General features: G+C 67.2%; 870 protein-coding genes, 12 tRNA genes, 3 rRNA genes and 14 pseudogenes (2 of these 899 cut by a window edge). 509 read left to right on the top strand and 390 right to left on the bottom strand.

Features of this window, described 5'->3' with window-relative positions; genetic code table 11:
- From C6A86_RS23640 to istB (C6A86_RS23600), 9 genes are all read left to right on the top strand, one after another.
- Window positions 1-799 carry the 3' portion of an AAA family ATPase gene (locus C6A86_RS23640; RefSeq protein ID WP_105361655.1) on the top strand. It extends 1,034 nt beyond the left edge of the window, so 799 of the gene's 1,833 nt are visible here — the last part of the coding sequence; the start codon falls outside the window, past its left edge; it ends in the stop codon at window positions 797-799.
- Window positions 796-1,452, top strand: coding sequence for a 4Fe-4S single cluster domain-containing protein (locus C6A86_RS23635; protein WP_105361656.1), 657 nt, complete (start codon window positions 796-798; stop codon window positions 1,450-1,452). The genes C6A86_RS23640 and C6A86_RS23635 overlap by 4 nt, the downstream gene beginning before the upstream one ends.
- Entirely contained in the window at window positions 1,449-1,994 is a 546-nt protein-coding gene (locus C6A86_RS23630) for an FHA domain-containing protein (RefSeq protein WP_311101242.1), read from the top strand. The genes C6A86_RS23635 and C6A86_RS23630 overlap by 4 nt, the downstream gene beginning before the upstream one ends.
- Window positions 1,991-2,758, top strand: a complete 768-nt coding sequence (locus C6A86_RS23625; RefSeq protein WP_105361576.1) for a PP2C family serine/threonine-protein phosphatase — start codon at window positions 1,991-1,993, stop codon at window positions 2,756-2,758. Before C6A86_RS23630 ends, C6A86_RS23625 begins: the two co-directional genes overlap by 4 nt.
- A gap of 24 nt (window positions 2,759-2,782) precedes the next feature.
- A complete protein-coding gene (locus C6A86_RS23620; RefSeq protein ID WP_105361575.1) occupies window positions 2,783-5,071 on the top strand; it encodes a protein kinase domain-containing protein in 2,289 nt (762 codons plus the stop codon).
- Window positions 5,072-5,401: 330 nt separating this feature from the next.
- The gene (locus tag C6A86_RS23615; RefSeq protein ID WP_142406851.1) at window positions 5,402-6,772 is read left to right on the top strand and encodes a hypothetical protein; all 1,371 of its coding nucleotides are present in this window, start codon (window positions 5,402-5,404) and stop codon (window positions 6,770-6,772) included.
- A gap of 179 nt (window positions 6,773-6,951) precedes the next feature.
- Window positions 6,952-7,212, top strand: coding sequence for a hypothetical protein (locus C6A86_RS23610; RefSeq protein WP_105361573.1), 261 nt, complete (start codon window positions 6,952-6,954; stop codon window positions 7,210-7,212).
- Window positions 7,213-7,549: 337 nt separating this feature from the next.
- Window positions 7,550-9,055 carry an IS21 family transposase gene (istA, locus tag C6A86_RS23605; RefSeq protein WP_105361438.1) on the top strand — a complete coding sequence of 502 codons (1,506 nt, stop codon included), beginning with the start codon at window positions 7,550-7,552 and terminating at the stop codon, window positions 9,053-9,055.
- On the top strand, window positions 9,052-9,861 hold the full coding sequence (istB, locus tag C6A86_RS23600) for an IS21-like element helper ATPase IstB (protein WP_105361437.1): 810 nt from the start codon (window positions 9,052-9,054) through the stop codon (window positions 9,859-9,861). Before istA (C6A86_RS23605) ends, istB (C6A86_RS23600) begins: the two co-directional genes overlap by 4 nt.
- A gap of 25 nt (window positions 9,862-9,886) precedes the next feature.
- Here istB (C6A86_RS23600) and C6A86_RS23595 read toward each other — a convergent pair whose 3' ends face one another.
- The 3 genes from C6A86_RS23595 to C6A86_RS23585 all read right to left on the bottom strand — a co-directional run bounded on the left by C6A86_RS23595 (window position 9,887) and on the right by C6A86_RS23585 (window position 11,193).
- A complete protein-coding gene (locus C6A86_RS23595; RefSeq protein ID WP_158263233.1) occupies window positions 9,887-10,228 on the bottom strand; it encodes a DUF4916 domain-containing protein in 342 nt (113 codons plus the stop codon).
- A gap of 86 nt (window positions 10,229-10,314) precedes the next feature.
- Window positions 10,315-10,707 (bottom strand): hypothetical protein, encoded by a 393-nt coding sequence (locus C6A86_RS23590; protein ID WP_105362075.1) that lies wholly within the window; start codon window positions 10,705-10,707, stop codon window positions 10,315-10,317.
- A gap of 66 nt (window positions 10,708-10,773) precedes the next feature.
- Window positions 10,774-11,193 (bottom strand): hypothetical protein, encoded by a 420-nt coding sequence (locus tag C6A86_RS23585; protein ID WP_142406896.1) that lies wholly within the window; start codon window positions 11,191-11,193, stop codon window positions 10,774-10,776.
- Window positions 11,194-11,608: 415 nt separating this feature from the next.
- On the opposite strand from C6A86_RS23585, the gene C6A86_RS23580 reads away from it, so the two are divergent.
- The 3 genes from C6A86_RS23580 (at window position 11,609) to C6A86_RS23570 (ending at window position 12,404) form a co-directional block, all read left to right on the top strand.
- The gene (locus tag C6A86_RS23580; protein WP_105362077.1) at window positions 11,609-11,881 is read left to right on the top strand and encodes a response regulator transcription factor; all 273 of its coding nucleotides are present in this window, start codon (window positions 11,609-11,611) and stop codon (window positions 11,879-11,881) included.
- Between the two features lie 64 nt (window positions 11,882-11,945).
- On the top strand, window positions 11,946-12,128 hold the full coding sequence (locus tag C6A86_RS23575; protein WP_105362078.1) for a hypothetical protein: 183 nt from the start codon (window positions 11,946-11,948) through the stop codon (window positions 12,126-12,128).
- A gap of 12 nt (window positions 12,129-12,140) precedes the next feature.
- The gene (locus C6A86_RS23570) at window positions 12,141-12,404 is read left to right on the top strand and encodes a hypothetical protein (RefSeq protein WP_105362079.1); all 264 of its coding nucleotides are present in this window, start codon (window positions 12,141-12,143) and stop codon (window positions 12,402-12,404) included.
- A 1,975-nt stretch (window positions 12,405-14,379) separates the two neighbouring features.
- Here the strand turns inward: C6A86_RS23570 and C6A86_RS23565 are convergent.
- Complete coding sequence (locus C6A86_RS23565; protein ID WP_105362081.1) at window positions 14,380-14,739, bottom strand: response regulator transcription factor; 360 nt, start codon at window positions 14,737-14,739, stop codon at window positions 14,380-14,382.
- A 150-nt stretch (window positions 14,740-14,889) separates the two neighbouring features.
- On the opposite strand from C6A86_RS23565, the gene C6A86_RS23560 reads away from it, so the two are divergent.
- The 4 genes from C6A86_RS23560 to C6A86_RS23545 all read left to right on the top strand — a co-directional run bounded on the left by C6A86_RS23560 (window position 14,890) and on the right by C6A86_RS23545 (window position 18,729).
- The gene (locus C6A86_RS23560; RefSeq protein WP_142406897.1) at window positions 14,890-16,374 is read left to right on the top strand and encodes a hypothetical protein; all 1,485 of its coding nucleotides are present in this window, start codon (window positions 14,890-14,892) and stop codon (window positions 16,372-16,374) included.
- Window positions 16,375-16,382: 8 nt separating this feature from the next.
- Complete coding sequence (locus tag C6A86_RS23555) at window positions 16,383-17,309, top strand: hypothetical protein (protein WP_142406898.1); 927 nt, start codon at window positions 16,383-16,385, stop codon at window positions 17,307-17,309.
- Entirely contained in the window at window positions 17,306-18,133 is an 828-nt protein-coding gene (locus C6A86_RS23550) for an alpha/beta fold hydrolase (protein WP_158263234.1), read from the top strand. The genes C6A86_RS23555 and C6A86_RS23550 overlap by 4 nt, the downstream gene beginning before the upstream one ends.
- Window positions 18,134-18,303: 170 nt before the next feature.
- Window positions 18,304-18,729: a DUF5663 domain-containing protein gene (locus C6A86_RS23545; RefSeq protein ID WP_105362085.1), complete on the top strand. Its 426-nt coding sequence runs from the start codon at window positions 18,304-18,306 to the stop codon at window positions 18,727-18,729.
- A gap of 601 nt (window positions 18,730-19,330) precedes the next feature.
- On the opposite strand, the gene C6A86_RS23540 is transcribed toward C6A86_RS23545, so the two are convergent.
- The gene (locus tag C6A86_RS23540; protein ID WP_105362086.1) at window positions 19,331-19,606 is read right to left on the bottom strand and encodes a hypothetical protein; all 276 of its coding nucleotides are present in this window, start codon (window positions 19,604-19,606) and stop codon (window positions 19,331-19,333) included.
- 113 nt (window positions 19,607-19,719) lie between these two features.
- Entirely contained in the window at window positions 19,720-20,220 is a 501-nt protein-coding gene (locus C6A86_RS23535; protein ID WP_105362087.1) for a hypothetical protein, read from the bottom strand.
- Window positions 20,221-20,715: 495 nt separating this feature from the next.
- On the opposite strand from C6A86_RS23535, the gene C6A86_RS23530 reads away from it, so the two are divergent.
- Window positions 20,716-21,111, top strand: coding sequence for a hypothetical protein (locus C6A86_RS23530; RefSeq protein ID WP_311100893.1), 396 nt, complete (start codon window positions 20,716-20,718; stop codon window positions 21,109-21,111).
- Window positions 21,112-21,295: 184 nt separating this feature from the next.
- On the opposite strand, the gene C6A86_RS23525 is transcribed toward C6A86_RS23530, so the two are convergent.
- Window positions 21,296-21,454, bottom strand: coding sequence for a hypothetical protein (locus tag C6A86_RS23525; RefSeq protein WP_158263219.1), 159 nt, complete (start codon window positions 21,452-21,454; stop codon window positions 21,296-21,298).
- Window positions 21,451-22,074: a trans-aconitate 2-methyltransferase gene (locus tag C6A86_RS23520; protein ID WP_158263218.1), complete on the bottom strand. Its 624-nt coding sequence runs from the start codon at window positions 22,072-22,074 to the stop codon at window positions 21,451-21,453. The genes C6A86_RS23525 and C6A86_RS23520 overlap by 4 nt, the downstream gene beginning before the upstream one ends.
- An 87-nt stretch (window positions 22,075-22,161) precedes the next feature.
- Here C6A86_RS23520 and C6A86_RS23515 point away from each other — a divergent pair, with 87 nt between their 5' ends.
- From C6A86_RS23515 to C6A86_RS23495, 5 genes are all read left to right on the top strand, one after another.
- Window positions 22,162-23,214, top strand: a complete 1,053-nt coding sequence (locus C6A86_RS23515) for a toll/interleukin-1 receptor domain-containing protein (RefSeq protein ID WP_311100892.1) — start codon at window positions 22,162-22,164, stop codon at window positions 23,212-23,214.
- Window positions 23,099-24,583 carry an IS21 family transposase gene (gene istA, locus C6A86_RS23510; protein ID WP_311100891.1) on the top strand — a complete coding sequence of 495 codons (1,485 nt, stop codon included), beginning with the start codon at window positions 23,099-23,101 and terminating at the stop codon, window positions 24,581-24,583. The genes C6A86_RS23515 and istA (C6A86_RS23510) overlap by 116 nt, the downstream gene beginning before the upstream one ends.
- The gene (gene istB / locus C6A86_RS23505; RefSeq protein ID WP_105361437.1) at window positions 24,580-25,389 is read left to right on the top strand and encodes an IS21-like element helper ATPase IstB; all 810 of its coding nucleotides are present in this window, start codon (window positions 24,580-24,582) and stop codon (window positions 25,387-25,389) included. The genes istA (C6A86_RS23510) and istB (C6A86_RS23505) overlap by 4 nt, the downstream gene beginning before the upstream one ends.
- Window positions 25,390-25,477: 88 nt before the next feature.
- A complete protein-coding gene (locus C6A86_RS23500; protein WP_105363242.1) occupies window positions 25,478-27,532 on the top strand; it encodes an SUMF1/EgtB/PvdO family nonheme iron enzyme in 2,055 nt (684 codons plus the stop codon).
- A gap of 20 nt (window positions 27,533-27,552) precedes the next feature.
- The gene (locus C6A86_RS23495; RefSeq protein WP_105363241.1) at window positions 27,553-27,837 is read left to right on the top strand and encodes a hypothetical protein; all 285 of its coding nucleotides are present in this window, start codon (window positions 27,553-27,555) and stop codon (window positions 27,835-27,837) included.
- Window positions 27,838-27,982: 145 nt separating this feature from the next.
- Here C6A86_RS23495 and C6A86_RS23490 read toward each other — a convergent pair whose 3' ends face one another.
- The 6 genes from C6A86_RS23490 to C6A86_RS23465 form a co-directional block, all read right to left on the bottom strand.
- A complete protein-coding gene (locus C6A86_RS23490; RefSeq protein WP_105363240.1) occupies window positions 27,983-28,276 on the bottom strand; it encodes a hypothetical protein in 294 nt (97 codons plus the stop codon).
- Between the two features lie 30 nt (window positions 28,277-28,306).
- Entirely contained in the window at window positions 28,307-29,266 is a 960-nt protein-coding gene (locus tag C6A86_RS23485; RefSeq protein ID WP_142406974.1) for a hypothetical protein, read from the bottom strand.
- A gap of 41 nt (window positions 29,267-29,307) precedes the next feature.
- Window positions 29,308-29,508: a hypothetical protein gene (locus tag C6A86_RS23480; protein WP_233212996.1), complete on the bottom strand. Its 201-nt coding sequence runs from the start codon at window positions 29,506-29,508 to the stop codon at window positions 29,308-29,310.
- Window positions 29,509-29,654: 146 nt separating this feature from the next.
- Window positions 29,655-30,521, bottom strand: a complete 867-nt coding sequence (locus C6A86_RS23475) for a helix-turn-helix domain-containing protein (protein WP_105363246.1) — start codon at window positions 30,519-30,521, stop codon at window positions 29,655-29,657.
- A 23-nt stretch (window positions 30,522-30,544) separates the two neighbouring features.
- Window positions 30,545-32,062, bottom strand: coding sequence for a carotenoid oxygenase family protein (locus C6A86_RS23470; RefSeq protein ID WP_105363237.1), 1,518 nt, complete (start codon window positions 32,060-32,062; stop codon window positions 30,545-30,547).
- On the bottom strand, window positions 32,059-33,264 hold the full coding sequence (locus C6A86_RS23465) for an acetyl-CoA acetyltransferase (RefSeq protein ID WP_105363236.1): 1,206 nt from the start codon (window positions 33,262-33,264) through the stop codon (window positions 32,059-32,061). The genes C6A86_RS23470 and C6A86_RS23465 overlap by 4 nt, the downstream gene beginning before the upstream one ends.
- Window positions 33,265-33,394: 130 nt before the next feature.
- Between C6A86_RS23465 and C6A86_RS23460 the strand changes: the two genes are divergently transcribed.
- The 5 genes from C6A86_RS23460 to C6A86_RS23440 are packed head-to-tail and all read left to right on the top strand — an operon-like array spanning window position 33,395 to window position 36,532.
- Entirely contained in the window at window positions 33,395-33,817 is a 423-nt protein-coding gene (locus C6A86_RS23460; protein WP_233212998.1) for a sigma-70 family RNA polymerase sigma factor, read from the top strand.
- Window positions 33,814-34,401: a methylated-DNA--[protein]-cysteine S-methyltransferase gene (locus C6A86_RS23455; protein ID WP_105363234.1), complete on the top strand. Its 588-nt coding sequence runs from the start codon at window positions 33,814-33,816 to the stop codon at window positions 34,399-34,401. Before C6A86_RS23460 ends, C6A86_RS23455 begins: the two co-directional genes overlap by 4 nt.
- A gap of 50 nt (window positions 34,402-34,451) precedes the next feature.
- Window positions 34,452-35,663 carry an MFS transporter gene (locus tag C6A86_RS23450; protein ID WP_233212995.1) on the top strand — a complete coding sequence of 404 codons (1,212 nt, stop codon included), beginning with the start codon at window positions 34,452-34,454 and terminating at the stop codon, window positions 35,661-35,663.
- 27 nt (window positions 35,664-35,690) lie between these two features.
- Window positions 35,691-36,053 (top strand): STAS domain-containing protein, encoded by a 363-nt coding sequence (locus tag C6A86_RS23445; RefSeq protein WP_105363245.1) that lies wholly within the window; start codon window positions 35,691-35,693, stop codon window positions 36,051-36,053.
- 32 nt (window positions 36,054-36,085) lie between these two features.
- Window positions 36,086-36,532, top strand: a complete 447-nt coding sequence (locus C6A86_RS23440; RefSeq protein ID WP_105363232.1) for an ATP-binding protein — start codon at window positions 36,086-36,088, stop codon at window positions 36,530-36,532.
- On the opposite strand, the gene C6A86_RS23435 is transcribed toward C6A86_RS23440, so the two are convergent.
- The 3 genes from C6A86_RS23435 to C6A86_RS23425 are packed head-to-tail and all read right to left on the bottom strand — an operon-like array spanning window position 36,505 to window position 39,724.
- Window positions 36,505-36,948, bottom strand: coding sequence for a response regulator (locus C6A86_RS23435; protein ID WP_105363231.1), 444 nt, complete (start codon window positions 36,946-36,948; stop codon window positions 36,505-36,507). The two genes, C6A86_RS23440 and C6A86_RS23435, sit on opposite strands and share 28 nt — an antisense overlap.
- Window positions 36,945-38,513, bottom strand: coding sequence for a CHASE3 domain-containing protein (locus tag C6A86_RS23430; protein ID WP_311100890.1), 1,569 nt, complete (start codon window positions 38,511-38,513; stop codon window positions 36,945-36,947). The genes C6A86_RS23435 and C6A86_RS23430 overlap by 4 nt, the downstream gene beginning before the upstream one ends.
- Window positions 38,510-39,724 (bottom strand): PP2C family protein-serine/threonine phosphatase, encoded by a 1,215-nt coding sequence (locus C6A86_RS23425; RefSeq protein WP_105363229.1) that lies wholly within the window; start codon window positions 39,722-39,724, stop codon window positions 38,510-38,512. The genes C6A86_RS23430 and C6A86_RS23425 overlap by 4 nt, the downstream gene beginning before the upstream one ends.
- Window positions 39,725-39,926: 202 nt before the next feature.
- On the opposite strand from C6A86_RS23425, the gene C6A86_RS23420 reads away from it, so the two are divergent.
- A complete protein-coding gene (locus C6A86_RS23420; protein WP_105363228.1) occupies window positions 39,927-40,379 on the top strand; it encodes a carboxymuconolactone decarboxylase family protein in 453 nt (150 codons plus the stop codon).
- On the opposite strand, the gene C6A86_RS23415 is transcribed toward C6A86_RS23420, so the two are convergent.
- Window positions 40,361-41,545: an MFS transporter gene (locus C6A86_RS23415; protein WP_105363227.1), complete on the bottom strand. Its 1,185-nt coding sequence runs from the start codon at window positions 41,543-41,545 to the stop codon at window positions 40,361-40,363. The genes C6A86_RS23420 and C6A86_RS23415 overlap by 19 nt on opposite strands.
- Window positions 41,546-41,569: 24 nt before the next feature.
- Between C6A86_RS23415 and C6A86_RS23410 the strand changes: the two genes are divergently transcribed.
- Window positions 41,570-42,148, top strand: coding sequence for a TetR/AcrR family transcriptional regulator (locus tag C6A86_RS23410; protein ID WP_105363244.1), 579 nt, complete (start codon window positions 41,570-41,572; stop codon window positions 42,146-42,148).
- A gap of 77 nt (window positions 42,149-42,225) precedes the next feature.
- A complete protein-coding gene (locus C6A86_RS23405; RefSeq protein WP_105363226.1) occupies window positions 42,226-42,915 on the top strand; it encodes a TetR/AcrR family transcriptional regulator C-terminal domain-containing protein in 690 nt (229 codons plus the stop codon).
- Window positions 42,916-42,984: 69 nt separating this feature from the next.
- On the opposite strand, the gene C6A86_RS23400 is transcribed toward C6A86_RS23405, so the two are convergent.
- Together C6A86_RS23400 and C6A86_RS23395 are read right to left on the bottom strand one after the other, a co-directional pair.
- Complete coding sequence (locus C6A86_RS23400) at window positions 42,985-43,659, bottom strand: maleylpyruvate isomerase family mycothiol-dependent enzyme (protein WP_105363225.1); 675 nt, start codon at window positions 43,657-43,659, stop codon at window positions 42,985-42,987.
- A gap of 77 nt (window positions 43,660-43,736) precedes the next feature.
- Window positions 43,737-44,540, bottom strand: a complete 804-nt coding sequence (locus tag C6A86_RS23395; RefSeq protein ID WP_233212994.1) for an alpha/beta hydrolase — start codon at window positions 44,538-44,540, stop codon at window positions 43,737-43,739.
- A 169-nt stretch (window positions 44,541-44,709) separates the two neighbouring features.
- On the opposite strand from C6A86_RS23395, the gene C6A86_RS23390 reads away from it, so the two are divergent.
- Both C6A86_RS23390 and C6A86_RS23385 read left to right on the top strand, forming a co-directional pair.
- Complete coding sequence (locus C6A86_RS23390; RefSeq protein WP_158263264.1) at window positions 44,710-45,345, top strand: TetR/AcrR family transcriptional regulator; 636 nt, start codon at window positions 44,710-44,712, stop codon at window positions 45,343-45,345.
- A 41-nt stretch (window positions 45,346-45,386) separates the two neighbouring features.
- A complete protein-coding gene (locus C6A86_RS23385) occupies window positions 45,387-46,139 on the top strand; it encodes an SDR family oxidoreductase (protein WP_311100889.1) in 753 nt (250 codons plus the stop codon).
- 176 nt (window positions 46,140-46,315) lie between these two features.
- On the opposite strand, the gene C6A86_RS23380 is transcribed toward C6A86_RS23385, so the two are convergent.
- The 3 genes from C6A86_RS23380 to C6A86_RS23370 all read right to left on the bottom strand — a co-directional run bounded on the left by C6A86_RS23380 (window position 46,316) and on the right by C6A86_RS23370 (window position 48,101).
- A tRNA-Arg gene (locus C6A86_RS23380) sits at window positions 46,316-46,391 on the bottom strand.
- 142 nt (window positions 46,392-46,533) lie between these two features.
- Window positions 46,534-46,770, bottom strand: coding sequence for a CsbD family protein (locus tag C6A86_RS23375; protein WP_105361612.1), 237 nt, complete (start codon window positions 46,768-46,770; stop codon window positions 46,534-46,536).
- 164 nt (window positions 46,771-46,934) lie between these two features.
- On the bottom strand, window positions 46,935-48,101 hold the full coding sequence (locus tag C6A86_RS23370) for an AI-2E family transporter (RefSeq protein ID WP_105361610.1): 1,167 nt from the start codon (window positions 48,099-48,101) through the stop codon (window positions 46,935-46,937).
- An 84-nt stretch (window positions 48,102-48,185) separates the two neighbouring features.
- Between C6A86_RS23370 and C6A86_RS23365 the strand changes: the two genes are divergently transcribed.
- Complete coding sequence (locus tag C6A86_RS23365) at window positions 48,186-48,752, top strand: DinB family protein (RefSeq protein ID WP_105361609.1); 567 nt, start codon at window positions 48,186-48,188, stop codon at window positions 48,750-48,752.
- Here the strand turns inward: C6A86_RS23365 and C6A86_RS23360 are convergent.
- From C6A86_RS23360 to C6A86_RS23315, 10 genes are all read right to left on the bottom strand, one after another.
- Window positions 48,733-49,530: a TIGR03621 family F420-dependent LLM class oxidoreductase gene (locus C6A86_RS23360; RefSeq protein WP_105361608.1), complete on the bottom strand. Its 798-nt coding sequence runs from the start codon at window positions 49,528-49,530 to the stop codon at window positions 48,733-48,735. The two genes, C6A86_RS23365 and C6A86_RS23360, sit on opposite strands and share 20 nt — an antisense overlap.
- A gap of 18 nt (window positions 49,531-49,548) precedes the next feature.
- Window positions 49,549-50,268, bottom strand: coding sequence for an anti-sigma factor domain-containing protein (locus C6A86_RS23355; protein WP_105361607.1), 720 nt, complete (start codon window positions 50,266-50,268; stop codon window positions 49,549-49,551).
- Entirely contained in the window at window positions 50,265-50,843 is a 579-nt protein-coding gene (locus tag C6A86_RS23350; protein ID WP_105361611.1) for a sigma-70 family RNA polymerase sigma factor, read from the bottom strand. Before C6A86_RS23350 ends, C6A86_RS23355 begins: the two co-directional genes overlap by 4 nt.
- A gap of 28 nt (window positions 50,844-50,871) precedes the next feature.
- Window positions 50,872-52,146, bottom strand: a complete 1,275-nt coding sequence (locus C6A86_RS23345; RefSeq protein ID WP_105361606.1) for a class I SAM-dependent methyltransferase — start codon at window positions 52,144-52,146, stop codon at window positions 50,872-50,874.
- On the bottom strand, window positions 52,143-52,886 hold the full coding sequence (locus C6A86_RS23340; RefSeq protein WP_311100888.1) for a DUF1365 family protein: 744 nt from the start codon (window positions 52,884-52,886) through the stop codon (window positions 52,143-52,145). The genes C6A86_RS23345 and C6A86_RS23340 overlap by 4 nt, the downstream gene beginning before the upstream one ends.
- Window positions 52,880-54,184 (bottom strand): NAD(P)/FAD-dependent oxidoreductase, encoded by a 1,305-nt coding sequence (locus tag C6A86_RS23335; RefSeq protein ID WP_105363737.1) that lies wholly within the window; start codon window positions 54,182-54,184, stop codon window positions 52,880-52,882. Before C6A86_RS23335 ends, C6A86_RS23340 begins: the two co-directional genes overlap by 7 nt.
- A gap of 61 nt (window positions 54,185-54,245) precedes the next feature.
- On the bottom strand, window positions 54,246-55,301 hold the full coding sequence (locus tag C6A86_RS23330; protein WP_105363738.1) for a poly-gamma-glutamate hydrolase family protein: 1,056 nt from the start codon (window positions 55,299-55,301) through the stop codon (window positions 54,246-54,248).
- Complete coding sequence (locus C6A86_RS23325) at window positions 55,301-56,545, bottom strand: Nramp family divalent metal transporter (protein ID WP_105363739.1); 1,245 nt, start codon at window positions 56,543-56,545, stop codon at window positions 55,301-55,303. Before C6A86_RS23325 ends, C6A86_RS23330 begins: the two co-directional genes overlap by 1 nt.
- Before the next feature lie 57 nt (window positions 56,546-56,602).
- A complete protein-coding gene (locus tag C6A86_RS23320) occupies window positions 56,603-57,679 on the bottom strand; it encodes a diacylglycerol kinase (protein WP_105363740.1) in 1,077 nt (358 codons plus the stop codon).
- Window positions 57,680-57,688: 9 nt separating this feature from the next.
- On the bottom strand, window positions 57,689-58,480 hold the full coding sequence (locus C6A86_RS23315) for an SDR family oxidoreductase (RefSeq protein ID WP_105363741.1): 792 nt from the start codon (window positions 58,478-58,480) through the stop codon (window positions 57,689-57,691).
- A 300-nt stretch (window positions 58,481-58,780) separates the two neighbouring features.
- On the opposite strand from C6A86_RS23315, the gene C6A86_RS23310 reads away from it, so the two are divergent.
- A tRNA-Ile gene (locus tag C6A86_RS23310) sits at window positions 58,781-58,854 on the top strand.
- Window positions 58,855-58,997: 143 nt separating this feature from the next.
- Here C6A86_RS23310 and C6A86_RS23305 read toward each other — a convergent pair.
- Window positions 58,998-59,930 carry a Ku protein gene (locus C6A86_RS23305; RefSeq protein WP_105363742.1) on the bottom strand — a complete coding sequence of 311 codons (933 nt, stop codon included), beginning with the start codon at window positions 59,928-59,930 and terminating at the stop codon, window positions 58,998-59,000.
- A 31-nt stretch (window positions 59,931-59,961) separates the two neighbouring features.
- On the opposite strand from C6A86_RS23305, the gene C6A86_RS23300 reads away from it, so the two are divergent.
- The 3 genes from C6A86_RS23300 (at window position 59,962) to C6A86_RS23290 (ending at window position 64,404) form a co-directional block, all read left to right on the top strand.
- Window positions 59,962-62,241, top strand: coding sequence for an ATP-dependent DNA ligase (locus tag C6A86_RS23300; protein ID WP_105363743.1), 2,280 nt, complete (start codon window positions 59,962-59,964; stop codon window positions 62,239-62,241).
- Window positions 62,242-62,736: 495 nt separating this feature from the next.
- On the top strand, window positions 62,737-63,927 hold the full coding sequence (locus tag C6A86_RS23295) for an oxidoreductase (protein WP_105363744.1): 1,191 nt from the start codon (window positions 62,737-62,739) through the stop codon (window positions 63,925-63,927).
- Between the two features lie 36 nt (window positions 63,928-63,963).
- Window positions 63,964-64,404, top strand: coding sequence for an SRPBCC family protein (locus C6A86_RS23290; protein WP_105363745.1), 441 nt, complete (start codon window positions 63,964-63,966; stop codon window positions 64,402-64,404).
- Window positions 64,405-64,497: 93 nt separating this feature from the next.
- Here the strand turns inward: C6A86_RS23290 and C6A86_RS23285 are convergent, their stop codons facing one another.
- A complete protein-coding gene (locus tag C6A86_RS23285) occupies window positions 64,498-65,178 on the bottom strand; it encodes a TetR/AcrR family transcriptional regulator (RefSeq protein ID WP_105363746.1) in 681 nt (226 codons plus the stop codon).
- A 72-nt stretch (window positions 65,179-65,250) separates the two neighbouring features.
- On the opposite strand from C6A86_RS23285, the gene C6A86_RS23280 reads away from it, so the two are divergent.
- A complete protein-coding gene (locus tag C6A86_RS23280) occupies window positions 65,251-65,466 on the top strand; it encodes a hypothetical protein (RefSeq protein WP_158263271.1) in 216 nt (71 codons plus the stop codon).
- A 294-nt stretch (window positions 65,467-65,760) separates the two neighbouring features.
- Here C6A86_RS23280 and C6A86_RS23275 read toward each other — a convergent pair whose 3' ends face one another.
- Entirely contained in the window at window positions 65,761-67,185 is a 1,425-nt protein-coding gene (locus tag C6A86_RS23275) for a serine hydrolase (RefSeq protein WP_105363747.1), read from the bottom strand.
- A gap of 170 nt (window positions 67,186-67,355) precedes the next feature.
- Here C6A86_RS23275 and C6A86_RS23270 point away from each other — a divergent pair, with 170 nt between their 5' ends.
- Window positions 67,356-68,432, top strand: a complete 1,077-nt coding sequence (locus C6A86_RS23270; protein WP_105363748.1) for a GGDEF domain-containing protein — start codon at window positions 67,356-67,358, stop codon at window positions 68,430-68,432.
- A 5-nt stretch (window positions 68,433-68,437) separates the two neighbouring features.
- Here C6A86_RS23270 and C6A86_RS23265 read toward each other — a convergent pair whose 3' ends face one another.
- The gene (locus tag C6A86_RS23265; protein ID WP_105363758.1) at window positions 68,438-69,322 is read right to left on the bottom strand and encodes a LysR substrate-binding domain-containing protein; all 885 of its coding nucleotides are present in this window, start codon (window positions 69,320-69,322) and stop codon (window positions 68,438-68,440) included.
- Window positions 69,323-69,398: 76 nt separating this feature from the next.
- Between C6A86_RS23265 and C6A86_RS23260 the strand changes: the two genes are divergently transcribed.
- From C6A86_RS23260 to C6A86_RS23245, 4 genes are read left to right on the top strand one after another with little or no spacing between them, the layout of a single operon-like run.
- On the top strand, window positions 69,399-70,610 hold the full coding sequence (locus tag C6A86_RS23260; RefSeq protein WP_105363749.1) for an acetyl-CoA C-acetyltransferase: 1,212 nt from the start codon (window positions 69,399-69,401) through the stop codon (window positions 70,608-70,610).
- Window positions 70,607-71,377, top strand: a complete 771-nt coding sequence (gene pcaD, locus C6A86_RS23255; RefSeq protein ID WP_105363750.1) for a 3-oxoadipate enol-lactonase — start codon at window positions 70,607-70,609, stop codon at window positions 71,375-71,377. Before C6A86_RS23260 ends, pcaD begins: the two co-directional genes overlap by 4 nt.
- Window positions 71,374-72,162 (top strand): CoA transferase subunit A, encoded by a 789-nt coding sequence (locus C6A86_RS23250; RefSeq protein ID WP_105363751.1) that lies wholly within the window; start codon window positions 71,374-71,376, stop codon window positions 72,160-72,162. The genes pcaD and C6A86_RS23250 overlap by 4 nt, the downstream gene beginning before the upstream one ends.
- Window positions 72,159-72,803, top strand: coding sequence for a 3-oxoacid CoA-transferase subunit B (locus tag C6A86_RS23245; RefSeq protein WP_105363752.1), 645 nt, complete (start codon window positions 72,159-72,161; stop codon window positions 72,801-72,803). The genes C6A86_RS23250 and C6A86_RS23245 overlap by 4 nt, the downstream gene beginning before the upstream one ends.
- A 7-nt stretch (window positions 72,804-72,810) precedes the next feature.
- On the opposite strand, the gene C6A86_RS23240 is transcribed toward C6A86_RS23245, so the two are convergent.
- The 3 genes from C6A86_RS23240 to C6A86_RS23230 are packed head-to-tail and all read right to left on the bottom strand — an operon-like array spanning window position 72,811 to window position 74,568.
- Entirely contained in the window at window positions 72,811-73,437 is a 627-nt protein-coding gene (locus C6A86_RS23240; RefSeq protein WP_105363753.1) for a hypothetical protein, read from the bottom strand.
- A 52-nt stretch (window positions 73,438-73,489) separates the two neighbouring features.
- Complete coding sequence (gene rnhA / locus C6A86_RS23235; protein ID WP_105363754.1) at window positions 73,490-73,942, bottom strand: ribonuclease HI; 453 nt, start codon at window positions 73,940-73,942, stop codon at window positions 73,490-73,492.
- Window positions 73,939-74,568, bottom strand: coding sequence for a glyoxalase (locus tag C6A86_RS23230; RefSeq protein WP_105363755.1), 630 nt, complete (start codon window positions 74,566-74,568; stop codon window positions 73,939-73,941). Before C6A86_RS23230 ends, rnhA begins: the two co-directional genes overlap by 4 nt.
- A 55-nt stretch (window positions 74,569-74,623) precedes the next feature.
- On the opposite strand from C6A86_RS23230, the gene C6A86_RS23225 reads away from it, so the two are divergent.
- Window positions 74,624-75,817, top strand: coding sequence for an FAD-dependent monooxygenase (locus tag C6A86_RS23225; protein ID WP_233213035.1), 1,194 nt, complete (start codon window positions 74,624-74,626; stop codon window positions 75,815-75,817).
- On the opposite strand, the gene C6A86_RS23220 is transcribed toward C6A86_RS23225, so the two are convergent.
- Together C6A86_RS23220 and C6A86_RS23215 are read right to left on the bottom strand one after the other, a co-directional pair.
- Window positions 75,808-76,395, bottom strand: coding sequence for a TetR/AcrR family transcriptional regulator (locus C6A86_RS23220; RefSeq protein ID WP_105363756.1), 588 nt, complete (start codon window positions 76,393-76,395; stop codon window positions 75,808-75,810). The two genes, C6A86_RS23225 and C6A86_RS23220, sit on opposite strands and share 10 nt — an antisense overlap.
- Entirely contained in the window at window positions 76,392-77,192 is an 801-nt protein-coding gene (locus tag C6A86_RS23215; RefSeq protein WP_105363757.1) for an alpha/beta hydrolase, read from the bottom strand. The genes C6A86_RS23220 and C6A86_RS23215 overlap by 4 nt, the downstream gene beginning before the upstream one ends.
- A gap of 193 nt (window positions 77,193-77,385) precedes the next feature.
- Here C6A86_RS23215 and C6A86_RS23210 point away from each other — a divergent pair, with 193 nt between their 5' ends.
- Genes C6A86_RS23210 through idi form a run of 3 tightly spaced genes read left to right on the top strand, consistent with a single transcriptional unit; the run spans window position 77,386 to window position 80,267 of the window.
- Window positions 77,386-79,083, top strand: coding sequence for a DUF222 domain-containing protein (locus tag C6A86_RS23210; protein WP_311100887.1), 1,698 nt, complete (start codon window positions 77,386-77,388; stop codon window positions 79,081-79,083).
- A 52-nt stretch (window positions 79,084-79,135) separates the two neighbouring features.
- Complete coding sequence (locus C6A86_RS23205; protein WP_233212823.1) at window positions 79,136-79,666, top strand: hypothetical protein; 531 nt, start codon at window positions 79,136-79,138, stop codon at window positions 79,664-79,666.
- 55 nt (window positions 79,667-79,721) lie between these two features.
- Window positions 79,722-80,267, top strand: coding sequence for an isopentenyl-diphosphate Delta-isomerase (gene idi, locus C6A86_RS23200; RefSeq protein ID WP_105361447.1), 546 nt, complete (start codon window positions 79,722-79,724; stop codon window positions 80,265-80,267).
- On the opposite strand, the gene C6A86_RS23195 is transcribed toward idi, so the two are convergent.
- From C6A86_RS23195 to C6A86_RS23170, 6 genes are read right to left on the bottom strand one after another with little or no spacing between them, the layout of a single operon-like run.
- Complete coding sequence (locus C6A86_RS23195) at window positions 80,191-81,261, bottom strand: DUF5914 domain-containing protein (protein ID WP_311100886.1); 1,071 nt, start codon at window positions 81,259-81,261, stop codon at window positions 80,191-80,193. The genes idi and C6A86_RS23195 overlap by 77 nt on opposite strands.
- Window positions 81,258-82,793, bottom strand: a complete 1,536-nt coding sequence (locus tag C6A86_RS23190; RefSeq protein WP_311100885.1) for an FAD-dependent oxidoreductase — start codon at window positions 82,791-82,793, stop codon at window positions 81,258-81,260. The genes C6A86_RS23195 and C6A86_RS23190 overlap by 4 nt, the downstream gene beginning before the upstream one ends.
- Window positions 82,790-83,500, bottom strand: coding sequence for a class I SAM-dependent methyltransferase (locus C6A86_RS23185; protein ID WP_105361850.1), 711 nt, complete (start codon window positions 83,498-83,500; stop codon window positions 82,790-82,792). Before C6A86_RS23185 ends, C6A86_RS23190 begins: the two co-directional genes overlap by 4 nt.
- Window positions 83,497-84,468: a phytoene/squalene synthase family protein gene (locus C6A86_RS23180; RefSeq protein ID WP_105361851.1), complete on the bottom strand. Its 972-nt coding sequence runs from the start codon at window positions 84,466-84,468 to the stop codon at window positions 83,497-83,499. The genes C6A86_RS23185 and C6A86_RS23180 overlap by 4 nt, the downstream gene beginning before the upstream one ends.
- A 13-nt stretch (window positions 84,469-84,481) precedes the next feature.
- Window positions 84,482-85,993, bottom strand: coding sequence for a phytoene desaturase family protein (gene crtI / locus C6A86_RS23175; RefSeq protein ID WP_105361852.1), 1,512 nt, complete (start codon window positions 85,991-85,993; stop codon window positions 84,482-84,484).
- Window positions 85,993-87,108 (bottom strand): polyprenyl synthetase family protein, encoded by a 1,116-nt coding sequence (locus C6A86_RS23170; RefSeq protein ID WP_105361853.1) that lies wholly within the window; start codon window positions 87,106-87,108, stop codon window positions 85,993-85,995. Before C6A86_RS23170 ends, crtI begins: the two co-directional genes overlap by 1 nt.
- A 200-nt stretch (window positions 87,109-87,308) precedes the next feature.
- Here C6A86_RS23170 and C6A86_RS23165 point away from each other — a divergent pair, with 200 nt between their 5' ends.
- The gene (locus tag C6A86_RS23165) at window positions 87,309-88,586 is read left to right on the top strand and encodes a glycosyltransferase (protein WP_199196060.1); all 1,278 of its coding nucleotides are present in this window, start codon (window positions 87,309-87,311) and stop codon (window positions 88,584-88,586) included.
- On the opposite strand, the gene C6A86_RS23160 is transcribed toward C6A86_RS23165, so the two are convergent.
- Entirely contained in the window at window positions 88,567-89,028 is a 462-nt protein-coding gene (locus C6A86_RS23160; protein WP_105361854.1) for a nitroreductase/quinone reductase family protein, read from the bottom strand. The two genes, C6A86_RS23165 and C6A86_RS23160, sit on opposite strands and share 20 nt — an antisense overlap.
- 52 nt (window positions 89,029-89,080) lie before the next feature.
- Between C6A86_RS23160 and C6A86_RS23155 the strand changes: the two genes are divergently transcribed.
- Window positions 89,081-89,473 (top strand): DUF5709 domain-containing protein, encoded by a 393-nt coding sequence (locus tag C6A86_RS23155; protein ID WP_105361855.1) that lies wholly within the window; start codon window positions 89,081-89,083, stop codon window positions 89,471-89,473.
- On the opposite strand, the gene C6A86_RS23150 is transcribed toward C6A86_RS23155, so the two are convergent.
- Window positions 89,460-90,680: an MFS transporter gene (locus C6A86_RS23150; RefSeq protein ID WP_105361856.1), complete on the bottom strand. Its 1,221-nt coding sequence runs from the start codon at window positions 90,678-90,680 to the stop codon at window positions 89,460-89,462. The two genes, C6A86_RS23155 and C6A86_RS23150, sit on opposite strands and share 14 nt — an antisense overlap.
- A gap of 99 nt (window positions 90,681-90,779) precedes the next feature.
- Between C6A86_RS23150 and C6A86_RS23145 the strand changes: the two genes are divergently transcribed.
- Window positions 90,780-91,922 carry an ROK family transcriptional regulator gene (locus tag C6A86_RS23145; protein ID WP_311100884.1) on the top strand — a complete coding sequence of 381 codons (1,143 nt, stop codon included), beginning with the start codon at window positions 90,780-90,782 and terminating at the stop codon, window positions 91,920-91,922.
- Window positions 91,923-91,924: 2 nt separating this feature from the next.
- Here C6A86_RS23145 and C6A86_RS23140 read toward each other — a convergent pair whose 3' ends face one another.
- Genes C6A86_RS23140 through C6A86_RS23130 form a run of 3 tightly spaced genes read right to left on the bottom strand, consistent with a single transcriptional unit; the run spans window position 91,925 to window position 94,446 of the window.
- Window positions 91,925-92,296 (bottom strand): nuclear transport factor 2 family protein, encoded by a 372-nt coding sequence (locus tag C6A86_RS23140; protein WP_105361566.1) that lies wholly within the window; start codon window positions 92,294-92,296, stop codon window positions 91,925-91,927.
- A gap of 24 nt (window positions 92,297-92,320) precedes the next feature.
- Complete coding sequence (locus C6A86_RS23135; protein WP_105361565.1) at window positions 92,321-93,202, bottom strand: LLM class flavin-dependent oxidoreductase; 882 nt, start codon at window positions 93,200-93,202, stop codon at window positions 92,321-92,323.
- Window positions 93,203-93,252: 50 nt separating this feature from the next.
- A complete protein-coding gene (locus C6A86_RS23130; RefSeq protein WP_105361564.1) occupies window positions 93,253-94,446 on the bottom strand; it encodes a diiron oxygenase in 1,194 nt (397 codons plus the stop codon).
- 114 nt (window positions 94,447-94,560) lie between these two features.
- Here C6A86_RS23130 and cobF point away from each other — a divergent pair, with 114 nt between their 5' ends.
- The 10 genes and pseudogenes from cobF to C6A86_RS23080 all read left to right on the top strand — a co-directional run bounded on the left by cobF (window position 94,561) and on the right by C6A86_RS23080 (window position 101,887).
- Entirely contained in the window at window positions 94,561-95,310 is a 750-nt protein-coding gene (gene cobF, locus C6A86_RS23125) for a precorrin-6A synthase (deacetylating) (protein WP_105361563.1), read from the top strand.
- A gap of 135 nt (window positions 95,311-95,445) precedes the next feature.
- Window positions 95,446-95,841, top strand: coding sequence for a phage holin family protein (locus C6A86_RS23120; RefSeq protein ID WP_105361562.1), 396 nt, complete (start codon window positions 95,446-95,448; stop codon window positions 95,839-95,841).
- A 156-nt stretch (window positions 95,842-95,997) separates the two neighbouring features.
- Window positions 95,998-96,195: pseudogene (locus C6A86_RS23115) on the top strand (DNA-formamidopyrimidine glycosylase family protein); the annotation flags it as partial.
- A gap of 183 nt (window positions 96,196-96,378) precedes the next feature.
- The gene (locus tag C6A86_RS23110; protein WP_233212838.1) at window positions 96,379-96,852 is read left to right on the top strand and encodes a zinc finger domain-containing protein; all 474 of its coding nucleotides are present in this window, start codon (window positions 96,379-96,381) and stop codon (window positions 96,850-96,852) included.
- Between the two features lie 10 nt (window positions 96,853-96,862).
- Complete coding sequence (locus C6A86_RS23105) at window positions 96,863-98,377, top strand: MFS transporter (protein WP_311100883.1); 1,515 nt, start codon at window positions 96,863-96,865, stop codon at window positions 98,375-98,377.
- The gene (locus tag C6A86_RS23100) at window positions 98,370-99,593 is read left to right on the top strand and encodes a threonine/serine exporter ThrE family protein (protein WP_233212930.1); all 1,224 of its coding nucleotides are present in this window, start codon (window positions 98,370-98,372) and stop codon (window positions 99,591-99,593) included. Before C6A86_RS23105 ends, C6A86_RS23100 begins: the two co-directional genes overlap by 8 nt.
- A 41-nt stretch (window positions 99,594-99,634) precedes the next feature.
- Window positions 99,635-100,384 (top strand): SDR family oxidoreductase, encoded by a 750-nt coding sequence (locus C6A86_RS23095; protein WP_105362482.1) that lies wholly within the window; start codon window positions 99,635-99,637, stop codon window positions 100,382-100,384.
- A 54-nt stretch (window positions 100,385-100,438) separates the two neighbouring features.
- The gene (locus tag C6A86_RS23090; RefSeq protein ID WP_199196121.1) at window positions 100,439-100,918 is read left to right on the top strand and encodes a hypothetical protein; all 480 of its coding nucleotides are present in this window, start codon (window positions 100,439-100,441) and stop codon (window positions 100,916-100,918) included.
- 154 nt (window positions 100,919-101,072) lie between these two features.
- Window positions 101,073-101,360 (top strand): helix-turn-helix transcriptional regulator, encoded by a 288-nt coding sequence (locus C6A86_RS23085; RefSeq protein WP_105362483.1) that lies wholly within the window; start codon window positions 101,073-101,075, stop codon window positions 101,358-101,360.
- Window positions 101,357-101,887 (top strand): hypothetical protein, encoded by a 531-nt coding sequence (locus tag C6A86_RS23080; protein ID WP_105362484.1) that lies wholly within the window; start codon window positions 101,357-101,359, stop codon window positions 101,885-101,887. The genes C6A86_RS23085 and C6A86_RS23080 overlap by 4 nt, the downstream gene beginning before the upstream one ends.
- Here the strand turns inward: C6A86_RS23080 and pgi are convergent, their stop codons facing one another.
- Window positions 101,888-103,537, bottom strand: a complete 1,650-nt coding sequence (gene pgi, locus C6A86_RS23075; protein ID WP_105362485.1) for a glucose-6-phosphate isomerase — start codon at window positions 103,535-103,537, stop codon at window positions 101,888-101,890.
- A 50-nt stretch (window positions 103,538-103,587) separates the two neighbouring features.
- On the opposite strand from pgi, the gene C6A86_RS23070 reads away from it, so the two are divergent.
- Entirely contained in the window at window positions 103,588-105,036 is a 1,449-nt protein-coding gene (locus C6A86_RS23070; RefSeq protein ID WP_105362486.1) for an NAD-dependent succinate-semialdehyde dehydrogenase, read from the top strand.
- 7 nt (window positions 105,037-105,043) lie between these two features.
- Here C6A86_RS23070 and C6A86_RS23065 read toward each other — a convergent pair whose 3' ends face one another.
- Window positions 105,044-105,337, bottom strand: a complete 294-nt coding sequence (locus C6A86_RS23065; protein WP_276005862.1) for a chorismate mutase — start codon at window positions 105,335-105,337, stop codon at window positions 105,044-105,046.
- 48 nt (window positions 105,338-105,385) lie between these two features.
- Here C6A86_RS23065 and pcrA point away from each other — a divergent pair, with 48 nt between their 5' ends.
- Window positions 105,386-107,734: a DNA helicase PcrA gene (gene pcrA / locus C6A86_RS23060; protein WP_105362493.1), complete on the top strand. Its 2,349-nt coding sequence runs from the start codon at window positions 105,386-105,388 to the stop codon at window positions 107,732-107,734.
- Here the strand turns inward: pcrA and C6A86_RS23055 are convergent.
- Both C6A86_RS23055 and C6A86_RS23050 read right to left on the bottom strand, forming a co-directional pair.
- Window positions 107,731-108,309, bottom strand: coding sequence for a hypothetical protein (locus C6A86_RS23055; RefSeq protein WP_105362488.1), 579 nt, complete (start codon window positions 108,307-108,309; stop codon window positions 107,731-107,733). The two genes, pcrA and C6A86_RS23055, sit on opposite strands and share 4 nt — an antisense overlap.
- A gap of 52 nt (window positions 108,310-108,361) precedes the next feature.
- The gene (locus C6A86_RS23050) at window positions 108,362-109,453 is read right to left on the bottom strand and encodes a M23 family metallopeptidase (RefSeq protein ID WP_105362489.1); all 1,092 of its coding nucleotides are present in this window, start codon (window positions 109,451-109,453) and stop codon (window positions 108,362-108,364) included.
- 276 nt (window positions 109,454-109,729) lie between these two features.
- Between C6A86_RS23050 and sucC the strand changes: the two genes are divergently transcribed.
- The gene (sucC, locus tag C6A86_RS23045; RefSeq protein WP_105362490.1) at window positions 109,730-110,893 is read left to right on the top strand and encodes an ADP-forming succinate--CoA ligase subunit beta; all 1,164 of its coding nucleotides are present in this window, start codon (window positions 109,730-109,732) and stop codon (window positions 110,891-110,893) included.
- Window positions 110,894-110,907: 14 nt separating this feature from the next.
- Complete coding sequence (gene sucD / locus C6A86_RS23040; protein WP_311100882.1) at window positions 110,908-111,810, top strand: succinate--CoA ligase subunit alpha; 903 nt, start codon at window positions 110,908-110,910, stop codon at window positions 111,808-111,810.
- Between the two features lie 62 nt (window positions 111,811-111,872).
- Here sucD and C6A86_RS23035 read toward each other — a convergent pair whose 3' ends face one another.
- Entirely contained in the window at window positions 111,873-113,741 is a 1,869-nt protein-coding gene (locus C6A86_RS23035; protein ID WP_199196140.1) for a S9 family peptidase, read from the bottom strand.
- Window positions 113,742-113,908: 167 nt separating this feature from the next.
- Between C6A86_RS23035 and C6A86_RS23030 the strand changes: the two genes are divergently transcribed.
- Window positions 113,909-115,441, top strand: a complete 1,533-nt coding sequence (locus tag C6A86_RS23030) for an acetyl-CoA acetyltransferase (protein WP_105362774.1) — start codon at window positions 113,909-113,911, stop codon at window positions 115,439-115,441.
- Between the two features lie 3 nt (window positions 115,442-115,444).
- Here the strand turns inward: C6A86_RS23030 and C6A86_RS23025 are convergent, their stop codons facing one another.
- Window positions 115,445-116,293: an LLM class F420-dependent oxidoreductase gene (locus C6A86_RS23025; RefSeq protein ID WP_105362775.1), complete on the bottom strand. Its 849-nt coding sequence runs from the start codon at window positions 116,291-116,293 to the stop codon at window positions 115,445-115,447.
- Between the two features lie 115 nt (window positions 116,294-116,408).
- On the opposite strand from C6A86_RS23025, the gene sfnG reads away from it, so the two are divergent.
- From sfnG to purH, 5 genes are all read left to right on the top strand, one after another.
- Window positions 116,409-117,539, top strand: a complete 1,131-nt coding sequence (gene sfnG / locus C6A86_RS23020) for a dimethylsulfone monooxygenase SfnG (protein WP_105362782.1) — start codon at window positions 116,409-116,411, stop codon at window positions 117,537-117,539.
- A 57-nt stretch (window positions 117,540-117,596) separates the two neighbouring features.
- Window positions 117,597-118,454 (top strand): DUF5336 domain-containing protein, encoded by an 858-nt coding sequence (locus C6A86_RS23015; protein ID WP_105362776.1) that lies wholly within the window; start codon window positions 117,597-117,599, stop codon window positions 118,452-118,454.
- A gap of 63 nt (window positions 118,455-118,517) precedes the next feature.
- Window positions 118,518-119,900, top strand: a complete 1,383-nt coding sequence (locus tag C6A86_RS23010) for a DUF6350 family protein (RefSeq protein WP_105362783.1) — start codon at window positions 118,518-118,520, stop codon at window positions 119,898-119,900.
- 10 nt (window positions 119,901-119,910) lie between these two features.
- On the top strand, window positions 119,911-120,546 hold the full coding sequence (gene purN / locus C6A86_RS23005; protein WP_233212955.1) for a phosphoribosylglycinamide formyltransferase: 636 nt from the start codon (window positions 119,911-119,913) through the stop codon (window positions 120,544-120,546).
- A gap of 12 nt (window positions 120,547-120,558) precedes the next feature.
- Window positions 120,559-122,118 (top strand): bifunctional phosphoribosylaminoimidazolecarboxamide formyltransferase/IMP cyclohydrolase, encoded by a 1,560-nt coding sequence (gene purH, locus C6A86_RS23000; RefSeq protein ID WP_105362778.1) that lies wholly within the window; start codon window positions 120,559-120,561, stop codon window positions 122,116-122,118.
- Between the two features lie 15 nt (window positions 122,119-122,133).
- On the opposite strand, the gene C6A86_RS22995 is transcribed toward purH, so the two are convergent.
- Window positions 122,134-123,156: an alpha/beta hydrolase gene (locus C6A86_RS22995; protein WP_396834142.1), complete on the bottom strand. Its 1,023-nt coding sequence runs from the start codon at window positions 123,154-123,156 to the stop codon at window positions 122,134-122,136.
- Window positions 123,157-123,240: 84 nt separating this feature from the next.
- Between C6A86_RS22995 and C6A86_RS22990 the strand changes: the two genes are divergently transcribed.
- Both C6A86_RS22990 and C6A86_RS22985 read left to right on the top strand, forming a co-directional pair.
- Complete coding sequence (locus C6A86_RS22990) at window positions 123,241-124,623, top strand: ATP-binding protein (RefSeq protein ID WP_105362785.1); 1,383 nt, start codon at window positions 123,241-123,243, stop codon at window positions 124,621-124,623.
- Window positions 124,598-126,580, top strand: a complete 1,983-nt coding sequence (locus C6A86_RS22985) for a VWA domain-containing protein (protein ID WP_105362779.1) — start codon at window positions 124,598-124,600, stop codon at window positions 126,578-126,580. The genes C6A86_RS22990 and C6A86_RS22985 overlap by 26 nt, the downstream gene beginning before the upstream one ends.
- Window positions 126,581-126,623: 43 nt before the next feature.
- On the opposite strand, the gene C6A86_RS22980 is transcribed toward C6A86_RS22985, so the two are convergent.
- The 7 genes from C6A86_RS22980 to C6A86_RS22950 form a co-directional block, all read right to left on the bottom strand.
- Window positions 126,624-127,202: a DUF1707 domain-containing protein gene (locus tag C6A86_RS22980; protein ID WP_105362780.1), complete on the bottom strand. Its 579-nt coding sequence runs from the start codon at window positions 127,200-127,202 to the stop codon at window positions 126,624-126,626.
- A 72-nt stretch (window positions 127,203-127,274) separates the two neighbouring features.
- The gene (locus C6A86_RS22975) at window positions 127,275-128,030 is read right to left on the bottom strand and encodes an enoyl-CoA hydratase family protein (RefSeq protein WP_311100881.1); all 756 of its coding nucleotides are present in this window, start codon (window positions 128,028-128,030) and stop codon (window positions 127,275-127,277) included.
- Entirely contained in the window at window positions 128,030-129,133 is a 1,104-nt protein-coding gene (locus C6A86_RS22970; RefSeq protein ID WP_233212909.1) for an acyl-CoA dehydrogenase family protein, read from the bottom strand. The genes C6A86_RS22975 and C6A86_RS22970 overlap by 1 nt, the downstream gene beginning before the upstream one ends.
- Window positions 129,134-129,186: 53 nt before the next feature.
- The gene (locus C6A86_RS22965; protein ID WP_105362253.1) at window positions 129,187-131,151 is read right to left on the bottom strand and encodes a biotin carboxylase N-terminal domain-containing protein; all 1,965 of its coding nucleotides are present in this window, start codon (window positions 131,149-131,151) and stop codon (window positions 129,187-129,189) included.
- Window positions 131,152-131,242: 91 nt separating this feature from the next.
- A complete protein-coding gene (locus C6A86_RS22960; protein WP_105362254.1) occupies window positions 131,243-132,838 on the bottom strand; it encodes an acyl-CoA carboxylase subunit beta in 1,596 nt (531 codons plus the stop codon).
- Window positions 132,835-133,986, bottom strand: a complete 1,152-nt coding sequence (locus C6A86_RS22955) for an acyl-CoA dehydrogenase family protein (RefSeq protein WP_105362255.1) — start codon at window positions 133,984-133,986, stop codon at window positions 132,835-132,837. Before C6A86_RS22955 ends, C6A86_RS22960 begins: the two co-directional genes overlap by 4 nt.
- Before the next feature lie 70 nt (window positions 133,987-134,056).
- Window positions 134,057-135,784: an acyclic terpene utilization AtuA family protein gene (locus C6A86_RS22950; protein WP_199196093.1), complete on the bottom strand. Its 1,728-nt coding sequence runs from the start codon at window positions 135,782-135,784 to the stop codon at window positions 134,057-134,059.
- 259 nt (window positions 135,785-136,043) lie between these two features.
- Here C6A86_RS22950 and rpmF point away from each other — a divergent pair, with 259 nt between their 5' ends.
- The 10 genes from rpmF to C6A86_RS22900 all read left to right on the top strand — a co-directional run bounded on the left by rpmF (window position 136,044) and on the right by C6A86_RS22900 (window position 144,679).
- Window positions 136,044-136,217 carry a 50S ribosomal protein L32 gene (gene rpmF / locus C6A86_RS22945; protein WP_057168308.1) on the top strand — a complete coding sequence of 58 codons (174 nt, stop codon included), beginning with the start codon at window positions 136,044-136,046 and terminating at the stop codon, window positions 136,215-136,217.
- A gap of 57 nt (window positions 136,218-136,274) precedes the next feature.
- On the top strand, window positions 136,275-136,964 hold the full coding sequence (locus C6A86_RS22940; RefSeq protein WP_105362257.1) for a response regulator transcription factor: 690 nt from the start codon (window positions 136,275-136,277) through the stop codon (window positions 136,962-136,964).
- The gene (locus tag C6A86_RS22935; protein WP_396834137.1) at window positions 136,964-138,493 is read left to right on the top strand and encodes an ATP-binding protein; all 1,530 of its coding nucleotides are present in this window, start codon (window positions 136,964-136,966) and stop codon (window positions 138,491-138,493) included. Before C6A86_RS22940 ends, C6A86_RS22935 begins: the two co-directional genes overlap by 1 nt.
- A 154-nt stretch (window positions 138,494-138,647) precedes the next feature.
- Window positions 138,648-139,919 (top strand): S1C family serine protease, encoded by a 1,272-nt coding sequence (locus C6A86_RS22930; protein ID WP_105362258.1) that lies wholly within the window; start codon window positions 138,648-138,650, stop codon window positions 139,917-139,919.
- Between the two features lie 62 nt (window positions 139,920-139,981).
- Window positions 139,982-140,476: a molybdenum cofactor biosynthesis protein B gene (locus C6A86_RS22925; RefSeq protein ID WP_168143559.1), complete on the top strand. Its 495-nt coding sequence runs from the start codon at window positions 139,982-139,984 to the stop codon at window positions 140,474-140,476.
- 663 nt (window positions 140,477-141,139) lie between these two features.
- The gene (locus tag C6A86_RS22920; protein ID WP_311100880.1) at window positions 141,140-141,793 is read left to right on the top strand and encodes an MspA family porin; all 654 of its coding nucleotides are present in this window, start codon (window positions 141,140-141,142) and stop codon (window positions 141,791-141,793) included.
- A gap of 99 nt (window positions 141,794-141,892) precedes the next feature.
- A complete protein-coding gene (locus C6A86_RS22915; protein ID WP_105361401.1) occupies window positions 141,893-142,246 on the top strand; it encodes a hypothetical protein in 354 nt (117 codons plus the stop codon).
- An 857-nt stretch (window positions 142,247-143,103) separates the two neighbouring features.
- Window positions 143,104-143,757 carry an MspA family porin gene (locus tag C6A86_RS22910; RefSeq protein ID WP_311100879.1) on the top strand — a complete coding sequence of 218 codons (654 nt, stop codon included), beginning with the start codon at window positions 143,104-143,106 and terminating at the stop codon, window positions 143,755-143,757.
- A gap of 31 nt (window positions 143,758-143,788) precedes the next feature.
- On the top strand, window positions 143,789-144,142 hold the full coding sequence (locus C6A86_RS22905; RefSeq protein WP_105361369.1) for a hypothetical protein: 354 nt from the start codon (window positions 143,789-143,791) through the stop codon (window positions 144,140-144,142).
- Between the two features lie 186 nt (window positions 144,143-144,328).
- Window positions 144,329-144,679, top strand: a complete 351-nt coding sequence (locus C6A86_RS22900; protein ID WP_105361815.1) for a hypothetical protein — start codon at window positions 144,329-144,331, stop codon at window positions 144,677-144,679.
- An 82-nt stretch (window positions 144,680-144,761) separates the two neighbouring features.
- Here the strand turns inward: C6A86_RS22900 and mscL are convergent, their stop codons facing one another.
- The 4 genes from mscL to C6A86_RS22880 form a co-directional block, all read right to left on the bottom strand.
- Window positions 144,762-145,169, bottom strand: a complete 408-nt coding sequence (gene mscL, locus C6A86_RS22895; RefSeq protein ID WP_105361808.1) for a large-conductance mechanosensitive channel protein MscL — start codon at window positions 145,167-145,169, stop codon at window positions 144,762-144,764.
- 72 nt (window positions 145,170-145,241) lie between these two features.
- Window positions 145,242-145,901: an SAF domain-containing protein gene (locus C6A86_RS22890; RefSeq protein WP_105361809.1), complete on the bottom strand. Its 660-nt coding sequence runs from the start codon at window positions 145,899-145,901 to the stop codon at window positions 145,242-145,244.
- Between the two features lie 66 nt (window positions 145,902-145,967).
- Window positions 145,968-146,300, bottom strand: a complete 333-nt coding sequence (locus tag C6A86_RS22885) for an FmdB family zinc ribbon protein (RefSeq protein WP_105361810.1) — start codon at window positions 146,298-146,300, stop codon at window positions 145,968-145,970.
- 58 nt (window positions 146,301-146,358) lie between these two features.
- Window positions 146,359-147,024 carry a 5-formyltetrahydrofolate cyclo-ligase gene (locus C6A86_RS22880; RefSeq protein ID WP_233212864.1) on the bottom strand — a complete coding sequence of 222 codons (666 nt, stop codon included), beginning with the start codon at window positions 147,022-147,024 and terminating at the stop codon, window positions 146,359-146,361.
- Between the two features lie 23 nt (window positions 147,025-147,047).
- On the opposite strand from C6A86_RS22880, the gene C6A86_RS22875 reads away from it, so the two are divergent.
- The 5 genes from C6A86_RS22875 to C6A86_RS22855 all read left to right on the top strand — a co-directional run bounded on the left by C6A86_RS22875 (window position 147,048) and on the right by C6A86_RS22855 (window position 151,300).
- On the top strand, window positions 147,048-147,959 hold the full coding sequence (locus tag C6A86_RS22875) for a UTP--glucose-1-phosphate uridylyltransferase (protein ID WP_105361811.1): 912 nt from the start codon (window positions 147,048-147,050) through the stop codon (window positions 147,957-147,959).
- 39 nt (window positions 147,960-147,998) lie between these two features.
- Entirely contained in the window at window positions 147,999-149,252 is a 1,254-nt protein-coding gene (gene glp / locus C6A86_RS22870; RefSeq protein WP_105361812.1) for a gephyrin-like molybdotransferase Glp, read from the top strand.
- Window positions 149,252-149,905: a GNAT family N-acetyltransferase gene (locus tag C6A86_RS22865; RefSeq protein ID WP_105361813.1), complete on the top strand. Its 654-nt coding sequence runs from the start codon at window positions 149,252-149,254 to the stop codon at window positions 149,903-149,905. Before glp ends, C6A86_RS22865 begins: the two co-directional genes overlap by 1 nt.
- Window positions 149,906-150,112: 207 nt before the next feature.
- Window positions 150,113-151,177, top strand: coding sequence for a gephyrin-like molybdotransferase receptor GlpR (gene glpR, locus C6A86_RS22860; protein ID WP_105361814.1), 1,065 nt, complete (start codon window positions 150,113-150,115; stop codon window positions 151,175-151,177).
- A gap of 50 nt (window positions 151,178-151,227) precedes the next feature.
- Window positions 151,228-151,300, top strand: a tRNA-Ala gene (locus C6A86_RS22855).
- Window positions 151,301-152,336: 1,036 nt separating this feature from the next.
- Here the strand turns inward: C6A86_RS22855 and C6A86_RS22850 are convergent.
- From C6A86_RS22850 to C6A86_RS22835, 4 genes are read right to left on the bottom strand one after another with little or no spacing between them, the layout of a single operon-like run.
- Window positions 152,337-152,600, bottom strand: coding sequence for an SDR family NAD(P)-dependent oxidoreductase (locus C6A86_RS22850; protein ID WP_396835381.1), 264 nt, complete (start codon window positions 152,598-152,600; stop codon window positions 152,337-152,339).
- A gap of 35 nt (window positions 152,601-152,635) precedes the next feature.
- The gene (locus tag C6A86_RS22845; RefSeq protein ID WP_311100877.1) at window positions 152,636-153,490 is read right to left on the bottom strand and encodes a CbbQ/NirQ/NorQ/GpvN family protein; all 855 of its coding nucleotides are present in this window, start codon (window positions 153,488-153,490) and stop codon (window positions 152,636-152,638) included.
- Between the two features lie 45 nt (window positions 153,491-153,535).
- Window positions 153,536-155,227: a nitric oxide reductase activation protein NorD gene (locus C6A86_RS22840; RefSeq protein WP_105363633.1), complete on the bottom strand. Its 1,692-nt coding sequence runs from the start codon at window positions 155,225-155,227 to the stop codon at window positions 153,536-153,538.
- A 38-nt stretch (window positions 155,228-155,265) separates the two neighbouring features.
- Entirely contained in the window at window positions 155,266-156,384 is a 1,119-nt protein-coding gene (locus C6A86_RS22835) for a spirocyclase AveC family protein (RefSeq protein ID WP_158263268.1), read from the bottom strand.
- A 284-nt stretch (window positions 156,385-156,668) separates the two neighbouring features.
- Between C6A86_RS22835 and C6A86_RS22830 the strand changes: the two genes are divergently transcribed.
- The 6 genes from C6A86_RS22830 (at window position 156,669) to C6A86_RS22805 (ending at window position 163,124) form a co-directional block, all read left to right on the top strand.
- Window positions 156,669-157,292 carry a TetR/AcrR family transcriptional regulator gene (locus C6A86_RS22830; protein ID WP_105363635.1) on the top strand — a complete coding sequence of 208 codons (624 nt, stop codon included), beginning with the start codon at window positions 156,669-156,671 and terminating at the stop codon, window positions 157,290-157,292.
- 370 nt (window positions 157,293-157,662) lie between these two features.
- Entirely contained in the window at window positions 157,663-158,787 is a 1,125-nt protein-coding gene (locus tag C6A86_RS22825; RefSeq protein WP_105363636.1) for an LLM class flavin-dependent oxidoreductase, read from the top strand.
- On the top strand, window positions 158,784-159,935 hold the full coding sequence (locus C6A86_RS22820; RefSeq protein ID WP_105363637.1) for a sulfotransferase: 1,152 nt from the start codon (window positions 158,784-158,786) through the stop codon (window positions 159,933-159,935). Before C6A86_RS22825 ends, C6A86_RS22820 begins: the two co-directional genes overlap by 4 nt.
- A complete protein-coding gene (locus C6A86_RS22815) occupies window positions 159,935-161,179 on the top strand; it encodes a DUF1214 domain-containing protein (RefSeq protein WP_105363638.1) in 1,245 nt (414 codons plus the stop codon). Before C6A86_RS22820 ends, C6A86_RS22815 begins: the two co-directional genes overlap by 1 nt.
- Before the next feature lie 56 nt (window positions 161,180-161,235).
- Window positions 161,236-161,688 carry a VOC family protein gene (locus tag C6A86_RS22810; protein ID WP_311100876.1) on the top strand — a complete coding sequence of 151 codons (453 nt, stop codon included), beginning with the start codon at window positions 161,236-161,238 and terminating at the stop codon, window positions 161,686-161,688.
- Complete coding sequence (locus tag C6A86_RS22805) at window positions 161,685-163,124, top strand: carboxylesterase/lipase family protein (protein WP_105363640.1); 1,440 nt, start codon at window positions 161,685-161,687, stop codon at window positions 163,122-163,124. Before C6A86_RS22810 ends, C6A86_RS22805 begins: the two co-directional genes overlap by 4 nt.
- A 7-nt stretch (window positions 163,125-163,131) precedes the next feature.
- Here the strand turns inward: C6A86_RS22805 and C6A86_RS22800 are convergent, their stop codons facing one another.
- Window positions 163,132-164,064 carry an SDR family oxidoreductase gene (locus C6A86_RS22800; RefSeq protein ID WP_105363655.1) on the bottom strand — a complete coding sequence of 311 codons (933 nt, stop codon included), beginning with the start codon at window positions 164,062-164,064 and terminating at the stop codon, window positions 163,132-163,134.
- An 87-nt stretch (window positions 164,065-164,151) separates the two neighbouring features.
- On the opposite strand from C6A86_RS22800, the gene C6A86_RS22795 reads away from it, so the two are divergent.
- From C6A86_RS22795 to C6A86_RS22785, 3 genes are read left to right on the top strand one after another with little or no spacing between them, the layout of a single operon-like run.
- Window positions 164,152-164,988: a helix-turn-helix transcriptional regulator gene (locus C6A86_RS22795; protein ID WP_199196212.1), complete on the top strand. Its 837-nt coding sequence runs from the start codon at window positions 164,152-164,154 to the stop codon at window positions 164,986-164,988.
- A gap of 29 nt (window positions 164,989-165,017) precedes the next feature.
- The gene (locus C6A86_RS22790) at window positions 165,018-165,395 is read left to right on the top strand and encodes a YidH family protein (protein WP_158263269.1); all 378 of its coding nucleotides are present in this window, start codon (window positions 165,018-165,020) and stop codon (window positions 165,393-165,395) included.
- A gap of 16 nt (window positions 165,396-165,411) precedes the next feature.
- A complete protein-coding gene (locus C6A86_RS22785; protein ID WP_105363643.1) occupies window positions 165,412-166,194 on the top strand; it encodes a DUF4239 domain-containing protein in 783 nt (260 codons plus the stop codon).
- Here C6A86_RS22785 and C6A86_RS22780 read toward each other — a convergent pair.
- The 3 genes from C6A86_RS22780 to C6A86_RS22770 all read right to left on the bottom strand — a co-directional run bounded on the left by C6A86_RS22780 (window position 166,191) and on the right by C6A86_RS22770 (window position 167,896).
- Window positions 166,191-166,406 carry a hypothetical protein gene (locus C6A86_RS22780; RefSeq protein ID WP_142406992.1) on the bottom strand — a complete coding sequence of 72 codons (216 nt, stop codon included), beginning with the start codon at window positions 166,404-166,406 and terminating at the stop codon, window positions 166,191-166,193. The genes C6A86_RS22785 and C6A86_RS22780 overlap by 4 nt on opposite strands.
- Window positions 166,407-166,541: 135 nt before the next feature.
- Complete coding sequence (locus tag C6A86_RS22775) at window positions 166,542-167,126, bottom strand: carboxymuconolactone decarboxylase family protein (RefSeq protein ID WP_105363644.1); 585 nt, start codon at window positions 167,124-167,126, stop codon at window positions 166,542-166,544.
- Between the two features lie 122 nt (window positions 167,127-167,248).
- Complete coding sequence (locus C6A86_RS22770) at window positions 167,249-167,896, bottom strand: TetR/AcrR family transcriptional regulator (RefSeq protein WP_105363645.1); 648 nt, start codon at window positions 167,894-167,896, stop codon at window positions 167,249-167,251.
- A 131-nt stretch (window positions 167,897-168,027) separates the two neighbouring features.
- On the opposite strand from C6A86_RS22770, the gene C6A86_RS22765 reads away from it, so the two are divergent.
- The 3 genes from C6A86_RS22765 to C6A86_RS22755 all read left to right on the top strand — a co-directional run bounded on the left by C6A86_RS22765 (window position 168,028) and on the right by C6A86_RS22755 (window position 170,968).
- Window positions 168,028-169,026 carry a GNAT family N-acetyltransferase gene (locus C6A86_RS22765; RefSeq protein ID WP_105363646.1) on the top strand — a complete coding sequence of 333 codons (999 nt, stop codon included), beginning with the start codon at window positions 168,028-168,030 and terminating at the stop codon, window positions 169,024-169,026.
- Window positions 169,026-169,850, top strand: a complete 825-nt coding sequence (locus C6A86_RS22760) for a shikimate 5-dehydrogenase (protein WP_105363647.1) — start codon at window positions 169,026-169,028, stop codon at window positions 169,848-169,850. Before C6A86_RS22765 ends, C6A86_RS22760 begins: the two co-directional genes overlap by 1 nt.
- 134 nt (window positions 169,851-169,984) lie before the next feature.
- A complete protein-coding gene (locus C6A86_RS22755; RefSeq protein WP_105363648.1) occupies window positions 169,985-170,968 on the top strand; it encodes a cation transporter in 984 nt (327 codons plus the stop codon).
- Between the two features lie 47 nt (window positions 170,969-171,015).
- On the opposite strand, the gene C6A86_RS22750 is transcribed toward C6A86_RS22755, so the two are convergent.
- Complete coding sequence (locus C6A86_RS22750; RefSeq protein WP_105363649.1) at window positions 171,016-171,732, bottom strand: LpqN/LpqT family lipoprotein; 717 nt, start codon at window positions 171,730-171,732, stop codon at window positions 171,016-171,018.
- 131 nt (window positions 171,733-171,863) lie between these two features.
- On the opposite strand from C6A86_RS22750, the gene C6A86_RS22745 reads away from it, so the two are divergent.
- Window positions 171,864-172,523 carry a DUF5642 family protein gene (locus tag C6A86_RS22745; protein WP_105363650.1) on the top strand — a complete coding sequence of 220 codons (660 nt, stop codon included), beginning with the start codon at window positions 171,864-171,866 and terminating at the stop codon, window positions 172,521-172,523.
- Between the two features lie 10 nt (window positions 172,524-172,533).
- Window positions 172,534-173,190 carry a DUF5642 family protein gene (locus C6A86_RS22740; protein ID WP_105363651.1) on the top strand — a complete coding sequence of 219 codons (657 nt, stop codon included), beginning with the start codon at window positions 172,534-172,536 and terminating at the stop codon, window positions 173,188-173,190.
- Here the strand turns inward: C6A86_RS22740 and C6A86_RS22735 are convergent.
- Genes C6A86_RS22735 through C6A86_RS22725 form a run of 3 tightly spaced genes read right to left on the bottom strand, consistent with a single transcriptional unit; the run spans window position 173,187 to window position 175,839 of the window.
- Window positions 173,187-173,795 carry an alpha-ketoglutarate-dependent dioxygenase AlkB gene (locus C6A86_RS22735; RefSeq protein ID WP_105363656.1) on the bottom strand — a complete coding sequence of 203 codons (609 nt, stop codon included), beginning with the start codon at window positions 173,793-173,795 and terminating at the stop codon, window positions 173,187-173,189. The genes C6A86_RS22740 and C6A86_RS22735 overlap by 4 nt on opposite strands.
- A 30-nt stretch (window positions 173,796-173,825) precedes the next feature.
- Entirely contained in the window at window positions 173,826-174,269 is a 444-nt protein-coding gene (soxR, locus tag C6A86_RS22730) for a redox-sensitive transcriptional activator SoxR (RefSeq protein WP_105363652.1), read from the bottom strand.
- Window positions 174,270-174,300: 31 nt separating this feature from the next.
- Window positions 174,301-175,839, bottom strand: a complete 1,539-nt coding sequence (locus tag C6A86_RS22725) for a dolichyl-phosphate-mannose--protein mannosyltransferase (protein ID WP_105363653.1) — start codon at window positions 175,837-175,839, stop codon at window positions 174,301-174,303.
- 24 nt (window positions 175,840-175,863) lie between these two features.
- Here C6A86_RS22725 and rsmI point away from each other — a divergent pair, with 24 nt between their 5' ends.
- Together rsmI and C6A86_RS22715 are read left to right on the top strand one after the other, a co-directional pair.
- On the top strand, window positions 175,864-176,700 hold the full coding sequence (gene rsmI / locus C6A86_RS22720; protein WP_105363654.1) for a 16S rRNA (cytidine(1402)-2'-O)-methyltransferase: 837 nt from the start codon (window positions 175,864-175,866) through the stop codon (window positions 176,698-176,700).
- A gap of 11 nt (window positions 176,701-176,711) precedes the next feature.
- Window positions 176,712-177,089 (top strand): hypothetical protein, encoded by a 378-nt coding sequence (locus C6A86_RS22715; protein WP_233212914.1) that lies wholly within the window; start codon window positions 176,712-176,714, stop codon window positions 177,087-177,089.
- On the opposite strand, the gene C6A86_RS22710 is transcribed toward C6A86_RS22715, so the two are convergent.
- The 4 genes from C6A86_RS22710 to metG form a co-directional block, all read right to left on the bottom strand.
- A complete protein-coding gene (locus tag C6A86_RS22710) occupies window positions 177,029-178,276 on the bottom strand; it encodes an aminodeoxychorismate synthase component I (RefSeq protein WP_105362311.1) in 1,248 nt (415 codons plus the stop codon). The genes C6A86_RS22715 and C6A86_RS22710 overlap by 61 nt on opposite strands.
- 19 nt (window positions 178,277-178,295) lie before the next feature.
- Window positions 178,296-179,180 (bottom strand): RNA polymerase sigma-70 factor, encoded by an 885-nt coding sequence (locus C6A86_RS22705; protein ID WP_105362312.1) that lies wholly within the window; start codon window positions 179,178-179,180, stop codon window positions 178,296-178,298.
- Window positions 179,177-180,355: an NAD(P)/FAD-dependent oxidoreductase gene (locus C6A86_RS22700; RefSeq protein WP_105362313.1), complete on the bottom strand. Its 1,179-nt coding sequence runs from the start codon at window positions 180,353-180,355 to the stop codon at window positions 179,177-179,179. The genes C6A86_RS22705 and C6A86_RS22700 overlap by 4 nt, the downstream gene beginning before the upstream one ends.
- 82 nt (window positions 180,356-180,437) lie before the next feature.
- Complete coding sequence (gene metG, locus C6A86_RS22695) at window positions 180,438-182,024, bottom strand: methionine--tRNA ligase (RefSeq protein WP_105362314.1); 1,587 nt, start codon at window positions 182,022-182,024, stop codon at window positions 180,438-180,440.
- Window positions 182,025-182,049: 25 nt separating this feature from the next.
- On the opposite strand from metG, the gene C6A86_RS22690 reads away from it, so the two are divergent.
- The 6 genes from C6A86_RS22690 to C6A86_RS22665 all read left to right on the top strand — a co-directional run bounded on the left by C6A86_RS22690 (window position 182,050) and on the right by C6A86_RS22665 (window position 188,923).
- Window positions 182,050-182,880, top strand: coding sequence for a TatD family hydrolase (locus C6A86_RS22690; protein ID WP_105362315.1), 831 nt, complete (start codon window positions 182,050-182,052; stop codon window positions 182,878-182,880).
- Window positions 182,881-183,001: 121 nt separating this feature from the next.
- Window positions 183,002-184,129 (top strand): resuscitation-promoting factor, encoded by a 1,128-nt coding sequence (locus tag C6A86_RS22685; protein WP_105362316.1) that lies wholly within the window; start codon window positions 183,002-183,004, stop codon window positions 184,127-184,129.
- The gene (gene rsmA, locus C6A86_RS22680) at window positions 184,126-185,064 is read left to right on the top strand and encodes a 16S rRNA (adenine(1518)-N(6)/adenine(1519)-N(6))-dimethyltransferase RsmA (protein WP_105362317.1); all 939 of its coding nucleotides are present in this window, start codon (window positions 184,126-184,128) and stop codon (window positions 185,062-185,064) included. Before C6A86_RS22685 ends, rsmA begins: the two co-directional genes overlap by 4 nt.
- Window positions 185,065-185,285: 221 nt before the next feature.
- Window positions 185,286-186,248 carry a 4-(cytidine 5'-diphospho)-2-C-methyl-D-erythritol kinase gene (locus tag C6A86_RS22675; RefSeq protein ID WP_105362318.1) on the top strand — a complete coding sequence of 321 codons (963 nt, stop codon included), beginning with the start codon at window positions 185,286-185,288 and terminating at the stop codon, window positions 186,246-186,248.
- A 275-nt stretch (window positions 186,249-186,523) separates the two neighbouring features.
- Window positions 186,524-188,161, top strand: coding sequence for a fatty acyl-AMP ligase (locus C6A86_RS22670; RefSeq protein ID WP_105362319.1), 1,638 nt, complete (start codon window positions 186,524-186,526; stop codon window positions 188,159-188,161).
- Window positions 188,162-188,260: 99 nt separating this feature from the next.
- On the top strand, window positions 188,261-188,923 hold the full coding sequence (locus tag C6A86_RS22665) for a DUF998 domain-containing protein (protein ID WP_105362320.1): 663 nt from the start codon (window positions 188,261-188,263) through the stop codon (window positions 188,921-188,923).
- Window positions 188,924-188,932: 9 nt separating this feature from the next.
- On the opposite strand, the gene pth is transcribed toward C6A86_RS22665, so the two are convergent.
- The 8 genes from pth to C6A86_RS22625 form a co-directional block, all read right to left on the bottom strand.
- Window positions 188,933-189,508, bottom strand: a complete 576-nt coding sequence (gene pth / locus C6A86_RS22660) for an aminoacyl-tRNA hydrolase (protein ID WP_105362321.1) — start codon at window positions 189,506-189,508, stop codon at window positions 188,933-188,935.
- A gap of 21 nt (window positions 189,509-189,529) precedes the next feature.
- Entirely contained in the window at window positions 189,530-190,195 is a 666-nt protein-coding gene (locus C6A86_RS22655; RefSeq protein WP_311100875.1) for a 50S ribosomal protein L25/general stress protein Ctc, read from the bottom strand.
- Window positions 190,196-190,317: 122 nt separating this feature from the next.
- Window positions 190,318-191,184: an oxidoreductase gene (locus C6A86_RS22650; RefSeq protein WP_105361834.1), complete on the bottom strand. Its 867-nt coding sequence runs from the start codon at window positions 191,182-191,184 to the stop codon at window positions 190,318-190,320.
- Window positions 191,185-191,198: 14 nt separating this feature from the next.
- Window positions 191,199-191,870, bottom strand: a complete 672-nt coding sequence (locus tag C6A86_RS22645; RefSeq protein ID WP_105361835.1) for an LpqN/LpqT family lipoprotein — start codon at window positions 191,868-191,870, stop codon at window positions 191,199-191,201.
- Window positions 191,867-192,205: an arsenate reductase (glutaredoxin) gene (gene arsC, locus C6A86_RS22640; protein WP_105361836.1), complete on the bottom strand. Its 339-nt coding sequence runs from the start codon at window positions 192,203-192,205 to the stop codon at window positions 191,867-191,869. The genes C6A86_RS22645 and arsC overlap by 4 nt, the downstream gene beginning before the upstream one ends.
- 1 nt (window position 192,206) lies before the next feature.
- On the bottom strand, window positions 192,207-193,187 hold the full coding sequence (locus C6A86_RS22635) for a ribose-phosphate diphosphokinase (protein WP_105361837.1): 981 nt from the start codon (window positions 193,185-193,187) through the stop codon (window positions 192,207-192,209).
- 88 nt (window positions 193,188-193,275) lie between these two features.
- Complete coding sequence (gene glmU / locus C6A86_RS22630) at window positions 193,276-194,667, bottom strand: bifunctional UDP-N-acetylglucosamine diphosphorylase/glucosamine-1-phosphate N-acetyltransferase GlmU (RefSeq protein WP_233212868.1); 1,392 nt, start codon at window positions 194,665-194,667, stop codon at window positions 193,276-193,278.
- Window positions 194,668-194,784: 117 nt separating this feature from the next.
- Window positions 194,785-194,856 (bottom strand) — tRNA-Gln (locus tag C6A86_RS22625).
- Between the two features lie 155 nt (window positions 194,857-195,011).
- Here C6A86_RS22625 and C6A86_RS22620 point away from each other — a divergent pair.
- Genes C6A86_RS22620 through C6A86_RS22610 form a run of 3 tightly spaced genes read left to right on the top strand, consistent with a single transcriptional unit; the run spans window position 195,012 to window position 200,213 of the window.
- Window positions 195,012-195,602, top strand: coding sequence for a TetR/AcrR family transcriptional regulator (locus C6A86_RS22620; protein ID WP_105361839.1), 591 nt, complete (start codon window positions 195,012-195,014; stop codon window positions 195,600-195,602).
- Window positions 195,603-195,657: 55 nt separating this feature from the next.
- Window positions 195,658-199,299 (top strand): transcription-repair coupling factor, encoded by a 3,642-nt coding sequence (gene mfd / locus C6A86_RS22615; RefSeq protein ID WP_311100874.1) that lies wholly within the window; start codon window positions 195,658-195,660, stop codon window positions 199,297-199,299.
- Entirely contained in the window at window positions 199,296-200,213 is a 918-nt protein-coding gene (locus tag C6A86_RS22610) for a nucleoside triphosphate pyrophosphohydrolase (protein WP_105361966.1), read from the top strand. Before mfd ends, C6A86_RS22610 begins: the two co-directional genes overlap by 4 nt.
- A 72-nt stretch (window positions 200,214-200,285) precedes the next feature.
- Here the strand turns inward: C6A86_RS22610 and C6A86_RS22605 are convergent, their stop codons facing one another.
- From C6A86_RS22605 to C6A86_RS22580, 6 genes are all read right to left on the bottom strand, one after another.
- Window positions 200,286-201,479: a Dyp-type peroxidase gene (locus C6A86_RS22605; RefSeq protein WP_105361965.1), complete on the bottom strand. Its 1,194-nt coding sequence runs from the start codon at window positions 201,477-201,479 to the stop codon at window positions 200,286-200,288.
- Window positions 201,472-201,966 (bottom strand): copper chaperone PCu(A)C, encoded by a 495-nt coding sequence (locus C6A86_RS22600; protein WP_105361964.1) that lies wholly within the window; start codon window positions 201,964-201,966, stop codon window positions 201,472-201,474. The genes C6A86_RS22605 and C6A86_RS22600 overlap by 8 nt, the downstream gene beginning before the upstream one ends.
- Complete coding sequence (locus C6A86_RS22595) at window positions 201,959-203,392, bottom strand: PepSY domain-containing protein (protein WP_105361963.1); 1,434 nt, start codon at window positions 203,390-203,392, stop codon at window positions 201,959-201,961. The genes C6A86_RS22600 and C6A86_RS22595 overlap by 8 nt, the downstream gene beginning before the upstream one ends.
- Window positions 203,393-203,496: 104 nt before the next feature.
- Window positions 203,497-204,042, bottom strand: coding sequence for a hypothetical protein (locus tag C6A86_RS22590; RefSeq protein WP_105361962.1), 546 nt, complete (start codon window positions 204,040-204,042; stop codon window positions 203,497-203,499).
- 64 nt (window positions 204,043-204,106) lie between these two features.
- Window positions 204,107-205,402 (bottom strand): Dyp-type peroxidase, encoded by a 1,296-nt coding sequence (locus C6A86_RS22585; protein ID WP_105361961.1) that lies wholly within the window; start codon window positions 205,400-205,402, stop codon window positions 204,107-204,109.
- The gene (locus C6A86_RS22580) at window positions 205,399-206,334 is read right to left on the bottom strand and encodes an EfeM/EfeO family lipoprotein (RefSeq protein WP_105361960.1); all 936 of its coding nucleotides are present in this window, start codon (window positions 206,332-206,334) and stop codon (window positions 205,399-205,401) included. The genes C6A86_RS22585 and C6A86_RS22580 overlap by 4 nt, the downstream gene beginning before the upstream one ends.
- Before the next feature lie 247 nt (window positions 206,335-206,581).
- Between C6A86_RS22580 and C6A86_RS22575 the strand changes: the two genes are divergently transcribed.
- The 7 genes from C6A86_RS22575 to C6A86_RS22545 all read left to right on the top strand — a co-directional run bounded on the left by C6A86_RS22575 (window position 206,582) and on the right by C6A86_RS22545 (window position 212,669).
- Window positions 206,582-207,328 (top strand): lytic murein transglycosylase, encoded by a 747-nt coding sequence (locus C6A86_RS22575; RefSeq protein ID WP_199196066.1) that lies wholly within the window; start codon window positions 206,582-206,584, stop codon window positions 207,326-207,328.
- An 82-nt stretch (window positions 207,329-207,410) separates the two neighbouring features.
- Window positions 207,411-208,700 carry a phosphopyruvate hydratase gene (gene eno / locus C6A86_RS22570; RefSeq protein ID WP_105361959.1) on the top strand — a complete coding sequence of 430 codons (1,290 nt, stop codon included), beginning with the start codon at window positions 207,411-207,413 and terminating at the stop codon, window positions 208,698-208,700.
- Between the two features lie 9 nt (window positions 208,701-208,709).
- Window positions 208,710-209,423, top strand: a complete 714-nt coding sequence (locus tag C6A86_RS22565) for a septum formation initiator family protein (RefSeq protein ID WP_311100873.1) — start codon at window positions 208,710-208,712, stop codon at window positions 209,421-209,423.
- Entirely contained in the window at window positions 209,416-209,907 is a 492-nt protein-coding gene (locus C6A86_RS22560; protein ID WP_311100872.1) for a DUF501 domain-containing protein, read from the top strand. Before C6A86_RS22565 ends, C6A86_RS22560 begins: the two co-directional genes overlap by 8 nt.
- Window positions 209,904-210,842: a Ppx/GppA phosphatase family protein gene (locus C6A86_RS22555; RefSeq protein WP_105361675.1), complete on the top strand. Its 939-nt coding sequence runs from the start codon at window positions 209,904-209,906 to the stop codon at window positions 210,840-210,842. Before C6A86_RS22560 ends, C6A86_RS22555 begins: the two co-directional genes overlap by 4 nt.
- Before the next feature lie 33 nt (window positions 210,843-210,875).
- Window positions 210,876-211,526 carry a hypothetical protein gene (locus tag C6A86_RS22550; protein WP_142406870.1) on the top strand — a complete coding sequence of 217 codons (651 nt, stop codon included), beginning with the start codon at window positions 210,876-210,878 and terminating at the stop codon, window positions 211,524-211,526.
- Between the two features lie 108 nt (window positions 211,527-211,634).
- Window positions 211,635-212,669: a hypothetical protein gene (locus C6A86_RS22545; RefSeq protein ID WP_105361671.1), complete on the top strand. Its 1,035-nt coding sequence runs from the start codon at window positions 211,635-211,637 to the stop codon at window positions 212,667-212,669.
- 150 nt (window positions 212,670-212,819) lie between these two features.
- Here C6A86_RS22545 and C6A86_RS22540 read toward each other — a convergent pair whose 3' ends face one another.
- On the bottom strand, window positions 212,820-213,797 hold the full coding sequence (locus C6A86_RS22540; RefSeq protein ID WP_105361670.1) for an MPT63 family protein: 978 nt from the start codon (window positions 213,795-213,797) through the stop codon (window positions 212,820-212,822).
- 319 nt (window positions 213,798-214,116) lie between these two features.
- A complete protein-coding gene (locus tag C6A86_RS22535) occupies window positions 214,117-214,506 on the bottom strand; it encodes a metalloregulator ArsR/SmtB family transcription factor (RefSeq protein ID WP_105361669.1) in 390 nt (129 codons plus the stop codon).
- A 68-nt stretch (window positions 214,507-214,574) separates the two neighbouring features.
- Between C6A86_RS22535 and C6A86_RS22530 the strand changes: the two genes are divergently transcribed.
- Window positions 214,575-216,464 (top strand): heavy metal translocating P-type ATPase, encoded by a 1,890-nt coding sequence (locus C6A86_RS22530; RefSeq protein ID WP_311100871.1) that lies wholly within the window; start codon window positions 214,575-214,577, stop codon window positions 216,462-216,464.
- Here C6A86_RS22530 and C6A86_RS22525 read toward each other — a convergent pair.
- Complete coding sequence (locus C6A86_RS22525; RefSeq protein WP_396834111.1) at window positions 216,369-216,959, bottom strand: TetR family transcriptional regulator; 591 nt, start codon at window positions 216,957-216,959, stop codon at window positions 216,369-216,371. The genes C6A86_RS22530 and C6A86_RS22525 overlap by 96 nt on opposite strands.
- 135 nt (window positions 216,960-217,094) lie before the next feature.
- On the opposite strand from C6A86_RS22525, the gene C6A86_RS22520 reads away from it, so the two are divergent.
- Both C6A86_RS22520 and C6A86_RS22515 read left to right on the top strand, forming a co-directional pair.
- A complete protein-coding gene (locus C6A86_RS22520) occupies window positions 217,095-217,931 on the top strand; it encodes a mycofactocin-coupled SDR family oxidoreductase (protein ID WP_105365061.1) in 837 nt (278 codons plus the stop codon).
- Complete coding sequence (locus tag C6A86_RS22515) at window positions 217,919-219,109, top strand: cytochrome P450 (protein ID WP_105365062.1); 1,191 nt, start codon at window positions 217,919-217,921, stop codon at window positions 219,107-219,109. The genes C6A86_RS22520 and C6A86_RS22515 overlap by 13 nt, the downstream gene beginning before the upstream one ends.
- 88 nt (window positions 219,110-219,197) lie before the next feature.
- Here C6A86_RS22515 and C6A86_RS22510 read toward each other — a convergent pair whose 3' ends face one another.
- Window positions 219,198-221,069, bottom strand: a complete 1,872-nt coding sequence (locus tag C6A86_RS22510; protein ID WP_105365033.1) for a propionyl-CoA synthetase — start codon at window positions 221,067-221,069, stop codon at window positions 219,198-219,200.
- Window positions 221,070-221,124: 55 nt separating this feature from the next.
- Window positions 221,125-221,673 carry a maleylpyruvate isomerase family mycothiol-dependent enzyme gene (locus C6A86_RS22505; RefSeq protein ID WP_105365034.1) on the bottom strand — a complete coding sequence of 183 codons (549 nt, stop codon included), beginning with the start codon at window positions 221,671-221,673 and terminating at the stop codon, window positions 221,125-221,127.
- A 24-nt stretch (window positions 221,674-221,697) separates the two neighbouring features.
- Between C6A86_RS22505 and C6A86_RS22500 the strand changes: the two genes are divergently transcribed.
- Window positions 221,698-222,537 (top strand): helix-turn-helix domain-containing protein, encoded by an 840-nt coding sequence (locus C6A86_RS22500; protein ID WP_233213148.1) that lies wholly within the window; start codon window positions 221,698-221,700, stop codon window positions 222,535-222,537.
- 7 nt (window positions 222,538-222,544) lie between these two features.
- Here the strand turns inward: C6A86_RS22500 and C6A86_RS22495 are convergent.
- From C6A86_RS22495 to C6A86_RS22460, 8 genes and pseudogenes are all read right to left on the bottom strand, one after another.
- Window positions 222,545-224,317: pseudogene (locus tag C6A86_RS22495) on the bottom strand (DUF4118 domain-containing protein); the annotation flags it as partial.
- A gap of 22 nt (window positions 224,318-224,339) precedes the next feature.
- Window positions 224,340-225,020 (bottom strand): response regulator, encoded by a 681-nt coding sequence (locus tag C6A86_RS22490; protein ID WP_105365036.1) that lies wholly within the window; start codon window positions 225,018-225,020, stop codon window positions 224,340-224,342.
- Entirely contained in the window at window positions 225,017-227,530 is a 2,514-nt protein-coding gene (locus C6A86_RS22485; protein ID WP_105365037.1) for a sensor histidine kinase KdpD, read from the bottom strand. The genes C6A86_RS22490 and C6A86_RS22485 overlap by 4 nt, the downstream gene beginning before the upstream one ends.
- Complete coding sequence (locus C6A86_RS22480) at window positions 227,523-228,416, bottom strand: potassium-transporting ATPase subunit C (protein WP_105365038.1); 894 nt, start codon at window positions 228,414-228,416, stop codon at window positions 227,523-227,525. The genes C6A86_RS22485 and C6A86_RS22480 overlap by 8 nt, the downstream gene beginning before the upstream one ends.
- Before the next feature lies 1 nt (window position 228,417).
- Complete coding sequence (gene kdpB / locus C6A86_RS22475) at window positions 228,418-230,544, bottom strand: potassium-transporting ATPase subunit KdpB (RefSeq protein ID WP_105365039.1); 2,127 nt, start codon at window positions 230,542-230,544, stop codon at window positions 228,418-228,420.
- Window positions 230,544-232,214 carry a potassium-transporting ATPase subunit KdpA gene (gene kdpA / locus C6A86_RS22470; protein ID WP_105365040.1) on the bottom strand — a complete coding sequence of 557 codons (1,671 nt, stop codon included), beginning with the start codon at window positions 232,212-232,214 and terminating at the stop codon, window positions 230,544-230,546. Before kdpA ends, kdpB begins: the two co-directional genes overlap by 1 nt.
- Complete coding sequence (gene kdpF / locus C6A86_RS22465) at window positions 232,214-232,303, bottom strand: K(+)-transporting ATPase subunit F (protein WP_105365041.1); 90 nt, start codon at window positions 232,301-232,303, stop codon at window positions 232,214-232,216. Before kdpF ends, kdpA begins: the two co-directional genes overlap by 1 nt.
- A complete protein-coding gene (locus C6A86_RS22460; RefSeq protein WP_105365042.1) occupies window positions 232,300-232,395 on the bottom strand; it encodes a potassium-transporting ATPase in 96 nt (31 codons plus the stop codon). Before C6A86_RS22460 ends, kdpF begins: the two co-directional genes overlap by 4 nt.
- 215 nt (window positions 232,396-232,610) lie before the next feature.
- Here C6A86_RS22460 and C6A86_RS22455 point away from each other — a divergent pair, with 215 nt between their 5' ends.
- From C6A86_RS22455 to C6A86_RS22435, 5 genes are all read left to right on the top strand, one after another.
- On the top strand, window positions 232,611-233,291 hold the full coding sequence (locus C6A86_RS22455; protein ID WP_105365043.1) for a hypothetical protein: 681 nt from the start codon (window positions 232,611-232,613) through the stop codon (window positions 233,289-233,291).
- A gap of 84 nt (window positions 233,292-233,375) precedes the next feature.
- The gene (locus C6A86_RS22450; protein WP_105365044.1) at window positions 233,376-233,987 is read left to right on the top strand and encodes a flavodoxin family protein; all 612 of its coding nucleotides are present in this window, start codon (window positions 233,376-233,378) and stop codon (window positions 233,985-233,987) included.
- A gap of 20 nt (window positions 233,988-234,007) precedes the next feature.
- Window positions 234,008-234,319 carry a DUF308 domain-containing protein gene (locus tag C6A86_RS22445; RefSeq protein ID WP_105365045.1) on the top strand — a complete coding sequence of 104 codons (312 nt, stop codon included), beginning with the start codon at window positions 234,008-234,010 and terminating at the stop codon, window positions 234,317-234,319.
- 256 nt (window positions 234,320-234,575) lie between these two features.
- Entirely contained in the window at window positions 234,576-235,883 is a 1,308-nt protein-coding gene (locus C6A86_RS22440) for an HNH endonuclease signature motif containing protein (protein WP_105365046.1), read from the top strand.
- Window positions 235,884-235,937: 54 nt separating this feature from the next.
- A tRNA-Leu gene (locus C6A86_RS22435) sits at window positions 235,938-236,011 on the top strand.
- A 74-nt stretch (window positions 236,012-236,085) separates the two neighbouring features.
- Here the strand turns inward: C6A86_RS22435 and C6A86_RS22430 are convergent.
- The 3 genes from C6A86_RS22430 to C6A86_RS22420 all read right to left on the bottom strand — a co-directional run bounded on the left by C6A86_RS22430 (window position 236,086) and on the right by C6A86_RS22420 (window position 239,711).
- Window positions 236,086-236,973, bottom strand: a complete 888-nt coding sequence (locus tag C6A86_RS22430; RefSeq protein ID WP_199196328.1) for an oxygenase MpaB family protein — start codon at window positions 236,971-236,973, stop codon at window positions 236,086-236,088.
- Window positions 236,974-237,182: 209 nt separating this feature from the next.
- The gene (locus C6A86_RS22425) at window positions 237,183-237,755 is read right to left on the bottom strand and encodes an LppA family lipoprotein (protein ID WP_105365047.1); all 573 of its coding nucleotides are present in this window, start codon (window positions 237,753-237,755) and stop codon (window positions 237,183-237,185) included.
- Between the two features lie 60 nt (window positions 237,756-237,815).
- Window positions 237,816-239,711: an Ig-like domain-containing protein gene (locus tag C6A86_RS22420; protein ID WP_105365048.1), complete on the bottom strand. Its 1,896-nt coding sequence runs from the start codon at window positions 239,709-239,711 to the stop codon at window positions 237,816-237,818.
- A 317-nt stretch (window positions 239,712-240,028) separates the two neighbouring features.
- Between C6A86_RS22420 and C6A86_RS22415 the strand changes: the two genes are divergently transcribed.
- The 8 genes from C6A86_RS22415 (at window position 240,029) to C6A86_RS22380 (ending at window position 243,689) form a co-directional block, all read left to right on the top strand.
- Window positions 240,029-240,292, top strand: coding sequence for a hypothetical protein (locus tag C6A86_RS22415; RefSeq protein WP_105365049.1), 264 nt, complete (start codon window positions 240,029-240,031; stop codon window positions 240,290-240,292).
- Window positions 240,293-240,336: 44 nt separating this feature from the next.
- On the top strand, window positions 240,337-240,552 hold the full coding sequence (locus tag C6A86_RS22410; RefSeq protein ID WP_142407045.1) for a hypothetical protein: 216 nt from the start codon (window positions 240,337-240,339) through the stop codon (window positions 240,550-240,552).
- 157 nt (window positions 240,553-240,709) lie between these two features.
- Window positions 240,710-241,036 carry a hypothetical protein gene (locus C6A86_RS22405; RefSeq protein ID WP_105365051.1) on the top strand — a complete coding sequence of 109 codons (327 nt, stop codon included), beginning with the start codon at window positions 240,710-240,712 and terminating at the stop codon, window positions 241,034-241,036.
- 49 nt (window positions 241,037-241,085) lie between these two features.
- Window positions 241,086-241,838: a hypothetical protein gene (locus C6A86_RS22400; protein ID WP_233213149.1), complete on the top strand. Its 753-nt coding sequence runs from the start codon at window positions 241,086-241,088 to the stop codon at window positions 241,836-241,838.
- Window positions 241,835-242,224 (top strand): hypothetical protein, encoded by a 390-nt coding sequence (locus C6A86_RS22395; protein WP_199196329.1) that lies wholly within the window; start codon window positions 241,835-241,837, stop codon window positions 242,222-242,224. Before C6A86_RS22400 ends, C6A86_RS22395 begins: the two co-directional genes overlap by 4 nt.
- A 64-nt stretch (window positions 242,225-242,288) precedes the next feature.
- Complete coding sequence (locus tag C6A86_RS22390; protein WP_105365052.1) at window positions 242,289-242,795, top strand: YkgB family protein; 507 nt, start codon at window positions 242,289-242,291, stop codon at window positions 242,793-242,795.
- 19 nt (window positions 242,796-242,814) lie between these two features.
- Window positions 242,815-243,450 carry an RNA polymerase sigma factor gene (locus C6A86_RS22385; RefSeq protein WP_105365067.1) on the top strand — a complete coding sequence of 212 codons (636 nt, stop codon included), beginning with the start codon at window positions 242,815-242,817 and terminating at the stop codon, window positions 243,448-243,450.
- Window positions 243,451-243,464: 14 nt separating this feature from the next.
- Window positions 243,465-243,689 carry an anti-sigma factor gene (locus C6A86_RS22380; protein ID WP_105365068.1) on the top strand — a complete coding sequence of 75 codons (225 nt, stop codon included), beginning with the start codon at window positions 243,465-243,467 and terminating at the stop codon, window positions 243,687-243,689.
- A 157-nt stretch (window positions 243,690-243,846) separates the two neighbouring features.
- Here C6A86_RS22380 and C6A86_RS22375 read toward each other — a convergent pair whose 3' ends face one another.
- On the bottom strand, window positions 243,847-244,701 hold the full coding sequence (locus C6A86_RS22375) for an AraC family transcriptional regulator (protein ID WP_105365053.1): 855 nt from the start codon (window positions 244,699-244,701) through the stop codon (window positions 243,847-243,849).
- Window positions 244,702-244,805: 104 nt separating this feature from the next.
- On the opposite strand from C6A86_RS22375, the gene C6A86_RS22370 reads away from it, so the two are divergent.
- The 4 genes and pseudogenes from C6A86_RS22370 to C6A86_RS22355 all read left to right on the top strand — a co-directional run bounded on the left by C6A86_RS22370 (window position 244,806) and on the right by C6A86_RS22355 (window position 247,816).
- A complete protein-coding gene (locus tag C6A86_RS22370; RefSeq protein ID WP_105365054.1) occupies window positions 244,806-245,579 on the top strand; it encodes an SDR family oxidoreductase in 774 nt (257 codons plus the stop codon).
- A 78-nt stretch (window positions 245,580-245,657) separates the two neighbouring features.
- Window positions 245,658-246,896, top strand: a complete 1,239-nt coding sequence (locus tag C6A86_RS22365) for a low temperature requirement protein A (protein WP_311100870.1) — start codon at window positions 245,658-245,660, stop codon at window positions 246,894-246,896.
- Between the two features lie 213 nt (window positions 246,897-247,109).
- A pseudogene (locus C6A86_RS22360) lies at window positions 247,110-247,397 on the top strand (hypothetical protein); the annotation flags it as partial.
- Between the two features lie 89 nt (window positions 247,398-247,486).
- Complete coding sequence (locus C6A86_RS22355) at window positions 247,487-247,816, top strand: nuclear transport factor 2 family protein (RefSeq protein WP_105365055.1); 330 nt, start codon at window positions 247,487-247,489, stop codon at window positions 247,814-247,816.
- A 184-nt stretch (window positions 247,817-248,000) separates the two neighbouring features.
- Here the strand turns inward: C6A86_RS22355 and C6A86_RS22350 are convergent, their stop codons facing one another.
- On the bottom strand, window positions 248,001-248,360 hold the full coding sequence (locus C6A86_RS22350; protein WP_105365056.1) for a hypothetical protein: 360 nt from the start codon (window positions 248,358-248,360) through the stop codon (window positions 248,001-248,003).
- Between the two features lie 88 nt (window positions 248,361-248,448).
- Between C6A86_RS22350 and C6A86_RS22345 the strand changes: the two genes are divergently transcribed.
- The 3 genes from C6A86_RS22345 to C6A86_RS22335 are packed head-to-tail and all read left to right on the top strand — an operon-like array spanning window position 248,449 to window position 249,829.
- Window positions 248,449-248,787, top strand: coding sequence for a helix-turn-helix transcriptional regulator (locus C6A86_RS22345; protein ID WP_105365070.1), 339 nt, complete (start codon window positions 248,449-248,451; stop codon window positions 248,785-248,787).
- On the top strand, window positions 248,787-249,434 hold the full coding sequence (locus C6A86_RS22340) for a cation transporter (protein ID WP_105365071.1): 648 nt from the start codon (window positions 248,787-248,789) through the stop codon (window positions 249,432-249,434). The genes C6A86_RS22345 and C6A86_RS22340 overlap by 1 nt, the downstream gene beginning before the upstream one ends.
- A gap of 23 nt (window positions 249,435-249,457) precedes the next feature.
- The gene (locus tag C6A86_RS22335; RefSeq protein ID WP_105365057.1) at window positions 249,458-249,829 is read left to right on the top strand and encodes a DUF1622 domain-containing protein; all 372 of its coding nucleotides are present in this window, start codon (window positions 249,458-249,460) and stop codon (window positions 249,827-249,829) included.
- On the opposite strand, the gene C6A86_RS22330 is transcribed toward C6A86_RS22335, so the two are convergent.
- Genes C6A86_RS22330 through C6A86_RS22320 form a run of 3 tightly spaced genes read right to left on the bottom strand, consistent with a single transcriptional unit; the run spans window position 249,826 to window position 252,645 of the window.
- Window positions 249,826-250,596, bottom strand: a complete 771-nt coding sequence (locus C6A86_RS22330; protein ID WP_105365058.1) for a DUF427 domain-containing protein — start codon at window positions 250,594-250,596, stop codon at window positions 249,826-249,828. The two genes, C6A86_RS22335 and C6A86_RS22330, sit on opposite strands and share 4 nt — an antisense overlap.
- A complete protein-coding gene (locus C6A86_RS22325; protein ID WP_199196331.1) occupies window positions 250,593-251,735 on the bottom strand; it encodes an acyltransferase in 1,143 nt (380 codons plus the stop codon). The genes C6A86_RS22330 and C6A86_RS22325 overlap by 4 nt, the downstream gene beginning before the upstream one ends.
- A 43-nt stretch (window positions 251,736-251,778) precedes the next feature.
- A complete protein-coding gene (locus C6A86_RS22320; protein WP_105365059.1) occupies window positions 251,779-252,645 on the bottom strand; it encodes an LLM class F420-dependent oxidoreductase in 867 nt (288 codons plus the stop codon).
- A 160-nt stretch (window positions 252,646-252,805) separates the two neighbouring features.
- Between C6A86_RS22320 and C6A86_RS22315 the strand changes: the two genes are divergently transcribed.
- From C6A86_RS22315 to C6A86_RS22305, 3 genes are all read left to right on the top strand, one after another.
- Window positions 252,806-254,302 carry a cellulase family glycosylhydrolase gene (locus tag C6A86_RS22315; RefSeq protein WP_311100869.1) on the top strand — a complete coding sequence of 499 codons (1,497 nt, stop codon included), beginning with the start codon at window positions 252,806-252,808 and terminating at the stop codon, window positions 254,300-254,302.
- 500 nt (window positions 254,303-254,802) lie between these two features.
- The gene (locus C6A86_RS22310) at window positions 254,803-255,294 is read left to right on the top strand and encodes a hypothetical protein (protein ID WP_142406927.1); all 492 of its coding nucleotides are present in this window, start codon (window positions 254,803-254,805) and stop codon (window positions 255,292-255,294) included.
- Window positions 255,295-255,744: 450 nt separating this feature from the next.
- Window positions 255,745-256,191, top strand: a complete 447-nt coding sequence (locus C6A86_RS22305) for a hypothetical protein (protein WP_142406928.1) — start codon at window positions 255,745-255,747, stop codon at window positions 256,189-256,191.
- Here the strand turns inward: C6A86_RS22305 and C6A86_RS22300 are convergent.
- Window positions 256,188-258,986 (bottom strand): alpha/beta fold hydrolase, encoded by a 2,799-nt coding sequence (locus C6A86_RS22300; RefSeq protein WP_105362497.1) that lies wholly within the window; start codon window positions 258,984-258,986, stop codon window positions 256,188-256,190. The two genes, C6A86_RS22305 and C6A86_RS22300, sit on opposite strands and share 4 nt — an antisense overlap.
- Window positions 258,987-259,294: 308 nt before the next feature.
- On the opposite strand from C6A86_RS22300, the gene C6A86_RS22295 reads away from it, so the two are divergent.
- Complete coding sequence (locus tag C6A86_RS22295) at window positions 259,295-260,185, top strand: glycosyltransferase family 2 protein (protein ID WP_105362498.1); 891 nt, start codon at window positions 259,295-259,297, stop codon at window positions 260,183-260,185.
- Between the two features lie 6 nt (window positions 260,186-260,191).
- Here the strand turns inward: C6A86_RS22295 and C6A86_RS22290 are convergent, their stop codons facing one another.
- Complete coding sequence (locus C6A86_RS22290; protein WP_105362499.1) at window positions 260,192-260,491, bottom strand: hypothetical protein; 300 nt, start codon at window positions 260,489-260,491, stop codon at window positions 260,192-260,194.
- Between the two features lie 161 nt (window positions 260,492-260,652).
- Here C6A86_RS22290 and C6A86_RS22285 point away from each other — a divergent pair, with 161 nt between their 5' ends.
- The 3 genes from C6A86_RS22285 to C6A86_RS22275 are packed head-to-tail and all read left to right on the top strand — an operon-like array spanning window position 260,653 to window position 263,756.
- On the top strand, window positions 260,653-262,131 hold the full coding sequence (locus C6A86_RS22285) for an amino acid ABC transporter substrate-binding protein/permease (RefSeq protein ID WP_105362500.1): 1,479 nt from the start codon (window positions 260,653-260,655) through the stop codon (window positions 262,129-262,131).
- Window positions 262,128-262,901, top strand: coding sequence for an amino acid ABC transporter ATP-binding protein (locus C6A86_RS22280; protein WP_105362501.1), 774 nt, complete (start codon window positions 262,128-262,130; stop codon window positions 262,899-262,901). Before C6A86_RS22285 ends, C6A86_RS22280 begins: the two co-directional genes overlap by 4 nt.
- A gap of 6 nt (window positions 262,902-262,907) precedes the next feature.
- Complete coding sequence (locus C6A86_RS22275; RefSeq protein WP_105362502.1) at window positions 262,908-263,756, top strand: peptidoglycan-binding domain-containing protein; 849 nt, start codon at window positions 262,908-262,910, stop codon at window positions 263,754-263,756.
- Here the strand turns inward: C6A86_RS22275 and C6A86_RS22270 are convergent, their stop codons facing one another.
- The 3 genes from C6A86_RS22270 to C6A86_RS22260 form a co-directional block, all read right to left on the bottom strand.
- Window positions 263,757-264,695, bottom strand: coding sequence for a methionyl-tRNA formyltransferase (locus tag C6A86_RS22270; protein WP_105362503.1), 939 nt, complete (start codon window positions 264,693-264,695; stop codon window positions 263,757-263,759).
- A gap of 217 nt (window positions 264,696-264,912) precedes the next feature.
- Complete coding sequence (locus C6A86_RS22265; protein ID WP_105362504.1) at window positions 264,913-265,650, bottom strand: DUF3060 domain-containing protein; 738 nt, start codon at window positions 265,648-265,650, stop codon at window positions 264,913-264,915.
- 111 nt (window positions 265,651-265,761) lie between these two features.
- On the bottom strand, window positions 265,762-267,135 hold the full coding sequence (locus tag C6A86_RS22260) for a cation:dicarboxylate symporter family transporter (protein WP_105362505.1): 1,374 nt from the start codon (window positions 267,133-267,135) through the stop codon (window positions 265,762-265,764).
- 100 nt (window positions 267,136-267,235) lie between these two features.
- On the opposite strand from C6A86_RS22260, the gene C6A86_RS22255 reads away from it, so the two are divergent.
- The 4 genes from C6A86_RS22255 (at window position 267,236) to C6A86_RS22240 (ending at window position 271,785) form a co-directional block, all read left to right on the top strand.
- Window positions 267,236-268,771 (top strand): sensor histidine kinase, encoded by a 1,536-nt coding sequence (locus C6A86_RS22255; RefSeq protein WP_311100868.1) that lies wholly within the window; start codon window positions 267,236-267,238, stop codon window positions 268,769-268,771.
- A complete protein-coding gene (locus C6A86_RS22250) occupies window positions 268,768-269,457 on the top strand; it encodes a response regulator (protein WP_105363184.1) in 690 nt (229 codons plus the stop codon). The genes C6A86_RS22255 and C6A86_RS22250 overlap by 4 nt, the downstream gene beginning before the upstream one ends.
- Before the next feature lie 131 nt (window positions 269,458-269,588).
- A complete protein-coding gene (locus tag C6A86_RS22245; protein ID WP_233212992.1) occupies window positions 269,589-270,356 on the top strand; it encodes an amidase in 768 nt (255 codons plus the stop codon).
- 406 nt (window positions 270,357-270,762) lie between these two features.
- Window positions 270,763-271,785: a hypothetical protein gene (locus C6A86_RS22240; RefSeq protein WP_158263262.1), complete on the top strand. Its 1,023-nt coding sequence runs from the start codon at window positions 270,763-270,765 to the stop codon at window positions 271,783-271,785.
- 10 nt (window positions 271,786-271,795) lie between these two features.
- On the opposite strand, the gene C6A86_RS22235 is transcribed toward C6A86_RS22240, so the two are convergent.
- Window positions 271,796-272,110, bottom strand: a complete 315-nt coding sequence (locus tag C6A86_RS22235) for a hypothetical protein (RefSeq protein WP_105363185.1) — start codon at window positions 272,108-272,110, stop codon at window positions 271,796-271,798.
- A gap of 104 nt (window positions 272,111-272,214) precedes the next feature.
- Between C6A86_RS22235 and C6A86_RS22230 the strand changes: the two genes are divergently transcribed.
- The 3 genes from C6A86_RS22230 to C6A86_RS22220 are packed head-to-tail and all read left to right on the top strand — an operon-like array spanning window position 272,215 to window position 274,596.
- Window positions 272,215-273,843, top strand: a complete 1,629-nt coding sequence (locus tag C6A86_RS22230) for a fatty acid--CoA ligase (protein WP_199196173.1) — start codon at window positions 272,215-272,217, stop codon at window positions 273,841-273,843.
- A gap of 52 nt (window positions 273,844-273,895) precedes the next feature.
- Entirely contained in the window at window positions 273,896-274,267 is a 372-nt protein-coding gene (locus C6A86_RS22225; RefSeq protein WP_105363186.1) for a hypothetical protein, read from the top strand.
- On the top strand, window positions 274,264-274,596 hold the full coding sequence (locus C6A86_RS22220; RefSeq protein WP_105363187.1) for a hypothetical protein: 333 nt from the start codon (window positions 274,264-274,266) through the stop codon (window positions 274,594-274,596). The genes C6A86_RS22225 and C6A86_RS22220 overlap by 4 nt, the downstream gene beginning before the upstream one ends.
- Here C6A86_RS22220 and C6A86_RS22215 read toward each other — a convergent pair.
- From C6A86_RS22215 to C6A86_RS22200, 4 genes are all read right to left on the bottom strand, one after another.
- Window positions 274,593-275,783, bottom strand: a complete 1,191-nt coding sequence (locus C6A86_RS22215; protein WP_105363188.1) for a lipid-transfer protein — start codon at window positions 275,781-275,783, stop codon at window positions 274,593-274,595. The genes C6A86_RS22220 and C6A86_RS22215 overlap by 4 nt on opposite strands.
- Window positions 275,784-275,827: 44 nt before the next feature.
- On the bottom strand, window positions 275,828-276,163 hold the full coding sequence (locus C6A86_RS22210) for a DUF732 domain-containing protein (RefSeq protein WP_158263263.1): 336 nt from the start codon (window positions 276,161-276,163) through the stop codon (window positions 275,828-275,830).
- Window positions 276,164-276,253: 90 nt separating this feature from the next.
- Window positions 276,254-277,879 carry a serine/threonine-protein kinase gene (locus C6A86_RS22205; RefSeq protein WP_105363190.1) on the bottom strand — a complete coding sequence of 542 codons (1,626 nt, stop codon included), beginning with the start codon at window positions 277,877-277,879 and terminating at the stop codon, window positions 276,254-276,256.
- Window positions 277,880-277,949: 70 nt separating this feature from the next.
- Window positions 277,950-279,077 (bottom strand): BTAD domain-containing putative transcriptional regulator, encoded by a 1,128-nt coding sequence (locus tag C6A86_RS22200; RefSeq protein WP_105363191.1) that lies wholly within the window; start codon window positions 279,075-279,077, stop codon window positions 277,950-277,952.
- A gap of 83 nt (window positions 279,078-279,160) precedes the next feature.
- Between C6A86_RS22200 and C6A86_RS22195 the strand changes: the two genes are divergently transcribed.
- The gene (locus tag C6A86_RS22195) at window positions 279,161-280,210 is read left to right on the top strand and encodes a dihydrodipicolinate reductase (protein ID WP_105363192.1); all 1,050 of its coding nucleotides are present in this window, start codon (window positions 279,161-279,163) and stop codon (window positions 280,208-280,210) included.
- On the opposite strand, the gene C6A86_RS22190 is transcribed toward C6A86_RS22195, so the two are convergent.
- Entirely contained in the window at window positions 280,211-281,263 is a 1,053-nt protein-coding gene (locus C6A86_RS22190) for a zinc-binding dehydrogenase (protein ID WP_105363193.1), read from the bottom strand.
- A gap of 27 nt (window positions 281,264-281,290) precedes the next feature.
- Between C6A86_RS22190 and C6A86_RS22185 the strand changes: the two genes are divergently transcribed.
- Both C6A86_RS22185 and C6A86_RS22180 read left to right on the top strand, forming a co-directional pair.
- Window positions 281,291-281,764: an SRPBCC family protein gene (locus C6A86_RS22185; protein ID WP_105363203.1), complete on the top strand. Its 474-nt coding sequence runs from the start codon at window positions 281,291-281,293 to the stop codon at window positions 281,762-281,764.
- Window positions 281,765-281,767: 3 nt separating this feature from the next.
- A complete protein-coding gene (locus tag C6A86_RS22180; protein WP_105363194.1) occupies window positions 281,768-282,616 on the top strand; it encodes a patatin-like phospholipase family protein in 849 nt (282 codons plus the stop codon).
- 3 nt (window positions 282,617-282,619) lie between these two features.
- Here the strand turns inward: C6A86_RS22180 and C6A86_RS22175 are convergent, their stop codons facing one another.
- Window positions 282,620-283,582, bottom strand: a complete 963-nt coding sequence (locus C6A86_RS22175) for a patatin-like phospholipase family protein (RefSeq protein ID WP_105363195.1) — start codon at window positions 283,580-283,582, stop codon at window positions 282,620-282,622.
- 72 nt (window positions 283,583-283,654) lie between these two features.
- Window positions 283,655-284,074, bottom strand: a complete 420-nt coding sequence (gene lpqV / locus C6A86_RS22170) for a lipoprotein LpqV (protein ID WP_105363196.1) — start codon at window positions 284,072-284,074, stop codon at window positions 283,655-283,657.
- Between the two features lie 114 nt (window positions 284,075-284,188).
- Between lpqV and C6A86_RS22165 the strand changes: the two genes are divergently transcribed.
- Together C6A86_RS22165 and C6A86_RS22160 are read left to right on the top strand one after the other, a co-directional pair.
- Window positions 284,189-284,785, top strand: coding sequence for a cysteine dioxygenase (locus tag C6A86_RS22165; protein WP_105363197.1), 597 nt, complete (start codon window positions 284,189-284,191; stop codon window positions 284,783-284,785).
- Window positions 284,786-284,789: 4 nt separating this feature from the next.
- Window positions 284,790-285,167, top strand: coding sequence for a rhodanese-like domain-containing protein (locus tag C6A86_RS22160; RefSeq protein ID WP_105363198.1), 378 nt, complete (start codon window positions 284,790-284,792; stop codon window positions 285,165-285,167).
- Here the strand turns inward: C6A86_RS22160 and C6A86_RS22155 are convergent.
- The 3 genes from C6A86_RS22155 to C6A86_RS22145 are packed head-to-tail and all read right to left on the bottom strand — an operon-like array spanning window position 285,150 to window position 288,661.
- A complete protein-coding gene (locus C6A86_RS22155; protein WP_105363199.1) occupies window positions 285,150-286,832 on the bottom strand; it encodes an alpha/beta-hydrolase family protein in 1,683 nt (560 codons plus the stop codon). The two genes, C6A86_RS22160 and C6A86_RS22155, sit on opposite strands and share 18 nt — an antisense overlap.
- A 9-nt stretch (window positions 286,833-286,841) precedes the next feature.
- On the bottom strand, window positions 286,842-287,615 hold the full coding sequence (locus C6A86_RS22150) for an enoyl-CoA hydratase (RefSeq protein ID WP_105363200.1): 774 nt from the start codon (window positions 287,613-287,615) through the stop codon (window positions 286,842-286,844).
- Window positions 287,616-287,626: 11 nt separating this feature from the next.
- A complete protein-coding gene (locus C6A86_RS22145) occupies window positions 287,627-288,661 on the bottom strand; it encodes an enoyl-CoA hydratase/isomerase family protein (RefSeq protein WP_311100867.1) in 1,035 nt (344 codons plus the stop codon).
- A 183-nt stretch (window positions 288,662-288,844) separates the two neighbouring features.
- Here C6A86_RS22145 and C6A86_RS22140 point away from each other — a divergent pair, with 183 nt between their 5' ends.
- Window positions 288,845-289,693 carry a Bax inhibitor-1/YccA family protein gene (locus tag C6A86_RS22140; protein ID WP_105361484.1) on the top strand — a complete coding sequence of 283 codons (849 nt, stop codon included), beginning with the start codon at window positions 288,845-288,847 and terminating at the stop codon, window positions 289,691-289,693.
- Window positions 289,694-289,829: 136 nt separating this feature from the next.
- Here the strand turns inward: C6A86_RS22140 and purT are convergent, their stop codons facing one another.
- Genes purT through C6A86_RS22125 form a run of 3 tightly spaced genes read right to left on the bottom strand, consistent with a single transcriptional unit; the run spans window position 289,830 to window position 293,284 of the window.
- Complete coding sequence (purT, locus tag C6A86_RS22135; protein ID WP_105361485.1) at window positions 289,830-291,032, bottom strand: formate-dependent phosphoribosylglycinamide formyltransferase; 1,203 nt, start codon at window positions 291,030-291,032, stop codon at window positions 289,830-289,832.
- Between the two features lie 4 nt (window positions 291,033-291,036).
- Complete coding sequence (locus C6A86_RS22130) at window positions 291,037-292,254, bottom strand: acetyl-CoA C-acetyltransferase (protein WP_311100866.1); 1,218 nt, start codon at window positions 292,252-292,254, stop codon at window positions 291,037-291,039.
- A 46-nt stretch (window positions 292,255-292,300) separates the two neighbouring features.
- Complete coding sequence (locus C6A86_RS22125) at window positions 292,301-293,284, bottom strand: SGNH/GDSL hydrolase family protein (RefSeq protein WP_199196039.1); 984 nt, start codon at window positions 293,282-293,284, stop codon at window positions 292,301-292,303.
- A 167-nt stretch (window positions 293,285-293,451) separates the two neighbouring features.
- Here C6A86_RS22125 and C6A86_RS22120 point away from each other — a divergent pair, with 167 nt between their 5' ends.
- The 6 genes from C6A86_RS22120 (at window position 293,452) to C6A86_RS22095 (ending at window position 300,124) form a co-directional block, all read left to right on the top strand.
- The gene (locus C6A86_RS22120; RefSeq protein WP_105361507.1) at window positions 293,452-294,498 is read left to right on the top strand and encodes an alpha/beta hydrolase; all 1,047 of its coding nucleotides are present in this window, start codon (window positions 293,452-293,454) and stop codon (window positions 294,496-294,498) included.
- Window positions 294,499-294,527: 29 nt separating this feature from the next.
- A complete protein-coding gene (locus C6A86_RS22115) occupies window positions 294,528-295,922 on the top strand; it encodes a cystathionine beta-synthase (RefSeq protein ID WP_105361505.1) in 1,395 nt (464 codons plus the stop codon).
- A gap of 154 nt (window positions 295,923-296,076) precedes the next feature.
- Window positions 296,077-296,706 carry an RDD family protein gene (locus C6A86_RS22110; protein WP_311100865.1) on the top strand — a complete coding sequence of 210 codons (630 nt, stop codon included), beginning with the start codon at window positions 296,077-296,079 and terminating at the stop codon, window positions 296,704-296,706.
- A gap of 95 nt (window positions 296,707-296,801) precedes the next feature.
- Complete coding sequence (locus tag C6A86_RS22105; RefSeq protein ID WP_311100864.1) at window positions 296,802-297,746, top strand: hypothetical protein; 945 nt, start codon at window positions 296,802-296,804, stop codon at window positions 297,744-297,746.
- 130 nt (window positions 297,747-297,876) lie between these two features.
- Window positions 297,877-298,872 (top strand): hypothetical protein, encoded by a 996-nt coding sequence (locus tag C6A86_RS22100; protein ID WP_311100863.1) that lies wholly within the window; start codon window positions 297,877-297,879, stop codon window positions 298,870-298,872.
- 79 nt (window positions 298,873-298,951) lie between these two features.
- Window positions 298,952-300,124, top strand: coding sequence for a cystathionine gamma-synthase (locus tag C6A86_RS22095; protein ID WP_311100862.1), 1,173 nt, complete (start codon window positions 298,952-298,954; stop codon window positions 300,122-300,124).
- On the opposite strand, the gene C6A86_RS22090 is transcribed toward C6A86_RS22095, so the two are convergent.
- The 3 genes from C6A86_RS22090 to C6A86_RS22080 all read right to left on the bottom strand — a co-directional run bounded on the left by C6A86_RS22090 (window position 300,121) and on the right by C6A86_RS22080 (window position 301,946).
- Window positions 300,121-300,786: a GPP34 family phosphoprotein gene (locus C6A86_RS22090; protein ID WP_105365108.1), complete on the bottom strand. Its 666-nt coding sequence runs from the start codon at window positions 300,784-300,786 to the stop codon at window positions 300,121-300,123. The two genes, C6A86_RS22095 and C6A86_RS22090, sit on opposite strands and share 4 nt — an antisense overlap.
- Before the next feature lie 35 nt (window positions 300,787-300,821).
- A complete protein-coding gene (gene greA, locus C6A86_RS22085) occupies window positions 300,822-301,316 on the bottom strand; it encodes a transcription elongation factor GreA (RefSeq protein ID WP_105365109.1) in 495 nt (164 codons plus the stop codon).
- Window positions 301,317-301,520: 204 nt separating this feature from the next.
- Complete coding sequence (locus C6A86_RS22080) at window positions 301,521-301,946, bottom strand: DUF4307 domain-containing protein (protein ID WP_105365110.1); 426 nt, start codon at window positions 301,944-301,946, stop codon at window positions 301,521-301,523.
- A 95-nt stretch (window positions 301,947-302,041) separates the two neighbouring features.
- Between C6A86_RS22080 and mca the strand changes: the two genes are divergently transcribed.
- The 4 genes from mca to C6A86_RS22060 are packed head-to-tail and all read left to right on the top strand — an operon-like array spanning window position 302,042 to window position 305,540.
- Window positions 302,042-302,908: a mycothiol conjugate amidase Mca gene (mca, locus tag C6A86_RS22075; RefSeq protein WP_105365111.1), complete on the top strand. Its 867-nt coding sequence runs from the start codon at window positions 302,042-302,044 to the stop codon at window positions 302,906-302,908.
- A complete protein-coding gene (locus tag C6A86_RS22070) occupies window positions 302,905-303,162 on the top strand; it encodes a hypothetical protein (RefSeq protein WP_105365112.1) in 258 nt (85 codons plus the stop codon). Before mca ends, C6A86_RS22070 begins: the two co-directional genes overlap by 4 nt.
- On the top strand, window positions 303,146-305,161 hold the full coding sequence (locus C6A86_RS22065; protein ID WP_105365113.1) for a thioredoxin domain-containing protein: 2,016 nt from the start codon (window positions 303,146-303,148) through the stop codon (window positions 305,159-305,161). Before C6A86_RS22070 ends, C6A86_RS22065 begins: the two co-directional genes overlap by 17 nt.
- A gap of 10 nt (window positions 305,162-305,171) precedes the next feature.
- The gene (locus C6A86_RS22060) at window positions 305,172-305,540 is read left to right on the top strand and encodes a nuclear transport factor 2 family protein (protein ID WP_105365114.1); all 369 of its coding nucleotides are present in this window, start codon (window positions 305,172-305,174) and stop codon (window positions 305,538-305,540) included.
- Window positions 305,541-305,598: 58 nt separating this feature from the next.
- Here the strand turns inward: C6A86_RS22060 and C6A86_RS22055 are convergent, their stop codons facing one another.
- Window positions 305,599-306,372, bottom strand: coding sequence for a hemolysin III family protein (locus C6A86_RS22055; RefSeq protein WP_105365115.1), 774 nt, complete (start codon window positions 306,370-306,372; stop codon window positions 305,599-305,601).
- Between the two features lie 56 nt (window positions 306,373-306,428).
- Here C6A86_RS22055 and C6A86_RS22050 point away from each other — a divergent pair, with 56 nt between their 5' ends.
- From C6A86_RS22050 to C6A86_RS22040, 3 genes are all read left to right on the top strand, one after another.
- Entirely contained in the window at window positions 306,429-307,226 is a 798-nt protein-coding gene (locus C6A86_RS22050) for a (2Z,6E)-farnesyl diphosphate synthase (protein WP_105365116.1), read from the top strand.
- A gap of 5 nt (window positions 307,227-307,231) precedes the next feature.
- On the top strand, window positions 307,232-308,590 hold the full coding sequence (locus tag C6A86_RS22045; protein WP_105365117.1) for a hypothetical protein: 1,359 nt from the start codon (window positions 307,232-307,234) through the stop codon (window positions 308,588-308,590).
- 202 nt (window positions 308,591-308,792) lie between these two features.
- Window positions 308,793-309,197: a hypothetical protein gene (locus C6A86_RS22040; RefSeq protein ID WP_105365118.1), complete on the top strand. Its 405-nt coding sequence runs from the start codon at window positions 308,793-308,795 to the stop codon at window positions 309,195-309,197.
- A gap of 60 nt (window positions 309,198-309,257) precedes the next feature.
- Here the strand turns inward: C6A86_RS22040 and coaA are convergent, their stop codons facing one another.
- Entirely contained in the window at window positions 309,258-310,190 is a 933-nt protein-coding gene (gene coaA / locus C6A86_RS22035; RefSeq protein ID WP_105365119.1) for a type I pantothenate kinase, read from the bottom strand.
- A gap of 31 nt (window positions 310,191-310,221) precedes the next feature.
- Here coaA and C6A86_RS22030 point away from each other — a divergent pair, with 31 nt between their 5' ends.
- From C6A86_RS22030 to C6A86_RS22010, 5 genes are all read left to right on the top strand, one after another.
- Window positions 310,222-311,430, top strand: a complete 1,209-nt coding sequence (locus C6A86_RS22030; protein WP_233213151.1) for a DUF885 domain-containing protein — start codon at window positions 310,222-310,224, stop codon at window positions 311,428-311,430.
- A gap of 23 nt (window positions 311,431-311,453) precedes the next feature.
- Window positions 311,454-312,920, top strand: coding sequence for a glycine hydroxymethyltransferase (locus C6A86_RS22025; protein ID WP_105365120.1), 1,467 nt, complete (start codon window positions 311,454-311,456; stop codon window positions 312,918-312,920).
- A 53-nt stretch (window positions 312,921-312,973) separates the two neighbouring features.
- The gene (locus C6A86_RS22020) at window positions 312,974-313,804 is read left to right on the top strand and encodes an acyl-ACP desaturase (protein WP_105365121.1); all 831 of its coding nucleotides are present in this window, start codon (window positions 312,974-312,976) and stop codon (window positions 313,802-313,804) included.
- Window positions 313,805-314,003: 199 nt separating this feature from the next.
- Complete coding sequence (locus C6A86_RS22015; RefSeq protein ID WP_057165673.1) at window positions 314,004-315,317, top strand: PhoH family protein; 1,314 nt, start codon at window positions 314,004-314,006, stop codon at window positions 315,315-315,317.
- A gap of 103 nt (window positions 315,318-315,420) precedes the next feature.
- On the top strand, window positions 315,421-315,888 hold the full coding sequence (locus tag C6A86_RS22010) for a PRC-barrel domain-containing protein (protein WP_105365122.1): 468 nt from the start codon (window positions 315,421-315,423) through the stop codon (window positions 315,886-315,888).
- A 3-nt stretch (window positions 315,889-315,891) separates the two neighbouring features.
- Here the strand turns inward: C6A86_RS22010 and C6A86_RS22005 are convergent, their stop codons facing one another.
- Together C6A86_RS22005 and glpX are read right to left on the bottom strand one after the other, a co-directional pair.
- A complete protein-coding gene (locus tag C6A86_RS22005) occupies window positions 315,892-317,298 on the bottom strand; it encodes a class II fumarate hydratase (RefSeq protein ID WP_105365123.1) in 1,407 nt (468 codons plus the stop codon).
- A gap of 30 nt (window positions 317,299-317,328) precedes the next feature.
- On the bottom strand, window positions 317,329-318,357 hold the full coding sequence (glpX, locus tag C6A86_RS22000; protein ID WP_105365124.1) for a class II fructose-bisphosphatase: 1,029 nt from the start codon (window positions 318,355-318,357) through the stop codon (window positions 317,329-317,331).
- Window positions 318,358-318,412: 55 nt separating this feature from the next.
- On the opposite strand from glpX, the gene C6A86_RS21995 reads away from it, so the two are divergent.
- From C6A86_RS21995 to C6A86_RS21985, 3 genes are all read left to right on the top strand, one after another.
- The gene (locus C6A86_RS21995; RefSeq protein ID WP_105365125.1) at window positions 318,413-319,087 is read left to right on the top strand and encodes a DUF4245 domain-containing protein; all 675 of its coding nucleotides are present in this window, start codon (window positions 318,413-318,415) and stop codon (window positions 319,085-319,087) included.
- 145 nt (window positions 319,088-319,232) lie between these two features.
- Window positions 319,233-319,658, top strand: a complete 426-nt coding sequence (locus C6A86_RS21990) for a nuclear transport factor 2 family protein (protein WP_233213152.1) — start codon at window positions 319,233-319,235, stop codon at window positions 319,656-319,658.
- Complete coding sequence (locus C6A86_RS21985; RefSeq protein WP_105365127.1) at window positions 319,655-320,257, top strand: TetR/AcrR family transcriptional regulator; 603 nt, start codon at window positions 319,655-319,657, stop codon at window positions 320,255-320,257. The genes C6A86_RS21990 and C6A86_RS21985 overlap by 4 nt, the downstream gene beginning before the upstream one ends.
- A 70-nt stretch (window positions 320,258-320,327) precedes the next feature.
- Here the strand turns inward: C6A86_RS21985 and C6A86_RS21980 are convergent, their stop codons facing one another.
- The 4 genes from C6A86_RS21980 to C6A86_RS21965 are packed head-to-tail and all read right to left on the bottom strand — an operon-like array spanning window position 320,328 to window position 324,646.
- Window positions 320,328-321,539, bottom strand: coding sequence for an AI-2E family transporter (locus C6A86_RS21980; RefSeq protein ID WP_105365128.1), 1,212 nt, complete (start codon window positions 321,537-321,539; stop codon window positions 320,328-320,330).
- Between the two features lie 21 nt (window positions 321,540-321,560).
- Window positions 321,561-322,349 (bottom strand): SDR family NAD(P)-dependent oxidoreductase, encoded by a 789-nt coding sequence (locus C6A86_RS21975; protein ID WP_105365129.1) that lies wholly within the window; start codon window positions 322,347-322,349, stop codon window positions 321,561-321,563.
- On the bottom strand, window positions 322,346-323,413 hold the full coding sequence (locus C6A86_RS21970; protein WP_105365130.1) for an NAD(P)-dependent oxidoreductase: 1,068 nt from the start codon (window positions 323,411-323,413) through the stop codon (window positions 322,346-322,348). The genes C6A86_RS21975 and C6A86_RS21970 overlap by 4 nt, the downstream gene beginning before the upstream one ends.
- 60 nt (window positions 323,414-323,473) lie before the next feature.
- A complete protein-coding gene (locus tag C6A86_RS21965; RefSeq protein WP_105365131.1) occupies window positions 323,474-324,646 on the bottom strand; it encodes a cytochrome P450 in 1,173 nt (390 codons plus the stop codon).
- A 167-nt stretch (window positions 324,647-324,813) separates the two neighbouring features.
- On the opposite strand from C6A86_RS21965, the gene C6A86_RS21960 reads away from it, so the two are divergent.
- On the top strand, window positions 324,814-325,368 hold the full coding sequence (locus C6A86_RS21960; RefSeq protein ID WP_105365143.1) for a TetR/AcrR family transcriptional regulator: 555 nt from the start codon (window positions 324,814-324,816) through the stop codon (window positions 325,366-325,368).
- A gap of 20 nt (window positions 325,369-325,388) precedes the next feature.
- Here the strand turns inward: C6A86_RS21960 and C6A86_RS21955 are convergent, their stop codons facing one another.
- The 3 genes from C6A86_RS21955 to C6A86_RS21945 are packed head-to-tail and all read right to left on the bottom strand — an operon-like array spanning window position 325,389 to window position 328,721.
- A complete protein-coding gene (locus C6A86_RS21955) occupies window positions 325,389-326,270 on the bottom strand; it encodes a formylglycine-generating enzyme family protein (RefSeq protein ID WP_233213153.1) in 882 nt (293 codons plus the stop codon).
- Entirely contained in the window at window positions 326,263-327,174 is a 912-nt protein-coding gene (locus C6A86_RS21950; RefSeq protein WP_396834077.1) for an HAD family hydrolase, read from the bottom strand. Before C6A86_RS21950 ends, C6A86_RS21955 begins: the two co-directional genes overlap by 8 nt.
- A 2-nt stretch (window positions 327,175-327,176) precedes the next feature.
- Window positions 327,177-328,721, bottom strand: a complete 1,545-nt coding sequence (locus tag C6A86_RS21945; protein ID WP_105365133.1) for an arylsulfatase — start codon at window positions 328,719-328,721, stop codon at window positions 327,177-327,179.
- Window positions 328,722-329,078: 357 nt separating this feature from the next.
- On the opposite strand from C6A86_RS21945, the gene C6A86_RS21940 reads away from it, so the two are divergent.
- Window positions 329,079-329,531, top strand: a complete 453-nt coding sequence (locus C6A86_RS21940) for a DUF5994 family protein (RefSeq protein WP_105365134.1) — start codon at window positions 329,079-329,081, stop codon at window positions 329,529-329,531.
- A 95-nt stretch (window positions 329,532-329,626) separates the two neighbouring features.
- On the opposite strand, the gene C6A86_RS21935 is transcribed toward C6A86_RS21940, so the two are convergent.
- From C6A86_RS21935 to C6A86_RS21915, 5 genes are all read right to left on the bottom strand, one after another.
- Window positions 329,627-330,367, bottom strand: a complete 741-nt coding sequence (locus C6A86_RS21935) for an alpha/beta fold hydrolase (RefSeq protein WP_105365135.1) — start codon at window positions 330,365-330,367, stop codon at window positions 329,627-329,629.
- A 13-nt stretch (window positions 330,368-330,380) separates the two neighbouring features.
- Window positions 330,381-331,493, bottom strand: coding sequence for an NAD-dependent epimerase/dehydratase family protein (locus C6A86_RS21930; protein WP_105365136.1), 1,113 nt, complete (start codon window positions 331,491-331,493; stop codon window positions 330,381-330,383).
- 72 nt (window positions 331,494-331,565) lie between these two features.
- Window positions 331,566-331,778, bottom strand: a complete 213-nt coding sequence (locus C6A86_RS21925; protein WP_105365137.1) for an exodeoxyribonuclease VII small subunit — start codon at window positions 331,776-331,778, stop codon at window positions 331,566-331,568.
- Window positions 331,765-333,000: an exodeoxyribonuclease VII large subunit gene (gene xseA, locus C6A86_RS21920; protein ID WP_105365138.1), complete on the bottom strand. Its 1,236-nt coding sequence runs from the start codon at window positions 332,998-333,000 to the stop codon at window positions 331,765-331,767. Before xseA ends, C6A86_RS21925 begins: the two co-directional genes overlap by 14 nt.
- Complete coding sequence (locus C6A86_RS21915; protein ID WP_105365139.1) at window positions 332,997-333,569, bottom strand: lipid droplet-associated protein; 573 nt, start codon at window positions 333,567-333,569, stop codon at window positions 332,997-332,999. Before C6A86_RS21915 ends, xseA begins: the two co-directional genes overlap by 4 nt.
- Before the next feature lie 52 nt (window positions 333,570-333,621).
- Between C6A86_RS21915 and C6A86_RS21910 the strand changes: the two genes are divergently transcribed.
- Both C6A86_RS21910 and C6A86_RS21905 read left to right on the top strand, forming a co-directional pair.
- Window positions 333,622-334,623, top strand: coding sequence for a 4-hydroxy-3-methylbut-2-enyl diphosphate reductase (locus tag C6A86_RS21910; RefSeq protein ID WP_105365140.1), 1,002 nt, complete (start codon window positions 333,622-333,624; stop codon window positions 334,621-334,623).
- A 17-nt stretch (window positions 334,624-334,640) separates the two neighbouring features.
- Complete coding sequence (locus C6A86_RS21905) at window positions 334,641-336,410, top strand: penicillin-binding transpeptidase domain-containing protein (protein ID WP_105365141.1); 1,770 nt, start codon at window positions 334,641-334,643, stop codon at window positions 336,408-336,410.
- A 4-nt stretch (window positions 336,411-336,414) separates the two neighbouring features.
- Here C6A86_RS21905 and C6A86_RS21900 read toward each other — a convergent pair whose 3' ends face one another.
- Window positions 336,415-337,557 (bottom strand): DUF6542 domain-containing protein, encoded by a 1,143-nt coding sequence (locus tag C6A86_RS21900; protein WP_311100861.1) that lies wholly within the window; start codon window positions 337,555-337,557, stop codon window positions 336,415-336,417.
- A gap of 83 nt (window positions 337,558-337,640) precedes the next feature.
- Between C6A86_RS21900 and ychF the strand changes: the two genes are divergently transcribed.
- From ychF to C6A86_RS21885, 3 genes are all read left to right on the top strand, one after another.
- Window positions 337,641-338,714: a redox-regulated ATPase YchF gene (ychF, locus tag C6A86_RS21895; RefSeq protein ID WP_105361784.1), complete on the top strand. Its 1,074-nt coding sequence runs from the start codon at window positions 337,641-337,643 to the stop codon at window positions 338,712-338,714.
- Window positions 338,707-339,063 (top strand): zinc ribbon domain-containing protein YjdM, encoded by a 357-nt coding sequence (locus tag C6A86_RS21890; RefSeq protein WP_105361785.1) that lies wholly within the window; start codon window positions 338,707-338,709, stop codon window positions 339,061-339,063. The genes ychF and C6A86_RS21890 overlap by 8 nt, the downstream gene beginning before the upstream one ends.
- Before the next feature lie 204 nt (window positions 339,064-339,267).
- Window positions 339,268-340,053 carry a DUF4239 domain-containing protein gene (locus tag C6A86_RS21885; protein ID WP_105361786.1) on the top strand — a complete coding sequence of 262 codons (786 nt, stop codon included), beginning with the start codon at window positions 339,268-339,270 and terminating at the stop codon, window positions 340,051-340,053.
- A gap of 9 nt (window positions 340,054-340,062) precedes the next feature.
- Here C6A86_RS21885 and C6A86_RS21880 read toward each other — a convergent pair whose 3' ends face one another.
- The 4 genes from C6A86_RS21880 to C6A86_RS21865 form a co-directional block, all read right to left on the bottom strand.
- Window positions 340,063-340,557: a nitroreductase/quinone reductase family protein gene (locus C6A86_RS21880; RefSeq protein WP_105361792.1), complete on the bottom strand. Its 495-nt coding sequence runs from the start codon at window positions 340,555-340,557 to the stop codon at window positions 340,063-340,065.
- A 46-nt stretch (window positions 340,558-340,603) separates the two neighbouring features.
- Window positions 340,604-341,329, bottom strand: a complete 726-nt coding sequence (locus C6A86_RS21875) for a DUF72 domain-containing protein (RefSeq protein WP_105361787.1) — start codon at window positions 341,327-341,329, stop codon at window positions 340,604-340,606.
- The gene (locus tag C6A86_RS21870; RefSeq protein ID WP_105361788.1) at window positions 341,329-341,991 is read right to left on the bottom strand and encodes a UdgX family uracil-DNA binding protein; all 663 of its coding nucleotides are present in this window, start codon (window positions 341,989-341,991) and stop codon (window positions 341,329-341,331) included. Before C6A86_RS21870 ends, C6A86_RS21875 begins: the two co-directional genes overlap by 1 nt.
- A gap of 131 nt (window positions 341,992-342,122) precedes the next feature.
- On the bottom strand, window positions 342,123-342,830 hold the full coding sequence (locus C6A86_RS21865; protein WP_105361789.1) for a guanylate cyclase: 708 nt from the start codon (window positions 342,828-342,830) through the stop codon (window positions 342,123-342,125).
- A gap of 26 nt (window positions 342,831-342,856) precedes the next feature.
- On the opposite strand from C6A86_RS21865, the gene C6A86_RS21860 reads away from it, so the two are divergent.
- Complete coding sequence (locus C6A86_RS21860; RefSeq protein WP_105361790.1) at window positions 342,857-343,027, top strand: hypothetical protein; 171 nt, start codon at window positions 342,857-342,859, stop codon at window positions 343,025-343,027.
- On the opposite strand, the gene C6A86_RS21855 is transcribed toward C6A86_RS21860, so the two are convergent.
- Window positions 343,011-345,857 (bottom strand): aminotransferase, encoded by a 2,847-nt coding sequence (locus tag C6A86_RS21855; RefSeq protein ID WP_311100860.1) that lies wholly within the window; start codon window positions 345,855-345,857, stop codon window positions 343,011-343,013. The two genes, C6A86_RS21860 and C6A86_RS21855, sit on opposite strands and share 17 nt — an antisense overlap.
- Complete coding sequence (locus C6A86_RS21850) at window positions 345,854-346,711, bottom strand: alpha/beta fold hydrolase (RefSeq protein WP_396835377.1); 858 nt, start codon at window positions 346,709-346,711, stop codon at window positions 345,854-345,856. The genes C6A86_RS21855 and C6A86_RS21850 overlap by 4 nt, the downstream gene beginning before the upstream one ends.
- A 101-nt stretch (window positions 346,712-346,812) precedes the next feature.
- Here C6A86_RS21850 and C6A86_RS21845 point away from each other — a divergent pair, with 101 nt between their 5' ends.
- The 13 genes from C6A86_RS21845 to C6A86_RS21785 all read left to right on the top strand — a co-directional run bounded on the left by C6A86_RS21845 (window position 346,813) and on the right by C6A86_RS21785 (window position 360,447).
- Complete coding sequence (locus tag C6A86_RS21845; protein ID WP_311100859.1) at window positions 346,813-347,427, top strand: TetR/AcrR family transcriptional regulator; 615 nt, start codon at window positions 346,813-346,815, stop codon at window positions 347,425-347,427.
- A 185-nt stretch (window positions 347,428-347,612) separates the two neighbouring features.
- Entirely contained in the window at window positions 347,613-348,392 is a 780-nt protein-coding gene (locus C6A86_RS21840; protein ID WP_105361805.1) for an ABC transporter permease, read from the top strand.
- An 8-nt stretch (window positions 348,393-348,400) separates the two neighbouring features.
- On the top strand, window positions 348,401-349,231 hold the full coding sequence (locus tag C6A86_RS21835; protein WP_105361804.1) for an ABC transporter permease: 831 nt from the start codon (window positions 348,401-348,403) through the stop codon (window positions 349,229-349,231).
- Window position 349,232: 1 nt separating this feature from the next.
- On the top strand, window positions 349,233-350,696 hold the full coding sequence (locus C6A86_RS21830) for an MCE family protein (protein WP_105361802.1): 1,464 nt from the start codon (window positions 349,233-349,235) through the stop codon (window positions 350,694-350,696).
- A gap of 39 nt (window positions 350,697-350,735) precedes the next feature.
- Entirely contained in the window at window positions 350,736-351,767 is a 1,032-nt protein-coding gene (locus C6A86_RS21825; protein WP_105361801.1) for a virulence factor Mce family protein, read from the top strand.
- Window positions 351,764-353,131 (top strand): virulence factor Mce family protein, encoded by a 1,368-nt coding sequence (locus tag C6A86_RS21820; RefSeq protein ID WP_311100858.1) that lies wholly within the window; start codon window positions 351,764-351,766, stop codon window positions 353,129-353,131. The genes C6A86_RS21825 and C6A86_RS21820 overlap by 4 nt, the downstream gene beginning before the upstream one ends.
- On the top strand, window positions 353,131-354,456 hold the full coding sequence (locus tag C6A86_RS21815) for an MCE family protein (RefSeq protein ID WP_233212881.1): 1,326 nt from the start codon (window positions 353,131-353,133) through the stop codon (window positions 354,454-354,456). The genes C6A86_RS21820 and C6A86_RS21815 overlap by 1 nt, the downstream gene beginning before the upstream one ends.
- On the top strand, window positions 354,453-355,580 hold the full coding sequence (locus tag C6A86_RS21810; protein WP_105361946.1) for a virulence factor Mce family protein: 1,128 nt from the start codon (window positions 354,453-354,455) through the stop codon (window positions 355,578-355,580). The genes C6A86_RS21815 and C6A86_RS21810 overlap by 4 nt, the downstream gene beginning before the upstream one ends.
- A 1-nt stretch (window position 355,581) precedes the next feature.
- Window positions 355,582-357,048 (top strand): MCE family protein, encoded by a 1,467-nt coding sequence (locus tag C6A86_RS21805; protein WP_105361945.1) that lies wholly within the window; start codon window positions 355,582-355,584, stop codon window positions 357,046-357,048.
- Complete coding sequence (locus tag C6A86_RS21800; protein ID WP_105361944.1) at window positions 357,012-357,650, top strand: Mce protein; 639 nt, start codon at window positions 357,012-357,014, stop codon at window positions 357,648-357,650. Before C6A86_RS21805 ends, C6A86_RS21800 begins: the two co-directional genes overlap by 37 nt.
- Window positions 357,647-358,291, top strand: a complete 645-nt coding sequence (locus C6A86_RS21795; RefSeq protein ID WP_105361943.1) for a hypothetical protein — start codon at window positions 357,647-357,649, stop codon at window positions 358,289-358,291. Before C6A86_RS21800 ends, C6A86_RS21795 begins: the two co-directional genes overlap by 4 nt.
- A 10-nt stretch (window positions 358,292-358,301) precedes the next feature.
- Window positions 358,302-359,201 (top strand): alpha/beta fold hydrolase, encoded by a 900-nt coding sequence (locus C6A86_RS21790; RefSeq protein WP_105361942.1) that lies wholly within the window; start codon window positions 358,302-358,304, stop codon window positions 359,199-359,201.
- A complete protein-coding gene (locus C6A86_RS21785) occupies window positions 359,191-360,447 on the top strand; it encodes a WS/DGAT domain-containing protein (RefSeq protein WP_105361941.1) in 1,257 nt (418 codons plus the stop codon). The genes C6A86_RS21790 and C6A86_RS21785 overlap by 11 nt, the downstream gene beginning before the upstream one ends.
- 70 nt (window positions 360,448-360,517) lie before the next feature.
- Here C6A86_RS21785 and C6A86_RS21780 read toward each other — a convergent pair.
- Window positions 360,518-360,649: pseudogene (locus C6A86_RS21780) on the bottom strand (TetR/AcrR family transcriptional regulator); the annotation flags it as partial.
- Window positions 360,650-360,664: 15 nt separating this feature from the next.
- Between C6A86_RS21780 and C6A86_RS21775 the strand changes: the two are divergent.
- From C6A86_RS21775 to C6A86_RS21765, 3 genes and pseudogenes are all read left to right on the top strand, one after another.
- Window positions 360,665-360,799, top strand: a pseudogene (locus C6A86_RS21775) (SDR family oxidoreductase); the annotation flags it as partial.
- 85 nt (window positions 360,800-360,884) lie between these two features.
- On the top strand, window positions 360,885-361,346 hold the full coding sequence (locus tag C6A86_RS21770) for a DoxX family protein (RefSeq protein ID WP_233212882.1): 462 nt from the start codon (window positions 360,885-360,887) through the stop codon (window positions 361,344-361,346).
- Between the two features lie 107 nt (window positions 361,347-361,453).
- Complete coding sequence (locus C6A86_RS21765; RefSeq protein ID WP_311100857.1) at window positions 361,454-363,193, top strand: DUF3556 domain-containing protein; 1,740 nt, start codon at window positions 361,454-361,456, stop codon at window positions 363,191-363,193.
- Window positions 363,194-363,199: 6 nt separating this feature from the next.
- Here the strand turns inward: C6A86_RS21765 and C6A86_RS21760 are convergent, their stop codons facing one another.
- Window positions 363,200-363,997, bottom strand: coding sequence for a FadR/GntR family transcriptional regulator (locus C6A86_RS21760; protein ID WP_105362997.1), 798 nt, complete (start codon window positions 363,995-363,997; stop codon window positions 363,200-363,202).
- 189 nt (window positions 363,998-364,186) lie between these two features.
- Here C6A86_RS21760 and C6A86_RS21755 point away from each other — a divergent pair, with 189 nt between their 5' ends.
- From C6A86_RS21755 to C6A86_RS21745, 3 genes are read left to right on the top strand one after another with little or no spacing between them, the layout of a single operon-like run.
- The gene (locus tag C6A86_RS21755; protein ID WP_105362998.1) at window positions 364,187-365,332 is read left to right on the top strand and encodes a thiolase family protein; all 1,146 of its coding nucleotides are present in this window, start codon (window positions 364,187-364,189) and stop codon (window positions 365,330-365,332) included.
- Window positions 365,329-366,129 (top strand): crotonase/enoyl-CoA hydratase family protein, encoded by an 801-nt coding sequence (locus tag C6A86_RS21750; RefSeq protein ID WP_105362999.1) that lies wholly within the window; start codon window positions 365,329-365,331, stop codon window positions 366,127-366,129. Before C6A86_RS21755 ends, C6A86_RS21750 begins: the two co-directional genes overlap by 4 nt.
- A gap of 2 nt (window positions 366,130-366,131) precedes the next feature.
- Entirely contained in the window at window positions 366,132-367,274 is a 1,143-nt protein-coding gene (locus tag C6A86_RS21745; RefSeq protein ID WP_105363000.1) for an acyl-CoA dehydrogenase family protein, read from the top strand.
- A gap of 60 nt (window positions 367,275-367,334) precedes the next feature.
- Here C6A86_RS21745 and C6A86_RS21740 read toward each other — a convergent pair whose 3' ends face one another.
- Together C6A86_RS21740 and C6A86_RS21735 are read right to left on the bottom strand one after the other, a co-directional pair.
- Window positions 367,335-368,090: a fasciclin domain-containing protein gene (locus C6A86_RS21740; RefSeq protein ID WP_199196160.1), complete on the bottom strand. Its 756-nt coding sequence runs from the start codon at window positions 368,088-368,090 to the stop codon at window positions 367,335-367,337.
- A 133-nt stretch (window positions 368,091-368,223) separates the two neighbouring features.
- Entirely contained in the window at window positions 368,224-369,480 is a 1,257-nt protein-coding gene (locus C6A86_RS21735; protein ID WP_105363002.1) for an MFS transporter, read from the bottom strand.
- An 80-nt stretch (window positions 369,481-369,560) separates the two neighbouring features.
- Between C6A86_RS21735 and C6A86_RS21730 the strand changes: the two genes are divergently transcribed.
- The 5 genes from C6A86_RS21730 (at window position 369,561) to C6A86_RS21710 (ending at window position 375,665) form a co-directional block, all read left to right on the top strand.
- Complete coding sequence (locus C6A86_RS21730) at window positions 369,561-370,517, top strand: GlxA family transcriptional regulator (protein ID WP_105363003.1); 957 nt, start codon at window positions 369,561-369,563, stop codon at window positions 370,515-370,517.
- Between the two features lie 131 nt (window positions 370,518-370,648).
- Entirely contained in the window at window positions 370,649-371,776 is a 1,128-nt protein-coding gene (locus C6A86_RS21725; protein WP_105363004.1) for an NAD(P)H-binding protein, read from the top strand.
- Complete coding sequence (locus C6A86_RS21720; RefSeq protein ID WP_105363005.1) at window positions 371,773-372,486, top strand: CPBP family intramembrane glutamic endopeptidase; 714 nt, start codon at window positions 371,773-371,775, stop codon at window positions 372,484-372,486. Before C6A86_RS21725 ends, C6A86_RS21720 begins: the two co-directional genes overlap by 4 nt.
- 118 nt (window positions 372,487-372,604) lie before the next feature.
- Window positions 372,605-373,918 carry an NtaA/DmoA family FMN-dependent monooxygenase gene (locus C6A86_RS21715; protein WP_105363006.1) on the top strand — a complete coding sequence of 438 codons (1,314 nt, stop codon included), beginning with the start codon at window positions 372,605-372,607 and terminating at the stop codon, window positions 373,916-373,918.
- 130 nt (window positions 373,919-374,048) lie between these two features.
- Entirely contained in the window at window positions 374,049-375,665 is a 1,617-nt protein-coding gene (locus C6A86_RS21710; RefSeq protein WP_233212969.1) for an ABC transporter substrate-binding protein, read from the top strand.
- A 5-nt stretch (window positions 375,666-375,670) separates the two neighbouring features.
- On the opposite strand, the gene C6A86_RS21705 is transcribed toward C6A86_RS21710, so the two are convergent.
- On the bottom strand, window positions 375,671-376,171 hold the full coding sequence (locus tag C6A86_RS21705; protein WP_105363007.1) for a flavin reductase family protein: 501 nt from the start codon (window positions 376,169-376,171) through the stop codon (window positions 375,671-375,673).
- Window positions 376,168-376,620, bottom strand: a complete 453-nt coding sequence (locus tag C6A86_RS21700; protein ID WP_396834062.1) for an NADPH-dependent FMN reductase — start codon at window positions 376,618-376,620, stop codon at window positions 376,168-376,170. The genes C6A86_RS21705 and C6A86_RS21700 overlap by 4 nt, the downstream gene beginning before the upstream one ends.
- A gap of 224 nt (window positions 376,621-376,844) precedes the next feature.
- Here C6A86_RS21700 and C6A86_RS21695 point away from each other — a divergent pair, with 224 nt between their 5' ends.
- From C6A86_RS21695 to C6A86_RS21630, 14 genes are all read left to right on the top strand, one after another.
- Window positions 376,845-378,161, top strand: coding sequence for an NtaA/DmoA family FMN-dependent monooxygenase (locus C6A86_RS21695; protein WP_105363008.1), 1,317 nt, complete (start codon window positions 376,845-376,847; stop codon window positions 378,159-378,161).
- An 11-nt stretch (window positions 378,162-378,172) separates the two neighbouring features.
- The gene (locus C6A86_RS21690; protein WP_105363009.1) at window positions 378,173-379,462 is read left to right on the top strand and encodes an MFS transporter; all 1,290 of its coding nucleotides are present in this window, start codon (window positions 378,173-378,175) and stop codon (window positions 379,460-379,462) included.
- On the top strand, window positions 379,459-380,739 hold the full coding sequence (locus C6A86_RS21685) for an MFS transporter (protein ID WP_105363010.1): 1,281 nt from the start codon (window positions 379,459-379,461) through the stop codon (window positions 380,737-380,739). Before C6A86_RS21690 ends, C6A86_RS21685 begins: the two co-directional genes overlap by 4 nt.
- Before the next feature lie 252 nt (window positions 380,740-380,991).
- Complete coding sequence (locus C6A86_RS21680) at window positions 380,992-382,530, top strand: ABC transporter substrate-binding protein (protein WP_311101240.1); 1,539 nt, start codon at window positions 380,992-380,994, stop codon at window positions 382,528-382,530.
- 76 nt (window positions 382,531-382,606) lie between these two features.
- Window positions 382,607-383,932 carry an NtaA/DmoA family FMN-dependent monooxygenase gene (locus C6A86_RS21675; protein WP_105361475.1) on the top strand — a complete coding sequence of 442 codons (1,326 nt, stop codon included), beginning with the start codon at window positions 382,607-382,609 and terminating at the stop codon, window positions 383,930-383,932.
- A 226-nt stretch (window positions 383,933-384,158) separates the two neighbouring features.
- Complete coding sequence (locus tag C6A86_RS21670; protein WP_311100856.1) at window positions 384,159-385,757, top strand: ABC transporter substrate-binding protein; 1,599 nt, start codon at window positions 384,159-384,161, stop codon at window positions 385,755-385,757.
- A gap of 119 nt (window positions 385,758-385,876) precedes the next feature.
- Window positions 385,877-387,865 carry an ABC transporter ATP-binding protein gene (locus tag C6A86_RS21665; protein WP_311100855.1) on the top strand — a complete coding sequence of 663 codons (1,989 nt, stop codon included), beginning with the start codon at window positions 385,877-385,879 and terminating at the stop codon, window positions 387,863-387,865.
- A gap of 129 nt (window positions 387,866-387,994) precedes the next feature.
- Complete coding sequence (locus C6A86_RS21660) at window positions 387,995-389,305, top strand: NtaA/DmoA family FMN-dependent monooxygenase (RefSeq protein ID WP_311100854.1); 1,311 nt, start codon at window positions 387,995-387,997, stop codon at window positions 389,303-389,305.
- Window positions 389,306-389,334: 29 nt separating this feature from the next.
- Window positions 389,335-390,651 carry an NtaA/DmoA family FMN-dependent monooxygenase gene (locus C6A86_RS21655; RefSeq protein WP_311100853.1) on the top strand — a complete coding sequence of 439 codons (1,317 nt, stop codon included), beginning with the start codon at window positions 389,335-389,337 and terminating at the stop codon, window positions 390,649-390,651.
- 36 nt (window positions 390,652-390,687) lie between these two features.
- Window positions 390,688-392,004 (top strand): NtaA/DmoA family FMN-dependent monooxygenase, encoded by a 1,317-nt coding sequence (locus C6A86_RS21650; protein WP_311100852.1) that lies wholly within the window; start codon window positions 390,688-390,690, stop codon window positions 392,002-392,004.
- A gap of 36 nt (window positions 392,005-392,040) precedes the next feature.
- Entirely contained in the window at window positions 392,041-393,246 is a 1,206-nt protein-coding gene (locus C6A86_RS21645) for an MFS transporter (RefSeq protein ID WP_142406957.1), read from the top strand.
- 146 nt (window positions 393,247-393,392) lie between these two features.
- A complete protein-coding gene (locus C6A86_RS21640) occupies window positions 393,393-394,277 on the top strand; it encodes an ABC transporter permease (protein ID WP_105362919.1) in 885 nt (294 codons plus the stop codon).
- A 12-nt stretch (window positions 394,278-394,289) separates the two neighbouring features.
- A complete protein-coding gene (locus tag C6A86_RS21635; RefSeq protein WP_105362920.1) occupies window positions 394,290-395,285 on the top strand; it encodes an ABC transporter permease in 996 nt (331 codons plus the stop codon).
- A gap of 74 nt (window positions 395,286-395,359) precedes the next feature.
- Entirely contained in the window at window positions 395,360-399,175 is a 3,816-nt protein-coding gene (locus C6A86_RS21630) for an ABC transporter ATP-binding protein (protein ID WP_105362921.1), read from the top strand.
- Between the two features lie 9 nt (window positions 399,176-399,184).
- On the opposite strand, the gene C6A86_RS21625 is transcribed toward C6A86_RS21630, so the two are convergent.
- Window positions 399,185-399,955 carry a GntR family transcriptional regulator gene (locus C6A86_RS21625; protein WP_105362922.1) on the bottom strand — a complete coding sequence of 257 codons (771 nt, stop codon included), beginning with the start codon at window positions 399,953-399,955 and terminating at the stop codon, window positions 399,185-399,187.
- A 322-nt stretch (window positions 399,956-400,277) separates the two neighbouring features.
- Between C6A86_RS21625 and C6A86_RS21620 the strand changes: the two genes are divergently transcribed.
- Window positions 400,278-401,594, top strand: coding sequence for an NtaA/DmoA family FMN-dependent monooxygenase (locus tag C6A86_RS21620; RefSeq protein ID WP_233212963.1), 1,317 nt, complete (start codon window positions 400,278-400,280; stop codon window positions 401,592-401,594).
- A 4-nt stretch (window positions 401,595-401,598) separates the two neighbouring features.
- Here the strand turns inward: C6A86_RS21620 and C6A86_RS21615 are convergent, their stop codons facing one another.
- The 5 genes from C6A86_RS21615 to C6A86_RS21595 form a co-directional block, all read right to left on the bottom strand.
- The gene (locus tag C6A86_RS21615) at window positions 401,599-402,222 is read right to left on the bottom strand and encodes a GntR family transcriptional regulator (protein WP_233212964.1); all 624 of its coding nucleotides are present in this window, start codon (window positions 402,220-402,222) and stop codon (window positions 401,599-401,601) included.
- 282 nt (window positions 402,223-402,504) lie between these two features.
- Entirely contained in the window at window positions 402,505-403,608 is a 1,104-nt protein-coding gene (ribB, locus tag C6A86_RS21610) for a 3,4-dihydroxy-2-butanone-4-phosphate synthase (protein ID WP_105362923.1), read from the bottom strand.
- Between the two features lie 2 nt (window positions 403,609-403,610).
- Window positions 403,611-404,909, bottom strand: coding sequence for an NtaA/DmoA family FMN-dependent monooxygenase (locus C6A86_RS21605; RefSeq protein WP_105362924.1), 1,299 nt, complete (start codon window positions 404,907-404,909; stop codon window positions 403,611-403,613).
- Window positions 404,910-405,053: 144 nt separating this feature from the next.
- On the bottom strand, window positions 405,054-406,316 hold the full coding sequence (tet(V), locus tag C6A86_RS21600; RefSeq protein WP_233212965.1) for a tetracycline efflux MFS transporter Tet(V): 1,263 nt from the start codon (window positions 406,314-406,316) through the stop codon (window positions 405,054-405,056).
- Window positions 406,317-406,373: 57 nt separating this feature from the next.
- Complete coding sequence (locus C6A86_RS21595) at window positions 406,374-407,168, bottom strand: enoyl-CoA hydratase (RefSeq protein ID WP_105362925.1); 795 nt, start codon at window positions 407,166-407,168, stop codon at window positions 406,374-406,376.
- 113 nt (window positions 407,169-407,281) lie between these two features.
- Between C6A86_RS21595 and C6A86_RS21590 the strand changes: the two genes are divergently transcribed.
- Genes C6A86_RS21590 through C6A86_RS21580 form a run of 3 tightly spaced genes read left to right on the top strand, consistent with a single transcriptional unit; the run spans window position 407,282 to window position 410,164 of the window.
- Window positions 407,282-408,364 carry a CaiB/BaiF CoA-transferase family protein gene (locus C6A86_RS21590; protein ID WP_105362926.1) on the top strand — a complete coding sequence of 361 codons (1,083 nt, stop codon included), beginning with the start codon at window positions 407,282-407,284 and terminating at the stop codon, window positions 408,362-408,364.
- Window positions 408,365-408,398: 34 nt separating this feature from the next.
- Window positions 408,399-409,154, top strand: coding sequence for a 3-hydroxyacyl-CoA dehydrogenase (locus C6A86_RS21585; protein ID WP_311100851.1), 756 nt, complete (start codon window positions 408,399-408,401; stop codon window positions 409,152-409,154).
- Between the two features lie 8 nt (window positions 409,155-409,162).
- The gene (locus tag C6A86_RS21580) at window positions 409,163-410,164 is read left to right on the top strand and encodes a nitronate monooxygenase family protein (protein WP_311100850.1); all 1,002 of its coding nucleotides are present in this window, start codon (window positions 409,163-409,165) and stop codon (window positions 410,162-410,164) included.
- Window positions 410,165-410,257: 93 nt separating this feature from the next.
- Here the strand turns inward: C6A86_RS21580 and C6A86_RS21575 are convergent, their stop codons facing one another.
- From C6A86_RS21575 to C6A86_RS21565, 3 genes are all read right to left on the bottom strand, one after another.
- Entirely contained in the window at window positions 410,258-411,694 is a 1,437-nt protein-coding gene (locus C6A86_RS21575) for a DUF222 domain-containing protein (RefSeq protein WP_311100849.1), read from the bottom strand.
- A complete protein-coding gene (locus C6A86_RS21570; RefSeq protein WP_105363406.1) occupies window positions 411,669-411,947 on the bottom strand; it encodes a hypothetical protein in 279 nt (92 codons plus the stop codon). The genes C6A86_RS21575 and C6A86_RS21570 overlap by 26 nt, the downstream gene beginning before the upstream one ends.
- Before the next feature lie 270 nt (window positions 411,948-412,217).
- Window positions 412,218-412,340: a hypothetical protein gene (locus tag C6A86_RS21565; RefSeq protein WP_105363407.1), complete on the bottom strand. Its 123-nt coding sequence runs from the start codon at window positions 412,338-412,340 to the stop codon at window positions 412,218-412,220.
- Window positions 412,341-412,762: 422 nt separating this feature from the next.
- On the opposite strand from C6A86_RS21565, the gene C6A86_RS21560 reads away from it, so the two are divergent.
- Genes C6A86_RS21560 through C6A86_RS21550 form a run of 3 tightly spaced genes read left to right on the top strand, consistent with a single transcriptional unit; the run spans window position 412,763 to window position 416,346 of the window.
- Window positions 412,763-415,039, top strand: coding sequence for an MMPL family transporter (locus C6A86_RS21560; protein ID WP_105363408.1), 2,277 nt, complete (start codon window positions 412,763-412,765; stop codon window positions 415,037-415,039).
- Window positions 415,040-415,720 carry a TetR/AcrR family transcriptional regulator gene (locus C6A86_RS21555; protein ID WP_105363409.1) on the top strand — a complete coding sequence of 227 codons (681 nt, stop codon included), beginning with the start codon at window positions 415,040-415,042 and terminating at the stop codon, window positions 415,718-415,720.
- On the top strand, window positions 415,717-416,346 hold the full coding sequence (locus C6A86_RS21550; protein ID WP_105363410.1) for a bifunctional 2-polyprenyl-6-hydroxyphenol methylase/3-demethylubiquinol 3-O-methyltransferase UbiG: 630 nt from the start codon (window positions 415,717-415,719) through the stop codon (window positions 416,344-416,346). The genes C6A86_RS21555 and C6A86_RS21550 overlap by 4 nt, the downstream gene beginning before the upstream one ends.
- On the opposite strand, the gene C6A86_RS21545 is transcribed toward C6A86_RS21550, so the two are convergent.
- Window positions 416,343-417,059: an NAD-dependent deacylase gene (locus tag C6A86_RS21545; protein ID WP_199196193.1), complete on the bottom strand. Its 717-nt coding sequence runs from the start codon at window positions 417,057-417,059 to the stop codon at window positions 416,343-416,345. The genes C6A86_RS21550 and C6A86_RS21545 overlap by 4 nt on opposite strands.
- A 36-nt stretch (window positions 417,060-417,095) precedes the next feature.
- Here C6A86_RS21545 and C6A86_RS21540 point away from each other — a divergent pair, with 36 nt between their 5' ends.
- Window positions 417,096-417,461 (top strand): GntR family transcriptional regulator, encoded by a 366-nt coding sequence (locus tag C6A86_RS21540; protein WP_105363412.1) that lies wholly within the window; start codon window positions 417,096-417,098, stop codon window positions 417,459-417,461.
- Here C6A86_RS21540 and C6A86_RS21535 read toward each other — a convergent pair.
- The gene (locus C6A86_RS21535; protein WP_105363413.1) at window positions 417,458-418,675 is read right to left on the bottom strand and encodes a CdaR family transcriptional regulator; all 1,218 of its coding nucleotides are present in this window, start codon (window positions 418,673-418,675) and stop codon (window positions 417,458-417,460) included. The genes C6A86_RS21540 and C6A86_RS21535 overlap by 4 nt on opposite strands.
- A 100-nt stretch (window positions 418,676-418,775) precedes the next feature.
- On the opposite strand from C6A86_RS21535, the gene C6A86_RS21530 reads away from it, so the two are divergent.
- Window positions 418,776-420,242, top strand: coding sequence for an NAD(P)/FAD-dependent oxidoreductase (locus C6A86_RS21530; protein ID WP_105363414.1), 1,467 nt, complete (start codon window positions 418,776-418,778; stop codon window positions 420,240-420,242).
- Here the strand turns inward: C6A86_RS21530 and C6A86_RS21525 are convergent.
- The 3 genes from C6A86_RS21525 to C6A86_RS21515 are packed head-to-tail and all read right to left on the bottom strand — an operon-like array spanning window position 420,217 to window position 422,410.
- Complete coding sequence (locus C6A86_RS21525; RefSeq protein WP_105363415.1) at window positions 420,217-421,050, bottom strand: class I SAM-dependent methyltransferase; 834 nt, start codon at window positions 421,048-421,050, stop codon at window positions 420,217-420,219. The two genes, C6A86_RS21530 and C6A86_RS21525, sit on opposite strands and share 26 nt — an antisense overlap.
- On the bottom strand, window positions 421,047-421,580 hold the full coding sequence (locus C6A86_RS21520) for a DUF1697 domain-containing protein (RefSeq protein ID WP_105363416.1): 534 nt from the start codon (window positions 421,578-421,580) through the stop codon (window positions 421,047-421,049). The genes C6A86_RS21525 and C6A86_RS21520 overlap by 4 nt, the downstream gene beginning before the upstream one ends.
- The gene (locus C6A86_RS21515; protein ID WP_105363417.1) at window positions 421,580-422,410 is read right to left on the bottom strand and encodes a class I SAM-dependent methyltransferase; all 831 of its coding nucleotides are present in this window, start codon (window positions 422,408-422,410) and stop codon (window positions 421,580-421,582) included. Before C6A86_RS21515 ends, C6A86_RS21520 begins: the two co-directional genes overlap by 1 nt.
- A 31-nt stretch (window positions 422,411-422,441) precedes the next feature.
- Between C6A86_RS21515 and C6A86_RS21510 the strand changes: the two genes are divergently transcribed.
- Both C6A86_RS21510 and C6A86_RS21505 read left to right on the top strand, forming a co-directional pair.
- Complete coding sequence (locus C6A86_RS21510; protein WP_105363418.1) at window positions 422,442-422,885, top strand: PPOX class F420-dependent oxidoreductase; 444 nt, start codon at window positions 422,442-422,444, stop codon at window positions 422,883-422,885.
- Between the two features lie 18 nt (window positions 422,886-422,903).
- Window positions 422,904-423,077, top strand: a complete 174-nt coding sequence (locus C6A86_RS21505; RefSeq protein ID WP_105363419.1) for a DUF5302 domain-containing protein — start codon at window positions 422,904-422,906, stop codon at window positions 423,075-423,077.
- Here C6A86_RS21505 and C6A86_RS21500 read toward each other — a convergent pair.
- The 9 genes from C6A86_RS21500 to C6A86_RS21460 all read right to left on the bottom strand — a co-directional run bounded on the left by C6A86_RS21500 (window position 423,074) and on the right by C6A86_RS21460 (window position 432,165).
- Window positions 423,074-424,348 carry an acyltransferase gene (locus C6A86_RS21500; protein ID WP_105363420.1) on the bottom strand — a complete coding sequence of 425 codons (1,275 nt, stop codon included), beginning with the start codon at window positions 424,346-424,348 and terminating at the stop codon, window positions 423,074-423,076. The two genes, C6A86_RS21505 and C6A86_RS21500, sit on opposite strands and share 4 nt — an antisense overlap.
- 28 nt (window positions 424,349-424,376) lie before the next feature.
- Complete coding sequence (locus C6A86_RS21495; protein WP_396835374.1) at window positions 424,377-425,516, bottom strand: MFS transporter; 1,140 nt, start codon at window positions 425,514-425,516, stop codon at window positions 424,377-424,379.
- A 102-nt stretch (window positions 425,517-425,618) separates the two neighbouring features.
- The gene (locus tag C6A86_RS21490; RefSeq protein WP_105363422.1) at window positions 425,619-427,247 is read right to left on the bottom strand and encodes a cation acetate symporter; all 1,629 of its coding nucleotides are present in this window, start codon (window positions 427,245-427,247) and stop codon (window positions 425,619-425,621) included.
- Window positions 427,244-427,591: a DUF485 domain-containing protein gene (locus C6A86_RS21485; RefSeq protein ID WP_105363423.1), complete on the bottom strand. Its 348-nt coding sequence runs from the start codon at window positions 427,589-427,591 to the stop codon at window positions 427,244-427,246. The genes C6A86_RS21490 and C6A86_RS21485 overlap by 4 nt, the downstream gene beginning before the upstream one ends.
- A gap of 184 nt (window positions 427,592-427,775) precedes the next feature.
- Window positions 427,776-429,506, bottom strand: coding sequence for a cation acetate symporter (locus tag C6A86_RS21480; RefSeq protein WP_105363424.1), 1,731 nt, complete (start codon window positions 429,504-429,506; stop codon window positions 427,776-427,778).
- Window positions 429,503-429,862, bottom strand: a complete 360-nt coding sequence (locus C6A86_RS21475; RefSeq protein ID WP_105363425.1) for a hypothetical protein — start codon at window positions 429,860-429,862, stop codon at window positions 429,503-429,505. The genes C6A86_RS21480 and C6A86_RS21475 overlap by 4 nt, the downstream gene beginning before the upstream one ends.
- Complete coding sequence (locus C6A86_RS21470; RefSeq protein ID WP_105363426.1) at window positions 429,855-430,646, bottom strand: LytTR family DNA-binding domain-containing protein; 792 nt, start codon at window positions 430,644-430,646, stop codon at window positions 429,855-429,857. Before C6A86_RS21470 ends, C6A86_RS21475 begins: the two co-directional genes overlap by 8 nt.
- Window positions 430,643-431,842 (bottom strand): sensor histidine kinase, encoded by a 1,200-nt coding sequence (locus C6A86_RS21465; RefSeq protein ID WP_105363427.1) that lies wholly within the window; start codon window positions 431,840-431,842, stop codon window positions 430,643-430,645. The genes C6A86_RS21470 and C6A86_RS21465 overlap by 4 nt, the downstream gene beginning before the upstream one ends.
- A 26-nt stretch (window positions 431,843-431,868) precedes the next feature.
- Window positions 431,869-432,165, bottom strand: a complete 297-nt coding sequence (locus C6A86_RS21460; protein ID WP_105363428.1) for a DUF732 domain-containing protein — start codon at window positions 432,163-432,165, stop codon at window positions 431,869-431,871.
- Window positions 432,166-432,271: 106 nt separating this feature from the next.
- Between C6A86_RS21460 and C6A86_RS21455 the strand changes: the two genes are divergently transcribed.
- On the top strand, window positions 432,272-432,850 hold the full coding sequence (locus C6A86_RS21455; protein ID WP_105363429.1) for an HhH-GPD-type base excision DNA repair protein: 579 nt from the start codon (window positions 432,272-432,274) through the stop codon (window positions 432,848-432,850).
- Window positions 432,851-432,918: 68 nt separating this feature from the next.
- Here C6A86_RS21455 and C6A86_RS21450 read toward each other — a convergent pair whose 3' ends face one another.
- Window positions 432,919-433,572 (bottom strand): nitroreductase family protein, encoded by a 654-nt coding sequence (locus C6A86_RS21450; RefSeq protein WP_105363431.1) that lies wholly within the window; start codon window positions 433,570-433,572, stop codon window positions 432,919-432,921.
- A gap of 32 nt (window positions 433,573-433,604) precedes the next feature.
- Between C6A86_RS21450 and C6A86_RS21445 the strand changes: the two genes are divergently transcribed.
- The gene (locus tag C6A86_RS21445) at window positions 433,605-433,754 is read left to right on the top strand and encodes a DUF1059 domain-containing protein (RefSeq protein WP_105363430.1); all 150 of its coding nucleotides are present in this window, start codon (window positions 433,605-433,607) and stop codon (window positions 433,752-433,754) included.
- 32 nt (window positions 433,755-433,786) lie between these two features.
- Here C6A86_RS21445 and C6A86_RS21440 read toward each other — a convergent pair whose 3' ends face one another.
- Together C6A86_RS21440 and C6A86_RS21435 are read right to left on the bottom strand one after the other, a co-directional pair.
- Window positions 433,787-434,785: a hypothetical protein gene (locus C6A86_RS21440; RefSeq protein WP_311100848.1), complete on the bottom strand. Its 999-nt coding sequence runs from the start codon at window positions 434,783-434,785 to the stop codon at window positions 433,787-433,789.
- 44 nt (window positions 434,786-434,829) lie between these two features.
- Window positions 434,830-435,366, bottom strand: a complete 537-nt coding sequence (locus C6A86_RS21435; RefSeq protein WP_233213165.1) for a hypothetical protein — start codon at window positions 435,364-435,366, stop codon at window positions 434,830-434,832.
- Window positions 435,367-435,509: 143 nt separating this feature from the next.
- Here C6A86_RS21435 and C6A86_RS21430 point away from each other — a divergent pair, with 143 nt between their 5' ends.
- Window positions 435,510-436,772, top strand: coding sequence for a mannosyltransferase (locus tag C6A86_RS21430; protein ID WP_105365283.1), 1,263 nt, complete (start codon window positions 435,510-435,512; stop codon window positions 436,770-436,772).
- Here the strand turns inward: C6A86_RS21430 and C6A86_RS21425 are convergent.
- Window positions 436,717-437,001, bottom strand: a complete 285-nt coding sequence (locus tag C6A86_RS21425; protein ID WP_105365282.1) for a 4a-hydroxytetrahydrobiopterin dehydratase — start codon at window positions 436,999-437,001, stop codon at window positions 436,717-436,719. The two genes, C6A86_RS21430 and C6A86_RS21425, sit on opposite strands and share 56 nt — an antisense overlap.
- A 27-nt stretch (window positions 437,002-437,028) precedes the next feature.
- Between C6A86_RS21425 and C6A86_RS21420 the strand changes: the two genes are divergently transcribed.
- Window positions 437,029-437,418, top strand: coding sequence for a (deoxy)nucleoside triphosphate pyrophosphohydrolase (locus C6A86_RS21420; RefSeq protein WP_105365281.1), 390 nt, complete (start codon window positions 437,029-437,031; stop codon window positions 437,416-437,418).
- 6 nt (window positions 437,419-437,424) lie between these two features.
- Here the strand turns inward: C6A86_RS21420 and C6A86_RS21415 are convergent, their stop codons facing one another.
- The 3 genes from C6A86_RS21415 to C6A86_RS21405 all read right to left on the bottom strand — a co-directional run bounded on the left by C6A86_RS21415 (window position 437,425) and on the right by C6A86_RS21405 (window position 438,544).
- Window positions 437,425-437,775, bottom strand: coding sequence for a hypothetical protein (locus C6A86_RS21415; RefSeq protein ID WP_105365280.1), 351 nt, complete (start codon window positions 437,773-437,775; stop codon window positions 437,425-437,427).
- Window positions 437,776-438,033: 258 nt separating this feature from the next.
- Window positions 438,034-438,300, bottom strand: coding sequence for a hypothetical protein (locus tag C6A86_RS21410; protein ID WP_105365279.1), 267 nt, complete (start codon window positions 438,298-438,300; stop codon window positions 438,034-438,036).
- 82 nt (window positions 438,301-438,382) lie between these two features.
- On the bottom strand, window positions 438,383-438,544 hold the full coding sequence (locus C6A86_RS21405; protein WP_105365278.1) for a hypothetical protein: 162 nt from the start codon (window positions 438,542-438,544) through the stop codon (window positions 438,383-438,385).
- Window positions 438,545-438,599: 55 nt separating this feature from the next.
- Here C6A86_RS21405 and typA point away from each other — a divergent pair, with 55 nt between their 5' ends.
- Together typA and C6A86_RS21395 are read left to right on the top strand one after the other, a co-directional pair.
- Window positions 438,600-440,513 (top strand): translational GTPase TypA, encoded by a 1,914-nt coding sequence (typA, locus tag C6A86_RS21400; RefSeq protein WP_105365277.1) that lies wholly within the window; start codon window positions 438,600-438,602, stop codon window positions 440,511-440,513.
- Between the two features lie 20 nt (window positions 440,514-440,533).
- The gene (locus C6A86_RS21395) at window positions 440,534-442,426 is read left to right on the top strand and encodes an ABC transporter substrate-binding protein (protein ID WP_105365289.1); all 1,893 of its coding nucleotides are present in this window, start codon (window positions 440,534-440,536) and stop codon (window positions 442,424-442,426) included.
- Here the strand turns inward: C6A86_RS21395 and C6A86_RS21390 are convergent.
- On the bottom strand, window positions 442,413-443,648 hold the full coding sequence (locus tag C6A86_RS21390; RefSeq protein ID WP_105365276.1) for a chloride channel protein: 1,236 nt from the start codon (window positions 443,646-443,648) through the stop codon (window positions 442,413-442,415). The two genes, C6A86_RS21395 and C6A86_RS21390, sit on opposite strands and share 14 nt — an antisense overlap.
- Window positions 443,649-443,665: 17 nt before the next feature.
- On the opposite strand from C6A86_RS21390, the gene mshB reads away from it, so the two are divergent.
- Window positions 443,666-444,517, top strand: a complete 852-nt coding sequence (mshB, locus tag C6A86_RS21385; protein WP_105365275.1) for an N-acetyl-1-D-myo-inositol-2-amino-2-deoxy-alpha-D-glucopyranoside deacetylase — start codon at window positions 443,666-443,668, stop codon at window positions 444,515-444,517.
- An 88-nt stretch (window positions 444,518-444,605) separates the two neighbouring features.
- A complete protein-coding gene (locus C6A86_RS21380; protein ID WP_105365274.1) occupies window positions 444,606-445,046 on the top strand; it encodes a hypothetical protein in 441 nt (146 codons plus the stop codon).
- 12 nt (window positions 445,047-445,058) lie between these two features.
- Here the strand turns inward: C6A86_RS21380 and C6A86_RS21375 are convergent, their stop codons facing one another.
- A complete protein-coding gene (locus C6A86_RS21375; RefSeq protein WP_142407055.1) occupies window positions 445,059-446,210 on the bottom strand; it encodes a hypothetical protein in 1,152 nt (383 codons plus the stop codon).
- 188 nt (window positions 446,211-446,398) lie between these two features.
- Between C6A86_RS21375 and C6A86_RS21370 the strand changes: the two are divergent.
- The 3 genes and pseudogenes from C6A86_RS21370 to C6A86_RS21360 all read left to right on the top strand — a co-directional run bounded on the left by C6A86_RS21370 (window position 446,399) and on the right by C6A86_RS21360 (window position 450,400).
- A pseudogene (locus C6A86_RS21370) lies at window positions 446,399-448,970 on the top strand (bifunctional FO biosynthesis protein CofGH).
- Window positions 448,971-449,315: 345 nt separating this feature from the next.
- Entirely contained in the window at window positions 449,316-449,780 is a 465-nt protein-coding gene (locus tag C6A86_RS21365; protein WP_105365271.1) for a DUF2231 domain-containing protein, read from the top strand.
- Between the two features lie 71 nt (window positions 449,781-449,851).
- Window positions 449,852-450,400, top strand: coding sequence for a YceI family protein (locus C6A86_RS21360; RefSeq protein WP_105365270.1), 549 nt, complete (start codon window positions 449,852-449,854; stop codon window positions 450,398-450,400).
- A gap of 1 nt (window position 450,401) precedes the next feature.
- On the opposite strand, the gene C6A86_RS21355 is transcribed toward C6A86_RS21360, so the two are convergent.
- Window positions 450,402-452,420, bottom strand: a complete 2,019-nt coding sequence (locus tag C6A86_RS21355) for an NADPH-dependent 2,4-dienoyl-CoA reductase (RefSeq protein WP_105365269.1) — start codon at window positions 452,418-452,420, stop codon at window positions 450,402-450,404.
- Between the two features lie 32 nt (window positions 452,421-452,452).
- A complete protein-coding gene (locus C6A86_RS21350; protein WP_105365268.1) occupies window positions 452,453-453,019 on the bottom strand; it encodes a PadR family transcriptional regulator in 567 nt (188 codons plus the stop codon).
- Between the two features lie 266 nt (window positions 453,020-453,285).
- On the opposite strand from C6A86_RS21350, the gene fdxA reads away from it, so the two are divergent.
- From fdxA to C6A86_RS21315, 7 genes are all read left to right on the top strand, one after another.
- Complete coding sequence (gene fdxA / locus C6A86_RS21345; protein ID WP_057165788.1) at window positions 453,286-453,606, top strand: ferredoxin; 321 nt, start codon at window positions 453,286-453,288, stop codon at window positions 453,604-453,606.
- A complete protein-coding gene (gene dapC / locus C6A86_RS21340) occupies window positions 453,603-454,697 on the top strand; it encodes a succinyldiaminopimelate transaminase (protein ID WP_105365267.1) in 1,095 nt (364 codons plus the stop codon). Before fdxA ends, dapC begins: the two co-directional genes overlap by 4 nt.
- Window positions 454,698-454,876: 179 nt before the next feature.
- Entirely contained in the window at window positions 454,877-455,320 is a 444-nt protein-coding gene (locus tag C6A86_RS21335; RefSeq protein WP_105365266.1) for a nuclear transport factor 2 family protein, read from the top strand.
- Between the two features lie 41 nt (window positions 455,321-455,361).
- Window positions 455,362-456,534, top strand: a complete 1,173-nt coding sequence (locus C6A86_RS21330; RefSeq protein WP_396834039.1) for a sulfotransferase family protein — start codon at window positions 455,362-455,364, stop codon at window positions 456,532-456,534.
- A complete protein-coding gene (locus C6A86_RS21325; RefSeq protein WP_105365264.1) occupies window positions 456,535-457,779 on the top strand; it encodes a DUF1214 domain-containing protein in 1,245 nt (414 codons plus the stop codon).
- Window positions 457,779-458,615 (top strand): oxidoreductase, encoded by an 837-nt coding sequence (locus C6A86_RS21320; RefSeq protein ID WP_105365263.1) that lies wholly within the window; start codon window positions 457,779-457,781, stop codon window positions 458,613-458,615. The genes C6A86_RS21325 and C6A86_RS21320 overlap by 1 nt, the downstream gene beginning before the upstream one ends.
- 50 nt (window positions 458,616-458,665) lie before the next feature.
- Window positions 458,666-459,436: a mycofactocin-coupled SDR family oxidoreductase gene (locus C6A86_RS21315; protein ID WP_233213167.1), complete on the top strand. Its 771-nt coding sequence runs from the start codon at window positions 458,666-458,668 to the stop codon at window positions 459,434-459,436.
- Between the two features lie 17 nt (window positions 459,437-459,453).
- On the opposite strand, the gene C6A86_RS21310 is transcribed toward C6A86_RS21315, so the two are convergent.
- A complete protein-coding gene (locus C6A86_RS21310; protein WP_105365288.1) occupies window positions 459,454-461,463 on the bottom strand; it encodes a transposase in 2,010 nt (669 codons plus the stop codon).
- Between the two features lie 180 nt (window positions 461,464-461,643).
- Here C6A86_RS21310 and C6A86_RS21305 point away from each other — a divergent pair, with 180 nt between their 5' ends.
- Window positions 461,644-462,012 carry a transposase family protein gene (locus tag C6A86_RS21305; RefSeq protein ID WP_158263315.1) on the top strand — a complete coding sequence of 123 codons (369 nt, stop codon included), beginning with the start codon at window positions 461,644-461,646 and terminating at the stop codon, window positions 462,010-462,012.
- Entirely contained in the window at window positions 461,954-462,262 is a 309-nt protein-coding gene (locus C6A86_RS29220; RefSeq protein WP_142407056.1) for a transposase family protein, read from the top strand. The genes C6A86_RS21305 and C6A86_RS29220 overlap by 59 nt, the downstream gene beginning before the upstream one ends.
- Here the strand turns inward: C6A86_RS29220 and C6A86_RS21295 are convergent.
- Window positions 462,259-463,815: a CdaR family transcriptional regulator gene (locus tag C6A86_RS21295; protein ID WP_105365260.1), complete on the bottom strand. Its 1,557-nt coding sequence runs from the start codon at window positions 463,813-463,815 to the stop codon at window positions 462,259-462,261. The two genes, C6A86_RS29220 and C6A86_RS21295, sit on opposite strands and share 4 nt — an antisense overlap.
- 93 nt (window positions 463,816-463,908) lie before the next feature.
- Between C6A86_RS21295 and pruA the strand changes: the two genes are divergently transcribed.
- Both pruA and C6A86_RS21285 read left to right on the top strand, forming a co-directional pair.
- Window positions 463,909-465,537, top strand: coding sequence for an L-glutamate gamma-semialdehyde dehydrogenase (gene pruA, locus C6A86_RS21290; protein ID WP_105365287.1), 1,629 nt, complete (start codon window positions 463,909-463,911; stop codon window positions 465,535-465,537).
- Window positions 465,538-465,539: 2 nt separating this feature from the next.
- Complete coding sequence (locus C6A86_RS21285) at window positions 465,540-466,490, top strand: proline dehydrogenase family protein (RefSeq protein WP_105365259.1); 951 nt, start codon at window positions 465,540-465,542, stop codon at window positions 466,488-466,490.
- Window position 466,491: 1 nt separating this feature from the next.
- Here C6A86_RS21285 and C6A86_RS21280 read toward each other — a convergent pair whose 3' ends face one another.
- The 4 genes from C6A86_RS21280 to C6A86_RS21265 form a co-directional block, all read right to left on the bottom strand.
- The gene (locus tag C6A86_RS21280) at window positions 466,492-466,887 is read right to left on the bottom strand and encodes a nuclear transport factor 2 family protein (RefSeq protein WP_105365258.1); all 396 of its coding nucleotides are present in this window, start codon (window positions 466,885-466,887) and stop codon (window positions 466,492-466,494) included.
- Window positions 466,888-466,925: 38 nt separating this feature from the next.
- Window positions 466,926-468,563 (bottom strand): nucleobase:cation symporter-2 family protein, encoded by a 1,638-nt coding sequence (locus C6A86_RS21275; protein ID WP_105365257.1) that lies wholly within the window; start codon window positions 468,561-468,563, stop codon window positions 466,926-466,928.
- Between the two features lie 64 nt (window positions 468,564-468,627).
- Complete coding sequence (locus C6A86_RS21270; protein ID WP_105365256.1) at window positions 468,628-469,125, bottom strand: hypothetical protein; 498 nt, start codon at window positions 469,123-469,125, stop codon at window positions 468,628-468,630.
- A gap of 121 nt (window positions 469,126-469,246) precedes the next feature.
- Window positions 469,247-469,786: an NUDIX hydrolase gene (locus tag C6A86_RS21265; RefSeq protein WP_105365255.1), complete on the bottom strand. Its 540-nt coding sequence runs from the start codon at window positions 469,784-469,786 to the stop codon at window positions 469,247-469,249.
- Window positions 469,787-469,818: 32 nt separating this feature from the next.
- Between C6A86_RS21265 and C6A86_RS21260 the strand changes: the two genes are divergently transcribed.
- The gene (locus C6A86_RS21260; protein ID WP_105365286.1) at window positions 469,819-471,237 is read left to right on the top strand and encodes an acyl-CoA synthetase; all 1,419 of its coding nucleotides are present in this window, start codon (window positions 469,819-469,821) and stop codon (window positions 471,235-471,237) included.
- Window positions 471,231-471,575 (top strand): VOC family protein, encoded by a 345-nt coding sequence (locus C6A86_RS21255; RefSeq protein ID WP_105365254.1) that lies wholly within the window; start codon window positions 471,231-471,233, stop codon window positions 471,573-471,575. Before C6A86_RS21260 ends, C6A86_RS21255 begins: the two co-directional genes overlap by 7 nt.
- 9 nt (window positions 471,576-471,584) lie before the next feature.
- On the opposite strand, the gene dapD is transcribed toward C6A86_RS21255, so the two are convergent.
- A complete protein-coding gene (dapD, locus tag C6A86_RS21250; RefSeq protein WP_199196349.1) occupies window positions 471,585-472,538 on the bottom strand; it encodes a 2,3,4,5-tetrahydropyridine-2,6-dicarboxylate N-succinyltransferase in 954 nt (317 codons plus the stop codon).
- A 25-nt stretch (window positions 472,539-472,563) separates the two neighbouring features.
- On the opposite strand from dapD, the gene dapE reads away from it, so the two are divergent.
- Both dapE and C6A86_RS21240 read left to right on the top strand, forming a co-directional pair.
- Window positions 472,564-473,631 carry a succinyl-diaminopimelate desuccinylase gene (gene dapE, locus C6A86_RS21245; RefSeq protein ID WP_105365252.1) on the top strand — a complete coding sequence of 356 codons (1,068 nt, stop codon included), beginning with the start codon at window positions 472,564-472,566 and terminating at the stop codon, window positions 473,629-473,631.
- Window positions 473,632-473,740: 109 nt separating this feature from the next.
- A complete protein-coding gene (locus C6A86_RS21240; protein ID WP_311100847.1) occupies window positions 473,741-475,327 on the top strand; it encodes an ABC-F family ATP-binding cassette domain-containing protein in 1,587 nt (528 codons plus the stop codon).
- Here C6A86_RS21240 and C6A86_RS21235 read toward each other — a convergent pair.
- From C6A86_RS21235 to C6A86_RS21220, 4 genes and pseudogenes are all read right to left on the bottom strand, one after another.
- Complete coding sequence (locus C6A86_RS21235) at window positions 475,324-476,079, bottom strand: type VII secretion target (protein ID WP_158263229.1); 756 nt, start codon at window positions 476,077-476,079, stop codon at window positions 475,324-475,326. The two genes, C6A86_RS21240 and C6A86_RS21235, sit on opposite strands and share 4 nt — an antisense overlap.
- Window positions 476,080-476,557: 478 nt before the next feature.
- Window positions 476,558-476,782, bottom strand: coding sequence for a hypothetical protein (locus C6A86_RS21230; protein WP_105361932.1), 225 nt, complete (start codon window positions 476,780-476,782; stop codon window positions 476,558-476,560).
- A gap of 110 nt (window positions 476,783-476,892) precedes the next feature.
- Entirely contained in the window at window positions 476,893-479,064 is a 2,172-nt protein-coding gene (locus tag C6A86_RS21225) for an acyltransferase family protein (protein ID WP_158263230.1), read from the bottom strand.
- A gap of 287 nt (window positions 479,065-479,351) precedes the next feature.
- Window positions 479,352-480,557, bottom strand: a pseudogene (locus C6A86_RS21220) (AAA family ATPase); the annotation flags it as partial.
- Window positions 480,558-480,639: 82 nt separating this feature from the next.
- Between C6A86_RS21220 and C6A86_RS21215 the strand changes: the two are divergent.
- The 7 genes from C6A86_RS21215 to C6A86_RS21185 all read left to right on the top strand — a co-directional run bounded on the left by C6A86_RS21215 (window position 480,640) and on the right by C6A86_RS21185 (window position 486,228).
- Complete coding sequence (locus tag C6A86_RS21215) at window positions 480,640-481,194, top strand: TIGR00730 family Rossman fold protein (protein ID WP_105361935.1); 555 nt, start codon at window positions 480,640-480,642, stop codon at window positions 481,192-481,194.
- Window positions 481,195-481,205: 11 nt separating this feature from the next.
- Window positions 481,206-482,981: a long-chain-acyl-CoA synthetase FadD6 gene (gene fadD6 / locus C6A86_RS21210; protein ID WP_105361936.1), complete on the top strand. Its 1,776-nt coding sequence runs from the start codon at window positions 481,206-481,208 to the stop codon at window positions 482,979-482,981.
- Between the two features lie 139 nt (window positions 482,982-483,120).
- Window positions 483,121-483,951 carry a dihydropteroate synthase gene (folP, locus tag C6A86_RS21205; protein ID WP_105361937.1) on the top strand — a complete coding sequence of 277 codons (831 nt, stop codon included), beginning with the start codon at window positions 483,121-483,123 and terminating at the stop codon, window positions 483,949-483,951.
- Window positions 483,952-483,986: 35 nt separating this feature from the next.
- Entirely contained in the window at window positions 483,987-484,919 is a 933-nt protein-coding gene (locus C6A86_RS21200; RefSeq protein ID WP_311101239.1) for a glucosyl-3-phosphoglycerate synthase, read from the top strand.
- Between the two features lie 38 nt (window positions 484,920-484,957).
- Window positions 484,958-485,314 carry a DivIVA domain-containing protein gene (locus C6A86_RS21195; RefSeq protein ID WP_105362566.1) on the top strand — a complete coding sequence of 119 codons (357 nt, stop codon included), beginning with the start codon at window positions 484,958-484,960 and terminating at the stop codon, window positions 485,312-485,314.
- Complete coding sequence (locus tag C6A86_RS21190) at window positions 485,311-485,895, top strand: DNA-3-methyladenine glycosylase I (protein ID WP_105362567.1); 585 nt, start codon at window positions 485,311-485,313, stop codon at window positions 485,893-485,895. The genes C6A86_RS21195 and C6A86_RS21190 overlap by 4 nt, the downstream gene beginning before the upstream one ends.
- A 165-nt stretch (window positions 485,896-486,060) precedes the next feature.
- A complete protein-coding gene (locus C6A86_RS21185; protein ID WP_005059648.1) occupies window positions 486,061-486,228 on the top strand; it encodes a DUF3117 domain-containing protein in 168 nt (55 codons plus the stop codon).
- Here C6A86_RS21185 and glgA read toward each other — a convergent pair whose 3' ends face one another.
- On the bottom strand, window positions 486,229-487,392 hold the full coding sequence (glgA, locus tag C6A86_RS21180) for a glycogen synthase (protein WP_105362582.1): 1,164 nt from the start codon (window positions 487,390-487,392) through the stop codon (window positions 486,229-486,231).
- Between the two features lie 164 nt (window positions 487,393-487,556).
- On the opposite strand from glgA, the gene glgC reads away from it, so the two are divergent.
- Entirely contained in the window at window positions 487,557-488,771 is a 1,215-nt protein-coding gene (gene glgC, locus C6A86_RS21175) for a glucose-1-phosphate adenylyltransferase (protein WP_105362568.1), read from the top strand.
- A gap of 53 nt (window positions 488,772-488,824) precedes the next feature.
- The gene (locus C6A86_RS21170; RefSeq protein ID WP_142406932.1) at window positions 488,825-489,985 is read left to right on the top strand and encodes a sensor domain-containing diguanylate cyclase; all 1,161 of its coding nucleotides are present in this window, start codon (window positions 488,825-488,827) and stop codon (window positions 489,983-489,985) included.
- Here the strand turns inward: C6A86_RS21170 and C6A86_RS21165 are convergent.
- The 7 genes from C6A86_RS21165 to C6A86_RS21135 form a co-directional block, all read right to left on the bottom strand.
- A complete protein-coding gene (locus C6A86_RS21165; protein ID WP_105362570.1) occupies window positions 489,961-490,554 on the bottom strand; it encodes a DUF4126 domain-containing protein in 594 nt (197 codons plus the stop codon). The two genes, C6A86_RS21170 and C6A86_RS21165, sit on opposite strands and share 25 nt — an antisense overlap.
- A gap of 35 nt (window positions 490,555-490,589) precedes the next feature.
- Window positions 490,590-490,784: a hypothetical protein gene (locus C6A86_RS21160; protein ID WP_142406933.1), complete on the bottom strand. Its 195-nt coding sequence runs from the start codon at window positions 490,782-490,784 to the stop codon at window positions 490,590-490,592.
- A gap of 48 nt (window positions 490,785-490,832) precedes the next feature.
- Entirely contained in the window at window positions 490,833-491,495 is a 663-nt protein-coding gene (locus tag C6A86_RS21155) for an isoprenylcysteine carboxylmethyltransferase family protein (RefSeq protein ID WP_105362572.1), read from the bottom strand.
- Window positions 491,492-493,105 carry an ABC transporter gene (locus C6A86_RS21150; RefSeq protein ID WP_311100846.1) on the bottom strand — a complete coding sequence of 538 codons (1,614 nt, stop codon included), beginning with the start codon at window positions 493,103-493,105 and terminating at the stop codon, window positions 491,492-491,494. Before C6A86_RS21150 ends, C6A86_RS21155 begins: the two co-directional genes overlap by 4 nt.
- Window positions 493,106-493,996 (bottom strand): ABC transporter ATP-binding protein, encoded by an 891-nt coding sequence (locus C6A86_RS21145; protein WP_105362574.1) that lies wholly within the window; start codon window positions 493,994-493,996, stop codon window positions 493,106-493,108. It lies immediately after the preceding gene.
- A complete protein-coding gene (locus C6A86_RS21140; protein WP_105362575.1) occupies window positions 493,996-494,655 on the bottom strand; it encodes a TetR/AcrR family transcriptional regulator in 660 nt (219 codons plus the stop codon). Before C6A86_RS21140 ends, C6A86_RS21145 begins: the two co-directional genes overlap by 1 nt.
- Window positions 494,656-494,786: 131 nt before the next feature.
- Window positions 494,787-495,428: an O-methyltransferase gene (locus tag C6A86_RS21135; RefSeq protein ID WP_105362576.1), complete on the bottom strand. Its 642-nt coding sequence runs from the start codon at window positions 495,426-495,428 to the stop codon at window positions 494,787-494,789.
- Window positions 495,429-495,689: 261 nt separating this feature from the next.
- On the opposite strand from C6A86_RS21135, the gene sigE reads away from it, so the two are divergent.
- The 4 genes from sigE to tatB all read left to right on the top strand — a co-directional run bounded on the left by sigE (window position 495,690) and on the right by tatB (window position 498,848).
- Window positions 495,690-496,394, top strand: coding sequence for an RNA polymerase sigma factor SigE (gene sigE / locus C6A86_RS21130; protein ID WP_255419437.1), 705 nt, complete (start codon window positions 495,690-495,692; stop codon window positions 496,392-496,394).
- A gap of 89 nt (window positions 496,395-496,483) precedes the next feature.
- Window positions 496,484-496,879, top strand: a complete 396-nt coding sequence (gene rseA, locus C6A86_RS21125; protein WP_105362578.1) for an anti-sigma E factor RseA — start codon at window positions 496,484-496,486, stop codon at window positions 496,877-496,879.
- Window positions 496,880-496,948: 69 nt separating this feature from the next.
- A complete protein-coding gene (locus tag C6A86_RS21120) occupies window positions 496,949-498,439 on the top strand; it encodes a S1C family serine protease (RefSeq protein WP_105362579.1) in 1,491 nt (496 codons plus the stop codon).
- A 1-nt stretch (window position 498,440) separates the two neighbouring features.
- On the top strand, window positions 498,441-498,848 hold the full coding sequence (gene tatB, locus C6A86_RS21115; RefSeq protein ID WP_105362580.1) for a Sec-independent protein translocase protein TatB: 408 nt from the start codon (window positions 498,441-498,443) through the stop codon (window positions 498,846-498,848).
- On the opposite strand, the gene C6A86_RS21110 is transcribed toward tatB, so the two are convergent.
- The 4 genes from C6A86_RS21110 to C6A86_RS21095 all read right to left on the bottom strand — a co-directional run bounded on the left by C6A86_RS21110 (window position 498,845) and on the right by C6A86_RS21095 (window position 503,327).
- Entirely contained in the window at window positions 498,845-499,987 is a 1,143-nt protein-coding gene (locus C6A86_RS21110) for an Mrp/NBP35 family ATP-binding protein (RefSeq protein WP_105362581.1), read from the bottom strand. The two genes, tatB and C6A86_RS21110, sit on opposite strands and share 4 nt — an antisense overlap.
- Before the next feature lie 49 nt (window positions 499,988-500,036).
- Window positions 500,037-501,323 (bottom strand): lytic murein transglycosylase, encoded by a 1,287-nt coding sequence (locus C6A86_RS21105; RefSeq protein WP_311100845.1) that lies wholly within the window; start codon window positions 501,321-501,323, stop codon window positions 500,037-500,039.
- Between the two features lie 154 nt (window positions 501,324-501,477).
- On the bottom strand, window positions 501,478-502,035 hold the full coding sequence (locus C6A86_RS21100; RefSeq protein ID WP_105361548.1) for a DUF1003 domain-containing protein: 558 nt from the start codon (window positions 502,033-502,035) through the stop codon (window positions 501,478-501,480).
- Window positions 502,032-503,327: a magnesium transporter MgtE N-terminal domain-containing protein gene (locus C6A86_RS21095; protein ID WP_105361547.1), complete on the bottom strand. Its 1,296-nt coding sequence runs from the start codon at window positions 503,325-503,327 to the stop codon at window positions 502,032-502,034. Before C6A86_RS21095 ends, C6A86_RS21100 begins: the two co-directional genes overlap by 4 nt.
- Window positions 503,328-503,352: 25 nt before the next feature.
- Between C6A86_RS21095 and C6A86_RS21090 the strand changes: the two genes are divergently transcribed.
- Window positions 503,353-504,312, top strand: a complete 960-nt coding sequence (locus C6A86_RS21090) for a CoA ester lyase (protein WP_105361546.1) — start codon at window positions 503,353-503,355, stop codon at window positions 504,310-504,312.
- On the opposite strand, the gene C6A86_RS21085 is transcribed toward C6A86_RS21090, so the two are convergent.
- Window positions 504,309-504,743 carry a DUF4190 domain-containing protein gene (locus tag C6A86_RS21085; protein WP_105361545.1) on the bottom strand — a complete coding sequence of 145 codons (435 nt, stop codon included), beginning with the start codon at window positions 504,741-504,743 and terminating at the stop codon, window positions 504,309-504,311. The genes C6A86_RS21090 and C6A86_RS21085 overlap by 4 nt on opposite strands.
- A complete protein-coding gene (locus C6A86_RS21080) occupies window positions 504,740-505,414 on the bottom strand; it encodes a DUF4190 domain-containing protein (RefSeq protein ID WP_311100844.1) in 675 nt (224 codons plus the stop codon). Before C6A86_RS21080 ends, C6A86_RS21085 begins: the two co-directional genes overlap by 4 nt.
- A 164-nt stretch (window positions 505,415-505,578) precedes the next feature.
- Between C6A86_RS21080 and C6A86_RS21075 the strand changes: the two genes are divergently transcribed.
- The 6 genes from C6A86_RS21075 (at window position 505,579) to C6A86_RS21050 (ending at window position 511,113) form a co-directional block, all read left to right on the top strand.
- Window positions 505,579-506,091, top strand: a complete 513-nt coding sequence (locus C6A86_RS21075; RefSeq protein WP_105366805.1) for a general stress protein — start codon at window positions 505,579-505,581, stop codon at window positions 506,089-506,091.
- A 119-nt stretch (window positions 506,092-506,210) separates the two neighbouring features.
- Window positions 506,211-507,608, top strand: a complete 1,398-nt coding sequence (locus C6A86_RS21070) for an ABC transporter substrate-binding protein (RefSeq protein WP_105366804.1) — start codon at window positions 506,211-506,213, stop codon at window positions 507,606-507,608.
- Window positions 507,605-508,504, top strand: coding sequence for a carbohydrate ABC transporter permease (locus C6A86_RS21065; protein WP_105366803.1), 900 nt, complete (start codon window positions 507,605-507,607; stop codon window positions 508,502-508,504). The genes C6A86_RS21070 and C6A86_RS21065 overlap by 4 nt, the downstream gene beginning before the upstream one ends.
- A 12-nt stretch (window positions 508,505-508,516) precedes the next feature.
- Window positions 508,517-509,341 carry a carbohydrate ABC transporter permease gene (locus C6A86_RS21060; protein ID WP_199196482.1) on the top strand — a complete coding sequence of 275 codons (825 nt, stop codon included), beginning with the start codon at window positions 508,517-508,519 and terminating at the stop codon, window positions 509,339-509,341.
- 3 nt (window positions 509,342-509,344) lie between these two features.
- Window positions 509,345-510,520, top strand: coding sequence for an ABC transporter ATP-binding protein (locus C6A86_RS21055; protein WP_105366801.1), 1,176 nt, complete (start codon window positions 509,345-509,347; stop codon window positions 510,518-510,520).
- The gene (locus tag C6A86_RS21050) at window positions 510,520-511,113 is read left to right on the top strand and encodes a suppressor of fused domain protein (RefSeq protein ID WP_105366800.1); all 594 of its coding nucleotides are present in this window, start codon (window positions 510,520-510,522) and stop codon (window positions 511,111-511,113) included. Before C6A86_RS21055 ends, C6A86_RS21050 begins: the two co-directional genes overlap by 1 nt.
- 7 nt (window positions 511,114-511,120) lie before the next feature.
- Here C6A86_RS21050 and corA read toward each other — a convergent pair whose 3' ends face one another.
- Window positions 511,121-512,227, bottom strand: coding sequence for a magnesium/cobalt transporter CorA (corA, locus tag C6A86_RS21045; protein WP_105366819.1), 1,107 nt, complete (start codon window positions 512,225-512,227; stop codon window positions 511,121-511,123).
- A gap of 131 nt (window positions 512,228-512,358) precedes the next feature.
- Here corA and C6A86_RS21040 point away from each other — a divergent pair, with 131 nt between their 5' ends.
- On the top strand, window positions 512,359-513,528 hold the full coding sequence (locus C6A86_RS21040) for an NADP-dependent malic enzyme (protein ID WP_105366818.1): 1,170 nt from the start codon (window positions 512,359-512,361) through the stop codon (window positions 513,526-513,528).
- A gap of 13 nt (window positions 513,529-513,541) precedes the next feature.
- Window positions 513,542-514,369, top strand: a complete 828-nt coding sequence (locus C6A86_RS21035; protein WP_105366799.1) for a glycine betaine ABC transporter substrate-binding protein — start codon at window positions 513,542-513,544, stop codon at window positions 514,367-514,369.
- Window position 514,370: 1 nt separating this feature from the next.
- Here the strand turns inward: C6A86_RS21035 and C6A86_RS21030 are convergent, their stop codons facing one another.
- Complete coding sequence (locus C6A86_RS21030; RefSeq protein ID WP_233213303.1) at window positions 514,371-515,195, bottom strand: SDR family oxidoreductase; 825 nt, start codon at window positions 515,193-515,195, stop codon at window positions 514,371-514,373.
- A gap of 171 nt (window positions 515,196-515,366) precedes the next feature.
- Window positions 515,367-516,110, bottom strand: a pseudogene (locus C6A86_RS21025) (alpha/beta fold hydrolase); the annotation flags it as partial.
- Window positions 516,111-516,233: 123 nt separating this feature from the next.
- Between C6A86_RS21025 and C6A86_RS21020 the strand changes: the two are divergent.
- Window positions 516,234-516,581: a DUF732 domain-containing protein gene (locus tag C6A86_RS21020; RefSeq protein WP_105366797.1), complete on the top strand. Its 348-nt coding sequence runs from the start codon at window positions 516,234-516,236 to the stop codon at window positions 516,579-516,581.
- Window positions 516,582-516,647: 66 nt separating this feature from the next.
- Here the strand turns inward: C6A86_RS21020 and C6A86_RS21015 are convergent, their stop codons facing one another.
- Together C6A86_RS21015 and C6A86_RS21010 are read right to left on the bottom strand one after the other, a co-directional pair.
- Window positions 516,648-520,367, bottom strand: a complete 3,720-nt coding sequence (locus C6A86_RS21015; RefSeq protein WP_396835370.1) for a multifunctional oxoglutarate decarboxylase/oxoglutarate dehydrogenase thiamine pyrophosphate-binding subunit/dihydrolipoyllysine-residue succinyltransferase subunit — start codon at window positions 520,365-520,367, stop codon at window positions 516,648-516,650.
- A 190-nt stretch (window positions 520,368-520,557) separates the two neighbouring features.
- The gene (locus C6A86_RS21010; RefSeq protein WP_105366817.1) at window positions 520,558-521,310 is read right to left on the bottom strand and encodes a hypothetical protein; all 753 of its coding nucleotides are present in this window, start codon (window positions 521,308-521,310) and stop codon (window positions 520,558-520,560) included.
- Between the two features lie 225 nt (window positions 521,311-521,535).
- Here C6A86_RS21010 and C6A86_RS21005 point away from each other — a divergent pair, with 225 nt between their 5' ends.
- Both C6A86_RS21005 and C6A86_RS21000 read left to right on the top strand, forming a co-directional pair.
- A complete protein-coding gene (locus C6A86_RS21005) occupies window positions 521,536-522,750 on the top strand; it encodes a multidrug effflux MFS transporter (protein ID WP_105366795.1) in 1,215 nt (404 codons plus the stop codon).
- A 102-nt stretch (window positions 522,751-522,852) separates the two neighbouring features.
- Complete coding sequence (locus tag C6A86_RS21000; protein WP_105366794.1) at window positions 522,853-524,889, top strand: MFS transporter; 2,037 nt, start codon at window positions 522,853-522,855, stop codon at window positions 524,887-524,889.
- Between the two features lie 104 nt (window positions 524,890-524,993).
- On the opposite strand, the gene C6A86_RS20995 is transcribed toward C6A86_RS21000, so the two are convergent.
- The 4 genes from C6A86_RS20995 to C6A86_RS20980 all read right to left on the bottom strand — a co-directional run bounded on the left by C6A86_RS20995 (window position 524,994) and on the right by C6A86_RS20980 (window position 532,142).
- Window positions 524,994-526,304 (bottom strand): HNH endonuclease signature motif containing protein, encoded by a 1,311-nt coding sequence (locus C6A86_RS20995; RefSeq protein WP_105366793.1) that lies wholly within the window; start codon window positions 526,302-526,304, stop codon window positions 524,994-524,996.
- 431 nt (window positions 526,305-526,735) lie between these two features.
- Entirely contained in the window at window positions 526,736-528,106 is a 1,371-nt protein-coding gene (locus C6A86_RS20990) for an FAD-binding oxidoreductase (protein ID WP_105366792.1), read from the bottom strand.
- On the bottom strand, window positions 528,103-531,537 hold the full coding sequence (locus C6A86_RS20985; protein ID WP_105366791.1) for a TM0106 family RecB-like putative nuclease: 3,435 nt from the start codon (window positions 531,535-531,537) through the stop codon (window positions 528,103-528,105). The genes C6A86_RS20990 and C6A86_RS20985 overlap by 4 nt, the downstream gene beginning before the upstream one ends.
- Before the next feature lie 50 nt (window positions 531,538-531,587).
- Window positions 531,588-532,142 (bottom strand): LppP/LprE family lipoprotein, encoded by a 555-nt coding sequence (locus tag C6A86_RS20980; protein WP_233213301.1) that lies wholly within the window; start codon window positions 532,140-532,142, stop codon window positions 531,588-531,590.
- Window positions 532,143-532,226: 84 nt separating this feature from the next.
- Between C6A86_RS20980 and C6A86_RS20975 the strand changes: the two genes are divergently transcribed.
- The 3 genes from C6A86_RS20975 (at window position 532,227) to C6A86_RS20965 (ending at window position 535,838) form a co-directional block, all read left to right on the top strand.
- Window positions 532,227-533,915 carry a DEAD/DEAH box helicase gene (locus C6A86_RS20975; RefSeq protein ID WP_105366790.1) on the top strand — a complete coding sequence of 563 codons (1,689 nt, stop codon included), beginning with the start codon at window positions 532,227-532,229 and terminating at the stop codon, window positions 533,913-533,915.
- Entirely contained in the window at window positions 533,912-535,063 is a 1,152-nt protein-coding gene (locus C6A86_RS20970; RefSeq protein ID WP_105366789.1) for an acyltransferase, read from the top strand. Before C6A86_RS20975 ends, C6A86_RS20970 begins: the two co-directional genes overlap by 4 nt.
- A gap of 61 nt (window positions 535,064-535,124) precedes the next feature.
- A complete protein-coding gene (locus C6A86_RS20965; protein ID WP_105366788.1) occupies window positions 535,125-535,838 on the top strand; it encodes a siderophore-interacting protein in 714 nt (237 codons plus the stop codon).
- Here the strand turns inward: C6A86_RS20965 and C6A86_RS20960 are convergent.
- From C6A86_RS20960 to C6A86_RS20950, 3 genes are read right to left on the bottom strand one after another with little or no spacing between them, the layout of a single operon-like run.
- Window positions 535,823-536,413 (bottom strand): TetR/AcrR family transcriptional regulator, encoded by a 591-nt coding sequence (locus C6A86_RS20960; protein WP_105366787.1) that lies wholly within the window; start codon window positions 536,411-536,413, stop codon window positions 535,823-535,825. The two genes, C6A86_RS20965 and C6A86_RS20960, sit on opposite strands and share 16 nt — an antisense overlap.
- Window positions 536,413-537,648 carry a cytochrome P450 gene (locus C6A86_RS20955; protein WP_105366786.1) on the bottom strand — a complete coding sequence of 412 codons (1,236 nt, stop codon included), beginning with the start codon at window positions 537,646-537,648 and terminating at the stop codon, window positions 536,413-536,415. Before C6A86_RS20955 ends, C6A86_RS20960 begins: the two co-directional genes overlap by 1 nt.
- A 24-nt stretch (window positions 537,649-537,672) precedes the next feature.
- On the bottom strand, window positions 537,673-538,782 hold the full coding sequence (locus tag C6A86_RS20950) for a hypothetical protein (RefSeq protein ID WP_105366785.1): 1,110 nt from the start codon (window positions 538,780-538,782) through the stop codon (window positions 537,673-537,675).
- 170 nt (window positions 538,783-538,952) lie between these two features.
- Between C6A86_RS20950 and C6A86_RS20945 the strand changes: the two genes are divergently transcribed.
- From C6A86_RS20945 to C6A86_RS20935, 3 genes are read left to right on the top strand one after another with little or no spacing between them, the layout of a single operon-like run.
- Window positions 538,953-541,520, top strand: coding sequence for an ABC transporter ATP-binding protein/permease (locus C6A86_RS20945; RefSeq protein ID WP_105366784.1), 2,568 nt, complete (start codon window positions 538,953-538,955; stop codon window positions 541,518-541,520).
- A complete protein-coding gene (locus C6A86_RS20940; protein ID WP_105366783.1) occupies window positions 541,517-543,253 on the top strand; it encodes an ABC transporter ATP-binding protein in 1,737 nt (578 codons plus the stop codon). The genes C6A86_RS20945 and C6A86_RS20940 overlap by 4 nt, the downstream gene beginning before the upstream one ends.
- A gap of 48 nt (window positions 543,254-543,301) precedes the next feature.
- Window positions 543,302-544,723, top strand: coding sequence for an aldehyde dehydrogenase family protein (locus tag C6A86_RS20935; protein ID WP_105366782.1), 1,422 nt, complete (start codon window positions 543,302-543,304; stop codon window positions 544,721-544,723).
- Window positions 544,724-544,727: 4 nt separating this feature from the next.
- Here C6A86_RS20935 and C6A86_RS20930 read toward each other — a convergent pair whose 3' ends face one another.
- Genes C6A86_RS20930 through C6A86_RS20920 form a run of 3 tightly spaced genes read right to left on the bottom strand, consistent with a single transcriptional unit; the run spans window position 544,728 to window position 549,698 of the window.
- The gene (locus C6A86_RS20930) at window positions 544,728-547,085 is read right to left on the bottom strand and encodes an arylsulfatase (protein WP_105366781.1); all 2,358 of its coding nucleotides are present in this window, start codon (window positions 547,083-547,085) and stop codon (window positions 544,728-544,730) included.
- Window positions 547,086-547,093: 8 nt separating this feature from the next.
- Window positions 547,094-548,458 carry an FAD-binding oxidoreductase gene (locus C6A86_RS20925; protein WP_199196478.1) on the bottom strand — a complete coding sequence of 455 codons (1,365 nt, stop codon included), beginning with the start codon at window positions 548,456-548,458 and terminating at the stop codon, window positions 547,094-547,096.
- Between the two features lie 10 nt (window positions 548,459-548,468).
- Window positions 548,469-549,698, bottom strand: a complete 1,230-nt coding sequence (locus tag C6A86_RS20920) for an MFS transporter (protein WP_105366779.1) — start codon at window positions 549,696-549,698, stop codon at window positions 548,469-548,471.
- A gap of 83 nt (window positions 549,699-549,781) precedes the next feature.
- Here C6A86_RS20920 and C6A86_RS20915 point away from each other — a divergent pair, with 83 nt between their 5' ends.
- Both C6A86_RS20915 and C6A86_RS20910 read left to right on the top strand, forming a co-directional pair.
- Window positions 549,782-550,696 carry a uracil-DNA glycosylase gene (locus C6A86_RS20915; protein WP_105366778.1) on the top strand — a complete coding sequence of 305 codons (915 nt, stop codon included), beginning with the start codon at window positions 549,782-549,784 and terminating at the stop codon, window positions 550,694-550,696.
- Complete coding sequence (locus C6A86_RS20910; RefSeq protein WP_105366777.1) at window positions 550,696-551,748, top strand: LLM class flavin-dependent oxidoreductase; 1,053 nt, start codon at window positions 550,696-550,698, stop codon at window positions 551,746-551,748. Before C6A86_RS20915 ends, C6A86_RS20910 begins: the two co-directional genes overlap by 1 nt.
- On the opposite strand, the gene C6A86_RS20905 is transcribed toward C6A86_RS20910, so the two are convergent.
- From C6A86_RS20905 to C6A86_RS20895, 3 genes are read right to left on the bottom strand one after another with little or no spacing between them, the layout of a single operon-like run.
- Window positions 551,745-552,194, bottom strand: a complete 450-nt coding sequence (locus C6A86_RS20905; protein ID WP_199196477.1) for a nitroreductase family deazaflavin-dependent oxidoreductase — start codon at window positions 552,192-552,194, stop codon at window positions 551,745-551,747. The two genes, C6A86_RS20910 and C6A86_RS20905, sit on opposite strands and share 4 nt — an antisense overlap.
- Before the next feature lie 4 nt (window positions 552,195-552,198).
- The gene (locus C6A86_RS20900; RefSeq protein WP_105366776.1) at window positions 552,199-552,636 is read right to left on the bottom strand and encodes an HIT family protein; all 438 of its coding nucleotides are present in this window, start codon (window positions 552,634-552,636) and stop codon (window positions 552,199-552,201) included.
- 59 nt (window positions 552,637-552,695) lie between these two features.
- Window positions 552,696-553,190, bottom strand: coding sequence for a DNA-deoxyinosine glycosylase (locus tag C6A86_RS20895; protein ID WP_105366775.1), 495 nt, complete (start codon window positions 553,188-553,190; stop codon window positions 552,696-552,698).
- A gap of 37 nt (window positions 553,191-553,227) precedes the next feature.
- On the opposite strand from C6A86_RS20895, the gene C6A86_RS20890 reads away from it, so the two are divergent.
- The gene (locus C6A86_RS20890; RefSeq protein WP_105366774.1) at window positions 553,228-554,343 is read left to right on the top strand and encodes an adenylate/guanylate cyclase domain-containing protein; all 1,116 of its coding nucleotides are present in this window, start codon (window positions 553,228-553,230) and stop codon (window positions 554,341-554,343) included.
- On the opposite strand, the gene C6A86_RS20885 is transcribed toward C6A86_RS20890, so the two are convergent.
- Both C6A86_RS20885 and C6A86_RS20880 read right to left on the bottom strand, forming a co-directional pair.
- The gene (locus C6A86_RS20885; RefSeq protein ID WP_105366773.1) at window positions 554,300-556,546 is read right to left on the bottom strand and encodes a cation-translocating P-type ATPase; all 2,247 of its coding nucleotides are present in this window, start codon (window positions 556,544-556,546) and stop codon (window positions 554,300-554,302) included. The genes C6A86_RS20890 and C6A86_RS20885 overlap by 44 nt on opposite strands.
- Complete coding sequence (locus C6A86_RS20880; RefSeq protein WP_105366814.1) at window positions 556,543-556,752, bottom strand: cation transporter; 210 nt, start codon at window positions 556,750-556,752, stop codon at window positions 556,543-556,545. The genes C6A86_RS20885 and C6A86_RS20880 overlap by 4 nt, the downstream gene beginning before the upstream one ends.
- 65 nt (window positions 556,753-556,817) lie before the next feature.
- Between C6A86_RS20880 and C6A86_RS20875 the strand changes: the two genes are divergently transcribed.
- Window positions 556,818-557,447: a DUF305 domain-containing protein gene (locus tag C6A86_RS20875; protein ID WP_105366772.1), complete on the top strand. Its 630-nt coding sequence runs from the start codon at window positions 556,818-556,820 to the stop codon at window positions 557,445-557,447.
- Window positions 557,448-557,450: 3 nt separating this feature from the next.
- On the opposite strand, the gene C6A86_RS20870 is transcribed toward C6A86_RS20875, so the two are convergent.
- Window positions 557,451-558,341, bottom strand: coding sequence for an AIM24 family protein (locus tag C6A86_RS20870; protein WP_105366771.1), 891 nt, complete (start codon window positions 558,339-558,341; stop codon window positions 557,451-557,453).
- Window positions 558,342-558,409: 68 nt separating this feature from the next.
- On the opposite strand from C6A86_RS20870, the gene C6A86_RS20865 reads away from it, so the two are divergent.
- Both C6A86_RS20865 and C6A86_RS20860 read left to right on the top strand, forming a co-directional pair.
- Window positions 558,410-558,613, top strand: coding sequence for a hypothetical protein (locus C6A86_RS20865; RefSeq protein WP_105366813.1), 204 nt, complete (start codon window positions 558,410-558,412; stop codon window positions 558,611-558,613).
- 74 nt (window positions 558,614-558,687) lie between these two features.
- A complete protein-coding gene (locus C6A86_RS20860) occupies window positions 558,688-559,218 on the top strand; it encodes a hypothetical protein (protein ID WP_105366770.1) in 531 nt (176 codons plus the stop codon).
- Between the two features lie 21 nt (window positions 559,219-559,239).
- Here C6A86_RS20860 and C6A86_RS20855 read toward each other — a convergent pair whose 3' ends face one another.
- From C6A86_RS20855 to C6A86_RS20845, 3 genes are all read right to left on the bottom strand, one after another.
- On the bottom strand, window positions 559,240-561,435 hold the full coding sequence (locus C6A86_RS20855) for a molybdopterin-dependent oxidoreductase (RefSeq protein ID WP_105366769.1): 2,196 nt from the start codon (window positions 561,433-561,435) through the stop codon (window positions 559,240-559,242).
- 70 nt (window positions 561,436-561,505) lie between these two features.
- A complete protein-coding gene (locus C6A86_RS20850) occupies window positions 561,506-563,422 on the bottom strand; it encodes an ABC transporter ATP-binding protein (RefSeq protein ID WP_105366768.1) in 1,917 nt (638 codons plus the stop codon).
- On the bottom strand, window positions 563,419-565,140 hold the full coding sequence (locus C6A86_RS20845; protein ID WP_105366767.1) for an ABC transporter ATP-binding protein: 1,722 nt from the start codon (window positions 565,138-565,140) through the stop codon (window positions 563,419-563,421). Before C6A86_RS20845 ends, C6A86_RS20850 begins: the two co-directional genes overlap by 4 nt.
- A gap of 170 nt (window positions 565,141-565,310) precedes the next feature.
- Here C6A86_RS20845 and C6A86_RS20840 point away from each other — a divergent pair, with 170 nt between their 5' ends.
- Window positions 565,311-565,838 carry a DUF3558 domain-containing protein gene (locus tag C6A86_RS20840; RefSeq protein WP_105366766.1) on the top strand — a complete coding sequence of 176 codons (528 nt, stop codon included), beginning with the start codon at window positions 565,311-565,313 and terminating at the stop codon, window positions 565,836-565,838.
- Window positions 565,838-566,401 carry a DUF3558 domain-containing protein gene (locus C6A86_RS20835; protein WP_105366765.1) on the top strand — a complete coding sequence of 188 codons (564 nt, stop codon included), beginning with the start codon at window positions 565,838-565,840 and terminating at the stop codon, window positions 566,399-566,401. The genes C6A86_RS20840 and C6A86_RS20835 overlap by 1 nt, the downstream gene beginning before the upstream one ends.
- Here the strand turns inward: C6A86_RS20835 and C6A86_RS20830 are convergent, their stop codons facing one another.
- Window positions 566,402-566,893 carry a histidine phosphatase family protein gene (locus C6A86_RS20830; protein ID WP_105366764.1) on the bottom strand — a complete coding sequence of 164 codons (492 nt, stop codon included), beginning with the start codon at window positions 566,891-566,893 and terminating at the stop codon, window positions 566,402-566,404.
- Window positions 566,894-567,019: 126 nt separating this feature from the next.
- Between C6A86_RS20830 and C6A86_RS20825 the strand changes: the two genes are divergently transcribed.
- A complete protein-coding gene (locus tag C6A86_RS20825; RefSeq protein ID WP_105366763.1) occupies window positions 567,020-568,189 on the top strand; it encodes an exonuclease SbcCD subunit D in 1,170 nt (389 codons plus the stop codon).
- Window positions 568,186-570,798, top strand: coding sequence for an ATP-binding protein (locus C6A86_RS20820; protein WP_105366762.1), 2,613 nt, complete (start codon window positions 568,186-568,188; stop codon window positions 570,796-570,798). The genes C6A86_RS20825 and C6A86_RS20820 overlap by 4 nt, the downstream gene beginning before the upstream one ends.
- Here C6A86_RS20820 and C6A86_RS20815 read toward each other — a convergent pair.
- Window positions 570,795-572,267, bottom strand: coding sequence for an LLM class flavin-dependent oxidoreductase (locus C6A86_RS20815; RefSeq protein WP_233213300.1), 1,473 nt, complete (start codon window positions 572,265-572,267; stop codon window positions 570,795-570,797). The two genes, C6A86_RS20820 and C6A86_RS20815, sit on opposite strands and share 4 nt — an antisense overlap.
- A 74-nt stretch (window positions 572,268-572,341) precedes the next feature.
- Window positions 572,342-573,553, bottom strand: coding sequence for an acyl-CoA dehydrogenase family protein (locus C6A86_RS20810; protein WP_396835367.1), 1,212 nt, complete (start codon window positions 573,551-573,553; stop codon window positions 572,342-572,344).
- Window positions 573,554-573,653: 100 nt separating this feature from the next.
- Here C6A86_RS20810 and C6A86_RS20805 point away from each other — a divergent pair, with 100 nt between their 5' ends.
- Complete coding sequence (locus tag C6A86_RS20805; RefSeq protein ID WP_105366812.1) at window positions 573,654-574,919, top strand: alpha/beta fold hydrolase; 1,266 nt, start codon at window positions 573,654-573,656, stop codon at window positions 574,917-574,919.
- Here the strand turns inward: C6A86_RS20805 and C6A86_RS20800 are convergent.
- From C6A86_RS20800 to C6A86_RS20785, 4 genes are read right to left on the bottom strand one after another with little or no spacing between them, the layout of a single operon-like run.
- On the bottom strand, window positions 574,906-576,573 hold the full coding sequence (locus C6A86_RS20800) for an ABC transporter family substrate-binding protein (RefSeq protein WP_105366761.1): 1,668 nt from the start codon (window positions 576,571-576,573) through the stop codon (window positions 574,906-574,908). The genes C6A86_RS20805 and C6A86_RS20800 overlap by 14 nt on opposite strands.
- Before the next feature lie 11 nt (window positions 576,574-576,584).
- Window positions 576,585-578,420, bottom strand: coding sequence for an ABC transporter ATP-binding protein (locus C6A86_RS20795; protein WP_105366760.1), 1,836 nt, complete (start codon window positions 578,418-578,420; stop codon window positions 576,585-576,587).
- A complete protein-coding gene (locus C6A86_RS20790; RefSeq protein WP_105366759.1) occupies window positions 578,417-579,298 on the bottom strand; it encodes an ABC transporter permease in 882 nt (293 codons plus the stop codon). The genes C6A86_RS20795 and C6A86_RS20790 overlap by 4 nt, the downstream gene beginning before the upstream one ends.
- Window positions 579,295-580,272, bottom strand: a complete 978-nt coding sequence (locus C6A86_RS20785) for an ABC transporter permease (protein WP_105366758.1) — start codon at window positions 580,270-580,272, stop codon at window positions 579,295-579,297. The genes C6A86_RS20790 and C6A86_RS20785 overlap by 4 nt, the downstream gene beginning before the upstream one ends.
- A gap of 116 nt (window positions 580,273-580,388) precedes the next feature.
- Here C6A86_RS20785 and C6A86_RS20780 point away from each other — a divergent pair, with 116 nt between their 5' ends.
- Window positions 580,389-580,622 carry a hypothetical protein gene (locus C6A86_RS20780; protein WP_105366757.1) on the top strand — a complete coding sequence of 78 codons (234 nt, stop codon included), beginning with the start codon at window positions 580,389-580,391 and terminating at the stop codon, window positions 580,620-580,622.
- Window positions 580,623-580,625: 3 nt separating this feature from the next.
- On the opposite strand, the gene C6A86_RS20775 is transcribed toward C6A86_RS20780, so the two are convergent.
- Complete coding sequence (locus C6A86_RS20775; RefSeq protein ID WP_199196476.1) at window positions 580,626-580,796, bottom strand: hypothetical protein; 171 nt, start codon at window positions 580,794-580,796, stop codon at window positions 580,626-580,628.
- Window positions 580,797-580,957: 161 nt separating this feature from the next.
- On the opposite strand from C6A86_RS20775, the gene C6A86_RS20770 reads away from it, so the two are divergent.
- The 9 genes and pseudogenes from C6A86_RS20770 to C6A86_RS20730 all read left to right on the top strand — a co-directional run bounded on the left by C6A86_RS20770 (window position 580,958) and on the right by C6A86_RS20730 (window position 593,447).
- Window positions 580,958-581,662 (top strand): response regulator transcription factor, encoded by a 705-nt coding sequence (locus C6A86_RS20770; protein ID WP_199196481.1) that lies wholly within the window; start codon window positions 580,958-580,960, stop codon window positions 581,660-581,662.
- A gap of 4 nt (window positions 581,663-581,666) precedes the next feature.
- A pseudogene (locus C6A86_RS20765) lies at window positions 581,667-583,231 on the top strand (sensor histidine kinase).
- A gap of 51 nt (window positions 583,232-583,282) precedes the next feature.
- Window positions 583,283-585,115: a glycosyltransferase family 39 protein gene (locus C6A86_RS20760; protein ID WP_105366754.1), complete on the top strand. Its 1,833-nt coding sequence runs from the start codon at window positions 583,283-583,285 to the stop codon at window positions 585,113-585,115.
- A gap of 56 nt (window positions 585,116-585,171) precedes the next feature.
- Window positions 585,172-586,389, top strand: a complete 1,218-nt coding sequence (locus C6A86_RS20755; RefSeq protein WP_233213299.1) for a glycosyltransferase — start codon at window positions 585,172-585,174, stop codon at window positions 586,387-586,389.
- A gap of 26 nt (window positions 586,390-586,415) precedes the next feature.
- Window positions 586,416-588,302, top strand: coding sequence for a glycosyltransferase family 39 protein (locus C6A86_RS20750; RefSeq protein WP_105366752.1), 1,887 nt, complete (start codon window positions 586,416-586,418; stop codon window positions 588,300-588,302).
- A gap of 113 nt (window positions 588,303-588,415) precedes the next feature.
- A complete protein-coding gene (locus C6A86_RS20745; protein WP_105366751.1) occupies window positions 588,416-589,744 on the top strand; it encodes an MFS transporter in 1,329 nt (442 codons plus the stop codon).
- Window positions 589,745-589,898: 154 nt separating this feature from the next.
- Entirely contained in the window at window positions 589,899-590,828 is a 930-nt protein-coding gene (gene cysD, locus C6A86_RS20740; protein ID WP_105366750.1) for a sulfate adenylyltransferase subunit CysD, read from the top strand.
- Window positions 590,828-592,678 carry a sulfate adenylyltransferase subunit CysN gene (gene cysN, locus C6A86_RS20735; protein ID WP_105366749.1) on the top strand — a complete coding sequence of 617 codons (1,851 nt, stop codon included), beginning with the start codon at window positions 590,828-590,830 and terminating at the stop codon, window positions 592,676-592,678. The genes cysD and cysN overlap by 1 nt, the downstream gene beginning before the upstream one ends.
- Before the next feature lie 31 nt (window positions 592,679-592,709).
- Entirely contained in the window at window positions 592,710-593,447 is a 738-nt protein-coding gene (locus C6A86_RS20730) for a 3'(2'),5'-bisphosphate nucleotidase CysQ (protein WP_105366748.1), read from the top strand.
- 98 nt (window positions 593,448-593,545) lie between these two features.
- On the opposite strand, the gene C6A86_RS20725 is transcribed toward C6A86_RS20730, so the two are convergent.
- From C6A86_RS20725 to C6A86_RS20715, 3 genes are all read right to left on the bottom strand, one after another.
- A complete protein-coding gene (locus tag C6A86_RS20725) occupies window positions 593,546-594,061 on the bottom strand; it encodes a flavodoxin domain-containing protein (RefSeq protein WP_105366747.1) in 516 nt (171 codons plus the stop codon).
- A complete protein-coding gene (locus C6A86_RS20720) occupies window positions 594,058-594,681 on the bottom strand; it encodes a hypothetical protein (protein WP_142407106.1) in 624 nt (207 codons plus the stop codon). The genes C6A86_RS20725 and C6A86_RS20720 overlap by 4 nt, the downstream gene beginning before the upstream one ends.
- 79 nt (window positions 594,682-594,760) lie before the next feature.
- Entirely contained in the window at window positions 594,761-595,234 is a 474-nt protein-coding gene (locus C6A86_RS20715) for a DinB family protein (protein WP_233213298.1), read from the bottom strand.
- A 76-nt stretch (window positions 595,235-595,310) separates the two neighbouring features.
- On the opposite strand from C6A86_RS20715, the gene C6A86_RS20710 reads away from it, so the two are divergent.
- From C6A86_RS20710 to C6A86_RS20695, 4 genes are all read left to right on the top strand, one after another.
- Complete coding sequence (locus C6A86_RS20710) at window positions 595,311-595,907, top strand: cysteine hydrolase family protein (protein WP_105366744.1); 597 nt, start codon at window positions 595,311-595,313, stop codon at window positions 595,905-595,907.
- A gap of 124 nt (window positions 595,908-596,031) precedes the next feature.
- Entirely contained in the window at window positions 596,032-596,580 is a 549-nt protein-coding gene (locus tag C6A86_RS20705) for a hypothetical protein (RefSeq protein WP_311100843.1), read from the top strand.
- Window positions 596,577-597,266 carry a pyridoxamine 5'-phosphate oxidase family protein gene (locus tag C6A86_RS20700; RefSeq protein WP_199196475.1) on the top strand — a complete coding sequence of 230 codons (690 nt, stop codon included), beginning with the start codon at window positions 596,577-596,579 and terminating at the stop codon, window positions 597,264-597,266. The genes C6A86_RS20705 and C6A86_RS20700 overlap by 4 nt, the downstream gene beginning before the upstream one ends.
- A gap of 31 nt (window positions 597,267-597,297) precedes the next feature.
- Window positions 597,298-597,774: an RrF2 family transcriptional regulator gene (locus C6A86_RS20695; RefSeq protein WP_105366742.1), complete on the top strand. Its 477-nt coding sequence runs from the start codon at window positions 597,298-597,300 to the stop codon at window positions 597,772-597,774.
- 91 nt (window positions 597,775-597,865) lie between these two features.
- Here the strand turns inward: C6A86_RS20695 and C6A86_RS20690 are convergent, their stop codons facing one another.
- The 4 genes from C6A86_RS20690 to C6A86_RS20675 are packed head-to-tail and all read right to left on the bottom strand — an operon-like array spanning window position 597,866 to window position 600,703.
- Window positions 597,866-598,318 carry a DUF4097 family beta strand repeat-containing protein gene (locus tag C6A86_RS20690; protein WP_311100842.1) on the bottom strand — a complete coding sequence of 151 codons (453 nt, stop codon included), beginning with the start codon at window positions 598,316-598,318 and terminating at the stop codon, window positions 597,866-597,868.
- Window positions 598,297-598,737, bottom strand: a complete 441-nt coding sequence (locus C6A86_RS20685; protein WP_311100841.1) for a hypothetical protein — start codon at window positions 598,735-598,737, stop codon at window positions 598,297-598,299. The genes C6A86_RS20690 and C6A86_RS20685 overlap by 22 nt, the downstream gene beginning before the upstream one ends.
- Before the next feature lie 26 nt (window positions 598,738-598,763).
- On the bottom strand, window positions 598,764-599,408 hold the full coding sequence (locus C6A86_RS20680) for a response regulator transcription factor (RefSeq protein WP_105366740.1): 645 nt from the start codon (window positions 599,406-599,408) through the stop codon (window positions 598,764-598,766).
- Window positions 599,396-600,703, bottom strand: a complete 1,308-nt coding sequence (locus C6A86_RS20675; protein WP_199196474.1) for a sensor histidine kinase — start codon at window positions 600,701-600,703, stop codon at window positions 599,396-599,398. Before C6A86_RS20675 ends, C6A86_RS20680 begins: the two co-directional genes overlap by 13 nt.
- Before the next feature lie 136 nt (window positions 600,704-600,839).
- On the opposite strand from C6A86_RS20675, the gene C6A86_RS20670 reads away from it, so the two are divergent.
- Window positions 600,840-601,751 carry an LLM class flavin-dependent oxidoreductase gene (locus tag C6A86_RS20670; protein ID WP_105366809.1) on the top strand — a complete coding sequence of 304 codons (912 nt, stop codon included), beginning with the start codon at window positions 600,840-600,842 and terminating at the stop codon, window positions 601,749-601,751.
- Here C6A86_RS20670 and C6A86_RS20665 read toward each other — a convergent pair.
- Window positions 601,718-604,678 (bottom strand): PQQ-dependent sugar dehydrogenase, encoded by a 2,961-nt coding sequence (locus C6A86_RS20665; protein WP_311100840.1) that lies wholly within the window; start codon window positions 604,676-604,678, stop codon window positions 601,718-601,720. The two genes, C6A86_RS20670 and C6A86_RS20665, sit on opposite strands and share 34 nt — an antisense overlap.
- A 304-nt stretch (window positions 604,679-604,982) precedes the next feature.
- Window positions 604,983-605,330: a hypothetical protein gene (locus C6A86_RS20660; RefSeq protein WP_105366737.1), complete on the bottom strand. Its 348-nt coding sequence runs from the start codon at window positions 605,328-605,330 to the stop codon at window positions 604,983-604,985.
- Between the two features lie 565 nt (window positions 605,331-605,895).
- On the opposite strand from C6A86_RS20660, the gene C6A86_RS20655 reads away from it, so the two are divergent.
- Together C6A86_RS20655 and C6A86_RS20650 are read left to right on the top strand one after the other, a co-directional pair.
- Entirely contained in the window at window positions 605,896-610,023 is a 4,128-nt protein-coding gene (locus C6A86_RS20655; protein ID WP_105366736.1) for an Ig-like domain-containing protein, read from the top strand.
- A gap of 18 nt (window positions 610,024-610,041) precedes the next feature.
- Window positions 610,042-610,674 (top strand): GIY-YIG nuclease family protein, encoded by a 633-nt coding sequence (locus C6A86_RS20650; RefSeq protein WP_105366735.1) that lies wholly within the window; start codon window positions 610,042-610,044, stop codon window positions 610,672-610,674.
- Window positions 610,675-610,678: 4 nt separating this feature from the next.
- Here C6A86_RS20650 and C6A86_RS20645 read toward each other — a convergent pair whose 3' ends face one another.
- The gene (locus C6A86_RS20645) at window positions 610,679-611,050 is read right to left on the bottom strand and encodes a hypothetical protein (RefSeq protein ID WP_233213297.1); all 372 of its coding nucleotides are present in this window, start codon (window positions 611,048-611,050) and stop codon (window positions 610,679-610,681) included.
- Here C6A86_RS20645 and C6A86_RS20640 point away from each other — a divergent pair.
- Window positions 611,049-611,816: a glutaminyl-peptide cyclotransferase gene (locus C6A86_RS20640; protein ID WP_105366734.1), complete on the top strand. Its 768-nt coding sequence runs from the start codon at window positions 611,049-611,051 to the stop codon at window positions 611,814-611,816. The genes C6A86_RS20645 and C6A86_RS20640 overlap by 2 nt on opposite strands.
- Here C6A86_RS20640 and C6A86_RS20635 read toward each other — a convergent pair.
- Window positions 611,795-612,703, bottom strand: a complete 909-nt coding sequence (locus C6A86_RS20635; RefSeq protein WP_105366733.1) for an SDR family NAD(P)-dependent oxidoreductase — start codon at window positions 612,701-612,703, stop codon at window positions 611,795-611,797. The two genes, C6A86_RS20640 and C6A86_RS20635, sit on opposite strands and share 22 nt — an antisense overlap.
- Window positions 612,700-613,305: a TetR/AcrR family transcriptional regulator gene (locus C6A86_RS20630; protein ID WP_105366732.1), complete on the bottom strand. Its 606-nt coding sequence runs from the start codon at window positions 613,303-613,305 to the stop codon at window positions 612,700-612,702. The genes C6A86_RS20635 and C6A86_RS20630 overlap by 4 nt, the downstream gene beginning before the upstream one ends.
- A 270-nt stretch (window positions 613,306-613,575) precedes the next feature.
- Here C6A86_RS20630 and C6A86_RS20625 point away from each other — a divergent pair, with 270 nt between their 5' ends.
- From C6A86_RS20625 to C6A86_RS20610, 4 genes are read left to right on the top strand one after another with little or no spacing between them, the layout of a single operon-like run.
- Window positions 613,576-613,746 (top strand): hypothetical protein, encoded by a 171-nt coding sequence (locus tag C6A86_RS20625; RefSeq protein ID WP_233213296.1) that lies wholly within the window; start codon window positions 613,576-613,578, stop codon window positions 613,744-613,746.
- Complete coding sequence (locus C6A86_RS20620; protein ID WP_105366730.1) at window positions 613,743-614,207, top strand: hypothetical protein; 465 nt, start codon at window positions 613,743-613,745, stop codon at window positions 614,205-614,207. The genes C6A86_RS20625 and C6A86_RS20620 overlap by 4 nt, the downstream gene beginning before the upstream one ends.
- Entirely contained in the window at window positions 614,192-614,512 is a 321-nt protein-coding gene (locus C6A86_RS20615; protein ID WP_233213295.1) for an RNase A-like domain-containing protein, read from the top strand. Before C6A86_RS20620 ends, C6A86_RS20615 begins: the two co-directional genes overlap by 16 nt.
- On the top strand, window positions 614,479-614,841 hold the full coding sequence (locus C6A86_RS20610) for a contact-dependent growth inhibition system immunity protein (protein ID WP_233213294.1): 363 nt from the start codon (window positions 614,479-614,481) through the stop codon (window positions 614,839-614,841). The genes C6A86_RS20615 and C6A86_RS20610 overlap by 34 nt, the downstream gene beginning before the upstream one ends.
- Before the next feature lie 369 nt (window positions 614,842-615,210).
- Here the strand turns inward: C6A86_RS20610 and C6A86_RS20605 are convergent.
- Window positions 615,211-615,286: transfer RNA gene (locus C6A86_RS20605), tRNA-Arg, on the bottom strand.
- Window positions 615,287-615,389: 103 nt separating this feature from the next.
- On the opposite strand from C6A86_RS20605, the gene argS reads away from it, so the two are divergent.
- From argS to rho, 6 genes and pseudogenes are all read left to right on the top strand, one after another.
- Window positions 615,390-617,042, top strand: coding sequence for an arginine--tRNA ligase (gene argS, locus C6A86_RS20600; RefSeq protein WP_105366728.1), 1,653 nt, complete (start codon window positions 615,390-615,392; stop codon window positions 617,040-617,042).
- Between the two features lie 53 nt (window positions 617,043-617,095).
- Window positions 617,096-618,433 (top strand): diaminopimelate decarboxylase, encoded by a 1,338-nt coding sequence (gene lysA, locus C6A86_RS20595; RefSeq protein ID WP_199196479.1) that lies wholly within the window; start codon window positions 617,096-617,098, stop codon window positions 618,431-618,433.
- Window positions 618,426-619,744: pseudogene (locus tag C6A86_RS20590) on the top strand (homoserine dehydrogenase). Before lysA ends, C6A86_RS20590 begins: the two are co-directional and overlap by 8 nt.
- Complete coding sequence (thrC, locus tag C6A86_RS20585) at window positions 619,741-620,841, top strand: threonine synthase (protein ID WP_105366725.1); 1,101 nt, start codon at window positions 619,741-619,743, stop codon at window positions 620,839-620,841. The pseudogene C6A86_RS20590 and the gene thrC overlap by 4 nt, the downstream one beginning before the upstream one ends.
- 14 nt (window positions 620,842-620,855) lie before the next feature.
- Window positions 620,856-621,809, top strand: a complete 954-nt coding sequence (thrB, locus tag C6A86_RS20580) for a homoserine kinase (protein ID WP_105366724.1) — start codon at window positions 620,856-620,858, stop codon at window positions 621,807-621,809.
- A 288-nt stretch (window positions 621,810-622,097) separates the two neighbouring features.
- Entirely contained in the window at window positions 622,098-624,098 is a 2,001-nt protein-coding gene (gene rho / locus C6A86_RS20575; protein ID WP_105366723.1) for a transcription termination factor Rho, read from the top strand.
- Between the two features lie 97 nt (window positions 624,099-624,195).
- Here the strand turns inward: rho and C6A86_RS20570 are convergent, their stop codons facing one another.
- A complete protein-coding gene (locus C6A86_RS20570) occupies window positions 624,196-624,795 on the bottom strand; it encodes a TetR/AcrR family transcriptional regulator (RefSeq protein WP_105366722.1) in 600 nt (199 codons plus the stop codon).
- A 143-nt stretch (window positions 624,796-624,938) separates the two neighbouring features.
- Between C6A86_RS20570 and fadD1 the strand changes: the two genes are divergently transcribed.
- From fadD1 to C6A86_RS20490, 16 genes are all read left to right on the top strand, one after another.
- Window positions 624,939-626,516, top strand: coding sequence for a fatty-acid--CoA ligase FadD1 (fadD1, locus tag C6A86_RS20565; protein ID WP_105366721.1), 1,578 nt, complete (start codon window positions 624,939-624,941; stop codon window positions 626,514-626,516).
- A gap of 139 nt (window positions 626,517-626,655) precedes the next feature.
- Window positions 626,656-626,907, top strand: a complete 252-nt coding sequence (rpmE, locus tag C6A86_RS20560) for a 50S ribosomal protein L31 (protein ID WP_105366720.1) — start codon at window positions 626,656-626,658, stop codon at window positions 626,905-626,907.
- A gap of 83 nt (window positions 626,908-626,990) precedes the next feature.
- Window positions 626,991-628,064 (top strand): peptide chain release factor 1, encoded by a 1,074-nt coding sequence (gene prfA, locus C6A86_RS20555; RefSeq protein WP_105366719.1) that lies wholly within the window; start codon window positions 626,991-626,993, stop codon window positions 628,062-628,064.
- Complete coding sequence (gene prmC / locus C6A86_RS20550) at window positions 628,064-628,897, top strand: peptide chain release factor N(5)-glutamine methyltransferase (RefSeq protein ID WP_105366718.1); 834 nt, start codon at window positions 628,064-628,066, stop codon at window positions 628,895-628,897. The genes prfA and prmC overlap by 1 nt, the downstream gene beginning before the upstream one ends.
- A 37-nt stretch (window positions 628,898-628,934) precedes the next feature.
- Window positions 628,935-629,612, top strand: a complete 678-nt coding sequence (locus tag C6A86_RS20545; RefSeq protein ID WP_105366717.1) for an L-threonylcarbamoyladenylate synthase — start codon at window positions 628,935-628,937, stop codon at window positions 629,610-629,612.
- Window positions 629,613-629,663: 51 nt separating this feature from the next.
- Window positions 629,664-630,833: a glycosyltransferase family 4 protein gene (locus C6A86_RS20540; protein ID WP_105366716.1), complete on the top strand. Its 1,170-nt coding sequence runs from the start codon at window positions 629,664-629,666 to the stop codon at window positions 630,831-630,833.
- A gap of 291 nt (window positions 630,834-631,124) precedes the next feature.
- The gene (locus C6A86_RS20535; RefSeq protein WP_105366807.1) at window positions 631,125-631,580 is read left to right on the top strand and encodes an ATP synthase subunit I; all 456 of its coding nucleotides are present in this window, start codon (window positions 631,125-631,127) and stop codon (window positions 631,578-631,580) included.
- A 10-nt stretch (window positions 631,581-631,590) separates the two neighbouring features.
- Window positions 631,591-632,379, top strand: a complete 789-nt coding sequence (atpB, locus tag C6A86_RS20530) for a F0F1 ATP synthase subunit A (protein WP_199196472.1) — start codon at window positions 631,591-631,593, stop codon at window positions 632,377-632,379.
- Window positions 632,380-632,463: 84 nt separating this feature from the next.
- Window positions 632,464-632,724, top strand: a complete 261-nt coding sequence (locus C6A86_RS20525) for a F0F1 ATP synthase subunit C (protein WP_067994567.1) — start codon at window positions 632,464-632,466, stop codon at window positions 632,722-632,724.
- Between the two features lie 9 nt (window positions 632,725-632,733).
- Complete coding sequence (locus C6A86_RS20520; protein ID WP_105366713.1) at window positions 632,734-633,234, top strand: F0F1 ATP synthase subunit B; 501 nt, start codon at window positions 632,734-632,736, stop codon at window positions 633,232-633,234.
- Window positions 633,235-634,572 (top strand): F0F1 ATP synthase subunit B/delta, encoded by a 1,338-nt coding sequence (locus C6A86_RS20515; protein ID WP_105366712.1) that lies wholly within the window; start codon window positions 633,235-633,237, stop codon window positions 634,570-634,572. It begins immediately after the preceding gene.
- A 47-nt stretch (window positions 634,573-634,619) separates the two neighbouring features.
- Window positions 634,620-636,269: a F0F1 ATP synthase subunit alpha gene (gene atpA / locus C6A86_RS20510; RefSeq protein ID WP_105366711.1), complete on the top strand. Its 1,650-nt coding sequence runs from the start codon at window positions 634,620-634,622 to the stop codon at window positions 636,267-636,269.
- Window positions 636,270-636,276: 7 nt separating this feature from the next.
- Complete coding sequence (locus C6A86_RS20505; protein WP_105366710.1) at window positions 636,277-637,203, top strand: F0F1 ATP synthase subunit gamma; 927 nt, start codon at window positions 636,277-636,279, stop codon at window positions 637,201-637,203.
- A gap of 24 nt (window positions 637,204-637,227) precedes the next feature.
- Entirely contained in the window at window positions 637,228-638,658 is a 1,431-nt protein-coding gene (atpD, locus tag C6A86_RS20500) for a F0F1 ATP synthase subunit beta (protein WP_105366709.1), read from the top strand.
- Window positions 638,659-638,688: 30 nt separating this feature from the next.
- Complete coding sequence (locus C6A86_RS20495) at window positions 638,689-639,054, top strand: F0F1 ATP synthase subunit epsilon (RefSeq protein ID WP_105366708.1); 366 nt, start codon at window positions 638,689-638,691, stop codon at window positions 639,052-639,054.
- 12 nt (window positions 639,055-639,066) lie between these two features.
- Window positions 639,067-639,510, top strand: a complete 444-nt coding sequence (locus C6A86_RS20490) for a DUF2550 domain-containing protein (protein ID WP_199196471.1) — start codon at window positions 639,067-639,069, stop codon at window positions 639,508-639,510.
- Between the two features lie 32 nt (window positions 639,511-639,542).
- Here the strand turns inward: C6A86_RS20490 and C6A86_RS20485 are convergent, their stop codons facing one another.
- Window positions 639,543-640,118, bottom strand: coding sequence for a cob(I)yrinic acid a,c-diamide adenosyltransferase (locus C6A86_RS20485; protein ID WP_105366707.1), 576 nt, complete (start codon window positions 640,116-640,118; stop codon window positions 639,543-639,545).
- An 82-nt stretch (window positions 640,119-640,200) separates the two neighbouring features.
- Between C6A86_RS20485 and murA the strand changes: the two genes are divergently transcribed.
- The 4 genes from murA to rrf all read left to right on the top strand — a co-directional run bounded on the left by murA (window position 640,201) and on the right by rrf (window position 647,219).
- Complete coding sequence (gene murA, locus C6A86_RS20480; protein WP_105366706.1) at window positions 640,201-641,454, top strand: UDP-N-acetylglucosamine 1-carboxyvinyltransferase; 1,254 nt, start codon at window positions 640,201-640,203, stop codon at window positions 641,452-641,454.
- Between the two features lie 375 nt (window positions 641,455-641,829).
- A 16S ribosomal RNA gene (locus C6A86_RS20475) occupies window positions 641,830-643,350 on the top strand.
- Window positions 643,351-643,786: 436 nt separating this feature from the next.
- Window positions 643,787-646,913 (top strand): 23S ribosomal RNA (locus tag C6A86_RS20470).
- A 193-nt stretch (window positions 646,914-647,106) separates the two neighbouring features.
- Window positions 647,107-647,219: ribosomal RNA gene (gene rrf, locus C6A86_RS20465) — 5S ribosomal RNA — on the top strand.
- The 16S, 23S and 5S rRNA genes sit together here, the layout of an rRNA operon.
- Before the next feature lie 116 nt (window positions 647,220-647,335).
- Here rrf and C6A86_RS20460 read toward each other — a convergent pair.
- The 3 genes from C6A86_RS20460 to C6A86_RS20450 form a co-directional block, all read right to left on the bottom strand.
- A complete protein-coding gene (locus C6A86_RS20460) occupies window positions 647,336-647,833 on the bottom strand; it encodes a methylated-DNA--[protein]-cysteine S-methyltransferase (protein WP_105363612.1) in 498 nt (165 codons plus the stop codon).
- A complete protein-coding gene (locus tag C6A86_RS20455) occupies window positions 647,830-649,326 on the bottom strand; it encodes a DNA-3-methyladenine glycosylase 2 family protein (protein ID WP_105363627.1) in 1,497 nt (498 codons plus the stop codon). Before C6A86_RS20455 ends, C6A86_RS20460 begins: the two co-directional genes overlap by 4 nt.
- Window positions 649,327-649,397: 71 nt before the next feature.
- Entirely contained in the window at window positions 649,398-649,988 is a 591-nt protein-coding gene (locus C6A86_RS20450) for a TetR/AcrR family transcriptional regulator (RefSeq protein WP_105363628.1), read from the bottom strand.
- Between the two features lie 176 nt (window positions 649,989-650,164).
- On the opposite strand from C6A86_RS20450, the gene C6A86_RS20445 reads away from it, so the two are divergent.
- The 5 genes from C6A86_RS20445 (at window position 650,165) to glsA (ending at window position 656,387) form a co-directional block, all read left to right on the top strand.
- Entirely contained in the window at window positions 650,165-650,965 is an 801-nt protein-coding gene (locus C6A86_RS20445) for an FAD-dependent monooxygenase (RefSeq protein WP_199196208.1), read from the top strand.
- A complete protein-coding gene (locus tag C6A86_RS20440) occupies window positions 650,962-652,395 on the top strand; it encodes an MFS transporter (RefSeq protein WP_105363613.1) in 1,434 nt (477 codons plus the stop codon). The genes C6A86_RS20445 and C6A86_RS20440 overlap by 4 nt, the downstream gene beginning before the upstream one ends.
- Before the next feature lie 90 nt (window positions 652,396-652,485).
- Window positions 652,486-653,151, top strand: coding sequence for a DedA family protein (locus C6A86_RS20435; RefSeq protein ID WP_105363614.1), 666 nt, complete (start codon window positions 652,486-652,488; stop codon window positions 653,149-653,151).
- 35 nt (window positions 653,152-653,186) lie between these two features.
- Window positions 653,187-655,082: a hypothetical protein gene (locus tag C6A86_RS20430; RefSeq protein WP_105363615.1), complete on the top strand. Its 1,896-nt coding sequence runs from the start codon at window positions 653,187-653,189 to the stop codon at window positions 655,080-655,082.
- 15 nt (window positions 655,083-655,097) lie between these two features.
- Complete coding sequence (gene glsA / locus C6A86_RS20425) at window positions 655,098-656,387, top strand: glutaminase A (RefSeq protein ID WP_105363616.1); 1,290 nt, start codon at window positions 655,098-655,100, stop codon at window positions 656,385-656,387.
- Here the strand turns inward: glsA and C6A86_RS20420 are convergent.
- Window positions 656,376-657,980: an adenylate/guanylate cyclase domain-containing protein gene (locus C6A86_RS20420; RefSeq protein WP_105363617.1), complete on the bottom strand. Its 1,605-nt coding sequence runs from the start codon at window positions 657,978-657,980 to the stop codon at window positions 656,376-656,378. The two genes, glsA and C6A86_RS20420, sit on opposite strands and share 12 nt — an antisense overlap.
- 47 nt (window positions 657,981-658,027) lie before the next feature.
- Between C6A86_RS20420 and nucS the strand changes: the two genes are divergently transcribed.
- Complete coding sequence (gene nucS, locus C6A86_RS20415) at window positions 658,028-658,702, top strand: endonuclease NucS (RefSeq protein ID WP_105363618.1); 675 nt, start codon at window positions 658,028-658,030, stop codon at window positions 658,700-658,702.
- 16 nt (window positions 658,703-658,718) lie between these two features.
- Window positions 658,719-659,009, top strand: a complete 291-nt coding sequence (locus tag C6A86_RS20410; RefSeq protein WP_105363619.1) for a hypothetical protein — start codon at window positions 658,719-658,721, stop codon at window positions 659,007-659,009.
- Here the strand turns inward: C6A86_RS20410 and mce are convergent.
- On the bottom strand, window positions 659,006-659,482 hold the full coding sequence (mce, locus tag C6A86_RS20405; protein ID WP_105363620.1) for a methylmalonyl-CoA epimerase: 477 nt from the start codon (window positions 659,480-659,482) through the stop codon (window positions 659,006-659,008). The genes C6A86_RS20410 and mce overlap by 4 nt on opposite strands.
- A 94-nt stretch (window positions 659,483-659,576) precedes the next feature.
- On the opposite strand from mce, the gene C6A86_RS20400 reads away from it, so the two are divergent.
- From C6A86_RS20400 to C6A86_RS20390, 3 genes are all read left to right on the top strand, one after another.
- The gene (locus C6A86_RS20400) at window positions 659,577-660,758 is read left to right on the top strand and encodes an acetyl-CoA C-acetyltransferase (RefSeq protein WP_105363621.1); all 1,182 of its coding nucleotides are present in this window, start codon (window positions 659,577-659,579) and stop codon (window positions 660,756-660,758) included.
- Window positions 660,759-660,823: 65 nt separating this feature from the next.
- Complete coding sequence (locus C6A86_RS20395; RefSeq protein ID WP_105363622.1) at window positions 660,824-661,201, top strand: DUF3817 domain-containing protein; 378 nt, start codon at window positions 660,824-660,826, stop codon at window positions 661,199-661,201.
- Window positions 661,198-662,091, top strand: a complete 894-nt coding sequence (locus C6A86_RS20390; protein ID WP_199196209.1) for a tetratricopeptide repeat protein — start codon at window positions 661,198-661,200, stop codon at window positions 662,089-662,091. The genes C6A86_RS20395 and C6A86_RS20390 overlap by 4 nt, the downstream gene beginning before the upstream one ends.
- Before the next feature lie 77 nt (window positions 662,092-662,168).
- Here C6A86_RS20390 and glgB read toward each other — a convergent pair whose 3' ends face one another.
- The gene (gene glgB / locus C6A86_RS20385) at window positions 662,169-664,361 is read right to left on the bottom strand and encodes a 1,4-alpha-glucan branching protein GlgB (protein WP_105363623.1); all 2,193 of its coding nucleotides are present in this window, start codon (window positions 664,359-664,361) and stop codon (window positions 662,169-662,171) included.
- A gap of 7 nt (window positions 664,362-664,368) precedes the next feature.
- Entirely contained in the window at window positions 664,369-666,438 is a 2,070-nt protein-coding gene (locus tag C6A86_RS20380; RefSeq protein ID WP_105363624.1) for an alpha-1,4-glucan--maltose-1-phosphate maltosyltransferase, read from the bottom strand.
- A gap of 204 nt (window positions 666,439-666,642) precedes the next feature.
- On the opposite strand from C6A86_RS20380, the gene glgP reads away from it, so the two are divergent.
- The 3 genes from glgP (at window position 666,643) to C6A86_RS20365 (ending at window position 670,959) form a co-directional block, all read left to right on the top strand.
- Window positions 666,643-669,231, top strand: coding sequence for an alpha-glucan family phosphorylase (glgP, locus tag C6A86_RS20375; RefSeq protein WP_105363625.1), 2,589 nt, complete (start codon window positions 666,643-666,645; stop codon window positions 669,229-669,231).
- A complete protein-coding gene (locus C6A86_RS20370) occupies window positions 669,228-670,079 on the top strand; it encodes a virginiamycin B lyase (RefSeq protein WP_105363626.1) in 852 nt (283 codons plus the stop codon). The genes glgP and C6A86_RS20370 overlap by 4 nt, the downstream gene beginning before the upstream one ends.
- Before the next feature lie 85 nt (window positions 670,080-670,164).
- Window positions 670,165-670,959, top strand: a complete 795-nt coding sequence (locus C6A86_RS20365; RefSeq protein ID WP_233213027.1) for an MspA family porin — start codon at window positions 670,165-670,167, stop codon at window positions 670,957-670,959.
- Between the two features lie 62 nt (window positions 670,960-671,021).
- Here C6A86_RS20365 and C6A86_RS20360 read toward each other — a convergent pair whose 3' ends face one another.
- From C6A86_RS20360 to C6A86_RS20350, 3 genes are all read right to left on the bottom strand, one after another.
- Window positions 671,022-672,365 (bottom strand): neutral zinc metallopeptidase, encoded by a 1,344-nt coding sequence (locus C6A86_RS20360; protein WP_396833946.1) that lies wholly within the window; start codon window positions 672,363-672,365, stop codon window positions 671,022-671,024.
- Window positions 672,366-672,596: 231 nt separating this feature from the next.
- On the bottom strand, window positions 672,597-674,591 hold the full coding sequence (locus C6A86_RS20355; protein WP_105363163.1) for an ATP-dependent DNA helicase: 1,995 nt from the start codon (window positions 674,589-674,591) through the stop codon (window positions 672,597-672,599).
- Window positions 674,588-675,997: a nicotinate phosphoribosyltransferase gene (locus tag C6A86_RS20350; protein WP_105363162.1), complete on the bottom strand. Its 1,410-nt coding sequence runs from the start codon at window positions 675,995-675,997 to the stop codon at window positions 674,588-674,590. Before C6A86_RS20350 ends, C6A86_RS20355 begins: the two co-directional genes overlap by 4 nt.
- Between C6A86_RS20350 and clpS the strand changes: the two genes are divergently transcribed.
- From clpS to C6A86_RS20295, 11 genes are all read left to right on the top strand, one after another.
- A complete protein-coding gene (clpS, locus tag C6A86_RS20345) occupies window positions 675,996-676,310 on the top strand; it encodes an ATP-dependent Clp protease adapter ClpS (RefSeq protein WP_057167337.1) in 315 nt (104 codons plus the stop codon). The genes C6A86_RS20350 and clpS overlap by 2 nt on opposite strands.
- Window positions 676,311-676,314: 4 nt before the next feature.
- The gene (locus C6A86_RS20340; protein ID WP_105363161.1) at window positions 676,315-676,899 is read left to right on the top strand and encodes a DUF2017 domain-containing protein; all 585 of its coding nucleotides are present in this window, start codon (window positions 676,315-676,317) and stop codon (window positions 676,897-676,899) included.
- Window positions 676,896-677,939: a P1 family peptidase gene (locus C6A86_RS20335; RefSeq protein WP_105363160.1), complete on the top strand. Its 1,044-nt coding sequence runs from the start codon at window positions 676,896-676,898 to the stop codon at window positions 677,937-677,939. Before C6A86_RS20340 ends, C6A86_RS20335 begins: the two co-directional genes overlap by 4 nt.
- A 64-nt stretch (window positions 677,940-678,003) precedes the next feature.
- Entirely contained in the window at window positions 678,004-678,387 is a 384-nt protein-coding gene (locus C6A86_RS20330; protein WP_233212988.1) for a Mov34/MPN/PAD-1 family protein, read from the top strand.
- Between the two features lie 11 nt (window positions 678,388-678,398).
- Window positions 678,399-678,671, top strand: coding sequence for a MoaD/ThiS family protein (locus tag C6A86_RS20325; RefSeq protein ID WP_105363159.1), 273 nt, complete (start codon window positions 678,399-678,401; stop codon window positions 678,669-678,671).
- Window positions 678,672-678,674: 3 nt separating this feature from the next.
- A complete protein-coding gene (locus C6A86_RS20320; protein WP_105363158.1) occupies window positions 678,675-679,646 on the top strand; it encodes a cysteine synthase in 972 nt (323 codons plus the stop codon).
- On the top strand, window positions 679,643-680,302 hold the full coding sequence (locus tag C6A86_RS20315) for a rhomboid family intramembrane serine protease (RefSeq protein WP_105363165.1): 660 nt from the start codon (window positions 679,643-679,645) through the stop codon (window positions 680,300-680,302). Before C6A86_RS20320 ends, C6A86_RS20315 begins: the two co-directional genes overlap by 4 nt.
- A 168-nt stretch (window positions 680,303-680,470) precedes the next feature.
- Window positions 680,471-681,238, top strand: coding sequence for a cyclic nucleotide-degrading phosphodiesterase (locus tag C6A86_RS20310; protein WP_233212986.1), 768 nt, complete (start codon window positions 680,471-680,473; stop codon window positions 681,236-681,238).
- A gap of 82 nt (window positions 681,239-681,320) precedes the next feature.
- Complete coding sequence (rph, locus tag C6A86_RS20305; protein ID WP_105363156.1) at window positions 681,321-682,103, top strand: ribonuclease PH; 783 nt, start codon at window positions 681,321-681,323, stop codon at window positions 682,101-682,103.
- Window positions 682,104-682,105: 2 nt separating this feature from the next.
- Window positions 682,106-682,705 carry an RdgB/HAM1 family non-canonical purine NTP pyrophosphatase gene (gene rdgB / locus C6A86_RS20300; RefSeq protein WP_105363155.1) on the top strand — a complete coding sequence of 200 codons (600 nt, stop codon included), beginning with the start codon at window positions 682,106-682,108 and terminating at the stop codon, window positions 682,703-682,705.
- Between the two features lie 129 nt (window positions 682,706-682,834).
- Window positions 682,835-684,310, top strand: coding sequence for an MFS transporter (locus C6A86_RS20295; RefSeq protein WP_105363154.1), 1,476 nt, complete (start codon window positions 682,835-682,837; stop codon window positions 684,308-684,310).
- On the opposite strand, the gene C6A86_RS20290 is transcribed toward C6A86_RS20295, so the two are convergent.
- From C6A86_RS20290 to C6A86_RS20280, 3 genes are read right to left on the bottom strand one after another with little or no spacing between them, the layout of a single operon-like run.
- Window positions 684,258-684,620: a DUF3817 domain-containing protein gene (locus tag C6A86_RS20290; protein ID WP_105363153.1), complete on the bottom strand. Its 363-nt coding sequence runs from the start codon at window positions 684,618-684,620 to the stop codon at window positions 684,258-684,260. The genes C6A86_RS20295 and C6A86_RS20290 overlap by 53 nt on opposite strands.
- Window positions 684,617-684,994: a hypothetical protein gene (locus C6A86_RS20285; protein ID WP_105363152.1), complete on the bottom strand. Its 378-nt coding sequence runs from the start codon at window positions 684,992-684,994 to the stop codon at window positions 684,617-684,619. The genes C6A86_RS20290 and C6A86_RS20285 overlap by 4 nt, the downstream gene beginning before the upstream one ends.
- 24 nt (window positions 684,995-685,018) lie before the next feature.
- Window positions 685,019-685,576, bottom strand: a complete 558-nt coding sequence (locus tag C6A86_RS20280) for a hypothetical protein (protein WP_233212985.1) — start codon at window positions 685,574-685,576, stop codon at window positions 685,019-685,021.
- 253 nt (window positions 685,577-685,829) lie between these two features.
- Here C6A86_RS20280 and C6A86_RS20275 point away from each other — a divergent pair.
- A tRNA-Leu gene (locus C6A86_RS20275) sits at window positions 685,830-685,912 on the top strand.
- Window positions 685,913-685,958: 46 nt separating this feature from the next.
- Here C6A86_RS20275 and C6A86_RS20270 read toward each other — a convergent pair.
- Window positions 685,959-686,183 carry a hypothetical protein gene (locus C6A86_RS20270; RefSeq protein ID WP_105363150.1) on the bottom strand — a complete coding sequence of 75 codons (225 nt, stop codon included), beginning with the start codon at window positions 686,181-686,183 and terminating at the stop codon, window positions 685,959-685,961.
- Window positions 686,184-686,359: 176 nt separating this feature from the next.
- On the opposite strand from C6A86_RS20270, the gene C6A86_RS20265 reads away from it, so the two are divergent.
- On the top strand, window positions 686,360-687,568 hold the full coding sequence (locus C6A86_RS20265; RefSeq protein WP_233212987.1) for an ammonium transporter: 1,209 nt from the start codon (window positions 686,360-686,362) through the stop codon (window positions 687,566-687,568).
- 391 nt (window positions 687,569-687,959) lie between these two features.
- On the opposite strand, the gene C6A86_RS20260 is transcribed toward C6A86_RS20265, so the two are convergent.
- Window positions 687,960-688,232, bottom strand: a complete 273-nt coding sequence (locus C6A86_RS20260; protein WP_105363148.1) for a hypothetical protein — start codon at window positions 688,230-688,232, stop codon at window positions 687,960-687,962.
- 208 nt (window positions 688,233-688,440) lie between these two features.
- On the opposite strand from C6A86_RS20260, the gene C6A86_RS20255 reads away from it, so the two are divergent.
- Window positions 688,441-690,075, top strand: a complete 1,635-nt coding sequence (locus C6A86_RS20255; protein WP_142406970.1) for a hypothetical protein — start codon at window positions 688,441-688,443, stop codon at window positions 690,073-690,075.
- A gap of 4 nt (window positions 690,076-690,079) precedes the next feature.
- Here C6A86_RS20255 and C6A86_RS20250 read toward each other — a convergent pair whose 3' ends face one another.
- The 7 genes from C6A86_RS20250 to C6A86_RS20220 form a co-directional block, all read right to left on the bottom strand.
- On the bottom strand, window positions 690,080-690,745 hold the full coding sequence (locus tag C6A86_RS20250; protein ID WP_311100839.1) for a DUF4333 domain-containing protein: 666 nt from the start codon (window positions 690,743-690,745) through the stop codon (window positions 690,080-690,082).
- Window positions 690,746-690,806: 61 nt separating this feature from the next.
- The gene (locus tag C6A86_RS20245; RefSeq protein WP_105366381.1) at window positions 690,807-692,255 is read right to left on the bottom strand and encodes a neutral zinc metallopeptidase; all 1,449 of its coding nucleotides are present in this window, start codon (window positions 692,253-692,255) and stop codon (window positions 690,807-690,809) included.
- Between the two features lie 43 nt (window positions 692,256-692,298).
- The gene (locus C6A86_RS20240) at window positions 692,299-692,814 is read right to left on the bottom strand and encodes a DUF4333 domain-containing protein (protein ID WP_105366382.1); all 516 of its coding nucleotides are present in this window, start codon (window positions 692,812-692,814) and stop codon (window positions 692,299-692,301) included.
- A 37-nt stretch (window positions 692,815-692,851) separates the two neighbouring features.
- Window positions 692,852-693,871 carry an acyl-CoA dehydrogenase family protein gene (locus C6A86_RS20235; protein WP_199196452.1) on the bottom strand — a complete coding sequence of 340 codons (1,020 nt, stop codon included), beginning with the start codon at window positions 693,869-693,871 and terminating at the stop codon, window positions 692,852-692,854.
- Entirely contained in the window at window positions 693,871-695,040 is a 1,170-nt protein-coding gene (locus C6A86_RS20230; RefSeq protein ID WP_105366384.1) for an acyl-CoA dehydrogenase family protein, read from the bottom strand. The genes C6A86_RS20235 and C6A86_RS20230 overlap by 1 nt, the downstream gene beginning before the upstream one ends.
- On the bottom strand, window positions 695,037-695,957 hold the full coding sequence (locus C6A86_RS20225; RefSeq protein WP_105366385.1) for an acyl-CoA dehydrogenase family protein: 921 nt from the start codon (window positions 695,955-695,957) through the stop codon (window positions 695,037-695,039). Before C6A86_RS20225 ends, C6A86_RS20230 begins: the two co-directional genes overlap by 4 nt.
- On the bottom strand, window positions 695,954-697,111 hold the full coding sequence (locus C6A86_RS20220; RefSeq protein ID WP_105366386.1) for an acyl-CoA dehydrogenase family protein: 1,158 nt from the start codon (window positions 697,109-697,111) through the stop codon (window positions 695,954-695,956). Before C6A86_RS20220 ends, C6A86_RS20225 begins: the two co-directional genes overlap by 4 nt.
- A gap of 48 nt (window positions 697,112-697,159) precedes the next feature.
- Here C6A86_RS20220 and C6A86_RS20215 point away from each other — a divergent pair, with 48 nt between their 5' ends.
- The 3 genes from C6A86_RS20215 to C6A86_RS20205 are packed head-to-tail and all read left to right on the top strand — an operon-like array spanning window position 697,160 to window position 698,666.
- On the top strand, window positions 697,160-697,927 hold the full coding sequence (locus tag C6A86_RS20215; protein WP_105366387.1) for a FadR/GntR family transcriptional regulator: 768 nt from the start codon (window positions 697,160-697,162) through the stop codon (window positions 697,925-697,927).
- Between the two features lie 14 nt (window positions 697,928-697,941).
- Window positions 697,942-698,346, top strand: coding sequence for an SDR family NAD(P)-dependent oxidoreductase (locus C6A86_RS20210; RefSeq protein WP_311100838.1), 405 nt, complete (start codon window positions 697,942-697,944; stop codon window positions 698,344-698,346).
- The gene (locus C6A86_RS20205; RefSeq protein ID WP_311101237.1) at window positions 698,334-698,666 is read left to right on the top strand and encodes an SDR family oxidoreductase; all 333 of its coding nucleotides are present in this window, start codon (window positions 698,334-698,336) and stop codon (window positions 698,664-698,666) included. The genes C6A86_RS20210 and C6A86_RS20205 overlap by 13 nt, the downstream gene beginning before the upstream one ends.
- Here C6A86_RS20205 and C6A86_RS20200 read toward each other — a convergent pair.
- Genes C6A86_RS20200 through C6A86_RS20180 form a run of 5 tightly spaced genes read right to left on the bottom strand, consistent with a single transcriptional unit; the run spans window position 698,657 to window position 702,827 of the window.
- Window positions 698,657-699,235: a TetR/AcrR family transcriptional regulator gene (locus tag C6A86_RS20200; RefSeq protein WP_105366389.1), complete on the bottom strand. Its 579-nt coding sequence runs from the start codon at window positions 699,233-699,235 to the stop codon at window positions 698,657-698,659. The genes C6A86_RS20205 and C6A86_RS20200 overlap by 10 nt on opposite strands.
- A 21-nt stretch (window positions 699,236-699,256) precedes the next feature.
- On the bottom strand, window positions 699,257-700,162 hold the full coding sequence (locus C6A86_RS20195; protein WP_199196447.1) for a DUF1295 domain-containing protein: 906 nt from the start codon (window positions 700,160-700,162) through the stop codon (window positions 699,257-699,259).
- 39 nt (window positions 700,163-700,201) lie between these two features.
- Window positions 700,202-700,504: a hypothetical protein gene (locus C6A86_RS20190; protein ID WP_105366390.1), complete on the bottom strand. Its 303-nt coding sequence runs from the start codon at window positions 700,502-700,504 to the stop codon at window positions 700,202-700,204.
- Complete coding sequence (locus tag C6A86_RS20185; protein WP_105366391.1) at window positions 700,501-701,994, bottom strand: class I adenylate-forming enzyme family protein; 1,494 nt, start codon at window positions 701,992-701,994, stop codon at window positions 700,501-700,503. Before C6A86_RS20185 ends, C6A86_RS20190 begins: the two co-directional genes overlap by 4 nt.
- Window positions 701,991-702,827: an NAD(P)-dependent oxidoreductase gene (locus tag C6A86_RS20180; protein WP_105366392.1), complete on the bottom strand. Its 837-nt coding sequence runs from the start codon at window positions 702,825-702,827 to the stop codon at window positions 701,991-701,993. Before C6A86_RS20180 ends, C6A86_RS20185 begins: the two co-directional genes overlap by 4 nt.
- A gap of 220 nt (window positions 702,828-703,047) precedes the next feature.
- On the opposite strand from C6A86_RS20180, the gene C6A86_RS20175 reads away from it, so the two are divergent.
- The 4 genes from C6A86_RS20175 to C6A86_RS20160 all read left to right on the top strand — a co-directional run bounded on the left by C6A86_RS20175 (window position 703,048) and on the right by C6A86_RS20160 (window position 707,064).
- On the top strand, window positions 703,048-704,637 hold the full coding sequence (locus C6A86_RS20175) for a methylmalonyl-CoA mutase family protein (RefSeq protein ID WP_105366393.1): 1,590 nt from the start codon (window positions 703,048-703,050) through the stop codon (window positions 704,635-704,637).
- Window positions 704,637-705,038, top strand: coding sequence for a cobalamin B12-binding domain-containing protein (locus C6A86_RS20170; RefSeq protein WP_105366394.1), 402 nt, complete (start codon window positions 704,637-704,639; stop codon window positions 705,036-705,038). Before C6A86_RS20175 ends, C6A86_RS20170 begins: the two co-directional genes overlap by 1 nt.
- Window positions 705,035-705,991 (top strand): LLM class F420-dependent oxidoreductase, encoded by a 957-nt coding sequence (locus C6A86_RS20165; protein ID WP_105366395.1) that lies wholly within the window; start codon window positions 705,035-705,037, stop codon window positions 705,989-705,991. The genes C6A86_RS20170 and C6A86_RS20165 overlap by 4 nt, the downstream gene beginning before the upstream one ends.
- Window positions 705,992-706,068: 77 nt before the next feature.
- A complete protein-coding gene (locus tag C6A86_RS20160; protein WP_233213275.1) occupies window positions 706,069-707,064 on the top strand; it encodes a CoA transferase in 996 nt (331 codons plus the stop codon).
- Here the strand turns inward: C6A86_RS20160 and C6A86_RS20155 are convergent.
- Entirely contained in the window at window positions 707,052-707,348 is a 297-nt protein-coding gene (locus tag C6A86_RS20155) for a 2Fe-2S iron-sulfur cluster-binding protein (protein ID WP_105366396.1), read from the bottom strand. The genes C6A86_RS20160 and C6A86_RS20155 overlap by 13 nt on opposite strands.
- Before the next feature lie 72 nt (window positions 707,349-707,420).
- On the opposite strand from C6A86_RS20155, the gene C6A86_RS20150 reads away from it, so the two are divergent.
- Window positions 707,421-708,782 carry a class I adenylate-forming enzyme family protein gene (locus tag C6A86_RS20150; RefSeq protein WP_105366397.1) on the top strand — a complete coding sequence of 454 codons (1,362 nt, stop codon included), beginning with the start codon at window positions 707,421-707,423 and terminating at the stop codon, window positions 708,780-708,782.
- Window positions 708,783-708,848: 66 nt separating this feature from the next.
- Here C6A86_RS20150 and C6A86_RS20145 read toward each other — a convergent pair whose 3' ends face one another.
- Both C6A86_RS20145 and C6A86_RS20140 read right to left on the bottom strand, forming a co-directional pair.
- Window positions 708,849-709,622: an SDR family NAD(P)-dependent oxidoreductase gene (locus tag C6A86_RS20145; RefSeq protein ID WP_105366398.1), complete on the bottom strand. Its 774-nt coding sequence runs from the start codon at window positions 709,620-709,622 to the stop codon at window positions 708,849-708,851.
- Window positions 709,619-710,383 carry an SDR family oxidoreductase gene (locus C6A86_RS20140; RefSeq protein WP_105366399.1) on the bottom strand — a complete coding sequence of 255 codons (765 nt, stop codon included), beginning with the start codon at window positions 710,381-710,383 and terminating at the stop codon, window positions 709,619-709,621. The genes C6A86_RS20145 and C6A86_RS20140 overlap by 4 nt, the downstream gene beginning before the upstream one ends.
- Before the next feature lie 78 nt (window positions 710,384-710,461).
- On the opposite strand from C6A86_RS20140, the gene C6A86_RS20135 reads away from it, so the two are divergent.
- The 5 genes from C6A86_RS20135 (at window position 710,462) to C6A86_RS20115 (ending at window position 715,093) form a co-directional block, all read left to right on the top strand.
- Window positions 710,462-711,598 carry a thiolase family protein gene (locus tag C6A86_RS20135; RefSeq protein WP_105366400.1) on the top strand — a complete coding sequence of 379 codons (1,137 nt, stop codon included), beginning with the start codon at window positions 710,462-710,464 and terminating at the stop codon, window positions 711,596-711,598.
- A gap of 11 nt (window positions 711,599-711,609) precedes the next feature.
- Window positions 711,610-712,488: an ArgK/MeaB family GTPase gene (locus C6A86_RS20130; RefSeq protein WP_105366401.1), complete on the top strand. Its 879-nt coding sequence runs from the start codon at window positions 711,610-711,612 to the stop codon at window positions 712,486-712,488.
- A gap of 78 nt (window positions 712,489-712,566) precedes the next feature.
- The gene (locus tag C6A86_RS20125; RefSeq protein WP_105366402.1) at window positions 712,567-712,995 is read left to right on the top strand and encodes a Zn-ribbon domain-containing OB-fold protein; all 429 of its coding nucleotides are present in this window, start codon (window positions 712,567-712,569) and stop codon (window positions 712,993-712,995) included.
- Window positions 712,992-714,137 carry a thiolase family protein gene (locus C6A86_RS20120; RefSeq protein ID WP_105366403.1) on the top strand — a complete coding sequence of 382 codons (1,146 nt, stop codon included), beginning with the start codon at window positions 712,992-712,994 and terminating at the stop codon, window positions 714,135-714,137. Before C6A86_RS20125 ends, C6A86_RS20120 begins: the two co-directional genes overlap by 4 nt.
- 47 nt (window positions 714,138-714,184) lie before the next feature.
- On the top strand, window positions 714,185-715,093 hold the full coding sequence (locus C6A86_RS20115) for an enoyl-CoA hydratase (protein WP_105366404.1): 909 nt from the start codon (window positions 714,185-714,187) through the stop codon (window positions 715,091-715,093).
- Between the two features lie 52 nt (window positions 715,094-715,145).
- On the opposite strand, the gene C6A86_RS20110 is transcribed toward C6A86_RS20115, so the two are convergent.
- Entirely contained in the window at window positions 715,146-716,771 is a 1,626-nt protein-coding gene (locus C6A86_RS20110) for an FAD-dependent oxidoreductase (protein WP_396833931.1), read from the bottom strand.
- 17 nt (window positions 716,772-716,788) lie between these two features.
- Entirely contained in the window at window positions 716,789-717,481 is a 693-nt protein-coding gene (locus C6A86_RS20105; RefSeq protein ID WP_233213270.1) for an IclR family transcriptional regulator, read from the bottom strand.
- A gap of 152 nt (window positions 717,482-717,633) precedes the next feature.
- Here C6A86_RS20105 and C6A86_RS20100 point away from each other — a divergent pair, with 152 nt between their 5' ends.
- From C6A86_RS20100 to C6A86_RS20020, 17 genes are all read left to right on the top strand, one after another.
- Window positions 717,634-718,500 carry an alpha/beta fold hydrolase gene (locus C6A86_RS20100; RefSeq protein WP_105366407.1) on the top strand — a complete coding sequence of 289 codons (867 nt, stop codon included), beginning with the start codon at window positions 717,634-717,636 and terminating at the stop codon, window positions 718,498-718,500.
- Window positions 718,497-720,167, top strand: coding sequence for a bifunctional 3-(3-hydroxy-phenyl)propionate/3-hydroxycinnamic acid hydroxylase (locus C6A86_RS20095; RefSeq protein ID WP_105366408.1), 1,671 nt, complete (start codon window positions 718,497-718,499; stop codon window positions 720,165-720,167). The genes C6A86_RS20100 and C6A86_RS20095 overlap by 4 nt, the downstream gene beginning before the upstream one ends.
- Window positions 720,121-721,062: a 3-carboxyethylcatechol 2,3-dioxygenase gene (locus C6A86_RS20090; protein WP_105366409.1), complete on the top strand. Its 942-nt coding sequence runs from the start codon at window positions 720,121-720,123 to the stop codon at window positions 721,060-721,062. Before C6A86_RS20095 ends, C6A86_RS20090 begins: the two co-directional genes overlap by 47 nt.
- A 56-nt stretch (window positions 721,063-721,118) precedes the next feature.
- A complete protein-coding gene (locus C6A86_RS20085; RefSeq protein WP_233213276.1) occupies window positions 721,119-722,777 on the top strand; it encodes an FAD-binding protein in 1,659 nt (552 codons plus the stop codon).
- Window positions 722,774-724,084, top strand: coding sequence for an LLM class flavin-dependent oxidoreductase (locus tag C6A86_RS20080; RefSeq protein WP_105366411.1), 1,311 nt, complete (start codon window positions 722,774-722,776; stop codon window positions 724,082-724,084). Before C6A86_RS20085 ends, C6A86_RS20080 begins: the two co-directional genes overlap by 4 nt.
- A 2-nt stretch (window positions 724,085-724,086) precedes the next feature.
- The gene (locus C6A86_RS20075) at window positions 724,087-724,896 is read left to right on the top strand and encodes a coniferyl-alcohol dehydrogenase (RefSeq protein ID WP_396833928.1); all 810 of its coding nucleotides are present in this window, start codon (window positions 724,087-724,089) and stop codon (window positions 724,894-724,896) included.
- Between the two features lie 8 nt (window positions 724,897-724,904).
- Entirely contained in the window at window positions 724,905-725,891 is a 987-nt protein-coding gene (locus C6A86_RS20070; RefSeq protein WP_105366460.1) for a cyclase family protein, read from the top strand.
- On the top strand, window positions 725,888-726,712 hold the full coding sequence (locus tag C6A86_RS20065) for an alpha/beta fold hydrolase (protein WP_105366413.1): 825 nt from the start codon (window positions 725,888-725,890) through the stop codon (window positions 726,710-726,712). The genes C6A86_RS20070 and C6A86_RS20065 overlap by 4 nt, the downstream gene beginning before the upstream one ends.
- Complete coding sequence (locus C6A86_RS20060) at window positions 726,709-727,515, top strand: SDR family NAD(P)-dependent oxidoreductase (RefSeq protein WP_105366414.1); 807 nt, start codon at window positions 726,709-726,711, stop codon at window positions 727,513-727,515. The genes C6A86_RS20065 and C6A86_RS20060 overlap by 4 nt, the downstream gene beginning before the upstream one ends.
- Window positions 727,516-727,646: 131 nt before the next feature.
- Window positions 727,647-728,303: a TetR/AcrR family transcriptional regulator gene (locus C6A86_RS20055; protein WP_311100837.1), complete on the top strand. Its 657-nt coding sequence runs from the start codon at window positions 727,647-727,649 to the stop codon at window positions 728,301-728,303.
- Complete coding sequence (locus C6A86_RS20050) at window positions 728,300-728,494, top strand: ferredoxin (RefSeq protein ID WP_105366416.1); 195 nt, start codon at window positions 728,300-728,302, stop codon at window positions 728,492-728,494. The genes C6A86_RS20055 and C6A86_RS20050 overlap by 4 nt, the downstream gene beginning before the upstream one ends.
- A 6-nt stretch (window positions 728,495-728,500) precedes the next feature.
- Window positions 728,501-729,718, top strand: coding sequence for a cytochrome P450 (locus C6A86_RS20045; RefSeq protein WP_105366417.1), 1,218 nt, complete (start codon window positions 728,501-728,503; stop codon window positions 729,716-729,718).
- A gap of 42 nt (window positions 729,719-729,760) precedes the next feature.
- Window positions 729,761-730,948 carry an amidohydrolase family protein gene (locus tag C6A86_RS20040; RefSeq protein WP_105366418.1) on the top strand — a complete coding sequence of 396 codons (1,188 nt, stop codon included), beginning with the start codon at window positions 729,761-729,763 and terminating at the stop codon, window positions 730,946-730,948.
- Window positions 730,945-732,213, top strand: a complete 1,269-nt coding sequence (locus C6A86_RS20035; protein WP_105366419.1) for a Xaa-Pro peptidase family protein — start codon at window positions 730,945-730,947, stop codon at window positions 732,211-732,213. Before C6A86_RS20040 ends, C6A86_RS20035 begins: the two co-directional genes overlap by 4 nt.
- On the top strand, window positions 732,203-733,339 hold the full coding sequence (locus C6A86_RS20030; RefSeq protein WP_105366420.1) for a Xaa-Pro peptidase family protein: 1,137 nt from the start codon (window positions 732,203-732,205) through the stop codon (window positions 733,337-733,339). Before C6A86_RS20035 ends, C6A86_RS20030 begins: the two co-directional genes overlap by 11 nt.
- Before the next feature lie 34 nt (window positions 733,340-733,373).
- The gene (locus tag C6A86_RS20025; protein WP_105366421.1) at window positions 733,374-734,333 is read left to right on the top strand and encodes an enoyl-CoA hydratase/isomerase family protein; all 960 of its coding nucleotides are present in this window, start codon (window positions 733,374-733,376) and stop codon (window positions 734,331-734,333) included.
- A 74-nt stretch (window positions 734,334-734,407) separates the two neighbouring features.
- Window positions 734,408-736,828 (top strand): CaiB/BaiF CoA-transferase family protein, encoded by a 2,421-nt coding sequence (locus tag C6A86_RS20020; RefSeq protein WP_105366422.1) that lies wholly within the window; start codon window positions 734,408-734,410, stop codon window positions 736,826-736,828.
- A gap of 71 nt (window positions 736,829-736,899) precedes the next feature.
- Here the strand turns inward: C6A86_RS20020 and C6A86_RS20015 are convergent, their stop codons facing one another.
- The 12 genes from C6A86_RS20015 to C6A86_RS19960 all read right to left on the bottom strand — a co-directional run bounded on the left by C6A86_RS20015 (window position 736,900) and on the right by C6A86_RS19960 (window position 748,237).
- The gene (locus C6A86_RS20015; RefSeq protein WP_105366423.1) at window positions 736,900-737,220 is read right to left on the bottom strand and encodes a hypothetical protein; all 321 of its coding nucleotides are present in this window, start codon (window positions 737,218-737,220) and stop codon (window positions 736,900-736,902) included.
- Between the two features lie 271 nt (window positions 737,221-737,491).
- On the bottom strand, window positions 737,492-738,763 hold the full coding sequence (locus C6A86_RS20010) for a hypothetical protein (RefSeq protein ID WP_105366424.1): 1,272 nt from the start codon (window positions 738,761-738,763) through the stop codon (window positions 737,492-737,494).
- Window positions 738,760-739,737 (bottom strand): NAD-dependent epimerase/dehydratase family protein, encoded by a 978-nt coding sequence (locus C6A86_RS20005; protein ID WP_105366425.1) that lies wholly within the window; start codon window positions 739,735-739,737, stop codon window positions 738,760-738,762. Before C6A86_RS20005 ends, C6A86_RS20010 begins: the two co-directional genes overlap by 4 nt.
- On the bottom strand, window positions 739,734-740,804 hold the full coding sequence (locus C6A86_RS20000; protein ID WP_105366426.1) for an NAD(P)-dependent oxidoreductase: 1,071 nt from the start codon (window positions 740,802-740,804) through the stop codon (window positions 739,734-739,736). The genes C6A86_RS20005 and C6A86_RS20000 overlap by 4 nt, the downstream gene beginning before the upstream one ends.
- 3 nt (window positions 740,805-740,807) lie before the next feature.
- Window positions 740,808-741,653 (bottom strand): mycofactocin-coupled SDR family oxidoreductase, encoded by an 846-nt coding sequence (locus C6A86_RS19995; RefSeq protein WP_057167278.1) that lies wholly within the window; start codon window positions 741,651-741,653, stop codon window positions 740,808-740,810.
- Window positions 741,654-741,950: 297 nt separating this feature from the next.
- Window positions 741,951-742,604 (bottom strand): TetR/AcrR family transcriptional regulator, encoded by a 654-nt coding sequence (locus C6A86_RS19990; protein ID WP_105366427.1) that lies wholly within the window; start codon window positions 742,602-742,604, stop codon window positions 741,951-741,953.
- A gap of 267 nt (window positions 742,605-742,871) precedes the next feature.
- A complete protein-coding gene (locus C6A86_RS19985) occupies window positions 742,872-743,672 on the bottom strand; it encodes an acyl-CoA dehydrogenase family protein (protein ID WP_199196449.1) in 801 nt (266 codons plus the stop codon).
- 2 nt (window positions 743,673-743,674) lie between these two features.
- A complete protein-coding gene (locus C6A86_RS19980; RefSeq protein WP_105366461.1) occupies window positions 743,675-744,862 on the bottom strand; it encodes an acyl-CoA dehydrogenase family protein in 1,188 nt (395 codons plus the stop codon).
- A 20-nt stretch (window positions 744,863-744,882) separates the two neighbouring features.
- Window positions 744,883-745,311, bottom strand: a complete 429-nt coding sequence (locus C6A86_RS19975) for a nuclear transport factor 2 family protein (RefSeq protein ID WP_396833919.1) — start codon at window positions 745,309-745,311, stop codon at window positions 744,883-744,885.
- Complete coding sequence (locus C6A86_RS19970) at window positions 745,301-746,560, bottom strand: amidohydrolase family protein (protein ID WP_105366430.1); 1,260 nt, start codon at window positions 746,558-746,560, stop codon at window positions 745,301-745,303. Before C6A86_RS19970 ends, C6A86_RS19975 begins: the two co-directional genes overlap by 11 nt.
- Window positions 746,561-746,562: 2 nt before the next feature.
- Window positions 746,563-746,892 carry a hypothetical protein gene (locus C6A86_RS19965; protein ID WP_105366431.1) on the bottom strand — a complete coding sequence of 110 codons (330 nt, stop codon included), beginning with the start codon at window positions 746,890-746,892 and terminating at the stop codon, window positions 746,563-746,565.
- Window positions 746,885-748,237, bottom strand: coding sequence for an SRPBCC family protein (locus tag C6A86_RS19960; RefSeq protein WP_105366432.1), 1,353 nt, complete (start codon window positions 748,235-748,237; stop codon window positions 746,885-746,887). The genes C6A86_RS19965 and C6A86_RS19960 overlap by 8 nt, the downstream gene beginning before the upstream one ends.
- A gap of 311 nt (window positions 748,238-748,548) precedes the next feature.
- On the opposite strand from C6A86_RS19960, the gene C6A86_RS19955 reads away from it, so the two are divergent.
- The 8 genes and pseudogenes from C6A86_RS19955 (at window position 748,549) to C6A86_RS19920 (ending at window position 756,916) form a co-directional block, all read left to right on the top strand.
- Window positions 748,549-749,847, top strand: coding sequence for an amidohydrolase family protein (locus C6A86_RS19955; RefSeq protein WP_105366433.1), 1,299 nt, complete (start codon window positions 748,549-748,551; stop codon window positions 749,845-749,847).
- A gap of 87 nt (window positions 749,848-749,934) precedes the next feature.
- The gene (locus C6A86_RS19950; protein WP_105366434.1) at window positions 749,935-751,101 is read left to right on the top strand and encodes an acyl-CoA dehydrogenase family protein; all 1,167 of its coding nucleotides are present in this window, start codon (window positions 749,935-749,937) and stop codon (window positions 751,099-751,101) included.
- A 96-nt stretch (window positions 751,102-751,197) separates the two neighbouring features.
- Window positions 751,198-752,418: a CaiB/BaiF CoA-transferase family protein gene (locus C6A86_RS19945; protein WP_105366435.1), complete on the top strand. Its 1,221-nt coding sequence runs from the start codon at window positions 751,198-751,200 to the stop codon at window positions 752,416-752,418.
- A 31-nt stretch (window positions 752,419-752,449) separates the two neighbouring features.
- Window positions 752,450-753,258, top strand: a pseudogene (locus C6A86_RS19940) (enoyl-CoA hydratase/isomerase family protein).
- A complete protein-coding gene (locus C6A86_RS19935; protein ID WP_105366437.1) occupies window positions 753,258-754,403 on the top strand; it encodes a thiolase family protein in 1,146 nt (381 codons plus the stop codon). The pseudogene C6A86_RS19940 and the gene C6A86_RS19935 overlap by 1 nt, the downstream one beginning before the upstream one ends.
- A gap of 15 nt (window positions 754,404-754,418) precedes the next feature.
- The gene (locus C6A86_RS19930; RefSeq protein ID WP_105366438.1) at window positions 754,419-755,567 is read left to right on the top strand and encodes an acyl-CoA dehydrogenase family protein; all 1,149 of its coding nucleotides are present in this window, start codon (window positions 754,419-754,421) and stop codon (window positions 755,565-755,567) included.
- 189 nt (window positions 755,568-755,756) lie between these two features.
- Window positions 755,757-756,416, top strand: a complete 660-nt coding sequence (locus tag C6A86_RS19925) for a TetR/AcrR family transcriptional regulator (RefSeq protein ID WP_233213277.1) — start codon at window positions 755,757-755,759, stop codon at window positions 756,414-756,416.
- The gene (locus C6A86_RS19920; protein ID WP_105366440.1) at window positions 756,413-756,916 is read left to right on the top strand and encodes a hypothetical protein; all 504 of its coding nucleotides are present in this window, start codon (window positions 756,413-756,415) and stop codon (window positions 756,914-756,916) included. The genes C6A86_RS19925 and C6A86_RS19920 overlap by 4 nt, the downstream gene beginning before the upstream one ends.
- Window positions 756,917-756,926: 10 nt before the next feature.
- Here C6A86_RS19920 and C6A86_RS19915 read toward each other — a convergent pair whose 3' ends face one another.
- On the bottom strand, window positions 756,927-757,874 hold the full coding sequence (locus tag C6A86_RS19915) for a TIGR03564 family F420-dependent LLM class oxidoreductase (RefSeq protein WP_105366441.1): 948 nt from the start codon (window positions 757,872-757,874) through the stop codon (window positions 756,927-756,929).
- Window positions 757,875-757,887: 13 nt separating this feature from the next.
- Entirely contained in the window at window positions 757,888-759,072 is a 1,185-nt protein-coding gene (locus C6A86_RS19910; RefSeq protein WP_105366442.1) for a cytochrome P450, read from the bottom strand.
- 152 nt (window positions 759,073-759,224) lie between these two features.
- Here C6A86_RS19910 and C6A86_RS19905 point away from each other — a divergent pair, with 152 nt between their 5' ends.
- Window positions 759,225-759,581: a limonene-1,2-epoxide hydrolase family protein gene (locus tag C6A86_RS19905; RefSeq protein WP_105366443.1), complete on the top strand. Its 357-nt coding sequence runs from the start codon at window positions 759,225-759,227 to the stop codon at window positions 759,579-759,581.
- A gap of 8 nt (window positions 759,582-759,589) precedes the next feature.
- On the opposite strand, the gene C6A86_RS19900 is transcribed toward C6A86_RS19905, so the two are convergent.
- From C6A86_RS19900 to C6A86_RS19885, 4 genes are read right to left on the bottom strand one after another with little or no spacing between them, the layout of a single operon-like run.
- Window positions 759,590-760,555, bottom strand: coding sequence for an NADPH:quinone oxidoreductase family protein (locus tag C6A86_RS19900; RefSeq protein WP_105366444.1), 966 nt, complete (start codon window positions 760,553-760,555; stop codon window positions 759,590-759,592).
- Window positions 760,552-761,535 (bottom strand): phosphotransferase family protein, encoded by a 984-nt coding sequence (locus C6A86_RS19895; RefSeq protein ID WP_233213278.1) that lies wholly within the window; start codon window positions 761,533-761,535, stop codon window positions 760,552-760,554. Before C6A86_RS19895 ends, C6A86_RS19900 begins: the two co-directional genes overlap by 4 nt.
- Before the next feature lie 38 nt (window positions 761,536-761,573).
- Window positions 761,574-762,875: an acyl-CoA dehydrogenase family protein gene (locus C6A86_RS19890; RefSeq protein ID WP_105366446.1), complete on the bottom strand. Its 1,302-nt coding sequence runs from the start codon at window positions 762,873-762,875 to the stop codon at window positions 761,574-761,576.
- Complete coding sequence (locus tag C6A86_RS19885) at window positions 762,875-763,531, bottom strand: TetR/AcrR family transcriptional regulator (protein WP_233213273.1); 657 nt, start codon at window positions 763,529-763,531, stop codon at window positions 762,875-762,877. Before C6A86_RS19885 ends, C6A86_RS19890 begins: the two co-directional genes overlap by 1 nt.
- Before the next feature lie 68 nt (window positions 763,532-763,599).
- Here C6A86_RS19885 and C6A86_RS19880 point away from each other — a divergent pair, with 68 nt between their 5' ends.
- Window positions 763,600-763,773, top strand: coding sequence for a hypothetical protein (locus C6A86_RS19880; protein ID WP_199196451.1), 174 nt, complete (start codon window positions 763,600-763,602; stop codon window positions 763,771-763,773).
- On the opposite strand, the gene C6A86_RS19875 is transcribed toward C6A86_RS19880, so the two are convergent.
- On the bottom strand, window positions 763,774-764,559 hold the full coding sequence (locus tag C6A86_RS19875) for an emopamil-binding protein (protein ID WP_105366448.1): 786 nt from the start codon (window positions 764,557-764,559) through the stop codon (window positions 763,774-763,776). It lies immediately after the preceding gene.
- A 237-nt stretch (window positions 764,560-764,796) separates the two neighbouring features.
- Between C6A86_RS19875 and C6A86_RS19870 the strand changes: the two genes are divergently transcribed.
- The 4 genes from C6A86_RS19870 to C6A86_RS19855 all read left to right on the top strand — a co-directional run bounded on the left by C6A86_RS19870 (window position 764,797) and on the right by C6A86_RS19855 (window position 767,668).
- Window positions 764,797-766,074, top strand: coding sequence for a cytochrome P450 (locus C6A86_RS19870; RefSeq protein WP_105366449.1), 1,278 nt, complete (start codon window positions 764,797-764,799; stop codon window positions 766,072-766,074).
- Window positions 766,071-766,259, top strand: a complete 189-nt coding sequence (locus tag C6A86_RS19865) for a ferredoxin (RefSeq protein ID WP_105366450.1) — start codon at window positions 766,071-766,073, stop codon at window positions 766,257-766,259. The genes C6A86_RS19870 and C6A86_RS19865 overlap by 4 nt, the downstream gene beginning before the upstream one ends.
- Window positions 766,260-766,293: 34 nt before the next feature.
- Window positions 766,294-766,578, top strand: a complete 285-nt coding sequence (locus C6A86_RS19860; protein WP_105366451.1) for a DUF1330 domain-containing protein — start codon at window positions 766,294-766,296, stop codon at window positions 766,576-766,578.
- A 157-nt stretch (window positions 766,579-766,735) separates the two neighbouring features.
- Window positions 766,736-767,668 (top strand): type IV toxin-antitoxin system AbiEi family antitoxin domain-containing protein, encoded by a 933-nt coding sequence (locus C6A86_RS19855; RefSeq protein ID WP_105366452.1) that lies wholly within the window; start codon window positions 766,736-766,738, stop codon window positions 767,666-767,668.
- Between the two features lie 34 nt (window positions 767,669-767,702).
- Here C6A86_RS19855 and C6A86_RS19850 read toward each other — a convergent pair whose 3' ends face one another.
- From C6A86_RS19850 to C6A86_RS19815, 8 genes and pseudogenes are all read right to left on the bottom strand, one after another.
- Window positions 767,703-767,897, bottom strand: coding sequence for a ferredoxin (locus C6A86_RS19850; protein WP_105366453.1), 195 nt, complete (start codon window positions 767,895-767,897; stop codon window positions 767,703-767,705).
- The gene (locus C6A86_RS19845; RefSeq protein ID WP_105366454.1) at window positions 767,894-769,099 is read right to left on the bottom strand and encodes a cytochrome P450; all 1,206 of its coding nucleotides are present in this window, start codon (window positions 769,097-769,099) and stop codon (window positions 767,894-767,896) included. Before C6A86_RS19845 ends, C6A86_RS19850 begins: the two co-directional genes overlap by 4 nt.
- 118 nt (window positions 769,100-769,217) lie before the next feature.
- Window positions 769,218-770,006: an NAD(P)-dependent oxidoreductase gene (locus tag C6A86_RS19840; RefSeq protein ID WP_105366455.1), complete on the bottom strand. Its 789-nt coding sequence runs from the start codon at window positions 770,004-770,006 to the stop codon at window positions 769,218-769,220.
- A 28-nt stretch (window positions 770,007-770,034) separates the two neighbouring features.
- A complete protein-coding gene (locus tag C6A86_RS19835; RefSeq protein WP_105366456.1) occupies window positions 770,035-770,853 on the bottom strand; it encodes an NAD(P)-dependent oxidoreductase in 819 nt (272 codons plus the stop codon).
- Complete coding sequence (locus C6A86_RS19830; protein ID WP_105366457.1) at window positions 770,853-771,722, bottom strand: alpha/beta hydrolase; 870 nt, start codon at window positions 771,720-771,722, stop codon at window positions 770,853-770,855. Before C6A86_RS19830 ends, C6A86_RS19835 begins: the two co-directional genes overlap by 1 nt.
- Window positions 771,715-773,374, bottom strand: a pseudogene (locus tag C6A86_RS19825) (thiolase C-terminal domain-containing protein). The gene C6A86_RS19830 and the pseudogene C6A86_RS19825 overlap by 8 nt, the downstream one beginning before the upstream one ends.
- A 1-nt stretch (window position 773,375) precedes the next feature.
- The gene (locus C6A86_RS19820) at window positions 773,376-773,615 is read right to left on the bottom strand and encodes a ferredoxin (RefSeq protein WP_105364383.1); all 240 of its coding nucleotides are present in this window, start codon (window positions 773,613-773,615) and stop codon (window positions 773,376-773,378) included.
- Window positions 773,612-774,894 (bottom strand): annotated as a pseudogene (locus C6A86_RS19815) (NADH-ubiquinone oxidoreductase-F iron-sulfur binding region domain-containing protein). The gene C6A86_RS19820 and the pseudogene C6A86_RS19815 overlap by 4 nt, the downstream one beginning before the upstream one ends.
- A 36-nt stretch (window positions 774,895-774,930) precedes the next feature.
- Between C6A86_RS19815 and C6A86_RS19810 the strand changes: the two are divergent.
- Window positions 774,931-775,404 (top strand): hypothetical protein, encoded by a 474-nt coding sequence (locus C6A86_RS19810; RefSeq protein WP_105364385.1) that lies wholly within the window; start codon window positions 774,931-774,933, stop codon window positions 775,402-775,404.
- 2 nt (window positions 775,405-775,406) lie between these two features.
- Here C6A86_RS19810 and C6A86_RS19805 read toward each other — a convergent pair whose 3' ends face one another.
- Genes C6A86_RS19805 through C6A86_RS19790 form a run of 4 tightly spaced genes read right to left on the bottom strand, consistent with a single transcriptional unit; the run spans window position 775,407 to window position 778,995 of the window.
- A complete protein-coding gene (locus C6A86_RS19805; RefSeq protein ID WP_105364386.1) occupies window positions 775,407-776,315 on the bottom strand; it encodes an alpha/beta fold hydrolase in 909 nt (302 codons plus the stop codon).
- The gene (locus C6A86_RS19800) at window positions 776,312-776,713 is read right to left on the bottom strand and encodes a Rieske (2Fe-2S) protein (RefSeq protein ID WP_105364387.1); all 402 of its coding nucleotides are present in this window, start codon (window positions 776,711-776,713) and stop codon (window positions 776,312-776,314) included. The genes C6A86_RS19805 and C6A86_RS19800 overlap by 4 nt, the downstream gene beginning before the upstream one ends.
- A gap of 3 nt (window positions 776,714-776,716) precedes the next feature.
- A complete protein-coding gene (locus tag C6A86_RS19795; protein WP_105364388.1) occupies window positions 776,717-777,862 on the bottom strand; it encodes an amidohydrolase family protein in 1,146 nt (381 codons plus the stop codon).
- Window positions 777,863-777,882: 20 nt separating this feature from the next.
- Window positions 777,883-778,995: an amidohydrolase family protein gene (locus tag C6A86_RS19790; protein ID WP_233213087.1), complete on the bottom strand. Its 1,113-nt coding sequence runs from the start codon at window positions 778,993-778,995 to the stop codon at window positions 777,883-777,885.
- Between the two features lie 262 nt (window positions 778,996-779,257).
- Between C6A86_RS19790 and C6A86_RS19785 the strand changes: the two genes are divergently transcribed.
- Both C6A86_RS19785 and C6A86_RS19780 read left to right on the top strand, forming a co-directional pair.
- Window positions 779,258-780,286, top strand: a complete 1,029-nt coding sequence (locus tag C6A86_RS19785; protein WP_105364389.1) for an acyl-CoA dehydrogenase family protein — start codon at window positions 779,258-779,260, stop codon at window positions 780,284-780,286.
- On the top strand, window positions 780,270-781,457 hold the full coding sequence (locus C6A86_RS19780) for an acyl-CoA dehydrogenase family protein (protein ID WP_105364390.1): 1,188 nt from the start codon (window positions 780,270-780,272) through the stop codon (window positions 781,455-781,457). The genes C6A86_RS19785 and C6A86_RS19780 overlap by 17 nt, the downstream gene beginning before the upstream one ends.
- A 69-nt stretch (window positions 781,458-781,526) precedes the next feature.
- On the opposite strand, the gene C6A86_RS19775 is transcribed toward C6A86_RS19780, so the two are convergent.
- From C6A86_RS19775 to C6A86_RS19755, 5 genes are all read right to left on the bottom strand, one after another.
- Window positions 781,527-781,865, bottom strand: a complete 339-nt coding sequence (locus tag C6A86_RS19775) for a hemophore-related protein (RefSeq protein ID WP_105364391.1) — start codon at window positions 781,863-781,865, stop codon at window positions 781,527-781,529.
- Between the two features lie 192 nt (window positions 781,866-782,057).
- Window positions 782,058-783,425, bottom strand: a complete 1,368-nt coding sequence (locus C6A86_RS19770) for a cytochrome P450 (RefSeq protein WP_105364392.1) — start codon at window positions 783,423-783,425, stop codon at window positions 782,058-782,060.
- Between the two features lie 65 nt (window positions 783,426-783,490).
- Window positions 783,491-783,682, bottom strand: coding sequence for a ferredoxin (locus C6A86_RS19765; RefSeq protein ID WP_057169439.1), 192 nt, complete (start codon window positions 783,680-783,682; stop codon window positions 783,491-783,493).
- A 34-nt stretch (window positions 783,683-783,716) separates the two neighbouring features.
- On the bottom strand, window positions 783,717-784,598 hold the full coding sequence (locus tag C6A86_RS19760; RefSeq protein ID WP_105364393.1) for a mycofactocin-coupled SDR family oxidoreductase: 882 nt from the start codon (window positions 784,596-784,598) through the stop codon (window positions 783,717-783,719).
- Between the two features lie 18 nt (window positions 784,599-784,616).
- Complete coding sequence (locus C6A86_RS19755; RefSeq protein WP_105364394.1) at window positions 784,617-785,318, bottom strand: SDR family NAD(P)-dependent oxidoreductase; 702 nt, start codon at window positions 785,316-785,318, stop codon at window positions 784,617-784,619.
- Window positions 785,319-785,557: 239 nt separating this feature from the next.
- On the opposite strand from C6A86_RS19755, the gene C6A86_RS19750 reads away from it, so the two are divergent.
- The 14 genes from C6A86_RS19750 (at window position 785,558) to C6A86_RS19685 (ending at window position 801,130) form a co-directional block, all read left to right on the top strand.
- The gene (locus tag C6A86_RS19750; RefSeq protein ID WP_105364395.1) at window positions 785,558-787,069 is read left to right on the top strand and encodes an aldehyde dehydrogenase family protein; all 1,512 of its coding nucleotides are present in this window, start codon (window positions 785,558-785,560) and stop codon (window positions 787,067-787,069) included.
- 38 nt (window positions 787,070-787,107) lie between these two features.
- Window positions 787,108-788,274, top strand: coding sequence for a CoA transferase (locus C6A86_RS19745; RefSeq protein ID WP_233213088.1), 1,167 nt, complete (start codon window positions 787,108-787,110; stop codon window positions 788,272-788,274).
- 29 nt (window positions 788,275-788,303) lie between these two features.
- Window positions 788,304-789,479, top strand: a complete 1,176-nt coding sequence (locus C6A86_RS19740) for an OB-fold domain-containing protein (RefSeq protein WP_105364397.1) — start codon at window positions 788,304-788,306, stop codon at window positions 789,477-789,479.
- A gap of 73 nt (window positions 789,480-789,552) precedes the next feature.
- Window positions 789,553-790,722, top strand: a complete 1,170-nt coding sequence (locus C6A86_RS19735) for a thiolase C-terminal domain-containing protein (protein ID WP_105364398.1) — start codon at window positions 789,553-789,555, stop codon at window positions 790,720-790,722.
- Complete coding sequence (locus C6A86_RS19730; RefSeq protein WP_105364399.1) at window positions 790,712-791,521, top strand: ABC transporter permease; 810 nt, start codon at window positions 790,712-790,714, stop codon at window positions 791,519-791,521. The genes C6A86_RS19735 and C6A86_RS19730 overlap by 11 nt, the downstream gene beginning before the upstream one ends.
- Before the next feature lie 4 nt (window positions 791,522-791,525).
- Window positions 791,526-792,383, top strand: a complete 858-nt coding sequence (locus C6A86_RS19725; RefSeq protein WP_105364400.1) for an ABC transporter permease — start codon at window positions 791,526-791,528, stop codon at window positions 792,381-792,383.
- 12 nt (window positions 792,384-792,395) lie between these two features.
- Window positions 792,396-793,583 carry an MCE family protein gene (locus C6A86_RS19720; RefSeq protein WP_105364401.1) on the top strand — a complete coding sequence of 396 codons (1,188 nt, stop codon included), beginning with the start codon at window positions 792,396-792,398 and terminating at the stop codon, window positions 793,581-793,583.
- Window positions 793,580-794,605 (top strand): MCE family protein, encoded by a 1,026-nt coding sequence (locus C6A86_RS19715; protein ID WP_105364402.1) that lies wholly within the window; start codon window positions 793,580-793,582, stop codon window positions 794,603-794,605. Before C6A86_RS19720 ends, C6A86_RS19715 begins: the two co-directional genes overlap by 4 nt.
- Window positions 794,605-795,687, top strand: a complete 1,083-nt coding sequence (locus C6A86_RS19710; protein WP_105364411.1) for an MCE family protein — start codon at window positions 794,605-794,607, stop codon at window positions 795,685-795,687. The genes C6A86_RS19715 and C6A86_RS19710 overlap by 1 nt, the downstream gene beginning before the upstream one ends.
- The gene (locus C6A86_RS19705; protein ID WP_105364403.1) at window positions 795,687-797,141 is read left to right on the top strand and encodes an MCE family protein; all 1,455 of its coding nucleotides are present in this window, start codon (window positions 795,687-795,689) and stop codon (window positions 797,139-797,141) included. Before C6A86_RS19710 ends, C6A86_RS19705 begins: the two co-directional genes overlap by 1 nt.
- Complete coding sequence (locus C6A86_RS19700; RefSeq protein WP_105364404.1) at window positions 797,138-798,457, top strand: MCE family protein; 1,320 nt, start codon at window positions 797,138-797,140, stop codon at window positions 798,455-798,457. The genes C6A86_RS19705 and C6A86_RS19700 overlap by 4 nt, the downstream gene beginning before the upstream one ends.
- A complete protein-coding gene (locus tag C6A86_RS19695; protein WP_105364405.1) occupies window positions 798,457-800,208 on the top strand; it encodes an MCE family protein in 1,752 nt (583 codons plus the stop codon). The genes C6A86_RS19700 and C6A86_RS19695 overlap by 1 nt, the downstream gene beginning before the upstream one ends.
- Before the next feature lie 26 nt (window positions 800,209-800,234).
- Window positions 800,235-800,696 carry a hypothetical protein gene (locus C6A86_RS19690; protein ID WP_105364412.1) on the top strand — a complete coding sequence of 154 codons (462 nt, stop codon included), beginning with the start codon at window positions 800,235-800,237 and terminating at the stop codon, window positions 800,694-800,696.
- A gap of 2 nt (window positions 800,697-800,698) precedes the next feature.
- Window positions 800,699-801,130, top strand: a complete 432-nt coding sequence (locus tag C6A86_RS19685) for a hypothetical protein (protein ID WP_105364406.1) — start codon at window positions 800,699-800,701, stop codon at window positions 801,128-801,130.
- 6 nt (window positions 801,131-801,136) lie between these two features.
- On the opposite strand, the gene C6A86_RS19680 is transcribed toward C6A86_RS19685, so the two are convergent.
- Entirely contained in the window at window positions 801,137-801,490 is a 354-nt protein-coding gene (locus tag C6A86_RS19680) for a hypothetical protein (RefSeq protein ID WP_199196276.1), read from the bottom strand.
- 238 nt (window positions 801,491-801,728) lie between these two features.
- Between C6A86_RS19680 and C6A86_RS19675 the strand changes: the two genes are divergently transcribed.
- On the top strand, window positions 801,729-802,247 hold the full coding sequence (locus C6A86_RS19675) for a hypothetical protein (RefSeq protein WP_105364408.1): 519 nt from the start codon (window positions 801,729-801,731) through the stop codon (window positions 802,245-802,247).
- Window positions 802,248-802,315: 68 nt separating this feature from the next.
- Here the strand turns inward: C6A86_RS19675 and C6A86_RS19670 are convergent, their stop codons facing one another.
- Window positions 802,316-803,593 (bottom strand): cytochrome P450, encoded by a 1,278-nt coding sequence (locus C6A86_RS19670; RefSeq protein ID WP_311100836.1) that lies wholly within the window; start codon window positions 803,591-803,593, stop codon window positions 802,316-802,318.
- Window positions 803,594-803,806: 213 nt separating this feature from the next.
- On the opposite strand from C6A86_RS19670, the gene C6A86_RS19665 reads away from it, so the two are divergent.
- Window positions 803,807-804,475, top strand: coding sequence for a TetR/AcrR family transcriptional regulator (locus C6A86_RS19665; RefSeq protein ID WP_105361391.1), 669 nt, complete (start codon window positions 803,807-803,809; stop codon window positions 804,473-804,475).
- 2 nt (window positions 804,476-804,477) lie between these two features.
- On the opposite strand, the gene C6A86_RS19660 is transcribed toward C6A86_RS19665, so the two are convergent.
- From C6A86_RS19660 to C6A86_RS19635, 5 genes are all read right to left on the bottom strand, one after another.
- Window positions 804,478-804,756 (bottom strand): cytochrome C oxidase subunit IV family protein, encoded by a 279-nt coding sequence (locus tag C6A86_RS19660; RefSeq protein ID WP_105361392.1) that lies wholly within the window; start codon window positions 804,754-804,756, stop codon window positions 804,478-804,480.
- A 2-nt stretch (window positions 804,757-804,758) separates the two neighbouring features.
- Entirely contained in the window at window positions 804,759-805,364 is a 606-nt protein-coding gene (locus tag C6A86_RS19655; RefSeq protein ID WP_396833901.1) for a cytochrome c oxidase subunit 3 family protein, read from the bottom strand.
- Window positions 805,361-806,110 (bottom strand): hypothetical protein, encoded by a 750-nt coding sequence (locus C6A86_RS19650; RefSeq protein WP_105361764.1) that lies wholly within the window; start codon window positions 806,108-806,110, stop codon window positions 805,361-805,363. The genes C6A86_RS19655 and C6A86_RS19650 overlap by 4 nt, the downstream gene beginning before the upstream one ends.
- Window positions 806,107-806,817 (bottom strand): hypothetical protein, encoded by a 711-nt coding sequence (locus tag C6A86_RS19645; RefSeq protein ID WP_105361763.1) that lies wholly within the window; start codon window positions 806,815-806,817, stop codon window positions 806,107-806,109. Before C6A86_RS19645 ends, C6A86_RS19650 begins: the two co-directional genes overlap by 4 nt.
- 256 nt (window positions 806,818-807,073) lie before the next feature.
- On the bottom strand, window positions 807,074-807,790 hold the full coding sequence (locus C6A86_RS19635) for an enoyl-CoA hydratase/isomerase family protein (RefSeq protein WP_105361762.1): 717 nt from the start codon (window positions 807,788-807,790) through the stop codon (window positions 807,074-807,076).
- A 92-nt stretch (window positions 807,791-807,882) separates the two neighbouring features.
- Between C6A86_RS19635 and C6A86_RS19630 the strand changes: the two genes are divergently transcribed.
- The 7 genes from C6A86_RS19630 (at window position 807,883) to C6A86_RS19600 (ending at window position 815,411) form a co-directional block, all read left to right on the top strand.
- Window positions 807,883-809,475 carry an AMP-binding protein gene (locus tag C6A86_RS19630; RefSeq protein ID WP_105361766.1) on the top strand — a complete coding sequence of 531 codons (1,593 nt, stop codon included), beginning with the start codon at window positions 807,883-807,885 and terminating at the stop codon, window positions 809,473-809,475.
- A gap of 35 nt (window positions 809,476-809,510) precedes the next feature.
- Window positions 809,511-810,701, top strand: a complete 1,191-nt coding sequence (locus tag C6A86_RS19625) for an amidohydrolase family protein (protein ID WP_105361761.1) — start codon at window positions 809,511-809,513, stop codon at window positions 810,699-810,701.
- A 44-nt stretch (window positions 810,702-810,745) separates the two neighbouring features.
- A complete protein-coding gene (locus tag C6A86_RS19620; protein WP_233212862.1) occupies window positions 810,746-812,173 on the top strand; it encodes a FadD3 family acyl-CoA ligase in 1,428 nt (475 codons plus the stop codon).
- A 111-nt stretch (window positions 812,174-812,284) separates the two neighbouring features.
- The gene (locus C6A86_RS19615; protein ID WP_311100835.1) at window positions 812,285-813,124 is read left to right on the top strand and encodes a hypothetical protein; all 840 of its coding nucleotides are present in this window, start codon (window positions 812,285-812,287) and stop codon (window positions 813,122-813,124) included.
- The gene (locus C6A86_RS19610) at window positions 813,121-813,759 is read left to right on the top strand and encodes a hypothetical protein (RefSeq protein WP_105365363.1); all 639 of its coding nucleotides are present in this window, start codon (window positions 813,121-813,123) and stop codon (window positions 813,757-813,759) included. Before C6A86_RS19615 ends, C6A86_RS19610 begins: the two co-directional genes overlap by 4 nt.
- 3 nt (window positions 813,760-813,762) lie before the next feature.
- Window positions 813,763-814,779: a patatin-like phospholipase family protein gene (locus C6A86_RS19605; protein ID WP_105365364.1), complete on the top strand. Its 1,017-nt coding sequence runs from the start codon at window positions 813,763-813,765 to the stop codon at window positions 814,777-814,779.
- Between the two features lie 5 nt (window positions 814,780-814,784).
- Window positions 814,785-815,411: a 2-C-methyl-D-erythritol 4-phosphate cytidylyltransferase gene (locus C6A86_RS19600; protein ID WP_158263323.1), complete on the top strand. Its 627-nt coding sequence runs from the start codon at window positions 814,785-814,787 to the stop codon at window positions 815,409-815,411.
- Here C6A86_RS19600 and C6A86_RS19595 read toward each other — a convergent pair.
- A complete protein-coding gene (locus tag C6A86_RS19595) occupies window positions 815,392-816,123 on the bottom strand; it encodes a 2-C-methyl-D-erythritol 4-phosphate cytidylyltransferase (RefSeq protein ID WP_233213175.1) in 732 nt (243 codons plus the stop codon). The two genes, C6A86_RS19600 and C6A86_RS19595, sit on opposite strands and share 20 nt — an antisense overlap.
- A 125-nt stretch (window positions 816,124-816,248) precedes the next feature.
- Between C6A86_RS19595 and C6A86_RS19590 the strand changes: the two genes are divergently transcribed.
- Window positions 816,249-817,457: a low temperature requirement protein A gene (locus C6A86_RS19590; protein WP_105365366.1), complete on the top strand. Its 1,209-nt coding sequence runs from the start codon at window positions 816,249-816,251 to the stop codon at window positions 817,455-817,457.
- On the opposite strand, the gene C6A86_RS19585 is transcribed toward C6A86_RS19590, so the two are convergent.
- Window positions 817,454-818,719 (bottom strand): nitrate/nitrite transporter, encoded by a 1,266-nt coding sequence (locus tag C6A86_RS19585; RefSeq protein ID WP_105365367.1) that lies wholly within the window; start codon window positions 818,717-818,719, stop codon window positions 817,454-817,456. The genes C6A86_RS19590 and C6A86_RS19585 overlap by 4 nt on opposite strands.
- A 255-nt stretch (window positions 818,720-818,974) precedes the next feature.
- Between C6A86_RS19585 and C6A86_RS19580 the strand changes: the two genes are divergently transcribed.
- The 4 genes from C6A86_RS19580 to C6A86_RS19565 all read left to right on the top strand — a co-directional run bounded on the left by C6A86_RS19580 (window position 818,975) and on the right by C6A86_RS19565 (window position 831,120).
- On the top strand, window positions 818,975-819,259 hold the full coding sequence (locus C6A86_RS19580) for a hypothetical protein (RefSeq protein WP_105365368.1): 285 nt from the start codon (window positions 818,975-818,977) through the stop codon (window positions 819,257-819,259).
- 631 nt (window positions 819,260-819,890) lie between these two features.
- A complete protein-coding gene (locus C6A86_RS19575) occupies window positions 819,891-829,106 on the top strand; it encodes a fatty acid synthase subunit beta domain-containing protein (RefSeq protein WP_396833895.1) in 9,216 nt (3,071 codons plus the stop codon).
- A 29-nt stretch (window positions 829,107-829,135) separates the two neighbouring features.
- Window positions 829,136-829,525, top strand: coding sequence for a holo-ACP synthase (locus C6A86_RS19570; RefSeq protein ID WP_067994998.1), 390 nt, complete (start codon window positions 829,136-829,138; stop codon window positions 829,523-829,525).
- A gap of 254 nt (window positions 829,526-829,779) precedes the next feature.
- Window positions 829,780-831,120: a dipeptidase gene (locus C6A86_RS19565; protein WP_105365370.1), complete on the top strand. Its 1,341-nt coding sequence runs from the start codon at window positions 829,780-829,782 to the stop codon at window positions 831,118-831,120.
- Here the strand turns inward: C6A86_RS19565 and bcp are convergent.
- Window positions 831,109-831,582 carry a thioredoxin-dependent thiol peroxidase gene (bcp, locus tag C6A86_RS19560; RefSeq protein ID WP_105365371.1) on the bottom strand — a complete coding sequence of 158 codons (474 nt, stop codon included), beginning with the start codon at window positions 831,580-831,582 and terminating at the stop codon, window positions 831,109-831,111. The genes C6A86_RS19565 and bcp overlap by 12 nt on opposite strands.
- A gap of 92 nt (window positions 831,583-831,674) precedes the next feature.
- On the opposite strand from bcp, the gene C6A86_RS19555 reads away from it, so the two are divergent.
- A complete protein-coding gene (locus tag C6A86_RS19555) occupies window positions 831,675-831,902 on the top strand; it encodes a DUF3618 domain-containing protein (protein WP_105365392.1) in 228 nt (75 codons plus the stop codon).
- Here C6A86_RS19555 and C6A86_RS19550 read toward each other — a convergent pair.
- The 5 genes from C6A86_RS19550 to C6A86_RS19530 all read right to left on the bottom strand — a co-directional run bounded on the left by C6A86_RS19550 (window position 831,889) and on the right by C6A86_RS19530 (window position 836,205).
- A complete protein-coding gene (locus C6A86_RS19550; protein ID WP_105365372.1) occupies window positions 831,889-832,068 on the bottom strand; it encodes a hypothetical protein in 180 nt (59 codons plus the stop codon). The genes C6A86_RS19555 and C6A86_RS19550 overlap by 14 nt on opposite strands.
- A gap of 305 nt (window positions 832,069-832,373) precedes the next feature.
- Window positions 832,374-832,778, bottom strand: coding sequence for a hypothetical protein (locus C6A86_RS19545; protein ID WP_142407063.1), 405 nt, complete (start codon window positions 832,776-832,778; stop codon window positions 832,374-832,376).
- 288 nt (window positions 832,779-833,066) lie between these two features.
- On the bottom strand, window positions 833,067-833,450 hold the full coding sequence (locus C6A86_RS19540) for a hotdog fold thioesterase (protein WP_105365374.1): 384 nt from the start codon (window positions 833,448-833,450) through the stop codon (window positions 833,067-833,069).
- Window positions 833,447-834,868: an acyl-CoA synthetase gene (locus C6A86_RS19535; protein WP_105365375.1), complete on the bottom strand. Its 1,422-nt coding sequence runs from the start codon at window positions 834,866-834,868 to the stop codon at window positions 833,447-833,449. Before C6A86_RS19535 ends, C6A86_RS19540 begins: the two co-directional genes overlap by 4 nt.
- Entirely contained in the window at window positions 834,865-836,205 is a 1,341-nt protein-coding gene (locus C6A86_RS19530) for an SLC13 family permease (RefSeq protein ID WP_233213176.1), read from the bottom strand. The genes C6A86_RS19535 and C6A86_RS19530 overlap by 4 nt, the downstream gene beginning before the upstream one ends.
- 103 nt (window positions 836,206-836,308) lie before the next feature.
- Here C6A86_RS19530 and C6A86_RS19525 point away from each other — a divergent pair, with 103 nt between their 5' ends.
- Complete coding sequence (locus C6A86_RS19525) at window positions 836,309-837,058, top strand: IclR family transcriptional regulator (RefSeq protein WP_105365393.1); 750 nt, start codon at window positions 836,309-836,311, stop codon at window positions 837,056-837,058.
- Window positions 837,059-837,162: 104 nt separating this feature from the next.
- Here C6A86_RS19525 and C6A86_RS19520 read toward each other — a convergent pair.
- A tRNA-Lys gene (locus tag C6A86_RS19520) sits at window positions 837,163-837,238 on the bottom strand.
- A 160-nt stretch (window positions 837,239-837,398) separates the two neighbouring features.
- Here C6A86_RS19520 and C6A86_RS19515 point away from each other — a divergent pair.
- Window positions 837,399-838,619, top strand: coding sequence for an Ig-like domain-containing protein (locus C6A86_RS19515; RefSeq protein ID WP_105365377.1), 1,221 nt, complete (start codon window positions 837,399-837,401; stop codon window positions 838,617-838,619).
- An 11-nt stretch (window positions 838,620-838,630) separates the two neighbouring features.
- On the opposite strand, the gene C6A86_RS19510 is transcribed toward C6A86_RS19515, so the two are convergent.
- Both C6A86_RS19510 and C6A86_RS19505 read right to left on the bottom strand, forming a co-directional pair.
- The gene (locus C6A86_RS19510) at window positions 838,631-839,110 is read right to left on the bottom strand and encodes an SRPBCC family protein (RefSeq protein WP_105365378.1); all 480 of its coding nucleotides are present in this window, start codon (window positions 839,108-839,110) and stop codon (window positions 838,631-838,633) included.
- On the bottom strand, window positions 839,107-839,796 hold the full coding sequence (locus C6A86_RS19505; protein ID WP_105365379.1) for a DUF899 family protein: 690 nt from the start codon (window positions 839,794-839,796) through the stop codon (window positions 839,107-839,109). The genes C6A86_RS19510 and C6A86_RS19505 overlap by 4 nt, the downstream gene beginning before the upstream one ends.
- 136 nt (window positions 839,797-839,932) lie before the next feature.
- On the opposite strand from C6A86_RS19505, the gene C6A86_RS19500 reads away from it, so the two are divergent.
- Window positions 839,933-840,688, top strand: a complete 756-nt coding sequence (locus C6A86_RS19500; protein ID WP_105365380.1) for an SDR family oxidoreductase — start codon at window positions 839,933-839,935, stop codon at window positions 840,686-840,688.
- A gap of 56 nt (window positions 840,689-840,744) precedes the next feature.
- Here C6A86_RS19500 and C6A86_RS19495 read toward each other — a convergent pair.
- Window positions 840,745-840,817, bottom strand: a tRNA-His gene (locus tag C6A86_RS19495).
- Between the two features lie 46 nt (window positions 840,818-840,863).
- Window positions 840,864-841,493 (bottom strand): oligoribonuclease, encoded by a 630-nt coding sequence (gene orn, locus C6A86_RS19490; protein ID WP_199196357.1) that lies wholly within the window; start codon window positions 841,491-841,493, stop codon window positions 840,864-840,866.
- 69 nt (window positions 841,494-841,562) lie between these two features.
- On the opposite strand from orn, the gene C6A86_RS19485 reads away from it, so the two are divergent.
- Window positions 841,563-843,146 (top strand): helicase HerA-like domain-containing protein, encoded by a 1,584-nt coding sequence (locus tag C6A86_RS19485; protein ID WP_105365381.1) that lies wholly within the window; start codon window positions 841,563-841,565, stop codon window positions 843,144-843,146.
- Between the two features lie 81 nt (window positions 843,147-843,227).
- Here the strand turns inward: C6A86_RS19485 and cmrA are convergent, their stop codons facing one another.
- Window positions 843,228-844,034 carry a mycolate reductase gene (gene cmrA / locus C6A86_RS19480; RefSeq protein WP_105365382.1) on the bottom strand — a complete coding sequence of 269 codons (807 nt, stop codon included), beginning with the start codon at window positions 844,032-844,034 and terminating at the stop codon, window positions 843,228-843,230.
- A 33-nt stretch (window positions 844,035-844,067) separates the two neighbouring features.
- On the opposite strand from cmrA, the gene C6A86_RS19475 reads away from it, so the two are divergent.
- Window positions 844,068-845,372, top strand: a complete 1,305-nt coding sequence (locus C6A86_RS19475; protein WP_105365383.1) for an MFS transporter — start codon at window positions 844,068-844,070, stop codon at window positions 845,370-845,372.
- On the opposite strand, the gene C6A86_RS19470 is transcribed toward C6A86_RS19475, so the two are convergent.
- On the bottom strand, window positions 845,369-846,118 hold the full coding sequence (locus tag C6A86_RS19470) for an MmpS family transport accessory protein (RefSeq protein WP_142407064.1): 750 nt from the start codon (window positions 846,116-846,118) through the stop codon (window positions 845,369-845,371). The genes C6A86_RS19475 and C6A86_RS19470 overlap by 4 nt on opposite strands.
- A gap of 80 nt (window positions 846,119-846,198) precedes the next feature.
- Window positions 846,199-846,816 (bottom strand): TetR/AcrR family transcriptional regulator, encoded by a 618-nt coding sequence (locus C6A86_RS19465; RefSeq protein ID WP_396833888.1) that lies wholly within the window; start codon window positions 846,814-846,816, stop codon window positions 846,199-846,201.
- Between the two features lie 65 nt (window positions 846,817-846,881).
- Between C6A86_RS19465 and C6A86_RS19460 the strand changes: the two genes are divergently transcribed.
- The 8 genes from C6A86_RS19460 to C6A86_RS19425 all read left to right on the top strand — a co-directional run bounded on the left by C6A86_RS19460 (window position 846,882) and on the right by C6A86_RS19425 (window position 856,294).
- Window positions 846,882-848,420, top strand: a complete 1,539-nt coding sequence (locus C6A86_RS19460; protein ID WP_105365385.1) for a carboxyl transferase domain-containing protein — start codon at window positions 846,882-846,884, stop codon at window positions 848,418-848,420.
- Window positions 848,421-848,524: 104 nt separating this feature from the next.
- Window positions 848,525-850,501 (top strand): biotin carboxylase N-terminal domain-containing protein, encoded by a 1,977-nt coding sequence (locus C6A86_RS19455; protein WP_105365397.1) that lies wholly within the window; start codon window positions 848,525-848,527, stop codon window positions 850,499-850,501.
- Window positions 850,498-851,661, top strand: coding sequence for an acyl-CoA dehydrogenase family protein (locus tag C6A86_RS19450; RefSeq protein WP_105365386.1), 1,164 nt, complete (start codon window positions 850,498-850,500; stop codon window positions 851,659-851,661). Before C6A86_RS19455 ends, C6A86_RS19450 begins: the two co-directional genes overlap by 4 nt.
- Window positions 851,658-852,149: a MaoC family dehydratase gene (locus tag C6A86_RS19445; RefSeq protein WP_105365387.1), complete on the top strand. Its 492-nt coding sequence runs from the start codon at window positions 851,658-851,660 to the stop codon at window positions 852,147-852,149. Before C6A86_RS19450 ends, C6A86_RS19445 begins: the two co-directional genes overlap by 4 nt.
- Window positions 852,149-852,961: a CoA ester lyase gene (locus tag C6A86_RS19440; RefSeq protein WP_105365388.1), complete on the top strand. Its 813-nt coding sequence runs from the start codon at window positions 852,149-852,151 to the stop codon at window positions 852,959-852,961. The genes C6A86_RS19445 and C6A86_RS19440 overlap by 1 nt, the downstream gene beginning before the upstream one ends.
- A 94-nt stretch (window positions 852,962-853,055) precedes the next feature.
- Complete coding sequence (gene pdhA, locus C6A86_RS19435) at window positions 853,056-854,138, top strand: pyruvate dehydrogenase (acetyl-transferring) E1 component subunit alpha (protein ID WP_105365389.1); 1,083 nt, start codon at window positions 853,056-853,058, stop codon at window positions 854,136-854,138.
- 4 nt (window positions 854,139-854,142) lie between these two features.
- Window positions 854,143-855,186 carry an alpha-ketoacid dehydrogenase subunit beta gene (locus tag C6A86_RS19430; protein WP_105365390.1) on the top strand — a complete coding sequence of 348 codons (1,044 nt, stop codon included), beginning with the start codon at window positions 854,143-854,145 and terminating at the stop codon, window positions 855,184-855,186.
- Window positions 855,179-856,294: a dihydrolipoamide acetyltransferase family protein gene (locus tag C6A86_RS19425; protein WP_105361436.1), complete on the top strand. Its 1,116-nt coding sequence runs from the start codon at window positions 855,179-855,181 to the stop codon at window positions 856,292-856,294. The genes C6A86_RS19430 and C6A86_RS19425 overlap by 8 nt, the downstream gene beginning before the upstream one ends.
- A 14-nt stretch (window positions 856,295-856,308) precedes the next feature.
- Here the strand turns inward: C6A86_RS19425 and C6A86_RS19420 are convergent, their stop codons facing one another.
- Complete coding sequence (locus C6A86_RS19420) at window positions 856,309-857,061, bottom strand: enoyl-CoA hydratase (RefSeq protein WP_105361435.1); 753 nt, start codon at window positions 857,059-857,061, stop codon at window positions 856,309-856,311.
- Between the two features lie 439 nt (window positions 857,062-857,500).
- Here C6A86_RS19420 and C6A86_RS19415 point away from each other — a divergent pair, with 439 nt between their 5' ends.
- From C6A86_RS19415 to C6A86_RS19390, 6 genes are all read left to right on the top strand, one after another.
- Complete coding sequence (locus C6A86_RS19415) at window positions 857,501-858,058, top strand: hypothetical protein (protein WP_311100834.1); 558 nt, start codon at window positions 857,501-857,503, stop codon at window positions 858,056-858,058.
- 165 nt (window positions 858,059-858,223) lie between these two features.
- On the top strand, window positions 858,224-858,475 hold the full coding sequence (locus C6A86_RS19410; RefSeq protein WP_311100833.1) for a hypothetical protein: 252 nt from the start codon (window positions 858,224-858,226) through the stop codon (window positions 858,473-858,475).
- 342 nt (window positions 858,476-858,817) lie between these two features.
- Window positions 858,818-859,159: a hypothetical protein gene (locus tag C6A86_RS19405; RefSeq protein ID WP_311100832.1), complete on the top strand. Its 342-nt coding sequence runs from the start codon at window positions 858,818-858,820 to the stop codon at window positions 859,157-859,159.
- Between the two features lie 18 nt (window positions 859,160-859,177).
- Entirely contained in the window at window positions 859,178-859,396 is a 219-nt protein-coding gene (locus C6A86_RS19400) for a hypothetical protein (protein ID WP_142406831.1), read from the top strand.
- Between the two features lie 36 nt (window positions 859,397-859,432).
- The gene (locus C6A86_RS19395; protein WP_311100831.1) at window positions 859,433-859,960 is read left to right on the top strand and encodes a hypothetical protein; all 528 of its coding nucleotides are present in this window, start codon (window positions 859,433-859,435) and stop codon (window positions 859,958-859,960) included.
- Window positions 859,957-860,487, top strand: coding sequence for a hypothetical protein (locus C6A86_RS19390; RefSeq protein WP_158263272.1), 531 nt, complete (start codon window positions 859,957-859,959; stop codon window positions 860,485-860,487). Before C6A86_RS19395 ends, C6A86_RS19390 begins: the two co-directional genes overlap by 4 nt.
- Here the strand turns inward: C6A86_RS19390 and C6A86_RS19385 are convergent.
- The 7 genes from C6A86_RS19385 to C6A86_RS19355 form a co-directional block, all read right to left on the bottom strand.
- Window positions 860,464-861,069, bottom strand: coding sequence for a bifunctional 2-polyprenyl-6-hydroxyphenol methylase/3-demethylubiquinol 3-O-methyltransferase UbiG (locus C6A86_RS19385; protein ID WP_105363775.1), 606 nt, complete (start codon window positions 861,067-861,069; stop codon window positions 860,464-860,466). The two genes, C6A86_RS19390 and C6A86_RS19385, sit on opposite strands and share 24 nt — an antisense overlap.
- Window positions 861,070-861,140: 71 nt before the next feature.
- A complete protein-coding gene (locus tag C6A86_RS19380) occupies window positions 861,141-862,745 on the bottom strand; it encodes an ABC transporter ATP-binding protein (RefSeq protein ID WP_105363761.1) in 1,605 nt (534 codons plus the stop codon).
- Window positions 862,742-863,626: an ABC transporter permease gene (locus C6A86_RS19375; RefSeq protein ID WP_105363762.1), complete on the bottom strand. Its 885-nt coding sequence runs from the start codon at window positions 863,624-863,626 to the stop codon at window positions 862,742-862,744. The genes C6A86_RS19380 and C6A86_RS19375 overlap by 4 nt, the downstream gene beginning before the upstream one ends.
- Window positions 863,623-864,573 carry an ABC transporter permease gene (locus C6A86_RS19370; protein ID WP_105363776.1) on the bottom strand — a complete coding sequence of 317 codons (951 nt, stop codon included), beginning with the start codon at window positions 864,571-864,573 and terminating at the stop codon, window positions 863,623-863,625. The genes C6A86_RS19375 and C6A86_RS19370 overlap by 4 nt, the downstream gene beginning before the upstream one ends.
- A 28-nt stretch (window positions 864,574-864,601) precedes the next feature.
- Window positions 864,602-866,125, bottom strand: coding sequence for an ABC transporter substrate-binding protein (locus tag C6A86_RS19365; RefSeq protein ID WP_105363763.1), 1,524 nt, complete (start codon window positions 866,123-866,125; stop codon window positions 864,602-864,604).
- A 123-nt stretch (window positions 866,126-866,248) separates the two neighbouring features.
- Window positions 866,249-866,542, bottom strand: coding sequence for a putative quinol monooxygenase (locus C6A86_RS19360; protein WP_105363777.1), 294 nt, complete (start codon window positions 866,540-866,542; stop codon window positions 866,249-866,251).
- 23 nt (window positions 866,543-866,565) lie between these two features.
- Entirely contained in the window at window positions 866,566-868,833 is a 2,268-nt protein-coding gene (locus C6A86_RS19355; protein WP_396835360.1) for a SpoIIE family protein phosphatase, read from the bottom strand.
- Window positions 868,834-868,999: 166 nt separating this feature from the next.
- Here C6A86_RS19355 and C6A86_RS19350 point away from each other — a divergent pair, with 166 nt between their 5' ends.
- The 3 genes from C6A86_RS19350 to C6A86_RS19340 are packed head-to-tail and all read left to right on the top strand — an operon-like array spanning window position 869,000 to window position 871,626.
- On the top strand, window positions 869,000-869,377 hold the full coding sequence (locus tag C6A86_RS19350) for an STAS domain-containing protein (RefSeq protein WP_105363765.1): 378 nt from the start codon (window positions 869,000-869,002) through the stop codon (window positions 869,375-869,377).
- A gap of 33 nt (window positions 869,378-869,410) precedes the next feature.
- Window positions 869,411-870,154, top strand: a complete 744-nt coding sequence (locus C6A86_RS19345) for an alpha/beta fold hydrolase (protein ID WP_105363766.1) — start codon at window positions 869,411-869,413, stop codon at window positions 870,152-870,154.
- A 47-nt stretch (window positions 870,155-870,201) separates the two neighbouring features.
- Window positions 870,202-871,626 (top strand): SDR family oxidoreductase, encoded by a 1,425-nt coding sequence (locus tag C6A86_RS19340; RefSeq protein ID WP_105363767.1) that lies wholly within the window; start codon window positions 870,202-870,204, stop codon window positions 871,624-871,626.
- A 347-nt stretch (window positions 871,627-871,973) separates the two neighbouring features.
- Here C6A86_RS19340 and C6A86_RS19335 read toward each other — a convergent pair.
- A tRNA-Arg gene (locus tag C6A86_RS19335) sits at window positions 871,974-872,046 on the bottom strand.
- Between C6A86_RS19335 and C6A86_RS19330 the strand changes: the two genes are divergently transcribed.
- The 5 genes from C6A86_RS19330 to C6A86_RS19310 all read left to right on the top strand — a co-directional run bounded on the left by C6A86_RS19330 (window position 872,020) and on the right by C6A86_RS19310 (window position 880,083).
- Window positions 872,020-872,601 (top strand): group I intron-associated PD-(D/E)XK endonuclease, encoded by a 582-nt coding sequence (locus C6A86_RS19330; protein WP_233213036.1) that lies wholly within the window; start codon window positions 872,020-872,022, stop codon window positions 872,599-872,601. The genes C6A86_RS19335 and C6A86_RS19330 overlap by 27 nt on opposite strands.
- A 132-nt stretch (window positions 872,602-872,733) precedes the next feature.
- Window positions 872,734-874,203, top strand: coding sequence for a wax ester/triacylglycerol synthase family O-acyltransferase (locus tag C6A86_RS19325; RefSeq protein ID WP_105363769.1), 1,470 nt, complete (start codon window positions 872,734-872,736; stop codon window positions 874,201-874,203).
- Complete coding sequence (locus C6A86_RS19320) at window positions 874,200-875,720, top strand: HAD-IB family hydrolase (RefSeq protein WP_199196225.1); 1,521 nt, start codon at window positions 874,200-874,202, stop codon at window positions 875,718-875,720. Before C6A86_RS19325 ends, C6A86_RS19320 begins: the two co-directional genes overlap by 4 nt.
- The gene (locus tag C6A86_RS19315; protein WP_105363770.1) at window positions 875,717-878,062 is read left to right on the top strand and encodes a glycerol-3-phosphate 1-O-acyltransferase; all 2,346 of its coding nucleotides are present in this window, start codon (window positions 875,717-875,719) and stop codon (window positions 878,060-878,062) included. The genes C6A86_RS19320 and C6A86_RS19315 overlap by 4 nt, the downstream gene beginning before the upstream one ends.
- 23 nt (window positions 878,063-878,085) lie before the next feature.
- Window positions 878,086-880,083, top strand: coding sequence for a cytochrome c oxidase assembly protein (locus C6A86_RS19310; RefSeq protein ID WP_105363771.1), 1,998 nt, complete (start codon window positions 878,086-878,088; stop codon window positions 880,081-880,083).
- On the opposite strand, the gene pknB is transcribed toward C6A86_RS19310, so the two are convergent.
- Window positions 880,080-881,924, bottom strand: a complete 1,845-nt coding sequence (gene pknB / locus C6A86_RS19305; protein ID WP_105363772.1) for a Stk1 family PASTA domain-containing Ser/Thr kinase — start codon at window positions 881,922-881,924, stop codon at window positions 880,080-880,082. The genes C6A86_RS19310 and pknB overlap by 4 nt on opposite strands.
- Before the next feature lie 233 nt (window positions 881,925-882,157).
- On the opposite strand from pknB, the gene C6A86_RS19300 reads away from it, so the two are divergent.
- The 5 genes and pseudogenes from C6A86_RS19300 to C6A86_RS19280 all read left to right on the top strand — a co-directional run bounded on the left by C6A86_RS19300 (window position 882,158) and on the right by C6A86_RS19280 (window position 890,338).
- Window positions 882,158-882,604, top strand: coding sequence for a single-stranded DNA-binding protein (locus C6A86_RS19300; protein ID WP_105363773.1), 447 nt, complete (start codon window positions 882,158-882,160; stop codon window positions 882,602-882,604).
- Between the two features lie 67 nt (window positions 882,605-882,671).
- A complete protein-coding gene (ettA, locus tag C6A86_RS19295; protein WP_105363774.1) occupies window positions 882,672-884,345 on the top strand; it encodes an energy-dependent translational throttle protein EttA in 1,674 nt (557 codons plus the stop codon).
- Window positions 884,346-884,395: 50 nt separating this feature from the next.
- Window positions 884,396-889,239 (top strand): annotated as a pseudogene (locus C6A86_RS19290) (NAD-glutamate dehydrogenase).
- Entirely contained in the window at window positions 889,232-889,645 is a 414-nt protein-coding gene (locus C6A86_RS19285; RefSeq protein ID WP_105364066.1) for a thioesterase family protein, read from the top strand. The pseudogene C6A86_RS19290 and the gene C6A86_RS19285 overlap by 8 nt, the downstream one beginning before the upstream one ends.
- Window positions 889,646-889,678: 33 nt before the next feature.
- Window positions 889,679-890,338, top strand: a complete 660-nt coding sequence (locus C6A86_RS19280) for a hypothetical protein (protein ID WP_105364067.1) — start codon at window positions 889,679-889,681, stop codon at window positions 890,336-890,338.
- 1 nt (window position 890,339) lies between these two features.
- On the opposite strand, the gene C6A86_RS19275 is transcribed toward C6A86_RS19280, so the two are convergent.
- Complete coding sequence (locus C6A86_RS19275; protein WP_105364068.1) at window positions 890,340-891,884, bottom strand: alpha-amylase family glycosyl hydrolase; 1,545 nt, start codon at window positions 891,882-891,884, stop codon at window positions 890,340-890,342.
- Window positions 891,884-892,288 carry a globin gene (locus C6A86_RS19270; protein WP_168144138.1) on the bottom strand — a complete coding sequence of 135 codons (405 nt, stop codon included), beginning with the start codon at window positions 892,286-892,288 and terminating at the stop codon, window positions 891,884-891,886. The genes C6A86_RS19275 and C6A86_RS19270 overlap by 1 nt, the downstream gene beginning before the upstream one ends.
- A 170-nt stretch (window positions 892,289-892,458) precedes the next feature.
- On the opposite strand from C6A86_RS19270, the gene C6A86_RS19265 reads away from it, so the two are divergent.
- Genes C6A86_RS19265 through C6A86_RS19255 form a run of 3 tightly spaced genes read left to right on the top strand, consistent with a single transcriptional unit; the run spans window position 892,459 to window position 893,822 of the window.
- Entirely contained in the window at window positions 892,459-893,103 is a 645-nt protein-coding gene (locus tag C6A86_RS19265) for an HNH endonuclease (RefSeq protein ID WP_105364069.1), read from the top strand.
- Between the two features lie 52 nt (window positions 893,104-893,155).
- On the top strand, window positions 893,156-893,359 hold the full coding sequence (locus C6A86_RS19260) for a hypothetical protein (protein ID WP_105364070.1): 204 nt from the start codon (window positions 893,156-893,158) through the stop codon (window positions 893,357-893,359).
- The gene (locus C6A86_RS19255; protein WP_105364071.1) at window positions 893,346-893,822 is read left to right on the top strand and encodes a DUF5130 domain-containing protein; all 477 of its coding nucleotides are present in this window, start codon (window positions 893,346-893,348) and stop codon (window positions 893,820-893,822) included. The genes C6A86_RS19260 and C6A86_RS19255 overlap by 14 nt, the downstream gene beginning before the upstream one ends.
- Window positions 893,823-893,873: 51 nt before the next feature.
- On the opposite strand, the gene C6A86_RS19250 is transcribed toward C6A86_RS19255, so the two are convergent.
- The 3 genes from C6A86_RS19250 to C6A86_RS19240 all read right to left on the bottom strand — a co-directional run bounded on the left by C6A86_RS19250 (window position 893,874) and on the right by C6A86_RS19240 (window position 897,338).
- Complete coding sequence (locus tag C6A86_RS19250) at window positions 893,874-894,224, bottom strand: HNH endonuclease (RefSeq protein ID WP_105364072.1); 351 nt, start codon at window positions 894,222-894,224, stop codon at window positions 893,874-893,876.
- 85 nt (window positions 894,225-894,309) lie between these two features.
- Window positions 894,310-896,868 (bottom strand): aminopeptidase N, encoded by a 2,559-nt coding sequence (gene pepN / locus C6A86_RS19245; RefSeq protein WP_105364073.1) that lies wholly within the window; start codon window positions 896,866-896,868, stop codon window positions 894,310-894,312.
- 47 nt (window positions 896,869-896,915) lie between these two features.
- Window positions 896,916-897,338 carry a DUF732 domain-containing protein gene (locus C6A86_RS19240; protein ID WP_311100830.1) on the bottom strand — a complete coding sequence of 141 codons (423 nt, stop codon included), beginning with the start codon at window positions 897,336-897,338 and terminating at the stop codon, window positions 896,916-896,918.
- A 221-nt stretch (window positions 897,339-897,559) separates the two neighbouring features.
- Here C6A86_RS19240 and C6A86_RS19235 point away from each other — a divergent pair, with 221 nt between their 5' ends.
- The 4 genes from C6A86_RS19235 to C6A86_RS19220 all read left to right on the top strand — a co-directional run bounded on the left by C6A86_RS19235 (window position 897,560) and on the right by C6A86_RS19220 (window position 901,228).
- A complete protein-coding gene (locus C6A86_RS19235) occupies window positions 897,560-898,180 on the top strand; it encodes a DsbA family protein (protein ID WP_105364075.1) in 621 nt (206 codons plus the stop codon).
- A gap of 254 nt (window positions 898,181-898,434) precedes the next feature.
- Window positions 898,435-899,829 carry a cytosine permease gene (locus C6A86_RS19230; protein ID WP_105364076.1) on the top strand — a complete coding sequence of 465 codons (1,395 nt, stop codon included), beginning with the start codon at window positions 898,435-898,437 and terminating at the stop codon, window positions 899,827-899,829.
- A complete protein-coding gene (locus C6A86_RS19225) occupies window positions 899,826-900,272 on the top strand; it encodes a nucleoside deaminase (protein ID WP_105364077.1) in 447 nt (148 codons plus the stop codon). The genes C6A86_RS19230 and C6A86_RS19225 overlap by 4 nt, the downstream gene beginning before the upstream one ends.
- Window positions 900,269-901,228 carry an isopenicillin N synthase family oxygenase gene (locus C6A86_RS19220; RefSeq protein ID WP_105364078.1) on the top strand — a complete coding sequence of 320 codons (960 nt, stop codon included), beginning with the start codon at window positions 900,269-900,271 and terminating at the stop codon, window positions 901,226-901,228. Before C6A86_RS19225 ends, C6A86_RS19220 begins: the two co-directional genes overlap by 4 nt.
- Here C6A86_RS19220 and C6A86_RS19215 read toward each other — a convergent pair.
- Window positions 901,225-901,965, bottom strand: a complete 741-nt coding sequence (locus C6A86_RS19215; RefSeq protein ID WP_105364079.1) for an SDR family oxidoreductase — start codon at window positions 901,963-901,965, stop codon at window positions 901,225-901,227. The genes C6A86_RS19220 and C6A86_RS19215 overlap by 4 nt on opposite strands.
- A gap of 86 nt (window positions 901,966-902,051) precedes the next feature.
- Here C6A86_RS19215 and C6A86_RS19210 point away from each other — a divergent pair, with 86 nt between their 5' ends.
- From C6A86_RS19210 to C6A86_RS19195, 4 genes are read left to right on the top strand one after another with little or no spacing between them, the layout of a single operon-like run.
- Window positions 902,052-902,591, top strand: coding sequence for a TetR/AcrR family transcriptional regulator (locus C6A86_RS19210; protein WP_105364080.1), 540 nt, complete (start codon window positions 902,052-902,054; stop codon window positions 902,589-902,591).
- Window positions 902,592-902,624: 33 nt separating this feature from the next.
- The gene (locus C6A86_RS19205) at window positions 902,625-903,104 is read left to right on the top strand and encodes a ribose-5-phosphate isomerase (RefSeq protein WP_105364092.1); all 480 of its coding nucleotides are present in this window, start codon (window positions 902,625-902,627) and stop codon (window positions 903,102-903,104) included.
- 2 nt (window positions 903,105-903,106) lie between these two features.
- Entirely contained in the window at window positions 903,107-903,901 is a 795-nt protein-coding gene (locus tag C6A86_RS19200) for an Fpg/Nei family DNA glycosylase (protein WP_105364081.1), read from the top strand.
- Window positions 903,902-903,945: 44 nt separating this feature from the next.
- Window positions 903,946-905,637 (top strand): sodium:proton antiporter, encoded by a 1,692-nt coding sequence (locus C6A86_RS19195; protein WP_105364082.1) that lies wholly within the window; start codon window positions 903,946-903,948, stop codon window positions 905,635-905,637.
- Between the two features lie 10 nt (window positions 905,638-905,647).
- Here the strand turns inward: C6A86_RS19195 and C6A86_RS19190 are convergent, their stop codons facing one another.
- Window positions 905,648-906,448, bottom strand: coding sequence for a hypothetical protein (locus C6A86_RS19190; protein ID WP_105364083.1), 801 nt, complete (start codon window positions 906,446-906,448; stop codon window positions 905,648-905,650).
- A gap of 38 nt (window positions 906,449-906,486) precedes the next feature.
- On the opposite strand from C6A86_RS19190, the gene C6A86_RS19185 reads away from it, so the two are divergent.
- The gene (locus C6A86_RS19185; protein WP_311100829.1) at window positions 906,487-908,412 is read left to right on the top strand and encodes a beta-galactosidase; all 1,926 of its coding nucleotides are present in this window, start codon (window positions 906,487-906,489) and stop codon (window positions 908,410-908,412) included.
- Between the two features lie 76 nt (window positions 908,413-908,488).
- On the opposite strand, the gene C6A86_RS19180 is transcribed toward C6A86_RS19185, so the two are convergent.
- Window positions 908,489-908,562, bottom strand: a tRNA-Gly gene (locus C6A86_RS19180).
- Between the two features lie 129 nt (window positions 908,563-908,691).
- Between C6A86_RS19180 and C6A86_RS19175 the strand changes: the two genes are divergently transcribed.
- From C6A86_RS19175 to C6A86_RS19155, 5 genes are all read left to right on the top strand, one after another.
- Window positions 908,692-908,765: transfer RNA gene (locus tag C6A86_RS19175), tRNA-Pro, on the top strand.
- A gap of 41 nt (window positions 908,766-908,806) precedes the next feature.
- Window positions 908,807-910,291 carry a trigger factor gene (gene tig, locus C6A86_RS19170; RefSeq protein WP_105364085.1) on the top strand — a complete coding sequence of 495 codons (1,485 nt, stop codon included), beginning with the start codon at window positions 908,807-908,809 and terminating at the stop codon, window positions 910,289-910,291.
- Window positions 910,292-910,408: 117 nt separating this feature from the next.
- Window positions 910,409-911,008, top strand: coding sequence for an ATP-dependent Clp protease proteolytic subunit (locus tag C6A86_RS19165; protein ID WP_168145762.1), 600 nt, complete (start codon window positions 910,409-910,411; stop codon window positions 911,006-911,008).
- Window positions 911,005-911,631, top strand: coding sequence for an ATP-dependent Clp protease proteolytic subunit (locus tag C6A86_RS19160; RefSeq protein WP_105364087.1), 627 nt, complete (start codon window positions 911,005-911,007; stop codon window positions 911,629-911,631). Before C6A86_RS19165 ends, C6A86_RS19160 begins: the two co-directional genes overlap by 4 nt.
- A 136-nt stretch (window positions 911,632-911,767) precedes the next feature.
- Window positions 911,768-912,073 (top strand): hypothetical protein, encoded by a 306-nt coding sequence (locus C6A86_RS19155; RefSeq protein ID WP_105364088.1) that lies wholly within the window; start codon window positions 911,768-911,770, stop codon window positions 912,071-912,073.
- Window positions 912,074-912,077: 4 nt separating this feature from the next.
- On the opposite strand, the gene C6A86_RS19150 is transcribed toward C6A86_RS19155, so the two are convergent.
- Window positions 912,078-912,449, bottom strand: coding sequence for a DsrE family protein (locus C6A86_RS19150; protein ID WP_105364089.1), 372 nt, complete (start codon window positions 912,447-912,449; stop codon window positions 912,078-912,080).
- Window positions 912,450-912,519: 70 nt separating this feature from the next.
- On the bottom strand, window positions 912,520-913,028 hold the final stretch of the coding sequence (locus C6A86_RS19145) for an HD domain-containing phosphohydrolase (protein WP_233213059.1). It continues 1,045 nt past the right edge of the window; 509 of the gene's 1,554 nt are visible here — the last part of the coding sequence; its start codon lies off the right edge, out of view; it ends in the stop codon at window positions 912,520-912,522.

The following is a 913,028-nucleotide window of genomic DNA, read 5'->3' as shown; positions in this document are numbered from 1 at the left end:
GACTGAACTGGCAAAGGCCATCGCCGGGATCGTGTTCGGTGACGACAGCGCCTACCTGCGTTTCGATATGAGCGAGTTCGCCGCCGAACAGAACGAGGCCCGGTTGATCGGCGCGCCGCCCGGCTACATCGGCTACAACGCCGGTGGCGAACTGACCAACGGTGTGCGGGCCCGGCCGTTCCAGGTGATCCTGTTCGACGAGATCGAAAAAGCGCACCCGAGGATCCTGGACAAGTTCTTGCAGATCCTCGACGATGGCCGTCTCACCGATGGTCGCGGTGGCACCGTGTATTTCACGGAGTCGATCATCGTGTTCACCACCAATCTCGGCATCATCGTCCCGGGCGCGGACGGTCAGCCGGTTCACAATGTCACCGCGGCCGATTCACCCGCCGAGATGGATCGAAAGGTGCGCCAGCACATCGAGTTGTTCTTCCGCGAGCAGTTGGGTCGGCCCGAGTTGTACAACCGCCTGCGTGAGGCGATCGTGGTCTTCCAGTTCCTGACCCCCGAGGTGTTGGCCGATATCGCCGACTCGGCGATATCCAGGGCGTTGGCAGGGGCCTCCGAGCGAGGCCGCGCTCTGCTGTCCATCTCAGACACGGCGTTGGCGGATGTCCGTTCGGCGGCGACGTCGGACAGCAACAACGGTGCGCGGGGTGTCGTCTCGGCGATCGAGACGATCCTGATCAACCCGCTTTCGCGGGCTTTGTTCCACCGTGCTCCTGCGGTCGGAGAGCGTATCGAGATCACGGAAGCCCACCAGGTCGGTCAGAATTGGGAGATCGAGCTGCGATGAAGATTCAGCTGTCGCGCACACACTATCCGGTCACTGCACTCGGGCCCGGCCGCAGAGCCGGAATCTGGATGCAGGGCTGCACCTTTGCGTGTCCGGGCTGCGTGTCCCGTGACACGTGGCCGGCCGAAGGCGGCAGTGCGCACGCGGTCGAGGACATCGTGCACTGGATCGGCCACCTGTGCGGGCGCCCAGGCGGGTTGGACGGGGTGACCATCACCGGTGGTGAGCCCAGCGATCAGCCGGCGGCACTGCAGCAGCTCGTACGGGGACTGGCCGGCCTGCGGGCCGACGGAGCTTTCGACGGTGATGTGTTGTGCTACAACGGCTGCGAGCTGGAGGAGTTCCTGGACCGATGCCCCTGGGCGGCGGACGGTATCGACGCGTTGATCACCGGCCTGTTCCGTGTGGAGCAACCTACCGATCTGGTCTGGCGAGGATCGGCCAATCAACGACTGGTGGCATTGACAGAGCGTGGCCGGCGGGTCTACGCCGACCATATGGACCGGAGCACCGCCAACCCGCAGATGCAGTTCACCGTCAGTGGGGGAAAGGTATGGATGATCGGCATTCCCCGTCGCGGTGATCTGCGCCGCTTGGAGTTGTCGTTGCGCTCCGACGGGGTTGCCTTGGAGGAGCCGTCGTGGCGGCCATGAACTTGTGCAAGGCACACGGACCGTTCGACGGGGAGTCCTGCCACTCGCCCGGGTGTATCGAAGACTGGATGCCCTACGTGCCGCCGGCCGAGACGCCACCGATTGTCTGCGCCGCTCCCGGATGCGATATGCCGCAACCCTGCCCGCTGCATCCGCAGGCCAGCGAGCATCCACATCTGCGGGCCCGGCGGGCGGTACGGGAGGATCCCGCGGCCGCGCCGGTATCCGACGAGGTTGCCCGAGTTCGTTTCCCGTGGGGTCCCATCACCGTTCCGTCGTCGGGTGTGCTGAACATCGGCCGTGACTTCGGGATCGAATGTGGCAGTCAGATATCGGAATTCGACAATGTGTCGCGCCGGCACGCGGTGATCCGAGTCGCCGACGGTTCGGTCGTGGTGGAAGATCAGTTGTCCACCAACGGCACCACGGTGAACGGGGTGGCGGTGGCCCCCTATGCACCGCATCCGGTCAAGCATGGCGACACGTTGGGGTTCGGCGCACATCTGCGCGCCCTGATCGAGTGTGCGGAGGACAACCAGTGACCAGGGTCCAGGTACAGGCCTTCACCGATGTCGGTCTGGTACGTGCGCGAAATGAGGATGCGGTGCTGGTGGCGGGATGGCTATCCCAGACGCATACCGGCGTGCTCACCGCCATCGAGGTTCCGGTGGTAGGTCCCGTCGTCTGTGCTGTCGCCGACGGTATGGGTGGCCACGCCGGCGGCAACCTGGCCAGCAGCATGGCGTTGAGCATCTTGGGCGGGCTCACCGATGCCTGGAACACCGGCGAGGACATCTCGGGCGCGATGACCTATGTGAACGACCAGATCCGCAGCGTAGGTGATGATCCCGAGTTGCACGGTCTGGGAACGACGGTTGCAGGTATCTGTATCACCGACAGCAGGATCATCGCCTTCAACCTCGGAGACAGCCGCATCTACACCATCGACGAGGGTTTCCTGCAGCAGATCTCGATCGACGACTCCGTCCACGACGCGCAGGGCAACACCACCAATCTGGTAACCCAGTCGCTGGGACAGCAGGCTCCGATCGAGCCGCACATCATCGAACTATCGCTGCGTCCCGCGGCCTTCCTCATCTGTTCCGACGGGGTCAGCGGGGTCATGTCGGCTGCCGAGCTAAGAGCAGCCGTCCTCAATGCCGATGCGGGTGTGTGTGCCGACATGATCATCGACGACACCCGCGCGGGTGGCGCCGCCGACAATTTCTCATTCCTGCTGGTGCGGGTGACCGAGGTGTCGGACGAACGAACGGTAGCGGCCGACCCGGCGACTGCAGAGAATTGATGTTCACTTTGGCGAAGGAGCCCGATGGCCGAACCTGATGACCGTGCGACGCGGCGTGACAGTGCCGGCGGTACCGCGCGGGACGGCCGGCACGGCACCGCGCGCGACGGTGGCCGTGGGACCACCCGTGACGGCGCAAGTTCCCGTCGTGAGTTCGGCATCCTGCTGCCGGACTACCTTGCCGCCGATTACAACGTGATCGACGATCTCCCTGCAGGAAGTGAAGCGGCCGTCGCTGTGGTGCAGCACCGGGACACCGGGCACGTCAAGGTCGTCAAGATCTATCGTCAGGGCATCACTTTGCCGCAGGCCTTTATCGACAAGCTGGAGACAGCGGACGCTCGGCACGTACTACCGGTTCAACGGTCGGTCTACACGGGCTGGGCGTCTCCGCGCTTCATCGAGGTGATGGATTTCGTCTCGGAGGGTTCGCTCGCGAAACTGCTGAGTGAGTCGGGGGGCGGCATCCCCGACCGCGCGCGGCGGGTTCTGGAGGAGATGACCGATGCCCTGGATTATGTCCACGATCGGTTGGAGATGGTTCACCGCGATATCAAGCCGGCCAATATCTTGATCCGCAGACAGGAGCCACTCGATCTCGTCCTCGCTGATCTGGGTATTGCATCCGAACTCGACGAAGTCGCGCGATCTCGGCGTGAGACGACCGGAAGTGTGAAGGGCACTCCAGAGTACCAGGCGCCGGAGACGTTGCATACCAACGATGCCGGGCGCGCCCGCGACTGGTGGGCGCTCGGTATGACGATGTGTGAGGTACTCACCGGTCAGCACCCGTTCAAGGACAGCGCAGGCAACCCACTCCGCGATCATGGCCGGATCGGCAACGCCATCGCCCTTGGTGACATCGATCTGTCGATCGTCACGGACGATCGCTGGAACCTGTTGTGTCGTGGGCTTCTCACCCACCACCCGGACGATCGGTGGGGCGCATCTCAGGTCAGATCCTGGCTTGCCGGCGAGACACCGTCCGTCGTCTCGCGTCGGCGCGGAGCCACTCCCCGGGCGGCGGGCAGTTTCAGGTTCGCAGGACGGTCGTTCACCGACCCAGAATCGTTGGCTGACCACATGGTCACGAGCTGGAGGCATGCGACGGATCTGTTCACGTCACCGCCGGAATGCGAGGCGTTGCGCACATGGATCCGTGAAGATGTTCGCGACAACGACATTGCGACGAACCTCCTGACACCGGTCGGCGGGAGTTCGACGCTGGCGGATGCCCGGATTATCGCCTTCACCTCTCATTTTCGACCGGGCAAGGCGGTCTTTCTCAGGGACACCGAGCTCTCTGCCGCCGACCTGGCGAGCCGATTTGCACGTGCCGGAGACGCTTGGAAGGGTGATTCGTTCCTGAAGTTGTTGCAGCCCAAAGTTGTTGATGCTGTGGTGGAGTGTCATTTCAATCCGGAAGTCGACCAGCGAGGACAGTCTGCGGAGTATCGGGCACTGGCTCAGTACTCCCGATACGTGACGGATATCGACCGTGAGATCACCTCGGCTGCGGCGGCGGTATCTCAAGCCTGCACTGCGCATGTGGAGGGGGTAGACATCGGAGCTGATGTCCGACAGTCGATGCCGAGCCGAATCGATAGAGCGCAAGGTCTGGCCCGGGCGCTGCTGTTGTCACCGGCATCTGTCCAGGAGGTGTGGGGAGACTTCGGGCTCCTCGACCGCCAGCGACCGCGGTGGTTCGCCGATCTCTGTGCACAGGTCGGCGATCCCACCTCGACGCGCAACATCGACGTGCCGGGCAGCATTGCCCGTTTGGCCCTTGCCACTGTCATCGCAGACCTCGCGACGCTGTACGAGCACGCTTGGATGAACGCCAAGACCGCCGCCGATCAGCGACGCCGGGAGGCGGAGGCGGCCGCTGAGGTCGCCCGATATGCGGAGCTTCGGGCCGAGCGGCACCGGGTGGCGATCATGGCAGGCATCGGCGCGGCTGCGTCGCTCGTCGGCCTATTCGTCCACATCTGGTTGGCGCCTCAGTTCAGCCGCCCCGACACCAGGGATTGGATGAACGACGCGGCCCACAACCTGCTGCACCGGCCGTCGGCGGATATGCAGGAGCTCGCGCTGGGGCTCTGTGCGGTCGCACTGATGGGTCTTGCCCTGACGGCGCTGTTCTCAGTTGTCGACATCAATGCGCTTCGCACGGTCACGATCTGCCTCTGTGCACTCGGGGCGATCTGCATCCTGCCCATGGTCATCATCGCGGTGGGCATGATCTTGATGATCGTCTTCGGTGTTGCAGTGGTGGCGCTGATCGCGGTCGGCCTGATGAGCGCGGCGAGTTGAAGGTGCACCACAGCTGGTGAGAGCACCCGGAAGGAGTCGGTCACAGGGGCTATTGCACAACATGAGTCGACGGATCAGGCTACACATCGTAGTGGTTTTACGGCATAGGAGACGCCATGGAATGTAAGAAATGCCATCGCCGGCTGAACGACTGCCAGGGATGCAACGGCGGCCGGGCCAGCGGGATGTTCGGCAAGCTCACCTGCAGCAAGTGCAACAACACGGGTCTGGTGTGTAACCAGCACAACGGGCACTGGAAATAGGTTGGTCCAGAGATACCTCTGGAAGCCCCAGACCCGACGCAATCAGAACCTCGACCACTGGTGGCAATTGCCCGATGACCCCACCCGGGTCCAGTCTCGCTGGCTTCAGCCGATACGTGATCTGACCGCGCCCGCGACATTCAGTGAGTGGCACCGACGGATCGCGGTGCGGCGGGTTCTCGAATACGACGGGGTGCGGCCGGCGCTCATCCACGCGGCACTGCTTGTCGTCTTGGTCGCCGCGATGTGGGTGCTAGGCGTCCGCGGCTGGTATTGGCTGCTGCTGGTCGCCTCGCCAGTGCAGATCGTCGTCGAGGCATATCTGCACAAGATTGTCAGCACCGATGCGGACCCGGGGTGGGAACTCGGTCACTGGTTGGGTGATACAGCGCGCGAAAATCTGCACTCGAAGGTACTCAACGCCGGTGGTGTCGCGGCCACGATCGCCTGCCCGGCCACTATCGGTGCGGCGTGCTTTGCACCACCCGGCGGCGACCTCGGCTGGGTCAAGGTTGGGGCCCTGGCGGCGGCGGTGTTGTACCTCAACTCAGCTCTTCGCAACGGGCTGCTCGACCCGCCACAGTTCACCGAGACCAGTCGCATGCCGCCGGTCGTTCACGCGCTGCGACCCTATGTACCGCTGATCTCGTGTGTAGTGGTGGTGGCGGCGGTGGCGACCAGCGTCTACATCGGCCAATGGGAACGCGCCTACATCCCGGTCGCATTCATGTGCGCGCTGCTGACACTGCAATTGGGCGGGACACTGCGGGAACATGACCGGACGGTAGCGGTCGCCGCGCAGGTCGGACGACAAGCCGTGTTGGCCGGCCGAGAGGAACTGGGGCGTGTCATTCACGACGACCTCAACGCCGCGAAAGGCGCTGCGGCGACCGTTCATCGAATCGTCGGCGTCGACGCGATCGACAAGGTCGACCTGATGGCATTGCCGGTGTATCTTACACACTTCAACACCCGCGTTGCGATGACAGCAAGACTGCGCATGGATCTGTCAGACCTGGCTGTTCAGATGGCGTCACCGTACGGTGTCGAACCTCGGGACATTGACTGTGAGGTCCTGTGGGATCAGGAGACTCTGAGATTCGAAGACCATCGGGTCTCCATCAGGATGGCGACAGCGCTGATCCACAACGTCTGTCAGGCGCTCAACAGGCCGGAACACTCGGAGCTGCGCAAGTCGTTTGGTTTGGAGGCCTACACAACCGGTTCGGACCACCTGTTGCGGTATCACCTCGCCGTGAGCGACCACCTCCCCGCCATACCGTCCGCTGACTGGTGCCGGGACGGTGACTCCCTGACAGCGTTGCGCGATTGGCTGGAGGAGGACTTCGACGGTGGTTTGATGCAGGAAAAGATCGACGATGGGCGCAAGAGAATCGTCGCCTGGTGGCATGATCGCTACCAGGGTGAAGTCGATTGATGCATGTCCCGCCGGCTTTAACGATCAGCTGAACGGGCTCCATCGATGCGGCCATATCAGTTCGGCCACTGACGATACGAGAATGCCGAAGGCCAGAACAGCCACTGTAACGAAGCCGAACATCCACCATCGGCCACTCCGGTAGGCAGCCAGCCCTCTAGTTTTCGGCGGGGCTTTCCATGGAACTGCTCGAGCCCGAGCCGACGTTCCAGGGCAACAAGATCCCCTCGATTTCCTACGGCCATCTCTCTGTGCTTCGCCATCAATTGCAGACAGAGTATCGAGAGCGTCAGTTTCAGAAAAGAGGCGACGAGCCTGGCGGGGAGGATTCGGCACCGATTGCGATGGTGAGCAGGAAGGCCTCGGTCGTCAGCGCAAGGGCCGGCGTTTGCCACACCAGTGCATTGTGGTTCAACGCCTCGTCGGAAAGCGATGCGTAGGCCGTCCGCAGGTTGTCCAACGTTGATGCACTGACGGTTGGGGAGACGAGCTTCTCTACAGAAGTGCTGTCCCGGGCCATGTTTCGAGTCCGGCGACCTCATCGGGCCGAAACCACTGGAAAAGCTCTCCTTCGCCCCCAGGTGTCGCATCGACATCCCCCTTTGCGTCGACCGCGTGTCCGTGGCCATGAAAAAGTCCTCTCTGGTGGCCAAGTAGAGGTCCCCGCTGGTGGCCAGATAGAAGTCCCCACCCCGTGTTCGTCGTGTCGATCAGGAACTGTGGGCCCCGATGGTGACGGTGAAGGTGCCAACCAGACACCACCACCGGGGAGTTCCATTGAAGTCTGCGAAGGACCGCATGGACATCATTTCCGCCTACCAACAAGTCGGGTCGTACCGAGGTGCTGCCGACCTCTGCCACACCACCCCCAAGACCGTCAAACGGATCGTGAAGAAGTTCGAAGCCGGCGATAACATACCGCCACGGGCCCAACGGGCCCACAACTACGATGCGGTGACCGACTTGGTCACCGAACGTATCGCGAAGTCCCAGGGCCGGATGTCGGCCAAGCGGATGCTGCCCATTGCCAGGGCTGCCGGTTATCAGGGATCCGCCCGCAACTTCCGCCGCCTGGTCGCCGAGGCGAAGACGTTGTGGCGCAACGAGCATCATCGAGGGCGACGCCCGGCGGTGTGGTCACCGGGCGAGTATCTGGTCATCGACTGGGCCCAGGCCGCGCCGGGATTGTTCCTGTTCTGCGCGGTGCTGGCGTTCTCACGGTGGCGGTTCGTCGCGTTCGCCACCGACCAGAAAGCCTCCACCACGCTGGCACTGATCGCAGAAACGTTCAACGCGATCGGCGGCGTGCCGGCCCGGGTGTTGGCCGACCGGATGGCGTGCCTCAAGGGCGGGGTGGTCGCCAACGTGGTGATCCCGACCGCCGAATACGTGCGGCTGGCAGGACATTACGGGTTCGCACCCGACTTCTGCCACGCATCGGATCCCGAATCGAAGGGCATCGTGGAGAACTTGTGCGGCTACGCCCAACGCGACCTGGCCGTCCCGTTGTTAACCGAGGCCGCCATCGCGGGCCGCGGTCTGGATCTGCGGGCCGCCAACACGGCGGCGAGAGCATGGTGTGCCGAAGTCAACGCCACGATGCACTCGGAGATCTGTACCGTTCCCAACGAACGACTGATCGTCGAACGTGAACTGCTGCAACCACTACCGTCGCTGCGGTTGCAGATCGGGGCACCCTCGGTACTGCGCAAGGTCGACCGACTGTCATGTATCCGATACGGCTCGGCCCGCTACTCCGTACCGACCCGGCTGATCGGGACCAACGTCGCCGTCGTGGTCGATCACGGCGCGGTCTGCCTGGTCGAACCCGCCACCGGGACGGTCGTGGCCGAACACGAACTCGCCGCCCCAGGCAGTGCGTCGATCCTCGACGCACACTACGACGGGCCACGACCAGCACCAAACCGGGGTCCACGACCCCGAACCACGACCGAGCAGCAGTTCTGCGCTCTGGGCGCGGATGCCGAGGCATTCCTCATCGGAGCCGCGGCGATCGGCAACACTCGACTGGGCTCTGAACTGGAGGTCCTGCTCGGGTTGGGTGCCGCGCACGGCACCGACGCACTGACCGCGGCGTTGCGCCGGGCGGTGGCCTTTCGGCGGTTCCGCGCTGCCGACGTGCGCTCCATCCTGGCCGCCGGCGCGGGAACCCCGCAACCCCGCCCGCCCGGGGACGCGCTGATCCTGGACCTCCCGGTCGCCCCGATGCGTTCGCTGGACGCCTACACGGTGATCCCGGCCGACGGAGGTGTCACGTCATGACCAGCACATCAGCGAAGGCCGTAAAACCCGTTGCGCCACCGTCAGTTCCGCCGCTGGCCGCTGATCTCGACGCCGGGTTACGGCGACTCAAACTGGCCGCGATCCGACGCACCGCACCCGAAGTGTTGATCACCGCGAAGACCCAACGCTGGACCCCCGAGGAAGTGCTGCGAACCCTGATCGAAACCGAACTCGCGGCCCGGGATGCCTCCAACGTCGTCAACCGCCTCAAGGCCGCCGGCTTCCCAGTGACCAAGACACTCGAGTCGTTCGACGTGGCTGACTCTTCGATCCAGCCGAAGGTGTTCGACTACCTATGCAGCCTGGAATGGATACGCACACAACAGAACCTGGCCATCATCGGACCCGCCGGAACAGGTAAGTCCCACACCCTGATCGGACTGGGCATCGCTGCCATCCATGCCGGGCACAAGGTCCGCTACTTCACCGCCGCCGACCTCGTGGAAACCCTCTACCGCGGCCTGGCCGACAACACCGTCGGCAAGATCATCGAATCCCTGCTCCGGGTCGATCTGATCATCCTCGACGAACTGGGCTTCGCCCCGCTCCATGACACCGCCACCCAACTATTGTTCCGGCTCGTGGCCGGCGCCTACGAACGCCGCTCGCTGGCCATCGGATCGCACTGGCCATTCCAAGAATGGGGCCGGTTCCTGCCCGAGCACACCACCGCAGTCAGCATCCTGGACCGGCTGCTGCACCACGCCACCGTCGTCATCACCGACGGCGACTCCTACCGCATGAAAGACGCCCAACACCGGAAGGAGACCACCCAACCAACCTAGGAATCACCACACGGGGTGGGGACTTTTATCCGGCCACCAGCGGGGACTTCCACTTGGCCATTGACACCGCGTAGCACACGCTGACTGCGTGCTTTCGCGGATCGACGCCGAATTCACCATTTCTCGGGTCGGGAAAGAACTCCATGAGTGCGTGCGGTGCGTAGGTGTTGTCCGGCAAGTCGAGCTGACCACGACGCAGCGTGCTTGCGCGCCGTGCCAAGGCCTCTGCAACGGTTTCGCTGCGCCGTATTCTGCCGCCGAGATGGCACCACAGCAGCGGTTGATCCGGGAACGGAGTGGCGCGCTTTATCAAACCGACACGATCGATGTCTCCCGCGGGACCTCGTTGCACCGGTACGAAGTCCACACATGCCATAGGGAGCGTAATCCCATTCCGAAGCGGAGAGCTCACCACCTTGCATCATGCGCTGATGCCACAGCTGATGGCTGCGGCTACATGCGGTCGGCGCCGGTGAATTTCGATTCCATGTGATCGGCAGCGGTCATGACGAGTTCCAATGGACCCATCAGTTCGTTCAAATCGAGATTGCTCAGGGGCACAGCATGCCTGAGCGCCAAGGTCTCGCCGACCTTGACAACGCCTCCGACAACATAGTCCGCGGCCTCGTCCAGTAGCGCCGGGATGTTGGTGATGCGGGCGTCAGCAATCGGGGAGGCGATGATTGCGAACTCTTCGTCGGTCGCATCCATCGACCCGTGCGAGACCATCACCAGTTGCGATCGACCTCCACCGACATCGAAGACCAACGTCAGGAAGGTATCCGAGTCCTGCTTGATCTTGAAGTTCTGTCGTAGGTATCCGGCCACGTCATTCCAATTTGCCATGAGCACAACGTATTCACGGGCGACAGGCCGCGCTATCGGCTGACTGTCCTACAGGGCGCTTGTGGCTCACTGTTTCCCTTGTACCCGGACATATCGACGTTTGAACACATCTGAGGTGACGGGCCAGCATTCGCCGCTAGGATTGCGTACCAACCAGTCACCGGGCTCGCCGGCGGCCAACCCTTCCAAGGTTTGTAGCGCGAAGGCGTCCCGGATTCGGGCAGCGGTGACGGTCGCAGTTTTACGATAGTGATCACCATCCAGTTGCTCATAGGTGTTGGCAAAGACATCGTCGGCAACCGACCAGCGGTCGTCGCCGTCGATCACCCACCAGTCGCCGGCCTGCGCATGCAGCACCTCGCCGTGGGTCGTGCGCCATTCGGATTCTTCAAGGACTCGCACGGCACGCACCTGGAGCCTTGACCGAAAGCTGTGCGCGCCGTCGAGCAGACGCTGGATCTCGGTAGGCGACAGGGCGTGAGCCATGGAATCACCGTAGTACCGTTTGCCCGCCTCGCAACAGGGCTCACGCGGCTGGAAGAGAGAATTGACGGCAATGTGCGAACGTCCACCGCATGTCGACAGGTAATGGGTAGTGACGCGGGTGCCAGGCGCCTTGCCATCGGATCGGCCCGACCTGAATGGCTATTGGAGATATGCAACTCAGGTCTGGACCGACCCTCAGGTGTGCCAGCTTCATGTGTTCCTCGAACATCACACCCGGATGGTTCATTGCGCTCAGGCAATGGGTGGCGCTGGAAGCCTGATGGAATCGAGCCTCCACGTGCGGAACTGGTCCGCCACGTAGCTGAGAATTAGTCCTGAGGAGTCGAATCACTTGCCCGACAACAGTTTCTCTGGAGAGCAGTCGGATGTCGGTCACCAGTGCTGCTCGTGTGTGATGCGCCGAGGTCTGACCGGCATACGGCGGCTCGACCGGCCTGCACTTGCCGACCGTGAGCGACAGGTGCTGTTGGCCTGGCTGCTGGGCACAACGAAAGAGTCCGCAGCCCGAGAGCTCTTCGTATCGCCGTACACGGTGAAGACTCATATTGACCGGATCCGACGCAAATACGACTCTTTGGGCAGACCGGCGAAGTCCAAGGTGGCGTTGCTCCTACGCGTGATCGAGGACGGGTTGATCGAGATCGACCAGATCCGCGACCACATCTAGGGCGTCGGAGCGGGCCGTCGTACAACTTCAGGAATGTCGCTGCAGGGATCGGAGGTTCCTCACCGTGCGCTCCCTGGATCACCCAGTCGCCGATCTGCGCGAGTACTTCACCGTCGGTCGTGGCGATGATCTCCTCATCCAGAATCTCGCGCGCCAGGACGACGTCAGCCTGCCCTGGTTGGGCGGGAGCATCATTCGAGAGTTGGAATCTGCGCCACTGGTGTTTGGGGATGGACCGGTAACCTAGGCTGCGCAATGTGTGCAGGACGTCGACAAGACTGTCCAGGGAACGATTTTCGTGAAGTCGCAATTCCGGCGGTTCCACGCCCGTCTCCTCGCATTGAGCGATCTCGGCGAGCAGTTTCTGGTCCTGCTCCAGCAGCGCATCCCAGCTCAGCAGGCGATGGTGCCGGCGCTTCTCATCGAGGCGTTTCGGAGCGTATCGCCAACCTTCGCGCTCGTAGAACGACCGCCAGTTCTCGTGTTCCTCCCGGACCATGACGTCGATACAACGGCGTCGTGACAATCCCAGATGCGCCAGCTTGTCGAATCGGTCTAGGCCGTCGAAGTCGGGAGGCAGTGGCCTAGTTGGAGGATGCTCGAGGGTGTTCCAGGTCTGTCCGACGCTCTCCACCAAGGCGAGCGTATGGGTGACTTGACGGCGATTCGACTGCTGCCAGAACGGATCCAACTTGACCCACGGCTTGTCGACCTGTTCGGCGACCTCGTCTGCGGCTCTATGAGCGTTCACGCGGTAGGCCTCATGGATCAGTTCCGCGGCCCGCTCCCAGGCGTCCTGCGGCGAATCCGGCTCAAAATCCAGGGTGATCGGGAACGGGAAGATATTGCTCACAATCGATGTTTTGGGCAGTGCGCCGCTGGACGGGGAGGCTCCGTAGATCCGGAGCTTGGGCAGCCGGTTGGCCAGTCGGGTGCCGTTTGTCTCCATTGACGGATCGGTCAGGATGACGTTGCACCGGCCCTGGTGGGAAGATACAAAAGCGCTGACGGCATCGACGGTCGGCTCGATGTCCTCGGCGGACACATCGAGTGCCGTTTCGCCCGGTGCGATCCGATCTTGGCGGATCCGGTGGTCGGTGAGAAATCCGGATGCACCGTTGGCCATGACGACTACACGCATCGGGAGTGCGCGGCGCGGATTCCGATACACCGCTTGTTCACGGCGGACCTGGGCGAATTCCGACATCAAGGCGTAGGTCAGTGGATACACCCCGCAGATGAGCACGGTCTCGCTTGGTGGTTCTGCGGGATGGATGTCAACGAGATGTCGGACGAGGATCGCCGCGGTGTTCTCGTATCGGCCGACAGCGTCGGCGACCCATCGTGACGACCTTGCAGTGTTCGTTCGCCCCGCTCCTCGTGTATCGAGGAAGCTGCGCCGCCAGGTCTCGGCCTGCCACGGGTCGTCGATCCGGACGGTCAGGGGGAGGCGGGGTTTATCGATGTTGATCCGATCCATCGCGAAATCGATTGCACGTAGCCGGGTTTCATTGCGTACCGGGTCGGCGGGCAGCAGATAGAGCCGATCCAGGTGTCGCCACATCGCCAGCTCTGCCAACGCATTATGGTCCAGCGATGCCACCTCACGAACGCGTGCACCCATACCGCGCGCCTCCGCGATGCAGTTGCGGTTTACTGCGCTTGTGACGATGACCAGAGTTTCCCGACGTCCTAACCGTTGGGCGATGGCGTGCACCATGGACATCGTGTCCTCGTCGACTCCGACCACGACGGTCAGCGACCGTGCCCGCCAGATGGCGAGGCGGTCGAACTGAGCCCGGAACAGCGTCCGGGCGGCCGCAACGGCAGTGGTCAGCGTTGTCGCGATGGCCAGCAGACGGGCCAGCTCAAGTGCAGCCGGAACGGCCAGTTCCGCACACGATCCAGTGCCTGCTTTGCCGTAGCACTCCTCGGCGGTGCCCACGAACAATCCCAGCGTCCACGCCAGCGGAGCGAACACCTTGGACTGGTTGCCATGGCAATCGAGGAACGACGCGAACCCGAGGGTCGCGGCGGATGCAGCCATCACCGCGACGATGAGGAGTGGGTTCGCCGAAAACCGTCGACGAACCGACACCCGTGACAACGGGATGAGCGTGAGCGGAATGAGCAACACCACTGCGAGGGTGACCCAGGATCCTGGTGCGCCGAACCATCGCAGCCATGTCGGCACCGCCAGAAGCAGGTTCGGGTCGAGCGCGACGGCGCACAGGTAGCCGACGGCGGCGAGATATATTGCCGCCACCAGATAGCGCAGCACCCGCGCTGCGATCTGTAGCGGGCGGTTCGCTACCGCAGTCGCCTCGCCGTCGATGTGGTCGGCCGGGGCCGTTGCAACTTCGGACACGGACGAGACGGCACCGGTCAACCGCGTTCGGCGCGTGAGCATCTCCGCCAACCGCTGTCGGTCGTTCGGGCGACAGCAGGGCGGCCGTCAGGAGCGGAGGCCGGACGCGCCGTCCGGCCTCCGCGTAGGGCTACAACTCGTCGACATCGACCAGACCATCCTGTATCGCCCGTACAGCCAGCGCGGTCTTCGTGCGGGCCGGCCGATCAACCTCTTCGTATTTGCGACGGATGCGCTGCAAGTGCGTCCTGACCGTGCTCGCGGTGATGTAGAGGGACTGGCCAGTCGCGATTTTACTCTCCTCTTTCAGCCAATGGACCAACACCTCGATCTCCCGCGGGCTCAACGAGGGCCGTCGGGTCTTGTTCCTCGGCGGCGGCTCCGATCGTTCGGCGCAGCCCGAGCACAGGGGACGTCGGATTGTGGGTTGACCGCACGACGGAAGGCGCTGCAGCGGCGCGGATTGGGTCGGCACTCGGTTCGATTCCATGCATTACGGATACCGAAGTTCGCGACAGGGTCATTGCGTGCGAGCAATCAATTGCCCAGAGGCAATACGGCGCGGCATGAACACGGTAAGAATGCTCCGATGAGGTCACGGCGTTGAGTCGCCCGCGATATGCACAGACAGGAGTTGCGGATGCCCTTGCGTGTTGCGCGCTGGTTCAGGGCGCAGTTCGTCGACGCGCACACCTGGCGTGACGTCGACCTCGTGCACTGGTGGCAAATGCCCAATGACGAGACCCGTACAACCTCGCCCTGGCTTCAACTGCCCGTCGACCTGATCACCCGGGCTACGTTCAGCGACTGGCACGACAAGGTCGCGGTGGCGCGGGTCAGGGGATATGACCGGCTGCGGCCCTATGTGGCGCGGCTGGCGTTCCTGCTGGCGATCACCGTCGCGCTGGTCGTGCTGGACGCACGCTGGTGGTGTCTGGTGCTGCTGATTCCAGGATGGGTGCAGGTCGTACTGGAGATCTACCTGTACCGCTTCATCCATCGCGATACCGAGCCGCGGTGGGAGATCGTCCGTGATATGCGTGACATGGCCGACGAGCATCACCAGACGAAGTTGTTGAACGTGACCGGGTTGTTAGGGGTGCTGGCCTGCCCACTGAACGTTGTCGCGGTCGCCATCTCGCCGCCCGGCGGCGATCTCGCGGCGGTGAAAATAATATCGCTGGCGGCGGCCACTCTCTATGTGAACTCCGGTCTGGCCAGTTCGTTTCTGGATCCGGCAAACTACACCGAGACGAGCACGATGCCACCCATCATGCATCGTGTCCGGCCGGCCGTTCCGCTGCTCTCGCTGGCCGTGGTGGTCGCCATTGTCGCCGTTGGTCATCACTACGGTCGCTGGGAGCCTGAGATGCTGCCGCTGGCCTACGCCGCGGCTACCCTGACGCTGCTGCTGGGGGTGACCATCCGCAACCACGACCGAGTGGTCGCGGCGGCTGCCGGCGTCGCACGGGAGGCGGTCATCGACGCGCGCCGTGAGCTCGGAGGTGTCGTGCACGATGATCTGAACGCGGCGAAATCCGCCGTGCGGGTTGTTCGGGCAATCCCACAGGTTCCCTACCGGGAGGCGATCGACCTGGCTGCCTTCGAGGCGTACCTGACGCACCTGAGCGCACGGGTGGGAATAGATGCCTCGCCGACGCTGAGCATCGAAGATCTCGTGGAGAAGATCGCTTCACCTTATGGTTTGGGACCGGGTGACATCACCTGCACGATCACCTGGCCAGCCGATATCCGGCGCGAGAATCAGGCCGTGGCAATACGGATGGCCACCGCTCTGGTGCACAACGCCGGTCAGGCGTTGCACAAGGGCGAACATCTGGACTCTCCCAAGATCGTCGAAGTAGCGGGATTCACCACCGGTGCGGGCCACGATCTGAAGTACCACCTGGCGGTGCGCGATCACCTGCCGTTGGTGGCTCCGCAACGCTGGTGCACTGACGGCAGTACCCTTGAGTCTCTGCGCGACTGGCTGGACGACACCTTTGATGGCGAGTTGAACCAAGAGGATATGGGCGACGGAACCAAACGGATCATTGCCTCCTGGCGGGACCGGCCGCCTGTCCGCAGCTACGGGTGGGACGAAACAGCGCGGGAGGCTCTGTGACGGTGTACATGATCGTCGAGAACGACCCTGGAAAGCAATCTGGTTACCGGGCATTCGAACGTCACTACCGCGCCAAGCGGGTCGACATCGAGTTCCGCATCATGAACTCGGCTCCTGATGCCATCGCGACGTTGTCCAACGCAGGTGAACGATGTGAATTCGACGGTGTGATAGCTGATTTCGGCCTCGGCGGTGACCGGCCTGACGTTTGGCACGCCCGTGTCGAGGTACCGGGACCGGCGGGCTCGAAGTACACGGTGAGCACAGGTCTGGGTGTGCTCGACTGGGCGCATGCCGCGGATCCGACCCTTCGTCTGTGGGCGCTGACCAACGACTCGGCGGCACACGCGCCGCTGTTCATGAGCGCGGCGACCCTGTGGTTGAACGCCAAGCCGTTGAGCATCACCCGGTTTGATGAACCGGGCGGGCCGCTGGCTGATCGGTTGGTCGAGGAACTGCTCAAGCCCGAGCTGCATGCCAAGCTCAACCCTGCGTGGAAACGTGTCCTGGACGCCAGTGCTGCTTTGGACGCCATGCTCAACGTGGAATACAGCGATGAAGAGGCCTTCGACTGGTTGCACGCGTTGACCAGCCTCGAGGGCGTTCATCGCGGTTTCATCAAGGCGCTCAACGCACGTATTCAGGCGATCACCCAGAATCCGCAGCGCAGAGCATTCGCCAACACGCTTTCTCCCGCAATGGCGGCCTGGCAGATATATCTCGAAGAGGTGCATCAAGGGTTCCCCGATGTACGGCAGAAGAATCGATGGCCACAATTCGACGTCGATCACCTACCGCGGGCTTTGAAGGCCTGGGATTCCTTCAACCCGTTCACTGATTTTCTTGCGGTGCACAGGGAATGCCGAGAGTTTTTCGGTTCCGAGGACGTCCGGTTTGCGTTGACGAGGTGGCGCGATGGTGGCCAACACCGATGAGTGGCAATGAGGCGGGGCACGAGTCCGAAGATATAGATGGGCTCAGGGTTGCGACGATCGGTCCTGCCGATGCGGAGCTGAACGTTCTCGTATTCATGGGCATGCGCGCCTGCGTCGATCCAGTCGAGATGCGCCGGTACGACTTACTGGCACGCGAATGGAAGGCACGGGTCACCGTTGTCGATACGCCCGGTTGCGGATACGCCGGCGGTAAACTCAGCAGACCCGAGCGGGCCGGCTTGCGTCATGGCGATTTCACCCGAGTGGCACGCAGAATGGTATACGCTGCCACACAGTTCGATGATCGGTTGCGTCAGCGGCCGGTGACCCTGGTGGGCTACTCGTTGGGCGCAGGCATCGCTGCCGCGGCGGCGGCTGATCCCGGTCTGCTTCGGGTTGGGCACCTGGTCGCCATTGAGCCGGCTTCGGCCAGGCGCCGAAATCCACTGCGACTCATGGCGGCGGCCCGGGCAGAGGAGCGGTGGGTCGCCGGCCATCCAGCAGAGGGCGCCGATCAGTTCGTGCCGGACTCTGTGCCGCATCGGGCTGGTGATCTGGCCCTGTTGGGTTATGCCTTGAGTCGGGGATGTTTCGCCCGTGACATGTTGCGGTCCAATGGTGTTCAGGCGTTCCCGCTGCAGGTGGTTCACGCTGACGACAGCTTGGTCTGTCCGCCCGACGACATCAGCCGGGTGGTGTCCCGATGCCGCCGCTCCGGTATGAATGTGTACGACGTAGCGGTGTCGGGCCGGCATGGGATGTGGCAATCGTTGTCCGACGTGCAAAACCTGGCCCGAGAGACGCGAAAGCAGTGGACTTACTGACCCTCTGTCCGTCGCGGAGTCGGCAGGTCCAGTCCTCTATCGCGTGGATTCATTGCAGTAGTGGAAGATTGGTGATTGTCGGTCGAGCAACCGACTGTCGGCCGCAGCAGTATGAGTAACCCTTGAATGGTGGCATTCACTGCTGCATGTCCTCTGACAGTTAGGTAACGATGCTGGAACTCGATGACGCCTTTCTTGCCGATGTCGGCCTGGCCGAGCTGCCCGCTACGGAGAAGAAAAGCCTGTTGAAGCACCTCGACGAGGAGCTTGAGCTACGCGTGGGCGCGGCCCTGTCCGACAGTCTGCGTGATGAGCAACTGAGGGAGTTCGAGTCGATCATCAACCGTGACTATGAGACGATCGTGGACTGGCTTGAGGCGAACGCGCCCGAATATCGCAGCGACAAGATCTATCAACGGATGGCAGCGTCCTTCGTCAGGGTACCCGAGGCGGATCTCGTGTGCGAGTACGTCTCCACCAAATGGCTGGATGTCAACTGCCCGGATTACAAAGCGGTGGTCGCGCGGATCTTCGCGGAGCTAATGGTCGAACTGCACTCGGATGCGCCGAAGCTGCTGGGAAAGTTGAGGTCCTAGCTATGCGGGTCTCCCAGGTGCGCACATCAATACCGCGTATCGGTGTATGGCATGCCGGCGTAGCCTTCGAACGCACGCCCGTGTGGACGGGTGCATCTAATCAGCGGTAACCAGGGCCGACGCTTGAGGTGTTGACAGCCTACGGGGCCGATATCCGCAGGGGCTCGTGGGCATCAACCCGCTGGTGAGCTTGACGGAACTCGCTCTCCGGTTTGTGCGCAGGCGTGGCCGCGACAGTGGCAGTAGCTTGATTTGAATCGCCCTGGACGATGGCGTGCGTGCCGTTGGGTGGCGCGTTCTGCAGTCGCGCGACGAGTTTCTTACGCTGCTCACCCGCGGCGCGCCACAGTGCAGCGACATCCTGGGACACAGTGAGGCTGACCTGATCTGCACCACGCCCCTGGTTGATCACAGCACCGGCGGGTTGTCCTGTGAAGGAACACGTCTGGGTGTAGGGCAAGTTCTGGTCCCGTGACTGGGTGCCGCACCGGTAGGGGCGCCACAGGGCAGACGCGCGTTGTGCTGATCCGAGCGCGTCACCAACCCCTACGTCGGCGATGATGCCGTCGTCGTCACTCAGGTCGGTGTCTCCGACGACGCCCTACACTTCCAGGTCGGGTGCCTCGCGCACGGCCCGAGTGGTGACAGCCTCGATGATCTTGCGCCCCACCTCTGGGGTCGCCAGCAGTACACCGAGGCCGGACGCCTTCCCGACATGTTCGACATGTTCGTCGTCGGTGGCCGCCGGGATCCACTCGAAGCCGACCGACCAGATCAGCCTGGATGCGGAGACGTTGAGGAGTTGTTTGTTGGTCCGGAACACCAGCGCCTGGTTCGACCTGGTTTCGATCACGACGACCCAGCGCAGATGGCCCATAGCGACGATCCCTCTCGGCGGTGCCGCCATCGACTCCGGAGTCCGCGGCGCCCTTCCGCGGAACGTATCAGAACAGTCGATGGATCGCTGTCGGACCAATGACCGACGCCCGCTCAGAACAACGGTTCGGTGACGCAGATGTGCAGGGGACGCACCACCAATTCGATGCCCCATGGTGCGAAACGAAAGTAGGAGAGGTCGATCCTCTCGACGTCGGCAATGCGGTGGATCGCGAGCATGCTCCTACTCCACGGGAGCGAGGCTTCCGATGCGCGCTGGGATTCCAACTCGCCGATGAACGCCACCCATGGTGCGGCGAGCGAGGTGGCGGTCCAACCGCCGGCCACGGGATAGAACGTGGAGTCCACCTGATAGCCGATGAAGACATCGTCGAGATTGTCGAGGGGAAACTGGGCGGTCTTGACTGTCAACAGATACCAGCTGGTGGTATTCGCGGTCCGATCGCCGTGGACCATCCGGCTCAACGTCATGACCACGCCCACCTCGGATCGGGCGACCGCCTCGCTGTCGTAGAGGGTCGGTATCTCGACGGAAACCTCAGAGTGAGCGGGCGAACCCCATAGGTAGTGGATGAGCCGTCCGGCCGGGTGCACCGTTTGAGAATATGCGCGATGGCGGGTCCGCACCGTCAGGCAACCGACCGACAGTTCGCCGCAATTTGTCGGCGGCCCGCGCCAACATCCGCGAGTCTTGTGCTCGCGCTGCGCAAGACTCGTCCCGACGTTGAATCTGGGCCGTCGCCCGGCTGATTTTGTCGTACGAACGTCCTAATTCTCTCGCTGGGCATGGGCATTGCTCGGATAGCGGTAGCAGGCTCGAGCGGCCTCATTGTGAACGCAACGCCATCGCAGAGGTCGCCAATACGCCGTCGTGCAGTCCGGCTATACGGATTCGGGAGTGGCTGCAGGCGCGGGGCTGATGTTTGACCCCCGCGCCGGCTGGCCCTTCCCCTGAGTCTCTATCGGTCGCATGGCCGAGATCGGCTGGGGAACAACCCGATAGCATCTACTCGAGGCATATCGGCCGAGCCCGACGCCGCGGTTGCGTAGAAGCAATGGGGCGGAGGGGTGTCGTGATTTCCTAGTGTCATGAACAAGTCACACACCCTCGGCGTTATCCCCCGACATATCGCGGCAGCAGCGCTCGCCCTCGTGGCGATGCTGGCGATGTTCACCCAGCAGACGATCGCCCCTCCCCAAGCGAGTGCGGCCGGGTGGGTGACCATCTTTCCGAACTACAGTGACGGCAACTGTGGTGCGAAGGGCGGTTCTGTCCAACACGTCAAGGTTGCAGCCTTCCCAGGCCGGGTGACGGTCAACGCTAACAACCAGCGCTGGGCGCGACTCGACGTCGGGGCCCGCGGCAACGTCAAGATCGTCGCGCAGGTGTACTGCGTGTACGGGTTCTTGAGGACTCCGGGTGGTTGGAACACCGTGGAGCGCACCATCAAGAACCCGGTGCCTTGGAAGAGCTACTACTTCTGACGCTCGGCCAGTGCGCGACTTGCAATGAATGTCCCCTGTCGGCTCCGGGTTCAACCGGAGCCGACAGGCTGGGGCGACAGGCGGCGGCGGGCTGCTCCCGCTTCGAATATGTTGGTACACAGAGTGGCTAGATTGGTCCACGACTAGGTGCTCAACCGTTGCCGCAGGAATGGTTGGCCAGCCGTCAACTTTTATTGCGGCCGAGAATGAACTCAAAGCTATCGGTGAATCGCACCACCTCGGCGGCAGCGAGACTGTCGCCAATCTCTCGCAACCCCCGATCGAGTTCATCGTCCGGAAACGTCGAAAGTAGCGACATGAATCGTTTCTCAACCATCGTCATCCAATGCTGCTTCGGCATCTCCACATCGAACCCCCATGTGTTCCGCGAAACCTCCAAGCCTGTCGCGGTGCGTTGACAATGTCCCTACGGTCGGGCTGAAGTGAGGTGAAGCGTTCCAGCGCTGCATCGAACAGGGGGTACTCGATCCGCGTTGGCAGCATGACGATGAGCAGCGCGCCCCCCGGCGCGACGAGCGCGCTCAATTGTGTGAGTGTGCTGGGAATGTCGACGAAGTGGTGCACTGCCTCCTTGACCAGAACAAGGTCGAATTCGGCGGCACTTGCTGCGGACAGCGCCAGCACGCTGTTCTCGGCCGCCGCACACACGGGTCGGATACTCGGATGCGGCTGCGCCTGGGCAAGCATTTCTGCCGACGGATCAACCAGATGCACCGTTGTTTCGCCGTCAAGTTGGCGCAATAGTTCTACCGAGAAGATTCCGGTACCGCCACCAATATCCGCGATGCGATTCCCGGGCCGGGTTTCCGTCACATCGACAACTCGCTTGACCATCCACTCGCGAAAAGTAGGAGTTCGGTCCCACAGATCGTGATAGTCAGCTGCCAGGCGGGCGTAGTGGTTGGCAGTACTACTTGCTTTCCCATCATTGGGTGTAGGCATGGATGAAGCGCAGCGATGATAGCAATGTTGCGTTTGCTGAACATGCGTCTCGGCTCGTGTGAACTGCAATAAAATAAGGAGAGTGGCATGCGGGACTATTTCCTTAGTTACGCATCGGAAGATCGAATCAGGGCCGACCAGCTTGTCGAGGCGCTCGAGGGATTGTCTGCTCAGTGCTTCATCGACCATCGGGATATCGCACCCGGTGATGAGAGATATCGAGACCGGCTGATCGAAGGAATCGGCGACTGCGAATGCATCGTCGTGTTGCTCTCGTCCTATTCTCAGGCGTCTGACGAAGTCTTCCGGGAGATGCAGGCAGCGCACGATCGAGGTCGCCGTCGCATAGCGGTCTGGCTGGACGGACGGACGAAATACACGAACGGCTCGTTGGAGATGCTGCTTGCTTCCAGCCAGGATCTGGTCTGGGGGCCTGAGTCAGCTGCCCAGATAGCCCAGCGGATTCATGCAATGGGTACGGTTTCGTCACTTCGCGATGCTCTGGCCGACTATCAGTCCGTCGTGAGTCGCCTAGAGGTCGATCTGTCCGCCGTATTTGCTGCGGTGGATCGCCAGGATCTCACCGGTGCGGTGGCCAGTGTGTGTCAGATCGCTATCGCCATACTGCGGCAGCTCTGGTCTGGCTATCAGCTGCCCGCGCCCCCACCCGATGAAATGCAGGATCTGATCCTCGGTTGTCGAGACCACTTCGAGTACCAGTCACTGGTAGCTGCTTTCGCCACCATCCAAGATCTGGCGCGTCATGCGTCAGTGCGTCCCGCGTCGATGGATTCGACGACCAAGATCATCGACCAGTTGATGTCGATCTTGAGCGTCTTGCGTGTCCGTGGCCATGAAAAAGTCCTCTCTGGTGGCCAAGTAGAGGTCCCCGCTGGTGGCCAGATAGAAGTCCCCACCCCGTGTTCGTCGTGTCGATCAGGAACTGTGGGCCCCGATGGTGACGGTGAAGGTGCCAACCAGACACCACCACCGGGGAGTTCCATTGAAGTCTGCGAAGGACCGCATGGACATCATTTCCGCCTACCAACAAGTCGGGTCGTACCGAGGTGCTGCCGACCTCTGCCACACCACCCCCAAGACCGTCAAACGGATCGTGAAGAAGTTCGAAGCCGGCGATAACATACCGCCACGGGCCCAACGGGCCCACAACTACGATGCGGTGACCGACTTGGTCACCGAACGTATCGCGAAGTCCCAGGGCCGGATGTCGGCCAAGCGGATGCTGCCCATTGCCAGGGCTGCCGGTTATCAGGGATCCGCCCGCAACTTCCGCCGCCTGGTCGCCGAGGCGAAGACGTTGTGGCGCAACGAGCATCATCGAGGGCGACGCCCGGCGGTGTGGTCACCGGGCGAGTATCTGGTCATCGACTGGGCCCAGGCCGCGCCGGGATTGTTCCTGTTCTGCGCGGTGCTGGCGTTCTCACGGTGGCGGTTCGTCGCGTTCGCCACCGACCAGAAAGCCTCCACCACGCTGGCACTGATCGCAGAAACGTTCAACGCGATCGGCGGCGTGCCGGCCCGGGTGTTGGCCGACCGGATGGCGTGCCTCAAGGGCGGGGTGGTCGCCAACGTGGTGATCCCGACCGCCGAATACGTGCGGCTGGCAGGACATTACGGGTTCGCACCCGACTTCTGCCACGCATCGGATCCCGAATCGAAGGGCATCGTGGAGAACTTGTGCGGCTACGCCCAACGCGACCTGGCCGTCCCGTTGTTAACCGAGGCCGCCATCGCGGGCCGCGGTCTGGATCTGCGGGCCGCCAACACGGCGGCGAGAGCATGGTGTGCCGAAGTCAACGCCACGATGCACTCGGAGATCTGTACCGTTCCCAACGAACGACTGATCGTCGAACGTGAACTGCTGCAACCACTACCGTCGCTGCGGTTGCAGATCGGGGCACCCTCGGTACTGCGCAAGGTCGACCGACTGTCATGTATCCGATACGGCTCGGCCCGCTACTCCGTACCGACCCGGCTGATCGGGACCAACGTCGCCGTCGTGGTCGATCACGGCGCGGTCTGCCTGGTCGAACCCGCCACCGGGACGGTCGTGGCCGAACACGAACTCGCCGCCCCAGGCAGTGCGTCGATCCTCGACGCACACTACGACGGGCCACGACCAGCACCAAACCGGGGTCCACGACCCCGAACCACGACCGAGCAGCAGTTCTGCGCTCTGGGCGCGGATGCCGAGGCATTCCTCATCGGAGCCGCGGCGATCGGCAACACTCGACTGGGCTCTGAACTGGAGGTCCTGCTCGGGTTGGGTGCCGCGCACGGCACCGACGCACTGACCGCGGCGTTGCGCCGGGCGGTGGCCTTTCGGCGGTTCCGCGCTGCCGACGTGCGCTCCATCCTGGCCGCCGGCGCGGGAACCCCGCAACCCCGCCCGCCCGGGGACGCGCTGATCCTGGACCTCCCGGTCGCCCCGATGCGTTCGCTGGACGCCTACACGGTGATCCCGGCCGACGGAGGTGTCACGTCATGACCAGCACATCAGCGAAGGCCGTAAAACCCGTTGCGCCACCGTCAGTTCCGCCGCTGGCCGCTGATCTCGACGCCGGGTTACGGCGACTCAAACTGGCCGCGATCCGACGCACCGCACCCGAAGTGTTGATCACCGCGAAGACCCAACGCTGGACCCCCGAGGAAGTGCTGCGAACCCTGATCGAAACCGAACTCGCGGCCCGGGATGCCTCCAACGTCGTCAACCGCCTCAAGGCCGCCGGCTTCCCAGTGACCAAGACACTCGAGTCGTTCGACGTGGCTGACTCTTCGATCCAGCCGAAGGTGTTCGACTACCTATGCAGCCTGGAATGGATACGCACACAACAGAACCTGGCCATCATCGGACCCGCCGGAACAGGTAAGTCCCACACCCTGATCGGACTGGGCATCGCTGCCATCCATGCCGGGCACAAGGTCCGCTACTTCACCGCCGCCGACCTCGTGGAAACCCTCTACCGCGGCCTGGCCGACAACACCGTCGGCAAGATCATCGAATCCCTGCTCCGGGTCGATCTGATCATCCTCGACGAACTGGGCTTCGCCCCGCTCCATGACACCGCCACCCAACTATTGTTCCGGCTCGTGGCCGGCGCCTACGAACGCCGCTCGCTGGCCATCGGATCGCACTGGCCATTCCAAGAATGGGGCCGGTTCCTGCCCGAGCACACCACCGCAGTCAGCATCCTGGACCGGCTGCTGCACCACGCCACCGTCGTCATCACCGACGGCGACTCCTACCGCATGAAAGACGCCCAACACCGGAAGGAGACCACCCAACCAACCTAGGAATCACCACACGGGGTGGGGACTTTTATCCGGCCACCAGCGGGGACTTCCACTTGGCCATTGACACTTGAGAACGCGACGTTGGGGAATGGAGGAGCTGACCGCTAGCCTGCGAGACGATGCCTCGTTTCTGTCGGGGCTCATGCTGGAAGCCGGTTGGCTGCAGGGTTCGGAACTAGTGCCGCGACGAGACGTCGTCTACATGGTCTTCGAGCGATCCCGTGGAGGTTTGAACAAGTATCTGGAGATCGTGCTGGCTGAGACCGAGGGCGCTATCGATCAGATCTCGCGTGAATCACGCGGCCGAATCTTCCCGTCGGAGGAAGTTCCAGTCTCTTCCCGTTTCCTCGTCCTTGCCAGGTCGGAAGGCATCGGTGATGGAGATGGCGCAGCGACTTACCTTACTCCGGAACAGTTCGTGCTTCGCTTCACCGGAATTCGTTCGCTTGGAGACACACCACCGTCAGCGCCGACGCACAGCACGCTGGCACCGCAGATCGTCGCAGCATTGAGTGTTGGTCGTGGCAATGTTCTCGTGTACGGACCACCCTCGGTAGGCAAGTCGTCCGCGTTGCGCGAGCTGGCGGTAACCGGATGGCCAGGTGCACCACGCATTCGGTTTCTCGTTGACTATGCGGCGTCGGACATCGAGGGCGCCGAGCACGCTCTCGATACGCAACTTCGCGAGTACTTTCCGATCGAAGTCCAACCTCGCACCCGTGAGCTCGTGAGTTACCTGGTCCGTTCAGGGCGGGCTGCGCTTCTATTGGACTCCATAGAGTGTGCGACCGAGTTCGACGAACCGACCCACGTGGCCCGTACTTTTGCCAGGTTGTGTTCGTTCTTGAGCTACTCGTCCACTGTAGTGATGGCCGGCCGTGATGCAGCACTACGTGATTCCTCTGTCGTACGGGAGTTCTTCTTGGACGAGCCTGCGGTCAGCGACGTGCTGGTGCAGACGCTTCGCTCGACCGGCGTCGACGTCGCGGGATTGCCGCGCATGGCGATGGTGCGTGCAAGAAGGCGGCGCGGAGGAGCGGCCGTTGCCACTACAGGCGACAGGCTGATCGACGCGGTGTCAACGGCAATGTGGGTCGAAGACGAAGTTTCGGCGGCCCGGCAGCTCTCGGATTGCATAGCGGTCGAGCGGATTCTCGACCGTGGTGCAGGGTTTCCGCCCGCATTGGCGCGCCAGCAGCTTGCCAGCCTGGCACGAGGCGGCTGCGTCGCACCGGCGAGCGCTCAGGAACTCGACCTACAAGCGTTCAATCTCGTGGGTGTACATCAGCACCGTCCGCCCCGTGAATTACGAAGTGCCATAGACTATGTGGTGGCGGCGTCATGTGGAGTCGATCCATCCCGCTGGGTCGGCGTATCGGTAGGCGAGACGACCAGACGTCTGATCCGATTGCTCTCGGTTGCCGCGGCCGGCAGCGTTTCGATGGCGAAACTGGCGCTGGTGGGGCCACCGAACTGCGTTGTGGCCGTTAGCAAGGAAACTACAGTTCGGCTCTCTGACAGAGTCGTCACCGCGGGAGAGTTCCGCGAGTTCATTCGTGCGATTCCGGATCTTCCTTCGCTCTCTGAGCTGAGTCCCGGTCTGCCGAGCGAGGCGCAGCTTCACCCCATGCACGAACGATTGCCTGATCTCTACTACCGGCAAAAGCGTTTCGCAGATCATCCCGCAGTAGGTGTCAGTTGGTGGGCGGCGGATTCCTTCGCCCGATGGTTGGGAACACGATTGCCGACATCCGTTGAGTGGGAGATTGCCGGCCGTGGCTGGGACGGTCGAATATTCCCTTGGGGAGACGATCCCGTCAGGAATCGCGTCAACTGTGCCGACCAGAGCGCTGGCAAGCCGATCCTGGACTACACGGCGTGGCGAGAGGCGATGCGCGCTAACGTGATCACGCCGCGGTCGGGTCGACCGTCCGGTGATTTGTCAGCCAATCGCGCTGGATCCGGAGCTCTCGATATGGTGGGTAACGTTTGGGAGTGGTTGGCGACGGACCTGGGAGAGCACCGCGTGGTCGCCGGCGGATCCTACGACAATCCGCTGCGGGCGTGCGTTCTGTCATCGCGTTCTGTCGCCACTCCCGCAACTCGGAGCAATGCAGTCGGATTCCGGGTGGTGGCCGGTTGAATAGGCAACACAAGGGCGCAGTGATCGGGCGCGACAGCGCCGGAGGCGGCCAGCTCAAGCAGGCTAGCCTTTATCAAATTCAACTGGAGGATGGACGGTTGCTGCGGTGCGATTACGTCGAGATCGTATCCGATGGGTTCCGTACACTCGCGGTCGGCGAACAGGTTTGGTGCTCGGTATCCCCGGATGATCCCGGCTGGGCCACCTACGTTGTGCCGATCAGGGACTACTCGGCTCGGCAACTGCTCGGGCTACCCGAGTCATCTACTCAGAACCCAGATCCGATGTCGGAACTCTGGTTCTGACGTGTGCACCGCTCACGGTCAGCGTTGTCGCCACAGCGGCTAGTACATCCGTCACCTCCCAGACGTGACACCTGTTCAAGTGGGGCCAAAGCCGCTGTATGCCGAGCAGTTCGGTGCATGGGTTCTGGCGCTGTTGTATCGGCCGCTACCGCTCATCCCAACGGCTCTTCTCTGCCGCCGTCAGCGGCCAAAGGGCCTCACTCGTCAGTTCGCCGCAGTGGTCGCCGGCCAACTGGCGAGCCGCGATCGCGACGGGGATCGCTTCTTGTCGGGTGTAGAAGACCCCGCCCTTGCCGACGAACCCCTCGATACAGCCAGCTCGGCTGATAATGCCTCTGTCAGCCATCTGTTTGTACACATAGCGGTGACGGCGACCGGTGACGATCTCGCCCGACGGGTACTTGACCGCCGAGAACATGAGGACGTCAGTTTCATTCATGCGGTGGTCCTTTCGATGGGATGGGCTGGCTCATGCTTCGGTGCGCAACGCCAACCAGTCCTTCAGCTCGATCCCGAACAGGCGAGCCTGGCACAGCTCGGCGTCACCCTCCTCGGCGACTTCGGGATCGACCCACTCCAGATACGTTCGACCGGTGCTGGGATCAACCATGGTGATGCAGTAGTCGTCATGGTCGGGCTCGAAGTGGTCGCAGATCCGGTACAGGCTGGTGCCTTTCGCTCCGGTATCGACATGGTGTGCACCCAACAAAGCCAGCACATCACCGGCCGGCGCTGCGGCGATAGCCAACAATCGCTGGTCGGGGTCGGCCAAGGCGAGCGCATGCTCGGCTGTCATCGCGCGATCGACGATGCGGCGGTACAGCGCGGTATCCAGCGCGACACCCTCGAGAAAGTAGTCACTCGTACCGTCAGGCCAGACGACCGCTGGTCCATCGATTCGATGCAGGCGCTGATCAGGAATCACCATTGTGGGCTGGGGCAGCAGTATCAGCCCTCCGTTGTCGACGAACGAGTACCAGCCGAGGCCGTTTTCGAAGGCGATGAGAATTTGATCCCACACCCACAACAGCTCGGCACTCATGTCGGCGGCGCGGGCGCAGATCGCCCCGGCCACGTCGGTATGCGCGCCAAACAAGTCGTCGGACGGCAGTGGTTGGTCCCGCACCACGGAGGCCAGAGCTACGAAAAGAGTGTTGTCGCCCAGTCGGTCCAACTGTTCGGAAATGGCTGCTTTCGCTGACGCGCCAAGCTGGTCTCGCTCCGCGCCGAATCGCCGCCTCACCCGATCGACGTAGTGGTCGTTCAGCACATTGCCACACGGCCGACGCATGGCGCGGGCCTCTTCGGGCGACTCGGCGACATAGGTCCAGTTCGGCTGGGCTACATCTAGACCCGCGAAGTACCGGTGCATCGCCGCTGTCACGGCGTCTTCATCCCAACGCGGGTGCGCGGCCGTGACCGAGTTCATGCGCTCCACAGCCCACTGCGCCGACGCTGCGGGTCCGGCCATTAGTCGCCGGCGAAGTCGTGACGGTCCTCGATCGGGTGGTAGCGCCGTTTTCGCAGTACGCGGTAGGTGCCCGGGGACACCGGAAGGCTCTGATGCTGGTCGTACTGCGCTTGGTGGATCAGTCGTGCGGTGTCGCGAAGATCGACCAGCAGCTCGCCGCCATCGACGATCACGTCGAAATGGCTATCTGACTGCAGCACATGGTGATGTCCAGACTCGGAATGTCCGACAATGTAGTTTCGGACGGCGAACCGATCGCCGAACAGAACACCGGACGTCGGGATTAGCAGAACCTCGCCTTGACGCACCATTTCGCTCACCACCGTGATTCTGATCGAATGCCCGGCTAGTGTCTGTCGGTCGCGTGGCTGACTGTTCCTACGGCGATGCTATGAATTTCAAGCGGCTTCACGCACTGATCACACGCCAGCACCGCGGTGAACGCACCGCCGCACGTGGTGTGGGTGACCTGCACCGCCGGGCCCTCGTCGGTGACATACCAGTGCTGTGCCCAGTCCAGTGCGGTCACGATGATGGGCAGCACCGCGCGGCCCTTCTCGGTGAGTCGGTAGCCGGCGTCCAGCACACCGCCCTCGACCAGGATCTGCAGGCGGTCGGTGAGCGACCCGGGCGGCGCCCCGAGTTGGCCGGCGAAATCGGTGAACCGGGTGGTCCCGACGAAGGCGGCCACCATGATGGCGAACGCCCACCGGTTGCCCAGGATGCTCATGGTCTGCGGGAACAGATCCGCCTGGGTGGCCCGGTCACTGTGGGAACGGCGCCGGGTGGATCCCACCGGCATCGAGGACGGCCAGGACCCGGTCGGGCCCCATTGCGCGACAAGGTCTTTCTCGTCGGTCTCCACACCGCAGGCCCGGCAGGTCAGCAGCGGGGTGAAGTCCCGGCCGCAGTCGCCGTGCCGCATGGCGGGCAGTGCGTGTTCGGGCACCCATCGGCGCTCCCACGCCCAGATCGCCACCAGCACCGGCCACAGGGCCTGGCCGCGCGCGGTGAGCAGATACTCGTATCGGGTGGGTCCGGACTGGTATTGGCGGCGCGTCATCAGGTCGTGCTGCACCATGGCGACCAGACGCCGGGTCAGCACTGAATGGGAGATGGGCAGCCGCTCCACGAATTCCCCGTACCGCGAGGCACCCAGCAGGGCCTGCTGGACGATCAGCAGGGTCCATTCGTCGCCGAGCAGCCCGAGCATCCGGGCCACCGCGTTGGGCTGGGTCACTCGCGCCAGCGCCTCAGCTCCGAGCCGGGCGCCCAGGTGGAGTGCGTGCCACTGGAGATCCGTTCGGGCAGCGCCAATTTACATACCGGACCGTCGGAGACCCGGGCCGCGTCGAACACCAGGCAGTAGGATGCGTCGGCGTTCATATCGGTGGTCAGGGTGATCAGATAGCCGTCGTCCTCCCCGGTACTGCCGGCCCGCGGAGCCGCCCCGGCGGCGATATGGGACCGGGGTGCCATGGCGGTCTCGCTGCCGTAGACACCGTCAGCGAAGGCGAACCGTTGTTCGGCACCGGTGTGCAGATCATGGCGGACCAGGCCGTCGAACAGGAACCAGCCGGGCTTACCGGTGGCGGCGTAGGTGTAGCGGTAGGGGCGTCCGGCGAAGCCGGAGTTGATCATCCCGAATTCGGTGATGCTGTCCGACAACTGCTCTTCACGGGTCTGTCCGGTGACCAGGTTGAACCGCCACCGGTGCAGCCTGGTCTGCATCCCGTCCAGTGACAGTCCGCGGAAGATGCGCTGCCACTTGGGGTTCATCCCGTTATCGAAGCCTTCGGTGGGTTCGGGTTCGCCCTGGAAGAACCCGTCCAGCACGATCTCGTCGCCGTCCTCGTAGGCATTGGTGAAATGCAGGACGTAGGTGGTGTCGGCCTCGAACCATTTGACGTCAGCGGCCCCGCCGCGCCGCGGCAGCACCGCGAACCGGGACGGCATATCGCGGTGCAGCCGGGGGATGTGCGCGTTGTGCTTGAGGAATTCGGCATCCCAGAACAGCGGAAAGTCGTTGAGAATCACGTAATTCTCGGTGAACGCCATATCGTGCGGCAGCCGGGGCCCGGGCAGCTCGACATCGACGTAGTGGACCAGCGCGTTGTTCTCGTCGACCACTCCGTAATGCAGGTACGGCGCGTCCTTGCCGTAGTTGAAGAACAACAGTTCGCCGGTGGCGTCGTCGACCTTCGGGTGCGCCGATACCCCCAATCCTCTTGGGGCCCAGTCCTGTTTACCCAGGGTATCGCCGGTGTAGGGGTCGATCCGGTACAGGTCGCCACACTGGTAGAAGCTGCTGAGGGCGACACCGCGGTGCACGGCGACATCGGTGCTGGAGGCGTCCTTCATCAGGGTGCGTGCACCCCAGCCGTAGTCGCGTTGGGCCAGCTCCACCGGCTCGGCGATCCCGGGCCACAGCGGGCCGGCGGCCTCGTTCTCGGCCAGGAAGCCGTCGGTGCGGACGAACCTGTTGCGGTAGCGGGCTTTTCCGTCCCGAAAGTTGACGATGTGCAGCATGCCGTCACCGTCGAACGGATGGTAGGCCTTGAACGCGGGGTGCAACGGGTTCTCGGTGTTGCGCAGATACACCCCGTCCAGGTCGGTAGGGATCTCACCCTCGACGACCGTCAGGTCGTCGGCGTCCCATTCGCTGGTCTGCGGGCGCCAGGCGCCGGTGCGGTAGGGGTGATCGTCGTCCGGGGGAAGGGTGGATGCGAATTTCGCGACGAGATCGGTGTTCACAGAACCTCCTGAGTCGTGCCGACGACAAGGCTGACGGTGGTGGCGGTACTGCCGCCGAAGTTCAGGGTGCCGAACGTCTTTGCGCCCTCCACCTGGTAGGCACCGGCGGTGCCGCTGACCTGTTTGGCGGCGTCGAGCAGCATCCGGATACCGCTGGCACCGACGGGATGCCCGCCGCCGATCAGCCCGCCGCTGGGGTTGATGGGCAGCCGGCCGCCGATCTCGATCTCACCGTTCTCGATGGCCTTCCAGGACTCGCCGGGCCCGGTCAGCCCAATGTGGTCGATCGCGAGATACTCACTGGGAGTGAAACAGTCGTGCACCTCGACGCCGTCGAGATCGTCGAGGGTCACGTGGGCGCGGGCGAACGCGTCGAGGGCGGCGCCGCGCACATGCGGCAACACATAAGGATCGTCGGCGGCGCGGTCGAGTTTCTGCCGCAGGCCCAGCCCGACGGTGCGATGGCCCCAGCCGTCGATGCGCCCGATCGGCCGGACACCGGGATGATCGCGCAGGAAGTTGTCGCTCACCAGCACCACGCCGGCGCCGCCGTCGGTCATCTGGCTGCAGTCCAGGCGTCGGATCCGGCCCTCCACCACAGGATTCGACGACACATCGACCTGCCAGTCCCGGGTCTGGGCATTCGGGTTGGCGCGGGCGTTGGTGTAGTTGAGCAGCGAAATGGCATCGAGGTGGGTGTCGTCGAGGCCGTAGCGCCGGTCGTACTCGTCGGCGATCCGGCTGAACATGTACGGCCACATGAAGGTGGCGTCCCCGCCCTCATGCCCCGTCCAGGCGGCCGCGCCGAGATAGGCGGCGGCAACATCGCCGGGCACCGTCTTCTCCAGTTCCACCCCGATGACCAGGGCGCTGTCATAGGCCCCGGAGCGCAGATCGGCGACGGCGGCCAGTGCGGCGACACTGCCGGACGCGCAGGCCGCCTCGTGCCGGGAGGACGGGACGTCCCAGAGGTCGGGTTCGACGGTGGCCGGCATCGCGCCGAGGTGGCCTTGCGCGGCGAACATCTCACCGAAGGCGTTGGCGACGTGCACGACGCCGATGTCGGTGGCCGGTGTGCGTGCCGCGGCCAGGGTCTCGCGGACGACCTCGGCCGTCAGGTCGGCGAGATCGCGGCCCTCGCGCTGCAGGTTGCGGGCGTAATCGCTCTGGTAGCCGCCCAGGATCCACACATTGGCGCCCATGCCGCCGACGCTACTACAACTAAGAGAGTAAGTCGGGTGAACTGGCATCTCACGTTCCGGTCGCCGGCGGCGTCTACACAATGTGACTGTGGGACGACCGTTCGAGGACATCGTGGCCGAGTACGGCGCGATGGTGTTGCGGGTGTGTCGGGCCGTCGTCGGCCCGACCGACGCCGAGGACGCGTGGTCGGAGACCTTCCTGTCCGCCCTGCGGGCCTACCCGGAACTCGATCCGAGCGCCAACGTCGAGGCCTGGCTGGTGACCATCGCGCACCGCAGGGCCATCGACATCGGGCGCGCGGTGTCCCGGGCGCCCGCCCCGGTCGATGCCGTTCCCGATACCGGGCACACCGATCACCACGACCCGGACCTGTGGTCGGCGCTGGCGGCCTTGCCGGACAAACAACGCCGCACGCTGGCCTACCGCTACCTGGCAGGCCTGCCCTACGCCGAGATCGCGGATCTGCTCGGCGGGTCGACCGAGGCCGCCCGCCGCGCCGCCGCCGACGGCCTCAAGACGCTGCGCACGACCTACCTCAAGGAGGACGCATGACCGAGATCTTCGACGGCATCGACGCCGACGCCCCGACCCTGGCCCGGCTGCACCGCCGCCTGGAGCATGCGGCTCAGGACGCCGACCTGCTCGACGTGGCCTACCGCACCCTGGACACCGCCATCGGTCGGCTGCTGCTGGCGAGCACCCCGCTCGGTCTGGTGCGGGTGGCGTTTCTCTCCGGTGACGAAGACGTCCTTGCGACGCTGGCCCAGCGGATCAGCCCGCGGATCCTGCACGCCCCCGCCCGCCTCGACGTTGCCGCCACCGAGATCGAGGAGTACCTCGCAGGCCGGCGTACCGAGTTCGATCTTCCGCTCGATCTGCGGCTGGCCGAAGGGTTTCGCCGCCAGGTGATCGTGCATCTGCGCGAGATCGGGTACGGGCGCCGGGAGAGCTACGCGACCGTCGCGGCGGCGGTCGGCAGTCCCAAGGCGGTGCGGGCGGTGGGCAGTGCCTGCGCCCGCAATCCACTGCCGCTGGTCATCCCGTGCCACCGGGTGGTGCGCACCGACGGGTCGTTCGGGCAGTACGCCGGCGGAATGGCGGCCAAGGCGACGCTGTTGGAGCTGGAGGCGGCCTGACCCAGAGCGGGTACGCTGAGGTACCAATTCTTCGAGAGGGTGAGGTGCAGGTGAGGCTGGCCAGAGCAAGTGCAGTGCGCCTCGGTCTGCTCGCCCTCGGCCTGTTCGTCGTCGCCACCAACGCCTTCGTCATCGCCGGCGTGCTGCCCCAGATCGCGCACACATTGGGCGTCGGCCCCGGCACCATCGGCTACTCCATCTCGGTCTATGCCATCGTCGTCGCCGTCGCGTCGCCGCTGGTGTCGGTCACCTGCGGCCGGGTCCGTCCGGAACGCGTGATGGCCGCCGGGCTGGCCCTGATCGCCGCCGGCACCTTCCTGGCCGCGGCCGCGGACACCTTCACCGTGTTCACCGTGGGACGGGTCATCGCGGCCCTCGGTGGCGCGGCGCTGGTGCCCTCGGCGATCGGCGCCGCACCGGTGATGGTGGCGCTGTCCCAGCGCGGCCGGGCCATCGCGCTGGTCGGTATGGGTTTCACCCTGGCGATGGCGATCGGCTCGCCGATCGGCACCGCGCTGGCCGATATCGGCGGTTGGCGGCTCCCGCTGTCGGTGCTTGCCGGCCTAGCCGCCCTGCTCGTCCCGGCCCTGCTGCTGGTGGTGCGCGATGTCCCGCGCAGCCCGGCGGTGGACCTGCGGTCGCGCGCCGTCGTCCTGCGCGACCCGCGCATCGTGTTCGCGATCGTCGCGTCGTTGCTGATGACGCTGGCGTTCAACATGGTCTACATCTTCAGCGCGGTGATCACCCACGAGGCCACCGGCGGCGACCACAAACGGCTGGCGATCCTGTTGCTCGCCTACGGGGTGGCCGGCGTCATCGGCAACATCGTGGGTGGACGCCTGGCCGACCGCATCGGCAGCCGTCGCACCCTGCAGATCGTGCTGGCGGCGCAGGCCGTCGCCTTCGTCGCGCTCATCGCGGCGCACGGATCGATGGTGGCGACCGCCCTGGTGTTCACGCTGTCCGGGATCGCCGGGTTCGCCGCCTCGGTGGCCGTCCAGTACCGGCTCGCGCTCATCGACTCGCGCTACGCCACCACCGCACTGGCGTGGTATTCGACGGCGATGTACGTCGGCATCTCGATCGCCCCGCTGATCGGCGCCGCAGCACTGCCGTACGGACCGCCCGTGTTGCTGGCCGCGGCAGCGGTGTCCATCCTGGTCGCGGTAGTTGCGTCGGAGATCAGTCACGCGAGGCGACGTGGCTACGATGGGGTAGCCCGGGGCCAGGATCTGGTCGGTGCGTCCTCGACGCGCAGCTAATTCCGGGTGCGCGAAGACGGAGGAACGATGAGTAGCCAGCCAGCTGCGGCCAGCGGCGATATCCAGCAGAGCCGTGTCGGCGATATCAGTGTGGTGTCGGTGGTCGGGACAGTGGACATGATCACCGCGCCCAAGCTGGAAGCTGCGATCAGGTCTGCGGCCGAGGCGGGACCGGCGGCGGTGGTGGTGGATTTCACCGCGGTCGAGTTCCTGGCGTCGGCCGGCATGGGGGTGCTGGTCTCCACGCACGGCGACCTCGCGCCCGCCGTGAAACTCGTTGTTGTCGCGGACGGTCCGGCCACCAGCAGGCCGCTCAAATTGGTGGGCATCGCCGATGTCGTCGAACTCCACGCGACACTCGATGAGGCCCTCGCCGCTCTGCAGAGTTAGAAAAAGCGGCAAACGGGTAGCCACCGGTCGAGATGACAGAGCAAGGCGATTCCGCAACCTTCGCGAAGATCGGCGTGATCGCCGGCCCCGAACTCGCGGCGCAGATCCGACAAGAGCTGGCCGCATGGCTGCGCCAGAATTTCCTCTTGGATCCCGAGAAGTCCAGCGATGTGCTGCTGGCGGTGTACGAGGCGCTGGCCAACGCGGCCGAGTTCGCGTATGTCGGTGCCCCGCAACCCGGTCCGATGCATGTGCATGCCGACTATGACGACGCCGCCGCCGTGCTGACCGTGACGGTGACCGACGAGGGGCACTGGCGCGCCAACGACAACGACATCAATGACGTGGCCCGGGGGCGCGGCATCCCGTTGATGCACGCGCTCGCCGACCGCGCCGATATCGATGCCACTGCGGCGGGCACCGAGGTGCGCCTGCAGTGGGACCACATTGCTCAGAACTGCGGCAGCCGCACCACCTGAACGAAGAACTCGTCGATCTGGCGCACCGCGCTCATGAACTGATCGAGGTCCACCGGCTTGGTCACATAGGCGTTCGCGTGCAGCTTGTAACTGCGCAGGATGTCCTCTTCGGCCGACGACGTGGTGAGCACCACGATGGGGATGAGGCTCAGGTTGTCGTCGGATTTGATCTGCTCCAGCAGTTGCCTGCCGTCGTACTTGGGCAGGTTCAGGTCCAGCAGGATCAGGTCGGGCCGTGGCGCGTCGGCGAACTTGCCCCGCCGGTACAGAAAGTCGAGCCCCTCTTCGCCGTCGTGGGCGACATGCAGATTGTTCTTGATCTTGTTGTGCTCGAACGCTTCCCGGGTGATCAATTCATCACCGGGATCGTCCTCGACGAGCAGGATGTCGATGGCTCGGGTCTCGGGATAGCTCACGGGGTTCCTTCCAGCTGAGGTTGCGGCGCCAGATCGGGCGCGGTGGTCGGGGTGATGGGCAGCGTGAACGTGAACCGCGTCCCGTCGGTGTAGGAGGTGTCGATCCAGATCGTCCCGCCGTGGTGCTCGACGATCTTCTTGCACAACGCCAGGCCGATCCCGGTACCGGTGTAGGCATCGCGGCCGTGCAGCCGCTGGAAGATGACGAAGACCTTGTCGACGAACTCCTCGGCGATGCCGATCCCGTTGTCGGTGACGGTGAACAGGAACTTCTCGGCGTGCTCGCCGGTGCCCTCCTCGCACTCGATCACGATCCGCGGCGCCGTCCCCTCGCGGTGGAACTTCACCGCGTTGCCGATCAGGTTCTGCCACACCATCGTCAGCAGGGTGGGGTCGCCGTCGATGGTGGGCAGCGGTGCGTCGGGCAGCGCGATCTGCGCGCCGGTCTCGTCGATGGTGGTGGTCAGATTGCTCAGTGCCGCGGCAACCACCGAGTTGAGGTCCACCTCGGTGTTCGTCGCGTTGAGCCGGCCCACGCGGGAGAAGGTGAGCAGGTCGTTGATCAGCACCTGCATCCGCTTGGCGCCGTCCACGGCGAAGCCGATGTACTCGATACCGCGGTCGTCGAGCTTGTCGCCGTACCGTCTTTCCAACAGCTGGCAGAACGACGCGACCTTGCGCAGCGGTTCCTGCAGATCGTGCGAGGCGACGTAGGCGAACTGTTCGAGTTCGGCGTTGGAGCGGCGCAATTCGTCGGCCTGCTCATCGAGGGCCTCGCGCGCGGCGCGAGAGATCTTGAGTTCGTCCACGATGCGCTGGCGCATGTCCTCGACGTCGGCGCTGATGGCCCGGATGTCGCGGGGGCCGCGCGGGATGATGCGTTCACCGAAGTTGCCCTCGGTGATCCGCCGGCAGGCCGCGGCCAGCGCGGACAGCGGGCGGGTGACGGCGTTGCGCATCACCACTGCCAGCAGTACCGCGGTGGTGACGAACGTCAGGATCATCGCGATCATCACCGCGTCGCGCCAGCTGCGGATTTCGTCGAGATGCGCCAGGCCGGTCGCCCGGGCCTCGCTGAGGTGATCGTTCTGGATCGTGAACAGCGCTCGCAGCCGGTCGAAGAGCACCTTGCCCTCATCGATGCTCGCATCCGCCACCGGCTGTGCCGGCGTGACGGTTGAGATCAGCGGATCCGCGTACTCGGCGCGCCAGGTGTCGGCGGCCGCCTCGGTGTTGTCGAGGTCGACGAGGAGCTCCTCGTTGCCCGCCAGGTTCTGCCGGATCTGTTCGGCGGCATCGGCTTCGGCGCTGCGACCGTCGTTGTACGGATCCAGGAACCGGGGGTCGCCGGTGATCAGGTAGCCGCGGACCGCGGTCTCCTGATCACGCAGCGCCGCCTGCAGTTGGTAGGCCGCGATCCGGGCCGGCTGGATACCGTCGCGCAGCTGATTGGACACCTTGTCCGCCTGGCCCACCAGGACGGTGGCCGCTATCGAGCATGCCAGCACGGCTGTTCCGATGACGGCGAGCACCAGGTTCTGCCAGCCCTGCACGGTGAGTCTCATGGCCAGGATCGTTCCACTCTGATCACCGCGATGTCATCGGTGAGCCCGCCGTGCAACTGCGCCCGCGACTCGGCGGCCTCGATGAGCGCTTCGACGAAATCGGCGCCGGGCAACCGGGCCAGCGAGCGGGCCATGGTGAGCAGCCCTTCTTCGCCGAGCCGCTCGTCGCCGCGACCCGAGTGACCCTCGAACAGCCCGTCGGTGAGCAGCAACAGTCCGTGCTCCGGGGGGAGTTCGTAATGTTCGACCGGCCACTCTCGGGCGCCCAGACCCAGTGCGGCGCCCGGGCGGGGCTCCAGCCAGCCCACTGTGCCGCCGCCCTGCAGGAGCATGCCGGGGTGGCCGGCGCGCACCGCGGTGAAGTGGCCGGTGTCGGGTTCGATGGCCAAGCTGAGCAGGGTCGCAAAGGTGCCGGAGCTCGTCCGTTCGGTGGTCAGGATCCGGTCGAGTTCACGCATCCGTTCGTTGCCGCGCAGGCCGGCGAAGGTCAGCGCCCGCCATCCGATGCGCAGGGCCACGCCGAGGGCCGCCTCGTCGGGACCGTGCCCGGCAACATCGCCGATCATGACGTGCACGGTGCGGTTGTCGGTCTGCACGACATCGAAGAAGTCCCCGCCGAGCAGGGCGTCCTGACGGCTGGGGCGCGAGCGCGTGACGATATGGACACCCGGCGCGTCCAGCAGCACCGGTGAGGGCAGCAGACCGCGTTCCAGCCGGGCATTCTCCAACGCCCGTATGCGGGTGGAATGCAGGTCGACGGTGGCGAGCTCGGCGCGCTTGCGTTCGATGGCGTACAGCACGGCGCGGCGCAGGGTGTCGGGCTCCACCCGGCCCTTGACCAGGTAATCCTGTGCTCCCGAGGACACCGCGGACACCCCGAAGGGCTCATCGTTGTATCCGGTTAACACGATGATCGGGATGGTGTTGTCGAGGCCACCGAGCCGGTGCACGGCATCCATGCCGGTGGAATCGGGCAGGTTCAGATCGAGCAGGATGCAGTCCGGGCGCTGTTCGGTGAGGCGGTGGGCGGCCTCGGAGACCGTCTGGGACCAGACGAAGTCGAACTCACCGGCCGCGTCGGCGATGAGTTCCTCGACCAGCAATGCGTCCGCTCGGTCATCCTCGACCAGGAGCAGCGACAGCCGCCGTCCACCTGCCGCCGTGGCTACGATCGGGCCAGGTGAGGGGAGCGGGTTCTGCGGCGCGCGCATGGAACGATCAAGTCCTCCACCTGGGGCGTTCACCCCGGTCGCGCTGTGTATGGGTATTGACGTCAACGCCTAAGACCTTACCCAGAGACCTGATCTTGGACGGCGGCGTACCGACGGTTATGTCGCGCAGCGGCCGATGTTGTCACAAACCGGCGCGCCGTCGAGTCATATGTGTGAATGCCCCGCCGAGAAAAGGAAAACCATGCTCCCGAAGGTCAACATCAGTAAGCAGTTCTCCGGCCCGTACGAGGCCTTCGCGGCGTTCGACGCCCAGGTGAAGGAGGCGACGGAGGCGGCGGGGTTGTCCGCGCTGTTGGTCGAACTGGTCAAGCTGCGGGTATCGCAGATCAACGGCTGCGCCTTCTGTCTGCGGATGCATACGCGCGATGCCGTTGCCGCAGGAGAGTCCGCCGACCGACTCGCGGTGCTGCCGGCCTGGTGGGAATCGCAGTACTTCGACGAGCAGGAGCGGGCCGCGCTCACCCTGGCCGAACGGCTCACTCGGATCGCCGACGAGCACACCGCCGCCGCGCCGAGTGTCGATATCGAGGCGGCGTTGTCCACACAGCAGATCGCCGCCGTCGCCTGGCTGGCCGTCGAGATGAACGGCTGGAATCGCATCGCCATCGCCAGCCACTATCCCGTCGGGCCGTGAGGCGCCCGCGCTCGGTCCCGTGCGGCGATGCCGATCGCCATCGCCGACATCAGCGATGCCGCAACGAAGGCGGTGGTGAAGTTCGCGCCGGTGATGATGAGCCCGAGTGCTGTCGCGCCGATTGCCTGCCCGAATGTCAGCGCCAAGAACAGTATTGCGGTGCCCGCCGCAGAATGGGCGGGGTCGATGGCCGACGTCCATGCGATCAGCGATGACGTCGCGGCCGTGAATCCCCAGCCGAACATGAGGTAGGCCGACAGTGCCACCAGCGGGAGATGGGGCCCGAAGGCCAGCAGTATCAACGCGACGGTCATCACCGTGCAGGTCAGCATCCAGGCCGCGGTGGCGGGCAGCTTGGCCATCCGATGGGCGGTGAGAATCACTGCGGTGGCACCGATGCCCAGCGTGATCCAGGCGCCCACCGTGCCGCTCTCGGACATCGTTCCTGCGTCGACGAGATGGCTGCGGCCATAGGTCCACACCGCGCCGGAGCCCGCTCCCATGAGCGTTGCCGCGATGATGACGCGCCGGTGGTCGGCCAGCCACCGACCCGACACCGTGCCCGCTGTCCGTGGCGGCGCAGTTGGTCGGGTGCGGGGGCGTCGGTCGGCGGCCAGTACTGCTGCGGCGAGGCCGGCAGTCACGAATCCGGTCACCGTCCAGGCGACCCTCCATTCGGAGGCGACCAGCACTGCCAAACCCGCGGCACCGATCAGGCCCGGCCCGGTGCCGGCGTTGACCACCGACTGCGCACCGTCGGCGTGCCGAGACTCGACATTGCGGTGCACGATCGTCACCAGCGCTGGGGAGGCGAAACCCGCACCGGCCGAACTGAATACGGCGGCGACACCGAACACCGTGACGGTACCGGCGGCGGCCATGGCCCACGCACCGCCACAGGCGGTGACGGCCGCGGCCACAATCAGGGCGCGTGGCGATCGGTCGCCGAGGCCGAAGCCGGCCGCGGCGGCCAGGCAATAGACGAGCGACGAACCCGAGGAGATGTAACCCGCCCCCGCCGCGCTCAGGTCGAGATCACGCTGAATGTCGGGAAGAAACAAGCCATACGCCAGTCGCACCAGGCCGTAGGTGGCGGCGATGAAGCATGTTCCGAGCACCACGACGGACATTGCCCGCCCGGATCCAAACGAAAACGATCGTTTCACTTTTTCGAGTTTAGAGTGTCGGACATGCCGATGCGCAAGGGCTCGGAGGACAAATTGCTCGACGCGGTCGATGACCTGATGTTCACCGCGGGCATCGAAGCCACCTCGGTGGATGCGGTGCTCGCGCGTGCGGGGGTATCGGCGGCCACCCTGTACCGGGGCTTTCGCAGCAAAGAAGCGCTGGTCGCCGCCGCGCTGGAGCGCCGCCAGCAGCGATGGCAGCAGGTGTGGGACGACGCCATCGACGCCGCCCACGGCGACGAGGAGCGGGTGCTTGCGGTCTTCGATGCGCTGGACACCTTCGCGGGCACACGGCATGGAGCGCGGTGGTGCGCCTTCCTGGGTGCCGCCGCCGAATACGCGAACCCCTCCGCGGAGATCGCCGCAGCGATCAACCGCGACACCGATCACCTGCGCCATACGCTGCGGCGACTTGCGCAGCAACTCCCGTGCGCCGACCCGCACGGCCTGGCCGAAGCACTCCTCACGGTCTTCACCGGGGAACTCGCGATGCGGCTGCGCGGCGGTCGGCGTGACCGTGCAGGGATGGGCCGGCAGATCGCCGAGACCGTCCTGGCCGCGGCCGTGGCGAAGCGACGGTAGTAGTTCCGCCCGCCCGACACGCGTACGCTGTACCTCTCATTGAGTACCCAGATATTGCGGCGGAAGGCTGGTGCGGGTTGCGGGCTCGCTTCACTGTCGACGAGATCGGTCAGTGTGCCCTGAACATCGTCGAGCGCGACGGGGTGGGCGGACTGACCATGCGCGCGGTGGCTTCCCAACTGAAAACGGGTCCGATGACCTTGTACAACTATGTCAGTGGACGCGAAGGCCTTGAAGATCTCGTGGTCGGTGCGGTCGTCGAATCCTTGGCGCTGCCGGAGCCCACCGACGACTGGCGGGCCGACCTTCGGGAAACTGCAACGGCTCTGTGGGAGGTGTTGCGCGCGCACCCGAACGTCATCCCTCTGATTCTGATGCGCCGCTCGGTATCCGCGTCGGCCTTCGCTCCGGCCGAACAGATGATCGCCGCGCTATCCCGATCGCACTTGAGCGAGCATGACGTCTTGGCGGCGTTTCGTGCGATCCTGGCGCTGGTGACGGGCTCTGCCCAAGCGGAATTCGCCGGGCTCTTCGCGGGTACGCCGGAACACGATGAAGCCAACGCCGCTGGTGCCACAAGGGTCGGCGAACTCGCTCGCGATCAGTATCCCCACATCGCGAAGTTGGCGAAGGCCAGTGATCAATCGACGGCGGCCGCCGACTTCCAACGCGGCCTGGCGATCTTCCTGCAAGGCCTCGCCGCCGTCGAGGAGCATCCTGGGACGAATCGAGCGCGGACACCGACCCGACGGGTAAACCGTTCATAAGCCGCCCAAGACACGCGTGCCGAGAACGTGTGGTGTCATCTGAGCTGGAAAGTGCAGTGAAAGAACAGGTTACACGTCGGGTCGGGCGTGGCCGGTTCCTCCCGAGATCCTGGAGCCGAGAGTGGAAACTCCGTTCCCGGAAAGAAAGGGCAGGGAATGCGGGCGTCCCGCCAGCGCCGATGCCAGGTGGGCTGCCCCACCCTCAACCGTGCCGCATGCGTCGCCATCCACCGTTGTGGTCCAACCAGTGTCTGTTGCGCGTAGCGTCAAGCCCGCCGCGTTCCGCTTCGCCGGCACGAAGGGGTTGGATAGGCCAACCTCCGTGGTGAGAACGGCATCGATTATCTCCTCGGGCACGTCCGTCGGCATGCGCAGCGCCAGGGCGATATCGAGATGATGCAAGACGTGGTCGCCCAGTAGGAGCCCGGGCGGGAACAGGCGTCCGATACCGCGCCGGTGATCGATCAGCGTTTCGAAGGCGTCGATGAGCTCTTGAGGGCTGCAGCGATGCGCAAGACGTTGCGCTAGTGAGGTATTGGTCTCGTCAAAGTCCATCCGATGCCGCGCCATCGACCAGCAGAGCGAAGGCACCGAGATGCTGTATCCGATGACGAGATGAGCGAGGACGTCATGTGCGGTCCACATGGAGCACAAACTCGGCTGCGTCCACTCCACGGGCGTCAGCGAGCGGGCGAAGTCCACAAAGTAGTGGTCCTGGCGTTTCAGCAAGTCACGATTCGACATGGAGTTCCTTGCGTAAGAACGCCGTTTGGTCGGCCACCAACGTGCGCACGAGCGGGGGATGGTAGATCGCGAAGTGGTCACCGTCGTAAGAACGGACGGTCGCCCGCGGAGCGGCGCCGGCGACGTCGTACACGTGCTTGGTATCCATCAAGTTTCTCATTGGAAGATACGCAGATCATCAGCGGAGCCTGGATTTTCGATGCTCTGCGCTTCGCGCTGATCACTGCGAGGCCCAGGGCATTGGCCGCCGCAATCCGGTTGTCGAACGGAGAGTCCTGGGGCGCCGTCGAGTTCCAGCCTTGGAGTGCACCTGGCGCTGTGACCACCGCTGTGTGCCCCGGGGCCCCAACGATGGGAATGTACTTGCGCGGCGATCCGGTGGCGACGCGAACCAGGTCTTCGATGATCGACGGCGTCATCCTGAACACGGGTCCGAGTCCAGAGTGCAGTGCGGCGCCCGGGCCGTACACGATCGGGCACTGAACCACGACTGCGGCGACGTCACGGCGTTCGCTGGATAGGCGCAGCGCGTGCATCGCGCCCAAGCTGGTGCCCCATAGACCCACTCGCCGGGCGTCGATGTGCGAGTCGGACTTGAGGAAATCGTAGGCGGCCTGCGTGTCGGCGTGTTGGCGCCGCATGGACAGCCGCTGGCGAGGGCTGCCCGCGGAGGCCCCCGTGGTGCGGTAGTCGAACGCCAGCGTGGCGACTCCCGCCGCGCTGAAGGCCTGTTCATACTGCTGCAACATCATTTGATGGGTCGCGCCGAGGCCGTGGATCAGGACGACCCCAGGGTGCGGGCCCGGCCCATCGGGATAGGTCAGCCATGCTGCGCACCTGGTGCCGTCCGAAACGAAAGTCGCATCGATCGTCGTTGTCATGTCTCTTTTCCTTGCGAGTTTCGTTGTGTGCCGACGGTGCCATTGGCGTACGTTGTACTTATATAAGTACAACGTACGTAATCGAGTGTCAAGACCGTCGGAACCCGAAGCGCACCAGCCGTTACTCTCTGCGGCCGCACCTGCGGGACCGGTTGCGCAGGAGGGCGCCATGTCTAGAAAGCCGTTGAGGCACACCGCGAAGGGCGAACGCACCCGGCAACGAATCCTGGAAGCCGCTGATTGTCTGATCGGCCGGCGGGGCGTGACCCGCGTGACGCTTGAGGACGTTCGCAATGAGGCGAACGTGAGCAGCTCTCAGATCTACCACTATTTTGCCGACAAGCGAGCTTTAATCGCCGCCGTCGTCGACCACCAGGATTCCCAGTCGCTGGGTGCCGAGGCGATGCTGGGCAGTTTCGAGTCGGCGGACGACGTGCGGTCGTGGGGTCAACGCCTTGTCGAGCGGCAACGCGACTCGCAATTGGCGGGTGATTGTCCCATCGTCACACTGGGCACCGGGTTGGTGGATCTCGACGTCGATACGATCACCCAGATCGCGCGGGTACTTCGCCGATGTGAGGACGGCATTCGCGCTGGCTACCAGACGATGCACGCCAACAATGACCTTGCGCTGGAAGCGGATCCAGACGCCCTTGCGACCATGACATTGGCTACTGCCATTGGTGGTCTTGTGCTCGCTCGGCTCAATCGTGATGCGGGGCCGCTGCAGGTCGCGCTGGACGCCATGCTCGACTGTCTGCAGTCGCGACAGCCGAGGTCGTCAAAGGCGTTGCTATCAAAATAGTTTGGATTGGTAGTTCCAAAATCTTTGTCTACGTTCGGGATATGACTATGGACATGGCAGGAGCGACGGCGTTGGTGACGGGTTCAACGAGCGGTATCGGCACCGCGATCGCGACGGCGCTGGCTCAGCGTGGAGCCCACGTACTGGTGTGCGGACGCGACGCGGAGCGGGGTGATCGGGTCGTCGGGGAAGTACGTCTCGCCGGCGGCCGTGCCGATTTCGTGCCCGCCGACCTCGGCGGGGGCGCTGCGGCTGCCAGGGAGCTGGCCGCTCGGGCTCAGCAGATCGCGGGTCGGCATGTCGACATCCTGGTCAACAATGCGGCAGTTGGAATCATCGCTCCGACAGCGGATATGCCCGAGAGCGGATTCGACGCGGCCATCGCGACCAACCTCGCCGCCCCCTACTACTTGGTCGGTGCGCTGGCACCTGCAATGGCCGAGGCGGGCAGCGGAGCAATCGTCAACGTGGCCAGCATGGCGGGCCTGTTCGCTCTGCCCGGAATGTCGGTGTACGGCGCAACCAAGGCCGCACTGTTGTTTCTGACCAAGAGTTGGGCGGCCGAATTCGGGCCGCGGGGCGTTCGGGTCAATGCGGTCACCGTCGGACCGACGCGTACCCCGGGTTCGGCTGGCCTGGGTGAGGCGCTCGACGCTCTGGCCGCGCAAGCGCCTGCAGGTCGCGTTGCCGACCCCGCCGAGATCGCCTCGGTCGTCGCATTCCTGGTCAGCGACGCGGCGAGCTTCGTGCACGGCGCCGCGCTGTCCGTTGATGGCGGCCGCACCGCGGTGTGATTGCACCCGGATGCGAGCGGTTTCTGGCGCGATTCGCCATGCTGGCCCTCCCGGAGGAGCCCAGTTCCGATAGCCGACCGGCCGACGAACCATCTGATACCGACGATGCGCCGGCCGGAAACCACCGACGACCAGCTGGGCAACGCCCGGAAACCGCGCTGACCTGCACGCGAACGTGGTGCCCCCGGCATGATTCGAACATGCGACACCGGCTTTAGGAGAGCCGTGCTCTATCCCCTGAGCTACGGGGGCGGGGACCTGCCGGGGCAGGCGAGCAGAAGTCTAGTTCACCGCCGACCCGTCCCGCTCACGCCACCGGGGGCGTGGACAGGGAGCTACCCAGACACGACTGGGGGACAGCCCTTCCGGACTGTCCCCCAAGCCGCAGGTGTTGCTAGTCCTGCTCGGCCTTCTGACGGGCCTCGTTGGCCTCGGCAGAGCCGCGGGCGGCTTCCGCCTCAGCTTCCTTCTTGGCGACATCGCGCTGCGCGTCGGCCTTGTCCTGCTGGGCCTCGCCCTCGCGGCGCAGGTTGTCATTGCCGGTCACGGCGCCGACCGCCTCTTTGGCCTTGCCCTTGACGCCCTCGACGACGCCCGAGATGCCTTCGGCGGCACCATTGTTGTCAGCCATATTGAGCTCCTTTGTCGCTTCGTGTGTGGTGCGCTGCGTGAGACACACCATGACCCTGCCTGTCGGCGGTCACTTTGTTCCCCCTACGGGATTCCCTGGTCCCCCGTTACCAAACCTGATGACGCCAGTGGGCTGTGCCACCCTTTGCACCACGATGAGACCGCTCAGACGCTGTCCAGTCGCGGGTAGAGCACTTCCTGGACGATCAGTTGCAGCGCCGCGGCAACGGGAATGGCGACGAGCGCGCCGACAACGCCCAGCAGGGTGGCCCCGATCAGCACGGCGACGACGGTGGTCAGCGCCGGAACATGGACCGCGCGGCCGATGATCCTGGGCACCAGCACGTAATCCTCGACCATCTGGAAGGCGATGTAGAAGACGATGGTGGCCAGGCATACCGGTATCGAGACGGTCAGGGCCACGGCGCCGACCACGATTCCGGCGATGGTGGATCCGACGACGGGTACCAGGTCGAGGATGGCGACAAGGATGGCCAGCAGCAGCGGATAGGGAACGTCGAAGGCGGTCAGCCAGATCAACGTCGCCGCGCCCGCGAGCAGCGATATCAGCACGTTACCCAGGACGTAGGCGCCGACCTTGGCGAACACCTCGTCGCCGATCAGGATGGCGCGCGGTCGCCGGGTGTGCGGCACCAGGCGGTAGATGGTGCTGCGGATGCGCGGCATGTCGGCCAGGAAGTAGAGCGTCAGCACGATGGCGATGAGCGTGTCGGCGACTGCTTCCACCACGGCGGTGCCGGCGCTGACCATGTGGTTCAGTGCCGAGCCGTCGATGCTGTCGACCGCATCGGTGAACCGTTGCTCAAGCTGGAAGCGGTCGTTGAGCCTGCCGATGAACGACGAATGATCTTGCGCCTGTTGCAGATACAGCGGTGCGCGATTGACCAGATCGGTGATCTGGGCGAACAGCGGCGGGAAGGCCGCGGTGGCGAACGTGGCGATCCCGGCGACGAAGACCACGAACACCAGCGCCGTGGACAGCCACCGCGGTAGTCCGTGGTTGACCAGCCGGGAGACCACCGGTTCCAGGCCGAGGGCAAGAAAGAAGGCGACGCCGATGACGGTCAGAATCGAGGACAGCGAGGCCAGCAGATGGACCGCCCCGTAGGTGACGGCCACCCCTGCCGAGGCGGCCAGGCCGATGAAGAAGGGGGAGCGCCGGTCGAACTTTCTGCCCGGTTCCCCGAGTGGCTGTTCGGGCGAAGTCATTTCCGCCGCTTGGATTTCCGCCTCCGCGACGGGGCCCTCGTCCGGGGTGTGCGGCTGGGCCACCAGGTCGTTGTGCCCGTCGTCGGCTGCGGAGTCGTCCATGTGCACCCCTGTCAGCCGGCCCGAACCTGCTGGGGTTTACCCCGCTGTCAATTCTTGAAACCCGCGGGCAGGTACGTTCGGGTTGTGGTGAGCAGGGACTTCAAGGCCGATCTGCATGGTTGTCTGCGCGAGGCGCGGGAGGCCTTGCTGTGGAAGCTCGACGGTCTGTCGGATTACGATATGCGGCGCCCGCTGACCTTTCACGGCACCAACCTGCTGGGTCTGGTCAAGCATCTGTCCGGGTGCGAAATCGGTTATTTCGGTTGGGTTTTCGACCGGCCGTTTCCGGACCTTCCGGCGTGGCTGGCCGTCGAGGACGATGCCACCGTCGACATGTGGGTCAGGCCGGAGGAAAGCCGAGCCGATATCGTCGACCTCTACCGGCGCGCGTGCGCGCATGCCGATGCCGCCATCGAGACGTTGGGCCTCGATGACCGCGGGAGGATGCCCGACGGCCGCGCGGTGACCCTCCACCACGTGCTCGTGCACATGGTCGCGGAGACCACCCGCCACGCCGGGCACGCCGATATCGTGCGCGAACTGATCGACGACTCAGCCGGAGCGCATCCGGACGGCGCCGGGCTCCCCGACGAAGACTGGCCGGCGCTGCGTCAGCGCATCGAAGACGCGGCTACCGAAGTTCGGCGATGACCTTTCCGAACACCTCGGCGTGACTGGCCTGCACCACCAGATAGTTCGCTCCGTAGGTGTCGCGCAGCCCGCGCACCTTGTCGGCCATCTCGGTGACCGAACCGGAGAGCACCCCCGGCAGGGCGAGCAGCTGTTCATCGCCGAGGCCGGGCGCATAGTGGCGGGTCATCGTCAGATTCGGCATGTCGGAACCGTCGGCGGGTACGGCGGTGATCGCCAGGTTCAGCTCGATGTCGTCGAAGCGCGCGCCGGCCACCTCGCGCAGGAATGCGATGCGCTCGGCGACCGGATTGCCGGTGACACCGACGATGTTGGCCCACTTACCCGCGACGGTGAGCAGCCGGTCACCGCCACCGGCGATCATGATGGGCGCGCCGGGTACATGCTCGATGAGGTGCTCGACGACATGTTCCAGATAGTCGATGCGCTGACGCGCCGACGGGAAGGGCAGTTCGGCGGCCTCGAACTCCTCGCGGACGTAGCCGGCGCCCAGGCCCACCTCGAATCGGCCACCGGACAGATCGTGCAGCGCGCCGACGTCGCGGGCCAGCAGCGCCGGTTTGTAGAAGCAGGCGTTCAGCACAAACGTGCCCAGCCGCAGCGTCTGGCTGGCCGCGGCGGCGGTCGCGAGCACCGGGAACGGTGCGGGTGCGCCGAGGTGGTCGGGCACCAGGAGGACGTCATAGCCGAGGTCCTCGGCCAGGCGCGCCGCGTCGCGGACCTTGGCCGCCGAGGAGGTGTCGCGCAGGCTGAGACCGAAGCGGAAGTCGCGGGGCATGCACCGACGGTAGCGCGGTCAGCTCAGCGGCAAGGAGGCAAACGGTGTCGTGGTGGGCCGGTCGGAGCCCGAACCGGGCTCGACGGTGAACGCCAGGGTGGTCGACGAGCCGAGATCAGGCAGCACCGCAGTGGTGGACGGGGCGATGGCGCCTGCGTCCATCACACCCGCCGAGTGCGCTCCCTCGGTATCGATCAGCCACATCTGATAGACGGTGCCGGTGGTGGGCGGCTCGACGTTGTTCATCACCAGCACACCGGCATTGCGTTCGCGGGAGAACACCACGGTCGCGGTGCCGCCGGTCGGAATGTGGCCGGAGACGGTGCGTACGTCGGGTGCGGCGAAGATCTGTTCGGCGGTGGTCTCGGTGGGCACCGGGCGCAGCCACCACCCGACACCGAACGTGGCCACCCCGATGACGACGGCCGCCGCCGCGGCTGCGACAGCGGTGCTCCAGCGCCGCCGGGAGGGATGCAGTTGCCGCACCTGACCCGTCTGCTCGGCGGACACCGTGGCGAGCAGGCGCTCACGCAGCTGTGCGGGAGGCTCGGCGGCGGTCGTCGACGACACTGCGGCCATCGCCTCGCGCACCTCGCGGACCTCGCGATGGAACGCCGACGACACCTCTTCGGGCGCCGCCTGCACCCGCCGTTCGATATCGGCGCGTTCGGCGTCGTCGACGGCGTCCAGCGCGTAGGCCGTCGCCAACGTCAGGAGGTCGTCGTGGGGAGTGGTCATGCCGCCCCCAGACAGGCGCGCAGGCCGCGGATGGCATCGCGCATCCGGGACTTGACGGTGGCGAGGTTCGCCGACAGCCGGCTGGAGACCTGCACATAGGTGAGGCCCTCGTAGTAGGCGAGCTGGATGCACTCACGCTGCCGGTCGGTCAGCGATCCCAGGCACGCCGTGACCTGCCGGTACTCGTCACGAGTGAGAACGCCCTCGGCGACCTGGTCGACCGGCAGCTCGACGGTGGCGGCGCCGTACCGGGCCTCCCGGTCGGTGGCGGCCTGCTCGGAGCGCACCCGGTCCACGGCGCGGCGGTGCGCGACGGTCATCAACCAGGCCAGCGGTGTCCCGGCGGCCGGGTTGTAGTCGGCGGCATTGCGCCAAACCTGCAGGTAGATGTCCTGCGTGGTTTCCTCGCTGTAGCCAGGATCGCGCAGAACCCGGGTGACCAGTCCATACACCCTGGACCGGGTGTGGTCATAGAACTCGGCGAAGGCATCGACATCGCGTTGCGCCACCCGGCGCAGCAACGCGTCGAGGTCTGCCGTCACGCTCCGTAGCCTAGCGGGCACGGACGCGGTCACGGTCTGCAACACCGGTATTTCGCCATGCTCATCGACGGCCCCCGGTCGGGGCGAACGTCCACTGGTACACGTCCAGGTACCCGGAGCGGAATCCCGCCTCCGAATAGGCGAGGTAGAGCTCCCACATCCGCTGGAAGGTGTCGTCGAAGCCGAGCTCGGCCAGCGCCGCCGATCGCTGCAGGAAGCGTTCGCGCCACAGCCGCAGCGTTTCGGCGTAATCACGCTGCAGCGAGAACATGTCGACGGTGCGCAGCCGGGTGGAACGTTCGGTGATCCCGATGACCGCCTCCACAGAGGGCAGCAGGCCGCCGGGGAAGATGTACTTCTGAATCCAGGTGTAGGTGTTGCGGGAGGCCAGCATTCGATCATGCGGCATGGTGATGGCCTGCAGGGCGACCCGTCCGCCCGGGAGCACCAGCTTGTCCAGCGTCTCGAAGAACGTCGGCCAGAAGCGATATCCGACCGCCTCGATCATCTCGACCGATACGACGGCGTCGTACTGTCCGTCGATATCGCGGTAGTCCCGGAGTTCGATGTGCACGCGGTCGGCCACACCCGCCTCGGCCGCGCGCCGTCGGGCGAATGCCAGCTGTTCGGAGGACAGCGTGATGCTGTGCACGTGAGCGCCGCGCGCCGCCGCACGAATGGCCAATTCGCCCCACCCGGTGCCGATTTCGAGGACGCGGCTACCGGCGCGCACCCTGGCGGTGTCGAGCAGGCGGTCGATCTTCGCGCGCTGGCCGTCGGCCAGGCCGTGCCAGTCGGGCCGGGAGCCGCCGAACAGGGCGCTGGAGTACGTCATCGTCTCGTCGAGGAACTCCGCGAACAACGCATTCGACAGGTCGTAGTGGTCGGCGATGTTGCGCCGTGACTGGGCCGGGCTGTTGTGCATGGACCGCGGGTGCCGCACCACGGCGAGGGGTCGAAGTCGTTGTAGTGCAGGCGGGATCAGCACGTCGACCGATGAGGCGAACTCGGTGAGCAGTGCCGGCAGGTTGTTGGAGGTCCAGTCGCCGGCCATGTAGGACTCGCCGAAACCGATGAGCCCGTAGCGGCCCACCCGGCGGAACAACGCCTCGGGCCGGTGCAACGTCATGGTGGGCAGGGTGGGATCGGCGGCGCCCAACACCGACCCGTCCGGGTGCTGCAGCCGTATCGGCAACTGGCGCACCGCCCGCCGCAGCAGTGCCCCGGCGATCCGTCCCTGCACGGCGCTGACCGGGCCGCGGGGTGCGCCCGCGATCTGGGCCCACCGAGCGGCATCCCGCTGGGCCTCGATGTTTCCGGTGGTCTCCAGCGTCATCTGTGCGTGACCTTTCTGGTCTCCGAGGTGGTGGTGCGGGGTATGACCGGCAGCCCGCGCAGCCAGAGCGCGATACCGTGCAGCCGGATCTGCAGTGTGCCCACCCACGGTGCGACCGGGGCGACCAACTGCATGCGCGCGACGCTCCACGCCGATGCGGGCCGGCGCTGCCCGTGCAGCGACGCCGCGAAGACCAACTTGTTGTTGCGGTGCCAGGAGATGGCCAGATCCGCGGTGGCGCCGGGCCTCGGTGCGTCGACGAGGTAATAGCCCTCGACCTCGTTGAACGGGGAGACGTAGAAGCTCTTCGTCACCGCCGCCGGCCCGGTTTCGGTGGGCGGCAACAGGTATGCGTGCCGTGCGCCGTAGGTGTTGTGCACCTCCACGATGACGTGCGCGAGCTCGCCGGCGGCGTCATGGCACCAGAAGACACTGATCGGGTTGAACACATAGCCGAGCACCCGGGCGTGCAACAGCGCGGTGACCTGGCCGTCGACGGGATCCACCCCGTGGGTGGCCAGGAAGTCGTTCACCCGTTCGCGCAGCGTCGGTTGCTGATCCGCGGGCGCTGAGAAGTGGTCCTGTGCACGGAAGACGGCGAAGGGCCGCAACCAGATCGGTAGCTTCGGCAGGTTGTCGATATCGACGTACCAGGTGTAGCTGCGGTGCTCGAACTCCGTGCGCAACGGGGCGTGCCGGACGTGGCCGATCCGGGTCCGGTACAATGCCGGGCTCAGCATGACACGGTCTGTTGCTCGGGGGCGGTGGGCCAGCGCGCGCCGAGCCGTTCGGCGGCACGCAGCCCCGCCGCCGCACCGTCTTCGTGGAAGCCCCACCCGTGGTAGGCGCCGGCGAACACCACGCGGTCGTCGTCGAGGGTCGGCAGCAGGCGTTGGGCGGCAACCGATTCCAGAGTGTAGAGCGGGTGGTCATAGATCATCTCGGCGATCACGGTGCTCGGATCGACGCGTTCGCGCCCACCCAGGGTGACCAGGAACCGCCGTTCTCCGGCCAGTCCCATCAGCCGCGTGATGTCGTAGGTCACCAGCACCGGGCCGTCACCGGGGGTGGCCAGATAGTTCCATGACGCTCGGGCGCGGGTCTTGGTCGGCAGCAGCGACGTGTCGGTGTGCAGCTGGGCGTGGTTTGCCGAATAGCAGATCGCGCCGAGCACCTCGCGTTCCCGGGAGGTGGGTTCGGCCAGCGCGAGCAGCGCCTGACCGGGGTGGGTGGCGATCACCGCGGCGTCGAACTGCCGCGGTCCCCCTGCTCCGGTGCTGACCTGCACGCCGTGTTCGTTGCGTCGCACCGATCCGGCCGGCGACCCGAGCACCACCTCGTGCACCCGTTCGGCGACGGCGGCGACGTAGGTGGCCGAACCGCCGACCACGGTCTTCCAGGTCGGGGAACCGAACACCGTCAGCATGCCGTGGTGCTCCAGGAACATGAACAGATAGCGCGCGGGGTAGCGCATGGCCTCGCCGGGCGCGCACGACCAGACCGCCGCCACCAGCGGGGTCATGAAGTGCTCGATGAAGTAGTCGGAGAACGCGTTGCGCTCCAGGAACGCACCCAGCGTCTCGGTGTCGCCGTCCTCGCCGACACCCAGCAGGTCGCCGGCCGCCCGGTGAAAGCGGGTGACCTCGGCCAGCATGCGCAGATACCGCGGCCGGGCCAGGTTCGACACCGATGGGAACAGTCCACCCAGTCCGCGCGCTCCGGCGTATTGGAGTCCGATGCGGTCATCGCGCACCGACATCGACATGTCGGTGTCACGGGTCTGCACGCCGAGTTCGGCGAACAACCTGCACAGCGTGGGGTAGGTCCGGTCGTTGTGCACCAGGAACGCGGTGTCGACGGGCACCGGGTTGCCCCGCCCGTCGTCGACCAGCTGGGTGTGCGCGTGACCGCCGAGGCGGATGTCGGCTTCGAACAGCGTCACCCGGTTGCGGGCCGACAGGACGTAAGCGGCGGTCAGCCCGGCCACGCCGCTGCCGATGACGGCGATGGAGCGGTCGGTGCGCTCGTTTCGTTCCACGATCGGTATTCGGAGCGGTGCGGAAAATGGATGGGTCGGCGCGGTGCCGATCTCATCGGGATTACGGGAGTGACCAGGCTCTCGCGGCCGCGGACAGGCCGTCGATCAGCGCGGAGGTCGCCGGGGTGAGGCCGTCGGCGCCGGGCAGTCCGCTGCGCGGGCTGGTGCCGCGGACCCGCGACGGCAGTTCGAGTTGGACGCCACCGCCGCGGGGCAGGTTGACCGGATTGTCCGGGTGCAGCCCGCGCAGCTCGCGAGGTATCGCGTCGAGATCGCACACCACGTGGTGGCCGGGCACCGTCACGTGCCGGGCCAGATGCGCGGCGAGGTCCCGGTTACCGCCGCCGGCCAGCAGTTGGGTGCTGCGCCCGACGCGGCCGTAGCCGTGCAGCGAAACCACCGTGTCGACATGGTCGAGGAAGGCGGCCAGCCGTGCGGACTCCGCGGGCCGGTAGCGCGTGGAGGACAGGTGGTGCGGGTACCGGTCGGGGTGGCGCACCGTGTACAGCGAGGCGCCGGACGCCCGGGCGGCCCGGTCGGCGATGACATCGGTCATCTGTTCCAGCCCGCCGCCGTGGATGGCCAGGAACCCGAACCGGGATGCCAGGGTGCTGGTCTCGACGATGTTCGGGTCGGCAAGTAACTCCGAAAGCGATTGCGGTGCCGGGGTATCGGTCACATCGCGGCTCGGCCAGCTCGCCGGATCCCACTTGTGCAGGAAGTCGACCCAGCGCTGCGGCAGCCCGTGGTGGCGGGCACCGTCGATGATCCGTTCCAGGTATCCGGGTCGGGGCGGCCCGGGCTCGACCCGGGGGTCGATATAGACCCAGGCGGGGCCCGCGCCCTCGGCGGTGTGCACGACCAGTTCGTCGCGGCGGTAGCGCACCGGCACCCCCTCGGCGCTGTCCAGCACGTCCAGGTCGTGATCGCTGAGCCGCCAGAGCACCCCGTGCACGACGGCGCCGTGGAACGGTTCGACGGTGGCCACTCCGCGCTCGTTGATCAACCAGTCATGATCGGCGAGGGTGGCGGGCCGGGGATCGGCGGCGTCCGGGCAGCGCCGGGCCATCTGGTGCACGCACAGATTCGATCCGTATGCGAAGTACAGGTGGCGCATCAGCCTCGGATGGTCAGGTAGATCAACACGACGTTCAGCGCGGAGATGACACCGGCCACCAGCCAGCCTAAGGCCGTCGTCACCCGGTGGTTGATATCGGCACCCATCAGCGCCCGGTTACTGGTCAGCCTGATCAGCGGGATCAGCGCGAACGGTATTCCGAACGACAGCACCACCTGTGAGAGCACCAGGGCGCGGCTGGGGTCCACCCCGATGGCCAGGATCACCAGCGCGGGGATCAGGGTGACCAGCCGGCGCAACAGCAGCGGGTAGCTGCGCTTGAGCAGCCCGGACATGATCATGGCGCCGGCGTACGCGCCGACCGAGGTCGAGGCCAGCCCGGATGCCAGCAGGCCGATCGCGAAGAACAGCGCCACCGTCGGGCCCAGTTGGCTGCTGACCGCGGCGTGCGCGCCCTCGATCGAGTCGGTGTTCTCCATGCCCTGCAGGTTGGTCGCGGCGACCAGCAGCATCGCCAGGTTCACCGCCCCGGCGACCAGCATGGCCAGGCCGACGTCGTACTTGGTGATGCGCAGCAACCGCTTTCGGGCCGGGCCGGCGTCGGGGTGCCCGTGCCGGTCACGGGCCAGGCCGGAGTGCAGGTACACCGCGTGCGGCATCACGGTGGCGCCCAGCATGGCGGTGGCCAGCAGCACGCTCTCGGCGCCGTCGAAGCGGGGCACCAGACCGGAGGCCACATCGGCGGCCGACGGTGGCGCGACGAAGAGGCTGGTGAGGAAGCCGATGGCGATGACCAGCAGCAGACCGGTGATCACCCGCTCGAAGACCCGCTGCCCGCGGCGGTTCTGGATCGCCAGCAGCCCCAGCGACACCGCACCGGTGATGATTCCGCCGACCAGTAGCGGCAGGTCGAACAGCAGGTAGAGCGCGATCGCCCCGCCGACGATCTCGGCAAGGTCGGTGGCCATCGCCACCAGTTCGGCCTGGATCCAATAGGCGACGCGGGTCCGGGTGCGGGAGTGATCGGCCACCGCTTCGGGCAGCGAGCGCCCGGTGACCAGGCCGAGTTTGGCCGACAGGAACTGCACGAGGCCGGCCATCACATTGGCGACCAGGATGACCCAGACCAGCAGGAAGCCGTACTGTGCGCCGGCGCTGACATTGGCCGCGACGTTGCCGGGGTCGACGTAGGCGATGGCCGCGACGAAAGCCGGTCCGAGCAGATACCAACTCGGCCGAACCCGCGTGGGCGTGGTGTCGTGCAGCACGCTTCCCCTTCTCATCCATCCGGACTATCGAATAGAAAAGTTAGGGTAGCCGAAACCTCTACGTCAAGGCGATCAGGGTGCCGCGTAGAGGCCCTTCCCGGTGATCAGCGGCAGATCCAGCGTCGTGGTGATGCCGGGAGCGGCCGCGACCACGGCCGGTATCGCGTTGACGACGCGGGCCGCGGTGGCGACCAGACCGGCATGGTTGTGGTCGCCCTTGCGGCTGCTCAGGCACAGATCCAGCGCGTAGGACGGTTCCCCGGTGACCTCGACGCGGTACGAGCCGCCCTCCTGCGCGGGCTGCGGCCACTCCGGGCACAGGTCGTCGCGCAACCGGGTGATGTGCTCGAGCACCACCGCGGGGTGCCCGCCGACCATGCCCCGCACCTCGAATCGCATGGCAGCGGTCGTGCCCTTGGCAATATGGCCGGACGCGATCTCGAAATCCTCCGGCGCCGGGATCCGGACGTGGGTCTCGGTGACCTCGTCGAGCTCGATGCCCAGCCCGGCGGCCAGCTGGCGAACCACCGATCCCCAGGCCAGGCTGAGCACACCGGGCTGCAGCAGCATCGGCAGATCATCGAGCGACTTTCCGAAGCCCATCACATCGAACATCACTGTGGGGCTGTCATAGGTGGCGTAGTCGACGATCTCCATGCACCGGATCTGCTCGACGGTCTGGCAGGTGCCCGCGAGAGCAAGGGGCAGAAGGTCATTGGCGAAACCGGGATCGATGCCATTGACGAAAATGCTGGCGCCGCCCTCTTCGGCGGCCTTCTCGATCGGCGCCAGCAGCTCCGCGGGCAGCACCTGCCACGGGTACTGCAGGAAGACCGCCGCACTGGCCACCACATTGACACCGGCCGCCAGGATGCGGCGGTAATCCTCCAGGGCGTCGGGCAACCGATTATCGGCCATCGCGGTGTACACCGCGCAGTCCGGCTTGGCGGCCAGGATGGCGTCCAGGTCGGTGGTGGCTTTGATGCCGGTCGAAACATCAAGACCGGCAAGCTCTCCGGCATCCTTGCCGGCCTTGGCATCCGAGGACACCCAGACGCCGGTCAGTTCGTACTGCGGATCGTTGATCAGCTGGGTCAGGGCGTGGCGGCCGACGTTTCCGGTGCCGATCGCGGCGACTTTGATGCTCATGGCGTTCCTTTACAGATCCGGGATGGGCAGGTCGAGGTTGGGGAAGGTGAGGCCGCCGTCGACCTCGAGGGTCTTGCCGGTCAGATAGCTGCCGGCCGGGGAAGCCAGATACACGGCGGCCGCGGCGATATCGCTCGGATCGCCGAGGCGGCGCATCGGGGTGGCCTTCTCCATCGGGTCGCGCAGCGCGTCATTGGAGGCCACGATGTCCAGCGCCGAGGTGAGGATCGAGCCCGGCGCGATCGCGTTCACCCGGATGCGCGGGCAGAGATCCAGCGCGGACAGCCGGGTGTAGTGCGCGAGCGCACCCTTGGCGGTGCCGTATGCCGCGAACGCACGGCCGGAGAGCCGGCCCATCGTCGAGGTGATGTTGATGATCGACCCGCCGCCGGAGTGCTCCAGCATCAGTGGCACGGCGGCGACGGTCAGCGCGTGGGCGGTGCCGACGTTGAACGTGAACGCGTCCTTCATGTCCTTCGTCGATGTGGTCAACAGCGGTCCGGGCATGGTGCCGCCGACATTGTTGACGACGATGTCTAGTTTCCCGAACGCCTCGACGGCCTCGGCGGCCAGGGTCGCGGTGGACTCCGGGTGCGCGAGGTCGGCGACCACCACATGGGCCCGTCTGCCGACCGCGGCCACCTGTGCGGCGACCTCCTCCAATTGCGACCGGGTGCGGGCCGCGATCACCACATCTGCACCGGCTTCGGCGAAGGCGACGGCGATCGCGGCACCCAGTCCGCGGCCGGCTCCGGTGACCACGGCCACCTGATCGTCGAGCCGGAATTTGTCCAGGATCATGCTGGCCTCATTTCTGTTCTCGGCGTCACCGTAACAAGAGTCCGCGGCCGACCGGGCAGATTTCTGTAACACGTTCTAATTTGGCGCCGGCTGACATTTCTCTGTTCTTCGGTGGAGTCCGGCGCTAGGCTTGTTGCATGCCCGTGTCCGCCGAGCGTCGCGCTCGGAAGTCCTCACGAATATCTGCCTGACCCATCCCTGCTGCTGACCGCGTCGTCTGACGCGCTCAGCTCGGCGTGTGCATCCACAGTCTTACTTCATCTGTTGGGCGACCAACGTTCCTGCTGCAGAACGCCTTTTGCTCCGATAGCTCAGTCGGTGAGAGCGGGACCCTTATAAGGTCCAGGGCGAGGGTTCAAGTCCCTCTCGGAGTACGTGTTCCACCAATACCGCTGTGGCTCAAGGGCTCAGAGTGGCCGCGGGTGCCTGAAAGGAGGTAGGCCCCGCCGCTAATTTTCGTACCTGTTCTCAGCCTTGGCGACGGCGCCTCCGGGAAACTGAACACAGGTAGTCACCGCTACTTCTTGGCGGCGGCCTTCTTCGCGGGAGCCTTTTTTGCGGGGGCTTTCTTGGCGGCAGCCTTTTTGGCCGGCGCCTTCTTCGCCGCAGCTTTCTTGGGCTCGGCCTTCTCGGCGTCGTCCTTGCCGGACGAACCGGACCCGCGGGCCTTCACGCTGGCCTCCAGCTTGGCCAGTAGATCCGACACGTCCTCGGTGGACTCGTCCAGATCGGTGGGCTGCTCCTCGACGGTGAACGCCTCGCCACCTTCCAGTTTCGCCTGCACCAGTTCGTGCAGTTGTTCCTGGTAGTCGTCGCGGAACTGGTCGGGCTTGAAATCGTCGGTCATCGATTCGACCACCTGCCCGGCCATCTTCAGCTCGGCGGGCTTGATGTCGACGTCCTTGTCCAGCGAGGGGAAGTCCGGATCGCGGATCTCGTCGGGCCACAGCAGCGTGTGGATCACCATGACGTCGCGCTTGCTGAAATCCTTGACCCGCAGCGCCGCCAGCCGGGTCTTGTTGCGCAGCGCGAAATGCACGATCGCCACCCGGTCCGTCTCGGCCAGCGTCTTGGCCAGCAGCACATACGATTTCGTGGACTTGGAGTCCGGCTCCAGGAAATAGCTCTTGTCGTACATCATCGGATCGAGCTGATCGGCCGGCACGAACTCGACGACCTCGATCTCGCGGCTGCGCTCCTCGGGCAGGGTGGCGATGTCCTCATCGGTGATGATCACCGTCTGCCCGTCATCGGAGTCGTAGGCGCGGGCGATGTCGCGGTACTCGACCACCTCGCCGCACACCTCGCAGGTCCGCTTGTAGCGGATGCGTCCGTTGTCCTTGGCGTGCACCTGGTGGAACTTGATGTCGTGGTCCTCGGTCGCGCTGTAGACCTTGACCGGCACGTTGACCAGACCGAAGGAGACCGAGCCCTTCCAGATTGATCGCATAGGCAACGGTAACAGCGGGTATTACGTTTACGTGGTGGAGCGCGACGGCCGGGTCAAACTGACCAATCCCGACAAAGTGCTCTATCCCGCTACCGGAACGACCAAGGCCGAGGTATTCGACTATTACCTGGCGATCGCCGACGCCATGATCCCGCATATCGCCGGGCGTCCGGTCACCCGCAAACGCTGGCCCAACGGCGTCGGGCAGCCGGAGTTCTTCGAGAAGCAACTGGCGTCGTCCGCCCCGGATTGGCTGCGCCGGGGTTCGGTGACGCACCGGTCGGGAACAACCACCTACCCGATCATCGACACCCGCGAGGGGTTGGCCTGGATCGCCCAACAAGCGTCACTCGAGGTGCACGTCCCGCAGTGGCGCTTCGATGACGACGGGCATCCCGGACCGGCCACCCGCATCGTGTTCGATCTCGACCCCGGCGAGGACGTGACGTTTCGGCAACTGTGCGAGGTCGCCCACGAGGTACGCGGCTACGTCGAGGACATCGGCCTGACGGCCTACCCACTGACCAGCGGCAGCAAGGGCCTGCACCTCTATGTACCGCTGGCCGACCCGGTGAGTTCACAGGGCGCATCGGTCCTGGCCAAGCGGATCGCGGTCCAGCTGGAGAAGGCCATGCCCAAACAGGTCACCGCGACCATGACCAAGAGCCTGCGTGCCGGGAAGGTGTTCCTGGACTGGAGCCAGAACAGCGCCGCCAAGACCACCATCGCGCCCTACTCGATGCGCGGCCGGGAAGAACCGACGGTCGCGGCGCCGCGGACCTGGGAGGAGATCGAGGACCCCGATCTGCGCCATCTGCGTTTCGATGAGGTGCTGGCGCGGGTGGAGCGCGACGGTGATCTGCTCGAAGGACTCGACGAAAGTGCTCCGTTAGCAGACAAACTCACCACCTACCGCAGCATGCGTGACGCCGGCAAGACGCCCGAACCGGTGCCGCACACGACCTCGGCCACCGGGAACGACGACACCTTCGTCATCCAAGAACACCACGCGCGCCGGCTGCACTATGACTTCCGGCTGGAACGCAACGGGGTGCTGGTGTCCTGGGCCATCCCGAAGAACCTGCCCGAGACCACCTCGGTGAATCACCTCGCCGTGCACACCGAGGACCACCCGCTGGAGTACGCCACCTTCGAGGGGGCGATTCCCAAGGGCGAGTATGGCGGTGGTGAGGTCATCGTCTGGGATTCCGGCACCTACGAGACCGAGAAGTTCCGCGATCCCGGCGTGGACGGTGAGAACGTCGACGGTAAAAAGGGTGAGGTCATCGTCACGCTGCACGGCTCGAAGATCAAGGGCCGATACGCGTTGATCCAGACCGGGGGCAAGAACTGGCTGGCGCACCGGATGAAGGAGCAGCCGGTGAACACCGCCCAGGATCTGGCGCCGATGCTGGCCACCCATGGATCGGTGGAGAAGCTGACGCCGGCCGTGTGGGCGTTCGAGGGAAAGTGGGATGGCTACCGCCTGCTGGTCGACGCCGATCACGGCGATGTGGCGCTGCGCACCCGCAGCGGCCGCGATGTCACCGGCGAGTATCCACAACTGCGGGCGCTGGCCGCCGACCTGGCCGACCATCACGTGATCCTCGACGGTGAGGTGGTGGCCCTGGACTCCTCGGGTGTGCCGAGCTTCGGTGCCATGCAGAACCGGGCTTCGGGGAGCAACATCGAATTCTGGGCCTTCGACATCCTGCAGCTGGACGGGCGATCCCTGTTGCGGGCCAAGTACTCCGATCGGCGCAAGCTGCTCGAGACGCTGGCCCAGGGCGGCGGACTCATCGTGCCCGCGCAACTATCCGGCAGCGGAGCGGATGCGCTGAGGTACGCGCGTGAGCACGGGTACGAGGGGGTGGTGGCCAAGAAGCGGGACTCCACCTACCAGCCCGGCCGGCGGTCCCAGTCGTGGCTTAAACAGACGCTGTGGCACAACCAAGAGGTCGTGATCGGTGGGTGGCGCGCAGGAGAAGGCGGGCGCACCAGTGGGATCGGCGCGTTGGTCGTCGGTGTCCCCGATGACGACGGCCTGCGGTTCGCCGGCCGGGTCGGGACCGGCTTCACCGAGAAAATGCTCAAAGACCTGCGGGCGATACTGAAAACGCTGGAGACCGACGAATCCCCGTTCACCAAAAGGCTTTCCGGGCCCGACGCGAAGGGCGTGACCTTCGTGCGCCCGGAGTTGGTGGGGGAAGTGCGATTCAACAATCGGACCGCGGACGGCCGGTTGCGCCACCCCAGTTGGCGGGGGTTACGCCCGGACAAGTCGCCGGATGAGGTGGTGTGGGAGTGGTGACCTCCAAACATTGTGTGCACGTCGGCATTCCGTACTGGATCGCCGCCAGCGGCGAATCGTCTGGGCCAGCCGTTCGCCACCGGCTCCGTGTGGGGTCCCAGATCAGCGAGGACACCGTCAACCCGTAGGCGGTGATTTCCGCGTACGGACCGGCGATTGGGCCACCGTACGCGAATCGCGCCGCGACCCAAGGCGTCGGCCAACGGTGTTGCGGATCGCGGGAACGGCTGGCTCGGTGCATCGTCACGCCGGGCGGACCTTCGCCTCGATCGCGAGCGTTGCCCGGCACTCATCAGGGTTCCGGCGCGAGGTACTGGCACGAGAAGATTCGACTGACTACACGTCATTGACATGGAGTCAAGCGAATCGTACAGTTCGAAGGTCCTTGGGCGAGGGCGGTGCCGTGACTGCACTACCCGGTGTCGGGCCGCCTGTCGTCAAGCCGTCAGGCCGCACAGCGATCGGCAACGGCCGCACCACTTCGAAGGAGAGCAAATGACCACCGTTGACGCGACCGAGACTGCCGAAGACGTACTCAACCGGGTGGGAGTTTTGCAGCCGTTGATCCGCGAGCATTCGGCGCAGAACGAGCGCGATCGCAAGGTGTCCGGCGAAGTCATTGCTGCGTTGCGGGACGCTGGTGCGTTCCGACTCGCTGCGCCACGTCGGTTCGGAGGGCTCGAAGCCGGACTGCGTGCGATGCTCGACCTGTCGGCCATCATTGCCGAGGCGGACGGCGGAACAGCCTGGGTGACAACGCTTTCCAACATCAACGCGTGGTCCACGTGCCTCTATGACGAGGCTACCGTCGCCGAGATCTACGCCGGTGGTCCCGACACCATCCTCTCGGGCGTTGTCTCACCTGGCGGGACGGCACGCAAGGTGGACGGCGGTTACCTGATCACCGGTCAGTGGCCGTATTCCTCGGCGAGCCTGCACGCCGACTGGGTGTCCGCAGGCGTGTGGGAGGTCGACGAGGATGGCGACGAGATCGACCAGTCCATGGCCGTCATGCCGATTTCCGACGTCCAGATCAAGGACACCTGGTACGTCGCCGGCATGCGTGCATCGGGGAGCAACACCATCGTCGCCGACGAGGTCTTCGTGCCCGAACACCGACTCAGCTCGATGCTGCCGGTCGCTTCGGGTGGCTACCTGGAGCAATATCCCGACAACCCCTTTTACCGGGCGGCGTTCGCGCCCATGCTCGTCATGGTGCTCGTCGGACCACAGCTCGGACTGGGGCGGGCCGCGCTGGAGATCGCGGTGACCAAGGCGTCGGGCAAGGCGCTGGCCTACACCAACATCGAACGGCAGGCCGATTCGGTGGCCTTTCAGCTGCTGGTGGCCGACGCAGCGACGAAGATCGACACTGCCCATCTGCATGCCTACCGCGCCGCCGACGACGTCGAGCGCTACGCCCAGCAGGGCGTTTATCCGGACTTCGCGGCGCGTGCACGGATGCGCGCAGACTCCGCGGTAGCGTTGACGAGTATCAATTCCGCGGTCAACACCCTGCTGAATGCCTGTGGCGCAGGCAGTTTCGCAGAAGTGAACCCCATGCAGCGCATCTGGCGCGACTCCAACGTCGGTCAACGGCACGCGGTGATGCTTCCCCAAGTCTCGATGGAGACCTACGGCAAGGCGCTGCTGGGCAAGACCGACCACATCACCGCCATCCTCTGATGCGGCCCGTCATTCGACCGCAGGAAGGTCGCAACGATGCCTGAGATCACCACCTCGCGAGAGATCGACGCACCGCTGGCCCACGTGTGGGCCGTGGTGTCCAACCCGCACCGTTTCGCGGACTGGAACACCTTGCATCAGAGGTGGGCCGAAGAACCGCCCGCCACCCTGTCCGAGGGCGTCCGTGTCGTCGACGTCGTCAAGATCAAGGGCATCGTCGACACCATCGACTTCATCACCGAAGACTTCCAGGACCCCGGCTTTTTGGCCCTGTCAGGGAACGGCAGCACGGGGTCCTCGGTGGTGCTGGAGTTCACCGTGAGCGAGCAGACCGCCGAACGCTCGTTGGTGACCCTTCACATCGTCTTCACCAGCTCGGTGCTGTTCGGCCCGCTCGGCAAAGTGGTCGAGCGCGCCTTCCGCAAGGAGCTCAACGATTCACTGGAGAAACTCGCCAAAGTCGTCACCGGTGGGTAGAGACGAGGACCGGTGTCTCACGTCGGCGACCGTCACGGCGCGATGCTTCTGCGGCCGATGCCACCAGGTCGTCGCGACGGTGGCGCGGGTCGGTCACGTCGTCGACAAGGAACCATCGATTTCGTCCAACGCGCCCTCGACACCGATCGTGGGGTCGAGTCGCATCGCCTCGCGGACGATGGACGCCGTGAGCCGCACCATCCAGTCGACCATGTCGTCGAGGGGAAATGGCTCGTCGTTGTCCAGCCAGAAAATGGCGGCTTCGTCCATCGCGCTGACGGCGGCACGGCCCGCCATCCGCACGGCCGGGCGTCGCGGGTCGACACCGAACAACGCGGCGGTGGCCTCCACCGCTCGCCATCGAGCTGCCTCGAACACCTCCCACGCCACCGGGTCGGCGCCGCGGCCCCCGAGGATCAGGCGCAGGGCCAGTCCGCGATGAGTGGCCAGATATTGCAAGTGCGACTTGACCGCGTGGCGGATCTGTTCGACCGGCGCCAAATCGGGTTTGAAGACGAAGGCGATCTCCAGTTGCTCGGCGGCTCCACGCATCGCCTCCAGGTAGATCCCGCGCTTGCTGCCGAAGTAGTGGAAGAGCAGCCCGTGTGCGACTCCCGCGGCCTTGGCGATGTCACTGACCGCAACGTCGTCGTAGGTCTGTTCGGAGAAGATCTGCACGGCGGCCTTCACGATCCGCTTGCGGGTCTCTGCGGCTTGCCGGGCTCGCGCAGTGGGCTTCTTCGCCGTCGCCATGGCGCCCCCGTCGTCGGACATCCGGCCACCGCGAACCGATGGACGGCCCTCATCATAAGTCAATGACCGAAGGTCAACGTTGGGCGCCGCACCATGCGTGCAGGCGCATCACTCGACCGTCGTCACGGCGTCACCGACGCGCGGGAGATCGTGTGCAACGGATGCCTGCAGCATCCACTAGTCGGCGAATTGCGCTTGCGCCGTCACCGATTTCCCATCCCCGATTCGGACGGCCAGCACCTGCAGATCTACCATGCCGCACCTGGCAGCGACGCGGCCTCGAGACTCGCGCAGCTCGCGGTACGCTGACCCGCCGGGCGCCATCGGCGGGGCAGATTTCAGAAGAGCCTGGCCGGTGTACCGCGACCGTGCTGCCTCTTCTTCGTCTCTCGGAACTTTGTTGCCTCCTCCGGTGTGCGCGGGAAAGCGCCGTCATTCGCGCTGTCTCAACTCGCGACTGTGCGTGGACTGATGAACAGGTGGCTGGCGCGCCCGACAAAGCGCCACCGGCAGCGCGAGGCCTGGGTGTCGCGGTACCACGGCTGGTGGCGGCGGAACTCGAATTCGTTCGCAAGGAGCTACGTTGAGCGTTGTGCGGCTCGCCTAGGTGCCGTACAGATGCAGCGCCCGGGCCGCGGCCGTGGCAACCTCACCGCTGAGCCCCACGATCGGTGGGCCGCCGCGCTGGTGGATCACGTTCGCGAGCACGATCACGTAGGTGTCCGATCCGGGGTCGATCCACAACGTGGTGCCGGTGAAGCCGGTGTGGCCGAAGCTTCCGACGGGAAAGATCGTGCCGCGCGGCCTGGAATGCGCCGTGTCGATGTCCCAGCCCAAGCCCCGTAGGTCTTGCCAGGGGCCGGGTTGCTGCGGACTGGTCATCAGCTGAAGAGTCGACTGCGCCAGCGGGAATGTGCTCGGTCGGCCGGCGAGCCGGTCGAGCAGGGCCTGCGCGAACAGGCCGACATCGTGCGCGGTGGAGAACACCCCGGCAGCACCGGTGGCGCCGCCCATCCGGCGTGCCGTCGGATCGTGCACCGTGCCGCGCAGCAGACGGCCATGGTCAGGGTTGAGCCCCGGGGTGTCCTCATCGCGCGCCGTGGGCGCGACCCGGGTCAGGAGATCGGTACGCCATGACCCGGCCGGGCAGTCGGTCACGTCGGGTGCGCGCGGGTCGACGACGATCGCGTTGCCCCGAACCTCATGCGGCCCGCAGGCTTTCGACACCGGGAAGTAGTGGGTGTCGTTCATGCCCAGTGGCGTGAACACGTGGCTCTGCACATAGGTGTCGATGGATTGGCCGGTCAGTTTCTCGATGATGGCGCCCACCAGAATGAAGTTGATGTCCGAGTAGTGAAAGAGCGCACCGGGTTCGAACACCACCCAGGCGCCCAGGGCGCGGCGAAGGCCGTCGGCTTTGTCGGCCCGGTCCAGTCCCCACGGACCGTCCAGGCTGAGGTCGCCCGCGATGCCCGACGTATGGGTGAGCAGCATGCGCAGCGTCACCTGCTGCGCGCGGCGCGGGTCGTTGGCCGGGTTGAAGTCGGGCAGGTAGGTCTGCACGGGGTCGTCGAGGCGCACTCGGCCCTGTTCGTAGAGCTGCATGACGGCCGTCGCGGTGGCAATGCTCTTCGTCAGGGACGCCAGGTCGAAGATCGTGTCCTCGGTCATCGCCTCGGCGGGCGACGGTGACCCGTCCAGTCCCGGTTCGCCGGCGAGCTTGCGCTCGCCGAAAGCCAAGCGGAATACCACTTTTCCGGCGTGCCCGATCTGGACCACCGCACCGGGCAGCCGGTGTTGGGCAATCGCGTCGTTGATGAGCGCAGAGATCGTCGAGAACTCGGCAGCAGACACCGCGCCGGTCGTCGTGCCCGCCGCAGGCGGCGCGGTTGTCGAGGGTGTCGTCTCCGAGGGTGCGGCGACCGGCGGCGGCTGCGCCGGCTGTCCGCAGGCGGGCAGCGCAGCGACGGTCAGCAGGGCGGCCGCCGCGGCACCGAGCCGGGCAGCGCGCGATCGCGACGCCGTCACCCGATGACGGTATCCCGTTGCGCGGGCACTCCCGATGGGACCATTGCTGGCAGGCGGCGACGCCGCGTTCCCGGGATGACCAGTCCTTGCACTTCACCCATGCTTATGTCGAGGTCACGGTACTGTCGAGGATGATTTGCTGACCAGCACCACGAGCAGGGACTACGACGATGACGGCGCCGGGACCGAGTAGGTGGTTGCTCCGCGCCAACCACTACGAGTGGATCACCGACTACCTCGTCACCAGGCGCATGACCGGGGCGGTGCGGGTGGCCATGGCCATGGTCGCCGGGTCGCTGGCCCTGTGCCTGCTGGCGCTGCTGAACAGTGTCGACGGCCCCCGCGACGCCATTCCGGTCGCGATGATGTGGACGGCGTTCGCCGGCGGCGTCGCCGGCGCGGTGCTGTGGGCGCTGACATGGCCGACGCGCGGGCAGTCGCTGGCCTTTGCGTTGGTGTCGAACACGTCGGTGGCACTCGCGTGTCTGTCCTATCCGAACCCGCAGGGCGGTCTCACCGGCTGCATCGCCTTCGCGACCACCGCCGCCTATATCGCGTTCTTCCACGGCACGGTGCTGGTGCTGTACAACTTCGTGCTGGCGACCGTCGTTGCGCTGATCGTGGCGGTCCGCGTCGTCGACTCCGGTCACGTTGTGCTGGCACTGGTCGACATCTTCCTGGTGCTGCAGGTCAACATCGTCATGCCCTTCGCCATACATGTCCTCGTGCGCGCGCTCGGCGTCGATCTCGAACAGGCCGACCGGGATCCGCTGACCGGTCTCCTCAACCGGCGGGCGCTTCAGCAGCACATCGTGAAGATGCTGGCCGCCACCGACCGTGCTCATCTGGTGGTCGCGGTGGTGGACCTCGACGATTTCAAGCACATCAACGACACGTACGGGCATCAGGCCGGCGATGACGCCCTGGTGGCGGTCGGGCGCGCACTGGGCCACGCCGTCTTCGACACCACCGCGGTGATCGGACGGATCGGTGGTGAGGAGTTCGTCGTCGCTGCCGCCTGCCTGTCCGCCGACCCGACGCTGCTGTCCCGCCGTATCTGCAAGGCGATCGCCGATCTCCCGGTGCCCGTCACGGCGAGTGTCGGGACGTCGTCGGCAGAGGTCCGCACCTTGGCGGGCGACGAGACGACCCTGCGCGCGAAAATCGAGCACCTCGTGATGGCCGCCGATGAGGCGATGTACACCGCGAAGCGGGCCGGCGGCAACAGATTTCGCCATGCCAGCTGACCCGACTACCGGGTGATCTCCCGCAGCACGTCGAGTGCCCGCCGGATCGCGGGTGAGGCGGCGTCGCTCAGGTGCGCTGCCACCAGGTCGACTCCCAGCGTTGCCGGCCGCAGCGGGCGGTAACTGACGCCGACGACATCAAGGTCGGCGGTGGGGGCGGGTACCACCGCAACCCCGAGGCCCGCCGCGACCAGCGTGACCAGGGTCGAGGTCTCGGAGACCTCATGCCGGATTCGGGGAGCGAACCCGGCATCCGCGCATACCGCGGCGAGCACGCCGCCCATCACCGAACGCCCGTGTCCGGCATGGGCGATGAAGTCCTGGCCGCGCAGGTCGGCGATGTCGAGCTCATCACGCCGGGCCAGCGGATGCCCGGCCGGCAGCGCGGCGATGAGTGCGTCGTGCCGCAGCGTGACGCACCGGAAGCCGGCATCCGGGACCGGCGGCCGCATCAACCCGATGTCGATATCTCCGGAGCGCAGGGCGTCCAGCTGCGCGGGTGCCAGCATCTCACCGCGGATGCTGATCTCCAGATGCGGGAGCGCCTCACGCATGGCGCGGACCAGTCGCGGCAGCACCGAGTACGTCGCCGATCCCACGCAACCGATGGTGAGGTGGCCCTCCACGCCGTCGGCCACCCGGCGCGCCTGCTGCCCGGCGTCGTCCACTGCGTCCAGGATCGCGACGACTCGCTTCAGGTATGCCGCGCCGGCCGCCGTCAGGTCCACCCGGCGGGTACTCCTGGACAGCAGGGCGACGCCGAGTTCTCGCTCCAGCTGCCGGATCTGCTGGGACAGCGGTGGTTGCGCCATGTGCAGCCGCTCCGCGGCCCTGCCAAAGTGCAGTTCCTCGGCGACCGCCTGGAAATAACGCAGGTGGCGCAGCTCCACCATTAAGACCTCCTGCATATCACTAGGTGCCATTTAAGTATTTCAGAATATCTCTGGTGCCGCCTACGGTCGAGGAATGACCGACATCGTGATCTGCAATCCACTGCGCACCCCGGTGGGACGCATGGGCGGTGCGCTGTCGGCGCTGACGGCCGCCGACCTGGCCACCCGCACCCTGCGTGCACTCGTCGATCGGACCGGACTCGGTGAGGGAGACGTCGATGATGTCGTGCTCGGGCACGGTTATCCGAGCGGCGAGGCGCCGGCCATCGGCCGCATCGCGGCACTGGATGCCGGCCTCGGCACCGGGGTTCCCGGTCTGCAGATCGACCGGCGTTGCGGCTCCGGCCTGCAGGCCGTGCTGTACGCCGCCGGTCAGGTGGCCGCCGGCGCGGCGAGCGTGGTCATCGCCGGTGGCGCCGAGTCGATGTCCAATGTCGAGCATTACGCGTTGGGGTTGCGCACCGGGGTGCGCCAAGGCGCAGTGGCGCTGCTGGACCGGTTGGACCGGGCCCGCGAAACTGCCGGTGGCGCCGGCCATCCCATTGCCGGTGGAATGATCGAGACCGCGGAGAATCTGCGCCGCCACTACGGCATCACCCGTGCGGATCAGGATGAGCTGGCGGTGCGCTCTCACCAGCGGGCGATCACCGCCCATGAGCGAGGCCATTTCGCCGACGAGCTGGTGCCGTTGACGATCGCCGGCACGCGCGGCCGGCCCGATGTCACCGTCGACCGCGACGAACACCCGCGCGCCGATGTCGACGTCGAGAAGCTTGCCGGGCTGCGCGCCGTGCGCACCAAGATCGACGCCGACTCGACGGTCACCGCGGGTAACGCGTCGGGCCAAAACGACGGCGCCGCACTGTGTGTCGTGACCACCGCCGCCGACGCCGAGCGGCTGGGGCTGACCCCGATGTTGGCGCTGCGGTCCTGGGCGGTGACGGGGTGCAGCCCGGAGGCCATGGGCATCGGGCCGGTGGCCGCGACGGCCGCCGCACTGAAACGCGCGGGTCTCACCCTCGACGAGATCGACCTGATCGAACTCAACGAGGCGTTCGCCGCCCAGGTGCTGGCGGTGCTGGCCGAGTGGAAGGTCGATCCGCTCGATGAGCGATTGAACCCGAACGGGTCCGGGATCTCCCTGGGCCATCCGGTCGGCGCGACCGGCGCACGCATCCTGGCCACCACCGCCCATGAAGCACGCAGACGCGGCGCCCGCACTGTGCTGGAGACCATGTGCATCGGCGGCGGTCAGGGTCTGGCCGCGGTCTTCGAGGCCCGATGAGCGCCGTCGAGGTTCATACCGTCGTCTCGGGCCGTACCGACGCCCCGGCGGTCGTGCTGTCCAACTCACTGGGCTCGACGCACCGCATGTGGGACGCCCAGCTCGCCGACCTGGAGCGGCATTTCCGGGTGGTGCGCTATGACACCCGCGGCCACGGCGGATCACCGGTGCCCGAAGGGCCTTATACGATCGACGATTTGGCCGATGACCTGGTGGCGCTGCTCGATCGGCTCGACATCGCCAAGGCCCATCTGGTCGGTCTGTCGCTCGGCGGGATGACGGTGATGCGGGTGGCGATCCGCAACCCGGAACGGGTGCAGCGGCTGGCGCTGCTGTGCACCGGAGCGCAGCTGCCCCCGGCCTCGGCGTGGACCGACCGTGCCGCGATGGTTCGCGCCCAGGGCAGCGCGGCGGTGGCCGCCGCCGTCGTGCAGCGCTGGTTCACCCCGGCATACCTCGATGCGAACCCCGGCGTGCGCAATGAGTATGAGCAGATGATCGCGGCCACGCCGGCCGAAGGCTACGCGGCGTGCTGCGCGGCCATCGCCGAACTCGATCTGCGCGAACAGCTTTCCACCATCACCGCGCCGACCCTCGCCATCGCCGGTGCAGACGACCCCGCGACACCGCCGGCCAAGCTGGCGGAGATCGTCGCCCGGATCCCCGGGTCGCGACTGCTGACCGTGCCGCAGGCCGCGCACCTGGCCAACGCCGAGCAGCCTGCCATCATCACCCCCGCGCTCATCGAACACCTGGAGCAGCAATGACATTGAACAAGCTCGTGGACTCGCCGGCAGAAGCGGTGGCCGACATCCCGCACGGCGCCAGCCTGGCGGTCGGCGGATTCGGACTGGCCGGCATTCCCTGGTTCCTGATCGATGCGCTGCTCGCGCAGGGCGCCGGCGACCTGACGATCGTCAGCAACAACTGCGGCGTCGACGGCGCCGGCCTGGGCCTGCTGCTGGAGGCGCACCGCATCACCCGCGTGATCGCCTCCTACGTCGGGGAGAACAAGGAGTTCGCCCGGCAGTACCTGTCCGGTGAGCTGACCGTCGAACTGACTCCGCAGGGCACCCTCGCCGAGCGGATGCGAGCCGGTGGCAGCGGAATCGGGGCGTTCTTCACCCCGACCGGAGTTGGCACCCTGGTCGCCGACGGCGGCCTGCCCTGGCGCTATCACCCCGACGGCAGCGTGGCGCTGGCCTCGCCCCCGAAGGAGGTTCGCACCTTCGGCGGCCGGCAGATGCTGCTCGAAGAGTCGATCGTCACCGACTACGCGCTGATCCGTGCCGCGGTCGCGGACAAGGCCGGCAACTGCGTATTCCACGCTGCGGCACGAAATTTCAATCCTCCCGCCGCCATGGCGGGACGTCTCACGGTGGTCGAGGCCGAACGGGTGGTCGAGGTTGGCGAACTGCATCCCGACGAGGTGCACCTGCCGGGCATCTTCGTCCAGCGCGTCGTCGCACTCACCCCGGAACAGGCCGCCCGCAAGGGAATCGAGAAGCGCACCACCCGCCCGAGGCCAACAGATCAGGAGATTTCGTCATGAGCTGGACCCGCGACCAGATGGCCGGCCGCGCGGCGGGGGAACTGCGCGACGGTGACTACGTCAATCTCGGGATCGGTCTGCCCACCCTGATCCCCGACCATCTGCCCGAGGGATCCGACGTCACCCTGCACGCCGAGAACGGCATCCTGGGCGTCGGGCCCTTCCCCTATGACGACGAGGTGGATCCGGATCTGGTCAACGCGGGCAAGCAGACCGTGTCGGTGGTGGACGGTGCGTCCTACTTCGACTCGGCCACCAGTTTCGCGATGATCCGCGGCGGCCACGTCGATGTCGCGGTCCTGGGTGGTATGCAGGTCGCGGCCAACGGCGACCTGGCCAACTGGATGGTTCCGGGATCCATGGTCAAGGGCATGGGTGGTGCGATGGATCTCGTCAGCGGCGCCGAACGCGTCATCGTGCTGATGGACCACACCGCCAAATCCGGTGCGGCCAAACTGGTTCTGCACTGCGATCTGCCCTTGACCGGCAAGGCGGTGGTCAGCCGGGTCATCACCGAGCTGGGGGTTTTCGATGTGACCGGCACCGGGTTCGCGGTGGTCGAACTCGCCGACGGGGTCGATCTCGACGAGGTGACCGCGCGCACCGGGGCCCCGGTGACCGTGGCAGCTGTGCCGCGCTGATCCGGCCTCAGCTGTGCCGGTTGGCCCAGCCGTCGTCGTTGTGCGCCAACACGAGTAGCTCGCGGTCCCAGGCGCGGTGGCGAGAGCGGTCCAGTCCGCGGCGGACGAGGTACGCCACGAGCGCGCAGCACGTCACGATGCTGATCCAGAAGGACACCGCGGCGGCCGTGGCGGTCAGTGCGGCATCGTCGGCGCGCAGCGGCGCCGACACCACCTTCCCACTGTCGTCCACCCAGACCGTCATGTGATCACCGGGCCGGATCGTCGCGGGGCTGACGACCGACTCCGTGCGCATCTGAGTGCCTTCGCGCCACTGCGCACGCACATAGGCAGGCGTGTCGAGTTCGGTGGGCGCACCTATGCCCGCCACCACGACAGCCTGCACAGAGTGCCGGCTCTCGGCCTGTTGCTCCGCGGTACGCAGGCTGGCGTCGTGCACCAGGGTTCCCGCGGAAACCGCGACGGGAATCGCGAAGAGACCGGCGACCAGCACGCCGAGCACCGCGAGCGCTTCCAGCCGGTCAACGGTGCGGACCAGCGGATGGAAGCCGAGCGCACGCAGGTACCAGCGAAGGCGTCCAGCTAACCGTGCATACATTGCCACCAGCGTGACACCGGCGGTGACGGTCTGCAAAGCCAGACGGGTGCTGGGCGATGGATATCACACCGCGTGCGGCGCATGCATTTCACGCGTTGGCGATGGCCTCTGCCAGCCCACGGGTCGCCAGCACATCGGCCAGCTCATTGTCGGCGACGCCGGAATGACCCTTCACCCAGAACCACTCGACCTGATGTCGCGCGCACGCGGCCTGTAAACGCTGCCAGAGATCCACGTTTTTCACCGGTTGCTTTGCGGCGGTGAGCCATCCGTTGCGCTCCCAGCCGAGCACCCACTTGGTGATGCCGTTTCGGACGTAGGTGCTGTCGGTGTACAGGTGCACCAGCACCGGCCGGGTCAGTGCTTCCAGCGCCATGATCGGCGCGGTGAGTTCCATCCGGTTGTTGCTCGTGTCGCCGGGCTCGCCACCGCACATCTCGCGGACATGATGGCGCTGGCGCAGCACCGCACCCCATCCGCCGGGACCGGGATTCGGACGGCACCCGCCGTCGGTGTGGATCACCACCGGGTCGTCGGTCATGTGCTGAGAATAGGTGCCGAGAGCATTGCGGTCCGTACCGACATACCGAACTCCTGATGATGCACCGTGGTGATCCGGCGGCCGGGCTGCACCGCATCCTTGACCCGCGTGGTTCGGCCGGCGAAGTACGCTGCCGTCTCGTCGATATCGGTGACGGTGTAGGTGATGCCCCAGAGCGTGGATGGACCCTGGCCGACGGTGTCCGGTGAGCCGACGGCCTCGATGATCACCGCACCGAAGCGGAAGAAGATCTGCCGGATGGGCCGGCCGCCCAGTTCACCCAGCCGTTCCCGGCGCGGCAGTAGCCCGATCGCACCCAGCGCTGTGACTGTGCGGTCGAGGTCGGGGGACAGCAGCACGATGTGGTCGACGCCGGTGACACCGTTGGCGTGTTCGGCGGGCGCCCCCGGAGCCGCCTGGGATGCGGCCGTGGGAATGCCGTCCAGGTCATCCACATCGGCCCCGCCCAGCGACCAGGCGATGATGCCGGCGCCCGCCTCGCGTCCCACCAGTCGGATGCGGACACCACCCACCCGGCAGACGTCGTCGGCGTCGATGCTGAACCCCGCTGCGGCCCAAGCTTCGGGCGGGTCGGCGACCAGGATTTCGTCGACGGTGACGGTCATGGCCCCGAGACTACGGCGCGAGCCGTCTCACAGAACCAGCGGCTACGTTCGAGAGGTGGCCCAACACGCTGTCATCTCAGGCGCCGGTATCGGCGGACCCGCCCTCGCCCATCAGCTCGCGTCCCGCGGTTGGCGGACCACCGTCATCGAGCGGTATCCCGAGCGCCGCGACGAGGGCCAGAACGTCGACATCCGCGGCGCCGCCCGCGAGGTCGTCCGGCGGATGGGCATCGACGCCGACGTGCGTGCGGCCAACACCACCGAGGTCGGGATGCGTTTCGTGCGGGACGACGGTGCGACGGCGGCCGCGTTCCCCGTTTCGCCGGGAACCGACGGGCCCACTGCGGAACTGGAGATCCTGCGCGGCGAACTGTCCCGCATCCTGATCGAGCACGCCGACTCGACCGACTTCCGGTTCGGCACCCGGATCGCCGATGTCGTCGATCACGGCGAGCGCGTCACTGTCACGTTAGACGACGGCGACATCATCGACGCCGACCTCGTCGTGATCGCCGAAGGGCTGTATTCGCGGACGCGGCGCTTCGTCGCGGCCACCGAGGTCAACGACCTCGGTATGTACATCGCGTACGCGACCATTCCCCGCCGCGACGATGACGACAACTGGTGGATCTGGCAGCACGCGACCGAGTCCCGCTCGGTGCACCTGCGGCCGGACAATCTCGGCACCACCCGCGCCATGCTCAGCTTCATCTCCGATGTGCGCGGTCTGGATGACTTGGGCCGCGAGGACCTGAACGCCATCCTGCGACGGACGTTCGATGATCTGGGCGACGTCACGGCCCGCATCCTCGATGAATTGGATGCCGGTGCGCCGATGTACTTCTCGTCGGTGGGGCAGATGAGCAGCCCGGCGTGGAGTAAGGGCCGCGTCGCGCTGCTCGGGGATGCAGCGCACTGCAACGCGACCTTCGGTGGCGCCGGAACCAGTCTGGCGCTCATCGGCGCGTACATCCTGGCCGGTGAACTCGGCTCCGGTGATGATGTGCTCGGGGCGCTGGCTCGCTATGAACGGCTGATGAAGCCCTTCATCGATGCGGCACCCCTCATCCGGCCGAGGATGCTGCGGCTGATGAACCCGCGTACCCGCAGCGGTATCCGGGTGCTGCACGCGGCGGCCGGCGTGGTCGCGGGCCCGGTCGGCAGAGTCCTGTCCTCGGCGGCGTCAGTGGCAGGCAAGCTCCCCATCAATCTCTCCGCCGGCGACCCGGAGCTGCCCAGCTACCGGTAGGCCGACAGGCTGCCGACGAAAAGATCGAGCAGATTCTCGAAGGTGGCGGCGCAGTCGGGGGTCTGCCCGATACCCACCTGTTCGATGGTGACGGCGCCATGAATGGCGCCCCAGACGATCTGCGCAGCCTCGGCCGAATCCGGTTGAGAGGAAGGTGTTCTCATGGCCTTGATCAACCCCGTCAGGGTGTCGAACACCGCCCGCCCGGTCGCCGCCACCGCCGACGATTGATCCTGTAGCGGGCTGTCCGCTCCGAAGATCAGTGAGTAGCGCGCCGGGTGCCGCAACGCGAAGTCCCGGTAATTGCGGCACGCCGTGCGGAACCGCTCGCGGGGCTCGACCTCCCCGGCCACGTCGATCGCATCGGCGAGCCCCTCAAGGGCGCGCATCGCCAGCGCGACCACGAGACCTTCTTTGTGCTCGAATCTGTTGTAGACGCTCATGGGGGAGACCGCCGCCTCGTGCGCGACGGCGCGCACAGTCACTCCGGCAGTGCCGTCGCGATCCAGCACGGTCTCGGCCGCGTTGAGTAGCGCGGCCGAGACCTGTTGGCTGGCGGTGCGTTTTCGTGAGCTCATGCCGCCCGGGTGACCTGTCGTTGCGCCAACCAATCCAGGGAGACGTCGGCGACATCGCGCCAGCCGTGGTCGATGGTCAGCGAGTGGCCGCGACCCTCGAACTCGTGGAAATCGGTGATGGCGCCGGACTTCTCGTACAACCGGTGCGCGGCCCTGGTGCTCACCAACGGCACCGTGTGGTCTGCGGTGCCGCCGGTGATCAGCAGCGGTCCGCGCGCGCTGTTGCCGGTATCGATCTTGGCCGGCGAATTGCCGGCGAAGTTCGCGGTAGCGGCCTCGAAGAGCGGCTTGCCGGGTGAAGGGATGGCCCACCGCCGCCACAGCGCGTCGGATTCCTCGTGTGGCAGGGCATTGCCGAATCCGTAGCGCCACTGAGCTTCGGTCAGTCCTTTGGCGCGTCCCTTGTTGAGCGGGTTGCCGAGGACGGGGAAGGCCGAACGCAGTTGCGCGAGCGGTAGCGGCTTGACGCCCTTGATGGGGGCGGGATCGATCGCGACCGCTGCGGCGGCCTTGTTCTGGCCCAACAGCTTCTGTGCGATGAGTCCGCCGAACGAATGCCCGATCACCACCGGCGGGGTGTCGAACTGTGCGAGATATTGCGCGAAGTACTCGGTGAGTTCGTCGATTCCGTTGCCGGCCTGGTCGGCGGCATGGAGCCGGGTTTGCTCGGGGGTGGCGTGCTCGCCGGGCCACGCCGGGGCGAAGGCCCGATGGCCCCGCGTCTCGAAGTGTTCGATCCAGGGTTGCCAAGCGGTGTGCGCGACCCAGAGTCCGTGGATGAAGACGACGTTTGTCATGTCATTCCTCTCTCGTGTGACCATCTCATAGAACAACGTTCCATAATTGTGTTGGGTGTAACCAGGCGTGGCTGCGGTTTATTTCCGGCCGGCCTCGCGAGTGAATGGCCGGGTTATCCACAATCCCGAATTCGTCCACAGGCTGGGGTTTCGGCGGTGGCGGCACGTCTCGGATCCGGCAATACTCGAATGCATGTTCGAGGAACGGTTGGCGGAAGTGGGTGCTGCCAGGACCCCCGCTGCGCGGGTCCGCGCCTACGCGCGGCTGGAGAACGCCGCCTGTGCGGCCCGGTTGTCGTCCATGGCCGACATGCTCGCGGCCGCGTACGCCGCGGCGGGCTCGGCAGAGCGTGAGCAGTGGAGGTTCGACAACTGGTCGGCGGTGTGTGCGCAGATCGGCGCGAGCCATGGCATCACCAGTGGAGTGGCCTCGGGGCTGCTGATGGACGCGGTGGCGCTGGCCGAACGGCTGCCGAAGCTGCGCGCGCTGTTCGCCGCCGGCGCGCTGTCCTACAAGACGGTGCACATCATCTGCACCCGCACCCTGCTGGTCAAGGATCCCGATGCGCGGCGCACCATCGACACCGCACTGTCCATCGAGTTCGCTTCCGGCGCCGCGATGTCGGTGGATCAGATCGAGAAGGCCGTCGACACTGTGGTTCTGACCCACGATCCGCTCGCGGTGCGCCGCTCCGAGGCCACCGCGCACGGGCACCGGGCCGACGTATGTGTCGACGACGCCTCGGGGACCGCGCATCTGAACGCCTCCCTGTCGGTCACCGACGGCATGGCCGTCGACAAGCGGGCCGATGCGTTGGCCCGCACGGTGTGCGATCACGACCCCCGCTCGTGGGATATGCGACGCGCTGCGGCGCTCGGAGCGATGGGTTTCGGCTGGGATCGGCTGCCGTGTCTGTGTGAACGCGCGGACTGCGAGGCCGCGGCCAAGCCGCCCGCCGGTGGGGTGGTGATCTACGTGATCGCCCGCCAGGATGCCGTCGGCGCCGCGCCTGAGGCCCCCGCCGAGGACCCGGGGCCGGGTGACGGTAGCGGCGGCGGTGTCGCACCCGCCGGCCGGCCGGCCGAAGCTGAGCCCGAGTCCGAGCCCGAGTCCGAGCCCGAGCCCGAGCCCGAGCCCGGGCCGGACCCAGAATCGGAGACGCCACCGGTCGGCGACCTGACGGCACAGCGCCGGGCGCTGACCGCCAGACGCAGGCCGCTGTTCGCCAAACCGTGGTACCTGCATACCTGGCCCGAGCTGATCTCCGGCCTGCGCGGGGACTGCGGTGAGTTCTGCCCGGTGGCCCCCGGGGTGATCGTGGGCGGACCGGTCGTGCCCGCCCCGGTGATCGCCCAGGTTGCGCTGCACGCCACGCTGCGTCCCCTGATTCACCCCGGCCAATCCCCGCCGGAATCGGGGTACCGGCCATCGACGGCGCTGGCGGGATTCGTGCGCTGCCGCGACCGCACCTGCCGATTCCCCGGCTGTACCCGCACCGTCACCGATATCGATCACACGATCCCGTACCCGTTCGGGCCGACCGCAGCCTCGAACCTGACCTGCCTGTGCCGCGAGCACCACCTGGGCAAGACGTTCTGGGCGGGCTGGCGTAGCCGCCAGTTCGCCGACGGCACCCTGGAATGGACCGACCCGGACGGCGGCACACACATCACCAGGCCGGGAAGTCGGGCGCTGTTCCCCGAGCTCTGCGCACCGACGGCCGCGGTCCAGATCGTCGGGGCGCCGCCACGGAAGCACACCGAGGGGTTGACCATGCCGCGGCGCGAGCGCACCCGGGCCGAGGACCGCGCCACACGCATCGACGACGAACGGCAATCCCACATCGGGTGGGTGCAACGGTATCGGCGCGAGTTGGTCGCACCGTTCTGACCGGCAGCGTGAACGACATGCCGCGGCGTGCCGGGATTGCTAGTCTCCCGGAGTGAACTGCCTGCTCGCTGCGCCCGCCGCCGTCCTCGTCGCGTTGTCGAGCGCCGCGCTGGCAGATGCCCCGTCCGCCGGGGCCGACCCGGCCGCCGAGTCTGCCCGGTATGCCATCGGCATGTGCTACGACACGCAGAACCCGCTGCCGCAGCGCCCGGCGGTGTTCGACTACAACTGCGACGGCACCGGGGTGCTGCACAACATGGTCTGGTCGACCTGGGATGCGCAGGGCGCCAATGGATTCGGTAACGACATCTCGGTCGAGTGTCAGCCCAACTGTGCGCAGGGCCCGCGCCTGACGAATCCCGTTGTGGTGCATGCCTGGAACCCGCTGCCGTCGAACAGCGCCGCGTGCCCGCCGGACGCCCGCTTCTATGCGGACATGACGATCGCCTACCCCGACGGTGCCCCGCCCTGGATCCGTCCCGGCACCCAGTGGTACCCCGGCACGGACTTCGTGCTCGTCGACGGCGCGCCCGCGGTGCACTTCTCGAACCTCACCTCCAACTGTGAGGAGCATCTGCGGTGATCTCCACCAGGTTTCGGCATCGTTCCCACCGGCTATCTCCAGCACTGTGAATGCGATCCCGGAGGAGCAGGTCGTCCTGCTCGATGATGCAGGCAACATGATCGGGAGCGCCGCCAAGGCCGCCGTCCACCACACCGATACCCCGTTGCACCTGGGATTCTCCTGCTACCTGTTCGACGAATCCGGCCGCGTCCTGCTGACCCGTCGCGCGCTGGACAAACAGACCTGGCCCGGAGTGTGGACCAACTCCTTCTGTGGCCATCCCGCTCCCGGTGAAGCGATCGTCGACGCCGTGCACCGGCGCGGTTACCAGGAACTCGGCGTGGCGATCCGGGATGTGCACTGCGTGCTCCCGGAATTCCGCTACCGCGCCCGCGCCGCCGATGGCACCGTGGAGAACGAGATATGCCCGGTCTTCTGTGCGCTCATCGACGGTGCGCTTGCACCGGAGCCGCGTGAGGTCATGGACATGGTGTGGGTCGACTGGAGCGAGGTGCGCTCCGCCGCCGCCCTGGACTGGGCGATCAGCCCTTGGGCGCAGGATCAGGTACCACTGCTGGAGGCTGCGGATCTGCCGGGCTGGGCTCGGCCGGCGGCCTGAGCAAATCCGCTGTGCCATCGGCGTCCTGACGGTTCACCACCTGCAGGCGCTCGGCGTACTCCAGGTCGTCACGCCACAGCCGATGGGCCGCCTTGCGCATGAATGGCACGATCAACGACTGCGCCGGCAGCGCCCGCGCGAACCCGGGACGGTCGGAGTGTGCGACGACCGCTTCGATCACCGTGCTGCGCGGGCGGCCGTCCGGCCCGCGGCCGTTAGGGGTCGCATGGGTTTCGACCACGCTACCGCTGCCCTCACCGTCGATGATGCGCATGGTCAGTGTCCGTGGCTCGGGGCTGGTGAACTCGGCGATCACCGGCACCCCGAGCCGGCCGATCCGGAATGTGACCGCCACCAGGAACCGGTCCTCGTCCTCGGCCAGATCCGGATCCTCAGCCGGCGCGCTCAATACCTCCAGCTGGGCGAACGAATAGGGATGGAACCAGGCGCCGTGCCACGGGTCCATTCGGTTGGCGATGATATCGGCCGGTTCACACGCGCCGGACATGCTGGCAACCGCCGAGATTCGCGGACCATCAGGGCGGGCTGACAGAATCGGGGACTCGGTGGGTTGCTCGCCGCCGATCCGATCCAGCCGAACCCACACCAGCACACCGTCGTCGAACACCGGCAGGGTGGGCCAGTCCGGCCGTCCCCGGCCGGTCAGTCGCAATCCGTGCCACGGGCAGACCAGGTGGCCGCGGTCGATCGCTGCGGTGCACAGATCGGCGCCCAGGTGCGGACACCGCGCCGGTCCGGCGTGGAGTCCGCCTTCGCCATCGCGCCAGCACACCAGTTCGGCCCCGGCGACCGTCACACCGAACGGCGTGCCCGCGACATCGGTGCTGGCCCCGACCACATACCAGTTCCCGCTGGGCCTGCGCTGGGACCTGGCCAGCGCGGCGGCGATCAGCGAGGGCGCGGCCTGACCGAAGGTCGGTCGCTGTCGGCTCCATTCGAGGCGCGGAAGCAGTTGAAATGGCCAGGCTTTCATGTCCGCACCCGCCCCTCCACCCGGTCGGCGAGGCCCCGCAGCACGGCAGAGCGCCCGCGTACCGGCACCGTGTACAGATCGTGGCCCCGCACGCCGAAGCGCCCCAGGAGGGTGTTGGCCGCGGCGAGGCCGGTGGTTGCCGCACGCTCCATCAGCGCCACCGGCAGATCGATCCGGATACCGTCACCGGCCAGCACGAGTCCGTCCTGCGACGTCGCCACGGTGGGCCGGTTCGCGAAATCCCCCGGGCCCAGGCGCGGACAATCGCTGCGGCACAACGTGCTTTCGTGGACCACGCCGGCCGCTGCGGTCTCCGGGTACAACTCGTAGAGTCGGGCGTCCAGTCGGCTGCGCAACTCCGGGGTGTCCTCGGTGACGGAGTAGGCGTGCAGTTCCACCACGGAGCCCCCGGTGCGCCGCGCCCAGGACGCCGCTTCACTCTCGTAGCGGTTCAGCACGCTGATGTTGTCCAGCGGCGGCAACCCGCCGGTGCCCAGAAAGGCAGGTCTGTCGTCGTTCACCGGGCGGTCCAGCCAGAGCCGACGCACCACGAACGGAGCAGCCGACCCGAGATCGCCTATCTGGCCGCGCCATTCGCTGTCGCCGAGGCCCGGAGATGCGGCGACGATGTGTTGCAGTGCCGGCACCTCGGTGGCCAGCACCACGCCGTCTGCGCTGACGGTGGCACCGGAGTCGTCGGTCACCGTGAACGAGCCGTCGCCGTCATCGGTGACGCTGCGGACCGCGGTCTCCAGGTAGATCTGGGCGCCGTGGCCGCGCAGATACCGCTCCAGCGGTTGCCACAGCGCGACATCGAAGTTCGCCGCAGCGACGTCGAATACCAGGCCTTCGCTGGAGCCGAGAAAGTAGATGTGGAACATCGTCGCCAACTCGGCAGCCGACAGCGCCTCGGGCCGGGTGAAGAAGCTGCGGGAGAACACCTCGAACGCCAGATGCCGGGCCGCCGCGGGAAAGTTGATATCCCGCAGGAAGGATTCGGCGTCGATGTCGTCGAGTTGCCAGTAGGTCTCGGGCACCGACACCGCCGCCAGTGGGGCCGCCGCCTTCGCGTCCAGGCGCACCAGATCGCGTAGCCGGAACGTCGGGCTACGCAACGCGAATGCCATGGCGTTGAAGGGTGGTGTGCGTGGCAGCCCCCGGAAGGTGTCGCGTCGGCCATTCGCATCGACGAGTGGATAGTCGTCCAGCGGGCTGAACATGGACAAATCGGGATCGATGCGTCGAAGCAGGTTGCGCAGGTTGTAGTACTGGCGGAAGAAGGCGTGGAAGCCGCGGTTCATCGCCACCGGCGAGCCATCCGGCAGGGTCTCGGTCCAACCGCCCACCCGCCCGCCCAGATAGGACTGCCGCTCGAAAAGATGCACCTGGACACCGCGCTCGGCCAGCGCGGCCGCCGCGCTCAGCCCGGCGATACCGCCGCCCACGACCGCCACCGTGGGACGGTCGGGTAGCTGTGCGGCGTGCGGCAGGCCCGGCGCCGCGGGGTGCAGGACCCGGCGGGTATCGCTCACGACGCCGCCCTGCCGAGGAAGGTGTGCACGATCCCGTTCTGCCACCCCGGCATGGTCTCGCTGCGGACATCGACGAAGCCGTTGTGTTGCAGCCGCTCCCGGAACCGGGCAGCGCCGTCGAAGTCGTTGACACTGCGGCGCAGGTATCGGTACAGCTCCGCGTCGCCGGTCCGGATCTTTCCGGCCGGGATGATGACGGCGCACGACACCAGATTCCACATCGCGGTGGCGCGGCGGGAGTCACGCACCGAGTATTCGTGCGCGGCTAAGATGCCACCGGGTTTCAGCAGGGCCAGCAGCGCGCGCAGCACCGGGTCGGGGTCGGGCAGATTGCGGACCAGATAGGCGGACAGGATCCCGTCGAACGGCCCGCTCACACCGGCCTGTGCCAGATCTTCGGCGCGGCTCTGCACGAATGACACCGTGGCGGGCCACGTCTTCGAGCGGGCACAGGCGAGCATTCCCGCCGAACCGTCGACGCCCACGATGCGCGCGTGCGGCGCCGCATGCAGCAGCGCAGCAGTGGAAGCTCCTGTGCCGCAGCCGATATCGAGCAGTGTCAACCCTCGGCCGCCGTCGGGTAGGCGCATGCGCTCGGCGGACAGCCGCAGGTGTCGGTGGTAGCCCGGGTTGGCGCCGACCAACCCGTCATAGGCGCCTGCGCCGGCGTCGAAGGCCTCGGGAACATTGTATTGCGTAGTGCTCATGCGGCATCGGCCTTGCCCGCCGGCGGTTCCCCCTTGTGGCGGGCGCGGGCGCGCCATGCATCGATCAGTCCACGGCCTGCGACCTGCAGGCGGCGGCGGTTCGATACTGTCGCACGATGGCTGAAGACCTCGAAGTTCATCTCCTCGATGCGGTCGAGGATTTCTGAGTACAGCGTCAGGGCCGCCCGGATACACGGCCGGGATTGCGGCTCCAGCAACGGGATACCGCGTTCGGCGTGGTCATAGATGCCCCGGGTCAGCGCGTGCTGCTCGACCAGGGCGGCCCGCAGTCGCGGGTCGGTGCGGCGGTTCTGCTGGCACCAGGTGAGCACCTCGCGGTCCACGCCGTGGTGGGCCAGTTCATCGGCGGGCAGGTACACCCGCCCACGGGTGAGGTCTTCGTCGATATCACGCAGGAAGTTGGTGAGCTGGAACGCTTTTCCCAGGGCCGCGGCGTGCGGGGCCGCCTCCGCGCGGGAGACCACGGTGCCCAGCACCGGCAACAACTGCAGGCCGATCACCTCGGCGGACCCGTACATGTACCTGTCCAGTGCAGCCCGGTCGGGATAGTCGGTGACGGTGAGATCCATCCGCATGGAGGCCAGGAAGTCGTCGAACAGCTGCCACTCCAGACCGTAGTTGCGGGCGGTGTCGACGACCGCATCCAGCACCGGATCGTCACCTTCCACGCGGTTCATCACCAACCGGCTGTGCAGTGCGTCGGCCAGCCCCTGTAACTCGTCGGCGCGCTCGGTGGTCGTGCGATCGTCGAATCCGTCCAGCACGTCGTCGGCCCGCCGGGCGAAACCGTAGAGCGCGTGCACGGCCGGGCGTTGCCGCGGCGACAACAACCGGGTTGCCAGGAAGAACGTCTTGCCGTGGGCGGCATTGAGCGCCCGGCAGCGTTGGTAGGCCGCCCGCAGTTGCGCCCCCTGTACCCCCGCCGCATCCAGTTCGGAGTGGATCATGTGCTGGCCCCCATCATCGAGTCACAGTCCGTGCGCGGGTCGGTGTTACGACTCCGGTGATTCTGTCGGCGGCCAGGCGACCCGACACGATGGCGGTCGGGATGCCGACGCCGGGCACGGTGGACGAGCCGGCCAGCACCGCATTGTCGATACCGCGAATCGTGTTGGCCGGCCGGAACGGCCCGGTCTGACCGAAAGTGTGGGACAACGCGAACGGGGTGCCCGCGATCATTCCCTGACGGGCCCAGTCCCGGGGTGTCACGACGTGCAGGATCTCGGGATCCTCACCGAGGTGCGGGAGCCGTGCGGTGACGGTGTCCAGCATCTGCGCGGTGTAGTCGGCGCGGTCGCTATCCCAATCCTTGCCCCCGACATCGGTATTGGGAGCCGGTGCAAGAACATAGAGCAGGTCCCGGCCGTCCGGGGCGAGGGTCGGATCGCCGGCGGTCGGGCGGGTGACGAGCAGCGACGGGTCCACCATCGGCCGGCCCTGATCGATGATCTCATCGAACGTCCGGTCCCATTCGTTGCCGAACAGGATGGTGTGATGCGATGCGGCATCCGCGGAAGCGGAAGCGCGGCAACCGATATGCGCGACCACCGCCGACGGCGCCGGCTGCAGTCGGGCCGGACGACGGGGCGTGCGTCCGAGCAACCGGTAGGTGTCGGGCAGCTCTGTGGTGAGGATGACCGCGTCTGCCGCGAACCGCTCACCGGTGTCGGTACGCACCGCGGTGACCCGCGATCCGGACCGCTCGATTTCGGAAACCTTGGCGTCGTAGCGGAACTCGACACCGGCGTCCGACGCGGCGGCGGCCAACGCGTCGGGCAGGGCACGCATACCGCCCCGCGGGAAATAGACACCGGAGACGGTGTCCATGTAGGCGATGACGGCGTAGGCAGCCAGTGCCCGCTTGGGCGGCACCCCGACATAGAGGGCCTGGAAGGTGAACACCCGCAGCAGCCGCTCGTCGGTGATGAACCGTCGCACCATCGGCTCCCACCGCCGAAAACCGCCGATCGCCGCCAGCTTCGCCAGCTGGGGGGTGAGCAGGGACAGCGGCGAGTCGAAGTTCGAACCGATGAACCCGTCGAACTCGAGCTGATAGAGCCGGGTCAGCCACTCCCGCAGCCGCAGGTATCCGTCGGCCTCGGCGCGTCCGGCGAACCGCTCGATCTCGGCGGCCATCGCGTTGACATCGCTGTGCACGTCCAGGCTGCTGCCATCGGCGAAAGAGGCGCGGTAGGCGGGGTCGACGGGCATCAGGTCGAGACGGTCCGCGGTGGATTCTCCGACCGCGGCGAAGGCTTCATCGAGGATGTCGGGCATCGTCAGGACCGTCGGTCCGGTGTCGATGCGGTACCCGGACACATCGGCGCGGCCGACCCGCCCACCGGGGTGGGAGCCACGTTCGACGACGGTGACCCGCCGTCCCCGTCCGGCCAGGTGTAGCGCCGCCGACAGCCCCGACAGGCCGGCACCCACCACGACCACGTTCTCGGTCCGTCCGGGCACGGTGCGCATCAGGCCGCCCGCTCGGTGCAGGCCGAGGCCATGGTGATGAGCGCCGACCGGGCGCCGGCATCGAGTTCGTTCGGGCTGAGGCTACCCAACGCCTCGACCGCCGCCGTGTGTCTCTGGCCGATCATGTCCTCTATCCAGTTCACCGTTCCCACCTCCGAGATCAGGGCCTGCCACCGAGTCACGTCATCGGAGCTGAGATGGTCGGCCGTCATGAATTCCTTGAACTGGCGCTGTTGGGCGCCGGATGCCAGTTCGTATCCCGCGACCACCACGGTCGTGGCCTTCCGCGCGATCAGATCGGTACCGGTGGGCTTGCCGGTCGTCGCGGGTGCGCCGAAGACCCCCAGCAGGTCATCGCGGAGCTGGAAGGCCTCACCGATCGCGCCGCCGTAGCGGCCCAGCATGGCGAGCACCGTGTCATCACAGCCGGCGAGTGCGGCGCCGATCTCCAGCGGCCGGCGCACCGTGTAGTTGCCGGACTTGCGGCGCGCGACGTCGAGCACGTCGGCGAGGCTGGGAAACCCCGCACTGTCATTGACCAGATCGGCGAACTGTCCGACCGCGAGTTCGGTGCGCATCGCGTCGTACCGCGGCCAGGCGCGTGCCAGTGCGGTCGCACCCACACCGCTTTCGCGAAGCATCTGCTCCGCCCACACCAGACACAGATCGCCGAGCAGGACGGCGGCGGACTCGCCGAATCGGGCCGATGATCCGGGCAGACCGCGCTCCTGGTGCCATCGCTCGAACGCGCGGTGAGCGCTCGGACGTCCGCGCCGCATATCGGACTCGTCCATCACATCGTCCTGGACCAGTGCGAAGGCATGCAGTAATTCCAGGCTCGCCGCCGCCCGCACCGTCGCCTCGGAAGGTTGGGCACCGCATTGCCAGCCGAGATAGAGGTAACTGGAGCGCACGCACTTGCCTTCGGCCAGCATGCCGCGCAGGACTCCTTCGGCGATATCGACGTGGGCGCCGTGCAGGGCGTCGCTGCAGCGCGTGTCCAGGAAGTCGGCCACGGCTGCCAGCACCCGGTCGCGCAACGGCGTCAGCCACGGAGAGTCTGTCGAGCCGGCGACGACGGGTGGCTGAGTCGCGGCCTCGGTTCGTGCTGCCATCGATCTTGAATGTACCCACTTTTTCCGGTTCTAAGCGGCGAGTGACGGCATTGCCCGGACGGCACCCACCCCCCGACGGTGACGGGCTCGCAGTGGGTCTCCGGCACAACGATATTCAGTGGGTAGCGTGGTGCAGGTGATGCTCGGTTTGAGCGGGGAGCAAACAGGGCACCAGGGGTGTCCCGAGCGAAGGAAGTGGATTGGCGCGATACCTGCTTGCCGTCAGCCCGATTCGGGGTCACGTGTTGCCGATGATCGATATCGGGACGGGGCTGCGGGAACTCGGGCACGATGTCACCCTGCTGACCGGCTCGGGGTTCGGCGACTTGGCACGCAGGGCCGGGCTGCCCGTACTCGCCCTGCCCGAGGACATCCAGATCGATCCGCCGTCGGCTGCCCCCGCGGTGTTGCGTCGTGTCCCGGCGCAACTGCGGCGGTTCTGGTTGGGGCGCGCCGAACTGGACACCGTTTTTGCCAGACCGCTTGCCGCGGAGGCCCGTTCTCTGCGTGCCGCGCTGCAGGGTGACACCTTTGACGCCGTGCTGGCGGACGTGACCTTCACCGGTGCGCTACCCCTGCTGCTGCAGGAGGGGCCACGGCCTCCGGTGCTGGTGTGCAACGTGGGACCGCTGACCCTCTCCAGCGCCGACATCCCGCCCTTCGGCATGGCGTGGCAACCCGAAACGGGCGTCGACTATCGGCCGATGACGGCCGTCGCCCACCGCGTCATCATGCGCGGCAGTCAGCGCCGGTTCGACCGCGCACTGCGCAGCGCCGGTTCCCGTCCGGCCCCGGTGTTCATCAGCGACTGGCCCCGCCTGGCCGACGCGGTGGTCCAGCTGTCGGTCCAGGAGTTCGAGTACCCGCGTTCGGATCTGCCACCGACGGTGGAGTTCGTGGGCCCGGTCCTGGCCGCGAAAAACAAGGGAGACAGAGAACTACCGGAATGGTGGTCCGATGTTCAGCGGGCCCGGGCGGTCGTGCACGTCACCCAGGGGACATTCGACAACACCGACCTCGACCAGCTGATCTCGCCGACGCTGGCGGCTCTCGGTGATCGGGACGATCTCCTGGTGGTGGTCACCACCGCGCGCGCCGATGCGACTCTGACCTGCCCCATACCGGCGAACACGCGGGTGACGGACTGGCTGCCGTATCCGGCGCTGATGCCACACGTCGATGTCATGGTCACCAACGGCGGCTACGGCGGTGTGCAGTACGCGCTGAGTCACGGGGTGCCGCTGGTGGTCGCCGGCGAGACATCCGACAAAGCGGAGGTGGCCGCCCGCGTCGATCACACCGGCGTCGGGGTGGATCTGGGCACCTCCATGCCCACTGCCGCCGCCATCGGTGATGCCGTCGACCGCGTTCTGTGCGATGACCGCTACCGGGCGGCGGGACGGCGGATACAACGAGCGATCGAAGCGACGACACCGATCGATGCCATTGCCAATGCGCTCAAGCGCTGTGCTGCGTGAAGATATCGATCGGTCGGCCGACGGCCAGCGCCACCAGTGGAATCCGGCGGCTCGTCGACTGCTGATAGGTGATGTACGGCGGATACAGGTGGGTCATATACGACCAGGCTTCGTGTCGCTCCTCATCCTCGAGCTCACGCCAGCTCGCCTCGAAAGCCTGGGTGGCGACCTGTACGTCGACCGTTGAACTCGCCCGAATGTTGTTGTACCACTGCGGATGAACGTCGGCGCCGCCCTTGGAGGCCACCACGACGAGTTCGCCGCCGAAGTTTCCGTAGATGAGCGGCTTGACATAGGTCTGGCCCGACGTGCGGCCCCGGTAGCGGATCAGGCAGTTGGTGGTGAAGGCGCGGCCGCCCCCTTCGCTCAGGTCCAGGATGTGGCCCTTGGCCCCGCCGGATTCGAGGTACATCGCCAGATGCTCGTCGGCCCAGTCGGTCATCTGTCCACCGTAACGGGTGGCCGTCTGCGCGCTGCAGTGACATCGTTGTGGCATGAGTGCAGAGACGCCGGAAGAGGCCGAGGGCTACAGCATCGACGACGAGGACCAGCTTTCCCAGGAAGACACCCTCGTGGATCGCGGCGTCGACGACGTGCTCGACGAGGGATATTCACCGCCCGACCGCTGGCAGGAGCCGCGCGAGCACGAATCGCTGGATGAGCGGCTGGCCGACGAGCAGCCGGATCCGGCACTCCTCGACGGTGATGCCATCCCCGACGAGCAGTTCGGCGATGACGAGGTCGGGGCCCGTCGTTCGGGCCGGCTGGTGGCACCGGATGCCGGTTTCGGCGAGGACAGCGAGTCCGATCTGCTGGGCAGCGACGTCGGTATCGACGGTGGCGCGGCGTCGGCCGAGGAGGCCGCGGTCCACGTCATCGAGGAGTAGCTGACCTGCCCAGCAATACCGAGACGGTGAGCACCGCCAGCCCGGCCACGGCCAGCACGGCGCCGGCCGCGGCCGGGGCGGTGTAGCCGAATCCTGCGGCGATCACCAGGCCGCCGACCCACGCACCGGTCGCATTGCCGATGTTGAGCGCGGAATGGTTCAGCGCGGCGGCCAGCGTCTGCGCATCCTGGGCCACGTCCATCAGCCGGGTCTGCAGGGCGGGGCCGACGGCCGAACCGGCGGCGCCGATGCCGAACAGCACCAGCAGCGCGGTCCACGGATTGTGCGCCGCGGCCACGAACACCGCGAGCAGCACGCCGAGCAGGCCCAGCGACAGGTACAGCGCGCGGATCACCGAGATATCGGCCAGCCGTCCGCCGACCAGGTTGCCGACGACCATGCCGAGGCCGAAGACCATGAGCGCCACCGGAACCAGTGTCCGGGACAGCCCGGACACATCGGTCATCGTGGTGCTGATGTAGGTGTAGACCGCGAACATGCCGCCGAAGCCGATCATGCCGACCAGCACGGCCAGCAGCACCTGCGGGCGGCGCAGCGCGCCGAGCTCGGTCAGCGGGCTGGTGACGTGCATGGTGCGTAACTGATCGGGCAGCCAGAACCAGAGCGCGATGACGGTGAGCACGCCGATGAACACGACGAGCGCGAAGGCGCTGCGCCAGCCCAGGCCCTGGCCCAGCCAGGACGCGATCGGTACGCCGAGCACGGTGGCGACCGTCAGACCGGACAGCACGTGCGCGACGGCCTTGGCCCGGTTCTGCGGCCCCATCAGATGGGCGGCGGCCAGCGCCGCGATCCCGAAGAACGCACCGTGGGGCAGGCCGGCGACGAACCGCGCGATCACCAGCGTCGCGTAGGTCGGGGCGACCATGCTGGCCAGGTTGCCGAGGGTGAAGACCACCATCAGCCCGAGCAGCAGGGCGCGGCGCGGCACGCGGGCCGTCAGCGCGGCGATGGTCGGCGCACCGACCACCACCCCCAGGGCGTAGGCGGAGATGACATGGCCCGCCGTCGGTTCGCTGATGCCGAAGCCGGCCGCGATATCGGGGAGCAGCCCCATCGCGACGAATTCGGTGGTGCCGATCCCGAAACCGCCCAGGGCCAGCGCGAACACGGCCAGCCATCGGACCGTGGGATCGGTGGCGATGACGGACTGCGGGCGGGTGGGGCGTTCGAGGCTGGGTGTCACCGGTTCAGCGTAGGACGACTTAGGTCGTAGCGACAACTTAGTTTTGCTCTTTTCGGTTGAAAGTGGCGAAACTTACGTATTCATGGTGAAATCGAAGGCGTGACCAGCGTCGGTGAGACATTTGCCCTGATCAGGGGGCAAGGCGAGATCACCCGCGCGGAGATCGCCGCGCGCACCGGACTGTCCCGCACCGCCGTGGGCGCAAGACTGGCGGTGCTCCTGGAGACCGGGCTGGTCGTCGAATGCCAACCGGCGGCCTCTACGGGCGGCCGTCCGGCCACCCAACTGAGCTTCAACGCCGACGCCGGTGTGGTGCTCTCGGTGGCCATCGGCATCAGCCGCACCCGGCTCGCGGTGTGCAACCTCGCGGGCACCGTTCTGGCGCTGGCCGATATCGACCAGGAGGTCGCGCTCGGCCCCGACGACCTGATGCCCGACGTGGTCAAGGGCCTGGACGTGCTGCTCGAACAGTTCCCGGGTGAGCCGGTCTACGGGGTCGGTCTGAGCCTGCCTGGCACGGTGGACGCCGAACGCGGCTGCAGCTGCGGATCGGCCATCCTGCGGGGCTGGGACGGCGTGGCGCTGCGGCCGTATTTCGATTCGCTGCCGTCCCTGACCGGCACGCCGGTGGTGCTCGACAACGACGCCAACGCCATCGCGCTCGCCGAACGCGGCGACGAGGACGATGTGCTGGTGCTGAAGGCCTCCAGCGGGATGGGCGCGGGCATCATCGCCGGCGGCCTGCTGCTGCGCGGAGCCGGTCAGGCCGCAGGCGAGTTCGGGCACAACAAGATTCCTGCCGCACAGGATGTTCCGTGCCGCTGCGGTGACACGGGCTGTCTGGAGGCGGTCGCCGGCGGCTGGGCCATCGTGCGCGCCCTGCAGCAGCAGGGGCGCCCGGTGCGGCACCTGCGCGATGTGGCCGAACTCGCCAATGACGGCGACCCGGAGGCCCGCCGGATGGTCCGCGACAGCGGCCGCTATGTGGGGGAGGGCATCGCCCCGGCGGTCAACCTGCTCAACCCGGCGCTGATCGTGGTGGCCGGCGATATGGCCGGCGTGCACGAGATCTTCGTCGCGGGACTACGGGAGACGTTGTACCGCAACGCGACTGCGCAGGCCACCGGTGCGCTGCGGGTGCGTCCGGCGGCTCATGGTGACCGGTCGGCCACGGTCGGCACCGCCACCATCGTGCTCGATCAGGTGCTCAGCGTGGCGGCCATCGACGCGCAGAGCGCCTGACCTCACGGCACCTGCGTCTGCTGATAGAGCGCGAGCCGCCACGCGTCACCGGTGCGGTGGTACACGCTCGACATGACGCCCCGGAACGCGGGTTCCGCGCCGTCGCGCCACGCGGTGCCGGTGTAGACCAGTGCCGCGTTGGCGTCGTCGATCGGGATGCACCGGACATCGCTGATCTCGTAGGTGCGCCACGGCGGTGATTCGGACAGCGCGTTCACCACGGTCCGGCGGTCCATCACCATCCCGTTGGCCAGCACCATGACCGCGTCCGCGAGCATCGTCGCGCCGTAGAACTCCGATCCGGTGGAGTCGCACAACGAGTCCCAGCCCGCGCGTTCCATGTCCAGCAGTGAGTCGACCAGATTGTCCGTCATGGGTACCGGGTACCCACCGAGGAGCTACCCGTTGGCCTTGGCGATCACATTTTCGGCGAACCACTCCAAGTTGCGGATCTTGTCGTCGAGCGGCTCGGTGTCCTGTCCCATGATGTAAGGAATCCGGAAGCCCACGATGACATCGGTGACGCCCTTGTCCTCCAGGCGCTTGACGCCGTCCAGGGTGAAACCGTCGATCGAGATGACGTGGATCTGGAACTCGTCGGCCAGGCCGATGCGTTCCTCTTCCTCCCGGTACTTCTTCAGCTTGGCCAGCAGTGGGTCGAGCTCCGCGGGATCGCCGCCACCGTGCATCCAGCCGTCGTTGCGCGCGGCGCGCTTGAGCGCGGCGTCCGCGTGCCCACCGATCAGGATCGGGATCGGCTTGGTGGGCGCCGGGGTCATCTTGAAGGACGGGAAGTCGTAGAACTCGCCGTGATACTCAAAGTAGTCACCGGAGGTGAGCCCGCGGATGACGTCGATGCACTCGTCCATCCGCTTACCGCGGCGTGCGTACGGCACGCCCATGATCTCGTAGTCCTCCGGCCACGGGCTGGTGCCTACACCGAGGTTGAGGCGGTTGTCGAACATCGCCGCGAGCGAACCGGCCTGCTTGGCGACCAGCGCCGGCGGCCGGATCGGCAGCTTGAGCACGAAGACGTTGAACTGGAGTTTCGTCGTCACCGCGGACAATGCCCCGATGAGCGCGAAGGTCTCGATGAACGACTTGCCGTCGAGAAATTCGCGGTTGCCGTCCTCGGTGTAGGGATATGTCGAGTCCGAGACCTTGGGGTAGGCGACGCTGTCGGCGATGGTCATCCCGTGGTACCCGGCCTCGTCGGCGGCTTTCGCCAACGGGATGTAGTACTTGGGATCGGTCATGGCTTCCGCATAGGTGAACCGCATGACGCCGATACTAGAACACGTTCTAGTTCTGTGGCATGGAATGACCTGAGCTACCGCGGGAAGGGCGGAACGCCGACGCCGGCGATCGAGTAGCCACCCTGCTGGCTGCGTTCGGTGAACCGGGCCGACGCGGACCGGTTTTCGATCGTGATGGACAGGGGATTGCGTGCGTCATCGGGCAGCGCCTCGAAAACGGTTCCCTGCCAGTGGTACTGACCATCGATCGGGTCCAGGTGGCCGGTGAGTCGGACCCGGGACACCCGGCCCTCGATGGTGGCGGGTCCGTCATAGAGGTCCTCGGATTCCTCGATCTCGGCGCGCCCGGCCGGCTGTACCGCACCGCCGGGCAGGAATCCGCTGCGCCGCCACATCCGCCGCGCGATCGGGCCCATCAGGCCGACCTCCTCCAGGAACGAGGCCAGCGGGGCGAAGCCCGCGATCTGCACCTGGTGGCGGTGCGGGGACCGGCGTGCCATCCGCCGCGCCGCCCGGCCGTCCAGGCCGACCCGGTGATACTGCACCTTGTTGGTGAACAGGAACCGGAAGAACGGTCCGCCGAGTCCGTTGAGGTTGCCCACCCACATCCGCTTGGCGCGCGACATCGTCGGCATGCGCTTGCGCAGTCCGTCGCGGGCGAACTGGATGTGGCGGGCCTCCTCGGTGACATGGATGCGCATCAGGCGCTGCACCACCGGCTGCAGTTCGTCATCGTCCATCATCTGGCGTTGCAGCGAGTCGAAGATCTCCTCGCCGATCAGCGCGGCGACCCACAGCACCGACCCGCGGAACGCGAACGGCAGGGCGTTGATGGCGATGCGTTGATAGAGCCTGGGGCGCACCGGATCGGCACCGACCTTGGCGATGGCCTTGCCGAACATCACCATGTGCCGGGTCTCGTCGCCGAGTTCGGTGAGTTCGTAGTGGGTGGTGGCCGCGGTCGGGTCCTGGTGCATCATCTTGCGCAGCAGTGCCTGGTTCAGGATGTTCTCGAACCAGATGCCGGCTGACAGCGTGTTCACCAGTTCCTGGCGGGACAGTTCGATCTGCTCGGCCCGGCTCATCGCCTCCCAGATCGGCGTGCCGTACAGCGACACCACCTTGGGTGGCAGATAGAACTTGTCCGGATCCAGCGGCGCTTCCCAGTCGATATCCACGACGGGTTCGTAGGACTTGCGCACCGACCCCTTGAGCAGGCGTTCGGCGAACTCCGCGCGAGTGGTCTGTGTCTTCACCGAAGCTGTCATCGTCGACTCCCTCGAATGGTGCGTGAGCCTTGAAGCTACGTTCGATACCAGCGGTAGTCAATACCCGCGGTACTGGGTAATTCTCTCCTGCGGTGGCCCCGCTAGCCTTCGCGGGTGCGCACAATTCATGTCATCGGTATCGGTGCGGGCGATCCCGACTACGTGACGGCGCAGGCCATCTCGGCGCTCAATGACACGCAGGTCTTCTTCGCCATGGACAAGGGCGACGCCAAGGACGATCTGGTCGCACTGCGGCGGCTCATCTGCGAGCGGTTCATCGACGAACCCGGCTACCGGTTCGTCGCACTGCCGGACCCCAAGAGGGCCCCGGCGACCGACGGGCCCGCCTACGAGCAGGCCGTCAGCGACTGGCACGCCGCGCGCGCCGCGCTGTGGGCGCGGGCCATCGAGACCGAACTCGGCCCCGACGGAGTCGGGGCATTCCTGGCCTGGGGCGACCCGTCGCTGTATGACAGCACGCTGCGCATCCTGGACCGCGTCGCCGAGCATGTGGAATTCGACTTCGACGTGATTCCCGGCATCACCGCCATCCAGGCGCTCACCGCGCGGCATCGCATCCCGCTCAACGATATTGGCGAGGCCGTCCTCATCACCACCGGTCGCCGGCTGCGGGATGAGGGTGTGCACGGGGCGGCCGTGGTGATGCTCGACGGCGAATGTTCGTTCCTGCGTACCCTGCCCGACACCCGGATCTGGTGGGGTGCCTACCTCGGCACGCCCGACGAGTTGCTCGTCCACGGCACCGTCGGCGAGGTGGGTGAGCAGATCGCCGAAATGCGCGCCGCGGCAAGGGAACGGCACGGCTGGATCATGGACATCTACCTGCTGCGCACGGCAGACTGAGCGGCATGAGCGCAGCTTGCGGAGCGAATCGACAGACGACATGCGGTAGCCGAGCCTGCGAGGCAACCGCATGAGCGAAGCTTGCGGAGCGAATCGACAGACGGCATGCGGTAGCCGAGCCTGCGAGGCAACCGCATGAATTTTCTGCTGCGCGCCGCACTGACCGGAGTCGCGTTGTGGGTGGTGACCCTCGTGGTGCCCGGCGTCAGCATCCTCGGGGGCGATTCCACCCTGCAACGGGCCGGCATCATCTTCGTCGTCGCGGTGGTCTTCGGGCTCGTCAATGCGGTGATCAAGCCCATCGTGCAGTTCATTTCGATACCGCTTTACATCCTGACCCTCGGCTTGATCCACATCGTCATCAACGCCCTGATGCTCTGGATCACCTCGTGGATCACCGAACACACCACGCACTGGGGCCTGTTCATCGAGGATTTCTGGTGGACCGCGATCTGGGCCGCGATCGTGCTGTCCATCGTCAGCTGGCTACTGTCCCTGGTGGCCGGTGATGCGAAAAAGGCTGTGCAGTAACGGATCAGGCCCCGTCGCCGCGATCGCCCCGGGATCGGCGGCGTTCTAACTGCCCGTGGCCCGCCGCGCGTTGCTCGGCCGGCGCTCCGGCACACCCGCGCACACGGGAGACGATATCGGTGCCCGCCCGGGCGACACTCGAGTCACACTGGTGACATGCCCGAACTGCCCGAAGTGGAGGCGCTCGCCGATCACCTGCGCCGGCATGCCGTCGGCAAGGCCGTCGGCAGGGTCGACATCTCCGCCCTGTCGGTGCTCAAAACCTTCGACCCGCCGGTCACCGCGCTGCACGGACACGACGTCACCGGGGCGGCTCGGTGGGGCAAATACCTCGGTCTGCAGGTCGGCGAGCTCTACCTCATCACCCACCTGTCGCGGGCCGGTTGGCTGCGCTGGTCGGACAAGCTGTCGCCGACGCCGCTGAAACCCGGTAAGGGCCCCATCGCGCTGCGCGTGCACCTGGGCGACTCGCAGGGCTTCGACCTGACCGAGGCCGGCACCCAGAAACGCCTGGCGGTGTGGGTGGTCCGGGACCCGATGGACATCCCGCAGATCGCCGGCCTGGGACCCGATGCGCTGGCGCTGGATCCCGACGGGCTGCGCGAGGTGCTGGCCGGTCATGGGGGCCGCATCAAGAACGTCATCACCGATCAGAAGGTGATCGCCGGGATCGGCAACGCCTACAGCGACGAAATCCTGCACGTGGCGAAGCTGTCGCCGTTCGCGACCGCCAACAAACTCTCCGACGCGCAACTGGCCGACCTGCACGACGCGATGTCCTCGGTACTCACCGATGCGGTGTCGCGTTCGGTGGGCCAGCAGGCCGCAACGCTGAAAGGGGAGAAGCGTTCCGGGTTGCGGGTGCACGCCCGCACCGGGCTGCCGTGCCCCGTCTGCGGGGACACGGTGGCCGAGGTGTCGTTTGCGGACAAGTCGTTCCAGTACTGCCCGACATGCCAGACCGGCGGCAAAGTGCTCGCAGATCGCAGAATGTCGCGTCTGCTCAAGTAGATTTCCAGCCGTGACCCGTCCGCACGTGGTGTCCGGCACCGCCGCGACGATGACGATTGTGGCGACGGGCCTGGGCGCCAGCATCACCGCGGCGGATCCGGTGATCCTGTCGGCGAACATCTCGGCGGTCCGGGACGGGCTGGAGCTGTCGCCGGGCACCGCCAGCTTCGTCGCCAGCGTGGCCACCCTGTCCCTGGCGGCGGGCGTGCTCGGAGCCGGCGCACTCGGGGACAAGTACGGCATGAGGCGGATGTTCTCGCTCGGCCTGATGGGCACGGTCGTGTTCGGTGTGCTGGCCGCCTCGGCGCCGAACGCCGGGGTGCTGATCGCCGCCCGCGCCGGGGTGGGACTGGCATTCGCCCTGCAACTGGGATTGGCGCTGGCCATCGTCAACGTCGTCTTCCCGCCCGAGCGCCGGGCCACCGCCATCTCGTTGCACCTGGGGGCCGGGTTCGTCGCTGCGGTGCCGATGCCGGCGATTGGGTCACTGCTCGCCGAACACTTCGGTTGGCGCACCTGCTTTCTGGTGGCCCCCGTCCTGGCGCTGATCGCGCTGGCCATGGTGCGCAGGTACGTGCCGGAGACACCACGCGCCGAGCGCCGACTCGACGTGGTCGGTCTGCTGCTGGTGGCCGTCGCACTGTCGGGGACGGTCTTCGGGCTTTCCCGGCTGCAGAGCGGTCTGAACGCGGGCGTGATCGGGTCGCTGGCCGTCGGGCTGGTCGCCGCGGTCGCCTTCGTGATCTTCGAACGACGCACGCCCAGCCCCGCACTGGATCTGCGCATATTCTCCTCCGGGCCGTTCAATGCCGCCGTCTTCGCCGGCATCGCCTTCAACTTCCTCAGCGGCGGCGTGACGGTCCTGCTGGCCTTCTACCTCGTCGCCGTCCGCGGCGAATCACCCACTGTGCTCGGTCTTCTCATGGCGCCCGCCGCGCTGCTGTCGGCCGTCGCGGCCGCGGCGGCCGGCCGGGCCGCGGTGCGACTGGGGCAGCGCGGCGTGCTCGTCGGCGGGCTGGTGTTGCTGGTCGCGGGACTGCTGGTGGTCACCCGGCTCGGCGAGCAGAGCTCACTGTGGTTGCTGTTCGCGGCGGTGGCCTTCAACGCCGTCGGCGCGGCCGTCGTCGAGACCATCGAGGCCACCGTCATGCTGCAGACCGCGCCGGTGGAGCTGAGCGGCGCGGTCGCCGCGGTGAAAAGCGCTGTCGGACAAGCGGCGTACTCGATGGGGCCGGCGCTGTTCGCGCTGATCGGCACCAGCGTCTTCGTGCACTCCGCTGCCGGCAAGCTCGCCGGCAGCGGGATCAGCGAAGAGCAGGCGCGCGAGGCGTTGCGGGCGGCCCACGGCGGGGCCGGTTCGGCCGCGGGCACCAACGTGCTGGACCCACAGCGGGCCCGTGAGGTGGTCGACGGCGCGCACGCGAGCATGATCGACGCCATCCATACGCTCGGCTGGACGCTGACCGCGGTGCCGCTGGCGGCCATCGTGGCGGCGCTGATCCTGATGAGGCCTGCCCGTGCCTGACAACGACGATCCCACCGCCATCGAGTTCATCGCCCGGCTCGGCTCGGCGATGCTCAGCGCGGACTATCCGGTGACGATGGTGCGCCATGCTCTCGAGCGGGTGGCCGCCCGGCAGGAAACAGACTGCCCGGTGCTGGTGCTGCCGAACTTCATCCAGGCCGGCGACCGGCACCACACCACGGTGGTGCGTGGTGCCGCATTGCGCTACGACCAGACCTTCCCGTTGGGCGAGTTGGTGGAGCAGGCCCAGCGCCGCCGGGTCGACCCGGTCGAGGGGATCGCCGAGCTGGATCGCATCCACGCGCTGCCGCGGCGCTTCCCCGGCTGGGTCGGGGTGATCGGCTATGGGTTGCAAAGCGCCGCCTACGGCCTGATCCTGCAACCGACGGTGGTGTCGCTGATCGCCGCCACCGGGTTCGGGCTGATCGTCGGACTGCTGGAGCTGGCGACCCGCAAGAATGCCGCGTTGCGCCAACTGCTGCCGGTCCTCAGCGCATTCCTGGTCACCTATGTCGCCTTCAGTCTCGGGCGGCTGCTGCACATGGGCCATGACAGCCTGCGGGTGTTGATCGCGCCGCTGACGCTGTTCCTGCCCGGGGTGGCGATCACGCTGGCGGTCATCGAATCGTCGACCAGTGAGATGGTGTCCGGATCGGCGCGGCTGATGGCCGGATTGATGCGACTGGCACAACTGGCGCTGGGGATCCTGCTGGCCGTCCAATTGCTCGGGCTGTCCTGGTCGGAGCTCGCCGATGCCCCCGTCAACACGCTCGGTAGCTGGGCGCCCTGGTTGGGTGTCGCCGTGTACGCCGTCGGGATCACGCTGCACCTCGGGCCGCCCCGCGGCTTCGCCCCGTGGCTGATGCTGGTCCTGTTCACCGCGTACGGCGCCCAGGTGCTGACCAACGCGGCGTTCGGCGGGTATGTCAGCGGCTTCGGCGGCGGGCTGATCCTGATCCTCTGCGCGTTGGCGCTCAGCAGACTGTCGATGACACCGGTGGCCCAGGTGATGCTCGCCCCCGGGTTCTGGCTGCTGGTGCCCAGCTCGATCGGGATGATCGGGGTCGCCGCACTGGCGTCAGGGCAGGGCAGTGCGGCGATCACGGTCATGCTGGTGTCGATGATGTCGATCGCGTTGGGATTCACCAGCGGATTCGCGGCCTGGAACGCGATTGCGCGCCGTGGAACGGATCCCGAATCGACGACCGAGCTGTGAGGGTTTGCTCCCAAGATGTATAACTCGGTTATCCTGCTGCCATGACCCGCCAGAAGATCCTCATCACCGGTGCAAGCTCGGGCCTGGGCGCCGGCATGGCGCGTGCCTTCGCGGCCAAGGGCCGGGACCTGGCATTGTGTGCCCGCCGCGTCGAGCGGCTCGAAGAACTGCGCGCCGAGATCCTCGACAAGCACCCATATGCCAAGGTCGCCATCGCTGCGCTGGACGTCGACGACCACGAGGCCATCCCGCGGGTGTTCGGCGAACTGTCCGACGAACTCGGCGGTATCGACCGTGTCATCGTCAACGCGGGAATCGGTAAGGGCTGGCCGCTCGGTGAAGGTAAGCCGTGGGCCAACAAGGCCACCATCAACACCAACCTGATCTCGGGCATGGTGCAGATCGAGACCGCACTGGAGATGTTCAAGAAGTCCGGCGGTGGACACCTCGTGCTGATCTCCTCGGTGCTCGGAAACACCGGGGTGCCCGGCGGCAAGGCGGCCTACTGCGCGAGCAAGGCCGGAATGACCTCACTGGGGGAATCCCTGCGCGCCGAGTACGACAAGGGGCCCATCCGGATCACCGTCATCGAGCCCGGCTACATCGAGTCCGAGATGACCGCGAAGTCGGCGACCACCCTGCTGATGGTCGACAACGAGACCGGTGTCCGCAAGATGGTCGAGGCCATCGAGAAGGAAAAGGGGCGCGCCGTGGTGCCGTCCTGGCCGTGGGCGCCGATCACGCAGATCATGCGACTGCTGCCGCCGAAGTACACCAAACGCTTCGCCTGAGAGCTTCGTCTGCGGGATGTTTATGTCGTCTCAGCGGGTGGTAACCGTCCTTGCATGATGGTGAAACTGACGAAGATGACGCCCGTATTGTTCGCCGGTGCCATGGGCGCGGCTATCGCCTTCTCGCCCGTGGCCGGCGCGACCCCCGCACCCCCGCCGCCGCCGCCGCCGTGCTGGAACGCCGACGGCACCCCGTGTGCCTCGGTCGGCACCGCAGGTCCCGGCGGCGTCGATGTCGCGGTGCCCGGTGGCCCGGTTGGTGAGGCCGGACCCGGTGGCGCCGAAGGTGCGATCCCCGGTGGCCCGGCCGGTGAAGCCGGTCCCGGAGGCGCCAGCGGCGTGATTCCGGGTGGTCCCGGCGGTTCGGCCGGCCCCGAGGGTGCCACCGGCTCGATCCCGGGTGGCCCGGGCGGGACTGCCGGTCCCGACGGTGCCAGCGGAGTGATCCCCGGCGGCCCGGTCGGTAGCGCAGGCCCCGGTGGAGCCAGTGGCTGCATCCCGGGTATCGGGTGTGCCACGATCCCCGCTCCCTAAGACGTAAACACGCTCTCGAAGTTCACGAAATGGCTGCTCCCGGTACGTCCGGGGCAGCCATTTCGCGCATTTCGGGCCGCGGCCCGTGCGCCTCGGATGGGCATCCTGGGTCATTTTCTTGACAGAGTGTTGGGTTTTCCTAACAATAGGTTGCATGAGTCCGGTACGGCGTGGGGACCAGCTTCCCATTCATAACCGCATCGGCGTGCTGCGCGCCGAGCGGCGCATGACACGGGTGCAGCTGGCCGGGCTGATCGACGTCAACCCGCAGACCGTCGGTGCGCTGGAGCGAGGCGACCACTACCCGAGCCTTGACCTGGCGTTCCGCATCTGTGACGTCTTCGAGTTGCCGGTGGAGGCGGTGTTCTCCCGAGAACCGTTCACGCCACTGTCGGCCGAACTCTATGGAAACAGGCAACGAACGGAAGGGACGCGGCCGTGACAGAGACGAGCATCCTCGACAGGTACCAGGATTTCCGGACCAGAAGGTTCCTGAAACAGGAACGCACATATGCCAATTCACTGCCCGCGTGGCGCAACCGCCGCCGCCGACGGATGCTCGTGGTCGGACTGGCGGTGACGTTCGCGTTCATGGCCGCCGTCGCGGTGCTGTGCGCGTTCGGCCTGTGGTGGGCGCCGCTGCTGTGGCTGCCGGCCTGCGTGGCGTTCTTCCCCATGTGGACCGTGCTGCAACTGGTCTCGGGCAGGCGCGGTGACGCACCGGAGGCCGCGCTCGACGAATTCGAGATCGCCCAACGCAACAGCGCCCGGTCCATCGGGCTGACCGCAACGCAGTACCTGATGATGCTGCCCATCGGGTACCTGATCTTCGGTTCCACGATCACCGACGGCACCGATACCGACATGGCGTATGCCGGCGGGCTGATGGCGCTGACGGTCCTGCTCATCGGCGGCTGTCTGCCCGCCATGATCTTGGGTTGGACGCGCGTGGACGTCGAGCCCGAATAGTCAGGCGCTGCGGCCGCGTTCGCTCCTGTAGTGCCGGACCAGCGCATCGGTGGAACTGTCGCTCTGCTCGGCCGGTGCCGCATCCTCGGTGAGCACCGGCAGCAGCGCCTTGGCCTGGGTCTTGCCCAGCTCCACACCCCACTGGTCGAACGAGTCGATCCCCCAGATCACACCCTCGGTGAAGACCTGGTGCTCGTAGAGCGCGATCAACTGGCCCACCACCGAGGGCGTCAGCTTGGTCGCCAGGATCGACGTCGTCGGGCGGTTGCCCGGCATCACCTTGTGCGGGACGACGTCGGCGGCGGTGCCTTCGCCGGCGATCTCCTCGGCGGTCTTGCCGAAGGCCAGCACCTGGGTCTGGGCGAAGAAGTTGCTCATCAACAGGTCGTGCATGCTGCCGGTGCCGTCGGCGGTCGGCAGATCATCGGTGGGCTGGGAGAACCCGATGAAATCGGCGGGGATCAGCCGGGTGCCCTGGTGCAGCAACTGATAGAAGGCGTGTTGTCCATTGGTTCCCGGTTCGCCCCAATAGATCTCGCCGGTGTCGGTGGTGACGGGCGTGCCGTCGGCGCGCACCGACTTGCCGTTGGACTCCATCGTCAACTGCTGCAGGTAGGCCGCGAACCGGGACAGGTCGTTGGAGTAGGGCAGCACCGCGCGGGACTGCGCACCGAAGAAGTTGTTGTACCAGAGGCCGATCAGGCCGAGCAGTGCCGGAGCGTTCTCGGCCAGCGGCGCGGTGCGGAAGTGCTCGTCGACCAGATGGAAGCCGGCCAGGAACTCCGCGAACCGCTCCTTGCCGATCACCGCCATCACGCTCAGGCCGATCGCGCTGTCCACCGAGTACCGGCCGCCGACCCAGTCCCAGAAGCCGAACATGTTGTCGGTGTCGATACCGAACTCGTCGACCAGCTTCTTGTTGGTCGACACCGCCACGAAATGCTTGGACACCGCGTCATCGCCCAGTGCCGCGGTGAGCCAGCGCCGCGCCGCGGTGGCATTGGTCAACGTCTCCAAGGTGGAGAACGTCTTCGAGGCGATCACGAAAAGCGTTGTCGCCGGGTCGAGACCGTCGAACGTGGCGACCAGGTCGGCGGGATCGACGTTGGAGACGAACCGGGCCGAGATGCCGGCGTCGGCGTAGTGGCGCAGCGCGTCGTACACCATCACCGGACCCAGGTCAGAGCCGCCGATGCCGATGTTCACCACGCAGGTGATCCGCGCACCCGTCGCGCCCGTCCACTCGCCGGACCGCAACCGGTCGGTGAACGTGCCCATCGCGTCGAGCACCTCGTGCACGTCGGCGACGACGTCCTGCCCGTCGACCTCCAGCTCGGCGCCCCTGGGCAGGCGCAGGGCGGTGTGCAGCACCGCACGGTCCTCGGAGGTGTTGATGTGCGTGCCGGAGAACATCGCGGCGCGGCGGCCCTCCAGGTCGGCGGCCGCGGCCAGATCGGCCAGCAGGCCCAGGGTTTCGCGTGTCACCCGGTGCTTGCTGTAGTCGATGTAGAGATCGCCGACGGTGAGGGTCAGTTCGGTGCCGCGGGCCGGGTCCTCGGCGAAGAGCTCCCGAAGATTCTTCGACGCCACCGCGTCATGGTGGCGTTGCAGCGAATGCCATGCGGCCGTTTCGGTGATGTCAGCACTCATTCTTCTGACCTTAGTGCGGCGCCCGGATCGAGGGTGTACATGATGGATGTATGAGCATTGAAGACTTGATTGCATCCGTGCCGACCGGGCTGTGGATCGGCGGTGAGGAACGGGCAGGCTCGTCCACCTTCGACGTGCTCAACCCGGCCACCGACGAGGTCATCACCTCGGTGGCCGACGCAGGAGCGCAGGACGGTATCGCCGCGCTGGACGCCGCCGCCGCGGTACAGGCGGACTGGGCCGCCACCCCGGCCCGCGAACGCGGCGAGATCCTGCGTTCGGTCTTCGAAACCCTCACCGCGCGAAGCGAAGACCTCGCCACCCTGATGACCCTCGAAATGGGCAAGGTGATCGCCGAGAGCCGCGGCGAGGTCAAGTACGGCGCCGAGTTCTTCCGCTGGTTCGCCGAGGAGGCGGTGCGCATCGGCGGCCGCTACACCCCGGCGCCGGCGGGCACCGGCCGCATCCTGGTCACCAAGATGCCCGTCGGCCCCTGCTACGCCATCACCCCGTGGAACTTCCCGCTGGCGATGGGCACCCGCAAGATCGGACCGGCCCTGGCCGCCGGCTGCACCATGCTGGTCAAGCCCGCCCAGGAGACGCCGCTGACCATGCTGCTGCTGGCCAAGCTGATCGACGATGCCGGCCTGCCCAAGGGGGTGCTGTCGGTGCTGCCGACCACCAAGCCCGGCGAGTTGACCGGCGCCCTGATCGACGACGGCCGGCTGCGCAAGCTGACCTTCACCGGGTCGACCGGGGTGGGCAAGGCGCTGGTGAAACAGTCCAGCGACAAGCTGCTGCGCACCTCGATGGAACTGGGCGGCAACGCCCCGTTCGTGGTGTTCGACGACGCCGATGTCGACGCCGCGGTCGAGGGCGCCCTGCTGGCCAAGATGCGCAACGGCGGCGAGGCGTGCACCGCCGCCAACCGCTTCCACGTGGCCAACGCGGTGCGTGAGGAGTTCACCGACAAGCTGGTGAAGCGGATGAGCGAGTACACCCTGGGCAACGGCCTGGAGGATTCGTCGACGCTGGGCCCGCTGATCTCGGCAAAGCAGCTCGGCATCGTCGCCGACCTGGTGTCCGACGCGGTGGCGCGCGGCGCCGAGGTGGCGGTCGGCGGGGTCGCGCCCGGCGGCCCCGGACACTTCTACCCGGCCACCGTGCTGGCCGACGTGCCCGCCGACGCCCGCATCCTCAAGGAGGAGGTCTTCGGTCCCGTCGCGCCGATCACCGGTTTCGACACCGAGGAGGAGGGCATCGCCGCGGCGAATGCCACCGAATACGGCCTGGCGTCCTACATCTACACCCAGTCACTCGACCGGGCGTTGCGGGTGGCGGAGTCCGTCGAGGCCGGCATGGTCGGGGTGAACCGCGGCGTCATCTCGGATGCGGCCGCCCCGTTCGGCGGGATCAAGGAATCCGGGTTCGGGCGTGAGGGCGGTTCCGAAGGTATCGAGGAGTACCTGGAGACCAAGTACATCGCCTTCACGCCCTGAGCCGGGGCTAGTGGCCGAGCCGGCCGCGGCCCAGGCGTAACAGCAGCATGGCCAGGTCTTTGCCCTCCGGGCCGAGCTCGCTGTAGCGCTCGATGACCTTCATCTCCCGGCTGTGCACGAGCCGGGTGCCACCGGAGGCCATCCGGGCCTTGCCGATGATCCGGGAAACCTCGGTACGGCGTTGCACCGCGGCCAGGATCGTGGCGTCCAGTTCGTCGATCTCCAGACGCAGATCGTCGATGTTGGCGGCGGGCTCGGGTGACACGAACCGAGTGTGCCACCCGACGCAGATTCGGTGCAAAGCCGGGTCACGGGGATGTCACCGTTCAGCGGTAGATTCGAGACCGAAATGACATCGCTTTCTCACGCACCAGCTCACGCTTCCGGTGGGGCCTCCGAAACCGACCAGCTGCTGGACGGGCTCAACCCGCAGCAGCGCCAGGCCGTATTGCACGAAGGGTCCCCGCTGCTCATCGTGGCCGGTGCCGGGTCGGGCAAGACGGCGGTGCTCACCCGGCGCATCGCCTATCTACTGGCCGCCCGCGAGGTGGGCGTCGGCCAGGTGCTGGCCATCACGTTCACCAACAAGGCCGCCGCGGAGATGCGCGAACGTGTCGTGGCACTCATCGGGCCGCGTGCCCGGAGCATGTGGGTGTCCACCTTCCACGCCACCTGCGTGCGCATCCTGCGCAACCAGGCCTCGCTGCTGCCCGGGCTGAACTCCAACTTCTCCATCTATGACGCCGACGACTCGCGGCGGCTGCTCATGATGATCGCCAAGGACATGGGCCTGGACACCAAGCGGTACTCGCCGCGGCTGTTGGCCAACAGCATCTCCAACCTGAAGAACGAGCTGATCGACCCGGACCGGGCGCTCGCCGATCTCACCGAGACCGCCGACGACATGTCCAAGACCGTGGCTTCGGTGTTCGGCGAGTACCAGCGCAGGCTGCGGGCGGCCAACGCCCTGGACTTCGACGATCTCATCGGTGAGACAGTCGCTGTGCTGCAAGCCTTTCCGCAGATCGCCCAGTACTACCGGCGGCGGTTCCGGCACATCCTGGTCGACGAGTACCAGGACACCAACCACGCCCAGTACATGTTGGTGCGCGAGCTCGTCGGCGTGGAGACACACCCTGAGGACCCGGCCGGTGTGCCTCCTTCCGAGCTGTGTGTGGTGGGTGACGCCGATCAGTCGATCTATGCGTTCCGCGGCGCCACCATCCGCAATATCGAGGATTTCGAGCGCGACTATCCGAACGCGACCACGATTCTGCTGGAACAGAATTACCGCTCCACGCAGACGATCCTCAACGCTGCCAACGCCGTCATCTCCCGCAACGCCGGGCGCCGGGAGAAGCGGCTGTGGACCGACTCCGGTGAGGGTGAACTGATCGTCGGCTATGTCGCCGACAACGAGCACGACGAGGCACGCTTCGTCGCCGAGGAGATCGACGCGCTGGCCGACGGGCACCAGGTCAACTATTCCGATGTGGCCGTTTTCTATCGGACCAACAATTCGTCGCGGGCGCTGGAAGAAGTGTTCATCCGCGCCGGCATCCCGTACAAAGTCGTTGGCGGAGTGCGGTTCTACGAGCGCAAAGAGATCCGCGACATCGTCGCCTACCTGCGGGTGCTGGACAACCCCGGCGATGCGGTGAGCATGCGGCGCATCCTGAACACCCCGCGCCGCGGTATCGGTGACCGCGCCGAAGCCTGCGTGGCGGTGTACGCCGAGAACACCGGCGGCAGCTTCAACGATGCCCTGCAGGCCGCCGCCGAGGGGCGGGTGCCGATGCTGAACACCCGCTCGGAGAAGGCGATCGCGTCGTTCACCCAGCTGCTCGACAGCCTGCGCGGCGGTCTGGACGGTGAGCTCGGCGATCTGGTGGAGGCCGTGCTGGACCGCACCGGATACCGGCGCGAACTCGAAGCCTCCAGCGACCCGCAGGATCTGGCGCGGCTGGACAACCTGAACGAACTCGTCAGCGTCGCACACGAATTCAGTATCGACCTGGCCAACGCGCAGGCGTTACGCGACGAAGAGGGCATACCCGAGGACGAGGACGTTCCCGACACCAGCGTGTTGGCCCAGTTCCTGGAGCGGGTGTCGCTGGTCGCCGACGCCGACGGTATCCCCGAACACGAATCCGGCGTGGTCACCATGATGACGCTGCACACCGCCAAAGGTCTGGAGTTCCCGGTCGTGTTCGTGACCGGGTGGGAGGACGGCATGTTCCCGCACATGCGGGCCCTCGGTGACCCGACCGAGCTGTCCGAGGAACGCCGGCTGGCCTATGTCGGCATCACCCGCGCCCGGCAGCGGCTGTACCTGAGCCGGGCCAAGGTGCGTTCGTCGTGGGGGCAGCCGATGCTCAATCCGGAGTCGCGGTTCTTGCGCGAGATCCCGGAGGACCTGATCAACTGGCGCCGCGTCGAGGCGCCGTCGGCGGCGTTGAGCGCCCCGCGGGTCGGACGGTTCGCCGACAGTGCACGCCCGGCGCCGGTCCCGGCGAAGGCGCGCAACCGGGCGATCTTCACGCTGGAGCCGGGGGATCGGGTCACCCACGACAAGTACGGGCTGGGCCGCGTCGAAGAGGTCTCCGGGATGGGGGAGTCGGCGATGTCGCTCATCGACTTCGGCAGCGCCGGCCGCGTCAAGCTGATGCACAACCACGCACCGGTGCAGAAACTCTAATCCCGCGCCCACTCGCGGGTGCTCGGCAAGAGTGCGAGCACGATCGCGGAGACCGGCAACAGCGGCATCGCGTACACCACCGGGTGCAGTTTGGCGCCGGCCAGGAACAGGCTGCCGAAGATCAGCAGCCCGATGGCGGCGCCGACGGCGATCAACAGCCGTCCCATCCGGCGCTGCAGTAGCAGTGCGATCAGCCCGCCGATACCGGCGGCGGCCGAGATGGCGGTGAGGAATCCGATGGCGATGCAGAACAGCAGATCGGTGTTCCACCACCCGGCGATCAGATCGGTCGCGATGACGGCCGTGGCCCAGCCGGACAGGATGCTCAGCACGGCGGCCGCGATGGCGGTGGCGGGCCCGGGTGACCGTCGCGAGGGGACGGCGACCGGGACGGGCCGTGGGATGTAGGCGGTCTGTCCCGCCTCGGCGTCGTGACGTACGGCGGCCGCGTTAGGGACAAACACGGTGCGGTCGTCACTCAACGAGGGAGCGTTCAACGCGGGAAAGGAACCGGTGGGGGTCCGGCGAATGATGCGAGGGTGATCAGCAGGCGGTTCGGGTGGATCCGGGGTCACCCGTCCAACGTAGCTTTCAGGCCGATGTAGCTTTTCGGCCGACGTGGCCTTCTCAGCCGACGTAGCTGCCGGGGCTGAGCCCCCGCTGTGCCAGCCACGGCACCGGGTCGATCCGGTTGGAGCCGTTCATCAGCACCTCGAAGTGCAGATGCGGGCCGGTCGAGTTGCCGCGGTTGCCCATGGTGGCGATCTGGTCACCGGCCATCACCCGCTGGCCCTTGCTGACCAGCCAGGTGTTGATGTGGCCGTACAGCGTCACGGTGCCGTCCGAGTGGCGCAACTTCACCAGCGCGCCGTAACCGGCCGTCGGGCCTACCTCGACGACGACGCCGTCGCTGGCCGCCATGATCGGGGTGCCGATCGGACCGGCGATGTCGATGCCGCCGTGCAGCACGCCCCAGCGGTACCCGAATCCGGAGGTCCACACGCCCTTGGTCGGCATCGCGAAGAGCGGTCGCACCAGGCGCGCCTCGCGCTCGGCGCGCTCCTGCGCGAACGCGGCGGCCTTGGTGATCTCCTCGGCGTGGATCGCCCCTGAGGCGACCGGCTGCACCGCGACGATCTGCATACCGTCGGGGGAGCCGCTGATGGCGGCGCCGTTGATGAGCGCGTTGTCGGCGGCCAGCACCGTGTCGGTGGTCGGGGTGCTCTCCGGGTTGCTCAGCGAGTACGCGCCCGAGGCGGTCGCGCCGGCGGCCATGGCCGCGATCATCAGGCGGCTCTTGACCGCTCCGACGGTCTGCTTGCGGTGGGCGCCGCCGCTGCGTTGCAGGGGGCCGCCGCGCATGTCGATCACATCGGTGAGGGCGTTGCCGTCGCTGAGGTCGGTGTGACTATCGCGATAGGCGTGCGTCGAACCGTGATCCTCGCCGGCATCGCCGGTCGATGCCGTCCGTGACCGGAATTCGCTCGGGATGAGGAGCCGCAACGGCACCAGGTCGTCGGTGTCGTGAAGGTCGTCGAGTTCGGGGGCGGCGATCACCCGCTGTTCTTTGTCGAACGCGGAGCTCTCGCGAAAGTCCAGGTCATGCAGGTCGCCGAACTCGTTGAACGGGATGATGTCGGTGACTTCTGCGGGGCGTGGGGTGGAGAGCCCTTTCGTCGCTACCCCCCGGAGGGTTCGGGACGAACTGTGCTCAGCCAACCTGGAGTGCCCTTCGCGTCGTGACCTGTCCGTTATCAAGACCAGTAGGCACGTTAACCAAATCCCAATGTTGGTGGCAACTCAAGTGAGCATTCCCACTCCGAATGTGACTTGTATCACCAACGAGGCCCGGTGAGATGTACCACATGAGCGGTGGGCGATGACGGCGGCCGACACCGAGGTGGATACAGTGCCAGCGAGCCTGTCGCGGCCTTCCGGCCGGTCCGGCGGCCCACTTCAGAAGATCAGTTCGCACCGACGCGATTTAGGAAGCTCATGGATCTGTTCGAATACCAGGCGAAAGAGCTCTTCGCCAAGCACAACGTACCCACGACGCCCGGCCGGGTCACCGACTCGCCGGAGGACGCCAAGGCGATCGCCGAAGAAATCGGCAAGCCGGTCATGGTGAAGGCTCAGGTCAAGGTCGGCGGCCGCGGCAAGGCCGGCGGCGTGAAGTACGCGGCCACCCCCGCCGACGCCCTGGAGCACGCCACCAACATCCTGGGCCTCGACATCAAGGGCCACATCGTCAAGAAGCTGCTGGTCGCCGAGGCCAGTGACATCGCCGAGGAGTACTACATCTCCTTCCTGCTCGACCGCTCCAACCGCACCTACCTGGCCATGTGCTCGGTCGAGGGTGGCATGGAGATCGAAGAGGTCGCCGCGACCAAGCCCGAGCGGCTCGCCAAGGTGCCCGTCGACGCCGTCAAGGGTGTCGATCTGGCCTTCGCACGTGAGATCGCCGAGAAGGGCCACCTGCCCGCCGAGGTGCTCGACGCCGCGGCCGTGACCATCCAGAAGCTCTGGGAGGTCTTCATCGGTGAGGACGCCACCCTGGTGGAGGTCAACCCGCTGGTGCGCACGCCCGACGATCAGATCCTGGCCCTGGACGGCAAGGTCACCCTGGACGCGAACGCCGACTTCCGGCAGCCCGGCCACGCCGAGTTCGAGGACAAGGACGCCACCGATCCCCTCGAGCTCAAGGCCAAGGAGAACGACCTCAACTACGTCAAGCTCGACGGCGAGGTGGGCATCATCGGTAACGGTGCCGGCCTGGTCATGTCGACGCTGGACGTCGTCGCCTACGCCGGTGAGCGTCACGGCAACGTGAAGCCCGCCAACTTCCTCGACATCGGCGGCGGCGCCTCGGCCGAGGTGATGGCCAACGGTCTCGACGTCATCCTGGGCGACAGCCAGGTCAAGAGCGTCTTCGTCAACGTGTTCGGCGGCATCACCGCCTGCGACGCGGTCGCCAACGGCATCGTCGGTGCGCTCAAGAAGCTCGGCGACAGTGCGAACAAGCCGCTGGTGGTCCGCCTGGACGGCAACAACGTCGAAGAGGGCCGTCGCATCCTCGACGAGGCCAACCACCCCCTGGTCATCCAGGCCGACACCATGGACGCCGGCGCCGACAAGGCCGCCGAGCTGGCCAACAAGTAAGGGAGCCAACAAAGATGTCTATCTTCCTGAACAAGGATTCCAAGGTCATCGTCCAGGGCATCACCGGCGGTGAAGGCACCAAGCACACCAAGCTGATGCTCAAGGCCGGCACCCAGGTCGTCGGTGGCGTCAACGCCCGCAAGGCCGGCACCACGGTGTCGCATGTCGACAAAGACGGCAACGACATCGAGCTCCCGGTGTTCGCCTCGGTGGCCGAAGCCATGAAGGAGACCGGCGCCGACGTGTCGATCGCCTTTGTGCCACCGGCCTTCTCGAAGGACGCGATCATCGAGGCCATCGACGCCGAGATCCCGCTGCTGGTCGTCATCACCGAGGGCATCCCGGTGCAGGACAGCGCGTATGCGTGGGCCTATAACGTCGAGAAGGGTGAGAAGACCCGCATCATCGGGCCGAACTGCCCCGGCATCATCACCCCCGGTGAGTCGCTGGTCGGCATCACGCCCAACAACATCACCGGTAAGGGCCCGATCGGACTGGTCTCCAAGTCCGGCACCCTGACCTACCAGATGATGTACGAGCTGCGCGATCTCGGCTTCTCCACCGCCATCGGCATCGGCGGCGACCCGGTCATCGGCACCACCCACATCGACGCCATCGAGGCGTTCGAGAAGGATCCCGAGACCAAGCTGATCGTGATGATCGGCGAGATCGGTGGCGACGCCGAGGAGAAGGCCGCGGCCTACATCAAGGCCAACGTCACCAAGCCGGTCGTCGGTTACGTCGCGGGCTTCACCGCTCCCGAGGGCAAGACGATGGGCCATGCCGGCGCCATCGTGTCCGACGGTGCGGGTACCGCGGCCGGTAAGCAGGAGGCGCTCGAGGCCGCCGGCGTGAAGGTCGGCAAGACCCCGTCGGAGACCGCCGCCAAGGCACGCGAGCTGCTCGCAGGCCTGTAACCCCAAGCACGCGAAAAGCCCCTGGAATCAATAGGATTCCAGGGGCTTTCTCGTGGACCGGCTCAGAGGTGCTTGGCGAGGAATTTCTCGACGGCGTGGTACATGTCGATGTTGTTGTCCGGGTTGAGGAATCCGTGCCCCTCGTCCTCCTTGACCATGTACTCGACCTCGACACCACGGGCGCGCAGGGCCGCCACCATGTTGTCGGACTCGGCCTGTACGACGCGAGAGTCGTTGGCGCCCTGCACCACCAGCAGCGGGGTGCGGATCTGATCGACCTTGGTGATCGGCGAGCGGGCCAGCATATCGGCCTCCTGCGCGGGATCCTTCGGGTCACCGACGTAGAGGTTCCAGTTGTTGGCCAGGAACCTGCGGCCGACATCGGGCAGCGTGCGCATGAAGTTGGGCAGGCTGGAGATCCCGACGTAGTCGATGGCCGCGGCGAAGACGTCCGGGGTGAACGTGACGCCGACCAGCGTGGCGTATCCGCCATAGGAGCCGCCGAAGATGGCCACCCGGTCCCGGTCGGCGAAGCCCTGCTTGACCGCCCAGTCCACCGCGTCGATCAGATCGTCGTGCATCTTGCCGGCGAATTCGCCGATGGCGGCCTGGGTGAAGGCCTTGCCGTATCCGGTCGATCCGCGAAAGTTGACCTGCAGCACCGCATATCCGCGGTTGGCCAGCAACTGCACGTCGGGCTGGTAGCCCCAGCAGTCCCGTGACCACGGGCCACCGTGCACCAGCAGCACCAGCGGCAGGTTCTCCGGCGGCCTACCCACCGGCAGCGTCAGATACGAATGCAGGTCCAGTCCATCGCGTGAGGTGATGGTGACCGGTGTCATCTCGGCCAGCGCCGCGGGATCCAGGTGTGGATAGGGCCGGAACAACAGTCTGCTCTCGCCGGTCGCATGGTCGTAGAAATAGGTGACATTCGGATCGCGGTCGTGGCTGAAGTTGACCACCCAGCGTTGCCCGCTGTCATCGCACGACATTCCGGCCAGGTCGCCGTCGGAAAGTTCGGTGAGCTTGCCCAATACCTGGGCGAACTCGTCGTCGAGAGCGTGGATCACCTGTCGCTCACCGTAGTAGCGGGCGCCGACCAGTTCCCCGGTCCGCTCGCTGATGATGAACGGTGACGGCAGCACCAATTGCGCGCCGAGGTCGAGCGTCGGGTGACTGTGTACCTCGGTCTCCTCGCCGGAGGCGACGTCGATACGGGCCAGCCGGAGCCGGTCGCTGCCCTGATAGGAGCCCAGCCAGATGCCGGCGCCATCGGGGGAGACGGCGATCGGGTGGATGCCCAGGGGGTAGTCCCGACCCTCGTAGACCCTGATCGTGCGCAGTGACCGGGTGGCCGGATCCCATTGCGAGATCTCGACATCGCCCTCGGCGGTCAGGGTGTTGGTGAACAGTTCGCCGCCGGGCCCGCCGATCCAGCTGACCACGGTGCCGGGATTCTCGGCGAGCAGGGTGAGCTCACCGGTGGCGATGTCGAGTTCGAAGGCGTCGACCAGTTCGGCATTGCGCGCGTTGTGCTGGACCAGGGCCTTGCCCGGACGCGCCTTGAGCAGTTCGTAGGAGGCGCGCACCCGGGGGAACGGGGTGAGGTCCACGGCCGGGGTGTCCGGCACATCCGGGTCCACCCGGTACACGTGCCAGTGCTCGTCGCCACCGCTGTCCTGCATGTACAGCAGCCACCGCGAATCGTGGGTCCAGCTGTAGAAGTACACGCTGCGGGTCTCGTCGGCGGTGACGCAGCGGGGGTCCTCCTTGCCGTCCACGTCCTGCACCCACACGTTGAGGCGGTTCCGCCAGGGGGCGAGGTAGGCGATGCGGGTGCCGTCCGGGGAGATGGTGGCCCCGGCCCGCTCGGGCGGGCTGAAGAAGTCCTCGACGGAAATGATCGCGGGGGATTGCGTCGTGTCGGTCACGAGGTCCTTTCTCGATGGAGTGTCACTAAGTGACAACTCCACAGTGTCACTAAGTGACAAGACCGTCAAGCGAGATCGGGGCCGTGCAGGTGTGGCGGTGCCCGGACTGGAACATGTTCCAGTCGGTCAGTTAGCCTGACGAACTAACACGTGTCAGGAGGCCTGTAATGGTGGATCCACGTACGCCGGTGATCGTCGGTGTCGGACAGTTCACCGAGCGCGTCGACGCGCCGGACTACCGCGGGATGTCGTCGGTCGACCTCGCCACCGAGGCGGTGCGGGCCGCGCTGGCCGACACCGGCGCCGACGCGGCCGCGGTGGCTGCGGCGATCGAGGTCTTCGTCGGGCTCCGGCAGTTCGAGATCTGCACGCCGTTCTCCGAGGCGCCGCTGGGGTGCTCGGACAACTACCCGCGATCGGTCGCGGCCCGTACCGGTGCCGATCCGGCTCGCGCGGTGCTCGAACCGCTGGGCGGGCACGGATCGCAGAAGGTCGTCACCGAGTTCTCCGGCGCCATCGCGGCCGGCGACGCCGAGGTGGTCCTGGTGCTCGGGTCCGAGAACGGTTCGACGCTGCGGTATTTCGCCGGCCGCGAGGACAAACCCGACCACTCCGAACGGGTCGGCGGGCAACTCGAGGACCGCGGATACGGGTTCGATCAGTACATGAACGAGTACACCGCCAAGCACGGATTGACCGGTGCTCCCGTGCAGTACGGGTTGCTGGACAACGCGCGGCGGGCCCGCCTCGGCGTCACGGTGGACGACTACCGACGCGACATGGCCGAGTTGTTCGCGCCGTTCTCCGAAGTCGCCGCCAGGAACCCGCTGTCCTCGTCTCCGGTCCCCCGCTCAGTCGAGGAACTGCTCACCGTCACCTCGGAGAACCGGATGATCTGTGATCCCTACCCGCGGTTGATGGTGGCCCGCGACCAGGTGAACCAGGGCGCCGCCGTGCTGATCATGTCGGTGGCCGCGGCCCGCCGGCTGTCGGTGCCCGAAAGCAAATGGGTCTACCTGCACGGCCACGCCGACATGGTGGAGCAGCAGCTGCTCGACCGCGAGGACCTGAGCACGAGCTTGTCCGCGGAAAAGGCTGTGGCAGAGGCGCTTCGGGTAGCCGGTATCGGGCTGGCCGAAGTGTCGACCTTCGACCTGTACAGCTGCTTCCCGTTCCCGGTGTTCTCCGTCTGCGACTCAACCGGGCTGGCGACCGATGATCCGCGCGGTCTCACCCTGACCGGTGGACTGCCGTACTTCGGCGGACCGGGAAACAGCTACTCCCTGCACGGTATCGCCGAGACCGTGAACGAAATGCGTTCCGAGCCAGGATCGTTCGGACTGGTCGGCGCCAACGGCGGGGTGATGAGCAAGTATTCGGTCGGGGTGTACTCGACGACGCCCGCCGAGTGGGCGGCCGATGACAGCAAGGCGCGGCAGGCCGAGATCGCCGCGCTTCCCACGGTGCCCGTCACCCGTGACGCCGACGGCACGGGTGTCATCGAGACGTATTCGGTGCGCTATGACTGGCCCGAGACCACCGGTGTCATCATCGGCCGGCTCGAGGCCGACGGCTCGCGGTTCATGGCACTGAGCACCGACGAAGCCCTGGTGGCGCTGATGTCCGACGGTGATCCGCTGGGTGCGCGCATCGAGGTGAAGTCCACCGAGGACGGCATCAACCTGGCGACCCTGGCCTAGGGGCTACACCAGCTGGGCGAGCTTGCCCGCCAGCCGCTCCACGTAGGCGGCGACCTCGGCCTCGGGCTTGTCGGGCAACCCGAACAGCACCTCGGTGACACCGAGATCGCGCCAGCGGGCCAGCTTCTCGGGATCCGGCTTGAAGTCCAGTGCCACGATCTGCGGGGCGCCCTCGCGGCCGGCCGCCGCCCAGGTGTCCTGCAGCAGCTTCACCGGCTCGTCGATGTCGAAGTCGCGCGGGGTGGTGATCCAGCCGTCGGCCGACTTCGCGATCCACTTGAAGTTCTTCTCGGTGCCCGCCGCGCCGACCAGCACCGGGATGTGTGACTGCACCGGCTTGGGCCACGCCCAGCTCGGGCCGAAGCTGACGAATTCGCCGTCGTAGGAGGCTTCTTCGTCGGTCCACAGCGAGCGCATGGCCTCCAGGTACTCGCGCAGCATGGTGCGGCGACGGCCCGGCGGCACCTTGTGGTCGGCCAATTCATCGGTGTTCCAGCCGAATCCGACGCCCAGGCTGACACGGCCCCCGGACAGGTGATCCAGCGTCGCGATCGACTTGGCCAGCGTGATCGGGTCGTGCTCGACGGGCAGGGCCACCGCGGTGGACAGCCGAACCCGGCTGGTGACGGCGGCCGCGGTGCCCAGGCTGACCCAGGGATCGAGGGTGCGCATATAGCGGTCATCGGGCAGCGACTCGTCGCCGGTCGTCGGGTGCGCCGCTTCCCGCTTGATCGGGATGTGGGTGTGCTCGGGCACGTAGAAGGTGGTGAAACCGTGGTCATCGGCCAGCTTGGCCGCCGGTGCCGGAGCGATGCCGCGGTCACTGGTGAAAAGTACGAGCCCGTAGTCCATGCCCAGAATTAGAACGTGTTCTAGTCCGCCAGCGCAAGGCCGGGCCGCAAGCCGTTCCGCTCAGCCAGATCGTTACTGGTGACTGCGGGGGTGCCCGGGTGCTCGGATGGCAGCCATGACGACCGAACGCATCGCCGACCAGATCACGTTCGCCTACTGGGTGCCCAACGTCAGCGGCGGCCTGGTGACCAGCGATATCGAGCAGCGCACGGACTGGAACTACGAGTACAACAAGAAGCTGGCGCAGACCGCGGAGAACAACGGTTTCGAGTACGCGTTGTCCCAGGTGCGCTACGAGGCCAGCTACGGCGCGGAGTATCAGCACGAGTCGACGAGCTTCAGCCTGGCGCTGCTGCTGGCCACCGAACGGCTCAAGGTGATCGCCGCGGTGCACCCGGGCCTGTGGCAGCCCGCGGTGCTGGCCAAGCTGGGGGCCACCGCCGACCAGCTGTCGGGTGGCCGGTTCGCGGTCAACGTGGTGTCCGGCTGGTTCAAGGACGAGTTCACCCATCTGGGCGAGCCGTGGCTGGAGCACGACGAGCGCTACCGCCGCAGCGCGGAGTTCCTGCAGGTTCTGCGCAAGATCTGGACCGAGGACGAGGTGGACTTTCGCGGGGATTTCTACCGGATTCACGATTTCACCCTGAAGCCCAAGCCGCTTAATACCGCCGAGCGTCCGAACCCGGAACTGTTCCAGGGCGGCAACTCCACCGCCGCGCGCCGCAACGGCGGCCTTTACTCGGACTGGTACTTCTCCAACGGCAAGGATTTCGCCGGCATCACCGAGCAGGTGGTGGAGGTGCGCGACCACGCCCGCACCGTGGGCCGCGAGGTCAAGGTCGGGCTGAACGGGTTCATCATCGCCCGCGATACCGAGAAGGAAGCCCGTGACACCCTGCGCGAGATCATCGACAAGGCCAACAAGCCGGCCGTCGAGGGCTTTCGGGGGGCCGTGCAGCAGGCCGGCAATTCGACCGGGGACAAGAAGGGCATGTGGGCGGACTCGTCGTTCGAGGATCTCGTCCAATACAACGACGGATTCCGCACCCAGCTCATCGGCACCCCGGAACAGATCGCCGAGCGGATCGCGGCGTACCGCAAACGCGGGGTGGACCTCATCCTGGGCGGCTTCCTCCACTTCCAGGAGGAAATCGAGTACTTCGGGCAAAAGGTGTTGCCGCTCGTCCGGGAAATCGAGGCCGTCGATCAGAGCGCTCCGGACGCTCCGGTGCTCGTATCGGCCTGAGCCGCCGCCCAGCGGGGTGCGCTAGCGTGGGTTCGAAATCGCTCACACAGGAGAGTCATGACTTACCCGCCCGGTAACCCCGGATATCCGCCTGCCCAGCAGGGCAACCAGTACGCGCCCACCCAGCAGTACGGCGAGCCCGCAGAGGTAGGCCCCAGCAAGCTGCCTGTCTACCTGAGCGCTGCCGTCGCAGTGTTCGGTCTGGCGACCTACGCGTTCAATTTCGGTCCGCTGCTGACCATCAGCAACTCGGACTTCCCGCAGTTCGGCAGCGCCAGCGGCAGCACGCCCGGTCTCGGCCTGGCGGTCGCGGCCTCGGTGCTCGCCGCGCTGCTGGCCGGTGTCGGTCTGCTGCCCAAGCAGAAGGCCCGTACCGGTCTGGTGGCCGTTGCGTCCACGCTGTCGTTCCTGCTGGTGCTGGCCGAGGTCATCAATGCCCCGGCCGGGCTGTCCATCGGCTGGGGGCTGTACCTGGTCATCGCCGCCACGTTGCTGCAGACCGGCGCCGCCATCGCCGCGCTGCTGTTCGATGCGGGTGTCCTGTCGCCGCCGGCCCCCAAGCCCCGCTACGAGCAGCAGCAGCCCTACGGCCAGTACGGCTCGCCGTACTACGGACAGCCGGGCGGCCAGCAGCAGTACGGCGCACCGACGCATCAACCGCAGCAGCAGCGTCCCGGCTACCCGTCGCAGTACGGCTACCAGGGCGCCCCGAACACCGGCGGATTCCAGTCCGCCGCCGGCGCCCCCGGTTCGCACAACGGCCCGCCGACGCCGCCCACCGGATTCCCGGCGTTCGGGCAGCCGCAACAGCCGCAGGGTTCCTCGGCGCCGACCGCCGCGGTTCCGGCGCAACCGTCCGCGACACCCCAGAGCCAGCCCGAGTCCTCACCGCAGTCCGGCACGCCCTCGTCGTAGTCTGGGCGTCGCGCACCCGGACGTCGGATGCGTCGACGCGCGCGAGGAGCGACCCAGCTAGTGGTGGACAACCGGTCAGTCGGTACCCGACAGGCTCGCGACCTGCTCAGGGTCGCGTTCGGGCCGTCGGTCGTCGCGCTCGGTGTGATCGCGGCGGTGACGCTGATTCAGCTGCTCATCGCCAACAGCGATATGACCGGCGCGTTCGGCGCGATCGCCAGCATGTGGCTGGGCGTGCACCAGGTTCCGGTTTCCATCGGTGGCAGCGAACTCGGTGTGATGCCGCTGCTGCCGGTGCTGCTGATGGTGTGGGGTACCGCACGTACCACCGCGGCGGCAGCGGCACGGTCCTCGTGGTTCGTCATCCGCTGGGTGGTGGCCTCGGCGCTGGGCGGGCCGCTGCTCATCGCGGCACTGTCGCTGGCCGTCATCCACGACGCGGCCTCGGTGATCACCGAATTGCAGACCCCCGAGGCCTCCCGGGCGTTCGCCGGGGTGCTGGTGGTGCACGCCATCGGTGCGCTGATCGGCGTCGCGATGGCCGGGCGGTTGCTCACGCTGCCGGGGGTCCCGAACTGGCTGCCCGAGTCGCTGCGGGCCGCCGCGGCCGGGGTGCTCGCGCTGCTCGGCCTGTCCGGTGTGGTGGCGGCCGGTTCGATCGTCGTGCACTGGGGGACCATGCACGACCTGTTCGGTATCACCGATTCGATGTTCGGCCAGTTCAGCCTGGCCTTGCTCTCGGTGCTCTACATCCCCAACGTGCTGGTCGGGACGGCCGCCGTCGCGGTGGGTTCCAGCGCGCACATCGGGCTGGCCAACTTCAGCTCCTTCACCGTGCTCGGTGGGGACATCCCGGCGGTGCCGGTGCTCGCTGCGGTGCCGACGCCGCCGCTGGGGCCGATCTGGGTGGCGCTGCTGATCGTGGCCGCGGTCTCGGCGGTGGCGTTGGGCCAGCAGTGTGCGCGCCGGGCGGCACCCTGGCCGATCGCCGCCGCGAAACTCGGGGTGGCCGCCCTGGTGGCCGCGCTGACGATGGCGCTGCTCGGGTACGCCGGTGGCGGCCGGCTCGGTAACTTCGGCGACGTCGGTGTCGACCAGGTCACCTTCGGGCCCGCGGTGTTGCTGTGGTTCCTGTCCATCGGCGGTCTGACGGTCGTGATGGCCGGCGGGCTGGTGCGCAGGCCGAAGAAGGTGAAGCCGGTCCCGACTCCGGCTCCCGAACCGGAACCCGAGGACGTGTTCGAGGACGAGGACACGATCACCGATATCGTCCTGCTGGACGCGCAGGCCGAGTTGCCCGAGCGCGCCGAGTCCCTCGAACTCGGCGCACCGCCGGCGCCCGCCGAGCCGCATGACGACCCGCTGCTGGACCCCGAGGAGCATTTCGTGGTCGACGGCGATCTTCCCGGCACGACCGCCGAAAAGCCACGCGATCAGGACGACTAGGCTGCTGCGGGTGCAGCAGCGACCACTCCGCGTACCGGCGACCGCGCCGGCCCGGCTGGTGGTACTGGCTTCCGGTACCGGTTCGCTGCTGTCCTCGTTGCTGGAGGCCGGCACCGGGGACTACCCAGGGCGCGTGGTGGCCGTCGGCGCCGACCGGGCCTGCCCCGCGCTGGACGTCGCCGCCGAGGCGGCGATCCCGTCATTCCAGGTGCGTCTGCGCGACCATCCGGATCGCGCCGCCTGGGACAGCGCGCTCACCGAGGCCGTCGCACAGCACGCGCCGGACCTGGTGGTCAGCGCCGGTTTCATGAAAATTTTTGGGCAACAGTTTCTTTCGCGCTTCGAAGGCCGGATCGTGAACACCCATCCGGCCCTACTGCCCGCCTTCCCCGGCGCCCACGCGGTACCGGACGCGATCGACTACGGCGTGCGCGTCACCGGGTGCACCGTGCATCTGGTCGACAGCGGGGTGGATACCGGGCCGATCCTGGCGCAGGAAGCCGTGGCGGTGCACGAGGATGACACCGCAGAGACATTGCACGAACGCATCAAGGACGTCGAACGACGACTGCTGGTGGACGTGCTGGCCGCGCTGGCGACGCGCGGTGTGACCTGGACCGGACGAAAAGCGATGTTCGGATGTTGAGGAGAGACAGCGATGAGTGACAAGCGGCCGATCCGGCGTGCGTTGATCAGTGTGTACGACAAGACGGGGTTGGTGAACCTCGCCCGCGGCCTGCACGAGGCGGGCGTCAGCATCGTCTCCACCGGTTCGACCGCGAAAACCATTGCCGGCGCCGGGGTCCCGGTGACGCCGGTGGAGGATGTCACCGGTTTCCCCGAGGTGCTCGACGGCCGCGTGAAGACGTTGCACCCCAAGGTGCACGCCGGCGTGCTGGCCGATCTGCGCAAGTCCGAGCACGAGGCGGCGCTGACCGACTTGGGCATCGCGCCGTTCGAACTCGTGGTGGTGAACCTGTACCCGTTCAGCGAGACGGTGGCCTCCGGCGCCGGGCCCGACGAGTGCGTCGAGCAGATCGATATCGGTGGCCCGTCCATGGTGCGGGCGGCCGCGAAGAACCATCCCAGTGTCGCCGTGGTCGTCGACCCGCTCGGGTATGACGGTGTGCTGGCCGCGGTGCGCTCCGGCGGGTTCACCCTCACGGAGCGGAAGAAGCTGGCCGCGCTGGCTTTCCAGCACACCGCCGAGTACGACGTGGCGGTGGCGGCCTGGATGGTCTCGGTGCTCGCCCCGGAAGAGGGTGCGGAACTGCCGCGGTGGGTCGGGTCGACCTCGCGCCGCACCGTGGTGCTCCGCTACGGCGAGAACCCGCACCAGAAGGCGGCGCTGTACCGCGACGACTCCGGCTGGCCGGGACTTGCCCAGGCCGAGCAGTTGCACGGCAAGGAGATGTCCTACAACAACTACACCGACGCCGACGCCGCCTGGCGTGCCGCGTTCGACCACCAGCAGACCTGCGTGGCGATCATCAAGCACGCCAACCCCTGCGGTATCGCGGTGTCGTCGGTGTCGGTCGCCGATGCGCACGCCAAGGCGCACGCGTGTGATCCGTTGTCGGCCTTCGGCGGAGTGATCGCCACCAACAGCACCGTCAGCGTCGAGATGGCCGAGACGGTGGCCGATATCTTCACCGAGGTGATCGTGGCCCCGGCCTATGAGCCCGGCGCGGTGGAGGCGCTGACCAAGAAGAAGAACATCCGCATCCTGGTGGCCGCTGAACCTGAGGGGGCCGCTGTCGATTTCCGGCCGATCAGTGGCGGGCTGCTGGTGCAGGAGCGCGACGCACTCGACGCCGAGGGCGACGATCCGAACAACTGGACGTTGGCCTCCGGCGATCCGGCCGACCCGGCGATGTTGGCCGATCTGGTCTTCGCCTGGCGTGCGGGCCGGGCGGTGAAGTCCAATGCCATCGTGATCGCCAAGGACGGCGCCACTGTCGGTGTCGGTATGGGACAGGTCAACCGGGTCGACGCGGCGCGGCTCGCCGTCGAGCGGGCCGGTGAGCGTACCCAGGGCGCGGTGGCGTCATCGGACGCTTTCTTCCCGTTCCCGGATGGCCTGCAGACGCTGATCGACGCCGGGGTCAAGGCGGTGGTGCATCCGGGCGGATCGGTGCGCGACGACGAGGTCACCGCGGCGGCGACGGCGGCCGGCATCACGCTGTACCTCACCGGGGCACGGCACTTCGCGCACTAGTACGGCGAACCGGGGTCAGGCGGTGGCTTCGCGACTTGCGGCTGCCGTCACGTGGTCGACGAAGGACGCGATCTCCCCGACGGCGCGGCGGGCGTCGGGGTTGACGTCGAAGGACAGCTGGAACATGTGCATCGCCTTGTCCCAGACCTGAACCCACACCGGTACACCCGCGGCGGTGAGCTGATCGGCCAGCACGAAGGTGTCGTTGCGCAGCATCTCGTCAGTGCCGATCTGCAGCAGGAACGGGCCCAACCCCGCCGCGTTGGACTCGGCGGGCATGACCGGCACCGGCCGTGTCCCGTTGACGGTGGCGAACACGTCGTAGATGAACTTCACCGTCATGAACGGGAACAGCACGTCCTTGTGATCGCGCAGGGCGCGGTACTTGAGGTCCATATCGGCGGACGTCAACGCCGACAGCAGCACCTGCCCGGCGGGGACCGTCAACCCGGCGTCCCGGATGGCCAATGCGGTGTCGGCGGCGATCAGCCCGCCCGCCGAATCGCCGGCGAGCACGATGCGGCCGGGCTCAAAGCCCAGCGTCAGCGCGTGCCGGTAGGCGTCCAACCCGTCCTCCACGGCCTCGTCGATGCTGGCCTGCGGTGCCAGCCGGTAGCCGACGTTCAGCACCCGGGCACCCGTGGCGGCCGAGAGCTTCGAGGCGAACCGGCGGTGCGAGTTCAGGCCGAGTGTCACCAGCGCCGAACCGTGGAAATAGATGATGACGCGATCCGAATCCTCAGAGGTGGGCGCCAGCACCCATTCGGCGGGACAGTGCGGCAGCCGTTCGGGGGTGACGACGGTGCCGGGCAGCGCCCGGATGAGGCGCAGCGGGCGGTCGATGATGTCGAGGTGCGCGCGCTGCAGGCCGGCCGGCCAGATCCGGTTGACGAGCAGGCCGATGCACGTGAGCAATCCCAGGACCGGCCGCAGCGTGAGTGCGGTCAGTATGCCCAGTGCGCGGGACTGCCAGGACGCCGGGCCGAAGCTCACTGTGCTGGGCCGATCACGCCATTCGTGCAAGTTCACGGTACCCATGGTACTGGGTATTTTTCTCATGGCGAAGCCCGGAACGGTCAGGTGGGCAAGCCCACAGTCGACAGCAGTCGTAGCGTGGACGTCGTGACGTCACCTAATGATCTGCCCCGCACCGTCGGCGAGCTGCGCGCCTCAGGCCATCAGGAGCGCGGGATCAAGCAGGAGATCCGGGAGAACCTGCTCGCACGCCTCGCCGAAGGCGACGAGATCTGGACCGGGCTGTTCGGTTTCGAGGACACGGTGCTGCCCCAGGTGGAGCGTGCGTTGATCGCCGGCCACGACTTCGTGTTGCTCGGTGAGCGCGGCCAGGGCAAGACCCGGCTGCTGCGGTCGCTGATCGGGCTGCTCGACGAGTGGACGCCGGTGATCGAAGGTTCCGAGCTGCGCGAGCATCCCTATTCCCCGATCACCCCGGCATCGATCCGCCAGGCGGCCGCCGCGGGCGACGGCCTGCCGATCGGGTGGATCCACCGCAGCGAGCGCTACACCGAGAAGCTCGCCACCCCGGACACCAGCGTGGCCGACCTGGTCGGCGATATCGACCCCATCAAGGTCGCCGAGGGCCGCAGTCTCGGCGATCCGGAAACCATCGCCTACGGTCTCATTCCGCGTTCGCACCGGGGCATCGTCGCGGTCAATGAGCTGCCCGACCTCGCCGAGCGCATCCAGGTCGCGATGCTCAATGTGATGGAGGAGCGCGACATCCAGGTGCGCGGCTACACGCTGCGGCTGCCGCTCGACGTGCTCGTGGTGGCCAGCGCCAACCCCGAGGACTACACCAACCGCGGCCGCATCATCACCCCGCTCAAGGACCGCTTCGGCGCCGAGATCCGGACGCACTACCCGCTGGAACTCGATGCCGAGGTCGGTGTCATCTCCCAGGAGGCGCACCTGTCCGCCGAGGTCCCCGAATATCTGCTGGCCGTCATCGCCCGGTTCGCCCGCGCCCTGCGCGAATCCACCGCGGTCGATCAGCGCTCGGGTGTCTCGGCGCGCTTCGCCATCGCCGCCGCCGAGACGGTGGCGGCCTCGGCCCGGCACCGCGGCGCCATCCTCGGCGAGCAGGATCCGGTGGCCAGGGTGGTCGATCTCGGCACCGTGATCGAGGTGCTGCGCGGCAAGCTGGAATTCGAATCCGGTGAGGAGGGCCGCGAGCAGGCGGTGATGGAGCACCTGCTGCGCCGCGCCACCGCGGATACCGCGTCCCGTGCCCTCGGCGGCATCGATGTCGGGCCGTTGGTGGCTGCCGTGGAGGCCGGTTCGCCGGTGACCACGGGGGAGCGGGTATCGGCGAAGGACGTGCTGGCCGCTCTGCCCGAACTGCCGGTGCTCGACGAGATCGCCGAGCGCCTCGGCGCCCAGACCGAGGGGCAGCGCGCGGCCGCGGTGGAGCTCGTGCTGGAGGGCCTGTATCTGGCCAAGCGCATCGACAAGCAATCCGATGAGGGTGAAACCGTCTATGGCTAAACGCCTTTCCAGGTATTCGCGGTACTCCGGTGGGCCCGACCCGCTGGCGCCCCCGGTCGATCTGCGGGAGGCGCTCGATGCGATCGGTGAGGACGTCATGTCCGGTGCCTCACCGCGCCGGGCGTTGCAGGAGCTGATGCGCCGCGGCACCGAGAACATGCCGGGGGCCGATCGGCTGGCCGCCGAGGTGAACCGCCGGCGTCGGGAACTGTTGCAGCGCAACAATCTCGACGGGACCCTGGCCGAGGTCAAGAAGCTGCTCGACGAGGCCGTGCTGGCCGAGCGCAAGGAGCTCGCGCGGGCGCTGGACGATGACGCCCGCTTCAACGAGATGCAGATCGAGGCGCTGTCGCCGTCCCCGGCCAAGGCGGTCCAGGAACTCGCCGAATACGACTGGCGCTCACCGGAGGCCCGGGAAAAGTACGACCAGATCAAGGATCTGCTCGGCAGGGAGATGCTCGACCAACGCTTCGCCGGGATGAAGGAGGCGCTGCAGAACGCCACCGACGAGGACCGGCAGGCGATCAACAAGATGCTCGACGACCTCAACGATCTGCTGGAGAAGCACGCCAAGGGCGAAGACACCCAAGAGGACTTCGAGAAGTTCATGGCCGAACACGGCCAGCACTTCCCGGAGAACCCGCGCAATGTCGACGAACTGATGGACTCGTTGGCCAAGCGCTCCGCCACCGCGCAGCGTTTCCGCAACAGCCTGTCCGAATCCCAGCGTGCCGAACTGGATGCGCTGGCGCAGCAGGCCTTCGGATCCCCGTCGCTGATGAACGCGCTGAACCGGCTGGACGCCAACCTGCAGGCGGCCCGCCCCGGCGAGGACTGGTCGGGTTCCGAAGAATTCAGCGGTGACGACCCGATGGGCATGGGCCAGGGCACTCAGGCGCTGGCCGATATCAGCGAGCTCGAGCAACTCGCCGAGCAGCTGTCGCAGAGCTACGCCGGCGCGACCATGGAGGACGTCGACCTGGACATGCTGGCCCGCCAGCTCGGCGACGAGGCCGCGGTCAACGCGCGCACGCTCGCCGACCTCGAGCGCGCCCTGACCGAACAGGGCTTCCTGGACCGCGGCTCCGACGGTCAGTTCCGGTTGTCACCCAAGGCGATGCGACAGCTCGGGCAGACCGCGCTGCGTGATGTGGCGCGACAGCTTTCCGGTCGCCACGGTGAGCGTGAGACGCGCCGGGCCGGTGCGGCGGGCGAGCTGACCGGCGCCACCCGGCCGTGGGCGTTCGGGGACACCGAACCGTGGAACGTCACCCGCACCATCACCAATGCGGTGCTGCGGCAAGCCGGCGGAGGGATAACCGACGGCCCGGTGCAGTTCAGCGTCGAGGATGTCGAGATCTCCGAGACCGAGACCCGAACCCAGTCGGCCGTGGCACTGCTGGTCGACACCAGCTTCTCCATGGTGATGGAGAACCGGTGGCTGCCGATGAAGCGGACCGCGCTGGCGCTCAACCATCTGGTGAGCACCCGGTTCCGTTCCGACGACCTGGAGATCATCGCGTTCGGCAGGCACGCGCGCACCGTCAGCGCCGCGGAGTTGACCGCGCTGGAGGGCGTGCGCGATCAGGGCACCAACCTGCACCACGCGCTGGCGCTGGCCGCCCGGCATCTGCGCAGGCACCCCAATGCGCAGCCAGTGGTGATGATCGTGACCGACGGCGAGCCGACCGCGCACCTGGAGGATTTCGGCGACGGTGCCGAGGCGTTCTTCTACTACCCACCGCACCCACGCACCATTGCGCTGACGGTGAAGGGATTCGACGAGTTGGCCGCGCTCGGGGCGCAGCTGACGATCTTCCGCCTCGGCAGCGATCCGGGACTGGCCCGGTTCATCGACCAGGTGGCGCGCCGCGTCGGGGGCCGGGTGGTGGTGCCGGATCTGGACGGGCTGGGCGCAGCGGTGGTCGGGGACTATCTACGGGCCCGCCGCCGCTGACGGATTCCGGGCGTACGCGTGGAGTTCGAGCAAAGAAAACGCTTCAGCTGTTCTTGCGCTTCTTACGCTTGATGCCGACGCTGCCCCACAGTGAGAACCCGCGGATGGTGATGCACGGTGCGCCGGGTGTGCCCTGCTCGCCGACGTGATCGAAGGACCCCATCACGCCGTGGCCGCGGACGGCGACGTTGACCTCCGGCGGCAGCAGGATGGTCTGCCCGCCGAAGATCGAGATCGAGTGGATGTCCACCTCGGGCGAGGTGAAATCGGCGTACCGCAGATCGATCACACCACCCCCGAACAGGGCGAACGCGGTGAGCCGCTTCGGGACGTTCCAGCGGCCGCGCCGCTCGAAGCCGCTCAGGATGGCCAGCAGCAACGTCGATGGTGCGGGCTTGCGGGTGCCCCCGCAATTGGCGGTGGTGGCGAAATCCGGCAGATCGGCGGACAACCGGGCCAGTTCGCCGTGCGTGGTGGCGGCATAGGCCTTGGCCAACCGCTGTTCGTATTCGTCCATCGACAGCCTGCCCTGAGAGGCGGCGTCGGTCAGCAACTGAGCTACCTGAATGCGCTCGGCGTCGCCGGCGCGGGTCGAGCCGTTCTGCCACGACGAAGTGCTCATCGTTACTGAGCCTACGACTCACGCCGGTAAACGCAAGCTCGTCGTCGAAACTGGCAAACCCGAGGTGTTCGCTCACGCCCAGTCGGGGCTGCGTTTCTGCAGGAAGGCCAGCATGCCCTCGCGGGCCTCGGCGGAGGTGAACAGCTCGGCGGACTGTGCGGTCAACGCGTCGGCGTGCGTATCGAACCCGGCGAGGATCCCGGCCGTCGTGAGCGCCTTGGACGCCGCCAGACCCTGCGGGGAGGCCTTGGCGATATCGGCGGTCAGGGTGTCGACCGTGCCGGTCACGTCGTCGGCGGCGATGGTGATCAACCCGATGTCGGCGGCCTCCGCCGGGCCGAACTTCTCGCCGGTGAGGAAGTAGCGGCCCGCCGCCCGCGCGGTCAACTTCGGCAGCAGCGTCAGCGAGATGATCGACGGGGCGACACCGATGCGGGCCTCGGTGAGCGCGAACGTGCTCTGCGGCCCGGCCACCGCGATATCGCACGCACCGACCAGTCCCATGCCGCCGGCGCGGACGTGACCGTCCACCGCGGCGATCACCGGCACCGGTGCGGCCAAGATGGCCCGCAGCAGCCGGGTCATCTCGCGGGCGCTGTCCACCGCGATGTCTCCCGGGTCCCGGTCGGCGGCCTCACTGAGGTCGGCGCCGGCGCAGAAGGTCCGCCCGGTGTGCCCGAGCACCACCACCCGCGCCCCGGCCGCGACGGCGTCGTCGACACCGCGGTGCAGCTGTTCGACGAGCGCGGTGGACAGCGCGTTGTGGTTGTGCGGGGAATCCAGCGTCAGCCGGGCGACCCGGCCCTCCACGGCGTACTGGACGAGCATCAGTACGACCGGGGCAGGCCCAGCGAGGTCTGCGCGACGAAGTTCAGGATCATCTCCCGGCTCACCGGCGCGATACGGGCCAGCCGGGAGGCGGTCAGCACCGACGCGATGCCGTACTCCTTGGTCAACCCGTTGCCGCCCAGCGACTGCACGGCCTGGTCCACCGCGCGCACCGAAGCCTCGCCGGCGGCGTACTTGGCCATGTTCGCGGACTCAGCGGCGCCGAAATCGTCACCGCTGTCATAGAGCGCGGCGGCCTTCTGCATCATCAGCTTGGCCAGCTCGATCTCGATGTGATTCTGCGCCAACGGATGTGAGATGCCCTGATGCGCGCCGATGGGTGTCTTCCACACCTGCCGGGTCTTGACGTAGTCGGTGGCCTTGCCGATGGCGAAGCGTCCCATGCCGACGGCGCTGGCCGCCCCCATGATGCGCTCGGGGTTCAGCCCGGCGAACAGCTGCGCGATCGCCGCGTCCTCGGAACCGACCAACGCGTCCGACGGCAGCCGCACCTCGTCGAGGAAGACCTGGAACTGGTACTCGGGGCTGAGGATCTCCATCTCGATCTTCGTCCAGGACAGCCCCGGGGTGTCGGTGGGCACCACGAACAGCGCCGGCTTCAGATTGCCGGTCTTGTGATCCTCGGTGCGCCCGACCACGAGTACCGCCTGGGCCTGGTCGACACCGGAGATGTAGACCTTCTGCCCCGACAGGATCCAGTCGCTGCCGTCGCGGCGCGCGGTGGTGGTGATGCGGTGGCTGTTGGAGCCGGCATCGGGTTCGGTGATGGCGAAGGCCATCGTGATCGAGCCGTCGGCGATCCCCGGGATCCAGCGCTTCTTCTGTTCGTCGGTACCGAACTTGCTGATGATGGTGCCGTTGATGGCGGGGGAGACCACCATCATCAGCAGCGGGCAGCCGCCCGCCGACATCTCCTCCATCACCATCGACAACTCGTACATGCCAGCGCCGCCGCCGCCGTACTCCTCGGGCAGGTTGACCCCGATGAAGCCGAGCTTGCCTGCCTCCGACCACAGTTCGTCGGTGTGAGCGCCGGCGCGCGCCTTCTCCAGGTAGTAGTCCTGGCCGTAGTTGGCGGCCATCGCCGAGACGGCCTTACGCAGCGCCTGCTGTTCCTCGGTCTCGATGAAGCTGGTCACGATTGATCTCCTTCGGGGTTCTCGATCCGGGCCAGGACGGCTCCGACCTCGACCTGTTGTCCGGGCTGCACATTCAGTTCGGCGAGCACACCGTCGCCCGGGGCGGTGATGGTGTGCTCCATTTTCATGGCCTCCAGCCAGATCAACGGCTGTCCGGAGGTGACGGTGTCTCCTGCTGCGGCACCCACCCGCACCACCGAGCCGGGCATCGGGGCGAGCAGCGAACCGTGCGCCACCGCGGAGTCCGGGTCCGGGAAACGCGGAAGGCTGATCAGCGGGGCGGGACCGATCGGCGAATCGACGAAGACGTCGTCTCCGTAGCGGGCCACGTCGAACGGCTGCTCGGCGCCGCCCACGGACAGCACCACCCGGCTGGGGCTGCTCGACACCACGGTGACATCCGGGAAGTCGGGCAACTCGACCGCACTGCGGCCGACGCGATACCGGATGAGCTGTTCCTCTCCGGCGGCGTCCCGGAACACCCGGGTCTGGTAGCCCGAGAAGAGGTTGCGCCACCCGCTGGGCGCGGGACCGAAAGCAGTGGCGGTGCTGCGGTTGTGTGCGGCATCGGCGAGCGCGGCAGCCAGCGCCGACAGGGCGGCGGTGTCCGGCGGGGCGGCCGCCAGGTCGGCCAGTCCGTGGGTGTCGAAGAACGCGGTGTCGGTGTCACCGGCCAGGAACGCCGGGTGCCGCAACACATTGACCAGCAGATGGCGGTTGGTCCCCACCCCGTGAATCCGGGCGTGGGCCAACGCATCCGCAAGGGTCGCCGCGGCTCGCTGCCGGGTGGACGCGAACGAGATCACCTTCGCCAGCATCGGGTCATAGAACACCGATACCTGTGAACCGTCCACGATGCCCGAATCCAGCCGGACCCCGACCCGGCCGAGCGTGCCGAACTCGGTGCGCGCAGCGGGAACCGCGAAATGGTGCACGGCACCGGCCTGCGGCTGCCAGCCCCTGGCCGGATCCTCGGCGTACAGCCGGGCCTCGATCGAATACCCCTGCGCCGCGGGGGGTTGCGCGGGAAGTGCGACCCCGTCGGCCACTTCGATCTGCAATTCGACGAGGTCGAGACCGGTGGTTTCCTCGGTGACCGGATGCTCCACCTGCAGCCGGGTGTTCATCTCCAGGAAGAAGAAGTCCCCGTGTGCGTCGGCCATGAACTCGACGGTGCCCGCTCCGGTGTACCCGATGGCTCCCGCGGCCAGCCGGGCCGCCTCGAAGAGCTTGGCGCGCATCCCCGGTGTGCGTTCCACCAGGGGCGAGGGCGCCTCCTCGATGACCTTCTGGTGCCGGCGCTGAATCGAGCATTCACGCTCGCCGACGGCCCACACGGTGCCATGCTGATCGGCCATCACCTGGACCTCGATATGGTGGCCGGCGGCCAGATAGCGTTCGCAGAACACCGTCGGATCGCCGAACGCAGACTGGCTTTCCCGTTGCGCGGCAGCCACTTCGGTGGGCAGCGCCGCGAGATCGCGAACCACCCGCATACCGCGTCCGCCACCGCCGGCGGACGCCTTGATCAGCACCGGCAGCTGCGCGGCCGTCACCGCGGCCGGATCCAGTTCGGCCAGCACCGGAACGCCGGCGGCGGCCATCAGTTTCTTGGCTTCGATCTTGGAGCCCATCGACTGCACCGCCGACACCGGCGGGCCGATCCAGACCAACCCGGCCCGCTGCACGGCCTCGGCGAAATCCGCGTTCTCGGAGAGAAATCCGTATCCCGGATGGATGGCGTCGGCGCCGGCCGTATGCGCCGCGGCGATGAGCTGTCCGGCATCGAGGTAGCCGTTGCGGCCCTCCAGGCGCACCCGGACATCGGCCTCGTCGACGTGCGGGGACGCGGCATCGGGATCGGTGTACACCGCGACGGTACCGATGCCGAGGCGACGGCAGGTGGTGAACACCCGGCGGGCGATCTCGCCACGGTTGGCGACGAGGATTCTGGTGATCATTTCGCGATGCTTTCCGCGATTTGCGCACCATCTGTAACGCTCACCGTTACTGATGGTGCGCAAATCGCTGAGGAGGGAGTGGTCACGACGCTCACATCCTGAAGACGCCGAAGTTCGACGTCCCCTCGATCGGTCCGCTGGCAATGGCGGACAGGCACATTCCCAGCACGGTGCGGGTGTCGCGCGGGTCGATGACACCGTCGTCGTAGAGCCGGCCGGACAGGAACATCGGCAGGGATTCCGCCTCGATCTGCGCCTCGACCGCGGCGCGCAACGCGGCGTCGGCGGCCTCGTCGACCTGCTGGCCGCGGGCTTCGGCGGCGGCCCGGCTGACGATCGACAGCACGCCGGCCAGCTGCGTGCCGCCCATCACCGCGGATTTCGAACTGGGCCAAGCGAACAGGAAACGCGGGTCGTAGGCGCGCCCGCACATCCCGTAGTGGCCGGCCCCGTAGGACGCCCCGATGAGCAGGGAGATGTGCGGCACCGTCGAGTTGGAGACGGCGTTGATCATCATCGATCCGTGTTTGATCATGCCGCCCTCCTCGTACGCCTTGCCGACCATGTATCCGGTGGTGTTGTGCAGGAACAGCAATGGCGTGTTCGCGCGATTGGCCAGCTGGATGAACTGGGTGGCCTTCTGCGACTCCTCGGAGAACAGCACGCCGCGGGCGTTGGCGAGGATGCCGACCGGATAGCCGTAGAGCGTGGCCCATCCGGTGACCAGCGATGAACCGTAGAGCGGTTTGAACTCGTCGAAGTCCGAGCCGTCCACGATGCGGGCGATCACATCGCGCGGGTCGAACGGGATGCGCAGGTCGGCGCCGACGATGCCGAGCAACTCCTCGGCGTCGTACTCGGGCTCGACGACCGGGGCCGGGGCCGGGCCCTGTTTGCGCCAGTTCAGCCGCGCCACGACGCGCCGTCCGATGCGGATCGCATCGAGTTCGTCGTCGGCCAGGTAGTCACCCAGACCGGACGTGCGGGCGTGCATCTCGGCGCCGCCCAGGGACTCGTCATCGGATTCCTCGCCGGTGGCCATCTTGACCAGCGGGGGTCCGGCGAGGAACACCTTGGAGCGTTCCCTGATCATCACCACGTGATCGGACATGCCGGGCACGTAGGCGCCGCCGGCGGTGGAGTTGCCGAAAACCAGTGCGATGGTGGGGATGCCGGCCGCCGACAGTCTGGTCAGATCGCGGAACATCTGCCCGCCCGGGATGAAGATCTCCTTCTGGGTCGGCAGGTCCGCGCCGCCGGATTCCACCAGGGAGATCACCGGAAGCCGGTTCTGGATGGCGATCTGGTTGGCGCGCAGGATCTTCTTCAGCGTCCACGGGTTGCTGGTGCCGCCCTTGACGGTGGGGTCGTTCGCGACGATCAGGCATTCGACACCCTCGACGGCGCCGATACCGGTGACCACGCTGGCGCCGACGGTGAAGTCGCTGCCCCAGGCGGCCAGCGGGCTCAGCTCCAGGAACGGGGCATCCGGATCCAGCAGCAGTTCGACGCGTTCGCGTGCCGTCAGCTTGCCCCGGGCATGGTGGCGGTCGACGTACTTGCTGCCGCCGCCGGCGAGGGCGCGTTCGTGTTCGGTGGCCAGTTCGGTGAGCTTGGCCGCCATGGCGTCGGCGGCTTCGTGGTAGGTGGCCGCGCGCGGATCCAGGGTCGATGTCAGTCGGGTCATTGCAAGCCCATCGTCTTGGCCGCCAGCGAGGTGAGGATCTCGGTGGTGCCGCCGCCGATGCCCAGGATGCGCATATCGCGGTACTGCCGCTCCACCTCGGATTCGGCCATGTAGCCCATCCCGCCGAACAATTGGACGGCCTGATTGGCGACCCATTCGCCGGCCTCCACGGCGGTGTTCTTGGCGAAGCAGACCTCGGTGATCAGGTTCGTCTCACCCGCCATCTCGCGCTCCACCAGCCGGTGGGTGTACACCCGTGCCACATCGATGCGCCGCGCCATGTCGGCCAGCGTGTTCTGCACGGCCTGCCGCGAGATCAGCGGTCGGCCGAAGGTCTCCCGGTCCCGGCACCACTGGACGGTCAGGTCCAGGCACCGTTGTGCACTGGCATAGGCCTGGGCGGCCAGGCCCACCCGCTCGGAGACGAAGGCGCCGGCGATCTGCACGAAACCGGTGTTCTCGGCGCCGACGAGGTTCGCGGCGGGCACGCGGACATCGGTGTAGGACAGTTCGGCGGTATCACTGGAACGCCAGCCCATTTTCTCCAGCTTGCGACTGACCTCGAAGCCCGCAGTGTGCTTGTCCACGACGAGCAGGGACACCCCGGCGGCGCCCGGTCCGCCGGTGCGCACCGCGGTGACCACGTAATCGGCGCGCACACCTGAGGTGATGTAGGTCTTGGCGCCGTTGACGATGAAATCGTCCCCGTCCCGGACAGCCTTGGTGGTCAGGTGCCCGACATCGGAGCCGCCGCCGGGTTCGGTGATGGCCAGTGACCCGATGAGATCACCGCGCAAGGTGGGCCGAACGTAGGTGTCGATGAGGCGCTGATCGCCCGAGGCGATCATGTGCGGCACGGCGATGCCGCAGGTGAACAGCGAGGCGAACGTGCCGCCCGGTACGCCGGCCTGATGCAGTTCTTCGCAGATGATCACCGCGTCCGCGCCGTCACCGCCCCCGCCGCCGACCGCTTCCGGGTAGGGCGCGCCGAGCAACCCGGCCGCACCGGCCTTGGCGTGCAGTTCGCGCGGTATTTCACCGGCGCGTTCCCACTCCTGCGCGTGGGGCAGGATCTCGCGTTCGGCGAACGCCCGCACCGTCTTTCGCAGGTCGTCACGTTCGGGGGCGTGCCAGATGCTGTTCCTCATTGCTTGGCTCTCCCTTGCTCCGGTCCTCGCTCGTGCCTCGCTGCGATCCTCACGTGGGTTCGCCTTCGCATCACAACAGCCTTTCCGGGAGGTCGACATATCGGGATCTCAGCCATTCGCCCAGGCCTTTGGCCTGCGGATCGAAGCGGGCCTGGTAGGCGACGCCCTGTCCGAGGATGTCCTCGATGACGAAGTTGACCGCCCGTAGCCGCGGCAGCAGGTGCCGGCTCACCGGCAGCTCGGCGGTCTCGGGGAGCAGTTCGCGCAGCTTGTCGACGGTCAAAGTATTTGCCAGCCAATGCCATTGGGCATCTGCTTTGTTTCCCGTCGCTTCGCTCGCCCCGGCCCGCACCCAGACCCCGACATTGGCGGAGCCGCCCTTGTCGCCGCTGCGGGCGCCGGCGATGCGGCCCAGCGGCGCCCGGACGGTGGGGCCCGGTTCGATCGGCTCGGGAAGTTCGGGTGCCTCGGCGGGCTCGACGACCAGCGTCTCGGTCGCCGGGGCGATGGCCACGCGGGTGCCGTCGGCGTGCACGGCGACATGCGGCACCGCGGCGGCATCGACATAGCCCGGGGTGAACACCCCGTACACCTGGCCGTCTCCGGGAGGGGCGGTCGAGGTGAAGCCTGGGTAGCTGGCCAGCGCCAGTTCCACTGCGGCGGAGGAAAACTGGCGTCCCACGATCTTGGGGTCGGGGTCGCGGACGACGCAGTGCAGCAGCGCGCTGGCGGCTTCCTCGGTGTCGGCGTCGGGATGATCGGTGCGGGCCAGCGTCCACTGCAGCTCGGCGGGGCGGACCTTGAGGTGGCTTTCCAGTTGGGACCGGATCAGCTCGGCCTTGGCCTCGATGTCCAGGCCGGTCAGCACGAACGAGGTGGCATTGCGGAAGCCGCCGATGCTGTTCAGGGAGACCTTCAGCGTCGGGGGTGGGGCCTCGCCGCGCACCCCGCTGACCCGGACCCGGTCGGGACCGGCTGCGGAGAGCGAGACCGAATCCATGCGCAGCGTGACGTCCGGGTTCGGGTAGCGCGCACCGGCGATTTCGTAGAGCAGCTGCGCGGTGACGGTGTCGGTGCTGACCAGTCCGCCGGTGCCGGGGTGCTTGGTGATGATCGAGGAACCGTCGGCGGCGATCTCGGCGATCGGGAAGCCGGGGTGGTAGCAGCCGTGGATCCCCGGAATTTCGGTGAAGAACGAGAAGTTGCCGCCGGTGGCCTGGGTGCCGCATTCGATGATGTGGCCGGCCGCGACCGCGCCGGCGAGGGCGTCGTAGTCCGTGCGGGTCCAGCCGAAATGGGCGGCGGCCGGGCCGACGATCACCGAGGCGTCGGTGACGCGACCGGTGACGACGACATCGGCTCCGGAGTTCAGGCACTCGACGATGCCCCAGGCCCCCAGGTAGGCGTTGGCGGCGAGCGGTGCCGTTCCCCCGAACCCGAGCTCGTCGGCCCGCGCGACGAGGTCATCGCCCTCGACGTGGGCCACGTTCACGGTCAGTCCGAGGCGGTCGGCGAGCTCGCGCACCGCGGTGGAAAGCGCGCCCGGATTCAGGCCGCCGGCGTTGGCGACGATCTTCACGCCCTTGTCCAGGGCGAGTCCGAGCGTGTCCTCCAGCTGGCGCAGGAAGGTCTTGGCGTAGCCGAGCTCGGGGTTCTTGGCCCGGTCGCGGGCCAGGATCAGCATGGTCAGTTCGGCCAGGTAGTCGCCGGTGAGGTAGTCGAGGTCACCACCTTCGAGCATCTCCCGCATGGCCGCGATGCGGTCACCGTAGAACCCCGAGCAGTTGCCGATCCGCACTGCTGCAGACTCCACTGAAAGCTCCCATCGCACTTCGACCAACCGGTAGGTAGATTAGTCGGTACCGACGGTACCGCGTCAAGGGGTGGGCCTTGATCCGTCCGCTGTTGCAGTCTTGCGCCAGGGGCATCGCCTCGGGGCCGAAACCGCGCACGTTCTTGGGCAGTTTGGAGGCATCCGGCGGTGCGGGCTATCCTGTGTTGCAACTTGCCGTCGCTGTTCGCTGCGCGGCGGAAACCCGCAAGAGGAGATCTCCAACATGGCTGTGCCCAAGCGCCGGATGTCGCGCTCGAACACCCGTAGCCGCCGGTCGCAGTGGAAGACCGAGGCCGTCGGCCTGGTCAACGTCGCTGTGGGCGGCCAGCAGCGCAAGGTGCCGCGTCGCCTGCTCAAGGCCGCCCGCCTCGGCCTGGTCGACCTCGACCGCAAGTAACTGCCCCAACGGCGCGCCTCTCAGGTCGCTCTCAGATAGAGGGATGACACTGTGGCTGTGCGCATTCTTGTCGTTGATGACGATCGCGCGGTGCGCGAATCTCTGCGCCGGTCGCTTTCGTTCAATGGATACTCCGTCGAGCTCGCCCAGGATGGTGTCGAGGCCCTCGAGGCGATCTCCAGTGATCGACCGGACGCCCTTGTCCTGGACGTGATGATGCCGAGGCTCGACGGCCTCGAAGTGTGTCGGCACCTCCGCAGTACCGGTGACGATCTGCCGATCCTCGTGCTCACCGCGCGGGATTCGGTCTCCGAGCGGGTGGCCGGCCTGGATGCGGGAGCCGATGACTACCTGCCCAAGCCCTTCGCGCTGGAGGAACTGCTGGCCCGGATGCGCGCCCTGCTGCGCCGCCGCACCCTTCCGGAGGAGAACGCCGATTCCCGGGCGTTGACTTTCTCCGACTTGAGCTTGGACCCGGTGACACGTGAGGTGTCCCGCGGTGAACGACAGATCAGCCTGACCCGCACCGAGTTCTCGCTGCTGGAAATGCTCATCGCCAACCCCCGGCGGGTCCTGACCCGCAGCCGCATCCTGGAGGAAGTCTGGGGATTCGACTTCCCGACCTCGGGCAATGCGCTGGAGGTGTACGTCGGTTACCTGCGTCGTAAGACGGAGGCAGAGGGTGAACCGCGGCTCATCCACACCGTGCGCGGGGTGGGTTATGTGCTGCGGGAAACCCCGCCCTGATGCGGCTGTTCAAGAAGCCGGTGTTCCGATCGGATAGCCAACGCCGGTACACCAGAAACGTCAGCGCGGTCTCGCTGCGCTGGCGGGTGATGTTGCTGGCGATGTCGATGGTGGCGATGGTCGTGGTGCTGATGGCTGTCGCCGTGTATGCCGTCGTCTCCCGCTCCGTCTACGACGACATCGACACCCAGCTGCACAGCCGCGCACAACTGCTCATCGAGAGCGGGTCGCTGGCCGCGGACCCCGGCAAGGCCATCGAGGGCACCGCCTACTCCGACGTGAACGCGATGTTGGTCAGCCCCGGACGCTACATCTACACCGCCAATCAGCAGGGCCAGACGCTGCCGCTCGGTGCGCCGGAAAAGGCCGTCGTCCAGGGCGAGTTGCTGATGTCCCTGCGCACCGTGAACAACCAGCGGGTGCTGGCGGTACATCTGGCCGACGGTAACTCCCTGCTGATCTCCAAGAGCCTGGCGCCCACAATCGCACTGCTGAACCGATTGGGCACCGTGCTGGCCATCGTCGGTGCCTCCGGTATGGCGGTGGCCGCGATATCCGGGGGGATGGTCGCGCGCGCCGGCCTGCGCCCGGTGGCACGGTTGACCCAGGCCGCAGAGCGGGTCGCGCGCACCGACGATCTGCGGCCCATCCCGGTCGTCGGCACCGATGAGCTGGCCCGGCTGACCGACGCCTTCAACATGATGCTGCGGGCGCTCGCGGAATCCAGGGAGCGCCAGTCCCGGCTGGTGACCGACGCCGGTCACGAATTGCGCACCCCGCTCACCTCGTTGCGCACCAATGTCGAGCTGCTGATGGCCGCGATGGCGCCCGGCGCACCCCGGCTGCCCGAAGGCGAGATGGTCGAACTGCAGGCCGATGTGATCGCCCAGATCGAGGAATTGTCCACCTTGGTGGGCGATCTGGTGGACCTGACCCGCGATGACGAAGGGGTGGTGATCCGGGAGAAGGTCGACCTGTCCGACGTCGTGGACCGCGCGCTGGAACGAGTTCGTCGCCGCCGCAACGATATCGACTTCGACGTGAACCTGATCGACTGGCAGGTCGACGGCGATGTCGCCGGACTGTCCAGGGCGGTGCTCAACGTGCTCGACAATGCCGCCAAATGGAGCCCGCCCGACAGCACCGTGCTGGTGCGGCTGTGGCAACGCGACGCATTGCACGCCGAACTCGTCATCTCGGATATGGGTCCGGGCATTCCGCCGCAGGAACGCGACCTCGTGTTCGAGCGGTTCTACCGCTCCACATCGGCCCGTGCGATGCCCGGTTCGGGTCTGGGACTGGCGATCGTCAAACAGGTGGTCCTCAAACACGGTGGGACACTTCAGGTTGACGACACCGTGCCAGGAGGCGAGCCGTCGGGCGCCTCGGTGCGTATCGTGCTGCCGGGCCGTCGGGTGCTGCCCGAGAGCGCCACGGCGACCGCGCCGTTCCAGGCACCGACCGGGATATCGCCGACACGCGGGGACACATCGATGGACGCCACGTCCGCCGGCGCAGACAATAGGTAGCGTCCGGCAGGGGTGACGTGGCGAAATCTTCAGAAATTGATGGGTTCGGCCGGGTCATTCTCTAAGTGGATTCTCAGCCCAGCTCGGCACTGTATGGCTGTCCGATGCGTTGAACAGATAACTGAACCGCTGAAAAGAAAGAGCGCCGAGCGATATGACGAACGACCCGAGGTATACGCCGCCTCCGTCCCAGCCCGGCTACTCCACCCAGCGCAACACCTATCAGCAGGGCTACCAGCAGCAGTCCTATGACTGGCGTTATGCCCAGCAGCCTCAGCAGCCGCGGCCGCAGTACGACCCGTACCGCACCACCGGAACAACCGCTAGCGGCCCCCAGAAGCGTTCGCGTGCAGGCGCTTTGGTGGCAGGAGCGGCCGCGATCGCGGTGGTCTCCGCCGGTATCGGTGGCGGGGTGGCTGTGCTGGCTCAACCCGACCAGCCCTCCACCAGCTTCTCCAGCAGCAGCGGTGCCACTCCGGGCATGCCGGCGGCGAGCGTGCCGGTGGGCTCGGTGGAGCAGGTCGCCGCGAAGGTGGTGCCCAGTGTCGTCAAGCTGGAGACCAACCTGGGCCGCGCCTCCGAAGAGGGGTCGGGCATCATCCTGTCCACCGACGGATTGATCCTCACCAACAACCACGTCGTGGCCACCGAGGGCGCCCCCGGGCGTCCGCAGACGAAGGTGACCTTCGCGGACGGCCGCACCGCGCCGTTCACCGTGGTCGGCACCGATCCCAGCAGCGATATCGCCGTGGTGCGGGCCGAGGGGGTGTCGGACCTGACGCCGATCGCGCTCGGGTCCTCGGGAGACCTGCGGGTCGGCCAGGACGTCGTCGCCATCGGATCGCCGCTCGGACTGGAGGGCACCGTCACTGTCGGCATCGTCAGCGCGCTGAACCGTCCGGTCGCCGCGGGCGGAAACAGCCGCGACCAGAACACGGTGCTGGACGCGATCCAGACCGATGCCGCGATCAACCCCGGCAACTCCGGTGGCGCGCTGGTCAACATGAACGGTGAGTTGGTCGGCGTGAACTCCGCGATCGCCACCCTGGGCGGTGCTTCCGCGGAGTCCCAGAGCGGTTCGATCGGCCTTGGCTTCGCCATCCCGGTGGACCAGGCCAAGCGGATCGCCGACGAACTGGTGCAGGGCGGCACCGCATCGCACGCCTCGCTGGGTGTCCAGGTCGGCAATGACGCATCGGTGGACGGCGCCAAGATCGTCGAGGTCACCGAGGGTGGCGCGGCGGCCGCGGCGGGACTGCCCAGCGGCGTCGTCGTGACCAAGGTCGACGGTCGTGTGATCAACAGCGCCGATGCCCTGGTCGCCGCGGTGCGGTCGAAGGCTCCCGGGACGAAGGTGACGCTGACCTTTCAGGGATCCGGCGGACCGGAGACCCTGGACGTGACCTTGGGTAAGGCCCAGCAGTGACCCGCGGACTGGATGTGACCTTGCCGGGGTCCTTGTCGTCGGCCGGATATACGGTGACAGGCATGGAACAACCAGGGGAGTTGGTCGGGCGGGCGCTCGTCGTCGTCGTCGACGACCGGACAGCACACGGCGAAGAGGATCACAGTGGACCGTTGGTCACCGAACTGCTCGGTGAGAGCGGCTTCCTGGTGGACGGGGTCGTGGTGGTCTCCGCCGACGAGGTGGAGATCCGCAATGCGCTCAACACCGCGGTCATCGGGGGCGTCGATCTGGTGATCTCGGTCGGCGGCACCGGCGTGAGCCCGCGCGACGTGACCCCGGAGGCCACCGTCGAACTGCTCGACCGTGAGTTGTTGGGCATCGCCGAGGCGCTGCGCGCGTCCGGGTTGTCCGCCGGCATCGTGGACGCCGGCGTATCGCGTGGCTTGGCCGGCATCTCGGGCAGCACCCTCGTGGTGAACATCGCCGGCTCCCGCGCCGCGGTGCGGGACGGCATGGCCACCCTCAACCCGTTGGCCGTCCAGGTGATCGGGCAGCTGTCGAGCCTCGATATCTGAGCGGGAAGTGGGTGTCCAGATGGTAACTATGCAGGTCTGCGCACCCTTTTCAAGATCGGCAGGTTACGGACAGGTGAACGGTAATCCCGTCGTAAATGTGACGTTGGTCACAAGGGGTACCTCATCGTGACCCGGCCAACGCGACCGTCGAAGGATGTAGTTAACGCGATCTTCGGTGAGGAGATGCCGAGTACCACTCGCGACGAGCGCGATGGCGACACCCCGGAAGAAAACTCCGACCGCGACCGGTGGCTCCGGGACAACATCCCGCCACACCACGGCTGAGCAGTAATTTCCCTCTGATCGGCTGGAATCGTCCAGATTCCAGCCGATCAGCTCTTTCTGCAGCACGTGCGAGGCAAACCGGGTCGCCACAAGTCGGCGCGCTGGTCACGACACTCTGAATACGTTTGTATGGCCGCACCAGCAAACGTTGACCCCACTTTCGGCCGCCCTCGAGCGGTGGGACCTACGCGTTGCCGGGTTGGGGGAGCACCGTTATGTTCCTCGTGTCAACGATGAGCAAATCGTAAGAACAGCATGTGGAGTTTCTAATTCGCATCACATGGTGGTCTTGCAAGGTGTGAAGTCTCGGTTAGGGCCGGGATCCGCATCGACAAACACGGTTGACAGCACACCAACCGTCGGCAGCTTAGGGAGAACATGAAGACAATCAGTCGGGTGCTGATCGCGATGATCGCGGCCATTGCGTCGCTGTTCGTGAGCACGGGCACCTCCAACGCGGGTCTGGACAACGAGCTGAGCCTCGTGGATGGCAAGGACCGGACCCTGACCATTCAGCAGTGGGACACCTTCCTCAATGGTGTGTTCCCGCTGGATCGCAACCGCCTGACCCGTGAGTGGTTCCACTCGGGCAAGGCCAAGTACATCGTCTCGGGTCCGGGCGCTGAGGACTTCGAGGGTGTGCTGGAGCTGGGTTACCAGGTCGGCTTCCCGTGGTCGCTGGGCGTCGGTATCAACTTCAGCTACACCACCCCGAACATCGCGTTCGACGGCCAGGACTACGGCTACGTGGGCCCCGGCGGTATCGATTTCGATGTCATCCCGGCCATCGTGACCCCGCCGCTGTTCCCCGGCGCCTCGATCAGTGCCGACCTCGGCAATGGTCCCGGTATCCAGGAAGTGGCGACCTTCTCCGCTGATGTCGCGGGCGAGAGCGGTGCGGTTGCCGTCTCCAACGCTCACGGCACCGTGACCGGTGCTGCCGGTGGCGTGCTGCTGCGCCCCTACGCACGGCTCATCGCCGCAGAGGGTGACAGCGTCACCACCTACGGCGCGCCCTGGAACATGAACTGACAGTTCGCTCCTAAACCCGACGTCGCCATGTGGTCCGTGCTCCGACAGGCGGACCACATGGTGCCGAGTGGGACTACCCAAGCAGGGAAGGACAGGGTCATGGCCCTATCGAAGAAGCTTGCTGTTCTCGGGTTCGGTTCATTCGCGGGTGCCACGCTGCTAGCAGGTCTGGGCAGCGCCACCGCGAGTGCAGAGGTCGAGGAATCGGCGCCGGCTCCCTATGTCACCAGCCGTCAGGCTCTCCTGATCGACGACAACGCGCTGCGGGTCACCGATTACGGTCAGGCCCGCGGGTTCCTGGACACGCGCAGCGCCGACGCCGGCATCGTGCATGCCCAGGGTGAGGGTGTGCACGTCGACACCGTCAAGGCGGTGCCGGGCACCAAGGCTGCGCCGTTCAACCTTGAGTCCAACGGTGCGTTCGTCTTCAGCCCGCCGATCGGCGACTGGTGACCGACGTGTCGTAGGTGCTTCATACGAAGTTGCTTCACGCGAACGCCCGACCGGGATCTCCCGGTCGGGCGTTTTGCTATGCGATGTCGGCCCTGTCCCGAATGCCCCGCAGTGGACGGCAACCGCAAACGGCTCGACCATCCCGGTGTCCGATGCCTCCGCGGTGTCGTGGTTGTCAAGTGACGATGCGGCGCCCATGGCGGGTGGCAACGGGACGGGGTGGCCGCCGGATGCGGGCGGAGGCGATATTCATGCTGCTCTTCGCACCCTTTTCGGCGATTCGGTAAACGACAGGTTAACGGCAGGGGCGCTGCGATGTGAGTTCTGCCACACCGCGCTGCGCTTTGTCATCGGGCCCGGCCGGCCGGCATGGGCGTAGTTAACGCCGTACAGGTGGCCGAGTCCGGGGCGGGGACGCGGGGCCCGCATGGGGAGCCGCCGAGTTGTGGGCCGAGCGGGCCGAAGGGCCCGCCGCCGAACCTTGGCTGATCAGGGCTTTTTCGGTGTCGCGTAAGGGCGGGCGGCGTATCGGCAGGCGGCTCCTCGTCTCGACACGCGAGGCCGGCTGATTGGCGCTGTTTTGTCGGCCCCCATTCCCATTGCCGTCGGGCCGGCGAGTGGTCCCAGCAAAGATCGGATGGTGCTGCCGGCGATGAATGGCAGCGTTCTCTACGCGTTGCCGGGTTGATGGCGCACCGTTATGTTCCTCGTGTCAACGATGAGCAGAAGGTAAGAGCGGCGTGTGAGTTTCTAATCTGCACGGCGCTTTTGCAAGGTGTGACGTCTCGGTAGGGCCGGGATCGGCATCGACAAATCACGGTTGACAGCACACCAACCGTCGGCAGCTTAGGGAGAACATGAAGACAATCAGTCGGGTGCTGATCGCGATGATCGCGGCCATTGCGTCGCTGTTCGTGAGCACGGGCACCTCCAACGCGGGTCTGGACAACGAGCTGAGCCTCGTGGATGGCAAGGACCGGACCCTGACCATTCAGCAGTGGGACACCTTCCTCAATGGTGTGTTCCCGCTGGATCGCAACCGCCTGACCCGTGAGTGGTTCCACTCGGGCAAGGCCAAGTACATCGTCTCGGGTCCGGGCGCTGAGGACTTCGAGGGTGTGCTGGAGCTGGGTTACCAGGTCGGCTTCCCGTGGTCGCTGGGCGTCGGTATCAACTTCAGCTACACCACCCCGAACATCGCGTTCGACGGCCAGGACTACGGAACGCTCGGTCCTGCCGGCCTCGATTTCGATGTCATCCCGGCCATCGTGACCCCGCCGCTGTTCCCCGGCGCCTCGATCAGTGCCGACCTCGGCAATGGTCCCGGTATCCAGGAAGTGGCGACCTTCTCCGCTGATGTCGCGGGCGAGAGCGGTGCGGTTGCCGTCTCCAACGCTCACGGCACCGTGACCGGTGCTGCCGGTGGCGTGCTGCTGCGCCCCTACGCACGGCTCATCGCCGCAGAGGGTGACAGCGTCACCACCTACGGCGCGCCCTGGAACATGAACTGACCATCGGCTGCCGGTAAGGAAGACACAACTCATGGCTCTATCGAAGAAGCTTGTTGTTCTCGGGTTCGGTTCATTCGCGGGTGCCACGCTGCTAGCAGGTCTGGGCAGCGCCACCGCGAGTGCAGAGGTCGAGGAATCGGCGCCGGCTCCCTATGTCACCAGCCGTCAGGCCCTCCTGATCGACGACAACGCGCTGCGGGTCACCGATTACGGTCAGGCCCGCGGGTTCCTGGACACGCGCAGCGCCGACGCCGGCATCGTGCATGCCCAGGGTGAGGGTGTGCACGTCGACACCATCAAGGCGGTGCCGGGCACCAAGGCTGCGCCGTTCAACCTTGAGTCCAACGGCTCGTTCGTCTTCAGCCCGCCGATCGGCGACTGGTGACCGACGTGTCGTAGGTGCTTCATACGAAGTTGCTTCACGCGAACGCCCGACCGGGATCTCCCGGTCGGGCGTTTTGCTGTGCGGATCACCGGGGCCGGGGTGGAACCGGCAACCCGCCGGTGTGACACGCGCTACCATTGGTGCACCAGGTGTTCATGCTGGACGACAGTCGAGAAAGTGGTGCTCATGGCTTCATCGAAGAAGCTCGCAATTCTGGGGCTCGGTTCGTTCGCGGGAGCGATGATTCTGGCCGGTCTCGGCAGTGCCACCGCCAGTGCAGAGGTCGAGGAATCGGCGCCGGCTCCCTATGTCACCAGCCGTCAGGCCATCTTGATCGACGACAACGCGCTGCGGGTTGCCGATTACGGTCAGGCCCGCGGGTTCCTGGAGACGCGCAACGCCGAGTCCGGCATCGTGCACGCCCAGGGCGCGGGCAACAAGGACACGGTCAAGGCGGTGCCGGGCACCAAGGCCGCACCCTTCAACCTCGCAAGCAACGGCGCGTTCATCTTCAGCCCGCCCATCGGCGACTGGTGATCATCGCCCGCTGATCTTCTCCACGCAGAAACGCCCGGCTGGTTCTCCAGCCGGGCGTTCCGCGTCTGACGGGCCGGGGGGATCAGGCGTCTGGAGTGACGCGTTCTGACGCAGACGGACCGGGGCGCGTGGCCAGCAGATCGCGGATCTCGGTGAGCAGCACCACCTCGGCTTCGACGGTCTCCTCCTCCTTCTTCCGGAACTTGCTGTACGGCAGCACGATCAGGAAGTACACGACGGCGGCCACCAAGATGAAGTTGATCGTGGCGGAGAGCAGCACGTTGAGATCGATGGTCTGGTCGCCGCCGATCGGGATACGCAGGATGCCGTATTCGGCGTCGCCGCCGGCGCCGATGCGGTCGATCAGCGGCTGGATGATGCTGGCGGTGAAGTTGGTGACCAGCGCGGTGAACGCGGTGCCGATGACGACCGCGACCGAAAGGTCGATGATGTTGCCGCGGAGCAGGAACTCTTTGAAACCTTTGATCATGCGGGGACCCTTCCAGCAGATTGGTGGCGTGCGTGGACACGCAAACACTAACCGAGCAGGTAGCGGCCGGTGTCAGTGAAAGGTGACGGTGATCTGTCGCGTCAATGCGGCACCGGCCACCGCATTGGCGGCGTGTCGGGGCAACGCCACCAGCACCACCCGTTGCGCTGAGCCCGCGGGCCCGGCAGGTTCGGCGGACACCAGCACCACGACGGCTTCCGTGGCGATGACCTCCGGCGGGGCGTCCGGTCCGACGTCGGTGCTGCCCGCCGCGAGCACGTCGACGACATCGCCGGCCCGGATGAGGTCGACGAGCGCGTCGTCGGCGAGATGTAGCGGCACGATCCGGGCGTCGGGGCCGGCGCTCGCCTCGGTCAGGCGTGTTCCGAGCAATCGCACATCGGTGAGCACCTCACCGCGGCGCGCCGGTCCAGCCAGCGTGGCACCGAGCGCGACGCCGATATCGCCGGTCGCGCCATCGGGAACGGTTGTGGCCAAACGTGATTCGACAGTGATATCACCGTCACGCAGCGGTGTGCCCGGGGTCAGGTCGCGCAGCGCGACGACGACATCGGTGCGCTCGCCGGCCGGATCCGGGCGTAGCGCTGCCACGGCCGCCAGCACCACGAGAAGCCCCGCGGCGATTCGTCGTGCGGTGACGGTACGCGTCCAGTCCGGGCGCAACGTCCGGCGCAACCGGGACAGCGCCGTCGGATTCAGTGATTCCCCCACTGGGAGAACGCTAGGCGCCCGGGGGAGATGACGGCAGCCGCGAACGGCGTGCCTGTGGATAACTCGTCAGCTGGAGGCGGCGGCCGGCGTCGAGGTGGTCGAACTCGTCGACGAAGAAGATGGTGTGCTCGACGAGCTCGACGAGTCCGAAGAGCTGCCGGCCGTCGAGGTCGAGCTGTCGCTGCTCTTGGACGAGGCGGCGGCGCTGCTGGACTTCGAGGTGTCGCGGCTGTCGTTGCGGTAGAAACCGCTTCCCTTGAACACGACGCCCACCTTGCCGAACAGCTTGCGCAGCCGTCCGTTGCATTGCGGGCACACGGTCAGCGCATCGTCGCTGAACGCTTGGACCTCGTCGAACCGATTGTCACACTCGGTACACGCGTAGGAGTAGGTAGGCACGAAATCCTCCGAGACTGTCAAACCTTCTAGCACTCTAGCGGCTCAAGTGCTAGAACCGCTACGTGGGCTGGGTCATTCCCGGTCCTTCCCGCCGCCCCGCCCGGTCCTTCCCGCTGCCCCGCCCGAGCCGGATCAGGCCCCGGCCGGGGGTGAGGGCATGGGTCATGGGCACGTCGTGCGGTTCGGCCGGGATGGCGTCGAGAACCTCGTCGTCACGCACCACCGCGACCAGCCGCGCGTCGGCCCCGGCCAGTGGCAACGCCCGGTCGTAGAAGCCTGCGCCGCGACCGAGTCGGTTGCCGTCGTGATCCACCGCCAGTGCGGGCACCAGCAGCACCGTCGCCTCGGCGATGGATTCCGGCGGCAGCCACGGCGGGGGCGGTTCCCGCAATCCGAAGGGCGCCGCGACCAGCTCACCGGGCCGGTATTCGGCCCAGTGCATCGGTAGGCCGCTACGGGCGATCGGCACCAGAATCCGTACCCCGGTGAGCGCATCCAGCAGCGGTACCGCGCCACGGGCCGCGCCGGGCTCGGATCCGACCGGAATGTAGGCGGCCACGGTGCCCGCACCGGCGGTGACGTCGATTACCTGCGTTTGCAGGGAACGCGTCTCCGCGGCCCGCTCGACCTGGGTGAGCGCCCGCCGAGCCGCAAGGATCCTCACTCTGAGCGCGGGTTTCGTCAGGATTGCCACCTTTGCGTCGACACCCTTCGCCTCGAGCACCGTTGGGCATTAGTGTGTCAACGATGGCACAGGCACTTGTACCGATTCCGCGGACAGCTGTCGTCCCCGCGGCAGGTCTGGGAACCAGATTTCTCCCGGCGACCAAGACGGTCCCTAAGGAACTGCTTCCGGTGGTCGACACTCCGGGCATCGAGCTGGTGGCGGCCGAGGCCGCCGAAGCCGGTGCCGAGCGGCTGATCATCATCACCTCCGAGGGCAAGGACGGCGTCGTCGCGCACTTCGTCGAGGACCTGGTACTCGAGGGCACGCTGGAAGCACGCGGCAAGCACGTGATGCTCGAAAAGGTGCGCCGCGCACCCGCCCTGATCAAGGTGGAGGCCGTGGTGCAGGCCGAACCGCTCGGTCTGGGTCACGCGGTGGGCTGCGTCGAGGCCAGTCTGCTGCCCGACGAAGACGCCATCGCCGTGCTGCTGCCCGACGATCTGGTGTTGCCGACCGGCGTCCTGGAGACGATGTCGAAGGTCCGCGCCAAGCGCGGCGGAACGGTGCTGTGCGCCATCGAGGTTCCCGGCGACGAGATCAGTGCCTACGGCGTGTTCGACGTCGAGGTGGTGCCCGACGCGGCGAACCCGAATGTGCTCAAGGTCAAGGGCATGGTCGAGAAGCCCAAGGCCGAGGACGCGCCGTCGCACTTCGCCGCGGCCGGCCGCTATGTGCTCGACCGTGCGATCTTCGACGCGCTGCGCCGGGTCGACAGAGGTGTCGGCGGCGAAATTCAGCTGACCGACGCCATCGCCCTGCTGATCGCCGAGGGCCATCCCGTGCACGTGGTGGTGCACCGCGGCTCCCGACACGACTTGGGAAATCCCGGCGGCTACCTCAAGGCTGCGGTTGACTTTGCGCTAGAACGCGACGACTACGGACCGGAACTGCGGCGCTGGTTGGTCGAGCGATTGGGCCTGGCTGCGGATTAACGACAGCACGGCGGGTCTTGGACAGGAGAAAGGCATGCGGTGCGGTCGGTTGAGGAGCAGCAGGCTCGAGTAGCGGCGGCTGCGGTGGCTCCCCGGCCGGTGCGGGTGGCCATCGCCGAATCCCAGGGTCTGATGTGCGCCGAAGAGGTGGTCACCGAAAGGCCGTTGCCGGGATTCGACCAGGCGGCGATCGATGGCTACGCGGTGCGCAGCGTCGATGTGCTCTCGGTGGGCGGCACCGATGACGACGGTCTCAACCGCGAGGTGAGCCTGCCGGTGGTGGGCGAGATCGAGGCCGGTGCGCGGACGCCCAGCCGGTTGCAGCCGCGCCAGGCAGCCCGCGTGCAGACCGGTGCGCCGATGCCCACCCTCGCCGATGCCGTGCTGCCGCTGCGCTGGACCGATGGTGGCGAGTCCCGGGTGCGGGTGCTTCGTGGCGTGCGCTCCGGTGCGTACGTGCGCCGCACCGGCGACGATGTGCAGCCCGGCGATGTCGCGGTGCGGGCCGGCACGATCATCGGCGCCGCACAGGTGGGATTGCTCGCCGCGGTGGGCCGCGACAAGGTGATGGTGCATCCGCGTCCCCGGATGACAGTGCTCTCGGTGGGGGGCGAACTCGTCGACGTGTCCCGGACCCCGGGCAACGGTCAGGTCTACGACGTGAACTCCTATGCGCTGGCCGCCGCCGGCCGGGACGCCGGTGCCGAGGTGAACCGCGTCGGCATCGTCGACACCGACCCCGCGAAGCTCCGCGAAGTCGTCGAGGGGCAGATCAGCCGCTCGGAGGTGTTGGTGATCGCCGGCGCCGTCGGAGGTGCCGCGGCCGAAGCCGTGCGTGCGGTGCTGTCCGAGCTCGGTGAGATGGAAGTGGTGCGGATCGCGATGCACCCCGGGTCGGTGCAGGGTTTCGGGCAGCTGGGTCGTGACGGTGTTCCGGTGTTCCTGCTGCCGGCCAACCCCGTCAGCGCGCTGGTGGTCTTCGAGGTGATGGTGCGTCCGCTGATCCGGATGTCGCTGGGTAAGCGTCAGCCGATGCGCCGGGTGATCCAGGCCCGCACGCTGGCCCCGATCTCCTCGGTGGCAGGCCGCAAGGGATTCCTGCGCGGGCAGCTCATGCGCGATCAGGACACCGGCGAGTATCTGGTGCAGGCGCTCGGCGGCGCGCCCGGGGCGTCCTCGCATTTGCTGGCCACCCTGGCCGAGGCGAACTGCCTGGTCGTCGTGCCCAGCGAAGCCGAGCAGATCCGTACCGGCGAGGTCGTCGACGTCGCCTTCCTTGCGCAACGCGGCTGATGAATCGCTGGCGGACCAGTCCGGCCCATCCCGGATGGCCGGTGCCGGTGGGGCCCATCCGGGTCCCGGCGGGACTGGTGGGTCTGCGCCCGGTCCGGCTGCGAGACGGCGCCCAGTGGAGCAGGTTGCGGCTGGCCGATCGTGCGCATCTGGAACCCTGGGAGCCCAGCTCTGAGGTGAGTTGGGAACTGCGCCACGCACTTTCGTCGTGGCCCGCGGTGTGTTCGGGTCTGCGGGGGGAGGCGCGGCGGGGCCGGATGCTGCCGTTCGTCATCGAAGTCGACGGGCAGTTCGCCGGCCAGATCACCATCGGCAATGTGACACACGGCGCGCTGCGCTCGGCATGGATCGGCTATTGGGTCGCCAAGCATCTCACCGGTGCCGGCGTGGCCACCGCGGCGCTGGCGCTGGGGCTCGACCATGCCTTCGGCCCGGTGATGTTGCACCGCGTGGAGGCGACGGTGCGGCCCGAGAATGCGGTCAGCCGGGCAGTGCTGGCCAGAGCGGGATTTCGGGAGGAAGGCCTGCTCAAGCGGTATCTCGATGTGGACGGCGCTTGGCGCGACCACCTGCTGGTGGCGATCACCGTCGAGGAGGTCGAAGGCTCGGTGGCCGCGAAGTTGGTGCGCTCGGGCCGGGCGAGCTGGACCTGAACCTGTGCGCGAAACTCGCGTACCGGTCGTCCACACGAGGGGAATGCCGCAATTTCGCGTTTCTCGACACGGTTAATTGTTACTCGTGTGACTTATGTGGCTAATGGTGCTTGTATCCAGCGAATTACAGGTGTGTAATTGACCTCGGCGCGCCGCCTACGGATGCGCTGGTCACGGACCTAGCCTGAAGGGGAAAGGAAAGGCGTCATGCCAAGCATCCCCCAATCTCTGTTGTGGATCTCCCTCGTCGTGCTCTGGCTCTTCGTGCTGGTGCCGATGCTGGTGAGCAAACGCGACAATGTCCGGCGCACAAGCGATGTCGCGCTGGCGACTCGCGTGCTCAATTCCGGGCGCAATGCCCGGCTTCGGCGTCCGCGCGCGTCGGCCGGCCACAACAGCGACCCGCACTGGCAGCCGGCCGACGAGTACGAAGGTGAGTACGCCGACGATCGCGACGACGGATCTGCCGACGAGTCGTCACGCCGGCGTGCCGTGGTGCTGGCCGCCGCTGCTGAAGAGTCGGCCGAATCGCCCTACCTCGATGTCGACATCGTCGACGAGGACTCCGGCGCCCTGCCCATCGGCGATTCGTTCCGTCAGGAACAGGCCGGCCCGGTGACCGAAGAGCTGACCCTCGATTTCGACGCCCCGGAGCCCGAGGCGGCGCCGCAGCCGGTCGCCGAGACCGCCGATGAGATGGCCGACGCCGAGCAGCCGATCACCGAGGATGACCTCACCGAGGACGACCTTGCGGCCGACGACGACTACGAGTACGTCGAGGACTCGTCCGGTCTGGAAGCCGAGGCCGACAACGAGCCCGAACTGGCCGAGTCGATGGCCTCGGCGCGGCGCAACCGTTACGAATCCAAGACCGCGCAGGCGGTGAGCGCCCGCAAGTACGCCTTCCGTAAGCGTGTGCTGATGTCGATGTCGGCGCTGCTGGTGCTCTCCGCGGTGCTTGCCGCGGTGGTGACGCCCGGGCTGTGGTGGGTGGTCGGCTCGGTGGCCACGGTGACCGTGCTGTACCTGGGTTACCTGCGGCGTCAGACCCGCATCGAGGAGCAGGTGCGCCGGCGGCGCGCGCAGCGGATGATGCGGTCCCGGCTGGGTGTCGAGAACACCGAAGACGGCGACTTCGACGTCGTCCCCTCGCGGCTGCGCCGCCCCGGTGCGGCCGTGCTGGAGATCGACGACGAGGACCCGGCCTTCGAGCATCTGGAGTACGCCCGGTTCGCCCGCGAGTACGACCTGCCGCGGGCGGCGGGGCAGTAACCACCGGTTTCGGCTGCCGCAGGTGTTCCTGGTAGCCTGCTATCGGTCAAGGGGCTATAGCGCAGTTGGTAGCGCGTCTCGTTCGCATCGAGAAGGTCAGGGGTTCGATTCCCCTTAGCTCCACAGAGTTCGAGCAGTTCAGGGCGGTTTTAGCGGATCGGGCTTTAGCCAGTCCGCAGTGCGTCCGCAGTGCCTTGGATGGCGGCGTCAAGACGGTCCGCAACCTCATCCAGGTCCTCGTCGTACTTGCGCGTTTAATGCCAAGGGCTCGACGGATTTCAGTGTCTACGCGCGTGAGCGCAGTTGTGGAACTGTCCGTCACGTTGGCGAGGCCGCTGACCGGCAGGTGTCGGTTTGCTGGTGCTCATCAGGGTGTCTTTCTGGGGTAAACGGGCGAGCAGCAGGGATCTAAGAAACGGTAGGCAAGGGACATCGGACTCGTGACGGCCCGCGCGGCTGCGTGGGGCACGCCACCTGGTGCGCCGAAGTGTCCGCCGTGGCTGACCAGGTAGCAGCATGAAGAGCTCATCAAGATGCACGTGGAAGTCAATGGGTTGCAGATTATTACGGCGAGTGATCTCGAAGTCGATCTCGCCGAGGCTCCGCCGTGTCGCCGTTGCGGCTCCGGCAGCATCGGCGTGATGAGATTGAGCAGAAGGATGATCGTTGTGCCGCAGGGTATGTCGACGCCTGTGAGATAGCCTGCCTTTGCGCTTGAACAGAAGGCTAGGAGCTGTGCAATCTCTTCCGGGCTACCGAAACGTTTCAGCGCCGCAAATCGCAGCATCGCCCAGAACCGGTCCGCTCTTCTAGCCGTCCCATGTCCGTGTCGATTGATCCCGGCGATACCGAAACGACACGAGTTCCGTTGTCGCCGAAACGTCTAGTTTGAGATGCGGTGTACCAAAGCACGAAATTCTTGCTGATCGAGTACGCCATTCCCGGTCTGAGGTTCGGTGGAGCGATCTTCCACCATCGCACCATCGCATCATGGCGGTCATGAAGTCGGTCTCGTCGTGGAGAGCCTTGGCGAAGTGCCTTCTCGGGACGAGTAGATCGGGCAGCATGTGTGCGGCCACAGAGGCGATGTTCACGATGGCGAATCGCTCGTGAGCACTGGACAGGAACCCCTCAGTGACGTTGCGAGTGCCCAGCGCGTTTATGCGCATGATGCGCGCTCGGCATCCCCCATACTGGGACTCACGCCAGCAGTGTGGACGACCGAGGTGACTGTTCCGTGCTGGTTCGACTCGCCGATTAGTCGACTCGCCGAGTCCGAGTCGGTGATGTCACAGACGACGCCCTCGCAATCGATCCCCTGGCGTCTCAACTCTGCGACACCGCTGGCGAGTCGTTGTTCGCTGATGTCACTGACTACCACGAACTGCTCACGCCCGACGATGCTCGCGGTGGCGAACCCCATGCCGCCCACGCCGCCGGTGATGACACAGACCCCCTTCATTCGCCCGCTTCTCGACCCGCAGGCCGGGCGACGTACACATCAATCATTTTCATGAGCCCGGCCTGCACAGTGGGGTCGTCGCTGAGGGGTGCGGCGATGGCGATCTGTGCGGCTTCGTGAGGTGTGAGACCTTCGGCGATGAGTCGTCCTGCTGCGATCAACACCCGCGTCGATGCAACCTCGCGTAGTCCGGGGGTTTCCAATCGTCTTATGCCTTGGCCAAATCGGACGAGTGTTGCGGCGACATCGCGAGAGATTTCGGCCTCCTCCATGAGGATCTGCTGTTCGATCTCGGGTGCGGGAAAGCCGAACTCGATGGCGACCATCCGTTGGCGGGTCGAGTCTTTGAGGTCTTTGAGAACGCTCTGGTAGCCGGGGTTGTACGACACAACCAGTCCGAAACCGTCCGCCGCATCAAGGGTTATTCCCAGTCTTTCGATGGGGAGTTGTCGGCGGTGGTCGGCCAGCGGGTGCAGGACCACTGTGGTGTCCTGTCGGGCTTCCACTACTTCGTCGAGATAGCAGATGGCTCCTTCGCGGACGGCGCGGGTGAGGGGGCCATCGACCCACTCGGTTTCACCGCCGCGTAGGTGGAAGCGGCCAACGAGATCGGCGGTGGTCAGGTCGTCGTGGCACGACACGGTGATCAGTGGTCGGTTGAGGTCGTGGGCCATCGCTTCGACGAAGCGCGTCTTTCCGCAGCCGGTCGGTCCTTTCAGGACGATGGATAAGCCTTGCCGGTAGGCGGCTGTGAAGTATTGCTCTTCATTGCCGTTCGCTGCGTAGAAGGGGCGTTGGGTGCGCGGCTTCGCGGGGTCGGTCACGAAGTGGTTGGTGTCGACGGCGGTCATTGGTGCCTTTCTGTGGCGGGTGAGTGGCGGTTCGCCGAGAAGAGGTCAGGACACTCGTCGGCGAACGTCGGCTGATCTCAGGGCTAAGTAGACGAGCGCACCGACAGTGTGTGCCAGTTGCGTTTGATGGAAAACAGTTGCGTGCGCTGCTGTTCCGAACACACGTTCCAGGGAGTCTTCATCGGCGTTCGCGCCGAAGGTCAGGCACAGTCCACCGGTGCCACGGTTACGGGCTTCTGCGAGTGCCCGTCGAGCGTCGGCTGCGCCACATCCCTTGTCATAGCCGTGGTCGTATGCCAGTCCGTCGGAGAGAACGATGAGTAATCGCCGCGATGTGCCACCCTGCGATTCCAGGACCGCCGCGCCGTGACGTATGGCCGCTCCAAGCCGTGAGTACGCGCTGGGGGTCAACCGCTGGAGACGGCGCATGGTGTCGGCATTGAACCGGTCATCGAAGCGTTTGATGGGGACCATCTGTACCGATGAGCGTCCCTGCGAGTTGTAGGCGTACAGACCGGTGCGGTCGCCGAGATCGTGGAGAGTCGAGGTGATGGCGGCTGCTGCGGCACATTGACGTTCGTGCACGCTGCTGCCGAAACCATCAGGCTCAGCAGCAGAACCGGAGATGTCCAGCAGCACCATCACCGAGAGATCGCGTCGGCGGCGCAAGCTGTCGATGTAGACGTTCTCATCGGGCGTTGATGACGCCATGGCTTGAACGTGGGATTCGATGGCCGCGTCGATGTCGATGTCGTCACCGTGTGATCGCCGGTGCACCTGGTCGAGTCCGAGGGCGAGTCGCCCGAGCGAATGACGAAGGCGAGTGGTGTCGGGTGAGCCTGTCTCGCCCACTTCCCTGGTGGGTGGTTCGATTTCGTTGACGGTGCACCAGTCTCGGCGGTATGCCTTGCGCCTCGTGTCCCATTCGGGGTACTTGGTGCCGCCGTCGCTGGGTGCGTCACCGTCGATGGTGCCCGTCGTGGCCTCGGATAGGACACCACTTCCTCGGCGATGCGCGAGGCCGCGTGATAGGTGGGTAGGCGAGTCCGTGCCGGGGTTTCCGCCGCCTGGCTCGCGGCGTCGCACCGACTTGAGCAGTCGTTGTAATAAGCGTCCAAAAATGCCGGAAACTCCACCCGCTGAGAACATGTCGACCGCCGCGCCCGCGTCACCGTCATCAAAGTCGTCATCGTCGAGGTCCTCCAGCGCCTCGTTCTGTTGCTTCGGTGCGTGAGGCAGTCCGTCCTCCCGCGTGCCTGCTGTTTGCGCAGCAGCGGTGAGCGCGGCTTTGACGTTGAGGGTTCCGAAGGCGGGCGGCAACGGCGCAAGCTCTCCTTTCGCCCTCGCAATCGTCAGCGATTGAGTTGGTGAGCGGGATCGCGTTGCGAGGGTGCGGTCGATCAGCGGGTGCATCATAGGGGGGAGGACTGCGCTGTTCGCGTCCAGCGCCCGGTGCGCTTCCACTGCGAGGTAACGCTCGGCGAGCCTGCCGCGTCTGGTGAGTGCTCGCAGCACGTCCGGTGCAAGGCTTCCCGCCGATATGAGCGATGCCTGGACGAGTATCGAAGCAACCTGCTCGTGTTCATTCTGGGTGTCATCGACGTAGACGAGTTTCCCGTCCGTCCAACATGGCTCACCGGGTTCACCGCGGACGACGCGAAGCGTTCTGCCCGAAAGCGCCGAGGCCAGCAGCTCGAAGTGCGCGATGACATCGTCGGGTTTCTCGTCATTGGCCATTGGCTCGCACCCACTGGGATGCCCCGTTGTGGCGGTGATCAGTCATGGCCGGGTCCGCAGCGACCGGGCGGTACGGGTCCCTCGATCACGGGGCGTCCGTCGGGCTGTCCGGACATCCACGTGTTCCATTTACCTTCGTAGAACGGTCCGGGGTGGCCGGCCATCTCGTAGAAACCCTGCGGGTCGTAGACCTTCGTCTCGGGGAACGGCCAGGGGCAGGCTACCGAGGTCGCGAGCTTGCCGGCGCGCAACACCATGAAGCCTCCGCCGTACACCACGGCGTACGCGAGGCTCAATGCGCTGATCATGATCACGAAGGAGGCCAGGGCAGGGCGGGTCGGGAGAAGGCGTAGCCGCTGAGCGAGCTTCTCGGCGTAGGTCTTTCCGGTGTCATCCCGGTAGACGGCGATGGATGCGGTAATCATCATTGACGTGGCCAGTCCGCTCTCCCACAGCAGGGGGAACTGGTTGTACTGACCGACGAAGATCGAACCGAACTCGGGCACCTGCGTGTAGGCGTACACCCGCTTGCTGACGCAGAAGATTTCGACCACGGCATCCAAAGTGAAGCCGATGACGAACGTGATCCCGCTGAGCGTGATCAGCGGGTGCCGCCACACGAAGCTCTCATTCGAACGTCCCTGTTGCAGCTTTCGCAGCAGCGGAATGGCGACGAACGTGGGAATGATCAGAACCGACGCATAGGCGATGCAGACGAACGGCTCGGCAAGGGGCGCCAGGGATACCCACGGCCAGTCGACCGGATAGTGGTAAAGATCAGGGCTGAACGCCGAGAATGACACCCAGTTGGCGAAGGGGTCGAGCCACACGAGAACCGTTCCGGCAAGAACCAGCAGCAGGTACGGGTGTTTCGGATGTCGACGCCAACTGATGATGAAGGCGGTTATGCCGACCACCATCATCACAGCGGTCCATACATTGCACAGCGATGCCCAGCTTGTGATCCCTTCGACAGATTGTCGTGCTTCCTCGGTGACGTTGGGGTTGGCGATGCGGGTCTCACTGGCTCCCACCTGAGCGTTCAGTCCGATGAGCACCAGCATCCCGACGCCGAACAACCACCAAAGCCCCGTTACTAACCGTGCAGTGCTGGTGCCGGTTCGTTCGCTCGGCTGTCGTGTTTGCGGCTTGGTCATCTGAGTCGCTTCCTGCTTGAACGGACACCGGTCGCTGCTGGCTGTGGACGGCGCAGCGTGCGACCGCATTCTTAACTAAATTACTGACAAGTGTCAACGATACGAGCGTAACTGGTCAGGCCGACGCGGCTGGAAAAGTCCGAGTACTGGCTGTTCAACGGCTATTTGTGAGTCCTGAGAGACTGACCCCCGCCCGCTTATCAAAGTCAGCTGGCTAAGAACAATTGTTGACTAGAGATAGTAATTGATGACATCAGTCAGCAACTGGTGTCGTTTGGTGCACAATGTGGACGGTGGAGGCAACGACGAACAAGCACGAAGTTCAGCGGCGCAGAACGCGCGAACGAGTGCTCGACGCTGCGGTCGTCGAGTTCACGCGCGCTGGCACAGCCGCCGCCGACATCAACGCTGTCGTCAAAGCCGCCGGTGTGTCTCGGGGAACCTTCTACTTCCATTTCCCCACGAAGGAACACGTCCTCTACGAACTGATCCGTCGCGAGGAAGCGCGCGTCGCGCAAGAACTCGGTACGTTCCTGGACTCTCCGCACGCACTTCAAGCGGTGTTCAATGAGATCGTCCGCCTCGTCATTGACCTCGAAGATCGTTGGGGCGGTCCACTATTCCGCGATGTGATCGGGCTGTACTTCTCACCGACGCGACCGGAAGACGACGAGTGGACCGACCACCCCACAATCGTTCTGCTTGCCGCCGAGATCGTGCGCGCCCGCAACCGTGGTGAGGTGTTCTCGGATGTCGATGCCTTCCACAGTGCGGTGTTCTTTCTGCTTGGCCTCTATGCGCTTCTGACAACCATGCGAAGCGGCGCTCCCGGTCGCGAAGGGCTGCTCATGAAGTTCGTTACGAGCCAACTTCGAAGCTTGCGCGCGGACGCGGTGTCACCGACATAAAGCCGCGTAGGCAGAGGGGGTGGGGGGTGCCCCCTTGCGCACTTTGCCCCGCCTCGTACCGCCCAGCGCCTTCTCTCTCTCCGGTCGGACGGTGGCTCCGCAGCAAGTCCGCAGCAGCTTCGTCATCGTTCACGTCTCGTCAACAGTTCCAACGCGGTGACCAGTGAGTTCCCTTCATGTCCAACGCGCTCAACCGCGACACACGCCGAGGTTGTCTCTTTCGCATCGAGAAGCTCAGGGGTTCGATTCCCCTTAGCTCCTCAGAGTTTTCTGCTGTGTGGGGTGCGAGGCGGGTTGCCCGCGCCGCGGTGCTGAGCGAATGCACAGCATTCCCCGGACGTGGCGGCAAACCTCGGGTAGCTTGCGCTACATGTCCCTCGAGCTGGCGGCGTTCCTACGCACGACTCTGCCGCTCGATCTGAGCGGACTGGCGGCGCTCGATGACGGTCGCTACCACTCCATATGGATGCCCGATCATCTTGTGAGCTTCTGGCCGGACTCGATCTGGACACCCGAGTTCACCGATCTGGCGCAAGCGTCACCGTCGCCGCACCGCTACCTGGACGCGCTCACGCTTGCCGGGGCCGTCGCGGCGCGGACCACACACACCCGCCTGGCCACCAGCGTGCTCGACACCGTCCGCCGCCACCCGGTGATGCTGGCCCAGTCGGCACTGACCCTGAGCCACCTCTCGGAAGGCCGGTTCATCCTGGGACTCGGCGCCGGCGAGCGGGAGAACCTGACGCCCTACGGATTCGACGACCGAGGCAGGGTCAGCCGGTTCGGCGAGGCGCTCCGGCTGATCCGTCTGCTGTGGAACACCGACGGCCCGATCGACTTCGCCGGTGAGTACTTCACGCTGGAGCACGCTCGGCTGGACACCGAGGCGCACCGCACCGGCCCGCCACCGATCTGGATCGGGGCCAACGGTCCGCGCATGCTGCGACTGGTCGGTCAATTCGGCGACGGCTGGTGGCCGACGGGCAGCGCCGGACCCGAAACCTATGCCGCCCAGCTGGCCTGCATCCGGGAGGCGGCCGAACAGGCCGGACGCGACCCCCAGGCGATCACGCCGGCAAAGATGGTGGTCTGCCTCATCGGCGAACCCGACGAACTGAACTCGATCCTGCAACGCCCGCTGGTGAAGTCGCTGGTGCTGCAACTGACGGCCGACGCACTGGCCGCCGCCGGGCACCGCCATCCGATGGGGGAGCGCTGGCGCGGCATCCAGGACATCGACCCCCGCGTGCTGACCCGCGACAGACTGCTCCGGCTCTTCGACGAGGTCGACCCGGCCGCGATCCTGTCTGTCGTTCCGCACGGCACGCCCACGGAGGTCGCCGGGCAGATCGCCGATTTCGGCGAGGCGGGCGCCCGGGTGGTGTCCGTACTCGACTACAGCGGAATGGCCGGGCAGGCCTACGCCGCCGAGTCGCCCCGCAAGGTTCGTGAGGTCGAGGATGCATTGCTCCAGCGCACAGGAAGCACACCATGACACATCTGGACGCGGACGTCCTCATCGCCGACGCGCGGGACACGACGGGGTTCACCGATTTCGGCGACGACACCCTGCCCGGGCGGGTGGCATCGGTGGTCGACAGACTGAACAGCGCCGGCCTCGGCGACGCAGGCACGCGGGCAGCCGCTTCCACGATCGCCGGATTGCTGACCAGCCGGTTGCAGTTCGTCGCCGACCGCGCCCGCCTGCCGCTGGCCGCAGAGCGAATTGCCGCCCCGCTCTTCGCCACCGGAGAGCCCAGGTCGGGGACGACGCTGCTGCACGCCCTGCTGGCCGAGGACGAGGATTCGCGCGCGCTGCGATTCTGGGAGGTGATGTATCCCTCCCCGCCGCCCGGCCCGGCTGTCGCCGACGACCCGCGCCGGGCGCAGGCCGACGCCGACTGGCGCGAGATCCTCGACCGGATCCCACCCTGGATCGTCAGCCACCCCTACAACGATCTGCTCGGTGCCGGGCTGCCCGAGTGTGAACGCACGTGGGCCTTCGACTTTCGGGCCACGAACCCCAGCGCCTGGTGGCGGGTTCCGTCGGCGATCCAGAACTTCGCTCAAGACCATCACGCACAGTACGCCCTGCACCACATGATGCTGCAGCACATCCAATACGCCCGTCCGCCGAAGCGGTGGGTGCTCAAAGGTTTTCATGGCCGACGCCTACGCGCGCTGTTCGACACCTACCCCGACGCCCGCATCGTCTGGGTACATCGCGACCCCGTGCAGGTGCTTGCCTCACAGATCGTCGCTTTCGGTCAGATCAACGAAAGCCTTGCCGGGACGCTGGACTGGAATCAGTACGCCAAGGACACGATCGAGGGTTCGCGGGCCAACTTTCACGCCTACCTCACCGACCCACTCGTCGACGACCCGCGCATCCACCACGTCCGCTACCGCGACTTCGTCACCGACCCGGTCGCCACGATCGGCGGCTTCTACGACTTCGCCGGAGCGCCGTTGCCCGCCAACGCCGAGAAGGCGATGCGTGACTATCTGGTGGCCAACCGCGGTGACCGGTACGGCAAGTTCATCTACTCCACCGACGTCCTACCGGTTCCCGTGCAGGACCTGCACCACGAATTCGCCGCCTACCGACAGCGGTTCGGCATCGACATCGAGACGAGGCGCTGATGGCGTTCGGGGACGGCGCGGACGACGAGGCGCTGCGCGCGGCGTGGCACGAGTTTTGCGACCGGCTCAAGGCCGCCGGAGATCTGGCCTTCAAGGACACCTCACCCGCTGATGCCCTGCAGCGCGCCGACGCTTTCCGCTACCTGACGCAGAACCTCGGGCAAGCCTACGATCTCGCCTTGGAGACCAAGGACACCCGGTATCCGATGATCCACCCGTTCTGCGGACCGACCCGCAAGCTCGGGGGCGACAATGCCGACTTCGTCTATCTGCAGGCGTGGATCGACGGCGCCTCGACGTACCGGATTGCCGGTAACCGGGGCACCGCGCGTTTCATCAACTTCACCGTCCAGGGACCGCGGCCCGAGAAGGACGTGTACTACGGCGCCGATCACCCGAACCTGCACGAGCCCTTCGGCGACACCCCGGAAGCGAACATCACCGGTGACGACCTGGTCACCGAACCCGACGGCAGCTTCGTCCTCTACATCGGTGGCGCACGGCGAGAACCGAATTGGCTGCCGACCACACCGGGATCACGCAAGCTGTTCATGCGGCAGGGTTTCGACTCCTGGACCGAGCGCTCGGCACAATTCAGCATCGAGCGCACCGACATGGACGAGCCGCGTCCCGTGCCGACTCCGCGGGATCTCATCGCGTCCATGCGATGGGCCGGCGACTTCCTCACCGGAGTCATGACGGATTGGCCGGACCGCGAACTGGAGATCGGTTCGCTGTTCGGCGAGCCGGAGCCCAACGTATTCCCCGGTGCGCGCTTCGCCGGCACGGCGGAGCAACGCGATGCCCGGCGCGGGCGGCTCATCGTCACCATGCCGTGGCGCCTCGGGCCGGATGAGGCGTTGGTCGTTGAGTTCCCCGACGACGGACAGTTCTGGATGCTCACCAACATGGGCTCGTTCTGGAACAGCATGGACTACCTGTACCGCCCGGTGAGCTACACGCCGAGCCGAACGGTGACCGACTCCGACGGCCACGTGCGAATGGTGATGTCCCACAACGACCCCGGCGTGCACAACTGGATCGACACCCAACACTTCGGTGAGGGTTATCTCACGATGCGGGTGATCGGGAGTCGGCAGCTGCCCGAGGTCGGCACCAGAGTCGTCACCTCGGCCGAGCTGGACACCGTCTTGCCGGCCGGCGCCCGGCGCGTCACGCCGCGGGAGCGGGCCGCGCAACTGCACGCACGCTTCGACGCCATCCGCGACAGATACCGGATCTGACATGGACCCGAGACTCGAAGACGCTCGCCGCGTCGGCTTTCGACAACGTCTATCACGTGGGCCACCTCGTCCCCGATCTGTCGGCCGCGATGCAATCACTCACCGCGGCACTGCAGATCACGTGGGCGCCACCGTTCGAGATGCGTAGTGGGTTCGCCCGTCCGGACGGTTCCGCGGACGACACATGTGTCCGCATCGCGTTCTCTCTGTCCGGCCCGCCGTACCTGGAGCTGATCGAGGTCGTCGCTGCCGCCGACTCGATATTCGCCGAACCGAAGCGTGGCGGCATGCACCACGTCGGCTACTACGCACAACGCTGGCGCGACGACGTCGCGCGGCTGCAGGACGACGGTTGGGAATTGGAGCGCATGGGCGCCGGCGTGGCATTCCTGCGCGACCCTCGCAGCGGGCTCCGTGTGGAAGTGGTGAGCGTCAAGGGGCGCGACTTCCTGACCCGGATACTCGACGGTGCGATGGCGCGGGAATACCCCCTGACCGATCGCCCGTGACCGCCGTCGCGCACACCTCGTGCGGAGCGCTGCGCGGCGATGCCCGTTCCGGCGTCGTCGTCTTCCGCGGTGTGCCGTACGCGGCCGCGCCGACGCACGAGCGGCGTTGGCGTCCCCCGCAACCCGTGCAGGGTTGGACCGGAGTGCGGGCGGCCACCGACTTCGGAGCGATTGCCCCGCAGGACATCTCGCCCGAGCGGCTGGCCAAGCGCGGCCTCACGATGAGCGAGGACTGTCTCACGCTCAACGTCTGGACGCCTGCGGTCGACGACAATCGCAGGCCCGTGCTGGTCTTCCTGCACGGGGGCGGGCAGACCCAGGGGTACGGATCCGCTCCGCTGCTCGACGGTGCGCGACTGGCCCGGCGCGGGGACATCGTGGTGGTGACGATGAACTTCCGTCTGGGCGTGCTGGGAACGCTCTACGCGCCCGATCGGCACGGCGCAGGCTCCACCAACCTGACACTGCGCGACCAACGGCACGCGCTGCAGTGGGTCCGCGAGGAGATCGCTGCCTTCGGCGGCGACCCCGCCGCCATCACGGTGGCGGGGCAGTCCTCCGGTGCGGTCGCGATCTCCGCCCTGCTGGCCGGGGGATGCGACCTCTTCGACCGCGCGATCCTGCAGAGCGGTGGCTTGGAGCGCGTGCGTTCCACGGCGGCTGCCTCGGCCGTGGCCGAGCAGATCCACTCCGCCGGTGCCCGCATGCGAGCCGGAGAACCGGGTGTCGAGGAGATCCTTGCCGCGCAACGCGGCATCGACACCGGATTCGTGCCGCCCCAGGGTCCGTTTCACCCCTGCATCGACGGCGATGTCATCGACGAGCATCCGTTGGTGCGCGCGCAGACACGTGATCTGCCGCCCATCCCCATCCTCGCCGGGACGACGCGCGACGAGTGGCGGATCTTCGATGCCGCGCTGGCTGACGATGTCTTCACCGAGCAGTATGTTCGGGACCGCGCGCAGGCACTCGCCGGGGCTGACCGGGACGCGGACGCGGTGGTGGCGACATACCGGGCCGTCCAGCCCACGCTGCGCGGGGTTGCCGCGGCAATGGTCACCGACTACCACTTCACCGCGCCGACCGAGCAGTTCGTCCGTGCACACGCCGAGCGCGGCAACGCGGTGTTCCGTTACGAACTGCAGTGGTCTTCTCCGCGTGCCGGATTGGGCGCCTGCCACGATTCGTGCCTGGCCCTGGTCTTCGGCAACCTGGACGCCGCGCCGGCGCTGGCCGGCAACGACGAGGCGGCACGCCGGATGTCAGACGCCGTTCAGGACCGCTGGCTGGAGTTTGTCCGGGGCGCCGAGCCCTGGGAGCGTTATGACGGCGCCGGCGGGTCCACCATGCTGCTCGGCCCGGAAAACGCAATCGCCCGGAGCCACCGCGCCGAGCAACTGGCCATCTGGGAGGGACGCTATCCCGCCTACGGATGAGTGCCTTTCATCCGAACCTCACACCGGTGAGTTCCTGCGACACCTCCCAGACGCGGTCGGCGTTCTCGCTGTCGCGCAGCGGCTTCCAGAGCTTCTGGGGACCGGGCGGCCCGCCTGCGTTGCCGGGCCACTGGGGTCCGTAGAACACCCCCGGTTCGGTCGAGGTCGCCGCCACGAGCGCCGGGAGCTTGGCGGTCTCGGGAGTCCCGGCGAACAGCCCCCGCTTCGAGAGCCACCGGATCATCCGGACCCCGGTGGTGTCCTTGGCCCGGCCGAGTTCGGGGCGCGCCGCGAGCAGGCTGGTCGGGGCGACACCGGGATGCGAGATAGTGCTGGTGATGGCCCAGCCCGCGGCGGCGCTGCGGCGGGCGAGTTCCAGTCCGAACAACCCGCACGCGATCTTCGACTGGCGGTAGGCGGCCATCCCGTCGTAGCGGTGCTCCCAGTTCAGGTCGTCCCAGTTGATGGAGCCACTGCGCGCGGCGACGCTCGTCTGGGACGTCACCCGCGCACGTCCGGCCGCCAGCAGCGGCAGCAGGTGCCCGGTGAGGGCGAAGTGGCCCAGGTGGTTGGTGCCGAACTGCAGCTCGAACCCGTCGACGGTGCGCCGCAGATCGGGCGGCGTCATCACCCCGGCGTTGTTGATCAGGAGGTGGATCGGGGCGCCACCGGTGCGCAATTTCTCGCCGAGCGCGGCAATCGACGCCAACGAGGCGAGATCCAGCGCCTCCAGCGACAGCTTCGCCTGCGGGTACCGGGCGCGGATGGTCGCCACCGCCGCCTCGCCCTTGCCGGTGTTGCGCACCGGCATGACGACCTCGGCGCCGGCCTGCGCCAGGCTGGCGGCGATACCGAGCCCTATTCCGTCGCTGGCCCCGGTCACCACCGCACGTTGTCCGGTCAGGTCGGGGATGGCGATGTCGTACTGTCCGCGTGTCATGCGTTCGAGACTGCCCGGTGCCCAGGGCGGCATCCACGGTCTGACGATCCGTGGCTGGGCAGTCCGCGGCGGGGAACAATGGCAGCCATGATCGATCGAGCCGGACTGGCGGAATTCCTGGTCCGCCGGCGCAGTGCCTTGCAGCCGGAGGACGTCGGGCTCCCGCGCGGGCAGCGGCGCCGCACGAGTGGGTTGCGCCGCGAAGAGGTCGCCGGGCTGTGCCACATGTCGACCGACTACTACGCGCGCCTGGAACGCGAGCGCGGGCCGCAGCCCTCCGAGCAGATGATCGCCTCGATTGCCCAGGGATTGCATCTGTCCCGCGACGAGCGCGATCACCTGTTCCGGCTGGCGGGTCATCACCCGCCGGTGCGGGGTTCGGGCACCGACCACATCAGCCCCGGAATGTTGCGGATCTTCGACCGGCTCGCCGACACTCCGGCCGAGATCGTCACCGAACTGGGGGAGGCGCTGCGCCAGACCCCGCTGGGCGTCGCAGTCTTCGGTGACCTGTGCCGACACACCGGACCGTCCCGCAGCGTCGGCTACCGCTGGTTCACCGATCCCTCGGCGCGCGACCTGTGCCCGCCCGAGGATCACGAGTTCTATTCGCGGATGTACGTTTCCGGGCTCCGGGGAATACTGACGCTGCGCGGTCCGGAATCCAAAGCGGCTCGGCTCAAGGAACTGCTGTCCGCCGAGAGTGCGGAGTTCCGGGCGGTCTGGGATGAACACGAGGTCGGTATCAGGCCTCGAGAAATCAAGCGTTACAACCACCCCCAGGTCGGACTGCTGGAACTCAACTGCCAAATCCTGCTGGATCCCGACGAGTCGCACACGTTGCTGGTCTTCACCGCGGCGCCCGGCAGCGAAAGCTACGAGAAGCTGCAACTGTTGTCGGTGGTCGGCGCGCCGACCGGGTGAGCGGCGGCGACGGTGTCATGCTGATGTCGATGACCGACCGGCCGCTGGACCCGAACACCCGGCTCGCCGCCGAGCGTAACCGGCTGGCCCTGGAACGCACCCTGATGGCCTGGACCCGGACGGCGACCTCGCTGATCGCGTTCGGGTTCACCATCTTTCAGATCTTCCGGTATCTCTCCGAGAGTGAGCGCCTGGCCGACCCCTACGTCAGCCCGCAGGTGGTCGGCGCCGTCATGGTCATGATCGGGATCGCGGCGCTGATCCTGGCCTGGGTGCAGCACCGGCAGGAGTTGGCCGCGCTGCGTGCGGAGTTCGGCCCGATGCGCTATTCCATCGCCTCCGTCGTGGCGGCGATGATTGCCGGACTCGGAGTGCTGGCGCTGCTCGCGATCACGCTGCGGATGTAACTCATCGAGGAGCTTCATGAGCGGTTGGCTAGTGGAACACATCCCGGCGGGGGTGCTCCTCATCGCCCTGATCGTGCTGTTCGCCGGTGGTGCGCTGCTGGCGCAGCGATTCGTCCGGCGCCGGTACCCGCAATTGGCCGGAGAGGAGCACAACGATGTCACCCGGTTCGCCTACGGGGTGATCGGGTTCGTCTACGCCTTCTTCATCGGATTCGTCGTCTCGGCCATGTGGGGCCACATCAACACGGCGGACGGCAACGTGCGGGCAGAGGGCGCGGCGGCGGTGCAGTTGGCAAGCGATGCGGCGGTTTTCGACGCTGCCGACGCCGAGCGGATCCGGCAGCGCCTGCTGACCTACGAACGGGCGGCCATCGCGGAGTGGCCCGGCAGGCGTTCGGCCGAGGCCGATGCCGCGCTGGCCGACGTCTACCAGGCCTACGGTCAGATTGTTCCGACCGATGGCATTCAGAAGTCGATTGTCGCAACATCGTTCAGCAATCTGGACAAGCTCGCCCAGGCCCGGACGGTGCGAATCATGCAAGCCCACGGCGATGACGGACCGCCGTGGCCACTGTGGGCGGTCGTCTTTCTGACCAGTGGGTTGGTGCTGGGCACCGCGATCATCTACGGCGTCGAGAAGCCGTCGATGCACTATCCGATGGTGGCGATTGTCGGAGTGCTCGTGGCCACCAATCTGTTCCTCGTGCTGCAGCTCTCGCACCCGTTCATCGGTGACGTGGCGACCTCACCGGACCCGCTGCGCGAGGCCGTCGCGGTGCTGGAACAGCCGGGCGGTTAGAGCCGGTACATCTCCCGGGCCATGGCGGCGTCCTCCATGAAGGCCTCCCGCTGGAAGGCCCGGTGGCCACGCCTCGTGCGGGTTGCCTGCGCAGGGGCGACGAATGCCGCGCGCAGCGCCGCTGCGATCCGGGCGACCCAGTGCCGAGAATTGATGCGCGGCAATGATATCGCTGCCGCCGGCGATCCCCTGAGGGGTTGTGCGTGTGTCATGATTCGACGCTACGAAGATCGCGGCAACCAGGCATCGTGCCCGGGGGCGATCTTGATCTGCGACCGTAGTAGGAGGCGAACCCGACCAGGGCATGAGAGCCGGGTCACACCGACTGTCGGCCGTGGCCGCGACGATCACGTCCCGGTCAGGTGCGCCCGCACATCGTCGTCGAGCTCGACCCCGAAGGACCGCAACATCCACCCCAGCGTCTCGTAGGCGCCGACAGTGAAGATGACGTCCAGGATCTGCTGCGTGTTCAGATGTGCGTTCAGCGTGGCCCAGCTGTCATCACCGATGATGCCGTCGGCGACCAGCTCATCGGCGGTGCGCAGCAGCACGGCGTCGGCCTCCGACCACAGGGACGAGTCCGGGCCCCAGGCGATCTGGGCGACCTCGTCGCGGGAGATGCCCACATCGCCGGCGATCACCACATGCTGAGCCCATTCGTACTCGGATTGTCGCAGCACCGCGGTGCGCAGGATCAGTAGTTCGCGCTGCCGCGGCGTCAGCGAGGTCGCCGACAGCAGATGGCCGTTGAAGGTGAAGAAGGCCTTGGCCAGCTCCGGGTGGTACGCCAATGCGCCCAGCACGTTGAGACCTTTCGGTCGTCCCTCGGTCGGCAACGGGGGATGACGGCGCACCGGCGGGTTCATGGCCGCCAGCGCCTCGCGCATCTGCGGGGGCCACTCCTTGGGAGCCAGCGGGTCGACACGGGTCATCTCAGAGGGTTCCTCTCGTCGCGCGAGCCATATCGGTAATGGCGTTCTCACAAGATTGCACGACGATCTCGGAAATGACGAATGTGACGCTTCGAGCCGGAAAGGGGCGAGTTGGGCCGACGTCAGCGGGCGGCGGGCTCCTGCAGGTTCCACAGATTGTTGGCCAACAACCGCTGCAACTTGTCGAGAACCGCGGCGACCTCGGTATCGGTGCCGACGAACCCGGCATAGAAGCCCATCCCGAACATCAACACCAGCAACATCTCGACGAGTGCGGCGGCGTCGGCGTCGGCGGCCAGCTGACCGTTCCCGGCGGCGTCGCTGACAGCGGTGCTCAGGAACGCGCGGACATCTTCGCGGGGCGCGTATGCGTCGTTCTTGAGCTCGGGGTGCCGGTAGGCCTCCAGCATCGAGGTGACCAGGAACGCCGCCGCCGAGTCGAACTCCCGGTGGGCGGCCAACATCCCGGTCATGAAGGCCGACAGCTTGCCGGTCAGGGTGGTCTCGGCGGCCGCCGCTTCGACACCGGCCTCGAACAGCGCGGTGTTGGTGCTTGCCAGCACCTGCCCGTACAGATCCTTCTTGTTGGTGAAGTAGTGATTGATCGCCGGACGGGTCAAGTTGGCGCGTTCGGCGATCGCCTGGAATGTCGACGCGTCGTAGCCAAGTTCACTGAAAACCTGCCGAGCCGCGTGGATGATCCGTTCACGGGTTTCGGCACCATTAGCTGCTCGTGGACGCCCGCGAGTGCGGCGCAGCGCTTGTGTCATACGCGGAGTTTGCCACAGTTATCTGACTCATGCGTAGAAAACTTCCCCAACTGCGAGTTTCCGGGCCTCCATAGCAAATGCCCGCGCCGGGGTTGTTGCCGACCCCGTCCTCGCCGCCGTAGCCTCGTGAGGTGTCCGGAGTGACCGCTGTCCGCGCCGACGAACTGGCCGCCCTGGAGTTCTTCGCCGGTTGCCCCGCGTCGACGCTGCGACCGTTGGCCGCGCAGCTACAACCGCTGGTCGCGGCGCCCGGCCAGGTGCTCATGCGCCAGGGTGAGACGGCCCTGACGTTCCTGCTCATCGGGTCGGGGCAGGCCGAGGTGACACACGTCGGCAAGGAGGGCGCGGTGACGGTGTCGCAGCTGGGGCCCGGTGTCGTCGTCGGCGAGATCGCGCTGCTGCGGGACAAGCCCCGCAACGCCACGGTGGTGGCGACCACCGAGCTGAGCGGCTGGGTCGGCAACCAGGATGCCTTCGCTCAGATGCTGGAACTGCCCGAGGCGATGACCCGCTTGGTGCGGACCGCCCGGCAGCGGCTGGCGGCCCACATCACCCCCATCGAGATCGCGCTGCGGGACCACCTGGTGCTGCATCTGCGCCCCGTGCTGCCCGGTGACAATGTGCGCACCGTGAGCGGGCCGATCGAGTTCTCCTCCGAGACGCTCTACCGCCGGTTCCAGAGCACCCGGGTGCCCACCCCGGCGCTGATGGCGTACCTGTTCGAGGTCGACTACGTCGACCACTTCGTCTGGGTGATGACGGCCGGACCGGACGGTCCGGTGGTCGCCGATGCCCGCTTCGTGCGGGAGGGGCACGGTGTCAGCACAGCCGAGGTGGCGTTCATCGTGGCCGACGTCTACCAGGGCCACGGCATCGGCACCTTCCTGATGGAGGCGCTCGCGGTGGCCGCACATGTCGGCGGTGTCACGCGGTTCACCGCGCGGGTGCTGACGGACAACTACGCCATGCGGGCCATCATGGACCGTGCCGGCGCGCACTGGGTGCGCGATGATCTGAACGTGGTCATCACCGAGGTGGACGTGCCGGCAGCCAATGCGCTGTCCCTGCGGCCGGAGATGTATGAGGAGATCGCCGAGATGGCGCGCCGCACCATGCGATCGGTGAGCTGATGGCTGCCAGGCCGCCCCTGAGCAAGGACACTCGGCTGTGCATCTCGCTGGCCGCCCGCCCAAGCAATATCGGCACCCGGTTTCACAACTATCTGTACGACGAGCTCGGCCTCGACTTCATCTACAAGGCCTTCACCACCACCGATATCGCCGCCGCCATCGGCGGGGTGCGCGCGCTGGGCATCCGCGGCTGCTCGGTGTCGATGCCGTTCAAATCCGATGTGATGGCTCTGGTCGACGAGATCGAGCCCTCGGCACAGGCCATCGAGTCGGTCAACACGATCGTCAACGACGACGGCCATCTACGCGCCTCGAACACCGATTACCTTGCCGTGCAAGGGCTGATCGCCCGGCACGCGCTGAATCCGGACGCCGAGGTCATCATCCGCGGCAGCGGTGGAATGGCCAACGCCGTGGCGGCGGCGTTCGCCGGGGCCGGCTTCGGCGGGGGCATCATCGTGGCCCGTAACGCCGAGGCCGGGCGTGCGCTGGCCGAGCGCGTGGGCTATCGGTACGCACCGGAGGTCGGGTCGCTGCGTGCGCCGATCCTGGTGAACGTCACCCCGATCGGTATGGCCGGGGCGCCCGAGGAAACTCAGCAGGCCTTCGACGACGACGTGATCGCCGCCGCCGCTGCCGTTTTCGATGTGGTGGCGCTACCGTCGGAGACTCCGCTGATCAGCGCCGCGCGCGCGGCGGGCACCACGGTGATCACCGGCGCAGAGGTCATCGCGCTGCAGGCGGCCGAGCAGTTCGAGCGTTACACCGGCGTCCGGCCGACCGAACACCAGGTCGCGGCCGCGTCGGCCATCTCTCGCGCCTAGCTCGCGACTCGGCGGGTGCGCGCCACCGACACGGCTGGTTCGTGCCGCGGGTCCCGCCCCGGGCGGTTAAATTGACGCCGACAACAATTGGCCCGGCGCCCGGCTTCCGGAAATGCTCGGCAACAGGAGGACCCATGGCGGTGGCGACGGAGTCGACGGTGCTTGCAGCCGAGCGTCGCAGCCTACGGACGTACATGTTCACGATGCTCGGCCTGGCGGTACTCGGCTTCGCCGTCTACGCGATCACGCGGGTGTCGGCCACTCAGCTCGATGGCGTGATATCGCTGATCAATGCGGCAGCTGCCTTTATCGCGGCCCGCCTGGCGGTGACTGCGTCGCAGCCCGCCGACGCGGACAACCCATACGGCCGTCTGGCATTGGAGAACCTCTACGCCCTGTTTCGTTCGCTGATGATCCTCGGAGTGGTGCTCGTCGGTCTGGTGATCAATGGGATCAAGGTGGTGGACTATCTCATCACCGGAGAGGGCAGCGAACCGGAGTTCGGGTTGGCTGCGGTGTACACCGCGGTATGCGTGCTGGTCTGCCTGGCTCTCAAGTGGAATCACGAGCGCAACAACCGTTCGGTCGGTGGGGCGTCGGCGCTCCTGCGGGTCGAAGCCACCGCGGCAAAAATGGAAGCCATCATCAGCGGCGGGATCTGCGCGTCGCTGGTTCTGGTGTCGGTGATCCCGGACGGCACCGTCATCACCTCGCCGGACTTCGATATCAAGGACATCGCTGACAGCATCATCGTGATCGTGCTTTGTCTGCTGCTCGTCGGTGAACCCATCCGCCAGATCCGCCTGGAGTTCGCACGGCTGTCCGGGCAGCGCGCCGACCCGGCCCTCGACGCCGCCGTCCAGAACGCGATCGCCGCCGTGAATGCCGAGCACGCCGACGAACTGGACCACCGGCTCGTCCTGGTCGACGCATTGGCGATCAGTCGAGGCAAGACATCCGAGATCGATCTGCGGGTCTCCTACACCGGCACGATGTCCGTCGCGGAACAGGACACCCTGCGGGCGCACACCTACGCCGAACTCCGCGATCGGATAGGACCTCTGCGACTCACGCTGGTGTTCAGCGATCTGCCCATACACGCGACACCTTGCCTGTGAACGGTCCGCCTACGGTCATCACCGACGACAGCCCGGGCGGGCCGATCTCAGGGCGTGATGGTCGTTTCCTCGTCGATGGCCGACGTGGCATCCATCAGCGGGCCCATCTGCTCCTCGGTGCCTTCGGCGTTGATCTGCAACACGAACACGCCATCATCGGCGGGGATGACCGTCGTCTTCTGGGCGACGAGCAGGTTCTTACCGTCCTTGACGTAGGTGCCGCCGACCTGGACGGCGTCGAAGCCGCCGAGCTTGTCGGGCTGGCCCTCGGCGGGACCGTCGAACTGGGGCAGGTTCCTGAGCTCACCCGCGGCGAACTCGAGGACCTTGGCGCTGTCGACGTCGCCGGTCAGCTTGGACATGATCGCGGTGATGGTGGGCGGCGGTGGCGGCATCGACGGGTCGGTGAAGACGATCTGGCTGTATGCCCACTCGGGGGTGGCAGGTCCGGCATCGACCCATCCCGGCGGGGCCGGGAGGTTCACGGTGGGTGCGCCTTCGTCGCCGCGCCGCACCTGAGCCTCGGTGATCTGGTTGTCCTGGATGTACTCGGCGATCGTGTAGTTCTCACCGGCGGGCGCGGTGGCGGCGCTGGATTCCGCGGCGCTGGTGCTGGTCTCGGCAGCTTCGGAAGAGGTGGCGCTGGTGCTCTCCTCGGCGCTGCTTGCGGATTCGGTCTTGGTGTCTGACCCGCAGCCGGCCAGGGCCAGGCTGAGCGCTGCGGCCGCCGCGGCCACACCCCGGGCGGTCGTCTGCTTGTTCATTGTGTCTCCTGTCGTGGGCACCCGTAGGCGATCTCGTGCGGGACGTTACCCGGCGGAGTGACGGCGCGCGGGCGAGCGCGTCAATATCGGAGAACGGCCGTCTGGATGTGCCGGTGTGATACGACAGCTTCATGCGTGGCTACGCGATCTGTCTGGGGGCCGTGCTCGCCGTCACCGGATGCGAAGCGTCCCCGCCACCCACGTCCGCGCCGTCATCGGCCGGCCAGGCTTCCGGCACGGTGAACCCGGCCGCGGTCGCGCGGGTACGCAGCGAGCTGCCACCCGGCTATGAGGTGGGGAATCTCGCGGATCATGCTGCGCCGGCGTCGTTCTGGGGGCTGAAACCGAATTGGACGGCCGATCCCGCGCCGTGTGGGGTGCTGGCCGATCCGGGTGCCGGAGCTCCGGTTCGGGGCTGGTCGGCGTCGGGGCCGGGCGGAATCGTCTACGCCCTCGTCGCGGGTCCGGGGGCCACCGGTGCACCGCCGGACGGCTGCGCGGCCTGGACGCTGACCGGTGGGCGCACGACCGCGGCGGTGAATGCGCTCGAACCGCCCGTCATCGCCGACACGCCGACGGTCGCCATGAGCACGGTGGCCACCACCGTCGTCGAAGGGGGCACCGAGACGCGCTCGCACGCCGATACCGTCAGCGCCTACCTGGACTCGGGTTACGTCGCATCCGTGACGGTGGTGACCGACCCCGGTTCGGCCCTGCCGGTGCTCGGACCCGATGTCGCCGCGCAATTGCTGACGCAGACGGTCAGCGCCGTCCGCGGCGCAGGGCGGTAGATTGGCGGCGATGTTCTCGCCACGGGCGCTCGCCCTCACCGCCTGCGCGGCCGCGCTCACCGCCTGCACGGCAGCCGAACCCGAACAGGGCGCCGGCATCGCTGGGGTCTTCGAGGTGAAGTCGACGTTCGACTCGCAGTTCCAGGTGACCACGACCGGGCCCACCGGTATCGACCCCAAGTTGCTCGCCCCCGCGGCGGTGCCGCCCGGTGTCCGGGTGGAGCCGCAGGCCTGCGCGAAATTTGCCGCAGGCCTTGCCATTCCGGAGGGCGCCCAGGGCAACATGGCCGCCACCACCGCCGAGGGCAAGGGCAACCGCTTCATCGCCATCGCCGTGGAGACCTCGGAGCCGGTGCCGTTCAACGAGCCCGGCCCGGACTGCCAGAAGGTGGGCTACGGCGGGCCGGGCGTGCGTGGCCTGGTCGAGGTCGTCGAAACCCCGCAGATCGAGGGTGCGCGCGTCGTGGGTACCCATCGCGTGGTGCAGACGGTGGTGGACGGGAAGCCGCACAGCGGTGAGTTGTTCAACTACGTCGCAAGTTTCGACTCATACCTGGTGATCGTCACGGCCAATCCGCTGGTGGTGCCGAACACCCCCGTCGCTCCGGTGGACACCCAGAAGGCCAGGGACCTGCTCACGGCCGCGGTGGCTGCGGTGCGCGGCTAACGCACATCCCGGGGCCGGAACTGGATGCTGATCCGCGGGCCCGTCGGGCGTGCCGTCTTCGGGACCGCGTGCTCCCAGGTCCGCTGGCAGGACCCGCCCATCACCAGCAGATCCCCGTGACCCTGCGGTAGCCGCAACGAGCGGCCCCCGGAGCGCGGACGCATCGCGAAGGTCCTTCGCGCTCCCAGGCTCACGATCGCCACCATGGTGTCCTCGGTGCTGCTGCGCCCCACGGTGTCGCCATGCCACGCGACGCTGTCGGTGCCGTCGCGGTACAGGCACAGTCCGGCACTGGTGAACGGTTCGCCGAGTTCGCCCGCGTAGATGTCGTTGAGTCGCCTGCGCAACCGCGCGATGGCCGGGTGCGGGGCGGGACCGTCGGTGAGATCGTGGAAGCTGACCAGACGGGGCACATCGAGCACCCGCTCGTACATCTGACGGCGCTCGGCACGCCACGGAATGGCCTCCATCAGTTCGTCGAACAGGGAGCCGTCACCGTCCAGCCAGCCGTTCAGCCAGCCGGCGCGCACGTCGATCCAGGCACCGGCGCCCAGGTTTCGACGTTCGTCGTGGTCGAAGAGCGACCCTTGAACGGCCAGAGACACCACCCCAGCGTATCGCACATGCGTTCGATGTCAGAGGTTGACCGCGCCGGGTCCGTGATCGGCCAGCACGTCTTCGGGGTTGACCAGCTGACACGCCTTCAGGCTCATGCACCCGCAGCCGATGCACCCGGTCAGGTTGTCGCGCAGCCGCTCCAGATGCACGATCCGGTCTTCCAGGTCCTGTCGCCAGCCCGCCGAGAGCCGGGCCCAGTCCTTGCTCGTCGGAATCCGGTCATCGGGCAGGGTGGCCAGCGCCTCGCGGATGCGGGCCAGCGGGATGCCGAGTCGCTGCGACATCCGGATGAACGCGACCCGGCGCAGCGTCTCGCGGGGGTAGCGGCGCTGATTGCCCGAGGTGCGCCGGCAGCTGATCAGGCCCTCGCGTTCGTAGAAGTGCAGTGCGGAGACCGCCACTCCGCTGCGCAGGGACATCTCACCGGGCGTCAGTTCGTGGACTTCCACGACCTCAACCATAGTTGAGCTCGGCTCGCGATGCCGGTTTCTGCTACCGCCAGGACGGCAGCCAGATCTGCATATGCCAGGTGGTCTGCGATATCGGCAGCCCGGTGAGAATCGGGTAGAGCCAGGCGAAGTTGGTGATCACCAGCGCCACATAGCAACTCACGGCGATCAGGCCCAGCGTTCTGCGCTCGGCGTTCTGCCGGGGCTGATACAGGATCTCGCCGAGTATCAGCGCTATCAGCATCGCCAGGAACGGCGCCATCGTCGTGGCATAGAAGAAGTACATCTGCCGGTCGATGTCGAGGAACCAGGGCAGGAAGCCGGCCGAATATCCCACCAACACTGCGGCATAACGCCAGTCGCGGCGCACGAAGGTCCGCCACACCGCGAACATCAACACCGGCACCGCGATGAACCACATGGTCGGGGTGCCGACCAGCATCACCGCCTTGACGCAGGATTCCGCACCACAGCCCGGCACGTTCTGCTGATCGATGGCGTAGAGCACCGGCCGTAGCGACATCGGCCACGTCCACGGCTTGGATTCCCACGGATGGTGATTGCCCGCGGCGTTGGTCAGCCCGGAGTGGAACTTGTAGACCGAGGACGTGTAGTACCAGAGCGAGCGGATCGCGTCGGGTAGCAGACCGCCTTCGCCGATGGTGCGGCCCACCTCATGTCGGTACACCCCGGTCTCGGAGGCGAACCAGCGCGCATACGACGCCAGGTACACCAACAGCGGGATCGCGCCCAGCGCGTACACCGCGGGCACGGTGTCGCGGCGCAGCGTGCCCAGCCACGGTCGGGGCGCCCGGTACTGGCGGCGCGCCGCGACGTCGAAGGCCAGCGTCATCACGCCGAAGAACGCGATGAAGTACAGCCCGGACCATTTGGTGGCGCACGCCAGGCCCAGCAGCACGCCGGCGCCGAACCGCCACCAGCGCACCCCGAGCCGCGGGCCCCACGGGGTGTCGCCGATCCGGCCCTCCATCAGGGCGACGTGCATCCGCAGACGCACCTGGTCGCGATCCACGATCAGCGCGCCGAAGGCCGCCACCACGAACACCACCAGGTAGACGTCCAGCAGCGCGGTGCGCGCCGAGACGAAGCTGACACCGTCGGCGATGATCAACAGCCCGGCGAGCGCACCGACCAGTGTCGAGCGGCTGATCCGCCGCACGATCCGCGCCACCAGGATCACGATGATGACGCCGCACACCGCGCCGGAGAACCGCCAGCCCAGCCCGTTGTAGCCGAAGATCCACTCGCCGAAGGCCATCAGCGCCTTGGACAACGGCGGATGCACCACCAGCCCATAGCCGGGGTTGTCCTCCAGGCCGCCGTTGCCCAGCATCTGCCAGGCCTGCGGCGCGTAATGCTTCTCGTCGAAGATCGGGGTGCCCGCGTCGGTCGGCGACCCGAGGTTCAGGAACCGGGTCAGCGCGGCCAGCGCCCCGATGATGGCCGTCATCACCCAGCCCTGCAGCCGGTCGACGGGCCCGAAGTCCGGCACCGGCACAAGCGGGCCCGGGCTGATCACGGGTGCGGCGCGCTCCGGAAGCACGGTGTCGGGAGCGGTCATCACCGACGATCGTAGGCTTTAGCGGTGGAACACGGCCGACTGCTCCTGGGTGCCACCCCGTTGGGCCGGCCCGACGACGCCTCGGCCCGCCTTGTCGAGGCGCTGGCGTCCGCCGACGTGATCGCCGCCGAGGACACCCGGCGGGCCCGCACGTTGGCCGCCGCGCTTGAGGTGACGCCGGCCGGACGGATCCTGAGCCTGTTCGACCAGAACGAGGCCACCCGGGTGCCGATGCTGCTCGAGCAGATCGCCGCGGGCGCCACCGTGCTGTTGATCAGTGACGCGGGCATGCCGCTGATCAACGATCCGGGCTACCGGTTGGTGACGGCGTGTGTGGCGGCGGGCCTGACGGTGAGCTGCCTGCCCGGCCCGTCGGCGGTCACGACGGCGTTGGCGGTGTCCGGGCTGGCCGCCGACCGGTTCTGCTTCGAGGGGTTCGCGCCGCGCAAGCAGGGCGCGCGCCGGACCTGGCTCGGGGAGCTCGCCGGCGAGCGGCGCACCTGTGTGTTCTTCGAGTCGCCGCGCCGGCTGGCCGACACGCTGCGCGACGCCGTCGACGTGCTCGGCCCGGACCGGCGGGCCGTGGTGTGCCGGGAGCTGACCAAGACGCACGAGGAGGTCAAACGCGGCACCCTCGGCGAGCTTGCGGATTGGGCCGCAGACGGGGTCCTCGGGGAGATCACCGTGGTGCTGGCCGGGGCCGTCCCGCAGACCGACCTGCAGACCCTGGTCGACGAGGTGGCTGCGCTCATCGAGGACGGAGTCCGGGTCAAGGACGCGTGCGCGCAGGTGGTCGCGGCGAATCCGGGTGCGACATCCAAGCGGGAGCTCTACGATGTGATCTTGAAGTCACGGGAGTAGAGGAGACCGCGATGTTCGGTTGGCTGCGCCGGCGCAGTGCAGCCGCCGCCGAGCATGTGACGGCCGAACTCGCGGGTGAGGGCGTGGTCCTCGGGCCGGAGAAGGGTTCCTACCGCGGCGCGACGGCGCCCGGCTATCCGAAAGTCAAGAACGCCGGGGTGATCGCGCTGACCCGGCGGCGGCTGGTGTTCCGGACCCTCACCGGCAAGACCATCGAGGTTCCCGTCGATGCCATCACCGGTGTGCGTGACGCGGGTGTCTTCAAGGGGTCGGTGGTGGGCGGCCAGCAACACCTGATCGTCGGGACCGCCGCGGGGGAGATCGGTTTCTACGTGTTCTCCGGTATCGGTGCATGGGTCACCGCGCTCGATTCGCTGACGCCGAGCTGACCGAGCCCGACGGTGGGCGCCGCCTTGTGCAGGCATTCCTCCCATTCGGCGGCCGGGTCAGAGTCCGCGGTGATCCCGCCGCCGACACCGAGTACCGCGGCACCGTGAGCGTCGAACTCCACCGTCCGGATGGCCACGTTCAATTCGGTGCCAGCACTGGGCGAAGCCAAACCGACGGTGCCGCAGTAGATCCCGCGCCTCTCGAGCTCCCAGTCCAGGAGCAGTTCGCGGGCCCGGCCCTTCGGGGTGCCCGTCACCGAAGCCGGCGGGAAGGTGGCCTCCAGCACCTCGGACATCGGCATGTCGACCGGGATCCGAGCCGCGACCGTGGACACCAGATGCCACACGCCCGGTGCCGGCCGCACCCGCAGCAGTTCGGGAACCGTCACCGATCCGGTGATGGCCAGCCGACTCAGATCGTTGCGCACCAGGTCGACGATCATGATGTTCTCGGCGACATCCTTGACCGACGTGCGCAGCAGCGCAGGCGACTTGTGCAGGGGCAGTGTGCCTTTGATCGGGCTGGAGATGACGGATTCAGCGCGGCGGCGCAGGAACAGCTCCGGGGACAATGACGCCACCGCACCCCAGCTGCCGGCGACGTAGGCGGCCCGCGCCGGGGCGGTGCGAGCGACGGCGTCGACGAAGAAATCCAGCGGGTCACCGGTGATCCGGCCATGGAACTGGGTGCAGACACACGCCTGATACACCTCGCCGGCCGCGATCGCCTCCAGGCAGGCCGCCACTGCGGTCAGATGCCGATTGCGGTCGGGCGCGGTCCAGTCCATCGAGTACGGCCGCGGTGCCGCTTCGGTGACCCCGGACAGCCATTCGGGACATGCTGCCCCGGTGAGGCTTTCGTACCACCAGCAGTCGTCGGTATCTTGGCGCAGCACCGAGTCGGACCAGCCGCCGGCGGCCACGGGGATGCGCGGCGCCGCAGGCCCGTCGGGGTAGGACAGGTACCCGAACCACCCCCCGCCGACGGCCTGCGAAGCCCCCGGGCTGACCGCGAACACCTCGGTGGCGGGCACCGCATCCAGGGATGGTGCGATGACGGCCTTGGACCCGAACCAGTCCCCGATGAGCGCGGCCGGCGGTGACAGGCCCAGGCGCGCCGCGGCGTCGGCGACCCAGCGCAGTACGCCGGGCGCGTTGCCCAGGTGGCCGAGTCGGTCGATGCGCACCGACCCAGCCTGTCAGAAGCTAACGGCTGATGGCGCGCGGGATGGTGGCGGTGGTCAGCTTCTCCGGGTTGCGCATCGCATAGAAGTGCGAGATCCGGCCCTCGGTGATTTCGATCGTGATCACACCTTCGAAGCTGTCGCCCAGGTAGAGCTTGAGAGCTGGGGCGTTGTTGTAGGTGGCCAACTCGACGCGGCCCTCCTCGCCGGCCATCCGCAACAGCCCGATCACGAGCCGGGCCACCCGATCGGGGCCGTGCACCGGCCGTCGGGCGGCGCTGACCTTGCCCGCGCTGTCGGCCGTCCACACCACGTCCGGGGCGAGCAGTTCGATCAGGGCGCTCACGTCCCCGGTGGCGGCGGTCGCGAAGAACTGCACGGTGATCTGTTCGCTGGTGGCCCGGTCGACGGGCTCGAAACGTTTGCGCCGGGCATGTACGTGTTCGCGGGCGCGGTGCGCCATCTGGCGCACCGCGCCCGCGGATTTGCCGACCGCTGACGCGATTTCGTCGTGACCGAAGCCGAACACCTCGCGCAGCACGAACACCGCGCGTTCGTCGGGGGTCAGCGATTCCAGCACCACCATCATCGCCATGGACACGGACTCGGCGAGCACCACATCCGCGCCGGCGTCCTGCGTGTCCACCAGCAGCGGTTCGGGCAACCAGGGACCCACATACTCCTCGCGGCGGCGGGCCTGGGCGCGCAACGCGTTGAGCGACTGCCGGGTCACCAGCTGAGCCAGATAGGACTTGGTGTCGCGCACCGTGTCCAGGTCCACCTCCGCCCAGCGCAGGTAACTTTCCTGCAGGACATCGTCGGATTCGGTTGCCGAACCGAGGATTTCGTAGGCGATGGTGAACAGCAGCGGCCGCAGCGCGGTGAACCGGTCTGCGTGCTCGTTCATCGGACGGCGGCGGCCTTCGCGTCGGCCACCCGCTGCGCCCGCTTGCCGCCCTTGAGCCAGAAGTACGAGCCCGGCTTGCGGGCCTCCTTGGCCAGGAAGGACACCGTGCCCTTGCAGACCGCCTCCTTGACCGTCGCCGCGACCCGCCCGCCCAGGTACAGCGGCATCACCCGGTCGTCGAGATGGGCGAGCTGAATGGTGGCGGCGCCGCGGCCCAGGCTGATGCACTGGCCGGTGAAGGCCTGGTTGATCACCGCGGGCTCGGTGCCCGCGATGCGGCTCAGCACCGTGTTGGCGGCCTGGGCGCCGAGCGGGATCGCCGCCTGGCAGCTCATCCGCAGCGGCAGATCCGACGGTGCGGAAGCGTCACCGGCCGCCACGATGTAGGGGTTGTCGACACTGGTCAGGGTCTCGTCGGTCAGCAGCCGTCCCAGGGCGTCGGTGGCCAGCCCGCTGCGGGCCGCCAGATCCGGCACCCCGAACCCCGCCGTCCAGATCGTCACGGCACTGCGCAGTTCGCGCCCGTCGGCCAGCAGCACCGAGCCGTCGCGGACCTCGGTCACCGTGGCCGCAGGCCCCTCGACGACGGTGACGTCGAGTGTGCGCATCACCTTGGCCACCGAGGTGCGGCCCTTGGCATGCAGGTACGGGCCGAGCACCCCACCGCACACCAGCGTCACGGCATGCCCTGCTTCGGCGAGCTCGGCGGCCATCTCGATGCCGGTCGGTCCGGCGCCCACCACGGTCACCGGCTCACCGGCACGGATCCCCGCGATGGCGTCGCGCAGCGGCGCCCCGTGCTCGAATTCCGATATCGGATAAGCGAATTCGGTGGCGCCGGGCACGTTCAGTGCAGCGCCGGTGCTGCCGACGGCGTAGATGAGGTAGTCGTAGCCGACCGTGTCGCCGGCGACGGTGACGGTGCGGGCGGCGGCGTCGATGCGCTCGGCGGTGCCGACGAGCAGCCGGACGTCGGCGCCCAGGATCTCGGCGTAGTCCACCACGGCGTCATCGGAGCCGGTGACCAACTGGTGCAGCCGGATCCGCTCCACGAATTCGGCTCGCGGATTGATCAGGGTGACGGCGACATCGGGGTTCTGGCGCAGGTGGTTGGCCGCGATGACGCCCGCATACCCGCCACCGATGACGACGACGTTGGTGCGCTGGTTGTTCATGAGGTTCTCCTTTTCTCGGATATGCCCTCAAGACACCGGCGCCGCCCGGAGTGTGACACCGTGGTGGTAATTGTGGCTCAGATCACTCCGTATCTTTGTCGGGGGCCTGATACCGGGGAAACACTCCTTCGGGCGCCGGCAGCGCGGTGCCGGGGACCAACCGGGTGCCGATCGCGGTGAAGTCGCGCTGGTCGGCGGGCTGACCGAGCAGATCGAGCAGCTTGCCTGCCGACACCGGCATCACCGGCTGGATCAGCAGCGCGGCGATCCGCACGGTTTCCAGCGTTGTGTAGAGCACGGTGGCGAAGCGCTGTTCGTCGGTCTTGCGCAGCACCCAGGGCTCCTGAGCGGAGAAGTACCGGTTGGCCGCACCGAGTACCGACCAGATCGCCTCCAGCCCGAGGTGCATTGCCGGCTCGTCGAAGTGACCACGCACCCGCGGCAGCAGTGCGTCGGCAAGCGCCAGCAGCGCCGAGTCCTCGGCGGTGAACTCACCCGGCGCGGGCACCGTGCCGTCGAGGTTCTTGGCGACCATCGACAGCGAGCGCTGCGCGAGGTTGCCCAGCTCGTTGGCCAGGTCGGCGTTGATCCGGCCGATGATCGCTTCCTCGCTGTAGCTGCCGTCCTGGCCGAACGGCACCTCCCGCAGCAGGAAGTAGCGCACCTGGTCCACACCGAAGGCGTCCACGAGCGCGATGGGGTCGATGACGTTGCCCACCGACTTGCTCATCTTCTCGCCCTTGACGTTGATGAAGCCGTGCGCAAACACTCTGCGCGGCAGGGCGATACCTGCCGACAGCAGGAACGCCGGCCAGTAGACCGTGTGGAACCGGATGATGTCCTTGCCGATCACGTGCAGATCGGCCGGCCAGTACCGCTGGAACGACTCGGACGCCGTGTCGGGGAAGCCCACGCCGGTCAGATAGTTGGTCAGTGCGTCCACCCACACGTACATGACGTGATCGGGATGATCGGGTACCGGGACGCCCCAGTCGAAGGTGGTGCGTGAGATGGACAGGTCGCGCAGCCCGCCGGAGACGAAGCTGACCACCTCATTGCGCCGGACATCGGGCCCGATGAATTCCGGGTGCTCCTCATAGAGGGCGAGCAGCCGGTCGGCGTATGCGGACAGCTTGAAGAAGTAGGTCTGTTCCTCGGTCCAGGTGACCGGCGTACCGGTCTCGGTGGCGATACGGGACCCGTCGGGCAGCAGCTCGGTCTCGTCCTCGGCGAAGAAACGCTCATCGCGTATCGAGTACCAGCCGGCGTAGGTGCCCAGATAGATGTCGCCGGACTCGTTCATCGCACGCCAGATCGCCTTCGACGCCTCGTAATGGTCGGCATCGGAGGTGCGGATGAACCTGTCGAAGGAGATGTTCAGCTTCTCCTGCATGCCCTGGAACACATCCGAGTTGCGGCGCGCGAGATCGGCGGTGGGCAGGCTTTCGGCGGCCGCGGTCTCGGCCATCTTGAGGCCGTGCACGTCGGTGCCGGTGAGGAACCGGACATCGAAACCATCGAGCCGCTTGAACCGCGCGATCGCGTCGGTGGCCGTCTTCTCGTAGGCGTGCCCGATGTGCGGCGCACCGTTGGGGTAGTCGATGGCCGTGGTGATGTAGTACGTCGGTCCGGGGGTGCGCGTCCCCGCGCCGGGGAATGATTCGGTCATTTGGATCTCACCTTAAAGTGTCAGCGTGAGCGCCAAGAGAGAGAAGCCGCCCGTCCCGGAGCCGCTGACCCCACTGATCGACGCTCACACGCACCTCGACGCCTGCGGCGCCGAAACCGCCGACGACGTGCGCGCGATCCTCGACCGTGCCGGTTCGGCCGGCGTGCAGGCGGTGGTCACCATCGCCGACGACCTGGACGCCGCACGCTGGGCCGTCCGGGCCGCGGACTGGGACCCACGCGTGTATGCCGCGGTCGCGTTGCACCCCACGCGGGCCAACGCCCTCGACGATGCGGCGAAGGCGGAACTGGAGGCGTTGGCCGCCGCGCCGCGGGTGGTGGCGGTGGGGGAGACCGGTATGGACATGTACTGGCCGGGCCGGTTGGAGGGCTGCGCGGATCCCGCGGAGCAGCGCGAGGGATTCGCCTGGCACATCGACCTGGCCAAGCGGACCGGCAAGCCACTGATGATCCACAACCGCGACGCCGATGCCGAGGTGCTCGACGTGCTGCGTGCGGAGGGGGCGCCGGAGACGGTGATCTTCCACTGCTTCTCGTCCGATGCCGCGATGGCGCGGGTCTGCGCGGCCCACGGGTGGATGGTCAGCCTGTCGGGGACGGTCAGTTTCCGCAACGCCCACGCGCTGCGCGAGGCGGCCACCGTGGTCCCCGCCGAATTGCTGTTGGTGGAGACCGACGCCCCGTTCCTCACCCCGCACCCGTACCGCGGTGCGCCCAACGAGTCGTACTGCCTGCCGTACACGGTGCGGGCGCTGGCCGATGTGCTCGATCGGCCGGCAGCCGAACTGGCCGAGATCACCGCCGCGAATGCGATGCGCGTTTATGGGTTGGTGTGACCCGTTGGATACCGTGGCCAGTTGGCGCGGTTGACCGAACTTCGTTACCGTCCTGTTATCGAATGCGGACGGTCATCCTGGCTGCTCACGTGCCGCACTCATGAGTCGGGAATCGAAATCAGTGAATGTGTTGAACAAGCTCCACGAATCGCGCTCGCCTGCACTCCGTTTGTTGGTGGGCGCACTGCTGCTCACCTTGGTGTTTGCCGGTGGTGTCGCGGTGACCTCACACAAGACGCTGTCGCTGACCGTCGACGGCACCCAGCTGACCGTGGCCACCATGAAATCGCGGGTCATCGACGTGGTGGAGGAGAACGGTTACACCGTCGGTGAGCGTGACGATCTATTCCCGGCCGCCGACGCGTCCGTGGCCGACACCGATGCCATCGTGCTGCGTCGCAGCCGCCCCCTGCAGATCTCCATGGACGGCCAGAACAGCACCGAGGTGTGGACCACGGCGGCGACCGTGCAGGAGGCGCTCGCGCAGCTTTCGATGACCGACACCGCGCCCGCCGCCGCGTCGCGCGGCAGTCGTCTGCCACTGGCCGGAATGTCATTGCCCGTGGTCAGCGCAAAAACCGTCGAACTGAACGACGGTGGCAAACTCAGCACCGTCCGGCTGGCCGCCCCGAACGTCGGCGGTCTGCTGGAGGCGGCCGGTGTGCCGCTGCAGCAGCGCGACACCGTCGTTCCGGCGGCGTCCTCACCGGTCATCGACGGTATGCGCATCGACGTGACGCGTGTCCGCATCGAGAAGGTGACGGCGCAGGTGCCGCTGCCGCCGCCCAGCAACCGGATCGAGGATCCGACGCTGAATCAAAGTCGCCAGGTCGTCGAGGATCCGGGCGCCCCGGGTCTGCAGGACGTCACGTTTGCTGTCGCCGAGGTCAACGGGGTCGAGACGGGACGGTTGCCAGTAGCCAATGTCGTCCTCAATCCGGCGCGCCAAGCTGTGCTGAGGGTCGGCACCAAACCCGGCACCGAGGTGCCGCCGGTATCGAACGGTCACGTCTGGGATGCGCTCGCCGGGTGTGAATCGGGTGGTAACTGGGCTATCAACACCGGCAACGGATATTTCGGTGGCGTCCAATTTGATCAAAACACCTGGGAGCGACAGGGTGGTCTGCGCTATGCTCAGCGGGCAGATTTGGCGACGCGCGAAGAACAGATCGCGATAGCTGAAGTGACGAGGGCACGTCAGGGTTGGGGTGCCTGGCCAACATGTAGCGCCAGATTGGGGTCATCGTGACGATCCGACTGCTCGGGCGAACCGAGATACGGCATCTGGCCCGGGAGATCGACTTCCGGCCGAGGAAGGCGTTCGGACAGAATTTTGTCCACGACGCCAATACCGTGCGGCGCATCGTGTCCGCGTCCGGTATCCATCGGCAGGACTCGGTGATCGAAGTCGGTCCGGGCCTCGGCTCGCTGACCCTGGGCCTGCTCGACCGGGGCGCCCGGGTGACCGCGGTCGAGATCGACCCGGTGCTGGCCCGCCAGCTGCCCAAGACGATCGCCAACCACTCGCACAGCGAGATCGGCCGGCTGACCGTGCTGAACCGCGACATTCTCACGCTCAAGGCCGATGACGTCGACGAGCTACCCACCGCGCTGGTCGCCAATCTGCCGTACAACATCGCCGTCCCGGCGCTGCTGCACCTGCTGGCCGAGTTCCCGTCCATCAAGACCGTGATGGTCATGGTGCAGGCCGAGGTCGCCGAGCGGCTCGCCGCCGAGCCCGGTGGCAAGGACTACGGCGTACCGAGTGCCAAGGTGCGTTTCTACGGTGAGGTCCGCCGTTACGGCATGGTCTCGCCGACGGTGTTCTGGCCCATCCCGCGGGTCTACTCCGGGCTGGTCCGCATCGACCGCTACGAGTCGTCCCCGTGGCCGACCGACGCCTCGTTCCGCGAGCAGGTCTTCGAGCTCATCGACATCGGTTTCGCGCAGCGCCGCAAGACGTCGCGCAATGCCTTCGCCGAGTGGGCCGGTTCCGGCAACGAGTCCGCCGAACGTCTGCTGGCGGCGAGTATCGACCCGGCTCGCCGCGGCGAGACCCTGGCCATCGCGGATTTCGTGCGGCTGCTGCAACGCTCCGGTGAAATGGCGCCGCCCGCGCCGGCCCCGGCTCCCGAGCCGGCGGTCAGCGAATCCGAGCGCGCCACCGACTCGGCTCGCAGCTAACCTGGCAAATTCTCTCGCCGCCCGGGTCGCTCCGGGCTTGGTGGTCGTCGCCCGACATCGACCGTTCTCATCGCGCAGAGCGGTACTCCTACCGGTTCAGTTTGTGATCCTTGACACACTGCGCGGGCAAACACTAGCCTGATCGACAGCGGCGGGATCTGACGAGGGGTATCTCAGCGCTTATCCGCTCGGCGTCCCAAGCGTGGCGGTAGTGTCGTCCGGTGTCTGCATCCGACGGCGATACCGCCACCGAGTGGGTGCCCACCGGTTCGGTCACGGTGCGCGTCCCCGGCAAGGTCAATCTCTATCTGGCGGTCGGGGATCGCCGTGATGACGGTTATCACGAGCTCACCACCGTCTTCCACGCCGTGTCGCTGTTCGATGACGTCACCGTGCGCGACGCCGACGTGCTGTCGTTGACGATGTCGGGTGAGGGCTCCGAGGCGCTGCCGACCGATGAGCGCAATCTGGCCTGGAGGGCCGCCTTACTGCTGGCCGACCACGTCGGCCGGGCCCCCGATGTCGCGATCTCCATCTCCAAGTCGATCCCGGTCGCCGGGGGGATGGCAGGTGGCAGCGGTGACGCCGCCGCGGTACTGGTGGCGATGAATCACCTCTGGCAGCTGGGCGTGCCGCGCCGCGATCTGCATGCGCTGGCCGCCCAGCTCGGCAGCGATGTGCCCTTCGCCCTGCACGGCGGTACGGCACTCGGTACCGGCCGCGGTGAGGAACTCGCGACCGTCCTGGCCCGCAGCACCTTCCACTGGGTGCTGGCCTTTGCCGACAAGGGACTGTCCACGCCCGCGGTGTTCGGTGAGATCGACCGGTTGCGCGAGACCCCGGATCGAGGCGGGCCACCGCGGCTCGACGACGCCGAACCGGTGCTGGCCGCGTTGGCCTCCGGAGACCCGCACGAACTGGCCGCGCTGCTCGGTAACGACCTGCAGCCCGCCGCGCTGAGCCTGCGCTCGGACCTGCGCCGCACCCTGCGCGCCGGTGACGAGGCCGGGGCGCTGGCCGGGATCATCTCCGGATCGGGGCCCACCTGCGCCTTCCTGTGTCCGTCGGAGTCCGCCGCGGTCGACGTCGGGACCGCGCTCTCCGGCGCCGGGGTGTGCCGCACCGTGCGGGTGGCCAGTGGCCCCGTCCACGGTGCCCGGGTGGTGCCCGATACCGCGCGGTGAGTCAAACATTCTTGCGTTGTGACACATGTCTCGATCGGTCCGAGAGTTTGGCAGTTACTTAAGGGTTCTTTAAGATGGGCTCTGGTGGAAACCCGCACGCGGAAACGAGTGCGGGTTACCGGCTGGCCATCACCGTTTCGAGACACAACTGCTTCCCAATTGTGCGTGCGCGCCTCTCTCAAAGAGGGTGCTAGCAGGCGGAATATAGGGAAACGCGCAAGGAAACTGGCGCCGAGGTCGCAGCCGACCCGGACCCAGACACCGAGGAGGTCGTCGTGAGCCGATTCACCGACAAGATGTACCGCAGCGCCCGGGAGAGCGAGCGGGGCATGGTCACCGGCGAACCGTACGAGCCGGTCCGCCACACCTGGGCCGAGGTACATGAACGCGCCCGCCGGGTTGCCGGTGGACTCGCCGCGGCCGGTATCGGGCCCGGTGACGCCGTCGGTGTGCTCGCCGGCTTCCCGGTGGAGATCGCGCCGACCGCCCAGGGCGTGTGGATGCGCGGCGGCAGCCTCACCATGCTGCACCAGCCGACGCCGCGTACCGACCTCGTCGTGTGGGCCGAAGACACCATGACCGTCATCGGCATGATCGAGCTCAAGGCCGTCATCGTCTCCGAACCGTTCATCGTGGCGATCCCGGTGCTCGAAGAAAAAGGGATAAAGGTCCTCGTCGTCTCCGACCTGCTGGCCGCCGACCCGATCGATCCGGTCGAGACCGGGGAGGACGATCTTGCGCTGATGCAGCTGACGTCCGGCTCCACCGGATCTCCCAAGGCCGTGCAGATCACCCACCGCAACATCTTCTCCAACGCCGAGGCCATGTTCATCGGCGCCGAATACGACGTCAACACCGACGTCATGGTCAGCTGGTTGCCCTGCTTCCACGACATGGGCATGGTCGGCTTCCTCACCATCCCGATGTACTTCGGCGCCGAGCTGGTCAAGGTCACGCCGATGGACTTCCTGCGCGACACCCTGCTGTGGGCCAAGCTCATCGACAAGTACAAGGGCACCATGACGGCGGCCCCGAACTTCGCCTACGCGCTGTTCGCCAAGCGTCTGCGCCGCCAGGCCAAGCCGGGCGAGTTCGATCTGTCCACCCTGCGCTTCGCGCTGTCAGGCGCCGAGCCGGTCGAACCCGCCGATGTCGAGGACCTGATCGACGCGGGCAAGCCGTTCGGGCTGTCGGAGACGGCGATCCTGCCCGCCTACGGCATGGCCGAGACCTGTCTGGCGGTGTCCTTCTCACCGTGCAACGCCGGCCTGGTGGTCGACGAGGTCGACGCCGACCTGCTGGCCGCGCTGCGCCGAGCGGTGCCGTCGGGCAAGGGCAACACCCGCCGGCTGGCGTCGCTGGGCCCGCTGCTCAACGACCTGGAGGCCCGCATCGTCGACGAGGACGGCGCCGTGCTGCCGACCCGTGGCGTCGGTGTCATCCAGCTGCGTGGTGAATCGGTCACCCCGGGCTACATCACGATGGCCGGCTTCCTGCCGACCCAGGACGAGAACGGCTGGTATGACACCGGCGACCTCGGTTACATCACCGACGAGGGCAATGTCGTCGTGTGTGGTCGCGTCAAGGACGTCATCATCATGGCCGGCCGCAACATCTATCCGACCGATATCGAACGTGCCGCGGGCCGCGTCGAGGGTGTGCGCCCCGGTTGCGCCGTCGCGGTGCGCCTCGACGCCGGCCATTCGCGCGAAACCTTCGCCGTCGCAGTGGAATCCAATCACTACCAGGATCTGGCCGAGGTGCGCCGCATCGAGCACCAGGTCGCCCACGAAGTGGTGACCGAGGTCGATGTGCGTCCGCGCAACGTCGTCGTGCTCGGGCCGGGCACCATCCCGAAGACCCCGTCGGGCAAGCTGCGTCGGGCCAACTCGGTGGCTCTCGTCACGGGCTAGGCTCCTTTTCGCGAGCGTGCGTGTCTGCGGGCAACACACCGCGGCACAGTCCGAGTTTGTGCACGCTCGCCACCGTCGGTCTGTCCGTACCCTGGTCTGATGGACCGTGCTTCTCATGCGTTGTTCGGCTGGATCGCGGTGCTGGGCGCCGCGATCTCGGTGGTCGCCATCCTGACCCTGGACGCGGTCCTCGGCGGCGAGTCCCACCGGCCCGGTCGGACCCTGCGCATGGCCACCATCTCCGAGTATGTCTACACCGGGGGCGGTTGGGCCTTCCTGGTCGGCGTGCTGGCCCTGGCCGTCGGCTCGATGCTGTTGCTGGCCGGGCTGATTCGCGCCGGAGTGGTGGCTCCGATCTCGTTCGGCTCGATCCTCATGGCGCTGTGGGTGATCGGGCTCCTCGGGGTGGCCGCCTTCCCCAAACACAACTGGGAGATCGGGCCCAGCACCAGCGGATCGATCCACCGGGTGGCCACGCTGCTGGCCTTCGTGTCGCTGCCCGCCGCGGTGCTGGCGATCGCCCGCAGGCACCGGCAGGCCCGACCGGCGGTCTGGCTGGCCTACGGTTCCATTGCCTGGCTGTCGGTGTTGTCCGGCGCCATCGCGGTCAGCATGGTGACCGACCTGCGCTGGCATCGAATCATCCCGCTCGGCATCGTCGAACGCGGGATCGTCGCGTTCGAGGTGGGCGCGGTGATCGCGCTGGGGATCTGGCTGATCCGCGGGGAGTTCGCGACCGCCAAGCGCTTGGAATCGGTCTGAGCGGTCCGGCTACCAGGCGTGCACGGTGTTCTGCGCGGCCTCCAGGCCCTGGGCGAGAAGTAGCTCGGTCGCGTCGGCGGCCTGCTCGCAGATGATCGGGACCTCCGGGCGTTCGATCGTCGAGAAGTTCTCCAACACATAGGCCGCCGGATCCTTGCGGCCGGGTGGACGCCCCACCCCGATGCGGACCCGCTGAAAGTCCTTGGTGCCCAACGCGGCCGCCACCGAGCGCAGCCCGTTGTGGCCGCCCTCGCCGCCGCCGAGCTTGAGCCGGATCCGGCCGAAATCGATATCGAGTTCGTCGTGCAACACCACGACATCGGCGGGCGACACCGAATAGAACTTCGCCAACGGGCCGACCTGGCGGCCCGACTCGTTCATGTAGACCCGAGGTTTGGCGAGTACAACAGCCCGGTTGCCGAGGCGACCTGTGGTCACCTCGGCACCGGACTTCTTGTGCACCTTGAAACCTGAGCCGATGCGCCCGGCCAGCAGGTCGGCGACCATGAAACCGAGGTTGTGCCGGGTCTTGGCGTAGTTCGGCCCGGGGTTTCCCAGGCCGACCACCAACAACGGTTCGGCCATGAGTCGCAGTGCTACCCGGAGCTATTCGGCAGCTTCGGCTTCGCCCTCGGCGGCTTCGCCGTCGGCGTCGTCCGCGGCCGGAGCAGCAGCGTCGTCGGCATCGCCGGCGCCATCGCTGTCCAGGTCCTCGGCGGTCGGGGCCGCGACGACGTTGACCACCAGGGTCTCGGGATCGACGGTCAGGCTGACGCCCGTGGGCAGCTCGAGCTGGCCGGCGGTGATCTGGGTGCCGACCTTGGCGCCCTCGACCGACACGGTGATCTGCTCGGGGATGGACATCGCCTCGGCCTCGACGGCAATGGTGTTGGCTTCCTGGGTGACCAGCGTGCCGGGCGCCGCTTCGCCTTCGACGAGCACGTTGATGTCCACGTTGACCTTCTCACCGCGCACCACCACGAGCAGGTCGACGTGCTGGATGTTGCGGCGCACCGGGTGGATGTCCAGCGCCTTGGTCAGCGCGAGCGCCTCGGTGCCCTCGATGTCGAGGGTCAGGATGGCGTTGGTGCCGGCGTGACGCATCACGGCGGCGAAGTCGCGCGCGTTGAGCTCCAGGTGCTGGGGATCGGTGCCGTGGCCGTACAGCACGGTGGGGATGAGGCCGTCGCGGCGGGCCTGGCGCGAGGCGCCCTTACCGGTGCGGGTACGCACGGTCGCGGTCAGCTTGTTGGGGGCCGAGGTCTTGGCCATGTGTCGTTACTCCTGTGCCGGTGTGGTGAAAAGCACGGCCAGGGAGAACAGAGAAGTTCCCGTCGATAACGGTGGCCGGGCCACCCTCGCCGTGATGGGCCTCAGGCTATCCCAGAGCACCCTCAGATCTGAAATTCGGTCCCGGTGAGCTGCGCGGACAGCGCCCACAGGGCGGCAGCGGTCCGGGGGTTGCGGGCCAGCGGGCTGCGCGGGCTCAGGCCGGTCGGTCCGCCCATACCGAACCGCGGGCCGATGAAACTGTCCCCGGGGATGTCGGCGGCCGCCGCGTACAACGTCTGCCGGGCCCCGAAGTCGGCGTCGGTGGCGATCCGGTTGGCGGCCTTCCAGAACTTGTCGCCGGTGGCGTTGCCGGTCTGGCCCTGCAGGTTGGTCGCCGAATATCCGGGGTGCGCGGCAATGGCGAGCACCGGCGATCCGGCGGCGGTCAGCTTGCGTTGCAGCTCGCTGGTGAACAGCAGGTTGGCCAGTTTGGACTGCCCGTAGGCCAGCCATGCCGAGTACGGGCGCGAGCGCCAGTTCAGGTCCTTGAGGCTGATCACGCCGAGCAGATGCATCATCGAGGACACCGTGACCACCCTGTCGGTGATCTTGGGCAGCAGCAGGTTGGTCAGCGCGAAATGACCGAGGTGGTTGGTGCCGATCTGGCTCTCGAAACCGTCGGCGGTCTGCGCGTACGGCACGGCCATGATGCCGGCGTTGTTGACCAGGACGTCCACCGCCTCGGTCTGATCGGCGAAGGCGCGCACCGAGGCCAGGTCCTGCAGATCGAGCACACGGACCGTGACGTCACCGGTCATCGTGGCGGCGGCGTCATCGCCCTTGGCGGTATTGCGGACGGCGAGCACCACCGAGGCCCCGACCCGGGCCAGTTCGCGGGCGGTGATCAGCCCGAGCCCGCTGTTGGCACCGGTGACGATGACGCGGCGGCCGGCGAACGAGGGCAGGTCTGCGGCGGTCCATGAACTCATGGTGGCCAGGGTAGCTACTTGGCCGAGACGTCGAACCCGGAGATGATCTGCTCGATCGCCGCGCCCTTGGACTCGGCGTCGTCGGCGAAGCTGGTGATGGTCAGCTGCACCAGGTATTTCTGCGCCTTGGGTTCCAGCTGGCCCGGGGCGGGTTTGGCGGGCATCTTCCCGGTGGCGAACACGATGCGGTTGTAGGCCTGCATGCGTTGCCCGCCCACGTCATAGGTGCCCTCGATCATCGAGGACGGGAACCCCTTGAAGTCGTCGCGAGAACCGTTGAGCTTCTTGAAGTTCTCCGATATCTCCGCGTCGACGTCGGCATGCTTGAGCGCCTCGGCGGTGTCGAAATCGCCGTCCAGGGTGAACACCATCAGCATGGCCGTCGGATAGGTTTCGCCGTCGGCGATCACCCGGGTGCCGGGCGCCAGATTGGTGTTGGTGTAGTCCTGCCAGCCCTTCGGGCGCGGCACCGTCACCGCCAGATCGGTGAGTTTCTCCGGGGCAACCGGTTCTCCCTTGACCCCGACGCTCTCCAGGTACGCCGAGAGCGGGACCGTTTCCTCGGAGGTGGTGGGTGTGGGCCGGCTCGGGGTGGTCGCCAGCAGCGACTGGTAGTCCGGGGTGGCCGCGCCGCAGCCGGTGAGCAGCGCCGCCGCAGCCGCCACCACCGCAAGTGCAGCTCTCACAAGATCTCGCGGACCTTATCGATCGGACGTGCCAGCCGGGTGCCCTTGTCGGTGACGACGAACGGGCGCTCGATCAGGATCGGATGCCGGGCCATGGCATCGAGCAGCTCCTCATCGGAAGCGTCGGCCAAACCCAGCTCACCGTAGAGGGATTCACGTTTGCGGACGGCCGCACGCACGTCGATCCCGGCGTCGGCGATCATCGTGGCCAGCTCGGCCCTGGTGGGCGGGGTCTTCAGGTACAGCACGATCTCGGGTTCGATACCGGTCTCGCGCAACAGTTCCAGGGTCTTGCGTGAGGTCGAGCACTTCGGGTTGTGCAGGATTCGCGACACGCTAGGCGGATCCGTCGAACAGTCCGGTGACCGAACCGTTGTCGAACACCGCCCGGATGGTGTTGGCCAGCAGCGGCGCGATCGAGAGCACGGTGAGCTGCGGGAACCGCTTCTCCTCGTTGATCGGCAGGGTGTTGGTGACGATGACCTCGCGGGCGCCGCAGTCGGCCAGGCGCTGCGCGGCCGGGTCGGACAGCACGCCGTGCGTCGCGGCGATGATCACGTCCTTCGCCCCGTCCTGGCGCAGCAGGTTGACCGCGCCGGCGATGGTGCCGCCGGTGTCGATCATGTCGTCGGTCAGGATGCAGGTCTTGCCCTTGACCTCGCCGACGACCCGGTTGGACTTGACCTGGTTGGGCACCAGCGGATCACGGGTCTTGTGGATGAAGGCCAGCGGGACACCGCCGAGGGCGTCGGCCCACTTCTCGGCGACGCGCACCCGGCCGGAGTCGGGGGAGACGACGACCTTGTCGGCGTCGGCGTAGTTCTCGGCGATGTAGCCGGTGAGCAGCTTCTGGGCGCGCATATGGTCCACGGGGCCGTCGAAGAAGCCCTGGATCTGGTCGGTGTGCAGGTCGACGGTGATGATGCGGTCGGCGCCGGCGGTCTGGTACAGGTCGGCGACCAGGCGGGCCGAGATCGGCTCACGGCCGCGGTGCTTCTTGTCCTGACGGGCGTACGGGTAGAACGGCAGGATCGCGGTGATCCGCTTGGCGCTGCCGCGCTTGAGCGCGTCGATCATGAGCAGTTGTTCCATCAGCCACTGGTTCAGCGGCGCGGGATGGCTCTGCAGCACGAAGGCGTCGCAGCCACGCACCGATTCGTCGAACCGGACGAAGATCTCGCCGTTGGCGAAGTCGCGCGCGGTCTGCGCGGTCACCGGGACGTCGAGCTCCTTGGCCACCTGCTCGGCCAGCTCGGGGTGGGCCCGACCCGAGAAGAGCATCAGGTTCTTACGGTTGTCGGTCCAGTCGTGGCTCATTTAGGTGCCTTCGCCAGTCGGGTCGATTACGCGCCAATCGTACGTAGCTTTCCTGGCCGGTCGTGGCCGGGTTACCAGAATGCCAACATCAGGCGTCGGGTTCGGGGGCCCCGGCCTTGCGTGCGGCGTCGGCGGAGGCACTTGCTGGGCGTTTGCGCAGCACCCACCCCTCGATGGTGCGCTGAGTGTTGTCCGAGACGGCCAGCGCACCGGGCGGAACATCGTCGCGAAGCACGGTGCCCGCCCCGGTGTAGGCGCCGTCCCCGACGGTCACCGGCGCCACGAACATGGTGTCCGAACCGGTCCGGACATGGGAGCCGATCGTGGTGCGCCGCTTGGTCTCACCGTCGTAGTTGACGAAGACGCTGGAGGCGCCGATATTGCTGTGCTCGCCGATGTCGGCGTCCCCGACATAGGTCAGGTGCGGCACCTTGGTGCCGGTGCCGATGGTGGAATTCTTGGTCTCGACGAACGCGCCGAGCTTGCCGTCCGCGCCCAGCTCGGTACCTGGGCGCAGGTACGTGAACGGTCCGACGGTGGCGCCCGCGCCGATGACCGAAAGCTCGCCGTGGGTGCGGACGACCGTCGCGCCGTCACCGACCTCCATGGAGGTCAGTGTGCTGTCCGGCCCGATGGTGCAGTCGGTGCCGATCGCGGTGGCGCCTAGCAGCTGGGTGCCCGGATGCACGACGGTGTCGGGCCCGATCTCCACGTCCACGTCGATCCAAGTGGTGGCCGGGTCGATGATCGTCACCCCGGCCCGCTGGTGGCGTTCGATGGTGCGGCGGTTCAGCTCGGTGCCCAGCGCGGCGAGCTGCACGCGGTCGTTGACCCCGGACACCTCGATGGTGTCGGCGACATGCTGGGCGCGCACGGTGTGCCCCTCGGCGCGCAGGATGGCCACCGCATCGGTGATGTACAGCTCGCCCTGGGCGTTGTCGGTGCTCAGCCGGGTCAGCGCCGTGCGCAGGGCGGCGGCGTCGAACGCGTACACCCCGGAGTTGATCTCGTCGATGGCGCGCTGGGCGTCATCGGCGTCGGCCTGTTCGACAATGGCCGCCACCGCGCCATCGGCATCGCGGATGATGCGGCCGTACCCGGTCGGGTCGTCCAGCGTGGTGGTCAGGATGGTCGCCTGGGCACCGGCATGCGCGGCGGCCAGGGTGGCCAGCGTGGCGCCGCCGAGCAACGGCACATCGGCGGTGGTGATGACGACGGTGCCGGCGAAGTCATCGGGCAGACCGGTGAGTCCGACGCTCACCGCATGCCCGGTGCCGAGTTGTTCCTCCTGCACCACGGTGCTGATCCGGCTGTCGGTGCGGGCGGCGACTTTGGTCACCTCGTCGTTCACCTGGTCGCGCCCGTGCCCGACCACGACGACGATGTGGCTGGGCGTCAGTGTGGTGAGTGCATGCAGCACGTGGGCCAGCATGCTGCGCCCGCCCACGGGGTGCAGCACCTTGGGGGTGGCCGAGCGCATCCGGGTGCCCGCGCCGGCGGCCAGCACGATCACGGCGGTTTCGGTGGTTGTCAAGGATCCTCCGATGGTCGCTCGGCAATCTGTGCTGCCTGCTCGCTCGGCAAGCCTCGCTCGATGCTCCGTCGCCAGGACTCGAACCTGAACTATCTGAACCAAAATCAGAGGTGCTGCCGATTACACCACGACGGACTGATCAACCCGAGACTCTAGTCGAAGGCGTTGGGCCCGGCGGCCAGGAGCGAAGCGACCGGGGGATGAGACGGCGGGCAGGAGCGAAGCGACCGGGGGATTAGGCTGAGCTCGTGGCCGCACCTGATAAAGAGACTCGTGCGCCTCGCGCCCGGATGACCGGCAGCGAACGTCGTCAACAGCTCATCGAGATCGCCAGGTCGCTGTTCGCCGAGCGCGGCTACGACGGCACCTCCGTCGAGGAGATCGCGCAGCGCGCGAACGTGTCGAAACCCGTCGTCTACGAGCATTTCGGCGGCAAGGAAGGCCTCTACGCCGTCGTCGTCGACCGGGAGATGTCCACCCTGCTGGACAGGATCACCGCCTCGCTGACCAACAACCGCTCCCGGGTGCGCGTCGAACTGGTGGCGCTGGCGCTGCTGACCTACGTCGAGGAACACACCGACGGGTTCCGCATCCTCATCCGTGACTCCCCGGCGGCCATCACCGAGGGCACCTACGCGACGCTGCTCAATGACGCGGTCAACCAGGTGGCCTCCATCCTGGCCGGTGACTTCTCCCGGCGTGGACTGGACCCCGACCTGGCCCCGCTGTACGCCCAGGCGCTGGTCGGATCGGTCTCGATGACCGCGCAGTGGTGGCTCGATGTCCGTGAGCCGCCCAAGGAAGTGGTGGCCGCGCACGTGGTCAACCTGTGCTGGAACGGGCTGACGCACCTGGAGCCGGATCCCAAGCTCGAGGATTAGCGTGCCCCCGGCGCGAGATTCGTCACTGCCGGGCGCCGCCTAGGATGGACCCATCATGACCGCACCGGGGCACACGCATGTCCAAAACTCGATCGCGGGGCTCGTCGACCTGGCGCTCAGCTCGCCCACCTTCACCGATCTGATCGCCCGCGCGCAGACCCGCCCGGACTCGTTGGCGATGGTCGGCCCCGCCAGTGTCCGGCTGTTCGCCGCGGCCGCGCTGGCCCGCACCGGCCCGCTGCTGGTGGTGACCGCCACCGGCCGCGAGGCCGACGACCTGACCGCCGAACTGCAGGCCGTCTTCGGCGACGCCGTTGCGCTGTTCCCGTCCTGGGAGACGCTCCCGCATGAGCGGCTCTCACCCGGCGTGGAGACGGTCGGGGCCCGGATGATGCTGCTGCGCAGGCTCGCGCATCCCGAGGACGAGCACCTGGGCCCGCCGTTGCGGGTCGTCGTCACCACCACCCGCTCACTGCTGCAGCCGATGGTGGTCGATCTCGGCGACATCGAGCCGGTGACGCTCACGGTCGGTGCCGACTCCGATTTCGACGCCACCATCGCCCGGCTGGTGGAGCTGGCCTACACCCGGGTGGACATGGTGGCCAAGCGTGGCGAGTTCGCGGTCCGCGGCGGCATCCTCGACATCTTCGCGCCGACCGCCGAACATCCGGTACGCGTGGAGTTCTGGGGTGACGAGGTCTCCGAGATGCGGATGTTCTCGGTGGCCGATCAGCGGTCCATCACCGAGATCGAGATCGATCACCTGATTGCCGTCCCGTGCCGGGAGATCCTGCTCAGCGATGCGGTCAAGGAACGCGCCGGGCAGCTTGTCGACGCCGGCCCGCAAACCGACAACACCGTCGCCGGCGGTGTCGGCGACATGCTGGCCAAGCTCGCCGAGGGCATCCCGGTCGACGGGATGGAGGCGCTGCTGCCGGTGCTGCAACCCGACGCGCTGACCCTGCTCACCAGCCACCTGCCCGAGGGCACACCGGTGCTGGTGTGCGACCCGGAGAAGGTGCGCTCGCGCGCCGCCGACCTGATCCGCACCGGCCGCGAATTCCTGGAGGCGTCCTGGTCGGTCGCCGCGATCGGCGGGGCCGCCCCCGTCGATATCGAATCCCTCGGGGGGTCCGGTTTCCGGGACCTCGACGAGGTGCGGGCCGCGGCGGGGCGCTGGTGGACGCTGAGCCAGCTCAACGACGGGTCGGCGGTCGAACTCGATGTCCGGCCCGCCCCGTCGGCGCGTAGCCAGAACATCGTCGAGGAGATCTTCGCGATGCTGCGCGCGCACGTCGCCACGGGCGGGTTCGCCACCGTGGTGACACCGGGCACCGGCACTGCACACCGGGTGGTCGAGCAGCTCGGCGAATCCGATACGCCGGCAGCGCTGCTGGAGCCCGGCGCGCAGCCCGCCGCCGGTGTGGTCGGCGTGCTCAAGGGCCCACTGCACGACGGCCTGGTGATCCCGGGGGCCAATCTCGTCATCATCACCGAGACCGACCTCACCGGTAACAGAGTCGCCGCCACCGACGGGAAAAGGCTTGCCGCCAAACGTCGTAACGTCGTCGACCCGCTGGCGCTGACGGCCGGCGACCTGGTGGTGCACGACCAGCACGGCATCGGCAAGTTCGTCGAGATGACCGAACGGGTGATCGGCGGAGCGCGGCGCGAATACCTGGTTCTCGAATACGCGTCGTCGAAGCGGGGCGGTGGTACCGACAAGCTGTACGTGCCGATGGATTCGCTGGACCAGCTGTCCCGCTATGTCGGCGGTCAGGCACCCACCCTGAGCCGGCTCGGCGGCAGTGACTGGACCAATACGAAAACCAAGGCGCGCAAGGCGGTTCGGGAGATCGCCGGTGAGCTGGTGGCGCTGTACGCCAAACGCCAAGCGGCCCCCGGCCACGCGTTCGGGCCGGACACCCCGTGGCAGGCCGAGATGGAGGACGCGTTCGGCTTCACCGAGACCATCGACCAGTTGACCGCCATCACCGAGGTCAAGGCCGACATGGAGAAGGCCGTCCCGATGGACCGGGTGATCTGCGGTGACGTCGGCTACGGCAAGACCGAGATCGCGGTCCGCGCGGCGTTCAAGGCCGTGCAGGACGGTAAGCAGGTAGCGGTGCTGGTGCCGACCACGCTGCTGGCCGACCAGCATCTGCAGACGTTCACCGCCCGCACCGCGGGCTTCCCGGTCACCGTGAAGGGCTTGTCCCGCTTCACCGATACGGCCGACTCGAAGGCCACGCTGGACGGTATGGCCGACGGTTCGGTGGACATCGTCATCGGCACGCACCGGCTGCTGCAGACCGCGGTGCGCTGGAAGGACCTCGGCCTGGTGATCGTGGACGAGGAGCAGCGTTTCGGCGTCGAGCACAAGGAACACATCAAGAGCCTGCGCACCCACGTCGACGTCCTGACCATGAGCGCCACCCCGATCCCGCGGACTCTGGAGATGAGCCTGGCCGGCATCCGCGAGATGTCGACCATCCTCACCCCGCCCGAGGAACGATTCCCGGTGCTCACCTACGTCGGTCCGCACGACGACAAGCAGGTCGCCGCGGCACTGCGCCGCGAGTTGCTGCGCGACGGGCAGGCGTTCTACATCCACAACCGGGTCAAGTCGATCGACCAGGCCGCCGCGCGGGTGCAGGCCATGGTGCCGGAGGCGCGCGTGGTGGTGGCGCACGGTCAGATGGCCGAGGAAAACTTGGAGAAGACCGTCGAGGGCTTCTGGAACCGCGACTACGACATCCTGGTCTGCACCACCATCGTCGAGACCGGCCTGGATATCTCCAACGCCAACACCCTGATCGTGGAGCGCGCCGATACCTTCGGCCTGTCACAGCTGCATCAGCTGCGTGGTCGGGTCGGCCGCAGCCGCGAGCGCGGGTACGCGTACTTCCTGTATCCGCCGGAGGTGCCGTTGAACGAGACCGCCCACGACCGGCTGGCCACCATCGCGCAGAACAACGAACTCGGCGCCGGCATGGCGGTTGCCATGAAGGACTTGGAGATTCGCGGTGCGGGCAATGTGCTGGGTATCGAACAGTCCGGCCATGTCGCCGGTGTCGGTTTCGACCTGTACGTGCGGCTGGTCGGTGAGGCTGTCGAGGCCTACCGCGCCGCCGTCGACGGGAAGACCGTCAGCACCGTGGAGGAACCCAAGGATGTGCGCATCGACCTCCCCGTCGACGCCCACTTCCCGCCGGACTACATCGGCAGCGACCGGCTGCGGCTGGAGGCCTACCGCAGGCTGGCTGCGGCCTCCGACGGCGCCGGGGTGGACCGCGTCATCGAGGAACTCGTCGACCGCTACGGTCCGCTGCCCGAACCGGCGCAACGGCTGATCGCGGTGGCACGGTTGCGGTTGCTGTGCCGCGAGTACGGGGTCACCGAGGTGGCCACGATCTCCGATGCCACGATCAAGGTCGCACCGCTGACGCTGCTGGACTCCGGTCAGATGCGGCTCAAGCGGGTCTATCCGGGATCGGCCTACCGGGCGACGACATCCACGGTGCAGATCCCGATTCCGCGGGCAGGCACCGGGGTGGGCGCGCCGCGTATCCGCGATCTCGAACTGCTGCAAGCGGTTGCGGGTCTACTGCTGGCCCTGGATGGTCGGCCGGCGGGCGAGGTCGACATCACCGCCATGGGAGACGGGGCCGCAATTCCGCCTGGAGGTGCGCAATGACCATCGTCCTGGTGGACCCGCGCCGGCCCTCGCTGGTCCCGGTGGAAGCCGTCGGCCTGCTCGCCGGTGATGTGCAGTACACCGAGGAGATGCCGATCAAGGTGCCATGGTCACTGCCCTCGGCGCGCCCGGATTACGACGGTGACCCGGCCCCGGTGCTGCTGTCCTCGGATCCCGAGCATCCCAGTGTGAAGGCCCGGCTGGCGGCGGGCGAGCAGCTGATCGCCTCGCCGGCACCGCAGGCCGGAGAGCGGCTTGTCGACGCGGTCGCGATCATGGACAAGCTGCGCACCGACGGCCCGTGGGAGAGCGAGCAGACCCACGATTCGCTGCGGCGCTACCTGCTGGAGGAGACCTACGAGCTGTTCGACGCGGTGCGCGGCGGGGACGCCGAGGAGCTGCGCGAAGAACTCGGAGATGTGTTGCTGCAGGTGCTCTTTCACGCCCGCATCGCCGAGGACGCGCCGGCTCACCCGTTCGGTATCGACGATGTCGCCGACGCGTTGGTCCGCAAGCTGGGCAACCGCGCCGCGGGGGTGCTCGCCGGGGATTCGGTGTCACTGGAGGAGCAACTCGCCCAGTGGGAGGAACGCAAACGCCACGAGAAGGTGCGTGACTCCTGCATGGACGATGTGCCGACGGGCCAGCCCGCGCTGGCGCTGACGCAGAAGGTGCTCGAACGCTGCGCCGGAGCGGGTGTCCCCGATGAGCTGATCCCCGATTCGCTGCGCGAGGTGCGGATCGGCGTGGAATCCGACGCCGAGAACACCCTGCGCACAGCCACTCTGGAGTTCATCGACACCGTCCGGCGGGCCGAACAGGCCGTCAAGGCCGCCCGGGGCGGCGACGCCATCGGGGAAACACCGCCGGAGCCCATCGGCGCCGACGAGTGGCGCGCGCACTGGCCCGCGTGACCCCACTCCGCCGAAACTGTATTCCAGACGGCGTGCACGCGAACTTTGCCGTCTGGAATACAGTTTCGGCGGTTACGAGAGCAGGGTCTGCCCCAGCCAGCCCCCCTCGGCCACGCCCGGCAGCATCGCGAACGTCGCCGATCCCACCGTGGTGATCCACTGGTTCATCGCATCGGCCTCGGCCAGCCGCTGCTGTACCGGGATGAACTGGCGCGCCGGGTCTCTCAGATAGCTCGCGAAGATCAGCCCGCAGTCGGTGGTGATCCCGGCAGGCGGCGGATCATCGTAGTTGTAGGGCCGCCGCAGGAACCGTTCATCGTCGTTGTGGTGACGCGCCAGCGCGATATGCGAGTTGGGCGGAATGACCGGGATGCCGTTGACCTGCGCGTCCAGGTCCGGGACGTCGTCCTCGCGTGTCCCGGTCAGCGGGGCACCGGTGTCCAGGCGCCGGCCCACCGCGAATTCCTTGCTGGCCCGGTCGAGTTCGTCCCAGGTGTCCATCTCGGAGCGGATCCGGCGTAGCACCAGGATGGTGCCCCCGGCGAACCAGGGCTGGCCGGCGCCCGCATCCCAGATGAACCGGTCGAATTCTGCGGTGTCCCGCAGATTCGCGGTGCCGTCCACCTGCCCCATCAGGTTGCGCATCGTGGCGCCCGACCCGTCGGCGCCGTGGGCATGCCGAAACCCGTGCTGGCGCCAGCGTTGCCGCGTCATCGCCCGCACATTCTTCAACAGCACCCGGCTGGTGTGCGCGACGACCATCGGGTCATCCGCGCAGATCTGCAGCAGCACATCGCCGCCGCAGAACGCCGGGTCGAGCCGGTCGGTCCGGAACGCGGGCATCTCGATGGCGGTCGGCGGCCGACGGTGCGCCAGTCCGATGCGGTCGAACACCTCCGGCCCCAGCCCCACACTGACCGTCAGCCGTGCCGGGCGTCCGGCCAACTCCGGTTCGGTATCGGCCAGGGCCGGACGGCCCTGGGTGAGCCGGGCCGCGTCCGCCGACCACAGCTTGAGCACTGCGGCCAGCGTCTCACGGGCGCTGCGCCCGGCGTCCGGTGCGAGATCGAGCGCCACGAACAGCGCATGTGCCTGCGGTGCCGTGGTGATGCCGCCCTGATGTGGGCCGTGGAACGGCTCGACGTCACCGCCGAAACCGTCGGCAACCGGTGTGGCCGATTGCGCGGCGCACTGCGTGAGAGCGGCCCCGGCGGCCAGCGCGGCGGCGCCCCCGGTCAGGAGGCGCCGCCGGTTCACATCAACCATGGCCGTCGTGCTTGGGCTGGTATTCCTCGTTGGCCCCGGCGAAGTCGCGTACCTGCACGGTGACCGGCAGCGTGGAACCGTCCTCGAACTGCACCGTCAGCTCGATATCGGATCCCACCGCCAGCGGTGCGGTGAGATCCATCAGCATCAGATGATCACCGCCCGGTGCCAGTTCGTGCCGACCGCCGGCCGGCAGGACGATCCCACCTTCCTTGGGGCGCATGGTTTTCGCACCGGCGTCGCCGGCGACCTCGTGGACCTCGACGCGGCCGGCCGCCGGTGAGCTGCCGGACACGACCCGAGCCTCGTGGTGCCCGTTGTTGACCAGCGTGCCGAACACCGCGGCCATCTCGCCGTCGCCGGCCGATGCCCACTGCTCCTCGAACACCACCTCGGAGGCCATCGCGTGATCGGTGTGCTCCGCGGTGGGGGAGGTGCATGCGGTGGCCAACAGCGCGACGGCCAGCGCCATCAGTGACTTACGCATCGGTCCGCTCCTTGCGCTGCTTGGCCGCGCCGAGGGCGAGGTCGGCAACCACGAAGGCGGCCAACGAGATTCCCAGCAGCGGCAGGAACCAGCCCACCGCGACCGCGGTCACCACCAGCACGCCGATCGTGACAGGGGACAATCGCCGCAGTCCACCGCGCACCGGCGGACGGCCGACCGCCCACGCCGATCCGCGGGTCGGGCGGCGCTGCCACCACATCCGGTACCCGCCGATGATCACCGCGACCAGCGCGACGGCGACACCGAGCAGCAACAGCTGGTTGAGCAGACCGAACAGCAGTCCCATGTGCCCGCGGATACCCCAGTCGGCCAGCATGGCGACCACCGAATAGTCACGCCAGTAATCGATCTCGCTGGTCACGGTGTTCGTCACCGGATCCACCGATGCGGCGTTCGTGGTCAGCCGGTAGGGCTTGTCGATCTCGGCGACGCCGATGCCCTGTCCGGGTTCGGCGGGCAGCGTCACCTCCAACGGCAGGTGCACCCCGGCGCCGGCCGCGGCGCGCAGCACCGCCTCGTAGTCGACCACCGACGGTGCGGCACCGGTGACCGGCGCCGTGTGCCCGGTGTGGCCGGCGTGCTCGTCGGGCACCACGGCGTTCCCCGGCGTCAGGGCGGTGTCCAGTGCCGGACGCTTCCAGTTCATGGCCGCGCGCAGGTCCGACACGTGTTCACCCGCGTACGTCGACCAGGTGATGCCGGTCGCGGACAGGAACAGCAGCGCCGCGAGCAGCCACACCCCGGTGGCGCCATGCCAGTTCATGGTGCGGGCGCGGCCCGTGCGGCTGCGGTCCAGCCGCAGCACACGCCCGGGTCGTCCGCGACGTCGCTCGGCGGCCGTCTTGGTCAGCCACAGCACCACGCCGCCGAGGGCGACCACCCACAGCCAGGAGGCGGCGAGTTCGCTGTAGATACGGCCCGGTTCGCCGAGGTTGAGGTGCCGGTGGAAGCCGTCGAGCCAGGTGCTGACCGGCAGGTAGCCCAGCCAGCTGGCCTCGTCGCCGAGCACCCGCCCGGTGTACGGGTCGACGAAGACCGCCCGCTGCAGTTCCTCGTCGAGGGTGGGGTCGGCGAAGTACACCCGGGTGGACTCTTTCGCGTCGGCGGCCGGGCGCATACCGGTCATGGTCAGTGCCGGGAAGGCGTTCTGCGCGGCGGCGGCCTGATCGCCGAGTGGAATCGGCTGGCCGGACTCCGGCACGGTCAGGATGTCGCCGTAGATGACGCGTTCGATGGACGGTGCCATCGCGTACAGGCCGCCGGTGACGGCGGCGATCAGGAAGAACGGGGCGATGAGTACACCCGCGTAGAAGTGCAGGCGCACCACGAACGGACGCCAACTGCGTCGCGGTGGTGCCGGGTCGGTGTGGGACGTGGAATCGACGGTGTCGCCGGTTTGGGTCATGAAATGCCTTCGGCAGAAGCGATGGGTGGGGACGCAGCGCCCGATACGGCAGGCGTGCGGACGGCCGCGACCGGAAGGCCGCGGCATCGTGACAGCAGCGACCGCTAAGCGGTCGCGACGCCACCCATCGGCGGGGCGCGCATGCCCAGCCCGGTATGCCACAGCAGAGACTGTGCGACAACGTTGTTGGTGCGACGACGGGCACGGGGAGGCGCCGGGCGCGGGGTCACGGTGGCGAACAACCGCAGCCACCGCAGGACCGATGAACAGACCAGGTACAGGTGTTCGACGGCACCGATGGCGATACCGAGGACCACGGCCGCGGCGGTGTGGGCCGCGAGCATCGTCGGGGTCATGCCGAGACCGCCCCCGCCGTGATACCCACCGGCCAGCGCCAGGGTCAGGTGGCCGAGCAGCTGCGCGGCGCCCAGCGCCGCGATGAGCCCCAGCAGTTGGGCGTGGCGGTTCTGCAGCCGGATGCCCGCCGCGGCCGCACCCGAGGTGGCACACACCAGCAGTGCCGCCACCAGTGCGGCTCCGTGCGGGAACATCCCCGACGCCGCGGCGTGCGCACCAATGGTGCCGGCCGCCGCGCTGACGCCGACCAGCGCAGCGCGCAGCCAGTGCGCGCGTCTTGCCGGCGTGGTCACCAGCGGGACTCTACTACGAGCCCTAGTAGTAGAGCCCTAGTAGTAGAGCCCTAGTAGTAGAGCCCTAGTAGTCGACGAGCCGGTCGCCGAGGAACCGGTCGTGGCCCGTCACCCCGGGCAGCACGAAGAAGAACCCACCGCCCACCGGCATGATGTATTCCTCCAGCGGCTCACCGTTGAGCCGCTCCTGCACGGCGAGGAAGCCCCGCTGCAGGCTGCGCTGGTAGGCGACGAACGCCAGCCCCTGGTCGAGGCGTCCGGCGCCGTCGAAACCGCGCGAGTAGTTGAAGCCGCGCCGCAGGATGAGGTTCTGGTCGGTTTCCGGGGTGCGCGGGTTGGCCAGCCGGATGTGCGCGTTCAGCTTGATCCGCACACCATCCGGGTCCGCCGCGAAGTCCGGATCGTCGAACTCACCCGTCATCCCGAGCGGGGCGCCGCTGAGCTTGGACCGGCCGATCAGGGCCTCCTGCTCGATGAGCTGGGTACGGTCCCAGAACTCGACGAAGTTACGGATGATGCGCACGGCCTGGTAGGTCCCGCCGACGGCCCACTCCGGTTCGTCGTCGCCGGGACCCACCCAGACGTGACGATCCATGACGGCGGCGTCGGTCACGTCCAGATTGGAGGTGCCGTCCTTGAACCCCAACAGGTTTCGCGGGGTGGCGGTCTCTGCGGTCGACGTCACAGCCGCGTTCGACGTGACGGCGGCACGCCCGGCGCCGATGCCGCGCGCGTAGCCGTCGATCATCCAGCGCAACACCAGATCGCTGCGGGTGCGCCGCATCAGCTGCCGCAACGCGAACTGCATCGTGTCGTTGTGACCGGACTCGAAGATGATGCAGATGTCGCCGTGCGAGAGCTTGGGATCGAGCCGGTCATTGGCCAGGAACGGCATGGTGACCAGCTCGCGGGGTTTGCGGTCGGCCAGCCCGAAGCGCTCGTCGAACAGGGATGCCCCGACGCCGACCACGATCGACAGATTGTCGGCGGGCGGCTTCTCGCCGAGGATCCCGGAGTCGACCGGCGGATAGGCGGGATCCCTTGTCTCCGGCGGCTTTCCGGCCATCAGGCCACGGATCTCGTCGGTGATCTCGCGCAGTGTCGAGGTCAGTTCCGCGCGGTTGCGCGCGTGCACGTTGAACGACGCGATCAGCCCCTGTTCGGGGATGGGTAACGCGGTGATCCCGGCCTGGTGCTGGCCTTCGAAATCGATGAACCGTGCCGCGGTGCTGTCTCCGGAGGACGAGCTGTCCGAGGAACAGCCCGCCAGCGCACCCGCTCCCACCGCGGCGCCGGTGCCCAGGGCACCCGCGACGAACCCGCGGCGGGAGATCCCGCGACGTGGTGGCCGCTGTGTCACTGCAGTTTCAGCACTCCCGAGACCTGCGAGAGGTTCTCCGACAGCCCGGCCAGTTCGGCCTTCAGCGTGTCGATCACTTGGGGCGTCACGGTCACATCGGGGCAGCGCGCGGACGGATACGGGTCGTTCTCGGTGCAGAACAGCACCCAGCCGTCACCGCGGCGCAGCGGCCCCAGCGTCTCGAACACCGAGTTGATACCGGCGTCGATCTTGCCGAGCAGCGCCGGATCGGCCTCCACCAGTGCCGGGCTCAGCTTGCCGACCGCATCGCGGGCACCCTGCACGTTCGCGTCGAAATCCCACAGGTCGGTCTTGGCGTAGCGGTCCTCTTCACCGGTGATCTTGCCCTCGGAGACCTCTTCGATCAGCTCGGCGGCGCCCGTGGACACGTCCACCGGCTTCACCTCGACCGACGGGAACTGCTCCTTGAGCGCGGCGATGTCGGCGTCGAGCTGATCGGCGAACGGGGCACCGCCATCGGTGGTGTTCTTCTCGAACAGCAGGAATTCGAGGCGGTGCCACCCGGTGAACTCGGGGTCGTCGGCGCCGGAGAAGTCGTCGACGCGGGCGTCGATCTTGCCGTCGATCTCCTCGACGAGCCCGGCCAGCGGTTCGATGCGCTCCCATGGCGCGCGCGAGGGGGCGTAGGCGTCCTGGGCTGCCTTGAGGTCCCCGGCCCGTACCGCGTCGGTGAACACCTTGACCGCGGCGACGAGCTCGTCGATCTGCGCGATCGCGTAGGCCTTGTACTCGGCGGCGGCCTTCTCGGTCAGCGGATTGGGTGCGGCCGCGGCAGAGCTGGTCGCCGACGCGCCCGATGCGGAGCTCGACGTCGTCGCATCCGAGCCGGAGTCCGAGCTGTTGCTCGAACATCCGCTGAGAATCAGTGCTGCCGCGACAACCGGTATCTGCCAGGCGAAATGCCGTCCCATCGGACCTCCTCTAGTGAATGCCAGCACAGTACCTGTTCGACCTGGGTTGGATAGGCATACCTCTCTAATCGGTCCCGAACCGCGCGTTCAGGGATGCCCGTCGGCGCCACCGTTACTCTTGATCGGGGGATATCGGCCCCCATCTGTCGTTGGTGTTGCCGGTGGTTGAGGGAGAGCCTTGTCCGACGTAGGGAGTGTGTCGCGGCCGGCGCCGACCGTTCCCGCGGCTGTCTCCGGACCGGCACCCGTGCCCGGCGCGGCGAGTCGACGGGCCCGTTGGTGGCGGGTGGCCGCCGTACTGACCGCCGCGCTGCTGCTGCTGGCCTCCAGTTGCACATTCCAGACCGGTGACCCGATCCCCGAGGGCGTGCCGCCGCCGCGGGGTGCCCCGGTCCCCGAGATCGACACGAACGCTCCCGGGCGGCCCGCCGACCAGCTCAGCGACTGGGCCGCCGAACTTGCGCCCGCGATCGGTATCCCGGCCAGGGCGCTGGAGGCCTACGCCTATGCCGCGCGGGTGGCCCAGGTGGTGAATCCCAAGTGCAACCTGGCCTGGACGACGCTGGCCGGTATCGGGATGGTCGAGAGCCATCACGGCACCTATCAGGGCGCCACCGTCGCCCCGGGCGGGGACGTGCGCCCGCCGATCCGCGGGGTCCAACTGGACGGCACGCTGGGCAACATGCAGATCCTGGACACCGACAACGGTGTGCTGGACGGGGACCCGCACCTGGACCGGGCCATGGGGCCCATGCAGTTCATCCCGGAGACCTGGCGGTTGTACGGGGTGGACGCCAACAACGACAACGACATCAGCCCGGACAACTTCGACGACGCCGCGCTGTCGGCGGCGGGCTATTTGTGCTGGCGTGGCAAGGACCTGTCCACCCCGCGCGGCTGGATGGAAGCGCTGCGCGCCTACAACCTGTCCAACCAGTACGCCCGCAGCGTCCGGGACTGGGCCACCGCCTACGCCGACGCTCATCCCAGCTGAGCACGCCGCGCCGGCCCGCAACCTCTAGGCTCTTATGAGCACAAGACCCGGTAACAGAACTGTCTTCACCAAGGAGGAGCCCGTGCCCATCATCGAACAGGTCGGAGCCCGCGAGATCCTGGACTCGCGCGGTAACCCGACCGTTGAGGTCGAGGTGGCCCTGATCGACGGAACAGTCGCCCGGGCCGCGGTGCCCTCCGGTGCGTCGACCGGCGAGCACGAGGCTGTCGAACTGCGTGACGGCGGCACCCGCTACGGCGGCAAGGGCGTGGAGAAGGCCGTGGAGGCGGTGCTCGACGAGATCGCGCCCGCGGTCATCGGGCTGTCCGCCGACGACCAGCGGCTCATCGACCAGGCGCTGCTGGATCTGGACGGCACCCCCGACAAGTCGCGGCTGGGCGCCAACGCGATCCTGGGCGTGTCCCTCGCGGTGGCCCGTGGCGCGGCGGAGTCCGCCGGCCTGCCGCTGTTCCGCTACCTCGGCGGACCCAACGCCCACATTCTGCCGGTCCCGATGATGAACATCATCAACGGCGGCGCGCATGCCGACACCGGGGTCGACGTCCAGGAATTCATGATCGCGCCGATCGGTGCGGCGACGTTCAAGGAGGCGCTGCGCTGGGGCGCGGAGGTCTACCACTCGCTCAAGGCGGTGCTCAAGAAGCAAGGCCTGTCCACCGGTCTCGGCGACGAGGGTGGTTTCGCGCCCGATCTGCCCGGCACCAAGGCCGCGCTCGATCTGATCGGCACCGCCATCGAGGCGGCGGGCTTCAAGGTGGGCTCGGATATCGCGCTGGCGCTGGACGTGGCGGCCACCGAGTTCCACACCAAGGGAACCGGTTACGCGTTCGAGAAGGAGACCCGCACCGCAGAGCAGATGGCGGAGTTCTACGCCGGCCTGCTGGATTCCTACCCGCTGGTCTCCATCGAGGACCCGCTGGACGAGGACGACTGGGATGGCTGGGTCGCGCTGACCTCCGCGATCGGAGACCGGGTGCAGCTGGTCGGTGACGATCTCTTCGTCACCAACCCCGAGCGCCTGGAGGAGGGCATCGAGAAGGGTGCCGCCAACGCGCTGTTGGTGAAGGTCAACCAGATCGGCACCCTGACCGAGACGCTGGATGCGGTGTCGCTGGCGCACAACAGCGGTTACCGCACCATGATGAGCCACCGGTCCGGCGAGACCGAGGACACCACCATCGCCGATCTGGCGGTGGCGGTGGGCAGCGGTCAGATCAAGACCGGTGCGCCGGCGCGCAGCGAGCGGGTGGCGAAGTACAACCAGCTGCTGCGCATCGAGGAAGCCCTCGGTGACGCCGCTCGCTACGCCGGTGACCTCGCCTTCCCGCGTTTTGCGCCTGCGAGCCAGTAGACACGTTTCATGCCCGACGCGAAACGGCCCGATCCGCGCCGCCGCGGCCCTGCCCCCAGGCCGGGCAGGGCGGGCGGGGCGGGCCGTCCGCGTGCGGCGTCGCGGCGTGAACCGCGCGCCATCGAGAGCCGGGAGGGCCGTGAGGCCCGCGAAGCGGCCGACGCCCTGCAGTCCGGCGCCGGCTCCCCGGATCCCGGGCCGGACACCGTCGCCGAGGCGATCCGCAAATCGGTCGCCGAATCCGCCGAGCAGCAGTCCGATCAGCGCTTCGGGTCGGCGGCCCGGCGAGCGGCGATCCTGGCCGCGGTGGTGTGTGTGCTCACGCTGACCATCGCCGGCCCGGTGCGCACCTACTTCGCCCAGCGAACCGAGATGAATCAGTTGAAAACCGTTGAAGCGCAGCTCCGTTCGCAGATCGCGGATCTGGAGCAGCAGAAGATCAAGCTCGAAGACCCGGTGTTCATCGCGGCCCAGGCCCGGGAACGGCTGGGTTTCGTGATGCCCGGCGACATCCCGTACCAGGTGCAACTGCCTCCGGGTGCCACCGCGGCCCCGGTGACCGGCCCGGACGCCCCGGAGGTGGCCTCCGGTGATCCGTGGTACACCTCGCTGTGGCACACCATTGCCGATGCCCCACATGGGGTTTCGCCGGTGATCACTCCCGCTCCGGCGCCCGCGGAGCCGACCGACGTCCCTGCGGACCCCCCACCCGCCGGTGGTTGAGCAGGCAGACCTGGACGCCGTCGCGCAGCAACTCGGTCGTGAGCCGCGCGGCGTCTTGGAGATCGCGTACCGGTGTCCCAACGGGGAGCCCGCCGTGGTGAAGACGGCACCGAAACTTCCTGACGGGACCCCGTTCCCGACGCTGTACTACCTGACCCATCCGGTGCTGACCGCCGCCGCGAGCCGGTTGGAGTCCTCGGGCCTGATGCGGGAGATGACCGAGCGACTGGCGCAGGATCCCGAGCTGGCGGCGGCCTATCTGCGGGCCCACGAGTCCTTCCTCGCCGAACGTGATGCCATCGAACCGCTGGGCACCACGTTCACCGGCGGCGGTATGCCCGACCGGGTCAAGTGCCTGCACGTGGTGATGGCGCATTCGCTGGCCAAGGGCCCGGGGCTCAACCCGTTCGGCGACGAGGCGCTCGCGCTGCTGGCCGCCGAACCCGGCATGGCCGCGATCCTGGACCGCGAGGTGTGGACATGACGGTCGGTGCCGTGGACTGCGGCACCAACTCGATCCGCCTGCTCATCGCCGAACCCGGCGGGGACGGGCGGCTGCGCGATGTGCACCGCGACATGCGCATCGTGCGACTGGGCCAAGGTGTGGATGCCACCGGGGAGTTCGCCCCGGAAGCGTTGGCACGCACCGAGTCCGCGCTGTCCGACTATGTCGAGCTGATGCGTTCGCACGGCGTGCGCAAGGTCTGCATGGTGGCGACGTCGGCGGCCCGCGATGCCGGCAACCGCGACGAGTTCTTCGCGATGACCGCGCGGCTGCTGGGTTCGGTATCGCCGGGCGCAGTCGCCGAGGTGATCACCGGGACCGAGGAAGCCGAGCTGTCCTTCCGCGGAGCTGTCGGTGAACTTGACCCCGGCGCAGCGCCTTTCGTGGTGGTCGATCTGGGCGGTGGTTCCACCGAACTGGTGCTCGGCGACTCGGAGGTGACAGCGTCCTACTCGGCCGATATCGGCTGTGTGCGGATCAAGGAACGCTGCCTGCATACGGATCCGCCGACGGCAGCCGAGATCGGCGCCGCCCGGGCGGTGGTGCGTGAACGGCTGGCCGAAGCCCTGGCGGTGGTCCCGGTCGAGGGCGCCCACACCTGGGTGGGGGTGGCCGGCACCTTCACCACGCTGGCGGCGCTGGCGCACCGGCTGCCGGTGTACGACCCTGCGGCGATTCACCTGTCGCGGACGGCCTTCAGCGATCTGCTGCCGGTCTGCGCGCAGCTCATCGCGATGTCCGGCGAGCAGCGGCTGGCGCTCGGACCCATGCACGAGGGCCGGGCCGATGTCATCCCGGGTGGCGCGATCATCGTCGAGGAACTGGCCCGGGTCCTGGCCGAACGGGCCGGCCTGAGCGAACTCGTGGTCAGCGAGCACGACATCCTGGACGGTATTGCGCTGTCCATCGCCTAGCGTGGTGGCGGTGAAACGTGAGGAGGAGCGGCGTTGAGCACATGGAATTCGGGTGGCACACCTCCGCCCGTGGTCCCGCGCCCACCGGCGAAGCGCGGACCGAATATCGGCGTCATCGTCGGGATCACCGCCGCCGTGCTGGCGATCGGTGCCGCAGCGGGCTATCTGCTGTTGCGCCCCTCGGCACCGGACGATCCCGCGGTTGAGCAGTCGGCGGCGCCGGAAACCTCAGCGGCGCCAACCACTTCGGCAGCCGCCGACGATCCCAATGCGCGGCTGATGAAGGCGCTGCCGAAGGGGTACCCGGCCGGCGCGTGCAAGCCGGTGGCCCGGCTGCAAGGGGCGATGTCCACCATTGCGTGCACCGTCAACAGGGATCCGGGCGGCCCGATGTCGGCCACCTACTCGCTGCTGCTGGACACCGCCGCACTCGATGCCGCCATCGAGGATCTGGCGTCGACGTCGACCGTGGTGGACTGCCCGGGGCGAATCCAGTCACCCGGGCCGTGGCGGCACAACGCGTCGCTGCACGAGGTCAGCGGCACCCTTGTCTGCGGTATCCAGAACGACAATCCGATGCTGGCCTGGACCGATATCGATCAGCAGATGATCGCGGTGACCCAGGGCCGTCCGGCCGGGCCGACGCTCGATCACCTGTACAACTGGTGGACCACGCACTCCTGAGCGGGCCGACGAACGCGATCGGGGTGGCACCTGCAGCTTTATCGGGCTTCGTCGCCGTCTGACCAACATGGCGAGTTTGGTTGCCCACCGAGCGGGTAGCCGAAGTGAATGCCCGGAAAGCTTTCATCGATATTGCTGGTCGCCGACCCTGGCGCACCGGCCAAGATCGCCGAGCGTCTGTCTGGTTCGCTGCCGGAGATGCTCACTGACCTTGGCGCCGCCGGAGAGAGCTGGGACGTGGCTGTGCGACCGCACGCTTTCCCGCTCGACGAACATGCCGAGATGGCGGACGTCATCAGCGCGGTGGGTCCGGACGACGAGACAGAAGACATCGTCATCTATCTCACCGATCTGCCGCGGCGACGGGGCAAGACGCCGGTAATAGCCGATATCAGCGTGCGCGACCGATTCGGCGTCATCTGTATCCCCGGTTTGGGTGGTGCGTTCATCGATCGTCGAGTGAGATCGGTGGCGCGCGCGGTTGTGGCCGAGGTGACGCGGCAGTCGGGCCAACAGGAAACGCAGGCGAACGGGCTGGCGCGGATACAGGACGACGGCGTTGTCCGCTATGTCGCGCAGTCAGCCCTTCCGCGCCTGCGGCTGCTGGCGGGCATGGTGTACGCAAACCGCCCGTGGCGACTGGTTACCGGTATGTCGAAGGTGATGATGGCGGCGTTCGCGACCGGAGCTGTCAGCCTTGCCTATCCGACGATCTGGCAATTGTCGGTCACCATGGGCCCGTGGCGGATGGGCGCGGCAACGGTCTTGGCGAGCGCAGCGATGATCGGTTGGCTCATTGTCGAACACGGCTTGTGGGAACGGCCCTCATCGCCCGACGAGCGGGACCGTGCGGCGTTGTACAACGCGTCGACTGTCATCACTTTGACCTTGGGGGTGATTGTCTTCCACATCGCGCTATTTCTCTTGCTGTTGGTGACCGCGTGGTGGACGTTGCCGCCGCAACTGGTGTCTCAGAACATCGGTCAGCCAGTCAGCTTTTCGTCATTGCTGTTGATCTCGTGGTTGGTGGCCGCCATCGCCACGTTGGGCGGCGCCTTGGGTTCGGGAATGGAGGACGACAAAGCCGTGAAGGCGGCGGCCTACGGGGCACGGCAACGTCGGCGATTCGAGGAATCGCACTGATGCGCGTGCGCCAGTAAGCATGGCGCGTCGCCTCGGAGAATAGTTGAGTTATCCCAGGCCAACTGCTTCGGCCTGTGGCACCCGATCTGAGACCCGAAGGCGCCCCGGTCCGATGGGACCGGGGCGCCGATTACGTTGTGAAGCAGGGTTTTACGCCGGCGGTGCGATGACCGGGGTGGTGGTCGGCGCCGCGCCCTCGGGCAACGGGGTGCCCTGGCTGCCTCCGTCGATGCGGGCCTCGTCGCCGGGCAGGGTGCCGTCGACGGCGGCCGGTGCCGGCGCGGTGCCCTCCACGGCGGTCGGTACCGCGCCCTCGGCGGGGGGAACAGCCGCAGCCGCCGGGACTTCCTGCACGCCGGCCGGGGTCAGGCCCGGCTCGCCCTCCGGCAGCGGCGTGCCCTGGCTGCCGGCCGGGACCGCAGCGGTCTCCGCGGTGCCCTCGGGCAGCGGGGTGCCCTGGCGGCCGGCTTCGGCCGGGACCGTGGTGGGTGCGGGTGTGGTCGCCTCGGCGTCCGCCGGAGCGGCCGGGGTCTCCGTGGGTGAGATCTCGAGGGTCGCGGTGTACGGCGACGTCTCGCCCGGGGCCGGGTAGGTCCAGGTGCCGCCGGCCGCTGCGGCACCACCGGTGCTTGCGGCGGGCGGCGGGGTGACCCAGACGATCAGGTCGGTGGCGTTGGTGGCGTAGACGACGCTGTCTGGCGCCGAGCCGGTGACGTCGAAGTAGACCTTGCCGGAGGTCTGCTGGCCCTGCGCCAGCGTCGCCGGGTTGACACCCTGGGCGGTCGCCACGCCGAACAGCGCGCGGTAGGTCTGGCCGTCCCGGGCGCGGGCGTTGAAGTTGGACACGATCGGGATCGCGCTGCCCTGGATGGCCTGGTCGGTGGCCGTGGCCTCCCAGAGGGTGCCCTGCGGCTGGTAGGGGATCGTGTCGGTGCTGACCTTCAGGCCGGTGACCGTCCAGCCCTGCACGACGTTGCCGTCGACGAGTTCGGCCTGGCTCCCGAGGTGGGTGGTGTTCACGGCGTTGTGGTCGTCGGCAATCGCGATCGGCGCGCTGAGGGCGGTGATCGCCCCTGCGGCTGCAATGGCCGCAGCCGCAAACGCGGCCGCGATGCTGGTGGTCTTCACGGTGTTTCACTCCTGAGTCGTCCGAATATCGGCGTTCCCCCCGATGGGGTGCACACAATCAGCGAAGTTAGCAGGTGACCAGGGCCGACGGAACCGTCGCAGGGCCGCCGGACGGTACCCGATACCGCTGTGGAGTGCCCGGATGAAATCGCGGCGACAAAGTTCAGCAAATATTACGGGCGGGATCAATTTCTTTGCTGTGCCGGTCAGCGACGTCTGCGCCGGGCGGGTGCTAATTCGGTGGAATTTGCTCCATACAGCTGTATTGCCAGGGCTGCCGAATCAGAAACTGGTGCGTCGAAACGCCGGTGCCCGGGCTTTACGCGGTGTCGTCGCGGGCGCCGAGGCGCAGATGCTCGATGTGAAAAACCGCTTCGTCCAGCAGTTGCGCGACATGATTGTCGAAGAGGCGGTAGACGATGTTGCGGCCCGCGCGATCACCGGTCACCAGGCCCAGTGCGCGCAGCAGCCGCAACTGATTGGACACCGCGGATTGCTCCATCCCGACGGCGGCCGACAGGTCGGTCACCGTGCACGGGGCCTGGCGCAGCCGGGTGAGGATCAGCAGTCGATTCGGCGAGGCGAGGGCCTGCAGCGTTTCGGCGACCTTGACCGCCGAGGCGGGGTCCAGTGACGTCACCGGAGGGGTCAGCACACTTCCCGTGTCGCTGCGCTCCTGGCCTCCGGAACCGTCCACGCCGTGTCCCATTCGTCAATTGAACCACGGCGCCCATTCGACGTTTAGACATGTAGAACTTTACATGTTTTGATGTGAAGATGGTGACGGACGTTCGGCAGCTGCAAGCACGCACGACCCGGTCCACCCGCAGTGCGGCGTGGTCCCTGTCGTCGGTGCGGTGGGCGGTCGTGGCGCTGATCTTCTTCGCGCTGGGATTGGCCGCCCAACTACTCGGTGCGCCCGAAATCATCTGGTGGACCTTGTATCTCGCGTGCTACGCGGCGGGAGGGTGGCAGCCCGGACTCGACGGGTTGCGGGAGCTCGCCGCGCGGCGCCTCGATGTCGACCTGCTCATGGTGCTGGCAGCGGTCGGCGCCGCCTCGATCGGGCAGGTCTTCGACGGCGCACTGCTGATCGTCATCTTCGCGACCTCGGGTGCGTTGGAGGACGTGGCCACCACGCGGACAGCGGATTCCGTGCGCGCGCTGCTGAGCCTGGCGCCCGAACGCGCCACCTTGATCGACAACGGTGGCGAGCGCGTGGTGGCCGCCACCGAGTTGCGGGTCGGTGACCGCATCCAGGTGCGGCCCGGGGAACGCATTCCGGCGGACGCCGCGGTGCTGACCGGCACATCGGATGTCGACCAGTCCTCGATCACCGGTGAGCCGCTACCGGTCCCGGTCGGTCCCGGCGACGAGATCTTCGCGGGCACCCTGAACGGGGCCGGAGCATTGCAGGCCGGCGTCATCCGCGATCCCGCAGAGAGTGTGGTGGCGCGCATCGTCACCCTGGTGGCGGAGGCATCGGCCACCAAGGCCCACACCCAGCTGTTCATCGAGAAGGTCGAGCAGCGCTACTCGGTGGTCATGGTGGCCGCGACGCTGGCCCTGTTCATCGTGCCGCAGCTGTTCGGTGAGGACCTGCGCTCGGCGCTGCTGCGGGCGATGACGTTCATGATCGTCGCGTCCCCGTGCGCTCTTGTGCTGGCCACCATGCCGCCGTTGCTGTCAGCCATCGCTACCGCCGGTCGGCACGGCGTGCTGGTCAAATCGGCTGTCGCCATGGAACATCTGGCCACCGTGGACACCGTTGCGTTCGACAAGACGGGCACCCTCACCACGGGCACGCCCCGGGTGGTGACCGCCCCCTCACGGGAGGTCCTGCGGTCGGCCGCGGCGGCCGAACGCTACAGCGAACATCCACTCGGGCGGGCGATCGTCGCGCATGCCCGCGCCGGCGGGATCGACATCCCGCCGGCGCTCGACTTCCAGGCGGTACCGGGGCGCGGGGTGCGGGCGACGGTGCAGTCGCACCACGTCGAGGTGGTCAATCCCGGTGCGGCACCGGGCCCGGCGATACCGGAGGTGACCGAACTGGAGGAATCCGGTGTGACCGTCGTCGTCGTCGTCATCGACGGAGTGCCGGCCGGGGTGATCGGTCTGCGTGACACCGCACGCCCCGCCGCGGCGGACGCGGTGCGCGCTTTGTCGGGCCTCACCACGCATCGTCCGGTGCTGCTGACCGGGGACAATCGCGGAGCCGCGGCGCATCTGGCGGACGAGGTGGGCATCGGTGCGGTGCGCGCGGAACTGCTACCGGACCAGAAGGTGGCCGCGGTGCGAGAACTGCCCGGCCGGGTGCTGGTGGTCGGCGACGGTGTCAATGACGCTCCGGCGATGGCGGCGGCGCACGCGTCGATCGCGATGGGGCGCTCCGGTGCAGACCTGACCCTGCAGACCGCGGACGCGGTCACCGTCCGCGACGATCTGACCGCCATCCCGGCGGTGCTGGCCCTGGCCCGGCGCGCGCGCCGGATGGTGCTGGCCAATCTGGCCATCGCCGGGACCTTCATCGTGGTGCTGGTGGTGTGGGACCTGTTCTGGTACTTACCTTTACCGTTGGGCGTCGCCGGTCACGAAGGATCGACCGTCATCGTGGCTCTCAACGGATTGCGGCTGCTGCGCCGCGGGGCCTGGCCCGCCCGGTAGCTCGAACCGGTCCAGGTACGTGTCGATGAATGCCTTCGCCTCCGGGTGACCGCGGGAGATTCCCAGGCCTTCCTCGAGCACCATGATGCGCGCCAGGCTGGCCACGATCATCGACATCACCACCGGGGGGAAGGCGGCGGTGTCCACCCCGTGGGCGCGCAGGGCCGCGCCGAGCGTGGCCTCCTCCAGATCGCGGAACCGTTCGGCGTACCCGGCGATCTCGCTGGCGATGGTCTTGCGGTGGTTGGCCAGTGCCATGAATTCCATCCAGAGCTGGGCGCCGGTGGCGTTGTTCAGTTCCCACAACGCACGCAGGGGTGCGTCGGCACTCAGCGTCCGACGCTGCCGGTCGAGGTTGATCTCGGCGCCGGCCTGCAGCACGGCCAGATACAACTCGTCCATGCTGGGGAAGTAGTAGTGCACCAGCGCCGGCTTCACCCCGGCCTTCGCGGCCACCCGCCGCGATGTCGCCGCCGCATATCCTTCGTCCAGCATGATCTGAGCGGTCGCTCGGATCAATGCGCTGCGTGCGGCAGAATCGCCGGCTCTTGACCGTTTTACCGCGGTGCTGCTAGACATGGCCACAGCATAACTGTTGGGCGATCGCCCAAAATGTCGGAGGACGGTGTCATGGCTGGTCGGGTCGAGGGCAAGGTCGCTTTCATCACCGGTGCGGCGCGCGGGCAGGGCCGCAGCCACGCGGTGCGGCTGGCCGCCGAAGGTGCCGACATCATCGCCGTCGACATCTGCCGGACGTTCGAGAATTCGCCGGCGCTGGGCGCCACCGCCGAGGACCTCGCCGAGACGGCCGGGCTGGTCAAAAACCTCGGACGCCGGATCATTACCGCCGAGGTCGACGTCCGCGACGGCGCCGCCCTGCAGGCCGCCGTGGACAGCGGTGTGGAACAACTCGGGCGCCTCGACATCATCGCGGCCAACGCCGGGATCGGCACCACGGGGGTGAAACTCGACCGGATGTCCGAGGATCTCTGGCAGGAGATGATCGACGTCAACCTCAGCGGGGTGTGGAAATCGGTGAAGGCCGGTGTGCCGCACATGCTGGCGGGCGGGCGTGGCGGTTCCATCATCCTGACCAGCTCGGTGGCCGGCACCAAGGCCTACCCGCACACCGGACACTACGTGGCGGCCAAGCACGGGGTGGTCGGCCTGATGCGGTCCTTCGCCGTCGAGTTGGGGCAGCATTCGATCCGTGTCAACTCGGTGCATCCCACCCATGTCAACAGCCCGATGCTGATGAACGAGAAAACCTATCGGATGTTTCGCCCGGACCTGGAGAATCCGGGGCAGGCAGATCTGGAGCCGATCTGCCGGACGTTCCACATGCTGCCCATCCCGTGGGTGGAGGTCGAGGACATCAGCAATGCGGTGTTGTTCCTGGCCTCCGACGAGGCGCGCTACATCACCGGGGTGACGCTGCCCGTGGACGCCGGGAGCTGTCTGAAGTGACGGTGTACTACGACCCGTACGACGTCGGCATCGTGCACGACCCATATCCCACCTACGCCACCCTGCGTGACGAGGCGCCGCTGTACTACAACGAGAAATACCGGTTCTGGGCGCTGTCCCGGCACAGCGACGTCGAGCAGGCGCTCTCGAACTGGGAGACGTTCTCCAACAGCCGAAGCGACATCCTGGAACTGGTGCAGTCCGATTTCGACATGCCCGACGGTGTGATGATGTTCGAGGACCCACCGGTGCATTCGATGCTGCGGGCGCTGATGTCTCGGGTGTTCACCCCGCGCCGGATGGCCGCGATCGAGGATCAGATCCGCGAGTTCTGCGTGCGCTCCCTGGACCCGCAGGTGGGTTCCGGCGGTTTCGACATCATCGCCGAGCTGGCCGCCATCATGCCGATGCGGGTCATCGGAATGCTGCTCGGCATACCGGAATCCGAGCAGATCGGGGTACGCGACGCCAACGACGCGAACCTGCGCACCAAGCCGGGCGCCCCGATGAAGGTGCGCGATGCCGACAAGATCGCCGACGGCCGCATCTACGCCGACTACGTGCAGTGGCGGTCGCAGAACCCGTCCGACGACTTGATGACCGCGCTGCTGAACGTCGAATTCGAGGACGAGTCGGGGGTGACGCGCAAGCTGACCCGCAAGGAGGTGCTGCACTACACCCAGGTCGTGGCCGGTGCGGGCAACGAGACCACCGGCCGGCTCATCGGCTGGCTCGCCAAGGTGCTCGCCGAGCACCCCGAGCAGCGCCGTGCAGTGTGCAACGACCGTTCGCTGCTGAACAGGGTGGTGGACGAGACGCTGCGCTTCGAACCGACCGGCCCGCACGTTGCCCGCTGGGTGGCAAGGGATTTCGAGGCCTACGGCCAGACCGTGCCGGCGGGCAGTGCCATGCTGCTGCTGTTCGGCGCGGCCAACCGCGATCCGCGCCGCTACCGGCTGCCCGATGAGTTCGACATCCATCGCGACAACATCAGCCACCTCACCTTCGGCAAGGGGTTGCACTACTGCCTGGGGGCGAACCTGGCCCGCCTCGAGGGCCGGGTCGCCCTCGACGAATTGCTCAACCGGTTCCCGGACTGGGAAATCGACTACGACACAGCCCAGTTGGCGCCCACTTCGACGGTGCGCGGCTGGGAGAAGCTGCGGATCACCTTCTAGCCCGGCGCCCTAGCCCGGCGCCGAAACTGTGTTCCAGAAGGTGCGCACTCGAAATTTGCCGTCTGGAATACAGTTTCGGCGAAACCGGTCAGGAGGGGTGCAGGGTCTCCTTGAGAGCCTCCAGCACCGAGGGATCCTCGATCGTCGACGGCACCGGCTCGTCGCGGCCGTCGGCGATACCGCGCATGGTCTTGCGCAGGATCTTGCCGGAACGCGTCTTCGGCAGGGCGGCAACCACGTCCACGAGTTTGAAGCTCGCCACGGCGCCGATGTCATTGCGCACCGCATCGATCAACTCGTCGGCCACCCCGTCGGGCGAGAAGCCGGATTTGAGCACCACCAACCCGCGCGGCACCTGCCCCTTCAGCTCGTCGGCCACCCCGATCACCGCGCATTCGGCGACCGCGGGATGGCCGGCCAGCACCGCCTCGATGGAACCGGTGGACATCCGGTGCCCGGCCACGTTGATGACATCATCGGTGCGCCCGACGACGAACAGATAGCCGTCGTCGTCGATGTGCCCGCCGTCCCCGGTCAGGTAGTAACCCTTGAACGCCGACAGGTACGAGGACACATAGCGGTCATCCTCACCCCACAGCGTGGGTAGCGTGCCCGGGGGCAGCGGCAGCTTGATGCAGATCGAACCCTCTTCGCCCGGTTCACATTCCGATCCGTCCAGGCGCAGCACCCGGACGTCGTATCCGGGCATCGGGACCGTCGCCGAACCGGGTTTCACCGGCAGCTTCTCCACACCCATCGGGTCCGCGGCGATCGCCCAGCCGGTCTCGGTCTGCCACCAGTGATCGATGATCGGGATGCCGAGCTTCTCCGAGGCCCATTCGTACGTGCCGGGGTCCAACCGCTCGCCGGCCTGGAACAGGTACTTCAGGTTCGACAGGTCGTAGTCGGCCAGCAGCCTGGCGTCGGGATCCTCTTTCTTGATGGCCCGGATCGCGGTCGGCGCGGTGAACAGGGCCTTGACGTTGTGCTCGGCGGCCACCCGCCAGAACGCGCCGGCATCCGGGGTGCCCACCGGCTTGCCCTCGTAGAGCACGGTCGTCGCGCCCAGCATCAGCGGTGCGTACACGATGTAGGAGTGCCCGACCACCCAGCCGACATCTGAGGCGGCCCAGAACACTTCGCCGGGCTCGATGTCGTAGAGGTGGCGCATCGTCCACATGAGCGCCACCGCATGCCCACCGTTGTCGCGGACGATGCCCTTGGGCTTGCCGGTGGTACCGGAGGTGTAGAGGACATAGAGCGGGTCGGTGGCCGCCACCGGTACCGGCGCCACCGGCTGCACCGCGGCCATCGCCTGCGCCCAGTCCACGTCGCGGCCCTCGACCAGCTCACACGGATGCTGTTCGCGCTGCAGGATCACAACCCTGGGAGTGGAGTGCTCAGCAAGGCGCAGCGCCGCATCCAGCATCGGCTTGTACTCGACGATGCGGCTCGGTTCGATACCGCAGGACGCCGAGACCACCACGGTCGGGCGGGCGTCGTCGATGCGGGTGGCGAGCTCGTGGCCGGCGAATCCGCCGAACACCACCGAGTGCACCGCGCCGAGCCGGGCGCAGGCGAGCATCGCGATGACGGCCTCGGGCACCATCGGCATGTAGATGACGACGCGGTCACCCTTGGTGACGCCGAGGCCCTGCAGAACGCCGGCGAACCGAGCGGTGTGGTCCAGCAGCTCGCGGTAGGTGTAGACGCGCTTGCTGCCGGTGACAGGGGAGTCGTAGATGAGCGCGGCCTGGTCGCCGCGCTCGGCGATGTGCCGGTCCAGCGCGTTGGCGCAGGTGTTGAGCTCGCCGTCGGGGAACCACCGGTAGAACGGCGGGTTGCTGTCGTCGAGCACCCGCTGGGGTTCCCTGGTCCAGGTGACGCCCTTGGCGGCGTCGGCCCAGAATGCCGACGGGTCGGTGATACTGGCGTCGAAAAGCTCGCGGTAGCCGGACATAGGGCAAACCGTAATCTGCGTCACGTTGCAATGCGGTTGCAACCCCGCAGAAGGCTCAGGCGGTGCGTCCGAGGGCGGCCAGCACCCGGGTCTGGCGGTCGGTGGCGTCGCCGGCGTCGGCACGTGTGCAGATGCCTTCCATGTAGAGCGCCTCACCCCAGCCGGCGATGCTGCGTTCCAGGCTGTCCAGCTCCGGTTCGGTGAAACGGTAGGGCGTCTCGGTGACCGCGGCAAGGTCCCAGCGGTGCGCGATCAGATCGAACCCGTAGAACTGCAGCAGCGCGTCCCCGATGGTGGTCGGCCCGAAGTGACCGTCGAAGGTGCGGGCGGGGACCTCGGGATCGGCGAGCAATTCCCGCACGGCGTCGGCGTGCGTGGACCAGGCCGCGCACGGATCGGTCAGATCGGGGCGGGTAGGTAGCGGCAGGCCGTGCCCGGTCAGATAGTCGCGTTCGGTGTCGATCAGGTGGGCGAGCACATCACGTGCCGTCCAGCCTTCACACGGGCTGGGCTTGTCCCATTCTTCGGCGCGCAGGGTCGCGATCACCACGGCCATACCCTCGGCCAGTTCGTCATACGTCTCTGCGACACTCGACTCGGTCATGAGCCGACACTAGGCAGCGAGACGGTGGGTGCATTGGACAAACCCGACAACTCCGTTGCGGCCGAGCCCGCCCACCTGCTCGACCCGGCGCACCGGGCCGCCATCCACATGTCACGGCCGGTGGCGAGTCCCGAGTTCGCCGGGTTGATCCGGCGGTTCTGGCTGCCGGTCTGGCAGGTACCGCCCGGGGAGGTCTACACCCAGCGGGTGCTGCAGTACCCGGTGTGTCTGCTGGTCGTCACCGCGGATTACGCCCGGTTCTACGGTCCGGCGACGGGGCTGACGGGCACCCCGCTGAGCGGTGACGGCTGGGCGGCCGGTGTGATGTTCGAGCCGGCGGCCGGGACACTGCTCACCGGCGGGGAGGTGACCCGATGGACCGATGGCCATGTCGAGGTGGCGGAGGTGCTCGGCGCGGCGGGTGTTGTGCTGGCCGAGCAGATCCGGACGACCATGGCATCCGATCCCGTTGCGGCGCAGACGCAATCAGCCGTGGTCGAGCACTACCACGACTTCCTGCGCGGCTATCTGCCGGTCGACGGGCAGGGTCTGCTGGTCAACGAGGTCGTCTCCTATGTGGAGGACAACCCGGAGGTGAACCGCGTCGCCGATGTCTGCGCGCGCTTCGCCATCGGTGAGCGCTCCCTGCAGCGGCTGATCCGGCACCGGGTGGGGCTCACCCCGAAGTGGCTGGTGCGCCGCCGCCGCATCCAGGACGCGACGTGGCGGTTGCGCACCGGTGCGACGACGATCGCGGCGCTCGCGGCCGATCTCGGCTACGCCGACGAGGCGCATCTGAGCCGGGATTTCCGGCGGGTCACCGGCATGACGCCGGGAGCCTTCGCCGCCCGCTATGCCGACTGACTCAGTGCCGCTGGGGGAGCATCGCCACCGCCTGTTCGGCGACGGCACCGAGAACCCGCCGGTCCCGGGCGGTCAGCGTCCGCCCGGCCATCAACATCCAGAACTCGTGATCGCCCACCTCTATCGCGGTGTCGGCGGCATCCACGTCCGCGCACGGATCCGGGCCGACGGAGGCCAACAGCGTGCCCTCGGCCGCCAGGATGCTCACCGCCCGTTGGGAATACGTCTCCCGGAGCCGGTCGAGCAGCAGGGTCAGATCCGCGTCACGCAGCGCGGAGTCGGCGAACAGCGCCAGCAGCTCGGCCTCCTGTGCGGCACGGCGCGCCTCGGCGGCGCGGCGGGCGGTCCGGTCCACCAGTGCAGCGACGGCCACCGCGACCAGCAGCAGCACCAGCACGGTGACGACGCTGTCGGCGTCGTAGACCGTGAAGCTGTGCACCGGACTCACCAGGAAGTAGGTGAGCAGCAGACCCGACAACAGGGCGCACAGCACGGCCGGGCCCAGGCCGCCGATCAGCGCCACCGCCAGCACGCCGGTGAAGAACAGCGCGCTCTGCCCCCCGATGCCCAGCAGGCCGTCGGGCAGCCGGGTCGTCACCGCACAGATCGACGCCGGAATGACCAGGGCGACAAGCCATGACAGGACCCGCCGCCGCACCGTCGACTGCCGCGACCACGAGATACCGGCGTGCGCCTCGGGGTGGGTGACCATGTGCACGTCGACATTGCCGGACTGCTCGATGACCTGCGCGCCGATACCCTCCTCGAACATCCGGGCCCATCGCGACCGGCGTGACGTGCCGATCACCACCTGGGTGGCGTTGTTGCTGCGCGCGAAATCGAGCAGGGTGGTGGCGACGTCGTCGCCGACGACGGTGTGCATCGTCGCGCCGAGGCTGGCCGCGAGTTCACGGACGACCTTCTTCTGCTGCGGCGAGATCGCGATCAACCCATCGCCCTGAATGACGTGCACCACCTTCAGGTCCGCGCCGGACCGGGACGCGATCCGCGATGCGCGCCGCACCAGGGTCTCGGACTCCGGGCCACCGGACACCGCGACCACCACACGTTCGCGGGCTTCCCAGGTGTCGGTGATGTTCTTGTCGGTGCGGTATTTGGCCAGCGCGGTGTCGACCTGATCGGCCAGCCACAGCAGTGCCAGTTGCCGCAGGGCAGTGAGGTTGCCGGGTCGGAAGTAGTCCTCCATCGCGGCGGCGGCCTGCTCGGCCGGGTACACGTTGCCGTGAGCCAGCCTGCGCCGCAACGCTTCCGGTGTGATGTCGACCAGCTCGATCTGGTCTGCGGCGCGGACGAACTCGTCGGGGACACGTTCGGCCTGAGCGGTGCCGGTGATGTGGCTGACCACGTCGTTGAGGCTTTCGAGGTGCTGGACGTTGACGGTGGTGATCACCGTGATACCGGCGTTGAGGAAGACCTCCACGTCCTGCCAGCGGTGGGCGTTGCGGCTGCCCGGGGTATTGGTATGGGCCAACTCGTCGACGAGGACGACCTGGGGCCGCCGGGCCAGCACCGCGTCGACGTCGAGTTCGGGATACCGGGTGCCGTCCTGCTCGATGTACGTCGGCGGGATCACCTCGATGCCCGCGAGCTGCTGAGCGGTCTTGCGGCGGCCGTGCGTGTCGATCACGGCGGCGACCACATCGGTGCCGCGTTCCATCCTGCGGTGCGCCTCGGCGAGCATCGAATAGGTCTTGCCCACCCCGGGAGCCGCGCCCAGGTAGATGCGCAGGTCTGCGCGTTTGCGGCCGAGGATGCTCACCTGACCATCATCCCTCGCGGACCTACTCCTGGAAGCGGTATCCCATCCCGGCCTCGGTGATCAGATGCTTGGGGTGCGACGGGTCGACTTCGAGCTTGCGCCGCAGTTGCGCCAGGTATACCCGCAGATAGTGGGTCTCCTTGGCGTAGGAGGGGCCCCACACCTCCTTGAGGAGTTCCTCGCGGCCGACCAGCTTTCCGCGGTGGCGCACCAGCATCTCCAACATCCCCCACTCGGTGGGGGTCAGATGCACCTCGACACCGCTCTTGGTGACCTTTTTGGCGGCCAGATCGACGGTGAACGACGAGGTTTCGATGACGGGTTGATCGTCCTCGGTGGTACTGCTGGCGCGCCGTACCGCCGCCCGCAGCCGGGCCAGGAACTCGTCCATACCGAAGGGTTTGGTGACGTAGTCGTCCGCGCCGGCGTCGAGTGCCTCCACCTTGTCCGAGGAATCGGTACGCGCCGAGAGCACGATCACCGGCACGGTCAGCCAGCCGCGCAGCCCGGCGAGCACCTCGATACCGGAGATGTCGGGCAGGCCGAGATCCAGGATCACCACATCGGGCCGGTGGTCGGCGGCCGCGCGCAGCGCCTCGGCGCCGGTGGCTGCGGTGGTCACCTCGTAGCCGCGTACCGACAGGTTGATCCGCAGTGCCCGCAGAATCTGCGGTTCGTCGTCGATCACCAGGACGCGAGTCATTGCGGTGCCGCCAGGTCGATCACGACGGTCAGCCCGCCGCCGGGGGTGTCATTGGCCGCGATCGTCCCGCCCATGGCGGCGACGAAGCCGCTGGCCACCGACAGGCCCAGCCCGACCCCGGTGGTGTTGTCCTGATCGCCGAGACGCTGGAACGGCGCGAACAACTGCTCCTCGGCGCCGCGCGGGATACCCGGGCCCTCGTCGACGACGTTGATCAACACCCGGTCGCCCACCCGTCCCGCATTGACCCGCACCAGGCTGGCGGGTGCGTAGCGCAGCGCATTGTCGATGACGTTCACCAGCACCCGCTCCAACAGTCCGGCGTCGGCCAGCGCCACCGCGTCACCGACATCGACCTTCACTCTGTCCACCAACTCGGTTGTCCGCCTGCTGATTCCCAGCAGGGCCCGCTGGACCGCCTCCTCCAGATAGACCCGGCGCAGCTCCGGACGGACCACACCGGCGGCCAACCGCGACGAGTCCAGCAGATTGCCCACCAGCGCGGTCAGCTGATCGACGGATTCCTCGACGGTGGCCAGCAGTTCGGCGGTGTCTTCGGCGGAGAAGCCCACATCCTCACTGCGCAGGCTGGACACCGCGGCCTTGGCGGCGGCCAGCGGTGTGCGCAGATCATGGCTGACCGCCGAAAGCAGCGACCGGCGCAGTTCGTCGGCCCGCGCGATCGCCTCGGCCTGGCCGGCCTCTTCGATCAGTTCGCGCTGCCGCACCAGTCCGGCGGCCTGCCTGGCCACGGCGCCGAGCACCCGGCGGTCGCGGGCGGCCAGCCGGCGGCCGGAAAGGAGCAGCCAGAACTCCTCATCGCCGGCCTCGATGGCGGTGTCGGCGCTGTCGACGGTCACACACGGGTCCGAGCCGGCGCACGCGACCACCTCGGCGTCCCCGGCGTGTTCGCGCAGCAGGCTGACCGAGCCCTGGGAATACACCTCTCGCACCCGCTCCAGCAGGGCGGCCGGGTCGGCGCCGCGCAGCACCGAACCCGCGAAGTGCGCCAGCAATTCGGCCTCCTGGGAGGCGCGCCGGGCCTCGCGGGCGCGCTTGGCCGCGCCGTCGACCAGGGCCGCGACGGCGACCGCGATCATGCCCAGCACGGCGATGGTGATCGCGCTGTCCGGTTCGGAGATGGTGAAGGTGTGCCGCGGTTCGGCCAGGAAGTAGTTGAGCAGCAGGCCCGACAGCACCGCCGACAACGCTGCCGGCGCCACACCACCGAGCAGCGCGACCGCGAGCACGCCGATGAAGAACAGTGCGCTCTCACCGCTGAGGCCGAGGTACGGGTCGAGCAGCAGCACGGTCAGCGCGCACAGCGCCGTCGGCACCAGCACCGCGGCCAGCCACGAAAGTGCGAAGCGTTGCCACGGTTTGGGGGTTCGTCGCGCCGATCCGCGACCCGCCTCGTCGTGGGTGACCATGTGCACGTCGATGCTCGACGAGTTCTGTACCACGGTCGCGCCGATGCCCTCGTCGAAGATGCGCGCCCACCGGGACCTGCGTGACGTGCCGACCACGAGTTGGGTGGCGTTCATATCGCGGGCGAAGTCGAGCAGCGCGGCCGGCACGTTGTCGCCGACGACGGTGTGCAGCGTCGCGCCGAGACTGGCGGCAAGATCGCGGACGTTGCCCATCATCGGTGCCGACACCCCGGCCAGACCGTCACCGCGCACCACGTGCACGATCATCAGTTCCGCACTGGATTTCGAGGCGATCCGCGAGGCGCGGCGCACCAGGGTCTCGGATTCCCGGCCCCCGGTGACCGCGACGACGACGCGCTCGCGGGCCTCCCAGGTCGCGGTGATCTGGTTGTCGGAGCGGTACTTTGCCAACGCGGCGTCGACCTGATCGGCCAGCCACAACAACGCCAGTTCGCGCAGCGCGGTCAGGTTTCCGCGCCGGAAGTAGTTCGACAGGGCGGCGTCGATGCGCTCGGGGGAGTACACGTTGCCGTGGGAGAGTCTGCGCCGCAAGGCCTCCGGCGTGATATCGACCAGTTCGACCTGGTCGGCGGCACGCACCACCTCATCGGGCACCTTCTCCTGCTGCTCGACTCCGGTGATCTGCGCGACCACGTCGTTGAGGCTCTCCAGGTGCTGGACATTGACGGTGGTGATCACCGTGATGCCCGCGGCCAGCAGCTCCTCGATGTCCTGCCAGCGCTTCGCGTTCGCGCTGCCCGGGGTGTTGGTGTGCGCCAGCTCGTCGACCAGGACGACCTCTGGCCGCCGGGCCAGTACCGCGTCGACGTCGAGTTCGGGGAACCTGGCGCCGCGGTACTCGATGTACCGCGGCGGGACGATCTCGATGCCCTCGAGCAACTCGGCCGTCTTCGTGCGGCCGTGGGTCTCGACGACGGCGGCCACCAGGTCGGTGCCCCGTTCCAGGCGGCGGTGCGCCTCGCCGAGCATGGCGAAGGTCTTGCCGACGCCGGGAGCCGCGCCCAGGTAGATGCGCAGCTCCCCGCGTTTCGCTCGGTCGGTCACCTGCCCATCATCCACCTAGGCCGTCGAGTGCGAGGTTGAGCTGCAACACGTTGACCCGCGGTGCGCCCATGAAGCCCAGCGCGCGGCCGTCGGTGTGCTCGGCGACCAGGGTCTGCACCTGCGCGGGGGTCAGTCCGCGGGCCGCTGCGACCCGGTTCACCTGCAGGGCCGCGTACTCCGGCGAGATGTGTGGGTCCAGGCCGCTGCCGCTGGCGGTGACGGCGTCGGCGGGCACCGCCGCAACAGGGACGTCACCGTGGATCGGGACGATCTGGCCGGTCGCGTAGTCGGCGCCGGGTTCGGCGCATTCCACGGCCACCCCTTCGTAGTTGGCGATGAACGGGCCGGAGGGCAGGAGCGAAGCGACCCGGGGGTCAGTATCCGCGGGGCAGAGCTCGTTGACGCTGATGACCCGGGTCGGGTTGGTCACGATGCCGCGGGCATCGCGGGTGCCCAGCACCGACAGCACGGCACCCACGCCGGAATCCGTGCAGAACGGCCGGGCCCCGCTGACGCCGTCGAGTTCACCGGCGGCCAGGCTGCGGCTGCACACATCGGTCAGCAAGCTGGTGCGATCGGCGGTGTCGACGATGTCCTCCGGACCGAGGTTGGATGCGCTCGTCGACATCGGGTCGTAGCCGTCGCCGGCCGCCGACGGCCGGGACTGGAAGTACTGCGGCAGTGGACTCCCGGCGGCGTCGGTGTAGAGCTGCCCGATCAGGCTGCTGCCCACCGGCGCTCCGTCGAGCTCGATGAGCGACCCGTCGGCCTTGTCCTTCAGGCCGGGCAGCTGGGCCAGCAGCCAGATGAACACCGGGTAGGCGATGCCGAGGATCAGGGTGAGCACCAGCAGCGCGCGCAGCGCGGCGGTGTGCTGACGGAGGGTATTGGCGAAGTTCATGTCACATTCCCGGGAAGAGTTGGACGATCAGGTCGATCAGTTTGATGCCGATGAACGGTGCGATGATGCCGCCGAGGCCGTAGATGTAGAGGTTGCGGCTCAACAATTTCGACGCACTGGCCGGCGTATAGCGCACACCCTTGAGCGACAACGGGATCAACGCGATGATGACCAGTGCGTTGAAGATCACCGCGGACAGGATCGCCGACTGCGGGCTGTGCAGCCGCATCACGTTCAGCAGATCCAGGCCGGGGAACAGCCCGACGAACAGCGCCGGGATGATGGCGAAGTACTTCGCGATGTCGTTGGCGATCGAGAATGTGGTCAGTGCCCCGCGGGTGATCAGCAGTTGCTTGCCGATCTCGACGATCTCGATCAACTTGGTGGGGTCGGAGTCCAGATCCACCATGTTGCCGGCCTCTTTGGCCGCCGAGGTCCCCGTGTTCATGGCCACTCCGACGTCGGCCTGCGCCAACGCGGGTGCATCGTTGGTGCCGTCGCCGGTCATTGCGACGAGCTTGCCGCCGGCCTGCTCCTTCTTGATCAGGGCCATCTTGTCTTCGGGGGTGGCCTCGGCCAGGAAGTCGTCGACACCGGCCTCGTCCGCGATCGCCTTGGCGGTCATCGGGTTATCGCCGGTGATCATGACGGTGCGGATACCCATCCGGCGCATCTCGTCGAAGCGCTCCCGCATGCCCTGCTTCACCACATCCTTGAGGTGGATGACGCCCAACACCGACGCGGTGCCGTCCCGAACCTCGCCGACGGCCAGCGGTGTACCGCCGGCCGTGGAGACAGCCTCGACGATCTCACCGAGCTCATCTGGCACGGTGCCGCCCTCGGCGCGAATCCACTCGGCCACCGAACTGGATGCGCCCTTGCGCAGCTTGTGACCGGCGATATCGACACCGGACATCCTTGTGGTGGCGCTGAACTCGACCCAGATCGCGTGGTCGAGCTCGCCCGGTGTGCGGGCGCGTAGCCCGTACTCCTGCTTGGCGAACACCACGATGGAACGGCCCTCGGGGGTTTCGTCGGCCAGGCTGGACAGCTGGGCCGCGTCCGCCAACGCCTCAGGGGTGACGCCGGACAGTGGCACGAATGCCGATGCCTGCCGGTTGCCCAACGTGATGGTGCCGGTCTTGTCCAGCAGCAGCGTGTTCACGTCACCGGCGGCCTCGACTGCCCGCCCCGACATGGCCAGCACATTGCGTTGCACCAACCGGTCCATCCCGGCGATGCCGATCGCGGAGAGCAGCGCACCGATGGTGGTCGGGATCAGGCAGACCAACAGGGCGACCATCACGATGCCGGTGATGCCATCGCCGTTGAGGGACAACGAGTCCGGGACACCCGGGTTGTTGGCCTTGGAGAAGATGGCCAGCGGCTGCAACGTGGCGACGGCGAAGACGAAGATGATGCTCAGCGAGGCCAGCAGGATGTTCAGCGCGATCTCGTTGGGGGTCTTCTGCCGGTTCGCACCCTCGACGAGTCCGATCATCCGGTCGATGAAGCTCTCGCCGGGCTTCTGGGTGATCTTCACGACGATGCGGTCGCTGAGCACGGTGGTGCCGCCGGTCACCGCGGACCGGTCGCCGCCGGATTCGCGCACGACGGGGGCGGATTCGCCGGTGATCGCCGACTCATCCACCGAGGCAATGCCCTCGATGACGTCACCGTCGCCCGGAATCGTCTGCCCGGCCTCGACCACCACGACGTCACCCTGCTGGAGCAAGGGTGCGGCCACCTGTTCCTCGGCACCGGAGGCGGTGAGCCGCCGCGCCAGGGTGTCGGTCTTCGCCTTGCGCAGACTGTCGGCCTGCGCCTTGCCACGGCCTTCGGCCACCGCTTCGGCCAGGTTGGCGAAAACCACTGTCAGCCAGAGCCATCCGACGATCAACCAGGCGAACCATGATGGGTCGGTGATGGCCAGGACGGTGCTCCATACCGCGCCGATCTCGACGATGAACATGACCGGATTGCGCCACAGGGTGCGCGGGTCGAGCTTGCGCAGCGCGTCCGGCAGCGACTTCCACAGCATGCGGGGGTCGAGCAGGCCGCCCTGCACGGACTTCTTTGTTGCCTTGGGGGCCGGGTTGGCGGCCGGATTGACGGTGGCGGTGGACATCAGTGAATTCCTTCAGCGAGGGGCCCGAGCGCGAGCATGGGCAGGAAGGTCAGGGCGACCAGGATCATCGTGACGCCGACGACCAGCCCGACGAACTGCGGGCGGTGGGTGGGCAGCGTGCCGACCGAATCGGGCGTTCTAGCCTGGGCGGCAAACGATCCGGCCAGGGCCAGCACCAGGATGATCGGCAGGAACCGGCCGAATACCATCGCCAGACCGAGCGCGGTGTTGTACCACTCGGTGTTGACCGACAGGCCGGCGAACGCCGAGCCGTTGTTGTTCGAGGCCGAGGTGAAGGCGTACAACACCTCCGACAGCCCGTGCGGCCCGGTGTTCAGCATGCCGTCGCGCTGCCCGGGTGTGGCCATGGCCAGCGCGGTGCCGGTCAGCACGAGCAGCGGTGTGACGAGGAAATACGCTGCGGCGAACTTGATCTCACGTGGGGTGATCTTCTTGCCGAGGTATTCCGGTGTCCGCCCGACCATCAGGCCGGCGATGAAGACGGTGATGATGGCCAGGATCAACATGCCGTAGAGACCGGAACCGACGCCTCCGGGTGCGATCTCACCGAGTTGCATGTTGAACATCGTGACCATGCCGCCGAGGCTGGTGTACGAATCGTGGAACGAGTTCACCGCACCGGTGGAGGTGAGCGTCGTCGATGCGGCGAAGACCGCCGAGTTGGCGACGCCGAAGCGCTGTTCCACACCTTCCATCGCGGAGCCGACCGCGGTGGGCACCGTGCCGTGCGCCTGCAGCTGGAAGAACATCAGCAGGCTCACGCTCAGCGTCGCGATGATGCTCATGACCGCGACGATGGAGTACCCCTGCTTCTTGCTGCCGACCATCCGGCCGAAGGTGCGCGGAAGTGCGAACGGGATCAGCAGGAGCAACAGGTTTTCGATCCAGTTCGTCCAGGTAGTCGGGTTCTCGAACGGATGCGATGAGTTTGCGTTGTAGAAGCCTCCACCGTTGGTGCCGAGTTCCTTGATGACCTCTTGGCTGGCGACCGGTCCACCGGGGATGGTCTGCTGACCGCCGGCGAGGGTGTCGATCACCTGATCGTGCACGGCGAAGTTCTGGATGACGCCACCGGCGATCAGCACGATGGCACCGATGATCGAGAGCGGCAACAGGATTCGCAGGCTTCCGCGCACCAGGTCGACCCAGAAATTGCCGAGGTTGCCGGTGCTGCGCCGGACCAGGCCGCGTACGAAGGTGATGGCGACCGCCATGCCCACCGACGCGGAAACGAAGTTCTGCACGGTCAGGCCCGCCATCTGCACCAGATGGCCCTGGGTGGATTCCCCGGAGTAGGCCTGCCAGTTGGTGTTCGTCACGAAGCTGACGGCGGTGTTCCAGGCCAGCGCCGGTGTCATTTCGGTGCCGGGGTCGTTCAGGTGCAGCGGCAGCGAGCCCTGCAGGAGTTGCAGAACGAACAGGAACATGATGCCGACGGCCGAGAAGGCGAGCACGCTGCGCGCGTAGGCGCCCCAGGTCTGCTCGGCCTTGGGATCAGCGCCGATCAGGCGGTAGATGCCACGCTCCACCCGAGAGTGCTTGTCGCTGTTGTAGACCCGATACATGTAGTCGCCGAGCGGTACATGCGTGATCGCCAGCGCGGCGATGAGTGCGACGAGGAACAGGATCCCCGCGGTGGTCGTGGACACTAGAACCTCTCGGGGAAGAGTAGGGCGGCGACCAGGAACAGGGCGATGCCGATCGCCAGCACGAGGCCGATGGCGTTGGCGTAATTCACAGCCGTTCGACCAATCGCTGCACCAGGCCGAGCAAGGCGAAGACCGCCACCGTCAGGGCGAGGTAAATGACGGTGGATAGGGCAGTTGTCACGATGGAATCAGCTCTCCTGCGCTTGTTGACACAGCCTCCGGAAGTGGGGACCGCGGATGCCAACGTATGCCCGCAGATTGGGGTGTGACCTGGGCGTTGACGGTTCTTTTACACCTGGGGAGGCCTTCTTTACGGTCTCCATGCGTGAGGCGTGTCTGAGCGAGGTTTGCGCAACTGCACAGGGTCCGCCCAGTCGGCACGCGTAGACCGGGTTGATGACAGTTCTGGATATGTCCGCGGGGCCCCAGCGGCACCGACTGCCGGTGTCGATGCGGGCGATCAGGCGACTGTTGCCGTTGGCCGGGTGTGGGTTGCCCGCCACATCCCTGAGCGATCCGTCGGTGGCGGCGTGGGTGCGGGCACACGGCGTGACGGTGTACGCCGGCGATGGTGACGAACTCGCGATGACGGGACAGTGCGGGGTCCGGCCCAAGCAAGTGGTGCTGCGGTGCGGCGGGTCCGCCGCGCCGATCGTGGGTGCGCTGGATCTGGGTGTGAACCGGTTCGTGGTGTCGTGTGAGCGGCATGTCGATGTCCTCATGGCGTGCGCGCGCCACGACACCTATGTGCACGTCGACGACGAATGCCCCGCAGTGGTGGGGGAGGGGTGCCTGGACGTGATCGGATTGCACTGCGAGGTAGCGGCTTCCGGGCCGCTGGACTGGGGTGCGGCCGCCGAGCGGCTGCTGGGCCGGATCGCGCAGCTACGCACCGACGGGTCGGCGCTGACCCGGATCAGCCTGTCCGGCGGGCCCGTGGCGGTCTGGATCGACGGGGACAAGGCGGAGCTGAAGGCGATCGCGGCCGCGGTCGACGATGCCATCGACGAGGGTTGTGCGCGGTGGCGGTTACCGCGCCCGTCGGTGACGTTCGCTCCGTCGACGCCCGATCATTAGCGCGGGCGACCCGGAACGACGCAAACGCGTGCTCGGGGCCGAACGCCGGTGATTGGACCGGTATCGAGTGGGTACCTCTCAACCATGACCGAAATACGAGCGATCGCCCTGGTCTGCAGCTTGAAGCCGAGTCCGGCGCCGTCCAGCAGCGAATTGATTGCCGAGCACGTGTCCGAAACGCTGCGCAAGGAAGGTGCGGTATGCGAATCCTTGCGCTGCGTGGACTTTCACATCGCCCCCGGCGTGGAAGCAGACATGGGTGACAGCGACCAGTGGCCGGTGATTCGGGAGAAGGTGCTCGCGGCAGACATCTTGCTGCTCAGCACCCCGGTGTGGCTAGGACATCCGTCGTCGGTCACCCAGCGAGTATTGGAACGCCTGGACGCCGAACTGGCCAACAACGACGATTCGGGCCGCCCGGCGATGGCCGGCAAGGTAGCGATCGTCAGCGTCGTCGGCAACGAGGACGGCGCGCACAAGGTGATCGCCGATGTGTTCCAGGGTCTCAACGACGTGGGGTACAGCATTCCGGCGCAGGGCAGTACGTACTGGAACGGCCGCGCGATGGAGTCGGTGGACTACAACGATCTCGATGAGGTTCCCCAGCAGGTGGCGTCCACCACCGCAGCGGCGGCGCGCAACGCCGTTCACCTCGCGCGAGTGCTGAAGCAGTCGCAGTACCCGGCGTACCAATAGCGGCGATAGGAAGCCCGAAAATGCCCGATAACTCCAGAGACCCCGTTGACCATGCTCGTACCTATCGGAAGCACGCCGGCGAGGCGATGAAAGCCGGCCGGAATTCGCCGGGCATCATCGCCGTCGGCCTGGGGGTGCTGTCGCTGGTGATCGGCCTGTTCTCATTCGCCAACAGTTCGACGGCCGCCGGCGCGGTCGGCATGGGGCTGGCGGTTTTCCTGATTGCGGGTGGGCTGCTGTGGTTGGCCCGCTCTCACCGCAAAGTCAAAGAGCACGATCAGGATTGGCACCGCGCGCATCCCGAGGTGCCGTACGAACCACCGACCAGTTGAGCGGTGCGTCGTCGCGGTCCAGGCGGCACTGATGCCGGACGGCGCAGCGCAGCGCGAACAACGCGGCGGCCGGCGCGCCGAGCAGCGTGAGGGCGGCAATCAGATCGGTCATCATTGATCCACCATGCGCGGTTTTCGACCACCCCGCGCCGTTCCGTACGCAATCTTGACGGGATTCTGGGGATTCCTGACGGGATGTGCGCGGTACCCACAAGTGACTGCCGAACTTGTCGGACCACACCAATAGAATCGTGGTATGCCGCCGCCGACAACACCTTTCGCCGCACACGTGCCTCCGGTGTCGCGGTTGGAGGTGTTGTTCGAGGAGATGGCGGAGTTGACCGGGCAGCGCAATGCGATCGATGGCCGGTTGGTGGAGATCGTCGCCGAGATCGACGGCAGAGGCACAGATGACGGGAACTCGCTGTGGGGTGCGACCGGCTGCCGGTCGATCGAAGCGCTGGTCGCCTGGAAGGCCGGTATCTCTCCTCGCAACGCCGAAACTATGGTCGCCGTCGCCCATCGCATTGATGAACTCGAACGCTGCGTCGCAGGGTTGCAGGAAGGTCGGGTGTCCCTCGATCAGATCGGGGTGATCGCTGAAGGCGGTGGCCAGGGCTGCGATGAGCATTACGCGGAGTTGGTGAAGGTCGCCACCGTGAGCCAGTTGCGCACCGCGGTCAAACAGGAACCCCGCCCCGAGTCCAAGCCCGAACCGAAGCGCAAGATCACCAAGATCGAGGGCGACGATTCCACGACGTGGCGGATCACCCTGCCCAAAGTGGAGGCCGCGAAATTCGAGGCAGGCCTGCAATCCCACCGCGACAAGCTGGTCGCGGACTGGAAACGCGACCACGATGCCCAGGACAGCATTGATCCCGAGGACGGCAGCGCCCGCGTCTGGGACCAGGAATCCACGATTCCTGAGCAGGCGCCGCCGTTCCCGGACGGCGTCGATGCCTTCATGAGCCTCATCGAGGCCGGCTGGGACGCCGACGTGCAGCGGCGCCCGCACGGCCAGCACACCACCGTCGTCATGCACCTCGATATCGAGAAACGAGTCGCGGCCCTGCATCTGGGACCAGCGCTGTCCGACGACGACCGCCGCTACCTGCTCTGCGATGCGACGTGTGAGGTGTGGTTTGAGCGCCACGGCCGCCCCATCGGTGTCGGTCGGGCCACCCGCACCATCAACCGGCGGTTGCGCCGGGCTCTGGAGCATCGTGACCAGACGTGTGTGGTGCCCGGTTGCGGCGCCACCCGCGGTCTGCATGCCCATCATCTGGTGCACTGGGAGGACGGCGGCCCGACCGAACTGTGGAATCTGGTGCTCGTCTGTCCGTTTCACCACCGCCTGCACCACAAAGGCGGCATCACCCTCACCGGGCCCGCCGACAAGCTCAAGGTCACCGACAGCGAGGGTGAGGAGCTGACCAACAGCTCGCTGGCCCGCCCGCCCACCACACCGCCACCCGGCGTGCCACCGTGTCCTGGACCAAAAGGCGAACGCGCCCAATGGTGGTGGTACACGCCATACGAGCCACCGCCCCAGTCGGACAATTAGGTGCACGCTGCTGCACATGCCTGGACAGGCGGCAACTAGTCTCTGATCTGCACGGCCCCCATAGCCCAATTGGCAGAGGCAGCGGACTTAAAATCCGCACAGTGTCGGTTCGAGTCCGACTGGGGGCACTGGCGTTGTGCGCGACGGACGCACCAATGGATCGGTGCTCAGACCATGCTCCGCACCTCGGGCCGGCCCACCTTCAGGCCGAGGTCGCACCCTCCTGGTCGTCGTGCGCGGCCGCCAGCACCCACCGAATGCCGCCGACCAACACCCGCCCGGACATCCTCACCACCGTCGCTTCGAGCGGTGGAAAGTACGGCAGACGCAGCGGCTTTCGCGCCCATTCCGGCAGCATTGCCACGGATGTGGCGGCCAGCGCACCATAGGGAGCGCGGGCCGGCAACGGCAAGGGCGGCGTCAACAACAAGAAGCGGGCGGCGTCGCGCGCCGCGGCCGTACTGCGCAGCTCCGGCCGGTACGCCTCGATGCGCTCCCTTAGCTCGCCTTCCGTGCGCGGCGGGCTCTGCACACCGAGTGCTTCGGCGACGCGCGCGGTGTCGGCGACGTACCCGTCGCGACCGGACTGGTCCAGCGGTCGAGCCCCGTAGAGCTGATGTGCCATCAGGAAGCTGTCGATCTCGGCGATGTGCACCCATTCGAGCAGGTGCGGATTCGACGCGTCGTACGGTGTGCCGTCGGGCGCCACCCCGTTGACGCGGCGGTGGATGCCCCGGACCTTGTCGACGGCGCGCTGCGCGTCGGCGGCAGGACCGAACGTTGTCACGGCGAGAAATGTGCTGGTGCGCTGAAGGCGCCCCCACGGGTCGCCCCGGTAGTCGGAGTGCTCAGCGACGCCGGCCATCGCCAGCGGATGGAGCGACTGCAAAAGCAGTGCGCGTAGCCCACCGACGAACATCGATGCGTCGCCGTGTACACGGCGGATCGGCCGGTCCTCGGCGAACCAGCGCGGTCCCGGCGTCCCGTGGATATGGGCCCGGTTGTTCGGTCCCTCGGGTCCGGCGACCAACCCGAACAGCGCCCGGCCCAGGCCGTTCCTGATAGCACCGAGTTCGCGTACCAACACCATGACTACGACGTTACGTGCCGGCGGGACGGATCTGCCGACGGCGACGGAACGTCGCTTGTCGGACGGGAGCACGACTACCCCGTGGTCGACTGGGCGGCTGTCAGCGGTAGCGCACCGCACTGTCGAGCGCCCTGGTAAGGCCTCCTCCACGGACATCTGGTCGGCCGAGAGCCGGACCTCGGCGGTCACGACGCGCACGTCACCCTGGGTCATGGCGCGCCCCCGCCGGCGGGCAGTCGGCAGGCGATGGTCCCGGTGATCAGCGACGCCTCCAGCGACCCGAACCTCAGCTCGCGCCCGTCATCGCTGGTGATCGACAGGTCGTGGGCCCCCGGAGAATTCTGCATGGCGGAGCCGTTGGTGAGTCCGGCCGCAGCGGCCAGCCGTTCCACCGCAGGCAGCACCAGGTTCCATTCATCGTCGGTGAACGAATGCGACGAGGTGAGCTTCGCGACGTACAGGGTCACCCCCCGAACTCCGTTCCGCTCGCACCCATCGCGCGTCTCGGTGTGCCGCCAGGTCCACGGTGCGCTGGCAGGCACCAGCCGTGCGACCTCGGCGTGCGCCTGTTCGATGAGCGCGAGCATGTCAGCGCGGGTGGCGTCGATATCCGGCAGTGTCGAGATGTCCATCTTCGGGATGTGCTCGTTGATGATCGGCGAGTCGTACTGGGCTTCGGATCCGGTACTGCCGGCACCGCCGCTATCGCAACCGGCCAGGATGAGCGTTCCGGTGGCGAGCACGCCCACCAGGAAACGGCCGGCGAAACGTGCCGTGTTCATCGCACCAACCTCTAGTCGCCGTCCTTCAACGGTACGTCGGCCAGATCTCCGGTGAGACGCTCAGCACACTGATTTCGCACGCCCGCGGCGCAGGAACACGAACCCGACGAGCGCGAGAGTCGACGTCACGTCCATGGGTGCGAGGGTGTATCCGAGGTCCTGCATGATGGCGCGTTCCACATCGCTCAAGGTGCGCACCCCGGGGCCGGCCGGCACCTGTGGGTTCATCAACTGTCGGTCCGAACCGGTGAACACCGTGCCATCCAGATGCGATATCGAACTGCCCGCGACCCACGACGCCGGTGCGTACAGCGGAACCAGCGTGCCGTAGGCATCCACGGCACCGACGCCGCCGAAGTACACCCCGCCGCCGGTGCCCGTCAGTGCGGCCACCAGGGACGGGTCGAACCGGAAGTCGGCACCGATCAGATCGGCGCCGCCGGAGTTCTGCAGGAAGCTGTCGTAGAGAGTCCATGTTCGTTGCGTCGCCGTCGTGGACGGCTGCACGTAGGACATGAACCCGAACGAATGTAGGAGCTCGTGCATCGCGACGGTGGTGAAGTCATATTGCTGGCCCGATACGAAGTCACCAAAAGCCCAGGGGTAGGAGAAGTTCCAATTGATCTCGCCGTCGGGCGCCACTCCGTTGGCATCGACGCCGGTGAGCAGCTTGTGCTGCACCACGGTGGGGAAGAAACCGGCTCCCGACCCGATGAGTGGACTGTCCACCGACGCCAACGTGTTGGTACCCGACGAGTTCTCTCCGGTGATGTCGTAGGTGACGACCACCGGTGTCGACACGATGAACTGGCCCATCAGGTTGGTGGCGGCCCGCTGCAGGGCGCTGCGCGCTTCGGGACTCCAGTACTGCGACCCGGTGGTGTAGTTGAAGACAAACGTGACCGCGCTCTGGTTGACCAACAGTGCGGCGCGGGTGCCGGCGCTGCGGAACGGGTCGAGCAGGTTGATGTGGGTGCCGAGGTCGGTCGCGGAGACCATGAAGTTGTCGACGCCGGTGAAACCGGGATTCGGTGTGTAGGTGAATGTTCCGTCATCGTCGATGACAACGGTTCCCGAGACGGGCCCGGTGACGATCGCAAAGCGGATCCGGTCGCCCTCGAGGTCCACCGCACCCAGCGTTCCGACGATCGGAAGGTCGCCCTCCGCGGTGATCTGGGTGGGGCTGAGCCACGGCGCCTGGTTGAACAGCGTGCGGCGGGTGCCGCTGAGCGATCCGTAGAGCCAGCTCTTGAACGGATCGGCCACCGGCAGTATCGAGATCAGGGTTCTGCCGGTACCCATCAGCGCCGATATCTGGCTGGCCACCAACTGCCGGCCGAAGCTGGGTCGGTCGAGTGAGACGACCACCGACTGTGCCGGGGTCAGTATCTCGACATCGCTGGAGGGCGTTTCGGCTTCGACCGGTGCGGCGGTGACGACGGGGGCGGCCGCTGCTTCAGGCGGTTCGACAGCCGGATCGCTTGCCGCAGTGGCGACTTTCTGCTCGACGCCGGCCGCATCGGACCGGTCGGCCGATCTGGCCGAGGACCGCGCCGGCGCCGGTGCAGCCGAGGTCGCAGATGCGCGCGACACGATTTCGGGCGTGGCGTCGGCGTCCTCGGCTGTTGAGGCCGGGGCCTCGTCATCGTCGGGGTCTGCGGATTCCGCTGTCTCGGTATCGCGGTCCTGCTCGTCGTCCTTATCCGTGTCTGGACCACTGCCTGCAGGGTTCGGCCGGGTGGTGGCTGACCGGCCGTCGTCCGCGGCAGCGTCGGCCGGGCCGGCAGTGTGGGATCCGGTGGTGGCACCGCCGCGATCTGTACCGGATTCGTTGGCGCCGCCGGCGCTACCGGAACTGGACGAGACGCCGTCGTCGGCAGCGGCCACCGCCATTTCGGGACCGGCCAGCGACAGTCCCCACAGCGTTGCGGTCAGCCCTGCCGAGGCGGCACCCACCGCCAGCCAGTGCCGTACCGGTAGGCCCTCCGATCGGCGGCGAGCCTGTCGTTGGTGCCGCCCTGAACGGGTCCGCTGTGTCGCCGCCACGATATGTCCCCCTCGTCAATATGGGCAGACCTTATCGCCTATGGGGCGCTCGAACGTGTGCTTCAGCGCGGAACGGCGCGATGGGGATGTCAACAGAAGTGCCGGTAACAAGATCACGGTGAACAGCGCCGCACTGCAGGCGTGACCATCGATCCTGCCGAGCGCCACCGCGCCGAGTCTAAGACGATCCTCAGCGTGGTTGGCGCCCGCAGGCCCGGGGTGTCACGATGACCACGATGGCCGAGAACAGCACCGACGAGACCGCGAACATCGCACAGGCGAGGCTGCTGCTCGGGGCGCTCTGGGAACAGGTCGAGGACACCTCACGCAAGATCGAGGACGAGGAGGCCCGGGTCGCGCGCAGGCCCGCCGGCGCACCCGCCCGTCCACACCGCGTGAACACCGCGCAACTGCGCAAGGAGCTGTATCAGCTGCACGGCATGATCGACGGGATCAACCGCAGGTTCCCGCAGATCGCCGCGGGCGTGTAACCATCGGCGCGGGGCGGCTCGGCGGGGTACGAGGGGGATCGGCTGTGCGGACTTTTGCGATGGCGGCGATGGGTCTGGTCATCGTGTTGTCCACGGCCGGCTGCGCCGATGAGAACTTCACCCGTGACGTGGAAGCGCGATGGTGTGAACTGGCCGGCGTCGACTGCGCCCCGCCGCCTCCGCTGCAACCGCCCGTGCTGAACCCGCCGGCCGGCCCCGGGATCCTTCCCCCGCCGGTGCCAGATACCGACGCTCGGTAGCGATCAATAGTTCTGTTGCCGAACGTATTTCGTTCTGTTATCGGATGCACAGCGGGCGCCTAACCTCGCCACAGCGGCGACCCAATCGACGGCCATATCGTCCTTGTCGTGTGGCGGTGAGGTGCCGCGTGAACGCACAGGAATGAATGGAGCCCCCATGTCTCTCGCTCGCCGGACTGCCGCCCCGATCCTGGCCGGTGGTATCGCCCTTGCCGGCCTGCTCGGCGTCGGCCTCGGGACCGCCGGCGCTGACCCGGGCCGCCCGTGTGGGCAGCCGAACGCGCAGGCGTGCGCTCCCGGCCCGCAGAACAACGGGCCGCAGAACAACGGGCCGCAGAACAACAACTGGCAGGGGCGAAACATCGACCAGGCCCGCAATGACCACCAGCCGTTCATGCACAACGGGCAGCGGGTGGACCCGGTGCGCGCGGGCAACGGCGACGGCTGGGGATTCTGGTTCCTCGGCCAGTGGATTCGTCTCTGAGGCGGCGCGTCACGGGCCGATCCAGCCCTCGGCGGGGGATGATGCGGGTGTGGTTGCTGATGCAGATGTGATCAATGTGAACTCTCCGGCCGAGTCTGCGGACCCGCAATCGGACGCCCCGACCGCTGCTGAGGCCGCGGGCCCTGCTCCCGAGCGGCCCGCGGCCCAGCAGCGTGCGTGGTCGATGCCCAAGGCCCCGGTGAACCGCCGGCAGGTCGACGAGTTCGGCCGCGCCGCCGCCAAGGCCTCGGTCCGGACCACATCGGCAGTCGCCAGGGCTGTCGCAGGTCTCGCGCGCTACGCCGCCCGTGCCATCGCCGCGATCTGGCGTGCCGTCGAATCGGTGCCGGCCACCCTGCGGTTGTTGGGCGTCCTGGCCGTCCTCATGCTGCTGGGCATCGTCGGGTCGATCGCCGCGGCCGGCACGCTCGGGATGATCTGCAGCGTCGTGGTCGTTCCGGTCTGCGCGATCGCTCTCGGCGCCCTCGGGCACCGCTGGTTCAACCGCAGCCCCGTCGCGCCGGCGGCCCTCGAGTCCGATCTGTCCCGCTCGGTTGTCTACGTGGACAGGAAGCTGACGCTCGCGCTCAACTCGCTGGGCTCCGAACGGCACCAGCAGGCGGTCATCGCACTCTTTCAGGCGAAGACGGCCGTCGAACTCGCGTTGGGCACCGAACAGGACGACGCCGACCGCGACGATGCGCCCGTCCAGGTCGACGCCTACCGCCTGCGGCCCCGTATTCAGGCCGGGCATGGCGCGAAAACGGCGATGTCAGAGAGCAATTCCCTGGCGGCTTCGTGAATTCGCAGCCGATCACCGGGCAGGTCGCACTGATCGAGGACGACTACACGCTCGTCATCAACCGGGGAGCAGAATCCGGGCTTGCCGTGGGCATGATCTTCGCCGTCCAGTCCGGTGCCGGTCAGGTGATCACCGATCCCGAATCGGGCAGGGAACTCGGCAGACTCGGCAGGGAGAAACTCCGGGTACGGGTGTTCGACGTGCAGCCGTTGTTCGCCCGCGCACACACCTTCGTCGACACCGCAGACTTCCGGGGTCTGCTCGAGCTCCCGTTCTTCGAACCACCGCACGAGGATGTCGTCACCGTCGACGTCGGGGACAGTGTCGAGCTCGTCGGTGGGCAGCGCGACGCAGACCAGATCACCGGGACGGATCGCGCTCTGTAACGCTTCGCCACCGAGACCACACTCCCTGTGCGTAACCGTTCAACGGATCGCAAGGGAGTCGGACATGACCGTCACGCAGGACGCACGATTCATCCGCGCCGAGTCGGCCCTCGCCGATATCGGCGGCAACGCCGCACGGTACGGACTGGTGGTCGTGCTGGGCTGGATCGGTGCGCTGAAATTCACCTCTTATGAGGCCTACGGCATCGAACCGTTGGTCGCCAACAGCCCGTTGATGAGCTGGGTGTACGACATTTTCTCGGTGACCGCGTTCTCATCGATGCTCGGTGTTCTGGAACTGGCGACCGCCGCGTTGCTCGCGGTCAAGCCCTGGCTGCCGCGGCTCTCGGCGATCGGCAGCGTGGTGGCAATCGGCCTGTTCGCCGCCACCCTGAGCTTCCTGTTCACCACACCGGGTGTCGGGGAGGCCTCGGCGGGTGGGTTCCCGGTGTTGTCGTCGACAGGGCAGTTCCTGATCAAAGATGTTGCTCTGATCGGCATCTCGTTGTGGACCCTGGCCGATGCGCTGGCCGCGGCACGTCGGCGAACCGGGCACGCAGGCCTGCGTTGAGTCCTACGATGATGCCGAGATGACAGTCTCGGCACCAGGCGAGGCCGCCCTCGTCGACGCGCTACGTCGCGGCCACGAGGCGGCTTTCGCCGCGTTGGTGGAGCGGCATACGCCGTCGATGCTGCGGGTGGCGGCCGGTTATGTGCCCAACCATGAGATCGCCGAAGAGGTCGTGCAGGAGACCTGGATCGCGCTGCTGAAGGGCCTCGACCGGTTCGAGGGCCGATCATCCTTGCGCACATGGCTGTTCACCGTCATGGTGAACATCGCGAAGACGCGTGGCGGGCGGGAGCGTCGGGATGCCGAGGTGCAGGTGCTGGCCTTCACCGGGGGCACGGTCGATCCGGCTCGGTTCCGTGAGGCGGGCCAGGAGTGGGCCGGGCACTGGAAGGAGCGTCGGGCGCCGGTGCCTTTTCCGGACACCCCTGAGGGCTCGGTCCTGCGTGACGAGCTGATTGCGGTGACCCGCCGCGAATTGGACAAACTGCCTGCGCGGCAACGAGAAGTGGTGACCATGCGCGATGTGCTGGGGATGGAGTCCGCGGAGGTGAGTGCGCTGCTGGAGATCAGCGCCGCCAACCAGCGCGTGTTGTTGCATCGTGGTCGCGCCGCGGTCCGGCAGGCGCTCGAAGACTATCTGAAGGAGTCGGCGTGAGCGATACGGAACCGATGAACTGCAACGAGTTGGTCGAGCTGGTGACCGCCTACCTCGACGGTGCGCTGGACCTGGACACCAGGGCGCGTTTCGATGTCCACGTGGCCGGGTGCGACGGCTGCGACCATTATCTGCAGCAGCTGCGGACGACCGTGGACACGCTCGGCAAGGTACGCGGCGACGAACTCGACCCGGCGTTTCGGGATCGGCTGTTGACCGCGTTCCGTGACTGGCGGTGACGCGCAGGTGAAAGGAACGGGCGGCGGCATCACCGAGGGCGTTTGGTGCAACGGCTGACGACGTTGCGTCTGTCAGAACAACTCGTGAGCCGACACCGGAGGCCCGATTGTCGCCGTCGGCTTGGCGGCGGGTTTCAGGTCCCGCGCAGAGCGGCGGTCAGCCATGCGTTCGATACGCGGTCGGGGTGACACCGATGCGCTGTTTGAAGGTGGTGGCGAAGTGGCTCGGGGAGGAGAAGCCGAGGGTCGCGCTGATATCGGTGACGCTGTCCTGCGTCGCAGACAGCAGCATTTTGGCCCGCTCGATGCGTTGCTCGATCAGGTACTGGTGCGGGGTGGTCCCGAAGGCCGCCGAGAAGGCGGGCAGGAAATTGGTGGCGGTCATGCCCACAGTGGCGGCCAGCGCGTCGAGATCGATGCGGTTGTCGAGTTCCGAGTGCAGGTAGTCGATGACGATCTGCTGGTCACGTCGATCGAGACCACGACCGCGCTGCGGGCGGTAGGCAGGTCTTGGCTGGGCGGGGTAGTGATCAGCGATGTGAAGTTGGAGCGTCTGCGCCAATGACTGGCGAAACAGCGTAGCTGCGGCTCCGTCTTGGTGGATTTGACCGGCGAGTCGCTCGACGAGTCGGTGCAGCAGTGTGTCTTGATAACCCACTCGGGGGGTCAAGCCACGGTCGCCGAATACAGATACAGGCACGGTGATTTCACAGAATCCGACCATTGCGCCCTGAGCGAGGGCGGCGTAGCGATGCTCGGCGGGGATGACCCATACATCGCCGACGCGGGGAAGTGCACGCCCTGATGGGCCGTTCTGGAACTCGATTTCCAGGGAGTTGAGATCACCGCGTCGGTGGATCACGAACACGTGATGGGGCTCTTGGAAGCACCAATCGGTGGGAGTGCTCACCTCTTCGGCCACGAAGCGGAGGTCCAGGCCCTGCAGCTGCAGGCCTCGTGCGGCGACGACATCGCGCGCGCTGCGTTCGCGTTGTCCGTCCCATACCTGCATCCGGCCCCCTGCTGCGCGCTTTTTTGAAAGTCGCTGATTCTTCGAAGGTATCCAGCAATTGCGCCACGATATCGTGCCGACCGCAAATCAAAAGAGGAGCTTCAATGTCCGATAACACCATCACCAGCAAAAACATCCTCGTAGCCGGCGGGGCGAAGAACCTCGGTGGATTGATCTCTCGAGACCTTGCAGCACACGGCGCGCGAGCTGTTGCGGTGCATTACAACAGTGAATCCACTCGCGCGGCCGCCGAGGAAACTGCCGCCGCGATCGAAGAGGCCGGCGCCACCGCACATCTGTTGCAAGCCGATCTGACCAGTGCCGCAGCGGTGAAGACGTTGTTTGCAGACGCTATCGGTGCGATGGGTTCGATCGACATCGCCATCAACACGACCGGGATGGTGATCAAGAAGCCCATCGCCGAGATCACCGAAGAGGATTACGACAGGATCTTCGCGATCAACGCCAAGACCGCACTGTTCTTCATCCAGCAGGCCGGCGTGCATCTCTCGGAGCGCGGGAAGTTGGTCACGCTGGTGACCTCGTTGCTGTCGGCCTACACCGGCCTGTATTCGATCTACGCGGGATCCAAGGCGCCAGTGGAGCACTTCACCCGCGCGGCGGCCAAGGAGTTCGGGGCGAGGGGAATCTCGGTCACCGCGGTGGCACCCGGGCCGATGGAGACACCGTTCTTCTACGGCCAAGAGTCCAAGGAGTCCGCGGAGTACAACCAGAACGCCGCCGACCTGTCGAAGTTCACCGATACCGGGTTGACCGACCCGAAAGATATTGTGCCGCTGGTTCGTTTCCTCGTCAGCGATGGATGGTGGATCACCGGCCAGACCATTCTTGCCAACGGCGGCTACACCACCCGTTAGCGATGACCCCAGCACGTGTATTGCGACCGATGAAGCGGTGTGCCGGCCGGGTCGTGTGTCATCAGCATCACGAGGGGGATGGTGATGATGGCGCGGCGCGGTACTGAGTCTTTGCGTGATAGAGGTGAGCGCGCCGAGGTCAGCGTGGTCGAGTTGTTCTTCGACCTGGTCTACGTCTTCGCCGTCATTCAACTCAGTCATGCTTTGTTGCATGATCTTTCGGCGCTCAATGCGCTGCACACGGTGGTGCTGTGGTTCGCGGTGTGGCTGGGTTGGCAGTACACGTGCTGGGTGACGAACTGGTTCGATCCCGATACACCGGCGATCCGTTCCATGCTGTTCGCCCTGATGGGTGTCGTGCTCGTGATGGCGGCGGCGATCCCGCACGCCTTCGATCATCGCGCGGTGATCTTTGCTGGGGCCTTCGTCTCGTTGCAGGTCGGGCGGACGGCGTTCGTTCTGCTCACGGTGGGCCGAGATCACGAGCTGTCCCCGAACTTCACCCGCATGCTGGCCTGGCTACTGGTATCGGCCGCCCTGTGGGTGGGCGGCGCATTCACCGAAGACTGGGTTCGGCTATCACTCTGGGGCGCGGCGGTATTGGTGGAGTACCTGGCCCCGATGATCGGCTTCGCTTTTCCCTTGCTGGGGCGATCGTCGACTCGGGAGTGGACCATCGACGGCGGCCATCTGGCGGAGCGCTGCCGGCTATTCGTCATCGTCGCATTCGGTGAAACGATCCTGAGCACCGGCGCGCAGCTCTCTGACCAGCCGCAGTGGAGCGCCCCGATCGTCATTGCGGCCGCGGTGGCGTTCGGCGGCGTGGTCGCGGCGTGGTGGATCTACTTCGGTACCAGCAGCGCCGACGGCAGTGCTCTCATCACCCGATCCGACGATCCCGGTCGCATCGGCGCCAAGTTCCACTACACCCACGTCGTGCTGGTCGGCGGCATCATCGTGTGCGCCGTGGCCAACGCACTCGTCTTGGCCGACCCGGCCGCCGAAATGACGGTGCAGGCCACCGTAGTCCTGGTCGGCGGGCCCGCGATCTACCTGCTGGGCAGTCTGACCTACCACCACGTTGTCTACCAGCAGATCGCGTACAGCCATGTCGGCGGCCTGGTTGCCCTCGCGGCACTCGCCGTCCTCGCGCCACTTACCGACCGCTTGATGATCGCCGGCCTAACCCTGGCCGTCCTTGCCACCGTTGCCGTGGCGCAGACGCTGATGCGACGCCAGCACCGCAGTCCCACCGGCCCGGGCACCCGAAAGCAGTCACCAGGGGCCGGTACGACCCTCTACCGGCCCCACACCTGAGCATCAAGTCCGCCGTGCACCCATCGAGGCCGCCGAACAGGAGAAATCGTGAAAAGCCGCATTGCCGTTGTGTATATCGTCGGCATCTGCGCCCTGGCCACCGCCTGCAGCCAGATGCCGGAGCCGACACCCACCACAGTCATCTCAACGAGCAGAGCCCCGGTTACAGCACCAGCGCCGCCGCCGAGCCCCACCCCGGGCATATCGGTAGGCCCGGCGGTGCCCGGCGTGAACGGAGCCGACGGGTCTACCGGCAACGACCTTTCGCCGCAATACTGCGCACAGAATGAAGACCCCGGCTGCCCGGTGGGAACCTATGTTGGTCCTGACGCCATCCCCAACCCCAACGGGGACGGGTCCTATGTGCCGTGCGAAGGAACGATCTGCACCAACCCCGATTACGGCGCAGGCCCCGACCCCGAACAGGGTGACGCAGGCGGCCCGGGCGACGATATCCCCGAACCCGGTCAGGACATCGGTCAGGACATGGAGTCTCCGTGACCGCACACGACGTCGACGCGCGATTCGGCGATGCCTCAAAAGACCCTGTGAGCCAGTACGACACACCGACAACCCCACGAGGAACGACCATGGCCTCCCCGCTGCGCCCGGAAGTACGCGCCCTTATCGACGCCGTCAACCTCGGCGACACCGACGCCTTCCTCGCCGCCTTCACCCCACACCTGAGTGTCGTCGACGACTGGGGGCGAAAGTTCCACGGAGCCCAGGACATCCGGAGTTGGAGTGATGCCGAGTTCATCGGAAAAGAGGTGAGGCTGAAGGTGATTCACTTCTACTCCACCGCGGACACCGAAGTCACCGTCATCGCGGAGGTCGGCGGCAACGGCTTCAACGGCCCCAGCACCTTCGCATTCCGGGTGGCCGACGACAAGGTCGCAGAAATGCAGATCACTGCCTGACATTCGATCTGACGGCGGCGACGGCCGCACCCCGGCTTCCCCGGCCGGGACAGGCTCACCGCTGCGGGCCGATTCAGTCGAGGCTCTGCAGGGGTCTTTCTCACACTCCTCGATAGGTCCACAGTCCCGACTGCGCCGTCGCGGTCGCGCGCTACGAAGACATGCTGCGCCCTGTCGCCGGGGTTCAGTCCGTCACGGTGAGCGGCAGACTGACGAAACCGCCACGGCCGGTCACCGCCAGCAGGTAGCGACCGTTCACGGGCACGGGCAGTTTCAGCGGGTAGAACACGAATCCGATCTCACCGCCCAGGCTGGACTCGGGGGCGTCGAACTGCACGTCGAGCGCCCCGCCGACCGGATCGGTGAAGCGGACGTCGATCGTCGCGGACTGATCGGATGGCTCGGGCTGGATCAGCACCACCAGGACCGGCTCGACGAGGCGTTGCGGTCCCGCCTGGCACGACGTGATGACCCCGCCCTGCACGTTGAGTTTGTTGTCGACGACCGAGGCGGATTCGGCGAGCAGGGCGCCGGTGACGATCATCGCTCCACGGTAACCGTGAACGCAGGTCCGTGTCCGGTGGTACCGAGACAGCATCGCAATAGTACAGAAAGCGATGTACTATTCCGGGATGCGAACTCTCGTGCATACCGACGCCCTGGCCCGATTCGGCCATGCGCTCTCCGACTCCACCCGCGCCCAGATACTGCTCACCCTGAACGAGGCGCCCGGCTACCCCTCGGAGCTCGCGGAGCGGCTGGGGGTGTCGCGTCAGATCCTGTCCAACCACCTGGCCTGTCTGCGTGGCTGCGGGCTGGTGGTCGCCGTACCGGAGGGGCGGCGCACCCGCTATGAATTGGCCGACAGTCGTATCGGCGATGCACTCACCGATCTGATGGGCCTGGTGCTCGCCGTCGACCCGAACTGCTGCTGCGCCGGGGTGGACGGCACCGGGTGCGGGTGCTGCTGATGGGCCGGGAGCGCGTCCTCGCGCCGGGACGCCGGGCGGTGTTGGCGAGGCGGATCCGCTGGTTCGTCGCGGCGACGATCGGCTACAACGTGATCGAAGCGGTCGTGGCGCTGACCGAGGGTGCGCGGGTCTCCTCCAGTGCGCTCATCGGTTTCGGGCTGGACTCCGTGATCGAGGTGTCCTCGGCGGCCGCCGTCGCGTGGCAGTTCTCCGGCCGAGACCCCGAGGCCCGGGAGCGGACCGCGCTGCGGCTCATCGCCTTCTCGTTCTTCGGTCTGGCGAGCTTCGTGGCGGTCGACGCGGTGCGCTCGCTGCTCGGAGGGCAGGAGGCGCGGCACACCACCGTCGGCATCGCGCTTGCGGCAGTGAGCCTGGCCGTCATGCCGGTGCTGTCGTGGGCGCAGCGCCGCGCCGGCCGTGAACTGGGTTCTCTTTCGGCGGTGGCCGATTCCAAGCAGACGCTGTTGTGCACCTATCTGTCGGGTGTGCTCCTGCTCGGTTTGGTGCTCAACAGTGCGTTCGGTTGGTCGTGGGCGGATCCGGTGGCTGCCCTGATGATTGCCGCCTTCGCGGTCAAGGAGGGCCGTGACGCGTGGCGTGGCGACACCTGCTGTGCGCCGATTCCCGAGACCCGGTGCTGCGACTGAGTCGGTGGCCTTAACGTTGCGCCATGAGCTTCTACGAGGTCATCGAAACGGTCGGCAAGGTGATCGATGGGATCGGGGTGGCGGTGATCGCGCTGGGTGCGATCATCGCCGGCGTCGTGACGGTCCGCAAGATGCTGGGCCGCTCCGGCGATGCCTACCGGTTCTTCCGGGAGCAGCTGGGTCGCTCCATTCTGCTCGGCCTGGAATTCCTGGTGGCCGCCGACATCATCCGCACGGTCGCGCTGACACCCACCTGGCAGAGCGTGTCGGTGCTGGCCGGGATCGTGTTGATCCGGACCTTCCTCAGCTTCTCCCTCGAGGTGGAGATCAGCGGCCGGTGGCCGTGGCAGCAGAAGGTCAAGCCGGCAGATGATGTTGTCCCGCAACGGGATTAGCTCATGTGGGTGACGGGGCGCGGTAACCGCACACCGTCGACCACGATGTCCACCTTCTCGTTGTAGAACGCGACCAGCCCGGCGATCCTGGCGACCGCGCCGAGCGGATACTGGTACATCCACGCGAGGTCCGCGTGGACCGCGTCGCCCACGTGCACCGACCAGTAGGCCGAGGTGACGCCCTTGTACGGGCAGGTGGTCTGTGTCCGGCTGGGTTGCAGATACTGCATCGAGACGTCGGTGGGATCGATGTAATACCTTGTCGGCAGGCCGGTTTCGAAGAGCAGGACCGGGCTTCGGGTCTCGGCCAGCACAGCACCATCGAGTTCCACCCGGACGTGACGGTGCGAGCGCAGGGCGTCCAGGCGCGCGTACGGGCTGCGGGGATGGCCGTATATCCGCTCGTCCTCCTCGAACCATTCCACGCTGTCCCATTCGAAGCGCACCAGCCCGGGCACCAGCCCGTCACCCTCGTCGAACACACGGGCCGCCGCCGTGTGCACCTGGCCACCGGCATGCAGCGAATGCGTCCGGAACGCCCCGAACTGGGCGCGCTGGGAGTGCTGGTCATCGACGAGCACCTGCGTGCTCACATCCCCGACCGGCACGTAATAGTGCGGGTAATAAGGGATCTCCCACACATAGCGCGCGCCGAGAGTGTCGAAGACCAGCTCCCCGCCGGCGTAGCCGCGGACCCGCCGGGGGCAGGGCTCGACCCGCCCGCGCTCGGTGGCAGGCTGCGGATAGTCCCGTTCCGGTGTGTTCATCTCTGGTTCCTTCCTGCGATCGGCGCCCGCGTCCAGCGGTGCAACAACCAGGCCGCCGGCACCGTCATCGCCGTGGTCACCAGGAACAGTCCCGGCATCGATCCGGTGAACGTGGGCCAGCGCAGCACCTCGGCCATCGCGAACTCCATCGCGATCACGTGCAACAGGAAGATCTCGTACGAGATCTCCCCCAGCCACACCACCGGGCGGGCACTGAGCAGTCGTGCGTAGCCACTTCCCGGATCCAGCACCAGCGGCGCCAGCAGCCCGACGGCGACCACCGCGTAGAGGATCGTCCTGAGTACCCGCTGCCAGGGTTCGACTTCGATCACGGTGACGTCACCGGCGATCGGTAGTGCCACCACCAGCAGCGCGGCCACCGCTATCGGTACCGCGAGATAGGCGCGACAGCGCGTGCCGAGCACCTGCAGCACCACCAGCGCCATGCCGCCCACGAAGTAGATGAGGTGCGCGGGCAGCCAGATGGTCGCCGACGGCGGCAGCACGTCGGTGATGGTCGGCAGCAGCAGCCACACCGGCGTCACGGCGCCCAGTACGGCCAGACCTGCCAGCAACAGACCCGGTCGCCACGCTCTGCGGCACAACACTGTCAGCAACAGCCCGGCCAGCAGTGGCAGCGCCGCATAAAAGGCGACTTCGACTGCCAGGCTCCACATCTGGGTCAGCCCCTGGTGCATCTCGGCGTAGTAGAGCGGGGGGTAGATCTGGGTCAGCGTGAGGTGCTTGAGCAGTCCGAGCCAGCTGTGGCCGGGGTTGGGCCCGGCGGAGCGGAACTCATAGATCGCGAAGGCGATGAGCACCGTGATGACATACGCCGGTGCGATGCGACGCACCCGCCGACGGGCGTAGCGGCGCACCGAGGGGTCGGGTGTTCCCTGCGCGGTGGCCAGCACCCAGGGCCGGAACAACAGGTAGCCCGACAACACGAAGAAGATCGGGACGCCGACTTCCAGGCGCGCATAGAGCTGGCCGAGATAACCGTCGTCGAGGTGGCCGGTCCCGAAGGCGGCGTGGGTGGCGACGATCAGCAGGGCGGCCAGTGCGCGCAACCCGGTCAGCGATGCCACCCGATTCATGGCGGCGCGGTCGGTCACCGGCGAATCGCCTGTCGCACGCATTACCCGTCCAGCGTACGGCCGACGCCCGCGTCGTCGGCAGGGTTCATGACGCCGGCAACGCCGCGGACAACCGGGAGAGCACATCGAGATGGGCGTCGACGGTGGCGAGCCCCGCGCCCATGGTGTTGATGGACAGATGTGAGGCGCCGGCCTGCGCCCAGGCGACGATCTCGCGCCGCGTCGCATCATCGTCGCCGCGCCACGCGACGCGGCCCTCCATGCCGATCGCGGATGGATCGCGGCCCGCGCCCTCGGCGGCCTCGGCGAGCACCGCGCGGGCGTGGTCGAGCCCCGGCCCGGGTGACATCATCGGGAACCAGCCATCGGCCACTCGGCCCGCGCGCCGGTAGCCCGCGTCGGACGCCGAGCCGATCCAGACCGGGATCGGTCGTTGCACCGGCAACGGTGCCAGGCCCGCGCCGGTGATGCGGTGATAGCGGCCGTCCACCGTCACCGATGGTTCGGTCCACAGCCGGCGCAGCACGGCTATCTGTTCCTCCGAGCGCCGACCACGGTTGCCGAAGTCTTCACCGAGCGCCTCGTATTCCACGGCGTTCCAGCCGATTCCGATGCCGAGCCGCAGGCGGCCGGCGCTGAGCAGGTCGACCTCGGCGGCCTGCTTGGCGACCAGTGCGGTCTGGCGCTGGGGAAGGATGATCACCCCGGTGACCAGTTCGACCGTCGTGGTGACCGCAGCCAGGTAGCCGAACATCACCAGCGGCTCGTGGAACGTGGTGTGCACGTCATAGGGCCCGGACCAGTCGGCGTGCACGTGCGGGTCGGCGCCGACCACATGGTCGTAGGCGAGGATGTGGCTGAAGCCCAACTCCTCGACCCGTTGGCCGTAGGCGCGCACCGCACCGGCATCGCCGCCCAGTTCTGTCTGGGGAAAAACCACACCGATCCGCATATCTACACCGTATCCGGACCGTGACCGGGGGTTTTCGACACGCCGAATTGGGTGCGGTGCTTCGGTCGGCGCTTCCGTTAGAAATAATGTCATATTTGAGAAGGGTCGGGTGAATGTGAGTACGGTGCGCGGCGGAAGAATATTCCAACGCCGCAAATTAATGCGCGCGGCGCTGGCCGCCATTGTCTCCGGACTCTGCGTCGTCGCTCTGATCTCCACTCCGACCTCGCAACGGCACCGTCAGGTGTTCACCGACAACGTCGCCGTCCTCAGCAATACAGCCACCACACTCGGCTTCGCTGACTCCCAGGTCTTCTTCTACAACGACGCCGAAGTCGCCGCCACGGTGCAGCGCTGGGTGCAGAACAATATCCGCACCGTGCGCATCGGCATTCCGTGGGCCGGCGTCGAGGCGCTCCAAGGCCGCTACGACTGGTCGAAGTCCGACCGGGTTGTCGCTGCGGCGGCGGCGGCAAACATCTCCATCATCTGTGCGATCACCTCCAGCCCGTGGTGGGCCAAGGCGTGGAACGCGCTCCCGCCGCACGGCCGTCCCGCCTCGCCGGACCAGTACGGGAAATTCACCGCGAAAGTCGCGGAGCGGTACAAGGGCAAAATTGCGGCATACGAGATATGGAACGAACCCAATGGTGTATTCGGATATCACCCGGCACCGGATCCGTCCGGATACACCGATCTGTTGAAGGCCGCCTATCCGCGGATCAAAGCCGTCGATCCGGCCGCCATTGTCGTCGGCGGGGTGCTGGGGTCCGGAAAGAGCTGGGGCTCGTGGACGATTGACCCGGTCACGTTTCTGACCCGCATGTACGCCGCGGGTGCGCAACCGTTCTTCGACGCGTTGTCCTATCACCCGTACAGCTACACCATGAAATTCTCCCAAGGCATGCTGCAGGCGGATTCCCCGTTGGATCAACTGGTCCGGATGCGCAGGGTGATGCTGGACCAGGGTGACGGTCCCAAGAAGATCTGGGTGTCCGAATACGGTGCTCCCACCAACCGGGTGAACGAGGCGACGCAGGCGGCCTTCATCTCCGACATGATCAGCACTTGGCAGGAACTTCCGTACGCCGGTCCGCTGATGCTCTACACGACAAGGGATCTCAACAGCTCCAGCCGCTCCGATGATGACCGGTTCGGTCTCTACCGGTCGGACTGGGTGCCCAAGGCCGCACAGCAGGTCGTGGCGTCCCCACCCGGAGTCGGTGTGAACTATCAGCGGTTCGCCGCCTTCACCGATCCCAGCTTCGGGGAGGTGCTCAGCCCGGTCTACACCGGCCCCTTCAAGGTGCCGACGCAGCTGCGCACCCTCGGCACGCTGTGGGAGATTTCGCCGGGCACGATCGTGGCGTCCCCGACGCCGGTTGCCGATCTGGTGCGTAAGAAGAAGATCCTGCCGAAGACGACGTTCAGAGACGGCTATCAGGATTTCGGTGGCTGGCAGCCGTTCCGGGTCTGGTACTCGCCGGAGACCGGCCTACACACCGCAAGTGTGGAGTTCGCCAAGAAATGGGTGCCGGAGCTGGGGTTGGCGACGTCCTCGGAGAAATGGGTCAACGGCGCCACCAGGGTGATGTTCCAGCGCGGAGTCATGACCTGGCGGCCGTTCGTGGGCGTCAAGGTGTACCGCTCCCAGTAGCCCGGTCGTCAGCGACGCCGGGACCACTCGGGCTCCGGCGGGTTTCCTGGTGTCCGGGGGATGCTGCGCAGCACGGACAGGTTCACGGTGCGGCATCTGGACAGCATGTGCGCCAACCTGATGTTTAGTTTGCTGAATACCGGAAACAGCTGATCTTGATAGTGGAATGGCAAATGCCAAGAGGAAGCTGCGGTGCCGCGGCGACTATCGCCATTGGCTATCTACCCGCAAGCGATCGCGGCATCGGGGTTCCGGCACTCCGGTCGGCGCTCAACGGCGCCGAAAGCACTGATCAAATGGCCCTTTATCGAATGCGAACGGTGCGGTCGAGTGCGGTCTGCAGAGCCGGCGCGGCCGGTCGCCCGCGACGCTGCGGCAAACGAATTGTCGTATCCGTCAATCACGAATTGAGAAATCTCGGCGCAGAGTCTGGTTTGCTAGGCAATGGTCGTGATAGCTTCGGGACGTTGGTCGGGGAATTTGCTGAAAGGGAGATCAACATGGTGGGACGTCAGGGAACCTCGGTACGGATGATCGCTGCGACGGCCGTCGCCGGGGGCGGGATCGCCTTGGCCATGGGAGTGGCCACGGCAGGTGCAGGGGCTGCGTACGCGGATACGGGGCAAACCGCCTCCAGCTCGAGCTCGAGTGCGAGCTCCAGCTCGAGCACCAGCAGGTCGCCGCTGCAGCGCATCGGCCGGTTCGGCAGCAATCTGCAGCGCAACCTCGGAACCGTCGGAAGCAATCTGCAACGCAACCTCGGGCAGGTCGGCAGCGATGCCCAGCAAGGCCTCGGCACTGTCGGGACCAATCTGCTCATCAACGGTGGAACGTCGGCCAGTGACGCGCAGCAGGGCCTCGGCCAGGTCGGCAGTGACGCGCAGCAGGGCCTCGGCCAGGTCGGCACCGACGTGCTGGTCAACGGCGGCACCGCGGCCAGTAACGCGCAGCAGAACCTCGGCGGGTTCGTCGGCAATATTCTGGGCGACTAGTTCGACGTCGAGTGCGGCCGGGCAGCGGGTGGTTTCTCCCGCTGCCCGCCGTCATGTCGGGGCCGGGGCCGGTCTGGATCCCTCGGCACCGTCGCTGTTTGCTGATGGTCCGTCGATGGCGACGCGGGCAGCGTTGCCACGACCGTCATCGCGGGCCGGGCGGTAGCGCCAGTGGATGCGCTCTGCGCCCAAGTGCCTGGTAATCGCTCAATTGTCGCATTCGTAAATACTTGCTGTATTTCATGATCACTGTAATGGCAGTTCGGGGCCCTCTCCGCGGAGGTTACCCGCGATCGATAGCCAGCCTATGGTCGTCGCTTCAGCAAAGGGAAACATGGGTGAAATCGTGACCGTCCGTTGGTGATTCGTTCCGGTGCAATGTGATCTGGAGCACACACTGTGTGTTAACTTCAGGCTGTTCGTTTGAAATTTGCTGGAGGGAGACGAATCATGGATCGCAACGGGTCGGGGAAGCCCGCAATGATCAAGGCAATGGTGCTCGCTGGTGCCACCACGACAATGTGTCTCGGAATTGCGCTCGCAGGGGCCGGGACGGCATCGGCAGACACGAGCGCCGCCGATGCGCACGTCGCCGCGCAGCAACGCGGCACCGCGGCATCGACCGCCAGGCTGACACCCGAGGATGTCGGAGAGTTCGGTGACAACCTCGTGCGCAACCTGGGCCGCTTCGGCAGCAATCTGCAGCGCAATGCCGGGCAGGTGGGCAGCGACGCGCAGCAGGGCCTCGGCCGTGTCGGGACGAATCTGTTGATCAACGGCGGCACCTTCACCGACAACGCGGTGCAGAACGCCAACCGGGCCGGCAACGACCTGGCCCGTAACGCCGGGACCGCGGGTCGCAACCTGGTGCGCAATATCGGCAGCTTGTTCCGTTAGCCGACATCGGGAGGGCGGCGCAGCGATGCCGCTGCCCTCCCGATGCGCTGGTGGCCCAGCACCTCATCGATCATGTCGGCCACGGCGCCGATATGTGGCTCGCGGACGATCGACATATGGGTGCACTCCAGGTGCCGGATGGTCAACTCGCCGGTGATGATCCGCGGCCACAGCCGGGGATCATCCTTGTTGAGGTGGCTCAGCACCACCAGTGCGCGTCCCCGCCACGGCTGCGGGACGAACCGCAAGCCGCTCATGATGCCCACTTCCTCGATTGCCGCAGTCTTTCGCAGATGGTCGCCGACGAACAGTCCGGCCAACGGCACCTTCTTCTGATGCTCCCACCAGGACCTGATATCGGTCGGCATCGTCTCCTGGATCGTGACGCTGACATCGGGAAGCCCGGCGCCCGCCTGCTTGGCCGCCTGTGGGGACAGCCAAGGGTCCAGCATCACGAGCAATTCGACTGTCGCGCCGGCATCTTCGAGCAGACGAGCAGCTTCCAGAGCTATATGGGATCCCAACGAATGACCGACCAGGATGTACGGGCCGCGTGGCTGGACAAGGCGCAGGTTGCGGACGTGGCGGCGCGCCGCGGCTTCCACCGACAGATCCGGGATTGCGCGCTTCTCCAGTCCTTTGGGCTCCAGGGCGTACACCGCCGTCTTGTCACCGACCCGTTCGGCGAACGGCACGAAGCACAGCGAGGAGGCGCCGGCCCCGGAGAAGCAGAAAATCGGCGTGCCCACGGTGTCGGCAGATATCGGCCGCAATGCCACGGTGGTCGGCGGCAGCGCGGGTCCGCTGGAACGCGTGAGCTTCTGCGCGAACTCGGCCACGGTCGGCGCGCCGGCCAGATCCGACGGATTGAGTGTGGCGCCGTGCACTTCGGTCACGCGCGCCAGCATCTGCGTCACGCTCAGCGAGTCCCCGCCGAGTGCATAGAAGCCGTCGGTGCGACCGACCCTGTCGATGTGCAGCACCTCCGACCACAGCCGCGCGATGGATGATTCCTGTTCTCCGCGCGGAGGATCGAACTCAGGCCGGCCCACCGGTGGCAGTGCCATTCGGTCGATCTTGCCGCGATCGCCTCGCGGCAACGCGCCGAGCACCACGATGTAGGCGGGCACCATATAGGGGGGCAGGTCCCGGTGTAGGCGGGTGCGCAGTTCAGCCACTGCCGGTGTGCGGGCATCTGGGTCCGCGGATACGTAGGCGGCCAGAGTGGGCGTTCCGGTGGTGTCGGCCACCACGATGGCCTCCCGGACGTCGTCATAGCTCAACAACGTGGATTCGATCTCCGAGGGCTCCACGAGATAGCCCCGGATCTTGACGGTGGCATCCGCCCGGCCGGACAGCACCAGGTTGCCGTGCTCATCCCAGCGCCCGACGTCGCCGCCGGCATAGGTCCGCGCGCCATCCGGATGCACCGAGAACACCGCGGCCGAAGTCTCCGGATCCAGGTAGCCCAGCGCGAGATGACGTGAGGTGATGGATACCGAGCCGTTCGCATCGATGTCGATCTGCTTGTGCGGGGCGGGAACTCCCACCGGTATGACGCCGTGTGGCAGCGCGGCGTTCGGCGGGATGTCATAGCTCGCGATGGCGAGCGTCTCGGTCGAGCCTGCCCAGTTCGTGAAGACCGCATCCGGGGCGAGTTCGCGAGCCAGTCGTACGTGGCGCGCATGTGCTGCCTCGCCGGTGGTCACAATTCGTTCCACCGCGGGCAGTGTCGCGCCCCGTGCGGCGGTGTGCAGAGCATCCACGAAGGCCGGTGTACAGGTGATGGCCTGTGCACCCGAATCGGTGATGAGCTCGAATGCCTCTCGCGCGGAGTGCTTGGCAGGGTCGACCGCGATCACCTCGGCCCCGCCCAGCAGAGAGGCGATCAGCACGTTGAGCCCGGCCGCGAAGCTGATCGGCATGCAGAGTGCGACCTTTCGGCCGTCACCCAGGCCGAAGCGGTCGTTGAGCAGTTGAGCATCGGCGAGCCACAGTCCGTTCGGATGCAGCACCGCCTTGGGGGTGCCGGTGGAACCCGACGTGAACTGGATGCTCGTCACATCGTCGGTGTCGGAATCGGCGCCCAGTTCCGCATCGAGGTCGGCGCCGCCGGGCAGTCGGTCGGGGACCTGAACCGGCCAGGGCTGGTAACCGTGCTCGATCAGGATCGACGAGATCTTCTGTGCCCGGTTGGCCGGCATCGCCGGGTCCAGGGCCACGACGGGAGTCCCGGACGCGAACAGACCCAGCACGGTCGCGACGGTCTGGGGTGTCGATGGTGCGGCGAGCACAGCGGCGCAGGGTCCATCGACGTCGGGGCGCGTCTGAGACACCAGCGCCGCGTCCAGCAGTTCGCGATAGGTGACCGATTCCGAGGTGGTGCGCAGGGCCACCTGTTCAGGTCTGCTGCGTGCGGTCGCCGCGAAATGTGCGGGTACCGAACGATGTTCGAGGGGAGTGTCCTCCTGCGCGGGGGCTTGTGCGATCGGGCGTGCTGGGGTGGTCGCGCCGGTGGGCTCGGCCGACTGCGCCGTGGTGCCACGGCGCCCGGATCGGGCAACGAGGACGGCGGCGGTGAGCGTGACGCTGGTCACTGCCGCGAGGATTGCGGCCCGTCGGATTCGGCCATCGGTGCTGGACGGCAGGGCGTGCACGGGACGCCTGCCGGAGCTGTCGAGCGGATTGCCGACGCGCAACGGAATGCGTTTGACCTGCGGCATCCGTTCCGCAGCAGGTGTGCTGGAATGTTTGCTGAATTGGCGCATTCGGTACCAGATGACGCTGTCGAACATGCCGACCCTCCGACTCTGCCCATCGATGTACTTAGGTATGGAAACTTCGGGCAGGCTAGCCTAACTGTGTGTGAACTGGTAATTGTGGGAGCCGTCGCCGCGCCATCGGCCTTGGTCTGGGCCGACGGCACCGCCTGGATGGCCTGGTCCACGGCGGGTCGGCAGGTTGTTTTCGCGTGCAGAGGAGAGCGGTTTTGGCTCCGCACGGCGCGCGGCAGGTCAGCGAAGCGCGCATTGTCTCAGTCGTCAGTTGCCTCAGGTCCGAGTGGCCGTGAGTTAGCTGGAACTTCGGAATAGGGGAAACCACGGTGCTGGCCTTCGTCACCACGTTGCGTCACCCGCACAACTCGGCCGACTATGGCCGCGTCGAGGCGCTGTTGCGCGACACCCTGGCCTCGGTGACCAGGCAGACGTGCTCCGACTACGTGGTGATCATCGTCGGCAATCGCAAGCCGTCTTTCGCGCTGCCGACGCGAACGCATTTCGTGGAGGTGGATTTCGCGCCCCCGTCGCTGGACGGTGCGCCACAGACCGGGAAGGCCCCCGGTGTGTGGGACAAGGGCACCAAGGTCGGGATCGGGCTGGTCGCCGCACGGGAGTTCGGACCCGAGTACGTCATGCCGGTCGACGCGGATGATTTCGTGCACCGCGACCTGGTCTCGTTTGTCAATAGCCATCCCGGTCATCCGGGCTGGGTGCTCAAACGCGGCGTCATGTATTCGCGCTCGCGCAACTGCTACACGCTGCAGCGGAAACTGTTCCGCATCTGCGGTAGCTCGTTCATCGTTCCCCTGGATGCATACGAGGTGCCCGAAGCCCTCACCGTGACGGCGACCCAGCAGCAGGTCGCGGCGGGTTTCGGTGACGGACTGGAGCAGATTCTCGGCAATCATCGGTACTCGCTGGAATGGTGGCAGGACCGCGGCCGGGTGCTGGAGCCGCTGCCGTTCTCCGGGGCGGCGTACCACGTGGACACCGGTGAGAATCATTCCGGCAACGAACTACTCGGACCCGCGCTGCCCTACCGGCCGCACCTGGCGCGCGATTTCGGCATCAACGCCTCGAAGGGCGCGGTCTCCACGGTCTGGTCCTCGGTCGGGCCGGCAGCGCTGAAACCCGACCTTCCGCCGCGGTTGCCGTCCTTCATGTCCCCGCGGCCGAGAACGCCCTATCTGCATGGGTACTCGCCACCAGGCTGATATCGGTCAGCGCGAGCAGTCCAGCGTCACCGTGATGGTGCGCTTCACGACGATCGGCACGATCGCGTTGCGGTCGTTGAAACCTTCGACATTGACCAGGCGCTTCTGCTCCTGCACGTTGCCGATATCGGTGACCTCACATTCATCGAGCGGAGCGCTGCCCAGACGGCTCACGCGGACGTCGAACCCCTGGGCCTCCAACTGATCGATGGTGAGGTTCGCGGACTCGGCGTGGGCCGGGGCCGCGGTGCCGGCCAACACGCCGATGGCGGCGGAGGCGATGACGACGGTGAGTGCGATGCGCATGACCGTTCCTTCCTGGTGATGATCGGTTTCGATGTGTCGATCGTGCTCGCCGGGAGGGTGGCGTTGCTTGGAGCTGACGTGGAGATTGTCTGGAGATCCCCCGCAGGGCGCATCGCAGCACTAGCGTGAATCCGTCACGGCACTTTGAACGGGAGACCAACATGCGAGCCGAAACCTCGTCGGGCTGTAGACCCGAACCACCCACCAGGCCCGGGCGGCGGCTCACGGTGCTGCTGACGGGTCTGCTCATCGGGCTGTTCGGTGCCGCGATGCTGGCGCCGGCAACCGCCTCCGCGGAGGGCGAGACCTACACCGTCGCCACCGACACGACCTTTGCGCCGTTCGAATTCCAGGACGCCGGCGGCAATTTCGTCGGTATCGACATGGATCTGATCCGGGCGATCGGCGAGGATCAGAACTTCAGCGTCGACATCAAGCCGCTCGGTTTCGATGCTGCGCTGCAGGCGGTGCAGGCCAACCAGGTCGACGGTGTCATCGCGGGCATGTCGATCACCGACGAACGTCGGAAGGTGTTCGACTTCTCCGAACCCTACTTCGAGTCCGGCATCCAGATGGCGGTGCTCGAGGACAACGAGGACATCACGTCCTACGAGGATCTGCGCGGTAAGCGGGTCTCGGTCAAGAACGGTACCCAGGGTGCGGATTTCGCGAATTCGATCAAGGACCAGTATGGCTTCGAGGTGGTCTCGTTCGCCGACTCGTCCACCATGTTCGATGAGGTGCGGACCGGCAACTCGGTGGCCGCCTTCGAGGACTACCCCGTGCTGCTGTACGCCATACAACAGGGCAACGGCTTCAAAACCGTGACACCGAAGGAGGATCCGACCGGCTACGGATTCGCCGTCAACAAGGGGCAGAACGCCGAGCTGCTGCAGAAGTTCAACGCCGGGCTGGAAAACCTCAAGGCTTCGGGCCGCTATGACGAGATCCTGGCAACCTACCTCGGTGAGGGCGCGGCAGCGAGCGACAGTTCGTTCTTCGGGCTGATCAAGAGCACCACGCCGATGCTGCTGGCCGGTCTGAAGATGACCATCATCCTGACGGTCTCGTCGATCTTCTTCGCGCTCATCCTGGGCATCATCTTCGGCTTGGCGCGGGTGTCCCGGTCCATCTGGCTGCGGGCCATCGGCACCACGTTCGTCGATATCTTCCGTGGCACACCGCTGATCGTGCAGGCGTTCTTCATCTATTTCGGTATTCCCACCGCGCTCGGCTTCCAGATGTCGGCGGTGACCGCCGGCATCATCACACTCTCGCTCAACGCCGGCGCCTATATGACCGAGATCGTGCGCGGCGGCATCCTCTCGGTGGACAAGGGGCAGATGGAGGCGGCCCGCAGCCTCGGCATCGGGTATCTGCCGACGATGCGAAAAGTGATTCTGCCGCAAGCGATCCGGACGATGATCCCGTCCTATATCAACCAGTTCGTCATCACCCTGAAGGACACCTCGATCCTGTCGGTGCTCGGCATCGCCGAGCTCACGCAGAGCGGCCGGATCATCATCGCGGGTAACTACAAGGCCTTCGAGATGTGGCTGATCGTCGGCATCATCTACTTCGTGGTCATCATGGCGCTGACCAAACTCTCGGATCGACTGGAAAGGAGGCTCGTGAAATGAGTGAACTGGTAACAGAATCCGCGGCTTCCGAGCCGGCAGGCACCGTCAAGATCCGCATCGAGGGGCTGAAGAAGTCCTTTGGTGAACTCGACGTGCTCAACGGTATCGACACCACCATCAGCCAGGGCGAGGTGGTCTGCGTCATCGGGCCCTCCGGTTCCGGCAAGTCCACCTTTCTGCGGTGCCTCAACAAACTGGAGGACATCACGGGAGGCAGGGTGACCGTCGATGATTACGACCTGACCGATCCGAAGGTCGACCTGGACAAGGTGCGCCAGCACATCGGCATGGTGTTTCAGCATTTCAATCTGTTTCCGCACATGACGGTGCTCGACAACGTCACGCTGGCGCCGCTGTTGACCAAGAAGATGGACAAGGGCGCGGCCGAGAAGAAGGCGCGCGAACTGCTCGAGCAGGTCGGGCTTGCGGAGAAGGCGGACGTGAAGCCGTCGACGCTGTCAGGTGGGCAGAAGCAGCGCGTCGCCATCGCGCGGGCGCTGGCGATGAACCCGTCCATCATGCTGTTCGACGAGGCGACCAGTGCGCTGGACCCGGAGATGGTGGGCGATGTGCTGGAGGTGCTGCGCGCGCTGGCTTCCGGCGGCATGACGATGGTCGTGGTCACCCACGAAATGGGCTTCGCCCGAGAGGTGGCCTCCCGGGTGCTGTTCATGGACGGCGGCAAGATCGTCGAGGATGCCCAACCCGCCGAACTCTTCGACAACCCCAAACACCCACGGTTGCAGGAGTTCTTGTCGAAGGTACTCTGACGGGCAGTGCCTCAGAGAAAGCCGCCTGCCGGTAACCCGACCTGGCTTGCCTCGGCGTTGCGCGCCGAGGGGTTGGACGTCACAGAGTTCCCGGGCTGGCGTGACCGCGGGCACGGCGGCTTCAAGGACATCCGCGGGGTGATGGTGCACCACACCGGCTCGGATCGGGCGAGTGCGACATCCATCGCCGTGGGACGCCCTGATCTGGCCGGTCCGCTGTCGCAGGTGCACATCGCCCGAGACGGGACGGTCACCGTGGTGGCCGCGGGGGTTGCCTGGCATGCCGGTGTCGGGATGTATCCGTGGGTGCCGGCGAACATGGGCAACTGGCACCTGATCGGCATCGAATGCGCCAACAGTGGCACCAGTCCATCCGCCCCGCATCGCCGGAACTGGCCGGACGCACAGTATTTCGCGCTGGTCGGTAGTTGCGCGGCAATCAACCGGCGGCTGGGGCAGCCATCGGCGCGCACCATCGGGCACAAGGAGTACGCGGGCCGCGCACAGGGCAAGTGGGATCCCGGTGCCATCGACATGGACATCCTGCGCCGAGATGTCGCCGAGCGCATGGCCGCGGACTTCGCCGCGGGGCGCGCGCCGCGGCCACCGGTGCCGGTCGGCGAGTACACCGAGATATTGCTGCACCGTGGCAGCGCGGGTCCACAGGTGGCCGAACTTCAGCGCAGGCTCAAGGCGGCCTATGCGGCTTACGCGGGGGATCTCGTCATCGACGGGGTGTTCGGCGTCGACACCGAGCGAGCCGTGCGTGAATTTCAGCGCCGCTTCGGCGGACTCAAGGTGGACGGGATCGTCGGCCCGGCGACCGCTGCCGCGTTGCGGCTCCGGATCGTCTGATCAGGGTTGGCTGGTGAGGTACCCGCCGCGGCGGAAGAACGTGTCGCCGGAGTGCTCGGTACCGCCGGCCGACCGTACCCGGGTGATCACCAGTCCGAGGTTGCCGCCGCGGTAGGCCGCCGGCCCGCACACCACCGCGCCGCCACCCTCCTGCACGATCACGCGTCCCGGCGTTCCGCCGTAACGGATTTCGGAGACCTTCGCCTCCAGGATCTCGATCCGCTCGCCGCGGTAGTGGGTGAACGCGGCGGGGTAGGGGTCCGACAGCGCCCGAACCAGCCGCTCCAGATCTTCGGCGGGCCAGGTCCAGTCGATCAGGCTGTCGCGCTCGGAACGCTTGTGGAAGTAGGTGCGGGTCGCCTTGTCCTGCGGGCGCCACTGCGGGTTGCCGGACTCCAGTGCGCTCAGTGCTTCTTTCAGCGCGCCCGGAATCAACTCGATGCCCCGCTCGACCAGTTGGGTGCCGGTGTCGTTCGGTCCGATCGGCAGCGAGTGCTGAACCAGGACATCCCCGGTGTCCAGGCTCTCGTCCATCCGGTGCACCGTCAGGCCGATCTGAGATTCGCCGCTGATCAGCGACCAGATCACCGGAGAGAATCCGGTGCCCTTGGGCAGCAGCGAGTCGTGCAGGTTCAGGGTGCCGTGCGGCGGCAGGTTATAGAGCTCCGGAGGCATCCACGTGTACCAGCTGTTGACGACGATCACGTCGGGTTCGGCGCGCTTGACCAGGTCGATGGTGTCGTGGTCGACCCGCTCGGTGAGATGAACGGGAATGCCGTAGCTGTGCGCGAGTTCTTCGACCGAATCGGAGAAGATCCCTTTGTAGGAATCGTCGCTGGCCGGATGCGTCACGGACAGCGCGACATCGTGTCCCAGGTCGACGAGTGCCTGGAGGGTTCGGACTCCCCATGTCTGGAAGCCGAATGAAACGATACGCATAACCCCACCGACCTTGCTGAATGTGACCGTGTCTCGTCCGTGGGACGGATGTCCCGCGCGGAATGTCAAAGACAAGTTAACAGATTATCTAAGGCTTAGCTAAGTTGAATCTGTGCATCAGCTGTGCCCGGTGCTGGTTCGGCGAACGCATCACGATCGTTTTGCTCGATTCGCACCGTCGTGACATGAAAAGACGGTGCCGCCGGTCCGCGGCGCCCTACTCCCGAGTGATGGAGTTGCCGCTTCCGGACTCGCTCACCTGAGGCTCCCCGGTGCGGTAGGTGATCGTGTTGTCGAACCCCGACACGGCGATTTCCCGGGTGGACTCGGCGGTGACGATGTTCTCGAATCCCGACACCGTGACGGCGGTGCAGTGACCGGTGATATCCACCGTGTTGTTCGCACCGGAAATGATCACAATGTTGTCGTTACAGGTCACCGACTTGTTTGTGCCGATGCCGCTGATCGTCAGGGTGGTGCCCGGCTCCGGCGCCGAGCCCGACGGGGGCTCGGCGATGTCGGTCGGGATGGTGATGATCGTGGGCAGCGAGGGCAATGAGGGCAACACCGGCGCCTCGGGCCCGTCGGTCAGCACATCTCCGCCCCCGGCGATACCGGGCGCCTCGGGTGCCGAGGTGTTCGTGAACATGAAGTACGCCGCCGCGCCGCCGGCGAGCAGGAGGAACACGAGCACGACCGGGACGACCGCCATCCACGGCCGGAAACCGGAGCCCGAGGGTTCGGGCGGGTAGGGCAAGGCATAGCTGGTGCCGTAAGGCTGTGCACCATAAGGGGTTTGGCCGTACTGCGGCTGGACGTAGGGCGACTGGTCCGGCCAGGGCTGGGTCGGCGGCGGAGCGCCGTATCCGTACGTTGTCGGACTGGCGTTCTCGGAGCCGAGTTCGGTGGGCTCCAGCGCACGGATCCGGGCTTCCGGGTCGTCCTGCGGATTCATGGGCAGATGGTCGCATATCGAGGGGTGATCCGGTGGGCAGGAGGGCAATACGCCTGCGGCGCCGGACCCACCCAAAGGTGGTTCCGACGCCGCAGGGTCTTACGCCGGGCCTTATGCCGGTACCGGGACTTTCTCCGATGCCGGTTCTGTGGCCCGTGCCGGGTGATCGTCGACCATGGTGATCTCGTCGAACGGATCGGATCCGCCCAGGACGGCGTCCACCTTGTCCCGATCGATCGTCTTCGTCCACGACCCGACCAGCAGGGTGGCCACCGCGTTGCCGGAGAAGTTGGTCAGTGCGCGAGCCTCGGACATGAACCGGTCGATGCCGACGATCAGGCCGACGCCGTCGAGCAGGTCGGGGCGGTGTGCCTGCAGACCGCCGGCCAGCGTCGCCAGCCCGGCACCGGTGACACCGGCGGCACCCTTGGAGGCGACGATCATGAACACCAGCAGGCCGATCTGCTCGGACACGCTCAGCGGATCGCCGAGGGCGCCGGCGATGAACAGCGAGGCCATCGTCAGGTAGATGGCGGTGCCGTCGAGGTTGAACGAATACCCGGTGGGGACCACCACGCCGACGGTGGAGCGCTCGACGCCCAGGTGCTCCATCTTCGCGATGAGGCGCGGCAGCGCCGACTCGGAAGAGGATGTCGAGACGATGAGCAGATACTCGCGGGCCAGGTATCGGACCAGCTTGAAGATGGACACGCCGGACACCACCCGCAGCAGCGTGCCGAGCACGCCGAACACGAAGATCGCGCAGGTCAGGTAGAAGCCGACCATCAGGGTCATCAGCTGGCCGACCGCCGCCCAGCCGGTCTGCCCGACGACGTTGGCGATGGCGCCGAACGCGCCGATCGGGGCCAGCCACAGGATCATCGCCAGCACCTTGAAGACCAGCTTCTGCAGGTGCTCGATACCGCGCAGGATCGGATCGCCGACCGAGCCGAGACCTTGGATCGCGAACCCGACCAGCAGCGCGACGAACAGCGCCTGCAGCACACTTCCCTCGGTCAGCGCCGAGAACAACGAGGTCGGAATGATGCCCTGGACGAAGTCCAGCAGACCGCCGGCCTCATGGGCCTTGTCGGCGAGTTCGGCGCCCTTACCCGCGTTCGCGGTGACATTGAGTCCCTCGCCCGGGTGCAGCAGGTTGCCGACGACGAGGCCGATCCCGAGCGCGAAGGTGGACATCGCGAGGAAGTAGACGAAGGCCAGCCCGCCCACCTTGCCGACGGTCGCCGCCTTGCGCACCGACCCGATGCCCAAGACGATGGTACAGAAGATGACCGGGGCGATCATCATCTTGATCAGCGCGACGAACATGGTGCCGAGCACGCCGACGCTCTTGCCCACATCCGGGGCGAGAATGCCGACGGCGACACCGGCGACGACCGCGATGATCACGGCGATGTAGAGCCAGTGGGTACGGTCCCGCTTGGTTTTGGGCGGACCCTGTGGCGGGGCGTCCTGCGGCGGCATCGCCGGAGACGGTTGCTGGGAAGTAGTCATGTAAGGATGGTCGGGTACGGCGTGAGCCAGGTCACGTTTTAGTTCATTTCGTTCACGGGAGGTGCGCCGGGTGGTGGCCGACCGATTGTCGCGGTGGTCGCTGGCGGGCCAGGCGATCGCGCTGCAGATCCTGGTCATTGCGCTGATCGTGGTGGCGGGCAGTGGGTTGGCGCTGCTCGACGCCCGCCAGGACGGTGATGCCGCCGCCGAGGCGCAGGTACTGGGCATCGCCACCTCGCTGGCCGATTCACCGTCGACCGCACAGTCGATCGTGGACGGCGAGGCGACCGCGACCCTGCAACCGGTCACCGAGTTGGTGCGCAGGCACACCGACATCGCGTTCATCACCATCATGGCGCCCGACCGCACCCGCTACACCCACACCGACCCGACCCAGATCGGCGGTGACTACCTCGGCAACATCGAACCGGCCCTGCACGGTCAATCCTTCACCGAGGTGTACACCGGCACGCTGGGGCCCTCGATCCGCGCGGTGGCCCCCGTGCACGATGCCGACGGCCATGTCATCGGTCTGGTCGCCGCCGGGATCCTGCAGCAGAGCCTGGCCGAACGCTGGCGCGAGCAATGGGTGGTGATCGCGGCGGTAGGCCTTGTTGCTCTTGCTGTTTCGCTTGTCGGGGTGTGGGGTATCCGGCGCAGGTTGCTGCGTCAGACCCGTGGCCTGCGTCCCGACGAACTCCGGGTGATGTACGACCACCACGACGCGATCCTGCACGCGGTCTCGGAGGGCCTGATCGTGCTGGACCGCGACGGTGTGGTGCTGGTCAACGACGAGGCCCGTCGGCTGCTGGCGCTGCCGCCCGGACCGGTGTCCCGTGCCGATCTGCCGGAGTTCCTGCAGGTCGCCGATCCCGGGGTTCGCGACGAACTGCACGTGACCGACGAGCGGGTGCTGGTGGTCAACCGCGCGAAGGTGCCCGACTCGGGCAGCGAGGTGGTGACCGTCCGGGACCGCACCGAATTGCAGGGCGCCCTGGGCGAACTCAGCTCGCTGCAGGTGCTCGCCGACTCGCTGCGCGCGCAGGCCCATGAGTCGGCCAACAAGCTGCACACCGTGATCACCATGGTGGAGATGGGCCGCCCGCAGGACGCCGTCGCGGTGGCGACCAGGGAACTGGAGTTGTCCCAACGGTTGGTGGACCGGTTGTCCGAAGCGGTCGGTGAACCGGCCCTGGTGGCGTTGCTGCTCGGCAAGACCGCTCAGGCCGACGAACGCGGTATCTCGCTGACCGTCACCGAGGACACCCAATTGCCCTCGAATGTCGCCCTGACCGGGCAGGAACTGGTGACCGTGCTGGGTAACCTCATCGACAATGCGATGGATGCGTGCGACCGGGACGACCCGTGGGTCGAGGTGACGGTGGCCCAGGACGCAGACGCCTTGCGAATCATCGTCGCCGACAGCGGTTCCGGGATGGATGCCGAGGTGTTCGCCCAGGCGCAGCGCCGCGGGTACTCGACCAAGAATGCCGACGGGCACGGCATCGGGCTGGCGCTGGTGGCTCAGGTGGTGCACCGCCACGGCGGCACGCTGAGCACCGATGTGACCTACGGATCGGTGGTCTCGGTGGTGATCGGCCGGTGATCCGTGTCCTGATCGTCGAGGACGATGTGTTGATCGCCGAGGCGCATCGCACCTATCTCGGTCGCCTGGAAGGCTTTTCGTCGGCAGCAGTGGTGCACACGGCGCGCGACGGGATGCGGGCGGCGGCCACCGCGGCGGCGGCGGGGGAGCCGATCGACCTGGTGCTGCTGGACCTCGGACTGCCCGATGCCAGCGGCATCTCGCTGGCCTCCGGGCTGTCCGGTCTGGTCCCCGCCCCGGACATCATCGCCATCACCTCCGAGCGTGATCTGGAGATGGTGCGCGCCGCGGTCTCGCACGGGGCGCTGGCCTATCTGCTCAAGCCGTTCACCTTCGCGGCGTTCCGGGACCGCCTGGAGCGGTATCGGCGCTACCGCACCGCGTTGCCCGCCGGTACCGAGGCGGCCAGCCAGGCCGAGGTGGACCGGGCGATGGCCGAGTTGCGCATCGGCGCCGACCGGGCGGTGGCCCCGAAGGGTGCGGCCCCGCAGACCACCGATGAGATCGCCAGGGCGGTCCGTGACTGCCCGGCCGGCCTGACCGCCGATGAGGCCGCCGCGCAGGTCGGGGTGTCCCGGGTGACGGCCTGGCGCTACCTGGAGCGGTTGGCCGATGAGGGCACGGTCACCCGCAACACCGATTACGGCAAGGCCGGGCGGCCCAAGACGCGTTATCAGTGGCGCTGAGGCCGCCACCAGGGCAGAAGTGCGGCCGGGCCGGCAGGTCGGATATCGACTCGGCAAATACTTCGTGTGCTGCCAGCAAATTGATCTGGCCCGATTTATGATTTTCCGGACCGGTGTCCGAAAGGCTTGCTGTGCACACGACTGGGATCTATCGACGGTGGCCGCTGCTGGCTGCGGCGGCCTTGCTGGTGCCGGCCGCGCCCGCGCTGGCGGCACCGGAATCGGCGGAGAGCTCGGCCACGGTCACGGTGAACACCGGTAGCCGAGATCTGAACGTGCGCTCGGCGCCGTCCACGGCGAGCCAGCGGGTCGGCCGTATCCCGGATGGCGCCCGGATCACCATCACCTGCTACGCGCGCGGGACGGTGTTCAGCGGGGGGCCCTACGACATATCCACCGATCTGTGGAACAAGCTGGCCGACGGTGGCTACGTCACCGACGCGATGCTCGATACCGGGTCCAATGAGCCTGTTGTGCCACCATGTGCCACCGAATCGATGCGTCCGGCCGAGCCGCGGGCCAACGGTGAAACCGTGGACAGCAACCCCGGGGAAGAGGGATCCGCGTTGTGGGGCGCCATGGAGAAGTGGTACTTCGCCTCCGGTAAGCGCTCCTACCCGGCGGTCGAGGGCGCGCCACGCGATCTGGCGGCATCGGCGCGGGCGGCGGGCTGGACCGTCGTCGCCGAACCCCGGGACCGCGCCGTGGTGGTGATACCGCCCGGTGTGCTGGACGCCCCGGGCGCCGGTCACGTCGCGTGGGTGGATGCCACATCCCGTCGCGGGGACGAGATGTACTTGCGGATCACCGAGATGGCGGCGACCGACAAGGCGCCGCATATCTGGTCGGGGCGCACGGTGCAGGCGGTTCCGGAGCTGTCCTACATTCTGTTGCCCTGACGCCCCGCTAATTTTTCAGCTACGTCAACTACGCAGCCTCGGGCCGTTGACTGCCGACGCGAGAAGTTTGCTGACGTGTCGGCTGTGATCTGTATTGCATTTTCCCGGCGAGGTCTGAGAATCCTGTGTGTGACGGGTGTGGTTTGAGGCCCGATGGCAGTTTGCTGTAGTCAGAAAAGTAGACGTTGATAACGCATCTTGCTCTTTGCTCCAGATAGGTCACAACTGGATAACGATATTTTCCTGAGGGATGTCTGAGAGGTGTAACGTCGGTGAACTCGGCAAGCGGCCGACGGCCGCTTTGGGTAGGTTTTTTCGTCGCTAGACTCGTCCCAAACGCGCTCAACTCGGGCGCTGGCGACTGAATCAAGTGCCGGGATAGTCATCCGGCGGAGGTGTCGAAGAGATGGCAAGTGTTTTCGTGCGCGCCAATGCGGCAGCGCTGAATGACTCGCAAACCGCTTTCGCGGGCTCGGTCGCGATCGACCGCGGCCCGATCGCCGACCTGACGGCCAATGCCGACACCATCGTGGTGGCCAACTACGGCGACAACAGCATCACGGTGGTCCGGCCCGACAGCGCCGGGGCGCCGGCCGTGGTGCCCGTCGAGGGCGAGCCCTTCGCGGTCGCGCTGACCGATGACCGTGCCTTCGTGGTAACCAGCGATCTCGACGCCGACGCCGTCCAGGTGATCGACACCCGCACCAACTCGGTGGTGGGCCACTACCCGCTGGCGTTCTCGGTCACCGCGGTGGCGGCCAGCCCCGACGGTAAGCGTGCCTACGCCGCCCGCGCCGGACACGACCATGTGGACGTGGCCGTCATCGACATCACCGCCGACCGCGTCGGCACCGTCGACATCGGCGCAGGCGCCGGATCCACCATCGACGCCCTCGCCGCGGATCCGTCCGGCCGGCGGCTCTACGCGGCCGTGACCACCAGCCGTGGCAGCCGCGTGGTGGTCGTCGACACCGAAACCGCCAAGGCGCGTAAGTCGATCGCCTTCGGCGCACCGATCCGGGACCTGGCCGTCGCGGCCGACGGCACCGTCTACGCACTGACCTCCGATCTGCAGGCCCGCGGCGTCATCGAGGTCGTCGATCCGAAGACCTTCACCGTCACGGCGAGCATCGGTGCAGGCACCCTGCCGATCCAGATGGCGCTGTCGGCCGACGGTGCGCGCGCCTATGTCGTCGACTACGACCAGGTCGCGGTGCTGTGCACGGTCACCCACGAGGTCGTGGAGACCATCACCGTCGGCGCCCGCCCGGCGGCTGCCGCGCTGAACGCTCAGGGTGACCGGCTCTATGTCGCCGATGTCGAGGGCAATGTCACCGCATTCCGGGTGGCCGCGCCGGCACCGATGTACTCGCCGTTCGACGCCGTGGCATTCGACGCGGTGCGTGAGCTGGCACCGGTCGGGGTCTGAACTCCGCGGCTCAGCGGTTGCAGTCCAGCGATACCGAAATCGACTGGCTGACCACAATTTCCACCAGGTCGGTGTCGTCGTCGCCGTGCTTGTCCCAGCCGTCGTCCTCGACGCTCACCCACCGGGTGACCTGCTGAGGATTGCGGATCCCGGTGACGGTGCACTGCTCCAGCGGTGCGCTGCCGATCCGGTCGACGTTCACGGTGTAGCCCTGGGACCCCAGCATCCCGATGGTCTCCAGGGCGGTTTGCTCGGCCGAGGCCGGCGGCGGTACCGCCAGCACCGCGGCGGCGAGCAATCCGGTGGTCACTGCGATCGGACGCATGGCGCGCCCCCTGTCTGAGGTGCTGAAACTGTTCTGCCCTGTACATCGCCGCCAGATGGCGAAACGTGACAAACCGCGTCTCGGTGAGCACTAACATCGCCCGCGTGCAGTCCACCATGCAGAGCTGGCCCCTGACCATCGCCGCCATCCTGCGGCACGCCTGCGCAGTGAACGGCGACCGCGTCGTCACCACCGCCACCGGACAGGGCGGATACCGCAGCACCACCTACCGCGAACTCGGTGAACAGACGGCCCGACTGGCGCACGGGCTGCGTGGTCTCGGCATCACCGGCGACCAGCGGGTCGGCACCTTCATGTGGAACAACGCCGAGCATCTCGCCGTCTACCTTGCCGTCCCCGCCATGGGCGCAGTGCTGCACACGCTGAACATCCGGCTGGCTGCCGAACAGATCGCCTTCATCGCCGACGAGGCCGAGGACCAGATCATCGTCGCCGACGCCTCGCTGATACCGCTGCTGGCTCCCGTCCTGCCGCTGCTGAGCACGGTGCACACCGTCATCATCGCCGGTGACGGCGACACCGGACCGCTCGACGATGCCGGCGTGACGGTGCTGCGCTACGCCGATGTGCTGGCCGGGCAGCCGGGGCAGTTCGACTGGCCCGATGTCGACGAGAACTCCGCGGCGGCGATGTGCTACACCAGCGGCACCACCGGAAACCCCAAAGGTGTTGTCTACAGCCATCGCTCGACCTACCTGCATTCACTGACCGCGTGCACCGCCAGTGCCCTCGACGTCGGCAGCGATGATGTCGTGCTGCCGATCGTGCCGATGTTCCATGCCAACGCCTGGGGGCTGGCCTACGCGGCCCTGATGGCCGGTGCCGATCTGGTGATGCCGGACCGCTTCCTGGACGGAGCGTCGTTGATCGAACTGATCGAGTCGCGCAGACCCACCGTGGCCGGTGCGGTGCCGACGATCTGGAACGATGTGATGCACTGCCTGGAAAGAAGCCCGGGACATGATGTTTCGTCACTGCGACTGGTCGCCTGCGGCGGATCGGCGGTGCCGCTGTCGCTGATGCAGACGTTCGAGCAGCAACACGGGGTGTACATCCAGCAGGCCTGGGGCATGACGGAGACCTCGCCGCTGGCGACAGTGGCCAAACCCCTACCCGGTGTCACCGAGGATCGGCACTGGGTGATGCGTACCACCCAGGGCCGGCCGATGTGCGGTGTCGAGGTCCGCGTCGTCGACGACGCCGGTGACCCGGTACCCACCGACGGAGAGTCGGTGGGCGAGTTGGAGGTTCGAGGACCCTGGATCACCGGTGGCTATTACCTTGGCCGGGATGCGGAGAAGTTCGACGGCGGGTGGCTGCGCACCGGTGATGTCGGTCGCATCGATGCCGACGGATTCGTGACGCTGACCGACCGGGCGAAGGACGTGATCAAATCCGGCGGTGAATGGATCTCCTCGGTGGAACTGGAGAACCATCTGATCGGTCACCCGGGCGTCCTGGAGGCCGCCGTCGTCGGGGTGCCCGACGACAAGTGGCAGGAGCGCCCGCTGGCCGTGGTGGTGCTGCAGGAGGGCGCCAGCCACGCGCCCGAGGAGCTGCGGGAGTTCCTGGCCGACAAGGTGGTTCGCTGGTGGCTACCGGAGCGGTGGACCTTCGTCGACCAGGTGCCACGCACCAGCGTCGGCAAGTACGACAAGAAGACCATCCGCGCCCGGCACGCCGCCGGTGACTACGAGATCACCACTGTGTGATCCCACGTGATGCGAACTGTTTAGGCCGGCGCCAGATGGCAACCCTGGTGGGATGGGTACCGAAAATATCGACACCACGTCCGCCAACGATCTCGGCGGTGCCGACGATCTGTTGAGCCCCATGGAGGCCACCGACTCCGACGACGTGCGCAACGCCGACGGTGACGAGGTGGTCGACCCGCCCGAGGATTGGAGCGGTGCCGACAAGTTCGGCATGTCGACCGACGAACAGCGTGAGGGCGACACCCTGGACCATCGCCTCGCCGAGGAAGAACCCGACATCGTTCCGGAGGTTGTCGAGGGCTCCGATGTCGCCAGTGGCCCACCCGGCGTGCACCACGGCCAGATCGACGGTGTCCCCGAAGACGGCGAATCACTGTTCCCGGTAATCGACGATGTGACGAGAAGGAGCGATGAGCCATGACCGATTCCGACCTACCGATCCCGGACTATGACCAGATCTCACTCGGCGACCTGCGTCACCGGGTCCGGGCTCTCGACCTGGAGCAACTGACCGCTGTCCTGACCCACGAAGCAGGCCACGCCGCGAGGGTGCCGGTGCTCGAGGTACTGGAAGCCCGGCAGCGCGAACTCGAATCCGGCGCCACGCCGTCGCAGGGAAATCCGGCCAACGCACCGCGGGTCGTGGGCGGACAGGGCGGATCTCCGGTCCAGGAGTCGACGGCGGCCCAGGCCACCTCACCGTTGCGGCACGGCGTCGCCCAGCAGACGCCGAGCCGCGGCAAACCCTAGCGCTCGGCGCGTTGGTAGGCCGTCACGACGGCCGCGCCACCGAGTCCGATGTTGTGCTGCAGGGCGGCACTGACATTGTCGACCTGACGCTTGTCGGCGGTGCCGCGCAGCTGCCAGGTCAGCTCCGCACACTGTGCCAGGCCGGTCGCGCCGAGCGGATGCCCCTTGGAGATCAGCCCGCCGGACGGGTTGACCACCCAGCGGCCGCCGTAGGTGGTGTCGTTGTCGTCGATCAACTTCGGCGCCTCACCGGGGCCGCACAGGCCCAGCGCCTCGTACAGCAGCAGCTCGTTGGCGGAGAAGCAGTCGTGCAGCTCGATGACCTGGAAGTCCTCCGGTCCGAGCCCGGACTGCGAGTAGACCTGCTGCGCGGCTTGGACGTTCATGTCATAGCCGATGATGTTGGCGGCGCTGCCGTCGAAGGTGGAGGCGAAGTCTGTGGTCATCGCCTGACCGACGATCTCGACGGCCTGCTCGGCAAGTCCGTGTTTGGCCACGAAGTCCTCGCTCACCACGATCGCGGCACCGGAACCGTCCGAGGTCGGGGAACACTGCAGTTTGGTCAGCGGGTCGGAGATCATCTTGGCGCCCAGGATGTCGTCGAGGGTGTACTCGTCCTGGAACTGGGCGTACGGGTTGTTGACCGAATGCTTGTGGTTCTTGTAGCCGATTTTTGCAAAATGTTCAGCAGTGCTTCCGTACTTCTTCATGTGTTCGCGGCCGGCCGCACCGAACATCCACGGCGCCACCGGGAAGGCGAACTCGTCGATCTCGGCCAGCGCCTTCACATGCCTGCCCAGTGGTGACTCGCGGTCGTCGGCGCCACCGCCGAGCGAGCCGGGCTGCATCTTCTCGAAGCCCAGTGCGATCACGCAGTCGGCAAGTCCACCCCGGATCGACTGTGCGGCAAGGTAGAGCGCGGTCGACCCGGTGGAGCAGTTGTTGTTGACGTTGACGATCGGGATACCCGTCATGCCGAGTTCGTACAGCGCGCGCTGGCCCGAGGTGGAATCTCCGGAACAGTATCCGACGTAGCCCTGCTGGACCTGGCTGTAGTCGATCCCGGCGTCGGCGAGTGCCTTCGTGCCCGACTCGTTGGCCATCTGGGGGTAGTCCCAGCCCTCGCGCCGGCCCGGCTTCTCGAACTTGGTCATCCCGACACCGACGACAAACACCCGATTGGCCATCTGTGGCCCCTTTCGCTCCGTTGCGTTGGGCCTCAACATAACCGTCAAGCGAATGCGCCGGTGTGCTGCGGGCAGTAGTAGCCGATCGACATGACGATGAACGCCGCGGCCTGCCGGGTGTTCAGGTCGGTGTATTCCAGGATGTCCAGGCCGATATCGGTGGCCTGGACCCCGGAGTCCAGCTCGGCGCACACCTCATGAGCGTTCGAGATGACCTGGACCGCGGACTCGTAGGAGATGCCCTCGTAGCGGATATCGGCCAGGAACGCCGCATCATCGGCGGAGGTGATGGCGCTCGCGGTGCCGGCGGTGGCGAGGCCGGACAAACCGGCCACCAGTGCGAGGCCTGCGGACTGGATCAGGCGCTGAACAGCGAACATCGTTTCTCCCCTGGATGTCTGAGCCCCGGCGTGATCCGGGGGTGACATCAGCGTCCAACGACGTTCTTGATGAATTCTTGGGGTGCGGCCTCAGCCGTAGGCCAGCCACCATTGATGCAACTCGTCGAGGCTCGGGCCCTGGGCGTTGCCGAGCAGCAGACCGTCGTTCTTGGTCCAGGTGAGGTCCGGGCTGTCGTTGTAGGTGCCGCAGGCGATGGAGCCCTCGGCCTTCTGCGGGGTGTCGGTGTAGTGCCAGGTGGTGGGGGAGTCCATGGTGCTGTTCGGGCACGGCATCAGCTCGGCGGTCTCGCCGATCGCCTCGTCGAAGTTGGCCCGCAGGGCGCCTTGGTCGGGGAACGTCGAGTACCGCGAGGCGACGGGACCGCCCGGCATGCTCGACGGCCCGCAGTCCACGGTCGCCAGCGCACCGGGCACCGGCGGATCGACCGGCTGGCACACGCCCGGGTCATACCCCTGCGGCAGCATGCCGAACAGACGATCCTGCAAGGTCCCCGGGTCGGGGGCCCGGGTGCGGGTGGTCCGCTCGGCGGCGGTGGTGGCCGCCGAGGTTGTGGTGGACGGGGCGGCCTTGGTGTCCTCGGGTTTCACCATGAAGTAGACGCCCACCGCGCCCAGTACCAGGACCAGCACACCGGCGGCGGCCGCGATGGGCAACCACGGCGTCGTCTTCTTGGGCTGCGGCGGGCGGCCGGGTGGCGGGGTGTGCCAGTTCGGTGGCGGTGCGGCGTAGAACGGGGCAGGAGTGGAGCCTGGTGGGGGTGTTGCCCCGTACGGCGGTGGCGGGGGTGGCCCGCCGAACCGCTGACCGGGGCGGTTGGCGTCTTCACCGCGTTGCACGATGTGTGCCGCCTGGTCCTGGTCACGCACGCTCAGGGCATCGGTGGCCGCCGCGGCCAGATCTCCGGCGCTGGCGAACCGGTCGGCGGGTTTCTTGGCCATCCCGCGGGAGACGACGCGGTCGAACGCGGCCGGGATACCGGGCCGAGCCTGGCTCGGGGCCGGGATCGGCTGCATCAGATGCGCGGTGATCACCATGCTGACGCTGTCGCCGGGATAGGGCTGCGATCCGGTCAGGCATTCGTGCAGTACACAGGTCAGCGCGTACACGTCGGCGCGGTAGGTCACCTGGTCGCTGGTGAACCGCTCCGGTGCCATGTACGCGTAAGTGCCTACCGCGGTGCCCAATTCGGTCAGCTTCTCATCGCTGGCGGCGTTGGCGATGCCGAAGTCCACCAGATAGGCGAAGTCATCCCGGGTGATCAGGATGTTCTCCGGTTTGACGTCGCGGTGCATGATGCCGCTCTCGTGCGCGGCGTCCAGCGCCGAGGCGATCTGGCGCACGATGGCGACCGCGCGGGCCGGCGTCATCGGACCGTAGCTCTTCAGGATCTTGCGCAGATCGGCCCCGTTGATCATCCGCATGTCGACGTAGAGCACGCCGTCGATCTCGCCGTAGTCATGGATCGGCACCACATGCGGTTCCTGCAGCCGGCCCGCCGAATGTGCTTCGCGCTGTAGCCGTTTGCGGAACACCGGGTCGTGGGACACACCTTCGGGCAGCAGTTTCAGCGCGACGATACGGTCCTTCTCGGTGTCCTCGGCTTCATAGACTTCGCCCATGCCGCCGCGCCCGATGAGTCGGCGCAGTCGATAACGGCCGAAATCGGTACCCTCACGCGACGTCGGCCCGGTCATTTCCCCTGCTTCTCCTGGAGTGTGTCGGCCCATCACATTAACGGTTCGGCGCAGCGCCCACAGGGGAAGCTCAGCGGGCCGGCGCAATCTCGAACACGAACTCGTGGTCGCACACCCGCACACGGTCGCCGCTGGTGAGCGTGGCGGTACCACGGATGCGGTGCCCGGCCACCTCGACGCCGTTGGCCGATCGTAGGTCGGTGATGACGTAGCTGGTGCCGGTGTCGATGATGACCGCGTGGTGGCGGCTGACGCTGAGGTCGTCGAGCACGATGTCGTTGTCGGGCAGCCGGCCGATCCGCGTCGCGGCCGACAGCAGCGGATACACCCGCCCGGAGGCAGCCCGCATCTGCGCGGGTGCGGACTGCGCGCCGGTCGCGGTGCGGATGTCGATGTCGATCTTGTGCACGGCCGTGGTGCGGGCGGCCCGGCGGGTGTTGATGGGTTCCTGGCGCAGGATACGTTCGGACAGCGCGCGCACCGTGGGGCCCGGGTCGATACCGAGATCCTCGGCCAGCGTGCTGCGCAGCCGCTGATAGGCGTCCAGTGCGTCGGATTGCCGCTCGCTGACGTAGTACGCGGTGATCAGCTGTGTCCACAGCGGTTCACGGTAGGGGTGCTCGGCCACCAGTGATTCCAGTGTTCCGATCACGGCATGGCCTCGGTTGCAGGCGATTTCGGCCTCGGCGTGCGCGGTGTGAGCGACAACCTTGTCCTCGATGAGCGCGGTGGCGAACGGGCCGACGAACTCGAAATCGCGGAGGTCATCGAGCACCGGTCCGCGCCACTGCGCCAGCGCCTCGGACAGGTGAGTGCTGGCCTGCTCGAACTGGCTGGCCGCGGCAGCCTGCACGCCGGCGTTCTTGGCCGCCACGAAACGTCCGAGGTCGCATCCGTCGTCGGTGACGGTCAGCCGGTAACCCGGCGGCGCGCTGGCCAGGATCATCCGGCCGTCCGAACCGCCGCCGCTGATCAGCTTGCGCAGGTTGGAGATGTAGGAATGCAGGCTGGCCTTGGGCTCCGGCGGTGGGAACTGTTCCCAGGCCGCGCCGACCAGTGCGTCACTGCTGATCGGGCGGTTGCGGCTCATCACCAGCATGGCCAGCACCGCGCGTTGCTTCGGCGTACCCAGCGCTACCGGCGATCCGTTCACGCTGAGCTGCAGCGGGCCGAGCACCCCGAAGTCGACGCCGCTCATGACTCACTATTGTGCCCGGATCCCCGCGAACCGTGCCCGCAAAGTGGTAGAACGTGTTCTAGTTTTGTGTGGAAGGGCGGGTTATGGCATTGCGGGTTGTGCAGTGGGCCACGGGTGGTGTCGGCGTCGCCGCCATCAAGGGTGTGCTTGAGCACCCTGACCTGGAACTGATCGGTTGTTGGGTGCATTCGCAGGCCAAGCACGGACGTGACGTGGGCGAACTCATCGGTGGCGAACCGCTCGGGATCACCGCGACCAGCAGTGTGGAGGAGATCCTGGCACTGGACGCGGACGCCGTCATCTATGCGCCGCTGATGCCCAACGCCGACGAGGTGGCCGCGCTACTGCGGTCGGGAAAGAACGTCGTCACCCCGGTCGGCTGGGTCTATCCGAGCGAGAAACAGGCCGCACCGCTGCGGGCGGCCGGTCTCTCCGGTGGCGCGACGCTGCACGGCACCGGGATCGCCCCCGGCGGCATCAGTGAGAAGTTCCCGCTGCTGTTCTCGGTGATGTCCACCGGCGTGACCTTTGTGCGGGCCGAGGAATTCTCCGACCTGCGCACTTATGACGCACCCGATGTGGTGCGCCATGTCATGGGGTTCGGCGACACCCCCGACAAGGCGCTGTCCGGCCCCATGCAGAAGCTGCTCGACGGCGGATTCATCCAAGCCGTGCGGATGTGCGTCGACGAATTCGGATTCAACGCCGACCCGAAAATCGTTGCTCGCCAAGAGATCGCCGTGGCCACGGCGCCGATCGATTCCCCGATCGGGGTCATCGAACCCGGGCAGGTCGCGGCCCGCAAGTTTCACTGGGAAGCCGTGGTCGGCGACCAGGTGGTGGTGCGGGTGACGGTCAACTGGCTGATGGGCGAGGAGAACCTGGCTCCGGCATGGGATTTCGGGCCCGAAGGGCAGCGCTACGAGATGGAAGTGCGCGGCAACCCCGATTTCACGGTCTCCATCAAGGGTTTCCAGGGTGAGGTCGGGGAGGACGGTCCTGAGCCTGGCGTCGTGGCGACCGCCGCGCACTGTGTCAACTCCATACCGGCGGTGTGTGCCGCACCGCCCGGGGTCGCGACCTACCTGGATCTGCCGCTGTTCAGCGCAAAGGCCGCACCCGAGCTGAGATAGTCAGGGCTGTACCAGAATCCGGATCGGGTCGCCGTCGGCGCGCTCCAGCTTCTCGATGCCGGCGGCCACATCTTCCAGCGACACGATCTCGCTGATGGACCGGCTGACGTCGAGGCGTCCCAGTGACAGCAGGTTGGCCAGCGTCGCGATGTCGGCATTCTGGTAGCCCAGATGGCCCAAAACCTGTTTGCGGGTCAGGTTGAACAACGAGGTCGGCCCGATGCTCGGTGCGTCGGCGCTCATGCCCACCCCCACCAGCCGCCCGCCCATCGTCAGACTGGCCAGCGCCTGGTCGAAAGTGGAACCGAGACCGACTGCGTCGAAGGCGATGTCGAGGCCGCGGCCCCCGGTGAGTGCGGCGATCTTCTCGCCCAGGGCCTCATCGCGGGCGTCAAAGGCGTAGTCCGCGCCCAGCGCGAGTGCCCGGTCCAGCACGGCCGGTTTGATATCGACGGCGATGATGGGCGCCGCCCCGACCAGTCGCGCCAACTGCACGATGTGGGTCCCGACCCCGCCGACACCCCACACACCCACCGACTCGCCGATGCCCACCTTCCCGGTGCGCACCACGGCGCCGTACGGTGTCGATACCGCGTCGGCCAGGATCGCCGCCTGTTCCAGCGGCACATTGTCGGGCACCCGGGTCAGCCCGAAGGCCTGCGCGACGGTGTACTGCGCCCAGGCGCCGTCATAGGCGAAGGCCATCAGCCGGATCCGCAGGCAGTTGCCGAAGTCTCCGCGGGCGCAGTTGGGGCAGCTTTGACACGGCCGGCCGGCAGCCACCACCACCCGGTCGCCCTCGGCCCAGCCCGTCACACCGGGGCCGAGTTCAGCGATGGTGCCGGATGCCTCGTGGCCCTGGGTGACCACCGGCAGCTGGGACGGGAAGGTGCCGTTGATGAGGCTGAGGTCCGAGTGGCAGATACCGCAGAACGCCACCTTCACCAGGACTTCCCCCGGACCCGGCTTCGGAATCGGAACATCCTCGACCACAATGGTTTTCGTATCAGTGTAGAACCGTTGGGCGCGCATCGTCTGAGTCTGGGTACTCATCTTGCTCCCGTCGCTAGTATGGCCATCATGGCGCAACCTCTGGTGGTCGAGCAATCACGGGCGATTCCGCTCGCGCCCGCGGACCTGTTCGCGGGCATGGTGCCGATGCCGCTGCCCCAGCTGTTCCGTCGCTGGTACGGGCCGATCCCGCCGATCAAGGACACCCGCGATCAGACCGGGGACTGGGATGCCGTCGGGCAGAGCCGCACCGTGGTGCTCACCGGTGGCGGCAGCATGCGGGAGGAGCTGACCTCCTACGATGCGCCGCGGTCGTTCGGGTACACGCTCACCCAGGTGACGGGCCCGCTGGCGCCGCTGGTCGGGCACGTCGAAGGGATGTGGATCTTCGACCCGATCGGCACCGGCACCAAACTGACCTGGCGGTGGACCATCCATCCGCGCTCGGCGCTGACGGCGGTGGCGCTGCCGGTGTTCGGCCGGTTGTGGAAGGGCTACGCCCGGCAGTCGCTGGAGGCACTGTCGGATCAGCTGGTGCGCTGACCGGTGGCACGCGCGCTGATCCTCGCCGGTGGCGGGCTGGCGGGTATCGCTTGGGAGACAGGTGTACTGACCGGGATCGCCGACGAGTCACCGCAGACCGCCGACGCGCTGCTGAATTCCGATGTGCTGCTGGGTACCTCGGCCGGATCGGCAGTGTCGGCCCAGCTCGGCAGTGGCACATCCCTGGCCGAGCTGTACGCGCGCCAGATCGCCGAAGAATCCCACGAGATCGACTCCGGGGTCACCATCGACGACCTCACCGAGGTATTTGTCAGCGCGCTGGGCGAGGCCGGCAGCACCCTGGAGCGGTTGCGTCGCATCGGCGGCATCGCGCTGGCCGCCGACACCGTCCCCGAGCAGGTCCGCCGCGAGGTCATCGCGCACCGGTTGCCATCGCACGACTGGCCGCACCGGGATCTGCGTATCACCGCCATCGACACCGCGACAGGTGAACTGGTGGTCTTCACCCGCAATTCCGGCGTCGCGCTGGTCGACGCCGTCGCCGCCAGTTGCGCGGTGCCCGGCGCCTGGCCGACGGTCACCATCGGGGCCCGCAATTTCATGGACGGCGGCGTGGGCAGCGCGGTCAACATGACCGTCGCCGCCGACTGCGCCGCGGCGGTGGTGCTGGTGCCCGCCGGTGCGAACGCACCGTCCCCGTTCGGCGACGGTGCCGGAGCCGAGATCGCCGCCTTTCCCGGCGCGACGTTCACGGTGTTCGCCGATGACGATGCGCTTGTCGCGTTCGGGAACAACCCGCTGGATCCGCGGTGCCGCCGGCCGGCCGCGATCGCCGGACGTGCGCAGGGCCGTCGGGTGGCCACCGCCGTCGGGGCGTTTCTGGCCGGCTAGCAGCTAGCCCAGCGCGTCCAGGGCGGCCGCGGCCAACTCCTGGCCGATCTCGATGACCTCCTCGGCGCGGTGGTACTCCAGGCTGCGGCAGGCGTTGCGCGGCACCTCGATCAGCAGATCGGGTGGGTAGGTGGCCAGCGTGTGCCGGGCCAGCGCCGACTGGGCGATATCGATGGTGCGATTCATGATCTCGAAGCTGCCCAGCCGGGGTAGCTCCGGGATCCCGCTGTCACTCAACGCCTCGGCGGTGTCGGCTCCGTCTTCCAGGGAGCTGCTGAACCGGCTGAGCACCGACTTGGCGGCCGGGCTGTCCATCACCCGCTGCGCCGTGGACGTGTCCAGCAGAGCCGTTGTGCTACGCCACATCCGGCCCAACCACTCGGTGGTCACCCGGGGTTCGGGTTCGCTCAGCCGAACCGCCGGATCGCCCCCGGACAGGCTCACCGCGATGGTCATGTCGGCGTTGACCGCCGAGAGCGGCGCCATCGGCAGCGGATCCAGGATGCCGCCGTCAGCCAACAGCCGTCCGTCGAGCACGTGCGGTGTGAAGATGCCCGGGATCGCGATCGACGCCCGGATCGCGTCATCGAGCGGACCGCGCTGCAGCCACACCGACTTCCCGGCAATCAGGTCGGTGGCTACCGACGTGTACGGGATGGGCAGCGATTCGATGGTGACATCGCCGAGGATGTCGCGCACCGCGTCGAGGATCTTCTCGGCCCGCAACACCCCCGGCGACGTCAACGACGGATCCAGCAAGCGCAACACCGCCCGTTGTGTCAATGACCCCGCCCACTGCGCGAATTCGTCGAGTTTGCCGGCGGCGTGCAATCCGCCGACAAGGGCGCCCATCGAGGACCCAGCGACGCCGACGATGTCGTAGCCACGCTCGGTCAGTTCGTTGATGACCCCAATGTGCGCGTAGCCGCGCGCACCTCCGCTGCCCAGCGCCAGCGCAATTCGCATGGCTCCATTGTGGTGCACCCGCCGGCGGCCATCGACATCACTGTGGCGGTTCGGCTCGCCGTGATTCGAATGTCAGCCGCACTCCTCGTTGGCGGCGGCATTGGCGGCCATGATGACCGCGGCCTGCTGCCCCGGTGTCAGCTCGGACCACGCCATGTTGAAGCTGCCCGGACCGGGCGCGCCGGGGGTCTGCACCGTCTGCAGGTAGGCCTCGACCGTGCCGTTCTGTGCGTCGAACCAGGCCCGAGCGGCAAGACAGGCCTGGCCATAGCCGGATTCGGTGGCATCGGCCGGGGCGCCGACACCCGTCGTGACACCGCCCGGTGACACCTGGACGGCGCCGTCGGGCACCTGCGCCTCCGGCGACGGCGCGGCCTCCGAGGTCGTGGGGCTCGGTGCGGAGGTGTCGCCGGCCGGCTCCTCGGTGCTCGGCGAGCACCCGCTCAGGAGGGCTGCGGCGGCTGCGGTCACGAGGATCGGGTGGCGGCGCATACCGCCAATCTATGCAACACTCGCGGCCATGACGGACGGGACCACGATTCGGGGCTGTTGTCGGGCTGCGTGAGCGCCGACCACCCGTCCGTTTTCGTTTTCTGGAGTTCCCCTATGGTTGCCCCACTGCTGGCCCCCACCCTTTCGCCCGCCGTCTCGGCGCCGACCCGGCTCCGCGTACCCGATCTGTTGCAGGCCACCGACCGCTGCGCCGACGACGTGCTGTCCGGACGCTACGACCGACTGCTCGCCGGTGCCCGGCTGCCCACCGACGAGCGTTGGTACAACCGGCTCTACGGCGATGACGAGCTCGACATCTGGTTGATCAGCTGGGTGCCGGACAAGTCGACCGAACTGCACGACCATGGCGGCTCGCTGGGCGCGCTGACAGTGGTCTCCGGTGCGTTGCAGGAAACCCGCTGGGACGGTCACGGTCTGCGCAGCCGCAAGTTGAGGGCCGGTGATCAGGCGGGGTTCCCGCTGGGCTGGGTGCACGATGTGGTGTGGGCGGCCCCGGCGGGCTGGGGGCACCTCCCGCTTGCGGGGGAGAGCGTAGCGACCGTGGGATCGGCACTGCCCACCCCGGCCCCGGTGACGCTCAGCGTGCACGCCTACTCGCCGCCGCTGACGGCCATGTCCTACTACGGTGTGACCGAGCGGAACGCATTGCGTCGCAGCCGTACCGAGCTCACCGACGCTCCGGAGGGATAGTCGTATGCCCAGTCGTATCGACGCGGTGCTCGACGCCGCCCGCGCCCGGTTGCAGCGGATCGAGGCAGTCGACGTACCTGCCGCGGTGCAACGCGGGGCGCTGCTGGTCGACATCCGGCCGGGATGGCAGCGGGCCGCCGAAGGCGACGTCCCGGGCGCACTGGTGATCGAACGCAATCATCTGGAGTGGCGCTGCGATCCCACCAGCGACGCCCGCATCCCCGAGGCCATCGACGATGACGTCGAATGGATCGTGCTGTGCTCGGAGGGCTACACGTCCAGCCTCGCCGCCGCCGCCCTGCAGGACCTCGGTCTGCGCAAGGCCACCGATGTCATCGGCGGCTATCACGCACTCAAAGCTGCCTCACTCGTCGGAACGTAGCGTCGGGCGCAGCCGCTCGGTCTTCTCCGGCGTCCAGCCCGGGGGCTGCAGGATCGCCGCCCACGCATTGGCGACATCGCGCACGTAGACGTGACCGTGTCCGTCGGGGACGTCGACGGCGACCGCCATGTCGGCGGACACCTGCAGAAAAGTCACCACCGGGATCCACTCCATCCGCGGTGACACGTCGTACCCGCGCGGCTCGCGCAGCCAATCCGGTTTGGCGAACAGCAGATCGGGGTTCCACCACGCGATCGGATCCGAGGCGTGTTGCAGATACACCACCCGCGGTTGTCCCCACGGATCGTCCGGGCGGCCGAGATCTTTCGAAGCGACGGCCGAGAACCGGACGTTCTCGCCCTTGTCGAATATGGGCAGCCACTGCGGGGAACCCTCATCGCGGTTGATCGTCAGGTTCGTCCAGATCGTGTTCTTGAACGTGGGCCCGGAGAACAGCGCCCCGTCGGTGCGCGCGATGAGATTGTTCAACGCCAGGAACGGTGTCTCGCCGCCGAACGAGCCCAGACTCTCGCCGAACACCACCAGCTTCGGGCGACCGGCCTCGGGCAGTTCACGCACCAGGGCGTCGACCGCCTCGAACAACGCCTGACCGGCCTGCCGGGCGTTCTCCTGGTCGACCAGGAAGGAGATCCAGCTGGGCAGGAACGAATACTGCATCGAGACGATCGCGGTATCGCCGTTGTACATGTACTCCAGCGAGGAGGCCTCGGCCTCGTTGATCCAGCCGGTACCCGTGGTGGTGGCGACGGCGATCACATCGCGTTCGAGCCCGCCGGTGCGCTGGAGCTCCCGGGCGGCCAGCGCGGCGGTGGCCTTGATGCCGTCGGCGGAGTTCAACCCGGCATAGGCACGGATCGGTTCGGTGGCGGGGGAGCCGTTGAATTCGGTGAGCTCGGCCACCGACGGTCCGCCGGCCACGAAGTTGCGGCCCTGATGCCCCAGCGACTCCCAGCTCACCAGAGACTGCGGCCCGCCGGAACGCAAAGCGGTTGTGGGAGCGGGATTGTCGGGATCATCCTCGTTGTTGACGTTCTCGAACGTGCTGTTGATGGTGCTCATCGCGAAACGGACCACGATGCCGTTGAGCAAGGCGATCGTGAGTGCGAGGACCAGCGCCACCGCGATCACACCGGACACCCTCGGGGGTGCGACCCGTTCCAGCTGGCGCACCAGGTACCGGACCAATCTGCCTACCAGCTGGCCGATCTCGACGAACACGAACAGGAACACGATGGCCAGCACCGCGGTCAACGGATGGTCCCAGAAGGCCAGCCTGGGAACCCCCATCAGATCGCGGATATCGTCCTGCCAGACGTGGAAGTAGACGATCGCCGCGATCTGCCCGATGACGCCGACCACGAGCAGGACCAGCCAGGCCCACTTCGGCGGCGCCGGGGTGGCCTCCCGCGACAGCATGTACCGGAACAGCCAGACGCCGAAAACCCCGAGGCCGTAGCCGATACCGCCGGCCGCGCCGCTCACCAGCCCCTGGAACAGCGGCCCGCGCGGCAGCAGCGACGGGGTCAGCGACAGCCAGATGAACACCAAACCGACAGCGGTGCCGGTGAAGGTGTAATGCCTGGTCCACCAATCGCGTCTGGCGGGCGCTTCGGTGGCTTCCGGTTCAGCGGCGGCGACATTCACCGCTCGACTTTAGCGATGGGTGAAGTTCGCCGCGCGCTTCTCGGTGAACGCGGCCATGCCTTCCTTCTGGTCCTCGGTCGCGAAGGCCGAGTGGAAGATCCGCCGCTCGTAGAGCAGCCCCTCGGCCAGCGTCGACTCGAAGGCGCGGTTGACGGCCTCCTTGGCCATCCGCGCCGCCGACAGCGACATCCCGGCGATCGTTGCGGCGGTGGCGTTCGCCTCGTCGAGCAGGGTGTCCGCCGGGACCACCCGGGAGACCAGGCCGCTGCGCTCGGCCTCGGCGGCGTCGATGGTGCGGCCGGTGAGAATCAGGTCCATCGCCTTGGCCTTACCGATGGCTCGGGTCAGTCGCTGGCTGCCACCCATACCGGGCAGCACGCCCAGTTTGATCTCGGGCTGGCCGAATTTCGCGGTGTCCGCGGCGATCAGCAGATCGCACATCATCGCCAGCTCGCATCCGCCGCCGAGGGCGTACCCGGCGACCGCGGCGATGGTGGGGGTGCGGGTGGCGGCGAACGTGCCCCAGTGCGCGAAGAAATCCTGGCTGTACACATCCGCGAAGGACAGGTCGGCCATCTCCTTGATATCGGCGCCGGCGGCGAACGCCTTCTCGCTGCCGGTCAGGATGATGGCGCCGATGCCGGGGTCGGCGTCGAGTTCTGCTGCGGCAGCGGTGACCTCGTGCATCACCTGGCTGTTGAGCGCGTTGAGCGCCTTGGGCCGGTTCAGCGTGATTGTGGCCACCCGGCCGTCGCGGGTCACCAGAATGGTCTCGTAGCTCATGGCGGCACTCCTCAGAACGTCAGATCGGGATGGGCGGAGGCGAAATAGGCGTCGATGGCGGCTTCGTCGACGAGTTCGAGCGTGGCCGGCGACCACTGGGGGTTGCGGTCCTTGTCGACCAACTGCGCGCGGATACCCTCGACGAAATCGTGCGACTTCGCCGAGGCGACCGACACCCGGAACTCCTGCTGCAGAACCTCTTCCAGGGAGTGCAGGTGGGCCGCGCGGCGCACCGCGGTGAGCGTGACGGACAGCGCGATGGGTGAGCGGGTGCCGATCAGGTGGGCGGCGGCGTCGGCCGCTTCGGTTTCCTGGCGGCGCAGGTCGTCGACGATGTCGGCGACGGTGTCCCTGGCATAGCAGGTGTCGATCCACTCGCGCTGCGCGAGCAGCTCGCTGGCCGGCGGCTCCTCGGCGTAGGAGTTCAACGCGTCCTCGTGTCCGTCGGCGACGACGGCCTCGGCGAAGTCGGCAAGCCGCTCGTGCGGGACGAAGTGGTCGGCGAAGCCGAGGGCGATGGCGTCCGCACCGGAGAACGGGGCTCCGGTCAACGCGGCGTGCACGCCGAGCAGGCCAGGGGTGCGCGAGAGCAGGTAGGTACCGCCGACATCGGGGATGAAGCCGATGCCGACCTCGGGCATGCCCATCTTCGTCTTGTCGGTGACCACCCGGACGTTGCCGTGCGCCGCGACGCCGACGCCGCCACCCATGACGATGCCGTCCATCAGTGCGATGTAGGGCTTCCGGTAGCGGCCGATGTGGGCGTTGAGCCGGTACTCGTCCCACCAGAACTTGCGTGCGTAGGAGCCGTCGCCCTTGGCGCTGTGATAGAGCGCGACGACGTCTCCGCCGGCGCACAGGCCGCGCTCGCCCGCGCCGGTGAGGAGCACCGAGCGCACCGAGGCGTCGTTCTCCCAGGTCGTCAGGGCCTTCTGCAGACCGTCGACCATCACGTCGTTGAGCGAGTTGATCGCCTTCGGACGGTTCAGTGTGACGACCCCGACACCGTTGCGGACACTTACTAGGATGTCCTCGTTTTCTGCCACGTTTGCAATCTAGTTCGTAGCCTCCGTGTGACACACGACGGGTAGGGTTTGCACCGATCAACCTGGACGTTTCCTGAGAACATTCTCAGTCGTGACCGGCTGGGCATGGGAACCTGATCGGACCGTTGATCGTTGAACGTGTGTTCGTCAATCGAACCACCAGTACTCAGGAGAGGACCTACGGTGCGCGAAAGCAGCAACCCGGTATTCCGATCACTGCCCAAGGGGCAGGGCGGATACGCGCAGTTCGGTACCGGAGCCGCAAGCTTCGGTGCGCAGCAGGTGCAGGCGGAGCCCTACGCGACGCAGTACCCGGATCAGCAGCAGGCCGGCGTTTCCCGGCCGATGACCATCGACGACGTCGTCACGAAGACGGGCATCACCCTCGCGGTGGTGACGGCTCTCGGCGTTCTGTCCTACTTCATGGTGTCCATGAGCCCCGGCCTGATGATGCCGTTCGTGCTCGTCGGCGGTCTCGGTGGCTTCGCGCTGATCATGATCGCGACCTTCGGTCGCAAGCAGGACAACCCGGCCATCGTGCTGAGCTACGCGGCGTTGGAGGGCGTGTTCCTCGGTGCCGCCTCGTTCCTCTTCGCGAACCTGGTCTCGACCGGTGGCCCGGGGATGATCGCGCAGGCCATCTTCGGCACCGTCGGCGTCTTCGTCGGCATGCTGGTGGTCTACCGGACCGGAGCCATCCGGGTCACCCCCAAGTTCACCCGGATGATGGTGGCGGCGCTCTTCGGCGTCGTGGCCATCGCACTGCTCAACATGGTGCTGGCGCTCTTCGGTGTCGGCGGCGGCGAGGGCTTCGGCCTGCGCAGCGGCGGCCCGCTGGCGATCATCTTCTCGCTGGTCTGCATCGGTCTTGCGGCGTTCATGTTCCTGATCGACTTCGACTCGGCTGACCAGATGATCCGCGCCGGTGCTCCGGAGAAGGCCGCCTGGGGCGTCGCCCTCGGGCTGACGGTCACCCTGGTGTGGCTGTACCTGGAGATCCTGCGCCTGCTGAGCTACTTCAACAACGACTAGTACGTCGGCGAGAGAAAGGGCGTCCACCACGTGGGCGCCCTTTTTCATGCGCGGATATGGTCTTGACTCTGCGGTGGTGGCGCGGCCCACCCGCACTTTTGCGCCGTGGACGCAAAGTCAAGCCAACGGCGCGCAGCTAGGGCACCCGGGGCGATACCCGGCTCGCCGCCTCGACGGCATTGGCGCGGGCCACGTCCACATCGGCGTCGTAGGCCAGCGCCACACCCATCCGGCGCTTCACGAAGCTCTCCGGCTTTCCGAACAGCCGAATATCGGTGTGCGGCACAGCCAGCGCGGCCTCGACCCCGTCGAAGACGACACCCTCGGCGTCGACCCCGCCGTAGATCACCGCGCTGGCACCCGGTGACTTCAGCGTGGTGTCGACCGGCAGGCCGAGGATCGCCCGCGCATGCAGCTCGAACTCGTTCTGCCACTGCGTCACCATCGTCACCATGCCGGTGTCATGCGGCCGCGGGCTGACCTCGCTGAACCACACCTGGTCGCCCTTGACGAACAGCTCGACACCGAAAATGCCCTGCCCGCCCAGATTCTCGGTCACCTTGCCGGCGATCTGCTGGGCGCGCTGCAGTGCGGTGTCCGACATCGGATGCGGTTGCCAGCTCTCCACGTAGTCGCCGCTGACCTGCTTGTGCCCGATCGGCTCGCAGAACTGTGTTTCTATTGCGGCGGACGCGCCGACACTCCGCACCGTCAGCAGCGTGATCTCGTAGTCGAAGTCGATGAACCCCTCGACGATGATCCGGGTATTGCTCACCCGGCTGCCCGACATCGCGTACTCCCAGGCAGCCGCGACATCGTCGGGTCCGTCGATCTTGGATTGGCCCTTGCCCGAACTGCTCATCACCGGCTTCACCACACACGGATAGCCGATGCCGCCATCGATGGCTTCCTGCAACTCCGACAGCGAATCGCAGAAGCGATACGGGCTGGTGGACACACCGAGTGTTTCGGCCGCCAAGCGCCGGATGCCCTCCCGGTCCATGGTCAGGCGGGCCGCCCGCGCGGTCGGGATCACCCGGACCGCACCGGCGTCCTCGAGGGCCTCCAGCACCGGCGTCGCGATCGCCTCGATCTCGGGCACCACCAGATCGGGCTTCTCGGCCTCGATCAGCGCCCGCAACGCCTCCGGATCGGTCATCGCGATGGTGCGCGCGTGGTGCGCGACCTGATGCCCCGGTGCGTCCGGGTACCGGTCCACCGCGATGGTCTCCACGCCCAGGCGCTGCAGCGCGATCAGGACCTCACGGCCGAGTTCACCGGAGCCGAGCAGCATCACCCGGGTGGCGTGCGGCGACAGAGGGGTTCCGAGGGTGGTCATCGGGTCAGGAGAGCCGCTCCACGACCATCGCCATGCCCTGGCCGCCGCCGACACACATCGACTCGATGCCGAAGGTCTTGTCGTGGGTGGCCAGGTTGTTCAGCAGCGTCGCGGTGATGCGGGCACCGGTCATACCGAAGGGGTGCCCCAGCGCGATCGCGCCACCGGAGACGTTCAGCTTGTCCTCGTCGATGCCGAGCTCACGCGCGGAGCCGATCACCTGAACGGCGAAGGCCTCGTTGATCTCGACCAGGTCGATATCGGAGATGGTCTTGCCGGCCTTGGCCAGTGCCTTCTTGATGGCTTCGATCGGGCCCAGGCCCATGATCTCCGGGGACAGCCCGGACACGCCGGTGGAGACGATGCGCGCCAGCGGGGTCAAGCCCAGCTCCTTGGCCTTGGTGTCGCTCATGATGACGACGGCGGCCGCGCCGTCGTTCAGCGGACACGCGTTACCGGCGGTGATCGTGCCATTCGGGCGGAACACCGGCTTGAGCTGGCTGATCTTCTCGTAGGAGGTGCCCGCGCGCGGGCCGTCATCGGTGGACACGACGGTGCCGTCGGGCAGCGTCACCGGCGAGATCTCGCGCTCGAAGAACCCGCTCTTGATGGCTTCCTCGGCCCGGTTCTGCGACCGCACGCCCCAGTGGTCCTGGTCTTCGCGGCTGATGCCGGTGTAGGTGGCGACGTTCTCGGCGGTCTGGCCCATGGCGATGTAGACGTCGGGGATGAGACCGTCCTCGCGCGGGTCATGCCAGGGGATGTCGCCCTCGGCCTGCGTGACGGTGCGCGCCTGGGCCTCCTCGAACAGGGCGTTCTTGCTGTTGGGCGCTCCGTCGGCGGCGCCGACGCCGAAGCGCGACACCGTCTCGACACCGGCGGAGATGAACACGTCACCCTCGCCGGCCTTGATGGCGTGAAAGGCCATCCGAGTGGTCTGCAGCGACGACGAGCAGTACCGGTTGACTGTGGTGCCGGGCAGAAAGTCGTAGCCGAGTTCGACGGCCACGGCGCGGGCGATGTTGTAGCCGGCCTCACCGGCGGGCTGCGCGCAGCCCATCATCAGGTCGTCGATATCGCGGGGATCCAGCGAGGGCACCTTGTCCAACACCGCACGCACCATCTGGGCGGCCAGGTCGTCGGGACGCATGGTGGCCAGCGATCCCTTGACGGCGCGTCCGATGGGGGAGCGGGCGGTGGCGACGATGACGGCTTCGGGCATGACGGCTCCTCGGGACTCAATACATCTAGAACGTGTTGCACAAAACCTAGCTCGCGGTCACCACGATGGGTGCGGGGACCCCGGTTGTGCGACGCCAGAGCCGGGTCACGTTGCCGATCCGGGTCAGCAACGAGCCACCCTCATCGGTGCGCGATTCCAGCGCCGCCTCCATCGGGACGTCAGATACGAAGTCGCCCAGCGCATTACACAACGCGGGCAGCAGCTGCTGGGCAGCAAGCCGATAGCCCGCACCCGACGGGTGGAACATGTCCTGCGAGAACAGCACCTCGGGCGCCTTGTAGAAGTCCGGTGCCAGCAGGTCGGAGAAGGGCACCGGCACTCCGCCGGCCGCCCGCACCTCGGCCGCCTGGGCACGCGCCAGCCGCAGTCCCTGGCTGCGCGTCACCCAGCGCAGCGGCTGCGGGATCGCCTTGATGACGCCGAAGTCGGGGCAGGTCCCGACGACCACCACCGCGCCCGCCGCTCGCAGGCGCTGCACGGCCCGGCCGACCCGGCGCGCCGAGGGCCAGGTCCCATTGGGTTTGGTGATGTCATTGGCCCCGATCATGATCACCGCGGCATCCGGCGGAGGGCCGGCGACGAACATCGCGTCGATCTGACCCGACAGTCCCTTGGAGGTCGCGCCGACGATGGCCTTGGTGCTCAACCGGATCCGTTGGCCGGATTCTTCGGCGAGACCGCGGGCCAGCAGCACCCCAGGCACCTCGTCGGCGCAGGAACTGCCGTATCCGGTGGCGGTCGAGTCGCCGAAGATCATCAGGTGCAGATCGAACGGGACATCGCGGGTCCAGCGCTGCACCGGGCCGCCGCCGGCGACGTACACGCCATCGGCGCGGGGTGGGACGTCCCAGGATTTGGGTATGACCTGGCGAGCTTGGTCGGCCTGGCCGCTCAGTAGGTTGCGGGCCCCGACATAGGCCGAACCCGTCGAGGCCAAGGCGGCGGCCGCCAGGGCGATGGTCGATCCGCGACTGCCCACGGAAACGATATTAGGAGCCGATTTCCGCATTGTCAGTGTTGCGGGCGGCTAGGCGCGGTCACGGTGGGGTATCAAGTCCGGAACCAAACGGATTCTTTGATTGTTGAACCTGTTGACGCAGGCGCAAGCTAAGTTACCCCGGTTGGCTAAGTAAATTATCAGCAACGGGTACTACAACGTCGTAGGAAGTGGTGGCGATGACGGCACCAAGCAGGGTCTCAGGCTCACCGCACGCAGCGATAAGCCCAGCTAGAGCACGGCAATCCCGGCGATTCCCGGTCGGGGACTGGCGGCCGGTCGAGGTCGTCGAGGACGGCGCCAGCATCGCGGGCCGGATCGCCGGGCTAGTTGCCATGATGACCATCAGGCCGACTTTGGCAATCGGTAGTCAGATCCCCAAACTGCCCTGGCCGTTCGGCCTGCTGGATTTCGCTGCCCGGGTGCTGCGCCCCGCACCGGGCACGGTGCGTGCCACGATCGCGCTGCCGCACTGCACCGCGCAGTTGGTACGTGCGGCCGGGGTGCTGCCCGCCGACGGCAAACGCAGCGTCGTCCTCTACCTGCACGGCGGCGCCTTCCTCACCTGCGGGGTGAACACCCATGGCCGGCTGACGACCGAGCTGTCCCGGTTCGCCGACAGCCCGGTGTTCGTCGTGAACTACCGGATGATCCCGAAGCACTCGATCGGGGTGGCTCTCGACGACTGTTACGACGCGTACAAGTGGCTGCGGCTGACCGGCTACGCACCCGAGAACATCGTGCTGGCCGGTGACTCGGCCGGTGGCTACCTGGCGCTGGCATTGGCGCAGCGGTTGCAGGCCGAGGGAACCGATGCCGAGATGCCCGCCGCCGTCGTCACCATGTCCCCGCTGTTCGAGATCGACAACACGAATCGCGCCCAGCACCCGAACGCGCGCACCGATGCGATGTTCCCGCCGAAGGCGTTCGACGCCCTGGTCGACATGATCGACGGCGCGGCCAAGCGGCAGGGCGAGGAGATCTACGAGCCGCTGGAGCACATCGAGCCGGGGCTGCCCCGCACGCTGATCCATGTGTCCGGGTCAGAGGTCCTGCTCAATGACGCGCGCAAGGCCGCCCGGATGCTGGCCGAGGCCGGAGTTCCGGTCGAGGTGCGTATCTGGCCCGGTCAGATGCACGTATTCCAGCTGTGCTCACCCATCGTCAGCGAGGCGACGCGCTCGCTGCGCCAGATCGGCGACTACATTCGTGAGGCGACGTGGTGAGTTGATCACCGGCCTGAGACGATGGTGTTATGCGTATCGCCAGGCACATCAGTGAGCTCATCGGCAATACCCCGCTGGTCCAGCTGAACTCGGTGGTTGCACCGGGGTCGGGCCTGGTCGCGGCGAAGATCGAGTACCTCAACCCGGGTGGGAGCGCCAAGGATCGCATCGCGATCAAGATGATCGACGCCGCCGAGGCATCCGGGGAGCTCAAACCCGGCGGCACCATCGTCGAACCCACCTCCGGAAATACCGGTGTCGGGCTGGCCCTGGTCGCTCAGCAGCGCGGCTACCGGTGTGTCTTCGTCTGCCCGGACAAGGTCAGCGAGGACAAGCGCAACGTGCTGCGGGCCTACGGCGCCGAGGTGGTGGTGTGCCCGACCGCCGTCGCCCCGGATGATCCGGCGAGCTACTACAGCGTGTCCAACCGGCTGGTCGAGGAGATCGACGGTGCCTGGAAGCCCGACCAGTACTCGAACCCGATGGGCCCGGAGAGCCACTATGAGACCACCGGCCCGGAGATCTGGGCAGACACCGACGGCAAGATCACGCATTTCGTCGCGGGGGTGGGCACCGGCGGGACCATCACCGGCACCGGCCGTTACCTCAAGGAGGTGTCGGACGGTCGCGTGCAGGTCATCGGTGCCGATCCGGAGGGCTCGGTGTACTCGGGAGGCACCGGTCGTCCCTACCTCGTGGAGGGCGTCGGTGAGGATTTCTGGCCCAGCGCATACGATCCCGCCGTCCCGGACCGGATCATCGCTGTCTCCGACGCGGATTCCTTCGAGATGACCCGGCGGCTGGCCCGCGAAGAGGCGCTGCTGGTCGGCGGGTCGTGCGGGATGGCGGCGGTGGCCGCGTTGAAGGTGGCACAGGAGGCCGGCCCCGACGCGCTGGTGGTGGTGCTGCTTCCCGATGGCGGGCGCGGTTACCTGTCAAAGGTTTTCAACGACGCCTGGATGTCGTCCTACGGTTTCCTGCGCAGCAGGCTGGACGGATCGGTCGAGGATGTCACCGTCGGAGAGGTGTTGCGCCGCAAGTCCGGTGCGCTGCCGGACCTGGTGCACACCCATCCATCCGAGACGGTGCGTGACGCGATCAGCATCCTGCGCGAATACGGGGTGTCGCAGATGCCGGTGGTGGGTGCCGAACCGCCGGTGATGGCCGGCGAGGTCGCCGGCAGCGTATCCGAAAGGGAGTTGCTCTCAGCGGTTTTCGAAGGGCGAGCAAAGTTGGCCGACGCCGTGGCGCTACACATGAGTGAGCCCTTGCCGCTCATCGGATCCGGCGAGCTGCTCGGCACCGCGGCAAAGGAGCTGCGCGACTGCGACGCCGTCATGGTGGTCGAGGACGGCAAGCCCATCGGCGTGCTGACCCGGCACGACCTGTTGGGATCGCTGTCCGAGGGTGGCCCGCAGCGCTGACCGGGCGAATCGCACTGATTGCGTTGGCAAGCAAGGTTTCCATCGGTGCCGTATCCAGTAGATGAAGTTGGCGCGAGCGAGGCCACGCTGTGCATATTCTCAGGTAGGGTTACTCGCCGCAGAGCCAGCTAGTTTCCCCACCTGGAAGGCGCCAATGACCGAGCAACCGCCACCACCTCCCGGGAATTACCCGCCGCCTCCTCCGCCTCCGCCGCCCGGTGGTTACCCACCGCCTCCGCAGGGTGGATTCCCGCCTCCACCTCCGCCGCCCGGCGGTGGATACGGTGGACCGCCCCCTGGTGGGGGACTGCCCAAAGAGGCCTACACGCCGTGGCTGACCCGGGTGCTGGCGTGGATCATCGACATCATCCCGGTGGCGATCCTGGAGGGCATCGGCTACGGCCTGCTGCTCGGAACCCGAGAGACGGTGTGTGTCACCGACACCTCGGAATACGACCTCGGTGAGTTCTGTGCCACCGGCGCCTCGACGCTGGGCCAGGTATCGTTCGCGATCACCTGGATTCTGGCGCTCGCCTATATCATCTGGAACTACGGCTACCGGCAGGGAACGACCGGGTCGAGCATCGGCAAGGGCATTCTGAAGTTCAAGGTTGTCAGCGAAAACACCGGCCAGCCAATAGGATTCGGTATGTCCATCGTGCGGCAGCTGGCGCACGTGGTGGACGCCGTCATCTGCTACATCGGCTACCTGTTCCCGCTCTGGGACGCCAAGCGCCAGACGATCGCCGACAAGATCGTCAAGACGGTCTGTCTGCCGCTCTGACACCGCAGCAGCAGGATTCCCGGAAGCGCCGGCCCGCGGATTGACTTCTGCGGGCCGGTGTTTCACTCTCCGCCACAACGCAAAGAGAAGGTGACATGACTCAACCACCACCGGACGGATTCCCGCCACCCCCGGAGAACACCCCGCCTCCCGGCGGGTACCCGCCGCCACAAGGCAACTACCCACCGCCGCCGGGCGCTTACCCACCGCCAGGTGGCTACCCGCCACCTCCGGGTGCATACCCTCCACCGGGTGGCTACCCACCCCCGCCGGGGAACTACCCGCCGCCGCAAGGCAATTACCCGCCGCCGGGATACCCGGTGCCGGGGTCGCCCGGATTCGGCGCACCGGCCTACCGGGTCGGTGAAGCGGTCTCCTGGGCATGGAACAAGTTCAGCAAGAACGCTGCGGCCATCCTGGTTCCCACCCTGGTGTTCGGTGTGGTCTATGCGGTGCTGCAGGGCGTGATTCAAACGATCTCCACCGCATTCAGCACCGTGGACAGCTCGTCCTACGGGGACGGTTATTCGGCCAGCATCTCGATGGGCCTCGGCGGCATCGTCGTCTCCGTCATCGGCGGCATCATCACGGTGATCGTGGCGGCAGTGGTCCAATCCGCCTATATCGGCGGCATGCTCGACATCGCCAACGGGCAACCGGTGGAGATCGGTTCGTTCTTCAAACCGCGGAATGTCGTCAACGTCATCATCGCGTCGGTCCTGTCCAGCATCATCGTGGCCATCGGTGTGCTGCTGTGCATCGTGCCCGGCGTGATCGCCACCATCATGCTGTTCTTCACCACGGCCGTCGTCGTCGATCGCAACGTATCGGGGATCGACGGACTGAGCACCAGCTTCAACATGGCCAAGGCCAACTTCGGCCCGGTGGCACTCACCTGGTTGACGACCATCGGCATCGGCATCCTGGGCGTGCTGGCGTGTCTGGTCGGTTTGATCGTCGCGTACCCGGTGATCGCGCTGGTCACGGTGTACGCCTACCGCAAGCTCAGCGGGGGTTACGTCGCGCCGCTGACACCGTAGTGATCATGAAAGTGATCATGAAAGCCGCAGGCGGGCCGGAGTGTCATAGGCTCACTGCAGGCATCGGCCCGCGTAGATCCGGCGCGGGCCGGAGTTTCACTGTCAGCTACCAGTCCCACGAGAAGGTGACATGACTCAACCACCCACCCCGCCGGGCGGATTCCCGCCGCCGCCCGAGAACGTCCCGCCCCCGGGCGGCTATCCGCCACCGGGTAATTACCCACCGCCGCAAGGCAACTACCCGCCGCCTCCGCAGGGCGGCTATCCACCGCCTCCGCAGGGCGGTTACCCACCGCCTCCGCAGGGCGGCTATCCACCGCCCCCGCAGGGCGGTTACCCGCCGCCGCCTCCGCCGCAGGGTGGTTTCGCGCCCCCGCCGCCGGCCGGATACCCGCCCGCGGGCTATCCCGGCGGGCCGGCGCAGTACAGCGTCGGCGATGCGTTCTCGTGGGCGTGGAACAAGTTCAGCAAGAACGCCGCCGCGCTGATCGTCCCGACGCTGGTGTACGCGCTGGTCGTGGGCATCGTCGGCGGCATCGTCTACGGTCTGGCGTTCGCACTGGCGCCCAGTGGCGTGACGACCTATGACTCCTACGACTCGGGCTTCAGCTACGAGTACAGCGCCGGATTCGGGGTGGCCAGCTTCATCGTGCTCGCCCTCGGCGGCCTGATCCTGCTGGTGCTGCTGGCGGCGATCTCGTCGGCCTACATCAGCGGCATCCTGGATATCGCCAACGGCGTTCCGGTGACGGCAGGGTCGTTCTTCAAGCCGAGGCTCATCGGACCCGTCATCATCGCCACCGTGCTCGTCGGTGTCGCGACGGCGATCGGCAACGCCCTGTGCTATCTGCCCGGTCTGATCGTGTCGATCTTCGCGTTCTTCACCACCGTTGCACTGCTGGACCGCAACCTCTCGGCGATCGACGCGATCAAGGCGAGCATCGACATCGCCAAGAACAACTTCGTCCAGGTGCTGATCACCTGGCTGTTGTTCGCGGTGATCATCTTCGTCGGATCGCTGCTGTGCGGTATCGGCATCATCGTGGCCGCCCCGGTCGCGATCCTGTTCGAGGTCTACGCCTTCCGGCGGCTCACCGGCGGACAGGTCGCACCGCTGACGCCGTAACGGCAGGTACGCAAGAAGCGGGGTGGGCCGAGACGGTCCACCCCGTTTCGTTTGTGCGGGCCCCACTACCCTTGTCCGCATGGGTGAACAGCGCTCCGCACATGACGCACACCGGTGGCAGGGTCTGGCGACCCGGGCCATCCACGCCGGCTTCCGGCCCGACCCGGCCACCGGCGCCGTCAACGCCCCGATCTACGCCAGTTCCACCTTCGCCCAGGACGGGGTGGGCGGGCTGCGGGGCGGCTACGAGTACGCCCGCACCGGCAACCCGACCCGCGCCGCGCTGGAGGCCTCGCTGGCCGCCGTCGAGCAGGCCGACCACGGCCGCGCCTTCGCCTCGGGCATGGCCGCCACCGACTGTGCCCTGCGCGCCGTACTGCGTCCGGGCGACCACGTCGTCATCCCCGATGACGCCTACGGTGGCACCTTCCGCCTCATCGACAAGGTGTTCACCCAGTGGGGGATTCACTACACACCGGTGGCGCTGAGTGATCTGGATGCCGTCACGGCCGCGATCACCGAGAAGACGAAGCTGGTCTGGGTCGAGACGCCCACCAACCCGCTGCTGTCCATCGCCGATATCGCCGGGATCTCCGAGATTTCCCGCCGGGTGGGTGCGAAGTTGCTGGTGGACAACACCTTTGCCTCTCCGGCGTTGCAGCAGCCGCTGACCCTCGGCGCCGATATCGTGTTGCACTCGACGACGAAGTACATCGGCGGGCATTCCGATGTGGTCGGCGGCGCACTACTGACCAGCGATGAGGAACTCGACACCGCGTTCGCGTTCCTGCAGAACGGCGCCGGTGCGGTACCGGGTCCGTTCGACGCCTACCTGACCATGCGGGGTCTCAAGACCCTGGTGCTGCGCATGCAGCGGCACAGCGAGAACGCCGCCAAGGTGGCCGAATTCCTGGTCGAGCACCCGGCGATCGACACGGTGCTCTATCCCGGTCTGCCCAGCCACCCCAACCACGAGGTCGCGGCCAAGCAGATGTCCGGTTTCGGCGGCATGGTGTCGGTGCGACTGCGCGGCGGCCGGGCCGCGGCCCAGGAATTCTGCGCCCGAACAGAGATCTTCATTCTCGCCGAATCGCTGGGTGGCGTGGAATCTCTGATCGAGCATCCCGGTGCGATGACGCACGCCTCCACCGCGGGGTCGCAGCTCGAGGTGCCCGAGGATCTGGTCCGGCTGTCGGTCGGTATCGAGGAGGCCGCCGACCTGCTGGGCGATCTGGAGCAGGCGCTGCGCTAGGAGCCCAGGGCGGGCCGCAGCGCGGACACCGTGACGGCCAGATTGACCTCGGGCAGTGCGGTGGGGGACTCGTCGACCCAGCTGCCCAGGGCGATCTCGCCGGCCCGGGCATGCACCCAGCGCCAGCCCCGGTCGTTGAGGCTCAGCAGCGCGCCCAGACCGTCGGTGGCGTGCAGCAACGAGATGATCGCCGCCGTCGGCGGGGTGGGTGGGCGCCGGTCGAACAGGGCCGACAGCAGCGCCGATCGGGCCGGGCCGACGCGATCGCGGCTCACCAGCGGGTACGCTGTTGCCTTCTTGAAGCCCTTGGAGGGCAACGGGATCCGCCGGATCTGCCCGCTACATTCCAGGTGTGCGACCAGCGCTTCCTCGGCATGCCTGCTCAGCTTGGCGATGGCCGACGCCGGTCGCAACGGCCGCTTCGAGAGCAGCTGCAAGGCCGGTCCGGTGACGGGATCCAACGGGCCCGAACCGGTCAGGGCGACGAGACGCCCGGTTTCGACCGGCTCGCCATGGACTGCTGGCCGGACGCGGCACGCCCAGGCCAGGTCCAGCAGGATGGCCGCGCCGAGCACGCGTCGCCGACGCTGCCGATCCAGCCCGGGCTGCGCCGACGCGTTGTCGAGCAGCAGCAGGAGCAGGTCCTCGGCGATCTGGGCCACCGGAGAAACCTATCGTCCCGCCGCGGCGGACGGCCTCAGGAGTGGTACGGCTCCGCGCTGAGCAAGGTCACCGTGACGGTGCTGCCATTGGGAATCGTGTACGTGGCCTTCTGGCCGACGCGCTTGTCGAGCAGGGCCTCGCCCAGCGGTGACTTCGGCGAATACACCTCGAGCTTGCCGTCGCTGACGCCCTCCTGGCGGGTGGCGATCAGGAACGTCTCGGTGTCGTCCTCGTCGTCGCCGTACTGCACCTTCACCACCGAACCGGGCAGTGCGACACCGGACTGCTTGGGGGCCTCGCCGACCTTGGCGTTGTTCAGCAGCTCCTGGAGCTGACGGATGCGCGCTTCTTCTTGGCCCTGCTGCTCACGGGCGGCGTGGTAGCCACCGTTCTCGCGCAGGTCGCCCTCTTCACGACGATCGTTGATCTCGGCGGCGATGACGGGACGGTTGGCGATCAGCTGGTCCAGCTCCGCCTTCAAACGGTCGAAAGCCTCTTCGGTCAGCCAGGTGACCTGGGTATCGGTCATGTCCTCGCGCTCCTGTCGTTGATCTTTTCTCGCGCGCTGTATCGCGTGGGAATGTCATGTATTGCCGCGATCGCAAGCGCCGTGGCAGCGCGCTAATGCAGCAATACACGGCTCCAGCCGGAACCGTGTATTGCCCGAGCCTACCACCGCAGAGTCAACCCGTTTTCACGATTTCGCAGTTCGCTGTTCGTCCCGCGGACGTCTCTAGGGCGCCACCAGATACCCGGGCACATCGATGCCGCAGCCATAAATATCGCCGACCACCGGCGGTTTCGTGGATTTGACCACCACGTCGATCACCACCGACGATTCGGTGGACGGCGGCACCAGAATCTCGCGGCGGCCGGTCTCGTCGCCGCTGATGGAACGGGCCCGCACGATGCACACCGCGGGCACCGACGGATCGGTGCGGGTGACGGTGATCGTCACCGCCACGGTCTCGTCGTCGACAATTTCGTAGCCGCCGAGCTCGCCTTTGACGTCGCCGGTCCCGAACCGCTGGAACGCGATGAGCGCGATCACCACTCCTGCCGTCACAATCAGCAGGAACAACCCGATCACCACTCGGCGACGGGTGCGTCGGGACAACTTCTGCCGCCCGTAACGGGCGGTGGGACGCTCGATGGTCAAGGTTAAGGGTGCCCGTCGGTCAGTTGGTTCCACTACAGCTGGAACTATAGAGCGGTGGGCATACGCGAGAGGGACGCCTCGTTGGATCAGACACGATGACTGAATTGCGCTTGATGGCGGTACACGCCCACCCCGATGACGAGTCCAGCAAGGGCGCGGCCACCACCGCCCGGTACGCGGCCGAAGGTGCCAGGGTCATGGTCGTGACCCTCACCGGCGGTGAACGCGGTGACATCCTGAACCCGGCGATGGACATCCCTGAGGTGCACGGACGCATCCACGAGGTGCGCCGCGACGAGATGGCCAAGGCGGCCGAGATCCTGGGTGTCGAACACCGATGGCTGGGTTATGTGGACTCCGGGCTGCCCGAGGGCGACCCGCTGCCGCCGCTGCCGGAGGGCTCTTTCGCCACGGTGCCGCTGGACGGGCCGACCGAGGCGCTGGTCGCGGTGATCCGCGAGTTCCGCCCGCACGTGCTGACCACCTACGACGAGAACGGCGGGTACCCGCACCCGGATCACATCCGGTGCCACGAGGTGTCCGTCGCCGCCTACGAGGCCGCGGCCGACCACCTTCGCTACCCCGAAGCCGGGGAACCGTGGGCGGTGTCCAAGCTGTACTACAACCACGGTTTCCTGCGGCAGCGCATGCAGGTCCTGCAGGACGAGTTCGCCAAGCACGGCCAGGACGGCCCGTTCGCCAAGTGGCTGGAGAACTGGGATGCCGAGGAGGACGTGATCGAAGCGCGGGTGACCACCCGGGTGGAGTGCGCGAAGTTCTTCGCGCAGCGCGATGAGGCCCTGCTCGCGCATGCCACCCAGATCGACCCGAAGAGTTTCTTCTTCACCACGCCCATGGAGTGGCAGCAGCGGCTGTGGCCGACCGAGGAATTCGAGCTCGCGCGGTCCCGTGTGCCGGTGCGGCTGCCCGAGACCGACCTCTTCGCAGGGATCACAACATGACCGACCTATTCCTGATCGCCGCCGGCCTGCTGGCCGAGGAGGGGCCGCGCCAGACCGGTCCGGACTTCGGCAAGGCCAGCCCGGTGGGCCTGCTGGTGCTGGTGCTGTTGCTGATCGGCACCTTCGCGTTGGTCTGGTCGATGAACCGGCACCTCAAGCGGCTGCCGGAATCGTTCGACCCGGAGCATCCCGAACCCGATCAGGCCGTCGACGAGGGCACGGCAGGTGAGTTCAAGGGTGACACCAAGGGGTAACACCCTGGGCGAGTCCACCAGCCCTTACCTGCGCCAGCACGCGGACAACCCGGTGCACTGGCAGCAGTGGAGCGCGCAGGCGCTGGCCGAGGCCGCCGCCCGCGACGTGCCGATCCTGCTGTCCGTCGGGTACGCCGCCTGCCACTGGTGCCATGTGATGGCGCACGAATCCTTCGAGGACGCCGATGTCGCGGCGGCCGTGAACGACGACTTCGTCTGCATCAAGGTCGACCGCGAGGAGCGTCCGGATCTGGACGCCATCTACATGAACGCCACCGTCGCGCTGACCGGCCAGGGCGGCTGGCCCATGACGTGTTTCCTGACCCCGGACGGCCGGCCCTTCTTCTGTGGCACCTATTACCCCAAAGAGGGCTTTCTGCAGCTTGTTTCGGCCGTCAAGGAGACCTGGCAGCAGCGGCGCGGTGAGGTCGAGCAGGCCTCCGACGAGATTGCCGGGGAACTGCGGGCGATGAGCGCGCGCCTGCCGGGCACCGGGCCGGCGTTGGATCCCCGGTTGTGCGATGAGGCGGTGGCCGCGGTACTGCGTGATGAGGACCTCGAACGTGGCGGGTTCTACAACAATTCTCAACCAGCGCCCAAGTTCCCGCCCTCGGCGGTGCTGGAGGCGCTGCTGCGCCACTACGAACGCACCGGTTCGGAAGAGGTGCTGGCCGCGGTGGAACGGGCCGGCACGGCGATGGCGCGCGGCGGTATCTACGACCAGCTCGCCGGCGGTTTCGCCCGCTACAGCGTGGACCCGGACTGGGTGGTGCCGCACTTCGAGAAGATGCTCTACGACAACGCGCTGCTGCTGCGGTTCTATGCGCACTGGGCGCGGATCACGGGAAATCCGCTGGCGCGCAAGATCGCCGATGAGACAGCCCGGTTCATCGTCGACAATCTCGGCGCGGGTGGCATGTTCACCTCATCGCTGGACGCCGACGCGAACGGGGTGGAGGGGCTCACCTACTCCTGGACGCCGGCGCAACTCCGCGATGTCCTGGGTGAGGACGCAGACTGGGCCGCTTCGCTTTTCGGGGTGACGGCGAGCGGCACCTTCGAGCACGGCAGCTCGGTGCTGCAACTGCCCGCCGACCCCGACGACCAGACGCGCTTCGAGCGGGTGCGGGCCGCGTTGCTCGCCGCCCGCGCGCAGCGTCCCCAGCCCGGTCGCGACGACAAGGTCGTGACGGCATGGAACGGACTGGCCATCACCGCGCTCATGGAGGCCTCGGTGGCGTTGGACAAGCCCGAATACGCCGACGCCGCAACGGTATGCGCGCGTGAGCTGCTGCTCCTGCATCTGGTCGGCGGTCGGCTGCGCCGCGCCAGCCTCGGTGGGGTGGTCGGTGAGAGCTCGGCGATCCTGGAGGACTACGCGACCCTGATCACCGCGATGTGCGGGCTGTATCAGCGCAACGGGACGCCGGCCTGGCTCACGACCGCCACCGGTCTGCTCGACACCGTGCTGGAACATTTCGCCGATGCCGGGCGGCCGGGCCGCTGGTTCGACACCGCCGACGATGCCGAGGCGCTGATGCTGCGGCCGGCGGATCCGCTCGACGGCGCCACCCCGTCCGGCGCGTCCTCGATCGCCGAGGCACTGCAGCTGGCGGCGCACCTGAGCGGGGATTCGCGCTACGCCGCGGCGGCCGATGCCACCCTGGCGTCCGCCACCACGGTGCTGGCCAAACTTCCACGCTCCGGTGGACATTGGCTTGCCGTCGCGGAGGCCGCGGTGCGCGGACCGATCCAGATCGCCGTGGCATGCGACCCCGCGCACTCGGAGCTCCTGACCGCCGCGCGCAGGCTCGCACCGGGCGGTGCCGTGGTGGTCGGAGGCGCGGTGGATTCATCGGAGTTGCTGACCGGACGCGACCGGGTGGGTGGGCGCGATGCCGCCTACGTGTGCCGCGGACGGGTGTGCGATCTGCCCGTCACCACGGTGCAGGATCTCGCTGCCGCGCTTTCTCCCATTGCCCCCGGGCCATCCGTGTAGCCTGCCGCTCATGAGCTTCGAGCCGGATGTCTTGCAAGGTTTCGTCCAGCGCTACCTGGACACCGTCGTCACCGGCAGCGCCGATGACGTGGCCGCCCTCTACGCCGAGGACGCCACCCTGGAGGACCCGGTGGGCGGTGGTGAGGTGCACATCGGCCGTCAGGCGATCGCGGGGTTCTACAAGAACGTCAGCGGCGTCGAGGTGAAGACCGAGCTGCTGTCGTTCCGCGCAGGCGGCAGCGAGGCGGCGTTCGTCTTCGCCATCACCGTCGGCGGCGCCATGCGCATCGAGCCGATCGAGATCATGGCGTTCAACGCCGAGGGCCAGATCACCTCGATGCGGGCGTTCTGGGGTCCGGCGGACATCACCCAGCTTTGAGTGATTTGTGGAGTTTTCGTCAGAATGAGTCCGACGAAAACTCCACAAATCGCCGGCTCTAGAAGACCGCGAACCACATCGCGATGTAGTGGCAGATGGCCGCGACCGCGGTGCAGGCGTGGAAGAACTCGTGGTGGCCGAACGTGGTCGGCCATGGGTTGGGCCACTTGAGCCCGTAGAGCACCCCGCCGACGCTGTAGAGCGCGCCGCCGACGATCAGCAGCACCACCGCGGCCAGCCCGGCGCCGTCCATGATCGGCCCGATGAACCACACCGCGACCCAGCCCAGCAGCAAGTAGAGCGGCACGCCCACCCAGCGCGGCGCCGACGGCCAGAACATCTTGAGGAACACCCCGGCGATGGCGCCGCCCCAGACGATCCAGAACAGCACCATGCCCTTGGATTCGGGCAGTGCCAGCAGCGCGAACGGCGTGTAGCTGCCGGCGATGAAGATGAAGATCATCGAATGGTCCAGGCGCTTCATCCATTTGCGCGCCTTGGGCGACTGCCATGTCACCCGGTGATAGGTACCGCTGACGGCGAACATCGCCACAATGGTGAACGTGTAGAGCAGCGTCGCCAGCCCGGCGCGCGTCGATTCCAGCGACCACGACACCGCGACGAGCGCGGCCCCGGCGATGAACGCGACGACCGCCGAGTACACGTGGATCCAGCCGCGTGCGCGTGGCCGGCCCAGGAATTGTGCGACGCCGTCGGCGAAGGCCTCGGGCAGGTCTTCGGCTTGATGCACCGCCGCTGACCGGTACGGCCGGCTTGTGTCGATCGACCCGGGTTCGGTGCGCGATCCCGCTGCGCTTCTCGATTCCGTCATGTCACCTCCCCTGAGTGGCACGGACCAACCCGCTCATCACAGTAGTCTTGTTGGCTGTGGAGATCATTCCGCCGCGACTCAAGGAGCCGGCTTACCGGCTCTATGAATTGCGGTTGCGTAGAGAGTTGGCGCAGGCCAGGTCTGAGCTCCCGCGTCACATCGCGGTGTTGTGTGACGGAAATCGCCGCTGGGCCCGTGACGCCGGGTTCGACGATGTCAGTTACGGCTACCGCAAGGGCGCGGCGAAGATCGCCGAGATGCTGCGCTGGTGCCAGGCCGCGGGTATCGAGCTGACGACGGTCTACCTGCTCTCGACGGAGAACCTGCAGCGGGACCCCGACGAGCTGGGCGCACTGATCGACATCATCACCGATGTCGTCGAGGAGATCTGCGACCCCGCCAACCGCTGGAGTGTGCGCACCGTAGGTGACCTGGAATTGTTGGGCGAGGAGCCGGCCCGCCGGCTCCGCGACGCCGTGGAGGGCACGGTGGGCTCGGCGGCACCCGGCGCGCTTCAGGTCAACGTCGCCGTCGGCTACGGCGGCCGCCAGGAGATCGTCGACGCGGTGCGCGGGCTGCTGAGCAAGCAGCTGGCCAACGGTGCCAGCGCCGAGCAACTCATCGAATCCGTGACCGTCGAGGCGATCTCGGAAAACCTGTACACCTCGGGCCAGCCTGACCCCGATCTCGTCATCCGGACCTCCGGTGAGCAACGTCTCTCCGGATTTCTGCTGTGGCAGAGCGCCTATTCGGAGATGTGGTTCACCGAGGCGCACTGGCCGGCGTTCCGCCGGGTCGACTTCCTGCGCGCGCTGCGCGACTACACCATGCGGCACCGCAGGCACGGCAGGTAACTGCGGTGGCGGGCCTCTCGGCGATCGTGTTCGCGCTCAGCTGGTGGCTCGGGCTCTACCTGCTCGCGCGGGACCCTCGCAAACCGGTGCTGGTCCTGGCGGCCGCCGGTCTGACCAGCTTCGCCCTGGTGGTCGCGCTCGACGCGGTGCGGGTGGTCACCCAGTCGGACGTGCTGGGCCGCATCGAGATCTACCTGATGGCGCTGCCGGGCATCGCCTGGTTCGCGGTGCTCGTCGAACTGTCCCGGCCCCCGGACACCTGGCGCGGACGGGTGCGCGAGATCGCGCTGGTGGGCGCGGTCGCCGCGGTGGCACTCACCGGCGCCGCCCTGGCCGGTGACGTCGACGGGCCGCTTCGGCTCGGTCATTGGCTGATGTTCGCCGCGGTCTCGCTGCCGTCGCTGGGCGCCATGGTCACCGCCATGTTGCGTCCGGCGCAGCCGGTGCCGGTGGTGCGCTTCGTGTTGGTGGCCACGCTGTTCTTCGCGCTGGCCAACGTGATCCTCATCATTCCGCTCGGGTTGCTGCCGAGCGGACTGGCGCTGGCCTCCACCGGTTTCGACGTCGCGCTGCTCGGGATCGCGGTGGCGCTGTGGGACGCCTTCGACGAGGGGCAGGCGCTGCGCGCGGACATGCTGAGGTCCTTCACGGCGACGGCCGCCGTCGCGGTGCTGTTCGGCGGGCAGGCGATCATCGGGCTGGCGGTCGCGGGCCCGTCCGCGGCGACCGCGCTGACCGTGCTGCTGTTCACCAGCCTGGGCATCGCGATCGCGATCAACGTGCTGGCCGACCCGCTGGCCGGTGTGCTGGACCGGCTGGCCTTCTCCCGCGCACCCGCGCTGCGGGCCGAGCGGGCCGCGTTGCGCAGCACCGAGGCGGCGCTGCCGTTGCGGTCGGCCAACCCGCTCCACGATGTCGATGACGACACCTTCGTCCGGCTGACCCGCCGCGCGCTCGGGCACTACGGAGATCTGTCCAAACTCGTCGCCAGCCCGCTGACCGCGCTGCCGGCCATCGATGAACGGCTGGCCGCCCGCGGCGCGCCGGATCAGCCGCTGGAGCGGGCCAACGAACTGAAGGCCCTGCTCGCCGACCGCATCGCCGCGCTCAAACCGCGCGACGGCAGCGACTTCGGTACCAGCGAGCAGTGGCGGCACTACAACTCGCTGTACTTCCCTTATGTGGTCGGGGTACGCGCCTACGCGCAGAACGCGACCGCGGCCGGCCTCGACCCGGTGGCCCGCCAAGCCTGGCAGTGGTTGGTCACCGAGGTGCCGCAGCGCTCGCTGCACAACTGGCAGAACGCGGCCGCCCGCGTGATCGCCGCAGATCTGCGCGGCGGACTGGTGTCCCAAGCGCGCTGAGCTGCGGCTGGCAGCGATTGGCAGCGTCCGGTGTCGAACTGGCAGCGCCTTGGAGAGCAGTGTCGAAGGGGTCAGAAGCTGTTCCGGCCACCGGTGCGGGACGTCCCGCGCACCCGGGGTGCAGATGCCCGGGTGTCGAGGCACGCGGCGGCGTCCCACACCGGTCACAACCCTCACCGACCGCCCCGTGAAAGGAAGATCCATGTCCGCCATCACCGCCCCCGCCGTATCCACTCGTCCCGACGCATTCCTGCGCCTGGCCATGCGCGCCGACGCGCTCATCAGTGGCGCCACCGGCGTCGGACTTCTCCTGCTGGCCCGTCAGGTGGCCGAAGTGTCGGGCACCACCGCGGCAGTCGAGTACGCGACCGGCGCCTTCTTCGTGGGCTTCAGTGCCGTCGTGCTGTTCCTGGCCGCCCGCCCCGCTGTGCGTACATCCGGGCTGCTGCTGGCCATCGGCAACCTGCTCTTCAGCGTGCTCACGGTGGTCGTGGTGCTGGCCGGGGTGTGGCCCTTGACCACGACCGGGGTGATCCTCGTGCTCGGCACCGGCGTCTACACCCTGGTGATGGCCGAGTTGCAGTACGTCGGCGTGCGCCGCATCTGAGCCTCGGTTTCGGCGCGTTGGCGTTCGCCTGGCGATCGCGAGCGCGCCGAAATCGCTGTGTCAGAGCTTGCGCAGGCGCAGCCGGTTGATGGAGTGATCGGAGTCCTTGCGCAGCACCAGGGTGGCGCGCGGCCGGGTCGGCAGGATGTTCTCGATCAGGTTGGGGCGGTTGATCGAATGCCAGATGTCGCGGGCGGCGAACACCGCCTGCTCATCGGTGAGCGTCGAATAGTGGTGGAAGTGGGACGCCGGATTGGCGAACGCCCCGGCCCGCATCGACAGGAACCGCGAGATGTACCACTGCTCGATGTCCTCGACGCGCGCATCGACATACAGCGAGAAGTCGAACAGATCCGAGACCATCAGCGCCGGGCCGGTCTGCAGCACGTTGAGGCCCTCCAGGATGAGGATGTCGGGCTGCCGGATCATCTGCAACTCGCCGGGCACGATGTCGTAGATCAGGTGCGAATAGACCGGGGCGCAAGCCTTGTCGGCACCCGATTTCACCGCGGTGACGAAACGCATCAAGGCCCGGCGATCGTAGCTCTCCGGAAAACCTTTGCGGTGCATGATGTTCCGGCGCAGCAGCTCGGAGTTCGGGTACAGGAATCCGTCGGTGGTCACCAGGTCGACGCGAGGATGGTGCTCCCAGCGGCCCAGCAGCGCCTTGAGCACACGAGCTGTGGTCGACTTGCCGACGGCCACGCTGCCGGCGACCCCGATGACGAACGGCACCGGCCGGTCGGTGTGCTGCTCGCCGAGGAACTCCGCAGTGGCGGCGAACAGCCGTTGGTGCGCGGCGACCTGCAGATGGATCAACCGGGCCAGCGGCAGATAGACCTCTTCGACCTCCAGCAGGTCGATCTGCTCACCGAGGCCACGCAGGCCGGTCAGTTCGGATTCGTTGAGTGCGAGCGGCGTCGCCATGCGCAGCGAGCGCCATTGGGTCCGGTCGAACTCCACATATGGGCTCGGCTCGCTGGGCCGCGGCATATCGCAAGTCTTGCATCTAACGTTGACGGGTATGAACGCCGGTATGGATTCGGGCACGCTGATTCGTGAGTACCTGCTGCTCGGCTTGCGGTTCGACAGGGTCGAGGAGGGCTATGTCGACTCCTTCACCGGCGACCCGGCGCTGCGCCGCCAGGTCGCCGACGAGCCCACCCCGGACCCGGCCGACCTGGCGCGCGAGGCCCGGCGACTGCTGGCCGAGGTGCCGGGCACCGAGGGTCTCGACGCGCAGCGCGCCGGCTACCTTGCCGCCCACCTGAAGGCGCTGGCGTGTGCCGGCCGCAAGTTCGCCGGGGAGCAGGTCGGATTCGTCGAGGAGGTCCGCGAATACTTCGACGTCGATATCGCCAAGGGCGACCCGGATCGCTATCGCGACGCCCACACCAAGCTCGACGAGGCGCTGGGCGGCAGCGGTCCGCTGGCGCAGCGGCTACAGGCCTACCGCGTCGGCGAGGAGATCCCGCCGGACCGCCTCGAGGAGTGCATCCACGCGTTCTCCTCGGCGCTGCGGGACACGGTGCGCGCCACCTATCCGCTGCCCGAGAGCGAGACGATCACCTACGAGGTGGTCACCGACAAACCGTGGTCGGGATTCAACTACTACCTCGGCGACTACACCTCGACCGTCGCGGTCAACGCCGACCTCAAACAGCAGATGTCGAACCTGCCGCGTCTCGTCGCACACGAGTCCTATCCCGGCCACCACACCGAGCACTGCCGCAAGGAGGCCGGGTTGGTGGCCGGCCTGCACCAGGACGAGCAGACCATCTTCCTGGTCAACACCCCGCAATGCCTGATGGCCGAGGGGCTGGCAGATCTGGCGCTGTACGCCGTGCAGGGTCCGTCCTGGGGCGGCTGGGCCGCCGAGATCTACGCCGATCTGGGCCTGCGGTTCGACGGTGACCGTTCGGCGGCCATCTCCGAGGCGGCCGCGGCGCTGGCCGATGTGCGCCAGGACGCGGCCCTGATGCTGCACGACGAGCACCGCGACATCGACGATGTCGCGGCCTACCTGAGCCGATGGCTGTTGGTCAGCGACGAGCGGGCGCGCCAGATGCTGCGCTTTCTGTCCTCCCCGCTGTGGCGCGCCTACACCAGCACCTATGTCGAGGGGTACCGGCTGCTGCGGGCGTGGATCGACGACCGGCCCGCCGGGGTCTCGCTGACCGAGCGGTTCGGCCGGCTGCTCGACGAGCCGCTGATCCCGTCCAGCCTGCGGTGATTCCAGGGCGATAGGCTGGCGGCATGACTGCCGACTCGTCGTTGACCGCTCCGGGTGTTGAGTACGCCGCCACCGCCAGCGAGGCCTACCGGGCCGCGCTGGCCGTGATCGAGTCGGTCGAGCCCCGTATCGCCGCCGCGACCCGCAAAGAGCTTGCCGATCAGCGGGATTCGCTCAAGCTGATCGCCAGCGAGAACTACGCCTCCCCGGCGGTGCTGCTGACCATGGGCACCTGGTTCTCCGACAAGTACGCCGAGGGCACCATCGGGCACCGTTTCTACGCCGCCTGCCAGAACGTCGACACCGTCGAGGCGCTCGCCGCCGAGCACGCGCGCGAACTGTTCGGCGCCCCCTACGCCTACGCCCAGCCGCACTCCGGGATCGACGCCAACCTGGTCGCCTACTGGGCCATTCTGGCGACCCGGATCGAGGCTCCGGGCCTGGCCGAACTCGGCGCCAAGAACGTCAACGACCTGTCCGAACAGGACTGGGAGGCGCTGCGCGCCAAGCTGGGCAACCAGCGGCTGCTCGGCATGTCGCTGGAGACCGGCGGCCACCTCACCCACGGCTTCCGGCCCAACGTGTCCGGCAAGATGTTCCACCAGCGCAGCTACGGCACCGACCCGGAGACCGGCCTGATCGACTACGCCGCCGTGGCCGCCGCGGCCCGCGAGTTCAAGCCACTGATCCTGGTCGCCGGCTATTCGGCCTACCCGCGCCGGGTCAACTTCGCCACCATGCGCGAGATCGCCGACGAGGTCGGCGCCACGCTGCTGGTCGACATGGCCCACTTCGCCGGTCTGGTGGCCGGCAAGGTGTTCACCGGCGACGAAGATCCGGTGCCGCACGCGCACGTCACCACCACCACGACGCACAAGTCGCTGCGCGGACCGCGCGGCGGCCTGGTGCTGGCCACCGAGGAGTACGCCCCCGCCGTCGACAAGGGCTGCCCGATGGTGCTGGGCGGACCGCTCTCGCACGTGATGGCGGCCAAGGCCGTTGCGTTGGCCGAGGCGCGTCAGCCCGCGTTCCGCGAGTACGCGCAGGCCGTCGCCGACAACGCCAAGGCGCTGGCCGACGGCTTCCTCAAGCGGGGGGCGCGACTTGTCACCGGCGGCACCGACAACCATCTGGTGCTGCTGGACGTCACCTCGTTCGGGCTGACCGGCCGGCAGGCCGAATCGGCGCTGCTGGACGCCGGCGTCGTCACCAACCGCAACTCCATCCCGGCCGACCCGAACGGCGCCTGGTACACCAGCGGCATCCGTTTCGGCACGCCGGCGCTGACCACCCGCGGCTTCGGTGCCGCCGAGTTCGATCGGGTGGCCGAACTCGTCGTCGACGTGCTGAAGAACACCGAGCCCGCCGCCGCCTCCAGCGGCCCGTCAAAGGCCAAGTACAAGCTGGCCGACGGGGTCGCCGACCGGGTTCACGCCGCGTCGGCGGAGATCCTGGCGGCCAACCCGCTCTACCCGGGACTCACCCTCTGACACGCCGTCGGCGGATTTTTAGAAACGTGTGAATGCGGGTTACAGTTACTTTTATGGCTGAGAAACCCGTTGCCAACGCGCTGATCCTTGAGCTCGAGCCGGTCGTGGCGGAGAACCTGTCGCGACACCTCGCGACCGAGGAGCCCTGGTACGGCCACGACTATGTGCCCTTCGACCAGGGCGAGAACTTCGCCTTCCTGGGCGGCAAGGACTGGGATCCGTCTCAGGTGACCCTGCCCAAGCCGGTCACCGATGCCTGCGAGATCCTGCTCATCACCAAGGACAACCTCGCCGCGCACCACCGCGAGATCGTCGAGCACTTCATCCTCGAGGAGAAGTGGGGCCGCTGGATCGGCCGCTGGACCGCCGAGGAGCACCTGCACGCCATCGCGCTGCGCAACTACCTGGTGGTCACCCGCGAGATCGACCCGTCGGCCAATGAGGACGTGCGCGTCGAGCACGTCATGAAGGGCTACCGGGCCGATCGCTTCTCCCAGATCGAGACCCTGGTGTTCATGACGTTCTTCGAGCGCGAGCACGCGGTGTTCACCCGCAACCTGCAGGCGCAGATCACCGAGCCCACCCTCAAGGGCCTCATCGGCCGGATCGCCGCCGACGAGGAACGCCACGAGGAGTTCTTCGCCAACCTGGTGGCGCACTGCCTGGCCACCGACACCCGCGCCGAGACCGTCAGCGCCATCGCCCGCCGCGCCGCAGAGCTCGACGTCCTCGGTGGGGACATCGAGGCCTACGCCGACAAGCGTGCCACCGTCGCCGAGGCCGGCATCTTCGACGAAGCCGCCCGACGTGCTGTTATCGCCGACCGGATCGCCGCATGGGGCGTCGCCGAGGAACCAGAGTTACGAGAGTTCACCGGCGCGTAACCTGTTGTGCCGGTTGGCCCGGCGCGCCTGCCAAGCGCATCCCGTAGAGCGGGAGTAGCGTCGATTCCGATGGCTAGCGAATTGCTTTGCTGTCCGGGCGGTACCGATCTTTTCGCGAGAACGGGACCGGCCCCGGTCCTCGGTACCGCGGTGCCCGCCGAAACGCTTCCGCGGGGCCGCGGAGGTCTAGGAGCGCCTCGTGACCGATTCGCCGATCCGGACCTACGTGCTCGACACCTCCGTGCTGCTGTCCGATCCCTGGGCATGCACACGGTTCGCCGAGCATGAGGTGGTTGTCCCTCTCGTGGTTATCAGCGAGTTGGAGGCCAAACGGCACCATCACGAACTTGGCTGGTTCGCCCGCCAGGCTCTACGTCTTTTCGACGATCTGCGATTGGAACACGGGCGCCTCGATCAGCCCATTCCCGTCGGTAAACACGGCGGTGTGCTGCACATCGAGCTGAACCACAGCGACCCCACGGTGCTGCCGGTCGGCTTCCGCACCGACACCAACGATGCGCGCATCCTGACCTGTGCGGCCAACCTGGCCGCCGAGGGCAAGCACGTCACGCTGGTGAGCAAGGACATCCCGTTGCGGGTCAAGGCGGGAGCGGTCGGCCTGGACGCCGACGAGTACCACGCCCAGGACGTCGTCACCTCCGGCTGGACGGGTATGACCGAGCTCGACGCGGCACCCGAGGAGATCGACGCCCTGTTCGCCGAGGGCGACCTCGACCTGGCGGCCGCGCGGGACCTGCCCTGCCACACCGGGGTTCGGCTGCTCGGCGGCAACTCCTCGGCGCTGGGCCGGGTGAACGCGGATAAACGGGTGCAGCTGGTCCGTGGCGATCGCGAGGTGTTCGGCCTCCGGGGAAGGTCAGCCGAACAACGCGTCGCCCTCGATCTGCTGCTCGACGAATCCGTGGGCATCGTGTCGCTCGGCGGCAAGGCCGGCACCGGAAAGTCCGCGCTGGCGCTGTGCGCCGGCCTGGAGGCGGTGCTGGAACGCCGCACCCAGCGCAAGGTGGTCGTCTTCCGGCCGCTGTACGCGGTCGGCGGCCAGGATCTCGGCTACCTGCCCGGCAGCGAGAGCGAGAAGATGGGCCCGTGGGCACAGGCCGTCTTCGACACCCTGGAGGGACTGGCCAGCCCGGCGGTGCTGGAGGAGGTGCTCTCCCGCGGGATGCTGGAAGTCTTGCCGCTCACCCATATTCGCGGGCGGTCGCTGCACGATTCGTTCGTGATCGTCGACGAGGCGCAGTCGCTGGAACGCAATGTGCTGCTGACGGTGCTGTCCCGGCTCGGGTCGGGATCGCGGGTCGTGCTCACCCACGATGTCGCCCAGCGCGACAACCTGCGGGTCGGCCGGCACGACGGTGTCGCCGCCGTGATCGAGAAGTTGAAGGGGCATCCGTTGTTCGCCCACATCACGCTGATGCGCAGCGAGCGGTCCCCGATCGCTGCACTGGTCACCGAGATGCTGGAGGAGATCACCCCCGACGCCCTGCCCTGAGAAGTGATTTCGGCGTGATCGGCTGCGGTGAGCGCAGCCGATCACGCCGAAATCGCAGGGGTCGTGATGTTTGCCACCGCGCCGCGATGGCTACTCCCCGCTCATGACGAGTCTGGTGGATCAATACGTCGGCGCCACCGCCTACGACGTTTCGGGCGACAAGATCGGCAAGATCGGCAGGCTCTTCGTCGACGGTCGTAGCCGCGAACCGAAGTGGGCCGAGGTGCATACCGGTGTGTTCCGGAAGTCCCAGATGCTGATCCCGCTGGGCGGTTCGCGCCAGGAGGGCCGGGCGGTGACGCTCACGGTCAGCAAGGCCGCGGTCAAGGAGGCGCCGAAGGTGCGCGTCGGCGAGGGCATCACCATGGACGAAGCCGACCGCCTGTCCCGGCACTATCGGCTCGACGAGGCGCAGCCGGAGGCGCCGCAGCCACCGGCGCCGCACTCCACCGCACTGGACATCGCCGCGGCCGCGGCCGGTATGGGCGGGACCGCGGTCAACACCGCGGCGTGGTCACCGGCGGAGAACCAGCACCCGGACACCTTCGAGGATCCGGAGCCGACGCGCTAGCCGCTAGTCGCCCGGCTTGACCTTCGCCATCTCCAGCACGTCGAGGCGCTTGTCCAGTTCCGCCTCGGACAGCTTGTCGCCGATCAGTCCGCGGTCGATCACCGTCTGGCGGATGGTCTTGCGCTCCTTGAGTGCTTCCTTGGCGACCTTGGCGGCCTCCTCGTAGCCGATCGCCGAGTTCAGCGGCGTCACGATGGACGGTGACGACTCGGCCAGCTCGCGCAGGTGCGCCTCGTTGGCCACCAACCCGTCAATACACTTGCTGGCGAACAACTTCGAGACATTGGCCAGCAGGGTGAACGACTCCAGTACGTTGCGCGCCATCATCGGGATGTAGACGTTGAGTTCGAACGCGCCGGACAGCCCGCCGACGGTGACCGCGGCGTCATTGCCGATGACCTGCGCGGCCACCTGGGTGACCGCTTCCGGCAGCACCGGATTGACCTTGCCCGGCATGATCGAGCTGCCCGGCTGCAGGTCCGGCAGCTGCAACTCGCCCAGACCGGTCAGCGGGCCCGAGCCCATCCAGCGCACGTCGTTGGCGATCTTGGTCAGCGACACCGCGATGGTCTTCAACGCGCCGGACGCCTCGACCAGCCCGTCGCGGGCGGCCTGAGCCTCGAAAGAGTCGGCGGCGGTGCGCAGTTCGCCCAGTCCGGTCTGATCGACCAGCACATCGACCACCTTGGCGCCGAAGCCTTCGGGGGCGTTGAGGCCGGTGCCGACCGCGGTACCGCCGATGGCCAGCTCGCCCAGACGGGGCAGCGTCGCCTTCACCCGCTCGATGCCTGCCTCGATCTGACGGGCGTAACCGCCGAATTCCTGGCCGAGTGTCACGGGCACGGCGTCCATCAGGTGGGTGCGGCCGGACTTGACGGTGGTGCGCCACTGCCGTGCCTTGCCGGCCAGCGACTCGTGCAGGATCTCCAGCGCCGGGATCAGATGGCGCACAGCGGCTTCGGTCGCCGCGATATGGGTGGCGGTGGGGAAGGTGTCATTTGAGCTCTGCGACATGTTGACGTCGTCATTGGGGTGGATCACGACACCGTTGGCCGCCGCGATGGACGCGATGACCTCGTTGGCGTTCATGTTCGAGCTGGTGCCCGACCCGGTCTGGAAGACGTCGATGGGGAACTGGTCGTCGTGCAGGCCGTCGGCGATCTCGGCGGCGGCGGCGATGATGGCGTCGGCCTTCTCGGCGGCCAGCAGCCCGAGGTCCTTGTTGACCTGGGCACATGCGCCCTTCAACAGGCCCATCGCGCGGATCTGGGTGCGCTCGAGCGGACGGAAGGAGATCGGGAAGTTCTCCACCGCCCGCTGAGTCTGGGCCCGCCACAGGGCGTTGACCGGAACCCGGACCTCACCCATCGTGTCGTGCTCGATCCGGTACTCGACGTCACTGTCGGTCATCTGGGTCCTTTTCGTGGGTCGCTGATGCGGTCAGGGGAGAGGATGTGCTGCGGACAGGTCCCCGGTGAAGTCCACCGAGGAGTACTCGTTGAGCTTGGACAGCCGGTGGTAGGCCTCGATCATCCGGACGGTGCCGGACTTGGACCGCATCACGATGGACTGGGTGGTCGCGCCGCCGCCGGAGTATTGGACGCCCTTGAGCAGATCGCCGTCGGTGACGCCGGTGGCCGAGAAGAACACGTTCTCGCCGGAGACCAGGTCCTCGGTGAGCAGGACCCGGTCCAGGTCGTAGCCACGGTCGAGGGCCTTCTGCTTCTCGTCGTCGTCGGTCGGGGCGAGTTGGGCTTGGATGGCGCCACCCATGCAGCGGATGGCCGCCGCGGCGATGATGCCCTCGGGGGTGCCGCCGATACCGACGAGGATGTCGGTGCCGGACCCGGGGCGGCAGGCGGCGATGGCACCGGCGACGTCGCCGTCGGAGATCAGCCGGATGCGGGCGCCGGCCTCGCGGACATCGGCGATCAGCTGGGCGTGCCGCGGCCGGTCCAGGATGCAGACGGTCAGGTCGGCGACGCTGGACTTCTTGATCTTGGCGACGTTCTTGATGTTCTCGGCGATCGGCGCGGTGATGTCGATGGCGTCGGCGGCGTCCGGGCCGACGGCGATCTTGTGCATGTAGTAGACCGCCGACGGGTCGAACATGGCGCCGCGCTCGGCGACGGCGAGCACCGAGATGGCGTTGGGCATGCCCTTGCTCATCAGGGTGGTGCCGTCGACCGGGTCGACGGCGAAATCGCAGTCGGGTCCGTCGCCGTTGCCGACCTCTTCCCCGTTGTAGAGCATCGGGGCGTTGTCCTTCTCACCCTCACCGATCACCACGACACCGCGCATCGACACGGAGTTCACCAATTCGCGCATGGCGTCGACGGCGGCGCCGTCGCCACCTTCCTTGTCGCCGCGGCCGACCCAACGGCCCGCGGCCATGGCTCCGGCTTCGGTGACTCGCACGAGTTCGAGGGCGAGGTTGCGGTCTGGGGCTTCCCGGCGCGAAGGCGTCATGGGCCAGATTGTCCCATTAGCGGGTCGAAGATTGGGAACTGGGATACTGGCTGTCATGAGCACTCCGGAACCGAACCCCGACGCACCGGTGGTGGTGCCGGTTCCCCGGCCCGCCAAGGACCGGCTCCTGCAGGACGGCCGCGACATGTTCTGGTCGATGGCTCCGCTGGTGTTGATCTGCATCGTGCTCGCTGGCGTGCTCGGCATGTGCTCGTTCGCGCCCAGCGGGCCCGGCCAGGGTGACATCCCGCAGTTCGACGCCCCGGCCGCGCTGCAGGCCGACGCCGACGTGCTGAAGTTCCCGGTCAGGCTGCCGGAGCTGCCCGCGGGCTGGCAACCCAACTCCGGGGCGCGCGGCGGTATCGACGGCGGCCGCACCGACCCGGCGACCGGTCAGACGGTCCGGGCGGTGACCTCGCGGGTCGGCTATATCGCCCCGAGCAAGATGTATCTGAGCCTGACGCAGAGCAACGCCGACGAGGCCAGGCTGGTCGGTTACCTGAACCCCGAGGCGGTGCCCACCGGTGCGCAGGATGTCGACGGGGTGAACTGGGTCGTCTACGAGCCGGGGGAGGGCGAGCCGATCTGGACCACGCGACTGGACGGTGCAGAACGCTCAGGCCGCGAGGCCGGACAGGCTCAGATCGCGATCACCGGCGCCGGGTCCGAGGACGACTTCCGCACGCTGGCGAAGGCCGTGCAGACCCAGGCGCCGCTGCCCGCCAATTAGTCGGCACGGGCCGACTCGAGACCTCGGCGAGTTCCACGGCACGAATGTCCACGCTCTCGTCGTGATCTGGGCACAATCGCACCCTCTTTAGGTATTCCTGCTTGACCCGATCTTACAAACAAGTAAGTTAGGAGTCATGACGATGATGATTGCCGATGCCGCAGTTTCCAGTCCGGGTGCCGTAGCGGATCTCGAACTGCGTTGGGAGAAAGCATGGAATGACCATGACGGCGATGCTGTCGCGGCGCTCTGCGCCGAGGATCTGGTCTACGACGAGCCTGCGCTCGACCACACGATGCACGGTCGCGATGCCATCCGCGATTTCGTGGTCATGATGGACGCCGCGATCCCGGACTACACGTTCACCCTGCAAGGCCTGTATGCCGACCTGCGGCGGCGATCGGTCGTGGTGGCCTGGCGACTGACCGGCACATACGCAACAACCGGCGCCAAGATCGACTTCCACGGTGACGACCGGCTCGATATCGGTGCCGACGGTCTGATCGCTGCTTACCGATGCTTGTACGACAATCGGTTGGTGCTGCGACAGATCAATAGCAACTCTCAGTGAGCGCCGGCGATCCGGCGCGGGTGGTCGTACGCAAGCCGGCAGCAGTGCGCCGTCAGGAAATCATCGATGCAGCGGCGGTTGAGTTCGCTGCCGGCGGGCTTGCGGGAACGGGTTTGGAAACGATCGCCGCAGGAGCGGGAATCTCTCATCCCCGTGTCGTGCAGATGTTCGGTTCAAAGCAAAAGTTGTTCCTCGAGGTCGTCGAATCGGTTTACGGGCGGGTCGCAGCGGTGTTCACCGACGTCGCCGTGCGTGAGAGCCGCAGCGAGGGTGGCCCGGATCTTGTCGACCTTGGTCGCGCCTACTTGCGGCTCCTGCAGCGTGATCGCACCGTCGCGCTCGTGATGCTGCAAGGCTATGCCGCTGCCGGCGACGATGTGGTGCGCGCGGTGGTCGCTCGTAGGTATCTCGAACTGCAACAGCAGGTCATCGATATGACGGGTGCCGACGCTCACCGGATACGATCCTTCATGGCCACCGGTCTGGTGGTTACCATCTCGACTGCACTGGCACTTCCCGGAAAGCGCGATGATGCGGTGTGGGGCGCCTGGCTGTTGGAACTAGCCGGTACAGATAGCCTTGGTGATCACCAGGTCTAGCCATATTGTTCGGTTCACGATCCCGAAAACAACGCGTCGAGTTGTCCATCAACTTCGCACATCCGAGCCCTTACTCAGGGTCGGCAATGACCGGTGGTGTGGCATCCGCTGCGCCGACCGACGGCGGCGCGTGACGCCGGGCACGGGCCCGCGCGATCAGCTCTCTGAGCCTGCTGGGTTTGTCGGGTTCGTCTTCCAAGGCCTCGGTGCCCATCTCCATCGGCACACCCTTGTAGACCCAGAGGTAGACGCTGATCGTGGTGACGATGACGATCATCACCACCGGCCCGATGACGATGCCGAGGAAGCCGAACATGGTGATCCCGGCGAACACCGACAGCAGCATCAGCGCCGAGTCGAGTTTGGCCTCCTTGGGCACCAGGATCGGGCGCAGCACATTGTCGATGTTGGTCACCACGATGATGTGGAAGACGATGACGAAGATGCCGCCGATGACATTGCCGAACAGCGCAAGACCGATTCCGAACGGGATGGTGACGATGCCGCCGCCGAGCGGGATCACCGACAGCGCCGACAGCAGGATGGCGAAGATGAAGAACCCGTCGTGGAAGCCGGCAATGTAGATCGAGATGGCGCCGGCGATGCCCTGAGCCAGCGCGATGACGAACTGGCCGCGCACGGTGCCGCGCACCATGGCCGCCATCTTGGCCAGATACAGGTCGGTGGCCTCCTCGCCGAGCGGGTTGAGCCGACGGATCAGCAGCCGCAGGTCGTCGCCGTTGACCAGCAGCGAGATGAACACGTACAGGAAGATGATCGCGGCGGTGAGACCACCGAACAGTCCGCCGGCCGCACCCTGCAGGAAATGCAGGCCCCATTCGCCGGCGCGCTGGGCGAAGGTGACCACCCAGTGCTGCAGCTGCTCGGGGGTGATGTCGGTGCTCTTCAGGAACGGCACCCGGTCGATCAGCTCGTTGACCACCCGCAGTGAGCGGTCCCCGAGGGCGCTCAGGTCGGTCTTGCCCACCCAGTCGGCGACGTTGCGCACCATGGTGGTGATCTGCACGACGCCGAGGGCGACGGCACCGCTGATCGGGATGATCACGATGGCCAGCGCCGCAAACAGGGTCAGGGTGGCCGAGAGGCCGGCGCTGAACCTTCTGCGCAGCCGCTCGTAGAGCGGGTCGAACAGGTAGGCCACCACCGCCGCGACCACGATGAGGATGAAGTAGCCGCGCAGGAAGTAGGCGCCGAACGCGATCGCAATGACGGTCGCGATTGCCAGGGCCCGCTTCTGGCTGAGGGTGAACTCCGTTTTCACGGGTCTATTGGACAGGTTCTGTCACTGTTGCGCGAGCTTCATGATGTGCCCGAGCAGATCTGGATACCGCTTCATGTGGGATCCGCCGTTCAGATCGAGCACCTCGCCGGTGAGCCAGGACGCCTTCGTGAGGAACACGACGGCCTCGGCAATGTCCTCGGGAGTGCCGGCGCGGCCCAGCGGGGTGTTCTCCACGTATTCCTCGACGACCCCCGGTACCAGGGCCGCGCCCTCGGTGAGCGGGGTGTGCACGAAACCGGGCGCCACGGCATTGACCCGGATTCCGCGCGGCGCCAACTCCAGGGCCGCCACCTGGGTGAGCATCGACAGTCCGGCCTTGGCCGAACAGTAGGCGCTCATGCCTGCGGCGGGCTGGCGGCCGTTGAGCGAGGAAATGGAGACCAGCGCGCCGCCGTCGTTCAGATACCGGCCGGCGTATTTGGCGACGATGAAGGCGCCGTTGAGGCAGACGTCGATGACGGCCCGGAAGTCCTCCACCGCGAGGTCGACGATGAGCCCGATATTGGAGAAGCCGGCGCAGCTCACCACCGCGTCGATTGTTCCGGTGGCCTCGAAAAGTGTTGCCACCGAAGCTTCGTCGACCACGTCGACCGCCGCCCCTGAATGCGGCGTGCCGAGTTCGGCGGCGCGGGCGGTGGCGCCCTCGGCGTTGCGGTCGGCCACGACGACGCGGTACCCCTCGGCCGCCAGCGCCTGCGCCGACGCCCAGCCGATACCGGAGGCCCCGCCGACGACGACGGCCGTCTTACCCGTCGCTTCGCTCGCCCCGGAAGCCGTCTTACCCGTCATGCGTGAACCTCCGGTCGGGGGTCGCCCCATTTGTCGCGGATGGCCTTCCACGGGTCCGCATACCGCATCCCGGTGCCGTGATATGCCGTCTGACGCTTGAGAATCTGCTTGGCAAGCGGCGCGATGACGCGCAGCACGGGGCGTTTGATACCGGCGTTCTCGGCCGTCTCGATCAACATGTCGGGCCACGAATGATGCTGGAAGCCAAGCACTTCCTGGGCCCTGGTGGTGTCCATCCAGTCCGTGTTGAACCAGCTCTCATCGTTGCGCGGGTCACCCTTGAGCCCGGTGGGCAGACCGCCGACCAGGCCCAGCGCGGCAGCCATCGCCGGGGCCACATCGCCCTGCAGCAGGCGATGGGTGGCATCGTCACCGCCGATGAGTAGCGTCTCACCCAGTGCGTCGGCGGTGGTGGCCGCAGCGAAGGCGCTCGCCACGTCGCGCACATCGACGGTCTGTAGCCGGCCGTCGGTGGGCAGCATGCCCTCGAAGTAGAAGTTGTCCATCTTCATGTAGGAGCCGGGGGTGGCGGTCAGTACGCCACCCAGCCGCAGGACGACCCAGTCCAGCGCCGAGGTCCGCACAATCTTCTCGGCCTTGACCTTGTGGTCGCCGTAGATGTCGGCGGGGTTGACCGGGGTTTCCGCGGTCAGCACACCGCCCACCGTGTGCGGGTTTCGCGAGCCGTAGACGGCGATGCTGGAAGCGAGCACGAAACGGGCTGGTGTGGAGAGCTTTTCGGCGGCGCGCACGAGACTGGCGGTGGCATCGACGTTGACGCGCTCGGCCAGTCCGCGGCGCTGGTAGATGAACGGCGGGATGACCGCTGCGAGATGGATGATCGCCGCCGGCGCCACCTCGTCGACGAGCGCGCCGACCGTCGTGGGGTCGGTGAGGTCGGCCCAGCGCACGGTGACGCCGACCGGTAGGGACTCGGCGGCCTTCCGATTGGCCGCGACGTCCAGATCGGTGGCGACCACGCGCCGTCCGTCGGCGGCGAGGCGGTGCACGGTGGCCGAACCGACCAGCCCGAAGGCTCCGGTCACCAACACGGTTTCGGTCATCGGGACTCCATCAGCCGGGGGCGCAACGTCTGTCACAGTAGCGAACGGAGTCGGAGTTGATTAGTTGATCTTCAGATCCAGCCGGGCGGGTCGGCGCACCAGCACGCTGGGCAGCCACACCGGTCGCCCCGGCGCCTCCAACCACGTGGTGTGGTCCAGCAGGCGCCCGAGCACCGTCCGCGCCTGGAGGCGGGCCAGTGCGGCGCCGACACAGAAGTGCAGACCCTTCCCGAATCCCAGGTGTGTTCGGGTCGCGCCGCGATCGAGGCGGAACTCATTGGGGGAGTCGAACTGTCGCGGATCACGGTTGGCGGCCCCCCACAGCAGGAGCAGGTGTTGACCGGCGCGCAGTTCGGTTCCGGCCAGGCTGCAGTCGGTCAGCACGTGCCGATAGTGCCCGCGGAACGGTGATTCGTAGCGCAGTACCTCATCGATGAAGGCCCCCAGCAGCGCGGGAGTGTCGCGGACCTGACGCTGCACGTCCGGACGGGTCCCCAGCAGCCAGGCTGCGCTGCCCAGCAGCGCGGCCGTCGACTCGGCGCCGGCCGCGACGAGTTGGATGAGGACAAGGGCGGCGGTGCCGGCATCCAGGTCTCGGGCCAACTGGCCCATCAGGTTGTCGCCGGGATCTGCCGCGGAGCTGTTGAATTGCCCGACGAGATAGCCGCCGAGTTCCATCGCGGCCAGCCCGGCGGCGGCGAGTTGGCGGTCATCGACCAACCCGTCGAGCAGCTGGGTGCTGGCGTAGGCGCATCGGACCAGCTCGTCCACATCGGTGTCGGGCAGTCCGAGCAGGCGCGCCACCATCATCATGGGGAGGCGATTGGCGACCTGGGCCATCCATTCCAGGTCGGTGCCCGTCCACAACTCCTCGAAGCCGGCACCGATGACCGGTTCCAACGCGAGCAGGCGTTTGGCGGCGAGCTTGAGCAACACCGGTTTGCGATGGGCGGCGTGCAGCGGGTCATCGGCGGTCGCCAGGACGTGTGATGGGTCGCCGGCTCCGGCCATCTCGAACGGGGAGACCGAACCGTCCGGTCGGTACACCATCGTTGCGGTGAGGTTCGAGGAGAAGTCGCCGGGGCGCGCGGTGGCCTCGATGACCGCGTCCCAGGTGGACACCACGAAGAATCCGCTGTCATCTATCTGCTGCACGGGGTCGGCGCGCAGCAGATCGTAGAGCGGGTAGGGGTCGTCCAGTCCTGTCCCGAAGAAGCACTGTGCCGCAATCATTTTCCCAGCGTGCGGCGTGGCAGCGGGCAGCGTCAACGGTGCGCCGAGAAGTCGATCCGCCGACAGTCGGTGCCGGTCGCGCAGGCTGTCTCACCGGGGTCGCCCCACCTGCGTCGATCGCGAGATAGTCGATGCAATGTGTCTCAGAATGAGATAAGTTGTCCATGATGTCGCAGGCACGTCCGGACTGGCTGCTCGGCGCCGAGCGCGGTGCCGCGGCCGCCGAGCGGATCTACGCGGCGGCGGCCGAAATGCTTGCGCGTGACGGGATCGATGCCCTCGATATCGACGCCCTTGCGGCGCGCGTGCATTGTTCGCGCGCGACGCTCTACCGGCACACCGGCGGCAAGACGCAGATCCGGGACGCCGTGCTGGCCCGCTCGGCGGCGCGCATCGTCGAGACGGTCCGGGAGGCGGTGGCCGGGTTGTCCGGACGCGCCAGGGTGCTCACCGCGGTCGAGGTTGCGGTCGGCGAGGTGCGCACCGATCCGGTGGCCCGGTTGTTGGTCGGCGCGGGCGGAACCACGGCGTTGGTCACCTCGGACACGGTCACCGGTTTCGCGCGGGACCTGGCTGGCCTGGCCGATGACGATCCGGAGGCCGCGAACTGGATCGTCAGAGTGGTTCTGTCTCTGTTGTTCTGGCCGGCAACGGATCTCGCGACGGAGCGCCGGATGCTGGCACGCTTTCTCGCCCCGGCGTTCGGGCGCGAGCCATCCTGACCCGATGCGCCCGGCGTGGGTCAATTCTTGACGCAGCGAAAACCGATGTGGCTCATGCCGGTATCGACCATCTGCGGTCGCCGCGCGGCCGGTCGGTATCGCATGCAATAACTGTCCGCGCACAGGAAGGATCCACCCTTGATCACCTTGCGCGGGATCTCGAACTGTGGCTGTGCGGGGTCGTAGCTGTCCGCGGCGCAACAGGGGCCCGCGGCCCGATCTTGTCCGTACCAGTCGGTCGTCCATTCCCACACATTGCCGGCCATATCGAACAGGCCGTACCCGTTGGGATCGAAGCTGCCGACGGGCTGGGTCGTGCCGTAACCGGACTCCGGTAGGTAGGGAAACTCGCCGTGCCAGTAGTTCGCCTTGCGCTCACCGGGTCTCTCCGGGTCGTCACCCCAGGTGTACGCCGCCCCGGCCAGCCCACCGCGGGCTGCGGTCTCCCACTGGACTTCGGTGGGTAGCGCGAGTCCGGCCCATTCGGCGTAGCTCTGGGCGTCCTCGAACGCGATGTGCACCACCGGGTGCCGGTCGCGGCCGGTCAGCGATGAGCGGGGTCCGCGTGGATGGTTCCAGCAGGCACCGGGGGTCCAGGTCCACCATTGGCTGAGGTGGCGCAGATCCACCGGTCCCGCAGTGCGCCGGAAGACCATCGAACCGGGAACCAGGTTCTCCACGGGCGCGCCCGGGTAGTCGGCGGGGTCGACCGGCCGTTCGGCGACGGTCCGGTAGCCGGTGGCGTCCACGAAGGCGGCGAAATGGCTGTTGGTCACCTGGTGACGCTGGATCCAGAAACCGTCCACGGTCACCTCCCGTGCCGGCGCCTCCTCGGGATAGTGCGCGTCGGAACCCAGTGTGGTGGTCTGTGGCTCGATCCAGACCAGGTCGTCGTCACGCACTGAAGACGGTCGACCAATCATCGCGCATGCTCACCACGGTCCACCCGTATTGCTCTGCGTGGCCCAGCGCACGCTCCGCCCCCGCGGTGTAGGAGAATTCGCGTTCGGCGTCGTCGTGGAGCACCAGGAGTTTCAGGGACGGGCCGTCCTGGCCGCCGGTGTACATCAGCATCTCGTCATCGCCGTTGGAATTGCCCGCCGCCAGGATGGGGCGGCGGCCGATGCGATTCCAGATGCGCACCGGTTTCTCGGGCCCGTCATCCCAGATGTCCAGTGCTGGCTGCAGCAGCAGGTCGCCGTGCCCGTCGGCACCGACGAACTTCAGCCCCTGCGCGCTGCCCACCACCCGCTCGGGCGGAATGCCGTAGATCCGGCTGGTCACCGGCCGCATGAAGTCGCGGCCACCGCCCGAGACGATGTAGCAGGTGAATCCGTGATCCTGCAGGTAGCGCAGCAGTTCCACCATCGGCAGGTACGTGCACTCCAGGTACGGCCGCCCGAGGGTGGGGTGTTTGGCCTCGGCGAAGAAGGTGCCGACCCCGGCGGCGTGGTCCTCGACCTTCACCGAATCGTGCAGGGACAGTACAGCCGCAGCAAGGGTTTTCAGATCTGAATCGTCACCCTGGTAGTGCTTGGTGACCGCACCGCCGAACCACTGCAGGTCCCCGTTGTGTGCCGCCAGATAGGGTTGCCCTTCGGCGAGCGAGGGATCGGCGGCCACCTTCTCGGCCAGCCGCCGGACGATGAAATCGAGCTGGATGTACATCGGCTTCTCGCACCACAACGTGCCGTCGTTGTCGAATACCGCGACGCGTTCCTCGGGGTCGACCTCGCGGCCGGCACGGTCCACGAAGTCGAGGATCGCCGACTTCGTGGGTCCGTCCTTCCAGGATTGCAAGCCCACCGTCAGTCGCCCCGCTTGGCCAGGAACTTCTCCAATTCCTGGACAGCGTTGTCGATGGTGAACGAGGCCGGCTCCTGGCGCGGCGGGAACTCCTTGAACGTCTCCAGGAACTGATTGACGATCGCGCTGGCATAGAACATCAGGTAGAGACGGTCGATCACCCAGTCCCAGTAGGTGTTCGAGGTGATATCGGCGCGTTCGAACGGATCGGTGCGCAGGTTGAACAGCTTCGGTGCCCGCAACTTGGTGAACGGTTCGAACCACACCTCCAGGGTGCCCTGGCAACGTTGCTCCAGGAACACCACCTTCCAGTTGCCCGCCCGGATGCCCAGCACGTCACCGTCGTCGGAGAAGTAGATCATTCCGCGACGTGGGCTCTTGTCCACTTCGCCGGTCAGGTAGGGCAGCAGGTTGTAACCGTCGATGTGCACCTTGAACGTCTCATCGCCGGCCTTGTGGCCGGCCTTGAGTTTCTCCACGATATCCGGCTCACCCGCGGCGGCCAGGAAGGTGGGAAGCCAATCATGGTGTTGGACAATCTCATTGGAGACTGTCCCGGCCTTGATCTTGCCCGGCCAGCGAACCAGTTCGGGGATGCGGAACGCGCCCTCCCAGTTGGTGTTCTTCTCGCTGCGGAACGGGGTGGTGGCGCCGTCAGGCCAGCTGTTCGCGTGCGGTCCGTTGTCGGTGGAGTAGATGACGATGGTGTCCTCGGCGATGCCGAGTTCGTCGACCAGATCGAGCAGGGTGCCGACGTGGCCGTCGTGATCGATCATGGTGTCGTGGTAGGCCGACTGCCAGCGCCCGGCCTGCCCTTCGCTCTCCGGCTTGGTGTGCGTCCGGAAATGCATGTGGGTGGTGTTCATCCACACGAAGAACGGAGTCTCGGATTCGTGCTGGCGCCGAATGAAATCCACACAGGCGGACGTGGTCTCGTCATCGATGGTCTCCATCCGCTTCTTGGTCAGCGGGCCGGTGTCCTCGATACGCTGTTTGCCCACCGGGCCATACCGCGGGTCGACCTCGCCGGAATCCTCCGCGGTGGCCCAGGAGTGGATGACGCCGCGCGGCAGTAGGGCCTTGCGGAGCAGCGGTGCCTCTTCGGCAGTGGGGTAATCCTCGTGCTCGGGCTCCTCCTCGGCGTTGAGGTGATAGAGGTTGCCGTAGAACTCGTCGAACCCATGCGCGGTCGGCAGATACTTGTTGAGGTCGCCGAGGTGGTTCTTGCCGAACTGGCCGGTGGCGTATCCCAGCGGTTTCAGCAGCTCGGCGATGGTCGGGTCTTCCTTCTGCAGGCCGATGTCGACACCTGGCATGCCGACCTTGCTCATGCCGGTGCGGTACACGCTCTGCCCGGTGATGAACGACGCCCGGCCCGCGGTGCAGCTCTGCTCGCCGTACGAGTCGGTGAAAAGCATTCCCTCACTGGCGATCCGGTCGATGTTGGGAGTCTGGTAACCCATCATTCCCCGGCTGTAGCAGCTCAGGTTCCAGATGCCGATATCGTCGCCCCAGATGACCAGGATGTTCGGTTGTGATGTGGGCACAGTTCAGTCCTTCGCTAGGAGTTCGGGCAGTTTCTCGACGACCTGGAGGGCGACCATGAGTTGCTGAGCCCGATACCGTCGTCCCAGGTGAAGGGAACGTTGGGCCGTCCGCTCGGCATGTTGTCTCCTCTGATCGGCGACGCACCTAGTGGGAATACTAGGAGCCGGTCACCCCGCGCGGGAGGGTTCGGCACAGTCCAAACCCGCGTCTCGTATCGCCTTGCGTTTCAGAGCGATAGCGGGGCGGCGACGATCCCGTCGGCCCCCGGTCTACTCTGGAGAAATCGTGGGTTCGTCGCGTGCCCGATCCGTCGGTTGCCGTCTGCGGTCGCTCTGATAGTGATGGGAGCATCGCCGATGGTCGATGTCACTGCCGAACATCTGTCCGCCACCCGGCTCGCCATCTGCGGGCGCACCGATCAGCGCGGCACCGTCGACGGCGCGTGGTGGCCGCCGGCCTACGACCTGAAGACCACGCTGCCCGACCTGATTTCGGTGATGGGCCGCTGGCTCGGACCGGTCTCCCGGGTGCTGTATGACCCCAGCCTGTTCCCGTCGGCGCCCTCGCGCATCATCCGTGGCACCACGGTGATATCGGTGGACCGCTACTCGCTGGTGGCCAGGGACACCATCTACCTGACCGGCACGCACACCCGCAACGCGCTGCTCTATGTGGTGCCACCGGAAACCAGCGCCGACAATGCGTGTGACCTGCTCAAGCGGGTCGAGAGCACCACGATTCCGATGACGGTACGGATGCTGCGCGCCATCGTCGGCGGTCACCCCGCCTCGCGGGAACAGCTGGGCTGATTTGGGCCGCGGCCGATGGGTACCGTAATCTGGGGTCACGTTTCCCCGGCACTGTAGACGCCGCGCGGGAAGCCAGAGGCCGGGACGCTACAGCGTCACCGGCCTTGTCCAGCTCTGGAGCCGGTCTCGACGCTGTCGACGAGCTCACGCACCAGCAAGGGGTACCGCCCGCGATCGGGGCGGAAGATGTCGTGCGGTGAGTCGGGGAACTCGTGCAGGCACGCGGCCGGGAACAGCCGCCGGTACCGGGCCCACGCCGCCGCGTCGATGATGGGGCTGTTGGGGCTGCGGACCACCAGCAGCGGCGGGCCCCACTGCGCCAGCGGCTCCCACAGCGACCGGGACACCGCGGCGGCGAAGGTCGCGACGGCGGCGCTGCGGTCGAGGCGTTCGTGCACCGGCGTGCCCCGCCAGCGGCCGTCCAGTACGCCCATGGCGATCTCATCGGGTAGCGCGATCTCCTCGGGCAGGTAGTCACCGATCGAGAGGGACCGCACCCGGTCGGGGTGGGTCAGCGCCCAGGTCAGCGCGTAGGACGTGCCGCGGGAGAACGTCATGAGATGCACCGGACCGTCCGTCACCGCGTCGATCGCGGCCCCGATGTCACCGGCGCGCGCCGCGGCGTCGTACGGGCCGGTCGGCGCGACGCTGCCTCCGTGGCCGCGGAGTTCGACGACGATGGTGCGCCGGCCGAACAGCGGTAGCACCCCGGTGTAGTCAGCTGCGACGCAGGTGAATCCGGGCACGAACACGACAGGAGCGCCGCGGTCGTCGCCGCCGGAGTCGAGATAGCGGATACGGGCGTCACCATGGTCGGCGACGCGGAACTGCGGCATGGGTGGAAGTAAATCAGCCCTTCGGTGGGACCGGGGTGGCGGCCGCCACCAGCGGCTCGGACCCCTGGGCTTCCATCTTGTGGAACAGCTCGGTGTAGTAGGGCAGGCATTCGGCCATCGCCTGTTCGGTGCTGAACAGCGGCTCGTAGCCCAGGTCGCGCTGTGCCTTGGCGATCGAGAAGTAGTTGTTCAGGTAGAGCCGTTCCACGGCAAGGGGTTCTACCAGCGGCTCGCGCACGCCGTACTTGAAGTGCAGCCACTGCCAGCCCATCATCACCCTGTGCACCAGCTTGCCGGAGACCCGGAAGTTCGGCAGGTTGCGGCCGCATGCCGCGACCACGGGGCGGGCGAACTCGAACATGTTGAGCGGTTCGCCGTCATTGATGAAGTACGCCTGGCCGGGGGCCGATCCGCCGGGAACCAGATGCTCGGCGGCCAGGATGAAACCGTGGATCAGGTTGTGCACGTAGGAGTTGTCCAGCTTGATGTTCTTGTTGCCGACGAGCACCTTGACGTGCCCGGCCAGCACGTTCTCGAACACCTTGCGGAACATCGTCTGATCGCCGCGGCCCCAGATGCCGCTGGGCCGGATGGAACAGGTGAGCATGCCGTGCTCACCGTTCTGGCCGAGGACGAACTGCTCGGCGACAACCTTTGTCTCGGTGTACAGATCGTTGAAACGACTTGTGTAGGGCAGGGTCTCGTTGCCATTCTGGATGTCCTGACCACCCATCACCACGCTGTTGGATGCGGTGTAGACGAAACGCCGGACCCCCGCTGCCTGTCCGGCGTGCACCAGGTTCTTCGTGCCTTCGACGTTGACGCCGAAACTGCGCTTGCGGTACTCCTCGGTGACCGACGCCCCGCCCATCAGGTCGATGATCGCGGCGGTGTGGATGACGGTGTCGACGCCGTCGACGGCAGCGGCCACATCGCCGGTATCGGTGATGTCGCCGACGACGGTCTGCAGATTCGGATGGGCGGGCAGTGGGGACGGTGCCCGGTCGAACGAGCGGACCTCGTGGCCGCGTTCGAGCAGTGTCGTCACCAGGTTGGCGCCGACGAAGCCGGAGCCTCCGGTCACCAGGACTCGGCCCAGGTCAGTGCGCAATGTTGGGTCACCCATGAGGTCAGGGTAACTGAAACGTGTTCCAGTTTTGAAGTCCAGCGGGTTGAAACGTTCGAGGAGCTTGCGCTGTCAACTTTCTTCGGCATCGCCGGCGGCCAGCGTGTCGGCCACCTTCTTGCGCGCCCCGGCGAGGTGCTCTTCGCATCGTTTGGCCAGCTCCTCGCCGCGTTCCCAGAGTTTCAGGGAGGCGTCCAGGTCGAGTCCGCCGTGCTCCAGCTGCGCCACCACCTCGATCAGTTCGTCGCGCGCCTCTTCGTACCCCATGTGACTAATGGGCTTCATCTACACCCTCGCTGACTGTTGTGATGGCACCGTCGGCAACCCGCACCCGCAGCCGGGTACCCGCCGGGGCGTCGTCGATCGATCGCAGGATCGGCCGGTCCTGCGGGCCCACCACCTGCACCACGGCGTAGCCGCGCGCCAGGGTGGCCGCCGGGCCCAGTGTGCCCAGGCGTGCGCGTAGATGCGCCAGGCGGTCGGTCTCCGCGGCGACCAGCCTGCCGATGTCCCGGCGCACGGTGCGGCGGGCCCGGTGCACCTCCTCGGCGCGGGCATCCAGGGCCTGCAGCGGCCGGGCCAGCACCGGCCGCGAGCGCAGCTGGTCGATGACGTGCTGTTCGCGGCGCACCCAGTTGCGCAGGGCCTGGGCGCTGCGCCGGCGCATATCGTCGACGCCGGCCTGCTCGGCGGCCGCGTCGGGGACCACCCGTTTGGCCGCGTCGGTGGGGGTGGCCGCACGCAGGTCGGCGACCAGGTCGCAGAGCGGGTTGTCGGGTTCGTGCCCGACGGCGCTGATCACCGGGGTGGCGCAGGCGGCGATGGCCCGGCACAGTGTCTCGTCGGAGAACGGCAGCAGGTCCTCCACGCTGCCGCCGCCGCGCGCGAGGATGATGACGTCGACTCCGCCGTCGGCGTCGAGGGCGGCCAGCGCCTCCACGATCTGGGCGACCGCGTTCGGGCCCTGCACGGCGGTGTTACGTACCGCGAACGCCACCGCCGGCCAGCGCCCGGAGGCGATCGCCATCACATCGTGTTCGGCCGCCGAAGCGCGGCCGGTGATGAGGCCGATGGTGTTGGGCAGGAACGGGATCGGGCGTTTGAGCCGGCGATCGAAGAGGCCCTCGGCCTCCAGTAGGCGGCGCAACCGTTCGATGCGGGCGAGCAGTTCGCCGACCCCGACGGCGCGGATATCGCTGACCCGCAACGAGAAGCTGCCCCGCGCGGTGTAGAACTGCGGTTTGCCGTGCACGATCACCTGGACGCCTTCGGCGAGTTGCACCGGGGCGTTGACCACCAGGTCACGCGGGCAGGTCAGTGACAGCGACATGTCCGCGGCCGGGTCACGCAGCACCAGGAACGCGGTGGGGGAGCCGTGCCGCACGTTGAGCTGGGCGATCTGCCCCTCGACCCAGACCGTGCCGAGCCGGTCGATCCACTTGGCGACCCGGGTCGCCACCGCGCGGACCGGCCACGGGTTCTCCGGGGATTGGCCGGGTTCGCTCACTTCGCCGACGCGCGGGTGATCCTGTTGGCGAGCAGCGTCTGGAACGGGGCGCGGGCCTTGTTGGCCTCCTCGAAGGCCAGCAACGCCTCGAGGTCGGCGACCTTCAGTGAGGTCAGCCGGGCCCGCAGCTGTGCCAGCGTCAGCGACTCGTAGCCCAGCTCTTCGACGATGCCCGGCGCCGAGCCGTTGGTGGCGGCCTTGGGGGCTTCGGTCTGCTCGGGCTCACCCTCGCTGAAGAGCGCGAACCGGCCTTCGGTGCGGCGCGCGGAGGAGATATCGGACACAACGTCGTCATCGGAGAGGTTCTTGAACGGATCGTCGGGCAGGTCCTCATCGAAGGTCGCCCACTCCGGCTGCTCGTCCTTGGGTGGGAACAACTCCTCAAGCGCTTCGTCGCCGCGATTGACCAGATCGGCGACGTCCTGCTGCACCTTCATCACCAGATGAGCCAGCTGGCTGGCCACCGTCATCGGGTAGGTGAGGATCGTCTGCGGGAGCTTGCGTGTCTCGTCCAGCGCGGTCACCGCCGCACCCACAAGCAGTCGGACTCCGTATGGTGCAGTTGCCATGGGTGCAGCCTACGGCTGGCCGGGGACGGGTGCCGGTAAGTACCCTGGTTGCATGCCACCAACCGTCAACATGGGTATTCCGGGCGCCGCCAGCTCGGTCAGTTCACGGGTGGCGGGCAAACGGGTCCTGCTCGCCGAGCCGCGCGGCTACTGCGCGGGCGTGGATCGCGCCGTCGAAACCGTGGAACGGGCGCTGGAAAAGCACGGCGCCCCGATCTACGTGCGCCACGAGATCGTGCATAACCGCTACGTGGTGGACACGCTGGCCAAGGCCGGTGCCGTCTTCGTCGAGCAGACCGATGAGGTGCCCGAAGGCTCCATCGTGGTGTTCTCCGCGCACGGCGTCGCGCCGACCGTCCATGTCGAGGCCGCCGAACGCAACCTGCAGACCATCGACGCGACCTGCCCGCTGGTGACCAAGGTGCACAACGAGGCCAAGCGGTTCGCCCGCGACGACTACGACATCCTGCTCGTCGGCCACGAAGGTCACGAGGAGGTGGTCGGCACCGCCGGTGAGGCGCCCGATCACGTCCAGGTGGTGGACAACCCGGACGCCGTCGACAAGGTCACCGTCCGCGATCCCAACAAGGTGATCTGGTTGTCCCAGACCACGCTGAGCGTCGACGAGACGATGGAGACGGTGCGCAGGCTGCGGGAGAAGTTCCCGACGCTGCAGGATCCGCCGAGTGATGACATCTGCTACGCCACCCAGAATCGCCAGGTCGCGGTGAAGGCCATGGCACCGGAATGCGAGCTGGTGATCGTCGTCGGCTCGAAGAACTCGTCGAACTCGGTGCGGCTGGTCGAGGTGGCGCTGGGCGCCGGCTCGCAGAACTCCTACCTGGTCGACTACGCCGACGATATCGACCCGGCCTGGTTCTCCGGCGTGACGACCGTGGGCGTCACCTCCGGGGCCTCGGTGCCCGAGATCCTGGTGCGCGGCGTGCTGGACCGCCTGGCCGAATACGGCTACGGCACCGTGCAACCGGTGACCACCGCCAACGAGACACTCGTGTTCGCCCTGCCCCGGGAGATCCGTCCGCCGCGCAACTGACGGTACGTTCGTGCCCTGTGGGCCTTCTGCGACGTGTGATCCCCGTTGTGTGCGTGACCGTGCTGCTGCTCGCCGGCTGCAGTGACACCGAAGACCGGCTGAACGCAGGCGTCAACGGTTTCGTCGAGGCGCTCAATCGTGCCGATCCGCCCGCGGCAGCCGCGCTGACCACGGATCAGGCGTCCGCGGACGTGCTCGGAAAGCTCTACGCCAGCCTCGGCAAGGATGTCCGCTTCGAGGTGTCCGGGCTGCAGCGCCAGGAGGACGCGGCCACGTTCACCCTGGCCGCGACGTGGAAGTTCGGGCCCGAGAAGGCCACCGAGTGGACCTATACGACGCAGGGCAGTGCGAAGGCCGAAGGCGAGGACTGGAAGATCCGGTGGGACCCGGCCAACGTCGCACCCGGCCTGGACGAGGGCCCGCTGTCCTTCAGCACGCTGGTCCCGCAACCCGCCGCCCGGGTACTCGACCGCACCGGCGCCGACCTGCTCACTCAGCACATCGTCACCCTCGTCGATGTCGCGCCCGGTGCCGATGTGAACACCGTTGCCGCGCTGCTCAATCCGATTGCGCCGACGATCACCGCGGAGACGTTGACCGGAGATCTGGCGGCGGGCAAGCCCGTCACCGCCGTCACGTTGCGCGCGGAGGACCTACTGCCGATCCAGGAACAGCTGGCCGCGCTGCCGAACGTGACGCTGCGGCCGCAGACCCGGCTGTTGGCCACCGACCGCGCGCTGACCTCACCGGCACTGTCCGGGCTGTCCGAGCTGTGGCAGCAGCGCAGCGACGCCGCCGCCGGGTGGGCGGTGTCCGCGGAGACCGCGACGGGCCCCAAACGGGTGGGCGGACGGGACGCCGATCCGGTCGGTGACATCTCCAGCACCCTGGACATCGGCGTGCAGCTGGCCGCGGAGAATGCGCTGGCCCCATTGACGACGCCGGCCGCGCTCGTGGCCATCCAGCCGTCCACCGGCAACCTGCTTGCCGTCGCGCAGAACGCGCCCGCCGACGCCCAGGGCCCGATCGCGCTGACCGGTCTGTACCCGCCGGGCTCGACGTTCAAGACGGTGACGGTGTCCGCGGCGCTGCAGGCCGGCCAGGTCACCCCCGACAGCATCGTCGGCTGTCCGGGAACCGAGAACATCGAGGGCCGCCAGATCCCCAATGACGACAATTTCGCACTCGGCGACGTCCCGCTGCACACCGCGTTCGCGCGGTCCTGCAACACCACGATGGGCCGGCTGGCGGTCAATCTGCCGCCCGACGGCCTGACCAAGGCCGCGGCGCAGCTCGGTCTGGGCATCGACTACGTCGCGCCCGGCATGACGACCGTCACCGGAAGCGTGCCGGTCGCGGACTCCTCGGCGCTGCGCGTCGAGGAGGGTATCGGGCAGGGCAAGGTCACCGCGTCGCCGTTCGGGATGGCCCTGGTCGCCGCGACGCTGGCGCACGGCTCGGTACCGGCGCCGACGATCGTGGCGGGCGAGCCGGGCGTGCCGGACAGCACCCCAGAGCCGCTGCCGAGCGGTGTCGCCGAGCAGGTACGGGCGATGATGCGTGAGACGGTGACCGGCGGCACCGCCACCGAACTGCAGGACATCCCGGACATGCTGGGCAAGACCGGCACCGCCGAGTACATGAACATCCCGGGCGAAGACGGCCGGGCGCACGGCTGGTTCGTCGGCATCCGCGGCGATCTCGCGCTGGCGGTGTTCGTCAGCGACGCGGGCAGCTCCACGCCCGCGGTCGACGCGGCGGGGGCGCTGCTACGCGCGGTGCCGTAGCGGGCTACTCCCAGTCGTCGCGGCGGTGGCTCGCGCGCGGCCGGGTGCGGTGCTCGGTGTGCCGTTCCTCATCGGTGCTGCGGTAGCGCACCCGCGAGACGGGATGGTGGCTGCTGTCGGTGGGCGACGAGCGACGCGGCCGCTCCTGATACGGGTCCTGGCGTTCGTCGGGCCGCCCGTAGTCCGGCTCGTAGCCGTCGGGCCGCGGACGGCGCCGCGGGCGCTCGTACTCGCCGTCACGCGGTTCATAGGGGTCATAGCCGCGGGACGGGGGTGGGGTGCGGCGGGGCTCGCGCGGGTCTCGGGGGTCGCGGGCCGCCGGGTTGCGGGGGCGACGCGGCTGACGCTCGCCGGGCAGCGGCGGCTCGCCCTGGCGACGGGGCCGGCCGGAGCGCTCCCGGGCGGCGGCGCGCTCGCGGCGATCGGCGGCCGCGGCCGATGCGGCGATATCGGACTCCGGCGGACGGTTGTGCCGGGCGCGGGAGGGCTCACCGGTGCGCGGGGCGCGACGTGGCCGCTCGTAGGGTTCGGCGGACTCAGGGCGGGGCCGGCGCGGAGCCCGGATCGGTGCGTCCTCGTCGACCTCGACCGGGCCTGCGCTGCGGGCGAATCGGCGGGCCGCGCGCCGCGGAGCCTCGGCGGGCGGCCCGGCTACCGCGGCGGCTTCGACGGGCTCGGTACCGCGGTCGAGGTACCAGCGGGCCATGCCGACCAGCAGCACCGCGGCCGAGGTGAAGAACATCAGCGGGAAACGTTCGATCAGCGGGTAGCCGCAGTTGATCAGGATGTCCTTGATGCCACTGAGCTCGCCACTGTGGAACAGGAAGTAGGAGGTGGGCACGGCGACGAACAGGATCAGCGGGGGCTGGATGACGGCGGTGAACAGTCCGCTGCGGCGCACCAGCACCACCGCGGCCAGAGCGCCGAGGACGTAGAGGGTGGCAAAGACGGCGCCGAGTTCCTTGTTGCCCGCACCCGCGTCGTAGGCGAAGCCGACGGCCGTCGCCGTGACCGCCAGAAGGGTGGCGCCCCACCACGGCAGTCCGGACGGCAGACCCGGCAGACTCGGTGGCAGCAACCCCTGGAATCGGGGGAGCGCGGAGCGGTGATCAACCGACTCCGTCGGCTCTGCTGACTGACCTGACACACATCGACCGTACCGGCTGTAACTGCTGGTGTGCTGCCAGCACGCGCTGAGGACATCGTCACAACCCTTAGACTCTGGAGTCCGTGAGCTTGAACCTCGGAATCGTCGGTCTCCCCAACGTCGGCAAGTCGACCCTTTTCAACGCGTTGACGCGGAACGACGTGCTGGCCGCGAACTACCCGTTCGCGACCATCGAACCCAATGAGGGTGTGGTGGCGTTGCCGGACCCCCGGCTGGACAAACTGGCCGAGATCTTCGGGTCGGAGAAGACGGTGCCGGCGCCGGTGACGTTCGTCGACATCGCCGGCATCGTGAAGGGCGCGTCCGAGGGAGCCGGGCTGGGCAACAAGTTCCTGGCCAACATCCGCGAGTGCGATGCCATCTGTCAGGTGGTGCGCGCATTCGCCGATGACGATGTGGTGCACGTCGACGGCCGGGTGGACCCGCGTTCGGATATCGAGGTCATCGAGACCGAGCTGATCCTGGCCGATATGCAGACCCTCGAGAAGGCGGTTCCGCGGCTGGAGAAGGAAGCGCGCACCAACAAGGACCGCAAGGCCGTGCTGGAGGCGGCGGTGGCGGCCCAGGCGGTGCTCGACACCGGCAAGACGCTCTTCTCGGCCGGAACCGATGTGGCGCTGCTGCGCGAGCTGAACCTGATGACCACCAAACCGTTCCTGTATGTGTTCAACGCCGACGAGTCGGTGCTCACCGATGAGGCCAAACAGGCCGAGTTGCGTGCGCTGGTGGCCCCGGCGGATGCGGTGTTCCTGGACGCCAAGATCGAGTCCGAGCTGATCGAGCTGGACGACGAGTCCGCGGCCGAGTTGCTGGAGTCCATCGGGCAGACCGAGCGGGGTCTGGATGCGTTGGCGCGGGCCGGTTTCCACACCCTGAACCTGCAGACCTATCTGACGGCAGGGCCGAAGGAGTCCCGCGCGTGGACGATTCACCGCGGCGACACCGCGCCGAAGGCGGCCGGCGTCATCCACACCGACTTCGAGAAGGGCTTCATCAAGGCCGAGATCGTGTCCTTCGCCGATTTGGTGGAGGCCGGCTCGATGGCCGCGGCCAAGGCTGCCGGCAAGGTCCGGATGGAGGGCAAGGACTACGTGATGGTCGACGGGGACGTCGTGGAGTTCAGGTTCAATGTCTGACGTTCCGCCCCCGTGTCCGGCATGTGCGAGTGAATTCGTTTACGAGTCTGGTGCGCTGCTGGTCTGCCCGATGTGTGCGCACGAGTGGGCACCGGGCGTGGACGAGGCCGCCGTGTTGGGTGATGTCGTCACCGACTCGGTGGGAAACCCGCTCGCCGATGGCGACACCGTGACCATCGTCAAGAGTTTGAAGGTCAAGGGTGCCGGTGGTGGGGTCGTCAAGATCGGTACCAAAGTGGTTGGCATCCGCCTGATCTCCGATGGTGTGGGTGATCACGACATCGACGCGAAGGTGCCGGGCTTCGGGCGGATGCAGTTGAAGTCGAGCGTGGTGAAGAAGGTTCTCTGAGCCGATCGCAATGTCAGTCTGAGAGCCTCACGACGCATATATATCGGCGGGTTCAAGTGATGGCCGCCATCCATGGTGCAGCTGTCAGCCTGACATTGCGATCGGCACACGACCTAGACTCGAGTCGCCCGCCAGCTAGCAGTGTCTAGCGCGAGCGGGTGACCGCGCCCGCCCGACTTGCCCGGCGGGTCGCAGGAGAGCCGAATGATCAGTCAATGGCTGGTGAGCAACCTTCCTTCGTGGGCGCTGTTGCTCGGAATCATCGCGTTCGTCACGGGCGGTGCGGTACTCGTCCAGGCATTCGTGCGCCGCAGGTTCCCCAGCCTCAAGGGTGACGAGCACAACGACGTCATCAAGTTCGCGTTCGGGGTGGTGGGTTTCGTGTTCGCGTTCTTTCTCGGCTTCGTGGTTTCCGCCATGTGGGGACAGATCGGCGATGCGGACGGCCGGGCGCGCACCGAAGGATCCGCAGGAGTGCAACTGGCCAGAAACTCCATGGTTTTCGACCAGCCCGATCGCGACAACATCCGCAAGGCCCTGCTCGAATACCACCAGGCCGCGCTGGTCGAGTGGCGCGAGAACGCCACCGGCAGTTCCTCCGCCGATGCGGACGCGGCGTTGACGCGGCTCAGTGCGGCCTTTGAGCAGGTCCAAGCGCGGACCGACGCCCAAAAGACATTGCTGGCAACCTCTTTCAGCAATCTCGACAACCTCAGTCAGGCCCGTACGCAGCGGGTTCTGCAAGCGGGCACCGATGTCGGACCACCGTGGTCGCTATGGGCGGTCATCTGGCTGACCAGTGCCCTCATGTTGTTGTGCGCCATCATCTACGACGTCCAGAAGCCCTCCACGCACTACGCCATGGTGGCGATCCTGGGTGTGTTGGTGGCGGTGAACCTGTTCCTGGTCATGGAACTGTCGCACCCGTTCCTCGGCGATATCGGGACGTCCTCGGCACCGCTGGAACAGGTCATCCGGCAGCTGTCGTAGCCGCGGCCTTCAGCGCGGCGTCAGCCGGAAGATCGGGATCTGCCGGCCGGCCGGGGCCGTCTTGTCGCGGTAGTCGTCATACCCGGCGTAGACCTGTTCGGCGAGGCCGAACAAGCGCTCGTAATCGTCGGGATCGGTCACCTCGGACGCCGTGAAGGGTTCCATACCGAACTCGCATTCCGGGTTGGCCTTCAGGTTGTGGTACCACTGGGGATGCTTGGCGCCGCCGAAGTTCGAGGCGATCAGGATGACGTCCTGCCCGTCGTGGAAATAGGTGAGCTGCACCTGGCGCCGCTGCCCGGACTTCGCCCCGGTCGACACGAGCGGCGCATTGATGATCGGCCCCATATTGATCCGGCCACCGGTCAACCGGAACAGATACGGGTCGGTGCGGCGGGCGATGTGCCGGGCGACGAACTGGCCTAACCGCGAACGCCCGAAGCGCACACTGGCGTGGTATTTGTCGCCGCGGGGCCTGTGGGGATCGACGTAGCGCAACGGCATGTACAGCACCGTACGCCCCGTCGCGCCACGACCGTTGAGCCGCCGGTCAACAGAGCATCGCCCGCAACTCTCTCGCGTTGCGGACCGCGTGCCCGCCGAGGTCGTTGTTGAAGTACACCAGCGCATCCCGGCCCTGAGCGTCCCATTCGCGAATATGGTCGGCCCACCGGCGCAGCTCCTCGGTACCGTAGGAACCCGCGTACATCGCATCGTCTCCGGGTCCGTGCAGTCGCAGGTAGACCAGATCGGCGGTGGTTGCCATCACGCACGGCAGACCTGGCCCGCTCATCACCACGTAGGCGGCGCCGTATCTGCTCAGAAGGTCGTATACCGCCGGGTCGTCCCAGGACGGATGGCGTAGCTCCATCGCCACCGGGATTCCCGCCGGCATCGCGTTCAGGAAGTGGTCCAGCCGTTCGTCGTCACGTTGCTGCGCTGGATGCAGCTGCACCAGCAGGGCGGCCCGTCTGTCACCGAGTTCGGCCCAGCCGGCGGCCATCCGGTCGATCCACTGCTCGGGGGAACCCAGCCGGCGGGCGTGCGTCAGTCCGCGCGATGCCTTCACCGACATGGTGAAACCGCCGGGCAATTTCTGGGACCACTGTGCGAACGTCGCCGGCTTGGGCCAGCGGTAGAAGCTCGCATTGAGCTCTACGGTGTCGAACTCCGCGGTGTAGACCTCCAACCGGCGGGACTTCGGCAGCGCCGGCGGGTAGAGCACCCCGTCCCAGTGATCGTAGGACCATCCCGACGTGCCGATTCGCACGGCCATCAGCGACGTTGTCCGAGCAGCCCGCATGCGGTCTGCAGGTCGTCGACCAGTCCGGCGAATGCGGCGTCACGGCGCTCGGACGGCCCGCGCAGCACCGAGGACGGATGCGGGGTGGCCACGATGGCGAAAGCGGCGCCGAACCCGTCCGCCGGCGGGCGCAACACCTCGCGCCGGTGGGCCGTCAGTCGAAAGTCATTACCCAACAGTGCTTTCGCGGCGGTGGCGCCAAGTGCGACCACGACTTCCGGATCGATGACATCGAGCTCGGCGAACAACCAGGGTCGACAGGCGACGACTTCGGTGCGGCTGGGCGTCTTGTGAATCCGGCGCTTGTTCCCGGCCGCGCGGGCGAACTTGAAATGTTTGACCGCGTTGGTGACGTACACCTGCTCGCGGTCTATCCCGGCCTCGAGCAGCGCCTTGTTCAACAGGCGCCCGGCCGGCCCGACGAACGGTTCGCCGGCGCGGTCCTCCTGGTCACCGGGCTGCTCGCCCACCAGTAGCAGTCGCGCCGAGGGAGGGCCGGCGCCGAACACCGTCTGATCGGCATCGCGGTAAAGATCGCAGCCACGGCAAGCGCGCGCGGCGTCGGCGAGCGCGCCGAGGTCGTGGACCGGCGGTATGAACTCCTGCGCGCCTGGATGCGCCACTGAAATGGCCATGGGTACGGATACCCATCCTCGGGCGGTGCATGCCCCCGACCATCTGTCGACTGTGGGGGTTGTGCACGGAATCGGCGCGCTTTGTGTTCATGGCGCCCACACTCGGGCCGGCCGTGGGGTCCGGCCTGTGATCAGCCCGCCTTCGGGTCGACGATGACCGCGATCTCGTCGGTCAGCGAGTATCCCGGCGCCAGCGACAGGCTGTCGCCGCTCCAGAACTTGCCCGGATCGAAGTAGTTCTCCCGCTTCTCGGTGCTCAGCAGCCCCATCTCCTCATAGGTGATGGCCACCGTCTCCGCGCAGTACGCGGTCTCCAGGCCTTGGGACCGCCGGCGTTGCTTGTCCCGTTCGGCCGATTCGCGGACCTTGCGGTGGATGACCGGCAGCCCGCGGGTGAAATCGCTGACGATCGGCAACCGTCCGCGCAGCCAGCGTCCGGTCAGCCGGGCCGTCGACGGGAAGGCGGTGCCGTTCATCCGGGCCACCACCTTGAGCATCAGATCTTCCTGCGCGCGGTTGGCCGGCGGGGTGAGCTGGCGCAGCCAGGCCTTCTGCCCGTATTCGTGCACCCAGCGTTCCACCACCTCGCGGGCATCGTTGAGCTGGACACCGCGGTGATGGGTGCCGGTCCACAGGTCCAGCAACTTCTGGCCGAGTTCGGCGTGCCAGATCAGGGGAGGCAGGTCATCGATCGCCACGGTCATACCGACATGGTTGACCGGCGCGTTGGTCAGCGCCTGAATGGCCCGATCGGGGCCGGAGCCGCCGCGGAACAGCCAGATATCGCCGGTCCGGGTCTCCTCGAGCGCCCGGGACAGGGGCACCGTATTCGCGTTCACGACCGCAGCTTAGGCAGAATCTGGGTATGAAGGGCATCTGGAAGTGGGTCGGGCTCGCTGGTGTCGCCGGGGTGGTGGCCGGTGGAGCGCTGGTCGCGCGGGATCAGCGCATCCGAAAGGCGTACACACCCGAGGACATCCGGGCCCGACTGCACCAGCGGTTGGATGAGGCGAACGGGTCTACCAGCCCTCGGTGAGCACCCGGTCCAGGGTGTCGACGTAGAAGTCCGCGCCCGCGAGGTCAATGCACAACGGGGGCTTGGTCTTCAGGATGTTCTGGTGATCGCCGGTCGGCTGGATGATCACGCCGAGTTCCAGCATGCGCTCACAGATCGCCATCGTCTCCGCGGTGGCGGGTTCCAGGGTTGTCGCATCGCGGATCATCTCCACACCGAGATAGAGCCCCATCCCGTGCACGGTGCCCACGAGCGGGTGCTTGTCGCCCAACGCCATCAGCCGGGCTTTCAGGTGCTCGCCGACGCGGAGCGCGTTGTCCTGCAGCCCCTCGTCACGTAGCACGTCGAGCACGGTCAGCCCGATCGCGCAGGACAGCGGGCTGCCGCCGGTGGAGGAGAAGAAGTAGCCCTGCGAGCGGAACGCCTCGGCGATCGCGCGGGTGGTGATCACCGCACCCAGCGGATAGCCGTTGCCGGTGGCCTTGGCGACCGACACGATATCGGGCACCACCTGCTGCTGCGGGAAACCCCAGAACCAGTGCCCGAGGCGGCCGTAGCCGACCTGCACCTCGTCGGCGATGGCCACCCCACCGGCCGCCCGCACCGCGGCGTACACCTGCTGCAGGTAACCGTCCGGCAGCGCCATGCCACCGGCGTTGCCGTACACCGGCTCACAGATGAAGGCCGCCGGCGGGCGGCCTGCGGCGGTCATCGCCTCGATCTGGGCGACGGCGTCGCGGGCGTAACGATGGGCCTGCTCACCGCGGTACTTGCCGCGGAAGCTGTTCGGCGATTCCACGGTGTGCACCCAGTCCGGGCGGGTGGCCAGAGCGTTCGGGTTGTCCGCCGTCGACGTGGACACCGCATCGGTGGCGTAGGTCCACCCGTGATAGGCCTCGCGCACGGCGATGACGTCGCGGCGCCCGGACACCGCGGTGGCCAGCCGGATCGCGAGATCGCTTGCCTCCGAACCGGAATTGACCAGGAAGGCGGTGTCCAGCGGGTCCGGCAGCGTCGCGGCGATCCGTTCGCTGAACTCCACGACCGCCGAATAGTTGAACCGTGAGTTGGTGTTGAGCCGGAGCAGCTGCGTCGATGCCGCATCGGCGATCCGGGGATGGGCGTGGCCGAGCACGGTCACGTTGTTGACCATGTCGAGGTAGACGCGACCGGCCGTCGACATCAGGTAATGCCGGTGCCCGCGTTCGATCTGCGGGGGATGGCGGTAGTAGCGCTCCTGCACCTTGGCGAAGCTGTCATCGCGGCGCTCCAGCAGATCCCGCTGCGGGGTGTCGGGGAGCGGATCGAGGCCCAGCACCGTTCGCGGGTCCCGGGATAACGCCAACCAGCCGGGTGCCAGCTCGGCCGAGGTGAACTCCGGTGCCGCCGGGGCACCGCACGGGCGGACCGCCAGTCGGGTCCAGCGGCCCTGTGCGACCACACCGAGGTGCTCGCCGGCGCGCACATGGCCGGGTGCGGTACTGGATTCGACCCCGCGCAGCGTCAGCTCGAAGTCCAGCCCACGCAACGTGATCCGGTCATCGGAACGGTCCACCACCTCCCCGTCCCACGGGGCCAGCACCCGAGTCGTCGCGGCCGGCCACAACCCGATACCGGTCTCGACAACGTCCGGGCTGTGCTGGGAGAGCAGGGGTGCTCGGTTCAGCCGCGGACGGCCGAACCGAGTGAGCACCAGACCGGCACCGTCACACACTGCCGCGGCGGCCAGGTCGTCGTCGCTGTCCAACGTATCCGAAAGGTCAAGTGTGACGACGGCTTCCGGGTCCAGATCGGAGATGAGCCGGTTCTCGATCTCTACCTCGGGTGCGGCCGGTGCCAAGCCGAGTTCGGCAGTGATCAGCGCCGACACCACCTCCATCGGCACCGAGGTGGCTTGGGCGAACATCCGCCACTCATCCTCGGATTGTTCGGTGACGTAGGCATTGTCCGGATCGAGTTCGCCCTGTTGGGCACCGCTGACGATGAGCACCGCGGTACGCAACACCAGCAGCGGCCACAGCACCTGTGCCTCCACCGGATCCAGCGGGCGCACCGCATGAAAGGCCTTGACGCCGGGCAGGATCGAGGTCGGATCGTTACCGGGGTGGCCGAGTACCGAGGACAGTGTGATGGCCAGTTCGGAGATTGCCCAGGTGTGGGACAGGTCGCCGAAGTCGATGATGCCGTCCGGCAGGCCCGCGGGCCCGGCCACCACGTTCGCGTCGGTCAGATCCAGATGCACCGCCTGGCGGGGTAGGTCATCGGCGTGCGGCGCGATCCGCAACCACGCCTCTCGGGCCGCGGTCTGGATCTCGTCGCGTTGCCGCGGCGCGTGCGCGATCAGTCGGTCGACGACGTCCTTGCCGTAGCGCAGGTCCCATTGCAGTACCCGGTCTAGGCCGGGGTGGCTGAAGCCGTCGAGGGCCCGGCTCACCCGGGCGGCCAGATCTCCCATGGCGGCGACGGTCTCCGGGCTCAGATAGCCACGCTCGGTGAGGGTTCCGCCGGCCAGGAAGGGCAAGAGTCGGACACCCTGTGCCGGCTCGCCGTCAACGGGCGGCAACGGCGTGGCGACCCGCAGGTCGGGGTGGGTCCGGGCGATCACCTCGGCCGCGGCGTCCTGCGCGGCCAGTTCGGTCTCGGTGAAGGCCGGATTCGCGATCTTGAGCACCGCCACCGGGGCGCCGTCCTCGGACACCAGGAAGTTGCAGTCCTGCTGACTACCAAGGGATGTGACCGCCCCGCGGGAGCCGTACCGGTCGGCGAGCAGCTCGGCCGCCTGTTGTTCGGTGACCTGGGCCGCCGGGAGGGCCGGCTGCTCGAGGAAATTGAAACCCGCCACGTCTCTCACACGCCGACGAACCTCACGACGACCTCGGTGAAGGCATCGTTGTCGTCACCGGCGGCGGTATGGCCCGCCTCGGACAGTTCGACGAATTCGGCCGCGGGGACCTTCTGCAGGAAGTCGCGAACGCCCTCCTCGGACACCACGTCGGAGAGCTTGCCGCGGATCAGCAGGATCGGCACCGACAGGTTGGTCGCGGCCGCCTCCAGCTTGTCCACCCGGGCGAAGGGGTCATCGCCGGGTTTGGTGAGAAACGCCGGGTCCCAATGCCAGTACCACCGGCCGTCACGCAGCCGCAGGTTCTTCTTCAGGCCCTCGGTGCTGCGGGGCCGGGGGCGGTGCGGCAGATACGCCGCGATGGCCTCGGCGGCCTGATCGAGCGAATCGAAGCCGTGGATGTGGTTGAACATGAAATCGCGGATCCGGGCGCTGCCGTCCTTCTCGAAACGCGGCACCACATCGACGAGGATCAGCTTGGTCACCAGGTCCGGGCCCGCCTCGTGGGCGGCCTGGATGCCGGTCAGCCCACCCATGCTGGCGCCGACGAGCGCCACGGGCCTGCCGATCTGATAGAGCACCTGCAAGATGTCGGAGCTGAGCGTCTCGACGTCATAGCTGGCGGTCGGGGAGCGGTCGCTGTCACCGTGACCGCGACTGTCCAGCGCCACGACGTGCATTCCGCGATCGGCAAGAATCTGGCCGGTGTTCTTCCAGGAGTGCCGGTTCTGCCCGCCGCCGTGCAACATCAGCACGGTCGGGCCCGATGCCGCCGTCACGGTGTCCCGGTTCCATTCGTCGGCCACCAACGAGAGGTCGTCGACACCGCGGAATGTGACGGTCTGGGGCGTGCTGTTGGCCATGCTCACGGACATCCTCTCGCCTGCCTGCGGCTCAGGTTACTGACCGGCCTTCCCAAACTGGTGTCGGGTCGGTGGTCTACGGGTCACTAGACTTGGATGCCGTGCAGTCAGTGCCATCAGTGGGATCCAGCGCCGAGGAGCGCGACCGCATCGTGGAGGCGACCTTCGACTGCCTGTCCGAACCGCATGAGGGCCCGGTGCACGTCTCGGCCATCCTGGCGCGGGCGGAGGTATCCAGCCGTGCCTTCTACCGGCACTTCCAGTCCAAGGACGAGCTGTTCCTCGCAATGCTGGAACAGGTGACCGAACGGCTGGCCGTGCTGCTCGACGAGATCGCCTGCGCCGAGTCCCCCGATCCGGTGGATCAGCTGCGGACGTGGCTGGACCAGATGTTCACCTTGGCCAGTGACACCGATCTGCACCGTTATCTGGCCGTGCTGGACTGCGACGAGATGCGTTCGGCCAAGGGGTACCGGGAGGCGCGCGAGCGGTCTCGCGCCCGCCGAGAAGGCTCGCTGGCAACCATCCTGCGTACCGGTCACGCGGAGGGGGCGTTCCCGTGGGCGGAGCCGGAATCGGATGCCATCGCGATCGCAGCCCTGGTGAGCCGCGAGCTGACCTCGGCAAGGATCTTCGATCCGGCGCAGATCCCGTTGTCACGGGCCCGCGTGGAGGGATTCACGCTGCGTGCGCTCGGGGTCGCCGGCAAATCGTGACGCAGGCTACTGCACGGTAACTTGCCTCTCCCAACCAGGTGGTCAGTGTTGTCGCTGTGAGAATCGTTATGTACGTTCTTCCGCATCCATAGCGCGCCTGTGGTCATATCGTGTTCGGAGCGCGGGCACCTGGGAAGGGACTACATGGGTAAGCGGATGTGGCACAGGGCGGGACCGGCCCGCTGATGTCCGTGCAAGACGCCATCCCCAGTGTCGTCACCCGGCCGGTGCGCGCCTTCGGCGGGTTCTTCTCGATGACGCTGGACGTCTTCCTGTTGATGTTCCGGCCCCCGTTCGCCTGGCGCGAATACATCCTGCAGTCCTGGTTCGTGGCGCGGGTTTCCTTGCTGCCGACGCTGATGCTGACCATCCCGTACACCGTGCTGCTGACCTTCACCTTCAACATCCTGCTCACCGAGTTCGGTGCCGCGGATTTCTCGGGCACCGGCGCCGCGCTGGGCACCGTCACCCAGATCGGGCCGATCGTCACGGTTTTGGTGATCGCCGGAGCCGGCGCCACCGCGATGTGCGCCGACCTGGGCGCCAGGACGATTCGTGAGGAACTCGACGCCTTGCGGGTGATGGGCGTCAATCCGATTCAGGCATTGGTCATTCCACGGGTGCTTGCCGCCACGACCGTGTCGCTGGCGCTGTCGGCCACCGTGGTGCTGGTCGGACTCACCGGCGCCTACTTCTTCTGCGTGTACGTCCAGCACGTCTCGCCCGGTGCGTTCGTCGCGGGCCTGACGCTGATCACCGGGCCCTCCGATGTGATGATCGCGCTGGTCAAGGCCGCACTGTTCGGGCTGACCGCCGGCCTTATCGCCTGTTACAAGGGGATCTCGGTGGGTGGCGGACCGGCGGGTGTGGGCAACGCGGTGAACGAGACCGTCGTGTTCACCTTCATGGCGCTGTTCGCCATCAACGTGGTCGCGACCGCCGTCGGCGTCAGGGCGACGATGTGACCAGCGTGATGGGGTACCGTCTGAGGCGGGGTGTCGGCAGCGTCGCCAACAGCTGGAATCAGGTCGGCGTGCAGACCCAGTTCTTCGGCCGCACCCTGCTCTCCATCGGTGACGTGTTCGTCCGGTATCCCAAGGAACTGGTCCGGCTGATCGCCCAGATGGGCCTGGGAACCGGTGCTTTGGCCATCATCGGCGGCACGGTCGCGATCGTCGGATTCCTGACCGTCAGCACCGGTGCGCTGGTCGCGGTGCAGGGCTACAACCAGTTCTCCGAGATCGGCGTCGAAGCCCTGACGGGGTTCGCGTCGGCGTTCTTCAACGTGCGTCTCATCGCGCCGGCCACCACCGCGATCGCGCTCTCGGCGACCATCGGCGCCGGCGCCACCGCCCAACTCGGCGCCATGCGCATCAACGAGGAGATCGACGCCCTCGAGGTCATCGGTATCCGCAGCATCGCCTACCTGGCGTCGAGTCGTGTCATCGCCGGTGTCATCGTGGTCATCCCGCTGTACTGCGTGGGCGTGCTGATGTCGTTCTACGCGGCGAAGATCGGCACCACGGTGATCTACGGGCAGTCCAGCGGTGTTTACGACCACTACTTCGACACGTTCCTCAACCCGATCGATCTGATCTGGTCGTTTGTCCAGTCCATCGCGATGGCGATCGTCATCATGCTGGTGCACACCTTTTACGGTTTCACCGCCAGCGGCGGCCCCGCGGGCGTCGGCGAGGCGGTCGGCCGTGCGGTGCGCACCTCGTTGGTCATCTCGGCATTCGTCGTGGTGATGATTTCCCTTGCCGTGTATGGGCAATCGGGCAACTTCAATCTGGCCGGCTGACATGGACACGTTCAAGAGCAAGGGCATAGCGCCGGGGTGGTGGACACTGCTGCTGGTGGTGTTCGTGATCGCCGCGGTCTGGTTGTCCTACTCCCTGTTCACCGGCTCGTTGCGCAGCACCGTCCCGGTGACCCTGACCGCGGACCGCTCCGGTCTGGTCATGGAGACCAACGCCAAGGTGAAGATGCGTGGCGTCCAGGTCGGCAGGGTCGTCGCGATCCACGGTGGCGACTCGGAGGCCGCCTCCCCGGTCAAGCTGCGTCTGGACATCGACCCCGACCAGATCCGTTTCATCCCGGCCAATGTCGAGGCCCGTATCCGGGCCACCACGATCTTCGGCGCCAAGTTCGTCGACCTCGTCTACCCGGACAGCCCGAGCGCCGAGCGGCTGGAATCCGGGCAGGTGCTCGAATCGCTCAACGTCACCACCGAGGTCAACACGGTCTTCGAGAACCTCGTGGGTGTGCTCGAACAGGTCGACACGGCCAAGTTGAACGCCACGCTGTCCGCGCTCGCCGAGGGCGTCCGCGGCCGCGGCGAGGTCATCGGGCAGGCCACCACCGACGCCAATCAGGTTCTGCTGGCCCTGAACCCGCGCGCCGACACCATCCGCGAGGACTGGCAGGCGCTCAAGGGCTTCAGCGACGCCTACAGCGATGCCGCCCAAGGCATCCTGGCCACCCTGGACGCCGCCGCCACCACCGCGACCACCGTGACCGCGAATTCCCGGCAACTCGATGCGCTGCTGCTGGCGACGACCGGCCTGTCGAACACCGGAATCGAACTGCTGGCGCCGAACAACGCCAACTTGATCAAGGCCGTCAACACCCTGCAGCCCACCACCGACCTGCTGCTCAAGTACAGCCCGTCCTACACCTGCCTGCTCACCGGCGCGAAGTACCTGCTGGACCACGGTGGTTACGAGGCCACCGGCGGTAACGGCAAGTCGTTCATCCTGGACACCAGCCTGATGCTCGGCGATGACCCGTATGCGTACCCGCGGCACCTCCCGATCGTCGGCGCCAAGGGGGGCCCGGGCGGAAAGCCGGGCTGCGGTTCGCTTCCCAGCGTCGATGACAACTGGCCGGTGCGTCAGCTGATCACCAACACCGGCTTCGGCACCGGTGTGGACTGGCGACCCAACCCGGGCATCGCCTTCCCGGCCTATGGCAACTGGCTGCCCGTCACCCGGGCCGTCCCGGAGCCGCCGAGCATCCGGAACACCTTCGGTGGCCCGGCAATCGGGCCCATCCCGTACCCGGGCGCACCGGCCTATGGTGCCCCGCTGTACGCGCCTGACGGCACCCCGCTGTGGCCCGGCCTGCCGCCGGCGCCGCCACCGGGAGCTCCGCGCGACCCGGGGCCGACGCCCGGTTCGGAACCCTTCGTGGTCACCGCGCCAGGTGTGCAGCCGACACCGCTGCCACCGCGGCCGTTGCCCGTGCCCGCCGCACCCGGCCCGTAACGTCCGAGATCCGAACCCGAGAAGGAGAAGTAAGCAGCCATGAAAGACAATCTGGGGGGCGCCATCTGGCGGCTCACCATCTTCCTGGCAGTGTGTCTGCTGGGTGTCTTCGGGTTGTTCGCGATCTTCTCCCAGTTGCGGTTCGGTGAGACAGAACAGGGCTATCGCGCCGAGTTCACCAATGTCGGTGGCATGGAGCCCGGCGACTTCGTGCGCATCGCCGGTGTCGAGGTCGGCAAGGTCGGCGATATGAGGATCCGCGACGACGGCACGGTCCTGGTCGACTTCACCGCCGACCAGTCCGTGGTGCTGACCCAGGGCACCCGCGCGGTGATCCGCTACGACGATCTCATCGGCGGCCGCTACCTCGGGTTGCAAGAGGGCACCGGCGACACCTCGCGGTTGCAGCCCGGGGCAACGATCCCGTTGTCCCGCACCGCACCTCCGCTGGACCTCGACGCCCTGATCGGTGGTTTCCGCCCGCTGTTCAAGGCCCTGGAACCCGACCAGATCAACGCGCTGTCCGGGCAGCTGATCAGCGCGCTGCAGGGTCAGGGCGCCACCATCGGGTCCTTCCTGACCCAGGCGGCGGCACTGACCAACACCCTCGCCGACCGCGACCAACTGATCGGTGAGGTCATCGTCAACCTGAACACGGTGCTGGGTTCGCTCGGCGGCCAGAACGAGCAGTTCGCCAAAGCCGTTGACGGACTTTCGGAATTGATCGACGGGCTGGCCGCGCGCCGCACCGATATCGCCAACGGGGTCGCCTACGTCAGCGAAGCGGCGGGCAGTATCGCCGACCTGCTGGCCCAGGCCAGGCCGCCGTTGGCCAAGACCATCCAGGAGACCGACCGTGCCGCCGGCATCGTGGTCGCCGATCACGAATACTTCGACAATCTGATCAACACCCTGCCCGATGCGTATCAGGCATTGGCGCGGCAAGGCATCTACGGTGACTTCTTCAGCTTCTACCTGTGCGATATCGTCCTGAAGCTCAACGGCAAGGGCGGTCAGCCTGTGTATGTGAAGGCGGCCGGGCAGAACAGCGGGAGGTGCACCCCGCGATGAAGTCTTTCGGAGAACGTAACCAGTTCGTCGTCGGCGCAGTCGGTCTCGCGATCATCGCGGCGATCGTGCTGGGCGCGCTGAACTACGACAAGCTGCCCTTCCTGAGCCAGGGCAAGAACTACTCGGCCTACTTCGCCGAGGCCAGTGGTATCCGTGACGGCGCCGCCGTGCAGGTCTCCGGTATGCGGGTGGGCAGTGTCTCCGGTGTGGAGTTGGACGGCCGGCAGGTGCTGGTCACGTTCAAGATCGACGGCGACGTGCGCATCGGGGATCGCAGTGAGGCCGCGGTCAAGACCAAGAGCCTGCTCGGCACCAAGTACCTGGAGGTCACCCCGCGCGGTGACGGCTGGCAGGACGGCACCATCCCGCTGGATCGCACGACTCCGGCCTACCAACTGCCCGACGCGCTCGGCGATCTGTCGGCCACCATCAGCGGACTGAACACCAACCAGCTGACGGACTCCCTGCGGGTGCTTTCGGAAACCTTCGCCGACACCCCGCCGGAGCTGCGGGTCGCCATCGAGGGGGTCTCCCGGTTCTCCGAGACGCTCAACGAGCGCGACGCCGAGCTACGGGGACTGCTGACCAACGCCAACAAGGCCACCACGGTGCTCGCCGAACGTAGTGACCAGATCGTCGGGCTGGTCCGCAACAGCAATGCGCTACTGGCGGAGTTGCAGGCCCAAAGCGCGGCGCTGGACGCGATCTCGGGCAACATCTCGGCGTTGAGCCGCCAGCTGCAGGGCTTCATCGCCGAGAACGACGAGACCCTGAAGCCGGCGATCGACAAGCTCAACGGCGTGCTGACCATCCTGGACAACCGCAAGGAACGTCTGCAGAGATCGCTGAAGCTCATCGGTGACTACGCCATGTCGCTCGGGGAGTCGGTGTCCGGCGGACCGTTCTTCAAGTCCTATGTCGCCAACCTGCTTCCCGGACAGTTCGTGCAGCCGTTCGTCGACGCCGCGTTCTCCGATCTGGGTCTGGACCCCAATGTGCTGCTGCCGTCGGAGCGCACCGATCCGCAGGTCGGTCAGGCCGGCACCCCGGCCATGCCGGTGCCCTTCCCGCGCACCGGTCAGGGTGGCGATCCGCGCATGACCCTGCCCGACGCCATCACCGGCAACCCCGGCGACCTCGGTTGCGGCCCGCCCGGGATCCCGCTGCCCGGCCCGACCGGGTGCTACCCGTATCGCGAGCCGATCCCGGCACCGCCGCCGGGTGGACCGCCGCCGGGACCGCCCGCACTTGCCCCGCCGGGGATCGCGTCGACCCCGACGCCCCCGGGCCCGATCTACGTGCCCGCCCCCGGTGAGCCCGCGCCGCACGGCGCCGGATCCGGCGCAGAACCGGGAGTTGGGTGATGGCAATGCCTTCCAAGCCGCGCACGCGGACGTTCCTGGCGGTGGCGCTGGTCGCGCTGCTGGCCGCCGGCGTGTTCGTGGTGATCAAGGTCAGCGACAGCATCAACCGCGTCAACGTCGTCGCCTACTTCGACAGCAGCAACGGCATCTTCGAAGGCGACGATGTGGTGATCCTCGGTGTGCCGGTCGGCCGGATCGACAAGATCGAGCCGGAGCCCGAGCGGGTGAAGATCTCGTTCTGGTACGACGACCGCCACAAGGTGCCCGCCGACGTCAACGCGGCCATCCTGTCGCCGATGCTGGTGACCTCCAGGGCAATCCAGTTGACCCCGACCTACTCGGGTGGACCGGTGCTGGAGAACGACGCCGTCATCGAACAAGACCGCACCGTGGTGCCGGTCGAGTACGACGATGTCCGTGAACAGCTGCATCGCATCACCGAGACGCTGCAGCCCACCGAGCCCGGCGGGGTGAGCGAGCTCGGCGCCTTCATCAACACCGCCGCGGACAATCTGCGCGGCCAGGGCGCGGACATCCGGGCCACCCTGGTCAAGCTGTCCCAGGCGATCTCGGCGGTCGGGGACCACAGCACCGATGTGTTCGCCACGGTGAAGAACCTGTCGATCCTGGTCTCGGCCTTGCAGGACAGCACCGATGTGATGCGCCAGCTCAACCAGAACCTGGCCTCGGTGACCGGCACGCTGGCCGACAATCCCGACGAGGTCGGCACCGCCGTGCAGGACCTCGCCGACACCGTCGGCCTGGTGCAGAGCTTCGTCGCCGAGAACCGCGAAAGCCTCGGCACCACATCGGATCGGCTGGCCGGGGTGACCCAGGCCCTCAACGACAGCCTCGGCGACCTCAAGCAGTTCCTGCACGTGGCGCCGACGTCGTTCCAGAACTACATCAACATCTATCAGCCGGCGCAGGGCGCGGTGTCGAGCGTGCCGGTGATCAACAACTTCGCCAACCCGATCAGCTTCCTGTGCGGCGCGGTGCAGGCGGCCTCGCGACTCGGCGCCGAGCAGTCCTCGAAACTCTGCGTGCAGTACCTGGCGCCGATCATCAAGAACCGTCAGTACAACTTCCTGCCGATCGGCCAGAACCTCGCGGTCGGTACCCAGGCACGCCCGAATGAGATCACCTACAGCGAGGATTGGATGCGCCCGGATTACATCCCGCCGCCGGGCCCCGCTCCCGCCGCGCCGCCGGCCGGTGCCGCCGCACCAGCTCCGGGTGGCCCGCCGCTGGCCGCCGAGGCGATGGCCACCAACCCGGCCGACGGCTTGCCGGGGCTGATGGTGCCGACGGGACCCGGATCATGAGCACCTCCGTTCGCGTTGCCGGCGCCCTGTTGGTCGTCGCTGCCGCCGCCACCGGTTGCCAGTGGAAGGGCCTGAACTCGGTCGCACTGCCCGGTGTCGAGGGCGTCGGGCCAGGGGCGTACACCGTGCAGGCCCAGATGCCCGATGTCGATCACCTGTCGCCGAACTCCCGGGTGCGCGTCGACGATGTCACCGTCGGCAACGTGACGAGGATCGAGCGCCAGGGCTGGAACGCACTGGTCACCATGAGCCTCAACGAGAACGTCGTGCTGCCCGCGAACGCGACCGCCACCCTCGGCCAGACCAGCCTGCTCGGGTCGCAGCACATCGAACTCGCGCCACCGACCGCCACCGCGCCGGAGGGCCGGTTGAAGGCGGGAGCCGTGATTCCGCTGGAGTCCAGTGGAGCCTTCCCGACCACCGAGCAGACGCTGGCCGCGATCTCGTTGCTGCTCAACGGCGGTGGCATCGGCGAGGTCCAGGACATCACCACGGCATTCAGTACGGCCTTCTCCGGCCGCGAGGCCGACCTGCGCAGCCTGATCGAGCAGCTCGACCTCTTCATCGCCTACAACAACGACCAGAAGGACGACATCATCGCCGCGGCCGAGAGCCTGAACTCTCTGGTCGGTCAGGTCGCCGAGCAGAAGCCGGTGGTGGACAAGGCGTTGGAGACGATCCCGAATGCGCTGGAGGTGCTCGCGGACCAGCGCGAGATGCTCGCCGAGGCGCTCGCCCAGCTCGGCAAGTTCAGCGCGCTGGCCGCCGATGCGACCAGCCAGACCAGGGAAGCGCTGGTCGCCGAGCTCAAGGCCCTCGGTCCGACGCTGGAGCAGTTGGCCAACGCCGGACCGGCACTGACCCGCTCGCTGAGCTTCCTCACGACCTATCCCTTCCCGAAGGAAACCATCACCAACTGGATGCGCGGTGACTACGCCAACCTCACGCTGGTGGTCGACCTGACCCTGAGCCGCGTCGACCAGGGTCTGTTCACCGGCACCCGCTTCGAAGGCGATCTGACCGAGCTGGAGATGCAATGGGGCCGCACCATCGGCCAGCTGCCCAGCCCGTACACCGGGGTGAATCCGCTACTCGCGCCGTACCGGTGGGATCAGGGGCGATGACATGATCCTCACCAGACGAATCCTCATCCAGATGGCGGTCTTCATCGCCATCTCGGTGGTGGCGATCGGCATCATGGCCTTCGGATACATGCGGCTGCCGAACCTGCTCTTCGGCGCCGGGCACTACCGGGTCACCCTGGAGCTGCCCGAAACCGGGGGCCTGTACCCGCGCAGCAATGTCACCTACCGCGGATCCCAGGTGGGCAGGGTCGAAGAAGTCGGCCTCACCGACCGGGGCACCGTCGAGGCGAAACTGTCGCTGACCGACGACGTGTCGATCCCGGCCGACCTGGACGCCGCGGTGCACAGCCAGACCGCCGTCGGTGAGCTGTTCGTCGAACTGCTACCGCGCAGCGGTGAGGGACCCGAACTCCGCGACGGGGACGTCATCCCGCTCGACCGCACCACGGTGCCGATGGACGTCAACACCCTGCTGGACGCGACCAACCGTGGCCTGCAAGCCATTCCGGGCGACAACCTGCGCACCGCCGTCGACGAGGCCTACCTGGCGGTCGGCGGATTGGGCCCGGACCTGTCGCGGCTGGTGAAGGGTTCCACCCAGCTGGCCATCGATGCACGGGCCAACCTGGATTCGCTGACCACCCTGATCGACGAGTCCAAGCCGGTGCTCGACACCCAGACCGACACCTCCGGCGCCATCCGCGCGTGGGCATCGAACCTGGCCACCATCACCGGCGAACTGCGCGACCACGACGACGCGGTGCGGGGGCTGCTGGAACGGGGACCCGGCGCCGCCGAGGAGGTGCGGGCGCTGCTGGACAGGCTGAAGCCGACGCTGCCGATCGTGCTCGCCAACCTGGCCAGCGTGAACCCGGTGCTGGTCACCTACCAGCCCGCGCTGGAGCAGCTGCTGGTGCTGCTGCCGCAGGGCACCGCCACCACACAGGCCACCGGTACCGCCAACCGGAACACCAAGCAGGACTACAAGGGCGCGTACCTGAACTTCAATCTGAACCTGAACCTGCCGCCCGCCTGTACGACCGGCTTCCTGCCGCCGCAGCAGCAGCGGGTCGCCAGCCTGGAGGACTACCCGGACCGGCCGGCCGGTGACCTGTACTGCCGGGTTCCGCAGGACTCCGCGTTCAACGTGCGTGGCGCCCGCAACCTGCCGTGCCTGACGGTGCCGGGCAAGCGTGCTCCCAGCGTGGCGATGTGCGAGAGCGACGAGAACTACGTCCCGCTCAACGACGGCTTCAACTGGAAGGGCGATCCGAACGCCACCATGTCCGGACAGTCCATCCCGCAGGTCCGGCCTGGGACACCACCTGCGGAAACAGCGCCGCCGCCGGCCGCTGCACCCCCGCCCGTCGCAGCCGCTGAATACGATCCGGCCAGCGGCACGTACGTTGGACCGGACGGGCAGGTGTACACCCAATCGAACCTGGCCCGCACCGCGAACGAGGAGCAAACATGGCAGACGATGCTGCTACCCCCTCCGGGGAAGTGAGCGAGTCCGCATCCGAAGCTGAAGCGACAGTCACCGAAGAGACCCTCGAGACGCCAGAAGACGAGGCCGTCGAGGATTTCGACGATGCGGTGGCCGAGGAACCTGCCGAGCCCGGGATGTCGCATCTGAAGCTGGCCACGATCGTCGGACTCGTGGTGGTGCTCGCCCTGGCCGGCCTGGTCGGCTGGCTCGGTTTCCGCACCTACGAATCGCAGAAGCTCGAGGCGCAACGCGCGCTGTTCCTCCAGGTCGGTCGGCAGGGTGCGATAAACCTGACCACGATCGACTGGGAGCAGGCCGAGGCCGATGTGCAGCGCATCGTGGACTCTGCCACCGGCACCTTCTACGACGATTTCCAGCAGCGTGCGGGCCCGTTCATCGAGGTCGTCAAGCAGGCGCAGTCGAAGTCCGTCGGCATGGTGACCGAGGCGGGGATCGAATCGGAATCCGATACCGAGGCCAGTGTGCTCGTCGCGGTGACGGTGCAGACCTCCAATGCCGGTGCGGCCGAACAGCAGCCGCGGCTGTGGCGGATGCGCGTCACCGTCCAGGATGTCGGCGATGATCAGGTGAAGGTGTCCAACGTGGAGTTCGTGCCGTGACCGAGAAGAAGACCGAACCCGATGCCACCGAACCCGATGTCACCGAACCCGAGGTGACCGAGGCCGATTCCACTGCCGTGGAACTGGACGAGGTGGCCGAGGACAGTGAGGCTCCCGAGGCGTCCGAAGCGAGCCCCGCCGCGCGGGAGAAGCGATCCATCGAGTGGCCGCGGGTGCTGGCCTACGGAGTCCTGCCCGCCCTCGCGCTGGTGCTGGCCATGGGCGCCGGTTACCTGAAATGGCAGGACAATTCGGTGCGCGACGGGGACGGTGCCGCGGTCGAATCGGTGCAGGTCGCCAAGGACAGCACGATGGCGTTGCTGTCCTACGAGCCCGATACCGTGGAACAGCAGCTCTCCGATGCCCGGTCACTGCTGACCGGAGACTTCCAGCAGGCCTACACCGATCTCACGACCGATGTGGTCATCCCGGGCGCCAAGGAGAAGCAGATCTCCGCGGTGGCCACGGTACCGGCGGCCGCCTCGGTGGAGGCCGAGCCGAATCGCGCGGTGGTACTGGTGTTCGTCAACCAGACCGTGGTGGTCGGCGCCGACGCGCCGACCGACACCGCTTCCAGCGTGCGGGTCACTCTGGAGAAGACCGGGGACCGCTGGCTGATTTCCGGTTTCGATCCGGTCTAGGCGATCGCAGGTGTCCGGCCAGATCGACGTCACAGGCGACGATGTCACGCTGCGCGCGTTGACGTGGGGTGACTGGCACGACGCGGACGCCCCGGTTGCGGTGTGCCTGCACGGATTTCCCGACACCGCCCACGGCTGGCGCAAGGTGGCCCCACGGTTGGCCGACGCGGGCTGGCGGGTGGTGGCCCCGTTCATGCGCGGGTACGCGCCGTCCTCGCTGTCGGCCGAGGGGAGCTATCACGTCGGTGCCCTGATGGACGATGCGCTACGGGTGCTCGACGCCGCCGGCCCAACCGGGCGCGATGTCGTCATCGGCCACGACTGGGGTGCCATCGCGGCCACCGGGTTGGCCGCCATGCCGGACAGCCCGTTCGCGAAGGCCGCGATCATGTCGGTGCCCCCGTCGGCGGCGTTCCGGCAGCGCTCCGACATTGCCCGGTTGGCCGCTCAGCTGCCGCGGCAGCTGCGGCGCAGCTGGTACATCCTCTATTTTCAATTACCCTGGCTGCCGGAACATTCTGCGGCCCGGGTGGTGCCCAAGCTGTGGCGGGACTGGTCCCCGGGGTACGACGGTGCCGAGGATGTGCGCCTGGTGCTCGACGCGATCGGAGCGCCGGAGCGCTGGCGCGCGGCGCTGGGCTATTACCGGGCCACGGTGCGCAACAGTCGCCCGCCGGCCCGCTACGCCGAGCTGCACCGGCACTGGCTGTCCGCGCCCGTCCTGCCGACCCTCTACCTGCACGGCACCGACGACGGCTGTGCGTCATCGGATTACACCCAGTGGGTGCGCCGGGTGCTGCCCGCCGGCAGTGCCGCCCATGTCATCGAGGGCGGCGGACATTTCCTGCAGCTCGATCAGTCCGCTGCCACGGCGGAACGCATCCTGGATTTCATCGGAAGTGGGGGCTAACCGGCTGACCGCGGTCGACGCCCAGATGTTCTGGATGTCGGCCAGAATGCCCAACGACACCTTCCTGGTGTACGGATTCGACGGCGTGCCGGCGAGCCTGGACGCGGCGATCGGCCAGCTGATCACCAATGCCCGCACCAGCCCGGACCTTTCGCAACGCATCGAGGACAGTTCGCGCCGGCGGTACCCGGTTTGGGTGCCCCACGAGGTCGATGCCGGACAGTTCATCGTGCACGAGATCGCCGATACCTCCTGGACGGGCTGCCTGGCGGCGGTCAGCGCCCTCGTCCACGATCAGCTCGATCCGAGGGTGATGCCCTGGCGGCTGCATCTTTTCGCGGGTGTGCGAGGAGTCCCCGGGGTCGAGGGCGAGGGCACCGTCGCCGTCCTGCAGATCACCCACACCCTCGGCGGGGGTGGGCGGACCTGCGGGCCGGCGTCGGTGATGTTCGGCGGATCCGTCGTGGTCGCACCCGTGACGCCCGTGCACGCGCACCCCGCGCTGCTGCCGTGGCGCAGTGTGCAGGCCACCCGCGCCTACCGGCAATTGGTGGCCGACACCGAGGCCGGTCTGGTCCCGCCCCCGGCCGCGCCGTGTATCCCGTTGCGTACCAATGACAATCCGTCAGGTCCCCAGCTCATGCGCACCCTGGTGCGGGACCGCGATGAACTTTCCGGGGCCACCGTCACCGTCGCGGCGCTGTCGGCGATCTCGGAGGCGCTGGCCGGCCAACTCGGCTCTCTCGGCGTGCCGGCCGGGGCGCTCGGGGCGGAGGTCACGATGGCCAAGCCCGGTCCGCGCCAGGCATACAACCATTTCGGGACCGTGGGCGTGGGGCTGCACCCGCAGCTTCCCGCGCCGCAGCGCCTCGACGCGATCGCCGCCGATCTGGCCGCCCGCCGCCTTCGCGCGGCGCATCCGGCGATGCGGGCCTCCGAGCGCGCGTTCGACGCCACTCCGGCACCGCTGTTGCGGTGGGGGATCGGCACGTTCGATCCGTCGGTGCGGTCATCGACGGTGACCGGCAACACCGTGGTGTCCAGTGTGAACTGCGGGGCAGCGGATTTCACGCTCGGCGGCCGGCCGGTCCGGATGGCGGCGGCTTTCCCCGGCCTGTCGCCGATGGTGGGGATCACCCATTGCGTGACCGGTGTCGGCGCCACCATCGCGCTGAGCGTGTATGCCGCCGAATCGGCGATCGGGGATGTCGACGAGTATGTGCAGCGTCTGGAGGCCGCCCTCTGACCGGCCGACCGGCCACTTATCGCACGACTTTTCGTGATGTGCGTGTCGCAAGTGGCCGCTCGGCGCGAGGTCAGGAGGCGCGCAGGGTGGCGATCCCGACGTCCAGTGCGGCCTCCAGATAACCCAGGTCGCCGGTGGCCAGCAGGATCCCGACACCACCCTGGATTCCGGCCAGCAGGGCGGCGGCGCTGCGTTCGGGGTCGATCCCGCCCGCGACCTGGCCCGCATCCCGTCACGGCGGATGAGCACCCCCGAGGAGGTCGCCGCCGCGGTGGTCTTCCTGGCCGGTGACGACGCCGCGAATATCCACGGCGCGGTGCTCAGTGTGGATGGGGGCTGGGCGGCGACGTAACAGATGGCCTAGATTCTGTTACGTGGCTGATTCCTCTTCCTATGATGTGGCGCTCCTGCTCCTGCGCGTTGTTCTCGGCCTGACCATGGCCGCCCACGGCTACAACAAGTTCTTCGGCGGTGGACGCATCCCGGGCACCGCGGGCTGGTTCGACAGCATCGGCATGAAGCCGGGCCTCTTCCACGCGCGCGTGGCGGCCGGCACCGAGATCGCCGCCGGCCTGGGCCTGGCGCTGGGTCTGCTCACGCCGGTCCCGGCCGCCGGGTTCGTGGCGCTCATGCTGGTGGCGGCGTGGACGGTGCACCGGCACAACGGTTTCTTCATCGTCAAGGAGGGCTGGGAGTACAACCTGGTGCTCGCAGTGGCCGCGGTGGCCATCGCCGGCACCGGTGCGGGCCGCTACAGCCTGGACCACCTGCTGTTCTCCGGTACCGACATCGCGTCCTGGCTGTCGGGCTGGTGCGGCCTGGCCATCGCCGTCGGCCTGGGCCTGCTCGGCGGCATCGGTCAGCTGGTGATCTTCTTCCGCCCGCCGGCCAAGACCTAACGCACCAGGTGTAATCGAGCTGCGGCTTTGCATCCGCTGATGATGCGCGGCGGCTGAGATGGCCGAACTGCTGGCCCCAGACTAGAACACGTTCTAGTCTGACCGGCATGGGATTCCTGAAACAGACCACTCCGGTGATCGATTTCGAGGAGTGGAGCAAGGGCACCCGCGCCGAGCGGATCGTCCCGATGGCGCGGCACTGGGCCGAGGTCGGGTTCGGTACGCCCGTCGTGCTGCACCTGTTCTATGTCGCCAAGATCCTTGCCTACATCGTGGTGGCGTGGGTGCTGGTGCTCGCCACCACCGACGGTCTCGGCGGGTTCACCGAATTCTCGTCCTGGTACAACGAGCCGATCCTCTATCAGAAGGTCGTGTTCTACACGATGCTGTTCGAGGTCGTCGGCCTGGGCTGCGGGTTCGGCCCGCTGAACAACCGGTTCTTCCCACCGATGGGATCGATCCTGTACTGGTTGCGGCCCAGGACGATTCGGCTGCCCCCGTGGCCCAACCGCATCCCGCTGACCAAGGGTGACGCGCGCGGCCCGGTGGATGTGCTGCTCTACGGGGCACTGCTGGTGATGCTCGTCGTCGCGCTGTTCTCCCAGGGCACCGGACCCATCCCGGAACTCGGCACCGAGGTCGGCGTGCTGCCGGTCTGGCAGACCGCGGCGATCCTCGTGCTGCTGGCGCTGGCCGGTCTGCGCGACAAGGTCATCTTCCTGGCCGCCCGCGGTGAGGTGTACGGGTCGCTGGCGGTGTGCTTCCTGTTCACCGGCGCTGACATCATCATCGCGGCAAAGTTGGTCTGTCTGGTGATCTGGATGGGTGCGGCGACCTCGAAACTCAACAAGCACTTCCCGTTCGTCATCTCCACCATGATGAGCAACAACCCCGTCTTCCGGTCGCCGGCCATCAAGCGGAAGTTCTTCGAACACTTCCCCGATGACCTGCGTCCCGGCCGGGCCTCCCGCTTCATCGGGCACTTCTCCACCGCGATCGAGGGTCTGGTGCCGCTGGTGCTGTTCTTCAGCCACGGCGGCTGGGCGACGGCCATCGCGGCGTTCGTCATGCTGGTCTTCCATTTCGGCATCCTGAGTTCGATCCCGATGGGGGTGCCGCTGGAATGGAACGTCTTCATGATGTTCAGCGTGCTGGCGCTGTTCGTGGGCCACTCCGGTATCGGACTCGGCGACCTGTCGAGCCCGTGGCCGATCGTGCTGCTGGTGGTGGTCGCGGGCACCGTGGTGCTGGGAAACCTGTTCCCGCGCAAGGTGTCCTTCCTGCCCGGCATGCGCTACTACGCGGGTAACTGGGACACCTCGCTGTGGTGTATCAAGCCCTCGGCGGACGCCAAGATCGCCGCAGGCATCGTCGCGATCGCCAGCATGCCTGCCGCACAGCTGGAGAAGTTCTACGGCAGCAAGGAAGCCGCCCAGATCCCGATGTACATGGGATATGCGTTCCGTTCCTTCAACACTCACGGTCGTGCGCTGTTCACCCTGGCGCACCGGGCGATGGCCGGGTACAACGAGGACGACTACACGCTCACCGATGGCGAGCGCATAGTCAGCACCGCGATCGGATGGAACTTCGGCGACGGCCACATGAGCAATGAGCAGTTGGTGGCGGCGCTGCAGCAGCGCTGTCATTTCGAGCCGGGGGAGGTGCGCATCGTCATGCTCGACGCGCAGCCCATCCACCGGCAGACCCAGCAGTACCGCCTCGTCGACGCCGCCACCGGTGAGTTCGAACGCGGTTACGTCAAGGTCGCCGACATGGTCGTCCGCCAGCCGTGGGACGACACCGTGCCGGTCTATGACGTGCAGACGCCGGGGCGTACGCCCTGAGCGGCGTCAGATCATCGCATCGCGGACCTTGACGGACTCCATGCCCTTGAGCAGCAGTTCCCGCGCGGTGTCCAGATGCTTTCGCCAGTGCGCCTCGGCGGCCTCGCCGTCGCCGGAACGCATGAGCGTCATCAGCCGCTTGTAGGACCGCATCAACAGTTCGTAGTCCGACTTGGACAGCGGCCGGTTCTCTTTCATGGCGAAGGCGGTGTGCCGCACCGTGATCTCGTGCAGCATGCCGGCCATGATGGTCAGGGTTGCGTTGCCCGACAGCTCGACGACGCGCTGATGGAAATCGCCGGTGGTCTCGGCCATCCGGCCGGTCTCGCGCCCGGACGGGACATGCTCGGCGATCATCGTGTCGAGTTCGTCGAACGCCGCCGTGTTTCGCGATTCGGTGAGCAGGCGGACCGCCATCGGCTCGATACCGGCGCGGGCCGTCATCACATCGGCGATGGTCGCCCCCGACAGCTCGAGCAGCAGACCGGCGGGGCGCGCCACGATCTCCGGGCCAGGAACCCGCACCCGAGCGCCGGTGCGTGAACCGCGGCGCACCTCGACGAGGCGCTCGGACTCCAGCACCCGCACCGCCTCGCGCAGTGTCGGACGACTCACCCCGAAGTGGGCCATCAGCTCGGCCTCGTTGGGCAGGAAGTCGCCCTCCTTGAGCTGACCGTCGACGACCATCCGGCGCAGCGTGCCGGCCACCAATTCGGCGGTCTTGGGTGAGCGGATGGGCGCACCGGCCACCGCCGGGACGGCGCTGCGGCCGATCATCGGCGAGAGCGGGGTGCTGCCGGCCACGGTGTGACTCCTCGGGAATACGCTGATGTCAGGTGTTCAACTCAGTAAACCATGTCGGCCAACCCGGCGCGTGCACCTGCGTTCATCCGCGCTCTACCAACCAGTAGGTTGACCTAGTAAACCTTCTGCTCTAGGTTCGATTTAAGTCCATCTATATAAAAACGCCAACCACCTTCGAAGGAGAAGTCCATGGCTGAAGCCGTCATCGTCGAGGCAGTTCGTTCACCAGTCGGCAAGCGCAACGGCGCGCTGTCCGGGGTGCACCCGTCCGAACTGTCGGCCCAGGTCCTCAACGGCCTTGTGCAGCGCGCCGGGATCGATCCGGGGCTCGTCGACGACGTCATCTGGGGTTGCGTCATGCAGGCCGGTGAGCAGGCGCTCGACATCGCCCGCACCGCCGTGCTGACCGCCGGGTGGCCCGAGACCGTGCCCGGTGTCACCGTGGACCGCCAGTGCGGCTCCAGCCAGCAGTCGCTGCACTTCGCCGTCGCCGGCGTGGTGGCCGGCCACTATGACGTCGTCGTCGCCGGCGGTGTCGAGTCGATGTCTCGCACCCCGATGGGCTCCTCGCTGGCCAACGGCGGGCACCCCTACCCGGAGGCCTTCCGCACCCGCTACGAACAGACCCCCAACCAGGGTGTGGGCGCCGAGATGATCGCCGAGCAGTGGGGCCTGTCGCGCACCCAGCTCGACGAGTTCTCCCTGCGCTCGCATGAGAAGGCCGCCGCGGCGCAGGATTCCGGCGCATTCAAGGATCAGATCGTCGGCATCAAGGACCAGGACGGTAACGTCGTGCTGGAAGACGGCGGCATCCGCCGCGGTGGCACCGTCGAATCCATGGCCGGCATCAAGCCCGCCTTCAAGGAGGACGGCGTGATCCACGCCGGTAACTCCAGCCAGATCTCCGACGGTTCGGCCGCGCTGCTGGTCACCTCGGCCGAGAAGGCAAAAGAGCTGGGCCTCAAGCCCCTTGCCAAGGTGCACACCGCGGTGCTGGCCGGCGCGGACCCGGTCATCATGTTGACCGCGCCCATCCCGGCAACCCAGAAGGCGCTGGCCAAGTCCGGCCTCACGGTCGACCAGATCGGCGCCTTCGAGGTCAATGAGGCCTTCGCCCCGGTGCCGCTGGCCTGGTTGAAGGAGATCGGCGCCGATGAGAGCCGGCTGAACCCCAATGGCGGCGCGATCGCTCTGGGCCACCCGCTCGGCGGCTCCGGTGCGCGCATCCTGACCACGTTGCTCTACCACATGCGGGACAACAACATTCAGTACGGCCTGCAGACCATGTGTGAAGGTGGCGGTCAGGCGAACGCGACCATCCTGGAACTGCTGTGACCGAGCCGGGTGCAGCGCCCGGGGCGCTTGTGGAACGACGTGGCAACGTCTCGATCATCACGATCAACCGGCCCGAGGCCCGCAACGCCATCAACGCGTCGGTGTCCATCGGCGTCGGCGATGCACTGCAGGCCGCCCAGGACGATCCGGAGATCCGGGTCGTCATCCTCACCGGAGCCGGCGACAAGTCCTTCTGTGCGGGCGCCGATCTCAAGGCGATCTCGCGCGGGGAGAACCTGTTCCACCCGGACCACCCGGAGTGGGGTTTTGCGGGCTACGTGCGGCACTTCATCGACAAGCCGACCATCGCCGCGGTCAACGGCACCGCCCTGGGCGGAGGCACCGAACTGGCGTTGGCCAGCGACCTGGTGGTCGCCGAGGAACGCGCCAAATTCGGTCTGCCCGAGGTGAAGCGCGGTCTGATCGCCGGTGCCGGCGGGGTGTTCCGCATCGTGGCGCAGCTGCCGCAGAAGCTGGCTCTGGAGCTGGTGTACACCGGCGAACCGTTGACCTCGGCGGATGCGCTCAAATGGGGCCTGATCAACAAGGTGGTGCCGGACGGCACCGTCGTGGAAGCCGCCCTGGAACTGGCCGAACGCATCGCGGTCAACGCGCCGTTGGCCGTTCGGGCCAGCAAGCGGGTGTCCTACGGCGCCATCGACGGCGTCGTCGCCGCCGACGAGCCGTACTGGAAACAGACCTTCGGCGAATTCGCCACCCTTCTCAAGACCGAAGATGCACAAGAGGGACCGATGGCTTTCGCGCAGAAGCGCGAGCCGGTCTGGAAAGCGAAGTAACAGTGAAGAGACTGGTTTTCGAAACCGAGCACGAGCAGCTCCGGGAGACTGCCAAGCAGTTCCTGGAGAAGGAGTGTCTGCCCAATGTCGAGAAGTGGGAGGCCGACCGCCTCGTCGCCCGCGAAGCCTATGTGGCAGCAGGCAATTACGGCCTGATCGGGTTCAACATGCCCGAGGAGTACGGCGGCGGCGGAGTGGACGACTTCCGCTTCAACGCCGTGATCGTCGAGGAGTTCTCCAAGTTTGGGCTGGCCTGCCCGGGTGTGAGCCTGCAGAACGACATCGTCGGCCCGTACTTCAAGAACCTGGCCACCAAGGAGCAGCTGGAGCGCTGGATGCCGGGCTTCGCCAGCGGCGAGCTGATCGGTGCCATCGCCATGAGCGAGCCCGGCGCCGGCAGCGATCTTGCGGGTATCAAGACCACCGCGGTGCGTGACGGTGACGACTACATCATCAACGGCTCCAAGACCTTCATCTCGGCCGGTATCAACTCCGACCTGGTGGTCGTGGTGGCACGCACCGACCCGGAGGCCGGCCACAAGGGCTTCTCGCTGCTGGTCGTGGAGCGCGACACCCCGGGCTTCACCCGCGGCCGCAAGTTGGACAAGATGGGCCAGCACGCCGCCGACACCTCCGAACTGAACTTCGAGGACGTCCGCGTCCCCGCGGCCAACCTGCTCGGCACCGAGGGCAAGGGTTTCTACCACCTGATGGAGAACCTGCCCTCGGAGCGGCTGTCCATTGCCATCGCCGGTGTTGCCGGGGCGCGGGCCACGTTCAACGAGACGTTGCAATACGTCAAGGACCGCAAGGCATTCGGGCAGCCGATCGGCAGTTTCCAGAACAGCCGCTTCGTGATGGCCGAGCTGGACACCGAACTCGATATCGCCGAGCAGTATGTCGACCGGTGCCTGCGCGCCGTCGTCGACGGTGAACTGACCGCGGTCCAGGCGTCCAAGGCCAAGTGGTGGTGCACCGAGCTCGGCAAGAAGGTCGTCGACTCCTGCCTGCAACTGCATGGCGGCTACGGCTACATGAACGAGTACCGCGTCGCCAAGGATTACGTCGATGTGCGCATCCAGACGATCTACGGTGGCACCACCGAGATCATGAAGGAAATCATCGGCCGCGATCTGGGTCTGTAAGCCCCACAACGCAAGAACGGCGCCCACTCCGGGAGGAGTGGGCGCCGTTTCTCGTGTGCGTCAGCCGGCCGGCGCCGTCTCGGTGACCGTGACGGTCGCAGGTGCCTCGGTGGCCGAGGTGGTCTCGGTTGCCGACGTGGTCTCCGTGGTGGAGGTGGTCGACGTGGTGCTGGTCGTCGAGGTGCTGGTGGTGACCGGGGTCGGCGCCTCGGCCGGGTCCAGCACGGTGTCGATGATGTAGACGCGCATGTGGTCCGCGCCGATACCGCCGCATTCGACCTTGGCGTCGTTGACGGTGATATCGCCGCCGCTGCCCTTGACGATCACCGGCTTGCCCTGCTGGGTGTAGATGGTGCCCTCGATATCGTCGGGGCCGAGGATGCCGAGCGCCATGTGGTAGTACACCAGCGCGGTCAAGGCGACCGGGTCGCTCTTGAGCGACTCCAGCTTCTCGGGCGGCAGCTTCGCGAACGCCGCATCGCTGGGCGCGAACACGATGTACGGGCCGTTGTCGAGCACTGCGGCCACGTTCACCTCCGGGTTGACCTGGCCGGAGATGGCATTGCTGAAGGTGGAGATGGCCGGGATGCTGGCCAGCGCGGTCGACGACTGCGCCTTGGCCAGGCCGGTCAGCGAACCGGGGCCGGTGGCCACCGACTTCACGGTGGCGTCACACGTGGGGCCCTTCGGTTCTGCGATCACCATGTTGGGGGTGGTGGTGGGATCGTCGGCGTGAGCCGTGACGGTGGTTCCTGCGAAAACGATGGCCGACGATGCGACCACGACGCCGAAGAGTTTGCCGGTGCGAGCGTGCACGTGTTTTTCCTCCCGCTCATGACTGGGTCGGCGCGTCACAAGCGGGGACGCGGCTGACCGGATTGTTTCAAAGCCTCTGGCGTCCCCGCGGCGCCGGTTGAATCGTATGCGTCCAGGTGAGCGCAGCCAAATGCTAGGAAACCGTGGCCACCGGCCTGCGCACCCCGGCACAGAGCAGTACGGCCACGAAACACAGCCCGGCGGCAAGGTAAAACGCCAGGTCATAGCTGCCCTGCAGGTCCCGGATCCAGCCCGCCCCAGCCGCCGCGATCGCCGCGCCGAGCTGGTGTGATGCGAATACCCAGCCGAACACGATCGGCGACCGGGTGCCGAAGAACTCGCGGCACAGCACGATCGTCGGCGGCACGGTGGCCACCCAGTCCAGCCCGTAGAAGATGATGAACACCCAGGTGCCCGGTTCGGCGTTCGGGGACAGCAGCGACGGCAGCAACAGCAGTGAGACACCGCGCCCGGCGTAGTAGACGCACAGCAGCAGGCGCGGGTCCGCCCGGTCGGTGAGCCAGCCGGAGAAGATCGTCCCGGCCACGTCCAGCACGCCGATCGTGGCCAGCAGGCCGGCGGCCAGCGTGGTGGGCATGCCGTGATCGTTGGCCGCCGGGATGAAATGCGTGCCGATGAGCCCGTTGGTGGTCATCCCGCAGATCGCGAAGCTGGCGGCGAGCAGCCAGAACGCCCGAGAACGCAGCCCGATGCGCAGCCCGTCGAAGGCGGCACTGAAGGTGCCCGTCGGCAGCACCACGGGATCGGTGGACGTACCGCCGTACGCGGTCAGCCCGATGTCCTGAGGCCGGTTGCGCATGAACACCGCCACCAACGGCACCACGGCCAGCGCGGCGGCCGCCACGATGAGGGATGCCCAGCGCCAGCCGTGCCGGGTGGTCACCTCGGCCACCACGGGCAGGAAGATCAACTGTCCGGTGGCGCTGGCGGCCGTCAGCACGCCGGTGACCAGGCCGCGCCGCGCCTCGAACCAGCGGGTGGCCACCGTCGCGACGAATCCCATCGAGATGGCGCCGGTGCCGATGCCGACGAGCACACCCCACAGCAGCACCAGCTGCCAGCTGGCGGTCATGAAGACACTCAGCGCCGAACCGGCGGCGATCAGCGCGAGCGCGCCGGACAGCACCGGCCGGACCCCGAAGCGGTCCATCAGCGCGGCGGCGAACGGGGCGGTGACACCGTAGAGCGTCATGTTGACGGCCATCGCCACGCCGACGGTGCCGTGCGACCAGCCGAACTCGTGGTGCAGCGGGTTCATCATGACCCCGGGCACCGCCCGGAAGGCGGCCGCGCCGAGTATCGCGACGAAGCTGACGCCGGCCACCACCCAGGCCCAATGCAGGCGGCCGCCGGCGCGCAGAAGTGTCATGCGTCGATGTTGGCGGGTCCCGGCGCAGCCGCCTAGTGGCATAAACGACAGCGCTCATCAAGAACGTGCCAAACTGGGGCATGCACCGCGTCGCAGTCCTGCTGCTGCCGCCGGTGGTGGGTTTCGACGCCACCATCGCCCCCACGCTGTTCGGCCAGGCCGAGGGATCCGACGGCGAGCCACTCTACGAGGTGACGGTCTGTTCCGTCGATGAGGAACCCGTGTCGTCGGTCAACGGTTTCGCGATGATCGCGACGGCCGGCCCGGAGGCCCTGGCCGCCGCGGACACCGTCGTCATCCCCGGCACCCGCTACGCACCCGCGCGCATCGACGGAACGCTGGAACCCGAGGTGTGCGCCGCGTTGAACGCCATCCGGCCCGGCACCCGGCTGGTGTCCATCTGCACCGGCGCCTTCGTACTGGCCGCCGCCGGGCTCCTGGACGGGCGGCCGGCAACCACGCACTGGCGTTTCGCCGACACGCTGCGGGCGCTGTTCCCCAGCGTGCAGGTCGACGAGAACGTGTTGTTCGTCGATGACGGTGATGTACTCACCTCGGCCGGTCTGGCCGCCGGTATCGACCTGTGCCTGCACATCATCCGGTCCGATCACGGCACCCAGGTGGCCAACGAGGTGGCCCGCTACTGCGTGGTGCCGCCGTGGCGGGAAGGCGGTCAGGCGCAGTTCATCGACCGGCACGTCCCGGTCGCCGATCACGCCTCCACCACCGCCACCCGGGAATGGGCGCTGGCCCACCTCGATGCGCAGCTGACCGTGCAGGCGCTGGCCCGGCATGCCCACATGAGCCCGCGCACCTTCAATCGCCGCTTCCGCGCGGAAACCGGTGAGGCACCGGGCAGTTGGATACGCAACCGGCGCATCGACCGGGCCCGAGAGCTCCTGGAGTCGCGAGATCTGCCCGTCGACGAGGTCGCCCGGTTGTCCGGGTTGGGCACCGGCGGCAACCTGCGTCACCACCTGCGCCGCGGCGTCGGCATGTCCCCGTCGAGTTATCGCAAGGTGTATCAGGGCGTCTAGTGGCCATGACGACCACATCTGAGCATGCCGATGGTGTCGCTGCTCACGTCGACCCGGGCGTTCCCCCAGGCAGCGGCCCCGGGAGGTCGATAGTCCGGTTTCGTCCCCGTCGGCGTGGGTACGTTGGGGCTATGCGGATCCTGCTGACGGGTGCCACCGGTTACATCGGCTCGCGCCTCGTCACCGAACTGCTCGAGGCCGGTCACGATGTCGTCGTGACCAGCCGCAACCCCGCCCGGCTGGGAGCGTACGGCTGGTTCGACGACGTCACCGTGGTCGCGATGGACGCCCGCGAATCTGACTCCACCGCAGCGGCTTTCGAACTAGCGGGGCAGATCGACGTGGTGTACTACCTGCTGCACGGGATCGGCGAGAGCGGTTTCCGGGAGTCCGACAACCGGGCGGCGGCCAATGTCGCCGAGGCCGCCCGCGCCGCGAGGGTGCACCGCATCGTCTACCTGGGTGGATTTGTCCCCGGCGGTGAGGCGCTGTCCGACCATCTGGCCGGGCGCGCCGAGGTGGCCGAGGCGTTACACGTCGACGGTGGAGCCGAGGTCGTCTGGCTGGGTGCCGCACTGATCATCGGGGCGGGTTCGACCTCGTTCGAGATCCTGCGCTACGTCAGCGACCGATTCCCGGTGCTGCCGCTGCCGAGCTGGATGTCCAACCCGATCGATCCGATCTCGATTCGCGATGTGCTGCACTACCTGGTGGCCGCGGCCGATTCCGAGCGCGTCCCGGCCGGCTCCTATGACATCAGCGGCACGGAAACCACCACCTACCGCGACCTGCTCGCCAGCTACGCGCGGCTGAGCGGGAACTGGCAGTTCGAGGTCCCGGTCGGTGGTGTGCCCACCGGCCTGGTATCGCTGGTGTCTGCAGCGGTGCTGCCGGTGCCTGGCGGCCTGACTGCGGATCTCACTGCTTCCCTTGACTATCCGATGACAGCCAGCGGAGATGGGCTGCGCGAGCTGGTGCCCGACCCCGACGGTGGTCTGCTGAGTGTGGAGGACGCGATCATGCGGGCGCTGGCCATGCACCCGCGCCGGCCGGTCAACAATCTGGCCGACTCCCATCACCTCGCCGACACCGACCCGGACTGGGCAGGCGGTGACACCGCCCGTATCCGGCAGCTGACACCGTGGATCGCCAGGCCCGCGTTGTCCATGCTGGCGCCGCTACCCGGGCCGGCCAGGGCAGCGGTGCGCACCGGGCTCGACGTACTGGCGGATTTGGCGGCGAAGGTCGACCCGCGATGACAGAACGCCCCACCCAGAGCCGGTACCGGTTGACCCAACCCTGGTGGAAGCGTCGTGCCATCGGGGTGCCGGAAACCCCCACGGTGGTGCTGCGGCGCCGGGTGACGGTCGGTGTGTTCCTGTTGATCGGCGCGGTACTGCTCGCGTTCTCGTTGAGCCGGTCCCCGGGCGACGCCTCGTTCTACTGGCTCACACTGGCCATGGCGGCGACGTGGATCGTGGGCGCGTTCGCCTCCGGTCCGGTACCGCTGGGCAAGATGCAGTACGGCGGCCGGCAGCGAAGCCCGGTGCTGCTGGGCACGGCGGTCGGACTCGGGCTGGCCGCGGCATTCGTCGTCGGCGGTCTGGTGGCCCGTGAGATCCCCGGTGTGCGCGAATACATCACGGCCGTACTCGAATTCGCCAACCAGGGCGCGCTGCCGCTGATCGTCTTCATCACCCTCATCAACGGGCTGGCCGAGGAGTTCTTCTTCCGCGGGGCGCTGTATTCCGCACTCGGCACCTTCCATCCGGTCGCCGTCTCGACCGCCATCTACATCTTCACCACCCTGGCCTCGGGCAACCCGATGCTCGGTTTCGCGGCGGTGTTGCTCGGTACGGTGTGCGCCCTGCAGCGACGGCTCACCGGGGGCGTGCTCGCGCCCATGCTCACCCACTTCTGGTGGGGGCTGGCGATGGTGTTGGCGTTGCCGCCCATCTTCGGTGTCTGACCCGAGCGCAATGTGCCGATTGATCGCCCGGGGCTGGGCGGCGTAATGAATCCGATCCGCCTGCTGCGACAGTCTGAAACAACTCGGACGCAGATTGGACCTCCTGAGGGAGGTAACGATGTTTCATCTGGGCTGGTTTATGGGCAGCGGTTTCAGCGTACAGACCTGGGCGATGGATCCGTGGGCGGGCAACACCGGGCACGATTGGATGAAGGGCGATCTGTTCGTCGACCTGGCAGCGTCGCTTGAGCGAGCCCGCTTCGACTACCTGCTGGTCGAGGACACCAGCATGGTGGAGGACGCCTACGGTCGCTCGATGGAAACCACACTGAAGTACGGGCTGCTGGCCCCGAAGTGTGATCCGGTGCCGCTGATTCCATTGTTGGCCCAGCGCACCAAACACATCGGTATCGCCGTCACGCTCTCGACGAGCTTCTACCACCCGTTCATGGCGGCTCGGACGATGACCACCCTGGACCATCTGACCGACGGGCGGGTGGGGCTCAACGTCGTCACCGGAAGTTCGGCGCGTGCTGCCCAGCAGTACGGGTACGACGAGCTGATGCTGCACGCAGAGCGTTACGAGATGGCCAAAGAATGGATGGAAGCGGTTGGGGCATTGTGGGATTCATGGGAAGAAGGTGCCGTCCTGGTAGACCAGGACACCCCCCGCTATGCCGACCACACCAAGGTGCACACCGTCGACTTCGAGGGCAAGCACTTTCGGACCCGGGGACCGCTGAACACCATCCCCGGACCGCAGCGCCGACCGGTGATCGTGCAGGCGGGCGCCTCGCCTGCCGGTCGGGACCTTGCCGCCAAGTATGCAGAATCCATGCTCGCCCACGGCACCAGCATCGAGGGCATGAAGGCATTCCGTCAGGACATGCACCGGCGGATGAAGGAATACGGCCGGGACCCCAGCACGCTGAAGATTCTCTTCCTGATCGACCCGATTCTCGGTGACACCGATCGCGTCGCGCGGGCCCGTGAGGAGGATGTGAAGGCCGCCCGATGGAGCGACCACGCGATCGAGAGACGGTTGTGGGGGCTCAGCTACACCTCCGGCGGTGAATTCGACTTCTCCACTTTCGATCTCGACAAAGAGGTTCCCGACGTCTGGGGTAACGGCGAGACCAGCACCCTGCGAACCTTCATCGAGGGCGCCCGCGGCAAGACGCTTCGGGAGGCCATCGCCACCGTGGACACCCATGCCGGTCTGGCCTTCGTCGGGTCTCCGGACACGGTGGCGGCAAAGATGGGGGAGGCCATGGAAGAGGTCGGCGGTGACGGTTTCCTGCTGTCGCCGACGGTCACCCGGCGCAATATCGCCGAGATCGCCGACGGCCTGGCGCCCGCGCTGCGCAAACGGGGTCTGATTCGAGATGGATACAACCACAGCACATTCCGGGAGAACCTGCTGGAGTTCTAGGCGACCGGCGTAATACGCGGGGCACTGCGGCGAAGCGGGTGCGACACACTGTGCCGTTTGACTGCTGATCGAGCCCCGTCACCGATTGCCGTGGTCTCGGTCGGAAAGTTGGCCCAAGCAGGAGGCATTCGTGTTCGACAACGCAGACCCGCACAGCAACCCGGCGCAATGGGATCGGCGCATGTTCTTGAAGGCCAGTGGTCTGACGGTCGGTGGAATCAGTCTGGCGTCGCTGATCGCCGCTTGCGGCGGCAGTGGGGGCGGCGCCGGCAGCGGGACGGTCACGTTGCGGATGCCATTCCTGGCCGACATGCAGATTCCCGACCCGGACATCATGTACGAAGGTGAGGGAGTCCAGGTCATGGAGTCCGCTTACGAGGGACTCGTGCGCTACGAAAGCGACACCGGGAAGATCATCGCCGGGTTGGCGACGTCGTGGGCAGTCTCCGACGACCAACTGACATATACGTTCACACTGCAACCGGGTGTGAAGTTCCACGACGGGACCGACGCCGATGCGGAGGCCTGGGTCAAGAGTTTCCAGCGACGCGGCGAGATCAACCAGGGTCCGGCCTACATGGTGGCGGGAGTCGCCGCGACCGGAGCGCCGGATCCGACCACGTTCGTCGTCACCCTCACCGAGCCCAACAATGCGTTCATGCATTACCTCGCCTGCCCCTGGCAGCCGTTCGCGGTAAGCCCCACCGCCGTGGCGGCGAACGCGGTCGGTGACGATCTCGCGCAGGGGTGGCTGAAGACCCACGATGCCGGCACCGGCCCGTACACCATCGCCGAATTCGTTCCCGGCAGCCACTACACGTTGCAGGCGTTTCCCGACTACTGGGGCGGCGCACCCGCGTTCGAGACCATTCGCATCGAGATCACGCCGAGCATCTCGAGCCAGAAATTGCAACTGGATTCCGGTGCCTTCGACATCGTGACGAAGGGTTTCGCGATACCGGATGTCCTGCAGTACGAGAAGAACTCGCAGTTCACTGTGGTGAACGCGTTCGGAGGTGTCGGAGAGGCGATCTGGCTGAACCCGAACTCCGGAATCTTCGCCGACAAGGCGCTGAGGAAGGCCGTGCAGACGGCGTTGGACAGGGCGGCGATCGTCGAGACCGCCTGGGGCGGTTTGACGACCGCGCAGGAGGGAATGTGGCCCGAGCGCACCTTCCCCACCGCGTTGGCGCCGTTTCCGTCGCAGGTGGACACCGCGCCGCTCGCGGCGATGGTGCCCTCCCTGGCGTCGAAGAAGGTCGACCTCGCCTGGGGCGCCGACCTCGGGGCGCCGCGTCAGCAGATGGCCGAGTTGGTGCAGACCCAGCTTGCCGCACTCGGGTTGGACGTCACCGTGCGGACGATGCCGACGGCGGAGATGTTCGACCTGGCCAACCAGCCGTCGGACAAGCGGCCGGACATGCTGGTGGCCTTCCTCGGTGGCGATGCGCTACACCTGGACACGACGTTTCGAATCCTGCTGCGGACCGACGCCAAGCCGCTGAACTTCTACCAGTACTCGAACCCGGAACTCGACAGGTTGATGGATGATGCGGTCCGGCAGCCGACTCCGGAGCAGTCGGATGCGATCTATCAGCAGATCAGCCAGATGATCCTCGACGACGCCATCTGGATCCCGTTGTGTCTGCCGCCGAACTCGACCATCGCGCACAATCACGTCACCGGAATCGAGAACAACGCGTTCTTCCCGCAGATCGTCTGGCCGCCGGCGCTGGCGCGGACCTGACCGCGTCAGCCCGTGGGGGCCAGCTCGTGGAACTTGCTGCGGTGAAACACCATCGGTGCGATATCGGGGTTCATCGCGAGTGCCATGATCTGCAGTACAACGATCTCATGGTCGCCTGCCTCGATGCGCTTGAACGGTGCGCACTCCAGCCACAGCGTGGCGCCGTGCACAAACACCGCGCCGCTGTCGGTGGCCTCCCAATTGACACCGCCGAAACGGTCACCGGTCTTCGAGGACAGTGATCGCGCAATGGGTGCGTGGTCACCGGCCAGTACGGACAGGCCGAGGCGATCGAGCTTCGCGAGCTTCGGCCAGGTGGTCGAGGTGTTGGCCACACAGACCGAAACCAGGGCCGGATCAAGTGAAACCGACGTGAACGAACTCGCCGCCATGCCTTCGGCGACACCGTCGAGCAGGCCGCAGAACGCGGTGACGCCACTGGGGAAGCAGCCGAATGCCTGCCGCAGCAAGGCCTGATCGAACTGGTCATCCACCGCGGCGATCATGACGACACCGCCGGCACGAACCGCCGGGCGACCTCGAGCCACTTCTCCAAGTCGGGAGACGTCTCGTAGTCGGAGTCGAGCAGATACAGACTCGGTGCCGGGCAGCTCGCTCCGATCTCGACGAGAACGGGGCGCAAGGTCAACTCAGGGGCGAGCGCGTGGGTGTACGAGCCGCCGAGCATGAGCGGAAACGTCGTGACCTGACCGAGTTCACCGGCCCCGAACTGGTCGAGAAACAGTTTCAGCAGGCCGGTGTAGGTCGCCTTGAAGGTCGGCGAGGCCACCACCAGCAGGTCGGCAGATTTCACGATGTCCTTGGCCTCTGCCACCTTGGGATCACCCCAGCCCAGCAGAGCTGCACCGAGATCTACGACATCGATAACGTGTTGGGGCGCAGCGCCGGTCAGCCTTTCCACGACCAACTCGGCAGCGGCGCGAGTCCGCGACATGGGCTTGGGATTTCCTACGACAACGACAGTCACCATTGCAGTGAACGAGGTGAAGATGTCGGGCACCGGCTTTGGGGGTAAACCCTGTATTGCGCCGAGGCAAGGCATCTCCGCTGCCACGCGGAAACCAACGGGTGGCGTAATCCCCATGCTACGGCCGCGAATCGGATGGGACACGGCGCGGCTGTTTGATCAGCTGCGTAGCGACCTGTGAGGAGACGGCGATGACGAAGAAGTTCCACCTCGGCTGGTTCATGAATTTCATTCCACCCGAGTGGGATACGCCCTGGGCTTCGCCGGATGTGGCGCAGTGGCCCAACGGCAGGTTCTACGTGGATATGGCGCGCAGTCTGGAGCGGGCCTGCTTCGACTACATCATGATCGAGGACACCGTGATGGTGGCCGATGCCTACGGCGGCAGCATGGAGGGCTCGCTGAAGAACTCGGTGTTCGCCCCGAAACACGACCCGGTGCCGCTGGCGGTGCAGATCGCGGCGAACACCACGCGGTTGGGCGTCGTGGCGACGATGTCCACCACGTTCTACCCGCCGTATCTGCTGGCCCGCTTGGCATCGACGGTGGACTCGATCGCCGAGGGGCGGTTCGGCTGGAACATCGTGTCCTCAGCCGAGGATCGGGCGGCGCAGAACTTCGGTCTCGACACGCTGCCCGAGCACGATGAGCGCTACAACGTGGCCGACGAGTACTACGACCTGGTGTGCCAATTGTGGGATTCCTGGGATGCCGACGCGGTCGTGATGGATCGCCAGACCCATACCTACGCCGACTACCGCAAGGTGCGTACGACCGACTTCGTCGGCAAGTACTTCACGTCCAGGGGCCCTCTCAACACGGTGCCCTCCCCGCAGCACAAGCCGACGATCCTGCAGGCCGGGGCGTCCCCGCGGGGGCGCGCGTTCGCCGCGCGCGCGGCCGATGCGATCGTCGCAGTCGGCACCGGCATCGACGGCATGCGGTCCTACCGCGACGACATCCGTGCCCGGGCCGCGGCGGCGGGACGCAACCCCGATGACATCAAGCTGATGTTCTGCGTATCTCCAACGGTGGCGCCCACCGAGGCCGAGGCGCGCGCCGAGCTCGACCGCCTGGTGGCTACCGACAGCTACATCGAGAAGTCGTTGGCCGGCATTTCATCGAACACAGAAATCGACTTCAAGCAATTCGACTGGGACAAGCCACTTCCGGAGGGGCTGACCACCAACGGGGAGCGTGGCTCGCTTGAGCACTTCATGCGCGGGGACGGCACCGGTGGCCCGAAGACGCTACGCCAGTTGGCGATCGACTGGGCCACCACCGGTGTCGAGTTCATCGGCACGCCCGAACAGGTCGCCCGCAAGATGGGTGAGGCGATGGAGGAGATCGGCGGTGACGGTTTCCTGATCATGAAGCCGGGCTGGGATTTGAACCGCAACTACATCTCGTCGATCACCGACGGCCTGGTGCCCGAGCTGCAGCGCCTCGGCCTGACCAGGACCGAGTACACCCAGCAGACGCTGCGGCAGACGCTGCGCGAGTTCTGAGCCGGCGGCCGATGACACACGAGGTCGGTGCGATCTCTGCGGCGTTCCCCCTGTCAATCGACGAGCGGGCCGTGCTGCAGCGACGGACCCTGCGCGTCCTGGTCATCGGCCAGGTGGTCGGAGCGGCCGCCCTGGGGGCCGCCATCACCGTCGGCGGGTTCGTGGTGGAGGACATCGTCGGCGTCGACACGCCCTGGGTGGGTGTCTCGACCGCGGCGGTCACGGCCGGTGCGGGCGCGATGGCGCAGATCCTGTCGCGGGTGATGCGCCGATACGGGCGGCGCGCCGGCATGCAGTTGGGCTACGGACTGGCGACCGTCGGCGGTGTGATCGCCTGCCTCGGCGTGCAACTGTCGGTCCTCGCAGTCTTCCTGCTCGGCCTGCTCTTCTACGGGGCGGGGTCGGCGACCAACCTGCTGGCCCGCTATGCGGCGACCGATCTGGCCGAGCCGGAGCAGCGCGGCCGCGCGATGGGGCGAATCCTGTTCGCGTCGACCTTCGGGGCCGTGTTCGGGCCGACGCTGGTGGTCCCGGCCGAGCATCTGGGTGCCGCCTGGTTCGGTTTGGATCTCTATGCGGGCCCCTGGTTGTTCAGCTCCTTCTTCTTCGCCTGCGCCGCAGTCAATGTGGCGATCCGGCTGCGTCCAGACCCCCTGTTGGTGTCGGCCGCCGAACACGGGGTGAGCCCCGGGCAGCGGCCGATCCGGTTGAGGGAGTCCGCACGCGCCATCGCCGCGTCACCGACGGCGCGTCTGGCCCTGCTGGCCATGGTCACCGCCCAGGCGGCGATGGTCGGGGTGATGGCGATGGCGCCGATCGACATGAAGGCGCACGATCACGAGGCGGTGAGCTCGCTCGTGGTCTCGGTGCACATCGCCGGAATGTTCGCGTTCAGCCCGCTGGTCGGCCGCTACGCCGACCGCCGAGGGAGACTGGCCGCGTTGCGGTCTGGATCGCTGGTGCTGCTGGCCGCGTGCGGGTTGTCGGCACTGTCCTCGGACAGCGTGCCGCTGATGTTCGTGGCAATGTTCGCGCTCGGGGTGGGCTGGACGCTGGCCCTCATCGGCGGCTCGAGTCTGCTGATGGAACACGTGTCCTGGGAGTACCGGGTGCCGGTCCAGGGCACCGCCGATCTCACCACCGCAGTGTGCGGTGGGCTGGCCAGCATCGTCTGTGGGGTCATCATGAGCTGGGCGGGATTCACGGCCCTCGCCCTCGGGACAGCGGTGCTGACACTCCCGGTCCTGCTCGGCGTGTTCCTGCAGCGCCGCACCGCGGCTGGGACGGGGGCCGGCTCTTGACCGCCGACGACCTGATCGCGGTCCCCGGTGACGCGGCCGACGGCGAGCGGCTGCGCGCCCTGATGCGGGTGCCCGGCTACCGCAACCTGTTCGTCAGCTCCCTGCTCTGGCACACCACCCGATGGGGCGTGCTGTTCACGACCAGCTACCTGTTGACCCAGATCGCGGACTCGCCGGTCCTCAACCAGGTGGTCGGTGCCCTCTTCTTCGTTCCGATGTTGCTCGGCGGATTCTTCGCAGGCGTGATCAGCGACAGGTTCGAACGCAAGCGGCTGATCCTGGTCGTGCAACTGCTGCTCATCCCCGTCGAGTTCCTGATGTTCGCCGCGGTGCAGTCCGGCCGGGTCGAGGTGTGGATGACCTTCCCGTTCATGTTCTTCGTCGGCATCGGCGGCCTGGTCAACATGACCGCCCAGCGTCCGCTCATCTACGAGACGGTGGGACCGCGCCTGGCCAGCCGGGCGATGACCATCGAGGCGACTTCGCAGGCGGGATCGGCGATGTTCGGCACTCTCGTCGGCGGAATCTTGATTCAGCAGCTCGGTATGGGCGCCGGATTCGCCGGGATGGGCCTGATGCTCGTGGCCTCCGCTGTGCTCCTCGCTTTCGTACCCCAGCCCCGATATGCCGCCACCCCGCTGGCGGCGGGTTCGGTGTCGCTGCGCAATCAGGTCGCGACAAGCGCGAGCCTGTTGCGACGCAGCCGGCGGTTCGTCGCGATGCTGGTCATCACGGTGGTGATGAACCTGTGCATGTTCGGCTACATTCCGCTGATACCGGTGGTGGCAGAGGATTTCGCGCAGAGCGCGGTGCTCGCCGGCGCGCTCGCCGCGGCGCCCGGTCTCGGCCAGATCACCGCCGGGGTGGTGCTCAGCACCAGGCAGCTGTACCGCTACGGCACGGTGTTCGCCTGCGGATCGGCCATCGCGCTGCTGGGGCTGCTGGTCTTCGCGACGGTCCCGGTGCTCGCCGTCGCCTTCGTCGCGCTGTTCGTGGCCGGTATCGGCCAGGCCGGGTTCGGTTCGATGCAGAGCCTGTTGGCCATCGAGTCGGCAGGCCCCCACGAGCGTGGTGTCGCGTTGGGGGTGCTCAGCACAGCCATCGGCGCGCTACCCATCGGGATGGCAGTCATCGGTCTCGGCGCGGAGCTGTTCGGCACCCGGGCGGCACTGATCACCTCGTCCTTGGTCGGCTTGGTGGTGCTGGGCGTGATCGTGCTGCGCAGCCGGCGGGATCTCTTGGGGCCCAACCCGCCGGTCGTGCTCGAACCCATCTGAGCGCCGCCGCGCACGCGTTACGCGGGTAATGCGCCGAACGGTGCGGCGCAATAGAAAAACCACGACGGTGACCCCGAGCCGTCATGTGCAGCGATTTGTATTCGAGGTCAGCAGCGAAACATCCACCGCCAGAACCATCCCCAACCCGAGCAGCGCAGACCCCGTGCAGCGCAGACTGAGGAGACGACGCCCGTGACCCGTACCCCGATAAACCTGGACCGGCGTGGTTTTCTGAAGGTCAGTGGTTTGACCGTGGGAGGAATCGCGCTGGCCAATCTCATCGCTGCGTGTGGCGGTGAGGCCAGTACGGACGGTGCGCGCAACTTGACGTTGCGGATGCCGTTCCTGCAGGACATGCAGGTGCCCGACCCCGACATCATGTACGAGGGCGAGGGTGTGCAGGTCATGCGCTCCTGCTACGAGGGCCTGGTCAATTACAAGTCTGGCACCTCGGAGATCGTCCCCGGGCTGGCGAAGTCCTGGACGGTCTCCGATGATCAGTTGACCTACACCTTCGATCTGGTGCCCGATGTGACGTTCCATGACGGCACCCCGGCCGATGCGGCGGCCTGGCTGAAGAGCTTCGAGCGCAGGGCGGCGATCAACGAGGGGCCGGCCTACATGGTGACCGGTATCGCCAAGTCCGAGGCGCCCGATCCGACGACGTTGGTGGTGACGCTCAAGGAGCCCAACAATGCGTTCCTGCATTACGCGGCGTGCCCGTGGCAGATGTTCGCGGTGAGTCCGACCGCGGTCGAAACCAACGCCGTCGGTGGTGATTTGGCTCAGGAGTGGCTCAAGACCCACGATGCGGGGACCGGACCGTATGTGATGAAGGAGTTCGTGCCGGGTAGTCAATACACGTTGGAGCGGTTCGACGGGTACTGGGGTGAAGAGCCCTATTTCGAGAGCGTCCGCATCGAGATCGTTCCCGAGATTGCCACGCAGAAACTGCAGCTCGACCAGGGTGCCTTCGATCTGGTGGCCAAGGGCTTCGCCATCCCCGACGTCCTCACCTATAAACAGAATGCACAGTTCAAGGCCATCACCACCACAGGCGCGTCGATGATGGCGCTCTACATGAACTTTGATGCTGGTGTGTTCGCCGATAAGGCGGTGCGGCAGGCGATGATGACGTCGCTGGATCGCGCCTCGATCGTCGAGACCGCGTTCCAGGGATTGACCGAGGTGCAGTCGAACTTCTGGCCGGAGAACATGTTTCCGGCAGGCCTGGCGCCCTTTGATGCGTCGGTCGACCTCGGGCCACTGGAAGAGATCGTGTCGACATTACCGTCCAAGAAGCTCGACCTGGCCTGGGTGACGTCCAATGGTGCGCCCGCCCAGCAGGTGGCCGAACTGATCCAGACACAGCTGGCCCCGACCGGGCTGGAGATCACCGTGCGCGCCATGCCCAGCGCCGAGTGGTTCGACATGGCCAATCAGCCGGCCGAGCGCAGGCCCGACCTGCTGGTGGCCACGATGGGCGGTGACGCACTGCATCTGGACACCGCCATGCGGATCTTCCTGCGCACCGGAGCCAAGCCGCTCAACGCCTTTCAGTACGGCAACCCCGAGGTCGACCGGCTCATGGACGAGGCGATCACCAAGCCCACCGCCGCCGAGACCAACGCTGTGTACCTGCAGATCACCGAGATCATCAGGGACGAGGCGCTCTGGGTACCGCTGTGCCGCATACCGCAGAACATGGTGATGCAGGCCTATATCGATGGGGTCGTGCAGGACTCGTACATTCCCTATGTCTTTGCACCGAACAAGATCACCCGCGTGTGAGCACGCCCCGGCACTTTCGGTCAACCCTGAAGGCAAACCCTGACGGTGAATGCCCGGACGATATGAGGAGACACGGATGCCCGCCCTGAAATTCCATCTCGGTTGGTTCATGAACGGCTACCGGGTTCATGGCTGGCGCGACCAGTGGATCGGTACGCACAAATCCGAGGGCATGCTGCCCGATTTCTACGTGGACATGGCGCGATCGCTGGAGCGGGCCTGCTTCGACTACTTCATTCTGGAGGACTCGTCGTTCGTTCCTGACGCCTGGGAGGGCAAGCACGACTTCTATCTCGAGAACGCCTACGCGGTACCGAAATTCGACCCCGCGGTGCTGGCGTCCATCCTCACCCAGAACACCGAGCGGCTGGGCATCGTGACGACGCTGGCGATCACCGAGTACCCGCCGTACCTCCTGGCGCGGCTGGTGTCGACGATGGACCATGTGTCTGGCGGCCGCGCAGGCTGGAACATGGTGACCGCCAGTTCCGACCGCGCCGCCCAGAACTACGGGCATGACAGGCAACCGGACCACGACATCCGCTACGACATGGCCGAGGAGTTCACCGATCTCGTCACCCAGCTCTGGGAGTCCTGGGAGCCGGATTCGATGGTCGTCGACCAGGACGGCATCTTCGCCGATCCCGACAAGGTGCACCCGGTTGACTTCAACGGCCGCTTCTACAAGTCGCGAGGACCGATCAACTCCGCGCGATCCCCACAGGGTCGACCGGTGATCGTCCAGGCCGGCGGATCGGAGAAGGGCCGGGCATACGCGTCGCGGTGCGCCGACTCGATCATCGCGTCGGCCACGACGGTCGAGGCGATGACGGAGTACCGCGATGACGTCCGCGCCCGTGCCGAGGGCCACGGGCGCAAGGCCGACGACGTCAAGGTGCTCTTCCTGGTCTCTCCCATCCTCGGCGAGACGCATCAGCACGCGGTGGAGCGCAAGGAACAGATGATCGCCGACGCCGCCGTCGATCCGCGGTTCCGGCTCGCCGGGATGGGGTACGCGACCGATATCGACTTCTCGGTGTTCGATCTCGACGTCCCCATCCGTGAGCTCGCCGACCAGATGGTCACCAACGGTCACCAGAGTTCGCTGGCGGCGTTCGTTCGACAAAACCTCGACCGGACGCTGCGGGAGGTGGCCTCGAACTCGGCGTACGGCGCCGGGCAGCGGGTGGAGTTCCTCGGTACGCCGGCAGAGGTTGCCGAGCAGATGGGTGAGGTGATGGCCGAGGTCGGTGGCGACGGCTTCCTGATCACCCAGGACGTCCTGACACGTCGTTCGATCAGCGAGATCACCGACGGGCTGGTGCCGGAGCTGCAGAAACGCGGCCTCACCCGGGAACGCTATCGCTACGAAATGTTCCGCGACAACCTGCTCGAGTTCTGAATGACCAGCACCCATTCGTTACGACGCCAATGCGCCAGCCGATTCGGCGCAATAGAAAAGCCACCGTGGCGACGCGGTGCCGTCATACGCCGCCGATTGGATGCCGATCAACAGACGCTGATCCCACATCAGCGAGAACGGTCCAGCGCAGGGCCGACCCCCACCTGCCGCCGCGCCATCGTCCGCCGCCGCGTCGCCCCTTCACCCTCAGCCTGAGGAGACGCTCGTGACTCGTACCCCAATTACCCTGGACCGGCGTGGCTTTCTGAAGGTCGGTGGACTGACCGTCGGCGGACTCGCGCTGGCCAATCTGATCGCTGCGTGTGGCGGTGAGGCCAGTACGGACGGTGCGCGCAACTTGACGTTGCGGATGCCGTTCCTGCAGGACATGCAGGTGCCCGACCCCGACATCATGTACGAGGGCGAGGGTGTGCAGGTCATGAAGTCCTGCTACGAGGGCCTGGTCAATTACAAGTCGGGCACCTCGGAGATCATCCCCGGGCTGGCGAAGTCCTGGACGGTCTCCGACGATCAGTTGACCTACACCTTCGATTTGGTGCCCGATGTGACGTTCCATGACGGCACCGCGGCCGATGCGGCCGCCTGGCTGAAGAGCTTCGAGCGTCGGCTCGCGGTCAACGAGGGGCCGGCCTACATGGTGGCGGGTATCGCCAAGTCCGAGGCGCCGGATCCGACGACGTTGGTGGTGACGCTCAAGGAGCCCAACAATGCGTTCCTGCATTACGCGGCGTGCCCGTGGCAGATGTTCGCGGTGAGTCCGACCGCGGTCGAATCCAACGCGGTTGGTGGGGATTTGGCGCAGGAGTGGCTCAAGACCCACGATGCCGGGACGGGGCCGTATGTGATGAAGGAGTTCGTGCCCGGCAGCCATTACACGTTGGAGCGGTTCGACGGCTATTGGGGTGAAGAGCCTTATTTCGAGAGCGTTCGGATCGAGATCGTTCCCGAGATTGCGACGCAGAAACTGCAGTTGGATCAGGGTGCCTTCGATCTGGTGGCCAAGGGCTTCGCGATCCCCGACGTACTCAGCTACAAGCAGAACGCGAAGTTCAAAACGATCGCGGTGCCCGGCTCCACGGTGATCGTGCTCTGGATGAACTTCGGCGCCGGCGTGTTCGCCGACAAGGCGGTGCGGCAGGCGATGATGACCGCCCTGGACCGCTCCGCGATCGTCGAGACCGCGTTCCAGGGTTTGACCCCGATGCAGGCGAACTTCTGGCCGGAGAACATGTTCCCGGCGGGGCTGGCGCCTTTCGACCCGGTGGTCGACACCGGGCCACTGGAGGCGATCGTGCCGTCGTTGCCGTCCAAGAAGCTGGACCTGGCCTGGGTGACCTCCTACGGTGCGCCCGGCCAGCAGGTGGCCGAACTGGTCCAGACCCAGCTGGCCCCGACCGGCCTGGAGATCACCGTGCGCGCCATGCCCAGCGCCGAGTCCTTCGACTTGGCCAACCAGCCCGCCGAGAAACGGCCCGACCTCATGGTCGCCGGCATTGGCGGCGACGCGCTGCATCTGGACACCGCGATGCGGATCTTCCTGCGCACCGGAGCCAAGCCGCTCAACTACTTTCAGTACGGCAACCCCGAGGTTGACCGCCTGATGGACGTGGCGATCACCAAACCGACCGACGCCCAGACCAACGAGATATACCTGCAGATCACCGAGACCATTCAGGACGAGGCGCTCTGGGTGCCGCTGTGTCGACGGATGGATACCTCGATCACCCAGGCACAGATCGACGGGTTCGTCGGCAATTCCTATCTGCCCTACATCTTCGACGCCGGGGTCATCAGACGCGCCTAGCAACGCACGCGCGCAGCGCATGGCGGGCTTGATGGCAAGAAACCGCTGTTGCACAACAACTTCAAACATCACGTGGTCGGTTTCGGATCGCGGTGCCCATCCAGAGGAGAGGTATCTTCATGACAACAGCGCACGATGTTGCCACGGAGGCGTCCGATGCGCCGGCCGCCCCACGGGCCCGGGTGGTGGACCTGGCCGTCACATTCGAACGCCGGGGGGTTGCGGTCAACGCCTTGCGTGGTGTCACGCTCGACATCGGGCACGGCGAGATCCTGGCGGTGGTGGGCGAATCCGGGTCGGGTAAGAGTGTCATGGGCCACGCCCTTCTGGGGCTGCTGTCCGGTGACCCGTCGCCCAGGATCACCGGACGCGCCGAGGTGTGCGGTGTCGACATGGTCGCCGCCTCCGACGAGGAGCGGCGTCGGGTCCGGAAGGCCCATCTGGGCGCCGTCTTCCAGGATCCGATGACGTCGCTGAACCCGACCATGAGGGTGGGCCATCAGGTTGTGGAGGCCGCGGGCTCGGCCGAGGAGGCGCTGCGCCTCCTGGATCTGGTCGGCATTCCCGACCCGGCGCGCCGGATGAAGGCATTCCCGCACGAGTTGTCCGGCGGTCTGCGACAGCGCGTGATGATCGCGATGGCGGTGGCGGGCAAACCCGACCTCGTCATCGCCGACGAGCCGACCACGGCACTCGACGTCACCGTGCAAGCGCAGGTGCTCAGCCTCATCCGCGACCTTTGCGACCAGCTGGGTACCTCGTTCATCCTGGTCACCCACGACATCGGCGTGGCCTCGCAGGTTTGCGATCGCATCGCCGTCATGTACGGCGGCAGACTCGCCGAGGCCGGCCAGATGGACAGCGTGCTGCGAGCACCGTCGCACCCGTACACGGTTGGCCTGCTCAATGCGCGTCTGGACCTGGACCTGCCGATCGGCCGGGCGATCCCCGCGCTGCGGGGGGAGCCGCCGGATCCTCGTGCGCACCCGCCCGGCTGTGCGTTTGCGCCCCGCTGCCCGGCCGCGGTCGGGCCCTGCCAGGAAACCCTCCCCGTCCCCACCCCGGCCACCACCCACGACGGTGTCGCCGCCTGCCTCGTCCCCGAGTCGACCTCGGTGGTCGCCGAGCTTGCCGAGACTGAGCCGTTCAAGCCGATGAAGGAACCGCAGGACACGGTGCCTGCCGCGCGGGTCAACGGCGTGGACAAGCATTTCGACGTACGGCGCGGCCTGCTGCACAAGGACAAACTCCATGCCTTGCGCAACGTGATCCTCGACATTGCCCCGGGCGAGTCGGTGGCGGTGGTCGGCGAGTCCGGATCGGGTAAGTCCACCCTGCTGAGGGTCGTTGCCGGGCTGATGAAACCCGAGAACGGCAACGTCGAACGGCCGGGCGGCCAGCCACAGATGGTGTTTCAGGACGCCGGCGCCTCACTCACACCATGGTTGAGCGTCGGCGAGATCGTCGGGGAGCGGCTGATCAAGACGACCAACCGGGCCGAGCGGCGCAGCCTGGTGGACCGGGCGTTGCGCCAGGTAGGTCTGCCTCCCGACGTCGCCGGCATCAAGGCCGGCATGCTCTCCGGTGGTCAGCGCCAACGGGTGGCGTTCGCCCGGGCGATCATCGTCCCGCCCAAGTTGCTGCTGTGCGACGAGCCCACGTCGGCACTGGATGCCTCGCTGGCCGCGTCGGTGCTGAACCTGCTGCAGGAACTTCGACGCGAGCTCGGCATGGCGGTGATGTTCGTGACGCACGACCTGGCCGCCGCCCGGTTCATCTCCGACCGCACCGCGGTGATGTATCTCGGTCAGATCGTCGAGGTGGGCCCCACTCTGGAGGTCATCAGCAACCCGACGCACCCCTACACCAAGGCGCTGCTGGCCGCGATTCCGTCGCCGGGTACGGCGCCGGTACGTCTGCCGGGCGAACCGGCCAGTGCACTCGCCGTACCGTCGGGTTGCTCATTCCATCCACGGTGCCCGGAGCGGGTCGATCGATGCGCGACAGACGAGCCGATCCTCTACTCGCTCGACGGCACCAGCAGCCGCTTCGCGGCGTGTCTTCTCACCCAGGCAGATCAGGAGAGCCCGGAGCGGGCCGCGTCATGACGAGCGGCGTGATCGGGCCGGCGGAATGTCCGAGATGTCGGCGCAATATCGGCGCCACCGTGGCGCATTCGCCCCGACACGCACACACGGTCTGATGGCTGCAAAGCACAACGGACCCAGGAGCATTCCATGACCAAGAAGTTTCACCTCGGCTGGTTCATGAATTTCACGCCGCCGGATTGGGAGTCGGAGTGGGCTTCCCCGGATGTGGCCGATTGGGCCAACGGGCGGTTTCACGTGGACATGGCGCGGGCCATGGAGCGGGCGTGTTTTGACTTCATGATGATCGAGGACACGGTGATGGTGGCCGATGCGTATGGCGGCACCATGGAGGGGTCGCTGAAGAATGCGATCTTCGCGCCGAAGCAGGATCCGGTGCCGTTGGCGATTCAGGTGGCGTGTAATACCACCAATCTTGGTGTGGTGGCGACGATGTCGACGAGTTTTTATCCGCCGTATCTGTTGGCGCGGTTGTGTTCGACGGCCGATTCGATTGCTCAGGGCCGGTTCGGGTGGAACATCGTGTCCTCGGCTGAGGATCGGGCGGCGCAGAACTTCGGGCTCGAGGGGTTGCCCGAGCACGATGAGCGGTACAACGTGGCCGAGGAGTATTTCGACGTGGTCAACCAGTTGTGGGATTCCTGGGAGGCCGATGCGGTGGTGATGGATCGTGAGACCCATACTTTCGCTGATTTCAACAAGGTTCACACCATCGATTTCGACGGGAAGTATTTCAAGTCGCGGGGTCCGTTGAACACGGTGCCCTCTCCGCAGCATCGGCCGACGTTCCTGCAGGCGGGTGCGTCGCCGAAGGGTCGTCAGTTCGCTGCCGGTGCTGCCGATGCGATCATCGCGGTCGGGACCGGGGTCGAGGGGATGAAGGAGTACCGCGACGATGTCCGGGCGCGGGCCAAGGCCAGTGGCCGCAATCCCGATGACATCAAGTTGTTCTTCGTGGTCTCCCCGACGATCGCCGCCACCGAAGCCGAAGCCCGCGCCGCACACGAGCGGTTCAGCTCCTCCGACCTGTTCGTGGAGAAGGCGCTGGTCGCCATCTCGTCGAACACCGAGATCGACTTCAAGCAGTTCGATCTCGACCAACCGCTGCCGGCGGATCTGACCACCAACGGCGAACGCGGATCACTCGAACACTTCATGCGCGGCGACGGCACCCCCGGGCCGAAGACACTGCGCCAACTCGCAGTCGCCGCCGCCTCCTTCGGGATGGAGTTCGTCGGGACCCCCGAGCAGGTCGCCGACGAGATGGAGGCCGCCATCAACGAAATCGGCGGCGACGGCTTCCTGCTCTGGCGGCGCGGGCTGACCCGCAGCTACATCGAATCGGTCTGCGACGGACTCGTCCCCGAGCTGCAACGCCGCGGCCTGACCCGCACCGAATACACCAAATCCACTCTGCGCGAAACCCTGCGCGAGTTCTGACACCCGAACCCAACGAGAAGGAGCATTCCATGACCAAGAAGTTTCACCTCGGCTGGTTCATGAATTTCACGCCGCCGGATTGGGAGTCGGAGTGGGCTTCCCCGGATGTGGCCGATTGGGCCAATGGGAAGTTCTACGTGGACATGGCGAAGAGCATGGAGCGGGCGTGTTTTGACTTCATGATGATCGAGGACACGGTGATGGTGGCCGATGCGTATGGCGGCACCATGGAGGGGTCGCTGAAGAATGCGATCTTCGCGCCGAAGCAGGATCCGGTGCCGTTGGCGATTCAGGTGGCGTGTAATACCACCAATCTTGGTGTGGTGGCGACGATGTCGACGAGTTTTTATCCGCCGTATCTGTTGGCGCGGTTGTGTTCGACGGCCGATTCGATTGCTCAGGGCCGGTTCGGGTGGAACATCGTGTCCTCGGCCGAGGATCGGGCGGCGCAGAACTTCGGGCTCGAGGGGTTGCCCGAGCACGATGAGCGGTACAACGTGGCCGAGGAGTATTTCGACGTGGTCAACCAGTTGTGGGATTCCTGGGAGGCCGATGCGGTGGTGATGGATCGTGAGACCCACACCTTCGCCGATTTCAACAAGGTTCACACCATCGATTTCGACGGGAAGTATTTCAAGTCCCGGGGCCCGTTGAACACGGTGCCCTCGCCGCAACACCGGCCGACGTTCCTGCAGGCGGGTGCGTCGCCGAAGGGTCGTCAGTTCGCTGCCGGTGCTGCCGACGCGATCATCGCGGTCGGGACCGGGGTCGAGGGGATGAAGGAGTACCGCGACGATGTCCGGGCGCGGGCCAAGGCCAGTGGCCGCAATCCCGATGACATCAAGTTGTTCTTCGTGGTCTCCCCGACGATCGCCGCCACCGAAGCCGAAGCCCGCGCAAAGGTGGCCCGGTTCGCGGCCGCCCCGAACTTCGAGGAAAAGGCGCTGGTCGGCATCTCGTCGAACACCGAGATCGACTTCAAACAGTTCGATCTCGACCAACCACTGCCGGCGGATCTGACCACCAACGGCGAACGCGGATCACTCGAACACTTCATGCGGGGCAACGGTGCTCCCGGACCCAAGACCCTTCGCGAACTCGTCCACGAGCGGACCACCCGCGGATTGGAACTCGTCGGCACCGCCGACCAGGTCGCCGAGAAGATGGGCGAAGCCATGGAGGAGATCGGCGGCGACGGCTTCCTGATCAGCAGGGGTGGGCGCGACCTGTCCCGCGAGTACATCACCGAGGTCTGTGACGGGTTGGTGCCGGCCCTGCAACGGCGCGGGCTGATGCGCACCGAATACACCACGTCGACTCTGCGTGAAACCCTGCGCGAGTTCTAGACAAATTTCATTCCGCCACTATTTCAGGAGATTGAGATGACCAAGAAGTTTCACCTCGGCTGGTTCATGAACTTCATCCCGCCGGAGTGGGACACCGACGACGCCTCGCCGGACGTCCGGATGTGGCCGAACGGGCGGTTCTATGTCGACATGGCGCGGGCCATGGAGCGGGCGTGTTTCGACCTCATCATGATCGAGGACACCGTGATGGTCGCCGACGCCTACGGCGGCACCATGGAGGGTGCGCTGAAGTACTCGGCTTTCGCGCCGAAGCACGACCCGCTGCCGTTGGCCGTCCAGGTGGCCTGCAACACCACCAATCTTGGTGTGGTGTCCACGATGTCGACGAGTTTTTATCCGCCGTATCTGTTGGCGCGGTTGTGTTCGACCGTCGATTCGATTGCTCAGGGCCGGTTCGGGTGGAACATCGTGTCCTCGGCTGAGGATCGGGCGGCGCAGAACTTCGGGCTCGAGGGGTTGCCCGAGCACGATGAGCGGTACAACGTGGCCGAGGAGTATTTCGACGTGGTCAACCAGTTGTGGGATTCCTGGGAGCCCGATGCGGTGGTGATGGATCGCAAGACCCACACCTTCGCCGATTTCAACAAGGTTCACACCATCGATTTCCACGGGAAGTACTTCAAGTCCCGTGGCCCGTTGAACACGGTGCCCTCGCCGCAGCATCGACCGGCGTTCCTGCAGGCGGGTGCGTCGCCGAAGGGTCGTCAGTTCGCTGCCGGTGCTGCCGATGCGATCGTCGCGGTCGGGACCGGGGTCGAGGGGATGAAGGAGTACCGCGACGACATTCGAGCCCGCGCCGCGGCCGCGGGCCGAAATCCCGATGACGTCAAGCTTCTCTTCGTGGTCTCCCCGACCGTCGCGGCGACCGAAGCCGAAGCCCGCGCGGAGGTCGACCGTCTGCTCAACCATCCCACCTACGTGGAGAAGTCGTTGGTCAGCATCTCGTCGAACACCGAGATCGACTTCAAACAGTTCGATCTCGACGAACCGCTGCCGGCGGATCTGACCACCAACGGTGAACGCGGGTCGTTGGAGTACTTCATGCGCGGTGACGGCACCCCCGGGCCCAAGACGCTGCGTCAACTCGTGCTGCACCGGGCCAAGCGCGGATTGGAGCTCGTCGGCACCCCCGATCAGGTCGCCGAGAAGATGGGCCAGGCCATGGAGGAAGTCGGTGGCGACGGCTTCCTGATCGCCAAGCCCGGCTGGGACCTCTCGCGAAAGTACATCGAGTCGATCTGTGACGGGTTGGTGCCGGCCCTGCAACGGCGGGGTCTCACCCGAACCGCTTACACCACAACGACTCTGCGTGACACCCTGCGCGAGTTCTGAGGACACTGACATCAAGCAGATGCTGCGTGGTCAGCGGTGACCACGCCAACCCCACCAGTCGAGCAAGGGCATATTCCGGGCGCACATCCATGGAGCTATTCGGTCACCATGGTCCTGGTCGGCTTCATCATGGCGATGACCGCGCCGATCGAACTGCTCTATGCCATCAAACTCGGCCTGTCCACCGCCGAGGTGACCGCGTTCATCCTGGTCTCGGCGCTGGGTGTCGTCGCCGTCGACGTACTCGGCACCCGCGTGATCACCCGTGTCGACGCGAGAGCGACCATCGGGATCGGTCTCGCCCTGTTCGCGGCCAGCGAAGGGTGCTTTGCGTTGTCCCACGGGACGATCGGTCTCATCGGCTCACGGGTGCTGCAAGGTCTGGCCAGCGCCGTCGTCGCCGGGGCGGCGCTGCAGGTCGCAGTCCGGATGCACAGCCGTCCGCATCAGGTACTGGGCTCCAATCAGGGGCTGCAGCTGCTCGGTGCCGCCCTCGGGGCCCCCACCGGCGGCATCATCGCCGGCCTCCTGGATGGACTGAACGGCTATCGGCTCAGCTTCCTGGTCTGCGCCGGGCTCGGTGTCGTGGTTGCCGTGGCGGCGGTTGTCCTGTTGCCCGGTCTGCCGCCCCCGGCCGACGGCTACCGGCCCCGGATCGGGCTACCCGAACTCAGCCTGCCCCCGGTGCTGCGGATGGCACTCGCGCTGGGACTCTTCGGCAACTACCTGCGTAGTGGTATCGAGAACACCGCGCTGCCGCTGGTCGGGCACGCCTACGGGCTGTCCGCGGCGAACATCGGAGTGGCACTGGGGATTCTGTCTGCGGTGCAGATCGGTGTGCTGGCCCTGTCCGGGCGTCTCTTCGAGCGGATACCACCGGCCCGCTGCCTGGCGCTGGCGCTCCTGCTCGGCATCGCTGCGGTGGTCCTGCTGGCCACCGTGCAGGATCTTCGCGGGTTCTTCGCGGCCGCCGCTTTGTTCGGGGTGGTCGACGGCATCGCCCTGTCCGCCCCTCCGGTGCTCATCGTGGCACTGAGCCCGAACCCCTCGACCGGGGTGGCCACCTACCGGATTGCGTGCGGGATGGGCTCATTTCTCGGTGCCGGAAGCGTCAACCTGCTCATCGCCGTGCTCGGTGCGAGCGGTGGCCTCGCGGTGGTCTCGGGGGTCCTGGCTGTCGGCGCCGTGCTCGCCCGCAGCACGGGCCGTCGGTTCCCGCCCGCCGCACCCGCCCCGGGCTGACCGCACGGCGCGACGAATGTGACGACCGGTGAAACCTCAAGGCCCGACGCGCAATCCCCCCGCAACGTGATCGAACTGTTGGCGATACCGGGTGCGTGTGAACTTCGCACCAGAGACGTCCCATGCAGTCCCCAACAGGAGGAACCGTGGCAGTCGCACAACCATATGTCCCCGGAATCCGGGTTCCCATTCCCTCCGGCAGGAAAGCCATTCTGGCGGTCAAGGAGTACTTTCGTGGCACATCCGTACCGAGCTGGCTTGCCTTCGGTGCGCTCGCGGCGATGTTCCTGGTCGCGATATTCGCACCGGTTCTCGCGCCATTCGACCCGCTGGTGCCGGCCGGGAAGGCCATGGTCGCACCCAGTGCCGCGAACTGGCTGGGCACCGACACCGTGGGCCGCGACGTGCTGTCCCGGGTTCTGGTCGGCATGTCCACCAGCTGGTGGGGCGCGCTGGCCGTGGTCGCATCGGGAGTGCTCATCGGCGGCTCGATAGGCCTGGTCGCCGGGGCCGTCGGCGGGATCGTCGACGCCGCGCTCATGCGGATCACCGATGTCTTCCTCTCGCTGCCCGGGCCAATCCTGGCCATCGCGGTGGTCGCCGCGATGGGCCCGTCCTACATCCACACACTCATCGGCGTCGCAATCGTGTGGTGGCCGCTCTACGCGCGAATCGTGCGTGCCGAGATTCGCAAGTTGCGCGCCTCGCCCCACATGGAGGCGGCCCGCATCGCCGGCGCCGGGCGTCGGCGCCAACTGACCCGTCATCTGTTGCCAGGAGCGGTCCCGGTCACCATCGTCACTGCAAGCCTTGATATTTCGGCTCTGGTGCTGCTGTTGTCCGGGCTCTCCTTCCTGGGACTGGGAGCTCCACAACCCGCGCCCGAACTGGGAGCGATGAGCGCCCAGGGGCTGACCCACATCTTCAGCGCCTGGTGGATCCCGATCTTCCCCGCCGTCGCCGTCGGGCTCATCGCCATCGTGAGCAACTTCGCCGGCGACGCGCTGCGCGACCGCATCCGCGACCGCTAGGGGAGCAACGCCATGCTGATGACTCTCGGCCGGCGTTTCCTGGGCGCCGTACCCGTGTTGCTCGCACTCGTCGTGGTCGTGTTCACGCTGCAGAAGATCGCCCCGGTCGACCCGGTGGTGGCATTGGTCGGAGAGAAGGCGCCTCCGGAGGTCTACGAAGCCGCTCGGGAGAAACTCGGACTCAACGACCCGCTACCCGTGCAGTTGATCGGCTACCTCGGCAAGGCACTGCAGGGCGACCTCGGCATGTCCACCGTGACACGGACGCCGGTGACGGGAAGCATACTTGAGTTCCTGCCGGTGACATTGGAATTGGTGTTCGTCGCGGGCATCCTCATCGCGGTCATCGGGGGCTTCCTCGGCCTGGCGACCGCTCAGGGGTGGCGCGGTTCGGGGGTGCTGCGGGTGGTGATGATCTCCGGCGCATCCGTGCCGGTGTTCCTCGCGTGTCTGTTGGCGATGCTGATCTTCTACCGCTGGCTGGATATCCTGCCGGTCACCGGGCAGACCTCGTTCTACGATGCCCCCACCGGGCCAACACATTTCCTGTTGATCGACAGTCTGCTGGCGGGCCGCCCCGTGCTGTTCTGGGATGCCCTCAAACACCTCATCCTGCCGGCGCTGTGCATCGCCATCACCCCGGCGGTCGCCGTCGGCCGAGTGCTGCGCAGCAGCCTGGAGGGCACCATGCGGGCGGAGTACATCCGCACCGCCCGGTCCAAAGGCCTTGGTGAGAAGAACATTCTGATCCAACACGCACTACGCAATGCCGTAGGTCCGGTGTTCGCCCTGCTGGGTCTGCAACTGGCCGGGATGATCGGCAACAGCATCGTGGTGGAGTTGATCTTCGCCCGGCCCGGAATCGGCCTCTTCATCGCCCAGGCCATCTCCAAGGGTGACTTCAACACGATCGCCGGGGTCACCTTGGTGATCGGGGTCCTCTACGTGCTGGCCAACATCATGGTCGATCTCATGCAGGCCGTCGCGGACCCACGTGTCACCGTCTGAGGCGCACCGGTAGCGCAATCCGACCGCAACAGCGGCGTTTTCGGCCGGAATCGCAGACGCTGTGCCATGGAGTGATGACAACTCCACTCGATGTTCGGGAAGCGAAAGCCGGCAACTCCTCTCCGTTGCCCCCGGTCGAGTCGGAACACCACGGCCGATTCGGGCGCGGCACGCTGAGCCTGCTGGCACCGGTACTGAGCCGTCGCAACCGAATCGGGATCTGGTCCGGGGTGGTGCTGGCCATCATCGCCATGGGTCTGATCGGCCTGGTCCCGCTGATCCAGCAGATCATCCTCGACGACGCGATCGTCGAACATCGGCGCTCCCTGCCGCTGTGGCTGGGGATCCTGCTCGCGACGGGCCTGGCGAGTTTCGTGGCCAACTATCTTCGGCGCTCTGTCGGCGGGCGTGCGGCGGTGCGCGCCCAGCGCGATCTGCAGGTCAGGGTGCACCATCACATGCAGTACCTGGATGCCTCCCGCCGCGACGAGTTGCGGGCCGGCGACATCATGTCCCGGGCCACCTGCGACCTGACCCTGATCCAGATGTTTCTGCAACAACTCGGCGTTGCGTACGGCAACATCGCCCTGCTGATCGTCTCGCTGGTCGTCATGTTGGTGCTCTCGCCGCTGCTCGCGTTGGTCATGGTGGTGTCGGTGCCGACCTTCCTGTTCGTCGCGATGCGATTCCGCAGCAAGTCTTTTCCGGCCAGCTGGATGGACCAACGCTTCCAGGGCAGCGTCGCCGGAGTGGTCGAGGAGGCGGTCACCGGTGTCCGTGTCGTCAAGGCATTCGGGCAGGAAAGCCAGGAGCAGGATGCGCTGCATGCGGAGGCGGGCAAGCTGTTTCAGTCGCGGCTGCGCACAGCGCGTATCACCGCTGTCTACTCCGCGGCACTGGACGCCATTCCCGGGCTGACCCAGCTTGCGGTGCTCGGACTCGGGGGGTGGCTGGTGATGCAGGGGCAGGTGTCGTTGGGCGTGTTCCTGGCCTTCGGCAGCTACATCCTGCAGCTGGTCGCTCCGGTGCGTTTCCTGTCCGGTCTGATGGCCACCAGCCAGCAGGCGCGCGCTGGTGCACAGCGGATCGTGGAGCTGCTGTCGATCGAGTCCCGCGTGCAGGAGCCGCGTGACCCGGTGATGCTCACCGAACCGGTCGGCCTGGTCGAACTCGACCATGTCGACTTCGGTTATCCGGGCGGCGAACCGGTCCTGCAGGACATCTGTCTGCGGATTGCGCCGGGGGAGACGGTCGCCATCGTCGGCGCCTCCGGGTCCGGCAAGTCGACGTTGGCCCATCTGCTGGCGCGCTTCCACGATCCCACCGCCGGGACGGTTCGGCTTGATGGCCGCGACATCCGCGATTACAGCCTGACCTCGCTGCGCGCGAACGTCGGCATCGTCTTCGAGGAAGGTTTCCTGTTCTCCACGACGATCAGGGACAACATCGCGTTCGGCCGCCCGGATGCCAGCGACGACGAGGTGGAACACGCCGCCGTGGCCGCGCACGCGCACGGATTCGTCGCGGGGCTACCCGAGGGCTACGACACGCTGGTCGGGGAGCGTGGCTTCACGCTGTCCGGTGGCCAGCGGCAGCGGCTGGCGCTGGCTCGCGCGGCCCTGACCAACCCGACCGTGCTCATTCTCGACGATGCCACCTCGGCGATCGACGCGCGGACCGAACACGCTGTGCACCGCTCGCTGGAGGAGGTGCGCGACCGGCGCACCACGGTGCTCATCGCGCACCGGCGATCGACCCTGATGCTCGCGGACCGGGTGATCGTGCTGGACCGCGGCCGGATCGTCGACAGTGGGACGACCGAGGAGCTGCTGGCGCGCTCGGAGCTGTTCCGCGAGCTGCTGACCGGTCCCGATGCGACAGCCGCCGGTTCGGCGTCGGCAGAGCCGCCGGTGGTCGCGCTCGACCCGGTGGCCTGGCCCGAGGGTGTCTCCCGGCTGGGCGCGCCGAAGATGAGCAGTTTCACCAGCGAGGCGGCCACCCGGGCAGCCTCTGGATCGCAGGGGCCCGGGATGAGTGGGGATGCCTCGACGCTGGCCGGGTTGTCGAGGGTTTCCCCGAAGTTGACCGAAGCGGTGCGGGCGCTGCCGCCGCTGCGGGACACGCCGGACATCGACATGGCAGAGGCGACCGCGCCGGTCCGGGAACTGTCCATGGCCAGCGTTTTCCGACCGTTCCGCCGGCCGCTGCTGTTGGCGAGCCTGCTGGTGGTGTTCGACGGGATGTTGTGGATCTCTGCACCGGTGCTGATTCGGTACGGGCTCGACCATGGCGTGCTGAAGAACTCGCACCGGGCGTTGGTCGTGGTGTGCCTGGTACTCGCGGCGGTGCAGGTGTTGATCTGGATCAACACCAGGGTGATGGTGGTCTTCACCCAACGAACGGCGGAGCGGGTGCTGTTCGGTCTGCGCGTGCGCACCTTCGCCCACCTGCAGCGGCTTGCGCTCAACTACTACGAGCAGTTCATGGCGGGCCACATCATGACCCGGATGACCTCCGATGTGGAGGCCTTTGCCCAGCTTCTGCAGCAGGGCCTGTTGACGGCGATGGTGAGCCTGCTGTCCTGCGCCGGGGTGGCGGTGGCGCTGGCCATCTTCGATCCGCAGCTGGCCCTGGCGACCGCGGCGGTGCTGCCGTTCCTGATCGCCGCGACGCTGTGGTTCCGCAGCGAGTCGGGGCGGACGTATCTGCTGGCCCGTGAGCGGGTATCGGTGCTCTACGGCAACATGCAGGAAAGCCTGGCCGGGGTCGCGGTGAGCCAGGCCTACTGCCAGCAACCGGCCAACGAGGCGCGTTTCGCGCTGCTCGCGGACTCCTACTGCACGGCTCGGGTTCGCTCGGCCGAGCTGATGGCCCGGTTCTTTCCCTTCCTGCTGCTGCTCAGCATCGTTGCGAAGGCGATCGCGCTCGCGGTCGCAGCACCGCGCCTGATCGAGGGTGACCTCAGCTACGGCGTGCTCATCGCCTTCCTGCTGTACCTGGATCTGTTCTTCACACCGATTCAGCAGCTGTCCTTCGTGTTCGACCAATGGCTGCAGGCGGGTGTTGCGTTGACCCAGCTGCGCGAGCTGCTCAGGACGCCGAGCGCGACGCCTGCGGCCGAGTCGGGCGCCCGGAGGGAGCGGCTGGATGGCCGAATCCAGCTCGATCACGTCACATTCGTCTACCCGAGCACCGGCTTGGTCGCGATGAACGATGTCTCGCTTGAGATTCCGGCGGGGCAGACGGTGGCGCTGGTGGGCACCACCGGGGCCGGTAAGTCGACCCTGGTCAAGCTCATCGCCCGGTTCTACGACCCCACCTCGGGAACCGTGTTGATCGACGGGTTGCCGCTCCGCGAGCTCGACCTGGTGGCGTATCGCCGCCAACTGGGCTACGTCCCGCAGGAGCCGTTTCTGTTCTCCGGAACGATCCGCTCCAACATCGCCTACGGCAACCCGGATGCACCGGATCTACTCGTCGAACAGGCGGCCCGTGCGGTCGGAGCGCACGCCTTCATCGCCGAACTGCCCCACGGCTACCACACTCCCGTCAGTGAGCAGGGCGGGTCACTGTCGGCCGGCCAGCGCCAACTGCTGGGGCTGGCCCGCGCTCTACTGGTTGACCCGCGCATCCTGCTGCTGGACGAGGCAACGGCGAATCTGGACCTGGCCACCGAGGCGCAGGTGCAGCGTGCCATGAATCAGGTCTCGCAGGGCCGCACCACGATCGTGATCGCTCACCGGCTGCAGACCGCCCGCGCCGCGCAACGCGTGCTGGTCGTGGACAACGGGCTGATCGTCGAGGACGGCTCGCACGAGGAGCTGCTCACCCTCGGTGGCCGGTACGCGGCCCTGTGGACCGCCAACACCGAGCACCAGCCGGTGGCCTGACCCCGCGAGTCAGGCCGAGCGCGACGCACTCGCTGTGAACGCAATGCGGTCGCTGCGCATCCGGAATTGGGACAGCGCCCGAGGCTGCCCGCTCGCATCCTCGAGGATGTCCTCCAGGAAGATCATCGGTGCGCCTTGCTCGATGCCGACCAGCGCTGCGGACTGCTCGTCGGCCGCGGTGGCACCTATCGTGGTGCGACTGCTGGTGATCCTGACGTCGAGTTGCCGCTCCAGGAAGAGAATCGGGTCTGGCTCGTTGAACTCGAGGTCGCGGGACTGGTCGGGGTGCAGCGCGATGTAGCTCACCGAGATGCCCAACGGCTGGGACTCCCGCACGATCAGTGACTCCATCATGAGCACCGTCCAGTCGGACGGGAGTCGCAATCGCTCGCGCACCAGACGGAGGTCGCCGAGGGGACGGTACTCGAGGTTCTTGAGCTCAGCGCGGATGCTGGCGTCGCCGCCGAATTCCTTGACAGGAGAGAGCTGGTTGATGCGCAGCTTCACTGCCGCCGCCGAGCGGGTGCCGCGTTTGGGGCTGCGGGTCACCAGGCCGTCCTTGGCCAGTTGTTGCAGCACCGCGCGGACCGTGTTGCGGCTCGCCGACAGCGCATCGATGAGCTCGCCCTCCACCAGGAACTGATCGCCCTGTCCGTTCTGCAGAGTTGAGCGCAGCAGGTCGTAGGTCCGTCGCAGCGAGTTGTTGAGGCGGTCCGGAGTCTGGCGGTTGCGCTGGTAAACAGTTTCCGGTCGCTCGGGCCGGGGCGGGCCCTGCCTCATCGCACACCGCCGGTCCAGAACTGGCGACTACAGATCCTCATGACAACCTCCTGCTGAGCGGTTGGGGAATCGTCTGACACCAATTAACAAACGGTTTGTTTCAACTCGTCGCCGATGAGAAGTCGGGGGCTTTACGCGGGTGTTGCCGACCGGTGATCGCCATCACCCGAGCTGCCATCTGCCGTCGAACCGCCTTTGCAGCGGCGCAATGGAGACGTTCGGCATTCGACATCGACCGATGACCCGGACCGCGTTGAGTGACCGGAAGCGGCATCGGCGTCGCCGGAATCGTTGGCATCGAACGGTATTGAGGAGGCCCGACGTGGATGGTGACCCGAGGATGCACCTGGCCTGGTTCCTGGGCAACGGTTTCGGTGTGCACGACTGGAAGAGTCAATGGCGCGGCACGGCCGCCACGGATTGGATGAACGGCGAGTTTCACGTCGACTTCATCCGCGCGCTCGAACGGGCCTGCTTCGACTACCTGATCATCGAGGACTCCGCCTATGTGCCCGACGGATACGAGAACTCGATGCGGTATTACCTCCACAATGCGCGTGCGGTGCCGAAGCACGATCCGGCGGTGCTGGCCACCGTGATGCTCAGCGCGACGCGCCGCATCGGCGTCGTACCCACGCTCGCGGTGACCGAGTATCAGCCGTACCAGCTGGCCCGATTGGTCGCGACGCTGGACAACCTGTCCGCCGGCCGGGCGGGGTGGAACATCGTGACGGGCAGCTCGGACCGGGCGGCGCAGAACTACGGCAAACAGGGCCAGCCCGCACACGACCTGCGCTACGAGATGGCACAGGAGATGACCGATGCCGTGTGCGCACTGTGGTCTTCGTGGGACGCCGACGCCGTGGTCGCCGATCTGGAGGCCGAGATGTTCGCCGACCACACCAAGGTCCATCCGGTGGACTTCAACGGCCGGTTCTTCCGCAGTCGTGGGCCGCTGAACACCGCGCCGCCGCCGCAGGGGCGGCCGGCACTGGTCCAGGCCGGCGGATCGTCGGCCGGGCGTGCCTTCGCCGCCAAGAATGCGGACAGCATCATCGCCGCCGCGACGTCGGTGGAGGAGATGAAGGAGTACCGCGACGACGTCCTCGCCCGCGCGGCGGAAGCGGGGCGGAATCCGGCCGAGGTCAAGGTGTTGTTCCTGTGTACGCCGTATCTGGGGGAGACCCACGCCGAAGCGGTGGACCGCAAGAAGCGCCACGACGACGAGGTATGGGAGAACCCCGAGGCCGGACTGGCGGGCCTCGGCTTCATCACCGACATCGACTTTTCGCCCTACGACGTGGACACCCCGTTGCGGGACCTGGCAGCGACATTCGAGACCAACGGACACCAGAGTTCGCTGGCTGCGCGTCTGGGGGATCCGCGGCGCACCCTGCGAGAAGTCGCGGCCCAAACCCATGCCATCGAGCCAGTGGGGACTCCTGCCGAGGTGGCTGACGAGCTGGGCAAGATGATGGGCGAAGTTGGCGGTGACGGCGTGCTTTTCGTGGCCGGCCCGCTCAACCGGCGCGTGGTTGCCGAGATCACCGACGGCCTGATACCTGAGCTACAGGCACGCGGCCTGGCGCGGACCTCCTACGAATCCGCGCAGCTGCGGGGAAATTTGTCGAGCTTCTGAACGTTCACGTGGTGCGACGGGCCATGGCGCTGAACGCGACTCGGTCACCGCGCAGCCGGAGCTGTGAGAGTGCCCGTGGCTGTCCGTTGTGGTCCTCGAGGACGTCCTCGAGCCAGATCAGCGGGGCACCGACGTCGACACTCATCAGGTCGGCGGTCTGTTCGTCGGCGGTGACGGCGCCGACCGTAGTGCGGCTGGGGCCTATGCGAATCCCGAGTTGCCGCTCCAATATCGCGATGACGTCCTGCCCCTCCACATCTATGTCGTGCGACTGACTCTCGCTCACGGCGATGTAGCCCACCGTGACCCCGATCGTGATCCCGTCGTGCACCATGAGGCTTTCGATCATCAGGACGTCCCACCCGTCGGGCAGCCGCAGTCGGTCGCACACCACCGGCGGGCGGCCAACCGGCCGGCATTCGATCGTGCGGGTTTCGAGAGGGGCAGACGGCTCGCGGGCGAGCTGATCCATCGTCTTGAGCTCGTCTATGGGCAGGAGCAGCGAACCGGCGGCACGGGTCCCCTTCTTGGGCTCGCGGGTGACCAGACCCTCACGCGCCAGTTGCTGCAGCACCGCCCGGACCGTGCTGCGGCTCGCCGAAAGCGCTTCGGTGAGCTCGTGTTCCACGAGAAGCAGATTCCTGCCGGTCGACATGAGGGTCGACCGCAGGAGGTCATAGGTGCGCCGCTGCGAGTTGTTCAGCCGATCGGGGCTGTGGCGCTGTCGTTGGTAGATCACCTCAGGACGGGTCGAACCGGCGTGGTGGAACCTCGGCCTGCACACCCCGTACGGTTCGCCTGCTGACACCATGGTGCTCCGATCTTCACAACCCCCGCTCGCACATAGAAGCAGTGGTTTGTAAACGCGGTCAGCCGAGCGTGCTTCGCCAGGGTTACATCACTTCTTGTGTCAGGCAGGTAGCGGCAGCGTTTCGACGACCTCGAGACCGTAGCCGGCAAGGCCGGTCCGGGTGACCTGGTGGTTCGTCAGCAGGCGCATGCGCCCTACCCCGAGGTCCGCGAGGATCTGGGCGCCCACCCCCTGATCGCGGACGTCCGTGCCGCCGTGCGGGTCTGCGTGGCCACGCAGGTAGAGCACGACTCCTCGGCCTTCGGCAGCGATCATCCGCATCGCGTACCCCAGTTGGAGCTCGCAGTCACAGCCCTCCGAACCAAAGACGTTGCCGGTCACGCACTCGGTGTGAACGCGTACCAGTGTCGGCAAGACCCCCGGCTCCGCAATATCTCCCATCACCAGGGCGAGATGCTCGCGGCCGTCGAGCACGGAGAGAAATCCGCACGCCCGGAACACCCCGTACTCGGTGGGAAGCCGACTGGACGCCCTGAATTCGACCAGCCGTTCGGTACTGCGCCGGTACGCGAGCAGATCCGACATCGCGACGATGGGCAGCCGGTATTTGGCAGCGAACAGGCGCAGCGGTGTCCCGCGCAGTGCCGCGCCCTCGTCGTCCACCACCTCACAGATCACCGCGGCGGGTGGCAATCCGGCCAAGCGCGTCAGGTCGAGTGCCGCCTCGGTGTGACCCGCCCGGCGGAGCACGCCGCCCTCGACGGCGCGCAGTGGGAAAACGTGGCCAGGTCGGTTCAGGTCACCGGGCTTGCTGCTGGGATCGGCGAGCACCGATATGGTCCTGGCCCGATCAGCTGCGGAGATTCCGCTGCCGATTCCCTTGCGGGCATTCACCGATACCGTATAGCCGGCCCCATTCGGGTCCTCATTGAGCGCCACCATCGGCGGAACGTGCAGCCGGTCGAGGTCGGATGCCGGCATCGGGACGCAGAGGATGCCACTGGTGTGGCGCATCATGAATGCCACTCGCTCGGGTGTGGCGTGTGCGGCGGCGAGCATGAGATCACCGTCATCGTCCGGCTTTTCGGTGTCGATGAGGATGACCATGCGGCCCGCTTGCAGGGCCGCGACCGCCGCGTCGACGGCGCTCCGGGCGGGGTCGTCGTCACCGGGACCAAGCGGCCACGCTTCGCTGACCGGCATGCTCAGAACTCGCGCAGGTGATCGCGAAGCATCGCGGTGGTGTAGTCGGAGCGGGTGAGACCGCGTTTCTGCAGTTCCGGCACCAGCCCGTCGGTGATCTCGGTGACGTAGCGACGGTTCAGGCGCATCACCGGGCTGGTGATCAGGAAGCCGTCGCCGCCGACCTGTTCCATCACCGAGCCCATTTCCTCGGCGACTTCGGCAGGTGTTCCGACGAACTGGACATTTCCGGAAAGACCACTGCCGGTGACCAGTTCACGCAGCGTCTTGTCCTTTCCGCGGGCCATGAAGCTCTCCAGGGAGCCCCGCTCCCCGTTGGTCGACACGTCCGGCAATGGCTTGTCGAGGTCGAAGGTGGAGAAGTCGATCTCGGTGATCGACGAGATCTCGGCAAGCATGTACTCGATGTACAGCGGATCGTTGAACCAGCGCTCCTGCTTCGCCAGAGCCTCTTCGGTGGTGTCGCCCACGATTGGCGAAACAAGGTACAACACCTTGCAATCCGCCGGGTCCCGACCGTTTGCCGCCATGCGATTCCGGATGTCGTCGCGGTAGTCCTTCATCGCCTGGATGCCGTTGGCGGGTGCCACGATGGTGTCGGCGTGCTGCGCGGCGAGCTCACGGCCGGGGGGAGAGGCGCCGGCCTGAGCGATGGTCGGGCGGTACTGCGGGGAGGGCGCGGTGTTCAGCGGACCGCGGCATTTGTAGTACTTGCCCGCGAAATCTACGGTGTGCACCTTCTTGTAGTTGGCGTACGTCCCGGTCAGATGGTCGCGCTCGATCGCGTCCGGTTCCCACGACTCCCACAGCTTGGTGCAGAGTTCGAGGTATTCGCTGGCGCGTGCGTAGCGCTCGTCGTGCTCATACAGCTCGTCGAGCCCGAAGTTCTGGGCTGCCCGGTCCTCGGCGGAGGTGACCACGTTCCAGCCGAACCGTCCGCGGGCGATGTGGTCCACCGTGCTACAGAGTCGGGCCAGCAGGAATGGCGGGTAGAAACTGGTCGACATCGTCGGGATGACGCCGAGCCGTGAAGTGGCGGAGGCCATCAACACTGCCAGTGGCACCGGATCGTGTTTGGGGTTCACACCGTGCTTGAGGTCGTACTCCATGGTGCCGCCGTAGGCCGTCGACACCATCAGCTTGTCCTCGATGAGCACGTAGTCGAACTTCGCGCGCTCCAGATCGCGGGCCATCTCGACATAGAACTCTCCGGTGAAATCACGCGCCCCGTCACCCCAGGTCCCGTCCCATTCGTCGGCGACGAAGTTCAGGAACCACCCCAGATGGAACTTGTTGGTCATGTGCCAAGACAAGTAGACAGGCGTTTCTGGTCGGTGTCGTCCTGGTACCGCGGGAATTACGCGGGTGATGCCGGGATCCTGGCGCTGGCGCCGTGGATCGTCCGGTCCGCGTTGGCATGCCGTCGCCGCTGTTCGGCGGCCGGTTCACCACCGGTCGAGCGGATGCTCGATCTCGTCGCGATACATGCGCGCCGACAGGTAGGCAACCGTGGCCACCACCACCGGCGTCATACCGGCGACCAGGAAGATGACTTCCATCGAGATCACCTTCGACAGCGGCCCGGCAATGGCCATCGACACGGGCATGAAGGCCAGCGATACAAAGAAGTCCAGGCTGGATACTCGGCCCAGCATCGCCGGTGGCACCCGGCGCTGCAACAGCGTGCCCCAGATGACCATGCCTGCCCCGTCGGTGATGCCGACCAGGAAGCTGGCCACCATCATCCATGCGAACGAATGCGTCCAACCGATCACCACCAGCGGCAGCGAACCGGCACCCCACATGACCATCATCACCGTCAAGTAGCGTCGTGGCAGCTGCCAGGACGACACCCCGAGCGCGCCGAGTGCGCTGCCGACGCCGAAAGCGGCCAGCACGAACCCGAACATCTGAGCACCGTGTTCGAACCGCTCGCCGGTGATGAAAGGCAACAGCACCTCGATGGGGCCGATCACCACCAGCACGAAGACGCTGGCGAACAGCAGGGTGGCCAGCAGCCACGGTGTGCGGACCATGAACCGAAAGCCCTCGCGCAGATCGGTCAGCGGGTTCGACGTGACCGGCGCTTCCGTCCGGGTTCGCACGCCGCGGGTGGCGACCAGCAGGATCAGGCTGGTCGCGAACAGGACGGCCACCACCACGGTGCCGACCGCGGGGAATGTTGCGCCGATGAGCAGACCTGCGGCCGCAGGCCCGGCGGCCCGTTGCAGAACCGGGCGCATCACCCCTTCGACGCCGTTGGCGGCCAGCAGTTGCTCGGGTGGCAGGATCCGCGGCAGATAGGCGCTGTAGGCGGGGAAGAAGAAAGCGGCGGCAATGCCGAGCAGTGCAGCCGCCACAGCCATGTGCCACACCCGCAGGGTGCCCAGCAATGAGAGTGCGGCCACCGTTGCCACTGCAACGAGATTGACGACTTCCACCGCAATGATGATGGAGCGCTGTGGGATCCGGTCGGCGGCGATGCCGCCGACGAGGACGAAAGCCACCAGGCCACCACCGAGACACGCTGCCACCAGGGACAATGTCGCCGGATCGTTGTCCAGGGCGATCACCTGAAGGGCCATCACCACGGCCCACATGCCCTCGGCCAGGATCGTGATGGACACGGCGGCGATCAGCAGTCGGTACTCGCGGATCTTGAAGGGTGCGAGTACCCGCCAGCCGTGACCGTCCAATTGCGTACTCACCCATAGATGGTCGCGGACGGTGGCGTGTCAGTCCATCGATTTTCCGCGGGTGCGAGGTCAGGAGTCGGTGAAGGTGGCCCGCCGGCCTTCCTGGAACGCCCTGGTGCCTTCGGCGAAATCCGGCGAGGTCAGCAGGATCAGCTGGCCCTCGCGCTCACGTCCGATCGCTGCTTCCAGCTCGGTGAGCGTGGCGTCGTTGATGGCCTGTTTGGTCTTGCGCAAGGCGACGGCGGGTCCGCCGGCCAGGGTGCTGATCACCTCGGCCACGGCCGCGTCGAGGTCCTCGGGAGCGTGCACCGAGGTGACCAGGCCCCAGTCGTAGGCCTCGGCCGCGGTGATGCGCTCGGCCAGCAGTGCCATCCGCTGCGCGCGGATCCGGCCCACCGCGGCCGCGATCAGCGCCGACGCGCCACCGTCGGGCATCAGTCCGATCTTGGTGAACGCCAGCATGAAAAATGCCTTCTCCGAGGCGAGTACGACATCACAGGCGATGGCCAGCGAGACGCCGACGCCGGCGGCCGGTCCCTGCACCACCGAGACGACGGGCTTGGGTAGCGCGACGATGGAACGCACCGCCCGGTTGGCGGCATCGAGCACCACCTCGGGTCCGTTGACCGATTTGGCGGACACGTCCTCGGCGCTGATGCCGGCACCGGAGCTGAAACCGCGGCCCGCGCCGGACAACTTCACGACGCGGACCGCGGGATCTGTGGCGGCCGCCTCGAGAGCGTCGGCGATACCGGTCAGCATCGCCTCCGACAGCGAGTTCAGGCTGTCGGGCCGGTTCAGCGTCACCGCCAGCACGCCATCGGCGAGCTCCACGGTCAACTGCTCGATGCTGCGATACGTCATCTGTACGCCCTCAGGTTTGGCGGGTGGGTGACCCGCGGCCGGTCGACTTGGTTATACAAGTAAGCTATGTCGGCGGTCAACTACTCAGTACTCAACGGCGAAGGACGGTAGGCATGGCGGGACCACTGCAGGGAATGCGAGTTGTGGAATTGGCCGGCATCGGGCCCGGCCCGCACGCAGCCATGATTCTGGGAGACCTGGGGGCCGAGGTGGTGCGCGTCGATCGCCCGACGGCCAAGAACGGCGCCGTCTCGGATGCGATGCTGCGCAACCGGCGCTCGGTCACCGCGGACCTGAAATCCGATGAGGGACGCCAGTTTGTCCTTGATCTGGTCGCCAAGGCCGACGTGCTGATCGAGGGCTTCCGGCCCGGTGTCACCGAACGCCTCGGCCTCGGACCCGAGGACTGCGCCAAGGTCAACGAGAAGTTGGTCTACGCCCGCATGACCGGGTGGGGCCAGGACGGTCCGCGAGCGCTGCAGGCCGGTCACGACATCAACTACATCTCTCTCAACGGTGTGCTGCACGCGATCGGCCGCAAGGGTGAGCGCCCGGTACCGCCGCTGAACCTGGCCGGTGACTTCGGCGGTGGGTCCATGTTCCTGCTGCTCGGCATCCTGTCGGCGCTGTGGGAACGGCAGACCTCGGGCAAGGGCCAGGTGGTCGATGCCGCGATGATCGACGGCTCCAGCGTGCTGATCCAGATGATGTGGGCGTTCCGTGCGCAGGGCGTGTGGAGCGACGAGCGCGGCACCAACATGCTCGACACCGGTGCCCCGTACTACGACACCTACGAGACCGCCGACGGCAAGTACTTCGCGATCGGCGCGATCGAGCCGCAGTTCTACGCCGAACTTCTGGCCAAGCTGGGCCTGGACCCGGCAACGCTGCCCGCACAGAACGACATGGAGCGCTGGGAAGAACTGCGGGCCATCTTCACCGAGGTGTTCAAGACCAAGGATCGCGATGACTGGGCCGCCGTGTTCGCCGGCTCCGACGCCTGTGCGACACCCGTGCTCGCGTTCGGCGAGGTGCTCGACGAACCGCATATCGCCGACCGCTCGACGTTCTACGAGACCCAGCACGGCCTGCAGCCGATGCCGGCCCCGCGGTTCTCGCGCAGCGAGCCCGCCGTGCCGAGCCCGCCACCGCTGATCGGCGCGGACAACGACGCCGTCCTCAAAGACTGGGCCTGACAGCCCCAACCTTCAACGAAAGGAACTGCAGCACGTGGAAATCAAGGATTCGGTAGCCGTGGTCACCGGTGGGGCCTCGGGCCTCGGCCTGGCGACGACCAAGCGACTGCTCGACGCCGGCGCCTCCGTCGTCGTCATCGACCTCAAGGGTGAGGAAGCGGTCGCCGAACTGGGCGAGCGCGCCACGTTCGTCGCCGCCAACGTCACCGACGAGGATGCGGTCAGCAAGGCCCTCGACGTGGCCGAGTCGCTCGGCCCGGTACGCATCAATGTCAACTGCGCCGGCATCGGCAACGCGATCAAGACCCTCGGCAAGGACGGACCGTTCCCGTTGGACGGCTTCCGCAAGGTCGTCGAGGTCAATCTGATCGGCACCTTCAATGTGCTGCGGCTGGCCGCTGAGCGGATCGCCAAGACGGAGCCCCTGAAGGGTGAAGAGCGCGGCGTCATCATCAACACCGCCTCGGTCGCGGCGTTCGACGGACAGATCGGCCAGGCCGCCTACTCGGCGTCCAAGGGCGGGGTTGTCGGGATGACCCTGCCGGTGGCTCGTGACCTGTCGCGCAGCCTGATCCGCGTCTGCACCATCGCGCCGGGTCTGTTCAAGACCCCGCTGCTGGGCTCCCTGCCCGAGGAGGCCCAGAAGTCCCTCGGGCAGCAGGTGCCCCACCCGGCACGCTTGGGCGACCCGGACGAGTACGGTGCGCTGGCCGTGCATATCGTGGAAAACCCGATGCTCAATGGCGAGGTCATCCGGCTGGATGGCGCGATCCGCATGGCACCGAGGTAAGGACTGATATGTCACTGGTCACCAAGTTCACCGAGGCGTTCGGTGTGCAACATCCGATCGCTCAGGGCGGTATGCAGTGGGTGGGTCGTGCTGAGTTGGTCGCGGCCGTGGCGAATGCGGGTGGTTTGGGTTTCATCACCGCGTTGACCCAGCCGACTCCGGCCGATCTGGCCAACGAGATCGCCAAGACTCGGGATCTGACCGATAAGCCGTTCGGGGTGAATCTGACGATCCTGCCGTCGATCACCCCGCCGCCCTATGACGAGTACCGCCAGGTGATCGTCGACTCGGGGGTGAAGATCGTGGAGACCGCGGGATCGAATCCGGCGCCGCATCTGCCGATGTTTCATGGCAACGGGATCAAGGTGCTGCACAAGTGCACCTCGGTGCGCCACGCGGTCAAGGCGCAGACCCTGGGTGTGGATGGCATCAGCATCGACGGTTTCGAGTGTGCGGGTCACCCGGGTGAGGACGATGTTCCGGGACTGGTGCTGATTCCGGCGGCGGCCAGGGAGATCGAGATCCCGATGATCGCCTCGGGTGGTTTTGGTGATGCGCGCGGTTTGGTGGCTGCGTTGGCGCTGGGTGCCGATGGGGTGAACATGGGTACCCGGTTCATGGCGACGGTGGAGTCCTGTATTCATCAGAACGTCAAGGATGCGATCGTGGCCACCGATGAGCGGGGTACTGAGCTGATCTTCCGCAGCCTGCACAACACTGCGCGGGTGGCGTCCAACGCGGTGTCGCGTGAGGTGGTCGACATTCTCAAGGGTGGTGGTCAGTTCGAGGATGTCAAGGATCTGGTGGCCGGTGTGCGGGGCCGCAAGGTGTTCGATGACGGAGATATCGATGCCGGGATCTGGACTGCGGGCACGGTGATGGGTTTGATCCACGACATCCCGACGGTCGAGGAGCTGATCACGCGGATGGTCAGCGAGGCCGAGGACATCATCATCGACCGGCTGGCCGACATGGTGAACATCGAGGAACCGGAGCAGGCCACCGCCTGATACGGAGGTCTTGACCCCGAGCGCACAACCGCCCGGTCGAGGCCGCGAGGAAACTCGCGGTGTTCGATCGGGCGGTTCTCGTTGCGCCCGTTGTCAAAAGGGCGGTGGGTCGCTGCCGTTGTCGGCGATTTCGAGGGCGCGTTCGAGTTGGTTGCGTGCGCGTTCGGTGTTGATGCGCTGGGCCCGGTCTTGGGCGCGGGTGCGTTGTCGGACCGGCATCTTGGTGTCGCGGTCGGTGTCGTCGATGAGGGTGATCGCGCGTTTTCGCGGGATGGGCGTGTCAATGTTCCAGTGCGGGAACAGGATTGCCGCGCCGGGGGCTTTCTGGTAGCTGTGCCCGGTGGGTGCGCTCCAGTGGATGCTGCCGTCGGGTTTCGCGGTGGGTGTCCAGCCGCTGAAGGTTTTGACCAAATGATGCAGACGGCATAGCGGCGCCAAGTTGCCTGGGTGGGTGGCTCCGGCCGGCCACGGGGTCAGGTGGTCGAGGTCGCAGCGGTGCGCGGCCCGGTTGCAGCCGGGGAAGCTGCAGGTCATGGCCCGCATGCGGACGAACGCGGTCAGCGCGGCCGAGGGCCGGTACTGCCGTTCGGCGGGTAGATCGGCGATCTCGGCGAGGGGTTTGATGGTGGCGCCGGCGGCGATGAGTTCGGCGAGCATGGTGGCGGGGATGATGGCGCCATCGAGCGTGACCCCGGGGCTGGGGTTGCAGGCCACGGGTGCTGCAGGCTCGGTGCTGGCCGCGGGCGCGGCAGTCGCAGGGGGCTTGGTGCTGGCAGCCGGCGCGGCAGGCTCGGATGGTCCAGCGGGTTCGGACTTCGCGGCCGGTGTCTGCGGCTCGTGTTCCGGTGCGGCCGGCTCAGTCCCCGCAGTCTCAGGGGGTTGCGGTGCGGCGGGCTCGGAGTCCGGGGTGCCCGCAGCGCCGGGCGTGCTCTGCGGCGGGGTGTCCTCACCCGCGGCCGGCACCTGGTCGGTGAGCGCATAGATGGTGATCGCGCCCGCGCGCGGATCCTTCCCGCTGCCCGCACAACCGGTATCCCCGCACTCACAGGCCAAGCGCTCCAGCGCCGGGCCGACCACACCCAGGGCGGCCAGGGCGGCGGCACGCAGTTCGCCGCGGCGGCGGGGATCATTCGAGCAGACGGTGTCGGCCAGGTCGTTGAGGCGCTGCTCCAGGATCTTCTTGTCGGTGATACGCAGCCTGCCCCAGAACGAGGCGACACCGTTGGGGTCGTCCTTGTCATCGAATTCGACGTAGAGGTCCTTCGCGGCCCGCCGGGAGCGGACCACGGCGTCGGGGTCAAATTTCTCCACCCACAGATCCACCGCGCCGATCAGTTGCTTCTCCGAATGCGCCCCATACTCGCCCGCTTCGCCGGAGATGGCGGTGTCGATCAACCCCAGCGCGTCCTCGTCGACGACCAGATGGGTGCGCCAAGTGATCGCATCGATCACCGTCGCCGAGATCGCACCGGTGGCGAACAGGGCCGCGGTGCGGGGTAGCCGGTCACGCAACGCCTGGGCGATGCGCATCTGCTTGGACGCCGCGTACGGATTCAGGTTGCAGGCCGGCCGCGACCGCGGCCTGGGCCCACGCCCAGCCATCGATCACCTGGTGGGCAACCGTGTCGTCCTCGTCATCGCATTGGCGGGCCACCACCTCGCCGATCAACGCCAACCGCGCCGCGGCCGCCATAGCCTCGGTCTGGGTCGTGGTGGTGACCGCGGCGATGAGCGCCTCATCGCTCAGCTCCGCGAGTGCGCCACGATTCAACGCTTCGAACATGTGTTCTATATTACTCGCGCCCCCGACGCGAGTCGAAGATAGTTTTCGCAAGCTGTGGATAAGTGCGGCGGCCCGCGTGGGCAGCGCCTGGAATCGGCGCAAGCAGCGCGAGCGGGGGAGGGGCGGCCTCGTCTGGGAGACAAAAAACCGCCCGGTCGAACCCACGGAAAACTCCGAGTGGTCGGTCGGGCGGTTCTCGTCGTGCTTGGTCGGCGGGGCGGCTTCCGGCCGCTCACGTCGGCCGGAGAAGCCGGTAAGCGCGTGCTGCGGTCAGACCGCAGCAGCGAGATCGGGGAACTGTTCCGAGGTATCACCCTCGACCAGGACGTCCCCGTGGTACAGGGCGTCGAAATCAACCTTGATGACATCTGCGTTGGTGTCGTCGATCCACATGCCATGAAGCGTATGGGTGGTGATTAAGAGATCATTGAGCCCAGCTTGCGAAAATCGTGGCAATTCTTACCGCCGGGTAGGTTTAGGCTGCTGGCGCGCTGGGAACGCGGTTTTCACCTCACCGAATAATGCCTTCTGAGCTGCATGTATTCGGGCGAGTCGGACACCTGTCGAAACGCCGGAAAGTTTGCCGGGACCCCCGGTTGCACCCCGCGCCTCAGCAAATTCTTACTGACGAGTAGCCCATGCCGGGCACGTCGCTGTGACGTGAGTGACAAAAGTGACTGCTGTGGCTACTGGGATGAAGCAGCACAAGTGAACCAGGCGGTCCGCGGCACCGTGTCATCACCGGGATCGTCCGCGTTGACCACACGACTTACCCTTGTTAACTTAACGGCGATAGGACTTCGAAGGGAACGATCGTGCTGAACCGAATCGCTCAGCTCGCCATGGCCGCCCCCCGCCGGGTGCTGGCCGTGACGGTGCTTGTCATGGTCGCCGCGGCGATCTTCGGCATCCCGGTCGCGAAGACGCTGTCCGCGGGCGGCTTCCAGGACCCGACTTCGCAGTCCTCGCAAGCGACCGCGCTGCTCACCGAGAAGTTCGACCAGGGTGATATGCAGCTGCTCATCACGGTCACGTCCGCCGAGGGCGTCGACAGCCCGGCCGCCACCGCGGTGGGCACCGAGATCGTCACCGCCCTGGAACGGTCGCCGCATGTCGCGCAGGTGTCCTCCGCGTGGACAGCGCCGCCCGCGGCGGCTGTCGAGCTGATCAGCAAGGACAAGAACTCGGGGCTCGTTGTTGCCGGCATCACCGGTGGAGAGAACGACGCGCAGAAGTACGCCAAGGCGCTCTCGGACGAGCTCGCCCATGACCGCCCCGGCGTCACCGTGCGATCCGGTGGGACGGCCATGGTCTACGCGCAGATCAATGCGCAGACCGAACGGGACCTGCTGCGTATGGAGGCCATCGCCATCCCGTTGAGCTTCCTGGTACTGGTGTGGGTGTTCGGGGGGCTGGTGGCAGCCGCGGTGCCGATGGCCGTCGGCGGAATGGCCATTCTCGGATCGATGTCGGTGCTGAGGCTCATCACGTTCACCACCGACGTGTCGATCTTCGCGCTGAATCTGTCCATCGCGATGGGCCTGGCACTGGCCATCGACTACACCCTGCTGATCATCAGCCGTTACCGTGACGAACTCGCCGACGGCGTGCCGCGGGACCGCGCACTCGTCCGCACCATGGCCACCGCCGGACGGACCGTGGTGTTCTCGGCGACCACCGTCGCACTGTCCATGGTGGCGATGTTGCTGTTCCCGATGTACTTCCTGAAATCGTTCGCCTACGCGGGAGTGGCCACCGTCGGCTTCGCGGCGCTGACAGCGATCGTCGTCACCCCGGCGGCGATCTGGTTGCTCGGTGATCGGATGGACGCGCTGAACGTGCGCTCGGTGTTCCGCCGTGCCGAGCGCACCGAGACGAAGCCCGTCGAGCAGCAATTCTGGTACCGGTGGACCCGACGGGTGATGGGCCGAGCCCTCCCACTCGGGTTGACGGTCGTGATCCTGCTGCTGGTGCTGGGAGCGCCGTTCCTCGGCGTGAAATGGGGCTTCCCGGATGACCGGGTGCTGCCGGCGTCGGCGTCTGCGCATCAAGTGGGTGATCAACTCCGCGACGACTTCGTCGACAACTCGGCCACCGCGGTCACCGTTGTCGTGCCCGATGCACAGGGACTGAGCCCGGCCCAGTTCGAGGACTACGCCGCCGCGTTGTCGAAGGTGGTCGACGTCGCCGCCGTCTCGACGCCGACGGGCGCATTCGTCGGCGGCAACAAGGCCGGACCGCCGGTCGCGCCGACCGGAATCGCTGACGGCAGTGCGTTTCTCACCGTCAGCAGTACCGCGCCGTTGTTTTCCGACGCTTCGGAGAACCAGCTCGACGCGCTGCACGCGATCGCGGGTCCGGGCGGGCACGCCGTGCAACTGACCGGCATCGCCCAGGTCAACCGGGACAGCGTCGTCGCGATCACCGACCGGCTGCCGTGGGTGCTCGGGCTGATCGCGGTCATCACCTTCGGTCTGCTTTTTCTGCTCACCGGCAGTGTCGTGCTTCCGGTGAAAGCCATTGTGCTCAATATTCTTTCGCTGACCGCGGCGTTCGGTGCGTTGGTGTGGATCTTCCAGGAAGGCCACCTGTCTGCGCTGGGCACGACCCCGACCGGCACCCTGGTGGCCAACATGCCGGTGCTGCTGTTCTGCATCGCGTTCGGGCTGTCGATGGACTACGAGGTGTTCCTGCTCGCCAGGATCCGGGAGAACTGGCTGGCGTTGCGTGCCGCGGGTGGCAATACCGCGCGGGTGGACAACGACACCGCGGTGGCGCTGGGTCTGGCCCGCACCGGCCGGGTCATCACCGCCGCGGCGCTGGTCATGTCGATATCGTTCGCGGCACTGATCGCGGCCGAGGTCTCGTTCATGCGGATGTTCGGTGTCGGACTCACGCTGGCCGTACTGGTCGACGCCACCCTGGTGCGGATGGTGCTGGTGCCCGCGTTCATGCACGTCCTCGGGGGGTGGAACTGGTGGGCGCCCAAACCGCTGGTACGGCTGCATGATCGGATCGGGATCAGCGAATCGGGTGAGCCCGAGCCGGAGAGTCACAAGAGGATGCCCATGACGGTATCGGACACTGGGTAAGTGTCGTCCCCACCACTGCGACGTCGGCGGGCCGCGCGCGGCTCCGGCGAACAGCTTCGCGACGAGATCCTCGACGCGACCACCGAACTGTTGCTGCAGACCGGGCACGCCAAGGCGGTGTCCATCCGCGCGGTGGCGCAGCGGGTGGGCGTGACGTCACCGTCGATCTACCTGCACTTCGCCGATAAGGACGCGCTGCTGGACGCAGTATGCGCACGCTATTTCGAGCGCCTCGACGAGGAGATGCAGCGGGTAGCCGCCGGTCAGACCTCGACCATCGAGGTGCTGCGCGCCCAGGGTCTGGCCTATGTCCGCTTCGCGCGGCAGACCCCGGAGCTGTACCGCATCGCGACGATGGGGGAGGGCAATCCCGGGAGCGATGTCGACATGACCCTGGCCAGTTCGGCTTTCGTGCACATGCGCACCACGATCGAAGCGCTGATCGAGGAGGGTGTGTACCCACCCGGAGATTCGACCGCGGCAGCACTGGAGCTGTGGAGCGCTGCGCACGGGGTGGCGGCGCTGCTCATCGCCAAGCCCTACCTGCCGTGGGGCGATGTCGAAGAATTCACCGACCGCGTGCTGCGGTCGATATGCTGCGGACACATCGCGACGGGCTACATCGGGGCTGACGTGGCCGCGGGCGAGGCCGTCGAGAAACTCAAGGAGCTCAAAGCATGAGTGATCTTGTCGACAACCCCTTCTTCGCCCGGCTCTGGATGACGATGTCGGGTCACGAGCCGGAATCGCTGCGGCGGTTGCGGGTGGCCAACCTGGCCGGACTGACCGGCCGCGTTCTCGAGGTCGGTGCCGGGACCGGCACCAACTTTGCCCACTACCCGGCCGGTGTCACCGAGGTGATTGCGCTGGAGCCCGAGCGGCGGCTCGCCGAAGTAGCCCGTGACGCCGCCGCCTCGGCGCCGGTGCCGGTGATCGTCAGCACCGCCGCCATCGAGGAGTTCGGCGCCGAAGAATCGTTCGACGCCGTGGTGTGCTCGCTGGTGCTGTGTTCCGTCGACGACCCTGACAGCGTTGTGCGTCAGCTGTATTCGATGCTCAGACCGGGCGGGGAACTGCGCTATCTGGAGCATGTCGCCGGTGTGGGGCTGCGGGCGACGCTGCAGAAGGTGGCCGACGCAACGGTCTGGCCGCGGCTGCTCGGCAATTGCCACACGCACCGCAACACCGAGGCGACCATCGCGGCGGCAGGCTTCTCGGTGGACGGGTCGCGCCGCGAGCAGACGCTGCCGGGGTGGCTGCCGGTGCCGGTCTCCGAGTTCGCGATCGGGCGTGCGATCCGGCCCTAGCGGCCCAGGAGTGCGGGCAACCGCTGTAGTAGCTGGGGCAGTGCGATCGCCGAGGTTTCCCGGACCACCGCGGTGGCGGCCTCCGACAGCGGAGTGGGCTGCGGATTGACCTCGATCACCGGGATTCCGTTGGCCAGCGCGGCTTCCGGCAGTCCCGCCGCGGGATAGACCACCGAGGACGTCCCGACCACGATCACCACATCGGCCTTCGCGACCGCCTGCACCGACAGGTCCCAGGCGTCATCGGGCAGCCCCTCGCCGAACCACACCACGTTCGGTCGGACAAGGCCACCGCATGAGCAGCGCGGTGGATCGATGACCTCCACTGGTTCGGGCATCGCGGGCAGTTCGCCGGTGTACGGCGATCCACACCGATCGCAGCGGAACTCGAACAGGCTGCCGTGCAGGTGGTACACCCGGTTGCTGCCGGCCCGCTCGTGCAGGTTGTCCACGTTCTGGGTGACCACATGCACCTCGGCGTAGTCCTCCCAGGCCGCGACCGCATGATGGCCGGGGTTCGGGTCGACCGCGCCCATCATGTAGTGCCGCCACAGATACCAGGCCCACACCCGTTCCGGGTGGCGCTGCCAGCCGTCGCTACTGGAGATCTCGTAGGGGTCGACGTTCGCCCACAGACCCGTCTCGACGTCGCGGAACGTCGGCACCCCGCTCTCTGCGGACATGCCTGCACCGCTCAGCAAGGTCACTCGCACCTCACCAAACTATCGTGTGTGCGACATACTGGGCACGTGGGAGGTCTGGGGGAGTGGGTTCGGCTCGATCAGCACGCTGGCGCCCCGCTGTTCGATCAGTTGCGGACGCAGATCATCGACGGCGTGCGCGACGGCAGACTCACCCCCGGCACCCGGCTGCCGACCGTCCGTGATCTCGCCGGTCAGCTCGGTCTTGCGGTCAACACGGTGGCGCGGGCCTACCGCGAGCTGGAGGCCGCCGGTGTGCTCGAAACCCGAGGCCGGTTCGGCACTTTCGTCGCGCGGGTCGATCCCGCCGACAATGCGATGGCCGCCGCCGCGCACGCGTTCGCGGAATCCGCACGCGCACTGGGCATCGGCAAGGACGAGGCGTTGCGCTATCTGGACGCTGCGTTCGATTAGACCCGGCTTTCCGTCAGCCCCGTCCAGCGCAGCACGTCGAGTGCCACGGCCACGCTGATGCTGTGTTCGGCCAGCGGCTGCGGCAGCAGTTCGTCGGCGCGCGCCAGCCGCCGCAGCAGGGTGTTGCGGTGGGTGTAGAGTCGCGCCGCCGCGCGCGAGGCGTTGCACTGACTGGCGACGAATACCCGTACCGTGTCCTGCAATTCGGTGCCGGCGCTGGCGAGATCGCCCAGTACCCGGGCGACGAATTCGGTGCTGCGGTCGGGATCTGCGGTGACCAGCGAGACCACCTCGACATCGGTGAACCGGGCAACCTGCTGCCGGGAATGCAGGCGCGCCATCATCTGCTGGGTGGTGATCGCCTCGAAGTGGCTGCGCCGGAACCCGTCCACGCCCTCACCCGTGGTTCCGACCGCGACCCGGATGTCGGCGGCACCGGCCGAGGCGTCCATCGCGTCGAGATCGATACCGCCCGGAGTCCACACCCACCGGGTGGCGCTGCTGGCCAGCACGCTCAGCGGCCGCCCGCCGCCGGCGCGCGCGATGGTTTCGGCGGCGCGGTCCAACCGGGCCAGGTCGCCGTCGTGGGTGTCGGTCCAGATGACGGCCGCGGTGTGGTTGCCGGTGAGCGCGTACCCGAGGCGTTGTTCGGCACGGGCGCGCGGTATGGGCGCGCCGTCGAGCAGCAGGGCGATGGTCTCCCGTCGTTCGGCGTGGCTGCCGTGCGTGAGTTCATCGCGCTCCAACTCGATCTGCGCGGCGATACCGGTCAACGTCGCATCGACGAACGCACTGATCGAGCGCGAGCACACCTGTAACAAGTCGTGCAGTTCGGCGGCATCGGAGGTCAGCTCGAAGGCAATCTCCATCAGCCGGCGCCAGGCCACGCCCTCGCCCACCCGGTACGCGTCCAGTGGGAACGCATTCACCCCGCGACGCACCAGTTCCCGGGCGATGCTCAGCGGCTCCGGCCCGGTGTTGGGCGGCACCGGCGCGCCAGGGTCGCGGACGTTGGCGCTGGCCCAGCACAACAGGTTGGCGCGGTTGCTGCGGCTGACTGCGGCGGCCAGCTCAGGATCGGCGGCGATGGCCGGACCGGCGGCCAGCACCGCCCGGTCGAGTTCGTCGAGCCATTCGGGGCGGGCATTGACGACGATCTGGGCGCATTGCCGGATCAAGTCTCTGACCCGCGGGGACGGCGGTTCTTCGGCCATGCCGTCAGCGTAGGGTGGTGGTGCACTCTGCACCATCGATACGCCGATATGGGATCTTCTGACCTGGATGGAAGACCGCTCGTAGCGCGACGATCAACGCATGGAAACGGTTGATGTGCTCATCGTCGGAGCGGGGATCTCCGGTATCGGAGCCGCCTACTATCTGCAACGCGAACATCCCGAACGCAGCTTCACCATCCTGGAGTCCCGCGGTGTCACCGGTGGCACCTGGGATCTGTTCCGTTACCCCGGGATTCGCTCGGACTCGGACCTGCACACCTTCGGCTACGAGTTCAAACCGTGGCGCGACGAACACGCCATCGCGACATCGGACAAGATCCTGGCCTACCTGCGCGAAACGGTGGACGAGAACGGCATCGAACAGCACATCCGGTTCCACCACCGGGTCCTCGGCGCGGCCTGGAGCAGTGCGGACGCCCGCTGGGTCGTCGACGTCGAGTGCGACGGCGAGTTGACCCAGCTGAGTGCCAACTGGCTGTTCTGCGCCGGCGGCTACTACCGCTACGACGAGGGCTTCACCCCGGAGTTCGAGGGACGCGAGCGGTTCACGGGCCAGATCATCCACCCCCAGCACTGGCCCGAGGACCTCGACTACACCGGTAAGAAGGTGGTGGTGATCGGCAGTGGCGCCACCGCGGTGACCCTGGTGCCGTCGATGGCCACCACCGCCGGACACGTGACGATGCTGCAGCGTTCGCCGACCTACGTCATGCCGGTGCCGGCCAAGGACGGCTTCGCCAACACGGCGCGCAAACTGCTCGGCGAAGATCGCGGGTACGCGCTGGCGCGCCGCAAGAACATCGTCAAACAGCGTGCGGTCTATACGTTCTGCCAGAAGTATCCGACCGCCGCGCGCCGGCTGATCCGCCGGATCAACGCCGCAAAACTGCCCGACGGTTACCCGGTCGATGAGCACTTCAGCCCGAAGTACAACCCGTGGGATCAACGGTTGTGCGCGGTGCCCGACGGTGATCTGTTCGAGGCCATCAGCAACGGCAGCGCCTCGGTGGTCACCGATCGGATCTCGCGCTTCACCGAGAACGGTGTCCTGCTGGAGTCCGGTCGTGAACTCGACGCCGACATCATCGTCACCGCCACCGGGTTGAACGTTCAACTCTTCGGCGGGATCACCCTCACCGTGGACGGCGAACCGGTCGACTTCGCCCGGACCGTGGCCTACAAGGGCATCATGCTCAGCGGGATCCCGAACTTCGCGTTCGCCTTCGGATACACCAACTCGTCGTGGACGCTGAAGGTCGGGCTCTTGTGTGAGCACTTCTGCCGGCTGCTCAGCTACATGGACGATCACGGATTCGCTCACGTACGTGCCGAACTCGATGATCCGGCGATGCCCACCAAGCCGCTGCTGGACTTCGCGGCGGGCTATGTGCAGCGTGCGATCAACGAGATCCCACGCCAGGGCGTGCACGGTCCGTGGCAGATGACGATGAACTACACCGTCGACGCCGATGTGCTGCGCAACGGGCCCGTGCAGGATGCGGCGCTGAAGTTCGGTGCCGTCAGCCGAATTCCAGCCGCGTTGTGACCCCGCGCAGCTGATCGATCACCGGGAGTCGGTAGGACGCCCAGATCAGCGCGTTGAGCACCGTGCCACGGCCTTCCGGCAACTCCACATCGTGCGCCGCCCGCACCCCGGGGATGGTGTGCGCCAGGTCGGCGGCCTGCGATACCGACAGGCTGAACGGCATCGGTGGCACCGTGTACCGCAGCGAGGGGCGCAGCAGACCTTGACGCGCCCACCATGCGAACCAGTGGGGCGGCAGGTCGAACATCACCTGTCCGCCGGGAAAACGCTTGGCGCATTCGGTGATCAGCGCGAGCGCTTCGGTGGGCTGCAGGTACATCAGCAGGCCCTCAGCGGTGATGAAGACGCCCTGGGAATCGTCGACGTCGTCCATCCAGCTGAAGTCCAGTGCGGACTGTGCGCTCACCGAGATGCGTTCCGAAGGCGGCAACAGCTTCTCCCGGACCGCCACGACAGGCGGGAAATCGACCGTGTGCCAACGGAAGTCGTGTCCGACGTCGCAGGCGTCGAGCCGGTAGAAGCTGGTCTGCAGACCCTCGGCGAGTGCCACCACCGTCGCCGACGGATGCGCGCGCAGATAGTTCTTCGTCTCGCGGTCGAAAGCCAGCGCGCGTAACGCCATGTCCTGGCGTTTGGCCGATCCGAACTTCCCGAAATCGAAGTCGATGCCGTCCACCAGGTCGACGGCCACCGGGTCGTCGATGATCCTGTCGGCCCGGCGGGCTTCGGTCGCGCGGACCAGCAGCGTCAACAGTGCGGTCTCGGAAACTCCGGTCAAGGTGCTGGCATCGGCTCGCGGGGTAGTCACCGTGTCGAATGTACCGATGCGAGGACTTTGTCCAGGGTGCGCAGGTTGCGGGTGGTGGTCGAGGACTTGTAACGCTTTCTGCCCATCGTCTTGCCGATCGCGGAGTTCAGCGTCGACGATCGGGCCACCTGCCAATAGAGCACTCCGTCCCCGCGGGCGGCGGCCTCCCCGGCCGCAGCGGCCAGCGTCGTCAGTTCTTCCAGCACATCGGCGTCGCTGACGAAGGTGACGTAGGAGTGATGCTCGGGAACCTCGCGCTCGAAGGGATAGTTCTCCGATATGTCCCGGACGGTGTCGACCGGATACGCGAGTACCCAGGCGTCGTAGCCGAAGCTCGCCCGCAGCGCGGCTTCGGCGTTCATGCGGACCGCGTCCGCCGATGATGAGCTGTTCAGCAGCACGTTCCCGCTCGCCAAGATCGTCTTCACGTCGGTGAATCCGGCCGCGGTGAACACCGCCGCCACCTCCGCCATCTTGAGTGTGACGCCGCCGACGTTCACACCGCGCAGGAACGCGGCATACCGCGTCATCAGCCGAACTCCAGCAGGGTGACACTGGGCCGGGCCCGCCGGAAGGCGCCGATACGGTCCAGCGTCGACAGACTTGCGAGCTTCCACAGTCCGCGACCGGGTGGCAGCGAGACATCGCGGGCGCTTCGTACCCCGTCGATGCTGCCGGCCAGCGCGAGCCCCTCATCGGCGGTCATCGCGAACGGCATCGCCGGGGTGAGGTAGCGGTCGGACAGTCGCAGCCCGGACAGGGTGCGGCGACTGAACCAGTGCGGGATCGAGTCGAACATCAGCTGCCCGCCCGGGAAGCGGGCCGCGCAGTCGGCGATCAGGCTCAGTGAATCCTCGGGCTCCAGATACATCAACAGACCTTCGGCGGTGATGAACACCCCGTCGTCGGTTTTCACCTGGTCCATCCAGCTGCGGTCCAGCGCGGACTGCGCCAGTTCGACAATCCGGTCATTGCGCGGCAGCAGTCGGCGGCGCAGCTCCATCACGGGTTCCAGATCGATGGAATACCAGGTCAATTCGTCGGCGACACCGGCCCGGGCCAGCCGCCAGAAGCTGGTCTGCAGGCCTTCGGCCAGCGCCACCACAGATGCCTTCGGGTGCGTCGTCAGATAGTCGATGGCCGCCGCGTCGAACGCCCGGGCCCGCAAGGCGTGCGATTGGTTGGGTTTCCCGAATTTCCGGTAGTCGTATCTGATGGCGTCGAACAGGGTGACCGCCCACGGGTCGCGGATCACGCCGTCCGAACGTTTGGCCTCGGTGCCGCGATTGTGCAGGGTCCAGAGCGTGGTCGCGGACACGCCCCCCAAACTTGTGCCGTCGATACCCGTCAGACCACTCATGTCCCCGATCGTAGAGTCGTACTCTCGTGTGATGGGGCGCCAGGTTTTCGACGACAAGCTGTTGGCATTGATCAGTGGGAACTCGCTGGGGGTGCTGGCCACGGTGAAGAAGGACGGGCGACCACAGCTGTCCAACGTCTCGTACTGGTTCGACGCGCGCAATGTCGCCCTGCAGGTATCGGTGACCGAACCGCGCGCCAAGACCCGCAATTTGCGCCGCGACCCGCGTGCCTCCATCCACGTGTCCTCCGACGACGGCTGGGCCTACGCCGTCGCCGAGGGGGACGCCGTGCTCACCCCACCTGCCGCGAACGCGGGAGATGACACCGTTGAGGCGTTGATTGCCTTGTACCGCAACATCGCCGGTGAACATCCGGACTGGGACGATTACCGCCGGGCCATGGTCGATGACCGGCGGGTGCTGCTGACCCTGCCGATCAACCATCTGTACGGGATGCCGCCCGGGATCAGGTGAGAAGGCTAGGCTGTCGGTATGGCCGACGAGACTCCCGAAGACGACACCAAGCGCAAGTTCCGGGAGGCGCTGGAGCGGAAGAAGACGCAGACCGCGGACGGCGTGTCACATGCCGAAGCCGGCCGTAAACAGCCGCGCGGCGCGCACGGCCCGGTGGAGAACCGTCGGGAGTTCCGCCGCAAGAGCGGCTAACGCGACAGACTGCGGGCACCGACGAGCGCGCCCAGCATCAGCGCGACGCAATAGAGCCCGAGCCCCTTCATTCCCCAGCCCACCGAGGCCAGGGTGGCCGCACCCGCGAGGCACAACAGCGCGCCCACCGTGGCGCTGCGCACCCCGGATTCGCCGACCGTGCCGCCGTCCCAATACGGCAGCGGATTGTTCTCCAGCGGGCGCAGGGCCACGAACAAGGCGGTGACCAGTACGGCCATCACCACGAGCTGGACGATGCTGAGCGCGACGAAATGCGGTTGCCCCGGGTAGCGGGGCAGCCCCATCAGATCGAAGGCCAGGTGCATACCGAGCAGCGCCGGGATGTGCCACAGGTACAACGTCATGGCGCCGCTGTTGCCGATCGCCGTCAACCACCACACCCGCGGACGCCGGGCCCACCGGCCGATGCCGGGCGCGGCGGCAATCGCGAACGCGCACATCATGATTGCGTGGCCGGCCAGCAGCAAAGACGGCGGCGCCATGTTCTTCAGCTGTTGGCCCTCGATGCCGACCAGGCTGGGTTCGTACGGTCCGAACCGCACGAGCGCGAGATTGATCGCCAGCATCGACACCCCGAGGACGGCCGCGTTCGAAGTGGTGAGCAGCCGGTACCGGTAGGCGACACCGAACATGCCGGGCACCAGCCATACCGCAAGATTGGCGTAACCCAGCCAGTTCCAGCTCGGTTCATTGATCCGGATGACATCGATGACGGCGACCGATGCGTACAGGGTGGCGACGGCGGCGACCAACCGGCCCGCGGTGTTGATCCGGGTGAGCAGCGGAACCGCAGCCAGTACAAGGACATAGGCGCCGAGGAACCAGAGCAACTGGATCGAGATACCGGCGATCGGCTCGTACACGTGCACCGGGAGCGCGCGGTGCGCCACCATCAGCGCCACCGTCCAGAACGCCAGGTAGTAGAACACCGGACGGTACAGCCGGGTGCAGCGTTTGAGCAGCCAGCCGCCCCAGGCGCCGGCGTAGGTGTGCGCAGAGGCCGCCACCCCGGCGAAGAAGAACAGCGGCATGATCTGGAATACCCAGGTCAGGGCCTGGAACACCACTGATGTGGTGAGCAGGTTTTCCCAGTGGAAGACGCCGTCGCGGATGATGCTGGTGGCCATGACGGTGTGCCCGATGACGACACCCACCAGTGCGGTGATGCGGATGACGTCGATGGCGCGGTCCCGCTCGGGCGGGGTGCTCGCCGCCACCTCGGCGACCGTCGGGAACGCTGCGATGGCCATGATCCGAATCTAGCTGCGGAGACCGATGTCAGGCCTGAGTAGAACCACTCAATCGGGCCTGGTGCCTGCTCTGCAGCAGGATCGCGACGAGGCAGCCCAGCGACAGCACCGCCACCGCGGCGGCAAAGCTCACCCCGGCGGCGCGTAGCCCCCAGGCCTGCGCGGCAAACCCCACGCCGACCACCGGCACCGAGATCGCCACGTAGCCCACCACGAAATAGGTCGAGCTGATCTCGCCGCGTTGCTTCGCGGGCACCTGCTCGACCACCGCGGCCAGGCCCCGGCTGAAGCTGATACCCTGCCCGGTGCCGGCTACCACGGCCGCGACGATGATCCCCGTCAGCGACGAAAAGGTCAGGGCGACAGCCAGAATCACCATGCCCACCACCAGGATCGCGCAGCCCCAGGCGACCGCGGTGGCCGGGACGATGCGGCGGCCGGCGAGCTGAGCGACGGCGGAGGCCAGGAATATGGACCCGGCGATGGCGCCGGCGACGGCATGGTTGGCGATCCCGACGACGTCGGCGACGAAGGACGGTGCGATCGCGGCGAAAAGGCCCGTCACGGCGAAGCCGGCGAACGCGGCGGTGGCTGCTGTCAGGAACACTGCGCGCACCTCGGCGGGAACGGTGAGACGCTGCAGGCCGATTCGACCGGTGCGCGGCGAGGTTTCCGGCGCGATGAGCACCGCCCCCGCCGCCAGCGCAGCCAGCACGATGTGCACGACGAACGGCAGTGTCAGCGGGTGCGGCACGTATTCGGCGAGCGCGCCGGCCAACACCGGACCGATACCGAGGCCACCGATGTTGACGATGGTGGCCACCATCGCGGCGCGCTCCCGCTGCGCGGTCGGCAGCGCCTCGACCACCGCGGCGGTGGCGGTACCGGTGAACAGTCCCGCCGACAGACCCGACAGGAAGCGCCCCACGAGCAGCATCGCCACGCTGTCGGCGGCCAGGAACACCACCGCGCTGGCGATCGCGAAGGCCAGGCCGGCCAACAGCACCGGGCGCCTGCCGAGGACATCCGACCACCGCCCGAAGAGCAGCAGTGCTGCCAGCACACCCAGCGCGTAGACCGCGAAAATCACCGTCGTGGTGAGGACGGAGAAGTGCATCCGCTCGGCGTAGAGCGCATACAGCGGAGTGGGCAGGGTGGTGCCGACCATCGCGGCGGCGAAGGCATAGGCCAGTGCTGCAAAGGCAAAGGACCGGCGGCGGGTGTTCACTCGCGTGAACAACACCGCCGCCGGGCCTGGTAATCCTCGTGGCTAGTGCGCAACAGCCTTCTCGGCGCCCACCCCCGTCAGCGACCGCACCTCCATCTCCGCGTTGATCGCTGGGTCACCGGTGTCCTTCGAGGTGAGGGAGCCGATGATGCCGAGCGCGAATGCCAGCGGGATGGACACGATCCCCGGGTTGGCCAGCGGGAACCAGGCGAAGTCCGCACCCGGGATCATCGAGGTCTTCGCACCCGACACGGCGGGGGAGAAGATGATCAGGATCAGCGTCGAGATCAGACCGCCGTACATGCTCCACAGCGCACCGCGGGTGTTGAACCGCTTCCAGTACAGCGAATACACGATGGTGGGCAGGTTGGCCGCCGCGGCGATGGCGAAGGCCAGCGCCACCAGGAAGGCGACGTTCTGTCCATTGGCCAGGATGCCGAGACCGATCGCCACGATGCCCAGCACCACCGCGGTGATGCGGGAGACCCGCACCTGCTCGTCCTCGGTGACCTTGTGCTTCTTCCACACGCCGGCGTAGATGTCGTGGGCGAAGGACGCCGACGCGGTGATGGTCAGACCGGCCACGACCGCCAGGATGGTCGCGAAGGCCACCGCCGAGATGATGCCGAGCAGAACGACACCGCCGAGTTCCAGTGCCAGCAGCGGGGCCGCCGAGTTCACGCCGCCCGCAGCGCTGAGGATGCGATCCGGGCCGACGAGCGCCGCGGCGCCGTAGCCGAGCACCAGGGTGAACAGGTAGAACGCGCCGATCAGGGCGATGGCCCACACGACGGACTTGCGGGCCTCCTTGGCGGTGGGCACCGTGTAGAACCGCATCAGCACGTGCGGCAGACCGGCCGTGCCGAGCACCAGCGCCAGCGCCAGCGAGATGAAGTTGATCTGGGAGGTCAGCGATCCGCCGTACTGGGCGCCGGGCGCCAGCACGTCACGGCTGGCGACACCTTCGGTGGTGGCCCCGGAGATGGCGGCCTGCGCCGAGCCGAGGATCTCGGAGAAGTTCATCCCGAACTTGGCGAGCACCATCACGGTCATGATTCCGGCGCCGGCAATCAGAAGCACGGCCTTGATGATCTGCACCCAGGTGGTGCCCTTCATGCCGCCGACCAAGACGTAGACGATCATCAGCAGACCGACGACGGCGATCACGATCGACTGTCCGGTACGGCTGTTGATGTTCATCAGCAACGCCACCAGGCCACCCGCGCCGGCCATCTGCGCCAGCAGGTAGAACAGCGAGACCGTCAGCGTCGAAGTGGCGGCCGCGACCCGGACCTTGCGCTGATTCAATCGGAAGCTCAGCACGTCGGCCATGGTGAATCGGCCTGTGTTACGCAACAATTCGGCGACCAGCAGCAGGGCCACCAGCCAGGCGACCAGGAAGCCGATCGAATAGAGGAAGCCGTCGTAGCCGTAGACGGCGATGGCGCCGGCGATGCCGAGGAAGCTGGCTGCCGACAGGTAGTCACCGGCGATCGCGATGCCGTTCTGTGGGCCGGAGAAGGCGCGGCCGCCGGTGAAGAACTCGTCGGCGGTGGCGTTCTTCTTGCTGGCGCGGATCACCACGACCATGGTGACGACGACGAACACGCCGAAGATGGCCATGTTGGCGATGGGGTTGCCCACCGTCTCGGTTGCTGCCAGGAGGTTCATCGCAGGGGTCCTTCCAGCTCTTCGCGGATGGCCGCCGAACGCGGGTCCAGATCGCGGTTGGCGAAGCGGACGTAAAGACCGGTGATGATGAACGTGGTCAGGAACTGGCCGAGCCCGATGATCAGGCCGACGTTGACGTTGCCGAACACCGGGGTGGCCATGAACTCGGTGGCGAACGCACCGAGCAGGACATAGATCCCGTACCAGATCAGGAAGAACGCGGTCATCGGGAAGACGAATTTGCGCAGCCTGCTGCGCAAGTCCTGGAACTCGGGGCTGGCCTGCATGGCGAGGAACTCCTCGCCGGTGGGCGCAGGCCGCGCGGGTAGATCGATCTCGGGCACCGGATGACTCCTGACGTCGACTGTGAACCAGTTGGGTACCGAACCTAATTGAGATGTGGGTCACAAAACGAAGCGATACGACGAAGCCGGGCAGGGGTGCGGTGAGCGGTCGGAACCCGGCGATAAGCGGTGGCCGAGATTGCAGCACAAGTCGCCAGTGGCTGGTTGAAGGCCACGGGCAGTCTCAGCCCTCCGGTAGACGTTCGACACCCATGCCGAGCCGTTCCGGGACGTGCATCCGGGCGAAGATCTGCGCAACGTCGGGGGTGGCGCGGGTGAACCGGCTGACCACGATCATGGTGGCGAACGCCACCGGAACGCTCACCGCAGCGGGATAGCCGACCATCACCGCGGGCCAACCGCCCAGCACGTTCTCGTCGATCCCTCCGGTGATCTCCACCAATACCGCGCTACCACAGGCGAGTCCGCCGACGATCAACCCGCAGGCGGCACCGGTGGCGGTCAGCCCGCGCCACCAGATGCCGAGCACCAGCAGCGGGCACAGGGTGGAGGCCGCGACGGCGAACGCCAGCCCGACGGTGCGGGACAGTTCCAGATCGGCCACCAGCAGGGACAGCGGGATCGGGATGACGCCGCCGATCACCGCCGCGATGCGGAAGTCGCGGACCCGGCCGCGCATCACATCGGTGGCCAGCGCACCGGCGATGCTGACCAGCAACCCGGACGAGGTCGCCAGGAAGGCCGCGATGGCGCCCGCCGCGACCAGGGCGGCCAACATTTGACCGAGCGCTCCGCCGATGGCCGAGCCCGGCGCCAACAGCACTGCGGCATCGGCAGTTCCGGTGATCAGCAGTTGCGGCACGTACAGCCGGGAGAACACCCCGAGCAGGGTGGGGAAGAGGTAGAAGAACGACAGCAGCGCGATGACGGCCAGCGCGGTCCGCCGCGCCGCCCGCCCGTCGCGGTTGGTGTAGAACCGCACCAACACATGTGGCAGGCCCATCGTGCCGAGAAAGGTCGCCACGATGATCGAGATCACCTGGTACAGCGGATGCCCGCCGCCCAGGCCGCCGCCGGAGACGATCCATTCGCTGCCGGTGCTCGGCGTGCCGGCCACCACCGGGGTGGCGGCGCCGGCGGCCAGGGTGAGGCTGGTCCCGGCGCCGACGGTGTGTTCGCCCGGAGTGCCGAAGGTGGCATCGCGCACCGTCTTTCCGTCGAGCTGACCGGTCATCGTGATCCCGGACGGGTCGACCACCTGGACCACCACATCGGTCTCGACCTGCACGGTCGTCTCGCGGTCCACGCTCGGCGGCAGCGGACCGCCCAGTTCGCCACGGTCGGTCACGAACAGGCCGAGCAGTGCCAGCGCCGGAATGGCGATCGCGGTGAGTTTCAGCCAGTACTGGAAGGCCTGCACGAAGGTGATGGAGCGCATTCCGCCGCCCACCACATTGGTGATGACGATCGCGCCGACCAGTACGGGGCCGGTCCACACCGGCATGCCGAGAAGCGTTTTCAGCGCCAGACCGGCTCCCTGGTACTGCGGCGCCAGGTAGAACACACAGATGATCACCACGACGAGCATGGCCACCTTGCGCAGTCGCGCCGAGCCCAGCCGGAACTCGGCGAAGTCGGGAACCGTGTAGGCGCCCGAGCGGCGCAGCGGAGCGGCGACGAACAACAGCAGACCGAGGTAGCCGGCGGTGAATCCGACGGGATACCACAGTGCGTCGGCGCCGTACTTCGCGATCAGCCCGGCAACCCCGAGAAATGATGCGGCGGAGAGATATTCGCCGGATATCGCGGCAGCGTTCCAGCGCGGTCCGACGCTTCGGGAGGCCACCAGGAAATCCGACGTGGTGCGCGACAGCCGAACTCCCCAGCTACCGATGACCACGGTGGCGATCGCCGCAATCAGCAGGGCGGCCGCCGTCAGCGGTGAGCCGGTCACGGTTCGCTGTCGACGACCCGGACGAAGTCCTTCTCGCCCTGTTCGGCCAGCCGCACGTAGAGCCGTCCCACACCGTAGAGCAGGGGATAGGCCAACACCGCCAGCAGCAGCCAGTTCAGCCGCATCCCGAACACCGTCAGGTCCGGCGCCGCCCTGTTCAACACCACGATGCCCGCCACGGCGAACACCACGACCGCACCCAGTCGCAGCGCGAGCCCCAGCTGTGCGCGCATCAGACCGCGCACCAACGCATCGCCCACCTGGGTCTGCTCCTGGACCTCGACGCGGGTCCGCACCATCCGCGCGCCGCGCCGGTGCGCGAGCACCACTCGTTGACGTTCCGGTCGTTCAGTCATCGGAGCCCGCGGGCTTGAGGTTGCGCATCGGATCCCGAACCAACCGGTCGCGGAGCTCGCGGGCCTGGCGCCGGCTCACCGGGAGTTCCACCGCGGGGGAGGCGCCGTTGGCCCGCAGCCGGACCAGCACCGCGCCCTCTGCGGTGCGCAGCCCGGTCACCAGCCGCAAGGAGACGAGGTAGGACCGGTGTATGCGTTGGAAGCCGTGATCGCGCCAGCGGGTTTCCAAGACACTCAACGGAATCCGGACCAGATGGGCTCCGGTGGCCGCGTGTAGCCGGGCGTAGTCGCCTTCGGCCTCCACCCAGCCGATGGTCTCCCGCGGTACCAGCTGGGTGATGCCGCCGAGCTCGGCCGGGATGACATCGGAGTCGGGTGCGTCGGGATCGTCGGGCGGTTCGGGTTCGTTGTTGCGCGCGATCGTCACCCGGCGCACGGCCTCGTCGAGCCGGTTCTGCCGGATCGGCTTGAGCAGGTAGTCCACGGCGCCGACATCGAAGGCGGCGACCGCTTTGTCGTCGTGCGCTGTCACGAACACCACCGCGGGCCGGTTCGCGAAGTTGCGCAACACACCGGCGAGTTCGATGCCGGACAAGCCCGGCATGTTGATGTCCAGGAACACGGCGTCGATGGGATGCGCATTGAGTTCGCGCAGGGCCGAGGTGGCGTCCCCCGCGGTGTGCACCGAGGCGATATCGGGGTGCTGGCCCAACAAGTAGGCCAGCTCGTCGAGCGCCGGCGCCTCATCGTCGACGGCCAGGACCGTCAGACCCGTCACGCTCACGCGACACCTCCGCTGGCCCGCACACCGGAGCGGAACTTCGGCACCCGCATGATGACCTTGGTCCCCGCCCCGACAGCCGTTTCGACCACCAGACCGTAATCGTTGCCGAACGCCGCGCGCAGCCGATGGTCGACATTGGTCAGGCCGACGTGTGCGGACTGGTCGGCGCTGCGGTCGGCCAGCGCGTCGCCCTGGCCGGCCCGCAATGTGTCGGGATCCATTCCGGCGCCGTCGTCCTCGACGGTGATGACACAGTCCGAGCCGGCATCGTTGGCGACGATTTCCACCGAACCGCCGCCGCGGCCGGCCAGTCCGTGCCGGACCGCGTTCTCCACCAACGGTTGGAGCGCCAGGAACGGCACCACCACGTTGAGTACCTCGGGGGCGACCTGCAGGCGGACCGTCAGCGCGGTGCCGAACCGGGCCCGCTCCAGCGTGAGGTAGCGGTCGATATTGCGCAGTTCCTCGGCCAGGGTGGTGTACTGGCCGGCGGCCCGGAACGAGTAGCGGGTGAAATCGGCGAACTCCAGGATGAGTTCGCGGGCGCGGGCGGGATCGGTGCGCACGAACGAGGCGATGGTGTTGAGCGCGTTGTAGATGAAGTGCGGGCTGATCTGCGCGCGCAGCGCCAAGACCTCGGCCTTGTCCAGCCGGGCCCGGGACGCATCGAGTTCGGCCAGTTCGATCTGGCTGGCGGCGTAGCGCGCGACCTCGCCGATCGCGCCGAGCATCCCGGGGCCCGGGCTGCCCGCGGTGACGACCACCAGCACGCCCAGCACGTCACCGTTCTCGGCCAACAGCGGCTGGGCCACCACGGTGGAGGTGCGCACACCGTTGAGTACGCGGCGTTCGCCGGCGATCGACTCCGCGGCGGTGGATGCACAGGTTTCGGCGATATCGGGCTGCCAGATCAGCTCGTCGTCGGGGTCGGCGGCCAGCAGCTCGCCGTGGCCGTTGAACAAGGCGACACCGTCGGTGCCGGTCAGTCCGCGCAGGAAGGGCGCCGCCGTGGCCGCGGATCCGGAGTCCAGGCCCTGACGCAGCGCGCGCGCCGCCAGCGAGGCGGTGTGCAGGGCGGCGTGCACGGCGCGTTCGGTGGGGGTGGCCACGACGCGGCGGGTGCGCACCACGAGGACGGCGGCCACCGCCGCCAGCAGCAGCGCGACCGCCAACGTCAGCGCGATCTGACCCGACATCGTGGCGCAACCCTATGCCGGTGCGGCTACTGGACCGGGCAGGCGTACTTCCTGGCCACGTCGAACACCCGTTCCTGGGCGCCGGGACCGATCACGCCCTGAGCGGCCAATTCCAGACCGATGTATCCGGGCAGTCCGCCCACACACGCCTGATGCATGGCGCGCCACGCGGTGTCCGGATTCAGGTTGTAGCCATTGCGCTGAAGTCCGCCCAGGTATTCGTCGAACGCCGGGGTGCCCTGCTCGGGTATCGCGTGCGCCGTGGCGGCCAGCGCGATCGAGGCGGCGAGGGCCGCAACCAGGGGTGCCATCACACGTCTCATGACTGTCTCCTACGAGGTCCGGTGGGCTCTCAGCCACCGGTTATCGCATACACGTTGGCACACTGCACCGACACAGTCCGCTGAATCGGCGTCCTAAACTGGGCGGGTGCCCACCCTGCAGCTAGTCCAAGATCCGGCGGCCGACGAACTGCTCGCCGACAACCCGTTCGCATTGCTGGTCGGGATGCTGCTCGATCAGCAGATCCCGATGGAGACGGCCTTCGCGGGCCCGAAGAAGATCGCCGACCGTATCGGCGCGGTCGACGCCCGCCTGATCGCCGACTACAACCCCGACGAGTTCGTCGCGCTGTGCTCGGAAACCCCTGCCATTCATCGTTTTCCGGGCTCGATGTCCAAGCGGGTGCAGGCGCTGGCCCAGGCGATCGTCGACGACTACGACGGTGACGTCACCGCGCTGTGGACCGGCGGTGAGCCCGACGGCGCCGAGGTGCTGCGACGGCTCAAGCGGCTGCCCGGATTCGGCGAGCAGAAGGCCAAGATCTTCCTGGCGCTGCTGGGCAAGCAATACGGGGTGACGCCCAAGGGCTGGCGGACCGCGGCGGGGGACTACGGCAAGGCCGGCACGCACATGTCGGTGGCCGATGTCGTCGACCCCGGATCGCTGCAGGAGGTCCGGGCCTACAAGAAAAAGATGAAGGCGGCCGCGAAGGCAGCGAAAGCCTAGATTCTCGTTGACTCTGCGCTTACGCCGCGAAAGTGCGAGAGGCGCGCGCCCTCACCGCAGAGTCAACGTCAGAACGCCGGCCCGTCGAACCGTTCCCGGGTGACGAACTCGGAGACCGGTTTGCGGGTCAGCTTGGTGAACTGCTTGACCGGCTTGCCCAGCGGCAGCACCGCGGCGATCGCGTAGTCCCCGGGGATGCCGAGCAGTTCTTTCACCCTGGGCTCCTCGGGCACGACCATCGTGGTGAGCACGCCACCGAAGCCCTCGTTGCGGGCCGCCAGCAGGATGTTCCACACCAGCGGGTAGACCGATGCGCCCGCCACCAGGCCGATGCGGTCGAGATCCTGATCGAATGCCGCCACCACACCGAGGTCGACGCAGATCACCAGCGCCACATCGGCGTCCAGCAGTTGGCCCGCCCGGGGGACGCGCACGGCGGCGAGATCCTCGGCCGACACAGCCATCGGGTGCAGCGGGTTCCACGGGCTCTCCCCGTGGCGTTGCTGGGCGATGTAGCGCCGGAAACCGGTATCGGTGAGATCGGCGAGGGCTTGCATGGTGGCGGGATCGCGAACCACCACGACGTGGGTGCCCTGCCGGTTGCCGCCGCTCGGCGCAAAGCGGGCGTTGTCGAGGATCCGGGTCAGCGTTTCGTCGGGCAGCGGTTCGCCGGTGAAGACACGGACCGCCCCAGTTGTGCGCATAACGTGGTAGATGTCCATGCCCACCATCATGCGTATGCGATTGTGGACATATGGCTAAGACACATCTGAACTGCCCGTGCGGCGAGGCGATTCAAGGTGAGAACGAAGACGATCTCGTCGAGAAGGCGCAGACCCACCTCTCGGAGTCTCATCCCGGCCGTGAATACGACCGCGAGATGATCCTCTTCATGGCGTACTAGCGCACCATCGCTCGCGCTGAGCGATACGCCCGTTACGGCACCACCGTCGAACCGATGGTGGGCATGAACTGGCACTGCTTTTCGGTCGTGCTGACCTGACCGAAGATCGTTGACATGATGCTGCCCGAGCCGGTGTCGGCGATTGCGGTCAGCGTGGTCGGTCCGGCGGGGTTGATATCGGCCTGCGGTTTGAGCGTCGCGGTACCGGACTTGCCGGTGGTGAGGTTCACCCACGTCACGTTCAGCGGCAGCTTCTGCTCGGCCGCAGGGCCGGGAGTGCCGACCGCGGTGAACACGTAGGCGGTCTGTCCGGCGACCGGGCCGGGTGCGGGGATCTTCGCGGGGCCGGCGACCGAGATCGCGGTGGCCAGCACGTTGCCGCCGTCGACGCCGCAGCCGTTGCTGATCGACGGGTACATAAAGTCCTGGGTGGTCGGCGCGTCGGGGCCGAAGTCGGGCATGGTGCCGGCTGCGGGCGCGGGTGCCGGCGCGGGACCGGGTGCGGGGGCGGCCTCCGGGGCGGGTGCCGCCAGCGGCGCGGCCTCGGGGGCAGGAGCCGGTGCGGCTGCCGCTTCGGGAGCCGGTGCCGGTGCATCCACCGGCGGGACGACGGCCTCGGGTGCGGTGGGCACCGCCATGGGGACGGGCCCGACGGAGAAGGCCGGGTCCACCCCGGCGGGCAGATGGGCGTCCGCGCCCGCGCCGGCCGCAGGCACATGTGCCTGCGGCTCGGACACGAACTGGTTCACGGCGGACGCGACATTCAGCGAATCAGACGGCGCCGCCGCGTTTCCGGCGAACGCCGCGGCAGCGGCCATGAGCATCGATGCGGCATTGCCCGGATCAGCAGCGGCCTGCTGGATGGCCGGGCCGAGAGTCTCCATCGCCGGTAGCCCCGGTGCCTGCAGGCCGTTGATCGGCAGCGGCATGGGCGCGGCCGGTTCGGCGTGGGCAGGGATCGCGACTCCGCTGCCCAGCGCCACGAGCGCACAGGCCGTGGTGCTGGTCAGCATTGTCCGGATCGATGGCATGACTTCCCCCTGGTGAGTTGTTCGGTGACGGGTACGGCCGGCGGTCAGGGCAGCGCGGAGACCGGCAGGAACATCGGCACCAGTGACTGGGCCGCGGCATCGGCCGGAGACGAGGCAGGCACGCCCGGCGCGGCCGGGACGCCCGGCGTCGCGGCCGGCGCGGCTGCACCGGTCTGCGGCAGCAGACCCGCCAGCGGGGTGCCGGCCGGGATCAGGGATGCCAGGCTCTCCGGGACCATGTTCTGCACACCGGCGACCGCCGGAGCGGCAGCCGCCGCCGCGGGCAGCGCGGTGGCCACGCCCGGGGTCGGCGGCAGGTTCAGCGATGCGCTGGCCACCGGAGCGGACGGCGTGATCGGATCGACCGGCAGGGTCGACTGCCCGCCGCCACCGGTGAACGCCGAAGCGAGTCCCTGGATGAGGCCCGGCGCGGCGGCCGGCAGGCCGGCGAGCTGGTTCATGAACGGAATGTTCGGCATGGCGGGTGCCGGCGCAGGTGCGGGCGGCAGCGGGGCCGGTTCGGCGACCGCGGTCGGGCTGAGCATCAGGGCGGTGGCGACGGCGCCTGCTCCGGCAATCATGCTGGCGGCAAACGCTTTTCTGGTTGGTGACACGAGTCTCCCCATTTCGTTGACGGCACGTCTCAGACCGAAACTACGGTGTTACTGGTGTTACTCAAGTGACAAGAGTGGCATTTATCCAACCGTTACGGAGGTGTGCGCCGATGGTGACCGGGCGGGCGAGCGACACGCCGGTCGTTAGAGTCGGACCCGTAGACACCATCCGCGACACCGGTCCGAGGGCACAGCTGTATCGCTGGGCGCCGCTGTTGCTGGTGGTCAGCATCGCCGCGCGCCTCGCCTGGACCTACCTGGTTCCCAACGGCGCGAACTTCGTCGACCTGCACGTCTACGTCGGAGGCGCCGAGACCCTCGAGCACCCCGGCGCGCTCTACGACTACGTCTACGCCGAGCAGACGCCGGACTTCCCGCTGCCGTTCACCTACCCGCCGTTCGCGGCGGTGGTGTTCTACCCGCTGAGCCTGCTGCCGTTCGGCGTGGTGGCCTTCATCTGGCAACTCGGCATCTTCGCCGCGCTCTACGGCGTGGTGCGGATCAGTCTGCGGCTGCTCGGGCGCACCGATCTGCGCCCGGCGATGGTGTGGACCGCGGTCGGCATCTGGACCGAACCGCTGCGCAGCACCTTCGACTACGGCCAGATCAACGTGCTGCTGGTGCTCGCCGTGCTGTGTGCGGTGCAGAGCACCCGATGGTGGTGGTCGGGCCTGCTGGTGGGGCTGGCCGCCGGTGTCAAGCTCACCCCGGCCGTCGCGGGTCTCTACTTCGTCGGTGTGCGCCGGTGGGGTGTGGCGGTGTTCTCCGCGGTGGTCTTCCTGGCCACCATCGGCGTGTCGGCTCTGGTGGTCGGCGACCAGGCCCGCTACTACTTCACCGATCTGCTGGGTGATGCTCGCCGTGTCGGCCCGATCGGCACCTCGTTCAACCAGTCCTGGCGCGGCGCGATCTCACGGATTCTCGGCTACGACGCCGGCTACGGGCCCATCGTGCTCGCCGCGCTGGTGCTCACCGCGTTGCTGGCGTTGCTGGCGTGGCGGGCCATCGGCACCGCAGACCGACTCGGCGGCATCGTCACGGTCCAGCTGTTCGGGCTGCTGCTCTCTCCGATCTCGTGGACGCATCACTGGGTCTGGCTGATCCCGTTGATGATCTGGCTGCTGCACGGGCCGCTGCGAGAACGGCTCGGCGCCCGCGTGCTGGGCTGGGGGTGGCTGGCGCTGACCCTCATCGGGGTGCCATGGCTGCTGAGCTTCGCGCAGCCGACGATCTGGGAGATCGAACGCCCGTGGCACCTTGCCTGGGCGGGCATGGTGTACCCGGTGGCCACGCTGGCCACCCTGGGATGGCTCGCCGCTAGCCCCCGAGCAGCTGATCGATCGCCTTCGCCATCTCCAGATCCTGATCGGTGATACCGCCGGCGGAATGCGTGACGAGCGCGAAAGTCACCGTCCGCCAACGGATGTCGATATCGGGGTGATGATCCTTCTGTTCTGCCAGCTCGGCGACGCGACCGACGGCGTCGACCCCTTCAAGAAACGCCGGGAACTCGATCGAGCGGCGCAGTGCGCCGTCGGATCGTTCCCAGCCGTTCAGATCGGGCAGTGCGGCGTCGACTTGGTCGTTGGTTAACACAGCCATGTCCTCGACGGTATACCGTCAACCGCGATGGCCGGGCAGATCGTCGTTGCGGGAGCGCTCATTTCACAGGGTGCATTGCTGGTCGCACAGCGAAAACGGCCGCCCGAACTGGCCGGTCTGTGGGAGTTGCCGGGCGGGAAGGTCGCCGCGGGGGAGAGCGACGCCGACGGACTCGTTCGTGAGCTCCGCGAAGAACTCGGCATCGCGGTCACCGTCGGCGCGCGCGTCGGTGCGGACGTGGCGCTGCCGAACGCGATGACGTTGCGCGCCTACCTGGTCAGCTGCGACTCCGGCAGCCCGCTGCCACACGACCATCGTGCGTTGCGGTGGGTCCGAGCGCACGAATTGGACGACCTGGCATGGGTGCCGGCCGACCGCGGTTGGGTGCCGGATCTGGCTGCGGCACTGGCAGTCTGACCCCGTTCACCAACTGCCGATGGGGGCGCCCTGGCGGAACTCCCCGTTGGCGCGGACCCCGAACGGGGCCGACGAGGTGCCCGGCACCGCGATCACGCTGTCGCGGACCTCGCCCTGGGCCATCACCCCACCGCTGCCGGCGCGCCGGTTCTCGGCCCCGGAGCCGCGGGCGACACCCTGACCCGACCGGCGGAGCGCGTTCTTGTCGACCAGGATGGCCTGGCGACTGGACACGTTGGGCCGGGGTGCGACCTCGGTGACCTCCGCGCTCGCCGTTGCCGCCCCGACGGTCACGAACGCCGCGGCGACGGCGGCGGCACCGATGCCGACGACGGTCAGCTTGGTGGCGATACGCACAAGGCTCCGGCGGGCAGGAGCGTAGCGACCTGGGGAATGGCTTCGGGTGGTCACAGGCATCGGCACAAACCCTTCGTCACAGCGGACCGCTCTGGTCGCTCGGTGCATCGCGCAGGAGTGGCGAACGTTACCAATTGATTTCGTACGCAAGCGCTTTGGCGGCGTCACGGGCGCCGGGCACGTGCCGAGAAGTATTGACGTACAAGTTAATTGAACGAAGCTGAGAGTTTTCGAAGACTTTCCGGAGCATGCGTGTCGCTAGTACCGCAGGCGGTCGCCGACCACGCGCACCGGCTGACCGCGGTGGCCCGCCGTGTAGATCGGGTGCAACAGCGCCGGATGCCGGCAATGCGGGCAGGACGCCTGTGGGTCCTTGGCCGATGACAGCGTCAGATGGTGACATGCGGCACACCGCACCACGTACGCGGCGCCGAACCAGTTCAGTAATCCGAGATATATCGCCGCTGTCGCAGCCAGCGCCAGCGCCACGATCACCGCCACTGTGAGTACTTGATAAACCGTCATGATCGATACCTCCAAGAACGTCCGACGGGTACCTCAACGGTACGCTCGCCACGGCGTCAGGGACAGGTATCGACCCAGGTCATTACGTCTTTCGGGCGAGTTTGTACACCTTCTCCAAGTCCTTGCCCCGCATTCCGTTGTGTGCGGCCTTCTGCACCTTGTGCAACACCAGCGGACACTTCTTACAGCGCGGCTTGCTGCGGCAACACTTCTTCTTCGGCTTGGCCGACAGCAGCTTCTTCACTCACGCCTTCCGCAGAAATCGGTCGTTTTCGTGATCGGGTGCCCACACTGCGACAATGCCCTACGTGGATTCTCGCCCGAACTTTCGCAACGTAGCCATCGTCGCGCACGTCGATCACGGTAAGACAACCCTGGTCGATGCAATGCTGCGGCAGTCCGGTGCGTTGTCGCACCGCGGTGATGATGCCATCGAACGCCTGATGGACTCCGGTGACCTGGAGAAGGAAAAGGGCATCACCATCCTGGCCAAGAACACCGCGGTGCACCGCCAGAACCCCGACGGGTCCATGACGGTCATCAACGTCATCGACACCCCCGGCCACGCCGACTTCGGCGGCGAGGTGGAGCGCGGCCTGTCCATGGTCGACGGTGTCGTGCTGCTGGTGGACGCCTCCGAGGGCCCGTTGCCGCAGACCCGCTTCGTGCTGCGCAAGGCGCTGGCCGCGCACCTGCCGGTGATCGTGGTCGTCAACAAGACCGACCGCCCGGATGCGCGGATCGCCGAGGTCGTCTCCGAGAGCCATGACCTGCTGCTCGATGTCGCCTCCGACCTCGACGACGAAGCCCAGAACGCCGCCGAATTCGCTCTCGGACTGCCGGTGCTGTACGCCTCGGGGCGTGCGGGCATCGCCAGCACCACCGAGCCCGCGAACGGCGAGAACCCCGACGGCGAAAATCTCGATCCGCTGTTCGACGTCCTGCTGGAGCACATCCCGCCGCCGCAGGGCGATCCGGAGGCACCGCTGCAGGCGCTGGTGACCAACCTCGACGCGTCGGCGTTCCTGGGCCGTCTCGCGCTGGTCCGTATCTACAAGGGCAAGCTGAAGAAGGGCCAGCAGGTGGCCTGGATGCGTGAGGTGGACGGCCATCCCGTCATCACCAACGCCAAGATCACCGAACTGCTCGTCACTGTCGGCGTGGAGCGGACCAGCACCGACGAAGCCGTCGCCGGTGACATCGTGGCCGTCGCGGGCATGCCCGAGATCATGATCGGCGACACCCTGGCCGATATCGAGCACGCCCACGCACTCCCGCGCATCACCGTCGACGAGCCCGCCATCTCGGTCACCATCGGCACCAACACCTCGCCGCTGGCCGGCAAGGTGTCCGGGCACAAGCTGACCGCGCGCATGGTCAAGAGCCGCTTGGACGCCGAACTGGTCGGCAACGTGTCGATCAAGGTGGTCGACATCGGTCGTCCGGACGCCTGGGAAGTCCAGGGCCGTGGCGAGCTCGCGCTGGCCATCCTCGTCGAGCAGATGCGCCGCGAAGGCTTCGAGCTGACCGTCGGCAAGCCGCAGGTGGTCACCCAGACCATCGACGGCAAGCTGCACGAGCCGTTCGAGGCGATGACCATCGACACCCCCGAAGAGTTCGTCGGTGCCATCACCCAGCTGATGGCCGCCCGCAAGGGCCGCATGGAGGACATGACCAACCATGCCGCCGGGTGGGTCCGGATGGACTTCATCGTGCCCAGCCGTGGCCTGATCGGTTTCCGCACCGACTTCCTGACGATCACCCGCGGCACCGGCATCGCCAACGCGGTGTTCGAGGGGTACCGCCCCTGGGCGGGCGAGATCCGGGCCCGCCACACCGGCTCGCTGGTCTCCGACCGCACCGGCAAGATCACGCCGTTCGCCATGACCCAGCTCGCTGATCGCGGGCAGTTCTTCGTCGAGCCCGGTCAGGACACCTACGAGGGCCAGGTCGTGGGCATCAACCCGCGTGCCGAGGACCTCGACATCAACGCCACCAAGGAAAAGAAGCTGACCAATATGCGGTCCTCGACCGCCGACGTCTTCGAGACGCTGGCTCGTCCGCTGGAGCTCGGCCTGGAGCAGGCCATGGAGTTCTGCGCCGAGGACGAGTGCGTCGAGGTCACCCCGGAGATCGTGCGGGTGCGCAAACTCGAGCTCACCGCCAGCCTGCGGGCCCGGGCGAAGTCGCGCGCCAAGCAGCAGAACTCCTGAGATTGCGCCGGCCCGATACCCTGAATCTCGTGCCGTCAGCCCGACACCGCTTCTTCGTGCCCGTGGCAGCGCTGTCGGCGCTGGTGCTGGCCGGTTGCACGGTCAGCCCGCCGCCCGCGCCGCAGAGCACCGAGACGGTGTCGACGACGCCGCCCGCGCCGGCCAAGGCCATGCAGATCATCATGGCCATCGACGCGATCGGTGCCGGGTTCAATCCGCATCTGCTGTCCGATCAGTCCTCGGTGAACGCCGCGATCTCATCTCTGGTGCTGCCGAGTTCGTTCCGCCCGATCTCCGATGCGGCGACGCTGACCGGGTCGCGGTGGGAGATGGACCCCACCCTGCTGGTATCGGCGGAGGTGACCGACGAGAACCCGTTCACCGTCACCTACAAGATCCGGCCGGAGGCGGCATGGACCGACAACGCGCCGATCGGCGCCGACGACTACTGGTACCTGTGGCGCCAGATGGTCAGTCACCCCGGGGTGGTCGACCCCGCCGGCTATGACCTCATCACCGGGGTGCAGTCGGTGGAGGGCGGTAAGACCGCGGTCGTCACCTTCTCCCAGCCCTACCCGGCGTGGCGGGAACTGTTCAACGACATCCTGCCCGCGCATATCGTCAAGGACGTACCCGGCGGCTTCGGCGCCGGGCTGGCCCGGGCGCTGCCGGTGACCGGCGGTCAGTTCCGGGTGGACAACATCGACCCGCAGCGCGACGAGATCCTGCTCGCCCGCAACGACCGCTACTGGGGTGAGCCGGCGAAACCGGATCAGATCCTCTTCCGTCGGGCGGGATCGCCTGCCGCGCTGGCTGATTCGATCCGCAACGGGGACACCCAGGTGGCTCAGGTGCACGGCGGCCAGGCGGCCTTCGCGCAACTGTCGGCCATCCCGGACGTGCGTACCGACCGCATCGTCGGGCCGCGCGTCATGCAATTGACGCTGCGCGCCCAGCAGCCGGCCCTGACCGATCTGCGGGTCCGCAAGGCGCTGTTCGGTCTGCTCGACGTCGATCTGCTGGCCGCCGTCGGCGCCGGATCCGACAACACGGTGACCCTGGCGCAGGCGCAGGTGCGCTCGCCGTCGGACCCCGGTTACGTGCCGACCGCACCGCCGGCCATCTCCTCGGAGGCGGCGCTCGGTCTGCTCGCCGCTGCCGGCTACCAGGTGCAGCCGGTGGAGACACCGCAGACGACGACACCAGGAACCCCCGGGCCGGACGAGGCGCGCGGCCAGATCATCAAAGACGGTGAGCCGCTGAAAATCGTCCTCGGGGTGGCCGCCAACGATCCGACGTCGATCGCGGTGGCCAACACCGCCGCCGACCAGCTGCGCAATGTCGGCATCACCGCCTCGGTGTCCGCGCTGGATCCGGTGACCCTGTACGGCGAGGCCATGATCGACAACTCCATCGACGCGGTCGTCGGATGGCACAGTGCCGGAGGCGATCTCGCGACCTCGCTGGCATCGCGCTACGGCTGTCCCGCGTTGGAGGCAACCCCGGTGTCCACCGTGACACCCGCGCCCAGCGTCACCCCCACCACCCCGCTGCCGCGGACGTCGAGCACCGCCACGTCCGCGCCGCCGGCGTCGACTCCGACCACCACGGGCACCGACGCCCCCGAATCCCCGGAGAGCACCGGGGAATTGGTGCAGGCACCCAGTAACCTCACCGGAATCTGTGATCGCAGCATCCAACCGAGAATCGATGCGGCGCTGCGCGGCACCGAGGAGATCGACAAGGTGATCGACGTCGTCGAGCCCCGGTTGTGGGATCTGTCCACGGTGCTGCCGATCCTGCAGGACACCACGATCGTTGCGGCCGCCCCGCGGGTGTCCGGGGTCAGCCTGACCGGTGCGGTACCGATCGGGATCGTCGGTGATGCCGGGGCCTGGGTCAAGCAGCCCTGACGGTTCTGCGCCAGATCTCATGGGCGGCATAGGCCGCGATCGCGAACACCGCGAGTAGCCACACCGGGGGATGCGCGAGTTCCCAGACGAACAGCGCCGCGAACGCCGGAGCGCGCTGGGTGATCGCGAGAACCCCCGCGGCACAGGTGAGTGCGACCGCAGCGACGTTGACGTGCAGGTCGGTGAACCCGTTGAGCGCCAGCGCGGCAACCGATCCCGCCGCGGCGCCGGTCGCCAGCGCCGGGGTGAGCAGCCCGCCCACCGCGCCGGCCCGCAGGAACAGTGCGGTCAGTACCGGCTTGAGCGCCAGGATCGCCAGCGCGGCGGTGATGGTCAGGTCGCTGTCGACGCTGACCACCAGGATGCTGTGGCCGTTGCCGGGCAGCTCCGGCCACCAGATGGAGCAGATCCCGGTGAGTAGTCCGGCGGCGGCGATCCCGGGGATCAGCACCCAGGAGGCGGACGGGGCCTTGCTCGTCGCGGTGATCCGGTTGAACGCGATGCCGACGCCGACCGCCAGTGGCGCGATGACCACCGCGAGTCCGACGAACAGATAGGACAGGCTCGCGTCGGGCCAGCGCAACGAGTGCTCCAGATGGGTGACCGGAGAGGCCACCGCGACACCGAGACTCGAGGTGATCAGGGCGGTGCCGACGACCCGCGGATGCCAGCTGTGCAGCAGGATGCTGATGCTGAACAGGGCGCCGCCCAGCGGCACGCCGTACACCGCGCCGAGCCCGGCGCCGGCCGCGCAGGACAGCAGGATCTCCCGATCGCGTGCCGTCAGTGCCCACCGCGATATCGCCGCATCGCCGAAGACCGCGGCCAGCTGTCGCGGTGCGCCCTCGCGACCCAGCGATGCGCCGGCACCGACGACGAGGACCTGCAGACCGGCGTCGATCGCCATCGACACCCGGGGCAGCGGTCGGTGTGCGGCGATGGTGGCCGACAGTTTCGGGACGGCCGCGCGCCTGCGCAACAGCCACCAGCCCAGACCGGCCACCGCGCCACCGACCATCGGGCCGAGGGCGCGACGGATGTGGCCGCTGTCATCGACGCCGTCCAGCAGACTGCCGAAACTGTAGTGATAGGTCAGGTGCTCGATGCCGTGCAGCAGCAGTGTCGTCGCGATACCGGCGACCCCGGCGAGCAGACCTATCGCGATGACGGCGCAGCCGAATTCCAGTGCTCGACGCCCGTTTCTCGCGTCCGCTGGCGACACACGGTAAACCTAGGGGAGTGGAGACACCGCGGCTACTTTTTGTCCATGCTCATCCCGACGACGAATCGCTGACCACCGGCGCGACCATCGCGCACTATGCCGCTCAGGGCGCCGAGGTGCGGGTGGTCACCTGCACCATGGGCGAGGAAGGCGAGGTGATCGGCGAGCGCTGGGCGGGCCTGGCGGTCGATGCGGCCGATCAGCTCGGCGGGTACCGGGTCACCGAGCTCACCGCGGCGCTGTCCGCGCTCGGCGCTGGGGAACCGCACTATCTGGGCGGGGCCGGACGCTGGCGAGACTCCGGGATGCCCGGGACACCGGCCCGGCACCGCCAGCGTTTCGTGGACGCGCCACTGGATGAGCCCGTCGCCGAACTGGTGACCGTCATCCAGGAGTTCCGGCCGCACGTGGTGGTCGGCTACGACCCCAACGGCGGGTACGGCCATCCCGACCACATCCGGGTCCATGAGCTCAGCACCGCTGCGGTGGCCGCCTGCACGGAGCTGCCCTGGCCGGTGCCCAAGTTCTACTGGACGGTGATGGCGGCGTCCGGGTTCGTCGACGGTTTCCGCAATATCGGCGACCCCCCACCGGACTGGGTGGTGATCAAGGCCGAGGACTTCTCGTTCGCGTTCCCCGATGACCGTGTCGACGCGGTCATCGACGCGTCGGCGCAGTTGCCGGCGAAGGCCGCCGCGCTGAGAGCACACGCCACTCAGGTCACGGTGGCGCCCGACGGCCGGTCGATGGCGCTGTCCAACAAGATCGCGCTGCCGCTGTGGGGTGTCGAGCACTACGTGCTGGCCGCCGGGGAAAGAGGCGGCGACGGTATCGAGACCGACCTGTTGGCTGGGCTGAATCTGCGATAGCGGGGCGCGGAGGCGGTAAGGTCTGCGACATGGACCCGGATTTGGATCCCAACCTGCAGCATCAACAGGACCGCGCCGACAACCTTCAGTGGGTGATCGGCTCCCTGGTCGCGCTGCTCGACAGCATCCCGACCTGACAGCGGAACACCCCGACGGAGCGGCCTGGCTGTCGCCTGTCGTTCTGTCCGTGCTCGCCGTCGATGGCGTGCTGTCCGCTCTGGCGGCGGCCTTTCTGCTCCCGCTCCGGCTCGGTGCGGTTCCCTTTCCCATCAGCATGCTGATCAGCGGTGCGGTGAACGCCGCCCTGGTGTGGGCGGCGTTGCACTGGACCACCTCGACGCGGGTCGCCGCGCTGCCGTTGTGGACCTGGTTGATCACGGTGCTGGCGCTGACCTTCGGCGGCCCGGGCAGTGATCTGGTGTTCGGCGGCGTCGGCGTGATGGCCTACGCGGTACTGCTGCTCATCGCGGTGGGGGCGCTGCCCGCCGCCGCGGTGCTGCGGTCCGCGCGAACAGTGCGCGATCGGTAACGCACGTCACCGCTACCGATCTCGCACAGATCGCGGCTCTTTCTTGGCGCTGGGCTTGGTGTCGGGTTTTGTCTCGGGCTTGTCGTCCGGGTCGCTGTCGGCTTCCGGATCGGGCTTGAGGTCGTCGGTCCCGGTATCCGGCTTCTCGATCCCGGCCTCGGCGTCGACATCGGCCTTGTCCTCGACGCCGGTCTTGTCTTCGACGTCCACGTCCTGCTCGAGGTCCTGTCCGGCGTCCTCGTCCTTGACGTCTTCTTCGTCCTTCGGGTCGACGTCGGCGGCCGGCGTCTCGACGGGCTGCTGAGGCTCGGCGTCCTCGGGTGCGGTGTCGATCGGGGTCTCTACGGGTTCCTCGGCCGGCGGCTCGACAGCAGGGGTCTCGGACCCGGTCTGCGGTGAGGTCTGCTCGGTGTCCTCGGCCGGAGGGGTCGATGCTTCTTCGTCGGTGACCTCATCGGCGAGCGCGGTGCCGACACCGGCCGGGACCTGTACCGCGGTGCGCGCCCCCATCACCTCCATCGTCGACTGGGCGGCGAACGAGGAGAAGAACGGCGGGAACGGGGGGAACGGCGGCAGGAAGCTCAGCAGCCAGTCGATCTCGGCGTTGACGAAGCCGATGCCGGCGTTGACGGTGTCGTTGAAGAAGTTCGTCAGTCCCTGCCCGAAGCTGATGGTGCCACCGACCCAGAAGGCGGTGTTGAAGACGGCGCTGGTGATGATCGGGCGGATCAACGAGTAGTAGAAGATGCTGATCTGCGGGGTGAACCAGTTGACGACGGGGATCCACTGGGTGGCGTAGATGCCGAGGTTCACACCCCAGTCCACCCACGGCATGATCACGTCGTAGGCGGTGATGATCGCGCTCTCCAGGCCGGGCAGTGCCAGCGCGCTCACCTGTGCCGACGCCACGTCCAGCGTTTCGGTCATCGCCTCGGCGGAGTTGAAGGAGGCCGCGGGCAGCAGTGCCGTCGCGGCCTGCGCGGTCGCGTACTCGGGGGGCGGCTGCTTCAGCAGCGGGTTCACCGGCTGGGTCTGGGCGGCCAGCGCCACGTGCTCGTGCCGCGGTGCGTGGCCCGGAGGTGCCACCGATTGCGGGATGGCGATGGTGCCCGCGGCGACGATCCCGACTCCCGCCATCAGATATGGACGCACGCTGAACCGCATGATCGCTCCGTTTCGCTCAGTCCCGACGAGCATGAACTTACGCCAGGGTCAACGCTCGCAAAGGCATTCTGAGGACGGCTCGCGCCACCGCGGACCGTCGGCAGCTATCGTGACCCCTATGCCACGTGCATCTGTTTCAGATAGTGAGACGCGCGGATGATCCGCGTCCACGCCGGGGTTACACGGGAGTGGCTCTGAACCCCCAGCACGGCTCCGATCTGCCCAGCCCGGTGGTCCCGCCGAAGTCCAACCCGTCCGCACTGCGGCGCGTACTGCGCCGCGCCCGCGACGGCGTCGCCCTGAACGTGGACGAGGCCGCACTTGCGATGACCGCGCGCGGCGAGGATCTGGCCGACCTGTGCGCCAGCGCGGCAAGGGTGCGTGACGCCGGTCTGGAATCCGCCGGCCGCCGCGGCGCCACCGGCAGGCTGCCGGTCAGCTACTCACGCAAGGTTTTCATCCCGGTGACCCACCTGTGCCGGGACACCTGCCATTACTGCACGTTCGTGACGGTGCCCGGCAAGCTGCGCGCCGAGGGCAAGGGCATGTTCATGGAGCCCGACGAGATCCTCGAAGGTGGCCCGCCAGGGCGCCGAGCTGGGCTGCAAGGAAGCGCTTTTCACCCTCGGTGATCGTCCCGAGGCACGCTGGCCGGAAGCCAAGCAGTGGCTCGATGAACGCGGTTACGATTCCACCCTCGATTACGTCCGCGCGATGGCCATCCGGGTGCTCGAGGAGACCGGGCTACTGCCGCACCTCAACCCCGGCGTCATGAGCTGGACCGAGCTGTCGCGGCTGAAACCAGTTGCGCCTTCGATGGGCATGATGTTGGAGACGACATCGCGGCGACTGTTCGAGACCAAAGGCCTGGCCCACTACGGCAGCCCGGACAAGGATCCCGAAGTTCGGCTGCGCACGCTGGACGACGCGGGCCGGCTGTCGGTCCCGTTCACCACCGGCCTGCTGGTCGGTATCGGTGAGACGCTGGCCGAGCGCGCCGAGACCATGCATGCGATCCGCAAGTCACACAAGGCGTTCGGTCATGTCCAGGAAGTCATCGTGCAGAACTTCCGGGCCAAGGATCACACCGCGATGGCGGCGGTGCCCGACGCCGGGATCGAGGATTTCCTGGCCACCATCGCGGTGACCCGGCTGGTGCTGGGGTCCAAGATGCGCATCCAGGCGCCGCCGAATCTGGTGTCACGCGAGGAATGCCTGGCGCTGATCGGTGCCGGTGTGGACGACTGGGGTGGCGTGTCGCCGCTGACCCCCGACCATGTCAACCCGGAGCGGCCGTGGCCGAACCTCGACGACCTGGCCGCGGTGACCGCGGACGCGGGATACGACCTGGTGCAGCGGCTCACCGCGCAACCGCAGTACGTCCAGGCCGGTGCGGCCTGGATCGATCCCCGGGTCCGCGGGCATGTCGATGCGCTGGCCGACCCCGACACCGGATTGGCGCTGGACGTCAATCCGCAGGGCCGGCCGTGGCAGGAGCCCGACGAGGCATCCGAGTCCCTGGGCCGGACCGATCTGCATGAGGCGATCGATTCCGAGGGCCGGCTCACCGAGACCCGCAGCGATCTCGACAGCGCGTTCGGTGACTGGGAGTCCATCCGGGAGAAGGTGTCCGAGCTTGCGGCCCGTGCCCCCGAGCGGATCGACACCGATGTGCTGGCCGCCTTGCGCGCGGCCGAACGCAATCCCGGCGGGTGCAGCGACGACGAGTACCTGGCGCTGGCCACTGCCGACGGTCCTGCGCTGGATGCCGTTGCCGCACTGGCCGACTCGCTGCGCCGCGACGCCGTCGGCGAGGACGTCACCTACGTGGTGAACCGCAACATCAACTTCACCAACATCTGCTACACCGGCTGCCGGTTCTGCGCATTCGCACAGCGCAAGGGTGACGCCGACGCGTTCTCCCTGTCCACCGAAGAGGTCGCCGAGCGGGCCTGGCAGGCCCATGTCGTCGGCGCCACCGAGGTCTGCATGCAGGGCGGGATCGATCCCGAGCTGCCGGTCACCGGCTACGCCGACCTGGTGCGCGCGGTGAAGGCCCGGGTGCCCTCGATGCATGTGCACGCGTTTTCCCCGATGGAGATCTCCAACGGCGTCACCCGCAGCGGATTGTCATTGCGGGAGTGGCTGACCAGCCTGCGCGAGGCCGGGCTGGGCTCGATCCCGGGCACCGCGGCGGAGATCCTCGATGACGAGGTGCGCTGGGTGCTGACCAAGGGCAAGTTGCCCACCTCGGAGTGGATCGACGTGATCAGCACCGCCCACGAGGTCGGGCTGCGATCGTCGTCGACGATGATGTACGGACATGTCGACACCCCCAAGCACTGGGTGGGGCACATCAACGTGCTGCGCGGTATCCAGGACCGCACCGGCGGATTCACCGAGTTCGTGCCGCTGCCGTTCGTGCACCAGTCCAGCCCGCTGTACCTGGCCGGTGGCGCACGCCCGGGCCCGACCCACCGGGACAACCGCGCGGTGCATGCGCTGGCCCGGATCATGCTGCACGGCAGGATCTCCCACATCCAGACCAGCTGGGTGAAGCTGGGTATCGAGCGCACCCGGGTGATGCTCAACGGTGGTGCCAACGATCTGGGCGGAACGCTGATGGAGGAGACCATCTCGCGGATGGCGGGCTCGGAAAACGGGTCATCTAAGTCGGTCGAGGAATTGACGGCGATCGCCGAGGGCATCGGCCGTCCGGCCCGGCAGCGCACCACCACCTACACGCCGCTGGCCGCCTGAGCTGGTCGGCCATGTCGACCAGCCGGCGATCTGCGTGCGGCGCTGGAACTGTGGAATGCCGCAGCGCAACAGAATCCGGGCGGATGGCTGTACTGGCCGATCCCGATCGCGCAGGAATCCGCCGCCCACGAGATGTGGGACGACCAGGTGCTGGAGCGTCACGTCGCGCCGGCAGCTGCGTACCCTGTCCCGGGCGGAATGACCCAGGGCTCGTCGGGTTCGCCGGTGTGCACGGAAGAGTGTAGGCTGCCCTAACTCGACGGGCGCGAAATTCGTTGTGCCCTATTACCTTTCGCATCTCTGCCGCAATCGGTATCTTGGGTTGTCGCCGAGCCCGGGAGTGTCATGAACACCATTGCAGGAGTTCCTGCCCATGCCCTGTTGGTGCACGGCGTCGTGGCGCTGGCGCCGTTGACGGCGCTGCTGCTGATCCTGTGTGCGTTCTGGGCGGCCGCGCGCCGACGGCTGGTGTGGCTGGTGCTGGCGCTGGCGTGTGCGGTCGCGGTGCTCACGCCGATCACAGCCTCGGCCGGGCAGTGGCTGTACGACCGGGAAAGCGAGCACCGTCCGATCCTTGAGCTGCATCAGGAGCGCGGCGAATGGATGATCTACTTCGCGGTCGGACTGCTCGTCGTGGCGATCCTGCAGGTTGTCCAGCACCTGATGGAGTCGCGGACCGAGAAACCGGGCAGAGCGCTCCCGGTGGTCGCGGCGGTTCTCGCCGTGCTCGTCGGGGTGTCCTCGATCGTCGGTGTGGTGCTGATCGGCCACTCGGGGGCGGAAGCCAAGTGGGGCGTCATTGCGGAATGAAATCGGACCATAGTCCGTTTACTCCTGGTGAGGGTGTCGGGAAGGCCGCGCCCGCTGAACAAGGAGATGTCATGACCGCAGCAGTAGCCACCGACCTGACCGCAGGCACCTGGGCGCTGGACCCAGTGCATTCCTCGGTCAACTTCTCGGTCCGCCACCTGGTGGTGAGCAAGGTCCGCGGCACGTTCGACAGTTTCGACGGCGCTATCACGGTGGCCGAGGACGGCACCCCATCGGTGACCGCCACCATCGACATCAACTCGGTCAACACCCGCAACGAGCAGCGCGACGCCCACCTGAAGGCCGCCGACTTCTTCGACGCCGAGCAGTTCCCGACCGCGTCCTTCGTGTCCACCGCGGTGCGCGCAGACGGTGACGACTACGTGCTCGACGGTGAGTTCACCCTCAAGGGTGTCACCAAGCCGGTGTCGCTGAAGCTGGAGTTCCACGGCGTCAATCCCGGCATGGGCCATGGCGAAGTTGCCGGGTTTGAAGCCTCGGTGGTGTTGAACCGCAAGGACTTCGGCATCGACATCGACATGCCGCTGGAGACCGGAGGCGCCGTGGTCGGCGACAAGGTCACCATCACCCTGGAGATCGAGGCGCTCAAGCAGGCCTGATCTACAGCGTGGCGGCCAGCTCGGTGCCCTGGCGGATCGCGCGCTTGGCATCGAGCTCGGCCGCCACGGCCGCCCCGCCAATGACGTGCGCGGTGATCCCGCGCGCCCGCAACTCGTCATCGAGCCCGCGCACCGACTCCTGGCCCGCGCAGATGACAACATTGTCGACGGCCAGCAGGCGCGCCCCGGTCCGGTCGGATCCGAAGCTGATGTGCAGGCCGTCGTCATCGATGCGCTCGTAGTTCACCCCGGAGAGTTGCTGCACACCTTTGGCTTTCAGTGACGCCCGATGCACCCAGCCGGAGGTCTTGCCGAGCCCGCGGCCCTGGGCGCCCTTGGTCCGCTGCAGCAGGAACACCTCGCGGGCCGGAGGCAGTGGGATCGGCGTCGTCAGTGCACCGCGGACCGTCGGCGCGTCCTGGGGGTCCAGCGCACCCCATTCGGCCTGCCATTCCTTGCGGTTCAGCGTGGGGGACTGGCCGGTGACCAGGAACTCGCTGACATCGAACCCGATACCGCCCGCACCGATGACCGCCACCGAATCGCCCACGGCGGCACCGGAAAGTACCTCGGCGTAGGACAGCACCTTCGGATGGTCGATACCGGGGATGGCCGGCATGCGTGGTGTCACACCGGTGGCGAGCACGACATCGTCGTAGCCGGCGAGATCGTCCACCGTGGCCCGGGTGCCCAGGCGTACGTCGACGCGGTTCACCTCCAGCATGCGCGTGTAGTAGCGGACCGTCTCGTTGAATTCCTCTTTCCCGGGAACCCTTCTGGCCAGGTCGAATTGGCCACCGATGGTGGCGCCGGCCTCGAAGAGCGTGACATGGTGCCCGCGCTGGGCGGCGGCCACCGCGGCCGACAGCCCGGCCGGGCCGGCGCCCACGACGGCCACCGATCGTGCGTGCCGGGTCGGGCCGAGCACCAGGGTGGTCTCATGTCCCGCGCGTGGATTGAGCAGGCACGACACCGTCTTGTGCACGAAGGCATGGTCCAGGCAGGCCTGGTTGCAGGCGATGCAGGTGTTGATCTGATCGGCGGCGTCCTCAGACGCCTTGCGCACCCAGTCCGGGTCGCTCAGCAGCGGCCGGGCCATCGAGATCAGCTGCACGCCGGTGTCGGTGAGGATCTGCTCGGCAGCCTCGGGCATGTTGATCCGGTTGGAGGCCACCACCGGGATGTCGACATGTTCGGCGAGTGCACCGCTGATATCGACGAAGGCGCTGTTGGGCACCGAGGTGACGATGGTCGGCACCCGGGCCTCGTGCCAGCCGATGCCGGTGTTGAGAATGGTGGCGCCGGCGGCCTCGATTTCTTGTGCCAGAGAGACGATTTCGTCCCAGGTCTGGCCGTCCTCGACATAGTCGGCCAGTGATATCCGGTAGACGATGATGAAATCCGCCCCGACGGCCTCGCGTACCCGTCGCACGATCTCGACGGGGAAGCGCCGCCGCTTCTGCGGTGTGCCACCCCAGCCGTCGGTGCGCTTGTTGGTGCGCGGCGCCAGGAACTGGTTGATCAGATACCCTTCGCTGCCCATGATCTCCACGCCGTCGTATCCCGCGGATCGGGCCAACAGCGCGGCACGCACGAAATCGTCGATGGTGCCCGCGACATCACGCAGTGCGCGCGGCCGGAACGGGTTGATCGGCGCCTTGATCGAGGATGCGCTGACCGACAGCGGATGGTAGGCATAGCGTCCGGCGTGCAGGAGCTGCAGCGCGATCTTGCCGCCCTCATCGTGGACGGCGGCGGTGATCCGGCGATGCCGGCGCGCATCGGCCGCGGAGAGCATCTCGGCGGCGAACGGCAGCAGCCAACCGGTCCGGTTCGGGGCGTACCCGCCGGTGATGATGAGGCCGACGCCGCCGCGGGCGCGCTCGGCGAAGTAGGCGGCCAGCTTGTCGGTATCGCGCGCGCGATCTTCCAGACCGGTGTGCACCGAGCCCATGATCACCCGGTTGCGCAGAGTGGTGAAACCGAGATCCAACGGGGACAACAAATTCGGGTAGTTCACAAGGCCTCCAAGACCTACCGGGCTTCCAGAACTCACAGGACCTCCAGTACTTCGGAAAGCCACTCGATGGCGCCCTCTTCGGCGCGGATACCGCCGCGCAGCACCAGGTACTGATGCAGCTCGGAGCCGGCCAGGCCGGCGGGGTTGGGGAACTGCTCCTTCTCGAATCCGCGGTAGGCGTCCAGCAGCGCGGCTCGTTCGGTCCGCAACTGAAGGGCCTGCACCCGGATGGCGGCGGCATCGCCGTAGCCGGCGGCCCGGATCTTGACGGCCAGGTCGCGGGTGCGGTTGTCGGCCAGCGACCCACCGCGACCAGGAGCGGCGCTGCCTCTGCTCTTGAGCGGTTCGGCGATCCAGCGAGCGAGTTCGGTCCGCCCGGCCGGTGTCACGGAGTACACCTTCTTGTCCGGGCGACCGTGCTGTTCGACCTCACGAACGCGCACCCAGCCGTCGTCCTCCATGGCGCGCAACGTGCGGTAGATCTGCTGATGCGTGGCGGACCAGAAATAGCCGATGGACCGGTCGAAGCGGCGCGCGAGCTCATAACCCGAACTCGTCTGTTCGCACAGTGACACCAGGATGGCGTGCGGGAGTGCCATGGCCGCAGCGTATGCGGAACCGATGGTTCTATGCAACAAGTTGCAGTGCAGCAGAGTGCATAGCGCGTGGCTACTAGGCGGGTTGTATCTGCGACGGCTAGTATCAGCAAACGCGCCACCCGTCGAGGGCGGCGCGCGAAGTTAGGGCACACTGAGACGGACGTCCAGTTACGGGCCATTCATACTGGCCCGCGGGACGCTCGCTCACGACTCCCGACCCAGAACTGAAAACCCGACCAGCAGCCCACTGGACAGGAGAGACATCAGTGACGTACACGATTGCCGAACCCTGCGTCGACGTGAAAGACAAGGCATGCATTGAGGAATGCCCTGTCGATTGCATCTACGAGGGTGCACGCATGCTGTACATCCACCCGGATGAATGCGTCGACTGCGGCGCATGCGAACCGGTGTGCCCGGTCGAGGCCATCTACTACGAAGATGACGTCCCCGATCAGTGGAGCAACTACACGCAGATCAACGCGGACTTCTTCAGCGAGCTCGGCTCCCCGGGCGGCGCGTCGAAGGTCGGCCAGACCGACAACGATCCGCAGGCCATCAAGGATCTCGAACCCAAGGGCGAGTGAACTCACCTAAATCGGCGTTACTGCCGGTGTTCCCCTGGGACACCCTGGCAGACGTCACTGCCACCGCGCGCGCTCATCCCGAGGGCATCGTCGACCTGTCGGTCGGCACCCCCGTGGATGATGTCGCCCCGGTGATACGCGCGGCGCTGGCGAACGCGAGCGCCACCCCGGGGTACCCGACCACCGCGGGCACACCCGAACTGCGCGCATCGATCCGCGCTGCGCTGCACCGTCGATTCGGTATCACCGATGTGGCTCCGGCGGCGGTGCTGCCGGTCATCGGCACCAAGGAGCTCATCGCCTGGCTGCCGACGCTGCTGGGTCTGGGCTCCGAGGACACCGTGGTGATCCCGGAGTCGGCGTACCCCACCTATGACGTGGGCGCCCGGTTGGCCGGAGCCCGGGTGCTGGCCGCGGATTCGCTGACCCAGATCGGCCCGCAGACACCGGCGCTGGTGTTCCTGAACTCGCCGAGCAATCCCTCGGGCAAGGTGCTCGGTGTCGACCACCTGCGCAAGGTGGTGGGCTGGGCCCGCGAGCGTGGCGTGCTGATCGCCTCCGACGAGTGTTATCTCGGGTTGGCCTGGGATGCCCAGCCGCTGTCGGTGCTGCACCCGTCGGTGTGCGACGGCGACCACACCGGTCTGCTGGCCATTCACTCGTTGTCCAAGACGTCCTCGCTGGCGGGTTACCGGGCCGGCTTCGTGGCGGGTGATCCCGCCGTGGTGGCCGAACTGCTGGCGGTGCGCAAGCACGCCGGGATGATGGTGCCCGGGCCCATTCAGGCGGCCATGGTCGCTGCGCTGGACGATGACGACCACATCGCGGTGCAACGCGAGCGTTACGCCCAGCGGCGCGCGGTGCTACTGCCCGCACTACGCGGCGCAGGTTTCACCGTCGACCACTCCGAGGCGGGGCTGTACCTGTGGGCGACCCGCGGCGAGCCCTGCCGCGACACCCTGGCCTGGCTGGCGCGGCGCGGAATCCTGGTGGCGCCCGGCGAGTTCTATGGCCCGGCCGGCGCCCAGCACGTGCGGGTGGCGCTCACGGCGACCGACGAACGGATCGCCGCCGCGGCGGCGAGGCTCTGAACCTGCGCCCTTCGGCCGGCTATGGCACGTGGATCGGCCGGTTGGCGTGTGACAACCGGCCACCGGTGCGGTGTGAGCTGAGGCCGTTGACATCCCGCGGCCGGACTGGTTAGTTCTCGAAAGACCGTAATTCCGGTCAGCTCTGCCCACTTCGGTTCGATGAGGAGCCAGCTGCCGACATGTCTGCCAGCGCGCGCCAGATCGAGAACCTGCTGTACACCTACGCCGAGCGCATCGACGCCGGCGATCTGGATGGTGTCGCCGAACTTTTCGCGCACGGCCGGATCTGCGGAGTGGAGGACGGCCCGCCCGAGACGGTGTTCAGCGGAACCGAACGCGTGCGGCAGATGTATGGCATGGCGACCCGGCTGTACGAGGACGGCACCCCGAAAACCAAGCATCTGACCAGCAATGCGCGCATCGAGGTCGACGAGGTGGCGGGAACCGCGCGGAGTCGGTCCAATTACCTGGTCACCCAGGCGACACCGGACCTGCCGCTGCAGGTCATCGTGACCGGCCATTACCGCGACACCTTTCACCGGGTCGACGGTCACTGGTGGTTCGACACCCGGATCATGTTCATCGATCAGGTCGGCGATGTCAGCCACCACCTGAAGTTCTGACCGCCGTGCCCCGAGATTCACCGTTCGACGCGGCAGACCTCATGGCGGCCGCCCGGGGCAAGGAACGGCTGGACGATTGGGGGCCGCCGGCGTTCGAAGCGCCGCTCGCGGTGCTGGCCGACAGTTACGCCGAGGCGAACCTCAACCAGGTCGGTGAACACCTGCTGCGGTCGGGGCTGGTGCACGGCCTGCGGATGCGATTGCGTGCCCAGGAATGGATCCGGCGATATCCCGAGATTCTCTCCGAGACGATCCTCGCTCCGATCGTGGTGGTCGGGATGATGCGCAGCGGGACAACGCTGCTGCAACGATTGCTGGCCGCCGACCCGCGCTTTCACTGCGCCTACGGCTGGGAGGTGGTGGAGGTCGCCCCGAAGCTGGACTACCGGTGGTCGGCGCCCGAGGATCCCCGCATCCTGATCAGTGCGGCGCGCGAGGCGAAATCGCGGGAGATGGCACCGGAACTGTTCGCGATCCACCCCATGTATGCCCGCGAGCCCGAAGAGGAGATCGTCTTCCTGTCGGATGCCTTCCTGTCGCATGTGCCGGAGTCGGGCGCCCAGGTGCCCACCTACCGGTCCTGGATCGACGGGCAGGACTTCACTCCCGCCTATGACCACCTGTACCGGATGCTGCAGTTCCTGCAGTGGCAGAAGCGCCAGGCCGGCCGGGCGGATTCGGGCACCGCCGCACGGCGGTGGGTGCTGAAGACACCTGCGCACCTGGGCTATCTCGACACGCTGCGGTCTCGGTTCCCCGATCTGCATCTGGTGCACATGCACCGAGATCCGCGCGACACGATCCCCTCGGGTGCGAGCCTGAACGCCACATTGCACGCCATGCACGCCGACCGCGTCGATCCGGAGCGGGTCGGAGCCCAGTGGCTGGCCCGGATGGGCTGGACCAACGATCGCGCCATGGCGGTCCGGGACGGCTGGGTCGACGAGGACGTGCGGGTCACCGATATCGACTTCGGCACCGCGGTGGCCGACCCGATCGGACAGGTGTCCCGGGTGTACGACGCGATCGGTGTACCCCTGACCGCCGGTGCGGAGCGTGCGATGCGCCGCTGGTTGGCCGAACGCCCCCGCGAGACGGCGCGGCCGGCGTACACGGCCGCCACCTACGGGCTCAGCGACGCCGAGATCGACGAGCGGTTCACGGCCTACAACGGGCGCTACCGCGGAGCCGTTCACTGCAACAGAGGAGACTGAATGCTCGAGCACCCGGTGGCCACGGCGGCCCAACACGAACAGGAGCTCGCCGCGCTGGACCTCCTTGAGCATCCGACGGTGCAGGCCGCCCGTCGCAGCGTCGCCGAGACCTGGCTGGGGCGGGCCAAGGCCTCCGAGGCCATGCGGGCACGATTCGATGACGCGTTCGCCGAAGTGATGTTCTCGGCGGCGGTGTGGTCGTCCAACCAGGACAAGCTGCGACCGAAGGTCAGCTGCATCACCCGGCTCGCGCACCCCGTGCAGGGCCGCGCGATACCCGGGTCCCGTTGGGGCATCGACAATCCCGACAGCGTGTACCGGGTGATCCCGATCTCGGGCGAGGAGCGTTACGAGATCCACGGGCGCGTCGGGCAGCACCGGATGACGGAGAACTACTTCACGCTGTGGGACGCGAACATGGGCACTGTCGCCGTGCTCAACGGCCGCACCATGGAGGTCGACTCCGACGGGTCGTTCACCATCACCGTCGACGCCGATCCTGCGGGCGGCCGGCCCAATCACGTGCAATCCAGCCCCGAGGCGCACGAGTTCTACATCCGTGACGTCCTGTTGAACTGGGACCGCGACGACCCGAATCACCTCTCGGTGCAGCGGCTCGGCGGCCCACCATCACGGCCGGCCCGCACGCGCGACGAACAGGCCGACGCCACTGCGGACATGATGGCGTACTTCGCCAACTTCACCGGCAAGCTCAGCCATGGCGTCTACAAGATGCCGCCCAACAACTTCAACCTGGCCTGGTCGGCCGACAAGGTCGGCGCGATGCGCAACCAGGTGTACGTCATGGGTCGCTTCGACCTCAACCCGGGTGAGGCGTTCGTCGTCGACGTCGGCGACGGTGGCGCCGAGTACTTCACCGTTCCGCTGAGCAACATCTGGGGGACGACGCTCGACATCGCCGACCGGACGGGGAGCCTGAACAAGGCGCAGTCGACGCCCAACGAGGACGGTTCCTACACCTACGTCATCGCCCCGACTGATCCCGGCGTCGCCAACTGGATCGACTCCGACGGCCTGAACGAGGGCATCCTGACGCTGCGGATGGCCGAATTCGGCGGGGACGGACCCAAAGAGGACCTCGGTGCGCGCGGGCGGGTGGTGACACTCGACCACCTCGAACGCGAAGTTCCGATGCTGCGCCGGGTGAGCGCGCAGGAACGGGCCACCGAACTCGCCGACCGCCGCGCGGCATACCTGCGCCGTCTGCCCGAGGGGACCGCCTGATGGCCCGCTGGCTGATCACCGGATGCTCCACCGGCATCGGGCGCGAGATCGCCCGCGCCGCACTGGAGGCCGGGCACCGCGTGGTCGTCACCGCACGGCGCGTGGAGGCAGTCGCCGACCTGGTCGACACGTTCGGTGATCGCGCCGTGGCCGTCGCCCTGGATGTCACCGACAAGGCTCAGATCGCCGCGGCGGTCGCGGCGGCCGACGACGCATTCGGCGGTGTCGACGTCCTGGTCAACAATGCAGGCTACGGCTACATGTCGGCGGTCGAAGAGGGTGACGATGCCGAGGTGCGGAAACTGTTCGACACCAACTACTTCGGAGTGGTGGACACCATCAAGGCGGTGCTGCCGGCCATGCGGGCACGCAAATCCGGCCACATCGTCAACATCTCGTCGATGACCGGTCTGGTGGCCAACCCGCCCAACGCCTACTACTCCTCGACCAAGTTCGCCCTGGAGGCGCTCACCGAGGCGCTGGCGCAGGAGGTCGGACCGCTGGGCATCAAGGTGACCGCCATCGAACCCGGCGCCTTCCGTACCGACTGGGCGCGGCGCTCCATGCAGGAATCCGGCACTCCGATCGGTGATTACGACGAGGGGGTCGGGGCCCGTAAGACGCTGATCAAGGAGTTCGCCGACCACCTGCCGGGTGACCCGCGCAAGGTCGCCGAGGCGGTGCTGACGGTGACGACGCTGGAGGAACCGCCGCTGCGCCTGCTCCTCGGGCGCGATGTGCTGAAGGCGGTGCGGCACAAGATCGCTGCGCTGTCCGCGTCCATCGACGAGTGGGAAGCCGTCACCAAGGACGTCGACTTCCCGAAGGGCACCTAGTGGCCCGGCACGCGGGCAAGGTGGCTTTCATCACCGGCGCGGCCCGTGGCATGGGCCGTGCGCACGCCGTGAAGCTCGCCGGGGAAGGGGCCGACATCATCGCGCTGGATGTCTGCGGGCCCTTCGAGTCGACCGATTACCCGGGATCCACCGCCGATGACCTGGCGACCACGGTGCACCTCGTCGAGGAACACGGACGCCGGATCATCGCTCGCCACGCCGACGTCCGCGATCCCGACGCGGTGGCCCGGGTGGTCGCCGCGGGCGTCGCGGAGTTCGGCCGCATCGACATCGTCATCGCGAATGCAGGCATCATCCGGCTGACGGAGTCGGACAACCGCGCGCAGGTCTTCAAAGACGTCATCGATGTGAACCTGACCGGTGCGTGGAACACCGTCGAGGCTGCGCTCCCGACGATGATCGCCGGTGAGCGGGGCGGGGCGATCGTGCTGGCGAGTTCGACAGCCGGTATCCGAGCCTCCGGTACCGACCGGCCCGGGCTGCAGGCCTACGCGGCATCCAAGCGCGGGTTGGTGGCCCTGATGCAGGGCTGGGCCAGTGACCTTGCGCGGCATTCGATCCGGGTGAACACCATCCACCCGTCGGGTGTGGCGACCGACATGATCATCAACGAGACCACCATCGGATTGGCACAGGAGGCCGACCCGTGGCTGGGCACCCAGCGCAACGCGCTGCCCATCGCGTTGTTGCAGCCCGAGCAGATCGCCAACGCGGTGGCCTGGTTGGTGTCCGAGGAGGCCGAGTTCATCACCGGTGTGGCGTGGCCGCTGGACGCGGGGTTCGGTATCCGGACGTACTAAGAGTTGACCCGTATGGGTCATGCGGCGCCAATCAGTTTGGGTGCTGGTTGTTTTCGGCTGGTTCCGCGACGTCCACGCTGGGGGCGTGGTCTGTTCGGGGGTAGGCCGGGTGCCGCGTGTTCAGCAGAGGCCACCCGGTGGTGGCTGCCGGTCCTGGCCAAGCCCTCACCGGATGGTGTTGGTGGCTGGTGCCGGTTGACTGAACCCTCCCACTCTTGCTGAGAGGCTAACCCATCGCGCAGAGCGTGGGCGAGTCGGTAATCGACCCGCGCTGTACGCGGGTCGTTGGGGTCGGCGAGCTTGACGCAGGCCGCCAATGCGGCGGACACGATGTCACGCTCGCCGCGCAGCCCGCACTGTGGGCACTCGTGGGTGCGCTGAGCAAGGGTTTTCGGCACGTTTGCGCCGCACAGGCAGTGCTGAGACATCGCGGTGGCGTGAGTGCTGGCCCGGTAAAACCCGCCGCCGGTGGCGTAGCATTCCTGCTGCAGCGCAGTGACGAGCATGCCGGGGCTGAACAACGCGATTCTTTTGCCCCACAACCGTGCCCAGGTGGAGATGCGGCAATCCTCCACCGTGATCGTGTTGCCGTGGGCGGCCACGATCGTGGCGGCGAGCGCGTTGGCGCGGGCTTGCTTGGCCTGGCTGGTGCGCCGTATTTCGGCGGCGTGATCGCACCGGGTGCGCCGATATCGCTGCGAGAGTTCGTCGTGGCGGTACGCGCGCAGCGGTACTCCATCGCAGCGGGCATGCCGCGCCCCACCCGGGTTGGGAACCTCGCGGGCGGGCAGTCCTTTCGCGGCGCGGCGCTGGGCGCGTTTCTGCTGTCGCGCCGAGGGGCCGTACTGGGCGGCGTTGGTGTTGCGCCGCGAGCGATCCAGCGCTTTCTGCCGTGCCCTAGCCTTGCGGGCGGCCCGCTCGGCGGCCTTCTGTTGGGCAGGCGTGCACTCGATCTGCTCGACGAGCAGCCTGCCGGGCTGGCCATCACGAAATGAGGCGACCGCTATGTTGGACACGTTGGCATCCACCCCGGCCCGCCGGCCGACCGGAATTTGTTCGCGGCGGGCGATGGTCGACGGCGACTGATAGCCGGCCTGGTGCACCAGCAGGTGGGCGTAGTAGCGCCAGCCTCCAGGGGCTTTGCGGTCGGCCACCCGCGCCAGATCGATCTTGTGCCAGATGGTCGGATCGGCCAGGAAATGGGTCAAGTGTGGCCACTGACCCGCACCCTGGGCCAGCCGCACCGGTAGCACGAGATCACCGGCGCCAAGCCCGGTGAACACCACCGCCAGTGCGCCATCGTGATGCCACCACGACTTACTTGCGGGCCGCAGCGGCGCCGGTATCCGGGCCGGCGGCGCCAGAATCGAGGTACCTGACGGCTGATCAGCAGCCTGATGCGCGGTGTGCACCACAGCGGGCAGCAATGGGTGCCGATGGGCGGCCAGGTGCCCGTCGAGGGTGCCGACCAGACGGTAAGTCTCCCACGTTTGCGTCGCCTTCGTGTGGGAGCGCCCGCGACCGGGGATGCGGGTGAAATCCCACCACGCGCCGATATGCGGCCGACCGTGCCGACGCCCCGACGAGTCAGCGAACAGGTGCCGGTCGATCGTTTCCCACACTTCATCGGCGACGTGCAGACCGATGGCTTTGGTGAGGTGATTTCGCATCCACCCACTGGCCTCAATATGACCTTTGGCCGCTGCTTCGATGCCCTTGCGGGTCAACCCCAAACGCTGGCGCAGTGCCTTCGGATCGGCCGCGCGTTCACGGTGGGCGGCCCAATACGCCCGACACTGCGCCGCGGCGTCGCGTTGCAGTGCCCGACGGAGCCGAAACACTGCTTCCCACTGCCGCTCCAGTCGCCGCCGCATCCGGTCATCCGAGGCGTCGAGTTCGAGCCGGATCACCGCCACCGGACCGTCATAGCTGAAGTTCGGCGCCTTCGACTTGCCCCGTCGACGCAGTCCACCCACCACATCACCGCCGCTGGGTGCGGCCCTGGTGTCGGTGCACGTCGGTGCCATGAAACCCATGCAATCACAGACCACCGACATCAATGCCCGGCCACACCGATGGCGAAACCTGCTGCCGCTCAACGGCCTCACCCGCCACCAGGTCCACAGCGTCTGCGCCGTGGCCCAGCAAGGGCTGCCTCCACGCCCCGGGCGACCCTGGAGCCTGCCGCTACCGGTCAGGTGCTGCTGGTGTTGATTCATCTGCGTACCAACCTGACCACCCGCGCATTGGCTGCGCTGTTTCATACCAGCCAATCGACGGTCGACCGCACCATCCACCACCTGGTGCCGGTGCTGGCCAAAGCACTGCGTCCCGCCCCCGACGCCAGTACCCATCCGTGGATCATCGATGGCACCCGGATCCCCGTCCACGACGAATCGATCACCGCCATCAGCAAGAACTACCGGCGCAGCATCAACACCCAAATCATCATCTGCGCGCACCGGCGCCGCGTGGTGATCGCCGGGCAGTGCTGGCCCGGAAACCGCGACGAACGTCATCGTCGCCCGTGCAACAGTCACACACCTGCTCGCCGGCCAGCGCGAGATCCTCGGTGACGGCGGCTACCGCGGCATCGACTCGATCACCTCACCAGCACGAGACAAGTCCGGCCGGATCATCCGCGGCGATCACTGCCGCGCACACCGGCGCATCCGCGCCCCCATCGAGCGTGTCATCGCCAGGATCAAGGATTGGCAGATCTTTCGACAAAGCCACCGACGAGGCGATGCCATCAACCACAGCCATCAGATCGTTGCTGATCCCTGGAACCTGAAGGCATTCGGCCAATTACGGGTCAAATCTTAGCCGGTGGCGCGCAGGCTCAGCGAAAGCAGCAGGCGCAGTTCGGCATCGTCCAACGACGCGGCGATGAGCTTCTCCAGGCGGCGCACCCGGTAGCGCACCGTGTTCGGATGGACGTGTAGGTGCTCGGCGACCGCAGCGATATCGCCGAAGCAGTCCAGGTACGCCGCCAGCGTGTCCGCCAGCATCGGCTGGGTGTCACGCAGCTGCCGTATGCGGGGGTCCACCAGGCGCCCGTCGGCCTGGACCAACGACACGATCTCGTCGAGCAGAACGGTGGTGCGGGCGTCATCGAGGGAGGACACCTGGGCGATGGCCCCGGGGTGGCGCTGTGCGCTCTGGAACACCCTGTCCACCTCGTTGCGGGCGGGCGCGATGTCGGCGAGTCCGGTCAGCGGCACCGCGATCACGGCGCGCACGGTCAGCCCCATCTCGCGGTGCAGCGCGGACACCACACCCCGCACCCAGGACGTCACCGATGCCGGTGCGCCGATCTTCGGGAACACCACATAGACCCGGCCGTCGTCCGCGGTCACCTGCGCGTCGGCCCGGAAAGCGCCGGCGCTCAGCGCCAGCACATCCGGCGGGGCGCCCGCGAAGGCCACCAGTGCGGCGCGGGCGTCGGCGGCGATGCCCAGACCCTGGGCGACGGCCGCCACGTCGACCTCGGTGCCGGCCATGCCGAGGAGTTCGCGCACCAGGACCGTGTGGGTGGAGGGTGTCGCCGCCAGCCGGGACATGATCCGGGCCGCCAGCACGGCCGCGCCCCGCAGCACGTCCTCGACGTCGTCGGCCAACGGTTGCGAACCTTGTTGTAACCAAATGGTTCCGGCGAACTCGGCTGCCCGTCGGCCATCCGGTACCGGGCGATGCACGCCGACGGCGAGTCGGGGGCGTAGGCCGAGTTCGGGCCGCGCGTCGACGCGGACGACATCGGTGGACGCGCGTAGCGCATCGAATACACCCCACTGCCCGAGCCATTCGAGGTGAGCGGGCGGGCCGGCCCGGCCCATGATCGACAGTCGGCGCAATTCGTCGGCCTCGTCATTGGAGGCCGAGTAGGCCAGCACGTGGGATGCCGTGTCCTCGATGCTCACCATGCCGCGGGTGCGTTCGGCGATCGACTGGGCGAGCCCGAACAGGTCGGTGCCCGAATCCGACAGTGGATCGGCGCGGTCCCCGTGGTGTTCGAAGACGTGATTGACCAATCGGAACAGCCGTTCCCAGCGGGCGCGGGGTTCGACGGCCACCACGGCGACCCCGGTTGCCGTTGCCCGGGCGACTACCGACGGGTGCGGTTCCTTGACGAAGATCGCAACCGGTTGACGCGCCTGCCCATCGAGCCAGCGGATCGCATCCGCCGGGGTGATGCCGAGCAGGAAGAACACATCCGCTGCGCCGGCCGCGGCCGCCAGGCCCAAGCGCACGTCGTCGGCGTCGAGCAAAGCTGCCGAAGCCACCGGCAGGTCCAGTCCGCGCGGGGCCTCGACGAGGTTGACCAGGGTGGTGTCCAGCGCCAGCAGGAGCCGGCCGAGGCCGACACCGGTTTCCACCATATTGTCGGATCGTACTAGCTTGGGCCTCGATGCCTGGCGAATCGCACAATATATGCGGCGATGGGATCAGTCATCGTTGCGGGTATGGACGCCATCACCGCGATCACCGACGTGCCGCTGCCACAGAACGAGCCCATCCACGACTACGCGCCCGCCAGCCCCGAGCGGGCCCGCCTCGCCGCGGCGCTCAGCGATCTCGCGAGCGCACCCATCGACCTGCCGCACGTGATCGGCGGCAAGCACACCATGGGTGCCGGCGACCGCATCGATGTCGTCCAGCCGCACCGGCACCAATCGGTGCTCGGCACGCTGACCAACGCCGGCCACGGTGAAGCCACCGCCGCCGTCGACGCCGCCATGGCCGCCAAGGACGCCTGGGCGGACACCCCGTTCGACGAGCGGGCGGCGGTGTTCCTGCGCGCCGCGGACCTGATGTCGGGCCCGTGGCGCGAGAAGATCGCCGCGGCGACCATGCTCGGCCAGTCCAAGACCGCCTATCAGGCCGAGATCGACTCGCCCTGCGAGCTCGTCGACTTCTGGCGCTTCAACGTGGCGTTCGCCCGCCAGATCCTCGCGCAGCAACCGATCAGCAGCCGCGGCGTCTGGAACCGCACCGACTACCGCCCGCTCGAGGGCTTCGTCTACGCGATCACGCCGTTCAATTTCACCGCCATCGCGGGCAACCTGCCGACCGCACCCGCGCTGATGGGCAACACCGTGGTGTGGAAACCGTCCATCACCCAGACCTTTTCGGCCTACCTGACCATGCAGCTGCTCGAAGCCGCCGGCCTGCCGCCGGGGGTCATCAACCTGGTCGCCGGCGACGGCCTCGCGGTGTCCGATGTGGTGCTGGCCGATCCGCGGCTGGCCGGAATCCACTTCACCGGGTCCACCGCGACGTTCCAGCAGCTGTGGCGCGAGGTCGGCACCAACATCGACCGCTACCGCACCTATCCGCGGCTGGTGGGGGAGACCGGCGGCAAGGACTTCGTCGTTGCGCACCCGTCGGCGCGACCGGATGTGCTGCGCACCGCGCTGATTCGCGGCGCGTTCGACTATCAGGGGCAGAAATGCTCGGCGGCATCGCGGGCGTTCATTCCACGCTCGGTGTGGTCGCAGATGGGCGACGACTTCCTGGACGCCACCGCGGCGCTGAAGTACGGCGACGTCACCGACCTGTCGAACTACGGCGGCGCCGTCATCGACGAGCGCGCCTACGCCAAGAGCGCACGCGCCATCGATCGGGCCAAGGGCGCACCCGGTGTCACGATCGCCGTCGGCGGTGAATGCGAGGACAGCGAGGGCTATTTCGTGCGGCCCACCGTGCTGCTGTCCGACGATCCGACCGATGAGGCGTTCCGCGACGAGTACTTCGGGCCGATCCTCGCCGTGCACGTCTACGACGACGACACCTGGGAGGACGTCCTCGGCATCGTCGACGCCGGATCGGCGTACGCGCTCACCGGTGCGGTGATCGCCGACGACCGCGCCGCCGTCCTGCAGGCCCAACACCGGCTGCGCCATGCGGCGGGCAACTTCTACGTCAACGACAAGCCCACCGGGGCCGTGGTGGGGCAACAACCCTTCGGCGGGTCACGGGCCTCGGGGACCAACGACAAGGCGGGGTCGGCGCTGAACCTGCTGCGGTGGACCTCGGCGCGCTCCATCAAGGAGACCTTCGTTCCGCCGACGGATCACCACTACCCGCACATGGAGGCCTGACGATGAGCGTCTTCCAGAAGCTGGCACGGCCCGCGATCCTCGCGGCCAGCCGGTCCGACGCGCTGCGGCGCACGGCGGAGCGAATGCCCGTGACCCGCGATGTCGTGCACCGCTTCGTGCCCGGCGAGACCATTGATGACGCGATGGGTTCTGTTGCTGTGCTGCGGGATTCACGGCGCTTCGTCAGCATCGACTACCTGGGCGAGGATGTCACCGATGTCGAGACCGCCGACGCGACCGTGCAGGCCTACCTCGACCTGCTGGACGCGCTGGAGGGACGGGGCGAGACCGGACCGGAACCTCTGTCCCTGGAGGTATCGCTGAAGCTGTCGGCGCTGGGCCAGGCGCTGCCGCGGGACGGTGCGAAGATCGCCATGGAGAACGCGCACACCATCTGCGCCAAGGCCCGTGACGTCGGTGTCTGGGTGACGGTGGACGCCGAGGACCACACGACGACCGATTCCACGCTGTCCATCGTGCGGGACCTGCGCACGGAGTTCGACTGGCTCGGCACCGTGTTGCAGGCATACCTCAAGCGCTCCGAGGGCGATTGCCGGGAGTTCGCGGCGTCCGGGGCGCGCATCCGGTTGTGCAAGGGTGCCTACGACGAGCCGGCGTCGGTGGCGTTCCGTGAGCGCGCCGAGGTCACCGACTCCTACCTGCGGTGCCTGCGCATCCTGATGGCCGGTAGTGGTTACCCGATGGTGGCATCCCACGACCCGGAGATCATCGACGCGGTCCCCGCGATGGTGCGCGAATTCGGCCGTGGCGTCGCCGATTACGAGTACCAGATGCTCTACGGCATCCGCGATGCCGAGCAACGCCGGCTGGTCGACAGCAGCCACGTCCGGGTGTACGTGCCATTCGGCACCCAGTGGTACGGCTACTTCGTGCGCCGCCTCGCCGAGCGTCCGGCCAACCTCGCGTTCTTCGTGCGGGCGCTCGTCGACTGAGCTAGGTCGTGTCCGGGAACGAGTGGTGTTCGTGGGCGATCAGCCATTTCCCGTCGATCCTGCGCAGGCCCATGGACAGGCGCAGCCGGATGTCCGGATTGTCCGCAAACTCCTTCTCGCCACCGCAGCGCAACAGCCCGTAGGCAAAGGCGACGTCCTCGCCGGCGTCGACATTCAGCTCGACAAGCTCGAAAGTGGCTCCGCTGCGGATGAATTCGAAGAACGGCGGCCAGCTCTCGCGGTAGGCCGGCTTGCCGCGGATTCCTTCGTAGGGCGGTGGCACGTCGAACATGACGATGTCATCGGAATGCGCGGCGGTCACGGCGTCGAGGTCGCAGGCCCTGATGCCGTCCACCCAGCGGGCGATCAGCATTCGGATATCGGTTTCGGCACTCATGCCGGTACCGACCGCGGCCGACGGGAAAACTCATCGGGTCAGCCTCCGCGGGTGGAGAACCTGCCCTCGGTGACCTCGTCCCATTTCTGGCATACCGTGGCCACCTGCTCGTCGCCCTGGTCGCGGATCCACGCACACGTCTGGCGGTCCGTGGACGGATTGGTGACGATGATGGTGCGCAGTTCGGGGCGGTCCTCGGCGAGTTGGCGCAGCCGCTGCGGCGGTGTCGACGGGTCGGCGGCGCGCAGTGCGTCCAACGGATCGGGCAGCGCGCCCCGGGGAGCGTCGTGCGCGGACAGTTCGTCGGACTCGGTGTCGGCGCCGCGGCTGTTGAGCAGCAAGTTCAGCAGGATCGCGGCGAGGGCGCCCGCCGATATCCCGGAATGGAAGATCGTCTGGAACCAGTCCGGGAACTGGTGGTAGAGGTCCAGCGAGACGTTCACCGGGGTGTCGCCCAGCGTGCGGTCGGTGTAGTACAGCTTGGCCTCGGTCAGCATCGCCACCCCGACGGAGATCGCCACCACCAGGATGTTGGTGTTGGTGAACGTCACCTTGGTCAACGTCCGGACGCCGCTGGCGGCCACCATGCCGAACAGGGCCACCCCGGCGCCACCGAGCACCGGCAGCGGGATGCCCTCGACGACGGCGGCCATCTTGGGCAGCAATCCGAGCAGGATCAAGATGATCCCGGCGACCGTCGCGACGTGGCGGGTCCGCACGCCGGTGATGGCGACCAGCCCGACGTTCTGGGCGAACGCGGTGTACGGGAACGTGTTGAAGATGCCGCCGATGACGGTGCCGAGGCCGTCGGCGCGCAGACCGTCGGCGAGCTTGCGCGGGGTGATCTTCTCCTCGACGATCTCACCGACCGCCACGATATCGCCGGTGGTCTCGGTCATGATCACGATGCCCACGATGAGCAGCGCGATGATCGAGCTGATCTCGAACGTCGGGGTACCGAACTGGAACGGGGTGACAAAGCCGACCCAGTTGTAGTCCCCCATGTGGTCCCAGTTGGTGAGGCCGAACGGGACCGCGACGATCGTGCCGATGAGCAGACCGAGCAGGATCGACACCCGGCGCATCGCCTCGGGCGCGAACCGCTCGATGACGATGATCGTCGCCAGGGTGAAGAATCCCAGCCCGATCGCCGTCGGCGAACCGAAGTCCGGGCCGGCGGCGTTGCCGCCGCCGAACCAGCCGGCAGCCACCCGCATCAGCGAGACGCCGATGATCAAGATGATGGTGCCGGTCACCAGGGGCGGGAAGAACCGGATGAGTTTCCCGAACACCGGCGCGAGCAGCATCATGAAGAGACCGCACGCGATCACCGATCCGTAGATGGTGGTGATGCCGTGATTGATACCGATGGTGATCATCGGGCCCACCGCGGCGAACGTGACGCCCTGCATCAGCGGCAACCGAACACCGAAGCGCCAGAAACCCACTGACTGGATGATCGTCGCGATCCCGGCCACGAACAGGTCGGCCATGATCAGGTGCACGATGTCGGACTGCTCGAGTTGGCCGGCGCCGACCATCGCGCCACCGACGATCAGCGGTACCGCGACCGCGCCGGCATACATCGCCAGCACATGTTGGATGCCAAGTGGCAGCAGTCGTTTCAGCGGCGGGACTTCGTCGACCGGACGGACTGTGGGCGTGGGCGCTGCCATCCCGTCATCCTGGGAGAGTGACGTTGCGCAGGGTTTCCCCTGAGATGACCGACGTATTACGGCCCTAGGGCGCGGGGAACGCCGCGGCCGGCATCAGCACGTTGCCACGGCAGGGCCCGCTGAGGATGTCGGTGTACCAGCTGCCCTGCAGGGTCCCGTCGGCCTGGGGTGTGTAGCTGACCCAGGACTGCGCCGGGCTGAACACCCGCGGAGTGCTGTCCCCGAGATAGCACTCCCACTGCCAGTTGTAGGCGAAGGTCCACTTCTCGCCGGTCCACTTGTAGCGCTGCGGCTGCGGAATCGTCGGGTTCGACGGCGCCGGCCCGTCCAGCACGGTGGCGACGCAGGCGCTCCCGGCGCAGGCCGTGGCGAACGTGTAGACGGCGCTGAGGTCGCCCTCGGCCTGGCGGGCGGCGACGCTGGTGCCGTTCTTCTGCGATGCATAGGTCACGACGTTGTAGCGGCCGTTCCACCCCTGGCCGACCGCGGCGGCAGAGGGCATGGGTGCGAGGCCGGCCACCAGGACGGCTGCCAACGCAGTGCACAGTCGACGGACCAACATCCCTTTCCCTATTCAGTCAAAAAGATCAGCTGACCTCAAGGTAGCGGGGGGTGATGACAAAACCGCTGATCGTCATGTCTGCTGCGTCAATTAGAGACCACATTGTGACGGTGAACGAGTGTCAGCCGCGTCCGGCCAGCGTCATCATCGTCCACGCAGCGATCGTCTGCGCATCCGTGATGTCGCCGTCACGGATCATCTGTTCGATCTGCGCGGCGGTGAACCAGGCGCTGTGCATGTCCTGCTCTTCGTGCTCGCGCTCATGCTCACCCTGGGTCAGCCCGGTCGCCAGGAACACCCACCCGCGCTGGCTGCTCATTCCTGGCGCGACATCGAGTCGCCCGAGCCGGACCAGCGAGTCCGCCCGCAGCCCCGTCTCCTCGCGGAGTTCGCGGGCCGCCAGTTCGAGCGGTTCCAGATCGGCCCGGTCCGGCGCGGTACCTTGCGGGAACTCCCAGCGCCGCAACCCGATCGGGTAGCGGTACTGCTCGACGAGATGGAACAGATCACCGTCGCGCGCGATCACCAGCGCGTAGGTGGGCTTGTCGATCACGCCGTAGATGCCGTGGCTGCCGTCCGGACGCCGGATCGCGTCCTCGCGCACCGTCATCCAGCTGTTGCGGTAGACCTCACGACTGGACATCCGCTCGATCGGTGGCATAGCGCAAGGGTAGCCTCGCAAGAATGTCTACGGTGTTGCTGACCTCGCTGGACCCGGCCGTCGTAGCCGCCGGGCACGACCGGGCCGACGCGGTGCGTATCGACGGTGTGTCGCTGAGCCGCAGTGACCTGGTGGGGGCGGGCACCTCGGTGGCCGAACGTGTTGCGCGGGCCCAGCGGGTCGCGATCCTGGCCACACCCACCGCGACGACGGTGCTGGCGGTCATCGGATGCCTGATCGCCGGTGTGCCGTTCGTGCCGGTGCCCGCCGATGTCGGGGCCACCGAGCGGGCGCACCTGCTCAGCGATTCCGGCGTACAGGCCTGGCTCGGCGAGCTACCCGCCGAAAGCCAAGGGCTACCGCATATTCCGGTGCGGATGCACGCCCGGTCCTGGCACCGCTACGCCGAGCCGCGCCCCGAAGCGACGGCCATGATCATGTACACCTCCGGCACCACCGGGCTGCCCAAGGGAGTCACGATCAGTCGGCGCGCCATCGCCGCCGATATCGACGCGTTGGCCCAAGCCTGGGACTGGACGGCCGCCGACACCCTGGTACACGGTCTGCCGTTGTTCCATGTGCACGGGCTGGTGCTCGGATTGCTGGGTTCACTGCGCATCGGAAACCGGTTCGTACACACCGGGAAGCCGACGCCGCAGGCCTATGCCGAGGCGGCAGGCACGCTGTATTTCGGGGTGCCGACGGTGTGGTCACGCATCGCCGCCGACGCCGATGCCGCCCGCGCGCTGTCCTCGGCGCGGCTGTTGGTGTCGGGCAGTGCGGCGCTACCGACGCCCGTGTTCGAGGATCTGGTGAGGCTGACCGGTCACGCGCCGATCGAGAGGTACGGCAGCACAGAATCGCTGATCACCATCAGCACCCGGGTCGACGGGGAGCGCCGGCCGGGCTGGGTGGGTCTGCCGGTGGCCGGCGTGCAGACCCGGCTGGTCGACGACGAGGGTCGGCCCGTCCCGCACGACGGGGAATCCATCGGGCAGCTCCAGGTGAAGAGCCCGACGAACTTCAGCGGCTACCTCAACAGGCCCGATGCGACGGCCGAGGCATTCGACGCCGAAGGCTGGTACCGCACAGGTGATGTCGCGGTGATCGACGCCGACGGTATGCACCGCATCGTCGGGCGCGCATCGGTCGACCTGATCAAATCGGGCGGGTTCCGGATCGGCGCCGGCGAGATCGAAACCGTTCTGCTGGGACATCCCGGGGTGGACGAGGCGGCGGTGGTCGGCGTGCCCGATGACGACCTGGGGCAGCGGATCGTGGCCTTCGTCGTCGGCGACGCGGATCCCGACCTGCTGATCGAATTTGTCGCCGAACAACTTTCGGTGCACAAGAGGCCAAGGGAGGTGCGCATCGTGGAAAATCTGCCACGCAACGCGATGGGCAAGGTGCTCAAGAAGGAACTCGTGACACGGGGAGTCGACCCATGTTGAGGCTGACCCAGATCTGCGTGGACGCCCACGATCCCGAGGCGCTGGGAGCATGGTGGGCCGAGGTGCTCGGATGGCCGCACCACACCGATGCCGACGGCGATGTGGTGCTGACCCCGCCGCCGGGGCACGGCCCCGAATGGTTGTTCCTCGCCGTCCCCGACGACAAGGTGGTCAAGAACCGGCTGCACCTGGACTTCACGCCGCAGGACCAGCAGGCCGAGGTCGACCGGGTGCTCGCCCGGGGCGCGCGCCGGGTGGACATCGGTCAGGGCGAGCAGAGCTGGGTGGTGCTGGCCGATCCCGAGGGCAACGAGTTCTGCATCCTCGCCCCGGAGTAACTTTCGCCGTCAGTTGGCGTGCAACGCGTCGTTCAACGTGATGCCGGTGCCGTCACGTTTGACCACCTCGACCGCCCCGGACAGCGAGTTGCGGCGGAACAGCAGATTGTTCGAACCGGACAGATCCTTGGCCTTGACGGTCTGCCCGTCGGCGGTGCTGACCTTGGTGCCGCCGGTGACATACAGGCCCGCTTCGATGACGCAGTCGTCGCCCAGCGAGATGCCCAGCCCGGCGTTGGCGCCCAGCAGGCAGCGCTTGCCCACCGAGATGACCTCCTTGCCGCCGCCGGACAACGTGCCCATGATCGAGGCGCCGCCGCCGACGTCCGAGCCGTCACCGACCACCACACCGGCGGAGATGCGGCCCTCCACCATGGAGGTGCCCAGCGTCCCGGCATTGAAGTTGACGAAGCCCTCGTGCATGACCGTGGTGCCCGGCGCCAGGTGCGCGCCCAGGCGCACCCGGTCGGCGTCGGCGATGCGCACGCCGGTCGGGGTGACGTAGTCGACCATCCGCGGGAACTTGTCGATGCCGTACACCGTGACGGCCCCGCGGCGGCGCAGCTTGGCGCGTACCAGCTCGAAGCCCTCGACCGCGGCGGGACCGAAGTTCGTCCAGACCACGTTGGCCAGCAGCCCGAAGATGCCGTCCAGGTTGGCCTCGTGGGGGACGGTCAGCCGATGCGACAGCAGGTGCAGTCGCAGGTAGGCGTCGAAGGTATCGACGGGTTTGTCGTCGAGCGAGGCGATGGTGGTGCGCACCGCGACGACCTCGACATCGCGGTCGGTGTCCGGGCCGGTGAGGTCGGCCAGGTTGTCGGTCAGCTCGGCGACCGACAGCCGGGTTGTACCCGTGGATCCGTCACCGGTCAGCTCGGGAGCGGGAAACCAGGTGTCCAGGACGGTTCCGTCGGCGGCGATGGTGGCCAGGCCGAAGCCAGATGCAGCAGTCACGTTGGGCAAGGTTACTGGACTACGGTTGATCATCATGGGGCTAGACCTGCACGCCGATCCGATCGCACTGACCGCCGCGTTGGTGGACATCCCCAGTGAGTCGCGCCACGAGCAACGCATCGCCGCCGAGATCGAGGCCGCGCTGCGCGAGCAAGCCCCGCATTTCGAGGTGATCCGCAACGGCGACGCGGTGCTGGCCCGCACCCACCTGGGTCGGCCGTCGCGGGTACTGCTGGCCGGGCACACCGACACCGTGCCCGCCGCCGACAACCTGCCCAGCCGCGTCGAAGACGGCCGGATGTACGGGTGCGGCACCTCGGACATGAAGTCCGGCGATGCGGTGTTCCTGCACCTCGCCGCCACCATCGACGAGCCCGCCCACGACCTCACCCTGGTCATGTACGACTGTGAGGAGATCGAGGCCGGCGCCAACGGGTTGGGCCGCATCGAGCGTGAACTGCCGGACTGGCTGGCCGCCGACGTCGCGATCCTGGGCGAGCCGTCCGGCGGGTTCATCGAGGCGGGCTGTCAGGGCACCATCCGGATCGTCGCGAGCGCGGCCGGGACCCGGGCGCATTCGGCCCGATCGTGGCTGGGCGAGAACGCCATTCACAAGCTGGGCGCCGTGCTCGACCGGCTGTCGCGGTATGAGGCACGCAGCGTGGACATCGACGGGTGCGTGTACCGCGAGGGACTCTCGGCGGTGCGCATCGACGGTGGTATCGCGGGCAACGTCATCCCGGATGCGGCGACGGTGACGGTCAACTTCCGGTTCGCACCCGACCGCAGCGTCGAGCAGGCGGTGACGCACGTGCACGAGGTGCTCGCGGGCCTGGATGTGTCCCTGCAGGTCACCGATGCCGCGGCGGGGGCGCTGCCGGGCCTGGCCAATCCTGCGGCCGCCGCGCTGGTGGCCGCGGCCGGGGGACAGGTGCGCGCCAAGTACGGCTGGACCGATGTGTCGCGGTTCGCGGCGCTGGGCATCGCCGCGGTGAACTACGGTCCGGGGGATCCGAACCTGGCGCACAAGGTCGACGAGCACGTCGACATCGCGGCGATCACCGCGACCACCGAGACGTTGCGGGCCTACTTAACCGCTTGACCGGTTTCGGTAGCATGGTGCACGTGCTGGGAATCGACGACATCTCCGGGTAAGTCCCGAGATCTCCTCTGTCGTCCTGGAAAACCTCTCCTCACTGTGGAGTTCCCGCATGTCTGTTGTCTGTTCCCATCTTTCGTTCCAGTGGCCCGATGACACCCCGGTGTTCGCGGATCTGTCCTGCTCCTTCGGCCGCGGCCGATTCGGGCTGATGGCGCCCAACGGCGCCGGCAAGAGCACGCTGCTGCGGCTGATCGCCGGCGAACTCAGACCCTCGGCCGGTGCCGTGGTGGTCGACGGGGTGCTCGGCTACCTGCCGCAGAATCTGCCGTTCCTGGCCCAGCACACCGTCTCCGACGTGCTCGGAGTGGCTCCGGTGGTGGCCGCGCTGGACGCGCTGGCTGCCGGGGACGCCAGTGACGCCGTGTTCGCCGCCATCGGTGAGGACTGGGATATCCAGGAACGCTCCCGCGCGGAACTCGATCGGCTCGGGCTGGATCTGGAGCTGGACCGCCCGTTGTCGACGCTGTCGGGCGGGCAGGTGGTGTCGCTGGGACTGACCGCGCAGCTGTTGCGCCGCCCCGATGTCCTGCTCCTCGATGAGCCCACCAACAATCTGGATAGCGATGCCCGCCAACGGCTTTACGGCGCACTGGAGGATTTCGGCGGATGCCTGCTGGTGGTCAGCCACGACCGGGTGTTGCTGGACCGGATGGACGCGATCGCGGAGTTGCGGGCCGGCGAGATGTCGTTCTACGGCGGCGGATTCAGCGATTACCGGGTGGCGGTGCAGGCCGCCCAGGAAGTCGCCGAGAGCAATGTCCGCAACGCCGAGCAGGAACTCAAACGGCACAAGCAGCAGATGCAGCAGGCGCGTGAGCGAGCCGACAAGCGGGCGTCGACCGCCAAACGCAATCTCAAGGACGCGGGCCTGCCGAAAATCGTTGCCGGCAAGCTGAAACGGGATGCTCAGCAGTCGGCGGCCAAGGCCGACGATGTGCACGCCCGGCGGGTCGGCGACGCCCGCGTCCGGCTCGACGACGCCGAGCGGGCGCTGCGCGATGACGATGTGCTGGCCCTGGACCTGCCCGATACCGAGGTGCCCGCCGGCCGGGTGATGTTCGCCGGATCCGGTGTGGGGTCAAGGATGTTCACCGCTCTCGATCTCGACATTCGCGGTCCGGAGCGAATCGCGCTGACCGGTGCAAACGGGGTGGGGAAGTCGACGCTGCTCCGGATCATCTCCGGTGACCTGCAGCCCGACGCCGGTGAGGTGCAGCGCAGTGGCGGTCGCATCGCCTACCTGTCCCAACGGCTGGATCTGCTCGACGAACAGGCGTCGGTGGCCGATTGCCTGGCGACCTACGCGCCCGGGCTGTCGGTGACCCGGCGCCGGCATCTGTTGGCGCAGTTCCTGTTCCGCGGTGACCGCGTCGACCTCCCGATCGGCGCGCTTTCGGGTGGGGAACGTCTGCGCGCGACACTGGCGTGTGTGCTGTTCGCCGAGCCGGCGCCGCAACTGCTGCTGCTGGACGAGCCGACCAACAACCTGGATCTGTCCAGCGTCGCTCAGCTGGAGTCGGCCCTGAACGCCTATCGCGGAGCGTTCGTGGTGGTGAGCCACGATGAGCGCTTCCTGGCCGACATCGGAGTGCAGCGCACTCTGCTGCTGGCCGGCGGAGCACTGGTGGCGACCTAGTCGACCTGCGGGCGGGTCGGTGCCGGCCGGACCGGCTGGGTTGTCTCGATGGGCGCGGGACCCGACGGGGAGCTCTGGGATGGCTGTGCCTGCTGGACCGGGGCCGGTTCGGCCTTCTCGCGCTCGGCGGCTTCGTCTTCGCGCTCGGACTCGGCGTCGCGTTCGCCCTCGGGCGTCGCGCCCTCGTCGGGGTCGGCGGCCTCTGCCGCCTGGGCGGCCTGGGCAATGCCCTGCATGAGTTGTTGTGGCACCTGCTGCAGGCCCTGTGCCAGGCCCGCCAGCGGAGCGGTGACGGCCTGGACCAACTGGGCGACCTGTTGGCCGACCTGACCCATGATCTGACCCATCTGCCCCGTCATGTCGGCGCTGCCACCGGCGGCGGGGACGTGTGATCCGGCCGCGCCGGCTGTCCCGGGGGCTCCGCCGCGCGGCCCGCTCTGGCCTTCCAGTGCCGCGGCCGCCGCCTGCAGGCGGGAGCCGCCTTCCTCATCGCCCGCGGCGTACGCGCGGGCCGCCTTCTGCAGCAGATCGGCGATGGTGGCGGCGGAGGTCGATGTGACACCCATGGTGCTGCTGCGCCGGCTGAGAACATCGGTCAGCGCGCCGCTCACGGAAGAGGCGATGGCGCCGTGGCTGTTCTGCACGCCGGTGTCTTCGGCGCCGGTCAGCCCGGAGAGCCCGGAGACCACCTGGGAGTGCCGTGCTGAGTAGTTCCGTACGCCATCGGTCTGGACGAAGAGTGGATCGGTCATGTGTCGGCCCCTGTCGTTCGCAGCTAATCCTATGGCCGGTGGGTGGGCGTGTCGGGCGGAACTTTTCGGCGCGCGGGGCAACGGCCCGGGTGGCGATGCCGGGCTCGCACGAAAGACATTGGCCCAGAACATTTACCGACGCGGCAGTGCGCCACGTCGCCTATGCGTGTCGCGCAGCTTCAGGAACCCGAACGGGGTCCGTGGTATTCGTGGGCATTCGGATCCCACGCGTAACGGCGGGAGGCCCAGTCCTTCGGTCGATACGGTGTGACGAGTATGAGCGCGCCGATGGCGGTCACGATGGCCCCCGTCGTCAAGGTTCTTCTCTTCAACGCCTGCCCCCAGGTCCACGTTGCTGCCGTGCGCGCCGCCCCAGCCGTCCCCTCGACCGTGATGACCGCGTTCATGGCATCGCTGCCAGATGTTAGCCGTCACAACCGTACCGCAACGCGCTCGGCGTGTCGGACGAACAGGTCGCCTACCCGGTGCCCGGGCGGTGCGCGTGCCGCACGCTGTGCGTCATGCCTCGGGGCGCCATGTGCGGGTCACGATCCAGGAAGTGCAACTGGAATCGATGGTGAATCACCTTGGTGCTGGACGTCTCCGACGTGGTATCCGGTTCGTCGGCCTGGGCGGGCGCCGCGGTGAAGAGCACACCGGCTGTCACGGCGATCGTTGCTGCGGCCACGGCGATGCGTCTCATTGCCCCTCCTTCTGCCAACGTTCACAGTAGGGCGGCAAACTTGTGACTCACTGTGCTCTGGCGCCGGGTTGGCTGAACGATTCAGACATGTTGGGCGCGAGCGAATTACCTCAGTTGACGCCCACCGGCCGAAGCGGTGCAGGGCGGGTGCCCTTGAACATGGTGAGGATGTCCTGGCGCGGCGGCGTCGGGCCCGTCGCGGGCGGGCGCAGGTAGCTTTCCGCCGCGGCGATGAACGCGCCGGAGAGCACCCGACTCATCTCCGTCGTGATGTGACTGCCGTCCCGGTACACGAGGGTGTCGCCAATGACGCTGGGGCACATGGTGGCATTGCAGAACAATTCGGTGAAGTCGATATAGGACACGTTCTCGTACTTCTCCGCGACGGCGCGCTCCACGGCCCGCAACTCGGAGTCCAGCGCCTTGGTCCTGTCGAGCCCGCAGTAGTCGGCGTCATCGGTGAAGCGGGCCAGGCAGATCGAGGGTGTCGTCCCGGTGGACGGGGTGTCGGCGAGCAGGACCAGATGCGACCGGGCGGGCAGCCGTTCGATCGCTGCGGTCAGCGCTTCCCGCCAGCGCTGTCCGCGGTTCTCCCCGTCGGTGAAGTAGAGCTTGCCGAAATTGCCGAGGATCACCAGCGCCGGCGGGTCTGCGGTGAGCCGGTCGGCCACTTTGTCGACCCAGGTCGGGCAGCTGGTCGAGGCGATATCAGGTGGCGGCGCGGCCGGGCAGCCGCTCTTGGTGTGCGCCTCCAGCCGCACCTCGCCGCTTTCGGCGAGCGGTCGTAGCGCCGGATACCACTGCGCGGCGTGGGAATCACCGAACAACACCACGCGTGGGGCGCCACGGTTGGGTCCGATGACACAGTCGGCGAGGTCGGTCTGGCTCAGATTGCGGTGGCATCCGTTGTCGTAGAGGACGGGATGGTCGTTGTCCGCCTCGGCCAGCGCGGGGACCAGATTGGCCGGAACGTACCCGGTGCCCGCGGGACTGGCGCTGAGCACGATCGGCTGGGCGGGCCGGCCATTGTCCAGCCTGGACTGGACGACCATACCGGCGGTCACGGCCGTCACGACGACAGTCGCCATCGCGGCTGCCGCCACACCGAAGGTGCGGCGCGGCCGCGATGCGGTGAGCCAACCGACGCGCTGGCCGGGTATCTCCACGTAGGTGTAGAGCAGCCACGCCAACGGGACGCAGGCCATGGCGAGCGCGATGCGCGCCCACATCGGCAGGTGTTCCATGTAGGCGCCGGCGGCGACGGGCAGCATCAGCACCGGCCAGTGCACGAGGTACAGGGAGTAGGAGATGTCGCCGATCCAGGTGACCGGACGCACGCTCAGTATCCCCGCCGGCCCGCCTGGCGCGGTGCCCGCGGCGATCAGCAGGGCGGCACCCAGAACGGGGATCGCCACCGCCGAGCCGGGGTAGACGGTCTTGGTGGTGAACACCATGGCGGCGCCGATGATCGCGAGCAGCCCGACCCACCCCAGTGCTGCAGCGATGCGGGGTGCGAACAGCTTTCGTCCGTCGAACAGGGCGAGTGCCACCAGAGCGCCGAGCCCGAACTCCCACACGCGAGCGGGTAGCAGGAAGAACGCATCGGGTTGGGCGTAGGTGGTGGAGTACAGGCAGACCGCGAAGGACACGACGATGAGCGCCGACATCGCGATCGCCAGCGTCCAGCGCGCCTTGCAGAACCGGAACAGGATCGCCAGCAGCACCGGCCACAGCAGATAGAACTGCTCCTCGACCCCCAGGGACCAGTAGTGCAGGAACAGCGACGGTGTCTTCTCCGCGAGGTAGTCGGTGGCGTTGTAGGCGAACCAGAGATTGGGGACGTAGAAGGTCGCGGCGATCGCGTCCTTGATCACGTAGCCGAACTGGATCGGTGACACCAGCAGTCGGGCGGCCAGCACGGTGGCGAGGATGACGACGACAGCGGCAGGCAGCAGGCGACGGGCGCGGCGGGCGTAGAACGCGCCGAACCCGACCCGGCCGTGATCACGCAGGGATTTGAGCAGATGGGTGCTGATGAGGAAGCCGGATATGACGAAGAAGACGTCGACGCCGACATAACCGCCACCGAACCCGGGGATCTCGGCATGAAAGAGCACGACGAGCAGCACCGCGACGGCCCGCATGCCCTGGATGTCGAGGCGTTTCTCGTTGATGCCCGCTACCTCTCGCTGTGACCCTGCGCACTGGGAGCCGATCACTGTGACCCCCGACACATAATTGACGTAGCCGTCACCATAGCGTTGCCCCGGGTCGATCGGCACGCCGAGGTGTCGATGCGCGCTCGGGGTGCGGCGGGCCGATGTGCGACGTGGCCCGTCCAACGGTGCCGGCTTGCGGTCCTGCTTGTGGTCTGCGGTTGTCGCAGGCGGACAGTTCGCAGGCCCGTTCGGCCGGTTTGCGGTAACCCCCGGCTCAGCGCCTGGCGAACCCTCGACCATGCCGTCGGCAAACGATCACGCGCGCCCATCTGACCCCCGGTCGCCATCCTTGCTGGGTTGATCCTAAGGGAGCAGGCGTACTGGTGTAGGGATTGGCCCGGCGCCAATCACTATGTGAGCGGCGGCAATTGGGCTTCGGTGGGGGATGTCGTTCTCGAATAACCGCGCGCGGCGTAACTTTTGGCAACCGAGTCGAGCCCGGCCTCATCGCCGGCTGTCAGTGCTCGTGCATGCTCGAGCGTCAAACGAGCGAACACGCAATCCAATTCGAGTGCGGCGAGGCTATCGGCCGCGCGGGCATCGCCCAGACGTACTGCGTCGTGCAGTGCGCGCACCGCCACAGCGGATTGGCCGCCACGCGATGCGGCACGGGCCGCTTCGCGGGCCGCCGCAACCGCTGCCACCGGATCCCGTCGCGCCGCGCAGGTCCAGGCCCGGGCCAGCGCCAACTCCGGGGCGAACAGCATCGACTTCAAGCCGTGCCGGGACTCCGCCCGCGACAGCGCTTTGGCCGCTTCGACCACCAGCCCCTGTTGCCCGAGCGCCTGAGCCAGCAGCATCCACGCCAGCGGGCCCCACGAGTACCCGGTGACCGCCAGCGCAGCGGCAGATTCCCGCAACAACGACACCGCCTCGTCGAGGGCACCACGGATCAACAGCACGTCGGCCACCAGCAGTTGCCCGATCGCGCGCGACGGTTGCGCGCCGTCCACCAGGTCACGGGCCAGCGCCTCGGCGCGATCCGGTGCGCCGCCAAGGACCAGCGCCGTGGTCTGCCCGAAGGCGGAGGTGAACCGCAGCAGCCCGGGATTGCCGGACTCGATGGCCTGCGCGGCCAGGGCGTCCACCGCGGAGAACAGGCCCATCCGGGCCGATGACAATGCCGCCGCCGACGCCGCCCAGCCGATCGCCCGGTGGTCGGCGTCCGGCGTCGAGAGCACGGAGCCGGCGAGGTCCAGCGCGCGCTGCAGGCTGCCGGCGTTCATGGCGAAGGTGCTCAGCAACGCGTCGACGGTCGTGGCGGAACGCAGCCGGGCGCGGGTCGCGCGCAGGAAGGCGGTGGCCTGCTCGGGCTCGTCGAGCATCCAGAACTGATTGGCTGCCCGGGGCAGCGCCCACGCGATCAGGTCGGCCTCACCCAGCGAGCCGGGGTCGACCTGGGCGAGCACCGTGTCGGCTTCGTGGCCGCGGCCCTGCCAGGCCAGGGCCTGTGCCAACGTCAGCCGGGCGGACAGCGATCCGCTCTCGGTCAATGCCGCCCGGGCCAGCGCCTCGGCGGCGCCGAGATCCGCGCGGCCCAGCGCGTCGGCAGCAGCGTCGCTCGACGGCTCAGGCACAGCCGCAGTGTAGGGCGGGCGGCCATGCGGGCACGGCGAAACCGGCGGTACGTTCTCCACTGTGTCCGAAACCAGCCCGTGGGCCGTCTGCGTGTACTGCGCGTCCGGCCCGACGCACCCTGAACTGCTCGAACTCGCCACCGACGTGGGCCGCGCGATCGCCGACCGCGGCTGGACGCTGGTCTCCGGTGGCGGCAACGTCTCGGCGATGGGCGCGGTGGCCGACGGGGCCCGGCAGCGCAACGGACGCACCATCGGCGTCATCCCCAAAGCCCTCGTGCACCGTGAACTTGCCGACATCGCCGCCGACGAACTGGTGGTCACCGACACCATGCGGGAACGCAAGCAGGTGATGGAGGATCGCGCCGACGCGTTCATCGCCCTGCCCGGGGGGATCGGCACCCTGGAGGAATTCTTCGAAGCCTGGACCGCGGGCTACCTCGGCATGCACGACAAACCGATCGTCATGCTGGACCCGTTCGGGCACTACGACGGCCTGCTGAGCTGGTTGCGGGGCCTCGTCGACACCGGCTACGTCGGCGAACGTGCGCTGGACCGGCTGGTGCTCGTGACCGATGTTGAGACGGCTCTCAGCGCGTGTAGCCCCAGTCACTAGTCTTGACGGCCATGAGTGACGACACAACGCGTACCAGCGTCGGCCTGCTCGACATCGCCACCAAGATCCCGGGGCTGCTGCTGGACGCGCCGGCGATCGTGCGGGGCGTGGTCACCGGGATGGGTGCCCGGCCCACGGCCAAGACCTCGATCGGCAAGGTCTTCCAGGACCGTGCCGCGCAGTACGGCGACCGGGTGTTCCTCAAGTTCGAGGACCAGCGGATCACCTACCGGCAGGCCAACGAGACCGTCAACCGCTACGCCGCGGTGCTGGCCGCCAGGGGCGTGGGCCACGGCGACGTCGTCGGCATCATGTTGCGTAACTCCCCGGACTCGGTGTTGCTGATGCTGGCCACCGTCAAATGCGGGGCCACCGCCGGCATGCTCAACTACCACCAGCGGGGCAACGTGCTGGCCCACAGCATCGGCCTGCTCAACGCCAAGGCCGTCGTCGCCGAAGCAGACCTGGTGGAACCGATCACCGAGAGCGGCGTGGAAACCGAAGGCCTGGTCACCCTCGACGAACTGCGGCAGGCCGCCACCACCGCGCCCACCACCAACCCGCCGGCCACGGCGGCGGTGCTGGCCAAGGACAAGGCGTTCTTCATCTTCACCTCGGGCACCACCGGGATGCCCAAGGCCAGCGTGATGACCCACTACCGATGGCTGCGCGCACTGGCCGGATTCGGCGGCCTCGGCCTGCGCCTGAACAGCAACGACACCCTCTACTGCTGCCTGCCGCTCTATCACAACAACGCGCTGACGGTGTCGGTCGGTTCGGCGCTGAACGCGGGAGCGTCGCTGGCACTGGGCAAGTCGTTCTCCGCATCACGGTTCTGGGACGAGGTGATCGGCCATGAGGCCACCGCGTTCGTCTACATCGGTGAGATCTGCGGTTACCTGCTCAACCAGCCGCCCAAGCCGACCGATCGCGCCCACAAGGTGCGCGTCATCGTCGGCAACGGTCTGCGCCCGGCCATCTGGGACGAGTTCACCAAACGCTTCGGCATCCCGCGGGTCTGCGAGTTCTACGGCGCGAGTGAGGGAAACACGGCCTTCGTCAATGTGTTCAATGTGTCCAAATCGACCGGCATCTGCCCGAGCCCGGTGGCGTTCGTCGAATACGACCTCGACACCGGGGAACCCGCGCGTGCCGAGGACGGCAGGCTGCGCAAGGTCAAGCGCGGCCAGCCCGGCCTGCTGCTGTCCAAGGTCAGCAGCTTCCAGCCGTTCGACGGCTACACCGACAAGTCGGCGTCCGAGAAGAAGCTCGTGCGTGACGCCTTCAAGGACGGCGACGTCTGGTTCAACACCGGGGACCTGATGCGGTCCCAGGGGTTTGGGCACGCTGCCTTCGCCGATCGGCTCGGCGACACCTTCCGGTGGAAGGGCGAGAACGTCGCGACCACCGAGGTGGAGGCCGGCCTGTCCGGTGATTCGCAGGTGGAGGAGGCGACCGTGTTCGGCGTCGAGGTGCCCGGTGCCGGTGGCCGCGCGGGCATGGTGGCGCTGCAGCTCAAGTCCGGAGCCGAATTCGACGGGGCCGCCCTGGCGCGAACCGCCTACGCACATCTGCCGCCCTATGCGGTGCCGCTGTTCGTGCGGATCGTGCCGGAGCTGGCGCACACCTCCACGTTCAAGAGCCAGAAGGTCGAACTGCGCAAACAGGGGTACGGCGAGGACGTCGAGGACCCGCTCTACGTGCTGGCCGGGCGCAAGGAGGGTTACGTGCCCTTCTATCCGGAGTACGCCGACGAGGTCAAGGACGGGAAGCGCCCCGCGTCCTGAGCGATTTCGGCGTGATCGACTGCGGTCAGCGCAACGAATCACGCCCAAACCGCTGAGCGCTAGCCTGGACAGCGTGAAGTCCGAGCGAAGCGACGGGAAATTGACGTGGCTGGGCCGCCCGGTCGCCGGTGACCGGGCCATGATCATGGCGATCGTCAACCGCACGCCGGATTCCTTCTATGACCGCGGGGCCACGTTCACCGACGAGGCCGCCATGGAGGCCGCCCACCGCAAGATCGCCGACGGTGCCGACGTCATCGACATCGGCGGGGTGAAGGCCGGCCCGGGTAACACCGTGGACGCCGACGAGGAGATTGCGCGGGTGGTGCCGTTCATCGAATGGCTGCGCGGCGCCTACCCCGATCAGTTGATCAGCGTGGACACCTGGCGCGCGACGGTGGCCAAGCAGGCCTGCGCGGCCGGTGCCGACCTCATCAACGACACCTGGGCGGGCGCTGACCCCGGCCTGCCGGAGGTTGCGGCGGAGTTCGGCGCCGGACTGGTCTGCTCACACACCGGCGGGGCGATCCCGCGAACCCGGCCGTTCCGGGTGAACTACGGCACCAGCGAACGCGGTGTGGTCGACGATGTGATCGCCGAAGTCACCGCTGCCGCCGAGCACGCCGTGTCGGTGGGGGTGTCGCGAGACGCGATCTTGATCGATCCGACCCACGATTTCGGCAAGAACACTTACCACGGTCTTAGTTTGTTGCGCCACGTGAAAGATCTTGTAAACACGGGATGGCCTGTCCTGATGGCCCTGAGTAACAAGGATTTTGTCGGGGAGACTCTGGGTGTGGGACTGACCGAACGCCTGGAGGGCACGCTGGCGGCGACGGCTCTGGCCGCCGCCGACGGAGCCGCCATGTTCCGGGTGCATGAGGTCGGACCCACTCGACGCGTACTGGAAATGGTCGCGTCGATCCACGGATCGCGTCCACCGACGCGCACGGTGAGGGGACTGGCATGACGGTGCTATCTGAGCTGACACCAGAACTGACCGCAATGAACGACACTGACGCTGTGTCAGGGCACCGCTGGATGGCAGACCACAGCTTTGGTCGGCCGTCCTGGACCGTGGAGGAGCTGATCGCCGCCAAGGCGGGCCGCACCATCTCGGTGGTGCTGCCGGCGCTCAACGAGGAGGAAACCGTCGCCTCGGTGGTGGAGACCATCACCCCGCTGCTGGGCGGGCTGGTCGATGAGCTGATCGTGCTGGACTCCGGCTCGACCGATGACACCGAGATCCGGGCGGTCGCCGCGGGCGCCCGCGTGGTGACCCGCGAGCAGGCGCTGCCCGAGGTGCCGCCCAACCCCGGCAAGGGCGAGGTGCTGTGGCGCTCGCTCGCCGCCACCACCGGCGACCTGGTCGTCTTCGTGGATTCGGACCTGATCGACCCCGATCCGATGTTCGTGCCCAAGCTGCTCGGCCCGCTGCTGACCACCGAGGGCGTGCACCTGGTCAAGGGGTTCTACCGGCGGCCGCTCAAGGTCAGCGGCAGCGAGGACAAGAACGGCGGCGGGCGCGTCACCGAACTCGTCGCGCGGCCGCTGCTGGCGGCACTGCGACCGGAGCTGACCTGTCTGCTGCAACCGCTGGGCGGCGAGTACGCAGGTACCCGTGAGCTGCTGACCTCGGTGCCGTTCGCGCCCGCCTACGGCGTCGAGATCGGTCTGCTGATCGACACCTACGACCGGCTGGGCCTGGACGGCATCGCGCAGGTCAACCTGGGCGTGCGCGAACATCGCAACCGTCCGCTGACCGAGCTCGCGGCGATGAGCCGGCAGGTGATCGCCACTCTGCTGAGCCGCTGCGGCATTCCCGACTCGGGCGTGGGGCTGACCCAGTTCTTCGCCGACGGTGACGACTACACCCCGCGCAGCTCCACGGTGTCGCTGGCCGATCGGCCGCCGATGAACACCTTGCGGCCGCGCTAGGCGGTTTCCTTGTCACACCGTTAGGGCAGTATCGAGGCGTGACGCTGATACTGATGTACCTGGTGGTGCTGATCCTGGTCGGCACGGTGTTGTTTGCCCTGGGCAGTGTGCTGTTCGGCCGCGGTGAGCAGTTGCCGCCGCTCCCGCGCGCCACCACGGCGACCGTGCTGCCGGCGTCGGGAGTGACCGGAGCCGACGTCGACGACGTCAAATTCACCCAGACGCTGCGTGGGTACAAGACCAGCGAGGTGGACTGGGTGCTCGACCGCCTCGGCGCCGAACTCGATTCGCTGCGTGGTGAGTTGGCTGCGGTTCGGGCCACCCACGGGCTGCACGGCAGCGAGGACCGGCACGCGGTCCACGAGGCCGCCCACGCCAGACCGGACGAGTCATGAGCGCGCCGGTTGCAGATGATGGGCAGGTCCGATGTGGCTGGGTGCCCACCGATTCCAGCCCCAACGGGGTGCTCTACCGGCAGTATCACGACACCGAGTGGGGCCAGCAGCTACGCGGGACCGTGCCGCTGTTCGAGCGGGTCACTCTGGAGGCCTTCCAGAGTGGTCTGTCCTGGCTGACGATCCTGCGCAAGCGCGACGGTTTTCGGCACGCGTTCATGGGGTTCGACATCGAGAAGGTCGCGCGGTTCACCGACCGAGACGTCGCCCGTCTGATGGAGGATGCCGCCATCGTGCGCAACCGCGCGAAGATCGAGGCGACCATCAACAACGCCCGCGCGATCGCCGACCTCGATATCGACCTGTCCGATTTGCTGTGGTCGTTCGCGCCGCCGGCACGGGCCCGCCCTGCGGAACTGGCCGAGGTGCCTGCGGTCACGCCGGAATCCACCGCCATGGCCAAGGAACTCAAGCGCCGGGGCTTTCGTTTCGTGGGCCCGACAACGGCCTATGCGCTGATGCAGGCGACCGGGATGGTCGACGATCACATCGCCTCGTGTTGGGTGCCCGCGGCGGCGTGAGCGTTATCTTTCCGGTCACGGTCCGCGCGTTTCGCCGGGTCTTTTCACATCGCAGCGGCGCTATAGGGAACAATAGGATTAGTTCAGTAGCAATTCTGTGCCGGTTGACGCCGGCTTGATCGGGTCCGTTCAGTGCGGGCCGGCTCATGCGGAGGGAGCACTACGATGGCGGCGATGAAGCCCCGGACCGGTGACGGTCCATTGGAAGCGACCAAAGAGGGGCGCGGCATCGTGATGCGGGTACCACTGGAAGGCGGAGGCCGGCTTGTCGTCGAGCTCACCCCCGATGAGGCCGCCGCGCTCGGCGACGAACTCAAGAACGTGACGAGCTAGCTAGCTCGTCACCAGGTTGTAGATCTGAAGGGTCTCCTCGGCGATACGCGCCCAGGAGAACTCTTCGATACAGCGCTGCCGGCCGGCCTCGCCGTAGCGGCGTGCGCGGTCCGGTTCGGCGACCAGTGCGTTGACCGCATCGGCCAGTCGCGCCTCGAAGGACACCGTGTCGGTGGCGTCGTAGTGCACCAGCAGTCCGGTTTCGTCATCGGCGACCACCTCGGGAATGCCGCCCACATCGGAGGCAACGACGGCCGTCGAACAGGCCATCGCCTCGAGGTTCACGATGCCCAGCGGTTCATACACCGAAGGGCAGACGAAAACCGTTGATGCCGACAATATTTCGCGAATCTTGCCGACCGGCAGCATCTCTCGCACCCAGAACACGCCCGAACGCGCGGCCGCCAGCTCCTGGACCGCTGAGCCGATCTCCGCGGCGATCTCGGGGGTGTCGGGGGCGCCCGCGCACAGCACCAGCTGGATGTCGGGGTCGAACCGGTGCGCCGCGGCCACCAGATGCGCGACCCCCTTCTGCCGGGTGATCCGGCCCACGAACGCGACGATCGGGCGGCCGGGGTCGACACCCAGCTCGGCCAGCACCGAACCCTCGGCTTCGGGCGGGCTCGGGAACCAGACCGTGGTGTCGATCCCATTGCGCACCACATGCACCCGGGCCGGATCGAGGGCGGGGTAGGTGGCCAGCACGTCGTTGCGCATCCCGGAGCTGACGGCGATCACCGCGTCGGCGGCTTCCACGGCGGTGCGTTCCACCCAGGACGAGACCCGGTACCCACCGCCGAGCTGCTCGGCCTTCCACGGCCGCATCGGTTCCAGCGAATGCGCGGTGAGTACGTGCGGGATGCCGTGCAGCAGCGAGGCCAGATGCCCGGCCATCCCGGTGTACCAGGTGTGCGAGTGCGCGACGGTTGCCCCGGCCGCGGCATTGGCCATCACCAGGTCGGCCGACAGCGTGGACAGCGCCGGATTGGCGGCCGCCAGTGCGGGGTCGGGTGCGGCGACGATTGCGGTGTCGCGCGGTGCACCCATGCAGTGCACGTCCACCTCGCACAGTTTTCGCAGCTGGGCGACGAGCTCGGTCACGTGCACGCCTGCTCCGCCGTAGACCTCCGGTGGATACTCCCGAGACATCATCGCCACCCGCATGGTGTGCACGGTAACCGGCGAGACTTCGCCGCGCACCCCTCATCCAGTTCCCGAATCATGATCATCGCTCGGACGTCTGCACGAGTGCCCAAACTCCTTGACTTGCAGCACTTCGATCGGGCGATTGGCTAGCCGCACTGCCGCAGGCCAGATAGGTTGGCAGCATGAGGGAAGCGCCACATGTGCTGGGAATCGTCCTGGCTGGGGGGGAGGGTAAGCGCCTTTACCCATTGACGGCGGATCGCGCGAAGCCGGCGGTGCCCTTCGGCGGTGGTTACCGGTTGATCGATTTCGTGCTGTCCAATCTCGTCAATGCGCGATTCCTGCGGATCTGTGTTCTGACGCAATACAAATCGCATTCGCTGGACCGGCACATCTCGCAGAACTGGCGGCTATCGGGTTTGGCGGGTGAATACATCACCCCCGTCCCGGCGCAGCAGCGACTCGGTCCGCGTTGGTATACCGGCTCCGCCGATGCGATCTACCAATCGATGAACCTGATCTACGACGAGGACCCGGACTACATCGTGATCTTCGGTGCCGATCACGTGTACCGGATGGATCCCGAGCAGATGCTGCAGCATCACATCGAGAGCGGCGCCGGTGCGACGGTGGCCGGCATCCGGGTGCCGCGGGCGGAGGCCTCGGCCTTCGGCTGCATCGACGCCGACGAGTCGGGCCGGATCCGTGGCTGGGTGGAGAAGCCGTCCGACCCGCCCGGCACCCCCGATGATCCCGAGTCGACGTTCGCCTCGATGGGTAACTACATCTTCACCACCAAGGTGCTCATCGACGCCATCAAGGCCGACGCCGACGAGGACACCTCCGATCACGATATGGGCGGCGACATTATCCCGCGGCTGGTGGGCGACGGGATGGCCTCGGTCTACGACTTCAAGGACAACGAGGTGCCCGGCGCCACCGAGCGTGACCACGGGTACTGGCGCGATGTCGGCACCCTGGATGCGTTCTACGACGCGCACATGGACCTGGTATCGGTGCACCCGGTGTTCAACCTCTACAACAAGCGCTGGCCGATCCGCGGCGGCTCGGAGAACCTGGCACCGGCCAAGTTCGTCAACGGCGGCTCCGCGCAGGAGTCCGTGGTGGGCGCGGGCAGCATCATCTCGGCGGCTTCGGTCCGCAATTCGGTGCTGTCGTCCAACGTCGCCATCGACGACGGAGCGATCGTCGAGGGCAGTGTGTTGATGCCCGGGGTCCGCATCGGCCGCGGTGCGGTGGTGCGCAGGGCGATCCTGGACAAGAACGTCGTCGTCGGTCCCGGGGAAATGGTCGGTGTCGACCTGGACAAGGATCGCGAGCGCTTCTCCATCAGCTCCGGGGGCGTGGTTGCCGTCGGTAAGGGTGTCTGGATCTGACGGGCCACGCCGCGCCGTTCTTCGACGCGTTGTGCCGCGGGGTGCGTGCGGCCGTGCCGTGCCGGCACGCGATGGTGTGCGTCGATGACACCGTGATCCCTCGCGCGCTCTGGCCCGCCTCGGAGCTGTTCGTCGAAGACGCACTGCAGATCGCGCACCCGGTACCGCCGGCCCTTCCCGGTGCCCGATTCGTGGCGGCGGTACCGCTGCAGTGCGGTACCGAGATCGCCGGGGCGCTGTGGGCCGCCGACAGCGGATCCCGCGCGATCACCACCGGCCTGCGGGAACAACTCGCCGATTTCGGCCGGCTGGCAGCGTTGTACCTGCAGCAGGAGGCCGACGCTGCCTTGTACCGGCTGGTGGCGGAGAACTCCGCCGACACGCTCATCCGGGGCACCCTGGACGGCGTCCGCCGCTACGTCTCGCCCTCGATCCGCACCCTGCTCGGCTATGAGGCACATGAGCTGGTGGGCAAGCGCGCCAGTGAGAACATGCATCCCGATGACGTCGGAGATTTCGTCCCGCAGATGCTCGCCCTGCGCGACGGTCACGTCGACAGATTCGTCACCGAGCACCGGCAACGCCACAAGGACGGGTCCTGGGTGTGGATGGAGGCGTTCGTCAGGGTCACCGAAGACCCACGCAGCGGTCACCGGGACGGCTACGTGGTGTCGGTGCGCGATACCTCGCGGCGCAAGGAGTTCGAAACGGAGTTGGTGCACAACGCATCCCACGACGTGCTGACCGGGCTGCCGAACCGGGCGCTGCTCTACGAACGGCTGGGAGCCGAGATCGAGCACGGCGGTGAGTTCGCGGTGCTCTGCGTCGACCTCGACGGGTTCAAACGGGTCAACGACGAGCTGGGCCATCATGTGGGTGATCTGGTGCTGGCAGCGGTCGGGGACCGGCTGGTGTCGTGCGTGGGTGCCCGGGACACGGTGGCCAGACGGGGCGGCGACGAGTTCGTCATCATCCACGTCGCCGACGCGCCGTTGCTGGAATCGGCAGTGGCTTTGGCGCAGTGTGTGATCGACGCCGCATCCGCCCCGATGGCCGTGGCCGAATGGTCCGGAAGTATCGGCCTGAGCATCGGGATCGCGCTCGCGGCGGGTTCGACCGCCCACGGCGAGGACATCCTGCGCGCTGCGGACAGGGCGATGTACGAGGCGAAGGCCTCGGGGCACAACGCCTACCGGATCGCCGGGTCGGTGTGACGACGCCGTCGCCACCGCCACACTCCGAACACCGCGAACGCGACGGCCGCCAGTGCGACCAGGACCAGCAGCGGCAACAGCAGTGACACGAAGACCAGTCCCACACTGGTGATGTCCTCGGCGGTGCTCAATACCGGGGCCGCCATCCCCGCCGACCCGATGTTGGCGACGGGGCGCACCGCCGATTTGGTCAACGAGACGATCAGCGCGGTGACGATGCCGATGACGACGCCGATCCACTGACCCGATGAGGCGAATGCGCCCGGGTCGGCGACCGCGGCGGTCTGCGCGGCGGTGCCGGACCCGAACACGATGCCACCGGCGGTCGGCCGCACGAACGTCTGGATGGCGTCGTTCACCGAGTCCAGCGCCGGAATCTTGTCGGCAACGATCTCGACGGCCAGCAGCACTCCGACGATCAGCATCACCCAGCCGTTCTCCAGCCAGGCCCAGCCCACGGGCAGCGACACCAACTCGGTGTATCGCGACAACAGTCCCAGCGCCAGCAGCGGAATGTAGGCGTTCAGCCCCGCCGCGGTGGCCAGCCCGAAACCGGTCAGCAACTCCATGGATTCAGTATGTGGCCGAACGTCGCCGGATCGGATCAGTTCGGGCGGCGGGTGTTCCTGGTGGTGGTACGCGACGGCTTCTCGTGCCGGGGCACCGCCGGCAGATCCTTGATCTTGCGCCCCTTTCCCGCCACGGTGGCCAGCGAGCGGCGGCATCGGGGGCAGATCGGTTTGCCCTCGATATCGACCGTCCAACTCTTCCCGCTGCCGGGGCATGCTTTGTCGGTCATGACCAGCACTGTAGCCAGGGAAACGGGGTCACCTCAATCGGCGGGCGCTCACCACAGGTGGGGCACCAGCCGATACCGCACCCGCGTCCGGTATTCGGGGTAGCCGGCCAGTTCCTCGGTGAGCATCTGCTCCTCGTCGCGAATGCGTGCCACGATCACCGGTGCCGATGCCGCCACACCGAGCAGCCCCCACAGCGAATCCAGTGCCAGCGGGGTGCCGACCATCATGACGGCCGCACCGGTGTACATCGGGTGCCGCACCAACCCGTAGAGCCCGGTGGACACCAGCGGCTGGCCGGCCTCGACCCGGACCGTCGCCGCCGCATAGTTGTTCTGCACGACGACGAGCTGGGCGACACCCAGTCCGGCGGCGACCAGGACGTTGCCGGTGATGACGAGCCACACCGGCACCTGCGACCAGCCGAAGCGGTGATCGAGCGCCGAGAGCACGAATGTCGCGACCACCAGGGTCACCGTGAGGGTCATGATGATCCGTTGCGCGGGACGGGTTTCGGCGGCCGGACCGGCCTTCATCCGCCGGGCCAGTGCGTCCGGATGGCGGACCGCCAGGTAGATGCTCGGCACGATGGTCGTCGCGATGAACACCGCCAGGAAGACCCAGGCCTGCCAATAGTCGAAGGTGCCGGCCGGCCAGAACAGCACGGCGATGAAGAAGGCGAGCCCCAGGACGGTCTGCGCGATGAGCCTCATACCGCGTCCCGCGTTCGATAGATCGAACCGGCGAGCAGCGTGCCGGCGGTCGCAACGGCCAGCATCGTCACCAGCGCGGTGACCGGGAAATCGGTGGGTGCCGTGATCTGCCCGACGGGCGAGGCGTCCAGCAGCCACTGCGGCAGTCGTAGCAGCGCACCGAGATACAGGCTCAGCACGACGAATGCCACAGCCAGCCAGCCGATCCAGGGCTTGCGCAGCGCGACGGCGAGCGCAGCGACCGCGGCAAGGACCGCCATGGCCGGAAGGAAGGTCAGACCGGCGAGAGTCAGCCGCCAGACGGCGGCCGGCTCGCCGACGGCCACGCCGGCGCCCAGACCGTTGCCCAGACCCGCACAGAACAACAGGGCGGCCGCACCGGTCAGCGCCGCGGCCACCGATGTCAGCAGCCACTGCCAACGCGACACCGCGGCGGCCAGCACCGGCTCGGACAGACCGGATTGCTCGTCGCTGAACGTGCGCAACACGGCGGACACCACGTACGCGCCGACTACGGCGGCCAGGAACTGGGACATGGTGGTGTGCACACCGTCGGCACCCGATACTGCGAGCATCCGCGCCAGCAACTCGTTCTGCTGTGCGGCATTCAGCAGTGACGTCGTCATCGACCCGAATGCCAGGCCGGCCAGGAACAGTCCGGTGCCCCAGCCGATCAGCTGGCCGCGCTGCAGGGTCAGATGCAGGACGAAGACGTTCGGGATCGGGTGCGCGTCCGGACGTTCACCGCTGGAGGCGATGATGCCGTCGTCGTACTGACGCCGGGATTCCAGCACCGCGGCGGTGATCACCAGCGCTGCGGTGAGGCCGATCAGCAGCAGCAGCGGCCACCAGCGCAGGTCCACGAAGGACCGCATCTGCTGAGCCCATGCGATGGGGGACAACCAGCTCAGCACGCTGCCCGAGGTGTCGATGACATCGCCGATGCCGCGAACCAGAGCGGCCAGCGCGAGGGCGCCCATCGCCGCACCCATCGCGGTGCGAGCCTGCCGCCACAGCTGGGCGGTGACGGCCGCCAGTGCGCCGAAAACCATTGCCACACCGGTGATACCGAGGCTCATCGCGGCACTGTCGGTGACACTGAAGCCGTTGCCGGCAAGCGCCACGGTCATGGTGACGGTGAGAACGGCATTGACGGCACCCACCAGGATCAGCGCGGCGCCCGTGCGGGCGTGGCGGCCGACCACCGAGGACAGCACGAGCTCGGCTGCACCGCTTTCCTCGTCGCGGCGGGTGTGCCTGATGATGGTGAGGACGGCCAGGATCGAGGTGGCAACGATCATGGTCAGCATCAGTTCATTGGCGATCATGGCGCCCAGCGCGGTCTCATCGCCGCCGAACATCGGGCCGCTCATCATGATCCCGGCCGGGGTCTGCATCAGGCTGATGCGGGCCAGGCGCTGTTCTTCGGCGGGGTAGGCCATCTTGAGCGCACCCGGGGTGTAGGCCATCAGCAGGGTGAGCAACCCGAGCCATACCGTGAAACGGACACGGTCGCGGCGCAGCGCCAACCGCAGCAGTGCGGCAGTGCCGGTCAGCGGTGACTCCGCCGCGCCGGCCCGGTGGCTGGTCTGCGGTGCGGCGGTGCTCACCTAGCTCACCCCCTGGTACTCGCGGAGGAACAGGTCTTCCAGCGAGGCGGGTGCCACCGCGAGTTCGTCGATGCCGAGTCCGGCGAGGCGGTCCATGGTGGCGTCGAGATCGGCGCGGTCGACCGAGAAGCTGATCTGCCCGTCGTGTGCGGAGAAGTCGTGGACAAAGGGCAGCCGGTGCAACTGGGTGCCGTCGCCTCGGGTGCGGGCGGTGACGGTGGTGCGCATCAGATGGCGCAGTTCGTCGAGGGTCCCGGAACGCACGGTGCGCCCGTCCCGGATGATGGTGACGTTGTCGCAGAGCTTTTCGACCTCGGCGAGGATGTGACTGGACAACAGCACCGCCGCGCCGCGGTCGGCCACCTCGGCGACGCACTGTTGGAAGTTCTTCTCCATCAAGGGATCCAGGCCCGAGGTCGGCTCGTCGAGGATGTACAACTCGGCTTCGGTGCTGAAGGCGGCGACGATGGCGACCTTCTGCCGGTTGCCCTTGGAGTAGGTGCGGGCCGATTTGTGCGGGTCCAGTTCGAAGCGCCGGATCAGTTCATCGCGACGCCGGGTGTCGACTCTGCCGCCGCGCAGCCGTGCCAGGAAGTCGATGGCCTGTGCGCCGGTGAGGTTCGGCCACAGCGTGACATCGCCCGGCACATAGGCGATCCGGCGATGCAGCGCGACCGCGTCGCGCCAGGGATCGCCGCCCAGCAGTCGCAGCGTGCCGGCATCGGCGCGCAGCAGGCCGAGCAGGATCCGGATGGTCGTCGACTTTCCGGCGCCGTTGGGTCCGAGGAATCCGGTGACATCGCCGGGTGCGACGGTCAGGTCCAGACCGTCGAGTGCCGTGCTGTGGCCGAATCTCTTGGTGAGTCCGCTGATCTCGACGGCGTTGGTCATCACTGCTCTCCTTGTTCGGGTGCGCTGAATGCGACGCCTTTCTCGCGCTGGGCCACGAAGGCGTCATACATGGTGGAGTCGGTCATCAGGCCGTTGGTGTAGACCTCAAGGGCCGGTAGCACCATGTCTTCGGCGTAGTCGCGCAGGACCGCCCGCACGTCGGTCGGGTTGTCGTGCAGCTGCAGATAGAGCAGGAACCCGCCGCCGCCCATCATCCCGAGGTATTTGGCGCGCGCCTTGGGGTCTCGGCTCGGTTTGAGCGTCCCGGCGTGCACGCCCGCCTCGAGGTATGCCTCGGTGTTCTCGATCATCTTCTGCCAGAGCGACTTTGCGAGATCGTTGCCGGACTGCATGCTGCGCACCAGATACGCCATCATCGGCGCGTAGTCCTCGATCTCGGCCATCTGGGCGAACCATGTCGCCGGATCGGAGGACTGGATGGATTCGGATTTCGCGCTGCGGATCTGCTCGGCGATGTGGTCGTCACAGGCCTTGCGCAGGCCGTCCTTGGAACCGAAGTGGTGGATGACCAACCCGGCGCTGACCCCGGCGGCGGCGGCAATCGCGCGGACACCGGTGTCGAACCCGTGTTCGCCGAACTGCCGGATCGCCGCGTCGCGAATACGGGCGGTGGTCGTCAGATCATCGGCTGAACGCATGTTTAATAGGCTAAACGCACGTTCAGTCGAGCGTCAAGGGATCGAGCCGCGAGATTGCGGTTATCGCGTGAAAGTGCGAGTGGACCCCGCGAGAAGTGCAATCTCGCGGGGAACTGCGCGGGAAAGGGAAGCTAGTCGCGGGCGGCGGCGAGCAGACCGTCGCCCAGTGGGATCAGCACCGGAATGAAGCGCTCGTCCTCGGCGATCAGGCGGGCGGCCTCCCGGACCGCGGCGACCTCGGCGTCGTTGGCCGACGCATCACCGGCGCGCCCGCCGAGCGCGGCGCGGTGCACCACGATCGCCCCGCCGGGGCGCAGCAACCGCACACCCTCGGCGACATACTGCGGCTGATCGGCCGGGGCGGCGTCGACGAACACCAGGTCGTAGGACTCATCGGCCAGCCTGGTCAGGACGTCCTGAGCGCGTCCGCTGATCAGCCGGGTGCGCGATGCGCCGACGCCGGCCTCGGTGAATGCCTGCTTGGCCAGTCGCTGGTGCTCGGGTTCGACGTCGATCGTGGTCAGCACACCGTCCTCGCGCATACCGGCCAGCAGCCACAGCCCGCTGACACCGGCCCCGGTGCCCACCTCGACCACTGCTTTCGCGCCGGTCAGCCGAGCCAGCACGCTCAGCAGCGCGCCGACGGCCGGCGTCACCGCACCCGCGCCGCTGTCCACCGCACGTTCCCGTGCCGCGGCGGTCACCGCGTCCTCGGTGATCGACGCCTCCGCGTGCGAGACGATCGACTGGGCGGCGTCGTCGGTGCTGGCCATGCCCGCAGCGTAGAGCGAACAACGACCGGCGCGACCCCGACACGCCCGCCCCTGATACGAGAATCACACCGGGTCTCACCGGGTTTTACCTGGTCGAATCGTGGGTAATCCGCATTCTCAGGAATTGTTCAGTTTGCTCATATGCCAGGCACACCCCGGTCGGAGACGGTACTTCCCATGGAACACGGCGAAAGCTTGCGATCACGGAATACGGACGGCCTCGGCCACGTTTCCATCGACAACGCGCAGACGCCGACCAAAATGGCCTGCCACCTTGATACGGAGGATCCGACGATCGCCAACGCTGCAGCTTCCGCAAGCGCCGGGAGCACTGTTGCCAGCCCCGTCTCCATGCCCCATCTGGAGCAGTACACCGACGGCGATTGGGTCGAACCCTCCGACGAACTGACCGGCACCGCGGTCTTCGATGCCACTGGCGACAAGACCGCCATGCCGTCCTGGGACGAGTTGGTCCGCCAGCACGCCGACCGGGTGTACCGGCTGGCCTACCGCCTGTCGGGCAACCCTCAGGACGCCGAGGACCTGACCCAGGAGACCTTCATCCGGGTCTTCCGCTCGGTGCAGAACTACCAGCCCGGCACTTTCGAAGGCTGGTTGCACCGCATCACCACAAACCTGTTCCTCGACATGGTGCGGCGCCGGACCCGGATCCGCATGGAGGCCCTGCCCGAGGACTACGACCGGGTGCCGGCCGAGGATCCCAACCCCGAGCAGATCTATCACGACTCGCGCCTGGGCCCGGACCTGCAGGCCGCGCTGGACTCGCTGCCGCCGGAGTTCCGCGCGGCTGTCGTCCTCTGCGATATCGAGGGGTTGTCCTACGAGGAGATCGGCGCCACCCTCGGTGTGAAGCTCGGCACCGTCCGCAGTCGCATCCACCGTGGTCGGCAGGCGCTGCGTGAGCATCTGGCCAAGCATTCGGATCAGCTGACCGCCTCCGCCTGAGCGTCGTGGGTGTGAGGCGCGGATTACCGCGCTACATTCAAATGAGCAGTGTGTGTTCAAAGGCGCGGCGTTCCGAGAGGAGTCGGGTGATGGCTGACCCGGGCGATGTGTTCCGTCGCGCGTTCTCGTGGCTGCCTGCCCAGTTCGCCTCCCAGAGCAGCGAGCCGGTGGGGCCACGCCGCTTCGGCTCCACCGAGCACCTCTCCACCGAGGCCATCGCGGCCTTCGTCGACGGAGAACTGCGGATGACCGCGCATCTGCGCGCCGGACATCACCTGTCGCTGTGCCCACTGTGCGCCGGCGAGGTGGATGCCCAGCGCCAGGCGCGCTCGGCGCTGCGCGACGCCTGCCCGATCGCGATGCCCAATTCTCTGCTGGGTCTGTTGTCTCAGATTCCGGACCGCAATCCCGAGACCCCAGTCCCCGAGGAAGCCACCCAGCAGGTGGTCGAAGGCGCAGGTCGCGCCCGGCGCAAGCGCCGGTAGGCTTGGTGTAGGAGAATTCAGTCGCGGGTGCCGTCGGTGGCGCGCGCTCGAGCCGGGAGTGATGCACGGGTGACCAATCAGGACCAATCGGGCACTAACCCGCGTCTGGCGCCTCGTCCGGTTTCACGTCCGCCCGTCGACCCGGCGTCACAGCGCGCCTTCGGCCGGCCCGATGGTGTGTCCGGCTCGTTCCTCGGCGCGGACAAGCATCGCGATCAGGGCGACTACACCCCGAAGAACCAGTCGCCGGACCCCGTACTCGCCGAGGCCTTCGGTCGGCCCTACGCGGGCGGCGATTCCCTGCAGCGCCACCCGGCCGACGCCGGCGCGCTGGAGGCGGAACGCGATATCGACGCCGAAGACGTCGACGATCCCTGGCGCGACCCGTCCGCCGCCGCGGCACTCGGAGCGCCGGCGGCCGCACCCAGCGCTCCCGTGGTGGTGCAGGCGCCTCAAGGCAAGCTCGGCGTGCGCGACGTGCTTTTCGGCCGCAAGGTGTCGATCACCGCGCTGGCGATCCTGGCCATCATGGCGCTGGTCATCGGCGCTCTCGGCGGCGTTGTCGGCCGCAAGACCGCCGAGGTGGTGGAGGCCTTCACCACCTCCAAGGTCACCCTGGAGACCAGCGACCGGCCCGCTGAGCCGGCCGGACAGTTCGCCGAGGTTGCCGCCGCCGTTGCCGATTCGGTGGTCACCATCGAAGCGACCAGCGACCAGGAGGGCTCGCAGGGCTCCGGTGTCGTGATCGACGGGCGCGGCTACATCGTGACCAACAACCACGTCATCTCCGAGGCCGCGATCAACCCGAGCAAGTACAAGATGACCGTCGTGTTCAACGACGGCAAGGAGGTCCCGGCCAACCTCGTCGGCCGCGACCCGAAGACCGACCTCGCGGTGATCAAGGTCGACAACGTCGACAACCTCAGCGTCGCGAAGCTGGGGGACTCGGAGAAGCTCCAGGTCGGCGAGCAGGTGATCGCGGCGGGCGCCCCGCTGGGGCTGCGCAGCACCGTCACCCACGGCATCATCAGCGCGCTGCACCGCCCGCTGCCGCTGTCCGGCGACGGCTCCGATACCGACACCGTCATCGACGGTGTGCAGACCGACGCCTCGATCAACCACGGCAACTCCGGCGGCCCGCTGATCAACATGGCCGCCGAGGTCATCGGCATCAACACCGCCGGCAAGTCACTGTCCGACAGCGCCAGCGGTCTGGGCTTCGCCATCCCGGTCAACGAGGTCAAGGATGTGGCGCAGAAGCTCATCGAGGCCGGCAAGATCTCGCATCCCACCCTGGGTCTGACCGCCCGTTCGGCCAGCAACGACCTGGCTTCCGGCGCGCAGATCGCCGATGTCAAGGTCGGCGGTCCCGCGGAGCGCGGCGGGATCCTGGAGAACGACGTGGTCGTCAAGGTCGGGGACCGCGATGTCGCCGACGCCGACGAGTTCGTCGTCGCGGTGCGTCAGCTCAAGATCGGCGAGCCCGCCCCGATCGAGGTCGTCCGCGACGGTCGCCGCGTCACCCTCACCGTCACTCCGATCGGTGACGGCGCCGCCTGAGATGTTCGCGAATGTCGGCTGGGGCGAGATGCTGCTGTTGGTGGTGGCCGGTCTGGTCATCCTCGGCCCCGAACGACTGCCGGGAGCCATCCGCTGGACCTCCGGCGCGATCCGCCAGGCCCGCGAGTACCTCAGCGGGGCGACCAGCCAGCTGCGGCAGGACCTCGGCCCGGAGTTCGAGGATCTGCGTGAACCGCTGAGCGAGCTGCAGAAGCTGCGCGGGATGACACCGCGTGCGGCACTGACCAAGCACCTGCTCGACGGGGACGACTCGTTCCTCACCGGCAAATTCGACAAGCCGGTCAAGCCGGTGTCCCCGGACGCCCCCCAACCCGCGCCGGACCCGACGCCGCCGGTCGAGGGCAGCCGGCCGGGCACCGGCGCCCGCTTCGACAGCGACGCGACCTAGCGTCCGGCGGGGTCCAGCCCCAACGACATCCCGGCCAGGCCACGCTTGCGTGCCCCGAGCGCGTCGGCGACCTTGCGCAGCTCCTTGGCGGCAGGGGAGTCGGGGGTCGACAGCACCAGCGGAATGCCGGAGTCGCCGGCGGTCACCAGGCTCGGTTCCAGTGGAATCTGGCCCAGCAGCGGCACATCGGCGCCGACCGACCGGGTCAGCGACGCCGACACCTGCGCGCCGCCGCCGGACCCGAAGATGTCCATCACGGTGCCGTCCGGCAGGGTCAGCCCCGCCATGTTCTCCACCACGCCGACGATGCGCTGACGGGTCTGCAGCGCGATCGCGCCGGCGCGTTCGGCGACCTCGGCCGCGGCCGACTGCGGGGTGGTGACCACCAGGATCTCCGCGCCCGGGATGAGCTGCGACACCGAGATGGCGATATCGCCGGTACCCGGCGGCAGGTCCAGCAGCAGCACGTCCAGATCGCCCCAGTAGACATCGGCCAGGAACTGCTGCAGCGCCCGGTGCAGCATCGGTCCGCGCCACACCACCGGGGTGTTGCCCTGGGTGAACATCGCGATCGAAATGACCTTCACCTCATGCGCGATCGGCGGCAGGATCATCGAATCGACCTGAGTGGGCCGGTCCACCACACCCATCATCCGCGGCACCGAGTGGCCGTAGATATCGGCATCGAGCACGCCGACCGACAGACCGCGGGCGGCCATCGCCGCCGCGAGATTGACGGTGACACTGGACTTTCCGACGCCGCCCTTGCCGGAGGCCACCGCGTAGACGCGGGTCAGCGAGTTGGGCTGGGCGAACGGGATCACCGGCTCACGCGAGTCGCCGCGCAGCAGCTTGCGCAGCTCGGCGCGCTGCTCGTCGTTCATCACGTCCAGGCTGACCTTGACCGCACCGGTGCCCGGGACGTCGGTGACGGCGGCGGTCACCTTGTCGGTGATCTCGTTCTTCTTCGGGCAGGCCGAGGTGGTCAGGTAGATCTCGACGTGCACGCCGGCGTCGGCGTCGACGGTGACACCTTTGACCATGCCCACTTCGGTGATCGGGCGCCGCAGTTCGGGATCGACGACCTTGCTCAGCGCAGCACGAACCGCGGCTTCCAGGTCGGTATGTGTCGAGGACATCACCCGCGAGTCTAGGCCGCGCCGACGGACCTTCGGTCCGCCGGGCCGACTACGCGGCGGGGCCGGGTGCCGGCCCGGGTGCCGGACCGAGCGCGGCGGGCACCGCGGGAGGGACCGGAGCCGCGGGGGGAGGCGGGGCAAAGGGGTTGAACGGCGCCGGCGGTGCGGCCAGGGGCGGTGCTGCGAACGGGTTGAACGGTGCGGCGGCCGGGGGCGGTGGTGCGAACGGGTTGAACGGTGCGGCGGCCGGGGGTGGCGGTGCGAACGGGTTGAACGGCGCCGCCGGCGCGGGCGTGTTCTCACCGAGACAGAACACCGCACAGTTCGGGACGGCCGCGGGCTCGCCGGGCCCCGGCGGCACCGGCAGGCGGTCGGCCACATCGGCGCGGCCCAGGTCGAAGAACGGCATGACGGCCATCGGGTCGGTCGACGGCAACCCCAGCGCGTTCAGCGGCAACCCCGGTCCGAGCCCCTCGGCATTGGTGTCCAGGTGCACGTTGCCCATGCCCAGCGCGGGAACCGGTCCGGTGATGGGCGGCAAGTTCACCGGCACCACGCCGGTGGCGTACGCGGCGGCCCAGCCCAGCACATTGCGCGCGTAGGCAACCGAGTTGTTGTAGCGCAGGATCGACGTCATGACCTGACTCTGATCGCGCATGTTCAGGCCACCGCTGCACAGGTATCGGGCCGCGGCCAGCGTCGCGTCGTACAGGTTCTGCACTTCGGCCTTGCCGTCACCGTTGCCGTCGGAGGCGTACCGCGACCAGGTGCCCGGCAGGAACTGCATCGGACCCATCGCCCGGGCGTAGGTGACCCGGTCGTTGTTGCGGCTCTGCACGATGATCTCGTTGCCGGGCAGGGTTCCGTCCAGGGCGGGCCCGAGAATGGGTTTGACCGCGGTGCCGTTGACATCGGTGGCGCCACCATTGGCGTGCATGGACTCGATACGGCCGATGCCGGCGAGCAGGTTCCAGCTCATCCCGCAGGTCGGCGCCGCCGTGGCCATCATCCGCTCGGCGTTGCGGTAGGCGTTCAGGGCGACCGTCGGAATGCGAAGGTTGCCGGGGGCACTCACCACGGCGGCCGGTGGCGGCGCGGACAGCGCGGTGCCCGCGGTCTGGAACGGGCGCGGTGCCTTCATGGCGGCCACCACGCTGACACCGGAATCGCTTTCGGGGGTGGTGACGACGGCCGCGAGCGGGGTCACGGTGGTCTCCAGCACGGGCTTCAGCACGGGAGCCGAAGCGCCCACGCCCAAGGTCAGGACCAGTGGGGTGAGGATGGCGATACCCAGCAACCCGCGGGTGCTCGGCGCCGATTCAGCCACCGTGCGCATCAGTCGCCGTGCTCCGTGCCGCGCTGCAGCGAGGGCGGAGGCTCCCCCTTTGACCACTCAACCGTCCTAGATTTGCGGTACCCGACCGTTTGTGAACCAGGTCACCATACCCAGTCGCTCGTCTCCGTGGTGCGGCAATGGATGGCAAGGATTTTCATGCGCCCGCAGGCGGCTCGGAATCCGCTTCCGGCTGATCGCTCGGCGCGACCGGTTCGGCCGCGCGTTTGCCCTTGTTCTTCTTCGGTTTGGGTGGCACCAGCTCGACCAGCATCTCGCGCAGCTCCTCGAGTTCGCGGCGCAGATAGTCGCGCGTGGCCATCTCGCCCACCGCCAGCCGCAGCGCGGCCAGCTCGCGGGCCAGGTATTCGGTGTCCGCCTTGGTCTGCTCGGCGCGCCGGCGGTCTTCTTCCAGCGAGACCCGGTCGCGGTTCTCCTGGCGGTTCTGCGCCAGCAGGATCAGCGGCGCGGCGTAGGCGGCCTGAGTCGAGAAGGCCAGGTTCAGCAGGATGAACGGGTACGGGTCCCACTGCAGGGTGAGCGCGAACAGGTTCAGCAGGATCCAGACGATGACGAACACGGTCTGGATCGCCAGGTAGCGGCCGGTGCCCAGGAACCGTGCGAAGGACTCGCCGAAGCGGCCCGCGGCCTCGACGTCGAACTGCGGGGTGAAGCGCCTACGCGAGGAGCGCGGGGTGTCGATCCGGTCGCTCACGTCGACTTCTCCGTGGTGACGATCAGTGGCTCGGCCTCACGTGCGCGCCAATCGTCGGGCAACAGGTGGTCGAGCACATCGTCGACCGACACCGCGCCGAGCAGATGATTCTCCTCATCGACCACCGGCCCGCAGACCAGGTTGTAGGCGGCGAAATAGCGGGTCAGCGCGCCGAGAGTCTCCTCGGGGCGCAGACTCGGCAGATCCTTGTCGACGATGCCGCTGACCAGCTCGGCCGGCGGCTCCCGCAGCAACCGCTGCAGGTGCACACAGCCCAGGTAGCGCCCGGTCGGTGTCGCGGTCGGCGGCCGCACCACGAACACCAGCGACGCCAGTGCCGGTGTCAGGTCGGGGTCGCGGACCCGGGCCAGCGCCTCGGCGACCGTGGTGTCCGGTGCCAGCACCACCGGCTCGGAAGTCATCAGGCCGCCGGCGGTGTTGGGGGAGTGGCTGAGCAGGCGCCGCACATCCTCGGAGTCCTCCGGGTCCATCCGGCGCAGGAATTGTTCGGCGTCGGCCGGCGCCATCGACCCCAGCAGGTCCGCGGCGTCGTCGGGATCCATCGCCTCCAGCACATCGGCCGCGCGATCGGTCTTGAGCTGACGCAGCACCGCAGCCTGTTCGTTCTCGGGCAGCTCCTGCAGCACATCGGCGAGGCGTTCGTCATCGAGGGCGTTGACCACTTCGAAGCGCCGTTTGGCGGGCAGCTCCCGGATTGCTTCGGCGACCTCGATCGGACGCTGGCCCTGGAACTGCTCGAGCAGCTGGGCGACGCCCTGGTCGGGCATGGCCAATCCGGACGGCGTCAGCCCGTGCACATGCTTCCAGTCGACGGGATAGACATTGCTGCGGCGCCCCAGCCGGCGCTGCGGGCGGACCGCCACCTTGGTGACCACCCAGTCCCGGGTGCGGGTCTGCTCGATACCGAGATCCACCACGACCACATCGAGACCGGCTAGCTGGTCGAGGTCGGGGTCGTCGACCCGCACGCGCGTCTCCAGCACCTGCCCCAGGGCGAGCACCTCACCGGGGCGCTGCGAGAACCGGCGCAGCGACACGTTGCCGGTGGTCAGGGTGACGGCGCTGGGTTCGATCGCGGTCACCCGCAGGATCGGAACGAAAATCCTTCTGCGGGTGAGCAGTTCGACGACCAGTCCGAGAACTCGCGGTTGTTGGCGGACGATGCTGATGCTGACCACCACATCGCGGACACGCCCGATCGACTCGCCGTCCGGGCCGAGGACGACCATGCCCGCCAGGCGGGCCGCATATACCCGGGTAACCGCCGCCATGGGTCAAAGCGTAGAGACTAGGGGCGTGGACAACGTGTATCGCCCCCGTCGAACGTGTCTTTCGGTTCCGGGCAGCAGCGACAAGATGATTGAGAAGGCCAAGACGCTGGCCGCCGATCAGGTGTTCCTCGACCTGGAGGACGCGGTGGCCACCGACGCGAAGGCCGAGGCCCGGACCCGGGTCGCCGCGGCACTGGCCGGACCGGGCTGGGCAGGCGGATCGCTGCGCGGGGTGCGTGTCAACGATTGGACGACACCGTGGACCCATGCCGATGTCATCGAGGTGGTGGCCGGCGCCGGGGCGCAACTGGACATCATCGTGCTGCCCAAGGTGTCCGATTCCACCCACGTGCATGCACTGGACATGCTGCTCACCCAGTTGGAGAAGACCCACGGTCTGCCGTTGGGCCGCATCGGGATCGAGGCGCAGATCGAAGATGCGCAGGGCCTGACGAATATCGACGCCATCGCCGCCGCGCCGCGGGTGCAGGCATTGGTGCTCGGCCCCGGTGACATGGCGGCCAGCCTCAACATGCGCACGCTGGAGGTCGGCGGGCAACCCGAGGGGTACGACATCGGCGACGCTCACCATCATGTGTTGATGCGGATCCTGGTGGCCGCCCGGGCACGCGGCCTGAATGCGATCGACGGGCCCTATGTGAAGGTGCGCGATGTCGACGGGTTCCGGCGGGTGGCGGGCCGGTCGGCCGCGCTCGGTTATGACGGCAAGTGGGTGCTGCACCCGGACCAGATCACCGCAGGCAACGAACTGTTCAGCCCGCGGCAGGCTGATTACGATCACGCCGAACTGATCCTGGAGGCCTACGAGTGGCACACCTCCGCGGCCGGCGGCGCGCGCGGAGCGGTGATGCTCGGCGACGAGATGATCGACGAGGCCAGCCGCAAGATGGCGCTGGTGGTCGCGGGTAAGGGACGCGCGGCAGGGATGACGCGTTGCAGTGCGCCCTATCGACCGCCCGCCTAGACCAGGCTGAAGCCGCTGGCGACGACGCCGATCCACAGCAGGATCATCAGCACCAGGCCGGCGGTGACCAGACCGCCGATGATGGCCGCGGCCAGGGCCAGACCGTATCCGTCCTGGCCGGTGCGCTTGGTCTCGCGCATGGCGATGACGCCGAGCACCAGGCCCGCGACCGACGGGACACCACAGAACAGCAGGCCGATCAGGGCAGCGATCAGCGCGCCGACCGCCTTGCCGTTGGTGCCGAGCGGCTTCACCGGCCGGTAGGGGTCGTAGCCGGGGTAGCCGGGGTAGCCGGGCGGCGGGTAGCCGGGTGCGACGGGGAATCCGGCGTGCGGTCCGGGGTAGATCGGTGGCGGCAGACCCGGATCGGCCGGGTAGTCCCAGGGTGCGTTCGGGTCGCCGGGAGGCGGCTGCGCAGGGCCCTCGCTCACAGCACCGCGACGGCGATGATGAAGCTGAACACCAGCGTCAGCGCGCCGACCGCGATGCCCGCCACCGCGAGGCCATGGCCGCCCTGGGGGTTCTGCTTGATCTGGTTGAGCGCGACGAAGCCGAGCACGATGCCGATGATCGAGCCGATCCCGCAAAGGACTCCGGCAAGGGAGGCGATCAGCGAGCCGATGGCCAGGGAGTTCGTGCCGGGCTGCGGCGGAGGCCCGTAACCCCCGTAGCCGGGCACGGCGCCGTAGGGGGGTGCCGGCGGGTAACCCGGCGGCGGCCCGCCATAGGGGGACGCACCGTAGGGCGGTGCCGGCGGGTAGCCCGAGGGCGGCGGTGCGCCCTGGGGTGCGCCGTAGCCGGGAGGCGGCGGGGGATAGCCGGTGGACGAATAGTCCGGTGGGGTGAATCCGGGCGGGGGATAGCCCGCGGGCGGGTCGGGCTGCGAATAACTCGGCGGGGCGTCATAGCCGCCGTACGCAGGCGGTGGGGAGTAATCGGGGTAGCTCGGCGGCGGTGCCGGCTCACCGGGCGCCTGCTCGATCGGCGGCGCCTCGTAGCCGCCGGAGGCCGGCTCGGAAGCACTGTCGGCGGCATTCGGTTCCGAGCCGGAACGTGCATCCGATGGTGGGGTTGACCCTGCGTTCTCACCCGGATTGGTCATCCTGCAAACCTAGCGTACGTGCTGGTACCCGGGGTGATTCGAGTGCGGGGCGGCGCCGCGTGCGGGCCCGCCGGGGGCTAGGGTTGTGGCATCGAACCCGCAGGTTGCGTGCCCGTCTGCACAGGTCGTGCAGCGCTGACGCGAACGAAGGAGAACGAGTAGCTATGACCGGTCCCCTCCAGCCCGGCAAGGACCCCGTCGGCAGACCGGGTGTGCGTGGCCCGTCGGCATTGCCGACCCCACCCAAAGGGTGGCCGATCGGGGCCTACCCGACCTACGCCGAGGCGCAGCGCGCGGTGGATTACCTCTCCGATCAACAGTTTCCGGTGCAGCAGGTGACCATCGTGGGTGTCGACCTGATGCAGGTCGAGCGGGTGACCGGCCGACTCTCATGGCCCAAGGTGCTCGGCGGGGGCGTGCTCTCGGGCGCCTGGCTGGGTCTGTTCATCGGTCTGATTCTCGGGTTCTTCAGTCCGAGCCCGTGGGGTGCATTGGCCACCGGGCTGATCGCCGGTGTGTTCTTCGGTCTCATCACCTCGGCCATTCCGTATGCGATGGCCCGCGGCACAAGAGATTTCAGCTCGACGATGCAACTCGTCGCGGGCCGCTATGACGTGCTGTGTGACCCGCAGAGCGCGGAGCAGGGGCGGGATCTGCTGGCGCGCTTGACGATCTGATGGGCGACGCGCCCAGGGAACGGTTGCATATTACGCGCTTGTAGCCCTAGGTTTGCCCCGCGGGATGTTCTCGCCCGGAGCCGCTCCGGCGGTGCCATCAACGCAGACGGAGGCCGGAAGTGCTGAAGCGACGACTCTGCGCCGGGGTGATGGCCGCGCTGACGGTCGGTTCGGTGGTCACGGCGTGCGGCGAGGCCGAGGACGGCATCGTCATCAGCTACTACACACCGGCCAACGAGATGGCAACGTTCACCGCGGTGGCCCAGAAGTGCAACGAGCAGCTCGGCGGCAGGTTCACCATCAAGCAGGTTTCGTTGCCCAAGGGCGCCGATGATCAACGTCTGCAGCTGGCTCGCCGGCTCACCGGTAACGACAAATCGCTGGACGTGATGGCCCTCGACGTGGTGTGGACGGCCGAATTCGCCGAAGCCGGTTGGGCGTTGCCGTTGTCCGACGATCCCGCGGGCCAGGCCGAATCCGATGCCACCGCCAACACGTTGCCCGGCCCGCTGGAGACTGCCAAGTGGCAGGACAAACTGTATGCGGCGCCGATCACCACCAATACTCAATTGCTCTGGTACCGAGCAGATTTGATGTCCGCACCGCCCTCGAACTGGGATGCCATGGTGGCTGAGGCGAAGCGTCAGTACGCCGCGGGCGGCCCCAGCTGGATCGCCGTGCAGGGCAAGCAGTACGAGGGTCTGGTCGTGTGGTTCAACACGCTGCTGGAAAGTGCCGGGGGCCAGGTGCTCTCCGATGACGGCAAGACCGTCACGCTGACCGACACCCCCGAGCACCGGGCGGCCACCGTCAAGGCGCTGCAGATCATCAAAGACGTTGCCACCGCGCCGGGTGCGGACCCGTCGATCACCCAGACCGATGAGGGCACCGCACGCCTGGCGCTGGAGCAGGGCAAAGCCGCGCTCGAGGTGAACTGGCCGTTCGTGCTGCCGTCCATGCTGGAGAACGCCGTCAAGGGCGGCGTCGCGTTCCTGCCGCTCAACGAGGACCCCGCCCTGGCCGGCGCGATCAACGAGTCCGGCAGCTTCTCGCCGACCGACGAACAGTTCGACATAGCCTACGAGGCCAGCAAGAAGGTCTTCGGTTTCGCGCCGTTCCCGGGGGTGCGCGACGGTGAGCCGGCCCGGGTAACCCTGGGTGGTCTGAATCTGGCCGTCGGCAAGAACACCCAGCACAAGGCCGAGGCGTTCGAGGCCATCCGGTGCCTGCGCAATGTCGACAACCAGCGCTACACGTCGGTCGAGGGTGGTCTGCCCGCGGTGCGGGCGTCGCTGTACGACGACCCGGCGTTCCAGGAGAAATACCCGCAGTACGAGATCATCCGTCAGCAGCTCACCAATGCCGCGGTGCGCCCGGCGACACCGGTGTACCAGGCGGTGTCGACCCGGATCTCCGCCGCGCTGGCGCCGATCACCGATATCGATCCCGAGCGCACCGCTGATGAACTGGCCGAGCAGGTACAGAAGGCCATCGACGGCAAGGGGCTCATTCCGTGACCACCCAGACCCAGGGCAGCGATGACACGCGCGCCGAACGGCGGTTGGCCTTCTGGCTGATCAGCCCGGCCGTCTTCCTGATGCTGGCGGTGACGGCCTACCCGATCTTCTACGCCGTCTGGCTCAGCCTGCAGCGCTACAACCTCGCCGCACCCGATGACGTCGAGTTCATCGGCCTGGAGAATTATCAGACGATTCTCACCGACCGGTACTGGTGGACGGCGTTCGCCGTAACGTTGGGCATCACCATCGTGTCGGTGGCCATCGAGTTCGTGCTCGGTATGGCGCTTGCACTGGTCATGCACCGCACCATCTTCGGCAGGGGAACGGTGCGCACCGCGATCCTGGTGCCCTACGGCATCGTGACCGTCGCGGCGTCCTACAGCTGGTACTACGCCTGGACACCCGGCACCGGATATCTGGCCAACCTGCTGCCGACCGGCAGCGCGCCGTTGACCGAACAGCTTCCGTCGCTGGCGATCGTGGTGCTCGCCGAGGTGTGGAAGACCACGCCGTTCATGGCGCTGCTGCTGCTGGCCGGTCTGGCGCTGGTTCCGCAGGATCTGCTGAACGCGGCACAGGTGGACGGGGCCGGCGCCTGGAAGCGGTTGACCAAGATCATCATTCCGCTGATCAAACCCGCCATCCTGGTGGCGCTGTTGTTCCGCACCCTGGACGCGTTCCGCATCTTCGACAACATCTATGTGCTGACCGGCGGCGCGAACGACACCGGGTCGGTGTCGATCCTCGGTTACGACAACCTGTTCAAGGCGTTCAACCTCGGCTTGGGTTCGGCCATCAGCGTGCTGATATTCCTCTGCGTCGCGGTGATCGCCTTCATCTTCATCAAGATCTTCGGTGCGTCAGCACCCGGCGCGGACGAGGAGGGCCGCTAGATGGCGGAGAACGTGGGTGCCCGCCGCGCGACCGGTTGGGCCGTCATCAATGTCATCGTCGTGCTGTACGCCTTGTTCCCGGTGCTCTGGATCCTGTCCCTGTCGTTGAAGCCGACGTCAACGGTCAAGGACGGCAAGCTCATTCCATCCGAGATCACCTTCGACAACTACAAGGCCATCTTCGAGGGCAACATCTTCACCTCGGCGCTGGTCAACTCGATCGGCATCGGCCTGATCACCACGTTGATCGCGGTCGTCATCGGCGGCATGGCCGCCTATGCGATTGCGCGGCTGGCCTTCCCGGGCAAGAAGGTTCTGGTCGGGGTGGCCCTGCTGATCGCGATGTTCCCTCAGATCTCCCTGGTGACACCGATCTTCAACATCGAGCGCCGGCTCGGACTGTTCGACACCTGGCCGGGCCTCATCATTCCTTACATCACCTTCGCGTTGCCGCTGGCGATCTACACCATGTCCGCGTTCTTCAAGGAGATCCCGTGGGATCTGGAGAAGGCCGCCAAGATGGACGGCGCCACGCCGGGGCAGGCCTTCCGCAAGGTGATCGCACCGCTGGCGGCGCCCGGCATCGTCACCGCGGGCATCCTGGTGTTCATCTTCGCGTGGAACGACCTGCTGCTCGCGCTGTCGTTGACGGCGACCGAGCGGGCGATCACCGCGCCGGTGGCGATCGCGAACTTCACCGGCAGCTCGCAGTTCGAGGAGCCGACCGGCTCGATCGCGGCGGGCGCGATGGTCATCACCGTGCCGATCATCATCTTTGTGCTCATATTTCAGCGACGGATCGTGGCCGGGTTGACCTCCGGCGCGGTGAAGGGGTAATTCATGGCCGAGATCGTGCTGGAGAACGTGTCCAAGAGCTACGCCGGCGGTGCGGCGGCGGTGAAGGACCTGTCGCTGACCATCGCCGACGGCGAATTCATCATCCTGGTCGGGCCGTCCGGGTGCGGTAAGTCGACCACCCTGAACATGATCGCGGGCCTGGAGGACATCAGCTCCGGAGACCTGCGCATCGGCGGCGAGCGGGTCAACGACAAGGCGCCCAAGGACCGCGATATCGCGATGGTCTTCCAGTCCTATGCGTTGTACCCGCACATGACGGTCCGACAGAACATCGCGTTCCCGTTGACGCTGGCCAAGCTCGGCAAGGACGAGATCGCGCGCAAGGTCGAGGAGACCGCAAGCATTCTCGATCTGGCCGAGCTGCTGGATCGCAAGCCCGGGCAGCTGTCCGGCGGGCAGCGTCAGCGCGTGGCGATGGGGCGGGCGATCGTCCGTAACCCCAAGGCGTTCCTGATGGACGAGCCGCTGTCCAACCTGGACGCCAAGCTGCGCGTGCAGATGCGTACCGAGATCGCGCGCCTGCAGGACCGGTTGGGCACCACCACGGTGTATGTCACCCACGATCAGACCGAGGCGATGACGCTGGGGGACCGGGTGGTGGTGATGCTGGCCGGCGTGGCGCAGCAGATCGGCACCCCCGAGGAGCTCTACAACACCCCGACCAATCTGTTCGTCGCCGGTTTCATCGGCTCGCCCGGCATGAACTTCTTCCCGGCGACCCTGACCGACGGTGGTATCAAGCTGCCGTTCGGTGACGAGGTGGTGCTCACCGATGAGGCGCAGCGGATCCTCGGGCAGCATTCCAAGCCCACCAACGCGATCGCCGGTCTGCGTCCCGAGCATTTCGACGACGCCGCGCTGGTCGATTCCTACACCCGCATCAAGGGTCTCACCTTCGAGGTGGACGTCGACCTGGTGGAGTCCCTGGGCGCCGACAAGTACCTGCATTTCCGCATCGAGGGGTCCGGTGCGAAATCGGCTCAGCTCGCCGAACTTGCCGCCGAATCCGGCGCCGGCGAAAACGAATTCGTGGCACGGGTTTCGGCCGACTCGAAGGTCTCTGCCGGCAAGAAGGCGGAGCTGGCGGTGGACACCTCCAAGCTGATCATCTTCGACGGTGACACCGGGGTGAATCTTTCCATCCCGCCCGCCGGCTAGTGGTCGACGTACCAGCCGAGGTGCGTAACCGGCTGCGGGCGCACTTCACCGCGGCCGGTGTGCTCGCCGAGCCGGCCGAGGCGAGCGTCACCTTCCTGGGCGCGGACCGGATCTCGGTGCTGCGCTACGGGCCCGACGGCGGCGGCGTCAACCACTTTGTCTCGGTGGGCTGTTCGCGCTACCCGATGGTGGACCCGACCAACTTCGTCACCGACACCGAGCACGGGCCGCGGGCCGAAGTGGTGGTGTCACTGCGACCACCGAGCCCGGCCGGTCTGGCCCGGTCGATGGCGGTGCTGGCGGCCGCGCCGTCGGTGGAGGGCCTGGTGCTGGAACCCGACGCACTGATCGACCTGAGCGGACCGCTGTTCGAGGGCGCGCCGTTCACCGCATTCCTGTTGGGCCCCAGCACCATCGACGATGTCGCGCTGCCGGACCCGCTGTCCGACGTGACGATCCTGCAGGCCACCCCGATCACGCCGACCGAGGCGGCCTGGGTGCGGCTCAAGGGCGCCGAGGCGATGCGCGAGGCGTGGCGCACCGACGGCGTCGACGTGTTCGACGCGAACCGGCGGGCCTCCGAGCCGTCCTAGCCCACGTCTAGAGCCAGTGGTTGCGCCGGAACGTCCGGTACAGCAGTGTGCACACGCTCAGCATGAGCAGCAGCACCGCCGGGTAGCCCCACGGCTGGTGTAATTCGGGCATGTAGTCGAAGTTCATCCCGTAGATGCCGGCCAGCGCGGTCGGCACCGCGGCGATCGCCACCCAGGCCGAGATCTTGCGCATATCGGTGTTCTGCTGCATCGAGACCTTGCCGACCGCAGCCTGCACCAACGAGCTGAGCACCTCGTCATAGCCCTCGATGCGGTCGGCTGCCTTGATCGTGTGGTCGAGCACGTCGCGCATGTAGCGCCTGACCTCCTTGGAGATCAGGTCATTGTGATCGGTGGTGATGCGCTGCAGGTCGGTGGCCAGCGGGCTGACGGCCCGGCGAAGCTCGACGACCTCGCGCTTCATCAGGTAGATGTGCTCGATCTCGGTGGCGCTGTTGGGGGAGAACACGTTCTCCTCCATCTCGTCGATATCCTTCTCGACGAGGTCGGTGACGTCGAGGTAGTCGTCGACGACATGGTCGGCGATGGCGTGCATGACGGCGTACGGGCCCAGCTTGCAGCTCGTCGGGTTGGTGTCGATGTGCTTGCGCACCGCGGCGAGTCCACCGTGCTCGCCGTGCCGAACCGTGACGACGAAATCGGCGCCGACGAACACCATGATCTCGCCGGTCTCGACGATTTCGCGGGTCTTGGCCACCGAGTCGTGCGCCACGTACTTGACCGTCTTGAGGACCAGGAACAGGGTGTCGTCGTAGCGTTCCAGCTTGGGGCGCTGGTGGGCGTGCACCGCGTCCTCGACGGCCAGTTCGTGCAGACCGAACACCTCGGCCACGGCCTGCATCTGATGCTCGTCGGGTTCGTGCAGGCCGATCCAGACGAACGCGCTGCCGCCGTCGGCCTCGATCTCGTGCACCTTGTTCAGCGCCGCCGCGTGGGTGTATTTGCCCGGCAGGCGGACACCGTCGCAGTAGACGCCGCAGTCGACCATCGCCTGCGAAACCGGCACGTGGATGCCGGATGCGTCCGCAGCGGTAGTGACCCGGCGTCCCGCCGGCCTCAGCATCGACGGTGGCAGGGGGCGGAAAGACGGCATCGCGACCTCCATCGTCTAGGGCCGCGACCGCGTGCCCCGTGGCCGAATGTTACTCGTCAGTCGCGTTTCCAACCTCTCACGGTCAGGGAACCGGTGCCTGTGAGTTCCTTGGGTGAAGTAACGTGACGGCCGTGTCGGAATTGGTCAAGACCCCACAGGTTGTCATCGATGACGCGGAGATCTTCGCGGCCCACGAGGGGGGCAAGCTCTCGGTTGAACTGAAGGAACCGCTGGACACCCAGCGCGCGCTTTCCATCGCCTACACCCCGGGCGTCGCACAGGTGAGCCGCGCCATCGCCGCCGACGCCACCCTGGCCAAGAAGTACACCTGGGCGAACCGCCTGGTTGCCGTGGTCAGCGATGGCAGTGCGGTGCTCGGCCTCGGCGATATCGGCCCGGCGGCCTCGCTTCCGGTCATGGAGGGCAAGAGCGCGCTGTTCAAGACCTTCGGTGGGCTCAACTCCATCCCGATCGTGCTCGACACCAAGGATCCCGACGAGATCGTCGAGACGCTGATCCGGCTGCGGCCGACGTTCGGCGCGGTGAACCTGGAAGACATCTCCGCACCCCGGTGCTTCGAGATCGAGCGCCGCGCCATCGAGGCGCTGGACTGCCCGGTGATGCACGACGACCAGCACGGCACCGCCATCGTCGTGCTCGCCGCGCTGCTGGGTGCGGTCAAGGTGCTCGAGCGCGACATCCACGATCTCAAGGTCGTGGTGTCCGGCGCCGGCGCGGCCGGCGTCGCCTGCACCAACATCCTGATCAACAGCGGTATCACCGACATCGTGGTGCTGGACAGCAAGGGCATCGTGGAGAGCGGTCGCAGCGACCTGAACTCCTTCAAGGCCGAACTGGCCCAGCGCACCAACCCGCGGGGGCTGACCGGCGGGGTGGCCGAGGCGCTCAGCGGCGCCGATGTCTTCCTGGGGGTATCGGCGGGTCTGGTCCCCGAGGAGCTCATCGCGACGATGGCGCCGGGCGGCATCGTGTTCGCGCTGTCCAACCCCGACCCGGAGATCCATCCCGACGCCGCGCGTAAGTACGCCTCGGTGGTGGCCACCGGTCGCAGCGACTTCCCGAATCAGATCAACAATGTGCTGGCCTTCCCCGGTGTGTTCCGGGGCGCGCTGGACGCCGGTGCGCGCCGCATCACCGAGGAGATGAAAGTCGCTGCCGCGCATGCGATCTTCTCGGTCGTCGGCGATGACCTCGCGACCGACCACATCGTGCCGAGCGCACTGGACCCGCGGGTGGGTCCCGCGGTTGCCGCCGCGGTCGCGGAAGCCTCCGGCGTCTGAGATCCGGTCGACGATGCGGCGGTTGGCGGTCGCGCTGGTCGCGCTGCTGATCGCCGGGTGCGGTGGGCAGACGCCGCCACCGGCGTCGGTGTCGGTCGGCGCCGACGGTCAGTCGGCGCTGCTCGCGCACCTGTATGCCGCCGCGTTGCGCTATTACGGCAGCCCGGCGCATGTGCAGAACACGCCGGATCCCTTGGCGGCGCTGGATTCCGGTGACATCGACGTCGCACCGGCGTTGACCGGTGACGTGCTGGCCCGGTTCGCGCCGGACGCGCCGGCACGGTCGGCGGCCCAGGTGTACCGCGCCATGGTCGGCGCGCTCCCGGAAGGGCTGGGCGCCGGTGACTATGCCGACGGCGCATCCGACAAACCGGTCGTCGTGGTGACCGGGCCGACCGCTGCCGACTGGGGTGCTCGTGACGTCAGCGCGCTGATCACCCGGTGTGATGCACTGAAACCCGGTGTGGTGGAAGGGGTTCGGGTGCCGGAATCGTTCGGCACCTGCACGCCGGCCGCGCCCGAGGAGTTTCCCGACGCCGAGGGGCTGTGGGCGGCGTTGCGCGGCGGTGAGATCGACATCGCCTGGAGCTCGGCGGCGGCACCGGATTTCCCCGAGGATCTGACCATGCTGTCGGACCGGACGGCACTGATCCGCGCCGAGAACGTGGTGCCGGTTTTCCGGCGGAACACCCTGAGCCAGATGCAGTTACGTTCGGTCAACGAACTGGCCGGTGTGCTCGACACCGACGCCCTGGCGCAGCTGCGCGCAGAGGTGGCCGCCGGCGCCGAGCCGGGGGCGGTGGCCAATGCCTGGTTGGACACCCACCCGCTCGGCCACTAGATCACTTCGGGATGAGGCCGTTGGCCACCGTGGAGAACAGCTTCTGATAGCCCGAACCGGTGATCCGGACGAACACGTCGAGGATTTTCGCGTCGGCGCCGACCAGTACCCGGGCGCGATCCTTGCGGACCGCCTCCAGGATGATCTTGGCTGCCCGCTCGGGTGAGGTCTTGGCCAGCTTCTTGTCGAAGGCGTTGGCCATCTTCTGCACGTCGATACCCTCGGCGGCGGTGGCATTGCGTGCGATCGCGGTCTTGATGCCGCCGGGGTGAACGCAGGTCACCTTGACCGGATGCTTGGCCACGGCCATCTCCTGGCGCAGGGCCTCGGTGAATCCGCGCACCGCGAACTTCGCCGCGTTGTAGGCGGCCTGGCCGGGCACCGAGAAGATGCCGAAGAGGCTGGAGACGTTGACGACGTGCCCGTCACCGGATTCGATCAGGTGCGGCAGGAAGGACTTGGTGCCGTTGACGACGCCCCAGAAGTCGACGTCCATGATCCGCTCGATGTCCTTGTAGGAGCTGACCTCGATATCGCCGGAGTATGCGATACCGGCGTTGTTGTAGATCTGGTTGACCTTGCCGAAGTGTTCCTTGACCGATGTGGCGTACAGCTCGAAGGCCTCACGCTCGGTGACATCGAGGCGATCGGACTTCACGGGTGCGCCGATGGCCTTCAGTCGCTCCTCGGTGACCGCCAGCCCCTCGGTGTCGACATCGCTGATCGCCAGCTTGGCGCCCGAGCGGCCGAGTTCGACGGCCAGTGCCTGCCCGATGCCCGAGCCGGCGCCCGTCACGACGCAAACTTTTCCGGCAAAGCCCTCCATGCGCACACTCCTGTCGTGACCAACTGTTGTTCGATTGTGTTCGACCTTAGCCGTTACCGGCGGTACCGCAGCCGACCGGGTCGGTCCGTTCTCCACGAACGCGGTGACGAGGTCGGCGAACTCGTCGGGCCGCTCGATCTGCGGCATGTGTCCGGCGCCGGCGAACAGGTGGACCTGAGCGTCGGGAAACTGCCGGCGGGCCGCGCCGAGGTGCACCGCGGGCAGGATACGGTCGCGGTCACCCCAGATCAACAGGGTGGGGCGGGGATGCGCGGCCACCGCCGCCAGCAGATCCTCGCGCCACTGTGGGCGGACTCCGCGCGCGGTGCCGAGCTGGTTGGCGATCTCGTGCAGAAACGTCCCGGCGCCGGGCTGCGCAGCGATCCGCAGCGCATGCTCGACGCGTTCGGGGGTGGCCAGTGCCGGGTCGGCGAAGATCCGGCGTTCCATCAGCCGGGCGCCGGCCGCGGTGCTGTGGGTGGCGGCGTAGCGGCCGAGCCCGGGCAGCGACAACATCTTCAGCAGCGGGGTGACCTCGGCGCCGAAACCGGCGCTGTTGACCAGGGTCAGGCTGGCGACCCGGTCGGGGTGGTTGGCCAGGAGCTGCATGGCGACCGCACCGCCGAGCGAATTGCCGATGACGTGGCATGCCCGGGTTTCGCCGAGCTCGGCGAGGGTGCCGGCCACCCCGTCGGCCAGGGCGCCCAGATCGGCGGGTCCCTCCCGGCGGGCCGAGAACCCGAACCCCGGCTGGTCCGGGGCGATCACATAGAACCGTTGCGACAGTCGTTCCACCTGCTCGGTCCAGTCCTCGAGGCTGCGCGAGATGCCGTGCAGCAACAGCACCGGCGTGTTCTGGGGGTCACCGGCTGTATGGACTCGGACGGCACGGTCATCGACCGTCAGAAGGCGCATCCAACCATGATGTGACAATCATCTCGCGAAGCCCAGTGGCAGAACGCATCTCATTGGACTACCGATGGTGCATTTTGTGCGCTCCGGTGTAACGATGCCCGCGCTCGCAGCGATGCCCCCATCATGATGCGTTTGCGATTCGCGGTTGCCGCCGGTGCCGTCCTGTCCGCCGGTCTGCTGGCCGCCGCCCCCGCCCAGGCCGATCCGGCCACCGACTTCCTGAACACCCTGGACGGGTCGGGCCTGAGCGGCATCAACCCGGCCGACGCCGTCTCGGCGGGGCAGTCGGTGTGCCCGATGCTGGCAGACGGCGGCCAGAACCTCGCCGATGTCGCCGGGCAGGTCTCGGACACGATCGGGCGTCCGCTCGGGCCGGCCACCATGTTCACCGGGTTCGCGATCTCGGCGTTCTGCCCGGGCGCGATGACGTCCCTGGCCAACGGTGAGTCGCCGATCCCCGGTCTTTTTTAACCTCGAAAGCGAAGAAGGTCGCGAGAATCATTCGGATTCTCGCGACCTTCTTCACGTTGGGCGGACTTACGGCGCGAACGCCTCGTCGATGATCTCCTGCTGCTCGACCGCGTGCACCTTCGAGGAACCCGAGGACGGAGCCGACATCGCGCGCCGGGAGATGCGCTTGATCCCGGTCAGCTTCTCCGGCAACAACTCCGGCAGGGAGAGCCCGAACGTCGGCCAGGCACCCTGGTTGGCCGGCTCCTCCTGCACCCAGAAGTACTGCGACACATTGGGGTATTCGTCGAGGGTGGCGTTCAGCCGGCGCCGCGGCAGCGGGTAGAGCTGCTCGATGCGGATGATCGCCACGTCGTCGCGCTTCTCCTTGGCCTTGCGGGCCACCAGCTCGTAGTAGATCTTGCCGCTGGTGAGCAGCACCCGCTTGACCTTCGACCGCTCGCCGATGCCCTCTTCGTAGGTGGGCTCCTCTAGCACCGAGCGGAACTTGATCTCGGTGAAGTCCTTCACCTCGCTGACCGCAGCCTTGTTGCGCAGCATCGACTTCGGGGTGAAGACGATCAGCGGCCGGTGGATACCGTCGAGGGCGTGCCTGCGCAGCAGGTGGAAGTAGTTCGCCGGGGTCGAGGGCATCGCCACGGTCATCGAGCCCTCGGCGCACACCTGCAGGAAGCGCTCGATACGGCCCGACGTGTGGTCGGGACCCTGGCCCTCGTGACCGTGCGGCAGCAGCAGCACGACATCGGAGAGCTGGCCCCACTTGGCCTCGCCGGAGGAGATGAACTCGTCGATGATCGACTGCGCGCCGTTGACGAAATCGCCGAACTGGGCCTCCCACAACACGATTGCGCCGGGGTTGCCCACCGAGTAGCCGTATTCGAAGCCCACCGCCGCGAACTCGGACAGTGCCGAGTCATACACCATGAAGCGGCCACCGGTCGGGTTGCCGTCGGTATCGACGGTCAGCAGGTCCAGCGGCGTGAACTCGGCGCCGGTCTTGCGGTCGATGATCACCGCGTGACGCTGGGTGAACGTGCCACGCCGGACGTCCTGCCCGGTGAACCTGACCGTCTTACCTTCGGAGACAAGCGAACCGAGGGCCAGCAACTCGCCGAACGCCCAATCCACCTTGCCCTCGTAGGCCATCTCGCGGCGCTTCTCCAGCACGGGCTGCACCCGGGGATGGACATTGAAGCCCTCCGGTGCGGCCAGGTGCGCGTCACCGATGCGGGCCAGCACGGCCTTGTCGACGGCGGTGTTCAACCCCTTCGGGGTCTGCTGGTCGGATTCCACCGATTCGCTCGGCTCGATCTCGTGCTTCTCCAGCTCGCGGACCTCGTTGAACACCCGCTCCAGTTGGCCCTGGTAGTCGCGCAGCGCGTCCTCGGCCTCCTTCATCGAGATGTCACCGCGGCCGATCAGTGCCTCGGTGTAGGTCTTGCGGACGCCGCGCTTGGTGTCGATCACGTCGTACATGCCGGGCTGCGTCATCGACGGGTCATCACCCTCGTTGTGCCCGCGGCGGCGGTAGCACAGCATGTCGATGACGACGTCCTTGCCGAACTGCTGCCGGAAGTCCATGGCCAGCTTGGCCACCCAGACGCAGGCCTCGGGATCGTCACCGTTGACGTGGAAGATCGGCGCGCCGACCATTTTCGCGACGTCGGTGCAGTACTCGCTGGAACGCGAGTCGTGCGGTGAGGTGGTGAAGCCGATCTGGTTGTTGACGATGATGTGGATGGTCCCGCCGGTGCGGTACCCGCGCAGCAGCGCCAGGTTCAGGGTCTCGGCGACCACACCCTGACCCGCGAAGGCGGCGTCGCCGTGCAGCATCATCGGCACCACCGAGAAGGCCTCGTGCCCCTCGGGGGAGGCGAAGTCGATCAGGTCCTGCTTGGCGCGGACCAGTCCCTCCAGGACCGGGTCGACGGCCTCCAGGTGGCTGGGGTTGGCGACCAGCGACACCGCAATGTCGTTGTCCCCGAACATCTGCAGGTAGGTACCGGTGGCGCCGAGGTGGTACTTCACGTCACCGGAACCGTGCGCCTGGCTCGGGTTCAGGTTGCCCTCGAACTCGCCGAAGATCTGCGAGTAGGGCTTGCCGACGATATTGGCCAACACGTTGAGCCGGCCGCGGTGCGGCATGCCGATGACGACCTCGTCGAGGCCGTGTTCCGCGGCCTGGTCGATCGCGGCGTCCATCATCGGGATGACGGTCTCCGCGCCCTCCAGCGAGAACCGCTTCTGCCCGACGTACTTGGTCTGCAGGAACGTCTCGAAGGCCTCGGCCGCGTTGAGCTTGCTCAAGATGTACTTCTGCTCGGCGACCGTGGGCTTGGCGTGCTTGGTCTCGACGCGCTCCTGAATCCACTTCTGCTGCTCGGGTTCCAGGATGTGGGTGTACTCCACACCGGCGTGCCGACAGTAGGCGTCGCGCAGCACCGAGAGCACATCGCGCAACTTCTTGTATTCGGCACCGGCGAAACCGTCGACCTTGAACTCGCGATCCAGATCCCACAGCGTCAGGCCGTGGGTCAGCACGTCGAGGTCTGGGTGGCTGCGGAAGCGCGTCTTGTCCAGCCGAAGCGGGTCGATATCGGCCATCAGGTGACCACGGTTGCGGTAAGCCGCGATGAGCTCGATGATCCGGGCGTTCTTGTCGAAGATCGAGTCCGGGTTGTCGATACGCCAGCGCACCGGCTCGTACGGGATCCCCAGCTCCATGAAGATCTCGTCGTAGAACTCGTCGTCGAGCAACAGGGTGTGGATCGTGCGCAGGAAGTCACCGGATTCCGCACCCTGGATGATGCGGTGGTCATAGGTGGAGGTCAGGGTGATCAGCTTGCCGACGCCGAGCTCGGCGATACGCTCCTCGCTGGCGCCCTGGAACTCGGCCGGGTATTCCATGGCGCCGGCGCCGATGATGGCGCCCTGGCCGCGCATCAGGCGAGGCACCGAGTGCACGGTGCCGATGGTGCCCGGGTTGGTCAGCGAGATGGTGACGCCACCGAAGTCCTCGGCGGTGAGCTTGCCGTCGCGGGCACGCCGCACGATGTCCTCGTAGGCCGCGATGAACTGGCCGAACTTCATCGTTTCGCAGCGCTTGATGGCCGCGACGACCAGCGTGCGGTTGCCGTCCTTGCCGGGCAGGTCGATGGCCAGGCCCAGGTTGGTGTGCGCGGGGGTGACGACATTGGGCTTGCCGTCGACCTCGGCGAAATGCCGGTTCAGGTTCGGGAACTTCTTGACCGCCTGCACGATGGCGTAGCCGAGCAGGTGGGTGAAGCTGATCTTGCCGCCGCGGGTGCGCTTGAGGTGGTTGTTGATCACCACGCGGTTGTCGATCATCGCCTTGGCCGGGATGGCCCGCACGCTGGTGGCCGTGGGCACGTCCAGCGAGGCGTTCATGTTCTTGACGACGGCGGCCGAAGCGCCGCGCAGCACGGTGTTCTCATCGCCCTCGGCCGCGGGGGCGGCGGCTGCGGGCTTCTTGGGGGCCGGGGCCGGCTCCGCCTTCTTGGCCGGGGCTGCGGCCTTCGGCGTCGAGGCTTCGGACTTCGGAGCGGCCTTCGCCTCCGTCTTCGCCTCCGTCTTGGTCTCCGTCTTTGCCTCAGCCTTTGCCGGGGCCGACGGGGCGGGTGCGGCCTTTGCGGGGGCCGACGCCTTGGCCGCGGCGGGCTCGGATTTCTGGGCCGGGGTGTCCATCGACTCGGGGGCGTAGTCCACCAGGAACTCGTGCCAACTCGGATCCACCGACGAAGGATCCTCGCGGAACTTGCGATACATCTCTTCGACGAGCCACTCGTTCTGTCCAAAAGGTGATGGTGAACTGCTCACAGCAGCGTTTCGCCCCGATTCCTCTGTCCCGGCAGGCGAAGTCCGGCGTCGCCCGCGCGCTGTTTGTCTACGGTTGCCCGCATTTGGCCGACTAAAGGCTACGCCTCGGAACACACCCCCACCACGAGAGTGCTACTTGTCACTCCAGCTGGGCCGAAGGCAGCACGTGTAGGGTCGACGGCCACCTCGGCGGCGGGCTGCCGAACGCGAGGGTCGCATTCTTGACGATTCGCTTGCCCATCAAGCGGTTACCGACACCTCCGACGACGGCGCCCACACCCACCGGCAGCAGTTTGCCGAACGCGATGGCCCCGCGCTTGAGGGCGTACTTCTTGACGAAGTACTTCACCAGCCGGTTGTTCAGCTGAGACACCGCGGGCAACGGCAGGGTCGCGGCCCCGTCGGAGATCCACGCCCCGCTGGTGCGACCGCCGCCGACCAGATCGGCCACCGCACGCTTGCCGTCTTCGCCGACGAGGACGGCCAGCACCAAAGCCCGCCGCCGTTCCCGGTGTTCGGCGGGAATGCCGTGCACCTCGGCGACCGCCAGCACGAACACCGCCGTCGCCTCCAGGAACACCAGGGTCTCCCCGGCGACCGCAGACATCGCCACCAGCGTGCCGATACCCGGGAACGCGGCGGCCGAACCGACCGCCGCGCCGCTGGCCATCACCGCGGCCAGGTAGTGCTTCTCCAGCGAGGTGATGATCTCGGCCGGCGTCGCATCGGGCCGCTGCTTGCGCATCCGGTCCACATACGCGGTGACGGCGGGCGCTTGCAGCCGTGTGCTGCGTTCGAGGATCTGGGACAGGGCCTTGGCAGCGGCACTGGGGTCTTCGTCAGCCCCCTCGCGGACCGCGGGCAGATTCTTGCTGCTGGACCGAGCGTTCATCGGTGGTTCTCCCATCGCATCCCCGGGATCGGCTCCCACGGTGCCTGTCGAATACCCAGGTTAGTGCTCATTCAACGAGCGGGGGTGCAGTCCGGGTGCCCGCCCGCGCAGTGACGGCGGTCACCGGCCGATCGGGGAAGAAAAAACCACGATGCGACGCTGGCCATAGTCGTGGCAACATCCCTGGGCGTGACAACCGAGCCAGTGGCGCCCAACAGGCTCCGGATGATCACCGTCCTGGGACTGATGATCGCGCTCGGTCCGCTGACCATCGACATGTACCTGCCCGCGCTGCCGCGTATCGCCGAGGACCTCTCGGTGTCCTCGTCGGTGGTGCAGTTGACGCTCACCGGCACGCTGGCCGGGCTGGCCTTCGGGCAGCTCATCATCGGGCCGCTCTCGGATTCGCTGGGGCGACGCGTTCCGCTGATGGCCGGTATCGCGTTGCACATGGTGGCCTCACTGGTGTGCCTGTTCGCGCCGAACATCGAGGTGCTCGGCGCCGGGCGGGTGCTGCAGGGATTCGGCGCCGCCGCGGCGGCCGTGGTGGCCGTCGCCGTCGTCGGCGACCTCTACGTGGACTCCGCGGCCGCCACCGTGATGTCCCGGCTGATCCTGGTCCTCGGTGTTGCGCCCGTCATCGCGCCGTCCCTGGGCGCGGTGGTGCTGCTGAAGGCGTCGTGGCACTGGATCTTCGCGGTGCTCGTGGTGCTGGCTGGGCTGCTGTTCCTGCTGGCCGCGCTGGCGCTACCCGAGACGCTGCCGATATCCCATCGGCGCCCGCTGCACGTGCGCTCCATCGTCGCCACCTACGGCGAACTGCTGCGCGATTTCCGTTTCGTCACGCTGGTGCTGGTGGCCGCGCTGAGCATGGCCGGGCTGTTCGGCTACATCGCCGCGGCGCCGTTCGTGCTGCAGGGCGACTACGGGCTGAACCAGCAGTCCTTCGCGCTGGTGTTCGCCGCCGGCGCGATCATCCTGATCGGCGCCACCCAGTCCAATGTGGTGTTGCTGCGCCGGTTTGCGCCGCAGGCGATCATGCTCGTCGCACTGGTCGTCTCCGTCATCGCCGCCATCGTGTTCGTCGTGCTCGCGGTGACCGGGGTGGCGGGACTGGCCGGCTTCCTGGGGCCCGTGTTGGTCATCCTGGGCGGGATGGGCCTCGTCCTGCCCAATGCGCCCGCCGTCGCGCTGTCACGGCATCACGATGCCGCGGGCACCGCGGCCGCATTGCTGGGCGCCGCGCAGTTCGGGCTGGGTGCGGTGACCGCGCCGGTGGTGGGCATGCTCGGCAACAACGAGTTCGCGCTGGCGCTGGTGATGCTGGTCGGGTCGGCCATCGCGTTGGCGGCCATGGTGTTCGTCGGCGTGCCGTCGCGTGCTGAGCACGTCGCGGGCGAGCCCGCGGTACTCGGCGATCCGCTTTCCGAACCGGCCTGATCGCCGGCCGCCCGGTTTCGTGGTGTGACCGGCCCTGACTTGTCGGGATTCGGGTGGGTCCGTAGCGTCGGGCAGATCGCCGATCTCCCGATGACCAAGTAGATGTCCGAGAACCTCACCGACCGACGCGCGCCCGAGGCCCCCCGGCTGACCGAGGGGGCCCGCCAGGCCAACCCGTGGCATGCCCTCTGGGCGATGCTCGTCGGGTTCTTCATGATCCTGGTCGATTCCACGATCGTCGCCGTCGCCAACAAGCGCATCATGGAGGCGCTGAACACCGACTACGACGGTGTCATCTGGGTCACCAGTGCCTACCTGCTCGCTTTCGCCGTGCCGCTGCTGGTGGCGGGCCGCCTCGGCGACCGTTTCGGCCCGAAGAACCTGTACCTGATCGGGCTGGCGGTCTTCACCGCCGCCTCGTTGTGGTGTGGGCTGGCCGGCTCCATCGAGGTGCTCATCGCGGCGCGGGTGTTGCAAGGTCTCGGCGCCGCGCTGCTGACGCCGCAGACGTTGTCGATGATCACCCGGATCTTCCCGGCCGCCGGCCGGGGCGTGGCGATGAGCGTCTGGGGCGCGACGGCCGGAGTGGCCACCCTGGTCGGTCCGATCGCCGGCGGACTCTTGGTCGACGGACTGGGCTGGCAGTGGATCTTCTTCGTCAACGTGCCGATCGGCATCATCGGTCTGGGCCTGGCGCTGTGGCTGGTGCCGACCCTGCCCACCACCCTGCACCGCTTCGACATCCTGGGTGTCGCGCTGTCGGGCCTGGCGATGTTCCTGATCGTCTTCGCGCTGCAGGAGGGCCAGTCGCACCAGTGGGAGCCGTGGATCTGGGCGGTGATCGCGACCGGAGCCGCACTGCTGGTGGCCTTCGTCTACTGGCAGTCGGTCAATCCCCACGAACCGCTGATCCCGCTGACTATCTTCCGTGACCGGAACTTCACGCTGTCCGCCCTCGGTGGCGCCGTCATCGGTTTCGTGGTGACCGCGATGATCCTGCCGGTGATGTTCTACGCGCCGGTGGTGGCGGGCCTGTCCTACACCCGCTCGGCATTGCTGACCGCACCGATGGCGATTGCCTCCGGTGCGCTGGCGCCGCTGGTGGGGCGCATCGTCGACCGCACCCACCCGACGCCGGTCATCGGGTTCGGCTTCTCCACGGCGGCCATCGCGCTGACCTGGTTGTCGTTCGACCTGACGCCGGCGACGCCGATCTGGCGGCTGCTGTTGCCGCTGACTGCGATGGGTATCGGTATGGCGTTCATCTTCTCGCCGCTCGCGGCGACCGCCACCCGGAACATGTCGCCGGAGTCCGCGGGTGCGGGATCCGGGGTCTACAACGCGACGCGGCAGGTGGGCGCGGTGCTCGGCAGCGCCGCGATGGCGGCGTTCATGACAACCCGGATCAGCGCGGAACTTTCCGCCGCGGGAGTCGAGGTGACCGCCGACGGGCCGGCCCCCGCGTTGCCCGGGGCACTGCACGGCGCCTTCTCCGAGGCGCTGGCGCAATCACTGTTGCTGCCGGCGTTCATCGCCCTCGTCGGCGTGGTCGGTGCGATCTTCCTGCGCGGCTTCGCGACCGGGCCGATCGCCCCGAGTGCGGTCGTGCAGGTACCGGAGGTGCAACCGGTCGACGAGCAGCACTCCCTCGACGAGCACTGGGACGACGAAGACGATTACGTCGAGTACACGGTCGACTGGCCGCGGGCGACCCGCGCCGCCGACCCGCCGACCGATCTGATCCCGGCAGTCAGCGACGAACCCGTCGAGCCGCCCACCGATCGTCTCTATGAGCATGTCGAGCATCCACTGCATGCGCCCGCCGACACCTGGCATCCCGGGCCGGTCGAGACATGGGAGCACGTCACCGACGAGGCGGAGCCGGTCCAGGAGCCGGAACCCGAGCCCGAGCCCGTTCCCGAGCCCGAGGAGCTGCCCCACGACGCGGCGTGGCGCAGCATTCTCGACGATCTGCTGACCGCCCCGGCCGACGATCAAATCGGTCACGCGCGCAACGGTTTTCACACCGACCAGCAGGGCTGGTTCCAGCCGCTGGAAGCGCCTTCGGCTCATGAGCAGGCCGAGTCCTCCGGCCGGCATTCCCGGCCGAGTCGCGGCCGGCACTCCCGCGAGGACTGATCCGCGGGGCGCCGTGCTGGCGGGCCCGGCGGCGTGTGGTGCCGCCGGACCCGCTGTGCGGGCGGTGTTCTCTGTGGAGTTGTCAAGGTGCTGTGCGGGTTTGGTTATGCGGCGGTGGGTAGGTCGGTCATGGTGCGTCGGGCGTGGGATCTCAGGTGTGCCGGTTCTGGTTCGGCCGGGTCATGGGGCGGGATGAACCAGGGGTGGCGGTCGGGGCCGAGGTAGACCTGCCAGCCGCCGTGGTGGATCGCGGTGTGGTGCAGACGGCACAGCAGCACCCCGTTGTCGATGCTGGTGTGCCCGCCGCTACTCCAGGGTTGGATGTGGTGGGCGTCGCACCACGACACCGGCCGCCCGCAGCCGGGGTGCGCGCAGCCACCGTCGCGGACGGCCAACCCTTTACGGATCGCGGGTGTGAACAGCCGCTCGGCGCGCCCGACGTCCAGTGGGGCGCCGGCACCGTCGACGATCACCGAGGTCAGGGTGCTGTCACAGGTGATGAGGTCGGCGGTGCGGGTGCTGACCGGCCCACCGAATCCGAGAAAGTCCACGCCTGGTGCTGCGGCGGGGCGGGTGAGGGTGACGTGCGGGAGCACGCCCCCGCTCATCGGGCGCAGGGAGCTCGACAGGTAGGTCCGCATGATCTGACCGAAGGCGTCGGCGCGGCGGCGCCCGGTCGGGCGTGGGTCCGGTGACCCGTCGGGCAGCGGGATGGGCCGGCACAACGGGTCCAGCGCGGCGAGCAGTTCTTCCGCGGTGAGTGCGTCGAGATCCAGGCTGGCCGCGACCCGCCCGTCGTCGGTCTGCGTCAGGGTCATGTCGTTGAGGTCGGTGTTTTCGGCGACCGGCACCGTCCCGTCGTCGACCGGCCGGGTTTTGGCTGTGGCGATGGCGATCGCCCGGGCCTTCTTATCGACACCAGAGGGGGTGGTCTCAATCATCAGCTTCGTCACGACCTCGGCCCGGTCCTCATCAGACAACGCCACCCGATTGTGGATGTGGGCGACTCCTTTGCCGATGGCGTCGGCGAACTCGATACCGATCCCACCGAGCCGCTGCAACTGCGTCAACGCGGGCAGGGTGTGCGCGGCCCGCCCCACCCGGGCGGCCCGGTACGCCGCGCCGGGCGCCACACCCAGACTGGTCAGCAGGTCGGCCCCGGAGCCTAGGTGTTTACGTGCTGGAATCCCAAGGCGCTCAGCAGCGGCCACTGTCTGGGCGATCACATGATCGAACAGATTGCGCAAGGTCACCGCCGCCGCCAACACCGACAGCAAGGGCTGCTCATCAACGATCCGGCGCGGAGAGTCCAACAGATCAAACAACCGGCGATCGGCACCGTCATCGGGCGGCGGCGCAACAGCAAGATCATCGATCAGCGCATCAATGAACGTATTGAGATGGGTGGCGTCCATAGGGATACCGACTTTCACAGAAGGTGCCCCAAGGGGCACGATCAGTCACAACGGTCCGCACAGCCCGAAAGGGGCCATCGAACCTCGCGGCGACCGGAGTCGCGGTCTGTGCTCACCGGGTGGTGATGGGAGCAACGTCGCATTCGAACTTGTGTTCGATGCTACGCCGAATCAAGGCCCCGCGCAAGGGAAATGTTGAGGGAAACGGGTGAGGTTTGGTGGTGACGCTTCTGCCTCGACATGAGGGTGGTGGTCGCCGGTGACCTCATCAATTTTGTCGTTCGCCTTGCATCTCGCGGTGGCTCGATGACGCGCCCCGCGGGGCGGTCTGGGAGCCGCGTGCGAATCTTCCGAAAGTCGATCTACGCATTGCGCACACGCAAAGTCCGAAGGGCTGATTGCGTTGTGCAAGAACGAGTCCCGAAGACCTGTCAGGTGAACAGCACCGCCGGGTTCAGATACCCCGTCGGGTCCAGCGCGGATTTGACCGTGCGCATCGCGGCGATGTCGGCCTCGGTGCGGGCCATCGGCAGGTATTCGCGTTTGCGGGAACCGACGCCGTGTTCGGAGCTGACGTTGCCGCCGTGCTCAGCGATCAATGCCATCATCGCCGAGTACAGCGCCTTCTCCCGGTCGCCGGCGAGTGCGCACCGCACCAGATTCAGGTGCAGGTTGCCCTCACCGATATGGCCGAACAACACCGGAATCGCCTCCGGGGCATGCGCGCCGACCAGATCGACGGCGGCGGCGCTGAACCCGGCGATCGCCGCCAACGGTAGCGACACATCGAACTTCAGCGGCGGCCCGTAGGCGCCCAGCACCTCGCCGACGGATTCACGGACCTGCCACAACCGTTGGGAGGCAATGGTATCCATGCCGACGGCCGGCTCACCGCTGAGTTCGGCATCTTCCAGCGCCTCGGCAAGGCTCTCGGTGCGGTCGTTGTCACCAGCCAGTTCGATCAACAACATCCAGGCTCCGCTCACCGGGGCGGGCACGCCGAGGTGTTCCGCGGTCAGCGCGGCCGCGCGGGCATCGATGAGTTCCAACGCCGCGATCCCGTCGGCGTCACGGAACCGGCGCCCGACCGCGATCAGCGCCTCCAGATCGTCGAACCCGGCCACCGCGGTGACCCGGTGCGCCGGAACCGGATGCAGGCGCAGATCCAATCCGGTGATCACGCCGAGGGTGCCCTCGGCGCCGACGAACAGAGCGGTCAGGTCGTAACCGGTGTTATCGCTGCGGACCTCGCTGTGCCTGCGCAACACCGTGCCGTCGGGCAGCGCCACGTCCAACCCGATGACCTGCTCGCCCATGTTGCCGTAGCGCACGGTGCGCAGGCCGCCGGCGTTGGTGGAGGCCATCCCGCCCACCGTCGCGGAATCCCGGGCGGCCAGATCCACCCCGAACAGCAGACCGGCCGCACCCGCCGCGCGCTGTACCGCGGCCAGGGTGGCACCGGCCCCCACCCGCACCCGGCGTTCGACGGTGTCGACCGGGTCGATGGTGGTGAGCCGCTCGGTGGACAACAACACATCGTGGTGTTCGGGCACCGTGCCGGCCACCAGCGAGGTGCGCCCACCCTGCACCGTCACGAACACCCCGGCGTCACGGCAGGCCCGCAGCACCGCGGCCACCTCGTCGGCGGTGCCGGGCCGCACCAGCGCGCCGGCCCGGCCGCGGTAGCGGCCGGTGTGGTCGACCGCACGGCCGGACAACACATCGGGATCGGTGCTCACTTGACTCGACCCCACGATCGCGGCGAGCTGCTCGAGCAGTGTGGCGGAAAGCGGTTCGGTCATTGCGTCGGTGTATCACATGCGGTGAGGGCGAGAAACGCGCCGAGCTCGATGAGCCCGTCCGGCTTACCGGGCAGGTAGTCGGTCAACTGCGCCGAACGCACCAGCACCGCCGCATACTTGGCGCGGCTGATCGCCACGTTGAGCCGATTCCTGTTCAGCAGGAAGCCGATACCGCGCGGCACGTCGTCGATCGAGGACGCCGTCATCGACACGAAGACCACCGGGGCCTGCCGGCCCTGGAACTTGTCGACGGTGCCGACCTGCACATCGGGCATCCCCGCCGCGTCGAGGCGCCTGCGCAGCAGCACCACCTGGGCGTTGTAGGGCGTCACGACCAGGATGTGCTGCTGACCCAGTGCGACCGTGCCGTCCTCGTCGGTCCACGCGGCGCCCAGCAGCGTGCCGATCTCGGCGATGATCGCGTCGGCCTCCTCGGGGCTCTCGGTCGAGTTGCCGGTGTGCTCGACGGCCAGCACCCGCACCCCGGGCGCGACACCGTCGAGGCGCCGCGCCGCGCTGACCTCCTCGTAGGCCTGCAGCCGGCCGTCATAGGACAGCTGGGACACCGGCCGGCACACATCGGGATGCATCCGGTAGGACACCTCCAGGAAGTACCCGCGCTCCGGCGGCAGCGTGTGGTGGCCTTCCACCAGCCAGCCCAGCGCCGATTCGTTGACCGGTTCGGGGTGGGTGCCCTGGCTGACCTGGGGCAGCTGCTGCGGGTCGCCGAGCAGCAGCAGGTTGCGCGCGGCGGAGGCCACCGCGATGGTGTTGGCGAGGTTGAACTGCCCGGCTTCCTCGACGACCAGCAGGTCGAGACTCTGCCGCGGCACCCGCGCGTCGTTGGCGAAATCCCATGCGGTGCCGCCGATCACACAGCCGCCGTCCGCGGCGATGAAGGCCGGGTAGTCCTTCTCGGCGATCTGGCTCCACGCCGCGCCCTCGCGGCCCTTCTTCTTGCCGACGCGCTGCGGGTCGGCACCGGCGGCGACCACGCCGTCGAGCAGGTTCTCCACCACCGCATGTGATTGCGCGACCACCCCGACCCGCCACCGGTGCTCGGCGACCAGGCGCGCGATCACCGCGGCCGAGGTGAACGTCTTACCCGTCCCGGGCGGGCCGTGCACGGCCAGATACGACGAATCGAGGTCGAGCAGCGCGGCGGTGATGGCCTCGGCGTTGTCGGCCGGGGTGCCCGGCCGCGGCAGCGGATCCCCGCTGACGGTCCGCGGCGGCCTGCGCAGCAGCACATCGGTCACCGCGTCGGCCGGCAGGGCGGGCAGCCCGGCGGCCACCAAAGCCGCTGTGGCATCGATGGACTCCTGAAGCGGGCGGGTGTTGATCGGCGGGCCCGGTGTCAGTGCGAACGGCAACTGGTCGAAGACCTCCCCGTCCTTGGGTTGGCGCTCGCAGACGATCACCGCGGTCGGTACCTCCGGGTCATCGCATTCGAGCACCGCCACCGACCCGAAGGCACGGCGGTCCGGATCATCGGCCAGCCCCTGCGGTGCGGGCGGGTCGTAAAGGGCGTACATGTCACGGGCGAGTTCGCCGTTGGCCAGTTCGCCGGTCAACCGGATGTGCCGTTGCGGCTTACGCGCCCTGGGCGGCTGGTGCCAGTCGTTGACGACCTCGGCGGCGTCGGCGACGAACACGCCACTGTTGTCCGACCATTCGTCGACCGGATTGTTGACGCGATCGAAGTGGCTCCACCAGAACGGTTTGTCCTCGCGCTTGTGGAAGCCGCGCGCCGCGGCGACCATCGCCACGGCACTCTGCTCGGCGCTGCGTTCCTCGACACCATCTCCTGCGAACTTCATCAGCGTGCGGTTCAGGACGTCGGAGATCTCGGCGGTGATCCCGGCTTCGTCGGCACGCACCGGCTGTGGGCCGCGCGGGGGCACCTCCGATTCGATGGCCCTGGCCACCAGCCAGTCCCGAAGCCGACGGGTCGAGCGGCAGTCATACCGGTTGTAGTCCTCGATCTCCTTGAGCACCACCTGCGCGTCGTCGGTGCGGCCCTGCTCACCCAGCGCGCAGAACTTCGCGTACTGGGTGATGGAGTCGGTGGCGGTGGTGACCTCGCCGCTGCGCAGCTCGTTGCCCATGTAGAGCGGTTCGAGGTATTTGATGCTGTAGCTCTCGGCGCCGACCCGAATGCTCTTGCGCACCAAGGGGTAGAGGTCGACGAGCACACCGTTGCGCAGTAGGTCGTCCACCGCGTTCTCGCCGACGCCGTAGCGTCCGGCCAGCCGGAGCAGGGTGCTCTTCTCGTAGGCCGCGTAATGGTAAATGTGCATCTTCGGGTAGCGCCTGCGCCGCTTGCGCACCATCTCCAGGAAGTCGACCAGCGCCTGACGTTCACTGGCCCGGTCGTGCGCCCAGTACGGGGTGAACTCGTCGGTGACGGTCAGGACGCCCCAGAGGTACTCCAGGCCCCAGTCCCGGCCATTGGTGGTCCACAGCGGGTCGCCCTCGAAATCGAAGAACAGGTCCCCCTTGTCGGCGTCGGGCAGCACCATCAGCGGCTGTGCATCGACGACCTCGAAGGGTGGCTTGCCGTCGACCCGATCGGCGATCTGGAGGCGGGCCTGCCCGCTGAGCGCGGCGACGGTGCGTTTCGACAGTTCGGGGACGGGCCCGTCGTGGGCGGCCAGATCGTGCACCGTGGTGATGCCCGCGTCGATGAGCCGGGCGCGCTGGCTGGTGCGCATGCCGGCGACCAGGAGCAGGTCGTCGGACTCCTTGACCTGCACGCTGCACTCGGGGCAGCGGAAGCAGGCCCGCACCACGGCGTCGGCCCAGGACACCGCGACGCCACCGGCCAGGTGCCCGTCGAGCAACCGCTGCAGCGCATCGCGGCGGGGCAGGTAGACCGGCAGCAGTTCATCGACCCGGTAGCTGGAGACCGCGCCGTCACCGAGCACCAGGTCGACCTCCTCGGCGACCGGGACGTCGGCGGTGGCCAACGCGTCGGCGTAGGCCGCCAACTGCAGCAGCGCCTCCACCTTCACCGAGCGGGCCAGCTTGGTGTCGCGCAGCCGGTAGCGCTGGCCCCCGGAGTCTTGTTCCAAGGTCAGGAAGTCGGCGAACCCGGCGAACCTGCCGTCGAACATGGCGGCCTGATAGATGGCCGGATCGCGCCGGCGGACGGCGGCCATGGTGTGCTCGGCGGCGGCGGTGAGACCGGCCACCGTGTAGGCGGGCCGCCCGATCACCGTGACCTCGGTGTCCTGGCGGATCTCGGCGAGGTGGCGCTGCTCGTGCTCGTGGCCGAGATCGGCCGTGCGGGCCAGCAGGTCGTCGTCGGTGGAGACGCGCGGGCCCCAACCGAGGTGGGCGTCGAAGGAGCGCAGCAGCGCGTATTCGCAACGCGCGGCGGCTGCGAGGTCGGAGGCGCTGTAGATGACACGACCCTCAGCGACGAACACGGACCCAGGCTAGGGGAGAGCACCGACACACGTGCTCGGGGCGGGCGGTGTCAGCCGGTGTTGCCGATCAGCTCCACACCGTTGCCGTTCCAGCGGAACCGCACGACGCTGTCGAGCCCGGGCACACCACCGGTGAACTTCAGGGCGATGGTGTCACCGGTGCTGTTGGTCTGGTCGATGTCGTTGAACCCGTAGGTGTCGGGCACGCCGGTCGGGATGAACTTACCGAGGTGGAACATCACCGCGCGGGTGTTGGCGTTTTCGGCGTTGGTGTTGGCCTTGACGATCACCACCGACAGCGGGGCGCACTCGTTGTAGTTGCCCGCCAACGGTTCCGGGCTCCACGGTTGGTTGCTGCGGGGGTCCTTGGGCAGCGCGGACACCGCCCGCGCGATCTCCGGGGCGGCAAGATTCACCGCGCACGGATCGGGTGCGGGGGTCGCCGTGGGCGGGGGCGGCGGCACGGGCGCGGCGACGGTCGTGCTGGCCGGTGCGGCCGCAGTCGGACGGTCGTCCGGGGTCTTGGAGACCGTGGAATCGCTGGACCCACACGCCGCCAGCAGCAGGGCCAGAATGGGGGCGGCTGCCAGGACTGGAGCTCTCAACACAAGCACCTCACAAGATCGAACCGTACCGGTGACGGCCTTCCGTCCGGCCCATGCCCGGTCACGCTCTAGACTGCTCTTGAAATGACGTCGCCTGATGAACCCACCCCCGCTGCCGAAGTGACCTTCGCTGACCTGCAAATTCACCCCGCGGTGCTGCAGGCCGTCTCCGACGTCGGCTACGAGTCGCCGTCGGCGATCCAGGCGGCCACCATTCCGGCCATGATGGCCGGCTCCGATGTGGTCGGCCTTGCCCAAACCGGAACGGGCAAGACCGCGGCCTTCGCGATCCCGATCCTGTCCAAACTCGACCCGAACAGCAGGCACACCCAGGCCTTGGTGCTGGCCCCCACCCGGGAGCTGGCACTGCAGGTCGCAGAGGCTTTCAGCCGTTACGGCGCGCACCTTAGTGTCAACGTGCTGCCGATCTACGGCGGCTCTCCGTACGGACCGCAGCTGGCGGGGCTCAAGCGGGGCGCGCAGGTCGTGGTCGGCACGCCCGGCCGCGTCATCGACCACCTGGACAAAGGCAGCCTCGACCTCTCGCACCTGGACTACCTGGTGCTCGATGAGGCCGACGAGATGCTGCAGATGGGCTTCGCCGAGGATGTCGAACGCATCCTTGAGGGCACTCCCGAGTACAAGCAGGTCGCGCTGTTCTCGGCGACCATGCCGCCGGCCATCCGCAAGATCACCAGCAAGTACCTGCAGGACGCCGTCGAGGTCAAGGTCAAGACCAAGACGGCGACCGCGGAGAACATCACCCAGCGCTTCATCCAGGTCGACGGCCGCCGCAAGATGGACGCGCTGACCCGGGTTCTGGAGGTCGAAGAATTCGACGCGATGATCATCTTCGTGCGCACCAAGCAGGCCACCGAGGAGGTCGCCGAGAAGCTGCGGGCGCGCGGGTTCTCCGCGGCCGCCATCAACGGTGACATCGCGCAGGCGCAGCGCGAACGGACCATCGCCAATCTCAAATCGGGCGGCGCCAAGGGCATCGACATCCTGGTGGCCACCGACGTCGCGGCCCGTGGTCTGGACGTCGACCGGATTACCTATGTGCTCAACTACGACATCCCGCACGACCCGGAGTCCTATGTGCACCGCATCGGTCGTACGGGCCGGGCGGGCCGCTCCGGCACCGCGCTGCTGTTCGTCTCCCCGCGGGAACGCCATCTGCTGAAGTCGATCGAGCGGATCAGCCGACAGAAGCTGATCGAGATCGAACTGCCCAGCGTCGACGACGTCAACGCCCAGCGGGTGGCGAAATTCAACGACTCGATCAGCGATGCGCTCAATGCGCCGGGGATCGAACTGTTCCGCAGGCTCATCGAGGACTACGAGCGCGACCACGATGTGCCGATCGCCGATATCGCGGCCGCGCTGGCGCTGGAATCGAGGGACGGCGAGGCCTTCCTGATGACCGAGCCGCCGCCGGAGAAGCGCCGCGAGCGCGAGGAACGCGCGCCACGCGAGGACGGGCCGGGGCGCAAGAAGCACAGCACCCGCAGCGATCTGGCGACCTACCGCATCGCGGTCGGCAAGCGGCACAAGGTCATGCCCGGTGCCATCGTCGGCGCCATCGCCAACGAGGGCGGCCTGCACCGCAGCGACTTCGGCCACATCGCCATCAAGGTCGATCACTCGCTGGTGGAACTGCCCGCCAACCTGCCCGGCAAGGTCTACAAAGCGCTGGAGAACACCCGCATCCAGGGCGTCCTGATCAACCTGCAACCGGAACGGAGCAGCAAGCCCCGTCGCAAGGACTCGTGACGGCGCAACAACAAGCCCAGGGTGGTCTGGAGTCCGTCTCGACCACCGATCGGGTCGCTGCGCTCACCGGTGTCCGTGCCGTCGCCGCTCTGCTAGTGGTGCTCACCCATGCCGCGTACACCACGGGGAAGTATCCGCAGGGCTACACCGGCCTGGCGCTCTCGCGTGCCGAGATCGGTGTGCCGATCTTCTTCGTGCTCTCCGGGTTCCTGCTGTTCCGGCCCTGGGTGAAGGCCGCCGCCTCAGGTTCCGCACCGCCATCGGTGCGCCGGTACGCCTGGCACCGGGTGCGCCGGATCATGCCCGCCTACGCGGTCACCGTGCTGGCCGCCTACGCGCTGTACCACTTCCGGCATGCCGGACCGAACCCCGGACATACTTGGGAAGGGTTGCTGCGCAACCTTTCTCTGACCCATATCTACGCCGACAACTACGTCTACCGGTTCCTGCACCAGGGCCTCACCCAGATGTGGAGCCTGGCGGTCGAGGCCGCGTTCTACGTGGCCCTGCCCGCGCTGGCCTGGCTGCTGCTGGTCCTGCTGTGCCGGCGCAGGTGGCGCCCGGGGCTGCTGTACTTCGGGCTCGCCGTGCTGTTCGCGGTCAGCCCGGGCTGGCTGGTGCTGGTGCACACCACCGATTTCCTGCCCGACGGCGCGCGGCTCTGGTTGCCGACGTATCTGGCCTGGTTCGTCGGCGGGATGCTGCTGGCGGTGCTGGAGGCCAGGGGTGCACGGGCCTACGCCATGGTGTGCATCCCGCTGGCGGTGGTCAGCTATTTCATCGCCTCGACCCCGATCGCGGGGGAGCCGACCACCTCGCCGGCGTTGCTGAGCGAGGCCATCGTCAAGACGATCTTCTACGCCGGCATCGCCACCCTGGTGGTGGCGCCGCTGGCCCTGCCCGGACCCACCCGGGCCGGGGACAAGGGCTGGTATTCGCGGCTGCTGGCCAGTAGGCCCATGGTGTTCCTCGGCGAGATCTCCTATGAGATCTTCCTGATCCACCTGATCATCATGGAGCTGGTGATGGTCGAGATCCTGCGCGACCCGGTCTACACCGGATCGATGACGGCGCTGTTCCTCGGCACCATGGTGGCGACCGTTCCGCTGGCCTGGTTACTGCATCGCTTCACCCGGGTACGCGACTGACCACAAGACCGACTCGGCTCAAGTTAGGCTAAGCTAACCTAAGTTGAGCCGAGGAGGGACGATGATCGATCTCAAGCCGCAACGCGGTATCGAAGGTGTACTGGTCAAGCTGTGGCGGGGCGGCGACTACGAACTCACGGTCACCGGCCGCACCGCGATCACCCCGAACTTTCTGCGTCTGCACTTCGCCGGGCCCGAACTGCTCACCGAGCGTCCGATCCACCCGACGATGTGGGTGCGCGGCTGGTTCCCGGACGGCTCGCGTTCGCACCAGCGGGGCTACACCCTGGTCAACCCGGATCCCGAGGCCGGCACCGTCGATATCGACTTCGCCATGCACGACGGGGTCGCGACGCGCTGGGCGCGCGAGGCGCGGGCCGGCGACACCCTGGAGGTGACGGTGCTGGGCAGCGATTTCGCCATCCCGGAACCGGCGCCGGCCGGTTACGTCATCGTCGGCGACACGGCGTCACTGCCGGCCATCAACTCCCTGCTGGAGGCCATCGGTGATGCCCCCGCCCAGGTCTTCCTGGAGTCCTCGCATGATGACGATCGCGAGTTGCCCACCGGCAGAGCCGATGTGACGTGGGTTGACCGCGTGGATGACGGCGGCGCACTGGTGGACGCGGTGGCCGCGGCGGCCTTTGATGCCCCGGACCATTTCGGCTGGGTGGCCTGTGACAACCGGACCACCCGGGCGGTCGCCCGGGTGCTGCGCGAGGACTACAAGATCCCGCGCAAATCCGTGAAGGCCCGGGCCTACTGGGCGGCCTGAGGCGCGACGGCCACCAATGGCACCACGAACGTGTCGAGCATGATGCGTTCGTCGGCCTCGTCGCGGCCGGGAAACTGCAGCAGCGAGATCAGCACCCGCACCAGCCAGCGCGCCCGTAGTTCCACATTGCCCTGTTCGAGGTGGCCTTGCTCGCCCATCGAGGCGAGGAACGCCTCGGTCAGCACTCGGATCACATCTGAGCGCTCACCCATCTCGCCACCGATGGGACGGGCGGTGCTGGCGAACCACGAAGCGAGCGAAGGGGTTTCACGCACCCGCTGCAGAGCGGCAAGCGCACCTTCGATGACCCTCTCGTGCGGATCGGTCACCCCGGTGAGTCGCTCGCCGATCTCGCCGAACAGTCGGTGGGTCTCCCGGTGCACATAGGCGGTGTAGAGCACATCACGGTTCTCGAAGTAGCGGTAGAGCGTGGCCCGCGAACAGCCCGCGGCACGGGCGATCTCGTTCATCCCCACCGCCGCCGCATCGTGCTCGGCGAACAGGTCCTCGGCGGCGTCCAGGATGCGTTCGGCGGCAGCCTCGGTGCGTCGCTCGGCCAGCCAGTCGGTCCCCATCAGATCACCCTGAACGGCACCGCCAGCGGGCGTCGCACATAGCTGCCGCCGGCCCACACGACGTTGTCCTCGTCGACCTCGAAATCCGGTATGCGGGTGAGTAGTTCCTCCAGCGCGACGCGCGACTGCATGCGGGCGGCCGCCGCGCCCAGGCAGTGATGCGCGCCGTGGCTGAACGTCAGGATGTTGCGCGGTTTGCGGGTGATGTCCAGTTCGGCGGCATCCGGGCCGTACTGGCGTTCGTCACGATTGCCGGAGCCGTACAACAGCAGCACCCGGCGCCCCGCCGGGATGGTGGTTTCGGCGACGGTGACATCGCGGGTGGCGGTGCGGGCCAGGCCCTGCACGGGCGAGGTGAGCCGCAGGAACTCGTCGACGGAATCCGGTATGAGTTCCGGGTTTTCGACCAGCATGCGGCGCTGTTCGGGGTTGCGGTGCAGCAGTTGCACCGAACCGCCCAGCATTCCGGTCGTGGTGTCATTGCCTCCGGTCACCATGGTGAAGGTGAACGCCAGGATGGACAGCACGCCGGCGATGTCACCGTCGGCTCCCACGCCGGCGGCCACCAGGTGCGACACCGTGTCGTCGGCCGGCTCGGTGCGCCGGCGTTCGATGAGTGCAGTGAAGTAGGCCATCATCCCGCCGAGCGCATCGCCGAGGGTCTCCAGCGCGCCGCCGATACCGCCCTCGGAGGTATTGGCCGCCACGATGGCGTCGGTCCAGCCGTCGAACTGGCCGCGGTCTTCCTCGGGCACGCCCAGATAGTGCGCCACCACCATGGACGGCAGCGGTTTGAACAGCTCCGCCACGATGTCCCCGCCGCCGTTCGCACGCAATTTCTCGATGCGTTCGATGACGTATTCGCGGACCTTCGGTTCCACGGATTCCACCTGCCGGGGGGTGAACCCCCGTGAGACGAGCTTGCGGAACTCGGTGTGCACCGGCGGATCCTGCATGACCATCGGCGGATTGTCGGCCAGGCCGATCATTTCCAGCTCGCCGTAGTTGACGGTCAGGCCCTGCGCCGAGGAGAAGGTCTGGTGGTCACGCGCGGCGGCGAAGATGTCGGCGTGCCGGGACATCACGTAGTAGTCGTGGTCCGGGTCGTCGGTCGGGACGTGATGCACCGGGTCGTGGTCGCGCAGCGCGCGGTACATGCCGAAGGGATCCGGCCAGCTTTCGGGGGTGCCGAGCCGGAACACGGCCGGAGCCCTATGAGACATATCAGCTGTCATGTCTTATGAGTACGACAAAGGGCTCTAACTGTCAAGGTTGTGGAGCCGACTGGTCCCGCAGTGCGGAAGCGGCGCGTTTTGGTCGTCCGCTGTGGATCGCGCACCGTACGCCGCTGCACACGCGAGTTCCCGACGATCACCGTCCGACACGAACCGCGCCGGGCTGCCCATCGCCACCTCGCGCCGCTGCAGCGGCGCGCTCCCGGTCAGCACCAACACGACTGCGAAACCGTCGTGATCACCGGTCGTGGTGGTGGGGGTGTTGTAGGCGTTCTCCAGCGGCACGAGGCCGCCGTAGGTCGCCTGGCCGCCCGAGATCAGCGCCGTGGCCAGCGCGTCGCGTGCCTCGTTGGACGACACGTAGACGTGCCCGGGCAGCAGTCCGGAGAACCCGACCCGCTCGGTGCTGAAGGCGCCGCTCCACACGAAGCCGGCGTCGGTCTGGATCGGATCGGGCCCGAAGAACCGGCCGTGGTCATTGCGGAACAGGAAGAAATTGTTGGAGTAGGCCAGCAGCGGACCCTTGGGCTTCTGCCCGTAGGTCACGCCGTCGATGGTGCCGCGGAACCCGACGTTGTGCAGGGGCTGCGCGGGAAACCGGGATCCCAGCATGGCGTTGTTGAGCCCGCGATTGGCTTGTGCGCCCGTCGTCGAATGCGGGTCGACGACGATGACGTTGACGGTCTCCAGCATCTTCTTGCCGCCGAGGCGTTTTCCGCCCCAGTCCGCGATCTGACCGTTCGCCTTCAGCATCCACGTGCCGATATCGCCGTACGCCGTGGAGACGGCGTCCGCAGGGGTGGGCGTCGTGGGATCGGCAATGCCCGCGATCGCCGCTTCCTCGCGGGCCGCCGCCGTGAAAACGTCGGCCCCCGCGCGGGATGGTGCGGCGGCCGTCAGGCTGCGGCGCACCGCCCTCTTCGGTGTCGCGGGTTTCTTCGTCGCAGGTTCGGCCGTGGTGGGCCTGGCGGCCGAGGGTGACGCCGAGCTTTCGGCCGACGTGGCGCCACCGGTGGGACCGTCCGCATGTGCGGAGCCGATACCGCCGGCGATCGCGGCACCGATTCCGAGGGCCACCGCCATCGACCCGACGACACCGGCGCGCTTCGAGGTGCCGTGCCCGCCTGCGGTCATTTCGATCACCCTCCCCGCGGGGAGCGTATCCGGGGTTTCGGTCGCAGGAATGGGTGTTGGGCAAAGATCCGGCGCCGGTCGAACGGTCACCGGGGACACCAGCCGCGGGATGGGTAAGGCTAGCCTTAGCGCAGACGTTCGCAGCACATGCGACGGGGAGGAGATCGCCGATGGCACGCGGCTTCCAGGGCGTGATGATGCGCGGTTTCGGCGCGCGTGACCACGAGGTCACCGTGCTGGGCAGCGAGCGGCTGGCGCCGCACTGCGTGCGGATCCGGATGGTCTCGCCCACGGTGTTCGAGGACGCCAACACCGACCCCACATCGTGGCTGCGCTTCTGGTTCCCCGACCCCGAGGGCACCGATACCGAATTCCAGCGGGCCTACACCATCTCGGACTCCGACCCCGAGACCGGGCGTTTCGCCGTGGACGTGGTGCTCCACGAACCGGCCGGGCCCGCGTCGGCCTGGGCGGCCACCGTCGAACCCGGTGCGACCATCGCCGTGATGGTGATGGGGTCCAAGGGATTCTCGGTACCCGAGGCCGTCGAGGACCGGCCGGCCGGCTACCTGCTCATCGGTGACGCAGCCTCCCAGCCGGCCATCAACGGCATCATCGGTGCTGTCCCGCAGGACATCCCGATCGAGCTCTACCTCGAACAGCATCACGACGATGACGCGCTGATCCCGCTCGCCGAACATCCCCGCCTCACCGTGCACCGGGTCCCGCATCGGGATGCGGAGTCGCTGGCCGCCGCCATCGAGTCCCGCGACTGGTCCAACTGGTACGCGTGGGCGGGGCCGGAAGCCGGTGTCCTCAAACACCTGCGCACCCGGTTACGGGACGAGTTCGGCTTCCCCAAGCAGGAGATCCACGCCCAGGCGTACTGGACCGAGGGCCGCGCCATGGGCAGCAAACGCGGTGAGGATGCACCGGAAACCTCAGCACCGAAGCCCGCGGCCGAGCCGGTGGCCACATCTGCGGCCGCCGCCCCGACGGGCACCTGGCGCGCGCAGGCGGCCGGCCGGCTACTGGCCCCGCTGAAGAAGAAGCTGATCATCTCCGGGGTGCTGCAAGCCCTGATCACCCTGATCGAGCTCGCACCGTTCGTGCTGCTGGTCGAACTGGCCCGGCTGCTGCTCATCGGTGCGGACTCCGATGAGTTGTGGAACCTCGGCATCGCCGCGGTCACGCTGCTGGGGACCGGGACCTTCCTGACCGCAGCGATGGCGCTCTGGCTGCACCGGGTGGACGCCCACTTCGCGCGCGAACTGCGCGGGCGGCTGCTGACCAAGATGTCCCGGCTTCCGTTGGGCTGGTTCACCGCCCGCGGGTCGGGATCGATCAAACAACTCGTCGCCGACGACACCCTGTCGCTGCACTACCTCATCACCCACGCCATCCCCGATGCGGTGGCGGCGGTCATCGCGCCGGTCGCGGTGCTGGTCTATCTGTTCGTCGTCGACTGGCGCATCGCGCTGGCGCTGTTCGGCCCGGTGCTGGCCTATCTGGTGCTGATGTCGGTCATGTCGATCCAGTCGGGCGCCAAGATCGCCGCCGCACCGCGCTGGGCGGAGCGGATGAACGGCGAAGCCGGGGCCTACCTGGAAGGCCAACCGGTGGTGCGTATCTTCGGCGGCGCCGCCTCCTCGAGCTTCCGCAACCGGCTCGACGAATACATCGGCTTCCTGGTCGACTGGCAGCGACCCTTCGTCGGCAAGAAGACCCTGATGGATCTCGTCACCCGGCCCACGACGTTCCTCTGGCTGATCATGATCGTGGGCACCCCGCTGGTGGTCGGCGGTCGGATGGATCCGGTGAACCTGCTGCCGTTCCTGTTGCTGGGCACCACCTTCGGGGCCCGGCTGCTGGGCATCGGCTATGGGCTCGGCGGTATCCAGGGCGGCATGCTGGCGGCCCGGCGGGTGCAGAGTGTGCTCGACGAACCGGAGCTGACGGTGCGCGAAGGCCCCGCACCAGGCACGGCCGACGGCACCGTCGTCTTCAGCGGTGTCACCTTCGGGTATCGCCCCGAGGTGCCCGTCATCAAGAACGTCAGCCTCACCCTGCGCCCGGGCACCGTCACCGCGCTGGTCGGTCCGTCGGGTTCGGGCAAGTCCACGCTGGCCGCACTGCTGGCCCGCTTCCACGATGTCCAACGGGGCGCGATCAGCGTCGGCGGCGCGGACATCCGCACACTGTCCGCCGACGAGCTGTACCGCCGAATCGGCTTCGTGCTGCAGGAAACTCAGCTGGTGCACGGCAGCGCCGCCGAGAACATCGCGTTGGCCCAGCCCGATGCCGACGCCGAGGAGATCACCGCGGCCGCCCGGGACGCCCAGATCCACGAACGCATCCAACGACTGCCCGACGGGTATGACACCGTGCTCGGTGCGGGCGCCGGGCTCTCCGGTGGTGAGCGTCAACGCCTCACCATCGCGCGGGCCATCCTCGCCGACACCCCGGTGCTGATCCTCGACGAGGCCACCGCCTTCGCCGACCCCGAATCGGAATACCTTGTCCAGCAGGCACTGAACCGGTTGACCAGGGACCGCACGGTGCTGGTCATCGCGCACCGGCTGCACACCATCACGCACGCGGATCAGATCATCGTGCTCGACGACGGTGAGGTCGCCGAAACCGGCACCCACGACGACCTGCTCGCGGCGGGCGGGCGGTACCGGGCGCTCTGGGACTCCGGCAGGACGGTCACCGCGGGACAGGAGGTCACCCGATGATTCGCACGCTGCTGGCGCTCATCCCCGGCGACCGACGCGGCCGGGTCCGGCTCTACACCGCGCTCACCGTCTTCTCGGTGCTGCTGCGCGCGATCGGGGTCGTGCTGCTGGTGCCCCTGGTGGCAGCACTTTTCAGCGACACCCCGGCCGACGCCTGGCCGTGGCTGGGCTGGCTGACCGCGCTGACCGTGACCGGCTGGCTGATCGACACCACGACCGCCCGGCTGGGTTTCGACATCGGCTTCGCGGTGCTCGACGCCACCCAGCACGATATGGCCGATCGGCTACCGAACATCAAGCTGGACTGGCTGACTCAGGAGAACATCGCCACCACCCGGCAGGCCATCGCCGCGACCGGTCCCGAACTCGTCGGCCTGGTGGTGAACCTGCTGACGCCGCTGATCGGTGCCGTCTTGCTGCCCGCGGCCATCGCGGCGGCACTGTTGGTGGTGTCGGTCCCGCTCGGGCTGGCGGCCTTCGCCGGAGTGGTGATCCTGCTCGGCGCGCTGTGGCTGGCCGGGCGGCTCAGCCGGACCGCGGACCGGGTTGCCGGGGAGGCGAACTCGGCGTTCACCGAACGCCTCATCGAGTTCGCCCGCACCCAGCAGGCGCTGCGCGCGGCGCGTCGGGTCGAGCCGGCGCGCAGCCTGGTCGGCACGGCGCTGCAGGCCCAGCACGGCGCGAGTCTGCGGCTGCTGACCATGCAGATTCCCGGTCAGCTGCTGTTCAGCCTGGCCAGCCAGCTCGCGCTGATCGTGTTCGCCGCGGCGACCACCGTGCTGACCGTGCGCGGGGATCTCACTGTCCCGGAAGCCATCGCACTGATCGTGGTGATCGCCCGCTATCTGGAACCCTTCACCGTGCTCAGCGAACTGTCCGGCGCGCTGGAATCGACCCGCGCGACACTGGCCAGGATCCAACGGGTGCTCGACGCGCCGACCCGCTCGGCAGGCGCCGCGGCGCTCACCGATGATGGCGCACCGCGGATCGCGTTCGAGGACGTCACGTTCGGCTACGGCGGTGAGCCGGTGCTGCAGAACCTCAGCTTCGCACTGGAACCCGGCACCACGACCGCCGTCGTCGGACCGTCCGGATCGGGCAAGAGCACCATCCTCGGCCTGATCGCCGGGCTGCACGAACCCGACGGGGGCCGCGTGCTGTTCGGGGACGTCGACCTGGCCACCCTGCACCCCGAGGCCCGCCGCGCCGCGGTGAGCGTGGTCTTCCAGCAGCCCTACCTGTTCGATGGGTCGTTACGCGACAACATCCTCGTCGGCGACCCGGCCGCCGATGCCGACACGCTGGCCGGCGCGACCCGGCTGGCCCGGGTCGACGAACTGTCCGCCCGGCTGCCCGACGGGCAGCGGACCGCGGTCGGAGAGGCCGGGTCCGCGCTGTCCGGCGGGGAGCGTCAGCGGGTCAGCATTGCCCGCGCGCTGGTCAAACCGGCTCCGGTGCTGCTGGTCGACGAGGCCACCAGCGCGCTGGACACCGAGAACGAAGCGGCGGTCGTGGACGCACTCACCGCCGACCTGCGTCCCCGCACCCGGGTGATCGTTGCGCACCGGCTGGCCAGCATCCGGCGCGCCGACCGGGTGTTGTTCGTCGAGGACGGTCGCATCGTCGAGGACGGCACCATCGAGGATCTGCTCGCCGCGGACGGCCCGCACCACCGGTTCCGGGAGTTCTGGAGCCGGCAGCACGCCGCGGCCGACTGGCAGATCACCGTCTGATCCCCGCGATTTCCTCCGCGCACCACGTCGATGAGGAAGGTTGTTCTCATGCGTGAATACCTCCAGTTCTTCATCGACGGTGTCTGGGGCGACCCGGAACAGCCCGCCACCCTCGACGTCGACAACCCGCGGACCGAGCAGGTGTCGGGCCGGATCGCCCTCGGATCGCCCGCCGATGTGGACAAGGCCGTGCGGGCCGCCCGGGCCGCGTTCCCGGCCTGGTCGGCGACCAGCCGCGAGGATCGGCTGGCCGTGCTGGGCGCCATCATGGCCGAATACCAGAAGCGGATGGGCGACCTCGCCGACGCGGTCGGTGAGGAGATGGGTGCCCCGCCCGGGCTGGCCGGCGGCCCCCAGGTCAACCTCGGTCTTGGTCACCTCGCCGCGGCGATCGAGGCGCTGACCCATTTCGAGTTCGAATCCGATCGCGGCGCCACCCGCGTGATCAAGGAGCCGATCGGGGTGTGCGGGCTCATCACGCCCTGGAACTGGCCGCTGAACCAGATCGCGGCCAAGGTGTATCCGGCGCTGGCAGCGGGCTGCACGATGGTGCTCAAACCGTCCGAGGTGGCTCCCTACTCCGGCCAGATCTTCACCGAGATCATCGGCGCCGCAGGCATTCCCGCGGGTGTCTACAACATGGTCTTCGGCGACGGTCCCGGTGTCGGTGCGGCGATCTCCAGCCACCCGGATATCGACATGGTGTCGTTCACTGGGTCCACCCGCGCCGGTATCGAGGTCGCCCGCAACGCCGCACCCACCGTCAAACGGGTGAGCCAGGAACTCGGCGGCAAAAGCCCGAACATCGTGCTCGACGATGACGCCTTCGCCAAGGGGGTGGCCGCCGGCGTCTCGGCGATGATGCTCAACAGCGGCCAGAGCTGTAACGCACCGTCGCGGATGCTGGTGCCCAATTCCCGCATGGACGAGGCGATTGCGATCGCCGGTGAGGTCGGCGCGGCGGTCACCGTCGGCGATCTGGAGGACAAGACGGCCATCGGGCCGGTCGCTTCCAAGGTGCAGTTCGACAAGATCCAGGGCCTGATCCAGCAGGGAATCGACGCGGGAGCCGATCTGGTCGTCGGTGGCACCGGGCGCCCCGACGGGCTGGACACCGGCTACTACGTGCGACCCACGGTGTTCGCGAATGTCACCAACGACATGGTGATTGCCCGCGAGGAGATCTTCGGCCCGGTGCTCTGCATCCTGGGCTACGACGATCTCGATCAGGCCATCGAGATCGCCAACGACACCGATTACGGTCTGGCCGGCTATGTCTGGGCCGGTGACATCGAGAAGGCCCGCGCGGTCGCCCGCCGGATCCGCGCCGGCTCGGTGGCCATCAACCACGCCTTCGACATCGCCGCACCGTTCGGCGGGTACAAATCCAGTGGAAACGGCCGCGAATGGGGCGATTTCGGCTTCCACGAATATCTGGAGGTCAAGGCCGCCCTCGGATACTCGCGCTAGGCCCTCAGTCCCGGGCGAACGCCGTGTCCACCACGGCCCGGGTGTCCGGGTCCCCGGCCCCGGTGCTGAAGTCGAGGACCACCTCGTCGAACGCGCCACCGGTGAAGGGGAACGGTGAGCGGTAGCGGGCCGATACCGAGTGGGTGACACTGCGGCCCGCGCAGGTCCGTTGCATGAGGTCCAACCCGGTCATCCGGACCGCGCCTGCCGCACCCACCACCCGGTCATCGATCGTCATCGTGACATCGCCGAGCATGTCGAGGGTGCCCTCGACGGGCCCGGTGCGGCGGAAGCTGACCTCGAATGTGTGTCGCCCCTCTGTGATCGGTTCGTCGGCCACGACGGTGTGCTCGGCACCCGCGTTACTGCACACGTACTGCAGCAGGCCGTCGCTGATGAACAGGGACTGCCCGGATGAGCGGCTGCCCTGCGAGAACAGCACCCCTTCGGCGTCGGTGCGCTCCACCGTCACCGGGACCCGCAACGTGAACGACCGGCCTCGGACCAACCCGCGGAACCCGGTGTTGCCTGCGGGTGCACCCGAATAGAAGGACGCGCTCGTGGGCGTCTCGCCGACCTCGTCGGCGGCCAGCATCACGATCTCCATGACGCTCAAGTCGGCCAGCGGATAGGCGTGATGCTCCAACGCCTTTTCGTGCCACAACTGCTTCAGATCGGCAAGTTTGTCCGGCTGTTCGGCGGCCAGGTCGTGGCATTGGCTGCGGTCGGTGGCGATGTGGAACAACTCCCAACGGTCCCGGTCGAATGCCGACCAGCCCTTCGGTCCACTCGCGGTCGGCGGGTGCACCGTGCCGGCGAACCAGCCGTCGTGCCAGATTCCGCGAGTGCCCAGCATGGTGTAGAACTGGGTGTTCTTTCCCGTCTCGGCGTCCGGGTCATCCAGCGCTGCAGCGAAACTCGTTCCCTCCAGTGGGGTTTGGGCGATCCCGCGGGCGGTCTGCACCTCACCGAGGCCGAGCAGCTCGTACACCGTCGGCGTGACATCGCTGACGTGCACGTACTGCTCACGCACCGCACCACGTGCTGACAGCCCGGCCGGCCAGGAGACCACGCAGGGATCAGCGATACCGCCCTCGTGTGAGGCATAGCGTTTGTACATCTTGTAGGGCGTGTTGAATGCCATCGCCCAACCGTTCGAGTAGTTCAGCTGCGTTGCCGGGCCGCCGAGCTCGTCGAACATCCGCAGACCGTTGCGGGTGGTGTCGCCGCCGCCGAACATCGGCAGGACCTCATCGAGGGCGCCGTTCGGCCCGCCCTCACCGCTGGCGCCGTTGTCGGACATGATCACCACGATGGTGTTGTCGAGCTGCCCGGTGGCTTCCAGGTAATCCACCACGCGCCCGATCTGCGCGTCGGTGTAGGAGAGGAATCCGGCGAACACCTCGGCCATCCGGCACGACACCCGCCGGTCCTCCTCGGACAACGAGTCCCAGGGCCGGACGTTCTCGTCCTGCGGCCACGGCAAGCCGTCCGGGCTGACCGCGTCGGCGTACGGATTCATCGGGGACAGTTCGGTGTCCGCCGGGAGCAGGCCGAGTTCCTGCTGCCTGGCCAGCACGATCTCCCGGTAGCGTTCGTAGCCCATATCGAACCGACCCCGGTACCTGTCGGCCCACTCGGGGGCGACCTGATGCGGCGAGTGGCCCGCGCCGGGGCACAGGTACATGAACCACGGTTTGTCGGGTGCGACGGCACGGTGATCGCGCAGGAAACCGATGGCGTTGTCCGCGAGATCTCTTGACAGGTGGTAACCCTGCTCGGGGGTGGCGGGTGGGTCGATGAGCTCGTTGTCGCGAACCAGGCTGGGATACCACTGGTCGGTCATCCCGTCGAGGAAACCGTAGAAGCGGTCGAATCCGCGGCCCAACGGCCAGTAGCGCCGTGACCCCGCGGCGTGGCAGTCCTCAAGCGGTGCCAGGTGCCACTTTCCGACGGCGTAGGTGGACCAGCCGCGTTCGCCGAGAACCTCGGACACCAGCGCGGATTCCGCCGGGATGCGGCCGTGGTGTCCGGGGTAGCCGCGGGCCATGTTGAGCACCGAGGCCACCCCGACGCTCGTCGGGTTGCGGCCGGTCAGCAGGGCCGCCCGGGTGGGTGAACACAAAGCGGTGGTGTGGAACTGGGTCAGCCGCACACCGCGATCGGCGATCCGGTTGATGGTGGGCATCTCCACCAGTCCGCCATAACAGTCCCAGGTGGCGATGCCGATGTCGTCCCACAGCAGATACAGCACATTGGGTGCTCCCGGAGGCGCGGTGGTGCCGCGGTACGGCGCCCAGTCGGGAGTGGATTCCCTGATGTCGGTCGAGACGCTGCCCTGAAAGCCCACGGATTCCACCATGCTCCCGTCTAGATTGCCGCCCCCGGGTTCAGTATGCCCGCCGGGTCGAGTGCGGTCTTGATCTTGCGGTTCAGTTCCATCGCCTCGGGGCCCAGATAGCCTGCGAGCCAGGGCTTCTTGAGCCGTCCGACACCGTGCTCGCCGGTGATGGTGCCGCCCAACGACACCGCCAGATCCATGATCTCGCCGAACGCGACGTCCGCGCGCCGCGCCATATCGACGTCGGCGGGATCGAAGACGATCAACGGGTGGGTGTTGCCGTCACCGGCATGGGCGATCACCGAGATCAGCAGATCATGATGCGCGGCGATCTTCTCGATCCCGGCCACCAGTGCGGCCAGTGCCGGCAGCGGCACCCCGACATCCTCCAGCAGTAGTGACCCCTTGGCCTCGACCGCGGGAATCGCGTAGCGGCGCGCCACCACGAACGCCTCGCCCTCGGCCGGGTCGGAGGTCGAAAACACCTCCGTGGCACCGGCTTCGGTGAACACAGCCGCCATGAATTCGGCGTCCTCGGCTCCGGCGGGCCCGCGGTCGTCGGAGGCCGCGACCATCATGGCGGCCGCGCTGCGGTCCAGGCCCATCTTCAGTTTGTCCTCGACGGCGTTGATGGCCACCGAGTCCATGAACTCCAGCATGGACGGCCGGATACGGGCGGTCACGGCAACCACCGCTTCAAAGGCGGCCTGCACCGAGTCGAACGTGGCGACCACGGTGCACGGTGTGTGCTGCGGAGGCAACAGCCGCAACGTCACCTCGGTGATCACCCCGAGGGTGCCCTCGCTGCCGACGAACAGCTTCGTCAGACTCAGTCCCGCAACATCTTTGAGCCGCGGCCCGCCCAGACGAACGGCGGTGCCATCGGCCAGCACGACCTGCAGGCCCAGCACGTAATCGGTGGTGACGCCGTACTTGACGCAGCACAGCCCGCCGGCGTTGGTGGCGATGTTGCCGCCGATGCTGCAGATTTCGAAGGACGACGGGTCCGGCGGGTACCACAGGCCGTATTCGGCGACCGCCGCCTTGACCTCGGCGTTGAGCAGACCCGGCTGGGCGACGGCGGTGCGGGTCGCCGGGTCGACGGCGATATCGCGCATCCGCTCGGTCGACAGCATGATCGCACCGTCCAGGGCGGTCGCGCCGCCGGACAGACCGGTGCCCGCCCCGCGCGGCACCACGGCGATCCCGTTGGCGGTGGCCCAGCGCAGCACCGCCTGCACCTCTTCGGTGCGCCTGGGACGCACCACGGCCAGCGCAGTACCGGCGTCGGGGTCGGCGGCGCGGTCGTGGCGGTAGGACGCGACGATATCGGGGTCGGTGACGACGCTGCCGTCGGGGAGAGCGGCCACCAGGTCTTCCAGCGCGGAACTCACGGCCGCCAGTCTAGGGCTGACGGTCTCGGTCCAGGTCGCGCAGCGAAGGCAGCCCGATGGCCACCACGCCGAGCACCAGCATCGGCAACGCCAACGCCAGGAAGGTCGTCTGCAACCCCGCCGAGTCGGCGAGCGGACCGGCGAGCACCAGACCGAGCGGACCCGCCGCGTAGGCCAGCGAGCCCATCACGCCGACCACCCGGCCGCGCAGATGGGCCGGGGCGTTGGTCTGCATGACGTAGTTGTAGATCGGCTGGATCGGCCCGTAGACGAAGCCGACCACCGCCGAGAGCGACAGGATCACCGGCAACGGCGGCAGGAACGCGATGATCGTCATCACCACCCCGAGGGTGATGACAGCGATGAGCATGGTGACGCGGCGCTTGACGAATTTGGCCAGCACCGCATAACTCAGTGCCCCGATGAGGCCTCCGATGGACAGCGCCATCAGCACCCAGCCCAGCTGCGCCGGCTCGTTGCGGTCGGTGAAGTACTTGGGGAACAGCACCGCTTCCATCGGCATGTAGAGCCCGGTAACGGTCAGATCGATGATCGCCAGGGTGCGCAGCACCTTGAGGTTCCACACGAACTTCAGGCCCTCGACGACACCGGCCCACACCCGGTCGGGCAGCGCACTGCGGTCCGGCTTTCCGGCGCCCTCCAGTTTCAGCACCGAGATGGCCGCGATGGAACAGCCGAAGGCGGCCGCGGTCACCCACATGGTCTCGATACCGCCTAGGGTGGCGATGAGCATGCCGCCGATACCGGGCCCGACGATATAGGCCAGGTTGAAGACGGCTTCGTAGACGCTGTTGGCGTGATCCAGCGTCCAGCCGGCGCGGTTCGCGGCCTCGGGAAGCATGGTTTCCCGGGCGGTCATACCGGCCGGATCGAACGCCGCACCCAGCGCCGCCAGCCCGGCCAGCACCGCGACGTTGATGGCGTCGACCCCGAAGATCAACGCCACCACCGGGACGGCGGCCACCGACAGCGCCGACAGCAGATCGGAGATCATCGAGACCCGTCGGCGGCCGATGTAGTCCACCGCGGCACCGGCGATCACCGTGGACACCAGCAGCGGCAGGGTGCCCGCCATCGCCACGATGGACGCCTCGACGGCAGAACCGTTGCGTTGCAGCACCAGCCACGGGAACGCGATCATCGAGATACCGTTGCCGGCGCCGGCCATGAGGGCGGCGAACAGGATCAGGAACGCCGGACCGCGGCTGCGAGTGTTCATCTTCTATCGCGGCGAATCTAGCAGCGGGATCGCCCGCACGGCCATCGAATTTCTCGCCACGGGTGCAGGATGGACGGGTGCCTGTGGGACAGCCGGGGGAGCGCGGGCTCCCACACCCGCGGACCGGGCGGCGATTTCCGTCACCGGTGCCGCCCGGGTCGGGGTGGCCCGGCGATCCGGCCCGCCCGGACACCCCGGTGGCCCATGATGCGGCCGAGGTGGCCGGCCTGGCGGCCCGGCTGGGCACCGTCGCCGAGTTGGACGCCGAGACCAGCGTGTGCCGGGCCTGCCCGCGCCTGGTCGCCTGGCGCGAGGAGGTGGCGGTCACCAAACGACGGGCGTTCGCCGAGGAGCCGTACTGGGGGCGTCCGGTGCCCGGGTGGGGAGCCCGCCGGCCGAAGGTGCTGATCGTCGGGCTGGCACCGGCCGCACACGGCGCCAACCGCACCGGCCGGGTGTTCACCGGGGACCGGTCCGGGGATCAGTTGTTCGCCTCGCTGCACCGGGCCGGTCTGGTGAACTCGCCGCTGAGCGTGGATGCCGCGGACGGATTGCGCGCCAACGGGGTTCGGATCGTGGCGCCGGTCCGGTGCGCCCCGCCGGCGAACAAGCCGACCCCGGCCGAGCGGGCCACCTGCGCGCCCTGGCTGCAGGCCGAATGGCAGCTGGTGTCCCAGCACGTGCGGGTCGTGGTGGCCCTCGGGGGGTTCGCCTGGCAGGTGGTGCTCGGCATGCTGGCCGATCAGCTTGCCGGGCAACCGAAGCCGGTGTTCGGCCATGCGGTGCAGTACCCGTTGGCCTCGGGGACGAGCCTGCTGGGCTGCTATCACCCCAGTCAGCAGAACATGTTCACCGGCCGGCTCACTCCGGCGATGCTCGACGATGTCTTCACCCTGGCCCGGCGACTTGTGCACGATTCGTCACGCTCAGCGTCACAAATGGTGCACAAATCGACGGGCGGGGGAACGAAGCGGAGCGGGTCGGCGTTGCACGAGTAATGCGTCTTTCCGTTCTCGACCTCGTCCCGGTCCGCAGCGATCAGAGCACCTCAGATGCGCTGGCGGCGACCGTGCGACTGGCTCAGACCGCCGACCACCTCGGATACACCCGCTACTGGGTGGCCGAACACCACAACATGGCCTCGGTCGCCGCCACCAGCCCCCCGGTGGTGCTGGCCTACCTGGCCGCTCAGACCGCCCATATCCGGCTCGGTTCGGGCGGGGTGATGCTGCCCAACCACGCGCCGCTGGCCGTCGCCGAGCAGTTCGCCCTGCTGGAGGCCGCCGCCCCCGGCCGTATCGACCTGGGCATCGGCCGGGCGCCGGGGTCGGATCCGGTGACGTCGATGGCGCTGCGCGGTGCGCGCGCCCAGAACGACGAGGACATCGAACGCTTCCCGGAGTACCTCGACCATGTCGCGGCGCTGATGAGCACCCGCGGCGCCCGGGTCGAACTGTCCCGGGGCATGCTGGCCCAGCAGGACTATGTCCTCAAGGCCACCCCGGCCGCGCTCGGCGAGCCCCGGCTGTGGCTGTTGGGATCGTCGATGTACTCGGCGCACCTGGCCGCGGCCAAGGGCCTGCCCTACGTGTTCGCCAACCACTTCTCCGGGCAGGGGACCGCCGAGGCGCTGGCCGCCTACCGTGCCGAGTTCCGGCCCAGCGAGCTGCTGGCCGAACCCAGCACGTTCATGACGATCAACGCCTCGGTGGCCGACACCCGCGACGAGGCGCTGCGGCTGTTGTTGCCGAACCTGCAGATGATGGCCCGGCTGCGGACGGGGCGCACCCTGGGCCCGCTCGATATCGTCGAGGACGCCGAAGCGGCGCAGCTCTCCGCCCAGGAACAGCTGATCGTCGACTCGGGGCTGGCCCGCACCGTGGTCGGTGACCCGGCCGAGGCGGCCGAGGCGATCCGTTCGGTGGCAGCGCAGTTCGACGTCGACGAGGTGATGGTCGCACCCGTCGCCTCGGCGTTCCGCGGCACCGATGCGCGCACCGCGCCGGGCCGTGAGCTGACGCTGGAACTGCTCGCCAAGGAACTTCTCTAGGGCGAGAGCACCACCACCGGAATCGGTCGGCTGGTGCGCTTCTGATAGCCGATGTAGCGGTCCTTGTTACCGCGCATGTCGTTGACGATCCGCCACAGGCGCGCAAAGTCGGGATCGTCGGGGAACACCGCCCGGGCGGTCACCGGGAACCGCTTGGGGCCGACGTTGATCTCGACCTGCGGGTTGGCCTTGAGATTGTGGTACCAGCCCGGCGCCTTGGGTTCACCACCCTTGGAGGCCACCACCAGGTAGTCGGCGCCGTCGCGGGCGTAGGTCAGCGAGTTCGCGCGTTCCAGCCCGGTCTTGGCGCCCACGGTGTGCAGGATGAGCGCCGGCGGACCGAAGGGGATGGTGTGCCCGATCCGCCCGTCGGTCGCCTTGTAGAGCTTGTCGTGCAACAGCAGCATCGGGAGGCCGAGATAACGCTCCCACGGTGGCATACCCATGAGCTCAATCCTGCGCGGCTTCGTCGAGTTGCGCCAGTGCCGCCCGGAGCAGCCGTCCGGATTCCTCCCGATCGGCGTCGCGGCGCAGCAGCATGCCCTTGGCGAAGGACAGCTTGTCGCCGTGGTGCCGGGGAACGACGTGTAGGTGGATGTGGAACACGCTCTGAAACGCCGCTTTGCCGTCGTTGATGGCGATGTTGTTGCCGTCGGCGTGCAGGCCCGACACCCGGGCGGCCTGCGCGACGCGCTGCCCGAGCACGGCCATCGCCGCGAGGGTCGCCGGCGGCGTGTCGGTCAGATCCACCGTGTGTTGTTTGGGCAGGACCAGGGTGTGCCCGCGGGTGAACGGCCGGATATCGAGGATTGCGAGCAGATCCTCGTCCTCGTGGATCCGGATGGCGGGGGCCTCACCGGCGACGATGGCGCAGAACACGCAGGACATGTCGCCACCGTAGCCGGTGCGCGCCGAACCGCTATGGGCTGCGTGCGGCCGGGGATGATCTAAGTGGTCAGCGCGGTCCGCCAGTGCGCGAGTTTGTCGGCGAACCGCATGGTGTGCGCGGGGCTTGTCGAGGGCAGCCGGATGCTGGGAACTCTGGCGGCGTCCCGAACAAGCCTGCGGTAGTTGGCTTCGGCCGCGGCTCCGTTGAACAACAGCAGATCGATCTGTGGATGATCTCGCAGGAACGCGCCGAAATCGTTGGGCACCATGCTGTCCCGCTCCACCGCGGAGTCCAGGCTGCCGGCGCGACGGCAGGATCGCAGCACGTCCCACACCGCGATCCGGTGTCCGACAAGTGCGCGGACCCGCTGTTCGTACGGCGCGGCTGCGTCGAATCCGAGGATGTCCGCGGTGATCTGCCAGAAGGCGTTGCGCGGGTTGCCGTAGTACTGGCCTGAGGCCAACGACAGCACGCTCGGCATATTGCCCAGGATCAGGGTGTGCGGCGATCCTCCCGCGACCGCCGGCAATCCGTGCAGCAGCTCTCCGGGCATGACCCGATGATGCCCGCCGCCGGTATAGGTTGGCCACGTGGGTGCGGACTTCGATCTTGAGTCATCCGGGTTGCTCGACGGGTTGGAGGGCCAGGCCAGGGCCGAGCGTGCCGAACTCATACCGTGGCTTCTCGACCACGGTGTGACCGTCGATCAGATCCGGGAATCCTATGCGCCGGTGATGCTGGCGTCGCGCCGCATGCTCGGCGACGACGGTGACTACGTGTCGGCGCGGGAGATCTGCGAGAGCACGGGGATCGATCTCGAGTTGTTGCGGCGTGTCCAGCGGGTGCTCGGGCTGCCCACGGTGGACGATCCCGACGAGCCGGCGCATCTGCGGGTTGACGGTGAGATCGCCAGGTATGCAAAGCATTTCGTCGACGCAGGTATTGACGTGGACAATATGGTGATGGTGGTGCGTGCCCTGGCCGACGGCTTGTCCAAGACCGCGGAGGCAATGCGGTTCACCTCCATGTCGGCGGTGATGGCGCCCGGGGTCACCGAACTGGAGGTGGCGGCTGCCTCCGAAGCGCTGCTGCGGCACGTGGGTCCACTGCTGGGGCCGATGATCCAGGACATGCTGCGCCTGGAATTGCGGCGCACGATGGAAACCGAGGCGGTGACGGCGGGGGAGCGGGCCGAGGGTCTGCCGTTGCCCGGTGCCCGCCCGGTGGCGGTGGCGTTCGCGGACCTGGTGGGTTTCACCCGATTGGGGGAGGCGGTCCCGCCCGAGGAACTCGAGGGACTGGCGAATCGTCTGGTGGAGTTCACCCACGAGGTGGTTGCTCCGCCGGTGCGGTTCATCAAATCGATCGGCGACGCGGTCATGCTGGTCAGCCCCGACCCGGTGCCGCTGCTGACCGCGATGCTGGCCCTGCTGGATGCCGCCACCGTCGACGACGAGTTCCCCAGGCTGCGGGTGGGTCTGGCGTCGGGGATGGCGGTCAGCCGTGGCGGCGACTGGTTCGGCAGCCCGGTCAATCTGGCCAGCAGGGTCACCGGCGCGGCCCGCCCGGGAGCGCTGCTGGTCACCGAGGCGGTGCGCGACGCGGTGGGCGATGACGCCGGTGTGGAGTGGTCGTTCGCCGGCGCCAAGCGGCTGAAGAACATCAAGGACGACGTGAAGCTGTTCCGGGCGCGCGCGCCGAAGTAGAGAACCGCCGCAGCCGCAGGCTGTTCGTCACCACGAATACCGAACTGAAGGCCATTGCGGCGCCGGCGATCAGCGGATTGAGCAGCCCCGCGGCCGCCAACGGCAGCGCGGCGATGTTGTAGGCGAACGCCCAGAACAGATTGCCCTTGATGGTGCGCAGCGTTGCCCGTGACAACCGGATCGCGTCGACGGCGGCGCGCAGATCCCCTCGCACCAACGTCAGATCCGATGCCTCGATGGCGACATCGGTGCCGGTCCCCATGGCCAGCCCCAGATCGGACTGTGCCAGTGCCGCAGCGTCGTTGACACCGTCGCCGACCATCGCGACCACCCGGCCATCGGCCTGTAGACGTTTGATCTCGTCGACCTTGCCCGCGGGCAGCACCTCGGCGACCACGCGCTCGATGCCCAGTTTTGCCGCCACCGATTCGGCGGCCCGGCGGTTGTCGCCGGTCAGCAACACAGGTGTGAGCCCGAGCGCCCGGAACCCCGAAACAGCCTCGGCGGCAGTGTCCTTGATGGTGTCCGCGACGACCACCACGGCCCGGATCTTTCCGTCGGCGGCGAACCAGATCGGCGTGTGGCCCTGCTCGGCGGCCGCATCGGCGGCGCGGGTCAGCATCTCCGCGGGCGTCAGTGACCATTCGTCGCGCAGCCAGCTCAGCCGGCCGGCGGCGGTCGCCACGGCGTCCACCACGCCGGTCACGCCGAGGCCACCGTGATTCTCGAAATCGGTGACGACCGGCAGCGGCCCGCGTTCAGCGGCGTGGCCCGCGATGGCGCGGGCGATCGGATGCTCGGAGCCGTTCTCCAGTGCGCCGACCAATCTCAGGACGTCTTCGGGCTGTTCGCCGTCGGCGACGTGCACGGCCACCACCGACATGCGTCCGGTCGTGACGGTCCCGGTCTTGTCGAGCACCACGGTGTCGACCCGCCGGGTCGACTCGAGTACCTGGGGTCCCTTGATCAGGATGCCCAGCTGCGCGCCGCGCCCGGTGCCGACCAGCAGCGCGGTCGGCGTGGCCAGGCCCAGTGCGCAGGGGCACGCGATGATCAGGACGGCGACGGCGGCGGTGAACGCCGCAGCGACCGATCCGTCACCGAAGATCAACCAGCCCACCAGGGTCAGCAGCGACAGCGCCATGACGATCGGCACGAAGATCGCCGAGACACGGTCGGCGAGGCGCTGCACCTCTGCTTTGCCGCTCTGGGCCTCGGAGACCAGGCGGGCCATCTGGGCGAGCTGGGTGTCGGATCCGATGTGGGTCGCGCGGACCTCGAGGCGTCCGCCCACGTTCACGGTCGCGCCGACGACGTTGTCGCCGTCGGATACCTCGACGGGCACCGGTTCCCCGGTGAGCATCGACGCGTCGACGGCGGAGGTGCCCGCGGTGATGACTCCGTCGGTGGCGATCTTCTCGCCGGGGCGCACCACGAAGACGTCACCGACCGCGAGTTGGCTGATCGGAATGCGGATTTCACCGCCGCCGCGCAGTACCGCGACGTCCTTGGCGCCCATGTGCAGCAGTGCCCGCAGGGCGGCACCGGACTGACGTTTGGCACGGGCCTCGAAGTAGCGCCCGGCGAGCAGGAAGGTCGTCACCGCCGCGGCGACCTCCAGGTAGAGGTGCGGCTCGGAACTGGTGGAGATCAGCTCGAACGGCATCTTCATCCCGGGCATGCCGGCGTGGGTGAAGAACAACGCCCACACCGACCATGCGTAGGCGGCGATCACACCCACCGAGATGAGGGTGTCCATCGTGGCCGCGCCGTGGCGCAGGTTCGTCCAGGCGGCCGTGTGGAACGGCCAGGCCCCCCACACCACCACCGGTGAGGCCAGCGTGAATGCCAGCCACTGCCAGTTGCTGAACTGCAGCACCGGGACCATCGACAGGACGACGACCGGAAGGGCCAGTGCCGCCGAGATCAGCAGCCGTTGACGCCAGGGCGCCGACTCGTCGCGCTCCTCGGATTCGGCGGGCGCGGTGTCATTCTCGGGCGGCAGCGCCGCGGTGTAACCGGTCGCTTCGACCGCGGCCACCAGTTCCTCCGGTGAGACGCTGTCGGGGAAATCCACCCGGGCCTGCTCGGTGGCGAAGTTCACGCTGGCCTGCACACCGTCGATGCGGTTGAGTCGCTTCTCGATTCGCGCCGCGCAGGACGCGCAGGTCATGCCGCCGACGTCGAGCGTCAGGGTGCTCATGCTGAGAGGGCGGGACTCACGTCGTAGCCGCTGTCCTCGATCGCGGCGGTGACGGCACCGACATCGGCGGTGCCGTCCACGGTGACCGTGCCGCCGGCCAGGTCGACATCGACCGACGTCACACCGGCCAACGGGGTGACCGCGGCGGTGATCGCCGACACGCAGTGGCCACAACTCATACCTTGGACCTCAAGAACGATGCTCATGCCCATCATGATATACCGGTAGGGGGTATGGGTAAACAGGTTCGTTCTGCGAGGAGGAACACATCATGATGCGCACACCGGCGAAGGCGATCGCGGCGGCCGCGGTCTCCGCGCTGCTGCTGGCCGGCTGTACCGATCAGCCGGCGCAGACCAGCGGGGACGGTCACACCGAGCATGACCACGGGACCAGCCACAGTGGCAGCGGCGCCGACCCTGGGCCGGCTGCCGAGGGCTCGTCGGCGCACAACGGCGAGGACGTCATGTTCGCCCAGCACATGATCCCGCACCACAGCCAGGCGGTGGAGATGACCGACATCCTGCTGGCCAAGGATGACGTCGACGCACGCGTGATCGAACTCGCCAAGGAGATCAAGGCCGCGCAGGCTCCCGAGATCGAGCAGATGCAGGGCTGGCTGGCCAGTTGGGGTAATCCGCCGATGCCGGCGATGGATCACGGCGCGATGGAAGGGATGGTGGCGCCCGCCGATATCGAGAAGTTGAAGGCAGCGCCCGGCCCCGAAGCCACCAGACTGTTCCTGGACCAGATGATCGGTCACCACGAGGGCGCGATCACCATGGCGCAGGGCGTGATCGACGGCGGTCGGTTCGAGCCGGCCAAGACCATGGCGCGCGCCATCATCGACAGCCAGCAGCACGAGATCGACGAGATGAAGTCGATTCTCGACTCGCTCTAGGCGCTACTGCACGGGGTAGGTGATGCCCTCCGAGGGCTGCACGATCACGAACCCCTGACCGTGGAAGGCGACCTGCACCGCCTCGCCGGACCCGCGACCGATCAGCGCGCCCGCCTTGAAGCTGGTCTTGAGCTGGGTCTGCAGGTTCGCCGACCACGCCACCACCGCATTGGTGTCGGCGAACGTCGGCGCCTCCGCGGCATTGAGCACCACCGGCGGTCCGTCGGTGGTCAGGGCGACCCAGCCGCTGCCGCGCAGCGTGGTGTTGAACAGTCCGCCGGTGGCGATGCTGCCGCCCTTGACCCGCTCGATGTTCCAGTCCAGGCTCGCCGAGAAGGCCAGCACGTTCTTGCCGCTGATGGACAGACCCGAGTTGGTCAGCTGCAGCAGGTGCACGTAATTGGCCTGTTCGGCGAGGAAGACATCGCCCTGGCCCTGGCAGCGCATCAGCGGCAGGCCCTCGCCGGTCAGCGCCTTTTTCAGGAATTTGCCTGCGCCGCCGCCCTCGAAGGCGAAATCCACATTGCCTTGATAGGCGACCATCGAGCCCTGGCGCGCCATGAACGGCTCGCCGAGTCGGACCCGGAGCAGCCGCTCGTTCTGCAGGGCGATCGCCGTGGATTCCTTCTCACTGAACCGCCCGTCGATCAGGTCGCCGCTGATCCCGGCGAAGCCGTCGCCCTGGTGCTGGGGCTGCGGGGCCTGAGGTTCATGGTGCTGGGCGGCCTGCGGGGCGCCCTGGTGTTCGTGCTGCTGGGCGGCCTGCGCGGGCGGCGCGCCCAGCGGCGCGGTGTGCACCTGCCCCTGGTGGGACACCTGGTCCGTCCAGTTCTGGCCGTCATACCAGCGGTACTCGAAGCGGCCCTCGGGGTCGCGCAACCATTGACCACTCACCGTGCACTCCTCAATTTGTCACCGATTCGACGCGTACAGGATCACTTTAGGCTGGCATTGTGGGAGATATGGCAGGTGACGAGATCGACCGGGTGCGGGCCAAGAGCGCGCTGGCAGTGGTCAAAGAGCATCCGGGGATGGTGCTGTTCCTGGCCTCGCCGGCGATCATCGCGGTGGCCGCGGTCTGGTGGCTGGCCGGTGCCGGCTGGGCGGGGCTGTTGTTGGTGGCGCTGGTGCTGGGCGGCGGCGCGGCCCTGCTCAAAAAGCGGTAGTCGGCGCTCGACAGGGCGTTCGCCGTGTGAGAACACTGCGCCCCTCGTAGGTGTAACGGTGTAATCGTGTAATCATGAGACATCATCAGCATGGGCGGCGCGGCTCCACCGACGCCGTCACCGATGCCGCTGACTGGTTCGCCGGGCGCCTGCCCGACGGCTGGTTCGCCGGTGATCCGACCGTCGTGGTCGATCGCGAAGAAATCACGGTGATCGGGCAGCTACCCGAAGCCGACAGCGACGAAAGCACGGCCCGCGCATCCGGACGGGTCGCCAAGTTCCGGGAGGACACCCGCGGCGAGCGCATGCGCATCGCCGACGAGGCGCAGGACAGGTTCGGCCGCAAGGTCTCGTGGGGCGTACAGGTCGGGGAGGAACGCACGTTGTTCACCCATATCGCCGTCCCGGTGATGACCAGGCTCAAACAACCGGAGCGGCAGGTGCTCGACACCCTGGTCGATGCCGGGGTGGCCCGGTCCCGCTCGGATGCCCTGGCGTGGTCGGTGAAATTGGTCGGCGAGCACACCGAGGAGTGGCTCGCAAAACTGCGCGAGGCCATGACCGCGGTCGACGACGTCCGCGCCGAGGGGCCGAACCTGCAGTGATTTCGGCGTGATCGGCTGCGCTCACCGCAGCCGATCACGCCGAACTCGCTCGAGGTTGACGCGGGCACCGCCCAGCGCCGAGGTCTGCGACAACGGATCCAGCGCCGCGCCGTCGACCAGCAGATTGCGATTGACGCCGTAGGTCTGCGGTGGTGCGCCCGAGCGCGGGTCGAAAACGCGGGAACCCCAACCGTGTTCCATCATCACCAGGCCGCGGCGGGGCCGGTCGGACAGTGCCGCGATGATGTCCACCGAGCCGACCGCCGATGTCACCCGCACGGTGTCGCCATCGCCGATGTCGAGTGCGGCCGCGTCGTCGGGATGGACGAACACGACATTGCGTTTTCCCGACGGGTGCAGGCCGGGAAGTTCGTTGAGCCACGAGTTCATCCCATGACGGTTACGCCGATTGCCCAGCAGGAAGGGGAATTCCGGGCAGGTCTGCGGGGCGGCGTCCGCCAGCAGGTCACGGGTGCGCGCGACGAACTCCGCCGGCGCGACGTGAACCTTGTTGTCCGGGGTGCGCAGCGCGGCCCGGAAATGCCCGAACTCGCGAGGCCCCAGCACCAGGCCGTGCGGGTTGTCGCGCAGGTCGCGCCATTTCAGCTTGCGGCCGTTGACCTTTCGCGATGTCGCGATCATCAACCGGTTGATCCACTGCGGACCGAACGCCAGGCCGGGACGGCCGGTGACGGCCGCGGCGCGCCGGCTGGACCGGATGAAAGCGTTGAGGCCGCGGGCACCGAACAGCGGCCGCTTCATGGCCAACGCCAGGTCGACGAAGATCCGCCACTCCTCGCGCGCCTGCGGCGGCGGGACGACGGCCCGCGCGCCGAACTGGACGAACGGCTCGTCATGCATGCTGCTGGTGAACGCCAGTAGGTCCTCGCGCTCCAGCCAGTGCACCGCGGGCAGCAGCCAATGCGCATGCCGATGGCTCTCGCGTTGCACGAAATCGATGGCCACCAAAAGATCCAGCCGTTGCAGGGCGTCGTCGAGTCGGGCACCGTCGGGGCCGGATATCACCGGGTTCCCGGAGTTGATCACCAGCGCGCGGAGCTGGCCGGGCCCGGCCGTCAGGATTTCATCGGGCAGTTCGGCCAGCGCGTGCGCGCCGGCGACCATCTCACGCCCGGCGACCCGGCTGCGGTGCGGTGCGGTCTCGGCCAGACCGGCCAGTCGCAGCGTGTCGACATAACCGGGTTCGAACCGGCGGCCCCCGGGCCGATCCATCCGTCCGGTGATGACGTTGAGCACATGACCCAACCACTCGGCGACGGTCCCGGTCTCCTGTAGGGAGACCCCCGTCCGGGTGATCGCCATCGCGCCGGGTGCGGTGGCGAAATCCCTTGCCAACTGCTCGATCTCATCGCGAGGGATATCGCAGCGGCCGGCCAGATCGGCGACATCGCACGCGGCCACCAGCGCACGGATCTCCGGCAGGCCGGTGGCCAGGTCGGCGCAGTCACCGGCATGTTCCAGGCGAGCGTCCAGGATGACCTTGACCATCGCCAGTAGCAGTGCCCAGTCCTGGCCCGGATGCACGGCCAGATGGGCATCGGCCTTGTCGGCGGACTCGGTACGCACCGGGTCGACCACCACGATCCGCGCGCCGCGCCGCTGACGGTCCAGTGCGCGGCGCCACCCGCCGGGCGCGGATTCCAGCCAATTCCAGGCGCTGACAGCCGGGTTCGCGCCGACCAGCAGGAAGAAGTCGCAGTTGTCGATATCGGAGACCGGCACCATCAGTGGCGATCCGTACATCGCCTGCGCGACCACGTGCACGGCGTTCTGGTCCACCGACCCGACGGCATAGCGGTTGCGGGTGCCGACCGCGTCCAGCCAGCCGTTCATGAACACCAGGTTCGACGACGAGTAGCCGGCCGGGTTGCCGTAGTAGGCGCCCACCGCGTCCGGTCCGTCGGCGTCGATCACACGGTTCATCCGGTCGGCGATATCGCGCAATGCCTCGTCCCACGAGGCCTCGACGTAGCGGTCGCCGACCCGCCGCATCGGTGCCACGATGCGGCGCGGATGCTCGACCACCTCTGCCGCGGTGCGACCCTTCGCGCAGAAATCGTGCCAGCTGTGTGGGTTCAGTTTGTCCGCCGCGATCTTGCGGACCCGGTTGTCCTCGACGGTGACCTCCACACCGCACGACGCCAGGCAGTACCGGCAAAAGGTGTGCACGGTCGTCGTGGATTCGGGACCGGCCATATCTCCATACTGCCCAACGGGTTCCGGCGCTGTCCGGGGATTGGAATTGAGCAGGGTGCTCAAAGCTCCGCTATTCCCCGTCGCTCCGCTGCGCCGCGCTGGCCCCGACCGTCATGGCCCAGTACTCGCCGTGGCGTTCCAGTAGTTCCGCGTGGGTGCCCCGCTCCACGATCCGCCCGGCCTCCATCACCAGGATCTGATCGGCGTCGCGGATGGTGGACAACCGGTGCGCGATGATGAAACTGGTTCTGTCCCGCCGCAATTCGGCCATCGCCTGCTGGATCAACAGTTCGGTGCGGGTGTCCACCGAGCTCGTCGCCTCGTCCAGGATCAGCAGCGCCGGGCGGGCCAGCACCGCGCGCGCGATCGTGATCAGCTGTTTCTCGCCCGCGCTGATGGCGCCACCGTCATCACCGACCCGGGTGTCGTACCCGTCGGGCAAGGTCTGCACAAACCGCTCGACGTGCGCGGTGCGGGCGGCCTCGTGCACCTCGTCGGGTGTGGCGTCGGGGCGACCGTAGGCGATGTTGTCGTAGATGGTGCCGCCGAACAACCAGGTGTCCTGCAGCACCATGCCGATCCGGGCGCGCAGCACCTGGCGGGGCAGCGACGCGATATCCACCCCGTCGATCGTGATCCGGCCCGCGTCGATGTCGTAGAAGCGCATCAGCAGGTTCACCAGCGTGGTCTTGCCCGCACCGGTCGGGCCGACGATCGCCACCGTCGACCCGGGCTCGGCGATCAGCGACAGATCCTCGATCACCGGGGTGTCGGGCAGGTAGCCGAACGAGACGTGCTCGAACTCCACGCGGCCCGCCCCGGCGGCGACTGCGGCGGCGACGGGCTCGGCCGATTCCTCGGTCGCGTCGAGCAGATCGAAAATGCGCTCCGCGCTGGCGATCCCGGACTGCAGCGAGTTGTACATCGACGCCACCTGAGTCAGCGGCTGGTTGAACTGGCGGACATACTGGATGAACGCCTGGATGCTGCCCAGCGTGATCTGGCCGGTGGCGACCTGGATGCCGCCGACGACCGCGACCGCCACGTAGCTGAGGTTGCCGATGAACGTGGTGGCCGGCGAGACCAGCCCGGACAGGAACTGCGCGCCCAGGCTGGCCCGGTACACCTCGCCGTTGAGTTCGGTGAACCGTTCGGCCGCCGCGGATCGGTGACCGTAGGTCTTCACCACGGTGAATCCGCTGTAGGTCTCCTCGATGTGGGCGTTGAGCCGGCCGGTGTTGGTCCACTGCGCCACGAACAGCTTCTGTGAGCGACGGGCGATGGTGCGGGTCGCCAGCAGCGACAGCGGCACCGTCAGCACCGTGATCAAGGCCAGCAGCGGCGATATCGTCAGCATCATCGCCAGCACCGCGACCACGGTGATCAGCGAGGTCAGCAGCTGGCTGATCGTCATGGCCAGCGAGGACTGCACATTGTCGACATCGTTGGTGACGCGGCTGAGCAGTTCGCCGCGCTGCCGGCCGTCGACGTAGGACAGCGGTAACCGGTGCACCTTGTGCTCGATCTCGGTGCGCAACGCGGCCATGGTCCGCTGCACCACCACGTTGAGGATGCGGGCCTGCCACCAGACCAGCAGCGCGGCAACCAGATACAGGCTCAGCGCCAGAAACAGCGTGTGCGCGACGGCGGTGAAGTCGACGCCCCGACCGGGCACCACGTTCATGCCGGAGAGCAGATCGGCGAACGTGCCGTCACCGCGGGCCCTGGCCTCCTCGATGGCCTGATCCTTGCTCAGTCCGGCGGGTAACTCGCGCCCGATCACGCCGTTGAACAACAAGTCGGTGGCGTGGCCGAGGATGCGCGGGCCGATGACGCCGATCGCGATACCGCCCACGGCGAGCGCGATCACCAGTGCGGTCAGACGGCGTTGCGGGGCCAGTCGTTTCAGCAGCCGGACCGCCGAACCCGTGAAATCGCGGGACCGTGCCGCGGGTGGTTCCGCCACGCCGCGGATCGGGCGGGTCACGCCCGCACCGTCTGTGAGTCCACGAATTCCGCGTAGGTGGGGCAGTCGGTGAGCAGCGATGCATGGGTACCCGCGCCGACCACCCGGCCGTCGTCGATGACGATCACCTGATCGGCCTGTGCCACCGTCGAGATCCGCTGCGAGACGATGATCACCGTCGCCGCCGCGGACACCTCGCGAAGCGCGGCGCGCACCTTGGCGTCGGTGTGCACGTCCAGCGCCGAGAACGCGTCGTCGAACAGGTACACCGCCGGTCGCCGGATCACCGCACGGGCGATGGCGAGTCGCTGGCGCTGACCTCCGGAGAAGTTGATCCCGCCCTGCGCCACGCGCATCTGCAGACCGTCCGGGTGTGCGCGCACGAAATCATCGGCGGCCGCTGCCCGCAGCGCGTCCCACATTTCCTCCTCGGTGGCCGCGGCCTTGCCGTAGTGCAGGTTGTCGGCGACGGTGCCGGAGAACAGGTATCCGCGCTGGGGCACCAACCCGATTGTCGCCCAGAGATCTTCGGGATCGAAGGCGCGCACGTCGACGTCGTCGAGACGGATGCTTCCCGCCGTGACGTCATAGAGCCTGCTGATCAGGGAGATCAGGGTGGACTTGCCCGAACCGGTGCTCCCGACGATCGCCGTCACGGTGCCGGGGGCGGCGGTGAACGAAACGTCCTGCACCACGGCGCGATCGGCGCCCGGATAGCTGAAGGTGGCGCCGGCCAGGCGCAGCCGCCCGGTCACGGGGGCGGGCGCGGGGTCGTCCGGGGCGGTGATCTCCGGTGCGGTGGACAGCACCTCGGTGATCCGTTCGGCGCACGCCGACGCGCGCGGCAGCAGCACGACCAGGAAGGTGGCCAGCAGCACCGCGTACAGGATCTGCATGAAGTACGCCAGGAACGCGATCAGTGAACCCACCTGCATCTGGCCGGCGTCGATGCGCTGCCCGCCGAACCAGATGAGGGCGACGCTGGAGATGTTGATGACCAGCGTCGTCACCGGCAGCATCAGCGCCTGCCAGCGTCCGGCACTCAGCGCGGTGTCGGCGAGCGCACGATTGGCCTCGTCGAACCGGCTCCGTTCCAGGGGTTCGCGCGCGAACGCCCGGATCACCCGGATGCCGGAAAGCTGTTCGCGCATCACCCGGTTGATGTTGTCGATGACGCGTTGCATGGTGCGGAAGATCGGCATCAGCCGCGACACCAGCCACCCGTTGGCCAGCGCCAGGATCGGCACGCTGATCAGCAGCAGCCAGGACAGCCCGGCGTCCTGGTGGATGGCCATCGCGATACCGCCCACCCCCATGATCGGCGCGGTGATGAGCATGGTGCTCGTCATCTGAACCAGCAACTGGATCTGCTGAACGTCGTTCGTGGTCCGGGTCAGCAATGTCGGCGTCCCGAACCGGGCGGTCTCCACGGCCGAGAAGCCGAGCACATGGGAGAACATCGCCGTCCGCAGATCGCGGCCGAAACCCATACTGGCCCGCGACCCGAAGAACACCGCCCCGACCGCGCACACCACCTGCAGTGCCGTCACGCCCAGCATCACCAGGCCGAGGTGGACGATCCGCGTCGTGTCGCCCACCGCGACACCCTCGTCGATGATCGCGGCGTTGACCGTCGGCAGGTACAGCGAGGCCAGGGTGCTGATCACCTGCAGGCCCGCGACCACGGAGAGCAACCCGCGATACGGCTGCACGTAGCGGCGCAGCAGGGCGAGCAACATCTGGCTACTGTTGCACATCCACCTGCCGAACCCGGTGCGGGACCGGGACACGAAAAGGCAGGTCAGTCGCTATGTCAACGGTTCCGTGCCGGGCGGCCGCTACAGTGCATGTCGTGACCCCCAGAAGCGGCCATTCTATTCCCCGAGGCCGGCTCACCCGCACGGCGAAGATGCTGGTAGCCGCCGCTGCGGTGCTCCCCGTGGTGGCCGCGTGTTCCGGCTCCGAGGACCCGAGCACGCCGTCGGTGCCGCCGAGCACCGAGTCGTCGGCGGCCGCCCAGCACGGGCCGGACTTCCCCGAATGCGGCGGCATCACCGACCAGACCGTCTCGCAGCTGACCGAGGTCGTCGGACTGGTGAACACGGCGCGGACCTCGGTGGGCTGCCAGTGGCTGGCCGGGGGCGGCATCGTCGGCCCGCACTTCTCCTTCACCCACTTCCGGGGCAGCCCGATCGGGCGCGAACGCAAGACCGAGGAATTGTCCCGCGCCAGCGTGGAGGACATCAACATCGAGGGTCACGACGGTTTCATCGCCATCGGTGAAGACCTGGTGCTCGGGCCCAGCCTGTGTGAGATCGGTATCCAGTTCGACGACGACTTCATCGAATGGTCGGTCAGCTTCGCCCAGAAGCCCTATCCGGACGCCTGCGAAGTCGCCAAGGAACTCACCCGCCAGTCGATTGTGAACGCCAAATGATGAGCCGCACCGTGAAACGTCCGCTGACCGTGGTGATCGCGCTGCTGGCCGCGCTGACCATGGTGATCGGTGTGCAGGGCTGCTCCCGCGCGGTCGACGGGGCGGCGATCAAGGCCGGTTCGGGAGCCGGGCCGCGCAACAACGACTCCGAGAAGACCTACCCCAACCTGCTCAAGGAATGCGACGTCCTGACCGAGGACATCCTGGCCGAGACCGTGGGCGCCGACCCGCTGGACATCCAGAGCACGTTCGTCGGTGCGGTGTGCCGCTGGCAGGCCGCCAACCCGGCCGGGCTGATCGACATCACCAGGTTCTGGTTCGAACTCGGTGACCTGGAGAACGAGCGCCAGGCCGCGCAGGCGATGAACTTCCCGATCGAGGATCGCCGGGTCGCCGGTGTGCAGTCGATCGTGATGAGGAACCCGGCCGCCAACGGTGCCTGCGGGGTGGCCAGCGATGCCAGCGGTGTCGTCGGCTGGTGGGTCAATCCGCAGGCCCCCGGCATCGACGCCTGCGCGATGGCCATCAAGCTCATGGAGCTGACGCTCGCCACCAACTCCTAGTCAGCGAGGGACGTGGAACCCGGCCAGTAACGCGCCGCCGAGCTCGAGCTCACGCCACGGCGTCGGGACCCGCAGCAGCGCCAGCGCCGACGTCGGGTACTTCGACTCGATCTCGGCGACCACGGCGGCATCGCTGCGGTCATCGGCCAGGGCGAGCGCCAGCCCAGACATCACCGGCTCGTGTCCGATCACCAGCAGCGTCTGCACGTCATCGGTGACGCCGTTGATCTCGGCGAGGACGATGCCCGGGGTCGCGTCGTAGATCCGGTCGACGAAGCTGACCGGCGCCTCGATCCCGGTCCGCTCCAGGGTCTGTCGGGTGCGGGTCGCCGTCGAGCACAACACCGCGTCGATCGGCGGCGCCTCGGCGCGCAGCCACTCACCGGCGAGCCCGGCCTCCCGGATCCCGCGCGGGGCCAGCGGGCGGCCGTGGTCGGCTACGCCGCTCGGGTAGTCGGACTTGGCGTGACGCAGCAGCAGAAGCGTTCTCATGTCGATGAGGCTAGGCCATGCCGACGCGCGTCCCGGGACTTGTCGGATACCGGACCTAGACTCGCCACGAACAACCCGACGACTTCTTCACGAACGACGATCACCGACCCGGAAAGGAGTACTGAGATGCGCTTTCTCCATACCGCCGACTGGCAGCTCGGGATGACCCGGCACTTCCTCAGCGCCGGTGGCGGCGAGGCACAGTCGCGCTACGCGGCCGCCCGCCGCGACGCCGTCTCAGGCCTGGGTGCGCTGGCCGCCGAGGTGGACGCCGAGTTCGTCGTCGTCGCCGGTGACGTGTTCGAGGACAACCAGCTTGCCCCGCGCGAGGTGAGCCTGGCCCTGGAGGCCATGCGGGCCATCGGTGTTCCGGTGTATCTGCTGCCGGGCAACCATGATCAACTCGACGCCGGGTCGGTGTACACCAGCACGCTGTTTCTCGACGAGTGCCCGGGCAATGTCACCGTGCTGGACCGTGACGGCGCGTTCGAGGTGCGGCCCGGGCTGGAAATCATCGCCGCGCCTTGGCGTTCCAAGTCGCCGACCACCGACCTGGCGGCCGCGGTGACCGCCGACCTGCCGGTCGACGGCACCGTACGCATCCTGGTCGCGCACGGTGGGGTGGACGTCCTGGACCCGGATCCGGCCAAACCGTCGCTGATCCGGCTGGCCGGGCTGGAGGCCACCATCGAGCGCGGCGCCGTGCACTATGTGGCGCTGGGGGACAAGCACTCCCGCACCCAGGTCGGCGCCACCGGCCGGGTCTGGTACTCCGGTTCCCCGGAGGTCACCAACTATGACGACATCGAGACCGATCCGGGGCACGTGCTGGTCGTCGACATCGACGAGGCCGATCCGGTGCACCCCGTGCAGGTATCCGCACGCCGCGTCGGGCGCTGGCGTTTCCTCACCTTGCGTCACGACGTGAACGACGATCGCGATATCGCCGGGCTCGACGTCAATCTGGATCAACTGCCCGACAAGGACCGCACCGTGGTGCAACTGGTGCTCACCGGATCGCTGACCGTCACCGACAAGGCCAAGCTGGACGCCTGCCTGGATCGCTACGCGCGGGTGTTCGCCGCACTGCGGTTGTGGGAGCGGCACTCCGACATCGTGGTGCTGCCCGCCGACGGCGAGTTCGACGATCTGTCGATCGGTGGATTCGCCGCCGGCGCGGTGCAGGAACTGGTCGCCGCCGCGCGTGCCGACGGCACCGACGCCGAGGACGCCCGGTCGGCGCTCGCGCTGCTGCTGCGGCTGTCCGGCGGTCACCTGGAGGGCAACGTCGCATGAAACTGCACCGGCTGGTACTCACCAACTATCGCGGGGTCGCCCATCGCGAGATCGAATTTCCCGACCGCGGGGTCGTGGTGATCAGCGGCGCCAACGAGATCGGCAAGTCGTCGATGATCGAGGCGCTGGACCTGCTGCTGACCATCAAGGATCGCTCCACCAAAAAAGAGGTCAAGGCCGTCAAGCCCACCCACGCCGATGTGGGTGCCGAGGTCATCGCCGAAATCTCCACGGGTCCCTACCGCTTCGTGTACCGCAAGCGCTTTCACAAGCGCGCCGAGACGGAGCTGACCATCCTGGCGCCCACGCGTGCGCAACTGACCGGCGACGAAGCGCATGACCGGGTGCTGGCGATCCTGTCCGAGACGATGGACACCGCGCTGTGGGAGGCGCAGCGGGTGCTGCAGGCCTCGGCCACCGCGCCGGTGGACCTGTCCGGTTGCGACGCGCTGTCGCGGGCGCTGGACGTCGCCGCGGGATCCTCCGGGGATGGTGCGGCCGACGCCGATCCGCTGCTGGTGGACCGGATCGAGGTCGAGTACCTGACCTACTTCACCCCGACCGGGCGCCCGACCGGGGCCTGGGCCGCGGCCACCCAGCGGCTGCGCGCCGCCGACGAGGAGGTGGCGCGCGCCGCCGCCGCAGTCACCGAGGTCGAACAGGCCGTGCTGCGGCACGGCACCCTGACCACCCAGCTCGCCGCGTCCGCCGCGCAGGTGGAGGCGGCTCAGGCTCGCGCGACCGCGGCGCAGCAGGCCGCCGCGGCGGTGGCGCGGCTGACCCGCGAACGCGACACCGCGCGGGTGCTCGCCGATGCCGCGACCGCGACCCAGGCCGCGGAGCTCGCGGCGGTCAACGAGCGCCGACGGCTGCGCGCGGCGATCGACGACAGGTCGAAGTCCGCAGCGGATCTGATCGCCATTGCCGCCGAATCCGCCCGCGCCCATGCCGCGGCCCAACAGGCCAAGGAGGCCGCGGCGGTCACCGCCGAGCAGGCGTGTGCGGCCGCGGACACCGCCGCCACCGCGGTGGATGATGCGCGCGGCGCCCTGGCCGCGCTCGTCGCCCGCGACGAGGCGGAACGGCTCACCGTCCAGTTGGGCAAGATCGACCGTGCCGCAGGCGAACTCGCCGAGGTGGACCGCGAGCTGGTCGGCAACACCATGACCGATGCGCTGATGGCGGAGATCGACACCGCCGTGCGGTCCGTGCAGCGAGCGGCCGATCAGGCCGAACTCGCCTCGGCCCGTATCGAACTCGTGGCGCTGGGCGATGTGCGGCTGCGGGTCGGCGACGAGTCCGTCGATCTCGCTGCGGGGCAGGACTGGTCGGCCAGTGTCGGCACGCCGACCGATATCGAGCTGCCCGGCCTGGTGCGGGCCCGGGTGGTGCCGGGAGCCGATGCACTCGATACCCACGCCACCCTGGTTGCCGCCGAAGAGGTTCTCGCCGAGGCGCTGCGCCGTGCCGGCGCACAGACCGTCGACGAGGCGCGCGACCGGCACGCCCGCCGCCGGGAGCTGCGATCCGCGCAGAGCCGGTTGCACGCCACCATCGCCGCGCTCACCGGGGACGAGACCCCCGAGCAACTGCGCGCCCGGCACGCAGAGTTGACGGCCGGACAACCGGATATCACCGGCGACACCGAGACCGCACGCGCCGCGCTCACGGCCGCTCTTACCGCGCACCGGGCGGCATCGGAGAACGCCGATGCGCAGCGCGCGCTCGCTGCGGCCGCGGTCACCGCGTGCCACGATGCCGCCGTCACCGCCGGCGTGCTGCGGGAGAAGCTCGGCACCGCGCAGGCCGAGCTCCAGGCGGCCAACGCGCGGCTGGCCGCCGATCGGCACGCCGCGACCGATGATCAGCTCAGCCTGGCGGCCGAGGCGGCCGCCGAGCAGGCCGCCCGGGTGGGTGCCGAGGTCACCCGACTGGACACCGAACTGGCCGCCACCCAGCCCGAGACGGTCGCCGCCGAACTCGACGCCGCGACCCGCTCCCTGCAGGCGCTGTTGCGTGAGCGCGACACCGCCGCCACCGCGATCACCGAACTCAGCGCGACGCTCAAACTGTATGGGACACAGGGACGTAAGGGCACCCTCGATGACGCCCACACCGAACGTGAGCATGCCCACGGCGAGTACCTGCGCATCGAGCGCCGCGCCCGCGCTGCACAGACACTGCGCACGGTGATGCTGCGGCACCGCGAATCGGCGCGTCAGCGCTACGTCGAGCCGTTCCGCGGGGAGATCGAACGGTTGGGCCGCATCGTGTTCGGCGCCGACTTCGAGGTCGACATCGGCACCGACCTGACCATCCGCAGCCGCACTCTGGGTGGCCGGACCGTCGGCTACGAGTCGCTGTCGGGCGGCGCGAAGGAGCAGATCGGCATCGTGGCGCGGCTGGCGTGCGCCTCGCTGGTGGCCAAGGAGGACACCGTGCCCGTCGTCATCGACGATGCGCTGGGCTTCACCGACCCGGACCGGCTCACCCGGATGTCCGCCGTGTTCGATTCGGTCGGCGGGGACGGCCAGGTCATCGTGCTGACCTGCAGCCCGGACCGGTATGCGGGCATCGGGGACGCGCGGCTGATCGAGTTGACCGCCTAAGCCACGGCCTCGACATGACCGGTCCCGGTGCCGTTCCCCGTCGCTGCGCTCGCCCCGGTGCTGTTCCCCGTCGCTTCGCTCGCCCCGGTGCTGTTCCCCGTCGCTGCGCTCGCCCCGGTGCTGTTCCCCGTCGCTGCGCTCGCCCCGGTGCTCAGCGCGCTCAGCCCGAGGTGATCCCGCAGCGTGTCGCCGCTGTACTCGGTGCGGAACAGCCCGCGCCGCTGCAGTTCGGGGACCACATAGTCGACGAAATCGTTGAAGGTGCCCGGGCTTTGGGCCGCCGACACCATGAAACCGTCGGCCTCGCCCGAGGAAAAGGACTCCTCGATCTGATCGGCCACCTGCGACGCGGTCCCGACGTACTGGGGTAGTAGCACACCCTGGGCGTACCACTTGCCGATATCGCGCAGGGTCAGGTTGTCCCGGTTTGCGACGCGGCGCGCGGTGTCGAACAGGCCCTGGGTGCCGGTCACCTGAACGTCCTGCACCGGTGCGTCCAGGTCGTACTTCGAGAAGTCGTGGTTGGTGTGCACGCTCAGCGTGATCAACCCGGAGATGGGATCGGCCAACTCGTTGTGGAAGGCCTGCTTCTCCCTGGCGATCGACTCGGTTTCGCCGATGAACGGGATGAACGCCGGAAAGATCAGCACCCCGTCCGGATTGCGACCGAAATTGCTTGCCCGCGACTTGATGTCGTCGTAGTAGGCGCGGCGGCCCTCCGGTGTGGGGTCGATCTCGAAGATCGCCTCGGCCCAGCGGGCGGCGAAATCCCGTCCGGTGTTCGAGGACCCGGCCTGGATGAGGACCGGACGGCCCTGCGGTGAGCGCGGCACGTTCAGCGGACCGCGGCTGCGGAAGAATGTGCCCTCGTGGTCGACCCGGCGGATCTTGTCCGGATCGGCGAACACCCCGCTGGCCTTGTCGGCCACCAGCGCATCGGAATCCCACGACGACCACAGTTCCAGCGCGGTGCGCACGAACTCGTCGGCCCGTTCGTAGCGGAACTCGTGGTCCAGGTGATCGTCCTGTCCGAAGTTCTGCGCCTCGCTGGCCGTCAGCGAGGTGACGATGTTCCAGGCGACCCGGCCGCGGGTGATGTGGTCCAGGCTGGCAAAGATGCGAGCCAGTTCGTAGGGGTGAAAGTAGCTGGCGGACTTCGTGATCGCCACACCCAACTTCGAGGTGACCGCGCCGATGCTGGCGGCCACTATCGACGGGTCCAGCGTCGCGGTGGCCTGTGTGCCGCGGCGCAGCGGCTCGGTGATGTCGGCACCGTACTGGGCCGGGGCAGCCAGCAGGTCGGCGAAGAACACGAAATCGAACTTGCCGCGTTCCAGGATGCGGCCGATGCGGTGGTAATACTCCGGCCTGGTGAAGTCGGTATCGCTGCCGGGGTGCCGCCAGGCCGCGTGGCTGTGGGTGACCTGGGAGGCGATCTGGAAGCCGCCGAGGTGCAGTTGCTTGGTCATGAATGGGTACCTTTCTCGGCGATTCGTGGAGCCGCAGTCGTACTCATTCCGACTGTGGCTCCACAAATCGGGACTCAGAAGTAGGCGTTGGCCGGGACGGGGCTGCCGTGCAGGAGGTTCTGCCCGATGACCCGTGCCTTGAGACCCACCGGGTTGTGCAGTGTGATGGTGCGGATGTTGCGCCAGTGCCGGTCCAGGTTGCGCTGCCGGCTGGCCGCGCTCGCTCCGCCCAGCTCCAACAGGCGGGTGGCCGCGATCGGCGCGATATCGTCCAGGTGCACCTTGACCTTGGCCACCTTCAGCTGCGCCTCGGCGGCCAGATCCGCGTCCGGCACACCGTCGGTTCCCGAATCGGTGGCGGCGCCGATGGCCTCGGCGGCGTCCAGTACCGCCGCACGCGCGATGTAGGCCACCGACGCCAGCTCGCCGAGCTGACGCTGCAGCAGCGGATCGTCGGTGGGACGCTCGGCCAGCGCGTGGCTGAAGCTGCGTGCCCGCGAGCGCAGCAGGTCGACGCCGTCATCGACGACATCGGCCAGGATGCCGGCGACCACGGCGTGGATGTAGAGCTGCAGCGACGCGTACTGGACCGTCGGGACCGGCTCGGCGTCATACGGGTTGTCGCTGAGCACCTCGTCCTCGGAGACCGTGACTCCGGTGAAGGTGGTGGTCCCGGTGCCGGTACGGCGTTGTCCGAAGCCGTCCCAGTCGTCGACGATTTTCACGCCGGGCCGGTCGGTGGGCACCACCACGATGGCCACGGAGTCGTGGTCGGTGGTTGCGGTGGCGGTCAGGTAGTCGGCGAACAGCGTGCCGGTGCTGTAGAACTTCTCGCCGTCCAGCCGGAACCCACCGTTCGGGCCGGGCAGCAGCCGGGTGTTGAAGACCAGGCTGCCGACGGCCTGTGAGCCCTTCTCGCTGAAGGCGTTGCCGAAGGTCTTGCCCTGCGACACCAGGTCGAGCCATGTGCGCGACTGCGAGCGAAGTCGCTCCTCGACGAACCAGAAGTGGGCACGGAAGATGTGCGCGACGATCGGGTCGGCCTGGGCGACATCGATCACCGCCGAAAACAGCTGCGGCACGGAAAGTCCCGCACCACCGAGCTCGACAGGCAGTCTCAGCGTGCCGAAGCCCGCCCGCTTGAGTGCCGCCACCTGATCAAAAGGGTTCTCGTCGTTGAGGTCTCGGTCTCTGGATCCGGAGCCGATGCTGCTCAGTAGATCCTTCCACTCGGAAGTCCCTGGCAGGATGCGCTGGTTGTGTGCAACGGATGTCATGCCGACCATTTCTAGTGGTGGCACCCGCCGGGCCGCACTGCTTGCGATCACCGCGATCCTGAGAGGTCACGCTGTGTATGTTCCGGGCGAACGGGGCACAATGGCGGTGATGACCATGTCCGCCAGGCGCCGCAGGGCCCATGACAAGCTGGCCGCCCTGCCCGGCGTGCGCCCGGTACGCCGGCCGGTGACCCGCGCCGGTGACGTGGCGTTTGACCTGTACTACGTGCGTGTCGGCCGCAAGACGGCCCATCCGGTGGTCGTCATCCCCGGCGGCCCGGGGCTGGCCTCGGTGGCGCCGTACCGGGCGTTCCGGCGGCACGCGGCCGCAGCGGGCTTCGACGTGATCATGATCGAGCACCGCGGTGTGGGTCTGTCCCGCCACGACGACGACGGTGCGGACCTCCCCCCGGAGGCGATCACCGTCAAGCAGGTGGTCGACGATGTGGCGGCGGTGCTCGACGATGCGGGTGTCGAGACCGCGCACATCTACGGCAGTTCGTATGGCTCGTATATCGCCGCGGGTGTCGGCGTGCGGCATCCGCGTCGCGTCGCCGGGATGGTGCTGGATTCCCCGGTGCTCTCGGCAGGAGATATCGACGAGATGCGGACCGCGATCCGCGGCCTGCTCTGGGAGGGCACCGACACTCCCAACGATGACGCGAACCCCGATCTCGCGCTCAAGGTCCGCACGCTGGCCGACGAGGGGATGAAACTCGACGGATCCGCTCAGGTCGCCAGCATGGTCTACGAATACGGGGGCGTGCGCCTGCTCGACCGCCAGCTCGACCTGCTGTTACACGGCCGGACGCTGCTGTGGGCGGGGCTGAGCAGGGCGTTGCGGATCATCCAGCGCAAGACGCCGTACCACCATGAGGACGATCTGGTGGGGCGAATCGCTTTCCGCGAACTGAACTTTGCCGGCGAACCCGACGGGCTGCCGCTGGACCCGTCGGTCGTGATGCGGGAAATTCACGATCCGGCTCAGGAATTCGAACGTGAGCCGTTCGACCTGGTGACCGCGATGCCTGAATTCGACTGGCCCACCGCGGTGTTGTCGGGCGGACGGGATCTCACCACGCCGCCGGCGGTGGCCCGCCAGGTGGCCGATCTCATCCCGGACGCCACCCTGGTGACACTGCCCACCGCCGGTCACAGCGTGCTGGACACCCGGGAGCGGGCGGCGCTGGAGGTCATCGGTGCGCTGCGCATCGGGGCGATCAACACGCTGGCCGACCGCGGAGTGGAATTGGACAACCTGCCCGTCAACCCGCTTGTGCGCGCCGCGATCACGGTGATCTCGGCCGCCGCCGCACTGGAATCGACACTGCCGGCGGCGGTGCCGCGGATCGTCTCGCGGATCAGGATTTCATGAATCCGATGGCCGAGTAGTTGATGTCCCCGATGCCGGTGGGTCCGTAGTTCGCCAGAGTGCTGCGGATCGCGACGTTACCGGGAGCCTGGAACAGCGGCAGGCTGTGGCCCTCCGCCCAGATCAGCTTGTCGAGTTCGTTGGCCAGGCCGCGCGCCTTGTCTTGGTCCAGCTCGGAGAGCGTCTCTTCGATCTTGGCATCGATCTCGGCACTGCCGATCTTGCCGTAGTTGCTCTCGCCCTGCGCCGCGTAGATCTGGGTGAGGCTGGCCAGCGGGAACGCGTCACCGCCCCAGGCGAACTGGGCGACGTCGAAGTTCCCGATGGTGACGTAGTCGGGGAACAGTGCGCCGCCGGCGGCGGGGACCAACTCCAGGTTGATGCCGATCTGGGCCAGCTGGTTCTGCGCGATCTGGGCGACCGCGCGCGTGCTCGCACCGTCGTAGAACACATTGCGGATCTTGAGCTGCCTGCCGTCCTTCTCCCGGAACTGGCCGTTCTGCGTCCAGCCGAGCGCATCGAGTTCGCGCTTGGCCGCCTCGGGGTCGAAGGCGACGCTGTTGTCCTGGTAGCCCTCCTGGCCGGCCAGATAGATGTGGTTGTTCAGCGCCGTCGGGTTGTCGGCGAGCCCGCGCTGGGTGACCGCCGCGATGGCCTGGCGGTCGAGTCCCTTCATGACCGCGGTGCGCAGCCCGGGATCGGACAGGATGGCGCCCTCGTTGCCGTTGATGGTGAAGTGATACCAGTTGGGCGCCGGCGCCCGCCGGATCGTGACGCCCGCGGTGCGCTTGGCGTTCTCCAGATCGTCCAGCGAGGCCAGCCCGACCGAGTCCAGGGCGTTGTTCTGCAACGCCGGGATCACCGCGGCGTCATCGAGCACGGTGTAGGTGATGGAATCCAGCAACGGCGGCGTTCCCCACCATTTCGGGTTGCGGGTCAGGATGATTCGCTGAGCACCCCGGTCGACGGTGCTGATGATGAACGGTCCCGCCGACACCGAAGGACCGTTGAGGAAGCCTTTGTTGAACGCCTCCGGGTCCGAGGTCACCGCCTTGGGGGCGAGCATGGCGTTGCCGGCGAACATGCCGCGCCAGTCCGCGAAGTGCCGCTCGAAGGTGATGACGGCCTGCCGGTCGTCGACCCCCTTGGTCACCGAGGCCACCCGCTCGCTGCCGTTGGGCGAGGCGAACAGGAATCGCTTGTCCTTGCCGCTGGTGGCGTTGATCTGGGCGGCCATGTCCTCCCAGGTGATCGGCGAGCCGTCGGACCAGACCGCCTTGGGGTTGATCGTGTACGTGACGATCTGCGGTTCGGTGCTGGTGAGTTCGACGCTGGTGAAGTAGTCACTGTTGACCGTCATCTCGCCGTCGGGCTTGATGACGAACGCGCGCGGCAGCGTCGCCCGCAGCATCCTGCCGAGCTCGCCGAGATTGCCGTCGACGTGCAGGTAGTTGAAGTTCGGCGGGAAGCCGGTCAGCGCGAGCCGCAGATTTCCGCCCTGCTGCAGTGTGGCGGGATCTTGGGGGTTGATATCGGCGGTCGCGCCGATCTCGGCATTGCCTCCCGCTGATGGCACGGAGGTGTCCGGGCTCGAACAACCGGTCAGGGCCAGCGTCACCGCCGCGCCAACTGCGAGCAGACGTGAAATCGCACTCATGCGCATCGACTCTAACCGTGATCGGGCTGGTGGCGGGGGACCGCCGACAGCAGCCGGCGGGTGTAGTCGTGTTGCGGCGCGTCGAACACCTGATCGCTGTCGCCCTGTTCGACGATGCTGCCCTTGTGCATGACGGCCACCCGGTGTGCCAGGTGCCGCACCACCGACAGGTCGTGGGAGACGAACAGGTAGGCCAGTCCGAAACGCTCCTGCAGGTCCAGCAGCAGGTTGATGATGCCGGCCTGGATCGACACGTCCAGGGCCGACACCGGCTCGTCCAGTGCCAGGATCTTGGGCTGCAGCGCCAATGCCCGTGCGATGCCGATGCGTTGTTTCTGCCCGCCGGAGAACTCCGCGGGGTAGCGGCCGGCGTCCTCGCGGCGCAACCCGACCAGGCCCAGCAGCTCGGCCACCCGCTCCTCGGTCGCTGCACGATCGAAACCCTTGGCGCGCAGCGGTTCTGCGAGCACATCCAACACCGGTAGCCGAGGGTCCAGGGACGCGACAGGATCCTGGAACACCACCTGCAGATCGCCACGCAGCCGTCGCCGGCCGCGGCGGTCCAGTGTCGCCACATCGGTGCCGAGGACCTCGATGCTGCCGGACTGCGGGGCGGTGAGTTCGAGAATCTGATGCAGTGTCGTCGATTTGCCGGACCCGGATTCGCCCACGATGCCCAGGGTGCGGCCCTGATGCAGGTCGAAGCTGACACCGTCGACCGCACGCACCTCGCCCACGCGGCGGCGGAACACCACGCCCTTGGTCAGCACGTAGGTCTTGGCCAGTTCGCGCACCCGCAGCACGACCTCGCCGGTGCCTGCGGCCGGATCCGCCTGCGGCGCGAGTGGCACCCCGTAGATATCGGCCGCGCTGCGCCCGCCGACCTGGTCGCTGTGGATGCAGGCGACCTGGTGAGTGGGGCCGATCGTGACGAGTTCCGGTTCGGCGGTGTGACACTCGTCGGTTGCCAGCGGGCAGCGCGGGGTGAACGGGCAGCCCGGTGGCAGAGCCGCCAGGGACGGCGGCGCCCCCGGGATGGGCACCAGACGTTCGCCGCGGGGTGCGTCCAGGCGCGGCACCGAACCGAGCAACCCTGCGGTGTAGGGCATCCGGCGGTTTCGGTACAGCTCGGCCACCGGTGCGGTCTCGACAGCACGGCCGGCGTACATGACCAGTGCGCGGTCGGCGAACTCGGCGACGACCCCGAGATCGTGGGTGATGATCAGCACGCCGGCACCGGTGACATCGCGTGCCGTGCGCAGCACGTCCAGAATCTGGGCCTGCACGGTCACGTCGAGCGCCGTCGTCGGCTCATCACAGATCAGCAGGTCCGGGTCGTTGGCGATGGCGATCGCGATGACCACGCGTTGCCGCTCGCCGCCGGACAGTTCGTGCGGGAACGCTCGGGCGCGTTGTTCGGGCTGGGCGATGCCGACCAGTTCGAGCAGTTCGATCGCGCGGGTCCGGGCCTGCCGGGCGCCGATATCGCGCCGGTGGATCCGGATGGCCTCGGCGATCTGATCGCCGACGGTATAGACCGGGGTCAGTGCCGACATGGGATCCTGGAAGACGGTGCCGATCCGGGCGCCGCGGATGCGCGACATCTGCGCGTCCGGCAGCCCGATGAGCTCATCGCCGTGCAGCTTCACCGAACCGGATACCTCGGCGAATTCGGGCAGCAACCCGATGACGGCCATCGCACCGGCCGATTTGCCCGCCCCGGATTCCCCCACCAGCGCGACGACCTCGCCGGAGTCCACGTGATAGTTCAGGCCGCGCACGGCGGCGACGGTTTCGGTGTCGGTGGGAAACGCGACCCGCAGGTCGCGCACGTCGAGCAGGGTCACCGGCGCCTCCTGGGCCGTGCCGCCGGGTCCATCGCATCGCGCAGGCCATCACCGATCAGGTTGGCGCACAGCACGATCAGTACCAGCACCCCGGCCGGGAACAGGAACACCCAGGGGAATGTCGTCACCGACCTGGTGCCGTCGGCGATCAGGGTGCCCAGCGAGACGTCCGGCGGTTGCACGCCGAACCCGAGGAAGCTCAGCCCGGTCTCGGCCAGGATCGCGATGCCGACGTTCAGCGCGGTGTCGATGATCAGGATGGATGCCACGTTCGGCAGGATGTGGCGGACGATGATCCGCCGGTTGGACACACCCATGTACCGTGCCGCGGAGACGAATTCACGTTCCCGCAGGCTCATCGTCATGCCACGTACGATGCGGGAACTGATCATCCAGCTGAACACGGAGAGCAGCAGGATCAGCCACAGGACGCTGCCGGATTCGCGGGTACGTGGCGTCACGATCGCGATCAGCAGGAAGCTCGGGACCACCAGCAGCAGATCGACGATCCACATCAGGGCGCGGTCGCGCCAGCCGCCGAAGTACCCGGCCACCGCACCGACGGTCGCGGCGATCAGGGTGGAGATGAACGCCACGGCGACGCCGATCAGCAGCGACTTCTGCATCCCTCGCAGGGTCTGGGCCAGCAGGTCCTGGCCGATCGAATTGGTGCCGAACCAGTGCGTCGTCGACGGCGGCTGCTGCAGCGCGTAGTAGTCCAGATCGGTGTGCGAGTACGGCAGCAGCGGCGGCAACACCCAGCAGCTGACGAACAGCAGGGCCAGCACGGCCAGCGAAATCACCGCGGGCCGGTTGCGCAGGAACCGGCGCAGCACCAGAGTGCGCCGGGACACGAATTGGTACTCGGTGTTCGTCATCCCACACGCACCCTGGGGTCGAGGGCCGCATAGATGACATCCGACAGCAGACCGGCGAGCAGGATCGTCACCCCGGTGAAGACCGTGATGGCGACGACGATATTGGTGTCCTGGGTGGTGATGCCCTGAATCACCCACTCGCCCATGCCGTGCCAGCCGAAGATCTTCTCGACGAACACCGCGCCGGTGAACAGGCCGCCGACGCTGTAGGCGAACAGCGTGGCCATCGGGATCAACGCGGTACGCAGGCCGTGTTTGAACAGCGCCTGCCTGCGGGTGAGCCCCTTGGCGCGCGCCGTGCGGATGAAGTCCTGCCCCAACACATCCAGCATGGCGTTGCGCTGGTAGCGGCTGAACCCGGCGATGGAGGCCAGCGCGAGGGTGAAGGTCGGCAGCACCAGATGCTGTACCCGGTCCACGAACTGGTTCCACCACCCGCCCATCGCGTCGGACGATGTCTCCCCGGTGTATTCGAACAATTGCACCCCGAGTATCGAATTCACCTTCAGCGCGCCGAGGATCAGCAGGTTGGCCACCACGAACGTCGGTGCGCTGAGAATGAGCAGCGAGGCCACCGTGATCGCGCGGTCGGAGAAGCGGTACTGCCGGATGGCGCCCCACGCGCCGACGACGACGCCGATGAGCGTGCCGACGACCGACCCGATCAGCACCAGCCGCAGGCTCACCCCGATGCGTCGCCACAGTTCGTCGGTCACCGGCTGCCCCGTCACGGTGGTGCCGAAGTCGCCGCGGACGGCACCGCTCACCCAGTCGAGGTAGCGCACCGGAATCGGCTTGTCGAGATTGAGCTCGGCGGCCTTGGAGTCGATGACGGCCTGAGGCGGGCGCGGGTTGCGTTCCAGCAGGCTGTCCAGTGGGGAGAACGTCAGCGATGTCAGCGTGAAGGTGAGGATCGAGGCCAGCGCCAGCAGCACGATGTAGTTGAGCAGCCGGCGCGCCAGGAACCGGGTCATGCGGTGGATCCGCTGCTGGGCTGCATGCGGACAGGGTAGGAGATGGACGCGTCGCTGGCGCGTGAGGCGCGGCGAATGTGCGTTTCAGGCCTGGCTGGGCGGGTAACCCATCCGCCATGACATCGAACAAACTGAAGCTGCTCTTTGCCAGCGCGGGCGTCGGTGCAGTACTGGCCATGACCGGCCTCACCGCCGTCCAGACCACCACGTTCAGTGCTGATCCGGCGTTGCCGGAGCCCACGGTGCCCGGTGTTGTCACCGAGGTGACCGAGGCGCCCACCGAGGGGCCCACGCTGGAAGCCGAGACCCCGACCTACACCACAACCACCACGGTGGCCCCGGCCCCCTGATCGTTACCTGACCAGTGACCTCGGCGGTGGGCCGGGTGGCCCGAAGCCGCCCGGCCCGCCGTTCTGGTCAGCGCGGTCGGTGGCGGCGTAGATCGCCCCACCACCGATCACTCCGATGACCACCGCGACCAGCACCGCCAGCGCGCTCTGGCGTGGGTTCCACTGACCTGACATACGGCCACCCTGCAGAACGCAGCTGGGTGCCGGCTGTGCGCCCCTTCGGAAGGTGATGAGCGGACATCTCACAGGTTGCGCATAGGAATGGCACAGGGTCCGCCCACCGGGGTGCCAATAATGGAGGTATGACGTCCCACGAGGCAGCGGCACGTGCGGTGATGCACCGCGCCGACGGCCGGCCGATCCAGGTTCTCGTCGTCGACGACGAGCCTGTGCTGGCCGAGTTGGTCTCGATGGCACTGCGCTACGAGGGATGGGATATCGCGACCGCCGGTGACGGCGCCGGGGCCATCGAACTCGCCCGCGAGAACCCGCCGGACGTGGTGGTCCTCGACGTGATGTTGCCGGACATGAGCGGGCTCGACGTGCTGCGACGGCTGCGGGAGATGCAGCCCGGTCTGCCGTTGCTGCTGCTCACCGCCAAGGATTCGCTCGAAGACCGGATCGCCGGGCTGACCGCCGGAGGCGACGACTACGTCACCAAACCGTTCAGCATCGAGGAGGTCGTGCTGCGGCTGCGGGCACTGCTGCGCCGCACCGGCGTGGCCAACGACGCGAGCGACGCCCAGATCGTCGTGGGAGACCTGGTGCTCGACGAGGACAGCCACGAGGTGACCCGAGCAGGCGAACCCATTTCCCTGACCGCAACGGAATTCGAGCTGCTGCGGTTCATGATGCGCAACGCCAAGCGGGTGCTGAGCAAAGCCCAGATCCTGGACCGGGTGTGGAGCTACGACTTCGGCGGCCGGTCCAATATCGTCGAACTATATGTGTCCTACCTGCGCAAGAAGATCGACAGCGGGCGCGAACCGATGATCCACACCCTGCGCGGCGCCGGATACGTCCTGCGCCCGCCGCGCTGATTCGATGAGGAGCCGGCTTCTCGCACCGCGCACCTGGTCGCTGCGGATGCGGCTACTGGTCACCCAGGTGCTGCTGTTGGCGCTTGTCTGCGTGGCCATCGGGGTCGCCACCGAATTCGCGTTGCAGCGCTTCCTGATGCGCCAGCTGGACACCCAGGTCGTCGAGGCCGCTCGTCGCTCGGTCGGGATCATGGAATTGCCGCCGCCGTTCCACCTGCCGCCCCCGCCGCCGGGCAGCCCGCCGCCGCAGATCCGGTTCCGCTTCGATCCCGAGCAGGGCCCGGGTCCCGGGTTTCTGAACGCCCCGGGGCAGGCGATCAACACGGTCGGCGCGGTGATCGGTCCGCGTGGCCCGATCGGCGGGCCGGAGCGCAGCGTCCGGGCACATGAGATCGACAGCGGCGTGATCACGTCCGAGGGGGCCACCGCCGATATCAGCACGGCGGCATCCGCGCAGCTGACCCAGGTGCCGGCTGATGGCACCCCGGTCACCATGGACCTCGACGGGTTGGGTTCCTACCGGGTGATATCGGAGCAGCCGCGGCGCGGCGCGGCGACCGTCGTCGTCGGGCTGCCCACCACCGTCGTCGACGAAACCCTGTGGTGGGTGTTGCTGATGTTCTGCGTGGTCTCGGCGGCCGCGCTGGCCGCTGCCACCGCCGCCGGAATCTGGATCATCCGACGCCAATTGGAGCCGCTGTCAAAGGTATCCGCGGCGGCACGCAAGGTTGCCGACCTCAGCTCGACAAGGGGGAGGTGCGGTTGCCGACACCGATCGTGCCGGTCGATCCGGACAGCGCGCACACGGAGGTCGGTCAGTTGGGCTCGGCGCTGAACCGGATGCTGGACCGCATCGCCGGCGCGCTGTCCGCGCGCCACGCCAGCGAGACCCGGGTCCGGCAGTTCGTCTCCGATGCCAGCCATGAGCTGCGCACCCCGCTCGCGGCCATTCGCGGCTATACCGAGCTGGCGCAACGCAAACGAGATGAGCTGCCCGAGGATGTCGCGCACGCGATGAGCCGGGTGGAATCCGAGACCCAGCGTCTCACCACCCTGGTGGAGGACATGCTGCTGCTGGCCCGTCTCGATGAGGGGCGTCCGCTGGAACGGGTCACGGTCGATCTGGTCCAGGTGGTGGCCGACGCCGTCAGCGACGCCCATGCCGCCGGACCCGAGCACGAATGGACGCTCGAGCTGCCCGATGACCCCGTGCAGGTCACCGGCGATCAGGCCCGCCTCCACCAGGTGCTGGCCAATCTGCTGACCAATGCCCGGGTGCACACCCCGGCAGGCACCACCGTCACCACGTCGGTGACGATGGGAAGCGATGGCACCGCCGTGCTGTCGGTCACCGATGACGGACCCGGTATCCCAGAAGCGCTGCAACCGGAGGTCTTCGAGCGGTTTGCCCGTGGTGACTCGTCGCGCTCCCGGCGTGGGGGCAGCACCGGGCTCGGCCTGGCGATCGTGGCGGCCGTGGTGAAGGCGCACCGCGGCACGATCGACCTGCACAGCGTTCCCGGGGATACCCGGTTCGTGATCACCCTGCCGGCCGACGGTCACAGCTGACGCACAGCCCGGGCACATACGGGGCGTAGCGGCGCCCACCAGAATCGTCGGATGACCGACGTACCGACGCGCGCTCCCGTCACGACATCGCCGCCGCGGCGTCCGGGCGTCGAACGTCTCGCGTTCGGGATCCTGCTGGTCGCCACCGCGGCGCTGTACCTGTGGAATCTGTCAGTCAGTGGCTGGGCCAACAGCTTCTACTCCGCGGCGGTGCAGGCCGGCAGCCAGAACTGGACGGCGTGGGTCTTCGGATCCAGCGATGCGGCCAACGCGATCACCGTCGACAAAACCCCGGCCGCGCTATGGGTGATGGGTCTGTCGGCGCGGCTGTTCGGATTCAGTTCGTGGAGCGTGCTGGTCCCGCAGGCCTTGATGGGGGTGGCCTCGGTCGCACTGCTGTACGCGGCCGTGCGGCGGGCCGGAGGGCCCGGTGCGGCCCTGCTCGCCGGCGCGGCGTTCGCGTCGACACCGGTGGCGGCGTTGATGTTCCGGTTCAACAATCCCGACGCCCTGCTGGTGCTGTTGCTGGTGGCCGCGGCGTACTGCGTGCAGCGCGCCTGCGCGCCGGACGCCGGACGGTGGTGGCTGGTGGCCGTCGGAGGGCTGGCCGGATTCGCCTTCCTGGCCAAGATGTCGCAGGCCTTCCTGGTGCTGCCCGCGTTCGCCGCCGCCTATCTGATCTGTGCGGCCGCTCCGCTGCGGACCCGGCTGCTGCGACTCGGCGCCGGCATTGCGGCACTGGTGGTTTCGGGCGGCTGGTATCTGCTGCTGGTCGAACTGTGGCCGGCCGAGCACCGCCCGTTCATCGGTGGATCGCAGCACAACAGCATCGTCGAACTGGCACTCGGCTACAACGGTGTGGGCCGGCTGACCGGGGCCGAGACCGGCGGGCTGGGAAACCTGAACTTCGATGTCGGCTGGGGGCGGCTGCTGGGCAACGGGATGGGCGCCGATATCGGCTGGCTGCTGCCCGCCGCACTGATCTGCGCCGGCGCCGGTGTCGTCCTGACCTGGCGGGCGCCGCGCACCGACCCGACCCGGGCGGCGTTGATCATCTGGGCCGGTTGGCTGGTGGTGACGGCCGCGGTGTTCAGTTACGCCAACGGCATCGTGCACTCGTACTACACCGTGGCCCTGGCGCCCGCGATCGCCGCGTGCCTGGGTATCGGATCGGAATTGTTGTGGCGCAACCGGAACAGGCCGCCCGCTGCGACCGCGCTGGCCGCGACGGTGCTGGTGACGATCACCCTGGCGGTGGTACTGCTGGCCCGCAGGCCGGACTGGATGCCGTGGCTGCGACCGTCGATCGCGGTGGTCGGCGTGACCGCGGCGGTCCTGCTCCTGGTGTCCGGTCGGCTGCCGAGACCGCTCGCGAGCCTCGTCACTGTCCTGGCGGCCATGGCGGTCCTGGCCGGGCCGGTGGCCTACGCGGTGGCCACCGCCGCGGCCCCGCATCGGGGGGCTATCCCGATGGTCGGACCGTCGCGCGGAGACTTCGGCCCGGCATTCCTGGATGCGCCGGAGCCGGCACCGGAACTCACCGCGCTGCTTGTCGACGGCGCCGCGGGCTACACCTGGCCGGCTGCGGTGGTCGGCTCGAACAATGCGGCGGGCTATCAACTGGCCGCCGGTGTCCCGGTGATGGCCGTCGGCGGGTTCAACGGCACCGACCCCGCGCCCACGCTGGACGAATTCCGCGGGCTCGTCGCGGACGGGCGCATTCACTACTTCATCGAATCGCGCATCATGGCCGGTTCCCGCACCGACCATGGGGGCAGCGAAGCGGCGGTGGACATTGCGGACTGGGTGGTGCAGAACTTCGTCCCGCGGACCGTCGGCGGCACCGTCGTCTACGACCTCACCGCCGCCGGTTCGGACTCATAGCCGGCACACAGCTTGCGCCAACGGACGGCACACCGTGGACGAAGAGCATGGACACCATGACCGAGATCCTCTCCGCGGCACGCCCCAATGTCGCACTGACCATCCCCGGTGTGCCGGTCGTGGACATCGTGGTGCCGGTCTTCAACGAACAGGCGACTCTGGAGAACTCGGTGCGCAGGCTGTACCGGCACGTGCGCGACAATTTCACTTTCGCGGTCCGCGTCACCATCGCCGACAACGCGAGCACCGATGACACCCCCCGCATCGCCGCCGCACTCGCCGCTGAGCTCGAGGGTGTGCGCATGGTGCGGCTGGAGGAGAAGGGTCGCGGACGCGCACTGCACAAGGTCTGGAGCGAATCGGACGCGCCGGTGCTGGCCTACATGGACGTGGACCTGTCCACCGATCTGGCCGCGCTGGCACCGCTGGTGGCCCCGCTGCTGTCCGGCCATTCCGACCTGGCCATCGGCACCCGACTCAACCGCAGTTCACGCGTCGTCCGCGGCGCCAAGCGGGAGTTCATCTCACGCTGCTACAACCTCATTCTCAAATCGACGTTGTCCGCCGGCTTCTCCGACGCGCAGTGCGGTTTCAAGGCGATCCGGGCCGATGTCGCCCGTGAACTGCTGCCCTATGTCGCCGACACCGGCTGGTTCTTCGACACCGAACTGCTGGTGCTGGCCGAACGCAGCGGCCTGCGGATCCACGAGGTGCCGGTGGATTGGGTCGACGACCCGGACAGCCGGGTCGATATCGTCGCCACCGCGAAGGCCGATCTGCGGGGGATCGGGCGCCTGTTGCGCGGGTTCGCCGACGGCTCGATTCCGGTCAACACCATTGCCGCCCAGTTGGGTTCGCGCCGCGCGGCGGCTCCGGGATCGCTGCTGCGCCAAGTGGTGCGGTTCGGCACCGTGGGCGTGCTCTCCACCGCGGCCTACCTGCTGCTGTTCCTGATGTTGCACGGACTTGTCGGAGCCCAGCTGGCCAATCTGCTGGCGCTGCTGCTGACCGCGATCGGCAACACCGCGGCCAACCGGCGGTTCACCTTCGGCGTGCGCGGTGCCGGTGCGATCGCGCGGCACCACGTCGAAGGCCTCATCGTGTTCGCCATCGCGCTGGCCATCACCAGTGGCTCGCTGGCGGGTCTGCATGCCGTGACCGATCGGCCCGACCAGTTGCTGGAGACATCCGTGCTGGTGATCGCCAATCTGGTGGCCACCGTGGCGCGCTTCGTGCTGCTGCGCGGCTGGGTCTTTCACCCCCGCCGCCGCTGACACCCCTGACGCTGATAAGGATTGACATGACAATGACTGCAGACGCTCAGACGACGGCGGACCGGGCACCCGTGCCCGAGGTCCGTCCGGGCTGGGAACGTCCAGGTCTGCTGGCGTTGCTCGCCGGCACCGCGATGCTCTACCTGTGGGGGCTGGGCGCCAACGGCTGGGCCAACAGCTACTACGCCGCCGCTGCGCAGGCAGGTACCCAGGACTGGAAGGCCTGGCTGTTCGGATCGTTCGACGCGGGCAACGCCATCACGGTGGACAAACCGCCGGCCGCACTGTGGGCAATGGCCTTGTCCGGCAGGCTGTTCGGTTTCAGCGAGTTCACCATGCTGTTGCCGCAGGCGTTGATGGGCGTGGCCTCGGTGGCAGTGTTGTACGCCGTGGTTCGGCGCAGCAGTGGACCCGCAGCCGGGCTGATCGCCGGTGCCGCGCTGGCGCTGACGCCGGTCGCGGCGCTGATGTTCCGGTACAACAATCCCGATGCGCTGCTGGTGCTGTTGCTGGTGGTGGCGGCGTACTGCATGGTGCGGGCCACCCAGCAGGGCAGTATGCGGTGGGTGGCGCTGTCGGGGTGCGCGGTCGGTTTCGCGTTCCTGACCAAGATGCTGCAGGCGTTCCTGGTGGTCCCCGCGCTGAGCGTCGTGTTCCTGGTCGCCGCACCGATGACCTTCTGGAAGCGCATCGGCGGACTGCTGGTCGCGCTGGTGTCCGCGGTGGTCTCGGCGGGCTGGTACATCGCGCTGGTGAGTCTGTGGCCGGCGGATGCCCGGCCCTATATCGCCGGGTCGAGCGATAACAGCCTGCTGCAGTTGGCGTTCGGCTACAACGGTATCGACCGCATCGTCGGTCAGGGTCAGCCCGGTGGTGGCCCCGGCCCGGGCGGTCCCGGCGGTGGGGGAGCGAACCTGTTCTTCGGCGGTGATCCGGGCATCGGCAGGCTCTTCGGGGCGTCCATGGGCGCCGAGGCGTCCTGGCTGCTGCCGGCGGCACTGCTCGGTCTGGTCGCGGTGCTGTGGCTCACGCGGCACGCCGCGCGCACCGATATCGTGCGGGCCTCGGCGTTGATGTGGGGCACCTGGCTGCTGATCACCGGTGCGGTGTTCAGCTTCATGGACGGCATCATCCACCCGTATTACACGGTCGCGCTCGCGCCTGCGGTGGCAGCGCTGGTGGGTATTTCGGCGGTGGAGCTGTGGCGCCGCCGCACGCACATGGCAGCTCGCGTGGTGTTGGCGCTGAGCCTGGCGGGCACCGGTGGGTGGACATTCGCGCTGCTGTCCCGCCATCCCGAATGGTGGCCGGGTGTGCGGTGGTCGGTGCTGATCGTGTCCGTGGTGGTCGCGGTCGTATTGGCCGTCGGCGCCCACCGGCTGGGCCGGGCGGCCACGGCTGCGCTGGTGGCCGCGGCCCTGCTGGCCGGTGGCGCGGGCAGTGCCGCGTGGGCGGTGGCGACCGTCGCTGCCGGAAGCGGCGGTGGACCGGTCGCGGTGTCGGGTCCCGCCCAGCAACACGACGACTTCGGGCCCGGCGGTCCGGGTGGGCCGGGCCGGCCGGGTGCACGCGTCGACGACGCGGCGTTGGCCGAGTTGGTGACCGGGTTGGACAACCGTTGGGCCGCAGCGACAGTGGGGTCCATGATGGCCGGAGACCTGGAACTCAAGAGCGGTGCGTCGATCATGTCGATCGGCGGCTTCACGGGTGGCGACAACTCGCCGACACTGCAACAGTTCCAGGACTACGTGGCGGCCGGAGACGTGCGGTACTTCATCGCTGGTGAACGGTTCGGCCCTGGCGGGCAGCGCGACGGGGCGGGCACCCAGATCACCGAGTGGGTGCAGCAGAACTTCCGCAAGCTCGATATCGGTGGCAGTGCGGTGTACGACCTGAGCAGCCCGCTCAACTAGCGACTTGCGCACATTCAGTAGCGCCCACCGTTACTGAATGTGCGTAAATCGCGTGGTCGACTAGATTTCCTGCGGTGTCAGCGCCCAAGAGCCCGCCGCCGTTCCCCCGGGGGATGGCCCTGTTGGTGGCCGGGGCGTTCTTCATGGAGATCCTCGACGCCACCATCATCACGCCCGCCATCCCGCTGATCGCATCGTCGTTCGGCGTCGAGGCCGTGGATGTGAACGTGGCGATCTCGGCCTATCTGGTCACCGTGGCGGTGCTGATTCCGGCCACCGGGTGGATGGCCGACCGGTTCGGCATCCGGCCGGTCTTCCTGGCCGCGATCGTGGTGTTCACCCTGGCCTCGGTCGGCTGCGCGCTCAGTACCTCGCTGCCGATGCTGGTCGGGATGCGCGTCGTGCAGGGCATCGGCGGCGCGATGATGGTGCCGGTCGGCCGGTTAGCGGTGCTGCGTCACAGCGCCAAAACCGATCTGGTGCGGGCCATCGCCCTGCTCACCTGGCCGGCGCTGGCGGCCCCGGTGCTGGCGCCTGTGCTGGGTGGCGCCATCGCGACTGTCGGCAGTTGGCGGTGGATCTTCATCGTCAACATCCCGCTGGGCATCGTAGGTTTTGCCTTGGCGCTCAGGCTGGTTCGCGGCGGGCCCGCCGAGTCGGTGCGCAGGCTGGACTGGGTGGGCATGGTGCTGCTCGGCAGCGGTATCGCTGCGGCGCTGATCGCGTTCGAGAGCATCCGCCTCGCCGGGACGGACTGGCTGCTGGTGGGTGCCTGCGGCGCGGGGGCGCTGGTGCTGCTCGCGGTGGCGCTGTGGCATCTGCTGCGGTCGGCCTCGCCGTTGGTCAAGCTGCCGGTGCTGCGGGTGCGGACGTTGCGCATCACGGTGACTGCTGGGTCGCTGTACCGGATGGTGATCACCGCGGTGCCGTTCCTGTTACCGCTGAAGTTCGTGCTGGAGTTCGGGTGGACGCCGTTGCAGGCGGGGTTGATGGTGGCCGTGCTGTTCGCCGGCAACCTGACCATCAAGCCGGCCACCACCCCGCTGATGCGCCGATTCGGCATTCGCACGGTGCTGGTGGTCAACGGCGTCGCCTCGGTGCTGTGTTTCGGCGTGCTGGCGCTGGTCCACCCCGGCATGCCGGTGGTGCTCATCGGGCTCGTGCTCTATGTCAGCGGCGCCTTGCGATCGATCGGATTCACCGCCTACAACAGCCTGGCCTTCTCCGATGTCGACGGTGATGACCTCACCCACGCGAACACGTTGAACGCGTCGGTGCAGGAACTGGCGGCCGGTCTGGGTATCGCGGTGGCGGCCCTGCTGGTGAGCCAGCTGGCGTCCTACTCGGCGACGTTCCTGGTGCTGGGGGCGGTGCTGGCAGTGACGCTGGTGGAATCGCTCCGGCTGCCCCGTGCGGCCGGTGCCCATGTGACCGGCCGCTGAGGGATTTGTGCGAGATCGGTAACGCTGACCGTTACCGATCTCGCACAAATCGCGGGGCGGGCACGTCGAATCGTTGACATCAGCGGCACATGACGGTTTAATACCCAACCATGATTGCAATTCTGGTCATATCTACCAACTTTACGGAGATGCCATGACGGCTTCCGCCGACCTCGACCCGGCAGCCGCCCGTTACGAGCTCAGCCACCTGCGTGCGCTGGAGGCCGAGGCGATCCACATCATCCGCGAGGTGGCCGCGGAGTTCGAGAAGCCGGTGCTGCTGTTCTCCGGCGGCAAGGACTCCATCGTCATGCTGCACCTGGCCATCAAGGCGTTCGCGCCCGGCCGGCTGCCGTTCCCGGTCATGCACGTCGACACCGGGCACAACTTCGACGAGGTGCTCCAGGTCCGCGACGAGATGGTGGCCGAGCACGGAGTGCGTCTGGTCGTGGCCAAGGTGCAGGACGATATCGACGCCGGCCGGGTCGTCGAGACGATTCCGTCGCGCAATCCGATGCAGACCTTCACGTTGCTGCGCGCCATCCGCGAGAACAAGTTCGACGCCGCGTTCGGCGGCGCCCGCCGCGATGAGGAGAAGGCCCGCGCCAAGGAGCGGGTGTTCTCCTTCCGTGACGAGTTCGGGCAGTGGGATCCGAAGGCACAGCGACCGGAACTGTGGAACCTGTACAACGGCCGTCATCACAAGGGCGAGCACATCCGTGCCTTCCCCATCTCGAACTGGACCGAGTTCGACATCTGGTCCTACATCGGGGCCGAGAAGATCACGCTGCCGTCCATCTACTACGCGCATCAGCGCCAGGTGTTCGAGCGCGACGGCATGCTGCTGGCGGTGCACAAGTTCCTGCAGCCGCGCAAGGACGAGCCGGTTATCGAGAAGACCGTGCGGTTCCGCACCGTCGGTGACGTCACCTGCACCGGCTGTGTGGAGTCGTTGGCGGGCACCGTTTCCGAGGTGATCGCCGAGACCGCGGTCTCCCGACTCACCGAGCGCGGCGCGACCCGCGCCGATGACCGCATCTCTGAAGCAGGTATGGAAGATCGCAAGCGCGAGGGGTACTTCTGATGGCAACGCTTCTTCGCATCGCGACCGCCGGGTCCGTCGACGACGGCAAGTCGACGCTGATCGGCCGGCTGCTGTTCGACTCCAAGGCCGTCATGGAGGACCAGCTGGCCGCCGTCGAGCGCACCTCCAAGGAACGCGGTAACGACTACACCGACCTGGCTTTGGTGACCGATGGTCTGCGCGCCGAACGGGAGCAGGGCATCACCATCGATGTCGCCTACCGGTACTTCGCCACCGCCAAGCGCAAATTCATCATCGCCGACACCCCCGGGCACGTGCAGTACACCCGCAACATGGTGACGGGCGCCTCGACGGCGCAGTTGGTGATCGTGCTGGTCGACGCCCGGCACGGGCTGCTCGAGCAGTCACGTCGGCACGCCTTCCTGGCCTCGTTGCTCGGTATCCAGCACATCGTGCTGGCCGTCAACAAGATGGACCTTGTGGAATGGGATGAGCAGCGGTTCAACAAGATTCGCGATGATTTCCATGAGTTCGCGGCGCGCCTGGACATTCACGATGTGACCACCATCCCGCTGTCGGCGCTCAACGGCGACAACGTCGTCACCAAATCCGATGTGGCACCCTGGTACGAGGGTCCGGCGCTGCTGAATCACCTCGAAGAGGTGTACGTCGCCGGTGACCGCAACCTGGTCGACGTCCGCTTCCCGGTGCAGTACGTCATCCGGCCGCAGACCCGCGAGCACGCCGACCATCGCAGCTACGCGGGCACCATCGCCGGCGGTGTCATGCGTCCCGGTGACGAGGTCGTGGTGCTGCCTGCGGGGAAGACCACTCGTATCACCGAGATCTCGGGTCCGTCCGGTCCGGTGGATGAGGCTTTCACGTCGATGGCGGTGTCGATCAGCCTCGCCGACGATATCGACATCTCCCGTGGCGACATGATCGCCCGGCCGAACAATCAGCCCGATGTCACGCAGGAGTTCGACGCCACCGTGTGTTGGATGGCCGACGGCGCGGCGCTCGAACCGGGCCGCGACTACATCATCAAGCACACCACCCGCACCACCAGAGCGCGGGTGACCGCACTCGACTACCGCCTCGATGTCAACACCCTGCATCGCGACAAGAGCGCAACGGCGTTGAAAATCAACGAACTCGGCCGTGTCACGCTGCGCACCCAGGTTCCGCTGCTGCTCGACGAGTACTCCCGCAACCCGGCCACCGGGTCGTTCATCCTCATCGATCCCGACAACAACGGCACCGTCGCCGCGGGCATGGTGCGCGACACCGAACCGGCGGCCAACCGTGCCGCCAGTCCCAACGCGGTGCGTCACCAGAACCTCGTGAGCGCTGACGACCGGCTGTCGAAGGGCTCGACGGTGTGGTTCACCGGTCTGTCCGGATCCGGAAAGTCCTCGGTGGCAATGCTTGTCGAGCAGAAGCTGCTGGCCGCCGGGCGGCCCGCCTATGTGCTCGACGGAGACAACCTGCGCCACGGACTCAACGCCGACCTGGGATTCTCGATGGATGATCGCGCCGAGAACCTGCGCCGACTCGCGCACATCGCGACGCTGCTCGCCGACTCGGGGCAGATCGTGCTGGTCCCGGCGATCAGCCCGCTGGAGGCGCATCGCGAACTCGCCCGCACGGTGCACGCCGAGCGGGGCTTCGACTTCTACGAGGTGTTCTGCGACACCCCGCTGGAGGACTGCGAACGCCGCGATCCCAAGGGTCTCTACGCAAAGGCTCGCCGCGGTGAGATCACACACTTCACCGGTATCGACAGCCCTTACCAGCGACCGAAGAATCCGGATCTGCGGTTGACTCCGGAGCAGTCCGCGGAAGAACTGGCGCAACAGGTGGTCGACCTGTTGGGTAGTCGGGAATGATCGCCGGCGAGCAGCCGAAGGCGGATCGCGCATGAGCAATGATCACGAACTCGCCGGCAGGCTCGCGACCGAGGCTGGGGAACTCCTGCTGGAAGTGCGTGTCGAGTTCGCCGACGCCGAGTCCGCGGACCGGAAGGCGGCGGGGGACAGGCGGTCCCACGAGTTCCTGATGGCCGCACTGGCCGAGCACCGGCCCGACGACGCGGTCCTTTCGGAGGAGGGTGCCGACGACAAGGTCCGGCTGAACTCCGATCGAGTGTGGATCGTCGACCCGCTGGACGGCACCCGTGAGTTCTCCGAACTCGGCCGCCAGGACTGGGCGGTGCACGTGGCCCTCTGGGAGCGGGGCGAACTGGTCGCCGGTGCGGTGGCACTGCCCGCGCAGGGCGTCACGCTGGCCACCCCGACGGTGATCGCACCTGCGGCCGCTCCCGGCGCCCCGCGCGTCGTGGTGTCGCGCACCCGGCCTCCCGCGGTCGCGCTCGCGGTACGTGATGCCCTCGGTGGCACTCTGGTCGAAATGGGCTCTGCGGGAGCTAAAGTCGCCTCCGTGGTGCAGGGCATCTCCGATGTGTACGTGCATGCCGGCGGTCAGTACGAGTGGGATTCGGCGGCGCCGGTGGCGGTGGCCCGGGCGGCGGGGTTGTTCACCTCGCGGATCGACGGGTCCCGGCTGGTCTACAACCAGTCCAACGTGTCGCTGCCCGACCTCATCGTGTGCCGCCCCGAGTTGGCCGACGCGGTGCTGGCGGTCACCAAGTCACACTGAGGTTCGGGCCCCCACCGTTGCCGCAGCGCGGCTGGCATCCAGCCGGCTCCGGACCAGTCCGATCTCGTCCTACCGCAGCGTGTCTGGAGCACTGACTGTCACGCCGGCTGAGGGCCCGCCTCGTCGGCAGGTCGAAGTTGTTCGACAATCGATGTCACCCAGCGATTCACCTGCGCCTCATCGCGCCAATCGCCTGCCTTGGTCTTGGCCATGGCGCTGGCCGGGAATCCCTTGGCATCCGGCGCGAGTCGGCCGCCGAATGTGATGTGTCCGCGGGCGTTCACCCGGTCGATGAGCTTGGCGACCTGCGCTGTGGGTGCTATGGAACGCCGGGCTGCGCTGTCATCCAGGGGTCCACTGCTGACCAGCCAGACCGGCATCGTGCGCAGGCTCTCGGTGTTGAGCCGCACGAAGCACCGGGCATCGCGGTGCCACCGGTTGGCGTACAGGGCCCCCGCGACGATGACAGCGTCGAGTCCGGTCAGAGTCCGGATGTCGCGGGCCGGTGTCACCGAGACTTCGCAACCCGCTGTTGCCAACGCGTCACCGATCATCGTGGCCAGGCCTGCGGTGCCTTGACGCTTGGATCCGAATGCGACGAGGACCCGGATCATCGGTCTCCTCTTATCTGGGAGACCTGGGACTTCGGCAATGCCCGAGCGTCGGCGTCGATCTGGTGGAGCGTGGTTCGCATGATGTGACCGACGAATGGCCGGATCAACCACCAGTAGCGCAGAAAGCGTTGTCGCGAAACGGGATCGGTAGTCACCGTGCGGCACTCGTAGCTGAGCAGAGTTGAGGAGGCGCCGTACGGCATGACGGAGAAGTTCGCGGCGATCTTGCCCCAGCCAGACTCCTGGAATGCAGGGAAGTCGGCGGCCGCGACATCACGCCACTCGATGGTGGGCTGCCAGAACTTCCCGACCGCGCCGAATGCCACCTCACGATCGCGCTGTTCGCCGAGAAACGTCCACCCCGGCAGTTCCATGTCCTCGCCGATCACGAGCCTGGGGACCGGAGTGGGTGCGGCCGCACCGCGGACCCTGGCCGGCAAGCCGCGCAGCCACATCGACAGGTCCAACAAGGGTGAGTGCAGTGTCAACAGGTCGAGTGCCCGGGCTGCCGCAAAGGTAGTGGCCGGATCGGCACCGACGATGATGTGCTCGGCAATGTCGACATCGTAGGTCGGCATGGCCAATTCGATGAGGAGCGCCGCGGAGTCGGACTTGGTCATGGTTGCCATGTTCGGCCGGCCGGCGGCTCAACGGCTAGAGCCAATGGTCCTCAATGCAACCCCACTGATCAAGCGTTGGTCAGCGCCCCGTCGCGCCGTCGATCAGTTCGCGCAGGATGTCGGCGTGGCCGGCATGGCGGCCGGTCTCCTCGATCATGTGGGTCAACGCCCAGCGGACGCTGGGGGAGTCCTTTTCGGGCACCGGGTCGGCCAGGTCGGTACACCGGTCGAGCGCATCGTTGGCCTCCCGTACAACCGATCGGTAGCGGTCGACGATGTCGGCCACGGTGTCGCCGGGGTCGGCGTGAAACGTCGCGGGCCAATCGGTGACCTTGTCCCCGAGGAAGATCCAGCGTTCCACACAGGTGACGTGGTGGAGCAGACCGAGCAGATTGGTGCCCGATGGCACGAGGGCGGTCCGCACCTGCGGTTCGGGAGCACCGTCCACCTTCGCGGCCAGCGAGGTCCGCAGATAGTCGAGAAAACCGCGCAGCGTCTCGACCTCGCTGCCCCCGGTCCGAGGCGGTGGGACATCGCGTCGTCGGGCCGGCACCGCACCAGTCTGGTGCACGCCAGTGCTCGGAATCAGCACCCTTGCCGTTCTGGCAAGGGCAACTAGGCTGAACCACATGAGTCGCCCCACCCTGCGCAACCTGGTCGACCTACCTTCTGCGCCGCCCCCGCTTCGGGATTCGGCGCTGGTGCTGGTGGACTGCCAGAACACCTACACCTACGGGGTGATGGAACTCGACGGCGTGCAGGCCGCACTGGAGGAGACCGCCGCGCTGCTGGACCGGGCCCGCACCGCGGGTATCCCGGTCATCCACATCCAGCACAACGGCGGGCCGGGTTCGCCCTATGACATCACCGCGGAGGTCGGGGCGATCGTCGATTCGGTCGCCCCGCGCGACGGTGAGCCGGTGGTGGTCAAGCAGTTCCCGAACTCGTTCGTGCAGACCGATCTCGACGAACGCCTCAAGACCGTCGGCGCCACCAACCTGGTGCTGGCCGGGTTCATGACGCACATGTGCATCAACTCCACCGCCCGCGGCGGATTCAGCCTCGGCTACGCGCCGACGGTCGTCGCCAGTGCCACCGCGACCCGGTCGCTGCCCGGTGTGGGTGGCGAGACCGTGGCCGCGGCCGCGCTGCAGTCGGCCAGCCTGGCCGCCCTGTCCGACCTGTTCGCCGTGGTGGTTCCCGACGTTGCTGCCGTGCCCGACTGAACACCGTGCGCCAGGCGAGGGAGGCCTGGCTGCAGCGCGTGACTGGATACTCCGGCAGTGGCATGACTTCGTCGGGCCGGAAGCCACTCGCACCGATAACGTCCGCACGCTGACGCTCGCGGCGGTGGGCGGGCTCGCGGCGCACCGCCTGTCCCGGCACGACGTCAGCGTCACCGACGGGCTGGTGCTCGACGGTTTGGCCGTGGACCTGTGGGGCGGCGCGTGGGCCAACAACACCCGCGCGTGTGCGCGCTGGTATGAACGGCCCGGCCAGACCAATCGGGATCACCTGACGTTCGCCGCCGCGCACCTGCATCCGCTGGCCTACGCCTGGATCGACCGCCACCACCGGGCGAACCCGACCGTGAGGGCGGCCGCCCACTATGGGTATCTGCTGGGCGCCACACTGGTGATCCGCGCGCGTCCGCGGCACCGCCGCCTGCTCGGTGTCCTGACCACCGTGGGTGGGGTCGCGCTGGACCGGGCGTTGGGTCCCTCAGCGCCGCGCCGTGGTTCGGCCCGGTGTTCTACGCCAAGCTGCTCCTCGGACATGCGTCGGCGGCCCGGTGGTCGGATGCGGAACTCGCGGCAGCGCCGGATCTCGGCGCAATCCGGTGATCGCCGAAAATTACCGTGCAGAACCGCACGACTGCGGCCAAGCTGGTACCTGTGAACACCGAGCCCGCAGCAGGTCAACCGTCCACCCGGGTCAGCCGGTTGCGGGAGAAGCAACGCACCGAACGCGAGGGGCTCGACGATCTGCTCGACAGCACACCGCTGGCGACGGTGGCGCTGATCCGCGATGGCCATCCGGTGGTCTTCCCGACCGGATTCGCCCGCCTCGGTGACGATCTGGTGATCCACGGGTCCACCGGTTCGCCGTGGATGCGGGCACTGGCGGCCGGTGCCCAGGCCGCGGTGTCGGTGACTGCGCTGGACGGAGTCATGGTGGCGCGCAGCGGGTTCGAATCGTCGTTCCACTACCGCAGCGCGACGCTGTTCGGCACCTTCGCGGTCGTGCCCGACGCGGACAAGAACCGTTATCTGCAAGCGCTGACCGATGCCTTCATTCCCGGGCGGGTGGCCGAGTTGCGGGCCAGCACCGAACGGGAACTCGCGGCCAGCCTCGCGCTGCGACTGCCGATCGTCGCCGACAACTGGTCGCTGAAGGTCAGCGCCGGCTGGCCCGAGGACCCCGAGTCCGACGTGGCCGCCGGCGCCTGGGCCGGGGTGGTGCCGCTGACCGTCGGCTACGGCACCCCGCAGCGCGCACCGGACTGCGATCCGGCGACCCCGCTGCCCGCATCGGTGCACGCCATGACCGGTCCGCTACGCAACGCCGCACCGCCACTTCGCTGAACAGCGGGACCACAATGGCACAATTCGCGGTATGCGGATGTCGGCGAAGGCGGAATACGCCGTCCGCGCCATGATCCAGCTGGCCACCGTCGAGAACGGGTGCCTGGTGAAGACCGACGATCTGGCCAAGGCGCAGGGCATTCCCGCGCAGTTCCTGGTCGACATCCTGTCCGACCTGCGGACCGACCGGCTGGTGCGCAGCCATCGCGGCCGCGACGGCGGCTACGCGCTGGCCCGCCCAGCCGCCGATATCAGCATCGCCGACGTGCTGCGCTGTATCGACGGGCCGCTGGCCAGCGTTCGCGATATCGGTCTGGGTGACTTGCCGTATTCGGGTCCGACGGCGTCGCTGACCGATGTGTGGCGGGCGCTACGGGCCAGCATGCGTTCGGTGCTGGAGGAAACCAGCCTGGCCCACGTGGCTGCCGGCTCCCTGCCCGAGCATGTCGGGTCGCTGGCCCGCGCTTACCTGGATCAGGAATCAGACCGGGGTCACGCGGCCACCTGAGGGCTGCAATCGCAATGTCACCCTGGGGGCGGCGCCGCGCATATATATCCACGGCGGCGCTCTCAGGGTGACATTGCGTCAGCCGGCCACGTCAGCGGCCGATGGACCGCAGCGTGTCGACCGAGATCTCGCCGTCGCGCGTGGTCGCGGTCACCGTGGCGGCCGCCCGCGCAGAATCGGTGGTCTGGGGCACCCGCACCGACGCCGAGCCGTCATCGGATTGGGCCCGCACCAGGTAGGGGCCCGGGGTCGGCAGCGCAAGGTCGACGTCACCGTCGCGGGTGGTGGCCTCGATTTGCGGCGGTGCGTCGGCGAACCGCACCTGCACATCGCCGTCCCGTGTCTCGGCGGTGAACGACTCGCCGACCGAGATCGGTTGGCGGGTATGAATTCCGCCGTCGCGGGCGCGCACCTCGATCCGGCGCACCGTGCCGCGCAGCAGCACCGTGCCGTCGGTGGTGGTGGCGGTCAGCTCGTCCAGGTCGGCCTCGGCGATCAACACGCCGTTGTCCTGGCGCACCGTCACCGCCAACTGGCGGCCCAACTCCGGGGCACGGTGACGGTGAGTTCACCGGGATCACCCCAGGCCAGGAAGCTGCTCGGGGCGTCGACACGCAACAGTGTGCCGCTCGCACCGGTGGTGACGGTCAGCTCTTCGCGATCACCGCGGTCGGTGGTCACCATGCGGACATCCACCCGCGGTGTGGTGGCGTCGCGGTCGCTGACGATGCGCACCGCCATCGGAGATGACGCGGTTTCGACCGTGAGCGCACGCATGTTCGCGGGTAGGTCCCGATGGTCGGTGACCAGGCGGAACGCGCTCAGGCCCACCGCGGCCGCAGTCAGCAGGGCCAGGGTGATCGCGATGACCGTGACGGCCGCGATCACCAGCGCGGCGCGTGCCGCCGTGCGCCCGCCCGGTGACAGGGGCGGCGGGCCGGGGGGAGTGAGTGTGGTGGTCATGTGGTTCCCTCTCGGGTCGGCACGGATCAGGATTCGAGGTATCGCAGAACCGCGAGCACCCGACGGTTCTCGCTGTCGTCGGGAGCCAGTTGCAACTTGGTGAAGATGGAGGCGATGTGCTTTTCGGCGGACCCGACCGAGATATGCAGCGCCGCGCTGATCGCCGAGTTCGTCTTGCCCTCGGCCATCAGTTGGAGGACTTCCTGCTCGCGCGGGGTCAGCGCGTCCAGCGTGGCGCGCCGCCGCGAACGCACCAGGATCTGGGAGACGACCTCGGGGTCCAATACGGTGCCGCCGGCGCCGACGACCCGCACGGCGTCGAGAAAGGCCGGCACGTCGGCTATCCGGTCCTTCAGGAGGTAGCCGAAACCCTTTGTGTCCGAGGCGATCAGGTCGGCGGCGTAGCGTTCCTCGACATAGTGCGAGAGCACCAGGACCGGTGAATCCGGGTTCTGGGACCGTAGCAGTGCCGCGGCGCGGATGCCCTCGTCGGTGAAGGTGGGTGGCATCCGGACATCCAGGATGGCCAGGTCGGGGTTCTCGTCGTTGACGATTCGCAGCAGCTCGGTGGCATCCGGGACGCCGGCGACGATCTCATGCCCGGCGTCGGCGAGGATGCGTTCGATCCCGGCGCGCAGCAGCGCGGAGTCCTCGGCGATCACGATGCGCATGGCAGCACCGCCGTGACGATCGTGGGGCCGGTGACCGGACTGGACACCGTGAAGGTGCCACGGGCCGCCCGCACCCGTTCGGCCAGGCCGCGCAGGCCCGTCGAATCCTCGTCGCTGTCGATGTGTGCGCCGCCGCGACCGTCGTCGAACACCGAGACGTGCAGGGTGTTGGCGGCCTCGTCGGTGCGCACCGTCACCACCGCCTGGGTGGCGTCGGCGTGCCTGGCCACATTCGTCAGCGCCTCGGCGACGACGAAGTAGGCGCACGCCTCAACCTCCTCGGGCAGCCGGGCCGGCAGGTGGATATCGAGAGTGGTTGGCACACCTGAGGTTTCGGTCCGCTGCACCACCGCCGAGAGTGCGGCGTCCAGACCGCGATCGGCCAGGATGGTCGGGGCGATACCGCGTACCACGTTGCGTAACTCGGCCAGTGCGCTCATCGCGTCACCGTGGGCCTCGGTGATCAGCTTGCGTGCGGTGGGCAGGTCGTTGTCCAGTTTCGTCTGGGCCAGCCCGATGGTCATGGCCAGCGACACCAGTCGCGGCTGCACGCTGTCGTGCAGATCGCGTTCGATGCGGTGCCGCTCGGTCTGTGCCGAGGTGACCGCGCCCGCCCGGGCCTGCGACAGGGCACTCACTTCGTGCTGGAGCGCGGCGGTCGGCGAGGCCGACAACAGCCAGCGGTCGATCCTGGCATCCAGGGCGGGCGCGAAGACCAGGATCGCCACCGCCGCCACCAACCCCAGCACCGCCAGCAGCCACGCGAGTGCCGGCGAGATGAACCGCAGTCCGGCGTCGTCATCGCTGCGCTGAATCGCCAGCGCGGCGGCCGGGCCGAGGAAGGCGAAGGTGAGCAGCGCGACCGCCAGCCCGGTGACCAACAGGTCATAGGTCATCCGCAGGAAGTGCTGGCCGGTCGCCTTCCAGAACCGGGCACTGCTGATGTCGAGCCACAGCTGGTGGGCCCACCCTTGAAATCCGGTGTGGTGCGACCGTGGCCGTGCCGGCACCGGGATCTGCAGGCCGAAAACCGCTTCACTGCGCAGCCGTTCCACTCGTTCGACTCCGCGCATCAGATAGACGAACACCACGCACGCGAGCAGGAATCCGACGATGGAGAAGATCGATGAGATCCCGATGACGATGATGGACAGCGGAATCCAGAACCACACGACAGCCAGGAGCGCGCCGGTGATCATCGAAGCCGTCGGCACGACACCGATATGGCGGAAGCGTTGTTGGGGAGCTGGCTCCGCGGGGGCGGTGACGGGAGCAACCGACGTGATGGCGACCATGCCACCAACCTATGGACTCCCGCGCCCCGGCAACACCGCGTTTCCCCGCCGGCCTGGTGGGGGTTAACCCCCGGATCGGCCGATCCCGATGTCGATGTGGCGCTCCCGTGCCAGAATCGCCGACGTGCGAGTCGGAATGACGATGCCGGTCATGGAACCGGACCTGGACGCGGTGACCCTCAAGACCTGGGCGAAGGTGATCGATGACGGCCCGTTCTCGTCGTTGTGCTGGGGCGAACGCATCGCCTTCGACAATCCGGACTCGATGACGCTGCTCGGGGCGCTGGCCGCCTGGACCGACCGAGTGCGGTTGGTGACCACGGTGGTGGTGCCGCAACTGCACAACCCTGTGTCCTTGGCAAAATCTCTGGCCACCGGTGATGTGCTCAGCGGTGGCCGCCTGACGGTGGGCCTGGGCGTCGGTGGCAGACACGAGGACTACGAGGCGGTCGGCGCCGACACCGCCACCCAGACCATGCGCGCCATGGCCGAGCGGGTCGCGGTGATGAAGCGGGTCTGGGCGGGGGAGAAGGTCACCGACTCGGTGCTGCCGGTGGGGCCGCCGCCGGTGCAGCCGGGCGGGCCCGAGCTGCTGGTGGGCACCATCGGCCCCAAGACGGTGCGCAGCGCAGCGGGCTGGGCGGCCGGGCTGGCCGGCACCACCCTCGACCTCGACGCCGATCAACAGAATGCCCTGTTCGACGTGGCCCGTGAGGCGTGGGATGCGGCAGGCAAGCCGAAACCGCATCTGGCGACCTCGTTCTGGTTCGCGATCGGTGAACCGGACGCTGCGCGCGAGCAGGTGCGCCATCACCTGCTGCGCTACATGAACTGGATCCCCGAGGAGTTCGTCGACGCCATCGCCCCGACCACGGGATGGTCGGGCAGCCAGGACGAACTACTCGCCGTGCTGCGCCGTTTCGAGAGCATCGGCGCCGACGAGGTGCACCTGATCCCGACATCGGATGACATCGAGCAGGTGCGCCGCGTCGCCGAGGTGATCGGCGATCTCGGCTACACCGGCACCACGGCCGGCGCCGGAACGTAATTGACCGTGTAGGTGGCGGCGCTGCCCGGTGTCGTGATGATCTGGGTGGCACCGCCGCCGTGCTCCCAGTCGCCGAACACGTACTGCTGGCCGTTGACGGTCTGCGGCGAGATCGCACCCAGGGTGCGATTGACGCCGACCACGGCCTGCTCGGTGTACGTGCCGGTGTGCGGGATGCCGTCGATGGTGTACCTGGCGCCGTCGATATTGGATCCGAACGTGAGCGTCACCAGATTCGGGTGAATCTCCTTCTCCACCACGGTCTTCAGCCCACTGCTGTCGGTCACCGTCAGCACCACGTTGTAGTAGGTGTTGGACAGCTGGTGGAAATCGACCGGGATGTCGAAGGTCAGGTCCGGCCCGGTGACCTCGTTGATGAACGGGTGCGTGTGGTCGGCGTGATGGAACACCACCCGCCAGGAGAACGCGCTGTCCGCGAGCTGGCCACCACCGGGGATGTCCTGCGGGTCGGTGCCGGTGGCGCTGAACGACACCGTCTGGCCGGCGTTGTACATGTAGTCCTCGCCGGCGGGGACGTCGAAGTCGGCGACCGGCGGCGTGCTGCCGACCACGATGCGCTGGGTGGTGACGTTCTGCTTGCCCAGCTCATCGGTGACGGTGAGGGTGACGTCATAGGCGGTGTAGTTACCGGTGTTGGTGAACGTCACCGTCTGCGTTGCCGACGTCGAGGTCTGGCCGTTACCGAAGTCCCACGAGTAGGTCAGCGTGTCGTCGTCGGGATCGCTGGAGCCCCCGGCGTCGAAATCGACGGTGAGGCTGTTGCCGGCGCCCGAGGTTGCCGACGCGTCGATCACCGCGACCGGCGAGCGGTTGCCTTCGGATGGCCTGATCACCAGTAGCGCGCCCGGGTAGATGTTGAGCTGGTAGATCTCGCCTTCTGGCCCTTGGGTCAGCTTGACCACCGCGCCGGCGCCACTGTCGATGGTGCGCTCACCGATCAGGCTGGTGTATTCGTCATCGAAGGTCAGTTCGCGGATCCAGCCCAGCGAGTAGTCCGCGATCCAGACCGTCTTCTGGCCGGCGACCGGCGTGCCGTCGTCGTAGACCATGACGGCGGTGATGGACCCGTTGCCGAAACCGGTGGCGTGCGGGTAGGCGTACAGCGGATCGGCGAAGCCGCCGCCCTCGGCGCCTTCGGTGATCGGCCAGCCGTAGTTGGCGCCCGCCTTGATCAGGTTGAGTTCCTCCCAGTCGGCTTCGCCGACGTCGCCGGAGAGCACCGCACCGGTGTCGGGATCGACGCCGAATCGGAACGGGTTACGCAGGCCCAGAGCGAAGATGCGGTTGGTATTGGGGTCACCGCCCTCGACGTAGAACGGGTTGTCGGTCGCACCGGACCCGTCGCGGTTGATGCGCAGGATCTTTCCGTGGATGTTGGTCAGGTCCTGGGAGTTCTCGCTGGGGGAGGTGTTGTTGCCGACCGCCCAGTAGAGGTACTGGCCCGTCGGGTCGAACTTGAGTTCGCCGCCATGATGAAAGTCGTTGGCCAGCAGCGTCGACGTCACCAGCACCTGCTCGTCGAACAGGGTGTCGCCGACCAGCGTGAAACTTGAAAGTTGGTCGTAGTTCTGGGCATTGGTGTACGCCACGTAGATCTTCTGGTATCCCACCGCGTCGCTGTCCCAGAAGTTCGGATCCACCTCGATGCCGATGAGGCCGCGTTCGCCGTTGGCGGTGACCACCGAGAGGTTGGCCAGTGTGGTGATCTGCCCGGTATGCATGTCATAGGACTTGATCGCCCCCGACTTCTCGGTGATCAGGATCCGGTGAATATGGCTCGCGTCGCCGTCGTGCGCAATCAACTCGAAGTCGGTCGGCTCGTTCAGGCCGGAGACGAGGGTGGTGCGATCGAACTCCTCGGGCAGCACGATCCGGTCCTCACATTCGGCGACGAACGCGCCGATCTGAGCTGAGATGGTGCGCCCCCACGGCGAATTGCCGATCTCGCCGACCCATTGGCGCGCGTTGGCGCCGACCTGGTTGACCCACTGTCCGAGCAGCGAGCGGTTGAAGGCTCCGACCGCGATGTCCACCTGACGGCGCGCCCAACCGAGCACCGTCCACAGGATGGTGTTCTGTAGCGGATTGGCCGGCGCGTCCGCGGCCGCAGCAGGCGCCATCAGACCGCTGAAGAGATTGAGTGCGCCGTTGATGAGCGCGCACGCGCACGTGATGACGAAGTTCCTGGTGCCCTGGAAGACCTGATCGGGCGTCGGCAGGTGCAGCGCCGTCCCGATGGCTTTACCCCAGTCTCCCAACGAGTTCGGCGCCGCCGCGGGTGCGTGCAGCGGTGTGATGGCCGCGGACGCGGCGATCGCCGGGCCGGTGAGATCGGACTGCCGCGCCGAGAGCAGGGTGGTCGCGGTGTCCTCGGTCGCCGAAAGGTCGTCCTCGTCGCGGGAGGAGGTGTCGTCGGCCACCGGTGCGATCAGGGGCGCTTCCTCGGGTTCGGTGCCCGGGCTGGTTGCGGGATCGCCGCTTCCGGTTTCGGTCACGAGCTCAGGATCGTCCTCGGGTTCGAGATCGGTGTCGACGTCCGGATCGGTGTCGTCGTCGAGTTCGGTCTCCCCGTCCTCTCCGTCGAGCGGATCGGACTCGTCCTCGGTATCGTCGTCCTCGTCGGACGGCCCGTCATCATCGCCATCGACCGTCGTACCGGTTCCGGTCTCGGTCGCGCCACCGGTGGGCGACGGCGAAGTGCCGGTGCCTGTCGACGATGAACTGGAATCGGACCCTTGCGTCGTGTCGGCCCACGCCACGCCCGGTGCGGTGGCGAAAGCACCCGTGACGCCCAGCGCCACAGCAAGCGCGCCGACGCGACCGACGTATCTCGCGTACAACGATCCGGCGCCTGCGCCGAGGAGTGCCGTTCGGGCAGGCGCGGGCGCCGCTGAATGGGTGGGCACACGCCGACGTGACAGGTTTGTACCGGTCAGTGCATTGCAGTCGGCACCGAACATAGAGGTAGCGCGGTCGATGGACGCCATGGGACTCCCCCCGGAGCAATCAGAATGTGCCGCCGGACAGGCAGCGCTGATCACTATGGCATCCGAAATTACCGATTGGGTTAAGAACAGTAAACAAATGGCGCAGACCCGCAAAATATCTGGCGCGATCGGGCCGATGCCGGGCTAGCGATGGTGGGGAAGTTTGCCGTGCATCGCGATTCTCGGATACTTCGGCGTCAACTGGACAGGCCGGAGCGGCCGATCACCAGGCGCCGATCGGCGGGTCGAACACGAAGGAGCCATTGGACTCGAGGTTGAACGGGGCAGCCTTGGAGCCGACAACCGCCTTGGTGGAGTCGTGGACCTCGCCCTGTGCGGTCACCACGCCCAAATCGCCATTCCTGGTTTCACCCAGGCCGCGCGCCTCCCCGTAATCGGCGGAGCGCAGAGCGTTGTCGTCGATCAGCAACGCCTGGCGACTGGTGACCTGCGGGGAGGGCGCCACCTCGGTGACGTCAGCGTTGGCGATGGCGCTGCCGATGCTCATGAACGCCGCGGCGGCGGCGAAGGTGCCGAGACCGAATGCGGTGATCTTCGTGGTGGCAATCATCTCTGGGTGTCCCCTTTGTCTGGCGGCCCGTCGAGGCCGGATACCTGGAAACGCTACGGCCGCAAGCGCCACAATGGCGGCCGGGCAAGGCTATTCCCAACCAGTTCACAGGCGGTGGCTGACTAACTGTCAGGAACGGCGTTCTCTCGCCAGGCAGCGGTGAGGTAATGGACGCGCTCGGGCGTGAGGAGCGCTGTCACGGACTGGGCGATTTGGCCCCGCCTCCGCTGTGGCGGATCCGGTACGGGCGCATAGGCGTTGTGCCACAAGCAATGCCGTACGAGTATGCGGGCGACGGGCGCAAAGAGCTTGCCGGCGGGGATTCTGCTCCCCGCCGCCGGACAGGCCGCCGCGCCTGCGACCCGCCATGTTCCTGCCGCAACCGGATCACTGCATGGTGAGCAATGCACAGCAAACCTCACGCCCCGCCGCCCGGGCCGATTGACGCACCTTTCGCAAACACGGTCTCGGTGACTGTGCGCGACGTTACACTCGCGTCAATTGCTTCCGTCTCGCAGGACCAGGCCAGCTGCGCGCCTGGCGGACGGGCAACCCGGGAGTGACGATGCACGTGCGGTACGGCTGCCATATCGGTCGGGTCGGTGCCCTGGCCGTGGCGCTCGGAATCGGAACCGCGGTCGCTGCGCCGGCAGGCGCATGGGCCGCTCCCGACGATCCGTCGACGACGTCATCGACGTCGGATACCGATCAGGGCAGCAGCGCCGAGGACCGCACCCCGGCGGCCGGCGGGCCGAGTGCCGGTCCGAAGACTCCGACGAGCAGTCCCCGTTCGGTCACGGCCGTCGGTCAGGACGAGGCGCCGACGCCGAGAAAGAAGAAGCGGACCGTCGCCACACGGGCGCGCACGGCCGCCACGGCAGTGACGAGCAGCCGAACCGCCGAACGCCCGCAGCGCACGGCCGAAATTGCCGCGCCCGCAGCCGCCCCGGTTGCGGATGCCGCGGTGACGATCACCGCGACGCAGCCGTCGGTCTCGACGATGCCCGCCGCGCTGGCCGCCAGACCGGTGCTGGTGAACCCGGTCCAGGCGGTCGGCAACCTGATCAGCGGTGTGCTGCGGCCGGTGCTGTCCACGGTGCTCGGCGTGCTGCCCGGCGGGTCGACCGACTCCCCGCTGGCCTGGGTGCTGCTGGCGGCGGCCCGCCGCCAGGTGGGCCAACCCGAAGCGGGCGCGCCGGGCGTCGCCGCCGCCCGAACCGTCGCGGCGGCGGTGACGAACGCACCACCGACGGCGACGGTGATCTGGGGCAGGCCGGACGCGACGACCGGCACCGTCATCGGGCAACTGGTGGCCGGTGACCCCGAGGGCAAGAAGGTCGCGGTGACGGTCGTGCCCTCACCCGTCCCGGTCCAGGGCACGGTGGCCTACAACGCCAAGACCGCGACGATCACCTACACGCCCACCACGGCGCAGCGCTTCGCCGCCTCGACCACTGCCGGCGACGACAGCGTCGCCATCACCCTCAGGGTGACCGACGCGGTGAACACGGTGGAGGTGCCGGTCAGCATCCCGGTGAGTCCGTCGCCGTTCTACGAGAGCGGCACGTACACCGCCGCCGGCGGTCCGAGCGCGGTGGCGGCCACGAACACCCGCGCCTACGTCACCAATCGCGATACCGGCACCGTCACGGTGTACGACACCATCAAGAACACCCTCGTCGGGACCTATCAGGTGGGTGGCGCCCCCGACGGCATCGCGGTCAAGCGTGATGGCACCCGGATCTACGTGTCGAGTTCGACGGGCAACACGGTCACCGTCATCGACACCGCCACCGGCGCCAAGAAAGCGACCATCACCGTCGCCAATCCCACTGCCATCACCATCAATCCGGCCGGCAGCGTCGTCTACGTTGCGAACGGTTCCGGAGCGACGGTCACCAAGATCAGCACCTCCACCAACAGGACCGCGGGCACGGTCAAGCTCGCCGCGGGGGTGACGGCCACCGAACTCGCCGTCAGTGCCGACGGCAAGCGAATCTACGTCGCCGGCGCCAAGGCCACCGGCGGTGGCCAGATCTCCTCATTCTCCTCCACCGCGACCACAGCGACATCTTTGACCGATCTCGCTGTTGCGCCAACGGGTCTGGCGTACAACTCGGCGTCCCAGAACGTGTACGCCGTCGACGCGAATGGTGGATTGACCGTCTACAGCATGCTGACCAAAGAGGTCGCGACGCTGAACGTGGGGCATCCGCTGTCCGGTATCGCCCTCACCAACGACGGTTCGGCCGCCATGGTCACCACGTCCACCGGGATGGTCGCGGCGCTGAGCACCCGAGATTCATCGGTGCTCGGGGTGACGACCATCGGCGTGGTTTCGGCGCAACCGGTCCTCACGATCAGTCCCGACGGCACCCACATGTTCGTCACCGACCTCGGCAACGGCACGGTGCACGCGCTGTCCCTGGTCCCGTGGAATATCGCGCCGTTCTCCAGCGACCCGCAGCACACGGTCACCAACCCCGCGACGGGCGCGATGACGGGCAAGGTCGGCGTCGTCGATTTCGACGGTGATCCGCTCACCTACCAGCTGACCGTCAAGCCCGGCAAGGGCAAACTCGTGCTCAACGCGAACGGGACCTACACCTACACACCGACCGCGGCCGCCCGGCATGCGGCGTCCGTGCCCGGGGCGCCCGATGCGGTCACCAAGGATTCGTTCACCGTGGTGGTCTCCGACGGCCGCAACGGCACCGTGACCCAAACCATCACCATCGCCATCGATCCCGCGAACAGGGTCCCGACCGTGACGACGTCGATCGGCGCCCCGAGCGCGTCGACGGGGGCGGTCAAGGTCACCGTCAAGACCGCCGACGGCGACAACGACAGGCGGACGTACGCCACGACACAGCCGACCAAGGGCACGGTCCAGCTCACCGGAACGGGTGCGTTCACCTACACGCCCACCGCCGCGGCGCTGGCCGCCGCCCGGGCACCGGGCGCCGGCTACGACACCAAGCGCGACACCTTCACCGTCACGGTGGACGATGGCCACGGCGGGGTCGTGCCCGTCACAGTGAACGTCAGGATCGGGGCGGCCAACGCCAAGCCCACCGCAGCCACCGCGAATGTGACTGCCACCCAACCGCGTTCGGGAGTGGTCAGCGGATCGGTCGGCGCCCTCGACACCGACGGCGATGTGCTCACCTACACCGCCGGCAAGACCACCAAGGGCACGGTCACCCTCAATGCCGACGGGTCGTTCACCTATACACCCACCGCGGCGGCCCGGCTTGCGGCCTCGAAACCCCGGGCCAGCTCGGCCACCAAGTCCGAGACCATCACCTTCACCGTGAGCGACGGGTTCGGCGGTGTCGTCACGAAGACGCTCAAGGTGACGATCGCCGCGAACCCGCTGACCAACAGCCCGCCGTCCAATGGTGTTGGCGCGGTGTCGGATACCTCCACCGCCATCGGGACCGTGACCGGCGTGGTCGCCGCCACCGACCCGGACGGCGACGCGTTGACCTACAGCCTGAACACCGGCCCCGCGTTCGGCGTCGTCACGGTGAGCGCCAACGGGCAGTTCACCTACACCCCGGACGTGGACGCTCGCTACCGCGCGCTGGTGACCGCCGGCGCGGACACCGACAGCTTCGTGGTCGACGTCGTCGACAGCTTCGGTGGGATCAGCACCGCGACAGTGCACGTCACCATCGCGCCGCCCTCGGCAGCGGCGATCGACCAGCGTGCCACCACGGTTGCCGTCAACACCCAGCAGATGTACTTCTACTCGCAGACCGACACCGACACGGCGCTCGGGCTGCTGAAGGCCGCCGGTGTCGACACCATCCGGATCATGTTGCCCTGGGCCGGTGCCGAACCCGTCGACGACACCTTCGACTGGGCCGCGGTGGACCGGATGATCAACAGTGCCGGCGCCCACGGCATCAAGGTGCTCGCCACCATCAACACCACACCGGACTGGGCCGCGGTGCCGGGCCAGCAGATCTACACCGCGGCGCCGGCCGACCTCGAGGCGTACGGCGATTTCGTCTCTGCGGTGGCCACCCGCTACCAGGGCAAGATCGCCGACTACGAGGTCTGGAACGAACCCAACTACGAAGGCTTCTGGGAGCCCACGCCGGACGCCGCGGCCTACACCGCACTGCTCAAGGTCGCCTACAACGCGATCAAGGCGGCCGACCCGGACGCCACCGTCATCGGCGGCTCGGTGGCCGCGGTGGCAGAAGTGCCCGGCGGCCCGGCGATCAACCCGGTGACCTACCTGTCCCAGATGTACGCCGCCGGTGCGGCCGGCTACTTCGATGCGCTGGCCTTCCACCCGTACCTGTACTCGAAGCCGTTCTCGGCGCAGCAGGGCCACGCCGGAGTGCCGTTCACCCAGGCCCAGCAGCTGCACGAGGTGATGGTCGCCAACGGCGACGGTCACAAGAAGATCTGGGCCACCGAATACGGCCAGCCGGCCTCCGAGGGCGGCGAGGCCGTCCAGGCCGCCTACGTCGGCGACTTCCTGCGGGCCTGGCGCAGTCTGGAGTTCGCCGGGCCGGCCTTCATCCACACCATCGCCGACTACGGTCACGACTTTCCCGATCAGGCCACCATGGGTCTGTTCCGGGAGGACTGGAGCCCCAAACCGGTGGTCGCGGTGGTCACCCAGGTGATCGCGGAGAACCAAGCGATCAATGCGGCGGGTGTCCTCTCGGTCTAGGCGGCTAGGCTGAGGGACATGGCTGAGTCGATATCCGCGAAGAAGAGTGCCGCCGCGGTGGCGAATTTCCTTGCTGCTCAGCTGCATACGCGGGACGAGGTGTTCCGAGACCTGGACGTGGTGCCCGCTGCGGCCGGTGCCTACGGGTGGTGGTTCCGTGAGATCCCGGGCGGTATCGATGTCGCCGGCTGCGAACAACGTGACGGTTTCACGTTGCTGTACGTCGGTATCAGCCCCGGGCCGCCGCGGGCCGACGGCAAGCCACGCGCCCCCCAGGATCTGCGCAAACGCATCCGGTACCACTTCGGTGCCGGCAATGCCGGCGCAGACGGGTCCACGCTGCGCAAGTCGCTCGGTGTCCTGCTCGGCGAGCAACTCGGCTTCGCGCTGCGCCGCATCGGTTCGGGCAAAAGGCAGACCTTCGCCGGCGGTGAGGCCGTCCTGACCCAGTGGATGGCCGAGAACGCCGCAGTCTCCTGGGTGCTGCATCCCGAGCCATGGTTCCTGGAACCCAAGCTGATCAATGCGCTGGTGCTGCCGCTGAACTTCCAGGACAACGAGCGCAACGCCTTCGCACCGGAACTCAAGAGGTTGCGCAAGGACGCCGGGGTCAAGGCCGGCAAGATGCGCGTGCTGGCGGAGTGGACCTAGGCGGCTAGGACGTCGCTCGCTCGCGCGCCGCCTCGAGTTCGGTGAGCAGCGCGTCGACCTCTGCGCGCTTGTCGGCGGGAACCATCAGCGAATAGAACGTGCCGACCGAGATCGTGAGCTGCAGAAGCTCCTCGCGGTCGCCTCCGAACAGTTTCTTGCGCCGGCTGAACTCCTTGACCTCGGTGCCCGCGTACTTGTCGGCGGGATTGCGTCCGATCGAGTTGTTGGCACGCAGTTTCTCCACCCACACGCCGTCGATCACGATGCTCTCTCCGTTGATTCCGTCGATGCGAAACATCAGCAGATCGTAGCCGCAGGGCGCGTCATTGACGGGCCTTCGAGCGCGCTCGAAGCCAGCAAGGTAGAACGGAGCCATGTGGCGAGTTGCTTCCCGGTCGGTGCTGACATCTCTGGTTCTCGCCGGGACGGCGGTCGCCGCACCCGTGGCGCAGGCCGAACCCGTGCCCGTCATCGTGCCCACCGTCGTGGCGGTGGTGCCACATGATCCCGGCGCCTACAGCGAGGGGCTGGAGTTCGATGGCCCGGCGCTGTATGAGGCCACCGGCGAGGTGGGCAAATCGGAACTGCGGCAAGTCGATCCGGCCACGGGAGCGGTGATCCGCGCGGTGCCGCTGCCGAATGACTATTTCGGTGAAGGCATCGCCGTCGTGGGGGACAGCATCTGGCAGCTGACCTATCGGGACGGCGTCGCGATCGAATGGGACAAGGCGACGTTCACGCCGCGTCGCGAGGTACCCATCCAGGGGCACGGCTGGGGCCTGTGTCATGACGGCGCCCGGTTCATCGCGAGCGACGGCAGCGACCGGCTGCGGTTCTTCGATCCGGCCTTCACCGAAACCGGCAGCATCCAGGTGACCCGCGATGGTCAGCCCCTGAGCGGTCTGAACGAGCTCGAGTGCGTCGACGGGCAGGTGTGGGCGGCCGCATGGCCGGATGACACCTTCGTCCGGATCGATCCCGGCACCGGCGTGGTGAATCTGGTCGCCGATGTCTCCACACTCTGGCCCGGCGAGCAACGCAACTCACGGCTGGTCGTCAGCGGCATCGCGCACATCGCCGGCTCGGAGTATCTGATCAGCGGCAAGGAGTGGCCACAGAGCTACCGGGTGCTGCTGCCGTAGAGCAACTGTGCGCTCGTCTCCCACAGATCACGTGCCTTGACGGTGTCATAGGACTCCGCCGAGGACCGGATCGGTGTGGCGCCCTCGAAGTACTCACCGGTCACCCCGTCGAAGCGTGGGTCGGTGGCCAGCGCGGCCAACCGCGCGCCGGATGTGGCGACGGAGTTGACGTTGGGCAGCACCCGCAGCAGCGGAGACACGATGCGCCACAGTACTTTCTGTGCGGGGGTGTAGTCGCGGGACAGACCCGAGGACGGCATCAGTCCCGGATCGAATGCCGTGACGGTGACGCCCTGGGCGCCGTGGCCGAGCCGGCGGTCCAGTTCGTAGGTGTAGAGCACATTGCACAGCTTCGAGGTGGTGTAGCGACGCCGGCCGTCGACCGGCTCGCCGGGCTGCGGGTGGGCGAGTGCCGCCGCCGAGGTGTAGCGCGGGTGTGGCATCCCGGTGAACTTCTCGGGATCGTGAGTTCCGCTGGCGACCATCACGATCCGGGCCGGCGGAATGAGGTGCTCACGCAGCCCTTCGATCAGCGCGAAGTGCCCCAGATGGTTGACGCCGAACGTCGTCTCCACACCGTCTTCGGTCTGTTGGAGGCCGGACACCACCTGAAGGCCTGCATTGCCGACGACCGCGTGCAACGGCGGCAGGCCCGCTGCAGCGAATGCGGCGGTGAAGGCGCGCACCGAGCGCAGCGACGCCAGATCACAGGCCAGCACCGTGCACCGGTCGGGGGAGCCGAGCTCGGCGACGGCCGCCTCGCCTCTGGTCACGTCACGTACGGCGAGCACGATATGCCAGGAATCGTCGCGCGCCAGGACCGCACGGGCGCATTCGAGGCCGAGGCCCGCATTGGCCCCGGTGATGATGATCGATCTCATGTTCATTTCTCCTCCAACAGGATTGGGATCAGTGCCTCGACGGCTTGGATCAACCGGACGTACATCCGGTCGACATCGGTCGAGTCGGGTTCGAGGTGCTCGGCGAAGAACACGCCGTCCGACATCGCGGTCGCGACGGCCGCGAGTTCGGTGACCACCCGTTCGGCCTGCTCCGCTGGCACGCCCTCGGGCAGCATCTGGCGGATCACCTCGGCGAATCCGGAGATCGCGGTGTCGCGGACCCGCCGGATCGCGGCGGCCACGGCGGGATGGTCACTGCGCTCGAGCGACAGCATGTACAGCAGTCGGAAGAAGTCCGGGTTGGCGACCATGAGTTTCGCGACGGCGGCTCGCTGGGTCTCGATATTGGGGCTGTTGCGCGGGATCTGCGCGAAGTATCGCTCGGCGCCCCGTTCCATGACGGCGGCCAGCACGCCCTCCTTGGAGCCGAAGTGCCAGTAGATGGAACTCGCGGGCAGGCCGGTCTCACGGCGGATGTGGCTGATCGAGGTGGCCGCGTATCCCTGAGTGGACATCAGTCGCTCGGTCGCGTCGAGGATCACCTCGCGGGAGTCCTCGCCTTGGCGTTGGCGCTTGGTCGGTGGCATCGGCGTCGATTCCTGTCTGTAAGGAGCGTTACAGACACGGTAGCAGACAGCCGACCGGGCGGGCAGGATAGATAGCGCCACTTGACGGCCAAACTGCCGCCGACGGTCGCCGTGCCGCTGCGGTAGCGTCAAATTTGCTTTGTCTGGCTATAGGGGGATGCGATGGCAGGCGAACTGAACGTTGATACCGGCGGCCTTCGGTCGGGAGCTGCGAGCAGCGAGGCCACCGCTGCGGGACTGGCCAGCGGCCCATTCAGCGGGTCTACGAGCATGCAACCCAGCGCGGGCGGCGTCACCGCTGTGAACGCCGCGCTGACCGCATTGCAGGGTCGCCAATCCGCACGGATTGCCGGCCAGGCGGGCGACATCTCGACCGGTGCCGCCGCCTATGCCCGGACCGACTCCGACGGATCGGATGCCATCACGTCGGTGGAGGTGTGAGCACGGCTGCCCCGGCGGTCGCCATACCCACGCGTTCGGAGATCGAGGCCTGGACCACCAGTCATCTTGCTGACGCCGCGTCCAGCTGGCGTGCGGCAGCCGAGGCGTCGGAGGACGCCTTCGATCAGCATCGGCAGAGCATCTCGTCCCCGGGTGGCACCACCTGGGAGGGCGACGCGAAAGACGCCGCGCTGGACCGAGTCACCCGTGACATTGCCGTCGTCGGCACCCAGAACGAGGCACTTCTCGCGGCCGCCGGCACCGCCGAGAACGCCGTCAGCGACATTAACTCTGCGCAACGTGAGGTGCTGGCGGCGCAGCCCACTCAGTGCCTGACGCACCGTCAGTTCCCGATGTCGATAGCAATGGAGGGCCAGTTACCTCGTTCGGCGTCGAGGACACTACCCATCTCTTGGCTACGAGTGAGGCCAACGGTGGGCACCTCATGGAGCGTCACGTAGGCCAAACATTGGAGGACCTCTCGGCACGCCTGGAGACAACTCGGCTGCCGGCAGCCTCCTCTTTCGACACGATCGACGAAGCAGCAGCAGCTGTCAGCACAACGCTCCAACGGAACAGTCAAGTCATCGACGAGTGGCTGGCAAACGGAGCCGTCCGTTACCTCGAACTCGATGCGCCTTTCAATGGTGGAGCAGTGCTAGAACGAGGAAGCGCGCAAGCGGTGGCAGGGACCGGAGCTAGGGTTGTGCTCAAAGGCGATGGAAATGGCGGATGGCTCGTGTTGACAGGATTTCCCACACCATGAACGACGGCTCGATCTCGACAGATTTGTACCAATTCTTCGCAGCGTACTTCCACCAAGACTGGGATCTGGAGTCGGATGACTGGCAAGGAGTCGTCGACAACTACATCAACGCAGATCCCGTCACGGAGCCTTTAAGGACGTTGGCTCAACAAGTTGACGATCTGCGCAACAGTCGGCCCGAACCGGATCTCGAACAGTATCTGGTGCGCACAGTCGGCGTTTACTACGTTCCCGATCCTTTGACCTACAAGGAGTGGCTAGGCCAGATCGCGGACCGCTTGCGCGCGCAGGCTGCCCGTATCGACGGGGAAGGCGCGGCACTGCGTTGAGCCGCGCCCTGACACAGCGCCGTCGGCATTCGACATTCCCTGTCGGGAAGGATAATTCTGACCGCAGGCGAGGCTCTGGTCTATGGGTTACGCCGCGACCTCTGTCAGTGGCCGGTAGACCGTCGCGCGGCTAAACGCTGAGGCTCAACCACTCAGCTGTGACCGCGATGAGCGCGCAGTGGAGGTGCATCAAGTTGACGCAGCTGCTGAACACCGGACTGTGATCACGTCGGGCGATACAGAAGAAAGCCGTGGGTCACTCAGCGGCACCAGAATGGCATTGAATCCTGGATGTGTCCCTTTGAGTCGACAGCGCTACTGCCGCCATGGGCCGACCAATTACAACCGCCTGGTCAGATACTGGTCAAGTGGTGCCCCCGGCAGGATTCGAACCTGCGGCCTTCCGCTCCGGAGGCGGACGCTCTATCCCCTGAGCTACGGGGGCGCGAACACGATGTGCTGCGCCGCTTGGGCGTGCACAGCGTAACGCATCGGGAACCGGTAATGGATTCGGGACCTGAGTGCCCCAGACCATAGGATGGTCCCTCGTGACACCTGCCGACCTGGCTGCCCTGCTCAAGACCACCGCTGCCGCGGTCCTCGCCGAGCACGGCCTCGACACCAGCGCGCTGCCCGAGACGATCACCGTCGAGCGCCCGCGCAACCCTGAGCACGGCGATTACGCCACCAACGTGGCCCTGCAGCTCGCCAAGAAGGTCGGGGTCAACCCGCGCGAGCTGGCCGGCTGGCTTGCCGCCGCCCTGGCCGAGGCCGACGGGATCGCCGCCGCCGAGATCGCGGGGCCCGGGTTCGTCAACCTGCGCATCGAGGCGTCCGCGCAGGGCGTCGTCGTCACCAACGTGCTGGCCGCGGGGGCCGACTACGGGCACTGCGCGGACCTCGCCGCCCAGAACATCAACCTGGAGTTCGTGTCGGCCAACCCGACCGGCCCCATCCACATCGGCGGTACCCGCTGGGCCGCGGTCGGTGACGCGCTCGGGCGGCTGCTGAGCACCCAGGGCGCCCAGGTCACCCGCGAGTACTACTTCAACGACCACGGCGCCCAGATCGACCGGTTCGCGCGCTCGCTGGTCGCCGCGGCCAAGGGGGAGCCCGCCCCCGAGGACGGCTACGCCGGCAGCTACATCAACGACATCGCCGCCGCGATTCTGGCCCAGGCTCCCGATGCGCTGAGCCTCCCGGCCGATCAGCAGCAGGAGACCTTCCGTGCCATCGGCGTGGACCTGATGTTCACCCACATCAAGAAGTCGCTGCACGAGTTCGGCACCGACTTCGACGTCTACACCCACGAAGACTCGATGCACACTTCCGGCCGCGTGGACCAGGCCATCGCGCGGCTGCGGGACAACGGCAGCATCTATGAGAAGGACGGCGCAACCTGGTTGCGCACCACCGCATTCGGCGACGACAAGGACCGGGTGGTCATCAAGAGCGATGGCAACCCGGCCTATGTTGCCGGCGATCTCGCCTACTACCTGGACAAGCGCGAGCGCGGATTCAACCTGTGCATCTACATGCTCGGCGCCGACCACCACGGCTACATCGCCCGGCTCAAGGCCGCGGCAGCGGCCCTCGGTGACGACCCGGCCACCGTCGAGGTGCTGATCGGCCAGATGGTCAATCTGGTCCGGGACGGTCAGCCCGTCCGGATGAGCAAGCGGGCCGGCACCGTCATCACCCTCGATGACCTGGTGGACGCCATCGGCGTCGACGCCGCCCGGTACGTGCTTATCCGGTCCTCGGTGAACAGCCCGATCGATATCGACCTGGCGTTGTGGTCCTCGGCGTCCAACGAGAACCCGGTGTACTACGTGCAGTACGCGCACGCCCGGCTCTCGGCGCTGGCGCGCAACGCCGCCGAACTCGGGCTGGCCGCCGACACCGCGCACCTCGACCTGTTGACGCACGACCGCGAGGCCACCCTGATCCGGAGCCTCGGTGAGTTCGGCAGGATCCTCAAAACCGCTGCCTCGCTGCGGGAGCCGCACCGCGTGTGCCGGTACCTCGAAGACCTCGCCGGCGACTACCACCGGTTCTACGATTCCTGCCGGGTGTTGCCCCAGGGCGACGAGACGGCCGGCGAGTTGAACGCGGCGCGGCTCGCGCTGTGCGAGGCCACCCGACAGGTCATCGCCAACGGTCTGACCATCCTCGGTGTCAGCGCCCCGGAGCGGATGTGAGCGCACAGCCCGGCACCGGCGTGCCGCCCAAGCCCCAGACCGCCGACGAGATCATGCTGCTGGCCCCGAATGTGTGGCCGCAGAACCTCGTTCGCGGATCCAATGGCGTCGTGTCGGTGGCCGGGGTCTCGGTGGCCGAGCTGGCCGCAGAGTTCGGCACCCCACTGTTCGTCATCGACGAGGACGACTTCCGGGGACGCTGCCGTGAGATCGCCTCGGCTTTCGGCGGTGGGGAACACGTGCACTACGCCTCCAAGGCGTTCCTGTGCAGCGAGGTTGCCCGCTGGGTGCATCAGGAGGGTCTGTCGCTGGACGTGGCGACCGGCGGCGAACTCGCCGTCGCGTTGCACGCCGACTTCCCTGCGGAGCGAATCACCGTGCACGGCAACAACAAATCCGTCGAGGAACTGCGCACCGCGGTGAACGCCGGCGTCGGGCACATCGTGGTCGACTCCGAGATCGAGATCGAACGCCTGGAGGCAGTGGCCGGTGCGGCCGGCATCGTGCAGGACGTGCTGGTGCGGGTCACCCCCGGGGTAGAGGCGCACACCCACGAGTTCATCTCCACCGCACACGAGGACCAGAAGTTCGGGCTGTCGCTGGCCAGCGGTGCCGCACTGGAGGCGGTCCGCAGGGTGTTCGCCACCGACAATCTGCGCCTGGTCGGCCTGCACTGCCACGTCGGCTCGCAGATCTTCGACGTGTCCGGCTTCGAGATCGCCGCGCGCCGCCTGCTGGGTCTGCTGCGCGATGTGGTCGCCGAGTTCGGCGTCGACAAGACCGCACAGATGGACATCCTCGATCTCGGTGGCGGCCTGGGTATCTCGTACCTGCCGCATGACAATCCGCCGCCCATGCAGGAACTGGCCGACAAGCTCAAGGCCATCGTGAAGAACGAATCGGCCGCGGTCGGACTGCCCACCCCGACGTTGGTGGTCGAACCCGGCCGCGCCATCGCCGGTCCCGGCACCATCACCCTCTACGAAGTCGGCACCGTCAAGGATGTGGCCATCTCGGCGGACAAGCACCGGCGTTACGTCAGTGTGGACGGCGGCATGAGCGACAACATCCGGCCCGCCCTGTACCACGCGGAATACGACGCGCGGTTGGTCTCCCGGGTCAGCGACGCGTCCGCGGTGCTCGCCCGTATCGTCGGAAAGCACTGCGAGAGCGGTGACATCATCGTCCGCGACACCTGGGTGTCCGAGGATCTGGTCCCGGGGGATCTGCTGGCCGTCGCCGCCACCGGCGCGTACTGCTATTCGATGTCGAGCCGGTACAACCTGTTGCGGCGCCCGGCCGTGGTCGCGGTGAAGGACGGTAGTGCGCGGCTGATCCTGCGCCGGGAAACCGTCGAGGATCTTCTGAGCTTGGAGGTTGGCAATGAGTGAAAAGGCGATCGGCGTAGCGGTTCTCGGACTCGGCAACGTGGGCACCGAGGTGGTGCGCATCATCGAGGAGAGCGCCACGGATCTGGAGGCGCGCATCGGTGCCCCGCTGGAACTGCGCGGGGTCGGGGTGCGCCGGGTCGCCAAGGACCGTGGGGTCCCGGTCGGCATGCTCACCGATGACATCGACGCACTGGTCTCGCGCGACGACGTCGACATCGTGGTGGAACTGATGGGACCGGTGGAACCGGCCCGCAAGGCCATCATGGCCGCGCTGGAGCAGGGCAAGTCGGTCGTCACCGCCAACAAGGCGTTGATGGCCCAGTCCACCGGTGAGCTTGCCCAGGCCGCTGAAAAGCGTGCGTGGACCTGTATTTCGAGGCGGCCGTGGCCGGCGCGATCCCGGTGATCCGGCCGCTGACCCAGTCGTTGGCCGGGGACTCGGTGCTGCGGGTGGCCGGCATCGTCAACGGCACCACCAACTACATCCTGTCGGCGATGAACGACACCGGGGCCTCCTACGAGGACGCCCTGGCCGATGCCAGCGCCCTGGGCTACGCCGAGGCCGACCCGACCGCCGATGTCGAGGGCTACGACGCCGCGGCCAAGGCGGCCATCCTGGCCTCCATCGCTTTCCACACCCGGGTGACCGCCGACGACGTGTACCGCGAAGGCATCACCAAGGTCAGCGCCGCGGATTTCGAGTCGGCCAAGGCGCTCGGCTGCAACATCAAGCTGCTGGCCATCTGTGAGCGGCTCACCAGCGGTAAAGGCAAGCAACGGGTTTCGGCTCGGGTGTACCCGGCGCTGGTCCCACTGGACCATCCGTTGGCATCGGTCAACGGCGCCTTCAACGCCGTGGTCGTGGAGGCCGAAGCGGCCGGCAGGCTGATGTTCTACGGCCAGGGCGCCGGCGGCGCACCGACCGCCTCGGCGGTGATGGGTGATCTGGTGATGGCCGCCCGCAACCGCGTGCAGGGCGGCCGCGGCCCGCGCGAGTCCAAGTACGCCAAGCTGCCGATCGCGTCCATCGGAGCCATCCCCACCCGGTACTACGTCAACATGAACGTCAAGGATCAGCCCGGCGTATTGTCCGCCGTAGCAGCGGAATTCAGCCGCCACGAGGTCAGCATCGCCGAGGTCCGGCAGCAGGGGATGACCGACAACGAAGGTGAGCCGTGCGGCGCACAGATCGTCGTCGTCACCCACCAGGCCACCGACGCCGCCCTGTCGGAGACCGTCGAGGCGCTCGCCGAGCTCGACGTCGTGCAGAACATCAACAGCGTGCTTCGTATGGAAGGAACCACAGCATGACCAACGGAGCGACGGGACATAAAACAGCAGGTCCAGTGCACCAGGCGTGGCCGGGACTGATCGCCGCCTATCGGGATCGGCTGCCGGTCGAGGACACCTGGACCCCGATCACGTTGCTGGAGGGCGGAACTCCGCTGATCCACGCCAAGCGGCTCTCCGAGCAGACCGGGTGCACGGTGCACCTGAAGGTGGAGGGGCTCAACCCCACCGGCTCCTTCAAGGACCGTGGCATGACGATGGCGGTCACCGATGCGATCGCCCGCGGCCAGCAGGCCGTGTTGTGCGCATCCACCGGCAACACCTCGGCCTCGGCGGCGGCGTATGCGGCCAAGGCCGGCATCACCTGTGCGGTGCTGATCCCACAGGGCAAGATCGCGATGGGCAAGCTCGCCCAGGCAGTCATGCACGGCGCCAAAATCATTCAGGTCGAAGGTAACTTCGACGACTGTCTGGAACTGGCCCGCAAGCTGACCGCGGAATACCCGACCGTCGCACTGGTCAACTCGGTGAACCCGGTACGCATCGAGGGCCAGAAGACCGCCGCCTTCGAGATCAGCGACGTGCTGGGCACCGCGCCGGATGTGCACTCGCTGCCGGTCGGCAACGCCGGGAACATCACCGCGTACTGGCGCGGCTATCGCGAATACCACCGCGACGGTCTGTCGGATCGGTTGCCCCGCATGCTCGGAACGCAGGCCGCCGGGGCCGCACCACTGGTGAGTGGGCACCCGGTGAGCAACCCGGAGACCATCGCCACCGCGATCCGCATCGGGTCCCCGGCGTCCTGGAACTCAGCGGTGGAAGCCCAGGAACAGTCGCAGGGACGCTTCCTCGCGGCGACCGACGACGAGATCTTGGCCGCCTACCGTCTGGTGGCGGCGGCCGAAGGCGTGTTCGTCGAGCCCGCATCGGCGGCCAGCATCGCCGGTCTGCTGAAGTCGATCGAGGACGGCTGGGTCAAGCCCGGCTCGACCGTGGTGTGCACCGTCACCGGTAACGGCCTGAAGGATCCCGACACGGCGCTCAAGGGCATGCCCGAAGTCACCCCGATCCCGGTCGACCCGGCCGCGGTGGTGGCGAAACTGGGTCTGGGCTGACGGTCGGATCGTTGGTGAGCAAAAGTCTGCCGGCCGGGCTGCGGGCCCGTGCTGTCGTCGCGGCCTCCAGTGCCAACCTCGGACCGGGGTTCGACAGTCTCGGTCTTGCTCTGAGTCTGTATGACGAGATCATCGTTGAGACAACAGATTCCGGTCTCGTCATCGAGGTCGAGGGCCAAGGTGCCGGGCAGGTCCCGCTGACCGCCGACCATCTGGTGGTGCGGGCGATCGAGCGCGGTCTGGCCGCCGCCGGACTGCGCGCTGGTGGGCTGAAAGTGCAGTGCCGCAATGTGATTCCGCATTCGCGTGGCCTCGGATCGTCGGCCGCTGCCGTCGTCGGAGGTTTGGCGGTGGTGAATGGTTTTGCTGCGCAGTCTGATTCGGCGGAGTTGACGATCGACGAGTTGGTGCAACTGTCCTCGGAGTTCGAAGGGCACCCTGACAACGCTGCGGCAGCCGTGCTCGGCGGTGCGGTCGTGTCCTGGACGGAAGACGGCAGCACCCCGGCCCGCTACGACGCGGCCCGTCTGCAGCTTCACCCCGACATCCGACTCTTCCCTGCGATCCCCGAAACCCGGTCCTCGACCGCGGCGACCAGGGGGCTGCTGCCCGAGCAGGTCAGTCACACCGATGCGCGGTTCAATCTGGCGCGGTCGGCGATGCTGGTGGTGGCGCTCACCCAACGCCCGGATCTGCTGCTGGAGGCGACCGCCGACCGGTTGCATCAGACGCAGCGGGCGCCGGCCATGCCTGCCTCGGCGGAATATCTTGCGATGCTGCGGCGTTGTGGGGTGGCAGCGGTGCTTTCGGGTGCCGGGCCAGCGGTGATAGCTCTGACCAGCGGATCCGATTTGCCGGCCGACGTGCTCGAATACGGCGCCGCGAACGGTTTCACGGTGACCGAGATGTCGGCGGGAGACGGCGTGCGCTGGAATGCGGAGACCCCCGCCCAAACCCTGTCGGGGTAACACGCGAATACGTGGCGCTCCTTGCTTCCAGCTCTGATGCGGGTTATTCTCGCTTTCGTCCAGCAATCGCAGCGGCTCTACCTGCGCCGACACTAGGACGACTACCCAATCTTTCGTTTCACTCGTGGACTGATGGTTCGCCGCACGCCGGTGGGCCCTGGCGATCACTGTTGCTCAGGCGATGGTGGCGCCGCGAAAGAACGCGCGCTCAGCTCTTCGGCTGGGTGCAGATGACCTTCGGGGACCCCCTCGCGCATGTGCAATATGCGAGGGAAAGAAAGGAAATCCGTGACTGATACGGACCTCTTCACGGCAAGCGACAGCGGCGAAGCCGCCGCAGATTCCGCTTCCGTGGACTCAGGCAAGGCCGCGCGGAGCGCAGGCGCACGCGGCGGGCGTTCCGGCTCGCTGACGTCGATGCTGCTTCCAGACCTGCGCGCGCTTGCCGGTGAAGTAGGTGTCAAAGGCACCTCGGGCATGCGTAAGGGCGATCTGATCGCCGCCATCAAGGAACGTCGTGGTGAGGGCAACGGCGGTGCGCCCGCCGCTGCTCCGGTAGCCAAGGCCGCCGAAGCGGCCCCGGTTGCGGAGTCGGCACCGGCCGCACCGCAGGCCGACGCCGGCGCGGCGCCGCAGCAGAGCAACCCGCAGCGCCGTGAGCGCCGCAGCGCCGCGCGCCAGACCGGTGCGCCCGAAGGCCAGAAGGCGCAGGATGCCAATGGCGCCAAGACCGAGAACGAGGGCGCGCAGGAACCCGCGCGCTCCGACAAGCCCGACAATGCCACCGGCAACCGCAATGCGGATAACCGCGGTGCCGACAACCGCGGTGCCGACAACTCGGAAGCCCGCTCGGAAACGCGCGAGAACCGTCCGCCCAGGAACTCAGAGGGTGGCGACCAGCAGGGCGGCGGCCAGCAGAACCGCAACAGCGGCGGCGGCAACAACAGTGGTGGCGGCAACGCCAACAACTCGAACAACAACAACAACGACGACGGCGACGACCGCCAGGGCCGTCGTGGCCGACGGTTCCGTGACCGTAAGCGCCGCGGGGAGCGTGGCGGCGATGGCGGCGATCGCGGAGACCGCGGCGATCGCGGAGACCGCGACACCGAACTGCGCGAGGACGATGTCGTCCAGCCGGTGGCCGGCATTCTGGATGTGCTGGACAACTACGCGTTCGTGCGCACCTCCGGCTACCTGGCGGGCCCCAACGACGTCTACGTGTCGATGAACATGGTGCGTAAGAACGGTCTGCGCCGCGGTGACGCGGTGACCGGTGCGGTGCGGGTGGCCCGCGAGGGTGAGAGCACTGGCGGCGGCAACAACCCGCGCCAGAAGTTCAACCCGTTGGTCCGCCTGGACACCGTCAACGGAGGCCCGGTCGAGAACGCCAAGAACCGGCCCGACTTCCAGAAGCTGACCCCGCTGTACCCGAACCAGCGGCTGCGTCTGGAGACCACTCCGGACCGCCTCACCACCCGCGTGATCGACCTGATCATGCCGATCGGTAAGGGTCAGCGCGCGCTGATCGTGTCACCGCCCAAGGCCGGTAAGACCACGATCATGCAGGACATCGCGAACGCGATCACCAAGAACAACCCGGAATGCCATCTGATGGTCGTGCTCGTCGATGAGCGCCCGGAAGAGGTCACCGATATGCAGCGTTCGGTCGTCGGCGAGGTCATCGCCTCGACGTTCGACCGTCCGCCGTCAGATCACACCCAGGCCGCCGAACTGGCCATCGAGCGGGCCAAGCGCCTGGTCGAGCAGGGCAAGGACGTCGTGGTGCTGCTGGATTCGATCACCCGCCTGGGCCGCGCGTACAACAACGCGTCGCCGGCATCGGGACGCATCCTGTCCGGTGGTGTCGACTCGACCGCGCTGTATCCGCCCAAGCGTTTCCTGGGCGCGGCGCGCAACATCGAGTTCGGTGGATCGCTGACGATCATCGCCACGGCCATGGTCGAGACCGGCTCCACCGGTGACACCGTGATCTTCGAGGAGTTCAAGGGCACCGGTAACGCCGAGCTCAAGCTGGACCGAAAGATCGCCGAGCGCCGCGTCTTCCCGGCCGTCGACGTCAACCCGTCGGGTACCCGCAAGGACGAGTTGCTCTTGGGTGCCGACGAGTTCGCGGTCGTGCACAAGCTGCGTCGGGTGCTCTCGGGTCTGGATCCGCATCAGGCCATCGACCTGCTGATGAGCCAGCTGCGCAAGACCAAGACCAATTACGAGTTCCTGGTCCAGGTCTCCAAGAACACCCCCGGTGGAAACAGCGACAACGACTGACCCACGCTGCGCGAGCAGACGCACATGGCCCCGTTTCCCTGGTGGAACGGGGCCATTTGCGTCTGCTCGATCGAGAGAACGCCGATGACCCGGATCACTAGGCCGTGGGATCGCTGCGCAGCGCCGGGATCAGATAACGCCGGACGTGGGTGAGCAGCTGAGCCGAATCGGTCGGGTCCAGCGTGTCGCCCGGCACCGTCGCCAACGAAATCACAATGCGGGCAACCCATTCCGAGGCCTCATCGATGACGACATCAGAATGGATTTCGCCGTTGTCCCGGGCGGCGATCAGGTAGCGGGACCAGAACCCGGCGAGGTCGGGCACCAGGCCCTGCACACCGGCGCCGGCGCAGGCGGCGAACTCCTCGGGCTCGTCGACGCGGAGCTTCATCAACAGGGCGCCCGGATCGTCATAGGCGGTGCGGCCGTGCCGGATCCCCGCGACGATCTGCTCGTCGAGCCCCTGGATCTCTTCCAGGACGGCGTGGGCCTGTGACCAGTACACCTCGTTGAGGCGCACGATCGCGGCGCCGAGCAGGGTGACCTTGTCCGGGAAGTGCCGGTAGAGCCAGCCCCGCGACACCCCAGCGGTCTCGGCCACCTCCGAGACGGTGGTGGCCCGGATGCCCTTCGCATGCAGGCACACCTCGGCCGCATCGATCAGGCGATCGCGAACGGTGGCCGTGCTGGTGGGCACTTTGCGGGCTCCTCGGCGGTGGGGTTCGGCGGATTAGCAGACGTGTTGTTGCATTCTGCCAACAACCCCACCGATACGGTGGAGCAGGTCAGCAGTGGTAGACAGCTTCAAGAATCTGTTCACAGACATGGAGGTGCCCGGGCATGGCGGACACACTGCAACAACTGCTGCGTACCCGAGCAGAACGCGACACGGCCGCGGTCAAGTACGGCGACGACATCTGGACATGGCGCGAACACATCGCTGACGCCGGTCGCCAGGCCGCCGCACTCATCGCGCTCGCCGACCCCGCGCGCCCGCTGCATGTCGGCACGCTGCTGGGCAACTCCCCACGCATGCTCACCGCGCTGGCTGCCGCCGGGCTCGGCGGTTACGTGCTGTGCGGTATCAACACCACCCGCCGTGGGGACGCCCTGGCCCGTGACATCGCCAAGGTCGACACCCAGATCCTGCTCACCGACGCCGACCACCGTCACCTGCTCGACGGGGTGGACCTGCCCGGTGTCACGGTGATAGACACCTCCGCAGCGCAGTGGACCCAGCTGCTCGCCGAGGCCCCGGAGCTCACGCCGCACCGCGAATGCGCGCCGGATGACACCTTCATGATGATCTTCACCTCGGGCACCAGCGGCGAGCCCAAGGCCGTCGAGGTGCCGCATTCGACGGTGCTGTTCGCCGGCAGCGCCCTGGTGCAGCGCTACGAGCTGAGCGATCAGGACACCTGCTACCTGGCCATGCCGCTGTTTCACTCCAACGCCGTCTACGCCGGATGGAGCGTCGCGCTCGGCGCGGGCGCGGCGATGGCGCCCGCGACGTTCTCCGCCTCGTCGTTCCTGCCCGACATCCGGCGCTACGGCGCCACCTACATGAACTACGTCGGCAAGCCGCTCGCCTACATCCTGGCCACCGCCGAAGGCCCCGACGACGCCGACAACCCGTTGCGCGTCGCCTTCGGCAACGAGGCCGCCGACCGCGATATCGAGGCCTTCGGCCGACGATTCGGGTGCACGGTGTGGGACGGGTTCGGGTCCACCGAGACCGCCGTCATCATCACCCGGCTGGAGAACTGCCCGGCCGGCTCGATCGGCCAGGGCTTCCCGGGCGTCGCGATCTACAACTCGGAGACCGGCCAGGAATGTGAGGTCGCCCGTTTCGACGCCCACGGCGCCCTGCTGAACGCCGAGGCCGCGACGGGGGAGTTGGTGAACACCACCGGCAGCGGGCTGTTTCGCGGCTACTACAACGACCCCGGTGCCACCGGTGAACGACTGCGCGGGGGTATCTACTGGTCCGGTGACCTCGCCTATCGCGACGCCGGCGGCTGGATCTACCTGGCCGGCCGCACGGCGGACTGGATGCGTGTCGACGGCGAGAACCTGACGACGGCACCGATCGAACGGATTCTGTTGCGACTGGATGCGATCAACCGGGTCGCGGTCTACCCGGTGCCCGACGAGCACGTCGGTGATCAGGTGATGGCGGCCGTGGTGCTGCAGGATGACGCCGAAGTCACCCCCGCCGCGTTCGCCGAGTTCCTCGCCGAGCAGGCCGATCTGTCGCCCAAGGCGCGGCCGCGCTATGTCTGGATCGCCGAAGACCTGCCGAGCACCGCGACCAACAAGATCCTCAAACGCGAACTCATCGCCCTCGGGACCGCACCGCAGGGACGGCGCATCTGGAAACGCGACGGTCAGACGTACACACCGCTGACCCGGGAATAGCGGCCGGTGGTAGGGCGTTTTCGCATTCGACGGTTGACCTGGCATAATTCACCGTCGACCCTCGGTTCCGGTTCACGCTCGAAGACTCCCAGGTCTGGGCTCGGGCGACCCGGCGGCCAACGATTGCAGAGGAAAAGCCATGAAATCGGGTATTCACCCCAACTACGCCGAGACCAATGTGGTCTGCGGCTGCGGTAACACCTTCACCACCCGCAGCACCAAGGACAACGGCCACATCGTGGTCGAGGTCTGCTCGCAGTGCCACCCGTTCTACACCGGCAAGCAGAAGATCCTCGACAGCGGCGGCCGCGTCGCCCGCTTCGAGAAGCGCTACGGCAAGCGCGCCGGGGCGGCGGGGAAGCCAGAAGCCACGGCTGCTGCAGACAACTAGCTGACCTATCGGCGCCCGAACCTGGCACTTGTGTCAGGACCGGGCGCCGATTTGCGTCTACAGGCCGTTCTTGAGGAGTCCAGGTGACCGATACCGCACCCGCGATCGAGGCGTTGCTCGCCGAGTGCGCCGACCTGGAGACCCAGCTCGCCGATCCCGCCCTGCATGGTGACGCCGGCGCGGCACGCCGCGTCGGGAAGCGGTTCGCGCAGGTCTCCCCGATCGTCTCGACGTACCGCAAACTGGAAGCCGCGCGCGGCGACCTGGAGGCCGCCCGCGAGCTCGCCGCCGAGGACGAGGCCTTTGCTGCCGAGGTGCCCGAGATCGAGGCGCGGGTCGCCGAGCTCGACAACCGGCTGACCGATCTGCTCGCCCCACGCGATCCACACGACGCCGACGATGTCGTGCTCGAGGTCAAATCCGGTGAGGGTGGCGAGGAATCGGCATTGTTCGCCTCCGACCTGGCGCGCATGTACATCCGCTACGCCGAGCGGCACGGCTGGACGGTTACCGTGCTCGACGAGACATGGTCGGACCTGGGCGGTTACAAGGACGCCACCATCACCATCGCGAGCAAGGGCGATTCCGCCGACGGCGTGTGGTCGCGGATGAAGTTCGAGGGCGGGGTGCACCGCGTGCAGCGCGTGCCCGTCACCGAATCCCAGGGCCGGGTGCACACCTCGGCCGCGGGCGTGCTCGTCTACCCCGAGCCCGACGACGTCGAGGCCGTCCAGATCGACGAGTCCGATCTGCGCATCGACGTCTACCGCTCGTCGGGCAAGGGCGGCCAGGGGGTCAACACCACCGACTCCGCGGTCCGGATCACCCACCTGCCCACCGGCATCGTCGTCACCTGCCAGAACGAGCGCAGCCAGCTGCAGAACAAGGCGCGCGCCATGGTGGTGCTCGCTGCCCGGCTACAGGCACTCGCCGAGGAGCAGGCCTCGGCGGACGCGTCGGCGGACCGGGCCAGCCAGATCCGCACGGTCGACCGTAGCGAGCGGATCCGCACCTACAACTACCCCGAGAACCGGATCGCCGACCACCGCATCAACTTCAAGTCGCACAACCTCGACCAGGTACTCGATGGTGATATGGATGCGCTGCTGGACGCACTGGCGGCCGCCGACAAGCAGGCGCGGCTCCAACAGGCGTGATGAACGCGTTGCAGCAAGCGATCTCGGATGCGGCCACCGTGCTCGCCACCGCCGGCATCGACTCCGCGCGTGCCGATGCCGAACAACTGGCCGCCCATGTGCTCGGCGTCGATCGCGGGCGGCTGATGTTCGCCGATCCCGGACCCGGGGTCCTGGACGAATTCCGCACCCTCGTCGAGCAGCGCGCGCTGCGAATCCCGTTGCAGCACTTGTTGGGTACCGCCGCCTTCGGTCCGCTGACCCTGGCCGTCGGGCCCGGGGTGTTCATCCCGCGGCCCGAGACCGAGGCGCTGCTGGAGTGGGCGCAGACCGTCCCCGTCCGCCCGGGCGGCGTGATCGTGGACCTGTGTTCGGGTTCGGGCGCACTCGCGCTCGCACTTGCGCTCTACCGCCCCGATGCCCGTGTCATCGCGGTGGAGCGGTCCGAGGAGGCGCTGCGTTACGCCCGCGCCAATGTGGACGGAACCACAGTGGAGTTGCTGCACGCCGATGTCACCGACCGCGATGTGCTGACCGACCTCACCGGCCAGGTTGACCTGGTGGTTGCGAACCCGCCCTATATCCCTGACGGTGCAGAGCTGGAACCAGAAGTGGCAGAACATGATCCGCGCGCCGCGCTATTCGGTGGCCCGGACGGGATGGCCGTCATCAAGCCGATCGTCGAGCTGGTCTCCCGGCTGCTGCGGCCCGGCGGGCAGGTGGGGGTCGAACATGACGACACCACGTCGGCGGCCACCGTCGAGCTCTTTGGTGCCGCCGGCGTCTTCACCGGTATCGCGGCACGCCGCGACCTGGCCGGTCGACGCCGGTTCGTCACCGCGGTGAGAAGCTGAGTGGCATGAGACGCGACGAGCGGTTGGGTGAGGAGTCATGACACAACTCTTCGACTGCGCGGACCCAGAACAACGGGCGACCGGGCTCATGTCGGCGATCAGCGCGGTCAAGGGTGGGGGACTGGTCGTGCTGCCCACCGACACCGTCTACGGCATCGGCGCGGACGCCTTCAACAGCGAAGCGGTCGCCGCGTTGCTCGCGGCCAAGAACCGGGGCCGCGATATGCCGGTCGGTGTGCTCGTCGGCTCCTGGCACACCATCGACGGTTTGGTCTATGCGGTGCCGCCCGCCGCGCGCGAACTCATCCAGGCGTTCTGGCCGGGCGCGCTGAGCCTGGTGGTGCGGCACGCGCCGTCGCTGCACTGGGACCTCGGCGACGCAGCAGGCACCGTCATGTTGCGCATGCCGCTGCAGCCGGTGGCCATCGAACTGCTGCGCGAGGTCGGCCCGATGGCGGTCTCCAGCGCGAACGTCTCCGGGCAGCCGGCCGCGGTCACCGCCGCGGACGCGCAGGCTCAGCTGGGTGCGCGGGTCGAGGTCTACCTCGACGGGGGACCGTCGCCGCAGGGCGCCGCCTCGACGATCGTGGACGTGTCCGGTCCGCAGCCGCGGGTGCTGCGCGAAGGGCCCGTCTCGGTCGCCGACGTCGCCCGCGTGCTCGGCGTGGAAGCCCAGGCCCTCACACCCGAGGACGCCCGTGGGACCACCCCTTAGGCCACAGCCAATTCGCGTACGGTTCAGCACGTGGTGAGCGAATCGGTCTGGATGGCTGACGGTCTGCTCGCCCTGTCGGACCGCGGCGCCGGTGTCCCGCTACGCGAACTCGCGCTCGTCGGACTCACGGCCGCGATCATCACCTACTTCGCGACCGGCTGGGTGCGGGTGTTCGCCATCCGGGTCGGCGCGGTCGCCTACCCGCGCGAACGCGATGTGCACGTCCAGCCGATCCCGCGGATGGGCGGATTGGCCATGTACATCGGCGTGGCCGCCGCGGTGCTGCTGGCCTCCCAGTTGCCCGCCCTCAACCGTGGGTTCGTGTACTCGACCGGCATGCCCGCGGTGGTGGTCGCCGGCGGACTCATCATGCTGGTGGGGCTCATCGACGACCGGTGGGGGCTGGACTCGCTGACCAAGTTCGCCGGCCAGATCACCGCCGCCAGCGTGCTGGTCACCATGGGCGTGGCATGGAGCGTGCTGTACATCCCGTTCGGTGGCGTCGGCACCATCGTGCTGGATCAGGTCACCTCGATCCTGCTCACCTTGGCGTTGACGGTCTCGATCGTCAACGCCATGAACTTCATCGACGGTCTCGACGGGCTGGCAGCCGGGCTCGGGCTGATCACGGCGCTGGCCATCTGCATCTTCTCGGTGGGCCTGCTCCGCGATCACGGGGGCGATGTGCTGTTCTACCCGCCGGCCATGATCTCGGTGGTGCTCGCCGGTGCGTGCCTGGGCTTCCTGCCGCACAACTTCCACCGCGCCAAGATCTTCATGGGCGACTCGGGTTCGATGCTGATCGGCCTGATGCTCGCCGCGGCCTCGACGACGGCGGCCGGTCCCATATCGCAGACCGCCTACGGGGCGCGCGACGTGTTCGCGTTGCTGTCACCGTTCCTGTTGGTCGTGGCGGTGATGTTCGTGCCCGCCCTGGACACGCTGCTGGCGATCGTGCGCCGCACCCGCGCGGGTGTTCATTTCTCGACTCCGGACAAGATGCATCTGCATCACCGACTGCTGCAGATCGGGCATTCGCACCGCCGCGTCGTCCTGCTGATCTACATGTGGGTCAGCATCGTGGCACTGGGGGCGGCAAGCACCATCTTCTTCGATCCGCGCTACACCGGCGCGGTGATGCTGGCCGCGATTCTGGTCGCCGGCGTGGTGACCCTGATACCACTGCTGCGGGGTCGAAACGGTGCGGTCGAAGACCCGTGAAAGCCGTTGTACGACAAAAAGTAGTAGGCCTGTTTTTGTGCCTCCTACCTTGTGGTACGGTTCTGCGCATAACCCGAAAACCTCGCGGGTTGCCGGCCCGGCCCATCGGTCCACCCGACCGATCGGCGCCGATACACGACCGACAAAAGGGAGCTACCCCTTGGGTGATTCCAGCGCGCCCGCTGCCCTCCGATACTCTCGTCGGGCATGCACAGGAATTTTGCAGTTTTCTGAGGTATCGCAGTTTTCGATCAGTACCCCCCTCGACGACGCGGGATTGAGGTGAACGACGTGACGACGCCAGCGCAGGACGCGCCCCTGGTGTTCCCTTCCGTCGCCTTCCGCCCGTTGCGGCTGCTGCTGATCTGCCTGGCACTGACCGCCCTGGCCATCGCGGCCGCCGGTTACGTCGGCAACATCTTCTTCGGTGTGTTCTTCGGGATCGGGCTCGGTCTCGGTTTGCTCAATGCGCTGCTGGTGCGCCGAGCCGTCGAGTCGATCACGATGGAAGACCACCCACTCAAGAAGAAGATGGCCATAAACTCCGCCACGCGACTGTTGGTGATCACCGCAGTCGCCATGGTGGTGGCCATCTACTTCAAGGCACACGGCGGAATTGCGGTGCTGTTCGGGTTGGCAATCTTCCAGGCGCTGCTGGTGATGAGCACCAGCATTCCGGTGCTGAAGAAGATCCGCTCCAACGGCTTGGACGTCGAAGACGTCCCCGCATCGGATTCGAAGGATTGAGCTGACCCGAATGACTGAGACTGTGCTTGCCGCCGAAGAGGGTGGCGCCGCCATCCACGTCGGACACCACACGATGGTGTTCGAACTGTTCGGCATGACCTTCAACGGTGACACGATCATGGCCACCGCGATCACCGCGTTGATCATCATCGGGCTGGCGTTCTACCTGAAGTCCAAGGTCACCTCGACCGGTGTTCCCGGTGGCGTGCAGCTGTTCTGGGAGGCGCTGACCATCCAGATGCGTCAGCAGATCGAGGGTTCGATCGGCATGAAGATCGCCCCCTTCGTCCTTCCGCTGGCCGTCGCGCTGTTCGCGTTCATCCTGATCTCCAACTGGCTGGCTGTGCTGCCCTGGCAGTACGGCGGGTCCGACGGCGCCGCCGCCGAGCTCTACAAGCCGCCGGCCTCGGATATCAACTTCGTGCTGGCTCTCGCCCTGTTCGTGTTCATCTGCTACCACGCAGCGGGCATCTGGCGACGCGGCGCCATCGGCCACCCGATCGCCGTCGTCAAGGGGCACGTCGCCTTCCTGGCGCCGATCAACATCGTCGAGGAACTGGCGAAGCCGATCTCGCTGGCACTGCGACTCTTCGGCAACATCTTCGCCGGCGGCATCCTGGTGGCGCTGATCGCGATGTTCCCCTGGTACATCCAGTGGCTGCCCAACGCCATCTGGAAGACCTTCGACCTGTTCGTCGGCCTGATCCAGGCCTTCATCTTCAGCCTGCTGACGATCCTGTACTTCAGCCAGTCGATGGAAGTCCATGACGACCACGACGCCAAAGAACACGCGCACTGACTTTCGACCGTTTGACCACGCTGCACTGACACGTACGACAGAAGTCCTGGTGGCACCGCCGCCAGTTACAAGGAGGAAAAAGGAATGGAACTCGATCCCAACGCTCTCATCACCATGGGCGCGCTGATCGGTGGCGGTCTGATCATGGGTGGCGGTGCCATCGGCGCCGGTATCGGTGACGGTATCGCGGGTAACGCGCTGATCTCCGGCATCGCCCGGCAGCCCGAGGCCCAGGGCCGGCTGTTCACCCCGTTCTTCATCACCGTCGGTCTGGTGGAGGCCGCGTACTTCATCAACCTGGCGTTCATGGCGCTGTTCGTCTTCGCCACGCCGGGCCTGCAGTAGTCCGACAGCATGGACCAGCTGACCGTATCCATCGTGGCCGCGGAAGAGGGCGGGGGGACCAGTAACTTCCTGGTTCCCAATGGCACCTTTTTCGCCGTGCTGCTCATCTTCCTGATCACGCTCGGCGTGATCTGGAAATGGGTGGTGCCGCCGATCAGCAAGGTGCTCGCCGAGCGCGAGGCCATGCTGGCCAAAACTGCTGCCGACAGCCGTAAGTCGGCTGAACAGGTGGCAGCCGCTCAGGCCGACTACGACGAGGCGATGGCCGGCGCACGCGCCGAGGCATCGGCACTTCGTGACGAGGCACGCGCCGAAGGCCGTCAGGTCGTCGACTCGAAGCGGGCCGAGGCCAGCGGTGAAGTCGCCGAGACGGTACGCCAGGCCAACGAGAAGCTGTCCCAACAGGGTTCAGCGGCTCAAGCCGAGCTGGCCTCGTCGGTGGATGGCCTGTCGGCCACCCTGGCGAGCCGCATCCTCGGCGTCGACGTGAATTCGGGACGGAACAACTAGATGTCGACATTCATCGGACAGCTGATCGGCTTCGCCGTCATCGTGTTCATCCTCGCCAAATGGGTGGCACCCCTGGTGAAGGGGTTGATGGTCAAGCAGCAAGAGGCCATCCGGGTCGCCCTGGCCGAGAGCGCTGAAGCGGCGAAGAAGCTCGCCGAGGCCGATGCCATGCACGCCAAGGCACTGGCCGACGCCGAGGCCGAGGCCGGCAGCGTCACCGGTGAGGCGAAGCAGGATTCCGAGCGCATCAAGGCCCAGCTGGAAGAGCAGGCCGGAGTCGACGCCGAGCGCATCAAGGCCCAGGGCGGGCAGCAGGTTCACCTGCTGCGCCAGCAGCTGGTGCGTGAACTGCGGCTCGGGCTCGGCGACGAGGCTGTCACCAAGGCCGCGGACCTGGTCCGCGCCCACGTGGCCGACGCGGACGCGCAGGCGGCGACCGTCGACCGCTTCCTCGACGATCTCGACCAGATGGCCCCGTCGGCCGCGGTGATCGAGACCGGTGCCACGGCAGGACTACGGGCGGCCAGCCGTGAGGCACTGGCCAACCTGGTCTCGGAGTTCGACAGCGTGGCCGGTGGTTCGGACGCCGAGGGCCTGACGGCCCTGGCCGATGACCTGGCCGCGGTGGCGAAGCTGCTCATCACCGAGAGCGCCCTGACCAAGCACCTGGCCGAGCCGGCCGATTCCGCCGCGGCGAAGGTCGCGCTGGTCGACAAGCTGCTGACCGGCAAGATCGGTGAGCCCGCCCTGAAGCTGGTTCGTACCGCCGGATCCCAGCGCTGGTCCACCGAGGCCAACCTGGTCGACGGGATCGAGCACATCGCGCGGCTGGCCCTCCTGCAGCGCGCACATGCCGCCGGCGAGGTCGACGAGGTGGAGGACCAGCTGTTCCAGTTCGGTCGGGTCCTCGACGCCGAGCCCAGGCTGTCCGCGCTGCTCAGCGACTACACCGCCGATGCAGCGGGTCGAATCGCGCTGCTGGACAAGGTGGTCGGTACCGGAAGCAGCGCCAATGGCACTGCCGCCGCGTTGCTGTCGCAGACCATCGGCCTGCTCCGCGGGGAACGCGCCGATGAAGCCGTCATCGATCTCGCCGAGCTCGCAGTGGCCCGTCGCGGAGAGGTTGTGGCTCACGTCAGCGCCGCTGCGGATCTGACCGATGCACAGCGCGACCGCCTGGCGGCCGTGCTCACGCGCATCTACGGGCACCCGGTGTCCGTCCAGTTGCATGTCGATCCGGAACTGCTCGGTGGTCTGTCGATCACCGTCGGTGACGAAGTGATCGACGGATCCATCGCGTCCCGCTTGGCTGCCGCGCAGACCCAGCTGCCGGACTGACCCCGAAGACTTATCACCCAGATCAAAAGGTAGGAAGACGAAAAACCATGGCAGAGTTGACAATCTCGGCTGCTGATATCGAAGGTGCCATCGAGGGCTACGTATCCTCGTTTTCCGCCGACACCGAGCGGGAAGAGGTCGGCACCGTTGTCGATGCCGGTGACGGCATCGCCCACGTCGAGGGCCTGCCCTCGGTCATGACACAGGAGCTGCTCGAATTCCCGGGCGGCGTTCTGGGTGTCGCGATGAACCTCGACGAGCACAGCGTCGGCGCCGTGATCCTGGGTGACTTCGCGAAGATCGCCGAAGGCCAGCAGGTCAAGCGCACCGGCGAGGTGCTCTCCGTCCCGGTGGGTGACGCCTTCCTCGGCCGCGTGGTGAACCCGCTCGGCCAGCCGATCGACGGCCAGGGCGACATCGCCTCGGACACCCGGCGTGCCCTCGAGCTGCAGGCCCCCTCGGTGGTGCAGCGCCAGGGTGTCAGTGAGCCGCTGCAGACCGGTATCAAGGCCATCGACGCCATGACGCCGATCGGCCGCGGCCAGCGCCAGCTGATCATCGGTGACCGCAAGACCGGCAAGACCGCCGTCGCCGTCGACACCATCCTCAACCAGCGTGGGGCGTGGGAGACCGGCGACCCCAAGCAGCAGGTGCGCTGCGTCTACGTCGCGATCGGCCAGAAGGGCACCACGATCGCCTCGGTGAAGCGGGCGCTCGAAGACGGCGGTGCGATGGAGTACACCACCATCGTCGCGGCCCCCGCCTCCGACGCTGCCGGCTTCAAGTGGCTGGCGCCCTACACCGGTTCGGCCATCGGCCAGCACTGGATGTACGACGGCAAGCACGTCCTCATCGTGTTCGACGACCTGTCCAAGCAGGCCGACGCCTACCGCGCCATCTCGCTGCTGCTGCGCCGCCCGCCGGGCCGCGAGGCGTTCCCCGGCGACGTGTTCTACCTGCACTCCCGCCTGCTGGAGCGGTGCGCCAAGCTGTCCGACGAGCTCGGCGGTGGATCGATGACCGGCCTGCCGATCATCGAGACCAAGGCCAACGACATCTCGGCGTTCATCCCGACCAACGTCATCTCGATCACCGACGGCCAGTGCTTCTTGGAGTCCGACCTGTTCAACCAGGGCGTGCGACCGGCCATCAACGTCGGTGTCTCGGTGTCCCGCGTCGGTGGTGCCGCCCAGATCAAGGCAATGAAGGAAGTGGCAGGAAGTCTCCGCTTGGACCTGTCGCAGTACCGCGAGCTGGAGGCCTTCGCGGCCTTCGCCTCGGATCTGGACGCGGCCTCCAAGGCGCAGCTGGACCGCGGTGTGCGTCTGGTCGAGCTGCTCAAGCAGCCCCAGTACAGCCCGCTGGCCGTCGAGGACCAGGTCGTCGCGATCTTCCTCGGAACCAAGGGCCACCTGGATTCGGTTCCCGCCGAAGACGTCTCACGCTTCGAGACCGAGCTGCTGGAGCACGTGAAGGCCAGCCACTCGGACATCCTCAATGGCATCAAGGAGAGCAAGAAGCTCTCCGAGGAAGCCGAGGAGAAGCTGGTCACCGTGATCAACGACTTCAAGAAGGGCTTCTCGGCGTCTGACGGCAGCTCGGTCGTCGTCAACGAGGCCGACTCCGAGGCCCTCGATCCCGAGGACCTGGAGAAGGAATCGGTCAAGGTCCGCAAGCCTGCTCCCAAGAAGGCCTAGGTAACCAATGGCAGCCACACTGCGCGAGCTACGCGGACGTATCCGCTCGGCCGGGGCGATCAAGAAGATCACCAAGGCTCAAGAGCTGATCGCCACGTCGCGGATCGCCAAGGCGCAGGCTCGGGTCCAAGCGGCCCGGCCCTACGCCACCGAAATCACCAGCATGCTCACCGAGCTGGCCGGCGCCAGCGCGCTGGATCACCCGCTGCTCGTCGCGCGGGAGAACCCGAAGCGGGCCGCCGTGCTGGTGGTGTCCTCGGACCGTGGCCTGTGCGGCGGATACAACGCCAACGTGCTGCGTCGCGCCGAGGAACTGTTCTCGCTGCTGCGCGACGAGGGCAAGTCCCCGGTGGTCTACGTCATCGGCCGGAAGGCACTGGGCTACTACAACTTCCGCCAGCGTGACGTGGTGGAGTCGTGGACCGGCTTCTCGGAGCGACCCACCTACGAGCACGCCAAGGAGATCGCCGACACCCTGGTGACGGCCTTCATGTCGGGTGCCGATGACGACGGCGACGACGGCGGTGCGGACGGCATCCTCGGTGTCGACGAACTGCACATCGTGTCGACCGAGTTCCGGTCGATGTTGTCGCAGACCGCGGCGGCACTGCGGATCGCCCCGATGGTCGTCGAGTACGTCGAAGACGCACCGGATGAGGGCCCGCACACCCTGTTCTCGTTCGAGCCGAACGCCGAGAACCTGTTCGACGCGCTCCTGCCGCGCTACATCGCCACCCGCGTGTACGCGGCACTGCTGGAGGCGGCCGCCTCGGAGTCGGCTTCACGCCGGCGCGCCATGAAGTCGGCCACCGACAACGCCGACGATCTGATCAAGGCACTCACGCTGGCGGCCAACCGCGAGCGTCAGGCGCAGATCACCCAGGAAATCAGCGAGATCGTCGGTGGCGCCAACGCGCTGGCCGACGCCAAGTAAGCCCCGTAGGAAGCGAAAAGAGATATGACTGCTGTCGCAGAAAAGACCACGACGGGTCGCGTTGTTCGTATCACCGGCCCCGTGGTCGACGTGGAGTTTCCGCGTGGCGCGGTACCCGACCTGTTCAACGCCCTGAACGCCGAGATCACCTACGGCGAGCTGGCCAAGACCCTGACCTTGGAGGTCGCCCAGCACCTGGGTGACAACCTGGTCCGCACCATCTCCATGCAGCCCACCGACGGCCTGGTGCGCGGCACCGAGGTCTCCGACACCGGCGCCTCCATCTCGGTGCCCGTCGGCGACGGCGTCAAGGGCCACGTGTTCAACGCCCTCGGTAACTGCCTCGACGAGCCCGGCTACGGCGAGGACTTCGACCACTGGTCGATCCACCGCAAGCCGCCGGCCTTCGCCGACCTGGAGCCCCGCACCGAGATGCTGGAGACCGGTCTGAAGGTCGTCGACCTGCTCACCCCGTACGTGCGTGGCGGCAAGATCGCCCTGTTCGGTGGTGCCGGCGTCGGCAAGACCGTGCTGATCCAGGAGATGATCAACCGCATCGCCCGCAACTTCGGTGGCACCTCGGTGTTCGCCGGCGTGGGGGAGCGCACCCGTGAGGGCAACGACCTGTGGGTCGAGCTCGCGGATGCCAACGTGCTCAAGGACACCGCCTTGGTGTTCGGCCAGATGGATGAGCCGCCGGGCACGCGTATGCGGGTCGCTCTGTCCGCGCTGACCATGGCGGAGTACTTCCGCGATGAGCAGAACCAGGACGTGCTGCTGTTCATCGACAACATCTTCCGGTTCACCCAGGCCGGTTCCGAGGTGTCGACCCTGCTGGGCCGTATGCCTTCGGCCGTGGGTTACCAGCCCACGCTAGCCGACGAGATGGGTGAGCTCCAGGAGCGCATCACCTCGACACGTGGTCGCTCGATCACCTCGATGCAGGCCGTGTACGTGCCCGCCGACGACTACACCGACCCGGCCCCGGCGACCACCTTCGCCCACCTGGATGCCACCACCGAGCTCTCGCGTGCGGTGTTCTCCAAGGGCATCTTCCCCGCGGTGGATCCGTTGGCATCGTCCTCGACGATCCTGCACCCCAGCGTGGTCGGCGACGAGCACTACCGCGTCGCCCAGGAAGTCATCCGGATCCTGCAGCGCTACAAGGATCTTCAGGACATCATCGCCATCCTCGGTATCGACGAGCTGTCCGAAGAGGACAAGGTGCTGGTGTATCGCGCCCGTAAGATCGAGCGCTTCCTGAGCCAGAACATGATGGCGGCCGAGCAGTTCACCGGGCAGCCCGGCTCGACCGTGCCGCTCAAGGAGACCATCGAGGCCTTCGACAAGCTGTCCAAGGGTGAGTTCGACCACCTGCCCGAGCAGGCGTTCTTCCTCATCGGTGGCCTGGACGACCTGGCGAAGAAGGCAGAAACCCTCGGCGCCAAGCTGTGACCGGTCTAGTGGCCCGAAAGGTGGTGTGGCATGGCTGAACTGGACGTCGAGATCGTCGCCGTCGAGCGTGAGTTGTGGTCCGGCAAGGCCACGTTCGTCTTCACCCGCACCACTGCGGGTGAGATCGGCATCCTGCCCCGACACATCCCGTTGGTGGCCCAGCTGGTCGACGACGCCATGGTGCGCGTCGAGCGGGAGGGCGAGGATGACCTTCGCATCGCCGTCGACGGTGGATTTCTGTCGGTGACCGATTCCGGGGTGAGCCTCCTGGTGGAGAACGCCCAGTTCGAGTCGGAGATCGATGCCGACGCGGCCAAGCAGGACTCCGAATCCGACGATCCTGCCACCGCAGCCTGGGGCCGCGCGCGGCTGCGCGCGGTCGGGCAGATCGACTAGTAGGAACCGCCGATGAGCGCGTCCATGTTGTTCATGGTCGCGCTCGTCGGCGTTTTGCTGTTGGCGGTGGTCGCGCTCGGCTACCGCCTGTGGAAGCTGCGCCAGGTGGGTGGTACCGCCGCCATCCTGCGCGACTATCCGGCCGAGGGCGGAGCCGGCTGGCGCCATGGCGTGCTGCGTTACCGCGGCGGCGAGGCCGAGTTCTACCGGTTGTCGAGCGCACGCTGGTGGCCGGATCGCCGGCTGAGCAGGCTGGGTCTTGAGGTCGTCTCCCGGCGCTCCCCGCGCGGCGACGAGTTCGACATCATGACCGAGGAGATCGCGGTGCTGGAACTGCGCGATGTCAGCCCCGAACGCGGGCGCGGTTACGAAGTGGCGCTCGACCGCGGGGCATTGACGGCCTTCACCTCATGGGTGGAATCACGGCCGTCACCGCGGGCGCGGCGGCGTACCTGATTCCCGGGTCGCTGCGCTCCTGCCCGCTGTAGCTAGGTTCGCTGGCCGCCGGGCTGCCATTTCACATCGCCGTCCGGGTTGGCCACTCTCGACAGGATGAAGAGCAGGTCAGACAGCCGGTTGAGGTATTTCGCCGGGAGCACGTTCACGGATCCACCGTGCTGGTGCACCGCCCGCCACGCGGAGCGCTCGGCGCGACGGGTGACGGTGCGCGCCACATGCAGCAGCGCCGACAGTGCGGTCCCGCCCGGCAGGATGAACGAGTCGAGTTTGGGCAGGTCCTCGTTGAAGTCGTCGCACCAGCCTTCGAGCCGGTCGATGTAATCCTGCAGAACCCGCAGCGGCGGATACTCCGGGTTGTCCACCACCGGGGTGGAGAGGTCGGCACCCGCATCGAAAAGGTCGTTCTGGATCTGTAGCAGAACCGCGCGAATCCGGTCATCGGGCCGGCCCAGCGACACCGCAACACCGATTGCCGCATTGGCCTCATCACAGTCCGCGTAGGCCTCGAGCCGGGCGTCGTTCTTGGAGACCCGGCTGAAATCGCTCAGCCCGGTGGTGCCGTCGTCGCCGGTCCGGGTATAGATGCGGGTCAGGTGCACGGCCATGGTTCAACCGTACCGGTCCATCCAGCGCCGATGTGGCCGCAGCGTTCTTCAACCAGGGCCTGGTCTGCTTACACTGGCCCGCGTGAGCGATCGATTCGTGGTGACGGGCGGAAGCCGGTTATCGGGTGAAGTCGCCGTCGGGGGAGCAAAGAACAGCGTGCTCAAGCTGATGGCGGCAACGCTGTTGGCCGAGGGCACCAGCACGATCACCAACTGCCCGGACATCCTGGACGTCCCGTTGATGGCCGAGGTGCTCCGCGGCCTGGGCGCCACCGTCGACCTCGACGGGTCGACGGTCCGCGTCACCTCGCCGGACGAGGTCAAGTACGACGCCGACTTCGCCGCCGTGCGCCAGTTCCGTGCATCGGTGTGTGTGCTCGGTCCGCTGGTCGGGCGGGGTAAGCGCGCCAAGGTCGCGTTGCCCGGTGGCGATGCGATCGGATCTCGGCCGCTGGATATGCACCAGTCCGGACTGCGACAGCTCGGGGCCCGCTGCAATATCGAGCATGGTTGCGTGGTCGCGGAGGCCGATCAGTTGCGCGGCGCGGAGATCCAGTTGGAGTTCCCGTCGGTGGGCGCGACCGAGAACATCCTGATGGCGGCGGTGTTGGCCGAGGGTGTCACCACGATCCACAACGCCGCCCGCGAGCCGGACATCGCTGATATCTGCACCATGCTCAACCAGATGGGGGCGCAGGTCTCCGGCGCCGGCTCATCGACCTTGACCATCACCGGAGTGGATCGGCTGTACCCCACCGAGCATCGGGTGATCGGGGATCGCATCGTCGCGGCGACCTGGGGCATCGCTGCGGCGATGACCAAGGGGGACATCTCCGTGACCGGTGTGGACCCCGCGCACCTTCAGTTGGTGTTGCACAAGTTGCACGACGCCGGCGCGACAGTCACCCAGCATGACAACGGCTTCCGCGTGGTCCAGTACGAGCGGCCCAAGGCCGTCAACGTCGCCACGCTGCCGTTTCCGGGTTTCCCCACCGACCTGCAGCCGATGGCGATCGGGTTGGCCTGTATCGCCGAAGGCACGTCGATGATCACCGAGAACGTGTTCGAAGCACGCTTCCGCTTCGTCGAGGAGATGATCCGGTTGGGGGCCGATGCTCGTACGGACGGTCACCATGCCGTCGTGCGTGGGCTGCCGCAGCTGTCGAGCGCACCGGTATGGGCATCGGACATCCGGGCCGGCGCGGGCCTGGTGCTTGCCGGACTGGTTGCCGACGGGGACACCGAGGTGCACGACGTCTTCCACATCGATCGGGGTTACCCGTTGTTCGTGGAAAATCTGGTCAGTTTGGGCGCCGAGGTGGAGCGGGTAAGATAGGTCGGACCGGCCGGTGCCGCGACACCGAGCCTCTGACCAGCGGATTTGACTTCGCAACGAACGAAGTCCTAATCTAATCGAGTTGCCCCGGACACGGGGGACAGAGAAGTTTGACTCCCCGGCTCAGATAGTTTAAGCTGGCAGGGTTGCCCCGAAACGGGAAACTTCGAAACAATCTGGTCTGTTGTTTGAGAACTCAATAGTGTGTTTGGTGGTTTTTGTTTGTTGTTTTTTGCCACTCATTTTTGGGGGACTTCCCGTCTTCCCGAGTTTGGTGGGTGGTTTGTTTTTTTGATGCCAGTTTTTGGTGTCTTTTGTTTGGATATCAGGTTTTTCTGATTCGAATTCCACCTGGCCTTTGGGTTGGGTTGTTTTTGTTTGGAGAGTTTGATTCTGGCTCAGGACGAACGCTGGCGGCGTGCTTAACACATGCAAGTCGAACGGAAAGGCCCTTCGGGGTACTCAAGTGGCGAACGGGTGAGTAACACGTGGGTGATCTGCCCTGCACTTTGGGATAAGCCTGGGAAACTGGGTCTAATACCGAATATGACCATGCGCCTCCTGGTGTGTGGTGGAAAGCTTTTGCGGTGTGGGATGGGCCCGCGGCCTATCAGCTTGTTGGTGGGGTAATGGCCTACCAAGGCGACGACGGGTAGCCGGCCTGAGAGGGTGACCGGCCACACTGGGACTGAGATACGGCCCAGACTCCTACGGGAGGCAGCAGTGGGGAATATTGCACAATGGGCGCAAGCCTGATGCAGCGACGCCGCGTGAGGGATGACGGCCTTCGGGTTGTAAACCTCTTTCAGCACAGACGAAGCGCAAGTGACGGTATGTGCAGAAGAAGGACCGGCCAACTACGTGCCAGCAGCCGCGGTAATACGTAGGGTCCGAGCGTTGTCCGGAATTACTGGGCGTAAAGAGCTCGTAGGTGGTTTGTCGCGTTGTTCGTGAAAACTCACAGCTTAACTGTGGGCGTGCGGGCGATACGGGCAGACTTGAGTACTGCAGGGGAGACTGGAATTCCTGGTGTAGCGGTGGAATGCGCAGATATCAGGAGGAACACCGGTGGCGAAGGCGGGTCTCTGGGCAGTAACTGACGCTGAGGAGCGAAAGCGTGGGGAGCGAACAGGATTAGATACCCTGGTAGTCCACGCCGTAAACGGTGGGTACTAGGTGTGGGTTTCCTTCCTTGGGATCCGTGCCGTAGCTAACGCATTAAGTACCCCGCCTGGGGAGTACGGCCGCAAGGCTAAAACTCAAAGAAATTGACGGGGGCCCGCACAAGCGGCGGAGCATGTGGATTAATTCGATGCAACGCGAAGAACCTTACCTGGGTTTGACATGCACAGGACGACTGCAGAGATGTGGTTTCCCTTGTGGCCTGTGTGCAGGTGGTGCATGGCTGTCGTCAGCTCGTGTCGTGAGATGTTGGGTTAAGTCCCGCAACGAGCGCAACCCTTGTCCTATGTTGCCAGCGGGTTATGCCGGGGACTCGTAGGAGACTGCCGGGGTCAACTCGGAGGAAGGTGGGGATGACGTCAAGTCATCATGCCCCTTATGTCCAGGGCTTCACACATGCTACAATGGCCGGTACAAAGGGCTGCGATGCCGTGAGGTGGAGCGAATCCTTTTTAAAGCCGGTCTCAGTTCGGATCGGGGTCTGCAACTCGACCCCGTGAAGTCGGAGTCGCTAGTAATCGCAGATCAGCAACGCTGCGGTGAATACGTTCCCGGGCCTTGTACACACCGCCCGTCACGTCATGAAAGTCGGTAACACCCGAAGCCGGTGGCCTAACCCCTTGTGGGAGGGAGCCGTCGAAGGTGGGATCGGCGATTGGGACGAAGTCGTAACAAGGTAGCCGTACCGGAAGGTGCGGCTGGATCACCTCCTTTCTAAGGAGCACCACGAGACTCATGCCCCGCCCACATCGTGTGGGGGTTCGGTGAGCTGAGCGATTCGTTGGATGGACTGTTCTCTGTAGTGGAGGCAGTTCTGGTGCAACTCAACAAACTTTGGCTCCTGTTTTGGGGCGAGATCATCAGGCACACTATTGGGCTTTGAGACAACAGGCCCGCGGGACATCTGCGTTGGTGGGTGTTGCCGGCCGTGAGTCCAGGAGTCCCCAAGTGTTGGGGATGATCGGTGAGCGGTTCTTGTTGTTGCCCCGCTTTGGTGGTGGGGTGTGGTGTTTGATTTGTGGATAGTGGTTGCGAGCATCTAGCACGCAGGAAGACTGGTTCTTCGGGCTCCTTTTTTGGGGGGTGTGGGGTTCTGGTGTTGTTGTGTGTGTTTGATGTGCAATTTTTTTCTTTATTTGGTTTATCTGTGTTGTAAGTGTTTAAGGGCGCATGGTGGATGCCTTGGCATTGGGAGCCGATGAAGGACGTGGGAGGCTGCGATATGCCTCGGGGAGCTGCCAACCGAGCGTGGATCCGAGGATGTCCGAATGGGGAAACCCAGCACGAGTGATGTCGTGTTACCCAGCGGTGAATATATAGCCGTTGGGAGGGAACGCGGGGAAGTGAAACATCTCAGTACCCGTAGGAAGAGAAAACAAAAGTGATTCCGTGAGTAGTGGCGAGCGAAAGCGGAGGATGGCTAAACCGTATGCATGTGATACCCGGCGGGGGTTGTGTGTGCGGGGTTGTGGGGCGTTTCTTCTCTGGTCCGCCGACCAGGGCAACAGTGAGAAAAGTGTGTGTTAGCGGAAGTGGTCTTGGGATGGCCTGCCGTAGACGGTGAGAGCCCGGTACGTGAAAACACATGCTCTGTTGTGGGACTGTCCCCGAGTAGCAGCGGGCCCGTGAAATCTGCTGTGAATCTGCCGGGACCACCCGGTAAGCCTGAATACTTCCCAATGACCGATAGCGGATTAGTACCGTGAGGGAATGGTGAAAAGTACCCCGGGAGGGGAGTGAAATAGTACCTGAAACCGTGTGCCTACAATCCGTCAGAGCCTTCGTGTTAAAGCGTGGGGTGATGGCGTGCCTTTTGAAGAATGAGCCTGCGAGTCAGGGACATGTCGCGAGGTTAACCCGTGTGGGGTAGCCGCAGCGAAAGCGAGTCTGAATAGGGCGTATCCAATCCAAAGGGGTTGGTGTAGTGGTGTGTTCTGGACCCGAAGCGGAGTGATCTACCCATGGCCAGGTTGAAGCAGCAGTAAGATGTTGTGGAGGACCGAACCCACTTAGGTTGAAGACTGAGGGGATGAGTTGTGGGTAGGGGTGAAAGGCCAATCAAACTCCGTGATAGCTGGTTCTCCCCGAAATGCATTTAGGTGCAGCGTTGCGTGTTTCTTACCGGAGGTAGAGCTACTGGATGGCCGATGGGCCTCACAAGGTTACTGACGTCAGCCAAACTCCGAATGCCGGTAAGTGAAAGCGTGGCAGTGAGACGGCGGGGGATAAGCTCCGTGCGTCGAGAGGGAAACAGCCCAGATCGCCGGCTAAGGCCCCTAAGCGTGTGCTAAGTGGAAAAGGATGTGCAGTCGCGAAGACAACCAGGAGGTTGGCTTAGAAGCAGCCACCCTTGAAAGAGTGCGTAATAGCTCACTGGTCAAGTGATTGTGCGCCGATAATGTAGCGGGGCTCAAGCACACCGCCGAAGCCGCGGCAATCAACCTTTGGTTGATTGGGTAGGGGAGCGTCCTGCATCCAGTGAAGCAGCGGAGTGATCCAGTTGTGGAGGGTGTGGGAGTGAGAATGCAGGCATGAGTAGCGATAAGGCAAGTGAGAACCTTGCCCGCCGAAAGACCAAGGGTTCCTGGGGCAGGCCAGTCCGCCCAGGGTGAGTCGGGACCTAAGGCGAGGCCGACAGGCGTAGTCGATGGACAACGGGTTGATATTCCCGTACCCGTGTGTGCGCGCCCATGATGAATCAGCGGTACTAACCGCCCAAAACCATCGTTACCGATCACCTTCGGGTGTGAGGATTGATGGGGCTGCGCGGGACCTTCGCTGGTAGTAGTCAAGCGATGGGGTGACGCAGGAAGGTAGCCGTACCAGTCAGTGGTAATACTGGGGCAAGCCTGTAGGGAGAGACCTAGGTAAATCCGGGTCTCACATATCCTGAGAGGTGATGCATAGCCGATTGAGGCGAATTCGGTGATCCTATGCTGCCGAGAAAAGCCTCTAGCGAGCTCACACACGGCCCGTACCCCAAACCAACACAGGTGGTCAGGTAGAGAATACTAAGGCGTACGAGTGAACTATGGTTAAGGAACTCGGCAAAATGCCCCCGTAACTTCGGGAGAAGGGGGACCTCCTACTGTCATGGCCTTTGCGGCCGGCAGCGGTGGGGGGTGGCACAAACCAGTGAGAAGCGACTGTTTACTAAAAACACAGGTCCGTGCGAAGTCGCAAGACGATGTATACGGACTGACGCCTGCCCGGTGCTGGAAGGTTAAGAGGACCCGTTAACTCGTAAGGGTGAAGCGGAGAATTTAAGCCCCAGTAAACGGCGGTGGTAACTATAACCATCCTAAGGTAGCGAAATTCCTTGTCGGGTAAGTTCCGACCTGCACGAATGGCGTAACGACTTCTCAACTGTCTCAACCATAGACTCGGCGAAATTGCACTACGAGTAAAGATGCTCGTTACGCGCGGCAGGACGAAAAGACCCCGGGACCTTCACTACAACTTGGTATTGGTGCTCGATACGGTTTGTGTAGGATAGGTGGGAGACTGTGAAGCATGCACGCCAGTGTGTGTGGAGTCATTGTTGAAATACCACTCTGATCGTATTGGGCCTCTAACTTCGAACCGTATATCCGGTTCAGGGACAGTGCCTGGTGGGTAGTTTAACTGGGGCGGTTGCCTCCTAAAATGTAACGGAGGCGCCCAAAGGTTCCCTCAACCTGGACGGCAATCAGGTGTTGAGTGTAAGTGCACAAGGGAGCTTGACTGCGAGACTTACAAGTCGAGCAGGGACGAAAGTCGGGACTAGTGATCCGGCACCTCTGAGTGGAAGGGGTGTCGCTCAACGGATAAAAGGTACCCCGGGGATAACAGGCTGATCTTCCCCAAGAGTCCATATCGACGGGATGGTTTGGCACCTCGATGTCGGCTCGTCGCATCCTGGGGCTGGAGCAGGTCCCAAGGGTTGGGCTGTTCGCCCATTAAAGCGGCACGCGAGCTGGGTTTAGAACGTCGTGAGACAGTTCGGTCTCTATCCGCCGCGCGCGTCAGAAGCTTGAGGAAACCTGTCCCTAGTACGAGAGGACCGGGACGGACGAACCTCTGGTCCACCAGTTGTCCCACCAGGGGCACGGCTGGATAGCCACGTTCGGACAGGATAACCGCTGAAAGCATCTAAGCGGGAAACCTTCTCCAAGACCAGGCTTCTCACCCATTAAGTGGGATAAGGCCCCCCGCAGACCACGGGATCGATAGACCAGACCTGTACACCTAGCAATAGGTTTAGGGAACTGGCACTAACCGGCCGAAAACTTACACACACCCATCAAAAGTGGGTAGCAGATAAACCGTGTAAGAAAAAATTTGACGCACAACAAACGCGCTTGCAACCACAATCCACACCATGGAACACACGACACGACCAGCAATGGGAATGTCACACACTCCACCACCAAAACACACTTCCCCCACCCATCACGCGCGTGGGGGCGCCCAGAAAAGGGTGAATAAAGTTACGGCGGCCATAGCGGCAGGGAAACGCCCGGTCCCATCCCGAACCCGGAAGCTAAGCCTACCAGCGCCAATGATACTACCCAAAAGGGTGGAAAAGTAGGACACCGCCGAACACACATTAAGCCCTCGGCCCTCCAAACACCGTTTGGAGGGCCGAGGCATTTGTGCGTTAGGGCCTGTTTTGTTCGTTCTCGGAAACCTCTTATCAGAGAACGAGTTGGAATGCAGATCAATCGAATAGCGCCAATTCTGACCGGCTTTTCTCCATATCCAACAATGCCCTTTTGCGGTTCAATCCACCGCCATAACCGGTGAGGCTGCCATTGGCGCCGATAACGCGATGGCACGGCACAATGATGCCGATCGGATTATGTCCATTGGCCAATCCGACCGCCCGGAATGCCGTCGGCGATCCGATCTGCAATGCGATCTCACCGTATGTTGTGGTCTCGCCATAGGGAATTGTCAGCAGTGCCTCCCACACACGGCGTTGGAAAGGCGTTCCGCCGAAATGCAGATCCAGATCGAATTCGGTGAGCGTGCCGGCGAAGTAGGCGGTGAGCTGTTCGACCGCATCCGGGAACGCCGAGTCGTCGATCTGCCAGCCGGCGCGGTTCGGCTCGTAGGTCTGGTCTTCCATCCTGAGGTGCCCGAGACGTCCGTCGACGCCGGCCAGGGTCAGCAGCCCCACGGGGCTGTCCACGCTTCGGAACTGCATGCCAGTCATCGTTTCTCCTGCCGCGATCGTGGTGGCCACTCGTTGACGGCATGGTCGAGTGCCGTCCACAGATGTTGTGTCACGTAGGCCCGCCAGGGGCGCCACCGGGCGCTGTGCTCGAGCAGGGCATCTGAGGCGGCGGGTAGGCCGACGGCCTTGGCGGCCGCTCGTACCCCCAGATCGGTGACCGGGAATGCGTCCGGGTCGCCGAACCCGCGCATCGCAATGACCTCGGTGGTCCACGGGCCGATCCCGGGCAGCGCCGTGAGCTGAGCCCTGGCTCTGTTCCAGTCCGCTCCCGCATCCACCTCGAGGTCGCCGGCGGCCATGGCGGCGACCAAGGTGGTCAAGGTTCGGCGTCGGGAGGCGGGCATGGCCAAGCGGTCCGGGTCCAGTGCGGTCAGCTGTTCGGTGGACGGGAAGACATGGGTGAGGCCGCCGCCGGGATCGGCGACCGCTGTGCCATAGGCCTGCGCGAGGCGCCCGGCGTGCGTGCGGGCCGCCTTCACCGAGACCTGCTGACCCAGCACCACCCGGACCGCGAGCTCCGCCTCGTCGACGGTGCGCGGTATGCGCTGGCCGGGTGCCTTGGCCACGACCGCGCCGAGGTGGGCATCCTGGCTCAGCGCGTCCACCACGGCGACCGGATCCGCATCCAGGTCGAGCAGGCGCCGGCAGCGGGCGATCGCCGCGGAGAGATCGCGGAAGTCGTCGACAACCAGCCTGCACTGCACATGGTCGGGGTGGGGCGTCAGCGCCACCACCCCGGAACCGGAGGGCAGGCGCAGCGTCCGCCGATAGGCCCCGTCGCGCACCTCTTCGACACCGGGCACCGCACTGGCGGCGAGATGCCCGAACAGCCCCTCATAGGAGAACGGTGCGCGTACCGGCAGGCGCAGCGACAGCACGTCGGTGCCGACCCGTTCGACCGCGCTGCGGCTGCGTGCGCGCTGGCGCAGCGCGGTCGGCGTCAACGCACTGACCGCTCGGACGGTCTCGTTGAACTGCCGGATACTGCTGAATCCCGCCGCGAATGCGACATCGCTGAACGGGAGGTCGGTGGTCTCGATGAGCACCCGGGCGGTTTGGCTGCGCTGCGCGCGGGCCAGCGCCAGCGGGTTCGCGCCCACCTCGGCCTGCAGCAGCCGCTCCAGCTGGCGGGTGGTGTATCCCAGGCGGCCCGCCAACCCGGTCACCCCGGACCGGTCCACGGTGCCGTCGGCGATCAGCCGCATTGCCCGGGCCACCACATCACCGCGCACATTCCACTCCGGGGAGCCGGGTGAGGCGTCCGGGCGGCAGCGCTTGCACGCCCGGAAGCCGGCTTTCTGGGCCGCGGCAGCGGTCGGATAGAACGTCATGTTCCGCGCGAGAGGTGGGCGTACCGGACAGCTCGGCCGGCAATAGATACCGGTGCTGAGCACGGCGGTGACGAACCAGCCGTCGAACCGGGCGTCCTTGGACTGGACCGCTCGGTAGCAGCTGTCGAAATCGTCGTGCATGCCTTCACCTTTACACCCGAGCACCGACATCACTGGCGGAAAAGCGACATCGATGTGGTGGGTTCCGGTGCTCAGTCCCCGGCGATGGTGCGGATGCCCGCCAGCACGACGCCGACGATCCGCTCGACATCTGCGCGGGTCACCGACCGCGTGCCGCGGTTGACGATGAGATGCACCGGACCCGAGATCATCTCGCCGAGAAACGCGCTGTCCACCGGAGGGAGTTCTCCACGGTCCACGGCGGTGTCCACCCGCCGCTGCATGGCCGCCACGCGCCGGTCCAGGACCTTCGTGAGCGCCGCGACGGTGGAGTGATGGCGGGCGGGCTGGAGGGCCTGCGAGAGCGTCCGTCCGAACGGTGTTTCGAGCGCACTCGCCAGGGCGAGCAGATAGTCGGCCAAGTCCTGCTCGATGTGCCCGGTATCGGCGATGGACGCGAGATCCTCGGCGTAGTGGATGAGGGATTCGACCACCAGCGCCTCCCGGTCGGGCCAGTTGCGGTAGACGCTGGTCTTGTGGACGCCCGCGGATTCGGCGACATCTTCGTAGCGGAAGTGGGCGATACCGTCGCGGGCGACAAGTTCCGCTGTGGCAGAGAGGATTTGGTTCCTGACTCGCGCATTACGGCCGCCGGGGCGGCGCGCGGCCGGCTCGTCGGCCATGGTCGCCGCCCTCCTGTCGTCCGGGTGCTGATTGTTCCCACCCGCGGCGTTGCGGTGCAACCCGTCCGCGGGTAGCTTCATCTTAACGCAACTAATTGTTGCTTTAATGATCGGGGGCGGACGATGCGGAGATCAACGACACCGCAGAGGACATCGAACTGCTGCGCGGCGACCTCGTGCAGATCCTCGCCGGCGATCTCCCGGCCACCGTGGCGGTCCGCTTCGGCGACCAGATCCAGACATTGCTGGACGACGAAGGTGGTGTCGACGCACGGTTCGCCTCGGGCCGCGCCGGGCGCTACGACGTGGTCGTGGGTGCCGACGGCCAGCACTCCGGGGTCCGCAGGCTGTCCTTCGGTCCCGACTCGGGGTGTCTACGGCACCTCGGTGTGTACTTCGCCCTGGCCGACCTGCCCGGCGACCGGCAATCCGACTGCGCGAACGTCATCTTCAACGTCCCCGGTCGGATGATCGGCCGCTTCCGATACGCGGACAGGAGCGTCGCGGTATTTCAGTTCCTCTCGGCGGCAATCGATGTCGATCACCGTGATCTGGCCGGGCAAAAGCAGCTCCTCATCGAGGCGTTCGCCGGCCAGCGGTCCTGGAGGATCCCGGAACTGCTCGACCCAGCTCGTGCCGATCCCGCGTTCTTTCTCGCCGCCGCAAGCCAGGTCCTCTTACCAACCTGGCACCGTGGCCGGGTGGTCCTGGTCGGAGACGCCGGGTACTGCCCATCCTTCCTGTCCGGCAGGGGGACCTCGCTCGCACTCAGCGGAGCAGTCTTCCTCGCCGAAGAACTCGAACGGTGTGGCGCGGACCATGCCGCGGCATTCGCCCGTTATCAGGACCGCTTGCGGCCCCATGTGATTTGCGCGCAGAACCGGGTCCACGCCGGACGCGACCGCATGTTGCCTGCCACCTGGGATGACATCGCCGCACGCAACCGCGCACTACGGGCGCGCGAGAACGCGCCGTGACACCCGAGACGCACTGGAGTGCGCGACTCGCCCTCTGGGCGGCCGTGCTGACGCTCGCCAACGTTCTCGCCGATGTGGCGATCGGGTCGCCACTGATGGTTCTGCCTCAGCTGTTGGAGCGCTTCGACACCGACCAGGCCGCATGGCTCAATGCCAGCGCCATGCTCGCCGGTGCGATCTGGTCGCCGCTGCTCGCCAAGAGCTCCGATCTCTTCGGCAAGCGTCGTGTTCTCGTCGGCACCTTGCTGGTCTCCGGCGGGGGAGCGCTGGTCTGCCTGACCGCGTCCAGCCTGTGGGTCTTTTTGGTGGGCCGCCTCCTGCAGGGCGCGGCCTTCGCCGCGGTCTTTCTCACCGTGGCTCTGGTGCTCCAGATCTGTACCCCGCCCATCGCCATGGCGGTCGTCGGGCTCGTGACATCGGGGTCATCCATCGTGGGCATTGTCGAACCCTTCTTGATGACACCGGCGATCGAGGCGTTCGGCTATCGCAGCGTGTTCGCCGTATCGGCGCTGCTGGCAGCGACGGCTGCGCTGTGCGTGCGGTGTCTCATCCCCGAGTCGCCGATCCGCGGCAGCGGTCGCATCGACGTGCAGGGCGGACTGCTCCTCGGCGGTGGACTCGGCGCGGTCCTGGCCTACGTCAGCCTCGGCAAGGATTTCGGGTGGGCAGCGGCGGGCATGCTCACGCTGCTGGCCGCGGGCGCCGCGGCCTTGTCCGGCTGGGCATTGCTCGCGATGCGGTGCGAAGACCCCATCATCGACATCCGCGCGCTCACGCGACCCCTCCTGCTGACGTTGGCGGCGCTGGTGCTGGCCGCCGGTGCGTTCCGCAGCATGCTGCAGCTGATCAGTCTCGTGGGGCAGGTGTCTCCCGAGCGGGGGCTCGGCTACGGCCTGGGCGAGGGTGGGCCTATCGCAGCCCTGTTCGCCGCACCCAGTATCGGTATCGCCATCGGTGGCATCAGTGCCGGTTGGCTTGCCGGCCGCTACGGCCCGGCGTTGCCTTTGCTCGGCGGCATCGCGGTGGGAGCGACGGCGACGTTCGCCATGCTCGTGGGTGTCGCCGCGCTCCCGCTGGCGATTGCCTGCGGCACGTTGCTCGGACTGGCGGCCGGTGCAATCGGCACCTCTGGTTTCAACCTGGCAACCGGTCTCGAAGCGCCCGAGCGGCAGGGCACGATCGCGGGTCTGGTGTCGGTGGTTCTCGCCATCGGTTCGGTGGTGGTGAGCTTCGCCGGGGCCGAAATCCTCAAAGCGCATGCCGGCCTGGAAACCCCGCCCGGTGACCCGGCGGTCAGCACCGCGGCGGGTGTGTACCTGTACGTGGTGATGGCCGGGCTGCTCTTTCTCCTGGCTGCAGTGCCCGCGACCATGTTGGCGGAAAAGCGACATTCATGTGTGCCTCCGGTGGCCGGCGGGCAGCCAACCTGAGCGCCTCCTCAGCGACCGTTGGCCACACTGGAGGTGTGTCGGGGCTTCCGTCGCCCACCGATCCCGTACGAGCCAAGGAGTCGTTGCACCATGACCTCGCCCGATGAGGCCATCCAACTCGACGGTGCGGCGGGATGGGCCGTCGATCTCATGGAGACCATGGGAGGCCCCGGAGCAGGCCTGGCCATCTTCGTCGAGAACCTTTTCCCGCCGATCCCCAGTGAGGTGATCCTGCCGATGGCGGGCTTCGCCGCCCGCCTCGGTGAACTGTCGGTGTTGAGCGCGATCGTCTGGACCACCGCAGGCTCGGTGCTCGGCGCCTGGATGTTGTACGCGCTGGGTGCGTGGTTGGGCCACGACCGGATCCGCCGGATCGTGTCCCGGATGCCGCTGATGGACGGCGACGACGTCGACAAGACCAGAGCCTGGTTCGAGAAGCACGGTCACAAGGCCGTCTTCTTCGGGCGCATGCTCCCGCTCTTTCGCAGTTTCATCTCCATCCCGGCAGGGGTCGAGCGGATGAACTTCGCGATGTTCACCGGGCTCACCACGCTGGGCAGTGCGATCTGGAATTCCGTCTTCGTGCTGGCCGGCTACCTGTTGGGCGCGAACTGGCACCGCATCGACCCGTATGCGGCCGCGCTGCAATACGTCGTGCTCGCCGCCACGGTCATCGGCGTCGGCTGGTTCATCCGTTCGCGGCTGAAGCGCCGTGCCCGATCGGATCCTGCTGGGGATTTCTCGCCCGCGAAGTAGGCGGCCGCTGCTATAACCGTGGTGGAGGTGCAGCGATGCCCGGTGGTGCGGTTTTCATAGGACGGGTCGGCGCGCTGGCGGTGGCACTCGGCGTCGGCGCCACAGTCGCCTCCGGAGTCGCATCGGCGGACACCGGCGATCAGGGCTCGTCACCGCGCGCCACGAGCAGCTCGGATTCGGACTCGTCGAGCGCGTCGGCGCCCGGGCGCGAAGCCAGAACGCCGGCGCCCGCACGGAAAACAGGCGTGCGGACAGCCCGCACGGTGCGCACCCAGGCGACGCCGGAACGTTCCGAGCCGGAAGAGGCACTGAGGCCGGCCGTCCGGGCGAGCAGCGAACCCGAAGCGGAGCTGAAGGCGGCGCCCGTACCGACAGTCACCGATACCCGGTCCTCGGATCGCCCCGTCGAGCCCGTCGAGCACCCGGCGGCGCTGGCCGCGCTCGCAGCGGCCCGCCGGGAGGTCGGACACGAGGCGCAGACCGCGTTGACCTCGGTGGCGGACAGCCAGACAACCAGTGCGGCCGCCGTGGCCCCGGTCAGCCCGCTGGGCACCTCCGATCAGCTACGGGCCGAGAAGCTGGCGAATCGCATCGCGAATTCGCTGCCGGTGAAACTGATGAAGCTGGTGTTGCGGTCCGGGTTCACCTGGGCCGCCGAACGGCAGTTCGATCGCGTCGACGGGCCCGATCAGGAGAACATCGACCGCCTCAACGCCGCGGTCGATGCCTACGCCATGGCCTCGGCGTTCCAACAGCAGCTGCTGAACTCCAACAAGCCGACCGTCGTCATGCAGGTCGCGCCGCCGCATGCCTGGTACGGCCAGAATGCCGGGGCCTCCCGGATCCTGTACGACAACCCCGACACCATCTACCGCTTCATGGGCGTCAACGGGGCGTCGTCGTACGTGATCACCGGCAAGTTCGCCGATCTGGCCAACCTGCCCGCCGACACCAGCTTCAGCGTCCTGACGGGCCTGACCGGTAACACCGCCGCCGTGCTCACCAAGGATCAACTGGTCATCGGGGACGACGGCACCTTCACCATCACACTTGACAAGACACCGGCCAACGGTCGGCAGAACCATCTCCAGCTGACCAACGACACCACCATCGTCGCGACGCGGAACACGCTGTCCGACTGGGCCAATCAGCAACCGATGAGCCTGGAGATCACCCGGGTGGGTGGCCCACCCAACAGCCTGTTCAGCCAACTCGGTGGGTTTGCCATCCCGGGTATCGGCCCGGCGGTGGCCCGCAGCAAGCTGCTGACCACGCTGGTCTCGTTGGTGCCCCCGCTGCCGTTCGTGCCGACGGTGCTCCGCGGCGCGGTGACCGCAATCATCATGGCCCTCGGTGTCCAGCGTGAGGCGACGTACATGGCCGTTGCGACCACCGACCCGACCACCGGCGAACGCATCGAACCCAATGTGCTGAAGAACCCGACCCGCAATGCGGAATTCCTCGCCACTCAGTTGCAGAGCGCGGGCTACTTCCAGCTCGCCGACGAGGAGGCGCTGGTCATCACCATCGACCGCGCCGGTGCCGGGTACTTCGTCGTCCCCGTCACCGATGATTGGACCATCACCAAGGACTATTGGAACGAGCAGACCAGCCTCAACAACGTCCAGTCGGTGGCCGACGATGCCGGCAACACCACCTATACCCTCGTCGTCTCGCCCAGCGACCCCGGCGTCGCGAACTGGGTGTCGACCGGCGGCCTCAATCAGGGCACCATCTCGATCCGCTTCCAGGACATCGACCCCGACGTGGCGCAACTGCCGACGGTGAGCGCCCGGGTGGTTCCGCTGAGCGAACTGGCGTCGGTACTGCCCCCCACCACGCAGTACGTCACCCAGGAACAGCGGGCGGCCCAGTTGGCCACCCGCAAGGCAGGATTCGACAACCGGTTCGCCCCGTATCCACAGCAGTAGCGCTACTCTGCAGGCGTGTCCCGCCAGGTCCAGCGTTACCTCGACCAGATTCGCGAAGAGTTCATCGGGGTCGACGACGGGAAGCTGGCCGACTATATCCCCGAGCTGGCCCGGGTGGACCCGACCGCTTTCGGGCTCTCGCTGTCATCGGGGGACGGATTTGTCTACGAATCCGGCGATGCCGCAGTCGAATTCACCATCCAGTCGATATCCAAGCCGTTCACCTACGCGCTGGCGCTGGACAGGTGCGGGCCCAAGGCAGTGGACGCGAAGATCGGGGTGGAGCCCTCGGGTGAGGCGTTCAACGAGATCAGCGTGGACCGGTCCACCAAACGGCCGAAGAACCCGATGATCAACGCGGGCGCCATCGCAGCGGTCTCGCTGGTCCCGGCGTCCTCGCCCGATGAGCGGTTCGCGCTCATCCAGGACTACTACTCGGCATTCGCCGGTCGCCATCTCGAAGTGGACGCCGAGGTATACGCCTCGGAGAAGGCGACCGGCGACCGGAACCGCGCAATCGCCTACATGCTGGCCAGTTTCGGTGTTCTGGACGATCCGGACGACGTGCTCGACGTGTACTTCCGGCAGTGTTCGCTGAAGGTGAGCGCGACCGATCTGGCCCGGATGGCGGCCACGCTGGCGCGCAACGGGGTGAACCCGCTGACCGGCCGTCGCGTCACCGATGCCGCGGTGGTGCGCCGAACCCTGTCGGTCATGGTGACCTGCGGCATGTACGACGCGGCGGGGGACTGGGTCAGCGCGGTCGGCATGCCCGCCAAGAGCGGGGTCGGCGGCGGCATCCTGGCGGTGCTGCCCGGCCAACTGGGTATCGGCACCTACTCGCCGCTGCTCGACGCCAAGGGCAACAGCGTTCGATCTGTGCTGTTGTGCCGCAGGCTCTCCGAAGAGCTCGGGCTGCACTTCCTGACGGTGTCCCGGGATGCGCGGGCCACGCTGCGGGCCGTCTACGAGCCGCACGACAACATCCGCGTCTACGAGGCCCACGGCGATCTGCTGTTCTGCGGTGCCGAACAGGTGGTGCGCACCGTCGACCGCGGCTGCGAGGACTTCGTGGTGGGAATCCTGGACGTATCACGGGCCGACGATGTCGACGACGCGGCCAAGGCACTGCTGTCCGGGATGAGCACCGCCTTGCACGAACGCGGCAAGGCCGGATTCATCGTGGACCCGGACCGGCTGGTGATCGGGGAAGGTTCGGAGTTCGAGAGCGTCCGCTACCCCACGGTGGAGGATGCCGTGGATGCCGCGGAGACCTTCGTCCGCGCACAACTCTCAGGCGGGTAGCGCCAGCCGGGTCGGCTGATCGAGGCCGCGCAGGCGCACCTGCTCACCCAACGACCAATGCGCGCTTTCGGTTTCGCCTGCATTGGCCAGGGTGTCCGATGAGGCCACCAGATGGCCGGGGACGGACTTCGCATGCTCGCAGAGCCGGGCCGCCTCGTTGACCGGCTCGCCGATCACGGTGTACTCGAAGCGCTCCTTGGCGCCCACGTTGCCCGCCACCACCTGGCCGGCGGCCACCCCGATGCCGGCGTCGAGTTCGGGCACCTCGGTGCGCAGTCGGGCCGCCATCGCCCGGGCCGCCGACAGCGCCTCCTCGTCGGCGTTCTGCAGTGACACCGGTGCACCGAACACCGCGAGCACCGCATCGCCCTCGAACTTGTTGACGAAGCCGTGGTGCTTGTCCACCTCATCGACGATGACGGCGAAGAACCTGTTGAGCAGTTCGACGACCTCGACGGCGGGCCTGCTCGACACCAACTGTGTGGAGCCGATGACATCGACGAAAATGACCGCGGCATGCCGTTCCTCGCCACCGAGTTCGGGCTGTTCCTTCTCGGCGAGCAGGGCGACCTCGCGGCCGACGTGGCGCCCGAACAGGTCGCGGACGCGTTCGCGTTCCCGCAGACCCGACACCATCGAGTTGAAACCCCGTTGCAGCTGGCCCAGTTCGGTGCCGTCGAAGACCACCAGGTTGGTGTCCAGGTTGCCCTGTTCGACCCGATTGAGCGCCGAGCGCACCACTCGCACCGGAGTCGCGGTCAGCCACGCCAGGATCCACATCAGGATGAAACCGAAGGCGAGCGCGAACAGCGCGAGAATCATCACCGCGACGGCGAACTGGGTGGGTGAGACGATCGGCACGGTGAGCGTGATGATCGCGGCCAGCAGGATGCCGAGCACCGGCACGCCGGAGCCCAGCGCCCATACGGTCAGTGTTCGTCCCATGATCCCGGGGGCGAAGCGGCGCGGTGGCGGCCCGACCTCGAGTGCCTGGGCGGCGACCGGGCGCAGCGCGAATTCGGTGAACAGATAGCAGCTCGCCGACACGACGATGCCCGGAAAGCTGATGCCGAGCAGCACCTTTGGGATGTAGTTCGAATCCTGCAACCCGTAGAGCAGGGTGAGCACGATGGTGCCGCCGCCCCACAGGGCGAGCAGGACGCGGCTCAGCCGCCAGGGCGCGAAGAAGGTGTTGCGCTGGTCCTCGGGCGTCGGTTCGCGCTCTTCGAGTGCCCACCGGACGTTGTTGATGACCCGGTTGGTCGCCCAGATGACGCCCACCACGAAGGCCAGCACGATGTAGGCGGGGGCCACCGCGAAGGTGATCCACAGGACCCGCGAATCGAACACGCTCGGCACCGGGAACGTGACGGTGACCACCAGGCACGCGACCACGACCCCGATGAGGTTCGCGCCCAGCACGACGGTGGTGAGGATCAACTGGATGCGGACACGGCGGCGCTGCTGGCTCTCCGAGACGCGCCCGAGGATCCACGAGCCGTACTCCGGTGTTCCCGTGACGCGGCCGGTCTGCCTCGTCATCCGCTCGAGGACCAGGCCGAGACGTTGGGCCGCGCTCTTCTTGTCCGTCATGGTGGCGTCAGCCTAGTGAACCGACGGCCGCAATCTAAGGTGGTTGAGTGCGTCTCGTCATCGCCCAGTGCACCGTCGACTACGTCGGCCGGCTCACGGCACACCTCCCGTCTGCGCGTCGTCTGCTGCTGTTCAAGGCCGATGGATCGGTGAGTGTGCATGCCGACGATCGCGCCTACAAGCCGCTGAACTGGATGACCCCACCGTGCTGGACCACAGAGGAGCTGACCGAGGGGACAGCGCCGGTCTGGGTGGTGGAGAACAAGGCCGGTGAACAACTGCGCATCACGGTGGAGGATGTCGAGCACGACTCCAGCCATGAACTCGGCGTCGACCCGGGACTGGTCAAGGACGGCGTGGAAGCCCACCTGCAGGAGCTGCTCGCCGAGCATGTCGAGTTGCTGGGTACCGGATTCACGCTGGTGCGCCGCGAGTACATGACGGCGATCGGGCCCGTCGACCTGATGTGCCGCGACGAGACCGGCCGCTCGGTGGCGGTCGAGATCAAGCGCCGCGGTGAGATCGACGGCGTCGAACAGCTGACCCGCTATCTGGATCTGTTGAACCGCGACACCGTGCTGGCGCCGGTCAGCGGTGTCTTCGCGGCCCAGCAGATCAAACCGCAGGCCCGCACCTTGGCGGTCGATCGTGGAATTCGTTGCGTGATACTCGATTACGACAAGATGCGTGGCATGGACAGCAACGAGTTCCGGTTGTTCTAGTGGGCGGCGCTATCTGATGGGGCGCAGGCGGCCCGACCGTCGTGCGGACAGACCGGTGCCGCAGTGGGTGTCGCAGCGGCGCGTGGAATCCGGCCCGGACGGCTACGACTACGAGGTCAAGACGGTATCGGCGGCACGGGCGACCAAGGCCTACCGGTGCCCCGGGTGCGATCACGAGATCGCACCCGGTGTTGCGCACGTGGTGGTGCTACCGGTGGAGTACGGCGATATCGAGGACCGCAGGCACTGGCACACGTCCTGCTGGAACAACCGGGCCACTCGCGGCCCGACCAGACGCTGGTCCTAGTGAGCGGCGTCGGCGTGGGGTTCGACGAGTTCGATGAGCACGCCGCCGGCATCCTTGGGGTGGATGAAGTTGATCCGCGAGTCCGCGGTACCGCGACGCGGCGCGTCGTAGAGCAGCCGCACACCGTCGGCGCGCAACCGCTCCGAGAGGGCGTCGATGTCACTGGTGCGGTAGGCCAGCTGCTGCAGGCCCGGTCCGCGGGTGCTGATGAACTTGGCGATCGTGGAGGTCTCGTCCAGCGGAGCCAGCAGCTGGATCTGGGCGCTGTCCTTGGCCGAGCCGCGCACCGAGAGCATGGCCTCGCGGACGCCTTGGTCCTCGTTGACCTCCTCGTGCAGCACGATCATGCCGAGGTGGTCGTGGTACCACTTGATGGCCGCATCCAGATCGGGCACGGCGATACCCACGTGATCGATCGCGGTCACCAGCGCGCTGGCAAGCGCCGGGCGGGCATCGACGTGGTCGGTGGTCATAAAGTAAAAATAACCCGATAGGGCACATTTTGCGCCTGTGTGATGGGCCACACCCTGGCTTCTCAAAGCTTTACAGACTTCTTGGAGGATGGAAATGACGACCTCGGTCATCGTTGCGGGAGCACGTACGCCCGTCGGCAAGCTGATGGGCTCGCTGAAGGATTTCTCGGGTAGCGACCTCGGCGCCCTCGCGATCAAGGCCGCTTTGGAGAAAGCGCAGGTCCCGGCGTCGCTGGTGGACTACGTGATCATGGGCCAGGTGCTGACCGCCGGTGCCGGGCAGATGCCCGCCCGTCAGGCCGCCGTCGGCGCCGGGATCGGCTGGGATGTGCCGTCGCTGACCATCAACAAGATGTGCCTGTCCGGGATCGACGCCATCGCCCTGGCCGATCAGCTGATCCGCGCGGGGGAGTTCGAGGTCGTGGTCGCCGGAGGCCAGGAATCCATGAGCCAGGCCCCGCATCTGCTGCCCAAGAGCCGTGAGGGCTTCAAGTACGGCGACACGACGCTGGTGGATCACCTGGCCTACGACGGCCTGCACGATGTGTTCACCGATCAGCCGATGGGCGCGTTGACCGAGCAGCGCAACGATGTCGATCAGTTCACCCGCGCCGAGCAGGACGAATTGGCTGCGCAGTCACATCAGAAGGCCGCGGCCGCCTGGAAGGACGGCGTCTTCGCCGACGAAGTGGTACCGGTGCAGATCCCGCAGCGCAAGGGTGACCCGATCGAGTTCAACTCCGACGAGGGCGTCCGCGCCAACACGACTGCGGAGTCCCTCGGCGGGCTACGGCCCGCCTTCCGCAAGGACGGCACCATCACCGCCGGTTCGGCCTCGCAGATCTCCGACGGCGCGGCCGCGGTCGTCGTGATGAGCAAGGCCAAGGCCACCGAACTCGGGTTGAGCTGGCTGGCCGAGATCGGTGCGCACGGTGTGGTTGCCGGCCCGGATTCGACGCTGCAGAGCCAGCCCGCCAACGCCATCAAGAAGGCCATCGCGCGTGAGGGCATCACCGCCGATCAGCTCGACGTCATCGAGATCAATGAGGCGTTTGCCGCGGTGTCGCTGGCGTCCACCAAGGAACTCGGTGTCGACCCGGCGAAGGTCAACGTCAACGGCGGCGCCATCGCCATCGGTCACCCCATCGGCGCCTCGGGTGCCCGCATCACGCTGCACGCGGCGCTGGAGTTGGCGCGGAAAGGCTCGGGCTACGCCGTCGCCGCGCTGTGCGGTGCGGGTGGGCAGGGTGACGCGCTCATCCTGCGCCGTCCCTGACCGCTGAGAATGTGCTCAGTTTGAGCAACGACGCAATGTAGTAGCTGACCGCCCGCTGCGGCACAATGACGCTCATGGCAAACAACTATGACGTCCGCAGCGTGGCGGGCTGGTTCCGGATCGTGGCGATCGCCGAGGCGCTCAGCTGGGCCGGTCTGCTGGTCGGGATGTACTTCAAGTACCTCGGTTCCCCGCAGACCGAGATCGGTGTGAAGATCTTCGGACCGATCCACGGCGGCATCTTCATGGCCTTCCTGGTCGGCGCTCTGCTGGTCGGGATTGCGCGTAAGTGGAACGTGGTCACCTGGGCACTGGCGTTGCTGGGCAGCATCGTGCCGCTGGGAAGTGTGATCTTCGTCATCTGGGCCGATCGGACCGGCCGCATCGGTGGACGTACCGTCGCTGCCGACAGCGGTGAGGACGTGCCAAACTTGGTGGCGTGACACGTCCACGCCCTTCCGTCGGACCGGCCCTGGCCGGTGCATTCGATCTGTCCGCACTCAAGCAGCCGCCGCCACCGCCACCCGGTGCCGCGGCGCCCGCCGAGGTGACCGGTGCCATCCAGGTCACCGAGGCGAACCTGGAAGCCGAGGTGCTGGTCCGTTCCGGTGAGATCCCGGTCGTCGTCCTGTTGTGGACCCCGCGCAGCGACGCGAGCGTGCAATTGGGGGACGCGCTCGGCGCGCTGGCGCAGGCCGATGGCGGCACGTGGTCGCTGGCGATGGTGAATGTCGACACGACCCCGCGGGTGGCCCAGATGTTCGGCGTGCAGGCGGTGCCCACCGTGGTGGCGCTGGCCGGCGGTCAGCCGATCTCCAGCTTCCAGGGTCCCCAGCCCCCCGATCAGTTGCGTCAGTGGATCGACTCGCTGATCAGTGCGACGGCCGGCAAGCTCAGCGGCGTTCCCGAACAGCCCGAGCAGGCCGACCCGGAGTTGGAGCAGGCCCGGGCCTACCTGGACGACGGTGATTTCGACGCGGCTCTGACTGCCTACGAGTCCATCCTGGCGGCCAAGCCCAACGATGCCGAGGCCACCGGCGCTGTCCGGCAGATCAGGTTCCTGCAGCGGGCGACGACCCGCCCGGTCGAGGCGCCCGCGCTGGCCGATGCGGCTCCCGGCGACGCCGAGGCCGCCTTCGCCGCCGCCGACGTCGAGATCCTGCAACAGAACATCGAAGCCGCCTTCGATCGGCTGATCGCCTTGATCAAGGCCACCGCCGGGGACGAGCGCACCGCCGCCCGCACCCGGCTGATCGAATTGTTCGACCTGTTCGATGCCGCTGATCCGGAGGTCATCGCGGCCCGCCGCAAGCTGGCGAACGCGTTGTACTGAGTTCTCTTTCTGCGCGAGCAGACACATATGGCCCCTACTTCGCTGGAAGTAGGGGCCATATGTGTCTGCTCGCCGGGTTACTGCTCCAGTTCGAACCACAGCGCGGCCAGGGGCGGCAGCGCCATGACCGCGGACGCCGGGCGGCCGTGCCATGGCTCGGCCGACGCCTGCACCGATCCCAGATTGCCGATACCGGACCCGTTGTAGATGGTGGCGTCGGTGTTGAGCACCTCTCGCCACGTCCCGGCCTGCGGCAGACCCAGCCGGTACTGCGCATGCTCGTTGCCGGAGAAGTTGAACACGCAGGCCAGCGCTGATCCGTCGTCGCCGAAGCGCAGGAAGCTCAGCACGTTGTTCGCCGAGTCGTTGGCGTCGATCCACGAATAGCCGTCGGGCACGGTATCGCGGGACCACAGCGCCCGGCGGTTGCGGTAGAGCGCGTTGATATCGGTCACCAGGTTGGCGATCCCGGTGGAGAAGCTCTGCTCGGACAACTGGTACCAGTCCACGCCGCGCTCCTCGGACCATTCCGCGCGCTGGCCGAACTCCTGGCCCATGAACAGCAGCTGCTTCCCCGGGTGCGCCCACTGGTAGGCCAGTAGCCCGCGTAGGCCCGCCGCCTTGTTGTGGTCGTTGCCCGGCATCCGGCTCCACAGCGTGCCCTTGCCGTGCACCACCTCGTCGTGGCTGATCGGCAGCACGAAGTTCTCACTGAACGCGTAGAGCATCGAGAAGGTGATCTCGTGGTGGTGATAGCTGCGGTGAATCGGGTCACGCTTGATGAATTCCAGCGTGTCATTCATCCAGCCCATGTTCCACTTCATCGAGAAGCCAAGGCCGCCAAGGTTGGTCGGTCGCGTGACGCCAGGCCATGAGGTCGATTCCTCGGCGATGGTGACGATGCCGGGGGTCACCTTGTGCACCGTCGCGTTCATCTCCTGCAGGAACTGAACCGCCTCCAGGTTCTCCCGGCCTCCGTAGATGTTCGGCGTCCAACCGTCGGCCGGCCGCGAATAGTCCAGGTAGAGCATCGATGCCACCGCGTCGACCCGCAGGCCGTCGACGTGGTACTCCTGCAACCAGTACAGCGCGTTCGCCACCAGAAAGTTTCGGACCTCGGGGCGCCCGAAGTCGAAAACATAAGTGCCCCAGTCGAGTTGTTCGCCGCGACGAGGGTCGGAATGCTCATACAGAGCCGTCCCGTCGAAGCGGCCCAAGGCCCAGGCGTCCTTGGGGAAGTGCGCCGGTACCCAGTCGATGATCACCCCGATCCCCGCCTGGTGCAGCGTGTCGATCAGATAGCGCAGATCGTCGGGACTGCCCAGTCGCGGTGTGGGCGCGTAGTACGACGTGACCTGGTAACCCCAGGAGCCGCTGAACGGATGTGCAGCCACCGGCAGCATCTCGACGTGGGTGAAACCGTGCTCGACGAGGTAGTCGGTGAGTTCGACCGCGAGTTCGCGATAGGTCAGGCCCGGCCGCCACGACATCAGGTGCACCTCGTAGGTGCTCATCGGTTCGAAGACCGGATTGCGCAGCGCGCGCCCGGCCATCCATTCGTCGTCGTTCCAGGTGTAATCACTGGTGTTGACCCGCGAGGCCGTCCGCGGCGGAACCTCGGCGGCGAAGGCGAACGGATCGGCCCGGTCGCTGACCGAACCATCGATTCCGTGGACCCGGAACTTGTAGAGGCCGTCCTCGGGAAAATCGGGCCAGAACAGTTCCCAGACTCCGGTGGAGCCCAGCACGCGCATCGGCGCCTGACCGCCATCCCAGTGATTGAATTCGCCGATCAGACTGATGCCCTTGGCGTTCGGTGCCCAGACCGCGAACGAGTAGCCCTCCACCACGCCGTCGGGTGTGGTGAAGCTGCGGCGGTGCGCGCCCAGGGTCTCCCACAGCCGCTCGTGGCGGCCTTCGGCGAACAGATGCAGGTCGATCTCGCCCAGGGTGGGCAGGAACCGGTAGGCGTCGGCGACCGTGATGGCCGGCGCGCCCGGATACTGCACCTCGAGGCGGTAGTCGATCAGCTCGGTGAACGGCACGGCGCCCGCGAACAGCCCGGCCTCCAGGTGATTGAGCGGGTAGCGCTCGCCGCCGACGAGCGCGGTCACCGATTCGGCATGCGGGCGCAGCGCCCGGATCACCGTGTGGTCGCCGTACTCGTGGGCGCCCAGGATCGAGTGCGGGTCATGGTGCTCACCGGCGCTCAACCGGTGCAGATCGTCCGCACCGGGGCGCAGATGAATGCTGGTGTTGGTTTGAGTCACGATGTACTCACTCCCTCCGTAAGAGGTTCAGTCGAGATTCGTACGGGATCAACGGCATATTGAGGATGTGCGCAACCGCCCGTACCGGGTCCAGGCGCACGTAATTGGCCTGACCCCAATGGTATTCGTCGCCGGTGATTTCGTCGCGCACCCAGAACCGGTCGTAGGCCTCCATGCCGAGCGCGGCCATGTCCAGCCAGATCGTGCCTTCCTCGGGGCCGAACGGGTTCAGCGAGACCACCACCAGCACACAGTCACCGGTGACCGGATCGAATTTGCTGTAGGCCAGTAGCGCATCGTTGTCGACAGGGTGGAACGTGATGGTGCGCAACTGCTCCAGCGCTGGGTGTAGCCGCCGGATCTCGTTGAGCCTGCCCAGGAACGGTTCCAGGGACTGACCGGTGGCCACCGCCGCCTCGAAGTCGCGCGGACGGAGCTCGTACTTTTCCGAGTCGAGATACTCCTCGCTGCCCTCGCGCACCGCCCGGTGCTCGAACAACTCGAAACCGGAGTACACGCCCCACACCGAACTGAAGGTGGAGGCCAGCACCGCGCGGATGGCGAACATGCCGGGACCGCCGTGCTGCAGGCTCTCGTGCAGGATGTCCGGCGTGTTGACGAAGAGGTTCGGGCGCGCGCAATCGGCATACTCGGCGATCTGCTCGCCGTACTCGATGAGCTCCCACTTGGCGGTGCGCCAGGTGAAGTACGAATACGACTGGGTGAAACCCAATTTGGCCAGGCCGTACAACCGCGCGGGCCGAGTGAAGGCCTCGGCGAGGAACAACACGTCGGGATCCTCCTGCTTGACCTTACCGATCAGCCAGGCCCAGAAGTTGGGCGGTTTGGTGTGCGGGTTGTCGACCCGGAAGATCTTGACACCGTGCGATATCCAGAACCGCACCACCCGCAGCACCTCGGCGTAGAGCCCGGCCGGGTCATTGTCGAAGTTCAGCGGGTAGATGTCCTGGTACTTCTTCGGGGGATTCTCCGCGTAGGCGATGGTGCCGTCGGGCAGCACGGTGAACCACTCCGGATGCGTCTGCGCCCACGGGTGATCCGGCGCGCACTGCAGCGCGAGGTCCAATGCCACAGACAGTCCCTGATCGGCTGCGGCCGAGACGAAATCGTCGAAGTCCTCGATGGTGCCCAGGTCGGGGTGGACGGCGTCATGACCGCCCTCGGCGCTCCCGATCGCCCACGGCGAGCCGACATCGCCCTCGGCGGCCGTCACGCTGTTGTTGCGCCCCTTGCGGTGCACCCTGCCGATCGGGTGGATCGGTGGCAGATACACCACGTCGAATCCCATCCGGGCGACCCGGGGCAGATCCTTGGCGGCGGTGGCGAAGGTGCCGTGCACCGGTCTGCCCTCGCTGTCCCAGCCGCCGGTGGAACGCGGGAACAGCTCGTACCAGGCCGAGAACCGAGCCTGCGGTCGATCGACCCACACGCCGAACTGTTCACCGCGGGTGAGCAGTTCGCGCAGCGGGTAACGATGCAGCAGGTCGGCGATGGCGGGGGACAGGGCGGCCGCGGCGCGGGTCAGCGGATCACCGGGTTCGCGCAGCGCCGCCGCCGCGTCCACCAACGGGTGGCGCTGCTGACGCGGCACGCCGGTGGCGGCGCGCTCCAGCAGCTGGGCACCCACGAGCAGGTCGTTGTTGAGTTCGCTTTCGCCCTGGCCGGCATCCAGCTTGGCGGTGACACCCTTGCGCCAGGTCGCGATCGGGTCGCCCCAGCCGTCGACGCGGAAGGTCCACATGCCGACCTGGTCCGGGGTGAACTGGCCGTGCAGCACATCCGGCGTCCGGCCGGGCGACATCGGCAGCACCAACGGTTTGATCCGCGGGGGGGTCACCGGGGGTGCGGGTTCGGACACCGAACCCGGCGGGTCCGGAGCCAACTGGGGGTACGCCGTTCCGTGGTAGCGCACCACCAGGGTGGCGGACACCGCGTCGTGACCCTCCCGCCACACCGTCGCCCGCACCGGCACCACCTCGCCGACGACCGCCTTGGCAGGGAATCGTCCACCGGACAGCGCGGGCGCGACGTCATCGATTCCGATACGACCGGTCACGCACGAATCTCCTCACTCGGCGCGGTCCCGACTTCGGTGACCGCGGTCCGTCTGGTCTCTACTTCTGCCTCGACGCGCTCGTTACCGACCCTGAGTACCCACCGTAGTGTCAGGGACACATCGTGGGGCGAGATGAACTCACTCCGGTGACCGAAGCGACATCTCGGGGCCCGTCGCCGGGGTCGGTCAGTAAGGTGGAGCCGCGTGAAAGCCCTCCGCAGATTCACGGTTCGCGCCCACCTCCCCGAGCGGCTCTCCGCACTGGAGACACTGTCGGTCAACCTGCGGTGGTCATGGCACACGCCGACGCAAGACCTGTTCGCCGCCATCGACGCGACACTGTGGGACCAGGTCGGAGCGGACCCGGTGGCGCTGCTGGGGGTGGTCAGCCCGAGTCGTCTCGACGAACTCGCCGGTGACGAGGCCTTCCTGCAGCGTGTCGACGCGCTCGCCGCGGATCTGGACGACTATCTGAGTCGCCCGCTGTGGTATCAACAGCGGGCCGGAGACGGGGTGGAACTCCCCAATGGAATCGCCTACTTCTCCATGGAGTTCGGTGTGGCCGAGGTGCTGCCGAACTACTCCGGTGGCCTGGGCATCCTGGCCGGCGACCACCTGAAATCCGCCTCCGACCTGGGGCTGCCGCTGATAGCGGTCGGGCTGTACTACCGGTCGGGGTACTTCCGGCAGTCGCTGACGGCCGACGGCTGGCAGCATGAGACCTACCCGTCGCTGGACCCGCAGGGGCTACCGCTGCGGCTGTTGACCGAGGCCACCGGCAAGGCAGTGCTCATCGAATTGGCCATGCCCGACGGCGCGCAGCTGTACGCGCATGTCTGGATTGCGCAGGTGGGCCGAATTCCCTTGCTGCTGCTCGATTCCGATATCGGTGAAAACGCGCATGATCTGCGCGGGGTGACCGATCGGCTCTACGGCGGGGACCAGGAGCACCGGATCAAACAGGAGATCCTGGCCGGTATCGGCGGCGTCCGCGCCATCCGCGCCTACACCGAGCTGGAGGGCCTGCCCGCGCCGGAGGTGTTCCACATGAACGAGGGTCACGCCGGTTTCCTGGGTGTGGAGCGGATCCGCGAGCTGATCGATGCCGGACTGGACTTCGACACCGCGCTCACGGTGGTCCGGTCGTCCACGGTGTTCACCACGCACACGCCGGTGCCCGCCGGGATCGACCGATTCCCCGTCGACATGGTCACCCGGTACTTCGGCGGCGAACGCCTGTTGTCGGGCGTGCCGCTGGAACGGGTGCTCGGCTTCGGCGCCGAGGACGATCCGTCCAAGTTCAACATGGCGCACATGGGCCTGCGGCTGGCGCAGCGGGCCAACGGGGTGTCGTTGTTGCACGGCCGGGTCAGCCGGGAGATGTTCAACGAGTTGTGGCCGGGCTTCGACCCGGGTGAGGTCCCGATCGGCTCGATCACCAACGGCGTGCACGCACCGACGTGGGCGGCACCGCTTTGGGTGGAGTTGGCCCGCGAGCTGATCGGCAGCGACGATCTCGGCTCGCTCAGCGAAGCGGACACCTGGCACAAACTGCAGCAGGTCGATGCCGGTCGGCTGTGGCGGATCCGCTCCGAGCTGCGCGGTCTGCTCATCGAGGACGTGCGTGACCGGTTGCGTCGCTCCTGGCTCGAGCGCGGTGCGTCGGAGGCCGAACTGGGCTGGATCGCTTCGGCATTCGACCCTGAGGTGCTGACCGTCGGGTTCGCCCGGCGGGTACCCACCTACAAGCGGCTGACGTTGATGCTGCGCGATCAGGAGCGGCTGGAAAGGCTGTTGCTCGACGCCGACCGACCGGTCCAGTTGATCGTCGCGGGCAAGTCCCATCCCGCCGACGACGGCGGGAAGGCGCTGATCCAGCAGATCGTCCGGTTCGCCGACCGCGCGGAGGTGCGGCACCGGATCGCCTTCCTGCCGGACTACGACATGTCGATGGCCCGGCTGCTGTACTGGGGCTGCGATGTCTGGCTGAACAACCCGCTGCGCCCGCTGGAGGCCTGCGGCACCTCGGGCATGAAGAGCGCGCTGAACGGCGGACTGAACCTGTCCATCCGGGACGGCTGGTGGGACGAGTGGTACGACGGGGAGAACGGGTGGGAGATCCCCACCGCCGACGGGCTTGCCGATGAGAGCCGCCGCGACGATATCGAGGCCGGCGCGTTGTACGACCTTCTCGAACAATCGGTGACCACCACCTTCTACGACCGCAACGAGCACGGTGTGCCGGCCCGCTGGATGGAGATGGTGCGCCATACGCTGCAGGCACTCGGACCGAAGGTCCTCGCCTCGCGCATGGTCCGGGACTACACCGAGAAGTACTATGCGCCCGCCGCGAAGTCGCTGCGCGCCACCATCGAGCCCGCCGACGACGCGACCGGGGTGCCGTTCGGTGCGGCGCGCCAGCTTGCCGCGTATCGCCAACGAGCACAAGAGCAATGGCCGAAGATCCAGATCACCGATGTGGACAGCTATGGTCTGCCCGACACCCCGCTGATCGGCAGTGAACTGACCCTCACCGCATCGGTGTACCTGGCCGGGCTGGCGCCCGACGAGGTCGTCGTGCAGGCGGTCGTGGGCCGCGTCGACAGTGCCGACGTCCTGCAGCATCCGGTCACCGTGGCGATGACGCACACCGGCACCGTGGGCGGCAACCAGATCTTCTCGACGACGACGCCGCTGCCGGTGGCCGGCCCGGTCGGTTACACGGTGCGGGTGCTGCCGCACCACCGACTGCTGGCCGGGGCGAACGAGCTGGCACTGGTCACGCTGGCGTGAGTGCCATTCTGACGGTCGAGCTCCCCAGCGGGCCGTACGCGCTCGCCGCCGGCCCGGACGGCGCCATGTGGGTGACCCTGGTACACAGCGGCCAGATCGCCCGCGTCAGCGCCCAAGGCGATGTCACCGTCTACGACGTCGCGCCCGACAGCAGGCCCTCGATCATCACCGCCGGACCTGACGGTGCCCTGTGGTTCACCCGCAGCGGGGATGACCGGATCGGCCGGATCACCACCGACGGTCTGCTCAGCGAGGTCGAACTGCCCTCCGGCAGCGCACCTTTCGGTATCACGGCAGGGCCGGGGGCGGCGCTGTGGTTCACCGCGATGAATTCCGGGGTGATCGGCAGGCTCGATCTCGACGGCACGGTCACCGAAGTGGCTCATCCCGGGGGGAGGCCGTCGATGATCACCGCGGGTCCCGACGGGGCGCTGTGGTTCACCCTCAACGAGGCCAACGCGGTCGGGCGGCTGGAGCCGTCGGGATCCTTGCGGGTACGCGAGGTGCCGACGCCGCGGTCCGGACCGGTCGGGATCGCAGCCACCCACGACGACGCCATCTGGTTCACCGAGATCCTCGCCGACAAGGTCGGCCGCATCCCGACCGATGAGGCCATCCAGGAACTGGATCTGCCCGGTAAGCCGCACGCGGTGGTCGCCGACCCGTCCGGTGGGGTGTGGGTCAGCCTCTGGGGCGCCGACCAGGTCGCTCGCATCACGGCCGACGGGGAGGTGAGCACCATCGACCTGATCGAGAACGGTGAACCGCACGGCTTGGCCGTCGCCGCCGACGGCGCGCTCTGGGTGGCTTTGGAGGCCGGCTACCTGTGGCGGTTGCCGGTGGGCTGAGTCCCGCACTGGCCGTGTCCTTGTCGTGGCCGCAGAGTTACATAGGCGATGTAAGTTCCTCGAGGTGCCTATTGCGGGGTTTGTCGTGCCACGACCCTTTGCGCTGTTCACCGTGGTGATCACGGCTGCCGTACTGTGCGCTCCGGTCGCTGCCGGCGACCCGGGCATCGATCCGAACGAGCCCGATGTCGACCCGGTGTTCGCGCCCGCCATCGATCCCGCGCTGGAACCCCCGCTCACCCCGGTCATGCAACCCGTCGCGGTGGCGGTGCCGCCGTCGCCCCAACCGCAGCTGCACGGTCTCGTCGCCTCGCCACCGCCGACCAGCACCGAGACTCCGGACGGCTGGAGGCTCACACTGTCCGCGGTCAACGAGACCCAACTGGTCGTCGCTCCGCTGACCACCGCACTGTCCTCACGCAGTTACATCGTCGGGGGCACGTTCAGCGGGAACATCACCGGGCCCGAGGGCGGTGAGATCCCGGAGGGGGTGCTGGAGGTCGGCTACCAGATCGGTTGCGGTGTCGACATGAGCACGTCCAACGGTGTCACGATCACCGGCACAGCCGGACTGTCGCCGTCCGTGGGGCTGGCCGGTGTCGACGTGGGCTCGCCGGCGCTCGACGGTCTGATCCCGGTGCTGACCACGCCCGTCACCGGTGGTGCGGCCATCGGGCTGAAACCGGGCATCATCAACATGGTCCCGGTGACCCAAAAGGAGTTCCGGGGATTCAATCCGTGGGTGCTGGTCAGCAACTTCCAGGTCAAGATCGACGGATGCGTGGGCCAATCCTTCATCCGCTCGTATGCCTTCCTGACCCGCTCGACGGACGAATCCGATTCGGTACTGGCCTATTACGGCGAGACCAAGGTGGTCTGACCCAGCCACCCCGAGCCGCTGCGCTCTCCCCCGCGCGCGCGGGAGGTGTGCCCAGTCCGCCGTCAGGGGAACCGCTTGAAGCAGCGGTCCTGCTCGCCGAGCACACCGACCCGGAACGCGTCGATCCGGGAGAAGCCCGACGGCACCGATTCGCCGTTGACGTCGCTGGCAACCAGGCCGTTGAGCAGGATGCCCGACACCGCCTCGTCCACATCGCCCGCGGTGAGCGCGATGGTGTTGCCGTCCGGGGTGCTGACGTCGTCGACCATCTTTGCGGTCGCGACACCCGTCAGGCACGCGGTCCGCAGGGCGGCCTGCGCCGTATCCAATTCGACACCGCCGCGCTGATGCTGGATCGACTGCATGTAGCGCGATACCAGCACCGAATATGCGGTGTTGTCACCGGTGGCCAGTCCGGTGTCCTCGTCATCGGATTGCGCGCCGAGGACCTCCAGTGCGGGCAGATCCACCGCGATGGTGTTGGTGGCCGGGCAGAACGTCACCGGCGCATCGGAATCGGCGTCCGCACAAGCATGCGGCTCGAAGGTGAGTTCGGGCGGTTCGGCCGGCTCGAACAGGATGTCCATCGCGTCCACGACGGAACGCACCGAGTCCTCGGTGATCTGCAGCTCCCCAGATTGGTTCTCCGGCAACAACACCGGCAGATCGCCGCGGCGCTGCTTGATCTCGGCCGGGTCCATCGTCGCGCACGACCCGGCGCCGTCGGTGAAGCCGAACTGGAACGCCGACACCCGCTCGAAGGCCGACCCGTGTTCATCGTCGCCCACGTCGGCATCACTTTCGCTGAGCAGGGGATCGCGAAACGCGATCATCGCGGCCAGCAGATTGTTCAGTCCGTCACCGGTGGACAACGTGAATCGCGGTGAGTTCCCTTCGGCGACCCACCGCATGTAGACCCCGGCCAGACAGTCGGCCTGCTGTTCGGACACCAGCGTGGGCGTCGACCCGGTGACCATCTCGGCTTGTTGCTGCACCGCGTGCCCGTACTCGTGGGCCAGCACCATGGTGACGGCCATGTCGCCGTTTTCCCGCCGCAGCGACGGCAGCAGCACGCCACGGTCCCAGCCGATCGTCTCGTCGTCCTGGCAGAACGCCGCGTTGACCAGGTTGTAGGTATCGGTGTCGCAGAAGACACCGTCGAAACCGTCTGCATCCCAGGAGATCACGTCGGACACCGGGGTGAAGTCAGCACCGAAGGTCTCCGGGTAGGCGGTCTCCCAGAACTCCTCGATATCGCTGACCGCGCTGACCGCGAGGTGATCGATCTCGCCGCCGTCGGTATCGGTCACCTCGCGGGTGGGTTCGGCGGCGTCATCGCGCAGGCCGGTCGGTCCGTCGGTGGCGGGCATGCCCGCCACCCGGAACGGATCTGCGAACACCGACACCGCGGTGCCCTGCAGTTCCTGTCCGCACCCGCTGAGGACGAGCGCGATGCCGGCGGCCAGCGCCGCACCCGCCCATAGCCGTGCATTTCCCCGTCGCTTCGCTCGCCCCGGTTGGATTCCCCGTCGCTTCGCTCGCCCCGCGTGCCTCATATCGTGCCCCGCCTTTCGGTGCGCGCGGACGGGCTGCCGCGTTGGTGCAGCCAGGATAAGACAAACTGCCGGCGGCGGCGGTTATCCGGGTGCAGAGGTCAGCCGGCCCAGCGCGGCGATGACGCGCTCGTGATCTGTCGTCGCCCAGAAGGGCGGCAGTGATGAGCGCAGATAGCCGCCGTAGCGCGCCGTCGCCATCCGGGAATCCAGCACCGCGACCACCCCGCGATCGTCGACGCGGCGCAGCAGCCGGCCCGCGCCCTGGGAGAGCAGCAGCGCGGCGTGGCTGGCCGCCACCGCCATGAACCCGTTGCCGCCGCGCGCCGCGATGGCCCGCTGGCGCGCGGTCAGCAGCGGATCATCGGGGCGCGGGAACGGAATCCGGTCGATCAGCACCAGCGACAGTGTGCGGCCGGGCACGTCGACGCCCTGCCACAGCGACAGGGTGCCGAACAGCGAGGTCTCCTCGTCATCGGCGAACCGTTGCACCAGTGCGGCGGTGGTGTCCTCGCCCTGGCACAGCACCGGCGTCGACAGCCGTTCGGCCATCACCTCGGCGGTGGCCTTGGCCGCGCGCATCGAGGAGAAAAGGCCCAGGGTGCGCCCGCCCGCGGCGGTGATCAGCGCCTCGATCTCGTCGAGCTGGGCGGGCGATCCGGTGCCATCACGCCCGGGCGGGGGCAGATGTTTGGCCACGTACAGGATTCCGGACTTGGCATGGTCGAACGGTGACCCGACATCCAGCCCACGCCACGTGGTCTTGCCCTCCCCGCCGGAGAGCCCCCAGGCTGCGGCCATCCCGTCGAAGTTGCCCCCGATGGTCAGCGTGGCCGAGGTCAGCACCGCGGTGGAATGGTCAAACAGCCTGGTGCGCAACAACCCCGACACCGACAGCGGCGCCACCCGCAGGATGGCCCGCTTTCCGCCGCCGCCCCGGTGATTCTCCTCGTGGTCGAGCCACACCACATCGAAGCGGTCGGGGATCGCCGGGCCGAACGAATCCAGGATCCGTGCCGCGATGTCGCCGATCTCGGTCACCGCGGTGACGGCCTCGGTGCGCGCGGCGGCCGCCTGCGGGTCGGTGGGGGTGGTGTCGATCGCGGACCGGATGGAGAACGCCGCATCGCGCAGCGCCGTCAGGTAGGTGGCCAGCTCGTCGTCGAGATGATCGATGCGCCCGGGTTCGGCGTCATAGATGGCCGAGGCCAGATTGGCCTCTGCGGCTTCCAGACGGTCGGAGAGTTCGTCGGCGACCAGCCTGCCGATGCGCCGCTGCGCCGCGCCGAGCACGGTGGCAGAGAGTTCCCCGGTGGCCACACTGGTGACCCGGTCGACCAGTTCGTGCGCCTCGTCGACCACCAGCAGGTCGTGTTCGGGCAGCACCGAGGCATCGGCGATGGCGTCGATGGCCAGCAGTGCGTGATTGGTGACCACCACATCGGAGTTGCCCGCCTTGGCGCGGGCCTTCTCCGAGAAACAGTCGGTGCTGAACGGGCAGCGTGACACCCCGATGCACTCCCGTGCCGACACGCTGACCTGGCTCCAGGACCGGTCGGGCACCCCGGGGACCAGGTCGTCGCGGTCACCGGTCTCGGTCTCCGAGGACCAGCTCGTCAGGCGCTGCACATCGCGCCCCAGCGCGGTGGCGGCCACCGCGTCGAACAGTTCCTCCTGCGGGCGGTCCTCCACCGAATCCGCGGCACTGCCATTATGGATCTTGTTCAGGCACAGGTAATTTCCCCGGCCCTTCAGCAGCGCGAAGGTGGGACGCCGGGGGAGCCGGCCGGCCAAGGCATCGGCGAGGCGGGGCAGATCCCGGTCCACCAGCTGACGCTGCAGGGCGATGGTCGCGGTGGACACCACGACGGGTTCGTTGGCTGCGACCGCCCGCGCGATGGACGGCACCAGATAGGCCAGCGACTTACCCGTGCCGGTGCCCGCCTGCACGGCCAGATGACGGCCCGTTTCGAAGGCCTCGGTGACGGCCTCGGCCATCTCGACCTGACCGGGGCGCTGAGCCCCGCCGAGCGCCGCGACCGCCGAGGCGAGCAACTCGGTGACTGAGCTAGTGTTCACGAGGTCGGTTTGTCCGGTGCCACGACGCGGGTCGGGATGGCCGGTTCGCCCTTGGACAGCTTCAGGCCGTCCCACGGCAGGCTGCCCAGCCCGGCTGCCGCCCGGGCGCGGGCCTGCTCCAGGGTGTGCTCGTGCACGGGGTGCCCGCCCCGGACCAGTTCGATCGACAACGGCCGCGAGTCGAGCCCGGCTTCGGTCGGCGGCGGATGTCCGGCCGGATAGACGACCTCTTCCACGATCGTCCCGGAGGGTTTGGCAAGCCGCAGCGCCTCCTTGGTGCCACCCGCCGATGCCTTGTGCGCACTGCGTTTCTGCACGGTGATGCCGTCGACCTCGACGAGCTTGTAGACCATGCCGGCCGTGGGCGCGCCGGATCCGGTGACCAGCGAGGTACCGACGCCGTAGCTGTCGACGGGCTCGGCCCGCAGCGCGGCGATGGCGAACTCGTCGAGGTCGCTGGAGACCACGATCTTGGTGCCGGTCGCTCCGAGACCGTCCAACTGATCGCGCACCTGGCGGACCAGTACGGCGAGTTCACCGGAGTCGATGCGCACCGCGCCCAGGTCGGGGCCGGCGACCGCGATGGCGTTGGCGACGCCGTCGGTGATGTCATAGGTGTCCACCAGCAGGGTGGTGCCGACGCCGAGGGCGTCGACCTGGGCCTGGAACGCGGAGCGTTCTGACAGATTCCGCGCCGAGCGCTCATCTGTTCCGTCTTCGGTGGTGTGCAGCAAGGTGAAGGCATGCGCGCTGGTGCCGAGCGCCGGAACCCCGTAGCGCTGCTGGGCGGCCAGGTTGGAGCTGCCGTGGAATCCGGCGATCCAGGCCGCCCTGGCCGCGGCGACGGCGGCCTCCTCATGGGTGCGCCGCGAACCCATCTCGATGAGCTGTCGGCCGCCGGCCGCCGACACCATCCGGGCCGCGGCCGAGGCGATCGCGCTGTCGTGATTGAGGATGGACAGCGCCAGCGTCTCCAGGACGACGCACTCGGCAAAGCTGCCACGCACCGAGAGCACCGGCGAGTTCGGGAAGTACAGCTCACCCTCCGGATAGCCGTGCACATCGCCGGTGAACCGGAATTCCGACAGATACGCCAACGTGCCGGCGTCCAGGAAATCGGATACCGCCGCCAGGGTCTGCTGATCGAAGGTGAACTGCGCCAGCGCTTCCACGAAACGCCCGGTGCCCGCCACCACCCCGTAGCGCCGTCCCTCGGGCAACCGTCGCGCGAAGACCTCGAAGGTGCACCGCTTGTGCGCCGAGCCGTCGCGCAGCGCAGCCGCGAGCATGGTCAGCTCGTATTTGTCCGTCAGCAGTGCTGTGCTCACGCCGTGGCTCACGATCTCACCGTATCGGTACCGTTCCGGTTCGGGCGCGCAGTCGGCCCCCGGTATCCTGTGCGTCATGGTTACCCCAGCGCGGACCAAGCCGGGTACCCGGGAGGACACGGCGGCTGACGTCGACCGCCGAGAAGACGCCGCCACGGACAGTCCCTGGGTCACGGTCGTGTGGGACGACCCGGTCAATCTGATGTCGTACGTGACCTACGTATTCCAGAAACTGTTCGGCTACTCCGAACCGCACGCCACCAAACTCATGATGCAGGTACATACCGAGGGCAAGGCGGTCGTCTCGGCCGGCAGCCGGGAGTCGATGGAGGTCGACGTCACCAAGCTGCACTCCGCCGGGCTGTGGGCCACCATGCAGCAGGACCGCTGATCACGTGCGGAAATGGAAGCGGATCGACGGCGCCGACGGCCCCCGATTCCGGTCTTCGCTGGCCGCGCACGAGGCCGCGCTGTTGCGCAATCTGGTGACCTCGCTGACCGGGATGCTCGACGATCGCGAATCTGCCGCTCCGGCTGACGAACTCAGCGAGATCACCGGGATCCGCACCGGTCATTCGTCGCCTCCCGAGGACGAGACGATGAAGCGGTTGCTGCCGGACTTCTTCCGGTCCCGCAACGGCCATCCCGCGGGTTCCGCGGCCGCCGACAGCTTGAACAGCGCGCTGCGCAGCCTGCATGAGCCGGCCATCATCGATGCGAAACGGCAAGCGGCGCAACGCCTGCTGGACACCATGCCCGACGGTGGGGGGAAGTTCGAGCTCTCCGAGGATGACGCGCAGGCCTGGGCGTCCGCGGTCAACGACGTGCGTCTGGCGCTCGGCGCGATGCTGGAGATCGGACCCGAGGGCCTCGACCAGCTGCCCGTCGGGCATCCGATGGCCGGCCATCTCGACGTGTACCAGTGGCTGACGGTGCTGCAGGAGTATCTGGTGATCAGCCTGATGGGGTCGCGTCCGTGACCGACTGGGGTTCCATCACCGATGTCGCCGGCATCACGGTCGGTCACCATCAGCGGATCGACGATGACGCGACGCTGGGATCCGGGTGGGCGTGCGGCAGCACCGTGGTGCTGGCGCCGGAAGGCACCGTCGGTGCGGTCGATTGCCGGGGCGGGGCCCCGGGCAGCCGCGAGACCGATCTGCTGGATCCGTCCAACAGCGTGCGTCACGTTGACGCGGTGCTGCTCACCGGCGGCAGCGCGTACGGACTGGCCGCCGCCGACGGCGTGATGACCTGGCTGGAGGAGCAGGGGCGCGGCGTGTCGATGGACGGCGGCGTGGTGCCGATCGTGCCCGGCGCGGTCATCTTCGACCTGCCGGTCGGTGGCTGGGGCTGCCGCCCGACTGCGGAGTTCGGGTACGCCGCGGTGCAGTCCGCCGGCCGGACGTTCGCCATCGGGAACGCCGGAGCCGGCGCGGGAGCACGGGCCGGTGTCCTCAAGGGCGGACTCGGAACCGCCGCGCTGACCCTGCCCGATCTCGGTGTGACGGTGGGGGCGGTCGTCGCGGTCAACTCCGGAGGCAATGTGATCGACCCGACCACCGGGCTACCCTGGATGGCCGATCTCATTGCGGCGTTCGGGTTGAGCTCTCCACCACCCGCGGAGGTGGCCGAGTTCGCGGCCCTCGACAAGGTGAGCGGCCCGCTGAACACCACCATCGCCGTCGTCGCGACCGACGCCGCGCTCAGCCCGGCCGGGTGCCGCCGCATCGCCATCGCGGCCCAGGACGGACTTGCCCACACCATCCGTCCGGCGCATACACCGGTGGACGGCGACACCGTGTTCGCGCTGGCCACCGGCGCGGTGCAGGTGCCAGCTGGATGGGGTCCGTCGGAGAAGGTCCCGGCCGCGATGTCCCCGGAGACGGCGCTGCTGACCGCGATCGGCGCCGCTGCGGCCGACTGTCTGGCACGTGCCGTATTGGTCGGGGTGTTGGCGGCGGAGTCGATCGCCGGAATACCCACCTACCGTGGCCTGTTGCCCGGAGCGTTCCCGTGATGTCGCCGAAACCGAGAAACGGAGTTCTGACGTGCTGGTGATCCGCGCCGACCTGGTGGATGCCATGGTCGCCCACGCGCGCGCCGACCATCCCGACGAGGCGTGCGGCGTGATCGCCGGACCGGAGGGTTCGGATCGCCCGCAGCGTTTCATCCAGATGGTCAACGCGGAGCGGTCCCCGACGTTCTACCGGTTCGATTCCGGTGAGCAGCTCAAGGTGTGGCGCGCGATGGACGACAACGACGAGGTGCCCGTCGTGATCTACCACTCGCACACCGCCACCGAGGCGTACCCCAGCCGCACCGACATCTCGTTCGCGTCCGAACCGGACGCCCACTATGTGCTCGTCTCCACCCGCGACCCCGAGGCGCACGAACTGCGCAGCTACCGCATCCTCGACGGCGTCGTCACCGAAGAACCTGTCAGCATCGTCGAGCAGTACGGATAAAAGGAGCCACCGTGTCAGTAGTCGTGTCGATCCCCACCATCTTGCGCACCCACACCGGCGGAGAGAAGCGGGTGAACGCCGCCGGTGAGACCGTGGGGGCCATCATCGCCGACCTGGAGAGCAACTACTCCGGGATCTCGGAGCGCCTCGTGGACAACGGCAAGCTGCACCGCTTCGTCAACATCTACGTCAACGACGAGGACATCCGGTTCTCCGGTGGCCTGGAAACCGCCATCGCCGACGGTGATTCGGTGACGATCCTGCCCGCCGTTGCAGGTGGGTAAGCCTTGACGCGATACGACTCGCTGCTGCAGGCGCTGGGGAACACCCCGCTGGTGGGCCTGCAGCGGCTCTCGCCGCGCTGGGAGGACGACCAGAACGGTCCGCACGTGCGGTTGTGGGCCAAGCTCGAGGACCGCAACCCCACCGGCTCCATCAAGGACCGGCCCGCCCTGCGGATGATCGAGCAGGCCGAGCGCGACGGGCTCATCAAGCCCGGCGACACCCTGCTGGAGCCGACGAGCGGCAACACCGGCATCTCCCTGGCCATGGCGGCACTGCTCAAGGGTTACCGGCTGATCTGCGTGATGCCGGAGAACACCTCGATCGAGCGGCGTCAGCTCCTCGAGTTGTACGGTGCCAAGATCATCTTCAGCGCCGCCGAGGGCGGGTCGAACACCGCCGTGGCGCACGCCAAAGAGCTTGCTGCACAGAACCCTTCGTGGGTGATGCTGTACCAGTACGGAAACCCGGCCAACGCCGCGGCGCACTATGAGGGGACCGGGCCCGAACTGCTGGCCGACCTGCCGGAGATCACCCATTTCGTCGGTGGCCTCGGCACCACCGGCACGCTGATGGGCACCGGCCGGTTCCTGCGCGAGCATGTGCCGGGCATCCAGATCGTCGCCGCCGAGCCCCGCTACGGCGAGGGTGTGTACGCGCTGCGCAACATCGACGAGGGTTTCGTGCCGGAGCTCTACGACCCGGAGGTCCTGACCACCCGGTTCTCGGTGGGTGCGTTCGACGCCGTCAAACGAACCCGCGAGATCGTCCAGGTGGAGGGCATCTTCGCGGGGATCTCCACCGGCGCGATCCTGCACGCCGCACTCGGTATGGCGGCCAAGGCCATCAAGGCCGGCGAGCGCGCCGATATCGCCTTCACCGTGTGTGACGCCGGTTGGAAGTATCTGTCCACCGGTGCCTACGCCGGTAGCCTCGATGATGCAGAGGATGCGTTGGAAGGGCAGCTGTGGGCATAAATCTCCCGATCACCCCCGAGCCGAAGAAGAAGCCGGCCTGGGTGGTCGGTGGCGCGACGATCATCGGTTTCGTCACGCTGCTGTATGTCGTGGAGATCGTCGACACCGTCATGGGGCACCGCCTCGACAACGACGGCATCCGGCCGCTGCAGACCGACGGCCTGTGGGGCATTCTCTGGGCGCCGCTGTTGCACGGCGGCTGGCCGCACCTGATCGCCAACACCGTGCCCGCGCTGGTGCTCGGCTTCCTGATGACCCTGGCGGGCATGGGGCGCTTCATCGGCGCCACCGCCATCATCTGGGTGCTGGGCGGATTCGGCACCTGGCTGATCGGCAATATCGGCGCGCACTGCCCCTACGTGGGCGTGCAGTGCACCACCAACCACATCGGGGCGTCCGGGCTGATCTTCGGGTGGCTGACGTTCCTGATCGTGTTCGGATTCTTCACCCGTACGGCCTGGGAGATCGTCGTCGGCGTGATCGTCGCGCTGGTCTACGGCGGCATCCTGCTCGGGGTGGTTCCGGGGACGCCCGGGGTGTCCTGGCAGGGGCACCTGTGCGGCGCGATCGCCGGGTTCGTCGCGGCGTACGTCTTGTCCGGGCCGGAACGCAAGGCGCGCGAACAGCGCAAGACAGGCGCCCCGCTGCGCGCCTGAGGGCGCGTGTGCTGGTGTGCGTCGGGCCACTGCGCGGGTGCGACTGATGCACAGCGGACGGTCCGTCACTGCGGCGTCCCGGGTCACGGCGGGGACACAACATGAAACTTGTCGCCCAATGCGGTGATGCCTTCGCCCCGATGCTGTAGGGCATGGCAAGCTAGAGATGTGCGAGTCACCGTACTGGGTTGTTCCGGCAGTGTTGTCGGCCCTGATTCGCCCGCGTCCGGATATCTGCTGACCGAACCCGACACGGCCCCGATGGTGCTCGACTTCGGCGGCGGCGTGCTCGGTGCGCTGCAGCGGCACGCGGATCCGGGTGCGGTGAACGTGCTGCTCTCACATCTGCACGCCGACCACTGCCTGGACATGCCCGGGCTGTTCGTCTGGCGCCGGTATCACCCCAATCCGCCCGAGGGCCGCGCGATGCTGTTCGGCCCGACGCACACCTGGGAGCGTCTCGGCGCGGCGTCCTCGCCCGAGGGCGGCGAGGTCGACGACATCTCCGACATCTTCGAGGTGCAGTCCTGGGTGGACGGCCGTGCCGTCAAACTGGGCGCACTGACGGTCGAGCCGCGGTTGGTGTGTCATCCCACCGAGTCCTACGGCATGCGCTTCACCGACCGTGACGGCGTCACGTTCGCCTACAGCGGAGACACCGGAATCTGTGATGCGGTAGTCGAATTGGCGCGTGGAGTCGACGTGTTCCTGTGCGAGGCTTCGTGGACGCACTCGCCCGAGCGCCCGCCGAACCTGCACCTGTCCGGTACCGAGGCCGGCCAGATCGCCGCCCGTGCGGGAGTGGGTGAACTGCTGCTCACCCACATTCCGCCGTGGACATCGCGCGAGGATGTCATCAGCGAGGCCAAGGCCGAGTTCGACGGTCCGGTGCACGCCGTGGTGTGCGGCGAGACCTTCGATGTGACGCGTCACTGAGGCCGGACATGGCTTGTCTGGAGCGTGCTCCTCAACGCGGCTCGTTCCTCACCGCTTGATCGTCGCGCGCTAGTGTTGCCTCGTGTCCAGACGAGAAGACGGCCGGCTTGACGACGAACTGAGGCCAGTGGTCATCACCCGCGGTTTCACCACCCACCCCGCCGGCTCGGTGCTGGTCGAGTTCGGCCAGACCCGGGTCATGTGCGCCGCCTCGGTCACCGAGGGAGTGCCGCGCTGGCGGAAGGGCTCCGGGCAGGGCTGGCTGACCGCCGAGTACGCCATGCTGCCCGCGGCCACCCACGAGCGCTCCGGCCGTGAGTCCGTCAAGGGCAAGGTCGGCGGACGTACCCAGGAGATCAGCCGGCTGGTCGGCCGGTCCCTGCGCGCCTGTATCGACCTCGGTGCGCTGGGGGAGAACACCATCGCCATCGACTGCGACGTCCTGCAGGCCGACGGTGGCACCCGCACCGCCGCGATCACCGGCGCCTATGTGGCGCTCTCCGATGCCGTGACCTATCTGGCGGCGGCGGGCCGACTGTCCGATCCGCGTCCGCTGTCCTGCGCTATCGCCGCCGTGTCGGTCGGCGTCGTCGACGGCCGGGTCCGGGTGGATCTGCCCTACACCGAGGACTCCCGTGCCGAGGTCGATATGAACGTCGTCGCCACCGATACCGGCACCCTGGTGGAGATCCAGGGCACCGGCGAGGGCGCGACGTTCCCGCGCTCGACGCTGGACAAAATGCTGGACCTGGCGATGGCGTCCTGCGAGGAGCTGTTCACCATCCAGCGCGCCGCCCTCGAGCTGCCCTACCCGGGTGTGCTGCCCGAGCCCAGTGGGCCGGCGAAGAAGTCCTTCGGAAGCTAGGGATGTCCCGGCTGCTGGTTGCCTCCCGCAACGCCAAGAAGCTGGCCGAGCTGCGTCGGGTGCTCGACGCGGCCGGGCTCTCCGGGCTGACGCTGCTGTCGCTGACCGATGTGCCGCCGTTCGAGGAGGCACCCGAGACCGGCGCGACCTTCGAGGAGAACGCGCTGGCCAAGGCGCGCGACGCCTACGCCGCGACCGGGATCCCGGCGGTGGCCGACGACTCGGGTCTTGCCGTCGACGCGCTGAACGGGATGCCGGGCGTGCTGTCGGCGCGGTGGTCCGGTGCGCACGGCAATGACGTAGCGAACCTGGAGCTGCTGCTGGGCCAGCTGCGCGATGTGCCCGACGAGCGGCGCGGGGCGGCCTTCGTCTCGGCGTGCGCACTGGTGTCCGGCTCCGGTGAAACGGTGGTGCGCGGTGAGTGGCCGGGTGCCATCGCCCTGGAGCCGCGGGGCGAGGGCGGGTTCGGCTATGACCCGATCTTCGTCCCGGACGGATCGGCGCGGTCGGCGGCCGAACTGACCCCGGCCGAGAAGGACGCGGCCTCGCACCGTGGCCGTGCGCTGGCGCTGCTGGTGCCGGCGCTGCGCGCGCTCATCTAGCTCTGCCATCGCCCGCTCTGCTTGGCGAAACTCGCGTACCCGGGGTAACGGCGTCGCGATTAACACCGGGTACGCGAGTTTCGCCGAATTTGAGAGCGCTGAAATTTTGCATAGCGCAACTAACGTGTAATGCTCGCGGCCGTGGTCCCCACCGAGCAGCGACGGCCGCTATCGGCCCATCCCGGCGTTCTGATCGCCGTGCTGTGCGCCGCCGGTATCAGCGTCTCACTGATGCAGACCCTGATCATCCCGCTCATCCCGGAGCTGCCGAAGCTGTTGCACGCCAGCCCGTCCAACGCATCCTGGGCCATCACCGCCACGCTGCTGACGGCCGCCGTCACCACCCCGGTCTTCGGCCGCCTCGGTGATCTCTACGGTCCGAAACCGATCCTGATCGTGTGTGCCGCGGTGCTGATCGCCGGATCGCTGGTGTCCGCGCTGAGCACGTCGCTGGTCCCGTTTGTCATCGGCCGCGGTCTGCAGGGGTTGGGCATTCCGATCATCCCCTTGGGCATCAGCGTGCTGCGGGCCTCGGTGCCCGCCGAGCGGGTCGGCAGCGCGATGGGACTGATGAGCTCCTCGCTGGGGGTGGGCGGCGCGCTCGGGCTGCCGCTCTCTGCCGCGATCGCTCAGCAGTTCAGCTGGCATGCGCTGTTCTGGTTCGCCGCCGGTCTCGGCGCCGTACTGCTGGTGCTCTTCGTCGTGCTGGTGCCCGCGGTGCCGGCATCCTCGAGTGACCGGCTCGATCCGCTGGGCGCGCTGCTGCTCGCCGGCGGTCTGGTGACGTTGTTGCTCGGGATCACCAAGGGCCGGGACTGGGGCTGGACCTCGGGGACCACCGTCGGGATGTTCGCCGCATCGCTGGTGGTATTCGCCGTCTTCGTGGTGTGGCAGCTGCGCTTCGACTCACCGATCGTCGACCTGCGCACCTCGGTCCGGCCGCCGGTGCTGCTCACCAACATCGCCTCGGTCGGGGTGGGGTTCGCCATGTTCGCACTCACCCTGATCGCCCCGCAGGTGCTGGAACTGCCCACCGACACCGGCTATGGGCTGGGCATGTCCATGCTGGAGGCGGGGCTGTGGATGGCACCCGGCGGGCTGGCGATGATGGTGATGGCGCCGATCGCGGCGCGGGTGGCCGGGGCCCGCGGCCCACGTTTCACGCTGTTCGTCGGCTGCGTCATCATCGCCGCGTCCTACCTATCCGGGCTGTGGCTGCTCGGCAGTGGGCCGCAGGTGCTGGCGCTCAACGTGCTCATCAGCATCGGGGTGGGTTTCGCCTACGCGTCCATGCCGGCGCTCATCAACGCCGCCGTGCCGATGTCGGAGACCGCGGCCGCCAACGGTCTCAATGCGCTGGCGCGGTCGCTGGGCACCTCGATCTCCAGTGCCGTGCTCGGCGCCATCCTGGCGGCGATGACGATGACCGCCGGTGGGCACGAGGTGCCCACCCTTGACGGGTTCCGCACCGCGCTGATCGTAGCGGCGGCGGTGTCCGGGCTGTCCGCGGTGCTGACGCTGCTGATCCCGGTGGCGCGTCAGGAAGCGGAAGTCACAGACCGAAGCGCTTCTTCACGTCTTGCGTCTGGAAGTGCTCCACGATGAGACCCAGCAGGGGAACGGTGCCGGAGATCAGGGTGCCGATCGCGCGGCCCAGCGGCCAGCGGACCTTCACCGCGAGGTTCGCGGTGGCGATCAGATAGGCGAAGTACACCCAGCCGTGCACCACGGCGATCCAGCTCAGTGAGTCGTCCTGGAACCCGTACTTGCGCACCATCTCGTAGCAGAGCGCGATCAGCCAGAGACCGGTCGCCCAGGCCAGCACCCGGTAGCTGGCCAGCGCCTTCTGGATGGAGGACAGCGGAACCAGCGGTTCCTGGCTGTCAGTTTCGGCCGGGGTCTCGGGCGTGCTCATGTGGTGGTCCTGTCGTCAGGGTTTTCGGATTGTGCGAGATCGGCGAGGTAGGCGTTGTACTCCCGCAGCGTCGGATCGTCGTCGGCGGGCGCCGCGGCCTTGGGGCGTTCCGGGAGAAGGCCGGCCGGGATCTCGGTGGCGGTGTCCGTCGGGTCGTAGGTCGGCGGGGCTTCCTCCAGGCGGACGAACTTGAAGTATGCGTAGACGCAGAATGCGGCGAACATCGGCCACTGCAGGGCGTACCCGAGATTCAGGAAGGTGCCCGAGTTCGATTCGTAGCGGGTCCACTGCCACCACGCCAGCAGCAGGCAGCCGCCGGCGCCGACGGCGGCCAGCGCGATGAGCGCCGGTCTCCTACGTCGTGTAGTGGACATGGGTCGACTTTACCGTCCGCCGATTCAGGCCTTGGGGCCGACGAACTCATCGAGGCGTGCGGTCGCGGCTTTTCTATATACCGCGATCATGTAGCGGCTGTTCTGGGTCCACGGGATGCCGAGTGCGTCGAGGGCGGCGCAGAACAGATTGCGGATATCGGTCGAGTGGTTGGTGAAGTGATAGCGGACGCTGGCGACCCCGCGGTCGTTGGCCACCACGCGGCAACCGTCGCTGTGGATGAGACCGCGGATGAAGTCCTCGGTGGCGGCGTCGACGTGGGCCTGCTGCCAGGGTTGCAGGATGATCGGGCGGAGGTGTTTCGGCCCTGGTCCGTGTTGGGGGAACAGACATGGCCAGTGTTTGGAGAAGAGCGACACGTCGACGCAGCCGGTCTTGCGGGGGAACACCGTGGCATGTTGGCCGAGCATAATTTTGTCGATGGCGTCACAGCAGCTCTCGATGATCCCCGGATACTTCTTGTCGAGTGTCACTCGGAGCCGCCAGACGCGGCCGGCGCGGCAGACATAGCCGTCGCCGAGGTACATGCCCAGGAGGTAGCTGTACGCGTCCGACGGCAGCATGCTGTAGTCGTGGCTGCTACAGCTGTCGCGCGGTGTGATTGAACGGCGGTTGTGCCGCCAATCGCAGACGGTCCGCCGCGGTATCCCCGTCTGTCGTGAGATCGCACAGTCATTCAATCCGGCGTCAATCAGTGACCGCACGGTGTTGAAATTTTCGATCGAGCGCATAGGGCCTCCCGCTGCCTGCCCTCGACGTTAGTTCGCCCCACCGACAACCAGATACGCGCAGCGAGACGGTAGTCTGAACCCGCCTGCGGGCGTGATGGAACGGCAGACATGCCGGCTTTAGGTGCCGGTGCTCGGAAGAGCGTGAGGGTTCGAATCCCTCCGCCCGCACAGTAAAGCTCCTTCGATTTGGCGCTGCCGTTGGTTGTGCCGGTTCCTACCCCGCGGCGGGCGGAGTTCCCCAGCACTCGACCACCTCGCCGATATGCCGCAGCATCACATAGCGGTAATCCGCCTCCCGGGCATCGGCGGACCGCTCGTCGAATTCGGCTCGAGCGCCCGCCTCGTCGCCCTGGTAGACGTCGGTGGGCACCGGCGGCACGCCCGTGTTCTGCGGATCGTCGACGACACCGATCTGGACGGTCCATGAGTTGTCAGCCATGACCTCCGAGTACCCCGCCTGAAGGCCGCCCAACGCTAGTAAGTGTCCATGCCAGCGGGAAACCGTCGGCGGCTCAGCACGGCTGTGTCATAGTCGTCCGGGCGTTTTGCTCAGACGAAGGAGTCCCCGTGCAGATCGATCCGGCCGCCACGACCTGGCTGCTTGTCAGCACCGCCATGGTTCTGTTGATGACGCCCGGTCTGGCCATCTTCTACGGCGGCATGGTCCGCTCGACCGGCGTGCTCAACATGATCATGATGAGCTTCATCTCCATCCCGGTCGTCACGGTGACGTGGGTGGTGGCCGGCTACAGCCTGGCGTTCGGTGAGGATGCCGGCGGCGGTTTGATCGGTGGGCTGCAGCACATCGGGTTGTCAGGTATCGACCTGGACGCGGTGCGCTCCAATGTGCCCGAGCTCCTGTTCGTCACCTTCCAACTGGCGTTTGCGATCCTGACCGCGGCCCTGGTGAGCGGCGCCATCGCCGATCGCGCCAAGTTCTCGTCGTGGGTGTTGTTCGTCGCGGCCTGGACCCTGCTGGTGTATTCGCCGGTGGCGCACTGGGTGTGGGGGCCCGGCGGGTGGTTGGCGACCTTCGGTGCGCTCGACTATGCGGGTGGGCTGGTCGTCGAAATTGTCTCCGGGGCATCGGCATTGGCCCTCGCGCTGGTGCTTGGGCCGCGTATCGGCTTCAAGTCCGAGGCGATGCGTCCGCACAATCTTCCGTTCGTGCTGCTCGGTGTCGGTCTGCTGTGGTTCGGCTGGTTCGGATTCAACGCCGGGTCGGCCTTCGCCGTCGACGGCAAGGCGGCCGTGATCTTCCTGAACACACTGCTTGCCGGATGTCTGGGCATGCTCGGCTGGTTGGCCGTGGAACGGTTCCGCGACGGCCATCCGACCACCTTCGGTGCGGCGTCCGGTGTGGTGGCCGGGCTGGTCGCCATCACCCCGTCGTGCGGGTTCGTCTCACCGCTCGGTGCCATTCTGGTCGGTCTCGCCGCCGGCGTGGTCTGCTCGTTCGCCATCGGCTGGAAGTTCAAGGCCGGTTATGACGACTCCCTGGACGTGGTCGGGGTGCACTTCGTCGGCGGCGTGGTGGGTACCTTCCTGATCGGATTGTTGGCCGCGGAAATGATCTCGGGCGGACCGGAAGGTCTGTTCTACGGCGGCGGGGTCACCCAGCTGGGCAAGCAGACACTGGCGATTGTCGTCGTCGCCGCCTTCGCATTCGTTGTTTCATTCGTGCTGGCGAAGATCATCGCGATGACGGTCGGTTTCCGGGTCACCCGCGAGGACGAACTGTCCGGCATCGACTTCACCCAGCACGCCGAAACCGCGTACGCGGAGGGCGTGCACGGGACACCGCACAAGCGTCCCGGCGCCTGACCCGCAGATCTTTGCGATGGCAATATTTCGGTTGCCATCGCAACTTCGTTATGTGCACGGTGGGGACATTCGGGCAGGCAGGCCGGAAAAGCGCGTCGGTTGCTGTCAGTTGCTGACAGTTAGCTGATTTGTCGCCGCTTCTGTGCCGGGGTCGAATCGGTTCGGGATAATGCGGCCCTGCCTGCGGGGTTTGCGCGCAATCGCGTTGCGCCCGGGCGGCTTCGGTTGGCGCGGGCGCGTTTTTATGTTTGCTTGCGGGATTGCTGTGTCCCTTTTACGATCCACTTCGCCGCCACTTTCGCTGGCGTCAATATTGGCTGTTCCGCCAATCTGCCGGGGAAGTGGTGTTAGTGGTGGCTTGCAACGATTCGACTGACGATGACCGTCGCGCTCATGCTGTTCGGGTGTGGTTGGGCTCTGGAGCGCTGACCCTGGGCATGGGGGCGGCGATGATCGGGGGTGCCGCCATCGCGACCGCCGACACCGACTCCGGATCGTCGGACAGTCCTTCGAGTTCGAGCAGTGCGGGGTCGGAGTCGTCGGACAAGGCGAGCCCGTCGAACAAGGCGAGCCGAACGGGCCCGATCGCGGTACGCAGCGTGCGCGCAGCCGCGACCGGAGCGGCTTTGCGCAGCAGGGCAACAGAAACCGATGAAGCCGACAACGCAGCGGACCTCGAGACCCCCCGTGGTCACGATGCGACGCCGCTTGCGGACGAGCGGGAGGCCGAGCCGGAAGCCCAAGTTGCGCCGGAGCTCTCATCGGTATCGGCACCCGTCGATGAACCGACTGGGGCAGAGACCGTCCCGACGGTCGACGTTACGGTGCAGAGCACCGCTGCGACCACGGACACCGATACCCGTAGGTCCGACGTGACCGAACCGGACGCGACCGCGCCGACACTTTCGGCGGCGTTGCCGGTAGCACCTGCCGCATTCGCCTGGGCGCCGCCTACTCCCCACCAAATCCTGCGGACGTTGCAGCAGTTCGGGCGTGACCTCTACGGCACCGTCGCGCACCAGATTCGGGGGATGCAACGCAATCTCACGGTTCTCGGTGCCGACGTGACCCGCATGCTCGGGATCAAACGGGTGGTGTTCATCGAGCCCGCCCCATACGGGAATCCGGCCGCAAATCAGCAGTACTGGGTCCAGCAGGCCTACCGTTCGCACGCCCTGGCGACCGCCGCGATGGCGTGGGCACAGCTGACCGGAACGCAGGTCGACGTCCAGGCCTTCCTCGATCTGGCGATGGACGAGGACAGCCTGTACAACGCCAACGTCAAGGTGTACGACCCGGATGCGAATCGATTCGTGTCGTGGACCGACAGCTATGAAGTACTGCAGGGCAAGGGTGTTCGCATCATGACGAGCTACTTTGCGCACGACCAGGAGTCGCATGCCTTGCACGCGCTTACCTCAGGTCTGCAGAATCCCGGCAAGGCGATGATCGTGACGATGAGCGGCGTCTCGGACGGTTTCAGCGGTCCTGTCGGGAAGTCGGTGGTCGTCCTGGGTGTGGATACCGAGGCCGGCACCGTGACCTACAACGACCCGACCAGATCCGTCGGCCAGGGCTTGACGGTGGACATCGACGACTTCCTGTCTGAGTGGAGCGCCTCGAACTACAACCTGGTCACGGCGCAGCTGGCTGCGACGGCCGGTGTCGCCCCGGTTGTTCCGTCGGCCCAGAAAACCCGGCTCGTGTGGAGCCTGCCCCGTCCCGACAAGCTCGGCCTCGTCCTGCGAAATCTGGGCAGCATGGTCGCCGAGGCCGTGGTGAACCAGATCGACGGTGTACAAGACAATATCGCCGATCTCAGCGGCGATCTGGCCCGTACCTTCGGCGTCGCGAATCTGATCGATATCGAGCCGCCGGCACTCGGCGATGTCGAGTACGGCAATTATGCGACGAACAAGCCGTACTGGATCTTCCAGGGTGACGCGTCATCCTGCGCGATCATGGCCAGTGCCGGGATCATCGGCCAGCTCACCGGTGTCATGCCGACCCAGCAGGCGATTCTGGAGCAGGCGTGGTCCACTCCCAGCGATATCTTCAACGGCCAGGCGATCTTCGAAGGCGACGGCGACGAGCCCGGCAAGCACTACGGCACGAACACGGTCGACGTTCTGAAGCTGCTCAATCTGAACGGCGTCGACGCCGATATGACCAGCTTCTTGAGGAGCCAGCGCCAGCTCGCGCTGGACACCATGACCGCATCGTTGGCAGATCGGCAGGGCGTGTTGGTCTCGCTGAAGGCCGACATCGTGTGGAAGGCCTACGAGAACACCTTCTTCCACCCTGAGCGGTACCGTCCGCCGGGCAGCACCATGAGCAGCGACCACATGGTGATCGTGCTCAGCGTCAACACGAGCAAGAACGTCGTCTACATCAACGACAGCGCGTGGGCGAACGGCCAGGGTCTGCCGGTGCCGCTCGACAAGTTCCTGGACGCCTGGCAGACCAGCAGCTACACCCTGGTCACCGCACAGCTCAAGGCGGTCTGACCGACTACCGGGGACCGTCGACTGCGAACGTGCCGTTGTCGTCCTGGAATTCGACATACACGTGGCGGACGGTCCCGTCGATCTCGACGGCGCAGGTGAAGCTGTCGCCCTTGGCCGCCGACGGGTCCCTGCCGTCATTGCACCGCAGCGCGCTGATGCTGTTGGCGCCGTACCCGTTGATCGGGTCCGACAGGATCTCGCGGACGCCCGCCTCGGCCTGCTCGACGTTGATGACGGTGGCGTCGCGGAAGAGGAACTGCCACAGGCCCACGCCGGCGACCACCAGTGCGACGGCCACCCCGGCGCCGATGAGCACGGTGCGTCTGTCGGGCCCTGACCTCTTCGAGGGTGCGCGGTGCGATGACGGCGGACCCGGCGGCAGGGTGTAGCGGTTCGGGTCGATGACGGGCGCCGGGCGCTGCTGCTGTTGCGGCGGGTATTGCGGCGGCGGGGGGACCCGCTGCGGGGGCGGAGGGTACCCCGGCGGTGGCGATTGCCGGTGCGGCGGATACTGCTGGGGGGCAGGCGGATAGGGCTGGCGGGGCGGCGGGCCCGACGGCGGCGGTGCGCCGTGCCCAGGCGCGCCGTGTCGCGGCTGCCCGTGCGGTGCGGGCGCGCCACCCGGGCGCGCCCACCACGGTTGCTGGGAAGGATCCGGTGGCCGGGTCATGCGGTTCCCTCGCAGGCTCGGGTCCCGCATGGCGTTTGTTGATTCGCTCCGCAAGCGTCGCTCATGCCGAGAACCGTTCGTAGCACTGCTCGGGATCACCGGACAGCCCGGCCCGGTAGGCCAGGATCCTGGTGAAGCCGGCCGTGGCCGTCACGCCGTTGACGTCGCTGGCCGCCAGACCATTGGTGAGCAGTCCCGAGATCGCTTCGTCGGTATCCCCGGCCGACAGCGTCAACGGACTTCCCGGCTCGGCCATCCGGCCCTGCGCCACCCCGGTGAGGCAGGCCGTGCGCAGCGCCGTCACCGGCGACTCCAGCGGGATGCCGCGTTCCTGTTGCACGGCAAGCGCATAGCGAGAAGTGATGATGGACAACGCGGTGTTGTCGCCCTGCAGCAGCACGCCCTGCTCCTCGGACTTCGGGGTGCCCAGCTCCTGCAGGGCTGGCAGGTTGACGTTGATCGTGTTGGTCGCCGGGCAGTACGCCGCGGGCGAAATGGACTCCGCGTCCGGACAACTGGCCATCTCCATGTTCAGGGCGGGCGGGTTGTCGGGCGAGTAGACGTCCGCGAGCGTGTTCATCAGACTGTTCAGCAGATCGGCGTCGATGACGCTGTTGCCGGCGCTCGGATCGCCATAGGAGTCGTAGGACAGGAACTTCGGCAGGTCGCCCTGGCGTTCGATGATCTCCTCCATGTCGATGGCCGCGCACTGATCGGCGTTCCCGCTGAACCCGATCTGGAAGGCGCTGATCCGATCCAGCGCCGATCCGTGTGCATCACCGGTGAGGATCGCCTCTTCCTGCGTCATCAACGGGTCGCGGATGTAGATCGCCCCGGCCAGAACGTGATTGAGACCGTCGCCGGTGCTCAGCGCGAAACGCGGCGATTTCCCGGCGGCGACCCAGTGCAGATAGACCCCCGCGAAGCAGTCGGCCTGCTGTTCCTTGACCAACACCGGGGTGGACTTCTCCACCAGATGTGCCTTGGCCTGCACGGCGTGACCGTATTCGTGGGCCATCACGCCGACGACACCCATCTCACCGAAGTACTGCGCCGCCCCGGGGATGAACTCGCCGCGATCCCAGGCCATCACGTCGGCGTCAAAGCAGTAGAACGCGTTGGACAGACCGTAAAGGTCGTTGCCGCAGACCTGCGGGGTGTCCGGGTCGGCGGCGTCATAGGACACCAGCCCGGCGACCGGACTGTATGTCCCGGTCAGTGCCCCGTTCCAGTTCTCCGACCAGAACTGCTCCAGATCGTCGATGGCCCGTAGGGCCAGCTGATCGACCGGGCCGCCATCGCTGTTCTCCGCGGTGCGGGTCGGAGCGGGCGCGTCGGGGCGAGGCCCGCTGGGGCCGTCACTGGCGGGCAACCCGCCGGCGCGGGACGGGTCGTAGAGCATCGACACCGCGCGGCCGTCGAGCATGGTGGTGCCGCATCCGGTGAGTGCCAGCGCCGTGATGAGCGCAACGCTGAGCCATCGAGCGAGGCGTCCGGCCCGTCGGTGCATGCCGACAGGCTAACAAGGCGCGGCGGGGGACCTCTGTCCTCGACTACTGCGGCTGCTCGTCGACCTTGATGTCGAAGGTCACCTCACCACGGTTGACGGTCGTCACCGTCACGCCGTAGGTCTTGCCGGAATCCGTGAGTTCGCAGCGCAGCGTGGCACCCGCGTCGCCGCTGAGATCGGCCGGGCAGCTCACCGACTGCGGCGCCCGGCCGATCTGTCTGCGGATCTGCTCGGTGATCTGTTCGGCGACGGTCTGTCTGCCGATCGTCTGCTCGATGAGCAGGCCGACCTGGTCGCCCTCGGCGCTGCCGACCGTCACGCGGACGTCGCGCTGTTGCCCGCCATCGGCCAGCGTGCATTCCATGGTGGCCCCGACGGATGCCTGGAGGTCGCCCGGGCAGCTGACCGAATCCGGCGCGGCACCCGACTGTTCGGTGACCTCCTCGACGATCTGGTCCTGTAGCCGCTCCCGGCTGACGCTCTTGTCGGTGGGCACCGAGCACGACACGACTGCCGCCACGGCGATCAGTGCCGGCGCGACCATCGACCCCCGAGGCATAGCAGCACGATGGCACACGTCCGACCGGCCGGCAGCGTTATCGGAAGCGCGTCGCCAGTGCGCGCCGGTGCGCGGTCGGGGACCCGAACAGTGACCGGTTCAGGGTCGCTCGCTTGAGGTAGGTGTGCACGCCGCTTTCCCAGGTGTACCCGATACCGCCGTGCAGTTGCATCGCCTTGCCCGCGACGGCCACCGCGATGTCGGATGCATACGCCTTGGCCATGGACACCGCCGTCTGGGCATCGGAACCCGCGGCCACCGCGTCGACGGCGGCCTCGACCAGGCAGCGCGTCACCCGGATCTGCACCAGCATGTCCGCGCAGGCGTGTTTGACCGCCTGGAACGAACCGATGGGTCGGCCGAACTGGTGCCGTATCCCCACATAGTCGACGGTCGCGGCCAGCATCGCCTCGGCCAGGCCGAGGCTGTCGGCGGCGACCGCGACAGTCCCACGGTCCAGCAGGTGTTGCGTGGCCGGGAACGGCCATACCTGGGTGGGTTGCACACCGTCGGCGGTGACCGTGGCGAGCCGACGGGTCTCATCGAGCGTCGGCTGCGCCGTGACCAGCAGCCCGGTGGCCGCCGGATCGATCTGCACCAGGGTGGGCGTGCCCTCGGAGTCCTGGGCGGGAATCAGCAGCCGGGTTGCCTCGGTGGCGTCCGGCACGAAATCGGCAGTGCCACTGAGCCCGCCGGCCGCCAGGGTGAAACCGATGCTGGGGCGCTCACCTGTGCTCAGCACGGCGACCGGCAATTCCGTGCCGTCGGCGGCCGCGGACAACGCCTCATCGCGGGCGGTGTCGGGGGGCAGCGCGAGCAGTGCGCCGATGCCGAGACTGACGCCGAGGTGGCTGCTGCGTGCGGCGGCCCGTCCGAGTTCCTCGGCGACGACCGCGGTTTCGGCAAAGGACACCTCGGCGCCGCCGAGTGACTCCGCGATCTCCAGGCCTGGCCAGCCGGCCTGGGTGAGCAGCGTCCAGTCCGGATGCCCGGCGGTCAGCAGGTTCCTGGCCACCGCCCGCAGTTCCGGATGCAGATCGGCGAAGTCGCGTGTCATCATGCTCCCGCCGGTTCACGGGGCAGGCCCAGTCCGCGCTCACCGATGATGGTGCGCTGGATCTCGCTGGCACCGCCCGGGATGGTCCATTCCCAGGAGCCGATGAAATCGAGTACCCACGCGCCGGATTCCCAGCCGCTCGATATGGGTTTGGCCAGCACGGTGTGCCCGGCCAGGCCGCTGATCTGGGCGCCGAAGTCGGTGAGCCGCTGCAGCAGTTCGCTGTAGAACAGCTTCACCACCGAGGCGTCGGCCTGGCCGTCACTTCGGCCTTCGACCAGACCGCGGCACAGCCCCCGCAGCCCGGTGATCTCGATCTCGAACTGCGCCAGCCGATCCGCCACCAGTGAATCGGCGAGTACACCCGCGCGCGCACATTCGGCGACCAGCCAGCGGAAGCCGGCGTTGCCGAGTCGCTCGGCGAGCTCGAGCATCGTCATTCCCCGTTCGGCGCCGAGCGTCTCCTGGGCGACCTGCCACCCCTTGTTCACCGGGCCCACCAGGTTGGCGGCGGGCACCCGGACGTCGTTGAGGAACACCTCGCAGAAGTGTGATTCACCGGTGGCCTGCTTGATCGGCCTGACCTCGATGCCAGGGGATTTCATGTCCATCAGGAAGTACGAGATGCCGTGCCGTTTCTTGGCGTCCGGATCGGTGCGGGCCAGCAGCAGACACCAGTCGGCGTGCAGACCGCCACTGGCCCAGACCTTTTGACCGTTGACGACGAAGTCGGCACCGTCGCTGCGCGCCGTGGTGCGCAGGGCGGCGAGATCGGATCCGGCCTCGGGCTCGGAGAACCCCTGCACCCAGATCTCTCCGTCGAGGATCGCCGGGAGGTGGCGGCGGCGCTGTTCCTCGGTGCCCGCGGCCAGCAGCGTGGAGGCGGCGTGGTGGATCCCGACGAAGGCCAGCACCAGCCGGGGTGCGTCATGGGCGGCGAGTTCGGAGTACAGCACAATCTGTTCGGCCACCGACATGCCGCCGCCCCACTCGGCAGGCCAGTGCGGCACCGCGAAACCCGCGGTGTGCAACTCGGCGAACCAGGACTTTTGGAAGCGCACGTACTCGTCGTCGCTCACCCCGGTCTGGGCGGCGCGCCAATCGGTGGGCACGTGTTCGTCGCACCACTGCCGGACGCGGTCGCGAAACTGCTCGATGTCCTGAGTCATGTTGCGTCGCTGTACAGTCCGGTCAGGCCGCGGGTACCCAACAGTGCGGTCAGTTGCGCGCGGGTCGCCGACAGCCCCAGCGGCAGCCGCCGCAGCGGCTGGCTGTAGCGCGAGAGCCAGGACAGCACGGTCTCATCGCAGAAGCCGACGGCGCCGTGCAGTTGGTGGGTCACCTTGAACACCACCTCGGCGGCCTCCAGCGCGGCCAGTCGCAGGGCCAGCGCGTCGGCGAGCGCGTCGGGTCCGGTGACAGTGGACAGCGCATAGCGGGCCAGCATCTCCAGGCCGCTGCGCTCCACCTCGGCGTCGGTGAGCTGGAACTGCACGCTCTGGAATCCCGACAGCGGCTGACCGAACTGCTGTCGCAGCTTCACATGGGCGATGGTGAGCGCCATGGCGCGGTCCAGCATCCCGAGCAGCGTCCAGCACGGCAGCACAAGGGCCAACGCGACATCCGCGGCACCGGCGTCGTCGAGGTCGGTGAGTTGCAGCGAGGTGACGAAGGCCGTCCGGGCGTCGGCGGTGCCCGTCACCCGCGCCCGGCGACCGTCCACAGTGACTGTCGCCCAGCTGCCCTCGACACCGGCGATGGTGGCGGCCGGGGCGGGACCGGCGACCACGATCAGCCCGTCGGCGTCGATATCGGCGGGCCGGGACAGCCGCTCGGCCAACGGGTAGGGCAGACCCCAGTACCCGGCGCTGCGGCACAACGCGGCCGCGGCTTCGGCGGAGTCGGTGTCGCTGCGCGGCTCCAGATCCCAGGCGCCCAGACTTTTCAGCACCGCCCCGACGAGCGATTCCCGTTGGGAGGGATCGGCTTCGGCGCGTTGCAGCAGCGCATCGCCGCCCGCGGACTCGAAAGCCCGCAGGGCCTGCTCACCGTACTCGCGGGCTTCCGGACTCAAATCGATGTTCACGATGCCGCCAACAGGGTGCGGGCCAGCAGGATGCGTTGCATCTCGATGCTGCCGGAGGACACCGTCGAGGGCTGCGAGTACCGCCAGTGGTCCTCCACCTCGGCGGTGAAGATGCGCGAAACCCCGTCGGGTAGTGCGGCAATGATCTCCATCAGTACCTCGGCGCTGTCCTGGTCGAGCTTGGTGACCGCAATGCGGTACGCCGCCGAATCGGTGGGGCGCACCTGACCCTCGGCCTGCAGTGCCACCAGCCGGTAGGCCATCAATCGCGCCCGTCGGCAGTGCGTGAGCATCCGCGCCCAGCGGCCGCGCAGCTCCTCGGGCAGCTCGGCCCAGTGCTCGCCGAGGGCTTTCGGGGCCAGCTGCAGCAGACGTTCGCAGCGGGCATAGCGGGCGATGCCGACGCGCTCGAAGGCCAGCACGCTCTGCACCACCGTCCAGCCATCGTCCACCGTGCCGAGCACATCGGCATCGGTCACCCGCAGGTCATCGAAGAACACCTCGTTGAGGTGATGCGGGCCCATCATCGTCTGGATGGGGCGCACGGTGATCGCCGGATCCGACATGGGCACCAGGAAGATCGTCAGGCCGTGTTGTTTTTTTCGAGCCGGTTCTTTTCCTATCTTGGACGTTCGCACCAGCAGAAAACACCACTGCGCCATCGTCGCGTAGGAGGTCCAGATCTTCTGGCCGTTGATCACCCAGCCGTCGCCGTCGCGCACCGCCGAGGTCCGCAGCGACGCCAGATCCGAGCCGGCCTCCGGCTCGGAAAACCCTTGGCACCAGATCACGTCACCGGCCGCGATCGGCGGCAGGTGTCTGGCCTGCTGCTCCGGGGTGCCGTGGCGCATGATGATCGGCCCCACCCAGTTGACGCCCATGTACTGCGCGCCGCGCGGTTCGTGGTGCGCCCACATCTCCTCGCGCACCACGGTCTGCTCCCAGGGTGAGGAAGCCCGACCGCCGAACTCGGTCGGCCAGGACATGCACAGCAGCCCGCGCTCGGCGAGCAGTCGGCAGAAGGCCTGCGCCACCGCCAGGTCGTCGGGGTCATGGGTGAAGGCGCCCAGATAGTCCTCGGCGATATGCGCTTTCACCAGATCGCGCAGCTCGCCGCGCAGCGCGGCGGCGTCCGGCCCCATATCGAAGTCCACGTCCGCGATCGTAGGGCAATCCTTATAAGGATTGCTAGTATTTGTTCCATGCGCACCCCGCAACACCGCATCGCCGAGACCGTCGCGGGCGAGCTGCGGGACCGGATCCTGGCCGGTGCCGACCGGTTGCCCACCCAGGACCAGCTGGTCACCGAGTTCGGCGTCAGCTATCCGTCGGTCCGTGAGGCGCTGCGCATCCTGGAGACCGAGGGGTTGGTGACGGTGCGCCGCGGCAGTGTCGGCGGCGCCGAAGTGCACCGGCCCAGCGAGTCGTCGGCGGCGTACCACTTGGGTCTGGCGCTGCAGGGATCCGCCGTGTCACTCGGCGATCTGGCGGCCGGCCTGCAGTTGCTGGAGCCGTTGTGTGTGGCCGAGGTGGCGCGCCGCACGGATCGGCTCAAGACGGTGGTGCCGGCTCTGACCCGCAACGTCGACGCCTGCGCAGAAGCGGTTGGCGACGGCGCCGCGTTCACCCGCATCGCGCGTGAATTCCATGATCTGGTGGTCGAATACACCCCGAATGCCACCGTGCGTCACGTAGTGGGAAGTCTGGTCGCGCTGTGGTCGGCGCAGGAGGAGAAGTGGGCCGACTACGTCGTCAAGCGCGGCGAGTATCCGTCACCTGCCGAGGCTCGTGGCGCGGTACGTACCCACCGCAGGCTCGTCGACGAGATCGCCGCGGGTAACGCGGCCGAAGCCGAACGCATCGCGCGCAAGCACCTCGCCGCCACCCAGGCCGTGCTGCTGGAACGCTTCACCGATGACGTGGTCCGGGCGGCACGTGGCGCAAAGCCGCACGAACGGCGCACTTGCTGACCTAGGTTCTGCCCATGGCAGCAGTGGTGGTCACCGGGGCGGCGTCGGGTATCGGGCGGGCGAGCGCGCAGGCGCTGGTGGCCGATGGGCGGCAGGTGGTGTTGTGGGATCTCGCCCCCGAGGTCACCGAGGTGGCCGCCGAACTCGGGATGCCCGCTGACGTCGTCGACGTCACCGACAGCGCGGCGACGGAGGCCGCGATCCAGGCGATCGACGGGGTCGACGGTCTGGTGCATGCCGCGGGTCGGGTGATCCCAGAGCCGGTGGGCGCCTACACCGAGGAATCGTGGGACGCGGTGCTCGATGTGAACCTGCGCGCGCAGGCGATGCTGGTGCAACAACTGCTGCCCCAGCTGGAGGCCAGTGCCCGCTCCGGCGGTGGGCCCGCGGTCGTCGGTATCTCAGTATCGAAGGGCTGACGGCCAATCCGTTCATCCCGGCCTACTGCGCGTCCAAGGCCGGGCTGCTCGGGCTGACCCGGTCGATGGCCGCCCAGCTCGGCCCGTCCGGTATCCGGATCAACGCCGTGTGCCCGGGCTTCATCCGCACCCCGATGCTGCAGATCGCGCTGGATGTCGACGAGGTGCGCGAGAGTTTCGTGCAGGCCGCGCCGCTGGGGCGCATCGGTGATCCCGAAGAGGTGGCCGCGGCGGTGGCGTTCCTGATGTCACCGAAGGCGTCGTTCATCACCGGTACCTACCTGGTGGTCGACGGGGGAGTGACGAGCCGTCACGCCTGAGGCAGGTCCAGGATGCGCCGGGTGACCTTGAGGATCTGGGCCCGCAGGGTGTCGTCGTCGACGTCGGTGACCAGCGGGTGCATCACCGCCGCGCTGAGCGCCCCGGACATGACCGCGGCGTTGACCCGGGCTTCGACACCGCCGCCGCCGCCGAGCAGGACCTGATACAGCCGCTCGATGAACTGCGCGAAGGGTCGGTGCTCGGCCAGCAGTCGGACCACCACCGGGTCGAACTGCAGCACACCGGTGAGTTGGCGGCGGGTGACGGCCATATCGACCACCCGGGTGAGCAGCACTTCGCGGGCGGCCACCTGGTCGGCCTCTGCTTCCGCGGCGTCCAGGGCGTCCTGTAGCGCCGCCAGCTCGGTTTCGGCGACCGCGATGACGACGTCATCCTTGCTCTTGAACTGGTGGTAGACAGCGGCTTTCGTGACACCGATGGCATCGGCGATCATCTGCAGCGAGGTGCCGCTGACACCGTGTGCGCCGAACAGGTCCAGGGCGGCGGTGATGACACGGGTCTGCGCAGCGCTGTAGGTGGTCGGCGCCAGCCTGCCCTCGGTGCTCACGCGGCCAGCGTAGCCGGTCGGCTATTCGGGCAGGCTGCGGTGGGCTGGTCGGGTGCGCGGCGGCCACGGCACGAACCGTGAGACGCGGTCCACCACGTCCTGATAGGCGGGACGGCGTGCCAGGCTGCGTTCCTCCATCATCGGGATGCTCGCCCCGAGGAACATCGCCAGGATGGCGAGCGCACCGAGGATCAGCCACCACCAGTCCGCCGGCGCCGCCGCGACACCGAAGAGCGCCAGCGCCGCCCAGAAGCTGAACTCCCCGAAGTAGTTCGGATGCCGCGACCAACCCCACAGACCACGGTCCATCGCTTCGCCGGTACGGCGCTCCGCGACGAAGCGGTGCATCTGCACATCGGCGACGAGTTCCAGCGTCACCGCGGCCAGCCCCACCACGAACGCGATCCAGGCCAGCCACACCAGTCCGGGTCCGGGCCGGGTCACCGCGACGTACACCGGCACCATGGCCAGGAAGACCTGCAGTGTCGGGATCAGATGGATCGCGACCAGGTCGGCGAGGATCTCGAAGCGGCCGGCGCGCTGCTTGAACATCGGGTAGCGCCAGTCCTCGTGGTGCAGCCCCGGGAACGCATACACCCAGTTCGCGGTCAGCCGGATGGCCCACAGCATCACCACGATGGTGATGAGCCAGACGCGCAGCTGGTCCACCTCGCTGCTGCGATACCACCAGTAGAACAACAGCAGCGGCGGGATGACGCTCCAATAGGCGTCGTAGAAGCTGGAGTTCCGGTACACCCGGCTGAAGCCGAAGATCGCCACTGTTGCCAGCAGATCGGCGATCAGGGTGTCCAGCCACAGTCGATCTGTGCTGGGGCCCAGCCACAGCCACGCCGCCGCCACCGCGATGGCGACGACGTAGGCCACGGTCACCACGCCCAGCGAGCGCGCCTTGCTGATGGTCGTCATGGACTGAGCCTAAAGGGGTGCCAGATCCAGGCTCTCGACTCAGTCGCTGGCAGGCAGCGGCTTTGCTTCTTTGATCGCCAGGGGCGTGGTCCCGATGCTGAGCGTGCCCGCGCCGGCCTTGGTCACCAGGATCTCCGCGCCGCTGTCGTCGACGTAGCGCTTTCCCATCAGATTGCCTTCGGACAGTGCGGGATCCAGCGACAGACCCTCGGCGGCAGTCTCACCGACGGGGATCAGCGGTGCGCCACCGGCGCGCAGGTTGTCCAGACCCTCGGAGGCGCGCACCACGATGACCTGGGTGTCGCACACCTGACTCTGCAGGCGGGTGCCGTTCTTGATCATGCGGGCTCCTTTGCGTTCAATTCGCTGACGAGTTCGCGGCGCAGCACCTTGCCGGTCGCGTTGGTGGGCAACTCGTCGCGGAAGACGACCCGGTCCGGGGTGCGGGATCCGCGCAGCTGCGCGCGGACGAATTCCCGGAGCTCCTCGGGTTGCGGCTCGGTACCGGCCGCGGGGACCACGACCGCGACGATGATCTGGCCCCATTCGGGATCCTCGGGACCCACCACCGCGCACTCGCGCACCTGTGGGTGCTCGACGAGCACGTCCTCGATCTCGGCGGGTGCGATGTTCTCGCCACCGCGGATGATGGTGTCATCGGAGCGTCCCCCGATGTAGAGGTAACCGTCCTCGTCGAGGGTGGCCACGTCCTTGGTGGGGAACCAGCCCTGTTCGTCGAGCACCGAACCGATACCGGTGTAGCGCCCGGACACCTGTTCGCCGCGCACGTACAGTTCCCCGGTTTCGCCTGCGCCCAGGACGGTTCCGTCCTCGGCGCGGATCTGCACCTCGATGCTGGGCACCGGTTGGCCGACCGAGCCGAGTCGCCTGGCCACCGCGGCGTCATCGGAGCCCAGCGCGACCCGGTGATCGTCGGGGGTCAGTACGGCGATCGTCGAACTGGTCTCGGTGAGGCCATAGGCGTTGACGAAGCCGACCGCGGGTAGCAGTTCAAGAGCCTTGCGCACCAGGGGAAGTGCGACCTTGGACCCGCCGTAGGCCAGCGTACGCAGGGTGGGCAGGGCGGTGTTCTGGGATTCCAGCACGGTGACGATGCGGTCCAGCATGGTCGGCACCACCGTGGCCGAGGTGACACCCTCGGACTCGACGAGGCCCACCCACTTCCGGGCGTCGAACTGGGTCAGGTACACCATCTTGCGGCCGGCGTACAGGTTCGACAGTGCCGCCGAGACGCCGGCGATGTGATACGGCGGAACGCAGATCAGCGCGGCGTCGCCGGGCTCGGCCGAGGCGAACTCGACCGTGCCGGTGATATAGCTGGTGAGGTTGTTGTGGGTGAGCTCAACGGCTTTCGGTGCCGAGGTGGTGCCCGAGGTGAACAGCACGACGCCCACCGAGTCCGGATCGGGGAATTGGGCAGCGGGTTCGGCGGTGCGGGCCGCCGCCAGGAACTCCGCGGACCCCATCACCCGGAACTCGTCGCCGACGGCGTCGCGGTACTCGTCATCGACCACGACCAGCGGATCCGGCAGCCGGGCGATCAAGGCCCGCAGGCCGTCGGCGCTCAACCGGTAGTTCAGCGGTGTCACGGGCACCCCGGCGCGGGCCGAGGCGAACAGCAGCAACGGCAGCAAGGCGCCGCCGGCGCCGACATAGGCGACATGCTGGGCGCCGGAGGCAGCCACCACACCGGCACCGCCGTCGGCAAGCTCGCTCAGTTCGCCGGCGCTCAGTCGCAGATCGCCCGACACGACCGCCGTGCGGTCCGGATCGGTCGAGGATGCCATCTCCAGCAGCAGCGAGATACTCATGACTTGTCCACGAAGATATCCCAGATGGGATCGTCGCCACCGCCATAACGGGACAGGTCGGTGGTTCCGGCCCCGGCCAGCACGTCGGCGTCGATGAAGGTCTGGCCGTTGGCGTCCTTGGCCGGTCCGGTGAGGATCTGAACCGCGGCGTCGGCCATGATCTCCGGGCTGCGCGACGAAGAAGCCAGGCTGTCGCCGTCGGCCAGGTTCGTCACCGCCGATGTCGCGATATAGGTCTGTGGCCACAGGCAGCAGAACCCGATCCCGGACTCTTGGTACTCCTGCGCCCAGCCCAGCGACAGCAGCGTCATCCCGTACTTGGACACCGTGTAGACGGGGTGCGCGCCCAGCCAGTACGGATTCAGGTTGAGCGGCGGCGCCAGGGTGATGACATGGGCTTCTGCGGACTGCCGCAGGTGCGGCAGCGCGGCCTTGGTGAGCAGGAACGTGCCGCGCACGTTGATGTCCATCATCAGATCGAACTTCTTGGCCGCCAGCGCCTCGGTGGGCTCGGTGGCGATCGCGCTGGCGTTGTTGATGACGATGTCGACGCCGCCGAAGGTCTGTACCGCCGTGTCGATGGCGCGCTGGACGTCTTCTTCCTTGCGGACATCGCCGACCACGGCCACCGCCCTGGCGCCGACGGCCTCGACGTCGGCGACCGCGGTGTGCACGGTGCCCGGCAGCTTCGGGTGAGGTTCGGCGGTCTTGGCCAACAGCACCACGTTGGCGCCTCGCTTGGCGGCGCCTAGGGCGATGGCCAGCCCGATACCGCGGCTGCCGCCGGACACCACCAGGGTGCGATCGGCAAGCGGACGTTGCTCGCTGGACATACTGACTCCTCGGACGGAAGGGGTCTTGCTTCCCCTGATGGTATTGGCATTCTCATTTTCAGCAAGTGTCATAATCGCTCATGTACAGGCACGACGTATCGCCGGGGTGTTGTCGACGCACGCACGACGCGCCGTCTGATGTGCCTGACAGGCCCTCACAGTGCATGTTTTCAGTCAGCGGTATTGGCATTCTCATTTTGAGCAAGTACGTTATCCAGTGATGAACGACCAATCCGACTCCCCGGTAGTGACACCCTCTGGGATCCCGTTGGCGCCCGTGTACGGTCCCGCCGACCGCGCAGGGGATCCGCCCGCGCCCGGCGAGTACCCCTTCACGCGCGGTAACTTCGCCTCCGGTTACCGGGGCAAAACCTGGACATTCCGGCAGTACTCGGGCTTCGGCACCGCCGAGGAGTCCAACGAGCGCTACCGGTACCTGCTCGGTCAGGGTGGCACCGGGCTTTCGGTGGCGTTGGACCTGCCGACACAGTGCGGGTACGACTCCGATGACCCGGAGTACGGCGAAGAGGTCGGCCGCGTCGGTGTCGCCGTCGACACCCTGGCCGACGCGGAGATCCTGTTCGACAGCATCCCGCTGGACAAGATCAGCACCAGTTTCACCATCAATGGCACGGCCGCGATCCTGCTCGCGTTCTATGTCGCCGCCGCGGAGAAGAAGGGTGTACCGCGCGAGAAGCTCACCGGCACCATCCAGAACGACATCCTCAAGGAGTACGCGTCCCGCGGCACCTGGATCTGGCCGCCGGAACCGTCGCTGCGGCTGATTGCTGACACGATCGAATTTTGCGCCGCCGAGGTACCGCGGTTCAACGCCATCTCGGTGGCCGGTGCGCATTTCCGCGATGCCGGCGCCAACGCCGTTCAGGAAATGGCGTTCACGTTGGCCGACGGTGTCACGTACTGCGACACGGTCATCGAGCGTGGCCGCATGACCATCGACAAGTTCGCTCCGCAGATCTCGTTCTTCTTCTACACCCACGGCGATTTCTTCGAGGAGATCGCCAAATACCGTGCGGGACGCCGGCGCTGGGCCACCATCGTGCGCGAGCGCTACGGCGCCACCACCGACAAGGCCGCCATGTTCCGGTTCGGCTGTGTCGCGGGCGGGGCGTCGCTGTACGCACCGCAGGCGCAGAACAACCTGGTCCGGGTCGCCTACGAATCGTTGGCTGCGGTGCTCGGTGGGGTGCAGTCGATGTTCACCGCCGCCTGGGATGAGCCGTTCGCGCTGCCCAGCGAGGAGTCGGCGACGCTGGCGCTGCGCACCCAGCAGATCCTGGCGTACGAGACCGGCGTGACGAAAGTCGCCGATCCGCTGGGTGGTTCGTACTTCGTCGAGGCCCTCACCGACGCCACCGAGGCCAAGATCATCGAGATCATGCACGATCTCGAACAGCACGGTGGCATGGTGCGCTGCATCGAGGATGGCTATCTGCAGGGACTGATCGCCGACGAAGCGTTCAAGATCCACCACGAGATCGAGTCCGGCGAGCGGCCGGTCGTCGGCGTGAACAAGTTCGTCGTCGATGAACCCGCACCCGACCTGGCCACCTACGAGCTCGATGCCGAGGGCCGGGACAAGCAGCTTGCGCGGCTGGCCAAGGTCAAGGCCGAACGCGATGATGTCGCCGTGAAAGAGGCTCTTGCCATGCTGGCCCGAGCAGCCGAGGGAGACGACAACCTGATGCACAAGCTGATCGACTGCGCCAACGCATATTGCACCGTGGGCGAGATGGTCACGGCGCTCAAGGCAGTGTGGGGCGAATTCCAGCAGCCGGTGGTGTTCTGATGGCCGCCCGTGTACTCGTCGCCAAGCCCGGTCTGGACGGCCACGACAAGGGCGCCAAGATCGTCGCGCGCACGCTGCGTGATGCCGGCTTCGAGGTCGTCTACACCGGCATCCGTCAGCGTGTCGAGGACATCGTCTCCATCGCGCTGCAGGAAGACGTTGCTCTGGTTGGCCTTTCGATCCTGTCCGGCGCACATGTGGGGTTGACGACCCGTGTCGTGGACGCGTTGCGGGCTGCCGATGCCGGCGATATCGCCGTGGTGGTCGGTGGCACCATTCCCGAAGCCGATGTGCAGAAGCTGCTGGATGCCGGTGCGGCCGCGGTGTTCCCGACCGGAACCTCGCTGGAGAAACTGGTGACCGATGTGCGCGCGCTGACGGAGAAGGTTTCCAAGTCATGAGACTGGGCGTGATGATCGGGGCCGAGCGCGGCGATATGGCCCGCAAGGTCAGCAAGCTGATCTCCGATATCGAATGGGCCGATTCGGCCGGGCTGGCCACGGCGTGGATGCCGCAGGTGCCCGACGATTTCGATCTGCTGACCATGGTGACGCTGATGGCGTCGCACAGCAGCCGCATCGAACTCGGCACCGCCGTGGTGCCGCTGCAGGCGCAGCACCCCATTGCGCTTGCCCGGCAGGCACTTTCGGTGCACGCCGTGTCCAACGGGCGGCTGGCGCTGGGCGTCGGGCCGTCGCATCACTGGATCATCCGCGACATGTTGGGCCTGCCCTATGACAAGCCCGCCGCCTACACCCGCGACTACCTGCAGGTGTTCAACGCTGCCATTTCGGGGCCCGGGCCGGTGGACGTCGAGAACGACACCTTCACGGTGCACAACCCGACGGCGCTCGGCGCCGCGACGCCGATGCCTGTTCTGGTCGCTGCGCTCGGCCCGGTGATGCTGCAGATCGCCGGCGAGCACGCCGATGGGACCTCGCTGTGGATGGCCGACGAGAAGGCCATCGGCGAGCACATCGCGCCCAAGATCAACAAGGCCGCCGCCGGTGCGGGCAAGCCCCCACCGCGCATCGTGGCCGGCATCCCGGTCACACTGTGCGCGAACTCCGAGATCGACGAGGCGAAGGACCGGGCCAACCGCATCCTGGCCGAGGCCGAGACCTCGCCGAACTACCAGCGGCTGCTCGACCGTGGCGATGCCCGCACCGTCGGCGATCTCTGCGCCGCCGGGGACGAGGAGTCGATCCTCAAGCGGTTCAAGACCTTCGCCGACGCCGGTGTCACCGACCTGTCGGTGCGGCTGCTGCCGATCGGCGATACTCGAGACGAGTTGATCGCGTCGAAGTACCGGACCCGTGAGGTGATCGCCGAACTCGCCAAGCAGGTCTCGTGAGCTCACCCGATTCCCCGGTCGCTGCGCTCCTGCCCGCCGGACCGCTGGCAGGCATCCGCATCATCGAGGTCGGCGTCATGCTGGCCGGCCCGTACGCCACCATGCTGCTCGCCGACCTGGGCGCCGAGGTCATCAAGGTCGAACCACCCGGCGGTGAGATCTCCCGGCAGGTCAGCGACAGCTATTTCGCCAGCCTCAACCGCAACAAGCGCAGCGTCTGCCTGGACCTGGCATCCGCGGACGGGTGTGCCAGACTCGCTGAACTGGTGGCCGATTCGCACGCGCTGCTGGTCAACATGAAGCCGTCGGCGATCAAGAAGCTCGGCCTGACATATGAGAACCTGCGCCGGTACAACGAGCAGATCGTGTGCGTCGCGCTGACCGGGTACGGCCTGCACGGCGGGGATGACCCGGCGTTCGACTACGTCATCCAGGCCGCGACCGGAGTGGCGGCGATGACCGGTGACCCCGACGGTCCGCCCACGCTGCCCGGCTACTCGGCGGCAGACAACTCCACCGGACTCACCGCCGCGCTGGGCCTGCTCGCCAAGATCGTGTCCGGCCACGGCGGGCAGGTCGACGTGTGCCTGCGCGACGTCATGCTGTCGCAGCTGAACTACCGGGCCGCTGCCTACCTGAACGACGGTGCCGAACCGAGGCGCTACCCGTTCGGTGCGCACTCCTATTACGTCCCCGCACAGCTGTTTCCGACCGCCGAAGGCCATCTCGCGCTGTTCATCACCCACGACGGTTTCTGGCGGTCGTTCGCGGGTGAAGCGGGAATCGCCGGCTTCGAGACCATGGTGGAGCGGGCTGCGGCACGCGAGGATGTCCTGGCGCTGGTGTCGGCCGCGCTGGCTACCGACACCGCGGTGAACTGGGAGATCCGGCTCAAGCCACTCGGTATCCCCGCGGCAGCGGTGCGCTCGCTGCCGGAGGCCCTGGAGGACACTCCGGAGATGGTGGTCACCGCGGGTGATTTCCGGCTGGTGGGCAGCCCGATCCGGGTGCAGGGTTTCGAGCCGGAGTACCGGCCGGCGCCGGTGTTCGACGCTGCCCCTCAGTCGTCGTAATCGACCGTCAGCGGTCCCGGCTCCGGGATCGCCTGACACGTCAGCACGTAGCCCTCTTCGACCTCGTCATCGTCGAGTGCGTCGTTGACCTTCATGGTCGCGGTGCCCTCGGTGAGCTTGGCGATGCAGGTGCCGCAGTTACCGGCCTCGCAGGCGAACGGGGGAGTCAGGCCGGCGCGTCGTGCCGTCTCCAGCAGTGTCTCGCCCGCGACCGGCAGTGCCGTCGTGCGGGCACCGTCGAGCAGGATCGTCACTTCGTCGGCGGGCACTGGTTCGGCCGTCATCAAGCTCTCCTGGGCGTCGGATTCTGATAAACGGAGAATAACATTCTCCGTTGCGGATAAGGTAGTCCGTTGATGGCTGCAGAGAACCACACGGTCCTGGCATTCGGGGACCGCCAGTACACCATGACCGAGCTGGACGCGCTGGCCGACGGGATGGCCGGCACGCTCGCCGCCCGCGGCGTGCGCGCCGGCGACCGGGTGGCCCTGATGTCGTCCAACCGTCCCGAGTTCGTCGTTGCGCTGCGGGCGATCTGGCGCGTGCGCGCGGCGGTGGTGCTGTTGAGCTCGACGTGGAAACACGCGGAGGTGGCGCATGCGCTGGAGCTGACGGCCCCGGTGTTGGGAGTCGGGGACGCCTCGGTGCTCTCCGAACTGATCCCGATGCTGCACCTGGACGAGCCGATCACGCTCGCCGGGGGCGCATGGGAGCCGGTGTCACCCGAGTCCGATGCGCTGTTCGTGTTCAGCTCCGGAACGACGGGCATGCCGAAGGCCGTGCGGCACACCCATGCGGCGTTCGCCGCAGCGGTGCGGCACTGGCGGACCGCGCTGGAACTCACGTCCGCGGACCGTATGCAGATCATGACGCCGCCGTCACACATTCTCGGGCTGCTCAACATCGCCACCGTGCTGGAGTCCGGCGCGTGGATGCGCCTGCATCCGCGCTTCGACATCGATCGCATGCTGACCCACATCCAGGACGACCGGATCACCATCGAAATGGCCGTTGCGCCCATCGCGCTGGCCATCGCCGCGCATCCGGACCTGGAGAGCTACGACCTGTCCTCGCTGCGCTACATCATGTGGTGCGCGACGCCGGTGACCAAGAGCGTGGCGGACGCCGTCACCAACCGGACTGGTGTGCAGTGGGTTTCGGCCTACGGCGCCAGTGAGCTGCCGGTCATCGCGTGTTGCCCGATCGGGGATGCGCGGCTGGACACCGTGGGCAAACCGGTGCCGGGGGTGGCGGTGCGCATCGCCGAGAGCGGGGAGATCCAGGTGCGCTCGGATTCGGCGATGGCCGGCTATCTGCCCGACGTGGCCACCGCCGAGGCGTTTGACGACGGGTGGTACCGCACCGGGGACCTCGGAGAAATCGACAGCGGGGGCTGGCTGCGGATCACCGACCGGCTCAAGGAGATGATCAAGGTCCGCGGTTTCCAGGTGGCGCCCGCAGAGGTGGAGGCGGTGCTGCACGGGCATCCGGCTGTCGAGGACTGCGCGGTCTTCGGCGTCCCCGACGGTGTGAACGGCGAGGCGGTCATCGCGGCCGTGGCGACGGGGAAACCGGTCACCGAACAGGAATTGATCGCCCTGGTGGTTGCGCGGCTGTCGTCCTACAAGCGTCCGAGGCGGGTGATCTTCGTCGACGCCATCCCGCGATTGCCTTCGGGAAAGGTGTTGCGGCGGGTGCTGCGCAATGAGTATTCCTGACCCGGCCGAACGGCCACTTATCGCACGCTTCTCCGCGAAATGTGTGTGATAAGTGGACACTCGGCGTCAGAAGGCGAGCCCCTCGGACCGCTGCACGGTACCGGTGATCCCACTGGCGTCCTGCCCGGCCAGCAGCACCGCGGCTTGTCCCATCGCCTCGGGCGGCTCGACCATCTCCGGCGGGACCTCGAATCCGCCGCCACCGGCCTGCCAGCCCTCGGTGAGCACCACCCGGGATGGACTCAGGCAATTCACCGCGATGTTGTCCGGCCGCAGGTCGTGGGCCAAGCCCAGGTACAGACGCTCGGCGGCGGCCTTGGATACCCAATAGGCGTTCGCGCCGGGCATGCCGACACCGGTCGTGGTGATGGCCATCAGCGATCCGCCGCCGCGGGCCCGCACATGCGGGATCACGGCCTTGGTGACCAGGAAGACACCGGTCAGGTTGACGTCCAGGCACAGTTGCCAGCGTTTCAGCGGTGTCGATTCGACCGGCCCCAGCCACAGCACGCCTGCGTTGGCGACCAGGATGTCGATACCGCCGAACTCCGAAACGGCTTTGCCGACAGCATCATCGACCGACGCCTCGCTGGTCACGTCACACGGGACGGCCAGCGCCCTGCCGCCCTGCGCGCGGATCGACTCCGCCACCGAGCCGATGGTGCCGGGCAGCTTGCCCTGCTGCTCGGAGCGGGCTGCCACCGCGACCGATGCGCCCGCCGCGGCGAGCGCGTGGGCGATGGTGGCGCCGATGCCGCGGCTCGCGCCGGCGACAAACGCCGTCTTCCCGGCAAGTTCACTTCCCGGGTCGCTGCGCCCCTGCCCACCGAGCCGGCTCACTTGGGCGGGAACCGCAGTCCTCCGTCGAGACGGATGATCTCGCCGTTGAGGTAATCGTTCTCGATGATGCTCTGGGCGAGTTGGGCGTACTCGGTCGAGCGGCCCATCCGCTTGGGGAACGGGATCTGCGGACCCCAGTACTGTTCCAGCTGGTCGGCGGCCTTGCCGTAGGCCGGGGTGTTGATGGTGCCCGGGGCGATGGTGTTGACGCGGATTCCCAACGGGGACAGGTCGCGTGCGGCCACCAGGGTCATACCGAGCACGCCCCCCTTGGCGGCGGCGTAGGCCAGCTGGCCGATCTGTCCCTCGTAGCCGGCGATGGATGCGGTGTTCACGATGACGCCGCGGCCGCCCTCTTCCAGCGGTTCGGTGCGGGCGATGGCCGCCGCGGCCAGCCGCATCACATTGAACACCGCGGTCAGATAGAACTTGACCGTCGTCTCGAACCCCTCCAGCCCGTGCGGTGACCCGTCCTTACCGATGAGCCTGCCGCCGGCCGCCGGACCGCCGTGGGTGTCCACCGAAATACGCAGCGGGGCAAGTGCTTCGGCCTCGGCGATTGCGGCGTTGACCGATTCCTCGGAGGTGGCGTCGGTGCGGATGTACTTCACGCCGAGCTCGTCGGCGAGCTTGGGCCCCTTCTCGTCGGCCAGATCCGCGACCACCACCTTGGCACCCGCGGCGTGCAGTCGGCGGACCGTCGCTTCCCCCAGGCCACCTGCGCCACCTACGACGAGCGCGGAGCTACCGGCGATGTCCATTCACTTCTCCTTCTTGCAACTGGCACTCTCGAACTGTGAGAATAACATTCTCATTCCAGCGTGAAAGGGGCAGTTTCGATGCCTGAGGCCGTGATCGTCTCCGCACTGCGCACGCCGATCGGCACCGCCAAGAGGGGCACGCTGCGCGATACCGACGCCTATGTGCTGGCCGACCATGTGGTCGCAGCGGTGGCCGCCGGACTCGACGGGGCCCCGGTGGATGACGTCGTTCTCGGGGAGGGCCTCTACGGCGGCGGGGTGATCGCCCGGCACGCAGCGATCACCGCGGGCTTGACCTCGGTGCCGGGGCTGGCGATGAACCGGCACTGCGCCGCCGGGCAGGCCGCGGTGCAATCGGCCGCGGCAAGCATCCGATCCGGGATGGATCAGCTGATCATCGCCGGTGGGGTGAACTCGGCATCCACCTCGCCACGGTTCCTCCGCCAGGTGGGCGAGGAGTTCCAGCCGTGGTTCCCGCCGACCCATCCGGATCGGCCCGACGCGCCCAACATGGACATGTCGATCACCGTCGGCTGGAACGCGGCCGTCAAGGCCGGAGTGAGCCGCGAGGAGATGGACGCCTGGGCGCTGGGTTCGCACCACAAGGCCATCGCGGCCATCGACGAGGGGCGCTTCACCGACGAGATCCTGCCGATCGACACCCCGCACGGGGTGTTCGACACCGACGAAAACCCGCGCCGCGACACCACATTGGAGAAGCTGGCCGGACTCAAAGTGCTGCACCCGGAGATCGAAGGCTTCTCGATCACCGCGGGCAACGCCTGCGGCGCCAACGACGCCTCGGCTGCCCTGGCCATCGCCAGCGACCGGCTCGGGCTGCCGGCACTCGGCACGATCCGGGCCTGGGCATCGGTCGGGGTGGATCCGGCGTTCACCGGACTCGCCCCCGTGGAGGCGATCACCAAAGCCCTCTCCCGGGCCCGGATGTCGCTGTCCGATGTCGACCTGTTCGAGATCAACGAGGCGTTCGCGGCGATGTGTGTGGCCACCATCAAGCTGCTCGACATCGCCCCGGAGAAGGTCAACGTCAGCGGCAGTGGGTGCTCGCTGGGGCATCCCGTGGCCGCGACCGGCGCTCGGATGATCGTCACCCTCGTCCATGAACTGCGCAGGCGCGGAGGTGGTATCGGCGTGGCCGCGATGTGCGCAGGCGGCGGCATGGGTTCGGCCACGGTCATCGAGGTCGCGCCATAAAGTCGCAGTCGATGGACATCCAGGAACTGCTCGACGCCGCGCGCGGCGGATCGCAGCGGGCCGCGGGCCGGCTGCTGAGCCTGGTCGAGAGCGAGCGTCGCGACGAGGTGCTGGCGGTGCTGCCCGCACGCCCGGTGCGCACCGTCGGGATCACCGGTCCGCCGGGCGCGGGAAAGTCCACCACCGTCGCGGTGCTCGTCTCGGCCTACCGGGCAAGGGGCTTGCGGATCGCGGTGCTCGCTGTCGACCCATCCTCGCCCTACAGCGGGGGAGCGCTGCTCGGCGACCGGATCCGGATGGCCGCACACATCAACGACCCGGACGTGATGATCCGCTCGGTGGCCACCCGCGGGCACCTGGGTGGGCTGGCCGCCGCGGTGCCCGCGGCGATCCGGCTGCTTGCGGCACTGCACTACGACATCGTCGTGCTGGAGACGGTCGGGGTCGGTCAGTCGGAGATCGAGATCGCCGCCGTCGCCGACCCGACGGTGGCCATCCTCAACCCGGGGGCCGGTGACGCGATCCAGGCCGCCAAGGCGGGTCTGCTGGAGATCGCCGACATCATCGTGGTCAACAAGGCAGACCGCGATGGTGCCGATCAGACCGCCAGGGACCTGCACATCGAGACCGGCCTGCCGATCCTCAAGATCATCGCGTCGCAGAACGCGGGCATCGAGGAGCTTGTCGCCGCCATCGATGCCCACCACCGCTCCGATACCGCCGAGCGACGGGTGATCCGGGCGCGACTGCAGATTCTGTCGTTGGCCCAGAGTGTGCTGCAGTCCCATCCCGGTCTCGACGAACTGGCCGCGCAGGTCGCCGTGGGCGCCCTCGATGTCTACGCCGCGACCACCCGGTTACTCGAGGGTGCGCAGGTCAAACCTCAATGAGAATATGGTTTCCACTTTCGAGAAATGCTATTGTACGAATTCGTCAATACATTCTTCTACAGGTAGCCGAGGAGCCTGATGCAGAAGGCGCTTGCCCCCGAGATCTCCACCTGGCCCGATGAGAACCCCCAACTCATCGGCAGCCAGTGTGGCGCGTGTTCCGCGACGACGTTCCCGCGTCAGCTGCGCTGCCCGAGGTGTAGCAAGGCCGAGATGTCGGACCTGCTGCTGCCGCGCCGCGGCACCGTCGTGGCGTGGACCACGCAGGGGTTCCCGCCGGGAGCGCCCTATGCCGGACCGACCGGCAAGGACTTCGTGCCGTTCGGTGTCGGCCTCGTGCAACTGGGTGATCTGATTCGCGTGGAGGGACGGCTCACCGAAAACGATCCCGCCAAGCTGGAATTCGGCATGGAGGTCGAACTGACCATGGCGCCGTTCGCCACCGATGCCGACGGCGACGAGCTCGTCACCTTCTGGTTCAAGCCCGTCGAGGAGTCCAAGGTATGAGCAACGATGTAGCGATCATCGGCGTCGGCATCCATCCCTTCGGCCGGTTCGACAAGACCGCGATGGAGATGGGTGCCGAGGCGATCACCAGCGCGTTGGCGGATGCGAAGCTGGAATGGAAGGACATCCAGTTCGGGTTCGGCGGCAGCTACGAGGTGTCCAATCCCGACGCCGTCACGCGCCTGGTCGGCCTCACCGGCATCACCTTCACCAATGTCTTCAACGCCTGCGCCACCTCGGCCAGCGCCATCCAGCAGACCGCCGACACCATCCGGTTGGGCAAGTACGACATCGGTATCGCGATCGGCCTGGACAAGCATCCGCGCGGCGCCTTCACCGACGATCCGGCCAAGCTCGCGCTGCCCCAGTGGTACGCCAACAACGGCCAGTTCGTGACCACGAAGTTCTTCGGTATCAAGGCCAACCACTACATCCACAAGCACGGCATCTCCGAGGAGACGCTGGCGCGGGTGGCCAACAAGAACTTCCGCAACGGCGTGCTGAACCCGAATGCGTTCCGGCGCAAGGAGATCTCCGTCGAGGAGATCATGGCCTCACCGGTGCTGAACTACCCGCTGCGCCAGTACATGTTCTGTGCCCCCGACGAGGGTGCGGCCGCGGTCATCATGTGTCGCGCCGACATCGCCCACAAGTACACCGACAAGCCGGTGTATGTGCGGGCCAGTGAGATTCGTACCCGCACCTTCGGCGCATACGAGGTGCACGCCACATCGGCGCCACTGGACGAGGATCCCTCGCCGACGGTGTTCGCGGCCAAGGCCGCCTACGAGGCCGCCGGCATCGGGCCCGAAGACGTCGACATCGCGCAACTGCAGGACACCGACGCCGGCGCCGAGGTCATCCACATGGCCGAGACCGGACTGTGCGCCGATGGTGAGCAGGAGAAGTTGCTGATAGACGGCGCCACCGAGATCACCGGTTCGATCCCGGTGAACACCGACGGCGGTCTGATCGCCAACGGTGAGCCGATCGGCGCCTCGGGCCTGCGTCAGATGCACGAACTGGTCCGGCAGCTCCGCGGCGAGGCGGGGGAGCGTCAGGTCCCCGGCAGCCCGCGGGTGGGCCTGGCGCAGGTGTACGGGGCGCCCGGCACCGCGTCGGCGACCATCCTCTCGCTGTAATGTGCCCGGCGCGGTAACGGCGTTCTCATAGGAATAGAGTGCGATTCATGGCTGACCAAACTCCTGAATACCGCTTCGTGACATACGAAACCCTCGACGAGGGGACCATCGCCCGGATCATGCTGAACCGGCCGGAGGCACGCAACGCGCAGAACCGCGGCATGCTCGTCGAGTTGCATGAGGCGTTCCTGCGCGCCGAGGCCGACGACACCGTGCGTGTCGTCATCCTCGGCGGCAACGGCCCGATGTTCTCCGCGGGCCACGATGTCGGGTCGAAGGTGCAGCGCGCCGAGTACACCCCCGGCCCGGACCAGCACCCCAGCTTCACGGTCAACGGTGGCACCCGGCAGGGCGCAGAGAGCCTGATGCTGCAGGAGTGGCATCACTACTTCGAGAACACCCGGCGCTGGCGCAATCTGCGCAAGATCACCATCGCCTCGGTGCATGGTGACGTCTACGCGGCGGCCCTGATGCTGATGTGGTCCTGCGACCTGATCGTCGCCGCCGACAACACCCGCTTCACCGACGTCGTCGGCACCCGTCTCGGCATGTGTGGCGTCGAATACTTCGCGCACCCTTGGGAATTCGGCGCCCGCAAAACCAAGGAGCTGATGCTCACCGGGGACACGCTCTCGGTGGAAGAGGGCCACGCGCTGGGGATGGTGTCCAAGATCTTCCCGGTCGACGAATTGGCCGACAAGACGGTCGAATTCGCCCGCCGCATCGCCAAGGTGCCGACCATGGCGGCGCTGCTGGTCAAGGAGTCGGTGAACCAGACCCAGGACAACCAGGGGTTCTACAACTCGCTGAACGCGTGCTTCACCCTGCACGAACTCAACCACAGCCACTGGGCACAGGTGCACGAGAACAAGTTCCCGGTCGGACTGGTCGAGGACGGCCTTGAGGATTGGAAGACCGCGGGCCCGCCGAAGGCTGCGGTCAAAGACCAGCCCTAACTTGCGATTTGTGGCGTTCTCGTCGGAACCCTTCCGACGAGAACGCCACAAATCACTCGAGGGACCGGCCGGTGGCGGCGGCGTACCCGCTGCGGTAACCGAAGGTCATGGCCGGGCCCAGCGTGCCGCCCGCACCGCCGTAGGCCTTTCCGGTCACCCCGGCCATCGCGTTGCCCGCGGCGAACAGCCCGGGGATGACCTTCCCAGTGACATGCAGGACGCGGCCGTCCCGGTCGGTGCGCGGACCTCCCTTGGTGCCCATCGCGCCGACGGCCACCGGCACCGCGTAGAACGGGGCGGTGTCCAGCGGGCCCAGGGTCTGCAGCGCCGGCGTCGCCGCGGCGGGATCGCCCCAGTATCCGTCGTATGCGCTTGCGCCGCGGCCGAAGTCGGGGTCTTTCTCGTCGGCGACGTTGGTGTTCCAGGCGTCGACGGTCCGGGTGAGGCCTTCGGGGTCGATGCCGAGCTTGGTGCCCAGATCATCGAGGGTGGCGGATTCGTGGAACCAGTCCGGCGCCGGCCCGTCGGGATCCACGCCGAGGAACCCGTAGCGCTTGAGGTGCTGGGCGTCGAAGACGATCCAGGCCGGATCGTTGAGGTAGCCGGCCCGGGGGTCGAGGTGATGGAACGGACCGGCCATCGAGTTGTACTCGCCGGCCTCGTTGAGGAAGCGTTTGCCTGCCCGGTTGACGATGATGCTGCGCGGGCGGGTCCGTTCCAACCGGACACTGCGGCTGCGGGGTTGCCCGCCCAGGGTGTCCCCGGGGATCTGCACGATCGGTACCCACCAGGCTTCGCCCATGTTCGCCAGATCGGCGCCGTGTGCCATGGCCATCCGCAGGCCGTCGCCGGTGTTGGTGGGCGGTGAGACCGCGCCGCGCATCGGCCCGCGCAGGTAGGCCTCCACAAGCTGGGGATCCCATTCGAATCCACCGGTGCCCAGGATCACCCCACGACGGGCCCGGACCGCCATGTCCTTGCCGCCGTCGTTGATCCGCACGCCGGTGATGCCCTGCGCCGATCCGATCAGTTCGACGGCGCGTGCCTCGGTCACCGGGGTGATGCCGAGGTCGAGCAGTCCCTTGAGCAGTCCCGCGATCAGTGCGGTGCCGGCGACACACGGTTCGGCCAGCGAATCATCCACCGTGGCGTGGATGCGCGCCTTGGTCTCGGCGTCGATGCCGACATTGCTGAAGTCCAGCGGGAACGCCGTGATGCGGTCGTGCCATGCACCGAGGGTGGCCAGATCGAACGGTTTGGCATTGAGCGACCGGCCACCGCCCGGACGCCCGCCGGGCAGTTCGGGTTTGTAATCGGGGAAGCCTTCGGCGATCTCGAACCGCAGATCGCTGTGCTGCTCCAGATAGTCCAGCATGGCAGGTCCGGTGCGCACGAAGGTCTCGACCAGGTCGCGGTCCATCGCGCCCAGCGATTGTGCCTCAAGGTATTTCAGTGCGTCCTGCACCGACAGCTCGGCGCCGGGGAGCCGGTCGTGGGCGGGTATCCAGGTGATACCGCCGGACACCGCGGTGGTGCCACCCACCGTCGGCGCCTTTTCGTACACCGCGACACGGGCTCCGTTGGTGGCGGCGGTGAGCGCCGCGGTCAGCCCGGCGCCACCGGTGCCGAGCACCACGACGTCGACCTCGGAAGTCCATTCGATCTCTGAATCGGGCACTGCCACAGTCCTTCCTGTCAGCTGAGGATGTCGGAGAGTTCTCTGGCTGCACGCACCACCGCGTCCCGACCGTTGAGGACGACGTCCTCGCGGTGCGAGATCAGGTTGATGCAGGTGGGCGGGGAGGGTCGTCGGCGGCGTACCGGGACGGCCAGGCCGTAGGTGTCCGGTTCGACCTCACCGTGGGTGATGACCCAGCCCTGCGCGCGCGCCTGTCGCACGATCTCACGTTCACCGGGCCGGGGCGGCATGCTGGCCAGCAGTGCCGCGCCTGCCGCGCCTCGCTCCAGCGGATGGCGGCTGCCTTCGTGGAAAGACAACTGGTAGAAGACCAGCGTCGGCACGATGACGGCGATGGCGACCTGTTGATCGCCCTCGGCGACCAGCAGCGACACCGTGGTGCCCAGGTCATCGGCCAGCAGGCGCAGCGTCGGGACGCTGAGTTGGCGCACGTTGTTGTCGAAGGACGCACCGAGTACGGCGAGCGCCGCTGCCGGCCGGTATTTGCCGTCGGAGCCCTTCGTGATGAACCGGGCCTGAGCCAAGGTGCTGAGGAGGCGGTAGGCGATGGTGCGGTGGACGCCGACGAAGTCGGCGACCTCGGCCGCGGTGACACCGGTGGGTGCGCTGGACACGGCCTGCAGCGCGGAAAGCCCCCTGGCCAGAGTCTGTGAACCGGCGGCCGGACGGATGGTCGAGGCCGCGTCCATCCGTGGCTCCGAGCGTGGGCCCGGTCCCTTGACAGACGTCATTGTGAGAGTGATGCTCTATGGATAGTGCACATTGGTGTCCGATATTAGCACACTACGTTGCGCATAAGCGAGAATGAGATTTCCGCGAAGCGGGATCGGTGAGGAGTGGGATGTCCGTCCACGAAAGCATCTGGAGTGATCTCCAGGGCGTTTCGTTCACCCAGGGCTATCTCGATGCGCGGGGCGTGCGCACCCGCTATCTGCACGCCGGCGACCCGAGCAAGCCGGCCCTGGTGCTGCTGCACGGATCGGGTGGACACGCCGAGGCCTACGTGCGCAACCTGGAAGCGCACGCCGAGCACTTCTCCACCTGGTCCATCGACATGCTCGGTCACGGCTACACCGACAAGCCCGGACACCCGCTCGAGGTCGCGCACTATGTCGACCACCTGCTGGCGGTCTTCGACACCATCGGCGCCGATAAGGTGTACCTGTCCGGCGAGTCCCTGGGCGGTTGGGTGGCCGCCCGTGCGGCCGCCGATCACCCGGAGCGCATCGAGCGCCTCGTGCTCAACACCGCCGGTGGCTCGCAGGCCGATCCCGAGGTGATGAAGCGCATCATCACGCTGTCCATGGCCGCCGCGGAGAATCCCGACTGGGACACCGTGCAGGCCCGCATCACATGGCTGATGGCCGACAAGTCCAAGGGCTACGACGATATCGTCGCCAGCCGCCAGAAGGTCTACCAGCAGCCGGGTTTCGTCGCCGCGATGAGTGACATCATGGCGCTGCAGGATCCCGAGATCAGGGCCCGCAACCTGCTCGGGCCCGCCGAGTACGGCGCCATCACGGCGCCCACCCTGGTGTTGTGGACCAGTGACGATCCGACCGCGGACGTCAGCGAGGGCAGACGCATCTCGGAGATGATCCCGGGGGCGCGCTTCGAGGTCATGCCCGGCTGCGGACACTGGCCGCAGTACGAGGACGCCAAGACCTTCGATCGGCTGCACATCGACTTCCTGCTGGGGCGTTCATGACCGACGGCCGCGCCACCGAACAGGTCGATGTTCTCATCGTCGGCGCCGGACCCGTCGGGCTGACGCTGGCGAACATCCTTGGCCTACAGGGTGTTCGGACCGTCATTGTGGAAGAACGCGACACCCTCATCGATTATCCCCGCGGCGTCGGACTCGATGACGAATCACTGCGCACCTTCCAGTCCATCGGCCTCGTCGAGCAGATCCTGCCGCACACCGTGCCGAACCAGATCCTGCGCTTCTTCGACGGCAAGCGTCGTCTACTCGCCGAGATGGCACCGCCGGACGCCCGGTTCGGGTGGCCCAAGCGCAACGGGTTCGTCCAGCCGCTCGTCGACGCCGAATTGCTGCGCGGGCTGGAACGTTTCGACCATGTCGAGGTGCGGTGGGGCACCCGGATGGAGACCTGCGTGGCCGACGATGACGGTGTCACCGCCGACCTACTGGCCGACGGCGATCCGGTGAGCCTGCGGGCGCAGTACGTGGTCGGGTGCGACGGTGGACGCAGTGCGACCCGGCACCTGATGGGCGTCTCGTTCGAGGGCACCACCTCGGCGACGCGATGGCTGGTCGTCGACCTCGCCTCCGACCCTCTCGGCCATCCCAACAGCGAGGTCGGCGCCGACCCGCACCGCCCGTACGCCTCCATCTCGATTGCGCACGGAATCCGGCGCTTCGAGTTCATGATTCACGCCGATGAGACCGACGAGCAGGTCGAGAAGCCCGAGTTCATCGCGCGCATGCTGGCGCCGTTCGTGCCGCACCCCGACCGGGTCGACATCATCCGGCACCGGGTCTACACCCATCACTCCCGGATCGCCGGGGCCTTCCGCACGGGCCGCTTGATGCTCGGCGGGGATGCCGCCCATCTGATGCCGGTGTGGCAGGGCCAGGGCTACAACAGCGGCATCCGTGATGCGGCCAACCTCGGCTGGAAGCTCGCCGCGGTGGTCAACGGCGATGCCGGTGACGGACTACTGGACAGCTACGACGCGGAACGCCGCAAGCACGCCCGGGCGATGATCGACCTGTCCACCCTGGTGGGCCGGGTCATCTCGCCGACCGATCCGCGCATCGCGACCCTGCGGGACAAGGTGATCCGCGCCGCATCGGTGGTTCCGACGCTGAAGCGCTACGTGCTGGAGATGCGGTTCAAGCCCATGCCGCGCTACGACACCGGGGCGGTGGTGCACACCGAGTCGTCGTCGGCGATACCACCGGCAGGCACGCTGTTCATCCAGCCGAACGTGGACACCCGCGAGACCCAGAACGTCCTGCTCGACGAGGTGCTCGGCACCGGGTTCGCCGTGCTGGCCTGGAACAACAATCCACGCGCCCTGCTCGGCGACGCCACCTTCGCGCGCTGGAAGAAACTGGGCGCCAACCTCATCGAGGCCCGGCCCAACACCCAGCTGCACTGGACCGGACACGACGACCCCGACGTCACCATCGTCGGCGACCGGACCGGCGCACTGAAGAAATTCTTCGATGCACACGCCGAGTCGGTGCTGTTCATCCGGCCGGACCGGTGCATCGCGGCGGCCTGCCTGGCCCAGTTGTCCGACGAGACCAGCACCAAACTGTTCGCTGTCCTCTGCCTCACCGCGGGAGGTGAAACCCATGTCCCAGATCGCCCTGTGCTGCATGTCGCACAGCCCCCTGCTTAACCTGCCGGGGCCCTCGGCGGAACTGCTCGAGGACATCAACGCCCAGCTCGCGAGGGCTCGCGCCTTCGTGACGGACTTCGATCCCGAGCTCGTGGTCATCTTCTCCCCGGACCACTACAACGGCTTCTTCTACCGGCTGATGCCACCGTTCTGTATCGGTGGCGCCGCCACCGGGGTGGGCGACTACGGCACCTACGCCGGACCGCTCGAGGTGCCCGCGTCGCTGGCCGACGAGATGGCCGCGGCGGCCTGGGAATCCGGGGTCGATGTGTCGCTGTCGGCGGCGATGGACGTCGACCACGGCACCGTGCAGCCGCTCGAGGTGCTGTTCGGCGATGCGGCCTCGCGACCGGTCATCCCGGTCTTCATCAACTCGGTGGCCACCCCGCTCGGCCCGCTGAAACGCACCCGCGCCCTCGGCACCGCCATCGGTGAGTACCTCGGCACTCTGGGCAAGCGGGTACTCGTCGTCGGATCCGGTGGGCTGTCCCACGATCCGCCGGTGCCGACGCTGGCCACCGCGCCGCCCGCGGCGCTGGCCCGCATCGTCGGCGGGGCGCCGATGTCCCCGGAAGGCCGGGCGGCCCGGCAGGACGCGGTGATCGCCGCCGCGCATGAATTCGCGCACGGGCAGAGCCCGCTGCGGCCGCTGAACCCGGACTGGGATCACGCGCTGCTCGATCTGATCGACACCAACCGGCTGTCCGAGGTGGACAGCTGGACCAACGAGTGGATCGCGCGCGAGGCCGGCAATTCGGCACACGAGATCCGCACCTGGGTGGCGGCTTTCGCCGCGATGTCAGCCCAGGGCAACTACCAGACGCAGCAGCGCTACTACCGCGCTGCTCCCGAGCTGATCGCGGGATTCGCGATCCGGACGGCGGTACCCGCGTGAGTAACCAGTACGACCACACCGTCGACGTCCTGGTCGTCGGCTCGGGTGGCGGTGGCATGACCGCCGCGCTGAAAGCCGATGCGGCCGGACTCTCCACCCTGATCGTGGAGAAGTCGCCGAAGTTCGGCGGGTCGACCGCGCTGTCCGGTGGCGGCATCTGGGTACCCGGCGCGCCGTCACAGCGCCGTGCCGGCTACCGCCCGGACCCCGAGGGCGTGTTCGACTACCTCAAGACCATCACCGACGGATTGGTCAGCGACGAGCGGCTGCGCGCCTATGTCGACACCGCGCCGGAGATGATGGATTTCCTGGAGCGCTCCAGCGACTGGTTCGAATTCGTCTGGAAGCCCGGCTATGCCGACTACTACCCGGAACTGCCCGGCGGGTCCGAGCGGGGCAGCACCATCAACGTTCCCGAGATCGACCTGCGCAAGCTCGGCGCCGAAGAGCAGAATCTGCTGGCCCCGTTGGCGCTCGCCCCGAAGGGAATCTGGTTCGCGCCCAAGGATCTGCGGTTGTTCTACCAGGTCCGGCAGAACTGGCGGGGCAAGGCGGTGCTGGTGAAACTGATCTGGCGGATGTTCCGGGCGCGGGTGTTCGGGGACCGGATGGCCGCCATCGGTCAGTCACTGATGGCCCGGATGCGACTGGCGCTGCAGGAGCACGACATCCCGCTGTGGCTGTCATCCCCGATGACCGAACTCATCACCGACGTGGACGGCCGGGTGGTCGGCGCCGTCGTCGAGCGCGACGGAAACCCGCTGCGCATCGGTGCCCGCGGTGGGGTGGTGCTGGCCACCGGCGGATTCGACCACGATATGCAGTGGCGCCGCCGGTATCTTCCGCTGCTGGAGAAGGACTGGAGCTTCGGCAACCCGGCCGCCACCGGTGACGGTATCCGGGCGGGGGAGAATGTCGGTGCTGCCACCGAACTGCTGGACGAGGCATGGTGGTTCCCCGCGATGTGCTGGCCGGACGGGCGGTTGCAGTTCATGCTCAACGAACGCATGATGCCTGCCCAGTTCGTCGTCAACGGCGCCGGTAAGCGCTTCATCAACGAGGCCGCACCCTATATGGACTTCGCGCACGCGATGATCGAGGGGCAGCAGTCCGGCATCGACCATGTGCCGTGCTGGCTGGTCACCGATATCGCATCGTTCCACCGCTACGTGGTCGGCGGGCACCTGCCGATCCCGAAGGTGCCCTTCGCCCCGGTACCCACCGGGCGCAAGATCCCGCAGGCCTGGCTGGACTCGGGGATCGTGGCGGCGGCGGACACCTTCGAGGAGCTTGCCACCAAGATCGGCGTCCCGCCCGCCGAGTTACGCAGCACCGCAGCGCGGTTCAACAAACTCGCCGCGGCCGGCCACGATGACGACTTCAACCGCGGCGACAGTGCCTATGACAACTACTACGGCGACCCCACCCTGCCCAACCCGAACCTCGCGCCGCTGGGTAAAGCGCCCTACCTGGCCTTCCAGATCATCCTCGGTGATCTGGGCACCTCGGGCGGACTGCTGACCGACGAACACGCCAGGGTGCTGCGCGAGGACGGCAGCGTGATCGCCGGCCTCTATGCCACCGGCAACACCTCGGCCGCGGTGATGGGCCGCAGCTACGCCGGTGCCGGCGCCACCATCGGACCCGCCATGACGTTCGGCTACGTCGCGGCACAACACATATCTGAGAACTCCAATAGAGAGGTAACCGCATGAAGATCTCGCTGTTCTACGAATTCCCGCTGCCGCGGCCGTGGTCCGAGGATGACGAGCACCAGCTGTTCCAGCACGGTCTGGACGAGGTCGAGGCAGCCGACAAGGCGGGGTTCTCCACGGTCTGGCTCACCGAACACCACTTCCTGGAGGAGTACTGCCACTCCACCGCGCCGGAGATGTTCCTGGCCGCGGCGAGCCAGCGCACCAAGGACATCCGGCTCGGCTTCGGCGTAATGCACCTGCCGCCGCCGATCAACCACCCCGCACGCATCGCCGAACGGGTGGCCACCCTGGACCACCTGTCCAACGGCCGTGTCGAGTTCGGCACCGGCGAGGGTTCCTCGGTCGCCGAACTCGGCGGCTTCGACATCGACCCCGCCGACAAGCGCACCATGTGGGAGGAGGCCCTGGAGGTCTCCATCCGTTGCATGACCGAGGCGCCGTTCAGCGGCTTCAAGGGTGAGCACGTCGAGATGCCGGCCCGCAATGTCATCCCCAAACCGCTGCAGAGTCCGCATCCACCGGTCTGGGTCGCCTGCACCCGACCGTCTTCGGTGCAGATGGCCGCTCAGAAAGCCATCGGCGCGCTGAGTTTCGCCTACACCGGACCCGAGGCGCTCAAGGACCGGGTCGACGGCTACTACAAGACGTTCGAGGAGGAGGGGGCGCCGGTGACACCGGCCATCAATCCCAACATCCTGGCCATCGGCGGCGACCTGTCGATGATGGTGGCCAAGACCGAGGAAGAAGCCCTCAAGCGCCTCGGCACCGGTGGCGGCTTCTTCTCGTTCGGCATCATGCACTACTACCTGACCGGCATGCACACCCCCGGCCGCACGGGCGTGTGGGAGCTCTACCAGGACGCGGTCAAGGAGGACCCGACGCTGGCCTACGGGCCGGGCCGCGGCGCCATCGGATCGCCGGACACCGTGCGCGAGTTCCTGCGAGGCTACGAGGCCAGCGGCGTCGACGAGATCATCCTGCTGCTCAACCCGCGCAGCCACGAGGGCACCATGGAGTCCATCGAGATCATGGGTAGGGAGATCCTGCCGGAGTTCATCGAGCGCGATGCAAAGGCAGTGGCGGACAAGGCCAAGCGGCTGGCCCCGGTGATCGAGAAGGTCGAGGCCCGACGGCAGCCGTCGAGCGCGCCGCTGTTCGACGAGACGTACTCGTTCGGTGGCCTGCCCACCGGGCGGGGCGGGAAGTTCACCGCCGGTGAGATCCCCGAGGCGATGGCCGAGATCAATGAGGGCCGGGTCAAGGCAGCGCAGCTGGAGAAGGATCAGCGCGAGGCCGCCAAATAAGCATGATTGACGACCGCTGGCGCTATGACGGGCGCCGGGTTGTGGTGACGGGATGCGCGTCGGGTATCGGCGCGCATCTCGCCACGCAGCTGGCCGATCTCGGGGCGCACGTCACCGGACTCGATCTGCACAGGCCGCAGGCCGGGCCTGCGGAGTTCATCGAGGTGGATCTCGCCGAGACCGCGTCGATCGATGCCGCGGTCGCGGCCATCGAGGGACCGGTCGACGCGTTGTTCAACGTGGCCGGGGTGTCCTCGGGAATCGGCAAGCCGCTGTTGGTGGTGACCATCAACTTCCTCGGCATGCGGCATTTCACCGAGGCGTTGGCGCCGCAGATGCCGGCCGGCTCGGCGATCGCCAACGTGTCCTCGCTGGCCGCGGCCAATTATCTGGCCAACACCGCTGTCACGGCCGGATTGCTGGCGACAACGTCCATGGCCGACGGCATTTCCTGGTGTGCGGCGAACCCGGAGGCGCTCGCCGACGGTGGCTACCGGCTGTCGAAGGAGGCGATCATCCTCTACGGCATGACCCGCGCACTGGACCTGGGTGCGCGCGGCATCCGGATCAACTGCACCGGACCGGGCGTCACCGAGACACCGATCCTCGATCAATTGCGATCGGCCTACGGCGAGAACTACCTCGACTCGTTCCCCACCCTGCTCGGCCATGTCTGCGGGCCCGACGAGCAGGCGTCGGTGCTGGCATTCCTGAACAGCCCGGCGGCCAGTTACATATCGGGACAGGTGATCTGGGTCGATGGCGGCAGCATCGCCGGTAGGATCGCCGCGACACTGGAGGTATCGCAATAGTGGCCACCATGAAAGATTTTCGCCGCGTCGCCGACGATGTGCGCAATTGGGGGCGCTGGGGTGACGATGACGAACTCGGCACGCTGAACCTCATCACCGCCGACAAGGTGGCCGAGGCCGCGGCGACCGTGAAGAAGGGCGCCGTCATCTCGCTGGGCGGTGACTTCGGCGCCAACGGGCCCCAGGGCGCGTTCAAGTTCCGGTTCAACCCGATCCACGTCATGACGGTGGACGGCGGCGACGCCGAGACGCTGGTCAAGTACGCGCCCGAATGGGCCCGCAATTCCGTGGCCCAGGAGCTCAGTTCGTTCTTCGTCGACAACCCCTTCCGGTTCAACGACGACATGATCACCATGTCGCTGCAGGCGGCCACCCAGTGGGACGCGCTGTCGCACGTCTACTACGAGGACAAGCTGTACAACGGATTCCCGGCGGACTCGGTGACCAGTTTCGGCGCCTACCACTGCGGTATCGACAAGGTGGACGTCAAGGGCATCACCTCGCGCGGAGTGCTGCTGGATGTGGTGGCCCACCGGGGTGCCGAGGTCTTCTGCGAGCCCGGCAACCCGATCACCCCGGCCGAACTCGACGATATCGCCGCCGCACAGGGTGTCGAGATCCGCAGCGGTGACATCGTCGTCGTCCACACCGGTTGGTGGACGCGGTTCCTGTCCACCGGTGACGGGCACGAGGCCGGCTCCGGTCTGGACTGGACGTGCGCGTCCTGGCTGCACGACCACGACGTCGCCGCGGTGGCCGCCGACAACCTGATGGTGGAGGATCCCGACCCGGCCAACGGTGTCGAGGGCACATTCCTGCCGATGCACATGCTGTGCCTGCGCGATATGGGCCTGATGTTCGGCGAGTACTGGGACCTCGGTGGTCTGGCCGCCGACTGCGCGGCCGACGGTGTGTACGAGTTCCAGCTGATCGCTCCGCCACTGAAGGTCGTCGGGGCCGTCGGTGCCCCCGTCAGCCCGATCGCGATCAAGTGAGCTTCGTCCGCAAGACCATCTCCGTCGACGGGCTGGACACCAGTTACCTGGAGGCCGGCACCGGCGAACCGGTGGTGCTGCTGCACGGCGGTGAATTCGGCGGCAGCGCCGAGATCGCCTGGGAGAACACCATCGATGCGCTCGCGCAGCAGTACCGGGTGCTGGCACCGGACATGTTGGGATTCGGCGAGTCCGCGAAGGTCGTCGACTTCACCGACGGGCGAGGCATGCGGATCCGGCATATCGCCCGATTCTGCGAGGTCCTCGGGGTGAGTTCGGCCCACTTCGTCGGTAACTCGATGGGTGCGATCAATCTGCTCGTCGACACCACATCGGAGCGGCCGGTGCTGCCGGTACGCTCGCTGACCGCCATCTGCGGAGGCGGGGACATCCAGCGCAACGAGCATGTCGGCGCGCTCTATGACTACGACGCGACGTTCGAGGCGATGCGCGCGATCGTGGCGGCGCTGTTCGCCGACCCGGCGTACCCGGGCGATGACGCCTACGTGCGGCGGCGCTACGAGTCCAGCATCGCACCGGGCGCCTGGGAATCGTTGGCGGCAGCACGATTTCGCCGCCCCGGTCTGCAGTCCCCGCCGGCCCCGTCCAGCGTGCGTCCCTATGACCGTATCTCGGTGCCGGTGCTGGTGATCGAAGGTGCGGCCGACAAATTGCTGCCGCCCGGATGGGCGGCCGTGATCGCCGGCCAGATCCCCGACGGGCGGTCGGCGGTGGTGCCGGACGCCGGTCACTGTCCCCACATCGAGGCACCCGACACCGTGAACGGGCTGCTGCTGGAGTTTCTGAAAGGCGTGTCATGAGCGAACTGGCCGGCAAGGTCGCCGTCATCACCGGGGGAGCCTCCGGGCTGGGCGAGGGCCTGGTGCGCCGATTCGCCGCCGAGGGCGCACGGGTCGTCTTCGGTGACGTGGACGCCGGGCGCGGCAAGGCGGTGGCCGCCGAACTGGGCTCGGCCACACTATTTCTCGCCAGCGATGTCACCGATATGAGCCAGATCGCCGCGCTGGTGGACACCGCCGTCGGCGAGTTCGGGGGCTTGCATGTGATGGTCAACAACGCCGGTATCTCGGGCACCATGCACCGCCGGTTCCTGGACGACGACCTCGCCGACTTCGATGCCGTCATGCGGATCAACCTGCGCGCGGTGATGGCGGGCACCCGGGATGCCGCCCGGCACATGGCCGAGAACGGCGGCGGTTCGATCATCAACCTCACCTCCATCGGCGGTATCCAGGCCGGCGGGGGAGTGCAGACCTACCGCGCGTCGAAGGCCGCCGTCATCCAGTTCACCAAGTCGGTGGCCATCGAACTGGCGCACCACGAGATCCGGGTGAACGCCATCGCGCCGGGCAACATCCGGACCGCGATCGTGCGCAAGAGTGCCGCGGGCGAGGACCGTGAGCACCTCGAGGAGTTCGAGGCCAAGATCCGCGCCCAGATGCGCAATGATCGGCCGCTCAAACGCGAGGGCACCGTCGACGATGTCGCCGAGGCGGCGCTGTACTTCGCCACCGACAAGTCGCGCTACGTCACCGGCACGATCCTGCCGATCGACGGCGGAACGGTGGCCGGGAAGGTGCTTGTTCGCCGCGAGAAGAGCTAGCGGCACCGCGAGAACGCACGAGTAATCCTCGCGATAGGCGCAATCTCGCGGAGACGCGGCGTCGGCGATACCAACTCGGCACTTTAAATCAATCGCTTGACTTAATTACAGGAGGGGCGTTGACTGTAACGGTGACCGCGGCCAGACCCCTGCGCACCGACCGGGCGAGCATCACCCGCGAGGCCATCCTCACCGCAGCCGAACGGCTCTATGCCGAACACGGCGTCTTCGCCGTGTCCAACCGCCAGGTGAGTGAGGCTGCCGGACAAGGGAACAACGCCGCCGTGGGTTATCACTTCGGCACCAAGACCGACCTGGTCCGCGCCATCGAGCAGCGCCACCGCGAACCGATCGAGGAACTCCGCCAGCGCCTCGTCGCCGATACCGACGGGCACACCGACCTGCGCGGGTGGGTGGCGTGTCTGGTTCGTCCGTTGACCGATCACCTCGAGGAACTCGGCAACCCCACCTGGTACGCGCGCTTCGCCGCGCAGGCCATGACCGACCCGGCCTATCACGGAATCGTGGTGAAGGACGCCCTGAGTTCGGCCTCGCTGGTGCAGGTGATCGACGGTATCAACCGGTGTCTCCCCGATCTGCCCGTCGTCGTGCGCTACGAACGCAACATCATGGCCCGAAACCTGTTGATGCACAGCTGCGCTGACCGTGAACGGGCATTGACCTCGGGGTCGGTCGCGGCAGGCCGGTCCTGGAGTGCTGCCGGCTGCGCGCTGATCGATGCGATCGTCGGCCTCTGGCTGGCTCCGGTGACGGGGGAGTCCGCGTGAAAGTGACCGTGGATCAAGACAAATGCGTGTCATCGGGGCAGTGCGTGCTGAACGCGATGGACGTGTTCGACCAGCGCGACGAGGACGGTGTCGTGGAATTGCTCGACCCCGAACCCGGGCCGGACCAGTACGACAATGCCCGCGCCGCCGCAGCGGCCTGCCCAGCCCTAGCCATCGACATCGAAGACTGAGGACCCATGTCTGAAACGCTGACCGAGACCGACATCCCGGAATACCCGATGGAGCGGGAGGCGTCCTGCCCCTTCGCGCCGCCGCGACAGATGCTCGGCAATGCCAAAGGGCTTTCCCGGGTGCGCATCTGGAACGGTGACACCCCGTGGCTGATCACCGGGCACGAAGAGGCCCGCGCGCTCTTCTCGGATGCGCGGATCAGTGTCGACGACCGCCGGGAAGGCTTCCCGCACTGGAACGAGCACATGCTCTCCACGGTCGACAAGCGGCCGCGTTCGGTGTTCACCGCCGACGCCGAGGAGCACACCCGCTTCCGGCGGATGCTGTCCAAACCGTTCACCTTCCGGCGCGTCGAGGGGCTGCGCCCGATCATCCAGAAGATCACCGATGAATGCATCGACGAGATCCTGGCCGGACCTCAGCCCGCCGATATCGTCGACAAGCTGGCGCTGCCGGTCCCGACGGTCGTGATCAGCGAGATGCTCGGTGTCCCCTACGAAGACCACGAGTTCTTCCAGGAGCACGCCAATGCCGGGCTGGCCCGCTACGCCGCGGCCGACGCCATGCAAAAGGGTGCGATGAGCCTGCACCAGTATCTGATCAACCTGATCGAGAAGAAGCAGGCCCATCCCGCCGAAGACGCGGTCTCCGATCTGGCCGAACGGGTGAATGCCGGCGAGATCAGCGTCAAGGAGGCCGCCCAGCTGGGCACCGGCCTGCTGATCGCCGGACACGAGACCACCGCCAACGTGATCGGCATCGGTGTGCTGGCGCTGCTGGAGAATCCCGAGCAGGCCGACTTCCTGCGCAGTGCCGAAGACCCCAAGGTCATCGCCAACGCCACCGAGGAGTTGATGCGCTACCTGTCGATCATCCAGAACGGCCAGCGCCGCGTCGCCATCGAGGACATCGAGATCAGCGGCGAGACCATCAGGGCGGGCGAAGGCGTCATCATCGACCTGGCCCCGGCCAATTGGGATGCCAAGACCTACCCCGAACCCGACAAGCTGGACCTGCGCCGCGACGCCGGACAACAACTCGGCTTCGGCTACGGACGGCACCAGTGTGTCGGCCAGCAGCTCGCGCGCGCCGAACTGCAGATCGTCTTCCACACCCTGCTGCGCCGCATTCCCACCATGCGCCTGGCGATTCCCTTCGATCAGGTGCCCTTCAAGCACGACCGCCTCGCCTACGGCGTCTACGAACTTCCGGTGAGCTGGTAAGCGCACCGAAACTCCATTCCAACAGCCCAATTGGAGAACGAAATGACAACCGCCGCACCCAAATCGCCAAATCTCTACCCACCCCAAGGTTTCGGCGCCCCCAAGGACCGGCGCGGCCATGCGGCAAAGGACGGCCTCGCGGGGCTTCCGGTAGGCACCGAGATCTTCTCGGCCGACAACCACATCTCGGTCGCCGACGACATCTTCTACGAACGCTTCCCCGAGGAGCTCAAGGGTGCCGCGCCGCGCATCTGGTACGAGGACGGCGCCTACATGGTCGGCATGAAGGGCAAGGCCTGGACCGGCGGCGACTTCGGCCGGGTCCTCATGCAGTACGACGATCTCGCCGGCGCGGCATCGAACAACATCGAGGCCCGCATCCGTGAGCTCAAGGAAGACGGCATCGACAAGGAACTCGCCTTTCCGAATGCTGTACTTGCTCTTTTTCACTACCCGGACAAGTCACTGCGCGAGCGGGTGTTCCGGATCTACAACGAGCACATCGCCGACCTGCAGGAGCGCTCCAACGGGCACTTCTACGGAGTCGGGCTGATCAACTGGTGGGACCCCAAGGGTACCCGCAGCACACTTGCCGAACTGAAGGCGCTGGGGCTCAAGACATTCCTGCTGCCGCTGAACCCCGGCAAGGATGACGACGGCAACATCTACGATTACGGCGGCGCCGCGCTGGACGCGGTGTGGGACGAGATCGAGGACGCCGGCCTACCGGTCAGCCACCATATCGGCGAGACGCCGCCCAAGACGCCGTGCGAGAACAACAGCGTCGTCGTCGGCATGATGGTCAACGTCGACTCGTTCCGCGAGCAGTTCGCCAAGTACCTGTTCTCCGGCATCCTGGACCGCCACCCGAAGCTCAAGATCGGCTGGTTCGAGGGCGGTATCGCCTGGGTGCCGACCGCGCTGCAGGACGGCGAGCACATGCTGGCGTCCTACCGGCACATGTTCAATCACGAACTGCAGCACGAGATCCGGCACTACTGGGACAACCACATGAGTGCCTCGTTCATGGTCGATCCGCTCGGCCTGCGGCTGATCGACGATATCGGCGTAAACAACGTGATGTGGTCCAGCGACTACCCGCACAACGAGTCCACGTTCGGCTACTCCGAGAAGTCGCTGGCCACCGTCATCGACGCGGTGGGCCCGGAGAACGCCACCAAGATCGTCTCGACCAATATCCAGAAGTTCCTGGGGCTGTTGCCGGCATGACCGCCTCGACTCGTTCCGGCGTGACCCAGATCGCGCGGACCGGGTTGAGCTGGCTCGACATTCCCGACGAGCCCGACCTCACCCGGATGCGCCGCGAGACCAGCATCCGCCTGCATGCCGCGATGGCCGACCAGGGCGTCGATGCCCTGGTGCTGCTCGGCAACAGCAACGTCATGTATGCCACCGGCATCAGCTGGCCGCTGGCCGACGCCGGGTTGTCCCACATCGAGCGTCCCGTCGCGATCGTGGTGGCCGATGACGAACACCCGCACCTGTTCCTGCCGTTCCGCGAGGGGGCAGTGGATGAATCCGAGTTGCCCGAGGACCACCTGAACGGCCCCATCTACCTCGAATTCGACGAGGGCGTCGACCAGTTCGCCGGCATCCTGGCCGGGCTGGTGCCCGCCGGCGCCACCATCGGTGTCGATGAGCTGACCGGTTCGATGCGCAGGGCCGGCAACCGGCTGTTCCCCCAGCCCCCGGTCGATGCCGCTCCGGTCGTCGGCGCGGCCAAACTGGTCAAGACCATCGACCAGATCTCCTGCCTGCGCCGGGCGACGCAGATCACCGAGCAGGCCGTCTCCGAGGTCCAGAAGTCGCTGGCACCCGGGGTCCGCCAGATCGACCTCTCCGCCGAATTCGTCCGTCGTACGTTCGAACTCGGCGCCACCACCAACATGTTCGACTCCATCTGGCAGGTGATGCCGGCCTCGAAGGCCGAAGGCATCTGGACGACCACCGGTGATCTGGCGCTCCCGCTGCTGACCACCGAACGTGAGGTCGCCCGCGGCGATGTGTTGTGGACCGACGTGTCCATCGCCTACCACGGCTACTGCTCCGATCACGGGCGCACCTGGATCGTCGGACAGGACCCCACCCCGCGCCAGCAACGGCAGTTCGACAAGTGGCGCCAGATCGTCGATGCGGTGCTGTCGGTGACCAGGGCCGGTGCCAGCTGCGGTGACCTCGGGCGTGCGGCAACCGAGGCTGCCGGCGGCCAGAAACCGTGGCTGCCGCACTTCTATCTGGGCCACGGTATCGGCACCAGTGCCGCCGAGATGCCGATGATCGGTACCGATCTCGGCCAGCAGTGGGATGACAGCTTCGTGTTCCCGGCCGGCATGCTGCTGGTGTTCGAACCAGTGGTGTGGGAGGACGGCACCGGCGGTTACCGCGGCGAGGAGATCGTGGTGGTCACCGAGGACGGCTGGATGCCGCTGACCTCCTACCCCTACGACCCCTTTGAGGTGCGCGGTGGGAACTGAGATCGAGGCAGACGGCCGGGCTTTGCGGGTCAGCCGACGAGAGCGTGCCATCGCGCAGATGGAGGTCCACGACCTCGACATCCTGGTGCTGGGGCGGCAGGCCAACGTGCGCTACATCTCGGGTGCACCACAGTTGTGGGTGGTGGGAACCAGGCCGTTCGGGCCGATCTGCTCTTACGTCCGCGAGACCGGTGAGATCCACCTGAACAGCACCTGGGACGAGGGCATCCCCGAGGAGATCCCGCACGAGAATCTGTACGGCTTCGCCTGGAACCCGATGACGTTGGTCGGCATCATGCAGAAGATGAAAGGTGCCGATACCGCGCGGCGGGTCGGAACCGACGCGTTGACACCGATGTTCGCCAAGCTGCTGCCGATGGTGTTCCCGAATGCCGAACTGGTCGACGCGGAGCCGGCCATGCGGGCCGCCCGGCGGGTCAAGACCCCCGAGGAGGTCACCGCCCTGCGCCGCGCCCTGAGCGTGGCCGAGCAGGGGCTGGCCAAAGGTGCGGCCGAACTGAACCCGGGGACGACAGAACAGCACCTGGCCGGTGTGATCCTCGAGGGCGAGGCCGCCGGCGGGGTCAGCACACCGGCAACCCAAGATGCCGCGTGGGTGACGTCGAAGGAGCACCCGTGGCGGCGCGACCGAGTTGACGGCCGGGTGCGCGAAGGTGACCTGGTGGCGTTGTCCGCCGGGGTGCTCGCCGACGGGTACGTCGGTGAGCTGGCCCGCACCTACTACGCCGGCGAACCGACCGACGCGGTGCGCTCGCTGTACGGGCGCCGAGATGCACTGTGGCACAGCCTGCTCGATGCATGCCGGATCGGGAACACGACCAGCGCGTTGTTGGCGGCCTACGAACGGGCCGGTGAGCGGCTGCCGGCCATGCCGGTGGCGCACGGACTCGGGCTGGGGTTCGACCCTCCCGTCGTGACGCCCCACCTGCGGGCCACCGCCGAGCGCGAGGTGCTGGAGGAGGGCATGGTCCTCGCGCTGACCGCCTACGTCTGGGAGGAGGGCGTGGGTGCCGTGTTCACCCGCGACGCCGTCCTCATCGGCGCCGACGGTCCGCAGGTGCTGACCCGCGCCCCGTCCGGTGCCGGCATACCGGCCCTGAGTTGAACCCCATCCATCACTGCCGCAGAGGAGCCCGCTGATGGCGGATCGTCCGTCCCCCGAAGAGATCATCCGCTACGAGAAGGACCCGAAGACCAAGATCGCGACCATCACGTTCGACCGGCCGGAGTTCCTCAACGCGCCGACGTCGATGGCCCGGCTGCGCTACGCGGACATCCTGCGAGCGGCCAACACCGACAACGATGTGAAGGTGGTGATCATCCGCGGAGTGGGCGACAACCTCGGCAGTGGCGCGGATCTGCCGGAATTCATGGAAGGCAACGACAATCCGGCGGCCCGGCTGGCCGAACTGCGGCTGGAGGATGACGGTGTCGGCGAGGTGACCTACCCGCCCAAGGGGACGTTCCGAAACGGGGCGACCATCAGCTCGTGGTACGCCAACTCGCAGGCCGGGAACCGTGCGTTGCAGGATTTCAAGAAGATCAGCATCGTCGAGGCCAAGGGCTACTGCTACGGCTGGCACTTCTACCAGTGCGCCGACGCCGATCTGGTGATCTCCAGCGACGACGCGCTGTTCGGTCACCCGTCCTTCCGCTATCACGGCTGGGGCCCGCGGATGTGGACCTGGGTGCAGATGATGGGCTTGCGCAAGTTCCAGGAGATGGTGTTCACCGGCCGTCCGTTCACCGCCGCGGAGATGTATGACTGCAACTTCCTGAACAAGGTGGTGGCTCGCGATCAGCTGGAAGCCGAGACGCAGAAGTATGCCCAGGCCTGTACCCGGAACCGGCCGGTGGACACGGTGTTCCAGCAGAAGATGTTCTTCGAGATCTTCAAGCAGCACCAGGGCGAGTACATGGGCAGCCTGTTGAGCGCCTTCTTCGAGTCGATGGGCAACGGCGTGGCCAACGACAGCGACGACGACCTCGACATGTTCGAGTCGATCGACTCCGGGTTGTCGGCCGCCGTCAACGACAACGACAGCAAGTTCCCGCCGGACTTCCGGCTGTCCAAGAAGAACCGGAGCAAGCCCGAATAGCCCCGAAACTGTATTCCGGAAGTGAAACTTCGAGTGCTGGCCTGCTGGAATACAGTTTCGGCGAAAGAATGGAAATGACTGCACCACTGACCGGTTACACCGTCATCGACCTGTCCACAGGTATCGCCGGTGCCTACTGCACCAGACTCCTGGCCGACGGCGGCGCCGAGGTCATCAAGGTGGAGACACCGGAGGGCGACCCGCTGCGGCGCTGGTCGGCATCCGGTGCGACCGTCGCCGCCGGAGACAGCGGTGCGCTGTTCAAGTTCCTGGCCGGAGCCAAGCGCAGTGTGCTGATCGACCCAGCGGCCGGCACCTCCCTGCTCGACCGGCTGCTGGCCACCGCCGATGCGGTCGTGTGGTCGCCGGAATCTGCGGTCGCCGAGCTGATCTCACCGCGGGAGCTGCACCGGCGCCATCCGCATCTGATCATCACCGCGATCACGCCGTTCGGTCTGGACGGACCCTGGCATGACCGGCCGGCCACCGAATTCACCCTGCAGGCCTGGTCCGGCGGGGCCATCGGCATCGGTCGCGGATCCCAGGACCGGGCACCTGCACACGTCGGCGGTCGGCCGGGGGAGTGGGTGACCGGCGCCTATGCCGCGGCGATGACGCAGGCGTTCCGGGTGCGTGCCCTGCGAGACGGGTACGGAGAGCTGATCGACCTGTCCGCGCTGGAGGCGCAGATCCTGTGCCTCACCTACTATCCGGTGACCTACTTCGAGGTGCTCGGTCACCCGTGGCGCACCGAGCGGCGGCCTACCGTGCCGGGTGTCGCCGAGGCCGCGGACGGACTGGTGGCCCTCGGTTGCGGGACCGCGCAGCAATGGCACGATTTGTGCGCCATGTCCGGCCACGATGAGTGGATCGACGAGAACACCACCCTGACCATCACCGAGCAGGCCAACCTGCACGCCGAGGAGCTCTACGCCTGGGTGCGCGAACAGAACGCCGACGATCTCCGGGATCTGGCCACGGCATTCCGCATCCCCAACGCGCCGGTGGGCAACGGCGCGAACGTCACCGCCATGGACCATTTCGCGCAACGCGGTGCGTTCGTCGAGCACCCGGGCGGGCAGTTCGTGCAGCCCGCCCATCCCTACCGACTCGGCGGTGTGCAGTTGCGCCCGCCGGCGGCGGCACCCACCCTGGGACAGCACACCGATAAGGTGGCCGCCCTGGACCTGCCGCCGCAGCCCGGACCCGACGCGGAGATGGACCGGAACCGGTTGCCGCTGAGCGGACTCCGCATCCTGGACATGACCACCTTCTGGGCGGGACCGTCGTGCACCCATGTGCTCGGCATGCTCGGAGCCGAGGTCATCCACCTGGAGTCCACCGCGCGCCCGGACGGGACCCGCCTGATCGCGGGTATCCCGGCGAGCGAGGACCAGTGGTGGGAACGGTCACCGATCTTCTCCGCGCTCAACACCAACAAGAAGGGGTTGACCCTGGACTTCCAATCGGAGGAGGGCCGGGATGTGCTGCGGCGGCTGATCGCCACCTGCGATGTGGTGGTGGAGAACTTCACCCCGCGCGTGATCGATCAGATCGGCCTGGACTTCGAGACGGTACGCAGCCTGCGCGACGGCGTGATCATGTTGCGGATGCCGGGATTCGGACTGGACGGGCCGTGGCGGGACAACCCGGCATTCGCCTACATCATCGAGGACGCGTCCGGTCTGAGCTGGCTCACCGGCTACCCCGACCGCACGCCGTTCGAGCCCTATTCGGTCGGAGACCCGAACGCCGGGGTGCACGCGTTGAACGCGTTGCTGCTGGCGCTGGAGCATCGCCGCCGCACCGGCGAGGCGGTCCTGGTCGAGGCGGCCATGGTGGACGCCGCGCTCAACATCGCCGCCGAGCAGGTGATCGAATATTCCGCCTACGACGCGTTGTTGCAGCGCGACGGGAACCGCGGCCCGGTGGCCGCGCCGCAGAATCTGTACCGCAGCGCCGATATCGACGAATTCGGCCGTGCCGACAGCTGGGTGGCCGTCGCGGTCGAGACCGACGCGCAGTGGGTGGCGCTGCGCGACGCGCTGGGCAGACCGGCGTGGGCGATGGCCGACGAGTTGTCGACCGCCGCCGGCCGCCGCGCACACCACGACCGGATCGACGACGAGCTGGGCGCCTGGTGCGAGCCCCGGGCAGCCGATGAGATCATCGAAACACTCTGGCCGGCCGGTGTTCCGGTGGCCAAGGTGATGCAGCCGCACCGGCAGACCGAACTGGCCCAACTGCGGCATCGGCGATTCTTCGAGCACGTCGGCCACCCGGTGAACATCGCCGCCCCGCACAGCACGCTGCCGATATCGGTGTCCCATGGCCCGGACGTCTTTCATCGGGAGCCGGCACCCCTGCTCGGCGAGCACAACCATGAACTGCTCACCCAGCTCGGCCTGACCGGCGCCCAGATCGACGACCTCGAGGAGCAAGGCGTGATCGGCACCGAACCCGGTGTCGGCGGCCGGCGGAAGGCGGTCCGCTAGTGCCCTGAGTCGTTGATCCGAGCCGAATCAACGTCTCAGGACACTTGGCCTCGCGGTTCTCTGTTCAGTTCTCAAGGTGCCGGTGAATCTTTGGGCTTTGCGGCGGCAGGTAGGTCGGTCATGGTGCGCCTTGTGTGGGATCGCAGATGCTCTGGTTCCGGCACCCCCAAGCGTTCGGCGGCCGCGACAGCCTGGGCGATCACATGGTCGAACATGTTGCGCGCCGTGACTGCAGCAGCCAGTACCGCGAGCAACGCCGGTTCATCGACGATGCGGCGCGGAGACTCCAGCAGATGACACAGCCTCCGGTCGGCACCGTCCTCCGGGACGGGTGCCGGGGTGAGATCGTCGATGAACGCATCGATGAAGGTATTGAGATGGGTGGCGTCCATGGAGGTACCGGCTTTCACAGAAGGTGCGCACAGCGCACGATCAGGCAATACGGTTCGACGGGCCCCGGGACCGTCGAACCCAGCGGCGACCGAAGTCGCATCTGAAGCTCACCGGGTAATGCTGGGAGCTACGTCGCATTCGAACTTACGTTCGACGATACGCCCAAAGGCGAAGACGCGCAAGGGCTATTTCCAATCGCATCGACTACGTTGATGTATCAGGACATCGGTGACACGTGTGGTGGTCGACCCTGAGGGACCGGCCGCAGCCCTACGTCGGCAGCCGGTCCAACAACGCACCGAAGTCCTCGGTGTCCCAGAGGTACAGCGCATTCGACAGCATCAGCAGCGGGGCCCGCACTGCTTCCGCGCCGGCGATCCGTGGATCGCGACGATCGGCCACATCGGCCAGGTCCGGCACCGCGGTGCGCACGATGTCGGGCACCTCCAGCAGCCACGCCACGCCCATCACCGCGACGTACAGCATCAGCTGGGTCCGCAGCAGCGAAAGATCCAGCGCCGGCCCGCCGGCGGCGGCATATTCGGTGGCGAAATGTTCGAGCAGCTCGTCGAGATGGTTCCGCCACAGGTCGGTCTCGGCGCTGCACAGCGCACCCCACAGTGCCATCGCGACGTTCATGACACTGACACAACCCCAGTCCATCAACCCGCACCGCAGGGCGCCGTCGTGCTCGCGCCAGAACCAGGCGTTGTCCACGTTGGCATTCCAATGGCACAGTGCCGAGTGCGCACCGGTGTCGCGCAGCCAGGCCATCACGGTGTCCTCGGCCGCGGCAATGCGGCCGACGTCAGCGAGCATGCGGTCGACGAACCCCGCGCTGTGCGCCACCTCGGGCAGCAGGCCCGGGTGTTCGGCGGCGAACTCGGCGAGCCGACGGATGCGGTCGGCGAGCTCGGCATCGCTGTGCCGGATCCGCTGCCCGACGGTCACCCGCTCGGGGTCGAATCGGAACTCGTCGTCGACCGACGGCGGCAGATGGCCCGCCCGGTGCGCGCCGGCGAGCCGGGCCACGCCGCTCAACAGCGCGGCGTAATGGCCCAGCTGATCGGGCATCGTGTAGTCCAGACATTTGTCGTAATGCCGTTCGATACCTGCGGATTCGTAGCCGATGCGCTCGGTGATCAGAATGCCGGTACAGGCTTCGGCCTGGTAGGCGCCGAACACGCAGACCGGCACTGCGACGGGCAGCGTTGTCGTCGTCGACATCGCGGCGAACCGGACCTCGAGATCCATCTGGGACTTGCCCCGGTCGCGGCGGGGATTGTCGAAGTCGCGGGAGAACTTCACGAACAGCTCGGTGGGCAGCCCGGGCCGCAGGTATTCGACGTCGATCAGCGCCTTGCGGCCGGTGCTGCCGCCGCCACATTCCTCGAACCGGGTCACCGCGGTGACCCGATTGTCGGCGTCCAACGTCCCGAAACTATGCAGTGCGGTGGTGAGGAACTCCACACCGGCGACCCGGAGGGCATCCGGTTCGGCGGGGAATAGCAGACCGTGATCGGTTCGGGCCCAACGGGTCACGTTCGGTGATCGGCGAAGAACCGGACGGCGCGGCGGATCGAGTCCTCCACCGGTTCGGGCTGCCAACCCAGTTCGCGCACCGCCTTGGAATGATCGAGGCGGCCCATGTTCTCGACGATCCGCATACCGACGGTGGCGAACTTGAGGTCCCGGCGCAGCAGGGTTGCCGCCAGATCGTTGAGGCGGGCGCCGGCGTACAGCACCGACAGCGGGACGCCGATCTTCGGGACGCGCACCCCGGCGGCCTCGGCCGCGGTCCGGTGCACGTCCTGGGAGCTCATGAAGCGATCGGAGATGATGTAGCGCTCACCGGGGCGGCCGCGCTCGGCGGCCAGCAGCATGGCGCGGGCAGCGTCCTCGATCCCCACCACCTCCAGGGAGTAGCCGAAGTAGACCGGGAGGCGTCCGGCGCCGACCATGGCCAGTGCTTCGCCATGCGGCGTCGGTTGCCAGTCACCGGGGCCGTAGGTGGTGGACACGCACAGCGCGACGGCGGGCAGGCCACGATCGCGTGCGTAGCTCAACACCAGAGATTCAGCGGCCCTGCGCGATTCGATATACGGCCCGCCGCCATCCCAATCGGCCACGTCCTCTTCGGTGACCGGCCGCTCGCCGGCCGCGGCCAGCGTGCCGACAGTGCTGGTGAAGACGAACTTTCCGACGCCGACGGCCAATGCGGCGTCCAGGACGTGGCGCAGCCCGTCGACATTGGTGGCAAACAGGGCAGCCGGATCGCGTAGCCACATCCTGGCGTCGACGACGCAGTAGTAGACGACATCGCAGCCCGTCATCGCCGCACGCAGGGCATGGTCGTCGAACAGCCCGCCGTGGCGGCGGTCGACGGGGAGGCCATCGATGCCCCGGGTGTCGCTGGTCTTGCGCAGCAGCACTCGGACATCGTCACCGCGCTGGACGAGCTGGCGGGTCACGTGCGAGCCGAGGAAGCCACTGGCTCCCATCACCAGCACCGTCATGCCCGCGTGGTATCCAGTCCGGTGTCACCCAACCGTGCGCTCAGCACCCGCCATGGATCGGCGTATATGCCCGGTGATGTGCGGTATGCCCCTTGCCGTTTCACGAACGCCCGAGCCAGGGGTGCGATCAGCCGGGATGGGTGGCGCTTCCAGCCGGCCTGGGCGCGGATCTCGGCGAGCATGTCCGGCCAGGAGTGGTGCTGGAACTGCAGCGCCTGCTGGGCACGGGTGGTGTCCATCCAGTCGGTGATGAACCAGTCGTCGTCACTGTCGGGGTTGCCGGGGCGCCCCGGTGGGATCACCCCGGGCAGCCCGCGTGCGGCGGCCAGGGACGGGCCGACATCACCCTGGAGCATGCGGTGCGATGCGTCGCCGGCGATGAGCAGGATCTCTCCGGCGACATCGGCGGTGGTAGCCGCGGCGAAAGCACTTGCCACATCGCGGACATCCACCATGTGGATCCGGTTGTCGACCGGCAGCGCGCTCTCGAAGTACAGCGCGTCGAGGGTGAACGGCAGGGCACTCAAATCTGTGCTCATCACCCCGCCGAGTCGCAGCACCACCCACTCCAGGCTGGATGCCCGCACGTAGGTTTCGGATTCCAGTTTGTGTCCGCCGTACAACTCGGTGGGCCGAGGGGGTGTCTCGGCGGTGACGGGGTCCGGGTTGCGGTGCGGATTCCGGGATCCGTAGACGGCATTGCTAGACGCCTGGACGAATCGCGGTGGCTTCGGTGCGGCCGCCGCGGTGTCGACGAGTGTCTTCGTCGCGTCCACGTTGACCTTGCGGGCCAGACCGGGGTTGCGGTAGATCGGCGGGGGAATGACGGCGGCCAGGTGCACGATGGCATCCGGCGCGACGTCGGCGATCAGGCTCTGTACGTCCGGTGTCGAGGTCAGGTCGGCCCAGCGCGCTTCCACACCGCTCGGAAGCGCTTGAGCCTTGACGCGATTCGCATCGTTTGCCAGGTCGGTGGCCACCACCCGGTGGCCGGCGGCGGCCAGCGCACGCACGGTCGCCGACCCGACGAGACCGAACGCCCCGGTGACCAGGACGGTGTCGGTCATCGGTTACTTCAGGCAGCTACCGGCGTCGACCGGCAGCGTGACACCGGTGATGTAACGCGCCTCGTCGGAGGCCAGGAACAGCACCGCATTGCTGATGTCCACGGCGTTGACCCACGGGATCGGCAGCGTGTGGAACATCTGGCAGATCGGCGCCATATCGTCGGGGCCCGGGTTTTCCAGGTCCGGCCGGAACATCTTGAAGGTGCCTTCGTTGTGCAGCATGTCGGTGTTGACGTGGGTGGGATGCACGGTGTTGGCGCGGATGTTGTGATGGCCGAGTTCGACGGCGAAACCGCGCATCAGGCCCACGACACCGTGCTTGGCCGATACGTAGTTGCCGCAGTGCGGGTAGGCCTTCAGGCCGCCGACCGAGCTGGTCAGGATGATGGAGCCGCCGCGTCCGCCGTTGATGATATGCGGCACAGCGGCTTTCACCGACTTCCACACACCGGACAGGTTGATGTCGATCATCTCGTCCCAGTCGAGTTCACTGGTCTCGTGCAGGGGGTCGCCACCGTTGCCGATACCGGCGTTGGCCACCACGATGTCCAACCGTCCGAGCTGCTCCACCCCGCTGTCCACGGCTGCCTTCAGTGCGGCGGCGTCACGGACGTCGACCTCGGCGGTGACGATCCGGCGATTGAGGCCCTTCACCAGGTTCGCGGTCTCGGCGAGATCGTCGGGGGTGGAGGCGGGAATGGCGGTCTCGACTCCGGGCCGGATAGGTCCGGCGATGTCGATCGCGATGATGTCGGCGCCCTCTTCGGCCAGCCGAACGGCGTGGCTGCGGCCCTGCCCGCGTGCCGCACCGGTGACGAATGCGACTTTGCCTTCTACCCGCCCTGCCATGTGGTCCTCAATTCCTCGGAGTACTTTTTGTGCACTTGCTCAGCACTCTTTCACCGGGTGGCATCTGTGTCAATGACAGACTCAAATCGGGATATTTGTACTCTTTGCTTAGAAGAATCAGGTTCTCAAAGAGATGGACGGAAAAGAGTTCGGCGGCGGCAGGGGATCGCCGGGCAGCTGTGCCCGGGAGCGTGGCGCCACCGACGCGCGGTGCGGTCGGTGGGGCGCTCCATGCGAGCCGCGAGAGACGCCGCGTGTTTTCGCGGGCCGGATGTCGCACCCGCGAGAACGGGATTCTCAGTCTTCGGTGGCGAATCCGTGGGCGACGAAATCCCACACTTCCTGCGCCGAGATCGGTGTGACGGCGACGTCCTCGCTGCCGCTGGACTGTGCGACGAACATCACGGTCTGCATCGTCATCGCCGCCATCCGGCGGGGGCTGACGGTGGGCCGCAACTTGCCGGCCGCGGCGGCTTCCTCCATCAGCTCGGTGAGCAGCACCACCAGCGGTGCATGGGCCACCTTGACCTCGGACGGATGCGATACCAGGAGTCGAGGGGCGAAGTCGGTGAACAGTGGGCGCTTCGCGGTCGGGTCGGACCGAGAGGACTCGAAGAGCAGCTCGATGGCCACCTTGAGTCGGTCGATCGGATCGGTATGGCCGGCAACGGCCGCCCGGATCTGGTCCGCGGATCGGCTGAGGGCATCCTCGAACAGTGCGAGCAGCAGCTCGTGTTTGCCGTCAAACTGCAGGTAGAAGCTCCGCAGCGACTGGCGGGAGCGGTCGACGACCTCTTGCACGGTGAAGTCCGTGCTGCCCTTCTCGATGATGATCGACTGAGCGGCGTCCAGGAACCGCTGTACGCGCTGAGCGGCCCGCAGTTTGGCGGTCTTGATCGAGCGTTCGACCGCGCGCTGCTTCCAGGCGGGTTCTTCGCTTGCGCTGGTCACCGGCGCCTCAGCTGCGTGCCGAGTGGGAAAGACATGAATGGACTGTACCGGAGAATGCCTGGGCATTGCCGTGCTCCACCCCCTCGCGACGTACGTGTCGGAGACTCTAGCTTCCTCATGGCGAGAATACTATTCTCATTTTCGCAGTTTCAGAAGGTCTACCGGAAAACCGGCTTTCCCTGAGCGGAAGGCGCGCCGAAACTACGGTGGGCGGGCGGAAATGGCCTACGACCAGCAATGACCGTAGTTTCGGCGGTGAGATTCGCTCTACAGTTGCGCGAGCCGCGGAGCGGAGCCGCGTGCCCGCAGTCCCGCACCGGCTTTCTTGGTGAGTTCGCGCGAGCTGCCCAGCAGCCCGTCGAGCACCAGGGCCCGCTTCACATGGCGGTGCAACTCGTGTTCCTCGGTGAAACCGATGCCACCGAGCACCTGCTGGCAGTTCTTGGCCGCGGTCAGCGCCGCCTTGCCCGCCGCGGCCTTGGCCAGTAGCGCGAGCAGGTCCGGGTTGTCCGCGCTCGGCAGGGTCAAGGTCGCTTCGGCGCCTTCGATGGCCACCAGCGTCTCGGCCAACCGATGCCGCACGGCCTGAAAGGATGCGATCGGCTTGCCGAACTGAACGCGGTCCAGTGCGTGTTGGCGGGCCAGCGCGAGCATCGCCCGGGCCGAACCGATCAGCCACCAGCTGACCGCCTGGCGGGCCTCGGTCACCCGGATCGGATAACCGTCCTCCTCGCGGCGCAGCGGCAGCCCGCCCATCGTCGGCTCCGCGCTCTCGGCCGAGATGCGGTCCCACACCACCCAGCCGTTGCCGGTGTAGGGGATCGGCAGTTCCACGGTGTCGCCGATGGTGTTGCCCGTTGCATGGAGGACGACATCGACGAGGACCGAGGCATGGGAACCCGTTTCGCCGAGCAACCGGAATACCAGCGGGATCGCCAGATCCGGTGCATCGGAGAGCATTTCGGCCCAGCCGAGTTCGGTCAGCGCCGCGTCCAACTCCGGACCCGACGCCGACAGCATGGTCTTGCGCAGCGATGCCTCAAGCATCTCAAGTGACTCGCGATCCATGGTCACTCCTTCCCGAGATCGAGCAGGCGGCGGGCGATGATGTTGCGTTGCACTTCTGCGGTGCCGCCGTAGATGGTGGCCGACCGTGAGTACAGGTACTCGGTGCGCCAGTCGGTGTCGTCGAGTTCGATGACACCGGGCAGCAGGTCGTGCACGGTGTCGTAGAGACGCTGTTCGGCGGTCGCCAGCAGCACCTTGTCGATGGAGGTGTCCGGACCGAGCTTCTGGCCTGCGGCCAGTCGGTGCTGGGTGGCACGGGACCGGCACCGCAGGGTGTGCAGGGCCAGGTATGCCTCGCCCATATCGGCGTCTATGTCCTTCGGGCTGGACTGCCCGACCTCTTTGAGGTCATTGATCAGCGCGTCGAAACGTGAGTACAGATAGGCGATGCGCTGCCAGAAGCAGGTCGATCGCTCATAGGGCAGCAGGTCCATGGCGAGTTGCCAGCCGTCGCCGGGCTTTCCGAGCATGCGACTCGCGTCGACGACGACGTCATCGAAGTAGACCTCGCAGAACTCGTCGACACCGTGCATGGTGCGCAACGGGCGCACGCTGATGCCGGGCGAGTCCATGTCGATGAAGAACGCGGTGATGCCTTGGTGGGGCGAGCGAAGCGACGGGGAATCGGCCTGGGGCGAGCGAAGCGATGGGGAGTCGGGAGAGCCCTCTCCGGTGCGGGTGAGCAGGATGCAGCGGTGCGAGAACTGCGCGAAGCTCGTCCACACCTTTTGGCCGTTGATGACCCACTGGTCACCCTTCTGCGTGGCCTTGGTGGTCAGCGACGCCAGGTCGCTACCGGACCCCGGTTCGGAGAATCCCTGGCACCACTGCTCTTCACCCGACAGCAGTTTGGGCACCATCTCGGCGGCGAGTTCCGCTGTGGCGTAGTCGATCATCGTGGGGGCCAGCACTTCGAGCATCGAATAGGGTCCGGGCTCGGCAAGCCTGCGGCCCACGATCTCCTCGCCGACGATCGCCCGCAGCATCACCGGACCGCCGAGACCCCCGGCATGCTCGGGCCAGCCGTACCGGCTCCAGTCGCCGTCGTACAGCGCCTTCTGCACCCGGGCGAACTGGCGCATATGGCCTTCCAGGGAGTGATCCTCGGGTGGGGTGAGGTCATTCTCGGCGAGCCATTCGCGCAGCGCCGTGCGGAAGGTCGCGGGATCGTAGAGGTCGCTCGGATTCATGATTCGCTCGCTGGGCTCGCTCATGCCGACGGCCGTCCGATGGCATGCGGCTTGCCGTGGTCGTGGTCACCGTTGCGCCGGATGAAGGTCATGGCCCTGGTCCGCAGCCGCCACCCGTCTTCGGTGCGCACATAGGTGTCGCGGTAGTACCCGATCCGCATGTCATGCGCCGAATGCTCGATGAAGCACAACGGCTGGGTACCGGTGGCGTTGTCGGCGCCCTCGACGAGATCCACGAGAGCGGTGCCCGTCATGAACAGCCCCTTGGGGGCGGCGTCGACCAGCACCGGAAAGCGTTCCAGCGCATAGGTTTCACCGAAGGCGCTGTAGGTGCCGTCCGGGGTGAAGACGCTGACCAGGCCCTCGATATCACCCTGGGTGATGGTGACCGCATATTTGGCCAGCAGCTGCTGGATTTCCACCAGGTCGTCAGTTCGGCTAGGAGCCATCGGCGTACTCATTCTTGTAGACCTTACCGCCCTTCATTACAAATGTGACATCCCGTGTAACGGTGATGTCTTCCAGGGGGTTGCCGGGGACGGCGATGATGTCGGCCAGTAAGCCCTCGGCCAGCCGGCCCCGGTCCGTGACGTTGATCAGATCGGCGGCGATGGTGGTTGCCGAGCGCAGCACCGCGGCCGGCGGCATGCCCCATTCGACCAGGGTGACGAGTTCGTCGGCATTCTTGCCGTGCGGAATCGCCGGCGCGTCGGTGCCCACCGCGATCTTGACCCCGGCTTCGTAGGCCGCCTTGATCGATGTCTCCGCTTTGGGGAACATGATGGCAGCCTTGTCCTGCAGGGCTTTCGGCGCCTTGGACACGTCCATCGCCTGCGCCAGCCGCCGGGTGGTCACCAGGAAGCGGTCGTTGTCGACCAGTGCCTGGATCGCCTCGTCGTCCATCAGGAAGCCGTGCTCGATGCAATCGATACCGCACGCCACGGCGTGCTTGACGGCCTCGGCGCCGTGGGTGTGCGCCGCCACCCGCATCCCGCGGCGATGCGCCTCGTCGACGATCGCGCGCAGTTCGTCGTCCGAATAATGCTGCGCGCCTGCCTCACCGGTCAGTGACATGACGCCACCGGAGACACAGACCTTGATCAGCTGAGCGCCGTGCTTGATCTGATACCGCACGGCCTTTCGGACCTCGTCGACGCCGTTGGCGATGCCCTCCTCGACGGTGAGTTCCAGCGCGCCGGGCATGAATGCGGCGAACATGGTGGGGTCCAGGTGCCCGCCGGTGGGAGTGATGGCGTGCCCGGCCGGCACGATGCGTGGCCCGTCCACCCAGCCCGCGTCGATGGCCTTGCCCAGCGCCACGTCCAGCAGGTAGCCACCGGTCTTGACGAACAGCCCGAGGTTGCGCACGGTGGTGAATCCGGCGCGCAGGGTGCGCCGGGCATTGCCCACCGCACGCAGCACGCGGGTCGGCGGATCGTCCTGCACCTGGGACAGGCCGGGATTCTCGCCGCGCCCGCCCATCAGCAGGTTGACTTCCATGTCCATCAGGCCGGGTAGCAGGTAAGCGTCACCCAGATCGATGATCTCGCCTTCGTCGGCGCCGACGGCGGAATCTGATTTGCCGTCTCCGACGGCGACGATGCGGTCTCCGGAAACACGAACGATGCCGGGGCGAATGATCGCCCCGGCATCGACGTCGACCAGACCCGCGGCTTTGAGGGTCAGTACGTTCGACACGCCTAAACCACCGGCTCCTTGATCAGGTTGATATACGCCGCGCCGCTGTCGAGCACGCGCGGTTGCTTCCACACCTCGATCGGGAAGCTCACCATGACGATGGACTGGCCCAGGTGCACCAGTGCCTTGGCGTCCTCGGGCATCGACGCCAGCGGGAAGCGGGCGTCGACATAGACCATGATGTCTTCGAGCCGTTTCATGCCGGCGTCGTAGAGCTCCTGCATCTCGGCCATCGTCGAGTTGAGACGCTTCTGATAGCGCTCTTCCTCGGTGGGAAGGCACCAGTCGGAGAACCGCTCCAGATCGGCGAATTCCTCGGGCAGCTTAGACATTTACCTGATCCTTTTCCGGCGCCTTCGCGCTCGTGGCTGCGGCGCCGTTCGCTGATCCGTTGGCCGCCTTCTCCTCGAGGCTCGCCTTGTACCTGTCAACGTACTGGTGCGCGGTCATGTGCAGGTGGCGCAGCAGGATTTCCTGATCGCACAGCGGGAACTCGGTGACGGCGCGGGTGCCGATCTGGGACTGGGTGGCTTCCAGGGTGTTGGCGTCCTGGAACGCGTACTCCTTGAAGGTCACCGCTGCCAGCTCCTGCGACAGGCGTTCGCGCAGATTCTTCGGCGGCACGAAATACAGATCGGCCTCGAAGATGTGGCTGTCCACACCGGTGGGCCAGTAGTTGTAGGTGAGATACCAACCGGGTACCCAGAACAGCAGCGTCCAGTTCGGGAAGAACTCGAAAGAGTCGGTGCCCCAGGTCTTGTGCCGCCCCGGGTTGATGGCCGGAGGCAGTTCGTCGGGCAGGATGCCGTCGATCTCCGGCCGGTCCCACGGCCCGAACAGCCCGCTGTGCAGGATCTGCTCGATGGGTTTGACCATGTTGATGTCCTTCGGCGGGGACATGCCGCCCCACGACGACACCATCGAGTGGTCGCCCTTGATGTCATAGGCCAGCGCCTCGAAGCCGAACTTGGCCAGCTTCTCGGCCTCCTCCTTCTCCGCCTGCTTCATGTGCAGGATCGGCGCGTGATAGAACTCGGTGAACGCGTCGATGAACAGCTTCCAGTTCGCCTTGATCTCCGAGCGGTAGCTGTAGTGCTCGGTCATCTCGTGGAACGGGTAGCCCTTCAGGCCTTCGCCGAACTCGCCGAGGTATTCCTGCAACGACACCGCGTCATCGTCGAAGTTGACGAAGATGAAGCCTTCCCAGACCTCGCAGCGCACCGGTTTGAGCGGATAGTCGGCCTTGTCCAGATCGAAGAACTCGCTTTCCTGCTGGACGAACGTCAGATCACCTTTGAGGTCGTAGCGCCAGGCGTGGTACTTGCAGACGAACTGCCGGCAGCTTCCGGAGACCTCTTCGTTCGGGTAGTCGTTCCACACCAGCTTGTTGCCGCGGTGCCGGCACAGGTTGTAGAAGGCGCGGATCTCGTCGCCGTCGTTGACGATGATGATCGACACGCCGGGGCCGACGGACGGGAGTTCCCGGGTGACGTAGCGGCCCTTCTTGGGGACGAGTTCCACTCGGCCCATGTGCAGCCAGGTCTTGCGGAAGATGGCTTGCTGTTCCAGCTTCCAGTGCTCGGGATCGACGGAATCGGTGTAGTCGACCGGTGCCGTGCCGAGTTCCGGCCAGTTCTCGGTCCAGCTTCCCGCTGCTGGTTTGGGGAAAAACGCCACGGTGCAACCTCTCTGGAGTGTTTCGTTCGGGTCCGTCGCTCGCTGCCGGGTGCTGGTGGCCCAGCTGGCATGCGCGGCTTCTCCGGTACGAGAATCATATTCTCATAAGTGACTAACAGATTTCCAGTCTTTGGTCGTAGGGTCATCGAATACGCGCGTCAACCAGCGTGCTTGTGGCCGGGTCGAGTGCCGAAATGCGCGGTCAGGGGCACCGGAAACGCACCCGGACGTTGATTCTCGTAGTGTGAGAAGTTAGTTTGCAAGTATCGAGAATCTCTCGCGTTGACGATGGAACCCCGAAGGGACGGCCCATGCACCAAGACGACATGATTCTGATCAGCGTCGATGACCACATCATCGAGCCGCCGGATATGTTCAAGAACCACCTACCGGCGAAGTATGTCGACGAGGCGCCGCGGTTGGTACACAACCCGGATGGTTCCGATACCTGGCAGTTCCGCGACACGGTGATCCCGAACGTGGCGCTCAACGCGGTGGCCGGCCGGCCGAAAGAGGAGTACGGACTGGAGCCCACCGGACTCGACGAGATCCGCAAGGGCTGCTACGACGCCGCCGAGCGAGTCAAGGACATGAACGCCGGTGGCGTGCTGGCGACGATGAACTTCCCGTCGTTCCCGGGATTCGCGGCGCGCCTGTTCGCCACCGAGGACGCCGAATTCTCGATGGCGCTGGTGCAGGCCTACAACGACTGGCACATCGATGACTGGTGCGCATCGCATCCGGGCCGGTTCATCCCGATGGCGATCCCGGCGATCTGGGATCCCGCGCTGTGCGCGCAGGAGATCCGGCGGGTGGCCGACAAGGGAGTGCACTCGCTGACGTTCACCGAGAACCCGTCGGCGCTGGGCTACCCGAGCTTTCACGACATGGAGTACTGGAAGCCGATGTGGGATGCGTTGGTCGACACCGAGACGGTGATGAACGTGCACATCGGATCCTCGGGCCGGTTGGCGATCACCGCCCCGGATGCGCCGATGGACGTGATGATCACCCTGCAGCCGATGAACATCGTGCAGGCCGCGGCCGATCTGTTGTGGTCGGCGCCGATCAAGGCCTATCCGACGTTGAAGATCGCTCTGAGCGAGGGCGGCACCGGGTGGATCCCGTACTTCCTGGACCGGGTGGATCGCACCTATGAGATGCACTCGACCTGGACGCATCAGGACTTCGGGGACAAGTTGCCCTCGGAGGTGTTCCGCGAGCACTTCATGACGTGCTTCATCTCCGATCCGGTCGGGGTGAAGAACCGGCACATGATCGGGGTGGACAACATCTGCTGGGAGATGGATTACCCGCATTCGGACTCGATGTGGCCCGGGGCTCCCGAGGAACTGTCCGCGGTGTTCGACACCTACGACGTGCCCGACGACGAGGTCAACAAGATCACCCACGAGAACGCGATGCGGCTGTATCACTTCGAGCCCTTCACGCACGTCCCGCGCGAACAGGCCACCGTCGGTGCGCTGCGCAAACAGGCCGAGGGCCATGACATCTCGATCCAGGCGACGAGCCACGCCGACAAGCGCGGCGGATCCAGCGTCGCAGACTTCACCGCCAATGCCCGCGCGGTGAGCGGCGTCAAAGACTAGCCAGAGAGCGCATTGGGCGCACGGTGCGGGGACACCCGCACCGTGGGCGTCGCGTGCACGGACCGAGGAGGAACGGTGTCTGAGGGAATGAACTTCGAACTCACCGAGGACCAGCAGCTGATCCGCAAGTCGGTGGCCGAATTGGCGGCCAGGTTCGACGATCACTACTGGATGGAAAAAGATCAGGCGCACGAGTTCCCGACCGAGTTCTACGATGCGATCGCCGCCGGCGGCTGGCTGGGCATGACCATCCCCGAGGAGTACGGCGGGCACGGTCTGGGCATCACCGAGGCCACCATCCTCGCCGAGGAGGTGGCGCGCTCCGGTGGCGCCATGAACGCCGCCAGCGCCATCCACATGTCGATCTTCGGCATGCAGCCGGTTGTCGTCTTCGGGTCCGAGGAGATGAAGAGGGCGACGCTGCCGCGCATCGTCAACGGTGACCTGCACGTCTGTTTCGGCGTGACCGAACCCGGTGCCGGGCTCGATACTTCGCGGATCACCACCTTCGCCAAGCGTGACGGCGACCATTATGTGGTCAACGGCCGGAAGGTGTGGATCTCGAAGGCGCTGGAGTCGGAGAAGATCCTGCTGCTGACCCGCACGACGCCGCGGGACGAAACAGCCAAGCCCACCGACGGTCTCACCCTGTTCCTCACCGATATCGACCGCGACCACGTCGATATCCGGCCGATCAAGAAGATGGGCCGCAACGCCGTCAGCTCCAATGAGGTGTTCATCGACGACCTGCGGATCCCGGTCGAGGACCGCATCGGCGAGGAGGGCAAGGGCTTCTCCTACATCCTGCACGGACTCAACCCGGAGCGGATGCTGATCGCCGCCGAGGCCCTCGGCATCGGTCGGGTCGCGCTGGACCGGGCGGTGAAATACGCCAACGAGCGGGTGGTGTTCGACCGCCCGATCGGTAAGAACCAGGGCATCGCGTTCCCGCTCGCTGATTCGCTGGCCCGCCTCGACGCGGCCGAACTGATCCTGCGCAAGGCCACCTGGCTGTATGACAACGGCCAATCCTGCGGACGCGAGGCCAACATGGCCAAGTACCTGTGCGCCGATGCCGGGTTCGACGCCGCGGACCGTGCGCTGCAGACCCACGGCGGTATGGGCTACTCCGAGGAGTACAACATCTCCCGGTTCTTCCGGGAGTCCCGCCTGATGAAGATCGCGCCGGTCAGCCAGGAGATGATCCTGAATTTCCTGGCCGCCAATGTGCTCGGCCTCCCCAAGAGCTACTGACCTGAAGGGTCACGCGAGGTTGCGGTTATCGTCATGTCCACTCGCACTTTGTCGCGATAACGGCAATCTCGCGTTCAGGCAGAGGGGATCATCGTCATGAGCACCACCGGGCCGGCATTGCCGCTGGCCGGCATCACCGTCATCGCCATGGAGCAGGCGGTGTCCGCGCCGATGTGCACCAGGGTGCTCGCCGACTTCGGTGCCCGGGTGATCAAGATCGAAAACCCCAAGGGCGGGGATTTCGCCCGCGACTACGACGATGTGGTCAACGGCCTGGCCGCTCATTTCGTGTGGGCGAACCGGGGCAAGGAGTCGGTGACCCTCAACCTGAAATCACCGGCGGGGATGGACGTGTTGCACCGGCTGCTCGCCGGCGCCGACGCCTTCGTGTCCAACCTCGCGCCCGGGGCCACAGCGCGGCTCGGGCTGAGCCCGGCGGACCTGCGGGCGCGGCACCCGCAGGTGATCCCGGTCGAGATCGACGGTTACGGCCCGGGTGGCCCGCTGTCCGAGAAGCGCGCCTATGACCTTCTGGTGCAGGCGGAGTCGGGATCGTGCGCGGCCACCGGCCACCCGGGGATGCCGGCCAAACCCGGAGCGCCGGTCGCCGACATCACCACCGGCCTGTATTCGGCGCTGTCGATCATGGCGCTGCTGCTGGGCCGGGCGCGCAACGGCGCCACCGAAGCGGCCCCGGCCGTGGCGGTCAGCCTGTTCGACACCATGACCGACATCATGGGCTACCAGTTGACCTACACCCAGCACTCCGGGATCGATCAGGAACCGCTGGGGATGAGCTCGCCGGCGGTCGCGCCCTACGGTTCGTTCGGTACCCGTGACGGGCAGACGGTGGTGCTGGGCACCACCAACGACCGCGAATGGCAGCGGCTGGCACGGGAGATCATCGAGCGCCCCGACCTGGCCGATGATCCGCGCTTCGCGACCAACCCGCAACGCTGCGCCAACCGGGATGAACTCAATGCGGCCATCGAATCATGGTGCCTACAGCACGATCTCGACGATATCCAGCGCATCGCCGATGCCGCCGGGATCGGCAACTCGCGCTACAACAAGCCCAGCGAGGTCATCGCCCATGAACACCTGAGGGCCCGTGACCGCTGGCGGCAGGTCGGCACGCCCAAGGGTGAGATTGCCGCGCTGCTACCGCCGCCGGTGATCAGCGGCGTGGAGTTGGGGATGGGTGCGGTGCCCGGGCTGGGTCAGCACACCGACGACGTGCTGCGTGAACTGGGTTACAGCGCCGAAGAATTGGCCGGAATGCGCGACGAGGGTGCGATCGGCCCGGTGTACTCGTGAGCGCCAGCGAGGAGCCGAAGGCGGATCGCGCATGAGTGATGCATTGTTGATCGAGGACCGCGACGGAGTGCGCACGCTCACGCTGAACCGGCCGCACCGCAAGAATGCCATCGACGTCGAACTGTGGCATGCGCTGGCCGCGGCGCTGCGCGCGGTCGACACCGACGACTCGGTGCGCGCGGTAGTGCTGACCGGTGCCGGCGGGGCGTTCTGCTCGGGTGCCGATATCGGCACCGGCGAGGCCATTCATCCCCGGCGAAAGCTGCAGCGGCTCACCGATGTGGCGCTGGCACTGCACAACCTGACGGTGCCCACCATCGCCAAGGTCACCGGCGTCGCGGTCGGCGCCGGGTGGAACCTGGCATTGGGCTGCGACCTGGTGGTGGCGACCCCCGAATCGAAGTTCTGCCAGATCTTCGCCAAACGCGGGCTGTCGGTCGATCTCGGCGGCTCCTGGCTGCTCCCCAAACTCGTCGGCCTGCAGCAGGCCAAACGCCTTGTGCTGCTTGCCGATATGATCGACGCGGCCGAGGCGCACCGGCTCGGTCTGGTCACCTGGGTGCAGGACACCGACGCGATCGACGCGTTCGTCGATGAGGTGGCGCGGCGGCTGGCCGAGGGGCCGCCGTTCGCGCTGGCGCAGAGCAAGGCGCTGCTCAACGACGGGGCCACCGCCACCTTCGCCCAGGCGCTGGGCAATGAGGCCCGGGCCCAGCCCGGCAATTTCGCGACCGCCGATGCGGGGAGGCCTATTCGGCGTTCGCCGCCAAGCGCGACCCAGAGTTTTCCGGAGAGTGGGCGGTGCCCTCCTCTGCAGCTGTCGAGAAGGAGCAGAACTGATGCGTGAGACCGTCATCGTCGGAGCCGTGCGCACCCCGGTCGGGAAACGGAACGGCGGGCTGTCAGCGCAGCACGCCGCCGACCTGTCCGCGGTGGTACTCAAGGAACTCGTCGAACGCACCGGGGTCGACCCGGGCCTGATCGACGATGTGGTGTGGGGCTGCGTGTCGCAGGTGGGGGATCAGTCCAGCAATATCGGACGGTACGCGGTGCTGGCCGCCGGCTGGCCGGAGAGCATCCCGGGCACCACGGTGAACCGGGCCTGCGGGTCCAGTCAGCAGGCGCTGGACTTCGCGGTGCAGGCCGTCATGTCCGGCCAGCAGGATGTCGTGGTCGCCGGCGGTGTCGAGGTGATGAGCCGGGTCCCACTCGGCGCCGCGCGTGCCACCGGTCAGCCCTACGGTCCGAAAGTCTTTGCCCGATATGACGATTTCTCCTTCAATCAGGGTATCTCTGCCGAAATGCTCTGCCAGAAATGGGATCTGTCGCGCACCCGCTGCGACGAGTACTCGGCGCAGTCGCACGAGCGCGCCGCCGCCGCGCAGGACGCCGGCGCCTTCATCGACCAGATCGTGCCCGTCTTCACCGACGACGATGTCATCACCGATGACGAAGGGATCCGGCGTGGCACCACCGTCGAAAAGTTGGCCGGCCTCAAACCCGCCTTCACCGACGACGGCGTCATCCACGCGGGCAACTCCTCGCAGATCTCCGATGGTGCGGCCGCACTGCTGGTGATGACCGCCGATCAGGCGCTCAACCTGGGTCTGACCCCGCTGGTGTACTACCGCGCAGGGGCGGTCACCGGCGCCGATCCGGTGCTGATGCTGACCGGTCCCATCCCGGCCACCGAGAAGGTGCTGCACAAGGCGGGCGTCGGGATCGACGATGTCGGCGTGTTCGAGGTCAACGAGGCGTTCGCGCCGGTGCCGTTGGCGTGGCTGGCAGAAACCGGCGTCGACGAGGCGAAGCTCAACCCGCTGGGTGGGGCCATCGCGCTGGGGCATCCACTCGGCGCCTCCGGCGCGGTGCTGATGACCCGGATGATCCATCACATGCGCGACAACGGCATCCGCTACGGGCTGCAGACCATGTGCGAGGGCGGCGGGACCGCCAACGCCACGCTGGTCGAGTACGTCTTCTAGCCGAAAGGACAACACGTGCAACGCAATCTGTTCACCGAGGATCACGAGGCATTCCGTGAACTCGCACGCGACTTCGTCGAGAAGGAAGTGGTGCCGGCCTACCCGGACTGGGAAAAGGGCGGCCGGATGCCGCGCGCGGTGTTCGAGAAGATGGGCAAGCTGGGCATGCTCGGCGTCGCCATTCCCGAGGAGTACGGCGGTGGCGGCACGCCGGATTACCGTTACAACGTGGTGCTCCAGGAGGAGGCGGCCCGAGCCCTGGTGACGCTGTCCACGGTGCGCACCCAGCTCGAGGTGATCCTGCCGTACTTCCTGCATTACGCGAATGAGGAGCAGCGCACGCGCTGGTTCCCGGGCCTGGCCGACGGCACGCTGCTGACCGCGGTGGCGATGACCGAACCCGGTACCGGATCCGATCTGGCCGGCATGCGCACCACCGCCGTGCGCGACGGTGACCACTGGATCGTCAACGGCGCCAAGACGTTCATCACCGGCGGTATGCAGGCCGACCTCGTCGTGGTGGTGGCCCGCACGTCCACCGACCCCGACAACCGGCGCAAGGGGCTCACCCTGTTCGTCGTGGAGGACGGGATGGCCGGGTTCACCCGCGGCCGCGAGCTGGAGAAGATGGGCTGCAAGGTGCAGGACACTGCGGAGCTCTCGTTCGTCGACGTGCGGGTGCCAGCCGCCAATGTGCTCGGTGAGGTGGGGGAGGCGTTCAGCTATCTGGGTCACAACCTGGCTCAGGAGCGGCTGACCGTCGCGGTGGGCTCGGTGGCGCAGGCGCGATCGGCGATCGCCGCGGCCATCGACTACACCAAGGACCGCAAGGCCTTCGGTACTCCGGTCGCGTCGTTCCAGAACACCAAGTTCGAACTCGCGGCCTGCTCGACGGAGGTGGAGGCCGCCCAGGCGATGCTGGACCGGGCCGTGGCCCTGCATGTCGACGGCGAACTGTCCGCACCGGACGCCGCGCGGGTGAAACTGTTCTGCACCGAGATGCAGGCCCGGGTGATCGACCGTTGCCTACAGCTCTTCGGTGGCTACGGCTACATGATGGAATACCCGATCGCCCGGCTGTACACCGATGCCCGGGTGGCCCGCATCTACGCGGGCACCAGCGAGGTCATGAAGGTGATCATCGCGAAGTCCCTGGGCCTCTGAGGGTCTGCGCGCATTCTGTAACGCTGAGCGTTACAGAATGTGCGTAAATCGCATCGTCCGACGCTCTGACCAGGCACGTGACACCCGTCGGGAAATTTGTTAACTGAGACCCTTGTCACACGGCGCTAACCAACCTACTGTGTGTTCAGTTGGTTGGTTCACTCGGTGATGAGGAGAGCGGTGTCGGCGATATCTGCGGCGTCTGGGCCCCGGCCCTACGAGTCGCTGCTGGCCAAGGGCGAGGACCGCAAGCAGCGCATTCTCGCCGCCGCGGAGAACCTGCTGGCGCGAAACGGCTGGCGCAACACCTCGCTGGCCCAGATCGCCAGGGAGGCCGGAGTCAGCGCCGCCGGCCTGCTGCACCACTTCGAATCCAAAGAACAGCTGCTGCACGCGGTGCTCGACGCCCGCGATTTCGACGATGACACCCATGCCGACCGGGGCGGTGATCTGATCGCCAACATCGGTCGGGTGGCCGAGCGGTTCGACCGCGCTCCCGAACTCGTCGGGACCTTCACCGTGCTGCTGGTGGAGAACATCCAGCCCGACGCCCCGCTGCACGACCGCCTGGTGGCCCGGCAGCAGGCCGCCGTCGGGATCGTCGCGGACGCGATCCGGCGCGGCCAGCTCAGTGGCCGCTACCGCTCAGACCTCGACCCGGCCGCCAAGGCCGTGGAGATTCTCGCCTTCGTCAATGGAATGGAGACCGCATGGCTACTCGATCCTTCAATCCCGCTGGCGGCAGTGTTCAAGGGATACACGGAGTCGCTGGCCCGCGACTTCGCGGCGGGCAGGAGCGCAGCGAACGGGGAATCGTTAAAGCCGGGCACCGAGAGGAATTCGATATGAGGTACCGACTCGATGTGGTGGCGCCCAGCGTCGCCGAGGTGGTGCGCAATGCCGGCGGTTGGCTGGTCGACCGCGTGATGGCCGGCTGGGATGTCACCGTGCTGATCACCGGTGATGACGACATCCGCCCGTTGCAGATCCTGGGTGTGGACACCGGCGACCTGGAGACGGCGATGCAGCTCTGGGAGGAGCGGCCCCATCCGCAGACGGTGGCGGTGGCCGCCGAGCTGTTCGTCAGCGATGCCCGGGTCCGCGAAGGTGTGCTCGGCGCCCTGGAGCAGGGCCTCACCGAGGTGACCCTGTGGGGCGACAGCTGGCCCGAAGAGCTCGACAGCACCGTCGACTCGGTGCAGCACCAGCTGAGCGCGGCCGCCCGTGCCTTCAAGGCGCAGGCGCTGGCCGCCGCCGGTGACACCGAGCCGTTCGGTCGCACCGAGGCCTTCCGGTGCGGCGTCATGTCCTGTCCGTCGGTGGCCGCAGACCTGGTGCCGGCCAGCTGAATTCACCAACTCACAGGGACAGTGTCGCGAGGAACTCCATGGTGCGGTCCCGGGAGGCGCGCCGCGCCGCGCCGTCGGCCCCGAGCGGCACGATCCGTGCAGCCAGGTCAGTGACGCCTGCGTCCCGGTAGCGCTGCAGTCCCTTCAGCACCGCCGCCTCGTCACCGGCGGCCATGGTGTCGCCCACGTCCTCGGCATCACCGTGCTCGAGTAAGCGCAGGTAGTTCGGTGACAGATGAGCATGCCCCAGCACCTCGCTCGCATGGGCGCGGGCGTCCTCGACATCGCCTGGCGCGCAGAGCGTGACAGGGACGCCGGCCACCACGCGCGGGCGGCCCCGACCCGAGGCCTCGGCGGCGGCGTTGATCCGAGGCGCGACGTGTTCGCCGATCGCGCGTTCATCCGCCATCCACAGGATCGTGCCGTCGGCGCGTTCACCCGCGATCCGCAGCATGGTCGGTCCGAGCGCGGCCAGCAGCACCGGCACCGTGCGATCCGTGACATCCACCGGGCTGTGCACGGCGAAGGTGTCGTTGTCGACGTCCACCACCCCCGGGCCGGCAGATCCGGCGAGCAGCACGTCGAGGTAGTCGCGCACAAGTGCGACCGGGCGGTCATACGGCAAGCCCAACTGCCCCTGGATGATCCAGTCATGCGACAGGCCGATACCGAGGGTGAACCTGCCCGCGCACGCCGCCTGCGTGGTCAGAGACTGCTGGGCCAGGATCAGCGGGTGTCGGGTCTGGATCGGGACGACTGCGGTGCCGACCTCGATGCTGCTTGTGGTGGCGCCGATCAGTGCCACCGCGGTCAGTGCGTCCAGATATCCGGGCACCTGCGGAAACCAGAACGAGTGGAAGCCGGCCGACTCCGCGGCGACGGCATCGGACAGCAGTCCCGCCAACCGGTCGGTGCGTGCGCGTTCCCTGTCCGAACCGACCATCAGCCCGATGCGCATGCCTGACCTCGCCTCAGGGCAGCAGGGTGGGCATGGCGGCCCAGCCGCGCACCGCGGCGGTCTCCGACGGGACGGTGTTGGGCCAGTCGACCTCCCATTCCGGGAAGCGTTTGAGGATCTCCTCCAAGGCGATTCGGCCTTCCAGGCGCGCCAGTGCATTGCCCATGCAGAAGTGGGTGCCCGCGCCGAACGTCATGTGTGAGCGTGGTTCACGGAAGATGTCGAAGACATCGCCGTCGGGCGCGAAACGGCGATGGTCGCGGTTGGCGGCGCCGACGAGCATGAGCATCGCCGACCCCTCCGGCACCGTCTGCCCGTAGTACTCGACGTCGCGGGTGACATAGCGGGCGATCTGCAGCGCCGGTGGCTCCCAACGCAGGATCTCCTCGATCGCCTGCGGGATCAGGGCGGGGTTCTCCACCAGAGCGCGGCGTTGATCCGGGTGATCGGCCAGTGTCTTTCCGGCCCAGCCGATCAGCCGTGTGGTGGTCTCCGAACCCGCGGTGGCGATGACGGTCAGATACAACAGCAATTCGTCGCGGCGCAGTGTGCGCCGCGTGCCGGTTTCGTCTTCGAACTCGGCGTTCAGCAGATCGGTCATGATGTCGTCGGAGGGATGTTCGGCCCGCCAGTCGATGAACTCGGAGAACACCTCGCCTGTCGCCATTCCCTCCAGGCGCCCGCCCTGCAGGGGCTCGCCGCCGTGGTCGGTGATCTGACGCTGCCGGTCCTCGGGGATGCCCAGCAGCATGCCGATGACCCGCATCGGCATCTGTTCACCGAGATCGTTGACGAAATCGAAACGGCCCGAACCGATGACTGGGTCGAGGCAGCGCGCGGTGAACTCGCGGATCTGCGGTTCGAGCGCGAGAACCTTGCGCGGGGTGAACATCCGGGACAGCAGGTTGCGGTGGATGTTGTGGATCGGGGGGTCCTCGAAAATCAACGTGCCCGGCGGGATCTCCATGCCGGACTTGATGATCTCGAGCACCGCGCCGCGGCCCGAGATGAATGTCTCATGATCGATGACCGCCGCATTGACATCGTCGTAGCGGCTCAGCGCATAGAAGTCGTGTTGTTCGTTGTAGTACAGCGGCGCCTCCTCCCTGATCCGCGCGAACACCGCGTAGGGGTCCATGTTCAGTTCGACGCTGTACGGGTCGTAGTACAGGTCGGGTGCGGCAGTCGGCTGTGCCATCGTGGCTCCATCAGAGAGGCGAAGAGTGCGGGGCTGGTTCTACTGAGCACTTGCTTAGCAGGTGTGTCGAGTCGCGGTCAAGGCATCGGCGCGGTTTACGCTATTGGCGCAGAGTGTAAAGATGGTCGGGGTACCGACCGAGGGGGAACGCCATGACCGCAGAACACATCGTGCGCGCCGAGATTGCCGCATGGGCCCGAAACGACGTCGAGGAAGTCATCAGTCACTTCGCCGACGACGCCACCTTCGACATCGGCCCGGACTGGCCCGCGCTGTCCGGGCGCGCGGCGATTCACGACATGATGAAGGTCTTCTTCGCCGGAGGGCGGTGCGTCGACCTGGAGATTTGCCACCTCGCCGTCGACGGCGACGTGGTGCTGATGGAGCGGCGCGACCACTGGGTCGTGGACGGTAAGCCTCTGAGCTGGCCCGTGATGGGTGCCTACGAGGTGAAAGGCGACAAGATCACCGCCTGGCGGGAGTACTTCTACCCGCCCAAACCGTCCTGACCGCAGCGTCATCCGACGTCGATGATCACCTTTCCGATCGCGCGTCCGTCGGCCACGTGACGCAGCGCTGCGGCGGTGTCCGCCAGTGGGTAGGTGGCGCCGATGTGTGGTGCCACCGCGCCGGTCGCGAGTAGCCTGCGCAGTTCTGACTCGTTGCGGGTGAACTCACCGGCCGGGATGTCCTGGAACTGAAAACCCAGCACCTGGATACCCTTGACCAGAACCAGATTCAAGGGAATGCGGGGGATGGATCCCGACGCAAAGCCGACCGTGACGAAGCGCCCGCCGCGTCTCAGCGATCGCAGGGCGGGCTCGGAAAGGTCACCGCCGACCGGATCGATCACCGCCGCGGCGCCGCCAGGCAGTGACTCCCGCAGTGCCTGACGCAGGTCCGCGCCGCGGTGGTCGATTCCGTGCACAGCGCCGTATTCTGCTGCTGCACAGAGCTTCTCGGCAGATGAGGCAATCGCGATGACGCGGGCGCCGAGTGCGGTGGCCAGCGCCACCGCGGCCAGCCCGACACCGCCACCGGCACCGAGAACCACGATATCGTCGCCGGGCGCGACCCGCGCCGTCGAGCGCAGTGCGTGATACGCGGTGCGGAACGCCACTCCGGAGGCCGCGGCGGTGCGGTAATCGATGCCCTCGGGGATCGGCGCCATGGCGCCGCCACCGATGCATACCTGTTCGGCGAAGGCGCCGACCATGCCGGTCCCGGTGACCCGGTCGCCGACCGCGAAATTGTGTTCATCGCACGAGGTTTCGGTGATGACGCCGGCGAACTCACTGCCCGGTATGAACGGTGGCGGCACCTTGACCTGGTACTTTCCCGCGACCAGCAGCACATCGGGGAAGTTCACCGCCGCCGCGGCGACCCGCACCCGCACCTGGCCGTCGGCGAGGTCGGGGGCGGAAGCCTCCTCGACCCGCACCACCTCCGGCGGCCCGTATGCCGGGCAGACCACAGCCCTCACCGGTAGTCGCTGGACTCGGCGAGTTCGGCGGCCGAGCGCATCAGATCGGTGACGACCGGGCCGAATGCCAGCAGTTTCTCGTCATCGCCTGCCCGCTGAAAACCCTGCTCCAGCACGATGGCCAGTTTCCACTTGGCCAGCACCAGGTAGTAGTCCAGATCATCGACCTGACGCCCGGACACCTCGGCGTACCGCGCCACCACCTGGTCGCGGGTCGGTGCGCCGCGCATGTCGACATAACCCATCGCGGCGTGATCGTGCTCGTCGGCCGGCCAGCTCTGCATCATCCAGCCGAGGTCGAGCTTCGGATCACCGACCGTGCCCATCTCCCAGTCGACGATCGCGGCCAGCTGAGCGGGTGCGCCGTGCCGGTACATGACGTTGGCGAACTGGTAATCACCGTGCATCAGGCCGGGGATGAAGTCCAGCGGCTTACGTTCCTGCAGCCACGCCGTGGCGACCTCGAGCCCCGGCAGATCGCGCTGTTTGATGCGCTCCAGGAAGCCGATCCAACGTGCGACCTGCCGTTCGTGGAAACCATCGGGCCGGCCCAGGTCCTGCAGGCCCCTGGTCTTCCAGTCCACCTTGGAGAGCAGTGCAATACCCTCGGCGAGTTGGTAACTCAGTTCCGGCCGGGTACCGAGATCGCTGTCGAACGGCTCGGGCCACCGGGCATGCTGGTCCATCGGCGACCAGCCGTCGACGAAGCCCATCAGATAGAACGGCCGGCCCAGCACGCTCGCGTCGGCGCAGACGCCGACGGCCTTGGTGTGTGGCACGTCGGTGCCGTCGAGCGCCTCGATGATGCGCCATTCCCGCAGGATGCCCTTGTCACGGTCCGCGGGCGCGCCGGGCGGTGGCATCCGGATGACGCAGCGCTCCTCGCCGCGGGTCAGTTCGTAGATGACGTTCTGCGTGCCACCCGAGAGGAACCGGGCCTCCAGCGGGGCGCCTTTGCCGGGCAGCCCGGCGTCATCCATCCAATTGGCAAGGCGGGCAACGTCGATGGCCGGTGCGTTCACAGGTTGCCCACCTCGGCCTCCAGGTGCTCGGCGAACCGGGCCCGCGCGGCGTCCCGTTTGCCGGGAATCCATTCGGTGGGCCACAGTCCGTCGGTGCCGGTGTAGTCGCGCAGCACCTGCTTGGCCACGGTGGTCTTGTGTACCTCGGTGGGACCGTCGGCAAGGCCCATCACCGCGGCCCCGGTCACCATCCCGAGGAACGGCATCTCGTTGGTGACGCCGAGCGCACCGTGTATCTGCATGGCCCGCCAGGCGATGTCGTGCAGCACGGTGGGCATGACCACCTTCACCGCGGCGATGTCCTTGCGGACCTTCTTGTAATCGTTGTACTTGTCGATCTCCCATGCGGTGAACAGCACCATCAGCCGGAATTGTTTGAGCTGGGCATAGGAGTCGGCAATGTAACCCTGTACGGCCTGTTTGTCGGCGAGCAGACTGCCCGCGGTGTGCCGGGACAGTACCCGCTCGCACATCATGTCCAGTGCCTTCTGGGCCAGCCCGATGGTGCGCATGGCGTGGTGGATGCGGCCGCCGCCCAACCGGGTCTGGGCGATGACGAAGGCCTGACCCTCACCGCCGAGCAGTGCGGAATCCGGCACCCGGACGTTGTCGTAGTGGATCAGCGCGTGTGAGCCTTCGCCATCGGCCTCTCCGTAGAGACCCGAGTTGCGCACGATGGTCACCCCGGGCGTGTCCGTGGGTACCAGGAACATCGACATACCCTGGTAGGGACTGACATCCGGGTTCGTCACGACCATGACGATGAGGAACGACGCTGTCGAGGCGTTCGAGGAGAAGAACTTGTAGCCGTTGATCACCCAGTCATCGCCGTCGCGGACCGCGGCGGTCTTGAACTGGGTGGGATCCGCGCCGCCCTGCGGTTCGGTCATCGAATAGCAGGAGAACACCTCGCCCTTCAGGAGCGGCCGCAGGTAGCTGTCTTTCTGGTCGGGTGTGCCGTAGTGGGCGATGATCTCGGCGTTGCCGGTGTCGGGGGCCTGGCAGCCGAACACGATCGGTGCCCATTGGGATCGGCCCAGGATCTCGTTGAGCAGCGCCAGTTTCAGCTGTCCGTAGCCCTGGCCGCCGAGGTCTGGACCGAGATGGGTGGCCCACAAGCCTTTTCGGCGGACCTGCTCCTTGAGCGGATCCACCACGGCGCGGCGGGCGTCATCCAGGGGAGTGAACTGCAGGTGTGGCCAGATGAGGTCCAGCGGTTCGACCTCATCACGGACAAAGGCGTCCGCCCAGTCGAGGAGTTCCTGGAACTCCGGGTCGGTTTCGAAATCCCATGCCATCACGGTCTCCTTTGACTGGTGGTGCCTGCGATCAGGGTGGCGATATCGTTGCCGACGACGTCGGCGAAGGAACGCCCGCCGAATGAGCCTGCGGCCCAATGCCGGGCGCCCTCACTGACCAGCATCATGGCCAGGTAGGCCAGGTGACCGGTATCGGTGCCGGCGGGCAGCTTCCCGTCGGCGAGTGCGCGGTCGAACAGTGCGGTGAACATGCCGCCGTCCAGATCCGGCGTCTCGGCGGTGTCCAGGATCCGGTGCTCGTGGCGGTAGCCCTCCAGGATCGTCTCGATGACCAGTTCGGCGGGATTGCGGGCCATCGAACGCTCGAGGTCGGTCAGCGCCGCCGCGATGACGGACTGCACGTCGTACTCGCCTCCGAGCAGGGTGGCGATGGTGCGTTGCGCCGACCGGGTGGACATCACGCCGACCTCGAAGAGCACGTCCTCCTTGCGGGGGAAGTAGAAGTAGAACAACGCCTTGGAGACTCCGGCGGCGGCGCAGATCTGGGCCACAGTGGTGCCGGCGTAGCCGTTGGTGCGCCACAGCGCCATCGCGGCCTGGACCAGCATGCGCTTGGTTTCGCGTGAGTTGGAGCGCTGAAATGTGGCCCTGCGCTGACCACGGTCAGCTTCCGCGCTGCGCGAAGGGTTGGGCACCGTCTGACCGTACCCCGCACGTCCGAAGCTGACCAGAGTCAAACTAAGCGAAGTGGCAGACTGGTCGGATGGCGCTACGGGTGGCGGGGCTGGCCTTCGGATTGCTGGCACTGGTCGCCGGTGGGTTGCAGCTGTGGGCATTCGGTGTGACCGGCGGCGCCCGCCATCTCATCCTCGGCGTGTTCGCGAGCTCCGTCGGCGTCTGCGTGATCGTGGCGGTGTGGCGCCGCCGGCGGCACTGACTAGAGCGGCAGCGGGCCCGCCCGTCGTGTCAGGTGATCGATTTGGCGGTGCATCGCGATGAGCGCGAAGAACGGCAGGATCATGAAGGGCACGTTCTCGGCGATGAATTTGAACCAGAGCCCGAAGGCGCCCTGGCCGATATCGCCGAATCCGGCCCGCACTTCGGCGAGGAAGTACACGCCGGTGCTGCTGATCAGCATGGCGCATCCGGTGAAGGCCAGCCACAGGCTCCTGATCCGCGCCTCGACCGGTAGATCGGTGCGCATCAGCCGAATCCACACGATGAAGAGCATGGTGCCGGTGATGACGCCGACGAGTTCCAGGCCGAAGATCCAGGCGTTGCCGCTGGTGTAACGGGTGTCGGCGAGCCCGTACTGCCACCACAGCCACTTCCAGCCCGGATCGGTGGTCGGTGTCCACCAGTTCAGCGGATGGCCGATGAGGAAGATGGTCTCGTAGCCGAGTTGGCTGCCCGCCGTGTAGGGCAGGTAGATCATCGTCAGCTCGGAGGCCCGTTCCAGGCGCGATCGTTGCTCACCGCGTCCGGTCCAGAAGTAGACCAGCGGCAGCACGATCACCGGCAGCCCGAATGCCAGATTGGCGATGACGTCGACGGTGAAGGTGGGCGGCAGGAGCCCGGTGCCGACGCCCACCACCGCGACGCTGAATGCCATGCCGGTGATGGCGGTGAGTGCGACATAGGCCCGACGGCGGTGTGGCGCCCACGGACGCGCCAGGTTCGGCTCGCTGTCCGCCGCGGCCTGCAGTTCGACGTCCGATGTCATCTCGAGATCCTGTCCTTGCCGAATCGTGCGCCTCAGCGGAGGATAGGCCTCTGGCGCGCACGTGTTGAGCGAACGCTCAACATTTGGAGAATCTCGTTTTCTCTCGCCACGAGTTAAGCGGGTCGATGAGGCGTTTGCCCTCGTTGACGACGAAGCGGCGCTGTGGAAATGTAATACTCATAGATGAGAGCCACATTCTCGTAGTGGGCACTGCCTGCCAGGAACGGAGTAACGCATATGGCGATCGATCCCGCCGGCATCGACTGGTTCAAGGACCCGCGGCTGGTTGACGATCCCTACCCGTACTTCAACGCGTTGCGTAACCAATGCCCGGTCCAACCCGAAGACATCTACGGCGTGACCATGGTGACCGGTTGGGAAGAGGCGGTTTCGGTCTACAACGACGCGGACACCTTCTCGTCGTGCACCTCGGTGACCGGACCGTTCCCGGGCTTTCCGGTGCCGCTGGAGGGCCGCGACGACGTCGCCGAGCTGATCGAGAAGCACCGCGACGAGCTGCCGTTCAGCGATCAGCTGCCGACGCTGGATCCGCCCGTGCACACCAACCATCGCTCGCTGATGATGCGGCTGATCACTCCCAAGCGCCTCAAGGAGAACGAGGACGCGATGTGGCAGTTGGCCGACGGGGTGCTCGATGACTTCCTGGCGCCCGGCAAGGGTGAGTTCATCAAGGGATTCGCCAGCCCGTTCACGCTGCTGGTGATCGCAGACCTGCTGGGCATCCCGCCCGAGGACCGCAACGCCTTCGTCGACGGCATCTCGCAGAACTCCGGCGGGGGCGTCGGCAGCACCGGTGACGAGTCGCTGTCGCACAGCCCGCTGGAGTTCCTCTACGCCCAGTTCGAGGCGTACATCGAGGATCGACGGGTCAACCCGCGCGAGGACATCATGACCGGGATGGCGACCGCGCTGTTCCCCGACGGCACCACGCCGACCCCCGGCGACGTCGCACGTGTTGCCACCAACGTCTTCTCGGCGGGTCAGGAGACCACGGTCCGCCTGCTGGGCACTGCGCTCAAGGTGCTCGGTGACCGGCCGGACATCCAGAAGCAGGTACGCGAGGACCGCAGTCTGCTACCCAACTTCATCGAGGAAGCGCTGCGCCACGAAAGCCCGGTCAAGGGTGACTTCCGGCTGTCACGCACCCCGGTTACGGTGGGGGAGAAGGAACTTCCGTCGGGCACCACCGTCATGGTGGTCAACGCCGGGGCCAACCGCGATCCGCGCCGCTTCGAGGATCCCGACGAATTCGACCCGGCGCGCAAGAATGCCCGCCAGCACCTGGCTTTCGGTCGCGGCATCCACAGCTGCCCGGGTGCTCCGCTGGCCCGCGCGGAGACCCGGGTGGGCCTGGAGCGGCTGCTCGATCGCACCACCGACATCCGCATCTCCGAGGAGAAGCACGGTCCGGCGGACAATAGGGACTACCACTACATCCCGACGTTCATCCTGCGCGGACTCACCCACCTGCACCTGGAGTTCGACGCCATATGAGGGTCGGCGTCGACGAGGACCGCTGCGCCGGCCACGGGATGTGCCTGACGCTGTGCCCCGAGGTGTTCGACCTCTCCGATGACGGATGGGCGGTCGCTGCTCCCGGCGAGGTGCCGGCCGAACACGAAGCGGCTGTGCAGGAGGCCATCCAGTGTTGCCCCGAGAACGCGATCCACGAGATCTGAATCAATCCGCCTCACCGACAAGGAGATTCAAACTGTGCCCAAGGGTTATGTGATCATCACCGAGGACATCAAGGACCCGGCCGGAATGGCCGAGTACGGCAAGCTGGCCAGCCAGACGATGAGCACCGCGAAGGTGCTCGCCTTCAGCCCCGTGGTCGAGTCGCTGGAGGGACAGTGGCACGGAACTCAGACCGTGCTGCTGGAGTTCGAGTCGGTCGAGGCGGCCAAGGAGTGGTACTACTCCGACGCCTACCAGGAGGCCGCGAAGCTGCGCCAGGCCGCGGCCGAGTGCAACGGAGTGATCATCTCGGGCTTCTGAGTTCCCGCGAGCAGTCCCCCGCAAGCGGGAGGTGCCCCCAACATATGGCCCCAAAAGTGCTTACTTTTGGGGCCCTATGTGTCTGCTCGTCGAGTTATCCCCAGGCTGAACGGTCCGTCGCTGTGCAGTAGGTGCATTCTGAGCAACCATCCACCGTATGTCGTGGCGGGACGCTTTCTCGGATAGTGAAGTCGCAACTAGTCAACAACTGCTTGCGCTGATCTCGCGCAAGCAATTACGCACACTGGTTCTGCGGGGCCAACTCATCCGTGTCCAACACGGCATCTATGCGGCGGCGGCACCCGATCATCTGTCCCGGTTGGCGGCGATGGACCTGCGAACCGGCGAGCGCACAGTCGCGTGCATGAACACTGCCGCTGCTCTGTACGGGTTCGATACCGACCCGGACGACCTGCTGCACATCCTCGACCCAGGTGTCCGGATCCGGCCGACCGCCGAGGTGATGGTGCACCAGCGAGTGGGCGCACCGCTTCGGGTGGTGGGCCACCGTCTTGCCACCGCACCGGCCTGGACCGCGGTCGAGATGGCCCGAACACTGCGACGGCCGCGTGCACTGGCGATGTTGGACGCTGCACTGGGGAGCGGGTGGTGCGCGGTCGCGGACTTGGCGTCTGCCGTTGCCGAGCAGAAGGGCAGGCGCGGCATCGTCACGGTGCGCAAACTATTGCAGCATGCCGATGGGCGCGCGGAGTCACCGATGGAGAGCGAAGCCCGTCTCGTGTTCATCGACGGCGGCTTGCCCATGCCCGAGCTGCAATTCGAGATCATCGACAGGCAGGGCAAGCTGTGGCGCGTCGACTTCGCTTGGCCTGCTTTCGGTGTGGTGGCCGAATACGAGAGCATGCAGTGGCACGCCACGGCGGAAGCTCTCAAACATGACCGGATGAAGGTCGCCCGCCTGCAGGAGGTCGGGTTGACAACGGTCCCGTTGGTGGTGGATGACGTGCGGAAACGTCCTCAGGAACTGGTCGCCAGGATGGAAACCCTCTTCGAGCGCGCGGCCCTTGCCCGACGAGCAGTCCCCCGCAAGCGGGAGGTGCCCCCAACATATGGCCCCAAAAGTGCCTAGTTTCGGGCCATTTGTGTCTGCTCGCGCGAGGAAATTACTCGACGATGGCGATCGCCTGACGGGGGCACTGTCGCACGGATTCACGCACCTGCGCCTCGTTGTCTGGGGTGACGTCCTCGGTGAGCACGTGCAGGTAGTCATCGTCGTCGAGGTCGAACACCTCGGGGATGATGCCCATACAGACGCCGTTGCTCTCGCAGAGCCCGAAATCCACTTCGATTTTGCTCATGACGGCAGCCTTCGCACCGGCACGTGTGAGTATCCGGCCACGTTCTGCATGTGAACCCGCTGCAGCCCATCCCATTTCACCTCGTAGCGGGGCATGAAATCGAGCAGCTTCTCCAGCGCGATCACGCTCTCCATCCGCGCCAGCGCCGCACCCAGACAACTGTGGATCCCGTAACCGAGGCCCAGGTTCTGCGCCTCGGTACGGTCGCGTTCGATATCGAACTTGTCGGCATCGGTGAACGCATCGGTGTCACGATTGGCCGCGGCGCTGAGCAGGAAGACCGCCTTGCCCGCCGGGATCACGCCGCTGGGCACGTGCGCCTCCTTGAGCGTGTAGCGCACGTTGTACTGCACCGGTCCCTCGTAGCGCAGCAGCTCCTCGACGGCGGCGGGTACCAGGTCTCTGTTGTCGAGCAGCTTCTGCCATTGCTCGGGATTGCGCGCGAAGAGCACCATCGCGGTACCGATCAGCTTGGTGACCGTTTCCGCCCCGGCCCCACCGAGCAGGGTCGCGAAACCGGTGATCTCGATATCGTCGAGTTTGTCCAAGCGGCCGTCCTCGCGCGGGATCTCAGCGGCGATGAGACGGCTGATCATGTCGTCGGTCGGGTTCTCCCGGCGCTTCTGCACCAGCGAGTAGTAGTAGATCGCGGTGTCCATGTTGGCCTGCATGCCGGCCTCGGAGGTACCGACCTGCCCGGGTTCGCGGGACAGGCTGGTGTCGATCCAGTGCCGCACCATCTGGCGATAGTCGGGTTCGACACCGGCCATCCGGGTGATCACCTCGACCGGGAAGGGCCCGGAGAAGTCCTGCACGACGTCGAAGTCATCGGAGGTGATCAGACCGAGGTAGTGGTCGATCTGTTCGACGATGGTGTCGCGCTGGGCCTGCACGGCCCGCGGGGTGAAGGCCTTGTTGAGCAGGCTGCGCATGTGTCGGTGATCGGGCGGGTCCATGAAGATGATCGACTTCTGCGGGGGCTCGTCGGCCTGCACCATCGCCAGATCGCAGCCACGCGATGAGGAGAACGCCTCGTGGTCCTTGAGTGCGGCGGAGACGTCCTCGTGCCGGGTCAGGGCGTAGAAATCCCGGTCGGAGCAGTAGTAGAGCGGTGCTTCGGTACGCATCCGCCGGTAGATCTCGAACGGGTTGTTGAAGTACTCGTCCGAGAATGGGTCGAACACGAGTTCCGCGGTGGTCATGCTGAGGTCCTCCTCCAGGGTGGCGCTGTCACCCGAAGCGTTACGGAAGGCTGTGAAACTGTAACGCTAACAGTAGTCCCGTCGACAGGATTGTGAAACAGGCAATTTGGCGCCGAACTCAGCGTCCCAATCCGGCGTCGACGACGGCGTTCAGCGCGCCGAGGTCGGTGCCGAGCTCGGCCACCGTCCGCCGGATCACCGCGACGTCCTTGCCGATGAATTCACCGACGGCGGCGACGAATGCGGCGGTCGAGCCGGCCCGCGCCACGTTGTCCAGCGCCCGGCTGGCTCCGCTGCCATGCGGCAGCGCCTCCAGCAAGGCGGATTCGTCGACCCCGAGGCTGCCGGCCAGCTGAGCCGCTTCGGCCAACAGACCGATCTGCGCGGCGAACAGCGTGTTGTTGATCAACTTGACCTTCTGGCCGGCGCCGAGCGCGCCGACGTGCAGGACCGGGCTGCCGTAGGCGGTCAGCACCGGCTGCGCCCGCCGCACCGCATCGTCGGGGCCGCCGACGAACAGCGTGACCTCACCGGCGGCGATATCGTGCGGGCCGCCGCTGACCGGTGCGTCCACCACGTCGAGATGTGGTGCCAGCTCCCGCAGGTGTTCGACTGTGCGCGGGCTGCCGGTGGTGTGCACGATCAGGACGGCCCCGGCCGGCACCGCCGCCAGCAGCGCGGTGTCGAGGACCGCGCGCACCTGCTCGTCGGTGAACAGGCAGATGACCACCGCCTCGGCGCCGTCGGCCACCTGGGCGGCATCGGCGACCGGGGTTGCGCCCAGTTCCGCGATGGCCCGACGTTTTTCCTCGGTGCGACCGAGCGCGCGCACCTGGTGCCCGGCCTCGGCGAGACGGCGCACCATCGGTGCGCCCATCCGGCCCGCGCCGATGACGCCGACGCGCATCAATCGAGTCGCTTCACGCTGGTGCTCATCAGCGCGGGTGGTCCATCAGCGCCAGCGCGGCGTCGGCGGCGTCGAACACCGCGCCTTCGGGTGCCGATGCCTTGTCGGCGAGCGTCGCGGCGTGCCGGCAATCCTTTTGCAACAGCGCACCGGCGATCGGGGCGAGGTTGTCCAGGCTGCCGCCGAACGCGGCGATACTGCTCAAGGCCTTGCTGGTGGCCGAACCGCGGGTGATGACCTCGCACAGGCGTTCTCGCGGCACCCCGAGGGATTCGCCGAGTGCCAGTGCGCTCATCGCGGCACCGAGGTTCGCGGTGAACAGCAGGTTGTTCAGGATCTTGGCGACCTGTCCGCTGCCCAGCGGGCCCAGATGCACGATGGGATCGGCGTAGGTGGCGAACACCGGACGCACCTTCTCCACATCGGCTTCGTCGCCGCCGATCATGACCAGCAGGGTGCCTGCCTCGACGGCGGGGCCACCACCACTGACCGGGGCATCGATCACCGAAACGCCCTTGCCGGCAGCCATGTCCGCGATCTCGGCACAGGTGTCGGGGTGCACGGTGCTGTGGATGGCGATGATGCCGCCGGGGGCCAGTCCGGCCAGCACACCGTGCTCGCCGGCAATCACCTCGCGAACGTCGTCGTCGCCGACGACGCACAGACACACCAGATCACTTGCGGCGCCCAGCTCGGCGGGCGTACCCGCCGTCTTCGCCGCGGTGTCCGCATAGGGCTCCAGCGATGCTGCGCGACGGGCCCACAGCGTCAGTTCGAAGCCGCCCTCGACAATGCGGCGGGCCATCGGCCCACCCTGACTGCCCAGTCCGATGAATCCAACGCGCATCAACCAGCCTCCGCTTGCTCGGCGCCACCGTTTCCGGCGGCGATACAGTCTTCGACAAATGACAACACCCGAAGGTGGTAGGTCTGCGCCGACAACCCGACGCTGAGATTGTGCCCGCTATCCGGCATTTCGTGGACCGAAATCCTTGGCGCAGTGACGAACAGGCCAGCGATATCGGCCAGTGCCGCGGCCGAGGTGTCCCAGACGCGTTCGTGCTCGGCCGCGCTGTACTGGACGGGGACCCGCACCGCGGCGGCCAGTTCCGGGAAGTCGCGGCGCGACCAGTTGGCGGTCACCGGACCCTCGTAGGCGACACCCGGCGCGGACAGCGCTCCGGTCAGCACCTCGCCCGGGTACAGTTCCGCGGGCTCCCACAACAGTTCCCGCAGTCCCGCCGGCCGGCGGGTCAACGTCGCCTGGCTGAGGATCTCCTTGGCTTCGGGACTGTAGCGCAGACCGGTTCCGGCGAGCTCGACGCCGATCACGCCGGCGTCGGCGACCGTCATCCGCAGTGCCAGTTCGCATCCCAGTGAGTGCGCGAAGACGAAGATGCCCGCCCCGCGCGGGCGGCCGGCCAGGATCTTGTCCACCGCGCCGGAGGCGAGCGCGACCCGGGCGGCCGGGTCGGTCATGGTGTCCTGGTACAGCGCCGACGCACCGTAACCAGGACGATCCAGGGCGATCGCGGTGTAGCCGTGTGCCGCCGCGGTCCGCAGCAACGAGAGGTCGGGGCGACCGGGGCAGTCGAAGTACGCCGACGTTGTCGCGCCGCCGTGGATCGCGACGATCACCGCGCGGGGCTCGGGGACTTCGGCGACCAGGGCGGACATCGGCACGGACCCGACCATCACCACCCGGGGCTTACTCATCGGTCCGTAGCAGCAGCACACCACTGGGGGTCAGGCCGCCACTGCTGGCCACCGCGACCTTGGCATCGGCGACCTGCCGTTCGCCGGCATGCCCGCGCAGCTGGGTGACGGCCTCGTGGATGAGCCCCATCCCGTGTGTGCGGCCGTGGGAGAGCTGACCGCCGTGCGTGTTCAGTGGGATGACGCCGTCACGGGCGATGGCGTGGCCACCGTCCAGGAAATCCTTGGCCTCTCCGATACCGCAGAAGCCGAGCGCCTCCAGCCAGGAAAGGCAGTTGAAGGTGAAGCCGTCATAGAGCTCGGCGACGTCGACGTCGCTGGGCCGCAAAGACGTTCGTGACCACAGGTGCGCGGACTGGCCGAGTACCTGCGGCTCGTGGGTCAGCGTGGTCTGATCCCAGTCGAGGCGTTCGATGATCTGGGTGCCGACGGCCTCGACCCGGATGGGTTTCTGCGGCAGGTCGCGTGCGACGTCGACGGCCGAGACGATGACGGCGACCGCACCGTCGCACGGCACATCGCAGTCATACAGCCCGAACGGCGTGGTGATCATCCGCGCGGACAGATAGTCGTCCATGGTCATCGGGTCGCGATAGATGGCCGTCGGGTTGAGCGCGGCGTTGGCACGCTGGTTCAACGCGATCCAGCCCAGCGTCTCGCGGGTGGTGCCATACCGGTGGAAGTGCCGGGAGGCGTTCTGCGCCAGCGTGTGCGCCGCCGAGATGCCGCCGAAGGGCTGTTGCCAGCCGTTGGCGCGGGCGCCGCCCGGCGGGGACATCTTGCCTTCCTTCATCAGCTGCTGGAAGGTGGCCTCCCACAGCGTCCGGAAGCACAGCACGTGGCGGGCCATCCCGGTGGCGACGGCCATCATCGCGGCGATGACCGATCCGCCGGGGCCGAACGTGTCCATGCCGCCGTTGATCCAGGTCGGCCGAAGACCGAGCGCACCCTTCGAGCGCGCTGACACCGCCTTCGCCCATGCCGGCGATGTCCAGCCCCGGATAGGTGGACAGGCCGTCGATATCGTCGAAGGTCAGACCGGCGTCGGCGACGGCTGCCTCGCACGCCTCGATGGTCAGCGACAGCGGAGCCGCCATCAGGCGCCGACCCAGCCGTGATGCGCCGATGCCGGTGATGGCCGCTTTGTCCTCGAACTTCTCGCCCCCCAGCATCGGCCGCACATGTTTGGCGAAATCCGTTGGCGGAATCAGGTCTTCGGGCATGGCGGTCGGGGCGTCCGGATCGGCGGCCGGGGTGAACACCGGCAGCCAGACATCGTCGACGTGCTGGAAGGCCACCTCGACGGGCTGGCCGATCTTCAGGGCGTCGGCGTCGCAGTCCACGATGTTGGTGGTCAACCGCACCCGCGGGTCCTCCAGTATCGCGACCTCGGCGATGACGTACGGCGGCGGCAGGTCGGGAAACCCGAAGCGGTGGTTGATGCTGAAGCCGGACAGCGTGGCTTTCCCCGATACCGCCCGCACACCCAGATCGTGGCTGCGGCAGTAGCGGCAGATCGGTGCCGGCGGGTGGATCAGCGCCCTGCAGGCCTGGCACTCCTGGATGCGTAACCGTCCGTCAGCGCCCGAAGTCCAGAAGAACTCGTTCTGCACCGTGAGTTGGGGCAGTGGCCGGCCTGCAATGGCGGACAAATCAGCTCCCTGTTGTAGCGGCGGCGTGATCCTGGTCCTGCTGCACCGCCGGGATCTCGATGATGGCGTGCACCGGGCAGTCCAGCAGAGCGCGCATCACCGCGTCGCGATCCTGTTCGGACACTTCGCCGTTGCCTTCGAGGCAGGCGTAGCCCCAGTCGTCCAGCGAGAAGTAGTCGGGTGCGTGTTTGGCGCAGATGCCGAACCCGTCGCACAGGGTCCTGTCGAGTTTGATTCTCATGACACCGCCTCAACTTCGAAGGGACGCAGGGCCGAAAACCCGCTGCAGTCGGCGCAACCGCCCTCGAGGTGGCTTGTCACCAGCTCGGGGAACTGGTCCAGCAGGCTTGCCGCCACATTCGCCGCACCGTCGAGCGTCGCGCAGGCGCCCCTGCCGCGCAGCACCACCGACCAGCGGCGCAGCCGGGCCACGTCCTCGGCGGTGGCGGCGCCGTCGCGCAGCGCGTCGGTGACGGCTGCCATGGCGGCGGTGCCGTTGAAGCACGACCCGCACTGCCCGGCGTTCTCCCGGTCGAAATAGGCCAGCACGGAGGCGGCCACCGCGACCGGGCAGTCCTCGGTCAGCACGGCGACGGCGCCACATCCGAGACCGCTGCCCAGCGCGCGCATCGACTCGTGGTCCAGGGTGGCGCCGACGATGGACCGGTTGAGCAGGCCGGCGAAGTAACCGCCCATCAGCGCACCGGTCACCGTGCCGGGATCGACCCCGTGCAGGGCGAGCAGATCGGAGGCCATGGCGCCGTGCGGCAATTCGTAGAGCGCGGGTGGGCGTCCCGCGCCGGTGATGGTGGCCAGAAAGGTTCCGGGGAGGCCTCGGTGCCGTAGCGACGGAACTCGGCCGGGCCGTGGCGCAGGATGAACGGCAGGTGCGCGAGGGTCTCGACGTTGCTCACCAATGTCGGGTTGCCGGCGACGCCCTCCTCGAACACCCTCGGCGGCTTGTCGGTCGGCTTGGCCGGTCCGCCGTTGATCACCCGCACCGCCGCCGACTCCTCGCCGGCGATATAGGAGGCGTCCACGGTCACCACGCTGATCCGGAGCGTCCCCAGATGCTCGCCCGCGGCGGTGAGCGCCGACTCCACTGCTGTCGCGGCCTGCGGATCGGAAACGTACACATGGGCGCGCTCGGCCCCGGTGATCTGAGCGGCCAGGCGCAGTCCGTCGAGCACCAGGTGCGGCCGATGGCGCAGCAGCCAGCGGTCCTTCACCGAGGCCGGCTCACCCTCCTCGCCGTTGGCGATCACGACGGTCTGCTTGCCGGCACGCCTGGCGGCCCGCACGGTGGTCAGCTTCACGGCCAACGGGAACGCCGCCCCGCCGCGGCCCAGCAGCCCGGCGGCGGCCACCGCGTCGAGCAACACCCCGTAGTCGTCGATCTGTTGATAGCCACCGGCATTGGCGTATTCGGCGAGATCCTCGGGGCCGGCACCGGGCCGCAGCAGCCGCGGTGTGAGCCCGGGCCAGACCTCGACCCTGAGATCGGTGGCGGTGGTTGTCATGATCGGCTGGTCCTTTCCACCGTTAGGCTGACGGCCGTGAGAACCGCAGTGGTGCGCGTTGACGTGGATCCGTCGGGTCGCCTGACACCCGCGCAGTTGACCGAGGGCGTGGCGATGCTCCGGCAACTGTGTGGCCCGGTCGGCGCCCAGTTGGTCGATGCGGACCTCTCGGTCATGCCGTCCAACCGGCGTGAGGTCGAGGTGCTGCTGGCCGGCGATGACGCCGATGCGTTACAGGACACGGTCGTTGCCTTGTGCGGCAGAGCTTTCGGCACCGATGTGGCTCCCGGTGTGCTGACCTTCGTCAGCCGCGGCACCGATGATGACGCGCACGGCGTGCTGGCGGGATTCGGACTCACCGGCGACGTGCACCGTCATCCGAGCGGTCAGGGCTGGGATGTGGTCGAGGTGACGCTGCGCCGAGACGATCTGGCGCGGGTGCCGGAAAGTCGTGTGCACACCGCGCTGGAAGCCTCGCTGAACAGTGAGGTGCGCATCCTGGTGCGGTGAGGTCATCGCGGTGTGCCCAGGAAGTCCAGAATCGGCGGCGCGGCCTGCACCCAGGTGTCGAAGAGGCAGAACGTCTTGCCGCCGCTCTGCGCGAACTTCTCCCCGGCACGCTCCCAGGCGTCCTCGGGCCACGGCGGTTCGATCAGCGTCGACCCCTTGATCAGACAGCTCACCTCCAGAGAGGTGCGTTTGGGGTGGTCCCAGTCATTCTCGCCGCCGCGGATGATCAGGGTGGGCACGGTGATGTTGTCGAACATCTCGTCGGGGACGCCGGGGATGGTCTGGCCCGGCTTGGGGACAAAGGCATTGAGCCAGCGCAGCATCACCTTGAGGTAGTCGTCGGCGTCGAGGGCGAGCAGCCGGTGGCGGTTCGCCGGATTCTGCTCGATGCGCTCACGCCACTCCGGCACGCTCAGCAGGCCCTTGATGCCGAGGCCGCGGACGGCCAGGATGCTGGGGGTCACGTAGTGGCCACCGAGTACGAACGATCCGTACACACCACCGACGATGTTCCACACCACGAGTTTTCGGACGATCTCCGGGTACAGCATGGTCGTCAGCATCGAGTCGCGTGCGCCGCCGGATCCGCCGAGGATGATGCACGGGCCGGCGTCGAGCCGGGTGATCAGCCGGAACAACGTCTCGGCCCGCATGTGGGATTCGCTCAGCCCGTAGAACTGCACATCGGACTTGCCACAGTTGGGCCGATCCCACAGCAGCACCCGGTAGCCGCCGGCCACCAGGGCCTCGGCCAGTGGGCGCAGGCCCGGGATGTCCTTGCTGAACCGTCCACCAGGGGTCAGGGCGATCAATTCGCCTGTGTCACCGAGGATCTCGTAGACGACGTTGCCACCATTGATCTCGATGGACTTCTCGCCGGCGGTCAGTACCGGCCCGGTCTCAGCACTCATGCCTGCACCAGCACATCGTTGCCGACCACCCGGACCGGATAGGTGCGGATGCTCCATTCCGGCTTGACCGCGGTGGTGCCGGTGGCCAGCTCGAAGCCCCACTGGTGCCACGGGCAGAAGATGTACTCCTTGTCGCGCACCATCACCGCGTCGCCGGGCACGTTCTCGTCGACGATGTTCAGGCCGCGCGCGCGGCCCGAACACAGCGGACCGCCCTCGTGCGGGCAGTAGTTGGCGATGGCATAGAAGGTGCCGTTGACGTTGTAGACGCCGACCCCGTGCCGGCCGATGGGCACGAGTTTGTGTGAGCCGTGCGGAATCTCGTCGACAGTGGCGACGATGTGCTCGCGTCCTTGTGCCAGGCGGGGCTCACGTCCCGCCTCTGTTTCGTTGCTCATCGGTCAGAAAACCCGAACCTGGCCCTCGAGTGCCGGCACAGTCTGCGGCACATTTCTGTACGTGGCCATCCCATTGCGGAACATGATCGGCTCGCGGGCATGTTCGGGCAGGTGCTTGACCAGCCAGCGTGGATCGTCGAACGTCCAGTGCGGGTAATCGCTGCTGAACAGCAGGATCTTCTCGCACTCCATCCACTCGAAGGCGCGGGTCAGTTCGGTCTTGTCCTCCGGGTAGTCCAGTGGCTGGGTGGTGAACTTGATGTGGTCCTTGACGTACTCGCTGGGCTTGCGCTTGATGTCGACCCAGGACTTACGGGCTTCGTAGAGCGCGTCCATTCGCCACATCAGCGGCAGAATCCAGGTGAACGCGTGCTCGACGAAGACGATCTTGAGCGTCGGATGCCGGTCGAAGGTGCCGTCGAAGATCAGGCTCATCACCTGGTTGGCCGCCAGCAGCGAGTAGGTGACCATGAAATCGTGGTTGTAGCTGGGCAATCCGACCGGCGGCATCGGCAGCTCGTCGTAATGGCTGCGCGACAGGTGGCAGCTCACCGGGATGTCGTGCTTGGTGGCCGCCGCCCAGATGGCGTCGTACTTGGGGTTGCCCCAGGATGGACGGGGTTCGGCCTTGATCAGGATCTGCGACATGTACGGATGGTCGGCCCAGCGTTCGATCTCCTCGACGCTCTTGTCGGGCTCCTCGATGGCCAGGCAGATCGACCCGCGCCAGCGCTCGTGCCAGTTGTTCTGGCTGTCGAGCCAGTGGTTGGCCTGCCAGTCGTTGAGCGCCATCGACATGGCGTGCTGCGCCTCCGGGATGCGCGCCGGGTAGGCGGCGGGTTCCAGGATCGCGATATCCGCGCCGGCCTCCATGATCAGCTGTTTGAACGCCAGTTCGGGGTCACTGCAGGGGAACTGACCATCCGGGGGGAACGTGTCCAGACGCATGGCGTAGGAATGCGCGTAGTCGGGTGCGTCGTAGTAGATCTGGTCGCCGACCTTGTGCGTGCCGAAGTACTTGCTGCGCCACGGTTCGGGGAGGTACTGGCCGAGCTCGCCCGACCGGGGCGCCGGATGCACGTCGGAGTCGACGCACCGCACGGCGATGCGCTCGGTGGCAGGTAGCCGCGGATTGGCTGTGGTGGTCATGGTGTGCCTCCTCGTTCCCTCTACTGTGCCCCGGCGGTGGACGCGATGACCGGGCTTTGGATCCCGTACAGTTCGGCCGCGTTGCGCCAGCACAACTTGTCGCGCTGCTCGGCGCTGTAGCTGCGCGGCACCGCGAGCTCGTTGAGCTGCCAGTGCGGATAGCTCGATCCGTACATCACCATGTCGTCCTTGCCGGTGAATCCGGCCCACTCACCGGCGAAGTCGACATCGCCGGGTCCGTCCAGTGCACCCTGCACGAAGTACACGTGGCCGGGCAGATAGTCGCTGGGCATCTTGGGCGCCCACGGTGTCTGCTCGAGATGCGGCCGGCCGAAGCAGTCCATCCGCCACATGAAGGGCGTCAGCAGGTCGGCGGCGCCGTCGGCCCAGACGAACTTCAGTTCCGGCAAGCGTTCGAAAACGCCCTCGGCGATCATGTTCATGAGGTGGTAGAGGAAGTTCAGCGCGGTGAACCCGACATACTGCTCGTAGGTGCGGGTGAGTCCGTTGGGGGTCGGCGGCAGTGCGACGCCCGAGCCGACCTCGAAGTGCACGGCGACCGGGAGTCCGGCGTCGACGGCGGCCTCCCACAGCGGCCAGAACTGCGGTTTTCCATAGAGTTCGCGGGACTGCAGCGGAATGCCGAGTTGCACCACCTGCGGGTGGCCCTTGTACTTGTCGATCTCGCGCAGGGCCCCGGCGATATCGTCGGGGTTGACCCGGATGGTCCCGCGGAACCGATCGCCGAACTCGTCGTGCGCGAGCCAGCGCGTCACCATCATCTCGTTGTGCGCTGCGGCGATCGCGGAGCCGAGGTGACGGTCGGGCATGATGCCGCGTGTCATCGGATGCAGGATGGCGATGTCCACGCCGCGGTCGGCGAACAGGTGCTTGGCCACGACCGCGGGATCGGAGCCGGGGTACTGGCCGTCCGGGCCCGTGGTGCGGGTGGCGTACTCGCCGCCGGGCGCCCCGTACCAGTCCATCTCGTAGTCCGGGAATCCCCGGCTGCTGAACGGCTCCTTGAGGAAGTTCTTGCGGAGGTCCTTGTTCGACTCGACGAAGATGTGGACGCTGGTATCGATGACGGGCGTCGTCACGACGTTCCCCGCGCCGTCCTGCAGTTCTTTCACCGTGGTCCATCCTTCAGCTCTGCGGCGGGCGTGGGCACGGCCCAGCGCGACGTCTCGAACCTCAGTGTAGATCCTTGTTCTTCAATAGCAAGAACATTGTTCTCCAGCGGATCGCTTACATCGTCGCTGGTGAGAGTGTCTGCTGGTCAGTCGCGTAGCGCGCATATGGTGAAACTGCATACACGCGAAACGAGAATGCCGACGCCCTTGATGAGAATGCTATTCTCCTGCGGACGGAACTAGTGCAGGCGGGAGGTGCCAGATGCTTCTGGAGTTCGACTCTGATCAGCGGCTATGGCAGGAAACGGTGCGTGACGCGGTGGGCAAGCAGTGCCCGGCGTCACTGGTCCGGGGAATCTCAGAGGGGCGGGGCGAAGGGGACGCGTCGATCCCCCTGTGGAAGTCCTATCTGGACGCCGGATGGACCGAGCTGACCGACCCGGAGAACGCGGTCGAACTCGCCATCGTGCTCGAGGAACTGGGCCGGGCCACCGACCCGACACCGCTGCTGGCCACGCTGTCGCAGTTCGCGCCGCTGGCGGGCGAGCGGTACGACCCCGCCAAGGCCGGGGCGGCGATATACGAAGGTGTCAGCGCCAATTGGAGCCGGCAGGGTTGGGAACTGAACGGCACCTCGAAGTTCGTCCTGGACGGGGACCGCGCCGAACAACTCGCCGTGGTCACGCCCGCGGGGGTCTTCGTGATCGCCCCGGAAGGCATCACCACACGGCGCCGCGATGTGTTCGACCCGGTGCTGCATGTCGCCGAGGTCACCTTCGACCGGGTACGCGTGGAAGAGTCCGACCGCCTCGACCTGGAACCCGCTGCCGCGCTGGCTCTGGTCGAGCGGTCTCGCCACATCGCGTTGATGGGTATGGCCATCACCACGGTCGGAGCGTGTCAGCGCGTTTTGGACCTTGCGCTTGAGCATGCCAAGAGTCGCCACCAGTTCGGGGTGCCGATCGGATCGTTTCAGGCCATCCAACACAAGGCCACCGACATGTACGTGGCCATCGAACGGGCCCGCGCGCTGTCCTATTTCGCCGCACTCACCATCGCCGCGGATGACCCGCGGCGCCGGATCGCCGCAGCGATGGCCAAGGCCAGTGCGGGGGAGTGCCAGACGCTGGTGTTCCAGCACGGCCTGCAGACCTTCGGAGCCATGGGCTTCACCTGGGAGAACGACCTTCAGTTCGCGCTGAAGCGGGCCAAGGCCGGCGAGCTGCTGCTCGGCGGTGCCGCTGAACACCGCGCCCTCATCGCCGAGGAGTTTGATGCAACTCGAATTTGATCCCGACGTCGAAGAGTTCCGCGCCGAGTTCTCGGCCTTCCTCGACGCTCACTTACCCTCTGCGGCAGACACTCTGGAGCGTCCGCGGTCGGTATCGCACATGCCGCAATGGGCCCGCGACTGGCAGCGCCTGCTGTTCGACAACGGTTGGCTGCTGCCGGCCCAGCCGCCGGAGTTCGGCGGCCGCAACGCATCGGTGCTGCAAAGCTTCGTGCATCTCGAAGAGCTGTGCCGGCGACGGATTTACCACAGCTTCAACCCCCAGGGCGTCAACATCATCGCCGCGTCGCTGCTGACCTTCGGTACCGACGAACAGAAGCAGCAGTGGGCGGTGCCGGTGCTCAAGGGAGAGCGCACCGCCTCGTTGGGCATGAGTGAACCCAGTGCGGGGTCCGATCTGGCGTCCTTGCGCACCAAGGCCGTTCGCTCCACTGATTCAGATGGCGACCACTTCGTGGTCAACGGGCAGAAGGTCTGGACCTCGGGGGCGCATGACGCCGACTGGCTGCTGACCTTCGTGCGTACCGATCCCGACGCGCCCAAGCACAAGGGCATCAGCGTACTCATCATCCCGACCGATACCGACGGTGTGGTGTGCCGGCCGTTCGCCGATCTCACCGGCGAGGAGAACAAGGACTTCAACGAGGTCTTCTTCGCCGATGTGCGGGTCCCCGCGGAGAATCTTGTCGGCCCGCTCAACGGCGGCTGGAAGGTGGCCAACGGGTCGCTGGGCCACGAGCGCACCATGATGTGGCTGGGGTTTGCGGACCGGATCGCCAACTCGATCGGCGATTTCAAGCCCTCCACACCGCTGGAGCGCGATCAGCTGGCGTCGACCATCATGGATTATCAGGCGCTGCGGTTGCTGGGATCGGTGGGGTTGGCCAAGGCGGCCCGCGGGGAGGTCGACGTCGCGGCGGTGTCGGTGCCCAAGCTGCTCGGCGCCGAGGCGGAGCTGCGGGCGGCGAACAACGCGCTCGTCGCGGCCGGGCCGGAAGGGCTGATCCACCCGTCGTTCAGCGGACCGTACGCCCACATGAACCTGGACCACTATTACGCGAGCTGGTTCGAGCGCTATGCACGCAGTTTCTCGGGGACCATCGCGGGCGGCACGTCGGAGATCCAGCGCAACATCATCGCCCAACAGGTGCTGGGGTTGCCCCGCGGTTAGCGGGCAGCCCGCACGAAAAAGTCCCGCCCTCCGATACCGGAAGGCGGGACTTTTTCGGCTTGCGACGACTCAGTAGTTGTTGCAGCTTCCGGCCAACTGGAGGGTGGCTCCCAGGTAGCTCTGCGCGCCCGGGTAGGCGGCGATCTGATTGACCGTGCCCTGGCGGTCCGCCGGACTGGAGTTCAGGAAGCTGCGCAGCATCCCCAGCGCCATCGGCTGGGCGTTGAACTGCGCGGCCAGGTCGGGGCGCTCCGCGTTCATGGCGGCCCACACCTGGTCATAGGTACAGGTCGTGTTGATGACAGGACCGAGGTCGGGCTGGGCTGAGGCGATCCCGACCGACATCGGCACCGACAGAGCCAGACCGCCAATCACGACGGCAAGCTTCGTGCGCGACACCTTGAGCATGTGGTTTTTACCTTTCCCCACCCGACTGATTCGGGCGACATCCTCCTTGTCGTGGAGGACATCTAATTTGTTACAGATCTTCTGATCAAAAGGCTAACAGGAGCGCCGGTGCTCCACGCAAGTCCATTACCCAGGGGTAACGCTGGTCAAACGGGTGAAGTTCCCCGATCCGGGTGTCCGAATTCGGCGGCATCACTTCCAGTCGATGACCGCGGTCTCCTTGCGCTCGGTGATCGGCCGGGCCAGTTCCTGCTCGTCGCAGATGCGCTGCAGGTTGTCCAGTGTCTCGTCCAGACCGGGCCCGAGCTTTTTGCCCGGTGTGAAGGTGGCGGGCAGCTTCCGCATGCCCTGGATGACACCGATGCTGTCGTAGTGCACGGTGCCCGCGGGATCGCATGTGTAGTCCGGCATCCGGTCGAGCACCGCGGTCAGCATCGATTTGAACACCGTGCGGGCCACGTTGGAGCCCACGCAGCGGTGCACGCCGATTCCGAAGCTGAAGTGCCGGTTGCCCTTGCGGTCCATGATGATCGTGTTGGGGTCTTCGAAGACGGAGGGATCGCGGTTTGCCATCGCCCACGAGATCCACAGCCGCTCACCCTCCTTGAACTGGGTGCCCTCGACCTCGACGTCCGCGGCGAAGGTGCGTCCGTCCCCGGGGGCCGGTGTGAAGAAGCGCAGGAACTCCTCGGTGGCGGGGTTGAGCAGGGTGTCCCGTTCCCGGCTGAGCAGGCTGCGCTGATCGGGGTTCTCGCCCAGCCACTCCAGCGCGTGCGCCGTCAGCGCGGTGGTGGTGTCGAACCCACCGCCGATGATCAGGCCCAGGTTGCCCAGGATCTCCATATCGGGCGCGGGCTCACCGTCGATGCGCAGCTGCAGCAGAGCGTTGATCAGGCCTGGCTTCGGGTTCTCCTTGAAGGCGAACATGTTGGTGAGCAGGTCGATGCCCATCTCACGGTGCATCTCGTTGATCTTCTCGCGGTCCGGCGAGTGCTCGGGGGTGTAGACCGAGGCGTGCGTGGGCTCGCTGTAGACGTGCCACTTCTTGAGGTCCAGCCCCATCATGGCCAGAGTCAGCACGGCGGGCACGACGTTGGCGAGGTGGTCGACGAAGTCGATCTCGCCGGTCTCGATGTGCTCGTCGAGTGCCGCGCGGGTGATCTCGTCGACGAACGGGACCCAGCGCTTGATGGCCGCCGGCGACAGGTAGGGGTTCAGTGCGCCGCGGTAGGTGCTGTGGTCGGGCTCGTCCATCTCCAGGATGCCGCCGCGCACCGTCTTGGCGCGGCTGGCGACCGGAATGCTGATGCCGTCGTAGCCGGTGCCCTCGCCGGTGAGGTCGTGGTCGTTGGACACCACCGGGCAGCGGGCCAGCTCGAAGACATGCTTGCTGTCCGCGGCGACCCAATGGCCGTCGTAGACGTCGGTCCACGCCATCGGGCACCGGGACTGCATCTCCTCGGTGATCTTCTCGAACTGCAGCCGGTACTCGGGTGTGTGCCGGTCGAAGTGGTACGTGTTCCGCTTACGCGCGTCATCGGTGGCGGCCTCGGTACTCACGGCGGTGTCTCCCTTGATTCAGTGGTGTGGACGGCGCTCTGGTGAGCAAGTCATCGACGGCGGCGTCATTCGACGACGATCGCCTGCTCCGGGCAGGAGTGCACCGCCTCGTTGACCGCATCCTCCTGATCGGCAGGCACCACTTCCGAGGTGGGTGAGGCGTGACCGTCGACATCGTCGAGTTCGAACGAGTCGGGGGCGATCATCGCGCACAGGGTGTGCCCCTGGCAGCGGCTTCCGTCGACCGAAACCTTCACTGCGCCAGCTCCTTCCGGATGTTTGGTTGCGCCATCAGACGTGGTAGTCGTACCACTTGAGGTATCCGCCCGCATCGACGCGCAACTGCATGCCGGTGACGAATCGGGACTCGTCGGAGGCCAGCCACAGCACGGCGTTGCTGATGTCCTCGGGCTCGATGTAATTCACCTTCATGGCCTGCTGCACGCTGAAAACCGGCTCGGCATCGGCGCGGGTCGGGTTCTCCAGGTCCGGTCGGAAGGACCGGTACATCGGTTCGCTCTGCAGCATGTCGGTGTTGCAGTTGGTCGGATGGATGACATTGGCGCGGATGCCGCGGACGGCGAGTTCGGTGGCCAGGTAGTGCACGTATTCGGAGATGAGGCGCTTGCTGACCATGTAGCCCATACCGCCCGGGTCGCCGCCTGGGTTGGGCTTGTTGTGGGCGTCCATCAGTGCGGCCGCTGAGGCGGTCGCCACGATCGAGGCCCCCTCGGTCAGATGCGGCAGCGCCACCTGGATGGCATTGATGGTGCCGACGAAGTTGGTGTTGATGCCATCGGTCCAGGCCTGCATCGGCGGCTGGCCCTTCATGGCGGCGACGCCGGCCTGCGCGACGACGATGTCGACCTTGCCGAGTTCGGCGAGTCCGGCCTCCAGCGCGCCGCGCAACTCGGCCTCGTTGCGAACGTCGGCCTGGGCTGTGACGATGCGGCGGCCGGTCTTTTCGACGTAGTTCTTGGTCTCTTCGAGGTCCTCTGCCGTGGCCATGGCGTAGCCGACGGTGTCGTAGTTCTTACAGATGTCGACGGCGATGATGTCGGCGCCCTCTTCGGCCAGCCGAATTGCGTGGCTGCGGCCCTGACCGCGGGCCGCACCGGTGATGAATGCGACTTTTCCGGCTACCCGGCCTGCAGTGTTTCCCGTGCTCCCCATGTTCAGCCCTTCTCGCTTCTAGGTGTTCCGGCCGCCGTTGACGCCCAGGATCTGTCCGGTGATGTAGCTCGCCTCTTCGGAGATGAAGAAGGCACAGGCCGCAGCGATGTCCTCGGGCTTGCCCATCCGGCGCACCGGGGTCTGCTCGATCTGCTTCTCGGTATCGCCGAGGAACCCGCGGTCCTCGGCCTTGCGCAGCATCGGGGTGTCGATGAAGCCGGGCGGGACGGCGTTGACGGTGATGCCCATCGGCCCGTATTCCAGCGCCAGCGATTTCGTCAACCCGTTGACCGCGGATTTGGCCGCGACGTAGGGCGCCATGAAGGGCTGCCCCGAGTGGGTGCTGGAGGAGGAGATGTTCACGATGCGTCCCCAGCCGGCCTCGACCATCTCCGGCAGAACGGCCTGGATGCAGTGGAACGTGCCGTTGAGGTTGACGTCGATGACCCGCTGCCACTGCTCGAAGGTGGTGTCGGTGAACCGGCGGAAGCTGTCCAGGCCGGCGGCGTTGACCAGGATCGAGACCGGGCCGAGCTGGTCGCGGATGCCGTTCAGCGCCTCGTCAACGGCGGCGCGGTCGGTCACGTTCGCGATGAACGCGTTCGGTGTATCCGAGGGGTTCAGGTCGAGGGTGGCGACGTGGTAACCATCCGCGCGCAGACGGTCGGCGATCGCACGTCCGATGCCCGACCCGCCGCCTGTCACGACAGCGTTCTTCACCTGTGAGGCCTCCTCGGTGTGGCGGCGATCTCAAGAATCGCCCTTTCGATTATGAGAACCGTACTCTCGGGTCGGGCGATACCGCAAGATCGGCGGGCCTGAATTAGGGAACAAAGGTTTGGCCCAGAAGCCAGCTCGGGGTATACGACTAGCGCATCTACACTTTCTTGCGTTCTCATGAACCGGATGTAAGATTCGCCCCTGATGAGAATGAAATTTCCATCACAGTGAGGAGCCTGATGTCGGAGACCCCCACGATCACCGCCCCGAGCGGCAGTGATTCGGTCAGCGAAGAAGCCACTACGAAGGCCGATCGGCGAATGCTGATCGACGGACAACTCGTCGACGCCGCCCGCACCTTCGCCACGCTGAACCCCGCCACCGGCGAGGTGCTCGGCTACGCGCCGGACGCATCGGTCGCCGATGCCGAGGCCGCCGTCGCCGCGGCGCGGCGCGCCTTCGACGGCTCCGGCTGGGCCACCGATGTGGCCCTGCGGGTGCGATGCCTCGAGCAGTTCCACGCCGCACTGCTGGCCAACCGCGACGAACTCGCCGCGCTGACCACCGCGGAGGTGGGTGCCACCGCCGCGCTGAACCTGGGCGCGCAGCTGGATCAGCCGATCGCGATCGTCGAGTACTACACGAACCTGTTGCGCGACTACCCGCTCACCGAGGACCTCGGTCACGTCGAGAGCCGCGGGCAGCAGCATCACCGCTGGGTCGAGAAGGAAGCCGGCGGCGTGGTGGCCGCGATCATCGCCTACAACTATCCGAACCAGCTGGCGCTGGCCAAGCTGGCGCCCGCGCTGGCCGCCGGATGCACCGTCGTGCTCAAGGCCGCCCCGGACACCCCGCTGATCACCCTGGCCCTCGGCGAGCTGATCGCCAACCACACCGACATCCCGGCCGGCGTCGTCAACGTCATCAGCGGGGCCGACCCGCAAGTCGGTGCCGTGCTGACCACCGATCCCGACGTCGACATGGTCACCTTCACCGGCTCCACGCCGACCGGCCGGGCGATCATGGCCGCGGCGAGCACCACGCTCAAGAAGGTCTTCCTCGAACTCGGTGGCAAGTCGGCCGCGATCGTCCTCGACGATGCCGACTTCGGTACCGCCGCACTGTTCTCCGCGTTCAGCATGGTGACCCACGCCGGCCAGGGCTGCGCGCTGACCTCACGTCTGCTGGTGCCGCGCACGCACCACGACGAGATCGTCGAACTGGTGAAGGCCAACTTCGGGCATGTGCGCTATGGAGATCCGACCGACCCGTCCACTTACATGGGTCCACTCATCAGCGAGAAACAGCGCGACAAGGTCGACGCCATGGTCCAGCGAGCCGTCGCCGCCGGGGCAACACTGGTGACCGGTGGCGAGAAGAAGGGGCCGGGCTACTTCTACACACCGACCCTGCTCACCGATGTCGACCCCGACAGTGAGATCGCCCAGGAAGAGGTGTTCGGCCCGGTCCTGGTGATCATCGCCTACGACGATGACGACGACGCGGTGCGGATCGCGAACAACTCCATCTATGGACTGTCCGGCGCGGTGTTCGGCAGCCAGGAGCGTGCGCTCGCGGTCGCGCGGCGCATCCGTACCGGCACCTTCTCGATCAACGGCGGCAACTACTTCAGCCCGGACAGCCCCTTCGGTGGGTTCAAGCAATCCGGTATCGGGCGTGAGATGGGTGTGGCCGGACTCGAAGAGTTCCTGGAGGGCAAGACGTTCGCCGTTCCGGTGGTGCCGGCGTGAGCAAGCCGCTGGACGGAATCCGGGTCCTGGAAGTGGCGATGTACGGGTTCGTCCCGTCGGCGGGTGCCGTGCTCGCCGAATGGGGCGCCGACGTCGTCAAGGTCGAGCACGCGGTCACCGGCGATCCCCAGCGCGGGTTGCGCCAGACCGGTCTGCTGCGGGTCGAGGGTGACCCGAACCCGAACATCGAGCACGCCAATCGCGGTAAGCGCAGCATCGGTCTGGACATGTCGGTGCCCGAGGGCAAAGAGGTCCTGCTCGAACTCGCCCGCCGCGCAGACGTTTTCCTGACCAGCTTCCTGCCCGGGCACCGGGAGAAATTCGGCATCGACGTCGAGGACATCCGCACGGTGAACCCGAACGTCATCTACGCCAGAGGCAGCGCGCTGGGGCCGCGGGGCGAGGAGTCGGGCAAGGGCGGCTACGACATGACGGCGTTCTGGTGCCGCGCCGGGACGGCCGCGACCATCACGCCACCCGGCACGCCGGGCATGGTCGGCCCCCCGGGACCCGCCTACGGCGACACCATCTCCGGGACGAACCTTGCCGGCGGTATCGCCGCGGCGCTGCTCAAGCGGGAGCGCACCGGTGAACCGTCGGTGGTGGACGTCTCGCTGCTCGGCAGCGGCCTGTGGGCCCTGGGCCACACCGTCGCGCTGACCAATCACCTCAATCAGCGGATGGAAGCCTTCCCGCCGGGAACGCAGGGTTCGCCACTGAACCCGCTCGTCGGGCTGTACCCGACCGCCGACGACCGCTACATCTCCTTCGTGATGATGCAACCGACGAAGTTCTGGGCCGACGTGTGCCGGCACATGGACCTCGAAGAGTTGATCGACGATCCTCGGTTCGCCACCGCGGAATCGATCGGTGAGAACACCGCCGCCGCCAACGAGATCCTCACCGAGGCGATGCGCAAGCGCACCCTGCCCGAATGGAGCGAGCGCTTCGCCACCCTCGCCGGGCCGTGGGCGCCCGTCCAGGACACCCTGCAGGCCGCCAACGACACCCAGATCCGGTCCAACGAGTACATCGTGCAGGCCGGCGATCTCGAACTGGTGGCCAACCCGGTGCAGTTCGACGTCACCGCGCCGAGTACCGGGGGAGCTCCGGGATTCGCCGAACAGACCGAGGAGATCCTGTTGGAACTCGGCCTGGACTGGGACCGCATCATCGAGCTCAAAACCGCAGGCGCCGTTACCTAAGTTCGTCCCGAGAGGTACCCACACAGCTCATGCCCTACGTTTCATCGATCGGCACCTACCTGCCGTGCTGGGGTACCCCCACACGGCGGGTGCCCGGCGATGACGAGGATGCGATCACCCTCGCCGTCGAGGCCGGCCGCGCCGCGCTCGAGTCCGGTGGCGCCGTCGAACGCGTGGTGCTGGTGAGTCGCAACCTGCCGCTGGTCGAGAGCAGTAATGCCGCGGTGCTGCTGGCCGGGTTGGGGCTCGACCCCGAACTCGAGGTCGACGAACGGTTGGGCGGCGCACCCGCGACCGCCGACGCGCTGAGTTCGGCGCGTCCGCGCACGCTGATCATCGGCGTGGACCTGGATCCGGCCGGCGCCGCCGCCCTGGTCACCGCCGAACACGGGCTGCAGGTGCGGACCGCGGCCCGGCTGGCGCGCAGTCTGCCGGTGCGCACCCGGACCGAGGCGGGCGGCATCCAGGACTACGGCGACCCGAGGTTGTTGCACGAACGTGGGTTGATCGCGTCATTGGAGGCCGCCTGGCTGGATACCCCGGCGGCGGTGGCGGGGGTCGATCACGCCCGGGCCGCCGAACTGTGTCTGCCCGATCCTCCGGTGCTGCCGACCATGGGCGCCAGCGCCGGCATTTTCGCCCTCGCCGGATTGGCCGAGACGGGCAAGACCGGTCCGCTGGTCGCCGTCGAGCAGGCCATCCTGTCCGGGATCACGGTCAGCGGTGGATGCGCGACGATTCATCGCCGCGAGATCCCGGCCCGGCCCAGCCCGGTGTACACCTGCGCCAAGGGCGCGGACATCCCGATCTCGCTGGCCGCCTATGAGCGTGCCTTCGAGGCCAAGGTGCGTTGGGAAGCGGGCACTTTCGCCGGCAGTGACGAACTGGACTTCCCACCGCGTTTCCGGGTGGCCCGCGACGGCACGCTGGGTACCGATTATGAGTTGGTGCCGTTACCGCGCACCGGCACCGTCTACACCGAGGTGACCGTGCACGTCCCGGTCCCCGGCCTGCGGACGCCCTACTCGCTGGTGATCGTCGAGCTCGACGGGGTGGGGGTGCGGGCGCTGGTCAAGGTCACCGGGGTGCAGCCAGGCACCGTCGACATCGGGGACCGCGGACGGATGGCGCTGCGGCGGGTCGCGATGCGCTCCGGTGTGCCCGACTACGGGTATGCCTTCGCGCCCGACGAGGTGGCGGCATGAGCGGATTCAGCGAATATCGCCACCTTTACGGTAAAGCATTCGATATTATCCCTCGCGGCACCGAGGGGAGGCCATGAGAAACGTCGCCATCGTCGGCGCGGGAATGACCACCTTCGGTGAGCACTTCGCGCTCGGCCTCAAGGATCTGCTGCCACTGGCCTTCGCCGACTGTGTGCACAGCATCGACAAGGGCCTGGACAAGTTCGACCTCCAGGCGGCCTGGTACGGCTCGATGGGTACCGCCGACGGATTCCCGGCGGGGATCCTCGCCGATACGTTGGGGCTACCCGACATCCCGGTGACACGCGTCGAGAATTCGTGTGCCACCGGCAACGACGCGGTGCGTAACGCACTGTTCGGGGTCGCCTCGGGCGCCTTCGACGTGGCACTGGTCATGGGGGCGGACAAGCTGCGCGACACCACCTCGGCAGACATGCTGTGGGAGTGGGAGGCGATGGCGCGCGACAAGGCCTGGGACTACCCGCTGGGGCTGGTGGCGCCCGCCGGATTCGCGCTGCACGTGCGCCGCTACCTGCACGAGTCGCCGGCGACCCGGGAACACCTGGCCATGATCGCCGTGAAGAACCACCGGCACGGGGTCACGAACCCCAAGGCCCGCTTACGGTTTGAGATCACCATGGAGCAGGCCATGGCGGCGCCGGTGGTGGTCACCCCGTTCCACGTCTATGACTGTGCGCCCCAGAGCGACGGCGCCGCCGCGCTGGTGATCGCCGCCGAGGACGTGGTGGAACGTTTCACCGACCGGCCGGTGTGGATCCGCGGTGTCGGCCTGGGGCTGGATTCGGTGATGCATCAACACAAAGAGGACCTGACCACCTTCCCGGCGACCGTCCGGGCCGCCAAACAGGCCTTCGGGATGGCAAATATGACGCCTAAGGACATTCATGTCGCCGAAGTCCACGATTTCTTCACCGGAATCGAGTTGATCAGCTATGAAGATCTTGGCTTTGCTGACCGCTTCGACGCGTACAAACTCGCCGAGGCGGAAGTCACCAGCGTCGGGGGAGCGCTGCCGGTGAATCCCAGTGGAGGTTTGAAGTCCAAAGGGCATCCACCGGGTGCCACCGGTGTGGCACAGTGCGTTGAGCTGTTTCAGCAGCTGCGCGGCGAGGCCTTCAACCAAGTAGACGGAGCCCGAGTCGCGTTGGCGCACAACGTCGGCGGCCCGACGGCAGTAGCAGCAGTCACGATCTTGGAAGGACCCGATGGGTATGGCAGGTAAGGGTCCGGACCGGTGGACTCCGGGTATCGCGATAGCGCGCAACGCCTCGGGGCCGATGCAGGCCGTGGGTGGTCTGTTCGCGATGAGCGCGGATGCGGTCAAGTATCTGTTTCAGCGGCCGTTCTTCTGGCGTGAGTTCCTGGAGCAAGCGTGGTTCGTCGCGAAGGTGGCACTGGGACCGACGCTGCTGGTGGCGATTCCGTTCACGGTGCTGGTGTCGTTCACGCTGAACATCCTGCTTCGCGAGTTGGGCGCGGCGGATTTGTCCGGGGCCGGTGCGGCATTCGGCGCGGTGACCCAGGTGGGCCCGATGGTCACGGTGCTGATCGTGGCCGGCGCGGGTGCGACGGCGATGTGCGCGGATCTCGGATCGCGGACCATCCGCGAGGAGATCGACGCCATGGAGGTGCTCGGGATCAACCCGGTGCAGCGTCTGGTGACGCCGCGGATGCTGGCCTCGGGTTTGGTGGCCCTGCTGCTCAACAGTCTGGTGGTGATCATCGGCATCCTGGGCGGCTACTTCTTCTCGGTCTTCGTCCAGGACGTCAACCCGGGTGCGTTCGCGGCCGGGATCACGCTGCTGACCGGGGTGCCGGAGGTGATCATCTCCTGTGTCAAGGCCGGACTGTTCGGTCTGATCGCCGGATTGATCGCCTGCTACAGGGGTTTGACGATCAGCGGTGGCGGTGCAAAAGCGGTAGGTAACGCGGTCAACGAGACGGTGGTGTACGCCTTCATGGCGCTCTTCGTGGTCAACGTGGTGGTCACCGCCATCGGTATCCAGATGACGGACAGCTGATCTCATGGGGAACGTCGCCGTACTGAAGTCCACCTATCCGCGGTTGGCACGCAGCTTCAAGCGCCCGGTCGTGTCGCTGGCCTCGCTGGGGGATCACACCCTGTTCTATGCCCGCGCAGTCAGGGGCATCCCGCTGGCCGCGGTGCACTACCGGCGTGAGGTGATCCGGCTGATCGCCGAGATCTCGATGGGCGCCGGTGCGCTGGCGATGATCGGCGGCACGCTGGTGATCGTCGGCTTTTTGACCTTGGCCACCGGCGGCACGCTTGCCGTGCAGGGGTATTCGAGCCTGGGCAATATCGGTATCGAGGCGCTGACGGGATTCTTGTCGGCGTTCATCAACGTGCGCATCGCAGCGCCGGTGATTGCCGGGATCGGGCTGGCGGCCACCTTCGGCGCCGGTGTGACCGCGCAGTTGGGTGCGATGCGGATCAACGAGGAGATCGACGCGCTGGAGGCCATGGCGATCCGGCCGGTCGAATATTTGGTGTCCACCCGGATCGTGGCAGGGATGATCGCGATCACCCCGCTGTACTCGATCGCGGTGGTGCTGTCGTTCCTGGCCAGTGAGTTCACCACCACGGTGCTGTTCGGGCAGTCCGGCGGGCTGTACTCGCACTACTTCAACACGTTCCTCAACCCGATCGACCTGTTGTGGTCGTTCCTGCAGGCGATCCTGATGGCGCTGGCGGTGCTGTTCATCCACACCTACTTCGGGTTCTTCGCCACCGGCGGACCGTCCGGTGTCGGGGTGGCGGTCGGCAACGCGGTGCGGACCTCACTGGTCGTGGTGGTGTCGGTGACCCTGTTGGTGTCGCTGGCCATCTACGGCTCCAACGGCAACTTCAACCTGTCGGGCTAGGGGCAACGGTCGATGAAGCAAACCAGTAAGAGTGCCGTGGCCGGCCTGGTCACGGTGGTGGTGATCGGGCTGATCATCGGGCTGTCGGTCGCGTTGTTCCGGGGCGACTTCACCAAAAGCGAGACCGTCACCCTGATCTCGGACCGTGCCGGTCTGGTGATGAACCCCGATGCCAAGGTCAAGATGCACGGCGTCGAGGTGGGCAAGGTTGCCACCATCGAGGCGTTGCCCGACGGACGAGCCGAGCTGAAGCTGGAGATCAATCCGGCGCAGCTGAAGTTGATTCCCTCCAATGTCACCGCCGATATCGCATCCTCGACGGTGTTCGGGGCGAAGTTCGTGGAGTTGCTGCCTCCCGAGGACCCGTCCGCGGCAAGGATGTACGCCGGGCAGGTGCTGCAGGGCCAGCACGTCACCGTCGAGATCAACACGGTCTTCCAGCAGCTGACCCGGGTGCTGGACAAGATCGACCCGGCCAAGCTGAACGAGACGCTGGGCGCGATGTCGGCGGCCTTCGGCGGGCGTGGCGAGAAGATGGGGCAGACGCTCAGCGATTTCGAGGCGCTGCTGGCCAAGCTCGAGCCCAGCCTGCCCAATATGGCCCGGGACATCGAGAACACCGCCGTCGTCGCCGGCGGTTACGCCGACGCGGCACCGGATCTGCTTCGGACGCTGGACAATACGACACAGATCAGCCAGAGCATCATCGACGAGGAGCAGAACCTCGACGCGTTCCTGGTCAGCATGATCGGGCTTGCAGATATCGGCAACGAGGTGCTGGGCGGCAACCAGCCCGCGCTGAGCGAAGTGCTGCGACTGCTGGCGCCCACCACCGACCTGCTCAACGAGTACGCCCCCGGTCTCAACTGCGCGCTCGAGGGCATGTTGTTCGTGAAGAACCAACCACCGCTGCCGGATCCGGGCGTGCTGGTCAACGTGGCCTTCACGCTGGGGATCGAGCGCTACCGCTACCCGCAGAACCTGCCCAAGGTCGCCGCCAAGGGTGGGCCCAACTGCATGGGGTTGCCCTACATCGGATTCGGAAACCGCGCGAAGTATCTCGTCACCGACACCGATGCCAATCCCTGGCAGTACGGAAACCAGGGCATCCTGCTCAACTCCGACGGACTCAAGCAGATGTTGTTCGGCCCGCTGGACGGTCCGCCGCGCAACACCACACAGGTAGGACAGCCGGGATGACGCGCGCGACCAGCACTCTCATCAAGTTCGCGGTGTTCGCCGCCGTGATGGTGCTCCTGACCGCGTTCCTGTTCATGGCATTCGGTCAGTACCGCAGCGGTTCCACCAACGGTTACTCGGCGGTGTTCAACGATGCGTCCCGGCTGGAAGCCGGTGATTCGGTGCGCGTCGCCGGCGTGCGGGTGGGCACCGTCAACGAGGTGGCGCTGCAACCGGACCGTTCCGTGCTGGTGAGGTTCGACTCCGACCGGACGATCGGGCTGACCACCGGTACCAAGGCGGCGGTGCGCTATCTGAACCTGGTGGGTGATCGCTATCTTGAGCTGATCGACGGACCCGGATCCACCCAGCCGCTGCCGGCGGGGTCACAGATTCCCAAGGACCGCACCGCCGCTGCCCTGGATCTGGATCTGCTGCTGGGCGGCCTGCGGCCGGTGATCCAGGGCCTGAACCCCCAGGATGTCAACGCGCTCACCACCTCGTTGATCCAGATCCTGCAGGGCCAGGGTGACTCCCTGAGCTCGCTGATGACCAGGACCTCGTCATTCTCGAACACACTGGCCGACAACAACGAGGTCATCCAGGAACTGATCACCAATCTGAACAGCGTGGTCGACACCTTGGCCAAGGACGGTGACAAGTTCTCGGCGACCATCGACCGGTTGGAGCAGCTGATCACCGGGCTGTCGCAGGACCGCGACCCCATCGGTGAGGCGATCACCGCCTTGGACAACGGGACGTCGTCGATCGCCAGCCTGCTGACCGAGGCCCGTGCGCCGTTGAAAGGCACTGTGGACCAACTCAATCGGATGGCCCCGCTGCTCTACGACGGCCGGGCCGGGTTCGACGCCGGTCTGCAGAAGGCCCCCGAGAACTACAAGAAGCTCGCGCGGCTGGGCTCCTACGGCAGCTGGATCATGTACTACATCTGCGGGCTCTCGATTCGTGTCACCGATCTGCAAGGCCGTACGGCGGTCTTCCCCATGCTCAAACAAGAATCCGGAAGGTGCGGGGAGCCCTGATGCTGAAGTATCGCGGAGCCAATCTCGTCAAGGCCGGCATCATGGGCGTGGTCTTGATCGTGCTCGTCATCTCGGTCGGGCTGCAGCCGGAGAAGCTCATCCAGTGGGCCACCTCGGTGCGCTATCAGGCGCTGTTCACCGAGGCCGGCGGCATCGCCATCGGTAACGACGTGACGATGTCGGGCATCAAAATCGGGTCGGTCACCGATGTGTCGCTGGAGAACGGTGATGCACTGGTGAAGTTCACGACCGCGGGCAAGTACCCGGTGGGTTCTCAGACCACAGCGCACATCCGGACCGGGTCACTGCTGGGCGAGCGGGTGCTGACCCTGGAGTCGGCGGGTAGCGGAACGCTCAGCCAGAACGACGTCATCCCGACATCGCGGACCTCCTCGCCGTATTCGCTCACCGATGCGGTCAGCGATCTGACCACCAACACGGCCGGCACCGACACGGGCCAGCTCAATCAGTCGCTGGACACGTTGTCGGCGACCATCGACCAGCTCGCCCCGCAGCTGGGCCCCACCTTCGACGGGCTGAGCAGACTGTCAAAGTCGATCAACGGGCGCAACGAGGATCTGGCCACCCTGCTCAAGAGTGCGAGCGAGGTGTCCGTGGTGCTCGGTGAGCGCAGCACGCAGCTGAACACCCTGATTCTCAACGCCAATGACCTGCTCGGCGTCCTCGATGACCGCCGCGGCGCCATCGTCGACCTGCTGGCCAGCACGACGGCGGTGTCACAGCAGCTGACCGGGCTGGTCGCCGACAACGAGGCACAGTTGGCGCCCACCCTGGAGCGGTTGAACGCGGTGACCGAGGTGCTGGAGAAGAACCGCGACAACATCTCCAACGCACTGCCGAACGTCAAGAAATTCATGCTGTCCCAGGCCGAGACGCTGGCGAACGGTCCGTTCTACAACGCCTACGTGCCCAACTTGCAACCGGCTCAGATCCTGCAGCCCTTCATCGACTACGCATTCGGCTTCCGGCGCGGCGTCAACGCCGGGCAGCCGCCGGACAATGTCGGTCCGCGGGCCGAGCTACCGCTGCCCTACAACGGGATTCCGGGAGGTTCGCGCTGATGAACCGTAGACGTTCGGCAGTGATTGCGGTCGCCGTGGTGGCAGTCCTGGTGGCCGGCGCCGCGTATCTGGCCCGCGAGATGTACTTCGGGCCGCGCACGATCTCGGCGCTGTTCACCACCGCGACCGGTGTGTACCCGGGCGATGAGGTGCGGGTGTCCGGCGTCGTCGTCGGCACCATCGAGTCGATCGAGCCCGAGGGCACCCAGACCCGGCTGACGCTGAAGGTCGACCGCGGTGTCGAGGTCCCCGCCGATGCGAAAGCGGTGCTCGTGGCGCCCAACCTGGTGGCGGCCCGTTATGTACAGCTGGCCCCGGCCTATCGGTCGAGTGGTCCGACACTGCCCGACGATGCGGTGATCCCGTTGGAGCGCACCGCGGTACCCGTCGAATGGGACGAGGTGAAGACGCAGCTCACCCGGCTCGCGACGGACCTCGGTCCGCAGAGCGGCGTCGACGGCACATCGGTGTCGAGGTTCATCGATAGTGCGGCAAATGCCTTGGAGGGCAACGGCCCCAAGCTGCGCGACACCATCAACGAACTGTCCGGGGTGGCCCGCGTGCTCGCCGAGGGTAGTGGCGACATCGTCGACATCATCGTGAACTTGCAGAAGTTCGTCACCGCGTTGAAGAACAGTGATCAGCAGGTGGTGCAGTTCCAGGACCGGCTGGCCACGCTGACCAGCGTCGTCAACGGCAGCGGGGACGATATCGATGCGATGGTCAAGGAACTGTCGGTGGCGATCACCGAGGTACAGCGTTTCGTGGCAGGCAGCCGCAATCAGACCTCAGAACAGGTCCAGCGGTTGTCCAATGTCACCCAGAACCTGGTCGACAACAAGATCAACCTGGAGAACGTCCTGCACATCGCGCCGAACGCTTTCCTCAACGGCTACAACATCTACAACCCGTCCACCGGCAGCGCCGTCGGCCAGTTCGTGCTGAACAACTTCTCCGACCCGGTGTCGTTCATCTGCTCTGCGATCGGAGCGGTCGAGAATGTGACCGGGCCGGAGACCGCGAAACTGTGCTCGCAGTATCTGGGTCCGGCACTGCGGTTGCTGAACTTCAATCACCTCCCGTTCCCGATCTCGCCCTACCTGATGCCCTCGGCCGCACCGGAGGACATCCTCTACTCCGAACCCGGGCTGATGCCCGGTGGGGCGGGTGGGTCGCCGGAAGCGCCGGATCTGCCGCCGACCCTGTCGGCGTACAACCCCGGGCCACCACCGCCGGCGCCGTTCACCGGCCGGCCGCCGGGTACCCCGCCGCCGGGTGCACAGCAGATGCTGCCGGGCGCACCGCCGGTCTCGGTGCTGCCGCCCAATGTGCCGTCCTCGTTGCGCGACATGCTCAATCCGGCAGGGGCGCTACCCGGCCCCGCACCCGATGCACCGCCGCCACCGGCGCCGGATGCACCGTTGCTGCCAGCGGAAGGAATGCCACCGGCATGATAGGCAGACGATCAATCGTGGCGCTCGGTGCTTGTGTGGCGATCACCAGCTCGGGCTGCGCGTTTCAGGGCGTGAACTCGCTGCCCTTGCCGGGCGCGGTCGGTAGGGGTGCGGATGCCCTCGTCTACCAGGTGGAGATCGCGAATGTGGCTACGCTGGAGCCGAATTCGCCGGTGATGATCGACGATGTCGTGGTGGGGAGCGTGCGCAGCCTCACCGTGCGGGACTGGCACGCGGTCGTCGAGGTCTCGGTGAAGCCCGATGTCACGGTGCCCGCCAACGCCGTGGCCAGTGTGGGTCAGACCAGCCTGCTCGGGTCCATGCATGTGGCCCTGAATCCACCGATCGGCGAAGCCCCGGAGGGCAAGCTGCCTCCGGGAGCCACCGTCGCACTGAACAACTCGTCGACGTACCCGTCCACCGAGCAGACGCTGGCGTCGTTGGCGGCCGTCGTCAACGGTGGTGGGCTGGGCCAGATCGGCGATGTGATCCACAACTTCAGCACCGCCGTCAGTGGGCGCGAGACCGAGATCCGGGATCTCATCACGCGGTTGGACACCTTCGTCGGTGTGCTGGATGCACAGCGCGGCAACATCGTGGCATCGATCGAATCCCTGAACCGGTTGTCCTCGACGTTCGCCGGGCAACGGGATGTCATCACCCGGGCCCTGGACAAGATTCCGCCCGCGATGGATGTGCTGATCAAGGAACGTCCCACACTCGTGACGGCCCTGCAGAAGCTCGGCACTTTCGGGACCACGGCGAGCCGGCTCGCCAACGAGTCGCAGGCCGATCTGGTGCGGAACCTGAAGAACCTGGAACCCGCCATCAAGGCGCTGGCCGATGTGGGCAAGCAACTGCCCGATGTCCTGGAGTACGCGGTGCATTTCCCGTTCACCCAGAGCTTCATCGATCGGGCGATCCGCGGTGACTATTACAACCTGTTCGCCACGATCGACCTCACGGTTCCCCGACTGAAGCGCAGCCTGTTCCTGGGCACGCGCTGGGGCGAGTCCGGTCTGGAGCTGGTCCCCGCCCCGGGTGATCCGCCTTACCTGAACTACACCTACGATCCGCTCAAGACCGGTATCGAACCGCCGCCGCCGGAGATCATCAACCCGGGGGAGCCGCCGGCCGCGCCGCCGCCGCCACCGCTGCCGTCGGGTCCGGTGCTGCCGTTCACCCCGCCGCAGAGCACGGTGGGTGGGCCGTTGCAGGTCGCCACGCCGATGGCCGGTGGTGCTGCGCCCATTTTCGCTGGACCCTATGGGCCGCAAGGTAATCCGCCCGTGGCGCCGTCTGCTGGAGGCAACTGATGCTGACCCGGTTCGTTCGCATCCAGCTGATTCTGTTCACGATCGCGTCGGTGATCGGCGTCTCGGTGATGGTCTTCAGCTATATGCAGGTCCCCACCCTGTTGGGTCTGGGACGCATCACCGTCAAGGTGGAGCTGCCGGCCACCGGAGGCCTCTACCGGTTCAGCAACGTGACCTACCGCGGGTCGGAGATCGGCAAGGTCACCTCCGTCGAACTGACCGAAAGAGGAGCGGAAGCCACCCTGTCGCTGGAGACCTCGCCGGAGATCCCTGCCGACCTGAAGGCGGAAGTGCGCAGCATGTCGGCCGTCGGTGAGCAGTTCGTCGAGCTGTTGCCCCGCACCGATTCCGGCCCGTTTCTGAAGAACGGTTCGGTGATCACCCAGGAGAACACCTCCATCCCGCAGAAGGTCGGACCGATGCTCGATCAGGTCAGCGCGTTGATGGACACGATTCCGCAGGACAAGCTGAGCCAGCTGCTCGACTCGACATATGAGGCGTTCAACGGCACCGGGTATGCGTTCGGCTCCCTGCTGGACTCGGCCGAGACCATCACGAACGACGCCAACGAAATCTCCGACCAGTTCCGCGCCCTGATCGACGATTCCGGGCCGTTCCTGGAGGCACAGGCGCAGACCACCGAGCAGACCAGGACCTGGGCGGCCAGCCTGGCGGGAATCACGGATCAGCTGGCCGACAACGATATCCACGTCCGCTCGATCCTGCAGAACGGGCCGGGATTCGCCAGTGAGACCTCGATGCTGCTCAACGATCTCAAGCCGACGCTGCCGGTGCTGCTGGCCAACCTGACCACCATCGGGCAGATCGGTGTCACCTACAACTCGTCGCTGGAGCAGCTGCTGGTGTTGTTGCCGCCGTATGTCTCCCAGATCCAGACGTACGCGCCGACCAACAACCCCACCGGCCTGCCCAACGGTGAGTTCTCGCTCGGGCTCGGGGACCCGCCGTCGTGCACCGTAGGGTTCCTGCCGCCCTCGGCCTGGCGGTCGCCGGCCGACACCACGACCATCGACACCCCCGACAACATCTACTGCAAGCTGCCCCAGGACTCGCCGATCGCCGTGCGCGGCGCGCGTAACTATCCCTGCCAGGGGCATCCCGGCAAGCGAGCACCCACGGTCGAATTGTGCAACGACCCACGCGGTTTCGTGCCACTGGCCCAGCGCCAGCATGCGCTGGGGCCCTACCCGATCGACCCCAACCTGATCTCGCAGGGTGTCCCGGTGGACACCCGGGTGCTGCCTGACGAGAACATCTACGGTCCGCTACAAGGCACGCCGCTGCCACCGGGCACCGTCGTTCCGCCGCCGAACCCGCTGTCGCCGCCGCAGCCGCCTGCCAGCTTCCCGGGCATGCCGCCCGGGCCCATGCTGCCGGGCCGGCCGCTCTACACCGAACCGCCGGTGGTCGGTCAGCCGCCGCCGCCGCAACCGGATTACGAGATCGTGCCGTTGCCACCCGGAGAACTGCCGCAGGCCACCGAGGTGCCGGTGTTCCCGGACACCTACGTCGGCGTGCCCGAGGGCGGCGTACCGCTTCCGCCACCTGATGTCCCGGCACCGGCCGCCGCGCCCAGCGCCTTCGAAGGCGCAGGCGCGCAGGGGCCGTCGCTGGCCGTGGCCAAGTACAACCCGCGCACCGGGGAGTACATGGGAGCCGACGGCCACCTGTACAAGCAGACCGATCTGGTGAACACCGCGACATCGTGGCAGGACCTGATGCCGACATGAGGGGCTGGAGGCGTCCGATGACATCGATGAAGGCCGGCGCGGTACTCGGCGCGGTGGGCGTGGCGGTCGCCGTCGGTGTCGCGCCGCCCGCCACGGCAACGATGTACCTGGGCAACTACGCCGTCAACATCCCGGACAGGCGGGACTTCCACACCTGGATCTGGTCGGCGCTGACACCGTGTGAGGACGAGGACCGTGTCCTCATCCCCGACTGCATCAACGTGCTCACCATCCCGCAACCGGTGGCCAAGGCGCAGTACACACACGCGAACGCCACCATGGTCGACGGCCGGTACACGATGACCATCGACGACCCGTTCGGTCTGCGCTGCGGGAACATCTACTACGGCCCGACCATCCCCACCCACGATGTGTACTCATGGGATGCAACGACTTTGGCCGGCGAGATGGTCTCCAGCTTTGCCGCCGGCTGCGATGGCGCCCCCGGCGGGTCGCTGACCTATCGGTTCAACCTGACGAGGATGTGACGATGCGTCGTGAAATGCCGCTCTGGGGTGCGCTGACGATGTTGTGCGGTGCAGTGGTCACCGCTGCGCCGGTGGCCGCCGAACCGCCCGCGCCGCCGCCACCGTTGCGTCACGTGCAGTACATCGTGACCGCCGATTCGCCGTTCTTCGTGGACATCTACTACCGCGAGGCCGATCCGCCGACCTGGTCGGACTACAGCCACAATCCGTACGTGTTCAGCCCCCGCGTGCAGGTCGAGGTCGCACCCGAACGCCCATGGGTGTTCGATGCGATGCTGGCCGATCCGGATATGTGGGCGATGGTCACGGCACAGAGCGGGGAGTCCCCGAATGTGACGCCGCCGACGATCTACTGCACGCTGGCGGTCGACGGTGTGGTGCTCAAGACAGGCCGCGGCCCCAAGGGCGCGCTGTGTTCACTGCGGAGCTGGTAGCAGGTGTCAGGAATCCCCGCGCCGCCAGCGCGTGTCGCCGTTCATCGTCACGCAGCTGAGGAACAGCCCGTCCGGTGCCTGCGCCACGGCGTTGTTCTCGTTGATGCAGAGGCTGTTCTCGTCACGGATGCCGACCATCGGCGGGGAGCGGAACCAACGCGGCTCATAACGGCGCGGCGACCCGCAGAACACCAGTCGGCCCCAACCGTTTCGGGCGTCGACACCGAAGACGTAGTACGTCGTGTTGGTACAGGTGTTGCCGAGGATGGCGTGGGGGTTGATCCCGGGAACGCAGAAGGCGTCGTTGCAGGTTTGCGGCTCTGCCGATGCCCGCGGGGCATTCACCTGCGGAGCACCCATCGCTCCTGCAACAATCAAGGCACTGGTCGCCAGTACTCTCACGCGCACGGCTTCTACTCTCGCACACTTGGAAACGAAATTCTTGTATCTGGAGAAGATTGCTCCAACAAGGGATCTCGGTGCGATGTGCCGCTCCCGATCTCTGCATCCGGATCTGGTCGTTGCCCCCGGTCAGCGGGCCTGTCGCTGATATTCTCCAAAACAGAGAATGTCACTATCGGTTCAGAGGAGCGGATCCATGTCGGCCAGTAAGGTGAGCGCGGTCATTGCCGCGGCCACGTTCATCGCGCTCGGGGGAGCATCGCCCGTCAACGCCGACCCGCTGGGTCCCGAACCGCAGTGGGGGATCAACGGCACGTTTCTCACGTCGTCCAACGGTGACTGGGCGCAGTTGAACCAGCGCTACGAAGATCAGCCATCCACGCGCAGCACCTGGACCATCTCGACGCAGTGCGTCTCCCCGACGGACTGCACCGGCACGGTGAACAGCGACGCCGGCTGGAGCGCCCCGATCTACACCACCAACGGACTCTGGTACGTCAAGCGCAAGGTGGCCAACTGGCGGTTCTGCGCCGACGGTGTACCCGTCGAGGGCCTGCAGACCTACAAGTTCTACCCTGTCGGCGCCAACGGCCACGTCGACGCGGATGCCAAGGAGTACACCGGGTTCGACAAGACCGTCGGGCCCAGCGGGTCCTGTGGCCGTAACCAGTGGCCCACCATCGAGATGCCGTTCTACATGAAGCCCGCCGGCTAGCGGGCCCTGCAGATGTGACTTCGGCGCGTTCCCGCACATACGGGAACGCGCCGAAGTGTTGAGGGGGTCTAACGCAGCGGCGTGTAGTTGATGTTGAGCTCGGTGAGCCCGCGCAGCACGAATGTCGGCTCATAGTTGAAGTTCTGATCCCCTACGGGGCCGTGCTTCTCGGGATCGACGGTGATATCGCCCATCCGGTCCAGCAGCCGCTCGATCGAGACGCGGCCCTCCACGCGGGCCAGCGGACCACCCGGGCAGGAGTGCACACCGCGACCGAAGGCCATGTGCTCGCGCACATTCTTGCGGTCCAGCCGCAACTCGTGCGGATTCTCGAAGCGTTTCGGGTCGCGGTTGACCGCACCGGGGAGCACCATCACCGGGGCACCCGCCTTGATCACCACACCGCCGACCTCGGTTGTCTTGCGGGCCAACCGGAAATCGCACTTGACCGGGCTCTCCAGGCGCAGCGACTCCTCGATGAACGTCGGGATCAGACTGCGGTCATCGCGCAGCTGCTGCTGCACCGCGGGATTCTCGGCCAGCACCCGCATCGCGGCGCTGAGCAGCTTGGTGGTGGTCTCCTGGCCGGCGGCGAAGAGGAACGTCGCCGAGCGCACCGGCTCGATGACAGGAGGTACCGAGCCATCGGGATAGAGCGCGGTCGCCAGTGAGGTCAGGACGTCCTCGCGCGGGGTGGCCCGGCGGTCCTCGAGGTAGGCGATGAACTTGTCGTCGAGGAACTGCAACGGGTTCTCCGCGACGGTCTCCTGCTCCAGGGAGCCCACCCGGGCGCCGGGGCGATCGGCGCCCAGCACCGTACGGAACTGCTTGTGGTCCTCCTCGGGCACGCCGAGCAGGTCGGCAATCACCAGCAGCGAGAACGGCTTTGCGTATTCGGCGAGGAACTCACACCGGCCGTGGTCGAGGAACTCGTCGAGCTGGACGTCGGCCAGCTTCCACATGAAATCCTCGTTCTCCTTGAGACGGCGCGGGGTCAGCAGCCGGTTCAGCAGGGAACGTGCCTTGGTGTGGTCGGGCGGATCCATGGTGACCATGTGCTCGAACATGGGCAGCAGGTGCCGGTGTGCCTCGAGCTGCTCGGAGATGTCGTCACCCTCGGGGGTGAAGGGCAGCGGCGGGAACGGACCGCCGAGGGCGACCGCATTGGAGAACGCATCGGTGTTCTTGTAGACCGCGACCGCTTCCTCGTACCCGGTGACCGCGTAGCAACCCCACGGCGGCACCTGCAGCACCGGATTCTGCTCACGCAGGTAGTCGAAGTAGGGGTAGGGATTGGGAACCAGCGACTGGTCGGTGAGGAAATCCAGCGTCGCGTATTCGCTCATGTAGGTCGATCTCCCGGGCTGTGGGTGGGATGGTGTCAGCGCTGTCGTGCCGGCGGACCGAGAATCCGGCGGAAGCAATGCCGTTGAAAGTGCTGTGCACCTGCTTAGCATGTGGATAGAGTCGTGGTCAAGGTCACAACCGGCGAGTCGATACGATCCGGTGGGCGGCCGTGCGGACGTACCGGATAAGTGTCGAGCAAAGGGTGGAGTGTCATGTCCACAGCGCGCAGGATCGGGGCGCCGGATGCCAAGAACCGGGGCGTCCTACTCGACGCCGCGCAGGCGCTGATGATCGACGAGAGCTACGCCGCGGTCACCTCGCGGCGGGTCGCCGAGCGGGCGGGGCTCAAGCCCCAGTTGGTGCACTACTACTTCCGGACCATGGACGATCTGTTCCTGGCGGTGTTCCGCCGCCGTGCCGAGCAGGGACTGGTGGTGCTGGAAGCCGCGCTGAAATCGGCGCAGCCGCTGCGGGCCATCTGGCTGTTCAGCACCGATCAGGAGTCCACCCGGCTGACCATGGAGTTCATGGGGCTGGCCAATCACCGCAAGGAACTGCGCGCGGAGATCAGCTACTACGCGGAGCGCTTCCGGGAGGATCAGCGGGTGGCCATGTCCGCGGCACTGGAGCGCTACGGGGTGGACCCCGGCGACGTCCCACCGGTGGTCTGGGCCGTCATCGGCACCAGCCTGTCGTGGGCGCTGGTGATGGAACAGGCGTTGGGGATGTCGGCCGGGCATGCCGAGACACTGGAGTTCGTGGAGCGCTGGCTGCGCGAACTCGAGGGGGAGGCGCTGCCGTTGGAGCAGATTTTCGGTGACCTTGCGGGCAGTGGTTTCGAGGCGGCGGCCGGGAAGTTGCCGCCGGGTCCCGTTCACTAGCGTCACGCCCCGACGAAGTACAGCCCCAGCAGCAGCGCGAAGAGGGAGATCACCCAGCCGGTGGTGGCCGCTTTCAGCCACCGCGGTGCGTGCCGGACCTCCATGAAATACCAGATCACCAGCTGCGATTTCACCGCGGCGATGAGTAGAACCGCCACCGTCACCGTCGCGTTGAGGACGTGTGCGGAGCCGGTGTCGCGTGCCGTCAGCCAGGACACCAGGGTGACTGCGGTGAGCAGTGCCCACGCGATGGTCAGCGGATTCCGCAGATACGACGTCATGATCACCTCATCACGTAGAGCAGAGCAAACAGGACGAGCCACAGCACATCCACCATGTGCCAGTAGGTGGCGGCGGTCTCGACGAACGAGATATTCGGTGCTGCAGGCCCTCTCAGGTTGCGGATGACGAAAGAGAGGATGACCAGGCCGAGCACGACATGGCACAGGTGCAGTCCCGTCATGACGAAGTAGTACATGAAGAACAGATTCGTGCCGGGAGTGATGCCCGCGACGATCTCGGGAACGTACTCGAAGAGTTTCAGGACGGGGAACGTGACACCCAGGGCCAGCGCAATTCCGAAGAGCCGCAGACCATCCGAGGCCTTGCCCGCCCGCACGGCCGATGTGCCCAGCGCGACGAACAGCGAGCTGGTGAGCAGCACGAGGGTGTTGGCGGCGCCGATGTCCAGGTTCAGCCGTGCCTGGCTCTCGAGGAACAGTGCCGGCTGCTGGCCGCGGTAGTACATGTAGGCCACGAAGTATGCGCCGAAGATGAGCAGGTCGCCGATGACGAAGAACCACATGCTCGAATCGCCCGGGATGTGTTTGTACAAGCCGGAATTGCGTTCCGCGCTGCCGACGCGCCGGCTGTGCGTGACGCCGGTCATGCGTTCTCGAGTTCGTGGTCGGGTTGATTCCTGATAGACCGGTAGATGCAGACATAGACGATGATCTGCCAGGGCACGTAGATCACCATGGCGAACCAGAACGTCATCACACCGTTCCAGGCGAACGGTCCCGATGTGGAGATCCAGACCGGAGCGGCCATGAGTTCGGTGACGTACTGCCAGACGGTGTAGTAGCCGAGCCATTTGGGCAACACCCGGTTGCGGTCCAGGATGATGGCCAGCCCGAAGGCCATCCACATCACGCAGAAACACCCCAGCGACCCGATGTAGGCGAGGTAGCCGAAGTCGTAGAGCATGGCCAGCACCGCGGGGTCGTAGCCGGCGCGGAACGACCCGAGGCCGAAGCAGAACATCGGGAACAGCATGCCGACGATGGCCCCGGACATGGAGCCGACCATCAACGAGTACCGGAACACTGGGCTCACCGACATGCGCTTGATCTGGATCAGGTACACCGCGTTGGACAGCGGGGCCAGACCGAAGGACAGCGTCAGGATGGCGCACGCGATCAGCAGATTGGGCGACTGCATGAACTCGACGATCTGCGACGACGAACTGCTCGGAGATCGCGGAGGCATCATCCAGCTCAGCGGGACGAACACGATGCCGAACAGATTGAAGAAGAACGGCACGGTGCAGAAGGCGATCCATTGATCGAGTTTGCGGTTCCGGCGTTTCGGTGGTGGGGACTCGATGGCGGGAGATGCTGTCGCGATATCGCTCACACCAACACCTCCTGCTCCTGTTCGCTCCCTTGGCGATTCACGATCCGCAGCAGCACCGGGAACATCACCACCAGATATGCCGCCAGCACCGCCATACGCAGCGTGAAGGACACGGACCCGTCCCAGGCCAGGGGGCCCGAGGTGAACAGGACCGAGAACGCGCCGGGAATCAGGAGTATGGCGGTCGCGATGTTGAAATGTGCCACCCAGCGCGGAAAGACCGGCTGCGGTTTCTCGTCGAGATAGATGCTCGCCGCGAAGCAGAGGTTCTGCACGACGATGGTGCCGACCGGCGCGATGAAGAAGAACCACGCCATGTCGTTGAGCAGGCTGATCAACTGTGGGTCCCGGTCGGGCCTGAAGGCGGCGACCCCCCAGCAGTAGTCGGCCAGGATGAAAGCCGTTGTGCCGACCCCGACGCAGATGATGTAGGCGTAGCTGAAGACACTGCTGGAGGTCGCGGTGCGGGAGATCTGCACGGCGATCACCGCGAAGAGCGGCACCAGGGAGCCGGCGATCAGATTGCACAGGATGACCACGCCGAGGATGCCGGTGTTGTGGTCGCGAAAGAACGCCGCGACGTCCTCGGGCGTCATCGTCGGCGACAGCGGCGGTGAGAAGATCGGGAACAGTAGGAAGGCAAGGGCGAAAAGGGCCATGGCCGGCGGCGCCGTCCACAGCAGAATGCGTTGACCCCGGGTATTCATCGGCACCTGCCCATCGCCTGGTCGCTAGCCGTTCGGCTATCCACGGGGCCAGGGTAGCCGATCGGCTACTCTGGCTCAAGGGTGGTGACCTACCGCGGTGCGCCGTGCGAGGTGACCGTGTCCCTCGCGCTGGCCAACGTTGCAGAGCTCCGGATAGAACTCATCCAGCAGACCGACGACACGTCGAGTTCGTCGAATCGGGGCCGGGCTTCCACCAATTCGCTTAGTGGACAGAAGATTTCGACGCCACCAGCGGCTATTTGCCCTTGTTCATCACCTTGTCGGCGGCATCCCAGTGTTCCTGGGAGACCCAGAGTCCGGCGAAGGCCGCGACCGCCTCGGTGGTGGTCGCTCCCTTGATGACCCGTTTGATCTCGCCGGCGGGTCGGCGGGCCAGCAGTTGGGCCGTCTCGCGCCACGAGGTGGCGAACTCGGCGCGGGGTATCACCTGATCGATCAGTCCGACCCGCTCGGCGGCGGGGGCATCCAGTACCCGCCCGGTCCCGGCCAGCAGCAGCGCCTGGCTGCGCCCGACCAGATGGCCGAGCCGCTCGGCGCCGCCCCAGGCCGGCATGATCGCCAGCGAGATCTGGTTGAAGCCGATCTTGATGTCATCGGCGGCGATCCGGATATCGGCGGAGACCGCCACCTCGGCGCCACCGCCGAGCGCATGTCCGTTCAGTGCGGCGATCACCGGGCCGGGGAAGCCGGCGATGCGATCACAGATCGCCCGCATCCGCCAGGCCATCGACGACGCCTCCAGCTCGGTGCGCAGCAGTGCCAGTTCCTTGAGGTCGCCCCCGGAGACGAACGCCCGGTCACCGGCCCCGGTGATGGCGAGCGCGGATGCACCGGCGGCGCCGTCCAGGGCCGTGTTCAGTTGGTCCATCGTCTCCAGCGAGATGGCGTTGCGGGCATGCGGGCGGTCGATGGTGATGACCGCCAGTTCGCCGTCCAGTTCGAGGTCGACCATCAAAGGTTCTCCGATTTCGGTATTGGCATTCTCGGCAGGTGAGAATAGCATCACCAGCATCTGCCCGGCGTTGCGGAGGTGCTGTCATTTCGATCCGAAAAATCCCTGCTGAGCTGAGTAAACGGTACGTGGAGCAGGGGTGGTGGACACCGGAAACACTCGGCCAGCTGCTGGCCGACGGCTTGCAGGCGAGTCCCGACGCCGGGTTCTTCGTACACTCCGAGACCCGGCCCTTCGCCGGTACCTTCGCCGACGTCGAGCACCGCGCCCGTCGGCTGGCCGCCGGCCTGGCCGAGCGTGGTGTCGGCGCGGGCGACGTGGTGGCCCTGCAGCTGCCGAACTGGATGGAAGCCGCCGTCGCGTTCTGGGCCTCGGCGTTCCTGGGCGCGGTCACCGTCCCGATCGTGCATTTCTACGGCCGCAAGGAACTCGGTCACATCATCGCGACCGCCCGGCCGAAGGTTTTCATCAGCACCGCGGAATTCGGGCGGATGACGTTCCACCCGGATCTGTGCACCGAGGTGCCGATCGTCGGATTGGTCGGCGCCGATGGCGAGTTGGCCTTCGACCGGCTGCTGGCCGACGAGCCGATGACCGGGACCGTGGACGCCGATCCGGCCGCCCCGGCGCTGATCGCGTTCACCTCGGGCACCACCAAGGAACCCAAGGGTGTCATCCACAGCCACCAGACGCTGAACTGTGAGACCCGCCAGCTGCTGGCCAACTACCCGCCGGGTCGCGGTCGCCAACTCACCGCCACCCCGGTCGGACACTTCATCGGCATGCTCGGCGCGTTCCTGATCCCGGTGCTCGAAGGCGCGCCCATCGACCTGTGCGATGTGTGGGATCCCGGCCGGGTGCTCGACATCATCGAGCGCGACGGGCTGTCCATCGGCGGCGGACCGCCGTACTTCGTCACCAGCCTGATGGACCACCCGGGTTTCACCGACGCGCATCTGGCCCGGTTCTCCACCGTTGGGCTGGGTGGGTCGACGGTCCCGTCCGCGGTCACCCGGCGCCTCGCCGACCTCGGACTCTTCGTGTTCCGTTCGTACGGCAGCACCGAGCATCCCTCGATCACCGGTTCGGGACCGGCAGCGCCGGAGGACAAGCGGCTGTTCACCGACGGCAATGCCCGGCCCGGTGTGGAGATCCGGCTGGGACCCGACGGCGAGATCTTCAGCCGCGGCCCCGACCTCTGCCTGGGCTATACCGATGACGTGCTGACTGCGGAATCGTTCGACGACGACGGCTGGTACCGCACCGGCGATATCGGCGTCCTCGACGAGGACGGCTACCTCACCATCACCGACCGCACCGCCGACCTGATCATCCGGGGCGGCGAGAACATCAGTGCCCTCGAGGTCGAGGAAGTGCTGCTGAGCATGCCCGCGGTGCAGGAGGCCGTCGTGGTGGCGGCCCCGGATGCGCGCCTCGGCGAGCATGTCGCGGCTGTGCTGCGAATCCGGCCCGGGGCCCAGATGCCCACGCGCGAGCAGGTACGCGCCCACTTCGAACAAGCGGGCGTGGCTCGGCAGAAGTGGCCCGAGGAACTGGTCGCGCTATCGGAGGGAGAGGACTTCCCGCGGACCGCGAGCGGCAAGGTGCAGAAATTCAGGGTGCGACAGGCCGTGAGCGATTCGGCCTCGGCCGCACCCAGGGGCATTGCGACATCCACAACATGAGAATATGATTCTCACGAACTGAAAAGGAGCATCTCATGGGTCAACTGTCGCATCGGGTCGACATACCGTTTCCGCTTTTCGATGCGGACAACCACCTCTACGAGCCTCCGGAGGCGATGACCAAGTACCTCCCCAAGGAGTACAAGGACATCGTCCAGTACGTGGAGATCAACGGCCGCACGAAGATCGCCATCAAGGGCCAGATCAGCAACTACATCCCGAACCCCACCTTCTCGGTGGTCGCCAAGCCGGGCGCCTGGGAGGAGTACTTCAAGTTCGGTAACCCCGACGGCAAGAGCAAGCGCGAGCTGTTCGGCGAGCCGATGAAGGCCATCCCGGCGTTCTTCGAGCCCGAGCCGCGCATCAAGGTGATGGACGACCTCGGTCTGGACCGCACGCTGATGTTCCCGACGCTGGCCAGCCTCATCGAGGAACGCCTCGCCGACGATCCGGTCGCCATCCACGTCATCGTGCACGCGCTGAACGAATGGCTGCACGAGGTGTGGGGCTTCAATCACAAGGGCCGCATCTTCACCACTCCGGTGATCACCCTGCCCATCCTGGACAAGGCGCTCGAGGAGCTGGAGTGGGCGGTCGCGCGCGGCGCCCGTGCCATCCTGATCCGCCCGGCACCGGTGCCCGGCTTCCGCGGCCCGCGGTCGTTCGCTCTGCCCGAATTCGATCCCTTCTGGGAGCGTTGCGTGCATCACGACATCTTCGTGGGCATGCACTCCAGCGACAGTGGCTACTCGCGCTACACCTCGGAGTGGGATGGCGGGGCGCAGGAGATGCTGCCGTTCCAGACCAACGCGATGTCCATCCTCAACGAATGGCGTCCGATCCAGGACGCGGTGGCCTCCTGGGTCATTCACGGCGCACTCTTCCGGCACCCGAAGCTGAAGGTCGGCATCGTCGAGGCCGGCTCCAAGTGGATGTTCCCGCTGTTGGATTCGATGGCCGAGGTGTACAAGAAGGCGCCGGAGGCGTTCCTGGGTAACCCGATGGAAGAGATCAAGAACCGCATCTACGTCAGCCCGTTCTACGAAGAGGGCATCGATGATCTGATCAACCTCATCGGCGTCGACCAGGTGCTGTACGGCTCGGACTGGCCGCACCCGGAGGGCCTGGCGGAGCCGACGCACTATGTGACCGCCCTGGAGCATCTCTCCATCGAGGACCAGGCAAAGATCATGGGCGGCAACCTCGGGCGCCTCATCACCACGTAATTTCGCGAGTGACGTATACCCAAGAGTGGCAGACCATCCCGGAGATGGTCTTGAGCGTCGGCGACCGCTTCGGTGATGCCGAAGCGGTCGTTGACGGTTCCCTGCGGCTGAGCTATATCGAACTGGCGCAGCGTGTTCGGTGTGCCGCGGGAGCTTTCGCCGAATTCGGTATCGGCAAGGGCGACCGGGTCGCGATCTGGGCGCCCAACTCCGCAGGCTGGCTGATCGCCGCCTTCGGTGCGGTGACCGCCGGTGCAGTGGTCGTCCCGGTGAACACCCGATTCAAGGCCGAAGAGGCCGCCGATATCATCACCCGCAGCGGCGCCAAGGCCGTCCTGGTCCAAAACGGCTTCCTGGGCCAGGATTTCAGCGTTCCCGCTGGCGTCCCGGCGATCGAGATCACCTCGGGCTTCCTGGACAGCGGGCAGCCCTTCGAGGCGAAGGGTCTGCTGGGCACCGATATCGCCGACATCATCTACACCTCCGGCACCACCGGCCGGGCCAAGGGAGTGATGATGAATCATGAACAGACGCTTCGGTTGTACACCGAGTGGTGCGATCTGGCCGACCTGCGCCAGGGCGACCGCTACCTGATCGTCAACCCGTTCTTCCACACCTTCGGCTACAAGGCCGGCTGCATCTCCTCGCTGATTCGCGGCGCCACCATCCTGCCGGTTCCGGTGTTCGACGTGCCCGCCGTCGTGGACCTCATCGAGGCCGAAAAGATCACGATGCTGCCGGGCGCCCCGACGCTGTACCACTCACTGCTGGCGGTCACCGACAAGCATCGGCTGGCGACCCTGCGCGCCGGGGTCACCGGGGCCGCTGACATCCCGGTGGAACTCATCCGCCGGGTGCACGAGGAACTGCCCTTCCAGACGCTGGCGACCGGGTACGGATTGACCGAGGCCGGCACGGTCACCCTGTCCCGCCCCGGCGATACCTTCGAGGACATCGCGACCACCGCGGGCAGGCCCTGCGACGGTGTCGAGGTGCGTATCGCCGCGGACGCGGAGGTGCTGGTGCGCGGCTACACCGTGATGCAGGGCTACCTGGATGATCCGGTGGCCACCGCAGAGACGATCGACGCCGACGGATGGCTGCACACCGGGGATCTGGGAACCGTCGACGACGCTGGACGGCTCAAGATCGTCGGCCGCAAGAAGGACATGTTCATCGTCGGCGGGTTCAATGCCTACCCGGCCGAGATCGAGGGCTTCCTGCTCGAGCACCCCGCGGTCCGTCAGGCGGCGGTGATCGGCGTGCCCGACGAACGGATGGGCCAGGTCGGCAAGGCCTTCGTGGTGTGCCGTGAAGGCGACGATGCCCTGAGCGAGGCCGATTTGATCGCTTGGAGCCGTGACCGGATGGCCGGGTATAAGGTGCCGCGGTACGTAGAGTTTCTGGATGAGCTGCCCCTGAACGCCACGGGCAAGGTGATGAAGGATCGCCTTCAGGACCTCGCCCGCTGAGCGTACGCACAGCACGGAAATAGCGTTTCCGCAGGAAGAGCATTGTTTCTGGGCGAATCGATGATGGGGTATCGTCGAATGAATAGTCGAATTTGATAACGCCATTCTCGTTTGGCGCAGGAGGTCATGATGTCGACCCGGAAGCCTGGCGAAGCGTCGCCGGACGCCGATCAGGCGGACGTCGCGGATTTGTCCGCCGAGGAGGCAGAGGCGCTTGCCGCAGCCGCCGAGGCCGAAGCGGCGGCAGCCCGCGCGCGGGCCAATGTGCTCAGGGTGCAGCAGGCCAAGGCCAAGCAGGCCGCTGAAGCCGCCGACGAAGCGGCCGCTGACGACGCAGTCGAAGACATCGACGTGGTCGCCGAGGACGTCGCAGTCGACGACATTGACGCGGCTGAAGATGACGCGGCTGAAGAGGGTGAAGATGCCGAGGACGACTCGGACCCCGTGCGCCGCAGCCGGAAATTCACCAGCATCGTCAAGTACGCCGCGGTGATCCTCGCGGTCCTCGGCATCGCCGCGCTGGCCAGCACCAGTGCCTGGATCGTGGTCAAGCACCAGCAGGCCGAGCAGCGGCGGGACCTCAGCGCCCAGTTCTCAGCTGCCGCACGTCAGGGCGTGGTGTCGCTGATGTCGCTGGACTTCAATCGCGCGCAGCAAGACGTGCAGCGCATCATCGACAACTCCACCGGTCAGTTCCGCGAGGATTTCCAGAGTCAGGCCGAGGAGTTCGCGAAGGTCGCCGAATCGTCGAAGGTCGTCACCGAGGCGAACGTCACCGCCACCGCGGTGCAGACGATGACCGACGACACCGCCGATGTTCTGGTGGCGGCCGCCTCGACCATCACCAATGCGCAGGGCGCCAAGGAAGACCCCCGCAGCTGGCGGCTGATCGTGAGCGTGGCCCGCGATGGTGACCAGATCAAGATGGCGAAAGTTGAGTTCGCGCCGTGACCGTGAAGAACGAAGAAGAACTGTTGACCGCTGTCGAGATCGACGCAGAAGATGGTCCCGAGGACGCCGTGGCCGCCGAGGAACCGGACGTGGCGACGGGTGGACCGCCCGATCGCCCGGCAGGCCCGGTACGCCGGGTGCTCCACGGTGCTGCCCGCTTCTGGGTGGCCATCACGTTGGTGGTGTTGTTGGCCATCACCGGAGGCGTGACCGCGTGGCTGTACTTCAATCAATACAAGCCCGATCAGGCCACCGGAACCGCCGCCGCCGACACCGCGCTGAGCGCCGCCAAAGACGGAACCGTTGCGCTGCTGTCGTATTCGCCGGAGACCCTCGACGAGGACTTCACCAACGCCAAGACACATCTGACCGGTGATTTCCTGAACTACTACAACCAGTTCACCGAGCAGATCGTCACGCCGGCGGCCACCAAGAAATCGGTGCAGACGAGCGCGGCGATCGTCAATGCGGCGGTCGCCGAACTGAATCCCGAATCGGCGGTGGTGCTGGTGTTCCTGAACCAGACCACCACCAGCACGGAGAACCCGGATGGATCGTTCTCCACCAGCGCCGTCAAGGTCGGCCTGACGCGGGTGAACGACGACTGGTTGATCTCGTCCTTCGATCCGGTGTAGCCGTTGCCGTCGCCGACCTCTCCTGCCGATCTGGTGCTCTCCGGTGGCGGGGTCAAGGGGGTCGGTCTGATCGGCGCGGTGGTCGCCCTGATGGACGCCGGCTACCGGGCGCAACGCGTTTCGGGCACGTCTGCCGGCTCCATCGTCGGGGCGATCGTCGCCGCAGCGCGCGGGCAACTCACCGGCATTGAATTCAAAGACATTGCGCTGGAATTGAAGTACCGGAAATTCCGGGACCCGGGGCTGGTCGGGCGGTTACCGGTCATCGGGCAACCGCTGGCCCTGGTGCGGGGCCGCGGCATCTACAAGGGCGACTACGCGCACGACTGGGTGCGCGGGCAACTCACGAATCTCGGGGTCCGTACCTTCGGTGACCTCGCCATCGATGATGACGACCTACCGGTCGAGCAGCGCTACAACCTGGTGGTCACCGTCACCGATGTCACCACCGGCCAGTTGGTGCGGCTGCCCTGGGACTATCGCAGGGTCTACGGTCTGGACCCTGATGAGCAGCCTGTCGCCGATGCGGTGCGCGCCTCGATGTCGATCCCGTTCTACTTCCGTCCGGTGACGCTGACCGATGCCGCGGGGCGGAGCTCCACCCTGGTCGACGGCGGCCTGCTGTCCAACTTCCCGGTCGACTCTTTGGATCGCGCCGACGGTGGTGTTCCGCGCTGGCCGAGTTTCGGCGTCACGGTACTGCCGCACCTGCCGAATGACACCGACCACCTGCTGCCGAGTTGGGGACCCCTGCGCCGGCTGGTGCCCTCGCGAATGCTCGACGATGTCATCACCACTGTCCTGGTGGGCCGCGATCAGGCGTACCTGAATCAGCCCTGGGTCAACGCCAGGACGGTGCGCGTCGACTCGACCGAGGTGGGATTCCTCGATTTCGATATCAGCGACACCCAGGTCGAGGCGCTGTACGCCAACGGCTACTCGGCGGCGCGGGATTTCCTGGCCGGGTGGGACTGGGAGGCCTACCTCCGGCGCTTCCGGTCGGCCCGCCCGCTACATTGACCGCGGTGAAACTCTCAGCGATCCTGCCGCTACCGGTGTCGGCGGCCCGGCACCCGGAGTCGGTGTTCACCCCCGTCGACGGGGAACCGGCACTGGTGCGGATCGTGCGCGGTCTCACCGCGCAGGTCACCGAGGTGCTGGTACCGGCCGACGCGGCAATCTACGAGCGGGCGCGCGCCGGCCTCACCGGTTTGCCGGCCCGGGTCATCGTGGCGGGCGAAAACAGCAGCACCGCAGACTGTCTGAGGGCGGTGCAGCCACACCTGCAGGCCTCCGCTGGTACCCATGTGCTGGTGGCCGAGCACCGCCATCCAGTGCTGTCGCGAGATCTTCTCGCCCGTGTCGTCGCGGCGCTGGCCGACGGCGCTGAGCTGGTCGTCCCGGTGCTGCCGGTCACCGACACCGTGAAAAGGGTTGACGGGCAGGGTGTCATCCGATCGACGGTGGACCGTTCCGAGCTGAAGATCACCCAGTATCCGTTCGGTGCCGCGGTGGCCCGGCTGGACGATCTGCCCGCGGTACTGAGCGCCTCGGCCGACCTGGTGTGTGTCGCCGGCGACGCGGACGCGATCCCGTTCGACCTGCCCGCCGATGCCGCGCTGCTGGCGGCCGTCATCGACTGTCGGCGTTGACCGTTCCCGCCAGCAGGTGCTCGGCCAGCCGGATGTCCGGCGGGTAGGTTACCTTGAGATTGGTTGCGGCCCCGGGGAATACCCGCACGTCGACCTCGGTGAAATGCTGTACGCACGCCGAGGTGTCGGTGCCGTCGAAGGACTCGTCGGCCGCGCGTCGATAGGCCTGCAGCAACGGCCCGGCCCGGAAGGCCTGCGGTGTCTGAACACGTACCAACCGCTCGGTCAGCGGTTCGAGCCCGCCGCCGGGTCGTGGCCGGGCCAAGCCCGTCGCTGCCACCGCGGGCACGGCGCCACCGTGGCGGCGGGCCGTGTCGAGCGCTGCGCGCATGAGATCCGGGCCGGCCAGCGGACGCGCGGCGTCGTGGATGAGCACGACCTCGACGGTGCCGTCCTCGATATCGGCGGCGATGTGGCGCAGCATGTTGAACTCGGATTCGTGGCGGCTGTCGCCACCCTCGACGAGTTCCACCGCGACACCGGGCAGGTCGTCGCCAAGGGTCCGGGCCGCCACGTCGCGCTCGCCCCGCCGGTATACCAGGATGACCCGGCCGACCTCTGCGGTGCCGGCCACCGCCCGGACCGACCAGGCCAGCATCGACCTGCCGGCCAGCCTCAGATACGCCTTGTTGCCGTCGGCGCCGACCCGCGCACCGATTCCGGCAGCCAGCACCACACCGACCGCGGTGCGGGGATCCGAAGCTGGGGACACGCGCTCACGCTAGCGTGTTGCGTCGGTGAGCCGGTGCGGGCCGGGTCCATCGGGGAGAGGATGACCGGGTGAGCGTTTCCACACCACAGCCTTCGGTTCCGAGCGGGGCGCACCGGCTTCGCCGGATGTCGGGTCGCGATCCGCACGAGCAGCACCGGGCAGCGACTCCGCTGGAGTTGTTGTTCGACCTCACCTTCGTGGTGGCGTTCGGCGTCGCCGCATCGGAGTTCGCGCACGCGATGGCCGCGGGGCATGTACCGGCGGGCCTGGCGGGCTTCGGGTTTGTGATGTTCGCCGTCTGCTGGGCGTGGATCAACTTCACCTGGTTCGCCTCCGCCTACGACACCGATGACTGGGTGTACCGGCTGATGACGATGCTGCAGATGGTCGGTGTGCTGATCCTGACTCTCGGCATACCGGACGTGTACGCCTCGCTGGAGCACGGCGGGCACGTCGACAACGTGGTGATGGTGGCCGGATATGTGGTGATGCGGGTCGCCATGATGGGGCAGTGGCTGCGCGCGGCGCGGCAGGATCCCGCGCGCCGCAGTGCCTGTCTGACCTATGTCGCGGCGATCTCGGTTGCTCAACTCGGATGGATTGCCGCCATTTTCGTGCACACCTCGCTGTCGGTGACGCTGTTGATCATGGTGGTACTCATCGGCGTGGAGATGCTGGGTCCGGTGATCGCGGAGCGCCGGGCCGGCGGTACCCCATGGCACGCCCACCACATCTCCGAAAGATATGGCCTGATGGCGATCATCGCGCTGGGGGAGGGAGTGGTCGGCACCGTGGCGAGCCTGTCCGCGGTGGTGCATGACCAGGGCTGGACCACGGACGCGATCCTGGTGGCGCTGGCCGGAATCGGGTTGACCTTCGGCATGTGGTGGCTGTTCTTCATGGTGCCCTCGGCCGAACTGCTGCACGCACATCGCGAGACGTCGTTCTGGTTCGGCTATCTGCCCATCCTGCTGTTCGGCGCGATCGTCGGCACCGGTGCCGGGCTGCACGTTGCGGCGTACTACCTGGAAGAGCATTCCGAACTCGGTTCGGTGGGCACGGTGTTGTCGGTGGTGATCCCGGTGGCGGTCTACATCGGGTTGATCTACCTGCTGCACTCGCTGTTGTTGCGCAGCGTCAACGCGGTGCACCTGCTGCTTGCGGCGCTGACCGCGGCCGTCCTGGTGGGTGCGGTACTGCTGGCGCTGTCGGGTGTCTCGATGGCGGTCTGCCTGGTGGTCGTCACGGCAGCACCCGCGGTGGCGGTGATCGGCGACGAATGGGTCGGGCACCGCCGGACGGCGGCCGCGGTCGCCGCCCGCACCGGGACTTAGCGTCCGGCCGGCTCGAAGGTCTCCAGCAGCGACCGTTCTTGCTCGGCCTTCATCAGGCGCCGCGCCTTGCGGCGGGTGATCAGGATGCCGATGACGGCGAGCACCCACACCACGTATTGCAGCGTCCACGCCAGCCGGAACGAGTCGGTGGAGTAGCCGCCGGCGGCGTCGAGAATCCAACCCATCGCCTGCATCAGCAGCAGCGAGGCCAGGAACCCGCCCATGTTGACGAAGCCCTGCGCGGTGCCCAGGGTCGCGCTCGGGTTGAACGTGCGGGCGAAATCGAATCCGACCATCGAGCCCGGCCCGCCGACGGAGATGATCACGACGAGCAGCACCAGCAGCCACAGCGGCGCCTGGCCGGGGATGGCCAGCACGACCGTCCAGATGAGCGCGTTGCTGCCGATGATGGCCAGCACCATCATCGACCGCTTGTGCGGATACCGGCCGGTGAGGATGCCGAGCACGACACCGGCCGAGATCGCCGTCACCACCGAGATGGTCAGCAACATGCCGGCCACCGCACGGGTCTGGCCCTGCGCGGTGGTGACGTAGGGGACTCCCCACATCAGGGCGAACGCGGTGACCGAGAACTGGGTGCCCATATGGGTGAAGAAGCCGAGCCGGGTACCCGGGCGCATCCACACGGTGCGCAGGCTCGCCATGGTGTCCCGCACGTTCATGGTCTCGGTCGTCACCAGACGGCCGCTCGGGGTGTTCTGCAGCACGGCGGCCGCCAGCACCATGGTGAGCACGCCGAATGCGGTCACGGTGAGGTAGGCCGAGGTCCAGCCGTTGACACCCAGCAATGCCAGGAACGGCACCGCCGACAGCACCTGACCGAGTTGGCCGCTGATCCCGGTCAGCTGTGTCAGCAGCGGCACCCGCTTGGCGGGGAACCAGTGCGGCACCAGCCGCAGAACGGAGATGAAGGTGACCGCGTCCCCGAGCCCGACGACGGCGCGCGCGGCCAGCGCCAAGGGCAGTGAATCGGTGAGTGCGATCGCGAGCTGGCCGGTCACCATCAACGCGGCGCCGGAGATGATGAGGAGCTTGGAGCCGTAGCGGTCGAGCAGCACGCCGGCAGGCACCTGGGCACCCGCGTAGACGATGATCTGCAGCACCACGAACGTCGACAGCACGCTGGGACCTGCGTGGAAGCGGTCGCCGGCCTCCAGCCCGGACACTCCGAGCGTGGTGCGGTTGAGCACCGCCACGATGTAGGCGAGTAGTCCGGTCGCCCAGATGATCCAGGGACGCACGCGGACCTCGATTCCTTGAGCGGGTGGGGGAAGTTAGGGCAATGGTCCCAAATTGGTGGGATGAATCGCCAATCATTATCGGTGAGATCGCTCACCGAGGTTGCCAGGACTGACATCTGTGCTGTTTAGCGCGCATCGTGTGCTTCGCTAGTCCTGCGCGAGCCGGGCTAGAGTGGAGAAATGCGTGCGTTTCACCGCCGACTCGGTGCAGGGGCACACGGGCGGCGCTGAACGAATACCGACATCGGACGGTTGGTGGCGCGCTCTCCGGACCCGCTGGTGTACGCCCGCATCGTGGTCACGCTGCTGGATAGGAGCCGGGACGGTGTGGAGTGGCCGGCCGACACCCTGATCTCGGTGCTGGAACGCGAGGTTGCCGAGGTTTGCGGATCCATGGACCCGCCCCCGGGCAACATTGACGATATGGGCCGGTGGGTCGCCGACTGCGCCGGGATCGGCCATGCCGTCATCGCCGACCAGCTGCGGCGGGCACTGCTCGCGCGGCCGCTGACGGCGGTGTCCGGTGACGACAGGACCTGACGGCGGGCTGGCAAACCACCCGTCACGGGGCGGACCGGACGGCGCGCCGGCGTCGGGCGGGTACAAAACTTACCGATCAGTAATAATTGCCAGCAAACAATTTCCGCCACCGTCCACCGGCGGGTGGACACTTCGAGGGGATATGTCCTTTCGGGGGCGCGATTCGCAGCGCCGTCGGCGGTGTCGGAGAACACCAAATTCTTAGATAACGATTTCATAACGGCATCGCGCTGATCTGGGAAGTTATAGCTACTCGACCGTAACCGCCTGCATGCAGGACGTTTGTCCCGCAGAAGTTTGAGTGGCGCAGGGGTCGTTGTTACCCAACGTATGGTTACCCGTCCGTAGACTCGCCAGTAACCATTTAAGGTCGGAAAATCGCTCTAGTTCTTATGACACTCTTAGTGGGGTTGGGCTGCCCTCTGGGCGCGTTCTGGAGCCGGCTTCCGGTGCTCCCGGACCGCGCCGATGAGAACCAGCCCGACGGAGATTCAAAGCTGAATCACCGCCGACCAACAGGACGACGGGGCCGTCGGGGATCCCGTACGCATCCTCGCCGCGACGACGCGGCACACCGGTACGACCAGCGACATTGCGTGAAAAGACTGCACCACCGAGGGAGATACACAACGTGACGATCAACGAGCACGACAGGGTGACAGCCGGCAGCAAGAACAGCCTGAACGAGGGATCCTTGACCGGCGCACATGCGCTCGTCGATCTGCTGAATGCCGGTGAGCCGTATGCGGTCGCGTTCGGTGGTCAGGGTGGCGCCTGGTTGGAGAGCCTGGAGGAGCTGGTCAGCTCCGCGGGTATCGAGTCCGAGCTCAGCGAGCTGGTCGGCGAGGCGGCGCTGCTGCTGGAGCCGGTGGCCCGCGAACTCGTCGTGGTGCGCCCGATCGGCTTCGAACCGCTGCAGTGGGTGCGCGCGCTGGCCGCCGAGGAGCCGCTGCCCGACACCAAGCAGCTCACCACAGCCGCCATCTCCGGGCCCGGCATCCTGCTCACCCAGATGGCCGCCATCCGCGCGCTGACGCGCCAGGGCCTGGACCTGATGGGCACTCCGCCGGTGGCAATGGCCGGGCACTCCCAGGGCATCCTGGGTGTCGAATCGCTCAAGGCCAAGGGCACCCGTGACGCCGAACTGCTCGCGCTGCTCCAGCTGATCGGTGCCGCCGGTTCGCTGATCTCCCGCCGCCGCGGCATGGTCGGCCGCGGTGACAAGACCCCGATGGTCTCGGTCACCAATGTCGACCCCGCCCGCATCGCCGAGCTGCTCGAAGAGTTCTCCACCGACGTCCGCACCGTGCTGCCCCCGGTGCTGTCCATCCGCAACGGCCGTCGCTCCGTCGTCATCACCGGCACCCCCGAACAGCTCGGCCGCTTCGAGCTGTACTGCTCGAAGATCACCGAGAAGGAAGAAGCCGAGCGCAAGAACAAGCTGCGCGGTGGCGCGGTGTTCGCCCCGGTCTTCAACCCCGTGCAGGTGGAGGTCGGCTTCCACACGCCGCGGCTGGCCGACGGTGTCGCGCTGGTGGACCGCTGGGCGGCCCAGTGCGGTATCGACGCCGAGCTGGCCCACCGCATGGTCGAGTCCATCTTCGTCAGCCCCATCGACTGGGTCGCCGACGTCGAGGCCCTGCACACCGCCGGCGCGCGCTGGATCATCGACCTCGGCCCCGCCGACACCGTCACCCGCCTGACCGCCCCGGTGATCCGCGGCCTGGGCATGGGCATCGTGGCCGCCGCCACCCGCGCCGGTCAGCGCAGCCTGTTCACCGTCGGCGCCGTGCCCGAGGTGCCCGCACCGTGGACGAGCTACGCCCCCTCGACGGTCACCCTGCCCGACGGCTCGGTGAAGCTGTCCACCAAGTTCACCCGCCTCACCGGCTATTCGCCGATCCTGCTGGCCGGGATGACCCCGACCACCGTCGACGCCAAGATCGTCGCCGCAGCGTCCAACGCCGGGCACTGGTCTGAGCTCGCCGGTGGCGGCCAGGTCACCGAGAAGATCTTCGACGACCGTATCGCCGAATTGACCCAGCTGCTCGAGCCGGGCCGCGCCATCCAGTTCAACTCCCTGTTCCTCGACCCGTACCTGTGGAAGCTGCAGCTCGGCAGCAAGCGCATCGTGCAGAAGGCGCGCCAGTCCGGTGCGCCGATCGACGGTGTCGTCGTCACCGCCGGCATCCCTGAGCTCGACGAAGCCGTCGACCTCATCAAGGAACTCAACGGCATCGGCATCACCCACGTGGTGTTCAAACCGGGCACCATCGACCAGATCAAGTCGGTCATCAAGATCGCGGCCGAGGTGCCCGGCAAGGATGTCATCGTTCATATCGAGGGCGGCCGCGCCGGTGGTCACCACTCGTGGGAGGACCTCGACGATCTGCTGCTGGCCACCTACGCGGACCTGCGCAAGCTGTCCAACATCACCATCTGCGTCGGCGGCGGTATCGGTACCCCCGAGCGTGCGGCCGAATACCTGGCCGGTCGCTGGGCACACGACTACGGCTTCCCGCTGATGCCGGTCGACGGCATCCTGGTCGGCACCGCCGCGATGGCCACCCTGGAGGCCACCACCTCACCCGCGGTCAAACAGCTCTTGGTGGACACCAAGGGCACCGATGTGTGGGTCGGAGCCGGAAAAGCACAGGGCGGCATGGCATCCGGGCGCAGCCAGCTCGGCGCCGACATCCATGAGATCGACAACACCGCATCGCGCTGCGGCCGCCTGCTCGACGAGGTCGCCGGTGACGCCGACGCCGTTGCCGAGCGTCGCGACGAGATCATCGCCGCGATGGCCGACACCGCCAAGCCGTACTTCGGTGATGTCGCCGATATGACCTACCTGCAGTGGCTGGACCGCTACGTGGAACTGGCCATCGGCGAAGGTGATTCGACCGCCGACACCAAGGCCGCCGATTCGCCGTGGCTCGACGTCACCTGGCGGGACCGCTTCGAGGAGATGCTCAAGCGTGCCGAGGCCCGCCTGCATCCCAGCGACTCCGGCCCGATCGACACCCTGTTCGCGGACGCCGAAGGCGAAGCGCTGCTGGAGCATCCGGCCGCAGCCGTCGACATCCTGCTCAACCGGTACCCCGACGCCGAGACCATCAAGCTGCACCCGGCCGACGTGCCGTTCTTCGTGACCCTGTGCAAGACCCCGGGCAAGCCGGTCAACTTCGTGCCGGTCATCGACAAGGATGTGCGCCGCTGGTGGCGCAGCGATTCGCTGTGGCAGGCCCACGATGCCCGCTACACCGCCGACCAGGTCTGCATCATCCCCGGCACCGCCGCCGTCGCCGGTATCACCCGGGTCGACGAGCCCGTCGGTGAACTGCTGGACCGCTTCGAGCAGGCCGCCGTCGACGAGGTCGTGGCCAGCGGAGCCGTCGCCGTCCCGGTGGTGTCGCGCCGCCAGGCCAACACCGCCGTCACCGGACCCATTGCCGTGGTGCTGGATTCGCCCGATGTGCTGTGGGCCGGCCGTACCGCGATCAACCCGGTGCACCGCATCGGCGCCCCCAGCGAGTGGCAGGTCAACGAGAACCGCGCCGCGACACACCCGTCCACCGGCTCGCGACTGGAACTCACCGATGCGGGCGTCACGCTGAGCGTGCCGCTGTCCGATATCTGGATCGACATCAAGCTGACGTTGCCGGCCGCCACGGTCAACGGCGGCATGCCCGTCGTCACCGCCGAGGACGCCGCCGCGGCGATGCGTGCGGTGCTGGCCATCGCCGCCGGCGTCGACGGGGTGGATGCACTGCCCACCGTCGTCGACGGCACCGCGACGGTCACCGTCGGCTGGGACCCCGAGGAGGTCGCCGATCACACCGGCGTCACCGCCACCTTCGGCGCCCCGCTGGCCCCGGGCCTGACCCTGGTGCCCGACGCGCTGGTCGGCCGCTGCTGGCCCGCGGTGTTCGCCACCATCGGATCGGCCGCCACCGATGCCGGTTTCCCCGTCATCGAGGGCCTGCTCAGCCTGGTGCACCTCGACCATGCCGCGCACCTGCTCGCGCCGATGCCCACATCGGAATCCGAATTGACGGTCACCGCAACGGCTTCGGAGGCAGTCGACACCGAGGTCGGACGCGTCGTGCCGGTCAGCGTGCTGATCACCGATGCCGAGGGCACCGAACTGGCGCGCCTGGAAGAGCGGTTCGCCATCCGCGGCCGCACCGGTGCCGTCGAGCTGGAGGACCCGGTCCGTGCCGGCGGCGCGATGACCGACAACGCCACCGACACCCCACGTCGCCGTCGCCGTGACGTCACCCTGACCGCGCCCACCGATATGAGCGCGTTCGCCGTGGTGTCCGGTGACCACAACCCGATCCACACCGACCGCGCCGCAGCGCTTCTGGCCGGGCTCAAGGGCCCGATCGTGCACGGCATGTGGCTGTCGGCCGCCGCTCAGCACGTGGTGACCGCCACCGACGGCCGCGCCACCCCGCCGGCCCGCCTGGTGGGCTGGACCTCCCGCTTTTTGGGCATGGTCCTGCCCGGTGACGAGATCGAATTCCGCGTCGACCGGGTCGGCATCGACCGTGGTGCAGAAATCATCGAGGTCACCGCGAAGGTTGGCGGCGATCTGGTGATGGCCGCGTCCGCACAGCTGGCCGCCCCGAAGACGGTGTACGCCTTCCCCGGTCAGGGCATCCAGCACAAGGGCATGGGCATGGAGGTCCGGGCCCGGTCCAAGGCCGCCCGCAAGGTCTGGGACATCGCCGACAAGTTCACCCGCGACACGCTGGGCTTCTCGGTGCTGCACGTGGTCAAGGACAACCCGACCAGCCTGATCGCCTCCGGTGTGCACTACCACCACCCCGAGGGTGTGCTGTACCTGACGCAGTTCACCCAGGTCGCCATGGCGACGGTGGCCGCCGCACAGGTCGCCGAGATGCGCGAGCAGGGTGCCTTCGTCGAAGGCGCCATCGCGTGTGGGCACTCCGTCGGTGAATACACCGCTCTGGCTTGCGTTTCCGGTGTCTACGAGCTGCCCGCGCTGCTCAAGGTGGTCTTCCACCGCGGCTCCAAGATGCACGACATCGTGCCGCGCGACGAGAAGGGCCGCTCCAACTACCGGTTGGCCGCGATCCGCCCGTCCCAGATCGACCTGCCCGATGACGATGTCACGGCGTTCGTCGAGGAGATCTCCGAGCGCACCGGCGAATTCCTGCAGATCGTGAACTTCAACCTGCGGGGCTCGCAGTACGCCATCGCCGGCACCGTGCGCGGTCTGGAAGCTCTGGAGGAGGAGATCGAGCGGCGCCGCGAGATCAGCGGCGGCAAGCGCTCGTTCATCCTGGTGCCCGGTATCGACGTGCCGTTCCACTCCGAGGTGCTGCGTGTCGGTGTGGCCGACTTCCGCCGCTCCCTGGAGCGCGTCATGCCGACCGACGCCGACCCGGACCTGCTGGTGGGCAAGTACATCCCGAACCTGGTGCCGCGGCCGTTCACCCTGGACCGCGACTTCATCCAGGAGATCCGCGACCTGGTGCCCGCCGAGCCGCTCGACGAGATCCTCGCCGACTACGACACCTGGCGTAACGAGCGTCCGCGCGAGCTGATGCGCAAGATCGTGATCGAGCTGCTGGCATGGCAGTTCGCCAGCCCGGTGCGCTGGATCGAGACCCAGGACCTGCTGTTCATCGAAGAGGCCGCCGGCGGTCTCGGGGTGGAGCGGTTCGTCGAGATCGGCGTCAAGACCGCGCCGACCGTGGCGGGGCTGGCGACCAACACGCTGAAGCTGCCCGAGTACTCGCACAACACCACCGAGGTGCTCAACGCCGAGCGTGACGCCGCGGTGCTGTTCGCCACCGACACCGACCCGGAGCCCGATGAGGAGGTGGCCGCCACCGAGGCGGCACCGACGGCCGCGGCTCCCGCAGCCGCACCGGCACCGGCCGCCGCACCCAGCGGTGGCCCGCGCCCCGACGACATCGGCTTCGACGCTGCCGACGCCACTCTGGTGCTCATCGCGCTGGCATCCAAGATGCGCCTCGACCAGATCGAGCCGCTGGATTCCATCGAATCCATCACCGACGGTGCGTCCTCGCGGCGTAACCAGATGCTGGTGGACCTGGGCTCCGAGCTCAACCTCGGCGCCATCGACGGCGCGGCCGAAGCCGATCTGGCCGGCCTCAAGGCGCAGGTGACCAAGTTGGCCCGTACCTACAAGCCGTTCGGGCCGGTGCTGTCGGACTCGATCAACGATCAGCTGCGGACCGTCTTCGGACCGTCCGGCAAGCGTCCGGCCTACATCAACGAACGTGTCTCCAAGACATGGGAACTGGGCCCCGGCTGGACCAAGCACGTCACCGCCGAGGTGGCGCTGGGCACCCGCGAGGGTTCCAGTGTCCGCGGCGGCAACATGGGCGGCCTGCACGACGGTGCGCTCGCCGACGCCGCTTCCGTCGACAAGGTGATCGACGCGGCGGTGCAGGCGGTCGGTGCCCGCAAGGGCATCCCGGTCAGCCTGCCGTCCTCCGGCGCGGCCGCCGGCGGCGTGGTCGACTCGGCGGCGCTCGGCGAGTTCGCCGAGCAGGTCACCGGACCCAACGGTGTGCTGGCCAACGCCGCGCGCACGATCCTGGGCCAGCTCGGACTGGACAACCAGGTCAGCGCCGAGGAAACCGTCAGCGATGCCGATCTGATCGACCTGGTCACCACCGAACTCGGTTCGGACTGGCCGCGTCTGGTGTCCCCGGTGTTCGACGCCCGCAAGGCCGTGGTGTTCGACGACCGGTGGGCAAGTGCCCGTGAGGATCTGGCCCGGTTCTGGCTGCTCGACGAGAGCGAGATCGACGCCGACTGGCAGCGCCTGTCGCAGAGCTTCGAGGGTGCGGGCAACATCGTCGGCACCCAGGCCAGTTGGTGGCAGGGCCGGGCACTGGCCCACGGCCGCAACGTGCACGCCGCGCTGTACGGCCGCGCCGCCGCCGGTGCGGAGAACCCGGACAAGGGTGGCTACGCCAACGAGGTCGCCGTGGTGACGGGTGCCTCGAAGGGGTCGATCGCCGCATCGGTGGCCGCCCAGCTGCTGGAGGGTGGCGCCACCGTCATCGCCACCACGTCGCGACTCGACGATGACCGGCTGGCGTTCTACCGCACGCTCTACCGCGATCACGCCCGCTTCAACGCCACCCTGTGGGTGGTCCCGGCCAACATGGCGTCCTACTCGGATATCGACGCACTGGTCGAGTGGGTCGGCAACGAGCAGACCGAGAACCTGGGTCCCAAGGCGATTCACCTCAAGGACGCGCAGAACCCGACGCTGCTGTTCCCGTTCGCCGCACCGCGGGTGGGTGGGGATCTCTCCGATGCCGGTGCGCGCTCCGAGATGGAGATGAAGGTCCTGCTGTGGGCCGTGCAGCGGCTCATCGCCGGCCTGTCGCATCTGGGCGCCGAGCGTGACATCGCCTCACGTCTGCACGTGGTGCTGCCGGGCTCGCCCAACCGGGGCATGTTCGGTGGTGACGGCGCCTACGGCGAGGCCAAGGCCGCCCTCGATGCCGTGGTCACCCGCTGGAAGGCCGAAACCTCGTGGAGCCAGCGTGTTTCGCTGGCGCACGCGCTGATCGGCTGGACCAAGGGCACCGGTCTGATGGGCCACAACGACGCCATCGTCGGCGCCGTCGAAGAGGCCGGTCTGACCACCTACACCACCGCAGAGATGGCCTCGAAGCTGTTGGCGCTGTGCGATATCGAGTCCAAGGTCGCCGCCGCCCGGGCGCCGATCGAGGTCGACATGACCGGCGGTCTCGGCGAGATCGAGATCGACATGGCCGAGCTGGCCGCCAAGGCCCGCGAGGAGATGTCCGCCGCGGCCGACGATGACGACGACGATGACGAGGCCGGAAAGATCCGCGCCCTGCCCTCGCCGCCGCGCGGATACACCGCGGCACCGCCGCCGGCGTGGGACGACCTGGACGTCGACCCCGCCGATCTGGTGGTGATCGTCGGTGGCGCCGAGCTCGGACCGTACGGTTCCTCGCGGACCCGCTTCGAGATGGAGGTTTCCGGCGAGCTGTCGGCCGCCGGCGTCCTGGAGCTGGCCTGGACCACCGGGCTGGTCAAGTGGGAGGACGATCCCAAGCCGGGTTGGTACGACACCGAGACCGGTGATCTGGTCGACGAGTCCGAACTGGTCGAGCGCTACCACGATGCCGTGGTCGCCAAGGTCGGCATCCGCGAGTTCATCGATGATGGGGCGATCACCTCGGATCACACCGCACCGCTGCTGGTGTCGGTGTTCCTCGACAAGGACTTCAGCTTCGTGGTGTCCTCGGAGGCGGATGCTCGCGGTTTCGCCCAGTCCGATCCGGAGCACACCGTCATCGCGCCGCTCCCCGACAGCGGCGACTGGCAGGTGACCCGCAAGGCGGGCACCGAGATTCGGGTGCCCCGCAAGGCGAAGATGTCGCGCACGGTCGGCGCCCAGGTGCCTACCGGGTTCGACCCGACCGTGTACGGCGTGAGCCAGGACATGGCGAGTTCTGTCGACCGTCTCGCGCTGTGGAACCTGGTCACGACGGTGGACGCGTTCCTGTCGGCGGGCTTCACACCGTCGGAGCTGATGCGCTGGGTGCACCCGAGCCTGGTGGCCTGCACGCAGGGCACAGGTATCGGTGGACTCACCTCGATGCAGCGAATGTTCCACGGCAACCTGCTGGGTCAGAGCAAGCCGAACGACATCCTGCAGGAGGTGCTGCCGAACGTCTTCGCCGGCCACGTGGTGCAGTCCTACATCGGCAGCTACGGCTCGATGATCCACCCGGTCGCGGCGTGCGCCACGGCGGCGGTGTCGGTCGAGGAGGGTGTCGACAAGATCCAGCTGGGCAAGGCCGAGTTCGTGGTCGCCGGTGGTTACGACGACCTGACGCTGGAGGCCGTGACCGGTTTCGGCGACATGTCGGCCACCGCGGATACCGAGGTCATGCGTGCCAAGGGCATCAGCGATGCGAAGTTCTCCCGCGCCAACGATCGTCGCCGGCTCGGGTTCGTCGAATCCCAGGGTGGCGGAACGATTCTGCTGACCCGCGGTGACCTCGCGGTGCAGATGGGCCTGCCGGTGCTGGCCGTGGTGGCCTACGCCTCGTCCTTCGGTGACGGTGTGCACACCTCGATCCCGGCTCCGGGCATTGGTGCGCTGGCTTCCGGTCGCGGTGGCACCCAATCCCGGTTGGCCCGTTCGCTGGCCAAGCTGGGTGTCGGTGCCGACGACATCGCGGTGATCTCCAAGCACGACACCTCGACGCTGGCCAATGATCCCAACGAGACCGAGTTGCACGAGCGGCTCGCGGCCTCGCTGGGACGCTCGAAGGGCGCACCGCTGTTCGTGGTCAGCCAGAAGAGCCTCACCGGTCACGCCAAGGGCGGTGCCGCGGCCTTCCAGATGATGGGTCTGTGCCAGATTCTGCGTGACGGCGTCATCCCGCCCAACCGCAGCCTGGATTGCGTCGACGATGAGCTGAACCACGCCAAGCACTTCGTCTGGGTGCGGGAGCCCCTGCACCTGGGGGAGAAGTTCCCGCTCAAGGCCGGTCTGGTGACCAGCCTCGGGTTCGGTCACGTGTCCGGTCTGGTGGCGCTGGTGCATCCGCAGGCGCTGCTGGCCGCACTGCCGGCCGATCAGCGTGCCGACTACCAGGCCCGGGCCAACGCCCGCGTGCTCGATGGTCAGCGGCGGCTCGCCTCGGCGATCGCCGGTGGGCCCGCGCTGTACGAGAAGCCGGCCGATCGCCGGTTCGGCAACGACACCCCGGAGAAGCGTCAGGAAGCGGCCATGCTGCTCGATCCCGACGCCCGCCTGGGTGCTGACGACCACTACTCGAAGTGACCGAAAGCGAGTCGGCTAGCGTCTCCGGAATGGGCATTGTTGGGGTAGGGATCGACCTGGTGTCGATTCCGGATTTCGCCGAGCAGGTAGACCAGCCTGGCACCGTTTTCGCCGAGACCTTCACGCCGGGGGAGAGGCGCGACGCCGCGGACAAGAGTTCGTCGGCGGCGCGTCACCTCGCGGCGCGGTGGGCGGCCAAGGAAGCGGTGATCAAGGCCTGGTCGGGGTCGCGCTTCTCGAAGCGGCCGATGCTGCCGGAGGGAATCCACCGCGATATCGAGGTGGTCACCGATATGTGGGGCCGCCCGAAGGTGCGGTTGTCCGGTGCCATCGCCGAGCATCTGAAGGACGTGACGATCCATCTGTCGCTGACCCATGAGGCCGACACCGCGGCCGCGGTCGCCATCCTCGAAGCTTGACCTCCACCCCGCGAGCGTGCGTGTCTGAGGCTGGACACGCGCGCTCGCGGGGTCATTGGCCACGCCGGGAGCTCGGACCTACTGCATGGTCACACGTTCCTACATGGCTTCAGTCTGGCCACGGGTTGACCGTGGGAAGCTGAAGTGCTGTACGTGATCCGGCGGTGAGACGTACACAGTTTCAGTTTCGAACGGCGGGGCGCGTGACGTCTTGCGGTCGCTCATGCACGGCGGCCGCGGGCTAGCCTTGAGCCATGACTGATCTCGTCGCCCGCGTCCGTGAGCTGCTGCCCTCGGTGCGCGCCGATCTCGAAGAGCTGGTGCGTATCGAATCGGTGTGGGCGGACCCGGCGCGGCGCCCCGAGGTGCATCGCAGCGCCGAGCTGACATCGAAGTTGTTGGCAGAGGCCGGTTTCAGTGACATCCGCACCGTCAGCGCCGGCGGTGCGCCCGCGGTCATCGCCCGCCACCCCGCACCCGAAGGCGCGCCGACGGTGTTGCTCTACGCCCACCACGACGTGCAACCCGAGGGCAACAGCGCGCAGTGGCATTCGCCGCCCTTCGAACCGACCGAACGTGACGGCCGGCTGTACGGCCGCGGCACCGCCGACGACAAGGCCGGGATCGCAACGCATCTGGCGGCGTTCCGGGCATTCGGCGGGAACCCGCCCGTGGGCATCACCGTCTTCGTCGAGGGCGAGGAGGAGTCCGGGTCGCCGTCACTGCCCGCGCTGTTGGACGCACATCGCGACCTGCTTGCCGCCGACGTCATCATCATCGCCGACTCGGACAACTGGGGTGTCGACATCCCCGCGCTGACCGTGTCGTTGCGCGGGCTGGCCGACTGTGTGGTGGAGGTCGCGACCCTGGACCACGGGCTGCACTCCGGGCTGTGGGGCGGTGTGGTTCCCGACGCGCTGAGCGCGCTGATCCGGGTGCTGGCCAGCCTGCACGATGACGACGGAAACGTCGCCGTCGAGGGCCTGCACGAGGCGACCGCCGCCGAGGTCGAGTTCAGCGAGGCGCGGGTGCGGGCGGACTCCGGCCTGCTCGACGGTGTCCGGCAGATCGGATCCGGCCCGGTGGTGCAACGGATGTGGGCGCGCCCGGCCATCACGGTCATCGGTATCGACACCACGCCGATCGACAAGGCGTCGAACACGCTGGTGCCCAGCGCCCGGGCCAAGGTGAGCATGCGGGTCGCCCCGGGCGGTGACGCCCGGGAGCATCTCGCGGCACTGACCCGGCATCTGGAGGCGCACGCCCCGTGGGGCGCGCGGGTCACCGTCACCCCCGGCGATGTCGGGCAGCCGTATGCCATCGACGCGACCGGCCCGGTGTATGACGCGGCCCGGCAGGCCTTTCAGCTCGCGTGGGGCCGTGCGCCGATCGACATGGGGATGGGCGGGTCGATCCCGTTCATCGCCGAGTTCGCCGCGGCCTTCCCGGACGCCGCGATCCTCGTCACCGGGGTGGAGGATCCGGGCACCCAGGCGCACAGCATCAACGAGAGCCTGCACCTCGGTGTGCTGGAGCGCGCGGCGACCTCGGAGGCGCTGTTCCTGGAGGCGCTGGGTGCTGCCTCAGACCGATAGGTCGCGCCGCAGCTTGGCCACATGCCCGGTGGCCTTCACGTTGTACTGCGCGACCTCCACCACGCCCTTCTCGTCGACCAGGAAGGTCGACCGGATGACACCCTGCACGGTCTTGCCGTACATGGATTTCTCGCCGAACGCGCCCCAGGCGGTCAGCACCTTCTTCTCCGGGTCGGACAGCAGCGGGAAGGTCAGGCCCTCGGCGTCGCGGAACTTGGCCAGCTTCTCGGGCTTGTCGGGGGAGATGCCCACGACATCGAGGCCGGCGTCGTTGAGTTCGGCGAGGCTGTCCCGGAAATCGCAGGCCTGCTTGGTGCAACCCGGGGTCGAGGCCGCCGGGTAGAAGTACACGATCACCTTGCGGCCCGTGAAGTCGGAGAGCTTGACGGTGTTGCCGTCGGCATCGGGGAGGCTGAAGGCGGGTGCCTTGTCGCCGACTGCCAGCCGCGGGGTCTGTGCCATGCGTGGATACGCCTTTCTTTCTCGACCGGGGCAGCGTGGTCGGCTCCGGCTGCTCTAGGGTAATTCGGTACGCCGACGACATGGAGGACACAGTGGCTGATCGGGATCCCGAGGCGATCAAGAAGGACATCGACCAGGCTCGTGATCAGCTGGCCGCGACGGTGGACAGTCTCGCCGTGCGCGCGAATCCTCAGCGCCTCGCCGACGATGCCAAGGCCAAGGTCGTGGCGTTCGTGACGAAGCCGCCGGTTCTGGTGTCGCTGGCAGGCGTGGGCACCGTGGTCGTGGTGCTGGTGATCCGCCGGATCAGGCGCCGCTGACGCTGTTGACGCGGCGGCGACGCGGCCGCAGCCAGTCCGTCAGGGAGAAGGTCGGCGGGTTGGCGGTGCGGCCCAGGCGGCTGCAGCTGATGACCGCGGCGACGCCGTCGAGCGGCGCGCCATCCGGCGTGGCGGCCGAGGAGCTCGGTGCGCTCTGGGCTGGCATCAGCTAATTCCTCGTTTCCTACCTCGGCGGTGCGCTGCATCCGGATCTGCTCGATGTTCAGCTAACTTGACACTAGCACGCGGATGGACGCCGGGCTGAACTTCTCACTGTGCATCTACCTGGAACTTTGCGTTTCAGAGCTACTATTTCGCTCCGTGTCGAGTGCCGGAACTCGTCGATCGGACCTGGTTTCAGCACATCGGCTCAGATTCATGAGAGGTTTGCAGAACTAATTGACGCCACCGTCGGCGGCAACGCTACCCGAGGGTGCGCGGGCGGTGGAACGATTCGGTGTGAATATCGGGTTACGCCGGGCCGATGACCGGCTGATACCAGTACTCGCTCGTGCCGGTCAGCACGGCGCCGACGAGTTCGTCGGTGACCAGGACACCTGGGGCTGCGGGGTTGGCCGGTGTGGCGACCACCGGTTGCGGGGTCAGCGCCCGTGGAGCGTCTTCGATGATGCCGTCGAGCGGAATGGTCGTATCCGGATTGGGTGCGCAATCTGTCCGGTATCGATCTTTGCCGACAAGGAGGTCGGCGATTGCCGAAGCGGTGTGCTGGAGTGGCTCGGACTTGGCGGAGACGCACGGCGCGAATATCTGCGATGCCGCCGGCGACGGGTCGAATGCCGCGGCCGGCGACGCGTCATACAGCAGTGGTTGGGCGATCGTCTCGATGTGGATGCCGCATCCATTCAGCACTGTCACGCCTAGTAGAAGGCAGGGAAGTGTCAATCGATGGCCGATGTTCCGGCGCCGTGTCATCGCTTGTCCTCTCGCCTCGGCACCGTCCCCGCGGGGTGCTGATTCCCAATTCCTCCGTGTTCACCAGCCCCGTCCGGTGCTGGAAATGGCTCGAATTAATTGACGCTAAAGGCAATTCAATGTGCCGGTAATCAATTTGCTGTGTGAATTGTGATCATGACACAGCGTGTCGTGCAATGGCGGGTTTTCGTATCGCTTAGGTTTGACGGTTGCGGATCGGCACGCGCCGTGTCACCGGTCGCGTCGGGTCGCCCTGCCGGTGGCGCGGGCGAGCGCGGCGTCCTCGCCCGCCTTCGTGAGCCGGACGACGAAGATGTCCTCGCGCGCCAGCCGCTCACCGACCGAGGCCGAGGCCACCAGCTCGTCGCCCTCACGGGCCGGCGCCAGATAGTCGATGTGGATGGAACTCACCACGCCGCTGTGGGTGTCGTTGTTGGCCGCCGCGGCCAGCGCGGCGCCGACCACGCTGAACATCAGCGCTCCGTGGGCGGTGCCGTGCGGGTTCAGGTGGTCGGGCCCGACGGTCAGCGTGGCGGTCGCCGCACCATTGCCGAAGTTCTGCACGGCAATGCCGAGGTGGCGGGCGTAGTGGTCGGTCTTTTCCGGTGTACTCATATCAGTGCTTTCTTCTGGACTTTGCCCATCGCATTACGGGGCAGGGCGGATACAAAGCGGACCTCGCGGGGACGCTTGTGCCAGGACAGATCGTCGGCGACGTGGCTGATCAGTCGTTCGGCGAGTTCGTCGCCGGCGGAGTCCGACCCGGTGACGACGAACGCGATGATGCGCTGTCCCAGGTCGTCGTCCGGTGCTCCGACGACCGCCACCTCGGCCACCTCGGGCCGAGCCAGCAAGGACGTCTCGATCTCGCCTGCACCGATCCGGTAGCCGCCGGATTTGATCAGGTCCACCGACTCCCGACCGACGATGCGGTGGAATCCGTGTTCATCGATGGCCGCGAGATCGCCGGTGCCGAACCAGCCGTCCTCGGTCCAGCAGGACGCCGTGATCTCGGGGAGGTTCAGGTAGCCGTCGAAGAGCATCGGGCCGCGCACCTGGAGCCGGCCGATCGATTCGCCGTCGTGCGGTACGGGACCGCCGTCGTCGGCCTGGATCCGGGTCTGCGCGCCGGCGACGGGCCGGCCCACCCAGCCGGGCCGGCGTTCGCCGTCGGCGCGGGTGCTCAGCGTGATCATGGTTTCGGTCATGCCGTAGCGCTCGACGGGGGCGTGGCCGGTCAGCTCCCGCAGCCGCTCGAACACCGGGACCGGTAGCGGCGCACTGCCACTGACCAGCAACCGGGCCGACGACAGTGCCTTCGCCGCCTGCTCGTCGCGGGTGACCCGGGTCCAGACCGTGGGTACACCGAAGTACATGGTGGCGCCGGCCTCGGCGTAGCGCTCGGGGGTGGGCTTGCCGGTGTGCACCAGCCGGGACCCGATGTGCAGCGACCCGAGTACGCCGAGGACCAGGCCATGGGTGTGGAACAACGGCAGGCCGTGGGCCACGGTGTCCTCGGCTGTCCAGCCCCAGGCCTCGGCCAGTGCGTCGAGGCCCGCGGCGATGGCCCGCTGGGTCAGCAACACGCCTTTCGGGGCGCCGGTGGTGCCCGAGGTGTACAGGATCATCGCGACCCGTTGTGGGTCAACCGGATTGAGCGGAGCCCCGTCACCGGCGCTGAGGTCGGGTGCCGCGATCGGCAGTTCGACGCCCGCATAACGGGGTCCGACCCACAGGGTGGCGCCCGAATCCGCGACGATATGGCTCACCTCGGCGTGGCCGACGTCCGGTGGCACTGGCACCACCGGTGTTCCTGCTAGCAGGCAGCCGGTGACGGCGACGACGGTGGTCAGGGTGGGCTCGGCGTTGACGGCCACCACCTGCACACCGCCGCGTGAGCGGATATCGGCCGCGAACGCCCATGCAATGGCACGTAACCGGGTGCGCGACAGCGATTCCCCGTCGATCGTGAGCCAGCGGTCATCGTCGGTGGTGTCATCATCGAGCAACGCGTGCAGAAGGGGCCGGATCATGAGAAGGCCATCCCGGGCAGGATCAGCACCAACGTCAGGACTATCGGGCCGACCACCACCATCGACAGACCCCAACGCGTCAACAGCTTCGTCATCCGTGGCCGGGCCTCTTCATCGACCGTGGTGGCCACATACGTGGCACCGACGGTGGAGAACGGCGAGACGTCGACGATGGAGGCGCACACGCCGATGGCGCAGATCAGCGCCCAGCCCGGGATGCCACCTTCGGCGATCAGCGGAAGTGCCAGGGGGACAAGGGCGGCCAGCATGCCCGTGGTCGAGGCGAAGGCCGAGATCAACCCGGCAGCCGCGCACAGCAGAACGGCTGCCACCAACGGTGAGCCCAGATGAACCGCGCCCTCGCCGAGCAGGTCGACCACGCCCATCTCGGTCAGTACGCCGACGTAGGTGATGATGCCGCCGACGAGAAGCACCGAGCCCCAGTCGATCCGGCTCATCGCCTTCTTGCCCGAGGACGCGTCCAGCAGCGCGGCGATCGCGCCGAGACCGTAGCCCAGCACGCCGATGTCCGGTGTCATCCCGAGCAGGGACATCACCACGACCGCGGCGATCAGCACCAGCATCATGGCGATGGTGAGGATCTGCATGCCGGTCGGGCGCTCTGGCGCGACCAGTTCGTCATCGTTGTTCTCGCCGATATCCAGGGTGGAGCCGCCGTACTGGGGCAACGCCGTCCCGCGGGCGACCATCGCCTCGCTGAACGCCGGCACCGCGGCGTCGAGCCGCTTCTTGCGGCCGAACATCACATAGGCGACGGCCAGTAGCACGAGGTTCAGCGCGACGGCCACTCCGAACAGCAGCAGCGGGCTGAGTGCGATGCCCGCCTCGTTGGCGGTGCCCCAGGTGATGATGCCGAACAGGCTGGTGGGGGCGAACGCGCCGGCGCTCAGGCCTGCACCCATGGCGAGCGCCATCAGCATCGGGTCGATGCCGCGCTTGTGCGCGATGCTCATGCCCATGGGCGCCATCACCAGACCACCGAGGGGTGCGCCCATCGCCGAGATGACGGCGGTCAGCGCGAAGAAGACCGCGGGGAACAGGGCGTCCCGATTGCCGACCCGGGACAGTGCGGCCTGGATGAGCCAGTCGATGGTGCCGTTGCTGTGCGCGATCCCGAAGAAATACGTCACGCCGACCAGCAGCACCAGGATGCTGAGCGGGAACTCGCCGATCACCTCGGTGAGGCTCAGATCGGCGAGCCAGAGCCCGACGACGCAGGCGACCGGGAACATCACGATGCCGATGTTGACGTTGCGGATGGCGGCGATCGCGAACACCGCTATGAAGATCCCGAGAGCGATCAGTTGCGCCGTCATATATTGCACCTCCTGGAGTAGTTCGGTCCGTAGGATGGACCATTGGTTCGTCTGGTAGACCGATGTGCTGTAACCTAGCTCACAAGTGATGAAGGGGGCAACCTTGGCCACAGAAAGCGTGGTGTCGGCGTTCCGGGTCCTCGAAGCGGTCGCCGAGGCGCAACCGGTCGGTCTGTCGGAGTTGGCGCGGACCGTCGGATTACCCAAAAGCACCGTGCAGCGCGTGCTGTTGACGCTGCAGGAGGTCGGCTGGCTGCGACCCACCGAGACGACTCCGACCCGATGGCAACTGACCTACCGCGCGGTCGCGGTGGTCGGCCGTGCCGGCGGCGGGGAGAGTCTGCGTGACATCGCACTTCCGGTGATGAACGAACTGCAGTTGGCGACCACCGAGACGATCCACCTGGCCGCACCGGACGGCGATTCGCTGGTGCTCGTCGAGCGTTTGGACACCTCGCACCGGTTGCGCGCGTTCCTGCCACTGGGGGAGCGGATCGCCCTGCACGCCTCGGCCACCGGCCTGGCGTATCTGTCGGCCTGCGATCAGGACTACCTCGACGATTACCTGGCCGGGCCGCTACCGGCCCAGACGCCCGACACCATCACCGACGCCGACCGCGTTCGGGCCGTGGTCAACGATGTTCGGGAGCGGGGCTATTCGATGAACGTCGGCGGTCTTTCGCTCGGCATCAGCTCACTGGGGGCGCCCATCGTGGGGCCCTCCGGTGTGGTGGCGGCGATGTCGGTGTCGGGGCCGACCAGTCGCATCACCGAGGACCGGTTCGACGAACTCGGGGCGCAGGTCCGTGACGCCGCGGCCAAGATCAGCCGCGCGCTGCGCGGGGAACGGTAACGCGACCGACAACGCCGTCACACGACAGTGTCGATGAACGACCATGTCAATGAACGACAATGCCGACCAACGACAAAAGCCCTGCCGGAGCAGGGCCTTTGTGGTGGTGCGCCGTCAGGGTTTCGAACCCCGGACCCGCTGATTAAGAGTCAGCTGCTCTACCAACTGAGCTAACGGCGCGCGTTGGAGACAATAACAGCACCGACGCTGTGAGGTGAAATCCGCATGACGATCACGGTTCCACCGCTTCGTGGACGGCCGGTTGTCGGAGGTTCCCTTAGACTATTGCCAAGTCTCCGTGATCCCGCGGGTCCTTGTGAAACAAAGTGGAGCAGAACAGATGGTGCAGGTCTCGCCGGTGGGCAGCGCGCGTCGGCGCAAGACATGGCCAATAGTGATCGCGGTGGCGCTGACCACGGTGTTCACGGTGGCCGCGTGCAGCGGTAATCAAGCCCCCGAACAACCGAAGACCATCGCGGACAAGGGCACCCCGTACGGGGATCTGCTGATACCCAAGCTCACCGCGTCGGTCACCAACGGTGCCGTCGGCGTCACCGTCGACGAGCCGGTGACCGTCACCACCGCGGGAGGAGCCCTCGGGCCCGTCAGCCTGACCGACGAGAACGGCGCACCGGTCCCCGGTGAGTTCAGCGCGGACGGACTCACCTGGTCGAGCACCGACCCGCTGGAGTACAACGCCAGCTACACCCTCAACGCGCGCTCCTCGGGCCTCGGCGGCCAGGCCGCCACCCAGGCGACCTTCGAGACGCACTCGCCGGAAAACCTGACGATGCCCTACCTACTGCCCAACGAGGGCGAGGTCGTCGGCGTCGGTCAACCCATCGCGGTCCGCTTCGACGAGAACATCACCAACCGCGCCGCCGCCGAGAAGGCCATCGAGGTCACCACCACCCCCAAGGTGGACGGCGCCTTCTACTGGCTCAACAATCGCGAGGTGCGTTGGCGCCCAGCCGAATACTGGAAGCCGGGCACCAAGGTCAATGTCGAGGTCAACACCTACGGTGTGGAGGTCGGCGACGGCCTGTTCGGCCAGGACAACGTCAGCACCAACTTCACCATCGGCGATCAGGTGATCGCGGTCGCCGATGACGCCACCAAGACGCTGACCGTGCGCCGCAACGGTGAGGTGGTCAAGACGATGCCGATCTCGATGGGCAAGGACAGTTCGCCCACCAACAACGGCGTCTACATCATCGGTGACCGGTATGCCGAGCTGGTGATGGATTCCTCCACGTACGGCGTTCCGGTCAACTCGCCCAACGGGTATCGCACCGAGGTGGACTACGCGACCCAGATGTCCTACAGCGGCATCTATGTGCACGGCGCCCCGTGGTCGGTGGGTAGCCAGGGGTACAGCAATGTCAGCCACGGATGCCTCAACGTGAGCACCTCCAACGCGCTGTGGTTCTACGAGAACACCAAGCGCGGCGACATCGTCGAGGTGGTCGGCACCGTCGGCTCGCAGCTTCCCGGCACCGACGGCCTCGGCGACTGGAACATCCCGTGGACACAGTGGAAGGCCGGCAACGCCAGCACCTGAGTCGTTGAGGGCTAGGTTGCGCAACGCTCCAGTGCGGCAAGCGATTCCTGGATATAGGACGCCGGGAACGGCGGCATGCCGCCGACCTGATCGCGGAAGCTCTGCGGTGTGCCGGTCCAGTCGTAGGTGATCGTCACATCGGTGCCCGCACCGTTGGGCGCCAGGTCATAGCGCCACCACCAGCCACCCGGCTCATGCTCGCCCGCCGCGTTGAGCTGGCCGGGCAGCCAGGCGATGGTGCGGTCGCGCTCGAACTCGGTGACCAGGTTGTGCATGACGTAATGGCCGCCGGCGAACTCCAGGAACATGTTGATCACGAAGATCTGACCGGTCCCGGTGATGGGCTCGGGGTCCACAGCATCGCGTACCCAGTCGCCGGGTTCGGTGTCCTGATGGCGTGCCGGGTCGGCGAGCACATCGAACACCGCTGTCGGGCTCGCCGGGATGGTGCGGGTGACGACGTAGCGCTCCTGGTCGGTCTGGGTGCTCACGCGTGGGCTCCTTCGCCGTAGGCGCGGGCGACATCGGGTGAGTCCAGCCAGTTCGAATAGGTCGGTGACTGGGGCCAGCCGTCGGGGGAGTCCTGCCACACCTCCTGGCGGCCGAAGGGCAGCAGGTCGATGAGCGCGAAGGTGTGGCTGAGCTGTTCGGTGCCGCGGCCGTCGGTGTGCCAGGTGCGGTAGACGGTATCGCCGTCACGGAGGAAGACGTTCACCGCGAAACCCGTGCCGGGAGCGGCGCCGACGTCCGCACCGAAGGAACTCTCCGATGACGAGTACCAGTCCATCGTGTTGCCGACCTTGCGCTTGTAGGCGAGTGCCTCGTCGATGGGCCCGTTGGTGACGATGACGAACCGCGCGTCATAGTTGTCCAGGAATTCCAGCCGGGTGAACTGCGAGGTGAAGCCGGTGCAGCCGCCGCACTGCCACTCCGCGCCGTCGGACCACATGTGGTTGTAGGTGATCAGCTGGGAACGGCCCTCGAAGACGTCGGCCAGTCGCACCGGCCCGTCCGCACCGATCAGGGTGTACTCGGGCAGTTGCACCATCGGCAGCCGGCGGCGCTGCGCCGCGATCGCGTCGAGTTCCCGGGTGGCGGCTTTCTCGCGGCGGCGCAGGTCCTCCAGGGCGGTCTTCCAGGTGGCGGCGTCCACCACGGGCGGTTTCGCGGTCGTCATGAAGAGTCTCCTTTCACAGCGGTTCGTGTCTGTGTAGACCCACTGTGCGGTCCGAACTCATCGCGCGCGGTACTGTCCGACGAACAAAGGGTGTCCTAAGCCCGGATCGACCGAGGGAAAGCGAGCTCTACAGACCATGAGTGGTGAAGGTTCCGATATCGCCGGATTGCGTGTGCTCATTGTCGGTGCCTCTTCGGGGATCGGGCATGCGGTCGCCATCCGCGCGGCGGAGCGCGGCGCCAAGGTGGCGGTGGCCGCGCGTCGAATGGACCTGCTGGAGGCGCTGGCCGAGCAGACCGGTGGCACGGCCTTCGAACTCGACGTCGAGGACCCCGCGGCCATCACCCGGGTGGTGGCCGCTGCCGCGGAGAGCCTGGGCGGCTTCGACGCCGTCGTGTTCACCAGCACCGTGGCCCCGATGGCACACATCGAGGACACCGATATCGCCACCTGGATTCACGCCTTCAACGTCAACACTCTGGGCGCGAACAGTGTGCTGCGGGCGGTGCGGCCGCACCTGTCCGACACCGGTGTCGTGCTGATCACCTCCAGCCACGATGTCGGCCGGCCGCGGGCCGGTGTGGCGGCCTACAACGCCAGCAAGGCGGCGCTCAACGAGATCCTGCACTCCTGGCGCAGCGAGCACCCCGAACTGGCGATCGTGCGGGTCGGTATCGGCCCCACCGAGGACACCGAGATCCTGCGCGGCGCCGACCGGGAACTGCTCTCGCTGCTGTTCAAGTCGTGGACGAAGCACGGCCAGCTGCCCGAGCAGATGTCGGCGCTCAATGACGTTGCCAACACCCTGGTTTCACTGGTGGGCACCGCCTACCTGAACCCCAGCGTGGTGCCCGAGGTCGTGCAGTTGGCGCCCAGGGTGCGGCGGGGTTAGCGCGGACCCCTGAAACGCAAACGGTGGGAGGGCCCGAGGGCCCTCCCACCTGCGCGGGTGGCTGACGGGACTCGAACCCGCGACAGCCAGGATCACAACCTGGTGCTCTACCAACTGAACTACAGCCACCATTGCCGCCGCAGCGGCGTTGACGATCTTAACCGTATCGGGGCCGTTAAGCCGAATCGGATTCCTTCGGCGCGCTGCCCGCCGGCCCGAGCTCGGCCGCGACGGCGGCGATCTCGCTGGTAGTCGGCCCGGGGGCGGCCACGAAGGCGGTCTGCCGGTAGTACTTGAGCTCCTGAATCGACTCGTGGATGTCGGCCAGGGCACGGTGGGCGAGGCCCTTCTCCGGCTGGCCGAAGTAGATGCGCGGGTACCAGCGCCGGCACAGTTCCTTGATGGAGCTGACGTCGATCATCCGGTAGTGCAGGAAGCTGTCCAGCGTCGGCATGTCGCGGGCGATGAACCCGCGGTCGGTGGCGATCGAATTGCCGCACAGCGGAGCGGTATTCGCCGATTTGACGTGACTGCGGATGTAGTCGAGAACCATCTTCTCGGCGGTGGCCATGTCGATGTCGGAGGCCAGCACCTCCTTGTCCAGCCCGGACTTGGCGTGCATCTTCGCCACCACCTCGACCATCCCGGACAGGTCGTCGGGCTCGGCATGGATCACCACGTCGATACCGTCACCGAGCACGTTGAGGTCGGCGTCGGTGACCAACGCCGCAATCTCGATGAGCTTGTCGGACTTCAGGTCGAGCCCGGTCATCTCACAGTCGATCCACACCAGTTCTTCACGCACGGGGATCCACAGTATTCGCACCACCGGCACGTTGCTGCCCGCACCTGCCTGTTCAGTAGTGTCTGGCCCATGACCGCAGAATCGACCGCGACCCCGGCACAGCAGATCGCCGCAGGTTATGCCGTTGAAGGCCAGGCTTTGGAACTGGGCGCCGTCGTCGTCGACGGAGTCGTCGATCCGGGCGCACAGGTGCGGATTCCGTTGGCGATGATCAACCGGCACGGACTGGTCGCCGGGGCGACCGGCACCGGCAAGACCAAGTCCCTGCAGGTGATGGCCGAGCAGCTCTCAGCCGCGGGCGTGCCGGTGCTGATGGCCGATGTGAAGGGCGATCTGTCCGGGCTGTCGCGGCCGGGGGAGGACAACGACAAGATCGCGCAACGCGCGGCAGATACCGGTGACACGTGGGCCGGCACCGCCTACCCGGTGGAGTTCCTGTCGCTGGGCACCGAGGGCATCGGGGTGCCGGTGCGGGCCACCATCACCAGCTTCGGGCCGATTCTGTTGTCAAAGGTGCTGGGGCTCAACGCTACCCAGGAGTCCACGCTCGGGCTGATCTTCCACTGGGCCGACCAGAAGGGCCTGGCCCTGCTGGATCTCAAGGATCTGCGCGCGGTCATCCAGTTCATCACCAGCGATGAGGGCAAGCCCGAACTCAAGGCGCTGGGCGCGGTGTCGACGACGACGGCCGGGGTCATTCTGCGCGCCCTGGTCAACCTGGAGGCCGAGGGTGCCGACACCTTCTTCGGCGAGCCCGAACTGGAGCCCAAGGACCTGATCCGCCTGGACGCGCAGGGCCGCGGTGTCATCTCGCTGCTGGAGCTGGGCGCCCAGGCCGCCCGGCCGGTGATGTTCTCCACCTTCCTGATGTGGGTGCTGGCCGATCTGTTCACCACGCTGCCCGAGGTCGGCGACGTCGACAAACCCAAGCTGGTGTTCTTCTTCGACGAGGCGCACCTGCTGTTCGACGACGCGTCCAAGGCCTTCCTGCAGCAGGTCGAGCAGACCGTGAAGCTCATCCGGTCCAAGGGCGTCGGCGTGTTCTTCTGCACCCAACTGCCCACCGACGTGCCCAACGATGTGCTCAGCCAGCTCGGTGCCCGGGTGCAGCACGCGTTGCGGGCGTTCACCCCCGACGATCAGAAGGCGCTGTCCAAGACGGCGCGCACCTACCCCAAGACCACGGTCTACGACCTGGAGAGTGCGCTGACCTCACTGGGCATCGGGGAGGCCATCGTCACCGTGCTGTCTGAGAAGGGCGCGCCGACGCCGGTGGCGTGGACCCGCATGCGGGCACCGCGTTCACTGATGGACACCATCGGTCCGGACGCCATCAAGGCCGTCGCGGCCGCCAGCCCACTGCAGGCCACCTACGGGCAGACCATCGACCGCGAATCGGCCTATGAACGGCTCACCGCGCGTCTCGCCCCGCCCGAACCCGCGCCGGCGGACCAGTTGCCGCCGCCGCTGCCCACCTCGGGTGGTTCGGCCGAGGCCGGCGGCGCGGTGAAATCGCGCGGCACCGCCGAGCCGAGCCTGCTGGACAAGATGGCTGCCAGCCCGGCGTTCAAGAGTGCGATGCGATCGGCCGGCACGGTGATCGGCCGCGAGATCACCCGCAGCATCTTCGGCACCGGGCGGCGGCGCCGCTGACCGGTAGCGCCGAAACTGTGTTCCAGACGGTCGTTACTCGAACGTCGCCGTCTGGAACACAGTTTCGGCGGGCAGCGACGGCTACTGGCCGCCGAGCTTCTTGTAGACCGCGCCGACGATCGGGGTGACGATGGCCCGCGGTGCGTAGCCGCTGGCCACCGACATCGCCTTGGACGTCAGGCCCGGCACGATGCGCATCTTGTTGGCTTCCAACGCGTCCAGCGACACCTTGGCGGTGTACTCGGTGTCGATCCAGAGGAAGTCCGGGATCAGCCGCTCCACCAGCGACTGCTCGGAGACATCCGGTAGCTCGGTGCGCACGGGGCCCGGCGCCAGCAGCGTGACGTGCACGCCGTCTTTCTTGACCTCACCGCGCAGCGACTCGCTGAAGGTGTTCGCGAAGGCCTTGGTCGCCGCGTAGGTGGCGTTGTTGGGGATCGGGGAGTTGCCCGCCGCCGAGCCCGAGATCAGGATGCCGCCGGCTTTGCGTGCCAGCATGCCGGGCAGCACCGCGAGGCAAAGGTCGTGCACGGCAATGGCATTGAGCTGAACCTGGGCTTTCTCGCCGGCCGGGTCGAGCTTGGCCAGCGGGCCGAAGGTCGCCGTCCCGGCATTGGCGCACAGGATGGAGATGTTGCGGCCGGCGAGCTCGTCGCACAGCACGTCGCGGGCCGCCGGGTCGGCGAGGTCCACCGCCCGCACCTCGACGGTCACACCGTGCCGTTCGGTGATCCGTGCGGCGAGCTCGGTGAGCACCTCGCCGCGGCGTGCGGTGATGATCAGGTGGTGGCCGCGGGCGGCCAGATCGAAGGCCAGGGCCTCACCGATGCCCTGGGAGGCTCCGGTGACGACTGCGCGGGCGTCGGGATGGGGCGCGGGTACAGGCATGGAGAAATCGTAGGGACCATTAGGGTGGCGCCCATGAGCAGCCCCGGGTCGGCGCCAGCTTCGGCCCGGCGGTCACAGATTCTGTCCTGGGTTCTCTACGACTGCGGGGCCACCGGCCTGAACGCCATCGTGGTCACCTTCGTCTTCTCGGTGTATCTGACCAGCGCGGTCGGTGAGGGTCTGCCGGGGGACACCACCCCGGCCAGCTGGCTGGGCCGGGCGCTGACGGTGGCCGGTGTCATCGTGGCGCTGCTGGCGCCGGTGACCGGCATCTGGGTCAACGCCCCGCACCGTCGCCGTCGCGCACTCGCCCTGCTGACCAGCGTCGTGGTGATCCTGGCGGCCTCGATGAGCCTGATCCGGGCGGACTACCGGTATCTGTTCGCCGGGCTGGCTCTGCTGGCCCTGGCGGCGGCGTGCAATGACCTGGCCACCGTGCCCTACAACGCGATGCTCAGTCAGCTCACGACACCGCAGAACTCCGGTCGGGTATCCGGTGCGGGCCTGGCGGTCGGCTATGCCGGCACCGTCGGATTGCTGCTGATCGTCTACGTGGCCTTCATCTCCGGCGACGGCGGCGTCCTCGGGCTGCCCACCGACGACGGACAGAACGTCAGTGCCGCGATGCTGCTCACGGCGGTCTGGTTCGCCGCGTTCGCGGCGCCCCTGCTGCTGAGGGCGCCGTCGCCGCCGGCCGACGAGAACTACCGTGCCATCGGCTTCTTCGCCTCCTACCGGGTGCTGTGGACGGAGGTGAAAAGCGAATGGCGGCGCGATCGCAACGTCGTCTACTACCTGATCGCCAGCGCGGTCTTCCGGGACGGGCTCACCGGGGTGTTCACCTTCGGGGCGGTGCTGGGGGTCAACGTGTACGGCATCTCACCGGCCAGCGTGCTGCTGTTCGGGGTCTGCGCATGTCTGGTGGCGGCCATCGGGGCGGTGGCCGGTGGGCTGCTCGATGATCGGTTCGGCGCCAAGCCTGTCATCGTCTGCGCGCTGACGTTGATGATCGCGGTCGGGCTGACGTTGATGACGCTGTCCGGGCAGCTGGCGTTCTGGATCTGCGGGCTGCTGCTGTGCCTGTTCATCGGCCCGACCCTGTCGGCGGCGCGCACCCAGATGCTTCGGATGTCCACCGAGGGCAAGGAGGGCGTCGCGTTCGGCCTCTACACGACGACCGGCCGCGCGGCCGCCCCGCTGGCGCCGTGGCTGTTCTTCGTGTTCATCGACGCCTTCGGCACCGATCGCGCCGGCATGGGTGGGCTGTGCGTGGTGCTGGCGCTGGGTCTGTTCTTGATGCTGGGCGTGCGCACCCGACCTGCCGCCCAACCGGTTTAGCCGATCGGGCTGCAGATCGTCAGACCGGATCCGGTGCGCTGCTGAATCTCGGCGCCGTCGATGCTGATCGAGCAGTTGACCTCGCGCCCGACGTTGATGATGGTGACGCTGGCCGACCGTTTGGCCGGCTGGGCCAGATTGACCGTCTTGCTCCACGGCAGCAGCACGTTGAACTCGGTCTGCAGCACACCTCCGTCATCGACGTAGGTGACGTTGATGGCCCGCCCCTCGCCGGTGACGTTGTAGGTCACGCTTTCGGTGGCGCCGGGCACCGTCGACCCGCCTGGGACCGACGGTGTCGTGGTGGTCGTCGGGGCGGGACGGCTGGTGGTGGTCGGGCGGCGTGTGGTGGTCGGCGGGGCGGTGCTCAGCGTCGGCTCGGCGATGCTGGGCTCGGACAGGGTGGGCACCGGGGCGACGACGGTCTGCTGCTGGGAGCTGTTCACGATCACCAGCGCGATGACCAGGCCGATGACGGTGACCACGGCGACGGCGGCGACGATCCACAACCAGCGCGGTGTGCCGGGGGGTTCCGGCGGTGGGGCGCCCGGTGGCGGCGGTGGTCCGCCGTAGGAACCGCCGCCGTACTGGTCGTATCCGTATGCCGGATACGACGGCAGCTGCTCGGTGGGGCGCACGCCGTACGGGGGCTGACCCGAGTAGGCGGGATCCGAGTAGCCCGAATATCCGGAATGGCCACCGTCGAGCCGCTGCGTCGGCTCGTCTCTGCGTGGAGAATCGGTCATTGCCACCTCATGTGCTCACACGCTACCCGCGTGGGCTGGGAATCGGTGCCGACCGATCGGTCGCTGTGCCCGAGCGCAACTCAGCGCGCGGCCGCCAGGGCCGCGACGGTCATGGCGCGCAGGATGCTCCGCGAGGCATGGTCTGTACTGGGCATTTTGACGCTGTGCGGGGTGGAGTTGAGCAGGCCGAAGACGGCGTGCGCCTTGAGTCGGGCCTCGGCCTCGTCCAGGCGAGCATCGGCCTGCCGCAGCACGTCGACCCAGATCTCGACGTATTGCCGCTGCGCCTTGCGGACCTGGCGTTTGGCCGCGGACGGGAGGTGGCCCAGGTCGCGGTCCTGGATGCGGATCAGGTCCGATTCGCCGAGCACGAAGTCGAGGTGGAAGTCGATCAGTCCGTCCAGCGCGGCTCCGGCGTCGGCGGAGTCCGCGACCACCTCGCGGGCCCCGGCGAGCAGCCGGGTGCTGATGCCGACCAGCAGTTCGACCAGCAGTGCTTCCTTGTTGGGGAAGTGCCGGTAGATCGCCGGCCCGCTGACCCCCGCCGCGGCGCCGATGTCCTCCAGCCGGACCGACAGGTAGCCGTGTTCGGCGACCAGCCGTTCCGCGGCGGCGATGAGTTGGGTCCTGCGATCGGATTTGGCCCTGCTGCGCGGAGTCTCAGTGTTCATGCCCGGCTCCGTCCCGCCCATAGACATTTGAGTTAGTGGCAATTAACATCGTATGAGTTAGTCGCCATTAACTCAAGTGGAACGGTTCATCGATGACACATCGCGACGCGCACGTCGCCCTGGTGACCGAACTGCGCGCCAAACTGGCGGCAGTTGCGCTGGGTGGCCCGGAGAAGGCCCGAGAACGCCATGTCGGACGCGGGAAATTGCTCCCGCGCGAGCGGGTGGACGGACTGCTCGACCCGGGCAGCCCGTTCCTCGACGTGGCGCCGCTGGCCGCCGACGGCATGTACGACGACGACTGCCCGGGTGCGGGAATGATCGCGGGCATCGGCCGGGTGTCGGGGCGCGAATGCATGATTGTGGCCAACGATGCGACGGTCAAGGGCGGCACCTACTACCCGATCACCGTGAAGAAGCACCTGCGCGCCCAGGAGATCGCCGCGCAGAACCGGTTGCCGTGTCTCTATCTGGTGGACTCCGGTGGGGCGTTCCTGCCGCGCCAGGACGAGGTGTTCCCCGACCGCGAACACTTCGGCCGGATCTTCTTCAACCAGGCCACCATGAGCGCGCAGGGCATCCCGCAGATCGCCGCCGTGCTCGGATCCTGCACCGCCGGTGGCGCCTATGTGCCTGCCATGAGCGATGAGGCCGTCATCGTGCGCAACCAGGGCACCATCTTCCTCGGCGGCCCGCCGCTGGTGAAGGCCGCGACCGGCGAGGTGGTGACCGCCGAGGAACTCGGCGGCGGTGACCTGCACTCCAAAACCTCCGGCGTGACCGACCATCTGGCACACGACGACCGCGACGCGCTACGCATCGTGCGCCGCATCGTCGGCACGTTCGGGCCCCGGCAGGACCCGCCGTGGGAGGTGCGGCCCACCGTCGCGCCGATCGCCGATCAGTCCGAGCTCTATGACGTGGTGCCGGTGGATTCCCGGGTGCCCTACGACGTGCACGAGGTGATCACCCGCGTCGTCGATGGTGGCGAGTTCCAGGAGTTCAAGGCCGAATACGGCACCACGCTGGTGACCGGGTTCGCGCGCATCCACGGCCATCCCGTCGGCATCATCGCCAACAACGGCGTGCTGTTCGGGGAGTCGGCCGTCAAGGGCGCGCACTTCATCGAGCTGTGCGACAAACGCAGTACCCCGCTGGTGTTCCTGCAGAACATCGCCGGGTTCATGGTGGGCCGCGACTACGAGGCCGGGGGCATCGCCAAACACGGCGCCAAGATGGTCACCGCGGTGGCCTGCGCGCGGGTGCCCAAGCTGACGGTGGTGATCGGTGGTTCCTACGGTGCGGGCAACTACTCGATGTGCGGTCGGGCGTATTCGCCGCGGTTCCTGTGGATGTGGCCCAATGCCCGAATCTCGGTGATGGGCGGTGAGCAGGCCGCCTCGGTGCTGGCCACCGTGCGCGGTGACATGACACCGGAGCAGGAGGAGGCGTTCAAGGCCCCCATCCGCGAACAGTACGAACACCAGGGCAACCCGTACTACTCGACCGCCCGGCTCTGGGATGACGGTGTGATCGACCCCGCCGACACCAGAACCGTGCTGGGACTTGCCCTGTCAGTTGTCGCACAGGCTCCGCTGGAGCCGGTGTCCTACGGCGTCTTCAGGATGTGAGGGACGTGTTCAAGACTCGGGGCGAGCGGAGCGGCGGGATGTTCAACACTCGGGGCGAGCGGAGCGACGGGATGTTCAACACTCGGGGCGAGCGGAGCGACGGGATGTTCAACACAGTTTTGGTCGCCAACCGCGGTGAGATCGCGGTACGGGTCATCCGCACCCTGCGCGATATGGGTATCCGTTCGGTCGCGGTGTACAGCGATGCCGACGCCGGTGCGCGGCACGTCCGTGAGGCCGACACCGCGGTGCGCATCGGGCCGGCTCCGGCACGTCAGAGCTATCTCGACATCGAGGCCATCGTCTCGGCCGCGCGGCGCACCGGAGCCCAGGCGGTGCATCCCGGATACGGATTCCTGGCCGAAAACGCCGAATTCGCGGCCGCCCTGCACGCCGCGGGCATCGTGTTCATCGGTCCGCCGGTGGCGGCGATCAAGACCATGGGGGACAAGATCGCGGCCAAGGCGGCGGTCTCGGAGTTCGATGTGCCGGTGGTGCCTGGTATTTCGCGACCGGGTCTGACCGATGACGATCTGATCGCCGGGGCGCCCCGGGTTGGCTTCCCGGTCCTGGTCAAACCGTCGGCCGGCGGCGGGGGAAAGGGTATGCGCGTCGTGCACGACGCGGCAGAACTTCCGGCGGCGCTGACAAGTGCGCGCCGCGAGGCGGCATCGGCGTTCGGTGACGACACGCTGTTCCTGGAGCGGTTCGTGTTGCGCCCCCGCCATATCGAGGTGCAGGTGCTCGCCGACGGACATGGCAACGTGATCCATCTCGGGGAGCGGGAGTGCAGCCTGCAGCGCCGTCATCAGAAGGTCATCGAGGAAGCGCCCTCGCCGCTGCTGGACGCGGCGACTCGCGCCCGCATCGGCGAGGCCGCCTGCAACACCGCGCGCAGCGTCAACTACACCGGCGCCGGGACCGTCGAGTTCATCGTGTCCGCCGATGCCCCCGACGAGTTCTTCTTCATGGAGATGAACACCCGCCTGCAGGTCGAACACCCGGTGACCGAACTGGTCACCGGCGTGGATCTCGTTGCCCAGCAGGTCCGTATCGCCGCCGGCGCCGAACTCGGGATCGCCCAGACCGACATCATGCTGACGGGCCATGCGATCGAGGCCCGGGTGTACTCCGAGGATCCCGGAAACGGTTTCCTGCCTACCGGCGGCACGGTGCTGGACGTGGTCGAACCTGCCGACGCGCGGGTCGATTCGGGGATCTACCCGGGCACCGTGGTGGGCAGTGACTACGACCCCATGCTGGCCAAGGTCATCGCCTACGGTGAGGACCGGAACGCGGCACTGCGCGGTCTGGACCGTGCGCTGATCGAGACCGCGGTGCTGGGTGTGACCACCAATATCGACTTCCTGCGGTTCCTGCTCGCCGATGAGGATGTCGCCGCCGGCCGGCTGGACACCGGCTTACTGGACCGGCGCACCCCCGATTACGTTGCGCCCCAACCCACCGACGAGGAATTGGTCGCCGCTGCCACCTACCGCTGGCTGGACACCTGGGCGGCGGCGGACGGCAATCTGTGGTCGGTGCCCTCGGGCTGGCGCACCGGTACAGCCGCGCCGACGGTCATCCGGCTCGGCGCCGGCGCGCGGGTAGATCATGTCCGCATCACCGGCACCCCCGCGTCCGCGACCGCTGAGGTCGAACACGGCGCGACCTATCGGTTCAGCGCGGGGCGCCGAGGCCGGCTGCTGAACCTCACCGTCGACGACATCGGCGTCGAGTACGTGGCGGCCGCCGAGGGCGGGTATGTCTGGCTGGCCGGGCCGAAGCGCACCATCGCGGTACACGAGGTGCGTGAGGCGCCGGTGCGTCCCGATGACGAACACGCCGGTGATGCCGAACTGCTCAGCCCGATGCCGGGTTCTGTTGTCGCCACCGGCGTCACCGACGGCGCCGATGTCACCTCGGGCACCGTCGTGGTCACGGTGGAGGCCATGAAGATGGAACACGCGTTGTCCGCCCCCGTCGACGGGGTGGTCGAACTTCTCGTCGCCGTGGGCGATCAGGTCAAGGTGGGCCAGCCGCTGGCCCGAATCACCGCAGCAAAGGAGACTCAGCAATGAGCGATTATCTGTCCACGGGCGCACTGCCCGACGACTACGCACAGCTGGCCAAGACGGTGCGCGATTTCGCGCAGAGCGTCGTCGCACCCGTGGCGGCCAAACACGATGAAGAACACAGCTTCCCGTACGACGTCGTGGCCGGGATGGCCGAGATGGGGCTGTTCGGCCTGCCTTTCCCCGAGGAGTACGGCGGCATGGGTGGGGACTACTTCGCGCTCTGCCTAGCGCTGGAGGAACTGGGCAAGGTCGACCAGAGTGTGGCCATCACCCTGGAGGCCGGCGTCTCGCTGGGCGCGATGCCGGTGTACCGGTTCGGCAATGACGCACAGAAAGAAGAATGGCTGCCGCTGCTGGCCAGCGGTAAGGCGCTCGGCGCCTTCGGGCTCACCGAGGCGGGCGGGGGCAGCGACGCCGGCGCCACCAAGACCACTGCCAAAGCCGACGGCGGTGACTGGGTCATCAACGGCTCCAAGCAGTTCATCACCAACTCCGGTACCGACATCACCAAGCTGGTTACCGTCACCGCCGTCACCGGGGAAACCGGCACCGGCAAGAAGGAGATCTCGTCCATTCTGGTGCCGGTGCCCACCAAGGGATTCACCGCCGAACCCGCCTACAACAAGGTCGGCTGGAACGCCTCGGACACCCACCCGTTGAGCTTCGACGATGTCCGGGTGCCCCGGGAGAACCTGCTCGGTGAACGCGGCCGCGGCTACGCCAACTTCCTGCGCATCCTCGATGAGGGCCGCATCGCGATCGCCGCGCTGTCGGTCGGCGCGGCGCAGGGCTGTGTGGACGAAAGCGTGAAATACGCCAAGGAACGCGAGGCGTTCGGCGCCGCGATCGGCAGCTACCAGGCCATCGCCTTCAAGATCGCCCGCATGGAGGCCCGCGCCCACATAGCCCGCACCGCCTATTACGACGCCGCCGCGCTGATGTTGGCGGGCAAGCCGTTCAAGAAGGCCGCGTCGATCGCCAAGCTGGTGGCCAGTGAAGCCGCCATGGACAACTCACGCGATGCCACCCAGATCTTCGGCGGCTACGGCTTCATGAACGAGTACTCGGTGGCCCGTCATTACCGGGACTCCAAGATCCTCGAGATCGGCGAAGGAACGACCGAAGTGCAACTGATGCTGATCGGACGGGAGCTCGGACTGTGACCGACACGCCCAAACGCATTGTCGAGCAACGTGGCCTCTGGTTCGAGGAGTTCGAAACCGGTGTGCTGTACCGGCACAAGCCGGGCCGCACCATCACCGAGGCCGACAACGTCCTGTTCACCACGCTGACCATGAACACCCAGGCACTGCATCTGGATGCCGCGTTCTCCGATGCGCTGCCGCCGTTCCACCAGCGGCTGGTGAACTCGATGTTCACGCTGTCGACGCTGGTCGGGTTGTCGGTCACCCAGCTGACCCAGGGCACCATCGTCGGCAACCTCGGCTTCTCCGATATCGCCTTCCCCAAACCGCTGTTCCACGGCGACACCCTCTACGCCGAGTCCGAAGTGGTCGACAAGCGGGAGTCCAAGAGCCGGCCCGGTGAAGGTATCGTCACCTTCGCGCACACCGGCCGCAATCAGCACGGCGATATCGTGGCGACCGCATCGCGAAAGACCATGGTGCGCAAGAAACCTCAGGAGGCCTAGTGCCGCTCGACAATATCGGTCCGGCGTGGATCTTCTGCCCGGCCGATCGTCCGGAACGATTCGAGAAGGCTGCGGCTGCAGCCGATGTCGTCATCCTCGATCTGGAGGACGGCGCCGGTGACAAGCCGGCCGCGCGTGCGGCCATCGTCGACACGCCGCTGGACCCGTCCCGCACCGTCATCCGGATCAACCCGCACGGCACCGAGGACCAGCGGCTCGACCTGGAGGCGCTGCAGCGCACCGCCTATACGACCGTCATGTTGCCCAAGTGCGAGGCCGCCGAGCAGGTGAGCGCGCTGGCGCCGCTGGAGGTGGTGCTCATCGTGGAGACGCCGCTCGGTGCGCTCACGGTCGCCGACACCGCGGCCGTCGCCAACACGATCGGGGTGATGTGGGGTGCCGAGGATCTGTTCGGCTCGCTGGGCGGGACGCTGAACCGTTTCCCCGATGGCTCCTACCGCGGCGTGGCCCTGCATGTCCGCTCGCAGTCACTGCTGGCCGCCAAGGCCCATGGCAAGCTCGCGCTCGATTCGGTCTACATCGACATCAAGGATCTCGACGGGCTGCGCCGGGAGACCGACGACGCCGTCGCCGTCGGCTTCGACATCAAGGTCGCTCTGCACCCGACCCAGGTCACGGTCATCCGGGAGGGCTATGCACCCTCGGACGACCAGGTCGACTGGGCACGACACGTCCTGGCCGCCGCGACGAACCAGCGGGGCGCATTCGCTTTCGAGGGCATAATGGTGGATGCCCCGGTACTGCGGCGGGCGGAGCGGATCGTCCAGCTTGCGCCTCACCCCGGTAGCTAGCCGGCGCCCCTGACCAGGGGGTCGCACCGACCGCAGCCGTGCCGAGCACCTCACGGAATGGCGGCCGAACATGTCGCCACCTGAAGGAGGCGGTATGGCTGGTTTCGATGACGCGACGGTTGATGACGGGCTGGTGCAGTTGCTCCGCCCCGACGGGACGCCGAGCGACGAACACCGCTACCGCCGCGACCTGCCGCCCGAGACGCTGGCCTGGCTCTACGAGCAGATGGTCGTCACCCGCGCACTGGACAGCGAGTTCGTCAACCTGCAGCGCCAGGGCGAGCTCGCCCTGTATGCCTCCTGCCGCGGACAGGAGGCAGCCCAGGTCGGCGCGGTGGCCTGCCTGCGCAAAACCGACTGGCTGTTCCCGCAGTACCGCGAACTCGGCGCATTCCTGACCCGCGGCATCGCGCCCGCCCACATGGGTGCGGTGTGGCGCGGGACCTGGCACGGCGGGCTGTCGTTCACCGACAAGTGCTGTGCGCCCATCTGCATCCAGATCGGCACGCACGGCCTGCACGCGGTGGGTGCGGCGATGGCCGCCCAGCGCCTCGGCGAGGCCTCGGTGACGGTGGCCTTCATGGGCGACGGCGCCACGTCCGAGGGTGACGCCCATGAGGCGCTGAACCTCGCCGCCGTGTTCCAGGCGCCGTGCGTGTTCTTCGTGCAGAACAATCAGTGGGCCATCTCGGTACCCGTCGCCCGGCAACACGCCGCGCAGTCGCTGGCGCACCGCGCGGCCGGGTACGGCATGCCGGCCGTCCGCGTCGACGGCAACGATGTGCTGGCCTGTTTTGCGGTGATGAGCCAGGCCGCGCAGCGCGCCCGCGACGGGGGCGGGCCGACCTTCATCGAAGCGCTGACCTACCGGATGGGGCCGCACACCACCTCCGATGATCCGACCCGCTACCGCTCGGCCAAGGAAGTCGAGCAGTGGGCGGCCCGCGACCCGATCCAGCGGTATGAGACGTATCTCAAATCCGTTGGGGTGCTGACGGATCGGCTCACCGAGCGAGCCGAGGCCCGGGCGGCGCGGCTGCGCGGTGAGTTGCGCGACGCCCTCGTCGGCGCACCCGATATGGACATTGCCGAGGTCTTCGACACCGTCTATCACGAGATCACCCCGGAGCTGGCCAGACAGCGCGATCAGCTACTCGTCGAGTTGGGTAAGGACTGAGGACATGACCCAGATCATCGAACGGTCCTCGATGCACGGTGACGACCTGCCCGAACCCCGGCCCTCGTTGTTGACGATGACGATGGCACAGGCCATCACCCAGGCGCTCAACGATGCAATGGCGGCCGATGACCGGGTGCTGGTGTTCGGTGAGGATGTCGCGACGCTGGGCGGGGTCTTCCGGGTGACCGAGGGTTTAGCCGAAACCTTCGGAGACCAGCGGTGTTTCGACACGCCCCTGGCCGAATCGGCGATCATCGGTATCGCCATCGGGATGGCGGTGCGCGGGTTCGTGCCGGTGCCCGAGATCCAGTTCGACGGATTCTCGGCCCCGGCCTTCGACCAGATGGTCAGTCACCTGGCCAAGTACCGGATGCGCACCCACGGCGATGTCGACATGCCGGTGACGGTGCGCATCCCGTCCTTCGGCGGTATCGGTGCGGTGGAACATCATTCGGAATCCACCGAGAGCTACTGGCTGCACACCGCGGGCCTGAAGGTGGTCGCGCCCTCGACGCCGTCCGACGCGTACTGGCTGCTGCGGCAGTCGATCACCTGCCGGGACCCGGTCATCTATCTGGAGCCCAAACGCCGGTACTGGACCAGGGGCACCGTCGACACCGAGACGCCGGCGTTGCCGTTCGGGCGCGCAGCGGTGGTGCGCAAGGGCTCCGATATCAGCGTGCTGACCTACGGCGGATTGGTGGACACCGCGCTGAGCGCGGCACAGCTGGCCACCGAACAGCATGGCTGGGATCTGGAGGTGATCGACCTGCGGACGCTCAACCCACTGGATTTCGACACCGTCGCCGACTCGGTGCGCCGCACCGGCCGCTGCGTGGTGATGCACGAAGGCCCCCGGACCCTCGGGTTCGGCGCCGAGCTCGCCGCGCGCGTCTCCGAGGAACTCTTCTACGATCTGGAAGCTCCGGTGTTGCGCGCCACCGGATTCGACACGCCCTACCCGCCCGCCCGGCTGGAGAAGATCTGGCTGCCCGGGGTGGACCGCCTGCTGGACTGTGTGGAGAGGTCGCTGGGCCATGAGTGATACCGATGGGCCGCAGCTCCTCGAATTCCGCGTCCCCGATCTCGGCGAGGGTCTGGAAGAAGCCACCATCACCGGCTGGTCGGTGGCCGTCGGTGATGAGGTGGCGCTGAACCAGACACTGTGCACCCTGGAGACCAACAAGGCCGAGGTGGAGATTCCCAGTCCCTACGCCGGTCGCGTCGCTGCACTCGGTGGGCAGGAGGGGGACACGCTGGCCGTCGGTGCGGTGCTGGTGCGCATCGCCGGGGCGGCGCAGAAGTCGGTGCTGGTGGGTTATGGCACCGATGACCGGATGGATACCTCCCGGCGGGCGCGGGCCAAGCCGCCGGTCCGCAAGCTGGCCCGCGAACTTCAGGTGGACCTCACCGAGGTGGCACCGTCGGGCCCGGATCGCATCGTCACGCGCGATGATGTGCTGGCTGCGGCGGCCACCCCGGACATGCAGGTGCCCTCGGGCGTGCAGGCCGAGATGGCTAGGCGGATGACGTTGTCCCGCAGCCAGATTCCCGACGCGCATGCCGGTGTGCAGGTGGACTGTGCTGCGTTGCTGAGGCTGCGGGATCGGCTGCAGGTCACGCCGTTCGTGCTGACCCTGCGGCTGTTGACCCTGGTGCTGCAACGCCATCCGCTGCTCAATGCGACATGGGTGGACACCACCGACGGCCCGCGCATCCACCCGCATTCGGCGGTGCATCTGGGTATCGGGGTTGCCACCCCACGTGGGCTGCTGGTACCGGTCGTCGCCGACGCCCAGAAGCGCAATACCCGCGAACTCGACGCCGAGGTCAACCGGTTGATCGATGGTGCGCGTCACGGCGGGCTACGCCCGACCGAGCTGATGGGCTCGACGTTCACGGTGTCCAACTTCGGGGCGCTCGGTCTCGATGACGGGGTACCGGTGATCAACTACCCGGAGGCGGCCATCTTGGGTATGGGTTCGCTGAAACCGCGGGCAGTGGTGATCGACGATGTGGTGGTCGCCCGCCCGACCATGTCATTGACGTGCGCCTTCGATCACCGCATCGCCGATGGCGCCCAGGTCGCGGCGTTCCTGACCGATCTGCGTGAGCTGATCGAAACCCCCGAGCTGGCGCTGGCTGACCTGTAGCCCTGCCGACGTCGTCAGCTCTTCTTGGCCGCGGCCAGCCGGCTCTGGAACTCCGGTGATTCGATGGACCGCGCCTGTGGGGTGATCTCCACGTCGACGGCGATTGCGTGCTGCGCGCTGTCCACAAATCCCGGGTTGGCGGTCGCGCGCATCGACGCCTTGGTCGCGATCACCACGTCACGGGGCGCGGAGGCCGGGCCGGCCGCGAGTTGCTGTGCCGCGGCGACCGGATCGTCTGCGATTTCGAGGGCCAAGCCGTAGCGCACCGCCTCGTCGGCGTCGAAGCGTTTGCCGAACAACAGCGCAGCGCGCGCCACCTGGGGGCCGACACCGCGTTGCAGCATCCAGGTCGCACCGCCGCCGGGGTGGATGCCGAGCTTCTGGAAACGTGGATCGAAAAGCGCTGCGGGACCGGCGATTCGGACATCGGCTGCGAGTGCGAGGTTGAGTCCTGCGCCGACGGCGGCGCCGTTGACCGCAGCGATGGTGGGCAACGTGCAGTTGGCGACGGCCAGGAACCCGTCGTAGATGACCCGCAGTCCTTCCTCGGCGGCTTCACCGAGTGCGGTCAGGTCCGCACCCGCGCAGAACGCCTTGCCCGCGCCGGTCACCACGACGGCATGCACATCGGTGTTTGCTTCGGCGGCATCGATCGCGGCACGCAAGGCTGCCGAGATTTCGGCGGTCACCGCGTTGCGACGGTCGGGATCGTTGACGGTGACGGTGGCGACGTGATCGGCGACGTCGACGAGAACGAGGTCTGACATGGCATCAGGCTACGTACCGGGTGTGGTGCCTGGAGCCGGAGGTCGGTCGTGTCGCCGGAACGCCTGATCAGCTGCGTTGTCCAGGGATTTTGCCCCCTTCTGTCACAGCCCCGGATCTCCTTTGCATCGGAACGGTAACCGTCCCATCTGTCGCGCCGGGAAGTTGCATGGATGTCATTTACCTTTCTCCCTGACTGCGACGTCAATATGAAAGCGCTTGGGGATGACATGGTGAGTAAGTCGAATCGGCTGGCCGTCAGCATGATTGCTGCGGCGGCATTGTGCACGCCGCCTCTTTTGCTGAGCGCGGTGGCTCAGGCTCAACCGGCGTTGCAGTCGAGCGCGGGTGGTGTGCCCTGTGTCGGCATGGTGCAGCAGCTGGCTGCCTCCCCGCCCGATGTGGGTCAGTCGCTGCAGGGCATCGCGGCACCGTTCACCGGTGCCGGCACCCCGCCTGTGGTCATCCCCCCTGCGACCGCGGCCGGCGCGATTCCCGCCGCGGGTGCGGCCGGGGGCACCGCGGGCGGCGCCGGCGGCGCTGGTGGGGCCGGTGGGGCCGGTGCGGCCGGTGGCGGTGCGGGTGGTGCGGGCGCGGCCGGCGGTGCAGCGGGTGGCGCAGGCGGTGCCGGTGCGGGCGCGGCCGGCGGTGGTGCGGGCGGTGCGGGTGCGGCCGGCGGTGGTGCGGGCGGTGCCGGTGCGGCCGGCGGTGGTGCGGGTGGAGCCGGCACCGGCGGGGCCGGCGGTGTCGGTGCACCTCTGGCAGGCGGCGCGCCCATTGCGGGTGGAGCACCTCTCGGTGCACCGCTGGCGGATGCCGCGGGCGTTGCGGGTGGAGCCCCGGCCGCAGTCGTGGATACCGCGGGCGCACCGATCCCCGGTGCGGTCGGTGATGGTGCACCACTCGCCGACGCCGCTGCACATGTCGGCCAGGGTGGTGTGCCGGGCGCCGGTGGTGGCGAAGGCGGTGGTGGCGGCGGTGCGCCGGGTGGCGGAGTGATTCATCCCGCGGCCGCGAATGTCGGGCCCGCCGGTCCGCCGGCCGGCCCGATCGTCGATGCCGCTGCGGTCGTCCCGCCGGCAGTTGACGCTGGTGTTCCCGCTGCGGCAGTCATCGATGGCGCCGCGGCTGCTCCCGCGGCTGCCGCACCGGTGATCGGTGGCGGTGAAGGCGCGGCTCCTGCCGCCGCGATCGGTGGCGGTGACGCCGGTGCAGGCGCCGGTGGTGCCGGAGGCGGTGGAGCTGCAGGTGGTGGGGCTGGTGCCGGTGGTGGTGGCGCGGCTGGCGGCGGTGGAGCCGGCGCTGGTGGCGGCGGTGGCGCTGGTGCCGGTGGCGGTGGAGCTGCAGGTGGAGCGGGTGGTGGCGCGGTTCCCGTCGGAGCAGTGGTCGAAGGGGGTGCCGGTGGCGGCGGCGTAGGCGGTGCTCCGGTCGAGCTTGCCGTGGCTGCGCCTCCGGTTGAGGTTGCGTTGCCGCCGGTTGAGGTGGCTGCGCCGCCGGTTGAGGTCGCGTTGCCGCCGGTTGAGGTGGCTGCGCCTCCTGTTGAGGTTGCGTTGCCGCCGGTTGAGGTCGCTGCGCCTCCTGTCGAGGTTGCGTTGCCGCCCGTCGAGGTGGCCGCGCCTCCGGTGGAAGTGGCGGCACCTCCGATCGAGGTTCACGCGCCGCCGGTCCAGGTGGCCGGGCCCCCAGCCGAGATTTCTGTGCCCGATATCGACATCGAGGTACCCGACATCAGCATTCCGGGCATCGATGTGCCCGGCGGTGCCGGCGTTCCCGGGGGAGTTGTCGGTGGCGCCCCCGGTGCCGCGGTCGGCGGTGCACCCGCAGCAGTGGTCGCTGATGCAGGAGCCGCGGCCGCCGCGCCCGGTGGTGCTGTTGTCCAAGCTGCGGCACCGGCGGTGGCCGGAGGCGGTGCTGCCGGCGGCGGTGCCGCGGGTGGTGCCGGAGCGGCAGGCGGAGGAGCCGCCGGTGGCGGAGGTGCCGCCGGTGGCGGCGCTGGTGCAGGTGGTGCCGGAGCGGGCGGCGCAGGTGCCGGTGGAGATGTGGGTGCTGTCGGCGGCGGTGCCCCGGCAGCCGGTGGTGCGGGTGGCGGAGCCCCTGTAGGCGGCGGTGCCGCAGGCGGTGCTCCTGCAGGTGCCGGTGGTGGCGCTCCCGTCGGTGGAGGTGCCCCGGTTGGTGGTGGCGCTCCCGTTGGTGGAGGTGCCCCGGTTGGTGGGGGTGCGCCCGTTGGTGGCGGCGCCCCGATCGCGGGCGGCGCGCCTGCCGGTGCTCCGTTGGTGGATGCAGCCGGTGTACCTGCGGGCACTCCGTTGGTGGACACGTCGGTGGTCGGACCGTTGATGGCCAACACCGGACTCAACGGAGGAATCCTCGACAATGCCGCAGGCGCGGCACCCGGCGGCCTCGCCGCTGCCGAAGGTGTCATCGCCCAGGGCTCCGGCGGTGGCGGACTTCCGCTCGCCGATGCCGCGGGCACCGGTGGTGGACTCCCGCTCGCGGACGCAGCCGGTGTCGGCGGCCCAGCCGCCGGTGCGATCGAGGACGCGGCCGCGGTGGCGATCCCCGCGGGTGACGCGGGAGCCGGAGCCGGCGGTGCCGGAGCCGGTGGTGGCGCTGGAGGCGCTGGCGCCGGCGGCGGTGGTGGCGCCGGTGGTGCCGGAGCGGGTGGCGGCGGCGGAGCGGCCGGCGGTGCAGGTGGCGGCGGCGCGGGTGCCGGTGGAGCGGGTGGCGGCGGCGCGGCGGGCGGCGGTGCAGGTGGAGCCGGAGCTGGTGGCGGTGGCGGTGCAGGCGGTGCCGGAGCGGGCGGTGCGGGTGCCGGTGGCGGTGGCGCTGCCGGTGGTGGCGCGGCCGGCGGTGGCGCAACGGGCGCAGCCGGAGCGGGTGGCGCCGGAGCCGGTGGCGTGAACGCCGCGGTCGTCGGGCCGCTGATGGCCAGCACCGGCGGACTGGGAGCCGTGCAGGCCGTGACCGCACCCGCGGTGGCAGCCGTTCAGGCGGCGGCCCCTGCCGCCGCAGTGGGAGGCGGCGGTGCAGGCGTGAGCAGTGGTAGCGGTGCGGCCTTCGCCGGGATTCCCGGCGTCATGGCACCCGCAGCCGGCGCGGCATCGGGTATTCCGGGGATGGTCATGGCGCCGTTGGCCGGTGTGACCGGCATCCTGGCCGAGATGCTGCCGCAGCCCTCACTCGGCATGCCGAGCGGAACAGGTCTGACCGGCATGCTGCCGACACCCCAGCTCAACATGCCTTCGGTGAGTGGACTCCCGGTGCCGGTGCCCACACAGGTGTCCATGCCGACCGACCTGGTCTGTGAGGGTGTGGCCGGATGGTCGTTGTCGACGCCGGGAACCGGCAGTGTGATGCCGGACGCCACGGCAGCGGCAACGGTCCGGCAGGACGACTGGGACCAATCACCCAAGCGTGCAGGTCAATAGGTAGCGGTAGTACAGAGCACGCCGGATCACGGCGCCCGGCAGCACGTCGCCGGCCACGCGTCGAATCTCATCGAGAGACTCACGCGGGTCGGCGACGGCCACGCCGATATCCGGGACCTCGGAGTGCCGCCACGACCCGACACGCACCGCCGGCAGGCAGATCGCCGACCAGATCCAGTCGCGGACAGTCTTGTTCGCGCTGAGCCCCACGACGGCGATGGTGCCGCCCGGCTGCAGCATGGCGCGCGCCCGGACCAGCGCCGCCCGGGTATCCATATGGTGCAGGCTCGCCACGAAGGTGATCAGGTCGAATCGCTGCGAACCGGGATCGAAGGCTTCGAAGGTGGATTCACGCACCTGAACCCCCGGCAGCGCGCCGAGTCGCTCGCCGGCCCGTTGCACCGACGACGGGTCGGGATCGATCGCGGTGACGGTGCGCGAGACCGTTGCCAGCCGTTGGGCCAGCAGCCCGTCGCCGCAACCGACATCGAGCACATCACCCGCTCGTTGTGCGGCGATGCCGAGCAACCACGGGTGGTAGGCCGTGTTGTGGTTCCAGTACCGGTCGTCGGATGCTCCCATGCCCACCCACTGTGCCAGCGCCGCCAACGAGGTGCGCCGGCCGCCGGCAGCGCCGAAGAGATCACCCTCGATCAGGCCCGGGCCAGACGGTCCGGCGGTACCGCAGCCAGCAGTGCGCGGGTGTACTCGTGCTCCGGCGCGGCGAAAAGCTCAGCGGCGGGCCGGTACTCGACACATTCACCGGCGCGCAGCACCAGCACATCGTGGCTCACCCGCTCGATGACCGCCAGGTCATGCCCGATGAACAGGTAGGTCAACCCGAGATCGCGCTGCAGCTCCAGCAACAGATCGAGCACCTTGGCCTGTACCGACACATCCAGGGAAGCGGTGGCCTCATCGAGGATCAGCAGTTCGGGCTGCACGGCCAGCGCCCGGGCGATGTTCACCCGCTGGCGTTGCCCGCCGGAAAGCTCGTGCGGGTAGCGGGACGCGAACGACGCGGACAGGCCGACCGCATCCAGGAGTTCGCCGACCCGGGCGTCGCGCTTCGTGCGGTCCGCCACCAGGCGGTGCACGACGAGCGGTTCGGCGATCGAAGTCCCCACCGGCATGCGGGGGTTCAGCGAGGCGAACGGGTCCTGCATGACCAGGCTGATGCGCTGTCGTACGGTCTTTCGCTGTGCACCTGGCACATTCAGCACATCGGAGCCGTCCAGCACCGCGCTGCCCGATTCGGGCGCAACCAGGCCGGTGAGCGCCGAGGCGACGGTGGACTTCCCCGAACCGGATTCGCCCACCAGGCCCAGGGTGGCACCCCGGCGAATCCGGAACGACAGATCCTTGACCGCGTGCACCACCGACCTCCCCGTCGGGGTACTCACCGGGAACCGGATGTCGAGGCCGTCGACGTCGAGCAGCACCGGCGCGTCGGACGCCGCGGCGGGCGGTCCACTGCCGCCCAATACCGGCCGGGCGCTGAGCAATTCGCGGGTGTAGGGCTCGCGGGGCTGATCGAAGATCTCGTCGACGCTCGCCTGCTCGACGATCTCCCCGCTGCGCAGCACCGTGACGGTGTCGGCCACCTCGCCGATGACCCCGAGGTCATGACTGATCCACACCACCGCGGTCCCGAAATCGCGCTGCAGGTCCCGGATCAGTTCGATGATCTGGGCCTGGGTGGTGACGTCGAGCGCGGTGGTGGGCTCGTCGGCGATCAGCAGTTCCGGATCGCAGGCCAGCCCGATGGCGACCATCACGCGTTGGCGCTGCCCGCCGGAGAGCTGATGTGGATAGCTGCGCAGCCGGTTCTGCGGTTCGGGCAGACCGACGGCCTCCAGTAGTTCCAGCGCCCGGGTGTGGGCCTGTCTACGCGTCTGATTCTTGTGCGTCTCCAGGGATTCGGTGATCTGGCGTTCCACCGTCAGCAGCGGGTTCAGTGAGGTGCCCGGATCCTGGAAGACGAACCCGATCCGGCCGCCGTGCACCCGGCGCAGCGAGCGTGCCGACGCGCCGACGAGTTCCTGGCCGCCGGCGAGCATGCTGGACCCGCTGACCTGGGCGCCCGGCGCGTCGAGCAGTCCGGTGGCGGCCAGCACGGTCATCGACTTGCCGGACCCGGACTCACCGACGATGCCGAGGGTCTGTTCGGGTTCGACGGCCATCGACACCTCGCGCACGATCTCCCGACGCCCGATGCGCACCGCCAGCCCGCTGACGGCAAGCACTGAACCACTCATCGCCGCCTCCGCGCTTCGATCATGGTGCGCTGCTTGGGGTCCAGGACATCACGAAGGCCGTCGCCGAGCAGGTTGCAGGCCAGCACGATGACGAAGATGGCCAGACCCGGGAACACCGCCATCCACCAGGCCAGCGTGACGAAACCCTGGGAGTCGAAGATCATCCGCCCCAGCGATGGTTGCGGAGGCTGTAATCCCAGCCCGAGGAAGGACAGCGCCGCCTCCGACAGGATCGCGAAGGCCAGCGACAGCGATGTCTGCACGATCAGCGGGCCGGTGATGTTGGGCAGGATGTGCCGGGTCAGGATGTAACCCGAGCCGGTGCCCATGGTGCGCGACACCGCCACATACGGCTCCACCCGGACCGAGAGGGTGCTGGCGCGGGTCACCCGCGCGAAGATCGGCACGTAGACGACGCCGATCGCCAGGATCGTGGTGGTCAGGCCCGGCCCGAGGACGGCGACGATGGCCAGGGCCAGCAGCAGCACCGGGAACGCGAACATCACATCGACGATCCGCATCACCACGGTGTCCAGCCAGCCGCCGCGGTAGCCGGCCAGCACGCCCAGCGTGACACCGACCATCGCGGCAAAGGCGACACTGACCACCGCCACCTTCATCGACGCCTGCACGCCCATCAGCACCCGTGACAGCACATCGCGGCCCAGTTCGTCGGTGCCCATCCAGTGCGCGCCGCTGGGTGGACGCAACGCCTGGGGCACATCGACGTCGTTGACGCCGTACGGCGTGATGAAGGAGGCGGTCAACGCGATGACGACGACCCCGGCGAGCACCAGCGCGCTCAGCACGGTCACCGGGTTGCCGGCCAGCAGCCGCCAGGCCCTGGTCCGCTGGTCGCCGGCGAGTCCTTGTTCGGTCATGACAGCCGGATCCTCGGATCGACGACCGCGTACAGCAGATCGACCAACAGGTTGACCACCAGGAACAGCACCGCCATCAGCAGGACCGCGCCCTGGATCACCGGGTAATCCCGCGCGGCCACCGAGTTGAACACCAACCGGCCCAGGCCGGGCCAGGCGAACACCACTTCCACGACGATGATGCCGCTGAGGATGGTGGCCAGCTGGATGCCGGTGATGGTGAGGATTGGGACCAGGGCGTTGCGCACGGTGTGGCGCATCGTCACCACCCGGGGTGGAAGGCCTTTCGAGCGGGCGGTGCGGACATACCCCATGGCGGTCACCTCCAGCACCGCCGACCGGACATAGCGGGTCAAGATGGCCGCTGCCACCAGGCCGACGGTCAGCCCGGGCAGGATGACGTGGCGCAGCCAGCCGCCCGGGTCCTCGAACAGCGGGCGGTACCCCGAGGTCGGCAGCCAGCCCAGCACCGTGGAGAACAACGAGATGAGCAGGATGCCGAGCCAGAAGTCGGGCACCGACACCCCGAATTGGCTTGTGATGCGCACGATCGCGTCGCTGGCCCGGCCTTCCCGTAGCGCGGAGTAGATCCCGGCGGGCAGCGCGATCGCCAGGGCCAGGGTGATGCCGACGAGCGCGAGGGACACCGTCGCCGGCAACCGCTCCAGCAGGATCTCGGTGACGGGGTCGCCGTTGCGAAAGCTGACGCCCAAGTTGCCGGTGGCCGCATGCCCGAGATAGCCGAAGAACTGGCCGATCAGCGGCTGGTCGAGTCCACTGGCCTGGTGCAGCGCCGCGTACGCCTCGGGCGTGTAGCGGGTGCCGAGTGCGATCCGCACCGGATCGCCGGGGACCAGGTGCACCAGCGCGAACACCACGATGAGCACACCCACCAGCACCACCAGCGAGTACGCCAGCCGCCGGGCCAGGAATTTGAGGACCGTCACCGCTGGCACCTGCTCTTCGCGCACGCGCTCATCGGTCCGCACCGCTGGAGTCCAGGACGGCGTCGCGGAACCGGATCGCCTTGTCGCGCCGTGCCTCGTACCCGGACAGGCCGGGGTTCCAGGCCTGCAGCACCGCCGGGTTGTACAGATACAGGTAGCTCACCTCATCGGCGATCAGGGTGGCCGCCTGCGCGTAATCCTCTTTGCGCGCTTGCTGGTCGGTCTCGGTGCGGCCCGCATCGAGCAATGTGTCCACCCGCGGGTCGGAGAATTTCTGGGCATTGCTGGTGCCGTTGGTGTGGTGCTGGGCGTAGTAGAAGTCGTCGGGGTCGATATTGCCCAGCCAACCCATCATCAGCATGTCGAACCGTCCGCTGTTCTGTTCGTCGAGCCAGGTGGCGAAGTCGACGGTGCGAATGTTCGCGGTGATGCCGAGGGGCGCAAGGTTGTCGGCGATCACCTGAGCGGCGGTGACGGTCTGCGGATACTCGGTGGTGACCAGCAGGTCCATGGTCGACGGTGTCACGCCGGCCTCCTGCAACAACGCGCGGGCCTTGTCCAGGTTTTGGCTGTAGCGGTCGTAGCGCACGAACCACGGGTTGCCTTCGGGGATGGCCAGTTGATTGGCCTGCGCCGTACCGTAACTGGTGGCCTGCACGATCGAGGGCCGGTCGATGGCATAGGCGACGGCCTGCCGGACGCGCACATCGTTCCACGGCGGCCGGGCCAGATTCATTGCCAGATACCAGTAGTCGTTGCTGGGTGTCTGGGCGAGGTGCAGCGAGTCGTCGTTGCGCAGCTGGGTGACCCGCTGCGCCGGCACGGCGTCGGTCCAGTCGACTTCACCGGCCTGCAGAGCGGACAGCGCGGTCGACGGTTCACTGATGAACCGGTAGGTCACCCCGGGAACCTTCGGGGCACCGCCCCAGTACCTTTCGTTGGCGCGCAGGGTGATCGAGTCACCGCTCTTCTGCCCGACGAAGGAGAACGGGCCGGTGCCGACCGGGTGCGTCGCGATCTGTCCGTCTTCGACATTGGCGCGCTGCACGATCGCCATCCCCTTGAATCCGCCGAGATTGGTCAGCAGATTCGGCCTCGGACGCGCCAGGGTGATGCGCACCGTGAGGTCGTCGGTGGCGCTGACATCGGTGATGGCACTGAACTTGTCGACGTTGGTGAGTTCCTCGTCGATGATGCGGCGGTAGGAGTAGACGACGTCGTCGGCGGTCAACGCACTGCCGTCGTGGAAGGTCACGCCGGGCCGCAGCCGGAAGGTCCAGACCAGCTGGTCCGGGGAGGTCTCCCAGGATTCGGCGAGCGCGGGGCGCATGTTCAGCTCGGAGTCGGGTTCCACGAGCGTGTCGTAGACGTTCTCCAACACTTCGAAGGAGAAGTAGGCACTGGTCTTGTGTGGATCGAGCTGGTCGGGTTCCCCCGAGATCGCGGCGATCAGATTGCCTGCGTCCTGGCCCAGATCGACGCGCTGACCGGTGGAGCATGCCGCACACGTGAGAACGACCATGGCGGCGAGCACGGCCGCGAACAGTCGCATATCCGTCACTTTCCGCCTCGGCCTACAGGTCGTCGACGTCTACCCGCCTCGTGGGGCTTTTACACTTTCCGGGGGTTCGGGCAGGTCAGGACGCTGCGGCCCGGGGTCGACCGGCTGACGAGCTCAGACGTCGCTGGTGGTGTACCGCGTCTTGACCGGAGGTGCGGTCAGCAACGCAGGCACCTCGGTGAGCTTGCCTTCGCCGGCCCGGAAGGCGCGGTAGGCCTCATCGTGGGCGACGGACTCCCAGAGTTCGTAGATCAGCCAGTGGTCCTCGTCGGTCTCGTCGACGAGGACATCGGTACCCAGATTGCCGGGGAACGCCCGGGTATCGGCGAGGGCCCGGCGGAAGATATCGCGCGCGGCGGCGACGGATTCGGGCTTGATCTTCAGTTCGAGGACAACGGTGACCCCCATGGACGACAACATACCGCCGCGCGTCACAGGCGTTGCAGCGTGATGACGGTGACGTCGTCGTCGGTTTCGCTGGATGCCAGTGCATTCGAGATTCCCGACGCGGACAGGTCACCGGCCTGGCCGAGCAGGCCGGCCAGCCTGGCCATCCCGTCGTCGATCGTCGAGTCGCGTCGCTCCACCAGGCCGTCGGAGAACATCACCAGGCCCTGTCCGTGTTCGAGGGTGAAGGTGCTCGGCACGTAGTGCACGCCCCGCACGCCGATCGGCGGGGACAGCCGCACCGGTGCCTGCTCGATCACCGGGCCGGTGCGATAGGGCATCAGGTGCCCGGCCGAGGCCGCCTCGACCTGCCCGGAATCCAGATCGACCAGGGCGGCGATCACCGTCGCGAACGTACGGGGCATCAGATGCAGGCTGAACGCATTGAGCTGACTCAAGGCCTGCGCCGGTGTGGCCCCGGCGAACAGTTGTGAGCGCAACGCACCCCGGAGTTGTGCCATCGCCCCGGCGGCGGGCAAGCCGTGGCCGGCGACATCACCGAGCAGCGCGATGAGCCGCCCGTCCGGGAGCTGGAAAGCGTCATACCAATCGCCGCCCACCCGGCCGCCGGCGGCGGGACGGTAGTCGGCCGACAGCTCCCAGCCCGGGACGGACGGCAAGGAGGCGGGTTGCAGGCTGCGCTGCAGCATCTCGGCGGCCCGCAGCGCCCCGCGGGTGCGGCGGTACAGCTCCTCGACGAGGTGGCGGCGGAGCGTCTCGGCGGTTTCGAGCTGGACCTGTCCCCAGGGCTCACCGCATCGTTGGACCACCTCGCGCCACCGTTCGAAAGACTTGCGCGGACTGAGCCGGACCCCGTCACCCTCCTGCACCGCGATGGCCTTGTTGTGCGGGTCGCCGCCCCAGTCCACCGCGCGCAATGCCTCCTGGCGGAACCAGATGATGTATTGCTCGTCGGGCAGGTTCAGCGCGAGGGCACCCGCCGCGGCACCGGGATCCAGTCCGGGGAAGTCGTCGGCCAAACATTCGGTGGAGGCGATTTCCGCACCGGCGCCCCGCGCCCAGGCCGCGACCTGTGCCACCACCTTTGCCTCCGGCACGGCCCCCCGTTCGTGGTACTCGCCGCCGAGGCTGACCGCCACGCCGGCGGCGGGCAGCAGGTCCAGCAGGCTGGGGGAGCGCAGCAGTGCCGACGCGACGGATTCACGCTCGTCCAGTGTTGCCGCGGTTACGTGGGCGAGCATGGACTGGGCTGCCAGGCGCTCGCGCAACTGGTCGTCGTCGAACCGGTCGATGAGGCGCAATGACAGTGTGGAACCGAGGAATTCGGCGGCGGCCCGGGCGCCGTACGGCGGCAGGTGCGGCCCGGCGTAGTGGTGGCACGCGATCAATCCCCAGAGCCGGCCGTGGCGCAGCAGCGAAATCGACATCGATGCGCGCACACCCATGTTCTGCAGGTATTCGATGTGGATCGGCGACACGCTGCGCAGGGTGGCGTGCGTGAGATCCAATGGGGTACCGCTGTCCGGGTCCATCGTCGGCACCAGCGGCGCCGGCGTGTAATCGACATCGGAGATCAGACGCAGCCAGTTCTTCTCGTACATGGCCCGGGCCTGCGCCGGGATGTCGCTGGCCGGATAGTGCAGGCCGAGAAAGGAATTGAGGTCAGCGCGCTTGCTTTCGGCAACGACTTCGCCGTTGTAGTCACGGTCGTAGCGGTACACCATCACCCGGTCGAATCCGGTGAGATCGCGGACCGCGCTAGCGGTGCTGTCATACAACTCGGCCGTCGACGAAGCCCGGTTCAACTCTTCGACTGAATTGCGCACCGCCTGATAGGTGTTCGGAAAAGAGAACGGCCTTGCCCCGTAAGCGATCTCGAGTTCGACAAGCAGGACGCCGCCCGCTTCGCGATTCAGCAGTGCGTCGAAGGCGAGTTGCCGCCCGGCCACGGTGAGCTCCAACTCCAGCGGATTGCGTTGTCGCAGATCGCCGAACGCCGCCGCAGACTGCTGGACCCGGGCGGCCTGCGCGGTACCGATCAGCGCTGACAGGTGCTTGCCCAGGACCTCGTCGACGGACACGCCGAGCAGATCGGCGACGTTCGCGCTGATCTGGCGGATCTCGAAGTCGGGCTCCCGGACCACCGCGAGCACCCCCCGCGGCTGGACGCTGCCCGGGATGTGGATCGGCTCGCGCGCACAGTTGTCCAGATCGATGGGTGTGCCGGCGGGCAGCAGATCTCCGGCGTCGGCGCCGTCAGTATTGTCACGCGAAATTGGTCCAACCCCCAGGTGCGATGCTGTCTTCCCGTCTCGAGAGTGCCAGGTCAGCGCTTGTCTGGTCGCACCGGCGTGGCGGTTGCCGTAGGCTCGCCATCAGCAAGCGTTCTAACTTGCCCGGTTGAGCCACAGCCCGCGAGACATTGCGCGACGAATCTACGCTTCCGCGAGGTATTCGATGACTCAGCAATTCGTATCCGGTCCATCGTCGTTGGTATGCACCGAGACGTGGCACGCCACGACCGTGGTGGTCAGCTGCTCCGGTGTGGTCGACATGCTCACCGCGCCGCACATGGGTCAGCTCATCGCGTCGGCCCTGGACAAGCGGCCCTCGGTGGTGATCATCGACCTGACCGAGACCACCATGTTCGCGTCCTGCGGTATGTCGCTGCTGGTCGAGACGCAGGAAAAGCTGTCCGAGGGCGCGTCGCTGATCGTCGTCGCCGACGGGCCCATCACCCGGCGTCCGCTGGAACTGGTCGGGCTGTCGGCGTTCCTCACCCTGCGCTCCACACTGGCTGAAGCGCTCGGAGAAGTGTCGGTCGTCGAGGGCTGAGACACCCGCACGCGCATCGTGCACGATGGCCCCATGACTGTCGTATTCGTGCATGGGAACCCGGAGACGAATGCCATCTGGGGGCCGTTGATCGACGCCCTCGGGCGTGACGATGTCGTCACGCTGTCCCCGCCCGGGTTCGGCGCCCCGCTGCCAGACGGGTTCGACCCCACCTACCTGGTCTACCGGGACTGGCTGGAACAGGAACTCGAACGGATCGAGGGGCCCATCGACCTGGTCGGTCACGACTGGGGCGGCGGGCATGTCGTCAACGTCGTCATGCACCAGCCTGAACTGGTCCGGAGCTGGGTCAGCGACATCGTCGGGGTCTTCGATGCCGAATACGTCTGGCACGACCTGGCGCAGATCTGGCAGACGCCGGGGGCCGGCGAGCAGCATGTCGCGGCGATGATGGCGGGCAGCGCCGAGGAGCGGATCGCGGCGGTGTCCGCCATGGGCGTCGGACCCGAGATCGCTCCGGCCCTGGTTGCGGCGCAGAACGCGGACATGGGCGCGGCGATCCTGCGGCTGTATCGCTCGGCGGCCCAGCCCGTGCTCGCCGAGGCGGGAGGCGCACTCGAAAACGCCGCAGCACGTCCTGGCCTGGCCATCCTGGCCACCGAAGACCACTTCGTGGGTTCCGAGGAGATCAGGCGCCGGGCGGCAGGCCGTGCCGGCGCCCGCACCGAGGTCCTGGATGGCTTGGGGCATTGGTGGATGATCGAGGATCCGGCCCGCGGCGCCGAGGTGCTCACCCGCTTCTGGGCCGCCCTCTGACGCTCGGCGAATAGGAACTCGGGGTCTGGTCGCCGTACCCTTGCGCGGTGACTGCGATCGATCCGGACAAGCTGCGCGCCTGCCTTCAGGTGCTGGCCGATGTCGAATCGCTGCCGCCGGAGCACCCCGACGCGGTCGCCGTCCGACGCGCCACCGCCGGCATCTTCAAGTCGGTGCGCAAGGCGCGCAGGCACGCCAAACGCGACGCGGTGGCCGAGGCCGACAAGGCCGTCATCGCCGCGACGGCCACCGGGGCGCCCGGGCGTATCGACGACGAGACCGCCGGCCTGCCGCTGGTGTCGTCGGTGACCGGTGCCTCCGCGGGAACCCTGCTGCGGTCGCGGGCCTGCTACATCTGCAAGAAGCAGCACACGGTCGTCGACGCCTTCTACCACCAGCTGTGTCCGGAATGCGCGGCGTTCAGCCATGCCAAGCGCGATGCCCGCACCGATCTCACCGGCCGCACCGCGCTGCTGACCGGCGGGCGCGCCAAGATCGGCATGTACATCGCGTTGCGCCTGCTGCGCGACGGTGCGCACACCACCATCACCACCCGCTTCCCGAACGACGCGGTGCGCCGCTTCGCCGCCATGGAAGACAGCGCCGACTGGCTGCACCGGCTGCGCATCATCGGCATCGATCTGCGAGACCCCGCCCAGGTGGTGGCGCTGGCCGACACGGTGGCCGCCCACGGCCCGCTGGACATCCTGATCAACAACGCCGCCCAGACGGTGCGCCGGGCACCCGGCTCCTACTCGGCACTCGTCGAGGCCGAACGCAGCGCGCCGCCGGAGCTGGCGAAGGTCGATGTGGTCAGCTTCGACCGGGTCAGCGATGCGCACCCGGCCGCTCTGGCGGGCAGCCTCGCCGACCACCAGACCCCGCATGCGCTCGCAGAACTGGCCTTGACGGCTCGCAGCGCCTCACCGGAACGGATCGCCGCGGGCACCGCCATCGATGCCGGCGGGCTGCTGCCCGACACGGCGCCGGTCAACAGCTGGACCCAGCGCGTGCACGAGGTCGACGCGATGGAGCTGCTGGAGGTGCAGCTGTGCAACCAGACCGCGCCGTTCATCCTGGTGAGCCGCCTGCGCCCGGCGATGGCCGCCTCACCGGCCCGGCGCAAGTACGTTGTCAACGTCTCGGCGATGGAGGGTCAGTTCGGCCGTCGCTACAAGGGCCCCGGGCATCCGCACACCAACATGGCCAAGGCCGCGCTGAACATGCTGACCCGCACCAGCGCCGCGGAGATGCTGGAGCAGGACGGCATCCTGATGACCGCCGTGGACACCGGCTGGATCACCGATGAGCGTCCGCACCCGACCAAGCTGCGGCTGGCCGAGGAGGGCTTCCATGCCCCGCTCGACCTGGTCGACGGCGCCGCCCGGGTCTATGACCCGATCGTGCGCGGTGAGGCCGGCGAGGATCTGCACGGCTGTTTCTTGAAGGACTACGCGCCCAGCGAGTGGTAGTTGCCCCCACTGTTCGCGAGATTGCAGATATCGCGTGAAAGTGCGAGTGGCTCGCGCAGAAACAGCAATCTCGCGGTGCAGGGGATTGCCACAACTGAAGTCCACTCTGCCTATTAACTTCACTTAGCTGCCGCCGTCGGTGCTCGTCGAGGCAACGAACGGACCTCGGAACCGGGTGTGGCGTTCTCCGGAAGTGCGTGTCGCCCTCGACGAACACGCCGGCCGGCGCGGCTGATCAGCTGTTTCCTGAGGGATTGCGCGCCCAGCGAGGCCATCGGGGATTGTCGGACCGACGCGCTACGGTGCACTCAAGAACGAGAAGCACACGGCAATTGATCGAAATGTAGTACCCCCGACAGGATTCGAACCTGCAACCGACCGGGTAGAAACCGGATGCGCTATCCGTTGCGCCACGGGGGCAAGTCGGACCACCGTAATTTACACCGCGGCGATGTCTTTGAAGAAACGGATGTGCACGACGTGGGCTGCTCGCACCGCATTCGACGAAATGGGCGATCAGTGGTTCGACATCACACCAAAGACAAGGGCGACCTCGGTGTCGCCAAAGCGCACGCCGACCTGGTGACCAAGGGGTTCTACGTGCTTTTCCCGACTACCGAGCACGCGCCGTTCGACCTCGTTGCGTACGCGGACGGTACGTTTCACCGGGTCCAGGTGAAATATCGGTCGGCGCGTGGAGGCGCTATCCACCTGAACCTCCGGTCCACATGGTCAGACCGCCACGGAGTTCATTCGACGCCCATCGACAAAGAAGCCATCGACCTGGTGTGCATCTACTGCCCGGAGACCGATGAGTGTTATTACATCCGGCCGATGGACCATGGCGCTTCTGTCAATCTACGGATCACGCCGACCAAGAACGGTCAGCAGAAACGAATCCTGCCGGCCGCATCATTCCGTGACCTGCCGGACAGACTCCCGAATCCTGCAGACGACATCCGCACCTCGGCGTGAAGCCGCGATGAATTCCGACGCCGCCGCCGGATGACAGCCACGAAAGCTGCGTCGCACCGCGGCGCCGCCGACTAGCGTGGACGCTGCACGGTGACCGCTGGTGGAGCGCCGTGCAGGAGGAGAGTTCGCGCGATGAGCAAGGTGCCGTTGGATGCGGCGGGGCTGCCCCAGAAACTGAACGGCGTCGACACATTGCTGCACCGCGGGGAGGCCAATCCCCGCACCCGGTCGGGCATCATGGGCGTCGAACTGCTTGACACCACCCCCGATTGGGAGCGGTTCCGCGCCGTGTTCGAGCAGGCGTCGCGCAAGGTGCTGCGGCTGCGCCAGAAGGTCGTGATGCCGACGCTGCCGACGGCGTCGCCGCGCTGGGTGGTCGACCCCGACTTCAACCTCGACTTCCACGTGCGACGGGCCCGGGTCCCCGAACCGGGCACCCTGCGCCAGGTGCTCGATCTGGCCGAGATCGCACTGCAGTCCCCGATGGACATCACCCGGCCGCTGTGGAGTGCCACCCTCGTCGAAGGACTGGCCGACGGCCGGGCCGCCACCATCCTGCACCTGAGCCATGCCGTCGCCGACGGGGTCGGCACGGTCGAGATGTTCGCCCACATCTACAACCTGGAACGCGATGTCGAGGTCGGTGAGCTTGCGCCCCTGCCGATTCCGCAGGATCTGTCGGCAAATGAACTGATGCGCATGGGCATCAACCGGCTGCCCATGAAGATCACCAACAGCATGCTCGGCCTGCTCGGCGGTGCGGTGCACGCGGTCACCAACGTGGTGCGTGACCCGGCCGCCGCGGTCAGCGGCGTCGTGGACTATGCGTTGTCGACCACCCGGGTGTCCCGGCCGGTCGCCGATCACTCGCCGCTGCTGCGCCGCCGCAGCCTCACCTCGCGCAGCGAGGCCATCGACATCGTGTTCGCCGACCTGCACAAGGCCGCCAAGGCCGCGGGCGGATCCATCAACGACGTCTACCTGGCCGGGCTGTGCGGCGCGCTGCGGTACTACCACGAGGCCCTCGGGATGCCCATTGACACCTTGCCGATGGCCGTCCCGGTGAATCTGCGCTCCGATGACGACCCGGCCGGCGGAAACCGTTTCGCCGGCATCAATCTCGCCGCGCCCATCGGCATCGCCGATCCGGAACGCCGGATCAAGGCGATCCGCTCGCAGATGACCAGCAAGCGCGAGGAACGCGCCATCGACATGGTCGGCACGATCGCGCCGATCGCGAGCTTCCTGCCCGACGCCGTTCTGGAATCGGCGGCCAGTTCGGTGGTGAACTCCGATGTGCAGGCCAGCAATGTTCCGGTCTACCCCGGGGACACCTTCATCGCCGGGGCAAAGGTGCTGCGGCACTACGGACTCGGCCCGCTGCCGGGGGTGGCGATGATGACGGTGCTGGTATCGCGCGGCGGTTACGTCACCGTCACCACCCGCTACGACCGGGCCGCTTTCGTCGACGACGCACTGTGGGCGGGCTGCCTGTTGCGGGGCTTCGACGAGATCCTGGCACTCGGCGGGGAAGGCCGGACCGTGCCGGCCTCCTTCGCCGACCCCGAAACCACTTCATCGAATGGGAGTGCTGCGCAATGAGTTCGGCGGACGGACAATCGGGCGGCTCGAAGATCATGCGGCTGCCCGGCACGGTGGCCGAGATCGAGGCTAGCCCCGAGGGGCCGCAGGTGGGTGCCTTCTTCGATCTGGACGGCACCCTGGTCGCCGGATTCACCGGCGTGCTCATGACACGAGATCAGTTGCGGCGCGGCCAGATGAGCGTCGGCGAGTTCATCGGCATGGTGCAGGCCGGCATCAACCATCAGCTGGGCCGCTCGGAGTTCGAGGATCTCATCGGCAAGGGTGCACGCATGCTGCACGGGAACTCGATCAGTGATCTCGACGAACTCGGCGAGCGGCTGTTCATCCAGCACGTCCGTGACCGCATCTACCCGGAGATGCGGGCCATGGTGCGCGCGCACCAGGCCCGCGGTCACACCGTCGTGCTGAGCTCCTCGGCGCTGACGGTGCAGGTGGAACCCGTCGCCCGGTTCCTGGGCATCGACAAGGTGCTGAGCAACAAGTTCAAGGTCGACGAGCACGGACTGATCACCGGCGAGGTTGAGGAGCCGGTCATCTGGGGTCCGGGCAAAGCTCATGCCGTACAGAAGTTCTCGGCGGCCAACGGTGTTGATCTGACCAGGAGCTACTTCTACGCCGACGGCGACGAGGACGTCGCGTTGATGTATCTGGTCGGCAACCCGCGGCCCACCAACCCGGCCGGGAAGCTGGCATCGGTGGCGCAGAAGCGGGGCTGGCCGATCCTGAAGTTCAGCAGCCGTGCCGGCAGCAGCCCGGTGTCCCAGCTGCGCACCCTGGCCAGCCTGGCGACCATCCCGACGGTCGCGGCGGGCGCCATCGGGCTGGGGTTGCTCACCCGCAACAAACGGGTGGGCGTCAACTTCTTCACCTCCAACTGGAGCAGGCTGCTGATGCTGACCACCGGCATCGAGCTCAACGTGCTGGGTGAGGAGAACCTGACCGCGCAGCGCCCGGCCGTGTTCATCTTCAACCACCGCAACCAGGCCGACCCGATGATCGCCGGCCGGCTGGTCAACGTCGACTTCACCGGGGTGGGCAAGAAGGAGCTGGAACGCAACCCCTTGATGGGTCCGCTCGGCAAGGTGATGGACGCGGCCTTCATCGACCGCGACGACACCCAGTCCGCCGTCGAAGGACTGCACAAGGTGGAAGAGCTTGCCCGCAAGGGACTTTCCATCCTGATCGCTCCCGAGGGCACCCGGCTGGACACCACCGAGGTCGGCCCGTTCAAGAAGGGTCCGTTCCGCATCGCGATGGCGGCGGGCATCCCCATCGTGCCGATCGTGATCCGCAACGCCGAGGTCATCGCGGCCCGCGATTCCAGCACCTTCAACGCGGGCAAGGTCGATGTCGCGGTGTACCCGCCGATCCCGACCGACGACTGGACCCACGACAACCTGGCCGACCGCATCGCCGAGGTGCGCCGGCTCTATCTGGACACCCTGCTGGACTGGCCGCGTGAGTCGCTGCCCGATGCCGCTGTCTATCAACGTATGCGGGGAGAAAAAGCGTGAAGCAGGTCGTCGAGGATTTCGCGAGCTTCAGCCCGACCGGCGACACCCTCGTGCTGGCCGCGGTGGCCTCGCCGGCCGAACAGGAATTGCTCGACGACTGGCTGCGTCAGCAGCGCCGGGACCGGCCCGAGGCCCGCGTCGAGGTGCTGCTGCTTCCGACGCATTCCGATGATCCGCCGGCCACCGTGATGGCCAGGCTGGTGGAACTGCTCTCGGCCGACCCCGGTCGATCGGTGGTGCCGGTCCGGGTTTTCTGGGTGCCCGGCGGTCTGCCCACCAGGTCCAAGGTGGTCGCGCTGATCTCCGGCCGCGACACCTACCGGCCGCCCGAGCTGCTGCAGCGGCGCATCCTGCGCAAGGATCCCGCGCGCGCCCGGGTGGTGGCCGGTGAACCCGCGAAGGTGTCCGAGCTGCGCCAGCAGTGGAGCGACACGACCATTGCCGAAAACCCCAGGGAGTTCGCCCGTTTCGTGATCCGCCGGGCGATCCTGGCGATCGAACGGGTGGAGCTGCGGCTGCTGGGGCCCGAATACAAGTCACCGCGTCTGGTCAAGCCCGAGATGCTGGCCTCGGCGCGGTTCCGTGAGGGCCTGGAGAAGATCCCGGGTGCCACGGTCGACAAGGCCGGCGAGATGCTCGATGAGCTGTCCACCGGGTGGAGTCGCTTCTCCGTCGACCTCATCCCGACCTTGGGCCGGGCCATCTTCAGCCGTGGCTTCGATCCCAGGATCGACTATGACAGCACCGAGATCGAATCGATGCGGCACAGCCTCGAAACCCACCCGGCGGTGCTGCTGTTCTCCCACCGGTCCTACCTCGACGGCGTCATCGTCCCGGTGGCCATGCAGGAGAACAGGCTTCCGCCGGTGCACACCTTCGCCGGGATCAACCTGTCCTTCGGCTTCATGGGTCCGATCATGCGACATTCCGGCGTGATCTTCCTGCGTCGCAAGCTCGACGATCCGCTCTACAAGTATGTGCTGCGTCAGTACGTCGGGTACATCGTGGAGAAGCGCTTCAACCTGAACTGGTCCATCGAGGGCACCCGGTCCCGCACCGGAAAGATGTTGCCGCCCAAGCTCGGACTGTTGTCCTATGTCGCCGACGCCTACCTCGACGGGCGCAGCGAGGACATCCTGTTGCAGCCGGTGTCGATCAGCTTCGACCAGCTGCACGAGACCGCCGAGTACGCCGAGTACGCCCGCGGCGGGGAGAAGACCCCGGAAAGCCTGGCCTGGCTCTACAGCTTCATCAAGGCGCAGGGCGAACGTAACTACGGCAAGATCTACGTCCGCTTCCCCGAAGCGGTGTCCATGCGCCAGTACCTGGGCGAACCCAACGGTCCCATCGCCCAGGACGAGGACACCAAACGGCTGGCCATGCAGAAGATGGCCTTCGAGGTGGCCTGGCGCATCGTGCGGGTCACCCCGGTCAATGCGACGGGACTGGTGTCGGCGTTGTTGCTGACCGCACGGGGCATGGCGCTCACCGTCGGGCAGCTGCACCACACCTTCCAGGACGCACTGGATTATCTTGAGCGCAAAGAGATTCCGATGACCAACAGTGCGCTGCGGCTGCGTACGCCCGAAGGGGTGCGCGCTGCGGTGGATGCACTCTCGGGCGGTCACCCGGTGACCCGGGTGGACGGCGGCCGCGAGCCGGTATGGCGGATCGCCAGGGACGACGAACATGAGGCCGCGTTCTACCGGAACTCGGTCATCTACGCGTTCCTGGAGACCTCCCTCATCGAACTGGCGCTCGCGCATGCCGCGCGCGCCGAGTCGGACTGGCTCGAGGTGTTCTGGACCCAGGTGATCCGGCTGCGCGATCTGCTGAAGTTCGAGTTCTATTTCGCCGACTCGGCCACCTTTCGGGAGAACATCACCACGGAGATGTCCTGGGTGCCGGACTGGGAGGAGAAAATCGCCTCGGGCCCGGACGGCATCGACGCTGTCCTGCAGACCAAGCGGCCACTGCTCGGTTCGGCGATGCTGCGGCCGTTCTTCGAGGCCTACAGAATCGTGGCCGATGTGCTGCGTGATGCCGCGGCGGAGATCCCGGAGGCGGAGCTGACCAAGCTGGCGCTCGGGGTGGGCCGCCAGTATGTGGCCCAGGCGAAGGTGCGCAGCGCCGAGTCGGTATCGGCGCTGCTGTTCACCACCGCACGCCAGGTGGCCGCCGATCAGGGGCTGCTACGCCGCGCCGATGATCTGTCGGAGCGGCGGACGGCGTTTCTGACCGAGATGCGCGGCATCCTTGCCGACATGGATACGGTCGAAGTCGCCTCCCGCGAGCAGTTCCTTGCGCGTGAGCGGGCCTCACGCCAGTCCGCGGGTCGCTGAGCGCGCCACTTACCCTTGACGGCATGACGATCGTCGCGCCACCCGTGCGCACCAGCGCCGTGTGGCCGACCCTGTGGGGCGTCGCCCTGCTGGCCGGCGCGGTGGCCGCCGGTATCGGCGGGCTGTCCATCGTGGATGCGCTGGCCGCGACGGGGCTGCCCGACCCGGGTCCGGCCACCACCTACGGGCTGCCGTTCGTGCGTGCGGTGGGCGAGATCGCCGCGGCCATCGCCGTCGGCTCGTTCCTGATGGCCGCCTTCCTGGTGCCACCTCAGCGCAGCGGCGTGCTCGACGCCGGCGGCTACCGCGCGCTGCGCACCGGCACCATCGCCGCCGGGGTGTGGACCGTGTGTGCGGTGCTGCTGGTGCCGCTGACGGTCTCCGATATCACCGGTGCACCGTTGGCCAGCAGGCTCGGCCCCATCGACGTCTGGACGGTCGCCAGCATGGTGGAGACCGCGGGTACCTGGCGCTGGACGGCCCTGCTGGCCGGGATCGTCACTCTGGTCAGCATCCCGGTGCTGCGCTGGACCTGGACCCCGGTGCTGCTGGCCGGATCGCTGGTCACGCTGCTGCCGCTTGCGCTCAGCGGGCATTCGTCCTCCGGTGGGGCCCACGACGTGGCGACCAACAGCCTGCTCATCCACCTGGTCGCCGGGGTGGTGTGGGCCGGCGGCCTGATGGCGCTGTGGGCACTCGCGGTGCGTGGCGGCGAGCATCTGGACGTGGCGGCACGGCGGTTCTCGGCGATCGCGCTGTGGTGCTTCGCGGCGATGGCCCTGTCCGGCATCGTCAATGCCCTGGTGCGGGTGCGTCCCGGCGAACTGTTCAGCACCACCTACGGCTGGCTGCTGCTCGGCAAGGCCGCGGCGCTGCTGGTGCTCGGTGTGCTCGGGCTGTTGCACCGCCGCCGCAGCGTCCGCGCGCTGGCCGACGATCCCGCCGCCCGCCGTCCGCTGATCCAGCTGGCGCTCGTCGAATCGATGGTGTTCGGGGTGACCTTCGGTCTCGCCGTGGCCCTCGGGCGCACCCCGCCACCGCCGCTTGCCGAACTGCCGTCGATCACCGCGGTAGAGATCGGCTATGACCTGGCCGGCCCGCCCACGTTGGCCCGGGTGCTGTTCGACTGGCGTTTCGACCTCATCTTCGGCACCGCCGCCATCCTGGCGGCCGCGATCTACATCGCCGGCGTGGTGCGGCTGCGCCGCCGCGGCGACGCCTGGCCGGTGGGCCGGACCATCGCCTGGTTGTGCGGCTGCGCGACGCTGTTGTTCGCGACGTCGTCCGGGGTCGGGCGCTACATGCCCGCGATGTTCAGCATGCACATGACGGCCCACATGATGTTGTCGATGCTGGTGCCGGTGCTGCTGGTGCTGGGCGCACCGGTGACCCTGGCGCTGCGCGCGCTGCCGACGGCGGGCAAGGACCGCCCGCCGGGAATGCGGGAGTGGCTGCTGGCCGCGCTGCACAGCCGGGTGTCGACGTTCTTCACCAACCCCTTGGTGGCGACCGCGATCTTCGTGGCCGGTTTCTACGGGCTGTACTTCGGCGGCATCTTCGATGCGGCCGCCGACAGCCACGGCGCGCACCTGGCGATGAATGCGCACTTCCTGCTCAGCGGCTACCTGTTCTACTGGGTGGTCATCGGGGTGGACCCGACGCCGCGGCCCATCCCACCCCTGGCCAAGCTCGCGATGGTGTTCGGCTCGCTGCCCTTGCACGCGTTCTTCGGTGTGGTTCTGATGGGGACGCAGAAGGTGCTCGCCGGCGATTTCTACCGGTCCCTCGACTTGCCGTGGCACACCGATCTGCTCGCCGATCAGCGTCTCGGCGGCGGCATCGCCTGGTCGACGGGGGAGGTCCCGCTGGTGCTGGTGATGCTGGCGCTGCTCATCCAGTGGCGCCGCAGCGACAACCGCACCGCCAAACGGCTGGACCGGGCCGCCGACCGCGACGAGGACGCCGAACTGACCGCCTACAACAACATGCTGGCGAAACTGTCCAAGATCGAGGACCGCTAACTGCCGTAGTTCACCGTGATGGTGCCGTCCCGGTTCACGCCGGTACCGGGTGCCGGGACCTGCTGCACCACCCTGGCGCGCCGGTCGCCGCCGGCGTCCATATCGGGCCCCTTCAGGAAAAGCCCGGTGAAGCCCAGCGCATCCAGTTGCGCCTTCGCATCGCCGTAGAGCAGCCCCCGCAGGTCGGGCATGGCGAACTGGTTGCCCCGGGAGACCTTCAGGGTGATCGGGGCGTCCGAGGCCACCGACGCACCGGCCGGCGGGTCGGTGGCGGCCACCTGGCCGGGCGGCAGTGTGCCGTCGGCGTCGGCCTGCAGGATGGTGGTGAAACCGGCGGTGTCGAGGTTGCGGAGGGCCTGCTCCACCGTCTGGCCGACCACATCAGGCACCGTCCGCGCCGACGGTCCCGAACCGACGAGGATGACGATCTCGTTGCTGGTGGCCGAATCCTGCTGAGCCGCCGGAACCGTCCCGATGACCCGGTCGAGTTCCTCGCTGGTCGACGCCTGCGGCATCCGGCGCACATCGTCGAAACCGGCGTCGGCGAGGGTTTTCACCGCCTCGTCGTAGGACAGCCGGGAGACATCCGGGATGCGGCGCTGCTCGGGCCCGGTCGACACGTTGACGGTGATGTCACCACCTGAGGAGACGGAGCCGCCGGCGGCCGGGTCGGTGCCGATCACCAGTCCCGCTTCGACCGATCCGTCGGGTGTGGCGTCCACCACCGGGCTCAGGCCGCTGTCCTGCAGTTGGCTCAGTGCCTCCTGCTGGGACAGCCCCGCCACATCGGGCACGCGCACGCGGTTCATGGCGCCCACGATGTAGACGCCGGCGATCACCAGCAGCGTGACGGCCACCAGCGCGCCGGCCATCACCCAGCGCCGCGATCTCCTGGGCTGCTCTTGCACGGGGAACTGCAGGGTGTTCGGGCCCCGGTCCGCCGGGGTGTCGTCGGTGTCGTGGGCTTCGGGGGCCTGTGGCGACTTCGCCTCGGGGGTGTTGCCGCTGCCGACCCGCCGCAGATCGGCGTGCATCTCGGCCGCGCTCTGGTAGCGATTCTCGGGCTTCTTGGCCAGCGCCTTGAGCACCACGGCTTCGAGGTCCGGGGAGATGCCGCCGTTCCGCTGTGACGGTGGGACCGGCCGCTCCCGGACATGCTGATAGGCCACCGACAGCGGCGTATCGCCGGTGAAAAGCGCTTGGCCGGTCAGCATTTCGTACAGCACGCAGCCCAGCGAGTACACATCGGTGCGGGCGTCGACCTGCTGGCCACGGGCCTGCTCGGGGGAGAAGTACTGTGCGGTGCCGACCACCGCGGAGGTCGCGGTGAGCCGGTCCCCGGTGGTCGCGTTCATGGCGCGCGCGATGCCGAAATCCATCACCTTCACCGCGCCGGTCGGGGTGATCATGATGTTGGCCGGTTTGATGTCGCGGTGCACGATGCCACGGCTGTGGCTGAACTCCAGCGCCGTGCAGACATCGGCGATGATGGAGATCGCCCGGCGCGGGGGCATCGCTCCGTGGTGCTGGATCAGCTTTCCGACGGTGTGACCGTCGACGTACTCCATCACCAGGAACGGCAGGTTGCCGTTCGGGGTCTGCGCCTCACCGGTGTCGTACACCGCCACGATGGACGGGTGGTTCAGCGCTGCGGTGTGCTTGGCCTCCCGGCGGAACCGCTGATAGAAGTTCGGGTCGCGGGCCAGGTCGGCGCGCAGGATCTTGATCGCCACATCGCGGTGCAACCGCACATCGCGCGCCTTGTGCACCTCCGACATGCCGCCGAAACCCAGGATTTCGCCCAGCTCGTAGCGGTCGGTCAGCTGCTGCGGCACGGTCATGGCGCGCTACCGATCACTTCGATGCCTGTACATCCCACTCGTTGATCTTCTCTCAGTGCCGACGCGGCGGGTTGCGAGACCCCGGTAAGTACCGGTTGTGCACAATGCCCGATCCATCCACAGCCGGCGGTGCGGTGCGGCTGCTACCGGCGGGCCTGTCGGTGTCCGTCGGGTCAATGGATGCACAGGCCGGCGACATCGCCGGCATCCAGAAATGAGCGAAAGGCAATGCCATGTTCGAGACCCCGTTCTCCGTCGTCGGCACCGTGGTCAACGACCCCATCCTGCGCCGGATCGGCGAACAGGAATTCCTCAAGTTCCGGTTGGCCAGCAACTCGCGCCGGCGCAATCCCGAGGGCAGCTGGGAAACCGCCAACTCCCTCTATGTGACCGTCAACTGCTGGGGAAAGGTCGCCCAAGGGGTGGCCGGGGTGCTGTTCAAGGGTGACCCGGTGGTCGTGGTGGGCCAGATCTACACCGACGAGTACGAGGACAAGGAGGGCAACCGCCGGTCCGCCGTCGAGGTGCGCGCGGTGTCGGTGGGGCCGGATCTGACCCGATGCCGCGCCAAGCTGGACAGGGCCCGGCCTGCGGCCGACCCGGTGTCCGCCTCCGCACCCGACGGTGGTGAGGACACCGAACACACCGACGAGCCGGGGGAGCTGCCGATCTCGGCGTAACCGGGCCGCCCGGTCGTGCCTAGGATGGTGCCGCGAGACTTTGGCGAACGAAAGGCAAGACGACGGCATGGCCGAATTCATCTACACGATGCGGAAGGTGCGCAAGGCGCACGGCGACAAGGTCATCCTTGACGACGTTTTCCTGAACTTCCTTCCGGGAGCCAAGATCGGCGTCGTCGGTCCCAACGGGGCCGGTAAGTCGAGCGTCCTGAAGATCATGGCCGGCATCGACCAGCCCAACAACGGCGACGCCTTCCTCCAACCGGGCGCGACGGTCGGCATCCTCATGCAGGAGCCGGAGCTCGACGACACCAAGACCGTTCGCGAGAACGTGGAGGCCGGCGTCGCCATCAAGGGCAAGCTCAACCGGTACAACGAGGTCGCCGAGCTGATGGCCACCGACTACACCGATGAGCTCATGGAAGAGATGGGCCAGCTGCAGGAGGAGCTCGACGCCGCCGACGCCTGGGATATCGATTCCCAGCTGGAGCAGGCGATGGATGCGCTGCGCTGCCCGCCGCCCGACGAGCCGGTCACCCACCTGTCCGGTGGCGAGAAGCGTCGCGTCGCGCTGTGCAAACTGCTGCTGTCCAAGCCGGACCTGCTGCTGCTCGACGAGCCCACCAACCACCTCGACGCCGAGAGCGTGCTGTGGCTGGAGCATCACCTCGCCGACTACAAGGGCGCAATTCTGGCGGTCACCCACGATCGGTATTTCCTGGACAACGTCGCCGAGTGGATCCTGGAACTCGACCGCGGCCGCGCCTACCCGTATGAGGGCAACTACTCCACCTATCTGGAGAAGAAGGCCGAGCGCCTGGAAGTTCAGGGCAAAAAGGACCAGAAGCTGCAGAAGCGGCTGAAGGACGAACTGGCCTGGGTGCGTTCCGGCGCGAAGGCCCGGCAGGCCAAGAGCAAGGCCCGCCTGGATCGCTACGACGAGATGGTCGCCGAGGCCGAGAAGACCCGCAAGCTCGACTTCGAGGAGATCCAGATCCCGGCACCGCCGCGGCTGGGCAACCTGGTGGTCGAGGTGAGCCATCTCGACAAGGGCTTCGACGGCCGCATCCTGATCAAGGACCTGTCCTTCACGTTGCCGCGCAACGGCATCGTCGGCGTGATCGGTCCCAACGGCGTCGGTAAGACCACGCTGTTCAAGACCATTGTCGGTCTGGAGGAGGCCGACAGCGGCGAGGTCAAGGTCGGCGAGACGGTCAAGCTGAGCTACGTCGACCAGAATCGCGGCGGCATCGACCCGAAGAAGAACGTCTGGCAGGTGGTTTCCGATGGCGCGGACTACATCGAGGTCGGGCAGAACGAGATCCCGTCCCGCGCGTACGTGTCGGCGTTCGGTTTCAAGGGCCCCGATCAGCAGAAGCCCGCTGGCGTGCTCTCCGGCGGTGAGCGCAACCGCCTCAACCTGGCGCTGACCCTCAAGGAGGGCGGCAACCTGATCCTGCTCGACGAGCCGACCAACGACCTCGACGTCGAGACCCTGTCCTCGCTGGAGAACGCGCTGGAGCAGTTCCCCGGTTGTGCCGTGGTGATCTCCCACGATCGCTGGTTCCTGGACCGCACCTGCACGCACATCCTGGCCTGGGAGGGTGACGACGACAACGAGGCCAAATGGTTCTGGTTCGAGGGCAACTTCGGTGCCTACGAGGAGAACAAGGTCCAGCGACTGGGTGCCGACGCGGCACGCCCGCACCGGGTCACCCACCGCAAACTGACGCGGGACTGAAACCTTCGGGACGCCGCGCGTGACGGCGGTGTTTCACTAAGGTTGCAGGCGTGTCCGGAACCACCGAGCAGTTGCACCTGAGTCAGGACGCGATTGCACAGCTGACTCACGCCTATGTCGAAACCCATCACGGCCCACACGGTGACGCGCCCGCGGCCGATACCGCGGTCACCGCTCCGATCGACCGCGGCGCGACGAAGGTGACACCGCAGCTGCTGTCGGCCCACACCACAGTGGGCCGCCGCCGCGCACCGGGGAGACCCTGGTGGCGGTGTACCCGGCCGATGACCCGGGAGGCTTCGGTCCGGCCATCCAGGTCGTCACCGACTACAGCGCGATGCTGATGGATTCGGTGACGGTGCTGCTGCACCGGCTCGGGGTCGCCTATGCGTGGGTGATGAACCCGGTGCTGCGGGCCCGCAGAGGCCCCGACGGTGAGCTGCTGGAGCTGGCGCCGGCCTCCGATCCGGATGCCCCGGACGGGGCCGACGAGATGTGGATCCACGTCCGGCTGGCCTCGACCGCAGATCCCGCGGCGGTCAACGAGGTGGCGGGCCTGCTGCCCTCGGTGCTCGCCGACGCCCGGCAGGTCGCGGCCGACTCGGCGGCGCTCAACGCGACACTGATCGGGTTGGCCAACGCACTGGATTCCGATCATGCCGGGCACTTTCCGGGCCCGGACCGCCGCGATGTCGCGGCCCTGCTGCACTGGCTCGGTGACGGCCACTACGTGCTGCTCGGCTACCAGCGGTGTGCGGTGCACAACGGGCAGGCCACCGTCGACCCGGCCAGCCGGCTGGGCATCCTCAAATTGCGCACCGATGTGCTGCCGCAGCTGACCGAGGCCGAGGATCTGCTGGTGCTGGCCCAGGCCACCATGCCCAGCTTCCTGCGGTACGGCGCCTATCCCTACATTGTCGTGGTCCGCGAGAACCCGGCCGGGCCGGCGTCCAACCAGGCCGTCGAACACCGATTCGTCGGGCTGTTCACGGTCGCCGCGCTCAACGCCAACGTGCTGGAGATCCCGTTGATCTCGCGCCGCGTCGACGAGGCGCTCGCGCAGTCGCATTCCGATCCGAGCCATCCGGGCCAGCTGATGCTCGACGTCATCCAGACCATTCCGCGGTCCGAGCTGTTCGCGCTGCACACCCCGGACTTGCTGGAAATGGCAAGGGCGGTAGTCGATCTCGGGTCCTTGCGGCGCACTTTGCTGTTCCTGCGCGCCGATCAGCTTGGTCACTTCGTCTCGGCGCTGGTGTACCTGCCGCGCGACCGCTACACCACCGCGGTGCGGCTGGCGATCCAGGATATCCTGGTCCGCGAGCTCGGCGGGGTCAGTATCGAATACGCCGCCAGGGTCAGTGAATCACCCTGGGCGGTGGTGCATTTCACCGTGAAGATGCCCGACGGCAGCCAGCGCGCCGATATCGACACCTCGGCCGACAACGAGGTCCGGATCCAGCATCTGCTGACCGAAGCTGCCCGTACCTGGGCGGACCGCCTGATCGGTTCGGTGAAGACCGAATCGATCAGTCTGGCCGACGCCGAGTACTACGCCGGGGCCTTCCCCGAGATTTACAAGCAGGCCTTCACCCCGCAGGCGGCCATCGAAGACATCGGGATCATCGAAGACCTGCAGGATAACTCGGTCAAGCTGGTGTTCCGGGACGGCGGTGCGGAGCGGGTGGACCTGCTCACCTGGTACCTGGGTGGCCGGTCGGCCTCGCTGTCCGAACTGCTGCCGATGTTGCAGTGCATGGGTGTCGTGGTGCTCGAAGAGCGGCCGTTCACCGTCACCCGGCCCGACGGACTGGTGGTCTGGATCTACCAGTTCGTGGTGTCCCCGCACCAGTCCATCCCCACCACGCCCGAGGCCGAGATCGAGGATGTGGCACAGCGTTTCGCCGATACGGTGACCGCGATCTGGCACGGCCGCGCCGAGATCGACCATTTCAACGAACTGGTGTTGCGGGCCGGACTGACCTGGCAGCAGGTCACCATCCTGCGGGGCTACGCGAAGTACCTGCGCCAGGCCGGATTCCCGTACAGCCAGTCCCACGTCGAGGGCGTGCTCAACGGAAATCCCCGCACGGCGCGGTCACTGGTCGAGTTGTTCGAGGCTCTGTTCACCCCGGAGGCCGATGTCGCGGACGCCGGCCGGAAACTGGACGCACAGGCCGCGGCGGCCGCGGTTGCCGCCGATATCGATGCCCTGGTCAGCCTGGACACCGATCGTGTGCTGCGGGCCTTCGCCGGCTTGATCCAGGCGACGTTGCGCACCAACTATTTCGTCGACAGCCCGGATTCGGCGCGCGCCCAGAATGTGCTGTCCTACAAGCTCAATCCGGGGCTGATCGACGAATTGCCGCTGCCCAAGCCGCGATTCGAGATCTTCGTCTACTCACCCCGTGTCGAGGGCGTACACCTGCGTTTCGGTTTCGTGGCCCGCGGGGGCCTGCGCTGGTCGGATCGCCGCGAGGATTTCCGCACCGAGGTCCTGGGCCTGGTCAAGGCGCAGGCGGTCAAGAATGCCGTCATCGTCCCGGTCGGCGCCAAGGGCGGTTTCGTCGTCAAATCGCCGCCGCAGCCCAGCGGGGACGCCGCGGTGGACCGTGATGCCACCCGTGCCGAGGGGGTGGCCTGCTACCGGCTGTTCATCTCGGGCCTGCTGGACCTGACCGACAATGTCGACAAGTCCAGCGGCGCCGTGGTCACCCCGGCCGGGGTCGTGCGACGCGACGGGGATGACGCCTACCTGGTGGTCGCCGCCGACAAGGGCACGGCCACCTTCTCCGATATCGCCAACGACGTTGCGAAGTCCTACGGTTTCTGGCTCGGGGATGCCTTTGCCTCCGGCGGATCGGTGGGCTACGACCACAAGGCGATGGGCATCACCGCCAAGGGCGCCTGGGAATCGGTGAAGCGGCACTTCCGCGAGATCGGCGTCGACACCCAGTCCCAGGACTTCACCGTGGCCGGCGTCGGCGATATGAGCGGTGACGTGTTCGGCAACGGCATGCTGCTGTCCCCGCACATCCGGCTGATCGCGGCCTTCGATCACCGCGACATCTTCCTGGATCCCAACCCGGACGCCGCCACCTCCTTTGCCGAACGGGAGCGGATGTTCGCCCTGCCGCGATCCAGCTGGGCGGATTACGACCGCACGCTGATCAGCGAGGGCGGCGGCGTGTTCAGCCGGCAACAGAAGTCGATCCCGATCAGCCCGCAGGTGCGCCACGCGCTAGGCCTGCCCGACGGCGTCGAGGAGATGACCCCGCCGGCCCTGATGAAGGCGGTGCTGCTGGCGCCGGTGGACCTGTTCTGGAACGGCGGCATCGGCACCTACGTCAAGTCCGAGACCGAATCCGATGCCGACGTCGGCGACCGTGCCAACGACGCCATCCGTGTCAACGGAAACCAGTTGCGGGTCAAGGTGGTCGGTGAGGGCGGAAACCTCGGCGTCACCCAGCGCGGTCGTATCGAGTTCGACCTCGCCGGGGGCCGGATCAACACGGACGCGCTGGACAACTCCGCGGGTGTGGACTGCTCCGACCATGAGGTCAACATCAAGATCTTGATCGACTCGCTGGTGACGGCGGGCAAGGTGAGCGCCGATGAGCGCACCCCGCTGCTCATGTCGATGACCGACGAGGTGGGCCGGCTCGTGTTGGCCGACAACATCGATCAGAACGACCTGATGGGCACCAGCCGCGCGAACTCGGCCAGCCTGCTGCAGGTGCACGCCCGACTGATCAAGGAGTTCGTCACCGAGCGGGGACTCAACCGCGAGCTGGAGGCGTTGCCGTCGGAGAAGGAGATCCTGCGCCGCCACGAGCTCGGGATCGGCCTGACCTCACCGGAACTGGCCACCCTGATGGCGCACGTCAAGCTCTCCCTCAAGGACGAACTGCTGCGCACCGACCTGCCCGACCAGGAAGTGTTCGCCGCACGCCTGCCGCAGTACTTCCCGGTGGAGCTGCGCGACCGGTTCACCAGCGAGATCCGATCGCATCAACTGCGTCGCGAAATCGTCACCACGATGCTGGTCAACGATCTCGTCGACACCAGCGGGATCACCTACGCCTACCGGATGACCGAGGACACCGGTGTCGGTCCGGTCGACGCGGTGCGCAGTTTTGTGGCCACCGATGCGATCTTCGGGATCAGCGAGATCTGGCAGGGCATCAAGGACGCCGGGAACACCGGTATTCCGTGTGCGGTGACCGACCGCATGACGCTGGACCTACGCCGGGTCATCGACCGGGCCGGACGCTGGCTGATCAACTACCGGCCGCAGCCGCTGGCGGTCGGTGCCGAGATCAACCGGTTCGCAGAGAAGGTGGCGCTGCTGTCGCCGCAGATGTCGAAGTGGCTGCGCGGTGACGACAAGGCGATCGTGGCCAAGGAGTCCGGCGAGTTCGAGGCCCAGGGTGTGCCCAAGGAACTGGCCTACACCGTCGCCACCGGGCTGTACCGCTACAGCCTGCTCGACGTGATCGATATCGCCGATATCGCCGACCGTGATGCCGCCGAGGTGGCCGACGCGTACTTCGCGCTGATGGACCATCTCGGTATCGACGGCCTGCTCACCGCGATCTCGCAGCTCGAGCGCGACGATCGGTGGCATTCGTTGGCGCGCTTGGCCATCCGCGACGACATCTATGGGTCGCTGCGGGCACTGTGCTTCGATGTGCTGGCCGTCGGCGAGCCGGATGAGACCGGGGAGCAGAAAATCGAGGAGTGGGAGCTGACGAACAGTTCCCGCGTCGATCGAGCGCAACGGACCCTCGACGAGATTCACGCCGACGGACAGCTCGACCTGGCGACCCTGTCGGTGGCCGCCCGCCAGATCCGCAGCATGACGCGAACAACAGGAACGGGAACAAGTGGCTGAGCGTTTCACCACACCGGTGCCGGTGCGCTGGTCGGATATCGACATGTACCAGCACGTCAACCACGCCACCATGGTGACGATCCTCGAAGAGGCGCGCGTGCCGTTCCTGCACGAGCCGTTCGTGAACGACATCGACACCATCGGATTGCTGATCGCCGAGGTGAAGGTCACGTACAAGGGGCAACTGCGCCTGATGGATTCGCCCTTGCAGGTGACCATCTGGGTCAGCAGGCTGCGGGCGGTGGACTTCAACCTCGGCTATGAGGTGCGCTCGGTGCATGCCGATCCGGAGTCCAAGCCCGCGGTGATCGGCGAGACCCAGCTGGCGGCCTTCAATATCGAGGAGCAGAAGCTGGTGCGGCTGCTTCCGCATCACCGCGAGTATCTCCAGCGTTTTCAGCGATGAGCGCTTGCGCGAAGAGCAGACGGCAGCGCTGAGATGAGTAGTCCCGAACGCGGCGTGTGGCTGGACACCGCGCACCGAAAAGACCTGTCCACGTTCGTCGATCGGGCGCTGCGGCTCGATGACGCCGCGGTGATCCGGTTCCGCGAACGCCCGGGCACCGGCCAGGTGGTGGCCTGGGTGTCCACCGGCTTCGATGTGTTGGCCAGCCGGGTGGTGGCCGGGCGGGTGCGCCCCGCGGACCTGTCGGTGGGAGCCGACACCCTGGTGCGGTCGCTGTCGGCGGTGGATGCCTCCGGCTATGTCGAGCCGGGTTTCGCGATGGATTCGGCATGGCGTGGGGTGCTGCCACCCGATACCGGATTCGTGCACCTGGACGACGTACCGGCCTGGGCGATCCTGGAGTTGGTGGAGCGGGGCACCGCACTGGCCAAGGAACACAGCAGTGCGCACGGGCCGCCGGCGTCGCTGCTGGATCAGGAGGTCCTGGCGGTCAGCGCCGGCGAGACCACCGTGGGGATCCCGATGCGCTGTGTCTTCGCGTTGACCGCCATGGGGTTTCTGCCGCAGAGCGCCGATGTGCTGTCCACCGATGAAATCGTGCGGGTCCGCGTGCATCCGGCGTGGTTGCGGGTCGATGCGCGGTTCGGCACGGTGTACCGGCGCCTGGGCGACCCGGCGATGGTGCTGCGCTGAGCTACACCAACCAGGCGGCGGTATCCGGCGGCAACAGCCCGTCTTCCAGCGGCCCGCTGGACAGCAGCACCTCACCGTCCGGGAGCTCGATGGGCGCACGGCCCGCGTTGAACGTGCACACCAGTCCGCCGGGTCGCCGGAACGTCGAATCGCCACGCCATTCCACGGTGTCGCCGGCGAATTCCGCACGCCCGGTGCGTAACCCGATGGCCTGTCGGTAGAGCGCCAGGGTCGAATCGGGGTCGGCCAGCTGGGCCTCGACCGTCAGCGAGCCCCAGTCGGCGGGCATCGGCAGCCAGGTCTGGGTCGACGCAGAGAACCCGTACGGCGGAGTGGACCCGCTCCACGGCATCGGCACCCGGCAGCCGTCGCGGCCGCGCTCCATCCGCCCGGAGCGTTCCCACACCGGATCCTGCAGCACTTCGTCGGGGAGTTCGACATTGGGCAGTCCCAGTTCCGCACCGTTGTAGACGAATACGGTGCCCGGCAGGGCCAGCTTCACCAGTGCCATCGCGCGGGCGCGGCGCAGCCCGGCGGTGCCCTCGCCGTAGCGGCTGACCTCGCGCGGCACATCGTGATTGGACAGCGTCCAGGTCGGTGCCGCCCCGGCCAGCGCGGCGGCGTCCAGCGAGTTGTCGATGGCCGCCCGGATGCCTGCGGCGTCGTAATCGGTCTGCACCAGTTGGAAGTTGAAGCCCAGGTGCAGTTCGTCGGGGCGCAGGTACTTGGCGAACTGTTCGTTGCCGTGCACCCAGATCTCGCCGACGGTGACAGCGTCGGGATAGTCGTCGAGCACGGTGCGGATGAACCGGTGGATGTCGTGCACGGCGTCGTTGTCGAAGCGTGGGTCGTCGGCCTTGTTGCGCAGCAGCTCGTTGTCGGTCAGATCCATATCCGGCAGCGTCGGCGGCTTGGCCATCCCGTGCGCGACATCGATGCGGAACCCGTCCACGCCGCGGTCCAGCCAGAACCGCAGCGTCTTCTCGATGTCCTCGAAGACCTCGGCGTGCTCCCAGTTCAGATCGGGCTGAGCGGCGTCGAACAGGTGCAGGTACCACTGCCCGTCGTGCACCCGGGTCCAGGCCGGGCCACCGAAGATCGACACCCAGTTGTTGGGCGGTTGGTCGCCGACCCCGTCGCGGAAGATGAAGCGGTCGCGCCGCGCCGGATCGGCCAGCGCCTCGACGAACCACGGATGCGCCGAGCTGACGTGATTGGGTACCAGGTCCATGGTGACCCGGATGCCGCGGGCATGCGCCGCTTCGAGCAGGCGGTCCAGCGCGTTCAGGTCACCGAAGAGCGGATCGATATCGCGGGGGTCCGAGACGTCGTAGCCGTGGTCGGCCATCGGGGACACCATCACGGGGTTGAGCCACAGGGCCTGCACGCCCAGTTCGGCGAGGTAGTCCAGGCGCTCGGTGATGCCGTCGAGATCGCCGACGCCATCACCGTTGCTATCGGAAAACGAGCGCGGATAGACCTGGTAGAACACGGCCTTCGCCCACCACTCCGGGCGAGCGAAGCGACGGGGGATAGGCGGTGGCATCAGAACGCCGAGTTGACCATCGAATCGGCGGCCATCTGCAGGTAGTCCAACAGGGCTCGCCGGTGCGCATCGTCCAGGGTTGCCGAGTCGATCGACGCCACGGCGGTGTGCATGCACCGCAGCCAGGCGTCACGTTCGAGGTAGCCGATCCGAAACGGTGCGTGGCGCATCCGCAACCGGGGGTGTCCGCGCTGATCGGAATAGGTACGAGGGCCGCCCCAGTACTGCTCCAGGAACAGCCGCAGCCGCTCCTCGGCGCCGTCCATGTCGTCCTCGGGGTACAGCGGCAGCAGGATCTCGTCGTCGCGCACCTGCTCGTAGAACCGCGCCACGATCGCGGCGAACGTGGCGTGGCCTCCGACTTCGTCGTAGAACGAGCGTTGCGGCTGAGTCACCGCACCCATTGTTCCCGATCAGCCGCGGCGCCGTGGCGGTGGGAGGGGCCTGGAAGCGACGGCGATTAGCGCATCTAACGGAATTTTCACCGGAAGTTCACCGGACTGACCAGCGAACACCGACAAAATTGCCGTGCGATCGGCTTCAAATCGTGATGAACTGTCTTTCCGGAGGACGAATGTCGCAGCGCAAGAGAAGCCCTGCTCGACGACAGGGCTACCGATTCCCCACGGCCGTGGCCGATTCTGCCGGCGCGCACTCCGTACAAGTCGCCGACGTTCCGCCTGCCGCCCACCAGGGTTCTGTCTGGGGGCGGCGCAGGGTGCTGCTGCTGAATTCCACCTACGAACCACTCACCGCGTTGCCCATGCGGCGGGCCGTCATCATGCTGATGTGCGGTAAGGCCGACGTCGTCCACGACGACCCCTCCGGGCCGGTGATCCATTCGGCGACCCGCACCATCGTGGTGCCGTCGGTGATCCGGCTGCGCACCTTCGTGCGGGTGCCCTACCGCGCCCGCATCCCGATGACGCGCGCCGCGCTCATGCACCGCGACCGGTTCCGCTGCGCGTACTGCGGCCAGAAGGCCGACACCGTCGACCATGTGGTGCCACGCAGTCGCGGCGGCGAGCACTCCTGGGAGAACTGCGTCGCGGCCTGCTCGTCGTGCAACCACCGCAAGGCCGACCGGACGCTGGCCGAACTGGGCTGGTCGCTGCACGCGGCGCCCATGCCGCCCAAGGGACAGCACTGGCGACTGCTGTCCTCGGTGAAGGAATTGGACCCGGCTTGGGTCAGATATCTGGGCGAGGGCGCGGCGTGATGCGCGCTGCGATACGGTTTGCATCGTGAGTACAGGCTTAGCCCATGCCCTGATGGGTGGGATCCCGATCGTGGTGTTTCTGGTTTTGGCTGCGCTGGCCTACCGCCACAAGGGTCCGCACCCTGAGTCATACAAACTCGGCGACGAGTGGACCCACGACCCGATCCTGTGGGCGGCCGATGAGCCGGCCGATCACGGCCACGGTGGCCACGGGTCGCACGTGACGGTGGGAGGTGGCGCAAGTGGCAAGTGGTAGTCACGAACTCGCAACCACCCGCACCGACCTGGACCTGCCCTACGGCTACGCGCTGACGTCCAGTGGCCGCATCTCGGGAGTCACCGAGCCCGGTGAGCTGTCGGTGCACTACCCGTTCTCGACCAAGGACCTGGTCGCCCTCGACGTGGCGCTCAAGTACGGCTCGCGCTACGCCAAGGCCCGTTTCGCGGTGTTCATCGGCGATCTCGGTGCCGATACCGCCGCCACGGCGCGCGAGATCCTGGCCAAGGTGCCGACTCCGGACAACGCCGTGCTGTTCGCGGTGTCGCCCAATCAGAAGGCCATCGAGGTCGTCTACGGCGCCGATGTGAAGGGGCGCGGCATCGAGACCGCCGCACCGCTGGGCATCTCGGCCGCGCTCGGCTCGCTGCGCGACGGCAACCTCATCGACGCTCTCGTGAGCGCCATCAACGTCACCTCCGCGGCGGTCTCGCCGCGCTGACCGCTGTGCAATCGGCCCCGGTATCGAAACTCGGTACCGGGGCCGATTGCGCTACAGGACGGCCTGCGTCATCGACGTGCGGATCTCGATGTAGCGCGTCAGGAAGGTGCGCTCGTCGAGGCGCTTGCGCCGCATCCAGTGCGTGACTTCCTCATTGCACTTGCTGGCATTGCAGGCCGCGCACGCGGGCACCACGTTCTCGACCGTGTACCTGCCGCCGCGTGAGATCGCCATGACGCAGTCGCGCTGCATCGGCTTGTCGGTCACCCCGCAGTAGGCGCAGCCACCCCAGGCATCCCGGATGGCCGACCACTGTTCGGGGGTCAGGTCGTTGACGACGGCCTTGACCCGGCGGATGCGCTTGCGCGCCGCCCTGGCCCTACGACTGTTGCTGGCCGCCATCCCGACAGCGTATTGCCGGCGAGCGACCGCGTTTGTGCGCACCGTGCGGCGTGTCGGCGCACAGACGCGGCCGCTCGAGCAGAGATCAGCTCATATCGAAGGCGCGGGCCCGCAACGAGCGCTCCACACCCGCTCGTCCCTCCAGCACCAGGCGGTGCAGCGCGGGCGGCACATCCGGTCCGGACAGGAAGGCATCCGCGGCGTCCAGGCCGCCCTGGCTGATATCCCACGAGGGGTACAGCCCGATCACCACGGTCTGGGCGACCTCGCTGGACCGGCGTTCCCACACGCCCGCGATGGACGCGAAGTACAGGTCACGGAAGCGCGCGAGCAGACTGCCCTGCCCGGGCTGCGCGAACCCGCCGACGATCGCGCGGGTGGTGATGTTGGCCAGGGTGTCGTCCTCGATCACCCGCTGCCAGGCGGCGTTCTTCACCGTCACCTGCGGGCGGGCCGCGGCCGCGGCGGCGGCGTTGCGCTTACCGGCTGCCGTCGGGTCGCGCTCGGCCTCGGCGTCGATGAACGGGCTCTCGGTACCGTCGGCGTCGATCACACCGGCGGCCGCCAGCGCGGTCACGATGCGCCAGCGCAGGTCGGTGTCGATGACCAGGCCGGCCAGGTTGACCGCAGCGGGCTCGTTGTCCAGCAGGGTCGACAGCACGGCGATGTGGTTGGGCGACAGCACCGAGGTGCACAGCGCGTTCACGAACGCCAGCTGGTGATCCGAGCCGGGCGCCGACTCGCGGGCCCGGTCCAGCAGGGCGTCACCGAAGGCCGGCCAACCGTTCTCCGCGGCCCACTCCGGATCGGCATAGGAGTTCAGCGCGGTCTGGGCCTGCAGCAGCAGCCGCTGTGCCACACCGACTTCGGTCTCGCCGTGAATGCCGCCGATGACCAGCGTCACGAAGTCGCGGGCCTTCATCTCGGCCTCGCGGGTCATCTCCCAGGCCGCCGACCAGGCCAGCGTGCGGGGGAGCGGTTCGGCGATATCGGCGATGCGGGTCAGCACCGTCTGCAGGGACTGCGGGTCCAGCCGTGACGAGCAGTAGGTGAGGTCGTCATCGTTGATCAGGACGAACTGGCCACGCGGAACACCCACCAGCGCAGGCACATCCGTGCGTGCACCCTCGACGTCGAGTTCCTCGCGGTGCACCCGCACCAGTTTTCCGGAGGCATCTTCGTCGTAGACGCCGACGGCAAGGCGGTGCACCCGGGTTTCGCCGGCGCCCGGTGCCGCACCGGACTGCACCAGCGCGAAACGGCTGAACGCGCCGTCGGCGTCGACGTCGAAGTCGGCGCGCAGCGTGTTCAGGCCGGTGGTCTTGAGCCACTGCTGCCCCCAGCCGGACAGGTCGCGCCCGGAGGACTTTTCCAGTGCGCCAAGCAGATCGCCGAAGGTCGCGTTGTCGAAGGCGTGGTCGCGGAAGTAGTCGCGCAGGCCGGCCAGGAATGCTTCCAGGCCGACGTAGGCCACCAGTTGCTTGAGCACGCTGGCGCCCTTGGCGTAGGTGATGCCGTCGAAGTTCACCTCGACCGCGTGCAGGTCCGGGATGTCGGCGGCCACCGGGTGGGTGGAGGGCAGCTGGTCCTGGCGGTAGGCCCAGGACTTCTCCACGTTGGCGAACGTCGTCCAGGCCTGGGTGTACTCGGTGGCTTCGGCCTGGCACAGCACCGAGGCGAAGGTGGCGAAGGATTCGTTGAGCCACAGGTCATCCCACCACTGCATGGTGACCAGGTCGCCGAACCACATGTGCGCCATCTCGTGCAGCACGGTCTCGGCGCGGCGTTCGTAGCTGTACCGGGTGACCTTGGACCGGAAGACGTAGTCCTCCAGGAAGGTCACCGCGCCGGCGTTCTCCATGGCGCCGGCGTTGAACTCCGGCACGAACAGCTGGTCGTACTTGCCGAACGCGTACGGTTCACCGAAGTTGCGGTGGTAGAAGCCGAAACCCTGCTTGGTCTCGGTGAACAGCCGCTCGGCGTCCATGAACTCCGCCAGCGACGCCCGGCAGAAGATGCCCAGCGGGATGTCGCCGTGGTCGTCGGAGTAGACGTCGTCCCAGCGGGCGTACGGCCCGGCGATGAGCGCGACGAGGTAGGTGCTCATCTTCGGGGTGGTGACGAACGTGTGCAGGCCGTCCTGCACGGACTCGGTGGCCCCGTTGGAGATCACCTGCCAGTGCTCGGGCGCCTTGACGGTGACGTCGAAGGTGGCCTTCAGATCGGGCTGATCGAAGCACGCGAACATCCGCTTGGCGTCCGCGGTTTCGAACTGCGAGTAGAGATAGACCTCGTGGTCGACGGGGTCGACGAAGCGGTGCAGCCCCTCGCCGGTGTTCGAGTACAGGCAGTCGGCGTCGACGACGAGTTCGTTGTGCTCTGCGAGCCCGCTCAGCGCGATGCCGGTGGACTCGTCGTACCCGGAGACATCCAGCGCGCGGCCGTTGAGGGTGGCGCTGCGCACGGTGTCGGCGGCGAGGTCGATATAGGTGTCCGCGCCGGCCAGGGCGCTGAACGTCACGGTCGTGACCGACCGGAACGTCCGCTCGCCGGCGGTGAGGTCCAGATCGATGCGGTAGTTGTCGACGGTCACCAGCGTTGCGCGTTCGGCCGCCTGGTCGCGAGTCAGATTGGGGAGAGCCACGCCGACAACACTAATCGTCGGGGCCCAGCGCGCGCTGGGCCCCGGATCTAGAACCCGCCCAGGCCCGACCACCAGCTGTTTCCGGTGAGTCCGGCGAGACTGCCGAGCCCGGTGAGGCCATCCAGCCCACCGAGCTGGTCCAGGACCGTGCCGTCGGCGATCGATGACAGCATCTGCGGGCAGTACGCCTGAATGGCAATGCCTGCGAACAACGACGCCATCTGCGGGGAAACCCCGTTGTTCTGCACCGAGGTGACGGTCGAGGCGAACGACTTGCCCGGCTCGACCATCATGTCGCACACCGACCGACCGAGCGCGCTGGTGTCGGAGGAGTTCGAGTACCCGATGCCGGCATTGCTCAGCAGACCGAGGAAGTCTGTGTTGGTGTCGGCCTGCGCCGGACTGGCGGCGAGGACTGCGGTGGCCGCCAATGCGGTGGAGTAGGCGAGAACGGTAGAAGTGCGAGACATCATGGTGCTCCTGAGCTCTGTAGCGAGCGCCGTCGGCACTCTGGCAACTCAGGTAACGGTGGTGCACTTGGGTAACGTCGCTAACACGGTTCGATCAAGGTTTGCACCCTATGCGTTTCATGTGCGCCTGTGGTGAGCTGCTTGTGATCCATCGCAGGCGGGAACACGTCGCGGGTACGCACGGTTGTGCTGAACGAAAATCTGATATCGAGAGGATCCCCATGGCAGGCAACTCCGCAGGCAAGGACACCGCAGGATTCTGGTTCGACCCGCTGTGCCCGTGGTGCTGGATCACCTCGCGCTGGATCCTCGAGGTGGAGAAGGTCCGCGATATCGAGGTGAACTTCCACGTGATGAGCCTGGCGGTGCTCAATGAGGGCCGCGACCTGCCGGAGAACTACCAGGAGATGATGCAGAAGGCCTGGGGCCCGGTGCGGGTGGCGATCGCCGCCGAGCAGGCCCACGGTTCGGAGGTGCTGTCACCGCTGTACACCGCCATGGGCACGTTGATCCACAACGAGGGCAACAAGGACTTCGACGACGTGATCGCCAAGTCGCTGGAGCAGGCCGGCCTGCCCGCCGACCTGGCCCAGGCCGCGAGCAGCGACGCCTACGACGACGCGCTGCGCAAGAGCCATCACGAGGGCATGGACGCCGTCGGCGATGACGTCGGCACCCCGACCATCCACGTCAACGGCGTCGCGTTCTTCGGCCCGGTGCTCTCGCGGATCCCGCGCGGTGAGGAAGCCGGCAAGTTGTGGGACGCCTCGGTGATCTTCGCGTCCTACCCGCACTTCTTCGAGCTCAAGCGCACCCGGCACGAGGGGCCGGAATTCGACTAGTCACAGCCCCTGTAGCTGCGACAGCGTGGCGTGGGCGATCATGAACTAGATGATCAGGCCGGTGCCGTCTGCCGATTGCGAAGGACACCCTAGCGCGCCTGCTGACCTGCGGAATAGCCTGTCGGGCAAAGCATTAACAGGTGAACAACGGTGGTCGCACGGGTGTGGCGGGGGAGTACGACGACTGAATCCGAAGGTGTGACATTCGGTCGTTCCGGTTGCAAGCATGTGCCGCGCGCGTCAAAGTGCTCAGAATGACAGCGGCTGAACCCAGCACCGACGGCACCTACCGGGACCGCCTCGTCGCGGTAGAACCGGGTGGCAACGAGTTCATCGCCGAGGCCGACCGCCACGGTCGCCCGAGCCAACTGTTGTGGACCTGGGCGTCGCCCAACCTGGAGTTCGCCACCATCTTCCTGGGCGTGCTCGCCGTCTCGTACTTCGGCATGAATTTCTGGCAGGCCGCGGCCGGCATCATCGTCGGCGCGGGCCTGGGCGCTGTGGCGCATTACTTCCTGTCCGCGCGCGGACCGCAACTCGGTGTCCCGCAGATGGTGATCGGCCGGTTGCCGTTCGGTTTCAAGGGCAACGCGGTGCCTTCGGTGCTGATGGCCGTGACCGCCGGTGTCGGCTGGTTCGCCACCAACAGTGTCAGCGGCGCGTTCGCGCTATCGACGTTGTTCGGTATCGGCCCGCTGCTGGCCCTTGTCCTGGTGGTAGTGGTGCAGACCGCGCTGGCCTTCTTCGGGCACAACCTGGTGCAGGCTTTCGAGCGCTGGGCGTTCCCGGTGCTGGCGGTGATCTTCGCGATCACCTCGGTGGTCATCCTGACCCAGGCCGATCTGGGTGCACCCGCCGTCGACGGCGGTGTCGGCGGGCTGGGCGGCTTCCTGCTGACGGTGGGCACCACCTTCGGCTACGTCGCAGGCTGGGCGCCGTACGCCGCCGACTTCAGTCGCTACCTGCCGGCCACGGTCTCCCCGGTGCGCACCGGCTTGTTCGCCGCGGCGGGCCTGTTCTCGGCGTGCACCATCCTGGCGGTCGTGGGCGCTGCCTCGGTGACCATCGTCACCGCGGCCACCGACAATCCGACGGACGCGTTCACCAGCTCACTGCCGGCCTGGCTGGCCGCGGCCACTCTGCTGGCCATCACCGTCGGCGCCATCGCCGCCAACGCGATCAATGTGTACTCGGCCGGGATGGCCTTCGTCACCACCGGGATCACGCTGCCCGCGCACATCGCGCGGGCGCTGGCCACCGTGTTCTTCGGTGTGGCCGGGTTCCTCGTCGCCTGGTGGGCGCTGGCCGATGCCGCGACCAGCTACAAGAGTTTCCTGTTCGTGATCGCCTACTGGGTCGGCCCGTGGCTGGGTGTCGTGTTCGCCGATCAGTACCTGCGCCGCGGGCAGCGGGTCGACGGATTTCTCTATGACCGCAACTACTCCAACTGGCCGGGGTTACTGTCGTTCCTGATCGGTCTGGTGGTGTCGGTGCTGCTGTTCTGCAACCAGGAGTTGTTCGTGGGATTCGTGGTCCGCGCGGTGCCCGAGCTGGGCGATATCGGCTTCTTCGTCGGGTTCGTCCTCGCGGCGGGCAGCTATCTGGTGTTGTGCCGGTCCAAAATCCAAGCGGAACAGGTGGCTTTGTGAGTCCTGAGGACATGCTCGACGTCGCCGTCGGGGAGGCTCGAAAAGGGTTGGCCGAAGGTGGGATTCCGATCGGCGCGGCACTGTTCACCGCCGACGGTGTGCTACTGGGCAGCGGACACAACCGGCGCGTGCAGAATGACGACCCGTCCGTGCACGGCGAGACCGATGCCTTCCGCAACGCCGGGCGTCAGCGCGACTACCGGTCGACGGTGATGGTGACGACCCTGTCGCCGTGCTGGTACTGCAGCGGGCTGGTGCGCCAGTTCAACATCGGCGCCGTCGTCATCGGGGAGGCCAAGACGTTCTCCGGCGGTCATGACTGGCTGGCCGAGAACGGGGTGCAGGTCACCCTGCTCGAGGATCAGCGCTGCGTGACGATGATGGAGGAGTTCATCGCCGAGCACCCGGAACTGTGGAACGAGGATATCGGGGTGGCCGAATGAGTGCCATTGCCACCGTGGACATCTCACGCTGGTACGCCGGCGGCGATGACGCCGACGCGCTGGCGGCCGAGGTCGACGAGGGTTTGCAGCGTGCCGGGTTCATCGTGGTCACCGGCCACGGGGTCGACGCCGGGCTGGCCGCGCGGGTACGCGCGGCGAGTCGGGAGTTCTTCGCGCTGCCCGACGAGGTCAAGCACCGTTATTCGGTGCCGGTCGGCGGACACGGCTGGATCGGCCCCGGCGCGGAAGCCAACGCCTACGCCGAGGGCACCGAAACCCCGCCCGATCTGAAGGAGAGCTTCAGCCTGGGTGCCGAGACCCGCACCGGTGACCCGGAGGTGGACCGAATCTGGTTCGCGCCCAACGTCTGGCCTGCCGAGGTGGCGCACCTGCAGGGCCTGATCGACGAGTACACCACGGCCATGCGCCGACTCTCCGATGACCTGCTCGCGCTGTTCGCCCGGGCGCTGGGGCTGTCGGACAACCCGTTCGCGGCGTTGGAGAGCAGGCCCACCTGGACGATGAACATCAACCACTACCCGCCGGTGAGCGTGGTCGGTGAACCCGAGCCGGGACAGTTCCGGATCGGCCCGCACACCGACTTCGGTACCGTCACCGTGCTGGATCGTGAGCCGGGAGCCGGTGGCCTGCAGGTGTATTCGGAGGCCGAAGGCTGGGAGGACGCACCCTGGGAGCCCGGTGCACTGACGGTCAACATCGGTGACCTGCTGGAGTACTGGAGTGGGCGGCGCTGGCCGTCGGGGCGGCACCGGGTGTTGCCACCACAGCCGCACGCCCCCGAAGAGGATCTGGTGTCGCTGATCTACTTCTACGAGGCCAACCACGACGCGATCGTCACTCCGCTGGAGCCGCCGATCGGCCGCGTGTCCGGGTTGGCTCCGGTGACCTCGGCCGATTTCATCAAGGAACGCCTGGACGCCATCACCGTGGGTTAGCCCTGGACCGTCGGCCGGATCGACAGTTCGCCGATCTCGACCTCCCAGGGCTGGTCGATCACGAACTCGACCGCCCTGGCTATCGCGTCCGGGTCGAGCGCGAACGCCTGCATGCCAGCGCCGATCTCGGCGCGGATGGCCGGGTCGGTGATGGAATCACCGAACTCGGTGCGCACGTAGCCCGGCGAGATCGCGGTGGTCTTCAGTGTCCCGTCGGTGGACTCCTGGCGGAGGCCCTCCAGCACGGTGCGCACGGCATTCTTGGTGGCCGCGTACACCGCCATGGTCGGCACGATCTTGATGCCGGCGGTCGAGACGATGGTGACGAAGTGTCCGCGCCCCTGTTCTTCGAAGACGGGCAGGGCGGCGTCGATACCGTGCAGGACGCCGCGCAGATTGACGTCGATCATCGCGTCCCAATCTGCGCGGCGGCGGGCGGTCATCGGCGAGATCGGACCGATCCCGGCATTGCTGACCAATACGTCCAGCCGCCCGTACTCGGATACCGCGGTGTCGACGAGCAGTTGCAGATCCCCGGCGCGTGTGACATCCACGGTGACCGCACTGGCCCGTCCACCCGCCGCGCGAATCTGTGCGGCCAGCGTGTCGAGGCGGTCGGCGCGGCGGGCTCCGAGCACGACGGCGGCTCCGCGGTTCGCGAGCCGGCGTGCCGTGGCCGCCCCGATGCCGCTGCTGGCGCCGGTGATCGCCACCACCTTGCCCGTGAACGAATCCATCGCTAGCCTCCTGGGCTCATGTGGACAAACTGTCCGCTTCCATCTAATCGGACAACTTGTCCGTTTTCAAGGCGGGGGTGAGGTCCATGGCCGAGCGCACCGATGCGGCACGGAGCCGGGCGGCGATCATCGAAGCCGCACGCCAACTCGTCACCGAGCCGGGAGAGCTCAAGCTCAGCGCGGTTGCGCGGCGGGCCGGCGTCGGGCAGGCCACGCTCTACCGCCACTTCGCCACCCGTGACGAGCTCGTGCGCGCGCTCTACGACGGAGAAATCGATGAACTTGTCGCCCTCGCCCATGCGCTGCTCGATGAGCACCCGCCGCGCGAGGCGCTCAAGCTGTGGTTCACCCAGCTCGCGTCCTACGCGCGGGTGAAGTTCGGGGTGATGGCCGCGGTCGAGGCCTCGGTGTGGCAGGACATCGGGGCGCAGACGCTGGGCAAGCTGGGTCACGCGCTCGACGCGTTGTTGGCGGCCGGTCGTGAGGCCGGTGTGCTGCGCGGTGATATCGACTCGCGCGATGTGATCCTGCTGTCCTGGTTCTTGGCCCACGTCGAGGACGACGAATGGGCCGAGCGGACCCCGCGACTGCTCGACGTGATGCTCGACGGGCTGACGGCTCGCTGACTGCTCGGAGGAGCGTCTGCCAGAATGACCGCCATGCGCGTCTACATCGGTGCCGACCACGCCGGATTCGAGTTCAAGAAGACCATCATCGAGCACCTCAAGAGCAACGGCCACGAACCGATCGACTGCGGTGCCTACACCTACGACGCCGAGGACGACTACCCGGCGTTCTGCATCGACGCCGCGATCAAGACCGTCGCCGATCCGGACAGCCTGGGCATCGTGCTCGGCGGATCCGGCAACGGCGAGCAGATCGCCGCGAACAAGGTGCCCGGCGCCCGATGTGCGCTGGCCTGGAGTGTGGAGACCGCGCAGCTGGCCCGCCAGCACAACAAGGCGCAGCTGATGGGCCTCGGCGGTCGCATGCACACCGAGGAGGAGGCGCTCGCCATCGTCGACGCCTTCCTGTCCACCCCGTGGTCGGAGGCCGAACGCCACCAGCGTCGCATCGACATCCTGGCGGCCTACGAGGTCGACCACATCGCACCCCCGGTGCCCGGCGCGCCCGCCTAGACGTGCCCGAAGGGCATACCCTGCACCGGCTCGCCCGGCTGCATCAGAAGAGGTTCGGCCGTAAACCGGTCATCGTGACCAGCCCGCAGCAACGTTTCGCCGAGGGCGCGGACGCCGTGAGCGGTCGGGTGCTGCGCGGCGCCGATGCCTGGGGCAAGCACCTGTTCCACCACTACGACGGCGGCCATGTCGTGCACGTGCATCTCGGCCTCTACGGCACCTTCACCGAGGCGCCGCTGCCGCTCGACGAGCCCGTCGGGCAGGTCCGGATGCGGATGATCGGCACCGAATACGGCACCGACCTGCGTGGGCCGACGGTGTGCGAGGTGATCGACGCCGGCGCCGTCGACGACGTGGTGGCACGGTTGGGCCCCGACCCGCTGCGCCCGGATGCCGACCCGGTGCCGGCATGGGCACGAATCACCAAGTCCCGCAGGACCATCGGTGGGCTGCTGATGGACCAGAAGGTGATCGCCGGAGTCGGCAACGTGTACCGCAGTGAGTTGCTCTACCGCCACCACATCGACCCGTTCCGGCCCGGCACCGACATCTCTGCCGACGAGTTCGACGCCATGTGGACCGATCTGGTGGCGCTGATGAAGGTCGGTGTGCGCCGCGGCAAGATCGTGGTGGTGCGCCCCGAGCACGACCGCGGCGCGCCGTCCTACCGGCCCGGCCGGCCGCGGACCTACGTCTACCGCCGGGCCGGCGACGCCTGCCGGGTATGCGGCACGACCGTGCGCACCGCAGAACTGGAGGCGCGCAACGTGTTCTGGTGCCCCACCTGCCAGAGCTGACGCGAGGTCAGCGCCAATACCGACGACCAGGGAGAATTCTCGAAGTGGAACTCATTCTCGTGGTCGTCGGAGCCATCGTGGTCACCGCCATCGCGCATCGGCGGGGGCTCGAACCCGCGCTGATCATCGTGGTGGTGGGCATCGCGGTCTCGTTCATGCCGGATTTCGAACCGCCGGAACTGGACTCGCACATCCTGCTGACGGTGGTGCTTCCACCACTGCTGTACTCGGCGGCACTGAACTTCTCGTTCCCGACGTTCCTGCGCAATATCCGACCCATCCTCGGCCTGGGGGTCGGACTGGTCGTGGTCAGCGCCTTCACCGTGGCGCTGGTGTCGTCCTGGCTGGTGGTGGTGCCGCTGACGTTTGCGACCGCACTGGTGCTCGGCGCCATCGTGGCCCCGCCGGATGCGGTCACCGCCGTGGCCGTCGGTCGCAAACTGGGGCTGCCCAAGAAGGTGATGGCAATCCTGACGGGGGAGAGCCTGATCAACGATGCGGCCGCGCTGACGCTGTTCTCCATCGCGGTGGCACAGGTGGCCGGCAGTCACACCTTCATCGACAACCCCTTCCTGCTGTTCACCTACAGCGCACTGCTCGGGCCGGTGGTCGGCGGCGTGCTCGGCTACATCACGCTGTGGATCCGCAAGCGGCTGGCGAATCCGGGTCTGGAGACGGTGCAGGGCCTCGTGGTGCCGTTCGCGGCGTTCATCCTGGCCGAGGAGATGCACGCCTCGGGTGTGCTGGCGGTGGTGGTCGCCGGATTCGTCGTCGGCAACGGCACCCTGTCGGCGGGATACCAGACCCGGCTGCAGGAGCGTTACGTCTGGAACTCGGTGGACGTGCTGCTGGAGGCGTTCGTATTCGCCTACATCGGGCTGCACCTGCGCTTCGTGCTCGACGATCTGCACGCCGCCCACGAATCGGTGGTCGAGGTCCTGGTGGCCTCGGCGCTCGTGCTGCTGATCGTGTTGGTGATCCGGCCGCTGTCGGTGCTGCTGATGTTCGGACGCGGCAAGCTGGCCCGCCATGTCGAGGCCCGCTGGAGCGTGCCGGCTCCCGATGGCGACGCGCGCGACGGCCGGGGGCGGGCGGCACCGCGCAGGGAACCGGGGAAGTGGCGGTCCAAGATCGACCGCCGCTCACTGACCTGGCAGGAGAACGTGGTGGTCTCGTGGACCGGCATGCGCGGGGTGGTGACGTTGGCCGCCGCGGCCGCCATCCCGGTGACGACGGCGAGCGGGGAGCCGTTCCCGGAGCGGGCCACCATCCAGGCGATGGCGTTCGTGGTGGCCATCGGCACCCTGCTAATCCAGGGCTGGACGCTGCCGCTGCTGATCAAACGTCTGCAGTTGTCCCGGTTCAACGATGATCACGAGGCCGACCGGGCCGAGGAACTCAAGGCCGAAACGGTGGTACACGACGCCGCCGATGAGGTGCTCGCGGAGTTCCGGGCCAATCCACCGGCCGGGATCAATCCCGCGCTGGTCGCCGAGATCCGGGCCACCATCGCCCGGCACTCCCAGGATGCCGATGAGATGCCCGATCCGGAGGCACACACCAAACGCGCCGAGATCTTCTCCACCGTCTACCGCTCGGTGCTGGCCGCACAGCGTGCCGCGCTCATCGCCGAACGCGATGAGGGCCGCATCGAGGATGAGGCGGTGCGCGCCATGCTGGAGCGCCTCGATCTGCAGGAGGCCGGCGTCAGTGCCCGGCTGGAGAGCCGGCTCTGATCGGGAAGGGTCAGAACCCGCCGAAGTCGCCGCCACCGAAATCGCCGCCGCCGTCCCAACCCCCGGAATCCCAGCCACCTTGGTCGCCGCCGCCGTCCCAGCCGGCCTGGTCGGCACCGCCGCCATCGCCGAGCTGGCCCTGGTCCATCCCGTCCTGGAACCCGTCGCCGTTTTCGAATGCCTGGGCGTCATAGCCGACGCCGGCCATGCCGCTGAACATCGTGCTGAACAGCAGCGCCGATCCGATGCCCCAGGCGCCCGCGACGAGCGCAGGCTTCCACCACGGTTCGGAGTACCAGCCCGCGGGCACCGGACGCCCCGCGACACGCCCACCGGGGTAGTAGTTCGGGGTGCGCTCCGAGGGTGTCGGGGACGCCTCGATCTGGCGACCCTCGAAATCCACCCGCCGGTCCTCGGTGACAGTGCCCGCGGTGCGTTGGCCCGCAAGGGATTCCAGCTCCGGTCCGGGATCCATGCCCATCGCGACGCGGGCGGCGCGCACGTAGTAGAGGCCCTCGATGGCGCTCTCCTTGGCCAGCAGCGCCTGCTTGGCCGTGGTGGCCTGATCGATCTGCGAGGAGGCCGCGGTGTAGCGCTCGGAGGCATCGGCCATCGCCTGCTTGGAGGCGTCGTCGTTGCCGTTGAGGTTCAGCACCTGGCCGCCGAGCCGCTCGATCACGCGGCGGGCATCGGCCTGTGCGTCGGCCAGCGACTCGGCCGACTTACGGCCGTTGGCCTGAGAGGAGCTGTAGACGACGAATGCGATCGCCGCGATGACGAGGACGATGAGGATGAGCAAGACGCCGTTCATGGTCCCAGCGTACCGACAGGAATCGGACGGGCGGTCTGTTGCGGGATGCGGTCGGTGCTCGCGGGAAACAGCAAAATCACGCAAACCGGTTCCGACGCGCTGTTAGGTTTGGCACCCAATCGATTTCGACCCCGCGAGAGGGGCGCCCAATGCAAAGCCGGGTACGTGTGGCACAACGGCTCGCATTGATCGCCGTGAGTGCGGGGATGTCGATGGCGCTTGTCGGTGGTATCGGAGGTCCCGGCACCGAGTGGTCTGCGAGCGCGGCGAGACACGCGGTGCTGCCGGTGGCGGCCATCGTGGAATCGCCGAGCACCATCGGCGTCGCGGAGGGGCATGACTTCTACCTGATGTCGGAGACCGATATCGAACGGACTCTGGACGCGATGCAGAGCCTCGGGGTCAAGAACGTCCGGATCGGGATCTTCTGGGCCGACGTCGAAGCCGAAGAAGGCGTCTTCAACTGGGAGAATGTCGACCGGATGGTCGATGCGGCCGACCGGCGGGGCATGGGCATCCTGGGCACCGTCCTGTACACACCGCCGTGGGCGGGTGCGGCTCAGCCGCCGGAGGAGACGGCGTGGATCAGCCACCCTGACCCGGTGAAGTTCGGGAACTTCGTCAGCGAGGTCGCCGAGAAATACTCAGGCAGGATCTCGGCCTACGAAATCTGGAACGAACCGACCGCCAACCTGTTCTGGGATCCGGTCGACCCCGCTGCCTACACCCGAATGCTGAAAGAGGGATACGAGGCGATCAAGCTGGCCGACCCGTCCGCGGTGGTGATCGCCGGGTCGGTGGTGGCGGGCCCCACCCGCCCCGACGGTTCGACCATGAGCCCGGTGGACTTCTTGGCGGGAATGTACGACGCGGGCGCCCAGGGTTACTTCGACGCGTTCTCGTACCACCCGTATCTGTATTCCATGCCGTTCTCCGGTGGGCAGGGACAGCCCCATTTCGATTACCCGATCGAACAACTCGATCAACTGCGTGCGCTGATGATCGAAAAAGGCGACGGCGATCTCAAGGTGTGGATCACCGAATATGGGCAACCGACAACCACTTTGGACGGCAACGTGGTCCTCACCCAGGAGCAGCAGGCGGCGTTCATCGAGGATCTTCTGCGCACCTGGCAGAACATCGACGGCGCAGGGCCGGTGTTCATCTACCAGACGCGGGACACCGAAGCCGGCAGCATGGATCCCGACAAGAACCTCGGCCTCTTCGACCACGACTGGCAGCCCAAGCTCGCCGCCGATGTCCTCGCCGACCTGATCAAAGAGCTGCGCCCGACGACGGCGCAGCCGGTGAACCCGCTGGCGGCCTTCATCCAGCAGATCGTCCGGGCGGTCGGCCAGGCGGTCGCCTTCGTTCCGAAGCTGATCACGCAGGTCATCAAGGCGGTGGCGAACTTCGTCGGGTCGGTACTGGGTGTCGGCGCCGGTAAGAGCGCGAGCTCGGCCGCTGTCACCCGGAGTGCGACATCTGAGATCAAAACGTCGGTGATGGAACGTGTTTCGCAGATGGATGAGGGCCGGTCGGGGTCCGTCGCGAACACGGACCCGCCCGCTGACGCTGCGGAGCGCGTGCGGCCGTTCGAGGTGCCAGGAGCGCAGCGGCCCGAAGAGCGGCCGGACCCCGAGCAGACACAAGCCCGCGGCGGTGATCGCGACGACGTGTCGTTCGATGGCGCCGAGGAGGGGATGGGCGAACAGAGGCCGACGGAGGTCGCCGAGACGGCAGACTCGGATGTTGAGGGCGTGAGCGATGAACCCGACCGACTTTCCGCCGAGACGCCCTCGGAGGGTCGGAACGACGAGAAGGGTCTCGAAGCTGAGGCGGATGCGCAGGATTCCGCAGCCGAGAGCGAACCCCCGGCAGCTGACAGGCCGGGGTCCCGCCCAGGGGTGACCATGCGGTCGGCGCCACGCTCGCACGCGTCCCCGGCGAAGGCGCCCGCCTAGAGGTCATGCGAAGCGAATGTCACGGGTCACAAAAAACGGCCCTACCAGCGTTTCCGCCGGTAGGACCGTTATCACGTGGAGCGGGCGACGGGAATCGAACCCGCGTAGCTAGTTTGGAAGACTAGGGCTCTACCATTGAGCTACGCCCGCTTGCGGTGCATCGGAGACTGTACCGGCGAAGGCGCAATCAAATCCAATTGATTGCTCCACGACACGTGCCCGTAGTATCTCGCGTGGTCGGCGTGCGTGCGTGCCGATCAGGCAGGCACGGATTAGGCACGGGGTGTAGCGCAGCTTGGTAGCGCATCCGCTTTGGGAGCGGAAGGCCGCAGGTTCAAATCCTGTCACCCCGACCGCACGACTATCTAGAACCACACATACAAGGAGTAACGCAGTGAAGAGCACCGTCGAGAAGTTGAGCCCGACCAGGGTTCGGATCAACGTGGAGGTGCCCTTCACCGAGTTGGAGCCCGACTTCGACCGCGCGTTCAAGCAGATGGCCACCCAGGTCCGGCTGCCCGGCTTCCGTCCCGGCAAGGCCCCGCGCAAGCTGCTCGAAGCCCGCATCGGCCGCGGCGCCGTGCTGGAGCAGGTCGTCAACGACGCGCTGCCCAGCCGCTACAGCGAGGCCGTCAGCGCCGCCGAACTGCAGCCCCTCGGCCAGCCCGAGATCGAGGTCACCAAGCTCGAGGACAACGAGGAACTGGTCTTCACCGCCGAGGTGGACATCCGTCCCGAGATCGAACTGCCCGATCTGAGCGCGCTGAAGATCACCGTCGATCCGATCGAGGTCGGCGACGACGAGGTCGACACCGAGCTGCAGAACCTGCGCGCCCGCTTCGGCACCCTGACCGGTGTCGAGCGCCCCGCCGCCGAGGGCGACTTCGTCTCCATCGACCTGTCGGCCACCGTCGACGGCGAGGACGTGCCCGAGGCCGCCACCGAGGGCCTGTCCCATGAGATCGGCTCCGGCCAGCTCATCGAGGGCCTCGATGAGGCGATCGTCGGCCTGAAGGTCGACGAGAGCAAGACCTTCACCACCACCCTGGCCGCCGGCGAGCATGCCGGCAAGGAGGCCGAGGTCACCGTCACCGTGAAGTCGGTCAAGGAGCGCGAGCTGCCCGAAGCCGACGACGAGTTCGCACAGCTGGCAAGCGAATTCGACACCATCGCTGAGCTCAAGGAAAGCCTCGTCGAGCAGGTCAGCCGGGTCAAGCGCATCCAGCAGGCCGAGCAGATCCGCGACAAGGCGCTCGAGGTGCTCCTCGACGACGTCGAGGTGCCGTTGCCCGAGGCGATCGTCAAGGCTCAGGTCGACGACGCCCTGCACAACGCGATCCACGGCCTCGACCACGACGAGGACAAGTTCAACGAGCAGCTGACCGAGCAGGGCAGCAGCCGTGAAGAGTTCGACGCCGACAACCAGAGCAATGCCGAGAAGGCCGTCAAGACCCAGCTGTTGATGGACGCCGTCGCCGACAAGCTGGACATCCAGGTCGGCCAGGGCGACCTGACCGAGCGTCTGGTGCTGATGTCGCGTCAGTACGGCATCGAGCCGCAGCAGCTGCTGCAGGTGCTGCAGCAGAACAACCAGCTGCCGGCGATGTTCGCCGATGTGCGCCGCGGCCTGACCATCGCCGCGGTGGTGCACAGCGCGACCGTCACCGACACCGACGGCAATGTCATCGACACCGCCGAGTTCTTCGGACCGGCCGGTGGCGCCGAGGCCGACGCGGCTGCCGAGGCCCCGGCCGAGGTCGAAGCCGATGATGCCGACGCCGACGACGAGGCCGAGAAGAAGGCCAAGAAGGCCGAGAAGAAGGCGAAGAAGAAGGCCGAGAAGAAGGCCGACGCAGAGGAAGCCGACAGCGCGGAGTGACGCCGCGCGCGTGACGCTGTGAGCGAAAGCGCGCGTTTCAGGGAGTGCACGATCGCGCCGGTTGGTTAGTGTTCGTGTGTACGTAGACGAGAAAGCAGGTATTCAGTCGTGACTGATATGCGATCGGGCGCGTCGGGGCTCAACCTCATCGACTCGGTGTATGAGCGGTTGCTCGCCGAGCGCATCATCTTCCTGGGAACCCAGGTCGATGACGACATCGCCAACCGGCTGTGCGCGCAGATTCTGCTGCTGGCCGCGGAGGATCCCACCAAGGACATCCACCTGTACATCAACTCGCCGGGCGGGTCGGTGACCGCGGGCATGGCCATTTACGACACCATGGTGTTGGCGCCGTGTGATGTGGCCACCTACGCGATGGGCCTGGCCGCGTCGATGGGCGAGTTCCTGCTGGCCGCCGGCACCAAGGGCAAGCGTTACGCCCTGCCGCACGCGCGGATCATGATGCACCAGCCGTCGGCGGGTATCGGCGGTAGCGCCGCCGATATCGCCATCCAGGCCGAGCAGTTCGCCCTGACCAAGAAGGAGATGAACCGGCTCAACGCCGAGTTCACCGGTCAGACCCTGGAGCGGGTGGAAGCCGACGCCGATCGTGACCGTTGGTTCACCGCCCCCGAGGCGCTGGAGTACGGCTTTGTCGACCACATCATCACGAGCGTCAGCGTCAACGGTGAGGGACCAGGAGCAGGAATCAAATGAACCCGATGCAATCGCGCTACATCTTGCCGTCGTTCATCGAGCACTCCAGCTTCGGCGTCAAGGAATCGAACCCGTACAACAAGCTGTTCGAGGAACGCATCATCTTCCTCGGTGTGCAGGTCGACGATGCCTCGGCCAACGACATCATGGCCCAGCTGCTGGTCCTTGAGTCGCTGGATCCCGACCGCGACATCACCATGTACATCAACTCGCCCGGTGGTTCGTTCACCTCGCTGATGGCGATCTACGACACCATGCAGTACGTGCGTGCCGACATCCAGACCGTCTGCCTCGGGCAGGCCGCGTCGGCCGCCGCCGTGCTGCTGGCCGCCGGCACCCCGGGCAAGCGCATGGCTCTGCCGAACGCGCGGGTGCTGATCCATCAGCCCGCCGTGGGCGGCGCCATCCAGGGGCAGGTCTCGGATCTGGAGATCCAGGCCGCCGAGATCGAGCGCATGCGCACCCTGATGGACGCCACGCTCGCGCGGCACACCAACAAGGAACCCGCGCAGATCCGCAAGGACACCGACCGCGACAAGATCCTCACCGCGGCCGAGGCCATGGATTACGGGATCATCGACACGGTTCTGGCCTACCGGAAGCTCTCGGCGCAGAACGCATAGTCACCAGCGCACACACTCGACCCCGGTTCGCCTTCGCGAGCCGGGGTCGAGTTTTTGTCGTTGACGTCAAAAATGCGACGCCGGGCCGGTAGGCGTGCGATTCTTGTTGCGTCGGGAAACTCCGAGGGAGACGACTATGACCACGCACAGACGCCGGGCGATGCTCGGCGCGTTTTTGTTCTCTGCCGGGCTGTGCACTCAGATCGCCGCACCCGCCATCAGCCTGGCCGAGGATCCGGTGTGCCCGTACGGGATGTACTGGAACCCGGTGGTGGTGCAATGCCTACCGATCGGCGTGAACCCCGTCGTCGGTCCGGCGGGCCCGATCGGTGTCGGTGGCGTCGTCGGACCGGTCGGTGTCGGGCCCGTGGGCCCAGGGCCGGTGGGACCCGGCCCGATCGGCCCGGGGCCGGTCGGCCCCGGGGGACTGGGACCGCGCTGACCGATCAGTAGCTGAAGGTGGTGGCCCCGTCGCCGATCCACTCCCACAGCTGCACGGTGCCACCAGGTTCTGCGCCGGCGATGAAGTTCTTCGAGTCCAGCTTCTTGGAGTCGATACAGATCGGGCAGACCAGATACCGTCCGCCGGCCTTCTCGTAGCGTTCGATCAGACCGGTCAGCGGCGGGCAACCGTCGCACGCGGTGCCCACCGCAACGCCGGGGACGACCAGCCGAACGGCCTCCTTGGTCAGGAACATCATTGTCGGGCGGCCGGATTCGGCCGCGCCGACCGCCATCAGGAAGGCGATGGTGACGCGTTCGGCGTCCTCCAGGCCGGTGGTCAGGCTGATCGCTGCTTTGTTCGTCGAGTTGCTCATCACCTGATCGTCCAGACCGCCGAGCCGTTCCGCGTGGGGCGTTTGCCCCAGTTCGCGCGGCGAAGCAGCGTCACGCGTCGACAAGTCCGTGGCGCACGGCGTACATGCTGGCCCCGATGCGATTGGAGGCACCGATCTTGGCGTACGTGCGTTCGACGTGATTGCGCGCGGTCTTCTCACTGATCACCAGGACCGCGGCGATCTCCTTGTTCGACGCCCCGCGGGCCACCAGCCGCAGCACATCCACCTCGCGGGGGGTCAGTCCGTCCGGTCGTAACGTCGCGCGCCGCGGCCGCTGCCCCGCAGCCTGTAGCACCGCCTCGACCGCAGTCGCGTCGAGCTCGCCGGCCGCCACCCTGCGGTGCAGTCGGCGCACGGCGTCCTGTGGCCTGTGCTCAGGGCGGTACGGTCTTGGCTCGCACGCTGACTGGAAGCTGACCGCCGCGGCCAGGATCCGATCCGGAAGGCTGAGCGCCGAGCCGGGCAACCCGCGCGGATACCCGGAGCCATCCACGCATTCGTGATGGTTGCCGGCGATCTGGGCGACCGCGTGCAGGCCGGGCACCTGACTGAGAATCC

Origin of the sequence: Mycobacterium sp. ITM-2016-00316 (genome assembly GCF_002968335.2) — a bacterium.
GTDB lineage: Bacteria > Actinomycetota > Actinomycetes > Mycobacteriales > Mycobacteriaceae > Mycobacterium.
The sequence above is the reverse complement of the archived record's forward strand: the minus strand, read 5'-3'. Positions and strand labels throughout refer to the sequence as shown.

Bases quoted from the DNA above. Each gene is read 5' to 3' on its own strand.
- C6A86_RS23635 (WP_105361656.1), top strand. From the start codon at position 796: ATGAAGATTCAGCTGTCGCGCACACACTATCCGGTCACTGCACTCGGG.
- C6A86_RS23630 (WP_311101242.1), top strand. From the start codon at position 1,449: ATGAACTTGTGCAAGGCACACGGACCGTTCGACGGGGAGTCCTGCCAC.
- C6A86_RS23620 (WP_105361575.1), top strand. From the start codon at position 2,783: ATGGCCGAACCTGATGACCGTGCGACGCGGCGTGACAGTGCCGGCGGT.
- C6A86_RS23610 (WP_105361573.1), top strand. From the start codon at position 6,952: ATGGAACTGCTCGAGCCCGAGCCGACGTTCCAGGGCAACAAGATCCCC.
- istB (WP_105361437.1), top strand. From the start codon at position 9,052: ATGACCAGCACATCAGCGAAGGCCGTAAAACCCGTTGCGCCACCGTCA.
- C6A86_RS23590 (WP_105362075.1), bottom strand. From the start codon at position 10,707: ATGGCAAATTGGAATGACGTGGCCGGATACCTACGACAGAACTTCAAG.
- C6A86_RS23585 (WP_142406896.1), bottom strand. From the start codon at position 11,193: ATGGCTCACGCCCTGTCGCCTACCGAGATCCAGCGTCTGCTCGACGGC.
- C6A86_RS23580 (WP_105362077.1), top strand. From the start codon at position 11,609: ATGCGCCGAGGTCTGACCGGCATACGGCGGCTCGACCGGCCTGCACTT.
- C6A86_RS23565 (WP_105362081.1), bottom strand. From the start codon at position 14,739: ATGGAATCGAACCGAGTGCCGACCCAATCCGCGCCGCTGCAGCGCCTT.
- C6A86_RS23560 (WP_142406897.1), top strand. From the start codon at position 14,890: ATGCCCTTGCGTGTTGCGCGCTGGTTCAGGGCGCAGTTCGTCGACGCG.
- C6A86_RS23555 (WP_142406898.1), top strand. From the start codon at position 16,383: ATGATCGTCGAGAACGACCCTGGAAAGCAATCTGGTTACCGGGCATTC.
- C6A86_RS23550 (WP_158263234.1), top strand. From the start codon at position 17,306: ATGAGTGGCAATGAGGCGGGGCACGAGTCCGAAGATATAGATGGGCTC.
- C6A86_RS23545 (WP_105362085.1), top strand. From the start codon at position 18,304: ATGCTGGAACTCGATGACGCCTTTCTTGCCGATGTCGGCCTGGCCGAG.
- C6A86_RS23540 (WP_105362086.1), bottom strand. From the start codon at position 19,606: ATGGGCCATCTGCGCTGGGTCGTCGTGATCGAAACCAGGTCGAACCAG.
- C6A86_RS23530 (WP_311100893.1), top strand. From the start codon at position 20,716: ATGAACAAGTCACACACCCTCGGCGTTATCCCCCGACATATCGCGGCA.
- C6A86_RS23525 (WP_158263219.1), bottom strand. From the start codon at position 21,454: ATGACGATGGTTGAGAAACGATTCATGTCGCTACTTTCGACGTTTCCG.
- C6A86_RS23520 (WP_158263218.1), bottom strand. From the start codon at position 22,074: ATGCCTACACCCAATGATGGGAAAGCAAGTAGTACTGCCAACCACTAC.
- C6A86_RS23515 (WP_311100892.1), top strand. From the start codon at position 22,162: ATGCGGGACTATTTCCTTAGTTACGCATCGGAAGATCGAATCAGGGCC.
- istA (WP_311100891.1), top strand. From the start codon at position 23,099: ATGGACATCATTTCCGCCTACCAACAAGTCGGGTCGTACCGAGGTGCT.
- istB (WP_105361437.1), top strand. From the start codon at position 24,580: ATGACCAGCACATCAGCGAAGGCCGTAAAACCCGTTGCGCCACCGTCA.
- C6A86_RS23500 (WP_105363242.1), top strand. From the start codon at position 25,478: ATGGAGGAGCTGACCGCTAGCCTGCGAGACGATGCCTCGTTTCTGTCG.
- C6A86_RS23490 (WP_105363240.1), bottom strand. From the start codon at position 28,276: ATGAATGAAACTGACGTCCTCATGTTCTCGGCGGTCAAGTACCCGTCG.
- C6A86_RS23485 (WP_142406974.1), bottom strand. From the start codon at position 29,266: ATGAACTCGGTCACGGCCGCGCACCCGCGTTGGGATGAAGACGCCGTG.
- C6A86_RS23475 (WP_105363246.1), bottom strand. From the start codon at position 30,521: ATGCTCGGGCTGCTCGGCGACGAATGGACCCTGCTGATCGTCCAGCAG.
- C6A86_RS23465 (WP_105363236.1), bottom strand. From the start codon at position 33,264: ATGGGCGCCAATGTGTGGATCCTGGGCGGCTACCAGAGCGATTACGCC.
- C6A86_RS23460 (WP_233212998.1), top strand. From the start codon at position 33,395: ATGGTGTTGCGGGTGTGTCGGGCCGTCGTCGGCCCGACCGACGCCGAG.
- C6A86_RS23455 (WP_105363234.1), top strand. From the start codon at position 33,814: ATGACCGAGATCTTCGACGGCATCGACGCCGACGCCCCGACCCTGGCC.
- C6A86_RS23445 (WP_105363245.1), top strand. From the start codon at position 35,691: ATGAGTAGCCAGCCAGCTGCGGCCAGCGGCGATATCCAGCAGAGCCGT.
- C6A86_RS23440 (WP_105363232.1), top strand. From the start codon at position 36,086: ATGACAGAGCAAGGCGATTCCGCAACCTTCGCGAAGATCGGCGTGATC.
- C6A86_RS23430 (WP_311100890.1), bottom strand. From the start codon at position 38,513: ATGAGACTCACCGTGCAGGGCTGGCAGAACCTGGTGCTCGCCGTCATC.
- C6A86_RS23425 (WP_105363229.1), bottom strand. From the start codon at position 39,724: ATGCGCGCGCCGCAGAACCCGCTCCCCTCACCTGGCCCGATCGTAGCC.
- C6A86_RS23420 (WP_105363228.1), top strand. From the start codon at position 39,927: ATGCTCCCGAAGGTCAACATCAGTAAGCAGTTCTCCGGCCCGTACGAG.
- C6A86_RS23410 (WP_105363244.1), top strand. From the start codon at position 41,570: ATGCCGATGCGCAAGGGCTCGGAGGACAAATTGCTCGACGCGGTCGAT.
- C6A86_RS23400 (WP_105363225.1), bottom strand. From the start codon at position 43,659: ATGTCGAATCGTGACTTGCTGAAACGCCAGGACCACTACTTTGTGGAC.
- C6A86_RS23395 (WP_233212994.1), bottom strand. From the start codon at position 44,540: ATGACAACGACGATCGATGCGACTTTCGTTTCGGACGGCACCAGGTGC.
- C6A86_RS23390 (WP_158263264.1), top strand. From the start codon at position 44,710: ATGTCTAGAAAGCCGTTGAGGCACACCGCGAAGGGCGAACGCACCCGG.
- C6A86_RS23385 (WP_311100889.1), top strand. From the start codon at position 45,387: ATGACTATGGACATGGCAGGAGCGACGGCGTTGGTGACGGGTTCAACG.
- C6A86_RS23375 (WP_105361612.1), bottom strand. From the start codon at position 46,770: ATGGCTGACAACAATGGTGCCGCCGAAGGCATCTCGGGCGTCGTCGAG.
- C6A86_RS23370 (WP_105361610.1), bottom strand. From the start codon at position 48,101: ATGGACGACTCCGCAGCCGACGACGGGCACAACGACCTGGTGGCCCAG.
- C6A86_RS23360 (WP_105361608.1), bottom strand. From the start codon at position 49,530: ATGCCCCGCGACTTCCGCTTCGGTCTCAGCCTGCGCGACACCTCCTCG.
- C6A86_RS23355 (WP_105361607.1), bottom strand. From the start codon at position 50,268: ATGACCACTCCCCACGACGACCTCCTGACGTTGGCGACGGCCTACGCG.
- C6A86_RS23345 (WP_105361606.1), bottom strand. From the start codon at position 52,146: ATGACGCTGGAGACCACCGGAAACATCGAGGCCCAGCGGGATGCCGCT.
- C6A86_RS23340 (WP_311100888.1), bottom strand. From the start codon at position 52,886: ATGCTGAGCCCGGCATTGTACCGGACCCGGATCGGCCACGTCCGGCAC.
- C6A86_RS23330 (WP_105363738.1), bottom strand. From the start codon at position 55,301: ATGCGCCACCTGTACTTCGCATACGGATCGAATCTGTGCGTGCACCAG.
- C6A86_RS23325 (WP_105363739.1), bottom strand. From the start codon at position 56,545: ATGAGAAGGGGAAGCGTGCTGCACGACACCACGCCCACGCGGGTTCGG.
- C6A86_RS23320 (WP_105363740.1), bottom strand. From the start codon at position 57,679: ATGAGCATCAAAGTCGCCGCGATCGGCACCGGAAACGTCGGCCGCCAC.
- C6A86_RS23315 (WP_105363741.1), bottom strand. From the start codon at position 58,480: ATGATCCTGGACAAATTCCGGCTCGACGATCAGGTGGCCGTGGTCACC.
- C6A86_RS23305 (WP_105363742.1), bottom strand. From the start codon at position 59,930: ATGCGATCAATCTGGAAGGGCTCGGTCTCCTTCGGTCTGGTCAACGTG.
- C6A86_RS23295 (WP_105363744.1), top strand. From the start codon at position 62,737: ATGACCACCGTTGACGCGACCGAGACTGCCGAAGACGTACTCAACCGG.
- C6A86_RS23290 (WP_105363745.1), top strand. From the start codon at position 63,964: ATGCCTGAGATCACCACCTCGCGAGAGATCGACGCACCGCTGGCCCAC.
- C6A86_RS23285 (WP_105363746.1), bottom strand. From the start codon at position 65,178: ATGTCCGACGACGGGGGCGCCATGGCGACGGCGAAGAAGCCCACTGCG.
- C6A86_RS23280 (WP_158263271.1), top strand. From the start codon at position 65,251: ATGCGTGCAGGCGCATCACTCGACCGTCGTCACGGCGTCACCGACGCG.
- C6A86_RS23270 (WP_105363748.1), top strand. From the start codon at position 67,356: ATGACGGCGCCGGGACCGAGTAGGTGGTTGCTCCGCGCCAACCACTAC.
- C6A86_RS23260 (WP_105363749.1), top strand. From the start codon at position 69,399: ATGACCGACATCGTGATCTGCAATCCACTGCGCACCCCGGTGGGACGC.
- pcaD (WP_105363750.1), top strand. From the start codon at position 70,607: ATGAGCGCCGTCGAGGTTCATACCGTCGTCTCGGGCCGTACCGACGCC.
- C6A86_RS23250 (WP_105363751.1), top strand. From the start codon at position 71,374: ATGACATTGAACAAGCTCGTGGACTCGCCGGCAGAAGCGGTGGCCGAC.
- C6A86_RS23245 (WP_105363752.1), top strand. From the start codon at position 72,159: ATGAGCTGGACCCGCGACCAGATGGCCGGCCGCGCGGCGGGGGAACTG.
- rnhA (WP_105363754.1), bottom strand. From the start codon at position 73,942: ATGACCGACGACCCGGTGGTGATCCACACCGACGGCGGGTGCCGTCCG.
- C6A86_RS23230 (WP_105363755.1), bottom strand. From the start codon at position 74,568: ATGACCGTCACCGTCGACGAAATCCTGGTCGCCGACCCGCCCGAAGCT.
- C6A86_RS23220 (WP_105363756.1), bottom strand. From the start codon at position 76,395: ATGAGCTCACGAAAACGCACCGCCAGCCAACAGGTCTCGGCCGCGCTA.
- C6A86_RS23215 (WP_105363757.1), bottom strand. From the start codon at position 77,192: ATGACAAACGTCGTCTTCATCCACGGACTCTGGGTCGCGCACACCGCT.
- C6A86_RS23210 (WP_311100887.1), top strand. From the start codon at position 77,386: ATGTTCGAGGAACGGTTGGCGGAAGTGGGTGCTGCCAGGACCCCCGCT.
- C6A86_RS23195 (WP_311100886.1), bottom strand. From the start codon at position 81,261: ATGAAAGCCTGGCCATTTCAACTGCTTCCGCGCCTCGAATGGAGCCGA.
- C6A86_RS23185 (WP_105361850.1), bottom strand. From the start codon at position 83,500: ATGAGCACTACGCAATACAATGTTCCCGAGGCCTTCGACGCCGGCGCA.
- C6A86_RS23180 (WP_105361851.1), bottom strand. From the start codon at position 84,468: ATGATCCACTCCGAACTGGATGCGGCGGGGGTACAGGGGGCGCAACTG.
- crtI (WP_105361852.1), bottom strand. From the start codon at position 85,993: ATGCGCACCGTGCCCGGACGGACCGAGAACGTGGTCGTGGTGGGTGCC.
- C6A86_RS23170 (WP_105361853.1), bottom strand. From the start codon at position 87,108: ATGGCAGCACGAACCGAGGCCGCGACTCAGCCACCCGTCGTCGCCGGC.
- C6A86_RS23160 (WP_105361854.1), bottom strand. From the start codon at position 89,028: ATGACCGACTGGGCCGACGAGCATCTGGCGATGTACCTCGAATCCGGC.
- C6A86_RS23155 (WP_105361855.1), top strand. From the start codon at position 89,081: ATGAGTGCAGAGACGCCGGAAGAGGCCGAGGGCTACAGCATCGACGAC.
- C6A86_RS23140 (WP_105361566.1), bottom strand. From the start codon at position 92,296: ATGACGGACAATCTGGTCGACTCACTGCTGGACATGGAACGCGCGGGC.
- C6A86_RS23135 (WP_105361565.1), bottom strand. From the start codon at position 93,202: ATGCGGTTCACCTATGCGGAAGCCATGACCGATCCCAAGTACTACATC.
- C6A86_RS23130 (WP_105361564.1), bottom strand. From the start codon at position 94,446: ATGACAGCTTCGGTGAAGACACAGACCACTCGCGCGGAGTTCGCCGAA.
- C6A86_RS23120 (WP_105361562.1), top strand. From the start codon at position 95,446: ATGAATTTTCTGCTGCGCGCCGCACTGACCGGAGTCGCGTTGTGGGTG.
- C6A86_RS23110 (WP_233212838.1), top strand. From the start codon at position 96,379: ATGGACATCCCGCAGATCGCCGGCCTGGGACCCGATGCGCTGGCGCTG.
- C6A86_RS23095 (WP_105362482.1), top strand. From the start codon at position 99,635: ATGACCCGCCAGAAGATCCTCATCACCGGTGCAAGCTCGGGCCTGGGC.
- C6A86_RS23090 (WP_199196121.1), top strand. From the start codon at position 100,439: ATGATGGTGAAACTGACGAAGATGACGCCCGTATTGTTCGCCGGTGCC.
- C6A86_RS23085 (WP_105362483.1), top strand. From the start codon at position 101,073: ATGAGTCCGGTACGGCGTGGGGACCAGCTTCCCATTCATAACCGCATC.
- pgi (WP_105362485.1), bottom strand. From the start codon at position 103,537: ATGAGTGCTGACATCACCGAAACGGCCGCATGGCATTCGCTGCAACGC.
- C6A86_RS23070 (WP_105362486.1), top strand. From the start codon at position 103,588: ATGAGCATTGAAGACTTGATTGCATCCGTGCCGACCGGGCTGTGGATC.
- pcrA (WP_105362493.1), top strand. From the start codon at position 105,386: ATGACATCGCTTTCTCACGCACCAGCTCACGCTTCCGGTGGGGCCTCC.
- sucC (WP_105362490.1), top strand. From the start codon at position 109,730: ATGGATCTGTTCGAATACCAGGCGAAAGAGCTCTTCGCCAAGCACAAC.
- sucD (WP_311100882.1), top strand. From the start codon at position 110,908: ATGTCTATCTTCCTGAACAAGGATTCCAAGGTCATCGTCCAGGGCATC.
- C6A86_RS23030 (WP_105362774.1), top strand. From the start codon at position 113,909: ATGGTGGATCCACGTACGCCGGTGATCGTCGGTGTCGGACAGTTCACC.
- C6A86_RS23025 (WP_105362775.1), bottom strand. From the start codon at position 116,293: ATGGACTACGGGCTCGTACTTTTCACCAGTGACCGCGGCATCGCTCCG.
- sfnG (WP_105362782.1), top strand. From the start codon at position 116,409: ATGACGACCGAACGCATCGCCGACCAGATCACGTTCGCCTACTGGGTG.
- C6A86_RS23015 (WP_105362776.1), top strand. From the start codon at position 117,597: ATGACTTACCCGCCCGGTAACCCCGGATATCCGCCTGCCCAGCAGGGC.
- purH (WP_105362778.1), top strand. From the start codon at position 120,559: ATGAGTGACAAGCGGCCGATCCGGCGTGCGTTGATCAGTGTGTACGAC.
- C6A86_RS22995 (WP_396834142.1), bottom strand. From the start codon at position 123,156: ATGGGTACCGTGAACTTGCACGAATGGCGTGATCGGCCCAGCACAGTG.
- C6A86_RS22985 (WP_105362779.1), top strand. From the start codon at position 124,598: ATGAGGGTGAAACCGTCTATGGCTAAACGCCTTTCCAGGTATTCGCGG.
- C6A86_RS22980 (WP_105362780.1), bottom strand. From the start codon at position 127,202: ATGAGCACTTCGTCGTGGCAGAACGGCTCGACCCGCGCCGGCGACGCC.
- C6A86_RS22975 (WP_311100881.1), bottom strand. From the start codon at position 128,030: ATGCTCGTCCAGTACGCCGTGGAGGGCCGGGTCGCCCGGCTGACGCTG.
- C6A86_RS22970 (WP_233212909.1), bottom strand. From the start codon at position 129,133: ATGGCCGCCAACTACGGCCAGGACTACTACCTGGAGAAGGCGCGCGCC.
- C6A86_RS22965 (WP_105362253.1), bottom strand. From the start codon at position 131,151: ATGATCACCAGAATCCTCGTCGCCAACCGTGGCGAGATCGCCCGCCGG.
- C6A86_RS22960 (WP_105362254.1), bottom strand. From the start codon at position 132,838: ATGACCCGACTGACATCGACCCTGGATCCGCGCGCGGCCACCTACCAC.
- C6A86_RS22955 (WP_105362255.1), bottom strand. From the start codon at position 133,986: ATGAGGAACAGCATCTGGCACGCCCCCGAACGTGACGACCTGCGAAAG.
- rpmF (WP_057168308.1), top strand. From the start codon at position 136,044: ATGGCTGTGCCCAAGCGCCGGATGTCGCGCTCGAACACCCGTAGCCGC.
- C6A86_RS22935 (WP_396834137.1), top strand. From the start codon at position 136,964: ATGCGGCTGTTCAAGAAGCCGGTGTTCCGATCGGATAGCCAACGCCGG.
- C6A86_RS22930 (WP_105362258.1), top strand. From the start codon at position 138,648: ATGACGAACGACCCGAGGTATACGCCGCCTCCGTCCCAGCCCGGCTAC.
- C6A86_RS22925 (WP_168143559.1), top strand. From the start codon at position 139,982: ATGGAACAACCAGGGGAGTTGGTCGGGCGGGCGCTCGTCGTCGTCGTC.
- C6A86_RS22920 (WP_311100880.1), top strand. From the start codon at position 141,140: ATGAAGACAATCAGTCGGGTGCTGATCGCGATGATCGCGGCCATTGCG.
- C6A86_RS22915 (WP_105361401.1), top strand. From the start codon at position 141,893: ATGGCCCTATCGAAGAAGCTTGCTGTTCTCGGGTTCGGTTCATTCGCG.
- C6A86_RS22910 (WP_311100879.1), top strand. From the start codon at position 143,104: ATGAAGACAATCAGTCGGGTGCTGATCGCGATGATCGCGGCCATTGCG.
- C6A86_RS22905 (WP_105361369.1), top strand. From the start codon at position 143,789: ATGGCTCTATCGAAGAAGCTTGTTGTTCTCGGGTTCGGTTCATTCGCG.
- C6A86_RS22900 (WP_105361815.1), top strand. From the start codon at position 144,329: ATGGCTTCATCGAAGAAGCTCGCAATTCTGGGGCTCGGTTCGTTCGCG.
- mscL (WP_105361808.1), bottom strand. From the start codon at position 145,169: ATGATCAAAGGTTTCAAAGAGTTCCTGCTCCGCGGCAACATCATCGAC.
- C6A86_RS22875 (WP_105361811.1), top strand. From the start codon at position 147,048: ATGGCACAGGCACTTGTACCGATTCCGCGGACAGCTGTCGTCCCCGCG.
- C6A86_RS22865 (WP_105361813.1), top strand. From the start codon at position 149,252: ATGAATCGCTGGCGGACCAGTCCGGCCCATCCCGGATGGCCGGTGCCG.
- glpR (WP_105361814.1), top strand. From the start codon at position 150,113: ATGCCAAGCATCCCCCAATCTCTGTTGTGGATCTCCCTCGTCGTGCTC.
- C6A86_RS22850 (WP_396835381.1), bottom strand. From the start codon at position 152,600: ATGGGGTTCGCCACCGCGAGCATCGTCGGGCGTGAGCAGTTCGTGGTA.
- C6A86_RS22845 (WP_311100877.1), bottom strand. From the start codon at position 153,490: ATGACCGCCGTCGACACCAACCACTTCGTGACCGACCCCGCGAAGCCG.
- C6A86_RS22840 (WP_105363633.1), bottom strand. From the start codon at position 155,227: ATGGCCAATGACGAGAAACCCGACGATGTCATCGCGCACTTCGAGCTG.
- C6A86_RS22835 (WP_158263268.1), bottom strand. From the start codon at position 156,384: ATGACCAAGCCGCAAACACGACAGCCGAGCGAACGAACCGGCACCAGC.
- C6A86_RS22830 (WP_105363635.1), top strand. From the start codon at position 156,669: ATGTGGACGGTGGAGGCAACGACGAACAAGCACGAAGTTCAGCGGCGC.
- C6A86_RS22825 (WP_105363636.1), top strand. From the start codon at position 157,663: ATGTCCCTCGAGCTGGCGGCGTTCCTACGCACGACTCTGCCGCTCGAT.
- C6A86_RS22820 (WP_105363637.1), top strand. From the start codon at position 158,784: ATGACACATCTGGACGCGGACGTCCTCATCGCCGACGCGCGGGACACG.
- C6A86_RS22815 (WP_105363638.1), top strand. From the start codon at position 159,935: ATGGCGTTCGGGGACGGCGCGGACGACGAGGCGCTGCGCGCGGCGTGG.
- C6A86_RS22800 (WP_105363655.1), bottom strand. From the start codon at position 164,064: ATGACACGCGGACAGTACGACATCGCCATCCCCGACCTGACCGGACAA.
- C6A86_RS22795 (WP_199196212.1), top strand. From the start codon at position 164,152: ATGATCGATCGAGCCGGACTGGCGGAATTCCTGGTCCGCCGGCGCAGT.
- C6A86_RS22790 (WP_158263269.1), top strand. From the start codon at position 165,018: ATGACCGACCGGCCGCTGGACCCGAACACCCGGCTCGCCGCCGAGCGT.
- C6A86_RS22785 (WP_105363643.1), top strand. From the start codon at position 165,412: ATGAGCGGTTGGCTAGTGGAACACATCCCGGCGGGGGTGCTCCTCATC.
- C6A86_RS22780 (WP_142406992.1), bottom strand. From the start codon at position 166,406: ATGACACACGCACAACCCCTCAGGGGATCGCCGGCGGCAGCGATATCA.
- C6A86_RS22775 (WP_105363644.1), bottom strand. From the start codon at position 167,126: ATGACCCGTGTCGACCCGCTGGCTCCCAAGGAGTGGCCCCCGCAGATG.
- C6A86_RS22770 (WP_105363645.1), bottom strand. From the start codon at position 167,896: ATGACACAAGCGCTGCGCCGCACTCGCGGGCGTCCACGAGCAGCTAAT.
- C6A86_RS22760 (WP_105363647.1), top strand. From the start codon at position 169,026: ATGGCTGCCAGGCCGCCCCTGAGCAAGGACACTCGGCTGTGCATCTCG.
- C6A86_RS22755 (WP_105363648.1), top strand. From the start codon at position 169,985: ATGGCGGTGGCGACGGAGTCGACGGTGCTTGCAGCCGAGCGTCGCAGC.
- C6A86_RS22750 (WP_105363649.1), bottom strand. From the start codon at position 171,732: ATGAACAAGCAGACGACCGCCCGGGGTGTGGCCGCGGCGGCCGCAGCG.
- C6A86_RS22745 (WP_105363650.1), top strand. From the start codon at position 171,864: ATGCGTGGCTACGCGATCTGTCTGGGGGCCGTGCTCGCCGTCACCGGA.
- C6A86_RS22740 (WP_105363651.1), top strand. From the start codon at position 172,534: ATGTTCTCGCCACGGGCGCTCGCCCTCACCGCCTGCGCGGCCGCGCTC.
- soxR (WP_105363652.1), bottom strand. From the start codon at position 174,269: ATGGTTGAGGTCGTGGAAGTCCACGAACTGACGCCCGGTGAGATGTCC.
- C6A86_RS22725 (WP_105363653.1), bottom strand. From the start codon at position 175,839: ATGACCGCTCCCGACACCGTGCTTCCGGAGCGCGCCGCACCCGTGATC.
- C6A86_RS22715 (WP_233212914.1), top strand. From the start codon at position 176,712: ATGTTCGGTTGGCTGCGCCGGCGCAGTGCAGCCGCCGCCGAGCATGTG.
- C6A86_RS22705 (WP_105362312.1), bottom strand. From the start codon at position 179,180: ATGAACGAGCACGCAGACCGGTTCACCGCGCTGCGGCCGCTGCTGTTC.
- C6A86_RS22700 (WP_105362313.1), bottom strand. From the start codon at position 180,355: ATGAACAACCAGCGCACCAACGTCGTCGTCATCGGTGGCGGGTATGCG.
- metG (WP_105362314.1), bottom strand. From the start codon at position 182,024: ATGACCGAATCATTCCCCGGCGCGGGGACGCGCACCCCCGGACCGACG.
- C6A86_RS22665 (WP_105362320.1), top strand. From the start codon at position 188,261: ATGGACCGTGCTTCTCATGCGTTGTTCGGCTGGATCGCGGTGCTGGGC.
- pth (WP_105362321.1), bottom strand. From the start codon at position 189,508: ATGGCCGAACCGTTGTTGGTGGTCGGCCTGGGAAACCCCGGGCCGAAC.
- C6A86_RS22655 (WP_311100875.1), bottom strand. From the start codon at position 190,195: ATGGCCAAGACCTCGGCCCCCAACAAGCTGACCGCGACCGTGCGTACC.
- C6A86_RS22650 (WP_105361834.1), bottom strand. From the start codon at position 191,184: ATGAGTTCATGGACCGCCGCAGACCTGCCCTCGTTCGCCGGCCGCCGC.
- C6A86_RS22635 (WP_105361837.1), bottom strand. From the start codon at position 193,187: ATGAGCCACGACTGGACCGACAACCGTAAGAACCTGATGCTCTTCTCG.
- glmU (WP_233212868.1), bottom strand. From the start codon at position 194,667: ATGCGCTCGGCCACCCCCAAGGTGCTGCACCCCGTGGGCGGGCGCAGC.
- C6A86_RS22620 (WP_105361839.1), top strand. From the start codon at position 195,012: ATGACCGGCAGCGAACGTCGTCAACAGCTCATCGAGATCGCCAGGTCG.
- mfd (WP_311100874.1), top strand. From the start codon at position 195,658: ATGACCGCACCGGGGCACACGCATGTCCAAAACTCGATCGCGGGGCTC.
- C6A86_RS22610 (WP_105361966.1), top strand. From the start codon at position 199,296: ATGACCATCGTCCTGGTGGACCCGCGCCGGCCCTCGCTGGTCCCGGTG.
- C6A86_RS22605 (WP_105361965.1), bottom strand. From the start codon at position 201,479: ATGGTTGATGTGAACCGGCGGCGCCTCCTGACCGGGGGCGCCGCCGCG.
- C6A86_RS22600 (WP_105361964.1), bottom strand. From the start codon at position 201,966: ATGCGTAAGTCACTGATGGCGCTGGCCGTCGCGCTGTTGGCCACCGCA.
- C6A86_RS22595 (WP_105361963.1), bottom strand. From the start codon at position 203,392: ATGACCCAAACCGGCGACACCGTCGATTCCACGTCCCACACCGACCCG.
- C6A86_RS22580 (WP_105361960.1), bottom strand. From the start codon at position 206,334: ATGGGACGGCATTTCGCCTGGCAGATACCGGTTGTCGCGGCAGCACTG.
- C6A86_RS22565 (WP_311100873.1), top strand. From the start codon at position 208,710: ATGCCCGACGCGAAACGGCCCGATCCGCGCCGCCGCGGCCCTGCCCCC.
- C6A86_RS22555 (WP_105361675.1), top strand. From the start codon at position 209,904: ATGACGGTCGGTGCCGTGGACTGCGGCACCAACTCGATCCGCCTGCTC.
- C6A86_RS22545 (WP_105361671.1), top strand. From the start codon at position 211,635: ATGCCCGGAAAGCTTTCATCGATATTGCTGGTCGCCGACCCTGGCGCA.
- C6A86_RS22535 (WP_105361669.1), bottom strand. From the start codon at position 214,506: ATGGGACACGGCGTGGACGGTTCCGGAGGCCAGGAGCGCAGCGACACG.
- C6A86_RS22530 (WP_311100871.1), top strand. From the start codon at position 214,575: ATGGTGACGGACGTTCGGCAGCTGCAAGCACGCACGACCCGGTCCACC.
- C6A86_RS22525 (WP_396834111.1), bottom strand. From the start codon at position 216,959: ATGCTGGACGAAGGATATGCGGCGGCGACATCGCGGCGGGTGGCCGCG.
- C6A86_RS22520 (WP_105365061.1), top strand. From the start codon at position 217,095: ATGGCTGGTCGGGTCGAGGGCAAGGTCGCTTTCATCACCGGTGCGGCG.
- C6A86_RS22510 (WP_105365033.1), bottom strand. From the start codon at position 221,069: ATGTCCGGCTACCGCGAGCTTTTCGACGCCAGTATCACCGACCCGTCG.
- C6A86_RS22505 (WP_105365034.1), bottom strand. From the start codon at position 221,673: ATGACCGAGTCGAGTGTCGCAGAGACGTATGACGAACTGGCCGAGGGT.
- C6A86_RS22490 (WP_105365036.1), bottom strand. From the start codon at position 225,020: ATGACTCGCGTCCTGGTGATCGACGACGAACCGCAGATTCTGCGGGCA.
- C6A86_RS22480 (WP_105365038.1), bottom strand. From the start codon at position 228,416: ATGAACTTCGCCAATACCCTCCGTCAGCACACCGCCGCGCTGCGCGCG.
- kdpB (WP_105365039.1), bottom strand. From the start codon at position 230,544: ATGTCCACCGCCACCGTCAATCCGGCCGCCAACCCGGCCCCCAAGGCA.
- C6A86_RS22455 (WP_105365043.1), top strand. From the start codon at position 232,611: ATGACAGTTCTGGATATGTCCGCGGGGCCCCAGCGGCACCGACTGCCG.
- C6A86_RS22450 (WP_105365044.1), top strand. From the start codon at position 233,376: ATGACCGAAATACGAGCGATCGCCCTGGTCTGCAGCTTGAAGCCGAGT.
- C6A86_RS22445 (WP_105365045.1), top strand. From the start codon at position 234,008: ATGCCCGATAACTCCAGAGACCCCGTTGACCATGCTCGTACCTATCGG.
- C6A86_RS22440 (WP_105365046.1), top strand. From the start codon at position 234,576: ATGCCGCCGCCGACAACACCTTTCGCCGCACACGTGCCTCCGGTGTCG.
- C6A86_RS22430 (WP_199196328.1), bottom strand. From the start codon at position 236,973: ATGGTGTTGGTACGCGAACTCGGTGCTATCAGGAACGGCCTGGGCCGG.
- C6A86_RS22425 (WP_105365047.1), bottom strand. From the start codon at position 237,755: ATGAACACGGCACGTTTCGCCGGCCGTTTCCTGGTGGGCGTGCTCGCC.
- C6A86_RS22415 (WP_105365049.1), top strand. From the start codon at position 240,029: ATGACCACGATGGCCGAGAACAGCACCGACGAGACCGCGAACATCGCA.
- C6A86_RS22405 (WP_105365051.1), top strand. From the start codon at position 240,710: ATGTCTCTCGCTCGCCGGACTGCCGCCCCGATCCTGGCCGGTGGTATC.
- C6A86_RS22390 (WP_105365052.1), top strand. From the start codon at position 242,289: ATGACCGTCACGCAGGACGCACGATTCATCCGCGCCGAGTCGGCCCTC.
- C6A86_RS22385 (WP_105365067.1), top strand. From the start codon at position 242,815: ATGACAGTCTCGGCACCAGGCGAGGCCGCCCTCGTCGACGCGCTACGT.
- C6A86_RS22380 (WP_105365068.1), top strand. From the start codon at position 243,465: ATGAACTGCAACGAGTTGGTCGAGCTGGTGACCGCCTACCTCGACGGT.
- C6A86_RS22375 (WP_105365053.1), bottom strand. From the start codon at position 244,701: ATGCAGGTATGGGACGGACAACGCGAACGCAGCGCGCGCGATGTCGTC.
- C6A86_RS22370 (WP_105365054.1), top strand. From the start codon at position 244,806: ATGTCCGATAACACCATCACCAGCAAAAACATCCTCGTAGCCGGCGGG.
- C6A86_RS22365 (WP_311100870.1), top strand. From the start codon at position 245,658: ATGGTGATGATGGCGCGGCGCGGTACTGAGTCTTTGCGTGATAGAGGT.
- C6A86_RS22355 (WP_105365055.1), top strand. From the start codon at position 247,487: ATGGCCTCCCCGCTGCGCCCGGAAGTACGCGCCCTTATCGACGCCGTC.
- C6A86_RS22350 (WP_105365056.1), bottom strand. From the start codon at position 248,360: ATGATCGTCACCGGCGCCCTGCTCGCCGAATCCGCCTCGGTCGTCGAC.
- C6A86_RS22345 (WP_105365070.1), top strand. From the start codon at position 248,449: ATGCGAACTCTCGTGCATACCGACGCCCTGGCCCGATTCGGCCATGCG.
- C6A86_RS22340 (WP_105365071.1), top strand. From the start codon at position 248,787: ATGGGCCGGGAGCGCGTCCTCGCGCCGGGACGCCGGGCGGTGTTGGCG.
- C6A86_RS22335 (WP_105365057.1), top strand. From the start codon at position 249,458: ATGAGCTTCTACGAGGTCATCGAAACGGTCGGCAAGGTGATCGATGGG.
- C6A86_RS22330 (WP_105365058.1), bottom strand. From the start codon at position 250,596: ATGAACACACCGGAACGGGACTATCCGCAGCCTGCCACCGAGCGCGGG.
- C6A86_RS22325 (WP_199196331.1), bottom strand. From the start codon at position 251,735: ATGCGTGCGACAGGCGATTCGCCGGTGACCGACCGCGCCGCCATGAAT.
- C6A86_RS22320 (WP_105365059.1), bottom strand. From the start codon at position 252,645: ATGCGGATCGGTGTGGTTTTTCCCCAGACAGAACTGGGCGGCGATGCC.
- C6A86_RS22315 (WP_311100869.1), top strand. From the start codon at position 252,806: ATGCGCGCGGCGCTGGCCGCCATTGTCTCCGGACTCTGCGTCGTCGCT.
- C6A86_RS22310 (WP_142406927.1), top strand. From the start codon at position 254,803: ATGGTGGGACGTCAGGGAACCTCGGTACGGATGATCGCTGCGACGGCC.
- C6A86_RS22305 (WP_142406928.1), top strand. From the start codon at position 255,745: ATGGATCGCAACGGGTCGGGGAAGCCCGCAATGATCAAGGCAATGGTG.
- C6A86_RS22300 (WP_105362497.1), bottom strand. From the start codon at position 258,986: ATGTTCGACAGCGTCATCTGGTACCGAATGCGCCAATTCAGCAAACAT.
- C6A86_RS22290 (WP_105362499.1), bottom strand. From the start codon at position 260,491: ATGCGCATCGCACTCACCGTCGTCATCGCCTCCGCCGCCATCGGCGTG.
- C6A86_RS22285 (WP_105362500.1), top strand. From the start codon at position 260,653: ATGCGAGCCGAAACCTCGTCGGGCTGTAGACCCGAACCACCCACCAGG.
- C6A86_RS22280 (WP_105362501.1), top strand. From the start codon at position 262,128: ATGAGTGAACTGGTAACAGAATCCGCGGCTTCCGAGCCGGCAGGCACC.
- C6A86_RS22270 (WP_105362503.1), bottom strand. From the start codon at position 264,695: ATGCGTATCGTTTCATTCGGCTTCCAGACATGGGGAGTCCGAACCCTC.
- C6A86_RS22265 (WP_105362504.1), bottom strand. From the start codon at position 265,650: ATGAATCCGCAGGACGACCCGGAAGCCCGGATCCGTGCGCTGGAGCCC.
- C6A86_RS22260 (WP_105362505.1), bottom strand. From the start codon at position 267,135: ATGCCGCCGCAGGACGCCCCGCCACAGGGTCCGCCCAAAACCAAGCGG.
- C6A86_RS22240 (WP_158263262.1), top strand. From the start codon at position 270,763: ATGGCAAGTGTTTTCGTGCGCGCCAATGCGGCAGCGCTGAATGACTCG.
- C6A86_RS22235 (WP_105363185.1), bottom strand. From the start codon at position 272,110: ATGCGTCCGATCGCAGTGACCACCGGATTGCTCGCCGCCGCGGTGCTG.
- C6A86_RS22225 (WP_105363186.1), top strand. From the start codon at position 273,896: ATGGGTACCGAAAATATCGACACCACGTCCGCCAACGATCTCGGCGGT.
- C6A86_RS22220 (WP_105363187.1), top strand. From the start codon at position 274,264: ATGACCGATTCCGACCTACCGATCCCGGACTATGACCAGATCTCACTC.
- C6A86_RS22215 (WP_105363188.1), bottom strand. From the start codon at position 275,783: ATGGCCAATCGGGTGTTTGTCGTCGGTGTCGGGATGACCAAGTTCGAG.
- C6A86_RS22210 (WP_158263263.1), bottom strand. From the start codon at position 276,163: ATGTTCGCTGTTCAGCGCCTGATCCAGTCCGCAGGCCTCGCACTGGTG.
- C6A86_RS22205 (WP_105363190.1), bottom strand. From the start codon at position 277,879: ATGACCGGGCCGACGTCGCGTGAGGGTACCGATTTCGGCCGTTATCGA.
- C6A86_RS22200 (WP_105363191.1), bottom strand. From the start codon at position 279,077: ATGAGCGGCGTCGACTTCGGGGTGCTCGGCCCGCTGCAGCTCAGCGTG.
- C6A86_RS22195 (WP_105363192.1), top strand. From the start codon at position 279,161: ATGGCATTGCGGGTTGTGCAGTGGGCCACGGGTGGTGTCGGCGTCGCC.
- C6A86_RS22190 (WP_105363193.1), bottom strand. From the start codon at position 281,263: ATGAGTACCCAGACTCAGACGATGCGCGCCCAACGGTTCTACACTGAT.
- C6A86_RS22185 (WP_105363203.1), top strand. From the start codon at position 281,291: ATGGCGCAACCTCTGGTGGTCGAGCAATCACGGGCGATTCCGCTCGCG.
- C6A86_RS22175 (WP_105363195.1), bottom strand. From the start codon at position 283,582: ATGCGAATTGCGCTGGCGCTGGGCAGCGGAGGTGCGCGCGGCTACGCG.
- lpqV (WP_105363196.1), bottom strand. From the start codon at position 284,074: ATGCGCCGCCACCCGATCCTCGTGACCGCAGCCGCCGCAGCCCTCCTG.
- C6A86_RS22165 (WP_105363197.1), top strand. From the start codon at position 284,189: ATGGTTGCCCCACTGCTGGCCCCCACCCTTTCGCCCGCCGTCTCGGCG.
- C6A86_RS22160 (WP_105363198.1), top strand. From the start codon at position 284,790: ATGCCCAGTCGTATCGACGCGGTGCTCGACGCCGCCCGCGCCCGGTTG.
- C6A86_RS22150 (WP_105363200.1), bottom strand. From the start codon at position 287,615: ATGAGCTACGAGACCATTCTGGTGACCCGCGACGGCCGGGTGGCCACA.
- purT (WP_105361485.1), bottom strand. From the start codon at position 291,032: ATGACCACCCTCGGAACCCCTCTGTCGCCGCACGCCACCCGGGTGATG.
- C6A86_RS22130 (WP_311100866.1), bottom strand. From the start codon at position 292,254: ATGCCCGAAGCCGTCATCGTCGCCACCGCCCGCTCCCCCATCGGACGC.
- C6A86_RS22125 (WP_199196039.1), bottom strand. From the start codon at position 293,284: ATGCGGAAATCGGCTCCTAATATCGTTTCCGTGGGCAGTCGCGGATCG.
- C6A86_RS22120 (WP_105361507.1), top strand. From the start codon at position 293,452: ATGACGGCACCAAGCAGGGTCTCAGGCTCACCGCACGCAGCGATAAGC.
- C6A86_RS22115 (WP_105361505.1), top strand. From the start codon at position 294,528: ATGCGTATCGCCAGGCACATCAGTGAGCTCATCGGCAATACCCCGCTG.
- C6A86_RS22110 (WP_311100865.1), top strand. From the start codon at position 296,077: ATGACCGAGCAACCGCCACCACCTCCCGGGAATTACCCGCCGCCTCCT.
- C6A86_RS22105 (WP_311100864.1), top strand. From the start codon at position 296,802: ATGACTCAACCACCACCGGACGGATTCCCGCCACCCCCGGAGAACACC.
- C6A86_RS22100 (WP_311100863.1), top strand. From the start codon at position 297,877: ATGACTCAACCACCCACCCCGCCGGGCGGATTCCCGCCGCCGCCCGAG.
- C6A86_RS22095 (WP_311100862.1), top strand. From the start codon at position 298,952: ATGGGTGAACAGCGCTCCGCACATGACGCACACCGGTGGCAGGGTCTG.
- greA (WP_105365109.1), bottom strand. From the start codon at position 301,316: ATGACCGATACCCAGGTCACCTGGCTGACCGAAGAGGCTTTCGACCGT.
- mca (WP_105365111.1), top strand. From the start codon at position 302,042: ATGACTGAATTGCGCTTGATGGCGGTACACGCCCACCCCGATGACGAG.
- C6A86_RS22070 (WP_105365112.1), top strand. From the start codon at position 302,905: ATGACCGACCTATTCCTGATCGCCGCCGGCCTGCTGGCCGAGGAGGGG.
- C6A86_RS22060 (WP_105365114.1), top strand. From the start codon at position 305,172: ATGAGCTTCGAGCCGGATGTCTTGCAAGGTTTCGTCCAGCGCTACCTG.
- C6A86_RS22055 (WP_105365115.1), bottom strand. From the start codon at position 306,372: ATGACGGAATCGAGAAGCGCAGCGGGATCGCGCACCGAACCCGGGTCG.
- C6A86_RS22040 (WP_105365118.1), top strand. From the start codon at position 308,793: ATGTCCGCCATCACCGCCCCCGCCGTATCCACTCGTCCCGACGCATTC.
- coaA (WP_105365119.1), bottom strand. From the start codon at position 310,190: ATGCCGCGGCCCAGCGAGCCGAGCCCATATGTGGAGTTCGACCGGACC.
- C6A86_RS22030 (WP_233213151.1), top strand. From the start codon at position 310,222: ATGAACGCCGGTATGGATTCGGGCACGCTGATTCGTGAGTACCTGCTG.
- C6A86_RS22025 (WP_105365120.1), top strand. From the start codon at position 311,454: ATGACTGCCGACTCGTCGTTGACCGCTCCGGGTGTTGAGTACGCCGCC.
- C6A86_RS22020 (WP_105365121.1), top strand. From the start codon at position 312,974: ATGGCTGAGAAACCCGTTGCCAACGCGCTGATCCTTGAGCTCGAGCCG.
- C6A86_RS22010 (WP_105365122.1), top strand. From the start codon at position 315,421: ATGACGAGTCTGGTGGATCAATACGTCGGCGCCACCGCCTACGACGTT.
- C6A86_RS22005 (WP_105365123.1), bottom strand. From the start codon at position 317,298: ATGACCGACAGTGACGTCGAGTACCGGATCGAGCACGACACGATGGGT.
- glpX (WP_105365124.1), bottom strand. From the start codon at position 318,357: ATGACGCCTTCGCGCCGGGAAGCCCCAGACCGCAACCTCGCCCTCGAA.
- C6A86_RS21995 (WP_105365125.1), top strand. From the start codon at position 318,413: ATGAGCACTCCGGAACCGAACCCCGACGCACCGGTGGTGGTGCCGGTT.
- C6A86_RS21990 (WP_233213152.1), top strand. From the start codon at position 319,233: ATGATTGCCGATGCCGCAGTTTCCAGTCCGGGTGCCGTAGCGGATCTC.
- C6A86_RS21975 (WP_105365129.1), bottom strand. From the start codon at position 322,349: ATGACGGGTAAGACGGCTTCCGGGGCGAGCGAAGCGACGGGTAAGACG.
- C6A86_RS21970 (WP_105365130.1), bottom strand. From the start codon at position 323,413: ATGACCGAAACCGTGTTGGTGACCGGAGCCTTCGGGCTGGTCGGTTCG.
- C6A86_RS21965 (WP_105365131.1), bottom strand. From the start codon at position 324,646: ATGATTGCGGCACAGTGCTTCTTCGGGACAGGACTGGACGACCCCTAC.
- C6A86_RS21960 (WP_105365143.1), top strand. From the start codon at position 324,814: ATGTCGCAGGCACGTCCGGACTGGCTGCTCGGCGCCGAGCGCGGTGCC.
- C6A86_RS21940 (WP_105365134.1), top strand. From the start codon at position 329,079: ATGGTCGATGTCACTGCCGAACATCTGTCCGCCACCCGGCTCGCCATC.
- C6A86_RS21935 (WP_105365135.1), bottom strand. From the start codon at position 330,367: ATGCCGCAGTTCCGCGTCGCCGACCATGGTGACGCCCGTATCCGCTAT.
- C6A86_RS21930 (WP_105365136.1), bottom strand. From the start codon at position 331,493: ATGGGTGACCCAACATTGCGCACTGACCTGGGCCGAGTCCTGGTGACC.
- C6A86_RS21925 (WP_105365137.1), bottom strand. From the start codon at position 331,778: ATGAAGCCCATTAGTCACATGGGGTACGAAGAGGCGCGCGACGAACTG.
- C6A86_RS21915 (WP_105365139.1), bottom strand. From the start codon at position 333,569: ATGGCAACTGCACCATACGGAGTCCGACTGCTTGTGGGTGCGGCGGTG.
- C6A86_RS21910 (WP_105365140.1), top strand. From the start codon at position 333,622: ATGCCACCAACCGTCAACATGGGTATTCCGGGCGCCGCCAGCTCGGTC.
- C6A86_RS21890 (WP_105361785.1), top strand. From the start codon at position 338,707: ATGTCTGACGTTCCGCCCCCGTGTCCGGCATGTGCGAGTGAATTCGTT.
- C6A86_RS21885 (WP_105361786.1), top strand. From the start codon at position 339,268: ATGATCAGTCAATGGCTGGTGAGCAACCTTCCTTCGTGGGCGCTGTTG.
- C6A86_RS21880 (WP_105361792.1), bottom strand. From the start codon at position 340,557: ATGCCGTTGCGCTACGTCGATCCCCACAGGCCCCGCGGCGACAAATAC.
- C6A86_RS21875 (WP_105361787.1), bottom strand. From the start codon at position 341,329: ATGGCCGTGCGAATCGGCACGTCGGGATGGTCCTACGATCACTGGGAC.
- C6A86_RS21870 (WP_105361788.1), bottom strand. From the start codon at position 341,991: ATGGCCATTTCAGTGGCGCATCCAGGCGCGCAGGAGTTCATACCGCCG.
- C6A86_RS21860 (WP_105361790.1), top strand. From the start codon at position 342,857: ATGAAGGGCATCTGGAAGTGGGTCGGGCTCGCTGGTGTCGCCGGGGTG.
- C6A86_RS21850 (WP_396835377.1), bottom strand. From the start codon at position 346,711: ATGGCCAACAGCACGCCCCAGACCGTCACATTCCGCGGTGTCGACGAC.
- C6A86_RS21840 (WP_105361805.1), top strand. From the start codon at position 347,613: ATGTCCGTGCAAGACGCCATCCCCAGTGTCGTCACCCGGCCGGTGCGC.
- C6A86_RS21835 (WP_105361804.1), top strand. From the start codon at position 348,401: ATGGGGTACCGTCTGAGGCGGGGTGTCGGCAGCGTCGCCAACAGCTGG.
- C6A86_RS21830 (WP_105361802.1), top strand. From the start codon at position 349,233: ATGGACACGTTCAAGAGCAAGGGCATAGCGCCGGGGTGGTGGACACTG.
- C6A86_RS21825 (WP_105361801.1), top strand. From the start codon at position 350,736: ATGAAAGACAATCTGGGGGGCGCCATCTGGCGGCTCACCATCTTCCTG.
- C6A86_RS21820 (WP_311100858.1), top strand. From the start codon at position 351,764: ATGAAGTCTTTCGGAGAACGTAACCAGTTCGTCGTCGGCGCAGTCGGT.
- C6A86_RS21815 (WP_233212881.1), top strand. From the start codon at position 353,131: ATGGCAATGCCTTCCAAGCCGCGCACGCGGACGTTCCTGGCGGTGGCG.
- C6A86_RS21810 (WP_105361946.1), top strand. From the start codon at position 354,453: ATGAGCACCTCCGTTCGCGTTGCCGGCGCCCTGTTGGTCGTCGCTGCC.
- C6A86_RS21805 (WP_105361945.1), top strand. From the start codon at position 355,582: ATGATCCTCACCAGACGAATCCTCATCCAGATGGCGGTCTTCATCGCC.
- C6A86_RS21800 (WP_105361944.1), top strand. From the start codon at position 357,012: ATGGCAGACGATGCTGCTACCCCCTCCGGGGAAGTGAGCGAGTCCGCA.
- C6A86_RS21770 (WP_233212882.1), top strand. From the start codon at position 360,885: ATGGCCGCCCACGGCTACAACAAGTTCTTCGGCGGTGGACGCATCCCG.
- C6A86_RS21765 (WP_311100857.1), top strand. From the start codon at position 361,454: ATGGGATTCCTGAAACAGACCACTCCGGTGATCGATTTCGAGGAGTGG.
- C6A86_RS21755 (WP_105362998.1), top strand. From the start codon at position 364,187: ATGGCTGAAGCCGTCATCGTCGAGGCAGTTCGTTCACCAGTCGGCAAG.
- C6A86_RS21735 (WP_105363002.1), bottom strand. From the start codon at position 369,480: ATGACACTTCTGCGCGCCGGCGGCCGCCTGCATTGGGCCTGGGTGGTG.
- C6A86_RS21730 (WP_105363003.1), top strand. From the start codon at position 369,561: ATGCACCGCGTCGCAGTCCTGCTGCTGCCGCCGGTGGTGGGTTTCGAC.
- C6A86_RS21725 (WP_105363004.1), top strand. From the start codon at position 370,649: ATGCGGATCCTGCTGACGGGTGCCACCGGTTACATCGGCTCGCGCCTC.
- C6A86_RS21720 (WP_105363005.1), top strand. From the start codon at position 371,773: ATGACAGAACGCCCCACCCAGAGCCGGTACCGGTTGACCCAACCCTGG.
- C6A86_RS21715 (WP_105363006.1), top strand. From the start codon at position 372,605: ATGTTTCATCTGGGCTGGTTTATGGGCAGCGGTTTCAGCGTACAGACC.
- C6A86_RS21705 (WP_105363007.1), bottom strand. From the start codon at position 376,171: ATGATCGCCGCGGTGGATGACCAGTTCGATCAGGCCTTGCTGCGGCAG.
- C6A86_RS21700 (WP_396834062.1), bottom strand. From the start codon at position 376,620: ATGTCGCGGACTCGCGCCGCTGCCGAGTTGGTCGTGGAAAGGCTGACC.
- C6A86_RS21695 (WP_105363008.1), top strand. From the start codon at position 376,845: ATGACGAAGAAGTTCCACCTCGGCTGGTTCATGAATTTCATTCCACCC.
- C6A86_RS21690 (WP_105363009.1), top strand. From the start codon at position 378,173: ATGACACACGAGGTCGGTGCGATCTCTGCGGCGTTCCCCCTGTCAATC.
- C6A86_RS21675 (WP_105361475.1), top strand. From the start codon at position 382,607: ATGCCCGCCCTGAAATTCCATCTCGGTTGGTTCATGAACGGCTACCGG.
- C6A86_RS21665 (WP_311100855.1), top strand. From the start codon at position 385,877: ATGACAACAGCGCACGATGTTGCCACGGAGGCGTCCGATGCGCCGGCC.
- C6A86_RS21660 (WP_311100854.1), top strand. From the start codon at position 387,995: ATGACCAAGAAGTTTCACCTCGGCTGGTTCATGAATTTCACGCCGCCG.
- C6A86_RS21655 (WP_311100853.1), top strand. From the start codon at position 389,335: ATGACCAAGAAGTTTCACCTCGGCTGGTTCATGAATTTCACGCCGCCG.
- C6A86_RS21650 (WP_311100852.1), top strand. From the start codon at position 390,688: ATGACCAAGAAGTTTCACCTCGGCTGGTTCATGAACTTCATCCCGCCG.
- C6A86_RS21635 (WP_105362920.1), top strand. From the start codon at position 394,290: ATGCTGATGACTCTCGGCCGGCGTTTCCTGGGCGCCGTACCCGTGTTG.
- C6A86_RS21630 (WP_105362921.1), top strand. From the start codon at position 395,360: ATGACAACTCCACTCGATGTTCGGGAAGCGAAAGCCGGCAACTCCTCT.
- C6A86_RS21625 (WP_105362922.1), bottom strand. From the start codon at position 399,955: ATGAGGCAGGGCCCGCCCCGGCCCGAGCGACCGGAAACTGTTTACCAG.
- ribB (WP_105362923.1), bottom strand. From the start codon at position 403,608: ATGCCGGTCAGCGAAGCGTGGCCGCTTGGTCCCGGTGACGACGACCCC.
- C6A86_RS21605 (WP_105362924.1), bottom strand. From the start codon at position 404,909: ATGACCAACAAGTTCCATCTGGGGTGGTTCCTGAACTTCGTCGCCGAC.
- C6A86_RS21595 (WP_105362925.1), bottom strand. From the start codon at position 407,168: ATGACGTATCGCAGCATCGAGCAGTTGACCGTGGAGCTCGCCGATGGC.
- C6A86_RS21590 (WP_105362926.1), top strand. From the start codon at position 407,282: ATGGCGGGACCACTGCAGGGAATGCGAGTTGTGGAATTGGCCGGCATC.
- C6A86_RS21580 (WP_311100850.1), top strand. From the start codon at position 409,163: ATGTCACTGGTCACCAAGTTCACCGAGGCGTTCGGTGTGCAACATCCG.
- C6A86_RS21575 (WP_311100849.1), bottom strand. From the start codon at position 411,694: ATGCGCATCGCCCAGGCGTTGCGTGACCGGCTACCCCGCACCGCGGCC.
- C6A86_RS21570 (WP_105363406.1), bottom strand. From the start codon at position 411,947: ATGTTCGAAGCGTTGAATCGTGGCGCACTCGCGGAGCTGAGCGATGAG.
- C6A86_RS21565 (WP_105363407.1), bottom strand. From the start codon at position 412,340: ATGTGGATCGACGACACCAACGCAGATGTCATCAAGGTTGATTTCGAC.
- C6A86_RS21550 (WP_105363410.1), top strand. From the start codon at position 415,717: ATGAGTGATCTTGTCGACAACCCCTTCTTCGCCCGGCTCTGGATGACG.
- C6A86_RS21535 (WP_105363413.1), bottom strand. From the start codon at position 418,675: ATGGCCGAAGAACCGCCGTCCCCGCGGGTCAGAGACTTGATCCGGCAA.
- C6A86_RS21530 (WP_105363414.1), top strand. From the start codon at position 418,776: ATGGAAACGGTTGATGTGCTCATCGTCGGAGCGGGGATCTCCGGTATC.
- C6A86_RS21520 (WP_105363416.1), bottom strand. From the start codon at position 421,580: ATGACGCGGTATGCCGCGTTCCTGCGCGGTGTGAACGTCGGCGGCGTC.
- C6A86_RS21515 (WP_105363417.1), bottom strand. From the start codon at position 422,410: ATGAGTGGTCTGACGGGTATCGACGGCACAAGTTTGGGGGGCGTGTCC.
- C6A86_RS21510 (WP_105363418.1), top strand. From the start codon at position 422,442: ATGGGGCGCCAGGTTTTCGACGACAAGCTGTTGGCATTGATCAGTGGG.
- C6A86_RS21505 (WP_105363419.1), top strand. From the start codon at position 422,904: ATGGCCGACGAGACTCCCGAAGACGACACCAAGCGCAAGTTCCGGGAG.
- C6A86_RS21500 (WP_105363420.1), bottom strand. From the start codon at position 424,348: ATGGCCATCGCAGCGTTCCCGACGGTCGCCGAGGTGGCGGCGAGCACC.
- C6A86_RS21495 (WP_396835374.1), bottom strand. From the start codon at position 425,516: ATGGTCGGCACCACCCTGCCCACTCCGCTGTATGCGCTCTACGCCGAG.
- C6A86_RS21490 (WP_105363422.1), bottom strand. From the start codon at position 427,247: ATGAACCTCCTGGCAGCAACCGAGACGGTGGGCAACCCCATCGCCAAC.
- C6A86_RS21475 (WP_105363425.1), bottom strand. From the start codon at position 429,862: ATGACTGAACGACCGGAACGTCAACGAGTGGTGCTCGCGCACCGGCGC.
- C6A86_RS21465 (WP_105363427.1), bottom strand. From the start codon at position 431,842: ATGTCGGGTCAGATCGCGCTGACGTTGGCGGTCGCGCTGCTGCTGGCG.
- C6A86_RS21460 (WP_105363428.1), bottom strand. From the start codon at position 432,165: ATGAGACGTGTGATGGCACCCCTGGTTGCGGCCCTCGCCGCCTCGATC.
- C6A86_RS21450 (WP_105363431.1), bottom strand. From the start codon at position 433,572: ATGGACATCTACCACGTTATGCGCACAACTGGGGCGGTCCGTGTCTTC.
- C6A86_RS21445 (WP_105363430.1), top strand. From the start codon at position 433,605: ATGGCTAAGACACATCTGAACTGCCCGTGCGGCGAGGCGATTCAAGGT.
- C6A86_RS21440 (WP_311100848.1), bottom strand. From the start codon at position 434,785: ATGCCATCGATCCGGACAATGCTGACCAGCACCACGGCCTGTGCGCTC.
- C6A86_RS21435 (WP_233213165.1), bottom strand. From the start codon at position 435,366: ATGATTGCCGGAGCAGGCGCCGTCGCCACCGCCCTGATGCTCAGCCCG.
- C6A86_RS21430 (WP_105365283.1), top strand. From the start codon at position 435,510: ATGGTGACCGGGCGGGCGAGCGACACGCCGGTCGTTAGAGTCGGACCC.
- C6A86_RS21425 (WP_105365282.1), bottom strand. From the start codon at position 437,001: ATGGCTGTGTTAACCAACGACCAAGTCGACGCCGCACTGCCCGATCTG.
- C6A86_RS21420 (WP_105365281.1), top strand. From the start codon at position 437,029: ATGGCCGGGCAGATCGTCGTTGCGGGAGCGCTCATTTCACAGGGTGCA.
- C6A86_RS21410 (WP_105365279.1), bottom strand. From the start codon at position 438,300: ATGACGGTTTATCAAGTACTCACAGTGGCGGTGATCGTGGCGCTGGCG.
- typA (WP_105365277.1), top strand. From the start codon at position 438,600: ATGCCCTACGTGGATTCTCGCCCGAACTTTCGCAACGTAGCCATCGTC.
- C6A86_RS21375 (WP_142407055.1), bottom strand. From the start codon at position 446,210: ATGCGGTTCAGCGTGCGTCCATATCTGATGGCGGGAGTCGGGATCGTC.
- C6A86_RS21365 (WP_105365271.1), top strand. From the start codon at position 449,316: ATGAACACCATTGCAGGAGTTCCTGCCCATGCCCTGTTGGTGCACGGC.
- C6A86_RS21360 (WP_105365270.1), top strand. From the start codon at position 449,852: ATGACCGCAGCAGTAGCCACCGACCTGACCGCAGGCACCTGGGCGCTG.
- C6A86_RS21350 (WP_105365268.1), bottom strand. From the start codon at position 453,019: ATGGCACTCCCGCACGCCATCCTGGTGTCACTGTGCGAACAGACGAGT.
- C6A86_RS21335 (WP_105365266.1), top strand. From the start codon at position 454,877: ATGTCTGCCAGCGCGCGCCAGATCGAGAACCTGCTGTACACCTACGCC.
- C6A86_RS21330 (WP_396834039.1), top strand. From the start codon at position 455,362: ATGGCGGCCGCCCGGGGCAAGGAACGGCTGGACGATTGGGGGCCGCCG.
- C6A86_RS21325 (WP_105365264.1), top strand. From the start codon at position 456,535: ATGCTCGAGCACCCGGTGGCCACGGCGGCCCAACACGAACAGGAGCTC.
- C6A86_RS21320 (WP_105365263.1), top strand. From the start codon at position 457,779: ATGGCCCGCTGGCTGATCACCGGATGCTCCACCGGCATCGGGCGCGAG.
- C6A86_RS21315 (WP_233213167.1), top strand. From the start codon at position 458,666: ATGGGCCGTGCGCACGCCGTGAAGCTCGCCGGGGAAGGGGCCGACATC.
- C6A86_RS21310 (WP_105365288.1), bottom strand. From the start codon at position 461,463: ATGGCACCGACGTGCACCGACACCAGGGCCGCACCCAGCGGCGGTGAT.
- C6A86_RS21295 (WP_105365260.1), bottom strand. From the start codon at position 463,815: ATGGTGGAAACCGGTGTCGGCCTCGGCCGGCTCCTGCTGGCGCTGGAC.
- C6A86_RS21285 (WP_105365259.1), top strand. From the start codon at position 465,540: ATGAGCGTCTTCCAGAAGCTGGCACGGCCCGCGATCCTCGCGGCCAGC.
- C6A86_RS21280 (WP_105365258.1), bottom strand. From the start codon at position 466,887: ATGAGTGCCGAAACCGATATCCGAATGCTGATCGCCCGCTGGGTGGAC.
- C6A86_RS21275 (WP_105365257.1), bottom strand. From the start codon at position 468,563: ATGGCAGCGCCCACGCCCACAGTCCGTCCGGTCGACGAAGTCCCGCCG.
- C6A86_RS21270 (WP_105365256.1), bottom strand. From the start codon at position 469,125: ATGTTGGTCCGTCGACTGTGCACTGCGTTGGCAGCCGTCCTGGTGGCC.
- C6A86_RS21265 (WP_105365255.1), bottom strand. From the start codon at position 469,786: ATGCCACCGATCGAGCGGATGTCCAGTCGTGAGGTCTACCGCAACAGC.
- C6A86_RS21255 (WP_105365254.1), top strand. From the start codon at position 471,231: ATGTTGAGGCTGACCCAGATCTGCGTGGACGCCCACGATCCCGAGGCG.
- dapE (WP_105365252.1), top strand. From the start codon at position 472,564: ATGGGGCTAGACCTGCACGCCGATCCGATCGCACTGACCGCCGCGTTG.
- C6A86_RS21240 (WP_311100847.1), top strand. From the start codon at position 473,741: ATGTCTGTTGTCTGTTCCCATCTTTCGTTCCAGTGGCCCGATGACACC.
- C6A86_RS21235 (WP_158263229.1), bottom strand. From the start codon at position 476,079: ATGACCGATCCACTCTTCGTCCAGACCGATGGCGTACGGAACTACTCA.
- C6A86_RS21230 (WP_105361932.1), bottom strand. From the start codon at position 476,782: ATGAGACGCATCGCCGTGGCCGCAGCAACGATCGCCGTGACAGCCGGT.
- fadD6 (WP_105361936.1), top strand. From the start codon at position 481,206: ATGAGTGACGACACAACGCGTACCAGCGTCGGCCTGCTCGACATCGCC.
- folP (WP_105361937.1), top strand. From the start codon at position 483,121: ATGATCATGGCGATCGTCAACCGCACGCCGGATTCCTTCTATGACCGC.
- C6A86_RS21200 (WP_311101239.1), top strand. From the start codon at position 483,987: ATGAACGACACTGACGCTGTGTCAGGGCACCGCTGGATGGCAGACCAC.
- C6A86_RS21190 (WP_105362567.1), top strand. From the start codon at position 485,311: ATGAGCGCGCCGGTTGCAGATGATGGGCAGGTCCGATGTGGCTGGGTG.
- C6A86_RS21185 (WP_005059648.1), top strand. From the start codon at position 486,061: ATGGCGGCGATGAAGCCCCGGACCGGTGACGGTCCATTGGAAGCGACC.
- glgA (WP_105362582.1), bottom strand. From the start codon at position 487,392: ATGCGGGTGGCGATGATGTCTCGGGAGTATCCACCGGAGGTCTACGGC.
- glgC (WP_105362568.1), top strand. From the start codon at position 487,557: ATGAGGGAAGCGCCACATGTGCTGGGAATCGTCCTGGCTGGGGGGGAG.
- C6A86_RS21165 (WP_105362570.1), bottom strand. From the start codon at position 490,554: ATGGAGTTGCTGACCGGTTTCGGGCTGGCCACCGCGGCGGGGCTGAAC.
- C6A86_RS21160 (WP_142406933.1), bottom strand. From the start codon at position 490,784: ATGACCGACAAAGCATGCCCCGGCAGCGGGAAGAGTTGGACGGTCGAT.
- C6A86_RS21155 (WP_105362572.1), bottom strand. From the start codon at position 491,495: ATGAGGCTCATCGCGCAGACCGTCCTGGGGCTCGCCTTCTTCATCGCC.
- C6A86_RS21145 (WP_105362574.1), bottom strand. From the start codon at position 493,996: ATGACCAACGCCGTCGAGATCAGCGGACTCACCAAGAGATTCGGCCAC.
- C6A86_RS21140 (WP_105362575.1), bottom strand. From the start codon at position 494,655: ATGCGTTCAGCCGATGATCTGACGACCACCGCCCGTATTCGCGACGCG.
- C6A86_RS21135 (WP_105362576.1), bottom strand. From the start codon at position 495,428: ATGGCCAGCACCGACGACGCCGCCCAGTCGATCGTCTCGCACGCGGAG.
- sigE (WP_255419437.1), top strand. From the start codon at position 495,690: ATGGCCTGCCACCTTGATACGGAGGATCCGACGATCGCCAACGCTGCA.
- rseA (WP_105362578.1), top strand. From the start codon at position 496,484: ATGGCTGACCCGGGCGATGTGTTCCGTCGCGCGTTCTCGTGGCTGCCT.
- tatB (WP_105362580.1), top strand. From the start codon at position 498,441: ATGTTCGCGAATGTCGGCTGGGGCGAGATGCTGCTGTTGGTGGTGGCC.
- C6A86_RS21110 (WP_105362581.1), bottom strand. From the start codon at position 499,987: ATGTCCTCGACACATACCGACCTGGAAGCCGCGGTTCGTGCTGCGCTG.
- C6A86_RS21105 (WP_311100845.1), bottom strand. From the start codon at position 501,323: ATGCGCACGGTGGCTGAATCGGCGCCGAGCACCCGCGGGTTGCTGGGT.
- C6A86_RS21095 (WP_105361547.1), bottom strand. From the start codon at position 503,327: ATGGCGGCGGTTACCCGGGTATATGCGGCCCGCCTGGCGGGCATGGTC.
- C6A86_RS21080 (WP_311100844.1), bottom strand. From the start codon at position 505,414: ATGACCAATCCGGGTGAGAACGCAGGGTCAACCCCACCATCGGATGCA.
- C6A86_RS21075 (WP_105366805.1), top strand. From the start codon at position 505,579: ATGACCGGTCCCCTCCAGCCCGGCAAGGACCCCGTCGGCAGACCGGGT.
- C6A86_RS21055 (WP_105366801.1), top strand. From the start codon at position 509,345: ATGGCCGAGATCGTGCTGGAGAACGTGTCCAAGAGCTACGCCGGCGGT.
- corA (WP_105366819.1), bottom strand. From the start codon at position 512,227: ATGCCGTCTTTCCGCCCCCTGCCACCGTCGATGCTGAGGCCGGCGGGA.
- C6A86_RS21035 (WP_105366799.1), top strand. From the start codon at position 513,542: ATGCGGCGGTTGGCGGTCGCGCTGGTCGCGCTGCTGATCGCCGGGTGC.
- C6A86_RS21030 (WP_233213303.1), bottom strand. From the start codon at position 515,195: ATGGAGGGCTTTGCCGGAAAAGTTTGCGTCGTGACGGGCGCCGGCTCG.
- C6A86_RS21020 (WP_105366797.1), top strand. From the start codon at position 516,234: ATGATGCGTTTGCGATTCGCGGTTGCCGCCGGTGCCGTCCTGTCCGCC.
- C6A86_RS21015 (WP_396835370.1), bottom strand. From the start codon at position 520,367: ATGTATCGCAAGTTCCGCGAGGATCCTTCGTCGGTGGATCCGAGTTGG.
- C6A86_RS21010 (WP_105366817.1), bottom strand. From the start codon at position 521,310: ATGAACGCTCGGTCCAGCAGCAAGAATCTGCCCGCGGTCCGCGAGGGG.
- C6A86_RS21005 (WP_105366795.1), top strand. From the start codon at position 521,536: ATGATCACCGTCCTGGGACTGATGATCGCGCTCGGTCCGCTGACCATC.
- C6A86_RS21000 (WP_105366794.1), top strand. From the start codon at position 522,853: ATGTCCGAGAACCTCACCGACCGACGCGCGCCCGAGGCCCCCCGGCTG.
- C6A86_RS20995 (WP_105366793.1), bottom strand. From the start codon at position 526,304: ATGGACGCCACCCATCTCAATACGTTCATTGATGCGCTGATCGATGAT.
- C6A86_RS20990 (WP_105366792.1), bottom strand. From the start codon at position 528,106: ATGACCGAACCGCTTTCCGCCACACTGCTCGAGCAGCTCGCCGCGATC.
- C6A86_RS20975 (WP_105366790.1), top strand. From the start codon at position 532,227: ATGACGTCGCCTGATGAACCCACCCCCGCTGCCGAAGTGACCTTCGCT.
- C6A86_RS20965 (WP_105366788.1), top strand. From the start codon at position 535,125: ATGATCGATCTCAAGCCGCAACGCGGTATCGAAGGTGTACTGGTCAAG.
- C6A86_RS20960 (WP_105366787.1), bottom strand. From the start codon at position 536,413: ATGGGGACCGACTGGCTGGCCGAGCGACGCACCGAGGCTGCCGCCGAA.
- C6A86_RS20955 (WP_105366786.1), bottom strand. From the start codon at position 537,648: ATGACAGCTGATATGTCTCATAGGGCTCCGGCCGTGTTCCGGCTCGGC.
- C6A86_RS20950 (WP_105366785.1), bottom strand. From the start codon at position 538,782: ATGACCGCAGGCGGGCACGGCACCTCGAAGCGCGCCGGTGTCGTCGGG.
- C6A86_RS20945 (WP_105366784.1), top strand. From the start codon at position 538,953: ATGGCACGCGGCTTCCAGGGCGTGATGATGCGCGGTTTCGGCGCGCGT.
- C6A86_RS20940 (WP_105366783.1), top strand. From the start codon at position 541,517: ATGATTCGCACGCTGCTGGCGCTCATCCCCGGCGACCGACGCGGCCGG.
- C6A86_RS20935 (WP_105366782.1), top strand. From the start codon at position 543,302: ATGCGTGAATACCTCCAGTTCTTCATCGACGGTGTCTGGGGCGACCCG.
- C6A86_RS20930 (WP_105366781.1), bottom strand. From the start codon at position 547,085: ATGGTGGAATCCGTGGGCTTTCAGGGCAGCGTCTCGACCGACATCAGG.
- C6A86_RS20920 (WP_105366779.1), bottom strand. From the start codon at position 549,698: ATGAACACTCGCAGCCGCGGTCCGGCGTTCCTGATCCTGTTCGCCGCC.
- C6A86_RS20910 (WP_105366777.1), top strand. From the start codon at position 550,696: ATGCGTCTTTCCGTTCTCGACCTCGTCCCGGTCCGCAGCGATCAGAGC.
- C6A86_RS20905 (WP_199196477.1), bottom strand. From the start codon at position 552,194: ATGGGTATGCCACCGTGGGAGCGTTATCTCGGCCTCCCGATGCTGCTG.
- C6A86_RS20900 (WP_105366776.1), bottom strand. From the start codon at position 552,636: ATGTCCTGCGTGTTCTGCGCCATCGTCGCCGGTGAGGCCCCCGCCATC.
- C6A86_RS20895 (WP_105366775.1), bottom strand. From the start codon at position 553,190: ATGCCCGGAGAGCTGCTGCACGGATTGCCGGCGGTCGCGGGAGGATCG.
- C6A86_RS20885 (WP_105366773.1), bottom strand. From the start codon at position 556,546: ATGAGCACCCTGACGCTCGACGTCGGCGGCATGACCTGCGCGTCCTGC.
- C6A86_RS20880 (WP_105366814.1), bottom strand. From the start codon at position 556,752: ATGAGCATCGTTCTTGAGGTCCAAGGTATGAGTTGTGGCCACTGCGTG.
- C6A86_RS20875 (WP_105366772.1), top strand. From the start codon at position 556,818: ATGATGCGCACACCGGCGAAGGCGATCGCGGCGGCCGCGGTCTCCGCG.
- C6A86_RS20865 (WP_105366813.1), top strand. From the start codon at position 558,410: ATGGCAGGTGACGAGATCGACCGGGTGCGGGCCAAGAGCGCGCTGGCA.
- C6A86_RS20860 (WP_105366770.1), top strand. From the start codon at position 558,688: ATGAGACATCATCAGCATGGGCGGCGCGGCTCCACCGACGCCGTCACC.
- C6A86_RS20855 (WP_105366769.1), bottom strand. From the start codon at position 561,435: ATGGCCGGTCCCGAATCCACGACGACCGTGCACACCTTTTGCCGGTAC.
- C6A86_RS20845 (WP_105366767.1), bottom strand. From the start codon at position 565,140: ATGTTGCTCGCCCTGCTGCGCCGCTACGTGCAGCCGTATCGCGGGTTG.
- C6A86_RS20840 (WP_105366766.1), top strand. From the start codon at position 565,311: ATGCTGGTAGCCGCCGCTGCGGTGCTCCCCGTGGTGGCCGCGTGTTCC.
- C6A86_RS20835 (WP_105366765.1), top strand. From the start codon at position 565,838: ATGAGCCGCACCGTGAAACGTCCGCTGACCGTGGTGATCGCGCTGCTG.
- C6A86_RS20830 (WP_105366764.1), bottom strand. From the start codon at position 566,893: ATGAGAACGCTTCTGCTGCTGCGTCACGCCAAGTCCGACTACCCGAGC.
- C6A86_RS20825 (WP_105366763.1), top strand. From the start codon at position 567,020: ATGCGCTTTCTCCATACCGCCGACTGGCAGCTCGGGATGACCCGGCAC.
- C6A86_RS20820 (WP_105366762.1), top strand. From the start codon at position 568,186: ATGAAACTGCACCGGCTGGTACTCACCAACTATCGCGGGGTCGCCCAT.
- C6A86_RS20815 (WP_233213300.1), bottom strand. From the start codon at position 572,267: ATGACCAAGCAACTGCACCTCGGCGGCTTCCAGATCGCCTCCCAGGTC.
- C6A86_RS20810 (WP_396835367.1), bottom strand. From the start codon at position 573,553: ATGGTCGGCATGACATCCGTTGCACACAACCAGCGCATCCTGCCAGGG.
- C6A86_RS20805 (WP_105366812.1), top strand. From the start codon at position 573,654: ATGACCATGTCCGCCAGGCGCCGCAGGGCCCATGACAAGCTGGCCGCC.
- C6A86_RS20800 (WP_105366761.1), bottom strand. From the start codon at position 576,573: ATGAGTGCGATTTCACGTCTGCTCGCAGTTGGCGCGGCGGTGACGCTG.
- C6A86_RS20790 (WP_105366759.1), bottom strand. From the start codon at position 579,298: ATGACGAACACCGAGTACCAATTCGTGTCCCGGCGCACTCTGGTGCTG.
- C6A86_RS20785 (WP_105366758.1), bottom strand. From the start codon at position 580,272: ATGACCCGGTTCCTGGCGCGCCGGCTGCTCAACTACATCGTGCTGCTG.
- C6A86_RS20780 (WP_105366757.1), top strand. From the start codon at position 580,389: ATGACATCGAACAAACTGAAGCTGCTCTTTGCCAGCGCGGGCGTCGGT.
- C6A86_RS20775 (WP_199196476.1), bottom strand. From the start codon at position 580,796: ATGTCAGGTCAGTGGAACCCACGCCAGAGCGCGCTGGCGGTGCTGGTC.
- C6A86_RS20770 (WP_199196481.1), top strand. From the start codon at position 580,958: ATGCACCGCGCCGACGGCCGGCCGATCCAGGTTCTCGTCGTCGACGAC.
- C6A86_RS20760 (WP_105366754.1), top strand. From the start codon at position 583,283: ATGACCGACGTACCGACGCGCGCTCCCGTCACGACATCGCCGCCGCGG.
- C6A86_RS20755 (WP_233213299.1), top strand. From the start codon at position 585,172: ATGACCGAGATCCTCTCCGCGGCACGCCCCAATGTCGCACTGACCATC.
- C6A86_RS20750 (WP_105366752.1), top strand. From the start codon at position 586,416: ATGACAATGACTGCAGACGCTCAGACGACGGCGGACCGGGCACCCGTG.
- C6A86_RS20745 (WP_105366751.1), top strand. From the start codon at position 588,416: ATGGCCCTGTTGGTGGCCGGGGCGTTCTTCATGGAGATCCTCGACGCC.
- cysD (WP_105366750.1), top strand. From the start codon at position 589,899: ATGACGGCTTCCGCCGACCTCGACCCGGCAGCCGCCCGTTACGAGCTC.
- cysN (WP_105366749.1), top strand. From the start codon at position 590,828: ATGGCAACGCTTCTTCGCATCGCGACCGCCGGGTCCGTCGACGACGGC.
- C6A86_RS20730 (WP_105366748.1), top strand. From the start codon at position 592,710: ATGAGCAATGATCACGAACTCGCCGGCAGGCTCGCGACCGAGGCTGGG.
- C6A86_RS20725 (WP_105366747.1), bottom strand. From the start codon at position 594,061: ATGATCCGGGTCCTCGTCGCATTCGGATCCAAGCGTCAAGGCACCGCA.
- C6A86_RS20720 (WP_142407106.1), bottom strand. From the start codon at position 594,681: ATGACCAAGTCCGACTCCGCGGCGCTCCTCATCGAATTGGCCATGCCG.
- C6A86_RS20710 (WP_105366744.1), top strand. From the start codon at position 595,311: ATGAGTCGCCCCACCCTGCGCAACCTGGTCGACCTACCTTCTGCGCCG.
- C6A86_RS20695 (WP_105366742.1), top strand. From the start codon at position 597,298: ATGCGGATGTCGGCGAAGGCGGAATACGCCGTCCGCGCCATGATCCAG.
- C6A86_RS20685 (WP_311100841.1), bottom strand. From the start codon at position 598,737: ATGACCACCACACTCACTCCCCCCGGCCCGCCGCCCCTGTCACCGGGC.
- C6A86_RS20680 (WP_105366740.1), bottom strand. From the start codon at position 599,408: ATGCGCATCGTGATCGCCGAGGACTCCGCGCTGCTGCGCGCCGGGATC.
- C6A86_RS20675 (WP_199196474.1), bottom strand. From the start codon at position 600,703: ATGGTCGCCATCACGTCGGTTGCTCCCGTCACCGCCCCCGCGGAGCCA.
- C6A86_RS20670 (WP_105366809.1), top strand. From the start codon at position 600,840: ATGACGATGCCGGTCATGGAACCGGACCTGGACGCGGTGACCCTCAAG.
- C6A86_RS20660 (WP_105366737.1), bottom strand. From the start codon at position 605,330: ATGATTGCCACCACGAAGATCACCGCATTCGGTCTCGGCACCTTCGCC.
- C6A86_RS20655 (WP_105366736.1), top strand. From the start codon at position 605,896: ATGCACGTGCGGTACGGCTGCCATATCGGTCGGGTCGGTGCCCTGGCC.
- C6A86_RS20650 (WP_105366735.1), top strand. From the start codon at position 610,042: ATGGCTGAGTCGATATCCGCGAAGAAGAGTGCCGCCGCGGTGGCGAAT.
- C6A86_RS20640 (WP_105366734.1), top strand. From the start codon at position 611,049: ATGTGGCGAGTTGCTTCCCGGTCGGTGCTGACATCTCTGGTTCTCGCC.
- C6A86_RS20645 (WP_233213297.1), bottom strand. From the start codon at position 611,050: ATGGCTCCGTTCTACCTTGCTGGCTTCGAGCGCGCTCGAAGGCCCGTC.
- C6A86_RS20635 (WP_105366733.1), bottom strand. From the start codon at position 612,703: ATGAACATGAGATCGATCATCATCACCGGGGCCAATGCGGGCCTCGGC.
- C6A86_RS20630 (WP_105366732.1), bottom strand. From the start codon at position 613,305: ATGCCACCGACCAAGCGCCAACGCCAAGGCGAGGACTCCCGCGAGGTG.
- C6A86_RS20625 (WP_233213296.1), top strand. From the start codon at position 613,576: ATGCAACCCAGCGCGGGCGGCGTCACCGCTGTGAACGCCGCGCTGACC.
- C6A86_RS20615 (WP_233213295.1), top strand. From the start codon at position 614,192: ATGGAGCGTCACGTAGGCCAAACATTGGAGGACCTCTCGGCACGCCTG.
- C6A86_RS20610 (WP_233213294.1), top strand. From the start codon at position 614,479: ATGGCTCGTGTTGACAGGATTTCCCACACCATGAACGACGGCTCGATC.
- lysA (WP_199196479.1), top strand. From the start codon at position 617,096: ATGCTGCTGGCCCCGAATGTGTGGCCGCAGAACCTCGTTCGCGGATCC.
- thrC (WP_105366725.1), top strand. From the start codon at position 619,741: ATGACCAACGGAGCGACGGGACATAAAACAGCAGGTCCAGTGCACCAG.
- fadD1 (WP_105366721.1), top strand. From the start codon at position 624,939: ATGGCGGACACACTGCAACAACTGCTGCGTACCCGAGCAGAACGCGAC.
- rpmE (WP_105366720.1), top strand. From the start codon at position 626,656: ATGAAATCGGGTATTCACCCCAACTACGCCGAGACCAATGTGGTCTGC.
- prmC (WP_105366718.1), top strand. From the start codon at position 628,064: ATGAACGCGTTGCAGCAAGCGATCTCGGATGCGGCCACCGTGCTCGCC.
- C6A86_RS20545 (WP_105366717.1), top strand. From the start codon at position 628,935: ATGACACAACTCTTCGACTGCGCGGACCCAGAACAACGGGCGACCGGG.
- C6A86_RS20540 (WP_105366716.1), top strand. From the start codon at position 629,664: ATGGCTGACGGTCTGCTCGCCCTGTCGGACCGCGGCGCCGGTGTCCCG.
- atpB (WP_199196472.1), top strand. From the start codon at position 631,591: ATGACTGAGACTGTGCTTGCCGCCGAAGAGGGTGGCGCCGCCATCCAC.
- C6A86_RS20525 (WP_067994567.1), top strand. From the start codon at position 632,464: ATGGAACTCGATCCCAACGCTCTCATCACCATGGGCGCGCTGATCGGT.
- C6A86_RS20520 (WP_105366713.1), top strand. From the start codon at position 632,734: ATGGACCAGCTGACCGTATCCATCGTGGCCGCGGAAGAGGGCGGGGGG.
- C6A86_RS20515 (WP_105366712.1), top strand. From the start codon at position 633,235: ATGTCGACATTCATCGGACAGCTGATCGGCTTCGCCGTCATCGTGTTC.
- atpA (WP_105366711.1), top strand. From the start codon at position 634,620: ATGGCAGAGTTGACAATCTCGGCTGCTGATATCGAAGGTGCCATCGAG.
- C6A86_RS20505 (WP_105366710.1), top strand. From the start codon at position 636,277: ATGGCAGCCACACTGCGCGAGCTACGCGGACGTATCCGCTCGGCCGGG.
- atpD (WP_105366709.1), top strand. From the start codon at position 637,228: ATGACTGCTGTCGCAGAAAAGACCACGACGGGTCGCGTTGTTCGTATC.
- C6A86_RS20495 (WP_105366708.1), top strand. From the start codon at position 638,689: ATGGCTGAACTGGACGTCGAGATCGTCGCCGTCGAGCGTGAGTTGTGG.
- C6A86_RS20490 (WP_199196471.1), top strand. From the start codon at position 639,067: ATGAGCGCGTCCATGTTGTTCATGGTCGCGCTCGTCGGCGTTTTGCTG.
- C6A86_RS20485 (WP_105366707.1), bottom strand. From the start codon at position 640,118: ATGGCCGTGCACCTGACCCGCATCTATACCCGGACCGGCGACGACGGC.
- C6A86_RS20460 (WP_105363612.1), bottom strand. From the start codon at position 647,833: ATGACTGGCATGCAGTTCCGAAGCGTGGACAGCCCCGTGGGGCTGCTG.
- C6A86_RS20455 (WP_105363627.1), bottom strand. From the start codon at position 649,326: ATGCACGACGATTTCGACAGCTGCTACCGAGCGGTCCAGTCCAAGGAC.
- C6A86_RS20450 (WP_105363628.1), bottom strand. From the start codon at position 649,988: ATGGCCGACGAGCCGGCCGCGCGCCGCCCCGGCGGCCGTAATGCGCGA.
- C6A86_RS20435 (WP_105363614.1), top strand. From the start codon at position 652,486: ATGACCTCGCCCGATGAGGCCATCCAACTCGACGGTGCGGCGGGATGG.
- C6A86_RS20430 (WP_105363615.1), top strand. From the start codon at position 653,187: ATGCCCGGTGGTGCGGTTTTCATAGGACGGGTCGGCGCGCTGGCGGTG.
- C6A86_RS20420 (WP_105363617.1), bottom strand. From the start codon at position 657,980: ATGACGGACAAGAAGAGCGCGGCCCAACGTCTCGGCCTGGTCCTCGAG.
- C6A86_RS20410 (WP_105363619.1), top strand. From the start codon at position 658,719: ATGGGGCGCAGGCGGCCCGACCGTCGTGCGGACAGACCGGTGCCGCAG.
- mce (WP_105363620.1), bottom strand. From the start codon at position 659,482: ATGACCACCGACCACGTCGATGCCCGCCCGGCGCTTGCCAGCGCGCTG.
- C6A86_RS20400 (WP_105363621.1), top strand. From the start codon at position 659,577: ATGACGACCTCGGTCATCGTTGCGGGAGCACGTACGCCCGTCGGCAAG.
- C6A86_RS20395 (WP_105363622.1), top strand. From the start codon at position 660,824: ATGACGCTCATGGCAAACAACTATGACGTCCGCAGCGTGGCGGGCTGG.
- clpS (WP_057167337.1), top strand. From the start codon at position 675,996: ATGGTTACCCCAGCGCGGACCAAGCCGGGTACCCGGGAGGACACGGCG.
- C6A86_RS20350 (WP_105363162.1), bottom strand. From the start codon at position 675,997: ATGACGCACAGGATACCGGGGGCCGACTGCGCGCCCGAACCGGAACGG.
- C6A86_RS20330 (WP_233212988.1), top strand. From the start codon at position 678,004: ATGGTCGCCCACGCGCGCGCCGACCATCCCGACGAGGCGTGCGGCGTG.
- rdgB (WP_105363155.1), top strand. From the start codon at position 682,106: ATGTCCCGGCTGCTGGTTGCCTCCCGCAACGCCAAGAAGCTGGCCGAG.
- C6A86_RS20295 (WP_105363154.1), top strand. From the start codon at position 682,835: ATGCTCGCGGCCGTGGTCCCCACCGAGCAGCGACGGCCGCTATCGGCC.
- C6A86_RS20290 (WP_105363153.1), bottom strand. From the start codon at position 684,620: ATGAGCACGCCCGAGACCCCGGCCGAAACTGACAGCCAGGAACCGCTG.
- C6A86_RS20285 (WP_105363152.1), bottom strand. From the start codon at position 684,994: ATGTCCACTACACGACGTAGGAGACCGGCGCTCATCGCGCTGGCCGCC.
- C6A86_RS20280 (WP_233212985.1), bottom strand. From the start codon at position 685,576: ATGCTGCCGTCGGACGCGTACAGCTACCTCCTGGGCATGTACCTCGGC.
- C6A86_RS20270 (WP_105363150.1), bottom strand. From the start codon at position 686,183: ATGGCTGACAACTCATGGACCGTCCAGATCGGTGTCGTCGACGATCCG.
- C6A86_RS20265 (WP_233212987.1), top strand. From the start codon at position 686,360: ATGGTTCTGTTGATGACGCCCGGTCTGGCCATCTTCTACGGCGGCATG.
- C6A86_RS20250 (WP_311100839.1), bottom strand. From the start codon at position 690,745: ATGACCCGGCCACCGGATCCTTCCCAGCAACCGTGGTGGGCGCGCCCG.
- C6A86_RS20245 (WP_105366381.1), bottom strand. From the start codon at position 692,255: ATGCACCGACGGGCCGGACGCCTCGCTCGATGGCTCAGCGTTGCGCTC.
- C6A86_RS20240 (WP_105366382.1), bottom strand. From the start codon at position 692,814: ATGCCTCGGGGGTCGATGGTCGCGCCGGCACTGATCGCCGTGGCGGCA.
- C6A86_RS20235 (WP_199196452.1), bottom strand. From the start codon at position 693,871: ATGACACGCGACTTCGCCGATCTGCATCCGGAACTGCGGGCGGTGGCC.
- C6A86_RS20230 (WP_105366384.1), bottom strand. From the start codon at position 695,040: ATGACTCAGGACATCGAGCAGTTTCGCGACCGCGTCCGGCAGTGGTGC.
- C6A86_RS20215 (WP_105366387.1), top strand. From the start codon at position 697,160: ATGCGCACCCCGCAACACCGCATCGCCGAGACCGTCGCGGGCGAGCTG.
- C6A86_RS20210 (WP_311100838.1), top strand. From the start codon at position 697,942: ATGGCAGCAGTGGTGGTCACCGGGGCGGCGTCGGGTATCGGGCGGGCG.
- C6A86_RS20195 (WP_199196447.1), bottom strand. From the start codon at position 700,162: ATGACGACCATCAGCAAGGCGCGCTCGCTGGGCGTGGTGACCGTGGCC.
- C6A86_RS20190 (WP_105366390.1), bottom strand. From the start codon at position 700,504: ATGATCAAGAACGGCACCCGCCTGCAGAGTCAGGTGTGCGACACCCAG.
- C6A86_RS20185 (WP_105366391.1), bottom strand. From the start codon at position 701,994: ATGAGTATCTCGCTGCTGCTGGAGATGGCATCCTCGACCGATCCGGAC.
- C6A86_RS20180 (WP_105366392.1), bottom strand. From the start codon at position 702,827: ATGTCCAGCGAGCAACGTCCGCTTGCCGATCGCACCCTGGTGGTGTCC.
- C6A86_RS20175 (WP_105366393.1), top strand. From the start codon at position 703,048: ATGAACGACCAATCCGACTCCCCGGTAGTGACACCCTCTGGGATCCCG.
- C6A86_RS20170 (WP_105366394.1), top strand. From the start codon at position 704,637: ATGGCCGCCCGTGTACTCGTCGCCAAGCCCGGTCTGGACGGCCACGAC.
- C6A86_RS20165 (WP_105366395.1), top strand. From the start codon at position 705,035: ATGAGACTGGGCGTGATGATCGGGGCCGAGCGCGGCGATATGGCCCGC.
- C6A86_RS20160 (WP_233213275.1), top strand. From the start codon at position 706,069: ATGCTGGCCGGCCCGTACGCCACCATGCTGCTCGCCGACCTGGGCGCC.
- C6A86_RS20155 (WP_105366396.1), bottom strand. From the start codon at position 707,348: ATGACGGCCGAACCAGTGCCCGCCGACGAAGTGACGATCCTGCTCGAC.
- C6A86_RS20150 (WP_105366397.1), top strand. From the start codon at position 707,421: ATGGCTGCAGAGAACCACACGGTCCTGGCATTCGGGGACCGCCAGTAC.
- C6A86_RS20140 (WP_105366399.1), bottom strand. From the start codon at position 710,383: ATGGACATCGCCGGTAGCTCCGCGCTCGTCGTAGGTGGCGCAGGTGGC.
- C6A86_RS20135 (WP_105366400.1), top strand. From the start codon at position 710,462: ATGCCTGAGGCCGTGATCGTCTCCGCACTGCGCACGCCGATCGGCACC.
- C6A86_RS20130 (WP_105366401.1), top strand. From the start codon at position 711,610: ATGGACATCCAGGAACTGCTCGACGCCGCGCGCGGCGGATCGCAGCGG.
- C6A86_RS20125 (WP_105366402.1), top strand. From the start codon at position 712,567: ATGCAGAAGGCGCTTGCCCCCGAGATCTCCACCTGGCCCGATGAGAAC.
- C6A86_RS20120 (WP_105366403.1), top strand. From the start codon at position 712,992: ATGAGCAACGATGTAGCGATCATCGGCGTCGGCATCCATCCCTTCGGC.
- C6A86_RS20115 (WP_105366404.1), top strand. From the start codon at position 714,185: ATGGCTGACCAAACTCCTGAATACCGCTTCGTGACATACGAAACCCTC.
- C6A86_RS20105 (WP_233213270.1), bottom strand. From the start codon at position 717,481: ATGGACGCGGCCTCGACCATCCGTCCGGCCGCCGGTTCACAGACTCTG.
- C6A86_RS20100 (WP_105366407.1), top strand. From the start codon at position 717,634: ATGTCCGTCCACGAAAGCATCTGGAGTGATCTCCAGGGCGTTTCGTTC.
- C6A86_RS20095 (WP_105366408.1), top strand. From the start codon at position 718,497: ATGACCGACGGCCGCGCCACCGAACAGGTCGATGTTCTCATCGTCGGC.
- C6A86_RS20090 (WP_105366409.1), top strand. From the start codon at position 720,121: ATGTCCCAGATCGCCCTGTGCTGCATGTCGCACAGCCCCCTGCTTAAC.
- C6A86_RS20085 (WP_233213276.1), top strand. From the start codon at position 721,119: ATGACCGCCGCGCTGAAAGCCGATGCGGCCGGACTCTCCACCCTGATC.
- C6A86_RS20080 (WP_105366411.1), top strand. From the start codon at position 722,774: ATGAAGATCTCGCTGTTCTACGAATTCCCGCTGCCGCGGCCGTGGTCC.
- C6A86_RS20075 (WP_396833928.1), top strand. From the start codon at position 724,087: ATGATTGACGACCGCTGGCGCTATGACGGGCGCCGGGTTGTGGTGACG.
- C6A86_RS20070 (WP_105366460.1), top strand. From the start codon at position 724,905: ATGAAAGATTTTCGCCGCGTCGCCGACGATGTGCGCAATTGGGGGCGC.
- C6A86_RS20060 (WP_105366414.1), top strand. From the start codon at position 726,709: ATGAGCGAACTGGCCGGCAAGGTCGCCGTCATCACCGGGGGAGCCTCC.
- C6A86_RS20045 (WP_105366417.1), top strand. From the start codon at position 728,501: ATGTCTGAAACGCTGACCGAGACCGACATCCCGGAATACCCGATGGAG.
- C6A86_RS20040 (WP_105366418.1), top strand. From the start codon at position 729,761: ATGACAACCGCCGCACCCAAATCGCCAAATCTCTACCCACCCCAAGGT.
- C6A86_RS20035 (WP_105366419.1), top strand. From the start codon at position 730,945: ATGACCGCCTCGACTCGTTCCGGCGTGACCCAGATCGCGCGGACCGGG.
- C6A86_RS20025 (WP_105366421.1), top strand. From the start codon at position 733,374: ATGGCGGATCGTCCGTCCCCCGAAGAGATCATCCGCTACGAGAAGGAC.
- C6A86_RS20020 (WP_105366422.1), top strand. From the start codon at position 734,408: ATGACTGCACCACTGACCGGTTACACCGTCATCGACCTGTCCACAGGT.
- C6A86_RS20015 (WP_105366423.1), bottom strand. From the start codon at position 737,220: ATGGACGCCACCCATCTCAATACCTTCATCGATGCGTTCATCGACGAT.
- C6A86_RS20005 (WP_105366425.1), bottom strand. From the start codon at position 739,737: ATGACGGTGCTGGTGATGGGAGCCAGTGGCTTCCTCGGCTCGCACGTG.
- C6A86_RS20000 (WP_105366426.1), bottom strand. From the start codon at position 740,804: ATGACCGACACCGTCCTGGTCACCGGGGCGTTCGGTCTCGTCGGGTCG.
- C6A86_RS19995 (WP_057167278.1), bottom strand. From the start codon at position 741,653: ATGGCAGGGCGGGTAGAAGGCAAAGTCGCATTCGTCACCGGTGCGGCA.
- C6A86_RS19985 (WP_199196449.1), bottom strand. From the start codon at position 743,672: ATGGATCGCGAGTCACTTGAGATGCTTGAGGCATCGCTGCGCAAGACC.
- C6A86_RS19980 (WP_105366461.1), bottom strand. From the start codon at position 744,862: ATGAATCCGAGCGACCTCTACGATCCCGCGACCTTCCGCACGGCGCTG.
- C6A86_RS19975 (WP_396833919.1), bottom strand. From the start codon at position 745,311: ATGGCTCCTAGCCGAACTGACGACCTGGTGGAAATCCAGCAGCTGCTG.
- C6A86_RS19965 (WP_105366431.1), bottom strand. From the start codon at position 746,892: ATGTCTAAGCTGCCCGAGGAATTCGCCGATCTGGAGCGGTTCTCCGAC.
- C6A86_RS19955 (WP_105366433.1), top strand. From the start codon at position 748,549: ATGCACCAAGACGACATGATTCTGATCAGCGTCGATGACCACATCATC.
- C6A86_RS19950 (WP_105366434.1), top strand. From the start codon at position 749,935: ATGAACTTCGAACTCACCGAGGACCAGCAGCTGATCCGCAAGTCGGTG.
- C6A86_RS19945 (WP_105366435.1), top strand. From the start codon at position 751,198: ATGAGCACCACCGGGCCGGCATTGCCGCTGGCCGGCATCACCGTCATC.
- C6A86_RS19935 (WP_105366437.1), top strand. From the start codon at position 753,258: ATGCGTGAGACCGTCATCGTCGGAGCCGTGCGCACCCCGGTCGGGAAA.
- C6A86_RS19920 (WP_105366440.1), top strand. From the start codon at position 756,413: ATGAGGTACCGACTCGATGTGGTGGCGCCCAGCGTCGCCGAGGTGGTG.
- C6A86_RS19915 (WP_105366441.1), bottom strand. From the start codon at position 757,874: ATGCGCATCGGGCTGATGGTCGGTTCGGACAGGGAACGCGCACGCACC.
- C6A86_RS19910 (WP_105366442.1), bottom strand. From the start codon at position 759,072: ATGGCACAGCCGACTGCCGCACCCGACCTGTACTACGACCCGTACAGC.
- C6A86_RS19905 (WP_105366443.1), top strand. From the start codon at position 759,225: ATGACCGCAGAACACATCGTGCGCGCCGAGATTGCCGCATGGGCCCGA.
- C6A86_RS19895 (WP_233213278.1), bottom strand. From the start codon at position 761,535: ATGGATGACGCCGGGCTGCCCGGCAAAGGCGCCCCGCTGGAGGCCCGG.
- C6A86_RS19890 (WP_105366446.1), bottom strand. From the start codon at position 762,875: ATGGCATGGGATTTCGAAACCGACCCGGAGTTCCAGGAACTCCTCGAC.
- C6A86_RS19880 (WP_199196451.1), top strand. From the start codon at position 763,600: ATGGCGCTACGGGTGGCGGGGCTGGCCTTCGGATTGCTGGCACTGGTC.
- C6A86_RS19875 (WP_105366448.1), bottom strand. From the start codon at position 764,559: ATGACATCGGACGTCGAACTGCAGGCCGCGGCGGACAGCGAGCCGAAC.
- C6A86_RS19870 (WP_105366449.1), top strand. From the start codon at position 764,797: ATGGCGATCGATCCCGCCGGCATCGACTGGTTCAAGGACCCGCGGCTG.
- C6A86_RS19865 (WP_105366450.1), top strand. From the start codon at position 766,071: ATGAGGGTCGGCGTCGACGAGGACCGCTGCGCCGGCCACGGGATGTGC.
- C6A86_RS19855 (WP_105366452.1), top strand. From the start codon at position 766,736: ATGTCGTGGCGGGACGCTTTCTCGGATAGTGAAGTCGCAACTAGTCAA.
- C6A86_RS19850 (WP_105366453.1), bottom strand. From the start codon at position 767,897: ATGAGCAAAATCGAAGTGGATTTCGGGCTCTGCGAGAGCAACGGCGTC.
- C6A86_RS19845 (WP_105366454.1), bottom strand. From the start codon at position 769,099: ATGACCACCGCGGAACTCGTGTTCGACCCATTCTCGGACGAGTACTTC.
- C6A86_RS19840 (WP_105366455.1), bottom strand. From the start codon at position 770,006: ATGCGCGTCGGCGTCATCGGCGCGGGCCGGATGGGCGCACCGATGGTG.
- C6A86_RS19835 (WP_105366456.1), bottom strand. From the start codon at position 770,853: ATGCGCGTTGGATTCATCGGACTGGGCAGTCAGGGTGGGCCGATGGCC.
- C6A86_RS19830 (WP_105366457.1), bottom strand. From the start codon at position 771,722: ATGAGTAAGCCCCGGGTGGTGATGGTCGGGTCCGTGCCGATGTCCGCC.
- C6A86_RS19820 (WP_105364383.1), bottom strand. From the start codon at position 773,615: ATGAGAATCAAACTCGACAGGACCCTGTGCGACGGGTTCGGCATCTGC.
- C6A86_RS19805 (WP_105364386.1), bottom strand. From the start codon at position 776,315: ATGAGTGCTGAGACCGGGCCGGTACTGACCGCCGGCGAGAAGTCCATC.
- C6A86_RS19800 (WP_105364387.1), bottom strand. From the start codon at position 776,713: ATGAGCAACGAAACAGAGGCGGGACGTGAGCCCCGCCTGGCACAAGGA.
- C6A86_RS19795 (WP_105364388.1), bottom strand. From the start codon at position 777,862: ATGACCACCACAGCCAATCCGCGGCTACCTGCCACCGAGCGCATCGCC.
- C6A86_RS19785 (WP_105364389.1), top strand. From the start codon at position 779,258: ATGCTTCTGGAGTTCGACTCTGATCAGCGGCTATGGCAGGAAACGGTG.
- C6A86_RS19780 (WP_105364390.1), top strand. From the start codon at position 780,270: ATGCAACTCGAATTTGATCCCGACGTCGAAGAGTTCCGCGCCGAGTTC.
- C6A86_RS19775 (WP_105364391.1), bottom strand. From the start codon at position 781,865: ATGCTCAAGGTGTCGCGCACGAAGCTTGCCGTCGTGATTGGCGGTCTG.
- C6A86_RS19760 (WP_105364393.1), bottom strand. From the start codon at position 784,598: ATGGGGAGCACGGGAAACACTGCAGGCCGGGTAGCCGGAAAAGTCGCA.
- C6A86_RS19750 (WP_105364395.1), top strand. From the start codon at position 785,558: ATGTCGGAGACCCCCACGATCACCGCCCCGAGCGGCAGTGATTCGGTC.
- C6A86_RS19745 (WP_233213088.1), top strand. From the start codon at position 787,108: ATGTACGGGTTCGTCCCGTCGGCGGGTGCCGTGCTCGCCGAATGGGGC.
- C6A86_RS19740 (WP_105364397.1), top strand. From the start codon at position 788,304: ATGCCCTACGTTTCATCGATCGGCACCTACCTGCCGTGCTGGGGTACC.
- C6A86_RS19735 (WP_105364398.1), top strand. From the start codon at position 789,553: ATGAGAAACGTCGCCATCGTCGGCGCGGGAATGACCACCTTCGGTGAG.
- C6A86_RS19730 (WP_105364399.1), top strand. From the start codon at position 790,712: ATGGCAGGTAAGGGTCCGGACCGGTGGACTCCGGGTATCGCGATAGCG.
- C6A86_RS19725 (WP_105364400.1), top strand. From the start codon at position 791,526: ATGGGGAACGTCGCCGTACTGAAGTCCACCTATCCGCGGTTGGCACGC.
- C6A86_RS19720 (WP_105364401.1), top strand. From the start codon at position 792,396: ATGAAGCAAACCAGTAAGAGTGCCGTGGCCGGCCTGGTCACGGTGGTG.
- C6A86_RS19715 (WP_105364402.1), top strand. From the start codon at position 793,580: ATGACGCGCGCGACCAGCACTCTCATCAAGTTCGCGGTGTTCGCCGCC.
- C6A86_RS19710 (WP_105364411.1), top strand. From the start codon at position 794,605: ATGCTGAAGTATCGCGGAGCCAATCTCGTCAAGGCCGGCATCATGGGC.
- C6A86_RS19705 (WP_105364403.1), top strand. From the start codon at position 795,687: ATGAACCGTAGACGTTCGGCAGTGATTGCGGTCGCCGTGGTGGCAGTC.
- C6A86_RS19700 (WP_105364404.1), top strand. From the start codon at position 797,138: ATGATAGGCAGACGATCAATCGTGGCGCTCGGTGCTTGTGTGGCGATC.
- C6A86_RS19695 (WP_105364405.1), top strand. From the start codon at position 798,457: ATGCTGACCCGGTTCGTTCGCATCCAGCTGATTCTGTTCACGATCGCG.
- C6A86_RS19690 (WP_105364412.1), top strand. From the start codon at position 800,235: ATGAAGGCCGGCGCGGTACTCGGCGCGGTGGGCGTGGCGGTCGCCGTC.
- C6A86_RS19685 (WP_105364406.1), top strand. From the start codon at position 800,699: ATGCGTCGTGAAATGCCGCTCTGGGGTGCGCTGACGATGTTGTGCGGT.
- C6A86_RS19680 (WP_199196276.1), bottom strand. From the start codon at position 801,490: ATGGGTGCTCCGCAGGTGAATGCCCCGCGGGCATCGGCAGAGCCGCAA.
- C6A86_RS19675 (WP_105364408.1), top strand. From the start codon at position 801,729: ATGTCGGCCAGTAAGGTGAGCGCGGTCATTGCCGCGGCCACGTTCATC.
- C6A86_RS19670 (WP_311100836.1), bottom strand. From the start codon at position 803,593: ATGAGCGAATACGCGACGCTGGATTTCCTCACCGACCAGTCGCTGGTT.
- C6A86_RS19665 (WP_105361391.1), top strand. From the start codon at position 803,807: ATGTCCACAGCGCGCAGGATCGGGGCGCCGGATGCCAAGAACCGGGGC.
- C6A86_RS19660 (WP_105361392.1), bottom strand. From the start codon at position 804,756: ATGACGTCGTATCTGCGGAATCCGCTGACCATCGCGTGGGCACTGCTC.
- C6A86_RS19655 (WP_396833901.1), bottom strand. From the start codon at position 805,364: ATGACCGGCGTCACGCACAGCCGGCGCGTCGGCAGCGCGGAACGCAAT.
- C6A86_RS19645 (WP_105361763.1), bottom strand. From the start codon at position 806,817: ATGAATACCCGGGGTCAACGCATTCTGCTGTGGACGGCGCCGCCGGCC.
- C6A86_RS19635 (WP_105361762.1), bottom strand. From the start codon at position 807,790: ATGGTCGACCTCGAACTGGACGGCGAACTGGCGGTCATCACCATCGAC.
- C6A86_RS19625 (WP_105361761.1), top strand. From the start codon at position 809,511: ATGGGTCAACTGTCGCATCGGGTCGACATACCGTTTCCGCTTTTCGAT.
- C6A86_RS19620 (WP_233212862.1), top strand. From the start codon at position 810,746: ATGGTCTTGAGCGTCGGCGACCGCTTCGGTGATGCCGAAGCGGTCGTT.
- C6A86_RS19590 (WP_105365366.1), top strand. From the start codon at position 816,249: ATGTCGGGTCGCGATCCGCACGAGCAGCACCGGGCAGCGACTCCGCTG.
- C6A86_RS19570 (WP_067994998.1), top strand. From the start codon at position 829,136: ATGGGCATTGTTGGGGTAGGGATCGACCTGGTGTCGATTCCGGATTTC.
- C6A86_RS19565 (WP_105365370.1), top strand. From the start codon at position 829,780: ATGACTGATCTCGTCGCCCGCGTCCGTGAGCTGCTGCCCTCGGTGCGC.
- bcp (WP_105365371.1), bottom strand. From the start codon at position 831,582: ATGGCACAGACCCCGCGGCTGGCAGTCGGCGACAAGGCACCCGCCTTC.
- C6A86_RS19550 (WP_105365372.1), bottom strand. From the start codon at position 832,068: ATGCCAGCCCAGAGCGCACCGAGCTCCTCGGCCGCCACGCCGGATGGC.
- C6A86_RS19540 (WP_105365374.1), bottom strand. From the start codon at position 833,450: ATGAGTACACCGGAAAAGACCGACCACTACGCCCGCCACCTCGGCATT.
- C6A86_RS19535 (WP_105365375.1), bottom strand. From the start codon at position 834,868: ATGATCCGGCCCCTTCTGCACGCGTTGCTCGATGATGACACCACCGAC.
- C6A86_RS19530 (WP_233213176.1), bottom strand. From the start codon at position 836,205: ATGACGGCGCAACTGATCGCTCTCGGGATCTTCATAGCGGTGTTCGCG.
- C6A86_RS19515 (WP_105365377.1), top strand. From the start codon at position 837,399: ATGGTGCAGGTCTCGCCGGTGGGCAGCGCGCGTCGGCGCAAGACATGG.
- C6A86_RS19505 (WP_105365379.1), bottom strand. From the start codon at position 839,796: ATGACGACCGCGAAACCGCCCGTGGTGGACGCCGCCACCTGGAAGACC.
- C6A86_RS19500 (WP_105365380.1), top strand. From the start codon at position 839,933: ATGAGTGGTGAAGGTTCCGATATCGCCGGATTGCGTGTGCTCATTGTC.
- C6A86_RS19485 (WP_105365381.1), top strand. From the start codon at position 841,563: ATGACCGCAGAATCGACCGCGACCCCGGCACAGCAGATCGCCGCAGGT.
- cmrA (WP_105365382.1), bottom strand. From the start codon at position 844,034: ATGCCTGTACCCGCGCCCCATCCCGACGCCCGCGCAGTCGTCACCGGA.
- C6A86_RS19475 (WP_105365383.1), top strand. From the start codon at position 844,068: ATGAGCAGCCCCGGGTCGGCGCCAGCTTCGGCCCGGCGGTCACAGATT.
- C6A86_RS19470 (WP_142407064.1), bottom strand. From the start codon at position 846,118: ATGACCGATTCTCCACGCAGAGACGAGCCGACGCAGCGGCTCGACGGT.
- C6A86_RS19465 (WP_396833888.1), bottom strand. From the start codon at position 846,816: ATGTCTATGGGCGGGACGGAGCCGGGCATGAACACTGAGACTCCGCGC.
- C6A86_RS19460 (WP_105365385.1), top strand. From the start codon at position 846,882: ATGACACATCGCGACGCGCACGTCGCCCTGGTGACCGAACTGCGCGCC.
- C6A86_RS19455 (WP_105365397.1), top strand. From the start codon at position 848,525: ATGTTCAACACAGTTTTGGTCGCCAACCGCGGTGAGATCGCGGTACGG.
- C6A86_RS19450 (WP_105365386.1), top strand. From the start codon at position 850,498: ATGAGCGATTATCTGTCCACGGGCGCACTGCCCGACGACTACGCACAG.
- pdhA (WP_105365389.1), top strand. From the start codon at position 853,056: ATGGCTGGTTTCGATGACGCGACGGTTGATGACGGGCTGGTGCAGTTG.
- C6A86_RS19430 (WP_105365390.1), top strand. From the start codon at position 854,143: ATGACCCAGATCATCGAACGGTCCTCGATGCACGGTGACGACCTGCCC.
- C6A86_RS19425 (WP_105361436.1), top strand. From the start codon at position 855,179: ATGAGTGATACCGATGGGCCGCAGCTCCTCGAATTCCGCGTCCCCGAT.
- C6A86_RS19420 (WP_105361435.1), bottom strand. From the start codon at position 857,061: ATGTCAGACCTCGTTCTCGTCGACGTCGCCGATCACGTCGCCACCGTC.
- C6A86_RS19395 (WP_311100831.1), top strand. From the start codon at position 859,433: ATGCCGCAGGCGCGGCACCCGGCGGCCTCGCCGCTGCCGAAGGTGTCA.
- C6A86_RS19385 (WP_105363775.1), bottom strand. From the start codon at position 861,069: ATGGGAGCATCCGACGACCGGTACTGGAACCACAACACGGCCTACCAC.
- C6A86_RS19380 (WP_105363761.1), bottom strand. From the start codon at position 862,745: ATGAGTGGTTCAGTGCTTGCCGTCAGCGGGCTGGCGGTGCGCATCGGG.
- C6A86_RS19375 (WP_105363762.1), bottom strand. From the start codon at position 863,626: ATGACCGAACAAGGACTCGCCGGCGACCAGCGGACCAGGGCCTGGCGG.
- C6A86_RS19365 (WP_105363763.1), bottom strand. From the start codon at position 866,125: ATGCGACTGTTCGCGGCCGTGCTCGCCGCCATGGTCGTTCTCACGTGT.
- C6A86_RS19360 (WP_105363777.1), bottom strand. From the start codon at position 866,542: ATGGGGGTCACCGTTGTCCTCGAACTGAAGATCAAGCCCGAATCCGTC.
- C6A86_RS19350 (WP_105363765.1), top strand. From the start codon at position 869,000: ATGACTCAGCAATTCGTATCCGGTCCATCGTCGTTGGTATGCACCGAG.
- C6A86_RS19345 (WP_105363766.1), top strand. From the start codon at position 869,411: ATGACTGTCGTATTCGTGCATGGGAACCCGGAGACGAATGCCATCTGG.
- C6A86_RS19330 (WP_233213036.1), top strand. From the start codon at position 872,020: ATGCGCTATCCGTTGCGCCACGGGGGCAAGTCGGACCACCGTAATTTA.
- C6A86_RS19325 (WP_105363769.1), top strand. From the start codon at position 872,734: ATGAGCAAGGTGCCGTTGGATGCGGCGGGGCTGCCCCAGAAACTGAAC.
- C6A86_RS19320 (WP_199196225.1), top strand. From the start codon at position 874,200: ATGAGTTCGGCGGACGGACAATCGGGCGGCTCGAAGATCATGCGGCTG.
- C6A86_RS19310 (WP_105363771.1), top strand. From the start codon at position 878,086: ATGACGATCGTCGCGCCACCCGTGCGCACCAGCGCCGTGTGGCCGACC.
- pknB (WP_105363772.1), bottom strand. From the start codon at position 881,924: ATGACCGTGCCGCAGCAGCTGACCGACCGCTACGAGCTGGGCGAAATC.
- C6A86_RS19300 (WP_105363773.1), top strand. From the start codon at position 882,158: ATGTTCGAGACCCCGTTCTCCGTCGTCGGCACCGTGGTCAACGACCCC.
- ettA (WP_105363774.1), top strand. From the start codon at position 882,672: ATGGCCGAATTCATCTACACGATGCGGAAGGTGCGCAAGGCGCACGGC.
- C6A86_RS19280 (WP_105364067.1), top strand. From the start codon at position 889,679: ATGAGTAGTCCCGAACGCGGCGTGTGGCTGGACACCGCGCACCGAAAA.
- C6A86_RS19275 (WP_105364068.1), bottom strand. From the start codon at position 891,884: ATGCCACCGCCTATCCCCCGTCGCTTCGCTCGCCCGGAGTGGTGGGCG.
- C6A86_RS19270 (WP_168144138.1), bottom strand. From the start codon at position 892,288: ATGGGTGCGGTGACTCAGCCGCAACGCTCGTTCTACGACGAAGTCGGA.
- C6A86_RS19265 (WP_105364069.1), top strand. From the start codon at position 892,459: ATGTCGCAGCGCAAGAGAAGCCCTGCTCGACGACAGGGCTACCGATTC.
- C6A86_RS19260 (WP_105364070.1), top strand. From the start codon at position 893,156: ATGGGTGGGATCCCGATCGTGGTGTTTCTGGTTTTGGCTGCGCTGGCC.
- C6A86_RS19250 (WP_105364072.1), bottom strand. From the start codon at position 894,224: ATGGCGGCCAGCAACAGTCGTAGGGCCAGGGCGGCGCGCAAGCGCATC.
- C6A86_RS19240 (WP_311100830.1), bottom strand. From the start codon at position 897,338: ATGTCTCGCACTTCTACCGTTCTCGCCTACTCCACCGCATTGGCGGCC.
- C6A86_RS19235 (WP_105364075.1), top strand. From the start codon at position 897,560: ATGGCAGGCAACTCCGCAGGCAAGGACACCGCAGGATTCTGGTTCGAC.
- C6A86_RS19230 (WP_105364076.1), top strand. From the start codon at position 898,435: ATGACAGCGGCTGAACCCAGCACCGACGGCACCTACCGGGACCGCCTC.
- C6A86_RS19220 (WP_105364078.1), top strand. From the start codon at position 900,269: ATGAGTGCCATTGCCACCGTGGACATCTCACGCTGGTACGCCGGCGGC.
- C6A86_RS19215 (WP_105364079.1), bottom strand. From the start codon at position 901,965: ATGGATTCGTTCACGGGCAAGGTGGTGGCGATCACCGGCGCCAGCAGC.
- C6A86_RS19210 (WP_105364080.1), top strand. From the start codon at position 902,052: ATGGCCGAGCGCACCGATGCGGCACGGAGCCGGGCGGCGATCATCGAA.
- C6A86_RS19205 (WP_105364092.1), top strand. From the start codon at position 902,625: ATGCGCGTCTACATCGGTGCCGACCACGCCGGATTCGAGTTCAAGAAG.
- C6A86_RS19190 (WP_105364083.1), bottom strand. From the start codon at position 906,448: ATGAACGGCGTCTTGCTCATCCTCATCGTCCTCGTCATCGCGGCGATC.
- C6A86_RS19165 (WP_168145762.1), top strand. From the start codon at position 910,409: ATGCGATCGGGCGCGTCGGGGCTCAACCTCATCGACTCGGTGTATGAG.
- C6A86_RS19160 (WP_105364087.1), top strand. From the start codon at position 911,005: ATGAACCCGATGCAATCGCGCTACATCTTGCCGTCGTTCATCGAGCAC.
- C6A86_RS19155 (WP_105364088.1), top strand. From the start codon at position 911,768: ATGACCACGCACAGACGCCGGGCGATGCTCGGCGCGTTTTTGTTCTCT.
- C6A86_RS19150 (WP_105364089.1), bottom strand. From the start codon at position 912,449: ATGAGCAACTCGACGAACAAAGCAGCGATCAGCCTGACCACCGGCCTG.